This window comes from Paraburkholderia aromaticivorans, from assembly GCF_012689525.1.
Lineage (GTDB): Bacteria > Pseudomonadota > Gammaproteobacteria > Burkholderiales > Burkholderiaceae > Paraburkholderia > Paraburkholderia aromaticivorans_A.
This window is the reverse complement of the sequence record NZ_CP051516.1, coordinates 2,805,943-3,728,688: the sequence shown is the minus strand read 5'-3', so window position 1 is coordinate 3,728,688 and position 922,746 is coordinate 2,805,943. Positions and strand designations below refer to the sequence as shown.

The 922,746-nt window shown below is 62.8% G+C and carries 808 protein-coding genes, 24 tRNA genes, 1 other RNA gene, 15 pseudogenes and 1 riboswitch (2 of these 849 cut by a window edge); of the genes and pseudogenes, 505 read left to right on the top strand and 343 right to left on the bottom strand.

The window, feature by feature from the left end:
* On the top strand, positions 1-679 hold the final stretch of the coding sequence (locus tag HF916_RS44985) for a pyrrolo-quinoline quinone (RefSeq protein ID WP_168795044.1). It extends 1,103 nt beyond the left edge of the window; 679 of the gene's 1,782 nt are visible here — the last part of the coding sequence; its start codon lies off the left edge, out of view; its stop codon occupies positions 677-679.
* A 94-nt stretch (positions 680-773) separates the two neighbouring features.
* On the opposite strand, the gene HF916_RS44980 is transcribed toward HF916_RS44985, so the two are convergent.
* Positions 774-2,210, bottom strand: coding sequence for an NYN domain-containing protein (locus HF916_RS44980; RefSeq protein WP_168795043.1), 1,437 nt, complete (start codon positions 2,208-2,210; stop codon positions 774-776).
* A 290-nt stretch (positions 2,211-2,500) separates the two neighbouring features.
* On the bottom strand, positions 2,501-3,148 hold the full coding sequence (gene clpP, locus HF916_RS44975; protein WP_168795042.1) for an ATP-dependent Clp endopeptidase proteolytic subunit ClpP: 648 nt from the start codon (positions 3,146-3,148) through the stop codon (positions 2,501-2,503).
* Between the two features lie 300 nt (positions 3,149-3,448).
* Here clpP and HF916_RS44970 point away from each other — a divergent pair, with 300 nt between their 5' ends.
* Complete coding sequence (locus tag HF916_RS44970) at positions 3,449-4,435, top strand: sigma-70 family RNA polymerase sigma factor (RefSeq protein ID WP_168795041.1); 987 nt, start codon at positions 3,449-3,451, stop codon at positions 4,433-4,435.
* Here the strand turns inward: HF916_RS44970 and HF916_RS44965 are convergent.
* The 3 genes from HF916_RS44965 to HF916_RS44955 all read right to left on the bottom strand — a co-directional run bounded on the left by HF916_RS44965 (position 4,391) and on the right by HF916_RS44955 (position 9,024).
* Positions 4,391-5,665 carry an EAL domain-containing protein gene (locus tag HF916_RS44965; protein ID WP_168795040.1) on the bottom strand — a complete coding sequence of 425 codons (1,275 nt, stop codon included), beginning with the start codon at positions 5,663-5,665 and terminating at the stop codon, positions 4,391-4,393. The genes HF916_RS44970 and HF916_RS44965 overlap by 45 nt on opposite strands.
* A gap of 253 nt (positions 5,666-5,918) precedes the next feature.
* Entirely contained in the window at positions 5,919-7,367 is a 1,449-nt protein-coding gene (mdtD, locus tag HF916_RS44960; RefSeq protein ID WP_168795039.1) for a multidrug transporter subunit MdtD, read from the bottom strand.
* Between the two features lie 238 nt (positions 7,368-7,605).
* On the bottom strand, positions 7,606-9,024 hold the full coding sequence (locus tag HF916_RS44955; protein WP_168795038.1) for a PLP-dependent aminotransferase family protein: 1,419 nt from the start codon (positions 9,022-9,024) through the stop codon (positions 7,606-7,608).
* Between the two features lie 189 nt (positions 9,025-9,213).
* Between HF916_RS44955 and HF916_RS44950 the strand changes: the two genes are divergently transcribed.
* Positions 9,214-9,519 carry a DUF2917 domain-containing protein gene (locus HF916_RS44950; protein ID WP_168795037.1) on the top strand — a complete coding sequence of 102 codons (306 nt, stop codon included), beginning with the start codon at positions 9,214-9,216 and terminating at the stop codon, positions 9,517-9,519.
* Between the two features lie 36 nt (positions 9,520-9,555).
* On the opposite strand, the gene HF916_RS44945 is transcribed toward HF916_RS44950, so the two are convergent.
* The gene (locus HF916_RS44945; protein ID WP_168795036.1) at positions 9,556-10,797 is read right to left on the bottom strand and encodes a citrate/2-methylcitrate synthase; all 1,242 of its coding nucleotides are present in this window, start codon (positions 10,795-10,797) and stop codon (positions 9,556-9,558) included.
* Between the two features lie 115 nt (positions 10,798-10,912).
* Between HF916_RS44945 and HF916_RS44940 the strand changes: the two genes are divergently transcribed.
* On the top strand, positions 10,913-12,304 hold the full coding sequence (locus tag HF916_RS44940; RefSeq protein WP_168795859.1) for a CoA transferase: 1,392 nt from the start codon (positions 10,913-10,915) through the stop codon (positions 12,302-12,304).
* A gap of 87 nt (positions 12,305-12,391) precedes the next feature.
* On the opposite strand, the gene HF916_RS44935 is transcribed toward HF916_RS44940, so the two are convergent.
* The gene (locus HF916_RS44935) at positions 12,392-13,138 is read right to left on the bottom strand and encodes a GntR family transcriptional regulator (protein ID WP_012434145.1); all 747 of its coding nucleotides are present in this window, start codon (positions 13,136-13,138) and stop codon (positions 12,392-12,394) included.
* A gap of 191 nt (positions 13,139-13,329) precedes the next feature.
* Between HF916_RS44935 and HF916_RS44930 the strand changes: the two genes are divergently transcribed.
* Positions 13,330-14,175, top strand: a complete 846-nt coding sequence (locus HF916_RS44930; protein WP_168795035.1) for an aldo/keto reductase — start codon at positions 13,330-13,332, stop codon at positions 14,173-14,175.
* Positions 14,176-14,192: 17 nt separating this feature from the next.
* On the opposite strand, the gene HF916_RS44925 is transcribed toward HF916_RS44930, so the two are convergent.
* The 11 genes from HF916_RS44925 to HF916_RS44875 all read right to left on the bottom strand — a co-directional run bounded on the left by HF916_RS44925 (position 14,193) and on the right by HF916_RS44875 (position 27,346).
* Positions 14,193-14,687 (bottom strand): Rap1a/Tai family immunity protein, encoded by a 495-nt coding sequence (locus HF916_RS44925; RefSeq protein WP_168795034.1) that lies wholly within the window; start codon positions 14,685-14,687, stop codon positions 14,193-14,195.
* Between the two features lie 555 nt (positions 14,688-15,242).
* Complete coding sequence (locus HF916_RS44920) at positions 15,243-17,426, bottom strand: ABC transporter ATP-binding protein (RefSeq protein WP_168795033.1); 2,184 nt, start codon at positions 17,424-17,426, stop codon at positions 15,243-15,245.
* Positions 17,423-18,289 (bottom strand): ABC transporter permease, encoded by an 867-nt coding sequence (locus HF916_RS44915; RefSeq protein WP_168795032.1) that lies wholly within the window; start codon positions 18,287-18,289, stop codon positions 17,423-17,425. Before HF916_RS44915 ends, HF916_RS44920 begins: the two co-directional genes overlap by 4 nt.
* A complete protein-coding gene (locus tag HF916_RS44910; protein ID WP_168795031.1) occupies positions 18,286-19,296 on the bottom strand; it encodes an ABC transporter permease in 1,011 nt (336 codons plus the stop codon). The genes HF916_RS44915 and HF916_RS44910 overlap by 4 nt, the downstream gene beginning before the upstream one ends.
* Positions 19,297-19,340: 44 nt before the next feature.
* Positions 19,341-21,005 (bottom strand): ABC transporter substrate-binding protein, encoded by a 1,665-nt coding sequence (locus tag HF916_RS44905; RefSeq protein ID WP_168795030.1) that lies wholly within the window; start codon positions 21,003-21,005, stop codon positions 19,341-19,343.
* A gap of 316 nt (positions 21,006-21,321) precedes the next feature.
* A complete protein-coding gene (locus HF916_RS44900; protein WP_168795029.1) occupies positions 21,322-22,341 on the bottom strand; it encodes a HoxN/HupN/NixA family nickel/cobalt transporter in 1,020 nt (339 codons plus the stop codon).
* Between the two features lie 18 nt (positions 22,342-22,359).
* Complete coding sequence (locus HF916_RS44895; protein ID WP_168795028.1) at positions 22,360-22,875, bottom strand: cupin domain-containing protein; 516 nt, start codon at positions 22,873-22,875, stop codon at positions 22,360-22,362.
* A 176-nt stretch (positions 22,876-23,051) separates the two neighbouring features.
* Positions 23,052-25,157, bottom strand: a complete 2,106-nt coding sequence (gene fusA / locus HF916_RS44890) for an elongation factor G (protein ID WP_168795027.1) — start codon at positions 25,155-25,157, stop codon at positions 23,052-23,054.
* Between the two features lie 317 nt (positions 25,158-25,474).
* Positions 25,475-25,981 carry a DUF192 domain-containing protein gene (locus HF916_RS44885; protein WP_168795026.1) on the bottom strand — a complete coding sequence of 169 codons (507 nt, stop codon included), beginning with the start codon at positions 25,979-25,981 and terminating at the stop codon, positions 25,475-25,477.
* 145 nt (positions 25,982-26,126) lie between these two features.
* Positions 26,127-26,321 carry a hypothetical protein gene (locus tag HF916_RS44880; RefSeq protein ID WP_011489640.1) on the bottom strand — a complete coding sequence of 65 codons (195 nt, stop codon included), beginning with the start codon at positions 26,319-26,321 and terminating at the stop codon, positions 26,127-26,129.
* Positions 26,322-26,776: 455 nt separating this feature from the next.
* A complete protein-coding gene (locus tag HF916_RS44875; protein WP_168795025.1) occupies positions 26,777-27,346 on the bottom strand; it encodes a pseudouridine synthase in 570 nt (189 codons plus the stop codon).
* Between the two features lie 333 nt (positions 27,347-27,679).
* Between HF916_RS44875 and icd the strand changes: the two genes are divergently transcribed.
* Both icd and HF916_RS44865 read left to right on the top strand, forming a co-directional pair.
* On the top strand, positions 27,680-28,936 hold the full coding sequence (icd, locus tag HF916_RS44870) for an NADP-dependent isocitrate dehydrogenase (RefSeq protein ID WP_168795024.1): 1,257 nt from the start codon (positions 27,680-27,682) through the stop codon (positions 28,934-28,936).
* Between the two features lie 304 nt (positions 28,937-29,240).
* The gene (locus tag HF916_RS44865) at positions 29,241-30,056 is read left to right on the top strand and encodes a hypothetical protein (RefSeq protein WP_168795023.1); all 816 of its coding nucleotides are present in this window, start codon (positions 29,241-29,243) and stop codon (positions 30,054-30,056) included.
* Positions 30,057-30,253: 197 nt separating this feature from the next.
* On the opposite strand, the gene HF916_RS44860 is transcribed toward HF916_RS44865, so the two are convergent.
* Positions 30,254-30,460, bottom strand: a complete 207-nt coding sequence (locus tag HF916_RS44860; RefSeq protein ID WP_007180614.1) for a cold-shock protein — start codon at positions 30,458-30,460, stop codon at positions 30,254-30,256.
* A gap of 552 nt (positions 30,461-31,012) precedes the next feature.
* Between HF916_RS44860 and clpS the strand changes: the two genes are divergently transcribed.
* The gene (gene clpS / locus HF916_RS44855; protein WP_012434130.1) at positions 31,013-31,327 is read left to right on the top strand and encodes an ATP-dependent Clp protease adapter ClpS; all 315 of its coding nucleotides are present in this window, start codon (positions 31,013-31,015) and stop codon (positions 31,325-31,327) included.
* A complete protein-coding gene (gene clpA / locus HF916_RS44850) occupies positions 31,324-33,621 on the top strand; it encodes an ATP-dependent Clp protease ATP-binding subunit ClpA (protein ID WP_168795022.1) in 2,298 nt (765 codons plus the stop codon). The genes clpS and clpA overlap by 4 nt, the downstream gene beginning before the upstream one ends.
* Positions 33,622-33,687: 66 nt before the next feature.
* On the opposite strand, the gene HF916_RS44845 is transcribed toward clpA, so the two are convergent.
* The 7 genes from HF916_RS44845 to HF916_RS44815 form a co-directional block, all read right to left on the bottom strand.
* Positions 33,688-36,198 (bottom strand): hypothetical protein, encoded by a 2,511-nt coding sequence (locus HF916_RS44845; RefSeq protein ID WP_168795021.1) that lies wholly within the window; start codon positions 36,196-36,198, stop codon positions 33,688-33,690.
* Between the two features lie 399 nt (positions 36,199-36,597).
* Positions 36,598-37,044 (bottom strand): dUTP diphosphatase, encoded by a 447-nt coding sequence (gene dut / locus HF916_RS44840; RefSeq protein WP_168795020.1) that lies wholly within the window; start codon positions 37,042-37,044, stop codon positions 36,598-36,600.
* 13 nt (positions 37,045-37,057) lie between these two features.
* Positions 37,058-38,077, bottom strand: a complete 1,020-nt coding sequence (locus HF916_RS44835; protein WP_168795019.1) for an LLM class flavin-dependent oxidoreductase — start codon at positions 38,075-38,077, stop codon at positions 37,058-37,060.
* A 73-nt stretch (positions 38,078-38,150) separates the two neighbouring features.
* Entirely contained in the window at positions 38,151-39,365 is a 1,215-nt protein-coding gene (coaBC, locus tag HF916_RS44830; protein WP_168795018.1) for a bifunctional phosphopantothenoylcysteine decarboxylase/phosphopantothenate--cysteine ligase CoaBC, read from the bottom strand.
* A 109-nt stretch (positions 39,366-39,474) separates the two neighbouring features.
* Entirely contained in the window at positions 39,475-39,984 is a 510-nt protein-coding gene (gene lspA / locus HF916_RS44825; RefSeq protein WP_168795858.1) for a signal peptidase II, read from the bottom strand.
* An 11-nt stretch (positions 39,985-39,995) separates the two neighbouring features.
* A complete protein-coding gene (ileS, locus tag HF916_RS44820) occupies positions 39,996-42,833 on the bottom strand; it encodes an isoleucine--tRNA ligase (protein ID WP_168795017.1) in 2,838 nt (945 codons plus the stop codon).
* 172 nt (positions 42,834-43,005) lie between these two features.
* Positions 43,006-44,001, bottom strand: a complete 996-nt coding sequence (locus HF916_RS44815) for a bifunctional riboflavin kinase/FAD synthetase (protein WP_168795016.1) — start codon at positions 43,999-44,001, stop codon at positions 43,006-43,008.
* A gap of 117 nt (positions 44,002-44,118) precedes the next feature.
* On the opposite strand from HF916_RS44815, the gene purN reads away from it, so the two are divergent.
* From purN to nadC, 6 genes are all read left to right on the top strand, one after another.
* The gene (gene purN, locus HF916_RS44810; protein ID WP_168795015.1) at positions 44,119-44,772 is read left to right on the top strand and encodes a phosphoribosylglycinamide formyltransferase; all 654 of its coding nucleotides are present in this window, start codon (positions 44,119-44,121) and stop codon (positions 44,770-44,772) included.
* Entirely contained in the window at positions 44,769-46,028 is a 1,260-nt protein-coding gene (locus HF916_RS44805; RefSeq protein ID WP_168795014.1) for an RsmB/NOP family class I SAM-dependent RNA methyltransferase, read from the top strand. Before purN ends, HF916_RS44805 begins: the two co-directional genes overlap by 4 nt.
* A gap of 75 nt (positions 46,029-46,103) precedes the next feature.
* Entirely contained in the window at positions 46,104-47,459 is a 1,356-nt protein-coding gene (locus tag HF916_RS44800) for a mechanosensitive ion channel family protein (protein WP_168795013.1), read from the top strand.
* 202 nt (positions 47,460-47,661) lie between these two features.
* Positions 47,662-48,858, top strand: coding sequence for a DesA family fatty acid desaturase (locus HF916_RS44795; protein ID WP_168795012.1), 1,197 nt, complete (start codon positions 47,662-47,664; stop codon positions 48,856-48,858).
* A 130-nt stretch (positions 48,859-48,988) separates the two neighbouring features.
* Positions 48,989-50,128, top strand: coding sequence for a quinolinate synthase NadA (nadA, locus tag HF916_RS44790; RefSeq protein ID WP_012434117.1), 1,140 nt, complete (start codon positions 48,989-48,991; stop codon positions 50,126-50,128).
* Entirely contained in the window at positions 50,128-51,027 is a 900-nt protein-coding gene (gene nadC / locus HF916_RS44785; protein ID WP_168795011.1) for a carboxylating nicotinate-nucleotide diphosphorylase, read from the top strand. Before nadA ends, nadC begins: the two co-directional genes overlap by 1 nt.
* Positions 51,028-51,119: 92 nt before the next feature.
* Here nadC and nadB read toward each other — a convergent pair whose 3' ends face one another.
* The 4 genes from nadB to radC form a co-directional block, all read right to left on the bottom strand.
* Positions 51,120-52,718: an L-aspartate oxidase gene (gene nadB, locus HF916_RS44780; RefSeq protein ID WP_168795010.1), complete on the bottom strand. Its 1,599-nt coding sequence runs from the start codon at positions 52,716-52,718 to the stop codon at positions 51,120-51,122.
* A gap of 247 nt (positions 52,719-52,965) precedes the next feature.
* The gene (rpmG, locus tag HF916_RS44775) at positions 52,966-53,133 is read right to left on the bottom strand and encodes a 50S ribosomal protein L33 (protein WP_007180630.1); all 168 of its coding nucleotides are present in this window, start codon (positions 53,131-53,133) and stop codon (positions 52,966-52,968) included.
* Between the two features lie 10 nt (positions 53,134-53,143).
* On the bottom strand, positions 53,144-53,377 hold the full coding sequence (rpmB, locus tag HF916_RS44770) for a 50S ribosomal protein L28 (RefSeq protein ID WP_007180631.1): 234 nt from the start codon (positions 53,375-53,377) through the stop codon (positions 53,144-53,146).
* Between the two features lie 229 nt (positions 53,378-53,606).
* The gene (gene radC, locus HF916_RS44765) at positions 53,607-54,386 is read right to left on the bottom strand and encodes a RadC family protein (protein ID WP_168795009.1); all 780 of its coding nucleotides are present in this window, start codon (positions 54,384-54,386) and stop codon (positions 53,607-53,609) included.
* A 167-nt stretch (positions 54,387-54,553) separates the two neighbouring features.
* Between radC and HF916_RS44760 the strand changes: the two genes are divergently transcribed.
* The 7 genes from HF916_RS44760 to HF916_RS44730 all read left to right on the top strand — a co-directional run bounded on the left by HF916_RS44760 (position 54,554) and on the right by HF916_RS44730 (position 61,598).
* Positions 54,554-55,009 carry an FKBP-type peptidyl-prolyl cis-trans isomerase gene (locus HF916_RS44760; protein ID WP_075302429.1) on the top strand — a complete coding sequence of 152 codons (456 nt, stop codon included), beginning with the start codon at positions 54,554-54,556 and terminating at the stop codon, positions 55,007-55,009.
* Positions 55,010-55,011: 2 nt separating this feature from the next.
* Positions 55,012-55,971 (top strand): 4-hydroxy-3-methylbut-2-enyl diphosphate reductase, encoded by a 960-nt coding sequence (ispH, locus tag HF916_RS44755; protein WP_168795008.1) that lies wholly within the window; start codon positions 55,012-55,014, stop codon positions 55,969-55,971.
* A 540-nt stretch (positions 55,972-56,511) separates the two neighbouring features.
* The gene (locus HF916_RS44750) at positions 56,512-57,711 is read left to right on the top strand and encodes a branched-chain amino acid ABC transporter substrate-binding protein (protein ID WP_168795857.1); all 1,200 of its coding nucleotides are present in this window, start codon (positions 56,512-56,514) and stop codon (positions 57,709-57,711) included.
* A gap of 230 nt (positions 57,712-57,941) precedes the next feature.
* Positions 57,942-58,892, top strand: coding sequence for a branched-chain amino acid ABC transporter permease (locus HF916_RS44745; RefSeq protein ID WP_012434109.1), 951 nt, complete (start codon positions 57,942-57,944; stop codon positions 58,890-58,892).
* Positions 58,893-58,910: 18 nt separating this feature from the next.
* Complete coding sequence (locus HF916_RS44740) at positions 58,911-60,080, top strand: ABC transporter permease subunit (protein ID WP_168795007.1); 1,170 nt, start codon at positions 58,911-58,913, stop codon at positions 60,078-60,080.
* A gap of 28 nt (positions 60,081-60,108) precedes the next feature.
* Entirely contained in the window at positions 60,109-60,882 is a 774-nt protein-coding gene (locus tag HF916_RS44735) for an ABC transporter ATP-binding protein (protein WP_168795006.1), read from the top strand.
* Positions 60,882-61,598 carry an ABC transporter ATP-binding protein gene (locus tag HF916_RS44730; protein WP_168795005.1) on the top strand — a complete coding sequence of 239 codons (717 nt, stop codon included), beginning with the start codon at positions 60,882-60,884 and terminating at the stop codon, positions 61,596-61,598. Before HF916_RS44735 ends, HF916_RS44730 begins: the two co-directional genes overlap by 1 nt.
* A 78-nt stretch (positions 61,599-61,676) precedes the next feature.
* Here the strand turns inward: HF916_RS44730 and HF916_RS44725 are convergent, their stop codons facing one another.
* The 3 genes from HF916_RS44725 to HF916_RS44715 all read right to left on the bottom strand — a co-directional run bounded on the left by HF916_RS44725 (position 61,677) and on the right by HF916_RS44715 (position 64,744).
* Complete coding sequence (locus HF916_RS44725) at positions 61,677-62,147, bottom strand: GNAT family acetyltransferase (RefSeq protein WP_168795004.1); 471 nt, start codon at positions 62,145-62,147, stop codon at positions 61,677-61,679.
* An 18-nt stretch (positions 62,148-62,165) separates the two neighbouring features.
* On the bottom strand, positions 62,166-63,350 hold the full coding sequence (locus HF916_RS44720) for an acetylornithine transaminase (protein ID WP_168795003.1): 1,185 nt from the start codon (positions 63,348-63,350) through the stop codon (positions 62,166-62,168).
* A gap of 362 nt (positions 63,351-63,712) precedes the next feature.
* On the bottom strand, positions 63,713-64,744 hold the full coding sequence (locus HF916_RS44715) for a CDP-6-deoxy-delta-3,4-glucoseen reductase (RefSeq protein ID WP_168795002.1): 1,032 nt from the start codon (positions 64,742-64,744) through the stop codon (positions 63,713-63,715).
* A gap of 109 nt (positions 64,745-64,853) precedes the next feature.
* On the opposite strand from HF916_RS44715, the gene HF916_RS44710 reads away from it, so the two are divergent.
* Positions 64,854-65,879: an NAD-dependent epimerase/dehydratase family protein gene (locus HF916_RS44710; protein WP_168795001.1), complete on the top strand. Its 1,026-nt coding sequence runs from the start codon at positions 64,854-64,856 to the stop codon at positions 65,877-65,879.
* Between the two features lie 152 nt (positions 65,880-66,031).
* Here HF916_RS44710 and HF916_RS44705 read toward each other — a convergent pair whose 3' ends face one another.
* From HF916_RS44705 to HF916_RS44685, 5 genes are all read right to left on the bottom strand, one after another.
* Entirely contained in the window at positions 66,032-66,220 is a 189-nt protein-coding gene (locus HF916_RS44705) for a hypothetical protein (RefSeq protein WP_168795000.1), read from the bottom strand.
* A gap of 167 nt (positions 66,221-66,387) precedes the next feature.
* Positions 66,388-67,098, bottom strand: a complete 711-nt coding sequence (locus HF916_RS44700) for a pseudouridine synthase (protein ID WP_168794999.1) — start codon at positions 67,096-67,098, stop codon at positions 66,388-66,390.
* A gap of 213 nt (positions 67,099-67,311) precedes the next feature.
* Positions 67,312-67,584, bottom strand: coding sequence for a hypothetical protein (locus HF916_RS44695; protein ID WP_168794998.1), 273 nt, complete (start codon positions 67,582-67,584; stop codon positions 67,312-67,314).
* A gap of 477 nt (positions 67,585-68,061) precedes the next feature.
* Positions 68,062-68,337 carry a hypothetical protein gene (locus HF916_RS44690; RefSeq protein WP_168794997.1) on the bottom strand — a complete coding sequence of 92 codons (276 nt, stop codon included), beginning with the start codon at positions 68,335-68,337 and terminating at the stop codon, positions 68,062-68,064.
* On the bottom strand, positions 68,337-70,739 hold the full coding sequence (locus tag HF916_RS44685) for a DUF6531 domain-containing protein (protein ID WP_168794996.1): 2,403 nt from the start codon (positions 70,737-70,739) through the stop codon (positions 68,337-68,339). Before HF916_RS44685 ends, HF916_RS44690 begins: the two co-directional genes overlap by 1 nt.
* 266 nt (positions 70,740-71,005) lie before the next feature.
* Here HF916_RS44685 and HF916_RS44680 point away from each other — a divergent pair, with 266 nt between their 5' ends.
* From HF916_RS44680 to poxB, 9 genes are all read left to right on the top strand, one after another.
* Complete coding sequence (locus tag HF916_RS44680) at positions 71,006-71,980, top strand: MurR/RpiR family transcriptional regulator (RefSeq protein WP_168794995.1); 975 nt, start codon at positions 71,006-71,008, stop codon at positions 71,978-71,980.
* Positions 71,977-72,969 carry an isoaspartyl peptidase/L-asparaginase family protein gene (locus tag HF916_RS44675; protein WP_168794994.1) on the top strand — a complete coding sequence of 331 codons (993 nt, stop codon included), beginning with the start codon at positions 71,977-71,979 and terminating at the stop codon, positions 72,967-72,969. Before HF916_RS44680 ends, HF916_RS44675 begins: the two co-directional genes overlap by 4 nt.
* A 96-nt stretch (positions 72,970-73,065) precedes the next feature.
* Positions 73,066-74,988: a dipeptide ABC transporter ATP-binding protein gene (locus HF916_RS44670; RefSeq protein ID WP_168794993.1), complete on the top strand. Its 1,923-nt coding sequence runs from the start codon at positions 73,066-73,068 to the stop codon at positions 74,986-74,988.
* 83 nt (positions 74,989-75,071) lie between these two features.
* The gene (gene gsiB / locus HF916_RS44665; protein ID WP_168794992.1) at positions 75,072-76,634 is read left to right on the top strand and encodes a glutathione ABC transporter substrate-binding protein GsiB; all 1,563 of its coding nucleotides are present in this window, start codon (positions 75,072-75,074) and stop codon (positions 76,632-76,634) included.
* Positions 76,635-76,757: 123 nt separating this feature from the next.
* Positions 76,758-77,678 carry a glutathione ABC transporter permease GsiC gene (gene gsiC, locus HF916_RS44660; protein ID WP_168794991.1) on the top strand — a complete coding sequence of 307 codons (921 nt, stop codon included), beginning with the start codon at positions 76,758-76,760 and terminating at the stop codon, positions 77,676-77,678.
* A 7-nt stretch (positions 77,679-77,685) separates the two neighbouring features.
* Positions 77,686-78,591: a glutathione ABC transporter permease GsiD gene (gene gsiD / locus HF916_RS44655; RefSeq protein ID WP_168794990.1), complete on the top strand. Its 906-nt coding sequence runs from the start codon at positions 77,686-77,688 to the stop codon at positions 78,589-78,591.
* On the top strand, positions 78,588-79,679 hold the full coding sequence (locus HF916_RS44650) for a P1 family peptidase (protein ID WP_168794989.1): 1,092 nt from the start codon (positions 78,588-78,590) through the stop codon (positions 79,677-79,679). The genes gsiD and HF916_RS44650 overlap by 4 nt, the downstream gene beginning before the upstream one ends.
* Complete coding sequence (locus HF916_RS44645; protein ID WP_168794988.1) at positions 79,679-80,512, top strand: M55 family metallopeptidase; 834 nt, start codon at positions 79,679-79,681, stop codon at positions 80,510-80,512. The genes HF916_RS44650 and HF916_RS44645 overlap by 1 nt, the downstream gene beginning before the upstream one ends.
* A gap of 137 nt (positions 80,513-80,649) precedes the next feature.
* Complete coding sequence (gene poxB, locus HF916_RS44640; protein WP_168794987.1) at positions 80,650-82,374, top strand: ubiquinone-dependent pyruvate dehydrogenase; 1,725 nt, start codon at positions 80,650-80,652, stop codon at positions 82,372-82,374.
* Positions 82,375-82,444: 70 nt separating this feature from the next.
* On the opposite strand, the gene HF916_RS44635 is transcribed toward poxB, so the two are convergent.
* Positions 82,445-83,398 (bottom strand): alpha/beta fold hydrolase, encoded by a 954-nt coding sequence (locus HF916_RS44635; RefSeq protein ID WP_168794986.1) that lies wholly within the window; start codon positions 83,396-83,398, stop codon positions 82,445-82,447.
* Positions 83,399-83,612: 214 nt separating this feature from the next.
* Between HF916_RS44635 and HF916_RS44630 the strand changes: the two genes are divergently transcribed.
* Positions 83,613-84,998 (top strand): amino acid permease, encoded by a 1,386-nt coding sequence (locus HF916_RS44630; RefSeq protein WP_168794985.1) that lies wholly within the window; start codon positions 83,613-83,615, stop codon positions 84,996-84,998.
* 150 nt (positions 84,999-85,148) lie between these two features.
* On the opposite strand, the gene HF916_RS44625 is transcribed toward HF916_RS44630, so the two are convergent.
* Both HF916_RS44625 and hemN read right to left on the bottom strand, forming a co-directional pair.
* Positions 85,149-85,233 (bottom strand) — tRNA-Leu (locus HF916_RS44625).
* A gap of 106 nt (positions 85,234-85,339) precedes the next feature.
* Complete coding sequence (hemN, locus tag HF916_RS44620; protein ID WP_168794984.1) at positions 85,340-86,725, bottom strand: oxygen-independent coproporphyrinogen III oxidase; 1,386 nt, start codon at positions 86,723-86,725, stop codon at positions 85,340-85,342.
* A gap of 224 nt (positions 86,726-86,949) precedes the next feature.
* Between hemN and HF916_RS44615 the strand changes: the two genes are divergently transcribed.
* From HF916_RS44615 to HF916_RS44605, 3 genes are all read left to right on the top strand, one after another.
* Positions 86,950-87,285, top strand: a complete 336-nt coding sequence (locus HF916_RS44615; protein WP_168794983.1) for a YkgJ family cysteine cluster protein — start codon at positions 86,950-86,952, stop codon at positions 87,283-87,285.
* A 100-nt stretch (positions 87,286-87,385) separates the two neighbouring features.
* Positions 87,386-87,979 (top strand): DUF1439 domain-containing protein, encoded by a 594-nt coding sequence (locus tag HF916_RS44610; protein WP_168794982.1) that lies wholly within the window; start codon positions 87,386-87,388, stop codon positions 87,977-87,979.
* Between the two features lie 81 nt (positions 87,980-88,060).
* Positions 88,061-88,897 carry an undecaprenyl-diphosphate phosphatase gene (locus tag HF916_RS44605; protein ID WP_168794981.1) on the top strand — a complete coding sequence of 279 codons (837 nt, stop codon included), beginning with the start codon at positions 88,061-88,063 and terminating at the stop codon, positions 88,895-88,897.
* Positions 88,898-88,977: 80 nt separating this feature from the next.
* Here the strand turns inward: HF916_RS44605 and trmB are convergent, their stop codons facing one another.
* Positions 88,978-89,760 (bottom strand): tRNA (guanosine(46)-N7)-methyltransferase TrmB, encoded by a 783-nt coding sequence (gene trmB / locus HF916_RS44600; RefSeq protein ID WP_168794980.1) that lies wholly within the window; start codon positions 89,758-89,760, stop codon positions 88,978-88,980.
* Between the two features lie 652 nt (positions 89,761-90,412).
* Positions 90,413-90,486 (bottom strand) — tRNA-Gly (locus HF916_RS44595).
* 682 nt (positions 90,487-91,168) lie between these two features.
* Here HF916_RS44595 and HF916_RS44590 point away from each other — a divergent pair.
* Both HF916_RS44590 and HF916_RS44585 read left to right on the top strand, forming a co-directional pair.
* Positions 91,169-91,765: a hypothetical protein gene (locus HF916_RS44590; protein ID WP_240975726.1), complete on the top strand. Its 597-nt coding sequence runs from the start codon at positions 91,169-91,171 to the stop codon at positions 91,763-91,765.
* Positions 91,766-91,948: 183 nt separating this feature from the next.
* Positions 91,949-92,197, top strand: a complete 249-nt coding sequence (locus tag HF916_RS44585) for a hypothetical protein (RefSeq protein WP_346777740.1) — start codon at positions 91,949-91,951, stop codon at positions 92,195-92,197.
* An 82-nt stretch (positions 92,198-92,279) separates the two neighbouring features.
* On the opposite strand, the gene HF916_RS44580 is transcribed toward HF916_RS44585, so the two are convergent.
* From HF916_RS44580 to HF916_RS44570, 3 genes are all read right to left on the bottom strand, one after another.
* On the bottom strand, positions 92,280-92,843 hold the full coding sequence (locus tag HF916_RS44580; protein ID WP_106313896.1) for a YggT family protein: 564 nt from the start codon (positions 92,841-92,843) through the stop codon (positions 92,280-92,282).
* Between the two features lie 227 nt (positions 92,844-93,070).
* Positions 93,071-93,391, bottom strand: coding sequence for an EthD family reductase (locus HF916_RS44575; RefSeq protein ID WP_168794979.1), 321 nt, complete (start codon positions 93,389-93,391; stop codon positions 93,071-93,073).
* 77 nt (positions 93,392-93,468) lie between these two features.
* A complete protein-coding gene (locus HF916_RS44570; protein WP_168794978.1) occupies positions 93,469-94,407 on the bottom strand; it encodes a Rossmann-like and DUF2520 domain-containing protein in 939 nt (312 codons plus the stop codon).
* A 237-nt stretch (positions 94,408-94,644) separates the two neighbouring features.
* Between HF916_RS44570 and HF916_RS50025 the strand changes: the two genes are divergently transcribed.
* Entirely contained in the window at positions 94,645-94,806 is a 162-nt protein-coding gene (locus HF916_RS50025; protein WP_007180743.1) for a hypothetical protein, read from the top strand.
* 64 nt (positions 94,807-94,870) lie between these two features.
* On the opposite strand, the gene HF916_RS44565 is transcribed toward HF916_RS50025, so the two are convergent.
* Positions 94,871-95,080: a hypothetical protein gene (locus tag HF916_RS44565; RefSeq protein ID WP_168794977.1), complete on the bottom strand. Its 210-nt coding sequence runs from the start codon at positions 95,078-95,080 to the stop codon at positions 94,871-94,873.
* A 100-nt stretch (positions 95,081-95,180) separates the two neighbouring features.
* Between HF916_RS44565 and HF916_RS44560 the strand changes: the two genes are divergently transcribed.
* A complete protein-coding gene (locus tag HF916_RS44560) occupies positions 95,181-95,474 on the top strand; it encodes a hypothetical protein (RefSeq protein WP_168794976.1) in 294 nt (97 codons plus the stop codon).
* Between the two features lie 249 nt (positions 95,475-95,723).
* Positions 95,724-96,689, top strand: a complete 966-nt coding sequence (locus HF916_RS44555; protein WP_168794975.1) for a threo-3-hydroxy-L-aspartate ammonia-lyase — start codon at positions 95,724-95,726, stop codon at positions 96,687-96,689.
* 97 nt (positions 96,690-96,786) lie between these two features.
* Here the strand turns inward: HF916_RS44555 and HF916_RS44550 are convergent, their stop codons facing one another.
* Both HF916_RS44550 and HF916_RS44545 read right to left on the bottom strand, forming a co-directional pair.
* Positions 96,787-97,464: a LysE family translocator gene (locus HF916_RS44550; protein ID WP_168794974.1), complete on the bottom strand. Its 678-nt coding sequence runs from the start codon at positions 97,462-97,464 to the stop codon at positions 96,787-96,789.
* A 53-nt stretch (positions 97,465-97,517) separates the two neighbouring features.
* Positions 97,518-99,086 (bottom strand): UbiD family decarboxylase, encoded by a 1,569-nt coding sequence (locus HF916_RS44545; RefSeq protein ID WP_168794973.1) that lies wholly within the window; start codon positions 99,084-99,086, stop codon positions 97,518-97,520.
* A gap of 607 nt (positions 99,087-99,693) precedes the next feature.
* Here HF916_RS44545 and HF916_RS44540 point away from each other — a divergent pair.
* Positions 99,694-100,884 carry a transglycosylase SLT domain-containing protein gene (locus HF916_RS44540; RefSeq protein WP_168794972.1) on the top strand — a complete coding sequence of 397 codons (1,191 nt, stop codon included), beginning with the start codon at positions 99,694-99,696 and terminating at the stop codon, positions 100,882-100,884.
* 107 nt (positions 100,885-100,991) lie between these two features.
* Here the strand turns inward: HF916_RS44540 and HF916_RS44535 are convergent, their stop codons facing one another.
* The 8 genes from HF916_RS44535 to HF916_RS44500 form a co-directional block, all read right to left on the bottom strand.
* A complete protein-coding gene (locus tag HF916_RS44535; RefSeq protein ID WP_168794971.1) occupies positions 100,992-102,188 on the bottom strand; it encodes a pyridoxal phosphate-dependent aminotransferase in 1,197 nt (398 codons plus the stop codon).
* A 147-nt stretch (positions 102,189-102,335) separates the two neighbouring features.
* Positions 102,336-102,770, bottom strand: coding sequence for a transcription antitermination factor NusB (nusB, locus tag HF916_RS44530; protein WP_012434069.1), 435 nt, complete (start codon positions 102,768-102,770; stop codon positions 102,336-102,338).
* Entirely contained in the window at positions 102,767-103,273 is a 507-nt protein-coding gene (ribH, locus tag HF916_RS44525; protein WP_006050161.1) for a 6,7-dimethyl-8-ribityllumazine synthase, read from the bottom strand. The genes nusB and ribH overlap by 4 nt, the downstream gene beginning before the upstream one ends.
* Before the next feature lie 51 nt (positions 103,274-103,324).
* Entirely contained in the window at positions 103,325-104,461 is a 1,137-nt protein-coding gene (ribBA, locus tag HF916_RS44520; RefSeq protein WP_168794970.1) for a bifunctional 3,4-dihydroxy-2-butanone-4-phosphate synthase/GTP cyclohydrolase II, read from the bottom strand.
* Between the two features lie 201 nt (positions 104,462-104,662).
* Positions 104,663-105,277: a riboflavin synthase gene (locus HF916_RS44515; protein ID WP_168794969.1), complete on the bottom strand. Its 615-nt coding sequence runs from the start codon at positions 105,275-105,277 to the stop codon at positions 104,663-104,665.
* A gap of 15 nt (positions 105,278-105,292) precedes the next feature.
* Positions 105,293-106,462, bottom strand: a complete 1,170-nt coding sequence (gene ribD / locus HF916_RS44510) for a bifunctional diaminohydroxyphosphoribosylaminopyrimidine deaminase/5-amino-6-(5-phosphoribosylamino)uracil reductase RibD (RefSeq protein WP_168794968.1) — start codon at positions 106,460-106,462, stop codon at positions 105,293-105,295.
* A gap of 71 nt (positions 106,463-106,533) precedes the next feature.
* Positions 106,534-107,817: a glutamate-1-semialdehyde 2,1-aminomutase gene (gene hemL, locus HF916_RS44505; RefSeq protein ID WP_168794967.1), complete on the bottom strand. Its 1,284-nt coding sequence runs from the start codon at positions 107,815-107,817 to the stop codon at positions 106,534-106,536.
* Between the two features lie 139 nt (positions 107,818-107,956).
* On the bottom strand, positions 107,957-108,442 hold the full coding sequence (locus HF916_RS44500) for a hypothetical protein (protein ID WP_168794966.1): 486 nt from the start codon (positions 108,440-108,442) through the stop codon (positions 107,957-107,959).
* A 257-nt stretch (positions 108,443-108,699) separates the two neighbouring features.
* Between HF916_RS44500 and HF916_RS44495 the strand changes: the two genes are divergently transcribed.
* The 3 genes from HF916_RS44495 to HF916_RS44485 all read left to right on the top strand — a co-directional run bounded on the left by HF916_RS44495 (position 108,700) and on the right by HF916_RS44485 (position 110,855).
* A complete protein-coding gene (locus HF916_RS44495; RefSeq protein WP_168794965.1) occupies positions 108,700-109,920 on the top strand; it encodes a Bcr/CflA family multidrug efflux MFS transporter in 1,221 nt (406 codons plus the stop codon).
* Between the two features lie 119 nt (positions 109,921-110,039).
* Positions 110,040-110,270, top strand: a complete 231-nt coding sequence (locus HF916_RS44490) for a hypothetical protein (protein ID WP_168794964.1) — start codon at positions 110,040-110,042, stop codon at positions 110,268-110,270.
* 180 nt (positions 110,271-110,450) lie between these two features.
* Positions 110,451-110,855 carry a RidA family protein gene (locus HF916_RS44485; RefSeq protein ID WP_168794963.1) on the top strand — a complete coding sequence of 135 codons (405 nt, stop codon included), beginning with the start codon at positions 110,451-110,453 and terminating at the stop codon, positions 110,853-110,855.
* 86 nt (positions 110,856-110,941) lie between these two features.
* On the opposite strand, the gene HF916_RS44480 is transcribed toward HF916_RS44485, so the two are convergent.
* Complete coding sequence (locus tag HF916_RS44480) at positions 110,942-111,400, bottom strand: hypothetical protein (RefSeq protein ID WP_168794962.1); 459 nt, start codon at positions 111,398-111,400, stop codon at positions 110,942-110,944.
* On the opposite strand from HF916_RS44480, the gene HF916_RS44475 reads away from it, so the two are divergent.
* Positions 111,399-111,698: a hypothetical protein gene (locus HF916_RS44475; protein WP_168794961.1), complete on the top strand. Its 300-nt coding sequence runs from the start codon at positions 111,399-111,401 to the stop codon at positions 111,696-111,698. The genes HF916_RS44480 and HF916_RS44475 overlap by 2 nt on opposite strands.
* A 220-nt stretch (positions 111,699-111,918) precedes the next feature.
* On the opposite strand, the gene HF916_RS44470 is transcribed toward HF916_RS44475, so the two are convergent.
* From HF916_RS44470 to rph, 4 genes are all read right to left on the bottom strand, one after another.
* A tRNA-Ser gene (locus tag HF916_RS44470) sits at positions 111,919-112,008 on the bottom strand.
* A gap of 55 nt (positions 112,009-112,063) precedes the next feature.
* A complete protein-coding gene (gene hemW / locus HF916_RS44465; RefSeq protein ID WP_168794960.1) occupies positions 112,064-113,293 on the bottom strand; it encodes a radical SAM family heme chaperone HemW in 1,230 nt (409 codons plus the stop codon).
* Complete coding sequence (rdgB, locus tag HF916_RS44460) at positions 113,290-113,937, bottom strand: RdgB/HAM1 family non-canonical purine NTP pyrophosphatase (protein ID WP_168794959.1); 648 nt, start codon at positions 113,935-113,937, stop codon at positions 113,290-113,292. Before rdgB ends, hemW begins: the two co-directional genes overlap by 4 nt.
* On the bottom strand, positions 113,930-114,670 hold the full coding sequence (gene rph / locus HF916_RS44455; protein WP_168794958.1) for a ribonuclease PH: 741 nt from the start codon (positions 114,668-114,670) through the stop codon (positions 113,930-113,932). Before rph ends, rdgB begins: the two co-directional genes overlap by 8 nt.
* A gap of 210 nt (positions 114,671-114,880) precedes the next feature.
* Here rph and HF916_RS44450 point away from each other — a divergent pair, with 210 nt between their 5' ends.
* The 5 genes from HF916_RS44450 to HF916_RS44430 all read left to right on the top strand — a co-directional run bounded on the left by HF916_RS44450 (position 114,881) and on the right by HF916_RS44430 (position 119,868).
* Positions 114,881-115,804, top strand: a complete 924-nt coding sequence (locus tag HF916_RS44450) for a YicC/YloC family endoribonuclease (protein ID WP_168794957.1) — start codon at positions 114,881-114,883, stop codon at positions 115,802-115,804.
* Positions 115,805-115,822: 18 nt separating this feature from the next.
* A complete protein-coding gene (gmk, locus tag HF916_RS44445) occupies positions 115,823-116,503 on the top strand; it encodes a guanylate kinase (RefSeq protein WP_168794956.1) in 681 nt (226 codons plus the stop codon).
* A 60-nt stretch (positions 116,504-116,563) separates the two neighbouring features.
* The gene (rpoZ, locus tag HF916_RS44440; protein WP_006025620.1) at positions 116,564-116,767 is read left to right on the top strand and encodes a DNA-directed RNA polymerase subunit omega; all 204 of its coding nucleotides are present in this window, start codon (positions 116,564-116,566) and stop codon (positions 116,765-116,767) included.
* A 145-nt stretch (positions 116,768-116,912) separates the two neighbouring features.
* A complete protein-coding gene (locus HF916_RS44435) occupies positions 116,913-119,270 on the top strand; it encodes a RelA/SpoT family protein (protein ID WP_168794955.1) in 2,358 nt (785 codons plus the stop codon).
* Between the two features lie 109 nt (positions 119,271-119,379).
* Positions 119,380-119,868, top strand: a complete 489-nt coding sequence (locus HF916_RS44430; protein WP_168794954.1) for a phage protein NinX family protein — start codon at positions 119,380-119,382, stop codon at positions 119,866-119,868.
* Between the two features lie 108 nt (positions 119,869-119,976).
* Here the strand turns inward: HF916_RS44430 and HF916_RS44425 are convergent.
* Together HF916_RS44425 and HF916_RS44420 are read right to left on the bottom strand one after the other, a co-directional pair.
* A tRNA-Arg gene (locus tag HF916_RS44425) sits at positions 119,977-120,053 on the bottom strand.
* A 78-nt stretch (positions 120,054-120,131) separates the two neighbouring features.
* A tRNA-Arg gene (locus tag HF916_RS44420) sits at positions 120,132-120,208 on the bottom strand.
* A gap of 120 nt (positions 120,209-120,328) precedes the next feature.
* Here HF916_RS44420 and greB point away from each other — a divergent pair.
* Complete coding sequence (gene greB, locus HF916_RS44415; RefSeq protein ID WP_168794953.1) at positions 120,329-120,898, top strand: transcription elongation factor GreB; 570 nt, start codon at positions 120,329-120,331, stop codon at positions 120,896-120,898.
* A gap of 114 nt (positions 120,899-121,012) precedes the next feature.
* On the opposite strand, the gene HF916_RS44410 is transcribed toward greB, so the two are convergent.
* Both HF916_RS44410 and HF916_RS44405 read right to left on the bottom strand, forming a co-directional pair.
* Positions 121,013-122,158: a porin gene (locus tag HF916_RS44410; RefSeq protein ID WP_168794952.1), complete on the bottom strand. Its 1,146-nt coding sequence runs from the start codon at positions 122,156-122,158 to the stop codon at positions 121,013-121,015.
* A 529-nt stretch (positions 122,159-122,687) separates the two neighbouring features.
* Positions 122,688-122,936: a hypothetical protein gene (locus HF916_RS44405; RefSeq protein ID WP_168794951.1), complete on the bottom strand. Its 249-nt coding sequence runs from the start codon at positions 122,934-122,936 to the stop codon at positions 122,688-122,690.
* 419 nt (positions 122,937-123,355) lie between these two features.
* On the opposite strand from HF916_RS44405, the pseudogene HF916_RS44400 reads away from it, so the two are divergent.
* Positions 123,356-123,555 (top strand): annotated as a pseudogene (locus tag HF916_RS44400) (cold-shock protein); the annotation flags it as partial.
* A gap of 357 nt (positions 123,556-123,912) precedes the next feature.
* Entirely contained in the window at positions 123,913-125,064 is a 1,152-nt protein-coding gene (locus HF916_RS44395) for an exonuclease domain-containing protein (protein ID WP_168794950.1), read from the top strand.
* Between the two features lie 131 nt (positions 125,065-125,195).
* Here the strand turns inward: HF916_RS44395 and HF916_RS44390 are convergent, their stop codons facing one another.
* The 3 genes from HF916_RS44390 to HF916_RS44380 form a co-directional block, all read right to left on the bottom strand.
* On the bottom strand, positions 125,196-125,792 hold the full coding sequence (locus tag HF916_RS44390) for a chorismate mutase (RefSeq protein WP_168794949.1): 597 nt from the start codon (positions 125,790-125,792) through the stop codon (positions 125,196-125,198).
* A gap of 274 nt (positions 125,793-126,066) precedes the next feature.
* Positions 126,067-126,216: a hypothetical protein gene (locus HF916_RS44385; protein WP_007180815.1), complete on the bottom strand. Its 150-nt coding sequence runs from the start codon at positions 126,214-126,216 to the stop codon at positions 126,067-126,069.
* 515 nt (positions 126,217-126,731) lie between these two features.
* Positions 126,732-127,847 carry an aldo/keto reductase gene (locus tag HF916_RS44380; RefSeq protein ID WP_168794948.1) on the bottom strand — a complete coding sequence of 372 codons (1,116 nt, stop codon included), beginning with the start codon at positions 127,845-127,847 and terminating at the stop codon, positions 126,732-126,734.
* 128 nt (positions 127,848-127,975) lie between these two features.
* On the opposite strand from HF916_RS44380, the gene HF916_RS44375 reads away from it, so the two are divergent.
* Complete coding sequence (locus HF916_RS44375) at positions 127,976-128,887, top strand: LysR family transcriptional regulator (protein WP_206001985.1); 912 nt, start codon at positions 127,976-127,978, stop codon at positions 128,885-128,887.
* A gap of 20 nt (positions 128,888-128,907) precedes the next feature.
* On the opposite strand, the gene HF916_RS44370 is transcribed toward HF916_RS44375, so the two are convergent.
* From HF916_RS44370 to pepN, 7 genes are all read right to left on the bottom strand, one after another.
* Positions 128,908-131,595: an excinuclease ABC subunit UvrA gene (locus tag HF916_RS44370; protein ID WP_168795855.1), complete on the bottom strand. Its 2,688-nt coding sequence runs from the start codon at positions 131,593-131,595 to the stop codon at positions 128,908-128,910.
* Between the two features lie 550 nt (positions 131,596-132,145).
* Positions 132,146-132,221, bottom strand: a tRNA-Thr gene (locus HF916_RS44365).
* A gap of 55 nt (positions 132,222-132,276) precedes the next feature.
* On the bottom strand, positions 132,277-133,293 hold the full coding sequence (locus tag HF916_RS44360) for a class 1 fructose-bisphosphatase (RefSeq protein ID WP_168794947.1): 1,017 nt from the start codon (positions 133,291-133,293) through the stop codon (positions 132,277-132,279).
* Between the two features lie 121 nt (positions 133,294-133,414).
* Positions 133,415-133,870 carry a HigA family addiction module antitoxin gene (locus HF916_RS44355; protein WP_168794946.1) on the bottom strand — a complete coding sequence of 152 codons (456 nt, stop codon included), beginning with the start codon at positions 133,868-133,870 and terminating at the stop codon, positions 133,415-133,417.
* A 16-nt stretch (positions 133,871-133,886) separates the two neighbouring features.
* On the bottom strand, positions 133,887-134,168 hold the full coding sequence (locus HF916_RS44350; RefSeq protein ID WP_168794945.1) for a type II toxin-antitoxin system RelE/ParE family toxin: 282 nt from the start codon (positions 134,166-134,168) through the stop codon (positions 133,887-133,889).
* A gap of 189 nt (positions 134,169-134,357) precedes the next feature.
* Positions 134,358-135,721 (bottom strand): IS3 family transposase gene (locus HF916_RS44345; RefSeq protein ID WP_168789116.1). Its coding sequence is split into 2 segments (ribosomal slippage): positions 134,358-135,259 and positions 135,259-135,721, totalling 1,365 coding nucleotides; the frame shifts between segments, so codons are not numbered across the junction.
* A gap of 94 nt (positions 135,722-135,815) precedes the next feature.
* Positions 135,816-138,512, bottom strand: coding sequence for an aminopeptidase N (gene pepN / locus HF916_RS44340; RefSeq protein WP_168794944.1), 2,697 nt, complete (start codon positions 138,510-138,512; stop codon positions 135,816-135,818).
* Between the two features lie 227 nt (positions 138,513-138,739).
* Here pepN and HF916_RS44335 point away from each other — a divergent pair, with 227 nt between their 5' ends.
* The 19 genes from HF916_RS44335 to HF916_RS44245 all read left to right on the top strand — a co-directional run bounded on the left by HF916_RS44335 (position 138,740) and on the right by HF916_RS44245 (position 157,218).
* Positions 138,740-139,438 carry a DUF4136 domain-containing protein gene (locus tag HF916_RS44335; RefSeq protein WP_168794943.1) on the top strand — a complete coding sequence of 233 codons (699 nt, stop codon included), beginning with the start codon at positions 138,740-138,742 and terminating at the stop codon, positions 139,436-139,438.
* A 691-nt stretch (positions 139,439-140,129) separates the two neighbouring features.
* Positions 140,130-140,885 (top strand): beta-ketoacyl synthase chain length factor, encoded by a 756-nt coding sequence (locus HF916_RS44330; RefSeq protein ID WP_168794942.1) that lies wholly within the window; start codon positions 140,130-140,132, stop codon positions 140,883-140,885.
* The gene (locus HF916_RS44325) at positions 140,869-141,663 is read left to right on the top strand and encodes a lysophospholipid acyltransferase family protein (protein WP_168794941.1); all 795 of its coding nucleotides are present in this window, start codon (positions 140,869-140,871) and stop codon (positions 141,661-141,663) included. Before HF916_RS44330 ends, HF916_RS44325 begins: the two co-directional genes overlap by 17 nt.
* A complete protein-coding gene (locus HF916_RS44320) occupies positions 141,638-141,937 on the top strand; it encodes a phosphopantetheine-binding protein (protein ID WP_168794940.1) in 300 nt (99 codons plus the stop codon). The genes HF916_RS44325 and HF916_RS44320 overlap by 26 nt, the downstream gene beginning before the upstream one ends.
* Positions 141,938-141,940: 3 nt before the next feature.
* Complete coding sequence (locus tag HF916_RS44315) at positions 141,941-142,192, top strand: acyl carrier protein (RefSeq protein WP_007180827.1); 252 nt, start codon at positions 141,941-141,943, stop codon at positions 142,190-142,192.
* On the top strand, positions 142,192-142,854 hold the full coding sequence (locus tag HF916_RS44310) for a hypothetical protein (protein WP_168794939.1): 663 nt from the start codon (positions 142,192-142,194) through the stop codon (positions 142,852-142,854). Before HF916_RS44315 ends, HF916_RS44310 begins: the two co-directional genes overlap by 1 nt.
* A complete protein-coding gene (locus HF916_RS44305) occupies positions 142,851-144,569 on the top strand; it encodes an AMP-binding protein (protein ID WP_168794938.1) in 1,719 nt (572 codons plus the stop codon). The genes HF916_RS44310 and HF916_RS44305 overlap by 4 nt, the downstream gene beginning before the upstream one ends.
* Positions 144,569-146,293: a glycosyltransferase family 2 protein gene (locus tag HF916_RS44300; RefSeq protein WP_168794937.1), complete on the top strand. Its 1,725-nt coding sequence runs from the start codon at positions 144,569-144,571 to the stop codon at positions 146,291-146,293. The genes HF916_RS44305 and HF916_RS44300 overlap by 1 nt, the downstream gene beginning before the upstream one ends.
* Entirely contained in the window at positions 146,280-147,875 is a 1,596-nt protein-coding gene (locus HF916_RS44295; RefSeq protein ID WP_168794936.1) for an HAL/PAL/TAL family ammonia-lyase, read from the top strand. The genes HF916_RS44300 and HF916_RS44295 overlap by 14 nt, the downstream gene beginning before the upstream one ends.
* Entirely contained in the window at positions 147,872-148,303 is a 432-nt protein-coding gene (locus HF916_RS44290; RefSeq protein WP_168794935.1) for an acyl-CoA thioesterase, read from the top strand. Before HF916_RS44295 ends, HF916_RS44290 begins: the two co-directional genes overlap by 4 nt.
* Positions 148,291-148,980 carry a LolA family protein gene (locus HF916_RS44285; protein ID WP_168794934.1) on the top strand — a complete coding sequence of 230 codons (690 nt, stop codon included), beginning with the start codon at positions 148,291-148,293 and terminating at the stop codon, positions 148,978-148,980. Before HF916_RS44290 ends, HF916_RS44285 begins: the two co-directional genes overlap by 13 nt.
* Positions 148,980-151,397, top strand: a complete 2,418-nt coding sequence (locus HF916_RS44280) for an MMPL family transporter (RefSeq protein ID WP_168794933.1) — start codon at positions 148,980-148,982, stop codon at positions 151,395-151,397. Before HF916_RS44285 ends, HF916_RS44280 begins: the two co-directional genes overlap by 1 nt.
* Positions 151,394-152,575 (top strand): beta-ketoacyl-[acyl-carrier-protein] synthase family protein, encoded by a 1,182-nt coding sequence (locus tag HF916_RS44275; RefSeq protein ID WP_168794932.1) that lies wholly within the window; start codon positions 151,394-151,396, stop codon positions 152,573-152,575. Before HF916_RS44280 ends, HF916_RS44275 begins: the two co-directional genes overlap by 4 nt.
* 8 nt (positions 152,576-152,583) lie before the next feature.
* Entirely contained in the window at positions 152,584-153,069 is a 486-nt protein-coding gene (locus HF916_RS44270) for a hotdog family protein (protein ID WP_168794931.1), read from the top strand.
* Positions 153,066-153,791 carry a 3-ketoacyl-ACP reductase FabG2 gene (locus tag HF916_RS44265; protein ID WP_106283304.1) on the top strand — a complete coding sequence of 242 codons (726 nt, stop codon included), beginning with the start codon at positions 153,066-153,068 and terminating at the stop codon, positions 153,789-153,791. The genes HF916_RS44270 and HF916_RS44265 overlap by 4 nt, the downstream gene beginning before the upstream one ends.
* Complete coding sequence (locus HF916_RS44260; protein ID WP_168794930.1) at positions 153,791-155,017, top strand: beta-ketoacyl-ACP synthase; 1,227 nt, start codon at positions 153,791-153,793, stop codon at positions 155,015-155,017. The genes HF916_RS44265 and HF916_RS44260 overlap by 1 nt, the downstream gene beginning before the upstream one ends.
* The gene (locus HF916_RS44255) at positions 155,014-156,255 is read left to right on the top strand and encodes a beta-ketoacyl-[acyl-carrier-protein] synthase family protein (protein WP_168794929.1); all 1,242 of its coding nucleotides are present in this window, start codon (positions 155,014-155,016) and stop codon (positions 156,253-156,255) included. The genes HF916_RS44260 and HF916_RS44255 overlap by 4 nt, the downstream gene beginning before the upstream one ends.
* Before the next feature lie 36 nt (positions 156,256-156,291).
* Positions 156,292-156,714, top strand: coding sequence for a signal peptidase (locus HF916_RS44250; protein WP_168794928.1), 423 nt, complete (start codon positions 156,292-156,294; stop codon positions 156,712-156,714).
* A gap of 60 nt (positions 156,715-156,774) precedes the next feature.
* Positions 156,775-157,218, top strand: a complete 444-nt coding sequence (locus tag HF916_RS44245) for an excinuclease ABC subunit A (RefSeq protein WP_168794927.1) — start codon at positions 156,775-156,777, stop codon at positions 157,216-157,218.
* 118 nt (positions 157,219-157,336) lie between these two features.
* Here the strand turns inward: HF916_RS44245 and HF916_RS44240 are convergent, their stop codons facing one another.
* Positions 157,337-158,065 (bottom strand): class I SAM-dependent methyltransferase, encoded by a 729-nt coding sequence (locus HF916_RS44240; protein ID WP_168794926.1) that lies wholly within the window; start codon positions 158,063-158,065, stop codon positions 157,337-157,339.
* A gap of 135 nt (positions 158,066-158,200) precedes the next feature.
* Here HF916_RS44240 and HF916_RS44235 point away from each other — a divergent pair, with 135 nt between their 5' ends.
* The 3 genes from HF916_RS44235 (at position 158,201) to HF916_RS44225 (ending at position 160,465) form a co-directional block, all read left to right on the top strand.
* Positions 158,201-159,448 (top strand): NAD(P)/FAD-dependent oxidoreductase, encoded by a 1,248-nt coding sequence (locus HF916_RS44235; RefSeq protein WP_168794925.1) that lies wholly within the window; start codon positions 158,201-158,203, stop codon positions 159,446-159,448.
* Positions 159,449-159,613: 165 nt separating this feature from the next.
* The gene (locus HF916_RS44230) at positions 159,614-159,982 is read left to right on the top strand and encodes a CHAP domain-containing protein (RefSeq protein ID WP_168794924.1); all 369 of its coding nucleotides are present in this window, start codon (positions 159,614-159,616) and stop codon (positions 159,980-159,982) included.
* Between the two features lie 9 nt (positions 159,983-159,991).
* Entirely contained in the window at positions 159,992-160,465 is a 474-nt protein-coding gene (locus HF916_RS44225) for a DUF3828 domain-containing protein (RefSeq protein ID WP_168794923.1), read from the top strand.
* 189 nt (positions 160,466-160,654) lie between these two features.
* Here HF916_RS44225 and guaD read toward each other — a convergent pair whose 3' ends face one another.
* The 10 genes from guaD to HF916_RS44175 all read right to left on the bottom strand — a co-directional run bounded on the left by guaD (position 160,655) and on the right by HF916_RS44175 (position 173,610).
* Positions 160,655-162,019, bottom strand: a complete 1,365-nt coding sequence (gene guaD, locus HF916_RS44220) for a guanine deaminase (protein ID WP_168794922.1) — start codon at positions 162,017-162,019, stop codon at positions 160,655-160,657.
* 105 nt (positions 162,020-162,124) lie between these two features.
* Positions 162,125-163,177 (bottom strand): adenosine deaminase, encoded by a 1,053-nt coding sequence (locus HF916_RS44215; protein WP_168794921.1) that lies wholly within the window; start codon positions 163,175-163,177, stop codon positions 162,125-162,127.
* Between the two features lie 80 nt (positions 163,178-163,257).
* Entirely contained in the window at positions 163,258-164,274 is a 1,017-nt protein-coding gene (gene xdhC, locus HF916_RS44210) for a xanthine dehydrogenase accessory protein XdhC (protein ID WP_168794920.1), read from the bottom strand.
* A gap of 96 nt (positions 164,275-164,370) precedes the next feature.
* Complete coding sequence (xdhB, locus tag HF916_RS44205) at positions 164,371-166,779, bottom strand: xanthine dehydrogenase molybdopterin binding subunit (protein ID WP_168794919.1); 2,409 nt, start codon at positions 166,777-166,779, stop codon at positions 164,371-164,373.
* Entirely contained in the window at positions 166,779-168,326 is a 1,548-nt protein-coding gene (xdhA, locus tag HF916_RS44200) for a xanthine dehydrogenase small subunit (RefSeq protein ID WP_206001984.1), read from the bottom strand. Before xdhA ends, xdhB begins: the two co-directional genes overlap by 1 nt.
* 410 nt (positions 168,327-168,736) lie before the next feature.
* Positions 168,737-169,246 (bottom strand): disulfide bond formation protein B, encoded by a 510-nt coding sequence (locus HF916_RS44195; RefSeq protein WP_168794917.1) that lies wholly within the window; start codon positions 169,244-169,246, stop codon positions 168,737-168,739.
* A 112-nt stretch (positions 169,247-169,358) separates the two neighbouring features.
* The gene (locus HF916_RS44190; protein ID WP_168794916.1) at positions 169,359-170,738 is read right to left on the bottom strand and encodes an amidase; all 1,380 of its coding nucleotides are present in this window, start codon (positions 170,736-170,738) and stop codon (positions 169,359-169,361) included.
* Between the two features lie 75 nt (positions 170,739-170,813).
* The gene (locus HF916_RS44185; protein WP_168794915.1) at positions 170,814-171,494 is read right to left on the bottom strand and encodes a GntR family transcriptional regulator; all 681 of its coding nucleotides are present in this window, start codon (positions 171,492-171,494) and stop codon (positions 170,814-170,816) included.
* Positions 171,495-171,566: 72 nt separating this feature from the next.
* Positions 171,567-172,916, bottom strand: a complete 1,350-nt coding sequence (locus tag HF916_RS44180) for an MFS transporter (RefSeq protein WP_168794914.1) — start codon at positions 172,914-172,916, stop codon at positions 171,567-171,569.
* A 7-nt stretch (positions 172,917-172,923) separates the two neighbouring features.
* Positions 172,924-173,610 (bottom strand): DUF2848 domain-containing protein, encoded by a 687-nt coding sequence (locus HF916_RS44175; RefSeq protein ID WP_168794913.1) that lies wholly within the window; start codon positions 173,608-173,610, stop codon positions 172,924-172,926.
* 206 nt (positions 173,611-173,816) lie between these two features.
* Between HF916_RS44175 and HF916_RS44170 the strand changes: the two genes are divergently transcribed.
* The 3 genes from HF916_RS44170 (at position 173,817) to HF916_RS44160 (ending at position 178,469) form a co-directional block, all read left to right on the top strand.
* On the top strand, positions 173,817-175,574 hold the full coding sequence (locus HF916_RS44170) for a cation:proton antiporter (protein ID WP_168794912.1): 1,758 nt from the start codon (positions 173,817-173,819) through the stop codon (positions 175,572-175,574).
* 151 nt (positions 175,575-175,725) lie between these two features.
* On the top strand, positions 175,726-177,225 hold the full coding sequence (locus tag HF916_RS44165; RefSeq protein WP_168794911.1) for a gamma-glutamyl-gamma-aminobutyrate hydrolase family protein: 1,500 nt from the start codon (positions 175,726-175,728) through the stop codon (positions 177,223-177,225).
* 518 nt (positions 177,226-177,743) lie between these two features.
* Positions 177,744-178,469, top strand: coding sequence for a DUF2968 domain-containing protein (locus tag HF916_RS44160; RefSeq protein WP_168794910.1), 726 nt, complete (start codon positions 177,744-177,746; stop codon positions 178,467-178,469).
* Between the two features lie 87 nt (positions 178,470-178,556).
* Here HF916_RS44160 and HF916_RS44155 read toward each other — a convergent pair whose 3' ends face one another.
* Positions 178,557-179,669 carry a hypothetical protein gene (locus tag HF916_RS44155; RefSeq protein WP_168794909.1) on the bottom strand — a complete coding sequence of 371 codons (1,113 nt, stop codon included), beginning with the start codon at positions 179,667-179,669 and terminating at the stop codon, positions 178,557-178,559.
* Positions 179,670-179,974: 305 nt separating this feature from the next.
* Positions 179,975-180,499 carry a GNAT family N-acetyltransferase gene (locus tag HF916_RS44150; protein WP_168794908.1) on the bottom strand — a complete coding sequence of 175 codons (525 nt, stop codon included), beginning with the start codon at positions 180,497-180,499 and terminating at the stop codon, positions 179,975-179,977.
* A gap of 304 nt (positions 180,500-180,803) precedes the next feature.
* On the opposite strand from HF916_RS44150, the gene HF916_RS44145 reads away from it, so the two are divergent.
* A complete protein-coding gene (locus HF916_RS44145; RefSeq protein WP_168794907.1) occupies positions 180,804-182,105 on the top strand; it encodes an MFS transporter in 1,302 nt (433 codons plus the stop codon).
* Positions 182,106-182,217: 112 nt separating this feature from the next.
* On the opposite strand, the gene HF916_RS44140 is transcribed toward HF916_RS44145, so the two are convergent.
* Positions 182,218-184,065, bottom strand: a complete 1,848-nt coding sequence (locus tag HF916_RS44140) for a tetratricopeptide repeat protein (protein ID WP_168794906.1) — start codon at positions 184,063-184,065, stop codon at positions 182,218-182,220.
* Between the two features lie 104 nt (positions 184,066-184,169).
* Here HF916_RS44140 and HF916_RS44135 point away from each other — a divergent pair, with 104 nt between their 5' ends.
* The 3 genes from HF916_RS44135 (at position 184,170) to HF916_RS44125 (ending at position 187,510) form a co-directional block, all read left to right on the top strand.
* The gene (locus HF916_RS44135; protein WP_431311443.1) at positions 184,170-184,562 is read left to right on the top strand and encodes an ArsR/SmtB family transcription factor; all 393 of its coding nucleotides are present in this window, start codon (positions 184,170-184,172) and stop codon (positions 184,560-184,562) included.
* Positions 184,559-185,638 carry a cation diffusion facilitator family transporter gene (locus HF916_RS44130; RefSeq protein WP_168794904.1) on the top strand — a complete coding sequence of 360 codons (1,080 nt, stop codon included), beginning with the start codon at positions 184,559-184,561 and terminating at the stop codon, positions 185,636-185,638. The genes HF916_RS44135 and HF916_RS44130 overlap by 4 nt, the downstream gene beginning before the upstream one ends.
* Before the next feature lie 147 nt (positions 185,639-185,785).
* Complete coding sequence (locus HF916_RS44125; RefSeq protein ID WP_168794903.1) at positions 185,786-187,510, top strand: FAD-dependent monooxygenase; 1,725 nt, start codon at positions 185,786-185,788, stop codon at positions 187,508-187,510.
* 208 nt (positions 187,511-187,718) lie between these two features.
* Here the strand turns inward: HF916_RS44125 and HF916_RS44120 are convergent, their stop codons facing one another.
* The 4 genes from HF916_RS44120 to HF916_RS44105 are packed head-to-tail and all read right to left on the bottom strand — an operon-like array spanning position 187,719 to position 192,983.
* The gene (locus HF916_RS44120; protein ID WP_168794902.1) at positions 187,719-187,970 is read right to left on the bottom strand and encodes a formate dehydrogenase subunit delta; all 252 of its coding nucleotides are present in this window, start codon (positions 187,968-187,970) and stop codon (positions 187,719-187,721) included.
* An 8-nt stretch (positions 187,971-187,978) separates the two neighbouring features.
* Positions 187,979-190,924 (bottom strand): formate dehydrogenase subunit alpha, encoded by a 2,946-nt coding sequence (fdhF, locus tag HF916_RS44115; protein ID WP_168794901.1) that lies wholly within the window; start codon positions 190,922-190,924, stop codon positions 187,979-187,981.
* Positions 190,925-190,938: 14 nt separating this feature from the next.
* On the bottom strand, positions 190,939-192,501 hold the full coding sequence (locus tag HF916_RS44110; RefSeq protein WP_168794900.1) for a formate dehydrogenase beta subunit: 1,563 nt from the start codon (positions 192,499-192,501) through the stop codon (positions 190,939-190,941).
* Positions 192,498-192,983, bottom strand: coding sequence for an NAD(P)H-dependent oxidoreductase subunit E (locus tag HF916_RS44105; protein ID WP_168794899.1), 486 nt, complete (start codon positions 192,981-192,983; stop codon positions 192,498-192,500). The genes HF916_RS44110 and HF916_RS44105 overlap by 4 nt, the downstream gene beginning before the upstream one ends.
* Positions 192,984-193,117: 134 nt before the next feature.
* On the opposite strand from HF916_RS44105, the gene HF916_RS44100 reads away from it, so the two are divergent.
* Together HF916_RS44100 and HF916_RS44095 are read left to right on the top strand one after the other, a co-directional pair.
* Positions 193,118-194,197 carry a substrate-binding domain-containing protein gene (locus tag HF916_RS44100; RefSeq protein ID WP_168794898.1) on the top strand — a complete coding sequence of 360 codons (1,080 nt, stop codon included), beginning with the start codon at positions 193,118-193,120 and terminating at the stop codon, positions 194,195-194,197.
* A gap of 108 nt (positions 194,198-194,305) precedes the next feature.
* The gene (locus HF916_RS44095; protein ID WP_168794897.1) at positions 194,306-194,572 is read left to right on the top strand and encodes a hypothetical protein; all 267 of its coding nucleotides are present in this window, start codon (positions 194,306-194,308) and stop codon (positions 194,570-194,572) included.
* A gap of 107 nt (positions 194,573-194,679) precedes the next feature.
* Here HF916_RS44095 and HF916_RS44090 read toward each other — a convergent pair whose 3' ends face one another.
* The 5 genes from HF916_RS44090 to ompA all read right to left on the bottom strand — a co-directional run bounded on the left by HF916_RS44090 (position 194,680) and on the right by ompA (position 198,094).
* Entirely contained in the window at positions 194,680-195,039 is a 360-nt protein-coding gene (locus tag HF916_RS44090; protein ID WP_168794896.1) for a COG4315 family predicted lipoprotein, read from the bottom strand.
* A 273-nt stretch (positions 195,040-195,312) separates the two neighbouring features.
* Positions 195,313-195,682, bottom strand: a transfer-messenger RNA (tmRNA) gene (gene ssrA, locus HF916_RS44085).
* 127 nt (positions 195,683-195,809) lie between these two features.
* Positions 195,810-196,523, bottom strand: a complete 714-nt coding sequence (gph, locus tag HF916_RS44080) for a phosphoglycolate phosphatase (protein ID WP_168794895.1) — start codon at positions 196,521-196,523, stop codon at positions 195,810-195,812.
* 31 nt (positions 196,524-196,554) lie between these two features.
* Entirely contained in the window at positions 196,555-197,253 is a 699-nt protein-coding gene (gene ubiG, locus HF916_RS44075) for a bifunctional 2-polyprenyl-6-hydroxyphenol methylase/3-demethylubiquinol 3-O-methyltransferase UbiG (RefSeq protein ID WP_168794894.1), read from the bottom strand.
* A 193-nt stretch (positions 197,254-197,446) separates the two neighbouring features.
* Entirely contained in the window at positions 197,447-198,094 is a 648-nt protein-coding gene (gene ompA, locus HF916_RS44070) for an outer membrane protein OmpA (protein ID WP_028200089.1), read from the bottom strand.
* 486 nt (positions 198,095-198,580) lie between these two features.
* On the opposite strand from ompA, the gene gyrA reads away from it, so the two are divergent.
* The 18 genes from gyrA (at position 198,581) to cysM (ending at position 218,172) form a co-directional block, all read left to right on the top strand.
* Entirely contained in the window at positions 198,581-201,217 is a 2,637-nt protein-coding gene (gene gyrA, locus HF916_RS44065; RefSeq protein ID WP_168794893.1) for a DNA gyrase subunit A, read from the top strand.
* A gap of 123 nt (positions 201,218-201,340) precedes the next feature.
* Entirely contained in the window at positions 201,341-201,943 is a 603-nt protein-coding gene (locus HF916_RS44060) for a DUF2059 domain-containing protein (RefSeq protein WP_168794892.1), read from the top strand.
* A 311-nt stretch (positions 201,944-202,254) separates the two neighbouring features.
* Complete coding sequence (serC, locus tag HF916_RS44050; RefSeq protein WP_168794890.1) at positions 202,255-203,337, top strand: 3-phosphoserine/phosphohydroxythreonine transaminase; 1,083 nt, start codon at positions 202,255-202,257, stop codon at positions 203,335-203,337.
* A 64-nt stretch (positions 203,338-203,401) separates the two neighbouring features.
* The gene (gene pheA, locus HF916_RS44045) at positions 203,402-204,484 is read left to right on the top strand and encodes a prephenate dehydratase (protein WP_168794889.1); all 1,083 of its coding nucleotides are present in this window, start codon (positions 203,402-203,404) and stop codon (positions 204,482-204,484) included.
* Positions 204,485-204,574: 90 nt separating this feature from the next.
* Complete coding sequence (hisC, locus tag HF916_RS44040; RefSeq protein WP_168794888.1) at positions 204,575-205,687, top strand: histidinol-phosphate transaminase; 1,113 nt, start codon at positions 204,575-204,577, stop codon at positions 205,685-205,687.
* 52 nt (positions 205,688-205,739) lie between these two features.
* Positions 205,740-206,681, top strand: a complete 942-nt coding sequence (locus tag HF916_RS44035; protein WP_168794887.1) for a prephenate dehydrogenase — start codon at positions 205,740-205,742, stop codon at positions 206,679-206,681.
* Positions 206,682-206,700: 19 nt separating this feature from the next.
* Positions 206,701-208,005 (top strand): 3-phosphoshikimate 1-carboxyvinyltransferase, encoded by a 1,305-nt coding sequence (gene aroA, locus HF916_RS44030; RefSeq protein WP_168794886.1) that lies wholly within the window; start codon positions 206,701-206,703, stop codon positions 208,003-208,005.
* A 35-nt stretch (positions 208,006-208,040) separates the two neighbouring features.
* Positions 208,041-208,727 carry a (d)CMP kinase gene (gene cmk / locus HF916_RS44025; protein ID WP_168794885.1) on the top strand — a complete coding sequence of 229 codons (687 nt, stop codon included), beginning with the start codon at positions 208,041-208,043 and terminating at the stop codon, positions 208,725-208,727.
* A 164-nt stretch (positions 208,728-208,891) separates the two neighbouring features.
* Positions 208,892-210,625: a 30S ribosomal protein S1 gene (gene rpsA, locus HF916_RS44020; RefSeq protein WP_168794884.1), complete on the top strand. Its 1,734-nt coding sequence runs from the start codon at positions 208,892-208,894 to the stop codon at positions 210,623-210,625.
* Between the two features lie 21 nt (positions 210,626-210,646).
* On the top strand, positions 210,647-210,970 hold the full coding sequence (locus HF916_RS44015; protein ID WP_012433973.1) for an integration host factor subunit beta: 324 nt from the start codon (positions 210,647-210,649) through the stop codon (positions 210,968-210,970).
* Between the two features lie 174 nt (positions 210,971-211,144).
* Positions 211,145-211,354: a hypothetical protein gene (locus tag HF916_RS44010; protein ID WP_168794883.1), complete on the top strand. Its 210-nt coding sequence runs from the start codon at positions 211,145-211,147 to the stop codon at positions 211,352-211,354.
* Entirely contained in the window at positions 211,351-211,644 is a 294-nt protein-coding gene (locus tag HF916_RS44005; RefSeq protein WP_012433972.1) for a LapA family protein, read from the top strand. Before HF916_RS44010 ends, HF916_RS44005 begins: the two co-directional genes overlap by 4 nt.
* A 68-nt stretch (positions 211,645-211,712) precedes the next feature.
* Positions 211,713-212,888 carry a lipopolysaccharide assembly protein LapB gene (gene lapB / locus HF916_RS44000; RefSeq protein WP_168794882.1) on the top strand — a complete coding sequence of 392 codons (1,176 nt, stop codon included), beginning with the start codon at positions 211,713-211,715 and terminating at the stop codon, positions 212,886-212,888.
* 153 nt (positions 212,889-213,041) lie between these two features.
* Positions 213,042-214,445 carry a UDP-glucose dehydrogenase family protein gene (locus HF916_RS43995; protein ID WP_168794881.1) on the top strand — a complete coding sequence of 468 codons (1,404 nt, stop codon included), beginning with the start codon at positions 213,042-213,044 and terminating at the stop codon, positions 214,443-214,445.
* On the top strand, positions 214,411-215,418 hold the full coding sequence (gene rfaE1 / locus HF916_RS43990) for a D-glycero-beta-D-manno-heptose-7-phosphate kinase (RefSeq protein ID WP_240975724.1): 1,008 nt from the start codon (positions 214,411-214,413) through the stop codon (positions 215,416-215,418). The genes HF916_RS43995 and rfaE1 overlap by 35 nt, the downstream gene beginning before the upstream one ends.
* Positions 215,419-215,559: 141 nt before the next feature.
* Complete coding sequence (gene rfaD, locus HF916_RS43985; RefSeq protein WP_168794880.1) at positions 215,560-216,552, top strand: ADP-glyceromanno-heptose 6-epimerase; 993 nt, start codon at positions 215,560-215,562, stop codon at positions 216,550-216,552.
* Between the two features lie 77 nt (positions 216,553-216,629).
* Positions 216,630-216,995, top strand: a complete 366-nt coding sequence (locus tag HF916_RS43980; RefSeq protein WP_168794879.1) for a ComEA family DNA-binding protein — start codon at positions 216,630-216,632, stop codon at positions 216,993-216,995.
* A gap of 274 nt (positions 216,996-217,269) precedes the next feature.
* A complete protein-coding gene (gene cysM / locus HF916_RS43975; RefSeq protein ID WP_168794878.1) occupies positions 217,270-218,172 on the top strand; it encodes a cysteine synthase CysM in 903 nt (300 codons plus the stop codon).
* 106 nt (positions 218,173-218,278) lie between these two features.
* Here cysM and mltB read toward each other — a convergent pair whose 3' ends face one another.
* On the bottom strand, positions 218,279-219,427 hold the full coding sequence (gene mltB / locus HF916_RS43970) for a lytic murein transglycosylase B (protein ID WP_206001983.1): 1,149 nt from the start codon (positions 219,425-219,427) through the stop codon (positions 218,279-218,281).
* 294 nt (positions 219,428-219,721) lie between these two features.
* Between mltB and HF916_RS43965 the strand changes: the two genes are divergently transcribed.
* Positions 219,722-220,645 (top strand): histone deacetylase family protein, encoded by a 924-nt coding sequence (locus tag HF916_RS43965; protein ID WP_168794876.1) that lies wholly within the window; start codon positions 219,722-219,724, stop codon positions 220,643-220,645.
* A 59-nt stretch (positions 220,646-220,704) separates the two neighbouring features.
* Positions 220,705-221,514: an enoyl-CoA hydratase gene (locus tag HF916_RS43960; RefSeq protein WP_168794875.1), complete on the top strand. Its 810-nt coding sequence runs from the start codon at positions 220,705-220,707 to the stop codon at positions 221,512-221,514.
* A gap of 11 nt (positions 221,515-221,525) precedes the next feature.
* Here the strand turns inward: HF916_RS43960 and HF916_RS43955 are convergent, their stop codons facing one another.
* Positions 221,526-222,434 carry an alpha/beta hydrolase gene (locus HF916_RS43955; protein ID WP_168794874.1) on the bottom strand — a complete coding sequence of 303 codons (909 nt, stop codon included), beginning with the start codon at positions 222,432-222,434 and terminating at the stop codon, positions 221,526-221,528.
* Between the two features lie 240 nt (positions 222,435-222,674).
* Between HF916_RS43955 and HF916_RS43950 the strand changes: the two genes are divergently transcribed.
* From HF916_RS43950 to HF916_RS43925, 6 genes are all read left to right on the top strand, one after another.
* On the top strand, positions 222,675-223,709 hold the full coding sequence (locus HF916_RS43950) for a methionine ABC transporter ATP-binding protein (protein WP_168794873.1): 1,035 nt from the start codon (positions 222,675-222,677) through the stop codon (positions 223,707-223,709).
* Complete coding sequence (locus HF916_RS43945; RefSeq protein ID WP_168794872.1) at positions 223,699-224,352, top strand: methionine ABC transporter permease; 654 nt, start codon at positions 223,699-223,701, stop codon at positions 224,350-224,352. Before HF916_RS43950 ends, HF916_RS43945 begins: the two co-directional genes overlap by 11 nt.
* 34 nt (positions 224,353-224,386) lie before the next feature.
* The gene (locus HF916_RS43940) at positions 224,387-225,184 is read left to right on the top strand and encodes a MetQ/NlpA family ABC transporter substrate-binding protein (RefSeq protein ID WP_168794871.1); all 798 of its coding nucleotides are present in this window, start codon (positions 224,387-224,389) and stop codon (positions 225,182-225,184) included.
* 237 nt (positions 225,185-225,421) lie between these two features.
* Entirely contained in the window at positions 225,422-226,171 is a 750-nt protein-coding gene (locus tag HF916_RS43935) for an electron transfer flavoprotein subunit beta/FixA family protein (protein ID WP_168794870.1), read from the top strand.
* Between the two features lie 14 nt (positions 226,172-226,185).
* Positions 226,186-227,121, top strand: a complete 936-nt coding sequence (locus HF916_RS43930) for an electron transfer flavoprotein subunit alpha/FixB family protein (RefSeq protein WP_168794869.1) — start codon at positions 226,186-226,188, stop codon at positions 227,119-227,121.
* Between the two features lie 103 nt (positions 227,122-227,224).
* Positions 227,225-229,015, top strand: coding sequence for an acyl-CoA dehydrogenase (locus HF916_RS43925; RefSeq protein WP_168794868.1), 1,791 nt, complete (start codon positions 227,225-227,227; stop codon positions 229,013-229,015).
* A 122-nt stretch (positions 229,016-229,137) separates the two neighbouring features.
* Here the strand turns inward: HF916_RS43925 and HF916_RS43920 are convergent, their stop codons facing one another.
* The gene (locus HF916_RS43920) at positions 229,138-230,424 is read right to left on the bottom strand and encodes a D-amino acid dehydrogenase (protein WP_168794867.1); all 1,287 of its coding nucleotides are present in this window, start codon (positions 230,422-230,424) and stop codon (positions 229,138-229,140) included.
* 167 nt (positions 230,425-230,591) lie between these two features.
* Between HF916_RS43920 and HF916_RS43915 the strand changes: the two genes are divergently transcribed.
* Together HF916_RS43915 and HF916_RS43910 are read left to right on the top strand one after the other, a co-directional pair.
* Positions 230,592-231,080, top strand: a complete 489-nt coding sequence (locus HF916_RS43915) for an Lrp/AsnC ligand binding domain-containing protein (protein ID WP_168794866.1) — start codon at positions 230,592-230,594, stop codon at positions 231,078-231,080.
* Positions 231,081-231,178: 98 nt separating this feature from the next.
* Positions 231,179-232,324: a PA0069 family radical SAM protein gene (locus HF916_RS43910; RefSeq protein ID WP_168794865.1), complete on the top strand. Its 1,146-nt coding sequence runs from the start codon at positions 231,179-231,181 to the stop codon at positions 232,322-232,324.
* A 16-nt stretch (positions 232,325-232,340) separates the two neighbouring features.
* Here HF916_RS43910 and HF916_RS43905 read toward each other — a convergent pair whose 3' ends face one another.
* Both HF916_RS43905 and HF916_RS43900 read right to left on the bottom strand, forming a co-directional pair.
* Positions 232,341-232,808: an NINE protein gene (locus tag HF916_RS43905; RefSeq protein ID WP_168794864.1), complete on the bottom strand. Its 468-nt coding sequence runs from the start codon at positions 232,806-232,808 to the stop codon at positions 232,341-232,343.
* A 319-nt stretch (positions 232,809-233,127) separates the two neighbouring features.
* Positions 233,128-234,261: a PQQ-dependent sugar dehydrogenase gene (locus HF916_RS43900; protein WP_431311471.1), complete on the bottom strand. Its 1,134-nt coding sequence runs from the start codon at positions 234,259-234,261 to the stop codon at positions 233,128-233,130.
* 223 nt (positions 234,262-234,484) lie between these two features.
* Between HF916_RS43900 and rpsP the strand changes: the two genes are divergently transcribed.
* From rpsP to HF916_RS43870, 6 genes are all read left to right on the top strand, one after another.
* The gene (rpsP, locus tag HF916_RS43895) at positions 234,485-234,739 is read left to right on the top strand and encodes a 30S ribosomal protein S16 (RefSeq protein WP_007180912.1); all 255 of its coding nucleotides are present in this window, start codon (positions 234,485-234,487) and stop codon (positions 234,737-234,739) included.
* Between the two features lie 132 nt (positions 234,740-234,871).
* Positions 234,872-235,600, top strand: coding sequence for a ribosome maturation factor RimM (gene rimM, locus HF916_RS43890; protein ID WP_168794862.1), 729 nt, complete (start codon positions 234,872-234,874; stop codon positions 235,598-235,600).
* A 25-nt stretch (positions 235,601-235,625) separates the two neighbouring features.
* Positions 235,626-236,393 carry a tRNA (guanosine(37)-N1)-methyltransferase TrmD gene (gene trmD / locus HF916_RS43885; RefSeq protein ID WP_168794861.1) on the top strand — a complete coding sequence of 256 codons (768 nt, stop codon included), beginning with the start codon at positions 235,626-235,628 and terminating at the stop codon, positions 236,391-236,393.
* A 135-nt stretch (positions 236,394-236,528) separates the two neighbouring features.
* Positions 236,529-236,918, top strand: coding sequence for a 50S ribosomal protein L19 (gene rplS / locus HF916_RS43880; RefSeq protein ID WP_012433948.1), 390 nt, complete (start codon positions 236,529-236,531; stop codon positions 236,916-236,918).
* Between the two features lie 92 nt (positions 236,919-237,010).
* Positions 237,011-237,727, top strand: a complete 717-nt coding sequence (locus HF916_RS43875) for a CoA pyrophosphatase (protein WP_168794860.1) — start codon at positions 237,011-237,013, stop codon at positions 237,725-237,727.
* Positions 237,728-237,841: 114 nt separating this feature from the next.
* Positions 237,842-238,780 carry a CobD/CbiB family protein gene (locus tag HF916_RS43870; protein WP_168794859.1) on the top strand — a complete coding sequence of 313 codons (939 nt, stop codon included), beginning with the start codon at positions 237,842-237,844 and terminating at the stop codon, positions 238,778-238,780.
* A gap of 198 nt (positions 238,781-238,978) precedes the next feature.
* Here the strand turns inward: HF916_RS43870 and HF916_RS43865 are convergent, their stop codons facing one another.
* The 3 genes from HF916_RS43865 to HF916_RS43855 are packed head-to-tail and all read right to left on the bottom strand — an operon-like array spanning position 238,979 to position 241,507.
* Positions 238,979-239,299: a putative signal transducing protein gene (locus HF916_RS43865; protein ID WP_168794858.1), complete on the bottom strand. Its 321-nt coding sequence runs from the start codon at positions 239,297-239,299 to the stop codon at positions 238,979-238,981.
* Between the two features lies 1 nt (position 239,300).
* Positions 239,301-240,251, bottom strand: coding sequence for a ribosome small subunit-dependent GTPase A (rsgA, locus tag HF916_RS43860; RefSeq protein WP_168794857.1), 951 nt, complete (start codon positions 240,249-240,251; stop codon positions 239,301-239,303).
* A complete protein-coding gene (locus HF916_RS43855; protein WP_168794856.1) occupies positions 240,248-241,507 on the bottom strand; it encodes a M48 family metallopeptidase in 1,260 nt (419 codons plus the stop codon). Before HF916_RS43855 ends, rsgA begins: the two co-directional genes overlap by 4 nt.
* Before the next feature lie 146 nt (positions 241,508-241,653).
* Between HF916_RS43855 and orn the strand changes: the two genes are divergently transcribed.
* Positions 241,654-242,265 (top strand): oligoribonuclease, encoded by a 612-nt coding sequence (gene orn / locus HF916_RS43850; RefSeq protein ID WP_168794855.1) that lies wholly within the window; start codon positions 241,654-241,656, stop codon positions 242,263-242,265.
* A gap of 6 nt (positions 242,266-242,271) precedes the next feature.
* On the opposite strand, the gene mog is transcribed toward orn, so the two are convergent.
* Both mog and yjgA read right to left on the bottom strand, forming a co-directional pair.
* Positions 242,272-242,928 (bottom strand): molybdopterin adenylyltransferase, encoded by a 657-nt coding sequence (gene mog / locus HF916_RS43845; protein ID WP_168794854.1) that lies wholly within the window; start codon positions 242,926-242,928, stop codon positions 242,272-242,274.
* Positions 242,909-243,523, bottom strand: coding sequence for a ribosome biogenesis factor YjgA (gene yjgA / locus HF916_RS43840; RefSeq protein ID WP_168795853.1), 615 nt, complete (start codon positions 243,521-243,523; stop codon positions 242,909-242,911). Before yjgA ends, mog begins: the two co-directional genes overlap by 20 nt.
* A 313-nt stretch (positions 243,524-243,836) precedes the next feature.
* Between yjgA and pmbA the strand changes: the two genes are divergently transcribed.
* The gene (gene pmbA / locus HF916_RS43835) at positions 243,837-245,207 is read left to right on the top strand and encodes a metalloprotease PmbA (RefSeq protein WP_168794853.1); all 1,371 of its coding nucleotides are present in this window, start codon (positions 243,837-243,839) and stop codon (positions 245,205-245,207) included.
* A 159-nt stretch (positions 245,208-245,366) separates the two neighbouring features.
* Here pmbA and HF916_RS43830 read toward each other — a convergent pair whose 3' ends face one another.
* The 6 genes and pseudogenes from HF916_RS43830 to HF916_RS43805 all read right to left on the bottom strand — a co-directional run bounded on the left by HF916_RS43830 (position 245,367) and on the right by HF916_RS43805 (position 250,012).
* A complete protein-coding gene (locus HF916_RS43830; protein ID WP_168794852.1) occupies positions 245,367-245,867 on the bottom strand; it encodes a dihydrofolate reductase in 501 nt (166 codons plus the stop codon).
* A 215-nt stretch (positions 245,868-246,082) separates the two neighbouring features.
* Positions 246,083-247,205, bottom strand: a pseudogene (locus HF916_RS43825) (sigma 54-interacting transcriptional regulator); the annotation flags it as partial.
* Positions 247,206-247,386: 181 nt separating this feature from the next.
* Positions 247,387-248,240, bottom strand: a pseudogene (locus HF916_RS43820) (hypothetical protein); the annotation flags it as partial.
* A gap of 2 nt (positions 248,241-248,242) precedes the next feature.
* Positions 248,243-248,644, bottom strand: a pseudogene (locus HF916_RS43815) (C39 family peptidase); the annotation flags it as partial.
* Positions 248,645-248,739: 95 nt separating this feature from the next.
* Positions 248,740-249,546: pseudogene (locus HF916_RS43810) on the bottom strand (hypothetical protein); the annotation flags it as partial.
* Between the two features lie 59 nt (positions 249,547-249,605).
* Positions 249,606-250,012 (bottom strand): annotated as a pseudogene (locus HF916_RS43805) (hypothetical protein).
* On the opposite strand from HF916_RS43805, the gene HF916_RS51265 reads away from it, so the two are divergent.
* Complete coding sequence (locus tag HF916_RS51265; protein ID WP_240975883.1) at positions 249,966-250,247, top strand: hypothetical protein; 282 nt, start codon at positions 249,966-249,968, stop codon at positions 250,245-250,247. The pseudogene HF916_RS43805 and the gene HF916_RS51265 sit on opposite strands and share 47 nt — an antisense overlap.
* On the opposite strand, the gene HF916_RS43800 is transcribed toward HF916_RS51265, so the two are convergent.
* On the bottom strand, positions 250,235-250,732 hold the full coding sequence (locus HF916_RS43800; protein WP_168794851.1) for a hypothetical protein: 498 nt from the start codon (positions 250,730-250,732) through the stop codon (positions 250,235-250,237). The two genes, HF916_RS51265 and HF916_RS43800, sit on opposite strands and share 13 nt — an antisense overlap.
* A 535-nt stretch (positions 250,733-251,267) precedes the next feature.
* On the opposite strand from HF916_RS43800, the gene HF916_RS43795 reads away from it, so the two are divergent.
* Both HF916_RS43795 and HF916_RS43790 read left to right on the top strand, forming a co-directional pair.
* Positions 251,268-252,662, top strand: a complete 1,395-nt coding sequence (locus tag HF916_RS43795) for a sigma-54 dependent transcriptional regulator (RefSeq protein ID WP_106283797.1) — start codon at positions 251,268-251,270, stop codon at positions 252,660-252,662.
* Between the two features lie 264 nt (positions 252,663-252,926).
* On the top strand, positions 252,927-253,898 hold the full coding sequence (locus HF916_RS43790; protein ID WP_168794850.1) for a thymidylate synthase: 972 nt from the start codon (positions 252,927-252,929) through the stop codon (positions 253,896-253,898).
* 105 nt (positions 253,899-254,003) lie between these two features.
* On the opposite strand, the gene HF916_RS43785 is transcribed toward HF916_RS43790, so the two are convergent.
* Positions 254,004-256,682 (bottom strand): DUF6600 domain-containing protein, encoded by a 2,679-nt coding sequence (locus HF916_RS43785; RefSeq protein WP_168794849.1) that lies wholly within the window; start codon positions 256,680-256,682, stop codon positions 254,004-254,006.
* 182 nt (positions 256,683-256,864) lie between these two features.
* A complete protein-coding gene (locus HF916_RS43780; protein WP_168794848.1) occupies positions 256,865-257,578 on the bottom strand; it encodes an ArsR/SmtB family transcription factor in 714 nt (237 codons plus the stop codon).
* Positions 257,579-257,842: 264 nt separating this feature from the next.
* On the opposite strand from HF916_RS43780, the gene HF916_RS43775 reads away from it, so the two are divergent.
* The 4 genes from HF916_RS43775 to HF916_RS43760 all read left to right on the top strand — a co-directional run bounded on the left by HF916_RS43775 (position 257,843) and on the right by HF916_RS43760 (position 261,199).
* On the top strand, positions 257,843-257,986 hold the full coding sequence (locus HF916_RS43775) for a hypothetical protein (protein WP_168794847.1): 144 nt from the start codon (positions 257,843-257,845) through the stop codon (positions 257,984-257,986).
* 137 nt (positions 257,987-258,123) lie between these two features.
* On the top strand, positions 258,124-259,389 hold the full coding sequence (locus HF916_RS43770) for an MFS transporter (protein ID WP_168794846.1): 1,266 nt from the start codon (positions 258,124-258,126) through the stop codon (positions 259,387-259,389).
* Positions 259,389-260,546: a GlxA family transcriptional regulator gene (locus HF916_RS43765; protein ID WP_168794845.1), complete on the top strand. Its 1,158-nt coding sequence runs from the start codon at positions 259,389-259,391 to the stop codon at positions 260,544-260,546. Before HF916_RS43770 ends, HF916_RS43765 begins: the two co-directional genes overlap by 1 nt.
* Before the next feature lie 146 nt (positions 260,547-260,692).
* Positions 260,693-261,199, top strand: a complete 507-nt coding sequence (locus HF916_RS43760; RefSeq protein WP_168794844.1) for an acyl-CoA thioesterase — start codon at positions 260,693-260,695, stop codon at positions 261,197-261,199.
* A 133-nt stretch (positions 261,200-261,332) separates the two neighbouring features.
* Here HF916_RS43760 and fumC read toward each other — a convergent pair whose 3' ends face one another.
* The 5 genes from fumC to HF916_RS43735 form a co-directional block, all read right to left on the bottom strand.
* Positions 261,333-262,733, bottom strand: coding sequence for a class II fumarate hydratase (gene fumC / locus HF916_RS43755; RefSeq protein WP_168794843.1), 1,401 nt, complete (start codon positions 262,731-262,733; stop codon positions 261,333-261,335).
* Between the two features lie 15 nt (positions 262,734-262,748).
* Entirely contained in the window at positions 262,749-264,368 is a 1,620-nt protein-coding gene (locus HF916_RS43750; RefSeq protein WP_168795852.1) for a phospholipase D family protein, read from the bottom strand.
* A 322-nt stretch (positions 264,369-264,690) separates the two neighbouring features.
* Positions 264,691-265,650, bottom strand: a complete 960-nt coding sequence (gene panS / locus HF916_RS43745; RefSeq protein ID WP_168794842.1) for a ketopantoate/pantoate/pantothenate transporter PanS — start codon at positions 265,648-265,650, stop codon at positions 264,691-264,693.
* A gap of 454 nt (positions 265,651-266,104) precedes the next feature.
* On the bottom strand, positions 266,105-267,517 hold the full coding sequence (locus HF916_RS43740; RefSeq protein WP_168794841.1) for an MATE family efflux transporter: 1,413 nt from the start codon (positions 267,515-267,517) through the stop codon (positions 266,105-266,107).
* A 250-nt stretch (positions 267,518-267,767) separates the two neighbouring features.
* Entirely contained in the window at positions 267,768-267,986 is a 219-nt protein-coding gene (locus HF916_RS43735; RefSeq protein ID WP_168794840.1) for an RNA-binding S4 domain-containing protein, read from the bottom strand.
* Between the two features lie 337 nt (positions 267,987-268,323).
* On the opposite strand from HF916_RS43735, the gene HF916_RS43730 reads away from it, so the two are divergent.
* From HF916_RS43730 to HF916_RS43720, 3 genes are all read left to right on the top strand, one after another.
* Positions 268,324-268,770, top strand: a complete 447-nt coding sequence (locus HF916_RS43730; RefSeq protein WP_168794839.1) for a hypothetical protein — start codon at positions 268,324-268,326, stop codon at positions 268,768-268,770.
* A 103-nt stretch (positions 268,771-268,873) separates the two neighbouring features.
* Positions 268,874-269,137: a hypothetical protein gene (locus HF916_RS43725; protein ID WP_168794838.1), complete on the top strand. Its 264-nt coding sequence runs from the start codon at positions 268,874-268,876 to the stop codon at positions 269,135-269,137.
* Between the two features lie 302 nt (positions 269,138-269,439).
* Positions 269,440-271,584 carry an ATP-dependent helicase gene (locus HF916_RS43720; RefSeq protein WP_168795851.1) on the top strand — a complete coding sequence of 715 codons (2,145 nt, stop codon included), beginning with the start codon at positions 269,440-269,442 and terminating at the stop codon, positions 271,582-271,584.
* Between the two features lie 344 nt (positions 271,585-271,928).
* Here the strand turns inward: HF916_RS43720 and HF916_RS43715 are convergent, their stop codons facing one another.
* The 8 genes from HF916_RS43715 to fdxA all read right to left on the bottom strand — a co-directional run bounded on the left by HF916_RS43715 (position 271,929) and on the right by fdxA (position 276,761).
* Positions 271,929-272,699: a DUF4088 family protein gene (locus HF916_RS43715; RefSeq protein WP_168794837.1), complete on the bottom strand. Its 771-nt coding sequence runs from the start codon at positions 272,697-272,699 to the stop codon at positions 271,929-271,931.
* A gap of 283 nt (positions 272,700-272,982) precedes the next feature.
* Positions 272,983-273,306 (bottom strand): AzlD domain-containing protein, encoded by a 324-nt coding sequence (locus HF916_RS43710; protein ID WP_168794836.1) that lies wholly within the window; start codon positions 273,304-273,306, stop codon positions 272,983-272,985.
* On the bottom strand, positions 273,303-274,064 hold the full coding sequence (locus tag HF916_RS43705) for an AzlC family ABC transporter permease (protein ID WP_168794835.1): 762 nt from the start codon (positions 274,062-274,064) through the stop codon (positions 273,303-273,305). The genes HF916_RS43710 and HF916_RS43705 overlap by 4 nt, the downstream gene beginning before the upstream one ends.
* 400 nt (positions 274,065-274,464) lie before the next feature.
* On the bottom strand, positions 274,465-275,295 hold the full coding sequence (locus HF916_RS43700) for an AraC family transcriptional regulator (protein WP_168794834.1): 831 nt from the start codon (positions 275,293-275,295) through the stop codon (positions 274,465-274,467).
* A gap of 97 nt (positions 275,296-275,392) precedes the next feature.
* On the bottom strand, positions 275,393-275,869 hold the full coding sequence (locus HF916_RS43695; protein ID WP_168795850.1) for a CreA family protein: 477 nt from the start codon (positions 275,867-275,869) through the stop codon (positions 275,393-275,395).
* Positions 275,870-276,106: 237 nt separating this feature from the next.
* A tRNA-Asn gene (locus HF916_RS43690) sits at positions 276,107-276,182 on the bottom strand.
* 62 nt (positions 276,183-276,244) lie between these two features.
* Positions 276,245-276,320 (bottom strand) — tRNA-Asn (locus HF916_RS43685).
* Between the two features lie 117 nt (positions 276,321-276,437).
* Positions 276,438-276,761 carry a ferredoxin FdxA gene (gene fdxA / locus HF916_RS43680; protein WP_168794833.1) on the bottom strand — a complete coding sequence of 108 codons (324 nt, stop codon included), beginning with the start codon at positions 276,759-276,761 and terminating at the stop codon, positions 276,438-276,440.
* A gap of 303 nt (positions 276,762-277,064) precedes the next feature.
* Here fdxA and pncB point away from each other — a divergent pair, with 303 nt between their 5' ends.
* From pncB to HF916_RS43655, 5 genes are all read left to right on the top strand, one after another.
* The gene (pncB, locus tag HF916_RS43675) at positions 277,065-278,261 is read left to right on the top strand and encodes a nicotinate phosphoribosyltransferase (RefSeq protein ID WP_168794832.1); all 1,197 of its coding nucleotides are present in this window, start codon (positions 277,065-277,067) and stop codon (positions 278,259-278,261) included.
* 137 nt (positions 278,262-278,398) lie between these two features.
* Complete coding sequence (locus HF916_RS43670; RefSeq protein ID WP_168794831.1) at positions 278,399-279,061, top strand: LutC/YkgG family protein; 663 nt, start codon at positions 278,399-278,401, stop codon at positions 279,059-279,061.
* A 74-nt stretch (positions 279,062-279,135) separates the two neighbouring features.
* Positions 279,136-280,566: a sodium:proton antiporter gene (locus tag HF916_RS43665; protein ID WP_168794830.1), complete on the top strand. Its 1,431-nt coding sequence runs from the start codon at positions 279,136-279,138 to the stop codon at positions 280,564-280,566.
* 42 nt (positions 280,567-280,608) lie between these two features.
* Positions 280,609-281,598 (top strand): 2-hydroxyacid dehydrogenase, encoded by a 990-nt coding sequence (locus HF916_RS43660; RefSeq protein WP_168794829.1) that lies wholly within the window; start codon positions 280,609-280,611, stop codon positions 281,596-281,598.
* The gene (locus HF916_RS43655; RefSeq protein ID WP_168794828.1) at positions 281,595-283,043 is read left to right on the top strand and encodes a DNA recombination protein RmuC; all 1,449 of its coding nucleotides are present in this window, start codon (positions 281,595-281,597) and stop codon (positions 283,041-283,043) included. Before HF916_RS43660 ends, HF916_RS43655 begins: the two co-directional genes overlap by 4 nt.
* A gap of 35 nt (positions 283,044-283,078) precedes the next feature.
* Here the strand turns inward: HF916_RS43655 and HF916_RS43650 are convergent, their stop codons facing one another.
* From HF916_RS43650 to HF916_RS43625, 6 genes are all read right to left on the bottom strand, one after another.
* Positions 283,079-283,564 carry a GNAT family N-acetyltransferase gene (locus HF916_RS43650; protein WP_168794827.1) on the bottom strand — a complete coding sequence of 162 codons (486 nt, stop codon included), beginning with the start codon at positions 283,562-283,564 and terminating at the stop codon, positions 283,079-283,081.
* Positions 283,564-283,839 (bottom strand): hypothetical protein, encoded by a 276-nt coding sequence (locus HF916_RS43645; protein ID WP_006053283.1) that lies wholly within the window; start codon positions 283,837-283,839, stop codon positions 283,564-283,566. Before HF916_RS43645 ends, HF916_RS43650 begins: the two co-directional genes overlap by 1 nt.
* An 87-nt stretch (positions 283,840-283,926) precedes the next feature.
* On the bottom strand, positions 283,927-285,228 hold the full coding sequence (gene moeA / locus HF916_RS43640; protein WP_168794826.1) for a molybdopterin molybdotransferase MoeA: 1,302 nt from the start codon (positions 285,226-285,228) through the stop codon (positions 283,927-283,929).
* A gap of 80 nt (positions 285,229-285,308) precedes the next feature.
* Complete coding sequence (gene mobA, locus HF916_RS43635; RefSeq protein WP_168794825.1) at positions 285,309-285,923, bottom strand: molybdenum cofactor guanylyltransferase MobA; 615 nt, start codon at positions 285,921-285,923, stop codon at positions 285,309-285,311.
* Positions 285,924-285,933: 10 nt separating this feature from the next.
* On the bottom strand, positions 285,934-287,043 hold the full coding sequence (gene moaA / locus HF916_RS43630) for a GTP 3',8-cyclase MoaA (protein ID WP_168794824.1): 1,110 nt from the start codon (positions 287,041-287,043) through the stop codon (positions 285,934-285,936).
* Positions 287,044-287,241: 198 nt separating this feature from the next.
* Complete coding sequence (locus tag HF916_RS43625) at positions 287,242-290,502, bottom strand: Rne/Rng family ribonuclease (RefSeq protein ID WP_168794823.1); 3,261 nt, start codon at positions 290,500-290,502, stop codon at positions 287,242-287,244.
* A gap of 732 nt (positions 290,503-291,234) precedes the next feature.
* Between HF916_RS43625 and HF916_RS43620 the strand changes: the two genes are divergently transcribed.
* From HF916_RS43620 to HF916_RS43605, 4 genes are read left to right on the top strand one after another with little or no spacing between them, the layout of a single operon-like run.
* Positions 291,235-292,260 (top strand): RluA family pseudouridine synthase, encoded by a 1,026-nt coding sequence (locus HF916_RS43620; RefSeq protein ID WP_168794822.1) that lies wholly within the window; start codon positions 291,235-291,237, stop codon positions 292,258-292,260.
* The gene (locus tag HF916_RS43615) at positions 292,253-292,912 is read left to right on the top strand and encodes an HAD-IA family hydrolase (protein WP_168794821.1); all 660 of its coding nucleotides are present in this window, start codon (positions 292,253-292,255) and stop codon (positions 292,910-292,912) included. The genes HF916_RS43620 and HF916_RS43615 overlap by 8 nt, the downstream gene beginning before the upstream one ends.
* Positions 292,909-293,313, top strand: coding sequence for a Rieske (2Fe-2S) protein (locus tag HF916_RS43610; protein WP_168794820.1), 405 nt, complete (start codon positions 292,909-292,911; stop codon positions 293,311-293,313). The genes HF916_RS43615 and HF916_RS43610 overlap by 4 nt, the downstream gene beginning before the upstream one ends.
* Before the next feature lie 34 nt (positions 293,314-293,347).
* Positions 293,348-294,352, top strand: coding sequence for a S49 family peptidase (locus HF916_RS43605; RefSeq protein WP_168794819.1), 1,005 nt, complete (start codon positions 293,348-293,350; stop codon positions 294,350-294,352).
* Positions 294,353-294,433: 81 nt separating this feature from the next.
* On the opposite strand, the gene HF916_RS43600 is transcribed toward HF916_RS43605, so the two are convergent.
* Positions 294,434-295,153, bottom strand: a complete 720-nt coding sequence (locus HF916_RS43600; protein WP_168794818.1) for an SAM-dependent methyltransferase — start codon at positions 295,151-295,153, stop codon at positions 294,434-294,436.
* Positions 295,150-295,767: a Maf-like protein gene (locus HF916_RS43595; protein ID WP_168794817.1), complete on the bottom strand. Its 618-nt coding sequence runs from the start codon at positions 295,765-295,767 to the stop codon at positions 295,150-295,152. Before HF916_RS43595 ends, HF916_RS43600 begins: the two co-directional genes overlap by 4 nt.
* Positions 295,768-296,013: 246 nt before the next feature.
* Here HF916_RS43595 and HF916_RS43590 point away from each other — a divergent pair, with 246 nt between their 5' ends.
* From HF916_RS43590 to nagZ, 22 genes are all read left to right on the top strand, one after another.
* Complete coding sequence (locus HF916_RS43590; RefSeq protein WP_168794816.1) at positions 296,014-296,658, top strand: DUF177 domain-containing protein; 645 nt, start codon at positions 296,014-296,016, stop codon at positions 296,656-296,658.
* 101 nt (positions 296,659-296,759) lie between these two features.
* The gene (gene rpmF / locus HF916_RS43585) at positions 296,760-296,939 is read left to right on the top strand and encodes a 50S ribosomal protein L32 (protein ID WP_006051932.1); all 180 of its coding nucleotides are present in this window, start codon (positions 296,760-296,762) and stop codon (positions 296,937-296,939) included.
* Between the two features lie 172 nt (positions 296,940-297,111).
* Complete coding sequence (plsX, locus tag HF916_RS43580; protein ID WP_168794815.1) at positions 297,112-298,218, top strand: phosphate acyltransferase PlsX; 1,107 nt, start codon at positions 297,112-297,114, stop codon at positions 298,216-298,218.
* Positions 298,218-299,207 (top strand): beta-ketoacyl-ACP synthase III, encoded by a 990-nt coding sequence (locus tag HF916_RS43575; RefSeq protein WP_168794814.1) that lies wholly within the window; start codon positions 298,218-298,220, stop codon positions 299,205-299,207. The genes plsX and HF916_RS43575 overlap by 1 nt, the downstream gene beginning before the upstream one ends.
* Before the next feature lie 111 nt (positions 299,208-299,318).
* Positions 299,319-300,254 (top strand): ACP S-malonyltransferase, encoded by a 936-nt coding sequence (gene fabD / locus HF916_RS43570; protein ID WP_168794813.1) that lies wholly within the window; start codon positions 299,319-299,321, stop codon positions 300,252-300,254.
* A gap of 99 nt (positions 300,255-300,353) precedes the next feature.
* Positions 300,354-301,103 carry a 3-oxoacyl-ACP reductase FabG gene (fabG, locus tag HF916_RS43565; RefSeq protein ID WP_168794812.1) on the top strand — a complete coding sequence of 250 codons (750 nt, stop codon included), beginning with the start codon at positions 300,354-300,356 and terminating at the stop codon, positions 301,101-301,103.
* Between the two features lie 150 nt (positions 301,104-301,253).
* Entirely contained in the window at positions 301,254-301,493 is a 240-nt protein-coding gene (gene acpP, locus HF916_RS43560; protein ID WP_004197638.1) for an acyl carrier protein, read from the top strand.
* Positions 301,494-301,725: 232 nt separating this feature from the next.
* Positions 301,726-302,964 carry a beta-ketoacyl-ACP synthase II gene (fabF, locus tag HF916_RS43555; protein WP_106283835.1) on the top strand — a complete coding sequence of 413 codons (1,239 nt, stop codon included), beginning with the start codon at positions 301,726-301,728 and terminating at the stop codon, positions 302,962-302,964.
* 14 nt (positions 302,965-302,978) lie between these two features.
* Positions 302,979-303,464 (top strand): hypothetical protein, encoded by a 486-nt coding sequence (locus HF916_RS43550; RefSeq protein WP_346777739.1) that lies wholly within the window; start codon positions 302,979-302,981, stop codon positions 303,462-303,464.
* A 101-nt stretch (positions 303,465-303,565) separates the two neighbouring features.
* A complete protein-coding gene (rpoE, locus tag HF916_RS43545; RefSeq protein WP_006051939.1) occupies positions 303,566-304,165 on the top strand; it encodes an RNA polymerase sigma factor RpoE in 600 nt (199 codons plus the stop codon).
* An 83-nt stretch (positions 304,166-304,248) separates the two neighbouring features.
* A complete protein-coding gene (locus HF916_RS43540; protein ID WP_168794811.1) occupies positions 304,249-304,875 on the top strand; it encodes a sigma-E factor negative regulatory protein in 627 nt (208 codons plus the stop codon).
* A 4-nt stretch (positions 304,876-304,879) separates the two neighbouring features.
* Positions 304,880-305,923: a MucB/RseB C-terminal domain-containing protein gene (locus tag HF916_RS43535; protein WP_168794810.1), complete on the top strand. Its 1,044-nt coding sequence runs from the start codon at positions 304,880-304,882 to the stop codon at positions 305,921-305,923.
* A gap of 35 nt (positions 305,924-305,958) precedes the next feature.
* Complete coding sequence (locus HF916_RS43530) at positions 305,959-307,467, top strand: DegQ family serine endoprotease (protein WP_168794809.1); 1,509 nt, start codon at positions 305,959-305,961, stop codon at positions 307,465-307,467.
* Positions 307,464-307,727: a glutaredoxin family protein gene (locus tag HF916_RS43525; RefSeq protein ID WP_168794808.1), complete on the top strand. Its 264-nt coding sequence runs from the start codon at positions 307,464-307,466 to the stop codon at positions 307,725-307,727. Before HF916_RS43530 ends, HF916_RS43525 begins: the two co-directional genes overlap by 4 nt.
* Before the next feature lie 205 nt (positions 307,728-307,932).
* Positions 307,933-309,726: a translation elongation factor 4 gene (gene lepA, locus HF916_RS43520; RefSeq protein WP_168794807.1), complete on the top strand. Its 1,794-nt coding sequence runs from the start codon at positions 307,933-307,935 to the stop codon at positions 309,724-309,726.
* An 18-nt stretch (positions 309,727-309,744) separates the two neighbouring features.
* Positions 309,745-310,638 carry a signal peptidase I gene (lepB, locus tag HF916_RS43515; protein ID WP_168794806.1) on the top strand — a complete coding sequence of 298 codons (894 nt, stop codon included), beginning with the start codon at positions 309,745-309,747 and terminating at the stop codon, positions 310,636-310,638.
* Between the two features lie 185 nt (positions 310,639-310,823).
* Positions 310,824-312,047: a ribonuclease III gene (rnc, locus tag HF916_RS43510; protein ID WP_168794805.1), complete on the top strand. Its 1,224-nt coding sequence runs from the start codon at positions 310,824-310,826 to the stop codon at positions 312,045-312,047.
* Positions 312,048-312,101: 54 nt separating this feature from the next.
* Positions 312,102-313,001 carry a GTPase Era gene (era, locus tag HF916_RS43505; protein WP_168794804.1) on the top strand — a complete coding sequence of 300 codons (900 nt, stop codon included), beginning with the start codon at positions 312,102-312,104 and terminating at the stop codon, positions 312,999-313,001.
* Entirely contained in the window at positions 312,988-313,893 is a 906-nt protein-coding gene (gene recO, locus HF916_RS43500) for a DNA repair protein RecO (protein ID WP_168794803.1), read from the top strand. Before era ends, recO begins: the two co-directional genes overlap by 14 nt.
* Positions 313,890-314,654, top strand: a complete 765-nt coding sequence (pdxJ, locus tag HF916_RS43495; protein WP_168794802.1) for a pyridoxine 5'-phosphate synthase — start codon at positions 313,890-313,892, stop codon at positions 314,652-314,654. The genes recO and pdxJ overlap by 4 nt, the downstream gene beginning before the upstream one ends.
* Before the next feature lie 26 nt (positions 314,655-314,680).
* Positions 314,681-315,103 (top strand): holo-ACP synthase, encoded by a 423-nt coding sequence (gene acpS, locus HF916_RS43490; RefSeq protein ID WP_168794801.1) that lies wholly within the window; start codon positions 314,681-314,683, stop codon positions 315,101-315,103.
* A gap of 70 nt (positions 315,104-315,173) precedes the next feature.
* Positions 315,174-316,202, top strand: a complete 1,029-nt coding sequence (gene nagZ, locus HF916_RS43485; RefSeq protein ID WP_168794800.1) for a beta-N-acetylhexosaminidase — start codon at positions 315,174-315,176, stop codon at positions 316,200-316,202.
* A 98-nt stretch (positions 316,203-316,300) separates the two neighbouring features.
* Here nagZ and HF916_RS43480 read toward each other — a convergent pair whose 3' ends face one another.
* The 4 genes from HF916_RS43480 to earP form a co-directional block, all read right to left on the bottom strand.
* Positions 316,301-317,683 (bottom strand): sigma-54-dependent transcriptional regulator, encoded by a 1,383-nt coding sequence (locus HF916_RS43480; RefSeq protein WP_168794799.1) that lies wholly within the window; start codon positions 317,681-317,683, stop codon positions 316,301-316,303.
* Between the two features lie 320 nt (positions 317,684-318,003).
* A complete protein-coding gene (locus HF916_RS43475; RefSeq protein WP_168794798.1) occupies positions 318,004-318,210 on the bottom strand; it encodes a CsbD family protein in 207 nt (68 codons plus the stop codon).
* Between the two features lie 282 nt (positions 318,211-318,492).
* On the bottom strand, positions 318,493-319,050 hold the full coding sequence (gene efp / locus HF916_RS43470) for an elongation factor P (protein WP_168794797.1): 558 nt from the start codon (positions 319,048-319,050) through the stop codon (positions 318,493-318,495).
* Positions 319,051-319,453: 403 nt separating this feature from the next.
* Positions 319,454-320,647, bottom strand: coding sequence for an elongation factor P maturation arginine rhamnosyltransferase EarP (gene earP / locus HF916_RS43465; protein ID WP_168794796.1), 1,194 nt, complete (start codon positions 320,645-320,647; stop codon positions 319,454-319,456).
* 268 nt (positions 320,648-320,915) lie between these two features.
* Here earP and uvrC point away from each other — a divergent pair, with 268 nt between their 5' ends.
* The 9 genes from uvrC (at position 320,916) to HF916_RS43420 (ending at position 328,450) form a co-directional block, all read left to right on the top strand.
* A complete protein-coding gene (uvrC, locus tag HF916_RS43460) occupies positions 320,916-323,219 on the top strand; it encodes an excinuclease ABC subunit UvrC (RefSeq protein ID WP_168794795.1) in 2,304 nt (767 codons plus the stop codon).
* A 144-nt stretch (positions 323,220-323,363) separates the two neighbouring features.
* Positions 323,364-323,957: a CDP-diacylglycerol--glycerol-3-phosphate 3-phosphatidyltransferase gene (pgsA, locus tag HF916_RS43455; protein ID WP_168794794.1), complete on the top strand. Its 594-nt coding sequence runs from the start codon at positions 323,364-323,366 to the stop codon at positions 323,955-323,957.
* A 206-nt stretch (positions 323,958-324,163) separates the two neighbouring features.
* Positions 324,164-324,239 (top strand) — tRNA-Gly (locus HF916_RS43450).
* 62 nt (positions 324,240-324,301) lie between these two features.
* Positions 324,302-324,377 (top strand) — tRNA-Gly (locus HF916_RS43445).
* A 106-nt stretch (positions 324,378-324,483) separates the two neighbouring features.
* A tRNA-Cys gene (locus HF916_RS43440) sits at positions 324,484-324,557 on the top strand.
* 459 nt (positions 324,558-325,016) lie between these two features.
* On the top strand, positions 325,017-325,751 hold the full coding sequence (locus HF916_RS43435) for a hypothetical protein (RefSeq protein ID WP_168794793.1): 735 nt from the start codon (positions 325,017-325,019) through the stop codon (positions 325,749-325,751).
* 196 nt (positions 325,752-325,947) lie between these two features.
* Positions 325,948-326,706 (top strand): TraB/GumN family protein, encoded by a 759-nt coding sequence (locus tag HF916_RS43430; RefSeq protein ID WP_168794792.1) that lies wholly within the window; start codon positions 325,948-325,950, stop codon positions 326,704-326,706.
* Positions 326,707-326,886: 180 nt separating this feature from the next.
* Positions 326,887-327,867, top strand: coding sequence for a sensor domain-containing diguanylate cyclase (locus HF916_RS43425; RefSeq protein ID WP_168794791.1), 981 nt, complete (start codon positions 326,887-326,889; stop codon positions 327,865-327,867).
* An 88-nt stretch (positions 327,868-327,955) separates the two neighbouring features.
* On the top strand, positions 327,956-328,450 hold the full coding sequence (locus tag HF916_RS43420; RefSeq protein WP_168794790.1) for a GNAT family N-acetyltransferase: 495 nt from the start codon (positions 327,956-327,958) through the stop codon (positions 328,448-328,450).
* 59 nt (positions 328,451-328,509) lie between these two features.
* On the opposite strand, the gene HF916_RS43415 is transcribed toward HF916_RS43420, so the two are convergent.
* The 3 genes from HF916_RS43415 to HF916_RS43405 are packed head-to-tail and all read right to left on the bottom strand — an operon-like array spanning position 328,510 to position 330,459.
* Positions 328,510-329,400: a cytochrome c oxidase assembly protein gene (locus HF916_RS43415; protein ID WP_168794789.1), complete on the bottom strand. Its 891-nt coding sequence runs from the start codon at positions 329,398-329,400 to the stop codon at positions 328,510-328,512.
* A 9-nt stretch (positions 329,401-329,409) separates the two neighbouring features.
* Complete coding sequence (locus HF916_RS43410; RefSeq protein WP_168794788.1) at positions 329,410-329,871, bottom strand: copper chaperone PCu(A)C; 462 nt, start codon at positions 329,869-329,871, stop codon at positions 329,410-329,412.
* An 18-nt stretch (positions 329,872-329,889) separates the two neighbouring features.
* Positions 329,890-330,459, bottom strand: coding sequence for an SCO family protein (locus tag HF916_RS43405; RefSeq protein ID WP_168795848.1), 570 nt, complete (start codon positions 330,457-330,459; stop codon positions 329,890-329,892).
* A gap of 452 nt (positions 330,460-330,911) precedes the next feature.
* Between HF916_RS43405 and otsB the strand changes: the two genes are divergently transcribed.
* A complete protein-coding gene (gene otsB / locus HF916_RS43400; RefSeq protein WP_168794787.1) occupies positions 330,912-331,661 on the top strand; it encodes a trehalose-phosphatase in 750 nt (249 codons plus the stop codon).
* Positions 331,662-331,716: 55 nt separating this feature from the next.
* Positions 331,717-333,177, top strand: coding sequence for an alpha,alpha-trehalose-phosphate synthase (UDP-forming) (gene otsA, locus HF916_RS43395; protein WP_168794786.1), 1,461 nt, complete (start codon positions 331,717-331,719; stop codon positions 333,175-333,177).
* A gap of 106 nt (positions 333,178-333,283) precedes the next feature.
* Here the strand turns inward: otsA and HF916_RS43390 are convergent, their stop codons facing one another.
* On the bottom strand, positions 333,284-335,119 hold the full coding sequence (locus tag HF916_RS43390) for an ABC transporter ATP-binding protein (RefSeq protein ID WP_168794785.1): 1,836 nt from the start codon (positions 335,117-335,119) through the stop codon (positions 333,284-333,286).
* A 691-nt stretch (positions 335,120-335,810) separates the two neighbouring features.
* Between HF916_RS43390 and HF916_RS43385 the strand changes: the two genes are divergently transcribed.
* The 3 genes from HF916_RS43385 to HF916_RS43375 all read left to right on the top strand — a co-directional run bounded on the left by HF916_RS43385 (position 335,811) and on the right by HF916_RS43375 (position 338,592).
* Positions 335,811-336,875 (top strand): glycosyltransferase family 4 protein, encoded by a 1,065-nt coding sequence (locus HF916_RS43385; RefSeq protein WP_168794784.1) that lies wholly within the window; start codon positions 335,811-335,813, stop codon positions 336,873-336,875.
* Between the two features lie 240 nt (positions 336,876-337,115).
* Complete coding sequence (locus tag HF916_RS43380) at positions 337,116-337,976, top strand: hypothetical protein (RefSeq protein ID WP_168794783.1); 861 nt, start codon at positions 337,116-337,118, stop codon at positions 337,974-337,976.
* Between the two features lie 151 nt (positions 337,977-338,127).
* Positions 338,128-338,592 carry a DUF2214 family protein gene (locus tag HF916_RS43375; RefSeq protein WP_168794782.1) on the top strand — a complete coding sequence of 155 codons (465 nt, stop codon included), beginning with the start codon at positions 338,128-338,130 and terminating at the stop codon, positions 338,590-338,592.
* Positions 338,593-338,759: 167 nt separating this feature from the next.
* On the opposite strand, the gene HF916_RS43370 is transcribed toward HF916_RS43375, so the two are convergent.
* From HF916_RS43370 to HF916_RS43350, 5 genes are all read right to left on the bottom strand, one after another.
* Positions 338,760-340,637, bottom strand: coding sequence for an ABC transporter ATP-binding protein (locus tag HF916_RS43370; protein ID WP_168794781.1), 1,878 nt, complete (start codon positions 340,635-340,637; stop codon positions 338,760-338,762).
* Between the two features lie 500 nt (positions 340,638-341,137).
* Positions 341,138-341,212 (bottom strand) — tRNA-Val (locus HF916_RS43365).
* A gap of 48 nt (positions 341,213-341,260) precedes the next feature.
* The gene (dnaQ, locus tag HF916_RS43360) at positions 341,261-341,995 is read right to left on the bottom strand and encodes a DNA polymerase III subunit epsilon (protein ID WP_168794780.1); all 735 of its coding nucleotides are present in this window, start codon (positions 341,993-341,995) and stop codon (positions 341,261-341,263) included.
* Positions 341,996-342,074: 79 nt separating this feature from the next.
* Positions 342,075-342,521: a ribonuclease HI gene (gene rnhA, locus HF916_RS43355; RefSeq protein WP_168794779.1), complete on the bottom strand. Its 447-nt coding sequence runs from the start codon at positions 342,519-342,521 to the stop codon at positions 342,075-342,077.
* On the bottom strand, positions 342,518-343,381 hold the full coding sequence (locus HF916_RS43350) for a class I SAM-dependent methyltransferase (protein ID WP_168794778.1): 864 nt from the start codon (positions 343,379-343,381) through the stop codon (positions 342,518-342,520). The genes rnhA and HF916_RS43350 overlap by 4 nt, the downstream gene beginning before the upstream one ends.
* Before the next feature lie 19 nt (positions 343,382-343,400).
* Between HF916_RS43350 and gloB the strand changes: the two genes are divergently transcribed.
* The 7 genes from gloB to HF916_RS43315 all read left to right on the top strand — a co-directional run bounded on the left by gloB (position 343,401) and on the right by HF916_RS43315 (position 353,672).
* Entirely contained in the window at positions 343,401-344,192 is a 792-nt protein-coding gene (gene gloB, locus HF916_RS43345) for a hydroxyacylglutathione hydrolase (RefSeq protein ID WP_168794777.1), read from the top strand.
* Between the two features lie 156 nt (positions 344,193-344,348).
* Entirely contained in the window at positions 344,349-346,043 is a 1,695-nt protein-coding gene (locus HF916_RS43340; RefSeq protein WP_168794776.1) for a transglycosylase SLT domain-containing protein, read from the top strand.
* A gap of 210 nt (positions 346,044-346,253) precedes the next feature.
* Positions 346,254-347,495 (top strand): MFS transporter, encoded by a 1,242-nt coding sequence (locus HF916_RS43335; RefSeq protein ID WP_168794775.1) that lies wholly within the window; start codon positions 346,254-346,256, stop codon positions 347,493-347,495.
* Between the two features lie 445 nt (positions 347,496-347,940).
* Positions 347,941-349,095 (top strand): glutamine-hydrolyzing carbamoyl-phosphate synthase small subunit, encoded by a 1,155-nt coding sequence (gene carA, locus HF916_RS43330; RefSeq protein ID WP_168794774.1) that lies wholly within the window; start codon positions 347,941-347,943, stop codon positions 349,093-349,095.
* 164 nt (positions 349,096-349,259) lie between these two features.
* Positions 349,260-352,514: a carbamoyl-phosphate synthase large subunit gene (carB, locus tag HF916_RS43325; RefSeq protein ID WP_168794773.1), complete on the top strand. Its 3,255-nt coding sequence runs from the start codon at positions 349,260-349,262 to the stop codon at positions 352,512-352,514.
* Between the two features lie 151 nt (positions 352,515-352,665).
* Positions 352,666-353,142, top strand: coding sequence for a transcription elongation factor GreA (greA, locus tag HF916_RS43320; RefSeq protein WP_054036257.1), 477 nt, complete (start codon positions 352,666-352,668; stop codon positions 353,140-353,142).
* 20 nt (positions 353,143-353,162) lie between these two features.
* Positions 353,163-353,672, top strand: a complete 510-nt coding sequence (locus tag HF916_RS43315; RefSeq protein ID WP_168794772.1) for a DUF4149 domain-containing protein — start codon at positions 353,163-353,165, stop codon at positions 353,670-353,672.
* A gap of 140 nt (positions 353,673-353,812) precedes the next feature.
* On the opposite strand, the gene HF916_RS43310 is transcribed toward HF916_RS43315, so the two are convergent.
* The gene (locus HF916_RS43310) at positions 353,813-354,340 is read right to left on the bottom strand and encodes a YhbY family RNA-binding protein (RefSeq protein ID WP_168794771.1); all 528 of its coding nucleotides are present in this window, start codon (positions 354,338-354,340) and stop codon (positions 353,813-353,815) included.
* A 183-nt stretch (positions 354,341-354,523) separates the two neighbouring features.
* Here HF916_RS43310 and HF916_RS43305 point away from each other — a divergent pair, with 183 nt between their 5' ends.
* The 11 genes from HF916_RS43305 to phoR all read left to right on the top strand — a co-directional run bounded on the left by HF916_RS43305 (position 354,524) and on the right by phoR (position 366,949).
* Entirely contained in the window at positions 354,524-355,186 is a 663-nt protein-coding gene (locus HF916_RS43305; protein ID WP_168794770.1) for an RlmE family RNA methyltransferase, read from the top strand.
* A gap of 188 nt (positions 355,187-355,374) precedes the next feature.
* The gene (ftsH, locus tag HF916_RS43300) at positions 355,375-357,264 is read left to right on the top strand and encodes an ATP-dependent zinc metalloprotease FtsH (RefSeq protein ID WP_168794769.1); all 1,890 of its coding nucleotides are present in this window, start codon (positions 355,375-355,377) and stop codon (positions 357,262-357,264) included.
* Between the two features lie 169 nt (positions 357,265-357,433).
* Positions 357,434-358,246, top strand: a complete 813-nt coding sequence (gene folP, locus HF916_RS43295) for a dihydropteroate synthase (protein WP_431311470.1) — start codon at positions 357,434-357,436, stop codon at positions 358,244-358,246.
* 28 nt (positions 358,247-358,274) lie between these two features.
* Positions 358,275-359,633 carry a phosphoglucosamine mutase gene (gene glmM / locus HF916_RS43290; RefSeq protein ID WP_168794768.1) on the top strand — a complete coding sequence of 453 codons (1,359 nt, stop codon included), beginning with the start codon at positions 358,275-358,277 and terminating at the stop codon, positions 359,631-359,633.
* 486 nt (positions 359,634-360,119) lie between these two features.
* Positions 360,120-361,151, top strand: a complete 1,032-nt coding sequence (pstS, locus tag HF916_RS43285; protein ID WP_168794767.1) for a phosphate ABC transporter substrate-binding protein PstS — start codon at positions 360,120-360,122, stop codon at positions 361,149-361,151.
* A 148-nt stretch (positions 361,152-361,299) separates the two neighbouring features.
* Positions 361,300-362,301: a phosphate ABC transporter permease PstC gene (pstC, locus tag HF916_RS43280; protein WP_168794766.1), complete on the top strand. Its 1,002-nt coding sequence runs from the start codon at positions 361,300-361,302 to the stop codon at positions 362,299-362,301.
* The gene (pstA, locus tag HF916_RS43275; RefSeq protein ID WP_168794765.1) at positions 362,298-363,194 is read left to right on the top strand and encodes a phosphate ABC transporter permease PstA; all 897 of its coding nucleotides are present in this window, start codon (positions 362,298-362,300) and stop codon (positions 363,192-363,194) included. Before pstC ends, pstA begins: the two co-directional genes overlap by 4 nt.
* 17 nt (positions 363,195-363,211) lie before the next feature.
* On the top strand, positions 363,212-364,060 hold the full coding sequence (pstB, locus tag HF916_RS43270) for a phosphate ABC transporter ATP-binding protein PstB (protein WP_106283721.1): 849 nt from the start codon (positions 363,212-363,214) through the stop codon (positions 364,058-364,060).
* A gap of 28 nt (positions 364,061-364,088) precedes the next feature.
* Positions 364,089-364,793 carry a phosphate signaling complex protein PhoU gene (gene phoU / locus HF916_RS43265; protein ID WP_168794764.1) on the top strand — a complete coding sequence of 235 codons (705 nt, stop codon included), beginning with the start codon at positions 364,089-364,091 and terminating at the stop codon, positions 364,791-364,793.
* A 26-nt stretch (positions 364,794-364,819) separates the two neighbouring features.
* Positions 364,820-365,521, top strand: coding sequence for a phosphate regulon transcriptional regulator PhoB (gene phoB, locus HF916_RS43260; protein ID WP_006051991.1), 702 nt, complete (start codon positions 364,820-364,822; stop codon positions 365,519-365,521).
* A 114-nt stretch (positions 365,522-365,635) separates the two neighbouring features.
* Positions 365,636-366,949: a phosphate regulon sensor histidine kinase PhoR gene (gene phoR, locus HF916_RS43255; protein WP_168794763.1), complete on the top strand. Its 1,314-nt coding sequence runs from the start codon at positions 365,636-365,638 to the stop codon at positions 366,947-366,949.
* A gap of 89 nt (positions 366,950-367,038) precedes the next feature.
* Here phoR and ppk1 read toward each other — a convergent pair whose 3' ends face one another.
* Entirely contained in the window at positions 367,039-369,102 is a 2,064-nt protein-coding gene (gene ppk1 / locus HF916_RS43250; protein WP_168795846.1) for a polyphosphate kinase 1, read from the bottom strand.
* Positions 369,103-369,302: 200 nt separating this feature from the next.
* On the opposite strand from ppk1, the gene HF916_RS43245 reads away from it, so the two are divergent.
* Positions 369,303-370,928 carry a Ppx/GppA phosphatase family protein gene (locus tag HF916_RS43245; RefSeq protein WP_168794762.1) on the top strand — a complete coding sequence of 542 codons (1,626 nt, stop codon included), beginning with the start codon at positions 369,303-369,305 and terminating at the stop codon, positions 370,926-370,928.
* 114 nt (positions 370,929-371,042) lie between these two features.
* Here HF916_RS43245 and HF916_RS43240 read toward each other — a convergent pair whose 3' ends face one another.
* The 5 genes from HF916_RS43240 to HF916_RS43220 all read right to left on the bottom strand — a co-directional run bounded on the left by HF916_RS43240 (position 371,043) and on the right by HF916_RS43220 (position 373,891).
* A complete protein-coding gene (locus HF916_RS43240) occupies positions 371,043-371,855 on the bottom strand; it encodes a GNAT family N-acetyltransferase (RefSeq protein ID WP_132373621.1) in 813 nt (270 codons plus the stop codon).
* Positions 371,856-372,184: 329 nt separating this feature from the next.
* On the bottom strand, positions 372,185-372,643 hold the full coding sequence (gene sixA, locus HF916_RS43235) for a phosphohistidine phosphatase SixA (RefSeq protein ID WP_168794761.1): 459 nt from the start codon (positions 372,641-372,643) through the stop codon (positions 372,185-372,187).
* A 381-nt stretch (positions 372,644-373,024) separates the two neighbouring features.
* Positions 373,025-373,101, bottom strand: a tRNA-Pro gene (locus tag HF916_RS43230).
* 93 nt (positions 373,102-373,194) lie between these two features.
* The gene (locus HF916_RS43225) at positions 373,195-373,353 is read right to left on the bottom strand and encodes a DUF3309 family protein (RefSeq protein ID WP_144137918.1); all 159 of its coding nucleotides are present in this window, start codon (positions 373,351-373,353) and stop codon (positions 373,195-373,197) included.
* Positions 373,354-373,717: 364 nt separating this feature from the next.
* On the bottom strand, positions 373,718-373,891 hold the full coding sequence (locus tag HF916_RS43220) for a hypothetical protein (RefSeq protein ID WP_168794760.1): 174 nt from the start codon (positions 373,889-373,891) through the stop codon (positions 373,718-373,720).
* A 181-nt stretch (positions 373,892-374,072) separates the two neighbouring features.
* On the opposite strand from HF916_RS43220, the gene HF916_RS43215 reads away from it, so the two are divergent.
* Complete coding sequence (locus HF916_RS43215) at positions 374,073-374,243, top strand: hypothetical protein (protein WP_168794759.1); 171 nt, start codon at positions 374,073-374,075, stop codon at positions 374,241-374,243.
* Between the two features lie 208 nt (positions 374,244-374,451).
* Here HF916_RS43215 and HF916_RS43210 read toward each other — a convergent pair whose 3' ends face one another.
* Together HF916_RS43210 and HF916_RS43205 are read right to left on the bottom strand one after the other, a co-directional pair.
* Positions 374,452-375,819 (bottom strand): MATE family efflux transporter, encoded by a 1,368-nt coding sequence (locus HF916_RS43210; protein ID WP_168794758.1) that lies wholly within the window; start codon positions 375,817-375,819, stop codon positions 374,452-374,454.
* Positions 375,816-376,124: a DUF2288 domain-containing protein gene (locus HF916_RS43205; RefSeq protein ID WP_168794757.1), complete on the bottom strand. Its 309-nt coding sequence runs from the start codon at positions 376,122-376,124 to the stop codon at positions 375,816-375,818. The genes HF916_RS43210 and HF916_RS43205 overlap by 4 nt, the downstream gene beginning before the upstream one ends.
* 108 nt (positions 376,125-376,232) lie before the next feature.
* On the opposite strand from HF916_RS43205, the gene HF916_RS43200 reads away from it, so the two are divergent.
* Entirely contained in the window at positions 376,233-376,961 is a 729-nt protein-coding gene (locus HF916_RS43200; protein ID WP_168794756.1) for a pentapeptide repeat-containing protein, read from the top strand.
* An 828-nt stretch (positions 376,962-377,789) separates the two neighbouring features.
* On the opposite strand, the gene HF916_RS43195 is transcribed toward HF916_RS43200, so the two are convergent.
* The 3 genes from HF916_RS43195 to HF916_RS43185 form a co-directional block, all read right to left on the bottom strand.
* Complete coding sequence (locus HF916_RS43195; protein WP_012433822.1) at positions 377,790-378,116, bottom strand: hypothetical protein; 327 nt, start codon at positions 378,114-378,116, stop codon at positions 377,790-377,792.
* Between the two features lie 212 nt (positions 378,117-378,328).
* Complete coding sequence (locus tag HF916_RS43190; protein ID WP_168794755.1) at positions 378,329-379,039, bottom strand: peptidoglycan DD-metalloendopeptidase family protein; 711 nt, start codon at positions 379,037-379,039, stop codon at positions 378,329-378,331.
* Positions 379,040-379,235: 196 nt separating this feature from the next.
* Entirely contained in the window at positions 379,236-380,144 is a 909-nt protein-coding gene (locus HF916_RS43185; protein WP_168794754.1) for an aldose epimerase, read from the bottom strand.
* Between the two features lie 651 nt (positions 380,145-380,795).
* Between HF916_RS43185 and HF916_RS43180 the strand changes: the two genes are divergently transcribed.
* Together HF916_RS43180 and HF916_RS43175 are read left to right on the top strand one after the other, a co-directional pair.
* Entirely contained in the window at positions 380,796-381,626 is an 831-nt protein-coding gene (locus tag HF916_RS43180; protein ID WP_134458330.1) for an undecaprenyl-diphosphate phosphatase, read from the top strand.
* A gap of 290 nt (positions 381,627-381,916) precedes the next feature.
* Positions 381,917-381,990 (top strand) — tRNA-Arg (locus tag HF916_RS43175).
* 78 nt (positions 381,991-382,068) lie between these two features.
* On the opposite strand, the gene HF916_RS43170 is transcribed toward HF916_RS43175, so the two are convergent.
* On the bottom strand, positions 382,069-382,452 hold the full coding sequence (locus HF916_RS43170) for a DUF427 domain-containing protein (protein ID WP_168794753.1): 384 nt from the start codon (positions 382,450-382,452) through the stop codon (positions 382,069-382,071).
* A gap of 247 nt (positions 382,453-382,699) precedes the next feature.
* Positions 382,700-384,277 carry an acid phosphatase gene (locus HF916_RS43165; protein WP_168794752.1) on the bottom strand — a complete coding sequence of 526 codons (1,578 nt, stop codon included), beginning with the start codon at positions 384,275-384,277 and terminating at the stop codon, positions 382,700-382,702.
* Between the two features lie 248 nt (positions 384,278-384,525).
* Here HF916_RS43165 and HF916_RS43160 point away from each other — a divergent pair, with 248 nt between their 5' ends.
* A complete protein-coding gene (locus tag HF916_RS43160) occupies positions 384,526-385,920 on the top strand; it encodes a cytochrome c peroxidase (protein ID WP_206001981.1) in 1,395 nt (464 codons plus the stop codon).
* A gap of 48 nt (positions 385,921-385,968) precedes the next feature.
* Here HF916_RS43160 and HF916_RS43155 read toward each other — a convergent pair whose 3' ends face one another.
* Positions 385,969-386,208, bottom strand: a complete 240-nt coding sequence (locus tag HF916_RS43155; protein ID WP_168794750.1) for a hypothetical protein — start codon at positions 386,206-386,208, stop codon at positions 385,969-385,971.
* 295 nt (positions 386,209-386,503) lie between these two features.
* Here HF916_RS43155 and HF916_RS43150 point away from each other — a divergent pair, with 295 nt between their 5' ends.
* Positions 386,504-386,893 carry an RT0821/Lpp0805 family surface protein gene (locus HF916_RS43150; protein WP_168794749.1) on the top strand — a complete coding sequence of 130 codons (390 nt, stop codon included), beginning with the start codon at positions 386,504-386,506 and terminating at the stop codon, positions 386,891-386,893.
* A 106-nt stretch (positions 386,894-386,999) separates the two neighbouring features.
* A complete protein-coding gene (locus HF916_RS43145; protein WP_168794748.1) occupies positions 387,000-387,449 on the top strand; it encodes an NUDIX hydrolase in 450 nt (149 codons plus the stop codon).
* Between the two features lie 43 nt (positions 387,450-387,492).
* Here the strand turns inward: HF916_RS43145 and HF916_RS43140 are convergent, their stop codons facing one another.
* A complete protein-coding gene (locus HF916_RS43140) occupies positions 387,493-388,467 on the bottom strand; it encodes a transporter substrate-binding domain-containing protein (protein ID WP_168794747.1) in 975 nt (324 codons plus the stop codon).
* 139 nt (positions 388,468-388,606) lie between these two features.
* Entirely contained in the window at positions 388,607-390,316 is a 1,710-nt protein-coding gene (locus tag HF916_RS43135) for a glutamine--tRNA ligase/YqeY domain fusion protein (RefSeq protein WP_168794746.1), read from the bottom strand.
* A 553-nt stretch (positions 390,317-390,869) separates the two neighbouring features.
* On the opposite strand from HF916_RS43135, the gene ggt reads away from it, so the two are divergent.
* On the top strand, positions 390,870-392,609 hold the full coding sequence (gene ggt, locus HF916_RS43130) for a gamma-glutamyltransferase (protein WP_168794745.1): 1,740 nt from the start codon (positions 390,870-390,872) through the stop codon (positions 392,607-392,609).
* Positions 392,610-392,697: 88 nt separating this feature from the next.
* Positions 392,698-393,261, top strand: a complete 564-nt coding sequence (locus HF916_RS43125) for an RBBP9/YdeN family alpha/beta hydrolase (RefSeq protein WP_168794744.1) — start codon at positions 392,698-392,700, stop codon at positions 393,259-393,261.
* A 263-nt stretch (positions 393,262-393,524) separates the two neighbouring features.
* Here HF916_RS43125 and HF916_RS43120 read toward each other — a convergent pair whose 3' ends face one another.
* A complete protein-coding gene (locus HF916_RS43120) occupies positions 393,525-394,745 on the bottom strand; it encodes a CaiB/BaiF CoA transferase family protein (protein WP_168794743.1) in 1,221 nt (406 codons plus the stop codon).
* A gap of 328 nt (positions 394,746-395,073) precedes the next feature.
* On the opposite strand from HF916_RS43120, the gene alaS reads away from it, so the two are divergent.
* Positions 395,074-397,698, top strand: coding sequence for an alanine--tRNA ligase (gene alaS, locus HF916_RS43115; protein ID WP_168794742.1), 2,625 nt, complete (start codon positions 395,074-395,076; stop codon positions 397,696-397,698).
* Positions 397,699-397,828: 130 nt separating this feature from the next.
* Here alaS and HF916_RS43110 read toward each other — a convergent pair whose 3' ends face one another.
* Positions 397,829-398,746, bottom strand: a complete 918-nt coding sequence (locus HF916_RS43110; RefSeq protein WP_168794741.1) for a LysR family transcriptional regulator — start codon at positions 398,744-398,746, stop codon at positions 397,829-397,831.
* A gap of 115 nt (positions 398,747-398,861) precedes the next feature.
* Here HF916_RS43110 and HF916_RS43105 point away from each other — a divergent pair, with 115 nt between their 5' ends.
* The 9 genes and pseudogenes from HF916_RS43105 to HF916_RS43065 form a co-directional block, all read left to right on the top strand.
* Positions 398,862-400,346, top strand: coding sequence for a YbfB/YjiJ family MFS transporter (locus HF916_RS43105; protein ID WP_168794740.1), 1,485 nt, complete (start codon positions 398,862-398,864; stop codon positions 400,344-400,346).
* A gap of 125 nt (positions 400,347-400,471) precedes the next feature.
* A complete protein-coding gene (locus tag HF916_RS43100; RefSeq protein ID WP_012433803.1) occupies positions 400,472-401,503 on the top strand; it encodes a threonine aldolase family protein in 1,032 nt (343 codons plus the stop codon).
* Between the two features lie 325 nt (positions 401,504-401,828).
* Complete coding sequence (locus tag HF916_RS43095) at positions 401,829-402,359, top strand: NUDIX domain-containing protein (RefSeq protein ID WP_168794739.1); 531 nt, start codon at positions 401,829-401,831, stop codon at positions 402,357-402,359.
* 178 nt (positions 402,360-402,537) lie between these two features.
* Positions 402,538-402,987, top strand: coding sequence for an acyl-CoA thioesterase (locus HF916_RS43090; protein WP_168794738.1), 450 nt, complete (start codon positions 402,538-402,540; stop codon positions 402,985-402,987).
* Between the two features lie 4 nt (positions 402,988-402,991).
* Positions 402,992-403,930 carry a branched-chain amino acid ABC transporter permease gene (locus HF916_RS43085; RefSeq protein WP_168794737.1) on the top strand — a complete coding sequence of 313 codons (939 nt, stop codon included), beginning with the start codon at positions 402,992-402,994 and terminating at the stop codon, positions 403,928-403,930.
* The gene (locus HF916_RS43080) at positions 403,923-405,221 is read left to right on the top strand and encodes a branched-chain amino acid ABC transporter permease (protein WP_206001980.1); all 1,299 of its coding nucleotides are present in this window, start codon (positions 403,923-403,925) and stop codon (positions 405,219-405,221) included. Before HF916_RS43085 ends, HF916_RS43080 begins: the two co-directional genes overlap by 8 nt.
* Positions 405,218-405,970 (top strand): ABC transporter ATP-binding protein, encoded by a 753-nt coding sequence (locus tag HF916_RS43075; protein ID WP_168794736.1) that lies wholly within the window; start codon positions 405,218-405,220, stop codon positions 405,968-405,970. Before HF916_RS43080 ends, HF916_RS43075 begins: the two co-directional genes overlap by 4 nt.
* Positions 405,967-406,680: an ABC transporter ATP-binding protein gene (locus HF916_RS43070; RefSeq protein WP_168794735.1), complete on the top strand. Its 714-nt coding sequence runs from the start codon at positions 405,967-405,969 to the stop codon at positions 406,678-406,680. The genes HF916_RS43075 and HF916_RS43070 overlap by 4 nt, the downstream gene beginning before the upstream one ends.
* A 145-nt stretch (positions 406,681-406,825) precedes the next feature.
* Positions 406,826-407,386 (top strand): annotated as a pseudogene (locus HF916_RS43065) (hypothetical protein); the annotation flags it as partial.
* A gap of 41 nt (positions 407,387-407,427) precedes the next feature.
* Here the strand turns inward: HF916_RS43065 and iolB are convergent.
* From iolB to HF916_RS43030, 7 genes are all read right to left on the bottom strand, one after another.
* Positions 407,428-408,228, bottom strand: a complete 801-nt coding sequence (iolB, locus tag HF916_RS43060; protein WP_168794734.1) for a 5-deoxy-glucuronate isomerase — start codon at positions 408,226-408,228, stop codon at positions 407,428-407,430.
* On the bottom strand, positions 408,225-409,142 hold the full coding sequence (gene iolE, locus HF916_RS43055; RefSeq protein ID WP_168794733.1) for a myo-inosose-2 dehydratase: 918 nt from the start codon (positions 409,140-409,142) through the stop codon (positions 408,225-408,227). Before iolE ends, iolB begins: the two co-directional genes overlap by 4 nt.
* Positions 409,143-409,152: 10 nt before the next feature.
* On the bottom strand, positions 409,153-411,126 hold the full coding sequence (gene iolD / locus HF916_RS43050) for a 3D-(3,5/4)-trihydroxycyclohexane-1,2-dione acylhydrolase (decyclizing) (protein ID WP_168794732.1): 1,974 nt from the start codon (positions 411,124-411,126) through the stop codon (positions 409,153-409,155).
* The gene (locus HF916_RS43045) at positions 411,123-413,168 is read right to left on the bottom strand and encodes a bifunctional 5-dehydro-2-deoxygluconokinase/5-dehydro-2-deoxyphosphogluconate aldolase (protein WP_168794731.1); all 2,046 of its coding nucleotides are present in this window, start codon (positions 413,166-413,168) and stop codon (positions 411,123-411,125) included. Before HF916_RS43045 ends, iolD begins: the two co-directional genes overlap by 4 nt.
* Positions 413,169-413,232: 64 nt before the next feature.
* Entirely contained in the window at positions 413,233-414,075 is an 843-nt protein-coding gene (locus HF916_RS43040; protein WP_168794730.1) for an ATP-binding cassette domain-containing protein, read from the bottom strand.
* 13 nt (positions 414,076-414,088) lie between these two features.
* On the bottom strand, positions 414,089-415,246 hold the full coding sequence (locus HF916_RS43035) for an ABC transporter permease (RefSeq protein ID WP_168794729.1): 1,158 nt from the start codon (positions 415,244-415,246) through the stop codon (positions 414,089-414,091).
* Positions 415,247-415,393: 147 nt separating this feature from the next.
* Positions 415,394-416,440, bottom strand: coding sequence for a sugar ABC transporter substrate-binding protein (locus HF916_RS43030; RefSeq protein WP_168794728.1), 1,047 nt, complete (start codon positions 416,438-416,440; stop codon positions 415,394-415,396).
* 276 nt (positions 416,441-416,716) lie between these two features.
* Here HF916_RS43030 and HF916_RS43025 point away from each other — a divergent pair, with 276 nt between their 5' ends.
* The 5 genes from HF916_RS43025 to HF916_RS43005 all read left to right on the top strand — a co-directional run bounded on the left by HF916_RS43025 (position 416,717) and on the right by HF916_RS43005 (position 420,440).
* A complete protein-coding gene (locus HF916_RS43025; RefSeq protein ID WP_106283662.1) occupies positions 416,717-417,598 on the top strand; it encodes a MurR/RpiR family transcriptional regulator in 882 nt (293 codons plus the stop codon).
* On the top strand, positions 417,591-418,607 hold the full coding sequence (iolG, locus tag HF916_RS43020) for an inositol 2-dehydrogenase (protein WP_168794727.1): 1,017 nt from the start codon (positions 417,591-417,593) through the stop codon (positions 418,605-418,607). Before HF916_RS43025 ends, iolG begins: the two co-directional genes overlap by 8 nt.
* On the top strand, positions 418,607-419,650 hold the full coding sequence (locus HF916_RS43015) for a Gfo/Idh/MocA family oxidoreductase (protein WP_168794726.1): 1,044 nt from the start codon (positions 418,607-418,609) through the stop codon (positions 419,648-419,650). The genes iolG and HF916_RS43015 overlap by 1 nt, the downstream gene beginning before the upstream one ends.
* 121 nt (positions 419,651-419,771) lie before the next feature.
* The gene (locus tag HF916_RS43010; protein ID WP_168794725.1) at positions 419,772-420,077 is read left to right on the top strand and encodes a hypothetical protein; all 306 of its coding nucleotides are present in this window, start codon (positions 419,772-419,774) and stop codon (positions 420,075-420,077) included.
* 135 nt (positions 420,078-420,212) lie between these two features.
* Entirely contained in the window at positions 420,213-420,440 is a 228-nt protein-coding gene (locus HF916_RS43005; protein WP_041759012.1) for a sulfurtransferase TusA family protein, read from the top strand.
* Positions 420,441-420,569: 129 nt separating this feature from the next.
* Here the strand turns inward: HF916_RS43005 and galU are convergent, their stop codons facing one another.
* A complete protein-coding gene (galU, locus tag HF916_RS43000; protein WP_168794724.1) occupies positions 420,570-421,451 on the bottom strand; it encodes a UTP--glucose-1-phosphate uridylyltransferase GalU in 882 nt (293 codons plus the stop codon).
* Between the two features lie 70 nt (positions 421,452-421,521).
* Entirely contained in the window at positions 421,522-424,401 is a 2,880-nt protein-coding gene (locus HF916_RS42995) for a valine--tRNA ligase (RefSeq protein WP_168794723.1), read from the bottom strand.
* Positions 424,402-425,435: 1,034 nt separating this feature from the next.
* On the opposite strand from HF916_RS42995, the gene HF916_RS42990 reads away from it, so the two are divergent.
* Positions 425,436-427,787, top strand: coding sequence for a UvrD-helicase domain-containing protein (locus HF916_RS42990; RefSeq protein ID WP_168794722.1), 2,352 nt, complete (start codon positions 425,436-425,438; stop codon positions 427,785-427,787).
* Complete coding sequence (locus HF916_RS42985; RefSeq protein ID WP_240975723.1) at positions 427,784-428,683, top strand: 5'-methylthioadenosine/adenosylhomocysteine nucleosidase; 900 nt, start codon at positions 427,784-427,786, stop codon at positions 428,681-428,683. Before HF916_RS42990 ends, HF916_RS42985 begins: the two co-directional genes overlap by 4 nt.
* A gap of 182 nt (positions 428,684-428,865) precedes the next feature.
* Here HF916_RS42985 and HF916_RS42980 read toward each other — a convergent pair whose 3' ends face one another.
* Together HF916_RS42980 and HF916_RS42975 are read right to left on the bottom strand one after the other, a co-directional pair.
* On the bottom strand, positions 428,866-430,770 hold the full coding sequence (locus HF916_RS42980; protein ID WP_168794721.1) for a propionate--CoA ligase: 1,905 nt from the start codon (positions 430,768-430,770) through the stop codon (positions 428,866-428,868).
* Between the two features lie 271 nt (positions 430,771-431,041).
* Positions 431,042-432,304: an MFS transporter gene (locus tag HF916_RS42975; protein ID WP_168794720.1), complete on the bottom strand. Its 1,263-nt coding sequence runs from the start codon at positions 432,302-432,304 to the stop codon at positions 431,042-431,044.
* 523 nt (positions 432,305-432,827) lie between these two features.
* Here HF916_RS42975 and HF916_RS42970 point away from each other — a divergent pair.
* Complete coding sequence (locus tag HF916_RS42970) at positions 432,828-434,501, top strand: methyl-accepting chemotaxis protein (RefSeq protein ID WP_168794719.1); 1,674 nt, start codon at positions 432,828-432,830, stop codon at positions 434,499-434,501.
* A 762-nt stretch (positions 434,502-435,263) separates the two neighbouring features.
* Here the strand turns inward: HF916_RS42970 and HF916_RS42965 are convergent.
* The 4 genes from HF916_RS42965 to HF916_RS42950 are packed head-to-tail and all read right to left on the bottom strand — an operon-like array spanning position 435,264 to position 440,184.
* Positions 435,264-436,139 (bottom strand): efflux RND transporter periplasmic adaptor subunit, encoded by an 876-nt coding sequence (locus HF916_RS42965; RefSeq protein ID WP_168794718.1) that lies wholly within the window; start codon positions 436,137-436,139, stop codon positions 435,264-435,266.
* 13 nt (positions 436,140-436,152) lie between these two features.
* The gene (locus HF916_RS42960; protein ID WP_012433767.1) at positions 436,153-436,353 is read right to left on the bottom strand and encodes a DUF1656 domain-containing protein; all 201 of its coding nucleotides are present in this window, start codon (positions 436,351-436,353) and stop codon (positions 436,153-436,155) included.
* Positions 436,343-438,562: an FUSC family protein gene (locus tag HF916_RS42955; RefSeq protein WP_168794717.1), complete on the bottom strand. Its 2,220-nt coding sequence runs from the start codon at positions 438,560-438,562 to the stop codon at positions 436,343-436,345. Before HF916_RS42955 ends, HF916_RS42960 begins: the two co-directional genes overlap by 11 nt.
* 2 nt (positions 438,563-438,564) lie before the next feature.
* Complete coding sequence (locus HF916_RS42950; RefSeq protein ID WP_168794716.1) at positions 438,565-440,184, bottom strand: efflux transporter outer membrane subunit; 1,620 nt, start codon at positions 440,182-440,184, stop codon at positions 438,565-438,567.
* A gap of 155 nt (positions 440,185-440,339) precedes the next feature.
* Between HF916_RS42950 and HF916_RS42945 the strand changes: the two genes are divergently transcribed.
* Positions 440,340-441,278 (top strand): LysR family transcriptional regulator, encoded by a 939-nt coding sequence (locus HF916_RS42945; RefSeq protein WP_168794715.1) that lies wholly within the window; start codon positions 440,340-440,342, stop codon positions 441,276-441,278.
* A gap of 219 nt (positions 441,279-441,497) precedes the next feature.
* Complete coding sequence (locus HF916_RS42940) at positions 441,498-441,656, top strand: hypothetical protein (protein WP_166679038.1); 159 nt, start codon at positions 441,498-441,500, stop codon at positions 441,654-441,656.
* Positions 441,657-441,837: 181 nt separating this feature from the next.
* Here HF916_RS42940 and HF916_RS42935 read toward each other — a convergent pair whose 3' ends face one another.
* The 5 genes from HF916_RS42935 to wrbA all read right to left on the bottom strand — a co-directional run bounded on the left by HF916_RS42935 (position 441,838) and on the right by wrbA (position 446,229).
* Entirely contained in the window at positions 441,838-442,560 is a 723-nt protein-coding gene (locus HF916_RS42935; protein WP_168794714.1) for an SOS response-associated peptidase, read from the bottom strand.
* Between the two features lie 203 nt (positions 442,561-442,763).
* On the bottom strand, positions 442,764-443,570 hold the full coding sequence (locus tag HF916_RS42930) for a metallophosphoesterase (protein WP_168794713.1): 807 nt from the start codon (positions 443,568-443,570) through the stop codon (positions 442,764-442,766).
* Between the two features lie 50 nt (positions 443,571-443,620).
* Positions 443,621-445,039, bottom strand: a complete 1,419-nt coding sequence (locus tag HF916_RS42925; RefSeq protein WP_168794712.1) for an FAD-binding oxidoreductase — start codon at positions 445,037-445,039, stop codon at positions 443,621-443,623.
* A gap of 54 nt (positions 445,040-445,093) precedes the next feature.
* Positions 445,094-445,630: a DUF2069 domain-containing protein gene (locus HF916_RS42920; protein WP_168794711.1), complete on the bottom strand. Its 537-nt coding sequence runs from the start codon at positions 445,628-445,630 to the stop codon at positions 445,094-445,096.
* Positions 445,627-446,229 (bottom strand): NAD(P)H:quinone oxidoreductase, encoded by a 603-nt coding sequence (gene wrbA, locus HF916_RS42915; protein WP_168794710.1) that lies wholly within the window; start codon positions 446,227-446,229, stop codon positions 445,627-445,629. The genes HF916_RS42920 and wrbA overlap by 4 nt, the downstream gene beginning before the upstream one ends.
* A gap of 120 nt (positions 446,230-446,349) precedes the next feature.
* Here wrbA and HF916_RS42910 point away from each other — a divergent pair, with 120 nt between their 5' ends.
* Complete coding sequence (locus HF916_RS42910; protein ID WP_206001979.1) at positions 446,350-447,663, top strand: YihY family inner membrane protein; 1,314 nt, start codon at positions 446,350-446,352, stop codon at positions 447,661-447,663.
* A gap of 45 nt (positions 447,664-447,708) precedes the next feature.
* Here HF916_RS42910 and HF916_RS42905 read toward each other — a convergent pair whose 3' ends face one another.
* The 3 genes from HF916_RS42905 to HF916_RS42895 all read right to left on the bottom strand — a co-directional run bounded on the left by HF916_RS42905 (position 447,709) and on the right by HF916_RS42895 (position 450,390).
* Entirely contained in the window at positions 447,709-448,029 is a 321-nt protein-coding gene (locus tag HF916_RS42905) for an Mpo1-like protein (protein WP_168794709.1), read from the bottom strand.
* 178 nt (positions 448,030-448,207) lie between these two features.
* Entirely contained in the window at positions 448,208-449,041 is an 834-nt protein-coding gene (locus HF916_RS42900; RefSeq protein ID WP_168794708.1) for an alpha/beta fold hydrolase, read from the bottom strand.
* On the bottom strand, positions 449,038-450,390 hold the full coding sequence (locus HF916_RS42895; RefSeq protein WP_168794707.1) for an O-acetylhomoserine aminocarboxypropyltransferase: 1,353 nt from the start codon (positions 450,388-450,390) through the stop codon (positions 449,038-449,040). Before HF916_RS42895 ends, HF916_RS42900 begins: the two co-directional genes overlap by 4 nt.
* A gap of 240 nt (positions 450,391-450,630) precedes the next feature.
* On the opposite strand from HF916_RS42895, the gene HF916_RS42890 reads away from it, so the two are divergent.
* The 4 genes from HF916_RS42890 to HF916_RS42875 all read left to right on the top strand — a co-directional run bounded on the left by HF916_RS42890 (position 450,631) and on the right by HF916_RS42875 (position 456,206).
* Positions 450,631-451,092: a CBS domain-containing protein gene (locus HF916_RS42890; protein WP_012433753.1), complete on the top strand. Its 462-nt coding sequence runs from the start codon at positions 450,631-450,633 to the stop codon at positions 451,090-451,092.
* Positions 451,093-451,372: 280 nt separating this feature from the next.
* A complete protein-coding gene (locus tag HF916_RS42885) occupies positions 451,373-453,310 on the top strand; it encodes an MFS transporter (protein ID WP_168794706.1) in 1,938 nt (645 codons plus the stop codon).
* A gap of 263 nt (positions 453,311-453,573) precedes the next feature.
* The gene (gene aroC, locus HF916_RS42880) at positions 453,574-454,674 is read left to right on the top strand and encodes a chorismate synthase (RefSeq protein ID WP_168794705.1); all 1,101 of its coding nucleotides are present in this window, start codon (positions 453,574-453,576) and stop codon (positions 454,672-454,674) included.
* Positions 454,675-454,727: 53 nt separating this feature from the next.
* Complete coding sequence (locus tag HF916_RS42875) at positions 454,728-456,206, top strand: tetratricopeptide repeat protein (protein WP_168794704.1); 1,479 nt, start codon at positions 454,728-454,730, stop codon at positions 456,204-456,206.
* Positions 456,207-456,270: 64 nt separating this feature from the next.
* Here HF916_RS42875 and HF916_RS42870 read toward each other — a convergent pair whose 3' ends face one another.
* Entirely contained in the window at positions 456,271-457,944 is a 1,674-nt protein-coding gene (locus HF916_RS42870; RefSeq protein WP_168794703.1) for an electron transfer flavoprotein-ubiquinone oxidoreductase, read from the bottom strand.
* Positions 457,945-458,130: 186 nt separating this feature from the next.
* Here HF916_RS42870 and HF916_RS42865 point away from each other — a divergent pair, with 186 nt between their 5' ends.
* Positions 458,131-458,907, top strand: coding sequence for an SDR family oxidoreductase (locus tag HF916_RS42865; protein ID WP_168794702.1), 777 nt, complete (start codon positions 458,131-458,133; stop codon positions 458,905-458,907).
* A 186-nt stretch (positions 458,908-459,093) separates the two neighbouring features.
* On the top strand, positions 459,094-459,528 hold the full coding sequence (locus HF916_RS42860) for an acyl-CoA thioesterase (RefSeq protein WP_168794701.1): 435 nt from the start codon (positions 459,094-459,096) through the stop codon (positions 459,526-459,528).
* Positions 459,529-459,664: 136 nt separating this feature from the next.
* Here HF916_RS42860 and HF916_RS42855 read toward each other — a convergent pair whose 3' ends face one another.
* Entirely contained in the window at positions 459,665-460,210 is a 546-nt protein-coding gene (locus tag HF916_RS42855) for a LuxR C-terminal-related transcriptional regulator (RefSeq protein ID WP_168794700.1), read from the bottom strand.
* 244 nt (positions 460,211-460,454) lie between these two features.
* Between HF916_RS42855 and HF916_RS42850 the strand changes: the two genes are divergently transcribed.
* From HF916_RS42850 to HF916_RS42775, 16 genes are all read left to right on the top strand, one after another.
* Positions 460,455-461,159: a CoA transferase subunit A gene (locus tag HF916_RS42850; protein WP_106279196.1), complete on the top strand. Its 705-nt coding sequence runs from the start codon at positions 460,455-460,457 to the stop codon at positions 461,157-461,159.
* Positions 461,160-461,161: 2 nt separating this feature from the next.
* Positions 461,162-461,803: a CoA transferase subunit B gene (locus tag HF916_RS42845; protein ID WP_168794699.1), complete on the top strand. Its 642-nt coding sequence runs from the start codon at positions 461,162-461,164 to the stop codon at positions 461,801-461,803.
* 288 nt (positions 461,804-462,091) lie between these two features.
* Positions 462,092-463,006, top strand: a complete 915-nt coding sequence (locus HF916_RS42840) for an alpha/beta fold hydrolase (protein WP_168794698.1) — start codon at positions 462,092-462,094, stop codon at positions 463,004-463,006.
* 83 nt (positions 463,007-463,089) lie between these two features.
* Positions 463,090-463,443, top strand: a complete 354-nt coding sequence (locus tag HF916_RS42835; RefSeq protein ID WP_106279733.1) for a RidA family protein — start codon at positions 463,090-463,092, stop codon at positions 463,441-463,443.
* Positions 463,444-463,501: 58 nt separating this feature from the next.
* Positions 463,502-465,745 (top strand): RelA/SpoT family protein, encoded by a 2,244-nt coding sequence (locus HF916_RS42830; protein ID WP_168794697.1) that lies wholly within the window; start codon positions 463,502-463,504, stop codon positions 465,743-465,745.
* Positions 465,746-465,876: 131 nt separating this feature from the next.
* Positions 465,877-465,953 (top strand) — tRNA-Val (locus HF916_RS42825).
* Positions 465,954-466,206: 253 nt separating this feature from the next.
* A complete protein-coding gene (gene thrS / locus HF916_RS42820; protein ID WP_168794696.1) occupies positions 466,207-468,114 on the top strand; it encodes a threonine--tRNA ligase in 1,908 nt (635 codons plus the stop codon).
* A 49-nt stretch (positions 468,115-468,163) separates the two neighbouring features.
* A complete protein-coding gene (infC, locus tag HF916_RS42815; protein ID WP_074263967.1) occupies positions 468,164-468,688 on the top strand; it encodes a translation initiation factor IF-3 in 525 nt (174 codons plus the stop codon).
* 247 nt (positions 468,689-468,935) lie between these two features.
* Entirely contained in the window at positions 468,936-469,133 is a 198-nt protein-coding gene (rpmI, locus tag HF916_RS42810) for a 50S ribosomal protein L35 (RefSeq protein ID WP_012433738.1), read from the top strand.
* A 29-nt stretch (positions 469,134-469,162) separates the two neighbouring features.
* Complete coding sequence (rplT, locus tag HF916_RS42805) at positions 469,163-469,522, top strand: 50S ribosomal protein L20 (protein ID WP_006052502.1); 360 nt, start codon at positions 469,163-469,165, stop codon at positions 469,520-469,522.
* Positions 469,523-469,681: 159 nt separating this feature from the next.
* Positions 469,682-470,695: a phenylalanine--tRNA ligase subunit alpha gene (gene pheS, locus HF916_RS42800; RefSeq protein WP_168794695.1), complete on the top strand. Its 1,014-nt coding sequence runs from the start codon at positions 469,682-469,684 to the stop codon at positions 470,693-470,695.
* 155 nt (positions 470,696-470,850) lie between these two features.
* Complete coding sequence (pheT, locus tag HF916_RS42795; protein WP_168794694.1) at positions 470,851-473,286, top strand: phenylalanine--tRNA ligase subunit beta; 2,436 nt, start codon at positions 470,851-470,853, stop codon at positions 473,284-473,286.
* Positions 473,287-473,355: 69 nt separating this feature from the next.
* Positions 473,356-473,766, top strand: coding sequence for an integration host factor subunit alpha (locus HF916_RS42790; RefSeq protein ID WP_012433735.1), 411 nt, complete (start codon positions 473,356-473,358; stop codon positions 473,764-473,766).
* A 46-nt stretch (positions 473,767-473,812) separates the two neighbouring features.
* Entirely contained in the window at positions 473,813-474,226 is a 414-nt protein-coding gene (locus tag HF916_RS42785; RefSeq protein WP_168794693.1) for a MerR family transcriptional regulator, read from the top strand.
* A gap of 63 nt (positions 474,227-474,289) precedes the next feature.
* Positions 474,290-474,366 (top strand) — tRNA-Pro (locus tag HF916_RS42780).
* Between the two features lie 39 nt (positions 474,367-474,405).
* Complete coding sequence (locus tag HF916_RS42775; RefSeq protein WP_240975721.1) at positions 474,406-475,935, top strand: DUF6538 domain-containing protein; 1,530 nt, start codon at positions 474,406-474,408, stop codon at positions 475,933-475,935.
* 7 nt (positions 475,936-475,942) lie between these two features.
* Here the strand turns inward: HF916_RS42775 and HF916_RS50020 are convergent, their stop codons facing one another.
* Positions 475,943-476,293, bottom strand: a complete 351-nt coding sequence (locus HF916_RS50020; RefSeq protein ID WP_206001978.1) for a hypothetical protein — start codon at positions 476,291-476,293, stop codon at positions 475,943-475,945.
* 394 nt (positions 476,294-476,687) lie between these two features.
* The gene (locus tag HF916_RS42765; protein WP_168794691.1) at positions 476,688-477,167 is read right to left on the bottom strand and encodes a hypothetical protein; all 480 of its coding nucleotides are present in this window, start codon (positions 477,165-477,167) and stop codon (positions 476,688-476,690) included.
* Positions 477,168-478,387: 1,220 nt separating this feature from the next.
* Between HF916_RS42765 and HF916_RS42760 the strand changes: the two genes are divergently transcribed.
* On the top strand, positions 478,388-479,995 hold the full coding sequence (locus HF916_RS42760) for a hypothetical protein (RefSeq protein ID WP_168794690.1): 1,608 nt from the start codon (positions 478,388-478,390) through the stop codon (positions 479,993-479,995).
* Between the two features lie 430 nt (positions 479,996-480,425).
* On the opposite strand, the gene HF916_RS42755 is transcribed toward HF916_RS42760, so the two are convergent.
* Complete coding sequence (locus HF916_RS42755) at positions 480,426-481,376, bottom strand: hypothetical protein (protein ID WP_168794689.1); 951 nt, start codon at positions 481,374-481,376, stop codon at positions 480,426-480,428.
* Between the two features lie 907 nt (positions 481,377-482,283).
* On the opposite strand from HF916_RS42755, the gene HF916_RS42750 reads away from it, so the two are divergent.
* The 7 genes from HF916_RS42750 (at position 482,284) to HF916_RS42720 (ending at position 488,182) form a co-directional block, all read left to right on the top strand.
* The gene (locus HF916_RS42750) at positions 482,284-483,072 is read left to right on the top strand and encodes a hypothetical protein (protein ID WP_168794688.1); all 789 of its coding nucleotides are present in this window, start codon (positions 482,284-482,286) and stop codon (positions 483,070-483,072) included.
* The gene (locus HF916_RS42745) at positions 483,072-483,767 is read left to right on the top strand and encodes a hypothetical protein (RefSeq protein ID WP_168794687.1); all 696 of its coding nucleotides are present in this window, start codon (positions 483,072-483,074) and stop codon (positions 483,765-483,767) included. The genes HF916_RS42750 and HF916_RS42745 overlap by 1 nt, the downstream gene beginning before the upstream one ends.
* Positions 483,764-484,852: a phage baseplate assembly protein gene (locus HF916_RS42740; protein ID WP_168794686.1), complete on the top strand. Its 1,089-nt coding sequence runs from the start codon at positions 483,764-483,766 to the stop codon at positions 484,850-484,852. Before HF916_RS42745 ends, HF916_RS42740 begins: the two co-directional genes overlap by 4 nt.
* A gap of 107 nt (positions 484,853-484,959) precedes the next feature.
* On the top strand, positions 484,960-486,270 hold the full coding sequence (locus tag HF916_RS42735; protein WP_168794685.1) for a hypothetical protein: 1,311 nt from the start codon (positions 484,960-484,962) through the stop codon (positions 486,268-486,270).
* 9 nt (positions 486,271-486,279) lie between these two features.
* On the top strand, positions 486,280-486,459 hold the full coding sequence (locus HF916_RS42730) for a hypothetical protein (protein WP_168794684.1): 180 nt from the start codon (positions 486,280-486,282) through the stop codon (positions 486,457-486,459).
* A 477-nt stretch (positions 486,460-486,936) separates the two neighbouring features.
* A complete protein-coding gene (locus HF916_RS42725) occupies positions 486,937-487,779 on the top strand; it encodes a hypothetical protein (protein WP_168794683.1) in 843 nt (280 codons plus the stop codon).
* A gap of 76 nt (positions 487,780-487,855) precedes the next feature.
* Complete coding sequence (locus tag HF916_RS42720) at positions 487,856-488,182, top strand: hypothetical protein (protein ID WP_168794682.1); 327 nt, start codon at positions 487,856-487,858, stop codon at positions 488,180-488,182.
* Between the two features lie 236 nt (positions 488,183-488,418).
* On the opposite strand, the gene HF916_RS42715 is transcribed toward HF916_RS42720, so the two are convergent.
* The 4 genes from HF916_RS42715 to HF916_RS42700 all read right to left on the bottom strand — a co-directional run bounded on the left by HF916_RS42715 (position 488,419) and on the right by HF916_RS42700 (position 492,582).
* The gene (locus HF916_RS42715; RefSeq protein ID WP_168794681.1) at positions 488,419-489,132 is read right to left on the bottom strand and encodes an FRG domain-containing protein; all 714 of its coding nucleotides are present in this window, start codon (positions 489,130-489,132) and stop codon (positions 488,419-488,421) included.
* Positions 489,133-489,168: 36 nt separating this feature from the next.
* Positions 489,169-489,660, bottom strand: a complete 492-nt coding sequence (locus tag HF916_RS42710; RefSeq protein ID WP_168794680.1) for a hypothetical protein — start codon at positions 489,658-489,660, stop codon at positions 489,169-489,171.
* A 694-nt stretch (positions 489,661-490,354) separates the two neighbouring features.
* The gene (locus HF916_RS42705) at positions 490,355-490,819 is read right to left on the bottom strand and encodes a hypothetical protein (protein WP_168794679.1); all 465 of its coding nucleotides are present in this window, start codon (positions 490,817-490,819) and stop codon (positions 490,355-490,357) included.
* On the bottom strand, positions 490,816-492,582 hold the full coding sequence (locus tag HF916_RS42700; RefSeq protein ID WP_168794678.1) for an SUMF1/EgtB/PvdO family nonheme iron enzyme: 1,767 nt from the start codon (positions 492,580-492,582) through the stop codon (positions 490,816-490,818). Before HF916_RS42700 ends, HF916_RS42705 begins: the two co-directional genes overlap by 4 nt.
* A 316-nt stretch (positions 492,583-492,898) precedes the next feature.
* Here HF916_RS42700 and HF916_RS42695 point away from each other — a divergent pair, with 316 nt between their 5' ends.
* Positions 492,899-493,384 (top strand): DUF1353 domain-containing protein, encoded by a 486-nt coding sequence (locus HF916_RS42695; protein ID WP_206001977.1) that lies wholly within the window; start codon positions 492,899-492,901, stop codon positions 493,382-493,384.
* A 65-nt stretch (positions 493,385-493,449) separates the two neighbouring features.
* On the opposite strand, the gene HF916_RS50015 is transcribed toward HF916_RS42695, so the two are convergent.
* Positions 493,450-493,968: an IS630 family transposase gene (locus tag HF916_RS50015; RefSeq protein WP_240975720.1), complete on the bottom strand. Its 519-nt coding sequence runs from the start codon at positions 493,966-493,968 to the stop codon at positions 493,450-493,452.
* A gap of 137 nt (positions 493,969-494,105) precedes the next feature.
* Positions 494,106-494,450 carry a helix-turn-helix domain-containing protein gene (locus tag HF916_RS50010; protein WP_206001976.1) on the bottom strand — a complete coding sequence of 115 codons (345 nt, stop codon included), beginning with the start codon at positions 494,448-494,450 and terminating at the stop codon, positions 494,106-494,108.
* Positions 494,451-494,740: 290 nt separating this feature from the next.
* Here HF916_RS50010 and HF916_RS42685 point away from each other — a divergent pair, with 290 nt between their 5' ends.
* From HF916_RS42685 to HF916_RS42650, 8 genes are all read left to right on the top strand, one after another.
* Positions 494,741-495,946, top strand: a complete 1,206-nt coding sequence (locus tag HF916_RS42685) for an SEC-C domain-containing protein (protein WP_168794677.1) — start codon at positions 494,741-494,743, stop codon at positions 495,944-495,946.
* Positions 495,947-496,485: 539 nt separating this feature from the next.
* The gene (locus tag HF916_RS42680) at positions 496,486-497,496 is read left to right on the top strand and encodes a GlxA family transcriptional regulator (protein ID WP_168794676.1); all 1,011 of its coding nucleotides are present in this window, start codon (positions 496,486-496,488) and stop codon (positions 497,494-497,496) included.
* A gap of 215 nt (positions 497,497-497,711) precedes the next feature.
* Positions 497,712-498,923 (top strand): M24 family metallopeptidase, encoded by a 1,212-nt coding sequence (locus HF916_RS42675; protein WP_168794675.1) that lies wholly within the window; start codon positions 497,712-497,714, stop codon positions 498,921-498,923.
* A gap of 84 nt (positions 498,924-499,007) precedes the next feature.
* A complete protein-coding gene (glyA, locus tag HF916_RS42670; RefSeq protein WP_168794674.1) occupies positions 499,008-500,267 on the top strand; it encodes a serine hydroxymethyltransferase in 1,260 nt (419 codons plus the stop codon).
* A gap of 28 nt (positions 500,268-500,295) precedes the next feature.
* Entirely contained in the window at positions 500,296-500,736 is a 441-nt protein-coding gene (locus tag HF916_RS42665) for a dihydroneopterin aldolase (protein WP_168794673.1), read from the top strand.
* 169 nt (positions 500,737-500,905) lie between these two features.
* A complete protein-coding gene (locus tag HF916_RS42660; protein ID WP_168794672.1) occupies positions 500,906-501,703 on the top strand; it encodes a creatininase in 798 nt (265 codons plus the stop codon).
* Between the two features lie 25 nt (positions 501,704-501,728).
* On the top strand, positions 501,729-503,186 hold the full coding sequence (locus tag HF916_RS42655; RefSeq protein WP_168794671.1) for a purine-cytosine permease family protein: 1,458 nt from the start codon (positions 501,729-501,731) through the stop codon (positions 503,184-503,186).
* Between the two features lie 312 nt (positions 503,187-503,498).
* Positions 503,499-504,881, top strand: a complete 1,383-nt coding sequence (locus tag HF916_RS42650; protein WP_206001975.1) for an MFS transporter — start codon at positions 503,499-503,501, stop codon at positions 504,879-504,881.
* Between the two features lie 120 nt (positions 504,882-505,001).
* On the opposite strand, the gene HF916_RS42645 is transcribed toward HF916_RS42650, so the two are convergent.
* Positions 505,002-506,006, bottom strand: a complete 1,005-nt coding sequence (locus HF916_RS42645; RefSeq protein WP_168794670.1) for a hypothetical protein — start codon at positions 506,004-506,006, stop codon at positions 505,002-505,004.
* A 277-nt stretch (positions 506,007-506,283) separates the two neighbouring features.
* On the opposite strand from HF916_RS42645, the gene HF916_RS42640 reads away from it, so the two are divergent.
* Positions 506,284-506,853: a thioesterase family protein gene (locus tag HF916_RS42640; RefSeq protein ID WP_168794669.1), complete on the top strand. Its 570-nt coding sequence runs from the start codon at positions 506,284-506,286 to the stop codon at positions 506,851-506,853.
* A 5-nt stretch (positions 506,854-506,858) separates the two neighbouring features.
* Here the strand turns inward: HF916_RS42640 and HF916_RS42635 are convergent.
* The 3 genes and pseudogenes from HF916_RS42635 to HF916_RS42625 form a co-directional block, all read right to left on the bottom strand.
* Positions 506,859-507,089, bottom strand: a pseudogene (locus HF916_RS42635) (helix-turn-helix domain-containing protein); the annotation flags it as partial.
* A 97-nt stretch (positions 507,090-507,186) separates the two neighbouring features.
* A complete protein-coding gene (locus tag HF916_RS42630) occupies positions 507,187-508,242 on the bottom strand; it encodes a threonine ammonia-lyase (RefSeq protein ID WP_168794668.1) in 1,056 nt (351 codons plus the stop codon).
* Positions 508,243-508,315: 73 nt separating this feature from the next.
* Complete coding sequence (locus HF916_RS42625) at positions 508,316-510,115, bottom strand: cytochrome P450 (RefSeq protein ID WP_168794667.1); 1,800 nt, start codon at positions 510,113-510,115, stop codon at positions 508,316-508,318.
* 688 nt (positions 510,116-510,803) lie between these two features.
* Here HF916_RS42625 and HF916_RS42620 point away from each other — a divergent pair.
* The 5 genes from HF916_RS42620 to bfr all read left to right on the top strand — a co-directional run bounded on the left by HF916_RS42620 (position 510,804) and on the right by bfr (position 516,704).
* Entirely contained in the window at positions 510,804-511,103 is a 300-nt protein-coding gene (locus HF916_RS42620; RefSeq protein ID WP_168794666.1) for a GntR family transcriptional regulator, read from the top strand.
* 57 nt (positions 511,104-511,160) lie between these two features.
* A complete protein-coding gene (locus tag HF916_RS42615) occupies positions 511,161-512,423 on the top strand; it encodes an MFS transporter (RefSeq protein ID WP_168795839.1) in 1,263 nt (420 codons plus the stop codon).
* Positions 512,424-512,681: 258 nt separating this feature from the next.
* Positions 512,682-514,967 (top strand): beta-glucosidase family protein, encoded by a 2,286-nt coding sequence (locus HF916_RS42610; RefSeq protein ID WP_240975719.1) that lies wholly within the window; start codon positions 512,682-512,684, stop codon positions 514,965-514,967.
* Between the two features lie 196 nt (positions 514,968-515,163).
* Positions 515,164-515,982, top strand: a complete 819-nt coding sequence (locus tag HF916_RS42605) for a peptidylprolyl isomerase (RefSeq protein WP_168794664.1) — start codon at positions 515,164-515,166, stop codon at positions 515,980-515,982.
* Between the two features lie 245 nt (positions 515,983-516,227).
* Entirely contained in the window at positions 516,228-516,704 is a 477-nt protein-coding gene (gene bfr / locus HF916_RS42600) for a bacterioferritin (protein WP_168794663.1), read from the top strand.
* Between the two features lie 219 nt (positions 516,705-516,923).
* Here bfr and HF916_RS42595 read toward each other — a convergent pair whose 3' ends face one another.
* From HF916_RS42595 to HF916_RS42580, 4 genes are all read right to left on the bottom strand, one after another.
* Positions 516,924-517,376, bottom strand: coding sequence for a MarR family winged helix-turn-helix transcriptional regulator (locus HF916_RS42595; RefSeq protein WP_240975718.1), 453 nt, complete (start codon positions 517,374-517,376; stop codon positions 516,924-516,926).
* 125 nt (positions 517,377-517,501) lie between these two features.
* Positions 517,502-518,632, bottom strand: a complete 1,131-nt coding sequence (locus HF916_RS42590; protein WP_168794661.1) for an acyl-CoA dehydrogenase family protein — start codon at positions 518,630-518,632, stop codon at positions 517,502-517,504.
* Between the two features lie 12 nt (positions 518,633-518,644).
* A complete protein-coding gene (locus HF916_RS42585) occupies positions 518,645-519,853 on the bottom strand; it encodes an acyl-CoA dehydrogenase family protein (protein WP_168794660.1) in 1,209 nt (402 codons plus the stop codon).
* Positions 519,854-519,939: 86 nt separating this feature from the next.
* A complete protein-coding gene (locus tag HF916_RS42580) occupies positions 519,940-522,060 on the bottom strand; it encodes a 3-hydroxyacyl-CoA dehydrogenase NAD-binding domain-containing protein (RefSeq protein WP_168794659.1) in 2,121 nt (706 codons plus the stop codon).
* 140 nt (positions 522,061-522,200) lie between these two features.
* Between HF916_RS42580 and HF916_RS42575 the strand changes: the two genes are divergently transcribed.
* Together HF916_RS42575 and HF916_RS42570 are read left to right on the top strand one after the other, a co-directional pair.
* Positions 522,201-523,109: a LysR family transcriptional regulator gene (locus HF916_RS42575; protein WP_168794658.1), complete on the top strand. Its 909-nt coding sequence runs from the start codon at positions 522,201-522,203 to the stop codon at positions 523,107-523,109.
* 60 nt (positions 523,110-523,169) lie between these two features.
* The gene (locus HF916_RS42570) at positions 523,170-523,361 is read left to right on the top strand and encodes a hypothetical protein (protein WP_168794657.1); all 192 of its coding nucleotides are present in this window, start codon (positions 523,170-523,172) and stop codon (positions 523,359-523,361) included.
* Positions 523,362-523,373: 12 nt separating this feature from the next.
* Here the strand turns inward: HF916_RS42570 and HF916_RS42565 are convergent, their stop codons facing one another.
* Positions 523,374-524,276: a LysR family transcriptional regulator gene (locus HF916_RS42565; protein WP_168794656.1), complete on the bottom strand. Its 903-nt coding sequence runs from the start codon at positions 524,274-524,276 to the stop codon at positions 523,374-523,376.
* Between the two features lie 94 nt (positions 524,277-524,370).
* Here HF916_RS42565 and HF916_RS42560 point away from each other — a divergent pair, with 94 nt between their 5' ends.
* From HF916_RS42560 to HF916_RS42530, 7 genes and pseudogenes are all read left to right on the top strand, one after another.
* Positions 524,371-525,249 carry an alpha/beta fold hydrolase gene (locus HF916_RS42560; RefSeq protein WP_168794655.1) on the top strand — a complete coding sequence of 293 codons (879 nt, stop codon included), beginning with the start codon at positions 524,371-524,373 and terminating at the stop codon, positions 525,247-525,249.
* 17 nt (positions 525,250-525,266) lie between these two features.
* Positions 525,267-526,682: a 3-isopropylmalate dehydratase large subunit gene (gene leuC / locus HF916_RS42555; RefSeq protein WP_168794654.1), complete on the top strand. Its 1,416-nt coding sequence runs from the start codon at positions 525,267-525,269 to the stop codon at positions 526,680-526,682.
* Positions 526,679-527,290, top strand: coding sequence for a 3-isopropylmalate dehydratase small subunit (gene leuD / locus HF916_RS42550; RefSeq protein WP_168794653.1), 612 nt, complete (start codon positions 526,679-526,681; stop codon positions 527,288-527,290). Before leuC ends, leuD begins: the two co-directional genes overlap by 4 nt.
* A 100-nt stretch (positions 527,291-527,390) precedes the next feature.
* Positions 527,391-528,776 (top strand): dicarboxylate/amino acid:cation symporter, encoded by a 1,386-nt coding sequence (locus HF916_RS42545; RefSeq protein WP_168794652.1) that lies wholly within the window; start codon positions 527,391-527,393, stop codon positions 528,774-528,776.
* A gap of 94 nt (positions 528,777-528,870) precedes the next feature.
* Positions 528,871-529,791 (top strand): SDR family oxidoreductase, encoded by a 921-nt coding sequence (locus HF916_RS42540; protein ID WP_168794651.1) that lies wholly within the window; start codon positions 528,871-528,873, stop codon positions 529,789-529,791.
* Positions 529,788-531,449, top strand: coding sequence for an acyl-CoA synthetase (locus HF916_RS42535; protein WP_168794650.1), 1,662 nt, complete (start codon positions 529,788-529,790; stop codon positions 531,447-531,449). The genes HF916_RS42540 and HF916_RS42535 overlap by 4 nt, the downstream gene beginning before the upstream one ends.
* Positions 531,446-531,870: pseudogene (locus HF916_RS42530) on the top strand (Lrp/AsnC family transcriptional regulator); the annotation flags it as partial. The gene HF916_RS42535 and the pseudogene HF916_RS42530, both read left to right, overlap by 4 nt.
* Position 531,871: 1 nt before the next feature.
* Here the strand turns inward: HF916_RS42530 and HF916_RS42525 are convergent.
* Positions 531,872-532,093, bottom strand: a pseudogene (locus HF916_RS42525) (DUF2000 family protein); the annotation flags it as partial.
* A gap of 360 nt (positions 532,094-532,453) precedes the next feature.
* Between HF916_RS42525 and HF916_RS42520 the strand changes: the two are divergent.
* From HF916_RS42520 to HF916_RS42500, 5 genes are all read left to right on the top strand, one after another.
* On the top strand, positions 532,454-532,852 hold the full coding sequence (locus HF916_RS42520) for a VOC family protein (protein ID WP_168794649.1): 399 nt from the start codon (positions 532,454-532,456) through the stop codon (positions 532,850-532,852).
* Positions 532,853-532,964: 112 nt separating this feature from the next.
* Positions 532,965-533,636: a tat (twin-arginine translocation) pathway signal sequence gene (locus HF916_RS42515; RefSeq protein ID WP_168794648.1), complete on the top strand. Its 672-nt coding sequence runs from the start codon at positions 532,965-532,967 to the stop codon at positions 533,634-533,636.
* A 122-nt stretch (positions 533,637-533,758) separates the two neighbouring features.
* A complete protein-coding gene (locus tag HF916_RS42510; protein ID WP_168794647.1) occupies positions 533,759-535,345 on the top strand; it encodes a GMC family oxidoreductase in 1,587 nt (528 codons plus the stop codon).
* Between the two features lie 147 nt (positions 535,346-535,492).
* On the top strand, positions 535,493-535,843 hold the full coding sequence (locus HF916_RS42505) for a ribbon-helix-helix domain-containing protein (RefSeq protein ID WP_168794646.1): 351 nt from the start codon (positions 535,493-535,495) through the stop codon (positions 535,841-535,843).
* Between the two features lie 132 nt (positions 535,844-535,975).
* Positions 535,976-536,356 carry a DUF5594 family protein gene (locus HF916_RS42500; protein ID WP_168794645.1) on the top strand — a complete coding sequence of 127 codons (381 nt, stop codon included), beginning with the start codon at positions 535,976-535,978 and terminating at the stop codon, positions 536,354-536,356.
* Positions 536,357-536,415: 59 nt separating this feature from the next.
* On the opposite strand, the gene HF916_RS42495 is transcribed toward HF916_RS42500, so the two are convergent.
* The 3 genes from HF916_RS42495 to HF916_RS42485 all read right to left on the bottom strand — a co-directional run bounded on the left by HF916_RS42495 (position 536,416) and on the right by HF916_RS42485 (position 541,502).
* Positions 536,416-537,996, bottom strand: coding sequence for a methyl-accepting chemotaxis protein (locus HF916_RS42495; protein ID WP_168794644.1), 1,581 nt, complete (start codon positions 537,994-537,996; stop codon positions 536,416-536,418).
* 22 nt (positions 537,997-538,018) lie between these two features.
* Entirely contained in the window at positions 538,019-539,818 is a 1,800-nt protein-coding gene (locus HF916_RS42490) for a methyl-accepting chemotaxis protein (protein WP_168794643.1), read from the bottom strand.
* Between the two features lie 292 nt (positions 539,819-540,110).
* On the bottom strand, positions 540,111-541,502 hold the full coding sequence (locus tag HF916_RS42485; RefSeq protein WP_168794642.1) for a PLP-dependent aminotransferase family protein: 1,392 nt from the start codon (positions 541,500-541,502) through the stop codon (positions 540,111-540,113).
* 351 nt (positions 541,503-541,853) lie between these two features.
* Between HF916_RS42485 and HF916_RS42480 the strand changes: the two genes are divergently transcribed.
* The 7 genes from HF916_RS42480 to HF916_RS42450 all read left to right on the top strand — a co-directional run bounded on the left by HF916_RS42480 (position 541,854) and on the right by HF916_RS42450 (position 547,783).
* Positions 541,854-542,336, top strand: coding sequence for an MSMEG_0572/Sll0783 family nitrogen starvation response protein (locus HF916_RS42480; protein WP_168794641.1), 483 nt, complete (start codon positions 541,854-541,856; stop codon positions 542,334-542,336).
* A 30-nt stretch (positions 542,337-542,366) separates the two neighbouring features.
* Complete coding sequence (locus tag HF916_RS42475; protein ID WP_168795838.1) at positions 542,367-543,401, top strand: Nit6803 family nitrilase; 1,035 nt, start codon at positions 542,367-542,369, stop codon at positions 543,399-543,401.
* Entirely contained in the window at positions 543,394-544,464 is a 1,071-nt protein-coding gene (locus HF916_RS42470; protein WP_116119592.1) for an MSMEG_0568 family radical SAM protein, read from the top strand. The genes HF916_RS42475 and HF916_RS42470 overlap by 8 nt, the downstream gene beginning before the upstream one ends.
* A gap of 2 nt (positions 544,465-544,466) precedes the next feature.
* Entirely contained in the window at positions 544,467-545,078 is a 612-nt protein-coding gene (locus HF916_RS42465; protein WP_168794640.1) for an MSMEG_0567/Sll0786 family nitrogen starvation N-acetyltransferase, read from the top strand.
* Complete coding sequence (locus tag HF916_RS42460) at positions 545,075-546,058, top strand: sll0787 family AIR synthase-like protein (protein ID WP_168794639.1); 984 nt, start codon at positions 545,075-545,077, stop codon at positions 546,056-546,058. The genes HF916_RS42465 and HF916_RS42460 overlap by 4 nt, the downstream gene beginning before the upstream one ends.
* 124 nt (positions 546,059-546,182) lie before the next feature.
* A complete protein-coding gene (locus HF916_RS42455; RefSeq protein ID WP_168794638.1) occupies positions 546,183-546,467 on the top strand; it encodes an MSMEG_0570 family nitrogen starvation response protein in 285 nt (94 codons plus the stop codon).
* Between the two features lie 26 nt (positions 546,468-546,493).
* Positions 546,494-547,783, top strand: a complete 1,290-nt coding sequence (locus tag HF916_RS42450) for an MSMEG_0569 family flavin-dependent oxidoreductase (protein WP_168794637.1) — start codon at positions 546,494-546,496, stop codon at positions 547,781-547,783.
* A gap of 100 nt (positions 547,784-547,883) precedes the next feature.
* On the opposite strand, the gene HF916_RS42445 is transcribed toward HF916_RS42450, so the two are convergent.
* The 6 genes from HF916_RS42445 to HF916_RS42420 all read right to left on the bottom strand — a co-directional run bounded on the left by HF916_RS42445 (position 547,884) and on the right by HF916_RS42420 (position 555,304).
* Positions 547,884-549,995: a phosphocholine-specific phospholipase C gene (locus HF916_RS42445; protein ID WP_168794636.1), complete on the bottom strand. Its 2,112-nt coding sequence runs from the start codon at positions 549,993-549,995 to the stop codon at positions 547,884-547,886.
* Positions 549,996-550,076: 81 nt separating this feature from the next.
* The gene (locus HF916_RS42440; RefSeq protein WP_168794635.1) at positions 550,077-550,403 is read right to left on the bottom strand and encodes a hypothetical protein; all 327 of its coding nucleotides are present in this window, start codon (positions 550,401-550,403) and stop codon (positions 550,077-550,079) included.
* Positions 550,404-550,667: 264 nt separating this feature from the next.
* Complete coding sequence (locus HF916_RS42435; RefSeq protein ID WP_168794634.1) at positions 550,668-551,522, bottom strand: alpha/beta fold hydrolase; 855 nt, start codon at positions 551,520-551,522, stop codon at positions 550,668-550,670.
* An 8-nt stretch (positions 551,523-551,530) separates the two neighbouring features.
* Entirely contained in the window at positions 551,531-553,123 is a 1,593-nt protein-coding gene (locus HF916_RS42430; protein WP_168794633.1) for a benzoate-CoA ligase family protein, read from the bottom strand.
* A gap of 109 nt (positions 553,124-553,232) precedes the next feature.
* Positions 553,233-554,828, bottom strand: a complete 1,596-nt coding sequence (locus tag HF916_RS42425) for a 3,4-dehydroadipyl-CoA semialdehyde dehydrogenase (RefSeq protein WP_168794632.1) — start codon at positions 554,826-554,828, stop codon at positions 553,233-553,235.
* Between the two features lie 8 nt (positions 554,829-554,836).
* Complete coding sequence (locus HF916_RS42420) at positions 554,837-555,304, bottom strand: DUF4863 family protein (protein WP_168794631.1); 468 nt, start codon at positions 555,302-555,304, stop codon at positions 554,837-554,839.
* Positions 555,305-555,497: 193 nt separating this feature from the next.
* Between HF916_RS42420 and HF916_RS42415 the strand changes: the two genes are divergently transcribed.
* The 4 genes from HF916_RS42415 (at position 555,498) to boxA (ending at position 561,107) form a co-directional block, all read left to right on the top strand.
* Positions 555,498-556,472, top strand: a complete 975-nt coding sequence (locus tag HF916_RS42415; RefSeq protein ID WP_168794630.1) for a helix-turn-helix transcriptional regulator — start codon at positions 555,498-555,500, stop codon at positions 556,470-556,472.
* A gap of 117 nt (positions 556,473-556,589) precedes the next feature.
* Positions 556,590-558,260, top strand: a complete 1,671-nt coding sequence (boxC, locus tag HF916_RS42410; protein ID WP_168794629.1) for a 2,3-epoxybenzoyl-CoA dihydrolase — start codon at positions 556,590-556,592, stop codon at positions 558,258-558,260.
* Positions 558,261-558,384: 124 nt separating this feature from the next.
* Positions 558,385-559,812, top strand: coding sequence for a benzoyl-CoA 2,3-epoxidase subunit BoxB (boxB, locus tag HF916_RS42405; RefSeq protein ID WP_168794628.1), 1,428 nt, complete (start codon positions 558,385-558,387; stop codon positions 559,810-559,812).
* A 53-nt stretch (positions 559,813-559,865) separates the two neighbouring features.
* Positions 559,866-561,107, top strand: coding sequence for a benzoyl-CoA 2,3-epoxidase subunit BoxA (gene boxA, locus HF916_RS42400; protein ID WP_168794627.1), 1,242 nt, complete (start codon positions 559,866-559,868; stop codon positions 561,105-561,107).
* Positions 561,108-561,161: 54 nt separating this feature from the next.
* Here boxA and HF916_RS51260 read toward each other — a convergent pair.
* The 3 genes and pseudogenes from HF916_RS51260 to HF916_RS42385 all read right to left on the bottom strand — a co-directional run.
* A pseudogene (locus tag HF916_RS51260) lies at positions 561,162-561,284 on the bottom strand (VapC toxin family PIN domain ribonuclease); the annotation flags it as partial.
* A 7-nt stretch (positions 561,285-561,291) separates the two neighbouring features.
* On the bottom strand, positions 561,292-561,528 hold the full coding sequence (locus HF916_RS42390) for a type II toxin-antitoxin system Phd/YefM family antitoxin (protein ID WP_168795837.1): 237 nt from the start codon (positions 561,526-561,528) through the stop codon (positions 561,292-561,294).
* Positions 561,529-561,582: 54 nt separating this feature from the next.
* On the bottom strand, positions 561,583-562,293 hold the full coding sequence (locus tag HF916_RS42385) for a TetR/AcrR family transcriptional regulator (RefSeq protein WP_168794626.1): 711 nt from the start codon (positions 562,291-562,293) through the stop codon (positions 561,583-561,585).
* 343 nt (positions 562,294-562,636) lie between these two features.
* Between HF916_RS42385 and HF916_RS42380 the strand changes: the two genes are divergently transcribed.
* The 8 genes from HF916_RS42380 to HF916_RS42345 all read left to right on the top strand — a co-directional run bounded on the left by HF916_RS42380 (position 562,637) and on the right by HF916_RS42345 (position 572,590).
* Entirely contained in the window at positions 562,637-563,917 is a 1,281-nt protein-coding gene (locus HF916_RS42380; RefSeq protein WP_168794625.1) for a Zn-dependent hydrolase, read from the top strand.
* Positions 563,918-564,062: 145 nt separating this feature from the next.
* Positions 564,063-565,412 (top strand): NAD(P)-dependent oxidoreductase, encoded by a 1,350-nt coding sequence (locus tag HF916_RS42375; RefSeq protein ID WP_168794624.1) that lies wholly within the window; start codon positions 564,063-564,065, stop codon positions 565,410-565,412.
* A gap of 68 nt (positions 565,413-565,480) precedes the next feature.
* Entirely contained in the window at positions 565,481-566,809 is a 1,329-nt protein-coding gene (gene preA / locus HF916_RS42370) for an NAD-dependent dihydropyrimidine dehydrogenase subunit PreA (RefSeq protein ID WP_168794623.1), read from the top strand.
* 123 nt (positions 566,810-566,932) lie between these two features.
* On the top strand, positions 566,933-568,444 hold the full coding sequence (locus HF916_RS42365; RefSeq protein WP_168794622.1) for an NCS1 family nucleobase:cation symporter-1: 1,512 nt from the start codon (positions 566,933-566,935) through the stop codon (positions 568,442-568,444).
* 66 nt (positions 568,445-568,510) lie between these two features.
* Positions 568,511-569,962 (top strand): dihydropyrimidinase, encoded by a 1,452-nt coding sequence (gene hydA, locus HF916_RS42360; RefSeq protein WP_012433673.1) that lies wholly within the window; start codon positions 568,511-568,513, stop codon positions 569,960-569,962.
* Between the two features lie 357 nt (positions 569,963-570,319).
* Complete coding sequence (locus tag HF916_RS42355) at positions 570,320-571,102, top strand: amino acid ABC transporter substrate-binding protein (RefSeq protein ID WP_168794621.1); 783 nt, start codon at positions 570,320-570,322, stop codon at positions 571,100-571,102.
* A gap of 22 nt (positions 571,103-571,124) precedes the next feature.
* Entirely contained in the window at positions 571,125-571,802 is a 678-nt protein-coding gene (locus HF916_RS42350; protein ID WP_168794620.1) for an amino acid ABC transporter permease, read from the top strand.
* A complete protein-coding gene (locus HF916_RS42345; RefSeq protein WP_168794619.1) occupies positions 571,802-572,590 on the top strand; it encodes an amino acid ABC transporter ATP-binding protein in 789 nt (262 codons plus the stop codon). The genes HF916_RS42350 and HF916_RS42345 overlap by 1 nt, the downstream gene beginning before the upstream one ends.
* 257 nt (positions 572,591-572,847) lie before the next feature.
* Here the strand turns inward: HF916_RS42345 and leuA are convergent, their stop codons facing one another.
* Both leuA and HF916_RS42335 read right to left on the bottom strand, forming a co-directional pair.
* Positions 572,848-574,566, bottom strand: coding sequence for a 2-isopropylmalate synthase (gene leuA / locus HF916_RS42340; RefSeq protein ID WP_168794618.1), 1,719 nt, complete (start codon positions 574,564-574,566; stop codon positions 572,848-572,850).
* Positions 574,567-574,834: 268 nt separating this feature from the next.
* Positions 574,835-575,734, bottom strand: a complete 900-nt coding sequence (locus tag HF916_RS42335; RefSeq protein ID WP_168794617.1) for a class I SAM-dependent methyltransferase — start codon at positions 575,732-575,734, stop codon at positions 574,835-574,837.
* Between the two features lie 265 nt (positions 575,735-575,999).
* Here HF916_RS42335 and HF916_RS42330 point away from each other — a divergent pair, with 265 nt between their 5' ends.
* Positions 576,000-576,329, top strand: coding sequence for a hypothetical protein (locus HF916_RS42330; RefSeq protein WP_168794616.1), 330 nt, complete (start codon positions 576,000-576,002; stop codon positions 576,327-576,329).
* A gap of 123 nt (positions 576,330-576,452) precedes the next feature.
* Here HF916_RS42330 and HF916_RS42325 read toward each other — a convergent pair whose 3' ends face one another.
* Complete coding sequence (locus tag HF916_RS42325; RefSeq protein ID WP_168794615.1) at positions 576,453-577,163, bottom strand: cadmium resistance transporter; 711 nt, start codon at positions 577,161-577,163, stop codon at positions 576,453-576,455.
* A 286-nt stretch (positions 577,164-577,449) separates the two neighbouring features.
* On the opposite strand from HF916_RS42325, the gene HF916_RS42320 reads away from it, so the two are divergent.
* A complete protein-coding gene (locus HF916_RS42320) occupies positions 577,450-577,911 on the top strand; it encodes a hypothetical protein (RefSeq protein WP_168794614.1) in 462 nt (153 codons plus the stop codon).
* 21 nt (positions 577,912-577,932) lie between these two features.
* Here the strand turns inward: HF916_RS42320 and HF916_RS42315 are convergent, their stop codons facing one another.
* From HF916_RS42315 to HF916_RS42305, 3 genes are all read right to left on the bottom strand, one after another.
* The gene (locus tag HF916_RS42315) at positions 577,933-579,810 is read right to left on the bottom strand and encodes a glycosyl transferase family 1 (protein WP_168794613.1); all 1,878 of its coding nucleotides are present in this window, start codon (positions 579,808-579,810) and stop codon (positions 577,933-577,935) included.
* Between the two features lie 139 nt (positions 579,811-579,949).
* A complete protein-coding gene (locus tag HF916_RS42310) occupies positions 579,950-581,221 on the bottom strand; it encodes a DUF3443 domain-containing protein (RefSeq protein ID WP_168794612.1) in 1,272 nt (423 codons plus the stop codon).
* A 59-nt stretch (positions 581,222-581,280) separates the two neighbouring features.
* Entirely contained in the window at positions 581,281-581,745 is a 465-nt protein-coding gene (locus HF916_RS42305; RefSeq protein ID WP_168794611.1) for a DUF2844 domain-containing protein, read from the bottom strand.
* A gap of 460 nt (positions 581,746-582,205) precedes the next feature.
* On the opposite strand from HF916_RS42305, the gene bamC (HF916_RS42300) reads away from it, so the two are divergent.
* Both bamC (HF916_RS42300) and HF916_RS42295 read left to right on the top strand, forming a co-directional pair.
* Positions 582,206-583,438, top strand: a complete 1,233-nt coding sequence (gene bamC / locus HF916_RS42300; protein ID WP_168794610.1) for an outer membrane protein assembly factor BamC — start codon at positions 582,206-582,208, stop codon at positions 583,436-583,438.
* A 180-nt stretch (positions 583,439-583,618) separates the two neighbouring features.
* Positions 583,619-583,774 (top strand): hypothetical protein, encoded by a 156-nt coding sequence (locus HF916_RS42295; protein ID WP_168794609.1) that lies wholly within the window; start codon positions 583,619-583,621, stop codon positions 583,772-583,774.
* A gap of 167 nt (positions 583,775-583,941) precedes the next feature.
* Here the strand turns inward: HF916_RS42295 and HF916_RS42290 are convergent, their stop codons facing one another.
* The 6 genes from HF916_RS42290 to HF916_RS42265 form a co-directional block, all read right to left on the bottom strand.
* Positions 583,942-584,868 (bottom strand): DMT family transporter, encoded by a 927-nt coding sequence (locus tag HF916_RS42290; RefSeq protein ID WP_168794608.1) that lies wholly within the window; start codon positions 584,866-584,868, stop codon positions 583,942-583,944.
* 427 nt (positions 584,869-585,295) lie between these two features.
* Positions 585,296-586,894, bottom strand: a complete 1,599-nt coding sequence (locus HF916_RS42285) for an L-lactate permease (RefSeq protein WP_168794607.1) — start codon at positions 586,892-586,894, stop codon at positions 585,296-585,298.
* Positions 586,895-587,229: 335 nt separating this feature from the next.
* Positions 587,230-587,727: a hypothetical protein gene (locus HF916_RS42280; RefSeq protein WP_168794606.1), complete on the bottom strand. Its 498-nt coding sequence runs from the start codon at positions 587,725-587,727 to the stop codon at positions 587,230-587,232.
* Between the two features lie 252 nt (positions 587,728-587,979).
* Positions 587,980-588,192 carry a glycine zipper 2TM domain-containing protein gene (locus HF916_RS42275; protein WP_168794605.1) on the bottom strand — a complete coding sequence of 71 codons (213 nt, stop codon included), beginning with the start codon at positions 588,190-588,192 and terminating at the stop codon, positions 587,980-587,982.
* A 255-nt stretch (positions 588,193-588,447) separates the two neighbouring features.
* A complete protein-coding gene (gene thiC, locus HF916_RS42270) occupies positions 588,448-590,379 on the bottom strand; it encodes a phosphomethylpyrimidine synthase ThiC (protein WP_168794604.1) in 1,932 nt (643 codons plus the stop codon).
* A gap of 139 nt (positions 590,380-590,518) precedes the next feature.
* Positions 590,519-590,637, bottom strand: a riboswitch (TPP riboswitch).
* 152 nt (positions 590,638-590,789) lie between these two features.
* On the bottom strand, positions 590,790-591,200 hold the full coding sequence (locus tag HF916_RS42265; protein ID WP_168794603.1) for a GreA/GreB family elongation factor: 411 nt from the start codon (positions 591,198-591,200) through the stop codon (positions 590,790-590,792).
* 440 nt (positions 591,201-591,640) lie between these two features.
* Between HF916_RS42265 and HF916_RS42260 the strand changes: the two genes are divergently transcribed.
* The 5 genes from HF916_RS42260 (at position 591,641) to HF916_RS42240 (ending at position 595,646) form a co-directional block, all read left to right on the top strand.
* Complete coding sequence (locus HF916_RS42260; RefSeq protein ID WP_168794602.1) at positions 591,641-592,486, top strand: DUF1223 domain-containing protein; 846 nt, start codon at positions 591,641-591,643, stop codon at positions 592,484-592,486.
* 30 nt (positions 592,487-592,516) lie between these two features.
* Positions 592,517-593,155: a cytochrome b/b6 domain-containing protein gene (locus HF916_RS42255; protein ID WP_168794601.1), complete on the top strand. Its 639-nt coding sequence runs from the start codon at positions 592,517-592,519 to the stop codon at positions 593,153-593,155.
* A gap of 40 nt (positions 593,156-593,195) precedes the next feature.
* The gene (locus HF916_RS42250; RefSeq protein ID WP_168794600.1) at positions 593,196-593,987 is read left to right on the top strand and encodes a molybdopterin-dependent oxidoreductase; all 792 of its coding nucleotides are present in this window, start codon (positions 593,196-593,198) and stop codon (positions 593,985-593,987) included.
* A gap of 117 nt (positions 593,988-594,104) precedes the next feature.
* The gene (locus tag HF916_RS42245; protein WP_168794599.1) at positions 594,105-594,350 is read left to right on the top strand and encodes a pentapeptide MXKDX repeat protein; all 246 of its coding nucleotides are present in this window, start codon (positions 594,105-594,107) and stop codon (positions 594,348-594,350) included.
* Between the two features lie 366 nt (positions 594,351-594,716).
* On the top strand, positions 594,717-595,646 hold the full coding sequence (locus HF916_RS42240; protein ID WP_168794598.1) for an EamA family transporter: 930 nt from the start codon (positions 594,717-594,719) through the stop codon (positions 595,644-595,646).
* A gap of 33 nt (positions 595,647-595,679) precedes the next feature.
* Here the strand turns inward: HF916_RS42240 and HF916_RS42235 are convergent, their stop codons facing one another.
* On the bottom strand, positions 595,680-597,746 hold the full coding sequence (locus HF916_RS42235) for an NADPH-dependent 2,4-dienoyl-CoA reductase (protein WP_168794597.1): 2,067 nt from the start codon (positions 597,744-597,746) through the stop codon (positions 595,680-595,682).
* 344 nt (positions 597,747-598,090) lie between these two features.
* On the opposite strand from HF916_RS42235, the gene HF916_RS42230 reads away from it, so the two are divergent.
* Positions 598,091-598,885: a DUF4397 domain-containing protein gene (locus tag HF916_RS42230; RefSeq protein WP_168794596.1), complete on the top strand. Its 795-nt coding sequence runs from the start codon at positions 598,091-598,093 to the stop codon at positions 598,883-598,885.
* A gap of 289 nt (positions 598,886-599,174) precedes the next feature.
* Here the strand turns inward: HF916_RS42230 and HF916_RS42225 are convergent, their stop codons facing one another.
* A complete protein-coding gene (locus HF916_RS42225; RefSeq protein ID WP_007181189.1) occupies positions 599,175-599,309 on the bottom strand; it encodes an entericidin A/B family lipoprotein in 135 nt (44 codons plus the stop codon).
* 233 nt (positions 599,310-599,542) lie between these two features.
* Complete coding sequence (locus tag HF916_RS42220) at positions 599,543-601,012, bottom strand: sensor histidine kinase (RefSeq protein ID WP_168794595.1); 1,470 nt, start codon at positions 601,010-601,012, stop codon at positions 599,543-599,545.
* A 242-nt stretch (positions 601,013-601,254) separates the two neighbouring features.
* Between HF916_RS42220 and HF916_RS42215 the strand changes: the two genes are divergently transcribed.
* The 5 genes from HF916_RS42215 to HF916_RS42195 all read left to right on the top strand — a co-directional run bounded on the left by HF916_RS42215 (position 601,255) and on the right by HF916_RS42195 (position 603,739).
* The gene (locus HF916_RS42215; RefSeq protein WP_132373772.1) at positions 601,255-601,431 is read left to right on the top strand and encodes a DUF1328 domain-containing protein; all 177 of its coding nucleotides are present in this window, start codon (positions 601,255-601,257) and stop codon (positions 601,429-601,431) included.
* A gap of 109 nt (positions 601,432-601,540) precedes the next feature.
* Complete coding sequence (locus tag HF916_RS42210) at positions 601,541-601,702, top strand: DUF1328 domain-containing protein (protein ID WP_006052455.1); 162 nt, start codon at positions 601,541-601,543, stop codon at positions 601,700-601,702.
* Between the two features lie 102 nt (positions 601,703-601,804).
* Positions 601,805-602,377, top strand: a complete 573-nt coding sequence (locus HF916_RS42205; RefSeq protein WP_168794594.1) for a ferritin-like domain-containing protein — start codon at positions 601,805-601,807, stop codon at positions 602,375-602,377.
* 280 nt (positions 602,378-602,657) lie between these two features.
* A complete protein-coding gene (locus HF916_RS42200) occupies positions 602,658-603,290 on the top strand; it encodes a response regulator (protein ID WP_168794593.1) in 633 nt (210 codons plus the stop codon).
* 20 nt (positions 603,291-603,310) lie between these two features.
* On the top strand, positions 603,311-603,739 hold the full coding sequence (locus tag HF916_RS42195; RefSeq protein WP_168794592.1) for a response regulator: 429 nt from the start codon (positions 603,311-603,313) through the stop codon (positions 603,737-603,739).
* Between the two features lie 26 nt (positions 603,740-603,765).
* Here HF916_RS42195 and HF916_RS42190 read toward each other — a convergent pair whose 3' ends face one another.
* Positions 603,766-604,965 carry an MFS transporter gene (locus tag HF916_RS42190; protein ID WP_168794591.1) on the bottom strand — a complete coding sequence of 400 codons (1,200 nt, stop codon included), beginning with the start codon at positions 604,963-604,965 and terminating at the stop codon, positions 603,766-603,768.
* 210 nt (positions 604,966-605,175) lie between these two features.
* Here HF916_RS42190 and HF916_RS42185 point away from each other — a divergent pair, with 210 nt between their 5' ends.
* Entirely contained in the window at positions 605,176-605,661 is a 486-nt protein-coding gene (locus HF916_RS42185) for a DUF2569 domain-containing protein (RefSeq protein WP_168794590.1), read from the top strand.
* 10 nt (positions 605,662-605,671) lie between these two features.
* Here HF916_RS42185 and HF916_RS42180 read toward each other — a convergent pair whose 3' ends face one another.
* From HF916_RS42180 to HF916_RS42155, 6 genes are all read right to left on the bottom strand, one after another.
* Positions 605,672-606,499, bottom strand: a complete 828-nt coding sequence (locus HF916_RS42180; RefSeq protein WP_168794589.1) for a phosphodiesterase — start codon at positions 606,497-606,499, stop codon at positions 605,672-605,674.
* Between the two features lie 45 nt (positions 606,500-606,544).
* Positions 606,545-607,591, bottom strand: coding sequence for an ABC transporter ATP-binding protein (locus tag HF916_RS42175; protein WP_168794588.1), 1,047 nt, complete (start codon positions 607,589-607,591; stop codon positions 606,545-606,547).
* Complete coding sequence (locus tag HF916_RS42170) at positions 607,588-608,490, bottom strand: ABC transporter permease (protein WP_168794587.1); 903 nt, start codon at positions 608,488-608,490, stop codon at positions 607,588-607,590. The genes HF916_RS42175 and HF916_RS42170 overlap by 4 nt, the downstream gene beginning before the upstream one ends.
* Positions 608,491-608,537: 47 nt before the next feature.
* Positions 608,538-609,362 (bottom strand): ABC transporter permease, encoded by an 825-nt coding sequence (locus HF916_RS42165; RefSeq protein WP_168794586.1) that lies wholly within the window; start codon positions 609,360-609,362, stop codon positions 608,538-608,540.
* Positions 609,359-610,348, bottom strand: coding sequence for an ABC transporter substrate-binding protein (locus HF916_RS42160; RefSeq protein WP_374956908.1), 990 nt, complete (start codon positions 610,346-610,348; stop codon positions 609,359-609,361). Before HF916_RS42160 ends, HF916_RS42165 begins: the two co-directional genes overlap by 4 nt.
* A gap of 248 nt (positions 610,349-610,596) precedes the next feature.
* Positions 610,597-611,667 carry a LacI family DNA-binding transcriptional regulator gene (locus HF916_RS42155; RefSeq protein ID WP_168794584.1) on the bottom strand — a complete coding sequence of 357 codons (1,071 nt, stop codon included), beginning with the start codon at positions 611,665-611,667 and terminating at the stop codon, positions 610,597-610,599.
* Positions 611,668-611,850: 183 nt separating this feature from the next.
* Here HF916_RS42155 and HF916_RS42150 point away from each other — a divergent pair.
* Positions 611,851-611,935, top strand: a tRNA-Leu gene (locus HF916_RS42150).
* Between the two features lie 289 nt (positions 611,936-612,224).
* On the opposite strand, the gene HF916_RS42145 is transcribed toward HF916_RS42150, so the two are convergent.
* Positions 612,225-615,821, bottom strand: coding sequence for an indolepyruvate ferredoxin oxidoreductase family protein (locus HF916_RS42145; protein WP_168794583.1), 3,597 nt, complete (start codon positions 615,819-615,821; stop codon positions 612,225-612,227).
* 95 nt (positions 615,822-615,916) lie between these two features.
* Between HF916_RS42145 and HF916_RS42140 the strand changes: the two genes are divergently transcribed.
* The 15 genes from HF916_RS42140 to HF916_RS42070 all read left to right on the top strand — a co-directional run bounded on the left by HF916_RS42140 (position 615,917) and on the right by HF916_RS42070 (position 632,032).
* Positions 615,917-616,822: a LysR family transcriptional regulator gene (locus HF916_RS42140; RefSeq protein WP_168794582.1), complete on the top strand. Its 906-nt coding sequence runs from the start codon at positions 615,917-615,919 to the stop codon at positions 616,820-616,822.
* Between the two features lie 231 nt (positions 616,823-617,053).
* Positions 617,054-618,136, top strand: coding sequence for a LacI family DNA-binding transcriptional regulator (locus tag HF916_RS42135; protein WP_168794581.1), 1,083 nt, complete (start codon positions 617,054-617,056; stop codon positions 618,134-618,136).
* A gap of 84 nt (positions 618,137-618,220) precedes the next feature.
* Entirely contained in the window at positions 618,221-618,451 is a 231-nt protein-coding gene (locus HF916_RS42130; protein WP_168794580.1) for a hypothetical protein, read from the top strand.
* A gap of 94 nt (positions 618,452-618,545) precedes the next feature.
* On the top strand, positions 618,546-620,111 hold the full coding sequence (locus HF916_RS42125) for an ABC transporter substrate-binding protein (RefSeq protein WP_168794579.1): 1,566 nt from the start codon (positions 618,546-618,548) through the stop codon (positions 620,109-620,111).
* Between the two features lie 7 nt (positions 620,112-620,118).
* A complete protein-coding gene (locus tag HF916_RS42120) occupies positions 620,119-621,054 on the top strand; it encodes an ABC transporter permease (protein WP_168794578.1) in 936 nt (311 codons plus the stop codon).
* Positions 621,051-622,022 (top strand): ABC transporter permease, encoded by a 972-nt coding sequence (locus HF916_RS42115; protein ID WP_168794577.1) that lies wholly within the window; start codon positions 621,051-621,053, stop codon positions 622,020-622,022. Before HF916_RS42120 ends, HF916_RS42115 begins: the two co-directional genes overlap by 4 nt.
* Positions 622,019-622,861 carry an ATP-binding cassette domain-containing protein gene (locus HF916_RS42110; RefSeq protein ID WP_168794576.1) on the top strand — a complete coding sequence of 281 codons (843 nt, stop codon included), beginning with the start codon at positions 622,019-622,021 and terminating at the stop codon, positions 622,859-622,861. The genes HF916_RS42115 and HF916_RS42110 overlap by 4 nt, the downstream gene beginning before the upstream one ends.
* The gene (locus HF916_RS42105; RefSeq protein WP_168794575.1) at positions 622,851-623,684 is read left to right on the top strand and encodes an ABC transporter ATP-binding protein; all 834 of its coding nucleotides are present in this window, start codon (positions 622,851-622,853) and stop codon (positions 623,682-623,684) included. Before HF916_RS42110 ends, HF916_RS42105 begins: the two co-directional genes overlap by 11 nt.
* Before the next feature lie 189 nt (positions 623,685-623,873).
* Positions 623,874-625,043 carry a porin gene (locus HF916_RS42100; RefSeq protein ID WP_168794574.1) on the top strand — a complete coding sequence of 390 codons (1,170 nt, stop codon included), beginning with the start codon at positions 623,874-623,876 and terminating at the stop codon, positions 625,041-625,043.
* A gap of 69 nt (positions 625,044-625,112) precedes the next feature.
* Complete coding sequence (locus HF916_RS42095; RefSeq protein ID WP_168794573.1) at positions 625,113-627,236, top strand: hydantoinase/oxoprolinase family protein; 2,124 nt, start codon at positions 625,113-625,115, stop codon at positions 627,234-627,236.
* Positions 627,233-629,083 (top strand): hydantoinase B/oxoprolinase family protein, encoded by a 1,851-nt coding sequence (locus tag HF916_RS42090; protein ID WP_168794572.1) that lies wholly within the window; start codon positions 627,233-627,235, stop codon positions 629,081-629,083. Before HF916_RS42095 ends, HF916_RS42090 begins: the two co-directional genes overlap by 4 nt.
* A gap of 21 nt (positions 629,084-629,104) precedes the next feature.
* Entirely contained in the window at positions 629,105-630,283 is a 1,179-nt protein-coding gene (gene alr, locus HF916_RS42085) for an alanine racemase (RefSeq protein ID WP_168794571.1), read from the top strand.
* 95 nt (positions 630,284-630,378) lie between these two features.
* Positions 630,379-630,687, top strand: a complete 309-nt coding sequence (locus tag HF916_RS42080; protein WP_168794570.1) for a hypothetical protein — start codon at positions 630,379-630,381, stop codon at positions 630,685-630,687.
* Positions 630,688-630,876: 189 nt separating this feature from the next.
* Positions 630,877-631,509: a hypothetical protein gene (locus HF916_RS42075; protein ID WP_168794569.1), complete on the top strand. Its 633-nt coding sequence runs from the start codon at positions 630,877-630,879 to the stop codon at positions 631,507-631,509.
* A 19-nt stretch (positions 631,510-631,528) separates the two neighbouring features.
* The gene (locus HF916_RS42070; protein ID WP_168794568.1) at positions 631,529-632,032 is read left to right on the top strand and encodes a M48 metallopeptidase family protein; all 504 of its coding nucleotides are present in this window, start codon (positions 631,529-631,531) and stop codon (positions 632,030-632,032) included.
* 3 nt (positions 632,033-632,035) lie between these two features.
* Here the strand turns inward: HF916_RS42070 and HF916_RS42065 are convergent, their stop codons facing one another.
* Complete coding sequence (locus HF916_RS42065; protein WP_168794567.1) at positions 632,036-634,351, bottom strand: FdhF/YdeP family oxidoreductase; 2,316 nt, start codon at positions 634,349-634,351, stop codon at positions 632,036-632,038.
* Positions 634,352-634,521: 170 nt separating this feature from the next.
* Between HF916_RS42065 and HF916_RS42060 the strand changes: the two genes are divergently transcribed.
* Together HF916_RS42060 and HF916_RS42055 are read left to right on the top strand one after the other, a co-directional pair.
* Positions 634,522-635,955: a PLP-dependent aminotransferase family protein gene (locus tag HF916_RS42060; RefSeq protein WP_168794566.1), complete on the top strand. Its 1,434-nt coding sequence runs from the start codon at positions 634,522-634,524 to the stop codon at positions 635,953-635,955.
* A gap of 32 nt (positions 635,956-635,987) precedes the next feature.
* A complete protein-coding gene (locus HF916_RS42055; RefSeq protein ID WP_168794565.1) occupies positions 635,988-636,296 on the top strand; it encodes a helix-turn-helix domain-containing protein in 309 nt (102 codons plus the stop codon).
* 13 nt (positions 636,297-636,309) lie between these two features.
* On the opposite strand, the gene HF916_RS42050 is transcribed toward HF916_RS42055, so the two are convergent.
* Positions 636,310-637,311 carry an alpha/beta fold hydrolase gene (locus HF916_RS42050; RefSeq protein WP_168794564.1) on the bottom strand — a complete coding sequence of 334 codons (1,002 nt, stop codon included), beginning with the start codon at positions 637,309-637,311 and terminating at the stop codon, positions 636,310-636,312.
* Between the two features lie 137 nt (positions 637,312-637,448).
* Entirely contained in the window at positions 637,449-638,198 is a 750-nt protein-coding gene (locus HF916_RS42045; RefSeq protein ID WP_168794563.1) for an SDR family oxidoreductase, read from the bottom strand.
* 267 nt (positions 638,199-638,465) lie between these two features.
* On the opposite strand from HF916_RS42045, the gene HF916_RS42040 reads away from it, so the two are divergent.
* Together HF916_RS42040 and HF916_RS42035 are read left to right on the top strand one after the other, a co-directional pair.
* Positions 638,466-639,596 carry a BMP family ABC transporter substrate-binding protein gene (locus HF916_RS42040; protein ID WP_168794562.1) on the top strand — a complete coding sequence of 377 codons (1,131 nt, stop codon included), beginning with the start codon at positions 638,466-638,468 and terminating at the stop codon, positions 639,594-639,596.
* 43 nt (positions 639,597-639,639) lie between these two features.
* Entirely contained in the window at positions 639,640-640,182 is a 543-nt protein-coding gene (locus HF916_RS42035; protein ID WP_206001972.1) for a nucleoside deaminase, read from the top strand.
* A 91-nt stretch (positions 640,183-640,273) separates the two neighbouring features.
* On the opposite strand, the gene HF916_RS42030 is transcribed toward HF916_RS42035, so the two are convergent.
* Positions 640,274-640,852, bottom strand: a complete 579-nt coding sequence (locus HF916_RS42030; RefSeq protein ID WP_168794561.1) for a lysozyme inhibitor LprI family protein — start codon at positions 640,850-640,852, stop codon at positions 640,274-640,276.
* Between the two features lie 309 nt (positions 640,853-641,161).
* Here HF916_RS42030 and HF916_RS42025 point away from each other — a divergent pair, with 309 nt between their 5' ends.
* The 8 genes from HF916_RS42025 to HF916_RS41990 all read left to right on the top strand — a co-directional run bounded on the left by HF916_RS42025 (position 641,162) and on the right by HF916_RS41990 (position 649,278).
* Entirely contained in the window at positions 641,162-642,130 is a 969-nt protein-coding gene (locus tag HF916_RS42025; RefSeq protein ID WP_168794560.1) for an SH3 domain-containing protein, read from the top strand.
* A 276-nt stretch (positions 642,131-642,406) separates the two neighbouring features.
* Positions 642,407-644,713 (top strand): putative bifunctional diguanylate cyclase/phosphodiesterase, encoded by a 2,307-nt coding sequence (locus tag HF916_RS42020; protein ID WP_168794559.1) that lies wholly within the window; start codon positions 642,407-642,409, stop codon positions 644,711-644,713.
* 223 nt (positions 644,714-644,936) lie between these two features.
* Entirely contained in the window at positions 644,937-645,125 is a 189-nt protein-coding gene (locus HF916_RS42015) for a hypothetical protein (protein WP_012433618.1), read from the top strand.
* A gap of 123 nt (positions 645,126-645,248) precedes the next feature.
* Positions 645,249-646,649: an FAD-containing oxidoreductase gene (locus HF916_RS42010; protein ID WP_168794558.1), complete on the top strand. Its 1,401-nt coding sequence runs from the start codon at positions 645,249-645,251 to the stop codon at positions 646,647-646,649.
* Between the two features lie 27 nt (positions 646,650-646,676).
* Positions 646,677-647,027, top strand: coding sequence for a cupin domain-containing protein (locus HF916_RS42005; protein WP_168794557.1), 351 nt, complete (start codon positions 646,677-646,679; stop codon positions 647,025-647,027).
* A 136-nt stretch (positions 647,028-647,163) separates the two neighbouring features.
* The gene (locus HF916_RS42000; protein ID WP_168794556.1) at positions 647,164-647,739 is read left to right on the top strand and encodes a TMEM175 family protein; all 576 of its coding nucleotides are present in this window, start codon (positions 647,164-647,166) and stop codon (positions 647,737-647,739) included.
* Between the two features lie 5 nt (positions 647,740-647,744).
* Positions 647,745-648,551: a hypothetical protein gene (locus tag HF916_RS41995; protein WP_168795835.1), complete on the top strand. Its 807-nt coding sequence runs from the start codon at positions 647,745-647,747 to the stop codon at positions 648,549-648,551.
* Positions 648,552-648,789: 238 nt separating this feature from the next.
* On the top strand, positions 648,790-649,278 hold the full coding sequence (locus HF916_RS41990) for a metallophosphoesterase family protein (RefSeq protein ID WP_168794555.1): 489 nt from the start codon (positions 648,790-648,792) through the stop codon (positions 649,276-649,278).
* An 81-nt stretch (positions 649,279-649,359) separates the two neighbouring features.
* Here HF916_RS41990 and proP read toward each other — a convergent pair whose 3' ends face one another.
* From proP to argA, 3 genes are all read right to left on the bottom strand, one after another.
* A complete protein-coding gene (proP, locus tag HF916_RS41985) occupies positions 649,360-650,862 on the bottom strand; it encodes a glycine betaine/L-proline transporter ProP (RefSeq protein WP_431311469.1) in 1,503 nt (500 codons plus the stop codon).
* Between the two features lie 704 nt (positions 650,863-651,566).
* A complete protein-coding gene (locus tag HF916_RS41980) occupies positions 651,567-651,842 on the bottom strand; it encodes an oxidative damage protection protein (protein ID WP_073427523.1) in 276 nt (91 codons plus the stop codon).
* Positions 651,843-651,897: 55 nt separating this feature from the next.
* Positions 651,898-653,286: an amino-acid N-acetyltransferase gene (gene argA, locus HF916_RS41975; RefSeq protein WP_168794553.1), complete on the bottom strand. Its 1,389-nt coding sequence runs from the start codon at positions 653,284-653,286 to the stop codon at positions 651,898-651,900.
* Between the two features lie 23 nt (positions 653,287-653,309).
* On the opposite strand from argA, the gene hrpA reads away from it, so the two are divergent.
* Entirely contained in the window at positions 653,310-657,974 is a 4,665-nt protein-coding gene (gene hrpA / locus HF916_RS41970; RefSeq protein ID WP_168794552.1) for an ATP-dependent RNA helicase HrpA, read from the top strand.
* A 247-nt stretch (positions 657,975-658,221) separates the two neighbouring features.
* Here the strand turns inward: hrpA and HF916_RS41965 are convergent, their stop codons facing one another.
* Positions 658,222-661,260 carry a YadA-like family protein gene (locus HF916_RS41965; RefSeq protein WP_168794551.1) on the bottom strand — a complete coding sequence of 1,013 codons (3,039 nt, stop codon included), beginning with the start codon at positions 661,258-661,260 and terminating at the stop codon, positions 658,222-658,224.
* A gap of 548 nt (positions 661,261-661,808) precedes the next feature.
* On the opposite strand from HF916_RS41965, the gene HF916_RS41960 reads away from it, so the two are divergent.
* From HF916_RS41960 to HF916_RS41940, 5 genes are all read left to right on the top strand, one after another.
* The gene (locus HF916_RS41960) at positions 661,809-663,131 is read left to right on the top strand and encodes an IS5 family transposase (RefSeq protein WP_168790234.1); all 1,323 of its coding nucleotides are present in this window, start codon (positions 661,809-661,811) and stop codon (positions 663,129-663,131) included.
* A 199-nt stretch (positions 663,132-663,330) separates the two neighbouring features.
* A complete protein-coding gene (locus HF916_RS41955) occupies positions 663,331-664,350 on the top strand; it encodes a beta-propeller fold lactonase family protein (protein ID WP_168794550.1) in 1,020 nt (339 codons plus the stop codon).
* A gap of 59 nt (positions 664,351-664,409) precedes the next feature.
* Positions 664,410-665,408, top strand: a complete 999-nt coding sequence (locus HF916_RS41950; RefSeq protein WP_168794549.1) for a sterol desaturase family protein — start codon at positions 664,410-664,412, stop codon at positions 665,406-665,408.
* 147 nt (positions 665,409-665,555) lie between these two features.
* The gene (locus HF916_RS41945; protein WP_168794548.1) at positions 665,556-666,389 is read left to right on the top strand and encodes an EI24 domain-containing protein; all 834 of its coding nucleotides are present in this window, start codon (positions 665,556-665,558) and stop codon (positions 666,387-666,389) included.
* 32 nt (positions 666,390-666,421) lie between these two features.
* On the top strand, positions 666,422-667,258 hold the full coding sequence (locus tag HF916_RS41940; RefSeq protein ID WP_168794547.1) for a competence/damage-inducible protein A: 837 nt from the start codon (positions 666,422-666,424) through the stop codon (positions 667,256-667,258).
* Positions 667,259-667,536: 278 nt separating this feature from the next.
* Here HF916_RS41940 and HF916_RS41935 read toward each other — a convergent pair whose 3' ends face one another.
* A complete protein-coding gene (locus HF916_RS41935) occupies positions 667,537-668,001 on the bottom strand; it encodes a rhodanese-like domain-containing protein (RefSeq protein WP_168794546.1) in 465 nt (154 codons plus the stop codon).
* Positions 668,002-668,441: 440 nt separating this feature from the next.
* On the opposite strand from HF916_RS41935, the gene glnA reads away from it, so the two are divergent.
* The 4 genes from glnA (at position 668,442) to HF916_RS41915 (ending at position 674,933) form a co-directional block, all read left to right on the top strand.
* Positions 668,442-669,857, top strand: coding sequence for a type I glutamate--ammonia ligase (glnA, locus tag HF916_RS41930; protein WP_074282900.1), 1,416 nt, complete (start codon positions 668,442-668,444; stop codon positions 669,855-669,857).
* 192 nt (positions 669,858-670,049) lie between these two features.
* A complete protein-coding gene (gene glnL, locus HF916_RS41925) occupies positions 670,050-671,192 on the top strand; it encodes a nitrogen regulation protein NR(II) (protein WP_168794545.1) in 1,143 nt (380 codons plus the stop codon).
* A gap of 44 nt (positions 671,193-671,236) precedes the next feature.
* A complete protein-coding gene (ntrC, locus tag HF916_RS41920; protein WP_168794544.1) occupies positions 671,237-672,754 on the top strand; it encodes a nitrogen regulation protein NR(I) in 1,518 nt (505 codons plus the stop codon).
* A 79-nt stretch (positions 672,755-672,833) separates the two neighbouring features.
* Positions 672,834-674,933 (top strand): prolyl oligopeptidase family serine peptidase, encoded by a 2,100-nt coding sequence (locus HF916_RS41915; RefSeq protein ID WP_168794543.1) that lies wholly within the window; start codon positions 672,834-672,836, stop codon positions 674,931-674,933.
* Between the two features lie 20 nt (positions 674,934-674,953).
* Here the strand turns inward: HF916_RS41915 and xth are convergent, their stop codons facing one another.
* Positions 674,954-675,730 carry an exodeoxyribonuclease III gene (gene xth / locus HF916_RS41910; protein ID WP_168794542.1) on the bottom strand — a complete coding sequence of 259 codons (777 nt, stop codon included), beginning with the start codon at positions 675,728-675,730 and terminating at the stop codon, positions 674,954-674,956.
* Positions 675,731-675,900: 170 nt separating this feature from the next.
* Here xth and HF916_RS41905 point away from each other — a divergent pair, with 170 nt between their 5' ends.
* Positions 675,901-676,188 (top strand): hypothetical protein, encoded by a 288-nt coding sequence (locus HF916_RS41905; RefSeq protein ID WP_106279408.1) that lies wholly within the window; start codon positions 675,901-675,903, stop codon positions 676,186-676,188.
* A gap of 78 nt (positions 676,189-676,266) precedes the next feature.
* A tRNA-Met gene (locus HF916_RS41900) sits at positions 676,267-676,343 on the top strand.
* A gap of 97 nt (positions 676,344-676,440) precedes the next feature.
* On the opposite strand, the gene HF916_RS41895 is transcribed toward HF916_RS41900, so the two are convergent.
* Positions 676,441-677,139, bottom strand: a complete 699-nt coding sequence (locus tag HF916_RS41895) for an aspartate/glutamate racemase family protein (RefSeq protein ID WP_168794541.1) — start codon at positions 677,137-677,139, stop codon at positions 676,441-676,443.
* A gap of 205 nt (positions 677,140-677,344) precedes the next feature.
* Here HF916_RS41895 and HF916_RS41890 point away from each other — a divergent pair, with 205 nt between their 5' ends.
* Positions 677,345-678,637, top strand: coding sequence for an amidohydrolase family protein (locus HF916_RS41890; RefSeq protein ID WP_168794540.1), 1,293 nt, complete (start codon positions 677,345-677,347; stop codon positions 678,635-678,637).
* Between the two features lie 102 nt (positions 678,638-678,739).
* On the opposite strand, the gene HF916_RS41885 is transcribed toward HF916_RS41890, so the two are convergent.
* A complete protein-coding gene (locus HF916_RS41885; protein ID WP_168794539.1) occupies positions 678,740-680,848 on the bottom strand; it encodes a M3 family metallopeptidase in 2,109 nt (702 codons plus the stop codon).
* A gap of 324 nt (positions 680,849-681,172) precedes the next feature.
* Here HF916_RS41885 and HF916_RS41880 point away from each other — a divergent pair, with 324 nt between their 5' ends.
* The gene (locus HF916_RS41880; protein ID WP_168794538.1) at positions 681,173-682,288 is read left to right on the top strand and encodes an acyltransferase family protein; all 1,116 of its coding nucleotides are present in this window, start codon (positions 681,173-681,175) and stop codon (positions 682,286-682,288) included.
* 120 nt (positions 682,289-682,408) lie between these two features.
* Here HF916_RS41880 and folD read toward each other — a convergent pair whose 3' ends face one another.
* The 4 genes from folD to fixL all read right to left on the bottom strand — a co-directional run bounded on the left by folD (position 682,409) and on the right by fixL (position 688,286).
* Positions 682,409-683,269 carry a bifunctional methylenetetrahydrofolate dehydrogenase/methenyltetrahydrofolate cyclohydrolase FolD gene (gene folD / locus HF916_RS41875; protein WP_168794537.1) on the bottom strand — a complete coding sequence of 287 codons (861 nt, stop codon included), beginning with the start codon at positions 683,267-683,269 and terminating at the stop codon, positions 682,409-682,411.
* A gap of 352 nt (positions 683,270-683,621) precedes the next feature.
* A complete protein-coding gene (locus HF916_RS41870) occupies positions 683,622-684,563 on the bottom strand; it encodes a DUF2950 domain-containing protein (protein WP_431311468.1) in 942 nt (313 codons plus the stop codon).
* A 565-nt stretch (positions 684,564-685,128) separates the two neighbouring features.
* Entirely contained in the window at positions 685,129-685,773 is a 645-nt protein-coding gene (gene fixJ, locus HF916_RS41865; protein ID WP_006051254.1) for an oxygen response regulator transcription factor FixJ, read from the bottom strand.
* Positions 685,770-688,286 carry an oxygen sensor histidine kinase FixL gene (fixL, locus tag HF916_RS41860; protein WP_168795834.1) on the bottom strand — a complete coding sequence of 839 codons (2,517 nt, stop codon included), beginning with the start codon at positions 688,284-688,286 and terminating at the stop codon, positions 685,770-685,772. Before fixL ends, fixJ begins: the two co-directional genes overlap by 4 nt.
* 275 nt (positions 688,287-688,561) lie before the next feature.
* On the opposite strand from fixL, the gene aceE reads away from it, so the two are divergent.
* From aceE to lpdA, 3 genes are all read left to right on the top strand, one after another.
* On the top strand, positions 688,562-691,258 hold the full coding sequence (gene aceE / locus HF916_RS41855; protein WP_168794535.1) for a pyruvate dehydrogenase (acetyl-transferring), homodimeric type: 2,697 nt from the start codon (positions 688,562-688,564) through the stop codon (positions 691,256-691,258).
* An 86-nt stretch (positions 691,259-691,344) separates the two neighbouring features.
* Positions 691,345-692,979 (top strand): dihydrolipoyllysine-residue acetyltransferase, encoded by a 1,635-nt coding sequence (gene aceF / locus HF916_RS41850; protein ID WP_168794534.1) that lies wholly within the window; start codon positions 691,345-691,347, stop codon positions 692,977-692,979.
* 264 nt (positions 692,980-693,243) lie between these two features.
* Positions 693,244-695,049 (top strand): dihydrolipoyl dehydrogenase, encoded by a 1,806-nt coding sequence (gene lpdA, locus HF916_RS41845; protein ID WP_168794533.1) that lies wholly within the window; start codon positions 693,244-693,246, stop codon positions 695,047-695,049.
* Between the two features lie 354 nt (positions 695,050-695,403).
* Here the strand turns inward: lpdA and HF916_RS41840 are convergent, their stop codons facing one another.
* A complete protein-coding gene (locus HF916_RS41840; RefSeq protein ID WP_012433576.1) occupies positions 695,404-695,976 on the bottom strand; it encodes a phasin family protein in 573 nt (190 codons plus the stop codon).
* A gap of 775 nt (positions 695,977-696,751) precedes the next feature.
* Between HF916_RS41840 and pbpG the strand changes: the two genes are divergently transcribed.
* The gene (pbpG, locus tag HF916_RS41835) at positions 696,752-697,942 is read left to right on the top strand and encodes a D-alanyl-D-alanine endopeptidase (protein ID WP_168794532.1); all 1,191 of its coding nucleotides are present in this window, start codon (positions 696,752-696,754) and stop codon (positions 697,940-697,942) included.
* 103 nt (positions 697,943-698,045) lie between these two features.
* Here the strand turns inward: pbpG and HF916_RS41830 are convergent, their stop codons facing one another.
* The gene (locus tag HF916_RS41830) at positions 698,046-698,852 is read right to left on the bottom strand and encodes an IclR family transcriptional regulator (RefSeq protein WP_168794531.1); all 807 of its coding nucleotides are present in this window, start codon (positions 698,850-698,852) and stop codon (positions 698,046-698,048) included.
* Between the two features lie 178 nt (positions 698,853-699,030).
* Here HF916_RS41830 and HF916_RS41825 point away from each other — a divergent pair, with 178 nt between their 5' ends.
* On the top strand, positions 699,031-699,753 hold the full coding sequence (locus tag HF916_RS41825) for a (Fe-S)-binding protein (RefSeq protein WP_168794530.1): 723 nt from the start codon (positions 699,031-699,033) through the stop codon (positions 699,751-699,753).
* A 110-nt stretch (positions 699,754-699,863) separates the two neighbouring features.
* The gene (locus HF916_RS41820) at positions 699,864-701,279 is read left to right on the top strand and encodes a lactate utilization protein B (RefSeq protein WP_168794529.1); all 1,416 of its coding nucleotides are present in this window, start codon (positions 699,864-699,866) and stop codon (positions 701,277-701,279) included.
* A gap of 230 nt (positions 701,280-701,509) precedes the next feature.
* Here HF916_RS41820 and HF916_RS41815 read toward each other — a convergent pair whose 3' ends face one another.
* A complete protein-coding gene (locus HF916_RS41815; RefSeq protein WP_168794528.1) occupies positions 701,510-702,079 on the bottom strand; it encodes a hypothetical protein in 570 nt (189 codons plus the stop codon).
* 264 nt (positions 702,080-702,343) lie between these two features.
* Here HF916_RS41815 and HF916_RS41810 point away from each other — a divergent pair, with 264 nt between their 5' ends.
* The 10 genes from HF916_RS41810 (at position 702,344) to iscX (ending at position 709,553) form a co-directional block, all read left to right on the top strand.
* Positions 702,344-702,583: a hypothetical protein gene (locus HF916_RS41810; RefSeq protein ID WP_168794527.1), complete on the top strand. Its 240-nt coding sequence runs from the start codon at positions 702,344-702,346 to the stop codon at positions 702,581-702,583.
* A gap of 160 nt (positions 702,584-702,743) precedes the next feature.
* On the top strand, positions 702,744-703,241 hold the full coding sequence (locus HF916_RS41805) for a low molecular weight protein-tyrosine-phosphatase (protein ID WP_168794526.1): 498 nt from the start codon (positions 702,744-702,746) through the stop codon (positions 703,239-703,241).
* Between the two features lie 134 nt (positions 703,242-703,375).
* Positions 703,376-703,906 carry a Fe-S cluster assembly transcriptional regulator IscR gene (iscR, locus tag HF916_RS41800; protein ID WP_094783140.1) on the top strand — a complete coding sequence of 177 codons (531 nt, stop codon included), beginning with the start codon at positions 703,376-703,378 and terminating at the stop codon, positions 703,904-703,906.
* A 75-nt stretch (positions 703,907-703,981) separates the two neighbouring features.
* The gene (locus HF916_RS41795; RefSeq protein WP_168794525.1) at positions 703,982-705,205 is read left to right on the top strand and encodes an IscS subfamily cysteine desulfurase; all 1,224 of its coding nucleotides are present in this window, start codon (positions 703,982-703,984) and stop codon (positions 705,203-705,205) included.
* 74 nt (positions 705,206-705,279) lie between these two features.
* Positions 705,280-705,693 (top strand): Fe-S cluster assembly scaffold IscU, encoded by a 414-nt coding sequence (gene iscU / locus HF916_RS41790; RefSeq protein ID WP_028199493.1) that lies wholly within the window; start codon positions 705,280-705,282, stop codon positions 705,691-705,693.
* Between the two features lie 155 nt (positions 705,694-705,848).
* Positions 705,849-706,172: an iron-sulfur cluster assembly protein IscA gene (gene iscA / locus HF916_RS41785; protein ID WP_168794524.1), complete on the top strand. Its 324-nt coding sequence runs from the start codon at positions 705,849-705,851 to the stop codon at positions 706,170-706,172.
* A gap of 161 nt (positions 706,173-706,333) precedes the next feature.
* Positions 706,334-706,861, top strand: coding sequence for a Fe-S protein assembly co-chaperone HscB (hscB, locus tag HF916_RS41780; protein ID WP_168794523.1), 528 nt, complete (start codon positions 706,334-706,336; stop codon positions 706,859-706,861).
* Between the two features lie 116 nt (positions 706,862-706,977).
* Positions 706,978-708,849, top strand: coding sequence for a Fe-S protein assembly chaperone HscA (gene hscA / locus HF916_RS41775; protein WP_168794522.1), 1,872 nt, complete (start codon positions 706,978-706,980; stop codon positions 708,847-708,849).
* A 149-nt stretch (positions 708,850-708,998) separates the two neighbouring features.
* On the top strand, positions 708,999-709,340 hold the full coding sequence (gene fdx, locus HF916_RS41770; RefSeq protein WP_116117710.1) for an ISC system 2Fe-2S type ferredoxin: 342 nt from the start codon (positions 708,999-709,001) through the stop codon (positions 709,338-709,340).
* Positions 709,341-709,355: 15 nt separating this feature from the next.
* On the top strand, positions 709,356-709,553 hold the full coding sequence (gene iscX, locus HF916_RS41765) for a Fe-S cluster assembly protein IscX (protein WP_007181290.1): 198 nt from the start codon (positions 709,356-709,358) through the stop codon (positions 709,551-709,553).
* A 121-nt stretch (positions 709,554-709,674) separates the two neighbouring features.
* On the opposite strand, the gene HF916_RS41760 is transcribed toward iscX, so the two are convergent.
* The 5 genes from HF916_RS41760 to HF916_RS41740 form a co-directional block, all read right to left on the bottom strand.
* On the bottom strand, positions 709,675-710,427 hold the full coding sequence (locus tag HF916_RS41760) for a glycine zipper 2TM domain-containing protein (protein WP_168794521.1): 753 nt from the start codon (positions 710,425-710,427) through the stop codon (positions 709,675-709,677).
* Positions 710,428-710,739: 312 nt separating this feature from the next.
* A complete protein-coding gene (gene lysS / locus HF916_RS41755; RefSeq protein ID WP_168794520.1) occupies positions 710,740-712,281 on the bottom strand; it encodes a lysine--tRNA ligase in 1,542 nt (513 codons plus the stop codon).
* 160 nt (positions 712,282-712,441) lie between these two features.
* Positions 712,442-713,546 (bottom strand): peptide chain release factor 2 gene (gene prfB, locus HF916_RS41750; protein WP_106313460.1). Its coding sequence is split into 2 segments (ribosomal slippage): positions 712,442-713,464 and positions 713,466-713,546, totalling 1,104 coding nucleotides; the frame shifts between segments, so codons are not numbered across the junction.
* A gap of 178 nt (positions 713,547-713,724) precedes the next feature.
* The gene (gene recJ, locus HF916_RS41745) at positions 713,725-715,431 is read right to left on the bottom strand and encodes a single-stranded-DNA-specific exonuclease RecJ (RefSeq protein ID WP_168794519.1); all 1,707 of its coding nucleotides are present in this window, start codon (positions 715,429-715,431) and stop codon (positions 713,725-713,727) included.
* A 16-nt stretch (positions 715,432-715,447) separates the two neighbouring features.
* Positions 715,448-716,566 carry a regulator gene (locus HF916_RS41740; RefSeq protein ID WP_168794518.1) on the bottom strand — a complete coding sequence of 373 codons (1,119 nt, stop codon included), beginning with the start codon at positions 716,564-716,566 and terminating at the stop codon, positions 715,448-715,450.
* A gap of 144 nt (positions 716,567-716,710) precedes the next feature.
* On the opposite strand from HF916_RS41740, the gene HF916_RS41735 reads away from it, so the two are divergent.
* From HF916_RS41735 to ftsB, 10 genes are all read left to right on the top strand, one after another.
* Positions 716,711-716,956: a hypothetical protein gene (locus HF916_RS41735; protein ID WP_168794517.1), complete on the top strand. Its 246-nt coding sequence runs from the start codon at positions 716,711-716,713 to the stop codon at positions 716,954-716,956.
* Positions 716,957-717,381: 425 nt separating this feature from the next.
* Positions 717,382-718,635 carry a lipoprotein-releasing ABC transporter permease subunit gene (locus tag HF916_RS41730; protein WP_168794516.1) on the top strand — a complete coding sequence of 418 codons (1,254 nt, stop codon included), beginning with the start codon at positions 717,382-717,384 and terminating at the stop codon, positions 718,633-718,635.
* Positions 718,628-719,371, top strand: a complete 744-nt coding sequence (gene lolD / locus HF916_RS41725) for a lipoprotein-releasing ABC transporter ATP-binding protein LolD (protein ID WP_168794515.1) — start codon at positions 718,628-718,630, stop codon at positions 719,369-719,371. The genes HF916_RS41730 and lolD overlap by 8 nt, the downstream gene beginning before the upstream one ends.
* Before the next feature lie 47 nt (positions 719,372-719,418).
* Complete coding sequence (locus tag HF916_RS41720) at positions 719,419-720,207, top strand: TatD family hydrolase (protein WP_168794514.1); 789 nt, start codon at positions 719,419-719,421, stop codon at positions 720,205-720,207.
* Between the two features lie 111 nt (positions 720,208-720,318).
* Positions 720,319-723,117, top strand: coding sequence for a DNA internalization-related competence protein ComEC/Rec2 (locus HF916_RS41715; protein WP_168794513.1), 2,799 nt, complete (start codon positions 720,319-720,321; stop codon positions 723,115-723,117).
* A gap of 117 nt (positions 723,118-723,234) precedes the next feature.
* Positions 723,235-724,038, top strand: a complete 804-nt coding sequence (locus tag HF916_RS41710; protein WP_168794512.1) for an alpha/beta fold hydrolase — start codon at positions 723,235-723,237, stop codon at positions 724,036-724,038.
* Between the two features lie 232 nt (positions 724,039-724,270).
* On the top strand, positions 724,271-725,944 hold the full coding sequence (locus HF916_RS41705; protein ID WP_168794511.1) for a CTP synthase: 1,674 nt from the start codon (positions 724,271-724,273) through the stop codon (positions 725,942-725,944).
* A complete protein-coding gene (kdsA, locus tag HF916_RS41700) occupies positions 725,941-726,795 on the top strand; it encodes a 3-deoxy-8-phosphooctulonate synthase (RefSeq protein ID WP_168794510.1) in 855 nt (284 codons plus the stop codon). The genes HF916_RS41705 and kdsA overlap by 4 nt, the downstream gene beginning before the upstream one ends.
* A 215-nt stretch (positions 726,796-727,010) precedes the next feature.
* The gene (eno, locus tag HF916_RS41695) at positions 727,011-728,294 is read left to right on the top strand and encodes a phosphopyruvate hydratase (RefSeq protein ID WP_168794509.1); all 1,284 of its coding nucleotides are present in this window, start codon (positions 727,011-727,013) and stop codon (positions 728,292-728,294) included.
* A gap of 107 nt (positions 728,295-728,401) precedes the next feature.
* On the top strand, positions 728,402-728,839 hold the full coding sequence (gene ftsB, locus HF916_RS41690; RefSeq protein ID WP_168794508.1) for a cell division protein FtsB: 438 nt from the start codon (positions 728,402-728,404) through the stop codon (positions 728,837-728,839).
* Between the two features lie 135 nt (positions 728,840-728,974).
* On the opposite strand, the gene HF916_RS41685 is transcribed toward ftsB, so the two are convergent.
* From HF916_RS41685 to HF916_RS41675, 3 genes are all read right to left on the bottom strand, one after another.
* A complete protein-coding gene (locus tag HF916_RS41685; protein WP_168794507.1) occupies positions 728,975-729,364 on the bottom strand; it encodes a hypothetical protein in 390 nt (129 codons plus the stop codon).
* A 195-nt stretch (positions 729,365-729,559) separates the two neighbouring features.
* On the bottom strand, positions 729,560-730,510 hold the full coding sequence (gene hslO, locus HF916_RS41680) for an Hsp33 family molecular chaperone HslO (protein ID WP_168794506.1): 951 nt from the start codon (positions 730,508-730,510) through the stop codon (positions 729,560-729,562).
* Between the two features lie 64 nt (positions 730,511-730,574).
* Complete coding sequence (locus HF916_RS41675) at positions 730,575-731,099, bottom strand: gamma carbonic anhydrase family protein (RefSeq protein WP_168794505.1); 525 nt, start codon at positions 731,097-731,099, stop codon at positions 730,575-730,577.
* Between the two features lie 387 nt (positions 731,100-731,486).
* Between HF916_RS41675 and HF916_RS41670 the strand changes: the two genes are divergently transcribed.
* The 10 genes from HF916_RS41670 (at position 731,487) to HF916_RS41625 (ending at position 740,660) form a co-directional block, all read left to right on the top strand.
* Positions 731,487-732,407, top strand: coding sequence for a ferritin-like domain-containing protein (locus HF916_RS41670; protein ID WP_168794504.1), 921 nt, complete (start codon positions 731,487-731,489; stop codon positions 732,405-732,407).
* Between the two features lie 82 nt (positions 732,408-732,489).
* On the top strand, positions 732,490-733,374 hold the full coding sequence (locus tag HF916_RS41665) for an alpha/beta fold hydrolase (RefSeq protein WP_168794503.1): 885 nt from the start codon (positions 732,490-732,492) through the stop codon (positions 733,372-733,374).
* A gap of 120 nt (positions 733,375-733,494) precedes the next feature.
* Positions 733,495-734,325 (top strand): 3',5'-nucleoside bisphosphate phosphatase, encoded by an 831-nt coding sequence (locus HF916_RS41660; protein WP_168794502.1) that lies wholly within the window; start codon positions 733,495-733,497, stop codon positions 734,323-734,325.
* Positions 734,326-734,467: 142 nt separating this feature from the next.
* Positions 734,468-735,103, top strand: coding sequence for an L-threonylcarbamoyladenylate synthase (locus HF916_RS41655; RefSeq protein ID WP_168794501.1), 636 nt, complete (start codon positions 734,468-734,470; stop codon positions 735,101-735,103).
* Positions 735,104-735,150: 47 nt separating this feature from the next.
* A complete protein-coding gene (locus tag HF916_RS41650; protein WP_106279477.1) occupies positions 735,151-735,813 on the top strand; it encodes a site-2 protease family protein in 663 nt (220 codons plus the stop codon).
* Between the two features lie 6 nt (positions 735,814-735,819).
* Positions 735,820-737,022 (top strand): tryptophan--tRNA ligase, encoded by a 1,203-nt coding sequence (locus HF916_RS41645; RefSeq protein WP_168794500.1) that lies wholly within the window; start codon positions 735,820-735,822, stop codon positions 737,020-737,022.
* A 17-nt stretch (positions 737,023-737,039) separates the two neighbouring features.
* Positions 737,040-737,639, top strand: a complete 600-nt coding sequence (locus HF916_RS41640) for a class I SAM-dependent methyltransferase (RefSeq protein WP_206002068.1) — start codon at positions 737,040-737,042, stop codon at positions 737,637-737,639.
* A 43-nt stretch (positions 737,640-737,682) separates the two neighbouring features.
* A complete protein-coding gene (gene dapA, locus HF916_RS41635) occupies positions 737,683-738,609 on the top strand; it encodes a 4-hydroxy-tetrahydrodipicolinate synthase (RefSeq protein WP_168794499.1) in 927 nt (308 codons plus the stop codon).
* Positions 738,610-738,739: 130 nt separating this feature from the next.
* The gene (gene bamC, locus HF916_RS41630) at positions 738,740-739,879 is read left to right on the top strand and encodes an outer membrane protein assembly factor BamC (RefSeq protein ID WP_168794498.1); all 1,140 of its coding nucleotides are present in this window, start codon (positions 738,740-738,742) and stop codon (positions 739,877-739,879) included.
* 7 nt (positions 739,880-739,886) lie between these two features.
* Positions 739,887-740,660, top strand: a complete 774-nt coding sequence (locus HF916_RS41625) for an MBL fold metallo-hydrolase (RefSeq protein WP_168794497.1) — start codon at positions 739,887-739,889, stop codon at positions 740,658-740,660.
* Between the two features lie 132 nt (positions 740,661-740,792).
* Here the strand turns inward: HF916_RS41625 and HF916_RS41620 are convergent, their stop codons facing one another.
* A complete protein-coding gene (locus HF916_RS41620) occupies positions 740,793-741,491 on the bottom strand; it encodes a Bax inhibitor-1/YccA family protein (protein WP_012433534.1) in 699 nt (232 codons plus the stop codon).
* Positions 741,492-741,798: 307 nt separating this feature from the next.
* Here HF916_RS41620 and ndk point away from each other — a divergent pair, with 307 nt between their 5' ends.
* The 17 genes from ndk (at position 741,799) to HF916_RS41535 (ending at position 761,321) form a co-directional block, all read left to right on the top strand.
* Positions 741,799-742,224 (top strand): nucleoside-diphosphate kinase, encoded by a 426-nt coding sequence (gene ndk / locus HF916_RS41615; protein WP_168794496.1) that lies wholly within the window; start codon positions 741,799-741,801, stop codon positions 742,222-742,224.
* A gap of 160 nt (positions 742,225-742,384) precedes the next feature.
* Positions 742,385-743,536 (top strand): 23S rRNA (adenine(2503)-C(2))-methyltransferase RlmN, encoded by a 1,152-nt coding sequence (rlmN, locus tag HF916_RS41610; protein WP_168794495.1) that lies wholly within the window; start codon positions 742,385-742,387, stop codon positions 743,534-743,536.
* A gap of 219 nt (positions 743,537-743,755) precedes the next feature.
* A complete protein-coding gene (locus HF916_RS41605) occupies positions 743,756-744,847 on the top strand; it encodes a RodZ domain-containing protein (protein ID WP_168794494.1) in 1,092 nt (363 codons plus the stop codon).
* An 86-nt stretch (positions 744,848-744,933) separates the two neighbouring features.
* Positions 744,934-746,250, top strand: coding sequence for a flavodoxin-dependent (E)-4-hydroxy-3-methylbut-2-enyl-diphosphate synthase (gene ispG, locus HF916_RS41600; protein WP_168794493.1), 1,317 nt, complete (start codon positions 744,934-744,936; stop codon positions 746,248-746,250).
* A 21-nt stretch (positions 746,251-746,271) separates the two neighbouring features.
* Positions 746,272-747,612, top strand: coding sequence for a histidine--tRNA ligase (hisS, locus tag HF916_RS41595; protein ID WP_168794492.1), 1,341 nt, complete (start codon positions 746,272-746,274; stop codon positions 747,610-747,612).
* Between the two features lie 78 nt (positions 747,613-747,690).
* Positions 747,691-748,320, top strand: a complete 630-nt coding sequence (locus HF916_RS41590) for a YfgM family protein (RefSeq protein WP_168794491.1) — start codon at positions 747,691-747,693, stop codon at positions 748,318-748,320.
* Between the two features lie 86 nt (positions 748,321-748,406).
* Positions 748,407-749,552 carry an outer membrane protein assembly factor BamB gene (gene bamB / locus HF916_RS41585; RefSeq protein WP_168794490.1) on the top strand — a complete coding sequence of 382 codons (1,146 nt, stop codon included), beginning with the start codon at positions 748,407-748,409 and terminating at the stop codon, positions 749,550-749,552.
* Between the two features lie 454 nt (positions 749,553-750,006).
* Positions 750,007-751,344: a ribosome biogenesis GTPase Der gene (der, locus tag HF916_RS41580; RefSeq protein WP_168794489.1), complete on the top strand. Its 1,338-nt coding sequence runs from the start codon at positions 750,007-750,009 to the stop codon at positions 751,342-751,344.
* 153 nt (positions 751,345-751,497) lie between these two features.
* Positions 751,498-751,734 (top strand): RNA chaperone Hfq, encoded by a 237-nt coding sequence (gene hfq, locus HF916_RS41575; RefSeq protein WP_006051315.1) that lies wholly within the window; start codon positions 751,498-751,500, stop codon positions 751,732-751,734.
* 30 nt (positions 751,735-751,764) lie between these two features.
* The gene (gene hflX, locus HF916_RS41570; protein ID WP_168794488.1) at positions 751,765-752,979 is read left to right on the top strand and encodes a GTPase HflX; all 1,215 of its coding nucleotides are present in this window, start codon (positions 751,765-751,767) and stop codon (positions 752,977-752,979) included.
* Between the two features lie 49 nt (positions 752,980-753,028).
* Positions 753,029-754,420, top strand: a complete 1,392-nt coding sequence (gene hflK, locus HF916_RS41565) for an FtsH protease activity modulator HflK (protein ID WP_168794487.1) — start codon at positions 753,029-753,031, stop codon at positions 754,418-754,420.
* 12 nt (positions 754,421-754,432) lie between these two features.
* Complete coding sequence (hflC, locus tag HF916_RS41560) at positions 754,433-755,335, top strand: protease modulator HflC (protein ID WP_132373865.1); 903 nt, start codon at positions 754,433-754,435, stop codon at positions 755,333-755,335.
* Positions 755,336-755,379: 44 nt separating this feature from the next.
* Positions 755,380-755,571, top strand: a complete 192-nt coding sequence (locus tag HF916_RS41555) for a DUF2065 domain-containing protein (protein ID WP_106313426.1) — start codon at positions 755,380-755,382, stop codon at positions 755,569-755,571.
* Positions 755,572-755,835: 264 nt separating this feature from the next.
* On the top strand, positions 755,836-756,987 hold the full coding sequence (locus HF916_RS41550) for an ATP phosphoribosyltransferase regulatory subunit (protein ID WP_168794486.1): 1,152 nt from the start codon (positions 755,836-755,838) through the stop codon (positions 756,985-756,987).
* A gap of 215 nt (positions 756,988-757,202) precedes the next feature.
* Positions 757,203-758,549: an adenylosuccinate synthase gene (locus HF916_RS41545; protein WP_168794485.1), complete on the top strand. Its 1,347-nt coding sequence runs from the start codon at positions 757,203-757,205 to the stop codon at positions 758,547-758,549.
* Between the two features lie 3 nt (positions 758,550-758,552).
* Positions 758,553-759,143 (top strand): phosphoribosyltransferase, encoded by a 591-nt coding sequence (locus tag HF916_RS41540; protein WP_168794484.1) that lies wholly within the window; start codon positions 758,553-758,555, stop codon positions 759,141-759,143.
* A 291-nt stretch (positions 759,144-759,434) separates the two neighbouring features.
* Positions 759,435-761,321, top strand: coding sequence for a potassium transporter Kup (locus HF916_RS41535; RefSeq protein ID WP_168794483.1), 1,887 nt, complete (start codon positions 759,435-759,437; stop codon positions 761,319-761,321).
* Positions 761,322-761,481: 160 nt separating this feature from the next.
* On the opposite strand, the gene HF916_RS41530 is transcribed toward HF916_RS41535, so the two are convergent.
* On the bottom strand, positions 761,482-763,830 hold the full coding sequence (locus HF916_RS41530) for a Tex family protein (RefSeq protein WP_168794482.1): 2,349 nt from the start codon (positions 763,828-763,830) through the stop codon (positions 761,482-761,484).
* A gap of 379 nt (positions 763,831-764,209) precedes the next feature.
* Here HF916_RS41530 and HF916_RS41525 point away from each other — a divergent pair, with 379 nt between their 5' ends.
* The 3 genes from HF916_RS41525 to HF916_RS41515 all read left to right on the top strand — a co-directional run bounded on the left by HF916_RS41525 (position 764,210) and on the right by HF916_RS41515 (position 767,810).
* Complete coding sequence (locus tag HF916_RS41525) at positions 764,210-765,139, top strand: hypothetical protein (RefSeq protein ID WP_168795832.1); 930 nt, start codon at positions 764,210-764,212, stop codon at positions 765,137-765,139.
* Positions 765,140-765,265: 126 nt separating this feature from the next.
* Complete coding sequence (locus tag HF916_RS41520) at positions 765,266-765,484, top strand: DUF465 domain-containing protein (RefSeq protein ID WP_007181361.1); 219 nt, start codon at positions 765,266-765,268, stop codon at positions 765,482-765,484.
* A gap of 64 nt (positions 765,485-765,548) precedes the next feature.
* The gene (locus HF916_RS41515; protein ID WP_168794481.1) at positions 765,549-767,810 is read left to right on the top strand and encodes an ATP-dependent DNA helicase; all 2,262 of its coding nucleotides are present in this window, start codon (positions 765,549-765,551) and stop codon (positions 767,808-767,810) included.
* 144 nt (positions 767,811-767,954) lie between these two features.
* Here the strand turns inward: HF916_RS41515 and HF916_RS51255 are convergent, their stop codons facing one another.
* Positions 767,955-768,230 (bottom strand): hypothetical protein, encoded by a 276-nt coding sequence (locus tag HF916_RS51255; RefSeq protein WP_083772052.1) that lies wholly within the window; start codon positions 768,228-768,230, stop codon positions 767,955-767,957.
* Positions 768,231-768,462: 232 nt separating this feature from the next.
* On the bottom strand, positions 768,463-769,713 hold the full coding sequence (locus tag HF916_RS41510; protein WP_168794480.1) for a cupin domain-containing protein: 1,251 nt from the start codon (positions 769,711-769,713) through the stop codon (positions 768,463-768,465).
* Positions 769,714-769,745: 32 nt separating this feature from the next.
* Here HF916_RS41510 and HF916_RS41505 point away from each other — a divergent pair, with 32 nt between their 5' ends.
* Positions 769,746-770,288 (top strand): FKBP-type peptidyl-prolyl cis-trans isomerase, encoded by a 543-nt coding sequence (locus tag HF916_RS41505; protein WP_168794479.1) that lies wholly within the window; start codon positions 769,746-769,748, stop codon positions 770,286-770,288.
* On the opposite strand, the gene HF916_RS41500 is transcribed toward HF916_RS41505, so the two are convergent.
* Complete coding sequence (locus HF916_RS41500; RefSeq protein ID WP_168794478.1) at positions 770,268-771,626, bottom strand: hypothetical protein; 1,359 nt, start codon at positions 771,624-771,626, stop codon at positions 770,268-770,270. The genes HF916_RS41505 and HF916_RS41500 overlap by 21 nt on opposite strands.
* Positions 771,613-774,249, bottom strand: a complete 2,637-nt coding sequence (gene mutS, locus HF916_RS41495) for a DNA mismatch repair protein MutS (protein WP_168795831.1) — start codon at positions 774,247-774,249, stop codon at positions 771,613-771,615. The genes HF916_RS41500 and mutS overlap by 14 nt, the downstream gene beginning before the upstream one ends.
* 237 nt (positions 774,250-774,486) lie before the next feature.
* Between mutS and HF916_RS41490 the strand changes: the two genes are divergently transcribed.
* A complete protein-coding gene (locus HF916_RS41490) occupies positions 774,487-775,803 on the top strand; it encodes a tyrosine-type recombinase/integrase (RefSeq protein WP_168794477.1) in 1,317 nt (438 codons plus the stop codon).
* Positions 775,804-775,893: 90 nt separating this feature from the next.
* Here the strand turns inward: HF916_RS41490 and HF916_RS41485 are convergent, their stop codons facing one another.
* Positions 775,894-776,358 (bottom strand): helix-turn-helix transcriptional regulator, encoded by a 465-nt coding sequence (locus HF916_RS41485; protein WP_240975717.1) that lies wholly within the window; start codon positions 776,356-776,358, stop codon positions 775,894-775,896.
* Positions 776,359-776,925: 567 nt separating this feature from the next.
* Here HF916_RS41485 and HF916_RS41480 point away from each other — a divergent pair.
* The 10 genes from HF916_RS41480 to HF916_RS41435 all read left to right on the top strand — a co-directional run bounded on the left by HF916_RS41480 (position 776,926) and on the right by HF916_RS41435 (position 783,265).
* Positions 776,926-777,225: a hypothetical protein gene (locus HF916_RS41480; RefSeq protein WP_168794476.1), complete on the top strand. Its 300-nt coding sequence runs from the start codon at positions 776,926-776,928 to the stop codon at positions 777,223-777,225.
* Positions 777,225-778,268, top strand: coding sequence for a conserved phage C-terminal domain-containing protein (locus HF916_RS41475; RefSeq protein ID WP_168794475.1), 1,044 nt, complete (start codon positions 777,225-777,227; stop codon positions 778,266-778,268). The genes HF916_RS41480 and HF916_RS41475 overlap by 1 nt, the downstream gene beginning before the upstream one ends.
* A 62-nt stretch (positions 778,269-778,330) precedes the next feature.
* Positions 778,331-778,768, top strand: a complete 438-nt coding sequence (locus HF916_RS41470; RefSeq protein ID WP_168794474.1) for a hypothetical protein — start codon at positions 778,331-778,333, stop codon at positions 778,766-778,768.
* Entirely contained in the window at positions 778,765-779,208 is a 444-nt protein-coding gene (locus HF916_RS41465) for a hypothetical protein (RefSeq protein ID WP_168794473.1), read from the top strand. Before HF916_RS41470 ends, HF916_RS41465 begins: the two co-directional genes overlap by 4 nt.
* A gap of 1 nt (position 779,209) precedes the next feature.
* Positions 779,210-780,175, top strand: a complete 966-nt coding sequence (locus HF916_RS41460; protein ID WP_168794472.1) for an AAA family ATPase — start codon at positions 779,210-779,212, stop codon at positions 780,173-780,175.
* A gap of 1 nt (position 780,176) precedes the next feature.
* Positions 780,177-780,479, top strand: a complete 303-nt coding sequence (locus HF916_RS41455) for a hypothetical protein (RefSeq protein WP_168794471.1) — start codon at positions 780,177-780,179, stop codon at positions 780,477-780,479.
* Positions 780,480-780,927: 448 nt separating this feature from the next.
* On the top strand, positions 780,928-781,281 hold the full coding sequence (locus HF916_RS41450; RefSeq protein WP_168794470.1) for a hypothetical protein: 354 nt from the start codon (positions 780,928-780,930) through the stop codon (positions 781,279-781,281).
* Between the two features lie 68 nt (positions 781,282-781,349).
* Positions 781,350-781,982 (top strand): hypothetical protein, encoded by a 633-nt coding sequence (locus tag HF916_RS41445; RefSeq protein ID WP_168794469.1) that lies wholly within the window; start codon positions 781,350-781,352, stop codon positions 781,980-781,982.
* 58 nt (positions 781,983-782,040) lie between these two features.
* Positions 782,041-782,706: a J domain-containing protein gene (locus HF916_RS41440; protein ID WP_168794468.1), complete on the top strand. Its 666-nt coding sequence runs from the start codon at positions 782,041-782,043 to the stop codon at positions 782,704-782,706.
* 37 nt (positions 782,707-782,743) lie between these two features.
* Entirely contained in the window at positions 782,744-783,265 is a 522-nt protein-coding gene (locus HF916_RS41435; RefSeq protein ID WP_168794467.1) for a hypothetical protein, read from the top strand.
* 244 nt (positions 783,266-783,509) lie between these two features.
* On the opposite strand, the gene HF916_RS41430 is transcribed toward HF916_RS41435, so the two are convergent.
* Positions 783,510-783,797, bottom strand: coding sequence for a GIY-YIG nuclease family protein (locus HF916_RS41430; RefSeq protein ID WP_168794466.1), 288 nt, complete (start codon positions 783,795-783,797; stop codon positions 783,510-783,512).
* Positions 783,798-784,192: 395 nt separating this feature from the next.
* On the opposite strand from HF916_RS41430, the gene HF916_RS41425 reads away from it, so the two are divergent.
* The 5 genes from HF916_RS41425 (at position 784,193) to HF916_RS41405 (ending at position 787,321) form a co-directional block, all read left to right on the top strand.
* Positions 784,193-784,585: a hypothetical protein gene (locus HF916_RS41425; RefSeq protein ID WP_168794465.1), complete on the top strand. Its 393-nt coding sequence runs from the start codon at positions 784,193-784,195 to the stop codon at positions 784,583-784,585.
* A 211-nt stretch (positions 784,586-784,796) separates the two neighbouring features.
* Positions 784,797-785,045 carry a hypothetical protein gene (locus HF916_RS41420; RefSeq protein WP_168794464.1) on the top strand — a complete coding sequence of 83 codons (249 nt, stop codon included), beginning with the start codon at positions 784,797-784,799 and terminating at the stop codon, positions 785,043-785,045.
* A gap of 233 nt (positions 785,046-785,278) precedes the next feature.
* Positions 785,279-786,049: a glyoxalase superfamily protein gene (locus tag HF916_RS41415; RefSeq protein WP_168794463.1), complete on the top strand. Its 771-nt coding sequence runs from the start codon at positions 785,279-785,281 to the stop codon at positions 786,047-786,049.
* A gap of 290 nt (positions 786,050-786,339) precedes the next feature.
* Positions 786,340-787,026 (top strand): hypothetical protein, encoded by a 687-nt coding sequence (locus HF916_RS41410; protein WP_168794462.1) that lies wholly within the window; start codon positions 786,340-786,342, stop codon positions 787,024-787,026.
* Positions 787,019-787,321: a hypothetical protein gene (locus HF916_RS41405; RefSeq protein WP_168794461.1), complete on the top strand. Its 303-nt coding sequence runs from the start codon at positions 787,019-787,021 to the stop codon at positions 787,319-787,321. Before HF916_RS41410 ends, HF916_RS41405 begins: the two co-directional genes overlap by 8 nt.
* Before the next feature lie 192 nt (positions 787,322-787,513).
* Here HF916_RS41405 and HF916_RS41400 read toward each other — a convergent pair whose 3' ends face one another.
* The 5 genes from HF916_RS41400 to HF916_RS41380 all read right to left on the bottom strand — a co-directional run bounded on the left by HF916_RS41400 (position 787,514) and on the right by HF916_RS41380 (position 790,457).
* The gene (locus HF916_RS41400) at positions 787,514-788,599 is read right to left on the bottom strand and encodes an IS630 family transposase (RefSeq protein WP_168787465.1); all 1,086 of its coding nucleotides are present in this window, start codon (positions 788,597-788,599) and stop codon (positions 787,514-787,516) included.
* A gap of 89 nt (positions 788,600-788,688) precedes the next feature.
* Positions 788,689-789,093 (bottom strand): Rap1a/Tai family immunity protein, encoded by a 405-nt coding sequence (locus HF916_RS41395; RefSeq protein ID WP_168794460.1) that lies wholly within the window; start codon positions 789,091-789,093, stop codon positions 788,689-788,691.
* Positions 789,094-789,128: 35 nt separating this feature from the next.
* Positions 789,129-789,470, bottom strand: coding sequence for an SHOCT domain-containing protein (locus HF916_RS41390; protein WP_168794459.1), 342 nt, complete (start codon positions 789,468-789,470; stop codon positions 789,129-789,131).
* A gap of 30 nt (positions 789,471-789,500) precedes the next feature.
* Positions 789,501-789,758 (bottom strand): hypothetical protein, encoded by a 258-nt coding sequence (locus tag HF916_RS41385; protein ID WP_168794458.1) that lies wholly within the window; start codon positions 789,756-789,758, stop codon positions 789,501-789,503.
* Between the two features lie 489 nt (positions 789,759-790,247).
* Positions 790,248-790,457: a hypothetical protein gene (locus tag HF916_RS41380; protein ID WP_168794457.1), complete on the bottom strand. Its 210-nt coding sequence runs from the start codon at positions 790,455-790,457 to the stop codon at positions 790,248-790,250.
* Positions 790,458-791,682: 1,225 nt separating this feature from the next.
* On the opposite strand from HF916_RS41380, the gene HF916_RS41370 reads away from it, so the two are divergent.
* Positions 791,683-792,555 carry a hypothetical protein gene (locus tag HF916_RS41370; protein WP_168794455.1) on the top strand — a complete coding sequence of 291 codons (873 nt, stop codon included), beginning with the start codon at positions 791,683-791,685 and terminating at the stop codon, positions 792,553-792,555.
* A gap of 6 nt (positions 792,556-792,561) precedes the next feature.
* Here the strand turns inward: HF916_RS41370 and HF916_RS51590 are convergent, their stop codons facing one another.
* Together HF916_RS51590 and HF916_RS41365 are read right to left on the bottom strand one after the other, a co-directional pair.
* Complete coding sequence (locus HF916_RS51590) at positions 792,562-792,693, bottom strand: hypothetical protein (RefSeq protein WP_277352295.1); 132 nt, start codon at positions 792,691-792,693, stop codon at positions 792,562-792,564.
* 1,079 nt (positions 792,694-793,772) lie between these two features.
* Positions 793,773-794,744: a TIR domain-containing protein gene (locus HF916_RS41365; protein ID WP_168794454.1), complete on the bottom strand. Its 972-nt coding sequence runs from the start codon at positions 794,742-794,744 to the stop codon at positions 793,773-793,775.
* 900 nt (positions 794,745-795,644) lie between these two features.
* Between HF916_RS41365 and HF916_RS41360 the strand changes: the two genes are divergently transcribed.
* Positions 795,645-796,103, top strand: coding sequence for an antA/AntB antirepressor family protein (locus HF916_RS41360; protein WP_168794453.1), 459 nt, complete (start codon positions 795,645-795,647; stop codon positions 796,101-796,103).
* 539 nt (positions 796,104-796,642) lie between these two features.
* On the opposite strand, the gene HF916_RS41355 is transcribed toward HF916_RS41360, so the two are convergent.
* From HF916_RS41355 to HF916_RS41320, 8 genes are all read right to left on the bottom strand, one after another.
* Positions 796,643-797,176 (bottom strand): hypothetical protein, encoded by a 534-nt coding sequence (locus tag HF916_RS41355; RefSeq protein WP_168794452.1) that lies wholly within the window; start codon positions 797,174-797,176, stop codon positions 796,643-796,645.
* Positions 797,177-797,451: 275 nt separating this feature from the next.
* The gene (locus HF916_RS41350) at positions 797,452-798,408 is read right to left on the bottom strand and encodes a zinc ribbon domain-containing protein (protein WP_168794451.1); all 957 of its coding nucleotides are present in this window, start codon (positions 798,406-798,408) and stop codon (positions 797,452-797,454) included.
* 136 nt (positions 798,409-798,544) lie between these two features.
* Positions 798,545-799,435 carry a hypothetical protein gene (locus tag HF916_RS41345; protein ID WP_168794450.1) on the bottom strand — a complete coding sequence of 297 codons (891 nt, stop codon included), beginning with the start codon at positions 799,433-799,435 and terminating at the stop codon, positions 798,545-798,547.
* A 288-nt stretch (positions 799,436-799,723) separates the two neighbouring features.
* A complete protein-coding gene (locus HF916_RS41340; RefSeq protein WP_168794449.1) occupies positions 799,724-799,987 on the bottom strand; it encodes a hypothetical protein in 264 nt (87 codons plus the stop codon).
* 299 nt (positions 799,988-800,286) lie between these two features.
* Positions 800,287-801,507 carry a hypothetical protein gene (locus HF916_RS41335; protein WP_168794448.1) on the bottom strand — a complete coding sequence of 407 codons (1,221 nt, stop codon included), beginning with the start codon at positions 801,505-801,507 and terminating at the stop codon, positions 800,287-800,289.
* Positions 801,508-801,674: 167 nt separating this feature from the next.
* The gene (locus tag HF916_RS41330) at positions 801,675-801,884 is read right to left on the bottom strand and encodes a hypothetical protein (RefSeq protein ID WP_168794447.1); all 210 of its coding nucleotides are present in this window, start codon (positions 801,882-801,884) and stop codon (positions 801,675-801,677) included.
* Entirely contained in the window at positions 801,884-802,639 is a 756-nt protein-coding gene (locus HF916_RS41325) for a hypothetical protein (RefSeq protein ID WP_168794446.1), read from the bottom strand. The genes HF916_RS41330 and HF916_RS41325 overlap by 1 nt, the downstream gene beginning before the upstream one ends.
* Positions 802,640-802,709: 70 nt before the next feature.
* The gene (locus HF916_RS41320; RefSeq protein ID WP_168794445.1) at positions 802,710-803,309 is read right to left on the bottom strand and encodes a KilA-N domain-containing protein; all 600 of its coding nucleotides are present in this window, start codon (positions 803,307-803,309) and stop codon (positions 802,710-802,712) included.
* A gap of 180 nt (positions 803,310-803,489) precedes the next feature.
* Here HF916_RS41320 and HF916_RS41315 point away from each other — a divergent pair, with 180 nt between their 5' ends.
* From HF916_RS41315 to HF916_RS41300, 4 genes are all read left to right on the top strand, one after another.
* Positions 803,490-803,711 carry a helix-turn-helix transcriptional regulator gene (locus tag HF916_RS41315; RefSeq protein WP_168794444.1) on the top strand — a complete coding sequence of 74 codons (222 nt, stop codon included), beginning with the start codon at positions 803,490-803,492 and terminating at the stop codon, positions 803,709-803,711.
* The gene (locus tag HF916_RS41310) at positions 803,704-804,060 is read left to right on the top strand and encodes a hypothetical protein (protein WP_168794443.1); all 357 of its coding nucleotides are present in this window, start codon (positions 803,704-803,706) and stop codon (positions 804,058-804,060) included. The genes HF916_RS41315 and HF916_RS41310 overlap by 8 nt, the downstream gene beginning before the upstream one ends.
* A 26-nt stretch (positions 804,061-804,086) precedes the next feature.
* Positions 804,087-804,614: a hypothetical protein gene (locus tag HF916_RS41305; RefSeq protein ID WP_168794442.1), complete on the top strand. Its 528-nt coding sequence runs from the start codon at positions 804,087-804,089 to the stop codon at positions 804,612-804,614.
* Between the two features lie 138 nt (positions 804,615-804,752).
* Positions 804,753-806,399 carry a hypothetical protein gene (locus HF916_RS41300; RefSeq protein ID WP_168794441.1) on the top strand — a complete coding sequence of 549 codons (1,647 nt, stop codon included), beginning with the start codon at positions 804,753-804,755 and terminating at the stop codon, positions 806,397-806,399.
* Between the two features lie 329 nt (positions 806,400-806,728).
* Here HF916_RS41300 and HF916_RS41295 read toward each other — a convergent pair whose 3' ends face one another.
* From HF916_RS41295 to HF916_RS41280, 4 genes are all read right to left on the bottom strand, one after another.
* Positions 806,729-807,136, bottom strand: coding sequence for a hypothetical protein (locus HF916_RS41295; RefSeq protein ID WP_168794440.1), 408 nt, complete (start codon positions 807,134-807,136; stop codon positions 806,729-806,731).
* On the bottom strand, positions 807,133-807,555 hold the full coding sequence (locus tag HF916_RS41290; RefSeq protein ID WP_168794439.1) for a hypothetical protein: 423 nt from the start codon (positions 807,553-807,555) through the stop codon (positions 807,133-807,135). Before HF916_RS41290 ends, HF916_RS41295 begins: the two co-directional genes overlap by 4 nt.
* On the bottom strand, positions 807,548-807,874 hold the full coding sequence (locus HF916_RS41285; RefSeq protein WP_168794438.1) for a hypothetical protein: 327 nt from the start codon (positions 807,872-807,874) through the stop codon (positions 807,548-807,550). The genes HF916_RS41290 and HF916_RS41285 overlap by 8 nt, the downstream gene beginning before the upstream one ends.
* 638 nt (positions 807,875-808,512) lie before the next feature.
* Positions 808,513-809,445, bottom strand: a complete 933-nt coding sequence (locus HF916_RS41280) for a hypothetical protein (protein WP_240975716.1) — start codon at positions 809,443-809,445, stop codon at positions 808,513-808,515.
* Between the two features lie 551 nt (positions 809,446-809,996).
* Here HF916_RS41280 and HF916_RS41275 point away from each other — a divergent pair.
* Positions 809,997-810,215: a hypothetical protein gene (locus tag HF916_RS41275; RefSeq protein WP_168794437.1), complete on the top strand. Its 219-nt coding sequence runs from the start codon at positions 809,997-809,999 to the stop codon at positions 810,213-810,215.
* Between the two features lie 5 nt (positions 810,216-810,220).
* Here the strand turns inward: HF916_RS41275 and HF916_RS41270 are convergent, their stop codons facing one another.
* From HF916_RS41270 to HF916_RS41250, 5 genes and pseudogenes are all read right to left on the bottom strand, one after another.
* A complete protein-coding gene (locus HF916_RS41270; RefSeq protein ID WP_168794436.1) occupies positions 810,221-810,565 on the bottom strand; it encodes a hypothetical protein in 345 nt (114 codons plus the stop codon).
* 6 nt (positions 810,566-810,571) lie between these two features.
* On the bottom strand, positions 810,572-810,820 hold the full coding sequence (locus HF916_RS41265; protein ID WP_168794435.1) for a hypothetical protein: 249 nt from the start codon (positions 810,818-810,820) through the stop codon (positions 810,572-810,574).
* A gap of 28 nt (positions 810,821-810,848) precedes the next feature.
* Positions 810,849-811,127, bottom strand: a complete 279-nt coding sequence (locus HF916_RS41260) for a hypothetical protein (protein WP_168794434.1) — start codon at positions 811,125-811,127, stop codon at positions 810,849-810,851.
* 559 nt (positions 811,128-811,686) lie between these two features.
* Positions 811,687-812,984, bottom strand: a pseudogene (gene lplT, locus HF916_RS41255) (lysophospholipid transporter LplT).
* Positions 812,985-813,193: 209 nt separating this feature from the next.
* Positions 813,194-813,997: an inositol monophosphatase family protein gene (locus HF916_RS41250; RefSeq protein ID WP_168794433.1), complete on the bottom strand. Its 804-nt coding sequence runs from the start codon at positions 813,995-813,997 to the stop codon at positions 813,194-813,196.
* Positions 813,998-814,395: 398 nt separating this feature from the next.
* Between HF916_RS41250 and HF916_RS41245 the strand changes: the two genes are divergently transcribed.
* Positions 814,396-815,232 (top strand): RNA methyltransferase, encoded by an 837-nt coding sequence (locus HF916_RS41245; protein WP_168794432.1) that lies wholly within the window; start codon positions 814,396-814,398, stop codon positions 815,230-815,232.
* Positions 815,233-815,434: 202 nt separating this feature from the next.
* Positions 815,435-816,268, top strand: coding sequence for a serine O-acetyltransferase (cysE, locus tag HF916_RS41240; RefSeq protein ID WP_168794431.1), 834 nt, complete (start codon positions 815,435-815,437; stop codon positions 816,266-816,268).
* 168 nt (positions 816,269-816,436) lie between these two features.
* Here cysE and HF916_RS41235 read toward each other — a convergent pair whose 3' ends face one another.
* The 4 genes from HF916_RS41235 to HF916_RS41220 form a co-directional block, all read right to left on the bottom strand.
* Positions 816,437-817,234, bottom strand: a complete 798-nt coding sequence (locus HF916_RS41235) for a UDP-2,3-diacylglucosamine diphosphatase (protein ID WP_168794430.1) — start codon at positions 817,232-817,234, stop codon at positions 816,437-816,439.
* A gap of 48 nt (positions 817,235-817,282) precedes the next feature.
* Positions 817,283-817,777 (bottom strand): peptidylprolyl isomerase, encoded by a 495-nt coding sequence (locus tag HF916_RS41230; protein ID WP_168794429.1) that lies wholly within the window; start codon positions 817,775-817,777, stop codon positions 817,283-817,285.
* A 143-nt stretch (positions 817,778-817,920) separates the two neighbouring features.
* Positions 817,921-818,502, bottom strand: a complete 582-nt coding sequence (locus HF916_RS41225; RefSeq protein WP_168794428.1) for a peptidylprolyl isomerase — start codon at positions 818,500-818,502, stop codon at positions 817,921-817,923.
* Positions 818,503-818,551: 49 nt separating this feature from the next.
* On the bottom strand, positions 818,552-819,316 hold the full coding sequence (locus tag HF916_RS41220) for a tetratricopeptide repeat protein (protein ID WP_168794427.1): 765 nt from the start codon (positions 819,314-819,316) through the stop codon (positions 818,552-818,554).
* Positions 819,317-819,547: 231 nt separating this feature from the next.
* Here HF916_RS41220 and cysS point away from each other — a divergent pair, with 231 nt between their 5' ends.
* From cysS to HF916_RS41190, 6 genes are all read left to right on the top strand, one after another.
* Entirely contained in the window at positions 819,548-820,945 is a 1,398-nt protein-coding gene (gene cysS, locus HF916_RS41215; RefSeq protein ID WP_168794426.1) for a cysteine--tRNA ligase, read from the top strand.
* 47 nt (positions 820,946-820,992) lie between these two features.
* Positions 820,993-822,042, top strand: a complete 1,050-nt coding sequence (locus HF916_RS41210; protein WP_168794425.1) for a DNA-3-methyladenine glycosylase family protein — start codon at positions 820,993-820,995, stop codon at positions 822,040-822,042.
* A 123-nt stretch (positions 822,043-822,165) separates the two neighbouring features.
* Positions 822,166-823,137, top strand: a complete 972-nt coding sequence (locus HF916_RS41205) for an acetyl-CoA carboxylase carboxyltransferase subunit alpha (RefSeq protein ID WP_168794424.1) — start codon at positions 822,166-822,168, stop codon at positions 823,135-823,137.
* A 48-nt stretch (positions 823,138-823,185) separates the two neighbouring features.
* Positions 823,186-824,622: a tRNA lysidine(34) synthetase TilS gene (tilS, locus tag HF916_RS41200; RefSeq protein WP_168794423.1), complete on the top strand. Its 1,437-nt coding sequence runs from the start codon at positions 823,186-823,188 to the stop codon at positions 824,620-824,622.
* A gap of 384 nt (positions 824,623-825,006) precedes the next feature.
* Positions 825,007-826,257, top strand: a complete 1,251-nt coding sequence (locus HF916_RS41195; protein WP_168794422.1) for an aspartate kinase — start codon at positions 825,007-825,009, stop codon at positions 826,255-826,257.
* Positions 826,258-826,438: 181 nt separating this feature from the next.
* Positions 826,439-826,532, top strand: a tRNA-Ser gene (locus HF916_RS41190).
* Positions 826,533-826,677: 145 nt separating this feature from the next.
* Here the strand turns inward: HF916_RS41190 and HF916_RS41185 are convergent.
* The 4 genes from HF916_RS41185 to HF916_RS41170 form a co-directional block, all read right to left on the bottom strand.
* Positions 826,678-827,589: an amidohydrolase family protein gene (locus HF916_RS41185; protein ID WP_168794421.1), complete on the bottom strand. Its 912-nt coding sequence runs from the start codon at positions 827,587-827,589 to the stop codon at positions 826,678-826,680.
* Between the two features lie 277 nt (positions 827,590-827,866).
* Positions 827,867-829,051: a porin gene (locus tag HF916_RS41180; RefSeq protein ID WP_168794420.1), complete on the bottom strand. Its 1,185-nt coding sequence runs from the start codon at positions 829,049-829,051 to the stop codon at positions 827,867-827,869.
* Positions 829,052-829,114: 63 nt separating this feature from the next.
* Entirely contained in the window at positions 829,115-831,538 is a 2,424-nt protein-coding gene (locus HF916_RS41175) for a glycoside hydrolase family 31 protein (protein ID WP_168794419.1), read from the bottom strand.
* Positions 831,539-831,562: 24 nt separating this feature from the next.
* Entirely contained in the window at positions 831,563-832,849 is a 1,287-nt protein-coding gene (locus HF916_RS41170; protein ID WP_168794418.1) for an MFS transporter, read from the bottom strand.
* Between the two features lie 757 nt (positions 832,850-833,606).
* Here HF916_RS41170 and HF916_RS41165 point away from each other — a divergent pair.
* On the top strand, positions 833,607-833,954 hold the full coding sequence (locus tag HF916_RS41165; protein WP_168794417.1) for a hypothetical protein: 348 nt from the start codon (positions 833,607-833,609) through the stop codon (positions 833,952-833,954).
* A gap of 45 nt (positions 833,955-833,999) precedes the next feature.
* Here HF916_RS41165 and HF916_RS41160 read toward each other — a convergent pair.
* Positions 834,000-834,196, bottom strand: a pseudogene (locus HF916_RS41160) (SDR family oxidoreductase); the annotation flags it as partial.
* 334 nt (positions 834,197-834,530) lie between these two features.
* On the opposite strand from HF916_RS41160, the gene HF916_RS41155 reads away from it, so the two are divergent.
* The 5 genes from HF916_RS41155 (at position 834,531) to HF916_RS41135 (ending at position 841,011) form a co-directional block, all read left to right on the top strand.
* Positions 834,531-836,372, top strand: coding sequence for an extracellular solute-binding protein (locus tag HF916_RS41155; protein WP_240975863.1), 1,842 nt, complete (start codon positions 834,531-834,533; stop codon positions 836,370-836,372).
* 61 nt (positions 836,373-836,433) lie between these two features.
* The gene (locus HF916_RS41150; RefSeq protein WP_168794415.1) at positions 836,434-837,471 is read left to right on the top strand and encodes a microcin C ABC transporter permease YejB; all 1,038 of its coding nucleotides are present in this window, start codon (positions 836,434-836,436) and stop codon (positions 837,469-837,471) included.
* Positions 837,471-838,577, top strand: coding sequence for an ABC transporter permease (locus HF916_RS41145; RefSeq protein WP_168794414.1), 1,107 nt, complete (start codon positions 837,471-837,473; stop codon positions 838,575-838,577). Before HF916_RS41150 ends, HF916_RS41145 begins: the two co-directional genes overlap by 1 nt.
* Positions 838,574-840,208, top strand: coding sequence for an ABC transporter ATP-binding protein (locus tag HF916_RS41140; protein WP_168794413.1), 1,635 nt, complete (start codon positions 838,574-838,576; stop codon positions 840,206-840,208). The genes HF916_RS41145 and HF916_RS41140 overlap by 4 nt, the downstream gene beginning before the upstream one ends.
* 137 nt (positions 840,209-840,345) lie before the next feature.
* Positions 840,346-841,011, top strand: coding sequence for a C40 family peptidase (locus tag HF916_RS41135; RefSeq protein WP_168794412.1), 666 nt, complete (start codon positions 840,346-840,348; stop codon positions 841,009-841,011).
* A gap of 107 nt (positions 841,012-841,118) precedes the next feature.
* On the opposite strand, the gene HF916_RS41130 is transcribed toward HF916_RS41135, so the two are convergent.
* Positions 841,119-842,069 (bottom strand): patatin-like phospholipase family protein, encoded by a 951-nt coding sequence (locus HF916_RS41130; RefSeq protein ID WP_168794411.1) that lies wholly within the window; start codon positions 842,067-842,069, stop codon positions 841,119-841,121.
* 406 nt (positions 842,070-842,475) lie between these two features.
* On the opposite strand from HF916_RS41130, the gene gltX reads away from it, so the two are divergent.
* The 7 genes from gltX to HF916_RS41095 all read left to right on the top strand — a co-directional run bounded on the left by gltX (position 842,476) and on the right by HF916_RS41095 (position 845,405).
* Positions 842,476-843,885 (top strand): glutamate--tRNA ligase, encoded by a 1,410-nt coding sequence (gene gltX, locus HF916_RS41125; protein WP_168794410.1) that lies wholly within the window; start codon positions 842,476-842,478, stop codon positions 843,883-843,885.
* Between the two features lie 122 nt (positions 843,886-844,007).
* Positions 844,008-844,083 (top strand) — tRNA-Ala (locus HF916_RS41120).
* A gap of 154 nt (positions 844,084-844,237) precedes the next feature.
* Positions 844,238-844,313: transfer RNA gene (locus HF916_RS41115), tRNA-Glu, on the top strand.
* A 97-nt stretch (positions 844,314-844,410) separates the two neighbouring features.
* Positions 844,411-844,487 (top strand) — tRNA-Asp (locus tag HF916_RS41110).
* Positions 844,488-844,548: 61 nt separating this feature from the next.
* Positions 844,549-844,624: transfer RNA gene (locus HF916_RS41105), tRNA-Glu, on the top strand.
* 97 nt (positions 844,625-844,721) lie between these two features.
* A tRNA-Asp gene (locus HF916_RS41100) sits at positions 844,722-844,798 on the top strand.
* Positions 844,799-844,940: 142 nt separating this feature from the next.
* Entirely contained in the window at positions 844,941-845,405 is a 465-nt protein-coding gene (locus HF916_RS41095) for a GNAT family N-acetyltransferase (RefSeq protein WP_168794409.1), read from the top strand.
* Positions 845,406-845,582: 177 nt separating this feature from the next.
* Here the strand turns inward: HF916_RS41095 and HF916_RS41090 are convergent, their stop codons facing one another.
* Positions 845,583-846,482, bottom strand: a complete 900-nt coding sequence (locus tag HF916_RS41090) for an AraC family transcriptional regulator (RefSeq protein WP_168794408.1) — start codon at positions 846,480-846,482, stop codon at positions 845,583-845,585.
* A gap of 178 nt (positions 846,483-846,660) precedes the next feature.
* On the opposite strand from HF916_RS41090, the gene rraA reads away from it, so the two are divergent.
* Together rraA and HF916_RS41080 are read left to right on the top strand one after the other, a co-directional pair.
* Positions 846,661-847,155: a ribonuclease E activity regulator RraA gene (gene rraA / locus HF916_RS41085; RefSeq protein WP_168794407.1), complete on the top strand. Its 495-nt coding sequence runs from the start codon at positions 846,661-846,663 to the stop codon at positions 847,153-847,155.
* Between the two features lie 82 nt (positions 847,156-847,237).
* Complete coding sequence (locus tag HF916_RS41080; protein ID WP_168794406.1) at positions 847,238-847,639, top strand: gamma-glutamylcyclotransferase family protein; 402 nt, start codon at positions 847,238-847,240, stop codon at positions 847,637-847,639.
* 206 nt (positions 847,640-847,845) lie between these two features.
* On the opposite strand, the gene aceB is transcribed toward HF916_RS41080, so the two are convergent.
* Positions 847,846-849,456: a malate synthase A gene (gene aceB / locus HF916_RS41075; protein WP_168794405.1), complete on the bottom strand. Its 1,611-nt coding sequence runs from the start codon at positions 849,454-849,456 to the stop codon at positions 847,846-847,848.
* Between the two features lie 92 nt (positions 849,457-849,548).
* Positions 849,549-850,358, bottom strand: a complete 810-nt coding sequence (locus HF916_RS41070) for a haloacid dehalogenase type II (RefSeq protein WP_168794404.1) — start codon at positions 850,356-850,358, stop codon at positions 849,549-849,551.
* Between the two features lie 151 nt (positions 850,359-850,509).
* On the opposite strand from HF916_RS41070, the gene HF916_RS41065 reads away from it, so the two are divergent.
* Positions 850,510-851,412, top strand: coding sequence for a LysR family transcriptional regulator (locus HF916_RS41065; RefSeq protein ID WP_106279585.1), 903 nt, complete (start codon positions 850,510-850,512; stop codon positions 851,410-851,412).
* A 197-nt stretch (positions 851,413-851,609) separates the two neighbouring features.
* On the top strand, positions 851,610-852,044 hold the full coding sequence (locus tag HF916_RS41060) for a universal stress protein (RefSeq protein ID WP_012433480.1): 435 nt from the start codon (positions 851,610-851,612) through the stop codon (positions 852,042-852,044).
* A gap of 249 nt (positions 852,045-852,293) precedes the next feature.
* On the opposite strand, the gene aceA is transcribed toward HF916_RS41060, so the two are convergent.
* From aceA to HF916_RS41045, 3 genes are all read right to left on the bottom strand, one after another.
* Positions 852,294-853,598 carry an isocitrate lyase gene (gene aceA, locus HF916_RS41055; protein WP_168794403.1) on the bottom strand — a complete coding sequence of 435 codons (1,305 nt, stop codon included), beginning with the start codon at positions 853,596-853,598 and terminating at the stop codon, positions 852,294-852,296.
* Positions 853,599-854,056: 458 nt separating this feature from the next.
* Entirely contained in the window at positions 854,057-855,721 is a 1,665-nt protein-coding gene (locus HF916_RS41050) for a DEAD/DEAH box helicase (RefSeq protein WP_168794402.1), read from the bottom strand.
* A 520-nt stretch (positions 855,722-856,241) separates the two neighbouring features.
* Positions 856,242-856,511, bottom strand: coding sequence for an acyl-CoA-binding protein (locus HF916_RS41045; RefSeq protein ID WP_012433477.1), 270 nt, complete (start codon positions 856,509-856,511; stop codon positions 856,242-856,244).
* A 296-nt stretch (positions 856,512-856,807) separates the two neighbouring features.
* Between HF916_RS41045 and tsaB the strand changes: the two genes are divergently transcribed.
* From tsaB to HF916_RS41025, 4 genes are read left to right on the top strand one after another with little or no spacing between them, the layout of a single operon-like run.
* A complete protein-coding gene (gene tsaB / locus HF916_RS41040; protein ID WP_168794401.1) occupies positions 856,808-857,629 on the top strand; it encodes a tRNA (adenosine(37)-N6)-threonylcarbamoyltransferase complex dimerization subunit type 1 TsaB in 822 nt (273 codons plus the stop codon).
* Positions 857,626-858,120 carry a ribosomal protein S18-alanine N-acetyltransferase gene (gene rimI / locus HF916_RS41035; protein ID WP_168794400.1) on the top strand — a complete coding sequence of 165 codons (495 nt, stop codon included), beginning with the start codon at positions 857,626-857,628 and terminating at the stop codon, positions 858,118-858,120. The genes tsaB and rimI overlap by 4 nt, the downstream gene beginning before the upstream one ends.
* The gene (locus tag HF916_RS41030) at positions 858,107-859,336 is read left to right on the top strand and encodes a uracil-DNA glycosylase (RefSeq protein WP_168794399.1); all 1,230 of its coding nucleotides are present in this window, start codon (positions 858,107-858,109) and stop codon (positions 859,334-859,336) included. The genes rimI and HF916_RS41030 overlap by 14 nt, the downstream gene beginning before the upstream one ends.
* Positions 859,333-860,334 (top strand): DUF1853 family protein, encoded by a 1,002-nt coding sequence (locus tag HF916_RS41025; protein WP_168794398.1) that lies wholly within the window; start codon positions 859,333-859,335, stop codon positions 860,332-860,334. Before HF916_RS41030 ends, HF916_RS41025 begins: the two co-directional genes overlap by 4 nt.
* A gap of 19 nt (positions 860,335-860,353) precedes the next feature.
* On the opposite strand, the gene thiD is transcribed toward HF916_RS41025, so the two are convergent.
* Together thiD and lplT (HF916_RS41015) are read right to left on the bottom strand one after the other, a co-directional pair.
* Positions 860,354-861,160: a bifunctional hydroxymethylpyrimidine kinase/phosphomethylpyrimidine kinase gene (thiD, locus tag HF916_RS41020; RefSeq protein WP_168794397.1), complete on the bottom strand. Its 807-nt coding sequence runs from the start codon at positions 861,158-861,160 to the stop codon at positions 860,354-860,356.
* A gap of 59 nt (positions 861,161-861,219) precedes the next feature.
* Complete coding sequence (lplT, locus tag HF916_RS41015) at positions 861,220-862,527, bottom strand: lysophospholipid transporter LplT (protein WP_168794396.1); 1,308 nt, start codon at positions 862,525-862,527, stop codon at positions 861,220-861,222.
* A gap of 221 nt (positions 862,528-862,748) precedes the next feature.
* Here lplT (HF916_RS41015) and alr (HF916_RS41010) point away from each other — a divergent pair, with 221 nt between their 5' ends.
* From alr (HF916_RS41010) to HF916_RS41000, 3 genes are all read left to right on the top strand, one after another.
* Complete coding sequence (gene alr, locus HF916_RS41010) at positions 862,749-863,819, top strand: alanine racemase (protein WP_168794395.1); 1,071 nt, start codon at positions 862,749-862,751, stop codon at positions 863,817-863,819.
* Positions 863,820-863,896: 77 nt separating this feature from the next.
* Complete coding sequence (gene radA, locus HF916_RS41005) at positions 863,897-865,273, top strand: DNA repair protein RadA (protein ID WP_168794394.1); 1,377 nt, start codon at positions 863,897-863,899, stop codon at positions 865,271-865,273.
* 143 nt (positions 865,274-865,416) lie between these two features.
* Positions 865,417-865,695: a DUF2866 domain-containing protein gene (locus HF916_RS41000; protein ID WP_168794393.1), complete on the top strand. Its 279-nt coding sequence runs from the start codon at positions 865,417-865,419 to the stop codon at positions 865,693-865,695.
* Positions 865,696-866,016: 321 nt separating this feature from the next.
* On the opposite strand, the gene HF916_RS40995 is transcribed toward HF916_RS41000, so the two are convergent.
* Together HF916_RS40995 and HF916_RS40990 are read right to left on the bottom strand one after the other, a co-directional pair.
* Positions 866,017-867,018, bottom strand: a complete 1,002-nt coding sequence (locus HF916_RS40995; protein WP_168795828.1) for a CaiB/BaiF CoA transferase family protein — start codon at positions 867,016-867,018, stop codon at positions 866,017-866,019.
* A 145-nt stretch (positions 867,019-867,163) separates the two neighbouring features.
* Positions 867,164-869,116: an ATP-binding cassette domain-containing protein gene (locus HF916_RS40990; protein WP_168794392.1), complete on the bottom strand. Its 1,953-nt coding sequence runs from the start codon at positions 869,114-869,116 to the stop codon at positions 867,164-867,166.
* 135 nt (positions 869,117-869,251) lie between these two features.
* Here HF916_RS40990 and HF916_RS40985 point away from each other — a divergent pair, with 135 nt between their 5' ends.
* A complete protein-coding gene (locus HF916_RS40985) occupies positions 869,252-869,731 on the top strand; it encodes a glutathione peroxidase (protein ID WP_168794391.1) in 480 nt (159 codons plus the stop codon).
* 11 nt (positions 869,732-869,742) lie between these two features.
* Here the strand turns inward: HF916_RS40985 and cls are convergent, their stop codons facing one another.
* The 6 genes from cls to dapC form a co-directional block, all read right to left on the bottom strand.
* Positions 869,743-871,194 (bottom strand): cardiolipin synthase, encoded by a 1,452-nt coding sequence (gene cls / locus HF916_RS40980; RefSeq protein ID WP_168794390.1) that lies wholly within the window; start codon positions 871,192-871,194, stop codon positions 869,743-869,745.
* Positions 871,195-871,520: 326 nt separating this feature from the next.
* Positions 871,521-872,405 (bottom strand): 50S ribosomal protein L3 N(5)-glutamine methyltransferase, encoded by an 885-nt coding sequence (gene prmB, locus HF916_RS40975; protein ID WP_168794389.1) that lies wholly within the window; start codon positions 872,403-872,405, stop codon positions 871,521-871,523.
* A gap of 16 nt (positions 872,406-872,421) precedes the next feature.
* A complete protein-coding gene (gene dapE, locus HF916_RS40970) occupies positions 872,422-873,561 on the bottom strand; it encodes a succinyl-diaminopimelate desuccinylase (RefSeq protein ID WP_168795827.1) in 1,140 nt (379 codons plus the stop codon).
* A 201-nt stretch (positions 873,562-873,762) separates the two neighbouring features.
* Positions 873,763-874,128, bottom strand: coding sequence for an ArsC family reductase (locus tag HF916_RS40965; RefSeq protein WP_168794388.1), 366 nt, complete (start codon positions 874,126-874,128; stop codon positions 873,763-873,765).
* Positions 874,128-874,955 carry a 2,3,4,5-tetrahydropyridine-2,6-dicarboxylate N-succinyltransferase gene (gene dapD, locus HF916_RS40960; protein WP_128595311.1) on the bottom strand — a complete coding sequence of 276 codons (828 nt, stop codon included), beginning with the start codon at positions 874,953-874,955 and terminating at the stop codon, positions 874,128-874,130. Before dapD ends, HF916_RS40965 begins: the two co-directional genes overlap by 1 nt.
* Before the next feature lie 70 nt (positions 874,956-875,025).
* The gene (gene dapC, locus HF916_RS40955; RefSeq protein WP_168794387.1) at positions 875,026-876,243 is read right to left on the bottom strand and encodes a succinyldiaminopimelate transaminase; all 1,218 of its coding nucleotides are present in this window, start codon (positions 876,241-876,243) and stop codon (positions 875,026-875,028) included.
* A 652-nt stretch (positions 876,244-876,895) separates the two neighbouring features.
* Here dapC and HF916_RS40950 point away from each other — a divergent pair.
* The 5 genes from HF916_RS40950 to def all read left to right on the top strand — a co-directional run bounded on the left by HF916_RS40950 (position 876,896) and on the right by def (position 885,743).
* Positions 876,896-877,891, top strand: coding sequence for a DMT family transporter (locus HF916_RS40950; RefSeq protein WP_168794386.1), 996 nt, complete (start codon positions 876,896-876,898; stop codon positions 877,889-877,891).
* Between the two features lie 149 nt (positions 877,892-878,040).
* Positions 878,041-881,559 (top strand): chromosome segregation protein SMC, encoded by a 3,519-nt coding sequence (gene smc / locus HF916_RS40945; RefSeq protein ID WP_168794385.1) that lies wholly within the window; start codon positions 878,041-878,043, stop codon positions 881,557-881,559.
* A 116-nt stretch (positions 881,560-881,675) separates the two neighbouring features.
* A complete protein-coding gene (locus HF916_RS40940) occupies positions 881,676-882,956 on the top strand; it encodes a cell division protein ZipA C-terminal FtsZ-binding domain-containing protein (protein ID WP_168794384.1) in 1,281 nt (426 codons plus the stop codon).
* Positions 882,957-883,146: 190 nt separating this feature from the next.
* Positions 883,147-885,213, top strand: a complete 2,067-nt coding sequence (gene ligA / locus HF916_RS40935) for an NAD-dependent DNA ligase LigA (RefSeq protein ID WP_168794383.1) — start codon at positions 883,147-883,149, stop codon at positions 885,211-885,213.
* Positions 885,210-885,743 (top strand): peptide deformylase, encoded by a 534-nt coding sequence (gene def, locus HF916_RS40930; protein WP_168794382.1) that lies wholly within the window; start codon positions 885,210-885,212, stop codon positions 885,741-885,743. The genes ligA and def overlap by 4 nt, the downstream gene beginning before the upstream one ends.
* Positions 885,744-885,860: 117 nt before the next feature.
* On the opposite strand, the gene HF916_RS52170 is transcribed toward def, so the two are convergent.
* The 3 genes from HF916_RS52170 to map form a co-directional block, all read right to left on the bottom strand.
* Positions 885,861-887,708, bottom strand: coding sequence for a pseudouridine synthase (locus HF916_RS52170; RefSeq protein WP_431311467.1), 1,848 nt, complete (start codon positions 887,706-887,708; stop codon positions 885,861-885,863).
* A 486-nt stretch (positions 887,709-888,194) separates the two neighbouring features.
* Positions 888,195-890,774, bottom strand: a complete 2,580-nt coding sequence (locus HF916_RS40920) for a [protein-PII] uridylyltransferase (RefSeq protein WP_168794380.1) — start codon at positions 890,772-890,774, stop codon at positions 888,195-888,197.
* 30 nt (positions 890,775-890,804) lie between these two features.
* Positions 890,805-891,614, bottom strand: a complete 810-nt coding sequence (gene map, locus HF916_RS40915; RefSeq protein ID WP_168794379.1) for a type I methionyl aminopeptidase — start codon at positions 891,612-891,614, stop codon at positions 890,805-890,807.
* Between the two features lie 453 nt (positions 891,615-892,067).
* Between map and rpsB the strand changes: the two genes are divergently transcribed.
* The 16 genes from rpsB to HF916_RS40835 all read left to right on the top strand — a co-directional run bounded on the left by rpsB (position 892,068) and on the right by HF916_RS40835 (position 908,329).
* Positions 892,068-892,820: a 30S ribosomal protein S2 gene (gene rpsB, locus HF916_RS40910; RefSeq protein WP_168794378.1), complete on the top strand. Its 753-nt coding sequence runs from the start codon at positions 892,068-892,070 to the stop codon at positions 892,818-892,820.
* A 206-nt stretch (positions 892,821-893,026) separates the two neighbouring features.
* Entirely contained in the window at positions 893,027-893,908 is an 882-nt protein-coding gene (gene tsf / locus HF916_RS40905) for a translation elongation factor Ts (protein ID WP_168794377.1), read from the top strand.
* Positions 893,909-894,126: 218 nt separating this feature from the next.
* Complete coding sequence (gene pyrH, locus HF916_RS40900; protein ID WP_012433446.1) at positions 894,127-894,840, top strand: UMP kinase; 714 nt, start codon at positions 894,127-894,129, stop codon at positions 894,838-894,840.
* A 101-nt stretch (positions 894,841-894,941) separates the two neighbouring features.
* A complete protein-coding gene (frr, locus tag HF916_RS40895) occupies positions 894,942-895,502 on the top strand; it encodes a ribosome recycling factor (protein WP_054035184.1) in 561 nt (186 codons plus the stop codon).
* A 65-nt stretch (positions 895,503-895,567) separates the two neighbouring features.
* Complete coding sequence (gene uppS / locus HF916_RS40890) at positions 895,568-896,350, top strand: polyprenyl diphosphate synthase (RefSeq protein ID WP_168794376.1); 783 nt, start codon at positions 895,568-895,570, stop codon at positions 896,348-896,350.
* Positions 896,344-897,165, top strand: a complete 822-nt coding sequence (locus tag HF916_RS40885; protein WP_168794375.1) for a phosphatidate cytidylyltransferase — start codon at positions 896,344-896,346, stop codon at positions 897,163-897,165. The genes uppS and HF916_RS40885 overlap by 7 nt, the downstream gene beginning before the upstream one ends.
* A gap of 10 nt (positions 897,166-897,175) precedes the next feature.
* Positions 897,176-898,381 carry a 1-deoxy-D-xylulose-5-phosphate reductoisomerase gene (locus HF916_RS40880; RefSeq protein ID WP_168794374.1) on the top strand — a complete coding sequence of 402 codons (1,206 nt, stop codon included), beginning with the start codon at positions 897,176-897,178 and terminating at the stop codon, positions 898,379-898,381.
* A gap of 7 nt (positions 898,382-898,388) precedes the next feature.
* The gene (rseP, locus tag HF916_RS40875; RefSeq protein ID WP_168794373.1) at positions 898,389-899,774 is read left to right on the top strand and encodes an RIP metalloprotease RseP; all 1,386 of its coding nucleotides are present in this window, start codon (positions 898,389-898,391) and stop codon (positions 899,772-899,774) included.
* A 67-nt stretch (positions 899,775-899,841) separates the two neighbouring features.
* The gene (bamA, locus tag HF916_RS40870; protein WP_168794372.1) at positions 899,842-902,145 is read left to right on the top strand and encodes an outer membrane protein assembly factor BamA; all 2,304 of its coding nucleotides are present in this window, start codon (positions 899,842-899,844) and stop codon (positions 902,143-902,145) included.
* 47 nt (positions 902,146-902,192) lie between these two features.
* Positions 902,193-902,714 (top strand): OmpH family outer membrane protein, encoded by a 522-nt coding sequence (locus HF916_RS40865; RefSeq protein ID WP_206002067.1) that lies wholly within the window; start codon positions 902,193-902,195, stop codon positions 902,712-902,714.
* 130 nt (positions 902,715-902,844) lie between these two features.
* Entirely contained in the window at positions 902,845-903,969 is a 1,125-nt protein-coding gene (lpxD, locus tag HF916_RS40860; RefSeq protein WP_168794370.1) for a UDP-3-O-(3-hydroxymyristoyl)glucosamine N-acyltransferase, read from the top strand.
* A 220-nt stretch (positions 903,970-904,189) separates the two neighbouring features.
* A complete protein-coding gene (fabZ, locus tag HF916_RS40855) occupies positions 904,190-904,654 on the top strand; it encodes a 3-hydroxyacyl-ACP dehydratase FabZ (RefSeq protein WP_006048683.1) in 465 nt (154 codons plus the stop codon).
* A 117-nt stretch (positions 904,655-904,771) separates the two neighbouring features.
* Positions 904,772-905,560 carry an acyl-ACP--UDP-N-acetylglucosamine O-acyltransferase gene (gene lpxA / locus HF916_RS40850; RefSeq protein ID WP_168794369.1) on the top strand — a complete coding sequence of 263 codons (789 nt, stop codon included), beginning with the start codon at positions 904,772-904,774 and terminating at the stop codon, positions 905,558-905,560.
* Between the two features lie 3 nt (positions 905,561-905,563).
* Complete coding sequence (gene lpxB, locus HF916_RS40845; RefSeq protein ID WP_168794368.1) at positions 905,564-906,733, top strand: lipid-A-disaccharide synthase; 1,170 nt, start codon at positions 905,564-905,566, stop codon at positions 906,731-906,733.
* Positions 906,730-907,473 carry a ribonuclease HII gene (rnhB, locus tag HF916_RS40840; RefSeq protein WP_168794367.1) on the top strand — a complete coding sequence of 248 codons (744 nt, stop codon included), beginning with the start codon at positions 906,730-906,732 and terminating at the stop codon, positions 907,471-907,473. The genes lpxB and rnhB overlap by 4 nt, the downstream gene beginning before the upstream one ends.
* 70 nt (positions 907,474-907,543) lie before the next feature.
* Positions 907,544-908,329 (top strand): TrmH family RNA methyltransferase, encoded by a 786-nt coding sequence (locus tag HF916_RS40835; RefSeq protein ID WP_168794366.1) that lies wholly within the window; start codon positions 907,544-907,546, stop codon positions 908,327-908,329.
* Between the two features lie 157 nt (positions 908,330-908,486).
* Here HF916_RS40835 and ppsR read toward each other — a convergent pair whose 3' ends face one another.
* A complete protein-coding gene (gene ppsR / locus HF916_RS40830; protein ID WP_168794365.1) occupies positions 908,487-909,302 on the bottom strand; it encodes a posphoenolpyruvate synthetase regulatory kinase/phosphorylase PpsR in 816 nt (271 codons plus the stop codon).
* 521 nt (positions 909,303-909,823) lie between these two features.
* On the opposite strand from ppsR, the gene ppsA reads away from it, so the two are divergent.
* From ppsA to HF916_RS40815, 3 genes are all read left to right on the top strand, one after another.
* A complete protein-coding gene (gene ppsA, locus HF916_RS40825; protein WP_168794364.1) occupies positions 909,824-912,229 on the top strand; it encodes a phosphoenolpyruvate synthase in 2,406 nt (801 codons plus the stop codon).
* 167 nt (positions 912,230-912,396) lie between these two features.
* Positions 912,397-912,852 (top strand): NfeD family protein, encoded by a 456-nt coding sequence (locus HF916_RS40820; RefSeq protein WP_168794363.1) that lies wholly within the window; start codon positions 912,397-912,399, stop codon positions 912,850-912,852.
* A gap of 61 nt (positions 912,853-912,913) precedes the next feature.
* On the top strand, positions 912,914-913,846 hold the full coding sequence (locus tag HF916_RS40815; RefSeq protein WP_168794362.1) for an SPFH domain-containing protein: 933 nt from the start codon (positions 912,914-912,916) through the stop codon (positions 913,844-913,846).
* 278 nt (positions 913,847-914,124) lie between these two features.
* Here the strand turns inward: HF916_RS40815 and smpB are convergent, their stop codons facing one another.
* Entirely contained in the window at positions 914,125-914,571 is a 447-nt protein-coding gene (smpB, locus tag HF916_RS40810) for an SsrA-binding protein SmpB (RefSeq protein ID WP_168794361.1), read from the bottom strand.
* A 100-nt stretch (positions 914,572-914,671) separates the two neighbouring features.
* Between smpB and HF916_RS40805 the strand changes: the two genes are divergently transcribed.
* Complete coding sequence (locus HF916_RS40805; RefSeq protein WP_168794360.1) at positions 914,672-915,109, top strand: type II toxin-antitoxin system RatA family toxin; 438 nt, start codon at positions 914,672-914,674, stop codon at positions 915,107-915,109.
* Complete coding sequence (locus tag HF916_RS40800) at positions 915,106-915,438, top strand: RnfH family protein (protein ID WP_168794359.1); 333 nt, start codon at positions 915,106-915,108, stop codon at positions 915,436-915,438. The genes HF916_RS40805 and HF916_RS40800 overlap by 4 nt, the downstream gene beginning before the upstream one ends.
* Before the next feature lie 266 nt (positions 915,439-915,704).
* On the opposite strand, the gene HF916_RS40795 is transcribed toward HF916_RS40800, so the two are convergent.
* Complete coding sequence (locus HF916_RS40795; RefSeq protein ID WP_168794358.1) at positions 915,705-916,682, bottom strand: DMT family transporter; 978 nt, start codon at positions 916,680-916,682, stop codon at positions 915,705-915,707.
* A gap of 273 nt (positions 916,683-916,955) precedes the next feature.
* Between HF916_RS40795 and guaB the strand changes: the two genes are divergently transcribed.
* The 4 genes and pseudogenes from guaB to HF916_RS51240 form a co-directional block, all read left to right on the top strand.
* On the top strand, positions 916,956-918,416 hold the full coding sequence (gene guaB / locus HF916_RS40790) for an IMP dehydrogenase (protein ID WP_168794357.1): 1,461 nt from the start codon (positions 916,956-916,958) through the stop codon (positions 918,414-918,416).
* 6 nt (positions 918,417-918,422) lie between these two features.
* Positions 918,423-919,148 (top strand): hypothetical protein, encoded by a 726-nt coding sequence (locus tag HF916_RS40785; RefSeq protein WP_168794356.1) that lies wholly within the window; start codon positions 918,423-918,425, stop codon positions 919,146-919,148.
* A gap of 203 nt (positions 919,149-919,351) precedes the next feature.
* A complete protein-coding gene (guaA, locus tag HF916_RS40780; RefSeq protein WP_168794355.1) occupies positions 919,352-920,935 on the top strand; it encodes a glutamine-hydrolyzing GMP synthase in 1,584 nt (527 codons plus the stop codon).
* Positions 920,936-921,157: 222 nt separating this feature from the next.
* Positions 921,158-921,338 (top strand): annotated as a pseudogene (locus tag HF916_RS51240) (Arm DNA-binding domain-containing protein); the annotation flags it as partial.
* A gap of 389 nt (positions 921,339-921,727) precedes the next feature.
* On the opposite strand, the gene HF916_RS40770 reads toward HF916_RS51240, so the two are convergent.
* The gene (locus tag HF916_RS40770) at positions 921,728-922,351 is read right to left on the bottom strand and encodes a trimeric intracellular cation channel family protein (protein ID WP_168794354.1); all 624 of its coding nucleotides are present in this window, start codon (positions 922,349-922,351) and stop codon (positions 921,728-921,730) included.
* Between the two features lie 34 nt (positions 922,352-922,385).
* A pseudogene (locus HF916_RS40765) lies at positions 922,386-922,746 on the bottom strand (lipoyl synthase); its annotated part runs 236 nt beyond the window's last position; the annotation flags it as partial.

Below are 922,746 nucleotides of genomic sequence, written 5' to 3'. Positions count from 1 at the left end.
CGTCGACGGCGACTTTGGCGACTCGATGATGAAGCTCTCGTTGGGCAATCTGCAGGTCACCGACTATTTCGCGATGTCGGATGTGGTCGCGCAAGCGGCCGCCGACAATGATTTCGGCTCGGGCGGCGCCATGGTGTTGCCGGATCAGACCACGACAGGCGGCGTCGTCAAGCATCTGGCGGTGGCAGCCGGCAAGGACAACAACATCTACGTCGTCGATCGCGATTCGATGGGTAAATTCAGCCCGACGGCCAACAATATCTGGCAGGAGTTGATCGGCACGCTGGCGGGTGGCATCTGGGGATCGCCGGCTTACTACAATGGCGTGGTCTATTACGGCGGCCTGAACGACAACCTGAAGGCGTTGCCGGTCTCGGGCGCGTTTCTCGCGACGACTGCTGCGTCGAGGAGCCCGACCACGTTCGCGTATCCGGGGGCGACACCGGCCGTGTCGGCGAACGGCACGAGCAACGGGATTGTCTGGGCGGCGGAAAACGGCACGACCGGCGCTTTGCATGCCTATAACGCGGGCAATCTTGCCGTCGAGTTGTATAACAGCAACCAGGCCGGCACGCGCGATCAATGGGGCGCGGGCAACAAATTCATCACGCCGATGATCGCGCGCGGCAAGGTGTATGTCGGCGCTACTAATGGCGTCGCGGTGTTTGGGTTGCTGTGAGCGGAAGGGAGAGCGAAGGCATTCTGTTTGCCGCTAGGCTTATGTAGCGGCACCCACATCGGCACCGCTACACATCACGCCGAATAGATACCCCTCACTCGGCGTCGCTCGTCGCCGCCGTCTTACGCGGACGACGACTGCGCGCCGCAGTTTTGCGCGCGGCCTTTTTTGCCGGCGCGGGTGCTTCTTCCGCTGCGGCAGACGCGGCCGGCGCTTCAGCAGGCGCTGCGATTTCCGGAATGTCGTCGATGCTTCGCGGCGCGGCTTTCTTTGCTTTCTTCGCAGCCGTCTTGCGCGGCGCGCGTTCATTGCGGCGCTTGGGTTGCTTGGCGCTCGTATCCCGCGCGTCTGCCGGGCTCTCGGAGCCGTCCGGTTCTTCGGCCGTCACGGTTTCCGGCTCTGCCCAAGGCGCTTCCGGCAGTTCAAAAATGAACTCGGCATTTTCCGGCGCTTGCGCGTGCACGTCGTGCGTTCGAGGCTCAGCGCTGCCGCCCTGCTCGACGGCTGTACGCTCTTCGTAAACGGTCTCCTGTTGGCCGCGTCCTGCTTTGCGATTGCCTCGCCCTCGACGGCGCGACTCGTGTTTGCCGCCCGGCTCGGCGATCACCGTTTCGGCGACCTGCGCCTCATACAACTGCTCCGCCGACTCCACGATTTCGGCAGGCTCGCCCGTGTTGTCGCCGGCCACACTCGCAGCCGTGCTCCGATACACATACGCGCCCGACTTCTCGTCGCGGCCGAACTCGAGCAGCCCGCGAGCATGCGCTTCTTCGAGCAGATTGCCGAAAGCGCGAAAGCCGTAGTACGTCTCGTTGAAATCCGGCTTGCGGCGCTTGATCGCATTCTTCAGCACCGACGCCCAGATCTTGCCGCTGTCGCCGCGTTCGGACGCGAGCGCGTCGAACGTTTGCACCGCGATCTCCACCGCCTTGGTGCGGCGTTTTTCGAGGTCTTCCTTGTTGCGGGTCTTCTCCTCGTCGGGTGCGCGTTTGGCCGCCGGCTGGGCAGACTGTTGCGGACGCGACGACTCGCGCTTAACGACCGTGCGCTGACTCTCGCGCACGAGGTCGTCGTAGAAGAAGAACTCGTCGCAGTTCGCGATCAGCAGATCGGACGTGGATTGCTGCACGCCGACGCCGATCACCTGCTTGGCGTTCTCACGCAGCTTCGACACCAACGGCGAAAAATCCGAGTCGCCGCTGATGATCACGAACGTATTGACGTGCGATTTCGTGTAGCAGAGGTCGAGCGCGTCGACCACGAGCCGGATGTCGGCGGAATTCTTGCCCGATTGGCGCACGTGCGGAATCTCGATCAATTCGAAATTGGCCTCGTGCATCGCGCCTTTGAAACTCTTGTAGCGGTCCCAGTCGCAATACGCTTTCTTCACGACGATGCTGCCCTTGAGCAGCAGACGTTCGAGCACCAGCTTGATATCGAACTTGTCGTACTTCGCGTCGCGCACGCCGAGCGCGACGTTTTCGAAGTCGCAGAATAGCGCCATGCTGACGGTTTCGTTGGATGACGCCATGGTTATCTCCATTGAAGCGATCGTCGAATTCGACGAATCGCGACCATGATAGCGATTCCAGCGGAGGTGATCAGCTTTTGTGTTCCGGGCGCACCGATGCGCACGGCACAACGCCGGCCGAAATGTGAGCAACGCGAGCAGCGTGCGCTTGAGCGGAACCCGCGACGGCGCGCGCTTCTTGTGACGTTCTCCAAGGTTTTTGCAGGACAGTCGACGCTGTGCCTGAACAGTTTCAGGATCACGGCTCTACGGCGTTGGTTCGCAGTGGATTCACCACGCGGGCCACCGTGCTACCTATCCATGTGATACGGCGCGACATTCAGCGCCGCACGTGTTTCCAGCACCTCGTCGACGAGACCGTAGATCTTCGCGGACTGCGCTGACATGAAGTTGTCGCGGTCGGTGTCGCGGGCGATTTCCTCGATGCTGCGCCCGGTGCGCTCCGCCATCATGGCATTTAGCCGCTCTCGCAGATAGAGCACTTCCTTCGCCTGAATCTCGACGTCCGCAGCCGTGCCTTGGCTGCCGCCTGAAGGCTGGTGAATCATGATGCGCGCGTTCGGTAGCGCGTACCGCTTGCCGCGCTGACCGGCGCTTAGCAGAAACGTCCCCATGCTCGCGGCAAAGCCGGTGCACAAGGTCGATACCTCGGGTTTGATGAACTGCATGGTGTCGTAGATCGCGAGGCCGTCGTACACCGAGCCGCCCGGCGAATTGATGTAAAAAGAAATATCCTTGTCGGGATTCTCGGATTCCAGAAACAGCAACTGCGCGACAATCAGACTGGCCGATTGCTCGTTCACTGGCCCGACCAGAAACACGATGCGTTCGCGCAGCAAACGCGAATAGATGTCGTAGGCGCGCTCGCCGCGGCCGGACTGCTCGATCACGGTGGGCACGAGGCCGAGGCCGGTAATGGTTGGATAGCTGGAATGCATATTGACCTCGCTTAGGCGGTCTGTGTAACCGCGGTTTGTGCGGAGCGCGTGGCTTCATGGCACGAAGCCTCCAGGCTGTGCCTTCGCCGATCCGGAACCTGCGCATTCATTGCGTGGGTTGTTCTCGCTATGACGACGCGACATTGAGCGACGTGACAGAAATATTTTTTTGCGAGGCTGTCACATCGTTCGATGCCCAGCCGTCAAGACGAAAAGAATCAGGATGTCGGCGCGCGCCCGGATCACTTCGCAGGCAGGGCGCCGCGCGCTTTTCACCACGCACGATCTGGAGGTCTACGTATGACGGAACAAGGAATCGACAAGGCATCCAGCTTCGAGGCCGTGCGCGCCCGCCTGCTCGCGCTGGCGTACCGGATGCTCGGCAGCCGGGCAGAAGCGGAAGACGTGGTACAGGACGTCGGATTGAAATGGCACCTCGCGGACACGCAGGAGGTGCAGATACCCGCCGCCTGGCTCACCACGATCACCACGCGCGTAGCGATCGACAGGCTGCGGCGTGTCCAGCGCGAACGCGCGTCGCAGGCCGCGGGCTGGTTGCCGGAGCTGTGGCTCGACGAGGTGGCGCCATCGGCGGAAGAACTGGCCTTGCGCGCGGCGGAGATGTCCTATGGCGTGATGCTGCTGCTCGAGCGCCTGAAACCGGACGAACGGGCGGCGTTCGTGCTGCACGAAGCGTTTGATTGTGACTACGCGGAAATCGCGGGCATTCTCGAGCGAACGCCGGCGGCCTGCCGGCAGATCGTCCATCGGGCCAAAGCGCGTCTACAACGCGCGGGTGCGCCGGTAGAGCGACCGGATCCCGCAGCGCATGCGCGGATCGTGGAGCGTCTGCGCACGGCGCTTGAGGCGCAGGATCGGGTCGGTCTATTGCGGCTCTTCAATGACGCGCCGGAAGTCGTCAGCGACGCGCCTGTGTGGGCAGCGGTGAGCACGTCCGAACCGGCGGCGGCAGGGTGGATGGACACGGTAACGTCGCTCGTCGAGCACGCGAGCAACGCGGAGACGGTGTCGGTGGCGGGCACATTGTGTATCGCCTTGCTCTTCGAGGGCGACGTCGTCGGGGTACTCGACGTGTCCACGAACAGCCTGGCGGATGGCTCCACGAAGATTGTCGCAATGCGCGTGGTGACGAGCGCGGCGCGTCTGCGGGCCACCAACCGCATGCTGGGTCGCACGGCAGTCACGCAACTGCTCGCGCGGATCCAGCACAGCGCCGTGAGCTCAGTTGCGATGGGCTGCGACTTCCCAGTTGATGTCTACGCATAGCACCTGCGTGCCCGTCGGTGTGTGCGCGGCAATCGAGGCGGTCACGCACAGATGCGCTTCGTTGATGGACAGATAAGGCGGGGTGAGATGCACATGGCCGGGCGTGCGCATCGCCTGGATAAAGTACGGTCGGCGTTCCCAACTGGCGCCTTCCGAATGCAGCAGCGGGCGGAAACGCTTGGCGCGTTGCGAGGCACGCCCCGGCGGGAGCACGTTGTCGCCGATCTGCCGGCCCGACCCATCGAGCACGAAGCAACGTGCCGTCTCGCCGAGCGTCAGAAGCGGCGCAGTGGCTTGCGCAACCGACTCGCCGGCCACCAGTTGCGCGGCCGCCGTTTCGAGCGCCGTGACATACGGTGCGAGCCGTGCCGATTGCGCGTGTTCACGCGCGGTGACCCGTTCGCGCAGCGCAGCGGAAAGCGAGTCCATCAAGCCGGCCGCCGCTTGCGGCTTGACCGGTTCGACGCTCGGGCCCGCGAAGAAGGCGCCTTGCACGAAGTCCACGTTGCATTCGAGCGCGATCAGCGCATCGCGTTCGGTGCTCAGACCGCCCATTAGCACCAGTTGGCCGGATTCGTGCAGCAGCGAGACGAGGCCCGGCAGCACGCGCTCAATGTGCGAATGTTCGCTGGCTTGCGCGAGAATGCAGCGGTCGAGCGTGACGATGTCCGGCCGCAGATTCCACACGCGGTCAATGTTCGAATGTTTCGCGCCGAAGCCGTCCAGCGCGATCAGGAAGCCGGATTTACGCAGCGCATCGACGATTTCGGCAAAGCGCGTGGTTTCGCCGCCTGCCTGTTCGGACACTTCGAGCACCACGCGCTGCGGCGGCAGGCCGAGCGCCTTGAGGCCGGCGAGCAGGGCGTCGCCGTAACTGGTGTCCATCAGCGCGGCGGGGTGCAGGCTCAGGAAGAGCCATTCGTCGTGACTGTCGAATGCGTTGAAGTTGCCCAGATGCAGCGATTCGGCGAGCCGCCCCAGTTCGAGCAGGTCGCCGCGTCGCGCGGCTTGCGTGAAAACCTCGTGGGACGGCACTTGCAGCGCGTGTTCGTCATGGGCGCGCAGCGACGCGTGATAACCGATCGCGCGCCGGTGCGACACGGAGAAAACCGGCTGGAACACGCTGAAAACAGTGTAGCCGCCGTACAGAACGGTGCGCCGGGACCCTTCGTCGCCGGCCATCGGGCGCGGCGGCTGGAAGCCGGGAGGATCGAGTTCGATCATGCTCATCATGTCAGTCGTGTGGAGGTGGCTGCGCGCCTGCATGCTCGGCACTGGTTCGCACGCGCAAAATGTGAGTTTACAGGATAGGTGAGCAAGAACTATGCGCGTGCGGAAACACAGCACGCATGCCCGATTGTCACACTCAGATAAGACGATTGTGCGCCAGGACGGGCGCGAAGACGACGATTCGCACTTTGCTGGTGCGGCCCGCGCCCCGTTGCGGGTCGGGCGCGGGGCCGGCAACCAGGTTAGCCGCGCATCAGGTCCGTTCGGACGGATCGGTCTTTTTCGCGGGCGTGCGGATGTCCGGCGACAGTTGCGCGAAGATCCACGACGAGCCTGCCGTGATGATGCCGACACACAGGAACGTCGCGTGGAACGCGGGCAGCGAGTTGGCGGCCGTCACGCGCGGCAGCAGGCCGGTGAAGGTCGCGAGCAGGGCGCCGGCCACTGTCACGCCGAGACTCATCGACAGCATCTGGACCAGCGAAAACAGGCTGTTGCCGCTGCTCGCGCCGCCGGTGCCCAGGTCCTTGAGCGTCAATGTGTTCATCGCGGTGAACTGGATCGAGTTGACGCCGCCGAAGAACGCCAGTTGCACGAGGCGCAGCCACAGCGGCTGGTTCGCGGCCGTGAGCGCGAAGCTCGCCATGGTCAGGCCGACCAGCACCGTGTTGACGATCAGCACGCGTCGATAGCTGTGCTTGATGATCAGACTCGTCACGACGCGTTTGGAGGCCATGCCCGCAGCCGCTACCGGCAGCATCATCATGCCGGCTTCGAACGCGCTATAGCCGAGACTTACCTGCAATAGCAGAGGAATCAGATAGGGCATCGCGCCGCTGCCGATCCGCGCGAACAGATTGCCGAGCAGGCCGACACTGAAGGTATGGATCTTGAAGAGGTCGAGCGAGAAAATCGGCGAGGGCTCGCGCACGGCGTGCAAGCCGTAGGCGACAAAGCACGCGAGGCTCAGGATCAGCAGCACCAGCACCGTGGCGTGCTGAATGCCGAACTCGGTACGGCCGTCGAGCGCGAACGAGATCGCCACCATGCCGACGATCAGCAGCAGGTAGCCTTTCATGTCGAACTTGCCGACGTGTTCGTTCCGGCTGTCCGGCATGAAGATGAACGTGGCAATGCAACCGACGATCCCGACCGGCACGTTGATCAGAAAGATCCAGTGCCACGAGGCGATTTTCACGAGCCAACCGCCGAGCGTGGGGCCGATTAGCGGTCCGATGAGACCCGGGATCGCCACGAACGAGAGCGCCGGCAAATAGCGTTCGGCCGGAAAGGTGCGCAGCACGGCGAGCCGTCCGACCGGCAGCAGCATGGCCCCGCCCACGCCCTGCATGATGCGGAAGGCCACCAGTTGATTCAGCGTATGCGCGTTCGCGCACAGCAACGAGGCGATTGCGAACACGAGGATCGCGCTGAAGAACACGCGGCGCGTGCCGAGCTTGTCGGCGAGCCAGCCGGACACCGGAATCATCACGGCCATCGTCAGCGAATAGGCGATCACCACCGATTGCATGCGTAGCGGCAACTCGCCGAGGCTCGTCGCCATCGCGGGCAGCGCGGTGTTGACGATGGTCGAGTCGAGCGTCTGCATGAAGAAGCCGGTGGCAACGATCCACAGCATCACGGTGAGCGAGCGGGGCGAAGGCGTACTGGATGCGGTGGCGGGCGGAGTCGGCGTGGACATGGAGGGCGGCTAGGCGCGCAGGGACGGGCTGGGACTCGCTATTCTAGGGAAAAGCGCGGTCCGGCGCAGCGGGCAACTGAGGCAGGCACCTCAGGCAAAGCACCTCAGGCAAAGCACCTCAGGCAAAGCAACTCAGGCAAAGCAACTCAGGCAAAGCACCTAACCGGGCCGCTCAAGCATTCGACTCCCATAACCAACACAACCCGGCAGCCAGGCCACAAGCGCAACCAACCCAAACTCACCCCGACGCCGGCAACGCCGCCGCCGCGCGAAAGAACGACTGCGCACGCGGGTCGTTACCGAATGCGATGTGAATCCTGGTCCACGGACTCACTTCCATATTCGGCCGAAAGTGGTTGCCCGGCACGACGGTCACCCCCAGCGGCACGCCGCATTCCACCAGCCGTTCCGCATTGCCGACATGCGGCACGCGAGCCCACACGAATTTCCCGCCCAGGGGTTTGTCGAAAATTTCCCAGCCCGCGTCTTCGAGCGTCTGAATGGTCGAGCCCAGCGCGTCGCGCATACGCCGACGCAGGCGCTCCAGATACTTGCGATACGCGCCGCGCTCCAGCATCGCCACGGCGACTGCTTCGGCAAAACGCGAGCCGCCGATGCTCGTGAGCATCTTGATGTCGACCAGATCCTTGATGATCGCGTGGCTCGCCACCACACAGCCAATTCGCAGCGACGACGACAGCGTCTTGGACAGCCCGCCCACATAGATCACGTGCTCGAGTTGGTCGAGCGTGGCGAGCCGATCGGTGACGTCGGTTTGAAAATCTGCGTAGATATCGTCTTCGATGATCGAGAAGCCGTGCTCGCGCGCCAACTGCAGCAGCCGAAAGGCCACCGGCGGCGCCACATTGGTGCCCGTCGGATTGTGGAACACGGTGTTGATGAACAGCAGCTTGGGCCGATGCGACTTCAACTGCTCCTGCATCACGTCCAGATCGGGACCGTTGCGTGTACGCGGAATGCCGATCAGTTTCACGCCGTGCAGCTTCAGCAGACCGTGGAGGTTGTAGTAACCGGGGTCTTCGACAAAGATCGTGTCGCCTGCCTTGAGCATGTAGCGCATCAGCAGATCGAGCGCCTGGCTTGCGCCGTTGGTGATGAGGATCTGCGACGTGTCAGCCTGAATCCCCAGTTGGCCGATGCGACTTTGCAGATGCTCGCGCAGCGTCAGGTTGCCGAGCGGGGTGGCGTAATCGACCATGCTCGCGAGATCGGTCCGCGACACGTGGCGAATTGCCTGCGCGATGCTGTCCGTGTCGCGCCACGCTTCAGGGATGAAGCCGCTGCCCAGCTTGAGCGTTTCGCCCGGATGGTTGAACTGCTGCAAAAGATGGTCCGATTCGTCCTCGGCGCGGCGGGGATCCGAGGAGCCCTGGCACTGCGTGCTCGCCGGCTGGCGGTCGGCGACATAGAAACCGGAGCCGTGGCGAGAGTCGACGTAGCCGAGCGACACCAGCCGGTCATAAGCCTCGATCACCGGAAAGCGGCTCACGCCGTAATCGGCGGAAAACTGGCGAATCGATGGCAGCTTCGAGCCGGGGTGGGCGATGCGCGAGCGGATCCACGTCGTGACGCCGGTGACGATCTGTTCGGTCAGCGGCACGCCGTTGTCCCGATCGAGTTGGATTTCGAGTTTCATACGGATCTTTCCTTCACCGGCCGGCGCGACGGCTGCGCACGGGTTCTCCGCTCGCGACACGCTGATCGCGCAACTGTCCGGTTTTTCAACTGAACAGTTCCGATGGAAGTGTTCGGAACTGTGCATGGGTATTCGATCATCGCACGTCAATAATCGGTACAACAGAAAAGTTCTTTGAAGGAGAGAGCGATGCGTGAAGTCCGGATTTTCGAGTTGGAACATGACGAACCCGCGACGGCCTGGCGTGTCGCGCGTCCGTCGATCTTCAAGGTCATCTCGGGCGAGATCTGGCTAACTATCGAGGGCGACAGCGAGGATCACTGGCTCGCGACCGGCCAGTCGATCGAACTGCCGCGCCGGGCGGTGGCGTGGATCAGCGCGGGTCAGGCCGGCGCGCGCTTCGCGCTGGCGAGCGGCTCCGAGCGCACCGCAACGAAGCCGATGTCGGGCTCGCCGGTCTTGAACTGGCTGCCGCGCTGGCTCGGCGCGGCCTGACGACTCGTCAAGCCTATCAGCCGGGTCCGCGGCGTCTCAGCCCGGCCCAGCAGCCTCATATTCACCGATGTAACGCGCGCGCGGCCGGATCAGCCGGCCGTCGCGCGTCTGTTCCATGGCGTGCGCAATCCAGCCGACCACCCGGCCGACCGCGAACAGCGTGAAGGCGGCGCCAGCCGGCAACGCCAGCACTCGCTCGATGGCGGCAAGCGCGAAGTCCACAGTCGGCTCCGCGCCGGTCGTGTCGCGCACCGTGCGCGCCAATCCCAGTACTTCAGGTAAAGGCGAACGCGCCGGCGCGCAGTCAGCGAGCATGGCTAACAACAGCCGCGCGCGCGGGTCGCCGTCCGGATACAGCGGATGACCGAAGCCCGACAGCACCGGCCCGTGCGCGCCGTGTTCGACGCGCGCGAGGCGGTTCGCCAGATAACGGTCGAGATCGGGCGCGCGCGAGGCTTCTTCGAGCAGCGCGGCGATGCGCACCGTTTCGCCGCCATGACGCGGGCCCGACAAGGCGGCGAGGCCTCCCGCCACCGCGCCGAACAGGTGCGTCCCCGTCGACGTAATGCAGCGCACCGTGAAGGTCGACGCATTCAGCTCATGATCCGCGCAGGCCACCAGCGCCGCGCGCAGCAAGCCAGCCTGCTGGCGGTTACGCACATGCCACGCTAAAGCCAGTTGCCGATGCAGCGGCTCGTTCGACGGCGCCGCCGAGATCATCGCGGCGGCCAGCAACCGCATGACGGCACAGGCGGTATCGAGTTGCGCATCGCGGCCGAGCGCCCACACCCGCGGCATTTGCGCCGCGGCGGCCGGCAACAGCACGAGCGCGCGATCGAGCGGCGTGCTGTCGCCCCACAGCTTGAGCCACGCGGCCCACTGGGCGGTGGCGAATGGCACGGCCGGCGCATCGGTAATGCGCCGTGTGCTGCATTCCCACAGCAGCGCCGCGACGTCCTCGAGCGACGCGCTTTGCGCCAGTTCCATCGCATCGTGCCCGCGATACAGCAGGCGCCCATCGGCGACCAGCGTGATGGACGATTCGAGCACCGGCACGCCCCAGTCCAGCACCTTCTGCGCGACTTTGCCCGCGCGCTTGCCGTCTTCCTTGCGGCGCGCGAGGCGCCGCACTTCGCCGGCGTCGTAGAGACGATGCTTGCCCTGCGCATCCGGCGACGAGCTCAGCATGCCGCGGCTCACATACGCGTAGAGCGTGGGCAAGCTGATGCCGAGCGTGGCGGCGGCTTCAGCAGCGGTCAGGGAGTTCGAGGTTGGCATGGAAAAGTGCGGAAACCGAAGAAATCAATATATATTGATTATCATAATCAAGATTGATTGCGACGGGGCGTAATTCTAGACTCGGTTCACTTCTTCCTGCTTCGCCATGGACGACATGACACCTGAACTCGCTCTCAAACAGATCTGGACGCTCGCCGGATGCGACCCGACCGCGCTGCATTCCGTCACGCTGACCGGCGCTGATCCGGGCTTGCCGTCGGTCTACCGGGTCGGCAGCCTGGCCTCGGCGAGCATCGCCGGGACCGGTCTTGCGGCGGCCGAATATCAGCGCTTGCGCACGGGGCACAGGCAGCACGTGACGGTGGAGATGCGGCGCGCGCTGGCGTCGTTTCGCAGCGAGCGCTATTTGCGTGTCGACGACGGGCCGCCGCCCGCCTTGCGCGATCCGGTGACGGGTTTCTACGAGACACGCGACGGCCGCTGGATTCAACTGCATACGAACTTCGCGCATCACCTGCAGGGCGTATTGCAGGTACTCGGTTGCGAGAACGATCCTGTTGCCGTGGCCACCGCGATTCGCAACTGGGACGGCGCGACGCTCGACCAGACGCTCGCTGACGCCGGCCTCTGCGCGGCGTTGATTCGCACGCCCGACGAGTGGGCGGCGCTCGATCAGGCGAAAGCGATTGCGGGTTTGCCGCTCTTCGAGATCGAGCGCATCGGCGACGCGCCGGCCGAGCCGCCACGTGAGGGCGGCGCGGATCGGCCGCTGGCCGGCGTGCGGGTGCTGGATCTGTCGCGCATCATTGCCGGACCGGTGGCTGGGCGGGCGCTCGCGCAGCATGGCGCGGACGTGTTGATGATCAACGGGCCGCATCTGCCGAACATCGCGCCGCTGGTGATCGACAACGGGCGCGGCAAGCGTTCGGCTCTCGCCGATCTGCGCGACGCGGCGGGGCGTGAGGTGTTGCGCGGCCTCGTCGCCGACGCCGATGTATTTCTGCAGGCATATCGCCCGGGAGCGCTAGCCGCGCGCGGTTTCGGTCCGGAGGAACTGGCGCGTGTGCGGCCGGGGATCGTCTATGTTTCAGTGTCGGCCTATGGGCACGAAGGGCCGTGGGCGCAACGGCGCGGGTTCGATAGTCTGGTGCAGTCGGCGAGCGGGATTGCCTTCACTGAGCGGCAGGCGGCGGGGTCGAACGAGCCCAAGCATTTGCCATGTCAGGCGCTGGATCATGCGACCGGGTATCTCGCGGCGTTTGGCGCGATGGTCGCATTGGCGCGGCGGGCTACCGAAGGTGGAAGCTGGCACGTACGCGTCTCGCTCGCGCAGACGGGCCGGTGGCTGCAATCATTCGGGCAGATTGCCGATGGCTGGAAAGCGCCGGACGTCACGCTCGAAGAGGTGCGCGATTGCCTCGCGACCGTGGAGTCGGAGTTTGGACGCGTGCTAGGCGTGCAGCCGGCTGAAGCATTGGACGAAACGCCTGCGTACTTCGCGCTGCCGCCGACCCGAATAGGCGCGCATGAGGCTAAGTGGGCGTGAGGGCTCTAAGTCAGCTCACCTGCGGCGAGGCGTGTGCCGACACACAACCGGCGTATGCCCCGCACACAGCGCAAAAGACCCGCCCACCTACTTTCTCAACTCCGCCACAAAGTCGTAGTAATCATTACGGCAGTACGTATCGGTCAACTCGATCGCGCGCTGATCGGCGGTGTAGCCCACACGCGTGATCAACAGCAGCGCCTCGTTCGGCGCGATGCTCATTTGCTGCGCGATTTCCTCGCTCGCGTTCACCGCGCGAAAATGCTGCAACGCGCGGACAATCGTCAGTCCACGATTCTCCAGATACGTGTACAGCGAATCGCCAATCGCCTGAGGATCGGGAATCACCGCGGCGGGGAACGTGGAATTCTCGACCGCCATCACGATGCCGTCGGCCATCCGCAAGCGCCGCAAGCGCGTCACCGCCGCGGCCGGCGATAAGCCGAGCTGAATCACCTCGTCGCGATTGGCCGGCAAAATTTCGCGCGACAGCCACTTCGAACTCGGCGTGAAACCGCGCCGCCGCAGCATTTCGCTAAAGCTCGACAGACGCGACAGCGGATCTTCGTAGCGTGGTGTGATGAAACTGCCCGCGCCCTGAGTGCGTCGAATCAAACCCTGCTCGACCAGCAAGGCAATCGCCTTGCGTGACGTGATCCGCGATACGCCGAGCGCCTCGGAGAGCACACGTTCCGAGGGCAGCGCCTCACCCGCGTTCCAGCGGTTCTCGTGGATGGCGGCGCCAAGCTTGCGAGCCAGTTGCAGATATAGCGGCGTGTCGTTTTCCGGGTCCGGGCGCAGGTCGCGCCAGCGGTCTTCCGAGGCAGAGGTCATGGAGCTCACGCAAGAAGGGCAAGCGGCAATTCTATGACATCGGCGCGCTGTGTTATAGCGGGCTTTTGCCTGGTGCCCGATCGAATGCGCATTGAACCGCTAAACTCGTCGCTATGATTTTTCGTGGCACGCGCCGCGCATTCGCTTGCGTAGCGATATTGCCGACCACTGAGCCACTTCGAGGAGTCAGCATGACGAGCGACATCGCAAGCGTGAGCCTGCCCGACGGCGAACGCATTCCGAAACTGGGGCAGGGCACCTGGGAGATGGGTGAAATGCCGGCGCGGCGTGCCGCTGAAATCGACGCGTTGCGTTGCGGCATCGAACTCGGCATGACGTTGATCGATACGGCGGAAATGTACGGCGACGGCGCGACCGAATCGCTACTCGGTGAAGCGCTGGCCGGGTTGCGGGACAAGGTGTTTCTGGTCAGCAAGGTGTATCCGCACAACGCCAGCCGGCGCGGCGTGATCGCGGCCTGCGAGCAGAGCCTCAAGCGCTTGAAGACCGATCAGCTCGATCTGTATCTGTTGCACTGGCGCGGCTCGGTGCCGCTCGCGGAAACGGTCGAGGGCTTCGAGGCGTTGCGCCGGGCGGGCAAGATCCGCCATTGGGGCGTCAGCAACTTCGACACCGAGGACATGAAAGAACTCGTCGCCACGCCGGGTGGCGATGCCTGCGCGACCAATCAGATTCTCTACAACGTGGCGCGCCGCGGGCCGGAGTTCGAACTGCTGCCGTGGCTTGCCGCGCGCAAGATGCCGGGCATGGCGTACAGCCCGGTCGATCACGCGCGCTTGCCGAAGCGCTCGCCGCTCGACGATATCGCCGACGCGCGCGGCGTCTCGGTGTTTCAGATCGCGCTCGCGTGGGTGCTGCGCCAGCCCGGCGTGTTCGCGATTCCGAAGGCGGCGCGCGTCGAGCACGTGCGCGACAACCATCGCGCGTCGCAACTGCAACTCGGCGCCGATGAACTGGCCGCTATCGACGCTCATTTCAAACCGCCGCGCGGCAAGCGGCCGCTCGAAATGCTGTAAGTGCAGCGCGCGCCTCGTCAATTGCAGCTGTGGTGCATGTGAACGGAGCCGAGCACCGCGACTTCCGCGGGGGTGTGCTTGAGCGAATCCTCGTTGACCTGGGCGGCGTCCGCGACGAATTCGTCGACGATCGACGACACCTGCACATTGCGCAGGCACAGCGACACGCGCTGCGTTTCATTGGCGGGCAACGCGGTGCGCTGACCGAGGAACAGCACGCCGTATTGATAGCCGTGAATGATGCCGCGAATCGCGCCGACGCATTGACCTTGCGCGACGTTGTCGGTTTTCTGCTTGCAGGTCTGCGCGAGCGAATAGGCGGAGAAGGTGGGATCGACCGGCGGGGCGGCTTGCGACAGCGTTGGCGAGAGCGGCTGTGCCGCTTGTGCCGTCTGTGCCGTTTGCGTTTGCGCCGGTGTTTGCGCATGAGCGAGCGATGCGAGGCTGAGCGCGGCGGCAATCAACAGGCCGGTGGCCGCGCGTGCCGCGGAGTGGGGGACGTTTCGTTGCATGTTGTGGTGCCCTCATATCGAACGGTGAATCTGATATGAGGCGATCGCTTCGGTTTGGTTCCAGACGCGCGCGCACGGGCGGCTGATTGTTCGAGTTCTTGCCGCCTACGGGCACGTCGGCGTCCGCGGTTCGAGTGTGCGGTCCTGACGCGCGGTCCAGATTCGCGCCATCGCAGGTTATCGGCCCGCTGACGTGCATCGCTCAAACCGACCGGTCTCGGGCGGTGACGCTCGACCGGGGGATCGAGACATCACCGCCGATGCCGGCGGACAGCGAACGGTAAATCGGAATGTGACGCTGGTGAGGTCAGGACGCGGGGACACCCCAACCGGAAACCGGGCGATTGCTAGTGCCCGTTCCCTCCACCATTGCCACCACCGTTACCGCCGCCACCCTTGCCTCCGTGACCGCCGCCGAAGCCTCCGCCGAAGCCTCCGCCGAAACCGCCTTGAGGTAACAGGCGCGGGATCGGGATGTGCGATGCGCACGCAGAAAAAACACAGGAAAACGTTTCGGTGATGAAACGCGCGGCCTGGATGCCGCGCCAGGCCGTGTTACTCGTCACGCCCCGCGTTCTCGGACGCGTTTTCCGATCCGTCGCCAAGGACCTTGCCCGCGACTTTTCCCGCATCGTCGCGCGAAGCAGTTTGCAGCGCGCGCAATTCGTCGACGGGGATGTGGCAGCGGATTCGATGCACAGACGGCGTTGCCGTCTTGCCTTCGCCGGCATCGACGAACGGCGGGTCCTGCTGCTCGCAGATCGCGCCGAGCTTGCGCGGGCAGCGTGTGTGAAACACGCAGCCGGACGGCGGCGATGCCGCGCTCGGCAAATCGCCGGACAGGCGGATACGGGTCGCGCCACCGTGACCATCGAGTGTCGGCACCGAAGACAGCAACGCTTCCGTATAAGGATGATGCGGTCCTTCGAACACGGCCGCTGCCGGTCCGATTTCCAGCAGCTTGCCCAGATACAGCACCGCGATACGATCCGATAGATAGCGCACAACGTGAAGATCGTGCGAGATGAAAACGTAACTGACGCCGCGCTCGCGTTGCAGATCGGCGAGCAGGTTCAGGATCGCGGCCTGCACGGAGACGTCGAGCGCGGAAGTCGGTTCGTCGCAGACCACCACGCGCGGCTCGCCGGCAAACGCGCGGGCAATCGCCACACGCTGTTTGAGCCCGCCGGACAATTGCCGCGTGCGCGAGCCGAGATAGCGCTCCGGTAAGCGCACGGCGGCCGTCAACGTGGCAAGCCGTTCGTCGATGGCCGGCCCGCGCAACGCAGTGAGACGCGACAGCGCGCGGCCGATCAGCCGTTTCACCGAATGCGCCCGGTTGAGCGCGGAGTCCGGATTCTGAAAGACGATCTGCAGCGACTTGACCTGCTCGGTGTTGCGCCGCGTGACGCGCGCGGCGAGTGGCTCGCCGTCGAGTTCGAGCACGCTGCCCGCATCCGGCGTAAGCAGGCCGAGCATCAGCTTGGCGAGCGTCGTCTTGCCACTGCCCGATTCGCCGACGAGGCCAAGCGTTTCGCCGCTGGCCAAATCGATTGAGACATTGTCGACCGCGCGCAGCGGAGCGCCGGACACGTGAAATGTCTTCGAGAGTTTTTCTGCACGCAACACGAGAGCAGGGGGCTTGCCGTCGACCGACGCACCATTGCGCTCGGGCAAAGCTTCCGCGCTCGCACGCGGCAATTCGATCGCGCGTTCGTGGTAATGGCAGCGCGACATCTGATCGCCGCGCGCGGCACTCACGCGATACGGCGGCGGCGCTTCACGGCGGCAGCGGTCATCGGCGAGACGGCAACGGTCCGCATAGATGCAGCCCTGCGTGACCGACCCCGGCAACGGCAGACTGCCGGCGATCGTGTCGAGCCGCTCGCTGTCCTTGCTGCGCCCGGCCGTAGGCAAACAGCGCAGCAGTCCGACGGTATAGGGATGACGCGGCCGCGTGAACACATCTTGCGTCGCGCCTTCCTCGACCAGTTTGCCCGCGTAAAGCACGCCGACGCGCTCGCACATCCGCCCGATCACCGCGAGGTTGTGGCTGATGAAGAGCACGGCCGTGCCGAGTTCCTTGCGCAACTGCGCGACGAGGTCGAGTACTTCCGCTTCGACGGTCGCATCGAGCCCGGTAGTCGGTTCGTCGAGAATCAGCAGCGCGGGGTTCGAGGCGAGCGCCATGGCGATCACCACGCGCTGTTGCATGCCGCCCGATAGCTGATGCGGATAACTCTCCATCACCCGTTCAGGCGCGGCGATGCGTACACGTTGCAGCATCTCGTGCGTACGCCGCAAGGCTTCGTCGCGCGCGACACCGGCGGCTTCGAACGCTTCGGAGACTTGCCGCGCGATCGTCAGCGACGGATTCAGCGCGCGCCCCGGATCCTGATAGACCATCGAAATCGCATTCGCGCGCATGTTGCGCAACGCGTCGGCGTTGAGCTTCTGCACGTCCTCGCCGGCGATGATGATCTTGCCGGCCTTCACCTTGCCGTTGCGCGGCAGATAGCGCAGCGCCGCCATCGCGACCGTCGACTTGCCGCAGCCGGACTCGCCGACCAGACCGTACGCTTCGCCGCGCCGCACGCGAAACGAAATGTCCTGCAGCACTTCGCGATCGCGTCCGCGCATGCGGTACGTGACCGTCAGGCCGACGATGGTCAGCGCGTCCGTGCGATCGCTCTTCGAAACGTCGAAGGCGGGGAACGAGGAGGGCGGCGGGCCGTTCATCGGTCGAGCACGCCTTGCACGCTGTCGGCGATCAGATTCACGCCGACCACCAGGCTGGCAATCGCGCCGGCCGCGAACACCACCGTCCACCATGCGCCGCCCGCCATCAACGAATACGACTCGGACAGCGCGAGGCCCCAATCGGCCGACGGCGGCTGAATGCCGAAGCCGAGAAACGATAGCGTGGCGACCGCGAAGATCGCGTAACCGAGCCGCACCGTTGCTTCGACGATGATCGGCGGCAGCACGTTCGGCAGAATCTCCGCGAACATGATGTAGGGCGCGCGTTCGCCGCGCAGTTGCGCCGCGGCGACGTAGTCGAGATGCCGTTCGGCGAATACGGCGGCGCGCACCGTGCGCGCGGTGATCGGTGTGAAGGTGATGCCGATCACGAGGATGACGGTGAAGTTCGACGCGCCGACCGCGGCGAGCGCGAGCAGCGCGACAATCACGAGCGGCAGCGCGAGCACGGCGTCGATCGCGCGTCCGACCACGTTGTCCACCCAGCCTTCGAAGTAGCCGACGATCAAGCCGAGCGTGGTGCCGGCTATCGTGCCGAGCAAGGTCGCGAGCGGCGCGATGGTGAGAATGTCGCGCGCACCGACGATCACGCGCGAGAACACGTCGCGCCCGAGTTGATCGGTGCCGAACCAATGCGTGCGATCAGGCGGCATCAGCGAGTTGAGCGGATCGGACGCGTACGGATCGATGCGCACGATCCATTGCCCGGCAATCGCGCAGATGATCCACCACCCCACGATCACCACGCCCACCACGAAGGTCGGCGAGCGCAGCAGCACGCGCAACTGATCGAAGCGTGGCTCGGTAGCCGCGCGCGGAGTCGGCGGAACGATGGTGCTCATTCCGCGCTCCTTACCCGCAGCCGCGGATTCAGCAGCACATGCAACGCATCGGCGACGAGATTGGCGACGGTGTAGACCACGCCGATCGTCAGCACGCCTGCTTCGAGCATCGGGAAGTCCTTGGCCTTGGCGGCGTTGTAGATCAGCGAGCCGATACCCTGATAGTGGAACAGCGTCTCGACCACCACGAGGCCGCCGATCATATAGCCGAGTTGCGTGGCGGCGACCGTGATGGTGGGCAGCAACGCATTGCGCAGCACGTGCCGCCAGATCACGATATGACGCGGCAAGCCCTTGAGAATCGCGGTGCGCGTGTAGTCGGCATCGAGCGCCTCGACAGTGCCGGCCCGCGCCATTCGAGCGATATAGCCGAAGAACACCAGCACGAGCGGAAGAATCGGCAGCACCAGATGACGCAGTTGTTCGAGCGCGCCCGCTTCGGGCGGATACGACGCTTCGATCGGCAGCCAGCGCAGCCACACGCCGAACACGAGAATCAGCACGATCGACGAAACGAATTCCGGCACCACCGTCGCCGACAACCCGGCGATGCTGATCGTGCGATCGAGCCAGCGACCCGCGTGCATGGCCGACCACACGCCGCCCGCAATGCCGAGCGGCACGACCACGATAAACGCGAGCAAGCCGAGCTTGGCGGAATGCGCGAGCGCCTCGGCGATAAACGGCCGCACCGGCTCACGATACGCATAGGAAAGCCCCATATCGCCGCGCACGAAATGCGAAATCCAGTCGACGTATTGCGTCATCAGCGGACGATCCGCGCCGAGCTGATGATTGAGCGCGGCGACCGCGCGCGCATCGGCGAGCGGGCCGAGCACCGCGCGGCCGATATCGCCGGGTAGCAACTGTCCGCCGGCAAACACGATCACCGACAGCAGCCACAGCGTGATCAGCGACAAGCCGATGCGCGTCGCCAGAAAGCGCACGACGCGGCCCGCGTTGCCGCTCGGTGCAGAGGAAGCGGAAGGGGTCACCGTGGTCGACATCGTGCTCTCCTGTCGAAAACGCGCCGGCGCTCAGGCATCCAGCATTACGTGCTTAACACCGCGCGGTCGAAATAGAGTTGCGCGAGCGCGGTGAAGCGCACGCCGTTCACACCCTTGCGCATGGCGATCAGTTGATCGTAGAAGAACGGAATGATGATGGGCGTTTCGTCGAGCAGCAGCGTCTGGATCTGCCCGGAGATTTTCTTCTGCGAGCCGAGGTCGACGGCAGCGACGAATTGCGCGACCAGTTGATCGTATTGCGGATTCTTGAAGTGCGCGGCGTTCCACGTGCCGGTGCTGGTGAGCGGCGCATTCAGGAACACATTCGGTACGCCGCGATGACCGTAGTCGGTGATGCCGAGCGGTGAGTCGAGCCAATCCGATTTGCCCGGCGTGCCCGCGCCGTAATACAGCGACTGGCTCTCGACCTTCAGGTTAATGCGCACGCCGATGGCCTTCGCCGCGTTCTGCACGACCACGGCGAGATCGGGAATCTCCATGTACTTTTCGGTGGTCAGCGTCACGTCGAAGCCGTTCGGCACGCCCGCTTGCGCAAGCAATTGCTTGGCCTTCGCGACGTCGAGCTTGCGCTGTGGAACGCCCGCATCCGACGACGGAAACACCGGCGCGAACGGACTGTCGTTGCCGAGTTGCGCGCGCCCTTTGAAAAGGCCACGCACCAGCACGTCGCGATCGAGCGACAACGCCAGCGCCTGGCGCACGCGCTTGTCCTTGAACAACGGATTGTCGTTGCGCATGTGAATCTGCCGATGCGCGCTCGACTTCACGCCCACGGCCTTGAAATCCGGATTGTTCAGAATGCCGGCGCCGCCCTGCACGGTGAAGGTGCCCATCACGTCCGCCTGATGGCCTTGCAGCGCGAGCAACTGTGCCTGTTCGTCGGCGTAGAAGGAGAACTGTACGCGTTGGGGTAACGCTTTGTCGCCCCAGTAATCGGGATTGCGCACGAACGATGCGCCCACCTTCGCCTGATACTTTTCGAGCTTGAACGGACCCGTGCCGATGAAGCTCTTTTCATAACCGCCCGCATAGTTCGCGGGCAGGATCACGCCGTTGTAATTGTCCGAGGAAACGTAATAAGGGAAATTGCCGTTCGGCGCATCCAGATGAAACGCGACCGTGTGGTCGTCGACCACTTTCGCGCCGCCTTTCGACAGCACGCCCTTGAGCACGGACAGCGCGGCCGAGCCGCTTGCCGGATCCGCGAGGCGGTCGAACGTGGCGACCACGTCTTTGGCGGTGAACGGCTGGCCATCGTGGAACTTGACGTTCGGACGCAGGTTGAAGGTCCACACGTCGCCCTTGTCGTTCGGTTTCCACGACAAGGCGAGCGCCGGCTTAAGCACGAGCTTTTCGCCGTCGTCGTCGATCAGGAATTCGCCGGTCTGGTTTAGCAGCGCAAGACTGGCGGCGTCCGTCACCGTCAGCGGATCGACCGCGCCCGCGGGCGTCAGGTGAGCCACGCGGATGGTCTGGTTCGACGCGGCAGCGGTGCCTTGCGCGCGAGCTTGCGGCGCATTCAGCACACCCCCGCCGACCAGCGACAAACCGATCACGCTGGCATAGCGCAACAGATCGCGACGCGTGATGCGGCCGGCGAGAAATTCGTCGATGGCGTGGTTGCCGTAGGCGTCGGCGGTGTGGCGGGCTGCGTCGAGTGCGAGAAATCGGTCCGCGGGAGTCTTCATCGATGGAGTGTCCAGTCCGTTCTGTTGCCGGTTCTGAAGGGCCGCGCCGGATGCGCGCGACAGGGCGACGGTATTGCAATGACGAAAGCGACGAGGCGAAGCGGGTTCAGTGTAAGCGATTGCTCGTGGATTCGGAGCGCTTGCGCCGCCGCCGGGTTCACGTTTGGCGGATAAAAGGGCCGCTGTGTATCGTCACCACAACGTTCGGCGCGGTCGTGGCGCGAGGCATGTCTGATACGCCCGCCGCTGTGGCAGCGCAACGGCCAATGCCGCGAATGGAAACCTTACCGACCGCAGCGCGCGACAGGTGTTGGATTTACCTCGCGACCGCGTCCGGGCGCCGCCAGCGGTGGAATAGCACCGAGCCGATCCAGCACGCCATGAACATCGCGACGATGCCATAGCCCAAGGCGCCGAAGCGCTCGTTCACGCTGGCCACCGCATCCCATACGCCGCCGTTCAAGCCGAGCTTGTCCGACAGCAGACCCAGCGCTTCGACGCCGCCGATCACGATCGCCACCACCGCCGAGACGAACGTGATGCTCGCGTTGTAGTAGAGCTTGCGTTTCGGGTCGTCCATGGCCCAGCCGTAGGCGTGGACCATCAGCACGTTGTCGGTCGAATCCACCAGCGTCATGCCGGCGGTGAAGAGCGCGGGGAACACGAGAATCGAATAGAGCGGCAGACCTTTGCCGGCTTCGGAGGCGGCAATCGCCAGCAGACCGATCTCGGTCGCGGTGTCGAAGCCGAGGCCGAAAAGCACGCCGACCGGGTACATGTGCCAGCTTTTCGTCACGAGCCTGAAGAGCGGCCGCAGCGCGCGCGACAGCAGACCGGCCGGCGCAATCGAGTCCGGCGTTTGAGCGGGCAGTTCGCCACTTCGCTGGACGTGCCGATAGCGGCGCCACACGTCGCGCAGAATCACGAGGTTGACGGCGGCCAGCACCAGCAGAAAGCTTGCGGAGACGAGCGTGCCGATCGTGCCGCCGACGGCCTTGAAGGTCTCGAAACGGCCATGCAGCGAATGCGCGGTCCACGCGATGCCGATCGTCGCCAGAATCACGATCGTCGAATGCCCCAGTGAAAACGACAGCCCGACGCCGAGCGGCCGCTTGCCGGTTTGCATGAGCTTGCGCGTGACGGCGTCGATCGCCGCGATGTGATCCGCGTCGACCGCATGACGCAGGCCGAAGCCGTAGGCGAGCAGCGCAGTGCCGAGCAGCAGCGGGTAGTGGCGAAACGCGATCAGCGCCCACGCCCATGCGCCGAGATTGGCGGCGATCAGCACGGCGTACAGCGTGAAGAGGCGTGGGCGCAGGGAAGCGGTCGGCGTCATGTGTCGCGTGAGCAAGAGTTAGTGATCGTGCGGATGCTTGTGAATCGGATCGACCCAGAACACCGTTTCGGGCTGTTCCACCGCGTCGATATTCAGATTGACCACCACCGCTTCGTTGTCGCTGCGCACCAGCACGCATTCGAGCGGATCGTCGGTGCTCGCATTGATTTCCTGATGCGGCACGTACGGCGGCACGAAGATGAAATCGCCGGGGCCGGCTTCAGCGGTGAATTCCAGATGTTCGCCCCAGCGCATGCGCGCCTGGCCGCGTACGATGTAGATCACACTCTCCAGTGCGCCATGATGATGCGCACCGGTCTTCGCATTCGGATGGATCGTGACGGTCCCGGCCCAGATCTTCTGCGCGCCGACGCGTGCGGCGTTGATCGCGGCCGCGCGATTCATGCCCGGCGTCTGCGCGGTGTTGGTATCGAGCTGATCGCCTTTGATGACCTTCACGCCATGCTCACGCCAATCGACCGGCGTAGCGGGCGGCTCATCCTTGTAATGCGGGTGTTCGTGATCCTGGCTCATGATGTGTCTCCTCGAGAGCGTAAGTCCCGGCGTTCGGCGCGGCGCCGTCTGGCATTTTTGCATGTTCAAAAACGTGCGTGTGAAGAAGCCTTGTGTGCGGCGCAGCGGACGAAAAAAAGCCCGTCCACAGGGGACGGGCTTCGAGCCGTTGGCGTGTGCTGCCTTCGGCGTTGTGCTTACTTGTGCTTCGCGTTGATCACGGCTTCAGCGACATTGTTCGGCGTTTCCGCGTAATGCTTGAACTCCATCGTGTAGGTCGCGCGGCCCTGAGTCGCGGAGCGCAGCGACGTCGAGTAACCGAACATCTCCGCGAGCGGCACTTCGGCGCGCACCAGCTTGCCACCGCCGCCGGCGATGTCTTCCATGCCTTGCACCATGCCGCGACGGCTCGACAGGTCGCCCATCACGTTGCCCATGAAGTCTTCCGGCGTTTCCACCTCGACGGCCATCATCGGTTCGAGCAGCACGGGCCTGGCCTTGCGCATTGCTTCCTTGAAGGCGATCGATCCGGCCATGCGGAACGCGTTTTCGTTCGAGTCGACATCGTGGTACGAACCGAAAGTCAGCGTCACCTTGACGTCGACCACCGGATAGCCGGCCAGCACGCCGGCCTTCAACGTTTCAATGATGCCCTTGTCGACCGCCGGAATGTATTCGCGCGGAATCACGCCGCCCTTGATCGCGTCGACGAATTCGTAGCCCTTGCCTTGCGGCGCCGGCTCCAGCGTGATCACCGCGTGGCCGTACTGACCGCGGCCGCCCGACTGCTTGACGAACTTGCCTTCGATATCTTCGACCTTGTTGCGCACCGTCTCGCGATACGCGACCTGCGGCTTGCCGACGGTGGCCTCGACGCCGAACTCGCGCTTCATGCGATCGACCAGAATTTCCAGGTGCAACTCGCCCATGCCCGAGATGATCGTCTGGCCGGATTCTTCATCTGTCTGCACACGGAACGACGGATCTTCCTGGGCAAGGCGGTTCAGCGCGATGCCCATCTTTTCCTGGTCGACCTTGGTCTTCGGCTCAACGGCCTGCGAGATCACCGGCTCCGGGAAAATCATCCTTTCGAGGATGATCACGTGGTTCGGATCGCACAGCGTGTCGCCCGTGGTCGCTTCTTTCAGGCCGACGGCCGCGGCGATGTCGCCCGCGTAGACTTCCTTGATTTCCTTGCGCTCGTTCGCGTGCATCTGCAGAATCCGGCCGAGACGCTCCTTCTTTTCCTTGACCGCGTTGTAGACCGTGTCGCCCGAATTCACCACGCCGGAATAGACGCGGAAGAAGATCAACTGGCCGACGAACGGGTCGGTCATGATCTTGAACGCAAGCGCCGAGAACGGGTCGGTGTCAGTCGGATGGCGCTCGATTTCCTTGTCGTATTCGTCGTGGCCGCTGATCGCGGGCACGTCCACTGGCGAGGGTAGATAGTCGATCACCGCGTCGAGCATGGCCTGCACGCCCTTGTTCTTGAACGCGCTGCCGCACAGCATCGGCACGATTTCGTTGGCAATGCAGCGCGTGCGAATGCCGTGCTTGATTTCCTCTTCGGTTAGCGTGTCGCCGCCGAGGTATTTCTCGAGCAGTTCTTCATTCGCTTCAGCCGCGGCCTCGACCATCTTGTCGTGCCATTCTTTCGCGGTAGCCGCGAGTTCCGCCGGAATATCGCGGTACTCGAACTTGATGCCCTGGTTCTCTTCGTCCCAGAAGATCGCCTTCATCTTGACGAGATCGACCACGCCCTGGAAATGATCTTCCGCGCCGACCGGAATCTGGATCGGCACCGCGACGCCCTTCAAACGTTCGCCGATCTGCCGCTGCACGCGGAAGAAATCCGCGCCCACACGGTCCATCTTGTTGACGAACGCAATGCGCGGCACCTTGTACTTGTTCGCTTGGCGCCACACGGTTTCCGACTGCGGCTGCACGCCGCCGACCGAGTCGTACACCATGCACGCGCCGTCGAGCACGCGCATGGAGCGCTCCACTTCGATCGTGAAGTCGACGTGTCCCGGGGTGTCGATGATGTTGATCCGGTGTTCCGGATAGTTGCCGGCCATGCCCTTCCAGAAAGCGGTGGTGGCCGCCGACGTGATGGTGATGCCGCGCTCCTGCTCCTGTTCCATCCAGTCCATCGTTGCCGCACCGTCGTGAACCTCGCCGATCTTGTGGGTCACGCCGGTGTAGAACAGGATGCGTTCAGTGGTGGTGGTTTTGCCGGCATCGATGTGAGCGCTGATGCCGATATTCCGGTAGCGCTCGATGGGAGTCTTGCGGGGCACGTGAACCTCCTTGGAATGGCGCGCCTGAAACGCTTGCCGGGCGGCAGTCTGTGCTGCCCGGGGAGCCTTGGGTGTAGCTTTACTAAGATTACTAGGATAGCGCGTCGGCCCGTCTTTTGCAGGAATCTTGCCAGCCGGGCGCGAACGCCTGCTGGCAAGGCTTCGACTGTCGGCGCCGCACGCTTCGTCGCGCCGCAAGGCGAGCCGATATCGCGCCCACCGATGCCGCGGCGCGGAAAAGAAAAAAGCCGGCGCCTCGAAACGAGGCACCGGCTCTCGGAAAGCGGTGGGACGAAGCGGCAGCGCTCGGGCGCGACTTATTGCGCGGCTGGCAAGCCCTGGATCTTCGTCCCCGGTTTGATGCCCTTCGACGTGAACCAGCCTTTGCTCATCTCCAACGCATACACGCCGTTGTTCTTCGGGCAGTGATTGTTGGTGGTCTCGGCCTGCATCTCGTCGATGTCGGTGACCGTGCCGTCGGCGCGCATGAACGCGATCGACAGCGGGATCAGCGTGTTCTTCATCCAGAAGCAATGCACGGCGTTTTCGTTGAAGACGAACAGCATGCCTTCGTTCGGTGCGAGGCTCGTGCGATACATCAGGCCTTGCTCACGGTCCGCGTCGTTCGCGGCGACGGCGGCGTCGATCACGAACATGCCCGCGGTCAGCTTCGCGCGGGGAAATTCGCTGGGCTGTTTCGCGCCGGCCGGCATCTGCTGCGCCTGCGCAAGAGTGGCAGTGGTAGCGACAAGCGAAAACGCGGCGAGCGGCAGTGCAACGGCAACAGCGAAACGCGCAATCAACGAGCGCATGGGAAATCGCACGGCATGACTCCTTGCTGGAAATTAACCCGCGAATGTTACGCGAGCGCGTCAAAAACAAAAAGGCAGATCGCCTTGCGGTGATCTGCCTTTCAACGCCGTAAGAACGGCAATGAAGCTAGTTCTTGACTGCGTTTTTACAACAAACTTACTCCGAAGCGCCCGAAGCTGCAGCTGCTGCTGCTGCCTTCTTGTGCGACTTCTTGTGAGCGTGCTTCGTGGTCTTCTTTGCCGACGAAGCTGCTGCTGCCGGAGCTGCCGAAGCCGCTGCCGGTGCCGAAGCTTGTGCGAATGCTGCCGTTGCGAAGAGACCAGCGACCAGAGCGGCAATCAGTTTGTTCATTTTGTACATCCTCAGCTTTAGTTAATTAACCAAATGACCCGGTTATATGTGGAGTCATGTCGGTAAACGTGCCATCCACCTTTCGGTTGACAGCCGCATCGACAAATTTTTCGACACGTCTGCTTTAGCGCTCAGACTGCCTGCACCTACCGCAAGAGCGGCTTGCACAAAGGCCCTTAAGGCTGAATGCCGGATAGCTTTAGGCGGCATCTGCGTCGAATAACGCCTGAGCTCGCGCACCGGTTGACGTGAATTTTGTGGAAAAGTTATATGCGCTTGAGTTGATGCAAATGAGAGATTGCCGCGTAGGCCCGCATGCAATTGTTTCACGCGTTTTTCGCTGTAGTTTCACGCGCTCTTTTGTTTGCGGATACAACGAGTTAGCTTATTTTTTCGCAACGTCAAGCGCAGGCGTGTGCGGATTCCATCATCAGTCGACGCGTACGTGCGGATGATCACGCGATGCCTTCCCACGGCGCTTTCGGTGGCAATTCGACGCACTCTCCCGGTTGCAGCCCCAGCGAAAAAATGTCGAGCGCGCCGATGCCGACGCGTACTAATCGCAGCGTCGGGAACCCCACCGCGGCTGTCATGCGACGCACCTGGCGGTTCTTGCCTTCGGTGATCGATAGCTCGATCCATGTCGTCGGTATGGCGGCGCGATAGCGAATCGGCGGCGTGCGTGTCCAGAGCGCTTCCGTCGGCTCCACGTAGTCGGCGCGGCACGGCCGCGTCACGTAGTCGCCGAGATCGACACCGCGTGCGAGCTTCTTCAGCGTGGCCGTATCGACCGCGCCTTCCACTTGCGCCCAATAACGTTTGACGAGCTTGTGACGCGGCTCGGCAATGCGCGCTTGCAATGCGCCGTCGTCGGTGAGAAGGAGTAGGCCTTCGCTGTCGGAGTCGAGCCGGCCCGCCGGATATACGTTGGGCACCTTGACCCAGTCGGCCAGCGACGCGCGCGTCTCGTGCGGCGAGAACTGACAAATGGTGCCGAACGGTTTGTTCAGAGCGAGAAGGTGCATAGCGGGAAAATAAGAATGGCGTAGCGAGGCTTGCGGCAGTCTGCGCCGCCAAAGCTTCAGGAGGCGCCGGGCCGACCGTAAATGGCGGGATAATAAAGCATAATGCGTGACTAGATACTCGGTGTCTTATATAAGACATAAGACTCGTGCCTCGCCGGTTCGCATTCGTCCATGTTGGAAAACCCCGAGCCGTTGCCGCCTCGGGGCATCGGCCGCGTGGGCTAGAATAGCGGCCAGGCCGCTTGCAGTCGTCCGGCATTGCGCGTAGCGAGGAGCGCCCCATTTCGCAGTCTCCCCATCAGCTTTCAGCACAGCCTTCACTGGAGTCCGATCATGCCGTATCAGCACATCAAGGTTCCGACCGATGGTGACAAAATCACCGTCAACGCCGATTTCTCGCTCAACGTGTCCGACCAGCCGATCATTCCGTATATCGAAGGCGACGGCACCGGCCTCGACATCACGCCGGTCATGATCAAGGTCGTGGATGCCGCGGTCGAAAAAGCGTACGCGGGCAAGAAGAAAATCCACTGGATGGAAATCTACGCCGGCGAGAAATCGACTAAGGTGTACGGCCCGGACGTGTGGCTGCCGGAAGAGACGCTGCAAGTCCTCAAGGAATACGTCGTGTCGATCAAGGGCCCGTTGACCACGCCGGTCGGCGGCGGCATCCGTTCGCTGAACGTCGCGCTGCGCCAGGAACTGGACCTGTACGTGTGTTTGCGTCCGGTGCAGTATTTCAAGGGCGTGCCTTCGCCGGTGCGTGAGCCGGAAAAGACCAACATGGTGATCTTCCGCGAGAACTCGGAAGACATTTACGCCGGTATCGAATGGCCGGCCGAATCGGAGCAGGCGAAGAAGGTCATCAAGTTCCTGCGCGAAGAGATGGGCGTGAAGAAGATCCGCTTCCCGGATACGTCGGGGATCGGCATCAAGCCGGTGTCGCGTGAAGGCACGGAGCGTCTGGTGCGCAAGGCGATCCAGTACGCGCTCGACAACGAACGCCGCTCAGTCACGCTGGTGCACAAAGGCAACATCATGAAGTTCACCGAAGGCGCGTTCCGCGACTACGGTTATGCGCTGGCGCAAAAGGAATTCGCCGCGGAACTGATCGATGGCGGCCCGTGGATGAAGATCAAGAATCCGAAGACCGGTGGTGACATCGTCCTGAAGGATGTGATCGCCGACGCGTTCCTGCAGCAGATCCTGCTGCGTCCGGCTGAGTACGATGTGATCGCCACGCTCAACCTGAATGGCGACTATGTGTCGGATGCGTTAGCCGCGCAGGTCGGCGGTATCGGTATCGCGCCGGGCGCGAACATGTCGGATTCGGTCGCGATGTTCGAAGCCACGCACGGCACGGCACCGAAGTACGCCGGCAAGGACTACGTGAACCCGGGCTCGGAAATTCTCTCGGCGGAAATGATGCTGCGCCATCTCGGCTGGACCGAGGCGGCGGATCTGATCATCAAGTCGATGGAAAAATCGATTCTGCAAAAACGCGTCACGTACGACTTCGCGCGCTTGATGGAAGGCGCGACACAGGTTTCGTGTTCGGGCTTTGGCCAGGTGCTGATCGAGAATATGTAAGCAGTTCGCGTTGAACTGACGTAGTTCATCTCTGCAACCCCGGCGCCGTGAGGCGGCCGGGGTTGTTTGTTTTTGGCTCGCGCGATGTCGCGAGATTGAACGCATCGCGATGCCGCGAAAAAGCGCGCTATAGCTTCGCCGGCGCGGCCGTCACGAGCGTGATAGGCATTGCGAACCGTTATTGAGATGCCTGCTGTGCGGCGTCGGTTAAGTTACGCCGCAGCGAGCGCCCGCTCGCCTGGCGCGAGGCTCGTGCAGCTTTGTCCAAGCCTCGGCCGCGCCACTGCATCCAAACACTATAACGATGAATACGAACCTCACACCCATCGTCGCAAATGTCTACGTCGCCACGCCGAGCTATGGCGCGGTCGTCACCACCGGCTACGCGCTCGGACTTCTGGATCTGCACGAACTGGCGAAGCAATACGGCTTCGGCGTGCGCGTGAACTTCAACAGTTTCGACAGTCTCATCACGCGCGCCCGCAACACCATGGTCGCGGAGTTTCTCGCCGACGATCGCTTTACGCATCTCATGTGGATCGATAGTGATATCGGTTTCAAGGGCGACGATGTCGTCCGCCTTCTGCGGGCGAACCGTCCGGTCGTGGCCGGCGTCTATCCGATGAAGAGCGACGGCTGGCCGGCCACGGGTCTCGCGCAGCCGCTGCCGGCCGGATCGACGCGAGCGGACTTCCGTGCGATGCACGCGTCGTATCCGGCCGTGGCGCGCTTCGACACGCTCGAACCGGACGCGGACGGATTCCTCGATGCGCTCGATGCGCCGACCGGTTTCATGCTGATCCGGCGCGAAGTGTTTCTCGCGCTGATTCAGGAATATCCGGAGTTGCATTGCCGCTCGCGCTTTGTCGGCCGCCCGGAATTCGACGCGGGCAAGGTGGCTGACCTTTTCTATGCGTTTTTCGACACCGGTATTGATCCCGAGACGCGGGCGTACCTCTCCGAAGATTATTGGTTCTGCCGACTGGTTGCGAGCATCGGCATCACGCCAGCGATCGACGCCCGTTCGAACCTGACACACCAGGGGATTGCGGTGTACGAAGGCGATGTCGCCCGAAGTCTGGAATTGCAGCGCGCGATGATGCGCCATACGGCCGCATAGGCGTCGCGCCCGCGCTGCTTGCCCCCGCTCGGTGCAAAAAGCGGCGAACGGGCATCATCGCAAAAGCGGAAGCGGGCACTAAACCGAAGCGCTACCCGATATATGGGACGTGCGTGCAATCAGTACGACTAGAGACCGACGTCCAAAAAAGAAACCCGGCACGAAGCCGGGTTTCAAAGGACGGGTATCGAGCAGTATCAGGCAGGTGCCTGGATGTTCGATGCCTGTTTGCCTTTCGGGCCTTGCACGACCTCGAAGGTCACCTTTTGGCCTTCCTTGAGGGTCTTGAACCCATTCATCTGGATGGCCGAGAAGTGTGCAAACAGATCCTCACCACCTTCGTCAGGCGTGATGAATCCGAAACCTTTTGCGTCATTGAACCATTTGACCGTACCAGTTGCCATTCCAACTTCCCCTGTAACTCATGTCACTACCACGAGCCCTCGAAAAGCTCGACGACCGCGCGATGCAGCCGCTCCCTCCTCACAAGCTCACCATCGGCATTTTTTCGAAATTATGGCGCAGTGAAAAAAGTGCCAGCTTGATTGTTGAGGCTCTTTATTCGGGTGTCAAGAAAATTTTGAGACGTAGTTGTGGCGTTGCAAACAGGCCCTTTCCAGGGTTTTTCCCGCTTTCGTTATGTGCGGTTGCGCAAGCGGGCCGTCTTGAAAAGTCGCATAATCGACGCACATGCTGTTCTGCGGAGCGCACCGCTCAAGTTGAGGCCGGGCGAGCCGTCAGCCAGTTAAGGCAGGTTGTGCGATACTCGATCCGACTGCGGTGCAACACGACCGCAAGGCATCACAGGATAGGGGCCGGCTCCGCAATCGGCTCGTCGATTTAACGCACGCATTGGCGGGGTAATCACCCGTCAGGCGGTAGCGAACGGGCTCACCGGCCGGTTGGCCGGGTTTTGACAGGATTGCGGGCCTGTCCTAGTTGTTTAGAATGTGTGTATGGCGATTATCCCGGACAAGCAGGACGGCACCGTACTGGAGCGGCAGGAGAAAAAGCTCAAGCCGCCATCCATGTACAAGGTGGTGCTGCTGAATGACGACTTCACGCCAATGGAATTTGTCGTGATGGTCGTGCAGGAATATTTCAACAAAGATCGTGAAACCGCAACACAGGTAATGTTGAAGGTGCATCGCGAGGGCAGGGGAGTTTGTGGGGTCTATACGCGGGACATCGCGTCGACCAAAGTCGAGCAAGTCGTTACCCACGCACGGCAGGCCGGGCATCCGCTGCAGTGTGTGATGGAGGAAGCATGATTGCCCAGGAACTGGAAGTCAGCCTGCACATGGCGTTCATGGAAGCACGCCAGGCGCGGCACGAGTTCATAACGGTCGAACACCTTTTGCTGGCACTGTTGGACAATCCGACAGCGGCGGAGGTGTTGCGTGCATGCGCGGCCAATATCGAGGATCTGCGCCAGAACCTGCGCAACTTCATTCATGACAACACGCCTACCGTGCCTGGCACGGACGACGTCGACACGCAGCCCACGCTGGGATTCCAGCGTGTGATCCAGCGCGCGATCATGCATGTACAGTCCACCTCGAATGGCAAGAAGGAAGTCACCGGCGCGAACGTGCTGGTGGCGATCTTCGGCGAGAAGGATTCGCACGCGGTGTACTACCTGCAACAGCAGGGCGTGACGCGTCTGGACGTGGTGAATTTCATCTCGCACGGCATCGCCAAGACGAGCAGCACGGACGCCGCGAAAGCGAGCGACGCGAATGCCGAGTCCGACGAAGCCGCCGCGCAGAAGGAAACCCCGCTCGCGCAGTTCACCCAGAACCTGAACCAGATGGCGAAAGACGGCCGCATCGATCCGCTGATCGGACGCGAGTCGGAAGTCGAGCGTGTGGTCCAGGTGCTGTGCCGCCGCCGCAAGAACAATCCGCTGCTAGTCGGTGAGGCCGGCGTCGGCAAGACGGCGATCGCCGAAGGGCTCGCCTGGCGCATTACGCGCGGCGAAGTGCCGGACATTCTCGCGGACGCTCAGGTGTACTCGCTCGACATGGGCGCGCTGCTCGCCGGCACCAAGTATCGCGGCGACTTCGAACAGCGTCTGAAGACGGTCCTCAAGGAATTGAAGGAACGTCCGCACGCGATCCTGTTCATCGACGAGATTCATACGCTGATCGGCGCAGGCGCTGCGTCGGGCGGCACGCTGGACGCGTCGAATCTGCTCAAGCCGGCGTTGTCGTCGGGTACGTTGAAGTGCATCGGCGCGACCACGTTCACCGAATATCGCGGCATCTTCGAAAAAGACGCGGCATTGTCGCGCCGTTTCCAGAAGGTCGACGTGTCCGAGCCGACCGTAGAACAGACGGTGGCGATCCTGCGTGGCCTGAAGTCGCGTTTCGAAGAGCATCACGGCGTGAAGTATTCGTCGGGCGCGCTGTCGGCGGCGGCTGAGTTGTCGGCACGCTTCATCACGGATCGTCATTTGCCGGACAAGGCGATCGACGTGATCGACGAAGCGGGCGCGGCGCAACGCATCCTGCCGAAATCGAAGCAGAAGAAGACCATCGGCAAGAACGAGATCGAGGAAATCATCTCGAAGATCGCCCGCGTCCCGCCGCAAAGCGTGTCGCAAGACGATCGCAGCAAGCTGCAAACGTTGGATCGCGATCTGAAGAGCGTGGTGTTCGGGCAAGACCCGGCGATCGACGCGCTGTCGGCCGCGATCAAGATGGCGCGTGCGGGTCTCGGCAAGCTGGACAAGCCGATCGGCGCGTTCCTGTTCTCCGGCCCCACGGGCGTCGGCAAGACGGAAGTGGCCAAGCAGCTGGCGTTCACGCTGGGCATCGAACTGATCCGCTTCGACATGTCGGAATACATGGAACGTCACGCGGTCAGCCGTTTGATCGGTGCGCCGCCGGGCTATGTCGGTTTCGACCAGGGCGGTCTGCTGACCGAAGCTGTCACGAAGAAGCCGCATTGCGTGCTGCTGCTCGACGAAATTGAGAAGGCGCATCCGGACATCTACAACGTGCTGCTGCAGGTCATGGACCACGGCACGCTGACGGACAACAACGGCCGCAAGGCGGATTTCCGCAACGTCATCATCATCATGACGACGAATGCGGGCGCCGAGGCGATGGGCAAGTCGGTGATCGGCTTCACGAATCGTCGGGAAACCGGCGACGAAATGGTCGACATCAAGCGCATGTTCACGCCTGAGTTCCGTAACCGTCTGGACGCAACGATCAGCTTCCGCTCGCTCGATGAAGAAATCATCATGCGCGTGGTCGACAAGTTCCTGATGCAACTGGAAGATCAGTTGCACGAGAAGAAGGTCGATGCGCTCTTCACCGACGAGCTGCGCAAGCATCTCGCCAAGCACGGTTTCGATCCGTTGATGGGCGCGCGGCCGATGCAGCGTCTGATCCAGGACACGATCCGTCGTGCACTGGCCGACGAGCTGCTGTTCGGCAAGCTGATGAACGGCGGCCGCGTGACGGTCGACGTGGATGCCGAAGACAAGGTGCAACTGACCTTCGACGAGCATCCGGCGCCGCGCAATCCGAATCCGGAAGCGGTGGAAGTCGAGTAAGCGTACGCGGTAGTGCTAACAAAAACGGCGTGGACCAGATCCACGCCGTTTTTTTTGGGGCCGGCGTTATTGATCAAACGTGATCGGCTCGTCCATGTAGGCCTTCAGTTTCTGTCTTGCCCAAGGCTCTGGATTACCGATTGCGGAAACGATGCCGGTCGTTGCGCCGCCGCCGAGCAGCACGGAGAAGATGCCGCGCAATGGGAAGTCTCCGTACAGCGGGTTTGAAATATCGAATGGTTCGGAGCGGATGAACATGTCCTCGACGGTGGCACCCATGTTTTGCTTGAACGCCTCCGGGAACTGCAACGCGAGAATGACGGGATGCACGTTGTCGTAGTTGGAGCCGATTGCAGGATCGCCCAGCAGACAACTGCCACCCGTTCCCCAATGTTGAGGATCGAAATTCGTCGCGACCGGGTCGGTCGTGCCCGGAATGCGGCTCGCGGGCATCTGCCATGGCATCACCGGCAATTTGAGCGTGCGGCTGACTGCCTTGCAGAAATCGAAGTAGCGATCCCATTCGCGAGGGCCGTAGCAGTACCCGTTCACATAGGCGCGTTGCGTGAAATCGTCGGCTTCGTATCGGTCGATCGCCAGGAAGTCGGGCGCGTAGGGCGCATTGTAGACGCCGAGGCTCGTCACATAGTCGGCGGTTTGTTGCGCCATCTCAGCGGGATCGATGTCGTCCTGGTAGATCCATTCCGAGTAGCCGACACCCCAGAGATTGATCTGCCAGCCGAATGTCACGCCGGGCGCGACCGTGCGCGTCAGCCAGTTCACCGCGAGCACGTAGCCAGCAATGGTCTCGGCGATGTCGTCGGGAATGGCGGCCGTGATCGACCAATGGTCGAGCGCTTGCTGTAACGGGGCACGCACTGGCATCGGGTAGGTCGCCCCGTAGTTCGCTTGCTGGCAAGCGCCGAGAAAGTCAGGGTTCACAATGAAGCCCGCGGGGACCGGGTGGTTGCTGTCGACGGCCTCCATCGCGATGTTGAGCGCCAGAATGTAGTTGGAGAAACTGTGCGCGTGAGCGTCGGCGTTGGCGAGGATGGTGGGCGTGTCGCCGAGCGACAGATTGCACGTGTACGACACCATGACGGGCAGGACCGGCTGAATGTTGCCCAGTTGGATTTCGACATTGCGAGCGAGCGTGATCGTCGCTCGGGTTTGCGGGTCGTCGGTCAGGTAGACGGAAGAATCGCCGGCGCCGTCGGTGCCGGCGTAGTCGAAGATCGAGGTCGCGCGTGCCGCAGCGAAGTCCGCCTGATTGGACGGCGTCAGGTTGGCGCAGCCACCGAAGCACAGGTAGGCGGGGAAGCCGCGCACACTGAGATTTGCCGATGCCTCGATCGTCACGTTGAGTTCAGCGCTGCCGCTTCCTGGCACGCTCAAACGCAACGGCGTCCCGACTGCGTAGACGACGCTGGCGGACAGGAAATCGTTTGCCACTACGGTGTAGTCGCCGGGCTGAACCAGAGCCGAGAAAGCAGTCTGTTGCGATGTTGCGGTCACGTTCTGCAGATAGTTCATGCTGCCGCCAATCAGACGCAACGGGAGCTGCCGGTCGACCGGATGGTCAGCGGTGACATTGATCGTGACCTTGGTATATCCCGTGGTGTCGACGTTTTTCGTCTCCACCATGGAATTGCCGATGGCGACGGTCTGCAGTGCATTCGTCAGCTTGATAAGCGGTACGTTGAACGAATAGTCGACATTGTCGAGTGCGATGTCCTGAATCGACATCCGTGCCGTGCCCGACGGCGGTAGTTTGCGCAGGGAAGTTACGTGGTTGGTCGTCGTGGCAAACACGGCCAGCGTTTCGCCTGTCGTGCTGTCAGTCAATGTGACGTTGAGTGTCTCGGTTGATAACCCTGATAGCGACCCAATCGAGATATCAAGCGCGCAATAGTGTTCGACGGGAGCGAATCTCACGCCAATCGTGGCGGTTGCGCCGGCTACGACGTCGATCGTGTCGCGGTCGATGACAAGCGGCGCAATGACCGTCTGATCGCTTGTGCTGACACTGTCGCCCGTCACCGCGTAGGTCCCTTGTTCGACGGTGATGCTGCCAGTGTCCCCATAACCAAGCGGCATCGTAACGCCTGCGTTCCCTTGCGTGAGGGTGAGGACGGGCGCAATGTCGGCGAGCGCCGGATCCGGCGCAGGCGTGCAAGTCGCGGACACCGTCCCGGTGATGGCCGGCGCCTGGTCGGCGGCGAACACGAATGAATCGAGCCACGTCTGGGAGTCGGTTAAGAGATCACCGTTCACGCCGATCGTGATCTGGTCGGCCGGCTGCATCGTATAGCTGGTTGTGTAGGGGATCGTCGCGGTGATGTCGAAGGTGCCGTCGCCGATCTGCGACGTGTCTGCGGTGATGTCGCCGATGACCCACGTGCTAAACGACGGCTGGATAGCCGTGGCGTCAAGATTGGCCGGCGAGTGAAAGTTGAACGCGAGGAATTGGTTGACGGTGACCGCGCTACCGTCTTCATAGCGCAAGTTGGAGACGATGATCGTGCCATACCATTCATTAGCGCCCGGGCCAACGATTGCATCATATTCGATCTTCATACTAGCTCCATTCAGCGTAGACCGGCGAACACCGAGCGCCCGCATGGGCTAAAAAGGAGTTCTATCCGGAGGGGGGTGTCAGTGATGCTCTTAAATTAATTTGTATACCTAAACAACATTCTTAATATAAGAATATGCTTTCGGTCTTTAACCTCCTGCGTTTGCGTGGATAGGGTGGAAAAAGCGAGCAGTGAGACGGCCGAATGTCGATTGGTTAGTTAGGCTGAGAAAATCGTTAGTGATGTTGATTGATTTATAGATGGAGAACGGCCGTGTCAAAATGGGACAAGTCCGAATTTAATCTACCGCTCGCGAAGGGCGCGAGGGATGTGTGAAGGGTAGAAGGAAGTCGTGCTGGTTTGGGCTCATCCAGCACGGCTTCAGGCGAACGTGACTGGCTTAGTGCTTGCCCGTGCTGCCAAACCCGCCGGCGCCGCGGTCGCTGGATTCGAAGTCATCGACGATATTGAACTCTGCCTGCACGACCGGCACGATCACCAGTTGCGCGAGGCGTTCCATCGGATTCAGCACGAACGTGGTCTCGCCGCGGTTCCACGTTGAAATCATCAGTTGACCTTGGTAATCCGAATCAATCAGGCCGACCAGATTGCCCAGCACGATCCCGTGCTTATGTCCCAAGCCCGAGCGCGGCAGGATCAACGCGGCATAGCCCGAATCGCCGACGTGAATTGCCAGACCCGTCGGCACCAAGGCGGTTTCGCTGGGTTTCAGTGTCAACGGCTCGTCGAGGCACGCGCGCAGGTCGAGGCCCGCGCTGCCGGTGGTGGCGTAAGCCGGGAGCTGGTCGCGCATGCGCGCGTCGAGGATCTTCAGGTCGAGTTTCATGCAGGTTCGAAGGTTAAGAAGTGGAGGCCGGGCGTTCGAGCTGGAACGCTTCGGCGAGAAGTTCATAGGAGCGCAAACGGGCGCGGTAGCTGCCCGCGACGGTGAGCACGATCAGTTCGTCGGCGTCAAACTGCTCCTGCAACGCATGGAGCCGCTCAGTGACAGTTTCCGGCGTGCCGATGATACTGCGCGGCTTCTCGCGATCTATCACCAGACGCTCGCGCTCGCCGTATTCCTGCGCGACGCCCTGTTCGATCGTCGGGATCGGTTCGTTCAAACCGTAGGCCATTTGCACGCGGCGCAGATCGACGGCTTTTTCCAGATCGGCCGCTTCCTGTTCGGTGTCCGCGCAAATCACGAAGACGGCAGCCGCCAGATACGGCTGCTGCATGTCCTGGCCGGCTTTGAAGCGCTCACGATACGCCTGCGCGACCTGATACCCGAAATGCGCGTTGATGAAGTGCGCAAACGCGAAGGGAATGCCGAGTTGCGCTGCCAGCAAGCCGCCGAATTCGCTCGACCCGAGCATCCACAGTTGCGGACGTGTATCGATTTGCGGCTGCAGCAGCACGCCGCTCGCAATGTGATCGGCCGGCAAGTTGCCGTGCATCAGGCCAAGCAGATCGGCTACCTGCTGCGGAAAAATATCGCCGCGATTGTAGGCTCCGGCAGCGACCGCTTGCGCCGTGTGCATGTCGCCGCCCGGCGCGCGTCCCACGCCCAGATCGATGCGATTGGGGAACAGCGCTTCGAGCATCATGAATTGCTCGGCGACCTTGAACGGGCTGTAGTACGGCAGCATCACGCCGCCGGAGCCGAGTCGAATGTGTCGGGTCACGCTGCCAAGGCGCGCCAGCATAACCTCGGGGCAGGGGTTCGACACGCCGCGCAGGCCGTGATGCTCGGCGCACCAGTAACGCGTGTAGCCGAGGTCGTCGGCGAACTGCGCGAGTTCGACCGTGGCGGCAATCGCATCCGCCACCGAGTGCCCGGCAATCACGGGCGTTTGATCGAGTACGGATAGTCGCGTCATGTCAGTACTGCTCCAGATGATTCAATTCGCTGTGCGACGCGGCCGCTGTATCGCGACGCGCCGCCCGCGTGGCTTAGCGAATCAGACTTGTGTCGGGCAAACGCCTGGCGATCTCCGCGATCAGCGCGCGCGCGAGCGTCTGTTTGTCGGCGCGTGGCAGCTTCGTCGCGCCGCCTGCTTCGAACAGGATCACTTCGTTGTCGTCGAGGCCGAAAGTCAGCGGGCCGAGATTGCCGATCAGAAGCGGCACGTTTTTGCGGACGCGCTTTTCTTCGCCGTGAACTTCCAGATCGCCGCTTTCCGCGGCGAAGCCGACTGCGAACGGCGGGTGTGGCAGCTTCGCCACCGCGGCCAGAATGTCCGGATTTTCGACGAAGCTGAAACTCGGCAGCGCGCGCTCGGCGGTCTTCTTGATCTTGTGCTCGCTGGCGTGATCGACACGCCAATCGGCCACCGCGGCCACGCCGATGAAAATGTCGGCGTCCGCGACCGAGCGCATCACCGCGTCATGCATCTGCTGCGCGGTTTGCACGTCCTGGCGGAATACACCCCACGGCGTTTCCAGCGCGACGGGGCCGGCGATCAGATGCACCTCGGCGCCGGCCTGTTGCGCGGCGCGCGCCAGCGCGAAACCCATCTTGCCGCTGGAGCGGTTAGTAATACCGCGTACCGGGTCGAGCGGTTCGAACGTCGGGCCGGCGGTCAGCAGCACGCGTTTGCCGGCGAGGATTTTCGGCGCGAAGAACGAGGCGATCGCTTCGTAAGTGGCCGCGGCTTCGAGCATGCGGCCGTCGCCGACTTCACCGCATGCCTGCGGGCCGGAATCGGGCCCGAGTACTTCGACGCCGTCCGCGCGCACTTGCGCGACGTTGCGTTGTGTCGCCGGGTTCTGCCACATCTGCCGGTTCATGGCCGGCACCACCAGCAGCGGACAATCGCGGGCGACGCACAACGTCGACAGCAAATCGTCGGCCATGCCGTGCGCGAGTTTGGCGAGGAAGTCGGTGGAGGCGGGCGCGATGACGATCGCGTCCGCTTCACGCGACAGATCGATGTGCGCCATGTTGTTCGGCACGCGCCCGTCCCACTGGCTCGTGTAGACCGGACGGCCCGAGAGCGCCTGCATGGTGACGGGGGTGATGAACTGCGTGGCCGCGTCGGTCATGACGACCTGCACGGTCGCGCCGGCCTTGGTCAACAGACGCGTAAGTTCGGCAATCTTGTAGCAGGCAATGCCGCCCGTCATGCCGAGGACGAGGTGTTTTCCTGCGAGTTCTGCGGTTGCCAACGAAAGCCTCCGACAAAGCGTGGTGGCGGGCAGCGAGGCGTTGCGTCCCCGCCGCCGCGTCTTTCAAACGGGTACTGGTGCGCAAAGCTGAGCGCGAGCGCTGCCGCCTTTAGCGTGCGCTGCCGCGCACGCGCCGCAGTTCGTCCAGCACGAGCAGGATCGCGCCGATTGTGATCGCGCTGTCGGCGAGATTGAACGCCGGCCAGTGCCACGTACGCACGTGGAAATCGAGAAAGTCGATCACGTGGCCATACGCGAGCCGGTCGATCACGTTGCCGAGCGCGCCACCGAGAATCAGCGCGAGCGCCGTGCAGAACATTTTCTGCCCGCCGTGACGCTTGAGCAGATAGCAGATCACCAGCGCGGCCACCACGCCGAGCGCGGTGAACGCCCAGCGCTGCCAGCCGCCCGCCATGGCGAGGAAGCTGAATGCCGCGCCGCGGTTGTACACGAGGATCAGGTTGAAAAACGACGTGACCTCATGCGCGACACCGTAGGCGAACACTTTCTGCACCGCGATTTTCGTCAGCTGATCGAACAGGATGACGATCAGCGCGACGCCCAGCCAGGGCGCCAGCGAACCGGTTGCAACAGATGCTTTCGATGCGGTTTTCGACATGGTTCCGGCCATTATGCCGCGCTCCTGGTTTCACCGTTGCCGAACAGATTGCTGAAGCAGCGGCCGCACAGCGTGGGGTGTTCGGCGTTCACGCCGACGTCCTCGCGGTAGTGCCAGCAGCGTTCGCACTTGAGATACTTCGAGGCGATGACTTCGACGCTTTCTTCCGCTTCGCTGTCGACCTTCACCACGCTCGCCGCCGACGTGATCAGCACGAACTTCAGGTCGTCGTCGAGGCTTGCAAGCGCATCGTAACGCGCACCGCTCGCGCGGATTTCAACCTCCGCCTGCAAGGACGAGCCGATCAGGTTCGCCACGCGCGCTTCTTCCAGCGCCTTGGTCACGTCGCTGCGCGCCGCGCGCAGGAGTGTCCATTTGTCGAGCAGCGCGCCGGCGTCCGGGACGGCCGGGAACGCGTGATACGTCTCGGTGAAGATGGTCTCGCTGTTCGGCGAGAAAATCTTCCACGCTTCTTCTGCGGTGAACGACAGGAACGGCGCCATCAGACGCAGCAGGCCATGCGCGATGTGATACAGCGCGGTCTGCGCCGAGCGGCGCGCGACCGAGTCCGCGGCGGTCGTGTACAGACGATCCTTCAGCACGTCCAGATAGAAGCCGCCGAGGTCTTCCGAGCAGAACGTCTGCAGCTTGGCGACCACCGGGTGGAATTCGTACTTGTCGTAGTGCGAGAGGATATCGTTTTGCAGATTCGCCGACAGCGCCACCGCATAGCGATCGATCTCGAGCCAGTCCTCCACCGGACGCGCGTGTTGCGCGAAGTCGAAGTCCGACAAATTCGCGAGCAGGAAGCGCAGCGTGTTGCGGATACGACGATAGCCTTCCGTCACACGCTTCAGGATTTCTTCCGAGATCGCCAGTTCGCCCGAGTAATCGGTCGACGCGATCCACAGGCGGATGATTTCCGCGCCGAGGCGGTTCGCCACTTCATGCGGATCGATACCGTTGCCGAGCGACTTGCTCATCTTGCGGCCTTCGCCGTCCACGGTGAAACCGTGCGTGAGCAGCGCGTTGTACGGCGGACGGCCGTCGAGCATCGAGGCGGTCAGCAGCGACGAGTGGAACCAGCCGCGATGCTGGTCCGAGCCTTCCAGATACAGGTCGGCCGGGAATTGCAGCTCGTCCTTGTGCGAGCCGCGCAGCACGTGCCAGTGCGTGGTGCCCGAATCGAACCACACGTCGAGCGTGTCGCGGTTCTTCTCGTACATGTTGGCGTCGTCGCCGAGCAACTCGCGCGGGTCGAGCGTTTGCCACGCTTCGATGCCGGCCTTCTCGACGCGTTGCGCGACTTCTTCGAGCAACTCCAGCGTACGCGGATGCAGTTCGCCGGTTTCCTTGTGCACGAAGAACGCCATCGGCACGCCCCATTGGCGTTGGCGCGACAGCGTCCAGTCCGGGCGGTTGGCGATCATGCTGAACAGGCGCTGCTTGCCCCACGCCGGATAGAAGGCGGTGTTCTCGATGCCTTCGAGCGCGGTCTCGCGCAGCGTCTTGTCGGTATCGTTCGGCTTCACGTCCATGCCGGCGAACCATTGCGACGTCGCGCGGTAGATGATCGGCGTCTTGTGGCGCCAGCAGTGCATGTAGCTGTGCGTGTACTTCTCGGTGCGCATCAGCGAGCCGGCGCCTTGCAGCGCTTCGACGATCTGCGGGTTGGCCGCCCAGATCGACAGGCCGCCGAACAGCGCGAGCGATTCGATATAACGGCCGTCGCCCATCACCGGATTGATGATGTCCGAGTCTGCCATGCCGTGCGCCTTGCACGACACGAAGTCTTCCACGCCGTACGCCGGCGAAGAGTGGACGATGCCCGTGCCCGTTTCGGTCGTCACGTAGTCGCCGAGATAGACCGGCGCCGTGCGCTTGTAGCCCGGATGCGCGGACGCGAGCGGGTGATTGAAGCGCAGGTTGACGAGCTTCGCGCCCGGCGTGGTGGCGACGATCGTGCCTTCCAGGCCGTACAGCTTCAGGCAGGCTTCAACGCGCTCTTCGGCGAGGATCAGCAGGCCGCGCGGCGTGTCGACCAGCGCGTAGACGATTTCCGGATGCAGGTTCAGCGCCTGGTTGGCGGGGATGGTCCACGGCGTAGTGGTCCAGATCACGATGCCGCCTTCGTCGCGCGGCAGCGCATTTAAACCGAACGCTTGCGCGGTCTTTTCCGGCTCGGCGAAACTGAACAGCACGTCGATGGTCGGATCGGTCTTGTCCTTGTATTCGACTTCCGCTTCGGCGAGTGCCGAGCCGCAGTCGAAGCACCAGTTCACCGGCTTCAGGCCGCGGAACACGTAGCCTTTTTCCATGATCTTGGCGAGCGCGCGGATTTCGCCGGCTTCGTTCGTGAAGTTCATGGTCTTGTACGGATTGTCCCAGTCGCCGAGCACGCCCAGACGGCGGAAGCCGACTTTCTGCTTCTCGATCTGCTCGGTCGCGTAGGCGCGCGCCTTCTGCATGACTTCAGCGGCCGGCAGCGATTTGCCGAACTGCTTTTCGATCTGGATTTCGATCGGCATGCCGTGGCAATCCCAGCCGGGCACGTAGACCGCGTCGAAGCCGGCGAGATTGCGCGCCTTGACGATCATGTCCTTCAGGATCTTGTTCACCGCGTGGCCGAGGTGGATGTCGCCGTTCGCATACGGCGGGCCGTCGTGCAGGATGAACTTCTTGCGGCCCTTGGAGGCAGCGCGGATCGTCTCGTAGATCTTGCGTTCCTGCCATTCCTTGACCCATTGCGGCTCGCGCTTGGGCAGGTCGCCGCGCATCGGGAACGGCGTGTCGAGCAGGTTGACCGGGTAGCGTGACGGCGGTTTCGAATCGGCTTTCTTATTGCTCATGATGAGGTCGCGGTGAATTCTTTCTATGCGCGGTAGCGCGCGGAATGCGCACGATGCGCGAGGGCGTTGGGCGCGCCCGGCAGGCATGTCGCGTGATCCACGAACGCCCTTCGATGCGCGCGGCGAGGGTCCACACATGCGGCGCTCAGCACGCTTGCATGGACCACGGCGGCTATCTAATTCGATCAGTGGCCGAGGTGGCGAAGCCGGTGGAACGGCTGCCCGGCGTGCCGGCGCCGACGGCCGCGAACCATGCGCGCGCGTTGGCGACGTCGCGCGCAATGGCGGCGGTCAGCGTTTCGAGGTCGATGTACTTTTCCTCGTCGCGCAGCTTCTTCAGGAATTCGACGCGCACGAGTTTGCCATACGCGTCGCCGTGCCAGTCGAGCAAGTGGACTTCGAGCAGCACGCGGCCGGAATCGTCAACCGTGGGACGCAGGCCGAGGCTCGCGACGCCCGGCAGCGGTTCGTCCGCCACGCCGTGCACGCGCACCACGAAAATGCCCGCGAGCGCCGGACGCTTGTGGGCGATCGGCAGGTTGAGCGTGGGAAAGCCGAGATCGCGGCCGAGCTTCATGCCGTGCACGACGTGACCGCTGATCAGATAATCGCGGCCCAGCGCGGCGCGCGCCGAGTCGAGGTCGCCCGCCACCAGCGCGGCGCGCACGCCCGAACTGGAAATGCGCGCGCCCGACGGATCGGCCACCGTGGCCATCTGCTCGACTTCGAAACCATATTGCTGGCCCGCCGCCTTGAGCGACGCGAAGTCGCCCGCGCGCTTCGCGCCGTAGCGGAAGTCGTCGCCGATCATCACCCAGCGCGCGTGCAGTCCGTTGACGATGATCCGTTCGACGAACGTGTCCGGCGACTGGCTCGCGAACGTGTGGTTGAAGTGTTCGACGACCACCCGATCGACGCCGTTAGTACGCAGCGCCTCCAGCTTGTCGCGCAACATGGCGATGCGGGGCGGCGCGCCCGCGGGGTTGAAGAACTCGCGCGGGTGCGGCTCGAAGGTCATCACACAGACGGGCAGGCCGCGGGCATCGGCAGCCGCGCGCACGTGGGCGAGCAAAGCCTGATGGCCGCGGTGGACACCGTCGAAGTTGCCGATGGTCAGTGCGCAGGGCGCACGGCTTTCAGCATTGGGAAGACCGCGGAAGACTCTCACGATAGCGGGTTTGAGATGGAGCGGGCGGGGTGCCGCAAAACAAACGATTATAAACGTTCAGCGCAGTGGACGGCGGCGCGTCGCGGTTTCGGTGTCCCCGAATGATAAAATCCGCGGATGAAAAAACTCGTCATCCTGATTTCCGGACGGGGAAGCAACATGGAAGCCATCGTTCGAGCGTGCTCGAACGAGGCCTGGCCGGCGCAAGTCGCCGCCGTGATTGCCAACCGTCCTGATGCCGCGGGCCTTGCGTTCGCGGCGTCGCACGGCATTGCCACGGCGGTGATCGACCACCGCCAGTTTCCCGATCGCGACAGCTTCGACGCCGCGCTCGCCAAAGAAATCGATAGTTTTGCGCCCGACCTGGTGGTGCTCGCTGGATTCATGCGGGTGCTGACAGCCGGTTTCGTCGATCATTACGCCGGGCGCATGCTGAACGTGCATCCGTCGCTGCTGCCGAGCTTTCCGGGCCTGAAAACCCATCAGCAGGCGCTCGACGCGGGCGTGCGGCTGCACGGCGCGTCCGTGCATTTTGTCACGTCGCAACTGGATCACGGGCCGATCGTCGCTCAGTCGGCGGTTCCCGTCGAAACAGGCGATACCCCCGCCATGCTCGCCGAACGCGTGCTGGCAACCGAACACATCATTTATCCACGCGCGGTGCGCTGGTTCGTCGAAGGGCGTCTTGCCCTGGATGGCCTGCGTGTCACGCTTACGCCGCCGGAGCCGCAATGGCTCTTTGCCGGTCACACCGCCGGAGAGGGCGCATGAGATTGCATGGTTTTTTGATTGGACAAACTGAGACTTTGCTGGCTGAAGTCCTGAAACTCACCGGCCCGGCCGATGCCACCACGAGCCGTTTCTTCCGCGCGCATCCGAAGCTCGGGCACGGCGAGCGCGGCGTGATCGCCGAGGCCGTTTTCGCGGTGCTGCGTCGCCGGATGGAGTTCGCCCATCTGGCCGAAAGCGGCGCTGGGAGCCCGGCGCGCCGCATGGCGTTGCTCGGCTTGATGCAGACGGCGGGGCGTAACGCGCTCAAGCCATTCGTGTCGGAAACGGAGTTGAGCTGGCTCGAACACGTGTCGAAGATCGACCCGGAAAGCCTGCCGCTGCGGATTCGCCTGAATCTGCCTGACTGGATTTATCAGGCGCTGTCCAAGCGTTTCGAACCCGCTGAGCTGGCGCAACTGGCTGCGGCGCTGAACTACCCGGCGCCGCTGGATCTGCGCACGAACCCGATCAAGGCGAGCCGCGACGACGTGCTGGATGCGCTCTCGAAGGCCGGCATCGAGGGCGGCGCGACGCCGTTCGCGCCGTTCGGCGTGCGCGTGGTCGGCAAGCCGCCGCTCACCAAGCTCGACGCGTTCCAGCACGGCTGGGTCGAAGTGCAGGACGAAGGCAGCCAGTTGCTGTGCTCGCTGGTCGCGCCCAAGCGCGGCGAGATGATCGTCGACTTCTGCGCGGGCGCGGGCGGCAAGACGCTGGCGCTGGGCGCGGCAATGCGCTCCACCGGCCGGCTCTATGCGTTCGACATCTCCGAACGCCGTCTCGCCAAGCTGAAGCCGCGGCTTGCGCGCAGCGGTTTGTCGAACGTGAATCCGGTGCTGATCGATAGTGAACACGACGCCAAGATCAAGCGGCTCGCCGGCAAGATCGACCGCGTGCTGGTCGACGCGCCGTGCAGCGGCTTGGGCACGTTGCGCCGTAACCCGGATCTGAAGTGGCGGCAGTCGCCGGAATCGGTGGCCGAACTGGCGCCGAAGCAGGCGTCGATTCTGGCCAGCGCGTCGCGTCTGGTGAAGAAGGGCGGCCGGCTCGTCTATGCGACCTGCTCGATTCTGGAGGCGGAAAACGAAGCGGTCGTGCAGCAATTCCTCGCCGACCATCCGGATTTCGCTCTGGTGCCCGCGCGCGACGTGCTGGCCGAGCAGCGCATCGATCTGGAAATGGGCGATTACCTTTCGCTGTGGCCGCATCGCCACGCAACCGACGGCTTCTTCGCCGCCGTGCTGGAACGCCAGAGCTAAGCGCAACAGGCTTTTGCCGGCGCGCGCGGGTTTGACTCATAAACCTGTCCGTGCGCCGGCGATTTCGGCGACATCATGCAAAACCGTCTCTCCCCCCATATGTTCAGCGACCTCGCGCGCGACTTCGGCCAGCCCGTGATGCTGTGGCAGGTCGGCGTGCTGGTCGCGACGCTCGCGATCGCGTGGCTGCTCGCGCGCGTGTTGCGCCGCGCGCTGGATCTGCGCCGCCAGACGCGTTATCAGACGCTGCGCTTCGGCGCGGAAAGCCTGAACCGCGCGTTCTTTCCGCTGATCGGCGCGGTCCTCCTGTGGCTTGCGCGGTCAATCACCGGCCAGTTCATGCACACCGCGCTGCTCGATCTGGCTTTGGTGCCGCTCTTTGGCATCGGCTTGATTTACATCGTGTTTTTCTTCGCGCGACGGGTTTTCAGCCACGACGGCGAGACTCATCCGCTGCTTTTCCTCGTCGAGAAGATCGTCTCGCTGGTGGTCTGGGTCGGCATGGTGCTCACGGTGATGGGCATTCAGGGCGACGTGATCGCGTGGATGGCCGACGTGCATTTCAGCGTCGCCAACGCGCATCTGACGCTGCTTTCGCTTATCTCGGGCCTGCTGTGGGTGGGCGTGACGATGATCGTCGCGATGTGGCTCGGCTCCGCCTTCGAAGACCGCCTGATGCGCTCGAAGACGCTCGACGCCAACCTGAAGGTCGTGGTGGTGCGGGTTGGCCGGGCGGCGTTCGTGCTAGCGGCGGTGCTGATCAGCCTGTCGCTGGTCGGCATCGATATCACCGTGCTGGGCGTGTTCGGCGGCGCGCTGGGTGTCGGGCTCGGCTTCGGCCTGCAGAAGATCGCGAGCAACTATGTGTCGGGCTTCATCATCCTGATCGACCGCTCGCTGCGTATCGGTGACACCATCAACGTGAGCGGGCTGCAGGGCATGGTCACGCAGATCCGCACGCGCTACACGGTGGTGCGCGGGCTGGACGGCATCGAAACGCTGATTCCGAACGAAAAACTGATCACGGACGTGGTGCAGAATCAATCGTCTTACCTGACGCGCGGCCACGCGAAGGCCGCCGTGCAGGTCGCCTACACGTCCGACGTCGAGCAGGCCATGACGTTGCTTGCCCAAGCCGCACAGGCCGTGCCGCGGGTGCTGCAGGAGCCGGCGCCGACTGCTTATCTGGCGAGTTTCGGCTCGGACGGTATCAACCTCGAACTGGGTTTCTGGATCGAGGACGCAGCCACCGGAACCTCTGGCGTGCGCTCGGCCGTCAATCTCAATATCTGGCGTCTGTTCTCCGAGCACGACATCTCGATTCCGCTCGCGCAACGTGAAGTGCGAATCGTCGGCAACATCAGCGACGTCATGCCGCAGCCGGTAACAATGACCGCTCCCGCAGTCAATCCGTCCGACAGCGCCCGCTGACGGGCACTTTGAGCGCGCCAACGAGTCTCACAGAGACCTTCGTCGCGTTCCTTTTGTTGATGCCGCACAAAAAATCCCTATTTGTTACAAACACTTGGAACGCTTCAAGTAGAATATCGTCCAATCCCGCTGTATGCTTTCACTTTCTTGACACGCGCATTTTGCGTGTGTCTCGTGTCTCTCGTTCCACAGGTAAATTGCCTTGTTGAATTCTTTGCTCGACTTCCTTGCCCACGGTCTGTTGCACTTCTCGTGGTGGCAACTTGTGCTGTACACGGCGATCGCGACGCACATCACGATCATCGGCGTGACGGTCTATCTGCATCGCTGCCAGGCGCACCGCGCGCTGGAGTTGCATCCGGTCGTCAGTCATTTTTTCCGCTTCTGGCTGTGGATGACGACGGGCATGTTGACCGGTCAGTGGGCCGCGATTCACCGTAAGCACCACGCCAAGTGCGAGACCGAAGAAGATCCGCACAGCCCGCAAACGCGCGGCATCTGGAAGGTGCTGCTCCAAGGCGCGGAGCTGTATCGCACTGAAGCGAAAAATGAGGAAACGATGCGCAAGTTCAGTCACGGCACGCCGAACGACTGGATGGAACGCAACGTCTACACGAAATACCCGATCCTCGGCGTGAGCCTGATGATGGTGCTGAACGTCGCGCTGTTCGGCGTCGTCGGTCTGACCATCTGGGCCGTGCAAATGGTGTGGATCCCGTTCTGGGCTGCCGGCGTGGTCAACGGCCTGGCGCACTTCTGGGGCTACCGCAACTTCAACTCGTCGGATGCGAGCACCAACATCTTCCCGTGGGGCATCATCATCGGCGGTGAAGAGTTGCATAACAATCACCACACGTATGCGACGTCGGCCAAGCTGTCGAACAAGTGGTACGAGTTCGATATCGGCTGGATGTACATCCGCATTATGTCGGCGTTCCGTCTGGCCAAGGTGAAGAAGGTGGCGCCCACGCCGCGTCTGACCACTGGCAAGCTGGTGCTCGATCAGGACACGCTGCAAGCCGTGCTGGCCAACCGCTATGAAGTGATGGCGCGTTACGGCAAAGCGCTCAAGCGGGCCTATCGCCAGGAACTGGCGCATTTGAAGGAAGTCGGCGCGCGCGAGAAGTATCAGGTGATGCGCGGCGCGCGTAGCTGGTTCCACAAGGAAGAAGCAGGCCTTGACGAGCCGCAGAAACGCCAGCTGCCGCAAATCTTCGCGAACAGCCAGAAACTCAAGACCTACATCGACATGCGCAATGAGCTTGCCGCCATGTGGGAGCGCTCGAATGCATCGCGCGATCAGTTGCTGATCCAGTTGCAGGACTGGTGTCATCGCGCTGAGCAGAGTGGTATTAAAGCGCTGCAAGAGTTTGCGATGCGACTGCGCCGTTATGCCTGATAGCGAAATCCATTAAAATCTCTGTACGTCACAAAACCCCGCGTTGGCGGGGTTTTGCTTTTTGGGCCGCGGAAACTGCAACGACACGCGATTGACAGTCCCCGGCGGCAGAGCGAAGGCAGAGGAGATCATGGATCAGCAGGCGATCAGGACCGTCGAATACGACCGGCCGCAGGCGCAGGGCACAACCTGCGGAATCGGGCAGGCGTGGGCGAAGGTGCCCGACATGCCGTCGGCGGAAGAGAAGGTGGCGTTGAAGGCACGTATCCGCGCATTGCTCGAGCGCGAGAAAGCGGTGCTTGTCGCGCACTATTATGTCGATGCGGAATTGCAGGAGCTGGCCGACGAGACCGGCGGCTGTGTGGCCGACTCGCTGGAGATGGCGCGCTTCGGGCGCGATCACGCGGCGCAGACGTTGGTCGTCGCGGGCGTGCGCTTCATGGGCGAGACGGCAAAAATCCTCAGTCCGGACAAGCGCATTCTGATGCCGGATCTCGACGCGACCTGTTCGCTCGATCTCGGCTGCCCGGTCGATGAATTCTCGGCTTTCTGCGACGCGCACCCGGACCGCACGGTGGTCGTGTACGCGAACACGAGCGCGGCGGTGAAGGCGCGCGCGGACTGGATGGTGACGTCGTCGATCGGCCTGGAGATCGTTGCCGATCTGCACGCGCGCGGCGAAAAGATCATCTGGGCGCCGGACCGGCACCTCGGCAGCTATATCCAGAACAAGACCGGCGCGGACATGCTGCTGTGGCAAGGTTCGTGTCTGGTGCACGACGAGTTCAAAGGTATCGAACTCGATCTGCTGCGCGCCGAATACCCTGGCGCGAAAGTGTTGGTGCATCCGGAGTCGCCGGCTAATGTGGTCGCGCAAGCGGACGTGGTGGGGTCGACCACGCAGTTGATCGATGCCGCGCAAAAACTCGACGCGACGCATTTCATCGTGGCGACCGATCTCGGCATTCTGCACAAGATGCAACTCGCCGCGCCCGGCAAAACCTTGATTGCCGCGCCGACGGCCGGCAACAGCGCGACCTGCAAGAGCTGCGCGCATTGCCCGTGGATGGCGATGAACGGCCTCGCGAATCTGGCCGATGTGCTCGAGCGCGGCCACAATGAAATTTTCGTCGATCGTGCGATCGGCGAGCGCGCGCGTCTGCCGATCGACCGGATGCTGGACTTCGCGGCGCGCCACAAGAAGCGCGTGCAGGCAAGCGGCGATCTCGCGCGCGACACGCAACTGTATTCGAACGTGGGGGCGGCTTAATGGGCGCGGTAGAAGGCAACAAGCTCGAAGCGGTGTCGCCGCTGTTCGCTGAAATTCACGCGCAATACGGCGCGGCATTCGACGCCGCGCTGGCGCGCAACGTGACCGATGCACTGGCCGAAGATGTCGGCGCAGGCGACCAGACAGGCCGCCTCGTTCCCGCGGACGACGTGCGCGACGCACGCATCATCGTGCGCGAAGATGCGGTGCTGTGCGGCGTGCCGTGGTTTGAAGCGGTGATGCGCCAGGTCGATCCGCGTATCGAAGTCCGCTGGCGTTATTGCGAAGGCGAGCGGATGACGGCCGACACAACGGTTTGCGAAATGCGCGGCCCCGTTCGCGCGTTGTTGACCGCGGAACGCAACGCGCTGAACTTTCTGCAATTGCTGTCGGGCGTGGCGAGCGGGACGCGCCGTTATGTCGATGCCGTCGCGCATACGCGAACGCGCATTCTCGACACGCGCAAGACCTTGCCGGGCTTGCGGCTCGCGCAGAAGTACGCGGTGCGCGTGGGTGGTGGGACGAATCAACGGCTCGCGCTGTACGACGGCATTCTCATCAAGGAAAACCACATCGCTGCGGCCGGCGGTGTGGGCGCGGCCATGGACGCGGCGCTGGCGCTGAACGCGGGCGTGTCGATCCAGATCGAAGTCGAAACGCTCGAGCAGTTGGAAACGGCGCTGGCTCATCGCGCGCAATCCATTCTGCTGGACAATTTTTCGTTCGATGCCATGCGCGAAGCGGTGCGCATCACAGCGGGACGAGCGGTGCTGGAGGTGTCGGGCGGCGTGAACTTCGACACGGTGCGCACGATTGCGGAAACCGGCGTCGATCGCGTGTCGATCGGTGCGCTGACCAAAGACTTGCGCGCAACGGATTACTCGATGCGGATCGTCTGACGCTCAAGCTCGCAATCAGTCACGTCCAATCGGACAATAGGCCATCGCCAGATCATTTCGGCGATGGCCTTTTCCGTTTCAGCTTGTCTCGATCACACGTTGCGGTTGCGCACATACTCCGGCGAAAGCACGGTCGGCAGCGCCTTGGGCAAGGTCGCCGGCCAGTCGCGGCTAAAGTGCAGGCCGCGGCTTTCACGCCGCGAACGCGCGCCTTCGACGATCAACGACGCCACGTCGACCAGATTGCGCAATTCGAGCAGGTCGCGGCTCACCTTGAAGTTCGCGTAGTACTCGTGGATCTCGTCGCGCAGCAGGGCGAGCCGGTGCTTGGCTCGCGCGAGCCGTTTGTCGGTCCGCACGATACCGACGTAATTCCACATCAGCCGGCGCAGCTCGTCCCAGTTGTGCGCGACCACGACTTCTTCGTCCGGATCGGACACGCGGCTTTCGTCCCAGTCCGGCAGCGGTGCGTGGACGGCGGCGCTAAACCCTTCTTCTTCGATAGCCTGCGCTGCGGAGCGTCCGATCACGAGGCACTCGAGCAACGAATTACTGGCCAGCCGGTTCGCACCATGCAAGCCCGTGCATGACGTCTCGCCGACCGCATAGAGGCCCGCGAGATCCGTGCGGCCCGCCAGATCGGTTACGACGCCACCACACGTGTAGTGCGCGGCCGGCACGACCGGAATCCCCTCTTTGGTGATGTCGATGCCGAATTCCTGGCAGCGCGCCAGAATCGTCGGGAAGTGTTCGCGCAGGAATTCAGGCGGCTGATGGCTGATGTCGAGATACACGCAATCGATGCCGCGCTTCTTGATTTCGAAGTCGATCGCTCGCGCGACGATGTCGCGCGGCGCGAGTTCGGCGCGTTCGTCGTGATTCGGCATGAAGCGCGTGCCGTCCGGCAGTTTGAGAATGCCGCCTTCGCCGCGCACTGCTTCCGAAATCAGAAATGACTTCGCATACGGATGGAACAGGCAGGTGGGATGGAACTGGATGAACTCCATATTCGACACGCGGCAACCAGCCCGCCACGCCATCGCGATGCCGTCGCCCGTCGCGGTGTCCGGATTCGTGGTGTAGAGATAGACCTTGCCCGCGCCGCCGGTGGCGAGCACGGTATGCGGCGCTTCGATCGTGACCGTGCGCCCGCTTTGCAGATCGAGCGCGTACAGGCCGTGACAACGTCGACCCGGCAAGCCGAGGCGGTCGGACGTGATCAGGTCGATGGCGTAGTGATCTTCGAGCAGCGTGATGTTCGGGTGACGGCGCACGCGCTCGCTGAGCGTGGCCACCACGGCATGGCCCGTTGCATCTGCCGCATGAATGATCCGGCGGTGACTATGGCCGCCTTCGCGCGTGAGGTGGAAACCGAGTTCGGCGGCGTCATCTTTGGTGAACGGCACGCCTTGCGCGATCAACCATTCGATCGCCGCACGCCCATGTTCGACGATGAAACGCGTGGCTGCTTCGTCGCATAGACCGCCGCCGGCGATCAGCGTATCGCGCACGTGATTTTCGATGCTGTCTGCCGAATCCAGAACTGCGGCGATGCCGCCTTGCGCCCAGTCGCTCGCGCCTTCGGTCATGGATCGCTTGGCGACCACTGCCACACGCCGGGTCTCCGCCAAATTGAGCGCGACGCTCAAACCAGCCAGACCGCTACCGACAATCGCCACATCGAATTCCATTGCCTACATCTCCGTCTTTTCGTTTTGCGGTGACGGCGTGCCATTCGCTCGCCGCTAAAACGAGAAAGGATACGCGCCGCGACGGATGAGGGAAAGCTGGCCGAACGACATAAGACTGTTCGCGTTGGCGAATAGGTAGAAACAGAAACCCTAGTGCAAAAACAAACGCGCGCTGAAAACAAAAAAGCCTCGCACGAATGCGAGGCTTTTTTGCATGTCTTTGCCTTCGTCAGGCAGGAGCCAAGATTTATTTAATCTTGGTTTCCTTGTACTCAACGTGCTTACGGACGACCGGATCAAACTTCTTGATCAGCATCTTTTCCGGCATGTTGCGTTTGTTCTTCGTCGTCGTGTAGAAGTGACCCGTGCCTGCGGTCGATTCCAGCTTGATCTTGTCGCGTGCGCCTTTCGCCATGATTTACTCCTTAGGCTTCACCGCGTGCGCGCAGATCTGCGAGCACAGCGTCGATACCGTTCTTGTCGATCAGGCGCAGGCCGGCGTTCGAAACGCGCAGACGCACCCAACGGTTTTCGCTTTCCACCCAAATGCGGCGGTTTTGCAGGTTCGGCAGGAACCGGCGCTTGGTTTTGTTGTTCGCGTGGGAAACGTTGTTGCCGCTCATCGGCGCTTTCCCAGTTACTTGGCATACGCGTGCCATGAGAGCACTCCTAATACGCTAATTCTGAGTTCGAACGCCGTGAAAGTTTCCCGAAAAGAGCCGCGCTGAAATTCAGGCACGTTTCCTTTCCGGAACGCCTTGGTGGCTTCGGAACAGGGGGTTGGAAATAGGCAAACCGGAATTATAGCGGAAAAAAAGCCGCAAAATCAAACCTTATTTGCGATGCCGGACCCGGCACAACGTCTGCACGACCCCGGTTCGTGCCGTCTCACGGCCAGCCGGCGCGGGCGAAGGAGTAAACGCTGTCGACGCCGATCACCAGATGATCGACCAGTTGCACGTCGATCAGCGTGAGGGCGTCGCGCAGCGTGTGCGTCAGACGGCAGTCGCTTGCGCTTGGCTGGACGGCGCCGGAGGGGTGATTATGCGCGACGATCAGGCTGGCCGCATTCAGGCTCAGTGCGCGCCGCACGATTTCTCGCGGATACACGGCCATGCGCGTGAGCGTGCCCTGCGCGCTTTCTTCGCAGTGTATCAGTCGATGCCGCGCGTCAAGGAAGAGCGATACGAAAACCTCCAGTGGACGCCCGCCGATCCGCAAACGCAGGTAATTTTCCACGGCTTCGGGCGAATTCAACAGCGAGCGCGAACGCAGCTTGTCGACCAGCGAACGTCGCGCCATTTCCATGATGGCGAGCAGTTGCGCTTTTTTCGCAGGGCCGATGCCGCGCAGGCCGTCGAAATCCGTGTAGGTCGCGTCGAGCATGGCACGCAGCGAGCCGAAACGGTCGAGCAACTCGCGCGCGACGCTGAAGACGTCGTGACCGGGCAGGCCGGACCCAAGTATCAGCACGATCATCTCGGTATCTGACAGCGCGCCGGGCCCTTGCTTCAGCAACCGCTCGCGCGGCATATCGTCTTTAAGCCACTTGCCACGCAGGAGTGGCGAGGGCGCAGGTGCGCTGCAAGCCGTCGCATCAGGCGGCTGCGCCTCGGTGGTGGCCGCCTCGAGGGCTGCCTCGTCAAACAGGGTGGCGTCATCTGCCATATATAGAGTCTCCTCCGCTTCGGGTTTGGGGCGCCACGGACGCAAGCCGTCGTTCGCCATGTGGCTTACAATAGACGCTTTGCGCACGGCACCCCGACGGTTTGCCACACGCGTCGACTGCGCCAGCGGCGCACGCGTGCAGCGCGCTTCGACTGAGCGAGCATTGCATGAGCATCATCGACATTTCCGAAGTGAAACCCGGTTCACATGTGACGCTTCACTACCGGCTTTCCCTTGCCGATGGCGCCGAAGTCATCAATACGTTTAACGACAAGCCGGCCACGCTGCTGCTCGGCGCCGGCCAATTGGCGCCGCCGCTGGAAGATATTCTGCTAGGTTTGAAGGTGGGCCACCATTCGACCTTTCAGCTAGCGCCGGGGCAGGCGTTCGGTCCCCGCAATCCGGAGTTGATCCAGCGCGTGTCGCTGGCCACGCTGCGGGAAAACAGCATGATCGGCGAGGATTTTTCGCCGGGCGACCTGGTCGAATTCAACGCGCCAGGTGGCGGCCGTTACGCCGGCGTCCTGAAAGAAGTCGGCGAAACGTCGGCCCTGTTCGATTTCAACCACCCGCTTGCCGGCCAGGCGCTGGCGTTTGAAGTGAAAATCATCGGGATTCTGTAAACATGAGCACCACGGATACGACTCTTGCTGAAACCGAGATCCTGCTGGCGCAGCCGCGCGGGTTCTGCGCCGGCGTCGACCGGGCGATCGAGATCGTCGAGCGGGCTATCAAGCTGCACGGCTCGCCGATCTACGTGCGCCACGAGATTGTCCATAACGCATACGTTGTCGAGGATCTGCGCAAGAAGGGCGCGATCTTCATCGAGCGGCTGGAAGAAGTGCCGCCCGGCAATACCGTCATTTTCAGCGCGCACGGTGTGTCGAAGGCCGTGCGCTCGGAAGCCGAGTCGCGCGGGCTGCGCGTGTACGACGCTACGTGTCCGCTCGTGACCAAGGTACATATCGAAGTCGCGAAGATGCGCCAGGATGGTTTCGACATCGTGATGATCGGCCACAAAGGCCATCCTGAAGTCGAAGGCACGATGGGGCAGGCGGGCGAGGGCATGCATCTGGTGGAAGACATCGAAGACGTGCAGGCCTTGCAACTGGCCGATCCCGAGCGGATCGCCTTCGTCACGCAAACCACGCTTTCGGTCGACGACGCCGCCGAGATCATCGGCGCGTTGAAGGCCAAATACCCGTCCATCCGCGAACCGAAGAAGCAGGACATCTGTTACGCCACGCAAAACCGCCAGGACGCCGTGAAGTTCATGGCGCCCCAGTGCGATGTCGTGATCGTAGTCGGCAGCCCGAATAGTTCGAACTCCAACCGGCTGCGCGAGCTGGCCGAAAAGCTCGGCGTGCCTGCCTATATGGTGGACTCGCCCGATCAGATCGATCCGGTCTGGGTCGAAGGCAAACGCCGCATCGGCGTGACGGCGGGTGCCTCGGCGCCGGAGGTGTTGGCGCAGGCGGTGATCGCCCGGTTGCGTGAGCTCGGCGTGCGAAACGTGCGAGCGCTGGACGGCATCGAGGAAAACATCGCGTTTCCGCTGCCGCGCGGGCTAGGTCTGCCGGCCTGACAATCCGCCGACTGCTGAAAGAAAAGCGCGCCCGAGGGTGCGCTTTTTTTATCTCCAGACTTCAGCAAGCTCACCGAAAATAAAGTGCCAGATCATAAGAAAGTGCCGGGTTTGGTGTCCTCTCGCACAAATTTCTTTGAAATGTGATCCGGTTTTTTATAGATTTATAAGTGATACGTCCCCGTTTTATATGACCTAAAGCGGCTGCGTAGATTTTTGACGCACTAAGATAGTGCGCGCGTCTCCATATTGATGGAAACGTAATACCTAAGGCGAAGCACGGTGTAATCGGGTGTCGAGGGAATTCGCTACAACACTTGATGCCATTGGGTGCAACGCTGGTGCAACTGATGCACGGAAAACAATCGCAACCGGGTTGCGCCTTTTGGGAGATTTCGCTCTCAAAATAAGGTTGCAATGCAGGAAAACCCTGCCGGTTCAACAATATTGCCCGTCGCAAAATTGGAGTTACAATGCGCGCGTTCTCAAGGCCTTAGGGCCCCGAACAATAGTTTTTGGAAGGCGCAGGAGACCTACTTAATGCGAGTCAAATTTGCTTACGCCGTGTCCATCGCGGCCGCGGTTGCGATGTTGACCGCGTGCGGCAAGAAACAGGATGGCGAGGCGGGAGCGGGTGCGTCGGCGGCTACGGTTGCGGCGGCACCGGCGAGCGAAGCGACTATTGTGAAGATCGGTCATGCGGCCCCATTGACCGGGCCTATTGCTCATCTCGGTAAAGACAATGAAAACGGCGCGCGTTTGGCGGTTGATGAAATCAACACCCAGGGTTTGACTATCGACGGCCACAAGATCCAATTGGAGCTCGACGCACAAGACGACGCCGCGGACCCGAAAACGGGCACGGCAGTCGCTGAAAAATTCGTCGACGATCATGTCGTCGCCGTGGTCGGTCACTTGAATTCGGGCGTCTCGATTCCGGCGTCCAAGATATATAGCGATGCCGGGATCGTGCAAATCTCCCCGTCGTCGACGAACCCGGGGTATACGCAGCAAGGTTTCAAGACGACTTATCGCGTGGTCGCGACCGATGCCCAGCAAGGGCCGGCGCTTGCCAACTACGCAACGAAAGTGCTTAACGCGAAACGCATCGCGATCGTTGATGACTCGAGCGTCTACGGCAAGGGATTGGCGGACGAGTTTGCGAAGGCAGTACAGGCGAGCGGGGCAAAGATCGTCGCGCGCGAAACCACGAATGACAGGGCTACGGAGTTTCAGGCCGTCCTTAGAAAGATCAAGAGTGTTCAGCCGGACGTGATCATGTTCGGCGGCATGGACGCGACGGGCGGGCCGTTCACCAAACAGGCGGCGGCGCTCGGTATCAGGGCAAAAATCCTTGGCGGCGACGGTGTGTGTACCGACAAGGTGGGTGAGCTGGCGGGAACCGCCGTGCAAAACCTGGTCTGTTCGGAGGCAGGACTTGCGCTTTCGAAAATGGACAAGGGAGCGGACTTCGAAAAGAAGTACGTGGACCGCTTCCACACACCGGTGCAGATTTACGCGCCGTTCACGTATGACGCTGTGTACGTGATTGTCGATGCAATGAAGCGCGCTAATTCGATCGAGGCGCCCAAGGTGCTGGCTGCGATGCCGTCGACCGATTACAACGGGGTAATCGGTCACATCGCGTTCGACGACAAGGGTGATTTGAAAGAGGGCGCCATTACGCTTTACGACTTCAAGGACGGCAAAAAAGCAGTTCTCGACGTCGTGAAGATGTGATGACGGGACGTTCAGCCTGACGGCACCGAAACCACCCAACGGTGCCGTTTTTGCATCCGCCCAAGGCGAGTCCGCGACTGTTATCCAGTCGTCAAGACGAACCGGCAGCGGATAACCCTTACCGGTCTTTTACATCAGTACCCGCAGTGCCGTTGAGATTGGCGTACCGCATCACCGCCCACCGGCTGATGAAGAACGCGAATCCAGTCGCACGGGCTAAGGAGCATTAAATGGATATTTTCATCCAGCAGGTCCTCAACGGGCTGGTGCTTGGCAGCGTTTACGCCATCATCGCACTGGGCTATACGATGGTTTACGGCATCTTGGGCATCATCAACTTCGCTCACGGCGATGTGTTGATGGTGGGCGCGATGGTTGCGCTCTCAGCCATAGGCGTGCTTCAGAACCACTTCCCCGGCCTCGGCAATGTGCCGACGCTCATCATCGCGCTGATCATTGCGGCCATTGTGTGCGCAGCCGTCGGCTACACGATCGAGCGCGTGGCCTACCGGCCGTTGCGCAAAGCGCCGCGTCTCGCGCCGCTGATCACCGCGATCGGCGTGTCGATCCTGCTGCAGACGCTGGCCATGATGATCTGGTCGCGCAACCCGCTGCCGTTCCCGCAGCTGTTGCCCACCGACCCGCTCAACGTGATCAAGGCCACCGACACGACGCCTGGCGCCGTGATCTCGATGACTGAAATCGTGATCATCGTGGTGGCGTTCCTCGTGATGGGTGGTCTGCTGCTGCTCGTGCACAAGACCAAGCTCGGTCGCGCGATGCGGGCGATTGCGGAAAACCCGGGCAATGCCTCGCTGATGGGCGTGAACCCGAACTTCGTGATCTCGGCCACCTTCATGATCGGCTCGGCGCTCGCCGCTCTGGCCGGCGTGATGATCGCGTCGGAATACGGCAACGCGCACTTCTATATGGGCTTCATCCCCGGCTTGAAAGCCTTTACCGCGGCGGTGCTGGGCGGGATCGGCAATCTCGGCGGCGCGATGGTGGGCGGCGTGATTCTTGGCCTGATCGAACAGTTGGGCGCCGGCTATATCGGCAACCTCACTGGCGGTGTGTTCGGCAGTAACTATCAGGACGTGTTCGCTTTCATCGTGCTGATCATCGTGCTGGTGTTCCGTCCGTCGGGCCTGCTTGGCGAACGTGTTGCGGATCGCGCCTGATCCCGGGAGAAAACAGACATGACCTCAATTCAACCGATCGAGCCGTCCACGACGCTCATCCCTGAAAAGAACCTGACGAAGACGCTGACCGTCGGCATCATCACCGCGATCTTCGTGATCGCGGCGCCGATGATCATCGGCACGGCCGGCGGCAACTACTGGGTCCGCGTGCTCGACTTCGCGATGCTGTACGTGATGCTCGCGCTCGGCCTCAACGTGGTGGTTGGCTTTGCCGGCCTGCTGGATTTGGGCTACATCGCGTTCTACGCGGTCGGCGCCTACACGGCCGCGTTGCTCAGTTCGCCGCACTTGGCGTCGCAGTTCGAGTGGATCGCGCATCTCGCGCCGAATGGCCTGCACGTGCCGTTCCTGATCATCGTGCCGTGCGCGATGGGCGTCGCCGCGTTCTTCGGCGTGATTCTCGGTGCACCGACGCTGCGTCTGCGGGGCGACTACCTCGCCATCGTGACGTTGGGCTTCGGGGAAATCGTGCGGATCTTCCTGAACAACCTCGACCGTCCGGTGAACATCACCAACGGGCCGAAGGGGATCACGGGGATCGACCCGGTGCATGTCGGCGATTTCAGCCTCGCGCAAACGCACTCGCTGTTCGGCTTCCAGTTCCCGTCGGTGTACTCGTACTACTACCTGTTCGTGCTGGCCGCTCTGATGGTGATCTGGATATGTACGCGTTTGCAGCACTCGCGTATTGGCCGCGCATGGGCCGCGATCCGCGAAGACGAAATCGCCGCCAAAGCGATGGGTATCAACACCCGTAACGTGAAGCTGCTGGCGTTCGCGATGGGCGCGTCGTTCGGCGGCCTGTCGGGCGCGATGTTCAGCTCGTTCCAGGGCTTCGTGTCGCCGGAATCGTTCACGCTGCCGGAGTCGATCGTGGTGCTGGCGTGCGTGGTGCTGGGCGGCATGGGCCACATTCCGGGCGTGATTCTCGGCGCGGTGCTGCTCGCGGTGCTGCCGGAATTCCTGCGCTCGACGATGGGTCCGCTGCAGAACATGCTCTTCGGCCATGAAATCGTCGATACGGAAGTGATCCGTCAGCTGGTCTACGCACTCGCGATGGTGCTGATCATGCTGTACCGCTCGGAAGGCTTGTGGCCGTCGCCCAAGCACGAAGACAGGATCGCGAAACTGTCGAAGCGTAGCGGCAAGAAGCCGGTACGGGCCTAACGGACGATGAAGGACGAGGTGAATAACTATGAGCGATAACATTCGACTGTCCGTGAAGGGCGTGAACAAACGCTTCGGCGGTTTGCAGGCACTGTCCGACGTCGGGCTCGAGATCAAGGAAGGCACGATCTACGGTCTGATCGGCCCGAACGGCGCTGGCAAGACGACCTTCTTCAACGTGATCACGGGCCTGTACACGCCGGATTCGGGCGAGTTCAAACTCGACGGCACGCCGTACACGCCGACCGCCGTCTATCAGGTGGCGAAAGCCGGCATCGCGCGGACGTTCCAGAACATCCGTCTGTTCGGCGGCATGACCGCGCTGGAAAACGTGATGGTCGGGCGTCACGTGCGTACGAAGCACGGCCTGATCGGCGCGGTGTTCCAAACGCCGGCCGAGCGCAAGGAAGAGCGCGAGATCAAGGAACGCGCGATCGAACTGCTGGAGTACGTCGGCATTGCGCAGTACGCGGACTACACGTCGCGCAACCTGTCGTACGGCCACCAGCGCCGTCTGGAAATTGCCCGCGCGCTGGCGACCGATCCGAAACTGCTCGCGCTGGACGAACCGGCCGCCGGCATGAACGCGACGGAAAAGGTCGAGCTGACCAAACTGCTCGACAAGATCCGCAGCGACGGCAAGACGATCCTGCTGATCGAGCACGACGTGAAACTCGTGATGGGTCTGTGCAACCAGATGACGGTGCTCGACTACGGCAAGGTGATTGCGCAAGGTCTGCCGCACGACGTGCAGAGGGATCCGAAGGTGATCGAAGCTTATCTGGGTGCGGGGGTCCACTAATGGCTACAGCAATGTTGAAAATCAAGGGCCTGCAGGTCAATTACGGCGGCATCCAGGCAGTCAAGGGCATCGACCTCGAAGTCGCGCAGGGCGAGCTGGTTACGCTGATCGGCGCGAACGGCGCGGGCAAGACCACCACGATGAAGGCGATCACGGGGTTGAAGCCGTACACGATCGGCGACATCGAGTATATGGGCGAGTCGATCAAGGGCGTGCCGCCGCATCTGCTGCTCAAGCGCGGTCTGGCGATGGTGCCGGAAGGCCGCGGCATCTTCGCGCGCATGTCGATCGTCGAGAACATGCAGATGGGTGCTTATTTGCGTACCGACACGGACGGCATCAAGGCGGACGTCGATCGCATGTTCGGTTTCTTCCCGCGCCTGAAGGAACGGGCCACGCAATACGCGGGCACGCTCTCGGGCGGCGAACAGCAGATGCTGGCCATGGCGCGCGCGATCATCAGCAAGCCGAAGCTGTTGTTGCTGGATGAGCCGTCGATGGGTCTGTCGCCGATCATGGTCGAGAAGATCTTCGAAGTGGTGCGGGCGATTTCCGCTGAAGGCATGACCGTGCTGCTGGTCGAGCAGAACGCCCGACTCGCTTTGCAGGCGGCGAATCGCGGCTACGTGATGGACTCGGGTCTGGTCACGATGTCGGGTGACGCGAAGCAGATGCTGGATGATCCGAAGGTGCGGGCGGCTTATCTGGGTGAATAAGCCCGGTTAGTTTGCTCTGCCTACGACAAAGGCCGCATGCGCGAAAACGCATGCGGCCTTTCTCTATTCAGCGTGACTTCAAACAGCGGGCACGGCGTCCGCGAATTCACCCAGACGCTTGCCAAGACTGACCACCGCATCGGCGCGATAACCGAGCGCCTCATAAAACGCGCGCACGTCGGCCTTCGCGGACAACACCTGCAGATTCAGCTTCGGACAGCCACGCTCCGTCAGTGCGTTTTCGACGTGCGCCACGAGGCGCGTGCCGATCCCATGACGACGCAGCGATTCATCCACCGCGAGCGAATACAGCCAGCCGCGGTGACCGTCGTAGCCGCCCATCACCGTGCCGGCGATCCGCTCGCCGAACACCGCGACAAAGAACAGTTCCGGTTGCGTCGCCAGCTTGTTGGCGATCGACAGATGCGGGTTGCGCTGTGGCCTCGTCACGTCCCGGTACTCGGGGAAGGCTTCCTGCCACAGTGCGACCACGGCATCGGTGTCGCTCGCTTCGAAGCGGCGGATCGATAGCGTTGCGCTCGTCGTCATACGCACGGTCCTATTCGATTACAGCGTGTCGAGAATCGAACGCAGCATCGCCATCATCTGGTCGATTTCTTCGTTCGTCACGTTCAGCGCCGGCATGAAGCGCAGCAGGTTCGGACGCGCCGCGTTCAGCAGCAGGCCGTCAGGCTGCATGTCGCGCGCCTTTTCGACGATCTGGTTGCCGATGTCCTTGCCGAGCAGCAGCGCCCGCAACAGGCCTTCACCGCGCTCACCTAAGAAGCCGCGTTCTTCCGACAACTCCAGCAGCTTCGCGCGCAGATACTCGCCGCGCGCCCGCACGCCTTCGAGGAAGCCCGGCGCGGTGAGTTGCGAGATCACCGAGTAGCCGACCGCGGTCATCAGCGGATTGCCGTTGTAGGTGCCGCCCTGATCGCCCGCCTCGAATATGGCGATCTCCGCTTTCGCGAGCAGCGCCGCGAGCGGCACGCCACCGCCGATGCCCTTGCCGAGCGTCATGATGTCCGGCTCGATGCCCGACAGTTCGTACGCGAACAGCGTGCCGGCACGGCCGCAGCCGCTTTGCACTTCATCGACGATCAACAACAGGTTGTGCTTTTTGGTCAGATCGCGCAGCTGCTGCATGAATTCGCGCGTGGCGGGAATCACGCCGCCTTCGCCCTGAATCGGTTCGAGCATCACGGCAACGGTTTTCGCGTTGATGAGTTTTTCCACCGACGCGATGTCGTTCAGGTCTGCCTTCGGGAAGCCCGGCACTTGCGGTGCGTAGATCGTGTCCCAACCCGGCTTGCCGCTGGCCGACATGGTGGCGAGCGTACGGCCGTGGAAACTGTGATCGAACGTGATGATCTCGAACGCGCCGTCCTTGAACTTCTTGCCCCACTTGCGCGCGAGCTTGATCGCGCCTTCGTTGGCTTCGGCGCCGCTGTTCGCGAAGAACACCTTGTCGAAGCAGCTGTGTTGCGTGAGCAGGCCGGCGAGTTGCGCCATCGGCTGGTTGTAGAAGGCCGGCGACGGATTGAGCAGCAACTTGGCCTGCTTGTTCAGCGCTTCGATCATGCCGTCGTTGCAATGGCCGAGGCTGTTGACCGCCCAGCCCTGGATGAAGTCCAGATATCGCTTGCCGTTGTTATCGTAGAGCCACGAGCCTTTGCCGTGCGTGAAAACGATTTCGGGCCGGTTCGTGATGTACATCAGCGACTCGATCGGATATTCATTGAAATTCATGACGGCAGGCTCCAGACAGCGGGGGGGAAGGGTGGATGAAGATTGGCCAACGACGAAACCAGGGGCCGGAAAAACAGAAAAGCCACGGCATGCCGTGGCTTTCATGATTCGAACAGCTTGCGCCTTGGTGTGGCGCGAATCCGTGACGAAGCCAGCGGCGTCCCTAGGGGAGCGGCGAGCGGCGACGTCGAAGTTCGGACTGGATGCGGTTCATGCGCGAAAGAATACGACAAGGAAAGCGCTGGTGTAAACCATGAATTTGCGTTGGTGGGCGTCGAACCGGATTTTTGTGCGTCAGCCATCATGCTGACACGTTGTTTGGGAGCGGCCTGACCGATTGCTAGATCAGGCCGTGTGTCCTATCAAACCGCGTTCGCCAGATCCGCTGCGCTCGTGAACGAATCCGCGTAGAACTCGTCTTCCGGCAGAGCGTGATGCTGCGTGAAATCGCGCTGCGCCGATTCGACCATTACCGGCGCGCCGCACGCGTATACCTGGTACGCCGACAGATCCGGCAGATCCTCGATCACCGCGCGATGCACGAAGCCGACGCGCCCCGTCCATGCGTCGCCCGCGTCCGGCTCCGACAGCACCGGCACGAACTTGAAGTTCGGGATCTCGCGCGCCCATTGTTCGGCCAGTTCGAGCAGATACAGATCTTTCTTGCGACGTGCGCCCCAGTAGAGCGTCATCGGCCGGTTCAGGTTCTTGAACACCGCGTGCTCGACGATCGCCTTCAGCGGCGCGAAGCCCGTACCCGAGGCGAGCAGCACGATCGGCTTCTCGGAATCTTCACGCAGGAAAAACGTGCCGAGCGGCGCTTCGAAGCGCAGGATGTCGCGCTCCTTGATGGTGTTGAACACGTGATCGGTGAACGCGCCGCCGGGCATGTGACGGATGTGCAATTCGATCGGGCCTTCCGCGTGCGGCGCGTTCGCCATCGAATAGCTGCGGCGCTTGCCGTCTTTCAGAATGAATTCGAGGTACTGACCGGCGAGATATTGCAGACGCTCGTTGGCGGGCAACTGCAGCTTCAGCACGACGACGTCGTCGGCCTTGCGCTCGATCGCGTTGACGCGGCAGGGCAGCTTCTTGACCTGCACGTCGCCGACGCCCGCCACTTCGCGGATGTCCACTTCGAGATCGGTGCAGGCGGTCGCGCAGCAGAAGAGCGCCATGCCGCGCGTCTTTTCGTCGTTCGACAAAGCCGACGACGAATGGGGCCGCTGCTCGATTTCGCCGCTGACCACGGCGCCCTTGCACGAACCGCAGGCGCCGTTCTTGCAGCCGTACGGCAGGCCGATACCCTGGCGCAAGGCGGCGCTCAGCACCGGTTCGTCCTGTTCTACCTGAAACTGCCGGCCGCTTTGCCGGAGCGTGACGTTAAATGCCATAAAGTGTTCGAAATCGAAAAGTCGGTAATCGTTATCGGACCCGCGTTATCGGGGCCGCCGTGTCAACTGCGCGGTACCTGCCGCGCTTGACGGCTACAATGCGTCCACCATGAAAGCAACACGAAACTTCCGCCGGCCGCGCGTGTTAATCGTTGGTTGCGGCGATGTCGGCATGCGCTGCGTGCCCTTGCTGCGGCCACGCGCGCATGTCTTCGCGCTGACCAGCCACGCCGGGCGCTGCGCCGAATTGCGCGCCGCGGGCGTTACGCCGCTGGTCGGCGATCTCGATGTGCGCCGCAGCCTTAAACGGCTCGCGGGCCTCGCGCCGACGGTGCTGCATCTCGCGCCGCCGCAGAAAACCGGCGACGACGACCGTCGTACCCGCGCCTTGCTCGCTACGCTGGGTGCGCGCCGCGATTCAGCGCGGGCCGCCGTGGCGCCTGCAGTCTCGCCGGTAGGGCGGTTGCGCCAACTTCGTGCCTCGTGGGCGGAATCTGGAACAGCCAATATTGTACCCGACGGGGTGCGCCGGTCCGCCGGTTCGCGTGCACCCGTGCGCCTCGTGTACGCGAGCACGACGGGCGTCTATGGCGACTGCGGTGGCGCGTGGATCGACGAGACACGCGCGACGCAAGCAGCCAATCCGCGCGCGAAGCGCCGCGTCTCGGCCGAGCGGCAATTGCGGCGCGCGACCGCGCGCGGCAGCGTCGCGGCGAGCATCGCGCGGATTCCGGGCATCTATGCGGGCAACCGCCTGCCGCTCGCGCGCCTCGAAAAGCGCACGCCGGCCTTGATCGATACGGACGACGTCTACACCAACCACATTCACGCCGACGATCTCGCCGCGATCCTCGTGCGGCTCGCCACGCACGGGCGGCCGGGGCGCGTGGTCCACGCATCCGACGACACGTCGCTGAAAATGGGCGAGTACTTCGACGAGGTCGCCGATGCGTTCGGTCTCGCGCGTGCGCCGCGCATCACGCGAGCCGAAGCGGAGTCGCAGATCGAGCCGACCTTGCTGTCGTTCATGCGTGAATCGAGGCGTCTGATAAACCGGCGTCTCAAAGAGGAATTGCGGGTGCGCTTGCGATATCCGAGCGTCGAGGATTTTTTACGTGAAGGCGTGAAGGCGTGAAAGGGCAGGTTGAAGAGTGTCGCTTCAACCCTTCCCACGCAGCGCAAAACCAACTCTGAAAGCGCGGCAAAAAGCCATCTCTCCAGGCGTTGCCCGGAAAATCCCACCCGCGCCGCGCTCCACTGCGTCAGCGCGGCGTGGCCTCGCGAGGCTTACGTCAACGCGGGCAATGCTTCCAGCAGCAGGAAACACAGCATCGCGCCGATCAATGCGCCGATCAGGTTCGGATGATATTTGTGCCGCAGCCGCATCATGACCAGCAATCCGCCGATCAGGACCAGTCCGACGCACACAAAAGCAACCATCACGGACGAAATCTGGAAACCGTCGTGGATCACCATGGCGCCCCTCCTTGAACTCTTTGTAGTCTTTGTTTAAACGAGTATAGGGCGAGGTGTAAGGAAGATCATGCTGCGACGCAGCGCGCGAGCAGGCGCCGCGCGCGCTATGTGGGCAGCCGCTCATGCGTTTTCCTGCCGCATCAAGACCTTAAAGGGGCGCTACCGGTTTACCCGCTCCGTAGAGATCCGAGGCCGGTTTCATCGAGCCATTGCCACGCGCCCGCCGCAAGCGTTTCGGGCAAGGCGAGTCCGCCGATCCGCTCGCGATGCAGCGCTTCACAACGGTTGCCGGCAGCGGCGATCATCCGTTTGACCTGGTGATACTTGCCTTCCATCACGGTGAGCGCGAGCGTGTGAGCGCCGCGTGCGACTGCGTCGACTGCGGCAATCGGTTTGGGCTCGCCGTGCAGCAGCACGCCGTCGCGCAGCGCGCTCAATTGCGCGTCGTCGATCGGATGACGCGTGGTCGCGACATACACCTTCGGCACTTTGCGTTTCGGCGACGTGAAGAGGTGCACGAACTTGCCGTCGTCGGAGAGCAGCAGCAGGCCGGTCGTGTCCTGATCGAGCCGGCCCACGCATTGCACGCCGCGCTCGGCGAACTGCGGCGGCAACAGGCTGAACACGCTCAGATGATGCTGCGGATCGCGCGAACACTCATAGCCCGCCGGCTTGTTCAGCAGCAGATAAGCGTGTTCGCGATACGGCCAGACGACGCCGTCCACGCTGAAGGAGAAGGTGGCGTCGCTGGTGGGGAAATCGGCGTCGGCATCGGTGCAGACAGCGCCGCCGATGCTCACGCGCGCGTCCGCGATCAGCGCGCGGCATTGGCGGCGCGAGCCGAAACCTTGAGTGAAGAGAATGCTTTCGAGATTCATGGCGAGCGAAGAATAACACCGCAAGAAGCGGAGCGCCGTGCGGCGCGAGTTGGACGACGATTACTGTAAATCGCAAGTCTGTGGGCGACGCCAAGGCGGAGCCTCCCGCTGCAACAAACTTCACGCGCAGTTGTTGTCATCACGGCAGTCGCCAGAACACACCGTTGGGATGACTGAACGTCGTGCGGCTCGAGTCACCGAGCCCCGGACAAATTACGCTTCCGACGACCGGTCGATTGGGTTCTCCGTAACGCTCATGTATTGCTTGATGCCTGGCTGCCCCAGCGCAATCGTGTTAAGCATCCCGACGCCAAGCTGTCGCGCGAATTCATCGTCAAGCTTGAAATCGTCTTCATCAGCCAACACCACGCCCATTCGCCCAGCTAGGAGCGGAGCCAGCATGTTTGGATCAATTGTGAAAGCGATTAACTGTTGCAGGTTCTCGTCGTAGCTCAGAACCACGGAATACGGCGGATGTTTGGCCATTAATACCCAAGCACGTTTGGTATCTATCGAATGCTGTCTGTCTGCACAGCGCTAGCAAACGCTTATTCCTCGGCCCGGCAAGCGTAGTGCAGACATCTTGGTCGAACTCGTACTGTGCAAAGCATTTACCATCGTTCTTTTGCCTGCCACCACACTTTACTATTCCACCATTACCATCCCCGCTTCCGAAAAGCGCGCTGCAAAGCATCGCCCTCTTCGCCTTCCACGCCATGGCATTCAACGCAGATTTTTGGAACGAAGGCGTCGGCGGCGGCGTCGGACTGGAGCCCTGTGAGATTGGCAGACGGCGCGAGAGGATCGTTACGAGTTCCCAGTTGCTCAGCCACACCCCGATGCACCCGAGGGAACCAGTCTGCCGCAGGAGACAGTCCACAGAAGTGCGGGCTGCAGTCGGCTCCGGTGAGCTCGGTGCAACGATCAAACGTCGTTCGCTCGTTGCACCAAGTCTGCGATTACCTACCCTTCTGACGGTCTGTCGGTTGGTGCCTCTGTAAAAGTCATGTATTGCTTGATGTCAGGCTGACCCAGCGCGATCAGACTGAGCACGCCAGCGCCAAATCGACGCGCAAATTCGTCGTCAAGTCTGAACTCGAATTCGTCCAGTAAAACGGGCATTTCAATTGCCCCTTTCAAAGCGGAGGCCATCCTTGCTTGCTCGACTGACTGCAAGATCAACTGCTGACGATCTTGGTCGTAAGTTACTACCACGGAACATGGTGGAAATTTAATCATCAGGACCCTCTGCACTCTTGATAGTCAGCAAATGCGTTCTGCTTGCAAAGCGCGAGGCCCGCCAAACCACCCATATACTTGGCAAGCGCATTGCATCTAAACATTTCGCGCTCATACTTTGCATGACAGTCCGCCTCGCGCCACTCTTTGTCACCACTGCTCGCACACTTAACCATTCCCCCATCCCCACTTCCGGGTCCAAAGAGGGCACTGTAAAGTGTCGCCCTTTTCGCCGAACTGGTCATGTCCGGCACGAGCACAGGATAGGGAATCTGCGCCTGGTCGCCCAGCATCAATTCGGTGGTCTCGCTCCACGTCGGCAGTGTTTCGCCCAGTTCGTCCCCGAACAACTGACCTGTCGGCTTCGCCTTCCACGCCATGTAGCATTCAACGCAGATTTCTGGAACGAAGGCGTGGGCGTCGGACTGGAGCCCTGTGAGATTAGCAGACGGCGCAACAGGATCGTTACCGAGTTCCCAGTTGCTCAGCCACACTCCGAGTTCGGCGTCACTGATCGACTGCGGAGCACCACCATTCGTCGATACTGTCGCTGTACGGGTCGATACCGGGCCGTTTGCAGCGTAGCCATAACGCACAACCAGAGTGCGGGCGAGTCCGCCGTTGACCACGCTCGCCTTCTCATCGTACTGGAAGACGGACACGCGTCCGCGCGCGTCGTAACTGACGGCGGCCTGACCGCTGTTGCCTGCTATAACCGTTGCACGATTTGCGGCGTCACGACCAAGCGTTCGCATCGCCCAACCCGACACGGCATCCTGTGTCGTTTCGATGTTGCCTCTTGTGTCGTAGGTATAGGTCCAGTCTTCGGTCTTCGTGCCATTCCGGATGATCGTCGCCGCCAGGAGTCGGCCCACGCCATCATACTGGGCGCCGACCGTCATCTGGTCGCCGGTTCCCGTCGCCTGAAGTCCCTGCTCGCCAGTCAGGTCAGTCGTTTTCTGCTCGGCATAGCCCGTGACATTGCCTGCCGGGTCATAGACAAAAGCGCGCACCTTACCCGCTGTAGCGACCAGATGCGGACGCAGTGAACTGGCATCGTTGTACGCGATCGTCGTTACCGTCGTCTTTCCGGCAACCGTGGCAACTGCCTTTACTGGCCGGTTCGCGCTATCCCATGTGTACTGTGTTCCGCCATCGGGAGTCGTTCTCTGCGAAAGATTTCCTGCCGCATCCCAACTGCGCGTGACCCTTCCATCTGGCGTGCCGACTGAACCAGGGCGCCAGGCGTCCGGGAAACTGAAGCTGTACGTGCTCGTGCCACGCACGTCACTGAGAGTCGTCGTGCCGGATGTTGAATAGGTGAATGACGCATTACGCGTCGTGTCCGGATGAGTCACCGAGATCACGCGGGCATTGGCATCGTAGGCCCACGTCGCTGTCTTCGAGCCGGTTTCATCCTTTACGCCGGTCAGTGCGTTGGGGAAGCGGGCATCTTCGTACAGATACTGACGGATCGTGCCGTCCGGATGGGTGACCGAAGCAAGATTTCCTTTGGCGTCGTACGCGTACCGCGTGGCATTGCCGAGAGGATCGACCGCCGCAACAATTCGGTCGCTATCGTCGTACTGCAGATCGAGCCTGAGTGCGCCCGGGCCTATCCTGTCAACCAGATACTCATTGATCGCCACCATCCGGCCACGGTAATCGAACCCAAACTTGCGGAGGGTGCCGGTGCGGGTCGTCTCCGAGTAGAGAGTGCCGATGTTGGCCGAGTAGACTTCCGTCGTGCCGAGCAGTCCGTCAGTTAGCGAGTAGTCGCCATTGGTTGCTTTCGTCAGCGTGAGCCCGCGATTTCCCAGCATGCTCCACGCCGTGCCATTCCATTTGAACGTCAGGGGCCGCTGGTTGCCGCTATAAACAACGATCTGCGGCGTGGCCGCATTGACCGCTGTCAGATCAAGTCGTCGTTGCCAGTTATTGACCCAGTTGCGGCCCATCGCCGTCTGGGTAGTGTCATAGGGCTTCGATAGATACGTGCGGCTGAAGGTAAGTGGCAGTGCGTCACCGCTCATGAAGTCGGTTTCTGAGAGCGTGACAATGCCCTCTGCCGGCAGTACCGGATCAGATGCCGGACAGGTATCTTCTGGCGAAGGTGGGACCGGGGCACCGGCACAATAATCCTGTATCCAGTCCTGTGCATTAGGACAGTTGTAGTAATTCATGCTGCTGAACGGGTCGCCTGGGCCCCTGGACATGGGTGACGTGGCAGCCACCTGGATAGCGCAGGTTTTGGTCCCGGGAATCCCAAGGGACTTCTGATACGTCTGCATGCATTGGGTGTAGTCTGCAGCGTTCGCGCTAGCGGCAGTCAGCAGCAGGCTCGCCGCCACAGACAGTTGGACGAGCCGCATTGATGTGCCGCGCTTCTTCCACGCTTTCATATATCTCCCTGAATTGTCAGTTGCGCCTTCGAAGGCGCGACAACTCTTAGGGCAGTCGACATCCATGCAAATCAGACAATTCTGAAATTCACGATCACCTTGCGCCAAATCAGCGCCGCCAAATCAGGATTGCAAACAGGCGTTTTCAGCGCGGGCGCGTCCGTGAAAACCCTCGAAAATGAAAATGAATTTTTTTCTACAGGATTTCTATGTAAATATACTTTCATCTATTTTCACTAGGCCTAGGCGCTTACCGCCTCGTTCGCATGATTCATCAACCGTCCATCGCTTCCGACTCCGCCGAGCAGGCCATAGCCGCGCGCATCGCCGCGGCCATGCCGACCCTCACGCCGATTCATCGGCGCATGGGCGACTACGTGCTGGCCAATCTGTTTCGCGCGGCGACCATGCGGATCGACGAACTGGCCAGCGTGGTCGGCGCCTCGGTGGCGACGGCGAACCGCTTCGCTCGCGCGCTCGGTTTCGACGGCTATCCGCAGTTCCGTGAGGCGCTGGTGCGCGGCTTCGAGGCGACGCTCGCACCGGTCGAGCGCTTGCGCAGTGCGCAGGAATCGCTCGCAGCCGGCGACGACGTGGTCGACGCATCGCTAGAACAGGCCGCCAACAATCTGCACGCCACCCGCACGGCGATCGACAGCGCCGCGGCCGAAGCCGCCGTCGAAGCGATCATCGCCGCGCGCCGCGTCTTCGTGCTCGGCTTCGGTGCCAGCGCGTTTCTCGCGGGTCTGATGGAACACGGCCTGATGCCGTATCACGACAACGTGCAGTCGCTTGCGCTGATGGGCGGACCGTCGCATGCCGCGCGGCGTCTGTTTGCTTCCAACGAGGGCGATCTCGTCATCGGCATCGCTTTTCCGCGCTACGTCGAAGACACGATCGAGCTCGCGCATCGCGCGGCGGGCCGTGGCGCCCGCGTGCTCGCGCTCACCGACAGTCCGCGTTCGCCGCTCGCGCAGTTCGCCGACATCTCGCTCTACATCCGCGCCGATCGACGGCTCGCGGCGAATGCCGATTCGGCCGTGCTCGCTGTGATCGAAGCCCTGTGCGACGCGGTGGCCTATCGCGCCAAACGCTCGGTGAAGGCTGCCGCCGAAGTCAGCGAATTCCTGCTGCCGTGGCTCGTCGATCCACAAGCCGAGGCCGCCGGCACGAATGCGCGGCCCGCGCGCGGCGCGACCTGCACTTCCCGTACTCCTCGCACTACGAAAACCAAACGATGAACTCCAACGCAGTCATTGCCATTCATGGCGGGGCAGGGACGATCCTGCGCACGTCGATGTCGGCCAGCGCCGAAGCCGAATACCACGCCGCCTTGCACGCGGTGCTGAGCGCCGGCCAGCGCGTGCTCGCCGACGGCGGCAGCGCACTCGACGCCGTCAGCGAGGCCGTGCGCCTGCTCGAAGACTGTCCGCTCTTCAACGCGGGCCGCGGCGCCGTCTACACGGCGGCCGGCACGCACGAACTCGACGCGGCGATCATGGACGGCAGCACGCTCGAAGCCGGCGCAATCTGCTGCGTGAAGCGCGTGCGCAATCCGATTCTGGCGGCGCGCCGCGTGCTCGAACGCAGCGAGCATGTGCTGTTCACCGGCGAAGGCGCGGAAGCCTTCGCCGCCGCGCAAGGACTCGAATTCGCCGAGCCGGAGTATTTCCATACCGAAGCGCGCCATCGTCAATGGCTGATCGCGCGCGGGCAACAGCGCGTCGTGCTCGATCACGACGGCGCGACGCTCGCCGCCGCGCCGTCCCCGAATGACGACGAGCCAACGCCGCACGAACCGATCGATCCGAACCGCAAGTTCGGCACCGTCGGCGCGGTCGCGCTCGATCAGCACGGCCACGTGGCCGCGGCGACATCGACCGGCGGCGTCACCAACAAGCAGGCCGGCCGGGTCGGCGACACGCCGCTGATCGGCGCGGGCTGCTATGCGGACGACGCGACCTGCGCGGTCTCGACCACCGGCTCGGGCGAAATGTTCATGCGTATGGTCGCGGCCTACGACGTCGCCGCGCAAATGGCCTACCGCAACGTGTCGCTGCAGGAAGCAGCCGACGACGTGGTGATGAACCGCCTGCCGAAGATCGACGGACGCGGCGGCCTGATCGCCGTCGATGCGCGCGGCAATGTCACGCTGCCCTTCAATACGGAAGGCATGTATCGCGGTTTTGCTCGGCTCGGCGAAGCGCCGGTGACGGCGATTTACCGCTAGTCCGTGCGTCTGACAACCGCCTGAATCATCGGCTGAAGCTTTGCCTGAAGCTCCGCCTGAATCCCCGTTAGCCGCGTTCGAAATAAAGGAACCACAGTGCCGACTTCATCGCACACCGCCCGTCCGCTTATCGAAACCTTGCCGCCGCAACGCGTGCTCGCGGTCGACGATCTGTCGGTCGCATTCCGCAGCGGCGACACCACCTTCAACGCGGTGCGCAATCTGTCGCTGACGGTTGAGCGCGGCGAGACGCTGGCGATCGTCGGCGAATCGGGTTCGGGGAAATCAGTGACCTCGCTCGCGTTGATGCGGCTGATCGAGCACGGCGGTGGGCGCCTTGCCGGCGGCAGCATCGCTTTCCGGCGCCGCGACGGCAGCGTGCTCGACCTCGCGAAAGCGTCGTCCGGCACGATGCGTTCGATTCGCGGCGCCGACATCGCGATGATCTTTCAGGAGCCGATGACCTCGCTCAACCCGGTCTTCACGGTGGGCGATCAGATCAGCGAGGCGATTGCCTTGCATCAGGGCAAGAGCCGCTCTGCCGCGCACGCTGAAACGCTGCGCCTGCTCGAACTCGTGCGCATTCCGGAAGCGCGGCGCGTGGCGGCACGGTTTCCGCATCAACTGTCGGGCGGCATGCGCCAGCGCGTGATGATCGCGATGGCGCTGTCGTGCAAGCCCGCGCTGTTGATCGCCGACGAACCGACCACCGCGCTCGACGTGACGATCCAGGCGCAGATTCTGCAACTGATTCGCGGCTTGCAGGACGAGATGAACATGGGCGTGATCTTCATCACGCACGACATGGGCGTGGTCGCCGAAGTGGCCGATCGCGTGCTGGTGATGTATCGCGGCGAGAAGGTGGAAGAGGGCGCGTCCGACGCGCTGTTCGCCGCGCCGTCGCATCCTTATACGAAGGCGCTGCTCGCCGCGGTGCCGCGTCTCGGCGCGATGCAAGGCACGGATCAGCCGGCCAAGTTTCCGATCCTGACCGTCGAGCAGGCGAGCCTGAGCGGCACCGACCAGGCCGTGCGTCCCGCTGCCGCCGTCGCCGAAGAAACGCAGCCGCTAGTGCTCGAAGCCACGCCGCCGATTCTGCGGGTCCGCGAGTTGGTCACGCGCTTTCCGGTCAAGAGCGGACTATTCGGCCGCCTGACGGGCCGCGTGCACGCGGTGGAAAAAGTCAGCTTCGATTTGCGGCCCGGCGAAACGCTCGCGCTGGTCGGCGAATCCGGTTGCGGCAAATCGACTACGGGCCGCTCGCTGCTGCGTCTCGTCGAAAGTCAAAGCGGTTCGATCGAATTCAACGGCAAGGAAATCAGTTCGCTGACGGGCCCCGCGTTGCAGGCGTTGCGCCGCGATATCCAGTTCATTTTCCAGGACCCGTTCGCTTCGCTGAATCCGCGGTTGACGGTCGGCTTCTCGATCATGGAGCCTCTGCTCGTGCACGGCGTCGCGCAAGGCGCCGAAGCGCAAGCCCGCGTGGCGTGGCTGCTCGAAAAAGTCGGCTTGCCGCCCGAAGCCGCGCGGCGCTATCCGCACGAATTCTCCGGTGGTCAACGGCAACGCATCGCGATTGCGCGGGCACTGGCGTTGAACCCCAAAGTCGTGATCGCCGACGAATCCGTGTCCGCGCTTGACGTCTCCGTGCAAGCGCAGATCGTCAACCTGATGCTCGATTTGCAGCGTGAACTCGGCGTCGCGTATCTGTTCATTTCGCACGACATGGCCGTGGTCGAACGCGTCAGTCATCGCGTCGCGGTGATGTATCTCGGCCAGATCGTCGAAATCGGTCCACGCCGCGCGGTGTTCGAAGCGCCGCAGCATCCGTACACGCGCAAGCTGATGGGCGCGGTGCCGGTCGCCGATCCGGCGCGCCGACACGCGAAACGCATGCTCGCCGCCGACGAGATTCCGAGCCCGATCCGCGCGCTCAACGATGAACCCATCGTCGCGCCGCTCATTGCGGTCGGACCGGATCATTTCGTCGCCCAGCACCATGTCGGCGGCGCGTACTAAAACCGCGTACTAGAACCTCTAGTCACACGTTTCTTCTCGCAGCATCACAACCTGTTTTCATTTCGCAGCCTGGAGCCAACCTCATGAACCTGCTGGTCCCGTCTTCTCCGTTTCGTTTGCGCGCGCTGGTCAGCGGCGGCGCGGTGGTGTTCGCGATGCTCGCGGGCAATGCGGCGCATGCCGACACCACGGCCGTGATGGCCGTCGCTTCGACCTTCACGACGCTCGATCCGTACGATGCCAACGACACGCTCTCGCAAGCCGTCGCCAAGTCGTTCTATCAGGGGCTGTTCGGCTTCGACAAGGACATGAAACTGGTCAACGTGCTGGCCGATAGCTACGAAGCCAGCCCGGATGCGAAGGTCTACACGTTTAAGCTGCGCCACGGCGTGAAGTTCCAGGACGGCACCGACTTCAACGCCGCGGCGGTGAAAGCGAACTTCGACCGCGTCACGGATCCGGCGAACAAGCTTAAGCGCTACAACATGTTCAACCGCATCGAGAAGACCGAAGTGGTCGATCCGTACACGGTGAAGATCACGCTGAAGGCGCCGTTCTCGGCGTTCGTCAACGTGTTGGCGCATCCGTCGGCGGTGATGATTTCGCCGGACGCGCTGAAGAAGTACGGCAAGGACATTGCGTTCCATCCGGTCGGCACGGGTCCGTTCGAACTGGTGAAGTGGGATCCGGCGGGCGACCTGACGGTGAAGAAGTTTGCCGGCTACTGGAAGAAGGGCTACCCGAAGGTCGATGCGATCGACTGGAAGCCGGTGGTCGACAACAACACGCGCGCTGCGTTAATGCGTACCGGTGAAGCGGATTTCGCGTTCCAGGTGCCGTTCGAACAGGCCGCGCAATTGCAGTCGAGCCCGAAGGTCGATCTGGTTGCCTCGCCGTCGATCATTCAGCGCTATATCAGCCTGAACGTGAACCAGAAGCCGTTCGACAATCCGAAGGTGCGTGAAGCACTGAACTATGCGGTCAACAAGGACGCGCTCACCAAGGTCGTGTTCGCCGGTTACGCGACGCCGGCCGACGGCGTGGTGCCGCAAGGCGTCGACTATGCGGTGAAGCAGGGCCCGTGGCCGTACGATCCGGCCAAGGCGCGCGCCTTGTTGAAGGAAGCGGGCTATCCGAACGGTTTCGAAACCACGCTGTGGTCGGCGTATAACTACTCGACCGCGCAGAAGGTGATCCAGTTCGTGCAGCAGCAACTCGCGCAAGTGGGCATCAAGGCGCAGGTCGAAGCGCTCGAGGCGGGTCAGCGCGTCGCCAAGGTGGAAAGCGCGCAGGACGCCGCGACGGCGCCGGTTCGCATGTACTACGCGGGCTGGTCGTCGTCGACGGGCGAAGCGGATTGGGCGATCACGCCGCTGCTCGCGTCGGTCTCGTTCCCGCCGAAGATGGTCAACACCGCGTACTACAAGAACGACACCGTCGACAGCGATCTGAAGCAGGCGCTCGAAACCACCGACCGCGCGAAGAAAGCCGAGCTCTACACCGACGCGCAAAAACGCATCTGGACCGACGCGCCGTGGATCTTCCTCGTCAAGGAGAAGGTCGTGTACGCGCGCAGCAAGCGTCTGTCGGGTGCTTATGTTGCGCCGGACGGTTCGTTCAATTTTGACGAGATCGCGATCAAGTGATGAGTCGACCGTGCGCGCCGGCGTGTCGTTTCAGACGCGCCGCGCTGCATGGTCCCTGCTTTTGCGCCTGATACGCGCCGCACAAGATCTTTCGTTGCCCGCATCATTGCCGGATTGGATGTCATGCTGAACTTCCTCGTCAAACGTGTCTTTGGCCTGCTGCCGACGCTTTTCATCGTCGCCGTGCTGGTGTTTCTGTTCGTGCATCTGTTACCGGGCGATCCGGCGCGGCTCGCCGCCGGTCCCGATGCGGACGAGGCGACCGTCGCGCTGGTGCGCGCCGACCTCGGCCTGAACAAGCCGATGCCGCAGCAATTCGCCAGCTTCTTCGTGAAGATCGCGCACGGCGACTTCGGCATCTCGACGCGCAGCAAGCGCCCGGTCAGCGAGGAAATCGGCGAGCGCTTCATGCCGACGCTGCTGCTCACGCTCGCCAGCATGGTGTGGGCCGTCGTGCTGGGCATGGGCATCGGCATCGTTTCGGCCGTGTGGCGCAATCGCTGGCCCGACCGGCTCGGCATGACGCTCGCAGTGTCGGGTATTTCGTTTCCCGCATTCGCGCTCGGCATGCTGCTGATGGAGATTTTTTCGGTGAGGCTCGGCTGGCTGCCGATTGTCGGTGATGGTTCGTGGCAGAGCTATGTGCTGCCGTCGCTTACGCTCGGCGCGGCCGTCGCGGCGGTGATGGCGCGCTTCACCCGTGCCTCGTTTGTTGAGGTGATGAACGAAGACTTCGTGCGCACCGCGCGCGCCAAAGGCGTCCCCGAACGTCTCGTGATCGTCAAACACTGTCTGCGCAACGCGATGATTCCCGTCATCACGATGATGGGCCTGCAATTCGGCTTTCTGCTGGGCGGCTCGATCGTGGTCGAAGTGGTGTTCAACTGGCCGGGCCTCGGACGCCTGCTGGTGGACGCCGTCTCCATGCGCGACTATCCGGTGATTCAGGCTGAAGTGCTGCTGTTCTCGCTGGAATTCATCATCATCAATCTGGTCGTGGACGTGCTGTACGCCGTGATCAACCCGACCATCCGTTTCAAGTGAGGCCCGCATGAGCACGACCGCCACCGGGCCGACTGCGGCCGACACCGTTAAAGCCCAACCCGCGATCCGCACGCCGTGGAGCGAGTTCTGGCGCAAATTCCGTAAGCAGCACGTGGCGCTCGGCGCCGGCATCTTCGTGCTGCTGTTGATTGCGGTCGCGATCGTCGCGCCGCATATCGTGCCGTACGACCCGGAGAATTTCTTCGACTACGACGCGTTGAACGCGGGGCCGTCCGCGGCGCACTGGTTCGGCGTGGATTCGCTGGGCCGCGATATTTTCAGCCGCCTTCTGGCGGGTTCGCGTATTTCGCTGGAGGCGGGCTTTCTGTCCGTTGCGATCGGCGCGGTGATCGGCACGTTCTTCGGCTTGCTGGCCGGCTACTACGAAGGCTGGTGGGATCGCATCACGATGCGAGTGGCCGACGTGCTGTTCGCCTTTCCCGGCATTCTGCTGGCGATCGGCGTAGTGGCGATTCTCGGCAACGGCATGATCAACGTGATCTGCGCGGTCGCGATCTTCAGTATTCCGGCGTTCGCGCGGCTCGTGCGCGGCAATACGCTGATGCTCAAGCAACTCACGTATATCGAGGCGGCGCGCAGCATCGGCGCGTCGGATTGGACGATCATCATGCGGCACATTCTGCCGGGGACGATTTCCTCGGTGGTGGTGTACTTCACGATGCGTATCGGCACCTCGATCATCACCGCGGCGAGCCTGTCGTTTCTCGGCCTCGGCGCGCAACCGCCGACGCCGGAGTGGGGCGCGATGCTCAATGAAGCGCGCGCCGACATGGTCACGGCACCCCATATCGCGCTGTTTCCGAGTCTGGCGATTTTCCTGACCGTGCTGGCGTTCAACCTGCTCGGCGACGGTTTGCGCGATGCGCTCGATCCGAAACTCGACCGGTCATGAATTCGACCGAGCTTCAGAACGCGCCGCATGTCGGGGAATTGCCAAGCGGTCCGCTCGGCACGATTGCTGATGTGCAAGGCGTGACGGTTGGACATTGCTCGCTCGATCAAGGCACCGTGCAAACCGGCGTGACCGTGATTCGTCCGCATGACGGCGATCCGTTTCTCGCGAAAGTGCCGGCGGCGGCGTCGGTGATCAACGGGTTCGGCAAAAGCATCGGGCTCGTGCAGGTCGAAGAACTCGGCACGCTGGAAACGCCGATCGCGTTGACCAATACGTTCGGCGTCGCCGCTGTCGCACAGGCGCAAATTCGCGCGGCCATTCGTACGAATCCGCGGATTGGGCGCGAGTGGTCGACGGTCAATCCGTTGGTGTTCGAATGCAATGACGGGTATCTGAACGATATCCAGGCACTGGCCGTCACCGCGCAGCATTTCGACGATGCGCATGCAGCGGCCAGCGCGGATGTCGCGAGTGGTTCGGTCGGCGCGGGGCGGGGCATGTCGTGCTTCGATATGAAGGGCGGCATCGGCAATGCGTCGCGCGTGGTTAATGTAGCGGGCCGTAGCTATACCGTCGGCGCACTCGTGCTGGCGAACTTCGGCCGGCTGCCGATGCTCACCATCGACGGCGCGCCGCTCGGCCGTGTGCTGGCCGAACGCGCGGCCAAGGCGGCGATAGCCGCACCATCGGCCACGTCTGCGACGAAGCCCGAGCAAGGCTCGATCATCATGATCGTCGCTACCGACGCGCCGCTCGACGCGCGCCAACTCAAGCGTCTGTCATTGCGCGCGGCAGCGGGACTCGCACGCACCGGTTCGGTGTACGGGCACGGCAGCGGCGATATCGCGCTCGCGTTTTCAACGGCCTATACCGTGCCGCATGGCGCCGACTTCATCACGCTTCCGCCGCTCGTCGCCGACGAGCGTCTCGATCCGCTTTTTCGCGCTTGCGCGGACAGCGTCGAGCAGGCAATTCTCGATGCCTTGTGGAGCGCCGTATCCGTAACCGGGCGCGACGCTCACCAGCGTCTATCGCTGCGTGACTCAGTGCCCGATCTCGCCCAACTACTCAACACGACTCGCTGATGAAAGTCCTCATTTCCGCCGACATCGAAGGCATTGCCGGCGTGTTTCATCCTGAGCAGACGCGTACGGGTAACGGCGAATACGAAGCCGCACGCCGCTGGATGACGCTCGAAGCCAACGCCGCGATTGAAGGTGCATTCGCCGGCGGCGCGACACAGGTTTGGGTCAACGACTCGCATGGCGGCTTTCGCAATCTGCTGCCCGACCTGCTCGACGCGCGCGCCCAGATCGTGCTCGGCAAGCCGCGCACATTGGGCATGATGGCCGGGCTCGAATACGGCGCGGCGCTGGTCTTCATGATCGGCTATCACGCCATGTCGCAAACGCGCGGCATCCTCGCACACACGATCAACAGCTTTGCCTTCGCACGCGTGTCACTGAACGGCGTCGAGGTCGGCGAGGCGGGCGTCTATGGCGCGCTGGCGGAAGAATATGGCGCACAGGTCGCGCTTTTATCTGGCGACGACGTCTTCGCCGAAGAAACCGCGCCGCGTTTCCTAGGCGCGCGTTTTGTCGTCACCAAGAGCGCGACGGGGCATGCGAGCGGCGTCACGCAATCGCCGGCAAGCGCGCGCGCCGCGATCGAAACCGCCGCGCGTGAAGTGGTTCAGCAGCATCTCGCCAAGGGACACGCGCGGGAATCCACCCGCGCCGAAGCGAAGCCGGTCGAATGCGAACTGCGCGTGCAAACCAGCGCGCTTGCGGATCTTTTCTGCCAGTGGCCGACGCTCACACGCGTCGACGCGGTCACGCTGCGCTTTGGCGCGGCGTCGGCGGAACATGCGGTGCGCATGTTGAATTGCCTGTCGGCGATGTCGTTCATGTTGCGCTGATCGCGCGGCAACTGGCCGTTCTCCCTGCGCGGTCATTTCACTACGCTTACAGCGGCACCGTGGCGGCACGTTTCGTGAGGACGCGTTACTCTCCTGCATTCCGGAGGCGGCGTCTTTCTCACTGAGCGGGGTACAGCATGGGTAAGCAGACTATCGCGGATTATCTGGCCAAAACACTGGCGGCGGCAGACATCGAACGAATCTGGGGCGTGACGGGCGACAGCCTGAACGGCCTGTCGGATAGCTTGCAACGCCTGGGTTCGATTCGCTGGATGCACACGCGCCACGAAGAAGTGGCCGCCTTCGCCGCCGGCGCCGATGCCGCCGCGACCGGCAAGCTCGCCGTCTGCGCGGGCAGTTGCGGTCCCGGCAATCTGCACCTCATCAACGGCCTGTACGACTGTCACCGCAATCATCAACCTGTGCTCGCGATTGCCGCGCATATTCCGTCGTCGGAAATCGGCCTCGGCTACTTTCAGGAAACCCACCCGCAAGAGCTGTTCAAGGAGTGCAGTCACTACGTCGAACTCGTGACGAATCCGTCGCAGTTTCCGCGCGTGCTGGCGCGCGCCATGCGCACGGCGATCGAAGAGCGCGGCGTCGCCGTGATCGTGCTGCCGGGCGATGTCGCGTTGAGCGAAGCGCCCGAGGAAACGCCGGCCTGGGCCGGCACGCTGGAACGCTCGACGGTGGTGCCGTCCGAGGCGGACCTCGACCGGCTCGCCGATCTGCTCAACCAGGCGGGCGGCGTGACGCTGCTGTGCGGCAGCGGCTGCGCCGGCGCGCACGACGAAGTCGTCGCCTTCGCAGATCAACTCGGCGCGCCGACCGTGCATGCGCTGCGCGGCAAACAATACGTGGAGTGGGACAACCCGTTCGATGTCGGCATGACCGGGCTGATCGGCTTCAGCTCCGGCTATCACGCGATGATGTCGTGCGACACGCTCGTGATGCTCGGCACCGATTTCCCGTATCGCAACTTCTATCCGTCGCACGGCAACGTGGTGCAGATCGACCGGCGCGGCTCGGCGCTCGGCAAACGCGTGCCGTTGAAGCTCGGTCTGGTCGGCGACGTGAAGGCGACCTTGCAGGCGCTGATGCCGCGGCTCAAGCACAAGAGCGACCGACGCTTCCTGGAGAATGCGCGCAAGCACTACGCGAACACGCGCAAAGACCTCGACGACCTCGCGCGGCCTTCCGATCCGGGGCGCGCGATTCATCCGCAATACCTCACCAGCATTGTCGACAAGGTCGCCAACGAAGATGCGGTGTTCTCCGTCGACGTCGGCACGCCGACGCTCTGGGCCGCGCGTTATCTGACGATGAACGGCAAGCGCACGCTGCACGGTTCGTTCAACCACGGCTCGATGGCCAATGCGATGCCGCAGGCCTTGGGCGCGCAGGCGGCCGAGCCGGGCCGCCAGGTGATTTCGCTATCGGGCGACGGCGGCCTGTCGATGCTGCTCGGCGATCTACTTACTGCGCGTCAGCTCAATCTGCCGATCAAGGTCGTGGTGTTCAACAATAGCGTGCTCGGCTTCGTCGCGATGGAGATGAAGGCGGGCGGTTATCTGGAGGCCGGCACCGATCTGGCGACGACCGATTTTTCGGCGATCGCGCGAGGCGCGGGAATATACGGTGTCCGAATCGAACTGTCGGAGAATATCGAACCGGCATTGCGCGAGGCGTTTGCGCATCCGGGTCCGGCCGTGATCGACGTGGTGACCGCGAAACACGAACTCGCGATGCCGCCGAAGATCCAGTGGGCGCAGGCCAAGGGCTTCAGCCTGTATATGCTGAAGGCAGTGCTGAATGGTCGCGGGGATGAGGTCGTTGAACTGGCGACTACGAATCTGCGCTGAAACGCATTTGGGCTTGGCTTGTTTCCGCAGGCGTACGCGCACTGGCATCCGCGCATACGCCTGACTTGGATTACTGCTGCCGGCTCAGTTCACGCGCGGCGCGATCAATCACGTCGGCGATCGCGCCCGCGTGCGACACGGGCGCCAGGTGGCTCGACGCCATCGGCACGATCTTGGCGCCCATCCGGTTGGCCATGAATTTTTCGACATCCGGCGACAACGCCCGGTCGCGCATCGTGAGCACGTACCACGATGGCTTTTCTTTCCAGGCGACCTGGCTGACCGTTTCATTGAAGGCGGTCGCGGCGATCGGCACCTGCGCGGTGGCCAGCACGCGCGTCAGATTCTCGGGGACATCCGCAGCGAAGTCGGCGTGGTATTTCGTGCGATCGAGCCAGAGGAAGCCGCTCGAATCCTTCATGATGCTGGCGCCCCCGGGCGCCGGCGCGGCGCGCTTCATCAGATCCATGGTCGACTCGTGCAGGTCCGGCGCGATTGCAGCGATATACACGAGGCCGGCGACGTTCGGCGCGTTCGCGCCCGCCTCGGTGATCACGACGCCGCCCCACGAATGCCCCACCAGAATGGTCGGGCCGTTCTGACGCGCGAGGACGCGGCGGGTCGCGGCGACATCGTCGGCGAGGGAGGTGAGTGGATTCTGCACCGAGCTCACGTGATAGCCCTTCTGCTGCAATTTGGCGACCACGCCGTTCCAGCTCGATCCGTCGACGAACGCGCCGTGCACCAGCACGACGTTGCGCACCGGGCCGGTCAAGGGCGCCGCGGGCGGCGGCGTGGCGGCGGCCTTGGCGGGCGGTGCGGCGGGCGCTGCAGGCGCCGGCGCTTCGGGCGCGCTCGCCTCCGTGCCCGACTCGTCGGCCGGCTCGGCAGCGGGCGCCATGCTCGGCGCCATGGTGGGCGCCGGCGCCGGCGTCGCGGCGGGCGCGGTGGTTTGGGCGAGCGCGGTGGCCCCCGTGAAGCAGAGACACACAGCAGCGGCGCAAAGCAGACGTTTGGGCGACATGTTGAATCTCCGAAGGCTGAAGGCTCGACTAGGGCAACATACAGAAGCCCTGCGCCAGTGACAATCACTATCCTCGCCGTTAAGTGCGGCGCAGAACCAAGCGCGGGTTGCTCCCAGTATCTAGCTAATATCGGCCACGGTAAAATTTCAGGTTCTGCCGGGCCGGACCACAAGTCCGATCGGGTGATCGATATCCATACACTGGGGCGCAACGTTGAATAGTGCACAGCAGCAAGACGGCCTGAAGCGCGGGCTCAAGAATCGGCATATCCAGCTCATCGCGCTGGGCGGCGCGATTGGCACCGGCTTGTTTCTCGGCTCCGCCAGCGTGTTGCAGGCAGCCGGACCGTCGATGATTCTCGGCTACGCGATCGGCGGCGTCATCGCCTTCATGATCATGCGGCAATTGGGCGAAATGGTAGCGCAGGAGCCGGTGGCCGGGTCGTTCAGCCACTTCGCGTATAAGTATTGGGGCGACTTTCCCGGTTTTCTGTCCGGCTGGAACTACTGGGTGCTGTACGTGCTCGTGAGTATGGCCGAGTTGACCGCCGTCGGCACCTATGTCCACTACTGGTGGCCCGGCGTGCCGACGTGGGTGTCGGCGCTGGTGTGTTTCGCCGGCATCAACGCGATCAATCTCGCCAACGTCAAGGCCTACGGCGAAACCGAGTTCTGGTTCGCGATCATCAAGGTCGTGGCGGTGATCGGCATGATCGTGTTCGGCGGCTATCTGCTGATCAGCGGCCACGGCGGCCCGCAAGCCTCGATCACCAACCTCTGGGCCCACGGCGGCTTTTTCCCGCACGGGTTCCACGGCCTGTTCACGATGCTCGCGGTCATCATGTTTTCATTCGGCGGGCTGGAGCTGATCGGCATTACGGCGGCAGAAGCCGACCAACCGCAAAAGAGCATTCCGAAGGCCGTGAATCAGGTGATCTACCGGATTCTGATTTTCTACATCTGCTCGCTGGCGGTGCTGCTGTCGTTGTACCCGTGGAATGAAGTGGCGGCCGGCGGCAGTCCGTTCGTGATGATCTTCTCGCAGATCGGTTCGACGCTGACCGCGAACGTCCTCAACGTGGTGGTGTTGACCGCCGCGCTGTCGGTGTACAACAGCGGCGTGTATGCGAATAGCCGCATGCTGTACGGCCTCGCGGAGCAGGGCAATGCGCCGCGTGCGCTGATGAAGGTCGACCGGCGCGGCGTGCCGTACATGGCGATTGGTTTGTCGGCGCTCGCGACGTTCACGTGTGTGATCGTCAACTACCTGATTCCGGCCGAAGCGCTTGGTTTGCTGATGGCGCTGGTGGTGGCCGCGCTGGTGCTGAACTGGGCGCTGATCAGCCTGACGCATCTCAAGTCGCGCAAGGCGATGGTCGCGGCGGGCGAGACGCTCGTGTTCAAGTCGTTCTGGTTCCCGGTCAGCAACTGGATCTGCCTCGCGTTCATGGCGCTGATCCTCGTGATTCTGGCGATGACGCCAGGGCTGTCGGTTTCGGTGTGGCTGGTGCCGGCGTGGCTGGTGGTGATGTGGGCCGGGTATGTGTTCAAGCGTCGGCGCGCGGCTGTGCAGGGTGGGGCGCGGGTGGCGGGGCGGTAAGGCGTCTCGAATGGCGTGAGGGGCGACGTTCGCGCTCACGCCGTTAAAGACCGTTGAGGTTTTCAGGTAGGCCAGAAACGACAAACCCCGCGAGCAGCACGTGCTGGCGGGGTTTGAGGAAATACTGAAACAGCGGTCATTCGAAATCTTTGGTGCCCAGGGCCGGAATCGAACCGGCACGCCTTGCGGCGGGGGATTTTGAGTCCCCTGCGTCTACCAATTTCACCACCTGGGCAGGTCTTGCAGCGCACGCGTCAGAAGCTGGCGCGCGGCGAAGACGCAGATTATGGCCGAAAATTCGACGACGGGCAAGCCAGTTGCTTTCACCCGCCGCAAGGTCTTCAAACCGTACGGGAAAATCGTTCGAGTGTCTGCTGGCCGAGATACCGGTCGAACACCATCGCGATGTTGCGCACGAGCATACGTCCGGCCATCCGCACTTCGAGCTTGCCCACTTCGAGCGACACCAGCCCGTCCTGCTCGAAGCCGCGCAAACGCTTCAGCTCCGGCTCGAACGTCTCGGCGAAGCGGATGCCGTAAGCCGCTTCGAATTCGTCGAAGCGCAATTCGAGGTTGCACATCAGTTGCGTGATCACGTCGCGGCGCAGACGGTCATCGGCGGTGAGGCGTACGCCGCGTGCGATGGCGAGCGTGCCCGCATCGATCGTCGCGGCATAGCCCGGCAGATCCTTGACGTTCTGCGCGTACACGTCGCCGACCTTGCCGATCGACGATGCGCCGAAGCCGATCAGATCGCATTCCGCCCGTGTGCTGTAGCCCTGGAAATTGCGGTGCAAGGTGCGCTTCGCTTGCGCGCGCGCGAGTTCGTCAGTGGGCAGCGCGAAGTGATCCATGCCGATGTACACATAGCCCGCGCCCGTCAGACGTTCGACCACGCGCTGCAGGATCGCGAGTCGCACTTCAGGTGAAGGCAGCGTGGCGGGGTCCATCTGACGTTGCATCTTGAAGAGCTGCGGCATGTGCGCATAGGCGAATACGGAGAGACGATCGGGCGCGAGCGCGAGCATCGTGTCGAGCGTGCGACTGAAGCTCTCGACCGTTTGATGCGGCAGCCCGTAAATCAGGTCGACACCGATCGAGTGAAAGCCGGTGTCGCGCGCGGCCTGCATGACCGACGAGGTCATCTCGAGCGGCAGAATGCGGTTGATCGCCTGCTGCACGACCGGATCGAAGTCCTGCACGCCGAGGCTCAGCCGATTGAAACCCAGCTTACGCAGATGCGCGATGGTATCGGGCGACGCCTCGCGCGGATCGACTTCGATTGAATATTCGGCTTCGGTGTCGGGCAGCAGCGTGAAGTGCTCGCGCGTGACGGCCATCAGCTCGGCCGTTTCGTCGTGCGACAGAAAAGTCGGCGTGCCGCCGCCCCAATGCAATTGCGATACCGGACGCCGCGTGTCGAAACAGGTCGCCTGCAACGCCATTTCGCGCTTCAACCGATCGAGGTACGGACGCGCATGGGTGCGATTTTTGGTGGCGACCTTGTTGCAGCCGCAGTAGAAACACACGGTGTCGCAAAAGGGAATGTGGAAGTACAGCGAGAGATCCGTGGCCGACGCGCCTGGGTCGGCGGCGGCGCGTAAATAGTCGGCGGGATCGAAGTCGTCGCGGAACTGCAGGGCGGTCGGATAGGACGTATACCGTGGGCCGTTCGCACTGTATTTGGCGAGCAGGTCAGGGCGGAACAGCGTGCTGGCGATGGACATGAGGGACTCAAGGGCTGGCTGGTGGCCATCGAGGAAGAGGCGGACCGCCGCGGTTCGCGCGACGGGATCGAACAGCGCGGACGCCTCTTGAGCATGGCCTTTAAGATCCTTCGAGTTTACGTGAGCGGGTATTCGCCCGATTGCGTAAAAAGGTCGCATGGAATGCGGTGGCACAATGCGGGTCTGATAGTGCATTGCCCGTTTTCGGGTTCAGGAAAAATGTCGTGAGTGATGTGCCGAATAGCGCCGTGAAGCCCGAGTCTCCGTTCCACGTGGCCGGTCACGCGTGCCGCCCCGATTGCGGCGCGTGTTGTATTGCGCCGTCGATTTCGAGTCCCATTCCGGGCATGCCGAACGGCAAGCCGGCGGGCGTGCGCTGCGCGCAGCTCGGCGACGATCTGCGCTGCGCGATCTTCGGTCAGCCTGAGCGGCCGGCATGCTGTTCCGGTCTGCAACCGCAGATGGAAATGTGCGGCACGAACCGCGGCGAGGCGCTCGCGTGGCTTACGCAGCTTGAGACGCAAACTCAACCGCACGCACAACCGGTGGCTCGTCCTTAACGCGCGCAAACGAATCGCCGCCAAGCGCAATTTACAAACCACGAGCCGAAAACGAACACCGCAATCGCATGCCCGAACAGGTTTCCACAGGAGATTTCGCATGACTCGACCCGCTGCGCCGGCCCGGCGCCGCTTCATGCTTGCCGCGCTGACAGGCTGTAGCGCGCTCGGCATTACCGTTTCGCTCTCGGCCTGCGCAACCTCGACTTTTCCGTTCATCCCCTCGCATTACACGTTCTCGCAGCAGCAGGTGCAGGACGCGGTGCAGCGCAAATTCCCGTATCAGCGCACGGTCTCCCAAGTGTTCGAGGTCGCGCTGACTCACCCCGTGGTCGGTTTGCTGCCGGACGCGAACCGCGTCTCGGTGAAGCTCGACGCGCGTCTCGTGAGCCCCTTCATGCCGCAGCCGGTGGACGGCGTGTTCACGCTGTCGAGCGAATTAGCCTACGACGCCGCCAGCAAATCGGTCGTGCTCAAGGCGCCGAACGTCGACAACGTCAGCGTGAGCGGGCAGGCCCAGGCCTATACGCAGCAGATCAATGCGGCGGCGGCGGTGCTCGCCACGCAGTTGCTGACCAACTATCCCATCTACACCTTCAAGCCCGAACAACTGCAATTTGCCGGAGTGAATTACGAACCCGGTACAATCACCATCCTTACAAACGGCATACGCGTGCAAATCGTCGAAAAATGACGCGGCGCGCGGCCGGCAGGGCCGCGCGCTTTCCGTGCTGGCCCTGTTCGTTCCTACTATCTACAGCGATGAGGGTCACGGATGGACTGGCTATTGGCTTGCAAGGCGCTGATTCTGGGCGTCGTCGAGGGATTGACGGAGTTTTTGCCCGTGTCCAGCACCGGGCATTTGATCGTCGCGGGCAGTCTGCTGAACTTTACCGATGAGCACGCGAAAACCTTCGATGTCGTGATCCAGCTCGGCGCGATTCTCGCCGTGTGCTGGGAATTCCGCCGCCGCATCGGCAGTGTGGCGTCCGGTTTGCCGAGCCGGCCGGATGCGCGCCGCTTCACGCTGAACGTGATCATCGCCACAATTCCGGCGATCGTGCTCGGCTTGCTATTCGAGAAATCGATCAAAGCGGCGCTGTTCTCGCCGGTGCCGGTTGCGTTCGCGCTGGTGGCGGGCGGCGTCGTGATCCTGTGGGCGGAGGCGCGTCAGCGCGCGCAAGGCAAGACGGAAGCGCGCGTGCAAAGCGTGGACGACCTGAGCGCGCTGGACGCGCTGAAAGTCGGCCTCGCGCAATGTTTCGCGCTGATTCCGGGTATGTCGCGCTCGGGCTCGACGATCATCGGCGGGATGCTGTTCGGCCTCGACCGGCGCGTCGCCACGGAGTTTTCCTTCTTCCTCGCGATTCCGATCATTTTCGGCGCGACCGCTTACGAGTTGTACAAAGACTGGCACCTGCTTTCCGTCGACGCGCTCGGCACCTTCGCGGTCGGTTTCGTGGCGGCTTTCGTCAGTGCTTTTGCTTGCGTGCGCTGGTTGTTGCGCTATATCGCCGCGCACGATTTCACGGCGTTTGCGTGGTATCGCATCGGCTTCGGGCTGCTGATTTTGCTGGTTGGTTATAGCGGCGCGTTGAGCTGGGCGGATTGAGCGCTTGCGTTTCGCTTGAGCCATGAGAAAAGGTCCGCATTTGCGGACCTTTTTTGTTGCGTGGCAATCTCGCTGCGCGTTTATGCAGCGCCGCGTTTGCGGAAGACGAGATCCCACACGCCGTGTCCGAGCCGCAACCCACGACGCTCGAACTTCGTTACAGGACGGTACTCCGGACGCGGCACATAGCCGTCGGCGGTATTTTCCAGCGCTGGGTCGGCGCCCAGTACTTCGAGCATCTGTTCGGCGTAATTCTGCCAGTCCGTCGCGCAATGCAGATACGCGCCGGGTTTCAGGCGCGATACGAGCAGCGCGACAAACTTCGGCTGGATCAGCCGGCGCTTGTGGTGGCGCGCCTTGTGCCACGGGTCCGGAAAGAAGATGTGCACGCCGTCGAGGCTATCCGGCGCGATCATCTGTTCGAGCACCTCGACCGCGTCGTGCTGAATGATGCGGATGTTCGACAGGTTCTGTTCACCCATCAATTTCAGCAGCGCGCCGACGCCCGGTTCGTGTACTTCGACGCCGAGAAAATCGTCGCCGGCACGGTGTGAGGCGATTTCGGCGGTGGTCGCCCCCATGCCGAAGCCGATTTCCAGCACGCGTGGCGCCTCCCGGCTGAATACGCTGTTCCAGTCGGGTTGTTGCGGCACGAAGGGCACCACGAAGCGCGGGCCGAGTTCGTCCATGGCGCGGCGCTGGCCGGTTGAGACGCGGCCGGCGCGCGTGACGAAGCTGCGGATGCGCCGCCGATGCAGGGCTTCTTGCGGCGCGTCGTCGTCGGCGGCGGACTGGTGTTCGGTTTGGCTGGAGGGCGTCGGGAGGTCGTCCGGCAGGCCGGCGTCGTTAGGATCGTGGATCATCGTCGATGCTGCTACAAGGGTGAAGGGCTTCGCGGCGTGCCCGGCGTGCTGCACGGTGCCTGTCGAGGCTTGCGCGGTTTGAAGCGCGAACTCCGACAGGCACGGCTGGTGAGCGCGAGGTTGACGGGTCGCTGCGCCAGGCCGCCGCTATGACAAAAAAGCCGCCTTCATGGAGGCGGCTCGTGCTGGATTCTGCTGAAGGCGTCAGCAGGAAAGTGGAGCGGGCATTGCAAGTGCGCGTAAGGTAGCACAACCGAAAAGGGCGCGTCCAGACGGACTGGGGATGGCGGGGAGTATGGATGTGGGTGAGAATATTACATTTGAATAACGCAGGTGCCCGCACAATTGATTTAATCGTTTTGTAAGGTATTTTCCTGGGGCGATTATCTGGGCGAGTAACGATCTCAGCGAATATGCGCATCGTCGCCAACGGTCATACTGCCGTTCTAACTACGGATGGCACGCACTTCGTTACGAGATGCCATTCGCGGCGACGTCCCTATGCGACATTTTTCGGCGCGGTTTGAGCAAGCGAATCGATTGCCGGATTTGACGATCAGGAAAAGCTTTTACGGGCAGGGGCCAGAAGAACGATGAAGTCAGATCCTTTCGCGAATCTGCCCGGTTGCTCACGAGCTGACTAGAAAGTATCTGGAGCGGGCGATGGGAATCGAACCCACGGCTCTAGCTTGGGAAGCTAGGGTATTGCCATTATACGACGCCCGCAGAGCACGCTATTCTACGCGGGTTTCACGCGATTTGGCAAACGTGGACGTTCGCGGCCCGTCTGAATGTGTGCTCGCCGCGGGAGCGCTGACGGGAAGCGTCCGGTGTTCCGCGCCGCGACGCACCGGCTCACCGCACCAGGCCAGCCGTATTCAGCGATTCGTTGCGTGCTCTCGCCCATTCGGTCGGCTATCTCCCTTGCGAGTTCTACCTCACACGACTGAAGTGGCGTCGTCATTGTCGGGCGCCACAGCTGAGTAGATTGAGGCAGGCACCGTCCGCTACCGCGCGCAGCGCGGAACTAGCCGATTAACGCTTCGACTGCCCAATCAGATCGCGGAAATTGAATGCAGCCATAAGCCCATATAATTACAAGACCAATCAAATAGATACGCGCGGTCTGCTTCGATTTTTAATTCGTTATGCATGATATTTCATCATGCATTGACTGAGCGGGCTCTCTAAAAATTCAAATAAATATTAAAGCTTGTCGGGATGCCGCCGTTTACTTCTTTAGCGTCCTTTCCAAATGTTACAAGAATTCATTCGATTTGATTCTGTCAAGTGGATTTTTGGAATGATTCAACGAATCGGCGCTGGCGGCAAACATCGAAATGAAAACGACCAACGGCGTGACACAGCCAATCTGATTGGCTGCCCACTCGCCAAAAAAAAAATGGATATGAAAATTAAAGCTAAATTGACGTTATCCCTGCTCGCTTCGCTCGCTCTGGCAGCGTGCGGCGGTGGCGACGGGGGCAATTCGGCGGCGACGCCTTCGGCCGGCAGCGCTTCGGCGCCGGCAGTGGCAAGTGCTCCCGGTCCCGCAAGCGCGCCGGCTCCGGCTTCTTCGCCCGCACTCAGCGGCGAGCAACTGCCGAGTCTGTCCAGTCCGCAGAGCGGTTCGGCTGCGGCCGCGGGCAACGGCGTAGAAGGGGTATGGACTAGCCAGTCCGGCGTCGACAAGACCACGGCGCTCGTCGATCCGCAGGGCAACATCTCCTACCTGAATACGGTAAGCGGCTTCGGCTTGTCGGAGTTCTTCGGCGTCATCGCGGCCACCGCGCCGAACTGGACGCTCAGCTCGGGTGCGGCATTCATCGGCAACGTCTATTTTCCGACGACCTCCGGCTCGGGCTCGTTCGTCAATAACCAGACGTTCACGGGCAGCTACGTCGAGAACGGCACCACGGTGAACCTGTCCTGGAACTACGACGCGGCGAATGCGCTCGCTGTCACGCAGTCGAGCGTCGCGGGCACGTGGGCGGAAACCGGTTGAGGCTGTGTCAAAACGTGCGACTTTGACATCGAGCGCGAAAATCGACCCACCAGAACGCTCTGTATCGGCTTCGCGGCACGTCGGCAAGGGTAAAGCGACACCCGAAAACCGGGTAATTTCGAGTTTTGACACAGCCTCGGTTCGTCGCTGACGATTGCAAGCGACGGCACGCTAAGCGGCACATTGAGCAGCTGCCCGGTCTCCGGCACGTTGCTGCTCGCCACGCCGTCGTCCAGCAAGAATCTCTACACGTTGAACGTGACCGGCACGACCGCATCCTGCACGTTGAAATCGGGCGCGACGTATTCGGGCAATGCCGCGATTACGTTCCTGCCGATCACGGGCAGCAACCTGTATGTCCGCACGATTTTCTTCATGATCAAGACAGCGACCAACACGACGGTCGCCTACGGGCAGTTGACCAAGCAATAAGCGGAAGCAATAAGCGACGCATGAAACAAAGCCGCCGCCTTTTTGATAGGCGGCGGCTTCTGAATGTTCGCTACCTGTGCGTTCAGATCACGAAGTAAGTCAGTTGAACGGCCGCGCGGGTAACCACCATCAACAGCACCTGCACGATCACGAATAGCAGGATCGGCGAGAGGTCGATGCCGCCGAGTTGCGGCACCACGCGGCGCAGCGGATTCAGAAACGGCGCCGTGAGCTGATACAGGATCGGCATGGCCGGCGAACGTGGATTGAGCCACGACAGCAGCGCCATCAGGATCGTCAACCAGATGATCAGATTCAGCGCCCACTTGATCAGCGTCAGCACCGCGACGATCAGCAGCGTCGGCAACAGCGTGAGCGGATCGGCGCCGGTCAGCACCACCATCAGCACCACGTACACGATGGCCGCTAGCAGGGCCGCGACCAGGCTCGCCCAATCGATCTTGCGCGTGCTCGGCAAGATATGCCGCAGCGGCAGCACGATCCAGTTGGTGACTTGCAGCACCGCGTTCGTGACGGGGTTGTAGGGCGGCATGCGCACGACCTGCAGCCATGCGCGCAACAACAGGGCCGCGCCGAACAGCGTGAAGACGGTATTGAGCAGAAAACGGGCGATATCGCCAAACATCTCGTGTCCTTATCCTTCGGATGACGGCCGCCGACCGGCCGCAGGGTGCCGGCGCTCTCCGAACGGTGCGCCGGCGGTTTCATTTGAATTTCTTGCGCCCTTTCCGCACTCGGGCGCGTTACGCGTCGTTTGAAGCGGCCGCGTGGTGTTGCGATGCCACGGTTTGCGGGTCACGATCAACGGCTTACTGTATTAAAGGCCGCGATTCGTCCCGCTTCCGCGGGGCATCACACGGAAATCTTGATCTCGCTGATCAGAATCGTGCCGTTGCCACCGTCCGTGTAGTTGGGAATGTCGGCCATCAATTGCTCGGAAGCCGGTTTGAAGACTTTGTAGAAGTCGTCCGCGCTGTCGAACAGGAAATGGCCCGCGGCGACGTACTGCGGCGGCGTTCCTGGCGGGCCGGCATTGATGCCGACGTCGACCGACCAGCCCTTCAGCGACGGCCCGAACAGCTTCGCCGCGAGCGGCATATGCGTGACGCAGTAATAGTCCACGTCGAAGTGGCCGTTTTCCCGGTACGGATAGAGGATGCTGACCTTGATCATTGTGAGTTCTCGTCTGTTGGTCCCGATGCGCGGCGCTGGCGGATTGCGCGCGGCGCCGGACGTCACATTATCACGGCTTACTTGACGCTTGCACCTGCCGCGGCCTGATTCAGCGACCGGTTGAGCGATTCTTCCACGACCTCGGAGATGGCGTCGATCGCGGCGGGCGGCGTGGCGCGGCGTTCGGCCAGTCCGACCGCGCGCCGCGACAGCAGCCCGTAGAGCGCGGCGTGGTCGCCGCCGAGGCCTTCCAGCAACGCCAGTTGTTTCTGAACCACGCTCGTGTCGCCGCGCGATACCGGGCCCGCGAGCGCGTTGGGCAAACCCTTGTCGCGGGCGGTTTCGATGGTGCCGGAAAGCATCGGCAGCAGCGCTCGCAGCGCGTCGTCTTCGGCAAAGCCCAGCGTGCGCCACAGCGCGACGCATTCCGCGAGGCTGCACAGCGCGAAGCTGGCGGCGTAGTGCGCGGCGGCATGATAGAGCATGCGACCGCCCGCCGGAATCGACAGCGGATGGCAGCGCAGCGCGACGGCGAGCGCTGTCAGCGTGTCCTTCAGTGCGCCGTCGGCCTCGATCGTCACCGAGCAACCGGCGATGCGCTCGAGATCGGCGAGTTCGCCGCTAAAGAGGTACAGTGGATGAAAACCGCCGATCGAGGCGCCCTGGTCGCGTGCCGAGGCGAGCAATTCGACCGGCGAAGCCCCGCTGCAGTGCACGAGCGCCTTGCCGTGCGCGCCGGCCGCGTCGCCCGGGATGAACCGGAGTGTGTGCGCTGACGTACCGATGCTGTCATCGGGAACAGCTAAAAAGACGATATCGGCGGCGTCGACAACCTGTTGTGGGTCCTCGAATGCCGCGCAATGCTCGATTTGACTGGCAAGCCTGCCGGCGGAAGTTGCCGAGCGGCTTGCCACCGCCGTGACCGGATAGCCGGCGCGTGAAAAGCTCAGCGCGAGACAACGCGCGAGCCGGCCCGCACCGATAAAGCCGAGGCGCGGCAGAGAGGACTGGGACATGGGTGCCTGCTCCAGACGGAACATTGGAAAAGCAGAAGTATCGCGCATCCGCCACGCACGCGGCGCGGCTGGACGTCGGCTTTCCCTTGGTCAGTGCGCCTGCGATATGGCGCGCCCAGCCGGTCATCCGGCGGCGTGCGCCCCACGGGCTAGAAAACTGCTCACAATTCTTCAGAGCCGGTTTGGCAGTTGCTGTTCTGGGTATTTCGTCTCGCAGTCAGATTCGGGAGGTTCACGATGAATATTTTTTCTTACCGAAAGCACTTGCGGTTCCTGACGCATGCACAGCGCCGTCGCTGGTGGGACCAGAAAAAGCGCCTGACGCCGCGCGTGCGGATCAGTGGCGCCTATGTCCCGCCAAGCGTATCCCGCGAGTTCGCGTATGTGAAGGTCGGCTGACGTAGCGGCCCTCGCAGGTAAGGAAATGCCCGGCCCATCAGCCGGGCATTTTTCATTTTGGGGCTCAATTGGATGCCGTCAGGATTGAAGCTAATTTGTAATCAAAGATTACCGTCAAGTGAATGCTCCAAGCCGTAAAGCGGGCATTGCGGCTGATCGCTGTGGGTTCGGACAGGCGCAATCCCTGATTTTTCAGCGCATTACGAAGCCCATTGGCTGCTTGTGGCGTCTGCGGAAATTGCGGACTTTTGGCGCCAATTGCAATTTGCAACAAATGCGAACAGATAGGCGTGGTCTTTTTCGATACATTGATTTCATGGCATGCAGGGCATGCGAAGTCGGCGACCTTGGTGGGCCGCGCTAGGAGAATAAAAGTGAAAAAGATCGTTCCGTTTGTCGTTGCCGCAGCACTCGGCTTGGGACTCGCCGGTGCCGCTCAGGCGCACGTTTCCGTCGGTATCGGTATCGGGGTTCCGATTGCGCCGGCTTACCCGGTTTATGCCGCGCCGCCGCCGGTTTACTATGCGCCGCAGCCGGTTTATGCGCCGCCGGTCGTTTATGCACCGGCGCCAGTCGTGGTAGGCGGGTATTACGGTGGCTACGGACGTCCTTACTATCATCACGGCTATTACCGCGGTTATTACGGTCACGGTTACTATCGCCGCTAATCGCGGCACGTAGCGCTATTTTATTGACGGCGTAAAGCCGGCTTGATCGCCGGGTTACGCCGTTTGTATTTGTTGGCGGCTTTTTATGCAGCCAGTTTGGGACTATCGTCGGAATGACGGTCTGAATTGGCAAGAGCGCCGGGTCGAGGCGAAGAGTTGCCACCGAAGCTCACTTCACGCCTGACGTTCCAAACCTGGGACGAAGCTGGGAGAATGGCTGTTTCGCCACCGCTCTGGAGAGTTTCGCCGATGCAAGCGCTTCCCGCTCCCACTTTCGACGACGTACTCGACGCCGCTGCGCGTCTTGACGGCGTCGCCCATCGCACTCCCGTTCTAACCTCGAGCACGTTCAACGAGCGCACCGGGGCGTCGGTGTTCTTCAAGTGCGAAAATTTTCAGCGCATGGGCGCCTTCAAATTTCGTGGCGCTTATAACGCGATCTCGCATTTCGACGCGGAGCAGCGCAAAGCCGGCGTGCTGACGTATTCGTCGGGTAACCACGCCCAGGCGATCGCCTTGTCGGCCCGCCTGGCTTGCATCCACGCGACGATCGTCATGCCGCAGGACGCACCCGCGGCCAAAGTCGCGGCAACCAAGGGCTACGGCGGTGAAGTGATCACCTACGACCGCTACACGGAGAACCGCGAAGAGATCGGCCGGCGGCTCGCCGAAGAGCGCGGCATGACGCTGATTCCGCCGTACGATCATCCGCATGTGATCGCCGGGCAGGGCACGGCGGTGAAGGAGTTGATCGAGGAAACCGGCCCGCTCGACATGCTGTTCGTATGCCTCGGCGGCGGTGGATTGATCAGCGGCAGCGCGTTGTCCGCAGCGGCCTTGAGCCCGGCGTGCACGGTGATCGGCATCGAGCCGGAGGCGGGCAACGACGGCCAGCAATCGCTGGCGCGCGGCGAGATCGTGCATATCGACACGCCGCGCACGATCGCCGACGGCGCCGCCTCCACGCATCTGGGCGACTACACGTTTGCAATCATCCAGAAACTGGTCGCGCAAATTGAAACGGTCAGCGACGCGCAGCTGATCGAGACAATGCGCTTTTTCGCGCAGCGCATGAAGATCGTGGTCGAGCCGACGGGCTGTCTCGCCGCGGCCGCGGTGCTCAACGGCATCGTGCCGGTGAAGGGCAAGCGTGTCGGCGTGGTGGTGAGCGGCGGTAACGTCGACCTGGAAAAGCTCGCGCAGTATCTCGCCTGATACATCGCGTCGGGTGGCGTTGTGGCGCTTGCCAACCCTGATGCGTGATACCTGATGCTTGATCGAAAACGGCTCGCCAACGCGAGCCGTTTTCACGTCAGCTTGCCACGTGCGCGGTTTGCACGATCAGATCGCGATACCCGTTGACGATCACGCTGTACGAGAAGTACGCAAACAGCAGCGCGGACAGCACGTGACAGGCGCGCAGCAAACCTGTGCCGGCGCGTTTGCGTCCGTGGCTGCCGAGTCCGCAGATGAAGATCGTCCAGCACAGACCGCCGAGAAAGAATCCGCCGAGAAATACCGGCGCGGTCGTCACGCTCGTGGCGCCCGCTTTTGCGATCAGCGCGCCGCCGACCGCGGCGAACCACAAAATCGCCGAAGGCGACGACACCGCTAGCAAGACGCCGCGCAAGAAACCGCGCCACGCGGACAGATGCGGCGCATTCGCGTCCGCCTCGCCGGCCACTGCCGGTGCGGTCGCCGGGAACATCGCTTCACGCGCCATCTTCCAGGTCAGGAAGAGCAGGATCGCCGCGCCGCCGATCCACACCACCCAGCGCACGGATTCGAACTGCAACAAGGCGGCCATGCCCGCGAGCGCGAGCGCCGCATAAATCAGATCGCCGATGCACGAACCGAGGCCGAGCCAGAAGCCCGGTTTGAAGCCATGCGAGAGCGTCAGGGAAATCATGGCGACGTTCACGAGACCGATATCCAGACACAGCGACAGCGACAGAAAAAATCCATCCGACATCATTGAAAAGGCATGCATCCGCGCAACGGCTCCGTTAGCTTTGTTATTTCAGTCTCGTTGTACGGCTTGCCTCAGAGGCCCAACTCGTTCCACAAGGTGTCGATGCGCTGTTTGACCGCGTCGTCCATCACGATGGGGCGGCCCCATTCGCGATCGGTTTCGCCGGGCCACTTGTTGGTCGCGTCGAGGCCCATCTTCGATCCGAGTCCGGCCACCGGCGAGGCGAAATCCAGATAGTCGATCGGCGTGCGATCCACCAGCACCGTATCGCGCGCCGGATCGATGCGCGTGGTGATCGCCCAGATCACTTCCTTCCAGTCGCGGATATTCACGTCCTCGTCGACCACGACGATGAACTTCGTATACATGAACTGCCGCAGGAAGCTCCACACGCCGAACATCACGCGTTTGGCGTGGCCAGGGTAGCTCTTCTTCATCTGCACGATGGCCATGCGGTAACTGCAGCCTTCGGGCGGCAGATAGAAGTCGGTGATCTCGCTGAACTGCTTTTGCAGCAGCGGCACGAACACTTCGTTGAGCGCGACGCCGAGCACGGCGGGCTCGTCGGGCGGTTTGCCGGTGTACGTGGAGTGGTAGATCGCGTCGCGCCGCATGGTGATGCGCTCGACCGTGAAGACAGGGAACCACTCCTGCTCGTTGTAGTAGCCGGTGTGGTCGCCGTACGGGCCTTCCAGCGCATGTTCATAGGCCGCCGACGCGCCCTTGACCGGACGCGGCGGCGCGCCTGCAGGAGCGGGCGAAGGCGCGCCTTCCTGCGGATGGATGAAGCCTTCGAGCACGATCTCGGCGCGCGCCGGCACCTGCAAGCCGTCGACACCCGGCGTGATGCACTTCGCCAGTTCGGTACGGCCGCCGCGCAGGAGGCCGGCGAACTGGTATTCGGAGAGCGTGTCGGGCACCGGCGTCACCGCGCCGAGGATTGTCGCGGGATCGGCGCCCAGCACGACGGCGACCGGATACGGCTTGCCCGGGTTCTGCAGCGCGAACTCGCGAAAATCGAGCGCGCCGCCGCGATGCGCGAGCCATCGCATGATCAGTTTGTTACGTCCGATCAATTGCTGGCGATATATGCCTAAGTTTTGTCGGCTCTTGTTCGGGCCTTTTGTGACGGTCAGGCCCCATGTGATCAGCGGGCCGGCATCGCCGGGCCAGCAGGTCTGAATCGGCAGCCTGGCGAGGTCGACGTCGTTGCCTTCCCAGACGATTTCCTGGCAGGGCGGCGCGCTTACCGTCTTGGGCGCTATGTCCCAGACCGCCTTCGCGAGCGAGAACAGCTTGCCGGCGTCCTTGAGCCCCTTCGGCGGCTCCGGTTCCTTTAATGCGGAGAGCAGCCGGCCCACGTCGCGCAGCGATTCGAGCGCGGCGCCGTCGCCTTCGCCGGCTTGCGCGTCGACACCCATGCCGAGCGCGACCCGCCGAGGCGTGCCGAACAGGTTGCCGAGCACCGGGAACGCATGCTGTGCCTTGCTCTCGAACAGCAAAGCCGGACCGCCGGCGCGCAGCACGCGGTCGCACAACTCGGTCATTTCCAGGACAGGCGAGACGTTTTGTGAGATGCGGCGCAGTTCACCGATCGTCTCGAGACGGCCGACGAAATCGCGCAGGTCTTTGTATTTCATCTGGTGCTGTTCAGTGCCGCGCAAGCGGCGGAAAGGGGAGGCGCAGCAGGGTTTAACGGCGCCAGAACGATTGTCGATTTTACCTGTGTTGGCAAGCGCACGTACCTCAGCCAAACGACCTAGGTGAGACGTAGGGATCGAGATAGCTCAAAAGGCGCGCGCCGCGCGGTTTTAGACGGTCTGAACACTGTTCTTTATTACAATTAGTTATACATTTGCCTATCTATAGTGTTGACGATCTATAAAACCCTGCATAGAATCCGTCCACATTGGTTGCAGGGCGTGAACCTTTTTACCACTGCCCCCGGTCCCATCAGACGCAACGCGTCACCGCTTACCGACTCCCTGCACGGTATCTAACGGTTTTATTGATGTTCTCGCCAGCGCGAACTGACGCTGGTTTTTCGCGTGGGAGCCACCGCCCGCATGCTTTTTTGACATGCCGCGGTCCTCTTTCAGGATGGCTCCCCACAAACGGTATTTGCCGTTTTCCCGACGTCGCTGCTGCCCTAACCAGACAGAGCACGCGATGTCTTGATTCTGCGAACGTGCCTCACCGCCTCTTCATCCGGCGGGGTTCGCTGATCATGCAACATGGGAGATCTGAATGAACGCCTGGTCATCGTGGCGTCCCGATGAGCGTATCGCGCAAGTTGTGCGTGGTGTGCTGCGTCGCGGGACGCGAATGAGTCATCACCTGTTCAGCATCGTCGGCGGTATCGCGGTGGTGTTGACAGTCGCACTGTGGCTGATGCCGGCCCTGCGCGGCACGCTAGCCGCCAAGTTGATGCCGGTCATCTCCGCCGCTGTGCAAGCCGGTCCCGCCCGTCTGCTGCAGGGCAACCCGCTGCCGGCTTTCGGACCGCCCGCACGCGCGTCCTCCGACGACTCGCTGTCCGCCAATTCGAACCGCCCCGACGCCGTGAGCGGCACGAACAACGGTAGCAACGGCAACACCAGCGTCTCCGCGAGCAACCCCAGCTCTGACGGCGCATTCGACACCAACGGCTCGACCGGCATGGGCGTCGCGGCGCTGAACGGCCTCGACCCGCGCACCATGCAGAGCGTCACCGCGCTGGCGCGGCTGATCCCGTCGCAACGTGTCTCCGCCGACGCACGCGACGACCGCGTCCTGATCTCGACCCGCGAGCAGGATCTGGTTGCGTCGTTTCTGGCGCGGCGCTATCGCGTTGCTCAGGAACCCGTCAGCGAACTCGTCAAGGCCGCGTTCGATACCGGCCGCGAAGTCGGTCTCGATCCGCTGCTGCTGCTGTCCGTGATGGCAATCGAGTCGGGCTTCAACCCGTATGCCGAGAGCGGCGTCGGCGCACAAGGCCTGATGCAGGTGATGTCCAAGGTGCACTCGGACAAATTCCAGTACTTCGGCGGCCAGAGCGCGGCGCTCGAACCGGTCGCGAACATCAAGGTGGGCGCGCTGGTGCTGAAGGATTGCATCGCACGCGGCGGCTCGCTGCCGGGCGGCTTACGCCTGTACGTCGGCTCGACCTCGCCGGACGACGGTGGCTACGGCGCCAAGGTGATGGCCGAGCGTGGCCGTCTGCGCGACGTGGCGCGTGGCCGCAAGGTGCCGATCAACGCACCGCAGGCGCCGGTTCTGACCGCATCGACCAATACGGCTGCGCCTGCCAGCAACGGCAAGCGCGTGCAGGTGACGCTCGAGGGCAGTCATCAGTTGAGCGCGGCGACATCGGTGAAGACGCCGGTTTCCTCCGAGCAGGACGATGCGAGCACCAACGCGACCAAGCACGTGGCATCAGCGTCGGAGTTGGGCGCTTGAGGTTGGAAGCGTAGAGCTGGCGACTCCATGCAGGAGCGGCAACAAAAAAGGACACCCATCAGGCGTGTCCTTTTTTTCGTCTGGCGATTGAGGGCGAGGCCCTTCGCTCAACCCTTGCCGAAGAACTTCGCCAGCCGATCGACGGCCTCTTCCAGCTTCGGATAGGCAGTGGCGTACGACAGCCGGATGTACTCCTTCGGCGCGTGCGTACCGAAATCCATACCCGGCACCAGCACCACGCCCGCATCGTGCAGCATGGCCTTGGTGAGCGCCGCGCTGTCGCCGGCCGCCGGATGCGCGACCGTGCGGCAATCGGTGTACACATAGAAAGCGCCGTCGGGCATCACCGGCACGGAGAAACCGAGCGATTTCAGCGCCGGCGCGATGAAGTCGCGGCGACGTTTGAATTCCATGCGCCGCGCTTCATAGATCGCGATCGTTTCCGGCTCGAAGCAGGCGAGCGCCGCATGCTGGGCGAGCGCGGAGGCGCAGATGAACAGGTTTTGCGCGAGTTTTTCGAACGCGCTGACCATGCTGGGCGGCACCACCAGCCAGCCCAGGCGCCAGCCCGTCATGTTGAAGTACTTCGAGAAGCTGTTGACGGTGATCACGTCGTCGCCGAAGGAGAGCGCTGACACGGGCTTCGCGTCGTAGCTCAGCCCCTGGTAGATCTCGTCGACGATGGTAAAGCCGCCACGCGCCCGCACGGCCTTGACGATGCGCTCCAGTTCGGCCGGTTCGATCGACGTACCGGTCGGATTCGACGGCGACGCCAGCAGCACGCCACGGGTGTGCTCGTTCCAGAGACGCTCGACGTCGGCGGCGGTGAGTTGGAAACGTTCGGCCGGGCCGCTAGGCACCATCACCGGCTTGCCTTCGGCGGCGATCACGAAATGACGGTTGCACGGATAGCACGGGTCGGGCATCAGCACTTCGTCGTCGCGATCGACCAGCGCCGCGCAAGCCAGCAGCAATGCGGCCGATGCGCCGGCGGTAACGACGATCCGCGCCGGATCCACGCTGACGCCGTAGAAGTCGGCGTAATGCGCCGAGATCGCTTCGCGCAGCGCGTGCAGGCCGAGCGCGCTGGTGTATTGCGTGACGCCACGGCGCAGTGCGCTCGCGGCCGCCTCGATAACCGGCTCGGGCGCGGTGAAATCGGGTTCGCCGATGCCCATATGAATGATGTCGCGTCCGTCGCGCTCGAGAAGCGCGGCCTCCTTGGCCAGCTCCATCACATAGAAAGGCTGGATGGCATCCACACGTGCAGCAAGCCGCACCAAGGGTTCGGTCACGGAGTTCATACGATCAAATCCAGTTCAGAAGCAAAAGCGGGACGGCCTCTTGCGCGTGCGTTCACGCGCGAAGCGGCGTCCCTGCAGGCGGTTCGACTATGCCGCATTCAGCGAGGTGCATGACGACGATCACGCCGCCGGTCATGCGCGTTGCGCTCAACGCTTGCGAGCCGCCTGCGTTTCATCCACGCGCAGTTGTGCCGACAGTTTGTCCAGCACGCCGTTCACGTACTTGTAGCCGTCCGCGCCGCCGAACGTCTTGGCGAGTTCGACCGCTTCGTTGATGACCACGCGATAAGGAATGTCGACGTGATTCTTCAGTTCAAACGCGGCCACCAGCAGCACGGCGCGTTCAACCGGCGACAGCTGCTCGATTGGACGGTCGAGACACGGAGCGATTGCCGCGGACAGTGCTTCCGAATCGCGGATCACGCCGTGCAGAATGGCGTCCAGATGTTCGTGGTCGGCCTTGTCGAAGCCTTGCGCGCCGCGCAGTTGCGCGTCGATTTCACCGCCGGGCGAGCCCGACAGCAGCCACTGGTAAAGCCCCTGCGTGGCCAGTTCGCGGGAGCGTCGGCGTGCGCTCTTCATGCCTCTTCCTCTTCTTCGTCTTCTTCCTCGTCGTCGCCGCCGAGTTGTTCCAGCGCGACGGCGAGGTTCGCCATTTCGACGGCCACGCGCGCTGCGTCACGACCCTTTTCGGTCATGCGCGCGACGGCTTGCTCGTCGTTTTCGGTGGTCAGCACCGCGTTCGCGACCGGAATGCCGAAGTCGAGGCCGATACGCGTGATGCCCGCGCCGCTTTCGTTCGAGACCAGTTCGAAGTGGTACGTTTCGCCGCGAATCACCGCGCCGAGCGCGATCAGCGCGTCGAATTGCGCGCTTTCGGCGAGCTTTTGCAGCGCCAGCGGGATTTCCAGCGCACCCGGCACGGTGACCAGCAGCACGTCTTCGCCGGTCACGCCGAGGCGTTCGAGTTCTTCGATACAGGAGTCCGCGAGGCCGTTGCAAACGGGTTCGTTAAAGCGCGCCTGGACGATGCCGATACGCAGTCCGTCGCCGTCGAGATTCGGTTGGTATTGTCCGATTTCCATGTGAATTCCGTAGTGTGTTTTGAGTGGGCGCGAAGCGCGTGAATGGTCGGATCAGCCTTGTTGCGGAGCTTGTGCCTTGCCGCCCGGCATCGGCACGAAGCCCGTGACTTCGAGACCGTAGCCCGACATGCTGCCCAGCTTGCGCGGGTTCGACAGCACCTGCATCCTGCCGACACCGAGTTCACGCAGAATCTGCGCGCCGATGCCATATGTCTTGAAGTCGACCGGGCGGCGTTTGAGGGCGTCGGCTCTTTCTTTCGAGTCGAACGCCTTGAAAACGTCGATCAGATGGTCCTTCGAGTCGCCGCAGTTCAGCAGGACGATCACGCCGCAGTCGCGTGCGGCAATCTCTTTCATGGCCGCGTCCAGCGTCCATGAATGGGTCGATTCGCCGACTTCGAGCAGATCCAGCACCGACAGCGGTTCATGCACGCGCACCAGCGTGTCCTGATCCGTGCACGGCGTGCCGCGCACCAGCGCGATATGCGGCTGGCCGCTCGGCTGGTCGAGATACATGACAGCGCGGAATGCGCCGTGCGCGGTCTGCATGGTGCGTTCGCAAATCCGCTCGACGATCGACTCGGTGCGGCTGCGATAGTGGATCAGATCTGCGATCGTGCCGATTTTCAGACCGTGTTCCTTGGCGAATTCCATCAAGTCCGGCAGGCGCGCCATCGTGCCGTCGTCCTTGATGACTTCGCAGATCACCGCCGCCGGCGTGAGGCCGGCCAGCGCGGTGAAATCGCAGCCCGCCTCGGTGTGGCCGGCACGCACCAGCACGCCACCGGGCTGGGCCATGATCGGGAACACGTGGCCCGGCTGCACGATGTGCTCGGCCTTGGCTTCCGGCGCGACCGCGGTGGCGATCGTTCGGGAACGGTCGGCGGCCGAAATGCCGGTGGTGACGCCTTCGGCCGCTTCGATACTGACCGTGAACGCCGTGCCGTACTGCGTGCCGTTGCGGTAGGTCATGAGCGGCAGGTTCAGCAGCTTGCAGCGTTCCTGCGTGAGCGTCAGGCAAATCAGGCCACGGCCGTAGCGGGCCATGAAGTTGATCGCTTCCGGCGTAACGAATTCGGCGGCGATCACGAGGTCGCCCTCGTTTTCGCGGTCTTCCTCGTCGACGAGGATCACCATCCGGCCTGCTTTCAGTTCGGCAATGATCTCTAAAGTGGAGGCGAGCGTCATGTTGGCGAGAGTTTCGAAGAAAGCGCGTATTTTACGCCACGCGCGAGCCCAAGTCGCCTCCGCCGAACGGCATAGGCCATTTGGCCGACTGGCGATGAGCCGTCCGCCGTTGCTATGCTCGTTGAAAACGATGCTCGCATGAACCGGCCGAAGGCGGCGAGGCGCCGCCACCAGCCCATGCGTGGCCGGGCTTGCGGCCTGTTATTTCGGCGCGTTCAGCATGCGCTCGACATAGCGCGCGATCAGATCGATCTCCAGATTTACCTGGGTGCCTTCACGCAGACGCTTGAGCGCGGTCACTTCGACCGTGTGCGGAATCAGGTTGATCGAGAATTCGCAGCCATCGTCGCGATCTTTAACCGAGTTGACGGTCAAGCTCACGCCGTTGACAGTGATAGAGCCTTTGAACGCCAGATAGCGGCCGATCTCGCGCGGCGCCAGCACGCGCAGTTCGTGCGATTCGCCCACCGGCGCGAAGTGCGTGACCGTGCCGAGGCCGTCCACGTGGCCGGAGACAATATGGCCGCCAAGCCGGTCGTGCGCGCGCAGCGCTTTCTCGAGATTGACTTCGCCGGTCTCGCCGAGGCCCGCCGTGCAGTTCAGGCTTTCGCGCGAGACGTCCACTTCGAACGAGTGGGCGGTCTTCGCGACCACGGTCATGCAGGCGCCCTGGATCGTAATGCTGTCGCCGAGCTGCACGTCGCCGAGATCGAGACCACCGGCTTCGACGTTCAGGCGCACGCCCGCGTCGCCGTCCGTGCCGAGCGGTTTGACTGATTCAATGCGGCCCACGGCCGCGACGATTCCTGTGAACATCGTACTAATCCTTGATCATTTCGAAACGGGTTGGGACGCGGTGTCACTGTCGGGTCCGGGCGTGGCTTCGGGTGCGGGTTGGGGCATAAAGCGCGCGAGAATCCGCACATCCTCGCCGATCCGGTCGACCGCGTGGAAATTCAGTTTGACGCGGCCCTCGAGCGTTTCGGGCGCGCTCAGATTGAACATGCTCATCGAATCCATGCCGAGCAGGCTCGGCGCGAGATACACGAGCAGTTCGTCGACGCAGCCTTCCCGCAGCAGCGAGCCGTTCAGCTTGTAGCCCGCCTCGACATGCAGTTCGTTCACGTTGCGCGCGCCGAGCACTTTTAGCACCGCGGGCAGATCGACCTTGCCGGCCGGGTTCGCCAGTTGGACGATCTCGGCGCCGCGATCGCGCAGTGCGTTGGCGCGATCGGTATGGCGTTGATCGAGATTGCCGCAGAAGATCAGCGTGGGCGCGCCAGCCAGAATCTGCGCCTCCGGCGGCACGTCGAGCTGGCTGTCGATCAGTACGCGTTGCGGCTGGCGCGGCGTGTCGACAGCACGCACCGTCATGCGCGGGTCGTCTTCCCTGACCGTGCCGATGCCGGTCAGGATCGCCGACGCGCGAGCGCGCCAGGCGTGGCCGTCGGCGCGCGCGGCTTCGCCGGTGATCCATTGGCTGACGCCCGAAGGCAAGCCGGTGCGGCCATCCAGCGAGGCTGCCACTTTCATGCGTACCCACGGGCGGCCGCGCGTCATGCGCGAGACGAAGCCGATATTGAGTTCGTGCGCTTCGTGGGCGAGCAGTCCGCAGCGCACTTCGATGCCGGCGTCGCGCAACATGGCGAGACCGCGTCCGGAGACCTGCGGATTGGGATCTTCCATCGCCGCGACTACGCGCGCCACCTGGGCTTCGATCAACGCATTCGCGCACGGCGGCGTGCGGCCGAAGTGGCTGCACGGCTCCAGCGTCACGTAGGCCGTGGCGCCGCGCAGGTCGTGGCCGCGCGAGCGCGCGTCTTTCAACGCGCGGATCTCGGCATGATCCTGACCGGCCGGTTGCGTAAAGCCTTCGCCGATCACCTCGCCATTCTTGACGAGCACGCAGCCGACCCGGGGATTCGGGTCGGTGGTGTACATGCCGCGCTTGGCCAACGCGAGCGCGCGTTCCATATGGACGAAATCGGTTTGCGAAAACATCGGTGTCCGGTCGGGTACGGTGGCTAGGCTGTAATGGGTTTCGGTTTTAGCGGTGTGTTGTCTCGCCGGCTTCAGGCCGCGAGCGAGGCGAACGCGCCGCGCGCGGCGTCGATCGTGGCGTCGACGATCGCGTCGTCGTGAACGATCGACACGAAGCCCGCTTCATACGCCGACGGCGCAAAGTACACGCCGGCGTCGAGCATCTTGTGGAAGAACGCGTTGAAACGCGGTACGTCGCTCTTCGTGACTTCGGCAAAGCTCGTCGGGGTCGAGTTTGTGAAGTAGAGGCCGAACATGCCGCCGAGCGAATCGGCCGCGAACGGCACCTTGGCTTCACGCGCCACATTCGCGAGACCCTGAACGAGGCGCGTAGTGCGCGCGGCGAGCGTGTCGTAAAAGCCCGGCGCCTGGATCAATTGCAGCGTTTTCAGGCCGGCCGCGACCGCGATCGGGTTACCCGACAGCGTGCCCGCCTGGTAGACGCCGCCGAGCGGCGCGAGGTGAGCCATGATGTCGCGCCGGCCGCCGAAAGCCGCTGCCGGCATGCCGCCGCCAATCACCTTGCCGAGGCACGTGAGATCCGGCGTGATGCCGTAGACCTCTTGCGCGCCACCCAGGGCGACGCGAAAGCCGCACATCACTTCGTCGAAAATCAGCACCGAGCCGTGCTCGGTACACAGGCGCCGCAAGGCTTGCAGGAATTCGGGCGTGGCGCGCACGAGGTTCATGTTGCCGGCCACTGGCTCGACGATCACCGAGGCAATCTCGTTGCCGAACGCCTTGAACGCTTCTTCGAGTTCGGCGACGTTGTTGTACTCGAGCACGGTGGTGTGCTTGGCGATATCCGCCGGCACGCCCGCCGAAGTCGGATTGCCGAAGGTCAGCAGGCCCGAGCCGGCCTTGACCAGCAGACTGTCCGCGTGGCCGTGATAGCAGCCTTCGAACTTGACGATACGGCTGCGGTTCGTGAAGCCGCGCGCGAGACGCAGCGCGCTCATGGTTGCCTCAGTGCCGCTCGACACCATGCGGACCTGTTCGATGGAGGGCACCAGCTTGCAAATTTCCTCGGCGATTTCCACTTCCGATTCGGTCGGCGCGCCGAATGAGAAGCCGTTGCCCAGCACGCGCTGCACGGCTTCGAGAACTTCCGGATGGACGTGGCCGAGGATCATCGGGCCCCATGAGCCGATGTAGTCGATATAACGTTGACCGTCCGCATCCCAGAAGTAGGGGCCTTGCGCGCGTTCGATGAAGCGCGGCGTGCCGCCGACCGAGCGGAAGGCGCGCACTGGCGAGTTCACGCCGCCGGGAATGGTGCGTTGCGCGCGTTCGAATAGGGTTTCGTTTCTGGACATGGCGATGACTGGAATTGGGGTTGCGCAGCGACGCGGGTCGCCTGTCGGCGAGTCGCGCGGCGCTGGGATAGGTGGGGAAATTGTACCGGAGTCAGCGTGAACAGGTTTTCCGGATGCGCCTGCGCAGCGGGCCGCTCGCTTAGTTTTTGTGCGGCGGTCCCGTCGGCGTATCGAACTTCGGCGGCTTGCGCTTGCCGGTCAGTTCCGCCCAGCGCTTTTCCAATGCGCCTTCAGCCATCGGCTTGATCACGGTGCCCGAACTCTGCGCGTCCCACGTCTGCACCGAGAAAGGATGCGTGCGCAACATCTCGCGCGGAATCACCACGCCTTCGTGTGCATCGACTAACCAGTCGTACACGAAGTCGATGCATAAACGGTAACCTCGCTTCGTCGCCGTATCGGGGACCTCGTACGGCGCGCGCGTCACATAGCCGGAGCCGAAGATGCCCTTCGGTTCCTGCGCCACGCGATGCAGGAAGACGCGGTCACCCGGCAGGATGCTGCGCGCAAATCCGCAGCCCCATACGTCGGCCACCGCGACGCCCACGGCCACGCGCTTGGCCACGTCAGGCAACTCGGGCCATGGCCATTTCTTGGGGCTCCAGATCAGCAGGAATGCGGTCATCGCATGGTCGGGTACAGGATGGTGGAAGGGCGCCGCGCACAGGTTCGCGCATCGCCCGGAGCGTTCAGGCGGCAGCTTAACCGATCGGCAACGTGGCTGCCGCGAAGTCGTCGATGCCTCATTGGCGTCTTTGCGATCAGGTCCGAAGCCCGGTCGTCGTGTTAACCGTCGCGTACAATTGAGGCCGTCAAGTTGCTGTTTTCCCCGTTTCACCTGTTCCGCTGCCGATGACGGCGCGGTGCTTCATCTGGATTCCCATGTCTCACGTCGCCAGAAGCCGGCCCGATGGCCGGCTGATTCTGTTGCTCGGTGCGCTTGCCGCATGCGGGCCGATTTCCATCGACATGTACCTACCGAGCCTGCCGACCATCGCGCAGGCGTTCGCCATCAGCACCGGCGCCGCGCAGACGACGCTCACCAGCTTCATGTTCGGCTTTTCGATCGGCATGCTGCTCTATGGTCCGCTGTCGGATACCTATGGCCGCCGGCCCGTGTTGCTCGGCGGCATCGTCATGTATGCGCTGGCCAGCGTCGCCTGTGCGATGTCGTTCTCGATCGGCTCGCTGGTGACGTTCCGTTTCGTGCAGGCGCTGGGCGCGGGCGCGGCTTCGGTGCTGGCACGCGCCATTGCACGCGACGCCCACGGCCCGACCGATGCCGCTCGCGTGCTGTCGATGCTCGCCATCGTCACGTCGATCGGACCGTTGCTCGCGCCGCTCATCGGCGGACAGTTGCTGCTGCTCGGCGGCTGGCGTGTGGTGTTTATCGTGCTGACGTTGTTCGGCACGGTGTGCGCGATCACCGCGTTTCTCAAGGTGCCGGAAACGTGGCCGCGTGAGAAGCGTGCGCACTCGGCGTTGCTGAAGTCGTTCGGCGCGTACGGCAAGTTGCTGCGCGACCCGGTTGCGTGGGGGCACATGCTGTGCGGCGGCATGGCGTTTGCGTCGATGTTCGCGTACATCACGGCGACGCCGTTCGTCTACATCGAATATTTCCATGTGTCGGCGCAGCATTACGGCTTCCTGTTCGCGTTGAATATCGTCGGCATCATGTTCGGCAACTTCATGAATACGCGGCTCGTCGGCCGGCTCGGTTCGCTGCCGATCATTTCTTTCGCTGCAACCGTGAGTTGCATTGCCTCGCTGTTTGTCTGTCTCGTGTCACTGACGGGTTGGGGTGGTCTGTGGTCGATCGTGTTCGGCCTGTTCTTCGTGGTCGGCGTGGTCGGTCTTCTGTCCGCCAACTGTACGACCGATCTGATGCATCGCTATCCGCTGAATGCCGGCGCCGCAGCCGCCGTGTTCGGGGCCGTGCAGTTGGCGCTCGGCGCGTTGTCGAGCCTCGCGGTCGGACTCTGGCAGGACGGTTCGCCCAAGGGCATGGGCGTAACGGTAGGCGTGGCGGGCTTGCTGTGTTATCTCGGCCGGCTTCTGGTTATCAGGTGGCATGGGACGAAGGTGCCTGTCGCTGCCGCCTAAGCTTTGATGGAACGCAAGCCACGTGGCGTCTACGGAAAACACCAGGTGTTGCGTGCGCGCGACCGTGCGTTTGAATTTCCGTTGCTATGATGGACCCACTGTTCCTCGGAGCGGCATTCATGGCGATTAGAGATTTGATGAACGGCGAACGGCAACAAGCTGCTTTCGCTGAAGCGCAGAAGCTGGCGGACAGCGGCGTCTATCACGATTACACAGATATCGAATACGTCTTGCGCTTTGATTTCGGTTTGTCTGATGTATCGACGCTGCTCGACAGTCAGTTGATGCATCGCGATCTGAACCGCCGTTGCGCGGATGCGCGCGAGAAGCTGGAAATGCTTGGCGTGTGATGTGTGCGGTTCCATTTGTAGAAGCGTGTTGATGTGAGGCGCTGCGCCTGGCGTGGGCGGCGCTAGCGCGTTGCATGATTGCTCGTGTGATCGCTTCATCGCTTTTGCAAAACGGGATGCTGTCGTGCGGATGAATCGCACGCAGTGTCATGTGCCGTCGTCACATTTGGAGTGATATTCATGGCTGGTAGCCAGCACGACCCGCGTCTGCCGCATACGGACAATCCCGCTACGCTTTCGCAGCCGGGCGGTCATTACAGTCACGTCGCCGTCGCAAATGGTTTCGTGTTCGTCTCGGGACAATTGCCGATCACGGCGCAAGGCGACAAGCTATCCGAGGCCTCGTTTGAGGTTCAGGCTGAACAGGTGTTGGCCAATGTGCAAGCCGCGCTCGAAAGCGCCGGCAGCAGCGTTGCGCAACTGGTGCAGGTGCGCGTCTACATTGTCGATGTCGAGCACTGGATGAGCTTCAATCAGATCTACGCGCGTTGGGCCGGTGAAGCACGGCCTGCGCGCGCCGTCGTGCCGGTCCCGCAACTGCACTATGGTTTCAAGATCGAGGTTGAGGCGACCGCGCTGGTTTAGCTTTTAGTTACTGGACCTTGGCCGTCTTGAGCGTTTGCGCGTGCTCGGCAGCGGGTGGTTTCAACGAGCCGCGTGAACGCCTTGGCTCAATGAACCACGAGCCCATTGAACTGGGCATTGCTCACACCGGCCGCGATATTCACGCCGACATTACCGCTCATGTACGTCAACGCGCCCGCGCCGAGTTCGGCGGTGCCGCTTCCTGTGATTTGCGCGACCGCGTGCACATTCTGTTGCGAGGCGATTTCCGCTCGCGGCGTGGTGATGAATGCGATCTGATCGGCCTGCGCGTTCAGCGCACCAACGACGAGGTTGACGCCGATATTGCCGCTTGCGCCGCGCAGCGCGTCCGTACCCATCGACGCTGCCGATCCTCCGAGCTTCGCGCTACCACCGATGTCCTGCAGACTCGACAATCTGGCCGAGCCGAACACGGCCGCGGTGTCATTGTCGGATAGCGCCGCCGACGTCTCCGCCAAGGTGGACGATGCACCCACGCATGTGGCGAAGCAGATCACTGTAATAGCTAGCGAACGGACTTTCATGGGCGTCTCCGGGGCGCGCGCGGACAGCACAGATAGCTTTGATATCGACCCCGGACAAAAAAAATTGAGGGAACGCGGCGGCAAGAGCATTGCAGCATGGCGGTTCGCCGAGACGCCCGGCACCGCCATCAATTCCAAGTCAACCACGATGCGAAAGCCGTCCCTGTTCGCCATCGATCCCTTGCGCCCAACGCCGCTCCTTGATCGTGAGTTCATGAAAATAACGCCGAGGGTTGCCGCACATCCAGCAACTACAGGGAGTCGGCGTATCGATGAGCCGCCCGAGTTGCGTATCTGATTTGCCGCGGGAAAACCACCAGTTCTGGCGTTTCCGCCTGAGTCGCGCCCGGTTCCGCCGGCGCCGAACAATACCTTCCATGTCGCATCTCCGTTTCAAAAGCCGAATGTGCGAAAGCCCGCTCGCGGCGGGCTCAAGAGAAGGTCATGCGAAGTTCAGCGATTGCGGCGCTGAGGCCGTCTTTTCTGCAAGGCGCCGAAGACTCGGCGCCGATCTGTCCTGGCGGAGGCGGTGAGATTCGAACTCACGGAAAGATTGCTCCTTCGCCGGTTTTCAAGACCGGTGCCTTAAACCACTCGGCCACACCTCCAAGCCCTAAATTGTAACCTGAAAAAACCTCGCTGCGGCGCCCGGTCGATCCGCAATCAATGCGGATCTTTCAGAAACAGCTCCTGCAAATCATTCAGGAACGCCTGACCGAGTGGCGTCGGTGCAATCTTTTCGTGGTCGCGCGTGATCAGCTTGCGCCGTTCGGCTTCCTGCAAGGCCGGTTCGATCGACGTCATCGACATGCCCGTGCGCTCGATGAACCGATGCACCGGAAACCCTTCCACCAGCCGCAGCGCGTTCAGCATGAACTCGAACGGCAGATCGCGGGTCCCGACTTCGTGCTCTTCCTGCACCGCCGTGCCGGCCTTCGCCTGCTCGATAAAGGTGGTGGGATGCTTGTAGCGCGCCTGGCGCAGCACGCGATTCGGAAACGACAGCTTCGTATGCGCGCCCGCACCGATGCCGAGATAGTCGCCGAAACGCCAGTAGTTCAGATTGTGCTTGCTCTGCCGATGCGGCTGCGCATACGCCGACACCTCATAACGCTCGTAACCCGCAGCGGAGGTGCGCTCATGAATCCAGTCCTGCATGTCGGCGGATGCATCGTCGTCGGGCAAGGCGGGCGGGAACTTCGCGAACAACGTGTTCGGTTCGAGCGTCAGGTGGTACAGCGACAAATGCGGCGGCGCGAACGACAACGCCGTCTCGACATCGGTCTGGCATTCGGCGAGCGTCTGCCCCGGCAACGCGAACATCAGGTCGAGATTGAAGTTGTCGAAGGTGGTCGCGGCGACTTCGACGGCGTGACGCGCCTGCACCGAGTCGTGGATGCGGCCGAGCGCCTTCAGATGCGCTTCGTTGAAACTCTGGATGCCCACCGAGAGCCGGTTCACGCCGCTCGCGCGAAACTGCGCGAATTTGGCGGCTTCGAAGGTGCCGGGATTGGCTTCGAGCGTGATTTCCGCGTCGGCGTCGAGCGGCAGCAGCGCGCGCACATCCGACAGCATGCGGTCGAGCCCGGCCGCCGAAAGCAGGCTGGGCGTGCCGCCGCCGATGAACACCGTATGTACCTGGCGGCCCCAGACCAGCGGCAGCGCCATCTCGAGATCGGCGCGCAACGCGTCGAGATACTCGCTTTCGGGAAACGTGTCGCCTTTCCATTCATGCGAGTTGAAATCGCAATACGGACACTTGCGCACGCACCACGGAAAATGCACGTACAACGCCAGCGGCGGCAGCGACGTCAGCCGGATGCTGCCCGGCGACGTGAAGGCCTTGATGACGCCGTTGCCGATATCGGCGGGCGCGGGTTTGATCGGAATCACGCTTCCTCCGTCAGGCGCGCGAGCAGTTGCCGCAACGCAATCGCGCGGTGGCTGCTGGCGTTCTTCACCGCGGGTTCAAGTTCGGCAGCGCTCGCGTTCAGCGACGGCAAGAAGAAGTACGGGTCGTAGCCGAATCCATGTGCGCCGCGCGGCGCGTCCAGCATTTCGCCATGCCAGCGGCCTTCGGCGATCAGCGGCTCGGGATCGTCCGCGTGACGCACCAGGGCCAGCACGCAGAAGTAATACGCGCGTCGATCGGTTTCGCCTTGCAACGCCGAGACGAGGCGGGCGTTATTCGCCGCGTCGCTCTTTTCGCCGCCGGCAAGTTGCGCGTAGCGCGCCGAATAGACGCCCGGTGCGCCGCGCAGCGCGCGCACGCAAAGGCCCGAGTCGTCGGCGAGCGCGGGCAGGCCGGTCAGCTTCGACGCGTGGCGCGCCTTGGTCAGCGCGTTTTCGACGAAGGTCGGATGCGGCTCTTCGGCTTCCGGCACGTTCAATTCGCCTTGCGGAATCAGTTCGATGCCGGCCGCGCCGAGCAGCGCCGCGAACTCGCGCAGCTTGCCCGCGTTGTTCGACGCCAGCACGACTTTTTTCAACGGCGAACCGGATGCGGCCGCGCCATTGTCTCGACTCACTTCATTCACCCTTTTGCTCCAACGCCGCCTTCTGCTTCGCGATCAGCGTATTGATGCCGTCGCTCGCCAGATCCAGCAGCGCGTTCATTTCGTCGCGCGAAAATGCTACGCCTTCAGCGGTGCCCTGAATTTCGACGAAGCCGCCCGCGCCCGTCATCACGACGTTCATGTCGGTGTCGCATTGCGAGTCTTCGTCGTAGTCGAGGTCGAGCACCGGCAGACCGTCGTACACCCCAACCGAAATCGCCGCGACGTAATCCGTGATCGGCGAGCTTTCGATGCGGCCCGTGGCGAGCAGCTTCGCCACTGCGTCGTGCGCGGCCACGAACGCGCCGGTGATGCTGGCCGTGCGCGTGCCGCCGTCGGCCTGGATCACGTCGCAATCGATATGCAGCGTGCGCGCGCCGAGCTTCTCCAGATCGAACACCGAGCGCAGCGCGCGGCCGATCAGCCGCTGGATTTCCTGGGTGCGGCCGGTCTGTTTGCCGCGTGCGGCTTCACGGTCGCTGCGGGTATGCGTGGCGCGCGGCAGCATGCCGTATTCGGCGGTGAGCCAGCCCTGACCGCGGTCGCGCAGAAACGACGGTACGCTCTCGGCAATGCTCGCGGTGCAGATCACTTTCGTATCGCCGAATTCGACCAGCACCGAGCCTTCCGCGTGCTTCGTATAGTGGCGCGTGATGCGCACGTCGCGCAGCTGATTGGCCTGGCGGCCGCTGGGGCGTTGGGTGTCGTTGGTCATGTTGAGATCGGTCAGGAAGAAAAGCGGGAGGGAAAGCGCGATTTTACAGCCGATCGGGCGGGGCGGCTGCCCGCATGTGCCGGGGCTCTCCGCGCGGCTCTGTCGGCAAAAATGGGATAATGCCGTTTCCCCGCCCCGCGTCTTGTACACGCCGGGCGATTCGACTCTCCGGCCATCGTCGAACGCATGGCCACAATCGCGAGAAATACGATGATCTACAGCATGACTGGCTATGCGAGCGCCACGCGCGAACTCGTCGCGGCTTCGGGCACAGGCGGCGTGAGCGTATCGGTCGAACTGCGCACCGTGAACTCGCGCTTTCTCGATCTGAATTTCCGCATGCCGGAAGACGTGCGCGTGTGCGAACCCACGCTGCGCGAGATGCTGATGAACAAGCTGTCGCGCGGCAAGGTCGATATCCGTATCAACCTGCAACGCAGCGAACAGTCCGCCAACGCGGGTTCGATCAATCACGACGCGCTCACGCAACTCGCGCTGCTCGAACGCACCGTGCTCTCGACGTTTCCCGAAGCAGAGCGGCTGCGCACTGGCGAGATTTTGCGCTGGCCGGGCATGCTGGCCGAAAGCGGCGTGGCGCCTGAAGTGCTGCGCGAGGCCGTGCTCGCATGCGGCAAGCAGGCCATCACAGACCTGATCGACGTGCGCGCCCGTGAAGGCACGCAACTGGCGACCATGCTGCTCGCCAACGTCACCGAAATGGAAGCGATCGTCACGAAGATCACGCCGCTCGTGCCGGAACTGATCGCCAAGCATCAGCAGAAGATTGTCGAACGCTTGCAGGAAGCGCTCGGCATCGCCGCGCCGGACACCGCCGCGACGATCGTCTCGCGTGAAGAAATCAACGAGCGGATTCGCCAGGAAGTGACGATGTACGGCATCCGTATCGACATCGCCGAAGAACTGTCGCGCCTCACGGCTCACCTGAACGAAACGCGTCACGTGATCCAGAAGGGCGGCAAGGTCGGCAAGCGCCTCGACTTCATGATGCAGGAGCTCAACCGCGAAGCGAACACGCTCGGTTCGAAGGCGGCCGCGAAAGAACTGGCGGATTCGTCGATGACCCTGAAGCTGCTCATCGAACAGATGCGCGAGCAAGTACAGAATCTGGAATAAGGCTGGAGCCCCACCGACATGACCGACCGCCACCACACCCGCGAAACGCCGCGCAACCCGTACGCCGGTGCTTACCCCGGCAACCTGTTCATGGTCGTCGCGCCGTCGGGCGCGGGCAAGTCGACGCTCGTGAACGCGTTGCTCGCCGGCGACGACGCAATCCGTCTGTCGATCTCGTACACGACGCGCCCGCCGCGTCCGAAGGAGCAGGACGGCGAGCACTATCACTTCACCACCGTCGACGATTTCATGAAGCGTCACGATGCCGGCGAATTTCTGGAAAGCGCGGAAGTGCACGGCAACTACTACGGCACCTCGCGCGTGTGGATCGAGGACCAGATGAAGAGCGGCCATGACGTGCTGCTCGAAATCGACTGGCAGGGCGCGCAGCAGGTGAAAAAACAGTTTCACAACGCGGTCGAAATCTTCATCTTGCCGCCGTCGCTGGAAGCTTTGGAAGAGCGTCTGAAGAAGCGCGGGCAGGACGAGCCGAACGTGATCACGCGCCGTCTGCTGGCAGCCGGCAGCGAGATGGCGCACGCGGCGGAAGCGGAGTACGTGGTGATCAACGAGAAGTTCGAGCGCGCGCTTAGCGAACTGCAGTGCCTCGTGGCCGCGACGCGTTCGCGCTTCGCCTCGCAATACGCGCGCCACACGCAGCTTTTCGTGCAGCTCGGCATTCACCTGCCACACGCGTGAGCGCGGCGGTGAGTCGAGCACATAAGGTAGAATAAGCAACATACTGAGAAGGAACCCAACATGGCCCGCATTACCGTCGAAGACTGCCTCAAACAGATCCCGAACCGTTTCGAACTCGCGCTTGCCGCAACCTATCGCGCGCGTCAGCTCGCTCAAGGCCACACGCCGAAGATCGAAAGCCGCGACAAGCCCACCGTCGTCGCACTGCGCGAAATCGCAGCCGGCCAGGTCGGCGTCGAAATGCTGAAGAAGGTGCCGGTTTAAGGCGCACTGTTCCGTTTTCGATTGCGCGTGTGGCGAACCTGTTTGCCACACGCGTTTGCAATACCGCGTTTGCAACACCTTTTGCCACACGTAATCGCATCAACGTGCAGACCCGCGTCCAACCCTAACCGCTACGGAGGCGATCATGAGTGCTACCCCGCCCACCGTCACGGAAGTGGAACACGACGCCGACTCGCCCTCGTCTGCACGGAAATACATCGACGCGGTCCTCGAACAGTCGTTTCGCCATCTGTTCGGTCCGACCGCCACGCCGGAGCAACCGCGCCGGCATGACGTCGTCTCCATCGCCAAACTGACGTCCGCCTTGTCCGGCTATCTGCAGCCGGAAGAGATCAAGGGCATCAAGTCGGCCTTCCATTTCAGCGACGAAGCCCATCTCGGCCAGTACCGCCAGAGCGGCGAGCCGTACATCACGCATCCGGTTGCCGTCGCGGAAATCTGCGCCAGCTGGAATCTCGACGCCCAGGCGCTCATGGCGGCGCTGCTGCACGACGTGATGGAAGACCAGGGCGTGACCAAGGCCGAACTCGCCGAGCGTTTCGGTGCGAAGGTCGCGGAGCTGGTCGACGGCTTGTCGAAGTTGGACAAGATGGAGTTTCGTAATCGCGAAGAAGCGCAGGCGGAAAACTTCCGCAAGATGCTGCTCGCGATGGCGCGCGACGTCCGCGTGATTCTGGTCAAGCTCGCCGACCGGCTGCACAACATGCGCACGCTGGGCGCGGTGCCGCCCGAAAAGCGCCGCCGCGTGGCACGCGAAACGCTGGATATCTATGCGCCGATCGCCCACCGGCTCGGCCTGAACAATACGTATCGCGAACTGCAGGACCTGAGCTTCGCGAATTTCAACCCGCACCGGTACGCCACGCTTGAAAAAGCCGTCAAGGCGGCGCGCGGCAACCGGCGCGAAGTAGTCGGCAAGATTCTCGAATCGGTGCAGCGCGCCATTGCCGACGCGAAGCTCGACGCCGAGGTCACCGGCCGCGAGAAAACCATCTTCAGTATCTACAAGAAGATGCGCGACAAGCAGTTGTCGTTCTCGCAGGTGCTCGACGTGTACGGCTTCCGTGTCGTGGTGGAAAGCGCGCTGGAGTGCTACACCTGCATCGGCGCACTGCATGCGCTGTACAAGCCCGTGCCGGGCAAGTTCAAGGATTACATCGCGATCCCGAAGGTGAACGGCTATCAGTCGCTGCACACCACGCTGGTCGGCCCGTTCGGTGCGCCGATCGAGTTTCAGGTGCGTACGCGCAAGATGCACGAGATCGCCGAAGCGGGCGTGGCCGCGCACTGGCTGTACAAGAACGGCGGCGCGGACCTGAATGACGTGCAGAAGCGCGCGCACCAGTGGCTGAAATCGCTGCTCGACATTCAGAGCGAAGCCGGCGACTCGAGCGAATTCCTCGAACACGTCAAGATCGATCTGTTCCCGGACGCAGTCTACGTGTTTACGCCGAAGTCGAAGATCATGGCGCTGCCGCGCGGCGCCACGGCGCTCGACTTCGCGTATTCGATCCACAGCGACCTGGGCAACCAGTGCGTCGCGGTGAAGATCAACAATGAATTGTTGCCGCTGCGCACCGAGCTGAAGAGCGGCGATATCGTCGAAGTCATCACCGCGCCTTATTCGAAGCCGAATCCGGCGTGGCTCGGTTTTGTGCGTACCGGCAAGGCGCGCTCGGCGATCCGCCATTACCTGAAGACGATGCGTCTGAACGAGTCCGTGCAACTCGGCGAGCGTCTCGTCGACCAGGCGCTGAAGGGCTACGGGCTGGCGCTCTCCGACGTGACGCCGGAAGCGTGGGAAAAGCTCGTGCAGTGGACGGGCAACAAGAACCGTCAGGAAATTTTCGCGGACATCGGCCTCGGCCGACGTGTCGCGGCGGTCATGGCCAAGCGCATCGAGGTTCTGATGAGCGGCCGCGACGCCGACGACGACGGCTCGCGTTCCCACTCCGATATGCCGCATGCGCCGCCGGTCGTCATCACCGGCACTGAGGGCATGTCGGTGCAACTGTCCGCGTGTTGCCGTCCGATTCCGGGCGACGACATCATGGGCTATATCGGCATCGGCCTCGGTATGGCGATCCACACTACGGACTGCCGCGTCGCGCAACGAATCCACCGGCGCGATCCGGGCCGCTGGATCGACGTTGCCTGGGCGCCGCAGCCGGGGCGTCTGTTCGACGTCGCCGTGAAGGTACTCGTCAAGAACACCAAGGGCGTGTTTGCCCGCGTGGCGGCGGATATCACCTCGGCGGATGCGAACATCGTCCACATTGCAATGGACGAAGACCTGTCGCAGGAATCCACGGTGTTGCGCTTCGTGATCCAGGTCAGCGACCGCGTCCATCTGGCCAACGTCATGCGGCGGGTGCGCACGAATCCGGACGTCATGCGCATTGCGCGTGAACGGCCTAGCGAGGAAGGCCATCACCGCCACGACGGCGGGATGCGAATCGACCGCGAGCGAGCGGATTACTGATCACCGGCAGTCGCCCGGAGCCGGTCTCGGGGCGCGTCCAATCTCCTTCATTCGAATCTGAACGCACCGGGCACGCGCGAGTCTCACCTGAAACTCAGGGAGAACGCTTGTGAACGTAGCTGACCTCACCGGACTGGCGCTCGATTATTGGGTCGCCCGCAGCCTGCACGACTTCGTGCGCGAAATCCACTTTACCGATAGCGGCGAAACCGTCTCGATTCGCGGCAATGACCGCGGTCGTCCGTGGGATGGCCGTTTTACGCCGTCCACCTCGTGGGAAGCGGCAGCGGCGGTGCTGGAGCGCGCGCAGCGGCTCGAAGTGCGTGAGCGGACCGCTCTGGGTGCGGCACACTGCGTCGCGGAATTCGAAGGCGGGCACCGAACCGTGGAAGGGCGGGGCGACTCGTTGCGGGTCGCGTTGCTGAGGGCGTTCGTCGAAAGCCGTTTCGGCGATACCGTCGGAGATGTGCTGCGCGAGGCGCAGGCGGTGAGCGGTGAACACGCGCAGGCGATCGGTGAGCAGACGGCGGGCAGTTCGTTCGCGGACTTGCCGAGCCCGGACGGGCAGATCGGGGATATTCAGTCGCCGCCGCGATAAAGGGGCGTGCTTTGTTGCCGCCAAGGTCTTCGGGTGGGCAAGACCCGCTGAAACTCAACTCGACGGACAAAAAACAAAGGGCCTTCCGATCGGAAGGCCCTTTATAGGTGGTGCGGCTGGCAGGATTCGAACCCACGACCCCTTGGTTCGTAGCCAAGTACTCTATCCATCTGAGCTACAGCCGCACGCTAAACGGGTAATGCTTACTGCACTGAAACTGGGTAAAACGTAAGGGCCTCCCCGGAGGAAGGCCCTCGAATAAGTGGTGCGGCTGGCAGGATTCGAACCCACGACCCCTTGGTTCGTAGCCAAGTACTCTATCCATCTGAGCTACAGCCGCACGCAGAAACGAGATTATAGCAAAGGTTTTGAAAAAGGGAAGCATGTAACTGCGATTTGTCTCATAGTCGTGATCGTGTACCCTTGATAGGCAGTCGCTTGCTGCAGTTACCGGATCATCATGAACAAGGCCTTTGTCAAAGAGTCGAGCGAAGAGAATGACGACGACCTCGACGTCGCCCAGCCGGACGTTCCCGCTGGTACGAAAAACTACATCACGCCCGCCGGCTACCGGCGCATGCGCGATGAACTGCTGCATCTGATCGACGTCGACCGGCCGGAAGTGGTCAAACTGGTGTCGTGGGCGGCCTCGAACGGCGATCGCTCCGAGAATGGCGATTACATCTATGGCAAGCGCCGGTTGCGCGAAATCGATAGGCGTATTTATTTTCTGACCAAACGCCTCGATATCGCTGAAGTTGTCGACAGCAGCAAGCAGGAGAATGTCGACCAGGTTTTCTTCGGCGCGGCCGTGGAATATGCGACGGAAGACGGCGAGGAACATATCGTGACGATTGTCGGCATCGACGAGGTCGATCTGGACATCGCTCACGTGAGTTGGATCTCGCCTATCGCGCGTGCGCTGCTCAAGGCGAAAGTCGGCGATACGGTCACGTTGTACACACCGGCCGGCCCGCAGCCGATCGAGATCCTCGACGTCAAATATCCGCCGCCTGATACGGGCGGTTGAGTCACGGCTGACGGGCTCTCCGTTTCGTTCTCGCAGTTCAACTCGGGCGCCAATGAGGCATAAAAAAAGGCGCCGCGAACGGCGCCTTCGAGACCACGGGTATTACCCGCAGCTTTAGAAGCGGTGACGCAGACCTGCGGTCACAGCGACTTGCTTGTTGTTGCCCGAAGCGGCCAGACCGTTGATGTCGGCATCGACAACAGCGTTTTCGTTGACTTGTTGATACTCGCCTTGCAGGTACACGTCGGTACGCTTGGACAGCGCGTACGCGGTTTGCAGGTTGAACTGATTCCAGTGCGGACGCGTGCCAGCCAGGCTCGCGCGGGTGTACGTGTACGAACCGGCAATGCTGACCGCCGGCGTCAGCGCATAGCGAGCGTTCGCTTCGAAGTTCTGGAAGTGAGCGCTGTTATTGCCGAAGGCGATGCCTGCGCTTTGACCCGAAGCGCCAGCGCCGATACCGGCCAGGCTCGACAGGTTGGTTTGCGAGTACACGAGGCCGACCGTTGCCGGGCCGAACGCGTAGTTGGCGCCCGCGCCCCACGTTTGCTGGCGGCCCGCGAAGAACGTGTTGTCGCTCGACACTGCGCCACCCGAATTGAACGCAGCAGCCGCGCCGGTCGCGCCGTTACTGTTCAGTTGCAGGTAAGCGGCGGCGACGTTCAGGCCGCCCCAGTTGTACGACGCCCCCGCGCTATAGGCGCGGTTGTTCGCGAAGCCGTCGGCCTGGTTGGAGAAGCCATACAACGCGCCGAACTTGAAGCCGCCGTAGTTGGCGCTCTGGTACTTGACCGAGTTGTTGACGCGGAACGAGTTGTTCAGGTTGTCGTTGTCGAACGGATGCGCGAACTGCGTGCCGCCGTATTGCGTGCCGGTCAGCGCCAGCGGGCCGACATAGTCGACCATGCTGTCGTATTGACGGCCGAGGGTGACGGCGCCGAACTGGTCGCTCGTCAAACCCACGAACGCTTGACGGCCGAATTCGCGGCCGCCTTGCTTGAGCGTGCCGTCATTGATGCCGAAGCCGTTTTCCAACGTGAAGATGGCCTTGAGACCGCCGCCCAGATCTTCCGATCCGCGCAGGCCCCAGCGGCTGCCGTTCACCGAACCGCTGGTTTCCTGCCAGTTGCTATGACCGTGCTGGTTGTTCGTATAAGTGATGCCGGCGTCGATCAAACCGTACAGCGTGACGCTGCTTTGTGCATGCGCGGCGGTTGCGCAGACGCCCGTGAGGGCCGCGACCATGAGTGTCTTTTTCATCTTGTAACTCCGAGAGCGAGAGTGGGCATTGAACCCAGGCTTAGGGAGACCTTCACGCGGGCGCTGCGAGAGGCGTAATCCGAGTGAGATGCGCGCTGAACAAAATCGCGCTGGTTTCCGGTTAGGCAGAGTGTAGAGAGACACTTCGCGTAATGGACATTCCGATTTCCGCAATAAAGTATTACGCGTTAAGAAACGATATATGAAAGCCGTTGAAGCCTTATCAATAAAGGCTTCCGGCGATTTTTAAGAGATGGGAGCGAAGCGAAGATGGCGATACGTTGCTGATTCGCGACACGAATCGATGCAAAAAAACAACGTAATAAAACGCAGAATGAGATTGTTGTTATTGCCGCAATAGATGATTGTTACTTATGCGAATAATCGAAATGGAGCTGAACCGCTATACTGAAATTTCTGCTTTCCGAAGCAGACTTTTTCGTTGACGAAAAAGATCTCCAAACCTTTGTCGGCGCGACTTTCCAGTCGCGCTTTTTTTTCGCCCGTATTTCGCCGATTGACGATGCGGTCAGTGGGCGGCCGCTGCGCCGTCCCCTTCGTTCCAGTCGTCCGCTACCGAGACGCTCCAGTCTTCCATGACGTAGCGACGCGCGTCCATCGGGGACGACAGCAGGTTCTGCCAATGATCGCCGTGCCACATGGGATCGATTTCGAAGATCGACGGCGTGTCCGCGAGCGGTGCGGATTGTTCGGAAGCCGTGTTTGCGTGCGAGTGGGTCAGCCAGGCAATGAGGCGGCGAATTTGGTTGAACAGCATGGCAATCTCCCTGATGCGCGTCACCACCACTACTGAATTCAATCATCCTGCCATGCACGCGGTGCAGCAAGTCGGACAAACACTTACGGAAAACATCTTTTGATACGTATTGTCGGCAATATGCTGGAAATTTTCCCGCTATCACACATCCCACACTCAATTGAGTAATATTGACTTGGTCTGATTATTCAGATGGGAGTGCATATATGCACTGGGATTTTTAAGCCAACAAGCGAAGGCTTATCGCGCGGCATGATAAACGCATATCGAGAATTCGCTTGACGGCAATTCTTCGCTCTCCGTACAACGGCAATGCTGAATTTCACCCGCCGGATCGGATTGCGCGGCGTGGGTGTGATATTCGGCATGAAGGCAATGCCTGATTTTGATAAATCATCGAGGGCACTGGAAAATGGAAAATGGAAACTGTTATCGTCAAATGGTTCAACGATGCTAAGGGTTTGGCTTCATCACGTCGGATTCGGGCGGCGAAGATCTGTTCGCGCACTTTTCGGAGATTCGCGCGGAAGGCTTCAAGCCGCTGAAGGAAAACCAGCGCGTTTCGTTCGACGTCAAGGCCGGCCCGAAGGGCAAGCAGGCGGCGAACATTCAGCCGCTGTGCGCCAGTCAACGCGGCTCGGCGCATGGCCGGGCGGCAGAGCGTACGAAAGCCTTCGCAAAACGCGAGGGCTTTTTTTATGCCTAATTGTTATTTGGCTGAGGCACCTCGTTTTAACTATCCGGTTCGGAATGAGTTGAACGGCCTGCCAGAATCTCCCAAATGGCTTCGCTGTCATTCCTCTGTATCCGCCGTGAAAACATAAATGATTTCGGGTTTCGCGAGAGGCTTGTTGCTCACGCGGAAACAGGAACATTGCGCCCCCAGTCACTTGACGTAATGCGATGCTATCCGGGTACTCGGCCGCCAACTGGTGCATACTTGCCGCAAAGCCACGCGTCCAAAGTCTCCTTTTCCATGTCTGAACAGTTTTTGCCGGAACCGGCCCTGGATGGTCCGATCGTCTTCGTCGACCTTGAAACCACTGGCGGATCGACCGCCGAGCATCGCATCACCGAGGTGGGTGTGGTCGAAATCGGGCCTGCCGGCGTGTCGCGCTGGAGCAGTCTGGTCGACCCTCAGCAGCCGATTCCCTCATTCATCCAGCAGCTCACGGGCATCACGAATGCGATGGTGCGGGGCGCGCCGACCTTCGACGCGATCGCGCCGGCTCTCTTCGAGCGTCTGAACGGCAAACTGTTCGTCGCGCATAACGCCAGCTTCGATCGCGGATTTCTGCGCGGCGAGTTTCGCCGGGTGGGGCTGGCGTTCGATCCGGACGTGCTGTGTACCGTGCGTCTGTCGCGCGCGCTGTTCCCGGCGGAAAAGCGTCACGGTCTCGACGCTTTGGTCGAGCGTCATGCGCTCGTGCCGTCCGATCGCCACCGCGCGCTCGCCGACGCCGATCTGATCTGGCAGTTCTGGCAACGGCTGCACGGCCTCGTGCCGCTCGACGTATTGCGTACGCAGATCGAGCGCACCACGCGTCGTTACCGGCTTGCGGGCGACATCACGGAAGATCTGCTCGACACCGCGCCGGCGGGTTGCGGCGTCTACGCGTTCTATGGGGAAGAGGATTTGCCGCTGTATGTCGGGCGAAGTGTGCGCGTGCGCCAGCGGCTACGTTCACATTTGACCGGCGAGCGGCGCTCGTCGAAAGATATCCGGCTCGCGCAGCAGGTGCGGCGCGTCGAGTGGCGTGCGACCGGCGGGGAATTGGGCGCCATGCTCGCGGAGGCGCAGTGGATCGCGACGCTGCGCCCCGGCCATAACCGGGTGCCGCGTATCGCGAAGAGCGATCCGGCTGACGCGCCCTGGCCGTTCGACGGGCCGATCGTGTTCGAGGAGCGTGAGGAGGCGTCGCAGTCGCGCGCGTTCCATGTCGTCGACCGTTGGTGTTACGTGGGCCACGCGGCGTCGCTCGTGCAGGCGGCGGAGTTGCATGCGTCGAGCGCGGCGGGATCGTTCGAGTTGTCGACGTATCGCATCTTGCAGAGCCATCTCGCCCGCGGTTTGCGCGTGATGCCGTTGAGCGTGTCGAGTGGAGCGGCGGTGGCGAGTCTTGCCTGAAGACGTTCGCCAGTTCGGTTTTTAGCGGCTTCATTTTCAACCGATAGCCCGCCGTTCAGCGCGGGTTCAAGCACGCGCGCATCACCGCGGTCAATGCCCCGCCTCAAACCGCGCGCTTCATCGCAGCCGAACTAGCCCGTCGCGCTCACGCCACCCGTTTCGCACACGTGCCCGAGCGCGCGCGTCAACGCGCTCGAATGAGCCGAGTCGTAGCGCGTCAGCGACTTCCAGTTAGCCAGCGACTGCGCGACGCGCGACGGACAATCCGGTGCCGCGCGCAACGGCTGAACGCGCGCAAGGCCGGCCACGAGCGATTGTGTCAGCCGGTCCAACTGCGGTCTCGTACTGGTCGCCAGATCGGGCGCGGGTCCTTGCGGCGCCTGACTGCCGCGCCACGTGGCGAACAGCGCGTTTTGCACGTCCTTGCTGGCATCGATCTGATCCTGAAAGAAAGCACGGGCGAAGGCCGGGTCGACGTTCGCCGCGGCAGCGCGCTTCTCAACGTCAGCGAGGAGGGCGTTCTCGCGCGGCGTGTCGGTGATGTCCTGGTGATTGGCCCATTTCCAGCGCGCCACGGGTTCCGCGAGCGCGAGGCGCTGCGAGGCAAGCGCGATCAGGTTGGTGAGCGCGGTGTCGTCACCATCCGCGATGGCGGGCGCGGGCGCGAATGCAAGAGCAGCCAGCAGCGCGAGCATGCATGACGCGCCGAAGCGGTAAGAACGATTCATGGAAGATGGCAGTAGCCGAGCGGCCGCGGAAGAAAAACCAGAAGAATAGACGATGCATCGAGCCTGCGTCTTCGTCGCGACCGGAAAACTTCCGACGTATACCTCTGTCGAGGCGAGCAAGTGCGGACACCGAGCCGTACGGCCCGGTGTCGTCCGAATCAGACGGACTGACCCCGCGTCACGAATCGAGTAGAAAACGAGCGGTTAGACGTATGCACGCAACTGCCGCGCGCCAGGCGCGCGGACGTCGATGCTGCATTGCGCCACTGCACAGTTACTTCGAGTCGCACGACTTGCGTTGTTCGTCGAAAAAGGCGCGAACGTGCTCCGGCAGTTCAGCACCCAGAAACTCGACGCCAGCGGGTTCCGGATCCGGGCAAAAGACTTTATCCGGGGTCGGAACTTTCGGTGGTTTGGCATCCATGATCTCTCTCCTTTACAAACCGATTATCTGCCTCGGTCCCCGTTTTGCACCAGCGCCTGATGCGGGTGACATGTTGTTTGTTGCTTTAACGGCACAGGTCAACAATGGAGCAGAATGTTTGAATAGAATTTATCGGTTGACTGCTAATGCACCGATTTCGCCATCACCGGGTCCAGCCAGTCCGATATTCCACGCCATTTCCTCCCCGGCCTTATCCTGCGGGCCGTTCAGCACGTAGCCCTCGTTTCTGCGCACTCCACATTCATATTGATCGATATCAACCAATCGTCGCGGATTTTTTGTGCACTGCCGCATCGACAGGATTTTCTTCTTAAGAGGCCGAACGTTCGTTAATTGCCACTCGGTTCAGTACGAGCTATTCGGCCGTCTAATCTTTTGTAAACGAACGATTCTCAAATTTCGTTGACGACTAAAAACACTTTTTAAGATTTTTTGCCTGAATAGGAAAACCCAACGTTCGGCAGCGAACGCTGGGCTTTCGTCAGACGCTATTTTTACGCCGTCGGTGCAGGGATTTTCACTGACGCGGAATATGCGGCGGGTTTGTCAGTCACTTCGACTTGTCCGTGAATCCGCGCCTGATGACCGTCCGCAAACATGTAGTAGGGGAATGGGCGGGCCGGTTCGGACACGGCATCGAGTCGCGCAATCAGTTCCGGCGCGAGCGTGAAGTCGAACGAGCCGAGCGACTCCTGCAACTGTTCCGGCCGCGTCGCGCCGACAATGATGCTCGACACGCCGCGCTTCTGATGCAGCCAGTTCAGCGCGACTTGCGTCATCGGCCGGCCGGCGAGATTGGCGACCGACTCCAATTCCGCCACGATGCGGAAGTTGCGCTCCGTCAGTTTGTCGAACCCCGGCGGCGGCGCGCTGGCCATGCTCGCGAGACGTCCGTGGCCGGAAAAGCCGCCTGCCGCGCCGCTTTGCGAAGGCCGGTACTTGCCGGACAGCACGCCCATGCCGAGCGGGCTCCATGGCACGAGTCCCATGCCGAGATTGGCGGCGAGATCGGCGAATTCATTCTCCGCGTTGCGTTCGATCATTGAGTACTCGAGCTGCATGGCGGCGACCGGTTCGAAGCCGCGCCAGTCGGCGAGCGTCTGCGCGCGCCCGGCGAACCAGGCGGGCGTATCCGACAAACCGACATAGCGGATCTTGCCGGCGCGCACGGCGTCGTCCATCGCGCGCATCACTTCGTCCACCGGCGTGACGCGGTCCCACGTGTGCAGGTAGTACAGGTCGACGTAGTCGGTGCCGAGCCGCTTGAGCGAACCGTCGAGCGCGCGCAGCAGATTCTTGCGATGGTTGCCGCCCGCGTTCGGGTTGCCGGACTCGGCGTTGTAGCCGTACTTGGTCGCGATTACCAGCCGCTCGCGCAGGCCGCGCGCCGCGACGCACTTGCCCAGCCATTTTTCGCTGGTGCCTTCCGTGTAGAGGTCGGCGGTGTCGATGAAATTGCCGCCGGCATCCACGTACAGATCGAACAGCCGTTGCGCCGACTTTTCCTCGGCGCCCCAGCCCCATTCCGTGCCGAAGGTCATCGTGCCGAGCGCGATCGGGCTGACGCGCAAGCCTGAGCGGCCGAGCAGGGTATAGCGGTTCATCGTCATGTCAGTCTCCTTCAGCGGTGTCGTAGGAAAAATTGAATCGATGGCCCCATCCTGCGCCGATTCTTTTCGTGGAAAAATGCCGCTTGTCTGCAAGGATTGTGAAGTCCGACTTAATAATGGGGGCCGCGATGGATCCTGCGCAATTGCCGGCATTGATGGCGTTCGTGAGCGTGGCGCGTCACGGCAGCTTCACGCACGCGGCCGGCGAGACCGGCGTGACGGCTTCGGCGCTGTCGCAGAGCATCCGCTCGCTCGAAACGCAATTGAATGTGCGTCTGTTCAACCGGACCACGCGGCGCGTGGCGCTGACCGAAGCCGGCGCGCAGTTTCTCGCTCGCGTGCGGCCAGCGCTGGGCGAACTCGAGGCCGCCTTCGAAGCACTCGATGAAACCCGCGACCAGCCCGCCGGCAATTTGCGCATCAATTTGCCGCGGGTCGCGAGCGAACTGCTGGTGCAGCCGTATCTCGCGGAATTCACGCGCCGCTATCCGCAGATCCGTCTCGACATGACGCTCGACGACGGCCTGGCCGATGTCGTCGGCGAAGGCTTCGACGCCGGCATCCGGCTCGGCGAACGGGTCGCGCAGGACATGGTGGCGGTGCCGTTGAGCGGCGAGATTCGCATTGCGGTGGCGGGCTCGCCGGCCTATTTCGAGCGCTATGCGCCGCCCGCGACACCGGCCGATCTCGCCGCGCATGATTGCCTTCGCTACCGCTTTGCATCGAGCGGCGGCATCTATCGATGGGAGTTCGCGCCGCCCGACGACCCGGCGCGCGTGTTCGAAGTCGAGACGCGCGGCGCGCTCGTCACCAACGACCTGCGCACGATGGTGCAAGCGGCGGAGCAGGGCGTCGGCCTGCTGCATGTCATCGAGGACTACGTGCGCGAGCAACTCGACGATGGCCGCCTCGTGCGCGTACTCGACGCATGGTGTCCCAGCTTCCCCGGTTTCTATCTCTACACGGCGAGCCGCGCGCAGATGCCGCTCAAACTGCGCGCGCTGATCGACTTCCTGAAAGAGAAGCGCGGCGCTCGCTAGCGCACACGCTTCCTTCGCTTTCACGCTACGAGGTGCTGCCGCAGATACTCTGCGGTGCGGCTTTCCTTCACGCGCACGATCTCGGCCGGTGTGCCGCTCGCCACGATCTTGCCGCCGGCGTCGCCGGCGCCCGGGCCCACGTCGACGACCCAGTCGCTTTGCGCGGCCACCCGCATGTCGTGCTCGACCACGACGACGGTATTGCCGGCATCCACGAGTCCCTGGAGTTGCACCATTAGCCGGTCGACGTCGGCGGGATGCAGGCCGGTGGTCGGTTCGTCGAGGATATACAGCGTGTCGCCGCGTTGCGCGCGTTGCAGTTCCGTGGCGAGCTTGATGCGCTGAGCTTCGCCGCCGGACAATTCGGTGGCCGGCTGACCGAGCCGCAGATAGCCGAGGCCGATGTCGCGCAGCACTTTCAGCGCGCGCATCACGCTGGCTTCATCGGCGAAGAAATCGCAGGCGGCGTCGACGGTCAGGCCGAGCACCTCGGCGATGTTCTTATCGCGCCATGTGACTTCCAGCGTCTGCGTGTTGTAGCGCGTGCCGTGACAGGTCGAGCAGGGCGCATAGACGCTCGGCAGAAACAGCAGTTCGACGCTGACGAAGCCTTCGCCTTCGCACGTCGGGCAACGGCCTTGTGCGACGTTGAACGAGAAGCGGCCCGCGCCGTAGCGGCGCTTGCGGGCCAGCGGCGTGTCGGCGAACAGCTTGCGCACGTGGTCGAAGAGGCCCGTGTAGGTGGCGAGGTTGGAGCGCGGTGTGCGGCCGATCGGTTTCTGATCGACGCGCACGAGCCGCCGCAGCGCGTCCATGCCTTCGGCGATGCGGCCGCCGGTCGGCGCGGTGTCGGCGGCGAGCAATGGGTCTTGCTCGTCGTCGTCGGGGTTTTCGAAGACGCGTCCGAGGTGGCTGGCGACCAGTTCCGGCAGCGCCTGGCTCACGAGGCTCGACTTGCCCGAGCCCGACACGCCCGTGACGGCAGTCAGGCAGCCGAGCGGAAACGCGGCGTCCAGCCCATGCAGATTGTTGCGCGTGATGCCGGCAAGCCGCAGCCAGCCGGCCGGTTCGCGCGTCGTGCGTGCGACGGGCGCGGGCGGCGCGAACAGATGCCGGCGCGTATGCGACGCTTCGACCTTCGCGAGTCCGGCGGGCGGCCCGCTATAGACGACATGGCCACCGGCTTCGCCCGCTGCGGGACCGACATCGACGAGCCAGTCGGCGCGCCGCATCATCTGCAAATCGTGTTCGACGACGAACAGCGAATTGCCCGCGGCCTTCAGGCTCTGCAACGCGCTGAAGAGCGCTTCGCCATCCGCGGGATGCAGGCCAGCCGATGGCTCGTCGAGCACATACACGACGCCGAACAACTGCGACGACAACTGCGTGGCGAGTCGCAAGCGCTGCAATTCGCCGGATGACAGCGTGGGCGTGCTGCGTTCCAGCGCCAGATAGCCCAGACCCAGATCGACCAGAGTCGTCAGGCGTTCGAGCAACTCGGCTGCAATGCGTTGCGCGGCGACGCGTTTTTCCTCGGAGAGGTTGGGCGTGCGCCGCACGTCGGGCGAGGCTTTATGCGCGGAACCGCCTGCGGCGATCCGTTTATCGACGGCATTGCGCATGGCGCTCTTGCTGAGCACGCTGCCTTTGCCTGCGTCTTTGCCCGAATGTGCGACATCCGGCTCGGGCCATTCGCCACGTGCGATCGGTTCGAGCATCTCGGCAAGTCTGGCTAGCGGCAACTGGGCAAACTCGCCGATATCGAGTCCGGCAAACTTCACCGACAGCGCCTCTTTCTTGAGCCGCTTGCCATGACAGGTCGGACAGACACTGCCGATCATGAATTGCGACACGCGTTTTTTCATCAGCGCGCTTTGGGTGTTCGCGAACGTGTGCAGCACGTAGCGGCGCGCGCCGCTGAAGGTGCCCTGATAGCTCGGCTCGTCCTTGCGCTTGAGCGCGGCGCGGGTTTCCTTCGGCGTGAGGCCGGCGTAGACGGGCGCGGTCGGCTGTTCATCGGTGAAGAGAATCCAGTCGCGGTCTTTCTTCGGCAAATCGCGCCACGGCTTATCGACGTCGTAGCCGAGCGTCACCAGAATGTCGCGCAGATTTTGTCCGTGCCAGGCGGGCGGCCATGCAGCGATTGCGCGCTCGCGAATGGTCAGCGAGTCGTCCGGCACCATCGATTTTTCGGTGACTTCGTACACGCGGCCGAGTCCATGGCAAGTCGGACAGGCGCCTTGCACCGTGTTCGGTGAGAAATCCTCGGCGAACAGCATGGGTTGCTTCGGCGGATAGTCGCCGGTGCGCGAATAGAGCATGCGCACGAGACTCGACAGCGTGGTCACGCTGCCGACCGACGAGCGCGCGCTCGGCGTACCGCGTTGCTGCTGCAAAGCGACCGCGGGCGGCAGGCCTTCGATGGCGTCCACCTCAGGCACGCCGACCTGCTCGATCAGGCGTCGGGCATACGGCGCGACCGATTCGAAATAGCGCCGCTGAGCTTCGGCGTACAACGTGCCGAATGCCAGCGACGATTTGCCCGAGCCGGACACGCCGGTGAAGACGACCAGCGCGTCACGCGGAATCTGCACGTCGACGTTTTTCAGATTGTGCTCGCGCGCGCCGCGCACGCGCACGAAGCCGGTGAAGGCGGGTGCGTCGGAAGGCGGCGGTGTCGAGCGAGGTTGGTTGCGGATGACGTCCATATCGATGAGTAGCGAATAAGCGTGGCCCGGTGGATTGGCCGACCGCATGTGAAGCTGCACGGAACATGCCCGACGATGAAGTGGAGATAATGCCAGTGAAGGCGAGGTGCGCGCACCCGGTCAACCCAGGAATGACCGCCTATCATTGATAGCGACTATCCGCGCGCAGAGTGCGGTGGCAAACGGACGCGCCACAGCCGGCGCGGAAGATGGCAGTCTTCGCCCCTAAGAGAGTTCGCCATGGAAAACGCTGTGTACTGGAAAGGTCGCCAGGTCGGAATCGAGTGTGCCGGCCGGATTTTATGGTTTTCTTCGGCGCCGCAAGAGGCGGTCGCGGCGTACGGCCTTCAGCAGGCGGAGCCGGTACGCGCGGAAGATTCCGTCGTGGCACGCAACCTCGGCGTGACAGCGCAATTCGATCGGCCGGGTTTTCGTGGGTGAGCGGTAGCGCGGTTTGCTTGCGCCGCGGCTTTGCGCGGCCTCGGCGCAAAATACGCGCGGAAAAACAAAAAGCCCAGTCGCAATGACTGGGCTTTTTACTTGAATCTTGTGGTGCCGGAAAGAGGAATCGAACCCCCGACCTTCGCATTACGAATGCGCTGCTCTACCGTCTGAGCTATTCCGGCATCAGGAGAAACGAGATTATAGGGACTTTTTTGTCAGCTTGGCAAGCCCCCAAACTCACTTTTTTGTTTCGAGATGGTAGCGCGTAACCCGGTCCACCTCGTTCTTCGAGCCGAGGAACACTGCCACGCGCTCATGCAGGCTTTTCGGCTGGATGTCCAGAATGCGCTTCTCGCCGTTGGTCGCGGCGCCGCCCGCCTGCTCGACGATAAAGGCCATCGGGTTCGCCTCGTACATCAGGCGCAGCTTGCCTGGCTTGTCCGGCGTGCGCTTGTCGGCCGGGTACATGAAAATGCCGCCGCGATTCAGGATACGGTGCACATCCGCCACCATCGACGCGATCCAGCGCATGTTGAAGTCGCTTTGGCGCGAACCGTCCGTGCCAGCCTTCAATTCGCCAATGTACTGCTCGACCGGCGGATACCAGTGACGCTCGTTCGAAGCGTTGATCGCATATTCACGCGTTTCGACCGGAATGCGCATGTCGCTTTGCGTGAGCACCCACGAGCCGAGTTCCCGGTCGAGCGTGAAGCAGTTCACGCCGTTGCCGGTGGTCAGCACCAGCACGGTTTGCGGACCGTACACGGCATAGCCCGCGGCGACCTGCTGCGTGCCCGGCTGCAGGAACGACTGTTCGGTGGGTTGTTGACCGTCCGGGCAGCGCAGCACGGAGAAGATCGTGCCGATCGACACATTGACGTCGATATTCGACGAGCCGTCGAGCGGATCGAACACGAGCAGATACTCGCCCTTCGGATAGTTCGCCGGGATCGGAAAGAACTGTTCCATTTCCTCGGACGCCATGCCGGCAAGGTTGCCGCCCCATTCGTTCGCTTCGAGCAGGATTTCGTTCGACAGGATGTCGAGCTTTTTCTGCACTTCGCCTTGAACGTTCTCGCTGCCCGCTGTGCCGAGCGCATCGCCCAGCGCGCCCTTGCTGACGTGGTAGCTGATCGCCTTGCACGCACGCGCGACGACTTCGATCAAAAGGCGCAGATCGGCCGGCAGATTGTTGGTTTCGCGCTGCTGCTCGATCAGGTACTTCGTGAGAGTGGTACGACGTTGCAAAGCCATGCTGTACTCCGGGAAGGCTTGAGGAATATTCTGATTTTAACCGTTCGTTGTGTCGCTTCCGTGCTTTTGCGCGGGAACCTTGCACAGCGCTCCCGCCGGACACGCCGACGCGTGGCGAAATTCAGGTTTTGCGGCGCCCCTTGGAGGCCGTGAGCTTGCCGCTCACGCTCGCCGCGAGCGCGGCGGCGCGGGCGTGTTCGGCTGAAACCTTGGGCATTTTCGGGCGTTCGGCCTTCGGCATGGGTTCGATTTCCCGTTCGATCTGCTCGCCGGCCGCCGCGGTGGCGACGCGCAGGTCGTAGGCGATTTGCAGGTTGAGCCAGAACTGCGCGCTCGCGCCGAAGTAGCGTTCGAGCCGCAGCGCCGTGTCGGCCGAGATGGCGCGCTTGCCACGCACCACGTCGTTGATGCGCGGCGCCGGTACGCGCAGCGCGAGTGCGAGCGCGTTGACGGACATGCCGAGCGGTTCGAGGAACTCGCTGCGCAGAATTTCGCCCGGATGGATTTCCGGGATGCTGTCGCCGGTGTCGATGTCCGAGAAATCGATGCTGCCCAGATCGGAGCGTTTGATGACCATACCGGTCTCCCAATAATCAGTGATAGTCGACAATTTCGACATTCAGCGCCTCCCCGTCGACGAAATGAAAACAGATGCGCCACTGCGCATTGATCCGAATACTCCATTGCCCGCTGCGCTGGCCTTGCAGCGCTTCCAGCCTGTTGCCGGGTGGCGCGTGCAGATTGCGGATGGACTCTGCGGCGTCGATCATGAACAGCTTGCGACGCGCGAGCTGCTGCATGTGAAGCGGCAATGAGTACACGAACTTGCCCTGAAAGATTCTCGCCGTAGCTTTGTCGCCGAATGTCGTGATCATGGGATCATATAACGCATTGCGTTAAACGCAAACCGTTAAGTGAATGCGTTTACTTTCACCCCGCCGACGCGAGTCGAACAGTCGTCCAGATGGCTAACGTTGTTGCCGCGCGCCGCTGCGTCGGCAAACGCAAGGCGAAAAAAAGCCGGCAACGCGTGAACTGACCCCGCAAAGTTGGACAGTTTTCGGCTAGGGCCGGCAGGCCTGGGTCCTGTACATCACAGGACTCAGGCCGTTCAGTTTCAACGTGATGCGTTTGTGGTTGTAGTAACGGATGTACTGTCTGATACCCGCCTTTAACGCCTCAATACTCTCGAACCTGTTCAGAAGAAAGAACTCGGATTTGAGCGTGCCGAAGAAGCTTTCCATTGCCGCATTGTCGTAGCAGTTTGCCCTGCGCGACATACTCTGCGTCAGGCCGTGTTGATCCAGCAGCCTTCGATAAGCGCGCATCTGGTACTGCCAGCCCTGATCCGAATGCAGCAATGGCCTGTCCTCGTCTCCCAGTTTCGCCAGTGCTTTCCTGAGCATGCCGTTCACCATTTCAAAGACCGGACGCGTGTTCATCTGGTAAGCCACGATTTCGTTGTTATACAGATCCATGATCGGCGAGAGATACAGTTTCTGTCCGAGCACGTTGAACTCCGTCACGTCCGTCACCCATTTCTGATTGGGCTGCGACGCGCTGAACTCGCGGTTCAGCAGATTCGGTGCGATACGCCCGACTTCGCCGCGCCATGAGCGGTATTTCTTCGCGCGCACCAGCGATTTCAGGTTCAGTTTTCCCATCAGACATTGCACTGTCTTGTGGTTGACCAGCTGACCCGCCTTCCGGATCTCAAGGGTGATGCGCCGGTAGCCATAACGGCCCTTGTGGCGCTCATACACCGTCTTGATCCTGGCTTTGAGGTCCTTGTGCCGGTCGACGCCGTCCATCACCTTCAACTGATAGTAGAACGTGCTGCGCGCCAGACCCGCAGCCTTGAGCAAGGCCAGCGTCGCATGGTGCTGCCGCAGTTCCTGCACTATTTGCGCTTTTTCTTTTGCGCGCCCTGCTTCTTCGCCTGAAGCAGGGCATCGAGCTTTTTTAGGTACGCCACCTCCGCGCGCAGGTACTCGTTTTCCTTGAGCAACTGCTCACGTGTGCGCTCATCCGGCGCACTCTCTCCGGTCGGCTGTTCGGGTGTCGGGTGGGTCATTGTTTTGGGGCGCCCTCGTGGGCGGGGCGCCAGAGCATCCATACCGCCCTCATGATACCGGCGTTCCCATTTCCCTACACAACTGGGGTTGCGAATGTCGAACACCACAGCCACTTGCCGACACGACAGATCCTTGCGCCACATATGAGTGAGGACCGACATCCTGAACTGCGCGTCGTAGTGACTGAATTTCTTGCGTAATCCATCACGGCCATGCTGCTCGTAAGTCGCCACCCAGTGCCGCAAAACAGAGGGACCCACACCGTACCGCTGTGCAATTACACCTGCACCGGCGACGCCAGCCAGGTATTGCTTAACCAGCTTCAGCTTTAACTGCTCACTGTACTTCGCCATGAAAAACACCCCAAAGGTTGGATTGGTGTCCAACTTTTGGGGTGCAGTTCACGCGTGCCGGCTTTTCGATACGACAAGTGTGCTCAGGCGAGCATCACGCCAACGCTTTTTCCACGATCTCGCGCACATCGCGCGATTTCACCTGAGACGCCACTTTCTCCAGCGCCGCGCGCATGCCGTCGCGCAGCGTCGGCGTGAAGCGGCGCCACAATTCCAGCGAGCGGGCGAGGCGGGCGGCCACTTGCGGATTGATGGCGTCGAGCGCGATCACCTGATCGGCCCAGAACGCGTAGCCCGAGCCGTCTTCGGCATGGAACTGCGCCGGGTTCGCCGCGCAGAAGCTGAAAATCAGCGAGCGCGCGCGGTTCGGGTTCTTCAGGTTGAAGGCCGGGTGCGTCATCAGCTTGCGCACGATCTCGATCACCGGACGTTGCGCGCTGCCACGCTGCGTGGCCTGCAAGGCGAACCACTTGTCGATGACGAGCGGCTCCTTTTCGAAGCGCCGGTAGAAGTCGTCCAGCGCCTGCTGCGCCTCGGCGCTGCCGCCATTGGCCGCCGACGCAGTGAGCAACGCGGAGAGCGCCGCCGAGCGGTCGGTCATGTTGTTCGCTCCATCGTACTGCGCGGACGCTAGACGCACGGCCTCGGCCGGATCGTCCAGTTCCACGAGATAAGAGAGCGCGAGATTCTTCAGCGCGCGATGACCGGACGCTTCGGGCGTGGCTTCATATGCGCCCGGCGTGCGATGTTGCTCGTACACCTTGAGCCAGTCGCTCCTGAGCGCGTTGGCCAGACGCTTGCGCACGAACTGCCGCGCGGCATGCACGGCCGCCGGATTCGATTCGGGCATCTGTTCGGCGAGATACGCTTCCGAAGGCAGCATCAACGCGAGCTCGCGGAATGAAGGCGAGAGCGTTTGGTCGGTCAGCACGCGGGCAAACGCGGCCACCACGGAGTCGTCGAGTTGCAGCGGCACGCCGGTGGCGGCGCGTCCGGCCAGCGTGAGCAGTTCGCGGGTGGCGAGCCGTTGGCCGGCTTCCCAGCGGTTGAACGGGTCGCTGTCGTGGGCAAGCAGGAACGCCAGTTGTTCCGCCGAGTAGTCGTATTCGACGATCACCGGCGCCGAGAAATTGCGCAGCAGCGAGGGCAGCGGCTCCTGCGCCACGTTGACGAACGTGAAGGTCTGTTCGGTGTGCGTGAATTCGAGCACACGCGTGGTGAAGGCCGAGGCCGTGTTTTCGCCTTGCAATTGCAGCGGCAGGTCGCGGCCGTCCTTGCCGATCAAACCGATCGCGAACGGAATCAGCAGCGGGCCCTTTTGCGTTTCGCGCGCGGCCGGCGCGCCTTCGCCGTAGCCTTGCGTGAGCGTCACGCTATAGCGTTGCTGCGCGGCGTCGTATTGCGTACGCACGGACACGCGCGGCGTGCCGGCCTGGCTATACCAGCGCTCGAACTGCGTGAGATCGCGGCCGTTCGCGTCGGCGAGCGCGTGCCGGAAATCGTCGCAGGTCACGGCCTGGCCGTCATGACGCTTGAAGTACAGGTCCATGCCTTTGCGGAAACCGTCGCGGCCGAACAGCGTCTGATACATCCGCACGACTTCCGAGCCTTTCTCGTAGACGGTCATCGTGTAGAAGTTGTTGATCTCGACGTAGCTTTCCGGGCGCACCGGATGCGCCATCGGACCGGCGTCTTCGGCGAACTGCATCTGGCGCAGCACGCGCACGTCCTCGATGCGCTTGGTGGCGCGCGCGGCTTCGTCCGTTGCGCCGCCCGCCATGTCGGCCGAGAACTCCTGATCGCGGAACACGGTCAGGCCTTCTTTCAGGCTCAACTGGAACCAGTCGCGGCACGTCACGCGGTTGCCGGTCCAGTTGTGGAAATATTCGTGGCCGACCACGGCCTCGATGTTCGCGAAGTCGGTGTCGGTTGCCGTTTCGGGGTTCGCCAGCACGTACTTCGTGTTGAAGATGTTGAGCCCTTTGTTCTCCATCGCGCCCATGTTGAAGTCGCTCACCGCGACGATCATGAAGCGGTCCAGATCGAGTTCGAGCCCGAAGCGTTCCTCGTCCCAGCGGATCGAATGGATCAGCGAATCCATGGCGTGACGGGTCTTGTCCAGATCGTGCGGCTCGACCCACACCTGCAACAGCTTTTCCTTGCCCGAGCCGCTCCTCACTCGCTCTTCGAGCGCGACCAGCTTGCCGGCGACCAGCGCGAACAGATAGCTCGGCTTTCTGAACGGATCTTCCCAGCGCGCGAAGTGGCGGCCGTCCGGCAAATCGCCTTCTTCGAGCAGGTTGCCGTTCGACAGCAACACCGGATAATCGGCTTTGCTGGCGCGCAACGTGACCGTAAAGGTCGCCATCACGTCCGGACGATCGAGGAAGTAAGTGATGCGGCGAAAGCCCTCGGCCTCGCACTGCGTGAAGAAGTTGCCGCCCGACACGTAAAGGCCCGACAGCGTGGTGTTCTCAGCCGGATTGCAGAGGCTCGTGAGCGTCAGTTCGAACTGATCCGGCACGTTGTCGAGCAGCAAGCCGTGTTCGTGCGCGTGGGCATGGGCGAACGGCTGCCCGTCGATCTCCGCGCTGACGAACTCCAGTTGTTCGCCCATCAACTCCAGGTGCGCGGCGCGCGACGCCTCCGGATTGCGGCGCACGCGCATCGTGTTCCGGACAACCGTGCGTTCGGGGACCAGATCGAACTCCAGTGCGACGGTGTCGATCAGGAAGGCGGGCGGCGCGTAGTCGGCGCGGCGAATCACATTGGGCGTTGCGGTATCGGCCATGGCGTTCTGTAGTGTTGGAACTCGAGCCGGCGAGCGCGCTTCTGGCGTGCGGGCCGGGCGTGTCGAGCCATTGTACAAAGCCTCGGCGAATCGTGCGGAGCGAACTTTTTACCGAGTTGCGTGGTCAGCGTATTATCGGGCGCCCGCGTGCGGGAAAGCCTGTGCGTCGACGAGGCCGGGTTTGACGGACAATACAGAGGCAACTTGGAAGCTTCACGAGGTAGACCATGAAGATCGATCGATGGACCCGCCACGCCACGCTGCTGCTGGGCGCGATGGCGTTGCTGCTTTCCGGCTGCACGACCTACGTCACCACCCAGGTCACGGCCTTCTCCGACTGGAGCGGCAACGACGCCACGCGTACCTTTGCGTTCACGCGGCCGGCGGACCAGCAGAGCAATCTCGAACTCAGCACTTATGAGCGCTTCGTCGCTAACGAACTCGCCACGCATTCTTTCCGCCAGGTTGACAGCGCGCAGGCGCGCTATCTGGTCGGTCTCTCATACGGGATTCGTTCGGACATGGTGACGGTCGCCGAGCCGGTGTATTACAACCCGTGGCCGGCGCCGTACTGGGGCCGGCCGTTAGATCCGTGGGGGCCGTGGGGCGCGTTCCCCACCACTTACGTGAACCAGACCTATCCGATCTTCACGCACCTGCTGGGCGTACGGATTACCGAGCGGGCGAGCGGCAAGGAGGTCTACAACGTGACGGCGCGCAATACGGGCGACGAGTCGTCGCTGGTCCGGGCCATGCCGTATCTGGCGCGTAGCGCGCTGGCCGATTTCCCGCTCGGCAACGGCGTGGTTCATACGGTGAAGATTCCGGTCGACAAGAGTGGCGGGCCATCGAACGAAATGTTGGCGACCGGTACGGCGCCGGCTGCCGCGCCGGTGCCGGCGTCCGGAACGAAAGTCGTTCAGTAAATAGTACCTGGCCGGCGGCGCATCGAAACGCGACGTCAGCGGCAAGCAAACGGCCCGACAGGTCACCCTGCCGGGCCGTTCTGCTTTTCTGCGCCGGAGAAAGTGCGAACCTCCGCGCCCGATACCGGATTCCGGCATCCGCGCACGCCAATTTGCATCTCATAAACGGCAGACCCGAGTTTGGCCGTGCGTCGCGCATTTCAGAATGAAGGCGGCTGACAACGCAAGCGCCTTCGAATCTGAAACACTTTTTAAGAAAGTAAGTTGAAAGTATTGCTGCATTTCGGCGGAATATTTCCGCGTCCGGATCGGCGGCAAGCCGCGCTGCTGATGGGCAGAGAGTCCATTCGCAAGGCGGAAAACAGCGCCGGAGACCCGTGCCATTGCTTTTCAACCGGGCGTCGCATGAGAGATACGGATACAGATGGATACGTCTTTTGAAGCTGATTTATCCGAGAATATTCAGTATGATTCCGGCGACCATAGGTCGCATACGACAATCCTTCAGATGAATTGACAAAGGCGCCTAAATAATCGGGGCCAAGTGCCGTTAATCCGCTGGACCCTATATAAGAAGATTGGATTGACCCCGGCTGGAGATTGCCGGTCCGCGCGGCGCGTACACGCTGTGACGGTGCCGTATTCCGTCAGGCACTTCAGCCTCTCCTCGCTTCTACGCGCGAACACCGATATGCCCGATCTGCACTGGACCATTCCGGTCGCTCGCTGGTCTAGCTGGCCTGCTGCCGCATCTGCCGCACCTGATATCGGCTTCATCGAGCCGATCGTGCGGCGTCGTCTGAGCACTCTGTCCAGATTGGCGCTGAAGGTCGCGCACGATTGTGTCGCCAAGGACGCAGTGCGGGTCGTGTTCGCGTCGCGCCACGGTGAATTGCGGCGCACGACCGATATCTTGCGCGCCATCAGCGCGGGCGAGCCGGTTTCGCCGACTGCCTTCAGCCTCTCAGTGCTCAACGCCATGACCGGCGTATTCGGCATTGCGCGCGGCGACCGCTCCGCGGCGAGCGCGATCTCAGCCGGCGCGGAAACGCTGGGTTATGCGCTTCTGGAAGCGCATGCGCAATACGCCACGCAGCCGGATTCGCCGATGCTGCTGATATACGCCGACGAACCGGCCGATCCGGCATATGGCACGATCGAAGACGAAGTGCAGGGCGGCGCGATCGCGATCCTGCTCGATAGCGAAACGGCGACGGGCGAGCTGGAGTGCACGGTGTCGCGCGCAGACCAGTCAGACTCCGCGCCAGTGAACGAAACTCGCGCAGGCGAGACAGGAGAGACAGGCGAGACAGGGAATGCCGCCCCGGAAACCCTCTTCGCGACCCAGAGTCAGGCGCTGCAGCACTGTCTGGAAACCGGCCTGCCCACCGCCTGGCAAAAGGCCGGCGCCACCTGGCATTGGAGTTGGCATGATCGCGCGGCTTGATTACGTCTGGCGATTCTGCGCGACCGGCATGGCTTTCGTGGTCTTCGGCGTGTGCGGCGTCCTGTTTTCCGTGGTGGTGTTTCCGCTTGCCTGGGTGTGGCCGCACCGCGCCTCGCGCCAATTCGCGGTGACGAGCGTGATTCACTGGTTTTTCCGCGCGTTGGTCGCGGTGTTGCAACGCATCGGCGTGATGGAACTGGAGGTGTCGGGCGTGCAGGCCTTGCGCGCGGGCGGCCCGGCGATCGTGGTCGCGAATCACCCGACCTATCTCGACGTGATGGTGCTGCTGTCGCTCACGCCGCATGCCTGCTGCGTCGTGAAGAACGCGCACTGGAGCAACCCGTGTTTCTGGGGCATCGTGCGCTCGGCGGAATACGTCAGCAACGCCGATCCCGCCGAACTCGTCGAGGCCGGCGCGAAGCAACTGGCCGCAGGCTATACCATGATCATTTTTCCGGAAGGCACGCGCAGCCCGGCGCCGAACCGGCTGCACGCGTTTTCGCGCGGTTTCGCGCACATGGCGCTGAAGGTCGGCGCGCCGATCGTTCCAGTGTTGATGGATTGCGACCCGCCCGCATTCACCAAGCAGATGCGCTGGTACGACGTGCCGGCGCGCGCGTTCAGAATGCGCGTGAACGTGCTGGAGCCGCTCGGCGTCGACCGGCTCGCGGCCCATGACACTCCACCGGCTCTCGCGGCGCGCAGCGTGACGAGCGCCGTCGAAGCTCACATTACTCAGCACCTGTTCGATTATGGATTCTTTAAAACTGGAAATTAAACAGCTTCTGATCGAAGCTCTCGATCTGGAAGACCTGAGCCCGGCCGATATCGACGACGATGCACCGTTGTTCGATACCGACGGCATCGGTCTCGATTCGATCGATGCGCTCGAAATCGGCATCGTGTTGCGCAAACAATACCAACTGACCATCGCAGCGAACGACGAGCGCACGCGCGAACACTTCCGCTCGATCAGCACGCTGGCGGCGCTGGTGGCGAGCCAGCGCGAAGCGGTGCACGCTGTGAACGAAACAACCAGCAAAGGGGAGTAAATCGTGTCCGAGGCAGAGATTCTGGAGCGCATCCGCGCCATCTTCAAAGAGAACTTCGCGATCGAGCCCGAGCGTGTCACGCCCGAGGCGCATCTGTTCGAAGACCTCGATCTCGACAGCATCGACGCCGTCGACCTCGCGATCAAACTGCAGGAAATGACCGGGCGCCGCATCAAGCCCGAAGAGTTCAAGTCGGTGCGCACCGTCGGCGACGTGATCGGTGCGGTCGAATCGCTGCTGGCGGCACAAGGCTGATGCCCGCCGTGCGCTCGCGAACGCAAGCAGCGGCGGATCGGGCCGCCGATGCCTCGCCCGGCACTGAGCGCCACCTGGGCAAAACCGTCGTGCAGGTGCTGTTGAAGCTCGCGTATCCCGCGCTGATTCTGTGCGCGTGGAAATGGGACACGCCGCGCTACGTCGGCTGCATGCTGTTTGCGATTCTGTGGCTGCAGCGCTGGGCCGGCAGCGGGCCGGTTGCGACCTCGCTGCGGCGGCTCTCCACGATCGACTGGACCGTGGTCGGTTTGCTGAGCTGCGCGTCGGCGGCGATCGTATTGACCAATAGCGAGCTGCTGCTGCGTCTTTACCCGTCGCTCGTCAATCTGGGCTTGTTGATCGCGTTCGGGGCGACGCTCGTGCACGGGCCGTCGATGATCGAAAAATTCGCGCGCCTCGGCAATCCGAATCTGCCGCCGGGCGCGGTGCGCCATACGCTGCGCGTGACCCAGGTGTGGTGTGCATTCTTCGCGCTGAACGGCGTGTTTTCCGCTTATACGGCGTTGTACTGGAGCCGGGCGAGCTGGTCGCTCTACAACGGCGCGATCGCCTATGTGCTGATCGGCGTGCTGCTCGTGGCCGAGGTCATCTGGCGTTATCTGGTCGTGCTGCCGCGCGCCGCGCGTTCGGAGGCGGCATGATCGCGTTGCATGATCTGCTGTCGGTGGCCGATGAGACTGCCGCGGCGCCAGCACCGGTATGCCGGGACGGCGCCACGCTGCTCGATCGCGCGGCGTTTCGCGCGCGCGTCGCCGCGCTGATCGCGCTCGTGCAAATGCAGGATGCGCAACGCTACGCGTTATGCATCGACGATCCGTTCGATTTCGCCTGTGCGCTCTTTGCACTGTTCGCGTGCGGCAAGGAGCCGGTGATTCCGGCCAACTCGACGCCGGGTTATCTCGCCGATCTCGCCGATGCGTACGAAGTGGTACTGACCGACGCGGATTTGCCGCCGTTTGCGTTTGCCGCCGAGGGCAACGCCAACGCAGCCTCAGCGCACACGCCCCACACCGCTTACCCGATCGACCCCCAAGCCCCGCTCACGCTCTACACCTCAGGCAGCAGCGGTCGTCCCAAGCCGATTCGCAAGACGCTCGCGCAATTCAACGCCGAAGTGCACACGCTCGAAAAGCAGTGGGGCGCGCTAATCGGCGACGCGACGATGCTCGCGAGCGTGCCGCATCACCACATCTACGGCTTGCTGTTTCGCGTGCTGTGGCCGCTCGCAGCGGGCCGCGCATTCGATCGCGCGGTGAGCATTGAGCCGTTGCATCTGCAAACGCAGATCGACCAATGCGGCGCGGCGGTGATCGTTTCGACGCCCGCGCAACTGTCGCGCTGGCCCGCGTTGCCCGGCTTCGCGGACTTGACGCCGGCGCCGCGCGCGTTCTTTTCATCGGGCGGCCCGCTCGCGCTCGAAGCCGCGCAGGAATACGCCGCTGCCTATGGCGCCGCGCCGCTCGAAATTTACGGTAGCACGGAAACCGGCGGCATCGCGTGGCGGCGCCAGGATCAGACCGACGCCTGGCAACCAGTGTCCGGCATCGAAGTGCGCCGCGACGACGACGGCGCGTTGAACGTCCGCTCGCCGCATCTCGATCACGCCGGCTGGCATCGTACCGACGACAAGATCGCCTTCGACGCCGAAGGCCGTTTCCGCCTGCAAGGCCGGCTCGACCGCGTGCTCAAGCTCGACGGCAAACGCGTTTCGCTGCCGGAACTGGAAGCGCGCCTCGCGCTGCATCCGTATGTGGCGCAAGCAGCGCTGGTGCCGCTGGAAGGCGCCTCGCGCGAGCGCGTCGGCGCCGTCGTGGCGCTGACCGAAGCGGGCGGCGCGGCTTTGCGCGACGAAGGCCGCGTGGCGCTCGCGAAAGTCCTGCGCCGGCATCTCGCCGAATATTTCGACGTCGTCGTGCTGCCGCGCCATTGGCGTTTTCGCGTCACGTTGCCGTTCGACGCGCGCGGCAAACTGCCGGTCGCCGCCGTGGCGGCCGCGTTTGAACCGCGTAGCGAAGGCATGGAAGTGCTGGCCGAAGCGCGCAGCGGCGACACGCTGCACTACGAGTTGCGCGTGCCGCCCACGCTCGTGCATTTCGCCGGCCACTTTCCCGGCCTGCCGATTCTGCCCGGCGTCGTTCAGGTCGATTGGGCGATGCGTCTGGCCGCCGAGCACGTGCCGGCCGTGCGCGCGGTGGCGTCGATCGATCGTCTGAAATTCATGGCGCCGGTATCGCCGGGCGCGGTGCTCAAGCTCACGCTCGCGCACGACGCGACGCGCCGGCGCGTGCAGTTCGCCTACCGCGTGAACGGCCGCGAATGCGCGTCAGGGGTGATCGTCTACGGAGAGGCCGCGTGATGACCTTCTCCCCATGCATCGTCATTCCGATCTACAACCATAAGGACGCGATCGGCGCGACCGTCGCGCATCTGGCGGTTCACGGCCTGCCGTTTTTCGTCGTCGACGATGGCAGCGACCAGGCCACCCAGCAGGTGCTCGCCACGCTCGCGCAAAAGTACGCGGGGCAGCTCACGCTGCTGCGCCTGCCGGTCAACGGCGGTAAAGGCGCGGCGATGATGGCGGGATTGCGCGCCGCGCGCAAGGCGCGCTACACGCACGCGTTGCAGATCGACGCCGACGGCCAGCACGACGCCACCGACGTGCCGCGTTTCATCGAAGCGGCGCGCGCCGAACCGGGCGCCGTGATTCTCGGCCGTCCAATCTACGACGAGAGCGTGCCGAAAGCGCGTCTCTACGGCCGTTATCTGACGCATGTGTGGGTGTGGATCGAAACGTTGTCGCTGACGATCCGCGACTCGATGTGCGGCTTTCGCCTCTATCCGCTGGCGCTCACCTGCAATCTGATCGACAGCGTGCGACTACCGACGCGCATGGACTTCGACATCGAGATTCTCGTGCGTCTGTATTGGCGGCGCGCGGCATTCCGCTCGATTCCGACACGCGTCACCTATGCGAGCGACGGCGTCTCGCATTTCGACGTGCTGTGGGACAACGTACGCATCAGCCGCAGTCATACGCGGCTCGTGTTCGGCATGCTCTGGCGTCTGCCGATGCTGCTCGCGCACAAGGTGATGCCTCGCCGCTCTGCACTTGCAGACGGGCAGGGCAAAGAGAACGAACAGGACTGGTGGCGTATCGCCGAACGCGGCAGCCATCTGGGCATGTCGCTGCTCGCGCTCAGTTGCAAGCTGTTCGGCCGGCGCTTTACCGCGCTGTGGCTGCATCCGATCGTCGCGTATTTTCTGCTGACGGGCCGCGCCGCGCGCGAGGCCTCCAGCAACTACTTCAAGCATCTCGGCGAGGCTGCGCCGCATGGCGACACGCCGCGTCCGGGCTGGCTGTCCGCGTACCGCCATATGCTGGCGTTCGCGCAATCGGGCTTCGACAAGCTCGCTGCGTGGTCCGGCCGCGTGAACAACGCCGACGTCAAATTCGAAGATCCTTCGGCATTCGAAGCGTTGGTGGCGAGCGGCAAGGGCGCGCTCGTGATCGGCGCACATCTCGGCAATCTTGAGATGACCCGCGCGCTTGCCGCGCAGGGTGCTTATGCGAAGGTCACGGCGGTCGTCTATACGGAACACGCGCGCCGCTTCAATAGCGTGCTGGCCTCGGCCAATAGCGAGTTCGCGAAGCATCTGCTCGAAGTCAGCGACTTCGGTCCCGAGACCGCGATGATGATGCAGGAGCGCGTCGATGCCGGCGAGCTGCTGGTGATCGTCGGCGACCGCGTGCCCGCGCATGAAGCGGGCCGCACGACCGAAGCGCAATTTCTCGGTTCGAGCGCGCCGTTCGCGCAAGGCCCGTACGTGCTCGCGCACGCGCTGGGCTGCCCGGTCTACCTGTTCTTCTGCCTGAAAGAGCGCGACGGCTACCGCCTGTATTTCGAACCGTTCGCCGAGCGCATCGAACTGCCGCGCCGCGAACGCGCGCAGCATCTCGCCGCGTGGGCGCAGCGCTATGCCGTGCGTCTCGAACACTATTGCCGCAAGGCACCTTACCAATGGTTCAATTTCTTCGATTTCTGGGCCAGCCCCAAGCGAGGCGCGAATGGCCGAACATGATCTGATCGATGTGCCGAATGCGGGCGCGAATGCGAACAACGCGGCAGTCGTGATCGGTGGCCGCAAACTGACGATCGAAGAGGTCGTCGCGATTGCGCACCATCGCGCGCCGGTCGCCTTGAGTGCCGATCCGGCGTGGCGCGCGCGCATCCAGCGCGGCGCGGATTTCCTGCGCCGCCATCTGGCCGCGGGCGCGACCGTGTACGGCGTCAACACCGGTTACGGCGACGCCTGCGTGGTCGATGTGCCGATGGAACTGGTCGAAGCCTTGCCGCTGCAACTCACGCGCTATCACGGTTGCGGCATGGGCCAGTATCTCGACGACGCGCAGACGCTCGCGGTGATCGCCGCGCGGCTCAACTCGCTCGCTTATGGTTTTTCCGGCGTGCGTCCCGTGTTGCTCGAACGTCTGGCCGATCTGGTCAATCATCGTGTGCTGCCGCGCATTCCGTCGGAAGGCTCGGTCGGCGCGAGCGGCGATCTCACGCCGCTCTCGTATGTGGCCGCCGCGCTCGCGGGCGAACGCGACGTGATATTCGAAGGACAACTGCGCGACGTGCGCGAAGTGTGGGCCGAACTCGGCCACGCGCCGCTCACGCTCGCTCCGAAAGAAGGGCTCGCGTTGATGAACGGCACGGCAGTGATGACGGGCCTCGCCTGTCTCGCGTTTGCGCGCGCCGATCATTTGACGCGGCTCACCGCGCGCCTGACGGCGCTGTCCACCGTGGCGCTCGACGGCCGCGCCGCGCACTTCGACGCGATGCTCTTCGAAGTGAAGCCGCACGCCGGCCAGGCGGAAGCGGCGGCATGGATTCGGGATGATCTGTCCGGGCGCGACGATACGCCGGGTCACCGTCTGCAAGACCGCTATTCGATTCGCTGCGCGCCGCACGTGATCGGCGTGGCGCGCGATGCGCTTTCGTGGGTGCGCCGCGATGTCGAGAACGAACTGAACAGCGCGAACGACAATCCGTTGATCGATCCGGATAACGAGCGCGTGCTGCACGGCGGCAACTTCTACGGCGGCCATATCGCGTTCGCGATGGACTCGCTGAAGGTCGCGGTCGCCAATCTCGCCGATCTGATGGACCGGCAACTCGCGCTGCTGGTCGACGTGAATTTCAACAACGGCCTGCCGCGCAATCTGTCGGGCGCGGCGCCCGCGCGTGCCGCAATCAATCACGGTTTCAAGGCGGTGCAGATTTCGTCGTCCGCATGGACTGCTGAGGCCTTGAAGAACACGATGCCCGCGAGCGTCTTTTCGCGCTCCACCGAGGCGCACAATCAGGACAAGGTCAGCATGGGCACGATCGCCGCGCGCGACTGTTTGCGCGTGCTGGAGTTGACCGAGCAGGTCGCCGCCGCGCATACGCTCGCGACGGTGCAGGCCGCGCGTTTGCGCTTGAAGATCGACAGCGCGACGCCGGTGCCGGCGCCGCTGCAGGCGTTCATCGACAGCGTGGGCGCGCAGTCGCCGTTCGTCGACGAAGACCGCGCGCTCGAACACGAGTTGCGCGCACTGACCGCGCGCATTGCCGCGTGCGGCCTGGTGCACGACTATCGCGGAGGATCGAGCGCATGACCGGTTCCCGCAAAGTGCTGGCCGCGAGTGCGATAGTGGAAGTGCCGTTCCACGACGTCGATGCGATGAACGTGTGCTGGCACGGCCATTATCTGAAGTACTTCGAGATCGGCCGCGCGGCGCTGTTGCGCGCTTTCGACTACGACTATCGTGAGATGCAGGCTTCGGGTTATCTGTGGCCGATCGTGGAAGCGCATCTTAAGTACGTGAAGCCGGCGACCTACGGTCAGCAGATCGAAGTGCGCACACAACTGCTCGAACACGAAAACCGCCTGAAAATAGGCTATGAAATCGTCGATTGCGCGACCGGTGCGCGGCTGACCAAGGGTTATACGATCCAGGTCGCGGTCGATGCCGCCACTCAGGAGTTGCAGTTCGTCTCGCCGCCGGTCGTGTTCGAGAAGCTGGAGCGCGTATGGGCACGATGAATTTGCGCGCTGTGATCGCGGGGGCATTGAGCGCGCTGAGCGTGCTCGCCGCGACAGTCGTATGGACGGAGCCCGCATCGGCCGCGTCGGCCACATCGACGAAAGAAGCCGAGCCCGGCAATCCCGCGCTCGTCTCGCAGATCGCCGCGCATCTCGCGCAAGCCAAGGGCGTGCGCGCGCAATTCACGCAGACGCAGACGCTCGCGGCGATGAAGCAGCCGCTCGTCAGCACCGGCTCGTTGCTGTTCTTCCGCGAACGTGGCGTGATCTGGCAGACCGACACGCCATACAAAGCCACCTACGTGATCACCGATGCCGGCGTCGCCGAAGTCGACGCCAACGGTCAACGCGTCACGGCTCACAGCGCGCAGGGCACGCGCGGCGTCGCGCAAGTCTCGAAGATGATGCGCGCGATGCTCGGCGGCGACCTGTCGGCGCTGTACTCGCAATTCGACGTACAAGCCGAAGGCAGCGCCGCGCAATGGCGCATGCAACTTACGCCGAACCAGCCGCAGATCGCGCAGTCGATCAAAGGTCTGGAGATGAACGGCGGCGACTTTTTGCAGCGCTTGCGCATCACGCTAGCGAACGGCGACATCACCCAACTCGAGTTCACGAAGAGCGTAGCCGTGACCGAACTCACCGCGGCTGAACGCGGTTTGCTCGGGGCGCCGTAATGGACATGCTGCAACAGCGATCCGCGAAACAGGCGTGGGGCATGCGCGCCGCGTGGCTGCTGCTCGCGCTCGTTGCGGCGCTCTATTGCGGCTGGCGGTTCGCAGGACCGTCGCCGCTGCAAACCAACCTGCTCGCGCTGTTGCCGGCGACCGAGGCCGACCCGGTCGCCGAAAAGGCGGTCGACACGCTGGCGAGCGCGCTCGGCGACCGCACCGTTTTTCTCGTCACCAGTAACGACGACGCCCACGCGAAAGCCGCGGCGAAGCAACTCGGCGCGTCGTTGCAAAAGAGCGGCGCGTTCGGTTCGGTGACGGCGGAATTGCCGCCGTTCGATCTGTCGCAGATCGCGGCGTTGTACATGCCGTATCGCTTCGGCTTGCTGGCGCCGGCGGACCGCGCGGCGCTCGCGGGCGGCGCAGGCGGCGCGGTCAATACGACGCTGCACGACGCGCTCGCCCGGCGCATCTACAGCCCATTGCGCGGCGGACTTACCACGCCGCTCGCCGACGATCCGTTCGGCTGGCTCGAACACTGGCTCGGCGGCCTGCCGCTCGCCACGTCGAATCTCGAACTCGAAGACAACATGCTGGTGGCGCATCGCGGTGCGGCGACAAGCGTGCTGATCGTCGCGACGCTGCCGGGCTCCGCCTACGAAACCAAAACGCAGCACGCCGTGCTCGCGGCGCTCGCTCAAGGCGAAAGCGCGTTAAAGCAGTCGTTCCCGGATGTCTCCGTGGCGCGAACCGGTGCCGTGTTCTACGCGGAATCGGCACGCAGCGCATCGGAACATGAAGTGCATCTGATCGGCGTCGCGTCGCTGTGCGGCATCGCGTTGCTGATGATGTGGGTGTTCCGTTCGCCGCGTCTCTTGTTGCTCGGCTTCGTGTCGACCGCGCTCGGCATTGTCTGCGCGCTGGCGGTGACGATGCTGATATTCGGCAAGCTGCATCTGTTGACGCTCGTGTTCGGCGCCAGCCTGATCGGCGAGGCCGTCGACTATTCGATTCAGTACTTCGTGGTGTATCTCGGCGCGCAACGCGATTGGGATGCGCGGCGTGGTGCGCGCGCCGTGCGTCCCGCATTGAGCGTGGCGCTCGCGACGAGCCTGCTCGGCTACGCGATTCTCACGTGGGTGCCATTTCCCGCGCTCAAGCAGATCGCGTGCTTCGCGATTGCCGGCATTACGACGGCGTTCGCCTCCGTGCTGTGGCTGCTGCCCGCGCTGCTCACGCGCGCGCCCAAACGCAGCCCCAAGCGCGTGTTTGCAGCCGCGGCGCGCGTGTTGGCGGTGTGGCATCGCACGATCGGCGGCAAGCGGGCGTGGTTCGTGGCGGCGCTGTTGCTGTTGCTAGCGATTCCCGGCTGGCTGCGTCTGACCAGCGACGACGACATCCATTTGTTGATCCAGCGCGATCCGGCGCTTGTCGTGCAAGAGGACAAGGTGCGCGCGGCGGTCGGCGTGGATAATAGCGCGCAGTTTTTCGTCGTGCGCGGCGAGACGCCCGAGGTCGTGCTGCAACGCGCGGAAGCGTTGGGCACGAAACTGGATGCGTTGAACGGCACCGCGAACAAGGTCGGCAGCTATCAGTCGGTCGCGCAATTGGTGCCGTCCGCGAAACAGCAGAATGAAGACCGCGCGTTGCTCGCGCAACACGTGTTCAATGATCCCGCCGCGTTGCGCGCCACGCTGCTGCAAGCTGGTTTCAAGGACGAAGTCGCGGACGCCTGGCTCGCCGCGTGCGCGAAACCACAAGCGCCGCTGACAATCGATACGTGGCTCGCGACGCCGTGGTCGCAACCGTACAAACACCTCTGGCTCGGCGAAGTCGATTCGTCGACGAAAGCCTATGCGGCGGTCGTCATTCCGCAGGGCGTGACGCCGCAGAACGAACCCGCGTTGATCGCGACCGCGCAGGGCTTGCCCGGCGTCGTGTTCGTCGACAAGGCCGCCAGCGTGTCGAAACTGTTCGGCGCGTATCGCGTGGATAGCGGCTGGTGGCTTGGCGGCGCGCTGACGCTCGTGCTCATTCTGTTGATGCTGCGGTACAAAGTGCGCGGCGGCATCGCCGTGACCTTGCCTGTGCTGCTCGCGGTGGGCGTCACGCTCGCCGTATTCGGCTACATTCACGTGCCGCTCAATCTGTTCAACTGGCTCGCGCTGATGCTCGTGCTCGGCGTGGGCGCAAACTATGCCGTATTCCTGCGCGAAGGCTGCCTGCGCGCGGACGCGGATCTCGGCGCGGTGTGGACGGGCGTGCTGTTGTCGGCGGCCACCACGCTGTTGTCGTTCGGCATGCTCGGCATGAGCGCGATGCCCGCGCTGAAGAGTTTCGGCGCGACGCTCGCGCTCGGCATCGCGGTCTCGGTGCTGCTCGCGCCGATCGGCATGCCATCGGAATCAAGGAGGGCCGCATGAAAGCGCCATCAGTTTATTTGCACGCGCTAGGCATGATCAACGCGCTCGGCGGCGACCTCGAGAGCATTGTCCCGGCGCTCGCCGCCGGTCGTTCGCCGGGTATGGCGAACGCGCATACAGGAATCGGCGAGGCGTTCGTCGGCAGCGTACTCGCGTCGCTGGAACTGGCGCCGCCCACCGAACTCGCCCGTTACGACTGCCGCAATAACCGCTTGCTGCTCGCCGCGCTGACGCAGATCGCGCCCGCCGTAGACGCGGCGCGCGAGCGCTTCGGCGCGCATCGCATCGGCGTGGTGCTCGGCACCAGCACGTCAGGTATCGAGGCCGCCGAAGCCGCGTTCGTCTATCAGGCGCAAGCGGGCGATCTGCCCGCGAACTTCAACTACCGGCAAATGGAAATCGGCACCGCCGCGCCGTTCGCCGCCGCTGTGCTCGGTCTGCATGGTCCCGCGTTCACCATCTCGACCGCGTGCACGTCGAGCGCGAAGGCTTTTGCGTCCGCGCGCCGGTTGCTGCAATTGCAACTGTGCGACGCCGTCGTGGTGGGCGGTGTCGATTCACTGTGCGAGTTGACGGTGCAGGGTTTCGCATCGCTTGAATCGACCAGCAACGTGCGCAGTAATCCGATGAGCCGCAACCGTTGCGGGATCAACGTCGGTGAAGGCGCAGCCGTGTTCCTCATGAGCCGCGACGAAGCGGCGGTGCGGCTCGCGGGCGTCGGCGAATCGAGTGACGCGCATCACATTTCGTCGCCGGACCCGCGGGGCGTGGGCGGCGAACTCGCGCTGCGCGCGGCGCTCGCCGATGCGGGCGTCGAGTCGTCGGCGATCGGCTATGTGAATCTGCACGCCACCGCCACGCGCAAGAACGACGAGATGGAAGCGGGTTTGATGTCGCGCGTATTTCCGCAGGGCGTAGCAACGAGTGGCACCAAGCCCTTGACCGGCCACCAACTCGGCGCAGCGGGCGCCACCGAACTCGCCTTCACATGGTTGACGCTGGCGCATGACAACGTATCGCTGCCGCGTCATCTGTGGGACGGCGAAGCTGATCCCGCGCTGCCTGCGCTAGACCTGGTCGTTGGCGAACGCTTCATGCCACGAGGCGTCGCGCAATACGCGATGAGCAACTCATTTGCTTTCGGCGGCAGCAACGTCAGCCTTGTCCTTGCCCGATGAGCCACGCGATGAACCCGACGCCCACCGTTGACGAACTGGTCCAGCAGCCGGTCGAAACGATCATCCCGCATCGCGGCACCATGCTGCTGATCGACGCCGTGGACGCGTTCAGCGAAGAAGCGCTGACCGCGCGCGCCACGGTGCGCGCCGACGCCTGGTATGCCGACGCGGACGGCGCGATGCCCGCGTGGATCGGCATCGAACTGATGGCGCAGGCGATTGCCGCGCACGTCGCGTTGCTGGCCATGCGCGGCGGCGGCCGCGCGCGGCCCGGCGTGCTGCTCGGTTCGCGCAGCTACAAGGCATTGCAGCCGTCGTTCACCGGCGGCGCGCCGTTGTCGGTCCACGTCGTGGAACTGCTGCGCAGCGAAGAGGGCCACGGCGCCTACGAATGCACCATCCGGCACGGCGACGCGGTTTGCGCCGAAGCCGTCATCAAGGTTTTTCAACCGCGCGATTTTCAGTCATTCATCGAAGGGAGTTTCAGTTCATGAGCCGGCGTGTTCTCGTTACCGGCGCAAGCCGCGGCATCGGCCGCGCGATTGCGTACAAGTTGGCCGCCGACGGCTTCGCGGTGTCCGTGCATTGCCGCACGGGACGTAGCGAAGCCGATGCGGTGGCGACGGGCATCGCCGCGCAGGGCGGCACGGCGCGCGTGCTGCAATTCGACGTGCGCGAGCGCGCCGTATGCCGCGAAGTGCTCGAAGCGGACGTTGCGGCGAACGGCCCGTACTACGGCATCGTGTGCAGCGCGGGCGTGACCCGCGACGCCGCGTTCCCCGCGCTCACCGAAGAAGATTGGGACATCGTGATCGAAACCGGTCTCGACTCGTTCTATAACGTCGTCCATCCGTTGACCATGCCGATGGTGCGCGCCCGCAAGGGTGGCCGCATCGTCACGATCGCTTCGGTGTCCGGTGTGATGGGCAATCGCGGCCAGGTCAATTACAGCGCGGCGAAAGCCGGGCTCATCGGCGCGAGCAAGGCGCTCGCCGTCGAACTGGCGTCGCGCAACATCACCGTCAATTGCGTGGCGCCAGGTCTGATCGAGACCGGCATGCTCGACGAAATGCCGCTCGAACAGGCGCTGAAGACGGTGCCGATGAACCGGGTCGGCCAGCCTGCCGAGGTGGCGTCCGTGGTCAGCTTCCTGATGTCGGATGCGGCCTCGTATGTCACGCGTCAGGTGATCGGCGTCAACGGCGGGATGATCTGATGAAGCGCGTCGTCATTACCGGCATGGGCGGCGTCACGGCGTTGGGCGATAGCTGGGACGTGATTGAAACGCGTTTGAAGAGCGGCGTGAACGCCGTGCGCCGCATGCCCGAGTGGGATTACTTCGAATCGCTGCATACGCGGCTCGCGTGTCCGCTGCCGGGATTCACGTTGCCCGCGCACTATCCACGCAAGAAGACCCGTTCGATGGGTCCGGTGTCGATGTACTCGGTGCGCGCCAGCGAACTGGCGCTCGCCGACGCGGGCCTCGCCGACGACGCCACCATCAAGGACGGTCGCATGGGCGTCGCTTATGGTTCGTCGTCGGGCTCGGTGCAGCCGATCCGCGCGTTCGGCACGATGCTCGAAACCGGCTCGATGAGGGACGTCACATCGAACAGCTACGTGCAGATGATGCCGCATACCACCGCGGTCAACGTCAGCCTGTTCTGGGATCTGAAAGGGCGGATCATTCCGACCTCGTGCGCGTGCGCGTCGGGCAGCCAGGCGATCGGCTATGCGTATGAAGCGATCCAGAGCGGCAAGCAGACGCTGATGCTGGCCGGCGGCGCGGAGGAATTGTCAGGGCCGGCCGTCGCCGTGTTCGACACGCTGTACGCCACCAGCACGCGCAACCACGAGCCGCATCTGACGCCGCGTCCGTTCGACGCCGCGCGCGACGGCCTCGTGGTCGGCGAAGGCGCGGCCACGCTCGTGCTCGAAGAATATGAACATGCGGTGGCGCGCGGTGCGCGGATACATGCGGAGATTGTCGGCTTCGGCTGCAACTCGGACGGCGCGCATATGACCCAGCCGACCGCGGAAACCATGGCGATCGCCATGAAACTCGCGCTCAAGGACGCTCAACTGCCGCCCGAAGCAATCGAGTATGTGAACGCGCACGGTACCTCGACCGATCGCGGCGACATCGCCGAAAGTCATGCGACTGCGCAGACCTTCGGCGCGCGCATGCCGATCAGCTCGCTCAAAAGTTATGTCGGCCACACGCTCGGCGCGTGCGGCGCACTCGAAGCGTGGTGGACCATCGAGATGATGAAGCGCAACTGGTATGCGCCGACTTTGAATCTGGAGAATGTCGACGCGGCCTGCGCGCCGCTCGATTACATCGTCGGCACGGGTCGCGAAATCGACGCCGACTATGTGATGAGCAACAACTTCGCGTTCGGCGGCATCAACACGTCGCTGATTTTCAGGCGCGTTCGATGAGCGTGGCGCTGCAACGCGTGGTCGTGACCGGCATGGGGATCGTGTCGTGTCTCGGCAATACGCTCGATGAAGTTTGCGCTGCCTTGCGCGCGGGCCGCTCGCGGATCGAACGGATCGACGCGTGGCGCGAACGTGGCTTCGCATCGCAAATCGCGGGCGTTGCCTCGGTCGCGCACGAGCCGCCGTTCGAACGCAAGCTCGAACGCTTCATGGGCGACACTGCTCGGTTCGCGTGTCATGCCACGCGCAAGGCGATCAGCGACGCTGGGCTCGACGTGGCGCACTTGCGCTCGCCTCGCGCGGGGACGGTGATCGGTTCGGGCGTCGGCAACATGCTGAGCTACGACGCGGCCATGGCGGTCGCCAACGCGCGCGGCGTCGAGAAAGTGCCGCCCTACGTCGTGCCGCATGCGATGAGCAGCACCGCGTCGGCCAACGTCGCGCAGGTGTTCGGGCTCGAAGGCGTCAGCTACTCGCCGTCGTCGGCATGCACGACTTCGGCGCTCGCGATCGGCCAGGCGATGCAGCTGATTCAGACCGGCCGCCAGCAGATCGTGCTGGCCGGCGGCAGCGAGTCGCTGCACGACAACATGACGCTGATGTTCGACGCGATGGGCGCGTTGTCGCGCCGCTTCAACGACACGCCGCAGCGGGCCTCGCGTCCCTACGACACGGAGCGCGACGGTTTCGTGATCGCGTCGGGCGGCGGTGTGCTGGTGCTCGAAGCGCTCGATCATGCGCTCGCGCGCGGCGCACGGATCTACGCGGAGCTTACCGGATTCGGCGACTGCACGGACAGCGCCGGCATGGTCACGCCGCGCGCTGCGGGGATCGCGCGCGCCATGCGCGGCGCGCTGAACGAAGCAGGCAAGCGGCCCGACTACGTCAACACGCACGCGCCGTCGACGCCGCTCGGCGACCTCGAAGAACTGTACGCGTTGAGCGAGGTGTTCGGCGCGGCATTCGACCATCATGTGCCGGCGTTTTCGTCGACCAAGGGCATGACCGGGCATCCGCTCGGCGCGTGCGGCGCGCACGAGGCGATCTACACACTGCTGATGATGCGCGACGGCTTCATCGCGGGCACGGCGGCTATCGACACGCCGGAGCCGGCGCTCGACGGCATGCCGCTCGTGCGCAAGACGCGCGACGCGCGCATCGGCACGGCGATGTCGGTGTCATACGGGTTCGGTGGCAGTTGCGCGAGTTTGGTGTTCGAAGCATGGCAGGGCGACTGAAACGGCCGCGACTTTAAAAAAACGAGGGCGATAAAAATGAAAAGAGCAGGTGTACTGGGCGCGCTGGCGGTCATGGCGCTGATGCTGGCGGGTTGCGCCACGCAGGTGAAGTCGCTGCCGCTCGCCGCGGCCGGCGGCGAATCGCGCGGCAACGTGCCGGTGTATTTCGGCCAGCAGGACCACCCGGCGGTCAAGAGCCGGTTGGGCGACGTGTCGTACTCCGTGCGAATCGCGCGCAAGGTCGCCGGTCCCGACGACGCGTGTCACGAAGCGCTCGCCGAAGCCGTGCAGAAGCTCCGCGCGGCGGCCGGCGAACGCCACGCCAATGCCGTGATCGATGTATCGACGCGTTTTCATAGCACCGAGAGCAACTCGTCGACTGAATTCACCTGCGGCGTCAGTCCGAGCGCCGCCGCGATTGCCGTCAGCGGTCAGCTCGTCGTGCTGGAATCGAACTGAGCCGAACCAGGCTGATTGACATAGAACTCACAGAGCAACAACAACCACCCAGGAGTCTCAATGAAACGCCATCTGCTGTTTGCCGCATTGATTGCTTCGTTTGCCACGCTGAGCGCTGCGCCGGCTTTTGCCCGCGATACGGTCAGCTACTTTCCGGTCGATCAGGCCTTGCAAAGCGAACCCGGCAAAGTGAGCGAAGACATCCCGCTGTATTTCGCGGGGCAGCGCCATCCGGCTGTCGTGAAGACGATGGGCGAATTCGCCACCAACAAGAAGACCAACGCGTTCGGCAAGAGCGATCTGCAAGCCTGCCAGCACGTTTTCCTCTCGGCGGTGATCGAGTTGCAGGAACGCGCGCGCAAGGAAGGCGGCAACGCGGTGATCAACATCAAGAGCAACTACAAGAACGAATTGCGTGAGAGCGCCACCGAGTACACGTGTGGCGCGGGCGCGGTGGTTGCTGGCGTCGCGTTGACGGGTGAAGTGGTGACGCTGCGTAAGTAAGAGTGGGTCCGCGCCAGTCAGCGCGGAGAAGTACGTATGCGCGCGAGGCAAGCAGGAAGGCGGCGTTCGTCGCCGCCTCGCGCTGTATTACCGCATCAGGCTCGGGCCTTGCTGCCTATCAACCGGCTTTGACCGCCGCGACATTGACCAGCGTCTCACGGCGCTTGCCGGGTTGCGGATGGGTCAGACCGAGCCGTTCGAGAAGACCGAAGTCTTTCGCGCGGCTCCACCAGAGGTAGGGCAGCGACACGTTGCGCTCGCTGAAGCGGAAGCCGCCGCGGCGGATCATGTCGAGGTAGCCGTCGGCGCTCTTTTGCACGTGCATCGGATGACGGAACAGCAGCCGGATCACCCACGATTTGATGTACGCGTCGGTGGATTCGGCGAACAGCAACACGCCGCCCGGTTTGAGTACGCGGTGGAACTCGGCGAGCGCGCGATCCTGCTCGACGAGGTGGTGGAAAGTTTGGTGGCAGAACACGATATCGGCGCTCGCGTCGGGCAGCGGCAGTTTCGCGCAGTCCACGTGCAGCAGTTCGATATCGGCGAGCTTGTCGCGGCAGGCGTTCGCAGCCTCAGCGGCGAGCGCCAACGACGGCTCGTGGTAGTCGATGCCGACGAGACGGCGCGGCTTGAACGCCTCGGCAAGCAGGCGGAAGGAGATGCCTTGGCCGCAGCCGACGTCGACGATCACCGGCGCCTCGGGCAAGGGCGCGTCGATGAGGCGCTTGAGGTCGTTGATCGCGACCCGCAGCACATGATGTTCCCAGGTATGGGTACGCAGGAACCAGATCCCGAAAGCCGTTTCCGGCACGAAAGGCACACTGGATGTTTCGGATGACGACACGCTGGCTCCCGGCGAAATGGCGTTGTTGCTGTGCCCGCCCTGACGACATCCTTCGGGGCGTTGAAGCGTGATTGTAACGAGACGTAAGGATGCAGCGAAACGTTGCTGCGGGCAAGCCAAACGATTGAGGCAAATTTGAGTACACATTCGTCAAAGCGCACGACCGTCGATGTCGTGATCATCGGTGCCGGACCGGCAGGCGCGGTTGCGGCCGCATTGCTGCGCAAAGCCGGGCGCTCCGTGCTGGTGCTGGAGCGCCAGCACTTTCCGCGCTTTTCCATCGGCGAAAGCCTGTTGCCGCAGAGCATGGCTTACCTCGAAGAGGCCGGCATGCTACAGGCGGTGGTCGAAGCGGGCTTCCAGTACAAGAACGGTGCGCATTTCATCTACCGCGATCAGTCGTCGGCGTTTGACTTCCGCGACAAGCATTCGCCGGGTTGGGGCACCACCTACCAGGTCGAACGCGCGGTATTCGACGACATTCTGATTCGCTGTGCGGTGGAGCAGGGCGCCGATGTTCGCTTCGGCCATACGGTGCGTGCGGTTCATACCGGCGTCATGCCTTTGGTCGATGTGGTCGACGAAGCGGATCACGCGTATCAGATCGAAGCGCGTTTTGTGTTCGACGCTAGCGGCTTCGGCCGCGTCTTGCCGCGCTTGCTGAACCTCGAAGCGCCGACGCGCATGCCGACGCGCGCCGCGATCTTCACGCACGTGCAGGACGGCATTCCGGCGGGCATGACGGACCGCAACAAGATCTGCGTGGCGACGCATCCGGAACATCGCGACGTGTGGTTCTGGATGATTCCGCTGGCGGGCGGCCGTTCGTCGGTGGGATGTGTCGCCGAGGCGAGTTTTCTCGACGTGCCTGAAGCCGAACGCGACGCGAAGCTGCGCGCGCTGATCCAGCAGGAGCCGACGTTCAACCGCTTGATCGGCAACGCGCCGTTCCTGATGCCGGTGCGCCACATCGGTGGCTATGCGGCGAACGTGGAGCGCCTGCACGGGCCGGGTTACGCGCTGCTCGGCAATGCGGGCGAGTTTCTCGATCCGGTGTTTTCGTCCGGCGTGACGATCGCGCTGCGCTCGGCGCATCTCGCGGTGCAGACCTTGAACCGGCAACTGGACGGCGAGCAGGTCGATTGGTCGGCAGCTTACGACGTGCCGTTGCGCAAGGGGATCGATACGTTCCGCGCTTTCGTCGAGCGTTGGTATTCGGGCGCGTTGCAGGACATCATTTTCTATCCGGAGCAGACGCCGTCGATTCGCCGCATGATCAGCGCGGTGCTGGCGGGTTATGCGTGGGATGAGACGAACCCGTATGTCGCCGATCCGGTGCGTCGGTTGAATGCGTTGCATGAGGTGTGCATGCAGCAGCGTTGATGGGCTGTGCGGCGTGGGCTGTACGGTACGCACGAGTGAAAACGGCGCTTCGTTATCGAAGCGCCGTTTTTTTTAGCGTGAAGTGAAAACAACTGTCAGCGAATAATTTCAAGATGAGCGCCGGTCCTTAGCATTGGACTTCAATCAGAAGAAGGAGACATGCGAATGCCTGCATATGATCGATTCGGCGCTGCCAACTATGTTAGCTCCCATGCCGCACCGATGAGCACGGGGAACTGCGCAAAGTTCGTGCGGCTGGCGATTGAGCGAGGCGGAATCGTGATTGACCGAACACGGGACGCAAAAGGCTATGGACAATCGTTGATCAGCGCCGGGTTTTATGAAATCAATTCCGCTTACCTTCAAAAGGGGGACGTTGTTGTGATTCAACCAATTGCAAACCACCCCGCTGGGCATATGGCAATGTTCGATGGGCAAATCTGGGTATCGGACTCCAAGCAATATCACGGGTTCTACCCGAGTCAGCAATACCGGACTGTACAACCGACGTACAAAATCTACCGCCACAACTGAACAGAAATCATGAAAAAATATCTGGCAGTGTTAGCCGTCGTCCTAAGCATGGTTCTTGGTGTGCTTTTTCACCCGCTGGCTATGGCGCACGGAGAACCGGCCACGCCCGAGGCAAGTGCGACAGCTTTTTACGCGTGGTACATCAAGCGCGATTCGGAAAATCGAGGGTTTCCCTTGCTGGATAAAGAAATCTATCGATACGTTGCAAAACCAACGGTCGATTTTCTGCGCGCGGAATACAAGGCAAACAAGTTCGCCGGAGACAGCGACCCCTTTACGAAAGTTCAGGATTACGATGAGAAGGACTGGGCCGCACACATTGAAGCGCGCCAAGCACTGATATTCGGCGACACCGCTGTTGTTCCGGTCGTTCTTGGACGCGACACCAAGGCCACTCTTCAGACGGTCTTGGCGTTTATGCGGAGACAGCCGGACGGTCAGTGGAAAGTCATCAAGGTCGACGACCTCAGCGGTTACGAATAGCCGTTGTTTCGAGTGATGAACGCATGGGCTACGGCTAACTGCGCAGCTTTGCTTTGGCTTGCGAAGCGCTTCCCAATCGCCCGATAAGTGGGTCTGTCAGCAGACTGCGGTATCTGGGCATTTACGAGTGAAAACGGCGCTTCGTAACCGAAGCGCCGTTTCTTCATTCAGCCGCGTGAATCACTCAGTTCAAGCCGCGATCCTCGCCGCGCCCGACACAGGCTGCCGCACATCATCACGACGATGAACGCGCTTGCCGGCCGCGTATGTCTCATAGATCGCGCGATCGTCGCCGAGCAGCGCGAACGCGAACAGCAACTCTTCCAACGTTTCAGTACGCGCGGTCCGGCGCGCGAGTAGCGGCGTCGCGCGCGGATCGAGTACGACGAAGTCCGCTTCCGACTTCGGCTTCAGCGTGCCGACCTTGTCCGCCAGATCGAGCGCTTCGGCCGCGCCGGCGGTGGCCAGATAGAACATGCGCGTGGCCGTCAGATGATGGCCGCCCAGACGCGCGACCTTGTGCGCCTCATTCATGGTCTGCAACATCGAGAACGAGGTCCCGCCGCCGACGTCCGTCGCCAGTGCGATCGGCATGCCGGCTTCATCGGCCTTGTCGAAGTCGAACAGGCCGCTGCCGAGGAACAGGTTCGAGGTCGGGCAATGCGACGCGACCGTGCCGGTTTGCGCCATGCGTTTGCGGTCTTCCTCGTCGAGGTGGATGCAATGGCCGTACACCGCGCGGCGGCGCAGCAGACCGTAGTGATCGTAAATGTCCAGATAGCTGCGGTGGCCCGGGAACAGATCGGCGACCCATTTCACCTCGTCGTGATTTTCCGCGACGTGGCTCTGGATAAAGATGTCCGGATGCTTGCCCGCCAGCACGCCGCACGCTTCGAGTTGCGCTTCGGTCGAGGTCGGCGCGAAACGCGGCGTCAGCGCATACATCTGGCGGCCGCGATTGTGCCAGCGGCCGATCAACTCGGCGCTGTCGTCGTAGCCCGATTGCGCGGTGTCGCGCAGAAACTCGGGGCAGTTGCGGTCCATCAGCACCTTGCCGGCTACCATGCGCAGATTGCGCGCTTCGCTCTCGGTGAAAAGCGCGTCGGCGGATTCCTTATGGACCGTGCAATACACGAGCGCGGTGGTCGTGCCGCACGCCAGCAGTTCGTCGACGAAAAAGCTCGCGGTGTCGCGCGCATAAGCCGGATCGGCGAAGCGGCGCTCGGTCGGGAACGTGTACGTTTCGAGCCACGGCAACAAACCCGGCGCCGGCGAGGCGATCATGTCCGTCTGCGGATAGTGAATGTGCGTATCGATGAAACCCGGCACGATCAGCTTGTCGCGCATTTCCTGCACTTGCGTACCGGGCGCGAGTTGCGACGCGAGCGCGGCATACGCGCCGGCCGCGACGACATGGCCGTCTTCGACGATCAACAAACCGTCCTCGTTGAAGACCGCCGCGTTGGGCGATTGCGCGGGGTCGCCGTTGAAGGTCAGCAGTTGCGCGCGGAATGCCGATTGGGCTGCTTTGGCCGGGTTGGCAGATTGAGTCATGGAAAAACCGTCTCCGATTGTGGGAAGCTGCACAGTCCGGACGACGGTTCAATCATTGGCTCTCGAACGAACCCGTGCCGCCGCCGGCTGCGATAGTCCGGCCCGTCAGTGCGGGCCGCTTGGGTGCCAGTGCGCGTCGAGCTTCGCGATCAGTTCGCTGCGTTGTTCGGGCGTGACGAACGACGCTTCGAAGCTGTTGCGGATGATCGTGTAGACCTCGGCATCGTTGAGCTTCAACGCGTCGATGGTGGCGAAATAGTTGGCATTCACGTAGCCGCCGAAATACGCGGGATCGTCGGAATTGACCGTCACGGCCACGCCGCGATCGAGCAGGTCCTTCAAGGTGTGCTTGGTCAGGTCGTCGAACACGCACAGTTTCAGGTTCGACAGCGGACACACGGTCAACGCGACGCGCGAATCGGCGAGACGCGCGACGAGTGCCGGATCTTCGATGCTGCGCACGCCGTGATCGACGCGATCCACTTTCAGCAGATCGAGCGCTTCATAGATATACGAAGGCGGGCCTTCTTCGCCCGCATGCGCGACGAGTTTCAGGCCGAGCGCTCGCGCCTTGGCGAAGACGCGCTCGAACTTCGAAGGCGGATGGCCGCGTTCCGACGAATCCAGACCGACGCCGATCAGGCGATGCTTGTACTTCTCGAACAAAGGCCGCGCTTCTTCGAAAGTGGCGAGCGCGTCTTCTTCCGACAGGTGACGCAGAAAGCACAGAATCAGCTTGCTTGTCATGCCGCGCTGTTCCGCGTCGGCGAGCGCGCGGTCGATGCCGGCCACGACGGTCGCGATCGGCACGCCGCGTTCGGTGTGCGTCTGCGGGTCGAAGAAGATTTCGCTGTGAATCACGTTGTCGGCGAGGCAGCGCTCGACGTACGCCATCGTCATGTCGTAGAAGTCCTGCTCGTGCAGCAGCACGCTCGCGCCCGCATAGTAGATGTCGAGAAACGATTGCAGGTCGGTGAACGCATACGCGGCGCGCAAGGCTTCGATCGAGTCGTAGGCGAGCTTCACGCCGTTGCGCTCGGCGAGCGCGAAAATCAGTTCGGGTTCGAGCGAGCCTTCAATATGAATATGCAACTCGGCCTTCGGTGCCAGCGCGGTTTTCTCGGCCAGCGGCGTGGGGGTAGCGGTCGTTGTAGTCATGGTCGGTCAGGAGTTTGTTGGAGTCGCTTTTGGAATCATCTCGCGCCGGATGCGTAAGCGTTGTGTCGACATGCCGTGCTTCAAACCGTCTGCGTGGCGTGAGGCATGCCCGCGTTCGCTTCGACGGCCTGAAGCACCTGCGCCGCCGCCGAGATCGCGATGATCTCCGGCGACTTGTCGACAATGCCGTCCACGCCGAGCGGGCACTTCATCCGCGCGATCAGCGACGGGTCGAGACCGCGCGCGGCCAGCCGGTGTTCGAACTGCTTGCGCTTGCTGTGCGAGCCGATCATGCCGAAGAACGCGAAGTCGCCACGCCGCAGAATGCGCTCGGCCAACTCGAGATCGAGCGCATGGTTGTGCGTCATCACGATGAAGTACGTGTTCGGCGCGGCCTGGTCGATGGCTTCGTCGGGGGCGTCGTTCGGATCGATCTTCACGTTCGGCGCATGCAGCGTTTCAACAGGCGGAAATTGCGCGTCGCGTTCATCGACCCAGCGGACCGCGCAAGGCAGCGTGGCCAGCACGCGAACCAGCGCGGCGCCTACGTGGCCGGCGCCGAACAGCACGACCGAGAAGTCGCCTGGCGCGACGGTTTCGGTGAGCAGCGCGCCGCTGTCGTCGAAACCGGCGCCGTCCCACAGCAGGCAGTCCGCGGCGTCGACGCCCGGCTCGGGGTCGGACAGCATCACCGCATCCGGTGCGGGGCCGAATGATACGCTACGCACCGTCGACTGGCCCGCGGCCACGCGTTTCGCCAGCGTCGTGATCCAGCCGAGGTCGCCCACATCGAGCCGCTCGAAGGCGAGAATCACCGCGCCGCCGCAGCATTGGCCGAGGCTCGGGCCGAGCGCGAAGCGCTCCAGACGGCGCATGTGCGGCGAGCGCATGCCGTCGCGCAGCACCTGGCGCGCAGTCTCGATGGCTTTCCATTCGAGGTGTCCGCCGCCGATGGTGTGTTTCGCCGAGTCGCGCGTGACGATCATCTTGGTGCCGGCTTCGCGGGGCGCCGAACCTTCGACGCGCGCGACCGTCACCAGCACGGCGGCGTCGCCGTGCGCGAGCAGTTGTTGCAGGTCAGGTAGCCAGGCTTGCATCCGGCGTTCTCCATACGTGGCCGCGCGGGGTGTCCGTGCGGCCGGTTGAGTGTGGCCTGGCGCGTTCGTGTCGCGTCAGGCCGTAGGGTGGTTGGTTCAAACTGTCGTGACGGTCGTCGCGGGCTCCGTTGCCGGTTGCGGCGCGGGCGGCGGCTGCAAGGCGTCCAGTGCGTCGAGAATCGCTTCGGGCGTGGCCGGCGCGCGCAACTGAGGTGCCTCTTGCGCATCCGGCACCGCGGCCGCGATCGCGTCGCGAATCGCGAGGAACACCGAGAACGGCAACAGCAGCGGTGGCTCACCGACGGCCTTCGAGCGGAACACGGTCGGCTCGGCGTTGCGGTTCTGATAGAGCTGCACGTAGAACGCGGCGGGCGTGTCGCTCACCGCGGGAATCTTGTAGGTGGACGGTGCGTGCGTCATCAGACGGCCATCGCGGTTCCACCAGAGTTCCTCGGTGGTGAGCCAGCCCATGCCCTGAATAAAGCCGCCTTCCACCTGGCCGATGTCGATGGCCGGGTTGATCGACTGGCCGGCGTCGTGCAGCACGTCCGCGCGCACCAGTTTCCATTCGCCGGTCAGCGTATCGATCACGACTTCCGAGACCGCCGCGCCGTACGCGAAGTAATAAAACGGGTGACCGGTCAGCGTTTTCGCGTCCCAATGCACTTTCGGCGTGGTGTAGAAACCGTCCGACCACAACTGCACGCGCGCCAGATAGGCGGCGCCGACCAGTTGCTCGAACGGCATCGCTCCGCCGTTCACCGACACTTCGGCGTTGGCGAATTGCACGTCGTCTGCGGCACCGCCGAGTTGTTTGGCCGCGAGTTTCGCGAGCCGCGCGCGAATCGTCTTCGCCGCGGCTTCGGCGGCTTTGCCGTTCAGGTCGCTGCCGGTGGAAGCCGCGGTCGCCGACGTGTTCGCGACCTTGGACGTATCGGTTGCCGTGACCCGCACGCGCGAGAGCGGCAGGCCGAACTCGTTGGCGACCACTTGCGCGACTTTGGTGTTGAGCCCTTGGCCCATTTCCGTGCCGCCGTGATTGACTAGCACTGAGCCGTCTTTGTACACATGCACGAGCGCGCCGGCTTGATTCAGAAACGGCACGTTGAACGAGATGCCGAACTTCACCGGCGAAAACGCGAGGCCGCGCTTGAGCACCGGACTGTTTGCATTGAAAACCGCGATCGCCTTGCGACGCGCGCGATAGTCGCTGGTGCCGAGCAGTTCATCGGTCAACGGCGCGATGATGTTGTCCTCGACGCGCTGTCCATACGGCGTTGTGTCGCGCTCGCCGATGCCGTAGTAGTTGGCGAGGCGCACGTCGAGCGGATCGCAGTGCAACTGACGCGCGATGCTGTCCATCATCACTTCCATCACGAGCGCGCCTTGCGGACCGCCGAAGCCGCGGAACGCAGTGTTCGATTGCGTATTGGTCTTGCAGCACAGCGCGACGATATCGACATCGGACAGGTAGTACGCGTTGTCGAAGTGGCAGACCGCGCGCGTGGCGACGGCACCGGAAAGATCGGCGGAGTAGCCCGCGCGCAACGCGATTTCGACGCGCGCGCCGAGAATACGGCCGCTGTCGTCGAAGCCCGCTTCGTACGCGTAGACCGCGTCGTGGCGTTTGCCGGTGATCATGAAATCGTCGTCGCGGTCGGCGCGGAGTTTGACCGGACGGCGCAGCCGTTTCGCCGCCAGCGACGCCACGCAGGCGAACAGCGCCGATTGCGATTCCTTGCCGCCGAAGCCGCCGCCCATGCGCCGGCATTCGCACACCACGTTATGCGCCGGCCAGTCGAGCATATGCGCGACCAGTTGCTGCATTTCGCTCGGGTGCTGCGTCGAACTGTAGACGAGCATGCCGTCCATTTCCTTCGGCACTGCGTACGCGATCTGGCCTTCCAGATAGAACTGTTCCTGCCCGCCGACTTCGAACGTGCCGCTGATCCGGTTCGGCGCGGCGGCGATCTTCGCATCCGGCTCGCCGCGTTTCAGATGCAGCGGCGGCAAGACAAACTGCTTCGCGGCTTTGGCATCGGCGGGCGTGAGGATCGCTTCGAGCGGTTCGTAGCGGACCACGTCGTCGCTTTTTGCCAGCGCGGCGGCGCGGCGTGCGAGTTCATGGCTTTCGGCGATCACGGCGAACACCGGCTGACCGAGGTACAGCACTTCATCGACGGCGAGAATCGGATCGTCGTGCAACACCGGGCCGCAATTGTTCTCGCCGGGGATGTCTTCGGCGGTCAGCACGGCGATCACGCCCGGCGCTTTCCTGACCGCGTCGAGATCCATCGACACGATCCGTGCGTGCGCATGGCGCGACAGACCGAGTGCCGCGTGCAGCGTGCCTTGCAGCTCGGGTACGTCGTCCGTGTAAGTGGCTTCGCCGCTCACATGCAGCGCGGCGGATTCATGCGGCAGCGACACGCCGATCGCCGCGTCGCTCTCGTGAGCGGCGGTGTGTCTGGCAGTGTGTTCGATGAAAGCATCGGTGCGGTTCATCACGACGGCTCCTTCGCAACGGCGGCGTCGGGCGCACCGGCTTCGAACGCGAACGCATTCACGTCGAAGAGGGCGAGCGGCGCGTCATCGCGCGTTTCGAGGTGAAAGCGCCACAGCAGATTGCGCGCCACCTTCAGTCGATACGCGCTCGACGCGCGCATGTCAGTGAGCGGCTGGTAATCGGCGACGAGCGCATTCATGGCTTGCCGCGCGGTGCTTTCGTCCCATGTTGCGCCATTCAGGACGGCTTCGGTTTGCGCGGCCCGCTTCGGCGTGGCCGCCATGCCGCCGAACGCGATGCGGGCTTGTTCGATGACCCCGTTTTCACCGAGGTGCAGCGCGAACGCCGCGCACACCGCGGAGATGTCCTGATCGTAGCGCTTCGATACCTTGTAGGTGCGAAAGCGCAGATTGCCGGCCGGCCGTGGCACGCGCAGCGCCGCGACGAATTCGCCGGCGGCGAGCGCGGTTTTCTGGTAGCCGAGATAGAACGCGTCGAGCGGCAAGGTGCGCGTTTTCGGACCGTGGCGCAGCACGACTTCGGCGCCGAGCGTGAGCAGCGCCGGCATCGAATCGCCGATCGGCGAGCCGTTCGCGACGTTGCCGCCGAGCGTGCCGGCATTGCGGATCGGCAGCGACGCGAAACGCGTCCACAGTTCGGCGAGTTCGGGGTAATCGACGGCGAGTGCGGCGTACCCGTCTTCGAGCGTGACGGCGGCGCCGATCGTCAGCGTCTGCGCATCGCGCTCAATCGTCTTCAATTCGACGACGTTGCCGATGTACAGAATGTCGCCGAGATCGCGGAATTGCTTGGTGACCCACAGGCCAACGTCGGTGCTGCCGGCGAGCAGTCGCGCGTGCGGATGTTCGGCGCGGAGTTTGGCGAATGCATCGAGCGAGACCGGCGCATGAAAGGTGGGTGAGCCGAACGCGGCGCCGCGCGTGTCGGGCGCACGGTATTCGAAGGTGTCGCGCCGTTGCAGTTCGCGCAGTTGGTCCGCGACGGCCTGGCGGTCGAGCGCCACACGCGGGTATTGCGGATAGTCGAACATCTTCTGCGACGCGTCGACGATCGGCCGGTAGCCGGTGCAGCGGCACAGGTTGCCGGAGAGCGCGGCGTTGATTTCATCGCGGGTGGGCAGGCCGGCGGCGGCCGGCTGGTTTTCGTACAGCGCCCACATCGACATGACGAAGCCGGGCGTGCAGAAACCGCATTGCGAACCGTGGCAGTCGACCATGGCCTGTTGCACGGGGTGCAGGGCGCCGTCGGCGGCGCGCAGGTCTTCGACGGTGAAGAGGGCGCGGCCGTCGAGCGTCGGCAGGAACTGGATGCAGGCATTGACCGCTTTCAGCGCGAGGCCGCCGTGCGCGTCCAGTTCGCCGATGACGACCGTGCAGGCGCCGCAGTCGCCTTCCGCGCAGCCTTCCTTGGTGCCGGTGCAATGCAAGTCCTCGCGCAGGTGCTGGAGCACGGTGCGAGTCGCCGGGACGCCCGCGACCTCACGGACGGACCCTTGGTGATAAAAGCGGATGGTTTGCGTTGTCATGGCGAATCCAGAAGACACTGCGGACCGGGCGCGCGTTACGCATGGGGTCGCGCCAAAGCCGGCCTCGCGCACGTAGATCGCCATCCAGTTCCGAAGATAGCATTACCTTGTCCCAAAAAGATTTCCCATGTCGCATGAAGCTTATTCGGAAGCGGTCATGAGATAAGTACGATTCGCGTTAAGGCGGGAAGTTGCGTGAACCGGTGCGGAAGGCGAAACGCCAGGCGGGGCGGGGCGCTGCGGGGGAAACGAAGGCGCCGGCGGAGCGGGAAACGGCGTGAATCATGGACGAAAAACGCCGAGGTGGCAGAAATCGTGGACAAAAAAACGCCGGCTTTTCGCGCCGCCTTATTGGGCAGCACAAAATCCGGCGTCATTCGTTGCGGTAAAGCCCGGCGAAAATGCGCTAATCAGGCAATCCGGCGACGATTGCGAACCAAGGTCAGCGCCAACGGGATGAAAGCGATCACGAATGCGACCAGCGACCATTGCGGCAGCGTCAGACCCAGGATTGGCGGATAGGCCGTTTCGCACAGGCCGGCGACCTTGAACACGCCCGGCAGCCAATGCGCGGGCGGCAAACTGTCGACCAACGGCTGCAGCGCGTCGAAGCCGCAGCTAAAGCCCGGATTCGCCTGAACATACACGTGGCGCGCGGCCGTCACGATGCCGGCCAGCGCCGACAAGGCCGCCAGCACTTCCAGCAGACGCACACCGCGCCAGTTGTCAAAACGCGCGCCGAGGAAGGCGAAGATCGCGATCAGCAGGAAGAAATACCGCTGGATGATGCACAACGGGCACGGGTCTTCGTGCAGAAAATACTGCAGATACAGCGCGCCAGCCACGAGGGCAACGCAGATCAGGCCAAGCAGAACCAGCAGGGAGCGCTCGCGGCGCAGCATTGCAGTGTCGTTATTCATGGATCGTGTGGCTGTCTCGAAACGGAAAGGGCGGGTGCCCGCGATTCTAGCGCGAACCCCCGCCCCGCCGCTTATCCTGCTTTTACGACGTATTTCCGGATCAGCGCCTCGATCAGCGAATCGCCTTGAGCACCGCTTCGGCGCCGCGGCCGATGGCCAGCAGGGCGTCGTCGGCGTGCGGCGCGCCGGCCAGCATCAGGCCGACCGGCGCGTCGCCGCGCAGATGGCACGGCAGCGACAGCGCGCAGGTGTCGAGGAAGTTGAACACGCTCGGATTGCGCAGGATCAACGCGTTGGTGCAGCCAAAGGCGTCATCGTCGTCGACCAGATCGGCGACGCGCGGCGGCACCACCGGCACCGTGGGCGCCACGACCGCGTCGAAACGCTGCCACAGCGTGCGGGCGGCTTCGGCGAGCATGGCCTCGCGTTCGGCGAGCAGGTCCAGATAGTCGGCGGCGCTGGCCGGCTGGCCCTTGAGAATGCGCACCAGCACGCGCGGATCGTATTGGTCGCGATGCTTCTCCAGCAACGGCCGATGCCACGCGTACGCCTCGATCGGCGAAAAGCCGAAGCGGTTGATTTCCGGCAAACGGTCGAGCGGCGCAAAACGCACTTCGCTGACGATCGCGCCGGCCGCTTCGAGATGCTTGAGGGCGGTGTCGATTGCCGCGGCGACCGCCGGTTCGACGCCGTCCGTGACGAAGTTGGTCAGCACGCCGAGGCGCACGCCTTCGAGCGGACGGGCGGCCGGAATGCGCGGCTCGAGCCCGGCCAGCATGCGGTCGATCAACGCGCAGCAGGCCACGGACACGCCGATCGGCCCGAACGAATCGAGGGTCGACGAAAGCGGCACGCCACCCTGTTTGGGAATCCGATCGGCGGTCGGCTTGAAGCCGGTCAGGCCGCACAGCGCCGCGGGAATGCGGATCGAGCCGCCGGTGTCGGTGCCGAGCGCGATGGCCGCCATGCCGTCCGCGACGGAAGCCGCCGCGCCCGACGACGAGCCGCCCGAAATCCGCTCATCGCCTTTTACGCCGCGCTGGTACGGCGACAGCGGATTGCCGTAGTGCGGGTTCAGGCCAAGTCCGGAAAACGCGAACTCGCTCATATTGGTCCGGCCGACGATCACCGCGCCCGCCCGCTTCAAACGCGCGACCGCGACGGCGTCCGCCTTGGCGGCGGGGGCGTCGGCGAGCACCGCTGAACCGGCGCGGGTCGGCTGGCCTTCGATATCGAACAGGTCCTTGACCGACACCGGAATCCCGGCGAGCGGCGAAAGCACGGTGCCGGCGGCGCGCAGACGGTCGTGCGCGTCGGCGGCGGCGCGGGCGCTGTCGGCGTCGACGTGCATGAAGACGGCGGCGCCCTGGCCGGCCGGATCGGCGATCCGTTCGAGCGCGGTCTCGACGAGCGCGCGGCTCGTGGTGCGTCCGGCGGCGAGGTCGGCGGCAAGTTGGGCTAGCGGCGGAAAGGGCGTGAATTCAGTGGCCATGATGTCGGTAGAAATCCGGTTGAACCCGGCGAAGCCGGTCAGTGAGCTTGGATGTACAGGCTTGAATGCGATCGATCAAATGCGATTGAAGAGTGTGGCGCGGAACGCTTCGATATGTTTTTGCACGGATTGGCGCGCGCCTTCGGCGTCGCGTTCGCGCAGCAGGCCAAACAGTTCGAGATGTTCCTCGTGCACGTCTTCCAGATGATGCGGCTCGGAGAGCGAAATGAACCAGAAGCGCAGCGAGCGCTCGTGCAGCCCGCGCAGGATGTCGGCCAGCACCGGGTTGCGCGAGGCGGCCGAGATCGCCAGATGAAACTCGCGGTCGATATCCATCATGCCTTCGATATCGTGCGCGGCGACGCACACGGCCGAGCGGTCCAGCAGCGCCTGCATCGCGTCGTAGTCGTGCTGTTGCGCGTGGCGCGCGGCCAGCTCGACGCAGTAGCTTTCGTTGACGAGGCGCACGTCGATAATCGCCAGCACGTCGTCGAGCGAAACCGGGCGGACCATGATGCCCTTGCGCGGCATGATGGTCAGCATGCCTTCGTGCACCAGCCGGTGCAGCGCCTGATGAACCGGCGTCCTGCCGATGCCGGTCAGCACCATCAGTTCCGCTTCGTTGAGCAGCTCGCTCGGACGCAGGCGCATGGTGATGATCTCGCGCTTGACGAACGCATACGCCTGCTCGGCGAGACTCGCGGCGGCGGTCGCGCGGGCGGGCGTGGAAGGGCGGGCAGTCTGCAAAAGCGTCATGTGAAGTGGAAGCGGGCGATGTCGTCCGCATTGTAGAGCAAGGTTTTGCGTGGACGGCGGCGAGGGTCGGGCTCAGGCGCGGCTCGGCGAAACCGCCGCCGCATGCTGCACTTTGACGCGCGGCATCATCAGCGTGACCAGCCCGCCGACGATCAGCGCCCCCGCGATCAGCACGAGCCCGAACGTCACGCTATGCGTCGCGTCCTTGACGATGCCGAGCACATACGGGCTCACATACCCCGCGAGGTTCGCAATCGAGTTGATCACGGCGATCCCGGCGACCGCGGCTGAGCCTTGCAGGAAAGTCGTCGACATCGACCAGAAGATGCCGAAGCCCGCGAGAATGCCGATATACGCAATCGACAAACCGGTGACGGCGAGCGGAATCGAGTTGGTCACCGAGGCGCTGCCGAGCAACCCCGCCGCGCCGATGAAGCAGCACACGGCATAGTGCCAGCGCCGTTCGCCGGTGAGGTCCGACGAGCGCCCGATCAGGATCATGCCGATGCCCGCCGCCAGATACGGAATCGCGGTGACGAAACCATTGGTGACGAGGTTCGTGACGCCGAGATCCTTGACGATCTGCGGCAGCCAGAACGAGAAGCCCGCATTGCCGGTGATGAGGCAGAAGTAGACCAGTGTGAGCAGCCAGAAGCGGCCCGAGCGCAATGCCACCGCGAGGCTATGTTCCGCACCGGCCGCCATAGCCGCGGTGTTTTCCCGCGCGAGACGGCCGAGAATTACGCGCTTTTCGTCGTCGCTGAGCCAGGCGGCTTCGGCGGGCGTGTTGCGCAGCACGGCGAGCGCCCAGAAGCCGGCGAGAATCGACGGAATGCCTTCGATCAGGAACATCCACTGCCAGCCGCGCAAGCCGTGCGCTTCATGCAGCGACGACATCAGAAAGCCCGACAGCGGCGCGCCGATGATGCCGGCCACGGGAATCGCCGCCATGAACACGGCGACCATGCGCGCGCGCCGGTCGGACGGAAACCAGAAGGTCAAATAGAGCACCACGCCCGGCACCAGCCCGGCTTCGGCGACGCCGAGGAAAAAGCGCAGCACGTAGAACATCGTTTCCGAGCGCACGAACATCATCAGACACGACAGCAGTCCCCACAGCATCGTGATGCGGGCGATCGTGGCGCGCGCGCCGAATTTCTTGAGCAGCAGATTGCTCGGCACTTCGAACACGAAGTAGCCTAAGAAAAAGATCCCCGCGCCGAGTCCGTACGCCGCGTTCGATAGGCCGAGGTCGCCGGTGAACTGCAGCTTCGCGTAACCGATGTTGACGCGGTCCAGATACGACAGCACGTAGACGAGAAACAGGAACGGCATGATGCGCCAGGTGATCTTGCGCAGGGCGGCGGCTTCAAGCCACGCGTCGGAAGACGCGTCGGCGGCGGATAGCGAAGGGGAGCTCATGAATGCCTCATTCGACGATAGGTAGCGCGCGCACGCGATAGGCGTGGCGCAGCGTGCGGTTCAGGATGGGATCGTGCAATTCGAGCTCGAGCGCGTCGCCGTCGGCCATGCCGACGATGCCGCCCTGTACCGCCAGCGTGCCGCAGAACATCGCCGCGTCTTGCGCGAGCGGCGCGCGCGTGAGCAGATCGGCGGCCGGCAGCAACGATGCCACGCTGCCTTGCTGATAGACGCGCCGCTCGCCGTTGGTCACCGCGTAAGCGCGCAATTCCAGCTGATCCCAGTGGCCGCACACTTCGTCGAAGCGCCAGGCGTCGCGCGCCACCGGCTTCGGACAGACCTGTTTGGAGACAGTCACGCCGTAGGCCTCGACTTCGCGGTCGGTGTGATCCGAACCGACGGTGACGAGCAAGCCCGTCTTTGTCTGCACCAGCACGCACTCGGCTTCGCCGCTCGACTTCACGCCGACCACGTCGATCTGTTCGGCCTGCGTCAGCAGTTCCGCGCCGAGGCGGTAGAAGCACGGCGTGGTGGACGGCCGCTTCACGCCGAGTTCGGCCAGTTCGGCAATGTGATGCTCGATCGCGGCCTGATCGCGCCCGGCCCAACCGGCAATGGTCAGACGGTTCACCTCGGCAATCTCGGCGCGGCTGCCGCCGGAACGGTCTACAACGTTGAAGGACACCTGCTGCATTGCTCGACTCCAAAGGAAATATGCTGCAAATATTATTGTGATATTTCACAGGAGTCCAGCGTGTCAAAAACATTCTTCCGAGCGGCGCGGACGGAATGGGCGGCATGACGGCAATCCAACGCCCTTCGAACGTTGACGCGAGGCGGGTTGTCGCCATCGTTTGTTAAACTGCGTTTTCGAGATTACTTTTTGTAAGGAACGCATCCATGCACCATGGCATCGGCTTCATTCAGGACCTGGCGGTCGTGATGGCGCTCGCCGGCGTCGTCACCGTGCTGTTCCATCGCCTGAAACAGCCGGTGGTGCTCGGCTACATCGCGGCCGGTGTGATCATCGGGCCGTACACGCCGCCGTTCCAGTTGATCCACGACGAGCAGACCATCCAGACGCTCGGCGAACTCGGCGTGGTGTTCCTGATGTTTTCGCTCGGGCTTGAATTCAGTCTGCGCAAGCTCTTCAAGGTCGGCGCGACGGCGATCGTCGCGGCGCTCTCCGAGATCGTGCTGATGCTGTGGCTCGGTTACGAGATCGGCAGCGCGTTCGGCTGGAATTCGATGGATTCGCTGTTTCTCGGCGCGATCCTCGCCATCTCGTCGACCACCATCATCGTCAAGGCGCTCTCCGAACTCGGCCTGAAACGCGAGAGTTTCGCGCAACTGGTGTTCGGCATTCTGATCGTCGAGGACATTCTCGCCATCGCGATGCTGGTGCTGCTGTCGGGCATTGCGCAGACGGGGCAGTTGAGCGCGGGCGTCGCCATGGTCACGCTCGGCAAGCTGCTGCTGTTCATGACGGTGTCGCTGGTGGTCGGCATTCTGGTCGTGCCGCGTGCCTTGAACTACGTGGCGCGCGCGAAGAGCGACGAGATGCTGCTCGTCTCCGTGCTCGGGTTCTGCTTCGGTTTCTGTCTGCTGGTCGTGAAGCTCGACTACAGCATCGCGCTCGGCGCATTCCTGATCGGCGCGATCATGGCCGAATCGCGTCATCTGCATCGGATCGAGCATCTGATCGCGCCGCTGCGCGATGCGTTTTCCGCGATCTTCTTCGTGACGATCGGCTTGATGCTGAATCCGGCCGTGCTGGTCGACTACGCGTGGCCGATCGCGGTGATCACGGTGGCGGTGATCGTCGGCAAGATCGTGTCGTGCGGGCTCGGCACCTTTCTCGCCGGCAAGGACGGACGCACGGCGATGCGCGTCGGCATGACCGTTTCGCAGATCGGCGAGTTCTCGTTCATCATCGCGTCGCTCGGTTTGACGCTCAAAGTGACGAGCGCGTTTCTGTATCCGATCGCGGTGGCGGTGTCCGCATTGACCACGCTATTCACGCCGTATCTGATCCGCGCGGCCGACCCGCTGACGCAGCGCCTCGGTCAGGCGATGCCACGCACGCTCGCGAACGTATTCGGCATGTACGGGCAATGGCTGCGTAGCTTGAGCACGGGGAGCGGTGAACCCACGCTGTTCAGCATGACGCGACGGATCATTCTGCAGATCGCCGTCAATCTGGCACTGGTCGCCGCGATTTTTCTGATCGTGTCGTACAGCGCGCCTTATACCAGCGCGTGGCTCGCGCATTGGTTAAGTTCCGAGCCGATGCAGCGCGTGGTGTTATGGAGCGTCGCGCTGGTCGTATCGATGCCGTTTCTGGTGGCCGTGTATCGCAAGCTCAAGTCGCTAGCCTTGCTGCTCGCCGAGGTCAGCGTGCAACCGGCGACGGCCGGGCGCTTTACGAGCGCGATCCGTTACGCGATTTCCGACCTGGTGCCGGTGGTCTCGATGGTCGGCGTGTTTCTGCTGGTCGCGGCGCTTTCCGGCGGCATTTTGCCGCCGACCGGTCTGCTCGCCGCGGTGCTGGTTTGCGCCGCGTTGCTGCTGGCGCTGGTGTGGCGCTGGTGCGTGAAAATCCACGCGGCCATGCAGATCGCCTTGCGTGAGACTTTCGAGGAGCAGCCGGATCCTTAAGTCAGACTTGCCTCGCGGTTCTCCAGCTCGGGCTCCACGGGGCCGCCCGCAACAATGTGAGCAATTGTGTGCGGGTTTGCGGCGCTTGGCCCGCTAGCGGATAATCAGGGCATATTCATTCGTTCGCGTGGAAGGCGCCTGTCTGACTGTCATGAGCGAAAACAAACCTGAAAATGCTGGCAAGCCCGGCAACCCCACGTCGCCTTCGGCGTCGCCTGCGCCGTCCGGCATTACGCCCGGCGCGTCGACAGTTGGCTCCGTGCCGCTCGATCTGGCGGCCTCGCTGCCCCTCTCGCACGAAGATGCCATCCAGTCGCCGATCAAGGATGTGACGCCGCCGGATGTTTCATCCACCCCAACGCCCGCTGCGTCCACCGCGACGCCGGCTGCCGAAGAAGCCGCCGTGCGATCGTCGACGGACGATCCCGACAGCTCGTCGGCGGTCACGCCCACCGATCCGCAAAGGGCGCGGCAGCGCGACGCGGCTGAAGCACGCAGCTCGGCTGCGGCATCCACCGCGAAGCAGGAAGCGGCCGTTCATGAACACGAAGCGCGCCGCGCCGGCGTCCATGCAATGAGACCGCCGCCGACTGTCGGGAGCAGCGAGCCCGTGGACGGCGGGCTGGTTAGCTCCGTTGAAGACGTTACCGTGAACGAAGAGGTCCCGGCCTCCACCGAGCGTCGCGCGGGCTCGCCGCCGCCCGGCTTCGGCGCGGCGCCTGACTTCACCGCGTCGAACCCGCCGCCGCCCAACGCATTGCCGCCGTCGCCGCCGCGTTATCTGAAGCAAAACGATTCGGCGTGGACCGTGTTCGGCCGCATCGTCGCGGCGCGCGCGCGCCAGATTTTCGATCGCGCGGGCCAGCGGATCACGCAACGCACGCTGCGCATCGGCGTGTCGGCGCGCATCTTCCATCCCGAGCCGGGTGCGAAGGGGCTGCGCGGCAAGACCTTGCAGTACCTCGAGGAATCGATCGCGCACTGGGTGATGTCGCGCGACGTGCTGGTGTTCATGATTCCGACGGTCGGTCATCAGGGCATGCTGCATCCGAGCAATATCCGTTTGCGTGATTACGCGAAGCACCTCGACGGTCTGCTGTTGCAAGGCGGTGCCGACGTCTCGCCGCAGTCCTACGCGGAACAGGCGAGCAGCCACGAGTGGCCCGGCGACCGCGTGCGCGACATGTACGAACTCGAACTGCTGCATGAGTTCGTCGAGTCGGGCAAGCCGGTGCTCGGCGTGTGCCGCGGCTGTCAACTGATCAACGTGGCGTTCGGCGGGACCTTGTATCAGGACATCGCCACCGATGTGCCGACCGCGGGCACGCACGTCAACGAGAACTACGATCAGCATCGGCACGGGATTCATTTCCCGGACGGTTCGACGCTCGCCAACATGTTCCCGGGCCGGCGCGATGCGATCGTCAATTCGATTCACCACCAGGCGGTCAAGACGCTCGGCCGCGATCTCAATATCGAAGCGGTGTCGGCGTCGGATGGCATCATCGAAGCCGTGCGCTACCGGCGCGCGCCGTTCGTGATGGGTGTGCAATGGCACCCGGAGTTTCATCGCGCGGGCGGCCCGGAGTTGCTCGACTGCACGCCGTTGCTCGATACGTTCCTGCGTGTGGCGCGCGAGACGCGGTTTTAAGACGCGGCGGCTGGCGAGGCGGGGTGGTCGAGTACGTAGTTTGTTGGAGGCGCACCGCTGCGGTTTGCAATGGTGCGCCTCTTGTGTTTTTCTCTTGCTGTTTTACTGATTCATTTTTCGCTCGACTTTTGCATCGGCCTGCCGATGCATGCGGCATTTCTATTTTTCGCAGTCGCAGACATCTCGTTATCGAGATAGATAATCAGGAATGCGAGTTTTTGTTGACTGAGGTGCGCGTATCTCACTACCAGGCACTCTATCTTCCTATTGCGAATCCGCTTACGGCCGAATTCGTACAACTCTAACGTAAATTCAGCGTTATCCGCATGAGGTGGAACGTCGCGTTTTCGTCTTATCCGCACTCGTTTTTTTCGCGATGGAGCACTGACTTGATCAAATCATTCGTTAGCCATTTATCTCGATTTAAAGTCTATCCGTGTGACGTTTGAATGCTTCGCTTAAAGGCGAATCCGCGCGATAATCTGCGGCTGTTTTGGATTCGCATGGAGCATGCACGTATGAAGTACCCCTTAATAGTACGGCGCGCCATGCTGCTCGCGACCTCGTGTGCGCTATTGCAGCAGGGCGGTTTCGTGCTGGCCGCGCAAGGCGACGAGGCCGTGCCGCTGGTCGGCACACGGCCGGCCATCAATACCCTGACGCCGCAGCCTGTCGCCGACGCGCTGCGCAACGCGGCATCAACCACGTCGGCCACGCCGGCCACGGCCAACGATGCGCAAGGCAATGTCGCCGAGCTGATGCAGATGATTCACGACGCGAAGCTGAGCGAACTGCGCACTACGTATAACGGCAGTTACGGCGCCAGTCTGTTTTTCCATCCGCGGGAAATGACGTACTACGTCGCGTTATTTCAGGACAAGCATTTCTGGCGGGTGATCAAGTCCGAGGACATGGCGCGCGCGGAAGCGATCTATGCGGGTTTTGCCCAGCAGACAGCGCAACTCGCGGATGTCGAAATTCGCCGCACACAGTTGCAGGCGCAGAAGGCGTACATCGAAGACGTCATTGCAATGTCCGAAGATCGCGCGAAACGCCTGCAAGCCGATCTCGACGTGGCTCGCACGCAGCAGGCCAAGGTCAACGACTATCAACGTCAAACGCAAGGCGAAGCGGCCGCGCTGCACGCGGACAAGGAAAGGGTGCAGGCGCAGCTGCGCCAGGTGCAGGGCCAAGTGATGCAACTGCAGCGGCAAACCGAAATGGGATTGCCGATTCAGAAGTAAATGCATGAACGTAAAAAAGCCCGGCCATTCGTGTGTGAATGGCCGGGCTTTTTTGTACTACGCCACCTCGATGCGGTTGCGTCGTGCTTACTTCGCAAATTGATCCGGAACATCGGTCACGCGTCGGTGTGAAAGATGGTTCATCCATTCGGTCCCGCTGGTGCTGGACGAATTGTTTGACGAGCCGGTGCGCGGCGTCGGCGCAATATCGCGGACGTGTGTCGCAGCGGACATTGTTACGCCCGCGTATTCGTCAACGCCGAGTCGAGCCGGAGCGAGCGGCGAATAGGGCCCGGCAGCCGACGACTTTGGCGACGCATTTGCTGCGACCTTCGGGATCGCGCCAGGTGTCACCTCACCGGCAATAGCCGTTGCGTGCGACGGTTGGTTTGCGACGACGAAACGCGCGGTGCGCGGGTGAATTTGTTCGAGTTGCTTGCGGCTTTCCTCGCGAACGAGCTCACGGCGATGTGAGACGGTCTTATCGGCGAAGACATGCGCCGAAGCGAAGCGCACTGTGGATGCTGCGTTCGAAGCAGGCATCGACACCGACGCCGCCGCGGAACGGGATGCAGGTGCGAACCCAGACGCCGCGCTCGAGAGCGCGGGCGTTGATGCCGCGACTGCCGCAGACGTGCTTGCCGCGGCTTTATCCACCGCGCGAGCGGTGACTGCGGCCGGTGGCTGAGGTTTCGCCGACTGCGAGTCGCGCTTGCCCGAAACCTTGCCCGCGAAATCCATATGAGTGGCCGCGTTACGATGCATCAGATGATCGAACCCGATCCACCCGAGCATCGCAGCGCCGCCGAGCACGCAGGCGCCGCCTGCCACCGCACTCCAATGATGGCCAGACCCGCGCGACGTCGCCGCATACGCATGCAGTGGAACCGGCGGGACGGCCGCATCTGCCGCAGCCATTTGCGTGGCAGCGTCGAATGGCTTTTCAAAGACCGGAGCCGGCGCCGCAGTCGCGCGCCGTTCGTCCGACGGCGACCATCGGCAAAGCGAGCGAATGGCCTGATCGCTCATGCAGAACGTGCGCAGCATGGCTGCGTAGAGTGCCTTGAGTTCCGCCCGCAAACTGTAGCCGGGCGGAAGCAGTGCCCAGTCCCGGCCGAAGGACGCCGGCACATGACCGAGCGGACGCAGGCGCGGCATGGCCAGATAGCCCTGGATCGGGGTGAAAGGAATGGTGGACATCGGTCGTTTCCAGCGCCTCTTAAAGGGGCCGCCGCTCGGCGGTCCCGGGAATCTGCGGGGACTCAGGCCTCGGTGCGATGCGCGTGAAACGCCAGACATGCAGGCCGTACGTCGACGCCGAGCACCCGCGTTGTGCTCTGGACAAGCACACGGGCGCATGGGCGTGTCACTCAGTGAAGCCGTAGGGGTGCGGAGGATGGTACCTGGATGCAGTCGAGTTGGAGTGCGGAAATTTCCGAATGGATATGTCGAATTGTCTTCGCTTGAGTCAGGCCTCGACACCGATCAAGCGGGCCGCGCTTGTCCTATCGATCGAGCCTGTAGACGTAGCGCAACGCCGTAATATCCACGCCGCCCATATGATCCGGTTCGGCGCCGACGAACTGCCAGCCTTGCCGCTCATAGAAGCCGATTGCCGGCGTATTCCCTTCGAGCACGTACAGATAGAGTTGCGCCTCGCCCTGCGCGCGAGCCCAGTCCTTGGCGGCATGCATCAGCAGCTTGCCGACTCCGATGCCCTGATAGTCCGGCAGCGTGTGCAGGTTATCGAGCAGCACGCCCCACGCGGACTCGGGTTGACGCTCGACGCAGACAAAACCCGCCGGCTCGCCTGCGAGTTCGGCGACCTGTACGATGCGGCGTTCGCCGCCGGGCGCGCTCAGGCGCGCTTCCCAATAGGCTGCGCGCTCGCGCGTGACTTCGCCGTCGAGAAATGCGTCGGGCAACAGGCTGCGATAGGTGGCCTGCCAACTGATGCTGTGGATCGAAGCAATGAGCGCGGCATCCGCGAGAGTCGCGGGGCGCAGCGAAAGAGCGGAGGTGGTTCGCATCGGGGTAGTAATCAACGGAATGCCTGACTGCAGATGTTACCGCGACGACCGGCCATCCAGTGTAAGGAAACTGTATGCATTTCGCGACAGCGACTTCAACGGTAACATTACGTGGAGCGGACGCCACATGATTCACAACGTTTACCCTGATACCGTGGCAGTGCTTTCAGCATGAAAATGCAGCGCCCCCCCGGGCGCGTTCTCTTGTAGCCGTCCGAGGCATCCGCTTGCCGAACGCAGTGGATCGTTTCAACTGCCTGCCGTCACCGATTCCTGCGTGGCGACAGGCTCATCAGAGAATGTCATGTCTACTGCGACACACGCTACTTCCACATCGCAAGAATCCAAAGTCAAGACAGTCTTCCGCGTTGTCAGCGGCAACTTTCTTGAGATGTACGACTTCATGGTTTATGGCTATTACGCTTCGGCGATCGCCAAGACCTACTTTCCAAGCGGCAATGAATTCGCCTCGTTGATGCTGTCGCTGTCGGTGTTCGGCGCGGGCTTCCTGATGCGGCCGCTCGGCGCGATCGTCCTCGGCGCGTACATCGATCATCACGGCCGGCGCAAAGGCCTGATCCTCACCCTCGGCTTGATGGCGCTCGGTACGCTCACGGTCGCGTCGATTCCCGGTTACGCGACGATCGGCTTGCTGGCGCCAGTGCTCGTTCTGGGCGGCCGGCTGTTGCAAGGTTTCTCCGCTGGGGTCGAACTCGGCGGCGTGTCGGTGTATCTGTCGGAGATCGCCACCAAGGGCAACAAGGGCTTTTACTGCGCGTGGCAGTCGGGTAGCCAGCAGGTCGCCGTGGTGTTCGCCGCGTTGATCGGCGTGTTCCTGAACAAGATGTTGCCGGCTGACCAGATGAACGCCTGGGGCTGGCGCGTGCCGTTCCTGATCGGCTGCCTGATCGTGCCGTTCCTGTTCCTGATCCGTCGTTCGTTGCAGGAGACCGAGGAATTCAAGGCGCGCAAGCACCATCCGAAGATGGGCGAGATCATGAAGACGATGGCCGCGAACTGGGGCATCGTGCTTGGCGGCATGGGTATGGTGATCATGACCACCGTGTCGTTCTACATGATCACGGCGTACACGCCGACCTTCGGCAAGGAAGTGCTCAAACTGTCGTCGATCGATACGCTCGTCGTCACGGTCTGTATCGGTCTGTCGAATCTGATCTGGCTGCCGCTCGCGGGTGCGCTGTCCGACCGTATCGGCCGGCGTCCGGTGCTGCTGGTGTTCACGATCCTGACCATCATCACCGCGTATCCTGCGCTGCAGTGGCTGGTGGCGGAGCCGTCGTTCGCGCGTCTCCTCGCGGTCGAACTGTGGCTGTCGTTCCTGTACGGCAGCTATAACGGCGCGATGGTCGTAGCGCTGACCGAAGTCATGCCGGTCGAAGTACGGACCGCCGGGTTCTCACTCGCCTACAGCCTCGCCACGACAATCGGCGGCTTCACGCCGGCGATCTCGACGTTGCTGATTCACTCTACCGGCAACAAGGCGGCACCGGGTCTGTTCCTGGGTGTGGCGGCGATTTGCGGATTGATCGCGACGTTGGTGCTGTATCGCACGCCGGAAGCGCGCAATCAGTATCGGACGGCGTGAGCTTCACCGGTCACCATTCGTTCGGGCAAGTAAAAAACCCCGCGTTCTCACGAACGCGGGGTTTTGTTTTTTGCACGGCGGTGACGGCTGATTTCGCCGCGCTGCGTGCGCGCTAGCCCTTGCGCAATTCATTCGCCACGGCCTCGACGACGTCGCCCCACGCGCCGGGTTGCGGCTGACGCACCAGCGTCGCACCCGGATACCAGGGGCTGCGTGTCTCGCCCGCAAACCAGCGCCAATCCGCCGCGAACGGCAGCATCAACCACAGTGGCTTGCGCAGCGCGCCGGCAACGTGCGCGATGGACGTATCGATCGACACCACCGCGTCGAGCCGTTCGATGATCGCCGCCGTGTCGGCGAAGTCGCCGATCCGCTTGTCGAAGCGATGAATCGACGCCGCGCGCGGATGCGCGTCGAGCGCCACGCGTTCGTCGGCGCTCAACTCAGGCTGCAGCACGATCCAGTCGATGCCTTCGAGTGCGAACAGCGGATCGAGCGCGGCGAGCGGCATCGAACGCGTTTCGTTTTGCTGGATGCGTCCCGACCACGCGATGCCGATCTTGCGCTTCGCCTGGCCGCCGAGCGAGCCGCGCCATTTGCGGCCATAGGCGGGCGGCACGCTGAGGTAGGGCGTGCGGTCCGGAATGGTGTCGAAGGTCGTGCCGAGTGCGAGCGGCAGGCTCAGCAGCGGGCATTGCAGATCGGCGGCGGGACGCGGCGTGCCCTGAGCGATCAGCGTCACGCGCCAGGCTTGCGCGGCAGGGGCCAGCAAGGGCAGCAGTTGCGGCTGCACTTCGAGCACCACGCGCGCCGCGCGCTGTGCGACCAGCGGGACGAAGCGCACGAATTGCAGCGTGTCGCCGAAACCCTGCTCGGCATGGACCAGCAGCGTACGTTGGGCGATCGGCTCGCCGTGCCAGCGCGGCAGCGTCTGGATCACCGGCTGTGCCATGGTTTGCAACCGCCATTCGTACTCCGGCAGTCCACGTGCGAAATCGCGCAGCGCGAGCCACGCGAGCGCGCGGTTCATGTGTGCGGAGGCGAGGTCGGGGCGCAGACGCAGCGCCTGATCCAGAGCACGCACGGCGGCACCATGCGCGCCCAGCGCCTGGTGCGCGGTGCCCAGACTCAACCACGCGAGCGCGAATTGCGGATCGAGACCGACGGCGCGTTCGAGATACGGCAGCGCCTCGGCGTGGTGTCCCAATGCCGCGAGCGCGTTGCCCATGCCGAAGATCGCCGGCGGCAGGTTCGGCTGCAAGCCCAGCGCCGCCCTGAACGATGCGACCGCTTCGGCATGGCGGCCGGTGGCGTCGAACGTGTTGGCGAGATTGAAGTGCGCGGCGACGAAGCGCGGCTCGGCCGCCAACGCCGTCTGGAAACACGGGATCGCTTCTTCCGCGCGACCGAGCGCGTTCAGCGACATGCCCATGTTATTGAGCGCGCCGGCGTGACCGGGACGCAGTTCGAGCGTGCGCCGGAACGCGGCGATGGCTTCCGTGTGGCGTCCGAGCGCGTGCAGCGCGTTGCCGAGGTTGTTATGCGACGAAGCGTCGTCCGGTTGCAGCCGCAACGATTTCTCGAACGCATCGGCGGCGTCTTCATGACGGCCCGCGGCGGCGTAGGCATTGCCCAGGTTGTAGTGCGCCATCGGGAACGACGGCGCGAGCGTCAGCGCATTGCGAAACTGTTCGATGGCGTTGTCGATCTGGCCCAGCGCTTTCAGCGCGTTGCCCAGGTTCAGTTGCAGCGCGGCGTCTTCCGGACGCAGGTTCACCGCACGCCGCACGAGTTCGGCGGCTTCGGCGTGCTGGCCCTGCTGGTGGCGCAGGACGCCCAGCAGGTGCAACGCATCGACGTGCGCGGGATTGCCGTCGAGCGTCGCGCGGTAGCCGCGTTCGGCGTCGTCGAGGCGGCCGTCACGATGCGCCGCGAAAGCGCGGTCAAATACAGGTTGCATGACGGGGGATGGCATTCGGGTGAGGCAGAGGCCGCATTTTCCCACACTCGCCGGACCGCGCTCCGATTTGACCGGTTGTCTCAATATCTATAACATATGAATACATGTTCATATGTTCTCCCGCAACGCCGCCTGCCATGGCTTCTTCCCTTGCTTCTACTGCGTCGCTTGCGAGCTTTGACGACCGCTCGGTCGACACCATCGTGCCGCTGGCCGACCTGTTTCGCCTCCTCGGCGACCCCACGCGCTTGCGCATCGTGCTGGCGTGCGTCGACGAGCGGCGCGCCGTCGGGGCGATTGCAGAGGCGCTGGGTTTGTCGTCGTCGCTGGTGAGCCATCATTTGCGGCTGCTTCGCGCGGCGCGGATCGTGCGCGCGGAGCGGCAGGGCAAGCAGGTCTTCTATCTCGCCGCCGACCGCCATATCAGCGCGATGCTGGCCGGCATGCTCGAACACGTGGCCGAACCGGCCGGCGATGACCCACTGGACCCCTCATGAAGAAACCGGATACTCCGAACGCAGCCGCGGCAGACCGTCACGATTACACTCCGGGCCACCCTGACCAAGTCGGTCAGGCGCACGGCACCCACAGCCACAGTGAAAGCGGCGACAGCCACAGTGGGCACAACCACAGTCACAGCGGTCACAGTCACGCCCACGGCCACGCCGGCCACCACCACGCCCACGCTCCCGTCGCAGGCCACGGCCGCGCGTTCGCGCTCGCGGTCGTGTTGAACATCACCATCGTGATCGCGCAAGCCGTCTACGGTGTGCTCGCCCATTCCACCGCGCTGCTCGCCGACGCCGGCCACAATCTCTCCGACGTCCTCGGCCTGCTGCTCGCCTGGGGCGCCGCCTGGCTCGCCACGCGTCGCCCGTCGGCGCGCTACACGTTCGGTTACGGCAGCTCGTCGATCCTCGCGTCGCTCGTCAATGCCGGGCTGCTGCTGTTCGCGTGCGGCGTGATCGTCGCCGAAGCTATCGGACGGCTGATGAATCCTGCGCCGGTGGCGGGGTTCGCGGTGTTCGTCGTCGCAACGATCGGCGTGGTGGTCAACGGGATGTCCGCGTGGCTTTTCATGCGCGGGCAGAAGGAAGATCTGAACATTCGCGGCGCCTTCCTGCATATGGCGGCGGATGCCGGCATCTCGGCGGCGGTCGCGGTGAGCGGCCTCGTGATTCTCTATACCAACTGGACGTGGCTCGACCCGGTGATGAGCCTGCTCGTGGTGGCGGTCGTGGTGGTCGGCACGTGGGGCCTGTTACGCGATTCGGTGCGCCTCGCGCTCGACGCCGTGCCGCCCGGCGTCGATCTGCAAAGTATCCGCGACTATCTGGCGGGGCAGCCCGGCGTCGTCGATGTGCACGATCTGCACGTGTGGGCTCTGTCGACCACTGGCAATGCGCTCAGCGCGCATCTGGTGATGCCGGCCGGCCACCCCGGCGACGAGTCGCTCGACGGCATCGTCGTCATACTGCGCGAACGCTTTTCGATGCAGCACGCGACGCTGCAGGTCGACCTCGGCACCACGAACCATCGGTGCGCAATGGATCACGCGCCGCACGCGCATTGAGGCAAACTGGAACGCGCAGCAAGCCCATAGCAAGCCCGGGCCAATCGCGTGATTGATGCAGCGCACCGTCAGCGGGTTGCCGGCGGCGCTCCAGGGCGACTTCCTCCGGGCGTACACTAGAACGCATTGTTGTTTCCGGAGTTCCGCATGGACGCTGCCGCAAACGATGCGTCGCCGGTGCTGATCGTCGGTGCCGGCCCCACCGGGCTCGCCGCGGCGATGAGTCTGGCGCGTGCCCACATCCCCGTGCGTCTGATCGACAAAGCCATGCAACCGAACCCGTATTCGCGGGCCATCGGCATCCAGGCGCGCACGCTCGAGTTGCTCGAGCAGCATCGGCTGGTCGAACCGTTTCTCGAACTCGGCCATCGCGCGCGCATCGCCAATCTGTTTTCGAACGGCATGCGTCTCGCGCAACTCGATTTCGATCCACTCCACACGCGCTATCCGTATCTGCTGTTTCTCGACCAGTCCGTGACCGAGCGATTGCTGACGGAGCATCTCGCGACGCTCGGCGTGACGGTCGAGCGCGGCGTCGAGCTGACGATGTTCGCGCAAGGCTCCGCCAGCATTCAAGTGACGTTGCGCCGCGCGGACGGTCACACGGAGACGATGCGTCCGTCGTACATGATCGCCGCCGACGGTGCGCACAGCACGATCCGTCACCGGCTGGGTCTGAGCTTCGAAGGCAAGACCTTCGAGCAGACTTTCCTGCTCGCCGATCTGCACGCCGAAACCGATTGGCCCGAAGACGAGTTTCATATCTTCGCGTCAGGCGAAGGTCTGGTGGCGCTGTTTCCGATGGGCCACGGCCGGCATCGTCTGATCGCGGATCATGCCGTCGAGCCTGCCGCGGTTGCGCCGTCCGCGACGCCCGCTGTGCTGGGCGAGCCGCCGCTGAACACGGTGCCGCCGCCGTCGCTCGAGGAATGCAAGGCGTTGATCGCGCGGCGCGTGCGCGAGCGGGTCGACGTGTCGGACCTGGCGTGGTCCTCGTATTTTCATCTGAATAGCCGCATGGTGGACCGGCTGCGCGTCGGCCGCATCTTTCTCGCGGGCGACGCCGCGCATGTGCACAGCCCAGCCGGCGCGCAAGGCATGAACACCGGCATTCAGGAAGCGTTCAATCTCGGCTGGAAGCTGGCGCGTGTCTTGAAGAACGCGGCGCCGGACCGCCTGCTCGATACCTATCACCTCGAACGTCATCCGATCGAACGTGACGTGCTGCGGCAGACCGGTTTCATCACGCATATGGCCGAGGCCGACCACGGACCGCTCAAGCTGCTGCGCGAACGCGTGATGCCGGTACTCGCCGCGCTGGGCCCGCTGCGCGATGCCGCGCGCGCCACCATCAGCGAGTTGTCGATCCAGTACCGGCGCAGTCCGCTGACGCTCGAACGCGTGCTCGACGGCGGACCGCGTGCCGGCGAGCGCGCGCCCGATGCGCTGGTGCATGTGGTGGACGGACCGCTTGGCCGCGCGCCCGGCGTCGGCTGCATTTTCGATCTGCACGACCCGGCCTTCTTTTCGCTGTTCCTGCTGGTGCCGCCGCTGCCCGTCGACGAAACGCCGCTCGATCCCGCGGCGAAGCATGCGCCGCCGCCGGACGCGGAAATGGAGCGCGTGGCGGCGGAAGTCGAGAGATTGCTGCCGGGCGCGGTGCGCATCTGGCGCATCACGGATACCAACGGCGATGGCGCCCCGGCGCTCTCCGAATCGTATGGGCGCACGCGGCCGTCGTTCTATCTGGTGCGGCCGGACGGCTACATCAGTGCGCGCGGGCGCACCGGCTCCGATCTGCACGGCCTGTTGCGGCATTGCGAAGCGTGGTTCACGGTGAGCGGCGAGATACCGGAGCAGGCGGCCCTGTGACGTGGGCCGCCTGAGTGGCGCAAGCGTTGAGTAGATGGCGCCGCGGGCGGAACCTTATTGCAGCGGGCTGGCGCGACCGGGGTTGCGCACTTGAGCTTGCGGCCTGGTCACGCCGTCGCAATTGCCGCGTGGTTACACCGAGATTGGTACGACCCGCTCACGCACTCGAGCACGCGGCCCGGCTCACGCCGTCACAGCCGCCGCCCGGCTACACCGTCGAAGGCGCGGCCGGTGTTAGTTGCTCGCGATGTTTAACGAGCGCTTCCTCGACGATCGCAGACATCTCAATGCCGCCCGCATCCGGTTCATCGAGCGAAGCCAGCAGCGCGCGCCGCATGCGCGGCTCCCAGAAACGGCGGATATGGTCGGCGATGCCGGCGAGCGCTTCCTCGCGGTCCGGCATCGAATCGAAAAAGTCGCCGATCCGGTTGGCCATGTCGATCAGGTTCTGATTGTCCATGCCCGGCCTCACTTGCCCGATGTCGCGTTGGCCAACTCGCGCTGCTTCAGCAGATCGAGTTGTTCGGTGTTGAAACGCGAATAGTCTTTCTGCCATTGCGACGGCTGTTCGACCGGCATCACCTGCACCGCGGTCACCTTGTACTCCGGACAGTTGGTCGCCCAATCCGAGCTATCGGTGGTGATCACGTTCGCGCCCGATTCAGGGAAGTGGAACGTCGTATAGACGACGCCCGGCTGCATGCGCTCGGTCACCTTCGCGCGCAACACGGTTTGTCCCGCGCGCGATTCGATGCCGACCCAGTCGTCGGTCTTGATGCCGCGCTCTTCGGCATCGTGCGGATGGATTTCCAGCCGATCCTCGTCGTGCCAGCGCGAGTTCTCGGTGCGGCGCGTTTGCGCGCCCACGTTGTATTGCGACAGGATACGGCCCGTGGTGAGCAGCATCGGAAATTTGCGGGTGACTTTCTCGGGCGTCGCGATGAACTTCGTGATCACGAACTTGCCCTTGCCGCGCACGAAGGTGTCGATGTGCATGGTCGGCGTGCCGTCCGGCGCATCGTCGTTGCAAGGCCACTGGATGCTGCCCATCTCGTCGAGTTTCCTGTACGAGACGCCGTGGAACGTCGGCGTGAGACGCGCGATCTCGTCCATGATCTGCGACGGATGCGAGTAGTCCATTTCATAGCCGAGCGCGCGCGAGAGCATTACCGTGACTTCCCAGTCGGCGTAACCCGGCACCGGCGGCATGACCTTGCGCACGCGCGAGATGCGGCGCTCCGCGTTGGTGAACGTGCCGTCCTTTTCGAGGAACGACGAACCGGGCAGCAGCACGTGCGCGTACTTGGCGGTCTCGTTCAGGAAAATGTCCTGCACGACGATGCATTCCATCGACGACAGCGCGGCCGACACGTGATGCGTATTCGGATCCGACTGCACGATGTCTTCGCCCTGGCAATACAGACCCTTGAAGGTGCCATGCACGGCGGCGTCGAACATGTTCGGAATGCGCAGGCCCGGCTCCGGTTGCAGCGTGACGTTCCAGGCTTCTTCGAACAGCGTGCGCGTGACCGTGTCGCTGATGTGGCGATAGCCCGGCAGTTCGTGCGGGAACGAGCCCATGTCGCACGAACCTTGCACGTTGTTCTGGCCGCGCAGCGGATTCACGCCCACGCCTTCGCGACCGATGTTGCCGGTCGCCATCGCGAGGTTGGCGATGCCCATCACCATCGTCGAACCTTGCGCGTGTTCGGTGACGCCGAGGCCGTAGTAGATCGCGGCGTTGCCGCCGGTCGCATAGATGCGGGCGGCTTCACGCACCGATTGAGCCGGCACGCCGGTCAGCGCTTCGGTCGATTCCGGCGCGTTCTCCGGCAGCGCGACGAAATCGCGCCATTGCTCGAACGCGCGCGTTTCGCAGCGCTCGGCGATGAACGCTTCGTTCACGAGGCCTTCGGTGACGATCACATGCGCCAGTGCATTCACGACGGCCACGTTGGTGCCCGGCCGCAATTGCAGATGATGCGACGCCTTCACGTGTGGCGTATCGACGATATCGATCCGGCGCGGATCCACGACGATCAGCTTCGCGCCTTCGCGCACACGGCGTTTCAGACGCGAGCCGAACACCGGATGACCGTCGGTCGGATTCGCGCCGATCACCATGATCACGTCGGCTTTGTCGACCGAGGCGAACGTCTGCGTGCCCGCCGATTCGCCGAGCGTGGCCTTCAGTCCATAACCGGTCGGCGAGTGGCACACGCGCGCGCAGGTGTCGACGTTGTTGTTGCCGAACGCGGCGCGCACGAGCTTTTGCACCAGATACGTTTCTTCGTTCGTGCAGCGCGACGACGTGATACCGCCGATCGAATCGCGCCCGTGCTTGGCCTGAATGCGGCGAAATTCGGACGCCGCATACGTGAGCGCTTCTTCCCAACTGACTTCGCGCCACGGATCGGTGATCTTCGCGCGGATCATTGGCTTGGTAATGCGGTCCTTGTGCGTCGCGTAGCCCCAGGCAAAGCGGCCCTTCACGCAGGCGTGGCCTTCGTTGGCCTGGCCGTTCTTATGCGGGACCATGCGCACGACCTCGTTGCCCTTCATCTCCGCCTTGAGCGAGCAGCCGACGCCGCAATACGCGCAGGTGGTGACGACCGAATGTTCGGCCTGGCCGAGCATGATGACGGTCTTTTCCTGCAAGGTCGCGGTCGGGCACGCGGCGACGCACGCGCCGCACGATACGCATTCCGATTCCATGAACGGCACGTTTTCGCTGGCCGCCACGCGCGATTCGAAACCACGCCCGGCGATGGTCAACGCGAACGTGCCTTGCGTTTCTTCGCACGCGCGCACGCAGCGATTGCAGACGATGCACTTCGACGCGTCGTAAGTGAAGTACGGATTCGACTCGTCTTTCTTGTCCTTCAGATGATTCGCGCCGTCGAAGCCGTAGCGCACTTCGCGCAAGCCCGTGACGCCCGCCATGTCCTGCAATTCGCAGTCGCCGTTGGCGGGGCAGGTGAGGCAGTCGAGCGGGTGATCGGAGATATACAACTCCATCACGTTGCGACGCAGCGACTGCAGACGATCGGTTTGCGTGCGGACCTTCATGCCGGCTTCGACCGGCGTCGTGCACGAGGCGGGATAGCCGCGCTTGCCTTCGATTTCCACCAGACACAAACGGCACGAGCCGAACGGTTCCAGCGAATCGGTCGCGCAGAGCTTCGGCACGTTGACGCCCGCTTCGACGGCGGCACGCATCACGGAGGTGCCGGCGGGAACGGTGATGGACTGGCCGTCGATTTCCAGCGTGATGTCGACATCGGCGTGACGCTCGGGCGTGCCGAAATCGGTGTCGTCGAGAAACGAGCGGGTCGCGCGCTGCTGCGCTTGCGCCTTGCATGCGCAGTTGCCTGAGCCGCAGCCGCCGGAAGGGGAGTTGAGCAGGTCGGACATGGTGGGCTCCTGGGTCAGGCCGCTTTCGGCGCGTGATGAGACACGTTGGCGAGACCGAAGTCTTCGGGAAAATGATCGAGCGCGGACAGCACCGGGAACGGCGTCATGCCGCCCATCGCGCAGAGCGAACCGGACACCATGGTGTCACACAGATCGCGCAGCAACTGCACCTGGCGTGTGGACGTATCGCCGTTGCGAATCCGGCCGATCACTTCGACGCCACGCGTCGAGCCGATCCGGCATGGCGTGCATTTGCCGCACGATTCGAGCGCGCAAAAGTGCATGGCGTACTGCGCGAGTTCGGCGAGATTCGAGGTGTCGTCATGCACGACGAGGCCGCCGTGGCCCACCACCGCGCCGACTGCCGCGTACGCCTCGTAGTCCATGGGAATGTCCCATTGGCTTTCGGGCAGATACGTGCCGAGCGGGCCGCCCACTTGCACCGCGCGCGCGGGCCGGCCGCTCGCCGTGCCGCCGCCATAGTCGTAGAGCAATTCGCGCAGCGTCACGCCGAACGCGAGTTCGACCAGACCGCCTTGCTTCACGTTGCCCGCGAGTTGGAACGGCAGCGTGCCGCGCGAACGGCCCATGCCGAAGTCTTTGTAGAACGCCGCGCCGCGCGCGAAGATGATCGGCACCGTGGCGAGCGTGATGACGTTGTTGATCACGGTCGGCTGGCCGTACAGGCCGACGAGCGCCGGCACCGGCGGCTTCGCGCGCACGATGCCGCGCTTGCCTTCGAGCGATTCGAGCAGCGCGGTTTCTTCGCCGCACACATAGGCGCCGGCGCCTTTCGCAACGAACAGTTCGAAGCGATGCGTTGTCGAGAGCACGCTGTCGCCGAGCCAGCCGGCGGCGCGTGCTTTCGCGATGGCGGCTTCGAGCGTGGCGATCGAATGCGGATACTCGCTGCGCACGTAGATATGGCCGACTGTCGCGCCGGTCACGACACCCGCGATGATCATCCCTTCGATCAGCACGTAAGGATCGCTTTCCATCACGAGACGATCAGAGAAGGTGCCGGAATCGCCTTCGTCCGCATTGCAGACGATGTACTTCTGCGCCGCCTTGGCGCCGCGCACCGTGCGCCATTTGATGCCGGCGGGAAAGGCCGCGCCGCCCCGGCCGCGCAGGCCGGATTCGATCAGGGCTTCGCAGGCGGCGTCGCCGTCGGTTTGCAGAGCTTTGCGCAAGCCTTCGAGGCCGCCGTGGGCGACGTAGTCGTCGATGGAAAGGGGATCCGTGATGCCGATGCGCGCGAAGGTCAGGCGTTGCTGCTTCTTCAGATACGGAATGTCGTCGACCACGCCGACACGGTTTACGTGCGCGCCGCCTACAAGGAAGCCCGCGTCGAACAGCGCGGCGACCTCGCCGGCTTCGACATTCGCGTAACCGATGCGGCCTTCAGGCGTTTGCACTTCGACGAGCGGTTCGAGCCACAGCAGACCGCGCGAACCGTTGCGAACCAGTTCGACTTCAACGCCGCGGCGGGCGGCTTCTGTTTCGATCGCCTGAGCGAGCGCGTCAGCGCCCAGCGCCAATGCCGACGAATCGCGGGGAACGTAGATGCGCGTCATGCCGTCACCTCCACGCACTTGCTGGCGGCCGCGAAGATCGCGTCGAACTTTTGCGGCGTGACTTTGGCGTGCAAGGTGCCGTTGAGCATCAGCGCCGGCGACAGCGCGCATTGGCCGAGGCAATACACCGATTCCAGTTCCACCGTCGCGCCGTGCTGATGTTCGGCGTCGAAGCGGCAACCCGTGTGCGCCTCGATATGTTGCGCGAGTGCTTCGGTGCCCATGCTGCGGCAGGCTTCCGCGCGGCACAGTTGCACCGTGACGGGCGCGGCCGGTTGCGTGCGGAAATGATGGTAGTAAGTGATGACGCCGTGCACTTCCGCGCGCGACAGGTTCATGGCGCGCGCCAGCGGCGCGACCGCGGCGGGTGGCACGTAACCGACTTCGTCCTGAATCGCGTGCAAAACCGCTAGCAACGACACGCCCGGCTGCGCGTGACGCTCAACGAGTTGATCCGGCGCGATGGCGATGGAATCGTCCAAGTGGGGGCTCCTCCAGAGTCATATATGCACTTGTTATTCATAATGCGTGCACTTATGCTTCGTTTATTCGATATGGGATAGCCGAACAATAGGCGGGCATTTCGGCCGATGCAATAGGAAATAGTACAACATATATGATCAGAATCGAGTGTCAGGCGCAATTGGTGGTGAAGGGCTTGGACGGTCGGGAGGCAAGCCTGTCGGACGTGGTGCCGCTGCTTGCGCTGGTGGATGAATCCGGCAGCATCGCGCAGGCCGCGACGCTTAAGGGTTTGTCCTACCGTCACGCGTGGGGTTTGCTGCGCAGTATCGAAGAGCGTTTGGGCGGTCCGCTGATCGCGAAGGAGCGTGGCCGCGGCTCGGTGCTCTCCGAACTCGGGCAAGCGGTGTTGCGTGCGCAGCGTCTGTGCGGCGAGCGGCTCGACGGCAACATGCAGGCGCTCGCCAGCGAAGTGGCGAGCGATCTGAACCGCTGGCTCGCGCCGCCCGCCGACGACGTGCGCATCTTCGCGTCGCACGGTTATGCCGTGGCCGCGCTCGTGACGGCGCTGGTCGCCAACAATCTACCGGTCGACATCAAGTATCGCGACAGCGCGGACGCCGTCAGCGCGCTTGCGCGCGGCGAATGCGATCTGGCCGGCTTCCATTTGCCGCTTGGCGAGTTTCGTGCAGCATGCGCCAATGCGTATCGGCGCTGGCTCGATCCGCAGCGTCACGTGCTCGTGCATCTCACGCGACGCAAGCAAGGACTCTTTCTCGGCAAGGGCAATCCCAAGGGGATCGCCGGCCTGGGTGATCTCGCGCGCGACGACATCCGTTTCGTCAATCGACAGCCCGGCTCCGGCACGCGCATGTTGCTCGATCTCGCGCTACGGAAAGTCGGAGTCGATCCGGATCGGGTCAATGGTTATGCGTCGGCCGAACTCACGCATTCGGCGATTGCGGCGTTCGTCGCGAGCGGCATGGCGGATGTGGGTTTCGGCGTGGAGCCCGCGGCGCACCACTTCGGTCTCGACTTCATTCCCGTCGTCGACGAAGACTATTATTTCGCCTGCGACCGCGCGCGTCTCGAACGTATGCCGCTGGCGACGGTGCTCGATTTGCTGCGCGGCAGCGCGTTTCGTCGCAGCGTCGATCAGCTCGAAGGCTATGACCCGCATGACTGCGGCAGGGTGGTCGATCTCGAAGAGGGCTTGGGCGAAGCGGTGGCGTAAGCGGCCGTAAACATCAGGCTGTGTTTGGCGCTGCGTGTGGCGTCCGTTTGGGATACTCTCTAAGCTTCCGCTTCCGCCTTAACCGCGCGCTACGTCGCGCTGATCGATATGAAAGTCATTCTTCACGCATGTGCTGCCGTTGCGACGGCTGGTGTGCTCCTCGCGACCGCGTCAGTTGCTTTCGCGCAAAATTCGCCGGGTGTTCCGGGCGGCATTCTGCAAGATCAGTTCCGTCTCGCCGAGCATCCGCAAATGCCGTTTGCGGCGTCGGCACCCTCGAACAAATACCAGTCCAACAAGAAATCGGCCATGCGCAAGCGAGGCGATCTGGGCGATCCGAACGGCTGTAATCTGCAGTGCCCTAAAGACGAATAAGCGGACGCGCGCGTCTGTTGTTGGTGCGACGCCGGCGTTCTGCCGGCGTCTTCCGTTTGGCTCTCAGGTTCGGTCTGGTGTGGTTGTTGTTGCCTCGCGGCGCGCGCTTAAGGCTTTGCCGTGTGCCACATGTCTTTGAAGCCTTCTCCCTTCATGTCTCCCGCCTGCTTGTCCGCCGCGTAGCGATAGAGCGGATGGCCTTTGTACGCCCATTGCGGCTTGCCGTCTGCGCCAGTGATCACGGTCCAGTCGCCGGACGGTTTGTCCGACGCGCTAGCGGTGGCTGCGGGCCAGTAGTTCATGCAGCCGCCGGTGCAGGCGCTTGCGCCGGGCGTGGTGTCCTTGTCGAAGGTGTAGAGCGTCATGCCGTCTGCGTTGACAAAGCGCCCGTCGACGATTTTCGGCGCTTCGGCGAAAGCGCTTTGTTGCAGTGCGAGGAGGGCGAGGCAGAAGAGAGTCTTGCGCATGATGTGGGCTCCTGATTTTGGTGTTGGTCTCACGCGAGGCACGGCGTGCGCGCGCGTGAGGATCAAACGACTGAGCGGAATGGTTTATTCCAGTCGCTTCTTCGCGAGAGGATCGGAACAGGGTCCGTCAGAAGACAGCGCAGGGATGAGATAAGAAGAGGATAGTGCGGGAAAGAGTGCAACGGGAAGGACGCGAGGAATAAGAAAAACCCGTAAGCAGCAGGCCGCTTACGGGTTTTCGGTGAGACTTGAGGTGCAGCCTGAAACGTGTTCTGGTGGAGGCGGCGGGAATCGAACCCGCGTCCAGAAGCACTCTACGACTAGTTCTACATGTGTAGTTCTGTCATTTGATTTAACCATAGTGACGCGGACGAACACGCTGCACTACGGCGATTCACTAGATTTTCGACCCGGATGTCGTGACACCACCAAGGCTTAACTGACGTATATGACCTCTGTCGGTATTGCTACCGGTCTTGCGACTCTAGCCCGTCAGTGAACTAGGCAGAGGACGGCGGCCCTTAGGCTGCCAGTGCGAACGTTTCGTCGTTTGCAGTTACGTTTTTCCCGCTGATTTACGAGGTGACGGGGCCTCGACATGCCCTAGCCGCTTCGCAACCCCTGTCGAAACCAGGTCGCCCCCGCGGTTCGTTGCTCAAGCTTCTGAGCCATCATAGATTTTACAATAGATTGACGGTCACGTCCCGACTCATTGGTGAGGCGGCGCGGCAAAGCGTCGGCTTTTGCTTTGCGCCGCCCGCGTCGGTGCTTCAGCCGATGTCGCGCAGCAGCCTCTGCAATTCAGCCGGCGATTGGACGACGTGTTGCGCGTGCCATTGCGTTGGCGGGATATCGTTGCCGCAGTAGCCGTATGCCGCTGCGACCGTTTTCATGCCGGCGGCGAAACCGGCCTGCACGTCGCGCAGATCATCGCCAACGTAGACGATGCGCTCCGGCACGACGTCCAACTCGCGCGCTGCATGCAGCAACGGCGCCGGGTGCGGTTTCGAATGCGGCGTGGTGTCGCCGCTCACGACACAACCCGCGCGCTCTTCGAGGCCGAGTTGTGCGATCAGCGGCTCGGTGAGCCGTGCAACCTTGTTCGTGACGATGCCCCAGCGCACACCGCGTGCGTCCAGTTCGTCGAGCATCTCAGGAATGCCTTGAAACAGCGTGGTCTCGATGCACAGGTCCGCTTCGTAGTTGGCGAGGAACTCCTCGCGCATCGACGCGAACTCGTGACTATCGGGGCCGATCCCGAACGCGCCGCCGATCAGCCCGCGCGCGCCGGCGGACGCAAGCGGGCGCAGATCTTCGAGCGGCACCATCTCGAGCCCGCGATCGTGGCGCATCTTGTTGACGGCCGCCGCGAGGTCGGGCGCCGTGTCGGCTAGCGTGCCGTCGAGGTCGAACAGGACGGCATGGCAAAGACCGAGTGCATCTTCGTTGTCTTCGCGTTGGGGCAGGGACGTGGGATCGCTCATTGATTCGATAGGTCCGGCAGGTCGGGGCGGATCAAACGTCGCGACGGCAGGCGAGCATGTAGTTCACGCTCGTGTCGGCGGACAGCGTGAAATGCTTGCTGAGCGGGTTATACACGATGCCTTTGATATCGGCCGTGCGCAGGTCGGCGGCGCGCACGAAGCTCGCCAGTTCCGACGGGCGAATGAAGCGCGCGTAGTCGTGCGTGCCCTTGGGCAGCATTCGCGCGATGTATTCGGCGCCGATCACGGCGAACAGGTACGACTTCACGTTGCGGTTCAGGGTGGAAAAGAACACCCAGCCGCCGGGTTTCACCAGCGTCTTGCACGCCTCGACGATGGCGGCTGGCCGAGGCACGTGCTCCAGCATTTCCATGCAGGTCACGACGTCGTACGTGCCCGGCTCGCGGGCGGCGAGCGCCTCGGCGGCGATCTCTTCGTAGTCGACGGTTACACCACTTTCAAGGCTGTGAAGATCGGCCACGCCCAAAGCTTGGGTCGACAGGTCGATGCCCTTCACGTGCGCACCCAAGCCGGCCATCGACTCGGACAGAATGCCGCCGCCGCAGCCGATATCCAGCACGGTCTTGCCCGCGAGATGCGCGTGCGTGTCGATCCAGCTCAGGCGAATCGGATTGAGTTCGTGCAACGGCTTGAATTCGGCATTCGGGTCCCACCAACGATGCGCAAGATCGCTAAATTTCTGCAGTTCGTGGGGATCGGCGTTGGTCATGGCGGAAGCTGCCTCGAAGAGAGCGGTGAGCGGGCGCTCGAGGATAAACCCTGAGTATATAGGTCGAGGGACGGAGCGGCAAAATGCCACCCGCTCGAGGTCCGGCCCGGTTCCCAATGCGGCGCCGCGTACGTGGCCGGACATAAAAAAAGCCCCGCCGAAGCGGGGCTTTGATACTGCGGTAATTTGTAGCTTACTGCTTCGAAGTACCGACAACTTCGACTTCCACGCGACGATCCGGTGCGAGGCAGGCGATGAGTTGCTTGTGGTTCTTCTGGTTGCAACCGGTCGTGACCGGGTTGCGCTTGCCCTTGCCTTCCGTATAGATACGGTTGGATTCGATGCCCTTGCTGACCAGGTATGCCTTCACAGCTTGAGCACGGCGCAGCGACAGACGGTCGTTGTACTTGTCCGAACCGATACGGTCCGTGTAACCCGTTGCGACGACGACTTCGAGGTTCAGCGCGCCGATCTTCGATGCCAGATCGTCCAGCTTTTCCTTGCCAGCCGGCTTCAGGATTGCCTTGTCAAAGTCAAACAGTGCGTCAGCTTGATACGTAATCTTCTGGCTAGTAATAGCCGGTGCAGGTGCGACCGGAGCCGGCGGAGTCGGAGCCTGGGCAACCAGCGCGCCATCGCACTTTGCGTTGGCCGTTGCCGGCGTCCAGAATGCATCGCGCCAGCACAGCTCGTTCGTGCCGTTCATCCACACGTATTCGCCGGTACCATTCACCCAGTTGTCGTTCGTAGCTTGTCGCGACGCCGGCACCGACTGTGCCATGGCGGATGCAGCCATAACCGCGGTAGCTGCAATGAACGCGAGCTTTGAAAGTTTATTCATATTTCTCCTCTCGAAATTGAGATTACCGCAGGTTTACTGCGAGCCTGTTGACGAAGACAAGTCATACATTGCTCGAAGTATAACATCGGTGTAGAACAAAAAACGTGCTGTGTAGACTTCGAGCAGTGTCTAACTCTTTGTGCGTTGGCATTTTGCCATATCGTTCCCTTCCAACGATAAAAAAATCCGCCCCCGATCGAATCACCCTCCAATTGTGGTGCATGCGCAACAAAAGCAATTCCCTGGAGGCTCCGCCAGTCATGGCTGAGCGGCGAATTGCCCCACGCACGAATCGAGCCTGACCGGTCTAAAAAATAAGCGTCGGGAAACGCTTCGTGCGCGTCCCACTAATAGGTATACGTACCTTCGTCGGGAGCGGATTCGCGGCATGTTAGAATCGCGTGATGCGTTGCGCCTGCAATGCTTACGCGAAGGCGCGGCGAATTGAAATTAAGCCGTCGTCTTGGCACGTAAAAGATACGGATAATGGATCAATTCGCCAAAGAGACTCTGCCAATCTCCCTAGAGGAGGAAATGCGCCGTTCGTATCTCGATTACGCGATGAGCGTGATCGTGGGGCGTGCGCTTCCCGATGTCCGCGATGGCCTGAAGCCGGTGCACCGGCGCGTGCTGTACGCGATGCACGAACTGAACAACGACTGGAATCGGGCGTACAAGAAGTCGGCGCGTATTGTCGGCGACGTCATCGGTAAATATCACCCGCACGGCGACACGGCTGTTTACGACACCATCGTCCGGATGGCGCAGAACTTCTCGCTGCGCTATATGCTGGTGGACGGTCAGGGCAATTTTGGCTCGGTCGACGGCGATAATGCCGCAGCCATGCGGTACACCGAAATCCGCATGGCGAAGATCGGCCACGAACTGCTGGCCGACATCGACAAGGAAACGGTCGACTTCACGCCGAACTACGACGGCAGCGAAAACGAACCGGCCATCCTGCCGGCGCGCATTCCCAATCTGCTGATCAATGGCTCGTCCGGCATCGCGGTCGGCATGGCGACCAACATCCCGCCGCACAACCTCAACGAGGTTGTCGACGCTTGCCAGCATTTGCTCAAGAACCCCGAAGCCACGATCGACGAACTGATCGAGATCATTCCGGCGCCCGACTTCCCGACCGCCGGCATCATCTACGGCGTGGCTGGCGTGCGCGACGGCTATCGCACCGGCCGCGGCCGCGTGCTGATGCGCGCGCTCACGCACTTCGAGGAAATCGATCGCGGCCAGCGCATGTCGATCATCGTCGACGAATTGCCGTACCAGGTGAACAAGCGCTCACTTCTGGAGCGTATCGCCGAGTTGGTCAACGAGAAAAAGCTCGAAGGCATTTCCGACATCCGCGACGAGTCCGACAAGAGCGGCATGCGCGTCGTGATCGAGCTGAAGCGCGGCGAAGTGCCGGAAGTCGTTCTGAACAATCTGTACAAGGCGACCCAGCTCCAGGACACGTTCGGCATGAACATGGTCGCGCTGGTCGACGGCCAGCCGAAGCTGCTGAACCTGAAGGAAATGCTGTCGTGCTTCCTGTCGCATCGCCGGGAAGTGTTGACGCGGCGCACGGTATACGAACTGCGCAAGGCGCGCGAACGCGGCCACGTGCTCGAAGGTCTGGCGGTTGCGCTCGCCAACATCGACGAGTTCATCGCGATCATCAAAGCCGCGCCGACTCCGCCGATCGCCAAGCAGGAATTGATGGCGCGTCCGTGGGATTCGTCGCTGGTGCGCGAGATGTTGTCGCGCGCCGAAACGGAAAACGCGACGGCGGGCGGTCGCGAAGCCTATCGTCCTGACGGATTGAATCCGTCGTTCGGTATGCAGTCCGACGGCCTCTACCGTCTGTCCGACACCCAGGCTCAGGAAATTCTGCAGATGCGTCTGCAGCGCCTGACCGGCCTGGAGCAGGACAAGATCATCGGCGAGTACCGCGAAGTCATGGCGCAAATCGCCGACCTGCTGGACATTCTGGCTCGCCCGGAACGCATTACGGCGATCATCGTCGACGAACTCACGTCGATCAAAGCCGAATTCGGCGACGCGCGCCGCTCGAAGATCGAGCTGAACGCCACCGAACTGAACACCGAAGATCTGATCACGCCGCAAGAGATGGTCGTGACCATGTCGCACGCCGGCTACGTGAAGTCGCAGCCGCTGTCGGAATACAGCGCGCAGAAGCGGGGTGGTCGCGGCAAACAGGCCACGGCGATGAAAGAAGACGACTGGATCGACACGCTGTTCATCGCGAACACGCACGATCACATTCTGTGCTTCTCGAATCGCGGTCGTGTCTATAGCGTGAAGGTCTATGAAGTGCCGCAAGGTTCGCGGAACTCGCGCGGCCGTCCGATCATCAATATCTTCCCGCTTCAGGACGGCGAAAAGATTACGGTTGTCCTGCCGGTCAAGGAATTTTCGGCTGACAAATTCGTCTTCATGGCCACCGCGTTAGGAACCGTAAAAAAGACGCCGCTGGAAGCCTTTGGCCGCGTATTGCGCAAGGGTATTATTGCGGTCGGTCTGGATGACGGCGATTACCTGATCGGCGCCGCCATTACAGACGGTCAGCACGACGTGATGCTGTTCTCGGATTCGGGCAAAGCGGTTCGCTTCGACGAGAACGACGTGCGTCCGATGGGCCGCGAAGCGCGCGGCGTGCGTGGCATGCAACTCGAAGACGGCCAGAACGTGATCGCGTTGCTGGTGGCCGGCGACGAGCAGGAGTCGGTGCTGACCGCAACGGAAAACGGTTTCGGCAAGCGCACGCCTATCGTCGAATACACGCGTCATGGCCGTGGCACGAAAGGCATGATCGCGATCCAGACGTCGGAGCGTAATGGCAAGGTCGTCGCCGCCACGCTGGTGGATCAGGAAGCGCAGATCATGTTGATCACCAATACTGGCGTGCTGATCCGTACGCGGGTCTCGGAAATTCGAGAAATGGGACGCGCAACCCAAGGTGTTACACTCATCAGCCTTGACGAAGGGACCAAGCTTTCAGGTCTGCAACAGGTCGCTGAGGCGGAGGCAGAGGGTGATGCCGAAGGCGACGCCGAAGGTCCCGCAGAAGGTGACAACGGTGGCGAAGAAGGCGGTGCGGCCTGATTCGCGTCAGCGTCTTACAGTCTCAGTGATTAGTTGAAAGCTGCGCCGGGAATAATGGCGTGTCGGGCTGATACGTGTCCCGCGCGGCTTGCTGCTCAAGTTCATTTCTATTAGGGAGTAATGATGCAAAAACGATTCAAACAACTGATGTTGCTGGCTGCCCTCGTGCCGACCTTTGCCATGGCTCAAGCGCTTCAGAGCCCGGCTCCGGCGGCTCCGGCTGCTGCCGCAGCACCGGTTGATCCGGCCAAGCAGGCTGCAATCAAGGACCTGTTGGACGCAATCGACGCGCAGAAGCTCGTCGGCGCGATCGGCAACAGCGCCCAGATGCAAGCCAAGCAGCTGGTTCCGGCCATCCTGTCGGACGCGCTGAGCGAAAACAAGACGATGACGGACAAGCAGAAGCAGGCTTCCGTCCCGACGCTGCAAAAGAACGCAGTGCCGAAGCTGGTTGACGGCGCAGGCCAGGTGTTCGCCACGGACAATTTCCGTCAGGACGCCATGCAAGCTCAGTACGACGCGTACGCGAAGTACTACAGCACGTCGGAAATCAAGGATCTGACGGCGTTCTACAAGAGCCCGACCGGCCGCAAGTTCATCCAGGTGCAAGACCAGGTTGGCCGCGACGTCGTGAACGGCTTGATGCAAAAGTACATGCCGCAATCGATCAAGGCAACGCGTGACCAGGCCGACAAGGAAGTCGCTTCGGTCAAGCCGGCTAAGTAATCTTAGTCAACAAGCAAAAGGTCGAAAGGCTGCGCTGACATCGCGCTAGCCGCCGCCTGGCAGGTCCGCCTCGTAGGCTCGATGGCGCGCTGGGTTTGGCGGCTTGGCGGTGACAATGCGATAATGGCCGTTTGCGCACACGCGCAGACGGCCATTTTCTTTTTCGGCGCGAAATGGTCCGAAATCCGCGTCAGAAAATCGCGCCGGCAAAAATTGCGTTGTCAGCTTCACGGTGGTTGTTTGCCCGGCTGCCAACTTCGCCGATCTTTGCGCGTTTTTCCTTTTTTTGCGCCTGCTTCCAGGATCTCACGATGCGCGTCTTTAATTTCTCCGCCGGCCCCGCGGCCATGCCCGAAGAAGTGCTGAGTCAAGCCGCCGACGAAATGCTCGATTGGCAAGGCAGCGGCATGAGCGTGATGGAAATGAGCCATCGCGGGAAAGAGTTCATGTCGATCCACGAGGAAGCGCTCGTCGATTTGCGCGACCTGCTCGAGGTGCCTGCGAGCCATCGCATTCTGTTCCTGCAAGGCGGTGGTCTCGGCGAGAACGCAATCGTGCCGATGAATCTGATGGGCGCGAAGCCGCGCGCGGATTTCATCGTGACGGGTTCCTGGTCGCAGAAGTCATTCAAGGAAGCGCAGAAGTACGGCACCGTACATCTGGCGGCGAGCGGTCAGACGGCCGACGGTTTCACGCGCGCGCCCGCGCGCTCGGAATGGCAACTGTCGGACGACCCGGCTTACGTGCATCTGTGCACGAACGAGACGATCCACGGCGTCGAGACGTTCGAGATTCCCGATCTCAGCGATATTCCGCTCGTGGCCGACGCCTCGTCGCATATCCTGTCGCGTCCCATGGACATCGCCAAATACGGCGTGCTGTTCGGCGGCGCGCAGAAGAACATCGGCATGGCCGGCGTGACGGTGGTGATCGTGCGCGAAGACATGCTGGATCGTGCGCAATCGATCTGCCCGTCGGCGTTCGAATGGAAGACCGTCGCCGAAAACAATTCGATGTACAACACGCCGCCCACGTACGCAATCTACATCGCCGGGCTGGTGTTCAAGTGGTTGAAGAAGCAGGGCGGCCTTGCCGCGATGGAAGCGCGTAATCTCGAGAAGTCGAAACTGCTGTACGACGCGATCGACTCGAGCCGCTTCTATCTGAACAAGGTCGAACGTGGCTCGCGCTCGCGGATGAACGTACCGTTTTTCCTCGCCGACGAGTCGCGCAACGAAGATTTCCTGGCCGGCGCGAAAGCGCGGGGAATGGTGCAGCTAAAGGGCCACAAGTCCGTCGGCGGCATGCGGGCGTCGATTTATAACGCCGTCCCGCTCGAGGGCGTCAAAGCGCTTGTCGAATACATGAAGGAATTCGAACAGCGCAGCGCCTGAGCCACACTGGCTAGCAGGCGCGCGCATCCTTTCCAGCAGTTACCCGGCAGGGCCGTTTTCACGCATGGACGACGAACTCAATACCCGACTCAAACCACTTCGCGAACGCATCGACGCGCTCGACGCGCAGTTGATCGCGCTTCTCAATCAGCGCGCCGCCGTGGCGCTCGAAGTGGGCGAAGTCAAGAAGCATTTCAACGCGCCGGTGTTCCGGCCCGAGCGTGAACAGCAGGTGATCGCGCGCCTGCAGGACATGAGCGAAGGGCCGCTCGCGGGTGAGCATATCAGCGCGATCTGGCGCGAGATCATGGCCGCGAGCCGCGCGCTCGAGAAGACCATCAAGGCTGCATACCTCGGCCCGGTCGGCACCTACAGCGAACAGGCGATGCACGAATACTTCGGTCAGTCGATCGAAGGCCTGCCGTGTCCGTCGATCGACGAAGTGTTTCGCTCGGTCGAAGCCGGCGCCGCGGAATTCGGCGTCGTGCCGGTCGAGAATTCGACCGAAGGCGCGGTGTCGCGCACGCTCGATCTGCTGTTGCAAACGCAACTCACGATTGGCGGCGAACTGGCTTTGCCAATCCACCACAATCTGTTGACGCTGAACGGCGGCCTCACTGGCGTGACGCGCGTGTGCGCGCATGCGCAGGCGCTCGCCCAATGCCAGCGCTGGCTGTCGACCAACGCGCCGCATCTCGAGCGCCAGGCTGTGTCGAGCAATGCCGAAGCGGCACGCATTGCAGCGGAGGATCCGACCGTGGCGGCGATCGCCGGCGATCGCGCCGCGACCCATTACGGCCTGCAAGTGGCGTATGCGCTGATTCAGGACGATCCGCACAACCGCACGCGCTTCGTGATGATCGGCAAGCAGCCGGCCGGCCCGAGCGGTTATGACCAGACGTCGCTGATTGTGTCGGTCGTGAACGAACCGGGCGCGATGGTCAAGCTGCTGGAGCCGCTGGCGCGTCACAGCGTGTCCATGACCCGCTTCGAATCGCGCCCGGCGCGCGTCGGCACGTGGGAGTACTACTTCTACATCGACGTCGAAGGGCATCGCGACGATCCGGCGGTCGCCGCCGCGCTCACCGAACTCGGCGAGAAGGCCGCGTTCCTGAAGATTCTGGGCTCGTATCCGCGCGCCCGTTAATGAAATTCAAGCGGACATTCAAGCGGCGGCCCGCAGCATCGCGTGGCGGCCGCCGCGCATTCAATTACTCATAGTCGTTCGGAGATTCTCATGACAGCGTCTTTCGGTCCTTCCTACGTGCGCGCGATTGCGCCTTACATCGCAGGCAAACCGATTTCGGAAGTGGCCCGCGAGTTCGGTCTGGACGAAGCGACCATCGTGAAACTCGCGTCGAACGAAAATCCGCTCGGCATGCCGGAGTCGGCGCAGCGCGCCATGGCGCAGGCCGCGAGCGAACTGGGCCGCTACCCGGACGCAAATGCGTTCGAGTTGAAGGCGGCGCTGAGCGAGCGCTACGGCGTGCCGGCCGACTGGGTCACGCTCGGCAACGGCAGCAACGACATCCTCGAAATCGCCGCGCACGCGTTTGTGGAAAAGGGTCAGTCGATCGTCTATGCACAGTACTCGTTCGCGGTTTACGCGTTGGCCACGCAAGGCTTGGGCGCGCGCGCGATTGTCGTGCCGGCTGTCAAATACGGTCACGATCTCGACGCGATGCTCGCCGCCGTCACCGACGACACGCGCCTGATTTTCGTCGCCAATCCGAACAACCCGACCGGCACGTTTATCGAAGGCCCGAAGCTCGAGGCGTTTCTCGACAAGGTGCCGCGCAACGTGGTCGTCGTGCTGGACGAGGCGTACACGGAATATCTGCCGGAAGAGAAGCGCTACGACTCGATCGCGTGGGTGCGCCGCTATCCGAATCTGCTGGTGTCGCGCACGTTCTCGAAGGCCTTCGGCCTCGCGGGTTTGCGCGTGGGTTTCGCGATCGCACAACCTGAACTGACCGATTTGCTCAATCGTGTGCGTCAGCCGTTCAATGTGAACACGCTCGCGCAAGCCGCGGCGATCGCCGCGCTGAACGACAAGGCGTTTCTGGAAAAGAGCGCGGCGCTGAACGCGCAGGGCTATCGCCGTCTGACTGAAGCGTTCGACAAGCTCGGCCTGGAGTATGTGCCGTCGGATGGCAACTTCGTGCTGGTGCGTGTCGGCAACGACGATGCGGCCGGCAATCGCGTCAACCTCGAATTGCTGAAGCAAGGCGTGATCGTCCGTCCGGTCGGTAACTACGGTTTGCCGCAGTGGCTGCGCATCACGATCGGCCTACCGGAAGAAAACGAAGCATTTATCGCGGCGCTCGAAAAGACGCTCGCCACCGCGTAAGCGGTAACCCTTGACCCGCGCGCCTCGTCGGCATGAAAGGCGCGCTTTATCTGTGACCGACGTGGCCGCGTTTTCATTTAACAAGCTGGTAATTTTCGGTGTCGGCCTGATCGGCGGATCGCTTGCGCGCGCGTTGCGCGAGCGCGGTGAGGCCGAGGGTGCGCGCAAGATGATCGGTGTCGGGCGTTCGTCCGCATCGACTGAGCGCGCTCTGGAGCTGGGTGTGATCGACGGTTCGGCGGCGCTGAACGACGACGCTGCACTCATTGAAGCGCTTAGCGGCGCCGACTTCGTGCTGCTGGCCGCGCCCGTCGCGCAGACGCAGCCGCTGCTCGAACGCATCGCTCCGTTTCTCGATGCCGCGACGATCGTCACCGACGCCGGCAGCACCAAATCGGACGTGGTCGCCGCTGCCCGCGCGGCGCTCGGCGCGCGCATCGGCCAGTTCGTGCCGGGGCATCCGATTGCCGGCCGCGAGGCAAGCGGTGTGGAAGCGGCCTTGCCCGACCTGTATGTGGGCCGCAATGTGGTGTTGTGCCCGCTACCTGAGAACGCGCCCGCCGACGTGGAGCGCGTCGCGGCGATGTGGCGCGCCACGGGCGCGCTCGTGCGCAACATGGCGCCCGAGCAGCACGACCGCGTGCTCGCGTCGGTCAGCCATTTGCCGCACGTGCTCTCGTTCGCGCTGGTCGAGCAGATTCTCAATTCGCCCGACGCCGCGCTGAAATTCTCGTTCGCTGCGGGCGGTTTTCGCGACTTCACGCGCATTGCCGCGTCGAGCCCGGAAATGTGGCGTGACGTGTGCGTGGCCAATCGCGTCGCGCTACTCGATGAACTCGACGCCTACACGGTCGTGCTCGCGCGCCTGCGCGCCGCCATCGAAGCCGCCGACGGCGCCGCCCTCGAAACCGTGTTCGCGCGCTCGCGCGTGGCGCGCACCGAATGGCAGGAACAGCGCGCGGCCGGCGTCGCCAATAGCGACGCGTCGAAATAACCGGAAACTGGACTCAATCATGGAATTCCTCGATCTCGGACCGTTTTCCCGCGCGTCCGGCACGGTTCGTCTGCCTGGCTCGAAGAGCATTTCGAACCGGGTGCTGCTGCTCGCCGCGCTCGCCGAAGGCGAAACGACGATCACGAATCTGCTCGACTCCGACGACACCCGCGTGATGCTCGACGCGCTCGAAAAGCTCGGCGTGCGTCTGAAGCGCGACGGCGACACCTGCGTCGTGACCGGCACGCGCGGCGCGTTTACGGCGCGCACGGCCGACCTGTTTCTCGGCAACGCCGGCACGGCGGTGCGTCCGCTGACGGCGGCGCTGGCGGTCAACGGCGGCGACTACCGCATCCATGGCGTGCCGCGCATGCACGAGCGGCCGATCGGCGATCTGGTCGACGGCCTGCGCCAGCTCGGCGCGAAGATCGATTACGAAGAGAACGAAGGCTATCCGCCGCTGCGAATCCGCCCGGGGCAAATCAACGCCGACGCGCCGATCACCGTGCGCGGCGACGTGTCGAGCCAGTTCCTGACCTCGCTGCTCATGACGCTGCCGCTTTTGCGCACCGAGAGCGGCGTTAGCACCGTGCAGGTGGACGGCGAGCTCATCTCGAAGCCGTACATCGAGATCACCATCAAGCTGATGGAGCGCTTCGGCATCAAGGTCGAACGCCATGGCTGGCATCAGTTCGTCGTGCCGGCGGGGCAGCGGTATCAGTCGCCGGGCACGATCATGGTGGAGGGCGATGCGTCGTCCGCTTCGTATTTCCTCGCGGCCGGCGCGCTTGGCGGCGGGCCGCTGAAAGTGGAGGGCGTCGGCCGGGCCAGCATCCAGGGCGACGTCGGCTTTGCCGATGCGCTCATCAAGATGGGCGCGAACCTGCAGATGGGCGACGACTGGATCGAAGTGCGCGGTGTCGGCCACGACAGCGGCAAGCTCGAGCCGATCGACATGGACTGCAACCTGATTCCCGATGCCGCGATGACGATCGCCGTCGCGGCGCTGTTCGCGGACGGCGCGACCACGTTGCGCAACATCGCGAGCTGGCGTGTGAAGGAAACCGACCGGCTCGCCGCGATGGCAACGGAGCTTCGCAAGGTCGGCGCCAAAGTGCAGGAGGGCGAGGATTATCTCGTCATCGAACCGCCTGAAAAGCTGACTCCGAACGCCGCTATCGACACCTACGACGATCACCGCATGGCCATGTGCTTCTCGCTGGTGAGTCTCGGCGGCGTGCCGGTGCGGATCAACGACCCGAAGTGCGTCGGCAAGACGTTTCCCGATTATTTCGAGCGCTTCGCCGCGCTCGCTCAACCCTGATTCGCCCCCGAATCGACTGACGTGCGACTTTTTCGATGAAACCGACCCGCCCCTTTCACCAGACGCCCGTCATTACGATCGACGGCCCGAGTGCCTCCGGCAAAGGCACCGTGGCCGCGCTGGTGGCCGCGAGCCTCGGCTTCCACTTGTTGGATAGCGGCGCGCTGTACCGTCTCGCCGCGCTTGCGAGCCTGCGCTACAACATTTCGGGCAACGACGCCCCCGCCCTTGCAAGACTGATCGACGAGCTGCACATCACGTTTCGCGAAGGACTGGCGCAGCTCGACGGCGTCGACGTCTCGGCGGAGATTCGCGCCGAGGAAGTCGGCGGCCGCGCCTCGGCGATCGCCGTGCATGCGCCGGTGCGCACCGCACTGGTGGCGCGCCAGCGGGCTTTCCGTAAGGAACCGGGGCTGGTCGCCGACGGCCGCGACATGGGCACGGTGATCTTCCAGGACGCCGTGCTGAAGGTGTTCATGACCGCCAGCGTTGAGGCCCGCGCGGCGCGCCGGCATAAGCAATTGATCCAAAAAGGATTTTCTGCTAATATAGATGACTTGCTCCGGGATTTGCGTGAGCGCGACGAACGTGACAGTCAGCGTGCAGCCGCGCCACTCAAGCCCGCAGCGGATGCAAAGCTGCTTGATACCTCCGCATTGTCGGTCGACCAGGCGGTCGAGCAAGTGGTGCAGTGGTATGAAGCTTTAGTCCCGCATGCCTGATGAAAGTACGAGTTGTGCGTCAGGTATGGGCGCAGTAGAAGTCCGTTGTCAGTAGGTGCTTCGCGATCGTCGTGGAGCGTTGTGTTTAACCCTTTAACCCCGCGTGGCATTCGCACTCTAGCCGAAGTTGCTGACCGTCCGGCCAGCCGGGCACCGCGAGAACCATGCAAATTTTGATTTTTATGTCCGACCTGCAAACCTCTACCCCGAATACCGAATCTTTTGCGGCTCTGTTCGAAGAGTCGCTGACCAAGCAAGACATGCGCGCCGGCGAAGTGATCTCCGCCGAAGTCGTGCGTGTTGACCACAACTTCGTGGTCGTCAACGCTGGTCTCAAGTCCGAAGCCTACATCCCGCTCGAAGAGTTCCTGAACGACGCGGGCGAGGTAGAAGTGCAGGCGGGCGACTTCGTTTCCGTCGCGATCGACGCGCTGGAAAACGGCTATGGCGACACGATCCTGTCGCGCGACAAGGCGAAGCGCCTGGCTTCGTGGCTGTCGCTGGAAAAGGCTCTCGACAACAACGAACTCGTGACCGGCACGATCACGGGCAAGGTCAAGGGCGGCATGACCGTCATGGTCAACGGCATCCGCGCGTTCCTGCCGGGTTCGCTGGTCGACACGCGTCCGGTCAAGGACACGACCCCGTACGAAGGCAAGACGCTGGAATTCCGCGTCATCAAGCTCGACCGCAAGCGTAACAACGTCGTGCTGTCGCGCCGTGCCGTGATCGAAGCCACGCAAGGCGAAGAGCGCGCAAAGCTGCTCGAAACGCTGAAGGAAGGCGCGATCGTGGAAGGCGTGGTGAAGAACATCACGGATTACGGCGCGTTCGTGGACCTCGGCGGTATCGACGGCCTGCTGCACATCACCGACATCGCATGGCGTCGTGTGCGTCACCCGAGCGAAGTGCTGTCGGTTGGTCAGGAAGTCACCGCGAAGATCCTCAAGTTCGATCAAGAGAAGAACCGCGTTTCGCTGGGCATCAAGCAACTGGGCGACGATCCGTGGGAAGGCATCTCGCGCCGTTACCCGTCGGGCACGCGCCTGTTCGGTAAGGTCACCAACATCACCGACTACGGCGCATTCGTCGAAGTCGAATCGGGCATCGAAGGCCTGGTTCACGTGTCGGAAATGGACTGGACGAACAAGAACGTTGCACCGTCGAAGGTTGTGCAACTGGGTGACGAAGTCGAAGTCATGGTTCTCGAAATCGACGAAGACCGCCGCCGTATCAGCCTTGGCATGAAGCAATGCAAGCCGAACCCGTGGGATGACTTCAGCCGCAACTTCAAGAAGGGCGACAAGCTGCAAGGCGCAATCAAGTCGATCACCGACTTCGGCGTCTTCATCGGTCTGCCGGGCGGCATCGACGGTCTGGTTCACCTGTCGGACCTGTCGTGGAGCGAAACGGGCGAAGAAGCAGTTCGCAAGTACAAGAAGGGCGACGAAGTGGAAGCGATCGTTCTCGGCATCGACGTCGAGAAGGAACGCATTTCGCTGGGTATCAAGCAGCTCGAAGGCGACCCGTTCAGCAACTTCGTTGCCATGAACGACAAGGGTTCGATCGTCGACGGCGTGGTCAAGACGGTGGACGCGAAGGGTGCCGTGGTTCAGCTGTCGACGGAAGTCGAAGGCTACCTGCGCGCTTCGGAACTGTCGCAAGACCGCGTGGAAGATGCTCGCAACGTGCTGAAGGACGGCGACAAGGTCAACGCGATGATCATCAACATCGATCGCAAGTCGCGTGGCATCAACCTGTCGATCAAGGCCAAGGATTCGGCTGAGCAACAGGAAGCGATCCGCGGCCTGGCTTCGTCGGACTCGAGCTCGGCTGCCACCGGCACGACGAACCTCGGCGCGCTGTTGAAGGCCAAGCTCGACGGCCAGAACCAGTAAGCCTGAGAGGTCTGCTGCAGTATGACCAAATCGGAATTGGTCGCCCAGCTGGCTGCGCGATTTCCGCAACTTGTCCTTAAAGATGCGGATTTCGCGGTGAAGACGATGCTTGATGCGATGTCGGAGGCACTTGCCAACGGTCATCGCATCGAAATTCGCGGCTTCGGCAGCTTCGGCCTTAACCGCCGTCCCTCCCGCGTCGGGCGTAATCCGAAGTCGGGCGAGAAGGTGCTGGTACCTGAGAAGTACGTACCGCACTTCAAGCCGGGCAAGGAATTGCGCGAGCGGGTAGATCGTCGCGCGGGTGAGCCGTTGAAGGCCGAAGAGCCGGATGACGACCTGTAAATGCTTCGCTGTGCTGTTTGCAGCGTGGCATTGGTAGCGTCAGCGGCCAAAGCCAGTCGGCAAAAGACCAGAAAAAGCGCCTTCGGGCGCTTTTTTTTCGTTTATACGTTCGGCACTTTGCGCCGCGAAGTTCCGTCCCGCTTGACGCATGGCCCGCAAGCACGGCCCGCAAGCATGGCCGTCGAACCCGGACAAACTGGCACGTCCGCCCGCGAATCCGTCTGCGGCAAGATAAAACCGCGTAAGCCCCCAATCCGCCAGTTCCTGCCCAGCCGCGAGGGCTTCAATTACAATACGGGTCACTTCGGCGCGGGCAACACCGTGGCGCGACGCGTCATCAAGCCGGCGTCACCCCGCAACTGCCGTCAAGAGACCTATTCATGAAATTTATCGTCTGGTTGATCCGTGTGCTGGTGTTCGTGCTGCTGCTGGTGCTGGCGCTCGCCAATACACAACCTGCTACGCTGAATTTCCTCGCCGGCTACGCATGGTCGGCGCCGTTGATCCTGATCGGCCTCGCGTTCTTCGTGGTGGGGCTGTTGGCCGGGCTGGTGTCATCGATGCCGGCCATGCTGCGCTTGCGCATGGAAAACGGCCGGCTCAAGCGCGAGTTGCGGGTGGCGCGCGAAACCCCGGTCGTGGTCGAACAACCGCCCATGCCGCCGCTGATCTGAATGCCTTCCGTCGCGCGCCTTGAGCGCGGCTTTCCGTTTTCGCTTTCCCGCACATTTGCATTAATCGCATGGATCTAGACTTCTGGTGGCTGCTCGTCATACCCGTCGCGTTCGCGTTCGGCTGGATGGCCGCGCGCTACGACCTCAAGACGCTGCTGTCCGAAAGCGCCAATCTGCCGCGCTCGTATTTCCGCGGCCTGAACTTCCTGCTCAACGAGCAGCCGGACCAGGCGATCGACGCGTTCATCGAAGTGGTCAAGCTCGATCCGGAAACGGTCGAGCTGCACTTCGCGCTGGGCAATCTGTTCCGGCGCCGTGGTGAAACGGATCGCGCGATTCGCGTGCATCAGAATCTGTTGAGCCGCGCCGACCTGCCGGTCAGCGAGCGCGATCACGCGCTCTACGAGTTGGGGCAAGACTTCCTGAAAGCGGGTCTGCTCGATCGCGCGGAAGAAACGTTCCGCTCGCTCGAAACCGGCGACTACGCGTTGGGCGCGCAGCGCGCGCTCCTCACCATCTACGAAATCGAGAAAGACTGGGTCAAGTCGATCGACACGGCACGTCATCTGGAAACGATGGGCGCGGAGTCGCTCGACAAGGAAATTGCACAGTTCCACTGCGAACTCGCCCAGGAAGCTTTACAACAGAAGAAGCCGGACGAAGCCCGCCGCCAGCTCGGCTTCGCGCTGAAGGCGAACCCGACCAACGTGCGCGCCACGATCCTGTTCGGCGACGTCGACGCCGCCGGCGGCGCGCCGGAAGCGGCCATCGCCCAATGGCGGCGCGTGGAGGAGCAGAATCCGGCCTATTTGCCGCTGGTCGCGGAAAAGCTGATGAAGGCCTACGAGGCGCTCGGCCGCCCGCAAGACGGCGCCGATCTGCTCACCACGTGGGTGGACCGCTATCCGACCAACGACCTGCTCGATGTTGCCTATCAGCACGTCGCATCGCTGCGCGGACCCGACGCCGCCCATGCACTGGCGCGCTCGCAAATGCAGAAGTCGCCGAATCTGGCGGGTATGACGCGGCTGCTTGAAGCGCAAGAAGCCGTCGCGGAAGAACCGCGGCGCAGCGAACTCGAACTGATGCGCACGCTGATCCGCCAGCGCACCAAAAATCTGCCACGGTATACGTGCCAGAATTGCGGTTTCAGGGCGCGGCTTTTCTATTGGCAATGCCCGGGTTGCAGCGGTTGGGAAACCTATGCGCCGCGTCGCGTCGAGCCGATCACCGCATCGAACTGATGCTCGCGCGGCAACACTGGCTTCGGCCGCGCGGTCGCGGTCGCGCCGCCGCCCGGCGCATGGCGACCGCCCCAGCGCGGGCGGATTTCGCAACGAGTTTCTGACCGGCTTCATCGCCGGGAATCCTCACCGGAACCCTCTACCGGAAAGCGTATGAAAATCACCATTATCGGCACGGGCTATGTGGGTCTTGTCACTGGCGCGTGTCTCGCCGAGATCGGTCACGACGTTTTCTGTCTCGACGTCGATCCGCGCAAGATCGAAATCCTCAACAACGGCGGCGTGCCTATTCACGAGCCCGGTTTGCAGGAGATGATCGCCCGCACGCGCGCGGCGCGCCGCATCACGTTTTCCACGGATGTTGAAGCCAGCGTCGCGCACGGCGACGTGCAGTTCATCGCCGTCGGCACCCCGCCGGACGAAGACGGCTCGGCCGATCTGCAATACGTGCTCGAAGCGGCCCGCAACATTGGCCGCACGATGAACGGCTTCAAGGTGATCGTCGACAAGTCGACGGTGCCGGTCGGCACCGCGCAGCGCGTGCGCGCGGTGGTCGAGGAAGAACTGGCCAAACGCGGGCTCGCCGGCAGCGCGCAGCATCGCTTCTCGGTGGTGTCCAACCCCGAGTTCCTGAAGGAAGGCGCGGCGGTCGACGACTTCATGCGCCCCGACCGCATCGTGATCGGCATCGACGAAGACGAACCCGGCGTGCGCGCGCGCGAATTGATGAAGCGTCTATACGCACCGTTCAACCGCAATCACGAACGCACGCTGTACATGGACGTGCGCTCGGCCGAGTTCACGAAATACGCCGCCAATGCCATGCTCGCCACGCGCATCTCGTTCATGAACGAGATGTCGAATCTGGCGGACCGCGTCGGCGCGGATATCGAAGCGGTGCGTCGCGGCATTGGCTCGGATCCGCGGATCGGGTATCACTTCCTGTACGCCGGCTGTGGCTACGGCGGCTCGTGCTTTCCGAAGGACGTGCAGGCGCTGATCCGCACGGCCAGCGAAAGCGGCCACAATCTGCGCATCCTCGAAGCGGTCGAGGAAGTGAACCACAAGCAGAAAGACGTGCTGGTGCACAAGATCACGGACACGCTCGGCGACGATCTGAGCGGCCGCACGTTCGCCGTGTGGGGTCTCGCGTTCAAGCCGAATACCGATGATATGCGCGAGGCGCCGAGCCGTCGCCTGATCGCGGAACTGCTGGCGCGCGGCGCTCAGGTGCGCGCTTACGACCCGGTCGCTGTGACCGAAGCGCGCCGCGTGTTCGCCATCGACCTGCATGACGCACCGGAGCAGTTCGCGCGTCTGAGCTTCATGACCACGCAAGACGAAACGCTCACCGGCGCCGACGCCCTCGTGATCGTGACCGAATGGAAAGAATTCAAGAGCCCGGATTTCGTTCATCTGAAATCAGTGCTGAAGTCGCCGCTGATTTTCGACGGCCGCAACCTGTATGAACCGGACGCGATGACCGAGCTCGGCATCGACTACCACTCGATTGGACGCCCTTATGCCCAACCCTCTGAACTTCCGGCCAATGCCTGAGACCGTGCCCGGCGCCCCGCCGTCCACGCCCGCGCCGCAACTCACGGTAGTGCCGCGCGAACAGCTCGGCGCAGCGCGCGTGCTGGTGGTGGGCGACGTCATGCTCGATCGCTACTGGTTCGGCGACGTGAACCGCATCTCGCCGGAAGCGCCGGTGCCGGTCGTGCACGTGCAGCGTCAGGAAGACCGCCTCGGCGGCGCGGCAAACGTCGCGCGCAACGCGGTCGCGCTCGGCGCGCAGGCCGGCTTGTTGTGCGTGGTCGGCCATGACGAACCCGGCGAGCGCATCGTGCAACTGCTGGCCGAAAGCGGTGTGAAGCCGCATCTCGAACGCGATCCGGCGCTCCTCACCACGATCAAGCTGCGCGTGCTGTCGCGCCAGCAACAGTTGCTGCGCGTCGACTTCGAGAACTCGCCGGCGCACGAAGTGCTGCTCGCGAGTCTCGCCCGATTCGACGAACTGCTGCCTTTGCACGACGTGATTCTGATGTCCGACTACGCGAAGGGCGGCCTGACCCACGTCACGCAGATGATCTCGAAGGCGAATGCGGCGGGCAAGCCGGTGCTGGTCGATCCGAAGGGCGACGACTGGGAACGCTATCGCGGCGCCACGCTGATCACGCCGAACCGCGCCGAATTGCGGGAGGTGGTCGGCCAGTGGAAATCGGAAGAAGATCTGATCGCGCGCGTGACGAAACTGCGCACCGATCTGCAGTTCAAGGCGCTGCTGCTGACGCGCTCGGAAGAGGGCATGACGCTCTTCACGGACGGCGGCATCCTGCACGCGTCGGCGGTTGCGCGCGAAGTGTATGATGTTTCGGGCGCGGGCGACACCGTGATCGCCACGCTCGCCGCCATGCTCGGCGCGGGTCTCACGCTGGTCGAGGCGGTCGGGCTCGCGAATCGCGCGGCTGGCATCGTGGTTGGCAAACTCGGCACTGCCACCGTCGACTACGACGAACTTTTTCATTGATGCGGCCCGCCGGTTCCCTCGCTGTGCGCCCATGAGCGGCGCGTAAAAGGGATCCGCGGGGCGTCAACTGGACCTGTCGATTGGAGCTGGTGCAGAGCACTGACTCCGATCCCATGCAAAGCTCTTTACCGCAGGCTCATCATGACCCTCATCGTCACCGGCGCGGCCGGTTTTATCGGCAGCAATCTCGTGAAGGCGCTCAACGAGCGCGGTGAACAACGCATCATCGCCGTGGACAACCTCACGCGCGCGGACAAGTTCAAAAACCTCGTCGACTGCGAGATCGACGACTACCTCGACAAGACCGAGTTCGTCGAACGCTTCAAGCGTGGCGACTTCGGCAAAGTGCGCGCGATTTTCCACGAAGGCGCCTGTTCGGACACGATGGAAACCGACGGCCGCTACATGATGGACAACAACTTCCGCTACAGCCGCGACGTGCTCGATGTTTGCCTCGAGCAGAACATCCAGTTCCTGTATGCGTCGTCGGCGGCAACGTACGGTGGGTCGAGTCGCTTCGTCGAAGAGCGCGAAGTCGAGCAGCCGCTGAACGTGTACGGCTACTCGAAGTTCCTGTTCGATCAGGTGATCCGCCGCGTGCTGCCCACCTCGAAGAGCCAGATTGCCGGCTTCCGTTATTTCAACGTCTACGGGCCGCGCGAAACGCATAAGGCGCGCATGGCGTCGGTGGCGTTTCACAACTTCAACCAGTTCCGCGCCGAGGGCAAGGTCAAGCTGTTCGGCGAATACAACGGCTACGCCGCGGGCGAGCAGACGCGCGATTTCGTCTCCGTCGAAGACGTGGTGAAGGTCAACCTGTTCTTCTTCGACAATCCGGACAAGTCGGGCATCTTCAATCTGGGCAGCGGCCGCGCGCAACCGTTCAACGACATCGCCAGCACGGTGGTCAACACGCTGCGCTCGCTGAACAACGAGCCGGCACTATCGCTCGCGGATCAGGTGCAGCGCGGGTTGATCGAATACATTCCATTCCCCGATGCGTTGCGCGGCAAGTATCAATGCTTCACGCAGGCGGATCAGTCGAAGCTGCGCGCGGCCGGCTACGACGCGCCGTTTCTGAGCGTGCAGGAAGGTGTCGACCGTTACGTGCGTTGGCTATTCGGCCAGGTGTAAATCTTTCGGATCCCTCTTTAAACTGGAATCTCCCGGTTGGTGATGGTCGCCAACCGGTTGTACGAGGGAGATTCCATATGTTTCGAAAAATTCTGGTTACCGCGGCCATGCTGGCCGCATTCGGTCACGCTTATGCGGCGGTCGACGTCAATTCGGCCAGTGAGGATGCGCTGCGTGGCATCAAGGGCATCGGTCCTGCCAAGGCGAAAGCCATTCTCGACGAGCGTGCAGCGCATGGTCCGTTCAAGGACCCGGCCGACCTCGGCAAGCGCGTCAAAGGCATGGGCGGGCATACCGTCGAGCGCCTGCAGGCGGAGGGTCTCGCTGTCGGTCCGGCTGGCGCGGCTGCTAACCCGCAGGCTGCGGCGTCTGCACAGACCAAAGGCGCGGCCGTTCCGGCCGCCACGTCAAAGAACGGCGCCACGGTGGCAGTGAAGAAATAGCCTCACATGGACTCCGCGTGCGGGCGTCGTGATCTGCGCGCAGAGTCCGTTCCCATCGTTTTTCCTTCATGGTCGGAGTTGGCAGGAACGCTCCTTCAGCTGTCATGCAGATGACTGGCTCCCGCGGTACTCAGCCGCGGGTTTTTTGCGTTGCGGGCGCTCACTGGCGGGCGCCTGCATCCATGCGGGCAGAAGGGCCGCACGGCAGCCGCAGGCACGGTGGTTTAGAATCGATGGATTGAAGACTCCGCGCATCGACAGCTCCTGAACCGATATGGCTTACAAAACGATTGAAGACACGATCGGCAATACGCCGCTCGTACAACTCGTCCGGCTTCCCGACGACGAGATCCGCAGCCGCAATAACGTGATCCTTGCAAAGCTCGAGGGCAACAACCCGGCGGGCTCGGTGAAGGATCGCCCGGCGTTGTCGATGATCAAGAAAGGGGAAGCGCGCGGACGCATCAAGCCGGGCGACACGCTGATCGAATCGACCAGCGGCAACACGGGCATTGCGCTCGCCATGGCGGCCGCGGTCCGTGGCTACAAGATGGTGTTGATCATGCCGGAAGATCTGTCGGTGGAGCGACGTCAGAGCATGGCCGCGTATGGCGCGCAGATCGTGCTCACGCCGGTCACGGGCGGCATGGAGTACGCACGCGATCTGGCCGAGCAGATGCAGCGCGAAGGCAAGGGCATCATCCTCGATCAGTTCGCCAATCCGGATAATCCGGCCGCGCACGTCGAAGGCACGGGCCCGGAAATTTGGCGCGACACGGAAGGGCGCATCACCCACTTCGTGTCGTCGATGGGCACGACCGGCACGATCATGGGCGTGTCCACCTATCTGAAAGAGCAGAATCAGGCCATCGAGATCATCGGTGCGCAACCCGAAGAGGGGTCGCGTATCCCGGGCATTCGCAAATGGCCGGAAGCCTATCTGCCGAAGATTTTCGATCGCAGCCGCGTGGACCGCGTCGAGAACGTGAGCCAGGCCGCTGCTGAAGCGATGGCGCGCCGCATGGCGTCGGTGGAAGGGATTTTTGCCGGCATCTCGTCGGGCGGCGCGTGCGAAGTGGCGCTGCGCATCGCACGGCAAGTTGAGAATGCGACGATCGTGTTCATCGTCTGCGATCGCGGTGACCGCTATCTGTCGACGGGTGTGTTTCCCGCGTAAGCGCGTCGCTTAAAGTCTCGCTCGCCAATGAAAAAGCGCCGGTTCAAGACCGGCGCTTTTTTTCATCTCGTCGACTCGCGTGGCGCACCCGGCGCTCTCATCAAAGTTATTGCGAAGCTGCAGCCGGCGGCGCCGCGTTGTTGACGGCGTTCGTCGCGTCGCCGGCTTCCATCTGCGCCTTGACTCGCTGACCCAACTGATACACCGCAAGCGCGTAAAAGAAGCTCCGGTTATAACGCGTCAGCACGTAGAAATTCTTCAAGCCCAGCATGAACTCTGTGCCACGTCCCGGCGAGGGCAGGTCCACCACCGTCACCGGCGTGCCGGCTTCCGACGCGATATCCACACCCGGTTCGTTCAGCAGCAACCCGGCGCGCAGCAATTGATCGAGCGGCCAGTGCGGCTCCGGCTGGCCGTCGGCGGCTGCTTGCGCGACGCCCAGGCTGCCGGCGTCCGAGCCGATCTTCCACACCACCGGCCGGCCGCTTTCCCAACCGTTCTGACGCAGATAATTCGCGACGCTGCCGATTGCATCCGCCTGGCTCGTGCGCAGGTCGATACGCTTATTCCCGTCGTAGCTCACCGCGTATTGCACGATGCTGCTCGGCAGGAACTGCGGAATACCGATCGCGCCGGTGTAGGAGCCGAGCACCGTGGACGGATCGATCTGCGAGTCGCGCGTCCAGACCAGGTAGTCTTCGAGATTCTTGCGGAAGGTCGCCTGGCGATCCGCGCGATTGGCGGTGTTCGGATAGTCGAAGCTGAGCGTGGTCAGCGCATCGAGCACGCGGAAGTTGCCCATGAAGCGCCCATAGATCGTCTCGACGCCGATGATGCCGACGATCACTTCCGGCGGCACGCCGAACTCTTCATAGGCGCGTTGCAGCGTGGCCTGGTTCGTGCGCCAGAAGCGCACGCCGGCATTGATACGGATCTGGTCGAGGAAGCGCGACTGATACACGCGCCAGTTCTTGACCGACGGCGAAGGCGACGGCGTCACGAGCTTGACCGCGGTGGCCGAATAACTCACGCTGGCAAAGAGCGAGTGCAGCGTGGATTCGTCGAAGTCGTAGCGCGCGACCATGTCGTTGATGAACGCGTTGACATCGGCATTGTTCGCGTAGCGCTGCGGGATGATCTCTTCTTCAAACGTTTGCCCTTGCGGCACCGCGGGTTGCGGCTGGCTTTGCGCGAGCAGCACCGGCGCTTTCTTGCCAGCGCTTTGCGCGCTCGCCGGACTGGTTGCCATGAACATGCACGATGCGACGGACAGTGCGGCGGCCATGGTTCTGGAGCGTAGCCGGTTTCGTGCAGACAGAGCAAGCTTGACGGTCATAGTGAGCTAAAGGCGCGTGGCGCAGGAGACAAGGGAAAGACGGGGAAAAACCGATCGGGGCAGTATACCCGACGCCTCCCGCAAAACTGTGCCTGACGCGTCACAGCCGCATCGTGTGGTAACTTGATGAATGTTGGCGCGCCGACGGCGTGCGCCCCTGGATGGAGACATGCCGCGCGCGCCTCGAAGGCGCGACGCCGCAGAAAGAGAATCATGGCAACAGGCTTCTATTCCCACGCCGATTGTCTGCTGCACGACATGGGGCAATGGCATCCCGAATGCCCCGCGCGTCTGCAGGCAATCGAAGATCAGTTGATCGCGAGCCGCATCGACTCCTTGATCGAGCGCGAGTCGGCGCCGCTCGCCGACGATGCCGCGCTGCTGCGCGTGCATACGCAAGCTCACGTCGACTATATTCGCAGCCGCTCGCCCGCTGAAGGCGTCGCCGAAATCGATCCCGATACGACGATGAACCCGCATACCCTGCAAGCCGCGTTGCGCGCGGCGGGCGCCGCGGTCGCCGCGACCGACGCGGTGATCGAAGGCCGTTACGACAACGCCTTCTGCAGCGTGCGCCCGCCCGGCCACCACGCGGAGCCGGCGCGCGCCATGGGCTTCTGCTTCTTCAACAACGTCGCGATCGCCGCGCGTCATGCGCTCGAAGTGCATGGCCTGGAGCGCGTCGCGATCATTGATTTCGACGTGCATCACGGCAACGGCACTGAAGCGGCTTTCTCGGGCGACTCGCGCGTGCTGATGTGCAGCATCTTCCAGCATCCGTTTTACCCGTTCACCGGCGCCGACAATCAGGCGGCCAACATGTGCAACGTGCCGATGCCGGCGCGCTCGAAAGGCATGGCGGTGCGCGAAGCGGTGGACCTGTTGTGGCTGCCGCGCCTGCATGAGTTCAAGCCGGAGATGCTGTTCATCTCGGCCGGCTTCGACGCGCATCGTGAGGACGACCTCGGCAACATGGGTCTCGTCGAAGACGATTACGCCTGGATCACCGATCAGATGCGCGAGATCGCGAAGCGTTATGCGCGCGGGCGGATCGTGAGTTGTCTCGAAGGCGGGTACAACCTGTCCGCGTTGGGGCGCAGCGTGGTCGCCCACGTACGCTCGCTGGCTGGGATCTGAATCGCCAAGTCGCCAGGCCGCGCGGCGCTATCCGCTCAAAACGCGATGAGGAGCGAGCCATGAACGCCGATGCACGCAACGTCTCACTGGTCGAGATCGAACACGACGCGTACGGCGTACGCGGCGTGGTGCGGTTGACGATGAACCGGCCCGACGCCTTCAACGCGCTCTCCGAAGCCTTGCTCGACGACCTGCAGACCGCATTGAGCGAGATCGGGCGCTCGGACGCGCGTGTGGTCGTGATCGCCGGCGCCGGGCGCGCGTTCTGCGGGGGACACGATCTGAAGGAAATGCGCGCGGCGCCGTCGCGGGTTTACTACCAGGCGCTGTTCGCGCGCTGCACGAAGCTCATGATGACGATCCAGCGCTTGCCGCAACCGGTGATCGCGCGGGTGCAAGGCATTGCCACGGCGGCCGGCTGTCAACTCGTCGCGATGTGCGATCTGGCGGTCGCGGCCGACACGGCGCGGTTTGCGGTGTCGGGCGTGAACCTCGGGCTCTTCTGCGCGACACCTTCCGTGCCGCTGTCGCGCAACCTGTCGCGCAAGGCGGCGCTTGAAATGCTGCTCACCGGCGATTTCATCGATGCCGCCGAGGCGAAGCAGCAAGGTCTCGTCAACCGCGTGGTCCCAGCGGATGCGCTCGATGCGGAAATCACGCGGCTCGCCACCAGCATCTGCGCGAAACCCGTCGAAGCCGTGAGCGCCGGCAAAGGCCTCTTCTATCGTCAGTTGGAGATGGGTATCGAAGCGGCTTACCAGCTCGCCGGGCAGACGATGGCCTGCAACATGATGGACGAGTCAGCGCTCGAAGGTGTGCAGGCTTTCATCGACAAACGACCGCCTGACTGGAAGCGCGACGAAAAATAGGCGCGCGTCGTTCAGGCTCCTACCACCATCCGTTTTTCAATCCACTCGACCAAAGCGCCGATCACGCGATCGCGGTCGAGGTCGTTCATCGTCTCGTGATAGCTGCCATCGTGCAGCGTGAGCGTCTTGTCCGGCGAGCCTGCGTGCTGACCGAATTCGCGGCTGCCTTCGGGTTCGGTGAGCTTGTCAGCGGTGCCGTGATAAACGAGCAACGGTACACGCAACCCCGCACGGCCGCGTTCGATGCGCGCCATCGCCAGCAACAGTTCCGCGCCGGTGCGCGCGGGAATCGCGCCGTGATGCACGAGCGGATCGTTGCGATTGGCGTTCACCACGGGCTGAAGGCGCGAGAGCAAGGCGGCGTCGATTTTCATCGCCGGGAAGCTCGGGTAGAGACGGCTGATCACCTGGCTCAGCTTGAGCATCCAGCGCGGCACGTCGCGGCCGGGTGCGAGCGCCGGACTCGACAGAATCAGGCCGTTCAGGCGCCGGCCGCTCTCGTCGAGGCGCTCGATCGCGTAGAGCGCGGCCACGGCGCCGCCCATGCTGTGGCCCATCAGGAAGAGCGGGGCGCAACTTTGCGCGGCGGCGTCGAGCAAGGCTTGCGCGTCCAGCAGATAGTCGTCGAAGCGCTTCACATAGGACCGTTTGCCGGGCGCGTGGCCGTGGCCGCGCAGATCGATCGCCACCAGTTCGATGCCGGCCGCGTTCAGCCGCGCGGCCAATGCCGCATAGCGGCCGGCGTGCTCGGCGAGGCCGTGGAGCAGCGCGACCGTGGCGCGCGGTGGCACGGCGGCGGGCCAGCGGTATAGCGGCAAGTCGACGCCGTCGGCGGTCGTAACCGAGGCGCGCTGCGGTTCGCCGGCGGCGTTCCGGTTGCCCGCGCTGGGCCGCACATTGCTGCTTTGAGATGTCTCCATAACCGCCGCTTATCCTGATTTTGTTCCGCCCGATCATAGTCGCAGCGACCGTGCGCGCGCGAGCCTCTCGCACCGAGCATACCTCTAATGCCCACAGGTTATGAAAAGATCGGAATTGATTATTAAAGGGAATGACGACGCTGCGGTAGAATTGCCGGCTCAAATCCCAATAAAAGCAACGGCGGCCGCTTGTCGGGAGCACACAACGCTCGCTGACAGACTCCGCCGTTTCGTTTTTCCATGATCGAAATACGCAATATCTCCCAGCGGTTCGCCGGGCCCCGGGGCTGGGTCGAGGCGCTGCACAACGTCAATCTGTCGATTCCGGCGGGCGAGGTGTTCGGCATCATCGGCCGCAGCGGCGCGGGCAAGAGTACGCTCGTGCGCACCCTGAACCTGCTGACGCGCCCAAGCGAAGGCAATATCGTCGTCAACGGCCGCGATCTGACGACGCTGCCCGCCGCGCAATTGCGCGAGGCGCGCCGCGAGATCGGCATGATCTTCCAGCACTTCAACCTGCTGTCGTCGCGCACGGTCTACGACAACGTCGCGTTGCCGCTCGAACTCGCCGGCATGAAGCGCGACGAAATCGAAGCGAACGTGCTGCCGCTGCTCGAGTTGGTGGGCCTGTCGGCGCAGAAAGATCGCTATCCGGCGCAAATCAGCGGCGGGCAGAAACAGCGCGTCGGCATTGCGCGCGCTTTGGCAAGCAAACCCAAAGTGCTGCTCTCCGACGAAGCGACCTCCGCGCTCGATCCCGAAACCACGCGCGCGATTCTCGACCTGCTCAAGCGTATCAATCGCGAATTGAACCTGACCATCGTGCTGATCACGCACCAGATGGACGTGATCAAGCAGGTCTGCGACCGCGTCGCCGTGCTGGACGCGGGCCGTGTGGTCGAAGAAGGCAAGGTCATCGACGTGTTCCTGCAACCGCATCACGAAGTGACGCGCGCCCTGATCGGCGACGTGATCGCGCAGGAACTGCCGCCCGCCATGAAGGCGCGCGTCGCGGAACGACTCAAGACCGGCAGCGGCCACTTGCTGCGCCTCGCGTTCACCGGCTCGGGCGTCGATCAGCCGATCCTGTCGGAAACGATCCGCCGCTACGAACTCGACTTCAATATCCTGCACGGCCAGATCGACGAGATCCAGGGGCAGGCGTTCGGCTCGCTCGCGGTGCTCGCGGGCGGCGAACCGACGAAGGTCGCGCAGGCGCTCACGTATCTGCGTGAACAGGGTGTGGTGGTGGAGGAGCTCTCGTATGTTGAGTGAAATGTTCGATATGTTCGTCCAGTCGTTCTGGGAAACGCTCGTCATGGTGGGCATTTCCGGACTGGTCGGCGCTTTGGTGGGTTTGCCGCTCGGCGTGGCGTTGTATCTCACGGATCGTCAAGGCGTCCTGCAGAACATCGCCGTGAATCGCGTGATGGGCGTGATGGTCAACGCGGTGCGTTCGACGCCGTTCATCATCTTGCTGGTTGCGGTGATTCCGTTCACGCGTCTGGTGGTGGGTTCGTCGATCGGGACGGCGGCCGCTGTCGTGCCGCTGACGATCGCCGCCGCGCCATTCATCGCGCGTCTGGTCGAGACTGCGCTGCGCGAAGTGGATCGCGGCTTGATCGAAGCGGCGCAGGCGATGGGCGCGACCACCAGCCAGATCGTCTTCAAGGTGTTGTTGCCGGAATCGCTGCCGGGCGTGGTCGCCGGTTTGACGATTACCTTCGTCTCGCTGGTCGGTTACTCGGCGATGGCGGGCGCGATCGGCGGCGGCGGTCTCGGCGATCTCGGCATTCGCTACGGGTATCAGCGTTTCCTGCCGGAAGTGATGTTGACGGTCGTGGTGATTCTGATCGTCTTCGTGCAGATGGTGCAGTCGTTCGGGGATTGGCTCGTGCGTCGTTTGAGCCATAAGTAAAACAACAACGTCGATAGGTTTGGAAAGGTCCATCATGCAACGTCGTTTCATTCTCAAGCTGGCCGCCGCGCTCGGCGCCGCATCGCTGTTCGCCGCCAATGCGGCTCACGCTGAAGACACGATCAAGGTCGGCGTCACCGGCGGCCCGCACGCGCAGATCATGGAAGTCGTGAAGACGGTCGCGGCGAAGAACGGTCTGAACATCAAGATCGTCGAATTCTCCGATTACGTGCAGCCGAACGCCGCGCTCGCTGGCGGCGATCTGGACGCGAACAGCTACCAGCACGAGCCGTATCTGCAGGCGCAGGTGAAGGACCGCGGCTACAAGCTGATCGGCATCGCGGACACGGTTACGTACCCGATGGGCATCTATTCGAAGAAAGTGAAGACGCTGGCCGAACTGCAGCCGGGCGCGAAGATCGCGGTGCCGAACGATCCGACCAACGGCGGCCGCGCGTTGCTGTTGCTGCAAAAGCAGGGTCTGCTGAAACTGCGTGCCGACGCGGGGCTGAAGGCGACGCCGCTCGACATCGTCGACAACCCGAAGAAGCTGAAGATCGTCGAACTCGACGCCGCGCAGATTCCACGCTCGCTGAACGACGTGGACGCGGCCGCGATCAACACGAACTTCGCGATGGAAGCGGGTCTGAAGCCCAAGCAGGACGCCATCGCGATAGAGGACCCGAAAGGTCCTTACGTAAACATTATCGCAATCCGCGAAGCGGATAAGAATAAGCCGTGGGTCGCCAAGCTGGTCGCGGCGTATCATTCGCCGGAAGTGAAGCAGTTCGTTGAAAGCAAATTCGGCGGGTCGGTCATCACTGCGTGGTGAGCCGGCGGTCCGCAGAGCAAGCAAGATACGACGGCAATGCAAAATTAGAGTCGTAAGGCTTAACCCGGGGTTGTCTCCCGGGTTTTTTCGAGATTAAAATAGAACGATCGTTCGATATTGCCGTCACGCCGCTGAGGAGCGATATCCTCCTGCTAAAGCACCCGCGACAAGGCTGCCATGAGGGCAGTCGCTATAATGTTCGTTGGGTTGACGTATTCGTAACTTTGGAGCGTGTGCATGAAAATCCTGGTGCCAGTCAAAAGAGTGGTCGATTACAACGTGAAAGTTCGAGTCAAGTCGGACGGCACGGGCGTCGACATCGCCAACGTGAAGATGTCGATGAATCCGTTCGACGAAATCGCGGTTGAAGAAGCCGTTCGTCTGCGTGAAGCAGGCGTGGCGACGGAAGTGATCGCTGTGTCCTGCGGCGTGACGCAAGCGCAGGAAACGCTGCGCACGGCGCTGGCGATCGGTGCGGATCGCGCGATCCTGATCGAGTCGTCGCAAGAACTGCAGCCGTTGGCCGTGGCCAAGCTGCTTAAGGCGCTGGTCGACAAGGAACAGCCTTCGCTCGTCATTCTCGGCAAGCAGGCTATCGACGACGATTCGAACCAGACGGGTCAGATGCTGGCTGCTTTGGCTGGTTTACCGCAAGCGACCTTTGCTTCGAAGGTTGTTGTCGCTGACGGCAAGGCAACCGTTTCGCGCGAAGTGGACGGCGGTGCTGAAACGCTGTCTTTAAAGCTTCCCGCAGTTATCACGACGGACCTGCGCCTGAACGAGCCGCGCTACGTGACGCTGCCGAACATCATGAAGGCGAAGAAGAAGCCGCTGGAAGTCCTCAAGCCGGAAGATCTCGGCGTCGATGTCACGCCGCGCCTGACGACGCTGAAGGTCGTCGAGCCGCCCAAGCGCTCCGCCGGCGTGAAGGTGCCGGACGTGAAGACGCTGGTCGAGAAGCTGAAGAACGAAGCCAAGGTGCTGTAAGGGAGACGGACGAAATGACGAATCTGGTAATTGCAGAACACGACAGCGCGTCGATCAAGGCCGCGACGCTGAACACGATTGCAGCCGCGCAGAAGATTGGTGGTGATATCCACGTGCTGGTGGCAGGGCATAACGCGCAAGCCGCAGCTGATGCAGCGGCGAAGATTGCAGGCGTTTCCAAAGTGTTGCTGGCTGACGCGCCGCAACTCGCAGCAGGCCTGGCAGAAAACATCGAAGCCACGGTGCTGAACATCGCGAAGGACTACACACACATCCTCGCGCCAGCAACCGCGTACGGCAAGAACATCACGCCGCGTATCGCCGCAAAGCTCGACGTCGCGCAGATCAGCGATATCACGGCAGTGGACAGCCCGGATACGTTCGAGCGCCCGATCTACGCCGGTAACGCGATCGCAACGGTGCAATCCGCTGATCCGATCAAGGTCATCACGGTCCGCACGACCGGTTTCGACCCTGTCGCAGCCGAAGGCGGCAGCGCATCGGTGGAAAAAATCGAAGCGGCCGCCGACAGCGGCATCTCGTCATTCGTGAGCCGTGAAGTGACGAAGCTGGACCGTCCGGAACTGACGGCGGCAAAGATCATCGTTTCGGGTGGCCGCGGTCTGGGCAACGGCGAGAACTACACGAAGGTTCTGGAACCGCTGGCGGACAAACTGAACGCAGCGCTCGGCGCATCGCGCGCAGCGGTCGATGCGGGCTTCGTGCCGAACGACTATCAAGTGGGACAAACCGGCAAGATCGTCGCGCCGCAGTTGTACATCGCAGTCGGCATCTCGGGCGCGATCCAGCATCTGGCCGGGATGAAAGACAGCAAAGTCATCGTCGCGATCAACAAAGACGAAGAAGCGCCGATCTTCAGCGTCGCCGATTACGGTCTGGTAGGCGATCTGTTCACGCTCGTGCCCCAACTCGTCAGCGAACTCGGTTAAGCGCCGTAGCGCCGCATAAAAGGCGTCTGGCAGCACAGGAAGGGCGCGGGACCGATCAAGTCCAGCGCCCTTTTTTTATATCAGAAGCGGGAGGAGAACTGAAATGAGCTATACGGCGCCCATCAAGGACATGTTGTTCGTGATGAAAGAACTGGCCGGTCTCGAAGACATCGCGACCTTGCCGGGCTTCGAAGACGCGAACCTCGAAACGGCGCAAGCCGTCCTCGAAGAATCGGCGAAACTGTGCGGTGGAGTGCTGGCGCCGCTGAACGTCGAAGGCGATCGCAATCCGAGCAGTTGGAAAGACGGCGTGGTCACCGCGACGCCCGGCTTCAAGGAAGCGTTTCGCCAGTTCGGCGAAGGCGGCTGGCAAGGTGTACAACATCCCGTCGATTACGAAGGCCAGGGCCTGCCGAAGCTGATCGCGACGCCGTGCGTCGAAATGCTCAACGCGTCGAATCTATCGTTCGCGCTGTGTCCGTTGCTGACTGACGGCGCGATCGAAGCGCTGCTCACCGCCGGCACCGAAGCGCAAAAACAGACCTATGTCCCGAAGCTGATTTCCGGTGAATGGACCGGCACGATGAACCTGACCGAGCCGCAGGCCGGTTCCGATCTCGCGCTCGTGCGTACGCGCGCCGAGCCGCAGGGCGACGGCTCGTTCAAGCTGTTCGGCACGAAGATTTTCATTACGTGGGGCGAGCACGACATGGCGAAGAACATCGCCCATCTCGTGCTGGCCCGTACGCCGAATGCGCCCGAAGGCGTGAAAGGCATTTCGCTTTTCATCGTGCCGAAGTTCCTCGTCAATGAAGACGGTTCGCTCGGCGAGCGCAACGACGTGCATTGCGTGTCGATCGAACACAAGCTCGGCATCAAGGCGAGCCCGACCGCGGTGCTGCAATTCGGCGACCACGGCGGCGCGATCGGTCATCTGGTCGGCGAGGAGAATCGCGGCCTCGAATACATGTTCATCATGATGAACGCGGCGCGTTTTGCTGTCGGCATGCAAGGCGTGGGCGTCTCGGATCGCGCTTATCAAAAGGCAGTGGCGTACGCGAAAGATCGCGTGCAAAGCCTTCCCGTCGATGGCTCCGCGAAGCAGCCGGTCGCGATCATTCAACACCCCGACGTGCGCCGTATGCTCGCGACCATGCGCGGCCTCACTGAAGCGTCGCGGGCGCTGGCTTATGTGGCCGCGGCGCACTGCGACATCGCGCATCGTCACGCGGACGAAGGCAAGCGCGCCGAGCATCAGGCGATCTACGAATACCTCGTGCCGATCGTGAAGGGCTGGAGCACGGAGTTGTCCATCGACGTCGCGAGCCTCGGCGTGCAGGTGCACGGCGGCATGGGCTTCATCGAAGAAACCGGCGCCGCGCAGTACTACCGCGACGCGCGCATTCTGACGATCTACGAAGGCACGACCGCGATTCAGGCCAACGACCTGATCGGCCGAAAAACCGTGCGCGACGGCGGCAAGGTGGCGAAGTCGCTGCTCGCCGAGGTGGCTGCAACGATCGAGGCACTCGGCGCGCAGCAAGGCCCGGCGTTCGACTCGATGAAGAAGTATCTCGCGCAGGGCCAGCGCTCGTTGGGCGCGGCGGTCGATTTTGTGGTCGCCAATACGAAGGGCGATCCGAATGCGGTATTCGCCGGCAGCGTGCCGTATCTTAAACTCGCGGGCATCGTGCTGGGCGGCTGGCAGATGGCGCGTGCGTTGCTCGTGGCGGCTCAGAAGCGCGACGAAGACCCGTCGTTCTACGGCGCCAAGATCGCGACCGCGCAGTTCTACGCGGAGCATGTGCTGCCGCTGGCGTCGGCGCTCGAGGCGTCGATTGTCAGCGCGAAGGGCGGAGAGAGTGTGCTGGCTTTGTCGGAAGATCAGTTCTGACGTTGCTTCGGCTTCTGTTCCGCGTATAAAAACAAACGGCGCCTGTGAGGCGCCGTTTGTTTTGTCGCGCCGATCTGTGAGATCGCAAACCAGCTCAACCGCTCGCGAAGCGTTGTTAAACCTTAGGCATAAGCCGGGCGATGCGCACCGCCAATCTCGCCGAGATAGCGATGCACCGACAGATCGTCCGCCTTGATGGCCGGTTGCTTGCCCGACATCACGTCGGCGAGCAGCTGCCCCGAGCCGCACGACATCGTCCAGCCCAGCGTGCCGTGGCCCGTGTTCAGGAACAGGTTCGGCACCAGCGTGCGGCCGACGATCGGCGTGCCGTCCGGCGTCATCGGACGCAGACCGGTCCAGAAGGTGGCCTTCGACGTATCGCCGCCGCCCGGGAACAGATCGTTCACGCACAGTTCGAGCGTTTCGCGGCGCGCCTGGCGCAGCGATTTGTCGAAACCGACAATCTCGGCCATGCCGCCCACACGAATCCGGTCGTCGAAACGCGTGATCGCGATCTTGTACGTTTCGTCGAGCACGGTCGACACTGGCGCCGACGCTTCGTTGACGATCGGCGCAGTGATCGAATAACCCTTGAGCGGATAGACCGGAATCTTCACGAGACCGGACAGGAACTGGGTCGAGTACGAACCCAGCGCGACGACGAACGAATCCGCGCGCACCAGTTCCTCGCCGCACTTCACGCCGGCGATGCGGTCGCCGGCCATCGCGAGTGCGTCGATCGGCGTGTTGTAACGAAATTTGACGCCCAGTTCCTCAGCCAGCGCGGCGAGGCGCGTGGTGAACATCTGGCAGTCGCCGGTTTCGTCGCCCGGCAGGCGCAGACCGCCGGTCAGCTTGTGCGACACCGCGGCGAGCGCCGGTTCGGCCCGCGCGAGTTCGGCAGGCGACAGCAGTTCATACGGCACATTGGCTTCCTCCAGCACGGCGATGTCTTTCGCTGCGCCTTCGAATTGCTGCTGCGTGCGGAACACCTGGAGCGTGCCGCCGGCGCGGCCTTCGTACTGGATGCCGGTTTCGGCGCGCAGCGCTTGCAGACAGTCGCGGCTGTATTCGGCGAGGCGAACCATGCGGCCCTTGTTCACCGCATAACGCGACGACGTGCAGTTCTGCAGCATCTGCCACATCCACTGCAACTGGAATTGCGTGCCGTCGAGGCGGATTGCCAGCGGCGCGTGTTTCTGGAACATCCACTTGACGGCCTTCAGCGGCACGCCCGGCGCAGCCCACGGCGACGCGTAGCCCGGCGAGATCTGGCCGGCGTTGGCGAAACTGGTTTCGAGCGCCGGGCCGGCCTCGCGATCGATAACGGTCACTTCGTGCCCCGCGCGCGCCAGGTAATACGCGCTGGTCACGCCGACGACGCCACTGCCCAAAACGACGACTCGCATAGATGCTCCAGGTATTCAAATGAGGTCTGAGGACGGTGCGCTTGTCGATTCGTTGGAATTCGTTCGATTAACAAGGTGTATCGCGGATCGTCCAGTGTTAACCGCTATACTATTAACAGTCAGGTAGGTTTTGTTATTGTATTTTCAAGATTTTCAGCAAAAATATCATGCGTACACAGCGCCAACCGGTCCGGTCCCTCGACAAACTCGATCACAAGATCCTGCGGCTGCTGCAGCAGGACGGCCGCATGGCCATGAAGGACCTGGCCGAACAGGTGGGACTATCGGTCACGCCGTGTATCGAGCGCGTCAAGCGGATGGAGCGCGACGGTGTGATCACCGGCTACCACGCGCGCGTGAACCCGGCGGAGTTAGGCGCGGCGCTGCTGGTGTTCGTCGAGATCACGCTGGCTCACAAGAGCGGCAACATGTTCGATCAGTTCCGCCGCGAGGTGCAGAAGATCCCCGAGGTGCTGGAGTGCCATTTGGTATCGGGCGATTTCGACTATCTGATCAAGGCGCGCATCGGCGAAATGGCCGATTACCGGAAGCTGCTGGGCGACATCCTGCTGCAACTGCCTGGCGCGGTGCAGTCGAAAAGCTACGTCGTGATGGAGGAGATCAAGGAAACGCTGATGATTCCGGTAGGGGATTGAACGGCACAACAGCGCTCGGCGGGGCTCGACAAACGGCGTAAACACTGTATATTTGTACAGGCGTTTTGCGCCGTTTTCCGTTTTTGCGTGTTCAAGCCGTGACCGACTCCGACTCCCACTTCGTCAACGAATTTCCGATCGCGCCGCCCGCGCCTCGCAAGGGCCGTGGCGCAGTGACGAACCTGCAAGGCCGCTACGAAGTCGACCAGCGCGAAGCGGTGGACGACGGCTGGCTGTCGGCGCCGGAAGACGATGACGAGCCCAAGGTCTTGCGCACGCAGGTCTTCGAAGAGCGGGCCAAGACCATTCTTACGCGCAATGCATCGCCGGATATTCCGTTCAGCGTGTCGCTTAACCCGTATCGCGGCTGCGAGCACGGCTGCATATATTGCTTCGCACGGCCCACGCACAGTTATCTGGGGCTGTCGCCGGGGCTCGACTTCGAAAGCCGGATCTACGCCAAGATTAATGCGCCGGAGTTGCTCGAGCGGGAATTGTCGAAGAAGTCGTACGTGCCGGAGCCGATCGCGCTGGGCGTCAATACGGATGCCTGGCAGCCCGTCGAGCGTGACCTGCGACTCACGCGCAGGGTGATCGAAGTGCTCAGCGAACGTCACCATCCGTTTGCGGCGATCACCAAGTCGTCGCTGATCGAACGCGATCTCGATCTGCTGGCGCCCATGGCGGCGCGCGGGCAATTCATGGCGGCCATTACGATCACTACGCTGGACGCCGAGATCGCTCGCACGCTCGAGCCGCGCGCGGCCACGCCGTCGCGGCGACTGCGCACCATCCGCACGTTGAGCGAGGCGGGCATCCCGGTCGGCGTCAGCATCGCGCCGGTGATTCCGTTCGTCACCGAACCGGACATGGAGCGCGTGCTGGAGGCCTGTGCGGAGGCTGGCGCGAGCAATGCAAGCTATATCGTGCTGCGTCTGCCGTGGGAAGTCGCGCCGTTATTCAAAGATTGGCTCGCGGCGCACTTTCCCGATCGTGCTGAACGGGTGATGGGCCGCGTGCGGGACATGCGGGGTGGGAAGGATTATGACTCGTCCTTTTCCACGCGCATGAAGGGTGAAGGCTTGTGGGCGGATCTGCTCAAGCAGCGATTCCACAAGGCGGCGCGCCGCCTGGGCCTGAATCTGCGTGATCGCGGCATTCTGGATATGTCGCACTTTCGCGGGGTCGAGGCGCCGCGCCCCGTCGAACCGCCGCGCGACGACCCTCAACTGGATCTTTTCTAGCGCGGCGCGCGGCGGATCACTGCGAGAGCGCTTTGGCCGCCTGCACCTGGCTTTCGAAGTACGTCTGGAACGAAATGGCGAGGCCTGTCATCAGCAGGAAGGCGCCGATCAGCAGCGAAAAGATCACGACGAAAATGACCGTCCAGCCGGAGCGGCTTTTGCGTTGCGTCTGAGCGTTGAACTGCGCGTCCCACTTTTCGTCCGGACGCAGCCCGTAGACGATCGCGGCGAGAAACGCGGCGAGCGGCGAGACAGCACCGGGAAAGGCCAGCGCCCAGCCGAGCATCGAAGACCGTTCGCTCGCCACCAACAGCATGGCGCCCGGAATGCCGATCAGCGTGCCGATCACGTGTGCCCAGCCGTAGATGTCGCGCATGCCGTACAGATAGAACCGGTGAGCGCCGAGGCTGCCGAAGAAGAACGCCAGTGCGGCGGTAATCGTTTTGGATCTGAAACGCGGGGAAGTCGAGACAAGGGTGGACATGTAGGCCAGAGCAGAGTGACAGGCGGTCGAAAGGAGCGGCGCGCGGCGCGTGCGGACCGACGCGCATTCTACGCCCGCCGCGGGCCGCCGGTCACTTGACGAGTGGTCGCGGCAGGGTCGGGGGCGCTCTCAGCCGCGGGGCGAAGGGTTGGTGGTTACGGCAGCGGTGCAGCGGCGAAGCGGGTGATCAAGGCAGCTTGGCGAGTGGTGTGAGGAGCGCCGGATCTGGCTGGATCGGCGGCGCGGGTGTCGGCGCTCGATTGACTGAACAAGCTTTTCGAGCGCTCGGCGTTTGACGCTGCTTGCCACTTGAGGCGGGCTACGGCGCCGAATAGGTGACGCGATAGACAGCGCCGGCGTAATCGTCGCTGATCAGTAGCGAACCGTCGGGCAGTGGCAGCACGTCGGCGGGGCGTCCCCATTCGGTTTCGCCGGGCTGGAGCCAGCCTTCGGCAAACACTTCCTGGTGGGCATTGCTGCCATCCGGGTCCGTAATCACGTGCACGACGCGATAGCCGACCTTCTTGCTGCGATTCCACGAACCGTGCTCGGCGATAAAAATACTGTTCCGGTACGTGGCCGGAAACATCGAGCCGTCGTAAAAGCGCATGCCGAGCGCCGCTACATGCGCACCGAGTTTGACCACAGGCGGTGTAAACGCATTGCACGGATGGTCTTTGCCGAACTCGGGATCGGGCGTGTCGCCGCCATGGCAGTACGGAAAGCCGAAATCCATCCCGGCGCGCGGCGCGCGGTTGAGCTTGTCGTCCGGCACGTCGTCGCCAAGCAGGTCGCGGCCGTTATCGGTGAACCACAGTTCATGCGTCACGGGATGCCACGCGAAGCCGACCGAATTGCGGATGCCGCGCGCCACGACCTCGTAGTGACTGCCATCCGCGTCCATGCGGCCGATCAGCGCGAAGCGGTTGCGATCTTTCAGGCATACGTTGCAGGGCGCACCTTGCGGCACGTACAGCTTGCCGTCCGGGCCGAACGCGATGAATTTCCAGCCGTGGTGCGTCTCCGTGGGCAACGTGTCGATCACGACGGCGGGTTTGGGCGGATCGTTCAGGTGAGTATCGATCGCATCGAAGCGTACAATTTTCGACACTGCGGATACATAGAGCGCGCCATCGTGCCACGCCACGCCCGCCGGCGTTTCCAGGCCGGAAGCGATCACGTGGCGGGCCGTTACGCGTCCGTTTTGCAATTCGAGCGCGTAGACGTGGCCGTCGAGGCTGCCTATATAAAGAATGCCCTTCGGCGAGAGCGCCATGGCTCGTGCGCTCGGCACGGCATCCGACAAGACCTCGATATGGAAGCCCGGCGGCACCTTGATCCGGTCGACCGGCAGCGCGGCGAGCGCCGGCAGGGCAGTTGAGGCGAGCAGCACGGCCGCGCCTGTGCGCAGGGCCCGGCTTCGCGCAGCGCGCGCCGAGGAGGCGAACCGTATGGCGGCGGTAAAAAAAGCGCGCAAAAACACAATTGGCGGCAGGAGTTTCACGGGCGCTCCGTCAGGTAATTCGGGCGTTTCGACGTGGTTCGGAGTTCCCGCCTGTATGGCTGGCGCAACCCCGCCGCTCAGTTTATCCGGGTAAGTGTTTGTTATGGCGTCAGTTTCCCGCTATAATCGCGTGTTTCAGTCGTTCCGAACCCCGGTTTTCAAGGATTCTAGTATGGTCATCATCCGCTTGGCTCGTGGCGGCTCCAAGAAGCGCCCGTTCTACAACATCGTCGCAACCGATTCGCGTAACCGTCGTGACGGCCGCTTCATCGAGCGCGTTGGCTTCTACAACCCGGTCGCTACGAAGGGTGAGTCCCTCCGTATCGCTCAGGACCGCCTGACGTACTGGCAAGGCGTTGGCGCACAACTGTCGCCGACCGTCGAGCGTCTCGTGAAGGAAGCTGCAAAGGCGCAGCCGGCTGCTTAATGGTAGCTAGCATGCGTATCGTCGTCGGTTCGACCGGCGGCTCGCGCGGTTTGCGTGAGCAGTCCGATGCGCGAGTTGTTATGCTGAAGCAGGCGTCGAAGCTGGCAGCGAGGTTCTCTTCGAGGTGTTCTTATGTCTGAGCGTGATTCCGGCAGTTCAGGTCGCGTAAAGGCAGCAGCCCCGCGCGCGAAGACGTCTGGTCAGGCGCCGTTCGGTGCGTTCGTCCGCAAGCCGGTCGAAAATGCCGAAGGCAAGGCGAAAGCCCAAGTTGCAAACGCCGGTTCCAGTGCGGCAGAAATGCGCATGGAAACGGTGGAAAGCTGGCCGGCCGATGCGGTCGAGGTCGGCGCAATCGTCGACGCTTACGGCCTCAAGGGCTGGGTCAAGGTAGCCGCGCATGCGGATGCCGGCCACGGCGGCGACGCTTTGCTGAGCGCGAAGCGCTGGTGGCTGATCAAAGGCCAGGAGCGCAAATCGGCGCCGTCATTGCAGGCGAAAACGCATAGCGACAGTGTGGTTGCCCATCTGGGCGGCGTCGCTGACCGCGATGTGGCTCTGGTGCTGCGCGGCACCCGCGTCTATATCAGCCGCAGTGAATTTCCGGCTCTCGAAGCCGACGAGTTCTACTGGGTCGACCTGCTCGGCCTGGATGTGGTGAACGTTGCCGGAGTCAGTCTCGGCAAGGTTGTAGACATGATCGACAACGGTGCGCACTCGGTGTTGCGCATCGAATACCCGGATACCGACAAAAGCGGCAAGCCGGTCACCGGCGAGCGTTTGATCCCGTTCGTCGGCGTCTTTGTCAAAACGGTGGACCAGGCGGCGAAGCAGATCACTGTCGACTGGGAAGCCGATTACTAAATAATTTCGCTGAATGGAGAGAGCGATGCAGTTCGATGTCGTTACGCTCTTTCCGGACATGTTTCGCGCGCTAACCGACTGGGGTATCACCAGCCGAGCGGCGAAGCAGGAGCGCTACGGGTTGCGTACGTGGAATCCGCGCGATTTTACGATCGACAACTACCGCACGATCGACGATCGCCCATATGGCGGTGGCCCCGGCATGGTGATGCTGGCCAAACCGCTGGAAGACGCGATCGGCGCGGCGAAAGCGGCGCAGGCGGAGCAGGGCATTGGCGCGTCGCGTGTCGTGATGATGTCGCCGCAAGGCGCCACGTTGAATCACGACCGCGTCATGCAGTTCGCGGCCGAACCTGGCCTGATCCTGTTGTGCGGACGCTATGAAGCGATCGATCAGCGTTTGCTGGACCGTGTCGTCGACGAAGAAGTCAGCCTTGGCGACTTCGTGCTGTCGGGCGGCGAATTGCCGGCCATGGCCTTGATGGACGCTGTGGTGCGTCAGTTGCCCGGCGTGCTCAACGACTCGCAGTCGGCGGTGCAGGATAGTTTTGTCGACGTGCTGCTGGATTGCCCGCACTACACGCGTCCCGAGGAATACGACGGCGTGCGTGTGCCCGATGTGCTGCTCGGCGGCCATCATGCGGAGATCGAAGCGTGGCGTCGGCGGGAAGCCTTGCGCAACACGTTGAACAAACGGCCGGATCTGATCGTGAAGGCCAGAAAGAACAAGATGTTGAGCCGTGCCGACGAGGCATGGCTTGCGAGTCTCGCGAAGGAAGAGTCGAAGGCGTAAAGCCTTGGGTCTTTCAAGCGGACATTAGGCGGCGCCGCGCATGCGTGCACGGCGCCAGAGGTGAACCCATCCTCTATCGGGGCCGTAGCCGCAAGGCAGGTACGAACGCCGACAAGATGGACTTAGGAGTCAGTGATGAATCTGATTGCAATACTCGAGCAGGAAGAAATCGGCCGCGCCCTCGGCGAGAAGACCATCCCCGAATTCGCCCCCGGCGATACGGTGATCGTCAGCGTGAACGTGGTTGAAGGTACGCGTAAGCGTGTTCAGGCTTACGAAGGCGTCGTGATCGCCAAGCGTAACCGTGGTCTGAATTCGTCGTTCATCGTCCGCAAGATTTCGTCGGGCGAAGGCGTCGAGCGTACGTTCCAGACGTACTCGCCGCTGCTGGCAAGCATCGTCGTGAAGCGTCGTGGCGATGTGCGTCGTGCGAAGCTGTACTACCTGCGCGACCGTTCGGGCAAGTCGGCTCGGATCAAGGAAAAGCTGGTCGCGAAGAAAGACCGCGCTGCTCCGGAAGCGTAAAAGCTGTAAGAAAAAGCACCCCTCGCGGGTGCTTTTTTGTTTGCCAGGTCAAAATAGCGGCATGTCCCCTATCCGCTCATTCGAGAGACCCGTTGATCCGCCCCGTCTTTGAGCCTGAAACCTTGCCTGTCGAAGCGACGGGCGCCGATCTGCCGCCGGTGGCCGGCGAGCGTCTCACGCCTGACGGCCTGCGCGCACGCTTTGAGCAGCGTCTTGCCTGGACCCCCGAGCGCATCGTCGACGCGCCCTGGCGCGATACGCACGCCGATCCGCGAGTCGCGGCGGTGCTGGTGCCGCTGGTGGTCCGCGAGCACGGCCTGACCGTACTGCTGACTCAGCGTGCCGACCATCTGAACGATCACGCAGGCCAGGTGAGCTTTCCTGGCGGCCGTCACGAACCCTTCGACGCCGACGCCACAGCCACCGCGCTGCGGGAAGCGGAGGAGGAGGTCGGTCTCGATCCATCGCGTGTGGAAATTCTCGGCGCATTGCCCGACTATCTGACGGGCACCGGTTTTCGCGTGACGCCGGTGATCGGCCTCGTGCATCCGCCGTTCACGGTGAAGGCGGACGCGCTCGAAGTGGCCGAAGTCTTCGAAGTGCCGCTCGCCTTTCTGATGAACCCCGTGCACCACGAAGTCCGTGTGTTCCGCTATGAAGGCGGCGAGCGCCGCTTTTTCGCCATGCCGTATCCGCGCGCCGCATCGGCTGAAGCTGACGAGAATGGCAGTGAAGTCGGTAGCCACCATTTCATCTGGGGCGCGACGGCGGCGATGCTGCGCAACTTCTATCGGTTCCTCGCGGCCTGAGTTGCGTCGGACTGTGCAGTTGTCGGGTGTTTGTCGACGTCCGCGCTCAGTGGCATCCGACCCTGTGCTATCGTTATAAAACAATCGTAAAACTCGAAAAGCACGGCGCACCGCATGACTTTTTTCTCCGTATTGCTGGCTCTGATCATTGAACAGGTACGCGCGCTGTCGCCGAACAATCCGGTGTCCGCGTTGCTTCAATACCATGCGGAGTCGGCGGCGCACGGATTCGATGCCGGCAAGCCGAAGCACGGCCTGCTCGCCTGGCTCGTGGTGGTGGTGCCCTGGACGCTGGTCGTCGCGCTCGTCTACTACGTGCTGTATCACATTCACTTTGCGCTGGCGTTCCTGTGGAACGTCGCGGTGCTGTACTTCACGCTGGGCTTCCGCCAGTTCAGTCATTACTTCACCGACATTCACCTCGCGTTGAATAACGATGACGTGCCGCGCGCGCGTGAGATCCTGAACGAATGGACCGGGCTTGATACCGTCGACATGCCTGTCAGCGAGATCGTGCGCCACACGCTGATTCATGCGGTGGTCGCTTCGCATCGGCACGTGTTCGGCGTGTTCTTCTGGTTTCTGATTCCGGTCGGTCCGGCGGGCGCAGTGCTGTATCGGATTGCCGAATATCTGGCCCGCACGTGGGCGCGGCCGGTCGATGACCGTACCGTCGCATTTTCGAGCTTCGCACAGCGTGCCTTCTTCGTGATCGACTGGGTGCCGGCGCGGCTGACGTCGCTGGGCTTTGCGATCGTCGGCAATTTCGAAGACGCGATTTATGCATGGCGCAACCATGCGCGCCAATGGCCGAATGCGAACGACGGCGTGTTGCTGGCCGCGGGCAGCGGTGCCCTGGGCGCACGTCTGAGCGGGCCGCTGGCTGAGCCGTCGAGCCTCGACGCGCTCGCCACCGGCGACGGCGGCCCGTTGCAGGTCGGCGACGACTGCACGCCGCGCACGCTACAATCGGCCGTGGGGCTGGTGTGGCGCGCGGTGGTGCTGTGGATGATTTTGTTGCTGATGCTGACGATTGCGGTGTGGCTGGCTTGACGTCATCAAGCTAACGCTGCTCGCTGTAAAGAAAGCCGCAATCCGGCGTCAGGCTGCCGACCAACCCTACGTTTCTTTGAAGCGTAGGGTTTCGCTTTTCAGGCGTGGAGAATCGCGTAGTGGGGCGCGCTGCCCCCTTGGCCTTTTCCATTCATGCCGCGGCACCGTGCGCAATGCGCCGGTCAGCGACAAGCCGCTTCACCCATCCAGCGGATCCCGCGCCGTCCCACACTGCCAGCAGACCGTAAACTGCGCATCGAGCATCTCGCCGCACTGACGACACTGCCAGCCAGGCGACCCCGCCGCTGGCCCATGCGAAGCCGCGTCGATCAACCTCCGCGCCATCGCTTCGTCGCGTTCGTCGACGAGCCAAAGCTCCGGCGAGCACTGATCCGCCGGAATATCGCCGAGCGCGCCGTTCAGATAACGATTGTGCAACTCGCAAGCAATGCCCGCAGTGGCCAGCACATTGATCCAATGCTGTCCGATGATCAGATTCGGCGCGCGCATCAGTCTCATGTCAGCGGACGATCTGACTGGCTTCGTGTACGAGTTGCGCATACAGCGCATGCCGTTCGCGGCGGATGCGGCCATCAGCCACGGCTTCGAGAATCGCGCAACCGGGTTCCTGCAAATGATGGCAGTTGTAGAACCGGCAGTTCGGCAACAACGGCCGGAACTCCGGAAACGCGCGCTCAAGCCGGCCTTCGGTCAAATGATGCAGGCCGAATTCCTGGAAGCCCGGTGAGTCGATCAACGCGCCGCCTTTGCCGTCCGCGCTGTCGGGCAGCGGATAGAGACGCGTAAAGGTCGTCGTATGGCGCCCGCTGTTCAGTGCGGTCGAAATTTCACGCGTGGCGACTTCGGCATCGGGAATCAGCAGATTCACGAGCGTCGATTTGCCCATGCCGGACTGGCCGAGCAGCAGCGTCGAATGACCATGCAGATGTTCGATCAACGCAGCACGCGCGGCCTCGGGCTGCATCTTGATCGACACTTCCACGACCGTATAACCCAGCGCGCGATACGATTCGAGCCGCTTGCGCGCGCCTTCAAGCGCATCGGTCACGTCGGTTTTGTTCAGCACGATCAGCGGCTTCAGTTCGTTCGCCTCGGCAGCGACGAGCGCGCGCCCGAGCAGGTCTTCGCTGAAATGCGGTTCGGTGGCCAACACGACCAATAGCTGATCGAGGTTGGCAGCGAACAGCTTCGACTTGTACTGATCCGAGCGATACAGCAGATTGCGCCGTTCGCCGATCTCGACGATTACGCCCTGATCCGCCGAAGCCAACTCGTAAATCACGCGATCGCCGACGGCTACTTCGCTGCGCTTGCCGCGCGGAAAGCATTGGAGCATGGCGCCGCCGTCATCCGGCGCGACCAGATAGTGGCGGCCATGCGCGGCCACGACGAGGCCGCCTACGCGCGTGCTGGACGGCGCGCGCGGCGCTTTCGGGGAGCGGCCGCTCATGCGTGCCGCAGCAGGCGGTCGATCCGCTGCGACGCCGGCGGATGCGAGTAGTAGAACGCGGTGTAGAGCGGGTCGGGCGTCAGGGTCGAGGCGTTGTCCTCGTACAGCTTGACGAGCGCGTTGACGAGGTCTTGCGCATCGGTCTGCGTCGCGGCGAACGCGTCGGCTTCGAACTCGTGCTTGCGCGAGCTGAGGCTGCCGAGCGGCGTCACGAAGAACAGGAACACCGGCAGCGCGAGGAAGAACAGCACCAGCGCGAGGCCGCTATTACCGCCGATCAACGACGGCCGCACGCCGAGTCCTTCATAGAACCACACGCACTGCGTGAGCCAGCCGAGCAGGGCAAGCATCGCGAGACTGATCGCGAAGGTGACGAGCATGCGCTTGATCACGTGCCGGCGCTTGAAGTGGCCGAGTTCGTGCGCGAGCACGGCTTCGATCTCGCTGCCCGACAGGCGCGCGAGCAGCGTGTCGAAGAACACAATCCGCTTGGCCGCGCCGAAGCCGGTGAAGTAGGCGTTGCCGTGCGCCGAACGGCGGCTGCCATCCATCACGAAGAGGCCCTTGGCGGCAAAGCCGCAGCGCTGCATCAGCGCTTCGATGCGGCTTTTCAGCGCTTCGTCCTTGAGCGGCTCGAACTTGTTGAAAAGCGGCGCGATAAACGACGGATACAGCACCAGCACGAGCATCTGGAAGGCGACCCAGACGATCCACGTCCACAGCCACCACAGGCTGCCGGCCTGGTTCATCAGCCACAGCACGACGAACAGCAGCGGCAGGCCGAACGCGGTGCCGAGCAGCACGCCCTTGATCCGGTCGACGAAGAAAATGCCCTTGCTCATGCGGTTGAAACCGAAGCGCTGCTCGACCACGAACTGGCGGTAGTAATCGAACGGCAGGTCGATCACGCTGGTGATCGCGATCACCGCGGCGACCAGCGCGATCTGTCCGAGGTAACCGCGGCCAAGCCAATCGGAGATGCCGAGATCGAGCGCCTGCACGCCGCCGAGCAGCGTGAGGCCGATCAGCACGGCCGCGCTGACGACGATTTCGATCATGGTGAGGCGGGTGCGCTCGACGGTGTAGTCGGCGGCGCGCTGGTGCGCGGTGAGCGCGATGGTGCCGGCGAACTGGCTCGGCACCTGCTCGCGATGGCCGGCCACGAAGCGGATTTGCCGCGAGGCGAGCCAAAGTTTGGTGCCGACCATCGCCACGACGGCGACGACGAACAGAACGGTGAAGTACAGGGTAGGCATCCGGGGATTCCGTGGTATCTATGCGAGAATTATATGTTTCTTCCCGCCTTACGGCGGGAACACGCCTAAACCAATCTCAAACGAACAATCGCCGTGGCAGGCGGGCTTGTAGAAGAGCCGTTTGCCGGGCTATCAAGGTTGCCTTCATGACTGACATCCTCGCATCCACCGAACAGCCGCCGCTCGTGCGCAGCGACATGAATCTCGTCTGGCTGGACATGGAAATGACCGGGCTCGAGCCCGATTCCGACCGCATCATCGAAATCGCGGTGGTGGTGACGAATTCGACGCTCGACAGGTTGGTCGAAGGGCCGGTTCTGGCGATTCATCAGAGCGACGAGACACTCGCCAAGATGGATCAGTGGAATCAGAACACGCATGGCCGCTCGGGCCTGATCGACCGTGTGAAGGCGTCCACGGTGAGCGAGGCCGACGCCACCGAACAGATTCGCGATTTCCTGAGCTTATTTGTGCCGCCGGGCAAATCGCCGATGTGCGGCAACTCGATCTGCCAGGACCGCCGCTTCATGGCGCGCTGGATGCCGGATCTGGAACGCTTCTTCCACTACCGTAATCTCGACGTCAGCACCCTGAAGGAACTGTGCCGCCGCTGGCAGCCGGCCATCTACAAGGGCTTCCAGAAGCGCGCGATGCACACGGCGCTGGCCGATATCCACGAGTCGATCGACGAACTGAAGTATTACCGCGAGCACTTCCTGATCCCGTCGGCACCGGACGCCGCCGACGGCGCGGAATAAAATTGCCTAAGCCGGCCGGGGCGCGCGCTGCGCGTTCTTCGGCCGGAACGCCTTCACCACGTCGGCGTTGGTTTCCACGTACGGTCCGCCGATCAGGTCGATGCAGTACGGCACCGCGGCGAAAATGCCCGGCACCTTCACCGCGCCGCCTGCTTCGGCGTCGCGCAAACCTTCCAGCGTTTCCTTGATCGACTTCGGCTGACCCGGCAGGTTGATGATCAGCGCCGCGTGCTCCGCCGTTTCGCGGATCACCGCGACCTGGCGCGACAGAACCGCGGTCGGCACGAAATTCAGGCTGATCTGCCGCATCTGCTCGCCGAAACCCGGCATTTCCTTGGTGGCGACGGCAAGCGTCGCCTCGGGCGTCACGTCGCGGCGCGACGGGCCGGTGCCGCCGGTGGTCAGTACCAGATCGCAGCCGACTTCGTCGACCAGTTCGGTCAGCGTGGCGGAAATGGTCGGCGCGTCGTCCTGAATCAGGCGCGTGACCACTTGCCACGGCGAAGTCAGCGCCGCGCCGAGCCATTCCTGCAAGGCCGGAAGGCCTTTGTCCTCGTACACGCCGGTGGACGCGCGATCGCTGATCGACACGAGACCGATCACGATTTCGTCGGGGTGCTGGCGCGGCTGCTTACCTGGGTGCTTAGGCGTCGCGGTCGTCATCGTCGTCTTCGTCCAGGGCGTCGTCGGCGTCGGCATCGGTTGCCGCGGACGGGCCGTCCGCGTTCTTGATCCACTGGAACAGTTCGCGGAAGTAGCGCGGCGGCTTGCTCTGCAGCGCTTCCTTGCGGGCGTTGCGGATCAGCGTGCGACCTTGCTGCGGGTCGGCGTTCGGGTGCTGGCGGATGAAATCGGTCAGCGCGGCGTCGTCGGCGAGCAGCTTTTCGCGGGTGCGCTCGATCCAGTGGAGCTTGGCCGTTTCCGCCTTGTTGACGCCGTTAAAGGTGTCGAGCGCGGTGCGCAGCGCGGCGGTTTCCTCGTCCAGCAGCGAGCGCATCACGCGGCCGACATATTGCACCTGGCGGCGTTTGCCTTCGTGATCGGTGATGCGGCGTGCTTCGCGCACGGCGTCGTCGAGCTTTTCGGGCATCGGCATGCGCTTGAGCGCGTCTTTGGGCAGCGCGATCAGCGCCGAGCCCAGTTCCTGCAGCTCGTGCATGTCGCGCTTGAGCTGGGATTTGCTGGGACGGTCGTAGCCGTTCTCGTCGACTTCCGGCTCGGCGGATTCGATGGGTTGAATGCGGGTTTTGCGTGTCATTTCGATATTGTAGCGTGCCGCGCCCGCCGAACCCGCGGTGCTGCCGCGCACAAGGCCTCACGCATTGCGAAGCGATGACATTGCGGCGCTCAGGCGGCGCTCAGGCGACCGTGACGCCAGGCGCAGCGAATGCCAGGTACGGCATCGCGTACCTTGCTATGATCGCGGGATACGTCACCGGACACACGCGCCGGACACACGCGCAGACGCGGGCGTGCTCGCATGCGTCAGGCATGGGCGTGACCGGTGCGAACACGGCGAACATAGCGAACACACCCTGGGCCGCTCGGCCCCGAACAGGACGGCAACGACAATGGCAGCAGACATGGACGTCAAGCAGCGCTTTTTTCCGCACACCCAGGATGAACTGAAGGAAATCGCCTCGGACATCCTTCGTCACGCGAAGTCGCTCGGCGGTACCGACGCGGCGACCGAGATTTCCGAAGGCGACGGCCTGTCCGTCTCCGTGCGGCGCGGCGAAGTCGAGACGATCGAACACAACCGCGACAAGATGGTCGGCGTGACGGTGTTCATCGGCAACAAGCGCGGCAATGCGAGCACTTCGGACTTTTCGTCGCAGGCCTTGAAGGACACGGTCGCGGCGGCCTACAACATCGCCCGCTTCACGGCGGAAGACGATTGCGCGGGCCTCGCCGAAGCCGAGCTGCTGGAAACGGCGCCGCGCGATCTCGATCTCTATCACCCGTGGAATCTGTCCGCGGACGAAGCGGTTGAAATCGCCCGCCGCTCGGAAGACGCTGCGTTCGCGACCGATCCGCAGATCAAGAATTCGGAAGGCGCGAGCGTCTCGGCACAGCACTCGCAGTTCGTGCTGGCCACCTCGCGTGGCTTTCTGTCGGGCTATCCATACTCGCGCCACTACATCGCGTGCGCGCCGATTGCCGGCAGCGCCCGCAACATGCAGCGCGACGATTGGTACACGTCCACCCGCAGCGCCGAAGAACTGGCCGATCCGGAAGCCGTCGGCCGTTACGCGGCGCAACGCGCGCTGGCGCGCATCGGTGCGCGCGGTCTGGATACGCGCAAGGTGCCGGTCCTGTTCGAAGCGCCGCTCGCCGCGGGCATCCTCGGCGCATTCGTGCAAGCCACGAGCGGCGGCGCGCTGTATCGCAAGACTTCATTCCTCGTCGACAGCCTCGGCAAGCCGGTGTTCGCGCCGCACGTGCAAGTGGTCGAAGACCCGCATGTCGCCCGCGCCATGGGCAGCGCGCCGTTCGACGAAGAAGGCGTGCGCACCAAACAGCGCTCGGTGGTGAAAGACGGCGTGGTGGAAGGCTATTTCCTGTCCACCTATTCGGCGCGCAAGCTCGGTATGCAGACCACCGGTAATGCGGGCGGCTCGCATAACCTGTCGCTGCGGAGCTCGAACACGCGCCCCGAGGACGACTTCGAAGAGATGCTGCGCAAGCTCGGCACGGGCCTGTTGCTGACCGAACTGATGGGGCAGGGCGTGAACTACGTGACGGGCGATTATTCGCGTGGCGCGTCGGGCTTCTGGGTCGAGAACGGTAAGATCCAGTATCCGGTCGAGGAAATTACGGTGGCGAGCACGCTGCAGGAGATGTTCCACCACATCGTCGCGATCGGCGCGGACACGATCACGCGCGGCACCAAGCAAACCGGCTCTGTGTTGATCGAACGGATGACGATCGCGGGGCAGTAAGCGGGTTTCAGCGGCATCCTTGCGGGCCTTTCACCAGGCCCGTAAAAAGCGAAAACGCCACGCAAGTCACTGCGTGGCGTTTTTTTATGCGTGATCAGACGGGCAGCGCCGACTGTTTGCTTTGCGCGCGGCGCTAACGTCTCAAGCCAAAAAAATCCTTCAAGCGCCTTTGCGCTCGTATGTCACGAACGCGTAGTCGAAATCGTTCGGCGCATCCGCGCGATGCGTTTCATGCGCGACTTCTTCCCACTCGTTTTCGTCGATTGCCGGGAACGTGGCGTCGCCTTCGAAGTCGGCGGAAATTTCGGTGATGATCAGCTTGTCCGCCTGCCGCAAACCTTCCGCATACAACTGCGCGCCGCCGATCAGAAACGCTTCCGGCGCCTGATCCTGCGCGGCGAGCTTGAGCGCGTCTTCGAGCGTCGTGGCTGCGTCGCAGCCCTGAAAACGCCGCGTGGCATCCCGTGTCACGACGATGTTGCGGCGTCCCGGCAACGGCCGGCCGATCGACTCGTGCGTCTTGCGTCCCATGATGATGGGCGCACCCATGGTGGTGCGCTTGAAGAACGCGAGGTCTTCGGGAAGTCGCCAGGGCAACTGGTTGTCGCGGCCGATCACGCCGTTGTTGGCGCGAGCGACGATCAGGGTGAGCGTCGTCATCGAATGGAAAGGGGAACGTAACCAGACTGATTCTACCTGACGTGCGGGTCCGCGCCGCGGCGGCGGGTCCAGCACGTGGCCACGCAGTCGGGCGGGACGCGCCCGGCAAGCCACGAACTCGCCGCAGCCGGATGCGGCTGCCTGATCACGCGGCGTCACGCGGCGTCACGCAGCTTCACGAGACGCCGCCGACCCCATCCAGCCCGCGCCAACGCTCATTCCGGCGCGCTATCGTCCGCGGCAAACGCCGCCTTCTCGTCGGCGGCACTCAATTCGCGCAACCCATGCTGACCCATCAGACGATACAGCGTCACACGCGAAATATTCAGATCCAGCGCCGCCTCGTTCAGCCGATGACGATGGCGCAGCAGCGCCGCTTCGATCGCGCGCTTCTCGGCGGCCTCGCGCGCTTGTGAGAGCGTCATGGTCTGCTGCGCGGTGAAGTGCCCGAGATCGAAGTCGTCGGCGGAAATCAGCTTGTTTTCCGCCATCACGATCGCGCGGCGCACCCGGTTGATCAGCTCGCGGACGTTGCCGGGCCAGTTGTAGTTGTAGAGCGCCTCGATCGCCGACGGCTTGAAGCCGCGGATCTTGCGCGCGCTGTCGGTCTTGAACTTGTGCAGGATGTGCTGCGCGAGAATTTCGATGTCCTTGCGGCGCGCGCGCAGCGGCGGCTCGTCCACCCGCAGGACGCAGAGCCGGTGAAACAGGTCGGCGCGGAACTGGCCGTCGCGCATCGCGCATCGCGCCTTCCAGATCGACGTGCGTCGCGGAAATGATACGCACGTCGACGGGAATCGATTCGCGTCCGCCGAGCCGCTCGATCTTGCCTTCCTGAAGAAAGCGCAGCAGGCTCGCCTAGCTTTCGAGCGGCAGGTCGCCGATTTCGTCGAGCAGCAGCGTGCCGCCGTCGGCGGCCTCGACGCGGCCGATCTTGCGCTGATTCGCGCCGGTGAACGCGCCGCGTTCATAGCCGAATAATTCGGACTGCAGCAGATGGTGCGGAATCGCGCCGCAATTGATCGCGATGAACGGCGCCTTGCGGCGCGGCGAACGCTCGTGAATCGCGAGCGCGGTCAGTTCCTTGCCGGTGCCCGACTCGCCGGAGATGAACACGCTCGCGTCGGTGTTCGCCACTTTCCGGATGGTGCGAAAGAGTTGCTGCATGGCCTCGCAGGTGCCGACCATTTCTTCGTCGCCCGACTCGCTCATGGGCGGCGCGACTTCGGGATCGCACAGCGTCACCATGCCGTATGCGTGGCCGACCAGATAGTCGACCGTGGCGTTGGCCACCGGCACCTTGACGAAGTCGAAACAGTAGTGGCGCACGAGGCGCCGCGCCACCGATCGTCGCCACGACCGCCGAAGGCCGGCTTGTCGCGACGTCGACGGGACAGCCCGCCGCCATCTCGTTCGGCAGCGCCCGTGCCCGATGCGCTCCCGACCCCGCTCCGGCGACCGGAGCAACACTGGTCAGATGAGGTGATTCACGCACGTTCGACCTCGTATCGTTGACACGTCAGAATGTGTAGGGAAACGGCAGCCCGACCACGAAGTTCGGCGCGTCGGGCGTCAAGCCCACGGAGACCGAGCCGTTGATGGTCAGGTGCTTGTTCACGACGTGGTTCAGGCCAAAATTCAGCGCCGCGGCCGTCGTCTCGCTGCCTGGCACTTTTTCGTATGAGCCCCCGGGCGCGCGTGTCTTCGATTCGGGTGCGAGCGCCAGCGTGTACGAGATGCTGGCCGAGTCCTTGTCGGAGAATGCGAGCGCCACGCCGCCGCCGAACTGCACGATGTCGCCGAGCTTGACCGTCGCCGGCTGGGTTTGCCCCTGCACCGACGAGATGTCCGCGAACGAGCGCGCGATGTTGTACGTGTAAGAGAGGCTGCCGAACAGCACCACCGGGTCATAGGTCTTCAACAGCGAGACGCCGGCCGTGATGTTCCAGAAGCCCGTGCCGGTGGGCAGCTTGCCCGGCGCCACCAGATTGGTGTTGTTGGCGTCCAGTTGCACCAGCTTTTCGCCGAACGGCGAGGTGCCGGTCGGCGCCTTGATGCGCAGGCTGCCGACCACGTCCGGCAGGCTGTTGGTCTCCTTCAGGAACTGGTAGTAGATCCCGAAGTTGACGTCGCCGATATCGCTGCCGTTCACCGACGCATCCGACATCGTGCTCGCCGCGCCGCCCGCTCCACCCACAATGAAGTTGCTATGCCGGTAGATGTACGGCACGTCGACGTCGATACTCATGCGGTCGGTCAGGCCGTAGCGCGTATCGAGGTCCGCCATCACCTGGTGCGACTTGGTCTCGCCCAGGTTGATGTTGCCGAGGAAAATCGCGTCGAGCGCGCTGACAACTGCAACTGGCGGCGATCGAGTGCTGGAGCGCGTCGGCGTTGACCCGGAAGCCGCGGCCGCGCAAACCGATGGTCTCGACGAATTTCTTCATGTCGAGCATGGAGAAGCCATTCTTGACAACGACTTCGGGCGTGGAGAACACCATCATCCGGCGGATCAGTTCGGTTTCCGGAATATCGATGCCATAGCCGTATTTGAGGAGCGTAGCCAGCGCCGCCGCACCGCAGCTGTAGTCGAACTGCTGATTGACGATGTGGCTGTAGCGGATGTCCTTCATCGAGCGCACCGTCTTTTTCAACGGAACGCCCGCCAGCGTGGACGTGTCGATGGTCGCCTGCGCGTAACTTTGGCCCACGCACAGCGTGCAGCTGGCCAGCGCTACGGCGAACTGTAGCGCCGGGTACCTCCTGAGCCCCAACATGCCGGTCTCCCCCTCTATACGCGCCGGCCGCTGCGATGGCTGCCGGCGCGTCCTCCCCCCCAACTGCTTTCTGGCTTCTTCTGCCTGTCGCCGGCTTAGTGGCCGCTGTTCAGCGCAGCGATCGCAAGGCCGTTGTGCTGCAGGTTGCCCGCGCCGCCGGCGATATTCACGCCGATGTTGCCGGATGCGTTAGCGAGCGCGTTGGAACCCAACATCGCGGTGCCCTGGAATTGACCCGTGACCGTCATGCCGGCGGTTTGCGAGTTGTCATCCGTGGCGACCATCGCCGTGGTCAGCGCGTTGCCCGGCTTGGTCGTCGTCACGGCACCGGCGAGGCTGTTGTTCTGCACGTTGCCGATACCCGAGGCGACGTTCACCCCGACGTTGCCCGTCACACCCGACAGCGAGCCATCCCCGATCGACGCATTCAGATTGAAGTTGTTGATCCGGGCGGTGCCGCTCGACGATTGCGTGCTGAAGATCTGCGCATTGCCGAACACGTTGCCGATGTCGACCGAGGCGAGCGACACGTCATTGCTCTGGGCGTTGCTGATGCCTTCCGCGATGTTGATGCCCAGGTTGCCCGAACCTTCGCTGGCCTTGTAGCCCCACACCTTGCCCTGTCCGGATGCTTCCGATGCTTCGAAGCCGCCGGCCACGCCCAACGTGTTGGCGTAGCTCGATTCCCTGTAGCCGGCCTGGAGTCCGCCGGCTGCGTGGAACGTCCCGCCGCCGCCGAACGGCGTGTTGATGCCCGAGTAGTTGTAGTTGCCGCCGATCGAGCCGCCGGCTGCGATATGGCCGCCGGCGTTCTGGCTGGTGTGCGTGAAGCCGCCGGCGATCACCGCTGCCTGCTGGCTGGTCTGATAGCCGGGGGCGTGGTTCGCCACCAGGGCAGCGCCCACGCAGACGCACAGCGCCGCATGTAGCGTCCGAAGCTTGAGCGGATGCACGAGCGGGCTCATTTCATCCCTCCAAGCGCGCCGGTGAGCGCGTTCAACAGCGGCGCCAGCGCGCCCGTCACCGACGAGGTGATGGTCCCGCCGATGCCCGGCGCGGGCAGGCCGATACCGCCGGAATTAAGCGCCACGTTGTTGCCGGTCGCCTTGCCGCTGAGGATCTGGGTGACCGCCTGCATGCCGGTGCCGCCGAGCACGCGCCGTCCGCCACGCCGCTCGACCCGTGCGCATTCGTCAGATCGGTATCGCCCACGATCTGGGCGACGGCCGGATTGAATGAGTTAGCCGGGAAAGTGGTGGCGCGCACGGCGACCGGGTCCTGACTTCTCGTCACCGGTACGAAGGCGTCGCGCGGCGTAACCGTGCGCTCGACGATGATGTCGCCAGGATTGACGGCCTGCTGTGCCATGGCGTCGACGGCAAAAGAGGCGCTGAGCAAGACCAGCACGCTTGTTAGTGCCGCCGGCAACGAGATGAGCGACGACACGCGCGACCTGAGTGCGCGCGGCATCCGGTTTGAGGCAGTCATGTCGGTCCTTGCTTGCGTCTTGTTGTCTTGCCTGCGGGCGGTGTATTTGCTGCACCGCCACCCCCTGTTTGCTTCGCTAATCTGTTCGGCTAATTTCTTTGGCTACTTTCTTTGATAGTTGGCGACGTTGCCTTGGGCGGCGCGCGCTGCGTCGATCGGAATCGGTAAAGGCGGGGGCGGGGCGATCTCGTCCCACAGCGTCACGTTGTTGCCGCTGCCGCCGTTGCCGCGCATGAGTTGCGGCGTCGCGGCCACCATCACCATGCCGACCGCGCCGCCGCGTTGCCGCGAGAGCACCTGGTCGTCGCGCGAAAAATCGTTCACGGATGCACGATCGGCCGGAATGCTCAGCGCGTTGGCGGCAAGCTGGGAGAATAGGGTGGCGGCGCGCGTCGTCGTATCGGATGAGGTGGGCGTGGCGAGCGTGGCGTTCGGGAAGATGGCGGAGCCTGCATCGGTAGATTCCGTCAGCGTGGCGGATGGAGCCTGTCCGGCTTCCTGTCCATTGGCGCCAATGGGCAGCATGATCAGTGCGATTGCGGTGCAAAGTACCGCGCATGGTGCAATGCCGCCCAGATCGATGCGGAAAGCGAGTCGCATGATGTGTCTCCTTGGTGCACAACATTTAGCGAAACGTGTGCCATCGCTCGCAATCCATTGATGCATCGGGATGCGAGTGAAAACGTCGGAGCAACAATTGAGAAATCGTACAAAAACGTTTCAGCGCTGAAACGGCGAGCAGGAAATACCTGTAATTCGTTTATTCGGGCGGTACGAACTACCTTGGGGTCTACGCCAGGAAAAGCGCTTCCACTAATGTTTTATTCGTCGGCTGAATAACTGTTTATCTCCCGCGGAGCCCTGCTGGGCAAGGTGTAGGCGATTAAATTCGCATAATTGTTTTCCAAGCGGCGCGCGTATAGTAAGCTCTCGAAAAAGAGCTTCAGATTTAAAAAAGCCCGCTAACGGGCCGTCTCAAACACACACGCCGCTTTCTTGGGGATCAGCTGTCCGCACGGAATGGAATGGCCGTTCGGTTTTTGCTATATCGCGAATCCCGAATGAGTCAGCGTGTCTGAACTTGTTTCAGGTGCGTGCGTCATCCTTAACGTTCGTTGACGAGAGGATCTGAATAATGGAACCCGCAACGCGGCAACTGATTTACGTTTCGCGCGATCCGAGCGCGGAGCTGAATACTCGGTTTCACCAGCGCGGCTGGCATGTGGAAGTCGTGGGGTCGGCGCGCGACGTGCGCCGGGCCGTTCGCGCCGGAATGGCGGCTGGCGGCCTGCTGGATCTGTCTAGCGAATTTCAGCCACACGAAATCGCCGCCTTCGAATCTTGCCTGACCATGCCGAACGTCGGCTGGGTCGCGGCCACCATGCCGGGTCAACTGCAGGACGCCGCGTTGCGCCGGCTCGTGCGCGACTACTGTTTCGACTACGTCACGGTGCCGTATTCGGGCGACCGGATCGTCGATTCGGTGGGTCACGCCTACGGCATGATTTCCCTCGGCGAAACGGCCTCCAACGATGCATCGCAAGGCGCCGAAGGCGAAATGGTCGGCTCGTGCGACGCCATGCTCGCGCTGTTCCGTTCGATCCGCAAAGTGGCGATGACCGACGCGCCGGTATTCATCTCGGGCGAATCGGGCACCGGCAAGGAACTGACGGCGGTCGCGATTCACGAGCGCTCGGCGCGGCGCAATGCGCCTTTCGTGCCGATCAACTGCGGCGCGATCCCGCCGCATCTATTGCAATCCGAACTATTCGGCTATGAACGCGGCGCGTTCACCGGCGCCAATCAACGCAAGATCGGCCGGGTGGAAGCGGCGAACGGCGGCACGCTCTTCCTCGACGAAATCGGCGACCTGCCGCTCGAAAGCCAGGCGAGCCTGCTGCGCTTCCTGCAGGAACGCAAGGTGGAGCGGCTCGGCGGGCACGGTGCGATCGACGTCGACGTGCGCATCATCTCGGCCACGCACGTGGATATGACCGCGGCGATGATCGAAGGGCGGTTCCGCTCCGACCTCTACCACCGCCTGTGCGTATTGCAGATCGATGAACCGCCGCTGCGCGCGCGCGGTAAGGATATCGAACTGCTCGCGCGGCACATGCTGGAACGTTTCAAGAAAGATGCAAGCCGCCGCTTGCGCGGCTTCGCGCCGGACGCGATCGCGGCGCTGCATAACTACGGCTGGCCGGGCAATGTGCGCGAGCTGATCAACCGCGTGCGGCGCGCCATCGTGATGTCGGAAGGGCGCGCGATCACGGCGCGCGATCTCGAGCTCGCCGAATACGTGGAGATCGTGCCGGTATCGCTCGCGCAGGCGCGGGAAGCGGCCGAACGTCAGGCGATCGAACTGGCGCTGTTGCGTCACCGCGGGCGTCTCGGCGACGCCGCGCAGGAACTCGGCATCTCGCGCGTCACGTTGTACCGGCTGCTGTGCTCGCATGGGATGCGCCATATGGAAGGGGAGCCGCTCGCCACGCCGCACGGCGAATTGCCGGCTTCGGTGCCGCATCTGTAGATCGTTTGACGGGCCTTGCGGGTCTCGTGGGCCGGTAAACGATTTCAGTGGCACTTTCAGCGCGTATCGAGCGATCCTGCGACCGGCCGCGTGCCGTCGGCTCGCGCCGAACTCGCACCCCTCGCGTCACCTTTTCCCTCGATATTTTCGATGCCGCGCGCCACGACCAGGCGTCGTCCCGCCGCGCTTGTTAAAATCGGGTTTTCCGCTCAATCTCCGTGGCGCCCGGATCGACCCGGAACGCGCCTCGTCGAAGGAACCCGAATGAAACAATACCTCGACCTCGTCCGCACGATTCTCGACACCGGCACGTGGCAGGAGAACCGCACTGGCATCCGCACCATCAGCATGCCGGGCGCGATGTTGCGCTTCGACCTTCAGCAAGGTTTTCCCGCGGTCACCACGAAAAAGCTGGCGTTCAAATCGGCGGTGGGCGAACTGGTCGGGTTCCTGCGCGCCTCGCGCAGCGCGGCGGATTTCCGCGATCTCGGCTGCAAGGTGTGGGACGCGAATGCCAACCAGAACCCGCAATGGCTCGCCAATCCCTATCGTCAGGGTCCGGACGATCTCGGCGACGTGTATGGCGTGCAGTGGCGCCAGTGGCCGGCCTACAAGGTGCTGGACGCGACCGCGGGCGCGCAGCTTGCCGACGCGACCGCACGTGGCTTCCAGGTGGTGACCGAATTCGAAGAAGACGGCACCAACAAAATCCTGCTGTACAAGGCGATCGACCAGTTGCGCCAGTGTCTGGACACGATCATGCAGAACCCGGCGGACCGGCGCATTTTGTTTCATGCGTGGAACCCCGCGGTGCTCGACCAGATCGCGTTGCCGGCTTGTCACCTGCTGTATCAGTTTCTGCCGAATGTGGTGACCAGGGAGATTTCGCTGTGCCTGTACATTCGCAGTAATGACGTCGGGCTCGGTACGCCGTTCAATCTGACCGAAGGCGCGGCGTTGCTGCATCTGGTCGGTCGTCTGACGGGTTACACGCCGCGCTGGTTCACCTATTTCATCGGTGACGCGCATATTTACGAAAACCAGCTCGACATGCTGCAGCAGCAACTCACGCGCGAGCCGTACGAAAGCCCGGCCTTCGCGATCTCCGATCGTGTGCCGGAATATGCGAAAACTCGCGTGTACGAGCCGGAATGGCTTGAAAAGATCGAGCCGTCGGATTTCTCGCTGGTCGGCTACCGGCATCACGAGCCGCTCACGGCGCCGATGGCCGTTTGATCGTCGTCGGGCCGGTAAGCGGCCCATTCGCATAAAGAAAAACCGCCGAGATGCGAATCGCGGCGGTTTTTTTATGCTCCCTGCCAACTCGCAGGCGGGAGACACTCAGCCTTTGCGATGCTCGTCGTGGTTGCCGCCGCCCGAATGCTGGTCGCCGTGCTGTGGCTGTGCTTGAGGATGCGGCTGCTGCACCTGCTGGGGGCGCGCCTCCTGGTGTGGCTGCTGTTGCGGTTGCGGTTGCGGATGAAACTCCGGCCGGGGCTGTTGTTGCACCTGCTGCTGGCGCGGCTGCTGTTGCGGCTGCGGCTGAGGCTGCGGCTGCGGCTGGGGATGGAACTCCGGCCGAGGTTGTTGCTGCACCTGCTGCTGACGCGGCTCCGGACGCGGTTCCTGGCGTGGCTGCTGCATCGGCTGCTGCACGGGCTGCGGATGATATTCCTGACGCGGTTGTTGCTGCGCCTGGATTTCTGCCGGACGCGGCGTCTGCGGCTCAGGTTGACGCTGCAACTGGGCCTGCTGCTGCTGCTGCGGCTGCGGTTGCGGCCGATTCTCCTGTTGACGCACCTGCTGCTGTTGCTGCTGGATCGCTGGGTTCTCCCCAGGACGCGCCGCTCCGTGCTGCTGCGCACCGGGCTGTTGCGCGAACTCCGGCCGTCCTGCCTGCGACTGCGCCCCGCCATGCTGCTGGGCTTGCTGCGCCATCGGCGCGTGCGGCTGAGTCCAGGCGGGCTCGTGACGCTCGTTCACAGCCGGGTTCACGCCCGACTGCTGACCCGCCTGCTGCGGCATACCGCGCTGCTGCTGCTGTGCAAACCCCGCCGGATTGCCGCCGTTCGCTTGCGGCGGACGCGGCACGCCGTTCGACGGATGTCCCGCCTCGCCAGACTGCGGCCGCTGGTTGGCCATCTGCGGCGGCATGCCCGGACGCGCTTGCGGTTCGCCGCCACGCGGCGCTTCACCTGGCCGCTGTGCGGCTTGCTGTTGCATAGCGCCAGCTCCACCCGGCGCGCTCGGCGGCATCCCTGGACGCGCTTGCTGCTCTCCGCCACGCGGTGCTTCGCCCGGCCGCTGCTGCATCCCATCCGGTCCACCCGGCGCGCCCGCTGCCATGCCCGGCGCACGTCCGGCGAGATGCGACTGCACGATCCGCACGTTCTGCACCGGCAGCGCGCTCGGTCCGCCCGCCATGTGCGCGGGCACCGAGGTCCGCACGATAGGTTGACCGCCGCCCGGCACCCGTCCGCCGCTTTGCGCGAAACGTTGCGCGAGGCTGTCGTGGTAGGCCGCCGGCATCGCCGGACTACGCGTCGCCACCACCGGACGCGTCATCACCGTCGCTGGCGGCCGGTAATTCGCGTTGCGCTGGCCCGGCCCGAAGCTCTCCCGCACCGGCGCGATGCCCGGACCGCCGGGGTTGATCTGCGCGTTGCGCCATTGCCGCGGATCGACCTTCTGGGCAAAGCGCCCGACCGGCTGGCCGTGCACGAAGGCCGTCGCCGGCACTGCGGTCACGGCGCCCGGCGCCCGGTAGTTGATGTACGTGTTGTGAATGTTGGTCACATTCACATTGCGGTTGTAGTTGTTGACGATCGTCGTCCGGTTGACGCGGTTGTAGTAACCGGGACTCCAGTGATCGTGACCGCCCCAATGCGGATGCCACGGCTCGCCCGGCCCGAGCGGGAACCACGCGACGCCAGCTGCGATCGCTCCGCCGATCGCCAGATCCACCCCCCAGTTTGGGCCGCCGCCACCGCCACCCACGAAGGCGACCAGCGCCGGCGCGTAGACGGGCGGCTCGCTGACCGCGACCGGCCCCGGCACCCATGCCCACGTGTCGTCGACCTGGGCCCAGCGGCCGTAGTGGTAGGGCGCGAAGCCCCACGGTGCGTCGTCGACCCAGGTCCAGCCCCACGGCGCCTGCCAGACCCAATGGCCGTCGTGATACGGCGCCCAGCCGGCGGGCGTGCCGCGCGGCACCCACACTTCGCCGTATTGCGGCGAGCTTTGCCATGTGCCGTTGGCGTCGAGATCCTGGTAGCCGGGAATGTCGCGCGACACGTAGCGCGCCGACACCGAGCGGTCTTCCGACGCGTCGCGGCCGGCGGCCCACTGATCGAAGCCGTCGAGACCGGGCGCGCCATTGTCGGCGACCTGTTGCAGGTTGGTGCCGCCGAAGCGGATCTGCTGGCCGGCGGCGAGCGGCACCTGGCCGCTGTCGCCATAGACCGTGGCGCCGCCGCTGCGGACGGTGACGGTCGTGCTGCTGCCGTCCGGCGCGACGTCGAGGCGATAGTCGCCGGGACCGTCCAGGCTGAGCGCGAGATTCGGCGTGTCGATCTCATAGGACGAGCCCGGCGCGAGTTCGCGCACGCGCGCCGACAACGTGCCTTGCGCGACTTTGAGCTGGGCGCTGTTGTCGTCGAGATTGAGCAGGTCGAGACTGGTGGACGGCCCGAGGCGCACCGCGGTCGAGCCGATATGCAGCTCGGAGCGCGCGTTCTGATCGTTCCACAACTGGTCGCCGGTGGTGAGCGGGCGGTTGATCTGCGCGTACGACCAGTCGGTGGCGCCGGCCGCTTCGGCGGTCACGGCGCCCGCCGTGTAGTTCAGGCGCGCGACGCGGCCGGGCGGATCGGTGTTCTGCGTGGCGGCGGCGCTCTGCGGCGCCTCCTCGATTTCCTGAGCGAAGGTGGCCTGGCCTGCCAGCAGGAAGGTGGCGGCTGCGATCAGCGTATAGCCGATAGCCCGGCGGTTCGAATAGCGGTGTGGGGTGACTGTTCTCATGATTTAGCTCCGACGGACGCGGCATCGTGCGGCATCCGTGCAGTCACTGTACCCGTGGCGTTTGTTTCAAGACTCCCACTTTTGTAAGGCTGCCTCATCACCGTGTAACAAAAGGTCTCGATAAGGCGATTCGTAAGCTGATTGCGGATTTCCTGTAACCGCATCAGGGAGTCTGGCGCGCCTCACGCAGCGAGAAACGCGTCGAAATGACGATGCCCGGCCGGCGTGATGCGCAGAATTCGCGGCCGCTCGGCGCGCTCGACCCAGCCGTGCGATGTCCACGAATCGAGCAGCGCGGCGCCGAGGGCGCCGCCCAGGTGCGGACGCCGTTCGCTCCAGTCGGGGCAGGTGCACGCAAAGCGGCGGCGCCGGCTTTTCTGGGCCGACATGTCGATGCCCCAGTCGGCGAGGCGGGCGACGCCGTCGGCGGTGGCTTCCAGCGACGTGCCGTGCAGCGTCAGCAGCCCGCGTTCGACCAGCCGCTCGAACACGCGCACCGACAATTCGCCGGCCATATGGTCGTAGCAGGTGCGCGCGTAACGCATGTCGAGCGGCACGGTGCGCACGGGGCGCGGCACGGGACGCTGGGACGCGCTGACTTGTGCGACGTTGGCGAGCGCTTCGATCGACGCGGCGATATCCGGCGACGCGATCCGGAAATAGCGATGCCGGCCGCGCACTTCGAGCGCGAGCAGACCGCCGTCGGTCAGGCGCGCGAGATGGGCGCTGGCCGCCGATGGCGAGAGCCCGGCGATCATCGTCAGTTCGCCGGCCGGTCGGGCGCTGCCGTCCATCAGCGCCCACAGCATGGCGGCGCGGCCGGGGTCGGCGAGCAGTGCGCCGATGCGGCTCAAGCCGGGGAAATGGTTCTGTTGGTCTGCGAGGGTGGCGGGCATCTGACGTCTCCGGAGAGCGGCGCGGTTGCCGCGCCATGCAGTCCACTGTATCGGGCTGCGCGATTCGATGTTTCAGCTTAGCGTGAAGCGTCGAATGCGGTAGCTACGAAAACCTGGTAGGCGTGCGCGCAGCGCAGGTGGGCGGCGGCCCCCAAGCCCCGCTTTGGCGGCGCAGGACCGCTGCTGTCACACATGCCACGCTTTGGTGCCGCCCAGTATCGCCAGGCTAGAATCAAAACCTGTCCTAGCAGGAAACACGCAGCCATGAAAACTCTTCTTGCCGTCGTTGCCGCGGCCTTGCTGCTCGGCGCATGCGCGCAGGGCGGCGCCGCGTCGGGATCGGGCGCGGGCACCGGCAGCATCACGATGTACGGCACCATCGACGAAGGCATCTCGGTCCGCAAATAGACGGCTGGCGAGCGCCTCGACAGGCAGCGGTCAGCGATTAGTCACGGCTGGCAGAAATTGATGCATCATTGTCATCTCTGCCATCGGCGCCCATGTGACGATCCGGTCATCTCACTTCCGCCGCCCGGGACCTCTCGATGCCACCGTCCGCTGCTTCCGCTGCTTCCACCGTCCCCATCCGTTCAACCGGCCTGCGCGACACCGATCCGCACGACCGGCGTGCCGCGCGCGTGCTGGCCGTGTGCCAGGCGCTGTACACCTCATCGGTATCGATCGATCTGACCTTGACCGGTCTGGTCGGCTACACGCTCGCCGACGACAAGGCGCTCGCCACGCTGCCGTTCTCGCTGATCACCGTCGCCGCCGCGCTGACGACCATCTTCGCGTCGTTCCTGATGGCGCGCATCGGCCGGCGCGCGGGCTTCGTGCTCGGCGCGGGCGTCGGCGCGCTCGGCGGCGCGATATCCGTGTGGGCAATCTTTCACCAAAGTTTCTGGGCCTTCTGCGCCGGCACGGCGACGGTCGGCGTGTTCCAGGCGTTCGCGCAGTACTACCGGCTCGCCGCCGCCGACGCGGTCGGCGTCGAAGATAAAAGCCGCGCGATTTCAACCGTACTGGCCGGCGGCGTGGTGGCCGCCGTCTGCGGACCGCTGCTTGCCGCGTGGAGCAAGGACTGGCTGGCGCCGGTCGCATTCGCGGGTTCGTATGCGCTGGTGACGGGCTTCGGGCTTTTATCGATTGCCTTGCTGGCGCTGCTGTATCGCGACGCGGCGCCTATCGTGAGCACGTCGGCGACTCACGAGGCGGCGCGGCCGCTCGGCGAGATCGTGCGGCAGCCGATCTTCGCGGCGGCGCTCGCCAACAACGCGCTCGGCTACGCCGTGATGATGTTCGTGATGACCGCGACGCCGATCGCCGCGGTCGCCTGCGGCCACACGATCGGCGACGGCGCGGAAATCATCCAGTGGCACCTGGTCGGCATGTTCGCGCCGTCGCTCTTTTCCGCGCGGCTGATCAAACACTTCGGCGTGCTGCGGGTGATCGGCGCGGGCATTGCGCTGTCGGCGCTGTGCGGCGTACTCGCCTTGCGTTCGACCGATCTGCCGCATTTCTACGCGGCGCTTGCCTGTCTCGGCGTGGGTTGGAATTTTATGTTCGTCGGCGGCTCGACGCTGCTCGCGCAATCGTACCGGCCGTCGGAGCGTGCCAAGACGCAGGCCACCAGCGAGTTCACGACGTTCGCGTTTTCCGCGCTGGGTTCCCTGTTTGCAGGTCAATTGCTGGCCCGTTTCGGCTGGGCGACGATCAATGCCGCGATATTTCCGCTGCTCGCGGCAGCGGCGCTGGCCACGCTTGGGTACGCGTGGTCGCGTAAGCGTCGGTTAATGACGGAGGTGTCCTGATGGTGGCGCGTCATATCGTTTTCGCGGTCGCACCGGATCTGGTGCTGCTCGACGCCTGCGGACCGCTGGAGGCGTTCTGGCGCGCGGAGTTGACCGTCGCCGGGACGGCGGGCCCGAGTGCCGGCCGTGTCGTGGACGGTGACGAGGGAGCCGCGCACGACGCGGGCCGAGCCGACATTTCGACCAATGCGGCCAACTCGGCTGCTTACGCGCCGCAACCCGTGGCCTACCGCACGACAGTGGCCTCGATCGACGGCGGCATACTGCAGACTTTCCCGGGCCTGCCGATTGTCACCGAACGGCTCGATTCACTCGACGATCAGCCGATCGATACGCTGATCGTTCCCGGCGTCCCCGTCGACGAACACTGCACGCTGCAGCCGGAACTCGTCGCGTGGATCAGGCGCCATGCGCCGCGGGCGCGGCGCGTGTGCTCGGTGTGCACCGGCGCGTTCTATCTGGCGGCAGCGGGCCTGCTCGACGGGCGCCGCGCGACCACGCACTGGCGCGACGCGACGCGCCTCGCGGGCCGCTTTCCCAACGTCCACGTGGATGCCGATCCGATCTTTATCCGCGATGCCGGGCGTCACGAAGGCGATGGCGTCGTCTGGACCTCGGCGGGCGTGACGGCGGGCATCGATCTGGCACTGGCGTTGATCGAGGAGGACGTCGGTCACGCGGTCGCGATGCAGGCGGCGCGGCGGCTGGTGGTTTTCATGAAGCGGCCCGGCGGCCAGTCGCAGTACAGCGCGGCGCTGGCGGCGCAGGCCTCGGCGAACGGGCCGTTCGAGGCGCTACATAGCTGGATGACGGCGCATTTGCGCGACGACCTGTCGGTCGAGCGGCTCGCCGAACGGACCCGGATGAGCCCGCGCACCTTCGCGCGGCGCTACGTCGACGAGGTCGGCCGCACGCCGGCTAAAACCGTCTCGGCGCTGCGGCTGGAAGCGGCGTCGCGCGCGCTCGCCGAATCGCGCCGGCCGCTCAAGCGAATCGCGCTCGACTGCGGCTTCGGCAGCGAACAGAACTTGCGGCGGGCTTTTTTGCGGCGTTTCGGCGTGCTGCCGCTCGATTATCGTGAGCGCTTCATGTCGGCGGTCGCGCCGCGCGGCGCGGCTGTTTCCGAAGTCGCGTCCGAGATTGCCGAGGCGAGTTGAACGCGCTTTCCCAGCCGAAAGCTCCTCGAAAGCCAAAGCCGCGCTCTCACCGGATTTCTCCCGCGCGCCGCATCCCAGCCACGACGGGTCAATATTGCGCTCGTATAATCGCCTCCTTTCAATGCATCCGATTGATCGGAGTCAAGATGAGCACCCCTCCCGTAGCGCCGCTGGACCGTTCCGAAACCACCTTCCGCTTTCTGGCCGAGCCGAGTTCGGTCAATTTCGGCGGCAAGGTGCACGGCGGCGCGTTGATGAAGTGGATCGACGAGACCGCGTACGCGTGCTCGGCGGTGTGGTCCGGGCGCTATTGCGTGACGGTCAGCGTGGGCAACATCCGCTTTCGCCGGCCGATTCTGGTCGGCAACCTGGTCGAGTTGCGCGCCCGGGTCGTGGCCACGGGCCGCACCAGCATGCACATTCACGTGTCGGTGCAGGCGGGCGACCCGAAGGGCGGCGAACTGCTGCAAACCACGGATTGTCTGATCGTGATGGTCGCCGTCAACGAGAACGGCCAGCCGGTGCCGGTGCCGGCGTTCGTGCCGGAGACGGACGAACAGAAGCGCCTCGCCAAGTACGCGATAGACGTGAAGGAAGCGCTCGACGCGATCGTCGAACTCAAGCCGGAAGAAGTGGCGCAAGGGAAGGTTTGAGCGACGCCTGAAGGCGCCGCTCGTGGGCCGCGTGAAGTTGAGATCCGCGCGGCCTACTGTTGTTTTGAATCACGCTTCTCAGCCGGGCTCGCGGCCTGCCAGGCCGCCCGCCCGTGCGTGATCACGCAGCCGCTTAACTCGCCGAATTGCCGACCATATCCTTCGGCTGCACCCACTCATCGAACTGCTGCTCGGTGACGAAACCGAGCGCCAGCGCCGAGGCCTTCAGCGTGGTGCCTTCCTTGTGCGCCTTTTTGGCGATCTTCGCGGCCTTGTCGTAGCCGATGTGCGGATTGAGCGCCGTCACCAGCATCAGCGATTCGTTGAGCAAGGTATCGATGCGCTCGTGATTCGGCTCGATGCCGACCGCGCAGTTGTCGTTGAAACTGTGCGCGCCGTCGGCGAGCAGGCGGACCGATTGCAGCACGTTGTGCGCGATCATCGGTCGGAACACGTTCAATTCGAAGTTGCCGCTCGCGCCGCCGATATTCACCGCGACGTCGTTGCCGAACACCTGCGCGCACAGCATCGTCAACGCTTCGGACTGGGTCGGATTGACCTTGCCCGGCATGATCGAGCTGCCCGGTTCGTTCTCCGGGATCGACAGTTCGCCGAGGCCGCAGCGCGGGCCGCTTGCCAGCCAGCGGATGTCGTTGGCGATCTTGTTGAGACTCGCCGCCACCGTCTTCAACGCGCCATGCGCGAACACCAGTGCGTCGGCTGCGGCCATCACTTCGAATTTGTTCGGTGCCGACACGAACGGCAAACCGGTGAGCTTGCCGATTGCCGCCGCGACCTTGTCCGCGAACTGCGGATGCGCGTTCAAACCAGTGCCGACCGCGGTGCCGCCCTGCGCCAGTTCGTACAGATGCGGCAGCGCCGATTCCACGTGACGAATGCCATGATCGAGTTGCGCGACGTAGCCCGAAAACTCCTGGCCGAGCGTAAGCGGCGTGGCGTCCTGCAAGTGCGTGCGGCCGATCTTGACGATGTCGACGAAAGCCTTCGCCTTGCCGTCGAGCGTATCGCGCAGCGTCTTCAGCGCCGGCAGCAGATGCTTGACGATCGCATACGCGGCGGCCACGTGCATGGCGGTCGGAAACACGTCGTTCGACGACTGGCCGCGATTCACGTCGTCGTTCGGATGCACTTTGCGTTCTTCGCCGCGCACGCCACCAAGCAACTCGCTCGCGCGATTCGCGATCACCTCGTTGAGGTTCATGTTGGTCTGCGTGCCGGAGCCGGTCTGCCAGACGGCGAGCGGAAATTCATCCGGATGCTTGCCGTCGATGATCTCGTCGGCGGCCTGCATGATCGCCTTCGCCTTGCTTTCGTCGAGCACGCCGAGGCCATGGTTGACTTCGGCGGCGGAACGCTTGATCACCGCCAGCGCATTGATCAGTTCAAGGGATTGCTTCTCGGTCGAAATGCGGAAATTCTGCAGTGAGCGCTGAGTCTGCGCGCCCCATAGACGAGCGTTCGGCACGGCGATCTCGCCGAACGTGTCGCGCTCCATTCGTACGTCTTCAGTCATGTTCAACTCCGCTTTTCAAAGTTCTGCGTGGACGGGCAATAGGGAGAATAGACCTGTTAGCGCATTCCGGTACAAACCGGCCTGCGGATCGAATATGTAGGTGCGGCGCGCGCCGTTTTCGACGTCGGTCCACACGAGCGGCGAGAGCGGCGCGCCGATCGAGCGCAGGTAAGCGAGTTGCGCGTCGTCCGCGAGCGTGACGCGATAGCTTTCCTCGGGCCCCGTGGCGCGCTCGAAGATTTGCGCGACCTGTTCGGCGAGCGGCGGGCTGTGGATCACCAGGGCCAGTTCCGTGTTCAGATTGGCCGAACGCGGGTCGAGGTTCATCGAGCCGATCACCAGAATCTTGCGGTCGATCACATACGTTTTCGCATGCAGGCTGGCGCGCGAACGCGAACCGACCACGCCCGCGCGCGGCGTGTTTTGCTGCGGCTTGAATTCGTATAACTCGATGCCCTGTTTCAGCAGCGGCACGCGAAACGGACTGTAGCCCGCCTGCACGGCGACCGCGTCGGTGGCGGCGAGCGAATTGGTGAGCACGGCGATGCGAACGCCGCGCTGCGTCAGTTCGCCTGCCGCCTTGACGCCCGAATCGTGCGGCACGAAGTAGGGCGAAATGATCAGGAAGTCCTTCTGCGCGTCGCGCATCAATTCGCCGAGCCGCTGCATTGGCGGACTCACATAATCCGGCGACGGATGCACGATTTTCTCCGGCGAGTCCGCTTTGAACTCGGCCGGCGCCCAGGTCAAGCCGAGCTGATCGTTGGCGATCTGCGTGGCGAGCGGGGTGGCGTTCAGCGGCTTGGCGTTGTACGGATCGGCGTTGATGCGCCAGTGCTGGCGCAAGTCGTCGCGCGTCTGGTCCAATTCCTTCGCGTCGAACTTCTGCTTGTTCAGCACGCGCAACGGATAGGCGATGCTGCTGTTCCAGTAGTCGTCGAAACTCGCGGAGACGTCGGCGGTGATCGGACCGGCGGCCAGCACGTCGAGATCGCGGAACTGCAGCGTTTCGCTGGCGCTGAAATATTCGTCGCCGAGATTGCGGCCGCCCACGATCGCGATCTGGTTGTCCGCGATCATCGCCTTGTTATGCATGCGGCGCGTGAAATGGCCGAGCTGCGTGAACACGTTTGTCGTGCGTTCGAATACGCCTTCCTGCGCGCTGCCGAACGGATTGAAGACGCGAATCTCGATGTTGTCGTGGGAGTTCAAGCCCGCCATCACCTGGTCGATGTCCTTGAAGTTCAGGTCGTCGACCAGCATGCGAACGCGCACACCGTGATCGGCCGCATAGAGCGCGGCGCCGAGCAGCAGCTTGCCGGTGGTGTCCTCGTTCGCGATGTAGTACTGCATGTCGAGGGTTTTGGTCGCGGCGCGCGCGAGCGCGATGCGCATCTGCAAGGCGTCGGTGCCGCTTGCGAGGACACGGAAACCGGATTGATCCGGATGCGCGGCTTCGAGCGGCGCGAGCGCCGTGTGCAACGGTGTCGTTTCCGTGGCGGGGAGTGCGTGGGTGACTTGACGGTCGAATGCGGTGGCGGGAGGCCTCGTCGCGCAGGCAGTCAAAAATGCCGTTGCGCAGCACAGCAGGAAGAAGTGTCTCGTTGTCCCCCAAGCGGACTTCCTTTGGGGCATGCCGGACGCGCACGTGTGTTGCAGTGCGGCCCAGCTTTGATCTTGATGCGACGGCACGCTTTTCCCCTAGTTTGCAGGCTTCTCATGGCGGCAGCGGGTGAGTGGCTCACGCTGTCGAGAAATGCATTCTAAGGGGAATCAGGCTGATGGGTTTTTGATCTTGCACACGGTCGCGGCGACGGGACTTTCGCGTTGGACCACGCGCGTTGCGGGCTCTGCCGATACGTCGTGGACGCACCGGCAGAAGCTGTTATTGAATGCCGATCGTGCAGACCGCGCGCGTCAAAATCGTGAAACAAGCGCGACGCGCGCGGCTCGCTTGTTAACCGCGTTCGGCGTTCAACACCTGTCCGCCGTCCACAGGCGTCGAACCTTTTGCGGGACGTCCTGCCCAGTGCCCCGCGAGCAGCGAACCCGACAGGTTATGCCACACCGAAAACAGCGCGCCGGGCAAGGCCGCGATCGGCGTGAAATAGAGCTTGCCGAGCGTCGCGGCGAGGCCCGAGTTCTGCATGCCCACTTCGATGGCGAGCGTGCGGCACACGGCTTCGTCGAAACCGAGCAGACGGCCGCCCCAATAGCCGCCGAGCAAGCCGATGCCGTTATGCAGCACCACGCCCAGCATCACCACGAGGCCGACCGACGCGATGCTCTTCTGCGTACCGCCCACCACCGCGCCGATGATCAGCACGATCGCGACCATCGAGATCAGCGGCAGAATCGGTTCGATCTTGCGCACGACCTTGCCGAACAGATGATTGGCGATCAGGCCGACCACGATCGGCAACGCGACGATTTGCAGAATGCTCATCAGCATGCCGTGCACGTCGACGGCGATCGACGCGTCCACATAAAGACGCGTGAGCAGCGGCGTCGCGAAGACGCCGACGAGCGTCGACAGCGCGCTGATCGTCACCGACAACGCGACGTCGCCGCGCGCCAGATAGATCATCACGTTCGACGCCGTGCCGCTTGCCACGCTGCCCACCAGCACCATGCCGGCGGTGAGATCCGGCGGCATGCGCAACACCTTGGCGATCGCCCAGGCGGCGAGCGGCATGACGAGATAGTGCAGCACGATGCCGGCGATCACCGGCGCGGGCCGCGTAAAGACACGCTGGAAATCGGCTACGGAGAGCGTGACGCCCATCGCCAGCATGATGATCGTCAGCAGCGTGGTGACGTGTGGCGCGACGCCGGAGAACGAGGCGGGCGAGAAGTACGCGGCAATCGAAACGAGCACGGCCCAAAGCGGGAAAAGACGGGTGACGCGGGCAAGCATGACGGGTGGTCCTTGATTATGTTTTATCGCGAGAAGCAGGGTCGGTCGAGTGGCGCGCCAGCGGCGGTGGCGCGCTTGCGGGAGTCTGCCGCGTGTGCGCGGCAAGCCTTGTCGGCGGGTGATGGGCCTTCGGGCGGCGCTGGCCTTTTTGAGGCGCGCGAGCGGGTTTTCGGCTGATGGGCGCGGGTGCGCGCCCATCAGCTGGAACACGGTATTTTACCGTTCGCGGCGAATTCCTCGTGCGTCTATGGTTGCGCGTGCAACTAGGCGCGCATCGTTCGACCGGGGTAGGGCGGCGGTGTGCCGAGTGTGGCCGCACCGCCCTGCAGGTTCAGCTTCAGGCGGATTTGGCTGACAACGAGCCGTGCGTTGCCGGATCGCGCCGCTGGCGCGGCTTCGCGCGTGATTGCCCCGCGACCGCCGAGCGCGGCCAGCGCGCGCCTCTAACCCAGCGTCAAACGGGTTCGACCGGCGACCCGCCGGACGTTGCCGGCACGCGCCGCAAGCTCAGCTTGTGAAAGCGCAGCGTCATCAGCAGCGCGACGCTCGCGAGGCCGGCCGCGAGTCCCCACCACAACCCGCGCGCGCCGAGGCCGAAGTGAAACGCCAGCGTGTAGCCGGTCGGAAAACCGATCACCCAGTAGCCGAAGGCGGCGGCGATCATCGGTACACGCGTGTCTTTCAGGCCGCGCAGACAGCCGGAGCCGACCGTCTGCATGCCGTCGACGATCTGGAAAATTGCCGCCACCCCGAGCAGCGAACTCGCGAGGTTGACCGTGGCCGCGTTGGCCGGGTCGTCGAGATGCAGATAGAGGCCGACGATCCAGTGCGGCGCGGCGATCAGCACAAGGCCCGACAGCGTCATGAAGGCGACGCCGAGCGCGAGCGCGACAAACCCCGCGTGGCGTGCGGCGAGCGGCTGGCCGGCGCCGGACCAGAAGCCGACCCGCACGTTGGCCGCCTGACCGATCGCGAGCGGCACCATGAAGGCCACTGAGGCCACATTCAGCGCGATCTGATGCGCGGCCAGTTGCGACTCGCCGAGCAGGCCGACCATCAGGCCGGTGGCGAGAAAGAGCGTCGACTCGACGCCGTAGGTGATCGCGACCGGCCAGCCGATGCCGAACAGTTCGCCCATCAGCGGCACGTTCGGCCGGGTGGCGACGACGAAATGGCGATAACGCGGCCGCAAGTGCAGCAGCGCCATCAACACGAGCGCGCTTAGCCAGACGGTGATCGAGGTCGCGGCCGCCGAACCGAGGAAGCCGAGCCGCGGCAGGCCATAGGCGCCATGGATCAGCCCGTAATTGAGAAAACCGTTCACGCCGACGCTCACCAGCGATACCCACAGAAGCCGTTTGGCCGCGCCGATCGCCGGCAGGAACGAACGCATCAGGCCGACGCCGATCAGGCTGGCGAGCGCGCCCCAACGCAGCACCGCCGCGTATTCGCCGACGTTGTGCGCAAGCAGCGCGGGTTCGCCGAAAGCCAGCAGGATCGGCGTGGCGAACGAAAGCAGGAAGAACGCCGGCACCGACAGGAGCACCGACAGCACTAAGCCGGTCCAGTAGATGTGCGGCACGCGGCCTTCGTCCTGGGCGCCGCGCGCGTGCGACACGCTCACGCTGACCGAGGTCAGCACGCCTTGCAGCAGCGTGACCACCACGAAAAACAGATTCGCGCCGAGGCCGCCGGCCGCGAGCGCGTCGGGGCCGAGCGAGCCGAGCAGGATCGTGTCGGTGACGCCCATCGCCATTTGCGAAAGTTGCGCGATGGCGAGCGGCGCGGCGAGCCGCGCGGTGTCCGCCGCGTGGCGGGTCAGGGTCGGCGGCCGGGCGGCCACCCGGGTGATGCCGGATTGAGTCATGGAGCGCCTGGCGGCGGAAATGGCGACAGCGCGACGGCGGGCGCGACGAGCGCGCGAGCGGTGGCGAAGGCAGCGGCTCGATGAGCCTCGGCAGATGCTCGAGGCAGCCGCCGGCCGGGAGTGTCAGCCGATTGTTGGTTTGTCGAGACTGACAGCTTATTGCTTAGACGCGGCGATGTCGATGGAGGAGGCACGATTTTGGTGCGCGCGGTCCTCCGAGTTTTCGGACTGCGGGGTGACAGGCCGTGTGTCAGGCCTCGTGGACCGCAACCCGCGTATCGCCGAGCAGCACGACTTGACCCGCGCGGATCTTGCAGGTTTTACGCGTTTCGACCCGGCCGTCGACGGTGACCGCACCGTCCGCGACCATCATTTTTGCCGACCCGCCACTGTCCGCCAGCCCCGTTATCTTCAGGAGATTGTGCAATTCGACGTAGTCGCCGGTAAGCGTGAAATCGAGGTTGGGCATGGCGTTTGCACCTTGAGGCATTGAGGCAAAGGGTTCGCATCATAAGCCAGAAGCTTGCCCTGGATGAAGTTCGCGGTGTGCGCCGCCGTTGTGTGAGCATCTGCAAGCAGATGTTATGCGATTGTCAGAAAGTGAAACGTTCCGTAACGATGGTCGCAAAACACGAACTTCACTCGTAGAGTGCAGATCAGTAGGGAAAGTCTGCTGGATTTTTATCTGGCAGCGAGCAGACCGGGCAAACACGCAGAGCACGCTCGTAGAGACTCAAATGCAGCGGCTCAAATGCGCAGCGCCAGACAGGTTGCCCGCGTCACAACAACTTTAGAGAGGATTAGCCATGACCCAGATTCGTACGCTTCTGATCGGTACCGCCCTTACGGCCCTTGCTTCGACAGCCGCATTCGCACAGACCGCGCAACCGGCAGCGGGTACGGACGGCCAGCCGCAAGTCCAGATGCAAGGCGCTGATGCCGCCCCTGCCGCCCAAGGCGTGCAGCCAGTCACGCCGACGCCGACGCGTCTGACGGCGTCGGGCTCGACCGATCCGCTGGTGCAGAAGCGCGACGCCAATGCGAAGGCTAACGCCGAATATCGCGCGTCGAAGAAGGCATCGAAGGCGGAACTGAAGGATCAACAGAAGACCGCCAAGGTCCAGTACAAGGAACAGGTGCGCGACGCCAAGATCAACCAGAAGGCGGATAAGCAGACCGCCAACAATGAGATGAAGATGAACATGCAAGGCCAGACGGGCGACCAGTCGGACGGCACCGACGTCAAGCACTAAGGCCAAGTTTTGAGCAAGCGGCGTGGCGGCGTGGTTTGCCGCCGCCGCACGCCGCTTTACCGGACTTTCAGGTCCGGGCATCTCGTTTCAACGGAGGTATCCCATGAGCATCACCCAGTCCACGAAGACCACGCTTGTCGCCGCGTTGATCGCGGGTTGCCTGTCGTCGGCTGCATTCGCGCAGGCTAGCGATCCGGCTGCGGCGCCGGTCACCCACGCCGACAAGAAGGCGGCCAAGGAACAGTCGAAGGCAGACAAGAAGGCGTCCGTCGCGCAAGCCACGGCCGACAAGAAGAAAACCGATGCGCAGGCCGACGCCGACAAGGCCAACGCCGACGCCAATCTGAAGGACGCGAAGAAGCAGTAGGAGGCGGACTTCGTGGCCGCCTATGCGCATCGCCGTAACGTTCGCGCGCCGCCGCGCGTCCGACAAGTCCCAGTGTCATGGCGTTGCGCGGCGCGTGAGCGGCTCGCTCTGACGCCTGAAAATGGCCGGTGCGTTCTACGCCACGGCCATTTTTGCGCCCTCGATCTTTTAATGGTCGTCCGGCGGGGTCAGGCAAGGCCGCTGGCAGCGAGGCCAAAAAAAGGGTCGCTTGTCTGCGCGGGTTGTATGGATATACAGTGTGCGTCGCCGCTCTGAATCTATCCAACGCCCAAAAATCGATCGTGCTCTCCGTCGCCGAATCACCGCCGCCCCCCGCGTCATCGTCATCCGACACCGCCGCCTGGCTGGCGAAGCTCAACGACGCGCAGCGCGAAGCCGTCGACTACGGCGCCGACACGCTCACCGCGCTGCCCGGCGCGCTGCTGGTGATCGCGGGCGCCGGTTCCGGCAAGACCAATACGCTCGCGCACCGGGTCGCCAATCTGGTGGTGAAGGGCGCCGATCCGCGCCGCATCCTGCTGCTGACCTTTTCGCGCCGCGCGGCGCTCGAAATGACCCGGCGCGTCACGCGCATCGCCGGCGCGGCGCTCGGTTCGCGAGCCGCGCTCGCGCAAGGGCTGACGTGGTCGGGCACGTTCCATAGCGTCGGCGCGCGGCTGTTGCGCGAGTACGCGGATCTGATCGGCCTCGCGCCGGCCTTCACGATCAACGACCGCGAGGATTCCGCCGACCTCATGAACCTCGTGCGCCACGAACTCGGCTTGTCGGCGAAAGAGCGGCGTTTCCCGGCCAAGGGCACGTGCTTTGCCATTTACTCGCGCGTCGTGAACACCGGCGCGTCGCTCGGCCAGGTTCTCGACAAGGCGTTCCCGTGGTGCCGTGAATGGGAGGCCGATCTGCGCATGCTGTTCGCGGCTTATGTCGAAGCGAAGCAGAAGCAGAGCGTGCTCGACTACGACGACCTGCTGCTTTACTGGTCGCACATGGCCGCCGAGCCGGCCATCGCCGCCGACCTGTCGGGGCGCTTCGATCATGTGCTGGTCGACGAGTATCAGGACACCAACCGTCTGCAGGCGTCGATCCTGCTCGCGTTGAAGCCGGACGGCCGCGGCCTGACCGTGGTCGGCGACGACGCCCAGTCGATCTATTCGTTTCGCGGCGCGACCGTGCGCAATATTCTCGATTTCCCCGCGCACTTCGATCCGCCGGCCAAACAGGTCACGCTCGAGCGCAATTACCGCTCGACTGCGCCGATCCTGGCGGCGTCGAACGCGGTGATCGAACTGGCCAACGAGCGCTACACGAAGAATCTGTGGACCGACAAGGCATCGGCGCAGCGCCCGCGTCTGGTGACCGTCGCCGACGAAGCCGACCAGGCGCGCTACATCGTCGAGCAGGTGCTGGAAGCGCGCGAGCAGGGCATGAAGCTGAAGTCGCAGGCGGTGCTGTTCCGCGCCGCGCATCACAGCGCCGCGCTGGAGATCGAACTGACCCGGCGCAACATTCCGTTCGTGAAGTTCGGCGGGCTAAAGTTTCTCGACTCGGTGCACGTGAAAGACGTGCTCGCCGTGCTGCGCTGGGCCGAAAATCCGCGCGACCGCGTGGCCGGCTTTCGCGTCGTGCAGTTGCTGCCGGGCGTGGGACCGGCCACCGCGGCAAAGGTGCTCGATGAGGTTGTCGCGCGCGCGGGCAGCGGCAATCCCGCCGACACCGCCGGCGGCGCGCTGGCCGCCTTCGCCGCGCCGCCTCGCGCGCAGGAAGACTGGCATCCGTTCGTCAAGCTGATGTCGAGCGTGTACGGGCGCCAGACGCCGTGGCCCGCCGAGTTCGAAATGGTGCGCCGTTGGTATGAACCGCATCTCGAGCGCAATCACGAGGACGCGGCGATCCGTCACGCGGACGTGTTGCAGATGGAGAGCATCGCGGGCACGTATGCATCGCGTGAACGGTTTCTGACCGAGTTGACGCTCGATCCGCCCGACGCCACCAGCGACGAATCCGGCGTGCCGCTGATCGACGAGGACTACCTGATCCTTTCCACGATCCATTCGGCGAAGGGGCAGGAGTGGCGCAACGTATTCGTGCTGAACGGCGTGGACGGCTGCATTCCGTCCGATCTCGGCACGGGCAGCGAAGAGGAAATCGACGAGGAGCGCCGTCTCCTCTACGTGGCGATGACGCGCGCGAAAGAGGACCTGCATATCGTCGTGCCGCAGCGCTTTTACGTGCACAACCAGACGCATATGGGCGATCGTCACGTGTGGGCATCGCGCACGCGCTTCATTCCCGCGCATCTGATGCCGCTATTCGATGCTTATGCATGGCCGCGCGTCCCGATTCCGAGCGCGCCGACGGCGGCCGGGCTGGCCGCGGCGGCGCAGGCGAAGGTCGAGATTGGCGCGAAACTCAGAAAGATGTGGGATTGAGAGCACGGCGGGCGGCGCGCTTCAATGCGCCGCATCTGATGCCGCTGTTCGATTCCATCTGTGACCACGCGTGCCGGCTCCGCGCGCGCCCACGGCGGCTGGGCGTGCCGCCTCCGTTCAGGCGGAGATCGGCATCGGCGCGAAACTCAGAAAGATGTGGGATTGAGAGCGCGGCGGGCGCCGCGCTCCTGTGCGTGATAGCCGTGACGCGATCAACGCTGAGCAAGGGACGCGGCTCGATCGTTGGCCCGGTCCGTTGTTCGGCGTTACGTCTCTCGATCGGCGGAGGGTTGCCGCTTGTTGGCTACTGGTGACCCAGTGGTGGTTTCCCAGGGTCGTTTGCGTCAGCGCGACTGCCGTGGCTGCTGTTGCTGCGGCGCCGGACGCGGCGGCACGAAGAAATTGCGCAGCCAGGCCGCCATACGCGAAAACACGTCGTACGGCTCTTCCACGAAAATCTCCGGCTTGAGCAGGCGCAGGAACTCCATGATCTGCTGCGCTTCCTGCTTCTGGAACGAGCCGTGCGAAATACCCAGCCGCAGCAGCCCACGCAGTTCGCCGAGCTTTTCGCGCGCCGTGCTGCCCACGTGCGTTTCGCACGCCACCTTGGCCTCGTAGACGCGCTGGCGCAGCGATTCCACCACCCGCCACGCCGGCGTCTGCATGACTTCCTCGAGCGCCTGAATGTCCTGCGCCGCGCTCTTGATCTGCGCCGCGAGCGGGTCGATCAGCGCGGCGTCGCCTTCCGCTTCCTTGACGATCGCCGCCGCCCAGTCGCGGCACTGCTTGGCGAGTTCCTCCGGCGTCCATTCCGAGCGGGCCGCGAAACCGAAGCCGAACTCGCCCGCCTGCCGCATCAGAATCGCGACGACATCCGGGAACTCCTTGTCCAGCGTGCGTTTGGCCCAGGCGTACTGGCCGCCCTGCAACATCCGCTGAACCGCGTGTTCGGTCAGCGGCACCATATTGTCGAGCAGCTTGGCGCGCAAAAAATCCTCAAACGACGGCGTCGCGAACTGCGGATCGAGCTTCAGCGAGACTCGCAGAAAAGCGTCGAAATCCTTGCGCAGTGTCGCGATGGTCTCGTCTTTGAGCGTGAGGGTGATTTGACCCATGTGTTATCCCGTTTGGTCCTGCCGCGCGGCCTCGCCACGCCGCCCGGCCGCATGGGCCTTGGGAGACGCGGCGTTCGATGCCGGCGCGCTTGATTCCTGCCTGATGCCGCATAACCAGCGGGACGTATCCCGACGAGCGGACCTCGACTGCATAACGGCGGATCGGGGGGAAACTTAAGGGAGTGCGGGGCGGGGCGCCCGCTTTAGAGGGAAGCGTCGCCCGGCTTGCGCGCGCATGGCGCGAGCCGGGCGACGCCTTTGCCGCCTTGAAAGCGACGTGCGTCTATTTCAGCACGACGCATTGCCAGACAAAAAACACCGTCAGCCCGACGGCGATGGTTAGAAGCGGCCGCCGCGTCAACGCGCTGACGAGCACCGCAGCCAGCGCGCCGACCAGTTGCGGATTGCGCCAGGTCAGCTCGGCGTCGCCGCCGTGCGGCGAAACCGCCATCGGCACGATGATCGCTGTCAGCACGGTGACCGGCACGAAGCCGAGGGCGGTACGCACGAGCGGCGGAAACACCAACCGGTCGCCGAGCACGAAGACGGCGGCGCGGATTACCCACGTGATCGCCGCCATGCCGAGAATCAGGACAACATAGTTCATCGCGATGCCCCCGCGGTTTTGCCGTTACTGCGCAGGTTGGGCCGCGACGTCGACAGCAGGACGCCGATCGCCACCCCCGCGAACACCGCGCCGAGCAAACCGAGCTTGTACGGCCACGCCTGCCAGAAGAAGGCCAGCGTGCCCGCGGTGACGGCCGCCGCGATATAGCGCAGCGCGACGAGTTGCGGCACGACGATCGCGATGAAAGTGGCGACCATGGCGAAATCGAGGCCGAGCGATTGCAGGCCCGGGAAAGCCGCGCCGAACAGCAGGCCGGCGACGGTCCAGAGTTGCCAGTTCAGGTACATGGCCAAGCCGGCGCCGAAGAAGTAATGCGGGCCGACCGTGCCGGGCTCCCGATGCCGGTAGTGCTCCCACACGACGGCGAAGACTTCGTCCGTGAGCAGCGCGCCGAGCACCCAGCGCCAGCGCGTCGACAGATGCGCGACGTGCGGCGCGAGCGTGGCGCTGTACAGCACATGGCGCAGATTGACGACGAGCGTGGTCACCCAGATCACGGCGAAACTCGCGTGTCCGGCGATCAGGCCGAGCGCGATGAACTGCGCGGAGCCGGCGAACACCACGAGCGACATCAACTCGCCGTGCCATAGGTGCAGCGGGCCGGATGCGACGAGGGTGCCGAAAATGACGCCGAAAGGCGCCGCGCCGACCATCATCGGGATGATGTCGCGCGCGCCGGCGGTGAATTCTTTGAAATGGCCTGGGCTCGTGGGCTGGCCTGCGGTGGAATGGGTCAATCTAGCCTCCTTGATTCGGGAAGCATAGCGGCGGCGGCCGGGCGGGGCTTGTACGTTCTTGCGGATGGGCGGGGTTTGATGCGGTGTGCGCCAAGGTTGTTGGTGGCGTGTGCGCCAGGCTGTGTTTTGCGGTTGGAATGAGCAAGTGGCCGGACATGCAAAGATCGACGCCAACGTAAACGTTGGCGGTGTGTCTAGCGGTTGGCGTGTCCCAGGCCGCAGGGCGCATAAGGCTCCCGGCAGCGTACGCTGAGCGCCGCATCTTGCGACTGGGATGGCCGAGGCAGCGGGGCACGCAAGGCTGTCGGGCAAGTACGCGCTAGCGTCGTATCTTGCGGCTGGAGTGCCGAAGGCAGAGGGACGCGCAAACGTCGCCGGCAACGCAAGCAACAGCGCCGCGTCAGACGCCCTGCCAGCGTCCCGGCGGCACGCCGAACATGCGCCGGAAGTGTCGCGTGAAATGGCTCTGGTCCGTAAAGCCGCTGGCGGCGGCGACGTCCGTGACGGAAACGCCCGCGCGCAGTGGCGCGAGCGCGCGCTGCAAGCGCACCTGATTGCGCCACGCGTGGGGCGGCAGGCCGGTTGTTTGGGTGAAAAGACGCGCCGCGTGGAACGGCGAGAGCCCTGCCACTTGGGCCATTTCAGCGAGCGTGACGGGCTCGACGAGGTCGCCCGTCAGGCGCTCCTGCATGATCGTCACGCGAGCGTCGTCGGTGGCGAGGCGCGAACGCACCGGCTGCGTTTGCGCATAGCGCACCAGCAGCGTGGACAAGGCATCGAGCATGGCGGCTTCGGCGGCGAGCGGGTCGTCGCCCGCCTCCAGCAGACGATGCGCATGCGCCAGCCGCGCGGCCAGATCCGGATCACGGATCACGCCGGGCGCAAACCACGGCAACGCCTGAGGCTTGCCGCTGACCTCGTTGGCGAGGGCGTGGATGAAATCCACCGGCGCATACATCACGCGATACCGCCAGCCCGCCTCGACCGCCTTCGAGCCGGTGTGCAACTCGCCGGGATTGATGATTGGCACGCTGCCGGCTTCCGCGACATAGTCGGAACCGAGATACCGATACCCTTCGGCGCCCGCCACGATCACCGGAATCGTGTACGCGTCGTGCCAATGCGGTGTGAACTCGTGATCGTGATATTCGGCCGTGAGCAGATCCGCGCCGGGCAGAAGCGGCGTGCGCCAGTAGCGGGCGGAATCCTGGAAACGATGGGCGGCGGTCATGGCGAAGGTCCGGCTGGACCGGCCAGTTTAGCGCGTCGCGACCTGCATTGCTTCATGGGTTGATGCGTCAGCCGGCTGCGTTTTGTCGTAGGGGCGTCTACTTGACCGGGATCGTTGTTCCGGCCGGCATCGGCACGGCGCTCACGCTGTTTTTCGCGCTGCCGCTGACCACCCGGTCGCTGTAGGTGAGGTACACCAGCGAGTTGCGCTTCGCGTCGACCACCCGCACCACATGCAGCGACTTGAAGATGAACGACATGCTCACCGAGAACACGTCGGCCTGTTTCTTCACCGGACCCGTGAAGTGGATTTCGCCGACCTGACGACAGGCGATCGACGCCTCGGTGGGATCTTCCGCGATGCCGAGCGTACCCTTGACGCCGCCGGTACGCGCCCGCGACACGTAGCAGGTCACGCCTTGAACAACTGGATCGTCATAGGCCTCGACGACCACGCGGTCGGAGCCCGTGACGCGGAAATTGGTGTTGACGCTGCCGACTTCTTCGCTGTGTGCCGAGGGCAGCAGGAGGGCGGCGGCCGCCGCAAGCGAGATGCGCAACAAAGTGGGTTTCATGGGATGGGATTGCCGGAAATTGAGCGCCTGGGTTGGGCGCGGGACGTGCGCCGGGAAGTCGCCATCGTATAACGGCCGGCGGGCAGAGAGTCGATGCGGATGCTCCGACGGGTCGGTGCAACGACCGCCATTCAGGATATTGGCGTGCGCATCGACCGGGGTGATATGGACTGGCGCCGGCGAATTGCGGCGCGCAAAAAGAAAAGGCCCGCATGGATGCGGGCCTTTCAAATTTTTTGGCTCCTCGACCTGGGCTCGAACCAGGGACCTACGGATTAACAGTCCGGCGCTCTACCGACTGAGCTATCGAGGAACAGCAGTACAACTTGATCTACATAAAAAAGCCCGTCTTGGTTAACGGGCTTTTGCAATTCTTGGCTCCTCGACCTGGGCTCGAACCAGGGACCTACGGATTAACAGTCCGGCGCTCTACCGACTGAGCTATCGAGGAACAGAACAACAAACAGCAGAGAAACGAAATTGTAGGAGCAGCTTAAGCGCCTGTCAATACCCTGTGTTCATCTCGATTTCATTCGAACCCGGCTGCAGACGCGCCAGGCAGCGAGGTTCAACGTGCGAGCAGCTCGAGCTTTTCCTTCACGTCCTTGAACTCGTCGGCTTCCGGCAGCGGTGCCTTGGTCTTGGTGATGCTCGGCCAGTTCTTCGCGAGATCGGCATTCAGCTCGATGAAGTTCTGCTGGTCGCCCGGCACGTCTTCTTCGGCATAAATGGCGTTCACCGGGCATTCGGCCACGCACACGGCGCAGTCGATGCATTCATCGGGGTCGATCGCGAGGAAGTTGGGACCTTCGCGAAAGCAGTCCACCGGGCACACATCGACACAGTCGGTATAGCGGCACTTGATGCAGCTTTCGGTCACAACGTGAGTCATTCAGGCAGCTCCTGCATGCGGTATCTGGGGAGGCGGAAACGCCAAAAGCGCTATTGTATCGTAACGTCAAGAGGCGCATGCAGCATCGCACAACGCCGTTTATACGTTTTCGTGATTAGTTTATGGCGTCCGCATCCGGGCTTCCTTGGGACGCGCGGCGTGGGCGTCCGGCGGCGCGCTGAATGCCGGCGCATTCGGGTAACATGCGTCAGGCCGGTGCGCTCGGGGCGTGCCGTACGCGCATGGGTGAGTCGGGCCTTTCGTGTCAGGCCTTCCGTTTTCCGCAGTCCAGTTCGCACCATCATGATTATTACTTCGCTGCTCGACACCGATCTGTACAAGTTCACGATGATGCAAGTGGTGTTGCATCACTTTCCCGCGGCGAACGTGGAGTATCGCTTCCGCTGCCGTACGCCGAATGTCGATCTCGTGCCGTATATCGGCGAGATCCGCGACGAAGTGCGCAAGCTCTGCAAGCTGCGCTTCACCGATGAAGAACTCGACTACCTGCGGCGCATGCGCTTCATCAAGGGCGACTTCATCGAGTTTCTCGCGCTGTTCCATCTGAACGAGAAATACATTTCGATCGAACCGTCGCCGAAGGGCAATGGCGAAATCGACATCGAGATCAAGGGACCGTGGCTGCATACGATCCTGTTCGAGATTCCGATGCTCGCAATCGTCAACGAAGTCTACTTCCGCAACACGCAGCAAAAGCCGGACTACAGCGAAGGGCGCGGGCGCCTCGTCGACAAGATCCAACTGCTCGGCGCGCGTCCGGAATTCGCCGACTGCAAGATCGCCGACTACGGCACACGCCGCCGCTTCTCGAAGCAATGGCACGAGGAAGTGATCCTCAAGCTCAAAGAAGGGCTCGGCGAACAGTTCGCCGGCACCAGCAACGTGTTCTACGCGTTGAAGCACAGCCTCACGCCGCTCGGCACGATGGCGCACGAATACCTGCAGGCGTGCCAGGCGCTGGGTCCGCGGTTGCGTGACTCACAGATCTTCGGCTTCGAAATGTGGGCCAAGGAATACCGCGGCGACCTGGGCATCGCGCTCTCCGACGTGTACGGCATGGAGGCGTTCCTGCGCGACTTCGACATGTACTTCTGCAAGCTGTTCGACGGCGCGCGCCATGATTCCGGCGATCCGTTTGACTGGGGCGAACGCCTGCTCAAGCACTACGAAGCGAATCGCTGCGACCCGCGCACCAAGATCCTCGTATTCTCCGACGCGCTCGACATTCCCAAGGTGCTGCAACTCTACGAGCGCTTCCGCGGCCGCTGCAAGCTGGCGTTCGGCGTGGGCACGAATCTGACCAACGACCTCGGCTACAACCCACTGCAGATCGTCATCAAGATGGTTCGCTGCAACGGTCAACCGGTGGCGAAGCTGTCGGACTCGCCGGGCAAGAATATGTGCGAAGACAAGGCTTACCTTGCTTATCTGCGTCAAGTGTTCGGCATTGCGCAGCCCGAGGAAGAGGCGGCGAAGTAGCGCGGTTCGTAGCTGGCTATAGCGTAAGCCGCGTGTGCGGTACGCGGCAATAGACCGTTCGGCCAGGGTGTTCGCGCGCAGGGCGGCCGGTATAATTCTCGCCATATCGCACGGCTGTCGACACGAGGATTTCGCACATGGACACATCGATTGCCCGCCGCAACATCCTGGCACGTATCCGCGCGGCGCAAGGGCGTGAGCCGGAGCCGTCCGCTGCCGAGCGCGAGGCCGCGGCGGACTACCTCGCGCGCCATCCTGCCGGTCCGCGTCCGGAGATGCCAGCCGACCTCGTCGCGCGCTTCATCGAAGAAGCGCAGAAATTGGCCACCACGGTCGACTCGGTTCAGGCAATGAGCGACGTGCCGGCCGCGGCGCATCGCTACCTCACGCAACATGCGTTGCCGCTGCAGGCCATCGCCTGGCAAACGCTGCAGGATCTGCACTGGGCCGAAGCCGGCCTCACCGTCGAATTTCGCAAGCCGCAAGACGGCGACGTGGTCGGTCTCACCGGCTGCTTCTGTGCGACCGCCGAGACCGGCACGCTAGTGCTGCTGTCGGGGCCGGAAACTTATGCGTCGGCCGGTCTGCTGCCGGAAACGCACATTGCGATCGTGCCGGCTTCACGCATCGTCTCGGGTCACGAAGAGGCGTTCGCACTGATCCGCAAGGAACGCGGCGAACTGCCGCGCGCGGTCAACTTCGTGTCCGGTCCTTCGCGTACCGGCGATATCGAACAGACCATCGTGCTTGGCGCGCATGGGCCGTACCGGGTGCATGTGATCGTCGTGCAGGGCGCCTGAGCGGCAAGCGCGGCCGTACCACACAACGCATGCTCCAATGCACGGCTGCAAGCAATAACAAGGACTTCAAACCTATGAAAGGACGCGCCGTCTGGACGGGCATGGCGCTCGCGGCTGCATTGGTGCTGGCCGGCTGGCCGCAGTTGGTGTCGGCCGCCACGCTCGACGGCGCGACTTTGTCGGCGCTGTGGGGGCTGCCGTTCGCGGGCGTGCTGCTGTCGATCGCGGTATTTCCGTTGATCGCGCCGGCGTTCTGGCATCACCATTTCGGCAAGATTGCGGCGGCGTGGGCGCTCGTGTTTCTCGTGCCGTTTGCGCTCGGCTACGGTCCCGGCGTCGCATTCGGCACGCTCGTGCATGCGCTGCTCGAAGAATACGTTCCGTTCATCGTGTTGCTGACGGCGCTCTACACCGTGGCGGGAGGCATCCGCGTGCGCGGCAATCTGCATGGCACGCCGCGCCTGAACACGTCGATCCTCGCGCTCGGCACCTTGCTCGCGAGCATCATGGGTACGACCGGCGCGGCCATGTTGCTGATCCGTCCGTTGCTGCGCGCCAACGACAATCGCAAGCACGTCGTTCACGTGGTCGTGTTCTTTATCTTTTTAGTAGCCAACGCGGGTGGCTCGCTTTCGCCGCTGGGCGACCCTCCGCTCTTTCTCGGCTTTCTGCAGGGTGTAAGTTTCTTCTGGACTACCACGCATCTCGCGCTGCCGATGCTGTTCGTCTGCGGCGTGCTGCTGATCGGGTTCTATGCGCTGGACTCGTACTACTTTCATCGGCGCGAGGAAGAGCGCTCGCGCTTTCTCGATCCGACACCCGACACGCCGCTGCTCGGCATCGACGGCAAGATCAATTTCGTGTTGCTCGCAGCGGTGGTCGCGCTCGTGCTGATAAGCGGGCTCTGGAAACCGGGCGTGAATTTCGACGTGTTCGGCGCGCACGTGGCTTTGCAGGATGCCGTGCGCGATGCCGCGCTGATCGGCGTGACGTTGCTCTCGTTGGCGCTCACGCCGCGCGCGGCTCGCGCGGGCAACGACTTCAACTGGGCGCCGATCGAAGAAGTCGCCAAACTGTTCGCCGGCATCTTTGTGACAATCGCGCCGGTCATCACGATTCTGCGCGCCGGCGAGGCGGGCGCGTTCGCGGGCATCGTCCATCTGGTCAACGACGCCTCGGGCCAGCCGCACGATCTGATGTACTTCTGGGCGACCGGCCTGCTATCTTCGTTTCTCGACAACGCGCCGACTTACCTCGTGTTCTTCAACCTGGCCGGTGGCGACGCTCAGACGCTCATGACCACCGGCGCGACCACGCTAGCGGCGATCTCGGCCGGCGCGGTGTTCATGGGCGCGAACACGTATATCGGCAATGCGCCGAACTTCATGGTGAAGGCAATCGCGGAATCGCGCGGCGTTCGCATGCCGGGTTTTTTCGCGTATCTGGGCTGGTCAGCCGTGGTGTTGTTGCCGCTTTTCCTCGTCACCGGCTGGCTCTTTTTTTGACGCCGAGGCAATCGAACTCGACGCGCTTTACGGAGAATTGCAATGCAGAAGATCCTCGTCGCCCGTCCGATCTTTCCCGATGTGATCGAACGGCTCAAACAGTATTTCGACGTCGACTGGAATCAGGGCGACGTGTTGCCCGCCGACGAACTGACGCGCCGTCTCGCGGATAAGGACGGCGCACTGACCGCGGGCGACCCCGTTGGCGCGGCCGAACTCGCGGCGGCGCCGCGTCTGCGCGTGGTGTCGAATATGGCGGTGGGCTACAACAACTTCGACATGGCCGCTTTCAACGCGGCCAACGTGCTCGGCACCAATACGCCGGACGTGCTCAATGAATCGACCGCGGACTTTGGCTGGGCGCTGATGATGGCGGCGGCGCGCCGCATCACCGAATCGGAGCACTGGCTGCGCGCGGGCCAATGGCAGAAGTGGGCGTATGACGCGTTTCTCGGCAGCGATCTGCACGGCTCGACGCTCGGCGTGATCGGCATGGGCCGCATTGGCCAGGCGCTCGCACGTCGCGCAAAGGGCTTCAACATGCAGGTGATTTATCACAATCGTTCGCGCGTGGCGGCCGAGATCGAGGCCGAACTGAACGCCGAATACGTCTCGAAGCAGGACCTGTTGCGGCGCGCCGATCACGTCGTGCTCGTCTTGCCGTACACGAAGGAGAACCATCACACGATCGGCGCGGCCGAACTCGCGCTGATGAAGCCGACCGCGACGCTTACCAATATCGCGCGCGGCGGTATCGTCGACGACGCGGCGCTCGTCGACGCGTTGCGCTCGAAGCAGATTGCAGCAGCCGGTCTCGATGTGTTCGAAGGCGAGCCGAATCTGAATCAGGATCTGCTCAGCGTGCCGAACGTCGTGCTGACGCCGCACATTGCCAGCGCGACCGAAGCCACGCGCCGCGCCATGGCGAATCTCGCCGCGGACAATCTGATCGCGGGACTGGGTGAAGGTCGGCGCGCGGGGCGGCCGCCGAATCCGGTCAACCCCGAGGTCATCGGCAAGGCGCGTTCATGACTATGATTCTGGTGGCGGCCGTCGCAGTGATGGCGGTCGCATTGGTCATCGCGCTGGCCTTGCTGATGCGCGGCCACAACCGCGCGGAGGACAGTGAGCAGTTCGAGTTGCTCAACGAACGCATCGACGTCGCGGCTGATACGCAAGCGCACGCCTACGAGCGTCTCGAACGGCAACTGCGCAATGACATCACCGAGACGGCGCGCGTGTCGCGTACTGAACAGAGCAGCGGCTTCGCGCATTTTCAGCAGACGCTGGCGGCGCAGTTCAGCAGCATGACGACGGTGCAGGGCGGCAAGATCGACGGTTTCGCCCAGCAACTCGACGCCGTGCGTCACAGTCTGCAGGCACAGGCCCAGCAGGCACGCGACGAACAAGGCCGTTCGCTCAAACAGTTCGGCGATACGCTGAGCCTGCAACTGGGACAACTCACCGAGGCGAACGACCGCCGCTTCGCCGAAGTGCGCGCGACCATCGAGCAGCGGCTGAAGGATATCGAGGCGAACAACTCGCTCAAGCTCGAGGAAATGCGTCGCACCGTCGACGAGAAACTGCATGCCACGCTCGAACAGCGTCTGGGTGAATCGTTCAAGCTGGTGTCCGACCGGCTCGAACAGGTACATCGCGGCTTGGGTGAGATGCAGACGCTGGCGGCCGGGGTGGGCGATCTGAAGAAAGTGCTGACCAATGTGAAGACGCGCGGCACGTGGGGCGAAGTGCAGCTCGAAGCGCTGCTAGAGCAACTGCTCACCGCCGACCAGTACGCGAAGAACATTGCGACGGTGCCGAGAAGCGCGGAGCGCGTCGAGTTTGCGATCAAGCTGCCGGGACGCGCGGAGCAGGGCGCTGCGGCTACGCCGGTCTGGCTGCCCATCGACGCCAAGTTTCCGCGCGAGGACTACGAGCGCCTGATCGAAGCGCAGGAGCGCGCCGATCCGGTTGCCGTGGAAGAGGCGTCACGCGCGCTCGAAGCGCGGATTCGCGCCGAGGCGCGCACGATCGCGGAGAAGTACGTGTCGCCGCCGCACACCACTGACTTCGCGTTGCTGTTCCTGCCGACCGAAGGCTTGTACGCGGAAGTATTGCGCCGGCCGGGTCTGACGGACTTGCTGCAGCGCGACTATCGCGTGACGATTGCGGGGCCGACTACGCTGACTGCTTTGCTCAATAGTTTGCAGATGGGTTTCCGCACGCTCGCGATCGAAAAGCGGTCGAGCGAGGTGTGGCAGGTGCTCGGCGCGGTGAAAACGGAGTTCGGCAAATTCGGCGACGTGCTGGCCAAGACGAAGGCGCAACTGGAAACCGTCACGCGGTCTATTGAAGCGGCGGAAACGCGCACGCGTGTCATGAGCCGCCGATTGCGCGACGTCGAGGCATTGCCGGGCGAGGAGGCGAGCGGGTTGCTCGGCGATGCGCTGTCGGGCGTGGATCCCGACGAGCAATAACGGAATGGGGCTAACGGTTTGCTAGCGGCACTGACTCAGGCGCTTGCAGTCGCCAAGCGTTCAAGCGCCTCGCCCGCCAGACGCACCACACGCCAATCCGGCATGATAGTCGCGCCCATCTTTTCATAGAAGCTGATGGCCTGCTGGTTCCAGTCCAGCACCGTCCATTCGAACCGCCCACATTGCCGCTCTACCGCCAACGCGGCAAGACGCTGCAACAACGCGGTGCCAAGACCGCTGCCGCGTTGCGAGGGTTGCACGTAGACGTCTTCGAGATACAGTCCGCGCTTGCCGACGAAACTCGAGTAATTGTGGAAGAACAGCGCATAGCCCACGATGCGCCCTTCGTTCTCCGCCACCAGCGCCTCGATCGAGGGCCGCGCGCCGAACAGCGCGTCGCGCAGGCCGTCTTCGGTTGCGACGAACACGTGCGTGAGGCTTTCGAACTGCGCGAGTTCGTACGTCAGCGCGAAGATGGCGCCGGTGTCCGCAGGCGTGGCGGCGCGGATCGTCGCGGGCATTACGCTTCTTCCGGCGCGTCGGTCAGCTGGATTTCAATGCCGCCGAAGCGCGACGCCACCCAGTTGTACGCGTGGCAAGCGATCCACAGCAGGATGAAACCGAGAATCGCATTCAGCAGCAGCGCGCTGAACACCGTGCTCAGTTCCACCGAACCGTAGCGCACGAACGCGACCAGCACGCCCAGCAGCACGATCGGCACCGAAAACGTCAGGTACACGAGGATCAGTGCTTTGGCCGTCTGTCCCGGTGCAATGAACGAGATCTGTTTTTTCATGTAAGTCAAACCCGTGTGTCGTAGTGGTAATGGGTAAAGCAGCAAATGAGCGCTGGCGGGTGCGTTGCCTCAGCCGCGCGTCAGCCGTCAGATGAGACCGTCGAACAGCATGATAGCGACGCGCTCTCCTTCGGCGATCTCGCCTTCATCGTGCCCGAGCACGATGAAGCAATTGGCTTCGCTCATCGAACTCAGCACGCCAGAGCTTTGCGAGCCGGTCGGCGTGACGTGCCATTGGCCATGCGTGTCCTGCTCAGCCACGCCGCGCTGGAATTCGGTGCGCCCGGCGCGTTTGCGGATGCCCCGCCGGCTCATGGCGTGAATGACCGGCAGCGGCTGCGGCGTGGCGCCCGACATCAGCAGCAGCACTTCTCGCACGATCTGATAGAACGCCACCATCACGGCGACCGGATTGCCCGGCAAACCGAAGAATAACGCGGGAAGCCCGACACCCGGCCGCTCGCCGGACCAGACGCGGCCGAAGGCGAGCGGGCGGCCCGGGCGCATGGCGAGACTCCAGAACGCGACGTCGCCGAAAGTTTGCAGCAGTTGCTTGGTGAAATCCGCCTCGCCGACTGAAACGCCGCCCGAGGTCAGCACCACGTCGGCGTTCGCCGCGGCGCTGCGCAAGGCGGCTTCCATCGCGGCGGGCTCGTCGCGCACCACGCCGAGGTCGAGTGTGTCGACGTTCAGGCGCCGCAGCATGGCAAACAGCGTGTAGCGGTTGCTGTCGTACACGCAGCCCGGATCGAGCGGCTCGCCGAGCGAGCGCAATTCGTCGCCGGTCGAGAAGAAGGCGACGCGCAAACGCCGCCTGACATTGACTTCGCCGATGCCGAGCGAGGCCAGCAAACCAAGATCCGACGCGCGTATGATGCGGCCCGCCCGCAGCGCGGCATGGCCGCGCGCGAGGTCTTCGCCGGCGAGGCGCCGGTTTGCGCCGCCCGTGACAGCGCCGGCCGCGAAGCGGATGGCAACGGCGTCGGCGCCGCGCTCGACGAGTTCTTGCGGCACGACCGTGTCGCAGTCGGCCGGCATGCAGGCGCCTGTCATGACGCGCACGCATTGCGTGGCCTCGACGCGGCCCGCGAACGGATGCCCGGCCAGCGCCTTGCCGACGATCGCCAACTCCACGGTGGCCGCGCCCGTGACGAGTGCCGCGCGGTTGAACGCGTAGCCGTCCATGGCGGAGTTGTCGTGCGAGGGGACGTCGATCGGCGACACGATATCGGCCGCGAGCACGCGGTCGAGCGCGTCGCGCAAGGCCACGCGTTCAACGGCCGTGACCGGCGCGGCCCACTGACGAACAATCGCCTGTGCGGCCGGGACCGGTAGCGCGTGAGGATCGTACTGCGCGACGCAGTGGGAAAATTCGTTAAGCGTGGTCATGAAGAGCTGGGCGTCGCGACCGGCGGCGGGAGCGGGAGCGGCGGTTGCCGTGCGGCCGGAGCGGGATTTCAACCGGGGCCTCAATCACGCTGGAGGTCGGCGAGTTCTTGTAGCGAATTGATATTGTAAAACGCGCGCTCGTCGGTAAAGACGACTTCCACCGTCTTGTGGCGCGCGTACCACGCGCGGACTTTACGCTCGCCGGCTTCCAGGAAGGCCGAGAGATCGTCCGCGAGGCTCGTGCGCAATAGCGCGAAGACGGGATGCAGCGACGTTTGGCCGTGCGCGTCGGTGGTGATGACCGTGGCGATGTCGGCTCCGTTCGAGTCCAGCGCGTGCGCGAGGCGCCCGGCGAGGTCAGCGGGCAACCACGGTGAGTCGCAGGGCGCACTGAGCACGTAGCCGGTGGCGGCTGCGCGCAACCCGGCGAGCAGGCCCCCCAGCGGGCCTGGAAATCCAGCCATGGTATCGGCCACCACCTTGGCGCCGAACGGCGCGCCAAGCGCGGTGTAGGCCTCAGAGTGACGATTGGCGCTGATCAGCAGAGGCCCGGTTTGCGGCGCGAGGCGCTTGAGCACGTGGGCGGAGAGCGGCTCGCCGTGCAGCATTTGCAGGCCCTTGTCAGCGCCGCCCATGCGCATGCCGCGGCCGCCCGCGAGCAACAGTCCGGTGATGTGTTCGCGCGCCGGCTTCATGCGCCGCCGCTCAGCCGCCGATGTACGACATTTCGACGCGGCGGCCATCCCGCGCGCGTGCATCGGCCGAGGCGCTGCCGCGCAGTTGCGAATAGCGGTCGCCGCGGTCCTGCCAGATTTCGGCGATGGCGGTGGCGATGCCGGCGTCGCTCGCGCCGTTGCGCACCAGCGCGCGCAGGTCGTGACCCGACGAGGCGAACAGGCACAGGTAGAGCTTGCCTTCGGTCGACAGACGCGCACGCGTGCAACTGCCGCAAAAGGCGCGCGTCACGCTCGAAATCACGCCGATCTCGCCGCCGCCGTCGACGTAACCCCAGCGCTGCGCGGTCTCGGCGGCGCTGTGCGCTTCGAGCGGCGCGAGCGGGAAGTGTTCGGCAATGCGCGTGACGACGTCGGCGGACGGCAGCACTTCAGTCATGTTCCAGCCGTTCGACGTGCCGACGTCCATGTATTCGATAAAGCGCAGCACCGTGCCCGAGCCTTTGAAGTGACGCGCCATCGGCACGATTTCGCTGTCGTTGGTGCCGTGCTTGACGACCATGTTGACCTTGACCGGCGCGAGGCCCACCGCGTGCGCCGCGGCAATGCCGTCCAGCACGTCGCCGACGGCGAAGTCGGCGTCGTTCATGCGGCGAAACAGCGTGTCGTCGAGCGCGTCGAGGCTCACCGTGACGCGGGTCAAACCGGCGTCTTTCAGGCTGCGCGCCTTGCGTTCCAGCAGCGAACCGTTGGTGGTCAGCGTCAGGTCGAGCGGGCGGCCCGCCGGCGTGGTCAGTTGCGCGAGGCGTTCGATCAGGAATTCCAGATTTTTGCGCAACAGCGGCTCGCCGCCCGTCAGACGGATTTTTTCGACGCCATGTGCGACGAACAGCCGCGCCAGCCGTTCGATTTCCTCGAAGCTCAGCAAGGCGCTGTGCGGCAAAAAGGTGTAATCCTTGTCGAACACCGCGCGAGGCATGCAATAGACGCACCGGAAATTGCAGCGATCCGTGACCGAAATGCGCAGGTCGCGCAGCGGCCGCGCAAGCGTGTCGTGCAGCGCGCCGCTGGGCGTCTGCACGGGGCCGGCGATGACCGGCACGGCGCTGAGATCGGCGACAGGGATGATGCGTCGGGACATGAATTGCTTCGGTTAGTGCTTGAAATTAAAGCTAGATATTCATTCTATCGGAAATGATTCTGGCAGCGCTGTCACCCCGGGCCGTGTCGGGGTATACGGGGAGCGGCATACCTCGGCGCGCGTGGGCCATTGCCATGCGCCCGTAAAAAGCAAAAAGCCCGCCGGTGAGGGCAGGCTTTTCGAGTGCGGCAGGGCAGCTTACTGCGGGTGCTGGCCTGTTTCCACCTGTTGCATCGGCGCGCCGTCGAGCGGCGGCAGCGGCTTGCGTTCGCGCGCCACGCGAGCCGGCTTGACGGTCTGCGCAGCAACTTCCTGAGCCGCGCGCAGCTTGTCGGCGTCGGTGTTCACCCAGACGAGACCGGCTTGTTCCAGCACCGGTTTCAGGGCTTCCGCCGGCACGGCGCCATGACGCGGCGCTTGCTGCGGTGCGACGGGCGCCGGTTCAACCGCTGCCGGTTCTGCTACCGGTGCCGCCGCTGCCACGACCGGCTGCGGTTCGACGATCTCAGCCTGCGGTGCAGGTTGAACGACAGGCGCTTCGACCACCACAGCCGGAGCCACGGTTTCGACCGGAGCCGGAGCAGCGGCGTGCGCTTCGACAACCGGCGCAACTGCCGGCGCTTCGACCTGCGCTTGAGCCGGGGCTTCGGCACGTGCAACCGGTTCAACCAGCGAAACCGTTTCGCTAGCGGCCGGCGCAGCTTGCGCTGCTTCGACCGGCTCCGCAGCGGCTTGTGCCACCGGCGTTTCGGCGACCAGCTCGACGGCCGCCGGCGCAACCGGCACTTCCGCGACCGGTACTACCGTTTCCGTCTTCGCAGCCTTTTCGACGGCCAGGGCCGGCGTTTCGGCTGCGGCGTGCAGTTCGGACACCACGGCGGTTTCCGTCGCGACAGCAGCGACTACCACTTCCACCGGCGTCACGTCCTTCGCCTCGGTGACTTCCGGCTTGTGCTCGACCGGCTGATGCGCCGTGCGCAACGGCGCTTCGTCGGTTGCGCTCGCGTTGTCGCCTTCAGCCTCTGCGACGTCCGCTGCCAGATTGCCGTTCACGTCCTCTTCACGCTCACGACGGCCACCGCGACGGCCGCGACGGCGACGACGACGCTCCTCACCTTCACGCGCCACCGCTTCCTGATCGATCGGCGCGCCGTTTTCGCCCAAAGCGGTCTGGTTTTGCACCAGTTCTTCCGCCGTTTGCGCTTCGCTTTGCGTCAATGCATCCGCGGTTTCTCCTTGCGGCTTGCGGCGTTCGCCACGTTCAGCGCGGTCGCCACGTTCACGGCGCTCGCCGCGTTCCTGACGTTCGCCACGCGGTGCGCTTTCTGCCGTTTCCGCGCGCTCGGTGCTCCGATTGTCGCGGTCACGGTTTTCACGACCCTCGCGCGGCTCACGGGCCTCGCGCGGCTCACGGCCTTCGCGGGCTTCACGCGGCTCACGAGTGCCACGTGGTTCGCGCGCTTCACGCGGCTCGCGGCCTTCGCGTGCTTCGCGCACCTCACGGCCTTCACGCGGCTCGCGTTCTTCGCGGCGTTGCGACGGCTGCTGACCTTGGCCTTGACGGCCACCGGTCGTGCCTTCGCCACGGCCCGCTGCATCGCGAGTGCCTGTGCCGGTGCGGCGATTGCGGTTGCGATCGCCGCCGCGTTCGCCGCGCTCCGTGCGTTCGCCGCGTTGCGGACGCGCCTGCTTGTCAGTCGTCGCCGGCGCGACAGGCGCCGGAGCGGCCGGCTGCACGCCGAACAGATTCTTCAACCAGCCGATAAAGCCGCCGCTCGCCGGCGTGACCGCGACCGGAGCCGGGGTGGCGACCGGGCGAACCGGCGCGCTCGGCGCCGGCTTTTCAGGCGTGATGCCCTTGACCGCCGCTTCCTGCTTCGGCTTCACTTCTTCGGTGCGCTTGCTGTAGCCGGTTTCCGATTCCAGTTCGCGGGCCGCTTCTTCGGCCATCTTCCACGAAGCACGCGGCTCGTCGAGGCGCGCGTCGTCGTGACGCAGACGCTCGAGCTTGTAGTGCGGCGTATCGAGGTGCTTGTTCGGAATCAGCACGACGTTGACCTTGAAACGCGACTCGATCTTGTTGATCTCGGCGCGCTTCTCGTTCAGCAGGAAGGCGGTCACTTCGACCGGCACCTGGCAATGAATTGCCGCGGTGTTTTCCTTCATCGCTTCTTCCTGAATGATCCGCAGCACTTGCAGCGCGGACGATTCGGTATCGCGGATGTGGCCCGTACCGTTACAGCGCGGGCAGGTCACGTGGCTGCCTTCCGACAGGGCCGGACGCAGACGCTGACGCGACAGTTCCATCAGGCCGAAACGCGAGATCTTGCCCATCTGGACGCGCGCACGGTCGTGCTTGAGCGCGTCTTTCAGGCGTTGCTCGACTTCGCGCTGGCTCTTGGCCGATTCCATGTCGATGAAGTCGATCACGATCAGGCCGCCCAGATCGCGCAGACGCAACTGGCGGGCGACTTCGTCGGCGGCTTCGAGGTTGGTGCGCGCGGCCGTTTCCTCGATGTCGGCGCCCTTGGTGGCGCGTGCCGAGTTCACGTCGATCGCGACCAGCGCTTCGGTGTGGTCGATCACGATTGCGCCGCCCGAGGGCAGCGGCACCGTGCGCGAGTACGCCGTTTCGATCTGGTGTTCGATCTGGAAGCGCGAGAAGAGCGGCACGTCGTCGTGATACCGCTTCACCTTGCTGACATTATCCGGCATCACGATATCCATGAAGGCGCGCGCCTGGTCATGAATTTCGGTGGTGTCGATCAGAATTTCGCCGATGTCCGGCTGGAAGTAGTCGCGGATCGCGCGGATCACGAGGCTCGATTCGAGATAGATCAGCATCGGCTGGCCGCTCGAACCGCTTTGCGACGCGGCTTCGATCGCGCGCCACAGTTGCATCAGGTAGTTCAGGTCCCACTGCAGTTCTTCGGCGCTGCGGCCAATGCCGGCCGTGCGCGCGATGATGCTCATGCCTTCCGGCAGTTGCAGCTGGGCCATGGTTTCGCGCAGTTCCTGACGGTCGTCGCCTTCGATCCGGCGCGACACGCCGCCGCCGCGCGGGTTGTTCGGCATCAGGACCAGATAGCGGCCGGCGAGCGAGATGAACGTGGTGAGGGCTGCGCCCTTGTTGCCGCGCTCTTCTTTTTCGACCTGAACGATCAGTTCCTGGCCTTCACGCAGCGCGTCCTGAATGCGCGCGGAGCGCATGTCGACGCCGTCGCGGAAATACTGGCGGGCGACTTCCTTGAACGGCAGGAAGCCGTGGCGGTCTTCGCCGTAGTTGACGAAACAGGCTTCGAGCGACGGCTCGATGCGAGTAATGATGCCCTTGTAAATGTTGCCTTTGCGCTGTTCGCGCCCGGCGGTTTCGATGTCGATATCGATGAGTTTTTGCCCATCGACGATGGCGACGCGCAGTTCTTCCTGCTGCGTCGCGTTGAACAACATTCGTTTCATTGAACGGCTCCAGAGCGGCTTAGCCTGTCCCTCCGCCGCGCGGTTGTCAGTCGCGAGGGCGAAGCGGGCAGCGGCATGCCGCGCCTTATTGTGTTTTCACAAGCACGCTGGAGCGGGAAAGCTGGTGGGAGAATTGCCTGGGAGGGCCCGGCCCATAAAAAAGTGGGCACGGTGCCGCAGGGCACATGCGAACACGGCTTCAAATAACGACCCGACACGCCGCGGGTTCTGCCGGCCGACCTTCATAAGCCTTCGTCCACTCGCGCCGGTGCGCCAACTGGGCGCGTGACCGGAGGGTCGAAGGCTGCGGTCGTGCCGCAGCGGGAAGTTCGCGCAGTCGGCGCGTCTTTTCCTGCTGGGGGTGTCTCGCCTCATTTTGACGTCGCCATGTCTTGTATTTTCTACAAGACGCCTTGGGCGCACGCCGTATTTTCGCAACCTGCAGCTTCGTACAACAGGGCGTCAGACCGCCCGATACCGAAGCTGAAAGTTAAATTCTTTTTTACCAAAATTCCGTTACCGTCGAAGCCGACCTTGACCGAACGCGCCTGTGGGCGCCGTCCCTGCCGGGCACTGACTTCGTGCGTGCAACTTGTTGCATCTCATTTTCAGGGTGAGCAACCAGACCCCGGCGCAAGTAAAATAACGGTTTATCGCTTGCACCTGCGCAATCCGCCCGAATTCCGGACACTGCGCCGGCCGCCGCAGACTGCTGGGCAAATTATATTCAGAATGAAAGAGTTAGGCAAAATATCCCAGAAATCGGTCGCAAGCGACCAGGTCTCGATGATCGAGATCGACGACAGCGCGGCCGGACAGCGCATCGACAACTTCCTGTTGCGCGTCTGTAAAGGCGTGCCAAAAAGCCATATTTATCGCATCCTGCGAAGCGGGGAAGTGCGAGTAAATAAGGGCCGGATAGACGCGCAGTACCGTCTCGAACTCGGCGATCTGGTGCGCGTGCCGCCCATTCGGGTTGCTCAACCGAGCGAAACGGCCGCCCATGCGCCAGTGCCGGTCGCCCATTTCAAAATTATTTTTGAAGACGAGCACATGCTCGTGATCGACAAACCGGCCGGTGTGGCGGTGCACGGCGGCAGCGGCGTCGCGTTCGGCGTGATTGAACAGATGCGCGCGGCGCGTCCGCAGGCCAAATTCCTCGAATTGGTGCATCGGCTGGATCGTGAGACGTCCGGCATCCTGATGCTCGCCAAGAAGCGTTCCGCACTTGTGAATCTGCACGAGCAGATTCGCGAGAACAAGATGGACAAGCGCTACTATGCTTGCGTTCACGGCGACTGGGCGAGCGACTGGGGCCGCCGCCGCGCGGTCAAGGAGCCGCTGCACAAGTATTTGACGGCCGACGGCGAGCGCCGCGTGCGCGTGCAGCCGGACGGCCTCGCGTCGCACACGGTGTTCAATCTGATCGACCGCTGGCCGGAATACGCGTTGCTCGAGGCGGAACTGAAGACCGGCCGCACGCATCAGATCCGAGTCCACTTGCAGCATCTGGAATTGCCGATCGTCGGCGACGCCAAATACGGCGACTTCGCGCTGAACAAGGCACTGGCGCGCGCCAACGCCAAGCCTGGCCTGAAGCGCATGTTCCTGCACGCTTACCGGCTGAAGCTCGCGCACCCGGCAACCGGCGCGCCGCTGCAGTTCGAGGCGCCGTTGCCTGCCGAATGCCGCAGCTTCATCGCACAACTCAACGAACTACGAAATGGGTCACACCCGGAGACGACACCGCATGGCTAGAGAGCAATTTGATCTGATCGTCTTCGACTGGGACGGGACGCTGATGGATTCGACCGCGCACATCACACGCAGCATCCAGTCGGCGTGCCGCGATCTCGGCCTGCCGGTTCCTGCCGACGAGGCGGCCAGCTATGTCATCGGCCTGGGTTTGCGCGACGCCCTTCAAATCGCCGCGCCCACGCTCGATCCGGCCGACTATCCGCGGCTGGCCGAGCGCTACCGTTTTCATTATCTGGTGAAGGATCAGACCACCGAGCTGTTCGTCGGTGTGCGCGAAATGCTGCAGGAATTGCGCGATCAGGGCTATTTGCTGGCCGTGGCGACGGGCAAGAGCCGCGTCGGGCTGAATCGCGCTTTGGATCAGTCGCGCCTGACGAGCCTGTTCGACGGCACCCGCTGCGCCGACGAGACGTTCTCGAAGCCGCACCCGGCCATGCTGCACGAATTGACGCGCGAACTGGGGCAGGACAACGCGCGTACGGTGATGGTCGGCGATACGACGCACGATCTGCAGATGGCGATCAACGCGGGCGTCGCGGGTATTGGCGTCACATACGGCGCGCATCCTGCGAATTCGTTGAGCGCGTTGTCGCCGAAATTCGTCGCGTCGAGCGTCAGTGTGCTATCTGGCTGGCTGCGAGAGAACGCATGAACACCGCTGCCACGGAAACGCAGGCGGAGGCGGTTCGCGTCTGCGCATCGGACGAACTGGTCGACGGCGGCACGGGCGTGCGCCACGCGGCGAAGCTCGGTGGCGGCGAGGTCGTCGTATTTTTTGTTCGCTACGATGGCCGTGCCTACGGCTACCTGAACCGGTGCGCCCACGTGCCGATGGAGCTGGACTGGGCCGAAGGGCAGTTCTTCGAATCGTCCGGTTTATACTTGATGTGCGCTACACATGGCGCGATTTACGCGCCAGATACGGGCAAATGCGTCGGCGGTCCGTGCCGCGGCGGTAGATTGCGGCCGGTCCAGGTGGACGAACGCGACACGCCAGAAGGCCGAGCCGTTTTCTGGCTGCCAGACGGCGAATTGCGCCCGGCCACACCCTGATTTTTTCTCTTCTTCGACTTTTCCACTGCACCGCATGTCCGACAATTTGACTCCCGAGCCGAAGGAACCGTCCCTGCCAGGCCGCCCCCGCACGCCTGCCGATGAGCCGGGCTGGGAACGCGCCGCGCTCGAGCGTATCGCGCTCGCGGCGATCAACGAGCAGCGCGCGGCACGGCGCTGGAGGATATTTTTCCGGTTTGTTTTCCTGGTCGTAGTGCTGCTGGCGATATGGGTCGCCATCGACTTCTCCGGCGACAAGGTCGCCGCTACCGGCCGTCACACGGCCATGGTGACGCTTGACGGCGAGATATCGGCGGATACGAACGCGAACGCGGAAGATGTCAACACGGCGCTGCAGAGCGCGTTTGACGACGCGGGCACGGCAGGCGTGATCCTGCGCTGCAATAGTCCGGGCGGCAGTCCGGTGCAGGCGGGCATCATCTACAACGAAATTCGCCGCTTGCGCGCCAAATATCCGTCGATTCCCCTGTATGTGGTCGTGGGCGACATGTGCGCGTCGGGCGGCTACTACGCGGCCGCGGCGGCCGACAAGATTTATGTCGACAAGGCGAGCATCGTCGGTTCGATCGGCGTGCTGATGGACAGTTTCGGCTTCACCGGCCTGATGGATAAGCTGGGGATTCAGCGGCGTTTGCACACATCCGGTGAGAACAAGGGCTTTTTCGATCCGTTCTCGCCTGAAACCCCGAAGATGGACGAACATGCTCAGGATATGCTCGATCAGATCCACGCGCAGTTTATCGACGCGGTGCGTCAAGGGCGCGGCAAGCGCCTGCATGAAACGCCTGACATGTTCTCCGGACTTTTCTGGACTGGCCAGAAGAGCGTCGAACTCGGCCTCGCCGACGGTTTGGGCGATGCGGATTACGTGGCGCGCGACCTGTTCAAAGCGCCGGATATTGTCGACTACACGGTAAAAGAGAGCATTACGGACCGCGTTGCGCGCAAGTTCGGCGCGGCGGTCGGTAGCGGGGCGGTTCACGCCATGGCGCTCGGTGGGAAGATGAGTTTGCGTTGATCGTCGTGATCGAAAAAGCCCCGCGCGATCGGTAAGCGGTAGTCGCGCGAGGCTTTTTGGTCCTTTCTTACCCGGCTTGGGTCAAACGGCCAAGATCAGAAAAATGGCCGGCCGCTTGTGCAGGTCGATCGCCGGCTTTTTCTTCCAGTCAGCCACGGTGCGGCTGGCGATGGTCTCCGTTGCCAGCGTCAGATCCACTGCCACGCAAACGAGCGTGGAAGGCGCGCACGTCGCCAGCAGCGTGTCGAGCAACGGGCGATTCCGGTAGGGCGTCTCGATAAAGATCTGCGTTTGCTTGCCTTTGCGCGACTGCTGCTCCAGGTCTCGCAGACGCTTGGCCCGCTCCGTGGCATCGACCGGCAGGTAGCCGTGGAACGCAAAGCTCTGCCCGTTGAGTCCCGACGCCATCAAAGCCAGCAGAATCGAACTCGGGCCGACGAACGGCACGACCTTCACGCCGCGTTCATGAGCGCGGCGCACCAGCAGGGCGCCGGGGTCGGCGACCGCCGGGCAGCCCGCTTCGGAAACAAGACCCGCGTCCGTGCCGGCGAGAAGCGGCGCGAGCAGCTTGTCGATCTCGCCGGCCGGCGTGTTCACATTCAGTTCGCGAATCTCGATTTCCTGGATCGGCCGTTCCGTGCCGACTTTCTTCAGGAAAGCGCGCGTGGTTTTCGCGTTTTCGCCGATGTAATACTGAAGCGAAGCCGCGCGGGCACGGACCGGCGCAGGCAGAACGGCGTCGAGTGCGTCGGTATCGCCTTCGCCCAGCGTGTTCGGAATCAGATAGAGCGTGCCGCTCATTGAGCCCCCAATAGTGGATAACCCACTGCGAGCAGCATGCGCGACAGTGCGATCAACGGCAGGCCGACGAGCGCGGTGGGGTCGTCGGAATGGATGGCTTCGAGCAAGGCAATGCCGAGCCCCTCGGATTTGGCGCTGCCGGCGACGTCGTAGGGCGTTTCCGCCAGCAAATAGGCTTCCAGCGTGGCATCCGGCAGATCGCGGAAATGCACGCGGGTGATTACGTCGACGGCTTGCACTGTCCCCGAGCGACTGTCGAACAGACAGAGCGCACTATGAAACAGCACTTCGCGGCCGCGCATCGCCCGCAGTTGCGCGAGCGCCTTGTCGTGCGCCCCCGGCTTGCCGATCTGCAGGCCGTCGTAAGTGGCGACCTGGTCGGAGCCGATCACGAGCGCTGCTTCACCGACGCCGAGTCCGCCCGCTACCGCGCGAGCTTTGGCTTGCGCGAGCCGCAGCGCGGTGACTTCGGGCGTTTCGCCGGCGAGCGGCGTCTCGTCGATCGCGGGCACGACGACATCGAACGGCACGCGCAGGCGTTCGAGCAGTTCGCGACGATAAGGCGAACTCGACGCCAGAATCAGGCGTGGCGGGCGATTGGGGGAATCTGGCATGGGTAATCGACGGCTAGAGAGGCGAGGCGTACGGGGTTGCGCGAAGCTCGCGCGCGTACGGGCTTAAGTGTTTGACTCGAAAAGACAAAACGGATATGATTTTGGGCTTTTCATCGGTATGCTTGCGCTAGGCGAGTCTCAGTGGGTGTCAATTGCAGTGATCACTGCGGGCAAACACATGGGCCTCACGGGCTGTCTCGCAAATCGGTTATATCCGGCGAAATCCTTGCCGACGCAGGAGCGCACATGACTCAACATCCTGGCAACCCTGCAGGTCTGTCCGACCCGCATGATATCGATCTGTTCGAATTTGCGCGGAGTGGGCGTCAGGCCGCGGGTGTCGTGCGCGTCTCGCAACTGCCGCGCATGTTAAACGAAGTCCTGGCAGAAGCGCCAGACCGCGATGCCGCGTTCACCTGGCAAGCCGAAGGGTCGACGCAGCCGGAATTGCAGGACGACGGCACCGAGGGTCCCCAGCCTTATTTGAGGATGGCGATTCACGGCGCTGCCTGGCTCGAATGTCAGCGGTGCATGACACCGTACTCGCAGGCATTCAACGTCGATGCAACTTACCGGATCGTCAACACTGAGGCGGAAGCCGAAGAGTTTCCGCTCGACGAGGATGAAGTCGAAGTGATCGTGGGTTCGAGCCATTTCGATCTCATCGACTTGATCGAAGAAGAGTTGCTGCTTTCCTTGCCGCTCGTGCCCAAGCACGAGGTCTGCCCCGAAGTGCACGAGAGCCTTGTCTCTGGTGTGGCCGGTGCTGAAGGCGAGGGCGACGAGGGCGCACTGGGCGAAGGCGGTGAGGGCGGCGAGCCCGAACGGCCGAATCCGTTTGCGGCGCTCCAGAGTCTCAAGCGCGGTGAGCCGGACGACAAGAAGCACTGAACAGTTGCATGGGAGCGCGATGCGGGCGCATTGGCCATTCGGCCAGTGGCGGAGACCGGATCGGGCTGTGTTAGAATTCGGAAAATTTTTAGGAGTTAGTCATGGCAGTTCAACAAAATAAGAAGTCGCCGTCGAAGCGCGGCATGCACCGTTCGCACGATTTCCTGACGGCAGCGCCGCTGGCCGTGGAACCGAGCACGGGCGAAGTGCATCTGCGTCACCACGTTAGCCCGAACGGCTACTATCGCGGCAAGAAAGTCGTCAAGACGAAGAACGACTAATCGTTTCACTGCGTTGCGCCCTGTGGCGTTTCGCGTGGCGATCGGCTCGCTTGACATTTTCCCGGCTCGGCATAAAGGCGGCATTCAACTGCCGCTTTTTTGTGTCGATCGCAGTTGGCGCCTCAGCGCTTACTCTGATCCCATGCAGGCCGTCTGAAATTCGTCGCACTCCATGACAGTAAAGCTCACGATAGATTGCATGGGAGGCGACCACGGCCCGTCCGTGACCGTTCCCGCGGCCGTCAACTTCGTTCGTTCGCATCCCGATGCTGAGCTGCTGCTCGTCGGCATCGAAAGTGCGATTCGTCCGCAGCTGAAGAAGTTGAAGGCTCAGGACCTGCCGGCGCTGACCGTCGTACCCGCTTCCGAGATCGTCGCCATGGACGATCCGGTCGAAGTCGCGCTGCGCAAGAAAAAAGATTCCTCCATGCGCGTGGCGCTAAACCGCGTCAAGGAAGGCGAGGCGCAAGCCTGCATTTCCGCCGGCAACACCGGCGCGCTGATGGCAGTCTCGCGCTATGTGCTGAAAACGCTGTCGGGCATCGAACGCCCGGCCATCGCGTCGGCGCTGCCCAATCCTAATGGCTACACGATGATGCTCGACCTGGGCGCCAACGTCGATTGCGAGCCGCAGCATCTGCTGCAGTTCGCGGAGATGGGGCACGCGCTCGTGTCCGCGCTCGAGGGTAAGGATCGGCCTACCATCGGCCTGCTCAACATCGGCGAAGAAGTCATCAAGGGCAACGACACCATCAAACGTGCCGGCGAACTGCTGCGCGCGAGTACACTTAACTTTCACGGTAACGTTGAAGGCAACGATATCTTCAAAGGCACGGTCGACGTCATCGTCTGCGACGGTTTTGTCGGCAATGTCGCGCTGAAGACGTCGGAAGGCCTCGCGCAGATGCTGTCCAACATCATCAAGGAAGAGTTCGGCCGTTCGTGGCTCACCAAGGTGATGGCGGTGCTCGCCTTGCCGGTATTGATGCGCTTCAAGAAACGCGTCGATCATCGGCAATACAATGGCGCCGCGTTGCTCGGCCTGCGCGGGCTGGTGATCAAAAGCCACGGTTCGGCGGATGCTTACGGGTTTGAGTGGGCTATCAAACGCGGGTATGATGCCGTCAAAAACGGCGTGCTGGAACGCCTTGCGCGAGCGATGGAAGAGAATGCGGGTTCTCTCGAACAGGCGGCGCGCGACGCGAGCGGTGCGGGTCACGCAAGCCCGATCGCCGGCCAGCCCGCCGAGCCCTACGCTGCGCAATCCTCGAAGGCATAATGGCTCAATCGACAATTTATTCCCGCGTGCTGGGCACCGGCAGCTATCTGCCGCCCAACCGCGTCACCAATCAGGATCTGGCCGAACGTCTCGCCAAGCAGGGTGTCGAGACGAGCGACGAATGGATCGTCGCCCGCACAGGCATTCACGCGCGCCACTTCGCGGATCCTGATGTCACGACCAGCGATCTCGCGCTCATCGCTTCGCAACGCGCGATCGAAGCAGCGGATATCGACCCGCAGTCCATCGATCTGATCATCGTCGCCACCTCCACGCCCGACTTCGTGTTTCCGAGCACGGCGTGCCTGTTGCAGAACAAGCTCGGCATCAAGAACCACGGCGCGGCATTCGACGTGCAGGCCGTCTGTTCCGGTTTTGCCTATGCGGTGGCCACGGCGGACAGCTTCATTCGCAGTGGTCAGCATCGCACGGCGCTCGTGATCGGTGCGGAAACCTTCTCGCGCATTCTCGACTTCAACGACCGCACCACCTGCGTGCTGTTCGGCGACGGCGCGGGCGCGGTAATCCTGCAGGCGTCCGAACAACCGGGCGTGCTGGCCAGCGCATTGCATGCCGACGGCAGCCATTCGAACATTCTCTGCACGCCGGGCAACGTGAACGGTGGTGTGGTGGCCGGTAGCGCGTTCCTGCATATGGACGGGCAGGCCGTGTTCAAGCTCGCCGTCAACGTGCTCGAAAAAGTCGCGGTCGAAGCGCTCGAGAAAGCCAATCTGTCGGCTGAGCAGATCGACTGGCTGATTCCGCATCAGGCGAATATCCGCATCATGCAAAGCACCTGCCGCAAGCTCGGCTTGCCGCAGGAACGCATGGTCGTCACGGTGGGCGAGCACGGCAACACGTCGGCTGCGTCCATTCCGCTCGCATTCGACGTCGCGGTGCGCGACGGCCGCATCAAGCGCGGCCAGAACGTGCTGATCGAAGGTGTCGGCGGCGGCTTCACGTGGGGTGCGTCGGTTATCCGCTACTGATAGCGGCGACGTTATGGCGAGCGCTCTTCACGGCGCTCGACTACGCTTGAGCGCGCTCGCCATCAACTGGGCGCGCCACCCACATCTGACTAAATCGATTTTGGGGACGATATGAAATTTGCGTTCGTTTTTCCTGGGCAAGGTTCGCAGTCGGTCGGCATGCTTAACGCATTCGCCGATCACGCGGTCGTGCGTGAGACGGTTCAGGAAGCCTCCGATGCGCTCAATCAGGATCTCGGCAAACTGATCGCCGAAGGCCCCGTCGAAGATCTGAACCTCACCACCAACACCCAGCCGGTCATGCTGACCGCCGCTTACGCGATGTATCGCGCGTGGCTGCAGGCCGGCGGCCCGAAGCCGGCGATCGTCGCGGGCCATAGCCTCGGTGAATACACCGCGCTGGTCGCGGCGGGCGCGCTCGCGTTTCGCGACGCTGTGCCGCTCGTGCGTTTTCGCGCGCAAGCCATGCAAACAGCGGTGCCGGTCGGTGAAGGCGGCATGGCCGCGATTCTCGGCCTCGACGACGACACAGTGCGCGCGGTGTGCGCCGAAGCGTCGGTCGCGGGCGTCGTCGAAGCGGTGAATTTCAATGCGCCGGCGCAGGTCGTGATCGCCGGCCATAAGGCCGCGGTCGAAAAGGCTTGCGAAGTCGCGAAGGCTAAGGGCGCGAAGCGCGCGTTGCCGTTGCCGGTCTCGGCGCCGTTCCACTCTTCGCTGCTCAAGCCCGCGTCGGACCAGTTGCGCGAGTATCTGGCCAGTGTCGACGTGCAGGTGCCGGCGATTCCGGTCATCAACAACGTCGACGTCGCCCTGGTCAACGAGCCGGCCGGGATCAAGGACGCACTGGTGCGCCAGGCGGCCGGCGCGGTGCGTTGGGTCGAAAGTGTGCAGGCCATGTCGGCTCAAGGCGTCACGCACGTGATCGAATGCGGTCCGGGCAAGGTCCTTGCGGGCCTGACCAAACGTATCGACGGCAACCTGGTCGGCGCTTCGATCTTCGACCCGGCTTCGCTCGAAGAAACGCTCAAACTCGTGAAGGCAGGCTGAACGCGACGTCGCGCGGCGCCTGGTAGCAGGCGCTCCGCGACGGCATCAGGACTTCGCATCAGAATCAATCAGCCCTCCGAAGGGCATCCGGACTGACAGATGGAAAAGACTCTCGACAAGCAGATCGCAATCGTCACTGGCGCTTCGCGTGGCATTGGCCGTGCGATCGCGATGGAACTGGCGCGCCAGGGCGCGACGGTGATCGGCACGGCGACCAGCGAAAGCGGCGCGGCCGCCATCAGCGAGGCGTTTAACGCAGCCGGCGTGAACGGTCGCGGCGCGGTGCTCAACGTCAACGACGCGGCCGCGGCGGAAGCGCTGATTGACGGCACGGTGAAGGAATTCGGCGCGCTGCACGTGCTGGTGAACAACGCCGGCATCACGCAGGATCAACTCGCCATGCGCATGAAGGACGACGATTGGGACGCGGTGATCGACACCAACCTCAAGTCGGTATTCCGTCTGTCGCGCGCGGTGCTGCGTCCCATGATGAAGGCGAAGGGCGGCCGCATCATCAACATCACGTCGGTGGTCGGCTCGGCCGGCAACCCTGGGCAGATCAATTACGCCGCCGCGAAAGCGGGTGTCGCAGGCATGACGCGCGCGCTTGCGCGCGAGATCGGCAGCCGCGGCATCACGGTGAATTGCGTCGCACCGGGCTTCATCGATACCGACATGACCAAGAATCTGCCGGAAGAGCGGCAAGCGGCGCTGAAGACACAGATTCCGCTGGGCCGCCTCGGCAGCCCGGAAGATATTGCGCACGCCGTGGCGTTTCTGGCATCGCCGCAAGCCGGCTATATCACCGGCACGACACTGCATGTGAACGGCGGAATGTACATGTCGTAACCAAATTCGGTTACTATCCGCGCCTTGATGCGTTTGTAATGCGTAAGGCGCATGCCTTGACAGCAACCCGATGCGCCGCTTTTTTGCCGGGTCAAACCTGATAAAATGCGCGCACCTGTATTTTTGAACTTCTTTTCCCTTGGAGGGGTAATGGACAATATCGAACAGCGCGTCAAGAAGATCGTCGCAGAACAACTGGGCGTTGCAGAAGCTGAGATCAAGAACGAAGCTTCGTTCGTGAACGACCTCGGCGCCGACTCGCTCGACACCGTTGAACTCGTGATGGCCCTCGAAGACGAATTCGGCATGGAAATTCCGGATGAAGAAGCCGAGAAGATCACCACCGTTCAGCAAGCGATCGACTACGCTCGCGCGAACGTCAAGGCCTAAGGTCATTCGCGCCCGCGTTTCTGCGTTGGCGGCGTATGACGCCCTGCCGTGTCGGTTGCCGACGCCAGCGGGGTTGGTGCTTTTTGCCGCGCGTTTTGCCAAGCAGGAGCCAGCGATGTCGACAGCGCAAGTTTTCGCGCGATTGCCGAGTTAAACAGCCACAGGGCACACAGGGCAGGTTCCTGTGGCCGCTGTGGCTTTTGCTTTTGTCATCTATGAAAAAGGGGTTACCGTGAGCCGCCGTCGTGTTGTTGTTACAGGCCTGGGGCTGATTTCGCCTGTTGGCAATAATGTTGCCGACGGCTGGGCCAATCTGGTCGCCGGCAAGTCGGGTATTGCCAATATCACGAAGTTCGATGCGTCGAACTTCTCGACTCGTTTCGCCGGCGAGGTGAAGGGCTTCAATATCGAGGACTACATCCCCGGTAAGGAAGCGCGCCACATGGATACGTTCATCCATTACGGCGTGGCTGCAGGCATCCAGGCGATGCAGGACAGCGGTCTCGAAGTCACCGACGAGAATTCGGAGCGTATCGGCGTGGTGGTCGGTTCGGGCATCGGTGGTTTGCCGATGATCGAAGTGACGCAAACCGAACTGCTCAATCGCGGCCCGCGCCGTATTTCGCCGTTCTTCGTGCCTGCGTCGATCATCAACATGATCTCGGGCCATCTGTCGATCAAGTTCGGCATCAAGGGTCCGAATCTGGCGATCGTCACCGCTTGTACCACGGGCCTGCACTGTATCGGCGAGGCTTCGCGCCTGATCGAATACGGTGACGCCGACGTGATGATCGCGGGCGGTGCGGAATCGACCGTGTCGCCGCTCGGTATCGGCGGCTTTGCGGCGGCGCGCGCGCTGTCGCAACGCAATGACGATCCGGCAACCGCGAGCCGTCCGTGGGACAAGGATCGCGACGGTTTCGTGCTGGGCGAGGGTGCCGGCGTGATGGTGCTCGAAGAGTACGAACACGCGAAGGCACGCGGCGCGAAGATTTACGCCGAAGTCAGCGGCTATGGGATGAGCGGCGACGCCTATCACATGACCGCGCCGCTGGAAGACGGCGACGGCGCTCGCCGCTGCATGCTGGCCGCGCTGAAGAACGCGGGCATCAACACGGATCAGGTGAATTACCTGAACGCGCACGGCACGTCCACGCCGCTCGGCGACCTGGCTGAAACCACCGGCATCAAGCGCGCTTTCGGCGACCATGCCAAAGACATGGTCGTGAACTCGACCAAGTCGATGACGGGTCACCTGCTGGGCGGCGCCGGCGGTCTGGAGTCGGTGTTCACCGTGCTGGCCGTGCATCATCAGGTGTCGCCGCCGACGATCAACATCTTCAATCAGGATCCGGCGTGCGACCTGGACTACTGCGCCAATACCGCGCGGGAGATGAAGATCGACGTCGCGCTGAAGAACTCGTTCGGGTTCGGCGGCACGAACGGCACGCTGGTCTTCAAGCGCGCCTGATCGCCTGATCGTTGGTGACGCGCCAGTCGACGGCGCCGGCTCTGCCGGCGCTTTCCCCTGAATCGGCCACGCCCGACGGAGCGCCGCAGCGGATTGCGCTGCGGCGCTCCGTCGCCGTCTGGGCTGCGTTGGGGGTTTTCGTTCTGACGGCGACGTCGGCTGTCTTTGCTTGCCTCGCGTCGCATCTGGGTGCGTGGCAGGCGATTCCGTTGACGCTCGCCGTGTGGGCATGGCTCGCGCTTTGCGCGCTTCGGTATGAGCGCGCGCAGCCCGTCGCGCTGAAAATCGGGCCGGACGGCTTGTCTGTCTGGGGTCGGACAGGCTCGCTGCTGGCGCAAGGCCGCATCGCCGGTTGTTCGCAGTGGAGCGGCCGCTTGCTGATTCTGGCGCTGATGCCGGAACAGGGCCGCTCACGCACTCTGCTGCTTGCCGCCGACGCGCTCCCGGCACCCATCTTCCGGGAGCTGGCCGTGCTGGGCCGGCGTGGCGCCGGCGCCTGACTGTAACGACTGTAACCGCTGTTACCGGCGTAACGTGCCCAGATGACGGGAACGCTACAATGGTGCCCCGCCATGCGCCCTATAGTTAACGGATTTATCAGGTGAGCGAAAAAGAAATTGATCAGGTGCTGGTCGAGCGCGTGCAGAAGGGCGACAAGGCCGCGTTCGAGCTTCTGGTCTCCAAATACCACCGCAAGATTCTCCGGCTCATCTCGCGCCTCGTGCGGGACCCCGCCGAAGTGGAAGACGTCGCTCAGGACGCTTTTATCAAGGCGTACCGGGCGTTGCCGCAGTTTCGCGGAGAATCGGCCTTTTATACGTGGTTGTACCGGATTGCCGTCAACACGGCAAAGAACTACCTTGCGACCCAAGGGCGGCGCGCGCCGACCTCGACCGAAGCAGATGCTGAAGAAGCTGAAACTTTCTCGGACGCGGACCAACTAAGGGATATCAACACGCCTGAGTCGATGTTGATGAGCAAGCAGATCGCTGAGACGGTCAATGCTGCGATGGCGGTTTTACCGGAAGAGTTGCGCACCGCCATTACTCTTCGTGAAATTGAAGGTTTGAGCTACGAGGAAATCGCTGAGATGATGGGTTGCCCAATTGGCACAGTCAGATCACGAATTTTCCGCGCTCGCGAAGCCATTGCGGCAAAATTGCGTCCGTTGCTTGACACACCTGAAGGCAAGCGCTGGTAAACCACCAGCCAGTTGGACGGGGCGCGGGTGCAATATCTGGATTAGTGGTGTCACTACGGGGTATTTGTAAGATGGGGAGCATCATGGGGTCGGTATCGATGCAATCGCAAGCCAGCTCGCGCGGCGAGCGTCTATCCGCTTTTGTCGACGGTGAGCTGTTCGGCGAAGAGCATCTGAATCTGGACACGTTTATTTCCGGGCTGAATGGCGAGGATCGCGCCGCCTGGTCGAGCTATCACCTGATCGGCGACGCGTTGCGTTCCGACGATCTGGCGGTCAGCCCGGCGGCGAGCAGCGCGTTCCTGAGCGGTTTTGCCGCGCGCCTCGACAACGAGCCGCACGTGCTGGCGCCCGCCGCCATGCCGGTCGCGCGTCGTTTGCTGGCGCTGCGCCGCCGTGTCGTGCCGGCTTTTGCCGTCGCGGCTGCGGCCGCCACACTGACGTGGATCGTCGTGCCGCAATTGCAAGGCGTACCGGGCGGCGCGGGCTCGGCGCAGATCGCGTCGGTTCAGTCGCATGGCGATGCGCTGCAACGCGTGGCTATGGCGCCGACAGCAACGGTCCAGCCGGTCGCGCAAGATGCCAATATCATTCGCGACGCCAGTCTCGACCAGTATCTGGAAGCTCACCAGCAATTCGCGCAACAACCGGTCATGCCGGGCTCGATGCCGCTGATTCGCGCTGCCGCAGTTTCTACGCAAGGCCAATAGTTTGATGCAGACTCCGCGGTTGAATAAAACGACTATCTGGGGGCGGCTGCCGGCATTTCTGTTCTGCGCAGCCGTATTGTTGTCCGCTACACCGCGGGTCTTTGCACAAACCGACGATCCGCTCGTTGCCCGTCGCACGGCCGCGGATCTGCTCGATCGCATCCATCAGGCCGCGCAACAGCAAAATTACGAGGGCGCGTTCGTCTATCAGCGCGGCAATTTCGTTCAGACGTCGCGGATCGCGCACTACGCGACCCGTACAGACGGCGAATTCGAGCAGCTCGAAAGCCTCGACGGCAAGCCGCGCAAAATGCTGCGTCATAACGAGGAGCTCTACACGTTCGTGCCGGAGCGGCATCTGTGCGTCGTCGAGAAACGTCAGAACAAAGATTCGTTCCCCGCGCTGCTGGCCGTGAGCGGCGAACAGGTGCTGTCGGTTTACGAGCCCAAGCTGCTCGTCGACGACCGCGTCGCGGGCGTCGACAGCCAGGTGATCGAACTCGATCCGAAAGACGCGTATCGCTTTGCGTACAAGCTGTGGGCCGACAAGAAAACCGGCCTCCTGCTGCGTGCCCAGACGCTCGACCCGAATGGCCAGGTGCTCGAGCAACTGTCGTTTTCCCAGATTCGTATCGGCGTGCCGGTCGACAAGACCGGCATCGTCAACGGTATTCGTAACACGGCGGGTTGGACTGTGGTGCGTCCGCCGGTCGAGCCGGTCGACATGGCCGCGCAAGGCTGGCAGATCACGCCGACGGTGCCGGGCTTCCGCAAGATTCGTGAACTGCGCCGTCCCATGGCCGCGCGCGATCCGGGTCAGCCGACCATTCCGGTGGACCAGGCGGTGTTCTCAGACGGCCTCGCGGCCATTTCGGTGTTCGTCGAGCCGGTCGAAAACAACACGCGCAAGGAAGGCGCGGGAAGCAGCGGCGCCACGCACGTGCTCGTCAAGCGTCGCGGCGACTTCTGGATTACTCTGCTTGGTGAAGTGCCCCAGACCACACTGCAGCAATTTGCGTCTGCCATAGAATACAAAGCTCCGAAGTAATCCTCCGAATCCTGAATCCCTCGGCTTGCTACGATATGACGACTTTCTCGGTGCGCAAATTCCTCGCGGCCGCGGTGGTAGCGGCTTGTTTGCCGCTCGTGCCGCATACGGCGTCGGCGGCTCCGGCCGCCAATCTGCCCGACTTCACTGATCTGGTCGACAAGGTCGGCCCGGCGGTCGTCAACATTCGCACGACTACACGCGTGTCGAACAGCGGTGCTCGCGGCGGTTTGCCGCCGGGCATGGACGACGGCGACATGTCGGAGTTTTTTCGGCGCTTCTTCGGCATTCCGTTGCCGCAGTCGCCGCAGTCGCCCGGTACGCCGCGCGGCGGCGACAACGGCGGCAGTGGCGGCAGCCAGGACTTGCCGGATAACAGCGATGCCGAGCAGAACAGCGGCGTCGGCTCGGGCTTCATTCTGTCGGCGGACGGTTACGTGATGACCAACGCGCACGTCATCGACGACGCGGACACCATTTACGTCACGCTCACCGACAAGCGCGAATTCAAGGCGAAGCTGATCGGCGTGGACGATCGGACCGACGTTGCCGTCGTGAAGATCAGCGCCGCCAATCTGCCGACCATCACGATCGGCGACTCGAACAAGGTGCGCGTGGGCGAGTGGGTCGTGGCAATCGGCTCGCCGTTCGGTCTCGAGAACACGGTGACGGCCGGCATCGTCAGCGCCAAGGGGCGCGATACGGGCGACTATCTGCCGTTCATCCAGACCGACGTGGCCGTCAATCCGGGCAATTCGGGCGGTCCGCTGATCAACATGCAGGGCGAGGTGATCGGCATCAACTCGCAGATCTACAGCCGCACGGGCGGTTTCATGGGCATCTCGTTCGCGATTCCGATCGACGAGGCCATGCGCGTGGCCGATCAGTTGAAGGCGTCGGGCAAGGTCGTGCGCGGCCGGATCGCGGTGGCGATCGGCGAAGTGACCAAAGACGTGGCCGACTCGCTCGGCCTGCCGAAGGCGCAGGGCGCGCTGGTCAGCAGCGTCGAACCGGGCGGCCCGGCGGATAAGGCCGGCGTGCAGCCGGGCGACATCATCCTGAAGTTCAACGGCCATTCGGTAGATACGGCAACGGACCTGCCGCGCATGGTCGGCGACACCAAGCCGGGCACCAAGTCGACGATCACGATCTGGCGCAAGGGCCAGACGCGCGATCTGCCGGTGACGATCGCCGAGATGCAGCCGGATAAATCGGCCAAGGCGGATCAGAAGAAGCCGCAGCCGCCGAAGCAGCGCGCCACGAACGCGCTGGGTGTGGCCGTCAGCGATATTCCGGCCGATCAGCTGAAAGCGCTGAAGTTGCACAACGGTGTGCAGATCGACGCCGCGGATGGTCCCGCAGCGCGCGTCGGCCTGCAAAAGGGCGACATCATCCTACGGGTGGGCGATACGGACATCACCAGTGCGAAGCAATTCGACGAGGTAAGCTCGCACCTCGATCCGCAGAAGATGGTCGCGTTGCTGGTTCGCCGCGGCGAGAACACGCAGTTCGTGCCGGTCCGCCCGCGCAGCGTCCAGAAATGACGAGGGCGGCGCCGCTCACGCTCTACGGGCGCGCGTGGTGCCACCTTTGCGACGACTTGCGTGCCGCGCTCGACCCCTTGCTGGCCGAATTCGGCGCGCAGGTCGAGGTGATCGACGTCGACACCGATCCCTTGCTGGAAGCCCGTTACAACGAACTGGTGCCGGTTCTGGTCTGCGACGGCGTCGAACTGTGTCACTATCACTTCGACGAAGCGCGGGTTCGTGCCGCGCTCGCCGCACGGGTTGCGGCCACGCCCTGAGCCTGGCTGAAGGCTTCGAACACAGCGCCAACGCCGCGCCGTCCACACTACGTTTCACGCTTCTCCCGAGCCGTCTTTTCCGCCCGAGCTTCGCAAGATGCGCCGGGCGAGGGCCTTTTCGGCTAAAATAGATAGGTTTTTCACCTACTTACAAGGCGTGCTCCGCTATTGTCCGAGCGCGCCTTTTTTGCTTGATCGGCACTAAATGGATCATATTCGTAACTTCTCGATCATTGCGCACATCGACCATGGCAAGTCGACGCTCGCCGATCGCATCATCCAGATCTGCGGCGGCCTGTCCGACCGCGAGATGGAATCTCAAGTGCTCGATTCGATGGATCTCGAACGCGAGCGCGGCATCACCATCAAGGCACAAACCGCCGCATTGACGTACAAGGCCCGTGACGGGCAAGTCTACAACCTGAACATGATCGACACGCCGGGCCACGTCGACTTCTCGTACGAAGTCAGCCGCTCGCTGTCCGCATGCGAGGGCGCGTTGCTGGTCGTCGACGCGAGCCAGGGCGTGGAAGCGCAAACCGTCGCCAACTGCTACACGGCGATCGAACTCGGCGTCGACGTGATTCCGGTGCTCAACAAGATCGATCTGCCGGCGGCGAACCCTGAAAACGCGATCGCCGAAATCGAAGACGTGATCGGCATCGACGCAACGGACGCCACGCGTTGCAGCGCGAAGACCGGCCTCGGCGTCGAAGACGTGCTCGAAGCGCTGATCGCCAAAGTGCCGCCGCCCAAGGGCGATCCGGAAGCGCCGTTGCAGGCGCTGATCATCGACTCGTGGTTCGACAACTACGTCGGCGTCGTGATGCTGGTGCGTATCGTCAACGGCACGCTGCGTCCCAAGGACAAGATCCGCATGATGGCGACCGGCGCGCAGTATCCGGTCGAGCATGTCGGCGTGTTCACGCCGAAGTCGAAAGACCTCGAATCGCTATCGGCCGGGCAAGTGGGCTTCATCATCGCCGGCATCAAGGAATTGGCCGCGGCGAAGGTGGGCGACACGGTCACGCTGGTGAACCGTCCGGCCGCCGAGCCGCTGCCGGGTTTCAAGGAAGTGAAGCCGCAGGTGTTCGCCGGTCTCTATCCGGTCGAAGCAAACCAGTACGACGCGCTGCGTGACTCGCTGGAAAAACTGAAACTGAACGACGCCTCGCTCATGTACGAGCCGGAAGTGTCGCAAGCGCTCGGCTTCGGTTTCCGTTGCGGCTTCCTGGGCCTGTTGCATATGGAGATCGTGCAGGAACGTCTCGAGCGCGAGTTCGACATGGACCTGATCACCACGGCGCCGACCGTGGTCTACGAAGTCCTGCAGCGCGACGGCACGATTCTAATGGTCGAAAATCCGGCCAAGATGCCGGAGCCGTCGAAGATCGAAGAAGTGCGTGAGCCGATCGTCACCGTGAATCTGTACATGCCGCAAGACTACGTCGGCTCGGTGATCACGCTGTGCACGCAAAAGCGTGGCTCGCAGATCAACATGCAGTATCACGGTCGTCAAGTGCAGTTGACCTACGAAATCCCGATGGGCGAAGTCGTGCTCGATTTCTTCGATCGTCTGAAGTCGATTTCGCGCGGCTATGCGTCGATGGATTACGAGTTCAAGGAATACCGCGCGGCAGACGTCGTGAAGGTCGACATGCTGATCAACGGCGACAAGGTCGACGCGCTGTCGGTCATCGTGCACCGTTCGCAAAGCCAGTATCGCGGCCGCGAAGTGGCGTCGAAAATGCGTGAACTGATTCCGCGTCAAATGTACGACGTCGCGATTCAGGCCACCATCGGCGCGAACATTATTGCGCGCGAGAACATTAAAGCGTTGCGTAAGAACGTGCTGGCAAAATGCTACGGCGGCGATATCTCGCGTAAGAAGAAGCTGCTGGAAAAGCAAAAGGCAGGCAAGAAGCGAATGAAGCAGGTGGGATCGGTCGAGATTCCGCAAGAGGCTTTCCTCGCGATCCTGCGTGTCGAAGACAAATAAGACGAACAACGGAACCCTATGAATTTTGCGCTGATTCTTTTTGTGCTCGTCATTTTGACGGGCGTCGCATGGGTCGCAGACAAACTGGTTTTCATGCCGCAACGGCGCCGCGCGGCGGAAGCCGCGGTCGCCGAGTTCGACCGCCAGCAGGCACGCATCGGCGAGCGTTTCGCCGACGAAAACGCGGCGCAAACGCGCGCGCGTCTGCGTGACGACAAGCTGCGCCAACCGTGGTGGCTCGAGTATTCGGCGAGTTTTTTTCCGGTGATTCTGGTGGTGTTCGTGGTGCGCTCGTTCGTGGTCGAGCCGTTCAAGATTCCTTCGGGTTCGATGGTGCCGACGCTGCTGGTGGGCGACTTCATCCTCGTCAATAAATTCGACTACGGCATCCGTCTGCCGATCACCAACACCAAGATCTCCGAAGGCCGTCCGCTCCAACGCGGCGACGTGGTGGTGTTCCGTTACCCGAAAGACGAATCGGTCGACTACATCAAGCGCGTGATCGGGCTGCCGGGCGACACCGTCGCGTATCAGGACAAGCAACTCACGATCAACGGCAAGCCGGTGCCGGAAACGCCTCTGCCCGATTACCTCGACGACGAGCGCATGGGTTACGCGAAGCAGTTCGAAGAAGATCTCGACGGCCGCAAGAACGCGATTCTGAACAATCCCGCCGTGCCGCCGTTCATCGTCGGCGCCGAAGATTATCCGTATCGCGACAACTGCACGTACAACGCACGCGGCGTGATCTGCAAGGTGCCGCCGGGCAATTACTTCATGATGGGCGACAACCGCGATAACAGCGCGGATAGCCGTTACTGGGGTTTTGCGCCGGACAAGAATGTCGTCGGCCGCGCGTTTTTCATCTGGATGAACTTCAGCAATCTGAAACGCGTCGGCTCATTCAATTGAGTTCGTGTGCGTTGATTGCACTACACGCCGCACGGTTGGCTCGCAGTTGGCCTTCACCAGGTCACGTGAGCCGCGGCGTGTTATCACGCTACTTTAAGATCCCGCGGTAACGTCGCTGCACCACGCTTTTTCCGCAGGCCGCCCCGCGTTTTCGCCGGGTCTGGCGCCCGCGTTATACTCTGCCCATGCCCCTATCTCCGTTGGAAAGCCGTCTGCGCTACGAATTTCGCAATGCGGAATTGTTGCGCCAGGCTTTAACGCACCGCAGTCACAGTTCCACGCATAACGAACGGCTCGAGTTTCTCGGCGATTCCGTTCTAAATTGCGCGGTGGCTGCGCTTTTGTTCCAACGTTTCGGCAAACTGGACGAGGGCGACCTGTCGCGCGTCCGCGCCAATCTGGTCAAACAGCAGTCGCTTTACGAAATCGCTCAGGCCCTGAATATTTCCGAAGGCCTGCGACTGGGCGAAGGCGAGTTGCGCAGCGGCGGCTTCCGCCGGCCCTCCATCCTCGCTGACACGCTCGAAGCGGTGCTGGGCGCAGTGTTCCTCGACGGCGGCTTCGACGCCGCCCAGACGGTCATCAAGCGCCTTTACGTGCCGATTCTGGATCACATTGACCCGCGCACGCTCGGCAAGGACGCCAAGACGCTGCTGCAGGAGTATTTGCAAGGCCACAAGATCGCGTTGCCGACTTATACGGTCGTCGCCACGCATGGTGCGGCGCACAATCAGCAATTCGAAGTCGAATGCACGGTGCCGAAACTGGACGTGAAAGTCTCCGGTTCCGGCGCGAGCCGTCGTGCGGCGGAACAGGCGGCGGCGAAGAAAGCACTCGACGAAGTCATGGCCGCGGCGCCGGCCGTGGTCTCCAAGCCCAAGCGCTCGAAAGGCGCTCGCGCGGCGAAGCATGCCGAGCCGGAGATCGTGCCCGGTGTGACGGGCGTGCAAGCTGCGCTGGATTTGCGCAGTCCGGATCGCAAGAGCGAGCGCGGAGCGGGGCGCGGTGAATCGCGTGCGGCGGCGGAGCCCGCAACCGAACGTCCGACGCTGACAGCCACAGCCGCGCCGTTGGCGGTGATTCGCGCCGCGCACGTGGAGTACAGCGGACAGGACAAAACCGAGCGCGCCGAGAAGGCAGACAAGACGGCTGCGCACGCGGGTGATAAGTCCGTTGACAAAGCCGGAGCGGAAAAAGCCGCCGATAAGCTCGACGCCAAGCCCACGGACGCGAAACCCGCCGAAGCCAAGCCAGAAACCGCCGCAGTCCGCAGCGTCGACAAACACCGCAGCCGCGAGGCCACGCCCGGTCCCGCCGTGCCGGTGCCGAGCGCAGCAGCGGCACCGACCGAACACGAACCCGGCGTAGCCGACGCGGTGCAAACGCGCGTCGCCGACGCGGGCCATTGATTGCCATCGGCGCGCCATTCCCGCGCGTCGATCTGAACTTGCCGTAGCCCGAATATGAACACTCCCACTCCCACTGGTTTTCGCTGCGGCATGGTCGCGATCGTCGGCCGCCCCAACGTCGGCAAGTCCACGCTGATGAACGCGCTGGTCGGCCAGAAAGTCAGTATCACGTCGCGCAAGGCGCAGACCACGCGCCATCGCATCACGGGCATTCACACGCTCGAAGACGCGCAATACATTTTCGTCGACACGCCGGGTTTTCAGACCAAGCACAGCGGCGCGCTGAACCGTTCGCTCAATCGCGCGGTCACGTCCACGCTGACTTCGGTCGATGCGATCCTGTTCGTGATCGAAGCCGGCCGCTTCGGCCCGGACGATCAGAAGGTGCTCGACCTGATCCCGCCGTCGGTGCCCACGCTGCTGATCGCGAACAAGCTCGATCGCGTGTCGGATAAGGATTCGCTGTTTCCGTTCATGCAGCAGGTGAGCGCGCTACACAAGTTCGCCGAGATCGTGCCGCTGTCGGCGAAGCATCCCGACGACATCAAACGTTTGATGGCGACCGTCAAGCCGTTCCTGCCGGAAGGCGCGCCGATCTACGGCGAAGACGACCTGACCGATCGCAGCGAGCGCTTCCTGGCCGCGGAAATCCTGCGCGAGAAAGTGTTCCGCTGGACCGGCGACGAATTGCCGTACACGAGCACCGTGTTGATCGAGAAGTTTGAAACCGAAGGACGCCTGCGCCGGATTTTCGCGACCATCATGGTCGACCGCGACACGCACAAGTCGATGATCATTGGCCAGAAGGGCGCCAAGCTGAAGCAGATCAGCACCGAAGCGCGCCTCGACATGGAAAAGCTGTTCGACGGTCCGGTGTATCTGGAAACCTTCATCAAGGTGAAGAGCGGCTGGGCCGACAATGAAGCCGGACTTCGTGCGTATGGGTACGAATGACGCGTGGATGACGCTGAATTCCGACTCGGACCCGGACGATTCGGAGCCGGCCGCGCCGGCACGCGAGCCGTCCAAACCCGCGCGTAGCACCCGAAAATCTTCGACTAAAAGCGCACAGGGCGCCGAAGGCGAGCCACGTAAGACACCCACTCGCCGAGCGCCGCGCACCTCCGCATCCGACTACCGGATCGCGGAACAACCTGCCTTCGTTCTCCATAGCTATCCGTATCGCGAGACCAGTCTGATCATCGACGTGCTGTCGCGCGATCACGGCCGTCTCGCGCTCGTCGCGAAGGGCGCGAAGCGTCCGCACTCCGCGCTGCGCGGCGTGTTGCAGACCTTTCAGCCGCTCGCGCTGTCGTGGTCGGGCAAATCCGAAGTGCGCACGCTGACCGGCGCCGAATGGGTCGGCGGCATGTTGCCGCTGGCCGGCGATGCGCTGCTGTGCGGCTTCTACGTCAACGAACTGCTGGTCAAGTTCTGCGCGCGCGAAGATCCGCATCCGCAACTGTTCCATCACTACGTCGTCACGATGACGCGTCTCGCGCACGACGAGCCGCCCGTGCAGGTGCTGCGTTCGTTCGAGCGCGTGCTGCTGCGCGAAACCGGGTATGCCATGGCGCTGGATCGCACCGTCGCGCGCAAAGCGGTGCTGTCCGAAGGCCGCTACGTGTTCGACCCCGAGCGCGGCGTGCGCGAAGCCTCCGACGATCTGCCCGCGCAATGGCCCGTGGTCGCCGGGCAAACCTTGCTCGACATGGAGCAGGACGATTACCATCGAGCGCAGACCGTGACGCAAAGCAAAACGCTGATGCGCTTTCTGCTCAACACTTACCTTGGCGGCACGCCGCTCGCGACGCGCCAGATCCTGATCGACTTGCAGAACTTATGAGCTTCTTTCTTACGTCGCCGAATGTGATTGACCTGGGCGTGAACATCGATCACGTCGCTACGCTGCGCAACGCGCGCGGCACGTCCTATCCCGATCCGATCCGCGCCGCGCTGATGGCCGAAGAGGCCGGCGCGGACGTCATCACGCTGCATCTGCGTGAAGACCGCCGTCATATCGTCGACGCCGACGTGCGCAAGCTGCGCCCGCTCCTGAAGACGCGCATGAATCTGGAATGCGCGGTGACGCAGGAAATGCTCGATATCGCGTGCGAAGTGCAACCGCACGACGTGTGCCTCGTGCCGGAAAAGCGTCAGGAACTGACGACCGAAGGCGGCCTCGATGTCGCCGGCCAGTTCGAAGCCGTGCGCGCCGCGTGCAAGCAGCTTGCCGACGCGAACTCGCGCGTGTCGCTCTTCATCGATCCGGACGAAACGCAGATTCGCGCCGCGCACGAAGCCGGCGCGCCGGTGATCGAACTGCACACCGGACGTTACGCCGAAGCCCACGATCCCGCCGAACAGCAGCGCGAATTCGAGCGCGTGGTGCGCGCCGTCGAATTCGGCGCGACGCTCGGCATCAAGGTCAATGCCGGTCACGGTTTGCACTACACGAACGTCCAGCAGATTGCGGCGATCGAGGGCATCGACGAGCTGAATATCGGCCACGCGATCGTCGCGCACGCGATCTTCGCCGGCTGGGACAACGCGGTGCGCGAGATGAAGGCGATCATGGTCGCCGCGCGTCTCGGCGCGCGCGCCTGATGCGACCTGAGTCAGCGGCCCCGCCCATGGCGATCTACGGCATTGGAACGGACATCGTCCAGGTCAGTCGCGTGGCCGCGGTCATGACGCGCACGAACGGCCGCTTCGCCGAAAAGGTGCTCGGTCCGGACGAACTGCGCGTCTATCACGCGCGGCAGGCGCGTTCGGCGGCGCGCGGTCTCGCGTTTCTCGCCACGCGGTTCTCGGCGAAAGAAGCGTTTTCGAAAGCCATCGGCCTCGGCATGCACTGGCCGATGACCTGGCGCGCGCTGCAAACGCTCAACAAACCGAGCGGCGAACCGATGGTGGTCGCGTCCGGTGAACTGGCCGAATGGCTCGACGCGCGCGGCATCACGGCGCGCGTGACGATCAGCGACGAGCGCGACTACGCGGTGTCTTTCGTGATCGCGGAAACCACGCAAGCGGGCGCGGCCGACGTCGCCGAATAAAAAATACCTTGAACGCGGCGAAGGTCTGCCGCGTCTCTCCTTGCTCCAGGCTTTTTTCCAGCGGAAATCGATGAAAACCATTCCCGGACCGGTGATGCTCGACGTGGTCGGCAAAACGCTGAACGACGACGACAAGCGCCGCCTTGCCCATCCGATGACCGGCGGCGTGATCCTGTTCGCGCGCCATTACGAGAGCCGCGCGCAACTGATCGCGCTGACCGATTCGATCCGCGACATTCGCGACGATTTGCTGATCGCCGTCGATCACGAAGGCGGCCGCGTGCAACGCTTTCGCGCCGACGGCTTCACCGTTCTGCCGGCGATGGGCAAGCTCGGCACCTTGTGGGACAGCGATGTGCTGCACGCCACCAAAGTGACGACGGCCGTCGGCTATATCCTCGCGACGGAACTGCGCGCGTGCGGCATCGACATGAGCTTTACGCCGGTGCTCGATCTGAACTACGGCCAATCGCAGGTGATTGGCGATCGCTCGTTCCACCGCGACCCGCGCGTGGTGGCCTTGCTCGCCAAGAGCCTCAACCACGGACTCGCGCTAGCCGGCATGAGCAATTGCGGCAAGCATTTCCCGGGGCACGGTTTCGCACAGGCGGATTCGCATGTCGCCATGCCGGTCGACGACCGTTCGCTCGAAGAGATTCTGCGCGACGACGCGGCGCCGTACGACTGGCTCGGCTTGTCGTTGGGGTCGGTGATTCCCGCGCATGTGATCTATCCGCAGGTCGATTCGAAGCCGGCGGGTTTCTCGCGCGTCTGGCTGCAGGACATTCTGCGCAACAAGCTGCGCTTCGAAGGCGCGATTTTTAGCGACGATCTGTCGATGGAAGCCGCGCGCCAGGGCGGCACGCTGACCGAAGGCGCGACCGCCGCGCTGCAGGCCGGTTGCGACATGGTGCTGATCTGCAATCAGCCGGACGAAGCGGAGAAGGTGCTGGATGCGCTGCGCTTCACGCCGTCGAAGGAATCGCAACGGCGCTTGCATCGCATGCGGCCGCGCGGCAAAGCGTTGAAGTGGAGCAAGCTGGTCGCCGATCCCCAATATCTGCAAGCGCAGTCGCTGCTGCGTAGCGCGTTTGCATAGGTCGCGGAAACAGTCGGTAAGCAAGAAAAACGGCGCCTTCAAATGTGAAGGCGCCGTTTTTTTCAGCCAGGGCGAACCGCGAGCGATCGCCGCGGCGTTCAGTTCAAGCGCATGCGTTGCAGCTTGTTGTACAGCGTCTTCGGACTGATGCCCAGCAGCGACGCCGCCCGGTGACGCGTACCGCCGACCGCATCGAGCGTGGCGCGAATCAGCATTTCCTCGACGTCCGCGAGCGGCGTGCCCACGGTGACCTGCACGCGGCTGCCGTTCAGATCGCGGCCGTTCGCCGAGCCCGCCTCGTCGGCACGCAACGACTCCAGCACGTCGCCGGACGCCTGATACGCGCGCCGCACGCGGTCCTGCAACTCACGCACATTGCCTGGCCATTCATATGCGAGACACTCGCGCAGGAAATTCGGCGCGACCTGCTTGGCGGTCTCCGCCGTGCCGCGCGTCAACCCGTCGTGATTCAACTCGTCGACGACCGCCTGGGCGATCAGCGCCGGATCCTCGCCGCGCTCGCGCAGCGGCGGCAGCGTGACGGCGGCCGCTTCGAGGCGCAGCGCCAGGTCTTCGTGCAGGCTGCCGTCGGCCACCGCCGCGCGCGGCGCCTTGCGCGTCGACGCGATCAGCCGGAAGTCCGTCACCACCTGATTCGTGCCGCCGACCCGCATGAACGTCTGCGAATCGAGCGCGCGCAGCAGCGCTTCCTGCTGGGCGCGCGGCAACTCGGCGATTTCCTCGATAAACAGCGTGCCGCCGCTCGCCTGTTCGAACAGGCCCGGTTCGCGCTGCTCGGCACCGTTGAACGCACCGCGTTCGTGACCGAACAGCAGGCTGTCGAGCGAGCGTTGTGCTGCCGCGTTGTTGGCGCTCCGGCAGTCGAACGTCATGAACGGACCTTTGCGGCGCCGGCTCATGTCGTGCATCGTGCGCGCCGCAATCTGCTTGCCGGTGCCGGTTTCGCCGGAAATCAGCACGGCGGCTTCAGTCGGCGCGATATGTTCGATCGTGTCGTAGACGTGCTGGATCGCACCGCTGCGGCCGAGCATCGAGCCGAAACGGCCAAGCTGGCGCAGTGACGCCCGCAGCGTCTGCACTTCCTCGGTCAGTTCGTATGGCCGCGGAATGCGCGCGAGCAGGCTGCGCAAACGCGGAATGTTGACCGGCTTGAGCAGGTAGTCCCAGATGCCGTGGCGCAAACCTTCGATCGCGCTTTCCACCGTCGCATTGCCGGTCATCACGATGACGGGCAGGGCGCCACCGGGCGGATGGGCGGGCAAGTGTTGCAGCAGGTCGAGCCCGCTGCCGTCCGGCAGGTTCAGGTCGACCAGCACGACGTCGGGAATGAAGCGCGTCAACGCGGTCCGGGCCTCCGCGATCGTCGTCGCGGTATCGACGGAGAAACCGTCGGCGGCGAGGATGGCGGACAGGCCTGACAGGCTATTGGGATCGTCTTCAACAATCAGGGCGTGTGGCATGGCGAGCGCAATTTTTAGATGGATGGAATACCCGATGCGCTGCGCCGATAAGTTGGCGCGCGGCAAGGGCGCGATGCTGGCCGGTACTGCCGGTCGAAATCTGAGTCGAATCCAGCGTCGCGCGCGCAGCCTGGGCTAGCGCGGTGCATGAGCGGCCGGCTGACGTAGGCAGATCGTCCGGCGCGCACACCAGGCACGGCACCGGCAGAATGGCGGCGATTTGACTCAAGTCGTTCGGTCCTTTGTGTTATTAACTCGGCAGCCCGTCCTGACGTTTTGTAAGCGTGGACGGGGCGCTTGTATTTCCTTCACTCGGGCTGTCAGAAATCCCGATTGCTGTCGAAGAAACGCCGCACTTCGCGTTCCGCTTCCTCGCGTGTCTTGCCGTAACGTTCCTGGATCAAACCGGTGAGCTTGTCAGCGCGGCCTTCGGCCTTGGTCAACTCGTCGTCCGTCAGTTCACCCCATGCTGTCTTGGCCTTGCCAACCATTTGCTTCCACTTGCCTTCAGCGATGTCGTTATTCATGTCGCATCTCCGGAGTTGAAGAAAATAAAGCCGTACTGGCCGATATCCAGAGAGAAGCATGGACTGTGCCACGATAGTTTATTTAAACTTATCAATGGTTTGTTGGACGACATACGGGAAAGTTGAGGTCGCGGTGCGGCAATTTCGAAAAGTTTGCCGGTAAAGTTTTCCTCAACCATACACGGCGGCGCAAAAAAGAAAAAGCGCCCAAATTGGGCGCTTTTTTTGCCATTTTTTTCGCAGCGCCCGTGTTGCGGCGCTGGATTCAGGCGAGCAGGGCGCTTACGCGCGGCTGCGGTACTCGTGCGTACGCGTGTCGATTTCGATCTTGTCGCCGATGCTGCAGAAGAGCGGCACTTGCAGTTCGAAGCCGGTGTTCAGCTTGGCGTTCTTCAACACTTTGCCCGACGACGTGTCGCCCTTGACAGCCGGTTCCGTGTAGATGATTTCGCGGACCAGCGTGGTCGGCAGGTCGACCGAGATGGCTTTCTCGTTGTAGAACACGACTTCGCAAGCCATGCCGTCTTCGAGGTAATGGAGGGCGTCGCCCATCATTTCGCCTTCGACTTCGAACTGGTTGTAGTCGGCGTCCATGAACACGTACATCGGGTCAGCGAAGTACGAGTACGTCACTTCCTTGCGCTCCAGCACGACGACGTCGAACTTGTCGTCGGCCTTGTACACGTTTTCCATGCCTGCGCCGGTCAGCAGGTTCTTGAACTTCATCTTGACGACGGCGGAGTTGCGGCCCGATTTGTTGTATTCGGCCTTCTGCACAACCATTGCGTCTGCGCCGATCATCACGACGTTGCCGGTGCGGAGTTCCTGTGCGGTCTTCATAAAACTGTCCTGTACGAATTAAGTAGCGTCAACTTTTGCTCAACGGCATACGGCGCAAGCGGCTTCGGCGCTTTGCTCGCCGCGCCGCCGAAGCGGCTCGGCGGGTCGCGAGCGAGTCAAGCGTGGCCGGCTTGCCGCGGGGAGCGGCGGGAGCGCCGCAAACCCGCGGTCTCAGCCATTCCCAGCAATCCATTACCTGCTTTTTTACCCTGTGCGGGCGTGTACACGAGTGGCGCCGATTCGCAACATACGTCCCTTTTTTGAAATTTCCATCCATCACGCTTTGATGTGGGGGAAAGTCCTGCATCTTGCGATGCCGGGTTGGCGGGCCGTTCAAGCGAGTTGGCCGGATTCCGCCGCTGCGATCGGGCCGCGCTTGCGTCGTCGGCCGTTGGATAACCGCTTATTTTAACTGAGTTTTTGCGAACAAGGCCAGATTTCCGGCGAGGTCGCCCACTTGAGCCAGTTCGCCGGCCCACGCCGCTGCGCGTTGCTTGAGCGCCGGCAAGTGACGCTGGAATTGCGCCCAGTCCGGCCGCCCCGTGCCGTTCCAGGCGTGCCAGAAGCGCGCAAGCGCGTCGCGGGCGTCGGCGGGCAGGGTGCGCGCGTAGTGCGCGAGCGCGGCGTCGAGCTTCGGCAGATGGGCGTCGTCGACTTGCGGATAGATATGCCAGACGAAGGGTTTGACGGCCCACTGGGCGCGCACGAACGAATCCTCGCCCCGCACGAAATTGACGTCGCTCGCCCATAGCAGCGCGTCGTAGCCGGGCTGGTCGGTAAAGGCGAGGGCGTGCGCGCTGAGGTGGCCGCGCACCGCGTGCGAGCCGGCTCCGAACGCCGGGAGGTCGAAAAAGCGCGCCACCGCGCCTGAAATGCGCCCTTCGGGCACCAGCAGCACGACCGGCTCCGCGCTGTCGCGCCATTGTTCGAGCAGGCTGTCGACGGCAGGGTTCTCGTAGGCGAACAGCGAGACAACGGTGGCGGTGGCGGGCGGCGGCGCGTGGCCGGTGGTTTGCCGCCACCATGCTTCGCGCGTGTTGGACGATGCCTCGAAAGCCGCACGCGCGCCGTCGAGATGCCGTTCCTTCAGCACGCCGCCGGTGCCGGGGCCGAGTCCGGGGAAAAAGAACGTCTTGGTCAGCGGATAGCGCGGATGAGGCGACGGCCGCAGATGAAAATCCGCGACCCAATCCTCGGCGCTCAGATATTCGAGGTTGAACCACACCGGCGTGCGCTCGCGCGCCGCCATCGCGGCGACATAGATGGGCGGCAGTTCGCAGCCGAACGCTTCGATCACGACGTCGGCCACTTCGAGCGTATCGCCCGCATGGGCCGGCTCGTGCCAATGTTCGACGACGATGCCGCCCACCGTCTGGCGAGCATGCTCCAGCGTCAGCGCCGCGCACAGCTTCTGGAACGCGTGCAGGTCGTCGACGAACACGCGCACCTGCCAGCCGTGTTCGCTCGCGAGTTGGCGCGCGAGGCGCCAGCACACGCCGATGTCGCCGAAATTGTCGATCACGGCGCAGAAGATATCGCAGGCGATTGCCGTGGGCGTGTCGGCGGCTTGCTCGGATTGGGGCGTAGCGGAAGACATGGTGGCCTGGGTCGCGGATTCGAACGGATGGCAGGAGCGAGGCAGTGCGAGCGATCCGACGGCGTCGGACTTCGCCGCAGCATGACGAAGCTGCTGCCGACGCGTGACCCGAATCAAGGCAACAGCCTTCGGACGCACGCGGAATGTTCTAAACTGGCGATTCTAAAGCACTCGTTCACGATTGCGCGCGCATGGCGCCCTCCGGTTCGCCACGGCGCGCGGCAACGGAGCAACGCTTCGCGAGACCGTCCCACCCAACCGATTCTGCATGACCGAACCCGAAGCAACCGACGCTTTCGAGCCGAAAAAAGTGCTCGCCCAACTGCCGCATCTGCCCGGCGTCTATCGCTATTACGATACGCACGGCGCGGTGCTTTACGTGGGCAAGGCGCGCGATCTGAAGAAGCGCGTCTCGAGCTACTTCACCAAGACGCAACTGTCGCCGCGCATCGCGATGATGGTGACGCGCATTGCGCGCGTCGAGACGACCGTCACGCGCTCCGAGGCCGAAGCGCTGCTGCTCGAAAACAACCTGATCAAGGCGCTCGCGCCGCGCTACAACATTCTGTTTCGCGACGACAAGTCGTATCCCTACCTCAAGCTGACCGGCCACAAGTTTCCGCGCATGGCGTATTACCGTGGCGCGGTGGATCGCAAGAATCAGTACTTCGGTCCGTTTCCGAGTGCGTGGGCGGTGCGCGAGAGCATCCAGATTCTGCAGCGCGTGTTCCAGTTGCGCACCTGCGAGGACTCGGTGTTCAACAATCGCACGCGGCCTTGTCTGCTGCATCAGATCGGCCGCTGCACGGCGCCGTGCGTCGCGGCGATCAATGAAGAGGATTACGCGCGCGACGTCGCCAACGCGTCGCGCTTTCTGCTCGGCCGGCAGGGCGAGGTGATGAAGGAGCTCGAGCAGAAGATGCATGCCTTCGCGAGCGAACTGAAGTTCGAGCAGGCCGCGGCGGTGCGCAACCAGATGAGTTCGCTGTCGACGGTGCTGCATCAGCAGGCGATCGAAGTCGGCAGCGACAGCGACGTCGACATTCTCGCGGTGGTCGCGCTGGGCGGCCGCGTGTGCGTGAATCTGGCGATGGTGCGCGGCGGCCGGCATCTGGGCGACAAGGCGTATTTCCCGGCGCATGTGGAAAGCGCGTTGACCGCCGACGAGGGCGGATTGGAAGAAGACGACGTGGCGTTGGCCGATGTCGCGCTCGCGTCCAACCCGCTCGCGCAAGACAACGACATTGATGATGAAACGGCGGCGTTGGCCGATACGGCTGACGCTTTAGCGATCGCGCAAGAGATGCCATCGGAGGACGAAGAGGACGAAGAGGACGAAGAGGACGAAGAGGACGAAGAGGACGAAGAGGACGAAGAGGACGCCGCCGCCGAAGAAGTTGACGCAGCCGAAGAAGCCGAATCCGAACCCGAACCGGCAAAACCGCGCAAAGGTCGCGCAACCGGCGGGATCGAAGCCGAAGTTCTCGAAGCATTCATCGCCCAGCATTACCTGGGCAACCGCGTGCCGCCGGTGCTGGTGGTCAGCCACGCACCCGCCAATCGTGAACTGGTCGACGTGCTGATCGAACAAGCTGGCCACAAGGTCACCGTGCTGCGCCAGCCGCAAGGGCAACGGCGCGCCTGGCTCGTGATGGCCGAGCAGAACGCGCGACTCGCGCTCGCGCGACTGCTTTCGGAGCAGGGCTCGCAGCAAGCCCGCACGCGCGCGCTCACCGACACGCTCGGCATGGAGTGCGACGATCTTGCACATTTGCGCATCGAATGCTTCGACATCAGCCACACGATGGGCGAGGCGACGCAGGCGTCGTGCGTGGTGTATCACCATCACAAGATGCAGTCGTCGGAATACCGCCGCTACAACATCACCGGCATTACGCCCGGCGACGACTACGCCGCGATGCGCCAGGTGCTCACGCGCCGCTACGAGAAGATGGTCGAGCAAGCCGCCGCGAACGCCGCCTCGAATGTCACCGCGAATGTCACCGCGAATGTCACCGCGAATGTCACCGCGAATGTCGCCGATGAAGCCGCCGAATTGCAAAGCGACGCGGCCGCCGATCCGTCGCTCACGCCGGACGCCGCGGAGCCGGTCGTGGCCGGCGGCATCCTGCCGACGATCGTGCTGATCGACGGCGGCAAGGGCCAGGTCGAAGTCGCGCGCCAGGTGTTCACGGAACTGGGTCTCGATACCGGCATGCTGGTCGGTGTCGCGAAGGGCGAGGGGCGCAAAGTCGGCCTCGAAACCCTGATTTTCGCCGACGGCCGCGCGCCGCTCGAACTCGGCAAGGAAAGCGCCGCACTCATGCTGGTCGCGCAGATCCGCGACGAGGCGCACCGCTTCGCCATCACGGGCATGCGCGCGAAGCGCGGCAAGACGCGGCAGACCTCGCGGCTCGAAGAACTCGAAGGCGTGGGCGCGAAGCGGCGTCAACGGCTGCTCGCACGCTTTGGGGGACTGCGCGGCGTGGTCGCCGCCAGCGTCGAGGATCTGGCGAGCGTTGAAGGTATTTCGCAGGCGCTCGCGGAGCAGATTTACCGGCAGTTGCACTGATTGCGGCGGTTGCGGCCGGCCGCTCAGCCACTTTCGAGCGGTGCCGCGGCGGCGCGCGCGGCAGGCCCCGTGCGCCGCTTTGCTTGTGGCAGTCCTTGTGACACGGCACAATTGCATCTCCCTTGTCAGACGCTGCGCCTGCCCATGCCGTTTAATTTCCCGATTTTCCTGACTTGGCTGCGGATCGTCCTGATCCCGCTCGTCGTCGGCGTGTTCTATTTGCCCGACATGATGATGAGCCCCGCGCACCGGAACCTGGCGGCCGCGACCATCTTCATTCTGGCGGCGCTGACCGACTGGTTCGACGGCTTTCTGGCGCGCAAGTGGAATCAGACGTCGGCATTCGGCGCGTTCCTCGATCCGGTCGCCGACAAGCTGATGGTGACCGCCGCGTTGCTGGTGCTCGTGCAGCTCGCGCGAATCGATTCGGCGATTGCGCTCGTGATCGTCGGGCGCGAGATCGCGATCTCGGCGTTGCGCGAATGGATGGCGCAGATCGGCGCGTCGAAGAGCGTCGCGGTGAATTCGCTCGGCAAGTTCAAGACCGTTTGCCAGATGGTGGCGATTCCCATGCTGCTGTTCTACGGCCCGTTGCCGTTCGGCGGCGGCGTGGTGGTCGACACGCGCGTGTGGGGCCTGTGGCTCATCTATCTGGCCGCGTTCCTGACGATCTGGTCGATGCTCTACTACATGAAGCTCGCGTGGCCGCAGATTCGCGAACGGGGCGGCGTAGCCTGAGTTTTCGTCGTAGTGGAGCGCGCTCGGAACGTGTCCGAACTTCGCTGCAGCATGAGTGAAATCTGTTCAGTAAAAGAGATTCGCAAAAGGGGTTGACACGTTTCGGTCGTTTCTCCATAATCTCGTTTCTCCGATGCACGCAATTCGAAACGTCGGTGGCAGTAAGAGAGCATTTGCAGTAACAAGGCAGCAGTTAGCAGCACAATGCGGGAGTAGCTCAGTTGGTAGAGCGCAACCTTGCCAAGGTTGAGGTCGCGAGTTCGAGCCTCGTCTCCCGCTCCAAATTTTTGAAGCAGCGCATTGTTTGGCAAGTAGAAGTGCAGCGCGCTGTGAAGCAGTTCAATGCGGGAGTAGCTCAGTTGGTAGAGCGCAACCTTGCCAAGGTTGAGGTCGCGAGTTCGAGCCTCGTCTCCCGCTCCATACATAAGGGGAAGCAACGCTTCCCTTTTTGTTTGGTGGCCCGGTTCTTCCGGTTGTCCGCCCGACAAAAATCTGTGAATCTGTTGCTAGGTTCCAGTCCGCTTGCGGCGCGATAGCAAAGCGGTTATGCAGCGGCCTGCAAAGCCGTTTAGGCCGGTTCGACTCCGGCTCGCGCCTCCAGTAGTTGATGTAAAGAAAAGCCCCGACTCGTCGGGGCTTTTCTTTTTTCAGCGTCGGTTTCCTTGGCGGGGCTGAGGGGGATGCTGGCGCGGTTGCGGGTCTCGTTGCAGGGACACGGGGTAGCAGAGCATGTCGGCACTCGCGCTCATCAGCACTTTGAGCAGCGCGACGAGCACGTGCGGCGCGGCAGGTTCGACCGCCGGCATCAATGGTTATTTACCAATTGCTTTTCACGCACTTTCACTTTCTTTTTATTGTCTTTCAAACTTGTTTTGCTGATCGTTTAATGCACGGAACGATGCATTGATTGCATTCGGCAATTGCCGATAATGTAGAGTGTGCAATACCATTTCGCGCGTTCATAAGCATTGCTTGCCATCGGTTCTAATAGATGGCGACGCTTTGTATCGCGAAAGCACGGGGCCGGGCAAACCCGCTAAAACTACGACATATCGACCAATGAAAAAAACCATAACCGCAGCCGTGCTGTTCGCCGTCGGCTTGCCGATGCTGGCTATTGCGCAATCGGCGCCGGCTTCGGCGGTCAAAGCCGGCGACACGTGGACCTACATCGACACGTTCGAGAAAGCGCCTTCGGTCTGGCGCCAGACACACGACGAGGTGACCGTCTTGCGCGCGACGCCGTCGCACATCTACTACGCGTCGAAACCGTCGGGCTCGACCCAGCCGCCGAACGAAGCGATCGCCGGCGCGGACTGGAGTCGCGAGCGCAATGTGAATGGCGCGGAAGTGGTGGTCAACCGGCCGCTCGCGTTCCCGTTGTCGGCCGGCAAAACCTGGAACATCGACTACACCGAACTGCATCCGAACAAGATGCACGCTTCGGAAAAGTGGAGCACACACTATCGGGTGGTGGATACGGAAACCGTCGAAGTGCCGGCGGGCAAATTCCAGGCGATCAAGGTCGAAGCGGAAGGCGACTGGGTCGCGCAACTCGAACCGACGCAGACCGTCACCCAGGCCGTGCAGATCCAGCAGGGCGATACGGCGATGGTCACGCATGCGCAGAAAACCGGCCCGGTTCAGGCGACCGGGCGTACCTATAAAGCCATCTGGTATGTGCCCGAGATAGGCCGATGGGTAAAATCGGTGGAGGAGTATTACGCCAGCAATGGCGTTCGAAATGAGCGTTATACGAGTGAGCTGGAGTCGTTCAAAAAAAGCCCGGAATGAGCGCCTCGCATACGAATATTCAGCGGCAGATTTTTTCCGCACAGTAAAGCCCCATCGTTTGGGGCTTTATTTTTATATGGGCTGATTCTCTGCGTTGTCGTTATCGTGTCAGCTGTGGCGCACAATTCATTCTGCACGTGATCGATTGACCGGCGCGTCCGATTCTTGCGTCACTGCTTGTCCACACCGAGGCTGCATGTACTTACAACTCACCGGCACCCAAGTTCGCCTGCTCGGCTCGATGCATCTGTTTCCGGCGACGAGCCGAAGAACGCCGCCGTGGATCGCCGAGGCCTATGACTGGGCCGAAGCGCTCGTCTTCGAGTCCGATCCGCCGACGATTCTGCCGTTTCTGAAGGCCGACCAACAAGGCGGCGCGGAGCAACTGCAGCCCTGGCTATCCGCCGACGCGTGGCGGCAACTTCACGCGGCGTGGCCCGTTGAAGGGCCTTTGGCGCCACTCGCGGATCTGCGTCCGTGGGCCGCGTTGATCGTCGCGCCGACGCTGTTCCAGCAGGTCGTCGAAGGTGTCGAGCCGCGCATGCTGCGCTCGGCGATCACGCAGGCCAAACCTTATCGGTATCTCGAGACTGCGGAGGAGGTAGCGGCGGCGCTCGAATCGATTCCGCTCGATGCGGTCGGCGCGGCGCTCGGCCTGCTGATGGCCGATCTCGACGAACCGCAGCGCACGCTCGAGCGCATGCACGCGGCCTGGCTGGATGGCGATCTGCCCGCCGTGCACCAGATCGCCATCGAGTCGCCGATGTTCAATCTGCCGGGCATCCGGCATGCGATTCTCGACGCGCGCAATCGCGCATGGGCGGCGCGCCTGACCGAGTTGTTCACGCGGCCGGAGCGCACGTTGGTGGTGGTCGGCGCGCTGCATCTGTGCGGCCCCGGCAATCTGATCGACTGCCTCGCGCGGCCCGTCGAACCGGTCTTTGCCAATCCATAGCAAAGCCGTCGCCGCGCGAGCGTGGCAGGCCGATGCGGCCTGCATCGGCTCGGATGCGGATCCGGCGCGCACGCAATCGGCGGGAACTCTCGCGCCGTGGTTTTGCCCCAAGGTAAAGCGCACCGCTATACACTACCGGCCCACCACTTCGGCCACGCCGGTCGCCCTAGGGAATACAACATGCACGTCCCACCGACGCCCAGTAACGAAAGCGCCCGTCTCGACACCCTGCGTGCGCTGCATATTCTCGATACGTTGCCGGAAGAGCGCTTCGATCGTCTGACACGGCTTGCCAAGCGACTCTTCAGCGTGCCCATCGCGCTCGTAAGCCTCGTCGATGCGGACCGTCAATGGTTCAAGTCGTGCGTCGGGCTGACGGCGAGCGAGACCTCGCGTGACGTGTCGTTCTGCGCGCACGCGATTCTCGGCGACGAAATTTTGATGGTGCCCGACACGCTGGCGGACGAGCGGTTTCACGACAATCCGTTCGTCACGGACGACCCGAATGTCCGTTTCTACGCCGGCTGTCCGCTGACGGTGCCCAACGGCAGCAAGCTCGGCACGCTCTGTCTGATCGACACCAAGCCGCGTGGCCTTGACGAAGAAGAACGTGAACTGCTGCGCGATCTGGCGCGCATGGCCGAGCAGGAGTTGGCGGCGGTGCAGTTGGCCACGCTCGACGATCTGACGCTTCTGTCGAACCGGCGCGGTTTCGAGGCACTCGCGCAACATGCGCTGAACGTTTGCAAGCGGATGCACAAACCGGCGTCGCTGCTGTTCTTCGACCTGAACGATTTCAAGCAGATCAACGACACGCTCGGCCACGCCGAAGGCGATCGCGCGCTGAAGACTTTCGCCGACGTCTTGCGCACTGCGCTGCGCGAAAGCGATGTGATCGGACGGCTCGGCGGCGACGAGTTCGTCGTGCTACTCACCGATTCGGACAGCGGCGCCACGCAGGAAGTGACGCAGCGGCTCACGCAGATGCTGGACGCGCGCAATGCCGAAGCGCAGCGTGGCTATCACATCCGCTATAGCGTCGGGCAGATTCAATACGATTCTGCCCGGCACGAATCGATTGCCGAACTGCTGGCGGCCGCCGACGCCGCGATGTACAGCCACAAACAGGCGTCGAAGGCGCGCGCCGCGCATCGCAACTGAGCGCTGCATGGCGGCGAAGCCGTCACGCGCGGCATAATCACGCATCGCCGCTCTCCGTGCGGCGCGACTCTTTCTTTAGAACGTTGTCATGACTGAACCGCAGCAAACCGCCGCCACGCGGCTGGCGCAACTTGATTGGCGCTGGAAATCCTTCGACGAACTCACGGGCGTCGAGGTCTATACGATGCTGGGTGCACGCAGCGCGGTGTTCGTCGTCGAGCAGAACTGCTTGTACGGCGATATCGATGGGCTCGATATGGATGCGTGGCATCTGCTGGTGTATGGCCCCGATGAACAACGCCCGGCGCTCGCGGGTTATCTGCGCGTGCTGCTGCCCGACGCGGACGACACCGATATCCGCATCGGCCGCGTGCTGACGACCGCCGAATTCCGCGGCATCGGGCTGGGCAATGCGATGCTTGAGCGGTCGCTGATGCATATTCGCGCGCAGTGGCCTCGCACGCCGATCCGGTTGCATGCGCAGGCGCATCTGCAAGGTTTCTATGGTGCGTTCGGTTTCGCGCCGGTTTCAGAGATTCACGAAGAAGACGGCATCCCGCATGTGTGGATGCGGTCGGCCTGAAGCGGCTACAGCAAGCTGAGCCCGGCGCGGGCGCGCCGGGTTTCAATCGAATCGTAGAATCAGTGCTGGCCGCGCGCCGGCGCCGACGCCGACGCCGTGGGTGCTGGAGTCTGCGTAGCTTTCGCGCGCCGTTCGCTATGCAAACGTCCGCGCGCCGACAGCCGCATCCAGTGACGCAAGGCGAGCAGCGCGCCGATCACGCTCATCATCGAACCCGGAATCCACAGCAACAGCCCGCCGATCTGCTGATCGCGCATCGGGCTCAACCATGTGAACGCGCGGCCGCAGATCGAGTAGATCGGATACAGCTCGTGCGGCGTGAAGAAGATGAAGGCGCCGAGAATGATCTGCGGCGGAATCGCGGCGATCACCACCAGCACGCGCTTGCCCGGCGACAGACGCGCCGGTGGCGCGGGACGCGGATCGAGCACGAGCCACCAGAACAGCAGGCCGTCGATCACCATGCTCCAGTTCATCACGCGATAAAGACGCCAGTCGAGCATCGCCATGAAGTGAATCGGCGACATCAGCCAGAAGTAGATCAGCCCGACGAACAACGTGACCGCGACCACGGGATGCATCACCACGTCGAGCAGCTTGCGCACCACCGGTGTTTCCAGCGCGGGTCGCACGAAGCGCTGCCGCCAATCGAACGGAATACCCGCGCGCAACGCCGCGCCCGGATACGACAGCGCGATGAAGAACGGCCCGAGGTGATGCAGCACCAGATGCTGCGCGCGATGCATGAAGAACTCATGCTCGAAGAAATAATCGAGCCGCGTATGCAACGCGACGTATAACGCCACCAGTCCGAACCAGAAGGAGATACGCCGCGCAACCGACACCTTCGCTTTACGCGCGCCACGCACGAACAGGATCGCGGGCACCAGCAACGCGATCACGACGGTCGGCGAAAACTCCCAGGGATCGAGCCAGTAGAGCGGATTCATCGCGGCACGTTACTTGGTTTGCGCCGGCGACTTGACGGCGAACGGCGTGTCGAGCGTTTCGCCGTCGGAGAATTTGAGCTTGAGATGCACGGTATCGCCCGGCGCGACCTTGTGCTTTGCGTCTTCGAGCATCACGTGATAGCCGCCGGGCGCGATCGCCACCTGACCGTGCGCGGGCACCGTCAGCTTGTCGACCATCACCATCTTCTGCGACGAACCGTTCGACACGGTCTGATGCAGCATCGCGTCGCCGTAGTCGTTGCTGGAGATATCGACGAGATCGACCGGTTTGTCGCTCGCGTTGACGAGCGTCACATAGCCGGCGGCGGGCAGGTTGTTGGGCAGCCAGCGGACCCACGCGTCCTTCACGCTGATCGCATTGGCGCCCGCCGCTTGCGCGGTCGATGCGACACCGAACGAAAGGGCGAGGGCGCAACTCAGTGCAGCGAACGTTTTGATCTTGATCGACATGGTTGAACTCGGGAAAGGTCAGGAACGGTCATCGACAATGCGTCGCAGGTCTTGTGCGATCGCATCGGGCGTGTCGTGGTCGGTGGCCAGCAGGCGCGCGTGGCCCTGGCTGTCGAACACATAGACGGCGGAACTATGGGTGACTTCATAGTTGCCGGAGGGGTCGCGCTTTTCCATCTGATAGGCGACGCGGTAACGCTTGGCGAGCGACTCGATCTGCCAGTCGGTGCCGGTCAGCCCTTCGGCGTGTTTCGCGTCGAAGGCGCCGACGTAATCGTGCAAGGCCTGCGCCGTGTCGCGCGCGGGATCGACGGTGATGAACAGGATGCGCACCTTCTGCGCGTCGGGGCCGAGCTTGCCGAGCACCTGCATCAGCCGGCCCATCGTTTCAGGACAGACGTCCGGGCAATGCGTGTAGCCGAAATAGACAAGCGAGGTGCGGCCCTTGAACGAATCGCCGTTGACCGGGCGGCCATCGTCGCCGGTCAGCGTGAAATCGAGATCCGGCAGATGGCCGGTCACATTGGTCAATTGCCACGTTTCCGTGCGATGCGTGCAGCCGGCGAGCACCGTCAGCGCGCCCAGCATCAGCGTCAGCGCAAACAGGCGCGCGGACCATGGCCTGCGTGAAATTGCGAAGTGCCGTTGCGAGTGCCGGGATGAGAAGATCGGGAACAAAGCAGGGTTCAGTGACTCGATTGAATTGCGGCGCCGCTCGATGCGCGTGCGGCGCTTGCGCGGTCATAGTGTGCAAATATGGTCGTAACGGCAATGTTTCGCGTGGCTGCGACTTTAGCGCAAATTAGCCGATGACGTCGCGCAGCGCCCGCGGGCGCGCGGTTTGCGAGGCAATTTGACGCAGGCGGCTGAAAGCCGGCTGAAGTCGGATTGTTCTCATTTTGAACGCAATCGCCGCCGAGGCTCGCCTGCGGCGCCCGGCTGGGCTTGTGCCCAGCCTTACTTTCTCGAAAAATTGATGGATGCGCGGTAAGATGCGCACACTTTTCCGGCCGCAGAAGGCTGAAAGGCAAAACTAACCGATGCAAGCACTTCCGGCTGTTCTGTCTCCGAGCGAGACGGCATTTTTCTTCGATTTCGACGGCACGCTCGTCGAACTGGCCCCCACGCCGGACGGCGTGCTGGTGCAACCTCGCGTGATCGATTTGCTGAGCGAGTTGCGCAGTCTGACAAACGGCGCGGTGGCGGTCGTGTCGGGCCGCGGTATCGACAGCATCGACAGTTTTCTCGCCATGCCCGATCTGCCGATTGCCGGCCTGCACGGCGCCGAGCGGCGCGACGCGAACGGCGACACGCAGCGCATCGGCTTCCACGACGAGCGGCTGCTGCGCATGGAGCAGGTGCTTGCGCAGGTGGTCAACGAGAACGCCGGCATGCTGCTCGAGATCAAGGGCGCGGCCGTGGCGCTGCACTACCGGAATGCGCCGGATCGCGAGACCGTGGCGCGCGAGGCGACCGAGCGGCTGGTGGCCGATTACGCCGGCTCCTACGTGCTGCAGCCGGGCAAGATGGTCTACGAAATCAAACCTAAAGATGTCGATAAGGGTCGCGCGCTGCGCGCGTTCCTCGACGAGCCGCCGTTCGTCGGCCGCAAGCCGGTCTTTGCCGGTGATGATCTGACCGACGAGAAAGGCTTCGCCGTCGTCAACGAACGCGGCGGCGTGTCGATCAAGGTTGGTCCCGGCGAGACGATGGCGCGTACGCGAATCGAGTCGGTGTCCGACCTGCTCGATTGGCTGGCATCGATCGTCGCGGCGGCGCGCACCGCATGATGGCCGCGACGCATCGCCCAAAGCAAACAACGCACTGCATCGGGAATCGCGCTTCATGAGCCGACTGATCATCGTATCGAACCGGGTTGCGCCGATCTCGGAGGGCGGCCCGGCGGCGGGTGGTCTGGCGGTCGGCGTGTACGACGCGCTGAAGGAAACCGGCGGCATGTGGTTCGGCTGGAGCGGCGACGTGCTCAGCTCGGGCCAGCCGCAGATCAAGGTCGAGGAACGCGGCCCGGTGACCTTCGCGACCATCGCGCTGATGCGCCGCGATTACGATCAGTACTATCGTGGCTTCTCGAACGCCACGCTGTGGCCGGCGTTCCACTATCGCGCCGACTTGCTGCAGTACGACCGGCACGACTTCGAGGGCTACTGCCGCGTCAATGCGTGGCTCGCGCAACAACTCGTGCCGCTGCTGCGCGAAGACGACGTGATCTGGGTCCACGACTACCATCTGATTCCGTTCGCGCAGGCGCTGCGCGCCGCGGGCGTGAAGAACCGCATCGGCTTTTTCCTGCACATTCCGTTTCCGGCTTCGCAGGTGCTGCTGGCGGTGCCGCCGCATCGCGAACTGGTCGAAGCGCTGTGTTCGTTCGATTTGCTCGGCTTCCAGACGGCGCCGGATCTGCGCGCGTTCTGCGACTACATCGTCAATGAGGCGAACGGCTCGGTCGACGCATCCGCGAAAGGCCCGCTGACGATCCACGCGTTCGGCCGCACGCTGCGCGCGGCGGCGTATCCGATCGGCGTCTATCCGGACGAGATCGCCGAACTCGCGAAAGCGGGTGAGCGCGGCAAACCGGTGCGCACCATGAAGGCGACGCTGCATTCGCGCAAGCTGATCATGAGCGTGGACCGGCTCGACTATTCGAAGGGACTGGTCGAACGTTTTCGCGCTTTCGAGCGTCTGCTCGAACACGCGACCGCGCAACGTAACAAGGTGTCGTTCCTGCAGATTGCGCCGCCGACGCGCGCCGACATGCACGCGTATCAGGACATTCGCTTGCAGCTCGAAGGGGAGTCGGGGCGCATCAATGGGCGCTTCGCCGAACTGGACTGGACGCCGATTCTCTACATCCACAAGCAGTACGAGCGCTCGGTGCTGGCCGCGCTGTTCCGCACCGCGCATGTCGGCTATGTCACGCCGTTGCGCGATGGCATGAACCTCGTCGCCAAGGAGTATGTGTCGGCGCAGGATCCGGAAAATCCCGGCGTGCTCGTGTTGTCGCGCTTTGCCGGCGCCGCGCAGGAACTGGACGGCGCGCTGATCGTCAATCCGGTCGATATCGACGGCATGGCCGAGGCGCTCGCACGGGCGCTCGGCATGCCGCTCGCGGAGCGTCAGGCGCGTCATCGCGACATGATGGTGCAGTTGCGCGAGAACAATGTGTCGGTGTGGCGCGATAACTTCATGCGCGATTTGCAGGGCGTCGCTGGTGCAAAGAGCACCCGAAGCGGGAAGGCGCGCGCCGTGCCGGGGAAAAAGGCGGCGCGCGAAACTCAGGCCGGGTAGGCTGCGGTCGGGGCTGCATTGCAACACGCGTAAAAGAAAAGCCGCTCTCGAGCGGCTTTTCTCATGGCGATGACGGCTCGCGCCTCGAAGCACGCCGCTCGCGGGCTCACACCACGTGCTGTTCGTCGACCTTCTTGCCGCCGATGTGCAGCGTGTGGCCCTTACCATACTGCTTGGTGAGCAGATCGCGATACAAACCCGGGCGCTGGCGCAGTTCTTCCGGGCTGCCGTCGTCGATGACCTTGCCGGCGCTCATCACGATGATCCGGTCGAAGTTGTTCAGCGTCGACAGACGGTGCGCGATCGCGACCACGGTGCGGCCGACCATCAGCCGGTCGAGCGCTTTCTGGATTGCTTCTTCCGATGCGCTGTCGAGCGCCGAGGTCGCTTCATCGAGCAGCAGGATCGGCGCGTTCTTCAGGATCGCGCGTGCAATCGCGATCCGCTGACGCTGGCCGCCCGACAGCTTCACGCCGCGGTCGCCGACGATCGTGTCGTAGCCTTCCGGCATGGCCTCGATAAAGTCCGCGCAACGCGCCTCGCGCGCGGCCGCGAGCACTTCATCGCGGCTCGCTTCCGGGCGCCCGTAGGCGATGTTCTCGTACACGGTGCGGTGGAACAGCGAGATGTCCTGCGGCACCAGCGCGATCGCGTGGCGCAAACTGTCCTGCGTGATCGTGGCGATCTCCTGGCCGTCGATCTTGATCGCGCCGCCTTGCGTCTCATAAAAACGCTGCAGCAATGCCAGCACGGTGGATTTGCCCGCGCCCGATTTGCCGATCAGGCCGACGCGCTGGCCGGGTTCGATATGCAAGTCGAAGTGATCGAGAATCGGCCGGCGGCGCGGGTAGGCGAACGTCACGCTTTCGAAATCGATGCGGCCGCCTTGCGGCACGAGTTCGGAAGCGCCGTCGCGGTCGGGCATGCCGTGCGGCTCGAGCAACGTGCGCACGGCTTCCGCGAGACGCGCCACGTGCTGCGTGACATCGACGAGCGCCACGGCCAGATCGCGCGTGCCGTGCAGGATCGTGAAGCCGAGCGAGCTGACCAGCACGATGTCGCCCGAGGTCGCCTTGCCTTGATCCCACAGCCACAGCGCCCAGCCCAGCAAGCCCGCCGATAGCAGCGCGGTGATCACCGCATGCAGCAGACGCAGCTTTTCCAGATACAGCAGGCTCTGCTGGCGCGCGTCCATCTCGGCCTTGACCGTTGCGCCGAACCGCTGCTGCTCGCGAAACGTCATGCCGAAAGCGCGTACGAGGCCCATGTTGCTGATCACGTCGACCAATTCGCCGTCCACCGACGCCGCCTTGGTGGCGAAATGGTGATGGCGCGCGGAGCCGCGCCCGGCCAGCTTGTACAGCACGACCGACAGAATGGCCGAGCAGAGCATCAGGCCGCAGGCCATCAGCGGATTCACCGCGATGATCATGACGATCGCGCCGAACACCGCGATGCACGGCGGCAGCACGTTCCACGCGGTGGTGTTCTCCGCCGTGTAGACCGCGTTCGAAGTCGCCGTGATCCGGCTTGCGAGCATGCCCGGCTGCTTCTCGGAGTAGTACGTCGGCGAGTGTCCGCTCAGATATTGGAACAGGTCGCGCCGCAGATCGCCGGTCACGGCGACGAACGTGTGCGCGGCGACCCAGCCGCCGACCCGCCACAGCAGGTTGTCGGCGGCGATCAGGCCAACCAGGATGGCGAACGCCCCCCACAGCGGGCCGGGATGGTGCCGGCCTTCGCCGAGCACGTCGATCAGATGTTTGATCGCGTATTGCGAAGCGAGCGCACAGCTCACGGCCGCAAACACGCTGCCCAGGACGATCGCATGCGCGAGCGGATGGCGGCGGATAAAGCGGAAAAGGAACGCAAGCGGCCGATGCGCATAGCTCGCGAGCTTTGCGTTCTCGGCATTACGCTGAGCGATGGTTAAATGTTCCAATTGATCGTGAGGTTGGTGTGTTTCGGGTTGTGCATGCAAAGCGTGGGCCACTTGGAAAAAGGTTCGCCGCGAAGCCGATGCTTCGCATTGTAAACATGCAAAAGCGATTGCGCCCTGTGTATCCGGGCCTTGGCGCGATTGATTTCGCGATAGACGTTTGCGACCTACCGCTGCTCGACCCGTCTACGGGGTCAGGGTCCACGCGGGCCGCGCAAAATTTCGGGATATAATTACAAATTGCATTCAATCGCGGTGCGGCATTTCTTCAACGCTTGCCGGCAGAGTTGACGCAAGAGCTTACGAGACCACCTCGGCGGTCCGTGCCGCAAGCCAGTTGCCACTGTAGAACTGTCTTAGAAAACAAGGGTTTGCAAAGTGTTTCGCGTTTGTAACAACGTAAAGACTTTGAAATGTTGTGGTGCAGCGCGAATCCCGGCATTGATAATGCATGCTCTGTAGGCCCGCCGAATTTTCTGACAGTTTGTCAACGTAGGTGCCATGTGTGCGTTTACCGGCACATGCGCAGACATTGAACACGGGTCTGGGCTCACTACCCAAGCGATCCATCGCAGGATTTCTCGAAAGAATCAGGCCCGAGCCGGCATGTCCGGCCAGACTGCCCTGGCGAGCAAGCGAGTCGCTTTTACCAAACGCAGTACCTTTGCCTGATTTTTTACGAGGAGTTTTTCATATGCGAATCGCTCAAATCGCTCCGTTGCACGAGGCGGTTCCTCCCAAGCTGTATGGTGGTACGGAACGCGTGGTGTCCTATCTGACCGAAGCTCTGGTCGAGCAGGGCCACGACGTCACGCTCTTTGCGAGCGGCGATTCGCAGACCTCGGCGAAACTCGAAGCTTTCTGGCCGCAGGCGCTGCGCCTCGACCCGACCATCCGCGACGTGATGGCGCCGCACATGCTGCTGCTCGAAGAAGTGCGCCGCCGCGCGGACGAATTCGACGTGCTGCATTTCCACATCGACTACTACCCGTTCTCGCTGTTCGCGCGTCAGCCGGTGCCGTTCCTGACCACGCTGCACGGCCGTCTCGATCTGCCGGAACTGCAACCGGTGTTCAATACGTTCAGCGACGTGCCGGTCGTGTCGATTTCGGACAACCAGCGCATGCCCCTGCAACAGGCCAACTGGCTGCAAACCGTGTATCACGGCCTGCCGGAAAACGTGCTCACGCCGATCTCCAACGTCGAGCCGGGCTACCTCGCTTTCCTCGGCCGCGTCTCGCCGGAGAAGGGCCTCGACCGCGCGATCCGCATCGCCGGCCAGGCAGGCATGAAGCTCAAGGTCGCCGCCAAGATCGACAAGGCCGACCGCGCCTATTACGAAGAAGTGATCAAGCCGCTGATGGCGCTCCCGCACGTCGAGTACATCGGCGAAATCGGCGAAGCCGAAAAGCGTGAGTTCCTCGGCAACGCGCATGCACTGGTGTTCCCGATCGACTGGCCGGAGCCCTTCGGTCTGGTCATGATCGAAGCAATGGCGTGCGGTACGCCGGCGATCGCATTCAACCGCGGTTCGGTGCCGGAAGTGATTGAAAACGGTGTGTCGGGCTTCGTCGTCGAAGACGAAATCAGCGCGGTCGCCGCAGTCAAGCGTCTGCACACGCTGTCGCGCGCCGGTGTGCGCAAGGCGTTCGAGTCGCGCTTTTCGTCGAAGGTCATGGCGAAGAACTATGTCGCCACCTACGAAGAGCTGCTGCGTCAGAAGCACCGTACTGTGCTGCGCGAAGTCAACGCCAGCTAATGCGCGACAGGTAAAAAAGTCGCCTCGGCTCGAGGAGCGCGTTCAGGCGCTCCGAAGGCCGCCAGCAACGCCCCGTGAGGCACTTGCCCACGGGGCGTTGTTGCGAGCGCGCCGCGTTTATCCCAATCAACGGACGAAAGTTCGGGTTTCGGCCGGTAAGAATGAGCCACTCTCCGTAATATCCCTATAATGGCCCTGCCGCAAATTTGGCTGCGGCGCCGCCGACGACAGGAGGATGCCTTGGCGAGAACGAAAGAGACGCGTGCGAACGCGGCGCCCGGCGCCGGAACGATTTTCGCGTTGCGCGCCATCGGTCTCGTGATCCTCGCTCGCTGGCTTTTTTCGATGGCGGACCTGGATGCGGGCGCGTCGTTGCTGGCCATGCTGTCCTCGCCGTGGGCGTGCATCAACCTCGTCTTCCTGTTCCTGCTGATCTTCCTGCCGGGGGCGCGCGCCGTGGCCGAGCGCCCGTTGCATCCGCTGCCGCAATGGCTGCGGCAGGCGCTGCGTCTGTTCGCTTTCCTCGGGTTCCTGTTTGCGGTCTGGTCGGTCGGCGCGTTCGCCGCGAGCGCCGGTTGGCGGCGTGCCGCCAATGCGGTGGCAGCCTCCAACGGCTGGCTGCTGGCCGCGCCGGCGCTGTATGCCGCCGTGCTGTGGATTTGCCGGCCGCGCGCGCTGTGGCGTACCAATATCGCCGCGCGCCGTTTCGCGATCGGCCGCTATGCGGTCGCGCTCGATCCGGCCACGCGGACGGTGATCGTGTGGGCGGAGCGCCGCAAGGTGGGGCAGTACGACGCGCGCGAATTGTCCGTGCGCTGGGCGGCCGGGCAGGACGCACGAACGACGCCGACGCCGACGCCCACTCCGGCCGTGGCGTTCGGCGCCGTGGGCGAGCCGGGTGGGTCCGGCGCGTCGCTGGGGTCGGCGGCTGCGCCGTCGCTGGCGCGCGGCGCCTTCGGCCGCCGTCCGAAGATCGAGTTACTGTGGGATTCGCCGGCCGCCGCGGGGCACAACCGGCAGACCGTATTCCGCACCGCGCTGACGACCGAAGGCGATCGGGTCGCCGCCCGCGCGCTTGACACATCCTTGCAGCAGGTCTGAATCTGCCGGTTTGTGCAGTCGGCCACACCCCGTGGCCGAAGCAGGCGTTGTAGATTGAGCCGTAGTCGATAATGAAGTCATGGCGCCCGGCGCTTCAGCGTGGGCGAGTGAGACACACAACGATCGTATCGCGTCCTTTGCAGGAGTCGCTATGCTGGTTCGCTGGTTGATTGCCGCCATCCATTTGCTTGCTTATGGCTTCGCGCTCGCGTCGATTCTGCGGCGCACGTGGGCGCTCCGCCGCGCGAGCGTGCCTGCCGCGCTGCGCTCCGTGTTCCGGGCGGATACAGGGTGGGGTATCTCGGCATTGGTGTTGATCGTCACCGGGTTGATGCGCGCTTTCGGCGGCCTCGAAAAGGGCGCCGACTACTATCTCCACGAGCCGCTCTTTCATCTCAAGATGACGCTGCTGCTGATCATTCTCATCCTCGAAGTGCCGTCGATGCTCGCGCTGATGCGCTGGCGCGCTGCGATCAGGAAAGGCACCGCGCCGGATTTGCGCAAAGCGCGTTCTTACGCGCGCTATAGCGTGATACAGACGATAGCGATGGTGTTGATGGTGTTTGCGGCGACCGGGATGGCGCGCGGCGTGGGGTTGCCTGCGGGCGTGGTGTAATTCGCAGCGCCCGGGGCGTGTGGACGGTTCGCGCAGGTTAGGGCTGGCGCTGCTTGCGCGTTCGAGCCTGCACTCGCGCTCATAAAAAACGGGCGGTGGAACGCCAATCGAAAACGCCGCTGCATACCTGCGATTTCACGCTGACGTCCCACACGCCCGGTTCCAATTTACTTCCCAACCAGCAAGCTGGAATCGTCCGTCCGGTTCACGTTCGGCCGCGCGGTCCGAGTCGTGAATTCCGGCTCGCCCAGACCCTTGATCAGCTCCAGCGCCTGACGCTCGAACAACCGCCGGTACAGGCCGTTCTCGAGTCTGATCAGCGCGTCATGGCTGCCTTCCTCGATCACCTTGCCTTTGTCCAGCACCAGCAGCCGGTCCAGCGCACGCACGGTGGAAAGGCGGTGCGCCACCACCAGCGTGGTGCGGCCCATCATCAGCCGCTCCATGGCCTGCTGGATCAGCACCTCGCTTTCGCTGTCGAGACTCGACGTCGCCTCGTCCAGAATGAGGATCGGCGCGTCGGCGAGAAACGCCCGTGCGATGGCGACGCGCTGACGTTCGCCGCCCGAGAGCTTGACGCCGCGTTCACCGACCAGCGTGTCATAGCCATTGGGCAGCGCCGCGATGAAGCCGTGCGCGCTCGCGAGCTTCGCGGCCCGCTCGATCTCGGCACGGCTCGCGCCGGGCCGCGCATACGCGATGTTCTCGGCGAGCGAGCGGTGAAACAGCACCGGCTCCTGCTGAACGATCGCGATCTGGCTGCGCAGAGACGCCTGCCGCACTTTGGCGATGTCCTGACCGTCGATCGTGATCCGGCCTTCCGAAATGTCATAGAGCCGCTGGATCAGCTTGATGAACGTAGTCTTCCCCGAACCCGAATGCCCGACCAATCCGACGCGCTCGCCGGGCGCGATGCGCACGGAGAAGTTGTCGTAAAGCGGCCGGCCGTTCGTTCCGTAGTGAAAGGTGACGTGCTCGAACCGGATCTCGCCTTTGCTGATCGTGATCGGACCCGCGCCGGGGCGGTCCTCGATACCGAGCGGCTGGCTCTCCTGCGACACCAGTTCCTCCATGTCGTTGACCGAGCGTTGCAGGTTACGGATGTGCATGCCCACGTCGCGCAGATAGCCTTGCAGCATGAAGAACATGGTCAGCGCGAACGTGATGTCGCCGACGCCCGCTTCGCCGCGCGCCCACAACAGCAGCGCCGCGCCGAGAATCGCGGCCTGGATCGCCACCAGCATGCCGCCCTGGACGCCGCCGTTGATCGTGCCGCGCATCCATGTGCGGCGCGTGCGGTGCCGCCACTTGCCGATCACTCGCGCGAGCAGCACTTCTTCGCGCTCCTCCGCGCCGAACGCCTTGACCACGCCGTTGCAACTCACCGCGTCGGCGAGCGCGCCGCCCATGCGCGTGTCCCACGCATTCGCGAGACGCGCGGCCGGCGCGACGAACCCGAGCGACATGGCCACCGTCACCGCGATGTAGACCACCGAGCCGACGCCGACGACCGCGCCCATCATCGGCCAGCGCCAGCCGAGCAGGACCGTTGCGCCGACCAGCATGACGAGCGACGGCAACAGTGCGATCAGCAGCGTGTCGTTGAGCAGGTCGAGCGCCCACATGCCGCGCGTGATCTTGCGCACTGTGGAGCCGGCGAAGCTGTTGGCGTGCCAGTCGGTCGAAAAGCGTTGCACGCGATGAAACGCGTTGGCCGCGATCTCGCTCATCATCTTGAGCGTGAGCCGGATGATGTTGAAGTACACGCCTTGCCGCAGCAACGTGGCGCCGAGGCCGAGCGCACCCAGCACGCAGAAGGCCGTGATCGCCGCATGCCAGGCGACGGCGTTGCTGGCCGCGCCGGATGCGATGGCGTCGACGAGGCGTCCCGCGAACATCGGCGTGAGTACGTCGGCCAATGCCGAGAGCAGCACCAGCCCCGTAATGACGAGGATGCGCCCAGGCTGCTGCGCCCAGTGATGGAAGGTAAAGCCGAGGACGTCCTTGAAGGCTTGTCCGCGAAAGTCGAGTTTTTTTCTGGTCATTTGCCACGACCCGGTGGCGCATGAGCGCACCGAGGTTCCAGTCAGAAGCGAAAGGACGAGACAGTCGAAAGGCGCCGGAATACATCGGCGATGGCACTGCGGACTGTCTGGGAATTGCGCGGAGTGCCTTATTCAGGCGACACCACGTGAACGGCGAATCGGAGACCTAATCGGACAGATTAAGGTCGCGAGAACGCTCGCGAGACCATGCCGGGGACGGCGATACGCATTGCAAACATGTGGCGCCTCCCTATGGTCGAATGAGGTGGAAAAATGGACGGGGCGAATGCCCGAATGCCAACTATATCAGCAGTATATGGCGGCCGCAAACGTACGAAAATCCGGAGTTGATGACCGAGCCGGACGTTGAGCGCTGGAATCTGCCTGGCATTCCGTACGGTTTCCACACGCCGATCTATGAGTCAAACCGCGAAATGAAAAAGGGCTCACGCATTTCTACGTGAGCCCTTTAGTCTTCGGTGATCGACACACCAAAATTCTGGTGGGTAGTACTGGGATCGAACCAGTGACCCCTGCCGTGTGAAGGCAGTGCTCTACCGCTGAGCTAACCACCCGAAGAGAGCCGGATTATGTCAGGGATTTTCGGCCTCGTCCAGTACTTTTTAAGCGGTTTGCTCATCCGCAGCCGGCGCCGGTTCGAGGCGCCACACGCTCGTGCCCTTGATCGCCTTGTCGAGACCGTCGAGTACCGTCTGGTGCGCGGCAAGCTCGTCGTCGCTGGCGGCGATCACGATCAGATCGAGCGAACTGATCGCCACGCGCGGCGCATGCGCGTCGCCACCGGCGTGCGACTCGCCGAGCATGTCGATGACAAGGCTTTCCTGGCCGCGCGTCATCGCCAGATAGACCTCAGCGAGCAGTTCCGAGTCGAGCAGGGCGCCGTGCAGCGTGCGGTGCGCGTTGCTGATGCCGAAGCGATCGCACAGTGCGTCGAGTGAATTGCGCTTGCCGGGGAATATCTGCTTGGCGCGCGCCAGCGTGTCGATGATTTCGCCGCAGTAGGTTTTTACCTGCGGCAAACCCAGCAACGCGAACTCGGCGTCGAGAAAGCCGATATCGAACGGTGCGTTGTGGATGATCAGTTCCGCGTCCTGGATGAAGTCGCGAAACTGATCGGCGATCTCGGCGAACTTCGGCTTGTCGCGCAGGAACTCGGTGGTCAGTCCGTGCACAGCCAGTGCGCCGGGATCGCTATCGCGTTCTGGATTGATGTAGAAGTGCAGATTGTTGCCCGTAAGCCGGCGGTTCACCATTTCGACGCAACCGAGTTCAAGGATCCGGTCGCCGGTGCGGGCATTCAGGCCGGTGGTTTCGGTATCGAGGATGAGTTGACGCATGTCGGATTAGCCTGCCTGAGATAATTGCAGCAAAAAAAGATGGCGCGCGGCCAGCGGGCGCGCGCCGTCGCAGCAGGAATTACATCTGCGCGAGTGACGCAACGCCGCGATTGGCCAGCTGATCAGCGCGCTCGTTTTCCGGGTGGCCATTGTGCCCGCGCACCCAGCGCCACTCGATGTCGTGTTGCGCCACGAGCGCATCGAGCCGCTTCCACAAATCAGAGTTCTTGACCGGCTGCTTCGCGGCGGTGATCCAGCCTTTCTTCTTCCAGCCGTGGATCCATTCGCTGATGCCTTTTTGCACATATTGCGAGTCGGTATGCACGACCGCTTTGCAGGGACGCTTCAGCGCTTCGAGCGCGGCGATCACGCCCATCAGCTCCATGCGGTTGTTGGTGGTGTTGGCTTCGCCGCCGAACAGTTCTTTTTCCTGGTCGCCGAAGCGCAGCAACGCGCCCCAGCCGCCGGGGCCGGGGTTGCCTTTGCAGGCGCCGTCGGTATAAATATCGATGAGATCGGAAGTCATTGAGTGTGGTTACGTGTATTCGGTGTGGCGGCGGGCGCGAGGCCCGCGGCGAGGACGGGTTTCTTCACTTTCAGCGGGCCGACGAGACGCATGCCGCGCACGCGCTTGATCGCCTTGATCATGTAGGTGGCGCCGAAAATCGGCCACCAGCGGTCGCCGGCGGCCTCCATGAAACCGTAACGGGACAGCCATTGTTCGCTGCCAAGCGGCGGACGATAGCAGCCGAAGCGCCCGCGTTCAAGGTCGAAGCCTAGCAGCTTGATCCAGTCTTTCAGGCGCGTGAAGGCGATCAGGTCGACGGCCGCCGGCACGAACGGCCGGCCGGTCATCTTGCCGACCGATTGCCGCGCGCCCCACAGCGACAACGAATTGAAGCCGAGAATGATCAGCTGGCCTTCGGGCATCAACACGCGCTCGGCTTCGCGCAACAGACGGTGCGGGTCGCTCGTGAATTCCAGCGTGTGCGGCATCACGATCAGATCGACGCTTTGCGCTTCGAACGGCAGGTCCAGCAGGTCGCACCAGACGGCGCTGCGTCCATCTGGCGCCGGCAAACCCGCGAGTGCGTCTTGCGCCGCGCCGTTGCCTGAACCATTGCGATTGCCATTGCCGGCCCGCCCCGCGCCGCGCGGATACGCATACGGCGCGCTCGCTCCGCTCGCGGCGTCGAGCACGAGCCCGCGGCATGGCATGCGGTTCTCGCGCAAGGCGTCGAGCTGCGGCAGGCCGAGTTGCAGCGCATGGTAACCGAACACGTCCGACACCACGCGGTCGAGCTGGGTTTGCTCCCACTCGAGTACGTATCGGCCAGGTGGCGAGTCGGTCCAGGCGGGCCAGTCTATAATCGATCCGTCAGTCATATCAAAGAATGCGTCGCCTATGAATGCGCTCGAGTACGTACCGGTCCCGGCGTTTGATGACAATTACATCTGGGTCGTTTCCGACGGATACCACGCGGCAGTCGTCGATCCGGGTGAGGCCGCCCCCGTAAAAGCCTATCTGGCGAAACGGGGTTGGCGGCTGAGCGCTATTTTACTCACGCACCATCATCAAGACCACGTCGGCGGGGTGGCCGATCTGCTGAATGGCCAGGCCGTGCCCGTCTACGGCCCCGCCGGTGAAGCGATCGAGCATCTCACGCACCGTCTGAAAAATGGTGATCACGTGTCGATTGCTGCACCCGCGCTCGAATTGAGCGTGCTCGACGTGCCGGGTCACACGAGCGGCCACATCGCCTATTTCCAGCCGGCCGACCCGCAAGGCACGCCGCATGTGTTTTGCGGCGACACGCTGTTCGCCTGCGGTTGCGGCCGGCTGTTCGAAGGCACGCCGAAGCAGATGCTCGCCTCGCTGGATGCGCTGGCCGCCTTGCCCGGCGCGACCGAGGTTCACTGCGCGCACGAATACACGCTGTCGAATATCCGCTTCGCGCTCGCCTGCGAGCCGGGCAACGCCGAACTGCAAGCCTGGCGGGACAAAGCGAGCGAATTGCGCGCGCGCGACGTGCCGACGCTGCCCACCACGATCGCCCACGAACGCGCCGTGAATCCGTTTTTGCGCGCCGGCGTTGCGACCGTTCAGGCGAACCTGCAGGAGCAGCTGCACGAGAAAGTGCCGGATCGATTGACGGCCTTTACCTTGATGCGCGAATGGAAAAACCGCTTCCGTTGACCGGGCCCCAGGCAGGGCAATCCTCACGCGAAGAATCGGAAAAATTCGCCAAGCCCAAGATTTACTTGATTTTTTCGTAATTTTCCGATTGACGTAAACGTTGCCGTTTCGTACTATCGGCTGCAAATTCCAGCCCTTGTGGAAGCCGAGATTTTCATGCGATTTATCTTTAGTGCGTTGCTGGTCCTGACGCTCGCCGCCTGCGCGAGCCAGGGACCGACGACGAGTATTCCGAACACCGCAACCAACCCCGCCAGTCAGCAAGCCGTAGCAGACGCCCTTCGCAAGTCAGCCACCGCCAAAGAGACGATCAACGTCGATCAAGGCTCCGTCACTCAGTTGACAAGCGCCGACGCCGACCTTTGGGGCCGTATTCGCCGTGGTTTCCAGATGCCGGACCTGCAAACCGACCTCGTCGACATGCAGGTCAGCTGGTATGCGCAACGGCCTGACTACGTGCAGCGCATGACCGAGCGCTCGCAGAAGTACCTGTATCACATCGTCGAAGAGCTTGAAGCGCGCCATATGCCGACCGAGCTCGCGTTGCTGCCGTTCATCGAATCGGCGTATAGCCCGCAGGCGTTGTCGGTGGCGAAGGCGGCCGGCATGTGGCAGTTCATGCCGGGCACGGGGCGCACCTACAACCTCAAGCAGAACATGTGGCAGGACGAGCGCCGCGACGTGCTGGCGTCGACCAGCGCCGCGCTCGACTATCTGTCGCGTCTGCATGACATGTTCGGCGACTGGCAGTTGGCGCTCGCGGCGTACAACTGGGGCGAGGGTAACGTGCAGCGCGCCATTGCGCGCAACGAAGCGGCGGGCTTGCCCACCGACTACCTCAGCCTGCGCATGCCGAACGAGACGCGTAACTACGTGCCGAAGCTGCAGGCGGTCAAGAACATCGTGATGAACCCGCAAATGTACGGGCTCGCGCTGCCGAGCATTCCGAACCACCCGTATTTCGTGACGGTGACCACCTCGCACGACATCGACGTGGACATGGCCGCCAAGCTCTCGAATCTGTCCGCAGACGAATTCCGCTCGCTGAACCCGTCGTTCAGGAAGCCGGTGATTCTCGGCGCGACGCAGCCGCAGATCCTGCTGCCGTTCGATAACGCCAGCGCCTTCGAGCGCAATCTGAAGACTTACTCCGGTTCGCTGTCGTCGTGGACCACGTACACGGTCACCGAACGCGCGGCGCCCGCGGCGATCGCGCAGAAGATCGGTGTCGACGCCGACACGCTGATGGAAGTGAACAAGATTCCGGTCGGCATGCGTTTGAAACCCGGCTCCACGATCGTGGTGCCGCGCGGTTCGGATGACGACGAGGACATCAGCGCCGACGTCGCCGAAAGCGCGGTACTGGCCATGGAGCCCGACGTCCCCGATACGCGCAAGATGCTGATTCGCGTGCGCCGCAATCAGTCGATGGCGGCCATCGCCGTGCGTTACGACGTGTCGGTCGGCCAGCTGAAGGCATGGAACCGTACGCATCGCGACGGCGTTTCGCGCGGTCAGGTGATCGTGCTGCACGTGCCGGTCGGCAAGGCCATGCCGAGCGAGCCGGGTCCGGAACGCATCGCGACCGATGTGCAAGGCGGCGGCGTCGAGAAGATCGGCACCCGCGTCGCAGACTCCAGAAGTGAATCTCGCTACGATAAGAAGAAGGGTCGTGGCCGGACAGAGGTGGTGAAGGTGTCTGAACCGGTAGGCAAGGTCAGCAAGCCGACGGCATCCAGCGCCAGCAATGGCAAGGTGACCAAGGTGTCGGCTTCCACGTCCAGCAAGGCGTCGAAGGCTGCGGCAGAGAGCCACCCGAAGACCGCGGCCAGCGCGAAGAAGGGTAAGTAGACCAATAGCGGCTCACACGGTAGTGACCACATGCGTTGCGGGGGCAGCGCATGAATTGCGCTCCGATCACGCACCGTGCTTTTTCCAACGCCGTCACCTGTGGTGACGGCGTTTTTCATTCCGCAGATCATTTCGGGCAAAGCCGTCGCTTTTCCTTTATCTTTCGTGCTTCGGTCAAACCCATTCGGCCAGCCGCCTAACTCAAAGCTCATGTCGTCGACCCAGTTGCGCGTCTTTTTGCTGTTCTCCGCCGGTTATTTCGTCTCCTACGTGTTCCGCGGCGTCAACCTCGGCTTTGCGCCGTTCATTACGCACGATCTCGGTTTGTCGGCCGCCGATCTGGGCCTGCTCACCAGTCTCTATTTCCTCGGCTTCGCGGGCGCTCAGATTCCGGCTGGTGTCCTGCTCGATCACTTCGGCGCGCGGCGTGTCACGGCCGTCACGCTGCTATTTGCCGCGCTCGGTATTGGGGTGTTCGGCGCCGCGCAAAGCGTGGGCGTGATGATGGTGGGGCGACTGCTGATCGGCGTCGGCGTTTCCGTGTGTCTTGGCGCTGCGTTCAAGGCATTGGCGCAGCACTTCGCCGCGGCGCGCCTGCCGCTGATGAACGGACTGGTGATGGCGATCGGCGGCTTCGGTGGCGTGATGGTCGGCTCGCCGCTGACGTGGGTGCTGACCTTCGCCAGCTGGCGCGCGGTCTGCGTCGGGCTGGGTTTGCTGACCGTGCTGGTCGCACTGGCGCAGTGGACGCTCGCGCCGGACACGAAGGAATCGCATCATCAGGCGAGTCTAGGTGCCCAGTTCAAAGGCACGCTGCATATTTTGCGCAGCTCGGCGTTCTGGAAGGTCGCGTCGTTCTCGGTCGTTACGCAAGGCGTCTTCTACGCGATGCAGTCGCTTTGGGTCGGCGCGTGGCTGCGTGACGTACAAGGCTTCGAGCCGCGCGAAGCCGCCGCGCTTGTCTCGATTCTCGGCTTCGCGATGATGGCCGGCTGCGTGGGCTTCGGCGCGGCCGCGCGCAGTCTCGAACGGCGCGGCATCTCGCTCCATGCGTTTTGCGGCATCGGCATGGCGCTGTACGTCGTGACGCAGTTGCTCATCATGTTCAAGGCGCCGCTGCCCGCGGGCCTGTTGTGGGCGGCATACGGGATCTTCGGCGGCACCGGTATTCTCAGCTACGCGGTCATGGCCCGGCACTTCCCGGCGCAGATGATCGGCCGCGTGAATACCACGCTGACGTTGATCATCTTCCTGCTGATTTTCGGCTTCCAGATCGGCGTCGGCGCGGTGCTGTCGCAATGGCCGGCGAGCGGCGGCCATTATCCGGCGGCCGCGCATCTGACCGCGTGGGGCATTCTGGTCGCGCTGCAGGTGCTGAGCGCAATCTGGTACGTCTTGCCGGGCCGCAAGCTGGTTCGTCCGGCCGAAGTCCACGCAGAACAGGACGCTTGAACCGGCATGGCACGACGCTTCGGCGGCCGTGCCCTGTCTGCCGACGCTATCCCGATTCGCGCTCCTGAAAATGCCGCAGAGCGCCGTGCACCCAAGACGCAGCAAGGCTTTGAGCGATTTCAAGGCGCGCTCCCCCTCGCGCGCTCACCATCTCGGATTTGGAGAGAAGGGCAGTTTCACGCTATAATTCCAAGGTTTGAGCTTATCAACCCGCACCCTAGCGCCTACCTCTCCCATACCGTTCATCCGCCGCGCGCCACCGGCGTAGCAAGCAGGGCCCAAGGCCCAGTTCCCAGCCGATCCGTCCACACAATGGACCCATCGCGCCCCTTGCAACGTCAACGGCAGTTCGCGAGCGAGTCTGCGCGCGCATCCCGATGCGTTTCGCTGCGGCTCGCAGTCGGATAGACAGGTCGGCAACAGGGTGTTCCCCAAGGAGTCTCCCGTGTTGCCGTCATTTTCTCCCGCTCTGCTCGCGCTCGCCGACGGCACGGTCTTTCGTGGTTACTCGATCGGCGCCCCCGGGCATACGATCGGCGAAGTCGTGTTCAACACCGCTATCACCGGCTATCAGGAAATCCTGACTGACCCGAGCTACGCGCGCCAGATCGTGACCCTCACGTATCCGCATATCGGTAACGTCGGCGTGAACGCCGAAGACGTCGAAGCTACGAAAGTCCATGCCGCCGGCCTGATCATTCGCGATCTGCCGGTTCTCGCGTCGAACTTCCGCATGGAGCGCACGCTCCCGCAATATCTGCAGGACGAAGGCGTGGTCGCCATCGCCGGTCTCGACACCCGCATGCTGACTCGCGTTCTGCGCGACAAGGGCGCGCAGAACGGCGCGATCCTCGCCGGTTCGGACGACGAAGCCAAGGCGATCGAACTCGCGCGCTCGTTCCCGGGCCTCGCGGGCATGGACCTCGCCAAGGTCGTGTCGACCAAGGAAACCTACGAGTGGACCCAGACCGAATGGCGTCTGGGCGAAGGCTACGGCACGCAGAAGGCGCCGAAGTACCGCGTCGTGGCGTTCGACTACGGCGTCAAATACAACATCCTGCGCATGCTGGCCGAACGCGGCTGCCACGTCACCGTGCTGCCGGCGCAAGCCAGCGCCGCTGACGCGCTCGCACTCAATCCGGACGGCATCTTCCTGTCGAACGGCCCGGGCGACCCGGAACCGTGCGACTACGCGATCCGCGCCACGAAGGAGCTGATCGAGCGCGGCGTTCCGACCTTCGGCATCTGCCTCGGCCATCAGATCATGGGCCTCGCGGTCGGTGCCAAAACCATGAAGATGAAGACCGGCCACCACGGCGCGAACCATCCGGTGAAAGATCTGGACGATGGCCGCGTAGTGATCACGTCGCAGAACCACGGCTTCGCGGTCGATGCCGACACGCTGCCTGCCAACGCTCGCGCCACGCACGTCTCGTTGTTCGACGGCACGCTGCAGGGCTTCGCGCTGACCGACAAGCCGGCGTTCTGCTTCCAGGGTCACCCGGAAGCGTCGCCCGGTCCGCATGACATCGCCTATCTGTTCGACCGCTTCACGGCGTTGATGGACACGAAGAAGGCCGGCAAGACCGCAGCGGCATAAAGCGGGAGCCAAGTCTCGGCGGCGCACGGCTCGCGCCGCGCCGCGCGTAATCGACGCACAGCGGCGCACGCGCGGCGAGCCGCACCAGACAGAGCAGAGCGCGCGCAACGCCACAGCGGCGCGCGCCGACGGAAAGAATTCAGGAATACATTAGCGAGAGCGTTATGCCCAAGCGGACAGATATCAAGAGCATCCTCATCATCGGCGCGGGTCCGATCATCATCGGCCAGGCGTGCGAGTTCGATTACTCGGGCGCGCAGGCATGCAAGGCGCTGCGTGAGGAAGGCTACAAGGTCATTCTCGTCAACAGCAATCCGGCGACGATCATGACCGACCCGAACACGGCCGACGTGACCTACATCGAGCCGATCACGTGGGAAGTGGTCGAGCGCATCATCGCGAAGGAGCGCCCCGACGCGATCCTGCCGACGATGGGCGGCCAGACCGCGCTGAACTGCGCGCTCGATCTGCACGCGCACGGCGTGCTGGAGAAGTACAAGGTCGAGCTGATCGGCGCGTCGCCGGAAGCGATCGACAAGGCGGAAGACCGCCAGAAGTTCAAGGACGCGATGACCAAGATCGGCCTCGGTTCGGCCAAATCGGGCACCGCGCATTCCATGGAAGAAGCGCTTCAGGTGCAGGCCGACATCGCTGTGCTAACGGGCAGCGGCGGCTATCCGGTGGTGATTCGTCCGTCGTTCACGCTGGGTGGTTCGGGCGGCGGCATCGCGTACAACCGCGACGAGTTCGAAGAGATCTGCAAGCGCGGCCTCGATCTGTCGCCCACGCGCGAATTACTGATCGAAGAGTCGCTGCTCGGCTGGAAAGAGTACGAGATGGAAGTGGTCCGCGACAAAATGGACAACTGCATCATCGTTTGCTCGATCGAAAATCTGGACCCGATGGGCATCCACACCGGCGACTCGATCACCGTCGCGCCGGCGCAAACGCTCACGGACAAGGAATATCAGATCCTGCGTAACGCATCGCTCGCGGTGCTGCGCGAGATCGGCGTCGACACGGGCGGTTCGAATGTGCAGTTCTCGATCAATCCGAAAGACGGCCGGATGGTCGTGATCGAAATGAATCCGCGTGTGTCGCGCTCGTCGGCGCTGGCGTCGAAGGCGACCGGTTTCCCGATCGCGAAGATCGCCGCGAAGCTGGCGGTTGGCTACTCGCTCGACGAACTCAAGAACGAAATCACCGGTGGCCAGACCCCGGCATCGTTCGAACCGACCATCGACTACGTCGTCACCAAGATCCCGCGTTTCGCGTTCGAAAAATTCCGCGAAGCCGATTCGCGCCTGACCACGCAGATGAAGTCGGTCGGCGAAGTGATGGCGATCGGCCGCACCTTCCAGGAGTCGTTCCAGAAGGCGCTGCGCGGTCTGGAAGTCGGCGTCGACGGTCTGGACGAAAAGACCGATAACCGCGACGAGATCATCCGCGAGATCGGCGAAGCCGGTCCGGATCGCATCTGGTACGTGGGCGACGCGTTCCGTGTCGGCATGACGGCCGAAGAAATTTTCGAAGAGACCTCGATCGACCCGTGGTTCCTCGCGCAGATCGAACAGATCGTCCTGAAGGAAAAGGCGCTGGCAGGCCGCACGCTCGCGAGCCTCTCGAAAGAAGAGTTGAAGTACGTGAAGCAAAGCGGCTTCTCGGACCGGCGTCTCGCCAAGCTGCTCGGCGCGAAGCCGGCGGAAGTGCGTCAGCGCCGTATCGAGTTGAACGTGCGCCCGGTGTACAAGCGCGTCGACACGTGCGCGGCCGAATTCGCCACGAAAACCGCCTACATGTACTCGACCTACGAGGAAGAGTGCGAGGCGAACCCGACCAACAACAAGAAGATCATGGTGCTGGGCGGCGGCCCGAACCGGATCGGCCAAGGCATCGAGTTCGACTACTGCTGCGTGCACGCTGCGCTCGCCATGCGCGAAGACGGCTACGAAACGATCATGGTCAACTGCAACCCTGAGACCGTTTCGACCGACTACGACACGTCCGATCGTCTGTACTTCGAATCGCTGACGCTCGAAGACGTGCTCGAAATCGTCGACAAGGAAAAGCCGGTCGGCGTGATCGTGCAATATGGCGGCCAAACGCCGCTGAAGCTCGCGCTCGATCTCGAAGCGAACGGTGTGCCGATCATCGGTACGTCGCCGGACATGATCGACGCCGCCGAAGACCGCGAGCGTTTCCAGAAGCTGCTGCAGGACCTCGGCCTGCGTCAACCGCCGAACCGCACCGCGCGCGCCGAAGACGAAGCGCTCAAGCTCGCCGACGAAATCGGCTATCCGCTGGTGGTGCGTCCGTCGTACGTGCTGGGCGGCCGCGCGATGGAAATCGTCCACGAGCCGCGCGACCTCGAACGCTATATGCGCGAGGCCGTGAAGGTGTCGAACGATTCGCCGGTGCTGCTCGACCGCTTCCTGAACGACGCGATCGAATGCGACGTGGATTGCATCTCCGACGGTGAGGCTGTGTTTATCGGCGGCGTGATGGAACACATCGAACAGGCCGGTGTGCACTCGGGCGACTCGGCGTGCTCGCTGCCGCCGTATTCGCTGTCGAAGGAAACCATTGCTGAGCTGAAGCGGCAGACCGGCGCGATGGCGAAGGCGCTGAACGTGATCGGCCTGATGAACGTGCAGTTCGCGATTCAGCAGGTGCCGCAGGCAGACGGCTCGAAGGAAGACGTCATCTACGTGCTCGAAGTGAACCCGCGCGCCTCGCGCACGGTGCCGTACGTGTCGAAGGCGACCAGCCTGCCGCTGGCGAAGATCGCGGCGCGCGCTATGGTCGGGCAGAAGCTCGCCGAACAAGGCGTGACGAAGGAAATCGATCCGCCGTACTTCAGCGTGAAGGAAGCCGTGTTCCCGTTCGTCAAGTTCCCGGCAGTCGATCCGGTGCTCGGACCGGAAATGCGTTCGACCGGCGAAGTGATGGGCGTCGGCCAGACTTTCGGCGAAGCGCTGTTCAAGTCGCAACTCGCAGCGGGTTCGCGTCTGCCGGAGTCGGGCACGGTGCTGTTGACCGTGATGGACGCGGACAAGCCGAAGGCCGTCGAAGTTGCGCGCATGTTGCACGAACTCGGCTATCCGATCGTCGCGACCAAAGGTACGGCCGCCGCGATCGAAGCAGCCGGCGTGCCGGTGAAGGTTGTCAACAAGGTGAAGGACGGCCGTCCGCACATCGTCGACATGATCAAGAACGGCGAGATCGCGCTGGTCTTCACGACCGTCGACGAAACCCGCGCGGCAATTGCCGACTCACGCTCGATCCGCATGAGCGCGCAGGCGAACAAGGTCACGTACTACACGACCATGTCCGGTGCGCGTGCCGCAGTCGAAGGTTTGCGCTATTTGAAGGACCTCGAAGTCTATGATTTACAAGGCCTCCACGCTCGCCTAAACTAAGGCTTCGAATACCTGTCCAAGATGTAAGTGCCGCGGTTAAGCGGCGTTCCGCAGGTGCTTGGCGCCGGGCTTTGCTCGGCGCTCTGGCCCCCGCGGAATGCACTTAACCGCGGTGATTTTTTTTACGGCTGTTTTTTGCATAGAGTTGTTTATGAGCACTGTTCCATTGACGAAGCGCGGCGCGGAAATGTTGCGCGATGAATTGCAGCGCCTGAAATCGGTTGAGCGTCCTTCGGTGATCAATTCGATCGCGGAAGCGCGTGCCCAGGGCGATCTGTCGGAAAACGCGGAATACGACGCGGCGAAGGAAAAGCAAGGCTTTATCGAAGGCCGGATCGCTGAAATCGAATCGAAGCTGGCAGGCGCGCAGGTTATCGATCCGGCCGCGGTGGAAGCGGACGGGCGCGTGGTGTTCGGCGCGACGCTCGAACTCGAAGACCTCGATTCGGGTGCAAAGGTCAAATATCAGATCGTCGGCGACGACGAAGCGGACATCGACCACGGTTTGATCTCGATCAGCTCGCCGATCGCGCGCGCCTTGATCGGCAAGTCGGAAGGCGACGTTGCGTCGGTGCAGGCTCCGGGCGGCGTGCGCGAATACGAAATCATCGCGGTTAGCTACGTTTGAAGGCGGCTCCGGTGTCCCTGATGCCGCATCGATTTTTCCGCTTATTGACGGTGGTATGGGTCGGTAGTCTGCTGACTATCGGCTATGCCGTCGCACCCGTGCTGTTCACCTCGCTCGACCGGATGACGGCCGGCGCGGTGGCGGCGCAACTGTTCCGCATCGAAGGCGTGCTGGGTGCGGTGTGCGGCATTTTGCTGCTCGGTCTCGCGAACCTGCTGGTTCGGCGCGGCAGCAATGCGTATCGCCGCTTGCGCTGGCTGATCGTCGGCATGCTGGTATGCGTGCTGGTTGGTTACTTCGCGTTGCAGCCTTTCATGAATGCAATGCGCATTGCCGCGCTCGAAGCGGGCAGCGATGTCGGACATTCGGTTTATGCAACGCGCTTCGGCATCCTGCATGGCGTGTCGAGTCTGTTCTACCTGATCGAAAGCCTGCTGGGTGTCGCGCTGGTGTGGAAACTGCCTGCGGGCGCAGGCGTTGTCTCGGCTGAGCAGGGTGCTCGCGGTACGGCGGGGAAGGTCGCTGGCTGAGACAAGCCACTGAAGCTGCTTCGCGGCGCTTGGGCGTGCAAACTGGCGCGGCGAGCTTGCGGGGCAATGTTGAGCTTTGAGGTCTTGATCACGCAGCCCATGTCAAGGTGCGGACGCCGCCCGCACCTCTCATCATTCGCTTATTTCGACGACTGATGCGAGCGCTTCGCGCTGGTCTGGCGCTTCTTGGCGCGCTTGATGTTGCCGCCTTGCGTCACGCGTTCATTGCCGCGCACCACAACGGCTTTGGCCTTGGGTTTGCGCATCGGGATTTCGCTGGGCTTCACGACCGTCACGACGCGCGGCGCGCGGCCCTTGCCCGGTTTGGCTTCCACCGCGGCTTCGCGGGCGCTCGGCAGGGCGCCGCGTTTGGTCTTCACCGCCGGTTGTGCAACTTCCGGCTTCCAGATCACCAGCAGCTTGCCGATATGCTGGATCGGCGCGGCGTTCAGCTTGTCGCAGACGTCTTCATAGATCGCGATGCGCTCTTCGCGTTCGTCGCCGAACACGCGGATTTTGATGAGTTGATGAGCACCAAGGTGGACCTTGATCTCGGTGAGCACAGCGTCGGTCAAGCCTTCGGCGCCGACGAGCACGACCGGTTTGAGCGCATGTGCCTGGGAGCGCAACTCGGCGCGTTGGTCGGAAGAGACTTTGAGGGCGGGCATGGAAAGTGGGAGACTCGACTAAAATGGCGGCACCTGCATTTCCGAGAGATTCGGCCAATCGCGCAGGGCGGCGCGTCAGAACAACAGAATCGCGGATGACTGCCAGTTTTGGCGGCGTCCGCGCGAATTAACCGCGTATTATCCCCTAAAGCGTGTCATAACGCAGCAAGAGTTCAACGCTTAATGGCAAAAAACAAATTCAACACGGCGTGGTTGCATGATCACATCAACGACCCGTACGTAAAAATGGCGCAGCGGGAGGGCTATCGTGCCCGCGCAGCCTACAAGCTCAAGGAAATCGACGAACAGGACAAGCTGATCCGTCCCGGCCAGGTGATCGTCGACCTCGGGTCGGTGCCGGGCAGCTGGAGCCAGTACGCGCGTAATAAGCTTGCCAAGGGTTCGCAGCGCGACGCCGAGCGCGAAGGTGGCATCGACGGCACGATCATCGCGCTGGATATGCTCCCGATGGAGCCGATTGCCGACGTCACTTTCATTCAGGGTGACTTCCGCGAAGACACCGTGCTGAGTCAACTGGCAGAATTGGTCGGCGAACGCCAGGTTGATCTTGTAATTTCGGATATGGCGCCCAACCTGTCGGGAGTGGCGGTGGCGGATGCCGCGCGAATCGAGCATCTGTGCGATCTCGCGCTGGAATTCTCACAAAATCACCTGAAACAGGATGGTGCCCTTTTAGTCAAATGCTTTCACGGCAGCGGTTACAGCCAGATTGTCGAAAAGTTCAAGCATCAGTTTAAGGTGGTGGCGGCCCGCAAGCCGAAAGCCTCGCGGGACAAGTCGTCAGAAACGTTTATTTTGGGTAAGCATCTCAAGCGGCCCGCATAGGACGCTGCAGGACGGTTCCGCATCTGCCGATAATGCGATCATGGCCTTGGAAATGGGTACTGGAATGGCCCGCTGTCCTATTTCTGTGGTAGTGAAACCTTATGGCAGGGGTCTGCGGACTGGATTAGAATGCTTTCGTGGTGCCGCAAGGCAAATGTAGGCGCCCGTCTAAGTGAAGGAGTGGTGCTTTGAACAACAATATGTTTTCGAAAGCAGCAGTGTGGCTGGTTATCGCACTGGTGCTGTTTACGGTGTTCAAGCAGTTCGACAAGCCCCGTGTCCAGGAAGGCGTTTCCTATTCGCAGTTCATGGACGACGCGAAGAACGGCAAAGTCAAGAACGTCATTGTCCAGGGGCGGAACCTCACGGTCACTCCAGCAGACGGCCAGAAGTACCAGATCGTGTCGCCCGGCGACATCTGGATGGTCGGCGATCTGATGAAGTATGGCGTTCAGGTGAGCGGCAAGGCTGATGACGAACCCAACGCGCTGGTGTCCGCGCTGTACTACCTCGGGCCGACGATCCTGATCATCGGTTTCTGGTTCTACATGATGCGACAGATGCAGGGGGGCGGGAAAGGCGGTGCGTTCTCGTTCGGTAAATCCCGTGCACGTCTGATCGACGAAAACAACAACGCAATCAATTTCACCGACGTCGCCGGTTGCGACGAAGCCAAGGAAGAAGTCTCCGAACTGGTCGATTTCCTGCGCGATCCGCAGAAATTTCAGAAGCTGGGTGGCCGCATTCCGCGCGGCGTGCTGCTGGTTGGCCCGCCGGGGACCGGTAAGACGTTGCTTGCGCGCGCCATCGCCGGCGAAGCGAAAGTGCCGTTCTTCAGCATCTCGGGTTCGGACTTCGTCGAAATGTTCGTCGGTGTCGGCGCGGCTCGTGTGCGCGACATGTTCGAGCAGGCCAAGAAGCACGCACCGTGCATCGTGTTCATCGACGAAATCGACGCGGTCGGCCGTCATCGCGGCGCCGGCATGGGCGGCGGTAACGACGAACGCGAACAGACGTTGAATCAGATGCTGGTCGAGATGGACGGCTTCGAAGCGAACTCGGGCGTGATCGTGATCGCTGCAACGAACCGTTCGGACGTGCTCGACAAGGCGCTTCTGCGTCCGGGCCGTTTCGACCGTCAGGTGTATGTCGGTCTGCCGGATATTCGCGGCCGTGAGCACATCATGAAGGTTCACCTGCGCAAGGTGCCGATTTCGAATGACGTCGATGCAGCGGTGATCGCACGCGGCACGCCGGGCTTCTCGGGCGCCGACCTCGCGAACCTGGTGAACGAAGCGGCTTTGTTTGCAGCTCGCCGTGGCAAACGCATCGTCGAAATGAACGACTTCGAAGACGCGAAGGACAAGATCTTCATGGGTCCGGAGCGCAAGTCGGCCGTGATCCGCGAAGAATCGAAGCGCGCCACGGCGTACCACGAGTCGGGCCATGCGGTGATCGCCAAGCTGTTGCCGAAGGCCGATCCGGTGCACAAGGTCACGATCATTCCGCGTGGCCGCGCGCTGGGCGTAACGTGGCAGCTGCCGGAGCATGACAACGAAACGTATTCGAAAGACTACCTGCTGGATCGTCTCGCGATCCTGTTTGGCGGCCGCGTCGCGGAAGAGCTGTTCCTGAACCTGCTCAGCACCGGCGCGTCGGACGATTTCAACAAGGCGACGCAAACGGCGCGTGCCATGGTGGCTCGCTTCGGCATGACGGATGCACTCGGACCGATGGTCTACGTCGACGACGAAAACGACGCCACGCCGTTTGGCCGCGGCTTCACGCGCACCATTTCGGAAGCGACGCAGCAGAAGGTCGACGCCGAAATCCGCCGCGTGCTGGACGAGCAGTACAACCTCGCGAAGCGTCTGCTGGACGAGAACCGCGACAAGGTCGAAGCGATGACCGCCGCGCTGATGGAGTGGGAAACGATCGACGCCGATCAGATCAACGACATCATGGCAGGCCGTCCGCCGCGTTCGCCGAAGACCTCCACGCCGTCGGCAACCGACGCCTCGTCGGGCGGCAGCCCGGGCACCGAGGTCAAGCCGGGCAGCGCAACGGCGCCGGCCTGATAGGCGACCAGTAGAAAGTGCGGGCCGGTGTGTTTCACACCGGCCCGTTTTGCATTTATCCGTTTGCGTAAAGCACCACCACGTGTCGAAAGTCGAATTCCCTTTTCTGCCTATTCCCGAGCCGCTGCAGTGCGGCCGCTTCAAGCTGACCTTCGAACGCCCGTTGGTCATGGGCATTCTGAATGTCACTCCCGATTCTTTTTCCGACGGCGGCAACTACACGATGCGCGGCGATGCGTTGCGCCAGGCCGAGCGTATGATGCTCGACGGCGCGGACATCATCGATATCGGTGGCGAGTCGACGCGTCCGGGCGCGCCGCCGGTGCCGCTCGACGAAGAGCTGGAGCGGGTGATCCCGCTCGTCGAGCAACTGCGCGGCGCGAATGTGCCCTTGTCGATCGACACTTACAAGCCCGAAGTGATGCGCCACACGTTGGCCGCCGGCGCCGATCTCATCAACGACATCTGGGGCTTCCGGATGCCTGGCGCAATCGACGCGGTGCGCAACAGTGAATGCGGCCTGTGTGTCATGCACATGCTCGGCGAGCCGCAGACCATGCAGCTCGGTGAGCCTGTCTATGATGATGTGGTGAGCGAAGTTCGCGATTTTCTCGAGGAGCGTGTCGCGGCACTCAAGCAGGCGGGCATTGCGCGTGCTCGTATCAGCGTGGATCCAGGTTTCGGCTTCGGCAAGACCGTAGTCGAGCATAATTACACGCTGCTCGCGCACCTGCCGGATACGGCGCCGCGAGCTGAGCCGCCGTATCCCATTCTTGCCGGCATGTCGCGCAAGTCGATGGTCGGCGCGGTGGTGGGACGCCCGGCGCCGGAACGCGTCGCGGGCAGCATTGCGGCGGCGGTGTGCGCCGCTGAACGGGGCGCTGCGATTCTGCGCGTGCACGACGTCGCGCAAACAGTAGATGCATTGAAAGTATGGGCAGCCATGCGCGATGCGGCGAAGCACAGCCGCGCGCGCGGTTGAACCCACAAGCCAAAGAGGAAGATTAAACATGGCACGTCGTTATTTCGGAACGGACGGCATTCGGGGCAAAGTCGGCGAAGGACCTATCACGCCGGAGTTTGTATTGCGGCTCGGCTATGCGGCCGGCAAGGTGTTGGCAGGCGCGGACCGGTGGGCCAAAACGGGCACTCGGCCAACCGTGTTGATCGGTAAAGACACGCGGGTGTCGGGCTACATGCTCGAAGCCGCGCTCGAGTCGGGTTTCTCCGCGGCGGGTGTGGATGTGATGCTGGCCGGCCCGATGCCGACTCCCGGCATCGCCTACCTGACGCGTGCGTTGCGGCTCGCCGCAGGCGTGGTCATCAGTGCATCGCATAACCCGTACTACGACAACGGCATCAAATTTTTCTCCGCCGACGGCAACAAGTTGCCTGACGAAGTGGAAGCGCAGATCGAGGAGCAACTCAATCTGCCGCTCGCCTGCGCGGCATCCGAGCAACTCGGCAAGGCGCGGCGTCTCGACGACGCGGCAGGCCGCTACATCGAGTTCTGCAAGAGCACGTTCCCGGCGGCGTTCGATCTGCATGGCCTGAAGCTGGTGGTCGACTGCGCACACGGCGCCGCGTATGACGTCGCGCCGCACGTATTCCACGAACTCGGCGCCGAAGTAATTCCGATTGGCGTCGCGCCGAACGGCTTCAACATCAACGACGGTGTCGGCGCGACCGCACCGGATGCGCTGGTGCGTGCCGTGCGCGCGAATCATGCGGATCTGGGCATCGCGCTCGATGGCGACGCCGACCGTCTGCAGGTGGTCGACGCCGCAGGGCGCCTGTATAACGGCGACGAACTGCTGTACATCCTGGTCAAGGATCGTGTCGCGACCGACGGCAAGGTGGACGGCGCAGTCGGCACCTTGATGACGAACATGGCGGTGGAAGTGGCGCTGCAGGAAGCCGGCGTGAAGTTCGTCCGCGCGGCGGTCGGCGACCGCTACGTGCTCGAGCAGTTGCGCGAACACGGCTGGCAACTCGGAGCCGAGGGCTCCGGCCATATTCTTTCGCTCGACCGCCATTCCACGGGCGACGGCATTGTCTCCGCGTTACTGGTGCTGGCGGCCATGAAGCGCAGCGATAAAACGCTCGCCGACCTGCTCGACGGCGTCACACTGTTCCCGCAGAAGCTGATCAACGTGCGCATGAAGCCCGACGCGGACTGGAAGAGCAGCGACGTGATCCGCCGCGCCATCGCCAAGGCCGAGAGCGCGCTGAACGGCCGCGGCCGCGTGCTGATTCGCGCGTCCGGCACCGAGCCGGTGCTGCGCGTGATGGTGGAAGCGGAAAATGTCGCCGACGCGCTTCATCATGCGGAATCGATTGCCGACGCTGTGAAAGAGGCTACGGCGTAAGCCACGAGTCTTGCGGCGCAGCACGGCGGGACGATAGCCATATCGTTCCGCCGCCGGCAATGTGCAATTCGGCACTCGCAACCGCCACGCTCCAAACGCAGCGCGTCATTCATCATTCGCCATGTGCCGCTCCCAGGTGTCGCGCGTCGTTAATTCCGACGGCTAGCCACCCAAAAGGCACGGCGCCGAACCCTCAGCCAGACGCCAGCCACCATCCCACCCGCGGCCCATTGCCGCACCACCCGCGCCACATCTCTTGCCCCGAACACGCACCCGCAAACGTTCGCGCCTATCTTTTTCGCCTAATCTGTAGAGCGACGCTCCGAACTTCGCGAAACCGGCGATTTCTCCGTTCAAACGCCTTTCAAGTCTGTAACCCCACTGTCACATCCGTTTCACGTTAAGTCACGTTACTGTCACAAAGAGACCCTAAGCTTCGCGGTGTTCGTGTTACTCGCTCACACCGCTCACACCTTTGGAGGTCTCATGAAATTGATGCAAACCGTGTTCGCTGGCGTCGCTGGCGCGCTTTTCGCGATCGCAGCGCAAGCCGCAGACATCACCGGCGCGGGCAGCACCTTCGCAGCACCGATTTACACGAAGTGGGCCGACTCGTATCAGAAGTCCGGCGGCGGCAAGGTTAACTATCAAGGCATCGGTTCGTCGGGCGGCGTGAAGCAGATCGTCGCGAAGACCGTCGACTTCGCCGGTTCGGACGCTCCGCTGAAGGACGACGAACTCGCCAAGGAAGGCCTGTTCCAGTTCCCGACGGTGGTCGGCGGCGTGGTGCCGGTCGTCAACGTGCCGGGCGTGAAGCCGGCTGAACTGACGCTGTCGGGCGAAGTGCTCGGCGACATCTACCTGGGCAAGATCAAGAAGTGGAACGATCCGGCGATCGTTGCGCTGAATCCGAAGGTCAAGCTGCCGGATACCGACATCGCCGTGGTTCGCCGCGCCGATGGTTCGGGCACCAGCTTCATCTGGACGAACTATCTGTCGAAGGTCAACGCGGACTGGAAGGCGAAGGTCGGTGAGGGTTCGACGGTCGCCTGGCCGACGGGCACGGGCGGCAAGGGCAACGACGGCGTCGCAGCCTTCGTGCAACGTCTGCCGGGCGCAATCGGCTACGTGGAATGGGCGTACGCGAAGCAGAACCACATGACGTATGTCGCGCTGAAGAACTCGTCGGGCACGGTGGTCGAGCCGAAGTCGGACACCTTCAAGGCAGCGGCAGCCGGCGCGGACTGGTCGAAGTCGTTCTATCAGATCCTGACGAACGAGCCGGGCAAGAACGCATGGCCGATCGTCGGCGCGACGTTCGTGCTGGTTCACACCACGCAAGAGAAGGCGCCGCAAGGCAGCGAAACGCTGAAGTTCTTCGACTGGGCGTTCAAGAACGGCACGCAAGCCGCAAACGATCTGGACTACATCTCGCTGCCGGATTCGGTCGTGTCGGAAATCCGCACGCAGTGGAAGTCGAAAGTGAAGGACGCTTCGGGCAAGGCAATCGCCGAGTAAGTGGAGCAATAAACGAAACGCTCGGCATCCGCAGTACGTAACACGTTGGCCGTCCTCATGCGAGGACGGCCAATGGCTTTAAACCCCGGCATTACCGGCCGCACGACACGTGTCATACGGCAACTGGAAACAGGTCCATCAGGCTCTCATGTCCGATATCCAATTAGCGTCCGGCGCGAGCAGGTCGACCCCGCCCGGCAGCGCGTCGCAGCAGAAAGCGCCCAGCCGCGCCGGCGACGTGATCTTCGGCGGTCTCGCGCGGCTCGCCGCCATCATTACCCTGTTGCTGCTCGGCGGCATCATCGTGTCGCTGGTCGTCGCGTCCATGCCGTCGATCAAGCAATTCGGTCTCAGCTTCCTGTGGACCGCCGACTGGGATCCACCCAGCAAGCAATTCGGCGCCCTGGTGCCGATCTACGGCACGATCGCCACGTCGATCATTGCACTCATCATCGCGGTGCCCGTCAGCTTCGGCATCGCGCTTTTCCTGACGGAACTCGCGCCCGCGTGGCTGCGCCGTCCGCTCGGCATCGCGATCGAACTGCTCGCCGCGATTCCGTCGATCGTGTACGGCATGTGGGGTCTGCTGGTGTTCGCGCCGATCTTCGCGACGTACTTCGAAAAGCCGCTCGGCGCGGTGCTCGGCGGCATTCCGGTCATCGGGGCGCTGTTTCAGGGTGCGCCGATCGGCATCGGCATTCTGTGCGCCGGCGTCATACTTGCGATCATGATCATTCCGTACATCGCCTCGGTGATGCGCGACGTGTTCGAAGTCACGCCGGTTCTGCTGAAGGAGTCGGCATACGGCATCGGCTGCACGACGTGGGAAGTGATGTGGAAGATCGTGCTGCCCTTCACCAAGAGCGGCGTGATCGGCGGCGTGATGCTGGGTCTGGGCCGTGCGCTCGGCGAGACGATGGCTGTCACCTTCGTGATCGGCAACACCAATCTGCTGGATAACGTCTCGCTCTTTTCGCCGGGCAATAGCATTACGTCAGCGCTCGCCAACGAATTCGCCGAAGCGGATCCGGGCCTGCATACGTCGGCGCTGATGGAACTCGGTCTCATCCTGTTCGTGATTACTTTCATCGTGCTGGCGATCTCCAAGATCATGCTGCTTCGCCTCGAAAAAGGGGAGGGCGCGAAATGAGCCAGCCCACTTTGAATATGCCGGGTTCGAACGACGCCGTCGCGCTCGAAGCGATGCGTGTGCGTCTGCAAGGCCGCCGCCGCATGAAGAACGCGCTCGCGCTGACCATGTCGCTCGCCGCGATGGCGTTCGGTCTGCTGTGGCTGATCTGGATTCTGTACACGACCTTGCGTCTGGGTATCGGCGGCCTGTCGATCGAGATGTTCACGCAATCGACGCCGCCGCCGAACACCGATGGCGGCGGTCTGGCCAACGCGATCGTCGGCAGTCTGATGCTAGTCGGACTCGCGACTTTTGTCGGCACGCCGATCGGTATTCTGGCCGGCGTCTATCTCGCCGAATACGGCCAGAAGGGCTGGCTCGCGAGCCTCACGCGTTTCATCAACGACATTCTGCTGTCAGCGCCTTCGATCGTGGTCGGCCTGTTCGTCTACGCGCTGGTCGTGGCGAAGATGGGCCACTTCAGCGGCTGGGCCGGCGTATTCGCGCTCGCCTTGCTGCAGATTCCGATCGTGATCCGCACCACGGAAAACATGCTGAAACTGGTGCCGAACGCACTGCGTGAAGCGGCTTTCGCACTCGGCACGCCGAAGTGGAAGATGGTGCTGTCGATCACGCTGAAGGCTTCCATCGCGGGTATCGTCACCGGCGTGTTGCTCGGCGTGGCGCGTATCGCAGGCGAAACCGCACCGCTGCTCTTCACGGCGCTGTCGAATCAGTTCTTCTCGATGGACATGGGCCAGCCGGTCGCGAACCTGCCGGTCACGATCTACAAGTTTGCGATGAGCCCGTTCGCGCAGTGGCAATCGCTCGCGTGGGCCGGCGTCTTCCTGATCACGCTCGCGGTGCTGGGACTGAACATCCTCGCGCGCACGATCTTCTCGAACAAGTAAGGGCGGAGTGTAATCCGATGAATATGGCAGAAACTCAACTCAATCCGATCGCGCGTCCCACTGCGCCCGCCGGTTTCGATCCCGCCCAGAGCGGCCAGTCGCAGGCGCCGTCGCGCCCGAAGATCGAGATCAACGATCTGAACTTCTTCTACGGCAAGTATCACGCGCTGAAGAACATCAACCTGCAGATTCCCGAAGGCAAGGTGACCGCGTTCATCGGCCCGTCGGGTTGCGGAAAGTCCACGCTGCTGCGTACGCTGAACAAGATGTACGCGCTCTATCCGGAGCAACGCGCCGAAGGTGAAATCCTGATGGACGGCGAAAACCTGTTGACCTCCAAGCGCGATATCTCGCTGCTGCGCGCGCGGATCGGCATGGTGTTCCAGAAGCCGACGCCGTTTCCGATGTCGATCTACGACAACATCGCGTTCGGCGTGAAGATGTTCGAAACGCTGCCGCGCTCGGAGATGGACGACCGCGTCGAATGGGCGCTGACCAAAGCCGCGCTGTGGAACGAAGTGAAGGACAAGCTCGGCCAGAGCGGCTACGGTTTGTCGGGCGGTCAGCAGCAGCGTCTGTGCATTGCGCGCGGCATTGCGATCCGTCCGGAAGTGCTCCTGCTCGACGAGCCGTGCTCGGCGTTGGACCCGATTTCGACGGGCCGTATCGAAGAGCTGATCGCCGAATTGAAGAGCGACTACACGGTGGTGATCGTCACGCACAACATGCAACAGGCGGCCCGCTGTTCGGACTACACTGCCTATATGTACCTCGGCGAGTTGATTGAATTCGGCGACACCGAAAAGATCTTCATCAAGCCGGTCCGCAAGGAAACCGAGGACTACATCACTGGCCGCTTCGGTTAACACGCCGAGCAAAACAAGGGAGTACGACATGTCCGATAAACACCTGTCCAGCCAGTTCGACGCCGACCTGAATCTGGTTTCCTCCAAGGTGCTCGAAATGGGCGGCCTGGTCGAATCGCAGATCGTCAACGCCATGCGAGCGCTCAACGAATTCGATCTCGACATCGCCGAACAGGTGATCGTCGCGGAAGATCGTCTGAACAAGATGGAAGTGGAAATCGACGAAGAGTGCAGCAACATCATCGCGCGCCGTCAGCCGGCCGCGCGTGATCTGCGTCTGCTGATCGCGATTTCGAAGACCATCACGAATCTCGAGCGCGCCGGCGACGAAGCCGAAAAAATCGCCAAGCGCACCAAGCGTTTGATGGAAGACGGTGCCTCGCGCACCATCAATATCGCCGAAATCAAGTTGTCCGGCGAAATGGCGGTGTCGATTCTGCGCCGCGCGCTGGACGCGTTCGCGCGCCTCGATACGGTCGCCGCCGCGCAGATCGTGCGCGACGATAAAGCGATCGACGAAGAATTCCGCGCCTTCGTGCGCAAGCTGATTTCGTACATGACCGAAGATCCGCGTTCGATCTCGGTGGGCCTCGACTTCCTCTTTATCGCCAAGGCGATCGAGCGGATCGGCGACCACGCGAAGAACATCGCCGAATTCATCATTTACATCGTGAAGGGTACGGACGTGCGGCACAAGTCGCGTGACGCGCTCGAACGCGAAGCACTCAGTTAATCCAGAGATAAGGACCAGAGGTGCCGATGCCCAGCAGCATTCTCGTCATTGAAGATGAGCCCGCCATTTCCGAACTGATTTCGGTCAATCTTCAACACGCCGGACACTGCCCGATTCGCGCGTACAACGCGGAGCAGGCGCAGAATCTGATCAGCGACGTATTGCCCGACCTCGTCCTGCTCGACTGGATGTTGCCGGGTAAATCGGGCATCGCGTTCGCTCGCGATCTGCGCAACAACGAGCGCACGAAGCATATCCCGATCATCATGCTGACCGCGCGTGGCGACGAGCAGGACAAGGTGCTCGGCCTCGAAATCGGCGCCGACGACTACGTCACCAAGCCGTTCTCGCCGAAAGAACTGATGGCGCGCATCAAGGCGGTGTTGCGCCGCCGTGCGCCGCAGTTGACCGAGGACGTGGTCGCGATCAACGGTCTCAAGCTCGATCCGGCAACCCACCGCGTGGCAGCGCATGCCGAAGGCAGCGAGATCAAGCTGGATCTCGGTCCGACGGAATTCCGCCTGCTGCACTTCTTCATGACGCACCCGGAGCGCGTGCACAGCCGCACGCAACTGCTCGATCAGGTGTGGGGCGATCACGTGTTCGTCGAGGAGCGCACGGTGGACGTGCATATCAAGCGCCTGCGCGCGGCGCTCAAGCCGGCCGGGTGCGATGCTATGATTGAGACGGTACGCGGCAGCGGCTACCGGCTTGCGAAGAGCGCCTGACGCTTGCTCAACGGTGGCGGTATGCGAGCCACCTGCGTCATACGTCATCTTCGCAACGATAGGCGCCGCGATTCCCATCCTGGCGCATAGGCTTTTCTCTTCGATCGCTAGACCATGAACATCATCTGGGCGCGCTCCATCGTGTCGGTCGTGCTGCTGGCTGTTCTGTGCGTGGTGGTCGGCGCACTCGTGAACGTCAAGGCAGCGCTCGTCCTCGCGATTGTCATGCTGCTCGCGCAGAGCCTTTTCAGCACCTTTCATAAACAGCGTCTGTGGCGTTTGCTCGACGCGCCGGTTTACGGCGAAGTGCCGAGCGCCCCCGGCATCTGGGGCGAAATCTACTACCGTCTGCACAAGCTCGCGAAGCGCTGGCACGCCCAGGTGCGCCAGGTCGAGCAGCAGCATTCGCGTTTCATTCAGGCGATCCAGGCCTCGCCGAACGGCGTGGCGATGCTCGACGATCACGATCAGATCGAGTGGTGCAACGCGATCTCCGAACTCCATTTCGGCCTCGATGCAAAACGCGATCTGCGTCAGCACATCACGCATCTGGTGCGTCAGCCGGACTTCGTTCGCTATCTGAATTCGCACCGCTACGAAGAAATGCTGATCATGCGCGGCATGGGCGAGAAACGGCAGAATGTGCTCTCGGTGCAGGTGTTTCCGTACGGCGAAAATCGCAAGCTGGTGCTCTCGCAAGACATCACCGAACTTGAGCGGACCGACGCGATGCGGCGCGACTTCGTCGCCAACGTCTCGCATGAACTGAAGACGCCGCTCACGGTGCTCTCAGGTTTTCTGGAAACTATGCGCGAGTTGCCGTTGAGCGAGGGCGAACGTTCGCGCTATCTGGAACTCATGGAGCAGCAGGCTTCGCGCATGCGCCATATCGTCAGCGATCTGCTGGTGCTCGCCAAACTCGAAGGCGACAATAAGCCGCCAAGCGATCAGATGATCGATATGCGCGCGGTGTTGCGGCATCTGCGCGACGACGCGGAAAACCTGTCGAGCGATCATCACAAGATCGTGTTCGATGCCGACGAAGGGCTCACCGTCACCGGCGTTGAAACGGAAATTCTCAGTGCGTTCGGCAATCTCGTCACGAACGCGATCCGCTACACGCCGGACGGCGGCGCGATCAAGGTGGGTTGGCGCGCGCAGGGCGGCAATGCGGTATTTTCCGTGACGGACAGCGGACTCGGCATTCCTTCTGCGGACATTCCGCGGCTGACGGAGCGTTTCTATCGCGTCGATCGTAGCCGTTCGCGCGACACCGGCGGCACCGGTCTTGGACTCGCGATTGTCAAGCATGTGCTGCAGCGGCACGATGCGCAGCTCGACGTGAAGAGCGAGGAGGGACGTGGCAGCACGTTCACCGTGCGCTTCCCGGCGTATCGCACGGCGCGTCGGCAGCCGGCGCCGGCTTGAACGTGGGCGCATCGGCATGAAAAAAACCCGCACGTAGCGGGTTTTTTACGCGTGTCACTGTCTCGCCGAAGCGAGCGCAATCGCTAACGTTACGAACAGAATTTCCCCAACAGGCTCATCTGCGCGTTGCGCGAGGACTTGCCCGGCCGGCGGCGCCGATAATGGCCGTCGCTTTGCATTAACCACGCGGATTGATTGTCGCCGAGGAATGCCGACAGACCTTCAGCGATCACACGCCGCTTCAAACGGCGGTTGTTGATCGGGAACGCCACTTCAACACGCCGGAAGAAGTTGCGGTCCATCCAGTCGGCGCTCGACAGATAGACCTGCTCCTTGCCGCCGTCGTAGAAATAGAAAATGCGATGGTGTTCGAGAAAGCGTCCGACGATCGAGCGCACCGTGATGTTCTCCGACAGCCCCGCCACACCCGGCTGCAACGAACACACGCCACGCACGATCAGATCGATTTTCACGCCGGCCTGCGCGGCTTCGTACAGCTCGGCGATCACCGTGGGTTCGAGCAGCGCATTCATCTTCGCGACGATGCGTGCTTTCTTGCCGGCGCGCGCATGCTCGGCTTCGGCGCGAATCGCTTCGACCAGTTTCGGATGCAGCGTGAACGGCGATTGCCACAACTCGTGCAGCTTCAGTTCCCCGCCGATGCCGGTCAGTTGCTGGAACACGTGATGCACGTCTTCGCAGATTTTCTGGTCGGCGGTCATCAGGCCGAAGTCGGTGTAAAGACGCGCCGTGCGCGGATGATAGTTGCCGGTGCCGAGGTGCACATAGCGCTTGAGCGTAGTCTTGCCGCCCACCGACACGCGCCGCACGATCAACATCATCTTCGCGTGGCACTTGTGGCCCACCACGCCGTACACCACGTGCGCGCCGACCGCTTCGAGCTGCGAGGCCCAGTTGATGTTGGTTTCTTCGTCGAAGCGCGCGAGCAGTTCGACCACGACCGTGACTTCCTTGCCGTTGCGCGCGGCTTGCATCAACGCGTCCATCAGCGGCGAATCGGTGCCGGTGCGATAGATGGTCTGCTTGATCGCGACCACGTTCGGGTCTTTAGCCGCCTGCAGCAGCAGTTCGAGCACCGGCTGAAAGCTCTCGTACGGATGATGCAGCAGCACGTCGCCCTGATCGATCACGTCGAACATGCTGGCGCTGTTGGCAACCCGCTGCGGAATCGCGGGAATGTGCGGCACGAACTTCAGATCGGGGCGGTCCACCATCTCCGGCAATTGCATCAACCGCACCAGATTGACGGGTCCGTCGGCGTAATAGCAGTCCTTGTTGGACAGGCCGCTTTCGTCGAGCAGGCGCCGCACGACATGCGTGGGCGTTTCCGCCGACACTTCGAGCCGCACCGCGTTACCCAGATGCCGCGCCGGCAATTCGCCCTGCAACGCGACACGCAGATTGGTGATTTCATCTTCGTCGACGAACAGTTCGCTATTGCGCGTGATGCGAAACTGATTGCAACTGCGCACCACGAGGTTAGGAAACAGCTCGCCGACAAAGCGTTGCAACAGCGAGCTCAGCAGCACGAAGCCATGCGGATAGCCCGACAGTTCCTGCGGCATGCGCACGAGCCGCGGCAGCGCGCGGGGCGCCTGCACGATGCCCATCATCGCCTGACGGCCGAAGGCGTCCTTGCCTTCCAGCTCGACGACGAAGTTCAGGCTCTTGTTGAGCACGCGTGGAAACGGATGCGCCGGATCGAGGCCGATCGGCGTGAGCACGGGCAACAGTTCGTCGAAGAAGTAGTTGCGCGCCCATTCGGTCTGCGCTTCGTTCCACGCTTCCGTGCCGTGAAAATAGATGCCTTCTGCTTCGAGCGCGGTGAGCACCGTGTCGTGCAGCATGGTGTATTGACGATGCACGAGCTTCTGCGCGCGTTCGACCACGAGGTCGTACACGTGCTGTAGCGACATGCCGTCCGGCGACAGTGCGCCGGGGTTGTCGCGCATCTGTTCCTGCAGTCCAGCCATGCGGACTTCGAAGAATTCGTCGAGATTGCTACTGGTGATGCAGATGAAACGCAGACGTTCGAGCAAAGGGACGGCTGGGTCGGCAGCTTGTGCCAACACACGCTCGTTGAAACCCAGAATGCCCAGCTCGCGATTCAATAAGGGGTAGCGGATGGACATCGGCAGCGAGAATGGAATGTCAGGAAGAGAGGCGGAAAGACGCTCGGAAATTCTCACAGTATGATGACGTTGTTATGACATTCTTAATTTTTTATTCTACGCCGTAATCGCCGCGTGTCGTCAATATGACGCAGTCGGTATGGGACCATTGGGCACCCCCATTGCTGCGAGGTGACATCGTGAGGCCCGGTACGCTTAGAATGGCGTCTTTGAACAGCGCGGCCGGCCATAAGGCGCCCAGGGCACCCGATGGACACGGAGCGTTCCCCGCATCCAACGCCGCCGCGCTCGCGCGCATGGAGTCTGCTCACCCGATGGTCAATACTCCGCAACTCCTCGCTGCCGTCGATCTCGGCTCGAACAGCTTCCGGCTGATCGTGGGCCGGGTCGAGGAAACCGACGCGGGCAGCCAGATCTATCAGGTCGATGCCTTGCGCGAGCCGGTGCGTCTGGCCGCCGGACTGTCGCGCGACAAGATGCTCGACCGTGCTTCGCAGGTGCGCGGCTGGGACGCGCTCAAGCGTTTCGGCGAGCGTCTTCGCGACTTCCATCCCGATCACGTTCGCGCGGTCGCCACCAATACATTGCGCATCGCCAAGAACGCCGGCGAATTTCTCGGCGAGGCGCAAGCCGCGCTCGGTTTCCCGATCGAAGTGATTGCCGGGCGTGAAGAAGCGCGCCTGATCTACGCGGGCGCAGCACACTCCGTGCCCGCGAGTCCGGGCAAACGTCTCGTGGTCGACATCGGCGGCGGCTCGACGGAATTCATCATCGGCTCGCATTACACGCCCATCAAGATGGAGAGCCTGTATATCGGCTGCGTGAGCCATAGCCGGGCGTTTTTCCCCGCCGGCAACGTCGACGAATACACGATGCGTCAGGCCGAACTCGCCGCGGGCCGCGAAATCCAGATCATTTCCGCCGAGTACAAGAAAACCGGGTGGGATCAGGCGATCGGCTCATCGGGCACCGCGCGCGCCTTGGCCGAACTGGTCGAGGCGAACGGCTTCAACGATCCGGGCGTCACGCACGGCATCTCGCGTGGTGGCCTCGAACGGCTCAAGCGCGCGTTGATCAAGGCGGAGAACGTCAATCGGCTGAAGCTCGTCGCGTTGAAGGGCGATCGTATTCCGGTGCTGGCAGGCGGCCTGTCGATCATGATCGCGGTGTTCGACGAACTCGGTGTCGATTACGTCGATACGACGGACGGCGCGCTGCGCCTCGGCGTGCTATACGACCTGCTAGGCCGTTCGCAGCACGAAGACATGCGTACGGTCACGGCGGAAGGCTTCATGCGCCGCTATGGCGTGGATCGCGCGCAGGCGGGGCGCATCGGCGAACTCGCGGTGCGCTTCTACGTCCAGTTCGCGGAACCCGACGAAGAACGCCGCGTGGAAAACCGCATGTTTCTCGGCTGGGCGGCGGCGCTGCACGAAATCGGTCTGTCGATCTCGCACAGCGCATATCACAAGCATTCGGCCTATATCGCGAGCAACGCGGACATGCCGGGCTTTTCGCGCACCGATCAGGCACGGCTCGCCGCGCTCGTGCTCGGTCACGCGGGCAAGCTCGGCAAGCTGTCGCAAACGCGCGAAGTGGAGTGGCCGCTGCTGTTCTGTCTGCGGCTCGCGGCGCTGCTGTGCCGTCGGCGTGCGGATGTCGGCTTGCCGGGCATCTCGGTGGCGCAGGTCAACGGCGGTTACGAGGTGCGTTTGCCGAACGAGTGGGTGGCCAACAATCCGTTGACCGACTACAGCCTGATTCAGGAGGCCGCGGAGTGGGAGAAGGTCGGGATTCCGTATCGTGTGGTCTATACGGACGACTGAAGCCTTGCGCACTGCGCATGAATGAGAAAGCCCGGCATCTTGCCGGGCTTTTTTGTGGCCGCCTGTTTTTGTTTCGCCGACGCGCATCACAGCGCGTCGCGCGAGCGAATCCGCTCAGCGCGGCAGCGCATCGCCAAGGAAATGGCGAGCGTAACGTGCATTGATATCGGACAAGCGGAACAGCGTCAGAAAGTCCGCGGTATTGAAATCGGGATCCCATGCCGGCGCGCCGCAAATCTTCGCGCCGAGTCGCAGATAACCCTTCACCAGCGGCGGCGGTGCCACCTCGGCGCCCGTTTGCAGTTCATCGACCGGCAGCGGCGTGTGCGGAAACGCGCGATATTCCGGCGCGGTCAGCGCGTTGTCGCGCAGCGAGCAATACAGATTCGCCGCGTAGTGACCACCATCGACCATCGCCACACTCGCGCAGCCGAGCATCGTCTCGTAGCCGTTGTGCTTCATGTAAGCGGCAAGGCCCGCCCACAGCGACATGATCACGGAGCCGCTGCGATAGTCGGGATGCACGCACGAACGGCCCACTTCGACCATCTTGGCGCGCAGGTGCGTCAGGCGCGACACGTCGAATTCGCTTTCCGCATACAGACGGCCGATACGCGCGGCCTGATGCGGCGGCAACGCGCGATACGTGCCGACCACTTTCAACGTGTCGAGATCGCGCACCAGCAGGTGATCGCAGTAGGAGTCGAACGAATCGACGTCGAGACCCGCGGGGCCCGTCAGACGTGCGCCCATTTCGTCGGCGAACACGCGGTAGCGCAGACGCTGGGCTTCGCGCAGTTCTTCGTCGGTGCGCGCCCACGTGACTTGCAGGCGATGCTGGGCGGTGACCGTTTCCTCGGCGCGCGGCAGACGGCGCGACTCGAAGATCGAAGCGAGGGGCAGGGTAGGCGTCGGCAGTTCTCGCATGGGGGGTCCTGGTCGAAAAAAGGGAGATTTCTTTTTTCGCCAATGTAGTAACGCCTGGTGACGCTCGCATGGCAAAGCCATGACGATTGGATGACTGCCCGTAAGCTGCGTGCCCGCGGCTTGTAATGTCGTGAGTGGGGACGCCGAGTGTTGTTTCCGCGCGAAACGTGGGGGAATGGCGGAATGGGTGGGAGCGATTCAAGCGCCGGGACGGTAAGGTCTCGGCGATGTGGGTGACGCGTGTGATCGGTCTGGGTGGCTCGGCGGCGTTTTGTGCGGCGCGTGGGTTTTTATGGGCGCAAGCCTCGCCTGGTTGAAGCGAGTCCGGATCAGACCAGATCGGGACTCATGGCGGCGCGCAGCACGGCCTGGTCGTCGCCGTCGCGCTCACGGCTTGCGATCCACCACACGCCCGCTTTCTTCAGCGGCCAGCTCGCGTCGCTATTGCCGAGCAGCCGCGCGGCGACGTGGCCGAGCGTCGGTTGATGGCCCACGATCACCACCGTCTGCGCGATGCCCTTCGGCCAGCCCGCGGCGTTGAGCACGTCGTCCGCGCTCGCGTTGGGCGCGAGTTCACGCACGACGCGATATTGATCGCTCAGCGTCTCGGCGGTCTGGATGGTGCGCACGGCAGGGCTCGCGAGGACCACGGCGTCGTCGGGCAGGCGAGTGCGCAGCCATTTGGCGACGTTTTGCGCCTGCTTGCGGCCTCGGGTGGTGAGCGCTCGCGCGAGGTCGGTGCTGGCGATGTCTTCGGCTTCGGCGTGACGCCAGAGAATCAGATCCATGTGTGTCTCCTTGACTCTGGTTGCGGCGCTTGAGCCCGATGAGGCATGCGCCAGGTTTTAGTCACTGTCGCACGCGGGCTCGTCAGGCCGCAAGGCAATGGCTCGGCTGACCGGATAAGTGTTCCGGTATATCGCAGGCGAAAGCCCGAAAGCCCGAAAGCCCGAAAGCCCGAAAGCCCGAAAGCCCGAAAGCCCGAAAGCCCGAAAGCCCGAAAGCCCGAAAGCCCGAAAGGGCCCAAAAGCCCAAAAGCCCAAAAGCCCAAAAGCCCAAAAGCCCAAAAGCCCAAAAGCCCAAAAGCCCAAAAGCCCAAAAGCCCAAAAGGGCCCAAAAAGCAAAAACCCGCGAAGCCGGAGGCTACGCGGGTTTCGTGTTGCTTTTCGTGGTCGGAGCGATAGGATTCGAACCTACGACCCTCTGATCCCAAATCAGATGCGCTACCAGGCTGCGCTACGCTCCGACGAAGCCGAGATTCTACGTGGCATTGGGTGCCAGAGTCAATCGCGAATTGCGGCGGTGCGAAACGGAAGCTCGAAAGCGCGATGCAGCTGCGTTAGATACGTCCCATCAACAGCAACACGATCACGATGATCAGCACGACGCCCACGAGTCCGGTCGGCCGATAACCCCAGCCACTGCTGTACGGCCAACTCGGCAACGCGCCGATCAGCAGAAGAATGAGCAGGATAAGCAGTATGGTTCCGATGGTCATTCGAGTTCTCCCTGTCTGGCCTGTGCCAGTTAGTCTGGTTGGTTCGGCGCATTCACGCCGGGACGCTCGACGCGCACGCTGCGCGCTCCTTGCACGCTTACAAGCAGCAAGGCATGTGCCTAAACGGAAACGCAGGCCGGAGGGGGAAATGGCGGGCGGCTGGGTGCTCCAGCCGTGGCGAGGCGAGGCGATGCGTTAAGGGAAATGGCAGACAGGAAAAACTTGCGCGGTGACGGTGGATGCGCGCCTGGTGTCACTGCGCAAGGAGTCGATGTGCGAGCGCGGGCTCGCACATGCAGTGCAGCGCATCAACCGTTCAGTTATTCGGAATGTGCGCAGGCGCAGTTGGCATCCGGTTGTCCGTTCAGTGCCGACGACGCATCCAGTGCGGCATGTGCTGATGAGTCAGCCAGTGGTGCACCATGCCTTCGCCGTCGTGTTCGCGCCGATAGGTTCTCGATTCGTAGATCGACAACACGAGCAGCACGAGCAGACCTATTGCAAGTCCAATCAGACCCGCGATCGTTTCAGCGTCCATGGCAGTCTCCTATGAGATGCGACCGTGACTTTATAGTAGGTCACGCGCAACGAAATGGGAGGGGCACGCTGCTCGCCGCGGCGTCGTGGAAAGCGCTTTGCGGTTAGACTCTCGGCGCTCGCGCTTGCCTGCTCACCGCCGGCCAGCCGCTCATTCATTCTGCTTCGAGAGACTCCCGTTTATGATCCGCGTTTCGATGCTTGCGTTGCTGCTGGTTGCCGGCGTTGCCGGTTGTGCGAATGGTCCGTCCGGCCATCACGGCGGCCCACCGCCGCAAGATCCCGCCGACTACCACGGCGTGCCCACCGACAGCCGTCCGCCCGCGATGGTACCTGCGCCGGTCACGCCTTGAGCGTCGGCTGATAACGGACCCGGCAACGGTGACGAGAGCGGAAGCGAAGCTCCGGCGCGGGCACGCCGGCGCTTCTGACCCGCGCAGACTTTTCGCGCGGAGAGCGCGGGCTGAAGTCATTCTAGGGCGAGCGTCGCGCGCGATATGTATGCGCTTGTTTCAAGCCGTAACCGGGTGCCGCGATGCGAAATGGGCGACGCCTTAGCGCTCAAGCCGCCGCGCCCGCCATGCTGCGCACGACGCCCGGCACATATCGCGCGAGCGTGAGACCGCGTAGCGCCATGAAGAGCAGCATCGCGGCCCACAAGCCGTGATTGCCGTACAGCGCCAGCAAGGCCCACGACGCCGCCACGAACAGCGCGAACGACACCACCATCGACATCATGAGTTCGCGCGTACGAGTCGCGCCAATGAACACGCCGTCGAGCAGAAAGCCCCACACGGACACCACCGGCGAGAGCGCGGCCCACGGCAGATATAGTTCAGCGGTGGCGCGCACGGCGGCCTGATCCGTCAGGCGTTCGACGATCCATGAGCCCGCGCCCCAATACAGCAGCGAGAATCCCAGCGCGCCGAGCGCGGACCACAACGCCGTCACCTTGATTGCCTGCGCGAAAGCATGCCGGTCGCGCGCGCCGATTGCCGCACCGACCAGCGCTTCGGCGGCGTGCGCGAAACCGTCGAGTCCGTAGGCCATGAAGGTCTGAAAATTGAGCAGCAGCGCGTTGGCGGCGAGCGTGGCATCGCCTTGCTTCGCGCCCAGGTGCGCAAACCAGCCAAACGACGAGAGCAGGCACAAGGTGCGCACGAAGATATCGCGATTGAGCACCACGAGCCGCTTGAGCGCCGCCGCGTCGAACAAGGCGGCGCGGTTTAGCGCAGGCAGGCCGCGCGGCCTGCCGTGCCATAGCAGGGCGGCGCCGAGCACGAAACCGAGCGCGTCGGCGGTGGCCGTGGCCGCGCCGATCCCGGCCACGCCCCAACCGAAGCCGTACACATAGAACAGCACGGCCACGATGTTCACGCCGTTGATGAACACCTGCGAGAGCAGCGCGAGGCGCACCTGCTGCGTGCCGAGCAGCCAGCCGAGCACGACGTAATTGCCGAGGGCGAGCGGGGCCGCCCAGATGCGCGCGTGACAGTAAAGCCGCGCGTTGCGCTGCACCGCGTCGCTGCCGCCGATCACGCGTAATGCGTAATCGATCAGCGGCATTTGCAGCGCCAGCACCACGGCACCGATCGCGGCCGCCAGCAACAGCGCGCGTACGACGTTGTTGCGCAACTCGGCGCGGTCGTCCGCACCGTGCGATTGCGCGACCAGACCGGTCGTGCCCATGCGCAGGAAGCCGAAGCCCCAGAACACGAAGTTGAAGAACAGGCCGCCGAGCGCCACGCCGCCGAGATATGACGCGCCGTCCAGATGGCCCGCGACGGCGGTGTCGACCGCGCCGAGAATCGGCTGCGTCAGATTGGCGAGAACGATCGGAAACGCCAGCGCCAGCACCCGGCGGTGCCAGTGTACGGGGACGGCCGGTGCCGCTGCCGACGTGTCCGCATCGCGCGCGGCCTCGCTCAACTGCGTTCCTGCACGCACACCCAGGGCGAGACGACGACGGCCCAGAGATCCGGGTCGCGCGCGGCGAAGTCGGCGGCGGTTTCCGCCTGCACGCGCTCGACGAGCCCGGAGGACAGCCATTGCGTGACCTGCGTGGTGTCGTCGCCGGCGATGGCTTCGGCAACGCTCACCAGATCGAGGTCGCGCGCGACGCGCAGCAAGATGCCGCGCGCGAAGAAACGTTCGAGTTCGGTCCAGCCGATCTTGGCGGTTTCGGCGAGCAGCTTGGCGTACAGCGGGCTATGGGTGGCGTCGTTGGAAGTCATCGTAAGCGGGTTCCGGCGGGGCCGTTACTATAAACCATCGGCGCGGGTCGCCAGCGCGGCGCGCGTTCCGGTAGGCTATGGGTCCTTCGAAATTCATTCTGAACCTTCATGTCACTGGATTCAACGGCGCCGGCTTCGGGCGCGCAAGCTCATGTCGTGACCGACGCCGCGCTCACGCGCGCCGAGGTGGAGCGACTCATCGCGGCAAACCTCACCGGCAATAAGGCGCCGCTTCATTTCACCGACTGCGATTTTGAAGGCGTCGACCTGTCGCGACTCGATCTGCGCGGCGCCGAGTTTCACCGTTGCACGATCGTCGAGACGTCGTTTTTTGGCGCGACGCTCGCGCATACCCGCTGGGTCCGTTGCCGTGGCCGCCAAGCGGATTTCGCATCGGCTGACCTGGTGGACGCGGCGTTTCAGTCGAGCGACCTGAACAACACCAGTTGGCGGCGCGCCAAGCTCGCGTCGGCGTCGTTTCATAGCTGCAAGCTGACCGGCGCCAATTTCGAAGCATGCACGGCGCTGGGTTTGAGCTTCGTCGAAACGCTGCTGGTCGGCGCACATCTGCGCGGCCTGTCATTTCGCAAAGCCACCCTGCAACAGCTGGATTTCTCCGATGCCGATCTTGCCGGCGTCGACTTCCGTGAAGCGATCTTCGACGGCGGCAGCCTGAAGGATGCCCATTTGAAGGGCGCGCGTTTCGACGGCGCGGACCTGCGCGAAGCGGACCTCAGCGGCGTGCGGCTCGTGGACGCGGCGCTCTTCAAGGGCGCGACGATCTCGCATGCCCAGGCGGCCGTGCTCGTCACCGAGCTGGGTTTGCGGGTCATGTGAGCGCGCGTTTCAGCTGGCCGATTTTAGCCATTCGGCCAGCTTGAACGATTGGATGCCGATGCTTATCATTCGATTGGTCGAATCAATTAAGCCGTTGGATTTTTAGTGCCGCAATTTGTCGGCGGATTTAAATCTTTTTAATATTTTCGCCATTTGCGAATTTCTTGTGAAGAAACCAGCTACTTTAATTAAGTCGGTCAATATCGGTTAATAATGCGAAAGAGTGCGGTGGCGCACTAAAGCTACGCAGTACGTAAAGCGTCCGAATCATGCTGGATCGGTTAGCGGAAATCGGCCAGCGGCCTTTCCTCAGGCTTTTCCGGCCGAGTTCAGGCAGATCCCTTGCCTTGCGCGGTCCGGCGGGCAATATCAGGTTTCGTGTCGCGCCATTTAAAGCGTTTCATGTTGAAACGGCGGGCGCATTTAGCCTGTTTATTTCCGACTTTCCCGGTTCACGTGAGGCGGAATCCGTACGCCGCATCACACTGACTGTGAAATTAATATATTGCGCTTGTAAAAGCGGATTGTTAGATTTCGTTCTGGCGCATGGTGAACCGGTCCTTTGCCGATATGCGCCGAACCCCCGTTAGCCCGGCCTCGTGCCGGGCTTTTTTTTCGCCGCGCAACGTCCGGGTCACCGCCGATTCATATGTGCAGTGGATCATGAAAACTTACTTTTTCTTCCCCGAGCATGACCGCGCTAATCATTTTTCTCGGCATCTGCCCGGTCGCGCTCGACGTGCTGGTCGCTTTTGCCGCGCGCATCGATCCGCGCTCAGGACGCCGGCGCCGCCGCTCGTCCGGTCGGCGGTGCGCGTGGCGTCGTCGTTATTGCTTGCAGCGAACCACCATCGACCGGTTCTTCACGTTCGCACCGAAAATGCCGCCGACGGTTCCACCCGAGGTCGCGCCGTTGTCGACGTCTTTCGATACCACGTCGTAGCCGTAGTTGCCGCAGACTTCGCCCGCGCGTTTGTAGCACTCGGCCCAGCTCGAACTTGCGTCGCTGCCGCTGCAGTTGATCGCAAAGCCGGTGTCGCCGCTCGGCAGGTAGGTCATGGTGGTGGTGCTGGAGCAGCCGCCGAGGCTGCCGAGCGTCAGCAGGCCGAGACCGATCGCCGCAGCCGTCGCGACGGACGCAAATGCGCTCTTCATACAGATTCCTTACAGATAGACGGAGGAAGACGTGACGCGAAGCCACGTCGTGTCCTGATTGAGCGTTTTATAACACGCCGGGTTCCCTCGGCCGCAGTTGCAGGGCGCGTGCCCGGCAATGGACGGCGTAAGCGGCGGGACAGTACGCGGACGGCACAGGCCGGACCGTGGGCGCCCGCTGGCGACAGCCAGTGCCACTCCCCAGCCAGCCTCTAGCGGGGCGGCAGAGCCCGCGACGGATCGATTGAACGGCCCTGATAGCGCAGTTCGAAGTGCAGCATCACGCGGTCGGTATCGGTGTCGCCCATCTCGGCAATTTTCTCGCCGCGCGTGACCGACTGGCCTTCCTTCACCAGCAGCGCGCGGTTGTGCGCGTAGGCGGTCAGATACTCGGCGTTGTGCTTGAGAATCAGCAGATTGCCGTAGCCGCGTAAGCCGTTGCCGGCGTACACGACCGTGCCGGGCGCCGCGGCGACGACGGGCGTGCCCGCTGCCGACGAGATATCGATGCCCTTCGAATTGCCGCCGTCGAAACGCCGGATGACCGTGCCGTCGGCCGGCCATACCAGCGAGATCGTCGAAGCCGGCGCGGCGGACGGCGCGCTATCGGTCGGCGCCGGGCGCGGTGTGGCCGAAGCGCTGCCGCTTCCGCTGCTGCGTACCGCGCCGCTGGTCGATGCCGCGCCGCCCGGCGGCGCGACGCGCAGCACCTGGCCGACCTCGATGCTGTCCGGATTGTTCAGATTGTTCCACCGCACGATACTTTGCACCGATTGCCGGCTACTGCGCGCGATCTTCGACAGCGTATCGCCCCGTTCCACCCGATAAAAGCCCGGCCCCACCGGCGCCGACCCGCACGCGGCGAGCAGTGCCACCAACGACGCGCAGGCGAGCCGTTTCATCATTCTTGTTGGGTTAACCATTGGACCTCGCAAAGCGCTGCCGCGCGCCGATCCCGATCACGCGGCAGGTAGATACAAAGCGCTCGATTCTAACGGTTTTGCGCTGCAACACGCGAAAAGCGGGCAGCGCGGCAGGCTCGCACGGCGTGGGGTGCGGCGAAATGCAGCGAAATTCGCCTTAAATCCGGCCACGCCGCTCTGTCTGGAATCCCGGCAATCAACCCAGCCTGGTCACGCTGATGCGCAGCGCGGCGACCTCGGTCTGCCCCGCTTCGAGCCAGCGCAGACCCATGCCGTTGTGGATCGCGTCCGGCAGTCCGAGCCACGGTTCGACACAGTAGAAGTCCGACTCCGCGGCTTCGGTCCACGTGGTCACGGCGTACCAGGGCACCGAGCCCGGCCGTTGCAGGTCGATGGTGACGAGCCGGTCGAGACCCGGCGCGATGAGCCGCACCGGTTGATCCGGCGTGCCGACGAGGCAATGGAAGCGGTCATGGATGCGCGCCTCGTCGAGCGTATAGCGCGCTTCGCCGGGCTCGGCTGCGCTGATCGAACCGTCCTCCTGCTGATAGCACCGTTGCGTGCGCGGCAGCTCCAGCGAGGTTTCGCCACGCTGCGTGTGCGGCAGCGTGAAGTAGAAGTGATGGCCGGCGTAGTAGGGCAGGCGCGTATCGCCGGTATTGGTGGTGGTGAACGTGACGTCGAGCGTGTGCGCATCGACGAGGTTGTAGGCGGCCTCGAAACGGAAGCCGAATGGATAGCCGCCGCGGGTTGCCTCGCTGTCGGTCAGGATCAAGCGCAGGCCGGCGCCGTGCACGTCGGCGTGGGCTTCGAACGGCAGGTCGCGGGCGAAGCCGTGCATCGGCAGTTCGCGCACCGTGCCCTGAGCGTCACGCCAATAACCGATCTTGCCGTCGAGCCGATGCCGGCCGAGAAACGGGAACAGCAACGGGTTGCCGCCGCGAATCCGCGCCGGCTGGCTCCAGTCGGCATGCTCCGGCCAACGGATGACTTCTTCGCCGTCGATCGTCCACGACATCAGTCGGCCGCCGGCTTGCGGCGCGAAACGGAGCACGGAGGCGTCCTGGGCGATCTCGAGAATGTCCTGTTGCGGGGAGAGGGGCATGGTCGATGGATTGATGAGTAGAAGGTTGAAGGCAGAGACAAGGTAGCCCGGAGGCGGCGGCATCCCGACGTGCGAGCGTCGGAATTTGCCACGCGGCGCCACGCGAGAGAATGATTTTGCGCTGCTTTCCGCTACGGGGAAACCCTTCTGGGGAAATTGCGGGTGTCGCCGCGAGGCCATCCTTGCTGATAATTCGTCTGACTGCCCGGTAACTTCGACGACCGGGCGAGACTGCCTCAGGAGGCTGTATGGATCTCGCAATGGCAATGGCTGTCACTTTGTTCGGCATGTTCGCGGCAAGCACGGTCTACTTCTTTTACAAGCTCGAACGCTGATCCGGGCATCTCGCATCGTCTTGCTCAGCTCGTCAAAGGCATCCCGTCCGCTGGACGATTCTTCTGCCGGGCACCACGCAGTTCGCTTCGCGTCATTCTGCTGATCCCAGAGGGCGGCCATTCACGGCGGCCCGCTTCTTTTTCTGTGGCGTAACAACGGTTTCGAGTTGTGACGCAACGCACAATATTTCCCCGAATGCGGTTCAAACGCTTGGCGCTGACATTGCAGCCAGGCATAATCGGTGCGCTTTGAGGCGCCCGTGGATTCCTTATCCGGCGCGCTTGTCCCCGACATTTTCCTTACAAGGACGCCCGCGTGAACCTGTCGTTTCTCATTTTCCTGAGCGTGCTGCAAGGCGTCACCGAACTGTTTCCGGTGAGCAGCCTCGGCCATACGTTGCTCGTACCCGCACTGTTCGGTATGCATATCGACAAACACGCGCCGCAATTGCTGCCGTTCCTCGTCGCGTTGCATCTCGGCACGGCGCTCGCGCTGCTGTGGTACTTCCGCAAACGCTGGTGCGCGCTGGTACGCGGCTTCTTCGCGTCGTTCGGCGGCCGCCGCAACGACGACGCGCACATGATGTGGGCACTCATCATCGGCACGATTCCGGCGGGTCTGGTCGGACTGCTGCTGGAAAAGCGGCTCGAGCGGCTTTTCCACGACCTGCGGATCGTCGCGATCGCGCTGATCGTCAACGGCGTACTGCTGTGGTTCGGCGATCGCCTGCAGCGCTCGCGTGCGCATCAGGCACCGGAGAAGCTGAGTTTCGGCCAGGCGTTTTTTGTCGGTCTCGCGCAGATCGGCGCGTTGATTCCGGGTTTCTCGCGCAGTGGTCTGACGATGATCGCCGGCAATGCGGCCGGCCTGACGGCGGAGAAGTCGGCGGAATTCTCGTTCCTGCTCGGTACGCCGATCATCTTCGCGGCCGGCGTGCTCGAGTTGCCGAAGCTGTTCCATGCGCCGGGCCAACTCGCCGACGCGTTGCTCGGCGGCGTGCTGACCGCGATCGCCGCCTATCTCAGCGTGCGTTTCCTGATGCGCTATTTCGAAGGCCGCGGACGTCTGGCGTCGTTCGGCGTGTATTGCGTGATCGCCGGTATCGTGTTCCTCGGCTGGTTCATGCTGCATCCGCAACCGGTCTGATTGCGTTCGCCATGTCCGTTAGCGTGTGCTGGCGGGCAGGGGACGATCGGTTATAATCCGGGCCCGGCTCAACTTGCCGGGCCCGTTTGTTTCGTGACTCGCGGCGGCCGGTGTGACGCGCAGATCGTGGGCCAGCAGCCGGCGTATATTTCACGTCTGCGGCATGGTCAGTTAGAATTTCGGTATTCCGCGAACCCTGTGGCTTGCAGAAGCACAGGTTCCAATAGCCGAAAGCAGGTTCTCATTGCGGGCGATGCACGTTGTACAGGGTGGCATCGCCTCACTTCAATACGGCAGTAGCTCAGCTGGATAGAGCATCGGCCTTCTAAGCCGAGGGTGGGGGGTTCGAGTCCCTCCTGCCGTACTTCTCATGTTGGCGAGCGCGCTCGCCGCGCAACGCGGCGAGAGTCGCGGATCGCTTCCGCCGCGCTACGCGCGACTGTCACTCCGCCGGTTTCACATCAATCGAGTCGACGCGGTTCGGATAGAACGCCAGATGTTGCGCGATCTCCTTCACCGCCGCATACGGCGACTCATAAGTCCACACCGCATTGACTGTCTTTTCGCCGCCTGACGGAATGCTGTAGTACGCGCAATCGCCCTTGTACGGGCAATAGGTCGCGTGATCGGTGCGCTCCAGCAGCGTCATCTCGACATCGTTGCGCGGAATGTAATACACCGCCGGATAGGACGCTTCGCGCAGCACGAGCGCCTTGGCGGTATCCGCGATCACCTTGCCGGCGACGGTCACGACCACGCGTGCTTTGGCGGGTTCGACCGTGATCGGATGGTCGGGACCGGGCACCTTGATGGTTTTTTCAGTCATGCTGTCGAACTCCTGAATGTGGGCAAGCCTGCAGCGCGTTGCGAAAGGTATCGAGCCACGATCGACGAGACGATCGCGTCCTGGGTCGAAGCATACGCCGCTCATGAAAACGCGTCGGACTCGGCGTTCACGGGACGGCCGTAAAAAAGGGCAGCCGAAGCTGCCCTGTCAAAGTCTCACCCTCAGGTGGACTGCTGCTTACCGCTTAACGTCGTCCGTCTGAAATCGAATGCCTTCTGCCCTTCGCTCAGGGCTTGATGTTCAATGCGGCCGTGAGGTCGCCCATCGGCTTGCTGCCGTTGCTCACCAGCGCGGCGTCGCGCGCCGCGATACCCGGCAGCGTCGGCAGCGAGAAGCGGTGCGTGATGAAGCGCAGGATCGACGTGGTGTCGTACTGCGTGTGATCGACGTAACCCTTCTTCGCATACGGCGAGATGATCAGCGCCGGAATACGCGTGCCCGGACCCCAGCGGTCGGCCTTCGGCGGCGACACGTGATCCCAGAAGCCGCCGTTCTCGTCGTACGTCACGACCACCACCATGTTGTTCCACTGCGGGCTCTTCTGCAGATGCGAGATCAGGTCCGCGATGTGCTGGTCGCCCGACGCCACATCGGTGTAGCCCGCGTGTTCGTTCAGGTTGCCTTGCGGCTTGTAGAACGACACTTGCGGCAGCGTGCCGTTGTCGATCGCCTTGATGAACTCCGAGCCGGCCAGACCGCCGTCGAGCAAATGCTGCGAACGGTTCGCCGTGCCCGGCGCGAGGTCGGCGAAGTAGTTGAACGGCTGGTGATGCGGCTGGAAGTTCGGCGCCGTCAGATTCGCGCCGTAAATCACATTCGACGTCCCGTTTTGCGCCGCCGACACCGCCGCGCCCCACGCGCCGCCGTACCATGCCCACGACACCTTCGCGTTGTTCAGCAGATCGCCGATGTGCTGCTGCGACTGCGCCGGCAGGGTAGTGGCCTGGGTCGGGTCGGCGAAATTCGCGTCGCCGCCGCTCGCCGCCTTGTTGCCGCTCGGCTGATACGGCGGCTGCATCGTGTTGATCGCGTAGAAATCAGGCGTGAGGTTGCCGGAATTCACGTATTTGGGCGGTCCGCTCAGCGCCGAAGCCGGCGAGTTGGATGCGAGCTTGAGCGTGACACCGTCGCTTTCCACCGACGCGATCGAGCCGGCCGCCACGCTCTTGTCCGCGTTCGGATAAGTCGGCGTGCACGCGCACACCAGCCACTGGTGGTTCAGGAACGAGCCGCCGAATGCGCCCATGAAGAAGTTGTCGGCGAGCGTGTATTGCTGGGCGATCTTCCACAGCGGCAGCTTGTCGGCGTCGAGCGTGTAATGGCCCATTATGAGGCCGCCCGAATCCGCCCAGGCGGCGAACTTGTCGTTCTTGCCGCCGTTGATCTGCATCTGGTTCTCGTAGAAGCGGTGATACAGGTCGCGCGTCGTCGCCGTGATCGGCGTGTTGAAACCCTTCGGGTCGTCGATGGCGAACGGGCTGTTCGGCAGATTCGCCGTCATGGCCTGTGTGATCACCGGCGTCACGCCGGTTTGCGTCAGGCCGTTCCACACCTGCGGCAGCGTCGCGAGCGACGTGCCGTTGCGGTCCATCTGCGTGGCGCTCGCCGCCGTCACGTTCTGCAGACCGTTGGCGCCCGGGAAGTTGCCGTACAGGTTGTCGAAGCTGCGGTTTTCCGCGTAGATCACCACGACGTTCTTGATCGACGTGATGTCCGGTTCGTTGACTTTGTCACCGCCGCAGGCATACAGGCTCAACGCTGCTGCGATCGCGATAGGCGTCGCGCAGATCAGTTTCTTGTTCATTTGATGTGGTTTCTCTCTCTCGCGTTGGGGACGGGCCATCTGAACTCCTTACACGGATGACCGCGGGCGAAAGTTTGGCAAGGCAATTTGACAGAAAGATGTAATTAATTACGAATCACTTCTGATTGAAAACTATCGTCGGCTATATGTCATTTAAACGACATGCGGATGAAATACGCTCGCGGACTTCACTATCGCAAACTCACATCTTTCATATGCGGCCAGGTCTGACGGGGATTCGGAAAATAATGGCTCGGGTCGAGGCGCGGCATGACGCCGGGCTCGCAGCGAAGCGCATGCGGCAAGCGACAGCGTTCGCGCTGACGGCCATGACCTTGACGCTTGCCGTGTGCGATGCGGGTGCGCCGGGCACGGGTGCCGTCGCGAGTGCCGCGGCGAGCACGGGCGCTGGCGTGTCGCCTTCGTCCGTGCCGTCGGCGACGTCGGTTGTGCAAGTCGGCGCTCATGAAACGGGCCAGTCCCGTGCGCAAGTCTACGAATCCGTGCGGCAGATGACGGCGCTCGGCAAGCAGCTTTTTTTCGACGCGTCGCTCTCCGGTTCGGGCAAGCTCGCTTGCGCGTCGTGTCACAGTCCGGAGCATGGGTTCTCGCCGGCCAATGCGTTGTCGGTGCAACTGGGCGGCAACGATATGCACCGTACCGGCATGCGCGCCGCGCCGACGTTGAAGTATCTGCAGTCGGTGCCGGCGTTCGCCGAGCACTATCACGAGTCGGACGACGAAGGCGACGAAAGCGTGGATGCGGGACCGACCGGCGGCCTGACCTGGGATGGCCGCGTCGACCGAGGCGGCGACCAGGCGCGCATTCCGCTGCTGTCGTCGTTCGAAATGGGCAGCACGCCGGCCAAAGTCACGGCGGCAGTCAAGGCCGCGCCATACGCCGACGCTTTCCGCGCGGCCTTCGGCGCACAGATTTTCGATAGCGACGACGCCACCTTCAAAGCCGTGCTGCAAGCGCTCGAAACCTTCGAGCAGACGCCGGAAACGTTCTATCCGTACACCAGCAAATACGACGCCTATCTGGCGGGCAAGGCGCAGCTGACGCAAGCCGAACTGCGCGGCCTGCAACTCTTCAATGACGAGAAAAAAGGCAATTGCGCGAGCTGTCACATCAGCCAGCGCACCATGGACGGCGCGCCGCCGCAGTTCAGCGATTTCGGTTTGATCGCGATCGGCGTGCCGCGCAATCGCGCGCTGTCCGTGAATCGCGATCCGCATTTCTACGACCTGGGCGCCTGCGGCCCGGAGCGCACCGATCTGAAGGGCCGCGCCGAGTTTTGCGGCATCTTCCGCACACCGACGCTGCGCAATGTGGCGCTGAAGAAAAGCTTCTTCCACAACGGCATCTACCATTCGCTCGATCAGGTAGTGCGCTTTTATGCCCAGCGCGACACGAACCCGGAGAAGTTCTATCCGGTGGCGAAAGGCAAAGTGCGGAAGTTCGACGATCTGCCTCAGCAGTACTGGGCTAATCTGAATACCGATCCGCCGTTCGACCGCAAGCCGGGTGACAAGCCGGCGCTCGACGAGGCGGAAATCAAGGACGTGGTCGCGTTTCTGAAGACGCTGACGGACGGGTATAAGGCGGGAAGCGGGGCGGCCGATTCAGTGGCCGCGAAGTGATGCAGGTGATGCGATGGCGGCTGGCGTAGCCGGTCGCTCAGGCCAGCATTAGTTGCCGGCGCTCGCCAGCATGTAATAGCAGCTGGCGAGCAGCAGAGCGAAGGAGAGCAACACGCAGGCGATGCCGACGCGCGTCAGCAGATTGGGCCAGCGGGCGTGAGGCAAGGCTTCCATCCGCACGACGCGCCGCGCGAGTCCGGGATCGCGGCTGATCGCAACCGGCACGAGCGCGACGCACAGCAGCGCAAGCGCGATAGCAATGGTTTCGAGGGCGGCGAGGGTGTGCATGGCGGGACGTCTTCAGATTCTGATTGGCGCGGAGGCGCAACTAATCAATCTTAAGAAAACGTCTTGGTGCCAGGAATCGGAGCCGTCCTAAAATTAGGGGCGCTTACTATGTCCGCTGGCGCCTGATTCTGGGAATGAGGCGCGTCGTGTGCCAAGGCTGGCGCTCGTTCGTCCACTTCGGCACGCGGCCGTTTCTCGCGGTCCCTTCGAGGGGGGCATGCTATGCTTTTGGGGTCCAGATCACGAGGCGCCATGCGCGCTCGAGACCGCCGAACACTTCCGAGGAGAACCCTTCATGTCGATGCGAACCCGTGTCCTGTCTCAACTGATCGCCGCTAGCCTGTTGCTGGGTGCTGCGATCGGCGCGCAAGCTGCGAATCTTGGTTTTCTGAACGACACGCCGATTAGCTACATGAAGCAACGCGACATCGACTCCGTCAAAAAGGCGGTCTTCTCCGCGCTGAACGACAAGCAGGACGGCGAAACCGCGAACTGGGTCAACGAAGGCACGGGCAATAGCGTGAAGATCGACGCCGCGATCACCATGGCCAGCACGGCCAAAGAGGGCGATCGCACGTGCCGCGACCTCGGCGTCGTGCTGCGTGCCAAGGGGCAATCGATGAACCTGCGCCCGCAGTTCTGCAAGCAGGGTAGCGGCACCTGGCAATTGCAGAAAAAGCACTGAGCATGCAGGCCTTGATGACGGCACGCGCCGGTTGGCAACCGACGCGGCTCGAAGCCGCGCGCGTGCGTGTCGATGGATCTTTGCATTGGCTTGACGCGGTGCGGCGATGAGCACACGGGTTATCTCGTGCGGCATCGTCTTGCTTGACCCGGACGGCCGCGTGCTGCTCGCACATGCCACCGAAACGTCGCACTGGGACATTCCAAAAGGACACGGCGAAGAAGGCGAGGCGCCGCATGTCACGGCGCTGCGCGAGATGGTCGAGGAGACCGGTATCGCCATCGAACCCGAGCGTCTGAAAGACCTCGGCCTGTTCGTCTATCGGCGCGACAAGGATCTGCATCTGTTCGGCGCGCGTGCCACCGTCGATGAACTCGATCTGAGCGTGTGCACCTGCACGTCGCTCTTTCCACGCCGCTCCGACGGCACGCTGATTCCCGAAATGGATGCCTACCGCTGGGCCGCGCCCGACGAAGTGGACAAGTATGCGAGCCGCAGTCTCACGCGGCTCTTTCAGACCACGCTGTCGCTCGTGGAACTGCATCGGTCGCTGTAGCGGCGAGGCGGCCGGCGGCTGCGTGAACCGCTTGCCTCACGGTTCAGTCGAGCGCGCGGTCGTTCGGATGCGCGAACAGGTTGCGGTTCTGCTCCGACAGCGGAAAATTCAGATTGATGCCGTGCGGCGGGATGGGTTGCGTGAACCACTGCTTGTACAGACGCTCCGCTTCGCCGGACGTCTGGCCGCGCGTGATCACGCCGTTGACGAGCGCGCGGAACGGTTCGTCGCCTTTGCGGAACATGCATGCATAGACTTCGTAGCCCAGCGGCGTGCCGGTCACCACGAAATCGTCGGGACGCGGATCGGTCGATTTGAATCCATACACGATCGGCTCGTCCATCACGAAGGCCACGGCGCGGCCGTCCTTGAGCGTGTTAAAGGCCTCGGAATGATCGCGCGCGCTGGTGATGCGCATGTTCAGGAGCTTGTCGGTGTTCAGGCGGCGCAGCAGGCGTTCATCCGAGGTACCCGCGGTCGTCACGACCGCTTTGCCGGCCAGATCCTGAAAATCCGTGATGCCGGCGTTCTTGCGCGCGATCATGCGCACCGCATACTGGAAAAAACTGTTCGAGAACGCGGCCACGTTTTCGCGTTCCACCGTGTGAGTGGTCGAGCCGCATTCCAGATCGATCTGGTTATTCAGCAGCATCGGCGTACGGTTCGACGAGGTCACCGTGATCTCGTGCACCTTCAGTTGCGGCATGCCGAGCGTCTTCTTGATCTCTTCGACGATCTGCAGCGCGATGGTCTGCGAGTAGCCGACCGTGCCCTTGCCGTCGAAGTAGGAGAAAGGAATCGACGCTTCACGCACGCCGAGCACGACCACGCCGTCGTCGTGAATTTTCTTCAGCGTGCCAGTGAGTTCGTCCGTTTGAGCGGAGCAGGCGAGCGACGCCGCGCCGAAGGTAGTCAGCGCCACGAGCACGCAACGCGCGCCATGGACGAAACGCGCGGCATGCGCCGTGTGCCCCGTCGTGTGCCGGGTACTCGCCCTGCGGCGGCCTGCAACTTTCATCGGACCTCCCGGACTGGCGTTTGCGGATGCCGCGCCGTCACTGTCGATGGAACATGGTGCAACAAAACGGCGTGCATCTTTCGATCAAGACGCACGCCGTATCCAACTTCAGATGCGCTGCAAAAGGGTGCGTTCCAGCTTACGCCGGCTTGCCCCAACTGTCGCGCAGACTGACGATGCGATTGAATACGGGCTTACCCGGCTTCGAATCGACGCGGTCGGCGACGAAATAGCCGTGACGCTCGAACTGATAGCGTTGTTCCGGCAGGGCTTCACGTGCGCCCGGCTCAAGGTAGGCGTTGACCACGCGCTTCGAATTTGGATTCAGCGCTTCGAGGAAATCGCGGCCGCCGGCGTCCGGTTGCGGTTCCTTGAACAGGCGGTCGTAGATGCGCACTTCGGCCGGGCAGGCGGTTGCCGTGCTGACCCAGTGGATGTTGCCCTTGACCTTGTAGTTGTTCGCGCCTTCGGTGCCCGATTTGCTGTCCGGGAAGTAGTTGCAATGGACCGCGACGATGTTGCCGTTCTCGTCCTTGTCCGCGCCGACGCATTCGATCACGTAGCCGTAGCGCAGGCGCACCTTGTTGCCCGGGAACAGGCGGAAGTAGCCCTTCGGCGGCGTTTCGTTGTAGTCGTCGCGTTCGATCCACAGTTCGCGCGAAATCGGAAACTCCCGCAGGCCCATTTCCGGATGATGCGGGTGGACCGGCGCATTGCACGGCTCGCTCACGCCTTCGGGGAAGTTGTCGATGATCAGCTTGACCGGATCGAGCACGGCGGCCGTGCGCGGCGCCTTGTTGTCCAGATCGTCGCGCAGCGCACCTTCGAACACGCTCATGTCGATCCACGAATCGACCTTGGTCACGCCGATGCGCTCGCAGAACAGCTGGATCGCTTCCGGCGTGAAGCCGCGCCGGCGCACGCCGACGATGGTCGGCATACGCGGATCGTCCCAGCCTTCCACGTGGCCTTCGGTCACCAGTTGCAGCAGCTTTCGCTTGCTGGTGATCGCGTAGGTCAGGTTCAGGCGCGAGAATTCGATTTGCTGCGGCAGCGGGCGCGTGAAAATGCCGGCCTCGGCGAGTTCATTGAGAATCCAGTCGTACAACGGACGATGGTCTTCGAACTCCAGCGTGCACAGAGAGTGCGTGATGTTTTCCAGCGCGTCCGAGATGCAGTGCGTGTAGTCGTACATCGGGTACACGCACCATGTGTCGCCGGTACGGTAGTGATGCGCGAAACGGATCCGGTAGATGACCGGATCGCGCATATTGAAGTTCGGCGACGACATGTCGATCTTCGCGCGCAGTACGTGCTCGCCTTCCTTGAACTCGCCGGCCTTCATGCGGCGGAACAGGTCGAGATTCTCCTGCACCGAACGCTCGCGGAAGCGCGACGGCGTGCCCACTTCCGTGGCCGAGCCGCGGTTCGCGCGCATTTCTTCGGCCGACTGGCTGTCCACGTAGGCCTTGCCGCGTTCGATCAGCAGTTCGGCGAATTCGTACAGCTTGTCGTAGTAGTCGCTCGCGTAGTAGAGCTCGGCCTTGCCGCCTTTTTCCCACTCGAAGCCGAGCCAGCGCACGGCGTCGATGATCGAGTCGACGTATTCGACGCTTTCCTTTTCCGGGTTGGTGTCGTCTAAGCGCAGATGGCACACGCCGCCGTAGCTACGCGCCACGCCGAAGTTCAGGCAGATGCTCTTGGCGTGACCGATATGCAGATAACCGTTCGGCTCGGGCGGAAAGCGCGTTTCGACGCGCTGGCCCCACTTGCCGGTGCGGTTGTCGTCGTCAATGATGTTGCGGATGAAATTGGATGCCGCTGGCGCGTCGTTGCGTTCGGTATTCATGCGAGAAGGTGAAAGTCTGTCGGGGGCGCGCAATGCGTCCTCTTATCCGACAATTCTACCTGACGAGTCCCGTCGCGGAAGGCGAGTGCGGCGTGTAGCCAACGTTTGAGCCATTTTGGTGGGAATTCAGGGGTCAGGCCGGCGCTGTAACAGGAGGTAAAACGTTTTGTTCACGCGCCCGCCGCCGACTTAGGATGCGAGCGGCGCGGGTTCGTCCGCGAGGGCTGCGCGGTATGGCCGCGTGAAATGTCCTGGCGCCGCAATGGGCCGTATGTGCCCGCGTTGAGGCCGCATCATGCCTTGCCAGGCCGCATTTCACGCAATATGAGACCGCAGGCGGGAAATCACCGCGCATAGCAAGGCTCACCGGCCGTCTCGCCTCGCCTTACATGCCCGCCGCCCGATATTTTCCCGGGGCAGTGCAGCTTGCGCCACAGCGCGCAGCGCGTGCACTCGTCGCAGCCGTCCACGCAGGCCGCACCGCCCTTTGTCGCCTTGCACGAATTCCTGTCGTTCGTGCACCATGGCGCCCTTAGTTGCCGGAGTTTCTCGGATGTCTGTCCCGACGCACGGCGCGCCTCGCGCGCCTTTCACCTTTCTTTCTCTGGCCCGGGTCCTGACCGTGTCGGCCATGCTCGCCTCTTTCACTGGCGCTATGGTCGCGCCCGCGGTCGCGCTGGCGAAAACGCCGCCGCCCAAGGCCGTGTTCGACGCATCGGCGGTGGCCGCGCCGGACCGCTACAGCGCGGACACGGCGCAGCAGATCTTCGCCGCCGGCGGCAACGCGGTGGATGCCGCCGTCGCCGTCGCCTTCACCCTGGCCGTGACCGCGCCGGATGCGGGCAATCTCGGCGGCGGCGGATTTATGACCGTGTTCATGGACGGCAAGCCGTACTTCCTCGACTATCGCGAGAGCGCGCCGCAACAGGCGACCCGCGACATGTATCTCGACGACAAAGGCAATCTGCTGCCGGGCATGAGCGCCGTCGGCCATCGCGCGGTGGGCGTGCCGGGCACCGTCGAGGGCATGTGGGAGGCGCAGCAGCGTTTCGGCAAACTGAAATGGAAGCAGGTGCTCGCGCCCGCGATCCGCTATGCCACCGATGGTTTCCAGGTCGAGCCGTGGTTGCAGCAACGCCACGACGCGGCGGCGAAAAGTTTCGCCGGCAAGACCAACTTCGACGCCTACTTCTCCAATCTCAAGGCGGGCGTGACGTACCGCCAGCCTGAACTGGCGCAGACGCTGTCGCGCATTGCAAGCGATGGTGGACGCGAGTTCTACGAGGGCCGCACTGCGGACCTGATCGCCCAGCAGATGTACGGCCACGGTATGGTCACGAAACAGGATCTGATTCAATACAAGGCCGTGTGGCGCCAGCCGCTTACCACCGACTGGAACGGCTATCAGGTCGTCACCGCGCCGCCGCCGAGTTCGGGCGGCGTCGGGCTGATCCAGATGTTGAAGATGAAAGCCGACCTGAAGCAGGCGTTCGACGGCCTCGAACTGAACTCCGCGCCGTACATCCATCTGATCGCGCAGATCGAGGACCGCGTGTTCGCCGATCGCCAGCAATACCTGGGCGATCCGGATGCGTACAAGGTGCCGACCGGCAAACTGATCGACGACGCCTACCTCGCGCAGCGCGCCGACGAAGTCAAACCCGACGAAGTGCCGGGCGCCGCGCCGGTGAAGCCGGGCCTTGGCGACGCGGCCCCGGAGAAGGCGCAAACCACGCATTTCTCGGTGGTCGACAAGTGGGGCAATGCCGTGTCGAACACTTACACGCTGAACGGAGACTTCGGTTCGGGCGTGGTGGTGGACGGCGGCGGCTTCCTGCTGAACGACGCCATGGACGACTTCGTCACCAAGCCCGCCGGCGCGAGCAGCGCCGAAGTGAACACGGTGGCGCCGGGACGCCGTCCGCTGTCGTCGATGACGCCGACCATTCTGCTGAAGGACAACAAGGTGTCGCTCGTGATCGGCACGCCCGGCGGCTCGCGCATTCTCACGTCGATTTTCCAGGTGATGACCGACCTGTACGACTTCAACATGTCGCCCACCGACGCGCTCGCCGCCATGCGTTTCCACCACCAGTTGCTGCCGCAGAAGACGATCTATTTCGAGCCGTATCGTCCGATCACGGGTGAACTGGCCGAGCAGTTGCAAGCCAAGGGCTACACGCTCGAGGGGCAGTCGTTCAACGGCGACGTGCAGATGATCCGCATCGAGGGCACGACACCCGTGCCGGCGGCTGATCCGCGCGGCGTGGGTGTGGGGCGCGTGATGCATTGACGCGGCGATGCGGGCTTGCGGCGACGCGGGCAAAAAGCGTAGGCCAAAAACAATAAACTGCGACTAACAATCGACGACGGGAACGCGGATGAGTGTACGAAAACAATCCACCACGCTGGTTCTGCCGGGCTACCAGAACTCCGGCGCCGGCCACTGGCAGACGCGTTGGGAAGAACTGAATCCGGCATTCGTGCGGGTGCGGATGCCGGACTGGGATCACCCTGAGCGCGACGCTTGGTGCCGCACGCTGGACGCCGCCGTGGACGCCGCCGATGCGCCCGTGGTCTTCGCCGCGCATAGCCTCGGCTGCCTGACGACGGCTTTCTGGGCGGCGCAATATGCGAGCGCCGCGCAACTTGCGAAGGTGGCGGGCGCGTTGCTGGTCGCGCTGCCCGATCCGGCAGAGGCGCATTTTCCGCTGGACGCGCGCGGTTTCGCACCTGTGCCGCTCAAGCGGTTGCCGTTTCCGACCATTGTCGTGGCCAGCAGCGATGATCCCTACGGCGGTGTGCCGTTTTCACAGACCTGTGCGAACGCGTGGGGCAGCCGCTGGATCGACATCGGCCCGCGCGGCCATATCAACGCGGACAGCGGGCTCGGCGATTGGGACGAAGGGCGCAAGTGGTTGGAGTCGTTCGGCGCGGCGCGTTGAAATGAGGTGAGGGCTTGTGCTGGCGGGGCGCTTAGCTGATCCTTGGCTGCAAGCTGCAAGCTGCAAGCCGCCAAGCTAGCAGACCTCGCAGGCCAGCCGGCCAAGTCGCCGCGTCGCACGCTACCTCGTTGCCTCGCAGCCCGCGAACGCCCCATCTCGACACCTCGCGATCTGGCAATCGCGCCAGCGCACAACGTCGAGCCGCGCCAAACCGTCGCTGAGTAACGCCTGCGCTGAGCCCCACCCCCGTGCCACCGCCACAGTCAAATCACCGCCTTCCCCCGCAACGCCGCGATCCTCGCTTCGTCATACCCGAGCACGTCGCGCAAAATGCTCTCCGTGTGCTCCCCGAGCATAGGCGGATGCGCAAGCGCTTCAGGTGGCGTGCCGGTCATATTGATCGGATTGCGCACCAGCTTGACCGTGCCGCCGGACGGATGCGGCAGATCCACCTGCAGCCCGCGCGCCACCACCTGCTCGTTCTTGAACACTTCGCCGAGATCGTTGATCGGCCCGCACGGCACACCCGCCGCCTCGAGCGCGGCGATCCATTGCTGCTTGCCCTGCAGGCGGACCATCTCCGCGAGAATCGGCACGAGGATGTCGCGGTTCCGCACACGCGCCGGGTTGGTGGCAAAACGCTCGTCGTCCGCCAGTTCCGGGCGGCCGCCCGCTTCGACGAACTTGCGGAACTGACCGTCGTTGCCGACCGCGACGATGATCCAGCCGTCACTTGTCTGGAAGGTCTGATACGGCACGATGTTCGGATGCGCATTACCCCAGCGCACCGGAGGCTGGCCGCTCGCCAGGTAGTTCGAATTCATGTTGGCAAGCATCGCGACCTGCACGTCGAGCAGCGCCATGTCGATGTACTGGCCTTCGCCCGTCCGGTCACGGTGGGTGAGGGCGGTGAGCACGGCGACGGTCGAATACATGCCGGTCATGAGGTCGGCGATCGCGACGCCGGCCTTCTGCGGGCCGCCGCCCGGCTGGCCGTCGCGCTCGCCAGTGATACTCATGAAGCCGCCGATGCCTTGCACGATGAAGTCGTACCCGGCACGCTGCGCATACGGCCCGGTCTGCCCGAAGCCGGTCACCGAGCAGTAAATGATGTCGGGCTTCACTTCTTTAAGCGATGCGTAGTCCAGACCGTACTTCTTCAACTGGCCGACCTTGTAGTTCTCCAGCACCACGTCGCTCTGCGCGGCCAGTTCGCGGATGATCCGCTGGCCTTCGGGCGAGGCGATGTCCACGGTGACCGAGCGCTTGTTGCGGTTCGCCGCAAGGTAGTACGCGGCTTCGCGCGTGTCCTCGCCTTCCGGCGTCTTGAGGTACGGCGGCCCCCAGTGGCGGGTGTCGTCGCCGACTTCGGGGCGTTCGATCTTGATCACGTCGGCGCCGAAATCGGCGAGAGTCTGCGCGCACCAGGGGCCGGCGAGCACGCGTGTGAGATCCAGCACGCGGATATGACTGAGAGCGCCCATATTGTTTGATGTCTCCTTTCCCATGCACGTAGTTGCGAGTAGCCAGGCGGCGCGCGAGGCGCTGCGGGATGGAGGCAATCTTAAGCGATTCCCGCGCGCAGGCGCAGTCGGCCGAACGGCATAGGACGAATGACGCGCCCCGCAAAGTCCCGCCATGTCCTACGCCTCGTGTCCCACGCCGCCCGCTCAAACCTGGCCGAACGGCCAACCATGCGGGGCGCGCTGCCGCGCACGGGCGCCGATCCCGTATAATCAGTCGTTTAAGAAACAAACAGTTGGCGCATCCCACGATGCCGCCGGTAACAGCCAGGACCGTCCCCCGCCCGCTATGAAAGCCGCCGAAATCCGCGAGAAATTCCTCAAGTTCTTCGAATCGAAGGGCCATACGATCGTTCGCTCGTCGAGCCTTGTGCCCGGCAACGACCCGACGCTGCTCTTCACCAATTCGGGAATGGTGCAGTTCAAAGATGTGTTCCTCGGCGCGGAATCGCGCCCGTATTCGCGTGCCACGACCGCGCAGCGCAGCGTGCGCGCCGGCGGCAAGCATAACGATCTGGAAAACGTCGGCTACACCGCGCGTCACCACACGTTCTTCGAAATGCTGGGCAACTTCTCGTTCGGCGACTACTTCAAGCGCGACGCGATCCACTACGCGTGGGAGTTGTTGACGGGCGTGTACCAGTTGCCGAAAGACAAGCTGTGGGTCACCGTCTATCACGAAGACGACGAAGCGCACGACATCTGGGCGAAGGAAGTAGGCGTGCCGGTCGAGCGCATCATCCGCATCGGCGACAACAAGGGCGCGCGCTACGCGTCGGACAACTTCTGGCAGATGGCCGACGTCGGTCCGTGTGGCCCGTGCTCGGAGATCTTTTACGACCACGGCCCGGACGTTTGGGGTGGCCCGCCGGGGTCGCCCGAGGAAGACGGCGACCGCTACATCGAGATCTGGAATCTCGTGTTCATGCAGTTCAGCCGCGACGCGCAAGGCAACATGACGCCGCTGCCCAAGCAGTGCGTCGACACCGGCATGGGTCTGGAACGTATCGCCGCGGTGCTGCAGCATGTGCACAGCAACTACGAGATCGACCTGTTCCAGGCGCTGATCAAGGCCGCTGGCCGCGAAACCGGTGTGAGCGATCTGACCAACAACTCGCTGAAGGTGATCGCCGACCACATTCGCGCATGCTCGTTCCTGATCGTCGACGGCGTGATTCCGGGCAACGAAGGCCGCGGCTACGTGCTGCGCCGGATCGTGCGCCGCGCGATCCGCCACGGCTACAAGCTGGGCAAGAAGGGTTCGTTCTTCCATCGCATGGTGGCCGACCTCGTCGCGCAAATGGGCGGCGCCTACCCGGAACTGAAGGAAGCCGAACAACGCGTGACCGACGTGCTGCGTCAGGAAGAAGAGCGCTTCTTCGAGACCATCGAGCACGGCATGTCGATTCTCGAGAGCGCGTTGGCCGACCTCGAAGCCAAGGGCGGCAAGACGCTCGACGGCGAACTCGCATTCAAGCTGCACGACACGTACGGCTTTCCGCTGGATCTGACGGCGGACGTGTGCCGCGAGCGCGAAGTAACGGTCGACGAAGCCTCCTTCGACGAAGCCATGGCGCGTCAGCGCGAGCAGGCGCGCGCGGCGGGCAAGTTCAAGATGGCGCAAGGCCTCGAATACTCGGGTGCGAAGACCACGTTCCACGGTTACGAAGAAATCGTCTTCGACGACGCGAAGGTGATCGCGTTGTACGTGGACGGTGCCTCGGTGCAGCAAGTGAGCCACGGCCAGCAGGCTGTCGTCGTGCTGGACCACACGCCGTTCTATGCGGAATCGGGCGGCCAGGTCGGCGACCAGGGCGTGCTGGCCAACGCGAGCGTGCGCTTCGCGGTGAGCGATACGCTGAAGGTGCAAGCCGACGTGGTCGGTCATCACGGCACGCTCGAACAGGGCACGCTGAAGGTCGGCGACGTCGTCAAGGCAGAAATCGACGCGGTGCGCCGCGCTCGCACGCAACGCAACCACTCGGCCACGCACCTGATGCACAAGGCGCTGCGTGAAGTGCTCGGTTCGCACGTGCAGCAGAAGGGCTCGCTCGTCGACGCGGACAAGACCCGCTTCGACTTCGCGCACAACGCGCCGGTGACGGACGAGCAGATCCGCCGCGTCGAGGAAATCGTCAACGCCGAAGTGCTGGCGAACGCGCCGGGCATCGTGCGCGTCATGCCGTTCGACGAAGCGGTGAAGGGCGGCGCGATGGCGCTGTTCGGCGAAAAGTACGGCGACGAAGTGCGCGTGCTTGACCTGGGCTTCTCACGTGAATTGTGCGGCGGTACGCACGTGCATCGCACCGGCGACATCGGCTTCTTCAAGATCGTCATGGAAGGCGGCGTGGCGGCGGGCATCCGTCGCGTGGAAGCGATCACGGGCGACAACGCTGTGCGCTTCGTGCAGGACCTCGACGCGCGTATCAATGCGGCCGCGGCTGTGTTGAAGGCGCAACCGTCGGAATTGACGCAGCGAATCACACAGGTGCAGGAGCAGGTGAAGTCGCTGGAGAAGGAACTGAGCGCGCTGAAATCGAAGATGGCGTCGAGCCAGGGCGACGAACTGGCCGGTCAGGCGATCGAAGTTGGCGGCGTACACGTGCTGGCGGCCACGCTCGAAGGCGCGGACGTCAAGACGTTGCGCGAAACCGTCGACAAGCTGAAAGACAAGCTGAAGAGCGCGGCGATCGTGCTGGCGTCGGTCGAAGGCGGCAAGGTGAGCCTGATCGCCGGCGTCACGGCGGACGCGAGCAAGAAGGTTAAGGCAGGCGAGCTGGTCAACTTCGTGGCGCAGCAAGTGGGCGGCAAGGGCGGTGGCCGTCCGGACATGGCTCAGGCTGGTGGCACCGAGCCGGCGAATCTGCCGGCGGCGCTGGCTGGCGTCAAGGGTTGGGTCGAAGGCCAGCTTTGATTTTGATGTGATTGGGTCACGCGGGGCGCCGGAAGGTTGGGCGTGTCGCGTGGCCTGAGTTTTTTTGAGGATCTGGCGCGCCGCCTTGTGGATTAGCGCAGTGCCACGCCGCGCCCGCGAAGTCAAAAGATCAGGCCGCGCCTTCCGCTGCAGTCACGGTCTCGGGCAAGCTCACCGCATCCTGCCGCATAACCAGCGCCTGCTTCAACGCGTTCAGCGCGGACGAAAAATGCCCGCGCCGCCACACCAGCAGTGTCTCGATCACGCCGATATCGGGCAGTTCATGCACCGCGATATTGCTGGCATCGGTCTGCAAATTCAGCACCGATCGAGGCGCGACCGCAACGCCCGCGCCAGCGGCGACGCAAGCCACGATCGCGTGATAAGAGCCCAGCTCCAGCACGCGCGCCGGCCTCACGCCGTGCTCCAGATACCACTTCTCGATATAAGACCGGTAAGCACAGCCACGCTCGAACGCGATCAGCGTCGACAGCGCAATGTCCCGAACGTCGCGAATCGGCCGATGCCCGCGCGGCGTCAGCATCACCAGCTCTTCCCGAAACACCGGCACCGACTCGAATAGTTCGCCGAGCGTGGCCGAATCCAACGGCGTCGCCACCAACGCCGCATCCACTTCGAATTCACGCACCCGCTCGATCAGCTTGCCGGTCGTGCCGATCTCGAGTTCCAGCGCGACGGCGGGCCACTGCTGGTGATAACGCGCGAGCAGTGCGGGAAGTCGCGTAGCCGCGACACTTTCCATCGTGCCCAAACGCAACCGCCCGTTCGGACGATCCTCACGCACCGCGTGACGCGCCTCGTCCGCGAGCGCGAGCAGGCGCTCGGCATACGGCAGCAGCGTCTCGCCGGCGGGCGTCAGCACGAGACGGCGGCCGTCGCGGATAAACAGGTCGGTACCCAGTTGTTCTTCAAGCTGCTTGATGCGCGTGGTGACGTTCGATTGCACGCGATTCAGCTTGGCAGCAGCGCGCGTCACGCCGTTTTCCCGCACGACGGCGCGAAAAATGGTCAAAGCGGCCAGATCCATGATTCTCTCTAGGCGATGGGTGATATCCCAATTATTCATTTTTCGTGATTGAAAGGTCAAGCTACTATGGATGTAAGCCATCTGAACCATTGACTGCATTTGTCGCCGCCCGCTCATGAACGACCTCGCCTCCACCGCACACGGCAGCTTCTCCGAACGCCACGCCGCCCGCCGCGCGGCGCTTGCCTGCATGGTCACGCTGGCCGTTGCGCTCGGTATCGGGCGATTTGCATTCACGCCGCTTTTGCCGCTGATGCTTCACGGCAGCGGGTTCGGTCAGCCGCAGCTCGATATTCAGCATGGCGGCTGGCTGGCGTCGTTCAATTACGCGGGGTATTTCGTCGGCGCGGTCACGTGCGCGGCGCTGCGGATCGAGCCGGCGCGCATGGTGCGCGCGGGGCTCGCCGCGACGGTGCTGCTGACGCTGACGATGGGCGTGACGAGCCAGTTCTGGATCTGGGCAGCGGTACGATTCATCGCGGGCGCGATTAGCGCCTGGACGTTCGTATTCGCATCCCAGTGGGGCCTGCGGCGGCTCGCCGAACTCGGTGCGCACGGGTGGGGCGGGGTGATCTATACGGGACCGGGCGTGGGCATCGTCGGCACGGGCCTGCTGGTCAGCGTGGCGGGTGGGTACGGGGCCACGATGGGGTGGCTTGGGTTCGGGCTGATTGGGGTGGTTCTGTCGATTGTGGTTTGGCCGGTGTTTGGCGCGGCGTCCGGCGGTGGAGAAAAAAGTCGGAGCGCTCGCATGGTCGGCTCTGGTAGCGGTGACCAGGCGAGTGCTGGCACGTCGAGCCAACGTGTCGCCGGCCAATTCGGCACGACGGAACGCGCCGCAGCTCAAGGTGCAGCAGTTCACGGCGCAGCAACCCAAGGCGCAGCAACCCAAGGCGCAGCAACCCAAAGCGCAATAACCCAACCCGCAGCAGCTCAAAGCGCCGTCACCCAACCCACGCCAATCCAACACGCCGCCGTCCAACCCACCGCCACCCGCGCCCCCCACCACGCCGCCCCCCACCACGCCGACGCCCTCTGGCTCATCCTCCTCTACGGCATCCCCGGTTTCGGCTACATCATCACCGCGACGTTCCTGCCTGTCATCGCACGTCACGCATTGCCCGGCTCATCATGGCCCGACCTGTTCTGGCCGATGTTCGGCGCGGCGCTGATCGTCGGCGCGCTGCTGGCGGCGCGTTTGCCGGTGCATTGGGACAACCGCACGCTGCTCGCCGGCTGCTATGTGCTGCAGGCGTGCGGCATCGCCCTCGGTATCGTCTGGCCGACAGCGGGCGGCTTCTCGTTCGGCAGCATTCTGATCGGCCTGCCGTTCACCGCCATCACGCTGTTCGCGATGCGCGAGGCGCGGCGTCTCCGTGGCGACGACGCTGCCGGTCTGATGGGCTACGCGACGGCGGCCTACGGCGTCGGTCAGATTGTCGGCCCACTGGTTGCCGCGCCGATCGCCGAGCAGACCGGATCGTTTTCGCCGGCCTTGTGGCTGGCGGCTGGCGCGTTGCTGCTGGGCGCGGCCGGGCTGATCGTCGTCGCGCGCATGCCGCGCGGCCGGGGCCGCATGCCCGATTGCGGCTGCAGCTGAGCGTGTGTCGACGCGGGCATCCCTGCGCATCCCGCAATCGCCGGGAAACAAATAACCGAAGGGCGCACTAAAATGACCGCTTTCCCGTCATCCCAGCGCGCCCATCGCCGGACGCGCCGCCCGCCATGCAACATTTCGCGTCCGACAACTACGCCGGCATCTGTCCCGAAGCGCTCGACGCGCTGATCGCCGCCAACAACAGCGGCCACGAGCCGGCCTACGGCGACGATTCGTGGACCAACCAGGTGTGCGACCGCCTGCGCGAACTGTTCCAGACCGACTGCGAAGTGTTCTTCGTGTTCAACGGGACAGCGGCCAATTCACTGGCGCTCGCGTCGCTGTGCCAGTCGTATCACTCGGTGATCTGCCATGAACTCGCGCACATCGAAACCGACGAATGCGGCGGCCCGGAGTTCTTCTCGAACGGTTCGAAACTGCTGACGGCGCCGGGCATCGGCGGCAAACTCACGCCGGATGCGATCGAAGCCGTAGTCACGCGCCGCGCCGACATCCACTACCCGAAGCCGAAAGTCGTCACGCTGACCCAATCGACGGAAGTCGGCACGGTCTACAGCGTCGAGGAAGTGCGGGCGATCGCCGCGATCGCCAAACGGCGTCATCTGAAAGTGCATATGGACGGCGCGCGTTTCGCCAACGCGGTCGCCGCACTGGACGTGCATCCGTCGGAGATCACGTGGCGCGCGGGCGTCGACGTGCTGTGCTTCGGCGGCACCAAGAACGGCTTGCCGGTGGGTGAAGCGGTGGTGTTCTTCGACCGCGCGCTGGCCGACGATTTCGCCTACCGCCTGAAGCAAGCCGGCCAACTGGCCTCGAAGATGCGCTTCATTTCCGCCCCGTGGCTCGGGTTGCTCGACAACGACGTGTGGTTGCGCAACGCGCGTCATGCGAACGCGATGGCGCAACTGCTGCAAACGCGGTTGCAGGAAATTCCGGGCGTGAGCATCATGTTCCCCGGAGAATCGAACGCGGTCTTTGCGCAATTGCCCGCGCAAGCCGCCAAGGCCATGCGCGCGCGTGGCTGGAAGTTCTACGAATTCATCGGCGCAGGCGGATGCCGGCTGATGTGCGCGTGGGATACGCAGCCGGAAACGGTTGAGCGGTTCGCCGCCGAGGTGCGCGAGTTGTGCGCGGCGTGAGTGCTCGACGGGAGTGTGCGACGGGACTGTCCGGGATGAGTACTCGACCCAACGCGCCGAAATGGCAGTTCGGGATTGCGTCGCATCGTCCACTTGCCTGCGCACGAATCCTCGCGCTGGCTGGAATACGATCCGCAACACGATCGCGCCACCGAACAGGGCGGAATCCGAATACCGAACACCACGCAGCAGAAGCCAAACGCATCCGCTATTGCTCGCAGCTAGTACAGCGCAGTGCCGCGTCGTACAGCGGCAAGCGCAAACCGAGCGTCACACCCAGAAGCTACAAGCCATCACACAAGACAAACGAGACGTCCTCTTCGCCATGACCGAACACAGATTTTGCCCACGCTGCGCCACGCCTTTGACCGAGCGCGCCGACGCTGCACACGAGGGCGGCCGCATCCGCCAGACCTGCCCTGATCCGACGTGCGGCTACGTCCACTGGAACAATCCGCTGCCGGTGGTGGCGGCCATCGTCGAATACGAAGGCAAGATTCTGCTGGCGCGCAATGCCGCCTGGGCGGAGGGCATGTTCGCGCTGATCACGGGCTTCCTCGAAAACGGCGAGACGCCGGAAGAGGGCATTGCCCGCGAAGTGCTCGAGGAAACCTCGTTGCACGCGGAGACGGTCGAGCTGATCGGCGTGTACGAATTCATCCGCAAGAACGAACTGATCATCGCTTATCACGTGAAGGCGTACGGCACGATTGCGTTGTCGCCGGAATTGCTGGAGTACCGCCTGGTCGAGCCGGCCAAATTGCGCCCGTGGCGCGCGGGCACCGGCCAGGCGCTCGGCGAATGGATGCGGCGGCGCGGCCTGCCGTTCGAGTTCGTCGAAAGACCGGGGCAGTGAGCCGGGCGACGGACACGTCGATAAGCCGTGCTCAGCGAGTAGCGCGGCACGGCTAACATTTCGCGTCTGACCATGCGCCGTCAGCGAAGGCGCTCGCAGCGCATGCTGACCGACTCGCATTGACGAAAACAACCAGCCGCACAACGTTCACGATAACGCCCGAGACGACCACGCCAGCATGAACAAACCCGCATCCGCCGCGCGCAGCGCCTACCCGCATTTCCTGACGATCCCTACCCGCTGGATGGATAACGACGTCTACGGTCACGTGAACAATGTCGTTTACTACAGCTACTTCGACACCGTGGTGAACGAGTATCTGATCCGCACCGGCGTGCTCGATTTCGAGCAGGGCGAGACGATCGGCCTCGTGGTCGAGACGCACTGTAACTACTTCGCGCCACTGGTGTTCCCCGACCGGATCGACGCGGGCCTGCGCGTCATACGGCTCGGCACATCGAGCGTGCGCTATCAGGTCGGTCTCTTCAAGGAAGGCGAGGATCAACCCGCCGCGCAAGGACACTTCGTGCATGTGTATGTGAATCGTGTCACACGGCGCCCGGTGAATTTGCCCGCCGAATTACGCGCGGCGCTCGAACCGTTGAGCGTCGCAGAGCAGCCGGAATAGGCGCGTGCAGTCGTTCGTCATCAACCTGCTCAACGGCGTCAGTTACGGCCTGCTGCTGTTCATGCTGTCGGCGGGCCTGACGCTGATTTTCAGCATGCTCGGCGTGCTGAATTTCGCTCACGCGAGCTTCTACATGCTCGGCGCTTACGTTGGGTTTTCGGTGGCGGCGCGCGCGGGGTTCTGGAGCGCGCTGGTCATCGCGCCGCTCGTCGTCGGGCTGATCGGTGCGGCACTGGAGCGTTGGCTGTTGCGGCGCGTGCGCGTGCAGGGCCATCTCGCCGAGTTGCTGCTGACGTTCGGTGCCGCGTATCTGCTCGGCGAACTGGTCAAGCTCGGCTGGGGCTTGAGCCCGCTGTCCGCGACCGTGCCCGCCGTGCTCGACGGGCCGCTCTTCACCGTCTACGGCGCGGCGTTCGCCCGCTACCGCGCGTTCATGATGGCGGTGTCGCTCGCCATGCTCGCCGTCCTGTTCGCGGTGTTGCGCGTGTCGAAGGCGGGCCTGGTCGTGCGCGCCGCGCTCACGCACGCGAGCGCCGTCGAAGCGCTCGGCCACAACGTGCCGCGCGTGTTCACCGGCGTGTTCGCGGCCGGCACGGCGCTGGCCGCGCTGGCCGGCGTGATCGGCGCGCCGCTCTTTGTCATCGAGCCGGGGATGGCGGAGTCGCTCGGCTCGATCGTGTTCGTGGTGGTCGTGATCGGCGGGCTGGGTTCGCTGGGGGGAGCGTTGGCGGCGTCGCTGCTGGTCGGTTGCGTGCAGACGCTGGCCGTGGCGAGCAATGTGTCGCTGGGCGACGTGCTGTCGATCTTCGACGCCACGCTCCCCGCCGAATGGGACGCGTTGACGCTCGCGCAACTCGCGCCGCTGATTCCGTATCTGCTGCTGGTGGCGATGCTGGCGCTGCGTCCGCGCGGCCTGTTCGGACGGCGCGACGACCATGCATGAGGCCAACGAATCGTCAGCGAAGTCCGCAGCCGCGACCGCCCCGCGTGCGCTGTGGCGCATGCTCGCGCCGTGGCTTGCGCTGATTCTGTTCCTCGCCGTGCCGCCCTTCATCTGGCCGCAAAGCTGGCTGCTCGCCTATCTCGCGCAGACCGCGACGATGATCGTGTTCGCGCTTTCATACAACCTGCTGCTCGGCGAGACGGGACTGCTGTCGTTCGGTCATGCCGCTTACTCGGGCTTGGGCGCGTTGGTGGCCGCGCAGGTGTTCAACCGGATCGGTGTGCCGCTCGTGCTGTTACCGCTGGTCGGCGGAATTGGCGGCGCGCTGTGCGGCGTGCTGTTCGGTTTCATTTCGACGCGGCGCGCGGGCACGGCCTTCGCGATGATCACGCTTGGTCTCGGCGAACTCGTGGCGGCCGCCGCGTGGACGCTGCCCGACTGGTTCGGCGGCGAGGCGGGCGTGGCGATCGACCGCGCGAGCGGAGCGCTGCTGGGCAGCTGGAGCTTCGGCCCGGCGCGCGAGGCTTATGCACTGATCGCCGTGTGGTGCCTGCTCGCGTGCGCGGCGATGTTCGCGCTTTCGCGCACGCCTTTCATGCGCCTTGCCAATGCCGTGCGCGACAATCCGGTGCGGGCCGCGGCGATCGGCTGCTACCCGCGTCGCATTCGCTATGGCGTCGTGGTGATGTCGGCGTTTTTCGCGGGTATCGCGGGGACGTTGGCGCTGATCAATGTGGAACTGGTGTCGACGGAAAGCGTCGGCATGATGCGCTCGGGCGCGGTGTTGATCGCCACGGTGATCGGTGGGACGGCGGCGTTTTTCGGGCCGGTCGCGGGTGCGGTCGTTCTGACGTTTTTCAGCGTCGCGGTGGCGAGCGTCACGCGGGCCTGGCTGTTCTATCTGGGGCTGTTCTTCATCGTGGTCGTGGTGATGTCGCCGGATGGATTGGCGGGCTTCGCGCAGCGTTTTATGGCGCGTGTGACCGCGCACGGCTGGCGCCGGTGCGGCGTTGCGTATTGGTGGGGCACGGTTGCCGCATTGTTGTGGACCGTGGCCGCCGTGCTCGCCGTGCAATGGGCCTACGCGGCGCAGTTCGGCGCGGACGGCGGCGCGATGTTCAATGTGCCAGGCGTGCCGTCGTGGATCATTGTGTCGCCGCTTTACTTCGGCGCCACGGTCTTTGTGCTGGCCGCGTTGGGAGGACTGTTCGCGCATTACGCGATTCGCGCGCAAGCGCTGCTCGCAGTCATACGCTCAAGCGCCACGCACATCGCCGGAGGCTCGCGATGATCCCCGCGCTCGCGCTCTACGGCATCGAAAAACGCTTCGGCTCGACGCGGATTCTGCGCGGCGTTGATCTCGCGATCCAACCGGGCGAGCGTCACGCGTTGATCGGTCCGAACGGCGCGGGCAAGTCGACGCTCTTCAATCTGATCGCCGGCGGCGCGCGGCCGAACGCGGGGCGCATCGATCTGTTCGGCGCCGAGATCACACGCCTCCCGCCGGCCGCGATCACGCGTCGCGGGCTCGCGCGCAGCTTTCAGAGCACCAGCGTGTTCACGCGCCTCAGCGTGTTCGACAACCTGCGCTGCGCGGCCATGCTGGCCGAGCGTGACCGCACGCGCTGGTGGCAGCGTTTCAGCGGCTCGCAAACGGTCGACGCGCGTGCCTCGCAAGTGCTCGACGCGGTGGGCTTGAGCGAGCGCCGCCACGTCGAGGCCGGCACACTCAGCTATGCGGAGCAGCGCGCGCTCGATCTCGGCATCGCGCTCGCGGGCGGCGCGCATACCTTGCTGCTCGACGAGCCGACGGCCGGCATGAATCGCGCGGAAGCGGCGCGCGCCATCGAACTGATTCGCGAGACCACGGCGGGTCGCACGCTGCTGATGGTCGAGCACGACATGGATGCGGTCTTCGCGATCGCTGATCGCATTTCGGTGCTCGTGCAAGGGCGCATCATCGCGAGTGGCACGCCGGCGGCGATCCGCGCGGACGCGGCGGTGCGCGCCGCCTATCTCGGCGAAGGGTTCGGCACATGAGCGCCTTGCTCGACATTCGCGCGCTGAACGCGTGGTACGGCGCGAGCCAGGCGCTGCACGGCGTCACGCTCAGCATCGAAGCGGGCGAAGTGCTGGCGCTGGTCGGCCGCAACGGCTCGGGCCGCTCGACGCTTGCACGCGCGATCATGGGTCTCGTGCGCAACGAAGGCGAACTGCGTTTCGCGGGCCGCACGCTCGGCGGTCTGCGGACCTTCGAGATCGCGCGTCTCGGACTCGGCTATGTGCCCGAACATCGCGACGTTTTTCCGACGCTGAGCGTGCACGAGAATCTGCAACTCGGCGTCGCGCCACAGGATCGCGGCCGCGCGCCGCGGTTCACCTTCGACGACGCCTACGCCCTGTTCCCCGTGCTGCGCGAGCGAAAGCGCACGCGCGCGGGCGCGCTCTCGGGCGGCGAGCAGCAGATGCTGACGCTGGCCCGCGCGCTGCTCGGCGACCCCGATCTGCTCGTCATCGACGAACCCGGCGAGGGTCTCGCGAGTCTCGTGATGGAGCAGGTCGCCCAATGCTTGCGGACCTTGCGCGATCGCGGCGTGGCGATGCTGCTGATCGAGCAGCGTCTGGTGATCGCGCAGGACATCGCCAGCCGCGTCGCGGTGATGGGGCACGGCGAAATCGTGTTCGACGGCGCGCTCGCGTCGTTCCTGCAGCGGACCGACGTGATGCGGGAATGGCTCGGCGTCGGTTGATCGATCGCAAGATCTGAAGTCGAGGCACGCGTGGTATACGCCGATCTGCGCTCACGCCGATCGACGGCAAAGCGCCGTTCGTGCTGGACCTGTACCACTATCGCGAGCAGATGGCGGCCGGCTATTTCACCTTCGACGAAGCCGCGGCGGCATCAAGTTGTGGAATCACTTTCCCGGCGTCTGGCTGCCGACCACGATGAGCGGCACGATCGTCGCCAAAGGTGAGCGGCATCTCGTCAATGAATCGACGTCGGTGAAGGTGCTGGGTGTACCGCAGGCTGGGCTGTTACGCGCGCTAGATATTCCGCTCGCTTCGCTCACGCCGTTCACGCGCAAGGGCGTCGCGCTCAAGGGCAATGAGCTGGTGTTCGATCAGTACACGGTGTTTCCGCCGCCGGTTTTGCAAGGGCGTCTCGCGAGCGCGACGGCCACCGACGAAGGTCTCGTGTTGAAGTTCAAGCACGACGGCAACGTCGCCGCCGCGAGGCCGCCTGCGGGTGCGGGCAAGAGCTTCGTCTGGATTGAGTCCGGCGACGTGAAGATGTTCAACTCGCTGGTGACGAATACGCGCACGTTCATCAAGGACAGTTCGAACCCCGGCGTGATGAAGTTCGATCTGCACGGCTATCGCAAGGACGTGTCGAAGGGAACGGTAAAGATGGGCGAGGACGGTGGCCTGGACGTCGATCTGGCCGTTAGAAAGTAGCCCGCGCGGTGCTTTTCCAAAGCGCCGCGCAGGCTGCAACATCAAGCGTCCTTATTGATGATCCATTCGTGCGCCGGGTCGTTGCGGAAATGCCAGACGCGCTGTCCGCCCGCCATCACGTTCAGATAATACGAGTCGTACCCATACGGCACGATCACCGGATGATACCCACGCGGCACCATCACGACGTCGTGGTTCTCGACGGCCATCGACTCGTCGATGTCGCGCATGTCGGTGTACACGCGTTGAAACGCAAACCCTTGCGGCGGATCGAGCCGGTGATAGTAAGTCTCTTCGAGCGAACTCTCGTGGGGGACATTGTCGGTGTCGTGCTTGTGCGGCGGGTAACTCGAAGCGTGTCCGCCGGGTGTCCTGACTTCCACCACCAACAGTGACTCCGCAGGCTCGGTCTGCGGAAGAATATCGCATACGTATCGCGTATTCAGCCCTTTGCCGCGTGTCGAGCGTTTCATCGAAGCAGGCTCGATCAACCTCGCCGGCAATTCCCCTTTGGCCGGTGCGCTCGCCACGCCGATCTCGGCATCGCGGCAAGCGCGTACGGTGATCCGCACGTTTGGCGGCAGATATACCGCATACGGCGCGGCGTCTTCGAACACGCTGTCGCGCGAACCCAGCGAACTCCATTTGGTGTCCGCGGTTTCGATATCCACTGCGCCCGTGAGCACGACGATGCACACTTCACGCGACGGTTCGAATACGTGCACGACCTCGTTCTCGCCCAACCGATAAGCGGCAAAACCGACATACCGCCAGCATGCCGACTCCGGTGTCACTCGCGCGATCGTCTGGCCTTCGCGCTGCGCCTTCACTAATAAACTCATGCTGCCTCCTGCTCTGTGCCGTTGAGCGGCGCATCGACCAGCGCGCGCAACGTCTTGTAGCCTTTCTGCGCGTATTCGAACGATGGCGCCACGACCGGATCCTGTTCGGCTTCCACCACCAGCCAGCCGCAATAACCGTGCCGCTTCAGGCGCTCGATGATCGCGGGGAAATTCACCGCGCCGTCACCTGGCACCGTGAAGGCGCCGGCGATGACCGCGTCCAGAAAACTCCAGTTGCGATTGCGCGCGAGCTTCATCACGGCGGGGCGCACGTCCTTGCAATGCACGTGGCAAACGCGCCCGATATGTTTGTCGAGCACGGCGAGCGGATCGCCACCGGCAAACGTGATGTGCCCCGCGTCGAACAGCAGGCCGACGGCGTCGCTGGTGCGCGCCATCAGTTGATCGACATCGGCCGGCGTTTCGACATAAGCGCCCATATGATGATGATAGGCGAGCCGCACGCCGCGGCTCAACGTATAACGCGCGAATTCGTCGACACGCGCCGCATACTCGGCCCATTGCGTCTCGCTGAAAAAACGCGGGCGTTGATACAGCGGCTGTTGCGCGCCCTGAATCGAATCGGCGACCTCGCCGTACACCATCGCCGTCGCGCCGTTTTGCGCGAGCAGTTCGAGATGCGGGCCGACGGAGGCGATTTCCTCTTCCACGCTGCGTCGCGCGAGGCGTCCGGAATACCAGCCGGAGACCAGCGCGAGATCGTATTGCGCGAGCAGCGTCTTCAATGCCTGGGGCTCGCGCGGAAACTTGTTGCCGAGTTCGAAGCCTTGATAGCCGATCTCGCGGCCTTCCGTCAGCGCCACTTCGAGCGGCGTTTCGCCGCCGAGCGAAGGCAGATCGTCGTTCATCCACGAGAGCGGATTGATGCCGATACGTACGTCGAAAGCAGTCATGCGGGCGTCCTCATTCGTTGTCGGCGGAGCCGGTGTTCTGCGCGGAGCCGTCCGGTTCGGCGCGTGCCGCGAGTTGCGTTTCGTATTTCGCACGCGCGTCGCGCACGGCGGGGCGCGTCGAGACTTCGGGCACCGCCACTTCCCACCACCAGCCGCCATCGTCAGTGGTGCGGGCGGCATCGGTATCGATGCTGATGACGTAAGTGCGATCCGCCGCGCGGGCGCGTTGCAACGCGGCTTCGAGTTCAGCGACGTTCGCCGCATGTTCGGCCTGCGCGCCGAGCGCACGCGCATGCGCGGCGAAATCGATCTTCGGCGCGCCGAGCGGGCCTTGCATGCAGTTCTCGAGCAGGTTGTTGAACGGCGCGCCGCCGCACGCCTGCTGCAAACGGTTGATGCAACCATAGCCACGATTGTCGAGCACCACGACGATCAGCTTTGCGCCGATCATCACCGAGGTCGCGATCTCGCTGTTCATCATCAGATAGCTGCCGTCGCCGACCATCACGATCACTTCACGCGCGGGCCGTGCGAGCTTCACGCCGAGTCCGCCGGCGATCTCGTAGCCCATGCACGAATAGCCGTACTCGACGTGGTACGCGCCCGGTTTGCCGGCGCGCCACAGCTTGTGCAATTCGGCGGGCAGGGTGCCGGCCGCGCAGACGACGATGTCGTTCGAGGGTGAGCTGGCGCTCGAACGCTGCACGGCACCGATCACATCGCCCTCGTAAGGCAGCACGGTATCGCGTTGCGGCGCATGCGTGAGCGTGCTCACCGTATCGCGCCAGCTTGCCGCGAGTTTGTGCGCGCGCGCGGTCCACGTCCGGTCCGCATGCCAGCCTTGCAGGGGTTCGGCGAGCGCTTCGAGCGCAAGACGCGCGTCGGCTTCGACCACTTGCGCGCGATGCTTGAGACCGTCGAACGCATTGGCGTTGATGGCGATCACGTCGGCTTGCGTGAACAAGGTGTTCGAGCCGGTCGTGAAGTCCTGCAAGCGGGTGCCGATGGCCAGCACGCAATCGGCGTCGTGCGCGAGCGCGTTCGCGGCGGGCGAGCCCGTCACGCCCAGCGCGCCCGCGTTCAGCGGATCGTTCCAGGTCAGCGCGCCTTTGCCGGCCTGCGTTTCCGCAACCGGAATGCCGTGCGTGGTCGCGAAACGGTGCAGCGCGTCGGTTGCGCGGCCGTAGAGCACGCCACCGCCCGCGACGATCAACGGCCGCTTCGCATGACGCAAACGCGCGATGGCGGCTTCGATCTCATCGACACGCGGTGCGGGCGAATAAAACGTGACGACGCGCGGTTTGAAGAAGTCGACGGGGAAATCCCATGCCTGCGCCTGCACGTCTTGCGGCAACGCGAGCGTGACAGGACCGCACAAGGCGGCGTCGGTCAGCACGCGCACGGCGCGCGGCAGCGCATTCAGCAATTGCGCCGGATGCACGATGCGGTCGAAGTAGCGCGACACCGGCTTGAACGCGTCGTTGGCGGAGACGCCGCCGTCGTGGAAGTCTTCGACTTGCTGCAACACCGGATCGGGCGCGCGCGAGACGAAGATATCGCCGGGCAGCAGCAGCACCGGCAAACGGTTCACGTGGGCGAGCGCCGCCGCGGTCACGAGGTTGGTGGCGCCCGGTCCGATCGACGTCGTCACGGCCATCATGCGGCGGCGGAAATGCGCCTTCGCATAGGCGATCGCGCTATGCGCCATCGCCTGTTCGTTGTGCGCGCGCAGGGTCGGCAGTTCGTCGCGGTGCTGATAGAGCGCCTCGCCGATCCCCGCCACGTTGCCGTGGCCGAAGATGGCGAACACACCGCCGAACAGCGGCTCGGTGCCCTCGCCGTCTTCCGTCGCGACGCGTTGCGCGGCGAGATAGCGGATCAGTGCCTGCGCGGTCGTCAGGCGCACCGTGCCACCCGAGCGCGTGCGAGCGTGGCTGGCGTCGTTGGCGGACGCCGCGTTGTGATGCAATACGCGCTGATTCATGCGGCTTGCTCCTGATGGACAGGGTTCGGCGCGCTGGGCTGCGCGGCGCTTGCGCCACGCGTTGCACGCCACGAAGCGATCAGTGTTTCGAAGGTGCGGCGCACGCGCGCGATCAATTCGTCGTCGCCGATTTCTCCGGCGAGCCACGCATGACTCGGCTCGTGAAAGATCGTGCGTCCGACCGTGAAGCCGCGGCACGTCGCCGATTGCGCGGCCGCGCGGAAGCCTTCGTCCAACTGCTCGACGGCCGCCGACAAACCGAGCAGTACCACGCCCCGGCAATAGGGATCGCGCTCGGCGATCAGCGCGTCGACGTTACGCCATTGCGCGGCGTCCATCGGTTCGAGCTTCCACCACTCGGGATAGATGCCGATGTTGTACAGGCGCTTCAACGCGCGATACACGGTGTCCGGCGCTTGCGGAAAATGCGCGTGTTTCGGCGGAATCACTTCGAGCAGCAATTCATGGCCGCTCGCTTGCGTCGCGTCGTAGAGCGCGCGGAGTTGCGTTTCCTGTTCGAGACGCTGCTCGATGGGTTCGTCGGGATGAAACTGCACGAGGCACTTGACGATATGCTCCTGTGGCCACGGAATCAGCGTGGTGCCGATCGAACGGCCGTGATCGAACACGAGCGGCACGGAGCCCGGCAGTTCCACTGGCCGACCGATCCACCAGCCGCGTCCGGTGGCCGCGTTCAGCGCGTCCTGGCCATAACGGTCGTCGATCAGCACGCCGATGCGGTTCTGCAAACCCAGCGCGGTTTCGGTTTGCGCGACGGCTTCGACGAACAGGCCCTTCAGACGCGCAATGCGCGCTTCGTCGGCGCCGGTTTGCTGCGCGAGTTCGAAGAACTGGTTGCGATGGTCGAAGGCGAAACCGAGCACTTCGTCCCATTGTTTGCGGGCCGGCGAGACGCGATGCAGCCGTGCGAGCGTCGCGTCGCGATCCGGGCGGCGCATGCGCTGCGGATCGGCTTTCGCTTCGCGCAGGAAGTAGTCGAGTTCGGCGGGCGTCGGCATGGCCGGCGCGCAGCCGTGGCGAGAGACGACCAGCGCGCCGCTCGCGTTCGCGGCGCGCGCGCACGCTTCGAGCGGCTGATCGCGCAGCCATCCGGAGAGAAAGCCTGAAGCGAACGCATCGCCCGCGCCAAGCACGTTCAGCACTTCGACTTCCACGCCGCCTTGAATCGGCAGGTCGTCGAGCGAGGCGGGCACCGCGCCGTCGATGATCTGGCAGCCCATTGGTCCGCGTTTCAGCACCAAGGTGGCCGGCGTGACGGCACGCACCATCGCCAGCGCGTCGACCAGTTCGGTCTTGCCGCCGGCAATGCGGAATTCCTCTTCGGTGCCGATCACCAGATCGAACAGCGGCAGAATGCGCTGTAAATGCGCGGTGACGCCTTCGCTCGCGACGAAGCGCGTCTCACCGTCCGCCTTGCCGGTGAGGCCCCACAGCACCGGACGATAGTCGATATCGAGCACGGTGCGCACCTGGTTGCGGCGCGCATAGTCCAGCGCGCGGCGGCTCGTGCGGTTCACCTGTTCGGTGGAAAAGTGCGTGCCGGTGATCAACAGCGCTTTCGACGACGCAATGAAGGGCTCGTCGAAATCCGCTTCATCGACCGCCATGTCCGCGCAGTTCTCGCGATAGAAGATCAGCGGGAAAGTATCGCGGTCTTTCAGGCCGAGCAGCACGAGGGCGGTCAGGCGCTCCTGATCGATGCGCACGTGGCTGACGTCGCAACCCTCCTTGGCGAGCGTCTCGGTGAGAAAGCGGCCCATGTGATCGTTGCCGACGCGCGCCAGCATCGACGACGCGAGGCCGAGCCGCGCGCAACCGAACGCGATATTCGCCGACGATCCGCCGAGATACTTCGCGAAGCTCGACACGTCTTCGAGGCGCGCGCCGACTTGCTGCGCATACAGATCGACGGCAAGGCGGCCGAGACAGACGATATCGCGGCTGCGGCCCGGCGCGAAGCGGCTGCCGGTAGCCGGCGCCGAAGCGGACGTGACGCCGCTGGATGTGCTGGAATGATCCATGAAGTTTCCTGAATAGCTGGGCGCGGCGGCCGGCGCGACTGCGCCGAACCGTCACGCGAATGAATCAGATCGTCGCGCCTTCGAGTTCGCCGATCATCTTCTGCATCTCGGCGCCGCCGGCCATCATGTCGAGCACTTCGTCCTTGCTGATGGTTTCCTTGGTGAACGTGCCGAGCGATTTGCCGCGATTGAGCACCGTGAACGAATCGCCGATCGGATACGCGTGGTGCACGTTGTGCGTGATGAAGATCACCGAAATGCCTTTGGCGCGCGCCTTGTGAATCAGCTTCAGCACGTTGAAGCTTTGCTTCACGCCGAGCGCGGCGGTCGGTTCGTCGAGAATCAGTACACGCGCGCCGAAGTGAATCGCCCGCGCGATCGCCAGACACTGTTTCTCGCCGCCGGACATCGTGCCGATCGGCTGATGCGCGTCGCGCACATTGATGCCCATTTCGGCGAGCTTGTCGCGCGCAGTAGTGGCGCTGGTCTCGAGGTCCATCACGCTCAGGAAGCCGAACAATTTCTTTTGCGGCTCGCGTCCCATGAAAAAGTTGCGCGCCACGGAGAGCAGCGGCACCAGCGCGAGATCCTGATACACGGTGGCGATGCCGAGATCGAGTGCGTCTTTCGGCGACTCGAATAGCACCGGTTTTCCGTCCACCAGATACTGGCCGGAAGAGGGCTGATGCACGCCGGCGAGGGTCTTGATCAGCGTCGACTTGCCCGCGCCGTTGTCGCCGAGCAGGCAATGCACTTCGCCGCGTTTCAGGCGCAAGGTCACGCCGCTGAGCGCGATCACCTTGCCGAAGTATTTGTTGACGTTCTCGAGCGCGAGGATCACGTCTTCCTGCGGTGCGTTCGCGTTTGATTCAGGCACGGCGTTCGCTGCGGTATTCGTATCGGACATGTTTGTCTCCTCGTTACGATTGCGCGACGCGGCGGCGCACATAGTGATTGAACAGCACGGCGATCAACAGCATCACGCCGAGGAACACGCGGAACCAGTCGGAACTGACGTTGGTGTAGGTGATGCCGATCTGCACGACGCCGAAGATCAACGCACCGAAACACGCGCCGACCACCGAACCATAACCACCCGTCAGCAAGGTCCCGCCGATCACCGCGGCGATGATCGCTTCGAATTCCTTCTGCAAACCACGATCGGCCGCGGCCGAGCCGATGTCGCACACTTGCAGCACCGCGAACAGGCACGAGCAGAACGCGGTCAGCACGAACAGCGAAATCTTCACGCGACGCACCGGTACGCCGACGTTCTTGGCGGCGTTGGCGTCGCCGCCTACGGCGAGAATCCAGTTGCCCGCCCGCGTTTTTGCCAGCACGAACGCGCACACCGCCGCGAGTCCGAGCCACCACAGAATCACCTTGGGAATGCCCGGCACGAGCGCGTGGCCGTTATCGAGCATGGTGCCGATGCCGTGGCGCGCGAGCATCGTGAACAGACCATTCAGCGCGACGCCGTGAAACAGCGTATCGGCGAACCAGTCCTGCTGCGCGAGGTCGCCGACACCGGACACGATCGTGCGGTCCGCGAACATGATCGAGAGCGCCAGAGTCAGGCCGCGCAGGATGAACAGAAACGCGAGCGTGACGATGAACGAGGGCAGCCGCGTACGCATCACCAGATAGCCGTTCAGCGCGCCGAGCAGCATGGAGCCGGCGAACGCGAAGAGGATCGCGAGCGAAATGGGCCAGTGAAAATACACCGAGGGAATCGCGACCATCATGCCGGCGAAACCGATCATCGAGCCGATGGACAGATCGAACTCGCCTGCGATCATCAACAGACACGCGCCCACGGCCAGGATGCCAAGATACGCCGAGACCTGCGACCAGTTCATCACGCCGTCGAGGTTGAACATGCCGGAGCCGCCGGCCGTCAGCGCGAAAACGAGAAACACCAGTACCGCGCCGGAAATCGCGGCGAATTCGGGGCGGTTCAGCACATGGCCGAACCTGGATTCCTTGCGCAACCGTTCATCCGAATCAGGCAGCGAGGGCGCTGCCTCGCCGGGATTCGTCTTGACGTGCGGTGGGAAGTGTTTGCCGGCTACACCCATGATGTCTCCTTGGAGCCCGGCCGTGTGCGGCTCGCACGCGAGGATGCGTGGCGAGAACGACAACCGGTGAAATGCGCGGTGGCGGCGGGCGGCCCGCTCCGAATCGAAGCGGTGCCCGCCGTGCGCGTGACTAGCTAGAGAAAAGAATCAGCGATACTGCCCTGCGTACTTGATGACCTTGTCGAGGTTTTCCTTGGTGATGAAACCCGGGCCCGAGCGAATGTTCTTCGGTCCATAGGACGGTGCGAGGCCATAAGTTGCCAGCCGTTCCTTGAACTTCGGATTGGCTTCGAGAATCTGGCGGATCTTCACGGGGTCGGTGGTGTGCTCTTTCTTCACGATCGCCAGCACGGCCACGGGGATATAGCCTTGCAGGTACGGCTGCTGGTCGATTGCGAACTGGATCGTGCCGCTCTGAATGGCCTTGGCGATGTCGTCGGAGAAGTCGAACGTGCAGAAGTAGATCTTGCCCGCCAGACCCATTTGCGTGACCGCTTTCAGCGTGGCCGAAGCCGGGGTCGGTCCGAGCGTCAGGATCGCGCCGGTGTTCGGGTGGTTACGCAGATACGCGCTGACCTTTGACTGAATTTCGGTCGGATCCTGCCCGGAGTCGATCGTGGATGCCTTGTAGTCGACGCCGAGCGCTTCGGCAAAACCACGGCAACGGTCGAACGACACCGTATTGGTGGCGATGTGGTTCACGCACAGGAACGACTTCACGCCCGCGGCTTTGGCCTTCTCGCCGGCCGCTCTGCCCGCGACGTATTCGGGTTGGCCCACATGCATGATCGCGCCGAGTTGCGCACTCTGTTCCTCCGTGCCCGAATTGATCGTGACGAGCGGAATCTTCTTCGCGGTCACCTTGTTGATCGAGCTTTTCAGCACGTCGAAATCGGCGATGGTGACGATCACGCCGTCGTAATTGCGCGCGGCGGCCTGTTCGACCAGACGGGCCATATCGGCGATGTCGCCGTTTGGTGGATTGCGGTAGTCGGTCTCGACGTTGAAGTCCTCGTCGGCCTGTTTGATGGCGTTCTTGATGGTGTTCCACCACGAATCCGAATCCGGCGCGTGGCTGATCAGCACGAAGTGCGCGTCAGCCGCGCGGGCGGCCGAGGCCGCGCCGAATCCCGTCGCCAACGTCAACGCCGTCACCAGAATCCTGAGCGTAGCCTTGCCCTTGCAAAGTCTCATTGTCTCCACCTTTCTCGGTATGTCGTTTTTGAAGGGAGCATCTGGCGGGCGGCTTTCAACCGCGTACAAACCCGGGTGTTTCCACCAAAGCACCATCGCTCACGACCAAGATTAGGCGATCTTCCAAGCCGTTGCAATGAAAATTTCATTACAAATAAAAATAGAAAATACGTTCCATTTGACTTGGCGGCTGCCTATAATCGGCAGCGTCAGGAGGCCGTGTGGCGGGGGTTTGGAGCGGCTGCCGCACTGCAATAAAGCACCCGAGAGAGAGCCATGGCGGAAGAGAGCACCGAGGAATTGCCCAGCGTCGAAGAATTGATGCAGCGCATCGCGGAAAACTACGACGCGTTGCCGCGTCAGTTGAAGAATGTCGCGACGTATATCGAGCAGCATCGATCGAGCGTGATGGTGGACCGCACCAGCGACATCGCCGCGAGCTGCGGCGTGCATCCGTCCGCCGTGGTGCGTTTTGCGCAGCGCTTCGGCTTTTCCGGCTTCTCCGATCTGCAGGCGGTTTTTCGGCAGGCTTACACGGGGCAGGGCAGTTCGTCGCCGAGTTATCAGCAGCGCATTCGCAAGCTGATCGACGAAAAGCCGGGCGCGCTGTCCGGCGGTTCGGTGGCTCGCGAGTTCATCGCGGCCTCGCGCGGCGGTCTCGAAGAACTGGAGGCGGGGCTCGACGACAAGGAGTTCGACGCCGCGGTGAAGATGCTGCAACAGGCCGACAACATCTACGTGATCGGCGTGCGGCGCTCGTTTCCGGTGGCGAGCTATATCGTCTACGCACTGCAGCACACACCCAAGCGCGTGCACCTGGTGTCCGGTTTCGGCGGCATGTACCGCGAACAGATTCGTAGTGTGAAGAAGGGCGACGTGGTGATCGCGATCAGCTTTGCGCCCTATGGCAAGGAAACGCAGTATTGTTTGCGGGTCGCGCATCATCATCAGGCGAAGACGCTGGTTATTACGGATAGCCAACTATCTCCGCTCGCGCGTTATGCCAGCACGCAACTGTATGTGAAAGAGGGCAGCGCGTTCGCGTTCCGCTCGCTGACCAGCACGATCTGTTTGTGCCAGGCGTTGTTCATCGCGCTCGCGTACAAGCTCGAATTGAATGTTGAAGAATCCAAAGACACTGGAGGATACGATGACTGATGGGGCAAAGACGATCGACGTAGCGGTGTTCGGCGCGGGGCGCATCGGCAAGATTCATGCGGCGAATCTCGCGCGGCAGCCGGGCGTGCGGCTCAAGTATGTGGTCGACGTGAATCGCGAGGCCGCCGCGGCGCTCGCCGCCGAGCACGGCGCGCAGGTTGCCGATATCGACGCCGCGATGGGCGATGCGTCGATCGGTGCGACCGTGATCTGTTCGAGCACCGACACGCATGCCGATCTGATCATGCAATCCGCCGCGCAGAAGAAGCATGTGTTCTGCGAGAAGCCGGTCGATCTGACGCTGGAGCGTGCGCGCGCCTGTGCGGCAGCGGTGGAGCGCGCGGGCGTGGTGTGCATGATCGGTTTTCAGCGCCGTTTCGATCCGACGTTCTCGGCGTTGAAGGCGCGTCTCGATGCCGGCGAGATCGGCACGCCGGAAATGCTGATTGTGACGAGCCGCGATCCGGGGGCGCCGCCGGTCGAGTACATCAAGCATTCCGGCGGCATTTTCAAGGACATGCTGATTCACGACTTCGACATCTTCCGCTGGATTCTCGACGACGAAGCCGACACGCTGCACGCCACCGGCAGTTGTCTGAGCGACCCGGCGATTGCCGACGCGGGCGATATCGATTCGACCGCGGTCACGATTCGCACGAAGCGCGGCCGCCTGTGCCAGATCAATACCGCGCGGCGCGCCGCGTATGGTTACGACCAGCGCTTCGAAGTGCTGGGCAGCACCGGCATGCTGCAGGCGGGCAATGTGCGGCCCACGGAAGTCACTGCATATTCGAAAACCGAAGTGTCGAGCGACGTGCCGGAAGCGTTTTTTCTCGAACGTTACCGCGCGGCCTACGCGCATGAGATCGCGCATTTCTTCGATGCGGTGACACGTGGAAAGCCGGTGCGCACGACCGTCGCCGACGGTTTGAAGGCGCTCGAACTTGCCGACGCCGCGACCCGCTCGTGGCGCGAGGGACGTGCGGTCAAACTCGGCGAGACATCGTGATGACAGGCGCCGCAGGAAAGCTTCGATTGGGCGTGGTCGGTCTCGGGCGTCTCGGCAAGCGGCACGCGGAGAATCTGGCGTATCGCGTGCCGGGCGCGTCGCTCGTGGCCGCCTGCAGTCCGGTGGAAGAGGAGCGCGCATGGGCGCGAGAATCGTTGCCTTCGCCACGTCTGTACGACGATTACGCGGAACTGCTAGCTGATCGCGAGGTGGATGCGGTCTGGCTCGTCACGCCGTCTTCGTTGCACGCGCAGCAGATCGTCGACGCCTTGCAGGCCGGCAAGCATGTGTTCTGCGAGAAGCCTTTGTCGCTGGATCTCGCCGAGTGCGAGAGGGTGCTGGCCGAGGCCGCGCGCTATCCGCATTTGCAGGCCACCATCGGCTTCATGCGACGCTTCGATCCGAGCTATAAGGACGCGTTCGACAAGATCGAAGCCGGCAAGATCGGCCGGCCGTTTCTGGTGCGCTCGCAGACTGCGGATCAGAACGACAGCGATGGGTTTTTCGTGCGCTTTGCGGCGACGTCCGGCGGGATCTTTCTCGATTGCACCGTGCACGATATCGACGTCGCGCGCTGGCTACTTGGCAAACCGCGCGCGAAACGCGTGTTCGCGGCGGGTGCCGCGGTGATGCACGAAGGCTTGCGAGAGTTCGGCGATGTCGATAACGGTGTCGCGATCTGCGAGTTCGAGGACGGCAAGCTGGCCATGTTTTATGCATCGCGGACGCAGGCGCATGGGAATGACACGCACAGCGAGGTGATCGGCACGGCTGGGGCGCTGGCTATTGGACGTAATCCGCGCGCGAATCGGGTTGAGATTTACGACGCCACGGGGATTCGGAACGAATGCACGCCGAATTTTTTTGAGCGGTTTGAAGAGGCGTTTTTGTATGAGGCGCGGGCGTTTGTTGCAGCTGTGCAGGGTGGGGCGGCGTCTTCTGCTGTGCAAGCGGGGGCTTCGCTGGCGGATGCCTTGGAGGCAACGCGGATTGGGGTGGCGTTGCGGGAGTCGTTGTTGAAAGGGGAGGCTGTTTCTTTGTAGGGGCTTTTTGTCATATTCGGACCTCATTGCAAGTCCTCTGCATCAGATTGAGACGCGTCTGATCGTGCTGCAGCGCTGCCCATGCGATCGTTGTCGAATTCCGATTCGATGCGAGATAGACATGAAGGCATTTGCTGTTATGACGGTAGTCGTCGCTTGTGCGGCGGGGTTGGGCGGTTGCGTCACACCAACGCATACCTACGACGAAATCCATTCGCGCGGCTGGACGAAAGAGGCTTTTGATCAGCGGTATCCAGCCGGGACATCACAAGTCGAAGTGTTCAAGAAACTTGGCGGTCCATTCGCGGCGAATTCTGCCGGCGACGTTTCCCGGTGGGATTACGTCGGCGGCGTGTCGGGTCAGCAGCATGTCACGTTCATTTTCCGCAAAGGCTTGCTCACCGAAAAACGATTTGAGAATTTTTGATCCGATGCAATGCTTATTGGACCCAGGAAGGGGGCCCCAAACTCGCTGCCCGGCGGCCGCCCACCACCTGCTGTAGAATTTGACCCTTCAGCGTTATAGAAGACGCCCCGCCCCCGAAGGTCATCGTCGATGCAAATTCAGATTCACAAGGAAGTCGATGCGCGCGGGCTCATGTGCCCGCTGCCGATTTTGCGCGCCAAGAAGGCGCTCGCCGACATGGAAAGCGGCCAGATTCTCAAGGTGCTCGCCACCGATCCGGGCTCGCAACGCGATTTCGCCGCGTTTGCGCGGCAAACCGGCAATGAAATCGTCGAAAGCTCCGCGCACGACAAGGTTTTCACCTTCCTGATGAAGCGCCGCTGACGCCGACGCACCAACGCGCGCGCCCCTGAGCGGTCGCCAAAAAACAAAAGGCGCTGTGCCCGCGAATGCGGGCACAGCGCCTTTTAACTTCGGTTCAACGCTACCGAGAGGCTACCGGCTCAAAGCCGCTCAACCTTCCAGCACCGGCGAACGGGTGCGCAGATATTCTTCGAAATCGGCAGCCACTTCCGGGTGACGCAAGGCGAACTCGACCGTCGCCTTCAGATAACCCAGCTTGCTGCCGCAGTCGAAACGCGTGCCGTGATACTTGTACGCCAGTACCTGCTCGTCGGCGAGCAGCGAATGAATCGCGTCCGTCAACTGCAATTCGCCGCCTGCGCCCGGCTTCAAAGCACGCAGATGTTCGAAGATGCGCGGCTTCAGCACATAGCGGCCCACCACGCCGAGATTCGACGGCGCCACGCTCGGCTCCGGCTTTTCGACGATACCCGACATCTTGATGATCGAGTCTTCCCACTCCTTGCCGTCGACGATACCGTACGACTTGGTTTCCTGAGCGGGAATCTCTTCGACGCCGATCACCGAGCTGTGATAGTGGTCGAACACCTCGATCATCTGCGTCATGACGGGCGGCGTGCCGTACAGCAAGTCGTCCGCGAGAATGACGGCGAACGGGTTGTCGCCCACCAGCTTTTCGGCGCACATCACCGCGTGGCCCAAGCCCAATGCTTCCGGCTGACGCACGTAGAAACAGTCAACATGGCTCGGCTTGATGCTGCGCACGAGCTCCAGCAGCTTGTCCTTGCCGCGTGCCTCGAGTTCCGCCTCGATTTCATACGACTTATCGAAGTGGTCCTCGATCGCGCGCTTGCTGCGGCCCGTGACGAAGATCATTTCGGTGATGCCGGCTGCCATTGCCTCTTCGACCGCGTACTGGATCAGTGGCTTGTCGACAATCGGGAGCATCTCTTTCGGGCTAGCCTTCGTGGCAGGGAGGAACCGGGTGCCAAGACCTGCTACCGGAAAAACCGCCTTCGTAACTTTTAGCATGTGATTACCCTGAATCCTCTGGTTTAGCTATCGGTCCTTGCCTGCCTCTTGGGGCGGGCACGGAGCGTAATCAGACCGGCAAGCGCCCCAACTGGGCTTTCAGCTTGCCCACCGTAGCTTCGAATTCTGCCAGTCTTTTCTGCTCCTGCTCAACGACTGCCGGCGGTGCCTTTGCAACGAAACTTTCATTCTGCAATTTTCCGTTGCACTTGATGATTTCCGTGCTCAACCGCGCAATCTCCTTCGACAACCGCTCGCGCTCGACGGCCACATCGATTTCCACCTTCAGCACGAGCTTGTCATTCCCCACGATAGCAATTGGCGCGCCATCTGCCTGCGCATCCAGGCTTGCCTCGTCGGCAATGATCTGCACTTCGGACAAACGGGCCAATGCCTGTGCGTACGGAGCAAAGGTACGCAGGCGCTCCGCGTTGCCGGTAGCGAGCAACGGCACCTTGACCGCCGGCGACAGATTCATTTCGCCGCGCAGATTCCGGCACGCATCGATCACTGCTTTCAGATCGGCCGCCCACTGCTCCGCGTCTTCATCGATCTTCGACGGCTCGGCGACGGGGTAAGGCTGCACCATGATGGACGCTTCGCCCTCGGCTTTGCCCTCGGGATAACGCCCGGCCAACGGCGCCACTTTTTGCCACAGCGCCTCGGTGATGAACGGAATCACCGGATGCGCCAGGCGCAGCACCGTCTCGAGCACGCGCAGCAGCGTGCGACGAGTTGCGCGCTGCTGGTTCGGCTGACCCGTCTGGATCTGAACCTTGGCGAGTTCGAGATACCAGTCACAGTATTCGTCCCATACGAACTTGTATAGGGCGTTGGCCACATTGTCAAAACGATAGTCGGCGAAACCCTTGGCGATTTCCGCTTCCACGCGCTGCAGACGCGAGACGATCCAGAAATCGGCCTGCGAGAAATGCAGGTGGCCGTCCGGGCCGCATTCGCCGCATTGTTCCGGCTTGCCGAAGCCGCAATCGTGGCCTTCGCAGTTCATCAGCACGAAACGGGTGGCATTCCACAGCTTGTTGCAGAAATTGCGATAGCCTTCGCAGCGCGCCAGGTCGAAGTTGACGTTGCGGCCGAGCGTGGCCATCGAGGCCATCGTGAAGCGCAATGCGTCGGTGCCGAACGCGGGGATGCCGTCGGGGAATTCCTTACGGGTTTTCTTTTCGATCGACGCAGCCTGCTTCGGGTTCATCAAGCCGGTGGTGCGCTTGGCGACCAGCGCGTCGAGGTCGATGCCGTCGACGATATCGATCGGGTCGAGCGTGTTGCCCTTGCTCTTCGACATCTTCTGGCCTTCGGCGTCGCGCACGAGACCGTGCACGTAGACCGTGTCGAATGGCACCTGGCCGGTGAAGTGCGTGGTCATCATGACCATGCGCGCGACCCAGAAGAAGATGATGTCGAAGCCGGTGACCAGCACCGACGACGGCAGGAAGTGCTTCAGTTCCTGCGTTTCATTCGGCCAGCCGAGCGACGAGAACGGCACCAGAGCAGACGAGAACCACGTGTCGAGCACGTCTTCGTCGCGTCGGAGTGCGCCCGTGTAGCCGGCCGCCGTGGCCTTGGCGCGCGCGTCGTCTTCGGTCTTCGCCACGAAGATTTCGCCGTTTTCGCCGTACCACGCCGGAATCTGATGGCCCCACCAGAGCTGGCGCGAGATGCACCAGTCCTGGATGTTCTCGAGCCATTGGTAGTACGTGGTAGTCCAGTTTTCCGGCACGAACTTGATTTCGCCGCTGCGAACCACGCCGAGCGCCGTTTCCGCGATCGATTTGCCCGGATTGAAGGTACCTTCCGGCGCCGGCTTGCTCATGGCGACGAACCATTGGTCCGTCAGCATCGGCTCGATCGCGACGCCCGTACGGTCGCCGCGCGGCACCATCAGCTTGTGCGGCTTGACCGACTCGAGCACGCCGAGCGCTTCGAGGTCGGCCACTACCTGCTTGCGAGCTTCGAAACGGTCGAGGCCGCGGTATTTTTCCGGGGCGTTGTCGTTGATCTTCGCGTCGAGCGTCAGGATTTCGATCATCGGCAGCTTGTGGCGCAGACCGACCTGATAGTCGTTGAAATCGTGCGCGGGCGTGACCTTGACGACGCCGGTGCCGAATTCGCGGTCCACGTAGTCGTCGGCGATGATCGGCACTTCGCGGCCCGACAGCGGCAGCGTGACCGTCTTGCCGATCAGGTGCGCGTAGCGCTCGTCTTCCGGGTGGACCATCACGGCGGTGTCGCCGAGCATGGTTTCCGGGCGCGTGGTGGCGACCGTGAGATGGCCCGAACCGTCGGTAAGCGGGTACTGGATGTGCCAGAGCGAGCCGTTTTCTTCTTCGCTGACCACTTCGAGATCGGAGACGGCGGTGAGCAGCACCGGGTCCCAGTTCACGAGGCGCTTGCCGCGATAGATCAGGCCCTGTTCATACAGGCGTATGAAGACGTCGCGCACGGCGGCCGACATCTTGTCGTCCATCGTGAAGTATTCGCGCGACCAGTCGATCGAGGCGCCGAGGCGGCGCACCTGGTTCGTGATGGTCGAGCCGGATTCCTGTTTCCATTCCCAGACGCGTTCGATGAACTTTTCGCGGCCGAGGTCGTGGCGCGAGACGCCTTGCGCGTCCAGTTGCCGTTCGACGACGATCTGCGTGGCGATGCCCGCGTGGTCCGTGCCCGGCACCCACAGGGTGTTTTCGCCGAGCATGCGGTGATAGCGGGTGAGGCCGTCCATGATCGTCTGGTTGAACGCATGGCCCATGTGGAGGGTGCCCGTGACGTTCGGCGGCGGCAACTGGATCGAGAAATCTTTCCGGTTTTCCTCCATGGCGGGCGTCGCGTAGGCGCGCTTTTCCCATTCGGGGCCCCAGTGGGCTTCAATGGTGTGGGGCTCGAAGCTTTTGGTAAGCGTGGAGGTGGTGTCGCTCGGGGTCTCGCTCATTGTGTCGGTTCGGCTGGTGAATGCTGGGAATGGTTGATTATAAGCGGCGCCTGGGGGGCGGGCGGGTTTTGGGTGTTTGGCCGGTTTGCTGTGTTTCTTATGGTGTTGGCCTTTCCTTGAATTCTTTGTGGTTTATTGGGGTTGCCCCTGTGCGGGGCGGCACTCCCTTTCTTTGCATGCCGCAAAGAAAGGAAGCAAAGAAAGCGGCTTCACACCGCCAGCCTATAAGCGGGTCCCCCGCGCAGCCACGATAGTGGCGCATCTGGAATCCGTGCCGCCGCGCATTCCGCGTTCGTGACAAGGCCGTCATTCTTCCGGCGGCGCTGCGCGCGCCGTCGCGGTCGTTCTGCAAACCGTCTGTGGCTTCACGCTGGACGGTTCCTCATCAAGCCGTGGACGGTTTTCCCGCATGGTGCGGCTTGTCAGGGTGCTCGGTCTTTTTCGCGCTCGGGACCGTTTTCGCCACCATTTTTCGCTCCCAGCGGCATTTCCTGTAGTGCCAGCTCCGTCCGGCCCGGGCGCCTTCAAAACAACCGTTTCGCGGCATCGCTGGGACGAAGCCGATGCCCCCACCGCGCGCGCAGCCGCTGGTTTTCAGGCAGACCGTTCCGGCGAGCGCGCAGCGCGAGGCGGAAAGTATGACTGCCTTGTCACAAGCGCTGGATGTGCGGGGGCACGGATTCCAGATGCACCACTGCCTCCTCCAAGCCAGGGGACCCGCTTATAGGCTGGCGGTGTAAAGCCGCTTTCTTTGCTTCCTTTCTTTGCGGCATGCAAAGAAAGGGAGTGCCGCCCCGCACAGGGGCAACCCCAATAGACCACCGTGAATTCAAGGAAAGGCCCACACCGCAAGCAAACCAGACCACCGCGAATTCAGCAAAAGGCCCACACCGCAAGCAAACCAGACCACCATAACTCTAAGAAATCCCCACCAAAACCTAAAAGCAAATACACCCCAACCCGCCGAGCAGGCAAAAAAACCGCCCCCCCTCCGGGGCATATAATGTCGAACGACCCGCCGCCCCTCCAGACAAATGCCCGACCTGCTAGCCAATCTAAACCCCGAACAACACGCCGCCGTCACGCTCCCCAACGAGCCCGCGCTCATTCTCGCCGGCGCGGGCAGCGGCAAGACCCGCGTCCTGATCACGCGTATCGCGTGGCTCATCCAGCACGGCCTGGCGTCGCCCGCCACCATTCTGGCGGTGACCTTCACCAACAAAGCCGCCCGCGAAATGATGTCGCGTCTGTCGGCGCTTCTGCCGATCGACACGCGCGGCATGTGGATCGGCACCTTCCACGGCCTGTGTAATCGCATGCTGCGCGCACATCATCGCGACGCGGGCCTGCCGGCCACCTTCCAGATTCTCGATACCGCGGACCAGCTGTCCGCGATCAAGCGTCTGATGAAAGGCCTCAACATCGACGACGAAAAGTACCCGGCGAAAAACCTCCAGTACTTCATCAACAACGCGAAGGAACAAGGTCTGCGGCCGAAAGACGTCGACGCCACCGACAACTTCAACCGCAAATTCGTCGAACTCTACGAAGCCTACGATCAGCAATGCCAGCGCGAAGGCGTCGTCGACTTTCCGGAGCTGCTGCTGCGCTGCTACGAGCTGCTCGCACACAACCCGCCGCTGCGCGCCCACTACCAGGCGCGCTTCAGGCACATTCTGGTCGACGAGTTCCAGGACACCAACAAGCTGCAATACGCGTGGCTCAAGATGCTGGCGGGCCAGACCAACTCGATCTTCGCCGTCGGCGACGACGACCAGTCGATCTACGCCTTCCGCGGCGCGAACGTCGGCAACATGCGCGACTTCGAACATGAGTTCAACGTCCGCCACCTGATCAAGCTCGAACAGAACTACCGCTCGCACGGCCATATTCTCGACGCCGCCAATCAGCTCATCGCCAACAACTCGCGGCGTCTGGGCAAGAATCTGCGTACCGACGCGGGTCACGGCGAACCGGTTCGCGTGTATGAATCCGCGACCGATTCGCAGGAAGCCGGCTGGATCGTCGAGGAAATCAAGGCGCTGATCAGCACCGGCACGTCGCGCAGCGAAGTCGCGATTCTCTATCGCAGCAACGCGCAGTCGCGCATGATCGAACACACGCTGGTCAACGCGGGCATCGCGTATCGCGTGTACGGCGGCTTGCGCTTTTTCGAGCGCCAGGAAGTCAAGCACGCGCTCGCCTATCTGCGCCTGATCGACAATCCGAACGACGACACCGCGTTCGCGCGCGTCGTCAATTTCCCGACGCGCGGCGTCGGGGCGCGCTCGATCGAGCAGCTCGCGGACGCGGCGCGTCTGTATAACTGCTCGATGGCCGCAGCGATTCCGTATGTGGCGGGCAAGGCGGGTTCGAGCCTCGCGGGCTTCGCGAACCTGGTCGGCAAGATGCGCGCGGAAACGCAGCAGATGAGCCTGCCGGAAACCGTCGAATACGTGGTGCGCACGAGCGGTCTCTCGGAGTTCTATCAGAACGAACGCGAAGGCCAGGACCGGCTGGAGAACTTGCAGGAACTGGTCAACGCGGCCGCGGCGTTCGTCAGCGAAGAGGGCTACGGCATGGACACGCCGGCGCGCTCCATTCCGCTGCGTCCGGGCGCGACCGCCGCGCCCGAACTGGCCCTCGCCACCGACGATCCGAATACCGTCGTGCTCGACGCGCCCGGCATCGCCGACCCGGCGCAAAACCCGGACACGATGACGCCGCTCGCCGGTTTCCTGTCGCACGCGTCGCTCGAAGCGGGCGACAACCAGGCGCAAGCCGGCCAGGAAGCCGTGCAACTGATGACGGTGCACGCGGCGAAGGGCCTCGAGTTCACGGCGGTGTTCATCACCGGTCTCGAAGAGGGGTTGTTCCCGCACGAAAACAGCGCGAAGGAATCGGACGGTCTGGAAGAGGAGCGTCGCCTGATGTACGTGGCGATCACGCGCGCCAAGGAGCGGCTGTATCTGTCGTTCGCGCAGAGCCGCATGCTGCACGGCCAGACCCGCTACAACATCCGTTCGCGTTTCTTCGACGAACTGCCGCAGGAAACGCTCAAGTGGCTCACGCCGAAGGTCGAGGCGGGCGCGCGTTGGGGTGGCCGTTCGGACAACGCGGGTTATGGGCGCGACTGGTTCGCGCGGCCGGGTTATACGGGGGCCGCGTCGTCGACGCCGGCGCCGTTGCCCGCGTTCGCGAACGAACAGCGTGCAGCGGAAACGGGTTTCCGCGTCGGCCAGCAGGTATTCCACACGAAGTTCGGCGAAGGCACGATCACCGCGCTCGAAGGCGGCGGCACCGACGCCAAGGCGCAGGTCAAATTCAAGCGGCACGGCGAGAAGTGGCTGGCGCTCGCGGTCGCTAAATTGCAGGCGGTGGAATGAGCGGGACGGGCGCAGGCACGCAGGCGTCGGGCGCGGCCGGTGTCGGCGCGGCCGGCACACGAGTGGCTGATGGAGACTCGGCGGCCGCTGTCACCTCCGGTATCGATCCGAACCGCAGCGGCGCGCCGGTTTCGCATCGGCCGCTTGGGATTCTGGCGGCGTTGCCGCAAGAGCTCGGCGATCTGATCGAAGCGATGCGCGCCGAGTCCGGCGTGCGCACGATCACGCATGGTCAGCGCGACTATCATCTGGGCACCGTCCACGGCGCGCCGTGTGTCGTGACGCTGGCGCGCGTCGGCAAGGTCGCGGCAGCGGCCACGGTCAGCGCGCTGATCCATGCATTCGACGTGGAAGCGATCGTCTTCACCGGCGTGGCAGGCGGCGTGGGCAGCGAGGTGCGGGTGGGCGACATCGTCGTCGCCGACGCGCTGCTGCAGCACGATCTCGACGCGTCGCCGCTGTTTCCGCGTTTCGAGGTGCCGTTGCTGGGCATCTCGCGATTCGATGCCGACGCAGCGCTGGCCGATCAACTTGCCGCGGCCTGTGAGCGCTTCGTCGCGGAAGAGGGCGCGGCCTCGGCGGCGCGTTTCGGCACGCGTGAGCCGCGCGTGCATCGCGGTTTGATCATCAGCGGCGATCAGTTCGTGGCCAGCGCGGCGGGCGTTCAGGCCTTGCGCGAGGCATTGCCGGATGCGCTCGCCGTGGAGATGGAAGGCGCGGCGATCGCGCAGGTCTGTTACGAGTACGGCGTGCCGTGCGCGGTCGTGCGTACCGTTTCCGATACCGCCGACGATCACGCGCCCGAGTCTTTCGTGTCGTTTCTCACGGAGATCGCGGGCACGTATTCGAACGCGATTCTGACGCGGTTTCTGGAAGCGCGCAGTTCGACGGTCTGACGCCCGCGTCGAGGTGTGCATGTCGATACATTCATAACGACATGCGCTTCACCTCCGCCGCAGCTTTGCAAGCGACTCGTCCCTAGCGGCGCCTGGCGCGTCGTGCGATTGCCGCGAGGCAGTCGCCGGATCGTAGATCATCGGCAAATCGCACGACTTCAACCGCGTCGCGACTTCGCAATCTATTTCTCCCCGCCATCCCCCAGCGCCTCACGCACCTGCTGCAACGCCGCCGGATCCTCGATGGTCGGCAGATCGCCCGGCTCGCGTCCCTCGGCGAGCGCCGCGATCGCGCGGCGCAGCAGCTTGCCGGAGCGTGTCTTCGGCAGCATCGACACCACCACGACCCGTGACGGCCGCGCAATCGCGCCGAGCTGGCGGTCTACCGTCGTCGTGAGTTCGGCTTCCAGTTTGCTGCGCTTTTTCTTGTCCGCGTAGGCCTGCGCGTCGCGCAGCACCACGAAGGCCATCGCCGCCTGACCCTTCACCGGATCCGTCACGCCGACCACCGCCACTTCCGCGACGGCCGCGTGGCTCGACAACGCTTCCTCGATCTCGCGCGTGCCGAGCCGGTGGCCGGCGACGTTGATCACGTCGTCGGTACGGCCGAGGATCGTCACGTAGCCGTCTTCGTCCTGCACGCCCCAGTCGAAAGTCGAATAGACCTGCTGGTTCGGAACGCTCGACCAGTAGGTGCTGACGAAGCGTTTGTCGTCGCCCCATACCGTCGACATGCAGCCTGGCGGCAGCGGATAGTCCAGCGTCAGCACGCCTTTTTCGCCGGGCGGGCAAGGCTCGCCGGTGAGCTCGTTGCGCAAGGTCAGATTGAAACCCGCCGACGGCACGCCCGGCGAGCCGAGTTTGGTCGGCAGCGCCTCGACGCCGCGCGGAATCGCCAGCATCGGCCAGCCGGTCTCGGTCTGCCAGTAGTTGTCGATCACCGGCTTGCCGAGCGCGCCGGCGATCCAGGCGGCGGTCGGTTCGTCGAGCGGCTCGCCGGCGAGGAACAGGGCGCGCAGGCTCGTCAGATCGGCTTTCTTCATCAGCGCCGGGTCCTGCTTCTTCAGCACGCGCAGCGCGGTCGGCGCGGTGAACATCAGATTGATCCGGTGATGGGCGACAAGACGCCACCAGATGCCGCCGTCCGGACGGATCGGCGTGCCTTCGTACATCACGGTGGTGAGGCCCGCGATCAACGGCGCGTAGACGATATAGCTATGACCGACCACCCAGCCCACGTCCGACGCGGTGAACATCACGTCGCCCGCCTTGCCCTGAAAGATGTGTTCCATCGATGCCGCCAGCGCGACCGCGTAGCCGCCGACATCGCGTTGCACGCCCTTCGGCTTGCCGGTCGTACCCGACGTGTACAGCACATAGGAAGGCTCGTTCGATTCGAGCCACTCGCACGACACGTGGGCGTCGAAGAACTGCTCGCGCAGCGGTTCGTAGGCGACCAGGTAGCTGGCATTGAGCCGCTCGGGCGCGAGTTGCCGATCGATCAGCAAGACATGCGGCGTCTTGTGTTTCGCGCGGGCGAGCGCTTCGTCCATCAGCGGCGTGTAGTCGATCACCTTGCCGCCGCGCGCGCCGGCGTCGGCGGTGACGATCAGCACCGGCTTCGCGTCGTCGATGCGGGCCGCGAGGTTCGGCGCCGCGAAGCCGCCGAACACTACCGAGTGAATCGCGCCGAGGCGCGCGCAGGCGAGCATCGCGAACAGGGCTTCGGGGATCATCGGCAGATAGAGCAGCACCACGTCGCCGCGCTTCACGCCGAGCGAGCGCATGACCGCCGCCATCCGGTTGATTTCCGCGTATAGCTCGGCGTAGGTGTAGCGCCGCTCGATGCCGGTTTCCGTCGACACATACACCAGCGCGTTCTGCTGCGCGCGCTCGGCCAGATGACGGTCCACCGCGTTATGGCACAGGTTCGTGCGGCCGCCGACAAACCAGCGCGCGAACGGCGGATTCGAACGGTCGAGCACCGTGTCGAACGGCGTGTGCCAATGGATGCGCCGCGCTTCGTCGCGCCAGAATGCTTCGGGGTCTTCGATCGAACGGCGGTGGAAGTCGCGATAGCTTGTCATCTGCGGCGATCCTTCTGCTGCGTGAGTGAACGGATGTCGGGTCGTGCGGCCGTGTGGCGCGGCGCGAGAAGGGCGTGTGTCCGCACAAGCATAGAGCAGGCGTGGCTCGGCGGACAACGCGGGTTCACCATGAGCGAGGCAGCGTGCTATCGGGCGCGATGATGAGTTGCGCTTCCGATAGCGCGCCGCAACCAGCCGCTTTACGCACAGACAAAGAAAAAGGCGCCGAAGCGCCTTTTTCTGATCAGACTTACCGTCAGACGGTCATCGATCACGCCTTCGCGCGCTTGCCTTCCACGTCTGGCAGGAACACCGTCAGCACGCCGATCAGCGGCAGGAACGAGCAGACCTTGTACACGTACGTGATGCTGGTGGCATCGGCCAGTTGCCCGAGCACCGCCGCGCCGATCCCGCCCATGCCGAACGCGAACCCGAAGAAGAGGCCGGCGACCATGCCCACCTTGCCGGGGATCAAGTCCTGCGCATACACGAGGATCGCCGAGAACGCCGAGGCCAGCACCACGCCGATGATCACCGTCAGCACGCCGGTCCAGAACAGATTGGCATACGGCAGCAGCAGTGTGAACGGCGCCACGCCGAGGATCGACACCCAGATCACATACTTGCGGCCGATCTTGTCGCCGATCGGACCGCCGATCACCGTGCCCGCCGCCACGGCAGCCAGGAACACGAACAGGTGGACCTGCGCGGCCTGCACCGGCAGATGGAACTTGTCGATCAGATAGAACGTGAAGTAGCTATTGATGCTGGCGAGATAGAAGTATTTCGAAAACACCAGCAGGATCAGCATGCCCATCGCGAACATGACCTTGTTGCGCGACAGCGTGGCGTGACCGGCGACGCTGCGTGCCTTCTTCACCGACGGATGCTGCTTGTACCAGCGGCCGATCTGCGTCAGCACGACGATCGCGACGAGCGCCGCCACCGAAAACCACGCGATGCTGCGCTGGCCGTGCGGAATCACGATCAACGCGGCGAGCAGCGGCCCGAGCGACGAACCCGCATTGCCGCCCACCTGAAACAGCGACTGCGCGAGTCCGTGACGGCCGCCCGACGCCATGCGCGCCACCCGCGACGATTCCGGGTGGAACACCGACGAACCGCAGCCGACCAGCGCCGCCGCCATCAGCAGCACGCCGAAGCTGGGCGCGACCGACATCAGCAACAGCCCGGCAAGTGTGAATCCCATGCCGACCGGCAGCGAATACGGCTTCGGATGCTTGTCCGTATAACTGCCGATGAGCGGCTGCAGCAGCGACGCGGTGATCTGATAGGTCAGCGTGATCAGGCCGATCTGGCCGAACGACAGCGAGAAGTTGTCTTTCAGCATCGGATAGATCGCCAGAATCAACGACTGGATCATGTCGTTGAGCAGGTGCGAGAAGCTGATCGCGCCGAGCACGGAGTACACCGTGCGCTGCACTTTGGCGGCCGGTTGCGCGGCGGAGGCCGCGCCGGTTCCAGTTCCGGCTGGCGCGCCGGCGAGGGCGCTTTTATCGAGGCTCGTTTCCATACGCTAGCTGAGAGAGAAGAAAGAGTGATCTGAAGCCGCCGGACGCTGTTTGGGCAACGTTTTCAGCGCTGCGGCATTTCGACGCGGTATTTTGCGTTGTCAACTAATTGTGGAAGTTTAATGTGGCCTGACCGAATTGTAAGGACAACTTTTGTCGCGAATCGGACATGTGTTGCTGATTAGGGCCAGAGACCGCGCGCCGAAACTGGGAACCGCGCGCACCTCGACGGTGCCGGGACGGGTGTGCTGCCATGGCCACGCGCGGCTGGCAAGTCGTCTGATATATACCGACCGCCGATTTTTGGCCGTGTATAAAACGGTCGCGGGCGCGAGGCTTACAAAGCGGCGCGCCGAGGACCGGGCGGCACATGTGGCAAAACGCGTGGCAACACGTGTGGCGAAAGCGGCGGGCATTTCGCGAGCGACGTTAAAGATCGCGGGCGTTTTTGCCGTAGACCCGGAGAGATAAGCAGCAATGCCGGAACCGACCTTTCCGGCAGCTCTAAACGTGGGGACGGGGAATATGAAAGCAGTTTCGCTGGGTAGCCAGACGGGCACGGGGTTCGTTTCGGAGGGAGAAGCGGCGGGCAAGCCGCCGCGTGGCCAGAGCAGCCGTTCGCGGGCGGTGAAGCTCAAGGGTTTGTCGGTGAAGGCGATGTTGCGCCTCGCGTTTGCCGTGCTGCTGGTCGGCACGCTGCTGATTGGCGTGTTTTCGCTGACCCAGATCAGCCGTCTGAATGCGTCCACCCAATCGATCTACGATCAGGGGCACGTCGCCAGCCGTGCCGCCGAAGAAGCGCGCGGCCACATGCTGCGCGCGAGCCGCGCGCAAAAAATGCTGCTCACCGCCACCACCGCGAAAGAGCGCGACGAACTCGGCACCGACATCGAGGCGGGCCTGACCGGTCTCGCCGCGCAACTCGGCACGCTGCAACAGTACGTCGACACGTCCGACGCGAAGGCCGTCGATCAGCAGAAGAAATTCGCCGCCGCCGTGACGCTGTGGAGCGGGCATCTGCGCGACTTCGTGACGCTCGTGAAAGCGCAGCCGCTCGATCTCTCGCAGATGAACTGGCAGGTCGGCACGCAGGACGTGTCGCTGCTGGTCGAAACCGGCAAACTCGAAAAAATGGTCGACGAACTCGTCGCGCAGCGCGGCACGGCGGCCAAGGCGACCATCGAGGCGTCGGGCTTTATTTACCACTCGTCGTTCGTGATGATCGCGGTGGCGACGCTCGGGCTGATCGTGCTCGCGTTCGGCATCAGCGAGTGGGTCGTGCGGCGCCTCGCCGGTCAGCTCGGCGGCGAGCCGGCGTATGCGAAGGAAATTGCCAGCCGGATCGCGGCGGGCGATCTGTCGGTCGAGATCGCGCTGGGTCGCAAGGACAAGTCGAGCATGCTGTTCGCGCTGCACGACATGCAAAGCGGGCTCGCAACGACGGTTGCTGACATAGCGTCGAGCGCTGACGCGATTGCGACGGCGTCGGGTGAGATTTCGATGGGCAATCTGGACCTGTCGCAGCGCACCGAGCAGCAGGCGATGGCGCTCGAGCGTACCGCGAGCAGCATGGAGCAGTTGACGTCGACGGTTCGTCAGAACGCCGACAACGCGAAGCAGGCGAGTACGCTGGCTAACAACGCGTCGGAGATCGCGGAGAAGGGCGGCGCCGTAGTGAGCCGCGTGGTCGCGACGATGAACGCTATCAACGATAGCGCGCGCAGTATTGGCGACATCATTGGCGTGATCGAAGGGATTGCGTTTCAGACCAATATTCTTGCTTTGAATGCGGCGGTCGAGGCTGCGCGAGCCGGCGAGGAAGGGCGCGGATTCTCGGTGGTGGCCGCGGAAGTGCGCAATCTGGCACAACGCAGTGCCGCTGCCGCGAAAGAGATCAAGGGGTTGATCAGCACGTCGGTGGAGCGCGTGAGCAACGGCTCGACCCTGGCTCAGGACGCCGGGCAAACCATGGATGAAGTGGTCAAGGCGGTGAAGCGCGTGACCGACATCATGGGGGAGATTTCGGCGGCTTCTTCCGAGCAGAGTGCCGGGATCGAGGAGATCAACCTTGCGGTGACGCAGATGGATTCTGGGACGCAGCAGAATGCGGCGTTGGTGGAGGAGGCTACTGCTGCTGCCAGGTCGTTGGATGATCAGGCGCGGGGGTTGAAGGTGATGGTGGGGAAGTTCAGGTTGTGAGTTTGGGGTTTTGGCTCGGTGGTTTTTTTGTTTGGGATCCTTAGGTGTTGGCCTTTCCTTGAATTCACGGTGGTCTATTGGGGTTGCCCCTGTGCGGGGCGGCACTCCCTTTCTTTGCATGCCGCAAAGAAAGGAAGCAAAGAAAGCGGCTTTACACCGCCAGCCTATAAGCGGGTCCCCTGGCTTGGAGGAGGCAGTGGTGCATCTGGAATCGGTGCCCCCGCACATCCAGCGCTTGTGACAAGGCAGTCATACTTTCCGCCTCGCGCTGCGCGCTCGCCGGAACGGTCTGCCTGAAAACCAGCGGCTGTGCGTGTGCTCTGTGGGACTATCGGCTTCGCCCTGGTTTTGTGGATGGCTCCTGCATTTTGGTCGTTAGCAGGTGCAAAAACACAGGCTGTCAAATCTTCTACGTAGCGTTTAGTCAGCCGCCAGCATCTTCAAAGTCGGATTGCTAACTATTGAAAATGCGAAAAGCCAGAGCGATTGCTTGCAGAACGACCGCGCGGGCGCGCGCAGCGCTGCCGGAAGAATGACGGCTTTGTCACGAACGCGGAATGTGCGAGAACACCGATTCCAGATGCACCACTACCGCGACTGCGCGAGGGACCCGCTTAAGAGTTAGCGGTGTGAGCCGCTTTCTCTTGCCTACTTCTCTTTGCGGCGGCGGCAAAGAGAAGTAGGTGCCGCCCCGCACAGGGGCAACGCCAATAGACCACTACCAAATCAAGCAAAGTCCAACACCTTATAAATCCGAACAATTCAGCCAGCCTTCCCAACTGCAGGCATAACAACAACAGTACAAGTAATCCCAGCAGCAAGCACAACTCCATCCGGCACGGAATCAATCCTAACCCGCACAGGAACGCGCTGCGCCAACCTAACCCAATTAAAAGTCGGATTCACATCAGCCAGCAACTCACGGCTTTCAGGATTATCCCGATCATAGATCCCACGAGAAATACTCTCGACGTGCCCTTGCAAGATGCCACCGCTCATCAACCGAACTTCAGCCTTATCCCCGACCCGAACATGAGGAAGCTTAGTCTCCTCAAAATACCCATACACCCAGAAAGAGTGACTATCGACAATCGCCAGCTTGGCCGCCCCAGCGGTCGCATAATCCCCACGAAACACACTGAGATTAGTGACATACCCATCAACCGGCGACACGACCCGCGTCCGCTCAAGATTCAACTTAGCCGCATCCAAAGTAGCCAAAGCCTGCTGATAAGAAGCCTCCGCAGCCGAAGCCGTATGAGTCGCATTCTCACGACTCTCTTTAGACACGACCAAAGCATCCATATCCGCACGCCGCTGCGCATCATCCCGCTTCATCTGCAACTCGGCCTTTCGCGCCGCCACCGCAGCCTGCGCCTGCTCAACCGCAATCTCATAGTGCGAAGGATCGATCTGCATCAACAGATCGCCTTTCTTCACCAGTTGATTGTCCTTCACAGGCAGATCCACAACCGCGCCAGAAACATCCGGCGCGACATTGACGATCTCGGCGCGCACGCGCCCATCACGCGTCCACGGTTCGTCCATGTAATGAACCCACAGCACGCGTCCAATCAAAATCGCGACGATAAAAATAATGGCTGTCGCGACGAAGCCCACAATATTTCGGATGGTCATGTTTCGACTCTGATCAACGATAAACGGCGAGACCCAGCACGCCGCACACACACACGAGCAAGCTGGCCCGGAACAAGGACGGATGCCACACCACGCGATACACGCCCGTATAGGCGATCACGCGGTCCAACACCCAGGTAAGCGCGGCGCCCGCGATGAACAGCAGCACGATGGCCGGCACGTAGGCGTCGAAAACGGCGATATCACGTGGCATGACGAACTCCTTCTGACGCGTCGGCACGTCCGCTCATCAACGGTTCAAGCGGCGATTGCGGATCGAGCAGCGCGGTACGAATGAAATGCAGTTGACTCAAAATGCGTTGCAGCCGATGCCGCTCTTCACGCGGCGGCGTGAAGGTGGCGAGCATCTGCTGAACCGTGGCGATGGCATCGGTGGTCGCGGCCAGCGCGCGGTCGAAACGGTCTTCACGCGGCCGCTCGAACAGCGTGGCCAGCGCGTCACGCATCGAACGCAACGCGATGCGCCATGGCATTGACTTCGCATAGCGCGCGTCGGCGGGCAGCGCCGCCACTTCGCGGCGCAGGTCGATCATCGCGTTGCCCACTTCGAGCACCGAGAAGAGCCAGCGCAAGGTGTCGCGTTTGAGCTCGGGCTCGTTCTGCGCGAGCGCATTGATCTGGAACATCAGATCGCGCGCGCCGCTCTCGAAGCGCGAACGCACGCGACGCATGCCCGCGCGGCTTGCCAGCACGACCTGGCGGCGCAGATCCACCAGCAGCCGGTTGCGCAGCCACGGTGTCGAAGGCGGCAGCAATACCGCGAACGCGATCGACGACACCAGCATCGACAGCACGAGCGCGAGCGCGTCGTTCATGAAGGCGCTCGGGTCGTAGTGAATCACGTTGTCCGGGCCGGCCAGGAAACAGAAGAAGATGCAATAGCCGACGCCGTAGCCGGCCAGCGCGGGCCGTGTCGTCATGAACACGCCGAGCAGCAGGAACGGCGTGAGCGCGACGCACAGCAGCGGGAAGCCGTCGATGTGCGGAAACACGCCGTACACCGCGATCATGCCCATCAGCGTGGCGACCAGCGTGCCGCCGGCCATCTGGAACGCGGTGCGCTTCGGATTCGGCGACGACGACGCCAGCGCGCAAACCGCCGCGGCATTCAACGTCAAGGTCGAACCACTCGGCCACGCGGTCGCGATCCAGAACGCGCCGAGCACCATCATCACGATGGCGGCGCGCACGCCCGCGACGCCTGCCGCGATCGCGTTCGTCTTCGGTTCGTAACGCTCGATCCAGCGCTCGCGCTCGTGCGTATCGACGGCAAGCGACGCGTACGTGGCCGCATACGCATGCAGATCGTCGATGAAGCGGTACAGCAGTTCGGCGCCGGTATCGAAGTCGAGCAGCGGCGCCTCGGGATGCGCTTCCAGTTGCGCCCGTGTCGCGCGCACGCGTTTGGGCAACTCGGCTTTGTAGGCCTCGAGTTGCGCGGCGGCGTGCGCGGCGTCGGCGGCGCTCAGCACGGGTTCGCCGGACTTCGCGAGCAGCGGGGCGATTTCCTTGAAGTACGGTTCGAGCGCGTCGATCGCGGTGGCCGCGCCGCTCGTGTTCGTGTTGCGCAAGCGGTTCATCAACTGATGCAGCGCGTGAAAGCGCGTCGACGCGGTCATGAACTCGCTGTTCAGACGCGCGAGACGGCCGCCGCGCATGCGCGAATCGGGGCCTTCGAACACGGCCACGCTGCGCGCGGCCTCGAAACCGACGATGTTGGCGACAAAGCGCGCATTGGTCGCTTCGATCCGCGCGCGGTCGTTGCGGCCGGCGAGCGACGTCGACACATATTCGACGAACGCCGAGAACCGCGCGCGCACGGTGCCGCGCATCTGCAAGCCGGCGAACTGTGGAAATACGAGGCCGCTCACCGCGCCCGCGCAGACGATGCCGACCACCACTTCGGCCACCCGTGTGAGCGCGCTCAGAAACGCGCCGTCCGGATGTTGCGAAGCGGGGATGCCGATCAGCGCGGCGGTATAGCCGGCGAGCACGAAACCGTACGAGCGGAAGTTGCGGTTGCGCGCGGCGCCGGCGGTACAGATGCCGACCCAGATCGCCGTCGTGACGATGAACAGTTCGGGCTGCTGCGCGAATAGGCCGATCAACGCGAGCATCACGACGAGACCGACTAGCGTGCCGCAGATCCGGTAGAAGCTCTTCGCGAACACCATGCCGCTTTGCGGCTGCATCACGATGAACACGGTGGTCATCGCGGTGCGCGGCTGCGGCAGGTCGAGCTTCATCGCGACGCCGAGCGCGAGGAAGCAGGCGGCGAGCGCTTTGAAGAGGTAGATCCACGTCAGGCCGTCGTTGCGGGCCCAGTCGGCGGCGGCCGCGTATAACGCGGCGAACTTCGCCGAGGACGCCGGCCGCGACGCGGAAGCAGGGGAGGCGGACATGATCAGCTCCCTGACCTGGCCGACCGGACAGCGGCGTTCGAACTCGCCGATGCGTTCGCGGGCATGGATCCAGCGTTCGAACTCTCCGCCGCGTTCGCGGGCACGGCACCAACGGCCGAACCCGCGGCCGCTTTCCCCTTCCCATGCGCCGGCAGCGTCTCGTTCGCCTGCGGACCATTAGCCGGGTCGTCGAGTCCACCGCCCAACGCCGTGACCAGCGACGCATGTGCGGCCAGCCGTTCGGCCTGAATCTTCGCGACGCCTTCCTGCGCGCGCAGCAACTGATTCTGCGCGATCAGCACGTTCAGATAGTCGGTCAGCCCGCGCCGGTAACCTTCGCGCGACAACTCGTAGTTCTTGCGGGCCGCCGCGACCGAACGGTCGGCATCGTCGGCCTGCGTGGCGAGCGAGCGGATCCGGATCACCTGATCGGAAATGTCCTTGAGCGCGCCGACAATCGACTGGTTATAGCTCTCGACGGCTTCGTCATAGCCCGCCGACGCCGCGCCGAGTTGCGAACGCAGCCGTCCGCCATCGAGGATCGGCAACGACAGCGCCGGCCCCGCGCTCCAGCTATGCGACGGGTTCTTCAGAAACTGGAACAGCGGCCCCATCGCCGCATAACCGCCGATCGACGCCAGCAGGTTGATATCCGGATAAAAATCGGCCTTGGCGACGTCGATGCCGCGCGCTTGCGCCGCGACCGTCCAGCGCGCCGCGACCACGTCCGGCCGATGGCCGATCAGGTCCGCGGGTAAGGCGCTCGGCAATCCGGCCGACGCGTTCAGCGAAAGAGTCGGACGCTGGATCGAATCGCCCGCGCCCGGACCCTTGCCGGCCAGCGCGGCCAGCTGATTGCGGCCAAGCGCGATCTTTTCTTCGATTTCGTCGATCTGGCGTTCGTATTCCGGCAGCGGCGTTTCGGCCTGGCTCACTTCGAGCTGCGTGCCGATGCCGCCTTTCAGACGCCGGTTGGCCAGATCCACGATCTGCTGCTGTTGCTGCAAGGTGGCCTTGGCGATGTCGAGCAGCGCGTAGTTCATCGACATTTCGATGTACGTGCGCACCACGTTGCCTTCCAGTTCGAGCTGGGCGGCGCGCGCATCGGCCGAACTCGCATGGGCGGCGTCGAGCGCGCGCTCGGCGGCGTTCTTGTCCTTGCCCCAGATATCGAGGTGATAGGACAGGCCGAGCGTTCCGGTGTTGTTCCACGATTGCTCGCCGGCCAGCGGGCCCGGGCCGTAGTAGAGGTTGTCGGCCCACTTCTGGCGCTGGATCGACAGGCTGCCGTTGACTTGCGGCGACAACGCCGAGCGGGCGACACCGGCCATCGACATGGCTTCGCGCACGCGCGCCTGGGCGGCCGCGAGGCTCGGGTTGCCGGCTTGCGCATCTTCGATCCACTGGTTCAGTTGTGGATCGTTATAGGCGCGCCACCAGTCGACCGCGGGCCATTGGGCGTCCGCGTTGGCGGCGCGGATCGCGTTGCCCGCGTCAAGTGAAGCGGGCTCGATTCCGCTGGCCTGCGGCGCGACGCCTCCGGTACTTGCACAGCCGGCGATTGTTAATAGGATCGTAAGAACCGCGGCTGCGGCGATCCCTTTCTGTACCGGAGACTGCACGATTTCCTCCAAAATTGGCTATAGAAGCATGTGCGTCATTATATTTTTTGATTGATTGGGGAATAACCGGTAAAGATGCAAGGCATTCTTACGAGATATGAGACAATCGCCTTTGCGAATCGTGTAACAATCGCTTCCGATCACAAGGGAAAGTTATGGATACGCTTCAAAACATGCGCGTATTTGTCCGTGTCGTCGAAGCGGGCAGCTTCACGGGCGCCGCGCAGCATCTGAATACGACCACGGCCTACGCGTCGCGCGCGGTGTCCGATCTGGAAGCGCATCTGCGCACGCGGCTCTTGAACCGCACCACGCGCCGCATCGCGCTGACCGAGGCCGGCGAGCGCTACCTGCAGCGGTGCGAGCAGATCCTCGCGTACGTGGATCAGGCGGAAGCCGAGGCGAGCGACGCCCACGCCCGCCCGTCCGGCAAGCTGAAGGTCCACGCCATGACGAGCTTCGGCCAGCACTATGTGGTGCCGGCCGTCGGCCGCTATCAGGACCGTTATCCGGACGTGCATATCGAATTGACCCTTGCGCAGCGCATGCCCGATCTGCTCGACGAAGGTTTCGACGTGTCGCTTACGCTCGCTACCAGTCTGCCGGATTCGGGGCTGGTGTCGCAGCGGCTCGGCAGCGCGTTCAGCATTGCGTGTGCGTCGCCTGCTTATCTGGAGCGGCACGGCGCGCCGCAAACGCCGGCCGACCTCGCGCGCCATGCGTGTCTGCAAATGGTCACGCCGGTGTTCCCCACCGACAAATGGACTTTCGACGGCCCGAACGGCGAGGAAACCATCGCTCTCGGCGCGACCACCTTCCAGGTGAACGTCGCCGAAGCCATGGCGGTGGCGGTGTCGAGCGGCATGGGCGTCGGGCTGATTCCGATCTACTCGGCAATCAGCGGTTTGCGAAGTGGAGAACTGGTGTGGCTGCTGCCGGAATACACGTCGCAGGAAATGAATCTGTACGCGTTGTATCCGTCCCGGCAGTATCTGGACGCCAAGATCCGCACGTGGGTCGAGTTCCTGCGCGACGAATTGCCCGCCACGCTGGCTGCGGATCAGGAGGAACTGCGCGAGTTCGCGCGCGCTTGACACCGCGCCGCGCGGGCGTTCGGCGATGGTCGACGGTCGGCCGCGAGGTGGCGGGAGCGCCTGTTACATAAGTGCCGCGTCGCAACATTTCCTTACTTCTGCCGTGCGGTCGATTTGCTAACGTGTCGTTCATGCGCTGCGGTATTGCACCGGACGCGCTCAGTTCGCCGCCGTTCGGCAAATCGCTACAAATCGCAACGACAGAAGGACGAGGGACTCATGGATACGCATCTGATGATCGGCGTGGCCGTCATGTTTGGCTTGATCGGGATCGCCGCATCGCGCGATTTGCTGCGCCGCCTGCGCGAACAGCAGCCGCAACTGGTGCCGGTCAAGGTCGAGCGCCCGGATTTGCAGGGGCAGCGGCGCGATCGTTGAAGTTCGACGTGGCGCCTCTTTAGCGGGCAGCCTGTTTTTCTGTCCTTGGGGCGATGCTGTTGGCCCACGTTCCGGCCTCATGTCCGGCGCTGACATTCAGTTCAGTGTGCGGCGATCGGGCGCATCCGCCTTGGGGCGTCGCGGTTCACCCATCTTCCGCGCTCACGTCCGGCGCTCAAATTCAGTTCATTGCTGCGATCAGACCCGGCTCGTCGTTGAGCGTGCGGTCCACTTCGCGGCTCACCCGATGCCAGCGAAAGCGCCCGGCGGCTAAGCCTGCGCTGCGCGTCAACTGCTCGAGTTCGTCGAGCGGGAGCGTCGGGTCCAGCCAGCGGCGCGCCGCGTCCGGCGCGAATGCCAGCGGACGGCGGTCGTGCACGTCGACGAGACCCGCGTCGGCGATGGCCGTCACGATCACCATCCCCATGCCTTCCGTTTGCGGTTCGGTGCCGCGCACGCTCGAGAGCGCTGCGAGATACATGGGCGCGTCGCTCTTCAGATGCACGAAGTAGGGTTGGCGGCCTGGCGGCTCGTCTAGTCTGTCTTTGCTATCCGCGATGGTGGTCACGGGCGCGGTTTCCGTGCGCCACTCGAACCAGCCGTCCGCCGGCACCAATACCCGTCCGGTTTTCCACAGGTCCTTGAAGTAGCGCCCGTTCGGCGCGGCGTCGGCGCGCGCATTGATCGTCTGCGGCAGATGCTGTTCGCGTGCCCAGTCCGGGCAATAACCCCAGCGGACCGCGTGCACCGTTTGATCCGGGTAGATGGCGAGCGGGTGGGTGCCGGGCGCGAGGTTGTAGCCGGGACGGCGGTCGGCGGCATCGAAGAGCATGAGCGGATCGGCGAGACCGAGGTGCTCGGCGTAGAAATGCGGATCGCGGTACTGGCTGATTCGACCACACATGAGCGACCTCCGGAGACGACCGGCTTGGGTTTCGATAACCGCCGTTGGATAACCGCGATTCGACAACCTCGACAGCGTAGTGCCTGCCGTGCGAGCCCGCTACCCAGATCGGCCCCAAGGCGGGCGACCCGGCCGAGCCGAGTCGGCCCGAGCCGGCCCGAGCGACCCAAGCCGGGCCCGACCCAAGCCACCTCAAGTGGCCGCTAAATCTCGACGACCTTATCCCACGCAAAAAGCGGATTTTCCAGCAGGCCAGTGCGCCGGTCGAGATAGCCGCGCGGATTGCAGACCACACGCGTGCCGTTCACGCTGTAGTCGAACGGCGTATGCGTATGCCCATGAATCCACAGCGCGACAGGCGGGCCGACGAGGTCCGGCAAGTGATTGACGAAGCCCGCCGACACGAGGTCTTCCGCATAGCGCTCGGCCAGACTCAACCGATGCGGCGCGTGATGCGTGACGACGATCGTCTTGCCGCCAAACGGCCTGGCGAGTTCGCCTTCGAGCCAGGCGCGCGCTTGCCGGTGCAGCGCGAGCGAGTCGTCGGGCGTGAAGTCGCGCGTTGCGTCGTGGGTGTCGTGCGGCCAGTTCATCTGGATCAGCCCGCGGAAATCGAGCATCACCTTGCGCGACGCCTCGATCGAATCGGCGAGCGTGTCCGGGTCGTTTCCGTACAACGCGAAGTCGGTCCACAAGGTCGTGCCGAGCACGCGCCACCGGCCTTGCGGGTCGACCAGCGCAGCGTTGTTCAGCACGTGCACGTTGTCGACCTGCGCGGCCGCGTCGTAGAGCGCGGCGTCAAGCGCGCTGAACTCGCCGTCGTAGTACTCGTGATTGCCGGGCACGTAGACCACCGGCACGGCGCCGTCGAAAGTCTGCGCGGCCCAGCGCGGTCCGGCCGCGTGATTGTGGATGTCGCCGGCCAGCACGATCAGATCCGCCTGCGCATGCGGGATCAGCTCGGGCTCGTCGTTCTCCAGATGCAGATCGGACAGCACTCGAATCTTCACGACCACGACTCCTGCAAGGGGCTCCGCAGGGGAGCGCGGAGCATCAGACGCTAGCGTAGCACCTTGCCCGGATTCATCAGATTCAGCGGATCGAGCGCACGTTTGACGGCGCGCATCAACTGCACTTCGACGTCCTGCTTGTAGCGCATCGCCTCGTCGATCTTCAACTGGCCGAGCCCGTGTTCCGCGCTGATGCTGCCGCGATGCCGGTGCACGCTGTCGTAGACGATCTGGTTGATCGGGCTCTGGTACTGCGTGAGGAACGCTTTCGCGTCGACGCCCTCGGGCGCCTGCACGTTGTAGTGCAGATTGCCGTCGCCGAGATGGCCGAACGTCACCATGCGCGCGCCCGGCACGGCCTGCGCGATCGCCGCGTCGGTTTCCTCGATGAAGTGGCCGACACGCGAGACCGGCACCGCGATGTCGTGCTTGATGTTCAGGCCTTCCTCGGCCTGAGCGAGCGGAATGTGTTCGCGCAGGTTCCAGAACGCCCGCGACTGGCTGAGATTTTCCGCGACCACCGCGTCTTGCACCAGGCCGTTTTCGAGCGCAGTTTCCATCAAACGCTCGAACAGTCCGCGCGCGTGTTCCTCGCTTTCGCTATCCGACAGTTCGAGCAGCACGACTTGCGCGTGCGGCTCGGCAAACGGATAGCGCATCTGCTCGAAATGCCGGCCGACCAGCCGCAGGCAGAAATCCGACATCAGTTCGAAACCGGTCAACAGCGGCCCGGCGATGCGCTGCGTGAGCGATAAAAAGTCGAGCGCGGCATACGGCGACGCAAGCGCGGCGAGCGCCGTGACGCGCGCGGCCGGTTTCGGATGCAACTTGAGCACGGCGGCGGTGATGATGCCGAGCGTGCCTTCCGCGCCGATGAACAGGTCGCGCAGATCGTAGCCGGTGTTGTCCTTGCGCAGTCCGCGCAGGCCGTCCCACAGTTCGCCTTGCGCCGTGACCACTTCGAGCCCGAGGCACAACTCCCGTGCGTTGCCGTAGCGGAGCACGCCGGTGCCGCCCGCATTGGTGGCGAGATTGCCGCCGATCGTGCAGCTGCCTTCGGCGGCGAGGCTTAAGGGGAACAGACGGGCAGCCTCGTCGGCGTGCTTCTGCACTTCGGCGAGAATCACGCCGGCTTCGACCGTGATCGTGTTGTTGTGCGGATCGATGTCGCGCACCCGGTTCAGACGCCGCAAGCTGATGACCGCCTGCGCGCCGCCTGCGTCCGGCGTGGCGCCCCCGGCGAGACCCGTGTTGCCGCCTTGCGGAACCAGCGCGATGCGATGTTCGACGGCGAGCTTGACGAGTGCCGCGACTTCGTCAGGCGTGGCCGGGCAGAGCACCGCGCACGCCGCGCCGGTGTAGCGGCGGCGCCAGTCGGTCAGGTACGGGGCGGTGTCGTGCGGATCGGTCAGCACCTGCGCGGCGCCGATGGCGTCGCGGCAGGCGGCGAGGAAAGCGGTTTGGGTCATGTTGGTCGGTCAGCGGATTCGGGCGGAAGTGTCGGACGGGGCGGTGCGTGTTTGTCAGCCGGACGTATTGGCCCGGTCGGCGGCCTCGCTTCCGGCGTGATTTGCAGGCCGGGTTGCAGCCTGAACGGCAGCTTGCTTTGCCGCCTGCTTTGCGGCTCGTTTCGCCGCGCGTTTGAACGGCGCGACATAGGCGAGCGTGCAGACAAAAAAGACCACGGAAAGCGCGGCCTCCAGCCAGCCGAGACCGGCGCTCAGCCCGCGGTCGCTCCAGCCGCGCACAATGCCTTCGGCAAAATACAGCAGGATCAGCATCGACGCCCATTGCAGCGTATAAACCCGGCGCCGCCATACGCCAGGCAACGCGAGCAGCAACGGCACAGCCTTGAGTACAAGCGCCGAACCGCCGGGACGCAGCGGCGCGAGCCACCATTCCCACGCGACGGACAGGGCGATCAGCGCAACCAGGGCCGTGGTGGCGCCGAGCGCGGCGGCGCGATTTCGCGGCACGGGCGGAGCGGTGGTGGTCATGGGCGCCTGCGCTGCGGTCTCGGCGTTCGACGCGGCGGCCGGTTGGGCGTGCGGCTCGTTCACGGCCTTTCACTCATGGATGCCGCCGTGCGCGCGACGCGTGCGCCGAGCGCGATGGCGAGCGTCTTCTCGTCCGCGGAGATGCCGTGTTCGGCGCTGCCCGCGCGCGCGAAATGCGACGCGCCGTACGGGGTGCCGCCCGTTTGCGTGGTGCTCAATGCGCTCTCCGTGTACGGAATGCCGACGATCAGCATGCCGTGATGCAGAAGCGGCAGCATCATGGATAGCAGTGTGGATTCCTGGCCGCCGTGCAGACTGCCGGTGGACGTGAACACGCAAGCGGGTTTGCCGGCGAGCGCGCCGGACAGCCACTGCGGCGTGGTGCCGTCGAGAAAGTATTTGAGCGACGCGGCCATGTTGCCGAAGCGGGTAGGCGTACCGAGCGCGAGACCGGCGCAATCTTCGAGGTCGCGCAGTTCGACGTAGGGCGGCCCCTCGGCGGGAATATCGGGCTGGGTCGCTTCGCAGACGGTGGACACTGCCGGTACGGTACGCACGCGCGCCTGCATGCCGGGAACGCTGTCGACGCCGTGCGCGATCGCCAGCGCAAGCTCGCGCGTGGCGCCGTGACGGCTGTAATAGAGCACGAGAATGTCTTTCATAGGCCTCATCGGTGAACGGGTATTATAGGGGCTGGGTCCGCTCCACAGGCCGCCCATAGCCATTCGGCCAGGTCTCGCGCGCGGTCCTGTCATACCGGTGCACGCAGCAAGGAGGTGGGTTTGTTGTCCAGGGTGCGTTTCGATCTCGACACGCTCAAACGGCTCGCGCAATTTGCCGCGCAGCGCAGCAGCGAAGACCGCATTCCGCAGGTGGCCGGCAGCCTCACGTTCACCACCATGCTATCGCTCGTGCCGCTCGCGACGGTCGCGTTCGCGTTGTTCACGGCGTTTCCGATCTTTGCTTCGTTCCAGATGTCGCTGCAGTTTTTTCTTGCCGACCATCTGATGCCGGCGCAGCTCAACAGTCAGATTTTCAATTATCTGAACCAGTTTGCTTCGAAGGCAAAGGGGCTGACGACCATCGGTATGATTTTTCTGTTCGTCACCGCGGTGATGACGATGATGACGATCGAGTCCGCCTTCAACGTGATCTGGCGCGTGCGCAAGGCCCGGCCAATCGCGCAGCGCATTCTGGTGTATTGGGCGATCATCACGCTCGGCCCGATTCTGATCGGCGTGAGTTTGTCGATATCGTCGTATCTGTTCACGCAGTCCATGACCTTCACGGCGGCGCAGCGCATGACGCCGGTTATCGAGTGGGCGCTCACCGGCGCCGCGCTGCCGCTCACCGCGCTCGCCTTCACGTTTCTCTACGTCTACCTGCCGAATTGCCGTGTGGAATGGCGCGACGCGGTGATTGGCGGCGTGACCGCGGCGATCGCCTTCGAACTGGCGAAGCGCGGCTTCGGCTATTACGTGCGGCGCATTCCGACCTACACCGCGGTCTACGGCGCATTCGCGGCCGTGCCGCTATTCCTGGTGTGGATGTATCTGTGCTGGTTCATCACGCTCGCGGGCGCGATGATCGCGTCCGCGTTGCCGGCTATTCGCATCGGCCAGTTTCATCGGCCCACCTTCGAGGGCAGCAATCTGTTCGACTCGCTCGAACTGCTCGCACGGCTCTCGGAAGCGCGTGAAGCAGGCAAGCGCGGCTACACCGTGCCTGAACTTTCGCGGATGCTTCGTCGCGATATGGACACCACGATCAACCTGCTGCAAAAGCTCGAGGAGATCGAGTGGATCGCGCGCTTGCAGGAGGACGGCATGCGTCCGCATTTCCTGTTGCTGGCGAATCCGGCGCAAATCACGGTCGAGCGCCTGTTCGAACTGTTCGTGATCGACCGCGCGGAGCTCGAGTATCAGCTCGAACTGGCGTCCACCCGCGTGGATGGCCAGATGCTGCTGGCGGCGCTGGAAAACGACAGGCTGAAAGTCACACTCGCCGCGTTGCTGGCGGCACGCGCGGCCGCCCGTGCGGCGCGCGCCGAGCAGAGCGAACCCGATACACCTTCCATGCCGCATCAGGCGGCTTGAGTCGCGCGGAATGCGTAGTGGTCGGCGCTGACACTACCCGCATCGCTACAACGAAATCTTGCCGACGCAGATGTCCTTGAACATCACCCAGTCGCCCATCAGGCTGTAAAGCGGATGCCGGAAGGTAGCCGGCCGGTTCTTCTCGAAGAAGAAATGCCCCGCCCAGGCGAAGCCGTATCCGCAGATCACGGCGGCGGGCAGCCATAGCCAGTCGCCGGTGGCGAGCGCCATGGCGAGACAGCCGATGACGCCGAGCGACCCCACGAAATGCAGCCGCCGCGAGACCGCGTTGCGATGCTCGCTCAGGTAGTACGGATAGAACTCCGCGAAACTCGCGAAGTGATCGGTGTGCGCGGTTTGAGCCATCACGGCCTCCGGATTGCGACGCTTCCCGATGCTTCAGCGCGCGCCAATACGCCGGACAGACGCGCTCGAAACAGGACAGGCTTGATCCATTGTGCGGCTATCGGGCGACGCGCGCAACCTGGCCATTCGGCCGATGGCGCGGCGCTCCTCACGCGGTTATCGTGATGGCTCGCAACCTCTATCGAACCTCGCGAGGCGCTCGGCAAGCGAAGCCGAAGAGGGCGTCGAGCGTGGCGTCGGGTTGCTCGGACATGAGCGCGTGGCCGGCTTCTAGCGTGACCGTGTCGACCGGTACGCCGGCTTGCGCCAGCGCGGCGGCGAGCGCTTTGGCTGCGCGCGGCGGCGTCATCGCATCGCGCCGGCCGACGATCAGGCGTGCGGCACAGCGCACCTGCGCGGCGCGCACGAGGCCGTCCGCGTAGCTGTTGCAGGCGGCGAAGTCGGTGTGGAACAGGTTCGGCTCGCCGTTTGCCGAGACCCGTTCCATCAAGCGCTGGTTCATGCCGTGCAGCCAGAAGCCGGGGCCGGGGCAGGAGGGTTTGGCTGCGAAGGTCGAATGCGACCATTGATTGACCATGCCGATTGCTTCGGGCTCACGGTGCAAGGCGGCGTCGAGCAACGCGTCGGAGACGGCCATCGGAATCGCCGTGGCGAGCAGGGCGAGATGTGTTGCCCGCTCCGGATAGCGGCCGGCGAAGTCGAGCGCGATCAGCGAGCCCATGCTGTGACCGGCCACGAAGGCGCGTTGCACGCCGGCGGCGTCGAGCACCGCGGCCAGCCAGTCGGCCATGGCCGGCACGGTGGTCAGCGCCGGACCGCCGCTGCGGCAGTGACCGGGCAGATCCACGGCCAGCACGCTAAAGCCGTGATGCGCGAAGTAGCGGGTTTGCAACGCCCACACGCTGTGATCGTGCTCGGCGCCGTGGATGAATACGGCGGTCGGCAGGCTTGCATCAAACGCTTTGCCGCCGGTGTAGGCGTAGGCAGGTTTGCCTTGAACGGTCAGGATCATGCGGACTCCGGGCGAGTTTGGGCGGCCGCGCCGGATGCGCCGCCATGCGGCGCGCTCGAACCGCTCGCTTTCTGCGCGGCCTTCAGCGCGCGCTTGAGGTCGTCGATCAGATCGTCGGGATCTTCGAGGCCGATCGAGAGGCGGATCGTGCCTTCGGCGATGCCGGCTGCGGCGAGCGCGGCAGCGTCCATGCGAAAGTGTGTGGTCGATGCAGGATGGATCACCAGCGAGCGCGCGTCGCCCACGTTCGCGAGATGCGAGAACAGCGAGAGCGCCTCGATGAAGCTGCGTCCGGCGGCGCGGTCGCCACGCAGATTGAAGCTGAACACCGCGCCGGCGCCGCGCGGCAGCAGACGCCTGGCGAGCGCGTGGTCCGGGTGGGTCGGCAGTTCCGGGTAGGCGACGGATTCGACCGCGGCTTGACCCGCGAGGAATTCGACCACGCGGCGTGTATTGGCTACGTGCCGCTCCATCCGCAAAGGCAGCGTCTCGATGCCTTGCAGCAGTTGCCACGCGGCCTGCGGATGCAGGCAGGCGCCGAAGTCGCGCAGGCCTTCGCGGCGCGCTCGCAGGAGGAACGGCGCGACAGTGCTTTCCTCGCTGAACACCATGCCGTGAAAGCCGTCGTAAGGCTCGGTGAATTCAGGGAAGCGCCCGGAGGCTTCGAAGTCGAACGTGCCGCCATCCACCAGCACGCCACCAATCGTCGTGCCGTGGCCGCCGAGAAATTTGGTGGCCGAATGATAGATGAAGTCCGCGCCGTGTTCGAACGGTTTGAGCAGATAAGGCGTGGTGAAGGTCGAGTCGACCAGCAGCGGCACGCGGTGCTCATGCGCGATCTGCGCCACGGCGGCGATGTCGAGCACGTCGAGGCCCGGATTGCCGAGCGTCTCGCCGAACAGCAACCGCGTGTTCGGGCGCAGCGCGGCGCGCCACGCGTCGAGGTCGCCGGGCTTGACGAAGGTCGTCTCGATACCGAAGCGCCGCAATGTGTAGTGCAGCAGATTGTGCGAGCCGCCGTACAGCGCGCTGGAGGCGACGATATGCGAGCCCGCGCCCATCAGCGTGACGATGGCCAGATGCAAGGCCGCCTGGCCGCTCGCCGTGCCGATCGCGCCCGCGCCGTTTTCCAGTGCGGCGACGCGTTCCTCGAACACGGCCACGGTCGGGTTCGAGATGCGCGAATAGACGTGACCGGCGCGCTCCATATTGAAGAGCGCCGCGGCGTGGTCCGAGTCACGGAACGAAAACGAGGTGGTCTGGTAAATCGGCGTGGCGCGCGCGCCGGTTGTCGGGTCGGGAGCAGCGCCGGCGTGCAGCGCAAGCGTGTCGAAACGGTTGGCGGACATGCTGGGCGGCGAGGCCACGGACGGCCTCGCGAAAGGTGAAAGTGGCGGCCATCCTATCACCGGCATGCGGCGCTTCAAGCGCGGTTTTCCCCATGCGCGTACGCTCGGAAGCACGGCTTCGAACCTGCGAACGCCCGCTGCGCCTTGGTGGGCGGGCCGCTTTCCTTTTATGGGTCTTTCCGCTAGGATCGAAAAACATCGATGCATTATTAGCTTAGCGGGCACTACGGGAGACAGATCATGCGAGTCAGCGACATCCTCAAAGTCAAAGGCAACACCCTATTCACGGTCACGCCGGATACCACGCTGCACGACGCAGTCAATGCCATGGCCGAGCACGACATCGGCTCGCTGGTGGTGATGGAGTACGGCGACCTCGTCGGCATGCTCACATTCCGCGAAATCATGCTGACGCTGAGCAAGAACGGCGGCAGCGTCGGTACGTCAACGATCCGCAAGGTCATGGACGACCATCCGCTCACCTGCACGCCGGAAACGGACGTCAACGAAGTCCGCCGCATGATGCTCGAGCATCACGTGCGTTATCTGCCGGTGCTGGAAAGCCGCACGCTGATGGGCGTGATCTCGTTCTACGACGTCGCCAAGGCGGTGGTCGAAGAGCAGGGCTTCGAAAACCGCATGCTCAAGGCCTATATCCGCGACTGGCCGGAAGAACAGCAGGAACAGCAGCCGGCGCGTTAATGCACGGCGATTCACTGCGACGCGCTAGCCGTTGCGGTGAGCGCGAAGAGGCAGTCAAGGCGCGCGCGAAAGCGTGCGCTTTTTTTGTGTCCGGCGCTGGGTTCGGCCTCATGTCGAGTCTTGTATCCGACTCCGTGGCCGGCTCGACGCCGAGGCTGGTGCGAGTGCGCGTGATGGCTTTGCAGACCGGCACCGCGCGCCGCCCGGTGATCCGCCCATAAGCGATGCCGCGCATGGCGCTTTCTCCTTTCTTGCTCTTTTAGCCTGATTCCGGAACTTCATGAGCGATCGTCCGTTACCTGCTGCCCGCCGCGTCGCCCGTCAACACGAGGCGCACGAATCCCAGTTCCGGCTGCTCAGCCAGCGCCGTTTCGCGCCGTTTTTCTGGACCCAGTTCCTCGGCGCGATGAACGACAACGTGTTCAAGATCGGCTTTACGTCGCTTGTCACGTATCAGGCGGCGCGCTTTTCCGGAGTCGATCCGAAAACGGCGGCGTTCCTGATCTCGGCCATCTTCATTCTGCCGTTCGTGCTGCTGTCGGCCACCTCCGGCCAGATTGCCGACAAGTACGACAAGGCAATGCTCACGCGCTTCGTCAAGAGCTTCGAAATCGTCGTGATGCTGATCGGCGGCACGGGTTTCTGGCTGCATAGCGCACCGCTTTTGTACCTGTGCACGTTTCTGATGGGCGTGCACTCCACCGTATTCGGACCGGTCAAATACTCGTACCTGCCGCAGCATCTGTCGAAGGCGGAACTGGTCGGCGGCAACGGCATGGTCGAAATGGGCACCTTCGTGGCGATCCTGTTCGGTACGATCATCGGCGGGGCGGGCGCGGGTTTCGTCGAGCATGGGGCAGTCGTGCTGGCCTGCGCGTGCGTCGCGATCGCGCTGGTGGGGCGCGTGGTGTCGAGCTTCGTGCCGACCACGCCGGCGCCGCAAGCCGATCTGCGCATCAACTGGAATCCGGTCAGTGAGACGTGGCGCAACCTGAAGCTGGCGCGCGAGAACCGCACGGTGTTTCTGAGCCTGCTCGGGATTTCCTGGCTTTGGTTTGTCGGCGCGATCTTCCTGTCGTCGTTTTTCAGCTTTGCGAAGAATGTGTTGTCCGCCGACCCGGACGTCGTGACCGTGCTGCTCGGCACCTTCTCGATCGGCATCGGCCTCGGCTCGCTGATGTGCGAAAAGCTCTCGAAGCGGCGTATCGAAATCGGCCTCGTGCCGCTCGGTTCGATCGGCATGAGCGTGTTCGCGATCGACCTGTTTTTCGCGAGTCACGCGCTGCCACTACCCGGACATCTGCTGAGCGTCGGCGAGTTCATTCTGCGGCCCGCGCACTGGCGCGTGCTGGCCGATCTGTTCCTGCTCGCCATGTTCGGCGGCTTCTACAGCGTGCCGTTGTATGCGCTGATCCAGAGCCGCAGCCAGCCGAGCCACCGTGCGCGCATCATCGCGGCGAACAATATCCTGAACTCGCTGTTCATGATCGTCTCGTCGCTGATGGCCGTCGCCCTGACCTCGGCGGGCTTCAGCATTCCGGCGATTTTCCTCGTCACCGCGCTGCTCAACATCGTGGTGGCGACCTACATCTACTCGCTGGTGCCGGAGTTTCTGCTGCGCTTCATCGCCTGGGTGCTGGTGCACACGTTCTACCGGATTCGCCTCGTGCATGCCGAGCGGATTCCGGAAGAGGGCGCGGCCGTGCTGGTTTGCAATCACGTGAGTTTCGTGGACGCAATTGTCATCATGGCCGAGAGCCCGCGACCGATCCGTTTCGTGATGGACCACCAGATCTTTAAATCGCCGTTTGCCGGCTGGGTGTTCCGTCACGCCAAGGCGATTCCGATCGCGCCGGCGCATCAGGACGCGCAGTTGCTGACGCGCGCCTATGAGCGCTGCGCGCAGGCGCTTGCGGAAGGCGATCTGGTGTGCATCTTCCCGGAGGGCAAGCTGACCAAAACCGGCGACATGAATCCGTTCCGTCATGGCGTCACCGAGATCATCCAGCGCACGCCGGCGCCGGTCATTCCCATGGCGCTGCGCGGCCTGTGGGGCAGCGTGTTTTCGCGCGCGGGCGACGCGCGCTGGCCGCGGCCGATCCAGAAGGGCGTCATGAGCCGCCTGACGCTGGCGGTAGGCGAGCCGATTGAACCGCAGCTGGCGACGCCGGAGAAGTTGCAGCAGATCGTCACCGAGCTGCGCGGGGCGCGCAAGTAGCGCGGCTGGAGCGCTGACGCCCGGCAGTAGCAAGAGCTGCGCGCTGAAACCCGCCAGTGGCAAGACTGGCGCGTGGAAGGCCGCCAGTGGCACGACGGAAAACGAAAAGATGCCCACGCAGATGGAAGCAAACCAGGTGATCTGCCGGGGAATGGCCGCGCATGCATACCCTGGCCGATCGGCCAAAACGACCGCGCGACGCGGTCCAGGCGGCATGGGACTGGCATAATAGTGCCTTCCCCGCATTTCTTTGGACGACGCCCATGTCCGGCAACACGCTCGGTACGCTTTTCACTGTCACGACCTTCGGCGAATCGCACGGTCCCGCTATCGGCTGCGTGATCGACGGCTGCCCGCCGGGCATGGCGCTCAACGAGGCCGACATCCAGTTTGAACTCGACCGCCGCAAGCCCGGCACGTCGCGCCACGTCACACAGCGTCAGGAAGAAGACAAGGTCGAGATCCTGTCGGGCGTGTTCGAAGGCCAGACCACCGGCGCGCCGATCGCGCTGCTGATCCGCAACACGGACCAGCGCAGCAAGGACTACGGCAATATCGCCGACACGTTCCGTCCGGGCCATGCCGACTACACCTACTGGCAGAAATACGGCATTCGCGACTATCGCGGCGGTGGCCGCTCGTCAGCCCGCCTCACGGCGCCGACTGTGGCGGCGGGCGCGGTCGCCAAGAAGTGGCTGCGTGAGAAGTTCGGCACCGAGATTCGCGGCTATATGGCCGCGCTCGGCGAGATCGACGTGCCGTTCGTCGATTGGGCGCAGGTGCGCGAGAACCCCTTTTTCGCGCCTAACGCGGAGATCGTGCCGCAACTCGAAGCGTACATGGACGCGCTGCGCAAGGAAGGCGACTCGATTGGCGCGCGCATCAACGTCGTGGCGTCCGGCGTGCCGGTCGGCCTCGGCGAGCCGCTGTTCGACCGCCTCGACGCAGACATTGCGCACGCCATGATGGGCATCAACGCGGTGAAGGGCGTGGAAATCGGCGCGGGCTTTGCCAGCGTCGCGCAACGTGGTTCGGTGCACGGCGACGAATTGACGCCGGAGGGCTTTGTCGGCAATCACGCGGGCGGTGTGCTCGGCGGTATTTCCACCGGACAGGACGTTACGGTGTCGATCGCGATCAAGCCGACTTCGAGCATTCGCACGCCGCGCCGCTCGATCGACAAGGCGGGGCAGCCTGTCATCGTCGAAACGTTCGGACGGCATGACCCGTGCGTCGGCATTCGCGCCACGCCGATCGCTGAATCCATGCTCGCGCTGGTGCTGATCGACCATGCGCTGCGCCATCGTGCGCAATGCGGCGACGTGGCCGTCGGCACGCCGAAGATCGCGGCGAGCGCGCCTTAACGGGCCTGCTTCAAGCACCTCTGTATTCGTTCTGCGTGGGCAGTGCCGTCTCCATGACCGATCTCAATTCCGGGCCGTCTGCGAGCCACCTCGCGGGCGTGCGTGCGCGTGCCGCCGCGCCCGATGCCGCCGCCGGCGACTGCCTGGCGTTCGGCCAGGCACTGCTGCAACACGCTGGCCGCGACAAGGCGAGCCAGCGCGAGGCACTTGCTGCACTAGTGCGCGCCTATCAACTCGATCCTTCCTGCGAACCCACCCGGCTGCATACGATTGCGCAAACGGCGTTCGTGTTGCGCGACTGGGCGCTGGTTGACTCGGCCACCGGCCTGCTGCTCGCGCGCCATGCCGAAGACGCCAACGCGTTGATCTGGCGCGCGGCGGCCGTCCAGCAGCGCGACGACTTCGCCGCGGCCGAGGCGCTGTTGCGCGAAGCGGTGCGCGTCGTGCCCGGCAATCCGGTGGCGCTTCACAAGCTGGCGCTGTGTATCAAGGAGCAGGCGCGGTTCGCCGAGGCCGAGGGGTTGCTGCGGCAAGTACTGACACTTTCGCCGGATAATGCCCATGCGTTGTTCGATCTGTCGGAACTCGAGATTCGCAGTGGACGTTTTGCCGAGGGCTGGGCGCATTACGAGTCGCGTATCGCGTTTGCCGCCGGCGAACTGAATAACGCGCAGCAAGCGCTCGCGGCGATCAGCGCGCATTGGCAGGGCGAATCGCTTGCCGGCAAAACGCTGGTGGTGTACGGCGAGCAAGGCAATGGCGATTGCCTCTGGGCGGTGCGTTTGTTGCCGCTGCTGGCCGAACGGGCGCGACACGAGGGCGGCCGGGTGATTTTCGGCCACGACGGACCCTTGCGGCATCTATTCGAACGAATGCTGCCCGCCGATTTACCGCTCGAAACGAGTCTGGAGACGCAGCCGGATTTTCACTGCGGGCTGATGAGCCTGCCGCTGCGGCTCGGTATTGTCGACGCAACGGGTTGGGGCGCGCCGTACTTGAGCGCTGATCCCGCGCTTGAGCAGACATGGCGTGAGCGAGTCGAAGCGCATACGGCCGGCAAGCGGGGCAATCGCAAGGTCGGTCTGGTGTGGAACGGCAATCCGGACCATATCCGCGACATGCGGCGTTCGGTGCCGGTCGAGCAAATCGAACCGCTGTTGAACGTCCCTGGCGCGAGCTATTTTGCTGTGTCGCCGGGGCGCGGAGAGACGGTCGCGCAGTGGCGTGCCAAAGGTCTCGACGTCGTCGATCTGACGCATCATTTTCAGTCGGGCTTCGACGATGTCGCGGCGTTGCTGGCGAATCTGGATCTGGTGGTCACGATCGATAGCGGGCCCGCGCATCTGGCGGGGGCGCTCGGCGTGCCGACCTGTTTGATGATCGACCACGTCTCCGCCTGGTTCTGGGGCGATGGATCGCCGGAGACGGCCTGGTACGACTCGATTGAGCTGGTTCGACAGCCACGCGTCGGCGACTGGGCGCCGGTCGTGGCGAGGGTGCGGGAGCGGATTGAAGCGGTGGGGCGGCGTTGAGTTTCTTACCTTCGCAGCGCCTGCATTCAGAATGCAGGTGCTGCGAAGGCAAGTGAAACTTCGATTACATGTTCGGATAGTTCGGACCGCCGCCACCTTCAGGCGTGACCCACACGATGTTCTGCGTCGGGTCCTTGATATCGCACGTCTTGCAGTGCACGCAGTTCTGCGCGTTGATCACAAGGCGTTCGCTGCCGTCGTCGTTCTTCACGAACTCATACACCGCCGCCGGGCAATAACGCGATTCCGGACCGGCATAGGTCTGCCAGTTCACGTTCACCGGCACCGACGGGTCTTTCAGCGTCAGGTGAGCCGGCTGGTTTTCCTCGTGATTCGTGTTCGAGATGAACACTGAAGACAACCGGTCGAACGTCAGCTTGCCATCCGGCTTCGGATACGTGATCGGCTTGCATTGCGATGCGGGCTTGAGCATCTCGTGATCTGAATGCTGGTGATGCAGCGTCCATGGCACATTGCCGCCCAGCAGCTTCTGCTCGATGCCGACCATCAGGGTGCCGAGGTACAGGCCCTTGCTCATCCACTGCTTGAAGTTGCGTGCACGGTGCAGTTCCGTGTGCAGCCACGAGGTCTTGAAGCTCTCCGGATAAGCGGTCAGTTCATCGCTGGTGCGTCCTGCCTGTACGGCTTCAAAAGCCGCTTCTGCAGCCAGCATGCCGGTCTTGATCGCCGCATGCGAACCCTTGATCCGCGACGCGTTCAGGAAGCCTGCATCGTCGCCGACCAGCGCCCCGCCGGGGAACACCAGCTTCGGCAGCGACATCAGCCCGCCCGCCGTAATGGCACGCGCGCCGTACGACACCCGCTTGCCGCCTTCGAGCACCGTACGGATTGCCGGATGCGTCTTGTAACGCTGGAATTCCTCGAACGGTGAGAGGTACGGATTCGTGTAACCGAGGCCTACCACGAAGCCGACCACCACCTGGTTGTTGTCCATGTGATACAGGAACGAGCCGCCGTACGTGTCGCTCTGTAAAGGCCAGCCGGCCGTGTGCATGACCAGACCCGGCTTGTGCTTCGACGGATCGATTTCCCACAGTTCCTTGATGCCGATGCCGTAGACCTGCGGATCGGCGCCTTCGCGCAGCTTGAACCTGTCGTTCAACTGGCGGCCGAGGTGACCGCGCGCGCCTTCGCAGAACAGCGTGTACTTGGCGTGCAACTCCATGCCGAGCTGGAAGTTCTCGGTCGGCTCGCCGTCCTTGCCGATGCCGAGGTTGCCGGTCGCGACGCCTTTAACTGAACCGTCATCGTTGTACAGAATTTCAGCAGCCGGAAAGCCCGGAAAGATCTCGACGCCCAGCGCCTCGGCCTGCTGACCCAGCCAGCGCGTCACATTCGCGAGGCTGATCACGTAATTGCCGTGATTCTTGAAGTTGTCCGGCAGCGCCCAGGTCGGCACGCTCTTCGAACCGGTTTCGGTCAGGAACAGGAATTTGTCTTCGGTCACGTCCACCGTCAGCGGCGCGCCTTTTTCCTTCCAGTCCGGAATCAGTTCGTTGATCGCGCGCGGATCCATCACGGCGCCCGACAGGATATGAGCCCCGATCTCCGAGCCTTTTTCCAGTACGCACACGCCAAGTTCGACGCCTTTTTCGGCCGCCAGCTGCTTCAGGCGGATCGCTGCGGACAGGCCAGCCGGGCCGCCACCGACGATCACGACGTCGTATTCCATCGACTCGCGTGGACCGTATTGCTCAATGAGACTTGCGGGGGTCATTGATGCTCCTCTTACCGTTAGAATGCTTTTTCGGGTTCGTATTGTGGGCGATGCACACTCGCACTGCAACCAGATGAGCAGAGATTAGCACGATCGTTCTATTTGTGTGATACGGTATGACCCGTAGTGACGGTCTTACCGCACCCGTCAACCGCAGCTGTAACAACAACCGAACAAGGAACGACAATGGGCCGTTCGATCAATCTGGAAGGCAAGGTTGCGCTGATCACCGGCGCCTCGAGCGGGTTGGGAAAGCGCTTTGCTCAAGTGTTGTCGCAGGCGGGCGCCAAAGTCGTGCTAGCGAGCCGGCGGACCGAGCGTCTGAAAGAATTGCGCGCCGAGATCGAGGCATCCGGCGGCGCGGCGCACGTCGTTTCGCTCGACGTGACTGACTACCAGAGCATCAAGTCGGCCGTCGCCCATGCGGAAACCGAGGCTGGCACGATCGACATCCTCGTGAACAATTCGGGCGTATCGACCACGCAGAAGCTCACGGAGGTCACGCCCGCCGACTTCGAATACGTGTTCGATACCAACACGCGCGGCGCGTTTTTCGTCGCCCAGGAAGTCGCCAAGCGCATGATCATGCGCGGCAACAGTGCGCAGAAACCGTCGTACCGGATCATCAATATCGCGTCGATGGCCGGCTTGCGCGTGCTGCCGCAGATCGGCCTGTATTCGATCAGCAAGGCGGCTGTCGTGCATATGACGAAAGCCATGGCGCTGGAGTGGGGCAAGCACGGCATCAACGTGAACGCGATCTGCCCCGGCTATATCGACACTGAGATCAACCACCATCACTGGTCGACGGAGCAAGGGCAGAAGCTCGTGTCGATGCTGCCGCGTCACCGCGTCGGCAAACCGGACGATCTGGACGGGCTCCTCCTGCTGCTGGCGGCGGACGAATCGCAGTTTATCAACGGCTCGGTGATTGCCGCCGACGACGGCTTCGGGCTCTCCTGAACGAAAGACGGCGCAGCCGCCGCTCGCGTTTTCAGGTCGCGCCCGCCGGATTAGCGTCCGTTCGAAGAAACTGTTTTACGCGCTCCGGCCTTTCCGCCGCCTGAGAGCGCGCGCTATGTTGCTGTCTGTCTCTACGCCGGTCCACGCGCCGGCTTCAACCTGGTTTCAAGCCGATAAAGAAGTACGATGAGCGATTTTCACGCAGTTTTCGAGATGTCGATGCCGATCCGCTGGGGCGACATGGACGCCTTCGGCCATGTGAACAACACGGTCTATTTCCGCTACATGGAGCAGGTGCGGATTTCCTGGTTCGAACAGTTGGGCCTGGCCGGTAACAACGCCGACGGCCAAGGACCGGTGATCGTCAATGCGTCGATGGAGTTTCTCAAGCAACTGCATTATCCTGGCGACGTGATCGGCCGGATGACGGTGGCCACGCCCGGCCGCAGCAGCTTCGACACGGGTTTCGAGCTGGTGCGCGCGGACGATCCGAACACGGTCTATGCACGCGGCGCCGCACGCTGCGTTTGGATCGATTACGCGGCTGGCAAGTCGGTGCCGGTACCAGACTTGCTGCGCGAAACCATCGAGCGCGCCGCGCTGGTCAAAGTGGCGCAATAGCCGACCTTCGCGGTGAACCGCGGCGTTCGCTAGCATTGCCGCCTGCCTCTGAGGCTGCTTCCCGAAGGCTCGACTCAGCGTCGCGCGAACCCGCGACACGCGAACGCTCGCCGCCGCGCTCCCGGCGCTCGCCGGCTTAATGCCCGAGCAGGCGCTGCAACAACTCCGTCGCGTTACCCGTATCGTATTTGCGCATCAGCCGCGCCCGGTAGACATCGACCGTCCGCGGGCTGATATCCAGCACCCGGCCGATCTGCTTGCTGGTTTTTCCCGTCACCAGTTGCGCGGCGATTTCGCGTTCGCGCGGCGTCAGTTCGACCGCCACGCGCCGTGTCGCGCTCAAGTCCTCGAAAGTCCAGACGCCCGCCGCATGCGGGTCGGCGCGTTCCTGCGCGCGGCCCGTTACGTGGCACCAGAACAATTCCCCGTTGGCCCGCTTCATGATGCGGTCGTCCGCGTAGCTGCCGTGTGCGGTCATGATCGGCGGAATCCGCGCGCCGATCCGCTCGAATTCATCCGTCGACGGATACAGCACCTGGAACGATTGGCCGAGCAGCGACGCGCGCGTGCAGCCGAAAATCGACGCGAGCTCGTCATTACAGTCTTCGATAGTCCGTTCGCGCGACAGCACGAGTCCGATCGGAGCGAGGTGGAACGCGGTTTGGTAATCCAGTGCGGGCATGAATTGGCGGCAAGTACTTATGTATTTTTGCGTATTGTGCCGCATGGCGAGCCCAGCGTACTCTTTCGAGCACATGACAACGCGGCGAAGCCGTCCGCGGCGGGCGTCTCTCCGACGCACAGGGAAACCTGGGCGCACAGCCCGCCGGGGATGACTAGAATGACGTATCGGGCTCAGGCCCGCGCAACGTCATACCAGCCGCAACGATCCGAATTCGGGTTTCCATAAAGGAAGGGACATACTGATGAACAAGGTCTATCCAGGCGCCGCCGAGGCGCTGAAAGACATCGTCAAGGACGGGCAGACGTTTGCCGTCGGCGGCTTCGGGCTGTGCGGCATTCCGGAGGCGCTGATCGGCGCACTGCGCGATTCGAAGGTGCAGGGCATCACCTGCATCAGCAACAATGCGGGCGTCGACGGTTTCGGCCTCGGTCTGCTGCTTGAAACGCGCCAGGTCAAGAAGATGATCTCGTCGTATGTCGGCGAGAACAAAGAGTTCGAACGCCAGTATCTGGCCGGCGAACTCGAACTCGAATTCACGCCGCAAGGCACGCTCGCCGAGAAGCTGCGCGCGGGCGGTTCGGGCATTCCGGCGTTCTTCACCAATACCGGCTACGGCACGCTGATCGCCGAAGGCAAGGAAACCCGCCAGTTCGGCGAAAACCACTACGTGCTCGAACACTCGCTGACGGCCGACGTCGCTTTGGTGAAGGCGTGGAAGGCCGACAAATCAGGCAACCTGATCTACCGCCGCACCGCGCGCAACTTCAACCCGATGTGCGCGATGGCCGGCAAGATTACCGTCGCGGAAGTCGAAGAGATCGTCGAAGTGGGCGAACTCGATCCGGACGCGATCCATACGCCTGGCATTTTCGTGCAGCGCATTGTGCTCAATGCGAATCCGGAAAAACGCATTGAACAACGCATTGTCCGCGCGAAAGGAGACTGATCATGGCATGGACTCGTGACGAAATGGCCGCACGCGCGGCGAAAGAATTGCAGGACGGTTTTTATGTGAACCTCGGCATCGGCCTGCCGACGCTGGTGGCCAATCACGTGCCGGCGGGCGTCGAAGTGTGGCTGCAGTCGGAAAACGGCCTGCTCGGCATCGGCCCGTCGCCGACCGAAGAGGAAGTGGACGCCGACCTGATCAACGCCGGCAAACAGACGGTGACCACGCTGCCGGGCTCGTCGATTTTTTCGTCGGCGGATTCGTTCGCGATGATTCGCGGCGGCCACATCAATCTGGCGATTCTCGGCGCGATGCAGATCAGCAAGAAGGGCGATCTGGCCAACTGGATGATCCCGGGCAAGATGATCAAGGGCATGGGCGGCGCGATGGACCTGGTCGCGGGCGTCAAGCGCGTGGTCGTGCTGATGGAGCACGTCGCGAAGGGCGACCAGCACAAGATCCTCGAAGAATGCACGCTGCCGCTCACGGGCGTAGGCGTGGTCGATCAGATCATCACCGACCTCGGTGTGATCGAAGTCACGGACAACGGGCTGAAGGTGACCGAACTGGCGCCGGGCGTGAGCGTCGAGGAAATCAAGGCGAAGACGGGCGCGCCGCTCGATGTGAGCGCGGTCAGCTGAATGATGTGCGGCGAGGCCGTCTGAAGCGGTTTGAGTTTGTATGAGGCCGCTGTGCGGCCGGATGCGGCTGGTGTGAGCGGCAGGCGGCCGCAAGGCGGTTCCCAGGCGGGCGAGGCGTGAGTCTCGCCCGTTTTGTTTTCTGCTGAGGACATTCGTTCCGAGCCGTCCTATGCCATCCGGCCGACTCTTGCCGTGCGGCAAAGCGGTTTACAATCGTTTGAAGATTGAACGCATATCGATCCCTGCTGTGCCCAAGCCGAACCCGCAGCGCTTTTGCAAGGAACCCAGATGACCGCAACCACGTTCGCTTCCACCGCCGGGCGGCTCGCGCCGCGCCAACGCTATGTGCAGTGCGCGAGCGCCGGTGGCTTGCACCGTATCGCTTACACCGAGTGGGGCGACCCGACCAATCCGCGCGTACTGCTGTGCGTGCACGGCTTGACCCGGTCAGGGCGCGATTTCGACCGCCTCGCGGAGGAATTCGCCGGCACTTACCGCGTGGTGTGTCCGGATGTCGCGGGGCGGGGCTTGTCATCGTGGCTTGCCAACCCCAACTTCTATGCGATCCCGCAATACGTCGCCGACATGGTCACGCTAATCGCGCGCCTGAATGTCGAGACGGTCGACTGGTTCGGCACGTCGATGGGCGGCCTGATCGGGCTTGGGCTTGCCGGTCTGCCGGAAACGCCGATCCGCAAGATGCTGCTGAACGATGTCGGTCCGCATCTGGAGCCGGCTGCGGTACAGCGCATCGGCGATTATCTCGGCAAGCCCGTGCAGTTTGAAACGCTGCAGCAAGGTATCGACTACGCGGCCTTGCTCGCGCAAACTTTTGGCCCGCTCACGCCGGACGAGTGGCGCGAGATCAACACGCCGCTTCTGCACGAACAGGACGGCAAGTGGCTGTTCCGTTACGACCCGCGTATCGCGCAGCCCTTTACCGCGACCACCGAGGAAGCGGCCAAGCTCGGCGAGGCCGCGCTGTGGCATTCGCTGGCGTCGTTTAAAGGACCGGTACTGGTGGTGCGCGGCGAGCTATCCGATCTGCTCTCGCGTGAAACCGTGGCGAAGATGGTCGAGACCGGGCGTGCGGTGTCGAGCGCGGAAATCGCCGGTGTCGGACACGCGCCGGCGTTTCTGTCGGTTGATCAGATCGACATCGCGAGGCAGTTCTTTATCGGACCGGCCGCTGACGCGTCATAATATGAAGTTCCGCGTGGCGTCCTCGGTAGGGCGCCACGCGGAACGCATCTCCGATCAATTTTCAAACCAACTCAGGATTCGTCATGGCAGTCATTCGTCACCACGTCGGCAAGCGCCTCTCGGAAATCGCCGTGCACAACGGCACCGTGTACCTCGCGGGCCAGATCGCCGAAGACGCGGATCAGGACATCACGGGTCAGACGCGCGAAGTGCTCGGCCACATCGACCGTCTGCTGGGCGAAGTGAACAGCGACAAGTCGCACTTGCTGTCGGTGCAGATCTACATCTCCGACATGGTGCATTTCGCCGGCATGAACGCGGTGTGGGACGAGTGGGTTGCGCAAGGAGCCACGCCGCCGCGCGCTACGGTCGAAGCGAAGCTCGCCAATCCGAAGTGCCTCGTCGAAATCTGCGTGGTCGCTGCGCAGCGCGCTTAAGCCGGGCAGGTGTAGTTGAAATTCCGTTGAATCGTCTGGCCCGGTGGGCCGTCGCACCATGAATACCGAAACCGTTAAGAACGCGCCGAACCCCCTTCCTTCTTTCGATGAAGCGATGGCGTTCGTGCGCGAACATGCGGGCGAGGTGCGGCTGTCGTCGGGCGAAATGCTGGCGGATCACGCGGCGGGTACGGCGTCGATCATGCGCACGCTTAACGTCGATCCACCGGCAGTGCTGGCGGCGGCGTTGTTTGCGTTGACGCCGCATCTGCAAGACCCGGAGCGCGTGATCGCCGACAACTTCGGCGAAGAAGTCGCGCAACTGGTCGGCGACGTGCGCAAGTTGCTGCGTCTCGGTACCGTGAGTTTGCGGGCCGCGCAGAACGCCATGCCTGAAGCCGGGCGCGATGCGCAAGCCGCGCGCCGCGCGCAGGTCGAGGCGCTGCGCAAGATGCTGCTCGCCTTCGCGCAAGATATTCGAGTGGTGCTGATCCGGCTCGCGTCGCGTCTGCAATCGCTGCGGTACTACGCGGCGGCGAAAATCACACCTTCGCCGGATGTGGCGCGCGAGACGCTCGATATTTATGCGCCGCTCGCCAACCGTCTGGGTATCTGGCAATTGAAGTGGGAGCTCGAGGATCTCGCGCTGCGCTTCGAGGAGCCGGTTACGTATAAGCGCATCGCCAAGTTGCTCGACGAGAAACGCGTCGAGCGCGAAAGCTATGTCGCGGAGGCTATCGAACGGCTGCAAAAGGAGTTGGCTGCGGCGCATATTCGCGCGGAAGTGAGCGGCCGGCCAAAACACATCTACAGCATCTGGCGCAAGATGCGCGGCAAGGAGCTGGATTTCGCCGAGCTCTACGACGTGCGGGCGTTTCGCGTGATCGTGCCGGACATCAAGGATTGCTACACGGTGCTCGGCATCGTGCACAACCTGTGGCAACCGGTGCCGAAAGAGTTCGACGACTATATCTCGCGGCCGAAGCCGAACGGTTATAAGTCGCTGCACACGGTGGTGATCGGCGACGACGGCCGCGCGTTCGAAGTGCAGATCCGTACGCATGAAATGCATCAGTTCGCCGAGTACGGCGTAGCCGCGCATTGGCGCTACAAGGAAGCCGGCACGCGGGGCTACAGCGGGCAGTTCGCGGCCAACGAGAAGTACGACGAGAAGATCGCGTGGCTGCGTCAATTGCTCGCGTGGAAAGACGAAGTCTCCGAGGGCGAGCACGGCGAGAAGCGCGCGGCGCAGCCGTGGGAGCAACTGCGCCAAGCCACGCTCGACGATGACCACATCTATGTGCTGACGCCGCAGGCGCGGGTAATTCCGTTGCCGCACGGCGCCACGCCTGTCGATTTCGCGTATCACCTGCATAGCGAGCTGGGGCACCGTTGCCGCGGCGCGCGCGTCGATGGCGCGATGGTGCCGTTGAACACGCCGTTGCAAAACGGTCAGACGATCGAGATCGTCGCGGTGAAGGAGGGCGGTCCGTCGCGCGACTGGCTCAACCCGCAACTCGGCTATCTGCAAAGTCCGCGCGCGCGGCAGAAGGTGCGCGCGTGGTTCAACGCGGTCGAAGTGCAGGAACATATCGCGAGCGGCCGCGCGATGGTCGAAAAGACCTTGCAGCGCGAGGGCAAGACGTCGGTCAATCTGGACCAACTCGCGGCCAAGCTCGGCTTCAAGACTACCGACGATCTGTTTTCGGTGGTGGGCAAGGAAGAATTCAGCTTGCGGCTCGTCGAGCAGGCGCTGCACGATGCGCCGCCGCCGGAACCGGTGGTCGAAGCGCCGGAGCAATTCGAGAAGCGCAGCAGCGGCGCGAGCGTGGCGCGTGGCGCGTCCACGGGTGTGCTGGTGGTCGGCGTCGATGCGTTGCTCACGCAACTTGCGCGCTGCTGCCGGCCCGCGCCGCCCGACGATATCTGCGGCTTCGTCACGCGCGGCAAAGGCATGTCGATTCACCGCAGCGATTGTCCGACGTTCCTTCGCATGGCCGACCGGGCGCCCGAGCGCGTGTTGCAAACGGCGTGGTCGGCGGAGGTGATGAGCGGTCGTGGCCAGTCGGTCTATCCCGTCGATCTTTCGATCGATGCAACGGATCGGCAGGGTCTGCTGCGCGATATTTCCGAAGTGTTCGCGCGCGAGAAGATGAACGTAATCGGTGTGAAGACGCAGACGCGACGTAACGCTGCGTTCATGCAATTTACCGTCGAGGTGTCGAACGCGGCGCAGATTCAGCGTGCGTGCACGTTGCTCGGCGAAGTCACGGGCGTGGTCCGCGCTTCACGCAAGAGTTGATGCGTGTGCGACGCACGCGTGGCCAGTCGACGTATCCGCTGGGCATGCGTGAGCGCGTGAGTAGAAATTTAAAGTCGGTGCATAAAAGTACTTGCCAAGCGGTGTGGGGCTCCATATAATCTCGTTTCTTCAGGCTCGTAGCTCAGCTGGTTAGAGCACCACCTTGACATGGTGGGGGTCGTTGGTTCGAGTCCAATCGAGCCTACCAACGAAAGAGAAATTCCGGTTTTGCCGGGGTTTCGCAAGCTGCAGTAAGCGCCTTTGGCGCAAAAGGCGAATACGGTTATGACACCGCGAACGTTGACCGAAACTACTTCGGAGCGACGCTAGTCGAGGACCACTTTCGCCAATGTAGTTTGCAGGAAATGTGAATGCGGCCCCTCGAAAGCGGGGCCGCATTTTTTTTGGCTTTTTTGACCTGGTTGTATGTGCCGCCGCCGGTCGGCACCACGGAGAACGCAATGGTTTCGATACGTCTGCCTGACGGTTCTGTTCGACAGTACGAGCATCCGGTGACCGTCGCCGAAGTGGCCGCCTCGATCGGCCCCGGCCTCGCGAAAGCCGCGCTCGGCGGCAAGATCGACGGTGAGTTGGTCGATACGTCCGCGCTGATCGATCACGACGTGGCGCTCGCCATCGTCACCGAGAAAGATGCAGACGGTCTCGATATCATCCGTCACTCCACGGCGCACTTGCTCGCGTACGCGGTGAAGGATCTGTATCCGGAAGCGCAGGTCACGATCGGCCCGGTCATCGACAATGGCTTTTACTACGACTTCGCGTACAACCGTCCCTTCACGCCGGAAGATCTCGAGAAGATCGAAAAGCGCATGCAGGAGCTCGTGAAGAAAGACGAGCCGGTTTCGCGCCGTGTGGTGTCGCGCGACGAAGCGGTGGACTACTTCAAGAGCATCGGCGAAAAGTACAAGGCCGAGATCATCGAATCGATTCCCGCCACCGACGATATCAAGCTGTACTCGCACGGCGGCTTCACCGATCTGTGCCGTGGTCCGCACGTGCCGTCCACCGGCAAGCTGAAAGTATTCAAGCTGATGAAGCTCGCGGGCGCCTACTGGCGCGGCGATTCGAAGAACGAACAATTGCAGCGCATCTACGGTACGGCCTGGACGAAGAAGGAAGATCAGGAAGCGTATCTGCATATGCTCGAAGAGGCGGAGAAGCGCGACCACCGCAAGCTCGGCAAGCAGCTCGATCTGTTTCACATGCAGGACGAATCGCCGGGCATGGTGTTCTGGCATCCGCGCGGCTGGACGCTGTGGCAGCAGGTCGAGCAGTACATGCGCCGTCGCGTGAACGATGCGGGCTACCTCGAAATCAAGACGCCGATGATCATGGACCGCTCGCTCTGGGAAGCGTCGGGCCACTGGCAGAACTATCGTGAAAACATGTTCACGACGGAATCGGAAAAGCGCGACTACGCGATCAAGCCGATGAACTGCCCGGGTCACGTGCAGGTGTTCAACCATGGTCTGCGCTCGTATCGCGATCTGCCGCTGCGTTACGCGGAATTCGGCTCGTGCCACCGCAATGAATCGTCGGGTGCGTTGCACGGCCTGATGCGCGTGCGCGGTTTCGTGCAGGACGACGCGCACATTTTCTGTACCGAAGACCAGTTCATCAGCGAATCGATCGCGTTCAACACGCTGGCGATGAGCGTCTACAAGGATTTCGGCTTCGATAACGTCGAGATCAAGCTGTCGCTGCGCCCGGACGCGCGCGCCGGAACGGACGAGACGTGGGATCGCGCGGAGCAGGGCCTGCGCGAGGCGCTGACGGCCTGTGGCGTGACGTGGGAAGAGTTGGCGGGCGAAGGCGCGTTCTACGGCCCGAAGGTCGAATACCACATCAAGGACGCGCTTGGTCGCTCGTGGCAATGCGGCACGTTGCAGCTCGATATGGTGCTGCCGGAGCGTCTGGGCGCCGAATACGTCGCCGAAGACAACAGCCGCCGCCGCCCGATCATGCTGCACCGGGCAATCGTCGGATCAATGGAGCGTTTCCTCGGCATTCTGATCGAGCACCATGCCGGTGCAATGCCCGCATGGCTCGCGCCAATGCAGGTCGTGGTGATGAATATCGCGGAAAGTCAGGCCGAATATGCGAAATCTTTAGCTCAATCGTTGCAAAAACAAGGGGTTAGAGTAGAGGCTGATTTGCGCAACGAGAAGATTAGCTATAAAATACGCGAGCACACGCTGGAAAAGGTGCCGTACCTGCTTGTGGTCGGCGACAAAGAGCGTGAAGCCCAAACGGTAGCCGTGCGTGCCCGTGGTGGTGTCGATCTGGGTGTGATGCCTCCCGACACTTTCATTGAGCGTCTGCGCCAGGACGTGCAGTCGTTCAACTGAGCCACTTGGCAGCCCGGCTCGTTTTTTTAAATTTTAGAGGAAACGTAACATCGCTACTGATAAGTCTGCGCACCGCATCAACGGTGAAATTACGGCACCTGAGGTGCGTCTGGTCGGCGTCGAGAACGAACCGCTCGGCATCGTGAAACTCGCTGATGCGTTCCGCATGTCGGAACAGCAAGACGTGGATCTGGTGGAAATCGCTCCGCAAGCGGTTCCGCCGGTTTGCCGCTTGATGGACTACGGCAAGTTCAAGTACTCGGAAGCGAAGAAGCAACACGAGGCCAAACTGAAGCAGAAGATCGTCCAGGTCAAGGAAGTCAAATTCCGCCCGGGCACGGACGACGGCGATTACAACGTCAAGCTGCGCAACCTCATCCGCTTCCTCGACGACGGCGACAAGACGAAAATCACGTTGCGTTTCCGTGGCCGCGAAATGGCTCACCAGGAAATCGGTATGCGCATGCTCGAGCGCCTGCGCACGGACCTCGACGAAGTCGGTCAGGTCGAGCAGATGCCGAAAATGGAAGGGCGCCAGATGATCATGGTGCTCGCTCCGAAGAAAAAGAAGTAAGCAGTCAGAGCAGCGGCGCGCCGTGTGGCGCGCGCTCTGGTTGTGAAAGATTAGAACGATGCGGCGCCGGGTGTCTGGCGCGGTGTCAGCAGGTTTCGGAACGACGTGTGTACAATGCGCGTCGCTTCCCGAAAAGCGGCTGCCGGCAATTCAGGCGGTCTGCATACCAAGTGGAGTGGGTTTCGAAGGGCGGGTAATGGCCAGTTGGCCGACCGCACACCCATATCCATCAAATAATGGAGTTGTCATGCCGAAGATGAAGACCAAGAAGAGTGCTGCAAAGCGCTTCGTGGTGCGTCCGGGCGGTACCGTCAAGCGCGGTCAAGCCTTCAAGCGCCACATTCTTACCAAGAAAACCACCAAGAACAAACGCCATTTGCGCGGTTCGACGGCAGTTCATGATGCAGATATGAACTCCGTACGCGCAATGCTGCCGTTCGCTTAACCCTTAACCGAAACTCATAGGAGCGAAACATGCCTCGAGTAAAACGTGGGGTTACCGCACGGGCCCGTCACAAGAAGATCATCAAGCTGGCCAAGGGTTACCGCGGCCGTCGCAATAACGTCTATCGCATCGCCAAGCAGGCGGTCATGCGTGCAGGCCAATACGCCTACCGCGATCGCCGCAACAAGAAGCGTGTGTTCCGTGCATTGTGGATCACGCGTATCAACGCGGCGGTGCGTCAGCACGACATGACGTACAGCGTGTTCATCAACGGCCTGAAGAAGGCTTCGATCGAACTCGACCGCAAGGTGCTGGCCGACATGGCTGTGTTCGACAAGGCTGCTTTTGCTGCGATCGTTCAGCAGGTGAAAGCCGCCGTTGCAGCCTGATTGCGCTTCTGGCAATTAAAACTGCGTGGTTCGTTGCAGCGAAGATCCGGTAGTCTCGGTGACGCTGCAGCAAAAACGGGGCTCCTCACCGAGCCCCGTTTTTGTTGGTAGAACCAGTTTTTGCTTCGATTGAACACTGACGTTGAAATGATGGGATCAATGGATCTGGACCAGATTGTCGCCGACGCGCAAAAAGCCTTCGCAGAAGCCTCCGACGTCACCACCCTCGAGAACGAGAAAGCACGCTTTCTCGGCAAATCGGGTGCGCTGACCGAGCTATTGAAGGGCCTTGGCAAACTCGATCCCGAAACGCGCAAGGCCGAAGGCGCACGGATCAACCTCGTCAAGCAACAAGTGGAAGCCGCGCTGACGGCCCGCCGTCAGGCGCTGGCCGACGTGCTGCTGAATCAGCGCCTCGCCGCGGAAGCCATCGACGTCACGCTGCCTGGTCGCGGCACTGGCGCAGGCAGCCTGCACCCGGTGATGCGCACGTGGGAGCGCGTCGAACAGATTTTCCGTACGATCGGATTCGACGTGGCCGACGGCCCCGAGATCGAAACCGACTGGTACAACTTCACCTCGCTGAACAGCCCGGAAAATCATCCGGCGCGTTCCATGCAGGACACCTTCTACGTCGACGGTAAAGATGCCGACGGACGCCAACTGCTGCTGCGCACGCACACCAGCCCGATGCAGGTTCGCTACGCGCGCACCAACCCGCCGCCTATCAAGGTGATCGTGCCGGGCCGCACGTACCGTGTGGACAGCGACGCGACGCATTCGCCGATGTTCAACCAGGTCGAAGGCCTGTGGATCGACGAGAACATCAGCTTCGCGGATCTGAAGGGCGTCTACACCGACTTCCTCAAGAAATTCTTCGAGCGCGACGACATTCTCGTGCGCTTCCGTCCGTCGTACTTTCCGTTCACCGAACCGTCGGCCGAGATCGACATGTTGTTCGAAACGGGCAAGAACGCCGGCAAGTGGCTCGAAATTTCGGGCTCGGGCCAGGTTCACCCCACGGTGATCCGTAACATGGGCTTCGACCCGGAGCGTTACATCGGCTTTGCTTTCGGCAGCGGCCTCGAGCGACTCACCATGTTGCGTTATGGCGTGCAAGACCTGCGTCTGTTCTTCGAAAACGACCTGCGTTTCCTGCGTCAATTCGCCTGAAGCGGCGTACGAACGCGACAAGCATAGAGTGCGGCAAAGCACGCAGTACATGCCGCCACAGCGTCCCCGGCAGTGACTGGCGATTCTCGCGAACACCGAGTCACGCCAAGCACTGCCGGACGTGGACCTAACCTGATCAGAACGTACACAGAACCATGCAATTCCCGGAATCCTGGCTGAGAACCTTTGTCGATCCGCAACTGACGACCGACGAACTGTCGCACGCGTTGACGATGGCGGGTCTCGAAGTCGAAGACCTGCGGCCGGCCGCGCCGCCGACCTCGAAGATCGTCGTCGGCCAGGTGCTGGAAGTCGTCAAGCACCCGGACGCGGACAAGCTCAACGTGTGTCAGGTCGACGCCGGCACGGGCGCGACGCTAAACATTGTGTGCGGTGCGCCGAATGTGGCGCCCGGCATCAAGGTGCCGGTCGCGCTGGTCGGCGCGCAACTGCCGCCCGCTGAAGAGGGCGCCGCGCCGTTCGCGATCAAGCTCTCGAAGCTGCGCGGCGTGGAAAGCCAGGGCATGCTGTGCTCGGCACGCGAACTGAAGCTCTCGGAAGATCATAGCGGCCTGATGATCCTGCCGGAAGATACGCCGATCGGCCAGGACATCCGCGAAACGCTCAATCTCGACGACACCGTGTTCGAGGTCAAGCTGACGCCGAACAAGGCGGATTGCCTGTCGGTGTTCGGCGTGGCGCGCGAAACGTCGGCGATCACCGGCGCGCCGTTGCGTCCGCTCGAAATCAAGCCGGTTGAGGTGAAGCTCAACGAGACGCTGCCCGTCAAAATCTCGGCGCCGGATCTGTGCGGCCGTTTCTCGGGCCGCGTGATCCGTGGCGTGAATGCGCGCGCGAAGTCGCCGCATTGGATGGTGCAGCGTCTGGAGCGTTCGGGTCAGCGCAGCATCTCCGCGCTGGTCGATATCTCGAACTATGTGATGCTCGAATTGGGCCGTCCGTCGCACGTGTTCGATCTCGACAAGATCCACGGTGGCATGGACGTGCGCTGGGGCCGCAAGGGCGAAACGCTCAAGCTGCTGAACGGCAACACCGTCGAGCTCGATGAAACCGTCGGCGTGATCGCCGATGAGCAGCACATCGAGAGTCTTGCGGGCATCATGGGCGGCGACAGTACGGCGGTCACGCTCGACACCACCAACATCTATCTCGAAGCCGCTTTCTGGTGGCCCGACAGCATTCGCGGCCGCTCACGCAAGTACAACTTCTCGACCGATGCCGGCCATCGCTTCGAGCGCGGCGTCGACTATGCGACCACCGTCGACCATATCGAACGCATCACGCAACTGATCCTCGACATCTGCGGCGGCGAAGCCGGTCCGGTCGACGATCAGATCGTCAACGTGCCGAAGCGCGAGCCCGTGAAGATGCGTGTTTCGCGTGCGAATCGCATCATCGGCATCAAGATCGACGCGGATGAAATCGCGCAAATTTTCACGCGCCTCGGCCTGTCGTTCGAGCGCAGTGAAGATACGTTCTCGGTGATGCCGCCGTCGTATCGTTTCGATATCGAAATCGAAGAAGATTTGATCGAAGAAGTCGCGCGCATCTATGGCTTCGAAAAAATCCCGGCGCGTCCGCCGGTCGCGACCAGCGAAATGCGCGCGACTAACGAAACGCAGCGTTCGATCCACGTGATCCGTCACGCGCTCGCGGCGCGCGACTACGCGGAAACGGTGAACTTCAGTTTCGTCGATGCCGAGTGGGAGCAGGACTTCGCCGGCAACGACAAACCCGTACGTCTGCTGAATCCGATTGCAAGCCAGTTGTCGGTGATGCGCACCACGCTGTTCGGCAGCCTGATCCACGTGTTGCGTACCAACCTGAACCGCCGTGCGGCGGATCGCGTGCGCGTGTTCGAAGCCGGCCGCGTGTTCCTGCACGATCCGTCGATCAAGGCCGGCGAGCTGACGGTCGAAGGCTTCGCGCAGCCGAAGATGATCGGCGGCCTCGCGTACGGTCCCGCGCTCGAAGAGCAGTGGGGCGCGACAACACGCACGGTCGACTACTTCGACGTGAAGGGCGACCTGGAAGCTGTGCTGGCGCCGGCGCTTGCGCGGTTCGTCAAAGCGGAACATCCGGCGCTGCATCCGGGACGCAGCGCGCGTATCGAAGTGAATGGCCGCGCAGTCGGCTGGATTGGTGAATTGCATCCGCGCTGGATGCAAAAATATGATTTACCGCATGCGCCGATTCTGTTTGAAATCGAAGCGGAAGCATTAATGCAGCGCGTATTGCCCATTCCGTCTGAAGTGTCTAAATTTCAGCCGGTGCGTCGTGATATTGCCGTAGTCGTCGATCAGAAAATCGAGGTTCAGGCACTGCTGGACGAGCTTCAGAAGGCCCAGTCCGAACCCGCCTGCAAGACTGTTCAGAAGGTTGCGCTTTTCGACGAATTCCGTCCAAAATCAAACACTTCCGGTGGTCTGGCCGCTCACGAGAAAAGCCTTGCGTTCCGTGTGACCTTGCAAGATACTGGCGGGACCCTTCAGGATGAAACGGTCGATCTGGCTATTCAAACTCTGGTGGAACGTCTGGCTCGAGTATATGGCGCACGGTTGCGCGGATAACCCGCATTTAACAATTGCACGGCTGTTTCCGCATCCATTGTTTTCTGCTTGGCGCGCCATTTGATAGATATGAATGAAATGAACTCGAGTGATTTCGAAGCCCTTCTTACGGCGCAACGCAGCGCCATGATTCGCGAAATTCCGACATCACCCGCCGTCGTTTCCACTGAGACGCCGACGCTTACCAAGGCGGAACTTGCTGAGTTGCTGTTCGACAATGTCGGGCTCAACAAGCGGGAAGCGAAAGACATGGTCGAAGCGTTTTTTGAGGTGATCCGCGACGCGCTGGAGAGTGGCGACAGCGTGAAGCTGTCGGGGTTCGGCAACTTCCAGTTGCGCGACAAACCCCAGCGTCCCGGCAGAAACCCGAAGACCGGCGAGGCGATCCCGATCGCCGCGCGCCGCGTTGTGACGTTCCATGCAAGTCAAAAGCTGAAAGCACTGGTCGAGAACGGCGCTGAAGCAAGCTTCACGCGCTGATCGACTGGCGCGTTCCTGCGCAACCCACCACGACGGCTAACTGACGATGACAGCGACGATCGAGAAAGTCGTCTTGCCTCCGATTCCGGCGAAGCGCTACTTCACGATTGGTGAGGTCAGCGAACTATGCGGCGTGAAACCGCATGTCTTGCGCTACTGGGAACAGGAGTTCACGCAGTTGAGGCCGGTCAAGCGGCGCGGGAATCGCCGCTACTACCAGCATCACGAGGTCTTATTGATCCGGCGGATTCGTGAGCTGTTGTATGAGCAGGGCTTCACGATCAACGGCGCGCGCAACCGGCTCGATTCACATGGCGGCGGGGCGCACGGTGCGCCGGGCGATCTGGTCGAGGAAGGGGAGGGCGCAGCGGTGCCGGCGGCAACCACAGCCGCCGCCACGGTTGACGTCGAGCAGTTGCGTAAGGAATTGCTGCACGTAATCGATTTGTTGGGGCACTAGTCGTCTTTGTTAGCAGAAGGCGGTTCTAATCGAATAAAGTGTCTGTTATAATTTCTTGCTAATCGGGGCGTAGCGCAGCCTGGTAGCGCACACGCCTGGGGGGCGTGTGGTCGGAGGTTCAAATCCTCTCGCCCCGACCAATATAACGTGTTGATTACGTTCGTTAATCAACCAAATCAATGGCTTACGAAGTCGGTGTTGCCGGTGTAACATCCACCCGCACTCTTCGTACAGCCATGACCAACTACCGTTCCAAGCGCGGCAACTGCTACTACTTCCGCCGCAAAATCCCTCTTGAACTTCAGGCCCAATTTGGTGGCCGCAAAGAAATCGTCAAAGCCCTTGGTACATCTGATCCAAGTAAGGCTGACGCGCTATGCCGCGAGCACGCCGTGGTGTACGACACGATCTTTGCGAATGCACGTCAGTCGGCGGAGGCGAGCAAGGCGACAGAGAGTGTCCGAGCTTCATTAGACGCCGCGCAGAAAGCCGCTATTGCCGAGCTTGGGGAGGATCACGAGCGGACGCAGGGTGAGCACAACGAGGAATCTGATGCGCTCTTCTACCAAACAGAAGAGCAGGACATCGCGGAGCATGATCGCTTTGAAGAGCTAATTTGGGATGAGACTAAGCGGCTCATGGCTCGGGAGGAAGCGCGGCGCCGACTTGGTGGAAGTCATTCAGGATTGACCACGCCGGTTATTGGCACGGCGTCCCGTAAGGATGCGCCCGCAACTAATGGGTCGTCGAAATTCTTAAGAGACGTTGTGCCGTCGTGGATAGCACGCAACGCCCCAAAGGAGAACGCTATAGGCCGCGCGGAAAAGGCTATAGAACTCTTCGAAAAATCGGTCGGTCTGATCCCCTTGGACAAATTGAAGAAGGCCCACGGAGCCGAATTTGTGCTGTTCCTGCTAGACAGCGACGCGCGGGGTTTCGGGCGCAAGACGGCCGGCAATCACGCCGCCTGTATTACGGCGCTGCTCAATGTCGCCGTGAAAGATGATCTGATCGAGCGGAATCCGTTAGACCTGACTTTCGACAAGACCATAGGGGCGGAGAAACGGGAGCCTTGGACGCCAGCGGAACTAAAGCTTATGTATGGGCACGGGCTGTTCTCTGGCCGAATGGATGATGTGCCCGAATGGCAGGACGTGAAGCCCGCTGACGGCCGTGCTTTGCTGCTGATGCTTCAGCATACCGGCGCACGTATCGGAGAGATTGCCCAATTACGCCGGAGCGATTTCCATGTGCAAGACGGCTTTACGGCTATCCGCATTACCGCCGAGGCTGGAAGCGTCAAGACGGCGGAATCAGAGCGCACCATGCCTCTAGCCAATCACCTGTTGGCCGACGCATGGTTTAGCGCGTGGCTGGCCGGGGTTATGGATGGTAAGCGTGTCGATGCTGCCGTGTTGCCATCGATGGCCGGTCGCACTCGTGGGCCGGGTGATACAGCCGTGCAGTGGTTTCGCCAGTTCCGTGAGGCTGCGGGCTTACCCTCCGGCGGTCTGAATGGGTCGCACAAGTTCCGCCATTGGATACGCACTGCCATGAATGCCCTAGACGTGGCCGAGGCGACACAAGACGCGATCACAGGCCATGCCGTGGGTGGATCGACCGGCAAAAAAGTCTACACGCACGTTCCATTCGCTGTCATGCAAGCCGCGCTGAACCGGCTAACTTTTCCCAAGCTATTTTCAGTTTAGCCGGAGCTTATGCACGGTTTAGCGGAATCGGTTCCTTGTTGTGGAGCATGTCCGTAATGACTCCCGCCACAACTTGCTTTATTCCCGCCATGGCCGCTTCTGGTGTGTCTCCCAACCACGATAGTGTTGGGAAGCCGCCGCACAGGCCGACGTGCAGATTATCTTCGGACGACCATTCCACCCGGTAGTCGGTCCGGCGTTCGGCTAGGAGTTCGGGGAACGGCCGCATAGCCCGAATTTCCTCGGTGGTTGCCTCGTACGTGTCTGGATCGGCGGCGATGCCGCGCTGAATCGCTGCCTCATCCTCATCCGTGTTTCGGATGAACGGAAGGCCGGATTTGGTCGTGAGCTTGGGCATTGTTCAGGTCTCTCTGTGATTGCCAATGATGAACGCTGGCCATGCGCTACGGGCACGTGGCGTCGTGCGCCGCCTCCTACTCCAGCAAGGCCCGAATGTGAGACTTGGTGCTGTCATGCGTGCGGGGGGGCCGCTTGTAGCTGCCGCACCCCCATGCTTGCTGACCTCGGCGTCAACCAGTAACAGCGAGTCAGTAACGAGTCCAACATTTGGCGATGCCACGTCTAAGGAATCGTCCACGCCGAAACTTACAGCCACATCAACATATTGGTCCGGCTTTGCCCGAATCAGAAACTCCGGCATGTACTCGTTCGACGTGCCACTGGAAAGGGCCGGTCAGTCCGCCGTGCGAAATCGACGTGTATCTTCGCATTTGATCGCGTGGCGTTGTCGTTTATGCCATCTGTCGGTGTCCGGACGCCCCTAGTAATCCCTCTAAAGACATTTCATCTATTGCGCGTATGGCTGCGCCCATTTCCCGAATTTCCATGCCAAGCCGACTAACTAAGTTTTCGAAGAGGTCCCAGAACAGGAAAAATTGATCCTCGTTCTGCCACTCACCGACCAAGCCAGCCGGGAAAATTTCGTTATCCAACGATCGAGGTAACGCGAAGGGCACAAACTGTTCGCTAAAGACATCGAAACCACGTTTGCTTGCGAGTGGGACATATCTTAGGTCGACCCGGTGACGGGGGTAGTGGAGAAACACCACCTTGCTAACATCTGGGAGGCGTTTAAGGAATTTGTCCGTCCCGCTGATTTCAGCGCCCGACCCAAAGTCAGCCGGCACGACGACTAAATCAAAGCTCGGGCGCTGCGCAGCCATTGCTGTAAAGAAGTCGTCGGAAACATTCCGAGGAATATCCACGATCATAATTTCCCCAGGTTTTGGCACGCGCGCCCCTAGTTCACCGACTCCAACACATTCAGAACTGATTCCCACGGTCCTGAGGGTTCCGGCTATCTCATCATCATGAGATTGGACCCGAACGTGTTGCGTAGGTTGCCGAAGTTCGCGTCCAGCAATGATTGCTAGAGCCGCTGCGATGGTTGAGGTCCCCACCCCTCCTTTGAAATTCCCTACGCCGATGAGCAAGGATTTTTTGCTCCCCCACGATAGTGGACTCCGGGCATGCTGTCGGAACTGTGCACGTAACAACTCCCTTAGCCAACAGAGTACGGCGGGCTCCACGGGACTATTACCCGTCAGCCAACGGCTTACAGTCGCCTGTCCTGTTTCCTTGCCGTCGTCCCGCATTCGGGTCAACTCTTGCGCCAAAGCCGCGCTGGTCATGTGTAAGGCGGACAGCGCTTGCTTGAGGAGAATGGCGTTAGGGTGCATATCATGGCGATATTTATTTTCGTTTGTGGATTGTCGCTAGGATATGCCGCTTTCGCAACCAATTAGATACATGCAGAGTCCCCGCGCCTCCGCCTAAGCGATCGAAGATTTGTCCCACGGGTGCGTGGAAAGGACGGAGACTGCGCGCGCCAAACGCACCGCCAGGCGTGCGATCGAATGACGCTGAGCGACCCCTTGCAGCCGCTGAGCCGCTTTTGGCGCGCGGGCCGCTTTAGAGCAGCAATCAAGGAGCCCTGGGCGACTTCAATTGGCCAAGTGTGCCTCGCCTATACACGTAGAACGGATTCAAGTCCGAGGGCTGAGTCGTTTATCATCCACCTAAGATTGTCTTATGTGCGTCGGCGAACTTTCACGAGGGCTTGATGCAAGTAGGCTCGACAAGGCAAAGACGTCGCCCGACGCAGGGAGTTCGAGCGGGCCGTCGGCGTCTGTTTAGTGTCAACTGCGACTACTTTCATCGTTAGACCATGTGCAGTAACCACCGCGAAGTCACGGAGATCTCGAGGCCCAGTGGCTATCGACAGGCGCGTGCATGGCTCGCGCTCCTTTTTTCAGCATTTATTCTGAGCCAACCTTCTGTCGTATTTGCGAGTGTGTCTCAGGACGAAGTCACATGCCCTGGCGGCGACTCAACTTGGTCCAAATCTGAACGGGAGCTGTGGGCTAGCGTGTGCGCGTCAGGCGCGGCAAATTACAGCTTGCGAACCATGAAACCCCGAGTTAGAGGTTCCATGCTTTCAACTATTCTCACGCGCAAACCTTTTGTCGACATTCTTGCCCAGACCGGAATACGTGTCAATGGAGCCGTTGTTATTGGCGATCTAAATCTCAGCGACCGCACTATTGCGCCGTCGGTTTTTCTAAACAACTGCATGTTTAACGGCCGCATAGAATTGAATGATTCGAGATTATTGGGCACCATATCGCTCTCTGGATCGCAAATAAGGGAAATATTCCAAGCAAGACGCGCAAAAATCGATGGCTCACTAATATTGGGATCGGACGACAAAGACGACGCACATGCCGCTAATGCCCCAAAAAATATCGTGAACATTGGGGGGATCGAGGCGTCATTTTTGGATATCGGCGGGAACCTAACTATCGTCGGAGCAAATATAAATAATCGAATTTATATTCCATACTCGCGTATCAAGGGTATGCTCGACATAGAAAGCGTCAAAAGCACGGAGCTGAACGCGCCCGCAACGGAGGTTGATGGACAGTTTGGAATAATTGAATCTACATTCTCTCTTAGCAATACCGCCAGCAACGAGTGCACAAACTGCTTACCAACTACCGCTTATACCGAGGGCCCTCGGGCGCAGCAGGAACATCTTGCGACGATTAATCTGTTTCAACTAAGGGCGGGACACGGATTACTCGTTAATCGATCTGCCGTGGCGGATTCGATAATGCTAGAGTCGGCGTCAATTCAAGAAACCTTAAGTATCAGCGGCACATCTCTACGCTCGCTTGATCTTGCGGGAGCATCAATCAATGGCGAATTTTCCTTTGGCTACAATAAATACGCATTCAAAGCATCGCAAATGATTACAACTTGGCAAGGTAACTCGCAGCTCGATTTTTCAAATGCCAAGATTTCCTATATTCGAGCGCCGCAAAATAACGAATATTGGCCGAAACGCATTTCTTTCTCTGGGGTATCAATTGATGGATTTCACGGCGACTATCTGATGCCACCACCCTGCAAAAAAGACAATCAAAATTGCGCGCTACCGCACACTGATTATTCTCTTTTCTCCAAAATAGACGCTGCCGTTTGTCACTTTATACATTTATTGTGCCATAAAAACTTCGATGCCAATAATTGGGAGAGCGAGTCGCCAGAGATTTTTTTCCCTGACTGGTTAGGCAGAGCAACTAAGGACGACTTTTCCCCTCAGTCGTATCGAGAAGTAACCTCTATGCTCGAAGCTCAGAACGAGCACGATGCGGCCGTCGAGGTCGGGTATGCCGGAAAGACCAAAGAGTTGGAGCAGGTTTGTTCGTCGGATGATATCTTTCAATGCTGGGTCATGCGGCTATCGGAATGGACCATCGGTTTCGGTTATTTTACAGGGCGCGCAATCGTAGTGACCGGTCTTTTTGTCGTAGTTGGAGCGCTCGTTTTTCGCACCACCGCCGAGGCCGCACGATTTCATTTCAAATGGGGCCTCGCATATAGTTTCGATATGTTTTTGCCGATAATACGCCTCCGAGAAATGCATTATAAAATAGATATTCATGGGCCAGTTCGTTACTATTTCTATTTTCACAAATTGACTGGGTGGATATTGGGCTCTTTTATCATTGCCGGCCTCTCCGGAATTACAAAGTAAAGCGCGAAATAAACTCTACGCAACAGGTCCACGCATCTCGCGGACAAGCGGTTGGGTGTTACGAAATCGTTCCGAATTGTGTTCCGTCGCAATCCCGACAAAATGCGGTCATTCGTTTTGTCATCCCGACTGTCTCTTGCTGGCCGATCCACGCCCCTTGCGACGGCCGCGCGCCGACCGGGTGAGGCAAGTCGTCCCAACTCATCGTGGCGGCCGATTTTGTGGGTGTACCTCACCGGCTGGTCGCTGCCAATCGCGCACGGGATACTTCCTAACCCTAAGGATGTCGCACGACGTCGACTACGCCCGATCTGCGCGAATTAGAGGTGAAATGTTAGGAAAATCGATGCAAGGCCCTTATCTGGCGGGGCGGTTTGGCTCCCGGTGTGCAGATTTTGGAGTTTGGTTGTTGAGGAGCAGCGAGTCCCAGCTATACAGAGAAGTCCGGGAGAGGGCCTAAGGCCTCGACAAGGCGTCGGTTCCGCTCCGCCGCAACGATCATCCACGCGGAATTAGCAGTGGACGGGTTGCCGAGCATCGCCCACGCGCGAGCGGAACCGTATCGCAAACAGAGCCGGTACGCGCCTTCTCGACGAAGATCGGGAAATTTCACCTCGTCGATCCCAAGAAATTTGCAGTAGTCGGACAAACGACTTTTGGACTGCTTTACCGTCACATTACTAAACAACTCATCAGAATCCACGAGCGCCATCCTAGCGTTAAGCAGCGCGATTGTTTCTGGATTCAATGGGACGCATCTTCCGTCGAATTTGAGTTGCCCCTCGTGCAGGTCAATATGCTGGCGACGGATACGAAGCGCCTCAACTTGCTTTAGCGCGCCGTCCATAATCAACGACAGGAAAGCAGCAAGGTATTCGTGTTCGTCGTTCGCTCGTGCTTTGGCTACAAACAGTTCCATTTCAAAATCTGCTACGGGGCGATAGGGTAGTTTATCGAACACTCTACGCGCGGCGGCTACAGGGTTTTGCTTCACGAACACACCATTGTGTCGGCCCCACTCCACGACGTATTCCAGAAAGACCGCCTCTTGTCCCATGTCGGGAAAGGTGGCCAGTACGAGTTCGGCGGAAACCCGGTCCGGTGTCAGGTGAGAAAGTGTGTTGGCCGCGTCGACGAGGGCTCGGTCGTATTCCGGAAAGTCTCTCAAAAATTCCTGGATCAGGACACCGATGGTGAGGGGTGCCGGCGCACCCACAACGATATCTGTACTTTTCATTTCTTCTAGTTGTTGATCGGCCCATGCTTGAGCGTCCGCCTCGCTGGTGTGAAACGTTTTTGAGCGTACTTCACCCTTGTACTTGACGCGGACCCGAAACCGGGGTTTTCCGTCCCTTCCGTATGTGGTTGTTATCGAACTCACGGTTCGCCCTCGCAATCTGCCAATGAGGCACAGTCTACGTGCTGACCCCTAAACGCAGGGACATTTTACAAAAAACCTCGGGCTCGCGGGAGAGATGCTTGCCAGCCTAGGGCTACAGTAAGCTATTGCGTCCCCCGATGTCAGGGTTTTTTATAAAAAAGACTTGCGCAGAGGGTTTGCGCTCCGCTACAGTCCTGATCTATGTGAGGGCACAGCAATACGTAGCCCGACAGTAATTGACGGGCGGACGCAATCCGCCGATGCGCGGCATCCCTTCCGGCAAGACGACCGGGACGAAGGAACTTGATCTTTAACAACTTGGCGCGGACCCGGCCCCTTTGTCAGGGTCGAGACGTAGTGAGCGGTAGCGGCGGGTGTTGAGGTCGTCGCGGTCCGATGTGCAGCTACGAAAGAGACAGCGAACCTGGTTCGTAAAGGGCTTTCCAATGGCGGAAAGTTCTTCACTAACTACGGAGCTAAACCAATGAAAAACGGAACATTTTTGTTGTTCCTATGCTTGTGTATGGATCGGTAACGCCGCGATGGTGTGGCATCCGGTCCAGTTCATTTAACTGGCGGTATTACCAAAGAGGGAACCTTATGGGTTCAGTGGGCGGGATTGCCTCCCGGCGAAACGCTGCGCCATACGACGGCGCGGTGCGCGTTATGACGTTCAAGGTTCGGCCCGATATGCAGAAGGCCATACGCCTACAGGCGGTAGAGGAAGACTTAGACGTGTCGGAACTTATCCGCCGCGCCGTGTCCCGGTACTTGGCGGCGGCCCAGCATCCGCACCGGTAGGAGCCACTAAATCAGGCAGTCCGTCCGTTGATCGACGTGGGCAAGCCGACGAATTCAATCGATCTTTTTAAAATATTTTTCATTCATTTAATAAGGACTACATATTTTGACAGCTAGAAAGCAAACCATCATTTACCCTGAACCGCAGCCCGAGCTTTCCGCCGCAATTGCCGAAGTCCAGGCGGTGGCTGACAAATTGAACCGGCTTAACACGGCGGTGGCGGAGTTGCCCGTACACGCCGCACAGGCCAACGCAGAAATGGTCGATCTTTCGCAGCGCATCACCCAAGCGGAGGCCGATTTAGCCCTCGCGGATGGTGACACGGCGGCCATTGAGGACACGATTGCAACGCTCTCCGCTCAATTCGCGGCAAAACGCGACGCCCGTAACAGGCTGGATTCGCGGCTTCCGATCTTCAATCAACGCGGCGAAGAAGCGAATGCCGAACTTGAATTGGCAAAGCAGAACTTGCGGACCGAACGTCATGTGCTAGCTCACGACATTAAGGAGGCTCTGGCCGATAGGATCGTTGAGAAAACTGCTGAGTTGGCCGACTTGCGGGCGCTTTGGGCGGCGTTTGTGTCGGCGTCGGACAGTTCACGTGACTGGCTCACCATGGCCCACGTGAGCGATCCGCGCAACGCGACGCAGATTGTGATTCCCGGCCACCAGACCTACGACGCTGCACCTAACCTCTTAGGCGTAATGTCAGACCGTGGCGCGGCTCTGCTCCAAGAAATTCAGCCGGTGCTGGAACCGTTGGCAGAGGCGCAACGCGCCCTTGCTACAAAAGAGTATCAGCCACGGAATCCGCCCACTTCTACGGTAGTCCTGCGGTCGTCGTCCGAAGGGCCGGGAGGCCGTCCGGGCTTGCCAGCAGCACGGAGAGCGTAATGAGTTGGGACTCTCTCCGAGAGGCAGCAAGGCGGCTGAACATTCCGCTGTGGTACTCACCGAGTTACCGAAAAATCCAGAAGTCCGCAGCGGTACTCCGGGCGGAACTGATCGCCCACGTTTATGGGCCGAATCATCCGGGATTTGCAGGTAGCACGGCGGATATCGACCTCCACATATCGCTTCTTTTAGCGTGCAGACGGGGCGAACACGGCCGAGCGCTGCAAATGGCCCTTTCCACGTATTCGTCTTGCTCACACGCGTCCAAGCGGCTTGCTGGTTTAGCCGCCATGCGCCGCCGGGAACACGGCGAAGAAGCATTCGCCACGGCCGACGTTACGCAATGGGGCGCGATATTCCGGACTGCCCGAATGATCTATCTGAGTGCCCGCGCTACCCGTGGCGAGCACGACCTAGGCTTTTTGCCAACAGGCCAGATTGTGGCGGGCGGAGAGCCGTGGGCAATCCCGAAGCCGCTACCCGTGACCACCGACCCGGCAACGCTCATTTCCGCCAGTCACAACGCGCTGATGCTCGCTCGTCATGCGGTCGATAGCGCGCCGCAGCGGGAGGAAATCGAAGTGCCCGGTCTCCACTTTGCATCGGAGGAGGGGGCAACAGTCCAACAGCGGTTAGTGTCCGAGCTTGAGCGATTCATCTCGAAACTCGAAAACCAAATAACGGAGACCACATGACAATCTCAACAACCGACACCACGGTAAAGCTGGTTTTGATTAACCAGGAAATCGCCGGTTGGACGGAGGTTCGCATTACGCGCGGGATCGAGCGGCTACCAAGCGATTTCGAGTTAGATCTAACCGAACTGTTCCCTAGCGAGGCACCGGCGGTAGTGGTAACCCCCGGCGACCCGTGCGTAATCATGATCGGCAGCCAAACCGTCCTAACGGGATACGTCGACAAGTACGTCCCCAGCTTCGGCCCGGAGGGTCATTCGATCCGCGTTACCGGCCGGGGCAAATGTCAAGACTTGGTGGATTGCTCCGCTGAGTGGGAGACGAGTCAAATCAGCGCGGCCACGGCGTTCGTGATTGCGTCTAACTTGGCGAGCGCGTACGACATTCTCGTGGACCCGCCGGAAACCAGTGACGTTACCGTCCCGCAATTCAACATCATGTTAGGCGAAACTGCGTTTGAGGTTATCGACCGGATTTGCAAGTACAGCGGCCTCCTGGCGTATGAGGGCGTGAGCGGGCATTTAGTGATGTCTCGAGTCGGCACGGAGGAACACGCGTCGGGATTATTTGAAGGGCAAAACGTTACGGCCGGCTCTGTCGAATACTCGATGGATCAGCGGTACTCAACGTACATCGGATGGCTCAACGCTATGAGCCGTATCGGAAACAGTTTCGATGCTCCTAATTCGTTTGCCGTCGCCGCAGATGCCACCGTGCTACGAAACCGCAAAAAGTTCGTGATCGCGGAGGCGGCCAATGGATACAAAGACATGTTGTCGAAGCGCGTTGCTTGGGAGATGAACCGCCGCGCCGGTCGCTCCAAGGTGGCACGTGTGCGCGTAGATAGCTGGCTTGATTCCTCGTCGGCATTGTGGACGCCCAATAAGCTGGCGTCGGTCTATTTGCCAACGCTGAAGCCGGCCGACGCGAACAACCAACCCCTGAAATGGACGATTGGCGAGGTTTCGTATGTCATGGACGGCGAGGGAACAAGCGCGGAACTAACGCTTATGGACCCGTCCGCGTTCGCCGTTCAGCCGGCACAGTTGAATTACGGATTCATAGACGAGCATGTGGCGGTCTAACGAAACTCTCGCCCGCGCTGCGCAAGCCGACAAGCCCTGCCACTGAACAGGGTTTTTGTTTTCCCCTTTCGTTGCCCGCGATTTAAATTTTTAACTAAGGATAACTAATGTATCAAATTGATGGATCTACCGCCGCGACTTCCAAGCCCGCGTCTACAGCCTTGGGAACCGTGGGATACTTCACAGACGGTAACCCCGCTACGGGTGTCCCCGCGACCATCGTCCCGGCGGAGTTCTTTAACTCGGTAATGCTGGAATTGATGAACGCCATTACCGGCGCGGGCTTGCCGCTCTCGAAGTCGACCACAAACCAGCTTTACACCGCGATCCAGACGATTGCACAGGGGGGTGGGGCCAACTACGCGTTGGACACAGGCACGGCAAACACGTACGCGGCAACCTATGCGCCAACGATTGCCGCACCGGGCGACGGCATGGTGCGGGCGTTCAAGGTCAAGACGGCCAACACGGGCGCTAGTACGTTCGCGCTTGATGGTTCCGCCACCACGTACCCGATTTACGGCCTCGCCGGTTCAGCGCTCCAAGGTGGCGAAATGCCCGCGAACGGTATCGCGGTAATCCGGTTTAACAGCACGCTGGTCGGGTGGGTTCTTTACCACTGTAGCAAGGGTGCGCTGCAAGTTCCCCCGGCCATTGCAAGTCAACACGCCGTCCAGTTCGGACAAGTTGCGGCGATTGCAGGCACGGCGCGGAACTTGGCGGCGTTGCTTACCGCACAAGGTACGACGGCCACGTGGACGGCTGATGAACTGCTGATCAAAACTGCCCTAGGCGGTCTGTCCTTCCTTTTCAACGGCGTTAGCGTACCGGTCAATCTCAGCGTTAGCGGTATTGGTGGCGTTGTCGGGACGACTCCCGCCGCAAGCGGGTTTGCGGCTATTTACGCGGCAACCGGGCCCAGTGTTTCGCTGAAAGCGTTTGCTACGGACGCCACCGCTACCAAAGCGCAAGAGGTGTACACAGGCACGCTCCCGCCGGGCTACACGGCAAGCCAGCTTATCGGCATTGCGCCTATCAGCGCGACGGTCGGACAGTTCGCGCCGTTCGCTCAAACCGATCGTCGCGTTGACTGGGCGGGAGGCAACGTCTTAACGGGGTCTACGTTTGTGGGTGGCCCGACCGCGCGAACCTCTACGAGCATTCCGCTTAACGCACGCTTTGTCGGTGGCTTTAATCAGATTGGCAATTCTGCGGCGTCCGCCATGTCGCAAACCCTAGCGTCAACGGGCATTAACAACATGGGCGGCCAGTACTGTACGTACAACATTGCGGCCGGTACTTCGATTGCGATTCCGTTTCGTGTGGCTGTCACCGCACCACAGACGATCTACCAGCAAACGACGAACAGCGCGGGCACGCCGGGATTTACGATTTCCGTTAATTCGTTCGATTTCTAAGGAAACAAAATGATTGCTCAGTTTTCAGAAGCTACGGAAACAACCGTTACCGGGATATTTTCGTCGGCGCAACCGTCCGACATTGTGGAGTACCAAAGCGAAATCGAAGCCACCGATGCCCGATATAAGGCGTGGTGGACCCAGCTTCCGGCGGGCACGATAACCCTGGGCCTACCGGACCCGGAGTAACTGTCCCGGCAACCGTGGGCCAATCATCACTAGGCCACAACCCTATGTAAGGTAGGCGGCCCCAGCGGCTACTAACCAATCACAAGGAAGCATCAAACAATATGGTCTACATCGAGCATGTGGCGGCCTAACCGTCAAGGGAACCGGCCAGAACGGACCGCAGCGGTAAAGCCTTCGCGCAACTTATTTTCCCAATCCGGCACGCGTCGGAGGCGCTCGGCCACATCGGCATCTAGCCAGAAGCGAACAAGCGGGCGTGGATCGTCCGGCGTGCCGTCGTCTAGGATTTGGACGGCGCTTGGTCCGGTGTGTCGGGGGTATCGTCAGGTTCCATAGACTTCCCGGAAATTGAGATTCCAGATTGATGTACCGCACCAATTTAGCAGACACGATGAACAAGTAGTAGGTGTTCAATAACTTGGGAATTTCCCGCTTTTTATGGGGGGAAGCCCGACTCCACAACAAACAGGAACATGATTGGATCAACAAACACTTGCCGCTGAGATTCAGCGCGCAATTCAAAACGACCCCGACCAAGTGGCTATGGCTGTACGGGCAAGGGTGGACAAGGCGGGGGCCGAAGCTACGGCCGATGCCGCCACCTCTGGGCACGCGGTGACGGTTAAAACAACCGTGTATCTCGAAGATGGTTCTAAGAACTGGCCGACAACTCTTGCTGAGATGGTGTGTAAGACGCCAAGCATAGCGAAGGGTAAGGCCGCCGATATCGCCGCGCGGCTTACCATGGAACTGGCGTTGGACAAGCCGTTTCGACCATCCCGCCTAAGTAAGCCACTGTCCGCGAATGCACTGCGTATGGTGCGGCCGATCCTCAGCAGTTGCGGCTATGAAGTATCCGGTTTGGCGAAGGGGACCGACATTGTCCGAATCGTTCGGGATAACCTCCGCAGAGGTGTGACAGTGCCGCAGACGATCACGACGAAATTCTATGCGGACCGGGTGGAATTGGACGGGAGGAGCTTCGCGTACCGACAGCGAGACAGAGTGCCCACCGGTAACGCGTGGCACGATCTTTCGCTCCGGCTAACCATTGGGGTGGCGGGCGTGGACGTACCGTTGGCCGCAGTCCTCAAACTCCGCAATATTGGAATAGGCGAGTTTATTCAGGCCGACGAGAGGGCACGGCATGCTGCAAGCGCCGGCGAGGCGGAAAAGCGGGCGACCATCGACAGACCCGCCAGGCCACATCCCGCCGTGCATAGGCTATCGCAAGCGCCCACGGATGCGCCGGGGGCTTTGGTGGCCCAAGCGGCCATGCGTATTGGCCCCGTACAGTGCCAAGCGCGTGACATTACATAGCCGCTGTCTAGTCTAGCCGCCAATTGGCGGGCACCCACAAAAAACCCAATGATAAACAGTAGGACTACGCAATAAAATGAGCGTGCAATTGAATACAAACACCCAATACGACGAGGCTGTATGGACGATGCTGGACCCCGCAACCGCTTGGCCGACCTTGCCGGAGGATATCAACCCGGAGCGGGGCGGCCCGGAAAAGCATTTTGCAGAATGTATCCGCGAGAACATCGCACGCGCGCGGCGGCATCTTGCAGACCTCGAGCGTGCCCTAGGGCGGCCCGGCTGGTTCGAGGTCGAGGACGATGCGTTCGACGGGTTGCAAGAGGCAACCGTGGGTATTGAGGTGGCTGTGCGTGCCCGGATGATGCTTGCCCAAGCCACGATTGCTGAGGCGATAGCGTAAGGCCGGTTATCGCTGTGTCGGAAAACCTGAAAACCCCGCAGCGGCAGCCCCTCCCGTTTTCGCCCTGACGGAGGCGGATACAGCCTTGCGGGTCCGCCGCCTCGAATCATATCTCAGGACTAGCCTGCCTCAACTTCGATACGGTCCGGGTAGATACTGTTTTCGTGGGATTTCTGCCCAACGTACCGGTTTAGGGGGGAGTATAAATTAGGATCGGGTGACCACACTTGGCCTCGTTAAAGTCTCGGGAGACTGTTCGGATTAGTCTCGTGTTTCCAGTTCAGGTATCGACACAGTCCCACAATATCGGGAAATAATGTGCTTTCGTTTATGCCGCAGCGATCCAGTTCGCGGACAACGTCCGCCTTGCTGCTCGCCGGGATCACGAACTCGGACAGATTGTCCTTCGTTTCCGCGTTGTTTTCGAGAGCGACAAAGCGCATGGAGCCTTTCGAGTATCGATGCACAGTGAACCAGCCGTGTTGTGCCACGATCCGCTCATTGGCAAGGCGCGGTTGTATCACCTTTGTCGCGGATATCTTGAAGGGATCAATGGATGACGCGTCCGGCATTAGGTGGGCATCCGCCTCTAAGGCATAGACATATCCGTCACGATCACCCGTATTGAAGCACGCGAACCACAAGGCCGCGAGAGGGTTGCTGGTCCAATCTAGCAGCCGCGTCTTCATGCCGAAGTGTTGTGCGAGCACCAGTAAATCCAATGTGTCAAAGTCCCGATGCTGAAACTTAGTCGCGCCCATTCGCTCTAGTGTCTTTAACAAAGCTTGTTCCTGTTCTGTTGTGTCCTTTGTCGGCTCAGCCCTGGCGATGCCCGGCAACAGATTCCTCTTGTGGGATTGTCCCCGGAACAACGTGTGGTAGGTGACCAAATCGAGCATTTCGGTCTGTTCAAGGAACTGCGTGAGAGTTTTTATCGTTTCTGTTTGCATAACATGCCGCCCCCGGCGTATTCGACTGCTGCGAGTTTAAGGTTCTGACGTCCGCCCCGAGAAACCTAGGAGTATCCAACCGAACGCGGCTACAGCGGCGGATATAACTAGTCCTATGACCAACGCTGTTTGGAACCCATGCCAATCGCGGACACGAACCGTTTTGGCGTGCGGGTGTGCCGCGAAATAGTCACTCAAAATCTTCGAATAGATATTTCTTGTCGCATCGTCGACCATCCAGCCGGCAACATCTTTTTCATTGCTGATTTTCAGATTGCCGGCGCCGAATAGGCGTTGGTACATCGACAGCCTGTCAGACGGAGGTAGGTTGTGCAAGTCAGTCTGCGCTTGCGCCCATGCGTCGTGTCCGGTCTGCTCTTGGTACAGTCGCGGCTCATCCATTTCATTGACGGGTACGTCAGTGCCAATGGCTGCGGAAGCTGCGAAAAACACGGTCACAGCCAGGATAAGTAGGGCAAGGCCAAATACGACAATCCCCAAACGCCGAATGCCCTCGGATATGTCCATTTGTTCCCCAGGAAAGACGCGTGCTTGTTGTTAGATACCGACGTTCAGCGTTACGCCGCGAGGCTACCACAGGGCCATGCCGGGAAGGGCTTCGATTCACGTGAATCACTTCCGGCCGGGATGCAAAGCAGTCTCATGTAATGAAAGGCAGGGTCCTTCCCGCCCTCCTGAAAGCGTGGGCATTGCGCGCGCTCGACCAAAAACTAGCTAAAAAATTTTCAAATTTACTTGCGGGGGCAACTTGCGGGTCAGGCATCTATGAAAGTCGCGTCCAGAAAAAGACGGACGGGTAAACCAACCGCAACTAACCACGCAAATTGCCCCCGCAACCAACGCTTGACCCCGCAAGCGGAAGTAGGAAGATGCCGGTGGAACAGCGACAGCGGCCTATTCGCATATAATAAACGTGCGTCAGAGCGTCTCCCTGGCCAGCAGATAAGCGCTCAACCTCATCCGGCGACGCGCCGCTTTTGGTGGCCGATAGTCGACACGAAAGTGGCGGCGAAGTTGAATAAGCCGAAGGACAACTAGTGCGAAGCCGGATCTGAGCCCCTCAACCACTAACTGTTGTGGCTTCTTCTAATGCTTGGAACTCTAAGTACGACGCCGTGAGCCTAGCCGAATAGTTTCGATAAACGCAATCCGTTTTATGTTAATAGCTTCGATCATTAAAACCGACTAAAAAATTAGAAATTCACATGGTTGGACTCACGTCATGAAAAAGTGCACGCATCGCGGGCGCAATTCTTTTTTTGGTAGATTGATATTTATCTAGGACCAGGCCATCGCTGCCTGTGTAGTTGATGGAGCGCACTGTAATCCCGTCTTTTAATAATCGAAAAGATGCGGTTCGGAGATAGTGCACAATATCCCATTCGCGATCCGCCGAATAAATCAGGGCGAGCGAGCAATCCGAAGAAATATCTTCCTCGTCGGCAATTGACCTTGCCCGAAAACCATATTCATTGACAGTTTCAACTATTGCATCGTTAAGGTCGGGTATCGCAACCTGTCGGTTTTGAACTACGCAAACCGTTGTGCCGGTGATTTTTGGAAAAAAAAGTCTATCTCCATCTACCGAACTTTCTGACGTTAATGAACCGCACCCAGAAAGTATAATTAACAGTAAATACGGCCAGTGGCGCATGGACTGATTCATCTTGATACTCCTCTCGCAATCCGGAACCCGATATCGGATGCCCCCAATCCTTGTGGAATCGATTTTCGTTCCGATGTCCGTGTATCAAGAACGTCCGTCTGGAAGCTTGCTCCTGCCACCAAAGTCGAGCCACAGAAATTATTTACAAACGGAACTCCGTCGTTAGGTAAGGTTTCGTTTGATGCGGAACAATCCGCCAAGAGTTCACGAGTATTTCCCATGATGTCGTAGAGGCCCCACGAGTTTGGTTTGAAATGACCCACTGGAGACGTTGTCTTAAATCCGTCGTTGCATGGGAAGTTAATACCCCAAAAGGTCTCGGCTCCTTTTTCGTCCAGAATATTTTCGAATGCACAAATTTCATCTTTTCGATAAGGGCGAATATCCGTAACAATGCTATGATTTCTACCTTTGGCGGCAAACTCCCACTCAGTACTAGATAGAAGGCGGTATGAAGGTGATGTAGGACTTTTCGAGTTAAGCCATCCTATATAGGCTAAAGCGTCTTCTCGGCTGACGCAGACAACTGGATCATCATCGGTCTGCTTGAATCCGGGATCTTGCCAATTTTGTCCCTTGCAACTTGTATTTGCCTGATACCGCGTTTCGTTGGTGAAACGTCGGAATTCAGAAACGGTAATTTTTTTCGTCGATATTTGGAACGGGCGTAGCGAGACATTCATTAAAGATTCACTTGCAGTATGACCAATTTGCTCCGGAGGTGACCCGATAACAAGGGGACCACCGGGCAGCTCGATCATGGCTGGACAGACAGCGCAATCCTGAGGCGTGGCGACTGTTGGCAAACTCAATGAGACTTGCGGACGTATTGGTGAATTCGAGGAAGCGCCCGAAGCAATATGAACTGAAGAGTTAATAGGGCTAGGAGGCGTGTCAGGAACTCTGAAGACTATGTCTCCTTTGTCGAAACGTGAATCTCGTATGGTACCGCTTTGAGGTGTTTCGTCAGTGACATACAATGAGAGCTTCCTTGAAAGCCAGAGGCCTAGGTCTCTGCCGCTAATGTAGCCTCCTCGGTTCAGCTCATCGATTTGTCCGCTGATCGCTTGAATAAGTAGCGGGGTGAATTGACTGATCTGGGGAACCGTCTGTTTCTCAGTTCCTGCGCTGATAAACTGCCTCACCGGGAACGCCGCTGGACCAGAGTAATAACGAGCTAAGTCGGCATGATCGAGAGAGAGGGACGCCGACATAGTACGAGAAGAAAAAATCGCTCCGGAAAAGCAACTATCGAAAACATAAATTGCGTGGCGAGCTTTGTAATCAGCCGAGTCGCGGACTAATGCAGACATCGACTGAGCTTTCTGAAGAAAGAGTTGCTGGTTCGCAGGATCCGGAGCATCAGTCGGTACCAGAAAGCCAATATCGTTTATTGAATATCCATGTCCCGAATAGTAAATAAAAAGGCGATTGTTTTCGCTCTGCGCATAACTGGCAAAAAACATCTTTAGGGCCTGAGCCAACTCGTCACCCGTTGGGTCGAGAACGAGCATGACCTTGAAGCCTTCGTTTCGAAGCGTATCTGAAAGCTGTTTGGCGTCCTTAGTTGCGTTGGGAAGCGTGGGCCAAACTCGATAGTTCGCGACGCCGATAACCAGAGCGTAACTGGCCGCGTAGAGGGGGACTTCCGTGCCACTGACTTCAACTGAGGGCTGGGCTGGGTTCGTGGGGTCAAGAAAAGTTGACGCTGCGACAGACCCTTGCATATAAAGAATAAGAAGCAGAACCAAGATTTTCCGCATGGCATGACCTCAGAGACGGAGTCAGCAGTTATGGTCCTAAAGCTTACTTTGTGCTTTCGAATACCGGGGTTTTTCTTACTTCTGTCAGCGACTCAAACGGTATTCCCAGTCATACGATAGATGATTGTTATGGCAAGTATTTCCCGGTCTGGAGAAGCTTATGCCTTGGTATAGTCGGCGCGATTTCATCAGAATGTCAATGGGGATTTTTGCGCTTTCTCAGCTCGCGGTCGTGAGAGCGGAAAACTCAGAGTCTCCGAGCGCGAACTGTCAAGAAACATTAGCCTCCGAGCGAGACCCATGGATGCTTTGTTGGATGCAGACGGCCACAAAGGGCGTGTCAGGCCCACTTAGGTTAATGCGTTTTCTCGACCCAATGTATGCGCTATTGGACCCAATCACCTGGCGTCCTTCTACAGAGTCGGAAAATCCTTATCCAACTGTTATTGCGCCTCGGGGCTTTGTTACAGATTTAGCTAGCATTCCTCCGATTTTTTATTCCTTACTTCGTCCCGACGGACGTTATGCTTACGCTGCTATCATTCACGATTACTTGTACTGGGAGCAAAATACGAAACGAGAAGACGCGGACGAGATATTTCGTTTCGCGATGGTCGACCTGGGTGTATCACCGCTTCAGACCGCCACGCTGTATAATGCAGTTCGTAGATTTGGCGAATCGGCTTGGAAATCAAATGCAAACCAGAAGGCAAACGGAGAAAAGCGTATTCTGGCGTCGTTTCCCAATGATCCGACTGTGACGTGGGATGTCTGGAAGCGAACACCTGATGTTTTCAAATAAGGATCATTATTGCAAGTCGTTGGCCGAATAAACTGGCTGCCGAGTTCCCAGAGGGCACTAAGCTCTCAACAAAAAGTGAATCTGTAGTCTGCCCCGAATCCCTGAAGGATTACATCGACATCAGCCTCAAGGGTTCGGGTGTCGCGGGCCTTGAAGGCCAGCCACTCGTATTTCATCTTGTGCCAGAGCTTCTCGATGCGATTGAGCTCCGGGCTGTACGGTGGCAAGAAGTACAACGTCAAGCCTTTCGCGTGTAGCAGCCGGAGGTAAGGCTGCAGTGCGCGGGCCGTGTGGACCGATGCATTGTCGAGAATCACGGTCAGCGGCTTGCCGACGTATTCGACCAGCAGGCCGAGAAATCCGGCGAACAGCATCGAGGTCATCGTCTCCCACAGCTTCACTGCAAACAGCCCTCCCGAGGACAGCAGAGCTCCGACCACGTTCAGACGCTTACCGCGCCGGGCGTCAATCATGTGTTGCTCCCCGACTGGCGTCCAGGCACTTCGATTCGGCTGCGCTTGCGCGAAGCCAGCTTCGTCTACGTAGGCGAGTTCGATTTCGCCACGCTGGGCTTGCTGGACCAACTCCCCAATTTCAGATTGGGCTTGTCGGAACCGCTGTTCGTCCCGCTTTTTTTTAAGCTATGCCGGGTTCGCTTCTATACCAGCCCCGCTCGCTTGAGAACCCCTGTCAGCGTATTGCGATGAACCCGAATCCCGAACTATTCTTCGAGTCGTGCCAGCAGTTCGGGTGCCGTCAGCGCCTCCTGCGTCGCCCACACCTTCAACTGCTCAACCTGCTGCGGCGACAGCTTCGACGGCGCACCGCTACGCGGCGCGTCCGACAGCCCCGCCATGCCTTTCTCCAACCAACGATAGCGCCTCTCGTACACCGCCTCCAACGTCAACTCTTGCCGCCTGGCTATCTCCTTGGCGGGCACGCCGTCGCTAAACATCAGAATCGTCCGGGACCTGTCTCGTGTTCGCCAATCACGGCGGCTTCTCGCCAGAACCTCAAGCTCGCTACGTTCTTCCTTCGTCAGTTCCAGCGGTTTCAATACGGCCATCGTCTATGTCGCGGTTCTTGCTCGGCCCGGCAGTATAGAGATACTTTTCATGAGGCGCTTAGCTCACCGCCAGCTTTCTCTTCCGCTCAGGTTCTAGATTCATTCACGCTTGCTTAAGAAGTCCAAAATGGCGCTGTTCGACCAAAGCCGATAAGAACGCAGGTTCTTTGATCGAGCTGGGAAGGGTGGTCGCGCCGATCACGTTTGATAGGTCGCGTTCGCGCTAGAATAGAGGTGAGGGCGGCTGCGGACGCTCAATCAGATTTTTCATCTCATTTGGTTGCATCATCGTGTCAACGTATTCCGAGGAGCTGGATTTTCAGCGCGTCGCGGCGGACCGTTTTTTATCTGACGGACTCGGCGCGACTGCGCGGCCGCTTAACGCCTACGGACCTTGCTGGTGCGGTTCGGGAAGAAAATGGAAATTCTGTCATAGGATCCGTGAATCGGAGAGCCGGGTTCCGTTCGGCGCACTGATGTCGCTTGTTGCGAAAGCTGAGAGCGCTTGGGTTCGCGACAGTCATACATGCTTGCATCCCTTGGCCTCGCCTTCGACTTGCTCATCCAAGGTAATTGATTCGCACACGGTACAGCGGAAAGGAGGACTTGCGGCCATCGCAGAAAACAATCACGTCCTTTCGCCCAAAAAGGGTGTGCACAATATTGAGAAGAATGGCGGCAAGATTGTTCCGGCTCGAATAGGGCTTCGTGATGCTTCGACTTTTCCTGGTTTCTGTAACGCTCACGATACGCAGATGTTCAAGCCGGTGGAACAGGCCGGTGCCACCCTTGATCGAATGAACGCGTTCCTACTCTCCTTTCGCGCAATCGGTTACGAGTACGTGATGAAACAGTTCAACTTGGCCAGCTACCCTGTGCGCCGGGATAACACCGACAGGGGATTCGATTTTCAGCGGCAGGTCTATGTCCAAGAAACGCTCTATGGCTATAACGAGGGCGCTAAGCTGGCGATAGAAGATATTATTCGCCTGAAAGCTATGTACAATAATGCGTACAAATCGGGGGAGTTGACAAACTTCAAAGCGTACGCAATTTCGCTTGATTCGGTATTGCCATTCGTCGCATCTGGAGCATTTCTCCCAGAGTCCGACTTCAGCGGCAATGCGCTTCAGAGCATTGGAATTAAGGCGGGTGTCGATGAAATTGCTTTCAACGTGACTGTACTTGGAAATGTGTCCGTTGCCGTGTTTGGGTGGTGGGGAAAGCCTGACGGCCCATCGAGCCGGTTTGTTGATTCGTTCGAGAACCTGCCGAACGAAGATAAGGCGACCGCTCTCGCGGTTTGTGCATTTGAGTATCTCGAAAACCTCTACTTCCGTGATAGCTGGTGGAATTCGCTTTCCGCTGACGAGCAGCGAATGTGCGACAAACTCATTCACGAAGGAATGGGTAGGCGTTCACCGTCGGCTCTCCGTGATCGGCTCATTCCGCGCATAGAAGCAAAGCTTACTGAAACGCTGGATTTCCGAACCTGAGAGATAGACAGATGATTCGCGAGAGCGGCTAATCCAAAGTGGGGACCCGACCCGCCACTAACGGAACCAGGTGGTTAGACTTTTGCACCCTAGGGTAGCTTAACTGTTACACTGAACTGCTTCGCCGGTAACACTTGAATTGCGTAAGTTGTTGATTTTATTAGGTGTGTCGGAGGTTCAAATCCTCTCGCCCCGACCAAGATTAAAAAGCCGCACGCCGTAAGGCGTCGCGGCTTTTTCGTTTTCGGGGCCGCCACTGCGACAAGCCGGCGATCGTTCGTCGCGCCTCTCACGATCAGACCGCCCATCACCCGAGCCGCACAACACGCCGACCCGGACCTCTCGCACGCAACGTGATACCTGCAACGCCCGCTTTTCATTCTTGATGGTTTGCGGCCGCCACCGTCCAGAGATTCTGAGACCGTACCGACTCTGCGACGAGCCCTAAGCCCCATTGCAGCAGCCGAACAAAACGCCGTTATGATGACGCTTGCATCAGTTGGCATCTCTCCTCGTGTCGTCCCATCCGAACTCCGTCTATGGCAACCACCGCGGCCACGCCTGAAGAACCCAAGCCGAGTGGGCTGCACGATCTGGGCGTCAAAAAGTACGCGTTCCTGCTGCTCGACAATTTCTCCCTCATCGCGCTCGGCGCGGCGGTCGATCCTCTGCGAATCGCCAACATGATCGTCGGGCGCCGCGTGTACGACTATCAACTCATCGGAATCGCCAAGGAGTACGCGCAATCGAGCGACGGCATCAAGGTGCTGCCCGACGCAACGATCGCCGATCCCGGTTCTTTCGATGCGGTGTTCGTCGTGGGTCCTAATCCGATCCCGCGCAAGGGCATCGGTGCGGTGCTCGATTGGCTCCGCCTGCATGCACGCAGCGGCACGGCGCTGGGCGGCCTCGACACTGGAAGCTACTTCCTCGCCCGCGCGGGTTTGCTCAATGGCTACCGGTGCACGATCCACTGGGAAGATCAGGACGTCATGCTGGGGCAATTCCCAAAGCTGATCGTTTCCAACCGTCTCTATGAAGTCGATCGGGACCGCTATACATGCAGCGGCGGCGTCGCGCCGCTCGATCTGATGGTGCACCTGCTCGGCATGCCGCCGGGCAGCCGCTCGCTCGCCGCGCGCGTGCTCGAGTTGCTGGTGGCCGAGCGGCGCAGTCACGAGCAACGGCAACGCACGTCGTTGCGGCAATACATAGGCGCTGAACATGTGAAGCTCGACGAGGCGCTGCAGATCATGGAGAGCAACGTCGAAGAGCCGCTTTCCGTCGCGGAAGTCGCTTCATTTCTGGACGTCTCGCAACGCCAGCTCGAACGCTGGTTCAATGAGCGTCTCGGCAAGACGCCGGCGCAAGCCTACCTGGAGATTCGTCTGCTGCGCGCGCGACAACTGCTCTACCGCACCGGCAAGCCTCTCGAGGAAGTGTGCTCGCGCACAGGCTTCACTTCGATGACGCACTTCGCCACGCGCTACAAGGCGCAATTCCAGATCTCGCCCATGGCGGATCGTCGGCGCTATCAGAACGCGCTTTAAAGCACACCGTCCCTGTTCCGATGCCCGCGCGCCATCGCCGTGCGCGTGCACCTGCGCCTGTTCGAAACGGCAATCCGACGGCACCAGCGCATCGCAGTGGTAAACCCTCGATGTCGAAATCGAAAAGTATAGTGTCGCTTCGGAAAACGTTCGAAACCACCGAACTCCTACCATTCGCTCACACCTACTGGCCTTTTTCACCAAGGAGCGAGCGCATGAAAATGGAAAATCTGATTCGAATCGAGAACGGCGAAAAGGTAAAGCACACCTTCTCGGATGCGGAATACGCGAACCGTCAGGGCAAGCTGCGCGCATTGATGGCGAATGAAAATATCGATGCCGTGCTGTTCACGTCGTATCACAACATCAACTACTACGCGGACTTCCTGTACTGCTCGTTCGGCCGTAAATACGGACTCGTCGTCACGCCGGAGAAAGTGGTCTCCATCTCGGCGAATATCGACGGCGGCCAGCCGTGGCGTCGCACGGTCGGCGACTACAACGTGGTCTATACCGACTGGCAGCGAGACAACTTCTTCCGCGGCGTGCAGCAGGAGATCGACAACAAGGGACGCGTCGGTCTCGAGTTCGATCAGGTGCCGATAGATGTGCTCGAGAAGCTCAAAGCGGCGTTGCCGTCGGTGGAATTCGTCGACATCGGCGCGCAGACCATGCGCATGCGCATGATCAAGTCCGCCGAGGAAATCGAAGTCATCAAACACGGCGCGAACGTGTGCGATGTGGGTGGCGCGGCGCTCGCGGCGGCGGTGCATGAAGGTGTGCCCGAACATGAAGTGGCGCTGGCCTCGACGCAAGCGATGGTGCGTGAAATCGCCAAACGTTTTCCCGATTCCGAACTGATGGACACGTGGACGTGGTTCCAGTCCGGCATCAACACGGACGGTGCGCACAATCCGGTCACCACGCGCAAAGTGCAAAAGGGCGACATCTTGAGCCTGAACTGCTTCTCGATGATCGCCGGCTATTACACCGCACTCGAACGCACGATGTTCTTCGATCACTGTTCCGACGAGCACCTGCGCTTGTGGAAGGTCAACGTCGAAGTGCATGAAGCGGGCCTGAAGCTGATCAAGCCGGGCGCGCGCTGCAGCGACATCGCCCACGAGTTGAACAAGATCTACGCGGAGTACAACCTGCTGCAATACCGCACGTTCGGCTACGGCCATTCGTTCGGCGTGCTCTCGCATTACTACGGCCGCGAAGCAGGGCTTGAACTGCGTGAAGACATCGACACGATTCTCGAACCGAACATGGTGGTTTCGATGGAACCGATGATCATGTTGCCGCAAGGTTTACCCGGTGCGGGCGGCTATCGCGAGCACGACATCCTCGTGGTCGGCGAGAAGAACGCAACCAACATCACCGGTTTCAAGTACGGCCCGGAACACAACATCATCAAGGCCTGATTCAGAGTCTGAACCGGACCAATCGCGATCTGATCCTGCGGCTGCGGCCGCAGGCACAAACATGATGTTGCAGGAGACGTCTCGATGTTTTCAAAAGAACAGACCATCGCCGGGTTCGATCCGGACCTGTCCGACGCCATGCTCCGCGAGCGCCAGCGTCAGGAAGCGCATATCGAACTGATCGCATCGGAAAACTACACGAGCCCGCGCGTGATGGAAGCGCAGGGTTCGGTGCTCACGAACAAATACGCGGAAGGCTATCCCGGCAAGCGCTATTACGGCGGCTGTGAACACGTGGATGTGGTCGAGTCGTTGGCTATCGAGCGGGCGAAACAACTCTTCGGCGCCGACTATGCGAACGTGCAGCCGCATAGCGGTTCGCAGGCCAACGCAGCGGTCTATCTCGCGCTGCTCGCGCCCGGCGACACGATTCTCGGCATGAGTCTCGCGCATGGCGGCCACCTCACGCACGGCGCGAAAGTGTCGTCCTCCGGCAAGCTCTACAACGCGGTGCAGTACGGCGTCGATCCGCGGACCGGTTTGATCGACTATGACGAAATCGAACGACTGGCACTCGAACATCGCCCGAAAATGATCGTGGCGGGTTTCTCCGCGTATTCGCGCGTGCTGGACTTCGCACGTTTTCGTGAAATAGCGGATCGCGTGAACGCTCTTCTGTTCGTCGATATGGCGCATGTGGCGGGACTCGTCGCGGCTGGCCTGTATCCGAATCCGTTGCCGTTCGCGGACATCGTCACGACGACCACGCACAAGACGCTGCGCGGCCCGCGCGGCGGCCTGATCCTCGCCAAAGCCAACGAGGCGATCGAAAAGAAGCTGAGTTCGATGGTGTTTCCCGGCACGCAGGGCGGCCCGCTGATGCACGTGATCGCGGCGAAGGCCGTGGCGTTCAAGGAAGCGTCGGGGCCGGACTTTAAGGCCTATCAGCAAGCGACGCTCGCCAATGCACGCGCCATGGTTACCATATTCAACGAACGCGGCTATGACGTGGTGTCGGGCGGAACAGACGATCACCTGTTCCTGGTGAGCCTGATCGCGAAGGGCATCACGGGCAAGGATGCCGACGCCGCGCTGGGTCGCGCGCATATCACGGTCAACAAGAACACGGTGCCGAACGATCCGCAGTCGCCGTTCGTGACCAGCGGCATTCGAATCGGCACACCGGCGATCACGACGCGCGGTTTCGGAGAAGCAGAAGCGGCACTGACGGCGACGCTGATTTGCGACGTGCTCGACCACCTCGGTAACGCAGAGACGGAAAGCCACGTACGTGAGCAGGTCTCGCAACTATGCGCGCGCTTTCCCGTGTACGCAGGCTTCTGAGCGCACGCCTCACCGTGATGAGGTTCCGATGAATACGATGCGAACTCTTCCCGCGATCGAGTGGGATGTCGTGATCGAAGCGCTGCAGGCACAGACGCGGGTCGGCATTCACGGCCACGAGCGTGCGCCGCAGCCCGTCGTGATCGATGCCGTGCTGCATTGCCGGGCCGAGGCGCTGCCGGAGCATATCGATGCATGCCTCGACTACGACGCGTTGTGCCGGATGTTGTGCGCCTATCTCGATGCTCAGGCGCACACCGACCTCGTGGAACGGCTCGCAACCGACATACTGGCGTTGGCGTTCGAGCACTTTGCAGTGCTCGACAGCGCGGTGCTAACGCTTTACAAACCCCATGCTGTTCGCGCGGCGGCGCGCGTGGGCGTGCGCTTGCACTGGAGCCGGCTCGACTATCTACGCTGGTCCGGCAATATGAGCGCCGAACGCGCTTCGCACACGCTGCTAGCCTGATCTCACCTGACAGGGAATAACATGACCGACACGCGGATGTCGAAAACAGGAAGCGTTTTGTCGTGTGCAAAAACATTTCCACAATATTAGGCCCATACGATGGTCTCGAGTCTACGGGAGTGACAAAGCGAGTCACCCCCAGCGGAATAACAACCAGGAGACGTCTTCGATGCAAAAGAGCGTGGTAATAGGCGAGTTGGCGTGGCCCGAATATGCACGCCGCGTGCAGCAGGACAAGCAACCCATTCTGATTCCGATCGGCGCCTTGGAGCAGCATGGCCCGCATATGTCGATGAATCCCGACGTGCTGCTGCCGAGCGCCATCGGCGTCGGCGTCGCGCAACGGATCGGCGCGCTGGTTGCGCCGGCCATTGCGTACGGCTACAAGTCGCAACAGAAGAGCGGCGGCGGCAATCATCTGTGCGGGACGACGAGTCTCGACGGCCACACGTTGTCGTCGACAGTGAAGGACATTTTGAAGGAATTCGCGCGGCACGGCGCGCGCAAGATCTGCCTGATCAACGGGCATTTCGAAAATTCGATGTTCGCGGTCGAAGGCATCGATCTCGCGCTTCGGGAATTGCGCTGGGAAGGCATTCACGATTTTCAGGTCGTGATGCTGTCGTACTGGGACTTCGTCACCGAGGCCACCATCGCGCGCATTTATCCAGAAGGGTTTCCCGGCTGGGCGGTCGAGCATGGCGGCGTACTCGAGACTTCGCTGATGCTGCATTTGCATCCGCATCTGGTGGACATGTCGTGCGTACCCACGCACGCGGCGGCCACGTTCGAGCCGTACGACCTGTTCCCGCCGGTTCCGCAGTGGACGCCGCCGTCCGGTTGCCTGTCGTCGGCAGCGGCTGCATCGGCGGAGAAGGGCGCGTTGCTGTTCGACGTTTGCGTCGACGGTATTTCGCACGCCCTCGGCGAAGCCTACGAGGCCCGCGCAAAAGCAACGGACGCCTGAACCCACCATCGATCAGGGGAACGCAATGGGAAGCTACGAAAGCCGTGATTCGCACACTGAAGTGGCCGCGGATAAGGCCTGGAGTATCGAGCAGCACGCAATCGATCCAATCCCGCTGAAGGACCGGCACGGTACGCCGGCCGAGTTGTTCAAGATGTGGATCGGCGCCAACACCAATTACGTGGTGGTCGTGACGGGCGCGCTCGCGCTTTCGCAAGGTTTGTCGCTCTGGCAGGCGCTCGCGGCCATCACGGTCGGCAATCTGCTGGGCTGCTTCGTGCTGGGTCTGACGACGATCATGGGCCCTCGCACCGGCACGTCCGGCATCATGACCTCGCGCAGTTCGTTCGGCCAGCTCGGTTCATTTCTGCCGAAGGCCGTGAGTCTCGTTTCGGCGCTGAGCTGGTTTTCGATCAACTCGGTAGTCGCGACTCAGGCGTTGGAAAACTTGCTGAAGATGGGCGGCTTGCACAGCCATGCAGTCGTGTGGATTTCGCTGGCGATCATTCTTGCCGCGGAGATTCTGCTCGCGATCTTCGGCCATGCGACCATCATTGCCGCGGAGAAATGGATCGCGGTGGTGCTTGCGGTGCTGTTCGGCGGCCTTGCGGCTTTCGTGCTGCCGCATACGAGCTTCGCGATGGCGTCGGCGATCAACCACGGTGGCGGCTCGTTCAGCACCTGGCTCATCGCGATGGGCATCGTGTTCTCCTATCCGATCGGCTGGGCGAATTTCGCCTCCGACTACAGTCGCTATTTCCCGGCTGAAACGAGCTGGAAAAAGATCGTGCTCGCGGCGGGAGGCGGCCAGTTCGTGGCGCTGATGTTCTGCGAAGTGATCGGCGTGCTGTTCGCCACGGCGCTGGGTGGCTCGCTCGGCGACGATCCGGTGAGTCAATTGGGACGCTTCCTGCCGACGTGGTTCATCGTCCCGCTGCTGTTCTCGATCATTCTCGGCGGCATCGCGGCCAATGTGCCGAACGGCTACACGGCAGGTCTCGGATTGCTGGCGTTGCGCATTCCGATCAACCGCATCACCTCGCTGACCATCATCGCGCTGTTCACGCTCTGCTTCCGCGTGGTGACCGTGTTCTATGGCCAATTCTTCGACATGTACCAGGTGTTCCTGAACTACATGGTGTATTGGACGGCGCCCTGGGCGGCCATCGTGGTCGTGGATTATTTCATGCGCCGCGGCCGCTATCAGGCCGACGCGTGGATGAAATGGGGCAGCGGCGCCTACTGGTACGACGCGGGCATCTTCTGGCCCGGCGTGATTGCGCTGATGGCGGGTATCGGGGCGTCACTCGTATTCTCGAATTCGCCGACCTTTGTCAGTCCGTTGATGCGCGATTACCTCGGCTGGGGCGATCTGAGTTTCGAGTTCGGGCTGATCTCCGCGGGCTTGACCTACTTCGTGCTCGCTCGCCGCAGTCCGCACTTCCGGACCACAACCGACACCGTAGCGCATGTAGCGTACTGATCACTCTCTTGTAGTACCCGAACCTTCCAAGGTTGCCCGCGTCGAGGCTCGACGGCAGACGAATGCCGTCGGGTCTGACGCGGGCTTTTTTTTGGCCTTTTTTCCGGCTCGTTTCGCAGCCGGTCTTGTGTAAACCCGCGATGTCGAAATCAGAAAGTGTTCCGTCGCGACCGAAAATCTTCCGCCTGACCGAGCTTCTACTATTTGCCGAAACGGCACACACCCGCGCGAACAGAGCGGATCCTGGACAGACGGCCGCAAGAGTCGTCGCCACAACCTGGCAGTCCCACGTTTCACGTTTGGAGATCGTAGATGAGTACCAGAAAAGCTGTTTCAGGCAGTTCAGCGGGTGCCGGCGTGATCGCGCCGGACGACGGCGCTTTCATGCACGCAGCCGCTGCGGAGCAGGGGCGCGCCCGCGTCGATGGCCGGCTGCTCAAACGCGCGGCGACGGCCAGCTTTATCGGCAACTTCGTCGAGTGGTTCGATTACGCGTCGTACGGCTATCTCGCCACGATCATCGCGGTCGTGTTCTTTCCGCGGACGGATTCAGCGACCGGCCTGCTCGCCGCCTATGGCGTGTTCGCGATTTCGTTTATCGTCAGACCGATCGGCGGCATCGTGTGGGGCCATTTCGGCGACAAGATAGGCCGCAGGACAGCGCTCTCCCTATCGATTTTGATCATGTCCTGCTCGACCTTCGTCATTGCGTTTTTGCCGACTTATGCGCAGGTTGGCGTACTCGCGCCGATTCTGCTACTGCTGGTTCGGGTCGTGCAGGGTTTCTCGGCTTCCGGCGAATATGCCGGCGCGTCCGCCTTTCTCGCCGAATACGCGCCTGAAGGCAAGCGCGGCGTTTATACCAGCATCGTGCCGGCGAGCACGGCGGCGGGACTTCTGTTCGGCTCGGTGTTCGTGGCCGTGCTGCATGCCGTGCTGACGACGGAACAGCTTCATTCATTCGGCTGGCGTCTGCCGTTCCTGCTTGCCGCGCCCTTCGGACTGATCGGCCGTTATATTCGCGTGCGTCTGGAAGACACGCCGAAATTCAAGGCGCTGGAAGCGTCCCATCATGTTCCGCGCGCACCGATCAAGGAACTGATGAGCGTGCACCGCGGCAAGATGCTGATCGCCTTCGGCGTGACGTGCCTGAACGCGGTTGCGTTCTATCTGGTGCTCAGCTACATGCCGACGTATCTGTCGACGGAAATGGGCATGGGTGAAACCGAGTCGTTCATTGTTGCGACGATTTCGCTTGCTGCTTATATCGGGCTCATCTTTCTGATGGGCAAGCTCTCCGATCGGGTGGGCCGCAAGACGATGCTGATCGGCGCGTCCATTCTGTTCGCGCTGTTGACCGTCCCGCTCTTCAAAGGCCTGGTCGGCGCGAGCTTCGCGACCATCGTGATGATCCAGATTGCTTTCGGCGCGTTGTTGACGATGAACGACGGTACGCTGCCGTGCTTTCTATCGGAAATCTTTCCGACGCGCGTGCGCTACAGTGGCTTTGCGTTCTGCTTCAACGCGGCCAATGCGCTATTCGGCGGCACGGCGCCGCTCGTCGCCACGTGGTTGATCGGCGCAACGGGTAGCAAGCTGGCGCCGGCATGGTATCTGGTGGGCGCTGCGGGCGTGGCGCTCGTGGCGATGCTGGCGAGCAAGGAGACGTCGCGAAGCCCGTTGGCCGATGATTGAGGGGCGCTCACGAAGTTGCGACAGGTAGCACGCCCCGTCGCCCGTGAGCGGAACGCCGGCAGCCGGCTCGACAGGTCAAACGGTCCGGTCGGGCCGGCCCGGCGGCTAACCGGTATGACTCTACTGTTGTCCGATCACGATAAACGTGGCCGTCGCGTCGATGAGCGCCTGTGCGTACGCCGCGGAAGTGAGGTCGGCACCGTGAGCATCGCTCTGGGCAAAACACCAGATCCAGGCGCCGTATAAGCGGCCGGGCTCGATAGAGAAATACGGCGCCTCGTTTCCATACTGCAAGGCAAGTTCCCAGTCCTGGCCGGGGAAGCTGGCGTTGTTGTGCTCTTCATACCACGAGGTTCCGTCGCTCCAGACCCAGTACTCGTGATCGAGATCCGTCCGCGAAGGGCCGCCGTCGATCGGCGCACTCCAGACGAGGACGCCGAAGCCCGCATGCTGGTGGGCGGTTCCCAGATAAGACTTATCGTGCCAGACGTAGTTGTATGGCGTGTACGCGCGCACCTGCGCCAAGCCGGCCGGTCCTTGTCCAGGCGGAAAGCCCGGAACATCGCGCATGAACAGAACCTCGACCCCGGCACCGCATGTCAACGCGCCGCCCTCCTTGCCGATCGTATACAGGAATCCGAACTGACCGGTGTTCTTATCCGCCCATACGGTTTGCTGCTGATGGGCGCCGCCGCCGGCATTCGTCCAGGCGTCGTTATACGGCACGCCGCGCACATCGATCCGGGTATCCTTTGCCATTGTCATGACGATGCTGCCCGATGTGCCGCCCAAACCGCGGATGCCGCTGCCTGATAGCAGGCCGAGCGCGGACTCCCGGGAGAGAGGTCGGCCGAGCCTGGGCTCGGTCCGTTCGATCTTGAGCAAGCCGGTGCGCGACGCTGTGACGAGCGGTTTGATCGCAGCCGCGAACTCTTTGTCTTGAGCTAAGACACGCCGGAGCGCCACATTCGCCGCCTCCGTCGCGGCGGCGAGATTCGCGCCGCTCGCTCTGCGCCGTTCCACGATCGAATTAAATTTTTCCTGAAGAAGAAGCCGCGCGCTTTTCTGTGTGGTTCGACCCAAGGCGCGCAAATCCGCAGCGCCGGTGTTGGTTGGTTTCTTCATGGTCTACCTCCGATCGTGTCCGGCTCGAACGTGAACAGGTTCGTGTTTACGGTGAAGTCGCTTCCCTCTCTTTGTGTAGAACGAATCTCCGTCGTGATTTTTTTTCTCGCAACGCCTGATTGTTTTCGCCGGGCGAGCGGCGAGGCTATCGAAGCCGCTTGTTTTCGAGCAAGCGCTCTACAGATTTGCCTGTCATCCGCATCCCGTATCCCATCCGCGCGTCTAACATGCACGTTTGCCTGCCGCGTGCAGCGCGTCGCCACCACCGGGTTTTCGCATGAGTCTGCTACTTCGTTTGTTGCTTCTGATATTCACCAGCCGGCGCCGCAGCCGGCTGCATGTGCTCGATACGTGTGTCACGCCGTTTCGGGTCTGGTTGAATGACCTCGACGTCTTGCTTCACATGAACAACGGTCGTTATTTCACGATCCTCGATCTGGCGCGAGTCGATCTGATGATGCGCAGCGGCTTGTGGCGTCAACTGAAGGCACATCGTTGGTATCCGGTTGTCACGCTGGAAACGATGCGTTTTCACCGCTCGCTCGAACTCGGCAACCGCTATGACGTCCAGACCCGTGTGATCGGCTGGGATGAGAAGCACATCTTCATCGAACAAGGGTTCGTGCGCGACGACGCGCATGTCGCGGTGGCCATCGTGCGAGCGCGCTTCCTGAAGCGAAGCGGCGGTGTCGTGACGACTGGCGAGTTACTGCAACTGTCCGGCGTGACGCAGCCATCGCCGGCGTTGCCTGAGTGGGTCGCGCGTTGGAGCGAGGCCGAAGGAGGGATGGCGTTTCCGTCTTCTTCTACTCCAAGCCGGGATGCGAGCACCGTCACGCGACGGTGAGCACTCACACGCGGCGCGAGCCGATACCGCTTCGTACGCGGATGCTTTCTCACATAGCCGAGATTCTCCAGCGTGTAGATCATGCGCTGCGCAGAGCTTTTGGTGATGGACGTCGCTTCCGCGACTTCCGGCAGCGTCATCGGCCGGCGCTGCGCACTGAACGCGCGTAGCACCGCGATTCCCTTCTCCAGCGACTGATTGAACAGGGCATCCGGCGTTTCGTCGGGCTCCGGAATCTCAAGCGTGCCGCCCAATCAATGTTTCCACGACTGAAGGCCATTAAATACGAATCGCGCTTTCGTAAGCGCGCCGTTCAACTCTGGTTCCCATGTCCTATTCGTAGTCACGAAGCCGCGACGGCATGAGATACGCAGACCGGTCGTCGTTCAGCACCGAAGCCAGAACATGCATATCAATGCCGCCTCCAGTCAGCACAGCGGCAATGCGCTTGCCGGCAAAGTAAGGATGGCGGGCCGCGGCAAGCGCGACTGCCCCCGCGCCTTCGACGACGAGATGATTGTGTTTCGCCAGACACCGTATGGCCTCGGCCGTATCCTCGAGCGTTGACACGATGACGCCATCCACCAACGCATTGAGGTATGGCCAATTTGCGTCGAGCACGGTCGAGACACCGATGCCCGCGACCATGGGAGTCGAGTCGACCGGCACTTCGACGATAGCGCTGGCCGCGAGAGAAGAATAGAAAGGTGCCGCCGCCTCGCTTTCGCACGCATACAATTTCGCGCGCGAGTCCCAATGCGCGCACGCCAGCGCAATACCCATGATCAGTCCGCCGCCGCCGAAGGGCACGAGGATCGCGTCGACATCCGGCAGGTCTTCCAGGATCTCCTGTCCGATCGTCGCGTCGCCGACGACTACATCGCGACACGCACAGGGATGCAGAAACGTGCCGGTTTCGCCGGCCGGTATTTCACCGCACAGTATGGCCCACCATCTTTCGTAGGTGACTTCGATCACCTCGGCGCCCAGCGAGCGAAGTGCCTCGATCTTGCTCCTCGCTGCCGTATCGGTGACATACACTCTGACGTCCGCGCCGCGAACCCTCGTTGCTTCGGTCACGCCAAGGGCGAAGTTCCCGGTGCTCGCCGTATAGACACCGTTCGACAGTTGAGCTGGCGTGAGGCGGGATACCGCGTTCAGCGCGCAGCGTATCTTGAACGATCCGCGCGGCTGAAGGTTCTCCGGTTTGAGAAACACGCTTCGATCCGTGGCGGCCGAGTACGGCAGCAGCGGTGTGCGAATGACGGTCCCCCGGATCGTCTCGGATGCGCGCTCGATGTCGGCTTGGGAAACGTCGCCCAGATAGCCCGAGCCGACGCCATTCTCGAATGGCGTGCGCGCATGATGCAGGATGCCCGAAAAGTTCATGATGTCCTCGCTTTCGTATTCGTTGAAGGGATCGGCGTGCGCGGAAAGGGCTCGACTTACGTTGACAGATCGACTAGCCGCGTCGACGCAATTCGATGCGCAGGTTTCGCGGCACCATCGAGAACGCGAACACTTCCTCCACCTCGGGCGCATCTTTGACCAGCAACAGATCGAAGTTGCGGCACAGCATGGCGACTGCCGATCTCACTTCCATCAAAGCGAGGCTGCGCCCCGGACACAGGCGCGGTCCCGAACCGAACGGCATGAACCCCGCTCGATGATGACTGGCGGCGCTCTCGCCAGTGAGCCAGCGGTCCGGATCGAACACACCGGCCGCCGAGTCGCCGCCTTGCTGCAGTCCTGCCTCGCGCGTCAACAGCGACAGCACCGCGCCCTTCGGGATCGCAACGTCGCCCACTTGCACGTCGTAATTCGGCTCGACTGCGAGAACGGGCGTAACGGATTTGAGCCGCATGGACTCGCTGATTACCGCGTTCAGATAGAGGAGCGCGTCGCCCGCGTCAAAATCTTCAAGCATGGCTGCAGATCCGATAACGGCATCGACTTCTTCCTGCATTTTTCGCTGGACATCTGGTAGAGACGCCATGAAGTACACCACCCAGGCGATGGTGTTCGCCGTCGTGTCCTGTCCGGCCAACAGGATGGTGAACACATTGGCCAGCACTTCGTCGTCTGTCAGCGGCGCTTCTCCTTCCTGTTGTGCCATGAGCAACGCCTCGAGCAGATTCGTGGGCATCGCGTCCGCTTCCGAGCGCTGTGCGAGTCGCGCGCGGTTCGCGGCGATGAGGTCCTTCGTGAGCGCCTGAACTGCAATCAAGGCGCGATCCAGCGTCTTGTCGGCGGGTAGCTTGACGTAATGCCAATAGGGGAAGGGTGCATTGATGCGCCGGTTGATCATCGGGAACACGACTTCGAGATGCCGCTGGATCACGTCGCCCTCGCTTTCGATGGTGTCCATGTCATATCCGAATGCGAGATTGGTGGTGACGTCCACCGTGTATCGCATCAGGTCCTTCTGGATATCGATGGATTGCTGATCGCGAGTCGCTCTCTCCCAGCGTTGCAGCAATCGACGCGTCATCTCGCAGAGCAACGGGAAGAAGGCACGCAGATGCAGGGGGTCCAGTGCCTTTGCGACGAGTTGCCGTTGCCGTCGCCAGGCCTCGCCTTCCATGGAGAAGACGCCGTTGATGCCCAACTCGCGCGCAACGGTTTCGATCACGTTCCAGCGGCGATAAGCTCCAGGGCGATCGCGCAAGACTTGACTGATGAGAATCGGGTCGGCGATCGCAACGAATGGGCGGCCGATCAATCTGAACGTGTACACAGGGCCGAACTCCCGGGACCACCGCTCGAGCACGAGGTGCAGTTTCTCGGGCCGTAGCTGCAATGTATTGCCGAGAAACGGAACGCGCTTTGGGCCAGGAAGCTGGGCAAGCGACCGCACGGGAGACTCGCGCGACGGCGTTGTCCCCGCCGGGCCAGAGCGCTGCGCATTCCATGCGCGCACTTCGTTGCGATCGACTTTAACTTCGCCGTTCTCGACGATTGCGTCGAAGCGCTTCAGATTCGAACTACTCGGTCCTTGCCTGCAGCCTGACGAGCAGTTGAACTGCCAACCGTGCGCCCGGCAGGTGAGCACGCCATCTTTTACCGTTCCTTCGGATAGGAGAGTGCCTTGATGCGGGCAGCGGCCCTGAAAAATCGAAATGGCGTTGCCGTGGCGGAGAACGATCAAATCGATTCCGTCGATGTTCGCCGCCTTGATGCCGTCGTCCTCGAGTTCTTTCGTGCGCGCTATCACTACCGTGTCCGGGGAACCCGATCGCACCGCCTGAAGACTCGCGTTCATTTTGTCGCTCCTTCGCGCCGGACAGGCATCGTTTCATCGATCGCGCGAACACAAGAGACGGTCCGGCGCCTTGTCGACGGCGAACGCTTTTGCGTTGCAACGTGCAAGCAGGTTCTTACGCAGCGTGAAGAAGCGGGCGCATTCATGTCACTACGCAGCGCACTTAATTGGCGTCGTGAGCGGGCATCAGGGCGGAATCCTGTGCCGGGTCTGTGCGACAGATGAGTCGCGATCCATGCTTATTCCCCGAGGTCCGAGGAGGGCGCTCACCCAACCATACTAGTCGTTTAACGAAGGGAGCCAAGCACTCTATCTAGTGTCGTACCGCCTTTTCGGTTGCGTGGCGTTGCCGGACGGAGGCGCGGGTTTGGAGGCTGGACTCGGCGGTGCCACCTCTGCGGTTTGGTCAACTTCCCAAGCTCGCTTGCTTGTGGTGCTTAAACTTGTCATAGGTTGTCCGACAACATGAGTTCGCCGGCTTGGTTGGATAAGTAGTCTCGTGGCGAAGCCAGTCGCGCCTGACAGCGCCAGCCACAGCGCTTCACCTCAAAAGCGGCACCCAGACAGAAGCCAATATTCCCCGGATTTTTCCCAAATATTAGGGTTTACATTGCGGTTGGACACATCTTCGTCAAGTACACTTCAACTCATCAGATGACCGATCACATCGGTCGATAGAGGAAAATCGATGAAAATCTGGGTCCCCGATCTGAAAGCGCACCGAGGTCCGCAATATCTGGCAATTGCCGACGCGATAGAGCAGGCCGTTCACGGTGGGGCATTGAGGACGGGCGACACGCTGCCGCCGCAAAGAATGCTCGCGGATCTGTTGGGCTTACATGTGAATACGATCAACCGCGGAATGCGCGAATGTGCGCGGCGCGGACTGACGCGCGGACAAACACGGCGGGGCACGGTGATCCGACATGCGCCGTTCGCGAGGCAAAGCAATTCTGTCGGTCGTTGCTTGGTCAGCACACACCAGTGAGCGTCCGGCAAAGCGGAATTGAAACGATACAGGAGACAGTCGGTGAGCAAACGTTATATGAAAGGCCTGCGCTGGTGGATCATCGGGCTCGTGATGATAGGCGTTGCCTTGAACTATCTGTCCCGAAGTTCGCTGTCGGTCGCGATGCCCACTTTGAGCAAGCAACTGGGCATTTCCACGCAGCAGTATTCATACGTTGTGGCTGCGTTTCAGGCTGCTTATACCGTCATGCAACCTATCGCCGGCTATGTTCTCGACATGCTCGGCACAAAGATCGGTTTTGCCATTTTTGCATTGGCATGGTCACTGGCCAATGCGCTGCACGGCTTCGCTTCAGGTTGGCTGTCGCTGGCGTTCTTCCGTGGCTTGCTGGGGCTGACCGAAGCCTCGGTTATTCCTGCCGGTCTGAAGGTCGTATCCGAATGGTTTCCGGACAAGGAGCGTTCCATTGCGACTGGCTGGTTTAACGCGGGCACCGCGATCGGCGCCATGATCGCGCCTCCTCTCGTGGTCTGGTGCATCCTTCATTCAAGCTGGCAAATGGCGTTCGTCGTGACCGGCGGCCTTGGCTTCGTTTGGGTGGCGATCTGGCTGTTTGCCTACCGGACGCCGCGGGACCACGTCCGTCTCGAGCCCTCGGAACGCCAGTACATTGTCGATGGCCAGTCCAACACAGACATCGAGAAGGCTTCCTGGAAGCATATTCTGAGTTCCAGAAAATTCTGGGGCATAGCGATTCCTCGCTTTCTCGCCGATCCGGCATGGGCGACATTCAACTTCTGGATTCCGCTCTACCTGTCCACCGTCAGGCATATGAGCCTGAAGGAAATCGCGATGTTTGCATGGCTGCCATTTCTGGCGGCGGATCTGGGCAGCATCGTCGGCGGCTACCTGTCCCCGCTGTTCATGAAGTGGTTCAACGTGTCGCTGATTTCATCGCGCAAGCTGGTCGTGACCACGGGCGCGATCCTGATGTTCGGGCCCGCATGCATCGGTCTGGCGACGGATGCGCATACGGCAGTCTATCTATTCTGTGTCGGCGGGTTTGCGCACCAGGCGCTCTCGGGTGCGTTGATCACGTTGGCGTCGGATGTATTCGGCAAGAACGAGGTTGCAACGGCGAGCGGCTTGACCGGCACGGCCGCGTGGCTCGGAAGTATCAGCTTTTCGCTGATCATCGGTGCCGTGGCAACGACGATTGGTTACAACCCGCTGTTCGTTTGTCTCGCGCTTTTCGATGTGCTGGGTGCAATCGTCCTTTGGACAGTGTTGTCCTCCACGGAAACGACGCCGACCGCGCAGCCGGTGCTTCAGTCCTAAAGCACACGGCCCGCGCGTGCGAGTCGGCACGGCGGAGCGTTGCGTATCGAACTCGATTGGTTATCAAGGTGTGTCGCAAGAGTCACCTATATCAATAGGATTACTATATTTAATGGAGGAGGGACCATGTATCAAGTGTTCGTTAAGAGAAGGACGTCGGCGGCGGTCAGCGCAGCGCTACTGGTCGGCGCGTGCGGTGGCGGAGGAGTGGACAGTGCCAGCACCGCCGGTGCCGGCAGCGCGGCAGGAAACGCGTGGATGAACACCACACTCCCTCCGGCCCAACGCGCGACATTGCTGGTTGCCGCAATGACACTCGCGGATAAGGAGGAGCAGTTGGTCGGCTCGCCCGGCATCGTGCCGGAACTGCCCAATTGCCTCGGCTCCCGCCATATTTCAGGGTTGCCCAAATATCAGATCCCGACCTTGCGCATCACCAACGGACCGGTCGGCGTCGGTCAGAACGATTGCGTGTCGACTTCGGTCAGCAGCACGTTTTCCGCACTCGGCGATCCCAGTTCAGCGAAGGCAACCGCGGTGCCGTCCGCGCTTGCAACGGCCGCCTCTTTCGATCCCGCTGTTGCCACGCAGTTCGGCAATCTGATCGGCACGGAAGGGAGCAACCTCGCGCTACAGGTGTTTGAAGCGCCGGGGATGAATCAGGCGCGCCTTCCTGTCGGCGGGCGGAATTTCGAATATATGGGTGAAGACCCGTTTCTCACGGGCACGATGGGGTCTGCCGAGATTCAGGCCGTTCAAGCTCACGGCATGATTGCGATGGCCAAGCATTTCGTCGCCAACGAGCAGGAGACAAATCGTTTAAGCGTGCAAGAGAGCATCGACGACAGGACTTTGCATGAGCTTTATCTGCTGCCGTTCGAAATGGCGGTAAAAAATGGCCAGGTTGGAGCGCTGATGTGTTCGTACAACTCGGTCAACGGGTTCTCGATGTGCGAAAACAAGCATCTCATGACCGACGTATTGCGCGGTCAATGGGGTTTCAAGGGTTATGTTCAATCCGACTTCTTTGCCGCGCACAGCACGGCGAATACGATGCTTGCCGGTCTGGACAACGAAATGCCGGGACTGAGCGCCCCAGGAGCGGTGACCTGGTGGACGCCGGCCAACCTGAACGCGGCGCTTGCGTCGGGCCAGATTCAGACGTCCGATATCGACACTGCGTTGACGCGCCGTTACACGCAAATGTTCCAGGCAGGTGTCTTCGACCGGGCGATCGTGCAGACAGCGATCAATGCAAGCGCGGACGGTTCGATCGCCAAAGACATGGGCGAGCAGTCGGCCGTTTTGTTGCAGAACAATGGCGTGCTGCCGATGAGCAAAACCGTTCAGAACGTCGTCGTAGTCGGCAAGGCATCACAGGTGTATGCGCAGCAATCGGTCGCTAACGGGCAGGTGTTCGGCTCCACAGTGGCCGGTGGCAGTTCCGATGTGGAACCGTTGTATACGGTGGCACCGGTTCAGGGCTTGCGGGATGTGCTGACCAGTCTGGGCAATACCAGCGCGAAAGTGCATCTGATCCTCGTTGACGACACCAATACCACGGCCACAATCGACGGCGCGGCGACCACTTTCGCGGCAGCGAAAACTGCTGCTACGAGCGCCGATGCCGTGATTGTGATGGCAGGTTCGATGTCCGAGGAAGGCGCGGACCAGGCAACCTTCACGGACGCTACCGGCATGACGCTGGATACCGGCAAATATCTGAACACGCTGGACTGGTACGGGCCGAAGCCGAGCGCGATCACGACGACCGTCACCGCGAAGACCAGCAACACGCTCGCGATGATTCAGGCACTCGTGGCCGCCAACAGCAAGACGGTGCTGGTGCTCAAGGACAACGCGGCGCAGGCGCTGGATGCGTCGCTGCTCGCGGGCGGTGCATCCGCGCCGGCTGCGATTCTCGAAGCCTGGTATCCGGGTGAGGAGGACGGTCATATCGTGGCGGATCTGCTGTTCGGCGTGGCCAATCCTTCAGGCAAGCTGCCGGTGACTTTCCCTCGCGTGGGTCAGGGCTTCATGGATTCGATAACCCAGGTACAGTACCCCGGCGTCATGATCGACGGCAACCCGACGGTCACGTACTCCGAAGGTCTGAACATGGGCTACCGCTGGTATGACGCCAACAACAAGACGCCCGCATTCGAGTTCGGATACGGATTGTCGTACACGACCTTCACGATCACCAACCCGAGTGTCTCGCCGGGCGCCAACGGCACCTATGTGGTGTCGGCCACGGTGACCAATACCGGGAAGCTGGCCGGCGCCGAAGTGGCGCAAGCCTATGTCGGCATGCCGGCCAGCACGGGCGAGCCGCCGAAGCGCCTTGTCGGGTTCCAGAAAATCTCGCTCGCTGCCGGTGCTTCGCAGGTGGTGAAGATCGCGATCGATCCGAACTCGGCCAGCCATCCCCTCGGCACCTGGAATAAGGACACGCAGCAGTGGGTCAACGCGAGCGGTTCTTACCCGGTGTATCTGGGTAACTCGTCCAGAAAGCTTGCTGCGGCGGGCGCCATTAGTCAGTAGGCCGGGCCTCTCTACCCGTGCTTCAGGTTGCGTGAAGCGTCGGCACGTCCCGCATGAGTTGCATTGGCCGGACGCGATGAGGTTTTTATTCATCGCGTCGGTCAAAGACTTGCGGTTGTCTTCGCGCACTGTTTTCGCATCGCCTCCGGTCCAGTTTGTCGGACCGGCGTATCACGCCCTTTTCATGGGACAGATCATGCACAACATTTTCAGAGTCGCGACAGCAGTGTTGCTGGGATCGGTTGCAGTCGCCACGTCGATGGCATCTGATAGGCCATTTGTGACGGTGAACGGCGCGGCCGTTTCGCAAGCCGACGCCGATGTCTACATCGCCCGGGCCCAGTCGGAAGGCGCGGCTGACACGCAAGAATTGAGAAGTCACGTCAGGGAAGAGGTGATCCGGCGTGAGTTGATGTTCCAGAAGGCGCAGCAAGCCGGCTTCGACAGGAAACCGGACGTCGCCGCGCAAGCGGAGGAGGCGCGGCAAAAAATCATCGCTCAGGCTGACGCGGCCAGACAGGTCGTCATCATTCGTGCCTATGTGCAGGACTTCATCAAGACTCATCCGATCGGCGACAGCGCGTTGAAGTCCCTTTACGACGCCATGCGAGTCAAAGGCGGCGACACGGAATACAGCGCGAGCGTCATTCTGGTGAAAACGGAGGACGAAGCGGCTTCGATCATTGCGAGGCTCAACAAAGGCGCTTCGTTTGCAAGCCTGGCGAAGGAGTCGATCGATCCCAACTCCAAATACAACGGCGGCAGCGTGGGCTGGTCCGCGCCCAGCAAATTCGTGAAGCCGGTTGCGGACGCCTTGGCCGGTTTGAAGAAACGGCAGTACACCCAGACTCCGGTTAAGTCCGGCTATGGATACTACGTTGTCGAACTCGACGATACGCGGCCATTGAAGGTCCCCTCATTCGAGGACATGAAGCCGATGCTGCTTCAGCAAGCGCAATCGCAGATGATCGACGGCATGATTGCCGGCCTGCGGGCGAATGCCAAAGTCGAATAATGTGGCATGCCGCTTGCGGTGTCACGCTTGCGGCGCGTCGTCCACACTGACGTAAGCTTACCGTCATGCATTGGTAACGATTCTCATTTTTTGCCTTGCCGATTCGATGCGCTATGCTGGGATAACGGCCAAAAAATATAAGACGTGAGGCCGGTTCCGTGTTGGTGCAATGCCACCGAAGAGCCGGCCCGATCCATCATCCTTCGCCGGCACCGGGGTCTTCGCACACGAAACAGGGAGGTGATATGCAAGGCGACCCAAAGGTCCTGGAATACCTGAACTCGCAACTGAAGAACGAACTCTCCGCGATCAATCAGTATTTCCTGCACGCGCGCATGTACAAGCACTGGGGGCTCGACAAACTCGGCAAGCATGAATATGACGAATCCATCGGCGAGATGAAGCACGCCGATCTGCTGATCGAACGCATCTTCCTGCTGAACGGCTTGCCGAATCTGCAAGACCTCCACAAGCTGCTGATCGGCGAAGAAACCAAAGAGATCATGGAGTGCGATCTGAAGCTGGAACAGATGTCGCAGGCCACCTGCAAGGAAGCCATCGTCTATTGCGAATCGGTTCGCGACTTCATCTCGCGGGAGATACTGACCCATATTCTCGACGACACCGAGGACCATATCGACTGGCTCGAGACGAATCTGGAATTGATCGACAAGGTCGGCATCCAGAATTATCTGCAATCGGGAATGGAATCGCCGGAGTGAGTTCGCTTTAGCGAATGGCTGACAGACGGCGAACTGAACGCCGGCAACCTGGCCTGAGCGTGAAGCGCCCCATCATCGGGCGTCAGGCGACGTCGGCCAGGTTGGCGGGAAAATGCCGATCTGGTCATAAACGCGAACAATTCTTATTTGGCGCGTTCGTCGCCGACGCTGACCGCACGCTCACGCAGGTTCGCAACAACCGTGCGGAGCTGGCGAGTCTCAATCGACCGGCACGTTGCTGATCCGATGCACATCCGCAAGCTTGCTCAACAGGCTTCGAAGCGTGCTCTGCTCGCCGGCATCCAGCGCGTTAAAGAAGTGGTCGTCGTTTTCATCGGCAATCGACGCGAGATCGGGCAGCGCGCGTTTTCCCTGCGGAGTCAGCGAAAGGAATTGCACGCGGTTGTCCTCCTCGCTCGTCGCGCGCGAGATCCATTTTTTCTCTTGCAGCTTGTCCAGCACCTTCGAGATCGCGCCACGCGTCATGCCCATCGCGTCGGCGAGTTGGGCCGGCGTCAGGTCAGTCCACCTTTGAATCTGATTGAGCGCGACCCATTCGGCTACGGAGACACTTCGTTCCTGCAAAGCACGAGCGAAGTTGCCTGAGACATGATTGGATACGAGCCTCAGCCAATAACCCAGATGTCTTTCGAGGGCAGGCGAGGATTGCACCAATTTCTTCTGATTGCGCACGACCTGTACCTCGGCTATTGATTGGCTTCCATGGAAATCATTGTGGTTTCCATGGAAAGTCATGTCAAGGTATCTTGCGGATTGCAACGTAGAGTGCAGTGCGCTTATTCGCGGCCCAGCGCGATGAACCGTTCGAGATGATGGTCCTCGTCGCCGAGTTGATGATCGATCATCACGAGGCGCTTCGCATAGTGCGCGAGCGGCAGCTCCCACGTCATGCCGATCCCGCCATGCAACTGAATGCATTCTTCCGCGACTAGCGCGCCGATCCGCCCGATGCTGTACTTGGCCGCCGACACCGCGCGCTCCCGGACCTTGCGCTCGGCGCCGAGCGCCGCCGCTGCATTGATCACTGCCGAGCGGGCCTGCTCGATCTCCAGCAGCAGATCGGCCATGCGATGCTGCAATGCCTGGAAGCTGCCGATCGGCACGCCGAACTGCTTGCGCGTGCGCAGATACTCGAGGGTGTAGTCCTTGGCGACATCCATCGCGCCGACGGCTTCGGAACACAGCGCGAGCACGCCACAGCCGATCGCGTATTCGAGCGTCACGAAGCCCGCGTCCGTCGTGCCGAGCAATGCGTCGTCGCTGAGCGTGACGTTCTCGAACGTCACTTCAGCAGCGCGGCCGCCGTCGATCTTGCGATAGCCGCGCACGCTAACGCCTGGCGTATCGCGCGGCACGAGAAAGAGCGTCACGCCCGCTTCGCTATCGTCGTCACCGCTCGTGCGCGCCGAGACCAGAAAGAGCGCAGCGTGTTCGCCGTGCTGCACCACCGCTTTCGCGCCGCTCAGTTGCCACTTGGCACCGCTGCGCTGCGCGCGCGTCGACACGCGGGACAGTTCATAGTGGCTGTCCGGTTCGCCATGCGCGAGCGCAACGATCCGCGAGCCGTCGATCAATTCACCGAGCGCGGCTTTTTGCGCGTCGTTGCCGCTCTGCGCAATGGCGCGTCCGACGATCAGCGTATCGAGAAACGGCTCGACCACGAGACCGCGACCGAGGCTCTCGAACACCACGGCGATATCGAAACCGCCGCCGCCGAATCCGCCGTCCGCTTCATCGAACAGCGCGCCGATAATGCCGAGCTCGGCAAAGCGGCTCCACAATTCGCTGCTGTAGCCTTCGTCAGACTGCGCGATCCGGTCGCGCGTCGCGAAGCCGTATTGCTCGCTGACAAAACGGTTGAGCGTATCCGCCAGCATGCGGCGGTCTTCGGTGTGCTGGAAATTCATGACGTGCGCCCCTTACAGTCCCAGGATCATTTTGGAAATGATGTTCTTCTGGATTTCGTTCGAGCCGCCGAAGATCGACAGCTTGCGATTATTGAAATACAGCGAGGCGGCGCTCGCGGCTTCGTCGGGGCCGACCGGCGTGCCTACGAAGCCATCATGCAAGGCTTCCTCGACGAACGGCTGCGCGTACGGACCCATCGCGCGCCGCGTAAGCGACGAGATCTCCTGACGGATCTCGGTGCCGCGAATCTTCAGCATCGAACTTTCGGCGCCGGGCACGCCGCCGCCCGCCACCGCCGCGATCACGCGCAGGTTGGTGGTCTTCATGTTCTCCAGATCGATCTCGACGCGCGCCATGCGCGCCGCGAACGCCGGGTCATCCGCGAGCGGCCGGCCATTGCGCCGCTGTTTTGCGGCGATCTTGCGCAGGCGATTGAACGCGGCCACCGAGAAGCCGACGCCCGCAATGTTGGTGCGCTCATACGTGAGCAGATACTTGGCGTAGGTCCAACCCTTGTTCTCTTCGCCGACCAGGTTCTCGACCGGCACGCGCACGTCGGTGAAAAACACTTCGTTGACTTCGTGCTCGCCGTCGAGCGTGATGATCGGGCGCACTTCGACGCCCGGCGTCTTCATGTCGATCAGCAGGAAGCTGATGCCTTCCTGTTTGCGCACGTCGGTCGCGCTACGCACGAGGCAGAAAATCATGTTCGCGTAGTGGCCGAGCGTGGTCCACGTCTTCTGTCCATTGACGATGTAGTGCTGGCCTTGCGCGTCCATGCCGCGCACGGCGGTGGTCTTGACCGACGCGAGATCGGAGCCGGCGCCCGGTTCCGAATAGCCTTGGCACCACCAGTCCGAACCGTCGAGAATACGCGGCAGCCAATGGCGTTTTTGCGCTTCACTGCCGTATTTGATCAGCACCGGGCCGAGCATGTTGACGCCGAACGGCACCACGCGCGGCGCGCCGGCCAGCGCACATTCGTTTTCGAAGATGAATTTCTGCACCGCGTTCCAACCCGGGCCGCCGTACTCTTTCGGCCAGTGATTGGCGAGCCAGCCTCGCGCGTTGAGAATGGCGTGCCACTCGGCCATGTCGTCGCGCGTGAGACGGCGGCCGCCGTGCACCTTGTCGGCGAGACGCTGCGGGAGCTTGTCGCGCAGAAAGGCCTGCACGTCGGCGCGGAAGGCTTCTTCCTCGGGAGTGAAGTTCAGATCCATGGCGGGTGTTCCGGATAGGGTTGAGCGACCGGCGCGCGTGGGGCGCGGCCGGTCATCATGGTGCACGTCGATGATGATGCGCCGTTTCAGATGCTCTGGTTCAGGCTCGCGAAATCGGCGCCGCGTTCCACCAGTTCGACCAGCAGCGGCGAGGCCTTCCAGAAGAGCGGATCTTCCTTGGCGAACTCGCGGATGTCGGCGAGGATTTGCGGCAGGCCGACCATGTCCGCATATTTCATTGGACCGCCGCGATAACGCGGAAAGCCGTAGCCGTACAGGAAGGTCACGTCGACGTCCAACGGCCGCAACGCGATGCGCTCGTGCACGACGTTGGCGCCTTCGTTGATCATCGCGGCCATGTAGCGGCGGATGATCTCTTCGTCGGTGAAGCTGCGCGGCGTGATGCCGGCGCGTGCACGCTCGGCGTCGATGATCGCCTCGACTTCCGGGTCGGGCGTGCCGCTGCGCGATCCTTCGGGGTACAGATAGAAGCCGCGCCCGGTCTTCTGGCCGAACCAGCCGCGCTCGCACAGGCGGTCGGCGATCTGCACATAACGCGCCGCGGGATTGCGGGTGGCCGCGCGCCGCTTGCGTGCCGCCCAGCCGATGTCGCCGCCCGCCAGATCCACCACCTGGAACGGTCCCATCGGAAAGCCGAACGCGCGCACGGCGGCGTCGATCTGATAGGGCGAGGCGCCATCTTCCATCATGGCGTCGGCGGCGCTGCGATACACGGCCAGCACACGGTTGCCGATAAAGCCGTCGCACACGCCCGCGCGCACCGGCGTCTTGCGCAACTTTTTCGCCAGCTCGAACGCGGTGGCGACCACGTCGGCGCTGACCTGTTTCGGCACGACCACTTCCAGCAGCTTCATGATGTTGGCGGGCGAGAAGAAGTGCAGGCCGATCACGTCGGCGGGACGCGAAATGCTCGACGCGATCGCGTCGATGTCGAGATACGAGGTGTTGGTCGCGAGCACCGCGCCCGCCTTGCAGACGCGATCGAGTTCGGCGAACACGGCCTGTTTGACGGCGAGGTCTTCGAATACGGCTTCGATCACGAGGTCGGCGTCGGCGAGCGCATCGTACGACGTGCTGCCGTTCCAGCGCGCCATGAGCGCCGCTTTCTTCTCCGCGCTCAGGCGGCCTTTGGCGATCAGGCCGTCGTAGACTTTTTCGATGTGCGCGCGGCCACGCGAGAGCGACGCGTCGTCGCGTTCGATCATCGTCACCGGCAAGCCCGCGTCGAGCACCGCGACGGCGATGCCCGCGCCCATCGTGCCGCCGCCCACCACGCCGATCGTGTTCAACGCGCGTGGTTTGGCATCGCGCGTTTCCGGCGCCTTGAGCACTTCGCGCTCGGCAAAGAACGCGTGAATCAGGCCGGCGCGTTGCGGGCTGTCGATGCATTCGAGGAACAGCTTGCGTTCGAGCCGCAGACCGTCGTCGAAAGGCTGTTCGATGGCGGCCTCGACGGCGTCGACGATTTTCAGCGGCGAGAACAGGCCGCGCGATCTCTTCGCGGTTTCCGCACGCGCCGAGGCCACGGCGGCGAGACTCGCGGCGCGGTCGCCGAGCGCCGTCGCGTCACGCGTGCGGCGCACCGGGACGTGGGCGGCCAGCAACTCGTGCACGTAGGCGAGCCCTTCGGCGAGGATGTCGTCGCTGCTGCCGAGGCGGTCGATCAAACCCAGCGCCAGTGCTTCCTTCGCGTTAGCGTGACGGCCGCTCAAGATCAGATCGAGCGCGGCCTGGGCGCCGATCAAACGCGGCGTGCGCTGTGTGCCGCCCGCGCCCGGCAACAGGCCGAGTTGCACTTCGGGCAAGCCGAGCTTCGCGCCGTCGACGGCAATCCGGTAATGCGCCGCGAGCGCCACTTCCAGGCCGCCACCGAGCGCCGCGCCGTGAATCGCGGCGACCACCGGCTTCGTGCATGCTTCGATGCGGTTGCACACGTCCGGCAGCGAGGGCGGCACCGGCGGCTTGCCGAACTCGCGAATGTCCGCGCCGGCGATGAAATTGCGCCCCGCGCCGACGATCAGCACGGCTTCCACGGCCTTGTCGGCATCCGCGGCTTCGACGGCGGCGAGCAGGCCGCGCCGCACGTCGGCGGATAGCGCGTTGACCGGCGCGTGGTCGATCGTCACGAGCAGCACCTTGCCGCGCAATTCGCGCGTCACAACATCGGCCGAAGGGTTGGGGGTCATGGCGTCTCCTGATTGTGATGGGTCGCATGGCAAAGCATGCCGGGTCTGGCGAGTTCTGCGATTGTCGGTCGGTCAAGGTTTATTGACAATTACATGGACGGTTGACAGACTGTCAAAGTTTCTTTGACAAAGGCGCCGCCATGGACGTCAATTCCCTGACCCTGCTGGTGGACATTCTGGACGCGGGCAATCTCAGCGAAGCCGCGCGCCGGCTGAAAATGAGCCGTGCGAATGTGAGTTATCACCTGAACCAGCTGGAGCGCTCCATCGGGCTGCAACTGGTGAGGCGCACCACTCGCCGCGTCGAGCCGACCGAAATCGGCCTGCAACTCTACGAACATGGCCGCACCATCCAGAACGCGCTGCTCGCCGCGCGCGAATCCGTCACCACGCTCGGGCAGAGCCTGCAGGGGCGCGTGCGGCTGAGCGTGCCGAGCGGTTACGGGCAACTCGTCATGTCGGATTGGCTGATCGCGTTCAAGCGGCTTTATCCGGGCATCGTGCTGGATGTGATGTTCGAGAACCGCGTCGAAGACCTGATGCGCGATGAAGTCGATATTGCCGTGCGCGTGATGTCCGAGCCGCCGCAAAACCTCGTCGCGCGCGACATGGGGCCGGTGCGGTACGTGGCGTGCGCGTCGCCGGACTTCGCTGAAAAACACGGCATGCCGGCGCGACTCGACGACCTGCGCACGGCGCCGCTGATTACGGCGGCGGTGGTCGGCCGGCAACTGCGCGTAGCCGCTTATCTGCGCGACGAACGGCATGAAGTGCTGCTGGAGCCGAGCATCATCTCCGAGAATTTTCTGTTCTTGCGCCAGGCGGTGCTCGCCGGACTTGGCGTGGGCCTCGTGCCGGACTATGTGGTGCAGGACGATCTGCGGCGCGGCGACGTGGTGACCGCGCTCGATGAATGGCGCTTGAGCATCTTCGGCACGCACATGTACATGCTGTATATGCCGAACCGGCATCACACGCGCGCGGCGTCGACGTTCATCGATTTCATTTTGCAGCAGGCGCATGGCACGGGCAGAGGCTTGCCCACGTAAACGACGACGTTCATCTTGCGCTTCGCGCGGGTATGCTACGCAAAAAAGCGGAGACAAGAGATGAAATGGATCATCGGGCTTCTAGCCGTGCTGGCACTCGCCGTAGTCGTTCTGTTGATCTCCCGCTTGCCGAGCGAAGACGCGATTCGCCTCGCCGGTTATGCGGCCACTGCCGCCTTCGCCGCGCTCGTCGGGTTTCTGCTGCGCTGGCGCGCTAGCCGGGCGCAACAGCGGAATAAGCGGGCAGGGTGAGCGCACGTCTCGCTATGTGGCCTGAACACTCTCGCGCAACTCGTCGCCGAGAAAATCGATAAACGTCCTCAGCTTGGCCGACAGACGATGCCGCTCCAGATAGATCGCGTGAATGTCCGCGTTCGGCAAGGTCCACTCGGCGAGAAGCGGCACCAGTTCCCCGCGCCGTAGATGTCCCGCGATTTCCCACGCCGAGCGCACGGCGACACCGCGGCCATCGAGCGCCCACTTCAGCACGGCGCTGCCGTCGTTGCTGCTCAACGGACCGTCCACCTTCACCGTCTCCGATTTCTTGCCGCGCGAAAAATGCCACGTGCCGTACGCCGATTCGTTTTCGCGTAAGACGAGGCAGGCATGGCGCGTGAGATCGTGCGGCATTTGCGGTGCGCCGTGCCGCTTCACATAAGCCGGCGACGCGCACACGACGCGCTGGTTCTTCAGCAGCAAACGCGCATTGATGCGCGCATCCGGCACTTCGCCGAAACGAATCCCAAGATCGAAGCCTTCTTCCTGCAAGCTCACAGGCCGATCCGTCAGATGCAACTGAATCTTCATCGATGGGAACCGCTCGCTGAAACGCGAAATTGCCGGAGCGATGTGCGCGCGGCCGAAACCGAACGACGCGTTCACACGTAACAGACCGGCCGGTTCGGCGCGGCTCTGGGTGACCAGTTGTTCGAGTTCGGCGAGGTCGTCGAGGATGCGCGAGCCATTCGCCAGATAAATCTCGCCCTCCGCCGTCAGACTCACGCGCCGCGTGGTGCGGTTCACGAGCCGCACGCCGAGGCGTTGTTCGAGTTGCGCGAGCCGCTTGCTGATGGACGGCGGCGTGACGCCGAGTTCGCGTGCGGCAGCGGCAAGATTGCGATGGCGCGCCACCAGCGCGAACAGATTCAGGTCGGAAAAGCCGTCCATCGATTCGTTCCTAAAAGTTAATTCCGGATTGCGTTAAGAGAAACCATATCGCTGCAGGCATCAATTAGACTTCATTCAAACATGGGAGGCAATGATGTTTGAAGGTTTCACAGACGCGTCGGCCGAAGTCGACGGCATCCGCATCAACGCAATACGCGGCGGGAGCGGGCCGGCATTGCTGTTGTTACACGGCCATCCGCAGACCCACGCGATCTGGCACAGGGTCGCGCCGACGCTGGCTCGACACTTCACGCTGATCGCCGCGGATTTGCGCGGTTACGGCGACAGCGGCAAACCGCAGGGCACCCACGACCACGGCAACTATTCCAAGCGCCGCATGGCCGCCGATCAGGTCGCCCTGATGCGCGCGCAAGGTTTCGACCGCTTCGCCGTGCTCGGTCACGATCGCGGCGGACGCGTGGCCGCCCGCATGGCGCTCGATCATTCGCAGACCGTGACGCGACTCGTGACGCTCGACGTCGCGCCGACACTCGCGATGTACGAACAGACCTCGTTCGATTTCGCGCGTGCTTACTGGCACTGGTTCTTTCTCGTGCGTCCCGCGCCGTTTCCCGAGACGCTGATTCGCGCGGATCCCGACCTTTATCTCAAGCAGACCATCGGCGCGCGCAGCGCCGGGCTCGCACCCTTCACCGACGCGGCCTACGCCGAATATCTGCGCTGCCTGAGCGACCCCGGCACCGCGCACGGCATCTGCGAGGACTATCGCGCGAGCATCACGATCGATCTCGATCATGATCGCGCGTCGCTGGCTGAAGGGCAGAAGATCGAATGCGATTTCCTGGCGTTGTGGGGCGCGCAAGGCGTGATCGAACAATGTTTCGAGCCGCTGGCCGAATGGCGAAAGTGGTCGGCCAATGTGAGCGGCGAAGCGTTGCCGTGCGGTCACTACATTCCCGAGGAAGCGCCCGAGTTACTGCTCGAACGCGTCCTTCCGTTTTTGCTGTCCTGATTGCGCGGACCTTCATCATGTCAACACAAACCCTTTACCAGAAGCTGGTCGATTCGCATGTCGTCACGCGTGTCGATGAGCAGAATGTGCTGCTGTACGTCGATCTGCATCTGATGAACGAATACACCAGTCCGCAGGCATTCAGCGCGCTGGCCGCGAAAACGCGGCGCGTGCGCCGGCCTAAGCAGCAGCTCGCGGTGGTCAGTCACATCATTCCGACGCATGCGGAATCGCCGCGGGTGATTCGCGATGCCTCGTCGTTGCTGCTGGCGAATAACCTGGCGCGCAATTGCGCGGAGGCCGGCGTCGCGCTGCATGCGGCGAACGATCCGCTGCAAGGCATCGAACATATCGTCGCGCCCGAGCGCGGGCTGGTTCGGCCGGGCATGGTCGTGTTGTGTGGCGATAGCCACACCACCACGTATGGCGCGCTCGGCGCGTTGGGTTTCGGTATCGGCACGTCCGAAGTCGAGCATGTGCTCGCCACGCAGACCCTGGTGTATCGCGTCGCGCAGACCATGCGCATCACGATCGAGGGCGCGTTGCCGTACGGTACTTCGTCGAAGGATCTGATTCTGTGGATCATCAGCCGCATCGGCGCGCAGGGCGCGCGCGGCTACGCGGTGGAATTCGCCGGTTCGACCATCGCGTCGCTGTCGGCGGAAGCGCGCATGACCTTGTGCAACATGACCGTCGAAGCGGGCGCGCGTGCCGCGCTGATCGAACCCGATGCCACCACGTTCGACTACGTCCGCGCACACGCAACGTCGCTCGGTGAGGCCGCGTGGCGCGCCGCGATGAACGACTGGCGCGAACTGAAATCGGACCCGGGCGTGCCCTTCGATAGCGAGCATCGTTTCGATGCGCGCGATATCGCGCCGTTCGTCACGTGGGGCACGAGTCCCGACCAGGCGATTGCCGTCGACGAACGGATTCCCGTCGCGGCCGCGCAAAAGACACCGGAAGCCGCCGCCGCGTTGCGCCGCGCGCTCGACTATATCGGCCTCGACGCGGACCAGCCGATTGCCGGGACGCCGATCGATCGCGTGTTCATCGGTTCCTGCACCAATGGACGCATTGAAGACCTGCGCATCGTCGCGTCGATCGTCGCGGGCCGCCACGTCGCGCAAGGCGTGCGCGCGATGGTCGTGCCCGGTTCGGGCAGCGTGCGGCGCCAGGCGGAAGCCGAAGGCATCGCAGCCGCGTTGCGCGAGGCCGGCTTCGAATGGCGCGAGCCGGGCTGCTCCATGTGTCTCGCGATGAACGACGATTTTCTGGCGCTCGGCGAACGGTGTGCATCGACCACCAACCGCAACTTCGAAGGACGCCAGGGCCGCGGCGGCCGCACCCATTTGATGAGCCCCGCGATGGCCGCGGCGGCTGCACTGACCGGACGCATCACCGACGTCCGCACGCTGGAGACGCAGTCATGAGACTCACTGAAATTCACGGCACTGCCGCGCCATTGCCCATCGAAAACCTCGATACCGATCAGATCATGCCGAAGCAGTTCCTGCGCATCATCGACAAAGCCGGGCTCAAGGAAGGCTTGCTCTACGACTTGCGTTTCGACGCGCAAGGCGAGCCGCGTAGCGATTGCGTGCTGAATCAGCCGGCGTATCGCGGCGCGCGGATTCTGATCGGCGGCTCGAACTTCGGCTGTGGGTCGAGCCGCGAGCACGCGGTGTGGGGACTTCAGCAATCCGGTTTCGAGGCGGTCATCGCGCCGAGCTTCGCGGAGATCTTCTATTCGAACGCGATGAACAATCGTCTGCTGCTCGTGCAACTTGAACGCGACGAGATAGATGTCCTCTTGCACGACGCAGCCACACAACCCGCTGCGCCGCTGCATATTGATATCGAACGGCAAACGGTGACGTCCACGACGGGACGCATGTTCACTTTTCCTTTAGGCGCTCGCCATAAACGGATGGTGGTCGAAGGCATGGACACCATCGATCTGACGCTCGCTTCATTGCACGACATCGAAGCATTCGAGCGGGCCCATTTCGCACGGCATAGCTGGGCCGCCGTGTTGTAACGCCCCCGGCGGCCCTTGCGCCGCCATTCAACGAACTGCGCGTGACAGATTCCCCACCAGACGGGAAGGGACGCGCTTTGCCCTCAAAAACGGAGGAGACATGAAACGCAAGCCGCTCTACAAGGTGCTGTACGTGCAGGTGATCGTGGCGATCGTGATCGGCGTGGCATTGGGGCATTTTCTGCCCGCGGACGCCGTGGCGATGAAACCGCTCGGCGACGCCTTCATCAAACTCGTGCGCATGATCATCAGCCCGGTGATTTTCTGCACGGTCGTGACCGGCATTGCCAGCATGCACGACATGCGCAAGGTCGGGCGCGTCGGTGGCAAGGCCTTGCTGTATTTCGAGGTGGTGTCGACGCTCGCACTGGCGATCGGCCTGCTCGCCGCGCATGTGCTGAAGCCGGGCGCTGGCTTCAATGTTGATCCCGCCACGCTCGATGCCGGCGCGATCGCGGGTTATGCCGCGCAAGCCGCACACGGCGAAGGGCTCGCGGGCTTCTTCATGCACATCATTCCCGACACGTTCGCCGGCGCTTTCACGCAGGGCGATATTTTGCCGGTGCTGCTGATCGCGATGTTGTTCGGCACCGCGCTCGCGATGATGGGGGAACCCGCCAAACCGCTGATCGGCCTCGTTGAACTGCTGTCGAAAACGTTCTTCCGCATCGTGCGGATGATCACCAGCCTCGCGCCGATCGGTGCATTCGGCGCGATTGCATTCACGATCGGCAAATACGGCATCGTCTCCTTGCTGCCGATGATGAAGCTGATCGGCACGTTCTATCTGACCGCGTTTCTGTTCGTCTCGTGCGGCCTTGGTTTGATTGCGAGAGCATGCGGATTCAGCTTGTGGCGCTTCGTCGTGTATATCAAGGACGAGTTGCTGATCGTGCTCGGCACTTCCACGTCGGAAGCCGCGCTGCCGCAATTGATGGAGAAGCTCGAACGGCTCGGCTGCTCGCGCGGCATTGTCGGACTCGTGGTGCCGACCGGCTACTCGTTCAATCTCGACGGCACCAATATCTACATGACGCTCGCGGTGCTGTTTCTCGCGCAGGCCACCAACACGCATTTGACGATCGCTCAGGAAATCACGCTGCTGGCGGTGACGATGCTGACGTCCAAGGGTTCGACGGGCGTCACGGGGGCGGGCTTCATCACGCTGGCCGCGAGTCTTTCCGTGGTGCCGACCGTGCCGGTGACGGCGATGGTGCTGATTCTCGGCATCGACCGTTTCATGTCGGAGTGCCGGGCGCTGACCAATACGATGGGCAATGGCGTGGCGTCGATTGTGATTGCGGCGTGGGAGAAGGAACTGGATCGGGACAAGCTGAACGCGGCGTTGGCGCGGCCACGTTCGCGGCCGGTTGCCGATCTGGCCGGGGCGCTCGATGAAGGCGCGAGGATGGGTGCCGCGCGGGAAGTTGAGTGGGTTCGAATTGAGCCTAGCTCAAAAATTAAGGAAATGCCAAGCAGGAAATAATGGAAAGAAAATTGAGGGTGACAACAACGCGCTGATAAAACTTGAGCTAAACTCAGAAAACATCGAAAGCGCAGCACATGGAGGAGACACCCGAATGCCCGCAGCTTCGTCGAGCACCTCGCCGCCATCCAGCGGCTATCGTTCAGTTTTCCGCGAAGGTCTTTTCGCCCGCAAGGTGGTCATCGTCACCGGCGCGGGCAGCGGGCTTGGCCGATGCACGGCTCACGAACTCGCATCTTTAGGGGCGACCCTGGCGCTAGTCGGCCGAAGCGAAGGCAAGCTGAAAGCGGTGCAAGCCGAACTGGCCGCGGATCATCCATCCTCCGCCAACGGCCACAAGATTTACTCCTGCGACATCCGCAACGAGCAGCAGGTCCGTGAAACGATCGCTTCGATCATCACGGATCTGGGCCACGTGGACGGTCTTTTCAACTGCGCCGGCGGCCAATTCCCCGCCAGGCTCGAAAAGATCTCCTTGAACGGCTGGGACGCGGTCGTGCGCAACAATCTGCACGGCACGTTTCTGATGTCACGCGAGTGCTATACCCAATGGATGCAAAACCACGGCGGCGCAATCGTGAACATGCTGGCGGACATCTGGGGCGGCATGCCCGGCATGGGGCACTCGGGCGCGGCGCGCGCGGGCGTATGGAACTTCACCGAAACGGCCGCATGCGAATGGGGCCACGCCGGCGTCAGAGTCAACGCGGTCGCGCCCGGTTGGATTGCGTCAGCGGGCATGGACAGCTACAACGAAGAGTACCAGGCGCTGCTGCGCACGCTGAAGCACAAGGTGCCATTGCAGCGTTTCGGCACGGAATCGGAACTCGCCAGCGCGGCGGTCTTTCTGTTGTCGGAGGCGTCCGCGTTCATCAACGGCACGGTGATCCGCGTCGACGGCGGCGTGCCGAACGCGCGCCATTCATGGCCGCTCGCTGAAGCGGAGCGTACGATCGAATATAACGGCTTCCCGCGCTATCAACCGCCGACGGGCTTGCAGGAGCAGACACGATGAATCTCGACGGCCAGACCTACGAATCGCTCGCGGCTAACTTCGTGTGGGACATCCCGGCGCGCTACAACATCGGCGTCGACGTATGCGACAAATGGGCCGACGGTTCGGGCCGCCTTGCGCTGATCTACGAGGACGCCGAGGGCAACGCCACACGCTACACGTTCGACCAGTTGAAGGCGCTGTCCGACCGCTTCGCCAATGTGCTGCTCGCAGCGGGCGCGCAACGTGGCGACCGCATCGGCATCTTCCTGTCGCAATCGATTGAAACGGCGGTCGCGCATCTCGCCGCCTACAAGGCTGGCATGGTGGCCGTGCCGCTCTTCGCGCTATTCGGCGTCGACGCGATCGAACACCGGCTCGGCGACAGCGGCGCGGTGGCGTTGATTACCGATCATGCGGGCGTGCGGAAAGTCGACGAAATCCGCGCAGGGTTGCCAGCTTTGCGCAATGTCTTCAGCGTGGATATCGATCAGGACAACGGCGATCCGCAAGTACCCGTGCGTTCATTCTGGCAGGCGCTGAACGGCGCGTCCGCCAGCTTCACGCCCGCCGACACCGGCGCCGACGATCCCGCGGTGATCATCTATACATCGGGCACGACCGGCAAGCCGAAGGGCGCGCTGCATGGGCATCGCGTGTTGCCCGGTCATCTGCCGGGCGTCGAGATGTCGCAACAGGGCTTTCCCGCGCACGCCACGCTGATGTGGACGCCGGCGGACTGGGCGTGGATCGGCGGCCTGTTCGACGTGCTGCTGCCGTCGTGGCATCACGGCGTCGCGGTGCTGGCGCGCCGCTTTGCGAAATTCGACGGCCAGGCCGCGTTCGATCTGATGGCGCGTCACGCGGTCTCGCATACGTTTTTGCCGCCGACCGCGCTGAAGATGATGCGCGGCGTCGAACATCCCGAACGCTGGCGCCTCGCGTTGCGCTCGGTGGCAAGCGGCGGCGAATCGCTCGGCGAGGAATTGATCGGCTGGGGCCGCACGGCGCTGGGCGTGACGATCAACGAGTTCTACGGGCAGACGGAGTGCAACGTGGTGGTGTCGTCGTGTGCGGCGCTGTTCGAGCCGTGTTTCGGCGCGATCGGCCGCGCGGTGCCGGGGCATCATGTCGCGATCGTCGACATGGACGGCAACGAACTGCCGCAAGGCGCAATCGGCGATATCGCGGTGGCCGCGCCCGATCCGGTCATGTTCCTCGGCTACTGGGGCAACGAGGCGGCGACCCGCGAAAAATTCCGCGGCAAGTTTCTGCTGACCGGCGACCTCGGCACGCGCGACGCGGACGGTTTCATCCGCTTCGTCGGCCGTGGTGACGACGTGATCACGAGCGCCGGTTATCGAATCGGGCCGGCTTCGATCGAAGATTCATTGCTGCGTCACCCGGCCGTTTCGATGGCGGCCGTGATCGGCGCGCCGGATCCCGAGCGCACGGAGATCGTGATGGCGTTCGTGGTGCTCAAGGCCGGTTTTGTCGGCGACGAGGCGCTCGTGCGCGAGATCCAGCACCACGTCAAAACGCGCCTCGCCGCGCACGAATATCCGCGCGAGATCCGCTTTGTCGACAGCCTGCCGATGACGCCGACCGGCAAGGTGATCCGCAAAGCCTTGCGCGAGGGACTCGGACAAGACGGGGACAATTCCGCGGCAAAACCGTGAGCACGGGTCCGCGCCCACCTTCCACCCGCAGCGGCAGAGCGCTCCGGGCAGCGGGCGCCCAACCGGGCGCGGCCTCGCTCGACGACACCGACCGCAAGCTGCTCGCGCTACTCGCCGAAGACGCCACGCGCACTTATGCGGAACTCGGCAAGCTGCTGTTTCTGTCGGCGCCCGCGGTCCACGAGCGCGCCCGGCGTTGAAGAAAGAAGGCGTGATCAAGGCCACCGTCGCCACGCTCGACGCCGCGAGGCTCAACCGCCCGCTGCGTGCGTTCGTGCATGTCGATACGACGAGCTGGGTGGTGACGCGGCAACTGCTGGCACTGCAGGAGCTATCGGATGTCGAGGAGATTCATACCGTGACGGGCGAGAGCGCAATTTTGCTCAAGGTCCGCACGCGCGATACGCAATCGCTCGAACAAGGCGAAACGCGCGCAGCAAACCCGCGTTGTCCGCCTGATACACCGTCATCGGCTGGCTGAGCAGCGGTGCGTGCCGGCGGCCCGCCGCGTCCTCGTACGGCTCGCCCATGGCCTCCGGGGCGGCGCCCGCGATGCCTGTCGCGAGAAACGCGGTCACATTGAGTTTTTGCCAGACAGCGAGATCGTCCAGCACGATGATCGCGACTTTCGTATCGAATTCCATAACGCACTACACTCCACAACATTTAGAAAGACGCCCAAACCCGATCTTGTGGAAACTCGGCGCGCGTGTGCATGCCCATCGGGCAAAAACGAATGGGCTTCACCGGATACGCGTTAGCACAACATCGACGTCGGGTTTTGCCTAACGCCATTCGGCGCATGCCTGCTTGAATGGCCCGGCGTGCTGCAATGCAATCTGACGTAACGCCATGTCCATCGCTGTTTGCGCCGTTGACGCGCGAACGAAGTCCCCTCAATCGACGCTCCTGCAACATAGGGCAAGTCTTTGGCGCGATTTAGCCGTGCATTACCACTCGCGTGTGCGGCCTCCTAAACTTGATTCAACCAGGAGGGGACACCGATGGCCAAACTCATTCACACGATGATCCGTGTGCAGGATCTGCCGCGCTCGCTCGCGTTCTATCAAAAGGCTTTCAATTTCGACGTATCGCACCGGCTCGATTTTCCGGACTTTACGCTCGCCTATTTGCGCAACGCCGAAGCCGATGCCGAGATAGAACTGACCTGGAATAAAGGCCGCGAGGAACCGTATTCGCACGGCGATGGCTACGGTCACGTCGCTTTCGTTGTCGACGATGCGAAAAACGAACGGCAGCGTCTGCTCGATCTCGGCATGACGCCCAACGATCTGCGCGAGTTTCACAACGATAGCGGCGAGTTGCTGGCGCGTTATTTTTTCATTCAGGACCCTGACGGTTACAAAGTTGAAGTGTTGGAACGCTACGGCCACTATCAATAGTAAAAGTAATCCGGTGGCCGCCGCGCGGAGTTGTAGTGCCCCACAAGCAACCATCTTGGATGGGACCGGAATAAGGCGTAAAAGCGCCAACTCTGGTCGACAGGAGACAACCATGAAGACAACGGTCATCCCGATCGTCGCGTCCGATCACGCACGCCATGAGCATCCTCACGAACACAATCATGAACACGGCGACGAGCATCGCGCGGCGAATGCTGCCGCAGCCGCATTGCGCATTCCACTCACGCGCCGCGAGCTATTGAGAGGCACAGGTGTGCTGATGGGCACGCTGGCGTTCTCGTCGGTGCTGTCGACATTCGCGCCGAGCCGCGCGTGGGCGCTCGAACTGCAAGGGCTCGACACGCACCAGGGCGAAGTGATTCTGGCCTTCACGCGGCAGCTCTATCCGCACCCCACGCTCGACAACGCGGTCTACGCGCTGGTGGTCAAGGACCTCGACGCGAAAGCGAAAACCGATCCGGCGGTACGTCAGCAACTTGCGGACGGCGTCAAACAACTCGACGCGCAAGCGGGTTCCGACTGGCTCAAGCGCACGCCCGCGGACCAGGCGAAAGACGTTGCGGCGCTCGCGGGCACGCCGTTCTTCAACACGATACGCAGCACCGCGGTGGTTTCGCTGTACGCCAACACCATGGCGTATGCGCACTTCGGCTACGGCGCTTCGGAAGGCGACGGCGGCTACCTGACCAAAGGGTTCAACAGCCTCTCGTGGCTGCCCAATCCGCCGGCCGCCGCCAGCGGCCCAATCCCGACGGATAGCTAATCGCGACGACAGCTTTGCATGGGGCAGGAGTAAGCGCTATAGCGCCAACTCCTGCCGACAGCGTTGCATGGGACCAGAGTAAGCGCTGAAGCGCCAACTCTGGTCGACAGCGGAGGCAAGACATGAATCAGGACAACAACAAGGTGCGTTTTTCGCACAACGACGACAAGGTCGTCGTGATCATCGGTTCGGGTGCGGGCGGTGGCACGCTCGCCAACGAGTTGGCGCAGAAGGGCATCAACGTCGTCGTATTGGAAGCGGGCAAGCTGCATACGCAGGCCGATTTCACGACTGACGAATGGGGCTCGTTTCAGATGCTGTCATGGCTCGACAAACGCACCACGTCGGGCACCTGGCGCATCGCCAAGGACTTTCCGAATCTGCCCGCGTGGATCTGCAAGACGGTGGGCGGCTCGACCACGCACTGGGCCGGCGCGAGTCTGCGCATCCAGCCGTACGAGTTCAAGGCGAAGACGACCTACGGCGATATCAAGGACGCCAATCTGCTCGACTGGCCGCTCACGCGCGAAGAGCTCGATCCGTACTACGACCGTGCGCAGCAAAAGTTGGGCGTGACGCGCACCAACGGTTTGCCGGGCCTGCCGGGCAACAACAACTTCAAGGTGATGTCGGCCGGCGCGATGAAAGTCGGCTACAAGGAATGCAACACCGGCCACATGGCGATCAATAGCGTGGTGCGCGACGACCGCGCACATTGCTTCCAGCGCGGCTTCTGTTTTCAGGGTTGCCGCACGGGCGCGAAGTGGTCGACGCTCTACACCGAATTGCCGCGCGCCCAGGCGACCGGCCATATGGAGTTGCGCACGCAGGCCCAGGTGGTGCGCATTGAAACCGACGCGCGCGGCAAGGCGAAGGAGGTGCTCTACTACGATGGCAACGGCAAATTACAGCGGCAGAAGGCGCGCGTCGTCGCGGTGGCCGGCAACTCGATCGAGACCCCGCGGCTTTTGCTGAACTCGCATTCGAGCAAATTCCCGCAAGGGCTCGCGAACGGCTCGGGCCAGGTGGGCCGCAACTACATGCGTCACACCACGGGCTCGGTGTATGCGGTGTTCAACGACAAGGTGGAGATGTTCAAAGGCACCACGATGGCCGGCATCATCGAGGACGAAGCGGTGTTCAATCCGCAGCGCGGTTTCGCGGGCGGCTATCACATGGAGACCGTGTCGCTCGGCCTGCCGTTTTACGCGGCCTTTCTCAATCCGGGCGCATGGGGGCCGACCTTCAGCCAGGCGATGGATCAATACGCGTACACGGCGGGCATGTGGATCGTCGGTGAGGATATGCCGCGCGAGAGCAATCGTGTGACCTTGAATACGGACGTGAAGGATCAGTACGGCCAGCCGGTCGCCAACGTGCATTTCGACGATCATCCCAACGACGAAGCGATGCGCGAGCACGCGTTCAAGCAGGGCACGGCGGTGTACGAAGCGGCGGGCGCGAAGACGGTGTATCGCGTGCCGCCGTATCCGTCCACGCACAACCTCGGCACCGCCCGCATGAGCGCACGCGCTGAAGACGGGGTGTGCAACCGCTTCGGCCAGACGCATGAAGTGTCGAATCTGTTCATTTCGGACGGCAGCCAGTTCACCACCGGTGCCGCGGAAAATCCGACCCTGACGATCGTCACGCTGGCGATCCGTCAGGCGGATCACATCGCGGGGCAGATGAATAAACGCGTGGTGTAAAGCGGTTCGACGGGGCAGGCGCGGCGTTCGGGTTCGATGCGATTGTCGGGCGGCGGAGGCCGGCGTATGTTGACGAAGGCGGGCGGCGTGCCGTGGCTGCATGAAAAGCGCCACGGCGCGCGTGCCCGGAAACAAGGAGCAAACGTTATGTGTGGGATATACATCAACGCCGATCCGATCCTGTACGAATCGCGCACGCGCTCGTTGCGCATTCACGGCGTGATCACCACGGTGCGGCTGGAGAATCTGTTCTGGGACGTGCTGCACGAAATCGCCGCGCGCGAGAGCATGACGACCAGCCAGTTCGCCGTGAAGCTCTATGACGAGCTGATCGCGTTGCGCGGCGAGCTGCCGACCAACTTCGCGTCGTTTTTGCGGGTGTGCTGTTTGCGCTATCTGTCGATGCGTACGGAGAAGGGCGCCAGCGCACCCGATGCGGTGCCCGAACTGGCGGCTGCCGTGAACGAAGCGAAGCCGCGAATTCTGAAGACGGTTTGATGCGGGAGGCCGACGCGAAGCGGCTGCTGCGGTTGCGCATGACCACGAGGCAGACATGCCGCGACTCAACAGGCGCGCGCCTACCCGCGTGCTACGATATCCAGCTCATCACGCATAAAGCTGGAGACCTAAATGCGTCCCGAGAGTGCCGCCCGTTTCGATGAAGAGTTCGCGCCTCGCATCGCCGAGGCTATTGCCGCCTGCTTCGCTACTACCGTGCAGACCAAAGTGCTGCCGTACGGCGGCCATGGGCATCCCACTCGCGTGCGGATTCACGCGGCGCCCATCGAAGACATGGGGCAGTACCCGTATCCGCTGAATCTGTATCTGACCTGGGACAGCGACGAAATCGAGCGACTGATGGGCGCGGAAGGGCCGTTGCGTTTCGCCGGCTATCTGGCCGCGTTGCCGCGCAAGCTCGCAGCCTGGAATCATGCGCGCGAACTGGATTTTCTCTCGCATACGCAGGCCGATCCTCTGGTGTTGATCGGCGGACTCGATTTCGAGTCGTAAGCGGCGCATTGCGCCGCTTCACCCTCGCACTACAACAGGCGCCGCGCGGCGCCACCCCATCAAGCCGCGGCGCCCAGCCTGAAGAAACTCACGCTTTGCACGAGCCCCGATGCCTTGCTTTGCACCGCATCGGCTGCGGCAGCCGCTTGCTCGACGAGCGCCGCGTTGCTTTGCGTCACCTGATCCATCTGCGTGACGGCATCGTTCACTTCCGCGATACCCGCTGCCTGATCGACGCTTGCCGTCGCGATCGATTCGACGATGCGCGTCACGCTGCCCGCGCTTGCCACCACGCCGTCCATCGTATTGCTCGCGTGATTGATCAGTTGCGTGCCCGCGTCGATCGTGGCGACCGACTCGCGAATCAGCGCCTTGATCTCCTGCGCGGCATCGGCGGAACGTTGCGCGAGACTGCGCACTTCGCTCGCCACCACTGCGAAGCCGCGCCCTTGCGTACCGGCGCGCGCTGCTTCGACGGCGGCGTTGAGCGCGAGGATATTGGTCTGCGCCGCGATCGCTTCCACCACCGCGATGATATCGACGATGCGCTTGGACGCCGCGTCGATCTGGCCCATCGTGCGTACCGCGTCGCTCATGACGGCGCCGCCTTCGCGTGCGGCTTGCGCGGCGGTTTGCGCGAGCGTGGTGGCCTCGCGTGCGTTGGCGGCGTTGCGCTGAACCGAGTCGGTGAAATGCTGCATCGACGCGGCGGTTTCTTCGAGCGAGGCCGCCTGCTGTTCGGTGCGCGCGGACAGATCGAGATTGCCCGCGGCGATCTCCTGCGTGGCCGACGAAATCGTAGTCGCGCCTTCACGAATCTCGCTGACGATATACCGCAAGCGCTGGTTCATGTCGTTGAGCGCGATGAGCAACTGGCCGGTTTCGTCGCGGCTCACCACGGCCACGTCCGCGCGCAGATCGCCTGCCGCAACCGCTTGCGCGACGCCCACGGCCTGCCTGACCGGCAGCGTGATGCTGCGGCTGAGAAACCAGACCGCGAACGCACCGACGCCGAGCGAACCGATCACGACCGACAGCAACAGCGCCGTGGCGATCGTATAGGAGCGTTCCGCCGCTTCGCTCGTGCGCACGCTGGAGTCCTGCGCCTGCTGCATCACACTGGCGACGATGTCGTCGATCGCGGCGGTCGGCGCGCGGTCGATGCCCTTCACGAGAGCGTCGACCACGTGCGCGGTGTTCGGATCGGCGGCGTCGTAATGCTTGAGCGCATCGAGGTAACTGTCCTGCAGCGAAGCGTGCGTGGCGAGCGCCTTGTCGACGCCGTCCACGTTCGCGCCCAATGCGCTCAACTGATCCTTCAGGCGCAGCAGGGCGGCGTGCGTCGTGCCGCTTTCCTTGCTGAAGGCATCACGGTATTTGGCGAACGCGGCCGGATCGGCGCCGCGCAGCAACAGGTCCTTCCATTCCTGCACCTGCTTCTTGAACTCGACCTGCGCGACGCGCGCCGTATCGGCGGCTTGCGCATATTGACCGAGCGATTGCGCCGACTCGATTTGCAGCGCATGCGTTTTCGACAACGCGTGCCAGCCTTCCAGACCCACGATCATCGTCGCGGCCAGCAACACCGCGCCGAGCAATGCCAATTTAACGGCGATCTTCAGATTTCTATAGAACGTCACTGCGATGTCCCAGAGGTAGCGATTAGTCGAGCTTGAATTGCGTCACCGCGCTTGCGAGGCTCACCGCCTGGCTTTGCAGCGCGGCGGCCGCCGCCGTGGATTCCTCGACCAGCGCGGCGTTCTGCTGAACCATCTCGTCGAGCTGGCTGACCGCGCGGTTCACTTCCTGAATGCCGCGCGTCTGCTCGTTGGCGGCCTGAGTGATTTCGGAAATGATGGTCGTCACGTTGGCGACGTTGCTGACGATCTCCGTCATCGTTTCGCCAGCCTGGCGCACCTGGCCCGAACCCGACGTGACGCTCGCCACAGTCGATTCGATCAGCGCCTTGATTTCCTTCGCCGCCTGCGCGCTGCGTTGCGCGAGGCTGCGCACTTCACCGGCCACCACTGCGAAGCCGCGGCCCTGTTCGCCCGCGCGCGCGGCTTCCACCGCGGCGTTCAACGCGAGGATGTTGGTCTGGAACGCAATGCCGTCGATCACGCCGATGATGTCGGAGATCTTCACCGACGCATGCTGGATCTCGCCCATCGTCGCAATCACTTCGGAGATCACGACGCCGCCGCGCGAGGCGACCTGCGAGGCGGACACCGCGGTATCGTCGGCCTGCTTCGCGGCGCTTGCCGATTGCGTGACGGTCGAAGTGATTTCTTCCATTGACGCGGCGGTTTGCTGCAAGCTCGCCGCCGCGGATTCCGTGCGGCCCGACAGATCGACGTTGCCCGCGGCGATTTCATTCGCGGCCACGCGCACCGATTCGCTGGCGTCGCGAATCTGGCGCATCACGTGGCTGAGTTTGTCGATGAAGGTGTTGAACGAACGCGCGATTTGCGCGACTTCGTCGTTGCCGACGGCCGGCAGGCGTTGCGTGAGGTCGCCTTCACCGGAGCCGATGGCATCCATCGCATCGCGCACTTTCGACAGACGCTGAAACGACACGGCAGTGAGCGCCGCCACGACCGCGGCGGCGATGCCGGCGATCACGATCAGCGCGATCACCGAAACGGTCAGCAGCGAACGCATGCCGGCGGTCGCTTCGGCTTTATCGAGTGCGACGACCGCGTACCAATCCGTGCCGGGAATCGCTTGTGCGCGCATCAGCTTCGTGCTGCCGTTCACGTCCATTTCGAGCGGACGGTCGGCGCTGAAGAGGGCGGCGAGCTTGTCGCTGGTCAGGCCCGGCGCCACGTCGGAGACCGGCTTCAAGGTCAGCTTCGGATCGGGATGCGCGACGATGTGGCCGCTCGCATCGATCAACATGCCGAAGCTCGCCGGCGTCGGATGAATCGCCTTGACGTTGGCGATCACGCTGTCCATCGCGACGTCGCCGGAGACCACGCCTTTCACCGCGCCGTCGCGCACCACGGGCGCGGCGAACGCCACCACCAGCTTGCCCGTGCCTACGTCCACGTAAGGCGGCGTGACCACCGGCTTGCCCGCTTCCGCTGCCTGCTTGTACCAGGGACGGCCGGTCGGATCGTAGTCGGGCGGAATGTTGGTCGGGTCGGAGAATTTCGCCGTCTTGTCCGCATAGCCGACGTACACGTTGGTGAACTTGCCGGCCGCGGCGATCTGCTTCAGCGCGGCGGATGGATCCGGCTGCAGCACCGCGTCCTGTAGCGAGTTGATCATCTGGCTGTTGGCGGCGACCCAGTCGCCGATGCCGTCCGCGTGACCGCTTTCGACCGCAGTCAGACTGCTGTCGATGGCATCGGCGTTATACGAGTTGGCGACCACATAGTTGAGAACCGCGTTGGCGGCGAGCGCGACCACAACGATAGCGACGCACAGGGCGACGATGCGCGCGCGAATGGAGGTGAACATGTCGGGAGTCTTTCGGAGTGAGCGGTGAGCCGGAGTCGGAGTCGGTGAAGCGGGGGCCTCACACGGTGTATACGGCTTCAACATGTGGGACTTGAGCGGGAAATGCTTTCAATTGCTCACCAACGGCGGGTGGGCCGTGCGGGGCGGCGTGTCGAGTGCACGCGAAATTTTTCTTGCGTGTCGGCTTTTTCAATGCGCGCGGAAACAGCGCGTCTTTGCGCGCTTATCAACAGCTTGCGACGCGTTGTATTCATATGACAATAACGCTGACTGCCGTCGCCTAAGGATCGCTTCACATCACCGGCGAGTGCAGATGATGCGGATGATCGAGTGTCTCCGCGACGATGCGCAGCGCCTCTTCGCATTCGTCGCGCGTTTTCGATCCGCCGAGGCAGACGCGCATGGCGTTGGGCGGATTGCCATCGGTCGAAAAGGCGGCGCCGGCCACGGCGGCGATGCCCTGATTACGCAACTGCAACGCGAGCTCGGACGCGCTCCAGCCGCTTTCCATCGGCACCGGCAACCACAAATGAAAGCCATCCGGATGCGCTTCGTAAGGCCACGCTTCGAGCATGCGCGAGGCAATGGCCTGGCGAGCGCGCGACTCGTTGCGAATCGCGTTGAGCATGTCAGCCGCGGTGCCGTCCACGATCCACTGCGTCGCGAGCGTGACCGTGAACGGACTCGCCATCACGGTGGTGGCGCGCAATGCGCCGGCTAGCCGCTGCGTTTGTCGCGGCGTCGGCGCATGCAGATGCGCGACGCGCAAACCGGCGCCGAAACTCTTCGACAAACCAGTCACGTAATACGTCAGTTCGGGCGCGAAACTCGCGAGTGCATCGGGCGCGTTCTGCGGCAGCATCGCGTAGGCATCGTCTTCGATGATCGGCACGCTGTAGCGCAGCGCCACGTCGGCGAGCGCCTCGCGCCGTTTGTGCGTGAGCGTGAGCGTGCTCGGATTCTGCAGCGTCGGATTGCAATAGAACGCGCTCGGCTTGTCGGTCTTGCAGAGCGCCTCGAAGGCGTGCGCGAGCGGCCCTTCGTCATCGCGCGGCAACGCTTGCAGACGCACACCGAGTTGCGCGGCGATTGCCTTGATGCCGGGGTAGGCGAGTGCATCGAGGCAAATGGTGCCGCCGGGCCGCGCGAGCTGTGAGACGAGCGCCACCAGCGCGCTATGGATGCCGGGGCACACCAGCACGTTCTGTGCGTCGCAATGCGGCACACGGCGCCTCAACCATTCGGCGCCCGCGTCCTTGTCGGCCGCCGAGCCGCCGAAGTCCTGATAACGCAGTAACTGATAAGGATCGCTATCGGCCATCTGCCGTGCGGCGGATTCGCGCAGCCGCATCGCGTAGTCGGGCGGCTCGGGCGGCGTGTTCATCGACATCTCGATGCTGCTGCCACCCGCGAGCGGCAAAGTGGCTGTACGGCCGCGCACGAACGTGCCGCTGCCCGCGCGCGAATCGAGCAGGCCACGCTTGCGTGCTTCGGCGTAGGCGCGCGCCACGGTCGTGTAGTTCAGCGCGAGTTCCAGGGCGAGATCGCGCAGCCCCGGCAAGCGGTCGCGTGGACGCAGCCGCCCGGTGGCGAGATCTTCTTCGATCAGATCGGGAATCGCCAGATAGGCCGGCTTGCGAATGTCGGCGAGACGTTTGATCCAGTGATGTGTCGGGCTGCTCATTGGTTTCGGGTCTCTATTCACGTTGAAAAAACTTGATCGCATCTGCATGCGATCAATGATCGGATTGATCGACCGTGGTGAATGACTGCACCACGCCGACACGTACGTATGCGCGAATCGCACATGGCTGGTGCGGTAACGCCGCGCCAACGGCGTTCGCGCTGATTGCCTGGGTCGTATGCAACCTTCGCGCCCAAAATTTTTCGAGTCGCACTTCGAATCGAGACGGAATTGATTGCTGATTGATCGCATTCGCGCGGCCGATCAATGGCACGGCCGTTGCATTGGAAGAAGCGCGCACAGCTTGAACGCGCGCCCTCTTTTACTTAGCAAACCTGATCGGAGAGTGTCATGCCAGCCGTCAACAAACCGCTGCATCAGAAAGGCGATTACCTTGTCGACTACGAGGAGAAAGTCTTCGAAGACGTGAAAGCCGAGCCGGGCGAGAAGGCGCTCGTCACGTTTCATACGGTCGCGTTCGAAGGCTCGATCGGTTTCGTCAATATGCTGCAGGCAACGCGCCTGCAACGTAAGGGCTTCGAAACATCGGTGCTGCTGTATGGACCGGGCGTTACGCTCGGCTTGCAGCGCGGCTTTCCGACACTCGGCGATGAAGCATTTCCCGGCCACCTGAACTTCAACAAACAATTGATGAAGTTCATGGAAGAGGGCGGCAAGGTCTACGCGTGCCGCTTCGCACTGCAGGCGCTGTATGGACACGGCGAAGCTTCGCTAATCGAAGGCATTCGGCCGATCAGCCCGCTCGACGTGCTCGACATCCAGTTGCTTCACCGTAAGGACAATGCGTTGGTCATCCACACATGGACGGTCTGACGACAGTTTGACGAGAGGCAAGTGACCACCATGTCCGACAAACGTATCGTGCGCGCCGCAGCGGTTCAGATCGCACCCGACTTCGAGCGCAGCGGCGGCACGCTCGAGAAGGTTTGCGAGGCCATCGGGAAAGCCGCACGCGAAGGCGTGCAACTGATCGTGTTCCCCGAAACCTTCGTGCCGTATTACCCGTACTTCTCTTTCGTGCGGCCACCGGTCGTGTCCGGCGCCGAACACATGAAACTCTATGAAGAGGCCGTGATCGTGCCGGGCCCGGTGACGCAGGCGGTGGCCGAGCAGGCGCGTTTGCATCGGATGGTGGTGGTGCTCGGCGTCAACGAACGCGATCACGGCAGTCTCTACAACACGCAGTTGATCTTCGACGTGGATGGCCGGATCGTCCTCAAGCGCCGCAAGATCACCCCGACGTTTCATGAACGGATGATCTGGGGGCAGGGCGACGCTTCAGGTTTGACGGTGGCGAATACGGCGGTTGGACGTGTCGGCGCGCTGGCCTGTTGGGAGCATTACAACCCGCTCGCGCGCTATGCGTTGATGACACAGCACGAAGAGATTCATTGCAGCCAGTTCCCCGGTTCTCTCGTGGGGCCGATCTTCGCCGAGCAGATCGAGGTGACGATCCGGCATCACGCGCTGGAGTCGGGATGCTTCGTCGTCAATGCAACGGGATGGCTCACCGAGGCGCAGATTGCTTCCGTGACGCCGGATACGAATTTGCAGAAGGCGCTGCGGGGCGGCTGCAATACCGCGATCGTGTCGCCGGAAGGCCAGCATCTCGCCGAGCCGCTGCGCGAGGGTGAGGGCATGGTGATCGCCGATCTCGACATGGCCTTGATCACCAAGCGCAAACGCATGATGGATTCGGTCGGTCATTACGCGCGGCCCGAATTGCTGAGTCTCGCGATCAACCGGCGGCCCGCGGAAACCGTGGCGCCGATGCCGGCGTGGCCGGCCGCATCGAGTGTCGATTTCAATTCAACCGAAGGAGGATGCGATGAACGCCAGCGAGTCGCTGTCGGCGCAGAGCCGGCAATTGATGACTGAGTTGCAGTCGACCGGTTTGCGGCTCGTGTCGCCGGATGCGGGCGCGGCGAGCCGGCGCGGTGGCGCGGGTCCGTCGGATCACAAGGCGGTAACGGTGGACGGCGTGACGATCATGGTGCCCGTGCATACGAGCACCGCGTGGCACTCGCCATTCGTCGCGCAGACGCCGGACGCGAGCGGGTCGAGCGCGCTATTGCGCGGCACGATTCCAATCGCCAACATCAGCTTTCCGAAGGCGCCGCGTTTCTACGGCATGCAGACGCTCGACGGCGTGCCGTACTCGCATATCGCCGCATTGCATAGCGCGGACGTGCTTGCTACGACCGTATTGCAAACCTGCATTCGCTACGAGAGCCGGCGCAAGAGTTGCAAGTTCTGCGCAATCGGGCAGTCGCTCGCGGCGGGCCGCACGATTGCGCGCAAGACGCCGGAGCAACTCGCGGAAGTGGCGCGTGCGGCGGTCTTGCTCGACGGCGTAAAGCATATGGTGCTGACCACGGGCACGCCGCCCACGCCGGATCGCGGCGCGCAGATTCTGTGCGAGAGCGCGTTCGCGATCAAGGCCGCGGTCGATCTGCCGATCCAGGCGCAATGCGAGCCGCCCGACGACGACCGCTGGTTCGCGCGCATGAAAGCGAGCGGCATCGACACGCTCGGCATGCATCTGGAAGTGGTGACGCCCGCTTTGCGCGAACGCATCATGCCGGGCAAGGCGAGCGTGCCACTGTCGCGCTACATGGAAGCGTTCAAGTCCGCCGTCGCCGTATTCGGACGCGGCCAGGTCAGTACGTACATTCTCGCGGGGCTCGGCGATAGCGCGGCAGCGATTCTGGCGATGTCGCGCGAGTTGATCGAGTTGGGCGTCTATCCGTTTGTCGTGCCGTTCGTGCCGATCAGCGGCACGCCGCTCGAAGATCATCCGGCGCCTACGCCCGAATTCATGAAGTCGGTGTTGCAGCCGCTTGGCGGCATGCTCAACGCCGCGGCCATGCGTTCGAGCGATATCAAGGCGGGCTGCGGTAAATGCGGCGCGTGTTCGTCGCTGTCGTCGTACGAGGAGTGATCATGTTCGGTGAAGCGATTGCAGGCGAGGCGCTGGATGGTGACGTCGATTTCGCGCCGTATGCGCCGAACGAATTCCGCATCAAGTGGACCACGTTGAATTGGGAAGCCGAAGCGGCATTCAAATTGCGGCGGGCGGTGTTCTGCATCGAGCAAGGCATTTTCGCCGCGGATGATCGTGATGATATCGATCCGCACGCGCAGCAACTGGTGGCCGTCAGTTGTCTTGGCGGCATGCCTGAGCAGGTGGTCGGCGCCGTGCGGATTCATCGCGATCACGACAACGTGTGGTTCGGTTCGCGGCTCGCCGTGCACGCGGCGTTTCGTCGGCATGGAAAGATCGGCGCGACGCTGATTCGTCTTGCGGTTAGCAGCGCACATGCGTTGGGCTGTGAGACGTTCCTAGCGCATGTGCAGAGCCAGAATGTGCCGCTCTTTCGCGCGATGCACTGGGACGTGCTCGCGGAGGAAACCCTGCTGGGCAGGCCGCATCATCTGATGCAGGCGCAATTGGACCGGTATCCGCCGTGTGTGACGCCCTTTGGCGGTTTCGTCACGCGGACGCAAGCGCAAGCGTATTCGCGTCGTCCCGAGCCCGTGCGGAGTGCGGCATGACCGTCGCCGAACTCGTCGCCAGCTTGCGCGAAAGCCGTGGGTTCCGTCACAAGACCGATATCGTCGACGTGGTCGGCGCGCTGGCGAAGCGTTTGCCTCGCGGCACGCACGATCTCGCGCAAGCCGTGGCGCTCGGCGACGACTGCGCCGCGCTCGCCGATGGCGACGGCTATCTGCTCTTCGCCATCGAAGGCATGGTCAGCGATTTTGTGAGCGCCATGCCGTGGTTTGCCGGCTACAGCAGCGTGATGGTCAACGTCAGCGATATCTATGCGATGGGCGGACGGCCGCTGGCGGTGGTGGATGCGTTGTGGAGTCCGGGCATCGGCGCGGCCGACGAGGTGCTGGCGGGCATGGCGGCGGCGTCGGTCGCGTATGGTGTGCCGATTGTCGGCGGCCACACGAATACGCGCAGCGACGCGGCGCAACTGGCGGTGTCGATTATCGGCCGCGCCAAGGCGTTGCTGTCGAGCTTCAACGCGAAACCGGGCGACAGTCTGATGATGGCGATCGATCTGCGTGGCCGTTTTGAAGAACCGTATCCGTTCTGGAATGCTTCGGTGGATGCACCGGGCGAGCGTTTGCGGGGCGATCTGGAACTGCTGCCTCAGTTGGCGGAAAGCGGCCTGTGCGATGCCGCGAAAGATATCAGCATGGCGGGTACGCTCGGCACGGCGTTGATGTTGCTCGAGTGCTCGCGAGTGGGGGCGCGGATCGATCTCGCGCGCATTCCCAAACCCGGCGGCGTGGCGCTGGAACGCTGGGTGACCGCGTTTCCGAGTTTCGGCTATCTGTTATCCGTGCGGACCGAGCATGTCGATGCCGTGCAGGCCCGGTTCGACGCGCGTGCTCTCTCCTGCGCCGTGATCGGTTCCGTTGATGCAACGAGCCAGGTGGTCCTGCATCAGCGGGACGATGTTGCAACGTTGTGGGATTTTCAGCGCGAGCCGTTCATTGTCGGGAAGGGTGACGTGACATGAGCGCGTTGTGCACAGTCAACCCGCGCGGCGGCGTCGTGCACACGCTCGAACTGGCGACGGTTTTGACGATACATGGGCACGACGCGATAGTGTTCGTACCTACCCATTGATTCGAGGAGTAGCGATGCCTGTCATGCACTTTCGCATTCAATGGCCCGATGGCGACGAAGCGAACTGTTATTCGCCCTCGCTCGTGATCGGCGATTTTTTCACACCGGGCGAGGCCTACGAGCTGGAGGATTTCGTCGCGCGATCGCGGCAGGCGCTAGGTATCGCGTCCGAGCGGGTGCGCGAGAAATATGGCTTTGCCTGCTCGGCGGCGATGGACCAGCTTGCGCAGATCGAGCGCGATGCGGCGCGCTTTCGCGATCGGCCGGACGCGACCGTCAAGGTCATCGAATTCAGCTAGGTGCTTATTCTTTCAGAGGACGCATCATGTCAAATCCAGCACATCACGCGCGCGCCGAGGGCCATTACAGCGTGCTCGTCATCGGTGGCGGACAGGCGGGTCTATCGGTCAGCTATTACCTCAAAGAGGCCGGCATCGACCATCTGGTCGTGGAAAAGAACACCGTGACGCACACGTGGCGCGAGCAGCGCTGGGACGCGTTCTGTCTGGTCACGCCGAACTGGCAATGCGCGCTGCCCGATTATCCGTATCGTGGCGACGATCCGCACGGCTTCATGAGGAAGGACGAGATCGTGGCGTACCTCGACGGCTTCATTGAACATGTCGATGCGCCGCTGATGGAGCGTACTGAAGTCAAACGCGTCAAGCAGCGCGACGACGGCGTCTACGCGATCAGGACGACGCAGGGCGATTTCACCGCGGATCAGGTCGTGGTGGCCTCGGGCGGCTACCACACGCCGATCGTGCCGCGACTGGCCGAGCGCTTGCCCGCGCGAATCGTGCAACTGCAGTCGTCGGCGTATCGCAACCCGCAGGCGCTGCCTGATGGCGCGGTGATGGTGGTCGGCACCGGGCAATCCGGCGCGCAGATCGCGGAAGATTTGCATCTGGCCGGCCGGGAGGTGGTGCTGGCGGTCGGCGAGGCGCCGCGTTGCGCGCGCTTCTATCGTGGCCGCGACGTGGTCGACTGGCTGGCCGACATGCAGTACTACGATATGCCGGTCGAAAAGCATCCGTTGCGCGAAGGCGTGCGCGACAACACCAATCACTACGTGACGGGACGCGATGGTGGCCGAGATATCGATCTGCGCAAATTCGCCGCCGAAGGCATGGAGTTGTACGGCCGCCTTGACGATCTGCGCGACGGCCACTTCCATTTCTCGCCGACGCTCGCGGCCAATCTCGATGCGGCGGACGATACGTATAACCGGATCAACGTGAGCATCGACAGCTTCATCGAGAAGCGCGGTATCGACGCGCCGAAAGGTGGCGCGTACGAAGCTGTCTGGCGTCCGGCACAGGAGCGCAGCACGCTTGATCTGGAAGCGAGCGGCATTGCCGCGATCATCTGGTGCATCGGTTTTACGCCGGACTTCAGTTGGCTCGATGCACCCGTGTTCAACGGTCGCGGTTATCCGGCGCATACGCGTGGCATTACGCCGATCGACGGCTTGTATTTCGTCGGCTTGCCGTGGCTGCATACGTGGGGCTCGGGGCGTTTCTCCGGCGTCGCGCGCGATGCGGAGTTCATCGTGCACGCGATTCGCGAGAAGGCACGCGAGCGCGCGTCGTTATCGGCCGCCGTTGCCGCATGACGTTGCTCGGCGCAAGGGCTAAGGATGGCGCAAGAAAAAACGGCCACTGCGTTCTTCATCGCAGCGGCCGCTGTATTTCACCGAAACGTTCGGCTAAGGCTTAGCTCCCCAGCGCCGGATCGCTCATGCTGCTCTTGCCGGTTTCCACGTGTCCGGCAAAACGCCGCGCGAACAGCGGATCCGTATTGGCCGTAATGGCCAAATCGTACCAACCATGGGCGTTACGCAGATCGAGGTAGATCTGGTCGGTATCGCCGCCGCGCACCGTATGCCGGATCACATTGTTCGGGTCGTACGCGTTGATGATTTTGAACTGGCAAGGCGCGCTGCCCACGTTCTCCAGGCGCAATTGCAGATTGCCGTTCGCGACGTCATAACCTTCCTCAACTTCAGGCCGCGCGATGTCGGAGCCGTTCCACCAGCTGCGCGCGACCGGCTTGCCCGCAAACCGACGCAGAAAGCCATTCGGACCGTACACGGTGAAGTCGTAGCTGCCGTCGGCGTTCAACGGCAACACGTCCTGCAGGCGCTTGCCCGCTTCGACCGTATAGGTGCGCGGCGCGTCGAGACTGTGAGCGGCGTAGACGAGAAACACCGCGCCGGCGCGGCCCGTGTTGACGAAGCGCATCGTGAGCTGGTTGGTCGCGCCCTCGCCATGCACGCGCACGAACAACTCGTAGGGCAGCGCGCGAGCAGGGCGCACGCCGGGTTCCTGCTTCGGCACGGCCTGCAGGGCGGGCGGCAGCGGGACGTAATCCGGATGACGGTTCTGATCGGGCGGCACGTAGCCGCTCGTGCCCGGCAGTGTCGGGAAAGCGTCGTTCGGGTTGCTGAAGTTGAACGCCGACATCAGATCGCCGCACACCGCGCGGCGCCACGGCGTGATGTTCGATTCGCCGAGATTGCGCTCGTGGCCGAAACGCTTTTCGATGAAACGGATCACCGACGTGTGGTCGAACAATTCCGAGCATACGTAGCCGCCTTTCGACCACGGCGACACCACCAGCATCGGCACACGCGGTCCGAGTCCGTACGGGGCGGCGGGAATCTTCGCGTCGCCCGGATAGATTTCGTTGCTCGTGTCGACGGTGGACAAACCATTCGCGCTCGACGACGGTGCGAACGGCGGCACCATGTGATCGAAGAAGCCGTCGTTCTCGTCGTAGTTGATCAGCAGCACCGTCTTGCTCCACACCTCGGGATTCGACGTGAGAATCTGCAAGACCTGGTCGATGTACCACGCGCCGTAGTTCGTCGGCCAGTTCGGATGCTCGGAGTAGGCTTCGGGCGCGACGATCCACGAGACTTGCGGCAATGCGTTGTTCTGCACGTCGCGCTTGAGGATATCGAAGTAGCCGTCGCCCTTCGCCGCGTTCGTGCCGGTGCGCGCGTTGTCGTAAAGCGGATTGCCGGGCTGCGCGTTGCGGTACTGGTTGAGGTAGAGCAGCGAGTTGTCGCCGTAGTTACCGATGTACGGGTTCTGCGTCCAGCCCCACGAGCCGTTCGCGTCGAGACCGGTGCCGATGTCCTGATAGATCTTCCACGAAATGCCCGCGTTCTGCAGCACTTCGGGATAGGTGGACCAGCCGTAGCCGAGTTCGGAGTTGTCGATCACCGGGCCGCCGCCGCTGCCGTCGTTGCCGACCCAGCCGCTCCACATGTAATAGCGGTTCGGGTCCGTCGGTCCCATCAGCGAGCAGTGGTACGCGTCGCAGATCGTGAAGGCGTCGGCGAGTTGATAGTGAAACGGAATGTCCTCGCGCGTGAAATAGGCCATCGTCGTGGCGCTTTTGGCGGGCACCCATTGATCGTAGCGGCCGCCGTTCCACGCCGCGTGCGTGCTGGTCCAGTCGTGCGCGAGATCCTGCAGGAATTGCAGACCCAGATTCGGCGCGCTCGGGCGGAACGGCAGCACATAACCGGCATCCGCCGCGAGCGGCTGATACCACACGGGCTTGCCGTTCGGCAGATTGACCGCGCGCGTGTCGCCAAAACCGCGCACGCCCTTGAGCGTGCCGAAGTAGTGGTCGAACGAACGGTTTTCCTGCATCAGCACGACGATGTGCTCGACGTCGCGGATCGTGCCGGTCTTGTTGTTGGCGGGAATGGCGAGTGCGTTGCGAATGCCCAGAGGCAGCATGCTCAGCGCGGTGGCGGACCCGGCTGCATGCGCGGCGGAGCGCAGAAAATCACGGCGATTTTTTGATGTCATGGTATTGGCTTTCGATCTTCGGTGAAGGAACGATGCACGCAACACGCGAGACTCGCCCGCGCGTCGCGTGACGCGCGAAACTCAGTCGACGGTGTGGATAACAGGTGTGGCGAGCGGCGTCGACGCGGCGGCGGACCATGCCGGGTCGGCGCTTGATGCAGGTAGTGCGGGGGTTTGAATCGTAACGGCAGCGGGCGCGGGTGAAGCGGAGGACGGATTCGCCGACAGCACTACGGCGGCGTTGCTGTCGCCGGCGGAACTCTCGGTAGAACTAACCGCGCGCGTATCGGGGTTTTTGTCGTCGTCGTTGCCGCATGCGCCGAGCAGCATGCACAGCGACACGGCGGCCAGTGCGGCCGCCAAACGTTTGCGATGCAAGGTAATCGACGGGTTCGACACAACAGACATGGCAATGTCTCCGGCACGGGGAAGATGCGCCAGGGCATCCATGTGCCCAGGTCAGCGATGCGCAAGAATAGTCGCTTACCTGTGTAACTTTTGTGAAGATGTGGAAATTTGGGTATTTGTTGAGAATTGGGCGGCCGTCAATCCTGGATCGCGACGATGGCTTCGACTGCTGTTGACGCTGGGTTTGTCGACGGTGATCTGAGCGGTTTGCCGGCAGTCGCGCTGTTGCGCGGCGCGTCGAGAAGACGCGCCGCGATCATGCGCTCAATGGTCAAAGCTCACCGCGTTGGAAACGAATGCCGCAATGGCTTCGTTCAGCGGTTGCGGCGCATCGCGATGCGGCGAGTGCCCGCAAGCGTCGAGCTTGACCCGTTGCGCATGCGGCACGTGTACGGCGATCGTATCGATCTGGGCCATCGTGCCGTAGTTGTCGTCGTGGCCTTGCACCGCGAGCAACGGCTTGCGGATCGATGCCAATTCTTCTGCAATCGACCACTGCCTGAAAGCCGGATTCAACCAGATGTCGTTCCAGCCATAGAACGCGGAATCGACGTCCGCGTGATAGCGGCTGAGCTTGCTGCGCAGGTCGGTGCTTTCGTAGAGTTGTTTGGTCTGCGCGATGCTTTGCACCGAAATATCTTCGACGAAGACATGCGGCGCAATTACCACCGCACCGGCCAATTGTTCCGGATGGAGCGCTGCGTACAGCAGCGTGATCGAGCCGCCGTCGCTATGGCCGATTACCCACATGCGCCGGCGTTCGCGCGTGTCGATATGAAGTGCGTCGAGCAAAGCGGGCAGGATATCGCGAGCCTGCGCGGTCATGAAATTGACGGGCCACTTCACCTCATGCGGACGCGGCGTGGAAAGTCCGTAGCCGGGCCGCGAATAAACAAGCCCGCGCATGCCGAGCCGTTCGCACAGCGCTTGCGGCCAGTCGCGCCACATCGCGATCGAACCGAGACCTTCATGGAGGAAGACCGCGATCGGCGCGTCGCCGACCGCTTCATTCACCCAGCGATACTCGATGCGCGACGGCCCATGCGACGCGGTAGCAGGCAAGTCAGCGAACTCGCTGGCGGTGGTCGCTGCAACGTTGCCAATGGCGGGGTTCTGCATAAATCACCTTATGACTGCTCGCGCAGTTTGAAGCGTTGAATTTTTCCGGTGGCAGTCTTCGGCAGATCGTCGACGAACACGATATCGCGCGGATATTTATGCGGCGCGAGCCGATCCTTCACGAAAGCCTTCAACTCATCCGCGAGTATCTCAGAGGCCGCGAATTCACGCTTCAGCACCACGAACGCGCGAGTTTTGACGAGGCCGCCGTGATCGACGCCGACCACCGCCGCTTCGAGCACCGCGCCGTGCTGTACCAGCACCATTTCCACTTCAACGGGCGAGACGTACTGGCCGCTTACTTTGAGCATGTCGTCGCTGCGGCCTGCGTAGACATAGCAGCCGTTCGCCAGCCGGCAGTACTTGTCGCCGCTGCGAATCCATTCGCCGAGAAAAGTCGCGCGCGTCTTCTCGCGGTTGTTCCAGTACATCACGGCCGCGCTCGGCCCTTTGATATACAGGTCGCCGACTTCGCCATCGGCCACCGCATGACCGGCATCGTCGCGCAACTCGACTTCGTATCCCGGCACCGGGCGGCCCGTCGTGCCGTACTCGACCGCGCCCGCGCGATTGGACAGGAAGATATGCAGCATTTCAGTCGAGCCGATGCCATCGAGAATCTCGCAGCCGAAATGCGCGGTGAAACGCTCGCCGATTTCGCGCGGTAACGCTTCGCCCGCCGACGTGCAGATGCGCATTGCGACGTCGGCGCGTGCAGGCAGGCTGGGCGACACCAGCATGTTCGCGTAGAGCGTGGGCACGCCGTAAAACACCGTCGGGCGATGTTTGACGAGGCGCGTGAAAATCGCGTCGGCGGTGGGACGCTCCGCCATCAGGATCGCCGTGGCGCCGACCGACAGCGGGAACGTCAAGCCGTTGCCGAGACCGTACGCAAAGAACAGCTTGGCCGCGGAGAACACCACGTCGCTCTCGGCGATACCGAGGATCGGCTTCGCATACAGCTCGGCGGTCCAGTACAGGTTCGCATGCGTGTGGACGGTGCCCTTCGGTTTGCCGGTCGAGCCTGATGAATACAGCCAGAAGGCGATGTCGTCGCAACCGGTTGCCGCAGCTTTGGCGGCAGGCGCTGCGGCGTCGATCAGTTCTTCAAGCAACGGCGCGAGAAGCGGCTCGCCTTCGCACGGCTGCGAGACGATCAACTGACAACCGTCATGTTCGGCGGACTCCAGCGCCTGCGTCACGTTCTGCACCAGCGCACCCGAGGCGATCACGGCGCGCGCGTGGCTATGCGTGAGCATGTACACATAGTCGGCGGGAGTGAGCAGCGTGTTCGCGACCACCGGCACGACGCCCGCGTAGAGCGCGCCGAGAAAGGCAACCGGTAGGGCGATGGTATCGAGCATCACGAGCAGCACGCGCTCTTCCGAATGCACGCCGAGCGTGCGCAGCGCGCTCGCGAAGCGCCGCGCGCGTTCGTCCAGGTCACCGTAGGTCGTGCTGCCGGTGTCGTCGATATAGGCGGTCTTGGCGGCGCGTGTTTCGTTCAGCCGAAACAGGTAGGCCGCGAAATTGAATAGCGCGGGCGGCGGTTCGACCGTCGCGGCGGGCTGATTCGCTGCCTTGTCCAACAGGGCTTCCATGTGTCTCCTCCATCGGGTGGGCGCGGTCCGGCTGTTGTGTGCTCATGATCCGCTCGATGCTGTCAGGCTAGTGTGCTTGCTCGGTCCTTATCGTTAAGCTCGTGCGCCGTCACACCGTGGGCAAATGAGTCGCTTGCGTCAACGTATCGATTGCGGCGCTCGCTGCCTGGATGGCCGAACGGCGGTGATAGAAACCCAACGCGCGCAAGCCGCCGAGTTCCTCGCCGCCGCCCGCGCGGCCCGGGCCGCCGTGCAGCGACATCGGCATCACGTTCCCATGACCCGTTTGACTCTGCTGGACCGAAGGTGAAATGGCATGCACGCGACCGTGCGAATCCGCAAGTTCCAGTGCAAGGCGGCCGAGATGTGCTTCATCGTTCGAATAGATCGAGGCGACCAGCGATCCCTGGCCGCGTCGCGCGAGAGCGACGGCGTGCGCTTCGGGCAGTGCGTTTGCATGGGTGGCGACGCGATAGGGTGCCACGCTCGCCACCGGGCCGAATACTTCGACGTCGTGCAGCAGCGTCGCGCTATCTGGATCGTTGACCACGAACAGATGCGGCGCGATGCAAGCCGCGATGTCGGCGTCCGCGTCGATGAGCGGCACAGCGGAGCCGTCGTAAGCGAGCACCGCTTCTTCGCGCAGCGCCGCGATGCCAGCCAGCACGTTTTCGTATTGCTCGCGGCTCACGAGCGAACCCATGCGCACGGCGTCATTACGCGGATTGCCGACGGTGATTTTCGCGAGCTTCGCCTTGAGTGCTTCGAGCACGGCTTCAAGTGCGGTCTCGGGGACGAACGCGCGCCGGATCGCCGTACATTTCTGCCCGGATTTCACGGTCATTTCCCGCACTACTTCCTTGATGAAGAGGTCGAAGGCGGGTGTGTCGGGCGTCGCGTCGGCGCACAGAATCGCGCTATTCAGGCTGTCGGCTTCGACGTTCAGACGCGCGCCGCGCTGCACGAATGCCGGATGCGCGCGCAACGTGGCGGCGGTTTCCGCGGAGCCCGTGAACGACACGACATCGAAGGACTGAATCTGATCGAGCAGGCCCGCCGAGCTGCCGCAAATCACCGAGAGCGCGCCGGGCGGCAGAATGCCCGCATCGATTACATCGGCGACCATGCGCTGGGTGAGCCAGGCCGTCGCCGTGGCGGGCTTGACGATGACCGGCACGCCGGATAGTAACGCCGGCGCGGCTTTTTCCCACAAGCCCCACGACGGAAAATTGAACGCATTGATCAAGAGCGCGACGCCGCGTGTCGGCGTCAGCACGTGCTGCACGCTGAACGATTGGTCCTTGCTCAGCGAGACGCTGTTGCCGTCGCGAAGTGCATGCACCTCGCCGAGCGACGCGCCGAGTTTCGCGTAATACGACAGCGTGAAAATGCCGCCGTCGATATCGACGGCCGAGTCGTTGCGCGTGGTGCCCGAGTTCGCGGTGGCGATCGCGTAGTAGTCGTCGCGTTTCGCTTGCAGCAGCTTGACGATATCGGCGAGGCGGGCGGCGCGTTGCGCGTAGGTCAATGAACGCAACGCGGCGCCGCCGTCTTCGCGGGCAAAGGCGAAGGCGCGTGCGAGATCGAGGCCTTCGCTCGATACACGCACGAGCGCAACGCCGGTCACCGGATCGGTGAGCGTGACGCCCGCGCCGCCGCCGGCGATCCACTGGCCGGCCACATGGTTCTTCAAGAGTTCGGTCATGGCAATGCTCAGGCGGGAGTGAATTCGATTGCGCCTTGCGGCAGGAGATACAGCACCAGCGCCTCGCCGTTCGCCACCGTCGGACGATGCGCGGAGCCGGGCTCGTACACGCACCAGCCGGCCGGGTGGCCGTCGAAGGTGGCGCCTTGGGTGAGCGGCATGATCAGATCGATCTCGCCGTTCGGGTGAACATGATGCGGACCGGCAATATCCTTCATATCGACGACGTCGACGGAAAAGCCGTGGGTCTCGGGCAGCGCCTTGAAGATGCGGCCGTAGCGAATGCCGCCGCCTTCGCGGTTGCATAGCCAGCCTTCGGTGACGCCGGTTCGGCACGCTTGGGCGAGCTCGCGGAACGCGTCGCCGCCGGCGGGATAGGCGTCGTTCAGCCAGTCGGCCAGCTTGCCGTCGAGCGGCCGGCCGGCGAGTTGCTCCGTGACGCCCGCGATCAGGCGCTGGAATTCATGTGGGGACATGCGAGCCTCCAGATCAGTGCGTTCGACCACTACACGCACGTTAATGCATGCGAGTCGTCGCGCCATCTCCGTGACGCTGCCGAAAAATCTCGACAGCGTTTGTTATTGGATCAATATTTGGCGAAAATTAACCGTTCATCAGGTGTCTGTCAAGCACTATAGTACATGTATCGCAGTTAAGAGGCAGCAAAACATGAACCAAAATTACTCTCCCGCACCGCTGGACGACTCAGGCGACGAGGAAGCGGGCCGCGCCGAAAGGGCGCCGGAGCGTGGCGCCGAGCGCGATCCGTTTCTCACGGCGATGGGCGAACGCGTGCGCCTCCTGCGCGCGCGCCGCGGCATGACGCGCAAGACGCTGGCCACGGAAACCGGCCTGTCGGAGCGGCATCTGGCGAATCTGGAATCGGGCGTGGGCAATGCGTCGGTGCTGGTGCTGCGGCAAATCGCGGCCACCTTGAACTGTTCGCTGGCCGAGGTGATCGGCGACGAAACCACGGCTTCCGCCGAATGGCTGCTAATCCGCGAATTGCTGCAAGGACGCGATCAGGCGGCCTTGCAGCGCGCCCGCGTGGCGCTCGCCGAGATGTTCGCGCAGGCGCCGCGCGACCCGCATCGCAAGGACCGGATCGCGTTGATCGGCCTGCGCGGCGCCGGCAAATCAACGCTCGGGCGGATGCTGGCGCAGGAGCGCAAAGTGCCGTTCGTCGAGCTCACACGTGTGATCGAGCAACTGGCCGGCTGTCCGCCGTCCGAGATTCATTCGCTTTACGGGGCAGCCGCTTACCGGCGTTATGAACACCGCGCGCTGGAGGCCGTGATTCAGGAGCACGAGCACGCGGTGATCGCATCGCCGGGCGGACTGGTGTCGGAGTCGGGCACGTTCAATACGCTGCTGTCGCATTGCTATACGGTGTGGCTGCAGGCCGCGCCGGAAGAGCACATGCGCCGCGTCGTCGCGCAGGGCGATCTGCGGCCGATGTCGGGTAACAAGGAGGCGATGGACGACCTGAAGCGCATCCTGGCGGGGCGCGGCGAGCTGTACGCCCGCGCCGACATGACCTTCGACACCAGCGAAAAAACCTTGGCCGACGCCTACCTGCAACTGCGCGACCGCCTCGCCGCAAGGCTCGCCGCCGAATCGCCCGACGAAGCGCGTCTTAGCTAACGTGCACTTCGGCGTCAGGGTTTACTAGCGAACATGCACTAAAGTGCTTTACATGGGTTTGACGATGCACTATTGTTCAAAAAACAAGTTTTGCATCGTCCAGTCAGGAGACGCCCCATGTCCACAGCAGAAACCGCCGTCGCGCCGGTCGACTACCGCACCGATCCCTCGCAGTACAAGCATTGGAAGCTGAGCTTCAACGGTCCCGTTGCGACGCTCGGCATCGATATCGCCGAGGATGGCGGCATCCGTGACGGCTACAAGCTGAAGTTGAATTCGTACGACCTCGGCGTCGACATCGAATTGCACGACGCAATACAGCGCATCCGCTTCGAGCATCCCGAAGTGAAAACCGTGGTGCTGACGAGCCTGAAGGACCGCGTGTTCTGCTCGGGCGCCAACATCTTCATGCTGGGTCTCTCGACGCATGCGTGGAAGGTCAACTTCTGCAAGTTCACCAACGAGACGCGTAACGGTCTGGAAGACTCGTCGCGTCATTCAGGTCTGAAGTTTCTGGCTGCCGTGAACGGTGCGTGCGCCGGCGGCGGTTATGAACTCGCTCTGGCCTGCGACGAAATCTATCTCGTGGATGACCGTTCGTCGTCGGTGTCGCTGCCGGAAGTGCCGTTGCTAGGCGTGCTGCCAGGCACCGGCGGCCTGACGCGCGTCACGGACAAACGCAAGGTGCGGCACGACCGTGCCGACATCTTCTGCACGGTGGTCGAAGGCGTGCGCGGCGAGCGCGCGAAAGCGTGGCGTCTCGTGGATGAAGTCGTGAAGCCGAACCAGTTCGATCAGGCGATCCAGGCACGCGCGCTCGAACTCGCCGAGCAGAGCGATCGTCCCGCGGACGCACAGGGCGTTGTGCTCACGCGTATCGAACGCACGGATCGCGAAGACGGCCTCACTTATAAAACGCTCGACGTCACGATCGATCGTGCGAAGCGCATCGCGACGTTCACGGCCAAGGCGCCGCAAACCGAACCGCCCGCGAGTATCGATGCGATCGTCGCAGCCGGTGTGAACTGGTGGCCGTTGCAATTCGCCCGCGAACTCGACGACGCGATTCTGTGCATGCGCACCAACGAACTCGCCGTCGGCACGTGGGTTTTCAAAACCGAAGGTGACGCCCGCCATCTGCTCGCCGCGGACGCCTCGCTCATGCAACACAAGGACCACTGGTTCGTGCGCGAGACCATCGGCATCTTGCGCCGTACGCTGGCGCGCATCGACGTCTCGTCGCGTTCGCTGTTTGCGCTGATCGAGCCGGGTTCGTGCTTTGCCGGCACCTTCGCGGAACTCGCGTTCGCCGCCGACCGCACGTATATGGCGGCGCTGCCGAGCAATGAAGAGGAAGAGCCGGCCATCACGCTGTCGGAAGTCAACTTCGGCCTCTATCCGATGGTCACGCATCAGTCGCGTCTCGGCCGGCGCTTCTATGAAGAAGCCGAGCCACTCGACGCCGTGCGCTCCCTGATCGGTCAGCCGATCAAGCCGGTCGAAGCCGAGCGTCTCGGTCTCGTCACCGCATCGCCCGACGACATCGATTGGGCCGACGAAATTCGCATCGCGCTCGAAGAACGCGCCGCCATGTCGCCGGATGCACTGACCGGACTCGAAGCGAATCTGCGCTTCAACGGTCCGGAAACGATGGAGACGCGCATTTTCGGCCGTCTCACCGCGTGGCAGAACTGGATTTTCAACCGGCCGAACGCAGTGGGCGAGAAGGGCGCGCTCAAGGTGTACGGCAAGGGCAGCAAGGCGCAATTCGACGTCTCGCGTGTTTGATACGCATTTGATGCGCGCGTGATGGGCGTCTGAACGCCATCCGCGCAACGAGCGCGAAACAGGCCACCGTCTGCCCGATACGCGCCATTCACCGTCACTGCAGTTTCCGAACCAGGAACCGACCATGTCATCGATCAACTACAGCGAAAAGATTCCGAACAACGTCAACCTCGCCGACGACCGGGCGCTGCAGCGCGCGCTCGAACAATGGCAGCCGAATTTCCTGGCGTGGTGGGGCGATATGGGCCCGGAAGGCTCGCACGGCTACGACGTGTATCTGCGCACCGCGGTGAGCGTCGACGCGGGCGGCTGGGCGCATTTCGATCACGTGAAGATGCCGGATTACCGCTGGGGCATTTTCCTGACGCCCGGCGAGCAGGACCGCAAGATTCACTTCGGCGAACACAAGGGCGAAGCGGCCTGGCAGGACGTGCCCGGCGAGCATCGCGCGAATCTGCGCCGCATCATCGTGACGCAGGGCGATACGGAACCGGCATCGGTCGAGCAGCAGCGTCACCTCGGCTTGACGGCGCCTTCCATGTACGACTTGCGCAATCTGTTCCAGGTGAATGTGGAAGAAGGCCGCCACCTGTGGGCGATGGTGTATTTGCTACATCGCTACTTTGGCCGCGACGGCCGTGAGGAAGCCGAAGCATTGCTCGGCCGCCGTTCAGGCGACGAGGACAATCCCCGCATTCTAGGCGCGTTCAACGAGAAAACGCCGGACTGGCTCGCGTTTTTCATGTTCACGTACTTTACCGATCGCGACGGCAAGTTCCAGTTGTCGGCGCTCGCCGAGTCGGGCTTCGATCCGCTTGCGCGCACCACCAAGTTCATGCTGACCGAAGAAGCGCATCACATGTTCGTCGGCGAATCGGGTGTGTCTCGTGTGATCCAGCGCACCGCCCAGGTGATGAACGAACTCGGTACGGACGACGTCGCGAAGCTTCGCGCGGCCGGCGTGATCGATCTGCCGACCATTCAGCGCTATCTGAACTTCCATTACTCGGTCACGATCGATCTGTTCGGCGCCGATCATTCGTCCAACGCGGCCACGTTCTATAGCTCGGGCCTCAAAGGCCGCTACGAAGAAAACAAGCGCGACGACGATCATCAGTTAAACGGCCAGAGCTACAAGCTGCTCGACGTGCAGGACGGCAAGCTGGTCGAGCGCGAAGTGCCCATGCTCAACGCCATGAACGAAGTGCTGCGCGACGACTACATCAAGGATTCGGTGGCGGGCGTGGGGCGCTGGAACAAGGTGCTCGAAAAGGCCGGCATCGATTTCCGCATGACGGTGCCGCATAAAGCGTTTAATCGGCAGATCGGCACTTTCGCAAACACGCGCGTGTCGCCCGACGGCCGCGTGGTCAGCGAAACCGAATGGGCCGCCAACGAAGCCAAATGGCTCGCCACGCCGGAAGACCGCGCTTACGTCGCGTCGTTGATGGGACGCGTCACGGAAGCGGGCAAGTTCGCCAACTGGATTGCGCCGCCTTCGATGGGCGTGAACCGTCAGCCGGTCGATTTCGAATACGTGCGCTTTAACTGAGCACGCGAGCGGCGCGTGAGACGCTTGCGCCGCATCTCAAGGTGGAGGAAGTCATGAACGGCCCAGTATCGATCGAAGTTCTCAGGCAGCATCTGATCGATCCGGAAATCTGCATTCGCTGCAATACGTGCGAAGAGACTTGCCCGGTCGATGCGATCACGCACGACGACAACAACTATGTGGTCAAGGCGGAGATCTGCAACGGCTGCATGGCGTGCGTGCCGCCGTGTCCGACCGGCGCGATCGACAACTGGCGCACGGTGCTGAAGGCCGACGCGTACCCGATCGAAGAGCAGTTCACGTGGGACGTCCTGCCGGAACAGAACACGATGGCCGTGCCCGCCGCGGACGAATCGCCGGGCGCGGGCGCATCGGGCAATGAGTCGGCCGAAGTGAGCGGCATCGAAGTGGATACCGTGCGCGGCTCGGTCGTGCCGCCATGGTCCGCCGCGAAGCCCTACGTGAATCTCTACACGCATAAGGAGCCGACTAGCGCGACGGTGGTCGGCAACTACCGGCTTACGGACGGATCGACCGACAGCGACATTCATCATATCGTGCTCGATTTCGGATCGATGCCGTTTCCGGTACTGGAAGGCCAGTCGATCGGCATTTTGCCGCCCGGCGCGACCGCCGACGGCCGCACGCATCACGCACGCCAGTATTCGATTGCTAGCCCGCGCGATGGCGAGCGGCCCGGTTACAACAACGTCTCGCTGACGGTCAAACGTGTGGCACAGCAGCACGGCGACTCGTTGGACGGCGTGTGTTCGAACTATCTGTGCGATCTGAAGAAGGGTGATGTGGTCAAAGTGATCGGCCCGTTCGGCGGCACGTTCCTGATGCCGAACCATCCGAATTCGCATCTGCTGATGATCTGCACCGGCACGGGTTCAGCGCCGATGCGCGCGATGACCGAGTATCGGCGTCGGCGTCGGCTGAAGGGCGCGACCGGGAAGCTGATGTTGTTCTTCGGCGCGCGGACTAAAGAAGAGTTGCCGTACTTCGGGCCACTCACGAATCTGCCGAAGGATTTCATCGATACCAATCTGGCGTTTTCGCGCACGCCGGGTCAGCCGAAGCGTTATGTTCAGGACGCCATGCGTGAGCGCGCGGTCGATGTGGCGCAGATGCTCAAGGACGACAACACGCATATCTACGTGTGCGGGTTGAAGGGTATGGAAGATGGCGTGCTGCAGGCGCTTAAGGAGATTGGTGAGCAGCATCAACTCGATTGGGAAGCGCTGTGGGTGAAGTTGAAGAAGGAGGGGCGGCTGCATCTGGAGACGTATTGACCGGACGGTGTCCGGTCGAGAATCGGGCGGGGCATTGTTTGCCCGTGCGATGAGTCACCAGATGGTCTTGACGTGCGGATAGGCGCGGACCTTTTCGTCTTTCGTGATGAGAGGGACTGCAAACTTGCGCGCTGTCGCGACAATCATGCGGTCGGCGGGATCTTTGTGGAACTCGCCTGAGTGATCACCGAGCGGCTTCCCACTCGTCTTCGCTGATGGACGTCGTGGGATTGTCATAACGCAAAAGCGTGCCGCGCAGCACTTGGAGTGCGTTGCGTTCCACGCCGCGATAGGGCCGCACTTCCAGCACGGGCCTGCCGCGGTCTGTCACGATCACGCTTTCGCCGAATGATTCAACCTGCCGAAATAACTCGAGCACCCTAGCCTCGAATTCGGATTTTGATACCAGATTGCTGTGTATGTTTTTCCTACAGTGGTTTGCGGATCGGCATAGTGCTGCTCGAAGATTAGGAGCCTACGTGTTGCACTCGGGCGAATCCACTTTACCCGGCGACACCGCCCCACACGCCCGAATCACCAACTGCACCACTTCCTCCGTCGTTGCATCGAACGCCTTTTGCGTCAACGCACGCTTGCCTTTAAGCGCGCGAATCTGCGCGTCAAAGTCAGCATAGTGCTGCGTCGTCGCCCAGATCATATACATCAGCGTCTGCGCATTCACCGGCGCAAGCAACCCGCGCGCGATCCAATCGTCGATCACCTTAACGCGACTATCGAGCCACGGTTTCACTCGCTCCGTGAGAATGTCCTCCATGTGCTCCGCGCCGTGAATGATCTCGCTCGCCCACACCTTCGAACCGAGCGGACGGCGACGCGACAATTCCATTTTCGCGCGCACGTACCCGCCGATCGCTTCGACCGGGTCGTCGCTGCATTCGAACGTATCCGCGGCGCGATGCCAGTCTTCGAACAGGTCTTCCAGCACGCGTCGATATAGCGCGAGCTTTGTCGGGAAGTAGTAATGCACGTTGGCTTTCGGTAAGCCCGCACGTTCCGCGATCATCGCAGTGCTGGTGCCGTCGAGTCCGCGCTCGGCGAAAACCGCCTCGGCGCACGCCAGAAGATGCGCTTCATTCGACTCGCGAATGTGCGCCTTGCGCCGCCGCAAAGGTGCGCGTGTTTCCTCGTTTTCCGTGATGTCAGCCGCCACGTCGTCGTCTCTCATTGTTCGCCTTCGGCGGCATGGGTGCCGCGTCGCGCTTCATTCTAGTCGTTTGGCGCGCTGCCCACACGCGCATTCGTCGCACGCGCTGAAGGCATGTTGCGGTGCAATGGCACGCTTCTCGCTATGTTTCTCACCGCACGAAAGGTGTTGATTTGGCGAGTTTAATCGGCTACAACCTGTCCAACTGGACAGGATTGGAAGAGCGGCCGATTACCCCAGGGTTTGCCCTCTGTATAAGAGGCGATCGACGGCATCGAATGTGCACCGCCCCCGTGCGGACACGCCCCAAAACCCGCCGCCGATGCACCAGTTTCATGTCGGTTCACCGAAAGGAGCGAGACGAATGAATGCGGTATCCGAAGCGCTGAAGCACGCTGAACCCACCACGTCGATCAAGGTCGACGGCAAGCGGCTGTGGGACAGCCTGATGACGATGGCGAAGATCGGTGCAACGCCCAAAGGCGGCGTCTGCCGCCTGGCGCTCACCGACCTCGATAAGGAAGGACGCGATCTGATCGTCAGTTGGGCGAAGGAAGCCGGCTGCACGGTCAGTGTCGACCAGATGGGCAATGTGTTCATGCGCCGCGCCGGGCGCAACCCCGCTGCGCTGCCGGTCATGACCGGTTCGCACGCCGACTCGCAACCAACTGGGGGCCGCTTCGACGGCATCTACGGCGTGCTGGGTGGTCTCGAAGTGATTCGGAGTCTGAACGATCACGGCATCGAGACGGAGCACCCGGTCGAAGTAGTGATCTGGACCAACGAGGAGGGCTCGCGCTTCGCACCTGCAATGGTGGCGTCGGGCGTGTTCGCCGACGTGTTCACACTCGACTACGGTCTGTCGCGCAAGGACGTGGACGGCAAGACCATCGGCGAGGAACTCAAACGCATCGGCTATGCGGGCGATGTGCCGTGCGGCGGTCGGCCGCTCCACGCGGCGTTCGAGTTGCATATCGAACAGGGGCCGATTCTCGAAGCCGAACAGAAAACCATCGGCGTCGTGACCGACGCGCAAGGTCAGCGCTGGTACGAAATCACGCTGACGGGACAGGAGGCGCACGCGGGTCCGACGCCCATGCCGCGCCGTCGCGACGCGTTGCTCGGCGCCTCACGCGTGGTCGATCTGGTCAATCGTATCGGTCTGGACAACGCGCCGTTCGGCTGTGCGACGGTCGGCATGATGCAGGTCTATCCGAACTCACGCAACGTGATTCCGGGCCGCGTGTTCTTCACTGTCGATTTCCGTCATCCGGACGATGCGGTGCTCGCGAAAATGGATGCCGCCTTGCGCAAGGGCGTGGCCGACATCGCGAACGGTATCGGCCTCGAAACCGAACTCGAGCAGATCTTTTATTACGCGCCGGTCGCTTTTGACGAAGCCTGCGTGAAGTCAGTGCGCGCGGCCGCCGAACGCTTCGGTTATCCGCATCGCAACATGGTGTCCGGTGCGGGACATGATGCGTGCTATCTGTCGCAAGTCGCGCCGACCTCGATGGTGTTCGTGCCGTGCGTGGACGGGATCAGTCACAACGAAATCGAGGACGCCACCTTCGAATGGATCGAGGCCGGCGCCAACGTGTTGCTGCACGCCATGCTGGAGCGTGCCTGCGAGCCGGTTTCATGACGATGTCATAACGCTTTAGCGGTTGCGGTCCTTGCCACCCGTTTGACCCGCTTCACCGTAGTGCCCATAAAACATGCCGTCCCGGCTCCGCTCGAAGCGTGGCCGGCAGGAGCGGCTACGTCCTCACATCGAAGAAGGAACGAGTATGGCCATCAAGCAAACCGGCGACATTGCCGCTCAGCGGCTATCGCCCGAGCAGCTCTCGTGCGAGTTCTCCGACATCGCGCCCTTGCTCGACGCAAGCGCCGCGGCCGCGGCGGCGAGCCGCTGCCACTACTGTTACGACGCGCCGTGCGTGAACGCCTGCCCGACGCAAATCGACATTCCCAGCTTCATCCGCAAGATCAGCAACGGCAATCTGAAGGGCGCGGCAGTGGATATTCTGTCGGCCAACCCGTTGGGCGGCATGTGCTCGCGCGTCTGTCCGACGGAGATTCTTTGCGAAGGCGCTTGCGTGCGTAACCATCAGGATGCGAAGCCCGTGGCGATCGGCGCGCTGCAACGTCATGCCACGGATTGGGCGATGGCGCGCGGCGAAGTGCTCTTCAAGCGCGCGGCTGAAACCGGACGGCATGTCGCGGTGGTTGGAGCGGGTCCGGCGGGACTTGCTTGCGCGCACCGGCTCGCGTTGGCCGGCCATAACGTGACGATCTACGACGCGCACGAAAAAGCCGGTGGCCTGAACGAATACGGCATCGCGGCCTATAAAACCGTCGACGACTTTGCACAGCGTGAGGTGGAGTGGCTGTGCTCGGTCGGCGGCATCGAGATCAAACACGGCGTTGCGCTCGGACGTGATGTCGAACTCGACACGCTGCGGAAGCAACACGACGCGGTGTTTCTCGCGATCGGTCTCACGGGCGTGCGCGCACTCGCGATGGACGGCGAAGACCTCGGCGGCGTGATGAACGCGGTGGACTTCATCGAACAGGTGCGCAGCGCGAGCGATTTGGGCACGGTGCCGGTGGGGCGCCGCGTGGTCGTGATCGGCGGCGGCAATACGGCGGTGGACGCAGCCGTGCAAAGCCGCAAGCTCGGCGCGACGTCGGTGACGATGGTGTACCGGCGCGGCGTCGAAGCGATGAGCGCGACCTGGGCCGAGCGCGACTTCGCGCAGACCAGCGGCGTCACGCTCGTCACGCATGCCATGCCGATGCGTCTGATTGGCGACGGCGGCGTGGTCACCGCTGTCGAATTCGCACGTACGTCGAATGACGGTGGAGAAGAGCGCTTCGTGGTCGAAGCGGACATGGTGCTCAAGGCGATCGGTCAAACGCTGGTGGCGGTCGGCATCGAGCGTGAGTTGCTGACGTTGGACGGCAGCCGTATCGCGGTTGACGCGAACGGCCAGACCTCGCTGGCGGGCGTGTGGGCCGGCGGCGATTGCGCGGCCACTGGCGGCATCGACCTCACGGTGCAAGCGGTGCAGGACGGCAAGATCGCCGCTGCCGCGATCGATGCGCTGTTCGCTCGTACAGCGGTGAAAGCCGCCTGAAGCGAATCAAGCCAAGCCCAACGAAGCGTCATACCAGACAAAAAACAGCAGTCCCCAAGGAGCCGAACATGGCCGATCTGCGCTGTACGATTGCCGGCATTACTTCGCCGAATCCTTTCTGGCTCGCCTCCGCGCCGCCGACCGACAAAGCCTATAACGTGAACCGCGCCTTCGAGGCGGGCTGGGGCGGCGTGGTGTGGAAGACGCTCGGCCTCGACCCGCATGTGGTGAACGTCAGCTCGCGCTACGGCGCGGTGCAATGGAACGGCCAGCGCATGGCCGGCCTGAACAACATCGAACTGATTACCGACCGTCCGCTCGACGTCAATCTGCGCGAGATCGCCCAGGTCAAGCGCGACTGGCCGGACCGCGCGATGATCGTCTCGCTGATGGTGCCGTGCAACGAACGCGACTGGAAGTGGATTCTGCCGCTCGTCGAAGACACTGGCGCCGATGCGGTCGAACTGAATTTCGGCTGCCCGCACGGCATGAGCGAGCGCGGCATGGGCGCGGCCGTCGGCCAGGTGCCCGAATATGTCGAGATGGTCACGCGCTGGGTCAAGGAAGGCACCAAGCTGCCGTGTCTCGTCAAACTCACGCCGAACATCAGTGACATTCGAACCGGGTCGCGCGCGGCCTATAAGGGCGGCGCGGATGGCGTGTCGCTGATCAACACGATCAACTCGATCGTCGCCGTCGATCTCGACGCGATGTCGCCGTTGCCGATGGTCGATGGCAAAGGCACGCACGGCGGCTACTGCGGCCCGGCCGTGAAGCCAATCGCGCTGAACATGGTCGCGGAAATCGCGCGCGACGTGGAGACGCCGAACCTGCCGATCTCCGGCATCGGCGGGATTTCGACATGGCGCGACGCCGCCGAATTCATGGTGCTCGGTGCGGGCAGCGTGCAGGTTTGCACGGCGGCGATGCACTACGGATTCCGTATCGTTTCCGACCTGACCGACGGCCTCTCCAACTGGATGGACGAAAAAGGCTACGCGACGCTCGACGACATTCGCGGCCGCGCCGTCCCGAACGTCACCGACTGGAAGTACCTGAACCTCAAATACGACATCAAGGCGCGCATCGACCAGGACAAGTGCATCCAGTGCGGCCTGTGCCATATCGCCTGTGAGGACACGGCTCACCAGGCCATCATGAAAGAAAAAGATGGCGTCCGGCATTTTGAAGTGATGGACTCCGAATGTGTCGGCTGCAATCTGTGCATGCACGTGTGTCCGGTCGAACAGTGCATCTCGATGGAGCGCGTGGACAACGGGGAATACGCAAACTGGACCACGCATCCGAACAATCCGGCGCGCGTGGGCGCAGAGGTGAGCGCATCGGCGGACGCGGCTGAAACCACCGAGCACGCGCACGCGGCAAAAGCCGCCTGAAACAGGAAGTGGTTGAAGCAAACTGAAACGAACGCGGCGCTAGTACTGAACCTGTCATTCCCCAAAGGCCCGACGCGCCGACAGAAGCCGCGCGGGCCTCAACGATCGAGTGGAGAGCTTTAGATGAAGCAGACAGCGCAACCCGTCGACCCGCAGTTCGCGGCCGGCGTGCAGGGCAGCAGTCTTTACAACGACGATCTTGCGCCGACCGGCGTCGCGCAGCGCACGTGGAGGTGGTATCACTTCGCCGCGCTGTGGGTCGGCATGGTGATGAACATCGCGTCGTACATGCTCGCCGCCGGTTTGACGGAAGAGGGCATGTCGCCGTGGCAAGCGGTGGCGACCGTGCTGCTCGGCAACCTGATCGTGCTGGTGCCGATGCTGCTGATCGGCCACGCGGGCGCGAAGCACGGCATTCCGTATGCGGTGCTGGTGCGCTCGTCGTTCGGTACGCAGGGCGCCAAATTGCCGGCGATGCTGCGTGCGATCGTCGCGTGCGGCTGGTACGGGATTCAGACGTGGCTCGGCGGCAGCGCGATCTATACGCTGCTCAACATTCTCACCGGCAATGCGCTGCACGGCGCGGCTTTGCCGTTTCTCGACATTTCACTCGCGCAACTCGCGTGTTTCCTGGTGTTCTGGGCGCTGCAGATTTACTTCATCGTGCATGGCACCGATTCGATCCGCTGGCTCGAAAGCTGGTCCGCGCCGATCAAGATCGTGATGTGCATTGCGCTGGTGTGGTGGGCGACGTCGAAAGCGGGCGGTCTGGGCTCGATGCTGTCGGCGCCGTCGCAATTCGTGCCGGGCGGCAAGAAAGAAGGCTTGTTCTGGGCCACTTTCTGGCCGGGCCTCACGGCCATGGTCGGCTTCTGGGCGACGCTCGCGCTGAATATTCCCGACTTCACGCGCTTTGCCAGAACGCAGCGCGATCAGATCATCGGCCAATCGGTTGGCTTGCCGGTGCCGATGGCGTTGCTCTCGGTGATCTCGGTGGTCGTTACGTCGGCTACCGTGGTGATCTACGGCAAGGCGATCTGGGATCCGATCGACCTGACGAGCCGCATGACCGGCATCGGCGTGGGCGTCGCGCTGATCATCCTCACGCTCGACACCATGTGCTGCAATCTCGCGGCAAATCTCGTCGGCCCGGCTTACGATTTTTCGAGCCTGTGGCCCAAGGGCATTTCGTATCGTGTGGGCGGCATGATTACCGCGACCATCGCGATCGTGATGATGCCGTGGAAAATTCTCGCCACCACACAGGGCTATATCTTTACGTGGCTGGTCGGCTACTCGGCGCTGCTCGGTCCCGTGGCGGGCATTCTGATGGTCGACTATTTCCTGATTCGCGGCACGCGACTCGACCCGCGTGAACTGTTCGACGAACACGGTGAATATAGCTACACCGGCGGCTGGAATATCGGCGCGGTGGTCGCGCTCGTGGTCGGCGTGCTGCCGAATCTGCCGGGATTTCTGCATACCGCATTTCCGGCGTCGTTCCCGAACGTACCGGCGATCTTCAATACGCTCTACACGTATGCGTGGTTTGTCGGACTCGCGTTGGCGTCGATCGTATATAGCGCGTGGATGAAACTGAGCAAAGGACCGAGTGCGCGCGTGGCGAGCGCATAAAGCAGGCACATGAGTATCAACGGATTGCGTAGCACCGAAACCAGCAGTTCATAAGGAGGCGGCAACATGACGACCCTGATTCGCGGCGGCACGATTATCGACGCGGAGAACACGTATCGTGCGGACGTGTTGTGTGCGGACCCGCAGGATGGCGGCACGATCCTGCAGATCGGAGCGGACCTGGAGGCGCCCGCCGGCGCCACGATCGTCGATGCGGGCGGGCAGTATGTGATGCCCGGCGGCATCGATCCGCACACGCATATGGAATTGCCGTTCATGGGCACCACGGCGAGCGACGACTTCTACACGGGCACGGCGGCGGGTTTATCGGGCGGCACCACGAGCATCATCGACTTCGTGATTCCGAGCCCGAAGCAACCGCTGATGGACGCCTTCAAGGAATGGCGCGGCTGGGCCGAGAAGGCGTCGTCGGATTACGGCTTTCACGTCGCGGTGACATGGTGGGACGACTCGGTCTATCGCGACATGGGCACGCTGGTGCACGAACACGGCGTGTCGAGCTTCAAGCACTTCATGGCCTACAAGAACGCGATCATGGCCGACGACGAAGTGCTGGTGAACAGCTTCTCACGCTCGCTCGAACTCGGCGCGCTGCCGACCGTGCATGCGGAAAACGGCGAACTGGTGTTCCAGTTGCAGCGTCAGTTGCTGGCGAAAGGCTTTACCGGTCCGGAGGCGCATCCGTTGTCGAGACCGCCTGAAGTGGAGGGCGAGGCTGCCAATCGCGCGATCCGGATCGCGCAAGTGCTGGGCGTGCCGGTGTATATCGTGCACGTGTCCTCGAAAGATGCGGTCGATGCGATTGCACGCGCGCGCAGCGAAGGTCTGCGCGTCTTCGGCGAGGTATTGCCGGGCCATCTGGTGATCGACGAAGCGGTGTATCGCGATCCCGACTGGACCCGCGCGGCGGCCCACGTGATGAGCCCGCCGTTCCGCTCGGCCGAGCATCGCGAGGCGCTGTGGCGGGGTTTGCAAGCCGGCCAGTTGCACACCACGGCAACCGACCACTGCGTGTTCTGCGCGTCGCAGAAAGCCATGGGCCGCGACGACTTCACGAAGATCCCGAACGGCTGCGGCGGCGTGGAAGACCGCATGGCGGTGCTCTGGCATCACGGTGTGAACTCCGGGCGTCTCACGCCGAACGAGTTCGTGCGCATTACGTCGACGAATGCCGCGCAGATCTTCAACCTGTATCCGCGCAAAGGCGCGGTGCGGGTCGGCGCGGATGCCGACCTCGTGGTGTGGGACCCGAATGCGAGCAAGACGATTTCGGTGAAGACGCATCATCAGAAGGTCGACTTCAACGTGTTCGAAGGCATGACGGTGCAAGGCGTGGCGATGCACACGCTCACCCGCGGCGCGCTCGCCTGGACCGACGGCGAGTTGCGCGCGGTGCGCGGCGCGGGCCGCTATCTGAAGCGTCCGCCGAACGGCGCCTACTTCGACGCGATTCGCGTCGCCAACAAGCGCAAGGAGCCGCACCCGGTGGAGCGGTAAGCCTTTCGCAAACCCACGGGCGGCGCCGCATTCAAACGCGGCGCCGCCCGTTTTTCGACGCCGCGCGTTCGCCGCGGCAGCACCCCTCTCGCGTTTTCCCCGATGGCGCGCGGCATAGGTTCCGTGATGCGATGCATGCCGCATCCACTGTATCTGTTGTAGAGTTGAAATCCACGTCATACCAGAGGCCACGGCTGTTCCCTTAGCACGCAAGCGCATATCGATCGAAAACCTGATCCTTTGTAAAAACGCAGGCCGTTTGCTACAGTCCGCCCACTCTGCCAGGCGCAAGCGCTGGCGGGTACTGTCCAACACAAGACTCAGCCACCGACGTGGCACATTTGACGGAGCCGCCTGATGAAATCGATTCGTTCCATTCTGCTGATCGCGTTGTTCCAGGCCGTGGCCGTGAACTCCGCATTCGCCGCCGACGAACTCGCGCAGATCAAATCCGCCGGCGTGTTCAAGATCGGCACCGAAGGCACCTACGCGCCGTTCACGTACCACGATGAGTCCGGCAAGCTGACCGGTTTCGACGTCGAGATCGGCACGGAGATCGCGAAGCGTCTCGGCGTCAAGCCGCAATTCGTCGAAGGCAAATGGGACGGTCTGATTGCCGGCCTCGATGTGAACCGTTACGACGCGGTGATCAACGAAGTCGCCGTGACCGATGCGCGCAAGGCTAAATACGATTTCTCCGACCCGTACATCACGTCGCACGCGGCGCTGATCGTGCAGTCGAACAACACGACGATCAAGAACTTCGACGACCTGAAGGGCAAAAAGTCGGCCAACACGCTGACCAGCAACTTCGGCAAGATCGCGGCCGCGCACGGCGCGGAAGTGATTCCCGTGCAGGGTTTCAATGAGTCGATCGATCTGCTGACCTCGGGCCGCGTCGATGCCACCGTGAACGACTCGCTGTCGTTCCTCGACTTCAAGAAGCACAAGCCGGATGCGAAGGTGAAGATCGCCGCGCTCGATACGTCGAGCGACAGCAGCGACAAATCCGCCGTGCTGATCCGCAAGGGCAGCCCCGAATTGCAGGCCGCGATCAACAAGGCGCTCGCCGACATCAAGAAAGACGGCACCTACCTGAAGATCTCGCAGAAGTATTTCGGCAAAGACGTCTCCCAGTAAACGCCTTCCGCGAGTCTGAATCATGCCGGCATGGTTGCATCTGATGGCGCAGTCGCTGTGGCCCCTGCTGTATGCGGGGCTCGTGTTTACCGTGCCGCTCACGCTGATATCGTTCGCGATCGGACTCGCGCTGGCGTTTCTCGTCGCGCTGGTCCGGTTGTTCGGGCCGAAGTGGGCCGTGGCGATCGTGCGCTTCTATGTGTGGCTGTTTCGCGGCTCGCCATTGCTCGTGCAACTGTTCGTGATCTTCTACGGCTTGCCGAACGTGGGCATCGTGCTCGATCCGTTGACGGCGGCGATCATCGGTTTTTCGTTGAACGTCGGCGCGTACAACTCCGAAGTGATACGCGGCGTGATCGAGTCGATCCCGAAAGGGCAGTGGGAAGCGGCTTGTTCGATGGGGATGACGCGCCAGCAGGCCTTGCGTCGCGCGATCCTGCCGCAAGCGGCGCGCGTCGCGTTGCCGCCGTTGTCCAATTCGTTTATCGCGCTGGTGAAGGACACCTCGCTCGCCGCGGTGCTGACCGTGCCCGAGGTGTTTCAGGCGGCGCAACGGATCGCGTCGGTGACTTACGAGCCGCTGATTCTGTACACGGAAGCAGCGCTGGTTTATCTGGTGTTCAGTTCGGTGTTGTCGTCGGCGCAAGTCAGGCTCGAGCGCAAGTTCGGGCGCCACGCACTTTTCCAGGCAGGCAACTGATGATCCGACTGGAAAAAATCGACAAGTACTTCGGCGGCCAGCAGGTGCTCAACTCGGTCGATCTTCAACTCGCCTCGGGTAATGTCACCGCGTTGATCGGTCCGTCGGGCAGCGGCAAGAGCACGCTCTTGCGTTGCGTGAATCTGCTCGAAATTCCCGAGTCCGGCTCGCTCCAACTCGGCGACCAGCGTCTGGAGTTCAGCCGCGACCATCGGCCCTCGCGCGAAGCGGTGCTGACGATTCGCCGCCGTACGGGCATGGTGTTTCAGAATTTCCAGCTCTTCCCGCATCTGACGGTGCGGCAGAACGTGATGGAAGGCTTGCTGACCGTGCAGAAGTGGGACAAGGACAAGGCGCGGATTCGCGCCGACGAATTGCTGGAGAAGGTCGGCATCGCGCACAAAGCGGATGCGTGGCCTTCGACGCTGTCCGGCGGCCAGCAGCAGCGTGTGGCGATTGCGCGGGCGTTGGCGCCGTCGCCGGAAGTGCTGTTGTGCGATGAGCCGACCTCGGCGCTCGACCCTGGGCTCGCCGCGGAAGTGGTCGAGGTGCTCAAGCAACTCGCCACCGAAGGCATGACCATGCTGATGGCCACGCACGACTTGCGGCTCGCCGCGACGATCGCGCGTGACGTCGTGTTTCTGAATAACGGCGTGGTGGTCGAGGCCGGGCCGTCGCGCGAGATCTTCATGCAGCCGCGCGCGCCGGAAACCGAGCGTTTCGTGTCGACGTTGACACATAGTCTGCCGGATGAGTGGACTGAGGCGGGTGGAGCTGCGGGGCGGTAGTGCGGCGGCGACATTCATGCGTGAAGGCCGTAATGCCGTAATGCCGTAATGCCGCAATGCCGCAATGCCGCAATGCCGTAGTGCGGTCATGCCGTAATGCCGCAGAGAAACAATGCTGCGACGGCAAGGCAGCAACCGCATGACCGCGACGCGCCAATGCAGCAACGCCCCAACGCAGCGGCCCAAAACGAAAGAGGGCGTCGAAACGCCCCCTTCGAACCACTCCGCTACGAAATCGCAGCCATGCTCATCGAACCTTAAACGCCCACGCTCTCCGTGGCATCGTTCATCGCGGCTTCGAAGAAGCTCTCCTTAGCCTGCGCATTGACACGAGCGTAAGCGCGGTTCACGCCGCTAATCACCGCGCGAATGGATGCTGTCACCAGATTGGCATCGATGCCGACGCCGAACGCGCTACCCACCACGTCGGCGCCGGCCATTTCGGCCACCGCCACCGCGCGCGCATCCGCCCCTTGCGTCAACGCGCGCTCTTCATAGTGCTGAATCCGCACCGGCACACCGATCGCGTGCATCAACGCGTCGAGCGGACCATTGCCTTCGCCGCTCAACACACGCCGCGTGCCGTGGATGTCGACCGTGAGTTTGATGGACTCGCGTCCTTCGCGCTCGGACAGGCTGTGGCCCACGTAGTGAATCGGCGCGGTGTTCTGAACGTATTCCTGCTGGAACAATTGCCAGATCTGCGCGGGCGTGACTTCCTGGCCGCTGTCGTCGGTGAAGCGCTGCACCGCCGAACTGAAGTCCACTTGCAGGCGGCGCGGCAACACCACGCCGTAGCCCTGTTCGAGCAGATACGCGATGCCGCCTTTGCCCGACTGGCTGTTCACGCGAATCACCGAATCATAGGTGCGGCCGAGATCGGCCGGATCGATCGGCATATAGGGCACTTCCCAGACCGCGTCCGGTTTCTGCACCGCGAAGCCCTTCTTGATCGCGTCCTGATGCGAGCCCGAGAAGGCAGTGAACACCAGATCGCCGACATATGGATGACGCGGATGGATCGGCAATTGCGTGCATTCTTCCGCGGTGCGCGCGACTTCGTTGATGTTCGAGAAGTCGAGTCCCGGATCGACGCCCTGCGTGTACAGGTTCAACGCGAGCGTGACGAGGTCCACGTTACCGGTGCGCTCGCCGTTGCCGAACAAACAGCCTTCGACGCGATCCGCGCCGGCCATCACGGCCAGTTCAGCGGCCGCCACGGCGGTGCCGCGATCGTTATGCGGATGCACGGAGATGATCAGCGAATCGCGGCGCGCGAGATTGCGGTGCATCCACTCGATCTGGTCCGCGTAGATGTTCGGCGTGGACATTTCGACAGTGGCCGGCAAGTTGACGATGGCCTTGTGTTCCGGCGTCGGTTGCCAGATATCGAACACGGCGTCGCAGACTTCCTTGGCGAATTCGATTTCGGTGCCGCTGAACACTTCCGGGCTGTACTGGAACGTGAACTGCGTTTCCGGCATGGTCTCGGCGACGCGCTTCATCGTGCGGGCAGCGTTTTGCGCGAGTTCCTTCACGCCGCTCTGGTCCAGATTGAAGACGATCTTGCGGAATTCCGGCGCGGTCGCGTTGTACAGATGGACGATGGCGCGCGGCACGCCACGCAAGGATTCGAAGGTGCGCTCGATCAGGTCGTCACGCGCTTGCGTCAGGACTTCGATCGTGACGTCGTCGGGGATATGGCCGCCTTCGATCAACTCGCGCACGAAATTGAAGTCGGTCTGCGAAGCGGACGGAAACGCGACTTCGATTTCCTTGAAACCGATCTGCACCAGCGTCTTGAACATGCGCATCTTGCGCTGCGCGTCCATCGGCTCGAACAGGGACTGATTGCCGTCGCGCAGGTCGGTGCTCATCCAGATCGGCGGGTGCGTGATGGTACGCGACGGCCACTGGCGATCCGTCAAGGTGACGGGCTTGAACGAGCGGTACTTGGTAGCGGGGTTCTTCAACATTTTCATCATCCGTGGGTGAGACCAGATAGCTGGGAGTCGACCGGACGACGAAAAGACATGACTGGGCGCCGGTCGGAAACCGGGGCTGGGTCAGTTACTGGGGAATTTTGCGGTGCTTCGGGTGGTTCAGATGGAAGCGCGCAGCAGCAGACCTAGCCCGGTAGAGGGGGCTAGTAGTAGCGATAGGATGGTCTGGGCGCGGTACATGGTGCGTCATAGGACCATATTATCGGGACGGCGTCAAGCGCCGTCCCCATGCGGCGCGAGATCAGTGCGCTGGTTTTACGAAGCGCAAGGTCATGCGGTCCGATTCGCCGATCGCCGCATATTTCGCCCGGTCGACGTCGCCGCCCTCGAAGGTCGGCGGCAGTGACCAGACGCCATTCGGGTAATTTTTGGTGTCGCGCGGGTTGGCGTTCACTTCGCTCTTGCCGGCCAGTTCGAAGCCGGCCGCCCGCGCGTGGTCGATCACGTAGTCTTCCGTCACATAGCCGGTGTCGATGGTCTGTTGTAGCGAGGTGCCCGGCGCCGCGCGGTGTTCCTCGACGCCGAGCACGCCGCCCGGCTTGAGCGCCGCATAGAAGGCGCGCAGGTTCGCGTCGATCTGGCCGTCCTTGATCCAGTTGTGGATGTTGCGGAAGGTCAGGACCTCGTCGACGCTGGCATCGGCCGGAAAACCGCTGAACTGGCCGGCGTGCAGCGTGCCGACCACGACATGGCCGTAGACGGCGGGCGTGGCCGCCAGTTTGCGCGCGAACGCGGCCCGATTGGCCTGTGCCTCCGCCGATGGCGTCCCCTGTGGGCCGTCGTACTGCGCCTCGTAGAGCTTGCCGTGGTCGCGCAGATACGGCGCGAGGATATCCGTGTACCAGCCGCCGCCCGGTTCGATCTCCAGCACGCTTTGCGACGGCGCGAGTTCGAAGAATTGCAGAGTTTCCCGCGGATGGCGGTAGATGTCGCGGGCGCGGGCCTTGTCGCCGCGCTGTGGTCCGGAAATCGCGGCGTCGAGCAGCGCCGGACTGGCCGACGCCGACGCGGACGCCGACGCGGAAGTCGAGGCCGATGGGCCGGCGCAGGCCGCCAGCAGTAGCGTTGCGGTGAGCGTCGCAAGCGTGGCGCGAAGCGTGCGAGCCTGGAGATTTTTGGGTTGTGGGTTCATGACGTCCATTATCGGGCGCGATCGCGCGGGAAGGAAATCGGCAATCGGCATAAGGATAGGCGCTTGCTGGGTTTTGCGTGGCGGCCGCCGTAACCGGAATAAAAGACCGTGCCCGCCGGTTTCCCTATTTAGCGCGGCACGTCTTAAAGGTCGCCGAATCCGAAGTGCGGCGTGGCGCGTATAAATGGTGTGATCAGCGTTGGCCGTCGCGTGCGGGCTTGTTGTGTGCCGGGCGCGACTTGATCCCCTTCATTTCATTTTGCCGGAGGCAGGTATGAAACGAACATCGAGGATGTCGCAGGTAGGGCGGGTTTTACTGTGCGCGGCCGCCTGCGCGATTGCCGCGCAGGCGGGAGCGCAGGGTTTGAGCCCGCAGGACGACATGAACGCGCCGCAAAACAGCACGCGTTTGATGCCGAACGCGGCGCGAGGCAGCGAATATCCGACGCACGGCAACCAGCAGGCAGGGGAAATGAACCTGAATCCGACCGACCCGCGCGCGCAACTGGTCAACGGCTTGCCGAATCACACCAATTCCGGCGGTTATGGTTCGCCGCTCGCCGGTGTGCGCACCTACGTGCAACCGCCAATGCCGTCGAATTGAGCGGACGCGCGGACGACGGTCGTGCCGCATCGCGCGCTAGCAGCGCATCCCTGCACGGACCGTGTTGTTCAATTGAGCATTTTTCGGGCGATGGGCCGCGTATGGTCCACATACGGGCATGGGTCAAAGTCCGAACACGATCCGCAGCGTATCGTTCTGCGTGATCACCGAGACGCCGATCATCACAAGGATCAGCGGTAGCAGCGCGGTGCCATAGCGCCGGATCGGCGCGCCCAGCAACGGATGCTCCACGAGCCATACCGCGCCGGCGCACCAGAGCCCGATCATCACGACAAAGACCAGCGAGATGAAGGCGCCCTCGCCGTGCGAATGGCTGGCGTACAAGGGCACATAGACGGCGAGATTGTCGGAACCGTTGGCGACGGCCACGCAGGCGACAGTCCACCAGGACGAGGCGGGGCGTGCGGGGATGGTTCGAGCGGCCGATCTCGCCTGATTCGCCCCATTAGCCGCGTCAGCTGCACTGGCCGAATGCCCCGAGCCAGTTGACCTGGGCGATGCCGGCGGCTCGGTGCCGGTTCGCGCCGCTGCCTTCTGCTGCGCGTTGCCGGGACCAAAGCGCTCCCACGCTTTGCTGAGCCCCACGCCGATCGGCAAAATGCCGAGCAAACCGACATAGCCAGCCGGCAAGTGCTTGAGCAATGTGGCGAGCAGCATCGACCCCGCGATCAGGGCCAGCGAGCCGGCGTACTGCCCCGCGATCACGCGACGCCGCTCGTCGCCGGCTTCCGCCAGGAAGGCAAGCAGCACGAACAGGTTGTCGATGTTGGTGGCGGTGTAACCCGCGATGGCGAGCAGGGCAAGGCTGAACATGCGGGAAAACCGGTCGGCACACAGTGAGAGAGCGTGACGAGGCGAAGCGATGTGCATCGCGAGGCCCCGTCGCAAAGTCGGCGGCGCGCCGATAGGATGGCGGCCGGTCAACACGATGCCGATGCGAGCCGCCGCGGTCAAGCGCTCGCTGGGCTCCGGGCGTGCCAGATGCGCGGTAAAAGTGTCGATCGCCTTACACAGCCCGCGCGCTGCCGGTGCCCGACACCGCTGCCGGTCAAGCAGGCCGTAAGCTACAATTGCCGACGGCTTGAAAAACGGAACATCAATGAAGATTCGGATTCTCTCTCTCGTCTGCGTCACGACCGCTGCTGCGCTGCTGGCGGGCTGCACGGCCGTCTACAAGAACACGGACGCGTGCGAACAGTTGATGCGAAGCAAGCTGGCGGAAACGTCGCCCGATACGCTCAAGATCACCCATGCCGCCGCCGGTATCTACGGCTCGCGCGTGGTGGTCGAAGGGTCGATCGAACATGTGCTGGTCCCGTCGTCCGCGCCCGCGGCGGCGAGTGCGCCGCTCGCAGCTTCGGCGGTGGCCGTTGGTGTGGCAGGTGCATCGGGCGCATCAGATGCATCGGCAACCGCGGCGCTTTCGTTCAAATCTGCCAAAACGCAGAAGACCGTCACGCCAGCGGCCGCGGAGTGCACGTTCCACGGCCCGGCGCTGAACGTATTCAGCTGGCTTGCGCCTGCCAATCTGGTGACGCCGGCCACCAGCGCGACCGAGTAGCACAGAGCGCTGCGCCGAACCTCAAGCCATCGCTTGTTCCTTGCGCCGGCGTTGCTTCACCCGCACCCGTTCCAGCACGCATTCAGCGAACGCCTGCGGCCGCCCTTCAAAGCAACGTTCCACTGCCCGCGTATCGATCAGACGCTGCCGCAAGGCCGTGCGCTCGTCGTGGGCGTCGATCATTCGCACGGCGGCGGCGATGTAATCCTCGACGCTCTCCCCCGTGGTCCACGACGGCAAGCCCGCGCGCTCGAACAGCGCGCCGTCGATCCGCTCGAACACTTCCGGCCCGCGCTTGCAGATGCCGGGCAAACCCAGCGTAAGCGCGTCGACGATACCGTTGGTATTGCCGAACGGAAACGGGCTGAGAAACAGATCGGAGCGATTGACGCGCGCCAGATAGTCCGCGTATTCGTGAAAGCCGTGCACGACGGCGCGCGGCAGCGCTTGGCGGATCACGTCGCGCATGCGTTCGAGCGGCAAACCGAAAGGCACGCCGCTCATGAAATGAAACTGGACCGGCGTCGCCGCGCGCTCGCCGATCTCACGGCATGCTTCGAGAAAGCCGGGATTGAGCTTCATTGCGCTGGCCGTGACGACGATCTCCAGCGTCTCGCGTGACGGTGGAATCTCGGCGACGATGTCCGGCAGCGCCACCGACGGCCGGTACGGTTGGCCGTCTTTCGGCAGCGTCATCAGACGTTCGCTGAAACAGGCGGGGTTGCCGGCGTAGTCTTCTTCCACGCTGACGTAATCGATCTTGTCGGAGTGAGTCGTGGCCGGGTGGCCGAGGCCGGCGATCTGCAGCGGCGCAATGCGCAGGTTCGACATGAACACCGTGAGCGCGAACATGCCGACGCTCGGCATATAGAGCACGTCAGGCTGTTCCGCCTCGGCGAAGTCGCGAATCGTTTTCAGACATTCGCCGATATATTCCGGCTCTTCCAATTCCACGAAACGGTCGAACACCGCGCGCCCGATATCGTCGATGGCGTAGCCGAAGCCGAAAGCCACCACTTCGAAATGCTCGCGCGCGGCTTCGAGCGTGAGCGAGTGCGTGCGGTAGATCGAATGGGCGCCGCTGAACCACTCGAGCACGACCACCATGAGCGGTTTTTTGCCACGTTGCTTGCGGTTTTTCGCGCGCGCCAGTTTTGCCGCGGGAATGTCGGTCAGTCCCAATTGGTCCAGCTTGCGGCGCACCAGCGCGTTGATGTCCCGCTTGATTTCGTGCCGTCGCGGCGTGTCCGCGTAGCTGCAGAACATATAGGCGTTGTGCAGCAGGGCAGTTGGCAGGTCGTCGAGGTCGTCGATCTGCTGCAGTTTGCCGGGCAGCCATTCCATCAGTGCTTCGCGTTTGATGTGCGCGCTCGCCGAGCCCTTGAAGACCGGTGCCAGCAAAACGAGTGCAAGACTGGCGGCGAGCGATTTGTCATAGGCCCACAGCGCGGCGAAGTCGAGTTCCAGTTCGGACTCGGTCGAATAGAGCACGCAGAGTTTCTCGATGAAGCTGTCGCCGGGCAGAAACTGAGCGTTGTCCGGACCACGCGGATTCAGGTGACGGGTCACGTGATCCGCATTGCCGAACGGCGTGCACGCAAACACCAGTCCCACCCATTCGTGCAGTGTCAGAAGCAATCTGAAACACTCGGGCGGCAACTTGAATGTCGGGTCGGCGAACAAGGTCGACGCCGCGCTCGCGAGGCGTGTGCAGAAGCGCTTGCGTTGCTCGGCGGGCGGCAGATCGGCGATGCCCGAGGCAAGAAAGCTGCCGTCCAGTTCGCCGCGCTTCTGTTGCAGGAGCGCCAGCGCGGCAATGAACTGGATCGCGGCTTTGACATGCTGCCGCGTATAGACGAGCTGCTCGAAATGATCGAGCGAAAAAGTGGGTTCTTCCATCTGCCGATAATTCCAGAATTTGCATGACTAACTAATTGGAACGGAGTTAGCCGGAAAGTGGAATTATCTCAGCCGATGGGTACCAAATTTGTTCGCCAGATGAGTTTGCGAAATTTCAGCGTCGAAAGAAGCCGTCCGTTCAGAACGCGTAGTAAGGCCCCGGGCCCGCCGATGTTTCGCGCGAGGCGATGGCCGTGTAGACGCGTCGTCCGAAGAAGAACGGCAAGCCCCAGCCGAAGCCGCTGCTGGCCACGCCGGCCAGATTGTCGAAGGCATTATTCGACGACGCGAACAGCGCGCTCGAATTGCCGATCGCAAACGACACCGTGTTCGATGCGCCATCCGTACCGGTGATCGCGGCACTCGCGGCCTGAATCGACGCCGGGCAGTACCAGAAGCCGCACTGCGGGAACTGGCTCGTGCGGAAGAACAGCCCATTCGAGCCGCTGTCGACATAGCTCTGCGAATAAGTCTGCCCGCCGCTCGTGGTGACGACGTAGCCCGTCGCCGAATTCGCCTTGAGGACGCTGGCGCCGTTCAGCGTGTTGTTGGCCTGGGTGCCAATGCCGAAGATCATCGAACCCGATACGCTGGCCGCGCCGGCATCCGCGATGGCCGGCAGGTCGATCACCACGCCGTTGTTGTCGAGCGCAAAGCGGCTGACCGGATTGGTCACCTGCTGCGCAAGGGCTTGCGTGCTGGCGAGGCAGGCGCCGCTGGCGTCGCAACTGTAGTACCAGCGCGGCAGCGCGGCGCTGACGCAGCCGCTGCCGCAGTCGGCCGCGAACAGGCCCACGCCGAGAATGCCGTTCGAGCGCAAGCCGGCCACCGTCTGCATGGCGCGGCCGGATCCCGCGCAGTCGGCGGGCACGGTGGGCACCGCCGGGTCGGCGATCGTCTGGATCGGGATCGAGGCGGCCAACTGGCCGGCCATGCGGACGTCCGCGCTGCGCACCGCGCCCCACGTGTAGCCGCCGCCGAATACCGCGCATTCGCCGGCGACTCCGCTGCCTGACGCGACCGGCGCGAGCGTGAGGTCCGCCGGCAGCGCGGACGCGAGAATCCGCAGACCGTGCGAACCGGTGTCGACCTGGATATTGTCGATCGTCGCGCAATGGCTGGTGCCGGGCTGGCAGACGGTGACGCTCGTGGTCAGCATGTTGCGCGTCGGACCCGGCGCGGCGGTGACGGCGATCGGCTGGACGTTCGGCGTGTTCGACTGTGGCACGGAGGCGCCCGAGGTGGCAGGCGGCGCGGCGGCTACCGGCGCGCTGGCGGCGCTCGGGCTGTTGCCCGGTGCGGCCGAGCCGGTCTGGGACGCGGCGGCCGGTGTGCCGCCACCACCGCCGCCGCATCCCGCGAAGGCGGCGCAGACCAGCAGCAGGGCATAAACGGAACGGGCGGATTTCATGGCGTGGCGAGTGCTCATCGAGGCGTGGTGCTGATGCCGGGTGCTTGTACCGGTGCCCATCACTGGAAATCGTCGGCCGTGACGCCGGGCGGCAGCGCCGTGGGCAGCCATGCGCGGCCCGCGTAAGCGCGCATCGGGCCGCCGGATTCCACGATCACGTCCGGCCGCGCCACGCGTGAGACATGCAGGTTACCGTCCGCTGTCGCCGCGGCGGCGCCGGCGCGATACGAGTCGGCGTACTTGCCGAGCAGCGCGCGCAAATCCGGCATGGTTGGGCCTTGCCACGCGTAGGCGATGATCTGGCCGGTGTTCGTCGCGTATTCGGTGATGGTCGTGTTGCCCGCGTCGGTCAGCGTGCGCACCCGCAGCGCCCCGTTCAACACGGCGCGCGGCGCGCTTGCGCTCGCATCCGCCTGAGACGGCATGACGCCGCCCAATTCGGCGCGCGCGTCGAGGCTCGCGCACAACACGGCGACCGCGATCGCCAAGGCTGCAAGAGTCGGGGTGAGGGTAGGCAATGGCATGACGGTCGGTCCCGTGGCTGAAGCACTCAAAGGCTTCTTGTGATGTCCATTTCAAGATATCACTCGGGTTTTCTGACCGTTACTGGAAGCGGCATTCAGCTAATTTCGATATATCAAAATTGACCTTGAGAGGGCGTCGAAAAGTGCCATCGAATCAATGATCTGACGATGATGTAGGGCGCGTCTGACAGTTCGTTGGGAAATGTGGGCAACTGTTAAATTTGACGTGCGTCAGATCGTTTCGGGCGCGAAAACGAGGCTCTTGCGACTCACGAAAAGGCTGACGGAAGTGGGCGCTTCGGTGTCCATCTCGCACGTCAAAACCGCGTCGTTTGCACGCGCCTCGCGCTGCTTAATTCACGGGCAAACCCGGGTTTTTGCACATGACTCGCCGGGATCGGTAAAATGTTGGGTTGATCCACGGAAACTTGCCGTGGCGTAGCGGAAGGATTCCCCGAACATGACTGATCTTCGTCTTACCAAGCGGTTTGCAGTAATGCTGATGGCAGGCGGTCTGGTCGCCGGCTGCGGCACCTCGTCGCCGACCAAAATCGACTACAAAAGCGACTCGAAATCGAAGCAAGTGTCACTTGCCGTACCGCCGAACATGATCGATGAGACGGCCGATCAGCGTTCGTTGCCCCCGCAGGGCGGCGAAACCTCGTTGTCCACGCTCAAGCAGGTTCAGGCGCAAGCGCCGTCGGCCAATTCCGTGGTGGTGGCGCCGGCGGTCACCGGCATGCATATCCAGCGCGACGGCACGGAAAGCTGGCTCGTCATCGACAACAAGGCGCCCGACCAGGCATGGGCGCAGATTCGCCGCTTCTGGCAGGAACAGGGCTTCCTGCTGGTGGTCGACCAGCGCGACAAGGGCGTGATGGAAACCGACTGGAACGAAACGCACGCGCAGATCAACGAAGGCCTGATCCGGGGCACGCTGTCCAAGGCCATGGGCAACAGCTACGTGACCTCGGAGCGCAACAAGTACCGCACGCGTCTGGAAGCAGCGCCGAATGGCGGCACGTACGTGTTCGTCAGCCAGAAGGGCATGCGCGAGGCGCTGACCGGCACGAACAACGATTCGAGCACGTGGGTGGCGAAGCCGAACGATCCGGGCCTCGAACAGGAATACCTGAAGCGGCTGATGGCGGCGCTGGCGCTGGCTGATTCGCGCACGAAGCCGGTTGACGCGCAAAACGCCGATTTGTCGCCGGCCGGCGCGCAAACAGCGCCGAACGCGGCCACGGCGGGCGCCAAGTCGGCGGCTGCGGCCACGGCGGCGCAAAACGTCGCGCTGTCCGCCCAGCAACCCATGCCGGATGCAGACGCGAACGGCACCGAAGCGCAGCTCTCGTCGACGGAACTCACGCTCGGCGAGCCGTATGACCGCGCATGGTTGCGCGTGGGCCTCGCGCTCGACCGCAGCAACTTCACCGTCGACGACCGCGATCTGACCCGCGGCCTGTACTTCGTGCGCTACGTCGATCCGAAGGACATGACGTCGGCCGAACAGGGCTTCTGGAGCCAGGTTTTCCACGGCAAGAAGGAAAAAGTTGCCAAGCAGTATCTGGTGAACGTGCGCGCGGTAACGCCTAACCAGACGCGCGTGGCCGTGGTCGACGACAAGGGCACGATCGACCAGAGCCCGCAGGCCAAGCAGATCATGAGTCTGATGACCGACCAGTTGCACTGATCAGGGCCGCCGCAGGCGGTAACGCTGTCTGAAACCCGCGCGGGAACGACTCCGGGCGGGTTTTTTTATGCCCTGAGTTTCCGGCAGTGCGTGACCGGAAGAGATCGTTCAACGCATGCGCACGTCTTTTGCTTAATTCCCTGAATACCGGTCCGAACCGGCATTCAACGGGAGATGGCCATGTTCGACGTGATTCCTTACTGGATGTGGGCAGCGAGCTTGCTCGTCCTGGCGCTGGTATGCGGCGCAGCCTTGAGCCCGCGCGAATCGCGGCGGCCAACCGGCTTGCGGGTTCGGCATAGCGCGACTCAGCGCATGAAGTGGCCGATGCCTTGACTGACCCACCGATGCGGCCGCCACGTGCGGCCGCATGTAACGTGACGTTACCCCGGTGACGTAACTTTCCAAGCCTTCCTGAGTGCCTCCCGCCGCAAGCTTCCTCCGCAGACAAACTCAATAAAAATCAAGCGGTTGACGTTGGTTCGCGCGAAATAAAACGGGTTTCAGCTATCGGCGCGGCGCGTGCCGATCCACGGCAAACGCTTGATCACGCCGGTGGCGAGCGCGGTGCCGACCAGGATCACGCCGCAGCCTTCCAGCATGCCGGCCGAGACGCTTTCGCCGAGAAACAGCGCGCCCCACAGAATGCCGAAGATCGGAATCACGAAGGTCACCGTAATCGCGCGCGCCGGTCCGGCCACCGCGATCAGATGGAAGAACAGCATATACGCGACGCCGGTACAGGCGATGCCGAGCGCGATCACCGAGCCCCATGCGTGCAGCGAGATCGGCGCCGCCGGCCAGTAGATCACGGCGAGCGGCAGCAGCACGATGGTGGCGCCGGTCATCGTGCCGGTGGCGACGGTCAGGGCGTCGACACCGGTCAGATGGCGCTTGGTGTAGTTGGCGGCGATGCCGTACAGCAACGTGGCGCCGAGCGCGGCGCCGGCCGCGAGCGCGGTGGTGAGCGGTGTGGCCGGCGTGCCGTTGGGCGCGGCGATCTGATCCCACACCAGCATCAGTACGCCGAGAAAACCGATCGCCAGACCGAGCGTGCGCAGCGCGCTCAACCGGTCGCGCAGCCACAGAAAGCCGACTAGCGCGCCCCACAGCGGCGTGCTCGCATTGATCACGGACGTGACGCCCGCCGACAGCGTCAACTCGGCATACGCGAACAGGCAGAACGGCGCCGCCGAATTCAGAATGCCGACCACTAGCAGCGGGAAGGCCCGCGTGCGCAGGATCGTCGCGGACTGGCGCAGCGGACGTCGTGCGATCAGTACGATCGCGAGAAAGGCCGCGCCGATGCCGACGCGCAGCGCCATCAATGGCGCGACGCCGAAGTCGGTGACGCCGACCCGGATGAACAGGAAAGAGGCGCCCCACAGGGCGGCGAGGATCAGCAACTGCAACAGGTTTTTAGCATTCATCGAGGTGGCGCCGCGCGCGGTTGAGTCGAGACGCCTGCGCATCGTAGCAGCGCAATCGTGCGAAACGTTTCAGGCTGGAATGAAACGGCAAGATCCGGGAGACGGAGGCGTTTGATAATCGTTAATCGTAAGCGCAACGGCGCCCCGCGCAAAACGAGCAATTCTCACGCTGATGTGAGAAAAATTGCGATCGGGGCGGTGAGGTGGGGCTGAAGTGCTTGGGCGGGAGAGGGGGCTTGAGCGAAGATCGTGAATTATATTGCGGCAACGCATCATTCAGGGATCGCTGGTTAGCCCGCTCTGGCCTGATCCGGTTAAAGCGGCGCATGCCGGCGTTCGCGCGGCCGTTGCCGACCACTCGAAGCGCATCGCGTGAGTCGACCAAACGGGTTGTGCGGGCCGGGCAGCCCGCACAACCCAACCCGCGTCAATGCGGAATCATCCACTGCAAGAAATTCTGCTGCAGCCACACCAGCACGCCGAGCAGCACCGTCAACAGCATCGAATGCTTGAAGGTTTTGGCGAACACCACGCCTTCCTTGCCTTTGAGTTCGGTGGTCGCCACCCCGGTCGAAATGTTCTGCGGCGAAATCATCTTGCCCATCACGCCGCCCGACGAGTTTGTCGCCGCCATCAGGATCGGGTTGAGATTCAGCTGATTGGCCGCCACCACTTGCAGGTTGCCGAACAGCGCGTTGCCCGACGTGTCGCTGCCAGACAGGAACACCGCGACCCAGCCGAGGAACGCCGACACCAGCGGAAAGAACGGTCCGACCGAGGCGGCGCCGAGGCCGAGCGTGTACGTGAGCCCCGAGTAGTTCATCAGATACGCGAGCCCGACGATGGTCGCCACCGTCAGGATGGCGATGCGCGTCTGCACCCACGTGTCGGCGATGGCCGCGCCGAACTCGCGCGGGCTCAGTTTGACCACGGCCGCCGTAATGAGCGCGGCGACCAGGATGGCGGTGCCGGTGGCGAGCGGCTGGAAGTCCCACACCGCGCCGTACGGCGTGTTGTACAGCGTGATGAACACGGCCTTGTCGAGCCCTGGCCACGGCACCTTGACGTCGCCGATCAGGAAGATCTTCGCCACGGTCCAGACAATCACGACCACCGACACGATGATCCACGGATACCAGCCCTGGCCGCCGCCGATCTTGCCGCGCACTTCGCCCACACGGTCGATGTTGATCGCGAACTTCGGATCCGCCGCGGGCCTCCAGACGCGCAGGAAGGCGATCGTCAGAATGAGCGAGACCATCGACGACAACACGTCGGTCAGGCTGTAGTTCACATAGTTCGACGCGACGAACTGCGTCAGCGCGAAGCTCGCGCCCGACACCAGCAGCACCGGCCACACTCGCAGCATGTTGCGAAAGCCCGCATAGACGCCGATCACATAGAAGGGCAGCAGGAAGGCGAAGAACGGCAACTGGCGGCCGACCATCTTGGCGAGCGAATCGGCCGGCAAATGCGTGACCGCGCCGAGCACGGTGATCGGCACGCCGAGCGCGCCGAAGGCGACCGGCGCGGTATTGAAGATCAGCGTGAAGGTGAGCGCTTCGAGCGTGGGAAAGCCGAGCAGAATCAGCAGCGAACTGGTGATGGCGACCGGCGTGCCGAAGCCCGAAATCCCTTCGAGCAGCGCGCCGAACGAAAACCCGATCACCACCAGCACCACGCGCCGGTCGTTCGGCAGATTGTCGATCATCCACATGCGAAAGGCCGCGAAGCGACCCGAGCGCTGCGAGATGTTGTAAAGCAGGATCGCCGTGAACACGATCCACATGACCGGCCAGCAGGCGAACACTGCACCGGCGACCACGGCATCGACCGCGAGTCCTACCGGAAACTGCCAGACGAGGATCGCGACGATCAGGCCGACGATCAACCCCGCGAGCGACGCCTGCCACGCCGGCCGTCGCGCCCAACCGAGCAGAAGCAACACGACGATGATCGGCAACGCCGCGACGAGGAACGATGGCAATAGCGAATTGCCGACAGGAGTGAGTAGTTGGTGAAACATCACGTCTCCTTCATTGTTGTTTGGACTCGACGCGGCACCCCGCACTCCGGAACGCGTCGCTATGGCATGACGGATGGGCGTCGGCGGCACGTGGGAGCGGCCGGGATCGCTTATTTAAACGAGTACTGCATGTGGCTTACCAAGGATAGAACCCAGCCGGGCCGCGTCAAGAAGGGAAACTACGGGCGAAGCAGATGGGCGCTGGGAGCGCGGCTTGCGCGGGCTGGACGGCGCGGCGTGCAGGGCGCGATGTCGTGCAGGCACCGCACGGCGGGAAATCTGCCGTGCGAGCGCATCGTGTGAAGATCAAGGAAGTTGAACGGTACAGGCGGGTGTCAGTGCCAATGGCCGTGGCCGCCCCATCCGCCGTGACCGCAACAGGAACCGCCGAAACCGAAGCCGATCGCCACGGACGGCCCGTACCAACCCGGATAACCGTAATAAGCCGGATAGACCGGCGGCGGATAGTAGACGGGATAAGCCGGCGCGTACACAGGCGGGGCGGCGACCGCATAAGTCGGCGGTGGGATTTGTTGACCCGCCTGCGCCTGTTGTTGCTGCTGTTGTTGCAGTTGCTGTTGTTGCGCCGCCGTTAAATTATCTTGCCCGACCGGCACCGCTTGCTGGGTGCTACCCGCGGGCACAGTGGCGTAGTAAGGGTTATAGCCGCCCGGATAGTAACCGTACGGATAGTAGCAACCGGACAGCGCAAGCATACAGACCGCGCCACCGAGCGCCATGCCTGTTTGCGAAAGACGCGGAAGAGACTTGGGAAAACGCAGTGGCAACCGCTGGCCGATCGCGCACACCGTGATGACGAGGCGGGACTTCATGACTCGCTCCTGGTTGAATCGAACGCCGCCATTCGGGGCGTCACCTTGTGAGCTTACGCTGCCGCGGCGCCGACAGGATTGCAAAACCGTAACGGCTTATTTCACCTCATTGCAGCGCACTTCGCTATGCGAATGGAACACGCATTGCCCGTCGTGTCCAACAGCTGCCGACCGGGTTATTTGTCGGCCGGGCATCATTCAACCGACGCTTGCGTCATGCATAAACCCTAGCGCGATGGGTTGCCGTACGCTCTACTTGCCCACCTCATGACCAATGACGCCGCCCGCCGCCGCGCCGCCGATGGTCGACAACGCATTGCCGCCGACCACCGCGCCCGCCGCGCCGCCCAAACCCGCGCCGACTGCCGTGTCGCGCCCCTGACGGCTCATGTCGTCACACGCGGCAAGGCTCACCGCGACGGCCACGATGGCCGCGAACGTACCGATTTGACGTATCGATTTCATGTTGTTGACTCCAGTAGTGATGGCTGGCAGTAGTCCGGCCCGTGCATTTGATGTGATCGCCGCATCCCGTATCCGGACGTGTGCGGTTGTCAGCGAACCAAGGGTTTCGTAATCCAGTGTTTCCCTTCGTTCAGCACGCGGCGTGCCCGGATCGCGTAAACGCAAAAGCCCGCCAGTGGCGGGCTTCGTTGCTGCAATGCAGAGGTCTGGCGGATCGGGTGGCGTAACAACGACGCCCGATCCGCGACCCGAACCTTACTGCCGCTGATAAATCTCAGCGCCTTTCTTCATGAACTCGATCGACTTCACTTCCATGCCTTTCTTCAGCGCTTCGTCGTCGGTGACGCCTTGTTGCGCGGCGAACTCGCGCACGTCCTGCGTGATCTTCATCGAGCAGAAGTGCGGGCCGCACATCGAGCAGAAATGCGCGACCTTGGCCGAATCCTTCGGCAGTGTTTCGTCGTGGAATTCGCGCGCCTTGTCCGGATCGAGACCGAGGTTGAACTGGTCTTCCCAACGGAACTCGAAGCGCGCCTTGGAGAGCGCGTTGTCACGCACCTGCGCGCCCGGATGGCCCTTCGCCAGATCGGCGGCGTGCGCGGCGAGCTTGTAGGTGATGATGCCGGTCTTGACGTCGTCCTTGTTCGGAAGCCCAAGGTGCTCCTTCGGCGTGACGTAGCAGAGCATGGCCGTGCCGAACCAGCCGATCATCGCGGCGCCGATACCCGACGTGATGTGGTCGTAGCCCGGCGCGATATCGGTGGTGAGCGGTCCCAGCGTGTAGAACGGCGCTTCGTCACACCATTCCAGTTGCAGGTCCATGTTCTCCTTGATGAGCTGCATCGGCACGTGGCCCGGGCCTTCGATCATGGTCTGCACGTCGTGCTTCCACGCGATCTGCGTGAGTTCGCCGAGCGTCTTCAGTTCGCCGAGTTGCGCTTCGTCGTTGGCGTCGTAGATCGAGCCGGGACGCAGGCCGTCGCCGAGCGAGAAGGCCACGTCATAGGCCTTCATGATTTCGCAGATGTCTTCGAAGTGCTCGTACAGGAAGCTTTCCTTGTGATGAGCGAGGCACCACTTCGCCATGATCGAGCCGCCGCGCGAGACGATGCCCGTCATGCGTTTGGCCGTCAGCGGTACGTATTGCAGACGCACGCCCGCGTGGATCGTGAAGTAATCGACGCCTTGCTCGGCCTGCTCGATCAGCGTGTCGCGGAAGATTTCCCACGTCAGATCTTCGGCCTTGCCGTTGACCTTTTCGAGCGCCTGGTAAATCGGCACCGTGCCGATCGGCACCGGCGAATTGCGGATGATCCACTCGCGCGTTTCGTGGATGTGCTTGCCGGTCGACAGATCCATCACCGTGTCGCCGCCCCAGCGGATCGCCCACGTCATCTTGTCGACTTCCTCGCCGATGGAGGATGTCACCGCCGAGTTGCCGATGTTCGCATTCACCTTCACGAGGAAGTTGCGGCCGATGATCATCGGCTCGCTTTCCGGGTGATTGATGTTGTTCGGGATGATCGCGCGGCCGCGCGCCACTTCCTCGCGCACGAATTCCGGCGTGATCGCCGTGAGGCCGTTCGGACCGAACGCGCTTGCGCCGAACGCCTGGCCTGGATGCTGGCGGCCCATCATCGCCGCGAGCTTTTCGCCGTTCGGGCCGCTCGTCTTGAGGCTCTCCAGATACTCGGCGCGGCGCTGGTTCTCGCGAATCGCAATGTATTCCATTTCCGGCGTGATGATGCCTTTACGCGCGTAGTGCATCTGCGAGACGTTCTTGCCGGCGATCGCGCGGCGCGGCGTGCGGTGCAGGCCCTGGAAGCGCAGATCGGCGGTTGCGGTGTCGGCGGCGCGTTCGCGGCTGAAGTCGCTCGACAGACCCGTCAGCGCTTCGGTGTCGCCGCGTTCTTCGATCCAGGCCTCGCGCAGTGCGGGCAGACCGGCGCGGATGTCGATTTTGGTTTCCGGATCCGAGTAGGGACCCGACGTGTCGTAGACATAGACCGGCGGATTCTTTTCGCCACCGAAGCTGTCGGGCGTATCGGCCTGCGAGATTTCGCGCATCGGCACGCGGATGTCGGCACGCGAGCCGGTCACGTAGACCTTGCGGGAATTCGGCAGCGGCGCGACAGCGGCTTCGTCGACGTGAGCGTCGGCGGAAAGGAACTTCGGATTGGCGTTCATCGTATCTCCTGTCGACCAGAGTCGGCGCTTTAGCGCCTTACTCTGGTCCCATGCACAGCATGGCGTTGAGTGGGGCGGCTAAGCAGGAGACGAGACGGAAGTAGTCGGAATTCGCGAGAGATGAGGCGATAGAGCTTGGGTGCGAAATCCGTACGCTTCCCTGCGCTGGCATTATCCAGATCAGGTTCAAAGGGTATTTCTCACCCACGCAGCACGGACCTCCGACCTCCGTGCGACGCAGGACCCCCGCGTTAGCAGCGCACACGATACACCGGCCGCCCGCTGCTTGGCAACCCATCTTGAGAATTCGGATGACGGAAATAACAGCGGGCCGCCACGCGCTTCTTGTGTATTGACGGGGCGGCCGGAGATGATGCGGCAAAAGTTTTGCGTTGCGCGCGGGGCGTTGCTTACAGGGTGAAATCGTCGGCGGCTTCGGGTTGAAACAGGATCTTTTCCAGCTTCAGCACTTTCTCCGTGCCGCTCGGCGGCGTGAAGCGGATGCGCTCGCCGCGTTTGGCGCCGAGCAAGGCGATGCCGGCGGGCGAGAACACGTTCAGGCGGCCGTGCGCGAAGTCCGCATTGGGCGGATAGACCACGGTCCAGGTCATGTGCTCGCCGCTGGTTTCGTCGACCAGCGTAGCTTGTGAGTTCATCGTCACGACGTTGGCCGGTATCTCGCGCGAATCGACGATCACGGCGCGTTCGAGCACGTCGTCGAGCATGTCCTGCAAACGCGCGTCCGCACCGGGCCTGGCTGCGTGTTTCTCGAGACGGGCGACGTCGAGTTCGGTGAGGTAACAGGTTTTCGTCTTTTTCACGACGGGTACTCCAATTCGATCTGCATTTGAGGGAACAGCGTGCGGATGAGATCGGCCCGGAGCCCGACAACGCGGCTTAGGCAATGGAGCGAGCAGCGTTAGATCGGGCGCCGGGCGGCGTGGAGCGGGAGCGTTCGGGACGGCTCGCCGGTGCGACGCGGCGCGAGTTCCGCGCGCGCGCAACCGGTTGCGCGACTGGGGCGCAAGCGGAAGAAGGCACGGGAATTCGGAAAGCGCATCAAGGTAGCCGGCAGGTAGCGAAAGAGAGTGAAGAGGGCGCGGCCATCCATCTGACAGAATGCGCGCGATCGAAAGCTCAATGTTAGCACGCGAGTCGTGCGTCTCCCGACTCGTCCGCGTCGCAAGAAAAAAGTTGGAAACGGACTGTCATAACCGGCCGTGCGGTTCGACAAACGTGCAGATCCTGATTGGAGTATGTCATGCAAACCGCTGGACCCCGCCGAGACTATCGGCGCTTCACCCGAAGCATCGCGCTCGCCGTCGCGCTGACCATGCTCACGGCCAGCGGCCTCGCGGACGCGGCCAGCGCAGTGTGCAGCGCGCATAGCCCGGCGCATCGCGTGGCGCTGGTCGAGTTGTACAGCAGCGAAGGCTGCAATAGCTGCCCGCCCGCCGACAACTGGCTGAGCCAATGGAAAAACAGCGGCGCGACGCAAAGCATCGTGCCGCTGGCGCTGCACGTGGACTATTGGAACAGCCTCGGCTGGACCGACCGCTTCTCGCAACATCGCTTCACCGAACGTCAGCAAGCGCTCACTGATCTCGCCGGCGGCCACACCATTTACACCCCGGAAATCTTCGTCTCGGGACGCGAGCTGCGTAGCTGGTCGCAACGCGACAGTTTCCAGAGCCGCATCGGCAAAGTCGTTGCCGAGCCGGCGCAAGCGAACGTCACGCTGGAACTCAACGCGCAGCAGGCGTCGGGTGCGTTCAACGTCACGGCGCTTTTCTCCAGCAAGGCAGCGGACACAGCGGGCCAACTGGACGCCTACCTCGCCGTTTATGAAAACTCGCTGAGCTCGCAAGTCGGCGCCGGCGAAAACAGCGGCGTCACGTTGCATCACGAACGTGTCGTGCGGCAATGGATCGGCCCGGTGCCGCTTGTTGCGGGCAACGCGCAGATTCGTCGCGATATCCGCATCCAGGACGCCGCCGCGGATGCCAGCGTCAACGCGCCCGCCGACCGCTTCGGCGTGGTCGCCTTTGTCGAAAACGCGGCGACCGGCGATGTCCTGCAAGTGGCCGAACTGGCCGCGTGTCACTGATCGCCGCGTCTGCGCACACAGGAGAATCTCATGGCAACCCATCATGCACTTCGCGACAGCGCGCCGCCGGCCACACCGGAACGCGGTGCGATCCATCCGCTGTGGGTGCGTCTCACGCATTGGCTCAATGCGCTCGCGGCCATCGTGATGATGCTGTCGGGCTGGCGGATCTACGACGCTTCACCGATCTTTCCGGCGTTCCACTTTCCGCCCGCCATCACGCTCGGCGGCTGGCTCGGCGGCGCGCTGCAATGGCATTTCGCGGCGATGTGGCTGCTGGTGTTTAACGGCCTGCTGTATCTCGCGCTGAACCTCGCGAGCGGGCGCTTCGTGCGCAAATTTTTGCCGGTATCGCCGCGCGCCGTGCTGCACGATTTCGTCGCCGCATTGACCGGCAAGCTCTCGCACGCCGATCTGCGCGTCTACAACGCGGTGCAGAGATTCGCCTACCTGTTTGTCATCTGCGATCTGATCGTGCTGGTGCTCTCGGGTCTCGCGATCTGGAAGTCGGTGCAGTTTCCGCTGCTGCGCGAACTGATGGGCGGCTACGACAACGCGCGCATCGTCCACTTCTGCGCGATGTCGCTGATGGCCGCGTTCATCGCCGTGCATCTGGCGATGGTGGCGCTCGTGCCGCGCTCGCTGCTCGCCATGTTGCGCGGACGCTGAACCATTCATCCGATGAAGCGAACGTTACGGATACCGAATCATGAATAAGCCCGCTCGAAACTCCACTCGTTCTGTCGGCCAGAAGCTCGACCGCGAATCGATTCTGATCGACGCCCGTCGCGAACTCGCGATGCCGTCGCGGCGTCTGTTCGGCAAACGTCTTCTGACGCTCGGCGGCCTGTCGATGCTGACCGGCTGCTCGCTCACCGACGACGACTCGGTGAATAAGTTTCTCACCGCTGTCTCGCGCCTGAACGACCGCGCGCAAGCCGCGCTGTTCGATCCGAAGCAACTTGCGCCGACCTACACCGAAGCGCAGCTCACACGGCCGTTTCCGTTCAACGCGTTCTACGGCATCGACGACGTACCCGAAGTGAACGGCACCGACTATCGGATGAAAATCAGCGGACTCGTGACCGGTCAGCGCGTCTGGACATTGCCCGAACTGTACGCGCTGCCGCACGCCGAGCAGATCACACGGCACATCTGCGTGGAAGGGTGGAGCGCGATCGGCCGTTGGGGCGGCACGCCGTTCAGCGATTTTCTGCGGCGCATCGGCGCGGACACCAGCGCGAAGTACGTCGGCTTCAAATGCGCCGACGACTACTACGAAAGCATCGACATGCCGACCGCGCTGCATCCGCAAACGCTGCTCACGTTCTCGTACGACGGCGAGCGCCTACCTGCGAAATACGGCTTTCCGATGAAGCTGCGCATGCCGACCAAGCTCGGCTACAAGAATCCGAAGCACATCGTCGAGATGTTCGTCACCAACACCTATCCCGGCGGCTATTGGGTCGACCAGGGCTACAACTGGTTCGGAGGCTCCTGACGCGCGCGGGTCGGCGCCACGGAAACGGCGGCGCGACCCCGGGCGGCAGAAGCTTCGGAAATACGCCGGCTGGTGCTCTGGCCGGTTTTGATTCATCCAAAATCAAGGAGTCATCCCATGAAAAAGTTCGCACTCGCAGCACTGGCCGTCGCTCTCCTGACCAGCGGCGGCGCCGCATTCGCCCAGGCGAGCGGCGCCATGTCCAACGATTCGATGTCGAAGGACACCATGTCGAAAGATTCCATGTCCAAGGACAACATGTCGAAGGGCGGCATGAAGAAGGACACGATGAAGCACGACAAGATGAAAAAGGGCGATGCGATGGGCATGAAGCACGAAGCATCGGGCGCGATGGCCAACTGAGCCGTCCTGACTATGCGGCCCGCATAGCGCGAACGTGCCGGTGGCCTGCGCGACAGGAAAGCCGGGGCATGTCCCCGGCTTTCTGTTGCAAGTACGCCAAAAAGTTACGATTCTTTCAAGCGACGCGGTGGGCGCTTACTGCATAATGCGATGCGCGCCGATAATTTGGCGCGTGTTCGCCGTGGCTCGATGTCTCCCGATCGCCGCGGCGTTGTGGCCCCATTGGCCATCTATCGTCCTTCCGTTCCACCGACATGTCCGCCAGCCTCGCCCGTCAGACCGCATCGCCGATGCGGTGTCCGCCATCCCGCCTCAGGGTCTTTAGCGGGGGCGCAGCACCTCGAGCGGCATGGGCGGGTTGAACGCATGTCGCTGCAAGTCCTCAATCGTTTTTCGCGTGGTTTCCCGATCCGTTTGCCGCAATCGCGCAACGGGCAGATCGCGCTCGCGCTCGCCGTCGTCTATCTCGTGTGGGGTTCGACGTATCTCGCCGTGCACGTCGCGCTGGGTTCGTTTCCGCCGTTGCTGCTCTCCGGGCTGCGCAATCTGTTCGCCGGCGTAGGGCTGTTCGTTTTCGCCGCGCGTCGCAATCCGGTCTGGCCAAGCGCCGCCGAGATCCGCAATGCGGGACTCGTCGGCACGATGCTGGTCGGTTTGTCGAGCGGCATGCTCGCTTTCGGGATGCGCACCGTCGGCACCGGCACGGCGGCGGTCATGGTCGCGACCGTGCCGCTGTTCGCGACGGTGATCGCGGCGGTGGCGGGGCGCAAGATCGGCCGCGGCGAGTGGTTCGCGGTCGGGCTCGGTCTGGTCGGCATTGCGATTCTCAGCCACGGCGACAGCGCGCCGGGCTCGGCGGGCGGTAGCCTGGCGATTCTGTGCGGCGCGCTTTTCTGGGCCGGCGGCGCGCATCTGGCGGGGCGCCTGAAGCTGCCCTCGGACCTGTTTCTCTCGACCTCGCTGCAAATCGGCCTCGGCGGCGCGATGTCGACGCTGGTCGCGTGGGTGTCGGGCGAGCGGATGCTCGAAGTGCATTTTCTGCCGGTGCTGGCGTTCGTCTACCTGATGCTGATCGGGACGATGGCCGCCTACGTGGCGTACGGTTTTCTGATCCGGCACACCAGTCCGATCATCGCCAGCAGTTGCATGTATGTGAATCCGGTGGTGGCCGTGGCGCTCGGCGCGCTGCTGCTCGGCGAGCCGGTGACGCACGCCACGGTGATCGCGACTATCGTGATTCTGGCGAGCGTCGGGCTGTCTTTCTGGTTCGATTATCGGAAGAAACAGCTCGCCTGAGTGTGGTCTGAAGCGGGCGACGACCCGCTTGCTTCACAGCGCCGCCGCCACTTCCGCGCCTTCGCGAATTGCGCGTTTCGCATCCAGTTCGGTGGCGACCTTCGCACCGCCAATCACGTGATAGCGCGGACCGTTACTCTGATCCGCGTCGCCCGCCTTTCTCGCCTTCGCGTCCGCCGCCGTCTGCGGATGCAGATCGCGCAGCGATTCCTGCCCTGCGCACACGACGATGGTGTCCACCTCCAGCCACTCCTCGACGCCGTCGCGCGCGATCTGCAAGCCGCGCGCACTGATCTCCCGATACGACACACCGTCGAGCATCTTCACGCCGTTCCTCGCCAGCGTCGCGCGATGCACCCAGCCGGATGTCTTGCCGAGTCCCATGCCGAGCTTGCCGGCCTTGCGTTGCAATAGCCAGATCTGCCGCGGCGGTTGCGCCGGCGCGGGCAGTTTCAGACCGCCGCGTTCCCGCACGGCCAGATCGACACCCCATTCGTCGAGCCACGCATCGCGCGGCACGGGCAGCGGCTCGCCCGCGCGATGCAGCAGAAACTCGCTGACGTCGAAGCCAATGCCGCCCGCGCCGATCACCGCGACGCGCTGGCCGACCGGCGCACCGCGCAGCACGTCGACATAAGAGAGCACGTTCGGCCCGTCGATGCCGGCGATCGACGGCCGCCGCGGCACGATGCCGGTGGCGACGATCACGTCGTCGTAAGCGCCGGCGGCGAGCAGCGCCGGATCGACGCGCGTGTCGAGCCGCACGTCGACGCGATGGCGCTGCAACTGGCTCTGAAAATAGCGGATCGTTTCGCTGAACTCTTCCTTGCCCGGCACGCGCATCGCCAGATTGAACTGACCGCCGATCGCTGCGCTCGCATCGAACAGCGTCACGCGATGCCCACGCGCGGCGGCCACGGTCGCCGCCGACAATCCCGCCGGACCCGCGCCGACGACCGCGACCGAACGCGCGGCCTGCGTTCCGGCGATCGGCCGGTAGATCAGTTCGGTTTCGCGTCCCGAACGCGGATTGACGAGGCACGTGGCGCGCTGGTTCTTGAACGTGTGATCGAGACAGGCCTGATTGCACGCGATACAGGTGTTGATTTCATGCGCGCGTCCCTCGGCGGTCTTCACGACGAACTCGGGATCGGCCAATAGCGGCCGCGCCATGGAAACCAGATCGCCGGCGCCTTGTGCGAGCAGTGCTTCGGCGACGTCGGGCGTATTGATGCGGTTCGACACGATCACCGGCACCTTGACGGCCGCCTTCAATCGCGCGCTCAGCGCAGCGAAGGCCGCGCGCGGCACCGAGGTCACGATGGTCGGCACCCGCGCTTCGTGCCAGCCGATGCCCGTGTTGAACATCGTCACGCCGGCCGCTTCGAGCGCCTGGGCGACCTGCACGGTTTCGTCCCACGTATTGCCGCCTTCCACCAGATCGATCAGCGAGATCCGGTACACGACGATAAAGCGTTCGCCGCACACCGCACGCACCCGCTCGACGATTTCGCGCGCGAGCCGCATCCGGTTCTCGATGCTGCCGCCGTACGCATCCGTGCGATGATTCGTGCGCGGGCAGAGGAACTGGTTGAGCAGATAGCCCTCGCTGCCCATGATCTCGATGCCGTCGTAGCCCGCGCGTTGAGCGAGGCGCGCGCAGCGCGCGTAGTCGCGCACGGTCTTCGCAATGCCGGCGATGCTCAGCGCGCGCGGCTTGAACTTCGAGATCGGCGATTTGATCGCCGACGCGGAGACGACGAACGGTTGATAGCCATAGCGGCCCGCATGGAGGATCTGCAGCGCGATCTTGCCGCCTTCGGCGTGCACGGCCTCGGTCAACTTCCGATGATTGCGTAGATCGAGCACGGAATTCAGCGTGCCGCCGAACGGCAACAGCCAACCCTCGCGATTCGGCGAGATGCCGCCCGTAACGATCAGGCCGACACCGCCCTTGGCGCGCTCGCGGAAATACGCGGCCAGCTTTGGGTAATTCCAGAAGCGGTCCTCCATGCCGGTGTGCATCGAACCCATCACCACGCGGTTGCGCAGGCGAGTGAAGCCGAGGTCGAGTTCAGCGAGTAAGTGTTGGTAAGACATGCGGAGGACCATGTAAGTATTGGGCGCGCACGAACAATACACCGCGCGGCGTGCCATCCCTCCGAGGAAAAATTCTAATCCTCGCAACTCATTGCTCCGTAAGACATTCTTCAGCCGTCACAAGCCAACTCGAGGCCCGCGGCACACGCATTGCTCGAGGCGAGCGTCCATCGACACGGACCGTGCGATGTGCAGCAGGGATAGGCGGGGGCACTCCGTTTCGCAGGGCTGGCCTGAACCGTTCGTATGGCCAACGAACAAGGTGTCAGACGGCCTGTTGTGTGAAGCGGAAGTCCACAAAATCAATGGGCCGCGAGCCCGACAAATCGAACTAGGTGAACATAATGAAACTGATCCGAACCATGGTGGCGATGGCTGCCGTTGCATCCATTCTGAGCGCGTGCGGTGGCGGCTCCGACGACGCGGGTAAGGAACTCGGGCTGACCAATCCGGAGATCCATTTCATCCATGCCATTCCCAGCGGCCCGGCCGTCGACTTTCTCGTGAACGGCACCGCGCCCTCGGGACAGACGAACATCAGCTATAAGGGTGTGACGAACCTCACCAATATCAACACGGGCGCGACCACCGTCGCTTACTCCGCGACCGGCACGACGACGGCGCTCGCGAGCGGCAGCTTTCCCGATGTCGCGAAGGGCCACGAATACACCGTGCTCGCGTTGCCGGGTTTGGCCGCGCCGGACATCGGCCTGATCGACGATCCGTTCGACAAGGGCCTGCTCTCGAATAGCGCGCGTCTGCGCGGCTTCAACGCGTCGGCGAACGCGACCAATCTCGACCTGTATCTGGTCCAGTCCACCGCGACCGACATCACCAACGTTTCGCCGACGATGGCCGGCGTGGCCTTCAAGAACGCGGTGCCCGCCAGCGGCCAGGATTCGATCTACGTGTCGGGCGGCACCTACGTGCTGATTGCGACCGCGGCCGGCAGCAAGACGCCGATCTTCCAGTCGCCGGCCTTCACGCTGTCGAACAATGCCGATTGGCTGGTGACGTCGGTGCCGATCGCCGGTGCGCTGAGCCAGCTCGTGCCGGGTCAGATCCATTTGCTGGTTGCGCAGAACGGCAACACGCAGACACCGAGCGTCGAGTTGACGAATACGTTGAACGGCCAATAAGCGCTAACGAAAGCGCCGGCTGAGCGCATGCAATAGGCGGTAAGTCCTGGGGAGGACGGAGCGGCGATCCACGCGAGTGGATCGCCGTTTTGTTTGCGGCGTCGACCAACACCCGCAACGCCCGCGGCTTCGAGAAAAGTGCGCAACACCCGCGGCCTCGACAAAGGCCCGCGAAGACGAATAAAAACGACCACACAAAAAAACCCGCCACGGTTTCCCGCGGCGGGCTCTCCCTGTCCTTCATGCCGGGCGCTGCAAAGCGCCGGGCGTCTGCTTCGTTATGCGCTGCTTACTTGGCCTGATCGGCCGAGTTCGTGATGGCGTTGCCGCCCTTCGAAATATCCTGCCCAGCCCCCGCCATCGTGTTGCAACCGGCGAGCGCAGCGGTCCCTGCAATGAGAAGCAAAGCGATCAGTCGATTCATGAAAGTTCTCCTTGTCGAGAATGCATTGGTTGACGTGCCCATCTTTACGGCACGCGCCAGCAGAGCTAGCTGTCGTCCGACCGGGGCTAACGCCAGTCGATCCGGTCTGATTGCATGGTAAAAAAAGGGCGGGGGCGGCGCTGTCGGCCGGGCTGCGATTTTCTTGTAGGCGTGCTCCGGTGTTTGCGTCGGCGCACTCCTACATGTCCGCCGCAGCGCTCTGCAAGCCCCTGCTAGACGGGCGTTCGCGAAGGCGTCGCTGGCGGCAGATCGACCGACGGCGTCGCGGTGCTGACGCTCGGCATCTCCACGTGGATGTCGGTGCCGTTCGGCACACCGCGCCGGATATCGAAGCGTCCGCCGTGCGCGGCGACGCGCTGGCGCATGCCCAGCAGCCCGTGAGTGTGCGTGCGCTTCAGATCGGCCGGCATGATGCCGACGCCGTTATCGGCGATATCCAACGCCACCTGGCCGTCGCCGACCTCCAGGGCGATCGATACCTTCGAGGCGCGCGCGTACTTGGCGGCGTTGGTGAGCGACTCCTGCGCGACGCGGAACAGCGCGATTTCGGTTTGCTCGTCGAGCTTGATGTCGTCGGCGGGCAGGTGCAGGTCGAGCGTCCAGTTGTTGCGCTGCGCGGCTTCGTCGGCGAGCGTGCGCAAGGCGGTGACGAGCCCGAAGTTCGCCAGCACCGTAGGCCGCATATCTTCGATGATGCGGCGCTTCAGCGCGATGCCCTGGTCAAGATTGGCGAGCGCGCGTTTGAGTTTCTCGGAAATGTCCGGCTCGCTGTCCTTCAACTTGCGATTGGCCCACGCCACGTCCATTTTGCTCGCCGTCAAAATCGCGCCGAGTTCGTCGTGCAGTTCGCGCGCGAGCTGGGTCTTCTCGTTTTCGCTGACTGCTTGCAAATGCCAGCCCAGTGCTTCGAGCTGACGGGTGCGTTCGTTGACGAGCTGGTCGAGGCCTTCCTGTTGTGTGATCAATTGACGCTGCACGCGTGCCTGACGATCGATCTGAATGCCGAGATTGCGAAATAGCAGAATGAACAGCACGATGTTCAGCGCCGAGAGACCCGCTGCGCACAGCGTGGAGATGCGCTGATCGCCGCGGCTCGCGGCTAGCGCGTGTTGCGCGCGGCGCTCCTCGTTGTCGCGCAGCAGCGAGAGCGTGCTGTCCACCAGCGACGCGTCGGCGGGATTGGCCTCGCTCGCGCCGCCGCAAGCGGACAGATCGAGCGGATGCGGCGCCGCGCGTTGCAACGCGAACGCGCCCGCGCCGATCCGCGCCTCGACAAGCGCAAGAATCTGCGTGAAGCTGGCGAGCTCGGCGCTGTCCGCTTTGCCGCCACGGTAGAAGCGGTCCAACTGCTGTTCGCTCTGGCGGATGCGCACCGCGGTCGCGCAGAAGTCGTGCGCGACGGTGTCCTGCTTCGTCAGAAGAAAATCGCTTTGCTGGGCGCTCAGGCGCGACAACTGGCTCGCCAGCGTGCTCAGTTGCACGGTGACGTCGCGCGCTTCGAGCGCGGTCTCGTATTCGGCGGCAATGCGCTGGCGCGCGGTCTCGAGTATCACAAGGCCGCCCACGGTAATGACGATTGCCACCGTCATGGCGATCGCCCAACTGCGGTTGCGCATCCAGTCGCTCAGCCGGGCGGCGGCTCCAAGGTTGCCCGCGTCCGGCACGTTCTGCACATTTGGCACATTCGGCTCCTCTGATGGGGCATCAGTGTAACGTCCGCCGGGTTCGGCGACGGTGCCGCTATCGTGCGGCCGTCGCGGCGCTGCGCGCCGGCCTGGCGAGGCGACCACGCTCACCGTAACGCTGCCGTAATCCAATGTAAGCGGATTCTCACACGAAAACCGGCGTGCGTCGGAATGCGCCGCGCGTGGCTGATCGATAGGATGGACCTGATCGTTCAATCAATGTTTCGGAGGAAGCCATCATGCTGAAATGGGCATTGTTCTTCGCCGTCATCGCGGTGATCGCCGGTCTGCTGGGCTTTACCGGTGTCGCGGCAGGTGCGGCGGCGATCGCGAAGTTCCTGTTCATCGTGTTTGTGATTCTGTGCGTGGTGTTCCTCGTGCTGGGCTTCGTGGTGACGAAAAAGATCGTCGATTAGCGCTGCTCACTGAGGAAGTCGCGGGCCGTATGTTTGAAGGTGCGAGAGCGGTTCGCCAGTCAATGTTGTGCGCCCATGCCACTCAGATACAACAAGAAGGAGAGTCGCCATGCTTCACTATGCCATTGTCTTTTTCGTGATTGCGATCATCGCCGCCGTGTTCGGCTTTACCGGCATTGCGGCGGGTGCGGCCGAAATTGCCAAGATCCTGTTCTACATTTTCCTCGTCGTATTCGTGGTCACGCTGTTGCTCGGCGTCTTCCGAACGTAGACGGGTGGTCATTCGCGGCCATCATTCCTTGTGCCGGCGCATCAGGCGCGATTCGTGCGTGATGCGCAGTTCCCCCCAAATACCGGATAAAGGAGAAATTCAATGTCGAAGTCAACTACCGCCCAGGGCGCGGCATCTCAATCCAGCGATCCGTTCGTGATAGACCTTAAAAAGATCCGCGAAGACGCGCGCAAGCACATGTCGGATGGTCCGGTCACGCAAACCTATGGCGCGGATCGCGAGACGGTGCTGAAACTGTGCAACGACGCACTGGCCACTGAAATCGTTTGTGTGCTGCGCTACAAGCGGCATCATTTCATGGCCAAGGGCATCAACTCCGAAGCCGTGGCGGCCGAGTTCGCGGAACACGCTGCAGAGGAGCAGGAACACGCCGACAGCATCGCCGAACGGATCGTGCAACTCGGCGGCGAGCCGGATTTCGCGCCGGACGGATTGAAGACGCGCTCGCATTCGGAATACAAGGAAGGCGCGAACCTCACGGACATGATCAAGGAGAACCTGATCGCCGAGCGTATTGCGATCGACACGTACCGCGAGATCATTCGTTATCTGGGCGATAAGGACGTGACGACGCGTCGTATGTTCGAAGATATTCTCGCGGTCGAAGAGGAGCATGCCGACGACATGGCGGATTTGCTCGAAGGCCGCGAGTAGACGACAGCGCGCGACAGCGCGCGGCGGCGCGAAAAACGTAGAACGTAGACGCGAACAGCGCATTAAAGAAACGTAACACGACGGCGAGCGGCAGCTCTGTACATCGCGGCCCGCTCAGCCGGTTCAGGCAGCGTGGCGGACGGCGCAGCGGGCGCGGGTGGGCTGGAAGCTTTCCCGCGCCGGCATGCGCCGCCTGGTTTTCCAAATCCGGCAGAAGCCATGCCGGAGATCATTACAATGTCTGCTTTGGAGCGATTCCATTGCACGGACACCCAAACCGATGATTCGAGTGCTGATAGCTGACGACCATGCGATCGTCCGAGGTGGCTTCAAACAGTTCGTCGCTGACGAGCCGGATATGTGCGTCGCGGCCGAAGCGGCCACCGGCGACGAAACCATCAGCCTCGTGCGCGAACAGGCCTTCGACGTGGTGCTGCTCGACATCGCGATGCCGGACAAGAACGGCATCGACACCTTGCGCGTGATCAAGCAGGTGCGCCCCGAACAGGGTGTGCTGATTCTGTCGGGCTACCCGGAGAGCCAGTACGCGATCAATCTGCTGCGCGCGGGCGCGAACGGTTATCTGAACAAGGACTGCGAGCCCGAGGAGATGGTGCGGGCGATTCGCGCGGTGGCGCGCGGGCATCGCTATCTGTCCGAGGCGGTCGCCGATACGCTCGCCGACAATCTCGACAAGCCGGCGGCAGGGCGTCCGCACGAAGCGCTCTCCGAGCGCGAGTTCCAGATTTTCTGCAAGCTCGCGGCGGGGCAGATTCCCACTGACATCGCGGAGGAATTGCATCTGTCCGTGAAGACCGTGAGTACTTACCGGGCGCGCGTGCTGGAGAAAATGCGGTTGGCGAACAATGCCGATCTGACTTATTACGCGATCAAGAACGGCTTGATCGAATAATGGACGATCGAGATATTCCGATGAACAGCGAATCGAACCCTGTTGCCGACTCAGCCCTCCGCGCGCCGTTGCGTGTGTTGCTGATCGAGGATTCGCCGCTGATCCGCAGAAGCCTCGTGGAGACGATCGACGCTTCCGGTCTGCTGAAGGTGGCCGCGTACGCGGATTCCGCGGATCAGGCCATCGCCCTGTTGAGCGACGAGTCCTTCGACGCGGTGATCGTCGACCTGCAGTTGAAGCAGGGTTCGGGCGTGCCGGTCCTCGCCTACTTGCAGCGTGAAGGATTGATCGACAGGGTGTTCGCCGCGGTGCTGACCAATCACGCGTTGCCCGCCTACCGGGAGCGCTGCGAGCAATATGGCGTGCGGCACTTTTACGACAAGTCGTTCGAATTCGACCGTGTGATCGACGCGCTGCACGAATACGCGTATGCGCGAAGCAGCAAATAAGCGCTCCGCGCCGTGCGGATAACGGGCTAGCTCTTCACGCGTGCGGCAAGCGCCAGATGATTCCACGCCGCCAGCCCCGCGAACACGATCCCGGCAACGCTCACACCAATCCACCCAAACGCCGGCCAGACTACGGCGCCGACACCGGAGCCGAGTGCTCCGCCGATGAAATACGCCACCATGTACACCGTATTCACGCGGCTGCGCGCGTCCGGCTTGAGTGCGTAGATGCGCGACTGATTGGAAATCTGCGCGGCCTGCACGCCGATATCCAGGATGATCACGCCGACCACGAGTCCCGCGATACTCTTCGCCGATACACCGAATACGACGAACGAAATCGCCACCAGCACGATCGACACGGTGATGATCGCGCGCGGTCCGCGTCGATCGGAAAACTTGCCGGCGAGCGGCGCCGCCATCGCGCCTGCCGCGCCGACGATACCGAATAGCCCGGCCGCCTGCGGCCCGAGATGAAACGGCGCGCCGGCCAGCAGCAAGGCCAGCACCGACCAGAAAATACTGAATGCCGCGAACATGGCCGCGCCGGTGAGCGACGCTTCGCGCAACTCGCGATGCTCGACGATCAGATGCCACATCGAGACCAGCAGCTTGCCGTAGGGCAGCGTGGAAGTCGGCTGGCTCTTCGGCAGACGCAGCATGATGACGACCGCGAGCACCAGCAACGCGACCACGGACGCGCCGAAGACCGCGCGCCAGCCGAAATATTCGGCGATCAGGCCTGACGCCGTCCGCGCCAGCAGAATCCCCAGCAGCAAACCGCTCATCACCATGCCGACCGCGTGGCCGCGTTCGGACGGCGGCGCGATTTCCGCCGCGAACGGCACCGCTTGCTGCGCGATGGTGGCGAGCACGCCGATCGCCAGACTCGCGACGATCAGCACGGTCAGCGTCGGCGCTGCGGCGGCCACGACCAGCGCGACGCAAATGGCGGCGATCTGCAACAGGATCAGACGGCGCCGGTCGAAACGGTCGCCGAGCGGCGCAAGCAGCAGCATGCCGGCCGCGTAGCCGAGTTGCGTGACAGCCGGCACCGCGCCGACCCACGACGCGCTGCGCGGAAACGATTGGCGGAAGTCGTCGAGCAGCGGCTGGTTGTAATAGATGTTCGCAACCGAGACACCGGCAATGGTGGCGAGCAGAAACAGCAGGCCGCGCAACGACCGGTCGGCGGAAGCGGGAGTGGACGCGTTGGAAGTGGACATGAGAGGGGCAGTCGACGGACCGGCCCATGCACGGTCCTCAAGCGTGCCGATCATACCGGAGCACGGCGGATCGTGCTGACGGCCGCGAGGCGGAGCAGCACGTTTGCACACCGGCCTGACGACGCCTTGCCAACAAAATGAGATGGGCATTCGGCTTTCGTTCGTAGAATCGGCGCGCGTTATCCGACCGACGATTACTAGAACGACTCCATGACCTCGATCACGAAACACGAACCTCGACGTATAGGCGGCTCGCTGCTCGCCGCCCTGATCGCGCTCGCCGCGTGGGCCTGTTCAACCGCGATCGCGATGCGCGATCCGCTCAAGCTGATGCTCGAATGGGAAGTGCTGGACGTATTCGCGCGGCCCGAAACACATGGCTGGTATCGCGCCGTGATCGTGATGGTGGGCTGCGACGTGCTGACGGGCGTGTTCATCGTCGCGGGCATGGGCTGGCTGGCGCTGCTTGCATGGCGCAAGTCGCCGCGTTTTACCGCGCACGTTCAGGCGTGGCTGCTGGCGATTGTCGTGATGCGCACCGGCGCGTATCTGCTCGGCGATGACATGACACACGCGATCGGCATCGACATCGCCATTCCATTCGACGGCTTCATTCAGGCTGTCGTGGCGGCCGCGCTCGGGATTCCGTATTTCAGGCTTTCCCGGCGCGTTCGCGAGACTTTCATCGACGCCTGAGCCGCACGCGTCAATCGATCAGATCGCCCTCAGGCTCGTAAAACGGATACGGGCCGTCGGCTTGTTCCACGTACGCATGATGCGTGACGATGCCGGTCGCCGGATCGTAGTGATGCAGCGCATACGCGGGCGGTTCCATCATGAACGCGGACGGCGCATCCTCGCGCAGATCGAGCGCGACCTGATGCGCGGGCGCCGGCACCGCGGAGGCGATCGTGCCGCCGAAACGCACGAACATGGGCCGATGCACATGCCCGCAGATCACCCGCTCCACGTTCGGATAACGCGCGATCAACGCGGCGAGTTTGTCGCCGGCGGCGGGATCGAGCCGCAATTCGTCCATATGCCCGATGCCGCACACGAACGGCGGATGATGCAACGCGACCACGGTCGGTCTGCCCTGGGCCGCATCGAGTTGCGTGGCGAGCCACGCGAGCCGCGCATCGCACAGATTGCCGGCGCTTTGCCCCGGCACCATCGAATCGAGCGCGATGATCCGCAGCGGTCCGACATCGACGGCGTATTGCACGAACTCGCCGCCGCTTTGCAATTCCTTGCGATCGGGAAACGCGGCGCGCAACGCAGCGCGTTCGTCGTGATTGCCGACCAGCATGAAGTAGGGAATGTCGAGCGGCGCGAGCAGTGTCTTGAGGTGCTCGTACTGTTCCGGATCACCTTGATCGACGAGGTCGCCCGTCATGATCACCGCGTCGGGGCGCGGATCGAGCGCATTGAGAGCGGCGACGCAGCGTGCGAGATAGGCGCCGGTGTCGACGCGGCGATAAGCGAGCGCGCCGGGCCGTTTGATATGCAGGTCGCTAATTTGAGCCAGCAGCATGGGGATGTCCTTGTTATAGCGCGCCAGAATAACAGCGCCGCTTCATTACGATAACGCAATCAGCGCATCCTGCGCGATGGAAATGCCGACCGGCGTGCCGCGCGCCAATTCCACGCGGCCGGCTACGTCGATCAGCAACGCGTCCGGCGCGGCACCGCCGACCGTCAGACGCGTGCGCTCGCCGAGAAACGCGGTGCTTTCGATATGTCCACGCAATTGCGCGTGAGCCGGATCGGCCAGATAAGCGTCTTCCGGGCGGAAGAAAATCTCGTGCGCCGAGTTCGCGTGCGCCGAACCCGCAGGCAGCGGCACGGCGCCGCCGATGGTCGTCAGCATGCCGTCGCGCCGCTCGCCCGCAAGCCGGTTGATCGTGCCGACGAACTGCGCGACCGTCCGGTTGGCGGGACGGTAGTAGATCTCGCGCGGCGAGCCGATCTGTTCGATGCGCCCCGCGCTCATCACGACGATGCGGTCGCCCAGTTCCATCGCTTCGGCCTGATCGTGCGTGACGTAGACGGTCGTGATGCCCAACTCGCGCAGCAGCGTGTTCATCTCGCTGCGCAAGGTGTCGCGCAAACGGGCGTCGAGGGCGGTCAACGGTTCGTCGAGCAGCAGCACGCGCGGCTGCACGGCGAGGGCGCGAGCGAGCGCCACACGCTGACGCTGGCCGCCGGAGAGCTGATCGATCGGTTTGTCGGCGTGCGCGGCGAGACGCATCATGCCGAGCAGTTCGTCGACGCGTTGCCGTGCCGTCTCAGCGGGCACGCGTTTGATTTTCAACCCGTAGCCGATGTTGCCGCGCACCGTCAGATTTGGAAACAGCGCGTAGCTCTGGAACACCATGCCGACCTGGCGCTTTTCGATCGGCAGGGCGGTGACGTCGTCGTCGCCGAACGCGATGCGGCCGCCGGCGTCCGGCGTTTCGAGACCCGCGATCATGCGCAGCGTGGTGGTCTTGCCGCAGCCGGACGGTCCGAGCAGCACGAGCGTTTCGCCGGCGTCGATGTGCAGGTCGAGCGGTTCGAGCACGCGCGTGCCGCGAAACGTTTTCGCGCATTGCGTCAGCGTGATGGGAACGGAAGCGAGTTTCATGGCTTGATAGACTTCGAAGAAGATACCGCGACGCGTTTCTTCGCCGCGCTGCGCTGACCGGTCGCATCGACGCCGAGCCATTGCATGGCGACGAGCAGAGGCATCGTCATGATGAAAAACAGAATCGTGTAGGCGCTGCCGATCTCGATGCGCAACGACGCGTAGGTGTCGGCGAGACCCACCGGCAGCGTCTTGGTATCGGGCGTGTGCAGCATCCACGTCAGGTTGAATTCGCCGATCGAAAGCGTCAGCACTGCCAGCGCACCGGCCACGATACCGGGCCGCGCATTCGGCAGCACGATCGTCACGAAGCGCTGCAGGAAGCTCGCGCCGAGACTCGCCGCGCCTTCTTCGAGCGTGCGCAGATCGCTGCTCGCGCACACCGCGGCGACCGCGCGCACCATGAAGGGCAGCGTGAACACCACATGCCCGACCACGATAAACGCCACGCTCATGCGGAACATCGTGAAGCCGCCGTACACCACCAACAGCGCGAGCGCGGAGGCGAGACCGGGCAGCGCGATCGGCAGCACCAGAAACTCTTCGATGATGCGCGAGAGCCGCGTCTTGCTGCGCGCGAGCACGTAACCCGCGGGCACGCCGGTCAGCAGCGTGATGAGCAAGGTCGCCGCCGCCACTTCGAGCGACAGAAACACCGAGCTGTGATACTGCGTCCACACTTCGCCGAGCCAGCGCAGTGTGAGTCCGCTCGACACGCCCTTGAAGTAGTTGACCGTCAGGCCCGCCATGATCGACATGACGACCGGCACGATCAGGAACGCGCACAGCAGCAGCGTGACGAGCCATTGGCCGGTTGCGAGCCACGTTCTTGCGTCCGGCCAGCGAAGCCGCGAGCGCGGCCTGGTTGCCGGCTGTCGGGATGCAATGATGGTATTCATCGAGGTAAGGTCCTCCGGTTCAGAAGCGCCGGGTTTTGAAACGCCGCTCATGCGCTTGCCGCCACGGCCGAGCCGCTCACACTGCGCGCCAATGCCAGCACCGCCCACGTCACGATGCCGAGCACGATCGAGAGGCCCGCGGCCGTCACCATGTTCGCGTTGAGGGTGAACTCGGTGTAGATGGTCATCGGCAGCACGTCGATGTCGGTGGCGAGCGTGAAGGCGGTGCCGAACGCGCCCATCGCGGTGGCGAAGCACACCGCACCCGCCGCGATCAGGCCCGGCGAGAGGGCGGGCAATACGATATCGCGCGTGATGCGCCACGGCGACGCGCCGAGCGAACGCGCGGCTTCTTCGAGCGACGCATCGAGTTTGGTCGCCGAGGCCATCACGGTGACGATCACGCGCGGAATCGAGAAGTACAGGTAGCCGAGAAAGAGTCCGCTCATCGAATAAGCGAACACCCAGCGGTCGCCGGTCAGTTTCAGCGAGAGCGCGCCGATCAGCCCCTGGCGTCCCGCGAGCATGATGACCATGAAACCGACCACCACGCCGGGAAACGCCAGCGGAAACGTGAGCAGCGCGAGCAGCGTGCGCTTGAGCGGAAACTCGCGGCGTGCCAGCAGCAGACCCGCGATCACCGAGAGCACCAGCGTCGCCGCCGTGACGGCCGCGGACAGCAGCACGGTCGCGCCGAGGCTAGACATGTAGCGCGGATTCGTCAGCATCGCGCGATAGGTGGCGAACGCGTGGCCGTCGCCGCTCAACTGCGCGAGCGCGCTCATCGGCAGCAGCCAGAAGGCGATGAACACCGCCAGCGCCGGTGCGATCAACGCGATCCGCCAGCGCAGCGAGAACGTGATGTCGTTCAATGCATCACCTGCAGATAACGCTCGCCGAAGCTCGATTGCTTTTCGGCCATCTTGCCGAAGTCCACCGGTTTGGCGCGCGCATAGTCGCTGGCCGGCAGGAATTTGGCGGCGGTTTCCGGGCTCATCGCATTCGCGCGCACCGGACGCAGATAGGCATCGGCCCACAGCTTCTGGCCTTCGTCGGAGAGCACGAAGTCGAGCACCTTCTTGCCGTTCGCTTCGTGCGGCGCGCCTTTGACGAGGCTCATCACGTACGGCACCGAGATCGTGCCTTCCTTCGGGATCACGAATTCGACGTTCGCGTGATCCTTGTACTTCGCGCGGTAAGCGTCGAAATCGTAGTCGAGCAGGATTGGAATTTCGCCGGACATCACGCGCGCATAGGCGGTCTGCTTCGGCACGATCGGCGCGTTGGCCTTCAGCTTGCGAAACCAGTCGAGGCCCGGCTCGAAGTTGTCGAGCGTGCCGCCGAGCGCCTGATTCACCGCAACGGCGCCCGCGTAGCCGACAAATGCGCTCGACGGATCGAGGTAGCCGATCATGCCTTTGTACTCAGGCTTGAGCAGGTCGGCCCACGAGCGCGGCACGGGCTTGCCTTCGAGCGCGTCCTTATTGACGAAAAAGCCCAGCGTGCCTGAATGAATCGAGAACCAGTAGCCTTGCGGGTCTTTCAGGTTGGCGGGAATGTCGTCCCAATGCGCGGGCTTGTACGGCTGGATCACGCCCTTGTCCTTCGCCTGGAAGGCCGACGAAACGCCGAGATACACCACGTCGGCGACCGGGCTCTTCTGCTCGGCCATCAGTTGCGCGATCGACTGGCCGGAGTTCTTGTTGTCGAACGGTACGCGAATGCCGGTCTTTTGCTGGATCGCCTTGATCTGGCTCGCCCAGTCGGCCCATTCGGGCGGGCAGTTGTAGCAGATCGCGGATTCGTCGGCGTGCGCGGCTTGCGGTGCGATCGCGGCGAGTGCGGCGGCGACCACCATGCCGGCCGACAGCGCGGCGGCCGTGGAGCGCGCGAGGCGCCGCCAGAGCGGCCGGAGCGGTTGGATTGGCGAAGCGAAATGTTTGGAAGAGCGGATCACTGCGGGTCTCCTGAGAAGAAGCGAGCGGGTGGTTCGGGTTTTGGGGGGCGACTCAAAGTCGTCTTGCGGGCAGCCGGTTAAACGTTTTCATGTCGGCACGTGTCGATGCATGTCGCGCGCACGTTAGCCAACGGCGGTTGCGCGACGCTTCAGGCAAACGGCCGCATCGCAGCCGCTGAACCATGCGCAGGCGTTGCGTCGTTGCGGTTCGAAATCGCCGCGATCGTGGCACCCTGGCGCAAGCTGTGCGGCAAGGTCAGCGTGAGCGACGTTTCGTTCAAGGCTTCATACGTTCCGGTGACGCGTGCCAGCAAACGCTGCCAGGCCGCGCAGCCAATTTCGCGATTCGGCGCGCAGATGCTGGCGAGCGGTGGCGACAGCAGTTCGCCCATCGCCAGGCCGTCGAAGCCGAGAATCGACATGTCGTGCGGAATCTGCAAACGCGCGCGGCGCAGGCCGCGCATGACCACCATCGCCAGCAGATCGTTGCTGCAGAAGAGGGCGCTGGGGCGGTTCGGGCCGCTCGTCAGATGGGCGAGCACCGAGGGCGAGAGTTCCTCGGCATTGAAATCCACCTCGAGCGCGGGCGACGGCGTGAGGCTGGCTTGCTGCATCGCTTGGCGATAGCCGAGATGCCGCTGACGGGCGCGATCCGAGGCGGCCAGCGTGCCGGCGAGCATGAGGATGCGGCGATGGCCGTGCGCGATCAGCATGCGCACGCCGTCGTAGGCGGCGAGACGGTTGTCGACCGAGACCGACGGGCGACGCACCGTGTCGTTATGCATCAGCACGTAGAGCAGCCCCGCACGGTCGAGTTCGTCGAGCAGCGGATGCGTGTCGGCATCCGCGACTGTCAGGATCAGGCCTTCGACGCGGTGTTCACGCAGCGTTTCGATGGCGTGGCGTTCGCGGTCGGCGTCGTACTGCGTGGTCATCAGCATGAGCCGGTAGCCTTGCGCCGAGGCGAGTTCGTCGATGCCTTGCAGGCACTCGGCGAACACGGGATTGGCGAGCGTCGGCAGGATCACGCCGATCAGACGCGTGCGTTCGCCGCGCAATTGCCGGCCGAGCGGGCTGGGGCGGAAGTTCAGGGCGTCGATGGACTGACGCACCTTGTCGAGCGTGACCGGGTTGACGGTGTGCGGCGCGTTGATCGCGCGCGACACGGTGGCGATGGAGAAGCCGGCGTGGGCAGCGACATCTTTGATCGTCGGGATCATGGGTTTCCGCTCGGGTTGTAAACGTTTTCGTGAGCGGATTATCGGGAAGGTTTGTGACTTACCGATGACGTTGATATCGGCTGATGGGGGTGGTGGAAGGGGGGTGGCAGGGGCGTTGCGGCGGCGGTTTGGTGCGCTCGCCGGGCAGTGGTAGAATTCGCGTCCACATGCGTTTCGACCCCTGCCGGGGTGATGAAATTGGTAAACATAGCGGACTTAAAATCCGCCGCCTCACGGCTTGCCGGTTCAAGTCCGGTCCCCGGCACCAATTCGTCTCCAAACTAGTTCAACGGTTCATAACAAAACCCCGTCAAATAAGCCTGAGCGGGGTTTGTTGTTGCCCTTTTCTCCAAAGGTTCTCAACCGCCGGCAAACTCCCACTCGGGGGCTGTTCAGGGGGGCCTCCGCTCGCAAAATTGCCGACGCGCGGAAAAGCACCCCCAATATGAGAAGCTCACAAAGCAAGCAATGGCCCTCACCGATGTCTCAATCGGCAACGTGAAGCCGATCGATCGACAGCAGAAGCTGTTCGATGGCGGCGGTCACTTTCTGCTTCATCACGCTTGTTCGAAAACTCGAGAAGATGAAACGAGCGGCGTGCCGGCCGCGTCAACCCGGTATTCGGCAAGCCAGCGTTCTCGCTTCGTTGCCGCGGCGAGCACGCTGCGCTCCTTGACGTGACCGAAACCGCGAATCTCGTCAGGCAGATTGGCGAGCTTCATCGCCGCATCAAATCGGGCGGCGTCGAGCGTTGCGCAGAATTCGTCGATCAGCGCGAAATACTGCGCGATCAGCTCACGTTCATTGCGCCGTTCTTCCGTCTTGCCGAATACGTCGAACGCTGAGCCGCGCAGGAACCTGAATTTTTCGAGCACGCGGAACAGCGCGAGCGTCCATTGTCCGAATCGTTGCTTCTTCAGGTGGCCGTGCTCGTCGCGTCTGGCGAGCAATGGCGGCGCGAGATGGAACGCGAGCTTGTAATCGCGGCCCGGCTCGCCTTCGAACTGAGCCCGCAGCTTGTCCATGTAAGCCGGATCCGCATAGAGACGGGCCACTTCGTACTCGTCCTTATAGGTCATCAGTTTCGCCAGATTGCGCGCGACCACCGGCGTGAGGCGCGGTTTTGCTCCGTCCATGACAGCCGTTTCCTTCGCGCGCAGCCGTTCGACAGCTTCAACATAGCGAGTCGCATAACGAGGGTTCTGGTAGGCACTCAGCCGCTCGGCGTTGCGCTCGATCAGACGGTCCAGCGATTCCGGCATCTGCACGACAATGGCCTGCTGTCTGGCGGCCTGCGGCGTAAAAGCATCCACGGCGGCTTCGCCGTGCTGTGCGACATAGCGGCCCCATTCGAACGCCAGGCGATTCTTCTCGACGGCTACGCCATTCAGTTCGATCGCGCGATCGAGACTGTCGTAGCTGAGCGGCAGCCAGCCGCGTTGCCAGACAAAGCCGAGCAACAGGGGATTGGCATAGAGCGTGTCGCCCAACAGCGCGAGCGCGAGACGATTGGCGTCGATGAAGTCGCAGTCGTCGCCGATGCTCGCGCGCAGATCCTGCCGCGTCTGATCAGCCGGAAAATTCCATTGGGGGTCCCGCACGAACTGCGCGGTCGGCGTGGCGCCGCTGTTGATCGCCGCTTTCGTGATGCCGCGTTGCGTGCGTGCCAGCACTTCGGCGGAAGCGGAGACGATCGCATCGCAGCCGAGAATCAGGCGCGCTTCACCAGCCGCAATCCGCGTGGCGTGTAATTGGTCGGGTGCCGCGGCGATCTGCACGTGACTGAGCACGGCACCGCCTTTCTGTGCGAGCCCGGCCATATCGAGCACGGTGACGCCCTTGTTTTCGAGGTGAGCCGCCATGCCCAGCAAGCCGCCGATCGTCACGACGCCGGTTCCACCGACACCAGTCACCAGCACGCCGTACGGCCTCGCGAGTGAAGCAATCGCGGGCCGAGGCAGCGACGCGAAATCGGGCAACGCGGCTGAGGATGCGGGTTTGGCGGGCTTTTTCACCTGTGCGCCTTCCGCCGTGACGAAACTCGGACAGAAGCCTTTCACGCACGAAAAATCTTTATTGCACGACGACTGGTTGATCTTGCGCTTGGTACCGAGCGATGTTTGCAGCGGCTCGACCGACAGACAGTTCGACTGCACCGAGCAGTCGCCGCAACCTTCGCACACGGCATCGTTGATAAAGGCGCGCTTCGCCGGATCGGGATAGGTGCCGCGTTTGCGGCGCCGGCGTTTTTCGGTTGCGCAGGTCTGGTCGTAAATCAGAATCGATGTACCCGCCATCTCGCGCAACTCGCGCTGCAAGCGGTCGAGTTCGTCGCGGTGATGGACCTTCACTCCTGCGGGGAGACGAACGGTCGCGTCGTATTTCTCCGGCTCGTCGGTCACGATCAGCACGTGCTTCGCGCCTTCCGCAACGACCTGAAACGCGATCTGCGGGACGGTGAGCACGCCGTCCACCGGTTGGCCGCCGGTCATCGCGACGGCGTCGTTGTACAGCACCTTATAGGTGACGTTCGCGCCAGCCGCAATCGAAGCGCGAATCGCGAGCAGACCGGAATGGAAATAGGTGCCGTCGCCCAGATTGACGAACACGTGCCGCTCATTCGTGAAATGCATCTGGCCGGTCCACGCGACGCCTTCGCCGCCCATCTGGCTGAAGGTCTCCGTCTTGCGGTCCATCCACATCGACATGTAGTGGCAGCCAATGCCGGCCAGTGCGCGCGAGCCTTCCGGCACGCGTGTCGAGGTGTTGTGCGGGCAGCCCGAACAGAACCACGGTTGCCGCTCCGTCACGGAACGCGGCGTGGCCGCCTCGCGCTCCTTGGCCTCGATCACGGCGACCCGTGCTTCGATCCGCGCCCGCAGATCGGCGGGCAGATCGGCTTTGGCGAGGCGCCGGGCGATCGCTTTCGCGATCAAGGCGGGCGACAGTTCGTAGTGCGCGGGCAGCAGCGTCTGCCCACGCGGCACGGACCATTCACCGCCTTCATCGTCGCGCTGATCGAACTTGCCGAACACCTTTGGACGCACGTCGTCGCGCCAGTTATACAGTTCCTCTTTGAGCGCATATTCGAGAATCTGGCGTTTTTCTTCCACCACCAGAATCTCGTCGAGCCCGGTTGCGAAGTCGCGTGCGTTCTGCGCATCGAGCGGCCATACGCAACCCACTTTCAGCACGCGTATGCCGATGCGGGCGCAGGTTTCGTCGTCGAGCGAGAGGTCGGCGAGCGCTTGCCGCACGTCGAGATACGCCTTGCCTGCGGTCATGATGCCAAGGCGTGGATTGGGGCTGTCGATCACCACGCGGTTCAGCTTGTTCGCGCGAATGTAGGCGAGCGCCGCGTACCACTTGTAGTTCAGCAGACGCGCTTCTTGCGCGAGCGGCGGGTCGGGCCAGCGGATATTGAGGCCGCCTTCGGGCATGTCGAAGTCTTCCGGCAGGAGAATCTGCAAACGGTCCGGATCGATGTCGATCGACGCGCTCGATTCGACCACGTCCGTGACGCATTTCATCGCGACCCACAGCCCCGCGTAGCGGCTCATGGCCCAGCCGTGCAGACCGTAGTCGAGATACTCCTGCACGCTTGCCGGATACAGCACCGGAATGCCGCTTGCCACGAACATATGCTCCGACTGATGCGCGACAGACGACGACTTCGCCGCATGATCGTCGCCCGCCAGCACCAGCACGCCGCCGTTCGGATCCGTGCCGGCCGCATTCGCGTGCTTGAAGACGTCGCCGGTGCGATCGACACCCGGCCCCTTGCCGTACCACATGCCGAATACACCGTCGACCTTGGCGCCCGGCCAGAGATTGAGTTGCTGCGTGCCCCACACGGCAGTCGCGGCGAGATCCTCGTTAACCCCTGGCTGAAACACGACGTCGTGTTCCTTCAGATGCTGCTTCGCTTTCCAGAGACCCTGATCGAGCGCACCGAGCGGCGAGCCGCGATAGCCGGACACGTAGCCCGCGGTGTTGAGGCCGGCGCGGCGGTCGCGCGCCTTCTGCAGCATCGGCAATCGCACCAGCGCCTGAGTCCCGCTCATATAGACGCGGCCCTTTTCGAGGGTGTATTTGTCGTCGAGCGATACGGAGGCAAGCGCGTCACGTAGCGGGGGCGTCAGCGGGGCGTTCATGGGAAGTCTCCGGCGGCTTTATTAGAAGCGGAGTATAGGAAGCGGAATTTCCAACGTAAAATCACGAATACCGAATCCTGCTATTCGAAAAACACATGTCAAAAGACGTTACCTTGCGGCAGATGCGTTACTTCGTGGCGGCAGCCCAGAGTGGGCAGTTTTCGATGGCGGCGACGGCCCAGCATGTGTCGCAATCGGCGATTACCAATGCGGTGCTCGCATTGGAGGAAACCCTGGGTACGCGGCTCTTCGAACGCCTGCCTCAAGGCGTCACGTTGACCCCGGACGGGCACGATTTTCTGAACCACGCGAGACACATACTCGATTCGGTGCGCGATGCGGTCTACAAGGCGCCGTTCCGCTCGCACGATCTGAAAGGGACCGTGCGCATTGCGGCGTCGTATACGGTGCTGGGCTATTTTCTGCCCGAACTGATGGCGCGTTTTCGCGCGACGTATCCCGACATCGTGATCGATCTTCACGACCTGGATCGCGAGTCGATCGAACAGGCCGTGCTCGCCGGCGACGTCGATCTCGGTGTCGTTCTGCTATCCAATGTCGAAAATATCAGGCGTTTCCGCCACCATGTGCTGATCCGCTCGCGCCGGCAGTTGTGGACCGCGCCCACCCATCCTCTCGCGCAACTCAATGCGCCTTCGCTCGCGGATATCGCGAGTTATCCGTACATTTTGATTACGGTGGACGAAGGCGAGCAGTCGACATTGCGTTACTGGAAGCAGAACGATGTCGAGCCGAATATCGCGTTTCGCACCAGTTCAATGGAAGCGCTGCGCGGTCTGGTCGCGCATGGTTTCGGCGTCACGATTCTGTCTGACATGGTGTTTCGCCCGTGGTCGCTGGAAGGCAAGCGGATCGACGCGCGGCCCATTCTCAACGCGATTCCGCAGATGGATGCGGGCATGTTGTGGCGCAAAGGCGCAACGCTGGATACGCCGGCCGTTGCGTTCCAGCAGTTCCTCATTCATGCATGCGGGAGTTGAGGGCAGGGCGTGAGCGGGTCGGTGAGAATGACGTGGCATCGCCTGAATTGACGCTGGCGATTCAGACGTATCTGTTTTTCGCATAGCCTGACGATAGTTTTCCTTCTGCGCGGACGACTGCCGGCTCGCGCCGCAAAGCCGTGCCGACTTTGCCCAGCGCCGGGACGCACTATAATCGGCCCGATGCATCGATTCATTGAGAATCGATCGACTACCTTTTCGCCTTCCGTCATGCCCAAAGAGAGAGCCAGCAAACCTGTTAAGCCTGCGTTGCGCAGCCGCAAATCTCCGCAGGGCTCGCCCACCGTGCAGGACGTCGCGCGTCTCGCGAAGGTGTCGGTCGGCTCGGTGTCGCGTGTGCTGAACGGCCGCGAGAATGTGGCGCCAGCCATTCAGGAGGCGGTGCGCGCCGCGGTGGCTGAGCTGAATTTCGTGCCGAATGTGGTGGCGCGCAGCATGCGCAAAGGCAGTTCGAGCGCGATCGGCTGCCTGATTTCCGACATCACTCAGCACACCGCCGCACAGATGGTGAGCGCCGCCGAAGAGCGCCTGCGGGCAAGGGGTTTCGAGATTCTGATCGCCAATTCCCACTACGATCTCGAACGCGAACGAGCCATTCTGTCGAGCCTGAAGCAGCGCCGCATCGACGGATTCATCGGCGCGATTTCCGACGACGAGACGCCTTCCTATTTCAACTTCCTGCATACCCTGAATATGCCGGTGGTGCTGTGGGAGCGCGATGCCCAGGGCGAATTCAATTCGGTGCTGACCGATCACGCCGACGGCTGTCGTCAGGCCGTGCGCTATCTCGCGTCGCTCGGGCACCGCGCGATTGCACTCGTGGCCGGCCACGAAAACACCTGGGTGGGCCGCGAGATGGTGCGTGGCTATCAGGCCGCGTGCGAGGCCGCCGGCATCGCGCTCGATCCGGCGCTCGTGCTGCGGACCAGCGCCTTCAGCAAGGACGTCTGCCGGATGCTGCTCAGCGCTCCGCAGCCGCCTTCCGCCATCATTGCCACGCTGAACGATGTGGCCATCGTGCTCGAAGTCGTGCGGGAAACCGGGCTGTCGATCCCGGCCGACCTGTCGGTGATTTCCATCGGCGAGCACGAGTATTCGGGAATCGCGTCGCCGGCATTGACCGTGGTGACGCAAAACCCGCGCGACGTCGGCCGCGAAGCAGCGGACATGATGTTGCAGCTGATCGACGGCAGCGCGCCGTCCGGCATCCGCCGCTCGAAACATCCCATGCGGATGATCGTGCGCGAGTCGTGCGGAGCGCCGCACAGCCTTGCACGCCGCAAAAAGCGCTAGCCGGGTTCGATTCCCAGGGTTTATCCGATCACAAAGTTGCTTGACAGCGGATTTTTCGCCGCCGACATTGCGCATAGACGGCAAATGAATCGATTCACCAAAAACTCAAGGTTTGCTATGAGCGACAGGAAAAACGTGTTTCGTTCCGGGCAGAGTGATCGCGAGGAACACGGACAAGGCGCTCTGTCGACGGTTGATGAACACAGCAGACGCGGCGGCGACGTGAAAGGTCTCGACTGCTGCGGAGACGGCGGAATCAGCGCCGCATCCGCAAGCCGTTCTGAACCCGCCAACCACGGTTTCCGATATTTTTGAAAAGTTGACTCGCCGCGCCAATCTCACTATTGTCTGTGAATCGATTCACGAAAACATCTTGAACCGAGCGGCATTGAAAAAAGCAGAGGATTTCATGACTTTCAGCAGCAGGCGACGACAACTGCTCCGTGCGGGCGCCGCGGGCATCGCGGGGCTTTCCCTGCCGTTCGCATTCGAAGGCCGCGTCTTCGCGACCGAAGCAGGCGTGCTGTCGGTCGCTATTCCGAGCAATCCGCAAACGCTCGATCCGATCAACCAGCCGAATCACGACGTGATGGCGATCAACCAGTTGATCTTCGAGAATCTGGTCGGCATCGACGCGCGCGGTCAGCGGGTGCCGCAACTGGCGCGCGCATGGACGATTTCGCCTGACAAACTGACGTACACGTTCGATCTGCAGCGCGGCGTGAATTTTCAGAACGGTCAGCCGTTCACGTCCGCTGACGTGAAATACAGCTTCGACTACGTGCTGAATCCCGCGAACAAGGCGTTTCGACGGCCGTTCTGGACCGTGATCGAGTCGATTAGCGCACCGGACGCGCACACTGCCGTGATCCGCCTCAAGCGTCCTTACCGGCCGTTGCTCGACTACATGTCGAAGTACATGGGTATTTTTCCGGCAGGCAGCCGCGAGCAGCACCCGGCCGACTACTTCAAGCAGATGCCGATCGGTGTCGGCACGGGGCCGGCCATTTTCGTGCAGTCGAAGGCGAACGACTTCGTCGAGCTAAAGCGCAATCCGGCTTACTGGGGCAAAGGCGAGCCGCATTGGGACAAAATCGTGTTCCGCATCATCCCTGAAGAGTCGTCGCGGCTGGCCTCGCTGATGTCGGACCAGACGCAGATCATCAGTGCGCCGCCGGCCCAGACGTTCGCGCAGATCCGTACCTCGGCGGGCCTCGCGGGCGACAGCCGCCCATCGCCGACCAGCCCGCTGATGATGTGTCTGAACAACCGCAAGGCGCCGTTCGACGATCCGGCATTTCGCCGTGCGGCATCGCTCGTGCTGGACCGGGCCAAGGTCTGTCGCGATCTGTGCTACGGCGCGGTCAAAGCGAGCAGCATGCCGTTTGCGCCGGAGTCCTCTTGGTACGACGCGGGCTCGGCTGGAAGCCTGGCGTTCAATCTGGATCGTGCGCGAGCGGCGTTGAAAAGCTCGAGGTACGCAAGCGGCGCGTCGTTCGATCTGCTGTATGTGCAGCCTGCGTATCTGATCGATACATCGTCGACGGCGCTTTTCATTCAGGCGCAACTGGCGTCACTGGGCGTGCGCGTCAATCTGCGTCCGCTCGATTTCGGGCAGATGATCTCGCAGGTGCTGGTCGGCAACCACGCGGCGGCGCTGACCGGTTTCATCGCGCCACCGGAGCCGACGTATCTGCTCAACGCGCTGTTCAGACCAGGCGAAAGTCTCTGGAAAGCGAGCGGCTACGAGAGCGCTGAACTGCTGAAGCTGATCGACGACAGCTATCTGGTCGACGATCCGGCTGCGCTCAAGCCGATTCTCGCGACAATTCAGCAGGTGCTGGCGCGCGACTGTCCGGCCGTCTGGATCGGCGCGCTGGAAGTGCAGAACCTGTGGCGCAGCAACGTCAAGGATTTCCAGGTGAACACCGGTTTCTCACTGAAGCTCGACAACGTTTATCTGGCGAAGGCATGAGGTCGATATGAAAGCCGTTTCGAGGCTGTTTTCGTCTGTGCTCGTGCTACTGGTGGTGAGCGCGCTACTGTTCGCGATGTGCCGCGCGACACCCGTGTCGCCCGCGCGTCTGACGTTGGGCAGCGACGCAAGCGTCGAACAGATTGCCGCGTTCAATCACCAATACGGACTCGACCGGCCTGTTGCCGCGCAATACGGCGGGTGGCTGAACGGTGCGCTCGCGCTCGACTTCGGCAAGTCATACGCGACCGGCAACCCGATTGGCCCGCAGATCGCCGATACGTTGCCGAATACCGTCGAGCTCGTCACGCTGTCGTTCGTGTTCACGATCGTGGTGTCGATCGTGCTCGGCACCGTGGCGGCATTGAAGGAGAACAGCGGCACGGACCATTTGTTGCGAGCCGTGGCGATCGTCGGCTTATCCGTGCCGTCGTTCTGGCTGGGGTTGCTGTTGATCCGCTATGTCGCGCTCAAAACCGGGTGGTTTCCGGTGGGCGGCCTCACGCCCTGGTCGGACGGCCCGGCGTCTCATCTGCTCGCGCTAGTGTTGCCCGCACTGACGATGTCGGTGTACTACATCTCCGTGCTGAGCCGTCTGGTGCGGGCGAACATGGTCGACGCACTTTCGCAGGATTATGTGCGAACCGCCAGAGCGCTCGGTTTGCCGCCGTCGCGTATTCGCCTTTATGCACTGAAGAACGCGTTGCCGTCGCTGGTGAGCACGGCCGCGATGAGTTACGGCTACATGTTCGGCTGGGCGTTGATCGTTGAGCAGATTTTCAATTTGACGGGCGTCTCACGTGCGTTGCTCACGGCGATCTTTCAGCGCGACTATCCAACGGTGCAGGCCATCGTGCTCGTAATCACGACGATCTTCATCGCGTCGAACACGTGCGCCGACGTACTGCATGGCTATCTCGACCCGAAGGCGAACAGAACATGATGGCTGATTCATCTCTACCCAACGTGCGACGCAAACCGCATGCGCTCGGCACATGGCTCGCATCGGCCGGCCGGTTGCTGCGCGCGCTGATGCACGAACCGGCGGGGGCGATCGGTCTCGTGACGATCGTGCTGCTGGGCGTGATCGCAGCGTGCGCGCCGTGGCTGCCCTTGAAAGATCCGCTGCAGCTCTATATCGAACATCGTCTGGAAGCGCCGGGCGCGGCGTTCTGGCTCGGTACCGACCAGGTGGGCCGTGACATTCTGAGCCGCACGATCTGGGGCGCTCGCGCGTCGCTGTCCATCGGACTGTGCGCGGTCGCGATCGGCCTCGTGCTCGGTACGGGCATCGGCCTCGTGGCAGGCTACAAGGCCGGCTCGTGGCTCGACGAAACGCTGATGAAAGCGATGGAAGTGCTCGCGTCGATCCCGCTGTTGATCTGGGCTATCGCGCTCGTCGGCATTACCGGCACGGACACGCTACATGTCGGCATGCTCGCCATTTCGAATGAAACCAAACTCGTGCTGCTAATCGGCGTGCTGTACGCGCCGGGTCTTGCGCGGCTCACCCATAGTCTCGCGAAGGCCGAGTCGCAAGCGGAGTATGTCGCGGCACGGGTTCTGCAAGGCGCCAGCGGGGCGCGCATCATGCTGTCCGACGTTTTGCCCAACATCATCTCGCCGGTGCTGATCCAGGCGACGCTGCTGCTCGGCGTGACGATCATCGTGGAAGCGTCGCTCAGTTTCATCGGTCTCGGCGTGCAACCGCCGACGCCGAGTTGGGGCGCGATGCTCTCCGACGCGCGCGCACTGATTTTCACCGACAACTGGTGGGTATCGGTGTTCCCGGGCGCGGCGGTGTTCGTCAGCGTGCTCGCCTTCAATCTGTTCGGCGACTCGATGCGCACGATTCTCGATCCGCGGCGGCGCAATGCGCATGGGGCCAATGTGCCGGGAGCATCGCTATGAACGAAGCGCTGCTGTCGATTGAAAACCTGCGCGTCACCTTCGGTTCGGGCAAGACGCAGACCGAAGTCTTGCATGGGCTCGATTTGCAAGTGGGACGCGGCAAGGCGGTCGGTCTCGTCGGCGAATCGGGTTCGGGCAAGAGCGTCGCCTCGCTGGCGGTGCTCGGGTTGCTTGGCAACGCGGGGCGCATCAGCGGCGGCCGGATCGTGTTCGACGGGGAGGATCTGAGCCGTGCGTCCGAGGCGCGCATGCGGGGATTGCGCGGACGGCGCATCTCCATGATCTTTCAGGATCCGGCGACGGCGCTCAACCCCGCCTTCACGATCGGCGCGCAACTCGCCGACGTGATCCGCGCCCACCGTCCGCTGCGCGGCCGCGCGATACGCGACGAAGTGCATTCCGTGCTCGCACGCGTCGGTTTCAAAGATCCGCGCACCACGGAGCGCGCGTATCCGCACGAACTGAGCGGCGGCATGAAGCAACGCGCGATGATTGCCGCCGCGATTGTCTGTGAACCGGCGCTGCTGCTCGCGGACGAGCCCACCACCGCGCTCGACGTGACCGTGCAGGCGCAGATCGTCGAGTTACTGCGAACGCTGGTGGACGAGATGGATCTCGGCCTCGTGTTCATCACGCACAACCTCGACCTGATGGCGGAACTGTGTTCGCGCGCCGTCGTGCTGAAACAGGGCTACGTGGTCGAGGCGGGCCCGGTGGAGGATATCTTTCTGCGGCCTTCGCACGACTACACGCGGCATCTGATCGCGAGCATTCCGCGTTTGCCGGTTACGCGTGCTGCGGGCCGTCATCAACCTGAGGAGACGCGCGATGTCCGCTAACGTGCCGAACGCCGCCCTGGCTACGCAGCCGATCTTCGCGCTGCACGAGGTCGGCAAATCCTATGCGCTGGCGCGTTCCCCGCTCGAGCGCATGTTCAACCGGCGCCGCTTTCATGCCGTGTCGGGTGTGACGCTCGACGTGGCGAAGGGCGAGGCGCTCGCTATCGTCGGTGAAAGCGGCAGCGGCAAATCGACCGTCGCGCGCATGATGGTCGGCCTCACTGCGCCGACCACCGGCTCGATCTGCTTCAGAGGCGCGGCGTTGAACACGATGACGCGCGCGCAGAATGCGACGTTTCGTCAGCGCGTACAGATGGTGTTCCAGAGCACGACGACTTCGCTGAACCCGCGCAAGACGATTGCCACGACGCTTGCAGAAGCGATCGGCAACGACGGCGTGCCGGTGCGTCAATTGCTCGACATGGTGCGGCTGCCGACATTCGTGCTGGCGCGCTATCCGCATCAGCTGTCGGGCGGTCAGCGCCAACGCGTGGGCATCGCTCGGGCGCTCGCGCGCCGTCCGGAACTGGTCGTTGCCGACGAACCGACTTCCGCGCTCGACGTATCGATCCAGGCGGAGATCATCCGGCTACTGCGCGATCTTCACCAAAGCGCTGGTGTCTCGCTGGTCGTGATCAGCCACGATCTGGCGCTGGTCGGCGAGCTGTGCCAGCGGGTGGTGGTCATGCGGGAAGGGCGTGTCGTGGAAGCGGGAGCGGTGGATCAGGTGCTGTTCGAACCACGCGAGCGCTACACGATGGAGTTGCTGGCGGCGATCCCGAAAGGCATCGGCCGGCACCCCATAGTGGTGGGACCAGTGTAAGTGCTAACGCAATAACTCTGGTCGACACAGGAGAGGCGGTCCGAGCAGTAGAGAAGAAGATCCGGGTCAAGCAGTGAGCCGGCCCACCTTGGGGATTTTTTTTAAACCATTGGTGAATCGATTCATTTGCTATCATTAATCGATCGCTAGCCGACCGGGGTGTCGCGATTCCTTGTTTGGAGAAGAGCGGTGAAGGAAAAGTTATTCATCATGGCGGCTCTGCTGGGCGGGAGCGGTCTCGTCCATGCGCAAAGTTCAGTCACGCTATACGGGATCATCAACGAGGCAATCACCTACTCGTCGAACCAGGGCGGCCACAGCGCGGTGCAGTTGACCGGCAACGGCGAGTACGGCAGCCGCTGGGGACTGCGAGGCGCCGAAGATCTCGGCGGCGGCACCAAGGCGATCTTCACGCTCGAGAACGGCTTCAACCCGGTCAACGGCGCGCTCGGTCAGAACAACCGCATGTTCGGCCGCCAGGCGTTCGTGGGTTTTTCGAATCTGAACTACGGCACGCTGACGTTCGGCCGCCAGTACGACGCGATTGTCGGCACCTTGCAGACGATGACGTCCAACGGTGCGTGGGGCGGCGTGATGTTTTCGCATCCGTACGACAACGACAACACCGACGACTATTTGCGCGTCAATAACTCGATCAAATACGTCTCGCCGAATCTGAAGGGCTTCACCGGCACGGCGATGTACGCGTTCAGCAACGCACCCGGCGCCTTTGCGAACAACCGCATGTGGTCGGTAGGCGGCATCTATTCGCAGGGTGCTTTTTCGATTGCGGCGGCGTATTCGCTCTATGACGAACCGGGCGTGAACACCACGGCGAACGTCAACACCAACGGCGCGATCACCTGCTGCGATGCGCCGATCACGTCCAAACGCGAACAGATTGCGGGCATCGGCGCGTCGTATGTGATCGGACCGGCCAAGCTGAGCCTGATGTACAGCAACGCGATCTACAACAACGTGGGCACGACACTGACGAGCGGCATCAACTACCGCTTCAACAACTATGAAGCGAACGCGCGCTTCACGCTCGATCCGACACTGTTCTTCGGCATGGCCTACACGTACACGAGCGACAACATCACCGGCGGTCCGGGCGGACCGACGCAGGTGCACTGGCATCAGGTCAATCTGCTGGTCGACAAGTTCCTCTCCAAGCGAACCTCCATCTATACCGAGGTGATCTATCTGCGCGCGGCCGGAGGCGGCTTTCCGCGACCCACGGGCGGACCGTTGCCGGCCACGTCGAACGGCATGCTGGCCTCGCAGATTCAGACCATGTTGCCGTCTTCGGGACAGAACCAGGCCGTGGTCAGTGTCGGACTCGTGCACAAGTTCTAGCAACGCTGCATTGACCGGCGCAAACCGGTAACGCGTTCGCGCCGCATCGACTAACAAGCAAGGTGTGTAATGACTGAAAGACTTTACCGGGCCGGTGTCGATATCGGCGGGACCTTCACCGATATCGTCGTGATCGGCGATGACGGCGTGATTCATACGAGAAAGGTTTCGTCCACGCCTCAGGACTATGGTATTGCGATCGTCGCGGGCTTGCAGGCATTGCTGGCCTCGCTCGACGCGCAACCGCGCCAGATAACCGAGCTGGTTCATGCAACCACCATCGCCACGAATACCGTGCTCGAAGGCAAAGGCGCGCGCACGGCGCTGATCACCACGCGCGGTTTTCGCGACGTGGTCGAGATTGGCCGCCTACGCGTGCCGATGCTCTACAACCTCGCGTATCAGAAACCGGAACCGCTCGCGAAACGCCGGCACCGCTACGAGGTCGACGAACGGCTGCTCGCCGATGGTTCGATCGACACGCCGCTCGACGACACGCAGGTGCTGGACATCGCGCAACGTATCGCCGGCGAGAAAATCGAAGCGGTAGCGATCAGTCTGATTCATGCGTATGCGAATCCCGAACACGAGATCCGCATTCGTGATCTGCTGCGCAGCGTGTTGGGCGACACCGTCTATCTGACCTGCTCGCACGAAATCCTGCCGGAGATCCGCGAATACGAACGCACCAGCACGACCGTCGTCAACGCGTATCTCGGGCCGGTGGTGGTCAGCTATCTGCATTCGCTGATCGACAAGCTGCGCGGCATCGGCATGACCGGTCCGGTGCAGATCATGCATTCGAACGGCGGGGTGATGAGCGCCGCGATGGTCATGCAGAAGCCGGCCACGATCATCGAGTCCGGGCCGGCGGCCGGTGTGATCGCGGGCGCCTCGGTCGCCGCCGCGTCGGGATACGCCGATTGCATTACGGTGGACATGGGCGGGACCACGGCGAAGGCGGCCATCATCGAGAAGGGCGAGCCGGCGCGCACCACCGAATACGAGGTCGGTGCAGGCATCAACGTCAGCAGCAAGCTCGTCAAGGGCGGCGGCCACGCGGTCAAGCTGCCGTTCATCGACGTCTCGGAGATCGGCGCGGGCGGCGGGAGTCTGGTGCGTATCGACGCGGGCGGGCTCGTCAAGGTCGGCCCGGATTCGGCGGGCTCGGTGCCCGGGCCCGTGTGCTACGACGCGGGCGGCACGATTCCGACGCTCACGGACGCCGTGCTGACGCTCGGCTATCTGAATCCGGCGTTCCTTGCCGGCGGCGAGTTGCGCATCAACCAGCAGAAGTCGCTCGAGGCAATGCGCAGGCAGATCGCCGAACCTACGCACACGGATCTCTACGAAGCCGCCTATGGCGTTTTCTCGATCGCCGCCTCCACGATGACGCGCGCGGTGAAAGCCGTGTCGACGTATCGCGGCCGCGATCCGCGCGAATTTGCGTTGTTCGCTTTCGGCGGCAATGGGCCGGTCATCGTTCACGAGATCGCCGAATTGCTCGACATGAAGACGGTCATCGTGCCGCCGAGCCCCGGCGTGTTCAGCGCGCTCGGCCTGCTGTTCTCGTCGACACAACACGAGTTCATGCAAACGATGTTCCGCCGCCTCGATCACCTGGCCGCAGTGGAATTGGGCAACACGCTCGAAGACCTGGTGGCGCGGGCCACTGCGGATATGACGGCCGAGGGTAACGCCTTCGACGATATCGCCGTGACCTGCGCGCTGGATTTGCGCTACACGGGTCAGGCCTACGAGTTGACTGTGCCGATCGAATGGCGTGCCGGTCAGCCGCTCGACATTGCGCCGATCGCTGCCGCGTTTCATGCGGAACACGAACGCACCTACGGCCATGCATCCGCGGACGAGGTGATCGAACTCGTCAATCTGCGCGCGGTCGGTTCGCTGCGCTCGCAGAAAGACCGCGCTTACGACGCGCAGCGCGCCGGCGGCAGCTGGGCGAGTTCGTCGGGTGCGCGCGTGCCGGTACGGCGCCGGGCGTATTTCGGCAAGACCCACGGCTTTATCGACACCCCGGTGATCTCGCGTGCCGATCTGCGCGCCGCGCCGATGACCGGCCCGTTGATCGTCGAAGAGTACGACTCGACCTGCGTCGTGCCGCCGAATGCCGGCGCGCGTGTCGATGCCCACGAAAACATCGTCATCACGTTTCTGGAGCAATCCGTATGACTACCCAGCAGGCCGCTTCGGCGGGCACCGACGCCATCACGCTCGAAATCGTCAAGAACGCGCTCGGCTCGATTGCCGACGAAATGGCGCTCGTCGTGCTGCGCACGGCGTATTCGCCGATCGTGCGCGATTCAATGGACTTCTCCACCGCGGTGTTCGACCGCGCCGGCCGCGTGATCGCCCAGGGCCTGACCTTGCCGATTCACCTCGGCGCGTTTCCGGCCGCGATGGACAACGTGGTGCGCCGTTTCGGCACGGCCGGCAAGCCCGGCGACATCTACATCATGAACGACCCTTACACGTCGGGCGGCATGCATTTGCCGGACGTGTATCTGATTCAGCCGGTGTTTTATGAGTCGCGTATCGAAGGCTATGTTGCGACCATCGTCCACCACGCCGATATCGGCGGCATGGCGCCGGGCAGCATGGCGATCGGCGCGACGGAAATCTATCAGGAAGGTTTGCGGATTCCGTTGATGAAGCTGTGCGATGCAGGCGCTATCAACGACGCGCTCGTCACGCTGCTGGAAACGAACTCGCGCATGCCGGGCCAGTTGCGCGGCGATCTGCGCGCGCAGGTGGCCTCGTGCAAGGCCGGTGAGCGGGGGCTCGTGCAGTTGCTCGACAAGTACGGCGCGGACGGTTTCGGACGGCTGGTCGAAGCGCTGCACGATTACGCGGAGCGCCTGACGCGCCGGGCCATCAGCACGATGCCGAATGGTGAATACCGTTACGAGGATTTCATCGACGGCCTGGGTGATACGCCCGTGCCGATCGCGTTTCGCGTCAAGGTGACGGTGGCGGACGACATGGTCCGCATCGACTGGACCGGCACCGATGCGCAGGTGCAGGGCGCGATCAACGGTCCGTTCGCGACCACGCAATCGGTCGCGTATGCGGCGGTGCGCTGCGCGATTGGCGTCGATGTGCCGAACTGCGAAGGCTTTTCGCGACCCGTGCAGGTCTACGCGGAAAGCGGCTCGATTGTGAATCCGGTGGAGCCGGCGGCCTGCGCGGCGCGCGGGATTATCGCTTACCGAATGTTCGACGTATTGCAAGGCGCGTTCGCGCAGATCGTGCCGGACACGATTCCGGCGCTGGGCGAAGGCGGTCCGTCGGTCGTGTCGATTTCCGGGCGCAGCCCGGATGGCGAGGGCGGCGCGCGTGGCGGCAACTGGCTGATTACCGACGGCGTGCTCGGCAGTTGGGGCGGCGGTCGCAATGACGGCTGCGAAGGCATTGCGAATCCGCTCGGCAATCTGTCGAACCAGCCGGTCGAGCTGATCGAGGCACGTCTGCCGCTCAAGATCACCGAGTACGGCTTCGTCACCGACTCGGGCGGCGCAGGCCGGCATCGCGGTGGCCTGGCAATGCGGCGCGCTTATGAATTGCGCAGCGACCACGCGTTACTCGGACTGCGCTCGGACCGGCGCGCGCATCGGCCGTCGGGCTCGCATGGCGGGCTGAGCGGATCGCCGTCGCTCAATCTGCTGACCCGCGACGGTCGAAGCACATTGCTGCCGACCATGCCGAGCACCGTGACCGCGCTTCTCAAGGGCGACCGCTTCTGCCATATCGCGGCGGGTGGCGCAGGTCATGGCGATCCGTTGACGCGCTCGCCGGAAGCCGTGCGCGAGGACGTGCTGGACGACCGCATCACGGAGCAGATGGCGCGTGAGGTGTACGGCGTCGTGCTCGAAGGCGCCAGGAGCGACATCGACGCGCAGCGCACCGCCGAGATGCGTGGGCGCCTCCAGACCCTTTCCGGGCAGGAGCGCGTCGCGAAGCAGGAGGCGCTGTTCCTGCAATCGACCGGTGCCGATGCTGCGGCTATCGGCAAACTCTGACCACAATGGAGCGCTTTTTCTATGTCCGCTTCAATCATCGAGTCAGTTCTCGACACGCAACGTGTGCGCTTGCTGCGTCCCAGCTGGGCCGAGCTCGACTATGGCGCCATCGCGGCGAATCTCGCGGTCGCGCGTGAACAGGTGGGACGAGCCACGAAAATCTACTTCGTTTGCAAGGGCGACGGATTCGGCTTCGGTGCCGCGAACGTAGCGCGCCTGGCGGTGCAAGCGGGTGTCGATGGCTTTTGCGTCGGCAGTCCGGAAGAGGGTGTCGCGATTCGCAACGCCGGCATCGATCGCGAGATTCTGCTGTTTGCCGCGACCTTGCCGGAGGATGCGGCGCAGGTCGCCGCGTTGGGACTGACGGTGACGATCCAGAGTCACGAAAGCCTGCGTGCGTTCATCGATGCCGGCGTGGCCGTCGATGCGTTCCTCGAGATCGATCCGGGTTTTGGCCGCTTCGGCTTTCTGCCGTCGCAATGGCAAGCCGCGTTCGAGGCACTGCGTGATCAGTCGACCGTGCGGCTCAAAGGCGTGTACACGCATCTGAGTTCGCCAGAGAGCGAGGACGTGACGCGCCAGCAGGCCGGCGTGTTCGATGCGGCGCTGGCCGACGCGCGCGCGGCGGGATTCGATAACGTGACGACCATGCTGGCGAGCTCGCGCGTCATGCTCGCGCATCCGCATCTCGCGTATCAGGCGGTCGACCCCGGGCGGCTTCTATACGGTGCGCTCGACGCGGACTGGATGGCCCGCGCGCCGCTGCGGCCGATGTTGCGGGCTGTTCGCGGGCGCATCATTCACGTGCAGGAGCATCCGGCTGGATCCATGCTCGGGATTGGCTATGCGGAGCCGATCCGGCTCGAACGCGGTGTGCGCATCGGCGTGGTGCCGATCGGCTTCTGGGACGGGCTGAATCATGTGCCGCCGCTGGGCCGCGTGCTGGTGCACGGACAGACGGCGCGCATTCTTGGGCGCCGCTCTTTCCAGCATACCGTGATCGATATCACGGAGATTGCGCAGGCGCAGACCGGCAGTGTCGTCACGTTGCTGGGTCGGGACGGCGATCAGTCGATAGCGATCGACGAGATGGCGCAAACGCTGCGGCTGCCAGTCATGGAGTTGGTCCCGCGGCTAGCGAGGAGCTTGCCGCACGTCGATGCCGACGCGACCGGCCACACTGGCAAAGAGCGTCGATGACGCTCGAGAGATAGCACGGACACGTCAACCTGATCCCCGGCAGATGAAGCGGCGCATAATGCTGGAATCCATTTATCAGGACGATGGAGGTCGATGTGACTACTTTTGCCATAGACGCCGTTCGCATCAACCCGACGAGCGACAGAATCACCCACGTGCGATGGGCTCCCGTCGACCCGTCGACGCGTGACTGGTTGTCCCCCACGTCGATTGTCGAGGTGCCCGAAGTCGTCGCCGCGATCCGTCGGGGTGATGCTGTTTGGTCCCTTTTTACGCTCGGCGGCACGCGGTTTCTGGGGCCCAAAATCGTCTCTGTCTCTCACACCGACGGCCACGATGGGATTAACACGGATGTCCCCGGCGACCATGTCGAAAAATGCATCGACGACCTGCCGCACGTTTGACCGCCTACCTTTAGGGCCGTCGACGATCATCCGCCAGAAAACTACAATAGGGGTTCATGCATGGCATACCTCAAGGCGCCGATTCGGCGTCTTGGGTTCAAGCCATCGACTCGGTTAATGCAATCTGCATGGCGGTTTGCATAGCGAGTGCTTCCTACCAGGCCAACCCAACCCCAACGGAGAAAATTAGTGGCCAACGAAAAATCAAAGCGCGCACGCCGTGCCGCCGAAAGCCTCTTCGGGGATTTGCCGACCACCAGCAACACCACGGCCAGCCGGCCCTCGAATCCCTTCGGCAAGGACCCTTTCGACAATCCCGCCAGCGTTACGCCGACCGGGGACGAACTCGTCGTGCTGCCGGCTCAATTTGAACTACCGCCCGGCTATGCAGACGCGGCGGCCATGCGCGATGCGCTCGCCCGCATCTGGCGCATGGACTGGATCAAGGTGGGCAAAGACGAATGCGTCGTCAGGCTGCCGGTTGGATGGCGCGGGAGCAAATCGGTGGATGGTGTTTTGCGAATCGAATCCGCGGGCGTCGTTCGTGCGCAGGGCCGCATCGTGGAGGGCGCCGCACTGCAGATTCTTCCGCGCTATTACCTGAAGGCGGAATTCCATGAATCGAACGACCATTGCCGGATCGTCGTGCGGGATCGCGGCCGTAACAACAGCGTTCTGAAGGATTCGTTCTGGGACACGCGGAGTGGCCCGAACCATCCGCAGTGGAAGATTCTGTCCGACTGGCTGGACAAGGAATACCCCGATCATCGGGATCCGCTTCGCTATTGGGAAGATTGCGAAGACAATCGCCGCGGCGTTTGAGCGAGTGCCGACCAGAACCATGTCCCATCTGAAATACCTGACCGGCTACTCGCCCACGCTTCAAGAGAAAGTCAAAAAGCTGATCGCCGAAGAGCAACTCGGCCAGTACCTCGCCGCGCGCTATCCGAACACGCACGACGTACAAACAGACCGGGCGCTGTACGCCTTCTGCGCCGACCTGAAACGCGAACACCTGCGCAGCGCGGACCAGATCGACAAGGTCACCTACGACAGCAAACTCGACGTCGTGCGTCACGCACTAGGTCTGCACACGAGCATTTCCCGCGTGCAAGGCGGCAAGCTGAAGGCGAAGAAAGAAATCCGCATCGCGTCGCTGTTCAAAGCGGCGGCGCCGGAATTTCTGAAAATGATCGTGGTGCACGAACTCGCTCATCTGAAAGAGAGCGATCACAACAAGGCCTTTTACCGCCTCTGCGAGTTCATGCAACCGGGTTACCACCAGATCGAGTTCGATCTGCGTCTCTACCTGACGCAGCGCGAGTTGGCAAAGAAGCCTTTCTAACGATCAAGCCGCAATCGCCTCAACTTCAGAAGCCTTCAACAAAACCGGAATCGACTTCGACGTCGGCGTTCCCGCGCCATCGGCGACCGACGACAGCGGCACGAGCGGATTCGTCTCCGGATAATAAGCGCCGAGGCAGCCGCGCGGAATGTCGTATTCCACGAGCAGAAAACCATCCGCGTGACGCTCGATGCCGTCGGCCCACACGCTCGTGATATCCACGCGCTGTCCCGCCACGAAACCGAGCATCGCGAGATCGTCCTTGTTGGCAAACAACACGCGACGCTGCCCGTACACGCCACGATAACGGTCATCCAGACCATAGATCGTCGTGTTGTACTGATCGTGCGAGCGCGTCGTCATCAGCGTCATCAGCCGCTCGCCATGCTGCTTGCGCGCCTGATGGATCGGCGTGGCCATATCGATTGCGTGCACCAGGAACTGCGCCTTGCCGCTCGGCGTTTTCCAGATCCGTTCGCGCGACGCCACGCCGAGGTGGAAGCCGCCCGGATTCTTCAGCCGCTCGTTGTAGTCGGTGAATCCTTCGATCACTTGCGCGATGCCGTCGCGGATCAGCGAATAGTCCGCGGCCTGCGCGAGCCAATCCACTTTTGCGCTGCCGAGCGTCGCATGCGCCATGCGCGCCACGATCGCAATCTCCGACAGCAGATTTTCCGAGGCCGGTTTGTTCATGCCGTACGAGATGTGGACCATGCTCATCGAATCCTCGACGGTCACGCCTTGCGCCACGCCGTTCTGCATATCGATTTCGGTGCGGCCGAGCGTCGGCAGAATCAGCGCATCGCGTCCATGCACGAGGTGGCTGCGGTTCAGCTTGGTCGTGATGTGCACGGTGAGATCGCACGAACGCATCGCTTCCCATGTGCGCGGCGTGTCGGGCGTCGCAATCGAGAAATTGCCGCCGAGCCCGATGAACACCTTCACCTTGCCGTCGAGCATCGCCTGAATCGTATTGACGACGTCGAGTCCATGTTCGCGCGGCGGCTCGAAAGCGTAGACCTCGCCGAGCCGGTCGAGAAACGCCTCAGTCGGCTGCTCTTCAATGCCGACCGTGCGGTCGCCTTGCACGTTCGAGTGTCCGCGCACCGGGCACAGGCCCGCGCCGCGCCGGCCGATATTGCCGCGCATCATCATCAGGTTCGACAGGATCTGCACCGTCGGCACCGAATTCTTGTGCTGCGTGAGGCCCATGCCCCACGTCGAGATCACCGCGCGCCCCTTCACGTAGATGTCGGCGAGTTGCAGCACGTCTTCGAACGGCACGCCGGCTTCAGCGACGATCGTGTCCCAGTTCTCGGCGCGCAAGTCATCGGCGAAGGCGTCGAAGCCGACGGTATGTTCGGCGATGAACGCGACATCCAAAACGCGTTCCAAGCCCGACGCCAACGCTTCGTCATCGAGTTCGATCACGCGCTTGGCGACGCCCTTGATCAGCGCGAAATCGCCGCCGACCTTCGGGCGGATGAACACGGAGCTGATCTTCGTGCTGCCCATCGTCAGCATTTCCACCGGATGCTGCGGGCTCGCAAAGCGCTCGAGGCCGCGCTCCTTCAGCGGATTGATCGACACGATGGTCGCGCCGCGTTTGGCGCACTCGCGCAGTTCGCCGAGCATCCGCGGATGGTTGGTGGCCGGATTCTGGCCGAAGATCAAGAGCGTGTCGGCGTGTTCGAAGTCGTCGAGCGTGACCGTGCCTTTGCCGATGCCGACCGTATGCGGCAAGCCGCGGCTGGTCGCCTCGTGGCACATGTTCGAGCAGTCGGGGAAGTTGTTGGTGCCGTACATGCGCACGAACAACTGATACAGGAACGCAGCTTCGTTGCTCGCGCGGCCGGAGGTATAGAAGGCGGCGCGGTCCGGATCGTCGAGCCGCTTCAGGTGATCGGCGATCAGATCGAACGCTTCGTCCCAGCCGATCGGCACGTAGCGGTCGCGCACGGCGTCGTAGACGAGCGGGTCGGTCAGGCGGCCGTGCTGTTCGAGTTCGAAGTCCGATTGCGTCATCAGTTCGGCGATCGTATGTTTCTCGAAGAACGCCGGCGTCACGCGCTTGCTGGTCGCCTCGGCGGCCACGGCCTTCACGCCGTTTTCGCAGAACTCGAAGGTGGACGCGTGCTCGCGATCCGGCCACGCGCAGCCGGGGCAGTCGAACCCATTCGGCTGATTCTGCTTGAACAGCATGCGGTAGTCGCCACCCGTCACCTTTTCCTTGATGAGGTTGATGGCGACGTATTTGAGCGCGCCCCAGCCAGCGGCGGGGTGCGTATAGGGTTCGATGCGAGCTTCGGGTTTCTTCATGATGTTGCCGCCGGATCGGGCTTGAAGGAGGCTGTTGAGCCGATAGGTGCAAGCCTACTGTGTTCCAAAAACGGCGCAGCATACAGAAATTTGGAAAGAGAAGGGATACAGTTGACCGGTTTTTGTCATAGACTGGCGCTTCAGCCCACGTTTCTGTGTGACTCAAGTCCTTGAAACTGTACGAGAAACTCGCCGATGAAATGACCGAAGCCGTGCGCCGCGGCGTGTTCGCGGCGGGCGAGCGGATTCCGTCGGTGCGGCAGGCGAGCCAGCAGCATGGCGTCAGTATCAAGACCGTGTTGCACGCGTACGCGTTGCTGGAAAGCCGGGGGATCGTCGAGACCCGGCCGCAGTCGGGCTATTTCGTGCGCGACGCCGCCGCGCGGGCCGTGGCGCTCGACGAGCCGTGGCCCGGCCGCCCGTTCACGCCGCAAACGCCGCCGGTGGCCGCGGCGGTGGACGTGAGCCGCCTCGTGCTGTCGACTTTGCGCAGCATCCGTGCGCACGACGCCGTGCCGTTCGGCTCGCCTTATCCGGATCCGTCGCTGTTCCCATGGCGGCGTATCAACCAGTACGCGAACGCGATCGCGCGACGCCACGCGAGCTGGAACCTGATCGACGACCTGCCGCCCGGCAACCCCGAACTGATCCGGCAGATCGCCCGGCGCTACGCCGAGAACGGCGTGCCGGTCGATCCGGACGAAATCGTCATCACGCTCGGCGCGACCGAAGCAATCAACCTGAGCCTGCAGGCGGTCGCCAAACCCGGCGACACCGTGGCCGTCGAATCGCCGACCTATTATGCGATGCTGCACGCCATCGAGCGCCTCGGCATGCGCGCGATCGAGGTGGCGACGCATCCGGTCCACGGCATCGATATCGAAGCGCTCGCTCAGGTGATCGCCGAACAGAAGATCGCGGCCTGCATGGTGATGCCGAACTTCCAGAACCCACTCGGTTTCCAGATGCCCGATGCGCGCAAACGGCAACTGGCCGAACTGCTCGCGGCGCACGAGATTCCCGTGATCGAGAACGACGTCTATCAGGAGCTGTATTTCGGTGAGACGCGGCCATCGACTTTGAAGAACTTCGACACCAAAGGGCTGGTGCTGCACTGCGCGTCGTTTTCGAAGAGTCTGACCGCGTCGTACCGGATCGGCTGGGCGCTGCCGGGACGCTATCGCGCGCAGGTCGAGAAGCTGAAGTTTCTCAATACGCTGACCACGCCGTCGGTGCCGCAAGTCGCGGTCGCCGATTATTTGCGGCAGGACGGCTACGATCGGCATCTGCGGCACGTGCGCAAGGTTTATCGGCAGCAGGCCAGCATCATGATGGCGATGGTGCAGCGGTTTTTTCCGGTCGGCACGCGTATGTCGACGCCGCAGGGCGGCTACGTGCTCTGGGTGGAACTGCCCGAACGCGTCGATTCGATGCGGCTCTACCAGGCGGCGCTGGCGCGCAGCATCACGGTCGGGCCGGGCATGATGTTTTCGACGCGCAATGATTTTCGCCACTTCATCCGGCTCAACTACAGCTATCCGTGGACGGCGCAGACCGAAGCGGCTTTGAAGACGCTCGGCGAACTGGTCACGCAGATGGCGTAACGAACGCATAAGAAAACGAGGAGACACTCACCATGGAAGACGACGAACTCGATCCGGTGCTGGTGGCCATATTGACGCAATTGTGGCGCGCGCATCGGGAAACGCCGGGCGGCGCGTGGTCGCTCGCCAAGCTGTCGAAACAGGCGGGTGTGCCGATGAGCGGCTTGCGGCGGCAGTTGACGGCGCTCGTCGACGGCGGCCTGGTCGACACGACATTCAACGAGGAAGGCACGGGGACAGCGCGCCTGAGCGATCTGGGCGAAAGTCTGTGCGGCGAGTTGTTCGGCGACGGCGAGCCGCCCGATGAGGATCAGGCGGACCCGTCGCCGAAGCTTCACTGAATCGCGTGACGCGTTAGCGGGCCGGCGGCAAGAATTTCAGCAGCGCGTCGGTGACGGCCAGCGGCTGCTCTTCGGCAACCCAATGGCCGGCGCCCTCGATCTGCACGGACTGGACATCGAGCGCGACATGGCGCAACTCTTCGCCGACGATCGGCCCGAGACTGCCCGCTCCACCGATGCCGAGCACCGGCATGGTCAGCTTGTGCTGCGCGAATTGCTGGTTCTGTTTCGCGTCGGCGGGAAACGCGCGGTAGTACTCGAAGCCCGCGCGCAACGCGCCCGGCATCGCATATTCGCGAGCATAGGTTTCCTCGACGTCGTTCGTGAACGCGCGCGAGTTCACCGCCTCGGAGTTGTGGAACCACTTGAGGTATTCCAACTCGCGGCCCGCGATCAACATTTCCGGCAAATCCTGCACCGCGTAGAAGCGGAAATGCCACGTGCGCGGCATCTGCACGATCTGGTCCCACGGGTCGATGCCGGGCAAGGGCACATCGAGAATCGCGACCGAGCGCACTTCGTCCGGATGTTGCGCGGCGTACGCGTAGGCGACCATACCGCCCATGTCGTGGCCGACCACCTGCACTTGCGGGCCGAGATTCAATTGCGCGACCAGCGCGTGAATGTCTTCGGCGATGTTCGCTTTCTCGTAGCCGGTGGCCGGTTTGGCGGTGTCGCCGAGACCGCGCAGATCGGGCGCGAGCACGGTGTAGCCGCGCGCGACCAGTTGCGGCATCACGAAGCGCCACATGAACGAAGTCGAGCCCCAGCCGTGCAGCAACACGATGGGCGTGCCGTGCCCCATCGCCAGCAAGTAGTGGTAGCGCACGCCGTTCACGTCGATCTTGCCGTCGTGGATTTTGGCGGAGGCGGCGGCGAGCGCTGGTGATGTCGATGCGAGCGCGAGCGATTCGGTGCTCGCGTTTGCTTTAGTCTCGGCGGCTTTCGCGGCTGGTGCGGCGGCCGTCAGCGAGAGCGCCGCGGCCAGCAGAAGGGAAGTCAGTTTAAGACGCATGATTTGTCTCGGACAAAAGGGGCTCCGCCGGGGCGCCTGTCTGAAGGGAGACCCGGGGTTCGAATAGCAGGGTGAAACTGCGAGCGTTCAGGCAGGCAGACGACACGAGCCGCGTGCGCGGCTCGCCTGAGCGTGGCTTAAAGCTGGCTCATCCCACCATCGGCGATGATTTCCGTGCCGACGATAAACGCCGACTCCGGCGCCGACAGATGCAGCACGGTCGAGGCGATTTCTTCCGGCGTGCCGAAGCGGCCGACCGGCACCTGGCCGAGAATCTGCGCGGCGGTGGCTTCGAGCGCGGCGGCGTCGAGGCCGAGCTTGCCGTACAGCGGCGTCTGCACCGGGCCGGGACTCACCACATTGACGCGCACGCCTTGCGGCAGCAATTCCGACGAAAGCGTCTTCGCCAGCGAAATCACCGCGGCCTTGCTCGCCGCATACACGGACGACGCCGGCATGCCGATATGCGCATTGATCGACCCGTTGATCACGATCGACGCGCCGCGATTGAGCAGCGGCAGCAGTGCCTGAATCTGGAAGTACGCGCCCTTGACGTTGGTGTTGAACATCGTGTCCCAGAAGGCTTCGTCGACGTCCGGGAACGGCGCGAATTTCGCGGTGCCGGCGTTGACGAACACCGCGTCGAGCCGGATGCCGGCGGCGCTGATCGCGGCGGCGAGTTCACGCGCCGATGCCACCGAGCCGGCGTCGTTGCGCACGGCGACGGCGTCGGCGCCGAGCGCCTGTCTGGCCGTTTCGAGCGCATCGGCGTCGCGGCCGGTGATGACCACACGGGCGCCTTCGTCGGCGAATGCCTTGGCGGCTGCGAAGCCGATGCCGCTGCTACCGCCGGTGACGAGAACCGACTTACCTTGGAAGCGAGTCATTTTGAATCTCCGAAAGAGTGTTGCGGGTTGGTGAGAGTGATATTGCGCCTGTGCGGAGTGCTTGCCGTACGACTTCTCCGATGCACTCGTTCGAAAGTATCGAACGTGTTTGCCGAGCTACCAAAATACGAGGTTCGTTATGGGCGGCATAACGAATAATAATTTTTCCGCTGAAATTGACCTTCGAATATGGCCCCCTATGCTGGAGCCTTGCCCGGGTTATCCCGAGCGCTGGGCCAGGCACCTTCAACCATCTTCGGAGAATCCATGAAAACAACGCTGGCGCGAGCGCTGCATCATTCACTGCGCATCAAAACCGTCCGAACCGTCCTCGCTGCCGCTCTTGGCGCGACGCTGGCATTCAGTGCCGTGGGGGCGTCAGCCGCCGCCACGCAGCCGATCGGCATCGCCTTCGTCTATCTCGGCAATCCGGGCGACGCCGGCTGGACTTACGCGCACGAGCAGGGCGTGAAAGCGCTCGAAGCGAAATTCGGCGACAAGGTCAAGGTGACGCGCGTCGAGAACGTGCCGGAGTCGGCGGATTCGGAGCGCGTGTTCCGCGATCTGGCATCAAAGGGCAACAAGATCGTGGTGGGTTCGAGCTTCGGCTTTCAGGATTTCGAGTTGAAGGTCGCCAAGGACTTTCCCGATGCCGTGTTCGAACATGCCACCGGCTACAAGAAGGCCGCCAACTTCGCCACCTATGACGTGCGCACTTATCAGAGCGCCTACCTGGCGGGACTCGTCGCGGGCTATACGACAAAGTCGAACACGCTCGGCTTTGTCGGCTCCGTGCCGGTGCCCGAGGTCGTGCGTAACATCAACGCGTTCACGATGGGCGCTCGCTCGGTCAATCCGAATGCGCGCGTGAAGGTGGTGTGGATCAATAGCTGGTTCGATCCGGGCCGCGAAAAGCAGGCGGCCGAAACGCTGATCGGCCAGGGCGCCGACGTGCTGATCCAGAACACCGATTCCACCGCGACGATGCAGACCGCCGAGCAGAAGAAGGTGCATGCGTTCGGCTGGGATTCGGACATGAAGAAGTTCGGGCCGAATGCGCAACTGGGCGCCTGCGTGAGCAACTGGGGTGTGTACTACACGCATCTGGTGGATCAGGTGATGGCGGGCTCATGGAATAACACGCCGGTGTGGTGGGGGCTGAAGGAGAAAGCGATCGACCTCGCCGACATCAACACCGACGCCGTTTCGCCGGCCGCGCAAAAGGCGTTGAGCCAGAAGCGCGATGACATCATCTCCGGCAAGTTCAATCCGTTTGCCGGTCCGATCACGGATCAGTCCGGCGCGGTGAAGGTCGCCGCCGGCAAGTCGCTGAGCGATCCGGAACTGCTGCGTTTGAACTGGTTCGTCCAAGGCGTGGATGGGTCGCTGCCGAAGTAAAAATTTGCTTCGCTAATCTAACTATTATTCAAGGAGATCGCCCGTGAGTCTGACGGTTTCGACGGAGGCCGCCGCAACGGCCGCCAACTATCCGCCGCAGGGTTTGACGCCCACGCACGAGCAGATCGTGCGGCATCTGCGGCATTCGAGCCGGGTCGCCGAACGGGCGACGCTGCTAGGACATCATCCGTTCGGCGCGGTGCTGGTCGGACCCGACCAGGAGACGGTGCTGATGGAGCAGGGCAACGTCGACACGGTGAATCACGCCGAGTCGGTCTTGGCGCGCGTGGCGGCGTTGAACTTCACGCCTGAGTATTTGTGGAGTTGCACGCTGTACACGTCGGTCGAACCGTGCTGCATGTGTGCCGGGACGATGTATTGGGCCAACATCGGCCGGGTCGTGTTCGGCATGACCGAGAAGCGCTTGCTGGAGGCGACCGGCGATCACGCCGAGAATCCGACCATGAGCGTGGACTGCCGGTATGTCTTCGATCATTGCCAGAAACCGGTCGAGGTGATCGGGCCGGTGCCCGAAGTGGAAGCCGAGGTGATGGAGGTTCAGCGCGGATTCTGGAGCGGCCGCTAGCAGCGCTTGGCGCGCCTTCGCGAGAGAACCGCGAAGTTGCAACCGTGCTTGCGTGCTCGGCGCCGCTGCGCCGGCATGCAAAACAGCTTTGTCATTGCGCGGCGTCCGCCTGCATTTCCGCCGGCGCCAGCATCGCGACGCCGCAGAACCAGTCGCCGCCGTGCGGTTGATGTTTCCACTGACCGCTGGTCTCCTTGAGCACGGTGGAACACTGCTCGTTCACCACGATCCCAGGATTCGCCGCCGTGCACTGACGCATCGCCACCTCGGTGGGTTGCGCGGGCGCCATGAGCGGCCTGCGTCGCGTGTCCGGTTCAACCGGTGTGGAGGATGGCAGCGGCGTTCTGGTTTGCATGCTTTCGATCAGCGTCTGCAGTTCCCCGATACGCGTCGCGTACCACGTCCCCAGACACGCCGCATCGCGGCAGTTCGCTTCACGCCATGCCCACTTGCTGTCGCTGTCGGTGAGAAAGGCGCGCCGGTTGGTGACCCGCCGACGCGCTTTCCAGTACAGTTGCCCCAGCGTGTCGTCGAGCTTCGAGAGCGCGGGGTCGTTGCAAATCATCTTCTCGGTTAGCGAGCGTCCCCTGTTGCAGTCGAAGCTGGTGGCGTGGGCGACGGGATGCGCGAGCATCAGCGCGGCGATCAGAAGTGGGCGGATGATTGTCATTGCGGTCCCGGCAGTGCATGGCTTTTTCATGCAATGGATGATCGGCCGAGTTGCCGGAACACGGACGCCCGAAAAACGCGTGACTTCAGGTGGGTGGTTACCAAATCTTGCCTCACGGGGACGGCGGGAATCGACGCGGCAGGTTGACTGAACGCTTTCAGGCATGTGCCGTGCAACTGGCCTGTGAGCAGACGCACCGCGCGGCAATACATGGCGATGCGGCGTGCCGTGCGGGGACCGGAAGTAGCACTCACCACACCAGCAGGACAGGCCGGCAAGACAAACGCGGCCCATGAAACGGGAGAAAGAATGAAACAACACCTCGTTCGATGTCTGTATGCGGCGGCCGGCGTGCTGGCCCTGCCCGCGGTGGCCTGCGCGCAGTCGCAGGCCTACACCAACACCACCGTCAACGTGCGCGCGGGTCCGGCGCCGGATTACCCGGTCGTGACGCAATTGCCAGGCGGTGTGCCGTTGAGCGTCATGGGGTGCATCAGCAACTATCAATGGTGCGATGTCGCGGCGCCCAACTTGCGTGGCTGGGTGTATGCAGGGTCGCTCAGTTATCCCTATCAGGGCGCCAACGTGCCCGTGATGAACTACGGCACGGTAATCGGGCTGCCGATCGTGACGTTTTCGATCGGCTCGTATTGGGGCGACTATTATCGCGGCCGGCCTTGGTACGGCCAGCAATCGCGCTGGGCGCATCATCCGCCGCCGCCTCCACCGCGCCCCGGCGCGGGAAGACCGCCGGGTGGGCCGCCCCCGGGGCATGGTGGAGGAAGACCGCCGGGCGGCCCGCCGCCGGGGCACGGCGGGGGAAGGCCGCCGAGTGGACCGCCGCCAGGGAATATTGGTGGGCGTCCGCCGGGTGGCCAGCCATCGGGCAACGCGGGCGGACGGCCACCGGGTGGCCAGCCATCGGATAATGCAGGCGGACGGCCACCGGGCGGCCAGCCTTCGGGCAATGCGGACGGACGGCCACCGGGCGGGCAGCCATCGGGCAATGCGGGCGGGCGTCCGCCGGGTGGCCAGCCATCGGGCAATGCAGGCGGGCGTCCGCCGGGCGGTCAGCCATCCGGTAACGCAGGTGGGCGGCCTCCCGGTGGTCCACAGGGCAACGCGGGTGGGCGGCCTCAAGGCGGTCCTCCGCAAGGTGGCGGAGGCAGGCCGCCGGGCGGTGGAGGACAGGGCGGTGGCAACGGCGGCAACGGCGGTGGAGAACACGGCGGCGGTGGTGGCGGCGGCGGCGGCCGCCCGCCGGATCAGCACGGCTGAGCGCGATTCCGGCAAGTCGCCGCGAAGCGTCTCAGCGTAATTCGGGTTCCGCCTCCGCAAGAGGCGACGGCTGAACCCGAACCCTGCCCGCGCGGCGCCCGCCCGAAGGCGCCATCACCCGCTCCAGCAAGCCCTTTGCGCCGCTTCCCCAAGCCATCAACTGGCCCAATTCGCCAAGCCGTCTCCCATCCGCGACGAATTAAATTCACCGGCCTCGCGTAAACCCCGGTGTGCCGCGTACACTAAGTTGCCGATGTCGGGTTAGGGGGCGCACATATGACTTGCGAAGCGACATCAGAAAACACGCTGGGACCAGCGCCTGAAGGCCGCTATGGATCGAATCTCGCTGAAGGGGTGCTGGCATCGGAGCGCACGGTGTTGCGGTTGATCACCCGCAACACGCCGCTGCCGGAATTGCTTGACGAAGTATGCCGCCGCGCGGAAGCGCTGCTGGGGGAAGGCGCGTCCTGTTCAATCCTGTTGCTCGATCCCGACGGCGTGCACGCCAGAGTGGGTGGCGCGCCGTCGCTGCCGGCGCATTTCAGCGCGGCGATCGACGGCGCGGCGATCGGTCCACGGGTCGGCTCGTGCGGCACCGCTATGTACGAGCGGCGCCTCGTCGTCGTCGAGGATATCGAAACCGATCCGCTGTGGGCCGACTTCCGGCACCTCGCATTGCCGCTCGGCCTGCGGGCTTGCTGGTCGGTGCCCTTTGAAAACGATTCCGGCGTGGTGCTCGGCGCCTTCGCGGTCTACTACCGCGTGCCGCGCCGTCCGAGCGCCGAGGAAGAAGCGATGCTGCGTGACATCGGCCACAGCGTCGGTCTCGCCGTGCATCAGGACACCATGGTCCAGCGCCTCGCGCACAGCGAGGAGCATCACCGGCTGGTGGTCGATCACCTGATCGAAGGGATCGTCGTGCAGTCGCGCGGGGGCATCGTGCTCGCCTGCAATCCGAGCGCGCAGCGCATTTTGCGTGCGACCCCGCAGATCGTCGGCCGCAGTATTTATACGGTGATGGTGCGCGCGTATCACGAGGACGGCTCGCTCGTCGCCGATACCGTCCGCCCGACCGCGCAGGTGCTGACAACCGGCAAACCCGTGCTCGGCGTCACGATCGGCGTGGAACTGATAGGCGGCGACATCGTCTGGATCACCGAGAACGTCGTGCCGATCATCAAGCCGGGCGAGAGCGAGCCGAGTTCGGTGCTGATTTCGTTTACCGACATCGGACCCGTGCGCGAGGCGCAGCGCCAACTCAAGTTCCTCGCCACCCGCGATTCGCTCACCGGCCTCTACAACCGCGCCTATCTCACCGAGCGGATGCGCGATCTGTTCACGCCGGACATGGCGTCCGGCATGGGCGAACTGGCGAGCGTCGCCGTGCTGTTCGTCGACCTGGACGGCTTCAAGAAGGTCAACGACACGGCGGGTCACGAGGCCGGCGATTCCCTGCTCTGCAGCGTGGCGGAGCGCCTCTCGGCGTGCATCTCGCCCGAGGACACGCTCGCGCGCGTGGGCGGCGACGAGTTCGTGATCGTGGTCAGCGCGTATGAAAATACCGGGCATCTGATCGGCCTCGCGCGCCGCATCCTCGACATGATCGCGGTGCCGTTCGCGGTGGCGGATAACGAGTACTACCTGGGCGCGTCGATCGGCATCAGCCGTTTTCCCGAAGACGGCCAGGACGTGGCAACGCTCATGCGCAACGCCGATTCGGCGATGTATCACGCCAAGCAGCGCGGCCGCAACAACTTCCAGTTCTTCACCGCCGAGCTGAATCAGCATCTGCAGCGCCGCTTTACGATCGAGCAGTCGCTGCGGCGCGCGCTCGCCGCCAACGAACTGAGCCTCGTGTACCAGCCGATCGTCGACAGCCACGACGGCCGCACGATCGGCGCGGAGGCGCTCCTGCGCTGGTACAACAGCGAATTGGGCAACGTGTCGCCGGGGGAATTCATCCCCGTGGCGGAAGATGCCGGGCTGATCGTCGAAATCGGCGACTTCGTGCTGGCGCGGGCCTGCGAGCAGGTGGCGCAATGGCGGCGCACGCTGGCGCCGGAGCTGATCGTCGCGGTGAACCTGTCGCCGCGGCAGTTCAACGACGGCCTGGTGGAGCGGATCGAACGCTGTCTCGCGCAGTCGGGGCTCGAACCGACGGCGCTGGAGCTGGAGATCACCGAACGGCTGCTGATGAGCGACAGCGAAACCGTCTTGCCGATGCTGAGCGCGCTGAACGACATGGGCGTGCGCATTTCCGTCGACGATTTCGGCACCGGCTATTCGTCGCTGTCGTATCTGAAGCGCTTCCCGCTGCATAACCTGAAAATCGATCGCTCGTTCGTCGCGGGTTTGCCGGATCATCGCGATTCGATTGCGATTACCCAGGCAGTGGTGGCGATGGCGCACTCGCTCGGCATGAACGTCACCGCCGAAGGGGTGGAAACCGCCGAACAGGCGGCGTTCCTGCGCGCGATCGATTGCGACAAGCAGCAGGGCTATCTTTACAGCCGTCCGGTCGGGGCCAGTGCGTATGCCCGCGGTTTGTGGGACGCGCAGGTCAACGTGGCCGACGCCTCCTGAACTTGCCGGCCGTCGCGCACGCAAGCCCGGAAGCCTTGCCGGGCTTGAGAATGCGGGCTTTCACGGGCGTGCGGCGCGGACATCCTGACGGGATTGTTCGGTTTGCTGGACAAGTGACTTCGCGTTCGCGGTATTTATCCGCGAGGTCGGTCTCTCTAAAATCCTCCCATCGAAAGGTAAATTGAGCGCGATGCCGAAGCGGCGTCGTGCGACGGGAGTTGTCATGCCAGCTTTAATCAGAGACCAGCTTTACCGGCCGTCGGTGGTGTTACCGATGGTCGCCCTCATGCAGGTGATGGTGTCGCAGGATTTCAATCTCGGCCAGGTCGGCTGGGTAATGGCGTCCCGCGGCGCGCAGGCCGCGCTGCAACGTTCGCGCGAATTGATCTGCGCCGTGCATTGCCACGCCTGAGCACAACGGACGGAAAACAGCAGTCATCCGCAACAAAGCGCCGCAATCGGCAGCGCAGCATGGTGATTCGAGAGGCTGAGCGTAAGATGCTACGACCAGCACCCCAGCCTCGGGAGAGTTGCCATGCCACAGCACTTCGACGCAGTTGTGATCGGTACGGGACAAGGCGGCTCACCGCTCGCCGTGCGTCTCGGTCAAAGCGGCCGCAAAACGGCGGTCATTGAACGGGCTGCCTTTGGCGGCACCTGCGTGAACGTCGGCTGCACGCCGACCAAATCCTATGTGGCGAGCGCCCGCGCGGCGCATGTCGCGCGTCATTGCGCGGAACTCGGCGTGCAGGTGGGCGGCGCGATCAGTGTCGATCTGGCTGCGGTCAAGACACGCAAGGACACGATCATCGGGCAGTCGCGCGACGGCGTCGAGAAATGGCTGCGCGGCACGAATAACGTGAGCGTGTTCAACGGCCACGCGCGCTTCACCGGACCGCATGCGCTTGCTATCAGCGGACCGGACGGCAATCTGCTCGACGAGATCAGCGCCGACGAAATCTTCATCAATACAGGCACGCGCGCCGTCGTGCCGCCGCTCGACGGGCTCGAGCGAATTCGCTACTACACCAACTCCAACCTGCTCGACCTGACGGAATTGCCGAGTCATCTGGTGATCGTCGGCGCGAGTTATATCGCGCTCGAATTCGCGCAGATCTTTCGCCGCTTCGGCAGCGAGGTGACCGTGCTGGTGCGCGGCGAGCGCTTGCTCACGCGAGAGGACGCCGATTTCGCCGATTCCGTGCAGAAGGTGCTCGCGCGCGAGGGCGTGGAATTTCGCTTCAGTGTGCAGCCTTCGCGGGTAGAACCTCATCCGCATCGCGAGAACGAAGTGTGCATCGGCTTCGAGCAGAACGTTCCCGCGCTCGAAGCGTCGCACCTGCTGTTCGCGACCGGCCGCGAGCCGAATACCGATGACCTCGGCCTCGCGGCCGCCGGCATCACGGTGGACAAACACGGCACGATTCCCGTCGACGGCCAGTTGCGCACCAACGTGCCGGGCGTCTGGGCGATCGGCGACGTCAACGGACGCGGCGCGTTCACCCACACCTCTTACGACGATTATCAGATCGTCTCGGCCAATCTGCTCGACGGCGGCGCGCGCAGCGTCGATACGCGGATCATGGCATATGCCGTGTTCGTCGATCCGCCGCTCGCGCGTGTCGGGGCCTCGGAGGCCGAGGTGCGCAAATCGGGCCGCGACGCGTTGATCGCCACCATGCCGATGACGCGCGTGGGCCGCGCGCGCGAACGCGGCGAGACCGACGGCTTCATGAAGGTGATGGTCGACAAGGAGAGCAAGCAGATTCTCGGCGCGGCGATTCACGGCATCGAAGGCGACGAGGCGCTTCACACGTTCATCGACATCATGACGGCTGGCGCGCCGTATCCGACCTTGCAGTACGCGATGCATATTCACCCGACCATCAGCGAACTGGTGCCGACCTTGCTCGACGGACTCAAGCCCATGAAGTGAGCGGCGCACTCGAGCGGAGCATCGACGATGAAGCGCGCAATCAGAAGCGGCAATCTGTTCGACCACGGCGCACCGGCGGGCGCGGACGAGCAGATCGACGCGTTGGTTGAGCAGGGCGGCGTGAGCATCGAGCGGATCGTCTCGATGGGCCACGCCAGCCCGCCGGGCTTCTGGTACGACAGTCCGCGCGCCGAGTGGGTCGTGCTGTTGAGCGGCGCGGCGGCGCTCGAATTCGAAGGCGAGGCCGAGCCGCATCCGATGAAGGCCGGTGATCACGTGCTGATCGACGCGCATTGCCGGCATCGGGTGGCATGGACGAGCGATCAGGGGCCCAGCGTGTGGCTCGCCGTCTATTACCCGAACGACGCTTCAGCTTGATCGCGGCAAGCTGCCGAGCGGTCAGGCGCATCGACAAAGCGTTGGGCCATCGCGGATAATCGGCAACGGCGTGGGTCGTCTGCGGAACGCGGGCGAACGGTGCGCGCAACCGCATTCATCATCAGGAATTCAACCGATGGGCAAGGGACGTGTCGAAGCCTTCAGCGATGGCGTGATCGCCATCATCATCACGATCATGGTGCTCGAGTTGAAGGTGCCGGAAGGCTTCGATCTCGCCGCGCTGCGTCCGGTGCTCCCCGTGTTCTGCGCGTACGTGCTGAGTTTCATCTACGTCGGCATTTACTGGAACAATCATCATCACATGTTCCATGCCGTGCAGAAAGTCAACGGCGCGGTGCTGTGGGCCAACCTCCATCTGCTGTTCTGGCTGTCGCTGCTGCCGGCCGTCACGCATTGGGTCGGCGAAAACCATCTGGCTTCCTGGCCGACCGCGATGTACGGCGCGGTGCTGTTTATGTCGTCGATTGCGTATTTCATTCTGACGGGCGTGCTGATCCGCGAGCACGGCGGCGACTCGACCCTCGCCAAAGCGGTCGGCAGCGACTTCAAGGGCAAGGTTTCGGTCGTGGTCTATCTGGCGGGCATCGCGCTGGCGTTTGTCGTGCCGTGGGCTTCGGCCGCGCTCTATGCGCTCGCCGCCGCATGGTGGCTCGTGCCGGACCGGCGCATCGAACACCTGCTGGAATCGTAAGCGTGCTGCTCGCGCTCAAGCTCGTGCTGGTGCCGGCGTTTCTCGCCGCGCTGACCGTGGCGGGACGCGTGTGGGGGCCGTCGGTGGCGGGGTGGCTGGCGGGGCTGCCGTTGGTCGCCGGGCCGATCGTGTTGCTGCTCGCGCTGGAGCGCGGGCCGTCGTTCGCGGCGCAGGCGTCGGCGGCTTCGATCGCGGCGATTGCCGCGTCGGAGGCCTTCAATTTTGCGTATGCGTGGACTTGCCGGCGCGCCGCGTGGCCGCTCGCGTTGATTGCCGGCATGGCGGGCTGGGTCGGCGTGGCAATTTTGCTCACGCAGCTTCCCGCCGGACTTGCATGGGCGGTTGCGGTGGCCTGTGTAGCCGTGGCGGTGTCGCAGAGCGGCTTGCCGCGCGTGACCGGTCACGTGCCGGCGGCGCGCCTCGGACTCGGCGATCTCGCCGTGCGCATGCTCGCCGGCGCGTTGCTGACGGTCGCGGTGACCACGCTTTCCGCGTCGATGGGCGCGACGTGGAGCGGACTGCTGTCGGTTTTTCCCTTGCTCGGCATCGTGCTCGCGGTGTCAGCGCAACGCGCGCACGGCGCGGACTTCGTCGCCTTGTTGATGCGCGGCATGGTGATCGGCCGCGGCTCGTTCGCGGCGTTTTTCGCCGTGAGCGCGACGCTGCTGCCGCAGTACGGCGTGTGGATCAGCTTCGCGTGTGCCTCGGTGGTTTCGGTGATCGTGCAGGGCGCCACCAAACGGATGCTCGGCGCGAAACGGCCGGTGCAGGCCGTGTCGCGTGAACTCGCGGAGCAGCAGTCGGCGGATTGACTGTGTGGGTTCACCGCGCTTATTGCGGCTCATTGCAGTTCGCCGCATGTCGAAGCGATGGGCCGCGGCACGAAGCGGCTCAGGGCGGCCGGAAGCGACTCAAGCGGCCCGAAGCGACTCAAGCGGCTCAAGCGCCTCAAAGCGATGCATCGCGTTGCTAGCGACTCGAAGCGCGTGGGGTGCCCGCTCAGCGAAACAACCGCGCACGCAGTCCGCTCATTTGCCCGATACTTCCAACATGACTTCGCGCACTCGACAATCCACACGCACACGAATCGGCCTGATCTCCGACACGCACAACCTCGTGCGCCCGGAGGCGTTGCAATATCTGGCCGGTTGCGACGCGATCATCCACGCAGGCGATATCTGCAACGAGGCCGTGCTCGATGCACTCAAGCAGATCGCGCCGGTCACGGCGGTGCGCGGCAATAACGACACCGGCGACTGGGCCGCGTCGCTGCCAACGCACACCACGCTGACCGTGCAGCAAGTGACGATTCTCGTCGTGCACGATATCGCCGACGTGGGCGCCGATCTGCGCAGCCAGGGGATCGGCGTGGTGGTGACCGGCCATTCGCACAAACCATTGATCAGCGAGCGCGACGGCATGCTATTCGTCAATCCAGGCAGCGCGGGGCCACGGCGTTTCAAGTTGCCGATTTCAGCTGGGATCCTGATCGTCGAAGGTGCGCACGCAAGCGCGAGCTTCGAATCGCTGGTGCCATAAAAAAACGGGCCGGCAAAAAATTGCCGGCCCGCTCTCAGACTACTCGCGGACAAGCCGCGCTAACCATCAAACAACCCGCGCTCAGGCACGCGCCGTCGCGGTTGCCGCATAGCGTTCGTCCATCTCCTCGGCTTCACGCTCGCCGCGCAGCACGGCATGCGCTTCCGCACGTGTCGCCACGCACGGGCCCGAGCCGAGCAGCGGCTTGCGGGCGGTTTCGCGCAGCGCCATCACCGAGACGATACCGATCAGCGACGCGCCCATCAGGTAGTACGCGGGCATCATCAGATTGCCGGTACGGTCGACCAGCCACGCCGTCACGAGCGGTGTCGTACCACCGAACAGCGACACCGAAATATTGAAGCCGATCGCCAGCGCGCCATAGCGGATTTTGGTCGGGAACAGCGCCGGCAGCGCCGACGGCATCACGCCGGTAAAGCACGACAGCAGCACGCCGAGAATCATCAGGCCGCCGAACACCGGCAGCACCGTGCCCATGCGGATCAGCAGCAGGGCGGGAATCGACAGCGCGAACAGACCCACGCAACCGAACAGCATCACCGGCTTGCGGCCGATCGTGTCGGACAGACGGCCGGCGGCGAGTGTCATCGGCATCATCAGCACCATCACGAGCAGCACGAGGAACAGACCGTGCGTTTCGTTGAAGTGCAGCGTAGCCGACAGATAGCTCGGCAGATACGAGAGCGCCATGTAGTCGGTGACGTTGAAGATCAGCACGAGGCCGACGCACAGCAGCAGCGGCTTCCATTGCTGCATGAGCAACTCGCGGAACGACTGCTTCGGCACCGCCTTGTCTTCGGCTTCGCGTTGCTCGGCCTGCTTCTTGAACGCGGGCGTTTCTTCGAGCTTCATCCGGATGTACAGACCCACCAGACCCAGCGGGCCGGCGATCAGGAACGGCACACGCCAGCCCCACGAGAGCAGCGCGTCGTTCGAGAGCGTCGCGGTCAGCACGGCGACCGTGCCCGCGCCGAGCACGTAGCCGATCAGCGTGCCGAACTCGAGGAAGCTGCCCATGAAGCCGCGGCGCTTGTCGGTCGAGAATTCGGCGATGAAGGTGGCCGCGCCGCCGTACTCGCCGCCGGTCGAGAAGCCTTGCACCAGACGCGCAACCAGCAGCAGCACCGGCGCGAAAATGCCGATTGTCGTGTAACTCGGAATCAGGCCGATCGCGAAGGTGCCGAGCGCCATCATGATCATGGTCATGGCGAGCACACGCTGCCGGCCGATGCGGTCGCCGAGCGGCCCGAACACCATGCCGCCGACCGGCCGCACGAGGAACGCCGCGGCAAACGTGCCGAAGGTGGCGATCAATTGGGCTGCCGGACTGGCCGACGGGAAGAACACTTTGCCGAGCGTGACAGCGATGTAGCTGTACACGCCGAAATCGAACCATTCCATCGCGTTGCCGAGCGCCATGGCGCCGACGGCCCGCTTGAGGAGAGATTTGTCGACGACGGTGATGTCGTCGAGAGAGAGGCGTTGTTCTTCTTTGTGGTGTCGCCAGAAGCCGTTGCTGGAAGCGGTCAAGGTGAAAACTCCAATGACTGCGACGAAACTCATGATGCGCATGAACGTTCCGCCACGGTTGCTGGGAAGTGCAGTTTCGCGAGCAAGGCGAAAAGCGTCTCCGTCGCCGTCGAAGGGCGATGGAGCTGGGCGCGATGGAAAACAGAACGCCCGTGCCTCGCGAGACATGTCGCGAAAAAACACTCGTCTAGATTGTGCTGACTGTTGCACCTGCGTGGCCGTGGAAGGGGGGCAGGTGCATGAGGACGCTGGGGTGGCTGAAAGCTGGCCCATGCGCCGCTGGAAGGCTTGAAACGAAAAAGGCCGGTGCTTTATTCGCCGCTCACGTGTGACGCGAAACGGAGAAACGACCGACAAGCCTTCTTGTATAAAAACTGTTCAATTCGGAACGGCACACGCACTGCGCGCCAGATTGAAGAGAACGTGAATGAAGGTGAGATGCTGTTGGAACGATGCACATGATAGCACGATAACAGAGGATCGTGCAAACCCGGTGTCCGGCGGGGACCTTGGCGGGCACGCTCAATCCCTTGCGGGGCGGGGCATTGGGCGGATCCCGGCGGTCTGGAAAAGGGGCTTAAAACGGCACGGAAATGTACCGTTTGGAGAATTTCCCGGCGATGCTCGCGCCGCGAATTCGGCAGTTTCAGGCCGGTCAACCCGGCCGCACGTCGGCGCGAAAAAAATCCGCGCACCAGGCGCGGATTTCGGTCGTGCAATTTAACGGGCGAACGAGTTTATTCAGCCGACGGCGGCACATAACCCTGCGCCGTGTCCGCGCCTTCGCCGAAGAAGAACTTTTCGGTCTGCTTCATCAGGTATTGGCGTGCGCGCGGATCAGCCATGTTCAGGCGGTTTTCGTTGATCAGCATGGTTTGCTGCTTCAACCAGGCCTGCCAGGCTTCCTTCGAGATGCTTTCGTAGATCCGCTTGCCGAGTTCGCCCGGCAGCGGCGGGAAATCGAGGCCTTCGGCTTCCTTGCCGAGCTTCGCGCATTGAACCATACGAGTCATGCTGTGCTTCTCCTAAATCGGTGTGGGGGTGGGCAGTCGCTATATATAGGGTCGCTCAGAGCTGTTTCATCAGCACGAGCGACTTGCGCTGCCAGTTATAGAGTCGGCGGCGGTCTTCCGGCAGGTCGTCGACCGTGACCTTGACGAAGCCGCGCTTGAGGAACCAGTGTTCGGTACGCGTGGTGAGCACGAAAATGCGCGTCAGCCCGCGCGCCCGCGCGCGTTGCTCGATGCGTTTGAGCAGGCGTTCGCCGTCGCCGGTGCCTTGCGCTTCGGGCGCGACCGTCAGGCACGCCATTTCGCCGATGCGCTCCTGCGTGTACGGATACAGCGCCGCGCAGCCGAACAGCACGCCATCGTGCTCAATCACCGAGAAGTGGTCGATGTCGCGTTCAATCTGGTGACGGCCACGCCGCACCAGCGTGCCGTCTGATTCGAGCGGCTCGATTAGCGCGAGAATGCCGCCGACGTCGTCCGGGGTGGCTTCGCGCAGGCTTTCGAGGTTCTCGTACGAGATCATCGTGCCCACGCCGTCGTGCAGGAACAGTTCGAGCAGCAGGCTGCCGTCGAGCGCGTAGGGGATGATGTGCGCCCGCGCCACGCCGCCGCGGCAGGCGCGAATCGAGTGCTTCAGATAGAAGCCCGCGTCGCCGGTGACTTCACCGCTTTCGTGCAGTTTGTAGGCGTCGTCGAGCGACAGTTCACGCACCAGTTCGGGGCCCTCTTCGCCGGCTTCCATCAGGCCCGGCGTTTCGGTCAGGAACACGATCTTGTCGGCGCGCAGCGCGATCGCCGCGGCGGACGCCACGTCTTCCATAGCGAGATTGAAGGCCTCGCCAGTGGGCGAGAAGCCGAGCGGCGAGAGCAGCACCAGCTTGCGGCTCGCGAGCGAATGGCGGATCGAATCAGCGTCGATCTTGCGCACCACGCCGGTGTGGGCGAAATCGACACCGTCGAGAATACCGACCGGCCGCGCCGTCACGAAGTTGCCCGACACCACGCTGATGTGCGCGTGCGCCATCGGCGTATTCGGCAAGCCCTGGCTGATCGCGGCTTCGATATCGAGGCGCACTTCGCCGGCCGCTTCTTTCGCGGATTCGAGCGCGCGCGCGTCCGTAATCCGCATGCCGTGCGAAAACTCGGACTCCACGCCGTGCAGGCTCATCTGTTCTTCGACCTGCGGGCGCGAGCCGTGCACCAGCACGATCTGGATGCCCATGGCCTGCAACAGCGCGATATCGGACACGAGCGCATTCAGGAGCCCCTGATGCACCACCTCGCCGCCGAACCCGACGACGAACGTCTTGTTGCGGAACGCATGGATGTAAGGGGCGACTGAGCGCATCCAGTCGACGAATTGCGCGTGCTGGGCGAGATTTTCCGTTGCTCCGGCGGGGGCCGGAGCGCTCGCGGGCGCGGGGACGAGGTCGGTTTGGGAATTCATGCGGGGGATTATAATGCGCCCCCATGTCGAATGTACCCAAAAGTCCCGCTGCGGCGAACGAGAATCCGGCGCCGGCCGCCGATCAGGTGAAGGCCGGCGACGCGAAGCGCCGCGATGCGCAGGACGCCGAACGCAACACGCCGCACACGGCGCGCGAGCCGCGGCGCGCCGCGGAAAATGCGCAGGCGTCGGCGCAGAAAAATAATCCGGGCCGCGAGGCGCGCGCTCAGGAAAGTGGCGAGGTGTCGAAACACGCCGTGAGCGGCGAGTCGCAATCGCCTCACGGCAAGGAAGGTCGAGGCTCGGGCCACAACCCGGGGCGTCCGCAGAAGCAGAATGCGCCGCACGGCCAGCAGACGCAGCGAAGCGGCGAGCGGCGTGCTCAGTTCGGGAATGTGCCGGGCGCCAATTTGCAGGAAGGTGGCAATCGTGGCGATCAGCCGCGTCGCGCGTCAGGGCGAGGTGCAGAGCAACCACGTCCCACGCCAGAGCAAGCCGGACAGCAACCCCGCCACGCTTCCGAGCAAGGTAGAGCTTCGCGCCGCGGTCCCAGCGGCGCGCCTGCGCAAAAATCGCCGGCAGCAGGTAACACCGAGCACAGCGCCGGGCGCCACGAGTCGGGCGGCGCGCCTGCGCAAAAATCGCCGGCAGTAAGCAACGCGGAGCGCAGCGCCAACCGCCGCGAACCGCAGCCGCCACGTGAACCACGTCCGCCACGCGCGCCGCGCGTCGTCGAGCCCAATCCGATTCCGCCGATTACTTACCCGGAAGCGCTGCCGGTTTCCGGCCGTCGCGAGGAAATCGCCAAGGCCATCGCCCAAAATCAGGTCGTGATCGTCTGCGGCGAAACCGGCTCCGGTAAAACCACCCAGTTGCCGAAAATCTGCCTCGAACTCGGGCGCGGGCTCGGCGCGGGCGGCTCCGGTCTGATCGGCCACACGCAGCCGCGCCGCATCGCCGCGTCGGCGACGGGCCGCCGCATCGCCGAAGAACTCGGCACGCCGTTCGGCGAAGTGGTCGGCTACAAGGTGCGCTTCACCGACAATCTGTCGCCGGGCGCGTCCGTCAAGCTGATGACGGACGGCATTCTGCTCGCCGAAACGCAAACCGATCCGCTGCTGAAAGCGTATGACACGCTGATCATCGACGAGGCGCACGAGCGCAGCCTGAACATCGACTTTCTGCTCGGCTATCTGAAGGAAATTCTCGTCAAGCGTCCCGATCTGAAGCTGATCGTGACCTCGGCGACGATCGACGCGGATCGTTTCGCGCGCCACTTCGGCAGCGAAGAAAAGCCCGCGCCGGTGATCGAGGTGAGCGGGCGGCTGTATCCGGTCGAGGTGCGCTACCGGCCCGTCGCGGAAGACAGCCCCGCCGTGAAGGCCGCGGAAGGCAACGCGCCTTCCACGCAACGTGGCGACCGGCCGAAATCGCAGCGCGAAACCGATCGCGATCTGATGGACGCGATCGTCGACGCCGTCGACGAACTCTGCCGCGAAGGTCCCGGCGACGTGCTCGTGTTCCTGCCCGGCGAGCGCGAAATCCGCGACGCCGCCGAGGCGCTGCGCAAGCATCATCCGCCGCATACGGAAATTCTGCCGCTGTTCGCGCGTCTTTCGGCGGCCGAACAGGAGCGCGTGTTCCGCACCTCGAACGCGCGCCGCATCGTGCTGGCCACCAACGTCGCCGAAACCTCGCTGACGGTGCCGGGCATTCGCTATGTGGTCGACACCGGCCTCGCGCGTGTGAAGCGCTACTCGTATCGCAACAAGGTCGAGCAGTTGCAGGTGGAATCGATTTCGCAGGCCGCCGCCAATCAGCGGGCCGGGCGTTGCGGCCGCGTCGCCGATGGCATCTGCATTCGTCTCTACGAGGAAAGCGATTATCAGGGCCGCGTGCGCTTTACGGATCCGGAAATTCTGCGTTCGTCGCTGGCGTCGGTGATTCTGCGCATGAAGTCGCTGCATCTGACGGCGATCGAGACGTTCCCGTTCATCGAGCCGCCGCCGGGCCGCGCGATCGCCGACGGCTATCAACTGCTCAACGAACTCGGCGCCGTCGACGACGACAATCAGCTCACGCCGCTCGGCCGCGAACTCGCGCGCCTGCCGCTCGACCCGCGCGTCGGGCGAATGATTCTGGCCGCGCGCGACCAGCAGGCGCTGAAGGAAGTGTTGATCATCGCGAGCGCGTTGTCCGTGCAGGATCCGCGCGACCGGCCGATCGAAGCCCAGGAGCAGGCCGATCAGGCGCATCGCCGTTTCGCTGACGAGCGCTCCGAATTCCTGCAGTGGCTGAAAATCTGGAACTGGTTCGAAGAAGCGATCGCGCACAAGAAGTCGAACAAGCAGTTACACGAAGAGTGCCGCAAGAACTTCCTGTCGCAACTGCGCTTGCGCGAATGGCGCGACGTGCATTCGCAACTGTTGACGGTGGTGCGCGAGCACGGCTGGCGTCTGAACGAAGCGGAAGCGACTTTCGAGCAGATCCATCTCGCGCTGCTGACGGGCCTGCTCGGCAACATCGGCCTCAAAGCCGACGACGAGCCGTATTACCTCGGCGCGCGCGGCATCAAGTTCTATCTGTGGCCGGGCTCGGCGCTGGTGAAGAAAGCCGGCAAGTGGGCGATGGCCGCCGAACTGGTCGAGACGAGCCGGCTGTACGCGCGCTGCATCGCGAAGATCGAGCCGGAGTGGATCGAGAAGATCGGCGAGCATCTGCTAAAGAAGTCGCTCTCCGAGCCGCACTGGGAGAAGCGCGCGGCGCAGGTCTCGGCGTTCGAGCGCGCGGTGCTGTACGGGCTGCCGATCTATCACCGGCGGCGAGTGAGCTTCGGCAAACAGGATCCGGCGCGCGCCCGCGAGCTGTTCATTCGCGGCGCGCTGGTGGAAGGCGAGTTCGATACGAAGCTCGCGTTTTTCGCGCACAACCGCAAGCTGCTCGCCGATATCGAGCAGCTCGAACACAAATCGCGCCGGCAGGACGTGCTGGTCGACGACGAGCTGATTTTCGCCTACTACGATCAGGCGCTGCCGAAGGGCATTTACACCGGCGCGTCGTTCGAGCGCTGGTATCGCGACGAGGTGAAAAAGAGCGGCCAGCCGGAAGACAAACTGCGCCTGCTGTATCTGTCGCGCGACGATTTGATGCGGCACGAAGCCGCCGGCGTGACCACCGACCTGTTCCCGAAACGGATGACCATGGCGGGCGTCGAAATGGCGCTCACCTATCACTTCGAGCCCGGTTCGCCGCGTGACGGCGTGACGCTCGCCGTGCCGCTGTATGCGCTGAATCAGGTCGACGCGCGGCGCTGCGAATGGCTCGTGCCCGGCATGCTGAAAGAGAAGACGCAACTGCTGCTCAAGTCCTTGCCGCAGAAGTTGCGCCGTCATTGCGTGCCGCTGCCGGAGTACGCGGCGGGTTTCGTCGACCGCCACAGCGCTCCGCGCTTCGGCGCGGGCGGTTTGCTCGAGTCGCTGATCGCCGATATTCGCGAGCAGACCCAGGTCGCGATGAAACAGTCCGACTTCAAGCTCGAGACCTTGCCGCCGCATCTGTTCATGAACTTCAAGGTCGTCGACGAGCATGAGCGCCAGCTCGCGATGGGCCGCAATATGTCGCAACTGCGCGCCGAACTCGGCGGCCAGGCGCAGCAGCATTTTCAGAAGATCGCATCGAGCGCGGCCGGGGCGGCGTTGGCGGACGCGGGCGGCGGCGGTGTCGCGACGCCGTCGCAAACGTCAGGCGCGGCCGGTGCAGGCGCGCAGCGAGGCAAGGGCGGTGCTGCCGTGCCAAGTCCGCAGGCTGCGTCGCAAGCCGGCACGCAGGGCACGGCCTTGTATGAAAAACTGACGACCTGGAATTTCGGCAAGCTTCCCGAACTGCTCGAAATCCGTCGTGGCGGGCAGACGTTGTTCGGTTATCCGGCGCTGGTGGATCGCGGCACGCATTGCGACGTCGAAGTATTCGATTCACCCGACGAAGCCGCGCGGATTCATCGCGCGGGATTGCGTCGACTGTTCGCGTTGCAGTTGAAGGAGCCGATCAAGTATCTGGAAAAGAATCTGCCGGGTTTGCGCGAAATGGCGATGCAGTTCATGCCGCGCGGCACGCAGGAAGAGTTGCGCGATCAGCTGATCGACACCGCGCTCGACCGCGCCTGCTTGCAAGACCCGTTGCCTGATGACGACGTCAGTTTCCACACGCGCCGCGACGAAGGCCGCAGCCGCCTGACCTTGCTGGCTCAGGAAATTGCCCGTCTGATCGGGCAGATTCTGGGCGAATACGCGACCGTGGCGAAGAAGCTGGTGCAGGCAAGGTCGTTCACGGCGGCGCATGCTGATCTGCAGAATCAGCTCGACGGACTGATCGGCAAGCGCTTCGTGGTCGACACGCCGTACGCGCAGCTGGCGCATTTTCCGCGCTATCTGAAGGGGATTGCGCTACGCATCGACAAGCTGAAGGCGGACCCCGCGCGCGATGCGCGGCAGTACGCCGAATTCCAGCCGCTGCTGCAGAACTATCAGCGCGCGGTGGCGCAACGCGGCGGCGTGCTGGATCCGCGCTTGTCGGAGTTCCGCTGGTTGTTGGAAGAGTTACGGATCTCGCTGTTCGCGCAGGAGCTGCGTACGCCGATGCCGATTTCGGTGAAGCGGCTTTATAAGGTGTGGGAGTCGATGCAGCGCTGACCGAGACGAGGAGGGGACGCCGTGTGGCTTCCTCGCGTGGGTAGGTTCGGTTACAGATCGTCGTTATAGACCGGCAGCCTTTCGTGGCGAGGTAAAAAAAGCGCGCGGCGCCATGCCTTGTGGGAATGGCGTCGCGCGCAAAAACGGGCGCGGGGCTTGGGTCGAGCTCGCGCTCGTCGCACATGGAAAGTCGATGGACCGGGCTTTTGCTGCGACTCGCTTGGCCCGGTCTGTCCTGCCAGTTTCGTTACCAGTGCATGCCGGCGCCGACCGACGCGCCGAACTGGCCGCGCGAATCCGTGGTGCCTTGCAGCTTGTAGACCCACTTCCCCGTTTCCGAGATTTGCGATACGCCGATGGCCAACGCCGATTGACCTGCGTAGGTGCCGCCGGCCATTGCGACCATGCCGTGACCCGGCAGAATCGCCTGCGGCAAGCCTGCCATTGCCATGGCGGATGCCGTGCCGCCATATCCATCGCGACGGGCCGAGCGGATCTGGTCGTCGGTGTAGCTGTTCGCCTGGCTGACCGCTCCGCCCACGCTTTGCTGCAACTGGTTGACGTTGACCGCGTCGGTGCCTTGCGCGCCGGCTGCGACATTGGTGATCTGGCGTTCCTGGCCTGCAGCGCCAACGGAGACGGTGTTTGCGCGGTCCGCGATCGAGCCTTGCCCCAACGCGACGGAGTTGTTGGCGCTGGCGTTTGCTGCTGCGCCGAGCGCGGTAGCGTTGGCGCCGCTGGCAATGGAGTTCGCGCCGAGTGAGGTGGCGTTCGCGCCGCTGGCCAGTGAGTTCGCGCCGATGGCGACCGCGTTGGTGCCGGTAGCCTGAGCGTTGGCGCCCCCAGCGACGGACTGCGTGCCGGATGACACGGCGCCTTGGGTGTCGCGATTGCCTTCCGCGCTGAAGAACCGATTGCCCGAGTTGACCACGGCGTTGTTGACCGCGCCCGCGATGGCAGCGTTCAACTGATCGACGTTGACCGCATCGGTGCCGTCCACCCCCGCCGCGACGTTGTGGATCGCCGTGCCGCCGTTCGCGGCGTCGCCGCCGAGCGTCACGCTATTCCTGTTGACGCTGCCGCCGGCGTTCTGGTCGTACACGACCGCGCCGTCGAGCTTGGCGGCATTGGCGGCGCCTTGATCGCTCACGGCTTTGAGCTGCGCGACGTTGACGGCGTCGGTGTCGGCGGTGCCGGCCGCGACGTTCGTGATCTGGCGTTCGTTGCCGGCGGAGCCAACGGAGACCGTGTTCGCGCGGTTGGCGATCGAACCTTGGCCCAGGGCGACGGAACCGTCAGCCGATGCGTCCGCGTCGTGGCCTATCGCAATTGAATCGACATTGCTGGCAACGGCGTTGTAACCCATGGCGATGCTGCCGGCCGACGTAGCCGAAGCATATGCGCCGAGCGCGGCGGCGCCCGTTCCCGCTGCGGCGGAAATGGCACCGAGCGCCGTAGCATTGTCGCCCGATGCGGTCGCGAGCACCCCTGTTGCGACAGCATGCGTGCCGCTCGCGACGGCGTCGTCCGTGCCGTCGGCGGCGCCATCGGCCTTGAAGTAGTGCTGCGTGCCGCTTTGCGCAAGCGCGTCGACCTTGCCATCGACCGCACTCAACTGACTCAGGTTGACGGCGTCGGTCGCCGCCGCGCCCGCTGCGACGTTAGTCAGACGACGCTCGTTGCCTGTCGAGCCAACGGACACCTCGCCGAAGGCCTTGGTCGCCTGGACCACGCCGCTCGTGCCGAATTCCTCGCCGGGTTGGTTGAGATTCGCGGTCGTGGTCGAGTTCGCCCCGAGGCCGACACTGTTCGCGGCGGTGACACTGGCGTTGTAGCCAAGCGCCACGCTGTTGGTGCCGGAGACATTCGCGTTGGCGCCGAGCGCCGTCGAGCCGTCGGCGTAAGCGAGCGAGCCGTAGCCGAGCGCGGACGCGTAGGCACCGTACGCGGTCGCGAGGCGACCCAGCGCGGTGCCATTTTGCCAGGCGCGGGCACCCGCGCCGAGGGCCACGGCGTTTGTGTCGTTTGCTAGCGCCGCATTGCCGACGGCGACGCCGTTCAAGCTGCTCGCCGATGCGGCATAGCCGACGGCGATTGCATTCGCTGCCGATGCGCTTGCCTGATAGCCCGTAGCGACAGCGCCGGTTGCCGCTGCGTCGGCGTTGTACCCGATTGCAACGGCCCCGGCACCGGCCGTTTCCGAGTGAGCGCCGCGGCCGAGTGCGACCGAGTTGTCACCGTCCGCCCGGGCGTTGTAGCCAATCGCCGAAGCGCCGGTGACGGTTGCGTGAGCGTCGTCCGGCGTCAGCGAGTCATCGTTGGTCCGGACGTACTTGACACCGCTGCCGTTCTGCTTGATGTAGGCGGTGCGGGTGTCGCCAGCGATGGCGTAGAGCTGGGCGCCATTCACGGCCTCGGTGCTGCTGGCGGATACGGCACCTTGATGCACGTTGGTGATGGTCGTGCCGCCCGTGACGCCGCCGTCCGTGGAGGTGGGACCCGCGAGCGTGGCGCTGTTCGTGTTGACGGTGCCGTTTGCATTGTCGTACGTGACGGCATTGGCCGTAGCGGCGCTAATGGCACCCTTGAGCTGGCTGACGTTGACGGCATCGGTGTCGGCTGCGCCAGCGGCGACGCCGGTGACGGACCGGTTGCCGACGTTGACTTCGCCAGCCGAAGTTTGTGGTGCGGTGAGGCCGTAGGCGGTGTACCCGGTCTGGGCGCCGACGGTCGTGAGTGAACCCGCGCCGAGCGCGACACTGTTGGCGACCGTGGCTGACGCCGCATAACCGATAGCGACCGAGTTGAGGCCGGTGGCTTGCGCGGATGTGCCAACCGCCGTTGCCCCCACTCCGCTGACGAAAGCCTGATTGCCGACCGCGATGCCATAGAGGGCAGTGGGTGCGGTTGTCGCCTGCACGCCCATTGCAATCGATTTGTCGCTGTACGCCTTCGACTGAACGCCGGCTGCGATCGACATGGCGCCCTGCGCATCAGCCTGGAAGCCCGTCGCGATCGCGTAGGGGCCCCCTGCTGTTGCGCCGATACCGATCGCAATCGCTCCCGGGCCTCCCACATAGGGCGCGACATCGCTTCCAGGCGAATCGACGCTCGTGTTTACGAAGAGGGCGGCCCGCGCCGCCGGCGCGCCACCCGCCAGTGCCGCCAGAATCACCACTGCACGCGCGATGGCCTTCTTGCGCGTTGTCTTTGATCTTGCCGTTACCGGCGCCGCCGGCGACATTGCCGTCGCTTCACACCAAACCAGTGGGTTATTGCTATTCATTGTTTTAGAAACTCCGCGGTAGTGCGTGAATGCACGGCACATGAGCACGGGTGTTTGTGTATGGATTCATCGCCCTGATAAATTGCGCAAAAATAAAGAATCTGCGGGCCTTGGTTTTACCAATTAAGCCCTTCGTTCTTTCTTACGTGCGAAACACCCGCGTCACGTCCGTGCATCCATGAAATGAGTGGATGGGGAGGAGGTGGCAGGATTGTCCGGTTTGGCGGCAGCGCGGGAGATCAGTTAAATCTGAAGTGAGTGCGGAAAAATCGCTTTGTGTCGGAGTGTCTCGGTTGATCAATATCTAAGAGGTGTTAAATAAGGAATGTTCAAAATATGTTCTGGTAATTGTTTGTTTAATCTAAGCGTATTCTTGTGGTTATACGCTTTCGGTGAGATCCGACGTTTCAGGCGTGATACTCGTTAGTCGGACCTGAACAACGTTCAAAGCCTCGCGGTATGGGGCTTTGAGCTGGAAATGCGGTTGTGGGAATTGCAGGAACCTGGCATATTAACGCGAGAATCCTGCATTTTTCGACGAGGTGCAGATGGGTCCGAAGACGCCAGTGACGGAGGGAGATTTCTTCCGGCAACCTCTGCGAGAACAGATCAACCTGAAGCATCCATTGGTGCGCCTGACTGACCTGATCAACTGGGAACGGCTGGGTGCATTGATGAGCGAGAGCTTCGTGTCGCACAAGGGTCGACCGGCGAGTTCACCGCGCCTGATTGCGGGGCTGCTGTATTTGCAGCACGCGTTCGATCTGTCCGACGAAGAAGTCGTCTGGCAATGGGTGGAGAACCCGTACTGGCAGGTGTTTACGGGCGAAACGTACCTGCAGACGGAGCCGCCGATCGACCCGTCGAGCCTGACGCGTTGGAGGAAGCGACTGGGCGAAGCCGGCGTTGAGGAGTTGCTGGCCGAGACCATTGAAGCAGCAAAACGTGCTGGCGTGATTAAGGCCGCGAGCGTGAAGCGGGTGATCGTTGACACGACGGTCATGGAGAAGGCGATTTCCCATCCAACCGATTCGCGGCTGCTCGAGCGGTGTCGCGAACATCTGGTGAAGGCCGCAGCGCGGCACGGCCTGAAGCTGCGGCAGAACTACAACCGTGAGGCGCCGCGTCTTGGGTTGCAAATTGGCCGCTACGCTCACGCGAAGCAGTTCAAGCGCATGAGGAAGGCATTGCGCACGCTGCGTTCGCGCGTTGGTCGCGTCATGCGAGATGTTGAGCGGCAGATCGCTCAGGTGGCAGACTCAAGCCGTACTGCGCTGCAGGAGCTGATCGCCAGGACGAAGCGGATTCTGTCGCAGAAGCCGAAGGACAAGAACAAGCTGTACGCGCTGCATGCGCCGGAAGTCGAATGCCTGGCCAAAGGCAAGGCGCGCAAGCCGTACGAATTCGGCGTGAAGGTGTCGATCACGACGACTCACAAGGAAGGACTGGTAGTTGGCATGCGCTCGATGCCTGGCAATCCGTACGATGGTCATACGCTGGCTGAAGCGCTGGAACAGGCAGCAATCCTGTGCAACGCCACGCCGGAAGTCGCCATCGTCGACCGTGGCTACAAGGGCGTCGCCGTCGACGGCGTGAAGATCTACCACCCGGGTTTGCGGCGGGGCATCACACGCGGACTACGTGCGATGATCAGACGGCGCAGCGCAATCGAGCCAGCCATCGGTCACATGAAGACAGACGGAAAACTCGATAGGAACTGGCTCAAAGGCGCGCTCGGAGATGCGATGCACGCGGTACTGTGTGGGGCCGGCCACAACCTCCGCATGATCTTGAGGAGGCTGCGGCTTTTTTGTGTCTTCATTCTCGCGGCTTTCCTTAACCGCTGCATTGCCGCCGACATGATGGCGTGACGTCGGTCGCTCGGGAAACGAATTGTTCAGGGCCGACTCGTTACGGGTGCTTTCGCGATCGCGTGTTGTGTCGATCCGCTCGCTAAGCGGCGGTCGAGGCATTGCGCCCTTGATTTCTCTTGCCCTGACACCGACCTGCGTCAACCGCTGGCCCCGGCAAACGTTCTACAATGATGGTTGTTCTCCGAAGTGAGTTTTCATGCGTAAATTTTTTCTTCCCGGCTTGACTGCTACGGTCGCCGCGGGCGCGGTGCTGGTCGCCGCCACAGGCTTTTTTTCTCCGGCGGCCCACGCCAACAACGTGATCGTGCTCAATTCCGGCGAAGCCACGCTGAGCCTGATCGACGAGGCGACCCGCCAGGTTGTCGGCACGGTGCCCACGGGCAAGGAACCGCATCACCTGATGGCCACGCCGGACAATTCATCGTTGATCGTCGCGAATTCGGTGTCGAACAACCTGATGTTCGTGGATCCGAAATCGGGCCAGGTGCAGCGCTGGGTCGAGAATATCGAAGATCCGTATCAGATTGGGTTTTCGCCTGATCGCAAATGGCTGGTGACCACCGGCCTGCGTCTGGACCGTCTGGACATCTATCACTACGACGGCCAGAAGAACCAGATGACGCTGGCGTCGCGCCTGCCGCTCGCCGTCATGCCGAGCCACATGGCGTTCACGAACGACAGCAAGACGGTATTCGTCACGCTGCAGGTGTCGGGCGAACTGGCCGCGATCGACCTGGCTACGCAAACCGTCAAGTGGAAGATGAAGGTCGGCAAGGTGCCGGCGGGCTTGTGGATGACGCCGGGCGAGAAATATCTGCTGATCGGCATGACCGGCTCGGATTACGTCGCGGTGGTGGATTGGCGCAACCAGAAGATCGTCAAGACGATCCACACCGGCAACGGCGCGCACAACTTCCGTTCGCTGGCTGACGGCAAGCACGTCGCGGTGTCGAACCGCGTGGCGAGCACGATCAGCATCATCGACGAGGACACGCTCACCAACGTCGGCGACATCACCGGTTTGATGCCGGGACCGGACGACATGGAACTTTCCGCCGACAAACGCTATCTGTGGGTTACGTTCCGCTTCGCGAAGCACGTCGGCATCATCGACCTGACAACGCGTAAGCTGATCCAGACGATTGCCGTCGGCCGTTCGCCGCATGGCATCTATTTCTTCAATCGCGCGCCGGTCACGGCGCCGAACGGCGCCTGATGCGAAGGCTCATGCCGCACCACGCGAACCGTCACGGATGAAGTAACCCGACCCGCACCATGTTCCATCTGATTTTTTCTTCCCTCGACAGCTTCGTCTCCGCCGTGCAGACGTTGTTGTACGTCGACGTGGTGCAGCCGCTGCTGTTCCGCTTCAATCTGATGGATTACGACGAAGACACCTACGACAGCCTGTATTGGGTGATCGTGGGTGTCGTCGAAGTGCTGGCCATGTACGCGGTTCTGCGTCCGCTCGAAGCGCTGCGTCCGGTGGAGCAGTGGGAGAGCCGCAAGGCAGTGCGCGTCGACGTGATCTACACGTGGATCGCCAAGCTCGGCATTCTCAACCTGTTCTTTTTCTTCGCGCTGCAGCCGTTCTTCGACAACGTGCAGGCGTGGCTGCGGCTGCACAATATTTCGAATATCGAGTTCGACAACCTGTGGCCCGGCATCACCACGCAGCCGCTCGTCACGTTCGTGATGTATCTGCTGGTGCTCGATTTCGCCGGCTACTGGTATCACCGCTGGGAACACCGGATCGGCGTGTGGTGGGAACTGCACGCGGTGCATCACAGCCAGCAGCAGATGTCGCTGTGGTCCGACGACCGCAATCATCTGCTCGACGATCTGTTGCAAGCCTCGTTCTTCGCGGTGATCGCGCTGGTGATCGGCGTGCCGCCGTCGCAGTTCGTCGTGCTGGTCGCCATCACGAATCTCGCGCAGAGCGTCCAGCACGCGAACATCCGCATGTACTTCGGCTGGCTGGGCGAGCGGCTGCTGGTCAGCCCGACGTTTCATCGCCGGCATCATGCGATCGGCTACGGTCACGAAGGGCTGAAATACGGTTGCAACTTCGGCGTGCTGTTTCCGTGGTGGGACATGCTGTTCCGCAGCGTGTCATGGAGCCGCGAGATGGAGCCGACCGGCATCCGCGATCAACTCGAAGGCCGCCGTTACGGCGACGGCTTCTGGGCGCAACACTGGCTCGCCTTCGTGCGCATCGCCGGGCGTCTTTCGCCGAAGCGCCGCACCGAAAGCAACGACGCCGCCGCCGTTTGAGCGCGCTTCCTCCCACGCCGCCGGTTTCCCCGGCGGCGCGTCACGTGGTTTATCCTATTCACGTTTGCGACCTAACGCGGGGCTGCCCAGCGGGTTCGTCGCACGGTTCGCTCCATTCCATCGTTTCGTTCACCGGCACTGGCTCGCATGAATGATCTGTTGCGCTCGTTCGGACGCGCGCTCGCAAGCGCGCTCCACCCGCGCATGCTCTGGCTGACCTTCATGCCGTTTCTGGCGGCGACGGTCGGGTGGGGCGTGATCCTGTGGTTTTCCTGGCAGACGCTGATCGGCGCAACCCGCACCTGGCTCGAAGGCTGGTCGTTCACGATCACGCTTTATCATCTGTTCGACTGGCTCGGTTTTTCGGCGCTACATGCGGCGATCGCGCCGTTTATCGTGATCGCGATGGCGATTCCGCTGATCGTCGTCACGGTGTTGCTGCTGATCGCCACGCTGTCGATGCCCGCGGTCATCCGCTTCCTGTCGGCGCGGCAATTCCCGAGCCTGGAAATGCGCCGTGGCGGAACGTGGTACGGTAGCCTCGGTCAGGCGTTGTGGACCACGCTGGTGTGTCTGGTGCTGCTGATCGTCACGCTGCCGCTCTGGCTCGTGCCACCGTTCTTCGCGCTGATTCCGCCGCTCCTGTGGGGCTGGCTGACGTATCGTGTGATGAGCTACGACGCGCTCGCGCTGCATGCCACGCGTGAGGAGCGGCGCGCGCTGGTGCGGCGTTTCCGCTTGCCGCTGCTGTTGATCGGCATCGCGAGCGGTTTGCTGGGTTCGCTGCCGACGCTGTTGTGGGCGTCGTCGGTCTGGCTGATCGTGCTGTTTCCGGTGGTCACGGCCGTGACGATCTGGATCTATGCGTTCATCCTCATATTCTCGGCGCTATGGTTCGGCTACTACTGTTTGCGCGCGCTGCAGCGCATGCGCGCGGATGAGCACGGCGGCGTGCGGCATGCGGCGCCGGTTTCCTACTGATGCATGACTGACTAAGCGAAAAAGAGGCGGCAATGGCATTTGGCGTCATCATCATCGGCGATGAAATCCTGTCGGGCAGGCGTATCGACAAGCATCTGCCGAAGGTCATCGAATTGCTGGGCGCGCGTGGACTGTCGCTCGGCTGGGCGGAGTACATCGGCGACGATCCGGAGCGCATCACGGCGACGCTGCGGCGCACGTTTGCTTCGGGCGACATCGTGTTCTCCACGGGCGGCATCGGCGCCACGCCGGACGACCACACGCGCCAATGCGCGGCGGCCGCGCTCGGCGTGCCGCTCGAACTGCACCCGGAGGCCGCGAAGCTGATTCAGGAGCGCATCCGCGACATGTATCCGGCGAACTCGGCCGCGCCGCTCGATCTGGAGTCGCCGGAAAATCGGCATCGCCTGAATATGGGCACGTATCCGCAGGGCGCGTCGATCATTCCGAACGGCTACAACAAGATTCCGGGCTTTTCGATCAATCAGCATCACTTCGTGCCGGGTTTCCCGGTGATGGCGTGGCCGATGATCGAGTGGGTGCTGGATACGCAGTACGCGCATCTGCACCACGCCATGCCGCACGCGGAAAAGTCGCTGCTGGTGTTCGAGTTGCCGGAGTCGCGCGTCACGCCGCTGATGGAAAAAATCGAACGCGATTTTCCGGGCGTGCGGGTCTTTAGTCTGCCGAGCGTGGGCGATGCGGAACGCGGCGGCGTGTACGCGCGGCATCACATCGATCTGGGCGTGAAGGGCGAGCCGGAAGCGGTGGCGGCGGCGTTCGTCAAGTTGCGGGAAGGCGTGCATCTGCTGGGCGGCGATATCGTCGAACCCGAGGCGGCGGCTGCGGCGGCGAAGCCGCGCGGCTGATCCGCGCGACATCCGTTTGATTTGGTTCGGGCGCTGCGGCGCCCATTTTTCATCGAGTTCGTCGCCGATGCTGAGCGCGGCTTCGGCGGATCATCGGCCTGTCACATTCAGCGCTGACGATGTGCCTGTCCTCACGTGCGGGCCTCAAAAAGTTGGCGTTGAACCGGTCTCGAGACGCCGTCGTGACTGCTAGCGAGCAGTCAGCAAGCAGGCCGCGAACGGTAGCGCCCAGCAAGCGCCACCACAGCCGCCAGGCAGCAGTCACGCAATCGCCGCACTTACGCCCCGATCCACGGCAATCCGCGAAAACACCAGCCTGACACCGTCTTCCGATGCCCCTGGCTGTCCTTGTCGCCTTCGAAGCCTTCCAGCAGGTCATACGCCTTGGTGAAGCCGGCTTGCGTGGCGGCGATCGCGGCGAGCTTCGAGCGCGCGGCGCTGCGGCACAGGAACAGCACGGGCGTATCGGGCGTGGCGACCTGCTTCAACTGCGCGAGAAATTCCTGATTCGGCACCGCGCCTGGATAGCGCGTCCATTCCACGTGCCCATACTGTCCGTCGCCGATCACCGGCCGGCCGACCCAATCGAGTTCGGCGCGGGTGCGCACATCGACGAGACGCGTGCGCGGATCGAGTTGCAGCAGTTCGAACGCTTCGGCGGGCGATATCGCGCCCGCGTACGGCAGCTGATTCTCGGTACGGCGCTTGTCCGCGCTTGCGTACAACTGTTCGAGCGTGCTCATGAGCGCAAATCTCCTTCGGACCAAATAACCATTCTAGCGCGCGAAGTGCGGCGCGCACCCGTGGCGCGAGCGGCGGCGAACGGCCGTGCGCCGCGACCAGGCGAATGCGCAAAACTGGTGCAAGTTTCGCGAAATGCACCAAAATAAAGATGTCGCCCGTTGCCAATCTGGCGAATGCACGAATTTGGTGCGAAGTCAGACCTGAAGATTTCGGGGCTGCATGCCGTGCGGTGCGCCCATTCCCCGCAAACGCGCGCGTAGTGTGGTTTTGCGCCGGGTTGGCGCATACATGGCACAGAAGCTGCTTTATTGGTGCCGATCGATTTGTCCAGGCAGACTTTTATGTTCCTCCTCAACGATTGAGGGTGGACGTGCCGGGACGGGTCAGCTAGATTGGGCGGCGGCTGAATCCGCCGAATTCGTTAATCAGGAGATAGGTTATGAGTAAATCCGTGGCCGACGTCGTGCAACTCGTCAAAGACGAAGACGTCAAGTTTGTCGACTTTCGTTTCACCGACACGCGCGGCAAAGAGCAACACGTTTCGGTGCCGGTGTCGGCATTCGATGAAGACAAGTTCGAAAGCGGCCATGCGTTTGACGGTTCTTCGATTGCCGGCTGGAAGGGCATCGAGGCATCAGACATGTTGCTGATTCCGGACGCGAACACGGCTTTCATCGACCCGTTCTACGAAGAATCCACCCTCGTGCTGACCTGCGACGTCGTCGAACCGGCGGACGGCAAGGGCTACGAGCGCGACCCGCGCTCGCTGGCCAAGCGCGCTGAAGCCTACCTGAAGAGCACGGGCCTCGGCGACACGGCATTCTTCGGTCCGGAACCGGAATTCTTCATTTTCGACTCGATCAAGTGGGGCACGGATCAGTCGGGCACGTTCGTCAAGATCGGTTCGGAAGAAGCACCGTGGTCGTCGTCGATGGACTTCGAAGGCGGCAACACCGGTCACCGTCCGGGCACGAAGGGCGGCTACTTCCCGGTCGCGCCGGTCGATACGTTCCAGGACATCCGTTCGGAAATGTGTCTGCTGCTCGAACAGATCGGCATTCCGGTCGAAGTGCATCACCACGAAGTCGCGGGTCAGGGCCAGAACGAAATCGGCACCAAGTTCTCGACGCTGGTGCAACGCGCCGACTGGCTGCAGCAAATGAAGTACATCATCCACAACGTCGCGCATACGTACGGCAAGACGGCAACGTTCATGCCGAAGCCGGTGGTCGGCGATAACGGTTCGGGCATGCACGTTCACCAGTCGATCTGGAAAGACGGCACGAACCTGTTCGCAGGCAACGGTTACGCAGGTCTGTCGGAATTCGCGTTGTTCTACATCGGCGGCATCATCAAGCATGCTCGCGCGCTGAACGCGATCACGAACCCGTCGACGAACTCGTACAAGCGCCTCGTGCCGCACTTCGAAGCACCGGTCAAGCTGGCTTACTCGGCACGCAACCGTTCGGCATCGATCCGTATTCCGCACGTGTCGAACCCGAAGGGCCGCCGTATCGAAACGCGTTTCCCGGATCCGATGGCGAATCCGTACCTGTGCTTCTCCGCGCTGATGATGGCGGGTCTGGACGGCGTGCAGAACAAGATTCACCCGGGCGAAGCTGCCGACAAGAACCTGTACGACCTGCCGCCGGAAGAGGATGCAAAGATCCCGACCGTGTGCGCCGGCCTTGACCAGGCTCTGGACTCGCTGGACGCGGACCGTGAATTCCTGACGCGCGGTGGCGTGTTCACGGATTCGATGCTCGACGCGTACATCGAACTGAAGACGGGCGAGCTGCAACGCTATCGTCAGTCGGTGCACCCGATCGAATTCGAAATGTACTACTCGCTGTAAGCGGCCATGGCGCTTCGCCCTTCACACGGCGAAGCGCTTTGCCCGACGCTCGCGATCGGTCACGAAGGGACGGCGGCGCCGTCCCTTTTTCGTTAGGCCGTGCATAACGTTTGCGGCTCGCGGGCAAGGCAATGAGCAACACAATAAGCGCATCACCGTTTTATCACCATCTCCTATCGGCCAGACTGCAAGATGGTTCTTAAGAATCTGATCAAGGCAAGGAAAGGGCACGAGCAGGCGCTCTCGGACGACGCTCAACTCGTCAGTTCCGGTTTGCTGCCGGGCTTCGAGGCGTTGCCGACGGTCGTGCTGGTGCTCGAAAAGCGCACGCTGCGCGTCGCGTTTGCGAATCCGTCGGCGGAGTCGATGCTGGAACTCTCGCGCCGGCAATTGACGCAGATGGCGTGGCCGGACATCTTCTCGAATGCCGACGAACTGGTCGCGACTATTTCCGCGATCGCCGCCCACCGTTTTCACGCGACGCATCTGGACGCCGTGCTCGAGCGTCCGGGCCACGAGCCGCTGCACGTGCATGCGATCGTCGGTTTCCTGGAAGGCGCGCAAGACTACGTGCTGCTCGAACTGTTCGAGAACGAGCGGCATTTACGCACCGACCGCGAGGAGCGCATCAACGACCTCACGGCGGTCAACAAGCAACTGATCCGCAATCTCGCGCACGAAATCAAGAATCCGCTCGGCGGCATTCGCGGCGCGGCGCAACTGCTCGAGTTCGAACTCGGCGAGCGTCAGCGCGATGAATTGCGCGAGTACACGCAGGTGATCATCAAGGAATCGGACCGGCTGCAAACGCTGGTCGACCGACTGCTGGAGCCGCACCGTCATCCGCATATCGTCGGCGACGTGAATATCCACGAGGTATGCGAGCGTGTGCGCCAGGTGATTCTCGCGGAGTTTCCGCGCGGCCTCACCATCGAGCGCGATTACGACGTGAGCGTGCCGGACCTGCGCGGCGACAAGGAGCAACTGATCCAGGCGCTCCTGAACATCGTGCGCAACGCGGCTGAAGCGTTGCGCGAACGTATTTCGCAAGGCGATGCGCGGATCGAATTGCGCACCCGCATTGCGCGCAAGATTACGGTGTCGAAACGCTTATGTAAGCTGGCACTGGACTTGCATATCACTGACAACGGCCCAGGCATTCCCGAAGAAATCCGTGACCGCATTTTCTATCCACTCGTGTCGGGGCGCGAGGACGGAAGCGGTCTTGGACTGACGCTCGCGCAGACCTTCGTGCAACAGCACGATGGTTTGATCGAAGTGGATAGCCGCCCGGGTCACACCGAGTTTCAGATTCTGCTGCCGCTCGACTGCTAACACCATACGTACCCAAACGTACTCAAGACTTCTGACCGACCCATATGAAGCCGATCTGGATAGTAGACGACGATCAATCGATTCGCTGGGTGCTCGAAAAAGCACTGGCCCGCGAAAACTTCGCGACTCGCAGCTTCGCGAACGTGCGCGAAGCGTCGGCCGCGCTCGATCACGACAGCCCACAGGTGCTGGTGTCCGACATCAGGATGCCTGGCGGCTCCGGCCTCGAATTACTGCAAACCGTGCGTGACAAGGTGCCGGGCTTGCCCGTCATCATCATGACGGCGTTCTCGGATCTGGATAGCGCGGTCGCTGCATTCCAGGGCGGGGCGTTCGAATACCTCGCCAAGCCGTTCGACGTCGACAAGGCCGTCGAACTGATTCGCCGTGCCGTGGACGAAAGCATGCGCGGCGAACAGACGTGGGACGAACGCGTCACCGAAGCACCGGAAATGCTCGGCCAGGCGCCGGCGATGCAGGACATGTTCCGCGCGATCGGCCGCTTGTCCCATTCCGCGGCAACCGTGCTCATTACCGGCGAATCAGGCACCGGGAAGGAACTGGTCGCGCGTGCGTTGCACCGACATAGCCCACGCGCGAACGGTCCCTTCATCGCGCTGAACACTGCCGCGATTCCAAAGGATCTGTTGGAATCCGAATTATTCGGTCACGAGCGCGGTGCGTTCACCGGCGCGCAGGCCATGCGTCAGGGCCGCTTCGAACAGGCCGAGAACGGCACGCTGTTTCTCGACGAAATCGGCGATATGCCGTTCGATTTGCAGACGCGTCTGTTGCGCGTGCTGTCGGACGGGCAGTTCTATCGCGTCGGCGGCCACAATCCGTTGCGCGCCAACGTGCGCGTGATCGCGGCGACGCACCAGAATCTCGAATCGCGCGTGCGTCAGGGTCTGTTCCGCGAGGACTTGTATCACCGCCTCAACGTGATTCGCTTGCGCTTGCCGGCTTTGCGCGAGCGCAGCGAAGACATTCCGCTGCTCACGCGCCACTTCCTGCAAAAGAGCGCGCACGATCTCGGCGTCGAGTCGAAGCGCGTGTCCGAAGAGGCGCTGGCTTATCTCGCGTCGCTGCCGTTTCCGGGCAATGTGCGTCAATTGGAGAATCTTGCCAACTGGCTCACGGTGATGGCGCCGGCGCAGACCATCGAGATCAAGGACTTGCCGCCTGATCTCGGGCCCGCGCAAGCCGGCGTGACCGATCTGACCGGTGGCGGCGGTGGGGCGATCGGCGCGGGAGATGCGAGTCTCGCAGGCGGCGCGCCGGTCAACGGTGCAACTGCCGCAACGCATCCGGCCGCGGTGGGCGGCATGCCCGTCGCGACTACCGTCAGCGCCTGGGAAGGCGGCTTGCGCACCGAAGTCGCGCGGATGTTGCGCGAGAATGCGGCGGACGTCATGGACGAACTCGCGCGCCGTTTCGAAGCGGCCGTGATTCGCGAAGCGCTCGACTTCACGCGTGGACGCAAGGTCGAAGCGGCGGAGCGTCTCGGGATCGGCCGCAATACCATCACGCGCAAGATTCAGGAGCTCAATCTCGAGCCGTGAGCGTCGAGTGGCAGCTCGTCACGCGAGTCGACGGCTGCCACAAGGCATAATCAACGCTGTTTTCATTTGACAGCCGACGATGCCCGCACCTCCCCCTCTCACCGCTCCTTTCTCCTGGCCGCTTTCCCCCGATCCCTTCCTGTCGCTCGAAGCGCTCGACGACCCTGACGCGCTCGCGTGGGTCGAACAGCAGAACGCGCGCACGCGCGCCGCGTGGTGCAGCAGCGCGGAATTCGCCTCGCTCAGGCAGCGGCTCGCCGACGCCTATCTGCCGCGCGAACGACCAGTGATTCCCGATCGCTGGAAGGACTGGGCTTACGACCTGTGGCAGGACGAGCGCAATCCCAAGGGCATCTGGCGGCGCACGACGTGGGCAGCATGGCGTGGCGGCAAACCGGAGTGGAAAAACCTGCTCGACTTCGACGCGCTCGGCGCCGCCGAAGGCACGCCCTGGGTGTGTGTCGAGCTAGACATTCTTTATCCCGACGGCGACCGCGCGCTGATCACGCTGTCGCCGGGCGGCTCGGACGCGCTCGTGGTACGCGAGTTCGAAATCGACGCGCGACGTTTTGTCGACGCCGGTTTTGTGATCGCGAAAGCCGGCAAGCACACGGCGACGTGGATCGATCGGGACACGCTTTACGTCGGCTGGGATAACGGCCGCAAGAGCTTGACGCGTTCCGGTTATCCGCGCGAAGTGCGACGCTGGACGCGCGGCACCGCGCTTGCCGACGCGCCCGTGATGTTCAAGGGCGCGTTCGGCGACATCGGCGTGGAAGGGCACTACGATCCGGTCGAGCAACGGCATACGGTGGTGAGCAGCGTCGATTTCTTCGATTCGCAGACCTATTACCTCGATGGTGCCCAGGGTGCCGTCGACGCATGGCGCCGCTACGAGGTGCCGTCGCACGTCGCGGTGAGCGGCTGGCAAGGCTGGCTGTTGCTCGAGCCGCGGCTCGATTGGGACTGCAATGGCGTGCACTATCCAGGCGGCGCGTTGCTGGCGATTCGCGAAGATGCGTTCCTGCGCGGCGAGCGCGACGTGCTGCCGCTATTCACGCCGACGCCGCAAACTTCGGCCTGCGAGTGGACGCATACGCTCAACCACCTGATCGTGTCGTACCTGGAAGACGTGCGGAACAAGACCTTGCTGTTGACGCCGTCGCAAGCCGACGATCAGGCGTGGCATTGGCAGCAGCGTGTCTTTCCAACGCGCGACGACGCGCAAGCCGACGTGTCGCCCGTCGAGCCGACGCTCGACGACGAAGTATTCGTCGATACCGACGATTATCTGCAGCCGCCTGCGTACTGGCTCGCCGACCTCGCGCGCGACGATCTGAGCGAATGGGAATTGCTCGACCGCTGGCCGACGCAATTCGACGCGACGCAGTTCGCCGTCACGCGCGGTCACGCAGTTTCCGCGGACGGCACGCGCGTGCCGTACACCATCGTCGGCCCGCGCGATGCGCAACCACACGCGCGCCCATGTCTGCTCAGCGGTTACGGCGGCTTTGCGATTCCGTTGCTGCCGAGCTATCTCACCGGGCAAGGCATCGGCTGGCTGGCGCGCGGCGGTGTCTATGTGGTCGCGCATATTCGCGGCGGCGGCGAGTTCGGCACGCGCTGGCATACGGCCGCGCAAGGCGAGCATCGCCAGCGCGCATTCGACGATTTCATCGCGGTGGCCGAGGCGCTGATCGACACGGGCGTGACGAGCGCCGCGCAACTCGGCATTCAGGGTGGCAGCAACGGCGGTCTGCTGGTGGCGGCGTGCATGGTGCAGCGCCCTGATCTGTTCGGCGCCGTGGTGTGTGAGGTGCCCTTGCTCGACATGAGCCGCTATCACCTGCTGCACGCGGGCGCATCATGGATCGACGAATACGGCGATCCCGACGAACCCGATGATGCAGGCATGCTGGCCGCTTACTCGCCGTACCACCGCGTGTCAGCGAATGTTGCGTATCCGCCTGTGCTGTTCACTACATCGACGGCCGACGACCGTGTGCATCCAGGCCACGCGCGCAAGATGGCCGCGCGCATGCAGGCGCTGGGCGCGGACCACGTCTGGTATCGGGAGAATACGGAAGGCGGGCACGGCGGCTCCGATGAACTGGAGCAGGCCGAGCATGATGCGATGGTGTTCGAGTTCCTGTGGCGTACGTTGAACCAGTCAACGTAGCCTGACGTGATGACGAACGATCAGACGAGCTGCGCGACGACCGGCGCGTGGTCCGACGGCTGATCCCACTTGCGCGGCACCTTGTCGACGTCGCACGATGAGCACACGTCGGCTAGCGCCTTCGACAGCAGGATGTGATCGATGCGCAGCCCCGCGTTGCGGCGGAACGCCATCATCCGGTAGTCCCACCACGAATAGATCTTTTCCGGCTGCTCGAACTGGCGAAATGCATCGACGAGACCGAGTTCGATCAGCCGCACGAACTCAGCGCGTTCTTCGGGCGACACCAGGTTCTGGCCTTCCCAGGCTTTCGGATCGTGCACGTCGCGATCTTCCGGCGCGATGTTGTAGTCGCCGAGCAGCGCGAGCTTCGGATGCGACGCCATCTCGCTCGCGATCCAGTCGTGCAGCGCAGCAAGCCAGCGCAGTTTGTACGCGAACTTGTCGGTGCCCGGCGCCTGGCCGTTGGGGAAATACGCGGAGATGATGCGCACGCCTTCGATGGTCGCGGCAATCACGCGTTGCTGCGGATCTTCAAAGCCCGGAATGTTCCGCACGATGCTGCCTTCGTCGACCGTCAGGCCGCCGCGCACCAGAATGCCGACGCCGTTATAAGTCTTCTGGCCAGCGAACCAGCTGCGGTAGCCTTTCTCTTCGAGTTCGGCGCGCGGGAATTTTTCGTCCGGCAGCTTCAGTTCCTGGAGGCACAGCACATCGGTGCCGCTGGTTTCGAGCCAGTCGATCACATGTTGCTGGCGGACTTTGAGGGAGTTGACGTTCCAGGTGGCGATTTTCATGACATTCTCACAAGCTTGCGTGATTCCGATAGTCCCGCATCTTATCGCGCGGACGAGACGGCGGTGAAAATGGCCCCGTCTCGGCATCGAAAATAAAAGCGCGAAGCGCCCAAGCCGCGGCGTATAGTGAGACCACTCACACTCGCACTTTTGCGCATCGGGGAGGCATCATGGCCGAACTTTACCCAGCTCTTTATAAGGACTTCGAAGTGCATCCGCTGGTGTTTTCGCGGGCATTCGACAAGTTCGACGGACACAAGCGCCACTCCGAAGGCTACGACGTCGCGGTGCGCGTCTGCCGGCCGGGCGCGATCAGCGGCTCGAAGGCGAGCCGCGTATTTCGTCTCGTGTTGCCGCTCACGTTCTCCGATTTCGGCGTGGCTAAACGCAGCGCAAGTCAGTACGGCGCGGATATCATCGACGGCAAGGTGGAAGGTGCAACGGTCCAGGATCTGTGAGTCGTTTCGCGAGCGTGAAATAATTCGCGCGATCGTTTGACGTCTTGCGAACATCTCTATACAATCCGTTTTCTCTGACGCGGGGTGGAGCAGTCTGGCAGCTCGTCGGGCTCATAACCCGAAGGTCGTAGGTTCAAATCCTACCCCCGCAACCAAGCATTGTTGAAAGCCCGCTGGCGCAAGCCACGCGGGTTTTTTAACTTCTGCGGCATCCGTGCACACATGCGTTGAAGCACACGCGCGCATCGACCTTCACTCCCAATCAATCGCCCATTCCACTGCGGCTTGCGCATGCAACGCAGTCGTATCGAACACGGGCAACGCGGAATCTTCCGGCTTGATCAACAAGGTAATCTCCGTGCAGCCGAGAATCACCGCCTGCGCGCCACGCGCGGCGAGCGCTTCGATCACACGCTGATACACCGCACGCGAAGCGTCGTTCACTTTGCCGTGACACAGTTCGTCGTAAATGATGCGATGCACGTCTGCGCGTTCGGCTTCGTCGGGAATCACTGTCTCGAGGCCGTAGCGCTCGCGCAGGCGCCCCGTGTAGAAAGTTTGCTCCATCGTATAGCGCGTACCGAGCAAGCCCACCCGCTCAATGCCTGCCGCCCGCAGCGCGCTGCCGGTCGGATCGGCGATATGCAGGAAGGGCACGTCGATCGCCGCTTCGATCGACTCGTACACGCGATGCATCGTATTGGTCGCCAGCATCACCAGATCGGCGCCGCCGCGTTCGAGTTGGCGGGCGGCGTCGGCCATCTGCTGGCCGAGCGCGTTCCAGTCGCCCGCGCGCTGGTTCGCTTCGATCGGCGCGAAGTCAACGGTGAGCATCAGGCTGCGGGCGTTGTGGTGGCCGCCCAGGCGCGCCTTGGCGTAGCGGTTGAGGAGCTTGTAGTACTCGGTGGACGATTCCCAGCTCATCCCGCCGATCACGCCGATCGTTTTCATACGCTTGCTCCGTGAGTGGATGACGGCGCGGCATCGACCGTCTGTCGGGCGAGTATAGGCGGGCGACGCGATGCACTGCCGGTACGGATCGCGCGCCGCTCGCCGGTACGCCCAGATGAAAAAACGTCGAACAAAATCGCCGCCACGCGCTTTCTGACGCCGATAGAATCGTAATCAATCAGGACGGGGTCAAAGGGAGCGATAGATGGATCTGATCATCCGCCGCGCGATGCTGCCGCCAGGCGCCGCGCCGCAACACAAAGAGCCGGTCGACATCGGCATGGAAGCAGGGCGCATCGTTGCGGTCGAGCCGAATCTGGCCGCCAACGCGCGCGAAGAAATCGACGCCGCGGGCTCGCTCGTCACGCCGCCGTTCGTCGATCCGCATTTCCATATGGACGCGACGCTCTCGTACGGTCTGCCGCGCGTGAACGCGTCGGGCACGCTGCTCGAAGGCATCGCGTTATGGGGCGAACTGAAGCCGGATTTGACGCAGGAGGCGCTGATCGAGCGCGCGCTGCAGTATTGCGACTGGGCCGTTGCGCGCGGATTGCTGGCCATCCGTAGCCACGTGGATGTGTGCGATCCGCGCCTGCTCGCGGTCGAGGCGCTGGTCGAAGTGAAACGCCGCGTCGCGCCGTATCTCGACCTGCAACTGGTGGCCTTTCCGCAGGACGGCGTGCTGCGCAGCCCGGGCGCTTTCGAGAACCTCAAGCGCTCGATTGCGATGGGCGTGGACGTGGTCGGCGGCATTCCGCATTTCGAGCGCACCATGGCCGACGGCGCGCAGTCCGTGCGGCTCCTGTGCGAGTACGCGGCGGAGCAGGGCTTGCGCGTCGACATGCATTGCGATGAATCGGACGATCCGATGTCGCGGCACATCGAGACGCTCGCGGCCGAAACGCACCGGCTCGGTTTGCACGGGCGTGTCGCCGGTTCGCATCTGACCTCGATGCATTCCATGGACAACTACTACGTCAGCAAGCTCCTGCCGCTGATGCGCGAGTCGGGCGTCGCGGCAATCGCGAATCCGCTGATCAACATCACGCTGCAAGGCCGCAGCGACACCTATCCGAAACGGCGCGGCATGACGCGCGTACCGGAGATGATGGCGGCCGGCATCAACGTCGCGTTCGGCCACGATTGCGTGATGGACCCGTGGTACAGCCTCGGCTCCGGCGACATGCTCGAAGTCGCGCACATGGGCTTGCATGTGGCGCAGATGACGGGCGTCGACGGCATGCGCGCCTGTTTCGACGCGGTGACGGTGAACGCCGCGCGCATTCTCGGTCTGGAAGGCTACGGCATCGCGCCGGGATGCGCGGCCAATCTGGTGCTGCTCGACGCGCGCGATCCGGTGGAAGCAATCCGCCTGCGCGCCGCGCGCCTTGCGGTGGTGAGCCGCGGCAAGGTGGTGAGCCGCGCGCCGGCTGCGCGCGCGGCGCTGTCGCTCGAAGGCCGTCCGTCGCAAGTGGACTTCAAATTGCATCGCGGCTGATTGCAGCGAGGCTCGCGCGAAACAAAAAAACCGGTGTCTGCTTAACGCAGGTCACCGGTTTTTTATCGGCGCATGCAGAGCGCCAACGCTTGTATCAACCGATCAATGCGCCGCGCCCGGCGACATGCCGTTGTGCCGCAGCAAGGCATCGATATTCGGCTCGCGGCCGCGGAACGCCTTGAACGATTCCATCGCCGGGCGGCTGCCGCCCACTTCCAGAATCTCCTTGCGATAACGCAGGCCGGTCGCCTGATCGAGCACGCTGCCGCTCGCCGTTTGCGCCGCTTCTTCGAATGCCGCGTAGGCATCGGCGGAGAGCACTTCAGCCCACTTGTAGCTGTAGTAGCCCGCCGCATAACCGCCCGCGAAAATATGGCTGAACGTATTCGGCCAACGCGAGAACGGCGCCTGCGGCACGACATGGAAGCGCTCGTTGATTTCGCTCGCGAGTTCGGTGGCGTTCTTGGTGCCGGACGCGTCGAAGCCGGTATGCAATTGCATGTCGAACATCGAAAACACGATCTGACGCAGCGTGCCCAGACCGCTCTGGAAGTTCTTCGCGGCGAGCATTTTGTCGAACAGATCACGCGGCAACGGCTTGGCCGTTTCGACGTGCGAGGTCATGTCGCTCAACACGTCCCACTCCCAGCAGAAGTTCTCCATGAATTGCGACGGCAGTTCGACCGCGTCCCACTCGACGCCGTTGATGCCCGACACGCCCAGTTCATCGACGCGCGTGAGCATGTGGTGCAGGCCGTGGCCGAACTCGTGGAACAGCGTGATGACTTCGTCGTGCGTGAAGCAGGCGGGCTTGCCGCCGACCGGCGCCGAGAAGTTGCAGGTCAGATAGGCGACCGGCGTTTGCACGCTGCCGTGCGTGTGCTTGTGACGGCCGCGCGCATCGTCCATCCAGGCGCCGCCGCGTTTGCCTTCGCGCGCATACAGATCGAGGTAGAACTGCGCGACGAGGCCGCCGTCCTGATTCTCGACGCGGAAAAAGCGCACGTCCGGATGCCACACGGCCGCGTCGTCGCGACGGATACGCACGCCGAAGAGTGTTTCCGTGACCTTGAAAAGCCCCTTGAACACGGCGTCTTCCGGGAAGTACTGTTTGACTTCGTTCTCGGAGAACGAATAGCGCTTCTGACGCAGACGCTCAGCGGCAAACGTCATGTCCCACGGCTGCAGTTCGCTCATGCCGAGCTCGTTGGCGGCGAATTCGCGCAGTTCCTTCCAGTCCTGCTCGGCATGCGGACGCGCACGCGTGGCGAGGTCTTCGAGGAAGCTCATCACCTGGGCGGGCGACTCGGCCATTTTCGGCGCGAGCGAGACTTCGGCGAAGTTGTTGAAGCCGAGCATGTGCGCTTCTTCGGCGCGCAGTTTCAGCTGGTCGGCGAGCACGGCGGTGTTGTCCCACTCGGGCTTGCCGTTGCCGTATTGCGGGCCGAGCTCGGAAGCGCGCGTGACATACGCGCGATACATCGCTTCGCGCAGCGGACGATTTTCCGAGTATTGCATCACCGGGAAATACGACGGGAAGTGCAGTGTGAACTTGTAGCCGGTTTTGCCTTCGCGTTCGGCCGCTTCCTTCGCGCCTTCGACGACGTCCTCGGGCAAGCCGGCCAGTTGCGCCTCATTGCCGGCTTCGACGATATAAGCGTAAGCGTTGGTCGCATCGAGCACGTGATCGGAAAACGCTTTCGAGAGCGCCGCCTGGCGTTCCTGCAATTCGGCGAAATGCGGTTTCTGGTCTTCCGGCAATTCCGCGCCGGACAGGCGGAAATCGCGCAGCGCATTGCCGAGAATCTTCTTGCGCTCGCCGGTCAGCGATTCGAAATCGGCGCTCGCATTCAATGCCTTGTACTTCTCATACAGTGCGAGATTCTGGCCGACGCTCGACCAGAACTCGGTGACGCGCGGCAGATTCTCGCCATACACGGCGCGCAACTCAGGCGTGTCGGCGACGGCGTTCAGATGGCCGACCACGCTCCAGGCGCGCGACAACGGTTCGGTGGCGCGCTCGACCGGTTCCACCACGTCGGCCCACGAGGCGGGCGTGATCGGCTGGGCGGCGCGCTCGACGGCGGCGGCCGCGTCGGCGAGCAGCACATCGAGGGCGGGCGTGACGTGTTCGGGGCGGATTTCGCCAAAGCGCGGCAGGTCGGAGAAATCGAGGAGCGGATTGTCGTGATTCGAGGCGGTAGTGGACATGAGGCTTCCTGTCTGACGCGAGTGAACGGGTAATCGGTGCATCGACGGGCGTCCCCCAAGGGGACTGCCTTCGGGGCGCGCGCTATGACGCCCCATAACAGCCGATACAGACATTATTGGGGCAGGGCGCGTTGATTCCAATCCGTCGGCAGACAAATTATCAGATGTCGCGGCCCTGTGCGCGAGCGCGCCATCGCGGCCGGGCGTTACGCGCGCGGAATTTCGCCGTCGCGCTCTGTGCGAAAACGCACGGTGCCGATTGCTGCTATGCGGCAATGTGGAGCGTCGCTATCGGTCAGCGGCGTTTTTTGCAAAGAGGTATCGATGAATCCGCTTTCGGACGCTCTCGCGCACAAGGGCAATAATTTCGATCTCGTGCGGCTGCTCGCCGCCATTGCCGTCGTGTATGGCCATTCGTATGTGCTTCAGGCGCCCGACGGCAGCACGGATTGGGTCCAGAACGCGCTGGGTTTCGACGGTTTCGGCGCGCTGGGCGTCTACGCCTTCTTCCTGCTGAGCGGCATGCTGGTGACCGCCAGCTTCGGCCGGCAACGCTCGGTGCCGCGCTTCGCCGTGTTGCGCATCGCGCGGCTGTGGCCGGCGGTGGCGGCCGGGTCGCTGGTGACGGTGTTCATCGTCGGTCCGCTTTTCACGACGCTGCCGCTGCGTGAGTATTTCGCCTCCGGCATGACGTGGGCCAACCTCGACAACTTCTCGACCATCGTGCGGTCAAGCGGCTGGGCGCTGCCCGGCGTGTTCGAGCACAACCGCTATCCCGTCGACATCTGCGGACCGCTGTGGACACTGCCGGTCGAAGTGCGCTGCTATCTGCTCGTGCTCGTGACCGGCATGGTGGGTTTGCTGTCCAGCTCGCGCGGCGTGGTGCTTGCGGCCGCGCTCGGTTGCGCCACATTCATGCTGCACGTGGATCACGCGCATTGGCAGATCGGCTTGCGAGATTTCAGCGAAACGCCCGACGGCTATTCGTTCTGGCCGGAGCCGTTTTTCATGCTGGGCATGCTGCTGTATGGCTGGCGTGAACGGATTGACATCAACGGTTTGACGGCGCTGGCGTTCACGATGGTGTTTCTGGTGTTCCGCGACACGGCCGGCGCGCAGCCGCTGTTCTATCTGGCGTTCGTGTACGGCGTGCTGTGGATCGGGACGACGCCGCTCCTGCGGCGCTTCGTACCGCGTCACGATTACTCGTACGGCATCTATCTGTACGGCTTCATGGTGCAGCAATGCGTTGCGAACATCGCGCCGCAGTTGAACCATGTGACGGCGGTGTTGATCGCCGCGCCGTTTATTCTGCTGTGCGCGGCGCTGTCGTGGCACTTCGTGGAGCGCCCGGTGCTGAAGTGGTGCCGCGGGCGTCTGGCGCGCCCATCGACGCCGCTAGCCGCGGGGATGCCCGCCAGCGATCAAGCCGTGCGCTGAGATGCGCTGAGGTAGGAGGCGCGCGTTCTGCGCCGATGGATGTGGATGCCCCGGCGCGACGCCAGTGCCGGAAGGTCTCGCTGCCGGCGACGATGCTTCGCCGGCTTTTCTCCTGCCGCTTTATGCGTTCGCCGCCGCTTCGCGCTCGGCGGCTTCGATCGTGTTGACGAGCAGCATGGTGATCGTCATCGGACCGACGCCGCCCGGCACCGGCGTGATGTAGCCGGCCACTTCCTTGACGCCCGCAAAGTCGACGTCGCCGCACAGCTTGCCGGCTTCGTCGCGATTCATGCCGACGTCGATCACCGCCGCGCCCGGCTTCACCATGTCCGCCGTGAGAATGTTGCGCAAGCCGGTGGCGGCGACCACGACATCCGCGTTGCGCGTGTGAGCGGCCAGATCGCGTGTCTTGCTGTGGCAGATCGTGACGGTCGCGCCCGCTTCGAGCAGCAGCAGCGCCATCGGCTTACCGACGATGTTCGAGCGGCCGATCACCACGGCGTTCGCGCCTTGCAGCGGAATCTCGTGAGCGGCGAGCATTTTCATCACGCCGTACGGCGTGCACGGGCGGAACAGCGGCTGTCCGGTCATCAGCGCGCCGGCGTTGGCGACGTGAAAGCCGTCGACGTCCTTTTCCGGCGCGATCGCCTCGATCACCTTGTGGCTGTCGATATGCGGCGGCAGCGGCAATTGCACCAGAATGCCGTGAATGCGCGGGTCGCGGTTCAGTTCGTCGATGCGCGCGAGCAGGTCGGCTTCCGGCAGGTCGGCCGGATAGCGGTCGAACGACGAGCCGAGCCCGTTGTCGTGGCACGCCTTCACTTTGTTGCGCACGTAGACTTCGCTGGCCGGATTGTCGCCGACCAGCACCACCGCGAGGCCCGGCTGATGGCCGCGGGCGGTGAGGGCGGCGGCGCGCGCGGCGACGTCGGCGCGCAGGGTCTTGGAAAGGGCTAGGCCGTCGATCAGTTTGGCAGTCATGGTCGGGTCGAGATGGGCAGTTTGGGAAGCGGGGCAGGGCGCAGACGCTTGTGCATGCCGCGCGCGATGGCGCTTTTCAACGGGAATGGGTCGGCACGTGAAAAGCGCGCGGCGCGAATCGGGGTTAAGCGGCGCTGCAAAGTGCGCCATTATACCGGCCCTGCCTGGCGCGCCGCGTACGGATTCCAGGCTGTGTGGCCGCAGTGGGGACGCGGGCCGTGCGTGCCTCACAGGGTGGGCACGGATGCCCGGTTCGAACGGCGGCGGCAACGGGTGCGCCGCCAGCTGCGTGTTCGGGGCCGCGCCCGTCGCTTGGCGCGGCGGGCGGAAGCAAGACTGTCGAACGCGACGGCTAAGGCTGGACCGCCTGCCAACCCGAGCCCGGATCGAATGCCGTGATGGCTGCCGCCGCGCGCGCGGTTCGCGGCCCGAGGTTCTTCTGATAGACCTGCCCGTCCTGGTTGACGATGAAACTCATCACGCCGGTCCTGCCATAGTCACCCGGCGACGCGATCAGCGCGACCCCTTTGCTCAGCACGCCGTTGTCGACGTAGTTCCTGGCGCCGCCCTTAGCGTGCGGCCCTTGTGCCGTGAGAATGCGGAAGTGATAGCCGTGATACGCCTGCCCGGGCTGAATGCCCGTGGGCATGGTGGCGGCGAGCGGTCCGAGCGGGCTTTCCGCTTCGCCGGGCGCTGTCGTCCAGTACAGGCCATTGTGCTGTCCCGGCGTACTGACGAAGCGTTGTGCGTAGTGCTGGGTCAGATTGCGATAGTCGTCTTGCGCATCCAGGTAGCCGAGCGAGGTCAGAATCGCAGTGTGTTCATTGCGGCCGATGCGCCGTGTCAGCATCTCGTCGCGTCCTGCGGGTGGATCGAAACGCCAACCTTTGCCCGATCGCACGAGCGGAATCGGCAAGGTCCAACCACTGTAGCCGACCGTCAGATGCGCGGTGACGCGCCCCTTGTCGTTGACCGGATCCGCCACGATCTGATGGTTTTTCGACCATTCGCCGAGGAACTGATAGATGTCGTCCTGGCCGATGCCTTCGGTTGGAATGACGCGATGAAAATCGCCGCCCAGTACACGCTTGAGCGCGTCGTCGTCGTTGCGCGCGAGGGCTTCGACGAAGGCATTGGCCGCGTCGTCCGCGCTGGGATAGACGCTCTGGGCATGCGCAGGGATCGTGCTGATCAGCAGTGCCGGCGCCAGCAGCAGTGTGCCGGTGGTGCCGAGCGCGATGGCAAGTGTCAGTACGCGGGCGGGCGGCTTGCCGCGTGAGAATAGACGCATTATCAGACTCCTTTTTTTGCTTAACGGTTGCGGCCGAAGTGACATTCACCGACGTCACCTCCGCCGCCTAAGCCACCGCCCGCTCTGCCCGCCGGCCGAGCTGGCGATAGCGCCGCTGCGCTAGACGCGGCCGTTTGCCGAGGCCTTCGCTTGGCGCATGGACGACACCCGGTGTGGCAACTCCGACGACGAGTGGCGCTCCCGCAAGAACGGCGCAAACAGGCCACACACGCGAGCGGTGTGCTCCGGATCCTTTCACGATGAATTGCTCCGGGTTGGGTTTATACGACGAGATGCCGGTGCGCAGCACGCGCTGCGTCGCTTCGCCGCGATGGAATACGGCGAGGAAATGGCGAGTGGGGCCGGTGCCCGGCATGTGGCCGAACGGCTCGGTTCGTCCTGCTTGCCGTGCGGCGGAAATGAGGGAGAGTGGGGTGAGCGATGCGGGAAAAGAGGGTGATACGGGCCGGACTCTTCAATAGTCCGGCCGTTGATACGCAGTCACTTCTGATCCGGCGACGAGGCTCCCAAAGGCGCTTCCTTCGGGGCGCGTGCCGCCGGGTGCGGCTTATTGCGCCGGTTGCGGCTTGTTCGACAGCGCCAGTCGCAGCAGATCGGCGACCGTGTTGACGTTGAGCTTTTCCATGATGTTCGCGCGGTGCGCTTCGACCGTCTTGATGCTGATGCCGAGGTCGTCGGCGATCTGCTTGTTCAGTCGGCCGGCGATGATGCGCTCGAGCACCTGATGCTCACGCGCGGTCAGCTTGCCGAGACGTTCCGCCGCGGCGCGCTGCTGCTGCACGCTGGTGCTTTCGCTGCGTGCCTTGTCGAGCATGCGCTCGACCAGCTTGCGCAACTCGGCTTCGTCGAACGGCTTTTCGATGAAGTCCATCGCGCCTTTTTTCATCGTGGACACGGCCATCGGCACATCGCCGTGACCGGTCACGAAGATGATCGGCAGCGATGCGTTGTCGGCGATCAGGCGTTCCTGCAACTCGAGCCCGCTCATGCCGGACATCCGCACATCCAGAATCAGGCACGCGATCTGGCCCGGATGCTGATGCGGCTGCCATGCGTCGATGAACTGCTCGGCGCTGGAGAAGCATTGCACGCGGTAGCCGTTCGCCTCCAGCAGCCAGCGCAGCGAATCTCGCACGGCCTCGTCGTCATCGACGACAAAGACAGTTTCCTGTGTGGTGACTGGGCTGTTCATAGCTCTCCCGTAACGGTTTGTGGTGTCGGCGCCTGTGCCCCGCCGTTGCTCGGGCCATCAGGCTCTCCAATAGGCAGACTGCAATGGAACGTGGCGCCTGTGATGTGGCCGTCAGATTCGACGTTGTTGACCACCCACAGACGGCCGCGGTGCGATTCGATAATCGAACGGCAAATGTTCAGCCCCATGCCCATACCATCGGACTTGGTGCTGTAAAACGGTTCGAACAGCCGCTCGGCTGTCGCTTCGTCGACGCCCGGTCCCTGGTCGACGACGCTGATGCAGACAAACCCGCTCTCCAGTCGCACGACTACGCGGATCACCGGATCGACCGCATTCGGACGGGCCTCGGCCATCGCTTCGGCGCCGTTCTTCAGCAGGTTGACCAGCACCTGCTCGATCAGCACCGGGTCGACGTAGATCACCGGCAGGCGCGAGCGCAGATCCGTGACGATGCGAATGCGGCGCTTACGCGCTTCGATTTCGGCGAGGCCCACGGCGTCGGCGACGATATCGGCCACGCGTGTGGCCTGGCGCTTCGGCTCGCTGCGCTTCACGAACTCGCGAATGCGCTTGATGATCATGCCGGCGCGCACCGCCTGCTGGGCGGTTTTTTCGAGTACGGGCAGCAGATTGTCAGGCGTCGTCCGACCGGATTTAACCAGTGCGACAGTTCCGGAGCAATAGTTATTGATCGCGGCGAGCGGTTGATTCAGTTCGTGCGCGAGCGACGAAGCCATTTCGCCCATCGTCATCAGACGGCTGGTGAACTGCAGCTTCTCGTCCTGCTGGCGCGACAGTTCCTGCGCCTGCTTGCGAGTGGTGATGTCGGTCGCGATCTGCATCTGCGCGAGGTGGCCGTCCACCCACTGAATGTACTGGCGGCGCACTTCGAACCACTTCTGAATGCTCTGCACGTAAATTTCCTGCGCATCCGCGGTACTTTCGGTCAACGCGGCGGCGGGCAGGCCAGCGTATGTGTCCACCATATCGATCGAATCGGACGACGCCTGTGCGCTATCGAACCCGCCGCCCGCCAATTCCAGATGGCCGTCCGGGCGAATGCCGAACAGATGCCGGTAATAGCGGTTGGCGAACAGTAGCTCGGCTTCGTCGGCGGCGAGCACGGAGACGGCGGCATCGAGACTTTCCAGCACCGTGGTGAAGCGTTCGTGCGCGGCGGCGAGTTCCTCGCGCGCGCGCTTCGGTTCGGTGATGTCGGTCATCGACGACATCCAGCCGGTCTGGCGGCCCGAGCTGTCGATCAACGGCGACACGTAGAGACGCGCGTGGAACAGCGAGCCGTCCTTGCGACGCACCCGCAACTCGAAGCCGGAGGAGGGCGCCTTGCCGCGCAGCGTCATGTCGAGCTGGCGCTGCATTTCGGGGTAAGCGTCGCGCGGCCAGTAGGCGAACGGCGCGTTCTTGCCGACCAGATCGCTTTCGTCCCAGCCGGTCATGCGGCAAAACGCCGGATTGACGTGGGTGATGCGCCCGTGCATGTCGAGCACGCGCATGCCGATCAGCACCGAGTTTTCCATCGCGCGGCGGAAGAACGCTTCGGCGTACAGCGCCTGCTGCGCCTCGAAGCGTTGCCGCGTGTGTTTCCACAAGCTCCACAGGCTCCACAGCACGAAACAGGACAGACCCGCCACCAGCCACACCAGCGTGTTGTTGGTGAAGTTGGTCATCTGCGGGAACGCGTAGACGCGCACCGAGACGCCCTGGCCCGGCGGGTCGAGCGGCAGGTCGTAGAACATGTCGCGCGGCAGGCGCGGGCGGGTCGACGTGGTGGTCAACTCGCGGTTGTTCACGTCGATGATCGAGATTTTGTACTTGGCGGACAGCTCGGGCGGAATGTCGTGCTTGAGAATGCCTTCCACCGAGAAAACGGCGGCGATCGTGCCCAGAAAGTCGCGATCGCGGAACACCGGCGTTTGCAGTGTGATGTAGCCGTTGCCGAGGTCGTCGTAGATGAGCGGCGAATACACCTGGCGGCGCGTGTTGCGCGCCTCGGTGAAGGCGGCTTTGACGGCTTCGTCCATCTGCGCGTCGTTCGGCTTGGCCAGACGCTGGCCGAACACGGGCAGCGCGGTATTGGGCCAGCGCGGTTGCTGCCTGCTGGTGTACCAGTTCATGTAGAGGATCTCGGGATGCCCCTGCATGATGTCCGTGGTGGACACCTGGAACGAATGCGGATCGGCGCGGCCGGCGACCAGATCGCGCGCGAGCGCCTGGATCTGTTCCTGCGCGCCGGTCATGGACAGGCGGATCTGCTGCTGCGCCCACGCGACGTTACGGTAAAGCGTGTCTTCCTGCTGTTGCTGTTCGCGCCGGTTCAGGCTCCACAAAATCAGACTCATGACGACCAGGAACACCAGGATCGACAGGAGCGGCGTGAGCAAATAGGAGTTGGACCACCATGGTCCATGGTGCCAGCGAGAGGACGGCGTCGAATCCGCCGGCGAACCGGCGGTGCGCGCCGAGCGTGCGAAAAGCCGTTCGGTCAACATGCGTGGCATTGTAGCGCAGCGTGAAGCTAGTAAATGGCGCAAAAAAGCGCGGAAAGGACCGTTAATCGGCGCAAACTAGCCAGCGTATCCGTCGATCGGCAGTCAAATCAGGTTGCGTCGCAACAATTTTCCGCATTATGAGAATCAATCTCGTAATTTGAAAATTTTGTTGCGCTGACGTCGGGACCCTTATTACAATCGGCCGAAGCTGCCGCGGCCGTGCTTCGTCCGCGTCGTCTGTTCAAAGAGCGTTCCTCTACATCCAGGAGACGAGCATGTCCGCTGTACCCGACGAAGTCATGAAATATGTCGCTGCTGAAAAAGACGACGATCCCCAGGAAACCGGCGAATGGCTTGAAGCGCTGGATGGCGTGATTTCTGCTGTGGGCCCAGATCGCGCTCACTACCTGATCGAGAAACAGATCGAATTCGCCCGCGTGCATGGCGAACATCTGCCGTTCTCGGCCAACACGCCGTACATCAACACGATCCCGGTGTCGCGTCAGGCGAAGATCCCCGGCGATCAGGACATCGAACACCGCATTCGCTCGTACACGCGCTGGAACGCCATCGCGATGGTGCTGCGCGCCGGCAAGGACACCAACGTCGGCGGCCACATCGCCTCGTTCGCCTCCGCCGCCACGCTGTACGACGTCGGCTACAACCACTTCTGGCATGCGCCGTCCGCTGAACATGGCGGCGACCTCGTGTTCGTGCAAGGCCACTCGTCGCCGGGCGTCTACTCGCGCGCGTTCCTGCTCGGCCGTCTGACCGAGAAGCAACTCGACAACTTCCGTCAGGAAGTGGGCGGCGAGGGCATTTCGTCGTACCCGCACCCGTGGCTGATGCCGGACTTCTGGCAATTCCCGACCGTCTCGATGGGCCTCGGCCCGATCATGGCGATCTATCAGGCGCGCTTCATGAAGTACATGCAGGCGCGCGGCATTGCGAAGACCGACGGCCGCAAGGTCTGGGCCTTCCTCGGCGACGGCGAAACGGATGAACCGGAATCGCTCGGCGCGATCGGCATGGCCGGCCGCGAACGCCTCGACAACCTGGTGTTCGTGATCAACTGCAACCTGCAGCGCCTCGACGGTCCGGTGCGCGGTAACGGCAAGATCATCCAGGAACTGGAAAGCGAATTCCGCGGCGCCGGCTGGAACGTCATCAAGGTCGTCTGGGGCAGCCGCTGGGATGCGCTGTTCCAACGCGACAAGTCGGGCGTGCTGATGCGCCGCATGATGGACGTGGTCGACGGCGAGTACCAGACGTACAAGTCGGAGTCGGGCGCGTATGTGCGCGAACACTTCTTCAACACGCCGGAACTGAAGGCGTTGGTCGCTGAATGGTCCGACGAGGAAATCTGGAACCTGAACCGCGGCGGCCACGATCCGCACAAGATCTACGCAGCGTTCCAGGAAGCGTCGAATTCGCAGGGCCAGCCGACCGTCATTCTCGCGAAGACGATCAAGGGCTACGGCATGGGCGAAGCCGGCCAGGCGATGAACATTACTCACCAGCAGAAGAAGCTGCACGTTGATCAGCTGAAAAAATTCCGCGACCAGTTCCGCCTGCCGATCGCCGACGACGACCTCGTCAACGTGCCGTACCTCAAGTTCGAAGAAGGTTCGAAGGAACTCGAGTACATGCGCGCTCGCCGTCAGGACCTCGGCGGTTATCTGCCGGCGCGTCGCCAGAAGGCCGAGTCGCTGCCGGTGCCGGAACTGTCGGCGTTCGAGCCGCTGCTCAAGGGCACGGGCGAAGGCCGCGAGATTTCCACGACCATGGCGTTCGTGCGGATCCTGAACATCCTGCTGAAAGACAAGGCGCTCGGCAAGCGCATCGTGCCGATCGTGCCGGACGAGTCGCGTACCTTCGGTATGGAAGGCCTGTTCCGTCAGATCGGTATCTGGAATCAGGAAGGCCAGAAGTACGTGCCGGAAGATTCCGACCAGCTGATGTTCTACCGTGAGTCGGAAACCGGTCAGATCCTGCAGGAAGGCATCAACGAAGCCGGTGGTATGGCGGACTGGATCGCAGCCGCGACGTCGTACTCGACGCACGGCGAGATCATGATCCCGTTCTACATCTTCTACTCGATGTTCGGCTTCCAGCGTATCGGCGACCTGGCATGGGCGGCGGGCGACATGCGTTCGCGCGGCTTCCTGCTGGGCGGTACGGCGGGCCGCACGACGCTGAACGGCGAAGGTCTGCAACACGAAGACGGCCACTCGCTGCTGTGGGCGGCTTCGGTGCCGAACTGCATCAGCTACGACCCGACGTTCGGTTTCGAACTCGCGGTCATCATGCAGGACGGCCTGCGCCGTATGGTCGCGGAGCAGGAAGACGTGTACTACTACGTCACGGTGATGAACGAGAACTACGAGCACCCGGCGATTCCGCAGGGCGAGTCCGTGGCGGCCGACATCATCAAGGGCATGTACTCGTTCCGTAAGGCCGATGCGGATAAGAAGGCGCCGCGCGTGCAACTGATGGGCGCGGGCACGATCTTCAACGAAGTGATCGCCGCCGCCGACCTGCTGAAGAACGAGTGGGGCGTCGCCGCCGATCTGTGGAGCGTGCCGAGCTTCACCGAACTCGCGCGCGAAGGCCACGAAGTGCAGCGCTGGAACCTGCTGCACCCGACCGAAGAAAAGAAGCTCTCGCACGTCGAGAAGCTGCTGAAGGATGCACAAGGTCCGGTCATCGCTTCGACCGACTACGTGCGCGCGCTGACCGAGCAGATCCGCGCGTTCGTGCCGCAGAAGTTCGTCGTGCTGGGCACGGATGGCTATGGCCGTTCGGACACGCGTGAAAAGCTGCGCCACTTCTTCGAAGTCGACCGCTACTGGGTTACGGTTGCCGCGTTGAATGCACTCGCAGATGAAGGCACGATCGAACGCAAGGTAGTCGCCGAGGCGCTCAAGAAGTACAACCTTGATCCCGCCAAACCCAACCCGATGACCGTCTAAGGCATCATTCCCCGTGTGCCATGGCGTGCGCGCCCGCCCCTGATTGCCAGGGGCAGGCCGCGTGCGCGGCCCAGGAGACACTAACAATGAGTCAAGCGATCGAAGTCAAGGTGCCGGACATCGGCGATTACAAGGACATCCCTGTGATCGAGGTGCTGGTGAAGGCGGGTGACACCGTCGAGAAAGAGCAATCGCTCGTTACGCTGGAGTCCGACAAGGCGACCATGGACGTGCCGAGCTCCGCCGCCGGCGTCGTCAAGGAAGTGAAGGTCAAGGTCGGCGACAACGTGTCGGAAGGTTCGTTGATCGTCGTGCTGGAAGGTGCAGAAGGCGGCGCGGCTGCGCCGGCTCCGGCGCCTGCTGCTGCTCCGGCTCCGTCGGCGGCACCGGCTGCGCCCCCCGCTGCGAGCGGCGGCGGTCTGCAGGAAGTCAAAGTGCCGGATATCGGCGATTACAAAGACATTCCCGTGATCGAAGTCGCGGTGAAAGTCGGCGATCGCGTCGAGAAAGAGCAGTCGCTGGTAACGCTCGAGTCCGACAAGGCGACCATGGACGTGCCGAGCTCGGCAGCCGGCATCGTCAAGGAACTGAAGGTCAAGGTCGGCGATACCGTGTCGGAAGGCTCGGTGATCGTGGTCGTGGAAGCGGAAGGCGGCGCGGCTGCGCCGGCTCCGGCTCCCAAGCAAGCGGTCGAGAAGCCGTCCGATGCGCCGGCTGCACCGTCGCCGGCTCCGGCCGCGCCGTCGGCGCTTGCTCAGGCACCGCTGATTCCGGCCGGCGAAGGCGGCGCGCGTCGTGCGAGTCATGCGTCGCCGTCCGTGCGCAAGTTCGCGCGTGAGCTGGGTGTCGACGTGACGCAGGTGCAGGGCACGGGTCCGAAGAACCGTATCACGCAAGCCGACGTGACCGCCTTCATCAAGGGCGTCATGACCGGTCAGCGTGCTGCGCCGGCTGGTGCGGCTGCACCGGCTGCCGCGGGCGGCGGTGAACTGAATCTGCTGCCGTGGCCGAAGGTCGACTTCACGAAGTTCGGTCCGGTCGATCCGAAGCCGCTGTCGCGCATCAAGAAGATTTCGGGCGCGAATCTGCATCGCAACTGGGTCATGATTCCGCACGTCACGAATAACGACGAAGCGGATATCACCGAGCTCGAAGCACTCCGCGTGAAGTTGAACAAGGAAAACGAGAAGTCGGGTGTGAAGATCACCATGCTGGCTTTCGTGATCAAGGCCGTGGTGTCGGCGTTGAAGCAGTTCCCGACGTTCAATTCCAGCCTCGACGGCGATAACCTGGTGTTCAAGCAGTACTTCCATATCGGGTTCGCGGCCGATACGCCGAACGGTCTGGTCGTTCCTGTTATTCGCGATGCGGATAAGAAGGGTTTGATCGATATCGCCAAGGAAATGGCCGAGCTGTCGAAGCTCGCGCGCGACGGCAAGCTGAAGCCGGATCAGATGCAAGGTGGGTGCTTCTCGATTTCGTCGCTCGGCGGGATTGGTGGCACGAACTTCACGCCGATTATCAATGCGCCTGAGGTTGCCATTCTTGGTCTGTCGCGTGGTGCGATGAAGCCGGTTTGGGATGGTAAGCAGTTTGTGCCTCGGCTGACTTTGCCGATGTCGTTGTCGTATGACCATCGGGTGATTGACGGCGCGGCGGCGGCGCGGTTTAACGCGTATCTGGGTGCGATTCTTGCCGATTTCCGGCGTGTGATTCTTTGATGTGGTGATGGTTGCGTGGGGCGCTGGTTTTTTTTCTGTGATCCGCGTCTCTCTGTAGAACCTGCTTTCTTATCGGTCTATTAGCGTCGCCCCTGTGCGGGGCGGCACCTACTTTTCTTTGTCTTCCAAAGAAAAGTAGGCAAAAGAAAGGCGCGTCCTTGGGCGGACTGCAAAGGATGATTCTTTCCAGGGCGCTGCCAGCTTTTGGGCTGCATTTTCGTGGGTTCTTCGTCTCATCACGATCAATACGAGAAGGGGACACTAATGAGTCTCGTCGAAGTAAAAGTGCCGGATATCGGTGACTTCAAAGACGTCGATGTCATCGAAGTCAATATCAAAGCGGGCGATGTCATCGAGAACGAACAAGCGCTGATGACGCTCGAGTCCGATAAAGCCTCCATCGAAGTGCCAAGCGATACCGCCGGCACGGTCAAGGAAGTTCGCGTCAAAGCCGGCGACAAAGTCTCGCAAGGCACGGTGATCGCGCTCGTCGAAACATCGGCGGACGCGGCTCCCGCAAAAGATGCACCGAAGGCTCCAGCCAAGGAACCTGAGAAAGCGCCCGCTCAAGCTGAAGCAAAACCGCAAGCTGCGCAGGCGGCGGCTCCGGCCAAGGCGGCAGCGCCTGCTCCGCAAGCCGGTAGCTTCTCCGGTAACGCGGATATCGAGTGCGACACGCTCGTGCTCGGTTCGGGCCCCGGCGGCTATTCGGCTGCGTTCCGCTCGGCTGACCTCGGCATGAAGACGGTGCTGGTGGAGCGCTACGCGACGCTCGGCGGCGTGTGTCTGAACGTCGGCTGTATTCCGTCGAAGGCGCTGTTGCACACGGCGCTCGTGATCGACGAAGCCGAAGCGCTCGGCTCGCACGGCATCACGTTCGGCAAGCCGCAAATCGATCTCGACAAGCTCCGCGACTTCAAGTCGGGCGTCGTCAAAAAGCTCACCGGCGGTCTCGCCGGCATGGCGAAGATGCGCAAGGTCGAAGTGGTCACGGGCACGGGTTCGTTCGTCGATCCGCATCATATGGAAGTGCAGGTCGAGGGCGGCAAGAAGGTCGTCAAGTTCAAGCAGGCGATCATCGCGGCGGGCTCGGAAGCGGTGAAGCTACCGTTCATTCCGGAAGATCCGCGTGTGGTCGATTCGACCGGCGCGCTCGAATTGCGGCAGATTCCGCAACGCATGCTGGTGATCGGCGGCGGCATCATCGGGCTGGAAATGGCCACGGTGTACGCCACGCTCGGCGCGCAGATCGACGTGGTCGAAATGCTCGACGGTCTGATGGCCGGCGCGGACCGCGATCTGGTCAAGGTCTGGGAGAAGTACAACAGCAAGCGTTTCGCTAACGTCATGCTGAAGACGAAGACCACCGGGGCGGAAGCGAAAGACGACGGCATCTATGTGTCGTTCGAAGGCGAGAAGGCTCCGGCCGAAGCGCAACGCTACGATCTCGTGCTGGTTGCCGTCGGCCGTTCGCCGAACGGCAAGAAGATCGGCGCGGACAAGGCAGGCGTCGCGGTGACGGACCGCGGCTTCATCGACGTGGACAAGCAGATGCGCACCAACGTGCCGCACATCTTCGCGATCGGCGATATCGTCGGTCAACCGATGCTCGCGCACAAAGCCGTGCATGAAGCTCACGTCGCCGCCGAAGTCGCACACGGCGAAAAGGCGTACTTCGACGCGCTGCAGATTCCGTCGGTGGCCTACACCGATCCGGAAGTGGCGTGGGCCGGCAAGACGGAAGACCAGTTGAAGGCCGAGGGCATCAAGTACGGCAAGGCGGTGTTCCCGTGGGCCGCATCGGGCCGCGCAATCGCCAACGGCCGCGATGAAGGCTTCACGAAGCTGCTGTTCGATGAGGAAACGCATCGCGTGATCGGCGGCGGTATCGTCGGTCTGAATGCGGGCGACCTGATCAGCGAAGTGTGTCTCGCGGTCGAGATGGGCGCGGACGCAACGGACATCGGTAAGACGATTCACCCGCATCCGACGCTCGGCGAATCGATCGGCATGGCCGCCGAGTTGTACGAAGGCGTTTGTACCGATCTGCCGCCGCAGAAAAAGAAGTAAGGCGATTCGGTCCGTCTGCATTCATGCAGGCGGGCTCGATGAAGCAAAAAAAACGGCGCGCCCTTTGCGGGGCGCGCCGTTTTTCTTTGACAGCGGAGTAGGGCGGTTGCCGCGCAACGACGGCGTCATCAATACATGCTGAACGACTCTGGCGACGGCGAAAAAGCGTCGGATAAAAAAATCCCGGCCTTTCGCCGGGCAAACGATACGCTATTCAACGTATCGGAGCGTTCGGCCAATTAACACCGTGTGAGCGGCAACGGCACTACGCTGTTGCTTGCGGTAGCGCCGGCACAGCGGTTGAGCTGTGCCGGCGCCGGGTGATGCCTGAAGTGTGATGCTTGAGACTGAAGCTTAGACTGCCTTCTTGGCCGAGCGCGATGCTTGCGCGGCGGCTTGCGAAGCTGCCTTCGATGCGGCCGTTGCAGCTGCATTGAAGTTGCTTTCAGCGATTTCGACAGCTTGCTTGGTCGCCTTGTGGACCGTGTCGTACGTGGTGTTGGCAGCCGTGATAGCCGACTTCAAGACGGCGACAGCGGTTTCCGAACCAGCCGGTGCATTCTTTGCAACGTTTTCGACGAGCGATTGGACCTTGCGGTTTTGCTCTTCGAATTGCGCTTCTGCGACGCGGGTGAACTCACCTTGCGTTGCCGAAACGATTTCATACACGTGGCGGCCGTACGACAGCGCCTTTTCAGCCACCGGCTGTGCAAGGCTTGCTTGCAGTGCCAGCAATTCCTGCGCGTCCTTGACCGACAGCGCGCGTTGGGCATTTTCCTGGCTTTCCGCGAGCGTCGATTTCACGACTTGCAGGTTCAGCTCAACCAGCTTTTCGACGCCTTCAAATGCTTTGGTCGTCAGGCCGAACAACGTTTCAAAGTTGGCTTTCTGGGCTGCGGCGAATTGCTCAGGGGTCAGCAGAGTCATGGTTTACGCTCCTGGATCGCGGTCTGTCTGTGCGGACCGCATTGGTTGAATGGTGAGACACATTGGTGCGTCCCGCCGGACCGCGATGAATTGTGCATCGCAGCAATGGTTCCCATTTTAGGATGGCTACAAAGAATGTCAAGTGCTTTTTGTGCGTCGCACAATATTAAGAAACTACTGATAAAACATAGTGTTATGCGATCGGCATGACAACCTCATGACGCAGGTCAATTTAACCGCCGCACCGCACTGGTGCTCAATCATGCCGCATGTATTACGGACTTGTAAGGTTAATTTAACCGGCAAGCGCCTACTAGCGCCGGACGCTAACATCCGGCAAATGTTAAAAAAGCTTTCGAAGGCCGTTTCGGTGTAAACCGGAAAGTGTCACGGAACGTTAATGCTTCATGCTGGTCGAATGCGCGTTGGCGGTCTGCAGCAGGCGTTTAACAACCTCGCTGTGCGACTGCGGCCACGTGCTGTTGCTCTGGCAGTTTTGACCGCCCGTGCTCTGACCGTATTTCCCCTGATCAAGGTTGTCTCGAAATTGCCGTTATGCTGGAAGAATCACCTCGATTCCGGCGTATGGCGGCAGCGGCGAGGCGTAACGCGCTGGCGATCGTTTTTTTTCGATCGATGCGCGGCACCTATTCGTGTTTTTGCGATCGGAGCTTACAAGCCGGTTTAAGGAGCGCGTATAAGTGCTTCAAATTGCTAATTTTTCGTTGTTTTACTACACTTGCGGAAACCTCTCGCCGCTCCCTACCGAACACCCATGAAAACCGACATGTTTTCGTCGCTAAAAGTGATCCACGGCGCGGCCCGCAGCACCGCTCTGTCGGTGGCCGCCTCCATGGTCATCGCAGCGGCGTTTGCCACGCCCGTGAGCGCTTTTGCCGCCACGCCTGACGCACCTGCAAAAACTTCCAAACACGCCAAAGCGGCCAAAAAGCCGGCTGCCGCGCCTGACGCCAAGGTGTCGAGCAAGGCCCCGAAAGCGACCAAAGGCGCGGCTGCAAAGACCGTAGCCGCCGCTGACGACGACGCCCCGCGCGCCGGCGTCAAGCGCAAGCGCGTGACGTACACGTCGAACGGCCGTCACCACTCGGTGGTGCGCCGCATCGCGTACGAACCGCGTCAGCCGAGCGTCGGCCAGGCTTTCGGCCTGCACGAAACGCCGGACGCGCTCATGCTGCGCTCGAGCGTCGCCTACGTGATCGATCAGAACTCGGGCGAATCGCTGTTCGACAAGAACTCGCGCGCCGTGGTGCCGATCGCGTCGATCACCAAGCTGATGACCGCGATGGTGGTGCTCGACTCGAAAGAGGCGATGACCGACCAGATCGAAGTCACGGACGAAGATCGCGATTACGAAAAGAACACCGGCTCGCGTTTGTCGGTGGGCTCGGTGCTTTCGCGTGAAGACATGCTGCATATCGCGCTGATGGCGTCGGAAAATCGTGCGGCCGCGGCGCTGTCGCGTTATTTCCCGGGCGGCCGGCCGGCGTTCCTCGCGGCCATGAACGCGAAGGCCAAGCAGCTCGGCATGACCGACACGCACTTTGAAAACCCCACGGGTTTGACGAGCCAGAACGTGTCGAGCGCGCGCGATCTCGTGAAAATGGTCAACGCGGCGTACCAATATCCGGTGATCCGCAAGTTCTCGACCGATCACAGCTACGAGGTGTACACCGGCAAGCGCTCGCTGGCTTACAACAGCACGAATGCGCTGGTGCGCAATCCGACGTGGGACATCGGTCTGCAAAAGACCGGTTTCATCAACGAAGCGGGTGAGTGCCTCGTGATGCAGGCGACCATTCACGGCCGTCCGATGATCATAGTGCTGCTCGACTCGTCGGGTAAGTACTCGCGATTCGCGGACGCCACGCGTCTGCGCACGTGGCTGGATAACGGCGGCGACCAGGCGCGCATTACCAGCGCGGACGCCAGCGGTCCGGGTACCTGAAGCGTTTCTTAAGTGGCCGGTTTCCGGACCGGCCGCATGAAAACAAAAAGCCTCGCATTTTTGCGAGGCTTTTTGTTTTGAACGGAGGAAGCGAAGTGCCGGCTTACGCGTGATGGGTATGCGGATGGTCCTGCGCGGGTTGCGGCCGATAGCCGAGCGACTCCGAGATCATCAACGCAGTCTGACTGACCTGGCCGAGCCAGGAATCCTGCAGCCGATCCGCCGGCGCCGACAGCGACAGACCGGCGACCAGCTTGCCGGTGTCGTCGTAAATGCCGGCGGCGATGCAGCGCACGCCGAGTTCCAGTTCTTCGTTATCTCGCGCGCATGCCTGCTGGCGCACGTGCGATAACTCACGCTCCAGTTTGGTCAGGTCGGTAATGCTGTTCTGCGTGTGCCCCGACAAGCCGGTGCGGGTGGCGTAGGCCCGCACGCGGGTGGATTCGTCGGCAGCAAGGAACAATTTGCCTACCGAGGTCAGATGCAACGGCGCCCGTCCGCCGATCGCGCGCACCACCTGCATGCCGGAACGCTCGGAATAAGCGCGCTCGATATAGACGATCTCGTCGCCCTGACGCACCGACAGATTCACAGTCTGGCCCGTCTGGCGGTGCAGTTCGCGCATTGGCGTGAGCGCCGCGTCGCGCACCGACAGGCGCGCCTTCACCAGATTGCCCAGTTCGAGCAGGCGCATGCCGAGACGGTAAGTGCCGGGATCCGACCGGTCGACCAGCCGGCACATCACCATGTCGTTCAGGATGCGGTGCGCGGTGGACGGATGCAGCTCCGTACGGATGGCGAGTTCTTTCAGGCTGACCGGGTCGCTATGCGCAGCGAGTGCGTCGAGCAAGCGCATCATGCGTTCGATCACCTGGATCGAAGTTTTGGGATCCGGGGTCGTATCGCTCATGGGAGGAATCGGTTGACGCGTCAAACAGCGGAAATTGATTGTATCCCGTATTGTGAAAAGATGGAAAGCAGTTGGAACGCCTTTTCCAATTTAACTGGCTTTCGTCCTATGCCTTCCGGCCGTTGGTATTGTGCGGCAAACAGCGGATAATCAGGCACGTTTTCCCGAAGGAGGGCTCATGCGAGTCGGATTGTTCGTTACCTGCCTGATCGACCTGATGCGTCCCGAGATCGGTTTTTCGGTCATCAAGCTGATCGAAGGCGCCGGATTCGAGGTGATGGTGCCGCCTGCGCAAACCTGTTGCGGGCAACCGGCGTACAACTCGGGGGAACGGCGCATCGCGCGCGATCTTGCCGAGAAGACCTTGCGCGAGTTCGAGCAGTTCGATTACGTTGTGGTCCCGTCCGGTTCGTGTGGCGGCATGATCCGCGCGCATTACGGCGACCTCTTCGCCGACGACCCCGAACTGATGAACCGCTTCGGCCGGCTGCGCCCCAAGGTGTTCGAACTGACCGATTTCCTCGTGAACGTGGCCAAGGTGCATTTGCAACCGGGCGAGTTCGCGGGGCAGGTCACGTACCACGATTCCTGCTCCGGGCTGCGTGAACTCGGCGTGAAGGTGCAGCCGCGCGCCTTGCTGGCGCAGGTCGGCGTGACGGTGAACGAGATGAAGGATTGCGAGCATTGCTGCGGCTTCGGCGGAACCTTCGCGGTCAAGTACGGCGACATCTCCACGGCAATTGTCGACGAAAAGTGCGCGAATATTCGGGCAAGTGGCACCGGCGCGGTGGTGCTCGGCGACCTCGGCTGCATGCTGAATATTGAGGGCCGTTTGCGGCGTACCGGCGACGCCACCACGCGCGTGCTGCACATCGCGCAGGTGCTGGCCGGCGACGTATAGCGCAGGTTGCCATACTGCCGCCGTCTTGATCCCGATACGCGTGCTTGACTCGTACTTCAGTCGCGCATCGCCCGCTTCGTCCGCTTCGTCCGAATACGCATAAGGCCGCCATGCAAGTCCAATCGATGCAATTCAAGGCTCGCGCCGGTCAGAAACTTGCCGACCAGCGTCTGCAGCAGAATCTCACCAAGCTGTCGACCAAGTTCGTGTCGGCCCGCGCCACGGCCATGACCGCGATCGATTTTCCCGCCACGCGCGCCGCACTGAAGGAGCGCCGCAATCGCGCGCTGGAAAATCTCGACGTGTGGCTGGAAACCTTCGAGCGCGAAGCGGCCCGGCGCGGCGTGACGGTGCTGTTCGCGGAGACGACCCAGGAGGCCGCGCGGCTCGTCGGCGACATTGCGCGCCGGCACGAGGTGAAGAAGGTGATCAAGACCAAGTCGATGGTCACCGAAGAAATGCGCCTGAATGAAGTGCTCGGGCAAATGGGCGTGCAGTCCATCGAAACCGATCTGGGTGAGTACATTCTGCAGATCAACGACAACGAACCGCCGAGCCACATCATCGCGCCGGTCGTCCATAAAGATAAGGACGAGATCGCCGACCTGTTCGCGAAGACCCATAACCGTCCGCGCCTGACCGAAATTACCGACATGACGCGCGAAGCGCGCGAGGTGCTGCGTCCGCATTTCATGACCGCGGACATGGGCGTGACCGGCGGCAATTTCGTGGTGGCGGAAACGGGCTCGGTCGTGCTGGTCACGAACGAAGGCAACGAGGGCATGTGCACCGTGATGCCACGCGTGCATGTGGCGGTGACGGGCATCGAGAAAGTGCTGCCTACGCTCGAAGATCTGGCCACGGCGATGCGTCTCTTGCCGCGCTCGGCGACCGGGCAGGCCACCTCGAACTATTTTTCCGTGTTGACGGGGCCGCGCGGCGAGGGCGACCAGGACGGTCCCGAACATATGTACGTGGTGCTCGTCGACGGCGGGCGCACGGGGCTCATCGGCGGCGACTTCCAGGAAATGCTGAGGTGCATCCGCTGCGGCGCGTGCATGAACCATTGCCCGGTGTATCAGAAGGTGGGCGGCCATGCTTACGGCTGGGTCTATCCCGGCCCGATGGGTTCGGTATTGACGCCGAGCTATGTCGGCATCGACAAGGCGCTGGATTTGCCGCAGGCCGCGACCTTGTGCGGCGAGTGCAATAGCGTCTGTCCGGTGGGGATTCCGCTATCCGATCTGTTGCGCAAGCTGCGCGAGAAGCAGGTGGAGCGGCGTCTGCGGCCGTGGAAAGAGCGCGCTGGACTCGCCGTGTGGGGTTTTCTGGCGCTGCATCCGGATGTTTACGCGCTTTTTACCAAGCTGGCCGTGCGGGTGCTGGAACGCATGGGCGGAAGAAACCGGTCGATCGCCAAACTGCCGTTGGGCGGCGCGGGCTGGACCAATACGCGGGATATGCCTGCTCCGGTCGGTCGGACGTTCAGGGAGTTGTACGCGGCGCAGCGCAGTCATATTGGCTGAGCGGGCGTTGGTGGGCAAAGTTCGCTGTCGTTTTTTTTCTATTCACGCGGCATTGAGCGTGAGCCGGTGATTCCGGCATCGCGCTGCCTGGTCTCGCGTCGAACCGCACGGCCGGCCGTCTGTGTCACGTCGCCGGAGCGACCCTCAGGCTGCGGCCGTAGAAATTGGAGCGCGGTACGCCTGCGCATCAGCACATGCCTACCGCGCAACAACCATGCGGCTTGTCCAGATCAGTGATCCGTCATCTGGCCCGACTGGCGGCCCGGCACCCCTCGCACGGGCGCGGCGTTATTCCCATTGCCGCGGTTGCCTCCGCTGCCCGCCTGCTGCTGCGGCGGCGCCGGTGGGGGCGGCGGTGGGCTGCCAGCCCCCGGCCGAGGCGCATTCGATCCGCTCGGTCCGCGTGGCCCGCCCACGGCACCTTGCGAAGGCGGCCCCCCGTGCGATCCGCCATTCGGCTGACCGTGCCAGCCGCCGTTGTCGCCGTGGTTGCCGTTGTTTCCGTAATTGCCGTTGTTCGGCCGGCCCCGGTCGGGATAGCCGCCGTAGCCGGGGCCCGGTCCGTAATAGCGGCCTGGCCCGTTGTTGTAGTAGCCAGGGCCCGAGTAATTGCTATAGCCCATGTAGACGTTGGTTTGCGGCACGACCGGTACACCGGTGGCGTAGCCGTCGTAACCGTCATAGCCGCTGTAATCGCCGCCGTAGCCATTGCTGTACATCGGCGTGCCGTCCGGATAGACCGCGCAGCCGCCGAGCAGGGCGGCGACAGCAAGGCAGGCGAGTGGTGCGAAGCGTTTCATGTGATGGACCGGTGCGAGATTCGTAGCTGTAAGACCGTTATTATCGCCATCCGTCGCAAGAGCTTTGTATGTGTTTGTAAGGATTTATTTTTTGTGCCATGACGCGTCGATGTCGTGCGTCGCAAAAACTCAATTCACTGTTCCATTCAGCGCAACGCTCTATCTCGCGCCAGTGGGTTTTTCCCGATTGTGAATTTCTATAAGATTTCGACTGGGCATAGTGGGTAACGAACTCATCTGCCCCCAATCGGAAGAATCGACATCATGAAAAAGACAATATCGGTGTACTGGCCCCTCGCCATCGTTGTACCGCTCGCTGCGGCTGCCTATTTGCATATTTGTGGCGACGCCGCGTCGCGCGTCTCGCAAGCTCCGCTTGCTGCCGACCAGTTCACGGCTGAACTCGCGCGCGCCGTTTCGTACGGCATGATCGACGACGCCTCGACGCTGCCGGCCAAACCGATGCGCGCCGCCACGGCGATGCCGGCCGCGGAAGCGTCGTAAGCACAGGGCTGAGCGCGACCGGGATGGGTCGCTGTACCCAACGCCACGCTCGCGGCAGCCGCGCGCCGGCTCCCGGCGAGATTCCGGCCAGCTTTGTATAATCGCGGCAACATTTGTTAACAGTCAGCCTACGCGCCTCGCGCGCCTGAAAAAGCCCTTGATGAAAACCGTATCCATCTGCTTTGTGTGCCTCGGGAACATCTGCCGTTCGCCGACCGCGGAAGGTGTGATGCGCCATCTGGTCGGCGAGGCGAAGCTCGCGGAACGCATTGTGATCGACTCCGCCGGAACGGGTGACTGGCACATCGGCGAGCCGCCGGATGAGCGCGCGCAGCAGGCAGCCGGCCGGCGCGGGTATGAACTCGCCGACTTGCGCGGCCGTCAGATCGCCGCGGCGGATTTCGACCGCTTCGATCTGCTGATCGCCATGGACGACAAAAACATCGCCGCATTGCGTCAGGTCTGCCCGCCGCGGCAACGCGACAAGATTCGCCTGCTGATGGAATTTGTCCCGGAAGCGGACGCCCGCTGGAACGGCGCCCGCGAAGTCGTCGATCCGTATTTCGGCGGCGTGGAAGGTTTCGAGCAGGTGCTGGATCAGTGTGAAGTTGCCTGTCGCGGGCTCATCGCGACGCTGCGTCCCCAATTGCTTGCATAGAGCCCGGCGAGAGAGCGCGCCAAGCTTATCCAGCAATTAAGCAAATGACCCAAATCGCGGTAGGGATACTTGACTAAATCGCTCATGTATTTATACTTGACAAAACTTGTCGAGAATTGCGGTTCCCACACCATATGAGACTCACCACGAAAGGCCGTTTCGCCGTCACGGCGATGATTGACCTGGCACTGCGCCAGGAGCAGGGCCCGGTGACGCTTGCGGGTATCAGCCAGCGCCAACACATCTCCCTGTCGTACCTCGAGCAGCTGTTTGGCAAGCTGCGTCGTCATGAAATCGTCGAGTCCGTGCGCGGACCAGGCGGCGGCTACAATCTGGCCCGCCGCGCTGAAGACGTGACCGTGGCGGACATCATCATCGCGGTCGACGAGCCGCTCGACGCCACCCAGTGCGGCGGCAAGGGCTCGTGCGAGGGCACCAAACAGCACGACGGCCACTGCATGACGCATGAACTGTGGTCCACGCTGAACCAGAAAATGGTCGAGTACCTCGATTCGGTCTCGCTGAAAGATCTGGTCGATCAGCAGCGCTCGCGCGAAGGCGCGCCGGCCGTGCTGCGTGACAGGCGCAACGAAGCGCCGGCGGTCGAACCCGTCCGCGTGGCGCCGAAAGGGCCCAATTCCGTTTTCAACATGGCCGGTTCCTAGGCGCGGTATCGAGCAGTCACCGCAGCCTGATAAGAAACCCAGAAGCCAGAGCACACGACGTCCCCGGAGCAATTGATGAACAACGACACTCTCCATCTGCCCATCTACATGGACTACAGCGCGACGACGCCGATCGATCCGCGCGTGGTGGACAAGATGATTCCGTATCTGCGCGAGCAGTTCGGCAACCCCGCATCGCGCAGCCACTCGTATGGCTGGGCAGCGGAGCGCGCAGTCGAAGAAGCGCGTGAGAATGTCGCCGCGCTGGTGAACGCCGATCCGCGCGAAATCATCTGGACCTCGGGTGCCACGGAGTCGGACAACCTCGCGATCAAGGGTGCCGCGCACTTCTACAAGAGCAAGGGCAAGCACGTCATCACGGTGAAGACCGAGCACAAGGCCGTGCTTGACACCTGCCGCGAACTCGAGCGCGAAGGCTTCGAAGTCACGTATCTGGACGTCAAGGACGACGGCCTGATCGACCTGGAAAAGTTCAAGGCGGCATTGCGTCCGGACACGATTCTGGTGTCGGTCATGTCGGTGAACAACGAGATCGGCGTGATCCAGGACATCGAGGCGATCGGCGAGATCACCCGTGAAAAGGGCATCATTTTTCACGTCGACGCGGCGCAAGCAACCGGCAAAATCGAGATCGACCTGCAAAAGCTGAAGGTCGACCTGATGTCGTTCTCGGCGCACAAGACGTACGGTCCCAAGGGCATCGGCGCGCTGTACGTGCGCCGCAAGCCGCGTATCCGTATCGAAGCGCAAATGCACGGCGGCGGTCACGAGCGCGGCATGCGTTCGGGCACGCTGGCCACGCACCAGATCGTCGGCATGGGCGAAGCGTTCCGTATCGCGCGTGAAGAAATGGCGACGGAAAACGAACGCGTCCGCATGCTGCGCGACCGGCTGCTGCGCGGGCTGTCGGAAATGGAAGAAACGTATGTGAACGGCGACATGGAACAGCGTGTGCCGCACAACCTGAACATCAGCTTCAATTTCGTCGAAGGCGAATCGCTGATCATGGCGGTGAAAGATGTGGCGGTGTCGTCGGGCTCGGCCTGTACGTCCGCTTCGCTGGAACCGTCGTATGTGTTGCGCGCGTTGGGCCGTAACGACGAGTTGGCGCACAGCTCGATTCGCTTCACCGTGGGCCGCTTCACGACCGAGCAGGACGTCGATTACGTGATCAACCTGCTGAAGACCAAGATTTCGAAGCTGCGCGACTTGTCGCCGCTGTGGGAAATGCACAAGGACGGGATCGATATTTCGACCATCCAATGGGCAGCGCACTGACGCGCCGGGTTTTGGACGACGTCGAATTTATCGAATTGCGAATTGCAGGTTGAAACGAATCAAGGAGTGTCATCATGGCTTATAGCGACAAGGTTCTGGACCACTACGAAAACCCGCGCAACGTCGGTTCCTTCGCGAAGGACGACGATGCAGTCGGCACCGGCATGGTCGGCGCACCGGCATGCGGCGACGTGATGAAGCTGCAGATCCGCGTGGGCGCGGACGGCATTATCGAAGACGCGAAGTTCAAGACGTATGGCTGCGGCTCGGCGATTGCGTCGAGTTCGCTCGTCACTGAATGGGTGAAGGGCAAGACGCTCGATCAGGCTATGTCGATCAAGAACACGCAGATCGCCGAAGAACTGGCGCTGCCGCCGGTGAAGATCCACTGCTCGATCCTCGCGGAAGACGCGATCAAGGCAGCGGTCGCCGACTATAAGCAACGCCACGGTGAAGCAGTCGTCGAAGGCGACAAGCAACACGCTTAAGCGGCGATTGCGGCGCGGTTTTCAGGTAAATCGAAACGGACGACGGCGTGGATTCAAGCCAGCCGTCCGGCACGAGCGATATTTGATGCAGGCAGGGTTGCAGCGCGTGAGCAGGCAGACGAACGGCCGGCACGCACTGCGCAATGAGAAACGCTATGGCAATTACGTTGACCGAAAAGGCAGCACAGCACGTCCAGAAGTATCTGAACCGTCGCGGTAAAGGCGTCGGCTTGCGCGTCGGCGTGCGCACCACCGGTTGCTCCGGCTTGGCCTACAAGCTCGAGTACGTGGACGAACTCGCGCCCGAAGACGAAGTCTTCGATTGCAACGGCGTGAAGATCATTGTCGACCCGAAGAGCCTCGCTTATATCGACGGCACCGAACTCGACTTCGCACGTGAAGGGCTGAACGAAGGCTTCAAGTTCAACAACCCGAACGTGAAGGACGAATGCGGTTGCGGCGAATCGTTCCGCGTGTAAATCCGGACATTTCCGCGTGCAGCGGATCGAAGGCGGCGCGGGCCGCCTTTTTAGTTTCATCCGCGAATTCGCGTGTGGCCGCCTGTGCTGCTACCGCTCTGCCGAGCTTCATTTTTAGACTGCACTCCGGTGCGCTTTCCTGAACGGACTTCTTCTATCCGATGGCCTCGCTGAACGACAGCCACTTCGACCTGTTCGATCTGCCGGCGCAATTCGCGCTCGACGCATCCGCGCTCGATCACGCCTACCGCACGGTCCAGGCGCAAGTGCATCCGGACCGCTTCGCGGCGGCCGGCGACGCGCAAAAGCGCATCGCGATGCAATGGGCGACGCGCACCAACGAGGCGTATCAGACGCTGCGCGATCCGTTGAAGCGCGCCACCTATCTACTGCATCTGCGTGGCATCGACGTCGGCGCACACGACAATACGGCGATGGAGCCGGCGTTCCTGATGCAGCAGATGGAATGGCGCGAATGCATCGAGGACGCGGCGGCGGCAAAGAACGTCGATGCGCTCGACGCCTTGCTCACCGAACTGCGCGACGAAGAGCGCATGCGTTTCGACAAGCTCGGTGCGTTGCTCGACAGCGGCGCGAATCAGGCTGCGGGCGAGGCCGTGCGGCAGTTGATGTTCATCGAGCGGGTGGCGTCGGAAATCGGCACGCAGATCGAGCGGCTCGAGAACTAGCGAGCCCGAGTGCGCCGTGCGCCGCGAGTGCGGCGGCAGTCGCCAGAAGAGCCGTAGCATTACATCCAGCAACGCGAAAATTCAGGACGGGGCCGAGCGGCCCCGAGAAGATCCAGATGGCCCTACTGCAAATCTCCGAACCCGGCATGGCGCCGGCGCCCCACCAGCGGCGTCTGGCGGTCGGTATCGATCTCGGCACCACCAATTCCCTCGTCGCCGCCGTGCGCAGCGGCGTGCCCGACGTGCTGCCCGACGCAGACGGCCATGCGCTGCTGCCGTCGGTGGTGCGCTACCTGGAAAAAGGCGGCCGACGTATCGGCCGCACGGCCAAGGCTGAGGCAGCGAGCGATCCGCGCAACACGATCGTCTCGGTCAAGCGCTTCATGGGCCGCGGCAAGGCGGAAGTGGAGGGCGCCGAAAACGCGCCGTACGATTTCATCGATGCACCCGGCATGGTGCAGATCCGTACCATCGACGGCGTAAAGAGCCCGGTCGAAGTGTCGGCCGAAATTCTCGCGACGCTGCGCCAGCGCGCCGAAGACACGCTCGGCGACGAACTGGTCGGCGCCGTCATCACGGTGCCCGCTTACTTCGACGAAGCGCAGCGTCAGGCGACCAAAGACGCCGCGCGTCTGGCCGGCCTGAACGTGCTGCGCCTGCTGAACGAACCGACCGCGGCCGCGATTGCCTACGGCCTCGACAACGGTTCCGAGGGGCTGTTCGCCGTGTACGACCTCGGCGGCGGCACTTTCGACCTGTCGATTCTCAAGCTCACCAAGGGCGTATTCGAAGTGCTCGCGGCCGGCGGCGACTCCGCGCTCGGCGGCGACGATTTCGACCACACGCTGTATCGCCATGTGCTGGAGCAGGCCGGCATCGCGCCGCAAACGCTCGCGCCGGAAGATGTGCGCCTGCTGCTGGACAGCGTGCGCGAGGCCAAGGAGGCCTTGTCCGACGCGCCAAGTGCGAAGCTACAGACCAAGCTCTCGAACGGCGCTCAGATCGATCTGACGATCGACGAAGCCACTTTCGAGACCATCACACAGGCGCTGGTGCAGCGCACGCTCGGCCCGACGAAAAAGGCGCTGCGCGACGCCAAAGTCACGACGAAGGAAATCAAGGGCGTCGTGCTGGTCGGCGGCGCGACGCGCATGCCGGTGATCCGCCGCGCGGTCGAGTCGTTCTTCGGCCAGCCGCCGCTGATCAATCTCGACCCGGATCAGGTGGTCGCGCTCGGCGCCGCGATCCAGGCTGATCTGCTCGCGGGCAACCGCGGCGCGGACGGCGACGAGTGGCTCCTGCTCGACGTGATTCCGCTCTCGCTCGGCGTCGAGACGATGGGCGGGTTGACCGAGAAGATCATCCCGCGCAATTCGACGATTCCGGTCGCGCGCGCGCAGGATTTCACGACCTTCAAGGACGGCCAGACGGCCATGGCGATCCACGTCGTGCAAGGCGAGCGCGAACTCGTCAGCGACTGCCGCTCGCTCGCGCGTTTCGAGCTGCGCGGCATTCCGCCGATGGCCGCCGGCGCGGCACGCATTCGCGTGACCTACCAGGTGGATGCGGACGGCCTGTTGTCCGTGTTCGCTCGCGAACAGGGCTCGGGCGTGGAAGCGTCGGTGGTGGTCAAGCCGTCCTACGGTCTTGCCGATGACGACATCGCCCGAATGCTCGAAGAGAGTTTTTCGACCGCTGAAGTCGACATGCGGGCGCGCGCACTGCGCGAAGCGCAAGTCGAAGCGCGTCGACTCGTGGAAGCCACCGACGCCGCGCTCGCCGCCGACGCCGAACTGCTCGACGACAGCGAGCGCGCCGAGCTCGACACGCTCCTCGATGCATTGCGCAACGTCGCGCAAAGCGACGACGTCGACGTGATCGAAGCCGCCACCAAAACCCTCGCCGAAGGCACCGACGAATTCGCCGCCCGCCGCATGAACAAGGGCATTCGCCGCGCGCTCGCCGGCCGCAAGCTCGACGAGATCTGAGTCTCGCGGTGGCGTCAGGTGGGCCGTCTGGTCGGTCCGCCGCAAAAAATCGAATCGCGCCGCGTGGACTTAAAAAGTCCGCGCGACGCCAGTAAAATGGTACGGAGCCTGGTTGCGGCCGCCGTGCCGCAGACCCAAACGGAAAATGTATGCCTCAAATCGTTGTGCTGCCTCACGTCGAACTGTGCCCGGAAGGCGCGGTGATCGATGCCGTGCCCGGCAAGAGCATCTGCGACAGCCTGCTTGAACACGGCATTGAAATCGAGCACGCGTGCGAGAAGTCGTGCGCATGCACGACCTGCCACGTGATCGTGCGTGAGGGTTTCGCCGCCTTGACGCCGTCGGAGGAAGACGAGGACGATCTGTTGGACAAGGCGTGGGGGCTCGAACCGGCTTCGCGCCTGTCGTGCCAGGCTTTGGTGCCGGCTGAGCAGGATCTGGTTGTCGAAATCCCTCGCTACTCGATCAATCACGCGAAGGAAAATCACTAACAGGAGGATGCAGCCATGAAGTGGACCGATACGCAAGACATCGCGATGGCCCTGACTGACAAGCACCAGGACATCGATCCGCAACAGGTGCGCTTCACCGACTTGCACCGTTGGGTCACCGAGCTGGAAGGATTCGACGACGATCCTAACCGGTCGAACGAAAAGATCCTCGAGGCGATTCAGGCTGCATGGATTGAAGACGCGGATTACTGAGCGTCACTGAGTTTTCCGGCGCCGGTCAGCGATCTGCTTGCGCTTCCGGCTGCGGCAAAGAAAAAGGCGATTCCAATGGAATCGCCTTTTTTGCGTCTGGCGGAAACTAACCTGCGTGCGGTTAGCTCGCCACGAGCGCGCCGTTCTGAATCCGAACACGCTGACCTTGCTGGAACGGCGGCGCTTCATGGTAAGTGAAGTAACGCGTTTTGCCGCTTTCCATCCGCACCCGCACCGAATACGACGTCGTGCTGCGGATATGTTTTTCGACCGAGTTGCCGGCAAGGCCGCCGCCGAGCGCGCCGAGGACCGTCATCGCGGTGCGGCCGCCGCCGCTACCAAACTGATTGCCGACCACGCCACCGGCCACCGCGCCGCCGACCGCGCCGATACCGGTGCCATGACCTTCCTGACGCACCGCCGAGATAGCCTCGACCGTGCCGCAACTCGAGCAGTACGCCGGTTGTGGCGGCGGTTGCTGCGCGTAGTTAGGTGCCGGCTGCGCCTGTTGCTGCTGAGCGTATTGCTGCTGCTGGGTCGGTGCCGGGGCCGGTGCGGGCGCGGTTTGCTGCTGTTGCGCGGCCTGTTGCTGAGCAGCCTGTTGCTGAGCAGCCTGCTGCGCCGTCGGGTTGGCGGGCGCCGCCGAATCGACTATGCCCGGTTGCGTAGCTTGCGTGCCGACTTGCGCCGCTTGCGTCTGATCGTTTTGCGCGCCGTTGCTGGATGCCTTCGGGAACAGGCCCGTGACAGCCGCTGTGGCGACGAGGCTTGCGATGATCACCGCACCGGCAGCGGTCGCGACCAGCGGGTGAATCCGGCGTTGTTGCGCAGGCTGCGCGGATGGCGTGGTGGGTTGCGTGTTGGGATTGTCCATTTTGGCCTCCGTCTTCAACGGGAGTCGATTTTTGGTAAGACAAAGTGTCGGGTAAATCGACCCTGTGAGGGTTTCAATTTGTAACGTTTTCCGGGCAAACATCGCGCCGGCGTCGCGTCAAAGCCGCGCAACGCGGCGGGGCGCCGCTTCCGGCAAGCGCTCGCGTGATGGACACAGACAGTCGAATCCTCGCACGCCGTGCAGCTTTTACCGATGGTTACAAACCGTCAGGCGGGCGCCACACATCGGATATAGCAAGAAAAACGCCCGGCATCGAGCCGGGCGTTCTCCAGGATGCGAACCACGCAACGCTCAGTCTTCGCGGCGCAGATGCGGGAACAGAATCACGTCGCGGATGCTCGGGCTGTCGGTCAGCATCATGACCAGACGGTCGATGCCGATGCCGCAACCGCCGGCCGGCGGCATGCCGTATTCCAGCGCGCGAATGTAGTCCGCGTCGTAGAACATCGCTTCTTCGTCGCCGGCCTCTTTCTGGTCGACCTGCTTCTTGAAGCGGGCAGCCTGGTCTTCCGGATCGTTCAGCTCCGAGAAGCCGTTGGCGATCTCACGGCCCGTGATGAACAGCTCGAAACGCTCGGTGATGCCTGGCGTCGAGTCCGACGCGCGCGCGAGCGGCGACACTTCGATCGGGTAGTCGATGATGTACGTCGGCTCCCACAATTGCGACTCAGCGGTTTCCTCGAACAGCGCCAGTTGCAGCGAGCCCACACCGGCGTTCAGGAACTGCGGCTGCGACGCATCCACGCCGAACTTCTTCAGCTCGGTGCGCAGGAACGCGCTGTCCGCGAGTTGCTCGTTCGTGTATTGCGGTGCGTATTTCTGGATCGCCTGCGTGATCGTCAGGCGATGGAACGGCTTCGCCAGATCGAGTTCGCGGCCCTGATACGTGATCGTGGCCGTGCCGAGCGCGTCGATCGCGGCCTGACGGATCAATTGCTCGGTGAAATCCATCAGCCATTTGTAATCGGTGTACGCGGCGTAGAACTCGATCATCGTGAATTCCGGATTGTGGCGCACGGACACGCCCTCATTGCGGAAGTTACGGTTGATCTCGAACACACGCTCGAAGCCGCCGACCACCAGACGCTTCAGATACAGCTCAGGCGCGATACGCAGGAACATCTGCATGTCGAGCGCGTTGTGGTGCGTGGTGAACGGCTTGGCCGCCGCGCCGCCCGGAATCGGGTGCAGCATGGGCGTTTCGACTTCCATGAAGTCGGCGTTCGCCATGAAGTTGCGGATCGACGAAATCGCCTTGGTGCGCGCGACGAAAGTCTTGCGCGTTTCCGGCGTGACGATCAGATCGACATAGCGCTGGCGATACTTCATTTCCTGGTCGGACAGGCCATGGAACTTGTCCGGCAGCGGACGCAGCGACTTCGACAGCAGACGCAGTTCCGTGCAACGCACCGAGAGTTCGCCCTTGTTGGTGCGGAACAGCACGCCGCGCGCCGCGACGATATCGCCCATGTCCCACTTCTTGAAGGCGTCGTACGTTTCCTGGCCGATGTCGGCCGGCGTGATGAAGAACTGGATCTGACCCGAACCGTCGCGCACGGTCGCAAAGCTCGCCTTGCCCATCACCCGCTTGAGCATCATGCGGCCGGCAATCGCGACTTCGAGCGGATTCGCTTCGAGCGCTTCCTTGTCGGCGTGCTCGTACTGCGACTGCAGATCTTCGGCGTGATGCGTGGGACGGAAATCGTTCGGATAGGCGACGCCTTGCTCACGCAGTTCGCGCAGCTTTTCGCGGCGCTCGGTCATGATCTTGTTGTCGTCCACCTCGGGCACGACATTGGGCTGGGCCGCATTAGGCTGGGTCGGTTCGGTCATGATGATTTGGTATTCGGTGGCCCGCACGGGAGTGGCTCGCATGCGGGTGGCCAGTCAGTAAAAACCTCAGGCGGTGTAAGGAAACAGCGAGGAAACAGCGAAGAAGCGGCGAACAAACGGCGAAGCTGCGGCGCGGCGTTGCAAGCCGCGCCGGTTGCGCTTAGACGCCCTGTTTCAGGCTGGCGCTGATGAACGGATCGAGGTCGCCGTCGAGCACGCTCTTGGTGTTGCTGATTTCGACGTTGGTGCGCAGATCCTTGATACGGCTGTTGTCCAGCACGTACGAGCGGATCTGATGACCCCAGCCCACATCGGTCTTGCCGGCTTCGAGCTTGTCCTGCTCTTCCTGACGTTTGCGGATTTCCGCTTCGTACAGGCGCGATTTCAGCATGGCCATGGCTTCGGCGCGGTTGCGGTGCTGCGAACGGTCGTTCTGGCACTGCACGACGATGCCCGACGGCATGTGCGTGATACGCACCGCGGAGTCGGTCTTGTTGATGTGCTGACCGCCGGCGCCGGACGCGCGGTACGTGTCGATACGCAGATCGGCCGGGTTGATGTCGACTTCGATCGAGTCGTCGATTTCCGGGTACACGAACACCGACGAGAACGACGTATGACGGCCGCCCGACGAGTCGAACGGCGACTTGCGCACGAGGCGGTGCACACCGGTTTCGGTGCGCAGGAAGCCGTACGCGTATTCGCCTTCGATTTTGATCGTGGCGTTCTTGATGCCGGCGACGTCGCCGTCGGTCTGTTCCAGCACTTCGGTTTTGAAGCCCTTGCGCTCGCAGTAGCGCAGATATTGGCGCAGCAGCATGGATGCCCAGTCGCACGCCTCGGTGCCGCCGGCACCGGCCTGGATGTCCAGGAACGCATTGTTCGGATCGGCCGGGTTCGCGAACATGCGGCGGAATTCCATGTCGGCGACACGTTGTTCGATGCCTTGCGCGTCGGATTCGCAGGCGAGGAGCGTTTCCTCGTCGTCTTCCTCGCGGGCCATGTCGAACAGGTCCTGCGCGTCGCGCAGGTCGTTATCGAGCGACGTGAGTTTGCCGACGGTGTCGTCGAGCAGTTTCTTTTCCCGGCCGAGGGCCTGGGCGTGCTTCGAGTCGTTCCAGACGTCCGGGTCTTCGAGTTCCCGGTTGACTTCGATTAGACGCAGTGCTTTGTCGTCGTAGTCAAAGATACCCCCGTAGCGAGTCCGCGCGAGTGCGCAGGTCCGCCAGTGAGGCTTCGATCGCGTTGAGACGTTCCGCTTCCATGTCGATCTTTTATAGCTTCGTAAAAAGGGGAAATTATAGCCGATCGGCGCAGCGCGCCGGCGGCTCTTGAGCGATCCGGCGCGTGTTGGCGGTTGATTTTGCGGAGATTTTCGGGGTTTTCGGTGCGATGGAGCCTGGCTCGCCGTGTGGCTCCAACGCGCCGCTTCAGTTCACCACTTCAGCTCGCCGCATGCTCGACGATCAACTGCACGCGCGACACGCCATTCCATGTGTCGCTCGCGAGCCGGTAGGCGACCGTGGTGCGCGCGGGCAGCGTGTCGGTGTGATTGAACCAGATCGCGTTGAAACGCTGGCGTCCGCGAACGAGTTGCAGCTTCAGGTGCTTGTCCTTCACCAGCGCCTGCGAGGCGATGTCGAATTCGCCCGAAAATACCGGCGCCGGAAAGCCCTGGCCCCACACGGCGGCGTCGAGCATTTCGACGAATTGCGGCGTGAAGTACGCATCCTCCAATTCGCCGTCGGTTTCCACGGTGCGCGAGAGCGCGTCCTGGGACAGCCATTCGCGGCCGACCGCTTCGAACGCGGCGGTGAAGCGCGGCACGTCGGCGGCGGCGAGCGTCAGGCCCGCGGCCATTGCATGGCCGCCGAATTTGACGATCAGGCCCGGCTCGCGCTTCGAGATCAGATCGAGCGCGTCGCGCAGATGGAAGCCCGCGATAGAGCGGCCCGAGCCCTTGACGGTCTGGCCGCTGTCGTCGGCGAGCGCGAAGGTGAAGGACGGCCGATGGAATTTCTCCTTCAGCCGCCCCGCGACGATGCCGATCACGCCTTGGTGCCAGCTTGGATTGAACAGCGTGATGGTGGTCGCGCCGTCGGGGTCGATCGCCGAGAGGTCTTCGAGCGCCTGCTGCTGCATGCCGGCTTCGATCTCGCGACGCTCGCGGTTCATGGTGTCGAGTTGCTGCGCGAGATCCCACGCGCGGCCGATGTCGTCGGTGGTCAGGCATTCAATTCCGAGCGACATGTCCGACAGCCGGCCCGCCGCGTTCAGGCGCGGCCCGAGCGCGAAGCCGAGGTCGAAGCCCGACGCGCTGCGGGCGTCGCGCGCGGCGGCGCGAAACAACGCGGCGATGCCCGGCTGCATCTTGCCTTTGCGGATGCGCTGCAAACCTTGCGCGACCAGCACGCGGTTATTGCCGTCGAGCTTGACCACGTCCGCGACCGTGCCGAGCGCGACCAGATCGAGCAGGCCGTCCAGACGCGGTTCGGGAAACACGTCGTTGAAGGCGCCACGGCGGCGCAATTCCGCGCGTAATGCCAGCAGTACATAAAACATCACGCCGACGCCCGCGATGCACTTGCTCGGGAACGTGCAGCCCGGCTGGTTCGGATTAACGATCGCGCGGGCGGCCGGCAGTTCGTCGCCGGGCAGGTGGTGATCGGTGACCAATACGTCGATGCCGAGCGCGTTGGCCGCTTCCACGCCGTCGACGCTGGCGATGCCGTTATCCACGGTGATCAGCAGTTCCGGTTTGCCCGACGCGTTGCGCGCGGCCAGCGCGACGATTTCGGGCGTCAGGCCGTAGCCGTACTCGAAGCGGTTCGGCACCAGATACTCGATCCGGCCGCCGAACATGCGCAGGCCGCGCACGGCGACCGCACAGGCGGTGGCGCCGTCGCAGTCGTAGTCGGCGACGACGAGCATGCGGCGTTTCTGCTGGATCGCGTCGGCGAGCAAGGCGGCGGCGTCTTCGCAGCCCTTGAGCGCGACCGGCGGCACGAGCCGCGCGAGGCCGGTTTCGATTTCGTCGGGCATGCATACGCCGCGCGACGCGTAGAGGCGCGCGAGCACCGGATGCAGGCCGTGGCGGGTGAGGACTTCGGCGTCGACGGGAGAGCAGGCGCGCGTAACGATTTGAGTCATTCGGAAAGGCCGTGGATCATTCGATGAAGAGCGAGGCGAGCACACGCCGCCGCCAGAATTTGCGCAGATCGCCGCGCGTGACCGAGAGCGTCACCGAGCCGGTGTCGCCGCACAAAGTGAGGCCGAGTTCAGCGAGATCACCGGATTGCAGCGCGGCGAGCGCCGGTTCGAACCAGTCGGTCTGCATGGCGGCGAAGGCGTCGTTCCAGCGCGCCCAGTCCTGCTCGATGTAGGGCCCGGAGAACGGATCGAGTTCGACCAGCGTGATGCTCGCGCCCGCGTGCGTGGCGCCGTTCGCACTGCCCGCGAGCGACGACAGCGCGCCGAACGAGGCCGGCGGCGCGCCGGTCGCGACCCCGGCGGTCATCGCGAGACCGCGCGTGGCGGCCGCGTCGGAGAGCACCCGCGCGAACGGACTGCGCACCGGTTGCGCCGCGCCCTGCGCGTGAAACCAGATCGAGTTGACGGCCGGCAGGCCGCGCGCCTCGCGCGCTTCGTTGACCGGATGCTCGAACCACGCCATCTGCACTTCGTTCTGCAGCTTCATCCACGCGCGCGAGCGCTCGCCGGAATGCGCCTCGTGCGGCAGCCAGATTTCGATGTTGCGCCCGCTCGCGCGCAACGGCGATGCGCCCGCCAGTGTGCCGAAGCCGTCGCCCGACAGATACCAGCGCGCGGGCCGAGGCGCTTCGATACGCACGCCGAGTTCCTCGATCAACGGCCGCGCGACCGCGAGCAGCGCGCCGGCTTCTTCGTCGGACAGGTCGAGCGAGGCCGGGTCGATCAGCACCAGATGATCGTGCGCGATCCGCACGTGTACCGGCTGCACGCAGGCCCATGTCGCGTTGCCCGGTTCGCCGCCGTCGGCGCGCAGCATGTAGGGCGCGAGCGGCGCTTCGTCGGCGGCCGCCGCGCCGCTCGGCAGCGCGCCGAACTGGCGGGCCACCCAGCGCTCGTGCGGCAGCGTGCGTTGAAAGTCTTCGCCGATCACGCGCTCCACCAGCGTCGCGCGGGCGACCAGCCGGTCGAGGGCCGGACTGCGGATGTCGTGAAGGGCGGTGGAGGCGTCCGCTGCGGCGGGCAGCGCGAAGGGTAGGAGAAGATGGAGACGGTTGGCGAGCATGATGCTGCGCATTGTAGGGCAAAGAGTGCGAGTATTCCGACCATCAGCATCCGCTCGACGAAGCGCGGCGGCCGCGGACCTCCGGGTTCGCCGCCGGCCGGCCGCCGGAGCAATAGCCGCGCGCGGCGGCACCGCGCACATGACGAGGAGACCGGCATGTCGCGTGAACTCAAAACCGAGCAGGAACTGCTCGCACTGGTCGTCAAGGCGCTCGATGCGACCCCGGCCACGGCCGGTTGGATTCCGACCGGCTTCCACGAGACCGTGGAGGACGAGAGCGGCTGCAACTGGGACATCAGCCATCTGCACCGCGACCGCAAGGACGCCGACGTGGCCGAGATCGCCGGCAGCGCCGCCGCGGGCATCATCAACGAACTGCGCGGGCGTTACAACCTGCGTTAGACGAAACCGGCGTTGCGCCCGAAGCCCGAAGCCCGAAGCCCGAAGCCCGAAGCCCGAAGCCCGGCACGGCACGGCGCGGCGCGGCTCAGCGGTGCCGTGTCCGGACAGCAGCCACTGAGTCGGCCTGAGCGGGCGTGGCCGGCGTTTCTGTCCGCGGCACGGTCCACACTGCCTTTGCGCGAGCGGGCGGCATTGTATGGCAAACTTCGCGCTTGATTAGTGGTGGCGGCGATTTTGGCGACGGCAAGAGCCGCCTTCCTGTCCGCTGCGGACCGCGGTGGCGCGCGCATTGCTATGCAACGGCGCGCCGTACCGGAACCATCCGCGTCGCAACGACACCAATGATCACGACGCTCGGGCCGCACGAAAGGCGCTTCACGCCTTCGTGCGCGGCACAAAGCCGAAGAACGCAGAAAAGGATTCGCTTGAAATTTCCCTACGAATGGCAGATTGGCTGGCGTTACACCCGCGCCGGCAAACGCACGACCGGTAACGGCTTCATTTCCTTCATCGCGCTCGTGTCGATGTCGGGCATCGCGCTCGGCGTCGCGGCGCTGATCGTCGTGCTGTCCGTGATGAACGGTTTTCAGAAAGAGGTGCGCGACCGCATGCTGTCGGTGCTCGCGCACGTCGAAATCTTTTCGCCGACCGGCTCGATGCCCAACTGGGAGCTGACCGCCAAGGAAGCCCGCCAGAACAAGGAAGTGATCGGCGCGGCGCCGTATGTCGAAGCGCAGGCGCTGCTCACGCGCCAGGACGCGGTGAGTGGGGTGGCGCTGCGCGGCGTCGAGCCGTCGCTGGAGCCGGAGGTGTCTGATATCGGTAAGGAGATGAAAGGCGGCAGTCTGAACGCGCTGAAGCCGGGCGACTTCGGCATCGTGCTGGGCGCCGACCTCGCCACCAATCTCGGCGTGCAGGTCGACGACAAGATCACGCTGGTCGCGCCCGAAGGCACCATCACGCCCGCCGGCATGCTGCCGCGGCTGAAACAGTTCACGGTGGTGGGCATCTTCGAGTCGGGACACTACGAATACGACAGCACCCTCGCGCTGATCAACATCAAGGACGCGGAGGCGCTGTTCCGGCTGCCAGCGCCGACCGGCGTGCGGCTGCGTCTGACCGACATGCAGCGCGCGCCGGAAGTCGCGCATCAGCTCGCACGTAGCCTGTCTGGCGATTTATACATCCGCGACTGGACGCAGCAGAACAAGACCTGGTTCTCGGCGGTGCAGATCGAAAAACGCATGATGTTCATCATCCTCACGCTGATCATCGCGGTGGCGGCGTTCAATCTGGTGTCGTCGCTCGTCATGACGGTGACCAACAAACAGGCGGACATCGCGATTCTGCGCACGCTCGGTGCGCAGCCCGGTTCGATCATGAAAATTTTCGTGGTGCAGGGCGTGACGATCGGCTTTATCGGCACCGCCACCGGCGTCGCGCTCGGCTGTCTGATCGCGTGGAGCATTCCGTGGCTCGTGCCGATGATCGAGCATCTGCTCGGCGTGCAGTTCCTGCCGCCGTCGGTGTATTTCATCAGCGAATTGCCGTCTGAACTGGTTCCGGCCGACGTCGCGCGGATCGGCATCATCGCCTTCGTGATGTCGGCGCTGGCCACGTTGTACCCGAGCTGGCGTGGTGCGAAAGTCCGCCCCGCGGAGGCACTGCGCTATGAATGACCGTTCCGCTAACCTATCCATGGCTTCTTCCGACACCGTGCCGCATCCCTACGTGCTGGAAGCAACCGGCATTTCCAAGTCGTTCGTGCAGGGCGGTCTGAACGTGACGGTGCTTAACGACGCGCAACTGAGCGTGCGGCGCGGCGAGAAGCTGGCGATCGTCGGCGCGTCGGGTTCCGGCAAGAGCACGCTGCTGCACGTACTCGGCGGCCTCGACGATCCGAGCGCCGGCCATGTCTCGGTGATGGGCAAGCCCTTCACCAAGCTCTCCGAGCGCGAACGCAACGACCTGCGCAATCGCGCGCTGGGTTTCGTGTATCAGTTTCACCATCTGCTGCCGGAGTTCACCGCGCTCGATAACGTCGCGATGCCGCTGCGGATTCGCCGCATGACGACCGAAGCGTCGCGCCGCGAAGCGCTCGCGGTGCTGGAGCGCGTCGGCATGGGGCATCGCGCGAAGCATCGTCCGGGCGAGTTGTCGGGCGGCGAGCGTCAGCGCGTCGCGATCGCGCGCGCGCTGGTGACGAAGCCCGCCTGCGTGCTGGCCGACGAACCGACCGGCAATCTCGACGGCGGCACCGCCGACACCGTGTTCAACCTGATGCTCGAACTGTCGCAAACGCTCGACACGAGCTTCGTGATCGTCACGCACGATCCCGAACTCGCGGGACGTTGCGACCGCATCATGCGGCTGCGCGACGGCGTGCTTCACGAAGAGCCGCCGGTGCCGGTTTAAATGACCAGCCATTCGGCGTAGATGCCGCGCCGTTAACGAGGTCCGTGATGTGGATCGATACGCACTGTCATCTCGACGCGTCGGAATTCGACGCCGACCGCGCGGAAGTTGCGTCGGCGGCGCGCCGCGCGGGCGTGGGGCGAATCGTGATTCCGGCGATCGGCCGGCAGAATTTCGCGGCGGTGCGTGAACTGGCGCAGCGGATCGACGGCGGCGCGTATGCGCTCGGTATTCATCCGTTGTTCACGCCGGGCGCGCAAGACAGCGATCTCGATCTGTTGCGCATGGAAATCGAGGCGAGTCTGGACGACCCGCTGTTCGTCGGTATCGGCGAGATCGGACTCGATTATTTCGTCGACGGTCTCGACGATGCGCGCCAGCAATTCTTCTACAACGGCCAGTTGCAGCTCGCGCGCGAATTCGATTTGCCGGTGATCTGCCATGTCCGCAAATCGCAGGATCAGGTGATCAAGGGACTGCGGCGGCATCAGATTCATCGCGGCATCGCGCATGCCTTCAACGGCAGTTTTCAGCAGGCTCAGGCGTATATCGACCAGGGCATGCATCTCGGCTTCGGCGGCAATCTGACTTTCGAGCGCGCGCGGCAAATCCGCCGTCTCGCCGAGCAGTTGCCGTTCGACGCGCTGGTCGTCGAAACCGATGCGCCGGACATCGCGCCTTCGTGGATCTACAAACAGCGCAACACGCCGGAGCAGATTCCGGCGATCGGCGCGGGCCTCGCGCAACTACGCGGCATGGCCGCCGACGAAGCCGCCCTAGGCACAACGGCTAACGCGCTCGCCGCGCTGCCGCGGCTGGCACTTTCCTCTGCATAATTGAACTCGATGGTTTGAGTGGTTCGCGCCGGGCGAGACCCACGCCTGGCGGGCTCGCTGACGCCTGTGCGTCGAGTGTTCCGTCGTCCGGCGATTGCTGGCGGAGGGCGGATGCGGGCATGGTGGTGTGGATTTGCGTTGGGCGTGATCGGGCTGCAACGGCAGGCGGTGTTGCCGGATTGGATGGCGCTGTGCGGGTTGGTGTTGGTTGCGTGCGCTGCGGTTGTCGTGGCGGTGTGGGGTTTGGGCGAGGATAGCCGCGCGGCGGTCGGTGCGGATCATGCGATGGCCCGCGTGGCTACGGTTTCGACTGAGGCCGGAGCTACGAATGCAGGTGGAACTGCGGCTATAGCGGAGCGTGACGCTGAGGCTGGGACTGCGGCGGGAACTGTGCCGAGAGTTGCAGCCGCGACAAGGCCAACGGTGGCGCCCGGGGATTGGCAGCACGCGTGTGCGGCGACCCTCACTTCGCTCTTGCACTGCATCCGCTTCAGCCGGCGCGTGCGCTCCTTCGTGGGCTGGAGCGCCGTGTGGTGCGCAGCAATGTGCGCGGGCTTCGGCTACGCAGCCTTGCGCGCGGACGTGCGCCTCGCGGTGAGCTTGCCCAACGAGTGGGAAGGGCGCGATATCGAGGTCGTCGGTAGTATCAAAGGCTTGCCGTCACGCGATGAAAATGGCGCGCGTTTTCTATTCAATGTCGAAGCGGCCGAAGCGCCCATCACCGCCTTCCCGCGCGTAATCCAGCTCTCGTGGATCGCCGAAGATGCGCCGCCGCCTTCGCTCGAACCAGGCTCGCGCTGGCGGCTGACCGTGCGGCTCAAACGCCCGCATGGCAATGCCAATTTCGGCGTGCGCGATGCCGAGGCGACTCTGCTCGCGCGCAACGTGCGCGCCACCGGCTATGTGAGCGCGCCGGCTCATGCGGTGCGATTGCCGGGCATGGCGAGCGGCGTCGGCGTGACGGTGGACCGCTGGCGCGCCGCGTTACGCGAGCGGATCGACGCAGTGCTCGCCGCCGCGCCGCATCGCGGGATCGTCGTGGCGCTTGCCATCGGCGCGCAGGACGAAGTCAGCGCCGCGGACTGGCTGCTCATGCGCGGCACGGGCACGAGTCATCTGGTGGCGATTTCGGGGCTGCACATCGGTTTCGTCGCGGGCCTCGCGGGTTGGCTTGCGGGCGCGTTGTGGCGGCGCTCCGGATGGATCGGCCGCAACTGGCCGTTGCGGCTGCCGGCACAAGTCGTCGCGGTGACGGGCGGCGCGCTGTTCGCCACGCTGCACGCCGCGTTGGCCGGCTTCAATGTGCCGGCGCAGCGCGCGCTGTGGATGGCGGGGGTCGTCGCGCTCGCGTTTATCAGCGGGCGCAATGTGGCGCGCTCGGCGGTGCTCGCGTGGGCCCTGGGGCTCGTGCTGATGGTTGATCCGTGGGCGGTCGTGTCGGCGGGATTCTGGTTGTCGTTCTGCGCCGTGGCGGCGATTTTGTTCGCCATGTCGGGACGGCCGCATGTGCAGGATCATGCACAGCACTGCGACGAAACAGGCGAGGGCGGCGAGGCAGCGAGCCGTTTGTCGAGACTGGGTTTCGTCTTGCGCCGCCGCATCCGCGATGCCGGCGAGCGGCTGCGCAGCGCCGCGCAGGTTCAGTTCGCCGTGACAGTCGCGCTCGCGCCGCTGACCGTCTACTGGTTCGCGCAGATTCCGCTGATCGGCCCGCTCGCGAATGCCTTCGCGATTCCGTGGGTGAGCCTGCTGGTCACGCCGGCCGTGCTGGCCGGCGTCGCGTTGCCCGCGCCGTTCGACGCCTATGCATGGCATGTCGCACACGCCTTGCTCGAACTGCTGGCAGCGGGTTTGCAGATGCTATCCGGTCCCGCCTGGGCGCTCTGGCGTCTGCCGCAACCGGACGCGTGGACGCTGGCCGCGGCGGCAGTGGGCGTGCTCTGGTGTCTGGCGCCGCGCGGCTGGCCGCTGCGCTGGGCCGCGCCGCTGACGTGGCTGCCGCTCCTGATACCCGCACCGTCCGGGCCGCCGCACGGCAGTTTCCGTCTGACGGCGCTGGACGTCGGTCAGGGCACCTCGGTGCTGGTCGAAACGGCGCATCACACTTTGCTGTTCGATACCGGGCCGGGCCCGGAGTCGACTCACGCGGGCGAGCGGGTGGTCGTGCCGTTTCTACAGGCGCATGGCGTGACGGCGCTCGATACGTTGATCGTCAGCCACGCCGACTCCGATCATTCGGGCGGCGCGCCCGCCGTGCTGGACGCAATCGAGGTGCATCAAATGGTGGCGGCATTGGCGCCGTCGAATGCGCTGTGGTCGAACGCGAGGCAACGCGGCGCCGACACGCTGCCGTGCGCGGCGGGCCAGCGCTGGCAGTGGGACGGCGTCGAGTTCGCGATGCTCTGGCCGGACGCCGGCCCGCTGCAAGGCAAGCCGAACGCGCATTGCTGCGTGCTGCGGGTCAGCGCTTTGCCCGCCGCCGCACACCCGTCGCTCAGCCCTAGTCAAACAGAACCGCCGCGCATGACGGCCTTGCTGACGGCGGACATCGAGGCGCCCGTCGAACGCGTTCTGCTCGCGCGCGATCGCGGTGCGTTGCGCGCGCAGGTGCTGGTCGTGCCGCATCACGGCAGCAAGACTTCGTCGACCGAGCCCTTCCTCGACTCTATCGATCCGCTCATCGCGCTATTTCAGGTAGGCTATCGCAACCGTTTTCATCATCCGAATGCGGGGGTGTTCGAGCGCTACAAGGCGCGGCAGATCGAGCTCGGGCGCAGCGATGCGGACGGTGCGGTGCGGGTCGAGGTGAACCCGGGTCGCGAGATAAATCACTCCGCCAACAGCAACAGCGCCATGGTCACGCTCGAGCGCTATCGCGACACGCAGCGCCGCTACTGGATGGATCGCTGACCGGCTAATTGGCGAATCGCCGGCCGCACAAATAGAAGAAGCGCGCGCCCGGCGTGGCGACTGCACGCAGGTGCGCGCCACAACCCGCACGCAAAACAGAAACGGAGAGAGCCGCAGTTGAAAAACATCATTCACTTCTCGCACGCGAACGGCTTTCCGGCATCGACCTACCGCACGATCTTCGCCGAGCTCGCCGACGACTACGAACTGCGCTCCATCGAGCGGATCGGCCACGACGCGCGCTTTCCGGTGACGCAGGACTGGCCGCATCTGGTCGAACAGTTGCTCGACGACATCCGCAGGACGTACGAGTACCCGGTGTGGCTGGTGGGACATTCGCTCGGCGGCTATCTGTCGCTGATGGCCGCGCTCAAGAAGCCGCAATGGGTGAGGGGCGTGGTGATGCTCGATTCGCCGGTGATCGCCGGCTGGCGCAGCAGCATGCTGCGCGTGTCGCAATGGACCGGCCTCGACGAGCGGCTCTCGCCCGCAGCCGCCACCCGCACGCGACGAACCCAGTGGACGAGCCGCGACGAAGCGTGGCGGCATTTCCATTCGAAGCCGGCGTTCGCGCGCTGGGACGAGCGCATGCTGTCCGACTACATCGACTTCGGCATTCCGCAGACTTCGCCCGACGGCTCGCGGTCGCTGGCCTTCGACCGTCGTACCGAATATCAGATCTATAAGACCTTGCCGCACACGCTCGGGTCGCGGCTCGCCCGGGGCGCGCCGGTGCCGGTGGGCTTCATCGCCGGCACGCGTTCGAAGGAAATCCGCCAGGCCGGTCTGGACGCCACCCGCCGCACGACCGGCGGCCATGTGGAATGGATCGAGGGCAGTCATCTCTACCCAATGGAAAAACCGGTCGAAACCGCACGCGCGGTGCAAAGCATGCTGCATGAACTGGAGCAGCGGGGCTGACATGAGCGCACGCGCGGACGTGAGCGCGGGCGGCGACGGCGGCAGCATCGGCCACGCGCCGCGACGCCGACCATAGCGCGCCGCGCCGGCACGCGCCGCAAGAAACGGTGCATGATCCACGCGCGGCAACGGCCGCCGCCGCGGCGCACGCACGTGTGGATGTCGCCAGGATTTTGCTGGGGTTGGGGCCCTGCTTTACGGTATAATCCGTTTTTCCCGCGAGCATCCAGCGATGACCAAATATGTTTTCGTCACCGGCGGCGTAGTATCTTCCCTCGGCAAGGGTATTGCCGCCGCTTCCCTCGCCGCGATCCTCGAATCGCGCGGTCTTAAAGTCACCCTCCTCAAGCTCGATCCCTACATCAATGTCGACCCCGGCACGATGAGCCCGTTTCAACACGGCGAAGTGTTCGTGACGGAAGACGGAGCGGAGACTGACCTCGACCTCGGCCACTATGAGCGCTTCATCAGCACGAAGATGCGCAAGGCCAATAACTTCACCACGGGCCAGATTTACGAATCGGTGATCCGCAAGGAACGCCGCGGCGATTATCTCGGCAAGACGGTGCAGGTCATCCCGCACATCACGAATGAAATCCAGGCGTTCATCGAACGCGGCGCGGCTTCCGCGACGTGTGGTGAGCCGGACGTCGCCATCGTCGAAGTGGGCGGCACCGTGGGCGACATCGAATCGCTGCCGTTCCTTGAAGCAGCGCGTCAGATGAGCCTGCGCATGGGCCGCAACAGCGCGTGCTTCGTGCACCTCACGCTGGTGCCCTGGGTCGCCACGGCCGGCGAACTGAAGACCAAGCCCACGCAGCACAGCGTGCAGAAGCTGCGCGAAATCGGTATTTCGCCGCACGTGCTGCTGTGCCGCGCCGACCGTCGCATTCCGGACGACGAGCGCGCCAAGATCTCCATGTTCTCGAACGTGCCGGAAGACGCCGTGATCTCCGTGTGGGACGCGGACAGCATCTACAAGATTCCGCAGATGCTGCACGATCAGGGTCTGGACGCGATCATCTGCGAAGAGCTCAAGCTCGCGCCGAAGGCCGCGGATCTGTCCATGTGGTCCGATCTCGTCGAAAAGCTGGAGCATCCGAAGCACGAAGTCACGATCGGCATGGTCGGCAAGTATGTCGATCTGACCGAGTCGTACAAGTCGCTGATCGAAGCGCTGCGCCATGCGTCGATGCATACGTCGACCAAGGTCAACATCGAATACATCGATTCGGAAGAGGTCGAGGCGCAAGGCGTCGAGAGTCTCAAGCATCTGGACGCCGTGCTCGTGCCGGGCGGCTTCGGCCGTCGCGGTACCGAAGGCAAGATCGCCGCGATCCGCTATGCACGCGAAGCGAAGGTGCCGTATCTCGGCATCTGCCTCGGCATGCAACTCGCCGTGATCGAATTCGCTCGCGACGTGGTCGGTCTGAAAGACGCGAACAGCACCGAGTTCGATCAGGAAACGCCGAACCGCGTGGTCGCGCTGATCACCGAGTGGTACGACCGCGAAGGCCGTGTCGAGAAGCGCACGGAAGAATCGGATCTGGGCGGCACGATGCGCCTTGGTTCGCAACGTTGCCCGATCAAGCCCGGCACCATGGCCGAAGAGATTTATGGCAAGGACGTGAACGAACGTCATCGCCACCGTTATGAAGTCAATAACCGCTTCGTGCCCCAACTCGAAGCCAGCGGCCTTATCATCAGCGCCCGTACTCCGAGTGAAGATCTGCCGGAAATGATGGAGTTGCCGCGCAGCATGCACCCGTGGTTCGTCGGCGTGCAGTTCCACCCGGAATTCACGTCCACGCCGCGTGACGGCCATCCGCTGTTCATGTCGTTCGTCGAAGCGGCGCTTGCGCATGAGCAGTCGCGCACGGCGGCCGAAGTTGGGGAGAAAGCATGAAACTGGGCGATTTCGAAATCGGGCTCGACAAGCCGTTTTTCCTGATCGCGGGCACCTGTGTCGTCGAATCCGAACAGATGACGATCGACACAGCCGGCCGGCTGAAGGAAATCTGCGCGAAGCTGAACATTCCGTTCATCTACAAATCGTCGTACGACAAGGCTAACCGCAGCAGCGGCAAGTCGTTCCGCGGTCTGGGCATGGACGAGGGTTTGCGGATTCTGTCGGAAGTGAAGCGCCAGCTCGGTCTGCCGGTGCTGACCGACGTTCACGCCGAGCACGAGATCGAGCAGGTCGCCTCGGTGGTCGACGTGTTGCAAACGCCGGCTTTCCTGTGCCGTCAAACGGACTTCATTCACGCTTGCGCGCGTTCGGGCAAACCGGTCAACATCAAGAAAGGCCAGTTTCTCGCACCGGGCGACATGAAGAACGTGATCGACAAGGCGCGCGATGCCGCGCGTGAAGCGGGTCTGTCGGAAGACCGCTTCATGGCGTGCGAACGTGGCGTGTCGTTCGGTTATAACAACCTCGTGTCGGACATGCGTTCGCTCGCGATCATGCGCGAAACCAACGCGCCGGTCGTGTTCGACGCCACCCACTCGGTGCAGTTGCCGGGCGGGCAGGGCAAGAGTTCCGGCGGCCAGCGTGAATTCGTGCCGGTGCTGGCGCGTGCCGCGGTGGCGGTGGGCGTGTCGGGGCTCTTCATGGAGACTCACCCGAATCCGGCTGAAGCCAAGTCGGACGGTCCGAACGCCGTGCCGCTGCATCGCATGGCCGATCTGCTCGAGACGCTGGTTACGCTCGATCAGGCCGTCAAGCGCGCGCCGTTCCTCGAAAGCGATTTCAACTGATTCAGGCAGTCACCGCGTGTCACGAGCGTTACGCATAATCGTGGCACGCGGCGAATGCACGCGATGGTCGTCGAACGTATCGGCGCGCATGTAGTTTGCCGGGGAGACCGGTGCTCTGCATGGGACGGAGTAAGCGCTGAAGCGCTAACTCCGGATCGGCAGGCGCCAGATACAGTGTCACAGTAAAGAATTCAACGTCATTTCTTGAGGAAACCATGAGTGCTATCGTAGATATCATCGGTCGAGAGATTCTCGATTCGCGAGGCAACCCCACCGTCGAATGCGACGTGCTGCTCGAGTCGGGCACGATGGGCCGCGCCGCGGTGCCGTCGGGCGCGTCGACCGGTTCGCGTGAAGCGATCGAACTGCGCGATGGCGAAGCCGGCCGTTACGGCGGCAAGGGCGTGCTGAAGGCTGTCGAGCACATCAACACCGAAATCTCCGAAGCGATCATGGGCCTCGACGCTTCCGAACAGGCTTTCCTCGACAAGACCCTGCTGGAACTCGACGGCACCGACAACAAGTCGCGCCTCGGCGCGAACGCGATGCTGGCTGTCTCGATGGCCGTCGCGAAGGCTGCCGCTGAAGAAGCCGGCCTGCCGCTGTACCGCTACTTCGGCGGCTCGGGCGCGATGCAACTGCCGGTGCCGATGATGAACATCGTCAACGGCGGCGCGCACGCCAATAACAGCCTGGACATCCAGGAATTCATGATCGTGCCGGTCAGCCAGCCGACCTTCCGCGAAGCACTGCGCTGCGGCGCCGAAGTGTTCCACGCGCTGAAGAAAATCCTCTCGGACCGCGGCATGAGCACGGCCGTTGGCGACGAAGGTGGCTTCGCGCCGAACTTCGGCAGCAACGACGAATGCCTGTCGACCATCCTGCAAGCCATCGAGAAAGCAGGCTACCGCGCGGGTGAAGACGTGCTGCTCGCACTCGACTGCGCAGCCAGCGAGTTCTACCACGACGGCAAGTACCAGTTGGCCGGCGAAGGCCTGCAACTGTCGTCGACGGAATTCGCGGACTACTTGGCCGCGCTCGCCGACAAGTTCCCGATCGTTTCGATCGAAGACGGCATGCACGAAAGCGACTGGGCCGGCTGGAAGACGCTGACCGACAAGCTCGGCAAGAAAGTGCAACTGGTGGGCGACGACCTGTTCGTCACCAACACGCGCATCCTGAAGGAAGGCATCGAGAAGGGCGTCGCCAACTCGATCCTGATCAAGATCAACCAGATCGGCACGCTGACGGAAACCTTCGCGGCGATCGAAATGGCCAAGCGCGCCGGCTACACGGCCGTGATCTCGCACCGTTCGGGTGAAACCGAAGATTCGACGATCGCGGATATCGCGGTCGGCCTGAATGCCGGTCAGATCAAGACGGGTTCGCTGTCGCGTTCGGACCGCATCTCGAAGTACAACCAGTTGCTGCGCATCGAAGAAGACCTCGGTGATATCGCCAGCTACCCGGGCAAGTCGGCGTTCTACAATCTGCGCTAATGGCTGGTTTGCTGGCGCTGACCGATGAGCCGGTTATCCTTCGTTTCTGATTGACCCCGCCGCCCTGCGTATAGCGCAGGGCGGCGTGTATTTATTGTGCTTACTTCATGCGGCTTGTCACTGCTGTCCTGATCGTTCTACTGGCGTTGATCCAGTACCCGCTCTGGTGGGGGCACGGCGGTTGGTTGCGCGTGCACGAGTTGCAGCAGCAACTGGCGCAGCAAGTGCAAAAGAATGCCGATTCGAAACTGCGCAACGAACGCATTCAAGGCGAAGTGCAGGACTTGCAGAACGGCACGGCCGCTGTCGAAGAGCGGGCGCGTTATGAAATGGGCATGGTGAAGGACGCCGAAGTGTTCGTGCAGTTCGTGTCGCCGAACGCGCCGCTGCCGACGGCGAACACGCCTTCGGTCACGACCTCCACACGGGGTGAGATGTCGGCGGCGCCGCTGCATGTGGTGCCGAATCCGGAGTCGCGCGCGAGGCCGGATCGCAAGCATGGCGGTAAAGCGGCTGTTGCGAAAGACAAGAAGCCTGCGCACTGAGCGTCGCCGTAGCACGACAACGGTTCAGTACGACGGATGCAAAAAAGGCACGGTGAGAACCGTGCCTTTTTCTTTGGGCTCGCCGCCGACGCGCCGCGCGAAAAATTTTTGCGGCGTGCGCGAGCCTGCCGCCGCTCACCAGCCCCAATACGGCCCGTAGCCGACGCCGACACCCGTACCCCAGCCGTGTCCCCAGCCACCGCCGTAATAGCTGCCGTATACGGTGACCGGCGGCGTGTAGTAACGCGACCACGCCTGCGTCGCGTTGTCGGCCGCAATCGCCTGATTCTGCTCGGCCATCACCTGGTGGTCGATCGCGTCATAGCGCTGGCGTTCTTCAGGCGTCAGCGGTTGGGCGGTGGCGGCCACGCCCGATTGATCGGCGGGCAGCCGGCTATATATCGGCGACGGGCCCGGCGGATCCATCATGCAGCCCGCCAGCGCGCCACTGCCGACGACGACAGCCAGCACAGCGACCGTGCGCGCACGGCGCAGCAGCGGTATCAACGAAGTAGGGTAGTTCATGTTCGATCTCCATCGGTCGGATGCCTAAGCAAATCATGCGCCGCGCGCACCGCCAATGATTCAACGCAATGATCAAAGATACTGCGCCGCCCGGGACCTGAAAAGGCAGCGGGCGGCGCGGTATTTCTACTGCCGTCATACAGGTGTGATTGACCGCCGTTCGGCGCGTATGGAATCCGCGCGCCGGCGAGCCGTTTAGTGCCGCTGATCAGCCGCGGGCGTCACACCTTGTGAGAGCGCCTCGGCGACAAAAAGTTGCGCCACGTCGACCGGATCGAACTCATAGCGCTGGTTGCAGAACTCGCAATGAATCTCCACATGGCCGCGCTCTTCGAGCACGCCGTCGACTTCTTCGCGGCCCAGCATCTTCAGCATGCCGCCGACTTTCTCGCGCGAACACGTGCACTCGAAGCGTGCCGTGGCCGGTTCGAAATGCTGGACGTTTTCCTGCCAGAAGAGGCGCCGGAAGATCGTTTCCGGTTCTTCCTTCAGCAGCTCGTCTTGCGACATCGTGCCGCCCAGCGTGCAGACGCGCTCCCATGTATCCGCGTCCAGATCGCCCGGATGGGGAACGATGCCGCCGTCGCCCGGCAATTTTTGCAGCAGCATACCGACCGCGCGCTCGGTGTTCGCCGCGAGCCACAGACGCGTGTCGAGCTGCTCCGAGTGGTGCATGTAATGCTCGAGCACTTCGGCCATCGAGTTGAGCGGGCCGTCCACGCCCGACAACGGCACGATACTTTGATACGGCTGCTGCCCGGGCTGCTTGCTGGCCGGGTCGAGCGTGATCACACAGCGGCCGTGGCCGCTCGCGTTCAACAGGTCGACCATGCTGGTCGTCTCGCCGATCACGTTGGCCGCTTCGCCGGACAGCTTGGCGGTCGCGCGCATCGACAGATCGGAGCCGCACTGCACCACCAGCATCTTGACCGGGCCGTCGCCGAAAATCTGCATGATGAGCGTGCCGTCGAACTTGAGGTTCGCCGACAGCAGCGCGCACGCCGCCATCATTTCGCCCAGAACCGTCCGCACCGGCGCCGGATAGTCGCGGCGCGTCAGCACTTCCTGCCACGTATTGCGCAGGGAAACGATCTCGCCGCGCACCGGCGCCGCGCTGAACATGAATTTTTGCAACTGGTCGCTCACAACTTTTCCTCGGTCAAATGACGCAGCGTGATGCCGCGCCGTGCGCGCCGCGCGCCCCGGCTGGTTAGCCGATGCGCACGAGCTGCGCCTTGTAATATTCGCGGCGCTCGGCATACGTTGCCGCGCCGCGCTGCATGTTGGCGATATCCGTCTCGGTGAGTTCGCGCACGACCTTGGCGGGCGCGCCGAGAATCAGCGAATTGTCGGGAAATACCTTGCCCTCGGTGACGACGGCGCCCGCTCCGACCAGACAGTTGCGGCCGATTACCGCTCCATTCAAGACCACCGCCTGAATTCCGATCAGCGAACCTTCCTTGATCGTGCAGCCGTGCAGCATGACCTGATGGCCGACCGTCACGTTGGGCTCGATCGTCAACGGAAAACCGGGGTCGGTGTGCAGCACGGCGTTTTCCTGCACGTTGCTGCCGGCGCCGATGGTGATCGGCTCGTTGTCGCCGCGAATCGTCGCGCCGAACCAGACGCTGGCGTTCTCCCCGAGCGTCACGTTGCCGATGATGCTCGCCGAATCCGCGACGAAGACGCTTTCATGGATGGTCGGGGCGGCTTCGCCAAGCTTGTAAATGGTCACGGTGTCTCCTCTTGATCGGTCGCTACGTACGCCGGACAGGGCGCCGAACTGCCCGAAACGGTTTGCCGCGCCGGGCTGTCCGGCCTCGCCAGCGCGTTGGGCGCGTTGGATGGTCGAATCGAGTATTGTAAACGGTTGTGTGGTTGGGACGCTTGGTCCCGCCACACGGTGCTCGCTTCGCGGCTCAGGCCGAGGTCCGCGCCGATGCGGCGCGGGGCGTGTCCTGACTGTCTGGCCGCTCGGCTGTTCGAGTTGACGTTCACGCAATGGCGGCGCGGCCGCGCCTGGATGGCCGCATGCTGAAGCGTCGGTTGCCGCGAATTTTGTCATTTCCTTGGCCATGCCGTTTTTGGCTTCCTTTGCTGTTTCCTCGTCGATCCGCTTGCCATGATGTCCGCCGCACCGACCGCACCGACCGCACCGACCGTTTCGCCTGATTCACCGGGCACTGAAGCCGCGCTCAAAACCCCTTGCGCGCGCACCGCAGCCCTCGCCGCATTGTGCGAAGCCGATCCCGCCGCCAAGGCCGCCACAGCCCGTGCGGTTTACGCCGCCGTGCTCGAAGGCCGCATGGCATGCGCCGCGCAGCTCAAACTCGACGAACCGGCCGGCCTGCCGGGCCGTCCCGCGCGCCCCGAACTGGTTGATCCGCGCGGTTTAAAGCGACGCAGCATGCAGGCGCCGCACGGTCGCGCGGTCCTGCTGCACGCGCTCGCGCACATCGAATTCAACGCCATCAACCTCGCGCTCGACGCGGTCTGGCGCTTCGCCGGCATGCCCGCCGCGTTCTACACCGACTGGCTCAAGGTCGCGGCCGAAGAGGCCTACCACTTCTCGTTGCTGACCGCGCGCCTCGCGGAGTATGGCCACGTCTACGGCGATTTTCCGGCCCACGACGGACTGTGGGACATGTGCGAGCGCACGCGTGGCGACGTGCTGGCGCGCATGGCGCTGGTGCCGCGCACGCTCGAAGCCCGTGGCCTCGACGCCTCGCCGCCGATCCGCGCGCGCCTGCTGCAGGCCGGCGATCAGGCGTCGGCGGCGATTCTCGACGTGATCCTGCGCGACGAAATCGGCCACGTGCTGATCGGCAATCGCTGGTTCCGCCATCTGTGCGACGTCGGCGGCCTCGACCCTCACGATAGTTACACACGCCTCGCCGACCAGTATCACGCACCGAAATTACGCGGTCCGTTCAATTTCGAGGCGCGCCGCGACGCCGGTTTCGACGAAGCTGAACTGGCCGAGCTGGCCGCCGTAGCGGGCCTCGATGCGCAGGAAGCGGCGCCGCCGTCCGCCAGCGACTGAGACTCCTTCGCCATCCGGCACCGCGCATCGGCGGGCTATCTCGTTATAATCGAACGACCATTCTTTTTTGGACATGCCGTTCATGAACACTTCCCTGTCTGAATTCGTCGCCGTGCGCGGCGTCCGCCTGCATGTGCGGCGTTGGGGCAATCCGGATGCGCCGATCCTCTTCATGCTGCACGGCTGGATGGACGTGGCCGCGTCGTTCCAGTTCGTCGTCGATGCGCTGGGGGGCGACTGGCAGATGCTGGCGCCGGATATGCGCGGTTTCGGCCTGTCGGACTGGCCGGTGGCCGAGCACGGCGGCGGCAACTACTGGATTCAGGACTATCTGGCCGATCTCGACGCTTTGCTCGACCACTACGCGCCGACCGGCGAAGTGAATCTGGTCGGCCACAGCATGGGCGCGAACATCGCCTGCGTGTATGCGGGCGTGCGGCCGGAGCGGGTGCGGCGGGTGGTCGATCTGGAAGGTTTCGGTCTTGCGCCGTCGCACTCGGCGCAAGCGCCCAGACGCTTGCGCAACTGGCTCGACGAATTGCGCGATCCGCCGCAATTGAAGCGCTACGCATCGCTCGACGACGTCGCCGCGCGCCTGATCAAGACCAATCCGCGGCTCGACCCGCAGCGCGCGCAGTTTCTCGCGCAGCATTGGTCGAAGCCGGACGGCGAAGGGCGCTTCATGCTGCTCGCCGATCCCGCGCACAAGCTGCGCGGCCCGGCGCTATACCGTCTCGACGAAGTGATGGCGACGTGGCGCAAGGTGAGCGCGAAGGTGCTCCACGTGGAGGCCGCCAATTCGCCGACGCTCGCGCAGATCGCCGGCGAGATCCCGCTCGACGAATTCAAGGCGCGTTTTCAGGCGTTCCCGGACTGGCGCGAGAAGATCATCGACGGAGCGGGGCACATGGTGCATCACGACCAGCCGGAGCAGGTGGCCGCGCTGATCGAGGGATTCTGCGCGTAGCGGTTTCGAGAAGTTCGAGGGTTCCCCGGGGCGGTCACTTCGGGGCGTCCGTTGTGAGATAGCTCTGCGTCCGCTTACTGCGTTGCAGTAAAATGAGCATAGAACCTTTTCAAGACGATGATGAACGCCGACCTCCACTGTCACTCCACCGTTTCCGACGGCCAGTTCGCGCCGGCCGACGTCGCGCGCCGCGCGCATGCGGGCGGCGTGACGCTGTGGGCGCTTACCGATCACGATGAACTGGGCGGCCAGCACGAAGCGAGAAGCACCGCCGAGGCGCTCGGCATGGACTATCTGAGCGGCGTCGAAATTTCGGTGACGTGGGCTTCGCGAACGGTGCACATCGTCGGGCTGGGCATCGATCCGACCAGTTCGATCCTGATCGACGGTCTCGCGCGCACGCGGAGCGGCCGCGCCGCGAGGGCGGAGGCGATCGCCGAACAACTGGCTACGCTTGGCATTCCCGACGCCTATCAGGGTGCGCTCAGATACGTGTCGAACCCGGACATGATTTCGCGCACGCATTTCGCGCGTTTCATGGTGGAAAGCGGCTACGCCAGTTCCACGCAAGACGTGTTCACCCGCTATCTCGGCGACGGCAAACCGGGCTACGTGCCCCACCGCTGGGCCAAACTGGCCGACGCGGTCGGCTGGATCCAGGCCGCCGGCGGCGAAGCGATCATTGCGCATCCGGGTCGCTATGTTTATTCGCCGGTCGAATTCGACGCGTTTTTCGCCGAATTCATCGATCTCGGCGGCAAGGCGATCGAGGTGGTGACGGGCAGCCACACGCCAGATCAGTACCGCGAATACGCCGATGTCGCGCGCCGTTTCGGTTTCGAGGCGTCGCGCGGGTCCGACTTCCACGCGCCCGGCGAAGGCCGCGTCGATCTCGGCACGCTGCCGCCGCTGCCCGCCGATCTGAAGCCCGTCTGGGAACGCTGGCTGTGACCGCGCCGTGCCGTCGCGGCACGTCAATCGCGAGAGCCGGCCGGCCGCAGCGCGTGCTTTCGTCTGATCTTCCGGCCGGACTTCAGTTGCAGCTCGATTTGCCGTCCATCCGCTTTGCATTCGTGAGCCAACGTTAGTCGCCATGTCCCAATACTTTCGGCTTCATCCTGATAACCCGCAGCCGCGCCTCGTCAAGCAGGCCGTACAGATCATCAACGACGGCGGCGTGGTCGCGTTGCCGACGGACTCGAGCTACGCGCTCGCCTGTCACCTGGACGACAAGGACGCGGTCGAGCGTCTGCGGCGCATTCGCGGACTCGACGAGAAGCAATTGCTGTCGCTGCTGGTGCGCGACCTGTCGGAGCTCTCCAATTTCGCGATGGTGGACAACCGCCAGTACCGGCTGATCAAATCGGTGACGCCGGGTCCGTACGTGTTCGTCCTGCAAGCCACCAAGGAAGTGCCGCGGCGCCTGTCGCACCCGTCGCGCAAGACCATCGGCCTGCGCGTGCCGGATCACGCGATCACGTTGGCGATTCTCGAAGAGCTCGGCCAGCCTCTGCTCGGCTCGACGCTGATCATGCCGGGCGAAACCCAGCCGTTGAACGACCCGGAAGAAATCCGCACGCGGCTGGAGAAACAGCTGGATCTGGTGATCGACAGCGGTCCGTGCGTATGCGAGCCGTCCACGGTGATCGATCTGACCGGCGCGGAGCCGGTGCTGGTGCGGCCGGGGCGCGGTTCTCTCGCGCCATTCGGTCTCGAAGAGACGGCATGAGTGAAAGCGGACAGACGCACGCAATCGCGTTGTTACAATAACGAGCTATGGATTCTTCCCTGATACAGACCATTGCGGTGTACGCGCTGCCGGTGATTTTCGCCATCACGCTGCACGAAGCCGCCCATGGCTACGTCGCGCGCTGGCTCGGCGACAATACCGCCTACGTGCTCGGCCGCGTCTCCGTCAATCCGATGCGGCACATCGATCCGCTCGGCACGATCGCGATTCCCTTGCTGCTGTACTTCGCCACCAGCGGTGCGTTCATGTTCGGCTACGCCAAGCCGGTGCCGGTCGCCTTCGGCAACCTGCGCAATCCGCGCTGGGGCAGTCTGTGGGTCGCAGCGGCGGGTCCGGCCTGCAACTTCGTGCAGGCGGTGATCTGGGGTCTGTTCGGTGTCGCGCTCGCGGTGATGAACGTGGACGAGCCGTTCTTCACGCGCATGGCGGGCGCGGGCGTCGGCGTGAATCTCGTGCTCGGTGTGCTCAACCTGTTTCCGCTGCCGCCGCTCGACGGCGGCCGTGTGCTGATGGCGCTGTTGCCGCCGCGGCAGTCCATCACGCTGTCGCGCCTCGAACCGTACGGGTTTTTCATCGTGATGGCGCTGGTCATGACGGGCACGCTGACGCGATACTGGTTGAACCCGCTGGTCACGATCGGCTACAGCGCGATCACCGCCATTCTGACTCCCCTTGTTTCGCTTTTCTAGATAACCATGTTCCCAGACCGTATCTTCTCCGGCATGCGGCCCACCGGGTCGTTGCACCTAGGCCACTATCACGGCGTGCTGAAAAACTGGGTGCGGCTGCAGTCCGAGTACCCGTGTTTCTTTTGTGTGGTCGACTGGCACGCGCTGACGACGCACTACGAAACGCCCGAAGTGATCGAAAAGAACGTCTGGGACGTGTTGACCGACTGGCTGGCCTCCGGCATCGATCCGGCGCAGGCCACGCTGTTCATCCAGAGCAAGGTGCCCGAGCACGCCGAACTGGCGCTGCTGCTCGGCATGAGCACGCCGCTCGGCTGGCTCGAACGCGTGCCGACCTACAAGGAGCAGCAGGAGAAGCTGAAGGACAAGGATCTGTCCACTTACGGCTTCCTCGGCTATCCGGTGTTGATGGCGGCGGACATTCTGCTGTATCGCGGCTCGCTCGTGCCGGTCGGTGAAGATCAGGTGCCGCACGTCGAAATGACGCGTGAAATCGCGCGCCGTTTCAACTACCTGTACGGTCGCGAACCGGGCTTCGAAGAGAAAGCCAGCGACGCGGCGAAAAAACTCGGCGGCAAGCGCGCCAAGCTCTATCACGAACTGCGCAACGCCTACCAGCAGGAAGGCGACGACGAAGCGCTCGAACAGGCGCGCGCCATGCTGCAGGAATCGCAGAGCCTGTCGCTGAACGACCGCGAGCGTCTGTTCGGCTACCTCGAAGGTTCGCGCAAGATCATTCTGGTCGAGCCGCAAGCCATGTTGACCGAAGCGTCGCGCATGCCGGGTCTCGACGGCCAGAAAATGTCGAAGTCGTACGGCAACACGATCGGCCTGCGCGAAGACGCGGAGACCATCACGAAGAAAGTCCGCACCATGCCGACCGATCCGGCTCGCGTGCGCCGCACCGATCCGGGCGATCCCGATAAGTGCCCGGTGTGGCAGCTTCATCAGGTCTACACGGACGAAGCCACCCACGAGTGGGCGCAGAAGGGCTGCCGGACGGCGGGCATTGGTTGCCTCGAGTGCAAGCAGCCGGTAATCGAAGGCATTCTGCGTGAACAGCAGCCCATGCTCGAGCGCGCGCAGAAGTACATGGACGATCCGTCGCTGTTGCGCGCGATCGTCGCCGACGGGTGCGACAAGGCCCGCAGATTCGCCACGGAAACGATGCGCGAGGTACGCGAAGCCATGGGACTCTCGTACAACTGACGAGTCGCGCCGAAGTGTTGAAGACTCCCCCTACCGCCATGCATGGACTGGGCGAGCCGTCGCCCTGGGTGCGCGATTGGGCGCATCTGGTCGCGGCGGGCGGCGCGGTGCTCGATGTCGCGTCCGGAGCGGGGCGGCATGCGCGTTTCTTCGCGTCGCTGGGGCATCCGGTGACCGCCATCGACCGCGATGCGGCGGCGCTCGACGCGCTGCGCGGCGAGCCGCTCGTCACCCCGCTCGAAGCCGACCTCGAAGGCGCCGCGTGGCCGTTGCCCGCCGACGCGAAATTCGCCGCCGTCGTGGTGACGAACTACCTGCACCGGCCGCTCTTTCCGCAGCTTTTGCGCGCGCTCGCGCCTGGCGGCATACTGGTTTACGAGACCTTCGCGCAAGGAAACGAAAGCGTCGGCAAACCCTCTAATCCGGCGTTTCTGCTGGCGCCCGGCGAGCTTCTCGACCGCGTGCGCGGCCAGCTCCGGGTGGTCGCTTTTCAGGACGGTTTTCTCGCGCAGCCGCGTCCGGCCTACGTCCAGCGGATCTGCGCAATTCTGGAGGCGGAGCGCTCAGACGACCCCGCGCAGGCGGCATCTCCGCCTTGTTACGAGTTGGCTGGCTAATCCGCTACAATCGCGGTTTACCTGATCAAATTCATGGCGTTTCATGACTAACGGCAACCAAAGCAGCAAGCTCGGCAGCAACGACAGCGTTCAGATTCGCGGCAGCATTCCTGCCATCATCACCCCGATGCTCGAAGACGGCAGCCTCGATCTGCCGGCGTTTCGCAAACTGATCGACTGGCACGTCGCGGAGGGCACGAACGCTCTCGTCGTGGTCGGCACGAGCGGCGAGTCCGCCACGCTGTCGGTCGAAGAACACGTGCTGATGGTCAAGACCGCGGTCGAGCACACGGCGGGCCGGATTCCGGTGATCGCGGGCTCGGGCGGCAATTCCACGACCGAAGCCATCGAACTCACCCAGCAGGCCAAGGAAGTCGGCGCGGACGCCACGCTCCAGGTCGTGCCGTACTACAACAAGCCGACGCAGGAAGGCATCTACCGCCACTTCGCGAAGATCGCCGAAACCGTCGATCTGCCGGTGATTCTGTACAACGTGCCGGGCCGGACCGTTGCGGACATGAGCAACGAAACCATTCTGCGCTGCGCGCAGGTGCCGGGCATCATCGGCGTGAAGGAAGCGACCGGCAATATCGATCGCGCCGCGCATCTGATCAAGTCCGCGCCGGCGTACTTCGGCATCTACAGCGGCGACGATCCCACCGCGATCGCGCTGATGCTGCTCGGCGGCCACGGCAATATTTCGGTCACCGCCAACGTCGCGCCGCGCGCGATGAGCGATCTCTGCAAGGCCGCCTTGGCTGCGGATGCCAAGACCGCGCGTGAGATTCATCTGAAACTCCTGTCGCTGCATAAGAACCTGTTCATCGAATCGAATCCGATTCCGGCCAAATGGGCACTGCAGCAACTGGGTCGTGTGCAGGGCGGAATCCGCCTGCCGCTCACGCCGCTCGACGCGCAATACCACGAAGTGGTGCGCGGCGCGCTGCGCGAAGCGGGCCTGCTGGGATAGGCGGATATCGTCCGCGGCACCCCATAGCGCCAACGAAAGCCCACCGGCACTCCCTTAACCGACGTCGATCCAGCCCACGTTCCCGGCACACAGAACCAAGGCACCGCGTTCCAGCATCACGAAGGACCTCATGAAACGTTCCGCACTTTCCCTCCACGCAACCCGCATGGCGGCGCTGGCGCTTGCCCTCACGACGCTCGCCGGCTGTGACACGCTGAACGACTGGTTTGCTTCCGACCGCGTCAACTACAAAGGCGCGGGTAGCGCGCCGCCGCTGGCCGTTCCGGGTGATCTGAGCACCACCAAGACCGACGAGCGCTACGTCGCACCGCCGGCCAATCTGGCGTTGGGCGGTGCGCAGACGCGCGCGGTGACGGCCGCCGGCAATGCGACCGAAGGCCAGCCGAACGCGCAGGACCCGCTCGGCATGCATATCGAACGTGACGGCGATCGCCGCTGGCTGGTCGTCGACGGCCGTTCGCCGGAACAACTCTGGCCGCAGTTGCAGGAGTTCTGGCAGGAAAACGGCTTCGCGCTGAAGACCGACGCGCCGGCCACCGGCATCATGACGACCGACTGGGCTGAAAACCGCGCCAACATTCCGGACGACTGGTTCCGCCGCACGGTCGGCAAGGTCATCGACTTTGCGTATTCGTCGGGCACGCGTGACAGCTTCCGCACGCTCGTATCGCGTGCGCCGGGCGACACGACCGATATCTCCATCACGCACAGCGCCATGGAAGAAGTGCTGACGGGGCAGGACAAGACGTCGTCGCGTTGGGAAGAGCGCCCGCGCGATCCGGCGCTCGAGGCGCTGTTCCTCACCAAGCTGATGCAGAAGTTCGGCCTGACCGAAGCGCAATCGAAGCAATTGCTGACCGACGCGCATACAGCGGTCGCGCCGACCACGCTCGACCAGAGCGCGGGCGCATCCACGCTCGACCTGCAGGAGTCGTTCGACCGCGCATGGCTGCGCGTGGGCCTCGCGCTCGACCGCACCAACTTCACCGTCGACAACCGCGATCGTGCGAAGGGCATCTACTACGTGCGCTACGCGGACTCGATGCAGGAGCTCAAAAAAGAAGGGCTGCTTGGCAAGTTGTTCTACAGCGGCAATTCGTCGAAGAAACCGGGTCAGGAATTCCTCGTCAACGTGCGCTCGAAGGGCGACACGGTGACGCAGGTGGCGGTGCTGACGGCGAATGGGCAGGTTGACAATTCGTCGGACGCGCAGCGCATCGTGACGCTGCTGCACGCGCAACTGAACTAAGCGGACCGTGAGGTTCGCGAGTCTCGGCAGCGGCAGTGAAGGCAATGCCTTGCTGGTGGAAGCGCAAAGCGGCGCGACCACCACGCGCGTGCTGCTCGACTGCGGTTTTTCAGCCAAGGAAGTCGAGCGGCGTCTGACGCGGCTCGGCGCGAGCGTCGAAGGTCTCGACGCGATTCTGATTACGCATGAGCATAGCGACCACATTGGCAGCGCGCTGACGCTGGCGCGCAAGTGGTCGATTCCGTTGTACATGAGCTGGGGCACCGCCCGCGCGGTGGGCGCCGACGAAGCCGATGTCGACCTGCAGGTGCTGTGGGGCGACGAAGCGGTCGCAATTGGCGACCTCAGCATTCTCCCTTACACGGTTCCGCACGACGCCCGCGAACCGCTGCAATACGTGCTCTCGAACGGCGCGAGCCGGCTCGGTGTGCTGACGGATGTCGGCACGTCCACGCCGCATATCAGTTCCGTGCTGAGCGGCTGCGACGCGTTGGTGCTCGAATGCAATCACGATGTGCGGATGCTGGCGGGCAGCCGCTATCCGCAGTCGCTGAAGGCACGCATCGGCGGCAATCATGGGCATTTGAACAACGACGCGGCGGCTGACATTCTGGCCTCGCTCGACCGTTCGCGATTGCGGCACCTCGTCGCCGCGCATCTGAGCCAGCAGAACAATTTGCCGGAACTGGCGCGGGCCGCCATGGCCGGCGTGCTGGGCACGGCGTCGACAGAAGTGGTGGTGGCTTCGCAGGAGGAGGGATTTGCGTGGCTGAGCGTGTGATACGCGTCTGACGCTTGATTCCCGGCGCGGGCAGACGCCACAGTGCCATGAAAAAAGCCCATAACGATCGCTCGTTATGGGCTTTTCTCCTTCAGGGCGGGGCGTTTCGAACGCCCCCGCCCTGAATCAGGCTTAGTTGCGGTTGCCGCCGAAGATACCGAGCAGCGCCAGCAAGTTGACGAACACGTTGTACAGATCCAGGTAGATCGCGAGCGTGGCGGTGATGTAATTCGTTTCACCGCCGTTCACGACGCGCTGAACGTCGAACAGCATGTAGGCCGAGAAGATGACAATGGCCATGACCGACACCGTGAGCATCAGCGCCGGCAGGTGCAGGAACACGTTCGCGACCGATGCGAGCAGCAGCACGATCACGCCCATGAACAGCCACTTGCCGAGACCCGAGAAGTCACGCTTGCTGACCGTGGCGATGGTTGCCATCGACGCGAAGATCACACCAGTGCCACCGAAGGCGAGCATGATCAGCGACGGGCCGTTCGAAAAACCGAGCACGAAGCTCAGGATGCGCGACAGCATCAGGCCCATGAAGAACGTGAAGCCGAGTAGCACGAACACGCCGGCCGCGCTGTCTTTGGTCTTCTGAATGGCGAACATGAAGCCGAAGGCGATCGCGAAGAACGCCAGCATGCTCATGGCGGGACTCGTGGCGGCGAACAGCGAGAAGCCGGTGGTGAGGCCCACCCACGCGCCCAGCACTGTCGGAATCATGGACAGCGCGAGCAGCCAGTAGGTGTTCCGTAGCACGCGGTTACGCGTTTCGACCGTGCTGACCGCGCCATTGCGGCCAAAGCTATACGGATGATCGTTCATGGTCTCTCCTTACCTCAGAAGCGTGATGCGTATGGTTGTGATGCGGGTTTAAAGCCGGGTTGTAGCGAGTCGTGCAGCGCCGGTGGGATTTCCTGCCGCCGGTCGCGGCGCTCTCATCCCTAAGATTGGCGCGCGGGCAGGGAGTTTCAATGCCCTGAAAATACCCACACGGCTACGCTACCAGTATTCGGAAACTCCTGCTTGGAGTCTTTCAATGATGTAAGGGTTCAATCACAATCATACACGGGAACATGCTACAATAGCGGATTCATTTGAATCTGTAACCTCTTAATTTTTTGGAGTTTTTATGGCGATCGAACGCACCCTGTCGATTATCAAGCCGGACGCAGTGGCCAAGAACGTGATCGGCCAGATCTACAGCCGTTTCGAAAACGCTGGTCTGAAGGTCGTGGCTTCGCGCATGGTTCACCTGTCGCGCGCCGACGCGGAAAAGTTCTACGCTGTGCACGCTGCACGTCCGTTCTTCAAGGACCTGGTCGATTTCATGATCTCGGGTCCGGTCGTCGTGCAAGCCCTGGAAGGCGAAAACGCCATCCTGAAGCACCGTGACCTGATGGGTGCAACGGACCCGAAGAAGGCGGAAAAGGGCACGATCCGCGCCGACTTCGCTGACAGCATCGACGCGAACGCAGTGCACGGTTCCGACGCGGCTGAAACGGCAGCAGTTGAAATTGCGTTCTTCTTCCCGCAAGTGAATGTCTACTCGCGTTAAGTAGGTCGTGCCTCGCGCGATTCGTGCAGCCGACTGGATTTATCGCACGAATCGCCCGGCAAAGTAGTAAGGTAAAGCAGCAGGAATGGGCGCGAACGGCATTGCGTTCATGCAGCTTGTTGCATGAACGTAGTCTCGCACTGAAATGGCAGGATTCGATATGACGAGCAGTCCCACCGTCAACCTTCTCGACCTCGACGCCCAAGGGCTTGTCGCTTACTGCGACAGCCTGGGCGAGAAGCCGTTTCGCGCCAAGCAATTGCAGCGCTGGATTCACCAATACAACGCTGCCGACTTCGACGGCATGACCGATCTGGCGAAGTCCTTGCGCGAAAAGCTCAAGGGGCGCGCCACGATCTCGATGCCGGGCATCGTCAGCGACAATATTTCTACCGACGGCACACGCAAGTGGCTGATCGACGTCGGCAACAGCAACGCGGTTGAAACCGTCTACATTCCCGAAGAAACGCGCGGCACGCTGTGCGTGTCGTCGCAGGCCGGGTGCGCGGTCAACTGCCGTTTCTGTTCGACTGGCAAACAGGGTTTCTCCCGCAATCTCACCACCGGCGAAATCATCGGCCAGTTGCGCATGGCTGAGTTCGCGCTGCGCGCATCGCGCGGCGTGGACGGCGGCCGCGCCATGGGTGGTGACGGCAAGGGCGAGCGGGTCGTCACGAACGTCGTGATGATGGGCATGGGCGAGCCGCTGCTCAATTACGACGCGGTCGTGCCGGCCATGCGCCTGATGCTCGACGACAACGCCTACGGCCTGTCGCGCCGCCGTGTCACGCTGTCCACGTCGGGCGTCGTGCCCATGATGGACCGGCTTGGCGCCGATCTGCCGGTGGCGCTCGCGGTCTCCTTGCATGCGCCTAGCGATCCGCTGCGCGACATGCTGGTGCCGCTGAACAAGAAGTATCCGCTGCGCGAACTGATGGCGGCTTGCCAGCGCTATCTGAAGGTCGCGCCGCGCGACTTCATTACGTTTGAATATTGCATGCTCGACGGCGTCAACGACAGCGAAGCGCAAGCGCGCGAACTGCTGGCCGTCACGCGCGACGTGCCGTGCAAGTTCAACCTGATTCCGTTCAATCCGTTCCCTGAATCGGGCCTCATCCGCTCGAAACCGGAACAGATCAAGCGGTTTGCACAAGTGTTGATGGACGCGGGCGTCGTCACCACGGTGCGTAAAACACGCGGCGATGATATCGACGCTGCCTGCGGTCAGTTGGCCGGCGCGGTGAAAGACCGCACACGCCTCGCTGAGCGCACCGGGAAGGCAGCCAAGGTTATCGAGGTTCGCGCCGTGTAATCGCGCGGGGGGCGGCAGGGCGCCGGCGTTCGTAGAAAGCTCCGCGAAACGCGCGACAACCTGCTGTGCCGGTGTCGATTGAAAAGAAAGTTTGCAGAAGCGATCGGAAGCGGCGCACAAGGCCGCACATTTTGTTATAAACGGTCTGCGATTCGGACGTGAGGCTTGAGCCCGTCCGGGTTGCACAAGTGAAAAAGAATCGACGCGAAAGGATTTGGGATGAGTGAGCCGCAGCACCCGCAGCCGCAGGACACAGACACGAACGAAGGCCATCCGGCGCCAGTCGCACGGGCGGCGGTGCAGCCTGTTGTGCAGCCGGGCATGGATTCGTTGGCGGCGGTTGGCGCGCGCTTGACCCAATTGCGTGAATCGAAAGGTTGGACGATCGACGACGTGTCGGCGCGTCTGAAAGTGTCCGCCACCAAGTTGCGCGCGCTCGAATCGGGCGACATCAGCCACTTGCCGGATACGACCTTCGCGCTGGGCGTGGTGCGCAGCTACGCGAAAATGCTCGGCGCGGATCCCACGCCGTTCACGGCGGCATTGCGCCGCGAAAAGGGTGTGCCCGCGCCGGATCTGTCGATGCCGGCGTCGTCGGGTAAGGATTTGCCGCGCGGCAAGGTATCTCTCTCGCTGGGTGGCAGTGGGCAAAAGAGCCGCTCATGGTTGTGGGGCGTGGCGGCGGTGATCGTCGCGGTAATCGCGCTCGGCATGTGGCATACCAATGGCGGCGATTCGTCGGCGTGGCTGGCGCGCTTGAAAGCGAGCGCGAATGGTGCCACTGGCGGCGCGACCGGCGCATCGGGCGCGGTGGCGCAGGGTCAATCGGCAGGTTCGGAAGCGACTGCGGAAGAGACTGCTTCGGCGCCGGACACGCAGGCGGCAGCGGAGAATGCAGCGTCGGCTACGCCGATGCCCGCGCCGCTCGCCACCGGCGCGGCACCTTCGTCGGCGCCGGCAGTCACGGCAATGACGGCCGCGCCTAAGACGGGCTCGCAAGCACCGGCTGTGGCAACGTCGCCGGGCGCGAGCGCACCGGCGGCTACGGTGGCGCCGGCTGCCGGTCAATCGATCGTTGCGTTGAGCGTGAAACAGGATAGTTGGTTCAGCGTGCGCGGCAAAGATGGCAAGGAAGTGTTCTCCGGCCTCGTGCACGCAGGCGATACCAAGGAAGTAACGGGCGAAGCGCCGTTCAAGGTCACGGTCGGCAACACGGCCGGCCTCGACTCGCTGACGCTCGATGGCCACCCGGTCGATCCGTCGAAATATGCGGCGGCCAAAGGCAACGTGGCGCGCTTCGCGCTGCCTTGACAGATACGGTATGCGCCGCGGCCAACCGGTCCGCGGCGCTTTTTCAATTCAGGCGCGACGTCTTTTGTGTGGCGCATGCGGCGTAAATGGGTTTTTCGATGCAATCCGAAGCTCAATCCCAATCCAGTAGCAAGATCGTTTCAACCGAGCCGGTGTTCGGCGGCCAGGCACCGCGGCGCAAGTCGCACGCGGTCGACGTCCGTTGGGGCGGCCAGCTCGTCACCATCGGCGGCGACGCACCCGTGCGCATCCAGTCGATGACCAACACGGATACCGCGGACGCTATCGGCACCGCGATCCAGATCAAGGAACTGGCGCAAGCCGGCTCGGAACTGGTGCGTATCACGGTGAACACGCCGGAAGCGGCCGCAGCCGTGCCGGCCGTGCGCGAGCAGCTCGACCGCATGGGCGTGTCGGTGCCGCTGGTCGGCGACTTCCATTACAACGGCCATTTGCTGTTGCGCGACTACCCCGCGTGCGCGGAGGCGCTGTCCAAGTACCGTATCAACCCAGGCAACGTGGGCCACGGCGCGAAACGCGACACGCAGTTCGCGCAGATGATCGAAGCCGCGGCGAAGTACGACAAGCCGGTGCGTATCGGCGTCAACTGGGGCAGTCTCGATCAAGATCTGCTCGCGAAGATGATGGACGAGAACGCCGCGCGTTCCACGCCATGGGAAGCGCAAAGCGTCATGTACGAAGCGCTCATCCAGTCGGCGATCGGCTCGGCGGAGCGGGCGGTCGAGCTCGGTCTGTCGCGCAATCAGATCATCTTGTCGTGCAAGGTTAGCGGCGTGCAGGATCTGATCGCCGTGTACCGCGAACTGGCGCGCCGTTGCGATTTCGCGCTGCATCTCGGCTTGACCGAGGCGGGTATGGGGTCGAAGGGCATCGTTGCCTCGTCCGCGGCGTTGTCCGTGTTGCTGCAACAGGGCATCGGCGACACGATCCGCATTTCGCTTACGCCGGAACCGGGCGGCTCGCGCACCGGCGAAGTGATCGTCGGCCAGGAAATCCTGCAGACCATGGGGCTGCGCTCGTTCACGCCGATGGTGATCGCGTGCCCGGGTTGCGGCCGTACCACCAGCACGCTGTTCCAGGAACTCGCGTCGCAAATCCAGACCTATCTGCGCACGCAGATGCCGGTGTGGCGTGATCAATATCCCGGCGTCGAGAAGATGCACGTCGCGGTGATGGGTTGCATCGTCAACGGTCCGGGCGAATCGAAGCAGGCCAACATCGGCATTAGCCTGCCGGGCTCGGGCGAGAACCCGGCCGCGCCGGTTTTCATCGACGGCGAAAAGGTCAAGACGCTGCGCGGCGATAACATCGCGCAAGAATTCCAGCAAATCGTGAGTGACTACGTCGAGCGCAGCTATGGCCGCGCCACGGTAGCCAACTAAACATCGGCTCTCGAAATACAGATGACTGAACAGAAGAAAAAGCTCGAAAAGCTCTCCGGCGTGAAGGGCATGAACGACATCCTTCCGCAGGAAGCCGGGCTGTGGGAATTTTTCGAAACGACCGTCAAGTCGTTGCTGCGTTCGTACGGATACCAGAATATTCGTACGCCGATCATCGAGCATACGCAGCTGTTCAAGCGCGGTATCGGTGAAGTGACGGACATCGTCGAGAAAGAGATGTACAGCTTTACCGACGCGTTGAACGGTGAAAATCTGACCATGCGTCCGGAAAACACGGCAGCGGTGGTGCGCGCGGCGATCGAACACAACATGCTGTACGACGGCCCGAAGCGCCTGTGGTACATCGGCCCGATGTTCCGCCACGAGCGTCCGCAGCGCGGCCGTTATCGCCAGTTTCATCAGGTCGGCGTGGAAGCGCTCGGCTTTGCCGGTCCGGACGCCGACGCTGAAATCATTATGATGTGCCAGCGTCTGTGGGACGACCTCGGGCTGATGGGCATCAAGCTCGAAATCAACTCGCTGGGCCTCGCGGAAGAACGCGCGGCGCATCGTGTTGAATTGATCGCGTACCTCGAGAAGCATATGGACGTGCTCGACGAGGAAGCGAAGCGCCGCCTCTACACGAACCCGCTGCGCGTGCTCGATACGAAGAATCCGGCCATGCAGGAAGTCGCGCAGAACGCGCCCAAGCTGATCGATTTTCTCGGCGAGGAATCGCGCGCGCACTTCGAAGGTTTGCAGCGCATTTTGAAGTCGAACAACATGCCGTTCACGATCAATCCGCGTCTCGTGCGCGGTCTCGATTATTACAATCTGACCGTGTTCGAGTGGGTGACCGACAAGCTCGGCGCGCAGGGCACAGTCGCGGCCGGCGGCCGTTACGATCCGCTGATCGAACAGCTCGGCGGCAAGCCCACGGCGGCATGCGGCTGGGCCATGGGCGTCGAGCGGATCCTCGAATTGTTGAAGGAAGAGCAACTCGTGCCGGAAGACGAAGGTTGCGACGTGTACGTAGTCCATCAGGGCGACGCGGCGCGCGAGCAGGCGTTCGTTATCGCCGAGCGTCTGCGCGACACGGGCCTCGACGTGATCCTGCATTGCAGCGCCGACGGTCAAACGGCCAGCTTCAAATCGCAGATGAAGCGTGCCGACGCAAGCGGCGCGGCCTTCGCCGTGGTGCTTGGCGAAGACGAGATCGCCAACGGCACGGTCGGCGTGAAACCGCTGCGCGATACAAATGCTAACGGCGGTAAAAACGAGCAACAAAACGTGCCGGCCGAAGACTTGACCGAATTTCTAATCAATGCGATGGTTGCAACCGCCGAAGACGGCGACGACTGATCGCGATGTCGTCGAACCGGTTGGTTTCCAATCCGGTTCGACACGCACACGTAGCAAGAAAGAGGAAATCGCCGGGCAATGAGTTACCACGACGAACAAGAATCGATTGAAGGTCTGAAGGCATGGTGGGCGCAGTGGGGCAATGCAACCACATGGATCGTGCTGGTGGCATTGGTGGCCGCGGCCGGCTGGAACGGCTGGAATTTCTGGCAGCGGCGCGAGGCGGCGGAAGCTGCCGTGCTGTATGACCAGGTCCAGCAAGCCGTGGCATCGGGCGACAAGGCGAGGATCACCCGCGTCGCCACCGACATGGAAGACAAGTTCAGCCGCACAGCGTATGCGCAGATGACCGCGCTGGGCGCCGCCAAGGCGCTGTACGCCGCGGGCGACGAAGCCGCCGCGAAGGCGCAGCTGCAATGGACCATCGATCGCGCGAAAGATGACGAGTTCAAGCAGATCGCCAAGCTGCGCCTTGCTTCGCTGCTGCTCGACGACAAGGCTTACGACCAGGGCCTCGCGCTGCTCGCCGAACCGCAGTCCGACGCGTTCCAAGGCATCGTGGCGGACGGTCGCGGCGATCTGCTCGCCGCTCAAGGCAAGCGTGACGATGCGCGCACGGCCTACAAGCTGGCCCTCGACTCGCTGTCGAAGAACGATAGTTCGGCACGCCAGTTGGTTCAGTTCAAGCTGGACGCGCTGGGCGGCTGATCGCCGCATATAAGCGCCACAATCAGCGCCGCGTGCAACGACCAACCGGTCTCCTTTAATTAATTTCCTGAATGCTTCGTCCACCGATGAATCTGCTGAAACGTTACGCTGTGCCCGTTGCCTGTGCGATGACCGTGCTCACCATGGCGGCTTGCTCATCCACGAAAGACGAGCGCCGCGTGCCGACGCCGCTCGCCGAGTTCAAACCCGTGCTCGACGTGCAGCAGGCCTGGAAGGCGAGCGTCGGTAAGGCAGGCCGTTATCTGTTCTCGCCGGTTGCGGTCGGCAATGCGGTGTACGCGGCCGGCGCCAACGGTTCGGTTGCGAAGATCGACGCGCAGACCGGTCAGGACGTCTGGCGCGTCAAGCTGCACGACGACCTTTCGGCAGGTGTCGGCAGCGACGGCACGCTCACGGCGGTCGGCGGCCTGAAGGGCGACGTCTACGTGCTCGGCGCGGACGGCAAGCAATTGTGGACCGCCAAGGCGCCGGGCGAGATCATCTCGCCGCCGCTCGTCGGCAACGGCCTCGTGGTGGTGCGTACGGTCGACGGTCAGATCGTCGCGTTCAACGCGCAAACCGGCGAGCAGAAGTGGAACTATCGCAATCGCGCGGTGCCGCTCAATCTGCGCGTGTCGTCGGGCATGACGTTCGCGGGCGACGCAGCCGTGCTGGCCGGTTTCCCGGGCGGCGCGTTTGCCGCGATCAACGTGCAGACGGGCGACAACTACTGGCAAACGCCGGTGTCCTATCCGAAGGGCGTGACGGAAGTCGAGCGTATCAACGACGTGACCGGTCCGCCCACGCTGGTCGGTTCGGAAACCTGCGCCGTGACGTTCCAGGGCCAGATTGGCTGTTTCGACGCGAATTCGGGCCGCGCGCTGTGGGAAAAGGCGTTCTCGAGCACGAGCGGTCTGGCGCAGGATGAGCGCGCCGTGGTCGCGGCGGACGACTGGTCGGTGGTGTCGGCGTTCGACACCAACAGCGGCGCGCCGCTGTGGAAGAACGACAAGCTGAAGAATCGCGACCTGAGCGTGCCGTACATTCTGGGTCACGCTGCGGTGCTGGGCGACTACCAGGGTTACGTGCACTTCCTGTCCCGCGACGACGGCACGCTCGTCGCGCGCGTGAAGACCGACGGCAGCCCGATTACGGCGGCGCCGGTGCTCGCCGGCGAAACGCTGGTGGTGCTGACGCACGACGGCGACCTGTACGGCTACCGTCCGCGCTAATCGCGCGAGGCAATCGCCGTCGAGCGTGCAGGCCGGCTTCGCCGGCCGCACGCGTTTTTGCCGGATTGTAGTTTGAGTTGTAGTGGTAGGGCAGAGTAGAAGAATTACGCCGGACTGGCTGGTCCGGCAAGTCGGATCAGATATGGCGCACGGGCCCACGTGGCCATCGGTGGTTGCTTGCGGCACCACCTTTCGGCGGCATCCTCGTACGTAGCGCAAAGAATCGTATTCGAACCGGCGTACGAGCCGTCGAGCAGTAAAGACTGAACCTGGCGGCCCGCTGGCGCCGCCCATACAGCCAAACCCCCGTCCGCCCGGGCGTGCATATTGACAGCACATCCGGGGCTGGCCGAATTCGTGATAATTTTCGTCAAACGCTGCCGTGTAGCGGCCGCATGGCGTCGCTACGCGGGCGGTCGATTTCGATCCCGCGTTTCACCGTGAACAACATCTGATGAAACCCGTTATTGCCCTCGTCGGGCGCCCCAATGTGGGGAAATCCACGCTGTTCAACCGGCTCACGCGTTCGCGTGACGCGCTGGTTGCCGACCTGCCCGGTCTCACGCGCGATCGCCATTACGGCGAAGGGCGCACCGGCGAGCGACCCTATCTGGTCGTCGACACCGGCGGTTTCGAGCCGGTCGCGAAAGACGGCATCCTGCACGAAATGGCGCGTCAAACCCGCCAGGCGGTCGAGGAATCGGACATCGTCGTGTTCATCGTCGACGGCCGCAATGGCCTTGCGCCGCAGGATAAGTCGATCGCCGATTATCTGCGCAAGGTCGGCCGGCCGATTTTCCTCGTCGTCAATAAGGCGGAGGGCATGAAGTACAGCAACGTCGCCGCTGACTTCTACGAACTCGGCCTCGGCGACCCGCGCGCGATTTCCGCGGCGCATGGCGACGGCGTCACCGAAATGATCGACGAGGCGCTCGAAGTCGCGTACGCCGGCCAGCCGGAAGAAAGCGACGAGGAGAAGCAGACGCGCGGCGTGAAGATCGCGATCGTCGGTCGTCCGAATGTCGGCAAGTCGACGTTGATCAACACACTGGTGGGCGAAGAGCGCGTGATCGCGTTCGACATGCCGGGCACCACGCGCGATTCGATCTACGTCGATTTCGAGCGCGGCGGCAAGCCGTACACGCTGATCGATACGGCCGGTTTGCGCCGCCGCGGCAAAGTGTTCGAAGCGATCGAGAAATTCTCGGTGGTGAAGACGCTGCAGTCGATCTCCGACGCCAACGTCGTGATCCTGCTGCTCGACGCGCGCCAGGACATTTCGGAACAGGACGCGCACATTGCCGGCTTCGTGGTGGAGCAGGGCCGCGCGCTGGTGGTGGGCGTGAACAAGTGGGACGGTCTCGATCCGCATGTGCGCGACCGCACCAAGGCGGACCTCGAGCGCAAACTAAAATTTCTCGACTTCGCCAAATTCCATTTCATTTCCGCCGCGGAAAAAACAGGGATCGGCCCGTTGATGCGCTCGGTCGACGATGCCTACGCAGCCGCCATGGCCAAGCTGCCGACGCCGAAGCTCACGCGCGCGTTGATCGATGCCGTCGAGTTCCAGCAGCCGCGCCGACGCGGTCCGGTGCGTCCGAAATTGCGTTACGCGCACCAAGGTGGACAGAATCCGCCGATTATCGTGATTCACGGCAACGCGCTCGACGCGATCACCGAAACGTACAAACGCTACCTGGAAAACCGCTTCCGGGAAACTTTCAAGCTGACTGGGACTCCATTGCGCATAGAGTTCAGATCGTCGACGAACCCTTACGCGGATAAAGGCTAAATCCAGGCTGAAACCCGCGTGTGTGCTGGCTTTGGCCGCCTGGCCAGGCCTCCCGCGCAAAAATGAAAATCGGCTATAGTGTAGCGGTTGACGGTGGATCTCTTTTTCTTCCTCGTCAATTTAGTCAACCTGCAAAAAAATACGGAGTTTGCTATGAGCAACAAAGGGCAATTGTTACAAGACCCGTTTTTGAACGCACTGCGTAAAGAGCATGTGCCTGTGTCGATCTACCTGGTCAACGGCATCAAGCTTCAAGGGAACATCGAATCGTTCGACCAGTACGTCGTGTTGCTCCGGAATACGGTCACCCAGATGGTCTACAAGCACGCAATCTCGACAGTCGTGCCAGCCCGTCCGGTGAATTTCCACCCGGATTCTGAACAGTCCTAACCCCCGTCGCGGCCGGCGTAACGTCGCCCGTTGGCGATTACTTCCGGCCGCCTCATTTTGATACCCTCCAATTTGATCAATGCAGCGCTTGTCGGCATCGACTTCGGTAAGATCGATTTCGAAGCCAGCCTAGAAGAACTCAGCCTGCTCGCGCAAAGCGCGGGCGCGAATCCCTTAGTCACCCTCACCGGGCGCCGGTCCAGTCCTGATGCCAAGATGTTCGTCGGCAGCGGCAAGGCTGAAGAACTGCGTCTTGCGTGTGAGGCGAACGACATCGAACTCGTCATTTTCAATCACGCTCTGGCGCCTGCGCAGCAGCGCAATCTGGAGCAAGCGCTTAATCGGCGCGTGATCGATCGCACCAGTCTGATTCTCGACATTTTTGCCCAACGGGCCCGCAGCCACGAAGGCAAGCTGCAGGTGGAACTCGCGCAACTGCAGTATCTGTCGACGCGGCTAATCCGCGCATGGACCCACCTGGAGCGGCAAAAAGGCGGTATCGGTTTGCGCGGCCCTGGCGAAACGCAGCTCGAAACCGACCGTCGTTTGATCGGCGAGCGCATCAAGGCGCTCAAGACGCGGCTGGAGAAACTGCGCCGTCAGCACGGCACGCAGCGTCGCGCGCGCAGCCGCAATCAGACCATGTCCGTGTCGCTGGTCGGCTACACGAACGCGGGCAAATCCACGCTCTTCAACGCGCTCACCAAGGCTCAGGCGTACGCCGCCGACCAGCTGTTCGCGACGCTGGATACCACCTCGCGGCGCGTCTATCTCGGCGACGAAGCGGGGCAGGTGGTGGTGTCGGATACGGTCGGCTTCATCCGCGAACTGCCTCACCAGCTGGTGGCGGCGTTTCGCGCCACGCTCGAGGAAACCATTCACGCCGACTTGCTGCTGCACGTAGTCGATGCATCGAGCGCGGTGCGGCTTGACCAGATCGATCAGGTCAACGAGGTGTTGCACGCAATCGGTGCGGACACGATCCGGCAGGTGCTGGTCTTTAATAAGATCGACGCGGTGCCGGAGCTGGCGGCCCGTGGGGATGCGGTTGAAAGGGATGAGTATGGTAATATTTCGCGCGTCTTTTTGAGCGCGCGCACGGGGCAAGGGCTGGACACACTGCGCGCTGCCATCGCTGAAATCGCTACTGCCGAACCTCTTCCCGAAACGCTGGTCGATCTCTCGGAAGAAGACCGGACGGCAGCACCGCGCGACGACCACAAGGTCTCAGAACTCGGGCACTGACCCGTTCCAATTGCACTGACCCGCTGTCTACTCTGGTGAACGAACACAGGTGAACGATTACAACGAGCGGAGTATCTGGCTGCGCATGCGCGCCATGCTGTCACTGAACGATCCGCGCTGGGGCCGGGGAGACGGCAATGGCGACCGGCAACGTCCCAACGAGCCCAAGCGTCCGCCGACCAAAGACGGTGAGGGCCCGCCCGATCTCGACGAGATGTGGCGCGATTTCAACCGCCGTTTGAGCCGCGTGTTCAACCGCAAGGGCGGCGGTGCGGGCGGCGGCCGTCCCGACAACGGTCGTGGCGCACGCATCGGCGTGGGCATCGTGATCGGCGTGCTGCTGGCCATTTATCTCGGCAGCGGCGTGTTCGTCGTGCAGGACGGCCAGGCCGGCGTGGTGATGCAGTTCGGCAAGTATCGCTACACGGCGGGGCAAGGTGTGCACTGGCGTCTGCCGTTTCCGTTCGAAGCGCATGAACTCGTTAATATCGGCCAGATCCGCCAGGTGGAAGTCGGCCGCAACAATGTGGTGCGGCTCGCGAATGTGAAAGACGCGTCGATGCTCACGCACGACGCGGATATCGTCGACGTGCGCTTCGCGGTGCAATACCAGGTGAAGAAGCCGACCGACTACCTGTTCCGCAGCGTCGATCCCGATCAGGGCGTGATGCAGGCGGCCCAGGCGGCGGTGCGCAGCATCGTCGGCGCGCGCAGCACCAATGACATCCTCTATCAGGATCGCGAAACAATTCGCCAGCAACTGATGGCGGCGATCCAGCAGTCCCTGGATGAATATCAATCCGGACTCGCCGTGACCGGTGTGACGATCCAGGGCGTGCAGGTGCCCGACCGGGTGCAGGCCGCATTCGACGACGCCGCGAAAGTCCGTCAGGAAAATGACCGTGCGAAACGCGATGCCGAAGCCTATACCGCGGATCTTCTGCCGCGCGCGCAAGCCGACGTGGCTCGCCAGATCGACCAAGCGAAAACCTACAGCGACAAGACAGTGGCCCAGGCACAAGGCGACGCCGAGCGCTTCAAGCAGGTCTACGCGCAGTACTCGAAAGCGCCCGCTGTGGTTCGCGAGCGCATGTACCTGGACACCATGCAGCAGATCTATTCGAATACGACCAAGGTGTATGTGGACAGCAAGAGCGGCAACAACGTGCTGTATCTGCCGCTCGACAAGCTGGTCGAGCAGACTCGCCAGCGGGTCGCCGACGCGGCCGCTGCCTCAGGTGCGACCGCAGGCGCCGCAGCCGCTGCCGTGCCGCAAGCGGCGAGCAGTCCCGCGTCGCCTTTGGCTACACCGTCTGCGTCCGCAACCGGCGCCGCGGCCTCGGCATCTGCCGCACCGGCCAGCCAGGCCGCAGCCAGCAGCGACGCGCTGCGTTCACGCGACTCCTTCCGCAGCCGTATGCGCGAAGACGACGTTCAATAAGGAGCGCACATCATGAACAAGATCATTGCGCTCGTCGTGGCTGTCGTCATCGTGCTGTTCGCCGCTTCGTCGATGGTGTTCGTCGTCGATCAGCGCCACATGGCCGTGCTGTCCTCGCATGGCGACGAGGCGCCGAGCCTGCTCGGACCTGGTCTACATGTAAAGTTGCCGCCGCCGTTGCAAACGGTCACGCTGGTCGATAACCGCATCCAGTCGCTCGACGCACCGGACGAAGACCGCTACGTGACGTCCGACAAAATCGATCTGCTGGCGAACCCGGTCCTCAAATACCGCGTGACCGATCCGCTCAAGCTGCTCGCTGAAACCCGAGGCGATGCGCAGAGCCTGCCGGACCGGCTCGCGTTGCTGTCGCGCAGCGCGCTCGGCGATGCGTTCGCGAAAGTCACGCTGTCCGACGCGCTCGCGAGGCAACAGGCCGTCGCCGACGAAGCGCGCGCCGCGATGGACAAAGCGGCGGCATCGCTCGGCGTGTCGGTGGTCGACGTGCAGTTGACGCGCGTCGATTTCCCCGCGTCGATGGCGGATTCGGTCTACAAACGCATGATCGCCGCGCGCCAGCAAGTCGCGGCCGACGAACGCGCGAAGGGCACCGCCGAAGCCGACAAGATCAAGGAAGACGCGGTCGGCCAGCAACAGGCGATTCTCGCGGACGGTTATCGTCAGGCGCAGACCATCAAGGGCGAAGGCGATGCCAAGGCAGCGCAAATCGCTGCCGATGCTTACGGCAGCGACCCGCAGTTCTATCAGTTCTATCAAAGCATGCAGGCGTACAAGAACACCTTCAAGCCGGGCGACGTGATCGTGGTCGATCCGAGCAACGAGTTCTTCCGCTTCATGCGTAGCCCGACCGGCGGCGCCGCCCCGGACGCTCCCGCGGTCCCGCGCAAACCCTGATAACCGGAACGCCGCGGCATCCGTATCGCGGCCCTTTAATTCGCATGGATATAGCCGGCTCGTTACTGCTCGCGATCGCGTTGATGCTGATTATCGAGGGAATGTTTCCCTTCGTTTTTCCGAGCGCCTGGCGCGACACGTTCCGTAAAATAGCGGAACGGCCGCCGCATCAGATTCGCGTGGGCGGCCTGATCGTGATGGTGCTCGGGCTGATCCTGCTGTTTGTCGTGACCTGAAGGGGCTTGTTTTGCCGGCGGCCTCGCGGTCCGACGGCGCGTGCGATCAGCCCGCGATCACCCGCGGCCGGACGCGACCCGCCGCCATTGTCCGCGGTGCTCTGAACGCCGGGTCGTGCATCGCCCTGCGGCCAAAAGCCGGATGCGGTCGTTGCAAGCAATTCAGACGCCCGCGATGGCCGCCAAAATCGAGCCGCCGCCCGCCATTCACACTCACTTACCGGCGCACCCAGCCGCCGTGTTCAACGTCGTAGGACTGTATCGATGTCGACCTGGTTACTTCCCGAAAATATTGCCGACGTGCTGCCGTCGGAAGCCCGCAAGATCGAAGAATTGCGGCGCCATTTGCTGGACCGTTTCCGTTCGTACGGCTACGAGATGGTCATGCCGCCGTTGCTCGAATACATCGAGTCGCTGCTGACCGGCGGCGGACACGATCTGAATCTGCGGACCTTCAAACTGGTCGATCAACTGTCCGGGCGCACGCTCGGTCTGCGCGCGGACATCACGCCGCAGGTCGCGCGCATCGACGCGCATCTGCTGAATCGCCAGGGCGTGACGCGTCTTTGCTATGCCGGCAACGTCGCGCATACGCGTCCGCGCGGCCTGCATGCCACGCGCGAGCAGATCCAGATCGGCGCGGAAATCTACGGTCACGCCGGCCTCGAAGCGGACCTGGAAATTCAGCAACTGATGCTCGACGCGCTGCGTCTGGCCGGCCTCGCGAAAGTGCGCCTCGATCTGTGCCACGCGGGCGTGCTCGCGGCGCTGATCGAAGCCGAGCCGGCCGCGGCCGAACTCGGGCAGTCGCTTTACGACGCGCTGGCGGGCAAGGACGTGCCGCGTCTCGTCGAATTGACGGCCAAGCTTACGCCGGTGATCCGCGAAGCCTTGCGCGCGCTGCCCACGCTGTACGGCGACGCCTCGGTGCTCGACGAAGCCCGCGCACGCTTGCCGAACGCGCCGGCCATCGCCCGCGCGCTCGACGACCTCGCGTTCCTCGCGAGCCAGGTGGACGGCGCCGAAGTGATGATCGATCTCGCCGATCTGCGCGGCTATGCTTACCACAGCGGCGTGATGTTCTCGGCGTATGTGGACGGCGTGCCGAACGCGGTAGCGCGTGGCGGCCGTTACGACCACGTGGGCCAGGCGTACGGCCGTGCGCGGGCGGCAACCGGCTTTTCGCTCGATTTGCGCGAAGTGGCGCGGATTTCGCCGGTCGAAGCGCGTAGCAGCGCGATTCTCGCGCCGTGGCAGCACGACGAAGCACTGCGCGTGAGCGTCGCCGCGTTGCGCGATGCCGGCGAAATCGTGATTCAGGCGCTGCCCGGCCATGAACACGATCTGGACGAATTCGCATTCGACCGCGTGTTGGTCGAGCGCAACGGTAATTGGGTCGTCGAACCGCGCGCCTGAGCGCGCTCCTTTAGTTTTCTGTTAGACCCGCCCAAGGGCGATCCTCGGGGCATGTCAGACGGCGTCGAACGTGTCGTTAAAACGCGGCGCGGCCACCGGCCGCGCTACTTTCGCAATACCCAACATAACGTGCATACCGTTGAGCGGAAACGGAAAAATTCGGAAGGTTCCGCGAACATAGGTAGAATACGTTTTTAACCAGCTTACGAAACAACATGTCTGCCAGCGCAGTGAATGTGAACCCCGGGCGTAACGTCGTCGTCGTGGGAACCCAGTGGGGTGATGAAGGCAAGGGCAAGATCGTCGACTGGCTGACGGACCACGCTCAAGGCGTCGTTCGCTTCCAGGGCGGTCACAATGCCGGTCACACGCTTATCATCGGCGGCAAGAAAACCATCTTGCGTCTGATTCCGTCGGGCATCATGCATCCCGGCGTCGCGTGCTACATCGGCAATGGCGTCGTGTTGTCGCCGGAAGCACTGTTCAAGGAAATCGGCGAGCTCGAAGCCGCCGGGGTCGATGTTCAGAATCGCCTCTTCATTTCCGAAGCCACCACCCTGATCCTGCCGTATCACATCGCCATCGACCAGGGCCGCGAAGCGCGCCGTGGCGCGAGCAAGATCGGCACCACCGGCCGCGGCATCGGCCCGGCTTACGAAGACAAGGTGGCGCGCCGCGGTTTGCGCGTGCAAGACCTGTTCGAGCCGGAGATCTTCGCTGAACGTCTGCGCGAAAATCTCGATTATCACAACTTCGTGTTGACGCAATACCTGGGCGTCGCCGCTGTCGACTTCCAGCAAACGCTCGACACGATGCTCAGCTATGCCGACCGTCTGAAGCCAATGGTCACGGACGTGTCGCGCCGTCTGTACGACGCGAACGCGGCCGGCAGCAACCTGCTGTTCGAAGGCGCGCAAGGCACGCTGCTCGACATCGACCACGGCACGTATCCGTATGTCACGTCGAGCAACTGCGTGGCGGGTGCGGCCACGGCGGGCGCGGGCGTCGGTCCGCAAAAGCTGAACTACATTCTCGGCATTACCAAGGCGTACTGCACGCGCGTCGGTTCGGGCCCGTTCCCGAGTGAACTGTACGACGCGGACAACGCCGCCCGTCAGGAAGCGATCGGTCTCGAACTGGCTACCGTCGGCAAGGAATTCGGCTCGGTCACCGGCCGTCCGCGCCGCACGGGCTGGCTCGACGCCGCCGCGCTGCGCCGCTCGATCCAGATCAACGGCGTGTCGGGTCTGTGCATGACCAAGCTCGACGTGCTCGACGGTCTGGACGAAGTGAAGCTGTGCGTCGGCTACAGGATGGACGGCAAAGATGTCGACCTGCTGCCGCGTGGCTCGTCGGAAGTCGCGCGTTGCGAGCCGGTGTACGAAACCTTCGCGGGCTGGAAGGAAAGCACCGTCGGCATCAAGGAATGGGACAAGCTGCCCGCGAATGCGCGCGCTTATCTGTCGCGTGTGCAGGAAGTCGCGGGCATTCCGATCGACATGGTGTCGACCGGTCCGGATCGCGACGAAACGATTCTGCTTCGTCATCCGTTCAAGGTTTAAGCCATGGTGCAAGGTGTACCCATGATTGCGATGAAAGATCCGCGCAACGACGACAAGAACCTATGGGTCGGCTGGGACGAATATCACCGGCTGATTGAACTGTTGGCGTTGCAGGTGCACGAGTCGGGCTGGAAGTTCGACAAGATCTTGTGCCTCGCGCGCGGCGGTCTGCGCGTCGGCGATCAGCTCTCGCGCATTTACGATCTGCCGTTGGCGATTCTCGCCACGAGTTCGTATCGTGAAGCGGCCGGCACGGAGCAGGGCGAGCTCGACATCGCGCAATACATCACCATGACGCGCGGCGAACTGCACGGCAACGTGCTGCTGGTCGACGACCTGGTCGACTCGGGCGTGACGCTCGCGCGTGTTCAGCAGCATCTGAAAGAGCGTTATCCGGCGATCACCGCGGTGCGTTCGGCAGTGCTCTGGTACAAGGGCTGCTCGAAGGTGAAGCCCGACTATCACGTGCAGTATCTGCCCACCAATCCGTGGATCCATCAGCCGTTCGAGGAATGGGACACGGTTCGTCCGCATAACCTCGGCGCGTGGATCAAGCGCGGTATGCAGCAAGCGCAGGAGTCGTCGGGGGAGTGATGCGCACTTCGGCGCCGTACGTGTTGCGTCGTACCTCGCGCCGTACCTTGCGTAGTCTCGCAAAACGGAGCCCATTGGGCTCCGTTTTTTTATGTGCGGGCCGTGCGTGCGCTTCGCAAACCGCGCATCGCCGCTGCCGGCAATGCGGCTCGCGAAGCAGACGCGCTTATATCGCAGTGCTACACTGCGCGGACCATCACGTGGTGTATCCACAACAAGCCGGGCGGCGCCATGCTGGCAGTTTAGAATGGCGATCGTTTTTCGGCTCAGGGAACGGATTTCCTCGCGTTTATGACAGATAACAATCACGTGCACAAACAGCCTCTGCCTTCCCTCGCTCTCGCTGCGATCGGAGTGGTGTTCGGCGATATCGGCACGAGCCCGTTGTACTCGCTGAAAGAAGCCTTCAGCCCTTCTCACGGCATTCCGCTGACCGATCAATCAATTCTGGGTGTGATCTCGCTGCTGTTCTGGGCGATCGTGATCGTGGTCGGCATCAAATATGTCCTGTTCGTGATGCGCGCGGACAATAACGGCGAAGGCGGTGTGCTCGCGCTGATGGCGCTGGCGCTGCGCTCGCTCGACGAGAAGTCGAAAATGGCCGGCTTGCTGGTGATGCTCGGCATTTTCGGTGCCTGCATGTTCTATGGCGACGCGGTGATCACGCCGGCCATTTCGGTGATCTCGGCAGTCGAGGGTCTGGAGATCGCCGCGCCGCATCTGTCGCATCTGGTGCTGCCGCTCACCATGGTGATCCTCGTGCTGCTGTTCTGGATTCAACGGCACGGCACGGCGATGGTCGGCCGGCTGTTCGGTCCGATCATGGTGGTGTGGTTCATCGTGCTCGCGGTGCTCGGCCTGTGGCATATCCTGCAGTCGCCGAATGTGATCCGCGCGTTGAACCCGTATTACGCCTACACCTTTATGGCAGCGCATGTGCTGCAGGCCTACGTGGTGCTCGGCTCGGTCGTGCTGGTGCTGACCGGCGCCGAAGCGCTGTACGCCGACATGGGCCACTTCGGTGCGAAGCCGATCCGCATGGCGTGGTATTTCCTGGTGATGCCGTCGCTGGTGCTGAACTACTTCGGCCAGGGCGCGCTGCTGATGCACGATCCCAAGGCCATCGAAAATCCGTTCTTCCTGCTCGCGCCGGACTGGGCGTTGCTGCCGCTCGTCGTGCTCTCGACCGTCGCGACCGTGATCGCCTCGCAGGCTGTGATTTCCGGCGCTTATTCGCTCACGAGCCAGGCGATCCAGCTCGGCTATGTGCCGCGCATGAAGATCCTGCACACGTCGGAGCTGGCGATCGGCCAGATCTATGTGCCGGTGGTGAACTGGATGCTGCTGTTCATCATTCTGTGCATCGTGATCGCCTTCAAGAGCTCGGACAATCTCGCGGCCGCGTACGGTATCGCGGTGACGGCCACCATGGTGATCACCACGATTCTCGCCTGCGTCGTGATGGTGAACGTGTGGAACTGGAACAAGCTGCTGGTGGCGCTGATCATCGGCGTGTTCATGACGGTCGATCTAGGATTTTTCGGCGCGAATTTGCTGAAGGTGGAAGAAGGCGGGTGGTTGCCGCTTGGCATCGGCGCGTTGCTGTTCTTCCTGCTGATGACCTGGTTCAAGGGCCGCATGATCGTCAAGGAACGCACGGCCGCGGACGGTATTCCGCTCATGCCGTTCCTGCAGGGATTGCTCGCGCATCCGCCGCATCGCGTGTCGGGCACGGCGATCTATCTGACCGGCAGCGATTCGCTCGTGCCGGTGAGCCTGCTGCACAATCTGAAGCACAACAAGGTGCTGCATGAGCGCACCATTTTCCTGACTTTCGTGACGCGCGATATTCCGTACGTGAACGACTCGGAGCGTGTTACGGTCAAGGATATCGACGGTGGCCTGTATCTCGTCAAGGCGGCCTACGGCTTCAATGAAACGCCGGACGTGAAGGCGGTGCTGCTCGAAGTCGGCCGCACCCGTGACATGACCTTCGAGATGATGGACACGTCATTCTTCCTCGCGCGCGAAACGGTGGTGCCGACGCAACTGCCGGGCATGTCGGTGTGGCGCGAACGTGTGTTCGCATGGATGCATCAGAATGCCGCAAAGCCGACGGACTTCTTCAGTATTCCGGCTAATCGGGTGGTGGAGTTGGGGACCAAGATCGAGATTTGAGCGCCGCCGCTGATGTTCGAGCGCTCCGCATGTAGGGAGTGCGAAAAAAAGCCCACGCGAATACGTGGGCTTTTTACTTGCAGCTTGATCGAGCGATTGAGCGCCGTGCAGCGCTCGACAAGCGCGTGAGCGAATCACGCGCCTCTAACGCAGGAGAAAATTACTTCTGCTTGAGCTTGGCGAACGCAGCCGCCATCGCGCCGCCCGATTCCGGCTCACGCGAGCGCTGTTGCTGCGCGCCGCGTCCACCGCCGCCCGAACGACCCGCGCCGCCACGATCCTGCTGAGCGCCGCCACCGCTGCGTGCCGCCGCTACACCGACCTCGTCGTCCATCCGCATCGTCAAAGCGATACGCTGGCGCTTCACGTCGACTTCCAGCACCTTCACCTTGACGATCTGGCCGGCCTTGACGACTTCATGCGGGTCCTTGATGAACTTCGTCGACAAGGCCGACACGTGCACCAGACCGTCCTGATGTACGCCGATGTCGATGAACGCGCCGAATGCCGCCACGTTCGTCACGACGCCTTCGAGCACCATACCCGGCGTCAGATCGCTGACCTTTTCGACGCCTTCGCGGAACGTCGCGGTCTTGAACTCGGGACGCGGATCACGGCCCGGCTTTTCGAGTTCGAGCAGAATGTCGCGCACGGTCGGCAGGCCGAAACGATCGTCGACGAATTCCGCCGGCGAGAGGCCGCGCAATGCGTCGCGATTGCCCAGCACTTCACCCACGTGCTTGCTGATTTTGGCCAGCATGCGTTCGACGACCGGATACGCTTCCGGGTGAACCGACGAGCGGTCGAGCGGATTCTCGCCGTTGTTGATGCGCAGGAACCCGGCAGCCTGCTCGAACGTCTTGTCGCCCAGACGCGGCACCTTGCGCAGATGCGCGCGCGACGGGAATGGACCGTTCGCATCGCGATAGTCGACGATATTGCGCGCCAGCGTGGCATTCAGACCCGACACGCGCGCGAGCAGGGCGACCGACGCGGTATTCGCATCCACGCCGACCGCGTTCACGCAGTCTTCGACCACTGCGTCGAGCGAACGGGCCAGCTCGCGCTGATTCACGTCGTGCTGATACTGGCCGACGCCGATCGCCTTTGGATCGATCTTCACCAACTCGGCGAGCGGGTCTTGCAGACGGCGCGCAATCGACACCGCGCCGCGCAGCGTCACATCCATGTCGGGGAATTCCTTCGCCGCGAGTTCGGAGGCCGAGTACACGGACGCGCCCGCTTCGGACACGACGATCTTCTGCAGCTTGAACTCCGGATGACGCGCGATCAGTTCGCTCGCGAGCTTGTCGGTTTCACGCGACGCCGTGCCGTTGCCGATACTGATCAGTTCAGCCTGCGTCTGCGCGCACATGCGCGCGAGTTTCGCGATCGAGCCGTCCCAGTCGCGGCGCGGCTCGTGCGGGTAGATCACGTCGGTGGCGAGCACCTTGCCGGTCCGATCGACCACCGCGACTTTCACGCCGGTGCGCATGCCCGGATCGAGCCCAATCACGGCCTTCGGTCCGGCGGGCGCCGCGAGCAACAAGTCCTTCAGGTTGCGCGCGAACACACGGATCGCTTCGTGCTCGGCGTCGTCGCGCAGATTGGTCAGCAGTTCGTTTTCGATGTGCGGCTGCACCTTCACGCGCCAGCACCAGCGACACACATCCGCAAGCCATTTGTCGGCCGGACGGTTCTGATTGGCGATGCCGAAGTGGCGCGCGATCAGCGCTTCGCCCGGATGCGGCACCTGCGCGTCGAGTTCCTCGCCCAGCCCCAGCTTGACCATCAGCACGCCCGCATTGCGGCCGCGGAACAGCGCCAGCGCGCGATGCGACGGCACGGTGCGGAGGGTTTCCGAGTAGTCGTAGTAGTCGCGGAATTTCTCTTCTTCGGCGTTTTCCTTGCCTTCCACCACTTTCGACGACAGCACGCCCTGGTTGAACAGGTAGTCGCGCAGCTTGCCGAGCAGATCGGCCGTTTCGCCGAACTGTTCCGAGAGAATGTCGCGCGCGCCGTCGAGCGCGGCTTTCACGTCGGCGACGCCTTTCTCGGCGTCCACGTAAGCCGCGGCTTCGGTTTGCGGGTCGAGCAGGGGATTGGCCAGCAACGCGTCAGCAAGCGGCTGCAGGCCGGCTTCGCGGGCGATCTGCGCACGTGTGCGGCGCTTCGGCTTGTACGGGAGATACAGGTCTTCCAGCACCTGCTTGCTGTCGGCACCTTCGATCGCGGCGCGCAGCTCGTCGGTGAGCTTGCCCTGTTCGTCGATGCTGGCGATGATCGTGGCGCGCCGGTCTTCCAGCTCGCGCAGATACAGCAGGCGTTCCTCGAGGTTACGCAGTTGCGTGTCGTCGAGATTGTCGGTCACTTCCTTACGGTAGCGGGCGATGAACGGAACAGTCGCTCCTTCGTCGAGAAGTTGCACCGCGGCCGCGACCTGGCGCGGCTGGACGGACAGTTCGGCGGCGATGCGCTGTACGATCTTGAGTGCTACGGTTTCCGTCATAAGGTCTTGATGTTCCTGCGGACTCAGTTCGGGGGCCGCGCGCTGACGCTACGTGAGGGCACGTGACGGCCACGTGAGGCACGTCGGCGCACGCCAAGCGTGCGCGCTGCGACCAGGTTGCTGGAGCGGGGCATTTTGCCATAAATGCAAAAGGGCTCAACCGCAGGGTGATAGAATTTCGGGCATGTTCCGTTGACCCTCTACGACGTTGCCGATCTCCTTGTCCCTCAACTGCCTGGGCTCCCGCTTGGTCTCTCGCTTGTCACAACTGCCGCCGTTTTTGTCGCCGGGTTTGGCACCGGGTTTGCCACGTTCTTCGCTCTCTTCGCTCGTATCGGCGCCGCGCTCCGTGGTCAGGTCCGCGTTCCTCTCTCGTGGGGTGTTTCTCGCGTCGTGCGCGTCGTGTGTGCTGGCCGTCGCGCTGGCGGTGTCCACGCCGGCACTGGCGCAATCGGTGACACCGGCGAGCAGCAGCGCCGCGCGGCCCGCAGGCGCCTTGACGGTGGCCGCCGCGTCGGGCGCGCAGGCCACGACGGTGCAGGGCGCCACGAACGCCGACGGCACGGACAGCGCCGGCAACGCGGCAGCGCCGGATAGCGATTTCGACGCGCGGCAAAAAGTCCTCGATCAGCGCACCGAGCAGAACAACTACCGCTACGGCGTCGCTCAACACGACTGCTACAGCAAATTTTTCGTCAACTCCTGCCTGAACAAGGCGCGCGACAGCGTGCGCTCGGTGCAGGCCGACATTCGCAAGGAACAGCTCGCGCTCGACGGCGAACAGCGTACGCAGCGCGCCCGTGTGCGTGACGAACAGGCCGCAATCAAGCGCGCGCAGGACGAAGCGAGCGCGCCGCAGCGTGCCGCCGACGACGCACGCAACGCGCAGGCGTACGAGGACAAGCAGAAACAGCATCAGATCGATCAGGCGCAGCGTGCCGCCGAGGCGCCGCAGCGCAGCGCGAATGCGCAGGCCTATCAGGACAAACTGCGTCAGCACGCGCTGGATCAGGCGCAGCGCGGCATCAGCCCGTCGCAGGCGGCGGCCAACCAGCAGGCGTACGATCAGAAGCAGGGCGACTTCCAGCGCAAGCTCGACGAGGCGCGTGCGCAAGGCGCGCAGAAGGCGCAGGAGCGCGTGCAGAAGCAGGAGAGTTTCGAGAAGAAGCAGACGGACGCCGCGCAGCACAAGGCCGACGTGGAGGCGCGTCAGAAGCAGGCGGCCGAGAAAGCCGAGCAGAAGCGTCAGGACGCGTTGAAACAGCAGCAACAGGAAGAGCAGCAAAAGCAGCAACAAGAACAGCAGTAAGCGTGCTGAAGGGGCCCTGAGCGTGAGTGGCAGGGCCATAGCCGCCGTACCGCGTTTTAAGCCGGACAGCAACCTCAGGCATCGGACTGCACACACAGCCCGCGCCGTAGACGAGAGGAGGCGAGCATGCGCGATCAACATCACGTCATCAACGCGGACACACTTCGCGACCGCATTCTGCAACTGGAATCGGAGCATAGTGGGCTCGATCGCTTGATCGACCGAATGTCGGATGAGCCCGGCATCGACGACTTCGAGTTGCAGCGCCTGAAAAAGCGCAAACTCAAAGTCAAGGACACCATCATCTTGCTGCAATTGCAGCTCGAACCGGACGCACGCGCCTGAGTTCGCGGCCTGGCAGGCGCCGGGCGCGCGCCGCGCGAGCCGGATTTTGCAGGAAACGCTTGCCTTGAATTCACCGCTTGAAACTTCATCCCGTGCCACGCCGGGCGACGCATCTGGAGCCGCTACACCGGCGCCGCGTCCTGCCGCGTCCGCACTAAGCGCGTCGCTGAATCCGCGCCGCGTTGTCGAACTGGACGAGATCTTCGCCGACAACGGTTTGCTGGCCCGTCAGATCGACGGCTACCGCTCGCGCGCATCGCAGATCGAAATGTCGCGCGCCGTGGCCGCCGCCATGGAAGCATCGGGTCGCGCAATGCCCGAGCCGGCCATGTTCGAGGCGCAGAAGCGTCCGGCGCGGCGTCTGCAGGGGGCTAGTGCCGACGCCGCCGGCGGGGCCGCTGAGAGCGCCGAATCGAGCGCCCTCGACGGCAGCGAAAACACGCTGATCGTCGAAGCCGGCACCGGCACCGGCAAGACCTATGCATACCTGGTGCCGGCCATGCTGTGGGGCGGCAAGGTGATCGTCTCCACCGGCACGAAGCATTTGCAGGATCAGCTCTTTCAGCGCGACATTCCGACCGTGCGCGATGCGCTCGCGGTGCCGGTGTCGGTTGCCATGCTCAAGGGCCGCGCGAATTACCTGTGCCACTACTATCTGCAGCGCACCGCGGATAACGGCCGTCTGCCTTCGCGTCAGGAAACCTCGTATCTGCAGGATATCGTGCGCTTCGCCAAGATCACGCGCACCGGCGATAAGGCCGAACTGGCGAGCGTGCCGGAAACGGCTGCGGTGTGGTCGATGGTCACGTCCACGCGCGAAAACTGTCTCGGCCAGGAATGTCCGCATTACAAGGACTGCTTTGTAATGCAGGCGCGCCGCGAGGCGCAGCAGGCGGATATCGTGGTGGTGAATCACCATCTGTTTTTCGCCGATATCATGTTGCGCGATACGGGCATGGCCGAGTTGCTGCCCACCGCCAACACCGTCATCTTCGACGAAGCGCATCAGCTGCCCGAGACGGCCACGCTGTTTTTCGGCGAGACGCTTTCGACTACGCAGTTTCTCGAGCTCGCGCGCGATTCGGTGGCCGAAGGGTTGGGCAATGCGCGTGAAACGGTCGACTGGGTCAAGCTGGGCGCCACGCTCGAGCGCGCCGCGCGCGATGTGCGGCTTGCCTTCAAGGAGGATTCGGTGCGCTTGTCGATCGGCCAGTTGCCCGATGATCATCCGTTGTTCCCCGCGCTCGAAACGCTCGAAACCGAACTCGATGCGCTGGCGTCCGCGCTGGCGGGTCAGGCCGAGCGAGCGGAATCGATCGGCGCGTGCTTGCGTCGCGCACGCGAGCTGCAAGGCGTGCTGGCCGGCTGGACTACGCCGCCCACGCAGACGGAGCGCGAAGCCGCTGACGGCGCCTCTGCCGGCGGCAAAACCGAGCGCGCCGACCCGAACGAAAAGGTGCGCTGGATCGAAGTCTTCTCGCATACCGTGCAGTTGCACGAAACGCCGTTGTCGGTCGCGCCGATCTTCGCGAAGCAACGCGCGGGCGTGCCGCGTGCGTGGATTTTCACGTCGGCCACGCTGTCGGTACGCGGCGATTTCACGCACTATGCCGCTCAGATGGGCCTGAACGCGAAGCGTTCGATGACGCTGCCCAGTCCCTTCGACTATCCGACGCAGGGGCTGCTGTACGTGCCGCGCAATTTGCCGCAGCCGTCCTCGCCGATGTTCACCGACGCCGTGTTCGATGCCGCGTTACCGGCGATCGAAGCATCGGGCGGCGGCGTCTTCATGTTGTGCACGACGCTGCGCGCGGTGGACCGCATCTCGGCCAAGCTGCGCGACACGATCGACGCGCGCGGCTGGGACTATCCGCTGCTCGTGCAGGGCGATGCGAGCCGCACCGAATTGCTGGATCGCTTCCGGTCGTACGGCAACGCGATTCTGGTGGGTAGCCAGAGCTTCTGGGAAGGCGTGGACGTGCGCGGTGACGCATTGTCGCTGGTGGTGATCGACAAGCTGCCGTTTGCGCCGCCCGACGATCCGGTGCTGTCGGCGCGACTCGATGCGCTCACCAAGAAAGGCTTGAGCCCATTTGCCGTGCATCAGTTGCCGCAGGCCGTCATCACGCTGAAGCAGGGCGCAGGCCGTCTGATTCGCGCTGAGACCGATCGCGGTGTGCTGATGATCTGCGACACGCGTCTCGTCGACAAACCGTATGGGCGGCGTATCTGGCAGAGCCTGCCGCCATTCAAACGCACACGTGAGATCGAGGTGGTACGCGAGTTCTTCGAAGAGAGCGCGACGCCGGCGCAACAGGCCGATTAGAATCAATCAGCGCCGCTGTAAAAAGCGGCGCTTGAATGACAAAACGCCACGGATGTGAACCCGTGGCGTTTTGCTTTACTGCCCGGGAAATCGCGATGATTTCCCGATGCAGTTTTCGCCCAGAGGCGAACCCTATGCGACAGCTTACTGGCTTGCGCCCGAAGCCGGAGCAGCAGCCGAAGCAGCAGCGTCCGAAGCAGCAGCGCCTGCGTCCGAAGCAGCGGTCGTAGCCGAAGCAGCAGCGTCGCTCGCAGCAGCAGCAGCACCCGAAGCAGCAGCAGCCGAATCCGAAGCTGCAGCAGCCGGTGCCGAAGCAGCAGCTGCGTCGCTAGCCGGGGCAGCGGCTTGGTCGTTGCTCTTGTTGCATGCAGCCAGTGCCACAGCTGCCAACAGGGATGCTACGAGGAGGGATTTCTTCATGATCACGTCCTTTTATGGTTTAAAGGTAAGCAACAGCGCAAAATAAAACCGGTAATGTGCTCCAACACCGACCTGGGCCGCTGGTGGAGAAGCTCTTTTGACGAGCTCGAATCTTCCCTACGGCTTGGGCGGAAATTATATGCACTTTCGTACTGACAATCCATAAATCCGGGGTCAATACGTTGTCTTTCTCATACAAAATTTCACTGTACGGTATAGCAGGCAGGCAGAGTTACGCAAGCTCGCCCACTTGTATCCAGCCCGCACAATACCACTCGTGTAGCCGTGCTGTCACCGACGAATCGTGTGAGAGTGTTACAAAGCGTTTCGCACTCAAACAACGGGAATCTGCGAGGTCAATCAACCACTTTTTTGCGCCGTTGAATGATGTTTCCTCTCCATTTACGAAGAAAAAACGGCGGTTGTACAACAAATTAGTCTTGCGGTCCAGCCGAATACCCGACTTCGATGCCTGACTGATGAAACGGGCTTCATTAAGCGGCCTTTGCGGCGGATCAAAGACGACACTCGGCTTGGGTTCGCTGAGATACGTGCCAAGGAACGACGCAATATCCTGCTCATTCCATTTGATGCCAGCAAGGATTGCGCCAACCCTTTCGACCAACGCCGCGGGGAGCTCGGCCGGACGCTCGACGGCAGGTTGCTGCGGATCGCGATAAAGCGCACCCGGCTGACCCGCCGACTCGCCGCGCTCGGCCAGATGATAGAGGAAGTGCGCGGTCAATTCGCTCGCGGAAGGGGCGCGAAAGCCGATCGAACAGGTCATGCATTCGCCTTCGGCGATGCCGTCGTGCGCGATGTGCGGCGGCAGGTACAACATGTCGCCCGGTTCGAGCAGCCACTCCTCTTCGGGCTGGAAATTCTGTAAAACTTTCAAAGGCAAACCGGCTTGCAGTGTCAGATCTTTCTGCGCGCTGATGCGCCAACGGCGCTTGCCTTTTACTTGCAAAAGAAACACATCGTAGGAATCGAAGTGCGGGCCTACACCGCCGCCGTCGCTTGCATAGGAAATCATCAGGTCGTCGAGACGCGCGTCCGGCACGAAGCGGAAACGGTCGAGCAGGGCGCGCGCGCGATCGTCGTGGAGATCGACGCCTTGCACGAGCAGTGTCCATGCGCGCTGCTTCACCGAAGGCAGTTCGTCAGGCGCGAACGGCCCGTGTTCCAGCTGCCATTTATTGCGGAAATGCGTGATCAGGCGTGCTTCGACTTCGTCCTGATCGGACAGCTCGAAAAATTCGTCGCGTGAAAGCGGTGCTTCGACGTTCGGAATCGCCTGGCGAATCAGTAGCGGCTTTTTCTGCCAGTAGCGGCGCATGAATTGCGACGGCGTCAGATTGCCGAGCAGCGGTGTCGGCGTGTCTGGCGAAGGCGGGAGAACCGGAACAGCCGGCTTTGAAGCCGGCGACGAATTCCGTGCCGAAGCTGCGTCGGCCGGGTGGTCAGTGGGCCGCTTGGGCATCGTATAATGTGAGTTGTATTCTGGAGAATCGAATGAAAATCGCAAAGAACACCGTCGTGTCGGTCGCTTACAAGCTGTCGGATGCGCAGGGCAATCTGATCGAAGAAAGCGACGAGCCGATGGTCTATCTGCACGGCGGCTATGATGGCACGTTCCCCAAGATCGAGGAAGAGCTCGACGGCCACGAGGCCGGCTTCGAGACCCAGATCCAGCTCGAGCCGCAAGACGCGTTCGGTGAGTACGACCCTGATCTCGTGAAGATCGAGCCGCGCGATCGCTTCCCGGAATCGCTCGAAGTCGGCATGCAATTCGAAGGCACGCCGGAAGAAGGCGACGAGGATCTCGACTCGTTGGTCTACGTGGTGACCGATGTCGCCGAAGACAAAGTCGTGCTCGACGGCAACCATCCGCTCGCCGGCATGGCACTGCGTTTCGCGCTGACGGTGAGAGACGTGCGTCCCGCTACCGAAGACGAAATCCAGCACGAACACGCGCATGGCGCCGACGGCCTCGAAGTCCTCGACGAAGACGAGGACGACGAAGAAGAAGGCAAGTCAGGGCCCACGCTGCACTGAGCTTGCAGGCATGCCGGGCACGCTTGAAGAAGCGCCCGGCGTGTGCGGCTGACTAGCCGAGGCGGGCGGTGTCGACGTGGCCGGCCCGTAGCCACCGCCGCCCTGATCCGCCGGTATGCGCGGTTGCTGATCCAGTTGCGACTCTCCGGGCGTCTGCAGCAGCGGCGGCAATTCCGAGGCGGGTCCGAGCGCCGGTACAGCCGGCATCGAGGCAGCCGGTTCATCGCGCGGCAACACGGGTTGCGCGGTGGGCATCGGCATTTGCTTCGGCACATCGCGCACACTCACGCGGAACGGCGGTTTCCTGCCGAGGTCCGCATCCACCTGAATCCACTGGTTGAGACGGTCATGCGGCGCGAGCGCCACACGCGTGAGATTCGTGACCAGCATTCCTTTGTCATTGCGTAGCGGCTGATCGATCACGAAGCCGGCGCTTGCACGCTCGTCGTCGCAATGAATCACCAGTACCGGTCCACGGAAAATCTGCGCGAGCTTCACGAGGCTGCGTTTGAATTCCAGAAAACCGTCGCGGCGGGTGTTGCGCGCAAAACGCAGCCACGCGAAGCGGTCGGGCCGTTCGTAACGCTCGGGGTCCGGGTCACCTTGAATGAACACGACGATCGCATGCGCATCGCGGCGTTTCGCATATTCGCCAGCATGTTCCAGCCAGAATGCATTGGCGATCACGCGGTCTTCAAATTCGCCGTTGCGTCCGCCCGCGGTCAGATAATGATTGTTCGGACTCGGCGCATTCACGCCGACGAACACGGTATCGCCCACTTGCCAGCGCACGTTCTCGCGATACGGGCGAAAGCGCGAGACTTCACTTTCACGCGTCAATGCGATCGGGTTCTGACCCATCGAGGTGGCGTCGGCGAAGAGCGTTTGACGCAACTGGTCGAGGCGCTCGGTCGGATCGAAGCCGCCGGCTTCGCCCGTGCCGCAATCTGCCCAGTCGTGCTGGCCGGGAATGAAGAAGAGGGCGGGCCGTGACGTTTCGAGCAGCGCGTGGCGGCGTTCGTAAAGCGCGTCGCGGCAAGCCTCTTTCGCGCCCTTCAGATTGCCGTCGTACACGATGAACGACACGTCGCGCTCGCGGCTGATCGCTTCAAGCAACCGCTGCGTGGGCGCTTCGTCGGCGACGCTCTGCATCGTGTTGGCGATGACCGCGAAGGTGTAGTGCGGTGTGTCGGCGTAGGCCGCCGACGCGAAACCTGACAACCCCGCGAGCAGTCCCGCAAGCGGCACGCCACCACCCATGAGTGTGAGGGCGAGGGTCAGCGCCGCGCGAAGTTTGCGCGGACGCTGCGGGCGCCTGTGTGCGTCAATGATCCGCATCCGGCGCGGCGGCCAGCTCGTGCAGTTCATACAGCAGATCGAGTGCTTCGCGAGGCCGCAGATCGTTCGGATCGATGCCGCGCAGACGCTCGACGAGCGCCTGCATGGCGGGCGACGCCGCCGGTTCCGTCTTCCCGTCACGCTCGTCGTCAGAGTCTTCGAGCAGCATCGGCATGGGCGTGGCGAACAGATCGAGTTGCGGCGCGGGCTGTGCGGCCGACTGCTGTTCGAGATGCGCAAGATGCTTGCGCGCCGCGCGAATCACCGCATTCGGCACGCCGGCAAGTTGCGCGACCTGCAGACCGTAGCTCTGATTCGCCGGACCTTCGCTGACCGCGTGCAGGAACACGATGCCGTGCCCATGCTCGACCGCCGACAGGTGCACGTTGGCCGCCTGCGGAAACTCCGCCGGCAACTGCGTCAATTCAAAGTAGTGCGTGGCGAATAGCGTATGGCAGCCGTTGTGCGCGAGCAGATGCCGCGCGATCGCCCACGCCAGCGCGAGGCCGTCGAACGTGGAGGTGCCGCGGCCGATCTCGTCCATCAGCACGAGACTTTGCGGCGTGGCGTCGTTCAGGATCGCGGCGGCTTCGGTCATCTCGACCATGAAGGTCGAGCGGCCGCCGGCGAGGTCGTCCGCTGCGCCGATGCGCGTGAAGATACGGTCGATCGGCCCGAAGGCGGCGCGCCGCGCGGGCACATAGCTGCCCACGTACGCGAGCAGCGCGATCAGCGCGGTCTGCCGCATGAAGGTCGATTTACCGCCCATGTTCGGGCCGGTGATCAGCAGCAGTTTGCGCTCCGGCGTGAGCGCGCAGTCGTTAGCGATGAACTGCTCGACCTGCGCCTCGACGACCGGATGCCGTCCCTGTTCGATTTCGATGCAGGCGTCCGCCGAGAACGTCGGTGCGACCCAATCGAGCGCGCGGGCGCGCTCGCCGAAGGCCGCCAGCAGATCGAGTTCGGCGAGCGCCGAGGCGACTCGCTGACAATCCGGGATGAAGGGCAGCAGCGCCTGCAGGAGCGCGTCGTAGAGCGAGCGTTCGCGGGCGAGCGCGCGTTCCTGCGCGGACAGCGCTTTGTCCTCGAACGTTTTCAGTTCCGGCGTGATGTAGCGTTCGGCGTTCTTCAACGTCTGACGGCGGCGATAGTCGTCGGGCACCTTGTCGGTCTGGCCGCGCGTGACTTCGATATAGAAGCCGTGCACCTTGTTGTATTCGACGCGCAGATTGCCGATGCCCGTGCGTGCGCGCTCGCGTGTCTCGAGGTCGATCAGGAACTGCCCGCAGTTCTCCGAAATATCGCGCAGCTCGTCCAGTTCCGCATCGTAGCCGCGCGCGATCACGCCGCCGTCGCGCACCATGGCCGATGGTTCCTGCGCAACCGCTCGCTTGAGCAATTCGACGCAGGCTTGCGGCGGTTCCAGCGAAGCGTCGATGCGCGCCAGCGAATCCGCATTCGGCGCAACGGCCGCGAGCTGCATGCGCAACTCGGGCAACGCGATGAAGGTATCGCGCAGGCTCGACAGATCGCGAGGCCGCGCGGACAGCAGCGCGAGACGCCCGGTGATCCGCTCGATGTCCGAGATTTGCCGCAACGCGCCGCGCAACGAGTCGACGCTCGTGCCCGGCGGTGCGTCGAGCAAGGCGCCGATCGCCTGCTGACGCGCCTGCGCAATCGCCGATTCGCGCGGCGGATGATGCAGCCAGTGACGCAGCAGGCGGCTGCCCATGGTCGTGCAGCAGGTATCGAGCAGCGAACACAGCGTGGGCGATTCAGTACCGCGCAGTGTTTCCGTGAGTTCGAGGTTGCGGCGCGTGGCGGGGTCGAGCCCAATATATTCGGATTCGTATTCGACCTTCAGGCTGCGCACATGACGCAATTGCTGGCCTTGCGTGGCCGCGGCATACAGCAGCAGCGCGCCGGCCGCACCGCATGCGCAGGTCAGCGAATGCGCGCCGAAGCCGTCGAGGCCCGCCACTTCCAGCTGATCGCACAGGCGTTGTGTGCCCGAGGTGACGTCGAAGTGCCAGACCGGCACGCGGGTGAGGGCGCCCGCATTGACCGGCGGCGTCCAGCTTGCCGAGTCACTGGGCGTGTCGGCCACCAGAATTTCCGCGGGACGAATGCGTTCGAGCGCGGCCGCCACCTGGTCGGGCGCGACTTCGGCAAGGCGCAACGCGCCGCTCGCCAGATTCAGCCATGCAAGACCGACGCTGGTCGCGACGCCGCGACGGTTATGCGCGACGCACATGGCCAACAGATAGACATCGCTCTTGTCGGACAGCAGCGCGGCGTCCGTGAGCGTACCCGGCGTGACCACGCGCATCACTTTGCGCTCGACCGGGCCCTTGGACGTGGCCGGGTCGCCGATCTGCTCGCAAATCGCGACGGATTCGCCGAGCTTCACGAGCTTGGCCAGATATTGTTCGACCGCGTGATGCGGCACGCCGGCCATCTTGATCGGATTGCCCGCCGACGCGCCACGTTGCGTAAGTGTCAGATCGAGCAGACGTGCGGCTTTTTCCGCGTCTTCGAAAAAGAGTTCGTAGAAGTCGCCCATCCGGTAGAACACCAGCGTGCCCGGATGATCCGCTTTGATGCGTAGGTACTGCTGCATCATTGGTGTTTCTGATTTCGCGCCGCCCTTGCTGGTGGCCGCTTCCGTCGTTGTCAATCCCTTCACTCCTATATCTGGCGGGGCTTCCCGCGCACTTCATTTGCCCAACTACATCCAACAGCGTCCAACTACATTCTGCGTGAAAGTGCAGGTTCTTGACACCCGTCTCCACAAAAACCTGCACTGAGGCTAGACTACTGTCGTCGGGAAAACCTACACCAACCAACCGAGGGCATGACCATGAAACTTGACCTACGCGCGGCAAAAAGCCTCAAGGCCGGGGAGCATATCAATATCGAGGGCTGCCCCGGTTTTCGCCTTGTCGGAACATCCGGCACTACCGGCACCTGGACGTATCGCTTCCGCTCGCCGGTTGACGACAAGATTCGCCAAGTCAAGATCGGCGATTGGCCGTCGATGTCGATCGCTGCCGCTACGGCCGCATGGGAAGCGCTGCGCGCCGCTCGCGACTCAGGCCGAGACCCAGCCAAGGAAAAGCGAGCAGAGCGCACCACGGCCCGCGCAGCGCCTTCGGCGGACTCGATGTTACCTCACGCGTCGCCGACGGTGCGAGACGTGGCTATGGCGTACCTGCGCGGCCACGTGCAGCAGGCCAGAAAGCTGAAGGGCGCGAACGAGGTAAAGCGCATGTTCGATACGATGCTGGGCCCTGTGGCGGAAAAAGACGCCGCCACGCTGACTCGCCGGGACGCGTTCAGTCTTATTGAAGGGTACGCCGCGATCCCGGTGCAGGCCCAAAACCTGAAGCGCGAACTGGGTGCAGCATTTGACTATGCACTGGATAGCGGGCTGCTGCCGGAAGCATCGATGAACTGGTGGCGTCAGATTCTCCGCGGCAAGCTCAAGAGCCAGGGTAAGAAAATCGCCGGGGAGAAGATCGGGACGGCAAAGCGTGTGCTCTCGGCGAATGAACTGGGTGAGTTGGTGACGTGGCTGCCGAATTTCAGCCGCCTCGTTGAGGACGCCTTGGCGCTCTACTTATGGACTGGGACACGCGGCGCAGAGATCATGGCAATGACCGGCGCAGAGGTGGCCGACGAGCCCGCTGGTCTGATTTGGACGCTACCCAAGGCGAAGACAAAAAATGCCCGCCACGCGAACGCGATGGATTTGCGCGTGCCGCTTATCGGGCGCGCCGAAAAGATCGTTCGTCGGCGCAAGGAGCAGTACGGCGGCGGCTACTTGTTCCCCTCAGAGAAGGGCGCGGGTCATACGCAGCAGAAAATGATTAGCGAAAGTGTGTTCTTCAGGCAACCGTACTGCAAGATTCGCGACAACTGGGACCGGGCCCGGCTGACCGTCACTCACTGGTCGCCCCATGACTGCCGCCGATCAGTCCGCACCTTATTGGCGGCCCTTGGTTGCCCACATGAAATAGGTGAGGCGATCATCGGGCATATGCTGCCGGGGGTCGGCGGGATTTATAACTTGTACCGCTTTGACCCCGAGCGGCGCGAATGGTTGACTCGTCTCGATGCAGAGTTAGAGCGTTTATCTGCCGATCACCTTAAAGGCTTGGCGGTTGCGCCTGCATAGTACTCGCCGCCGCGTCTTCGATGCGTCACTCAGCGCGAAATTGCGCTCAGTGAAGTCGCGGCTACAGCCAAGTCCATCAATCAAGCTGTTTCATGCGGCGCTCCTTATTCCCGCGTTGACCGGTGGCAACATCGAAGCGACCGGGCGGCTGATCGCCCATTGCTCGACTTCCGAAAACAGCCAGCCGACCCGCCTAGCTGACAATTCACGAGGCTTCGGGAAACTCCCTTCGCGTACGAGTGCCTGAATGCCTCCGGTGGACAGGGAGACCGTCGCCGCAACGTCTTTCAGATCGAGAAATAGTGGCCTGACGTGCGACCGGCGAGGCTCAGAGTCTGAGTCGCCATCCTCGCTCGCCGGTTTACGCGCCGGTGTGCGGCGTTGCGTGCGCGGAGCGCGGACCGGCGATGGTGCTGACGATCCACCGCCAACGTCCTGCATAGCGCACTCGTTGCGAGCCTCAAGCGCGCGGAAGATCGTGTGACTGAAGCGCTCGCGCTGGCGGGCTGGCCTGAAGCCGGCAAAAAAGGCAGCAAAAAGTGGGTTCTCGGTCATGGGTTCGGTCCAGTTAACGAAAAAGGGCGGAACCCTGCCCCTGCAGGTCCGCCCTTCTGAGCAGAACTATAACCGTCTCTCTGCGCGTCGCACAGTGGCCGAATTTGCGCAGACCGTTTTCGGACACTTCGAAATAAAAATATTTCCGTACGAGCAGAAGGCTATTTTCATTTCTGCGCGAAAAACAGACGCTTTTAAATCATGGCGTTATGCGTGGAATTGGCTAATTCATTCTGCGTAAAATGCAGCAAAGCCTTGCTGGGCGGGGATTTGAGAGATTTTGCACGTTGCCACTTTTGGTGGCTGTCGGTATAGTTCGTCTACGGCTTGCGATAGTGAGCCAGCTAGTCTGAAGTCCGCGGGGCAAAGAAAAAGCCCCGAAGGTCGGCAAAACCTTCAGGGCTGACGATCTGACCGAAAAACCTGCAAGAAGGCGGTCAGTAGTGCTTAATGACAAGCGATTATATCCCGCTGGATTCCGTTTTTCCAGCACTTTGACGAGCGACACGACGCGCTTGTACCCCGAAACCTGCATTACTGCTCGCCCTCGCAATCTAAGGAGGGTATATGCCCCACGCTGTTCAAGTCGCTGACCTTCAGCGCATCGCAGAAGACAACCGTATCAGTCTTGAGGGCAAGGCGATCCTCTTGTACCTGGTGACGCGCGAACCGGGCTACCGCCTGACCATTCCGGACCTGGTTGCCGTGACATCGCAGGCGCGTATCACGGCCGGCTCGAAGACCGTCTATAACCGCCTCAACGAACTGATCGCTCTCGGTTACTTGACCCGCAAGCTGATTAAGAGCGGCTGCGATTACTTCATCCATTCGACGCCGCTCAACGTTGCCGACGGCAAGGCTGCGTAATGGCTCGCATCCGCACTGTTAAACCCGAATTCTGGACGGCAGACCAGGTCATGGCGGTCACGCCCTTGGGCCGCCTGCTGTTTATTGGTCTCTGGAATTTCTGCGACGACGCCGGAATCCACCAGGCAAGCCCCAAGCGCCTTAAGGCTGAAGTGTTCCCGTCCGATGACGTGTCATCAACCGATGTTTCCGCAATGGTTGCCGAACTGGTGAAGGCCGGCCTTCTCATGGAATACGAAGTCGATGGCGAGTCTTACTGGCAGGTGACCGGCTGGCATCATCAGAAAATCGATCAACCGACGTACAAGCATCCGCGCCCCGACGGTACGGTTCCGGCCGCCGCTGAGAAGCGTCGCGCGAACCGTGCCGCCAACTCGAAGCCGTCCGCCAAACCGGAAATGTCCGTTGAACATTCGCCTAGCGCTCAGTGCTCAGACGGCGATGGGTCGGCGAATGTTCGCGGAGTGTTCGCCGAACATTCGCCGAACACCAGCGGAGTGCTCGCGGAGTGTTCGCTCACGGAAGGGAAGGGAGTGGAAGGGAGTAAACCTAAAACCCTTGTCTGGCAGAAGCAGCCTGACGACGCGGATTCGCAATCCGACGATGTCGGCTCCGCGGAACCGGAACCCGTGCAGGCAGAGTTTTCCCTGGCCGCTGATTCGCCGCCTGCTGACGATCCGCCTGCCGAGCCGCCGAAGTCTGACGTTGCTCACGACATTCTGGCATATCTGAACGAGAAGACCGGGCACGCCTACGAGCCGGTAGACGCCAATCTCAAACGCATTCGCGCACGCTTGGCCGAATCGACGCCCGAAAAGGTCCGCGCGGTGATCGACGCCAAGTTCGCGGAGTGGACCGGTCCGAATGCGAAGTCGGGTATGGCGAGGTATCTGCGCCCGGCGACATTGTTCGCGGCTGAGAACTTCGCGAACTATGTCGGCCAGCTTCGCAGTGGGTCGATAGTGGACGAGGCTGCACCGGGCGAGCGCCCGATTCCGCCCGGATACACGGGACGCACCGCGTCAGGAGAGCTTTACGTCTGATGCGTAGATACGCACCACGCCTCGCACCGAAACATTGTAATCAATTTGAAGGACTGCTTACCGTGACCGAGTTATCGCGCAAAACCATTGCTGCCGCGCTGGCAACTACTCGCAGCATCCCGAGCATTCTGAATCCTGAGATTGACGCCGAGAATGTCGTCATGCCTCCAGGCGTCCCACTCCCTGAAACGGGCTTTGACTCTGCGGTTCTGCTTTACCCGTTGCGCCCTGGTGGCGTCAACCGTGTTCGCGCCATCAAGGAATGGATTGCGCGCGTTAAAGAGGGTTGCAGCCCGGTGGGTATGACCGATGGCATCCGCCGCTATGCCGAGCACTGCAAATCGAAGGGAATCAACGGAACGCATCGCGTGATGCCACTGGATTCGTTCCTTGGCCGTCGCCTGCAATTCCTTGATGCGTGGACAGCTACGGGCAAACCGTTCGAGCCGCCAATACCCGAAGGCATGAAGCGCAGTTCAACCGGGGAGCTTTACCTGTGATTGCCGCTCTGCCGATGACCGCCAACGCGCGCCGCATTCTCGAAATGCGCGAGCGTGGCGAGCATCCGAGGGATTTTGTTGCGGTGTCTTTCGTCGGGAAGATCGAAGACGAGCCGACCGGGTTCGTGGTGTACGGCAAGCCAGAATCTTCCTACGACTGGCGCTGGTGTGTCGGCCTTCACGTGATCGTGTTCGCGCGTGGCGGCCCCGACATCCTTCGCCAACTGAAGCATATCCGCAACGCCGGGCCGAAAGAATTGTGGCTTTGGGACGTAGACGACAAGCGCGGCGCTTACGTGCGTTTTGAGGCTCTCCCTAACCCTGTGACGCCCGAGAACGTAACGCGCCTCCGCTTGCGTCTTGAGCGTGGCGAGGTAGATATTGAACTGACAACAATGCACGTTTGGAATGAACGTGAACTGATCAAACTGGGATTCTGATATGAACGTTATTCGCGGTGAAAAGTTGGACCTGACGAAGTACCTGCAAGTTGACGACGAACACGCCGTTGTTCCGGCGAGTTCATGGTGCGACGAGGTAATCCACATGTTCCACCAGCCGGATGGCTCGCCGATGCTTCCGACTCTCGGATGGCCAAAGGCACCCGGACATCTGTTCTCGTTTCGTCCGTCCGAGGTAACGGTATGGGCTGGCCCGAATGGTTCCGGGAAATCGATGTTGACGAGCCAGGTTGCGTTAAATCTTTGCGAGCAGGGCGAGAAGGTGTGTGTGGGCTCGCTTGAAATGAAGCCGTTCAAGACTATGGGCCGCATGTCACGTCAGGCGTCGGGGTCTTCGGAGCCGAGCGTGCAGTACATCCGCGACCTTCACGCATGGACCGATGGGAGACTTTGGCTTTACGATCAAGTCGGCAATGTGCGCCCGGAGAAAATGGTTGCAGTGATCCGCTATGCTCGCGAGAAGTTCGGAATCGGCCATTTCTTTATCGATAATCTGACAAAGGTCGTGGCCGGCGAAGACGACTACAACGCTCAGAAGAATTTCGTCAACACTTTAACCGAGGTAGCGCACGACACCGGCGTTCACATTCACCTGGTGGCACACGTCCGCAAGTCCGGCGACGAATACGCGCGCCTTGGAAAGAACGACATCAAGGGCACGGGCGCGATCACCGATCTCGCCGACAACGTATTCATGGTTCAGCGCAACAAAAAGCGCGAGGCGGTCGAACTTGGCAAGTTGACGGTGAAGGATAACCAGGAATACGACCGTGTGATGGCGGAGCCGGACTGCTTCCTGTCACTGGAAAAGCAGCGCCACGGCGACTGGGAAGGAGTGTTCTCGTTCTGCTTTGATCGCATGAGCCAGCAGTACGTAGAGGTGCGCGGTAACAATCCGCGCATGTATCAACTCGACGAAGTTGGCTTTGACGTGGACAATTTCTAACATGAAAGTATCCGCACAACTTATGCAGGACCTTCGCTATCTGGCCGGCATTTGCCAGTGGACCGAGTGGAGCAAAGACAGGATCAAGGCGTCCATCAAGGAATCGCCCGAAGAGTTTTCGCACCTCCTTTCGTCGCTCGCCTCGGCGTACCGCGTCGGATACCCCGGCCCGAATCATGAGGGCTTGGCCATGTTCTGCGTTGAGCACGGCATCAAGCATCCGTATGTTGGCGGCTTGTCCGATGTAATGGATTGCGGCCCGCTCTGCGAGAACGTCTTAACAGCAGCGGCTGCTCACGCTTAAACATCCCCCTCCGCCAGAACCGCGCACACGGCTCTGGCGGCATCTCGCCAATGGTGTGGTCAGGGCGACTCGCCAGAACGGCTTGAAGTGCCTCAAAAGAATTTTCAGAAACAGATTTAGCGTAACTCCGGTTCGCGGACATGTATCGCCCGCGAACGATACCTCAAACAACCGCAAACCAATATGTATCGCCCGCGCGCGATACCACTCGAAAACATGGCACAGAAACGTTTGACCCCGCGCAAAGAGGCGATCCCTGCGCTTGCTGAAACACAAGTTCGAGAAGGGATACGACTACGACCCGGACGACTATGAATTGGCAAGCAACTGACGGCAACGCCGAAGCGCCTGCGCGTGGATGTGCGCGAAGCCGCTGAGCGCCGCGACGACCTTCGCTAACGCCCTCGACGCAGCGGTGCCAGTACGGGTCGCTGTACGAAATTACGACGTGAACGTTTCTGAGCGGGTCGAAAAATATAGTTCGAATCTATTGACATGGTTCGATTATGCCTCTGGTGCTGGTTCCCGCAGATCTATTCTGCGCACCGCGCAGAGGCTGTACGAAAACGGGCATATTCTGCTTTCGGGGAAGTTTTCTGCAGCTTCTTTTTCTGGCTCAATTCGGGTGTGTCAACAACAACCCAATGGAGTAAGCAAGATGCAACGCAAACATATCCACATTCCTGATTCCATCAACGACCGCGCTAAGGCGTGCGCCGAGAAGCTGGAAATGTCACTCGCAGAATTTATCCGCCGCGCCATCGAGGCGTCTCTCGAAAAGCACGAGGCGAAGACCGTATAAGTAACGCGTCGCCGGTGGATCGGTAACCTGTAAAACAGGAGTTGTACTAATTTTTTGATTATCGAGCAATGAAAAAATCAGACCTGCATTCCCTGACTCGCAAGATTATCGTTGGCGCGAAGGCCGCCGCCGCAAAAGAGCATAGCGCTCGTGCGTACTGGTTGTCTGTGTGTCGCGAGCAGCTTCCCGAGAACGCCACCGCGTCGAATGTGATTTCGCTGATTAAGGGTGCTGTGAAGCGTGGTGCGCGCCACGTCAAGTATGACGCTGCGCTGGCAGCACTTCAGAGCGCAATCGCCGAGAAGGAGCGCTTTATCGAACCGCTGTTCAAGATGCTGCAAGCGTCCGATGAGGTTGGCACTGTGGCCGAACGCATCGCGCTTTGCGGCGTTCACTCTGACCACGCGAAGAAAGCCGTCGAGGGCTATATGAGTTTGTGGATGATCGGTAGCCGCATGGAGTCGCCCGCTGAAGATATTGCGATGCGCGAAGACGATCCGTACGTGGGCGAATGGGGTCCGCTGTACGACACGATCGGATGGTATGTGCGCATGCACGCAGAAGGTGAGGAATATGCATTGAAAATCCTTCGTGCGGCGACGCCGATTCCCGGCATTGAGAAGTACGGCGTGCACGACGGTCAACTTGTGCGCTCGTGGAGCCCGTGGGCTGTGAGCGGCGACGAGTGCGCCGACGCCTAATCGACCATCGCCCCGGTTCGACGTTCGACCGGGGCAATTCAACCATCGGCCCAACAAAGTGACCCACTACGAAATCCTCTGCATCGCGCGCACCGCGTCGCCTGCGGTCATCAAGTCCGCGTATCGCAAGCTGTGCTTGGAGTTTCACCCTGATCGCAACCCCGGACAGGACACAACGGCCGTCATGCAGTCGATCAATGCTGCGTATGCGGTCCTGGGTGATCCTGCGGCACGTGAGGCGTATGACCGCAAAAATGGTTTTGCGTCGTCATTTTACGATGCATTAAGAAGGGCCGCCGCCGAGGCGGAACTTGCTGAGTATGCTACGAAATTGGCTGCGGAATGGGCTGCAACTGTCGCTGCCGCCCGTGCTGCTGCCGCTGTCGTTGCCGCTGCTGGCGAGAATGAGCCGCTCAAGCCGCCGCCTGCCGACACTGGGCCGAAGGTCAAGCCGAGGCGCACGAAGGCAGCCACGCCGCCGCAAAACTCGCCTACGGCTGATCAGGAGGCGATGACGCGCGAAGCACTGATGTCTGAAATCAAAAAACTGTGCTTGCCGTCAGAATACATTAGTCAAACAGCCGGTGTTATGGCAGTCCGCGCCTGGAAATCCAGGGTCGCGAAGGCGTGGGGGATCGCCTCGATACCGAACGCGAGCATATCCGCCCTAAAGGCTGCTCGCGACGAGATGCTGGCCGCAGCTAGTCCGAAGACGGCAACCTAACCAAATCTTCCGGTTCGCCGGGCATCAAAGAATTTTCATGCAAGTTGAGAAAATCCCGGGCACGCTGACCGATCTTCGTCGGCACTCCACGCGCCTGACTGCGGACGTCGTTGTGTTGCAAAGGTGTCTGCGCAGCGTCTGCAAGCAGAAGCTTGCCGGGCACGCCAACCATCAAGCGATCGCGATCGCCGAAGAGTCGGCCGGTAATTTGATGGCGCGCACCTGCATGGAAATGGCGGCCGTCGGGGACGTGCTGGTCCAGCTTGGCGGATTCATTGATGCGAACCTGACGACGCAGAAGGCCGATCTGCTCGGCGCTGGCCGCCGCGGTGTGGCGCTGCCGGATGGGATGCCGTTCCTGGCGATGATTGAGGGCGGGCTCGAAGTTCCGAAGGCGGCCGACGGTCGCGCGCTCTGCGGCCTGCTGTTCATGATTTTTGCGGCGCATTACGGCGTTTCTCTGAGAGCGGAGACCGAGCGCGAGCAGGCGGAAGCCATCGCTACTCGCATCGCGGCCGCGGGGCTGCTCTCGATGGGGCAGGTGACGACGCTCCAGTGATTCCGTCTCACCCATGAAAAAGCCATCCGCAAATTGGTGGCTTTCCTGTTTCTGCGGCCGGTTACTTGCGACGCTTTGGCGAATCCCCTGGATCATTGGCCTCGTCAATGCGGTCGCGAATCCATCCAGCGCCGCCGAGCCTGCGGCACTTCTCCCAGCGGGAGTCATCCATGCGCACTTGGCGCGGCGTCATGGCCTCGCCGGATGGGGCAATGGGTGGCCGCCCATCGCTGCCGAGCGGATTTCAGTTAAAGCATCCGTCGCCCATGTTTTCGGCGATCAGGGTTTGCTCGATCAGGTCGATTTCACTTTCCCCGGCGAGGACGTGAACGCGAAACGTGAAAGTAGGTTCTCCGAATTCCGACCATTCGGCTTGAAGCCTGGTGTTGTGGTGCTTACCCTTGCGAAGTTGCGTGACGTGCTGCCCGAAGCGCTTGCCAAGATTCTTTGTCTTGCCGATATAGACGCGCCCGTTCGCCGCGTTTTCGATCATGTACACGCCCGGCGCGTTCGGCGCTGATGATGCTGACATGCTGCTTCCCTATGAGAGTTGATCATCTGCTCATGGGTGGCTCCTGGTGGTTGAGGGGGCGCGCATCGAGCGTCGCATGTAGATCACTCGTCGCGAGACTTCGCTCGTTCGTGCTTGGCGCGATGCTGGCGCAAGAATTCGCGTAGCCATTTTGCGCCGCCGAGCGACTTGAATGTCTCCCAGTCCAAGCGGGTAAGCCGCAGGGAACTAGATACCAGTTCGGTATCTGGATCGACGGTCGGGCGTCCGCGACCGCGCTTGATGTCAGGTTTCGTCGTCATAGGGCGAAATTTTAGCATGATTAGATGGGGTGCAAAAAATCGCTTGACTCTCTATTATTCGGGGTGCAACAATTAACTCCATCGCAGCACACAACACGAAACCCGGAGCAAGCAATGCATGCAGCCTCAGCCCTCAATCAAAATTCAATCGTCGCGCACATCCTGCTCGGGTCCGACAGTTCGTTGCGGACTGCTATGGTGAGCGTAGACCTGCTGTCGCGTCATTTCTTTCGAATTGAGTCCATCGTGTGTGCGGTCGGCGACGTGGCGGACCTTGCGCGTTTAGGCGGGCGAACACTCCATGACGCGCTTGTCGAGTGCCGCGAGCATGCGCGTTCTGAAGACGTGATCGGCGTCGTTGACTGCCTCTCGCGTGCGGTTTCCGCGCATCGCATCGCGAGAAATTTGTTCTTGGCGATCGTTGAGCTTGCCGATGCTGAAGTCGCGAAACTGGCCCAACTTGGAGTCAACCTCGCGAAGTCGGTCCTAGATGATTTGGGCGCGTAAGCACTGATCTTTTGCAACCTATCCGATTTCCGCGTCTTGCGGCGAGCCTTCGTGCATCGCCGGGAATAAACACACCCTGAGGTTTCTCATGTGGATTTGCCTTTCGAATGCTTTTCTGTCAATCGTCAACAGCGACCGTGACCCGACCGTCCTAATGGTGCGTGCGCGTCGCCGCGGCGACATAGAAGCGACCTTTGGGCCGGAAACGCAGGTGACTACGCTGCCGGGTCGCGATTACCAGTTCCGCGCATTCATCCGTCGAGACCTCGTCAGCGCAGTGATTGCTCAGGCGCTCATGGAAATCGATTACGGCAACTTCAAAAACAGCGTCAAGGACCATTACCTGCACGACGCCTATGCGGAAGTGTGGGGTGTCATGGCCGGGCTACAGGAGATTCGCCCGTATGACACGAAACCGCGCGCTGGATTCCAGAAGCATTCGCAGCGCGTCAAGCGATGAGCGACTCCTTCGGGAAATGCCAAAGTCAGTGGACTTGCTATCTCGCCGCCGAACGACCATGTCGCTATAATCGTTTCGCGCCGCTCCAGCGCGCCGTCCTCACCCGTTACTGGGTATGGTGAATCGGAGCTAGCCTAAGGTCCTCTTCAATCGCATCTGAATGAGCGCGGGGCAGGGCGTGTAACGAGGACAGCATCGCCCAAGACCTTGCGCCATCACAAGGAGCGAGAGTTTTGGACATCTTCGAACCAACAGCCAGTCAGGCTGCATTTATCCTCCGCCGCTATCTGAAGTCTGTCGGCGTCGACATATCACTTGCAGTCGCCCAAGAATGCGTTGCGCGTGTTCGAGGGTATGCGGACTGGAATGTCCTAGCCGCGCACATTAATCCACGCGCGGACAGTTCGGCTTCGAGCGCGAGCAGCGCACATAAACCCGTTGAGGCTCAACAGCACGAATACCCTCTTGAGTTGGCACGATTGCCCACGTCCACGTGGGTGGACGTGTTTGAATCCTGCTGGCCAGAGCAAATTCACCGAGCCGAAACAAAAGCGGACTTCGAGCGCCTGCAACCGATGTGGCGGTCGCTGAACATCAGACGGAATTTTGAGCGAGAGCAGCTACTGCGCGCAGACTTTTTCTTGGCACTTACGTCGGCCGAATTAACGGACCACTATCGGCATGTCGCAGGCGAGCCAGGACTGGGCAAGGCTGAGCGCGGGCATTGGATTCAATTTGTGTTTGAGCGACGCATCGAAAATCGCTTCAGCCTCAAGATTTGTCCGACATTGAACTGGGACGGCTTGGAAGTCCTTTTCCTGATAGATGTATTTGATCATGTGGCAGGCGATGCTTACTTGGGTGAGGTTTGGCACGAACCCGTTGTCGCCGAGCCTAGTGAGAGTTTGGCGGAAGTTATCGCACGAGCGCTTGTGGTCGCAGATCGGCTCTGCGCCAACTTCAGGGGATGGCTGAACACAAACAGTTTTATGCGAACCGCCTAGGGACTAAGGAGTGGTTAATGCGGGGCTGATCCGAGCGCATCTACTACCCTGGTCGCACGATGGCCGCGCGTCGGTAGACTTCAGGAAACCGGCGTCGCGCGCTCTCCATCACAACCATATGCGCCGCGCGCATATTCTGTCCCGGTTACCGATGGTGACCTCTTGGTGACCGAACCCGTTCGTGATGGTCATATTGAGGGCATGACAGATGCCGCGAGGTAACCATGGCGAAGGAATCGAGAGTCTCTGAAGAGGCGTGGCGGGCTGCGAGGTTCAGGTGGGAGCGTGGCGTGGCCAGTGTTCAGCAAGTCGCTGATTCTATTGAAGTGTCGAAGGCGCTGGTGATGAAGCGCAAGGCTTCCGAGGGCTGGCAGTTGGGCATCGGCGTGGCTGGGGTGACCACTAAAGGCCCTTCAGGTGAGCGCTCTTATTTTACAGAAAGTGCCGTAGGAAGCGGGACACGGGCGGGGATAGTGACCGGTCACCAAGCAGAAAAACAGCCAGCCGCGCCGGCCGCTCACGCCGCTCAATCCGAAGGCCGATCTGCACGCCCTCAGTTCCCCAACGGAGCCGACGAAATAGAGTGGATCGAGCAGCAGGTGTCGATTCGTGAGAAAGCAATTCTGGACCGCCACACGACCGAATTACGAGCGTTGACGAACAGCATCTATGACGCGGCCCGCAAGACTGGCAAGGTGGAAATGGGCGCTGCGAGCCGAGCGGCGAACCAGCTTAGCCAAGCGCTCGAACGCAAGCAGAAGCTAGAGCGCGAGCACTGCGCGATGCAGACCCGTATCGAACTGGGTGCGCATTACGGTGCGGGCCCTCGTCCTGCCGTGATCGTGGTCCATTGCATGCCCGGGGTCGCCATCGGCGAGGCGAACGACGATGAAGCGGTAATGCGTCGCGCGCACGCTGCCGCGCGGTTTGTAGAGACCCGCAAGTGCGCTAAAGAAGTGGAGGTACGCAATGACTGAAGCAGAAAGGGCGAGCAGTGCGACGACGGCACGGCTGCGCAAAATGCTGACTGAGAGGGGGGTCACATTGGACGTGACCCCCTTCCATGGAGAAAGTGTGCGCCTCTTCATCGCGTCGCTTGTCGTGCCAGTGACGGTCCCGATTCACCACGGCCCATCGATGGCCGATGTTCACGCCGCGGCTGACCGCATGATCAGTGCCGATCATGAATACGCTGACCGCCGCGCCGCGCTCGATGCGATGTTGACCGAGATGTCACGAGGTCTGCTCACGGATGTTCTCACCAATGAATAGCCTGCTGACTTTTATTGGACCTGCGGCGACTAAGAAGATCTTGGGAGGTTCGAGAAGGTGTACGAAAAGGGGAGCCCATAATCTGACACGTCCAAAACGCGCATACCCCTATATTTCGGGCAGGATAACGCTATCCGTACGAAATTGAGCGATTGAGTACATGGGTCGTGGGCCGGCATCTAGTGATGTGCGTCAAACGGATTGCATCTTATTCAGCTTGGCCCTGGCACGCGTGACTTTCGCCAGGATGTCGGATGCCTTTGCCGTCCAGATGAACGGTTTCGGATCACGGTTGTGCTTCTCCACGTACTGTTCGATCGCGCGGACCAATTCAGGTACCGAGCGGAAGGCCGCACGTCGCAACTGGTTCTCTGACAAGTCACGGAAGAAGCGTTCGACCATGTTGAGCCAAGAGGCACTGGTGGGGGTGAAATGCATGTGGAAGCGCGGGTGCTTGGCCAGCCACGCCTTTATCTCGGGGTGCTTATGGGTGGCGTAATTGTCGGCGATCAAATGCAACTCCTTGTTCTTGGGTGTGTGGCGATCGATCTTGCGCAAGAAACTCAGCCACTCCTGATGACGATGTTTCGTCTGGCACTGGCCAATGACACTTCCATCGAGTGTATTCATCGCGGCAAACAGCGTCGTCACACCATGGCGCTTGTAATCATGCGTCATCGTTTGAGCGCGACCTCGCTTCAGCGGCAAGCCCGGCTGGGTCCGGTCAAGCGCCTGGATCTGGGACTTCTCGTCGCAACTGAAGACCAAGGCGTGCTCCGGGGGATCGAGATACAGCCCGACGATGGCCTCGAGTTTCTCGGCAAAGCGCTTGTCGTTCGACACCTTGAAGCTCTCTACCCGATGCGGCTTGAGGCCGTACGCCTGCCAGATGCGCCGCACGCTCGCTTCACTGATACCGGCCACCGCTGCCATGCTGCGCGTACTCCAATGCGTCGCGTTATCCGGCCGCTGCTGCGTCGTCAGCGCTACGATGGACTTGACCTTGCGCGCGGAGATCTTCGGCTTGCGCCCGGGCCGCGTCTCATCGTGCTCGATCCCAGTCACACCATCAGCGATAAAGCGACCGCGCCAGCGTGCCACCGTGCCTCGCCAGATACCAAGGTCCGCACCGATCTCTTTGTCCGTCTTGCCTTGCGCCGCGAGCAATATCATCTTGGCACGCTCGGCCAGTCGAACCGGAATCGTTCGCCCAGTCGCCCACGTCTCCAACTGTTTACGTTGTGCTTCGCTCAGTTCAACTTTCGCCGCGATTCTCATGGGTTCTCCTCTATGTAAAGGAGACTTGCGAATCGCCGTTAAGTTGCATTATTTATGACGCATATCACTAGCTCGCGAAGAATTTCCCTTCACTTACCCTTCGAACACGGATAGGCGGTCAAGAATGCTTGGTCAATCAAAAGGCCAGCAGGCATATCCCATTGTTCGGGGTGATCGTTCAGATACTTCTCTACAACTGAAATGTCTTGCAGCGGCGTAGTCGTTTCCGGCATGCAATATGGATACTTGCCCGCCTTGTCGAGAATGGACGTTACGCGCGTGCCTTCGATCACACCAGCGATATAACCGGCACACTGCCCGGAAGACAGCGCTATGTTCGTATCCCAAGCGGACGGGTCAGATACCGCTCGAAGCGCCACGTCGCATTTCGCCTTCAGATCATTGCCGACCCATCCGCGCGAGGCATAGCTATTGACGGAAAGCGATACAAAGACCATAGCCAACGCGAACGCCGCTGCTTGTCGTTTTTCCACATTTCCCCCGACGTTCCCGCAATTCACAAAAGTCTTTACAGACCCTTTAGTACTTCGGCGCGCTTCGCATCGTATTCGCCCTTGCTAATCAGACCGCGCTTGTAAAGGTCGTCAAGATTCGCGAGCCGTTGCGATGGGTTCGATACCGGAGACGCGGCCACACTTCCTCTCGCTGGGCAGGCGGCAACACACAGGCGCAAAGCGTCGGTGCATTGGTGTTGCGCCTGAATTGGAAAGAGCGTGAACTTACCAAGGCATTCGGAATAGTTCGCCGAGCATGAGTGGGCGCAATCCGGATCAGCTTTGCTTGTATGAATATCCGAAACGCTCGCGCATCCGGTCAGCAGCATCGCCGCGAGAAGCAATGTCTTTTTCATTTTGTCATTTCACCCGATTTGACGACGATTCTAGAAATCGCTGGTCGTCAGCAGCAAGCGCGCATTGCTTGGCTGACGGTGTTTGCGCGCGGCGACCTCGCAAATTCGATAGGCGACCTTGTGAAAGCCTTTGGTAAGTTCTGTGCCGTGAAGCTTGTCGCGAGTTTCAAGCAAATCCTCAATCGCTTCAGTGTTGACGGCAAAATGCTGTACTACGCCGTTCACTTCCAAGTCGAAGTCAACGCCAATATCATCGCCCGCTTCGCGCACTGTGATTAACTTGTACATGTCAGTTCCCCCGTTCGGTCGTCGCGGCACTCTAGCACGACAGCATGCTCATTTAGGGCCGCGACGGATGCTCAACCTCAAGTCGGAGTCTAGATTGCTGCGCGAAGCCGGTCAGGCCGCGAATTTGCACGGCGCTAGGTCTCCAACGATCAGCCGGGGTGGCAGGCCTATTGTCGGAACGTTCAACCGCACCTTCGATGACCGCGACCAGTGCGGCTAATGGCGCCTGCCAACCGTCTTTCATAGAGGCCCCTCTTTTTTATTGGTGCGGCGATTATCGGTGGCCAGCGAGCGGCCCGCAAGGTTACGCAATTGATCTCGCGGACATGCTGTGACTGAACTGACACTGGGCTAGCGCCAAAATTGGCGTCCCGGTCCGTTGGCAGGCAGGAAATCAGGGGGAGGGGAGATGGTCCAAATTTGGACCATCTATCGCCTTGAGTGAGATTCCACAAATCTGTGGGATTCCCTTGGCGCCTTCCGGCCGCTTCAGGCCGCGGCGGTCTCGGCCTGTGCATCGGCAATCAGGCGCTCGGCTTCGGTGACGACTTTCGCCCATTCCTCGCGCACCATACGGATGCCGGTCAGGACGATGCGGTTATTCCAGCCGAAGACGGCCGCCTCGCCGTTGTCGTTCGGTGCGGCGGCGTAACTGGTGCTTACGCCGTCCCGGCCGCTGAGAGGAGGGGGGGCAGACAAAAGCTGACCCTCTGACAGTAGGAGCGCAGGGGCGTGGACGGTTCATATCCCCCGCCCGAGTTAGCGAGCTCCCGCCCATCCAGTTCCTGTGATTCCAGTAACTCAATTCTTGGAATTCAAGGAATTCAATTACAGGAATTCCTATAATTCAATCAAAACAGGCACTTGGAAAGGGCGAGATGATTCGTCCCACCCGTCGCATTTGTGATGTCTGAGAACAAGCATCGCCGCCATCTTACGACGATGCAGTTGGCTGTAATCGTGGCACTTGCTCAGGATTGGACTGAGGCTGCTCACCACGGCGGTATGGGCGCAAATCGCTACACAAAGAATTTACAGAGTGTTCGTGAAGAACACTCTGTAAAGACAACCGCCGACCGCGCCGCTCAATCTGGCGCAAGTCCGTCAACGCAGCGCCGTGCCGACACGCTGGCGAAGGCGTCCCGGAATTTTCAATGAAGGTCGCGCACGGCAAGATGACGGTGGCTCGGGTCCCTGCATAAAGGGGGGCAAAATTCCATCTCGATTGAAGGCATGCGTAAAGCAGGCGGTCGCAATCTTCCTACGGGCCGGCATGACGGTCTGACCGGGCGGACTCAATTCGGCCATGAAGCGACACCCACGCAACGCGCGTCGCCGCCATTCCAATGACGGGTTTCGCTCACCTCAGAGACGTTAAAAAATCTCGTGGCGGCGGTGTCGAAGGCGTTCGAAGCCGTTCAGATATCGGAAAAATCGATGGTCTTCCAGCCTCTCGAGCACCTAAGGCGACTACCGCAGCCACAATCCGGTACCGATTGAACTGAAAAGCCAAATGGAGTTGCGATACGAAAAGATCCGTCGCTCCGAGTTGCCGAATGGCTACGCCGGCCGGTAGGACGAAAGAACAAAGCGCCCACCCTGTGCCGAACGCTGAAAACTGGGTTTCGCCGTCCGCAACGGTCGGTCGAGAAGCATCACGTCAAGGTTGTCTATTGATGCGTCATTCATTGAAGCGCCCCGGCTCATTCAGAGGATTATGCCGGCTTTTAACGGTCTAGAGGATCATCGCGCGCAAAGGGGGAGCTAGAGAAAGGTGCGACGAAGCGCTTTTGGGCACCGGAACCAGATACAGCTGTGCATCAGAAGCGTGGGCTCGGATACAGAGCGAGGCACCGGCGCCTGGCACTTTCCTCTCGCGGGTTATATAACGTGTTTGATCAGTGAGGAAGGGGAGGCGGCGACCATGATCCCAACGCTTGTCACTATCGAACTTCGCGCTGAAGGTAGCGAGGATTCGGATGACTTAGCCCGCATTCGCCGGGTCGCCATCGACGACGGTGGTGCCGATGTGACTGATCGTCTCGAAAAGTCACGGGCAGATGGCGAATTGCCTCATGTCGTTCTGATCGAATTCACCAAAACAGTGGGGCCTCTGATACGTCCCCATGTCGCAGCAGAGCTGGGAGATTGGCTGGAGCGGGGTGAGGGCCGAACGCTACGGTTCAAGACCGGGGATAGCGAAGCCGAGGCGACTTCTGCGGCACAATCCAACCGGCTTATCGTGATCGCCAACCAGTTGCATATTGAGAGCAAGGACGGCGGCGACTTGGACGCCGCGCGAGGCACCGGCGTCTGGGGGGTGGCACCGGCCGGGTCTTCGCTGAAGCGAAAGCAACGGGTGGCCTCTGCGAATAACCTTATCCGTGTCACGATCGAGATTGCCTCTAAAGAATGGAAGGATTCTGAAGACTTTGAGCGCGCGTACCAGGTCGCAACCTCAAACGGTGGTGAGAGAGTTCATTGTCTCCACAGTCCAGTGTTCGAACAGGTATGGCCCCTCCAGGTGCTGATTGAATTCACCAAGACAGCGGGCCCCATCATTGGTCCCGTTGTCGGGGCAGCACTTGCAGCTTGGCTACAGGGCCGTGCAGGCCGGAAGCTGCGATTGAAGGCCGGAAATATCGAAGTGGAGGCGGGTTCAGAGGAGGAACTGCGACGGCTCCTGGACATTGCCAATCAGTTGCATGCTGAGAGCAAGCAAAACGACGGTCCGGACAGCGATTCGGCATCGCCAGAAAAAAACGCCACGGAAACGAATCCGTGGCGCGACGGGTGATGCGAACTATGCGGCGATCAGGTCCAACTGGGAGCCTTTTCGACGCTTGATGGCACGATGCGCTTTGACGCGCTCCGCGACATCCGGGTCAGACTTCAGATACGCGACGAGGTCGTCGTGGCGGACGAAATGATGCACTGCCCAGCCTTTGCGATTACCTTGGTTATAGCGCGTTTTTTTGCAAGCAATGCGACAGCAAACGGCTGTGCTTCAAACCATGTCGCATCAGCTGACGCCACGCAACGTCTGGAGCCCACCGGTTGTACAGCACATCCAGCGACATCTGACGACCGCGTACTTCACTCCGCTAGATCACGTGCGCCGCCACAGCTTCGTAGGCGCCCGGCAACTCACCTTGATTTTCGTTGAAGCGCTTGGGAGTATCGTGTCCACTAAACCAAAAGATGACTTGTCGACGAGTGCCGGCGCGGAATGACCGTTCCACTTCGCTAACAGCCATCGGTCATGTGCAGCAACGAACGGCTGGGATGGGTCGAGTACAGCCGATCGCCGACAGGCTGGGACCGGCCATGAAGCGTCATTCCGCTAGGCTACCAGATGGACATTCGTCTATCCGCTTCGCCTTTGTGCGCGTCCATTCGGTCGCCGACGATGAGCGTTGCGCCGTCGTTCATAGCGGATGATCTATCATCCACGCGTGCTGTTTCTGTGATGTATGTACAGTCACTAAAATCGACAATGTTGCAGGCACGCGCAAAGGCGCACACTTACAAGCGTCGGTAATTAGGATAATAAATCACACTGAATTAGTCGAGCTCGCTATCAAAAGCACAATCAACTTCGGGCACCGGAGGTCAGTCTGAAGTCGGTCGTCACCGGAGCCACTGAATTCATTGGACGCCATGTTGTGGCAGCTTTTGTGCAGCGCGGATTTGACGTGCTTGCTTGCGATACTTCGACGAACCATTGCACCATAGAGAAGGGGCGCGGAGCATCTGTGCGAGCGTCTTGGACATGGAAATGCTCAAATTGCGGTCGCCGGCTCAACTCTTGTATTCCATCTCGCCGGCATTTTGGGCACGAGCGGACTGGTCGATCGTCCGTTCGAAGCGATTGACGTGAACGTCAAAGGCGCCGCGGCGCCTCTCGAAGTAGCTAAAAAATGCGGGATGCATAGAACGTTTCCACCTGCCAAACCCAACAGTGGAACAATATTATTAAGTCACTGCTCAGGCAATCGAAAAGCTCGGAGGTATTTACCGAGATTGCTTTTTTTTCCTCTTCTGCTCACCTGAATCACCACAAAAATTGTTGACATATTTGCGAATCTGCTGCTCGGCCCATTCCATAGCTTGGGACAGCTGAATGCTGGTATTGTAATCACGATCGCTTGTCAGCGCAGTGATTGATTCCGTTAAATCGAACCATTGAGGATTCCGCCACCCATGTCCTACTTCGAGAATGCTTGAGATATCCAGTAAGAACACTTCTATCCGGTGAACCGCATTATATTCATCATTGAAGTATTGTATAAAACGAGACTTTCCATCGACTATTCGACCGCGCACTCCCGCCTCCTTCTTGGCAATTCTACCAGCGGCTCCGGCTGCATCGCTGTCAATGGACTTCATGTCGCCCTTAGGGAAAATAATTCTGTTACGGTCAGATGAAACAAGGAGGTATTGAATCCGCTTCGCTTTGCTGCGGAAGCATATTGCTCCTACATAGCTAAGGCCATAGTCCTTCGTTCGCCCGGGCAGCTTTGATTTTTTCGCTATATGGCGTTGGATAGCCAAACAAGCGGGCCCGACCGCCGCAACAATATTTCCATCCACCCGTTCTGACTCGTATGTTGCGTGAGTAATGCCTTGAAGATCCGATGGGAGTTTGAATTCCCTAATATTTCCAGCAGTAATGAAGATAACTCGATCTGTCCCTAGTCCGCCCATAAATAGGCCTAGTTCGAATATAACGTTGTCCCGGGTGGATGAATAATGCTTTCCGCGAACCTCAACCTCATCGTCTGGCGCTGCGACAAAGATCGCAAAGTCAAATTTTTCGATAAACTCATACAGATTATTTAGTGTTGATTTACCTAACTCGAAGGTGCCTTGGTCCCAAACTGTGCATTCGACGCCGCTGCCAAGGCCCGTTTGAATTGCGTGCGCGACGTCAGACCCTTCGCTAGACGAGCCAATAAATATTCTTGGTTTGAGTGGTTCAGCCACGCTATATAACTCCACTGGAAAACGACTGCAAACGCAGCCCCGCACTATTGTGCGAAGCCATCCGCGCACTAGTTTTTCCGCTTACTTTTTATGACGTCCGAGAAGCGGCATATGATAGGGATCAAACCCGGCTCATCGATAAGCAGGATGGCATCTTCCGCACAAAGCCATCTCCTTGATCGCTCTGTCTTTTCCGGCCAATCATTAAACTCCATCTTGACTCGCAAGCTATATACATCAACCCGAATTGTTGTGTAAATATTTGCAATGCGCTTCTCGTATAAGTAGCGACCGCACGGTGACTTCGCGACCTTTCCGGTAATACCAGCCTCTTGCCTCGCCTCAGTCGCCGCCATCTGCCAATCTCTGCTTTGCTTACTTGGCCAGCCCTTTGGAACGATGAAGCGGCGGGTTGACCTGGCAGTAATGAGTAGAAATTCGAAGGTACCCTTTTCGGAGAATCTGTAGGGCAGTGCTGCAACCTGTCGAAGGGGCTTCCCACTCTCGAGTCTTTTACGTTGAGTCAGGCCAGGCTGTGGCATTGGGTGGGTTCCTGATTGGTCACCTACGGTTATGGCCTACTAAAAGTTGGGCGTCAGTTAAGGCCGCCTTGCACCGCTGCGCCGCCGTGCAAGAATCGTTAGCGCGCGACAACTTTGATCGTAAATCTGGCGAGGGTACGATGCAAGGCCCGTTGACCAGATGCAAACTGGCTCCCTTCTATCGAAAGGAGATTGTCATGAGCGCATCAATTGACACCGTTCCGTTCCAAGTACCGTGATACCTTGGGTGTTCCGCCATCAGCGAATGTCGGTTAGCAGCAAGGTAGCGGGCGTTGAGAAGTTTGTAGTCGAATGACGTTTTAGGGTCGGTCAGAGACATCGAGCCGCCTAACTTTGCATGTTCATGCGCTTCGGCGGCTCGCCCGACTGGGCTTATAGGAAGGGTGCGACGACAGAAATGCCCACCGATAACGCGCCGTCGCGCAATGCGCCGCGCAGTCTGGAACCGATGGAGGCGACAGGAATGATCGTCGTCAATGTCGAGCGCGGGACGGTCGGCGGCGTCGTGTGCGAGGTCGTAGATGGGCGCGAACTGCACGCGAAAATCGGCACAAAAGCAAATTTCCGCAAATGGATTCAGGATCGCATCCGGCAACTAAAATTCGTTGAAAATCTACACTTTGAGCGTTTCGAACAAATTTGTTCGAAGCCCGGACGCCCCCTGTTGAGTACCGCTTGGCGCTCGAAACAGCGAAGAAGATCGCAATGGCTGAACACACTGACGAAGGCAACGCGGTGCGCGACTACTTCCTTGATCGCGAGCGCATTTCGTACGAAGCGCCGCGCCACCGGGTAATCACACTCGTCAATGGACCGCAGAGGCCGTAGCCGCTCGCCGCTCCGGCGTCCTATCATGAGTCGCTTCGCGACGGGGCGGACGGCCCCGTGTGTCACATACCTGCTTGTCTGTTCTGCAGAAACACACACATGCCCTCGCCGGGCGACGCGAAGCGGCTCACGTAGGCGCTATTGACTGACCTGACCGGCGCGGTGTGATGCAACTGCAAAACCTCGCTTCGATGAAGACAAAAGAACCTTGCCCGTAAAAAATAGCGGTGGGTTTGACTGTGCCGAGAAGACTGTCGCGCCTACGTGCGGTGACCATCCGTCTACTCAAGGGGGCTCGCGCTTCCGCATGTTCCCCCAACTTGGGCACTGTTTCATCGCGGTAGGCGCTATGCCAAACACGGCCACTACGCCGTGCCTCTGTTCCGCCAGGGCCGGGCCAGCCCCCCATCGGGTTTCTTGTATGCCGCGCTCCCTATTTGCGGCGCTAGACCTGCCGACTGCCAATAGAAAAAGCCCCGAATGCTTTGGTGGGCTCCATACCGGTGACTAGTCGGCTGACACTGGGTGCGATGAAGAGACGGCAGAAGGTCGCAACCGGTGTCGCATGGAGGCCGCCAAAAAACTCGGGGCTTCGTGATGCATGGGTGATTCTAACCGCCTCTTCGTCGCTTCCCCAGTCACGGTTCCGGTTTCGCGCCGGGAGATGAGTGCCGTGCAGGCGAGCCATTCGGTTACGTTGGCGTCGAACTTCGGGCCCGTGACGTGGATCATGGAACGGCGGTGTTCGAGCACGCGCTCAGACAGGACCGGCGCCTTGATGATGTCGCCTTCGGACGTGATGTGTTCCAGCGAGTAGGCGAGCGGGCCGTCCACGTCGAGGCGCAAGAGCGGATCGTTTTTGAAGCGCTTCGTCTCGGTCGTGTTGCCTTCGTCGTCGGTGCGCGTGATGGTCGAGTAGTCGAGGATGTTGCCGTGCTTCGCCACGAAATCGTCATAGGCCGCGTTCAGCGCCTTCAACGATGCTTGCCAGTCGCCATTCGTAAGCTGGTCGAGTTGCGCCTGCTTGAGCGCGTCGCGCAAACCGCTCCACGACTTCAGGGGCTCTTTCTCCTTCGGCTTGAGCGCGATCTCTTTGCCGTCCGCACCGCGGCGCGATTCGAGCGGGACGCCCCGAGCCGTTATCCGTTGCCGGTGAAACGATCTTGAGTGGACATGGCGGCCTCGCGGTCAATTTATTGGTGCTGAACAGGTTCGCACTGTATCGCACGATTGATTCGCTTTCCATTTGCCGTACACGCCACGACTGACAAAGAGTAGGGAGCGCTACGCCCCCTTACGCTGGGCGACCAGCAAGCTCAATCGTCCTTCCTTGCTTGATGGTAGTCCAAGCCGCACAGGCCATTGAACCCTTGTTCTTCTGGTCCGAGGGGTTGATGGCAGACCACGCAGTTGTGGTATTTGATCGATGCGCCGCACGCCGCACAGGTTCCATCTTCAACAATGAACGTTTCCCGTCCGCACTCCCAACACGTTGCGACCGGCGAGTAACCACCATCCTTGAGAGACGTATAGATGTCGTATGCGAAATGCTCGGCAAGCGCTTCCTCCACCATATCCGACAATTCCGACACCTTTCCGCAAGCCGTACAGACAAATTCCATGTGCTGAACAGGGTCGACATCGGGGTCAACCGGCTTCACTAGATCGGATTCACATTTTGGGCAAGACAACTCCTTTGCCATACCCTCCATTGCTTCACTACCCCATTCGATAGCTTCAATAGCGTGCTTGCACTCTTCAAGTTCTTTGTTATAAACGTCTGCAACCGCGAGCAGTTCATCCCAAGTGTCCGCGCCCAATAGCTCAACCGGCTCGCATTTAAGCTCGTACGTGACGAAATCGCGGATGATCAAAAACGAACTGGCAACGAGCGCTTTTACGGCACCTGCTGACTCGTCAGCATGGTAATGCTCGATCTTGTTCCGAATTGCTATGATCTTATCGACCTTCGCAAAGTCTGTAGTAATGCCGAACCATTCGAAGCGCTCTTTAATCTGCCAAACGTCGACCGTTTTAGCTCCCTTCCCGTTAACCACCACTTGCCCTGCCTCAAGCCGCAACTGCGTTTTCTCTTTAATCAGCACTTCATCGGAGCCGGGCGGCGAAAGCTGACGCAGCTTTTCCTTGAAAAGCAGAAGCACGCCCGCCGTAATGTTTCTGATAGCAGAAAGCACCCTGCGCGGATCGTCCGATTTATAGTCCTCAATCCCGATCTGTATGGATTGCACAGCGTTTGTCAGTATCGTGTTCATGGCAATAGTCGCTCCTCCCCCGGCCTGTCCTACTATACATGCCTGTTGTCACGGATGCGCCGCATAATGTAATGTGCGCTTCATTCATTGAAATAGGTACCGGCAATGAAAAAGCCCGCGCGCGGTGGGCTCTGCGTCAGTTTCGTTGCATGGCTCTAGCTAGGAGAGCGGCCTCGTACAGCAAACGAAGTCTTTCCAGTTCCTCCGGCGTAACTTCGTCTTCCGGTGTTGGGGGCGGGTTGTGTCGAGTTGCTACTTCGTGGAAACCTTGGCCAAAGGCAACTATTAAAGCGACCGGTGGACTTAGAAAGCGATGGCAGCGTATGAGTACGCGTATGGAAATTGGTAGGTCACGTAGGTCACGTAGGTCACGTAGGACACGCAGGCAATCGTTTACGTAACGTAGGTAACGTAGATTGAAACAGAATCTAAGCCATAGAAAAAGGAATGCGTAAAGGAGGAGTGCTGCGCTCAGCGTAATATAGGTAGTGAGGTCTGTCACGGGGGTTCTATATATTTTTATTCTCGGAATGAATTCTGGAATTATTGGCCATCCCCGTATACTACAAAATAATGTGAATGAAAATAAAATGCCCGAGGCAACGCAACAAGCCTTGGCGAGACCCCAAAACAGCACGTCAATGCTACGTGATATAAATATCGGAGCATGCGCACAACCAAATGACGCACAAAGCAGGAAGCTCACAAGTTGAGGTACGATCACCAACGCCACAGCCACCGACAGAAAGATAAAGTCCGATCCGACATCAAAAAAAAATGGTAGGAGCCAATCCCTAATAAAGTGTCCGAGATCGCCTTTCGCCGCGCCGTCTTCACCTATTTGCTTTCTCGCTATCGCTGCCAAGATAACAACCGGCGTTGCACAGACGGACAAGGAAAAAAAATAGCAGACGACTCGAATCGCGCCTGGATTCGCCACTGTCAGCGCACGTCCAATGAAACTGTGCAGCGCCACTACTAAGATCACAAGCATTAAGTACGGCTCCAAACTTTCAGTATTGAACATGGCTAACCTCGTTAAGCTGTTCTCAGAAGTAAACAATCTCCCAATGTGACGTTCCAATAGCCTTTGCGCCGGCTGCTTAGCGTTGGCTCACTCAATATAGGCGATGCATTCAACGCTCGCGATGATTTGCAAAAGCCCGCACGCGGCGGCCTCTTTCTTTCCGTCAGTCGTTAGTGTGGCGACTTTCCTACTCGTCTTGCTGGCGCTCCAGAATCTCCTCGGTCGTCAGCGGGCGATTCTCTCCCATTGCTTCGTCCAGGCTCGCTGTCAGCCATTCGTCGTAGCGCATCATGGGCGTGGCCTCTTGTGCGACGCCTTGTTGCGCTTGCGGTTGCGAGCCTTCAGAGCATTGCGCTTGCCCTGCGCCACGCTGATAGCGTTGCCGCTCGTGCGCGGGATGCGCTCGTGAACCGGTACGCCGTTCTCGTCGAGGCGATCCGGCAGACCAACAACCGATGCGCCAGCGTCGCGCACCGTGCGGCCGATGTGTGAGCCAACGGATGCCATTGCGCCGATTGCGCCAGCGAGTGCGATACGGGATCGTCCAAGCATTTGATTCTCCAGGTTGATTGGTGCGGTGCTAAATGGCATCGCACCTTATTACGTTTTGCTACTAAAGTTATCCACAGGCCCAATGCCTGCGGACGTTTGCGGCTAGGTGCCTCGGTGCTTCTCTGCCCACTCCGCGACGATGAGCGGGCGAACCGTGACAGGCCGGGAGTCGCGCGGACTGTTGATCGTTATTCCGCGCGAGAGGTCGAGCGTTTCGACGCGCGACACTGCCTTCACGGTGATTCCTGCGCGGTTGTGGATGACTCGCTCGCGAGGCTTCCTGTGTGCGTTGATGTCGTTCATGCGCCAGCGAAAAGCACGGCCATGTAAGCGGCAGCCGTTTGCTTGATAGTCGGAACTTGGTGCGCGGATGCTGCTTGGTTTCGTGCGCGCTCGGCGCGTCGTGCCGCCTTCTGTGCTTTGCGTTGCTGCTTGCCGGTCAAGCGGCGCGATGCTGGCTCGCGCTTCACGGGTTCTGGCTCTGGTGCCGGTGCCGTGGTGACTTCGGCCTCTCCGTCTTCGTAGTCTGCGTCACATGCGCCGAGAGCCACTGCGGCCTGCCAGTCTGTAAGTGAGTGCTGTCGGGCATAGTCACAAACGTACGTCGTCGTGCCGTCGGTGTCTGTGACGTAGCAGCCAGCCCATTCGGATTTGGCGGTCTCGTGATTCGTGAGGGCGGCGGCAACCGAACCAGCGGGCTCGCTGACGGACTCGGTTGCATCAATCGGTGCTACGGTGTCGGCGACCGGCGCGGACGGCTCTGCCGCTTCATCGTCATCAAGTTCGAAGTCGCGGCCGGTCTCGACCCGGAGATGCGTCGTGCGTTGCTTGCGCGGCTTCGATGCTTTCGATGCGACGATCGTCGAGACTGAAAGCGGGGCAACGTCTGGCATAGCCTCCCCGCGCTCGCCGTCGATCCAGATTTCAACCAGATCGAAATTCCTGCGCTCGGCGTGCCTCATGGCTTCCGACGGCCCGGTTGTCATGCCGATATCGACCGTCTTCAGCTTGCCGTCTTTGCGGATAACGACGCTGGTCGGCCTCAGGCAACTTGCCCATTTACGCGGCTGTCCGTTTTTGGAATTCAGACCGCGCTTGCATTCGGATTCGCGATTCCAGCACGACACACAGATCGTGCCGGCGCGCACCAATCGCATCCCCATTTGGAGGCGCTTATTGCTGCTGCTATCTTTCATGCAACGTACGCACGCCAACGAGTTCTTTGCCATTGCGCGTTCGTGGCGATTTAGGCTCTCGTCGTTCAGAACGTCGATGGCGGTGCGCGACGTCACGGCCGCGTGCATCATGCCGACTATGCAACCACGGCACGACACGCCCTTGTGAGCCAGAAAGTTTGTCTTGCACGTGGCCGCAGTGATGTCGGCCAGCAGCGGACGGCAATGGAACGACGGCGGAAGATCGGGATAGGCTTCGTTCTGGCGCAGGAGAACATCTTCGACGCGCATCGGGGCGGCCAGTTGAATCGTGCGCCCGATCGGCTCGTGTACCGCGTATGACATGCGTTGCCCCGTGTGTGTCTAGGGCTCTATTTCGTGATCACGACTCTCGGGTGAGAAGGGGGCAAGAATCCTTTGTCGAATAAGGCTTTTTTGCCGGTGCAAAAGAGCCGCGCGGACGTTAAAAAGCCCGGAATAACCGGGCTCGAAACTGTAGTGAATCCGCACGGCTACTGTCCTGCGGCCGCTCTCTGCAATCGCATGAGACTGCCCGCGTCGAACAGCGCCAGACGGTGGCCGTGGGTGTTCAGACTCGCTTCGACCGCTGCAACATCCCGAACATCGGCACGCCCGGATGCGATCGCCTTCTGAGTTACCGCGCGCGCCTGCTCGCGATTGGGCATCGCAACCCGGCAAATAAGCACTGATTTTCGTGCCATCAATTGCCCTCGTGGAGTTCGCGCAGCGTCGCCATCGTGGTGTCGTCAATGCGGCGGTCCATACTGAGCGCGACATCGATGTGTTGGCACTGCGACGCCGTGAGCTTGCCCGTGTCGAGGCCCTTGAGTGCGGCGGCCTGACACTGGCTTTTCGTCATCAAAGTCGACTTCGGCGCGGGTTTCGGATCGCCGCCGACGGTCGTGCTTGCGATGCGCTTCGAAACAGCCTGGCGACGCAGTGCGCTGCCGCCCGTCAGATTGGCGCTGTCGCTGCCATAGCCCGCTTCCAGCGATTTCGCCAGCTTCGTGTCGCCCATGGAGCGCGCCACCTTGCCCATAGCCTTCCCGAGCGCCTTCGAAGCGCCTGCAGTGCGCGCCTTGCTGGGCAGCGGTACGGATTTCAGATCGGCGTACGCCTGCTCGATGCTGTAATCGCCCGGCGTGTGCGGGACAGCCTTCGTCAGTTCGCCATGCTCTGCGACATGCTCACGTACCTGCCTCCGCAGTTTGTCGAAAGCGCCCGCATTCATTCCGGTGCTCGATGCCGTGCCGTTCGGTTTCAGCGCCGTCTTGCGCTTCACATATTCGCGCTCGGCTGCTTCGTCCGGATTGTGGCGGTAATCGATGCCAAGGCTCACGTCTTTCGTGGACCGGCTGATAGTGCGCTGCGGATTGTTGGGCACAGCCGACTGTGATCTGTGATTGCCGCCCGCAATGAGGCTGCTGCGGAGTGCGGACGCATGCCTGTCAGACATAGTAAATCTCCTGTATGTGATGACTCGATCGTGCGGTCACGAAGGCGCTGCGGGGAGCCCGATTGCGCCATCACTTGCGCTTGCTGCTGCGCTTGGCCTTGACGGTCGCGAGAAGTGGCGTAGGGGCAAAGCCTGGGAATTGCAGTTGCATCCCTACGGTGGACTCATCAAGCGCTTCTGTGGCCGCTGGAATCGTGTACTTGCACGCGTTCAGTTCGGTCCCGGCTTTGCTTCCGCGCGCAACCACTTCATTGAACAGGCGCTCGGCGCGGAAATACTTTTCGCTCGCCGAGAGCTGTTCGCCCGGCTTCTGCGAAGACATCAAATCAAGCGCGACCATCGCATCGAGGTACACGTCGCCGTTCAACTGTGCAGCGTACGCGAGAAGCACATAGCGGTGCCCGTAGCTGCCGCGCATGCTGTTCGGGCCCGTCGTTACTGACTTAACGACGGGTGTCGGTGAATTCACCGACACCTTTGTTGCGATTGACGAGATGAGGCGTTTTGTTTCCTTTTTCCGCAGGAATGCGTGCGGGTCGTCATGCTTGGTAGCGAACCCGCGCTCGACAGCGATCTTGTGCAGGTCATTCAGGCGGTACAGGTTGGCGTCATTCGTGGCAATGGGCGAGCCAAGCACAACGAGTTCTGTTTTCGGTTTATCGGGTTCCATCGGTTCGCTCCTATGCGCGAGTTGGGATGAAACCAGTCTCAAATCACGACCAATCCATAGGCGTACGGCGGGCGCTATGTCGGAAATTGCTAGGCAAATCGATGACAGCCGTGGACCACCGTGGACACGTCAAAAGTCGTGACGACAACATGCAGTTATTCCAGAGGCATCCAAGGGAGCATGAATGTGTCCACTGAAATAGTAGAGCGCCTTATCCGGCTCGAAGAGGTCATGAGTCGCACGGGTCTGACGCGCGCTCTGATGTATCAAATGATGAAGGCCGGGGATTTTCCGAAGTCCGTAAAAATCACTGGCCGGGCGGTTGCCTGGCAATCGAGTCTGGTCGATAAATGGATTCAAGGTCGCATCGAAGCGGCCAAAAAGGAGAAAGGTGGTGAATAAGCCCGCAACGAAACGCAGCCAGGAGGCCGCCGTGTCGAAAGAAGAACTCTCGAAAAAGATCGCTGCCGCACGACTCGATTTGAACACGCTGCTCCTTACCGGCGAGAGCACGACGACTGCACGTGCCGCACTCCGTGCGCTGGAAGACGAACAGTGCCGCTTCGATGCCGCTGCGGCCGACCAGCATGCCGCACAGCAGGCGCTTGCGCAGATCGAGTCCGACCGTATCGCCGAGGCCGCCGCAACCATCAAAGAGGCTCGTGATAGCCGCATCGCTGCGATCGCTACACGCTTCGCAATCCCGGCTCGCCCTGTCTTCGACTCGCGCGACGATTCCACGCTTAATTGATGCCAGAGTCCAAAGGAGCTTTAACCATGTCCCACGCTATCTACGCACTCGCTGAAGCCCGCGCCGCTCTCGTTGCTGCGGTTGAGAATGCCGAATCCGCAAACTTCGCGCATTCGAAACTGCCCGTGCGCAAGTCCGAAGCAGAGGCAGCATCCGCCGCGGCGCTTACGGATTTCCGCGCCAACAGGATCACGGAAGAGGTCGCCGGCATCCGCAAGGCATCGGCCGACGCTGACGCGAAAGACCTTCGCGCACTGATCGACCAAGGCGCTGCTCACCTTGCGCGTCTCCATCAAGACGTGAATTCCGCGCAGGCACGCGCGATCCACGCAGAGAGCGAGGCGAAGCGCGAGGAGCATCAACTGCTGGCTATTGAACTCGACAAGCAAATCCAAGCGCTCGAAGCCGCGTTCCTCGCTGCCGTCGCCGAGCGCTACCGCGTTTTCCGCGCGCTCAACGCAAACCGTGGCGGACAGAGCACGTTCACATTTTTCAAGCCGTCTCAAGCTCTCGACCAACTGATTAAGCAGAACGTGCCGCCGTCGGCCAAATAACCAGCCCGGGCCGCCACGTGCGGCTCGTCAACTGCATCCAAGGATTCGACTATGAAGGCTACCGTACAAAAGGCCGCGCCATTCGTCGTCGCGCGGGGCGATCAGATAAGCATGTCGCTGCAGGGGAGCAATTAAACCATGTATGTAAACGTCAGGAAGCCCAATATTCAGGTGCTGCTTCACAAGGTGGTGACGCGCACGAGCGCGACGGGGAACGTGTCGGCGACGACGGGCAGCGGTGCGCCGACCGCCGTCTCGTCTTCGTCCACGTCGTCTTCGGGGCTCGCTGGGGCGCCGAGCCAGACCGATTCGCCATCAAACATTTATGACCTCACGTCATGGCTCGGCGAGGGCTCTGTTGTGCGCGTGCAAAAGTCCGTGCGCGACTCGTCAGGTGCGTTCTCGATTGACTTCGTCGATCAGATCATGGGTGGGCTTAATGACACGCTCTACACGCTGATCGAGCCGATGGATATGTTCGAGATTCGCTTCGCTGGCGACGCCTACAAGTATGCAGGAACGGGCGGCCAGCAGCTTCCGATCATGATGCGCGGATTTGTGGCGGACATTGAGCGCAGTCAGGGCATGGGCGCCGACGGCAAGCCGCGCCGCACGATTCATGTGACCGGCCACGACTACCACAAGATTTTGCAGATCATCCAGATTTTCAACATGCCGTGTACGCCAGATGTGGCGAACCTGGTTTCGAGCTTCCCGCTTTTCTCGAAGTACGGCGAAGACCTCAATGTGCAGACCACGACGCAATTCGTGCTGCAGGTGTTCAACGAGATCGTCAACAAGTACATTTCTGGCATGCAGCAGGCGGGCGCGACGTCTGGCGCGGCATTGGCCGAAGTTGCGACGGATATCCAAGTCCCGGATGCCCTCATGTCGGTGCAGCTCGGCACGTTCAACAGTGGGACCGTTCAGCAGCTTCTCGAAGAATATCTCGACATCGGCCCATTCAACGAGTTCTTCGTTGAGGACCGCGACGCGGGCGCTTGGGGGCCTGCTGGTCCGTACGCGGTATATCGCCCTACGCCGTTCCTTGGGGCGGTCTCACGGTCTCCTTTGCAGCCGATTCAGACGTCGGTGACGACGGGTGTGAGCACGGATAGCCAGCTTTCCCCGACGGCGAACTGCGTATCAATCACGACGGACCCGATCATTTCGATTTCAGCGCGCCGCTCGGATGCGAACGTTGCAAATTACTTTTGGGTGGATGCGCCGCGGTTCAATATGAACTATGGCGACCTGACGAAAATGTATGCGACCTATGCCTTGCAGCAGGGCGCGGTTCCGTACTACATCACGAACTATCAGAACGTCAATCCGGCGCTCTATGGCCTGCGCAAAATGGAAGTGGCGACGCAGCAGGGCAGTCTTGCAGAGAAGAACAGCGGCAACGGGACGCCCGCTGGAGACGGACGTTTTGCAAATCAAGCCTCATTCCTGAGTTGGATTGACGACCGCCGCAATCTGCTGATCGCGCTCAACCGGGACAACGTCATTTTCGAGAATGGCGAGATGCACCTTGAGGGGAATGAGCGCATCAAGGCCGGGACCTACGTCAAGGTCCGCTACGGCGCCACGCCGAACAACCCGGCCGGGAATATCCAGTCGCTCTATTACGCCCATTCTGTGACTCACGTCTTTGAGCCGTTCGGCAACTACATGACGTCTATTGAATATGATCGCGGGACTAATTTTGCCGACTGCACTACGCAGGCGCAGGGCAGCGTCCCGACCTATTACTCTGAACAGATCTCCTGGAGCAATTCGTAATGAGGGGGCCGCAAGGGCTCGCGCTGGGTATCGTGCTCGCTGTCTAGTCGGAATGGAGTGTATCGACGTGCTCTTGAGCAGGATTAACGACCAACCTGCGAATGTGCGCGCCGCCTTCACGGGCGGTTCCGACACGAGACTCATTGACCTTCCTGAGATTACAGCGGCCCCGCCGCGTTGATCTGGCGATGCGACGGTGAGCGCGCACGCTGCAAATTCGTGACGCAACCATATAGCCAGTGCCCGAATAGCTCCCGGGTGCTCTTGCAAGATCATCCAAAATTCGGGCCGCTTTCGGGTGGCCATCTTCTTTTGTGCGGCCCGGGCTCCTAGTACTTTTCCCCGGTGAGCCGGGCCACGATATCAGTGAGCATGGCTTCAATCTTCGGCTTGATCGCGTCCTCTGGCTCGCCTTCCTCAATCGACTGCGTCATCTGAAGGGTCTGCGACGCGACCCACATGAACAACGCCGTGCCCGGATCGGAGAAGGCTTTGGTTTCGTCCGGTAGCAGGTACGCGAACATCGCCCGGCCGTGCGGCGTGAGCGCGACGGTTGCGCTCGCGGCCCGCGCATTGCGCTCAATCGTCTGTAGTGGGTTCTGTGCGCCGTCGTCGCCACGATGCCACGCGGCGCGTATGAATAGAGTGCGCGACGCGAATTGCCTGACGACGCGGTCGATTTCAGCGTCGGCGACTAGCGACGGTCGGCGCGGCGTTGTGGCCTTTGTCTCGCTCATGATGCCCGCCTGAGTATGACCGATGCAGACTTTCCGAAGGTCCCCGGCTTGCAGAGCAGGAACAGGCCGAACTCGGCGGCAATGGCCTCAAGATCGTCCTGTAGAGCCTCGTGGCCGTAGTTGTGCTCAGAATGGAACGCGATCGCCTCGTACGCGAGGAGCGCGCAAATCCCAAACGCCTCTCTGATGATCGCGTCCTGCGCCGCAGCGTCAACTGGCCTTTCATACATCGGCAGGGCGTCGTACATCCACCGAACCAACTCGTCGGTGTGGAACGCATCCGCGCCGTCGAGACACGCCTGCTTGTCTTGAGCGATGGCCTCCTGACGGGTGATTGTGCCTTCGCCGGATGCGGCCGTGCGCTCGGCGATGCCCCCGACGAACATGCGCGCGTACCTGCTGACCTCAATCTCATCCATGCGGAATTCTCCCGAGCAACGCGTCGCGCAGCCGGACGCGGGCGGCGTCCATCTCGTCGTCTAGGATTTTCTCCGTGAACCACATGAACGCGGTCCGGATGCCGAGCCGGAGGTCGCCGTCTATGCGGAGCGAGAGTATGACGTGCTGGGCGAGCGCCATGCCGTCGGCGTCAGGATAGTGGCCGATTATCTCGGAACTGGCGCGGCGGCATTCGAAGTCCAGCCGGGCCATGAAGGCTTCCGGGCGTGGCGGCGTCAGGATGTTGATCGCGTCGCGGGCAAAGCGAGCAATCGGGCGTTCTATCTGCGGCTCGTCCATCGCTGCCCTCTATGTGAAAAGGGCCGACGTAGTGCCGACCCTCCAAATCTCGGCCGATCCTACTCCGGCAGCAGGGCCGCGAACAAGAGGGCGCGCTCTATTTTTCCGCCATGTCGTCTGGGACGTGGCTGGCGAACTGGATAAATGAGCGGTGCGGATTCCGAGCTTGCATTCGAAGTCGGACCGCGATATGGCCCGGACGGTCGAGCTTGGCGGGAATGTGCAAGGCTTCTGCATGGAAATGGTGGACCGGCCGTTTCACCACGGCCGAGTCGTTAAGCCGTGGGCGCACAGAGGTCTCGCGATCTTCTCAGGTGCGGGTCATGCGGGGCTCAGGCCCAGAAGTGCCGAAGCAGCGCGACGGCGACCACGATGACAACGCCGACTGCGTGAAGGCGCAGAGTCATGCGCCGCTCGAATGCTTCGATTGCAGAATGCGTTGTCTGATCCCCCGTTGTGACGGGTCTAACTGCTTGGGATACACCGTACAAGAAAAGGGCCCTGCAGGCATAGGTTTGATCGCGTCTGCTATAGGGCTTCAGACAAGGTTCGAAGTACAGTTGGACGTGCCGCATCACTTCTATATAGCCCAAACTCGGCAGACGCGTTCCTTCAGGCGGCACAGCTGGTTGCGGCTTTCAGTTGGCAGCCACATTCCCTGACTGAGCGATCTTAGTCAGAATATCGTTCTCATAGGCATACCACGACGTGAGGCACGCCTTGTCCTTGCAGGTTTTCTCGCGAAAGTTCCACTGCTTGCGGATGCGATCTGAAAACCCCGTCTGATCTTGCGCCGCGGCACGAGCTTTTTCAACAAGACCGGCAAGAGCACGATCAGATGCTGCAAGGTCTACGTCGTGGCAAATTAAATATTGCGGAATCGATCCAGCCTGATTGCAGTCGAAGCTCGTTTGCTGTAATGGAGCGTCCCCGCCTTGAGGCTGCTGGGCTGTTCCAACCGAAGCCTCGGGAGTTGGGGGCGCGGCAGGCGTGGGAGCCGGTGCGTTCGGCGCGTTTTGCGGCGGCATAATCTGCTGTGCAGCCGTGGTCCGGCCGAATGGCACGAGCTGCCCAGATATGGCATCGGTGAGCATCGCTCCCACGATGGAGTCTGGCGTGACGCGCACCGTTTGTGTGTTGACCACTGCATCGCCAGCAACCGTCTCAGACTTGGCAAACTCGCAAGGAGGTTGGCAACTGACGCGGTTAGCGACGCTCACGTCATTTGCATCCGACCCAAGAATAACGATGACGTACGTACCGCCTTTATTTCCAACGTACCGCATCATAATCAATGGCTTAGTTGCCGTTCCTTTGCGAACGTCATCCTCACTGAGAGCAGGCTCATACCCGTAAGTGCCGTTGTCGACCATAGAGTAGTTGTGGGTCGCGGGCGGTGGTGTGACCACTTCGGGCGCAGGAGCCGGAGCCGGAGCTGGAGCGGCGGCTACAGGAGCGGTGGGGGCCTGTTGGCTCCCGGTTGATGACTGAGTCCCCGAATCCTTTCCGCATCCCGACAACAACATCGCCGCCGCACTGATGCAGCCGATTGCCGCCATCACCTTGTTCATGGTTTCCCCTTTTGGTCTGATAACTTATTTTCGCTAGATTCTCACGAATTTAGCGTATCCCTTCAAATTCTTATACTGCGCTACGGTTATAAAGGGTAGCGTAGGTGAGCGGAAAAGCCGCGGTGGACCTCGATCTTGCCGCGCTACGCATCGGAGCGCCGGAGGAGATGTTTAGGGTCATGAATTTGAGGCCGCGATGACTATGTTGTCAGCCTGGATCGTCCAGATTGACTGGGTCGCGAGCCATGGCGACATATGCGTCCCGCATAAAATGCTCGCTGACATCATCCGCTCGGGCGAGCCAACGGAAAAGTCTTTGGGCTTTTTCTTGTCTTGCGCGTGGCGGGTGGTACGTACGGTCATTTCGAGTGCCATCGCTCCGTTGTAGAGAGGATGGCCGGGTGGAGGCGGTTGTCGTCGTTCATGCGTGATTTTTCGGCGGCCGTCGAAGAAACTTTGGACTCATTCGCACCTGAATGCTGCGAGCGCCGGCGCGCCGCTTGTTTGTATGATGTCTGGGCAGATGTCTTTCACCATTTGTCGGGGATGCCATGAAGCCGATCAAGGTGCGTGTGCCGCGCGAGGAAGCGCCTGACTTTGCGGACGATCTGACCGCGTGGTCGAGCGCCACCAGCGTCGATCCCAGTCCTATGGTGGTCGGCGACGCGGGGACTGCCGGAAACACAAGCTCGCCAATCCGTTACCAGGCCAACGTGAGTCAAAGCTTCTTCGAACAGGTTCCGGAGTGGCGGATGTATGTTGAGCAATAGGGCGATTAGGCCGAACGCGTCAGACGGCCCGCGCATACCCCGTAGATGCCGCAAACTACAGGTGATGCGTAGTCGAGCATCCAGCCATCGACAAAGAGCGGCACCAAAGACTGCTCCTTCGTAAGGCCAGACGACTCCATAACCTGCGGTGCCAACTCGACCGCTATCTGTCCGAGCGAGACGCGCTCCTGCCAATCAGAGCGCACTCTGTTTGCCTTGCACCAGATGCGCCCTGATTCAACCAGGTGGTCGGTGCGCAGCCATGCGCTGGTGCGCGCCATCGCGACAAGTTGAGCGACGACGAGGTAGCAGAGCAATTCAGCGCGTATGTCGTCGCGGGAATCGGTCACGTCGCGCTACCTCTCATTGATTGGGACCTCGTAACGCGTGCCACACGCCTTGCAAATCACCGGTTCAAGATTGGCCTGTGCATCCAATGGCACGAGCGGCTGTTCCTCACCGTTGAGGAAGCACACCGGGCAAGGAAGATGGCCGTGCGGTGTCAGTTTGGACCAGTGGTCAACGAACCGCTGCACTTCCATTGGCGGCGTGTCGATCGCCTCAAGATGATCCAGCAGGACGTGGAAAAGCGGGGCATTCTGCATGTCGCCTCCGTAAGCCTAAGCGAATTTGTTACCCGGACGTACACGCGAACGTCAGTTCCGCCTCCTGCGGCGTCCACCCACGGACGCCATGCGTCTGCATATCGACCTGATGCATCTGCTTGCCTTGTTGAGTGCAGTACTCGTCGGCGCGCTTCAGGCTCGACGCTTTCACTTCGCCCCACGGCGTCATGCCGCCGCGGACTTGAGTCGTAATCGTGTAGTGTCCATCGCCGGCAGGTGTAACTTCGGAGATCGTCGTGCAAGCGGCGAGGATGGTCAGTCCAGCAAATGCTAGTGTTGTTTTCATGTGTTTTTGGAATTGTGTGGGGTAGGGCACTTCATCGCCGCGCTGCGACGGGTCTTCTCGCGCATGGCTGCTCCGTATTGTTGCCGGTTGGCATTCCGGAAAAGTCCCAAGTGCGTTGCGGGTTTTTCAGCGCGATGCTGGCTCGATCGTGTCAGCGGGACGGAATATCGGCCGATATATCAAAGCCAGCCGACGCGGTCCATACGCCCGTGCACCGGTCGGTCCAATTATGGCTCGCCGATTTGAACTGGTCGGCGGAATCGAACAGCGGCAGTGCAGGTCACGGTGCAACATCTTCGGCAAAGCCTTACTGGGCGGTGCGGAAACACCGCTGCATCATCGGCGTGTGTTGTGCGACGTCGTTGGCCGCTGCGGTTTGAATGCCCATCCTCGGTATCTTCTTGCGTTAGCTGTTCAGGGCGTGAGTTTAACCCGCCGGCGCGGCGAGCGGACCCTGGCCGGACGGCCAATCTGCGTTGCAAGCGCGCATTGCGAACTGCATGCCGCGGCGACAAACCCAAGCGCGCCGTGCCGCGCCCGCTTCACCTGCATGGCAGTTTCATTCTTCCACCATGGCCCGCATATCCACCGTGCGTTCATTCACCGCGCTTCGCCGCTTTGCCAGCCACATCATGAAGGTGATGAACGTGCCGAACACCACGATGATCCACTGCGCCGGCATCTTCGCCGTGAGCAGCAGCGCGTAGACGCCGAGCATCAGCAGCACGGCGAGGTTCTGGTTGAAATTCTGCACCGCGATCGAATGCCCCCGGACAGCAGCGTCGCGCCGCGATGCTGAAGAATCGCGTTCATCGGCACGATGAAAAAGCCCGAGAGCGCGCCCAGCAGGATCATCAGCGGATAGGCGAGCAGAATGTAAAACGGCAGGACGTACGTGCCGATGCGAATGCCCGCGCCCGGAGGGAACAGATCCTTGTTGTAGACCGCCATGGCGATCGCCACCGCGCCGGTCAGGATGCCGACCGGCAACACGCGCAGCGATTTGCGCAACGGAATCAGCGCGGCGGCGGCCGCTGCGCCGACCGCGATGCCGAGACCCGTGACGCCTTGCATGACCGCCGCTTTCGAGAGCGACAGCCCGAGATTCACGTTGGCCCATTTGAGCACCAGCAATTGCAGCGTGACCGCGCCGCCCCACATCAGGGTCGTCACCCACAGCGCGATCTGCGCGAGTTTGTCGGCCCACAGCACGTTGAAGCAATGATAGAAATCGCCGACCAGTTTCTTCGGTTCGCTCAGGCGGCTTTCGTAACGCGCGCCAGTGTCGGGAATGAAGATGTTGATCGCGGCAGCGATCGCATAAGTCACCATCGTCGCGAACATGGCGAGGTCGGCGGAGGAGCGGATCAGCGGCAGATGCGCGTGCGCGACGAATTTATTGGCGAAGGTGCTGATCAGCGCGCCGCCCACCATCGTGCCGACGATGGTCGACAGCACGGTGGCCGATTCGAGCCACGCGTTCGCCTTGACGAGTTTTTCCGCGGGCAGCAGTTCAGTGAGGATGCCGTACTTGGCCGGCGAATACGCGGCCGCGCCGAAGCCGACCACGCCGTAGGCAATCATCGGATGAACGCCCGCGATCATCATCAGGCAGCCGCTCGCCTTCAACGCGTTGGAGATGAACATGACATGGCGCTTTTGCATCGAGTCGGCAAATGCGCCGACAAACGGCGCGAGCAGCACGTATGAAACGGTGAAGAAAATCTGTAGGAGCGGTGTGACCCAGGCGGCCGAGCGAATCACGGAGAGCAGCGCGATGGCCGCGATCAACAGTGCATTGTCCGCCAGCGACGAAACAAACTGCGCCGCGATGATTGTGTAGAAGCCTTTTTTCATGAAGCGGATCGGAAGCTGCGCGCAAGTCAGGCGCAAAGCAGGGCGCAGCGAAAACGCGCGAAACGCAGCCGGCAATGAAGTGCGCCGGCGCGGCCTTTCGCTTTGTAGCACGAACGCCCTCGGCATGCAGGCGCGCCAACAAACAAGCGGCCGAAGCCGCTTTTTGTGTTCCGCTTGCCGGCGCCGAACCGGCGCCGCCCTCGTAGGGCTTAAGCCGATTGCTGACGCGTGCGGCTGTAGCGCGACAGGATCGGGATCATCTGCGCGTAGACCTTCGCGTTGCCCGCGACGATTTCGCCGACGTGCAGGAAATCCGAATCGCCCGTGTAGTTGCCGACCAGGCCACCGGCTTCCGTAATCAGCAGGCTGCCCGCGGCGACGTCCCACGCATTCAGGCCTTGCTCGAAGAAGCCGTCCATCCGGCCGGCGGCGACGTTCGCCAGATCGAGCGCGGCGGCGCCCGGACGGCGCAGGCCGGCGCAGGCTTCGGTCATTTCGGCGAACTGGCGGCCGTACGCTTCGAGGCCGTCCTTTTCGCGGAACGGGAAGCCGGTGCCGATCAGGCCGTCGGCCAGACGGTCGCGCTTGGCCACGCGGATGCGGCGATCGTTGAGGAACGCGCCACGGCCGCGCGAGGCGGTGAACAGGTCGTTGCGGGTCGGATCGTAGACCACGGCTTGCGTCACGATGCCCTTATGCGCCAGCGCGATCGACACGCAGTAGTACGGAAAACCGTGGATGAAATTGGTGGTGCCGTCGAGCGGATCGATGATCCACTGGTATTCGGATTCGTTATCCGACTTGCCGGATTCTTCGGCGAGGATGGCGTGATCGGGGTAGGCGGTCTTGAGCGTGTCGATGATCGCCGCTTCAGACGCTTTGTCGACCTCCGTGACGAAATCGTTGTGCTGTTTCTTGCTGACCTGGACGAGATCGAGATCGAGCGACGCGCGGGTGATGATCTGTGACGCGCGGCGCGCGGCCTTGACAGCGATATTGAGCATGGGATGCATGAGACTGGATCCTTGTGCCGGGGCAGCACGGCTGCTGGCCGGTAAATAAGCGCTAACCTGCGCTAATTGGGCGCCCTCGAGAAAGGCGCGGAAACAGCACGGAACGCTCGCCCGGTACAACCGGTGCGCATTCCGCCGACGGAGACGAATTGGATAAGAACGAGGCGTTCATGCTGTGCTAGACGGCAAAGCAGGACGCGAATATCGGTATTTTACCTGAGTCCGGACGCCGCGGCAGCGTTTGCGGGGTGGGCGGGCAACCCACCGAGGTTTTACGCGGCTCGGCCCGGCATTCGCAAGCGCATTGCCGCACGCATCTGCATGCGCATCTGCGTTCATTTCGGACCGGCTGCGGCGTTGGCGCTACCATACGCGTCTTTAGCTTGCAGAATTCCATCGTGGACCACACCCACCATTCCTCCGATCCTGCCGTAGCCGAACTGCGCGGCGGCTTCACCTCGACGCGCTTCGTGCTGGTCGAGCCGAGCCATCCGGGCAACGTCGGCGCCGCGGCGCGCGCGCTGAAAACCATGGGTTTCTCGCGACTCGTGCTGGTGTCGCCGCGCGTGCCGCACGTGCAAAGCGATCCGGAAGCCATCGCCATGGCGAGCGGAGCCGACGACGTGCTGGCGTCCGCGCACGTCGTGCCGACCCTCGCCGACGCCCTGAACGGCGTGCATTGGTCGATCGCGCTGACCGCGCGGCTGCGGGAATATGGGCCGCCGCAATGGACGCCGCGTGCCGCAGCTGGCGTCGCTCGCGAGCAGGCGGTGCATGGCGAGATCGCACTGGTGTTCGGCAACGAGCGCACGGGTTTGTCGAACGAGGACGTCGAGCGATGCAGCGCGCTGGCGCATATTCCGGCCAACCCGGCCTATAGCTCGCTCAATCTCGCGCAGGCCGTGCAGGTGTTGGCGTATGAGTTGCGCACGATGTATCTGTCGGCCGATAGCGCCACGGCCGCGGCACAAGCCGCGCCTCAGGCGGTTGCGGGGCAGGGCGAGCCCGTCGGTGCGCGCGCCGCGAGCGACGAAATCGAGAGCATGTTCGCGCATCTGGAAAGCGCGTTGGTCGCGCTCGAATTTCTCGATCCGGCCAATCCGAAGAAGCTGATGTCGCGCCTGCGCCGTCTGTTTGCGCGCTCAGGTCTCGAGCGCGAGGAAGTGAATATCGTGCGCGGCATCGCCAAACACATTCTGTTGAAGAACAAGCATAAGGACGGCGACGCGTCCTGAGACTGCATGTCATACCTGAATGTTTTTCCGTTAGCCGGCGACGACCCCGCCGGCAGCGTGGGCTTCCGGCAGGTTTTCCGCAATCCCCCTACAATCCTCAAAACGTTCTAAGCAAAGCTGCCGCCGTGCTATGCGGCGAGCCGTGCCGTCATGCGTGCCAGGTCGCGCGTGCGGCTCTTTCCCCCACAACACAGTCCCTGCCATGTTCACGAGACTTCGCGAAGACATCGCCACGATCCGCGAGCGCGACCCCGCCGCCCGCAGCGCCTGGGAAGTCCTCACGTGTTATCCCGGCCTGCACGCGCTCGTGCTGCACCGGCTCGCGCATGCGTGCTGGCGGGCCAAACGCCGCTGGCTAGCGCGTTTCGTCTCGCAGATGGCGCGTTTCATGACCGGCATCGAAATCCATCCGGGCGCGACGCTCGGGCGGCGCGTGTTCATCGATCACGGCATGGGCGTGGTGATCGGCGAGACCGCACAGATCGGCGACGACTGCACGATCTATCAGGGCGTCACGCTCGGCGGCACGTCGCTCACGCGCGGCGCGAAGCGGCATCCGACGCTCGAGCGCGGCGTGATCGTCGGCGCGGGCGCGAAGGTGCTCGGCGGTTTCACGATCGGCGCGGACGCGAAGATCGGGTCGAACGCGGTGGTGACCAAGCCGGTGCCGGCGCGTGGCACGGCGGTGGGTAATCCGGCGCGGATCATCGTGCCGGCGGCGGCCGCAGTGGCTTCGGAAGCGGCCAATGCCGGTTCCAATGGCGCCGCGCGCGACGGAAAACGCTCCGCCGCAAGCAGCGGCTTCTGCGCGTACGGCATCACGCCGAACGCCGACGATCCGGTGTCGCTGGCGATTCACGGCTTGATCGATCACGCGGCGACGCAAGCGAAGCGCATCGACGAAATCGTCGACGCGCTGGAGCGATTGGGCACGAGTCTCGAAGGGCTGCAAGGGGCCGATGCGGCGTTGCTCGATCTGCGACGGTTGTCGGCCGCGATTGCAGGGAAGGTGGAAACGGTGGCGGCGGAGCGGTGAAGTTTTTCGCACGTGCCGATGCCGGCGCTAGCGGCCAGCGCTAACAGCGACGCGATACGCGGCGTAGAAGGAGAGCGGCCACAACGCTGGCACGCGCGGCGTAGAACAGTGCCGAACCACCGTCGGTACGTGACGCGTCGGCGCGGGTGCAATCGACTGCCGCCACCTTCAACCCAGCGGCAACGCCCGAATCCCCTCAGCATCAATACGCAAATATCCGCCACGGCGCTCGCCGTGGTCGAGATCCCAATCCGGCAGAACCCAGCGCGTGCCGCCCGGCTCGCGATGCCGCGCCGGCCGGTGCGTGTGCCCATGAATGAGGGTCGCCGTTTTCGACGACTTGAATAACGCGGCCACGGCTGCCGCCGTCACATCGTACTTCGGCGAAACCGGCCGCGCGCGGCCTTGCTCGCTTTTCGAGCGCATGTTCTCGGCGAGCTTCTGACGCCAGCGCAACGGCCACGCGAGAAACAGCATCTGCGTGAAACGGTTGCGTGCAAAACGCCGGAACGTTTGATAGCCGCGATCCGCGGTGCACAAGCCATCGCCATGCGCGAGCGCGAGACGCGTGCCGAATGCGGTGATCACGAACGGATCGGGCAGCCAGATCGCGCCGGCCGCTTTCATGAAGCGCTTGCCCAGCAGAAAATCGCGATTGCCGTGCATGATGTAGAGCGCGATGCCGCGCTCTGACAACGTATGCAGCAGCGCGGCCATGCGCGCGACGAACGGCTCGACGAGCATGTCGTCGCCGATCCAGTACTCGAACAGATCGCCGAGTATGAAAACCGAATCGGCCTGCTCGGCCGTGAAGCGGATGAAATGCTCGAACGCGGCGACCGTATGCGGAATCGCCTCGCTCAGATGAATATCGGAGAGGAAAAAAAACGGGCGTGCGGCGTGCGGGCGTTTGCCCTCGCCAGGCACGCCCGCGGCGACGCTTCGCAGCGGCGTTTCTTGCAGCATTGAAGGTGCCTGATGTCAGTTCGAACGAATCGATGCTTACTACGACACTTAGTCGACGATCACAGCCTTTTCGATCACCACGTCGTCCGCCGGCACGTCCTGATGGAAGCCCTTCGAACCCGTCTTGACCTTCTTGATCTTGTCGACGATGTCGAGGCCTTCGACTACCTTGCCGAACACGGCGTAACCCCAGCCCTGCGGCGTCGGCGACGAGTGGTTCAGGAAGTCGTTGTCGTTCACGTTGATGAAGAATTGCGCCGTGGCCGAGTGCGGGTCGTTCGTGCGCGCCATGGCGACCGAGCCGTTGACGTTCTTCAGACCGTTGTTCGCTTCGTTGGTGATCGCCTCGGCCGTCGGCTTCTGCTTCATGCCGGGTTCGAAGCCGCCGCCCTGGATCATGAAGCCGTCGATCACGCGGTGGAACACCGTGTTGTCGTAGTGACCGGCCTTCACGTAGTTGAGAAAGTTCTCAACCGACTTCGGCGCCTTTTCAGCGTCCAGTTCGAGTTTGATGACGCCGTGGTTCGTATGCAGTTCAACCATGATGGAATCCTTTGATGAACGGGGTGGGTAAAAGGCGCGGCGAGTCGTCACGAATTGACTTTCAGCCGCGCCGGGGCGTGGATTGAGCGCTAACGCTTTTCTCGTGCGCGCGCCTGGCTACGGCGCGCGTCCTGATCCTGCAATTACTTGCCGACGACCGTGGCCGACTCGATCACGACCGGCTTTTGCGGCACGTCGCCCATCGGGCCGCGCGAGGTGGTGGGCGTGCCTTCGATCTTCTTCACGACGTCCATGCCACTGGTGACCTTGCCGAACACCGCATAGCCGTTGCCGTCCGGATTCGGATAGTCGAGGCCGGTATTGTCCACCGTGTTGATGAAGAATTGCGCGGTGGCCGAATTCGGGTCGCTGGTGCGCGCCATGGCGAGTGTGCCCGTCATGTTCTTCAGACCGTTACGGCTTTCGAGCGGAATCGGCGCGCGCGTCGGCTTCTCTGCGAAGCTCTGCGTGTAGCCGCCGCCCTGAATCATGAAGCCACGAATCACGCGATGGAAAATCGTACCGCTGTACTGGCCGGACTTCACGTAGTCGAGGAAGTTGGCGACCGTCTTGGGCGCTTTCTCAGGATACAACTCGACGCGGATGTCGCCTTCCGATGTCTTGAAGAGGACGGACGGATGCGCGGCTTGCGAACCGGACTGGGCAAATGCGGGAGCGTTTGCGATCAGGGCGGCGCTGCCGAGCGCCAACATCAACCATTTCATGAAGATCCTCAGGGTTGGAAAAAACGTATTGCGCGAAAACGTAATGGCTTTACTTCGACGGCGCCATGTAGGGCGGCATGGCGAGCGAGCCATTCGCGCCGCCGTACTGGAAGCTCGGCGTCTGCGTCATGTTCGAGGTGGCGCGGGCGGTGTAGTCGTCTTCCGTGGCGGCGGCCTGTTTCGCCTGGGCCGGGCTCTTCACCGGCGAGATGACTTTCTGAATGTCCGCAAGGCGCTGCGTGGTGGTGGGGCTCACCTTGCCGAGGCTCTGCGCGCGGCGATAGGCCGCGTTGGCCATACGCAGATACAGGTCGCCGAGATTCTCGTACGCGAGGCTGTAGCCCGGGTTGACCTTGGTTGCCGTTTCGAGCGCGGCGCGCGCTTCGGCATAACGGCCATGCTTTGCATAAAGCGCGGCGAGGTTGTTATAGGGCTCGGGCAACTCGGGGTACGTCTGCGTGAGTTCGGTAAACGCGACGATGGCTTCGTCGTCGCGATTCAGGTGGGCGAGCACCGTGCCGCGCTTGAACTTTGCTTGCGCGTCGCGCGGATTCGAGGCGATGCGCGCGTCGAGCTGGGTCAGCGCGGCCGCCCAGTTTTTCTGCGCGATCGACGCGTCGATTTCCGGCGTGTTGTCGCGCACGGCGGGGCCCTGCGGCAGCGTGGCGGTTTTCTGCGCAAAGGCGGCCGCGGCCGGCACGGCCGCAAGGGCGACCGCCACGGTGACGCGCAAGGCGAGGGCACGCGTGGCGCCACCGAAGGCCGTCGCGGCGAGGGTCGCAGCGCTGCGCGCGCGGCCGCTTGAAGGTTTCATAGGCTCAGGTCTGGATGTTATACTCCGACCCATTCTAACAAAAGGTCTGCGCGTTCCGTCGAACCGCAAACTGTCTTTTCGCCACTCGTGGTCGTCTCCGCCTTGATCGCAGCCTGACCGCCGCACCAGGTGCACCGGTTTTGCTGTATGCGACGCGCCCGCCGTCTGTTCGCGGGGCGCGGCGCGCATGAAACACATTGCGGATTTCTTTCGGCCCACGCACCGTTCTCTATGGAATCACTGCGCATCTACAACACGCTCGCGCGTGACAAGCAAACTTTCGTGCCGCTGCAAGAAGGCGTCGTGCGGATGTACGTCTGCGGGATGACCGTGTACGACTATTGTCACGTCGGTCATGCGCGGGTGATGGTCGTGTTCGACATCGTGCAGCGCTGGTTGCGCACGCTCGGCTACGACGTGACCTACGTGCGCAATATCACGGATATTGATGACAAGATCATCCGGCGCGCAGTGGAGAACGGCGAAACGATCAAGGCGCTGACCGATCGCTTCATCGAGGCGCTGCATGAAGACGCGGACGCGCTCGGCATCCAGCGGCCCGACGTCGAGCCTCGCGCTACTGATTTCATTCCGCAGATGCTCGGCATGATCGAGCAGCTCGAAGCGAACGGTTACGCCTATCAGGCGAGCGACGGCGACGTGAACTATGCGGTGCGCAAGTTCGCGAACTACGGCAAGCTTTCGGGCAAGTCGCTCGAAGATCTGCGCGCGGGCGAACGCGTCGCGGCGAACGACGCGAAGCAGGACCCGCTCGACTTCGTGTTGTGGAAGCAGGCCAAGCCGGAAGAGCCGGCAGATACAGGCTGGGATTCGAAATATGGGCGCGGCCGTCCTGGCTGGCATATCGAATGCTCGGCAATGGGCTGCACATTGCTCGGCGAACATTTCGACATTCATGGCGGCGGGCAGGACCTGCAGTTTCCGCACCATGAAAACGAAATAGCGCAAAGTGAAGCCGCTACCGGTCAAACGTTCGTCAATTTCTGGATGCACAACGGCTACGTACAGATCGACAATGAGAAGATGTCGAAGTCGTTGAACAACTTCTTTACGATCCGCGAAGTATTGGCGCAGTACGATGCCGAGGTCGTGCGTTTCTTTATCGCACGCGCGCATTACCGCTCGCCGTTGAATTACAGCGACGTGCATATCGACGACGCCCGAAACGCCCTCGCGCGTTTGTACACCGCACTGAAGGACGTCACGCCGGACGGCGCCGAGCTCGACTGGAACGAAGCGCATGCGCAGCGTTTCCAGGCAGCAATGAACGACGACTTCAACACGCCGGTTGCAGTGTCGGTGTTGTTCGAGTTGGCAACAGAAGTGAACCGCACGCGCGACTCCGCGCTAGCCCGTCAATTGCGCTCGCTGGGCGCGGTGATCGGACTGCTCGGCCGCGAGCCGCGTGCATACCTGCAGCAGGCAGCGGGGGTTGCAGCTGAGGGCGCGCTCGAGCCCGCCGCGATCGAAGCCAAGATCGCAGCGCGTGTGGCCGCCAAGCAGGCGAAGGACTATGCGGCAGCAGACCGGATCCGGGCCGAATTGCTCGAGGCCGGCGTTGCACTTGAAGACAAACCCGGCGGGTTGACCGAGTGGCGGCGCGTGTGAGCGCACCTCGACTTACCCTTTGATCGACTCGCCAGGCAGGAGGCAGGATGGCAACGGCCACGAAGACGCCGGCTAAACGAGCCGCGTCTCAAACAAACGCGGCAGCCGCGGCAAAGTCGACACGCACGTCGGCTCGCACGGGCAGCGGCGTGGTAACGAAAGCATCGTCGAAAGCCGCCGGGGTGGCGGCCAAGACCGCAGCGGGTGCATCGAAAAAGACGGCCGTGAAGCGCGCGCTCAACGGCGCGTCGGCGCATGCGCCTCTCGCGAAGCGCGCGAAGGCGCCGCGTGCGAAGAGCAATGGCGCCTTGCCGGCAGAACTGGCCGGCGACGTGCAGGAACTCGCCCGCATCACCGTCGAGGGGCACGAGGGCGAAGTCGTGCGCAAGACGCGCGCGTCCGCAAGCGCGGGCGGCGAAGCGGCGAGCGCGAGCGAAGTCGCGGTGCCGGTGCAGATCGGCGGCCTCGCGCCTGAAGTCACGCGTCCGGCCTATTGGGACAAGGCGTGTGCCGACCTCGTCAAGCGCGATCGCATTCTGAAGAAACTGATTCCGAAGTTCGGCCCGGTGCATCTGCTGAGTCGCGGCGATCCGTTCGTCACGCTCGCGCGTTCGGTGGTCGGGCAGCAGATTTCGGTCGCGTCCGCGCAAGCCGCCTGGGCGAAGGTCGAGGCCGCGTGTCCGAAGCTGGTGCCGCAGCAGTTCATCAAGCTCGGTCTGGAGAAGCTGACCACGTGCGGGCTGTCCAAGCGCAAAGCCGAATACGTGCTCGATCTCGCGCAGCATTTCGTTTCGGGCGCGCTGCACGTCGGCAAATGGACGTCGATGGAAGACGAGGCGGTGATCGCCGAACTCACGCAGATTCGCGGCATCGGCCGCTGGACGGCGGAGATGTTCCTGATCTTCAACCTGTCGCGCCCCGACGTCCTGCCGCTCGACGACTTGGGCCTGATTCGTGCGATCAGCGTCAACTACTTCAGCGGCGAACCGGTCACACGCAGCGAAGCGCGCGAAGTCGCCGCCAACTGGGAGCCGTGGCGCACCGTCGCCACCTGGTATATGTGGCGTAGTCTTGACCCGTTGCCGGTCGACTACTGAAAAAGAAGAAACGGGACCATTTCAAAAGCTATCAATTGTCAAAGATGATAGTTGCGAGATGGTTTTGACATCGACGAGCGCGGTTAGAATACGCGCTGCCGGTAAGTCCAAGGATTACAAACAATGAAGACCACGTTTCTGGATTTCGAACAGCCGATCGCTGAACTCGAAGCGAAGATCGAAGAATTGCGCTTCGTGCAGGACGATTCGGCCGTCGATATTTCGGAAGAGATCGAGCGGCTGTCCAAGAAGAGTCAACAGCTCACCAAAGATCTGTACGCGAACCTCACGCCGTGGCAGGTTTCGCAAATCGCCCGTCATCCGCAACGCCCGTACACGTTCGACTACGTGAGCGAACTATTCACCGATTTCCACGAACTGCACGGCGACCGCAACTATGCGGACGACCTGTCGATCGTCGGCGGCCTCGCGCGTTTCAACGGCCAGGCGTGCATGGTGATCGGCCATCAGAAGGGCCGCGACACCAAGGAGCGCGCGCTGCGCAACTTCGGCATGCCGCGTCCGGAAGGCTATCGCAAGGCCGAACGTCTGATGCGTCTCGCCGAAAAATTCGGCTTGCCGATTTTCACGTTCATCGACACGCCAGGTGCGTACCCGGGCATCGGCGCGGAAGAGCGCGGCCAGTCGGAAGCGATCGGCCGCAATCTGTACGTGATGGCCGAGCTGAAGACGCCGCTGATCGCGACGATCATCGGCGAGGGCGGTTCGGGCGGCGCGTTGGCCATTGCAGTCGGCGACAGCGTGCTGATGCTGCAATTCTCGACCTATTCGGTGATCTCGCCGGAAGGCTGCGCGTCGATTCTGTGGAAGAGTGCCGCGAAAGCGCCGGAAGCCGCGGAAGCGCTCGGCCTGACCGCGCATCGTCTGAAAGCGCTCGGCCTGATCGACAAGATCGTCAACGAGCCGCTGGGCGGCGCGCATCGCGATCCGAAGGGCATGGCCGCCATGTTGCGCCGCGCGCTCGCCGATTCGCTGCGCCAGTTCCAGGGCATGAGCATCAACGACCTGCGACAACGCCGTTTCGATCGGTTGATGTCGTACGGCAAGTTCAAGGAAACCACGCCGGGTGCCTAAGCCCGCGCGCGTTCTCTTTCGTCCTTCAGCGCCTCACGCGCTAGCGACGTGACTTCCACCGCCGAAACGCCCGCCGACCGCCTCGTACTCGAGGCGGTCGGCTTTTCGTTGTCTACGCTTCCCGCTCGCGCGCGCATTGCGATTGCGTTCAGTGGCGGCGTCGATTCGAGCGTGCTGCTCGATGCCGCAGTGCGTGTCGCCGGCGCGTCGCGTTGCATCGCGCTGCACGTGCATCATGGGCTGAGCGTTCATGCCGATGCCTGGCTCGCGCACTGCGACGCGTTCACGCGGGAACGCGGCGTCGAGTTCGCGGCAGAGCGCGTCGAGGTGTCGCGTGACGCGGGCGTGAGCATCGAGGCCGCCGCGCGCGATGCGCGTTATCGCGCGCTGGACGACATGTGCGCGTCGCGCGGTGTCGCCACGCTGTGGCTCGCCCAACATGCGGACGATCAGGCGGAAACCGTGCTGTTGCAATTGCTGCGCGGCGCGGGTCTCGCAGGTCTTGCCGCGATGGCGCCCGAGTATTTGCCGGCGGGTGCGTCGGCGACGCGCGTGCGGCCGTTGCTTCATCTGCTGCGCGCGCAGCTCGAGCAATACGCGAGCGCGCGTGCGTTGCACTGGATCGACGATGAGTCGAACGCCGATACACGCTACGCACGCAATGCGTTGCGCCACGAGGTGACGCCGGCGCTGGCCGTCCACTTTCCAGGTTTTCGCGACGCGCTCGCGCGCACGGCGGCGCACGCGGCGTCGGCGCAGCGTTTGCTCGACGCGCTGGCTCGCATCGATATGGAAGACGCGTCACGCGACGAAGGGCGCGCTCTATCGCACGACGCATTGCTCGCGCTCGACGACGACCGCGCGCTCAATCTCCTGCGTTACTGGATGCGTACGTTGGGTCTTGTCGCCGCATCGAGCGCGCGTCTCGGCGATGCGCTGCGCCAACTGCGCGAGATCGGCGCGGCAGGTGAGGGTCACGGTCTGCGTATCGACCACGCGAGTCATGCATTGCGCAGCTATCGCGGCCTCGTCTATTGGGAAAGCGGCGACAGCAGCGATCCCGCCGATGAAACCGCGCTCGCCGCGCGCGCGGTCAGCGAACTCGCGTGGCAGGGCGAATCGATCTGGCGCCTGCCGCAATGGCGCGGCACGTTCGTATTCGCTGAGGCAGGCGATACGGCTGGCGACCCAGACACGATTCCCTCGCGCGTCCTGCAGCGCGCCGTGTTGAGCGCGCGTTCGCGCAGCGGCGGCGAACGCATGCGCACGAGCGACGCGCCTGGCGCGCCGAGCCGCACGTTGAAAAACCTGTTCCAGGAGCGCGGCATTCCCGCGTGGAAGCGCGACGTGCCGCTGCTTTACATCGGCGGCGATCTGCTGTTCGTGCCCGGGCTCGGGGTCAATCGCGCGGCGTTGCCGGAGCAGATCGACGAGGCCGAATCGCGCGTCAGGATCGTCTGGCGCGAGGATCTGCTGATCGCCTGACCGGCCGGTCGGACACCCGGGCTATCTGGGCGATGAATCCGGAAATAGGGCGCAAATCCGCCTGAAACAGGCTTTTGCAGCGCGTATTCAGCGCAATCCGATAGCCTTTCCAGCTTGTCTTTTTGCGCTCGATCGGGTACGTTAACTTGTTTGCCCGACCCGATTTCGCCTTCGCTTTTGTTGAATTAGTCGGTTTTCGATCGTGATCCGTCGTTTCCGGTAAGCCATCAGCGATCATTCCCGGGCAAATCCGCGCGTGCTGCACGCGTGCTGCATTTACGCCGCCACACACTCTGCCGTCGTTCACAAGACGTTGCGCTTCTGTGCTTTTGTGCGGTGGTCTCCAGCGCGCCAGCGCGGTTTCTCCTCCAGTTCAGAACGACAATGGCACTCATCGTACACAAATACGGCGGCACCTCGATGGGCTCGGTCGAGCGCATCAAGAACGTCGCCAAGCGCGTCGCGAAATGGCACAAGGCTGGCCACAAGATGGTCGTCGTGCCGTCGGCGATGTCCGGCGAAACCAACCGCTTGCTCGGTCTCGCGAAAGAAATCACGAGTCAGCCGAGCCCGCGCGAACTCGACATGATCGCCGCCACGGGCGAGCAGGTCAGCTCGGGTCTGCTCGCCATCGCGCTGCAGGAAGCCGGCGTCGACGCGGTCAGCTACGCCGGCTGGCAAGTGCCGGTCAAAACGGATAGCGCGTTCACGAAAGCGCGCATCAGCGAAATCGACGGCGAGCGCGTATTGCGCGATCTCGACGCCGGCAAGGTGGTGGTGATCACCGGCTTCCAGGGCATCGACCCTGACGGCCACATCACCACACTCGGCCGCGGCGGTTCGGACACGTCGGCGGTCGCGGTCGCGGCTGCGTTGAAAGCCGATGAGTGCCTGATTTACACCGACGTCGACGGGGTCTACACGACCGACCCGCGCGTGGTGGAAGAAGCGCGCCGGCTCGATCGCGTGACGTTCGAAGAAATGCTGGAAATGGCAAGCCTGGGTTCGAAGGTGCTGCAGATCCGCTCGGTGGAATTCGCCGGCAAATATCAGGTGAAGACACGCGTGTTGTCGAGCCTGACCGATCCGCTGATACCACTCGACGCTGAAATGAAGTCGGGCACCCTGATTACTTTTGAAGAAGACGAGACCATGGAAAAAGCAGTCATCTCGGGCATCGCGTTTCAGCGCGATGAAGCTCGCATCGCCGTGATGGGTGTGCCCGACAAGCCGGGCATCGCGTATCAGATTCTCGGCCCGGTGGCGGACGCGAATATCGACGTCGACATGATCATCCAGAACCAGAGCGTGGAAGGTAAAACGGCGTTCACGTTCACGGTCGGCCGCGGCGATTATCAACGCGCCATGGACATCCTCACGAACCAGGTGAAGGGCCACGTGCAGGCCGAGCAGGTGCTGGGCGATCCGAAGGTGTCGAAGGTCTCGGTGGTCGGCGTCGGCATGCGCTCGCACGTCGGTATCGCGAGCACGATGTTCCGCACGCTGTCGGAAGAGGGCATCAACATTCAGATGATCTCGACCTCCGAAATCAAGATCTCGGTGCTGATCGACGAGAAGTACATGGAGCTCGCCGTGCGCGCGCTGCATAAGGCGTTCGAACTGGATCAAGCGTAATTTGCCTCGAAGAACGGAGTGGACAGGAGCGCTCCGTTTGTTTTGCGTGGCCGAGGTGAATAAATTGCGTCGTCAGTGACGACACTGGCACAAAAAATGTTCGCCAGACATTGACCTTCGTGGTTCAGCCCGCTATTATCTTGGCTTCGTCGCGCTGACTCCCTGCGCGACCGAAAGTTTGGGAGACGTGGCCGAGAGGTCGAAGGCACTCCCCTGCTAAGGGAGCATCTGGGCCAAAACCTGGATCGAGGGTTCGAATCCCTCCGTCTCCGCCAGCAGTGGCGGCAAACCCCGCAGAGTTTAGGCTCTGCGGGGTTTTGTTTTTTGGGGCGTTGCAGTTCGAGTGGGTCAGTACGGAGACGGGCCGCTTTAACCTCGATCGCGAGGGTGTGCGCTGTCCGGTTCTCCCGCAACCAACATTTAGCTCAGCTTGTAAATCGCCGCGGCCGTGTCATGCAGGAGTCTTCGCTGCTCCGAAACACTGAACTTCGCTATCACCTCGAAGTACGCGCGATAAAGTTGTTCGAAGCTGCAGGCTAGCTTGCTGATCGGCATATGACTGGCAAACATGCATCGATCGGGGCCAAAAACTTCAATGGTTTCCAGCATCCAAGGCCGGACCTGAGCGACCGTCCAATGAATGCCGAAGATGCACTCCAGCCCGAATATTTTCACCGCCACATTGGGACACGCGCCGACCGCGGTCATTTCACGTTTCCACGCCGCCTGGCCTTCGCTGGTCAGATCGAGTGGCCAGCCCATGACGGGCAGCACGAACTGAATGTCGGGAAACGCAGTCGCCAGCGATGCAAGTTCGGGCAGTTGCGGCGCGAACATTTCCAGTTCGCAAATCAGACCACGCCCCCGCAGCGACGCGAGTCGGCGTCGCCATACCACGTCCGACATGAGGTGCGGCCTTGGCGCATAGCGAAGCAGCGGGTTCGCCGGATGCCAGCCCAGATGTTGGCGAACGCAACGGATCCGTTCCGCTGACGCATATGCGTCGAGCGTGGCCGGCAGATCAGGACTCGAAAAATCGACCAGAGCGATGATGCCGTCCGGGCGTCCTGTCGCGCTCGCAAGCTCTTGCGCCCAGCATGTTTCGCCCACCGGATCGGTCGAAATGAATTCCGCCCAGACTGTGCCGACGACATTCAACGCGCTCGTGTCGCGCGCGTAGTCCTCGGGTAAGTAGATGCGGGGGAGCGCGCTGTAGTCGCCGACAAGCGCTTCGAAGCCTTCGCTGCGCGTCGCGAACACGGGGTAATGGAAGCGCCGGGCGTCGTAGAAGTGTTGGTGACAGTCAAGGATCGGCAGGGCGGCGCAGTCCATCGTCCAGGTCTCCATACGCGAGAGCCAGCACTTAAGCGCAGTGCTTGTCCGGCGAGGTTAGCACGAGTCGGTTCGGCGTCCTGCGACGAGCCAGATGGCTGGTTGTCCTTGGCTTGCTGTTGGCGTGTTGAGAAGGGTCAAACGGCGTCGCAATGGCCGGCTTCGTCGATCGTCGAGCGTGGGCTGGCTGGAACCCGCGAAGTCCCTCGGCCTGCTCACGCAGCCGATCCCGTTCGCGGGTCTGCCGTTCATTCATCGCCCTTCCAAATCACCACCCTCAAAACGCGTGCCTTAACCCCACCATCCCAACAAACTGCGAAGGCCCCGACGACGGCGTCGTATTCTGCGAGTCCCCGACCACCGCCACCGCGTCGGTAATGCTGGTAGCGCCGCCCGCCGCGAGCAACGTCTTGCCGCGCGCGAGCTGATACGCCTCCAGCGCGTACAACGTCGTGCGCGTCGAGAGGTTGTAGGTTTGCTCTAGCGAAATCTGGTGATAGCGCGCCGGATCGCTCATGCCATTCGCCTTACTCGCGCGTGTATAGCTGTAGCCGGCTCCGACTATCACCGCCGGCGTGATCCGATACGTCGAGATCATGCCGTACGTGTTGAACACCGCTTCGCTGGCAAACAGCGAACCGGAGCCCGGCGCGTACTGCACGTTCGAGTAGTTGATGCCGACCATCAGGTCCTGCAGGTTATAGCGCGCGGCCGCGGCGAACAGTTGCGCGCTGCGTGCCGTCGCATAGCCGCTATTCACCGGCGAGTTGATGGCGAAAGTGCCGAGCGCCGCGCTCGTCGCAATGTCTTTCAGCTTCACATAGCCCGCTGCGACCGCGAACGGCTTGTAGTCGTAGCGAAACGCCGCGCTGAAATTGCTGCCGTTGGCCACGCTGCCCGGCACGCCGCCCAAGCCGTATTGCGCGCTAAATTGCAGGCCGGCGACGTTCGGCGACAGATAGGTTACCGAATTGTTGAAGCGCAACGTGGTGTCCAGCGCGTCGACATCGCCTGGGTGCGCGCCCGTCGCGCCGGTCAACACGCCGGTCGGCCCGAGCGCACCGACCATCTGGAAGTAGGGCGTGTACTGCCGCCCGAATGTGACCGTCCCGTACCGGTCGTTACTGAGCCCGACATATGCCTGCCGATTGAATAGAAAGCCCGCGCTGCTCTGCGCGCCCGTCAGCGAGTTGAAGCCGCTCTCGAGCCGGAAAATCGCCTTCGTGCCGCCGCCGATGTCTTCCGAACCGAGCAGGCCGAACTTGCTCGCCTGCAGGTTGCCCTGGCTCATGTAGAAGTTGGCGTGGCCGCGCTGATTGCTGACATAGGTGAACGCGTTATCGACGACACCGTACAACGTGACGCTGCTTTGCGCCGCCGCGCCGCTCGACAGTGCGGCGCCTGCGAACGGCAGGCACGAGAGGACGAGTGCGCGCGTACGCGCACGCTTGAATGATTTCATCGCTTGCAGGTCTCCGGATTAGATGAGCGGCCTGAGTGCTTCAGGCCGGTGATGCGGACTTGTTCAACGGGTCATGGAAATCGTCAGGCATCGCCAGCCGTCGGCGGTGTGATCGGCCGCGAGAGCACCGCCGATGCATTCGACCGTGCGCACTTCGTCCTTCGGCACGAGGATCCGGACTTCGCGCTGCGGCTGCGGCATCCAGCCTTCGCGTTCGACTGAGATACGCAACGTGCTCGCGTCGCCGGCCAGCGTGATGTGCCAGCGGCCTTGCGCGCCTTCCCGCCAGGCTTCGCTCTCGCCGTCGTCTTCGATGCAGCCGCCGCGCGTGGTGCCGGCGCCCGCGTGCGGCACGGCGATGAACGCGCGTTCGTCGGCGGCCCGGCCGAAGTGTTGTTCCGCCACGTTCAATGAAGTCACGCTGCCTTCGCGCAGCAGGATCACCGGTTGCTCGAATGGCGCGGGGAGGTTCACGGTCTGGCCGCCGTCGAACGTTTCGCCGCTCCAGTACGACACCCAGCGCGTGCCGGACGGCAGATACACGTCACGCGTCGACTGGCCTGCGTCGACAACCGGCGCGACCAGCATCGAAGAACCGAGCATCATGTCGTCGCCGTCGGTGAGGCAGCGCAGGTCGTGGGGAAACTCCGCGAACATCGGGCGCAAGACGGGCTCGTAGGCGCTGCGCGATTGCCAGAGCAACTCGTACAGGTAAGGAATGATGCGGTAGCGCAGTTTGATCAGCGCGGCCACCTGCTGCGTGACCTCGGGGTGCATCCACGGTTCGTTGACGGTGCCGTCGTCGTTCCACGAATGAATGCTGAAGCGCGGCAGGAAGATGCCGAACGCGACCCAGCGCGCGAACAGTTCCGGGCCCGGCGCCGGGCCAGAGAATCCGCCGATGTCGTGACCGCTGTTCGAGATGCCGGACATGGCGAGGCCGAGGCCCATCTTCAGATTGAAGCGCAGCGTTTCCCACGAGGTGTAGTTGTCGCCGGACCAGGTCTGCACATAGCGATGCATGCCGACGCCGCCCGAACGCGATACGAGAAAGGGCCGCCGCTCAGGCGCGTGCTCGCGCTGCGCGTCGTGCGACGCGCGCATCATCAACTGCGTTTGCAGCACCTTCGCCTCGCGCGCCGGATACGCCGTGCCGAAGCCGCGTGCGATCGCGTCGGGCGACCAGATCTCGAATTCGTTGTTGTCGTTCCACGTGGCCGCGATGCCGTGTTTCAGGAGGCTGTCTTTCACACTCGCCTTCCACCAGTCGATGGTGTCGGGATTGGTGAAATCCAGATACGCGCCGACTTCGTCCCAGAACTGCACCCAGGCAGGATTGCCGTCGCGCGACTCGATCAGCAGGCCGGCTCGGGTGGCCTCATCGAATGCGGGGTGATCCTGCAGCAGGCAAGGTTTGATGTTCGCGCACAGGCGTACGCCGTGGTCGAGATAACTTTGCACGAAGCCGTCGATATCCGGAAACTTCTCGTGATTCCAGTTGAACACGTAGCGCTTCGCGCCGATCGACGTATAGCCCGACGACAGATGGAACGAGTCGCACAGCACGTCGTGTTCGCTGCATCGTTCGATGAATTCGCCCATGCGTTGCTGCGCATCGGGCGCATCGGTGTAGCTCATCGTCGAGCCGGAATAGCCCAGTCCCCACTTCGGCATCCAGGCCGGCCGTCCGGTCAGCCACGTAAAACGCCGCACCGCGTGCAGGGGCGTGCCCGCCGATGCGATGAAGTAATAGTCGAGATCGCCATGTTCGGCGACGAAGTTGCGATAGTGGCCGTGATAGTTGTCCAACTCGCGGCCCATGTTGAAGCGGCAATCGGCGAGCGTGTCGTAGAAGAGTCCGAAGCCCGTCGACGTCTGCGGCTGCCAGGTCACGTAGAACGGGATGTGCTTGTAGAGCGGATCGGTCGTGCGCGCGCTGTAGCCCATCGCGTCGATATTGCGCATCTCGTAGCTCTGATTCGCGCGATCCAGCGACCCGGCGCGCTCGCCGAGGCCGACATACATTTCATCCCGGCGCCGCTCGATGTAGTGATACACGCGCTCGTCCCACCAGCCGAAGTTATATGCCTGCGTTTTGCGGTCGCTCATCACGCAGTGCCATGCGTCGGCGTGCAGGATGTCCCACGCGCAGAAGCCGCCGTCGAGCGTGACCGTCAGGCGGATGCGCGCCGTTTCGATCACCACGTGTCCGGCGTCGCTCGACACCTCGAACGGCGGCGGCGTGAAGCCGCTCAGGTCGCGCCGCTCGCGCCCTTCGAGCGCGACGTCGTCCTCGCCCGGCGCAATGGACCAGGTGCGGGGCCCGTGCAGTTCGCCGTCAGGCAGCACGAGCACGCGGATGATGTCCTCAGCGAGCACGAACAGTTCGATCCGGCAGTGCGCCTGCGCGGTGAGAACGATGTGGTTGCCGGTCTGCGACGACAACGAAAAGCGCGGCGGGTGCTTCAGATTCGTCAGTGAATGCATGATGTGTGTTCGCTTCGAGTGAGGTCACGCAGCAGGGCTGGCGCTGCTATCGGTTTGATGCGGACGCGCGTCGCGGGTCACGCCGCGCATCAGGATGATCAGCAGCGTGGCGCCGATCAGATCGAAAGCGCCGAGTGCGCCGAAGAGCGGTGTGTAGCCGATCGAATCGGCCAGCGCACCCACCAGCAGCGAAAAGCCGAGGCCGCCGATCCACGCGGACATGCCCGCAAAACCGGCGACGGTGCCGACTTCGCTGGGATCGAACACGTCGGCGGCGAGCGTATTCACGAGCGCCGAGATCATCTGATGCGCGAAGCCGCCCACGCAGAAGAGCGCGATGGCCTGATACGGCGACGCGACGAGACCGATGCACGCGGGTCCGAGCATCATGAGCGCGCCGAGCACGACGCCCACGATGCGCGACCAGATCAGCGGCACACGCAGATGCTTCATCAGGAAGGGCGACAGATAGCCGCCGAACAACCCGCCCAGGTCGGCGGCGAGAAAGGGCAGCCACGCGAACATCGCGATCTGCTTCAGATCCATGTGGCGTTGCGTGGCGAGATACAGCGGAATCCAGAAGCTGAATGTCTGCCACGCCGGCTCAGCGAAAAAGCGCGCTTGCGCGATCGCCCAGAAGCGGCGCGTACGCAGGACCTCGCGAATGCTGCGCCGCTGCGGCGCGCCCGGCGTTTGGCCGCCGACGATCGTCTCGCGCTCCGCCTCGCTGATGCGGGCGTGCTCGGTCGGCGAGCGGTACAGCAAATACCACGCGGCGGCCCAGACGAAGCCGAGCGCGCCGGTCACGGCAAAGGCGCTTTGCCAGCCGTATCGCAACGACAGGAACACGACGAGTGGAGGCGCGAGCAGCGAACCGAGCGACGTGCCCGCGTTGAAGTAGCCCACCGCGACGGATTTCTCGCGATTGGGAAACCATTCGGCGACCACCTTCATGCCGGCCGGAATGGCGACGGCCTCGGTCAAGCCCATGAGCCCGCGCAAGGCCGCGAGCGAGAGCCAGCCGCTCGCGAACCCGTGCAGGACACCTGTCAGCGACCACAGGCAGGCGAACAGCGCAAAGCCGAGCCGCAAACCGATCAAATCGATGATCAGCCCGCAGATGGGCTGCATGATTGTGTAGCCGACCTGAAAGGCGCCCACCACATATGAGTATTGCTGCGTGCTCATGTGCAGCAGTTTCATCAACTCCGGCGCCATCACGCCGAGTGCGTTGCGCGACAGATAGTTGACGATCGTCCCGAGACACACGAGCGCGATGATCCACCAGCGCAAACCAATGATTGTTTTCAAAATCTGTCTCCGTACGCGAAGTGTTCGGTGGCCGGCCGTCGGGAAAGCGGTCATGCGCGAATTCGAACATTTATCTTCGTTTAGTGTCAGTCATCGTATCACTGGTGCGTTGGCGGAATATCAGGGAAAACCATTGTAATGGGTCGATTTGTTTAAGAATTAGCAAGGAAACATGGCCTTGAAGCGATTTGTGATCGACTTGATGTCGGACGACCGGTCACTTTGCGATTTTGGTATGGATGTTCTTACGAACATATAATGTTCGTTTTGCGCGTGCGACGCCAATGGCGGATGGCCGGGTGAGTCTGCTGTGGCGACGGCGTGCTCATGCCGTTAACTCGCCTTGCCGTATAAGCCGGATCGACCGGCGCCTCGAAGCGGGCCGCATTCGACCACCCCAAGCGGATCGGAGCGTTTCCGTGCTTGGGCAGGGCAGGGTATGAGGAAAGAATAATTCGATATCCTACGGATTTCGTCCGCGAAAAAAATGCGCGAATGCCATGCGTGCATGGCCGTGCATATTGCCGCCGGCCGAACCCCTTGCTGCATGAACGCTGCGAGTAGAGCCGCCTCGCATCGCGCCGTGCTCCGATTACAACGCCACCGCTTTTTCACCAAAACCATGTCCAATGTAACGAGACGTAACCGGGCGGCCATGCGCGCGATGTTATGCATCAGTTATTACAAAGTTGAAATACGCGGTACGGCGCCTTGCGCTATATTTCCGCCAACAACACATTCTTCCAAAGGGTGATCGATGAAGTCCGCTCGTCTTGTTCCACTTCTGATAGGGGTTTTCGCGTTGGGTGCGTCGGGCGCTGCAATGGCCGGCGGTCTCAATATCGGGGTCAACATCGGCATTCCCGCACCGGTCTACGTCGCGCCGGCACCGGTCTATGCACCGCCGCCTCCGCCGCCGCCGCCGGTCGTCTATCAACCGGCGCCCGTGTACTACGGCGGCCCGGCGATCGTGATCGGCTGGCACGGCGACCGCTACTGGGACGGCCGCCGCTACTGGGCGCGCAATGACTGGTATCGCCATCATCCCCCGGGCCGCTACGACTACGGCCACGACCACTACGACAATCATCGCGGCTGGCACTGAGCGAGCGTCCAGGCTGCGTTGATTTGAGCGCGAAGTCAAAGAGAAACCGCCCGAGAGGGCGGTTTTTCTATTGATGTTTGCAACTATCGAGACGGCCAGATAACGCACGCTCGCTTCGAGCGAAGCCTTGGCGAGACCTATCGTGTTGTTTAGTTCTGAATCGCGCGCTCGGCGCCGAGATAGCGCAGCGTAAGGAGCGACGCGTTCGGTGTGGACATGGATTGCGCGGCCTTGGCGAGTGCCGTTTGCAGGCTTGCGCGATGCCATACGCAATCGAACGGTTCGACAGCAAGCCGGTCAGCAGGTACGTTAGCCGGCAACGAAGCCCATGGAATCTCCTGACTGGATCGGAGCGTCGCGCAGAACAACGTCGCGCGCAACGGACGTGCGGATCGCGCGGGTTTATTGGGTAGAATTCTCTCACACTGCACGTGTCCACTGACCAACAAGGCCCCTATGACAACTGGCTCGCGACGGGTTCCAACGCCTCGTGCACTTCGGTGCAGCGTGATTCACAGACCCTCGCGTGGCGGCCTCGCGATTGCGCCGCGTTCATGGCGCTCCGCCTGCGTCGCGATGATGTGCGGCGTGCTGGCCGTGGCCGGTTTGCTGGTGGCGCCGCGGGCGCACGCGGTCTACGCGATCGCGCAATACGGCGCGCCGAAATATCCGGCCGATTTCAAGCACTTCGACTACGTCAACCCGGATGCGCCGAAGGGCGGCACGCTGGTGCTCGCCAATCCGAGCCGCCTCACCAGCTTCGACAAATTCAATCCGTTCACGCTGCGCGGCAATACGGCGCCCGGTGTGGACCTGATGTTCGAAAGCCTCACCGTCGGCAGCAGCGACGAAGTGGCGTCCGCCTACGGGCTGCTCGCCGACGACATCAGCATCGCGCCGGATGGTCTGTCGGTGACGTTCCACATCAATCCGCGCGCACGGTTTTCGAACGGCGATCCGGTCACCGCCGACGACGTCAAGTTCTCGCTCGACACGCTGAAAAGCCCGCAGGCCGCGCCGCAATTCGCATCGATCTTCGGCGAGATCACGCGCGCGGTGGTGGTCGATCCGCAGACGATCCGCTTCGAGTTTCACCAGCGCAATCGCGAGTTGCCGTTGCTCGCGGGCGGCATACCGGTGTTCTCGCGCAAGTGGGGGATGAAGCCGGACGGCAGCCGGATTCCGTTCGACCAGCTCGCGTTTGAAAAGCCGATCAGCAGCGGGCCTTATCTGATCGAGCAATACGACAACGGCCGCACGATCACCTACCGGCGCGACCCGAATTACTGGGGCGCGGCGCTGCCGGTGCGCGTCGGCATGAATAACTTCGATCGCATCGTCTACAAGCTGTATTCGGATAGCACGGCGCGGCTGGAGGCGTTCAAGGCTGGCGAGTACGACGCGCTAGTCGAATACGTCGCGCGCAATTGGGTGCGGCGTGACGTCGGCAAGAAATTCGATAGCGGCGAGTTGATCAAGCAGGTATTTCCGCAACATAACGGCACCGGCATGCAGGGCTTCATGCTGAACACGCGGCGGCCGCTGTTTCAGGACGTGCGCGTGCGCAAGGCACTCGATCTCGCGCTCGACTTTCAATGGCTCAATCGACAGTTATTCTTCAATCAGTACACACGTATCGACAGTTTCTTCGCCAACACCGATTTGCAGGCGAAGGGTCTTCCTTCGCCAGGTGAGCTGGCCTTGCTCGAACCGTGGCGCGCGAAGCTCGACCCGGCGGTGTTCGGGCCGCCGCCAAAGCAGCCGGACACCGATCCGCCCGGCTCGCTGCGCGCCAATCTGCTGGAGGCGCGCGCGCTGTTGCAGCAGGCCGGCTGGACCTACCGCGACGGCGCATTGCGCAACGCCAAGGGCGAGCCGTTCCGCTTCGAGATTCTCGACGACTCCGGTTCGTCAGCGCAGATGGAGCCGATCGTCGCGACCTTCATCCGCAATCTTCAGAAGCTGGGCATCGAGGCCACGTTCCGCGTGTCGGATTTTGCCGTCTATCAGAAGCGTCTGGATGCATTTGATTTCGACACCACCACGATTCGCATGCCGGACGTGCAGGTGCCCGGCTCCGAGCAGATCGAACGATTCGGCAGCAAGGCTGCCGATACACAGGGTTCCGATAACATGATCGGGCTGAAGTCGCCCGTAGTGGATGCGATCCTGAATGCGCTCGTGCATGCGCAAACACGCGAGCAACTGGTCGACGCCACGCATGCGCTCGACCGTGTGCTGATGCATGGCTACTATGTCGTGCCGCATTGGTATAGCGCGACGCATCGGGTGGCGTTCAAGCGCGGCCTTGCGTGGCCCAAAACGCTGCCCCTGTACTATTCAGCGGAAGGCTGGATCACGTCGATGTGGTGGTTCGCGCAACCTCAATCGCAATCACAGCCGCAAGCGCGGCCATAAGCACGGCCTGAGCCGCGCTAACCCGTCATTCATTCACCGCCTTCGCACCGGAAACGTCGCCATGTGGAGCTACATCCTCAAACGCCTGCTGCTGATGATCCCGACCTTGCTCGGCGTGCTGACGCTGACCTTCGTCGTGATCCAGTTCGTTCCCGGTGGCCCGGTCGAGCAGATGCAGCACGAGTTGCGTAAAGGCGCCGAGAACGGCGCGCCGTTCGGTCTGCGCGCGCATAACGGCGTCGACGCGCAGCAGATCGCGCAACTCAAAGCGCTATACGGTTTCGACAAGCCGCCGCTCGAACGCTACGTGCTGATGCTCAAGCGCTTTTCGACTTTCGATCTCGGCCAGAGCTATTTCCGCCATCAAAGCGTGTGGTCGCTGATCGTCTCCAAGCTGCCGGTGTCGATCAGCATCGGCTTATGGACGTTCTTTCTGACGTATCTGATATCGGTGCCGCTCGGCATTGCGAAGGCGGTGCGCAACGGCTCGCGCTTCGATGTCGCAACGAGCCTCGTGGTGCTGTTTGGCTACGCGATTCCGGGCTTCGTGCTGGGCGTCCTGCTGCTCGTGTTGTTCGGCGGCGGCACGTTTCTGCAACTGTTCCCGCTGCGCAATCTCACTTCGGACAACTGGGCGCAACTGAGCGTCGTCGGCAAGATTCTCGACTATCTGTGGCATATCGCGTTGCCGATCACGGCATCGGTGGTGGGCAGTTTCGCGGTCGTCACCATGCTGACGAAAAACGCTTTTCTCGACGAGATCCGTAAGCAATACGTGCTCACCGCGCGCGCCAAAGGATTGTCCGAAAAGCGCGTGCTGTGGAAGCACGTGTTCCGCAATGCGCTGTTGCCGCTGATCGTCGGTTTTCCGGGGGCGTTTATCGGCGCGTTCTTTACCGGCAGTCTGCTGATCGAAACGCTGTTTTCGCTCGACGGCCTCGGGCTGCTGTCATACGAATCGGTGGTGCGGCGCGACTATCCGGTCGTGCTCGGCACGCTGTATCTGTTCACGCTGATCGGGCTCGCAACGAAGCTGATCTCCGATCTTTGCTATGTGTGGGTCGATCCCCGCATCCAATTCGAACAACTGGAGCGCTGATGAATCGAGCCCGTCTTTCCGCCGATGCGTCGGCGCGCACCGAACCGGCGCGCGCGTTCGTCTCGCCTTCGCCCGCACGGCGCGTGTGGCAGCGCTTTCGCCAGCAACGTCTCGGCTACTGGAGCCTGATCGTGTTCGTCGTGGCATTCGCCGCGAGTCTGGCCGGCCCGCTGTGGTCGAACGACAAGCCGCTCGTGGTGCGCTACGACGGCAGCCTGTATTTCCCGATGTTCAAGAGTTACGCCGAGACCACCTTCGGCGGCGATTTCCCGACGCCGGCCGATTATCTCGATCCGTATATCAAGCATCGTTTCGATGCGCCAGGCAATTTCGCCGTGTATCCGCCGAATCGCTATTACTACGACACGCTGAATTACTTCTCGAAAGCGCCGAACCCGGCGCCGCCATCGCGCGACAACTGGCTCGGCACCGACGACCGCGGCCGCGACCTGCTCGCGCGTCTGCTCTATGGCTTCCGGGTCTCGGTGGAATTCGGGCTGGTGCTGACGCTGATCGGCACGATACTCGGCATCGCGGCGGGTGCCGTGCAGGGTTATTTCGGAGGACGTACCGATATCATCGGGCAGCGCCTGATCGAAATCTGGAGCGCCATGCCGGAGCTTTACCTGCTGATCATCTTTTCGTCGATCTTCGAGCCGGGCTTCATTCTGCTGATCGTGCTGCTTTCGCTGTTCGGGTGGATCGGCCTGTCCGATTACGTACGCGCGGAATTTCTGCGCAATCGCCACCAGGACTATGTACGCGCGGCGCGAGCGATGGGGTTGTCGAACTGGCAGATCATGTGGCGGCATGTGCTGCCCAACAGCCTGACGCCGGTGATCACGTTCCTGCCGTTTCGCATGAGCGGCGCCATTCTCGCGCTGACGAGCCTCGACTTTCTCGGCCTGGGCGTGCCGTCGCCGACGCCGAGTCTTGGCGAACTGCTCGCGCAAGGCAAGGCGAATCTCGACGCGTGGTGGATTTCACTGTCAACCTTCGGCGTACTGGTGGCGATGCTGTTGCTGCTGACCTTCATGGGCGACGCGCTGCGCAACGCGCTCGACACCCGCATCTCCGATGCCATGCGCGCCGGAGGCAATCAATGAGCGCGAACTTGCAAAGCACCGCGTCACAAACCACGACACTGCCGCTGCTCGAACTGGACCATCTGCATGTGCGTTTCGGCGACACCGTCGCGGTGAGCGACGTCACGCTCGCGATCCAGCGCGGCGAGCGGGTGGCGCTGGTCGGCGAATCGGGTTCGGGCAAGAGCGTGACCGCGCTGTCGATCCTGCGTCTGTTGAGCGACGCGCAGGTGAGCGGCTCGATCCGTTTCGACGGCGAGGACCTGCTCGGCAAAACCGAGCGCGAGATGCGCGGCTTGCGCGGCTCGGACATCGCGATGATCTTTCAGGAGCCGATGACCGCGCTCAATCCGCTCTACACGGTCGGGGACCAGATCGCGGAAACTATCGTCGTGCATGACGGCGTGACGGCCAACGAGGCGCGCAAGCGCGCCGTGGCGCTGCTGGGACGCACTGGCATCGCTGAACCGGGCAAGCGCGTGAACAGCTATCCGCATCAGTTGTCGGGCGGCCAGCGTCAGCGCGCGATGATCGCGATGGCGCTGGCGTGCCGTCCGCGTCTCCTGCTGGCCGACGAGCCGACCACGGCGCTCGACGTGACGATCCGCGCGCAGATCGTCGACCTGCTGCTGGAGTTGCAGCGCGACGAAGCGGAAAAGCGCGGCATGGCCGTGCTGCTGATCACGCACGATCTGAACCTGGTGCGCCACTTCGCGCAACGCATCGCGGTGATGGAGAAGGGCGTCCTCGTGGAGAGCGGGCCGGTCGAGCAGGTGTTCGAGTCGCCGCAGCATCCTTACACGCAACGTCTGCTGGCAAGCCGCCCGGAACGCACGGTGGTGCCGGTGCTGCCGATTTCGCCGGTGCTGCTCGAAGCGCGCGAGATTTCGGTCGACTTCAAAACGAAGCTGCCGGGGTTCAGCGGCTGGTTTCGCTCGGGGCGGTTTCGCGCCGTCGCGGATGCGAACGTCTCTGTGCGCCAGGGCGAGACGCTCGGGATTGTCGGCGAGTCGGGTTCGGGCAAATCGACGCTGGCGATGGCCTTGCTCGGTCTCCAACGCACCGTGCACGGCGAGATCGAGTTTCAGGGCAGGGCGCTCGGCAGCTACCGCGGCGCCGAACAGACCGCGCTGCGCTCGAACATGCAGGTGGTCTTCCAGGATCCGTTCAGTTCGCTTTCGCCGCGTCAGACCGTCGAGCGGATCGTCGGCGAAGGGCTCGCGCTGCACCGGCCGACCATGACGCCGCAGGCGCGGCGCGACAAGGTGATCTCGGTGTTGCGCGAAGTCGGCCTCGACCGCACGGTGCTGCAACGCTATCCGCACGAATTCTCCGGCGGGCAGCGTCAGCGGATCGCGATTGCGCGCGCGCTGGTGCTCGAACCACGCATTCTGATCCTCGACGAACCGACTTCCGCGCTCGATGTTTCCATTCAACAGCAGGTGCTGAAACTGCTCGCCGGGTTGCAACAGAAGTACAACCTTGGCTTCATTTTTATTAGCCACGACTTAGCGGTAATCGGGGCAATGGCGCATCGTGTCGCGGTCATGCAAAACGGTTCGATCGTCGAAAGTGGCGAGGTTGAGGAGATTTTTGCGACACCCGCCCACCCGTACACTCGAAAGCTGCTGAAAGCCGCGCTAGATCATTGATTTTGCGTTTTTTCACCAATTGGGTGCGCGTCTCGATTGTTTTTTTCTATTTGTTTTGACATGTGAATACTTACTGGCTAGTATCGACCCAACTTTTTTCCGTAGACCCCTGATTTTTAGGCAAAAAATACCGACCAATGCAGCACAGAAACCTAACCCAGGCTTGCACGCGCGTCGTCGCCGGGATGTTCATTGGCGTCTTGATGGCAGCAGCTCCCGGCGCGTTCGCCGACGAAGTAAGCAGTTTCAATCAGAATGCCTCATATTCGACCCTCAGCGGGTCGAATTCTTTGTCCGCTCCCACTTCGCAAGCAGCCGCTCCGGATAGCGGCAGCGGCGCCAAATCGTTCCTTTCCGGCATGGCCGGCAAAGCGGGCGACGTGGTCGTCGGCGCGCTGAACATGATCGGCGTGCGCTACCGCTGGGGTGGCAACACCCCGGATTCGGGGCTCGATTGCAGCGGCTTCGTGCGCTACGTGTTCCAGGACACGCTCGGTATGGCGCTGCCGCGCCGCGCCGAGGAAATGAGCCGTGTCGGCGAAAAGGTTCGCGTGAGCGACCTGAAGCCGGGCGATCTGGTGTTCTTCAACACCATGCGCCGCACGTTCTCGCACGTCGGCATCTATATCGGCGACAACAAGTTCGTGCATTCGCCCTCCACGGGCAGCACGATCCGTGTCGACGACATGGATGACGGCTACTGGGAAAAGCGCTTCACCGGCGCGCGTCGGATTGAGGCGTCGTATCAGGACGGCCAGGATCTGCGCAAGCGCGTGAACGCGGCAATCGGCGGCGATCAGTAAGCGATTGCATCGGCGGTTCCCGGCATGAAAAAGCCTGCCTCGAACGAAGCAGGCTTTTTTGCGTTTGAGCGGCAGACGAGGCCGCTCCAAGGACTGCTCAGGTCCCTTTACGCCGCGGCCCGGCTCGCCGCCGCCAGCTTGCGTTGCAATTCCGGCATCATCTTCGCGACCGCTTCCTCGCCGGCCAGAATCGCCGCGTTGCGCTGCGAGAAATCACTGCCGCTCATGGCGGCCAGATTCGGGCGGATCACGACGTCGGCGTATTTGTCGAGTTCATAGGCCTTGATCGTCTGGCCCATGATCGTGAAGGTCTGCATCAGCACGTCGAACGAGCTGGCCGTCAGGCCGCTTTCCGGGCGCTGCGAGATATCCACGGCGATCACGAAATCCGCGCCCATCTTGCGCGCGAACGACGCCGGCACTGGACTCACCAGGCCGCCGTCCACGTACTCATGGCCGCCGATCTTCACCGGTTCGAAAATCGACGGCACGCTGCACGACGCACGCACAGCAATGCCGGTATTGCCGCGCTGGAACAGGATCGGCTGGCCGGTTCTGAGGTCGGTGGCGACCACGCCGAGCGGCTTGGCCATTTTCTCGATCGGACGGTTGTTGAGCGTCGTGTTCAGGTAGTTCTGCAGCGCGACGCCTTGCAGAAAGCCGCGCGTGCGAAACGGCATGGCCCAGTCGCTGATCGACGCTTCGTCCATGGTCAGGGCGAGCTTGTTCAACGCGAAGCCGTTCATGCCCGACGCGTACAGCGCACCCACCACCGAACCGGCGCTGGTGCCCGCCACCAGATCGATCTGGATATTGCGCGCCTCGAGTCCCTTGATCACGCCGATGTGCGCGAAGCCGCGCGCCGCGCCGCCGCCCAGTGCGAGCGCGACGCGCAACGGCCGCTGCGGCTTGTCGAGCGGCGGCGTGTTGACAGCGGGCGTGGCGGCGACGGGCGTGCTGTCGGTTTTGCTGCCGGTCGTGGTGCAGGCGGCCAGCACCGCGGAGGCGGCGGCCAGTGAAAAGTTGCGGCGGGCGAGGCTAGGCGATGAGGGCTTCAACGAGTTCTCCAGCAACGGCGCGAGCAACGCAGTCGGCGTCACCGGTGGCCGCGATCAGGCGGATAGTCAGACGGACGGCATCGCCGGCGGCGATTCCATGCGCTGTGGAGCTATCTCCGGCCGCAGCGCGCGCACATCATAAAGCAAAGCTCCGCGCGCGCGGCGGCGCGGTAATGAAACGTTGCAGAGGAAGTCCTCGGGCGCTGTGCAGCGCGGCATGCACGCCGCACCCGGCCGTTCGGACGAGGGCAGATAAGACGCCTCTCGAAGGTATAATTCGCCTCTCGCATTTATTTCCTTCGTGCCCATGCATGGCGCTGTTTTGCCGAATGGGCGCGCTCCGCTGCCGCGCTTCGCGGGCGATGTCTGCCCCGAGCGCCGGCGCCTGTCTTCCGAGTAACCGCTAATGACCACCTCCGTTCGTACCCGTTTCGCACCGAGTCCCACCGGCTTCATCCACCTCGGCAACATTCGCTCCGCGCTTTATCCGTGGGCGTTCGCGCGCAAGATGAAAGGGACCTTCGTGCTGCGGATCGAGGACACCGACGTCGAGCGCTCCACCAGCGAATCCGTCGACGCCATTCTCGAAGGCATGGCGTGGCTGGACCTCGACTTCGACGAAGGTCCGTTCTACCAGATGCAGCGCATGGACCGTTACGGCGAAGTGCTCAAGGAGATGCAGGACGCGGGGCTGGTGTACCCGTGCTACATGTCGACGGAAGAACTCGACGCGCTGCGCGAGCGTCAGCGCGAAGCCGGCGAAAAGCCGCGCTATGACGGCACGTGGCGTCCGGAACCGGGCAAGGTTTTGCCGGAGCCGCCGGCGGGCGTGCAGCCGGTGCTGCGCTTCCGTAATCCGCTCACCGGCGTGGTGGCGTGGGACGACGCCGTGAAAGGCCGCATCGAAATCTCGAACGAAGAGCTCGACGATCTCGTCATCGCGCGTCCGGACGGCACGCCGACCTATAACTTCTGCGTGGTGGTCGACGATCTGGACATGCGCATCACGCACGTGATTCGCGGCGACGATCACGTCAACAACACGCCGCGGCAGATCAACATTCTGCGCGCGCTCGGCGGCGAGCCGCCGGTCTACGCGCACTTGCCGACCGTGCTGAACGAGCAGGGTGAGAAGATGAGCAAGCGCCACGGCGCGATGAGCGTGATGGGTTATCGCGACGCCGGTTTCCTGCCGGAAGCAGTGGTCAACTATCTGGCGCGCCTCGGTTGGTCGCATGGCGACGCGGAAATCTTCTCGCGCGAACAGTTCGTCGAGTGGTTCGATCTGGAGCATCTGGGCAAGTCCCCGGCTCAGTACGACCACGACAAGCTGGCTTGGCTGAACGCGCACTACATCAAGGAAGCGGATAACGAGCGTCTCGCCGGGCTGGCCAAGCCGTTCTTCGCCGAGCTGGGCGTCGACGAAGCCGCACTCGCCCAAGGTGCGGATCTGGTTGCGGTGGTTGGCTTGCTGAAGGACCGCGCGTCGACGGTGAAGGAGATTGCCGAGAACGCCGCGATGTTCTATCGCACGCCGGCGCCTGATGCCGAGTCCATCGCGCAGCACGTGACCGACGTGGTGCGCCCGGCGCTCGCCGATCTGGCCGCCGCGCTCAAGACCGTGGAGTGGACCAAGGAAGCAATCGCCGCCGCTTTGAAGGCGACGCTCGGCGCGCACAAGCTGAAGATGCCGCAACTGGCCATGCCGGTGCGTCTGCTGGTTGCGGGCACCACCCATACGCCGTCAATCGACAGCGTGCTGATGCTGTTCGGGCGTGATGTCGTCGTGGGCCGTATCGAAAAAGCGCTGGTCTGAGCGCGTTCGCGCGTGCCTTGAGCGGGTTTGCATACGGCTTCTGAAAAAAGTCGCATGCAATTGCTCAAAGGGTATTTACAAAGCGCAAATTGGCCTCTAGAATCTCGTTTCTGTTCTGCAAGGGGGGTATAGCTCAGCTGGGAGAGCGCTTGCATGGCATGCAAGAGGTCAGCGGTTCGATCCCGCTTACCTCCACCATCAGAGCAGAGTGAAGTTGTTCCGAAGTCTGGAACCTGTAGCAAAAAAGACTTCACAAACAGTTGTAACGTAGTTAGAATATCGGTCTTTGCTGCTGGCAAACAGAAGTTAGCGTGAGATAGCGGCAAGATAAAGACAAATCTGAAAAGATTATGTCCCCTTCGTCTAGAGGCCTAGGACATCACCCTTTCACGGTGAGTACAGGGGTTCGAATCCCCTAGGGGACGCCAAACATCAGCGTCGGTTTAGTGTTCGATTTATTCGAGTAGTAAGCAGCGCAGCTTGCAGAGAGAAAACCAACGCTCGCAAGTCATTGATAGGCAAACTGGAGCGGTAGTTCAGTTGGTTAGAATACCGGCCTGTCACGCCGGGGGTCGCGGGTTCGAGTCCCGTCCGCTCCGCCAGACAAAGCCCGTTCATACGAACTTGAACGGGCTTTTTCATTAAAGGTGTAAGCAGTACGTTGTCCCCTTCGTCTAGAGGCCTAGGACATCACCCTTTCACGGTGAGTACAGGGGTTCGAATCCCCTAGGGGACGCCAAACATCAGCGTCGGTTTAGTGTTCGATTTATTCGAGTAGTAAGCAGCGCAGCTTGCAGAGAGAAAACCAACGCTCGCAAGTCATTGATAGGCAAACTGGAGCGGTAGTTCAGTTGGTTAGAATACCGGCCTGTCACGCCGGGGGTCGCGGGTTCGAGTCCCGTCCGCTCCGCCAGATTTGACAAAGCCCACTTCGAAAGAAGTGGGCTTTTTTTATTCCGCTGTCCAGCGCGCCTGGGTATGCTGGGGACAAACAGCCATTGCCAGCGCGCGCGGCCTGTTTTACCGTTGACCCGACTCTTCCTTGTCGCCCCGCCATGTTCGATCCCACCGAAGCTCCGTTACCGTTTCATCTGCGCAAAGCCAGCATGGACGATTTCGAGTTCGCCGAGGCGCTGACTCGCAACAACATGGGCGGTTACTACCGTCGCCATCATCTCGTCTGGCGTGGCGATCTGTTTCTCGGTAGCTGGCGCGAGTCGGAGAATTTCATTCTCGAAATGGACAGCACGCCGATCGGCGTGTTGCGCATCACGCAAGAGGGCGATTCGCTGCATATCCGCGACGTGCAGATTGCCGAAGGCCATCGCCGGCTCGGCGCCGGCACGTATCTGCTCGATGTCTCGCATCAGTGGGCGCGCGAGCGCGGTCTGCGCGAGTTGCAATTGCGTGTGTTCGTCGACAACCCTGCGGCTCGGCTCTATCAGCGCAAAGGCTACAAGCTGGCCGGTCCGCGTCTTGCTCAGCTCGGTGCGATCAGGCATCTGGCGCGACGGGTTTGAGGCGTGGGGTTTGACACGCGAGGTCTGCGGCGCACGTGTTTGGCACGCTGGCTTTGAAGCGTCGGGCTTGACCGGCGGGGCCTGAGGCGCCAGTGATTGACCCGCAGTGTTTGAGGCGCCGAATTAGGCGCGCCGCGTCTGAAGCGCGCGTTTGACGCCGCGGTTTTACACGCTCACTCAACGCCCGGCATCGCTCTCTGCATCCGCGCGATCTCGCGCCGTCTCGTCGTCCAGTTCCGTATCGACGTGCTCCCCATGTCCCGCCCGATGTTCCGAGCCGCGCTCGATAAACGCGCGCGGACTTTCGCCGAACGCGCGGCGGAACATCGCGGAAAACGCGCTCTGACTCTGATAGCCCAGTTCCAATGCGACATGCGAAAGCGGCCGTCCCTGGCTCAATAGCGGAATCGCGCGCGCCAGAATCGCCTGCTGGCGCCATTGCGAGAAACTCACGCCCAATTCCTGACGAAACAGCCGCGCAATGGTGCGCGTGCTCGCGCCCACGCTGGACGCCCATTGTTCGAGCGACTCGCCATGCGTCGGGTCCGCAATCACCGCTTCGCACAGCGCGCGCAGACGCTTTTCGTTAGGCATCGGCACGGAGAGCGGCAGCGGTTCTGAGCGAGTCAGTTCGTCGAGCGCGAGGGCGCCCAGCAACTGCTCACGCGTGGCCGAGATACCCGGCGTGTCGAGCGCGGCAATCACTTCGCGCAGCAGATCCGAGACTTCGACCACGCGTGGCGTATCGAGGCCGGCCGGCACGGTGCTTTCGATGATGTAGAGCGTGCGCAGGAACGCGTCTTCGACGGCGACCACTTCGTGCGTCACGTGCGGCGGTACCCAGATTGCCCGCGAGGGCGGCACCATCCACGTCGTGCCGGTCGTCGCGACCCGCAGCACGCCGCGCGACGCATAGGCCACCTGTGCCCATGCATGCGTGTGACGCGCGATGCGCCAGCCCGAGGGCATCTGCCGCGAGCGCACACGGATCGGATGCGTTTCGTTCGGCTGGAACTCGGGCGGGATATCGGCGAAGCGTACGAGGCTCGACAGGTTTGAGTCGGCGGACGAAGTCATGGTGAAGATCGATCCCGATAACGGAACGCCGGCAACGCGGGCTCCCCAAAGTACGCCGAAAGCGCCGCAAGGCAAAACCCCGTGCGGGCGGGCAAACCGCCGCGGGCTTCTCATTGTAGGTGTTGCAAGGGACGGGGCGTTGCATAATGTCCAGACTACCGGACCCGAGGAGAACGCCATGAGCTTTGCTACCGCGGACTTGTGCGACGCGCACGAGGATCAATTGGCGCTCGGCACGTTGCGCGTGCTCGAGCCGGTCTTCCACCTGTTCAGCCGGGCCGAGTGTTTCAGCGGTGAAGCGGTGACGCTGAAGGTCTTCGAGGACAACGCGCTCGTGCGGGCCACGCTCGAGGAGAAGGGCGCGGGCCGTGTGCTGGTGATCGACGGCGGCGGCAGCCTGCGTTGCGCGCTGGTCGGCGGCAACCTCGCGCAGATCGCGGAACAGAACGGCTGGGCGGGCATCGTCCTGAACGGCTGCGTGCGCGATGCGCTCGAACTCAACGAGGTGAACGTCGGCGTTGCGGCTTTGACGACCTCACCACGGCGCGGCCAGAAGCTCGGCACTGGTGAACGCGGCGTGGCGGTGCAATTGCCCGGCGCGCTGGTGCGTCCCGGCGAATGGATCTACGCGGATATCGACGGCGTGCTCGTGGCGAGCGCGGCGCTGAACTGAACTGAACCGCAGCCGCATTTAAGCTCGAACAGAGCCAGAAACAGAAGCCACCCAAACCCTAATTCAAGGAGAGCAAACGACGATGCAGACCGTCTATGTATACGGCACATTGCGCGCCGGTGAGGTGAACGACATCCGCCATGCCGCGGCGCGTAACGAGATCGCCGCGCCCAATCTGCTCGGCACGGCCACAGTCCGTGGCCATCTATTCGACTTCGGCTCGTATCCGGGCCTCGTGGTCGACGAAGCCGGCGTCGACGTGATCGGCGACGTCTACGAGATCGACGACGAACTGGTCGCCGTGCTCGACGAAATCGAGGCGGTCTATCCGGGCGTCGAGGATCGTTTCCTCGCGCGCGAAGTGATCGTGAAGGTCGACGGCAATGTCGTGAACTGCCGCTTTTATCCGGTTGCGCCGAATCTGGTGAAGGGCTTGCCCGAAATCAAATCGGGCGACTGGATCGAGTACCGCAGCACGCGCTGACCAAAACGCGTGACAGGTACATAAAAAAACGGCCCGGCAAGCATACGCCTGTCGGGCCGTCCGGTCGGTCAGCCTTGCGACTCAAGCTGCTTTCGCGCCGGGTGTGTCATGCGAAAGCGGGCTTGTTACTGCGTCGTCCGTAACCCATGCATCGGAGTGCGTCTGAATGAACGCGCCCGATGCATCCACGAGGCCTGACGCCAGCCTCAAATTTCCTCGTACAGCGGCAGCGTGAGGAAGTCGGTGAACTGCTCCGACGTCGACATCTCTTCGAAGATCTGCGCGGCGCGCTCATACGGCTTCGTATCGCCGCCCACGGCCTGCTTGACCTTCTCGAGTTCCTGCGCCGACAACTCGCGCACCAGTTCGGCCGTCACCTTGCGGCCGTCGTCGAGCTTGCCCTTCGGCGAGCGAATCCATTGCCATACCTGCGAGCGCGAGATTTCCGCGGTGGCCGCGTCTTCCATCAGGTTATGAATCGGCACGCAGCCATTGCCGGCGAGCCACGCGCCCAGGTAATGAATGCCGACGTTGATGTTGTTGCGCAGACCGCCTTCGGTGATCGGCGCTTCCGGACGGAAGTCCGTCAGGTCGGTGGCCGTGACGAGCACGTCGTCGCGTTGCTTGCCGATCTGGTTCGGCTTGTCGCCGAGCACCTTGACGAACTCTTCCATCGCGATCGGCACGAGGCCCGGATGCGCGACCCAGCCGCCGTCGTAGCCGTCGCCGGCATCGCGCGCCTTGTCCGAGCGCACGCCGCCCATTGCCTTTTCGTTGGCGGCCGGATCGTTCTTGATCGGAATCAGCGCACTCATGCCGCCGATCGCCGGCGCATTGCGGCGATGGCACGTCTTTAGCAACAGCAGCGCGTAGGCGCGCATGAACGGCGACGTCATCGTGATCTGCGAGCGGTCGGCCAGACAGAAGTCGCGGTTGGCCTTGAACTTCTTGATCGCCGAGAAGATGTAGTCCCAGCGGCCGGCGTTCAGGCCCGAGCTGTGTTCGCGCAGCTCGTACAGGATCTCGTCCATTTCGAAGGCGGCGACGATCGTTTCGATCAGCACCGTCGCGCGAATCGTGCCGCGCGGCACGTCGACGGCTTCCTGCGCGGCGACGAAGATGTCGTTCCACAGACGCGCTTCGAGATGGCTTTCCATCTTCGGCAGATAGAAGTACGGGCCCGAGCCGCGCGCGACCAGTTCCTTCGCGTTGTGCACCATGAAGAGCGCGAAGTCGAAGATGCCGCCCGACACGCGCTTGCCGTCCACCTTCACGTGCTTCTCGTCCAGATGCCAGCCGCGCGGACGCACGATCAGCGTGGCGACCTTGTCGTTCAGCGTGTACGACTTGCCGTTCTGCTCCAGCGAAATCGTGCGGCGCACCGCGTCCTTCAGATTGATATGGCCGGTGATCTGGTTGTCCCAGCTCGGCGCGTTCGAATCTTCGAAGTCGGTCATGTACGAGTCCGCGCCGGAATTCAGCGCGTTGATGATCATCTTGCGCTCGACCGGACCGGTGATTTCCACGCGGCGGCATTGCAGGTCCTGCGGCAGCGGGGCGATGGTCCAGTCGCCTTCACGCACGCTTTTCGTTTCGGCGAGGAAGTCGGGGCGCTCGCCGGCGTCCAGACGCTTCGTGCGCTCCGCGCGCGCCTGCAACAACTGCTGGCGGCGCGGCTCGAACGTGCGATGCAGCGCGGCGACGAGTTCGAGCGCTTCGCGCGTGAGAATCGCGTCATAGCCCGGCTTGATCTCAGCCGTGATGTCCATGCCCTGCGGCAGTTGCGATGATGAATGCGATGACTGCGGGTTCGCCATGTTTTCTCCTTGGTCGGTCAGATTGCAAAGATGCAAATGTTGAAATGCGGTTGAGTTGTGTTGATGAGCGTCGCGTGATCCGGTGGTAGCCGTCATGCGCCAGGGCTGTGGCGCGTACGGCTGCCGCCTGAGCCGCTGCTGCGGCCGGACGACGCGGGGTTCTTCAGAAAAGCGAGCAGATCGGTCATGCCTCCGCCCGAGCCATGCGGCGTGACGCCCAGTTCTTCGGCTGGGGCGTTTTGCCGGTTGAGCCAGAAAGTGGTGAAGCCGAACCACGTCGCGCCCGCCACGTCCCAGCCGTTCGACGACACGAAGACGATCTCGCGCGGCACCGCGTCGAAGGCTTGCGTGCCGAGCGCGTAAGCGGCGGGCGAGGGTTTGTAGGCGCGTACGGCGTCGACGGATAGAACGTGGTCGAACAGGCGCGTCATGCCGGCGCTCTTCACGGCGATGTCGAGCATTTGCGGATTGCCGTTCGAGAGAATCGCCAGGCGTGGACGCGGGGCCGGTTCGCCGCCCGCGTGCGCAGCCGAGGACGCGTCGCGCAACTGGCGCAGCGCGGGCACGGCATCAGGGAAAGCGGACAGGCACGCATATTCGTCCATCAGACGCTTCTCGGCCGTGCGGCCCAGCGTGAGCTGAAGTTTTTTCGCGGCGAAGCGCAACGCGTCGAGCGTGATGTCCCAGAACGGCCGGTAATGCGCGCCGGGTGCGTCCGCGGAATCCGCGAGCGTGCGCAACTGCGTGTATTCGATCTGTTTTTGCCGCCACAACTGCGAAAGCGCGTCGCCGTGGCCGGGGAACATCTGCTCCGCGGCAGCGATCACCGAATGCACGTCGAAAAGCGTGCCGTAGGCGTCGAAAATCACTGCTTTAGGGGAGAGTGTCGTTGTGGCCGACATTGCCGTGCACTCCTATCAGAGGTCAGGATGGATTGTATTAGTGATGCCAGACGCTAAAAAAGAGGCTAAACATCACTTGATCTTTTACTTTCATCCACCTAATCTGACGCGCACTGACCACTTTCCCGCCTAGACGCGGCTCCCATCGCTCATGGACCGTTTCAAGCAGATCGAGACTTTCGTGACCGTCGCGGCCAAAGGCAGTCTGTCTGCCGCGGCGTCGGCCGAAGGCGTCGCGCCGGCTATCATCGGCCGCCGCATCGACGCGCTCGAAGAGCGTCTCGGCGTCAAATTGCTGGTGCGCACCACGCGCAAGATCACGCTGACCTTCGAAGGCTCGGCCTTCCTCGAAGACTGCCAGCGCATCATCCACGAGATGCAAAACGCCGAAGCCAGCGTGTCGGCGGGCGGCGTCAAGGCGAGCGGCCATTTGCGGCTGTCCGCGCCGGCAGGCTTCGGGCGCCGGCACGTCGCACCGCTGGTGCCGGCCTTCACCGTCGCGCACCCGGATGTGTCGATCACACTCGACCTGTCCGACCGCCTCGTCGATCTGGTCAACGAGGGTTTCGACTGTGCGGTGCGTCTGGGCGAACTGCCGGATTCGTCGCTGGTGTCGCTCAAGCTCGGCGAGAACCGCCGTGTGTGCGTGGCGTCGCCGTCGTATCTGAGCCGGCGCGGCGCGCCGCACAGCCTCGCCGATCTCGCGCATCACAACTGTCTCGCGCTCGGCGCGAGCGCCAACCAGCAGCGCGGCTGGATGTTCCAGCAGGGCGACAAGGTTGTGTCGATCAAGGTGTCCGGCACGATGGAATGCTCGGACGGCGCGGTGCTGCACGAATGGTGTCTCGAAGGCTACGGTCTCGCGTGGCGCTCCTGGTGGGAGGTCGGCACGGACATCGCGGCCGGGCGGCTCGTCAGCGTGCTCGACGAATTCGCCGCGCCGCCCATCGGCATTCATGCGGTGTTTCCGCAGCGTCGGCACTTGCCGCTGCGAGTGCGACTGTTTCTGGACTTTCTCAAGCATACGTATGGGCACCCTGACTACTGGGGCTAGATGCGGGGGGCTAAAATGCGGACGCTAAGTGCGCGGCTGATGGCGTCGCCGCGAACAGGGGGTTTCCGATATGCGGACAGACCCTCAACAGATTCATACGCTCAATTCCGCGACCTACAATCGATTGAAGCGGCTTGTAAGCCGAGCCTCGTTGGACGCTGACGCCGCGCTCTGCGCAGCCGGCGACGGAGGGCATCATGTTCAGGCACATCCTGGTTCCGACCGACGGTTCTGACCTGTCACGCAAGGCAATCGACGGCGCCATCGATCTCGCGCAAGCCGTCAATGCCCACGTCACCGCCTACGCGTGTCTGCCGCAATACCCGTACTCGCCGTTCTCCGACGTAGTGGTCGAACCGCCCTCCGAATTCCTGCAGCGCAGCGAGCGCGAAGCGCGCGTACATCTGCGCGAGGTGGAGATGGCGGCGCGCCGTGTCGGCGTCACGGTCGACAGCCGGACCAGTGTGCATCCGGCGCCGTATCTCGGCATCATCGAAGCGGCGGAGCAGGGCGGCTGCGATGTGATCTTCATGGCTTCGCATGGCCGCCGCGGTCTGGGCAGCCTGCTGATCGGCAGCGAAACGCAGCGGGTGCTCACGCATACGAAGATTCCGGTGATCGTGTATCGCTGAAATCGCAGGCGGAAAAAAACGCGCCGGCGGTGAGGCCGGCGCGCGCTGTGTTCGCCGCACAATCCGTTGTGCTGGCTTTCTCTCCACTGCTGCTGCGATCTCTCCCAAGTTCCTCTGCGAGATTTCGGCCGTCGAGTGCGGTACGACTCACGCCCCGACGGCCTTGCTCCTCCCTGTGACGGCGGCACTTTGACCGAGCCGTTTCGACCGTCTATCTGCCTTGTTCCAGCGATCAGACCGCGCGGTTGCTTACGCGACCTTCTTGTCGAAGAACTGTTCGTCTTCCGTCGAGCCGTGCAGCGCGGTCGTCGATGCATCGCGTTCGACCGTTTGCGTCACAGCGTCGAAGTAGCCAGTGCCCACTTCGCGTTGATGCTTGACCGCGGTGAAGCCCTTTTCGGCGGCAGCGAATTCGGCCTGCTGCATTTCGACGAAGGCGGTCATCTGGTTGCGGGCATAGCCGTGCGCGAGGTTGAACATCGAGTAGTTCAGCGCGTGGAAGCCGGCCAGCGTGATGAACTGGAACTTGTAGCCCATCGCGCCGAGTTCGCGCTGGAACTTGGCGATCGTCGCGTCGTCGAGATTCTTCTTCCAGTTGAACGACGGCGAGCAGTTGTACGACAGCAGTTGATCCGGGTACTCCTTGTGGATCGCGTCGGCGAATTTCTTCGCGAACTCGAGGTCCGGCTTGCCGGTTTCGCACCAGATCATGTCGGCGTACGGCGCGTAGGCGAGGCCACGCGAGATCGCTTGCTCGAGACCCGGCTTCGTGCGGTAGAAACCTTCCACCGTGCGCTCGCCGGTCAGGAACGGCTTGTCGTTGTCGTCGATGTCCGACGTGATCAGGTCGGCGGCTTCCGCATCGGTGCGAGCCAGCAACACGGTCGACGTGCCCGAGACGTCAGCGGCCAGACGCGCGGCCGTCAGTTTGGCGATGTTTTCACGCGTCGGCACGAGCACCTTACCGCCCATGTGACCGCATTTCTTCACCGAAGCCAGTTGGTCTTCGAAGTGCACGCCCGCGGCGCCGGCATCGATCATCGCCTTCATCAGTTCGAATGCGTTCAGCACGCCGCCGAAGCCGGCTTCGGCATCCGCCACGATCGGTTGGAAGTAGTCCACGTAGCCTTCATCGCCCGGATTCTTGCCTTCCGACCACTGGATCTGGTCAGCGCGCGTCAGCGTGTTGTTGATGCGCTTCACGACGAGCGGCACCGAGTTCGCCGGATACAGCGACTGGTCCGGGTACATTTCACCGGCGACGTTCGCGTCACCCGCCACTTGCCAGCCCGACAGATAGATCGCCTTGAGGCCGGCCTTGACCTGCTGCATGGCCTGATTGCCGGTCAGCGCGCCGAGCGAGTTGACGAACGGCTCGTTGTTCACGCTTTCCCAGAGCTTTTCCGCGCCGCGCTTGGCGAGCGTGTGCTCGACTTGCACCGAACCGCGCAGGCGGATCACGTCTTCCGCCGTGTAGCTGCGCTTCACGCCTTTCCAGCGCGGATCGGTTTCCCATTGCTGTTGGAGTTGCTTGGCTTGTTCTTGACGGGACATGGTGTGCTCCTTGGTTGCCTGTAATGGATAAGTGACTCTGTCTTCGGCGAAGCGGCTGGCCGGTTGGGGCGTTTCGTTTCGTGAAGTCTTGTATAAGAGTCTAGGCAAATCGGCGGTTGCGCAATAGTCGCCAAGAAGGCCTTTTGGAATATTTATTTGTATTTAAAATCAACGAATTACATTGTGCGTTTCACATTAAGAAACGACTTTTCCCATCTTGCAACAGGCCGTCTTGTGCCGTGCAGCACGATTTTTTACGACGCAAAAAAATTTTCCACATCGTGAAATTTGGGGCGCGCCGACATACGGGCGAAAAAAAACCGGCGCATGAGCACCGGTTTCTTCCGACTGACGAACGGCGCGTGGCCGTCCGGGTCTTTTTTCAAGCTGACTGCGCAGTACTGCGCGGGCGCCGCAAGAGGCCGAAGCCCTGAAGCAGAGTGCGCCCGGTTCAGTACTTAGCTGCCGCGACGCGCCGTACGCGGGCCGTCGCTGCGGCGTGCGCCGTAGCCGCCGTCGCGCGAACCGCCGTAGCCTTCACGCGAGCCGCCGCCGAAGCCGCCTTCACGCGAACCACCGCCGAAGCCGCCTTCACGCGAGCCACCGCCGGCCGACTTGCCGGCCCAGCCGCCGCCATTGCTGCTGCCGCTACCGCTGCGCGCACCGCCGCCGTTACCAGCCGGCTTGCCCGAACCGCTACCGAAGCGACGGCCACCGCCGTTGCCACCGCCCGGACGGCCGCGGCCGCCAAAGCCCGGACGGCCGTTACCCGAGGGAGCCGACTTGCGCGGCTCGAAGCCTTCGACGACATTGACCGGCAGCGGAGTGCGCACGAAGCGCTCGATGCGCTTCAACGCGCCTTGTTCCGCGTGATGCACGAGGCTCACCGCGATACCCGAGCGGCCAGCACGGCCAGTACGGCCGATGCGGTGCACGTAGTCTTCGGCGAACTTCGGCAGGTCGTAGTTGAACACGTGCGTGATGCCCGGGATGTCGATACCGCGAGCGGCGACGTCCGTGGCGACCAGCACGCGCACACGACGCTCGCGCAGGGCCTTGATCGTGCGGTTACGTGCGCCTTGCGGCAGATCGCCGTGCAGGGCAGCCGATTCGAAACCAGCGTCGGCCAGACGGCCAGCCAGTTGATCCGCGTCCATCTTGGTTGCCGTGAAGACGATAGCCTGGTCGAGGCCTTCGTCGCGCAGCAGATGGTCGAGCAGACGGTCCTTGTGATCGCGGTCGTCGACGTAATGGACGGTCTGCGCGATGTTGGTGCGCTGTTCCAGACGTTGAACGATCTCGATCCGTTCCGGATCCTTCAGCAGGCGGCCCGTCAGCGAACCGATCTTGCCGTCGAGCGTGGCCGAGAACAGCATGGTTTGACGCGTAGCCGGCGTAGCGGCGACGATCGTTTCGATGTCTTCGATGAAGCCCATGTCGAGCATGCGGTCGGCTTCGTCGAGCACGAGGATCTGCAGTTGCGACAGATCGATACGGCCGCGTTCCAGGTGGTCGATCAAACGGCCCGGCGTGGCAACCAGGATTTCCGGGTTCTTGGCCAGCAGCATCAGTTGTTGACCATAAGCGACGCCGCCCAGAATGCTGACGGTGCGCAGACGCTTGAGGTGCTTGCCGTACGTGGCAGCGGCGGTGGTGACCTGCATCGCGAGTTCGCGGGTCGGCGTCAGAACCAGCATGGTCGGACGGGCAACCGGTTGCGGACGACGCGTGCGGGCGCCGTCAGCCGGACGCGGTTCACGCGGCTGGCTGGCTTGTGCTTTTTGCAGTTGCGAGAAACGCTCGATGGCGGGCAGCATGAACGCGGCGGTCTTGCCCGAACCGGTCGGGCTCGAGACCATCAGATCGCGGCCGGCGATGCCAGCGGGGATTGCGCGTTGCTGAACCGGAGTCGGGTTTTGATAACCAGCGGCGGTCAGCGCGGAGACGACATCCGCGGAGAGACCGAGCGACGCGAACGACGGGCCGGTCGGCGCTGCGGCTTCTGCGGCAACAGCTTCCGGAGCGGCAGCGATGGCTGCGGCTTGTGCGGGAGCGTCGGCGAGACCGAGGGCTTGATCGGCGATGGCGTTCAACGGGCTGCTGGGGGTATTGCTCGAAGTCATGAGAATCCTTGGTACACAGGGAATTAAAACGTCGGCGCCAATCGGCATACCCAAGTCGTCGGATTCAGCGAGCAAAGAAGCAGCGAGCAAATCGAAAAACGGGGGCAGCTCGCGACAATGAAGGCGAGCTTTTCGTTAGAAGCTGTATCGGATGCGACATGCCAACACGGCGTGCCGCCAGCCTGGGACATGATCGCCCGTAGGGGGCTAGGCAGGAGGGGACAGGTTCTAAACTGGATTGGAGCTAAACGCTACGAGGCGCTGCGCCGCAAAGGCCGCTAGAGGAAAGCCGGGCAAAGCAGTGAAGCGCAGGCAGCATTGTATAGCCTTTTGCTGCACTGCGCCACTATTAGGACTTTTCCTAACGGAAAAGTTTGTGCCGGGTGACTGTTCGGGCGGCTCGATGGACGGCTGCCCCGGCCGCCCATCGCCGTGCCGGCGTGGTTCAGGCCGATTCGCCGCTGCCTGGTGCGGGGCCGGAGCGGCCGCCTGACGCCGCCCGGCGTCGATCTGGGGCGAGTCAGGCCGACGCGCCGCTCTTGAGCGATTCGACGAGTTCGACGTATTGCTGCTTCGCGGCGTCCTGCGCGGTTCCCTTGAGCGCCGCCCACGCGTCGTACTTGTATTTGCCGACGATATCGGTGAAGCCAGGTTTGTCGCCCTGAACGTCGCCGCGGGTGGCCTGCTTGTAGAGCGCGTAGAGGCGCAGCAGGGTGAGATTGCCCGGACGCTCCGGCAACTGCTGGACGTCTTCGTGGGCTTGGGTGAACTGGGTGTCGATGTCGGTCATTGTCGTTGTGCCCGCCAGGCGGGATCGGGATTGAACTCGGCTGACGATCATAACAACTGGATGCCGCCGCGGGGCCGAGGGCTTATTCCAAACGCCGGCCGGCGATCCGGCACAAGACGGACAGCCTCGGGCGCGAGGCGAACGAGTTTGGCGCAAACCGTACCGCCGTAGACCGTACCGCCGCAGACGCGAGCCATATGCCCCTGGCGCGAGCCAAACCACCCTGGCGCATGCCAAACCACCCTGGCGCATGCCAAACCACATTTGCGCGCGCCGTGCCGATTACAATACGGTCCATGACTCAAACTGTGCTCCTCGCCCTCGATACCTCGACCGAATTCTGCTCGGTAGCGCTTCTGGCCGCCGCCGGCAATACGGCCGGCGCCACACCTGAAGAGGCACGCGCCGAGCCGCGTCTGTGGGTGCGCCACGAGCAGACCGGCGCGGTTTCCAGCACGCGCCTGCTCCCCGCCATCCGCGAACTTTTCGACGAAGCCGGCCTGACACTGGCGGACTGCGACGCCATCGCCTTTGGTTCTGGCCCGGGCTCGTTCACCGGCCTGCGTACCGCCACTGGTGTCGCCCAAGGTCTCGCGTTCGGCCTGAATCTGCCGGTCGTGCCAGTCAGCACGCTGCTCGCCTGTGCCGAGAGCGCCCGCCTGCGCGATGCATCGGCGACGCGCGTGGTCGCCGCGCTCGACGCCCGCATGGACGAAATCTATTGGGCCGACTACGCCTGGGACGACGCGCAGGGTGAATGGCGCACGCTGCAGGCGGCTTCGCTCGATGCGCCAGACCGGCTCGTTTTGCCCGACGTCCCCTTCACGCTGGCAGGCAATGCCGCCGCGGCGTTCGGCGCGCGACTGCCCGCGGTTGCCGCGGCGCGCAGCGTCGATGGCGAAGCGCTGCCGCACGCCGTGCCGCTGGCCCACGCCGCGCTGCGCGCGTTGCGCGCCGGCCGCACGGTGCCCGCCGACCAGGCCGCGCCGGAATACGTGCGCGACAAGGTCGCCTTAACCACCGCCGAGCGGGTCGCCGAGAAAGCTGAAAAAGCCGCCAAGGCCGAGCAGGCCGCCAGACTCGCGCACGACGCAGCGCAAGGCGAGGGCCGGCAATGAGTGGCGTGTTGCTCGCGGACCGCTACATGTCGCCGATGACTGAAGGCGATCTGGACGAAGTCGCCGCCATCGAAAAAATCGCTTACGAGTTTCCATGGAGCCGGGGCAATTTCGGCGACTCGCTGCGCAACGGTTACTTCGGCATCTGTCTGCGCCATGTCACGGGCGCGCTGATCGGCTATTGCGTGTTGATGCCGGTCGTCGACGAAATGCATCTGCTCAATCTGTGCGTGACACCTGCGGCGCAAGGCGCCGGCGCCGGGCTCGCGCTGCTGCGCGAAGCCGTGCGCATTACCCGCGCTGAAAAACTCGAGGGCCTGCTGCTGGAAGTGCGACCGTCGAATCATCGGGCGATCCGGCTTTATGAGCGCTTCGGCTTTGCTTCGATCGGCCGGCGCAAAAACTATTATCCGGCGCGGCATCGCAGCCGGGAGGACGCCATCGTGATGCGTTTCTCGTTTGCCACGGAGGGCGCAGATGGCGCTGCATGAATCGGTACTGGAAGAGTTCGGACTCACTCCGCTGTGGGTGCGTCGTGGCATGGCGGCGGCGCAGGAGCCGGTTGTTGAACCGCAGGCGCAAGCCGCAGCCGTGGCCGTGGTCGGGGAGGGCGCGGCTGTGCCGGCCGCGCCGGGGGCGCGTCGTGATGATGCGCGTGGCGCGGCGCCAGGGTTGCCGCCCGTTGCTCGCGCGCAGGAACCCTCGCAGCCCGCGAAGCACGCGGCCGACGTTCAACAAGCCAACGCCGCGCCAGCGCCAGGCGAACGACGCGCGCCTGGCCGTCCGGATCAGGCATCGCCCGCGGCCGGGGCACGCGATCGGTTCGATGAACGCCAGCCGACGGCCGAAACGCGCGCAGGCGAGTCGCCACGTTCCATGCAGACCGGCGAGCAAGCTGAACGTCAAAGGCAGCCTTCACAAGACCCGACGCAAGGCCGGATGCAAGCGTCGGTCGAGGCACACCAGCCGCAAGCATCGCAGCCAACGCGACTACAGCAACCCCGCAGCCCCGAGCCGCCAACGTTCGATGCACCACCCGACGACGATTTCGCATGGTTCGACGACCTGCCGACCCAAGCTCCCGCGGACGCACGCCACGACGCCCCCGCGGCGCCGGCAATCCACACGCTGGACTGGGACGCGCTGAGCGAGCGCGTGGCCGCCTGCCAGCTTTGCCGTCTGTGCGAGAAGCGCACGAACACGGTATTCGGCGTCGGCGATCGCGGCGCGGACTGGATGCTGATCGGCGAAGCGCCGGGTGAGAACGAGGATCGTCTGGGCGAGCCGTTCGTCGGCCAGGCCGGCAAGCTGCTCGACAACATGCTGCGTTCGCTGACGCTCGCGCGCGACACCAACGTCTATATCGCGAACGTGATCAAGTGCCGGCCGCCCGGCAACCGCAATCCCGAACCGGACGAAGTCGCGCGTTGCGAGCCGTATCTGCAACGTCAGGTCGCGCTGGTCAAGCCGAAGCTGATCGTCGCGCTCGGCCGCTTCGCGGCGCAGAGTCTGCTGAAAACCGAGGCGAGCATTTCGTCGCTGCGCGGCCGCGTGCACGAATACGAAGGCGTGCCCGTGGTCGTCACCTATCACCCGGCGTATCTGTTGCGCAGCCTGCCCGATAAGGCGAAAGCCTGGGCTGACCTGTGCCTCGCGCGCGACACGTGGCGGGCGGCCGGCGGCGCGCCGTCGAACGCGTCGAAGTGACGGCCGCCGAGGGGCCGGCGGCGGGCTCCGCCGCTGCGGCCGGCATCGATGCCGCGAGCCGCGATACGCTGCTCGACACCTTGCAAGACGCTGCCGTTCGCGATCTCGCGTGGCTGCTGCTGAGCGCCGATCTGTTGCGCCCGCAACCACCGGTGGGTGCGCTGGCAAATGCCTTCGACACACCGCAGGAAGCGCAGGCGACCATCGACTGGCTGCACGCGCTCGACGCCGCGCCCGAACCCTTGCATCACGAACTCGCGGCGACGCGCATCACGCGCCTCGGCCGGTATGCCGAACGGCTGCTCGGCTGGTTCCTGCAACATGGGCCGGGGGCGCGGCTGGTGGCGGCGAGCGTGCCGTTGCGGCGCGCGGGCGTCACGCTCGGCGAATGCGATTTTCTGGTGCAGACGCGGCAGGGCGCGCGGCTGCATTGGGAGCTGGCCGTGAAGTGCTATCTGCATGCCGGCGGAGGGCGCGCGCAGTTATCCGACTACGTCGGCCCGAATCTGAAAGACCGCTTCGATCTGAAGCTCGCGCATGTGCTGAATCACCAGTTGCCGTTGAGCGCGCGTGAGGAGTTTGCCTCGGTCGGCTACGCGGGTCCGTGGACGCCGCAGATGTTCATCAAAGGCTGGCTGTTTTACCGACATGGCGAGACGCCGCTCAATCCCGTCGAACTCGATCCGGCGCATGGTCGCGGCTGGTGGGTGACGCGCAGTGATTGGCCGGCGTTCGCGGTGGCGCATGCGGAGAAGTGGCGCACATTGCCGCGGCTGGAGTGGCTCGCGCCGCGACGGCATACGCTGCACGAGGCACAGGCCGCGGGCCTGGCGTTCGTCGATGCAGAAACCCTTGCCGGGCAAACTTCACATCAGCACGGACCGGCGATGGTCGCCGCGTTCACCGAGGACAGTGCGGGCAATCTGATCGAACGCTCGCGCGGCTTTATCGTGCCGGACGAGTGGCCCGAGCTGGCGCAACACTACGCGCGGCAGTAGCGGCGGTCACAACGCCTCCTCACCACCACCGATAAAAATGATGCACCGGCCCCACGCCGCTGCCGACGTCGAGTCGATCGCTCGCTTGCAGCGCGCCGGTCAAATACAGCTTCGCATCGGCGACGGCGCTCGCCAGATCGCCACGCTGCGGAATCAATGCCGCAATCGCCGACGACAGCGTACAGCCCGTCCCATGCGTATTCTTCACCGGCACCCGCGGGCCACCGAGACGTAGCGTGCCGCTGTCCTGCACCAGCCAGTCCGGACTATCCGTCGCGCTCAAATGGCCGCCCTTCATCAGCACCGCGCGTGCGCCGAGCGCGCGCAGTGCTTCGCCTTGCTCGACCATGCCGGCTTCGTCGGTCGCGGCTTGCACGCCGAGCAGCGCGGCCGCTTCCGGCAGATTGGGCGTCAGCAGATCGGCGAGCGGCAGCAACTCGTCGCGCACCGCCGCGACCGCATCCGGCAGCAGCAACGCGTGGTTGCTCTTCGAAATCATCACGGTGTCGAGCACGATGTGCTTTGGCTTGTGCCGGCGCAGCGCGTCGGCGACCGCGCGCGCGATCGGCGCGTTCGCCAGCATGCCGATCTTCACGGCGTCGATGCGGATGTCGTCGAACACCGCGTCGAGTTGCGCGGTAATGAAGCCGGGGTCCGGCGCGTGAATCGCGGTGACGCCGCGCGTGTTCTGCGCGGTGAGCGCGGTGATCACGCTCGCGCCGTACGCGCCGAGCGCCGAGAAAGCCTTCAGATCGGCCTGAATGCCAGCGCCGCCGCCGGAATCGGAACCGGCGATTGTCAGCACATTGGGAATCGGTTGAGTCATGGCAAAGCGAGGAAGGAGGAAGGCGCGGGTCGCTGCGTGAGCGGACGACCCGCCGCGGGTCAGTGCTTGACTTCGCCGATCAGCGCGACCGAGTCGAACGCACGCTGGTTGGCCTGGTGGCGCCGCATCACGAACCACATCATCACGCAGACGAAGGTGCCGAACAGCACGATCACCGCCGTAACCGGCACGTCGAGCCACACCAGCACGGCGTAGAGGCACAGCATCACGAGCACGGACAGGTTTTCGTTGAAGTTCTGCACGGCGATCGAGTGACCGGCCGACAGCAGCACGTGCCCGCGATGCTGGAGCAGCGCGTTCATCGGCACGACGAAAAAGCCCGACAGGCCGCCGACGATCATCAGGAAAATGTACGCGACGATCAGATAGCCCGGCAGATGCACGCGGCCGAAATAGAGACCCCAATGGGCAGGGAACAGGTCGCGTGTGTAGAACGCCATCAGCATCACGGCGATGCCCATCATGATGCCGACCGGCAACACCGACAGCGACTTCTTTAACGGCACCCGCGAGGCCGCGAAGATCGCGCCGGCCGCCACGCCCACGGCCACCACCGCCTGGAGGATGGCCGCTTCGGAGAGCGACATGTTGAGCGACACCTCGGCCCACTTCAGCACGATGAATTGCAGCGTCGCGCCGGCGCCCCAGAACAGCGTGGTGACGGCGAGCGAAATCTGGCCGAGCTTGTCGCGCCATAGCACGAGGAAACAGTCGGCGAAATCGGTGACGAGTTTGATCGGGCCGCGTTCCTGTCTCGGATAGCGCGCGCCGGTGTCGGGAATGCGCAGATTGAAGAGCGCCGCGATCACGTAGATGGCCATGATGACCAGCATCGCCGCCTCGGCGGGTGTGTTGACCGAGGGAATGTGGTGCCGCAGGATCGGCGCGGCGATGTGCGGGCTGATGAGCGCTCCACCGAGCACGGTACCGAGAATGATCGAGCCGACGGTCGTGCCTTCGATCCAGCCATTCGCGGCGACCAGCCGGTCAGGCGGAAGCAGTTCGGTCAGGATGCCGTATTTGGCGGGCGAGTAGGCCGCCGCGCCAAAGCCGACGATCCCATACGCGAGCAGCGGATGCGCGCCCACCAACATCGTGATGCAACCGACGACCTTGATGGTATTGGTGATGAACATCACGCGTCCTTTCGGACGGGAGTCGGCGAAGGCGCCCACGAAGGCGGCGAGAACGACGTACGACAGCACAAAGAACAACTTGAGCAGCGGCGTCATCCAGTTAGGGGCGTGAAGATCTTTCAGCAGTGCGATAGCAGCAATCAGAAGCGCATTGTCGGCCAGCGACGAAAAAAACTGCGCGGCCATGATGGTGTAAAAACCTTTTTTCATCTGATGCGATGCTGTCCTCGCTGCGGTCTATCCGCCCCGGCCGCTGGTTGAGCGTCCGGGCTTATGCCGTTCGTCGAAATGGGTTGTGCGCACGGCTTTATATCATGAAAATAGATGGATTCGGACTAGCAAAATCCTTGATCGCACCGCCCAGCGGGCTACGGAGCGCTGAAAACGCCCTGTAAGCCGCTGATTCGCAAGCGTCTTTACGAAAATATCCCATGCCGCGCCCGCTCTCAGCCACGATTCATACCTCCGCTCTCGCCAATAATCTCGCCGTTGCCCGGCGCTACGCACCGAAATCCAAAATCTGGGCCGTCGTCAAGGCAAACGCCTACGGGCACGGCCTTGCGCGCGTTTTTCCGGGCCTGCGCGCAACCGACGGCTTTGGGTTGCTGGACCTCGAAGAAGCCGTGAAGTTGCGTGAATTGGGCTGGGCCGGCCCGATTCTTCTGCTCGAAGGCTTCTTTCGTCCGACCGATATCGACGTGATCGACCGCTACAGCCTGACCACCGCGCTGCATTCGGACGAACAATTGCGCATGCTCGAAATGGCGCGCCTGTCCAAACCGGTCAATATCCAGTTGAAGATGAACACCGGCATGAACCGCCTCGGTTACACGCCGGAGAAGTTCCGCGCCGCGTGGGAACGCGCGCGCGCCGCCCAAGGCGTCGGCCAGATCACGTTGATGACCCATTTCTCGGACGCCGACGGTGATCGCGGCGTGGACTATCAGGTGCAGGCGTTCGAGCGCGGCGCGCAAGGCATCGCCGGCGCGCGCAGCCTCGCCAATTCGGCGGCCACGCTGTGGCATCCGGCCACGCACTTCGACTGGGTACGCCCGGGCATCATCATGTACGGCGCGTCGCCGTCCGGCCTCACGGCGGCGATCGAAGGCACCGGCCTGCAGCCCGCCATGACGCTCGCCTCGGAACTGATCGCCGTGCAAACGCTCGTCGAAGGCCATACGGTCGGCTACGGGTCGTCGTTCAAAGCGCGTGGTTCGATGCGCATCGGCGTGGTGGCGTGCGGCTACGCGGACGGCTATCCGCGCGTCGCGCCGGAAGGCACGCCGGTGATCGTCGACGGCGTGCGCACGCGGATCGTCGGGCGCGTCTCGATGGACATGCTCACCGTCGACCTGACGCCGGTTCCGACCGCCAACGTCGGCTCGCGCGTCGAGCTGTGGGGCACCTCGCTGCCAATCGACGACGTCGCGCAGGCGTGCGGCACCATCGGCTATGAGCTGATGTGCGCCGTGGCGCCGCGCGTGCCGGTGCGGGCTGAGTAAAGGCGCGCAACCCGGGCGTGTACCTGGCCTCGCAGCAAGCGTTTCAATCCAAAGAACAGCAACACAGGCAATAGCGCGTGGCAAAACCCAAAACGTTGTACATCTGCAGTGAATGCGGCGGGCAATCGCCGAAATGGGCCGGCCAGTGCCCTTCGTGCAATGCGTGGAACACGCTGGTCGAGTCGGTGGCGGAAGCGCCCTCCACGCATCGCTTCCAGTCGCTCGCGAAGAGCGCGCCGGTGCGCCGTCTCGCCGATATCGATGCATCCGATGTGCCGCGCTTTTCCACCGGCGTCAGCGAGTTCGACCGCGTGCTCGGTGGCGGTCTGGTGCCGGGCGGCGTGGTGCTGATCGGCGGCGATCCGGGCATCGGCAAATCGACGCTGTTGCTGCAATCGCTCGCGGAAATCGCCGCCGACAAACGCGCGCTCTATATCAGCGGCGAAGAGTCGGCCGCGCAGATTGCGTTGCGCGCGCAACGGCTTTCGTTGCTGGAGCCGGGCTCGAAGGCGAGCGAACTGCAATTGCTGGCGGAAATCCAGCTCGAAAAAATCCAGGCGACGATCGCCGAGCAGCGGCCCGATGTCGCGGTGATCGACTCGATCCAGACCGTCTATTCCGACGCGCTGACTTCCGCGCCGGGCTCGGTCGCCCAGGTGCGCGAGTGCGCGGCGCAACTTACGCGCATTGCCAAGCAGTCGGGCACCACCATCATCATGGTCGGCCACGTGACCAAGGAAGGCGCGCTGGCCGGGCCGCGCGTGCTCGAACACATCGTCGACACGGTGTTGTACTTCGAGGGCGACACGCATTCCTCGTATCGTCTGGTGCGCGCGATCAAGAACCGCTTCGGCGCGGTCAACGAACTCGGCGTGTTCGCCATGACCGAGCGCGGCTTGCGCGGCGTGGCCAATCCGTCGGCGCTGTTTCTGTCGCAGCACGAGCAGTCGGTGCCGGGCTCGTGCGTGCTGGTGACGCAGGAGGGCACGCGGCCGCTGCTGGTCGAAGTGCAGGCCCTCGTGGACTCCGCCAACGCACCGAATCCGCGCCGTCTTGCGGTCGGCCTGGAGCAGAACCGGCTGGCGATGCTGCTGGCGGTGCTGCACCGGCATGCGGGCATCGCGTGTTTCGATCAGGACGTGTTCCTGAACGCCGTGGGCGGCGTGAAGATCACCGAGCCCGCCGCCGACCTGGCCGTGCTGCTCGCGATTCATTCGTCCATGCGTAACAAGCCGCTGCCCAAGGGGCTGGTGGTGTTCGGGGAAGTGGGCCTCGCCGGCGAGATCCGGCCGTCGCCGCGCGGTCAGGATCGCCTGAAGGAAGCCGCCAAACTGGGCTTTTCGGTCGCGGTGATTCCCAAGGCCAATGCGCCGAAGCAGCCGATAGAAGGCTTACAGGTTGTTGCGGTCGAGCGGATCGAACAGGCCATCGACCGGGTCCGCACGCTTGAATAGACGGGGGTTCGGGCGTCCTGAGGCGCCCGACGTTCCGTAATGGCCGGTAAATATCTCCATATTGGCTGTAACCTACCCGACATTCCTTTTTCCTAAGCTGCAAGGGTATGCATCCCTTCTGATGCCCGAAAAAGGATCGCGCCTTGAAACAGTCATATGAAACCGTAGCCGAGCGGCCGATACAGGTGCGCGGCTGCCGCGTCTCCGCGCCTATTCGCCAGCCATGGGGCGGCGCTTGCCGGATCGTCGAGTGGATCGACACGGCAGGGCAGATCTCGCGGCGGGTCGTAGCCGAAGATGCCACGGCCGCTGAGGTCCGCGCGACGATCAACCGTCATGTGGAAGGCCGCAAGCACGTGCTGTACGACGACGAAAAGACGCCGCGCCAGACATTGCCGCGGCAGACCGCGGCGCGGCGCTGAGGGTTTTTGAGGCGCGGCGCGGACCTGCTGGCGCGGGGTCGGGGTTAGTTTTCTGCCCCAGTCGGCTCTTTTGCCTCATGAGGCAAATGGCGCAAACGGCGCAAATAGCGCAATGCCGCAGACCAGGCCAATGCCTCCGACGCCGCAATTGAGGCCAATCAGGCTATCTGTGCCGATCAGCCTGTCGGGGGCAAACGCGCTGAACACCAAGCCCGGTTTTGCCCGCCAGCCTGGACTGCACCGCCGCGCAAATTCATCCGCCCACTACCTGCTCAATCTAGCTTCTTCGTCGTCACCACTCGCGCTTGCCGCCTCTTAAGCCTACGGATTGAACAGCGGATGCCGCGCGGCTTCGGCCGCCGTCAGCACCGGCGAGACACAGCAGTCGAGCGGCTCCAGCAGCAAAACCCATTCTTCCAGCGGACGCTTGCCGATCACGTCGGCAAGTTCCTGTATGAGCGCGGCCGCGTCCGGACCGCCGATCGCCTGGCCGAGACTCCAGTGGCGCGTGGCCCATTCGGGTCGGTCGAGCGCCATGCAGAGCGTTTCCCAGAACTTCAGTTCGAGCGCGCCGACCGCGAGCCAGCGGTTATCGAGCGTGCGGTACAGGTTGTAGCAGGGCACGCCGCCATTCAGCAGACCGGCGCCGGCAGCAGGCGCCGCGCCATCATTGGCGAGCGCGACCTGCGCCACCACGTTGTGCGCGTGGGTGACATGCGTCATGGAGACATCGACGAAGCGGCCTTCGCCGCCGCGCGACACATGCCATAGCGCCGCGAGAATCTGCGTGACCGCGCTCAGGGCACCGCCGAGCAGATCGGCAATCTGGAAATTCGGCAGGATCGGCGCGCCGTCACGGCCCGCCAGTTGATCGAGCACGCCCGCATAGCCGATGTAGTTCAGATCGTGCCCTGCATGGTCGACGAACGGACCGCTCGCGCCGTATCCGCTGATTGCGCAGTAGACCAGCCGGGGATTGAGCGCGCGCAACGTTTCGTAGCCGAGGCCCAGCCGCTCCATCACACCGGGCCGGAAACTCTCGATCAGCACGTCCGCTTCCGCGGCGAGCGCGCACAGCACGTTGCGTCCCGCCTCGGACTTGAGGTCGAGGCGCGTTTCGCGCTTGCCGCGATTCACCAGCCGGTAAAACGCGCCGGGCCGCCCGGCCACGCGATCGCTCGACGACTGCATCATCGTGCGGGTGGGATCGCCGGCGCCGGGCGCTTCGATCTTCAGCACGTCGGCGCCCAGCTCGGCGAGCCGCAGGGCGGCGACCGGTCCCGGCAGCAGGCGTGTCAGATCGAGCACGCGCAGCCCTTGCAGCGCGGGCGGCGCGGACGCGGCCGGTGAAGCGGCCGACGAAGTGGCCGAAGCTGCGGCCGATGAATCAGGCGTTGAGACGGATGATGTCGCGGATGACAAAGCCAACCTCCCGTCGATGCCGGCGCGGACCTGAAACAGCGTGCCGCTAGCCGATTTGTTCGAGTTCCTCATGAGTCTCGAGCCATTCGGCTTCGAGCGCTTCGAGGCGCGCGTTCACATCTGCCTGACGGCGGATCGCCTCCGTCAGTTTGCTTTTCTGTTCGGGCTCGTAACTCGCCGGATCGACGACGAACGCATCGAGCGTCGCCTTCTCCGCGTTGAGCGTGTCCATTTCCTTCTCGATCTTCGTGATCCGGCTTTGCAGCGGTTTTTTCAGATGCGCGAGCTTCTGACGCGTTTCCGCTTCGAGGCGCCGCTGTTCCTTGCGATTCACGCCGTTGTCCGCGCTGTCACCGCCGTTCGCGCCGCTCGACGCCGCGCCCGCCTTGAGCGCCGCGCGCTGTTCGGCCGCATGTTGAAGCAGCCAGTCGCGGTAGTCGTCAAGGTCGCCGTCGAATTCCTGCAGCCGATGTTTCGCGACCAGCATGAATTGATCGGTGGTGGCGCGCAGCAGATGCCGGTCGTGCGACACCAGAATCAGCGTGCCTTCGAACTGCGCGAGCGCCATGGTCAGCGCGTAACGTGTTTCGAGATCCAGATGGTTGGTCGGTTCGTCGAGCAGCAGCAGGTTCGGCTTTTGCCAGATGATCAGCGCGAGTGCGAGGCGGGCTTTTTCGCCGCCGGAGAAGGGCGCGATCTTCGAGGTCGCCATCTCGCCGGAAAAGTTGAAGCTGCCGAGGAAGTCACGCAATTCCTGCTCGCGCGTGTCCGGTGCGAGGCGCGCGACGTGTTGCAACGGCGTGTCGTCCGGGCGCAGCGTTTCGAGTTGATGCTGTGCGAAGTAGCCGATGCGCAGCCCTTTGCCTTCGCGCACGTGGCCGCCGAGCGCCTCCAGCGTGCCGGCCAGCGTCTTGATCAGCGTGGACTTACCCTGGCCGTTCGCGCCGAGCAGCCCGATGCGCTGACCGTTCTGGATCGACAGCATGACGTGATCGACGATCGGAATCTCGACACTGGGTTCGCCTTCGCTGCGGTAGCCGCAGCGCACGTCTTCCATCACCATCATTGGATTCGGCGCGGAATCGGGCGTGCGGAATTCGAACGTGAATGGCGAGGACGCATGCGCCGGCGCGATCAGTTCCATCTTTTCCAGCGCCTTGACGCGGCTCTGCGCCTGGCGCGCCTTGGTGGCCTGCGCCTTGAAGCGGTTGATGTAGCTCTGCAAATGCTCGACCGTGCGCTGCTGCTTCTCGTACGCGCTTTGCTGCAGCGCGATCTGCTGCGCGCGCAGCACTTCGAATTGCGAGTAGTTGCCGCCATAGCGCTTGATCTGCTGCTGTTCCAGATGCAGCGTGACATTGCAGACCGAATCGAGGAATTCGCGGTCGTGCGAGATCACGATCAGCGTGCCCGGATAACGGTCCAGCCAGTCTTCGAGCCAGACGATCGCGTCGAGATCCAGGTGGTTGGTCGGTTCGTCGAGCAGCAGCAGATCGGAGCGGCACATCAGCGCCTGCGCCAGATTCAGCCGCATGCGCCAGCCGCCCGAGAAGCTGCTGACCGGCTTGCGGGTCTGATCGAGCGTGAAGCCGAGGCCGAGCAGCAGGGCTTCGGCGCGCGCGGGCGCGGTGTAGCCGTCGGCGTCGGCGAATGCGGCGTGCGCTTCGCCTTCGGCCGCGCCGTCATGCGCGGCGGAGGCGGCGGCAATCGCCGCTTCGATCGCGCGCAATGCGGCGTCGCCATCCAGCGTGTAGGCGAGGGCGGTCTTGTCCGCGGCGGGCGTTTCCTGCGCGACGTGGGCGATCTGCCAGTTCGGCGGGATCGAAAAATCGCCGCCGTCCGCATGCAATTCGCCCAGCAGCACGGCGAACAGCGTCGATTTGCCCGCGCCGTTCGCCCCCACCAGGCCGGCCTTCTCGCCGGGGTTGAGGGTGAACGTGGTGTTGTCGAAGAGCGGCTTGGTGCCGCGCGCGAGGCTGAACTGGTTAAAGCGGATCACGAAGAGGCCGGCTGAAGAAAACCGCTATTTTAGACTGCCGGGCCCGACACCGGGCGCTCAACCGGGATCGGCCATTCGGCCGACTGTACCGGCGAAGCTTTTGGCATAGACTGACGGCTTTCACGGGGGGAGCACATGACATCGATTTATTCGTTTTCGGCACGCACGCTCGGCGGCGAGGAAGTAAGCCTCGGGCAGTACGACGGCAAGGTTTTGCTGATCGTCAACACGGCGAGCGAATGCGGGTTCACGCCGCAGTACGCGGGCTTGCAGAAGCTGTACGGCACCTACGCGGCACGCGGGCTCGCGGTGCTGGGGTTTCCCTGCAACCAGTTCGGCAAGCAGGAGCCGGGCGACGCCGCGCTGATCGGCAGCTTCTGCGAAAAGAACTACGGCGTGACATTCCCGATGTTCGACAAGATCGACGTGAACGGTGCGAACGCACATCCGCTGTTCCGCTATCTGACGGGCGAGGCGCCGGGTCTGCTGGGGTTGGAAGCGATCAAGTGGAATTTCACCAAGTTCCTGATCAGCCGCGACGGCAACGTGGTGAAGCGTTATGCGCCGCTGACGAAGCCCGAGGCGATAACCGAGGACATCGAAAAGCTGCTGTGAGGCGGCGGCCGCTACAGGATCGGCGAAAAGAGACGCGCCACGTGCATCAACACGCGTTTCAAAGCGGTTGCCTTGCGGTACTCATTCCGGTCGATTTCGCGCGATTCGGCGAAGTCGGCTAGCAGCATCGTTTCGACCTCTTTGGCGAAGCCGCGATCCACGGTCAGCACCATGATCTCGAAGTTCAGCCGGAACGAGCGGTTGTCGAGATTCGCGCTGCCGATTGCCGCGGCTGCACTGTCGATCAGCACCACCTTCTGATGCAGAAAGCCCGGCTGGTAGCGGAAGATCCGGATTCCCGCGCGTAGCGAGTCGTACGCATACAGTTTCGAGGCGGCGAACACCACGATGTGATCGCGCCGGCTCGGAATCAGAATGCGCACGTCCACGCCGCGCAGCGCCGCGAGCCGCAAGGCTGAGAACACCGCCTCGTCGGGGATCAGGTAGGGCGAGGTGATCCAGATTCGCTCGCGCGCCGCGTTGATCGCTTCGACGAAAAACAGCGAGCAGGTCTCCTGCTTGTCCGCCGGACCGCTCGGCACGACGAGGCAGTGCATGTTGTGTCCCGCCGCGGAGTCGGCGTCTGGCGCGGGCGGCATGTCGAACTCAGGCAACTGCTGCGTGGCCCAGTGCCAGTCTTCCGTGAACACGAACTGGATGCTGGCGACCGCCGGCCCGCGCACCTCGATATGCGTATCGCGCCACGGCGAGAGCGGCGGCTTGCCACCGAGATATTCCACGCCCACGTTGTGGCCGCCGACAAACGCGCGTTCGCCATCCACCGAAACGATCTTGCGGTGATTGCGGAAGTTCAGTTGCAGACGGTTGACGAAGCGGCGATTGGTAGCGAATGGATGCGTCTCCACGCCGCCCGCGCGCAGCGCCGCCACATAACGGTGCGGCAGATCGAAGCTGCCGATGCTGTCGTACAGGAAGTAGACACGCACGCCTTGTTGCGCTTTCGCGATCAGCGCGTCTTTGAGCATTTCGCCGAGCGCATCGTCGCGCACGATGAAGAACTGCACGATGACGTAGCGGCGCGCATTCTCGATGGCGTCGAAGATGGCCTCGAAGGTCGCTGCGCCGTTCACCAGCGTGCGCACCGAGTTGCCGGGCAAAAACGGCATGCCGCCGAGGCGCGTGAGCGAATGCACGAGCCGGCCGCCGAGTTCCAGCGTCGGCAGTCCCGCTGACGAGGCGCGCATATCCCATTCCGGCGGATGCGCGCGCGTGCGCAGCAGTTCGTTTTCGACGCGGCGCGCGTCCGCGTAGCCGGCAAACTTGCTGCGGCCGAGGAACAGATACGGCACGAGCGTCAGATAAGGCATCGCGACCAGCGACACGGCCCACGCGATCGCGCCTTGCGAAGTGCGCGTGTTGAGAATCGCGTGACATGCCGCGGCCACGCCGAGAATGTGGCAGAGGGCGACCAGCGTGCCGATGTGAAGCAGGTCGAATTGCATAGGCAGGCGTTGGGTTGGCGAAGCGCTGCCCGGGCCGGCTCGATGAGCGCCGGGCAGCTGACCGCGCTCATCTTACCGAACGTGCGTGCGTTGGGGGGGAATGGTCAAGCTGGGGGGCAAAGCCGCGTGGTCGCGCGCGATTGCGGGATGGTCGCGGAGGACAGAACACTTTTGTTTTTGTCGGGAGCGGGAGAGCCGGATTTGGGGAGTCCGGTCGAGTCCTGGGCTCGAAGCAAGTGCTCGGGAGAGCCGCTTCATTCAGACACGGCACGCACAGCATGACAACCCACGCCGCGCGCACCGCATCCCGAAGAAGCGATCAAACCTCAAACCGGCAAATCAGCCGCCTGGATCAGGAACACGTTGTCGTCGCCGGCACTGGTCGACAGCCAGACGAGATCGAGCCCGCCGAATGCCGCTTCCACGTGTTGCCGCTCGTTGCCGATTTCGACGACCAGCACGCCTTCGTCGGTCAGCCAGTTGCGCGCTTCGGCGATGATCCGGCGCACGATGTCCATGCCGTCGACGCCGCCCGCCAGCGCCATCTCCGGCTCGTGCTTGTATTCGGCGGGCAGATCCTGCATCGACGCCGCGTTCACGTACGGCGGGTTGCTGATGATCACGTCGTAACGGCGCTCCGCGAGCGGCGCGTACAGATCGCCTTCGAACAGGGCGACGCGGTCGTCGAGCTTGTAGTCCGTGACGTTGCGCGCGGCGACTTCCAGCGCGGGCGCCGACAGGTCCACCGCGTCGATATCCGCATTCGGGAACGCGTGCGCGGCGAGAATCGCGAGGCAGCCGGAACCCGTGCACAACTCCAGCACGGCGCTCACCTGCTCGGGATCTTCCACGTAGGGCTGCAAACCGTCCTGCAGCAATTCGCCGATGAACGAACGCGGCACGATCACGCGCTCGTCCACGTGGAAGCGGAAGCCGTGCATCCAGGCTTCCTGCGTGATGTAGGCGGCCGGCACGCGTTCGGTGGCGCGGCGCTCGATCACGTTCAGCACGGCGTCGATTTCAGCCGCGGTCAAACGCGCGTCGAGAAACGGATCCAGCAGATCGAGCGGCAGATGCAGCGTGTGCAGGACCAGATAGACGGCTTCGTCATAGGCATTGGCCGAGCCGTGGCCGAACGACAGATCGGCCTGGTTGAAGCGCGAGACCGCGAAACGCAGCAGGTCGCGAACGGTGGAAAACGGGAGCGTCATCGCAAATAGTCCTTGTTCAGGCGATCAGTTGTTCGAGCACGCGGCGATACACGTTCTTCAGCGGCTCGATGTGTGCGACTTCAATATGTTCGTCGATCTTGTGGATGCTGGCGTTCAGCGGGCCGAATTCGATCACCTGCTTGCAGATGCGCGCAATGAAACGGCCGTCCGAGGTGCCGCCGGTGGTCGACAGTTCCGCGCTCACGCCGGTTTCGTCCTTGATCGCCTTGGCAAGCGCGTTCGACAGATCGCCGCGCGGCGTGAGGAACGGCAGGCCGCTCACGGTCCATTGCAGATCGTAGTCGAGATCGTGCTTGTCGAGGATCGCATGCACGCGGGCTTGCAGTCCTTCCACCGTGCTAGCCGTCGAGAAGCGGAAGTTGAACATCACGTCCGCATGGCCCGGAATCACGTTGGTCGCGCCGGTGCCGCTGTGAATGTTCGACACCTGCCACGTGGTGGGCGGGAAATATTCGTTGCCGTCGTCCCAGCGTTCGGCGACCAGTTCGGCCAGCGCGGGCGCGAGCAGATGCACCGGATTCTTCGCCAGATGCGGATAGGCGATATGGCCTTGCACGCCTTCGACGAGCAGCTTGCCCGACATCGAACCGCGCCGGCCGTTCTTCACCATGTCGCCGAACTGGGCGCTCGAAGTCGGTTCGCCGACGAGGCAATAGTCCATGCGCTCGCCGCGCGCCTGCAAGGCTTCGACGACCTTCACGGTGCCGTCGGTGGCGGGGCCTTCTTCGTCGCTCGTGATCAGGAAGGCGATCGTGCCGCGGTGCGCCGGGTGCGCGGCGACGAACTCCTCGCTCGCCACCACGAAGCCCGCGATCGAGGCTTTCATGTCCGCCGCGCCGCGGCCGTACAGCTTGCCGTCACGATGGGTCGGCTCGAACGGCGCCGAGTGCCACTGTTCGAGCGGGCCCGTCGGCACCACGTCGGTATGGCCGGCGAACGCGAGCAGCTTGCCCGCGGTGCCGTCGACGCCGCGTTTGACGGCCCACAGGTTGGTCACGCCGTTCGATTCGATCGTCTCGTGCTCGAAGCCGAGCGCGGACAGGCGCTCGATCAGGAGGCGCTGGCAATGCTGGTCGTCGGGCGTCACGGAGGCGCGCGCGATCAGTTGTTCGGTAAGGGCGAGGGTGCCGGACATGGATTCGATACAAGCCACTTTGAAATGAAAAAATGCCGGCTGGCGGTTGAGCACCGCAGCCGGCAACAGCTTTTGAGCCACGCGGCCAGGCCGCGTTTTACTGCGTGTTGCGCTCGGCGCGTGCGCCGAGACTTGCGTACGAGCCGGCCACCCACTCCGGCGATCAGCTCCGCGCGCCGGATCAGACGAACCGCGCGGCTCTTACGCAAACAGCGCCGCGTAATCGTCCGCGGAGAAACCGAGCGACTTGACGCGGCCGTTGACCACCAGCACCGGCCGCTTGATCACCGACGGCTTGTGGATCATCAACGCGATCGCGCCCGACTGCGTGTCCGCAGCCGATTTCATGTCATCGGACAGCGCGCGCCACGTGGTACCGCGCCGGTTCAGCAAGGCGTCGAGCTTCACGTCTTTCAGCCAGTCCTGCACGAGCGGTTCGGTCACGCCGTGTTTCTTGAAGTCGTGGAACTCGAACTCGACGCCGTGCTCTTCCAGCCACACGCGGGCTTTCTTCACGGTGTCGCAGTTCGGGATGCCGTAGACGACGGTTTTGGTGCCGCGCGCCATCAGTCGCCTCGCAGCAGCTCGTTCAGGCCGACCTTCGCGCGCGTCTTGGCGTCCACCTTCTTGACGATCACGGCGCAGTAGAGGCTATGCGAGCCGTCTTTCGACGGCAGGTTGCCCGCCACCACCACCGAGCCCGCCGGAATGCGGCCGTACGTGACTTCGCCGGTTTCGCGGTCGTAAATCTTGGTGCTCTGGCCGAGGTACACGCCCATCGAGATCACCGAGTTTTCTTCGACGATCACGCCTTCCACCACTTCCGAACGCGCGCCGATGAAGCAGTTGTCCTCGATGATGACCGGGTTCGCCTGCAGCGGCTCCAGCACGCCGCCGATGCCCACGCCACCCGACAGGTGGACGTTTTTGCCGATCTGCGCGCACGAACCGACGGTGGCCCACGTATCGACCATCGAGCCTTCGTCCACGTACGCGCCGATGTTGGTGTACGACGGCATCAGCACGACGTTCTTCGCGATGAACGAGCCGCGGCGCGCGATGGCGGGCGGCACCACGCGGAAGCCGCCGGCGGCGAAGTCTTCAGCGGTGTAGTTGGCGAACTTCGACGGCACCTTGTCGTAGAACTGCGAGTAGCCGCCGGCCGGCATCGGCGCGTTGTCTTCCAGGCGGAACGACAGCAGCACGGCTTTCTTCAGCCACTGATTGACGACCCAGTCGCCATCTTTCTTTTCCGCGACGCGCAGCGCGCCCTTGTCCAGTTGCTCGATGGCGTGGGCGACGGCTTCGCGCACGTCGGCCGGAGCGGCCTTCGGCGACAGTTCGGCGCGGTTTTCCCAGGCGGTGTCAATGATCTGCTGAAGTTGTTGCGACATATGCGTGCTTTATCGAAGAGTTGAAGTCGGAAGAAGGGATGCGGTGCGCGGGGTTGCAATCAACGAAAACTCAACCCGCCAGCGCGCGGCAAAAATCGACGATCCGCTGCGCGCCCTGCGTGCATTCGTCGACGTCGGCGACGAGCGCCATGCGTACGAAATTGCGGCCGGGGTTCACGCCGTGCGCAGTGCGCGCGAGGAACGAGCCCGGCAGAACCGTCACATTATAGTCGGCGTAGAGGCGCTGGGCGAACTCGGTGTCCGTGAGGCCCGTGCGCGAGACGTCTGCCCACAGATAGAACGCGGCATCCGGCAGGCGCACGTCGAGCACCTCGGCGAGCATCGGCGTCACGGTGGAAAACTTCCGCACGTACTTCGCGCGGTTCTCGCGCACGTGCGTCTCGTCATTCCAGGCCACGATGCTGGCACTCTGGAACACCGTCGACAAGGCCGCGCCGTGGTATGTCCGGTATAGCAGGAAGTCCTTCAGAATCGCCGCGTCGCCCGCGACGAAGCCCGAGCGCATGCCCGGCACGTTCGAGCGCTTGGACAGGCTCGAAAGCATGACGAGCCGCTCGAAGCCACGACCGAGCCGGTGCGCGGCTTCGAGGCCGCCGAGCGGCGGATTGGCTTCGTCGAAATAGATTTCGGAGTAGCACTCGTCCGAGGCGATCACGAAGCCGTAGCGGTCCGACAGCGCGAACAGTTCGCGCCAGTCGTCGAGCGTGAGCACCGCGCCGGTCGGATTGCCGGGCGAGCAGACATAGAGCAGTTGCGTGCGCGCCCAGATGTCGGCCGGCACCGCCGAATAGTCGCAGGCGAAGTTGCGCGCCGGATCGCTATTCACGAAGTACGGCTGCGCGCCGGCCAGAATCGCCGCGCCTTCGTAGATTTGGTAGAACGGGTTCGGACAGAGTACGATCGCAGGCTCGCCGTCAGCATTCTTTTTCGGGTCGAGCACGGTTTGGGCGAGCGCGAACAGCGCCTCGCGCGAACCCGACACCGGTAGCACCTGGGAGGCCGGATCGACCGGCGGCAGGTTGTAGCGCCGCGTGACCCATTTCGCGATCGACTCGCGCAGCGCCGGCGATCCGATCGTGGCCGGATACGAGGACAAGCCGCCCAGCGAGGCGACCACGGCATCGCGGATCAGCGCGGGCGTGGGGTGTTTCGGCTCGCCGATGCCAAAGCTGATATGCGCAAGGCCGGCGCTCGGCGTGACGTCCGCGAAAAGCGCGCGCAGCTTTTCGAACGGGTAGGGCTGGAGGGAGTCGAGTAGCGGATTCACTGGGCGGATCGAGCCTGATCGAAGATGGGCGAGAGACGGCTGCGGAAAAGGATGCAGAAAAAAGCGGGGCACGCGCCGGCGGCGGTAAAACGCACAAAACACGCTGAACGGCCGGCAGCAGCGGCGAGCGAATGATTATAGCGTGGCGAGGCGGGCATACGGTGGCGTGGCGGTTAGCGGGCGCGCATGGCGCGGCGGCGTCGCGCGGGCGATCCACGGCAGCGCAGTGAAGGCAAGGTGAAGAGCTAAGCAGGTGAAGGACATCGCGCCATTGAGCAACGGCGCAACCCGCCAGGCGGCGCAGGCAATGCGCTGCAGCGGGAACGACGCGAGCCGCCGACGGCTCGCGCAAGAAAGAAGCAGGAGCAGCAATGTACGCAGCAGTCTTGGAGACATCCGGACACAACAGGCGCAGGAGCGCCGCGGTCCGCGGAAGGAACGCCACCAGCGCCTAACAAAGGACCGCCGTAGTCCTGGGCCGCAACGCCCCCGGCGCCTTGGCGAGGAACGCAGCAGTCCTTGGCCGGAACGCCACCAGCGCCTTTGGCAGAAACGCCGCAGTTCTCGGCCCAAACTTCATTAGCGCCCGTGCAACGAGCGGCGTAGTCCGCGACAGACACACCCCGATCACCTCCGCAAGGAGCCCCGCACCATGACCAACTGGCTTCGCAACGGTTGGCCGACGCTCGCGATCATGCTGGGCGCGTCGGTGTGGGGCGTGATCTGGTATCCATTGCGCATGCTGGCGGCGCTCGGCGTGACCGGCACGGCGGCCAGCGCGCTGACGAGCGGCGCCGGCTGCCTGTTCGTCCTGCTGGTGCGCTACCGCGCGCTCAAGACGGTGCGCTGGCACTGGCTGCTGCCGGCGCTCGCGCTGGCGGCGGGCATCACCAACCTCGGCTTCGTGTGGGGCTCGATTCACGGCCAGGTGATGCGCGTGCTGCTGCTGTTCTATCTCACCCCCGCGTGGACCGCGCTCTTCGCGCACTTCATCCTGCATGAGCGGCTGACGTGGGCGGGCGCGGGACTCGCCGCGCTGTCGCTGGCCGGGGCGATGACCATGCTGTGGTCGCCGCAACTGGGCATTCCCGTGCCCGGCAATCTCGCCGAATGGGCAGGCCTCGCGGGCGGCATGGGCTTCGCCATGAGCAACGTGCTGATCCTCAAGACGAGCCGCGTGTTGCCGGATATGAAGCCGGAAATGCGCACCGCGACGATCTTCGGCGGCGCGGCGCTTTTTGGCGCCTGTGCCTCGCTGTTCGAGGCGATGCCCGCGCCGCCCACCGGCGCGCATCTCGGCACGGCCGCCTGGCTGGTGCTCGGCCTCGGCTTTCTGCTGGCGTCGAACAATATGCTGGTGCAGTACGGGCTCTCGCGCGTGCCGGCCAACCGGGCATCGATCATCATGCTGTTCGAAATCGTGGTCACGGCGCTGTCCGCGTGGCTCTTCGCCGGCGAGTCGCCCGGTCCGCGCGAATGGGCGGGCGGCGCGTGCATCGTGCTGGCTTCGGCGCTGTCCAGTTGGGTGCATCGGACCAAGGCCATGCCGCCCGACCCGGCCATTCAGAAGACGAGTATCGCCGACGGGCGCGATGCACACCTCGACGACCCTAAGGACGGCAAAAACCGCCCACGCGCGATGGTATGATTGCCCCTCATTAGCCGGCGCATGCCTCAACGCATGAAGCCGGCACCCGAGGCGCGAGGGTTCGCGGGCCGTGTCGCTCTGTCGGCGAACGGCTGGCGCGGCCTTCACGAGCCACCTATTTTTTTCCCTTTTCAAACAGCGAAATCGCCGTGCGTCTGACCTCGATCAAACTCGCTGGCTTCAAGTCATTCGTCGATCCCACGCATTTCCAGGTCCCGGGCCAGTTAGTCGGCGTGGTGGGACCGAACGGGTGCGGCAAGTCCAACATCATCGACGCCGTGCGCTGGGTGCTCGGCGAATCGCGCGCCTCCGAGCTGCGCGGCGAGTCGATGCAGGACGTGATCTTCAATGGCTCGACCGCGCGCAAGCCGGGTAGCCGCGCCAGCGTCGAACTGGTGTTCGACAACGCCGACGGCCGTGCCGCCGGCCAGTGGGGGCAGTATGCCGAAATCGCCGTGAAGCGCGTGCTCACGCGCGACGGCACCTCGAGCTACTACATCAACAATCTGCCGGCGCGCCGCCGCGACATTCAGGACATCTTCCTCGGCACCGGCCTTGGGCCGCGCGCGTACGCGATCATCGGGCAGGGCATGATCGCGCGCCTGATCGAGGCGAAGCCGGAAGAGCTGCGCGTGTTCCTCGAAGAGGCCGCGGGCGTGTCGAAGTACAAGGAACGCCGCCGCGAAACTGAGAACCGTCTGCACGACACGCGGGAAAATCTGACGCGGGTCGAAGATATCGTTCGGGAACTCAGTTCGAATCTGGAGAAACTGGAAGCGCAGGCCGTTGTGGCCACGCGTTACAAGGAACTGCAGTCCGACGGTGAAGAGAAGCAGCGTCTCCTGTGGCTGTTGCGCAAGAACGAAGCGGGCGGCGAGCAGGAACGCCAGCAACGCGCGATCGAACAGGCTCAGATCGATCTCGAAGCGCATACCGCGAAACTGCGTGAAGTCGAAGCGCAACTCGAAACGCTGCGCGTCGCGCATTACTCCGCCAGCGACGCGATGCAAGGCGCGCAAGGCGCGCTGTACGAGGCGAATTCGGAAGTCAGCCGGCTCGAAGCCGAGATCAAGTTCATCGTCGAATCGCGCAATCGCGTGCAGGCGCAGATCGCCGCGCTGAACGCGCAGCGTGAGCAATGGCAGTCGCAGGCGCAAAAAGCGCAAGACGATCTCGAAGACGCTGAAGAACAACTGGCCGTCGCTGAAGAAAAAGCCGCGCTGGCCGAAGACGAAGCCGCCGCCAAGCACGACGCGATGCCCGCGCTCGAAGCGCGCTGGCGCGATGCGCAAACGGAGTTGAACGCCGAACGCGGCGGCATCGCGCAGACCGAACAGGCGCTCAAGCTCGAAGCCGCGCATCAGCGCAATGCCGATCAGCAATTGCAGCAACTGCAGGCGCGTCATGAGCGTTTGAAGTCGGAAGCGGGCGGTCTCGACGCCCCGGACGAAGCGCAGCTCGAAGACGTGCGCATGCAGCTCGCCGAGCACGAAGAGATCCTGCACGACGCGCAAACGCGTCTGTCCGACGCGCAGGAAACGCTGCCGCGCCTCGATGGCGAACGCCGCACCGCGCAGGAACGCGTGCAAGCGGAAAGCGCCCAGATTCATCAGCTCGACGCGCGCCTTGCCGCGCTCAAGCAGTTGCAGGAAAACGTCCAGACCGAAGGCAAGATCCAGCCGTGGCTCGAAAAGCACGAACTGGGCAGCCTGCCGCGTCTGTGGAAAAAGCTGCATGTCGAAGCCGGTTGGGAAGCCGCGCTCGAGGCCGTGCTGCGCGAGCGTCTCGCCGCGCTGGAAGTGTCGAACCTCGACTGGGTCAAGGCATTCGCCACCGACGCGCCGCCCGCCAAGCTCGCTTTCTATGCGCCGCCGGTAGCCGGTCAGCCGGCCGCCACGCCGCCTGCATTGCGGCCGCTGCTGTCGCTCGTGCGGATCGACGACGCGGGCATCCGTGCGGTTCTGAATGACTGGCTCGGCCTCGCGTTCGTCGCCGACGATCTGCAGCAGGCGCTCGCCATGCGCTCGCAATTGCCGGAAGGCGGCTCGTTCGTCGTCAAGGCGGGGCATGTGGTGACGCGCGTTGGCGTGCAACTGTATGCCGCCGATTCCGAGCAGGCCGGCATGCTGGCCCGTCAGCAGGAAATCGAAAATCTGGCGCGTCAAGTTCGCGCGCAAGCCTTGCTCGCGGACGAAGCGAAGGCCGCCGCGATCCGCGCTGAAGCCGCTCACACGCAAGCCGCCCAGGTCTTGACCGATGTGCGTCAGCAGGCGGAGCGCGCCACGCAGCGCGTGCACGCCTTGCAAATGGACGCGCTCAAGCTCACGCAGGCGCACGAGCGCTACACCCAGCGCAGCACGCAGATCCACGAGGAACTCGGTGAGATCACCGCGCAGATCGAAGAGCAGCGCGCCATGCGCGCGGAGTCGGAAGCTAACTTCGAGCGCCATGACGGAGAACTCGCCGAATTGCAGGCGCGTTTCGAAGATCATCAACTGGCCTTTGAGGCGCTCGACGAACAACTCACCGCCGCTCGCGGCCAGGCGCGCGATCTCGACCGTGCCGCCACCGACGCGCGCTTTGCCGCCCGCAACATGGCGAACCGCATCGACGAGCTGAAGCGCAGCATTCAGGTCGCGCACGAGCAGAGCGAGCGTGTCGCGGCGTCGCTGGAAGATGCGCGCGCCGAGCTGGAAACCATCAACCAACAGACCGCGCATACCGGCCTGCAGGACGCGCTCGATATTCGCGCCGTCAAGGAAGAAGCGCTGCACGCCGCGCGCCTCGAACTGGACGATCTCACCGCCAAGCTGCGTGCCGCCGACGAGACGCGTCTGACCGCCGAGCGCGCGCTGCAGCCGCTGCGCGACCGCATCAACGAATTGCAGTTGAAGGAACAGGCGGCGCGCCTGAACGGCGAGCAATTCATCGAGCAACTGGCAGCGGCCGGTGTCGACGAGGCGCAGTTGCAGGCCAAGCTCACGCCGGACATGAAGCCGTCGTACCTGCAGGGCGAAGTCACGCGCATCAACAACGCCATCACCGCGCTCGGTCCGGTCAACATGGCCGCGCTCGACGAACTGAAGGCGGCGAGCGAGCGCAAGTCGTTCCTCGACGCGCAATCGACCGACCTGAACAGCGCGATCGAAACGCTCGAAGACGCCATCCGCAAGATCGACGCGGAAACGCGCACGCTCCTGCAAGGCACCTTCGACCAGGTCAACCATCATTTTGGCGAACTGTTCCCGCGTCTGTTCGGCGGCGGCCAGGCGAAGCTGATCATGACCGGCGACGAAATTCTCGACGCCGGCGTGCAGGTGATGGCGCAGCCGCCGGGCAAGAAGAATTCGACGATTCACCTGCTGTCGGGCGGCGAAAAAGCGCTGACGGCGACCGCGCTGGTGTTCGCGATGTTCCAGTTGAATCCCGCGCCGTTCTGTCTGCTGGACGAAGTGGACGCGCCGCTCGACGACGCCAACACGGAACGTTTCGCGAACCTTGTGCGTGCGATGTCGGACAAAACCCAGTTCCTGTTCATTTCGCACAACAAGATCGCGATGGAAATGGCGCAGCAGTTGATCGGTGTGACCATGCAGGAGCAGGGCGTGTCGCGGATCGTTGCCGTCGACATGGAATCGGCCGCCGGTTTCGCCCAGAATATCGTTTGAGTTTGATTTGAATTGAGCCTCGCGGGTGTCCGCGTTCAGCGCAGCGGCCGGTGGTCGCGCGACACGTGGAGCGGGCGCAGAGCCGCGCAGATAAAAGAATTGCTGATGGAGCATGCATGGACGAGTTGACACTCGGTTTGATCGGCGCGGGTGCCGTGGTGGTCGGGGGCGTGGTCGTGTACAACGCGTGGCAGAGCGCGAAGGTGCGCCGCAAGATGCCGCGGCCGATGCCGGCCGACACCGCCGACAATCTCGCGCGGGACGATCAGGAGGAACAGAGCCCGTTCATCGAACCGGCCCGGCCGACCACGCGCCGCGAGCCGGTGGTGGGCGTTGAAGCGGCAGAGCCGAGCACCGCGGCGCGCGTCGAGCCGACGTTCGGCGGCCAGGCGGCCGGCACGGCGCCGCTCGACACGGCGGCCGATATCCAGGCCGAGACGACCACGCCGAACGGCTATCCGGAAGCCGAGGGCGTGGCTGAAGCCGAACGCGACGCGAGCGCCGAGGCCGCGCAAGCCCGCCAGGCCGGCGAACCCGTCGAACCGATTCTGCCCGCCGCCACGACAATCTCGTCGGCGCCGCCGGCTATCGTCGATCGCCGTATCGACTGTATCGTGCCGATCCGTTTGAACGGCCCGGTCGCGGGCGACAAAGTGATTCCGCTTGCGCAGCGTCTGCGCCGCGCGGGCAGCAAGCCGGTGCATATCGAGGGCAAGCTCGACGGCGGCGCGTGGGAACTGCTGCAAAACGGCGCGCGCTATGAAGAACTGCGCGCGGCCGCGCAACTGGCCAATCGCAGTGGCGCGCTCAACGAACTGGAGTTTTCCGAGTTCGTGACCGGCGTGCAGCAGTTTGCCGACGCGCTGGATGCCTCGCCGGAATTTCCCGATATGCTCGAAACGGTCGCGATGGCGCGCGAACTCGACGGCTTCGCCGCGCAGTGCGACGCGCAGTTGTCGATCAACGTGCTTTCCGACGGCGCGCCGTGGTCGGCCAACTACGTGCAGGCGGTCGCGTCGCAAGACGGCTTGCTGCTTTCGCGCGACGGCACGCGTTTCGTCAAGCTCGACGCACGGCAAAGCCCGGTGTTCATGCTGCAATTCGGCGACACCAACTTCCTGCGCGACGACCTCACCTACAAGGGCGGCCAGATGATCACGCTGGTGCTCGACGTGCCGGTGGCCGATGAAGACATTCTGCCGTTCCGTCTGATGTGCGACTACGCGAAATCGTTGGCCGAGCGCATCGGCGGGCGGGTGGTCGACGACGGCCGTCGTCCGTTGCCGGAAACCGCGCTGCTCGCCATCGAAAAGCAGTTGATGACGCTCTACGCGAAGCTCGAACAGGCGGGGATTCCGGCGGGCTCGCCGGCCACGCGGCGTTTGTTCAGCCAGTAAAATTTTTACGTTTTATCGTTGTCTCCGACGGCCGCACGATGTGCGGCCGTTGTCGTTTCAGGCGGCGGCTTCATGCCTGGCTTCCGAGCGGACGCGCGACGCGCCGAAACTGGCCATTCGGCCGATGTAAAGGGGCACGCTTCCTGCGATAATCCAATGTCTGAACTTCACTGAAGAACCTTCCGACAGCATGGCCCGAACCTCCGTCTCACATCCCGCAACCAACACCCCGGCGGAGCGTGCCGCGTGGCTGCGCGCGGAACTCGAACGCGCCAACTACGCGTACTACGTGCTCGACCAGCCGGACCTGCCTGACGCGGAATACGACAAGCTGTTCAAGGAACTGGAGCGCATCGAGACGGAGCATCCGGACCTGATCGTGCCGGATTCGCCCACCCAGCGTGTGGGCGGCGAGGCGGCGAGCGGTTTCGAGCAGGTCGTGCACGACCTGCCCATGCTATCGCTGAACAACGGTTTCGCCGATGAAGACATCGTCGCCTTCGACAAACGCGTCGGCGACGCGCTCGGCAAGAACGCGAGCGAGCCGCCGGTGCCGGTCGACTACGCGGCCGAGCTGAAATTCGACGGCCTCGCCATCTCGCTGCGTTACGTCGACGGCGCTTTCGTGCAAGCCTCCACGCGCGGCGACGGCACGACCGGCGAGAACGTCACCGAGAACGTCCGCACGATCCGCTCCATTCCGCTCAAGCTCAAGGGCAAACGTGTGCCGCATGTGCTCGACGTGCGTGGCGAAGTGCTGATGTTCAAGCGCGATTTCGAGCGCCTGAACGAACGTCAGCGGGCCGCGGAACAAAAGGAATTCGCCAATCCGCGCAACGCCGCGGCGGGCAGTTTGCGGCAGCTCGATTCGAAGATCACCGCGCAACGGCCGCTGTCGTTTTTCGCTTATGGCATCGGCGTGCTCGAAGGCATGGAGATGCCGGCCACGCACAGCGAATTGCTCGACTGGTACAAGGAACTCGGCTTGCCGGTGAATAGCGAGCGGGCAGTGGTGCAGGGCGCCGAGGGCTTGCTGGGCTTTTTTCACGGCGTCGGCGAGAAACGCGAGAACCTGCCGTACGACATCGACGGCGTGGTCTACAAGGTCAACCGGCGCGATGAGCAGGATGCGCTCGGCTTCGTGTCGCGCGCGCCGCGTTTTGCGCTGGCGCATAAATTCCCCGCGCAGGAAGCGCTGACCAAACTCGTCGCGATCGACGTGCAGGTCGGCCGCACCGGCGCGATCACGCCGGTGGCGCGACTGGAGCCGGTGTTCGTCGGCGGCGCGACGGTCACGAATGCCACGCTGCACAACGAAGACGAAGTGCGTCGGAAGGATATCCGCATCGGCGATACGGTGATCGTGCGGCGCGCCGGCGACGTGATTCCCGAAGTGGTGAGCGCGCTGCTCGACCGCCGCCCGGACGACGCCCGCGAATTCGTAATGCCCACGCAGTGTCCGGTGTGCGGTTCGAGCATCGAGCGCCTGCCGGATGAGGCGATCGCGCGTTGTACCGGCGGCCTGTTCTGTCCCGCGCAGCGCAAGCAGGCGCTGTGGCATTTCGCGCAGCGGCGCGCGCTGGATATCGACGGCCTCGGCGAAAAGATCATCGACCAACTGGTCGAGCAGAATCTGGTGCGTACGCCGGCCGATCTGTTCAACGTCGGCTTTGCAACGCTCGCCGAACTCGATCGCTTTGCGGAAAAGTCTGCGCAGAATCTGCTCGACTCGCTCGAAAAGGCCAAGCACACCACGTTGGCGCGCTTCATCTACGCGCTCGGCATCCGGCATGTGGGCGAATCCACGGCGAAAGACCTCGCCAAGCACTTCGGCTCGCTGGATCCGATCATGGACGCCTCGGTCGAAGCCTTGCTGGAGGTCAACGACGTGGGTCCGGTGGTCGCCGAGTCGATTCACCAGTTCTTCGCCGAGGAGCACAACCGCACGGTGATCGAGCAGTTGCGCGCGCCAGGCAAGGTCACGTGGTCCGAAGGGCCGCCCGCGCCTAAAGCGCCGCAGGGCGTGCTGGCCGGCAAGACGGTGGTGTTGACCGGCACCTTGCCGAGCCTTGCCCGCGAAGAGGCGAAGGAAATGCTGGAAGCGGCCGGCGCGAAAGTGGCCGGCTCTGTGTCGAAGAAAACGGACTATGTGGTGGCGGGGGCCGACGCGGGCAGCAAGTTGGCGAAGGCTGAGGAACTCGGCGTTCCCGTACTCGACGAAGATGGTATGCGTAAGCTCCTGGAGGGGCAGTTATGATCCGCGAAATTCTCAAGATGGGTGATCCGCGCCTTTTGCGCATTGCCGATCCGGTCGATCACTTCGACACGCCCGAACTGCATGAACTCGTCAAAGACATGTTCGAGACCATGCACGACGCAAACGGCGCGGGCCTTGCCGCGCCGCAGATCGGCGTCAATCTGCAGGTGGTGATCTTCGGCTTCGGGCACAACGAGCGCTATCCGGACGCGCCGCCAGTGCCGGAAACGGTGCTGATCAACCCGACCGTCACGCCAGTCTCGCTGGACATGGAAGAGGGCTGGGAGGGCTGCCTGTCGGTGCCGGGCCTGCGCGGCGCGGTGAGCCGTTTTTCGATGATCAAGTATCACGGCTTCGATCAATACGGCAAACCGATCGACCGTGTCGCCGAGGGCTTTCACGCGCGCGTCGTGCAACACGAGTGCGACCACCTGATCGGCAAGCTGTATCCGATGCGGATCAACGATTTCGCGAAGTTTGGCTTCACGGAAGTGCTGTTTCCGGATATGGACCCGAATAGCGACGATTGAAGCGGCTTGTGCTGCTTCGGTCACTGCGCTGGCATCTTCGGCTTGGCGCAGGGATAAAAAAACCCACGCGATTGCGTGGGTTTTTTGTTGAGGCGTCAGTCTGTCAGGCGCCCGGCTTCAGAACGACTCGTCCGGCGACAGATAACGCCATTGGCCCGGCGGCAGCGCGCCCAGCATCACTCGGCCCATGCGCACGCGCTTCAGGCCGATCACTTCGAGGCCGACCAGTTCGCACATGCGGCGAATCTGGCGCTTCTTGCCTTCGCGCAGCACGAAACGCAATTGCTCGCCGTTCTGCCAGTTCACTTGCGCGGGTTTCAGCGGCACGTCGTCGAGCGACAGGCCGTGGCACAGCAGCGCCAGACTCTCCGGCGGGAAGTGGTTTTCGACGTCGGTGGTGTGCTCGCCGAATGCCACGCGCACCAGATACTCCTTGTCGATCTCCGAATGACCGCCGATCAGTTGCTTGGCAATCCGGCCGTCTTGCGTCAGCACCAGCAGGCCCGTCGAATCGATGTCCAGACGGCCAGCCGGCGCGAGCTGGCGCAAATGCGCGACGGAGAAGCGGATGTCCGAGTGATCGCCTTCCCAGCGATTCTCCGGCGTGACCAGCGTGATGGCCGGCTGATAGCCGTCTTCCGCCTGACCTGAGACTAGACCCACCGTCTTATGGATCAGCACCGTCACCAGGCTCGATTGCGCGGCCTCGGCGGCGGGGTCGATTTCAATGCGCTGGTCCGGACGGACCTTGGTGCCGAGCGTGTCGATGCGCTCGCCGTCCACCAGCACCCAGCCTTTTTCGATCCACTCGTCGGCTTCGCGGCGTGAGCACATGCCGAGTTCGGACATCAGCTTGGACAGGCGCAGCGTGCCTGGCGCGTCTTCGTAGTCGCGACGCGGCGTGCGCGGAGCGGCATCGATTTCGCTGTCGCGCTCGGCTCGGGGCGCGCCGCGCGGCTTGTCGGCACGCGCGGGGCGGTCGTCGCCGAAACGGCGGCCGGCGGCCGGCAGCGTCTTGTCGAAGCTGCGGGCCGGGCGCTCGCCACGGTCGGTACGTTCAGTGCGGTCAGCACTGCGCGCCGGACGGTCGCCGAATTCGCGTTTGGCCGGGGCGCGTTCGCCGCGCTCGTCGCGCGGAGCGCTTGCCGGACGGTCCGCGCGGTCGCTGTATCCGGCTTTGGCGGGCTTGGCGAAGCTGCTGCGTTCGCCACGGTCCGATGTACCACGCTCGCCTTCAAAACGGCGCGGCGCGCTATCGCTGCGTGGCCCACGCTCGCCGCCGCGGCGGTCTTGCGGTGCGCCACGGTCGCTGTTGAAACGCGGGCGGTCGGATGCGTCGCGTTCACGGCGTTCCGGACGCTCGCCACGCGGACCGCCTTCCGACGGACGGCCTGCGCCCGGGCGCGCGCCGCTGAACGGACGGCGTTCGCCGTCGTCGCGGCGCGGGGTGCGATCGCCGACGCTGCGCGGCGGGCGTTCGCTGCGATCCGTGCTGGCTTCGAAGCGGCGGGGCGCGCGTTCGGCTCGGTCACCGGTTTCACGACGCGGCGCGCGATCACCGCGGTCGGCGGTGCCTTCGAAACGGCGCGGGGCGCGCTCGCCGCGGTCTGAAGTGCCTTCAAAGCGACGCGGAGCGCGTTCGGCTCGATCGCCTGCTCCTTCAAAACGGCGTGGCGCACGATCGGTGCGATCAGCACCGCCCTCAAACCGACGCGGAGCCCGTTCGCCGCGATCGCCTGCGCCTTCAAAACGGCGCGGCGCGCTACCCGTACGGTCACCACCACCTTCAAACCGACGCGGCGCGCCTTGGCTGCGCTCGCCATCCGCTCTGCGCGGCGCGCGTTCGCTGCGATCCGTGCCACCTTCAAATCGACGCGGCGCGCGTTCCGCAGCGTCCCGACGCGGGGCGCGGTCGCCGCTACCTTCAAACTGGCGCGGCGCCCGTTCACCGTCAGCCCTGCGCAGCGCCCGTTCGCTACGATCACCGCCGCCTTCAAACCGGCGCGGCGCGCGCTCGCCATCATCCCGACGCGGAGCACGATCGCCGCCGCCTTCGAAACGACGCGGTGCACCACCCGTGCCCTCACGACGCGGCGGTCGATCTGACGCCGCGCGCGGCGCACCACCTGCGCCCTCGCGACGCGGTGGTCGATCCGACGCCGCGCGCTGCGCGCCACCGGCGTCCCGCTCGCGCGAAAACGACCCTTCGGGCCTTGCAGGACGCGCAGGACGCGCGCCGGCACCGGCCGGCTTACCAGCGGCCGCCGGCCGCTTACCGCCGCCGGCCGCGCCAGCGCGTTCACCCCGCGCCCCGCCAGGTGCCGGCGTCGCCGGCCTGGGTCCTGCCGGGCGCGTCGGCTTACGCGCCGACGTGCTGCCGGTACGGACAGGGGCGCGTTCGGACGAAGCCGGCCGCGGGTGCTTGGCTGTTAATTTGACTCGCATGAAATCTCACACTGCGATCGCGCGCAGCAGTTCGGTCTCGACCTGAATTTGCAGGCGGCTGTCCGACAGACCGTGTCCATCCAGCAGGAACACGTCTTCGACGCGTTCGCCGAGCGTATTGATCCGCGCCGAAGCGACGCCGACCCGATGCTCGGCCAGCACACGCGCGATCGAATAAAGAAGGCCTGGCCGGTCGTTCGCCGACACGGACAGGATGTAATATTGGCCGCGCTCGTCGGCCCGAAGATCGACGCGCGGGGTCACAGGGAAGGTCCGCGACAGCCGCGACAAACGGCCTTTCGACGGTCCCGGAAGCAGGGTGCCGTCACCGGTGAGGCGGGCGGTCAGTTCCTGTTCGACCAGATTGGCAATATCGCGATAATGCACGTCTTCTTCGGTATGCGCGACGAGGAAATTATCGAGCGCGTACCCGTGACGGGTCGTGCTGACCCGTGCATCGAGCACCGACAGGCCATTACGGTCGAAATACGCGCAAATGCCGGCGAACAGATCCGGCTGGTCCTTCACGTACACCAGCACCTGGAGCGCCTCGCCGATCGGCGACGGACGGGCTCGAACGATCGGCGTGGGTGTTTCCACGTGGCGGTACAGCACACGCGTTTGCCAAGCGATATCCGCCGCGTCGTGACGCAGGAAATAGCCGATGTCGAGCTTGTCCCACAGCGCCTTCTGCGCGCCTTCCGGCACGGTTTCGAGGCGCAGCAGCGCGAGCGCTTCTTCCTGACGCGACTTCAGCTCCGAATGCGCATCCGGCCGCGCGCCGCCGAGCACGGCGAGCGTGGCGCGGTACAGGTCTTCCAGCAGCTTGCCTTTCCACGTGTTCCAGACTTTCGGGCTGGTGCCGCGAATGTCGGCTACGGTCAGCAGATAGAGCGCCGTGAGGCGCCGTTCGGTGCCGACCAGTTCGGCGAACCGCTTGATGACCTCCGGATCGCTCGTGTCCTGCTTTTGCGCGACCTGGCTCATGGTCAGATGTTGCTGGACCAGCCACACGACCAGTTCGCCGTCCTCGCCCTCGATGCCGTGATTGCGGCAGAAGCGCCGCGCGTCGGCCATGCCCAGCGTGGAATGGTCGCCGCCGCGGCCTTTGGCGATGTCGTGAAACAGCGCCGCCACGTACAGCACCCACGGCCGGTCGAAGTTGGCGATCAACTGGCTGCAGAACGGATATTCGTGCGCGTGTTCGGCCACCGCGAAGCGGCGCAGATTGCGCAGCACCATCAGGATGTGCTGGTCGACGGTGTAGACGTGATACAGATCGTGCTGCATCTGTCCGACGATGCGCCGGAAGTTCAGCAGATAACGCCCGAGCACGCTCGTCTGGTTCATCAAACGCAGCGCGTGGGTGATGCCGGCCGGCTGCTTCAGGATGGCCATGAAAAGGCGCCCGTTTTCCGGATCGCGCCGCCAGTGCTGGTCCATCACGTCGCGGGCGTTGTAGATCGCGCGCAGCGTGCGCGCCGACAGGCCCTTCACGCCGGGCGTCTGTTCGTACAGCAGGAAGGCTTCGAGGATCGCGTTCGGCTCGCGCTGGAACACGTCGTCGCTGGCGATTTCCAGCATGCCCTGCTTTTCGACGAAGCGCTCCGACAGCACGCGCGTGATGCCGCTCGTGCTGGGGAAGAGCTGCGCTTCGATGTTCTGGATCAGGATCGTAGCGAGCTGCGTGACCGCCTTGGCGGACCAGTAATAGCGGCGCATGAGCTGTTCGCTCGCGCGCTTGGTGGCGGTGGGCTTGTAGCCGAAACTTTCGGCCACCGCCGTTTGCAGGTCGAACACCATGATGTCCTGACGACGTCCGGCGGTCACATGCAGCCGGGCGCGCAACGCCTTCAGGAAACTCTCGTTACGGCGCAGTTCGCGCGCCTCACGCTCCGTGATCAGGCCGCGCGCTTCGAGTTCACGCCAGCTGCTGCCGAATCCGGCCGCCTGGGTGATCCACAGGATCAGTTGCAAATCGCGCAGGCCGCCCGGGCTTTCCTTGATATTGGGTTCGAGCGAGTAGGGCGTGTCCTGGAACTTCGCGTGGCGCTGGCGCATTTCCAGGACTTTGGCCTGGAAGAAGGCTTTCGGGTCGAGCGCTTCGCGGTAACGCTTCGCGAAGTCGTCGAATAGCTCGGCGCTGCCGGTAATGCGCCGCGCCTCGAGCAGCGAGGTGCGCACCGTGACGTCGTTGGCGGCTTCTTCGAGGCATTGCGACACGCTGCGCACACTGCTGCCGAGCTCCAGCCCCAAATCCCAGGCGAGGCTGATAAGGCGTTCGATGCGCGCTTCAAGATGCTCGATCGGCGCGTCGGGCAGCAGGACCAGAATGTCGATGTCGGAATGCGGCGCCAGTTCGCCACGCCCGTAGCCGCCCACGGCCACTAGCGCCAACTCGGCCGGCAGTTCGCAGGTGTTCCAGGCCGCGCGCAGGGAGTCGTCGGTAGCGCGCGCCAAGGAGGCCATCAAAGCGTCGACGTTGGTGGCCGTCTTGAAGCGTTCCAGCAGTTGGGCTTTGGCCACTTTGTACTCCGCCTTGAGCGACGTGGCAGGGGATTGGGCGACGGCTGGAACACTACTCATTGGCAGGGAGGCGGAGAGGTGGGAAGTCGGTCAGGCCGTGGCCGCGACGACCGGCGGACGCGCGGGCGTGCCGGCGGACACGGTCAGCACGTCGTAGCCGGTTTCGGTGACGAGGATGGTATGTTCCCACTGCGCCGACAGGCTGCGGTCCTTGGTCTTGACGGTCCACTGGTCCGGCATGGTGCGGATGTCGCGGCGGCCGGCGTTGATCATCGGTTCGATCGTGAAGATCATGCCGGTTTGCAGTTCGAGCCCGGTGCCGGGACGGCCGTAATGCAGGATCTGCGGGTCTTCGTGGAATACCGTGCCGATGCCGTGGCCGCAGTATTCGCGCACCACGCTGTAGCCCTGGCCTTCCGCATGCTTCTGGATCGCGTAGCCGATGTCGCCGAGATGCGCGCCCGGGCGCACCTGGTCGATGCCGACCCACATGCATTCAAAGGTGGTCTGGACGAGCCGCTTCGCCATGATCGAGCCTTCACCGACGATGAACATGCGGCTGGTGTCGCCGAAATAGCCTTCCTTGATGACGGTGACGTCGATATTGAGCGCGTCGCCGTTCTTCAGCGTCTTGTCGCCGGGAATGCCGTGGCAGATCACGTCGTTGACCGAAATACAGGTGGCCTTCGGATAGGGCGGGTAGCCTGGCGGCTGGTAATTCAGCGGTGCCGGAACCGTGCCCTGTTCCTTCAGCATGTATTCGTGGCACAGACGGTCGAGTTCGCCGGTCGTGATGCCGGCGGTGACGAACGGGGTGATGTAGTCGAGCACTTCGCTTGCCAGTTTGCAGGCGACGCGCATCTGCGCGATATCGTGTTCGTTTTTGAGCGTAATAGCCATGAGTCGGGCCTGAAATGCGATTATTGCAGGATTATCGCACCATATTCCGGCCGCCGCAGGCTTTTGCGACCGGGCCGGCGGCTTTCATAGACCCCCAGGCAGGCGCGTTCAAGGTGGCCGGCGTTCGCGCGGGTGCAACCCGGCGGCCATGCACAGGGCTACCGGGCAGGTTGAGTCGTGCAATAGTCGCGTGCTATAATCTTTGGCTGAGTCGATCTCTGTCTTACTTTATTCGTCCATGCGGACAAAAAAGCGGCAGGAACGGCTTCTCATAACGCCGGTTGCCTGCGCTATGAGGTAATGCGGAAGCGAAAGCGGAAGCATAAAAGGCAACAAAAGGCAGCAGACTCGCAAGCCGGCGCACCCAGGGTGTCCACCGCGTTCAGCCAAAAAAAGATGGCAACGCGGCCGATACGGCAGCCGGCTTAAGACCCAACCCTCGCGGAGATTTTCATGGCAGTTACCATGCGTCAAATGCTGGAAGCCGGTGTCCACTTCGGTCACCAAACGCGCTTCTGGAACCCGAAGATGGCCCCCTTCATTTTCGGTCATCGCAACAAGATTCACATTATCAACCTCGAAAAGACGCTGCCGATGTACAACGACGCGCTGAAGTACGCGCGTCAACTGGCAGCGAATCGCGGCACCATCCTGTTCGTCGGCACGAAGCGTCAGTCGCGCGACACGATCGCTGAAGAAGCGCAACGCGCTGGCATGCCGTTCGTCAACGCACGCTGGCTCGGCGGCATGCTGACCAACTTCAAGACGCTGAAGGTCTCGATCAAGCGCCTGAAGGACATGGAAGCAGCGCTGGAAGCAGGCGAAACCGAACGCATGAGCAAGAAGGAAGCGCTCCTGTTCGAACGCGAAATGGCCAAGCTGGTCAAGTCGATCGGCGGCGTGAAAGACATGGGCGGCATTCCGGACGCGATTTTCGTGGTCGACGTCGGCTACCACAAGATTGCCGTGACCGAAGCCAACAAGCTCGGCATTCCGGTCATCGCCGTGGTCGACACGAACCACTCGCCGGAAGGCATCGACTACGTGATCCCGGGTAACGACGACGCATCGAAGGCTGTCGCTCTGTACACGGCTGGCGTGGCTGACGCGATCGTCGAAGGCCGTGCGAGCGCGGTCAACGAAGTGGTGCAAGCTGCACGTGGTGGCGACGGCGACGAGTTCGTCGAGGTCAACCCGGAAGCGTAAAGCTGCCCCGTGTCCGGCAAAAAAGGGGGCTTTCTACAGGCCCCCTTTTTTTAGGCCGCGACATTGTAGTGGGGCGCTGCCGGCGGTGTCCGAGGTAGTGCTCAAAGCGTGGTGCGTAAAAAAGTACGCGGAACGCTGAAACGAATTCTTGCCGCCGGCATCGAAGTCCGGGCGGCGTGTGACAGACGGAACTCAAGGAGCAAATGATGGCGGCAATTACCGCAAGCATGGTTGCAGAACTGCGCGCAAAGACCGACGCGCCGATGATGGAATGCAAGAAGGCGCTGACGGAAGCCGACGGCGACATGGCGCGCGCTGAAGAGCTGCTGCGCGTGAAGCTGGGCAACAAGGCCAGCAAGGCAGCGTCGCGCGTGACGGCTGAAGGCGTGGTTGCATCGTTCATCGGCGGCAACGCGGGTTCGCTGGTCGAACTGAACTGCGAAACCGACTTCGTTTCGAAGAACGACGACTTCCTGGGTTTCTCGAAGAAGGTCGCTGAACTGGTCGCCACGCAAAACCCGGCTGACGTCGCGGCGCTGGCGGCACTGCCGCTGGAAGGCTCGACGGTCGACGCAGTGCGTTTGGCACTGGTCGGCAAGATCGGTGAAAACCTGTCGATCCGCCGTTTCGTGCGTTTCGACACGGTCAACAAGCTGGCAGCGTACCTGCACGGCACGCGTATCGGCGTGCTGGTCGAGTACACCGGCGCGGACGAGCAGGTCGGCAAGGACGTCGCAATGCACATCGCCGCGATGAAGCCGGTTTCGCTGTCGTCGGACGACGTGCCGGCGGATCTGATCGCCAAGGAACGCAGCATTGCTGAACAGAAGGCTGCGGAATCGGGCAAGCCGGCTGAAATCGTCGCCAAGATGGTCGACGGCAGCGTGCAGAAGTACCTGAAGGAAGTGTCGCTGCTGAACCAGACGTTCGTTAAGAACGACAAGCAGACGATCGAACAGATGCTGAAGGCTGGCAACTCGAGCGTGCAGAAGTTCGCGCTGTTCGTGGTCGGCGAAGGCATTGAGAAGAAGCAGGACGACTTCGCAGCTGAAGTGGCCGCTCAAGTCGCTGCTGCAAAGCAACAATAAGCATCACGTAAGCTTCACTGCAATATCGTTGGACCCGCGGCGGAGCAAGACTTTGCCGCGGTCGGCAGCGCCGCAAGGCTGCGCGCGGGTTGACCCTCGTGGCGCACGCCGCCGGCGAACTCCAGGGTTCGTCAATTTGGCGACGCTTGCCCGAATCAGCATTTCACCCCTACATTAGTCCCTTGTTGTTGCCTGTTCTGCGCGATCTGGATACCCCTATGCCCACTGCCTATAAACGCGTCCTGCTCAAACTCTCCGGTGAAGCTCTGATGGGCGACGATGCCTTTGGCATCAATCGCGCGACCATCGAACGAATGGTGGCGGACGTGGCCGAAGTGGTCCGTCTCGGAACGCAGTTGGCCGTGGTGATCGGCGGCGGCAATATTTTCCGCGGCGTCGCGGGCGGCGCGGCGGGTATGGATCGCGCCACGGCCGACTACATGGGCATGCTGGCCACCATGATGAACGCGCTGGCGCTGCAGGATGCCATGCGCCACGCCGGCATCGAGGCGCGCGTGCAATCGGCGCTGCGCATGGACCAGGTGGTCGAGCCGTACATCCGGCCCCGCGCGATTCGCCAGCTCGAAGAAGGCAAAGTCGTGATTTTCGCGGCCGGCACCGGCAACCCGTTCTTTACGACCGACACGGCCGCCGCCTTGCGCGGCTCGGAAATCGGCGCGGAAGTCGTGCTGAAAGCAACCAAGGTAGACGGCGTTTATTCCGCCGACCCGAAGAAAGACCCGAGCGCGACGCGTTACACCACGATCAGCTTCGACGAGGCGATCGGCCGCAATCTGCAGGTGATGGACGCCACGGCGTTCGCGCTGTGCCGCGACCAGAAACTGCCGATCCGGGTGTTTTCGATCGTCAAACCGGGCGCACTTAAGCGCATCGTACAAGGCGACGACGAGGGTACCCTCGTCCACGTGTAAACTCTCGTTCACATAACGTGGGCTTTAGCGCGAGCCCGGGGCCGCCGCATCTTGCGCGTGCTGGCCGGCTCGCACCGTTTTGAAGGTTCGGAGGTTTAAAAATGTCTGTGGCTGATATCAGGAAGGGCGCTGAACAAAAGATGCAGCGCTCCATCGACGCGTTCAAGAACGACCTGTCGAAGATCCGCACGGGCCGTGCGCATACGGGCCTGCTCGATCACATCCAGTGCGACTACTACGGTTCGCCGGTGCCGATTTCGCAAGTCGCGAACCTGACGCTGATCGACGCACGCACGATCGGCGTGCAGCCGTGGGAAAAGAAGATGGTGCAGGTCGTCGAAAAGGCGATCCGCGAGTCGGACCTCGGTCTGAACCCGGCCACGCAAGGCGACGTGATCCGCGTGCCGATGCCCGCGCTCACCGAAGAACGCCGCCGCGAACTGACCAAGGTGGTCAAGAGCGAAGCGGAAACGGCCAAGGTGGCGGTGCGCAACCTGCGTCGCGACGCCAACGAGCAGTTGAAAAAGCTCGTGAAAGATAAGGAAATTTCGGAAGACGACGAGCGTCGTGCAGGTGACGACGTTCAGAAGCTGACGGACAAGTTCGTCACCGAAATCGACAAGCTCGTCGTGACGAAAGAAGCCGAGATCATGACGGTCTGAGGCCGGTCGCTTCAGCACTTTCACGATTTTTACTTCTTTATTTTGCAGTCACTGTCCCGACGGCCATGACCTACACCAGTTCAACCGTGCGCGTGCCTGATGTCGCCGCGGTGCCGCGACATATCGCGATCATCATGGACGGCAACGGCCGTTGGGCCACCCAGCGGCGCTTGCCGCGCGTGGCGGGCCATACGCGCGGCGTCGACGCGGTGCGCGCGGCCGTCGAGGCCTGCGCCCGTCAGGGTGTCGAATATCTGACGCTGTTCGCTTTCAGCTCGGAAAACTGGCGCCGTCCGAACGACGAAGTGTCGTTCCTGATGCGCCTGTTTGTGACCGCGCTGGAGCGCGAGATCGGCAAGCTGCATGCGAACGGCATCCGTTTGCGCGTGGTGGGAGATCTATCCCGCTTCGATACGCGCATCCGCGACCTGATCAGGCGCGCGGAGACCAAAACCACGCGCAATACCCGTCTTACGCTGACGATCGCCGCGAACTACGGCGGCCGCTGGGACATCATGCAGGCCACCCGCAAGCTCGCCGAACAGTCGGCGCTGGCGGGTAAGGCGGTCGAGGTGACCGAGGACTCGTTCGCCGAGCACCTCTCCATGGCTTATGCGCCGGAGCCGGACCTCTTCATCCGCACCGGCGGCGAGCGTCGCGTCAGCAACTTCCTGCTGTGGCAGCTCGCGTACACCGAGTTCTACTTTACCGACACGTTCTGGCCGGATTTCGACGCCGACGCGCTCGGCCACGCCATCGCTTCGTACGCGGAGCGTGAACGCCGCTTTGGCCGCACCAGTGCTCAACTCGAGCCGCAATCGCAAAACGTCGATTCGCTTCCATGCTAAAAACCCGTGTCATCACGGCGATCATCCTGCTGGCAGTGTTCCTGCCGGTCACGTTGTTCGCGCCGGTGGGCGCGTTCGGCGCGCTGATCGCTTTTGTCGTCGTGTTCGCCGCATGGGAGTGGGCGCGCCTGCTCAAGCTGGGCGGCGCGGGCCCCGTGATTTACGCGCTGGTGGCGGCGGTGGCGCTGGTCGCAAGCACGCGGCTCGGCGCCGGTATCGAGCAGGCCAGGCCGCTCTTCCAGGCAGCCGCTATTTTCTGGGTGATCGCCGGTCCGTTCGTGCTGCTGCGCAAGCCCACGCTCGCGCAGGGTGCCTGGCGTCCCTTCCTGTTTCTTGCCGGCATTGTGGTATTCGTCGCGTGCTGGCATGCTCTCGTCGCCGCGCGCATGCAGGGTGTGCCGTTCGTGCTGTCGCTGCTGCTATTGGTATGGGTGGCCGATATCGGCGCATACTTCTCCGGAAAAGCGTTCGGAAAGCACAAGCTGGCGCCTGCCATCAGTCCGGGTAAGACTTGGGAGGGCGCGATCGGCGGCTGGCTGGTGGTGATGATCGTCGCGGCGGCGGCGGTCTTTTTGCATGCGTTCGAGCCGACCCTGTATTCTGCGCTGCTGGCGCATTGGGGCGCCGTGCGTACGCTGCTCGCGCTGACCTTGCTGGTGGCATTCAGCGTGGTGGGCGACCTGTTCGAATCGATGATGAAACGCCAGGCCGGTGTGAAAGATTCAAGCGGCCTGTTGCCGGGGCACGGCGGCGTGCTCGATCGCATCGATGCCTTGTTGCCGGTGCTGCCGCTTGCCATGCTGCTGCTCGGCTAGAGAAAGAGATATGCAAAAACGTCTGACATTGCTCGGTTCCACGGGCTCGATTGGAGACAGCACGCTCGACGTCGTCGCGCGTCATCCCGAGCGTTTTTCGATTTATGCGTTGAGCGCGCATCGCAACGGCGACAAGCTCGTCGAGCAATGCCTGCGCTTTCAACCTGAAGTCGCGGTGGTCGGCGACGCCGGCACGGCCGCAAGCGTCGCGGCGAAATTGCGCGAGGCGGGTTGCAAGACCGAGGTCACGTATGGACCGCAGGCGCTCGTCGACGTGTCGAAGAGCGCCGGCTGCGATACGGTGGTGGCGGCGATCGTCGGCGCGGCCGGCCTTGCGCCGAGCCTCGCCGCCGCGCGCGCCGGCAAGCGTATCCTGCTCGCCAACAAGGAAGCGCTGGTCATGTCCGGCGCGATCTTCATGGACGCGGTGCGCGACAACGGCGCCGTGCTCCTGCCGGTCGACAGCGAACACAACGCGATTTTCCAATGCCTGCCGCGCGAAGCCGAGCTGCACGGCGGCGTCTCCAAGATTATTCTGACCGCGTCGGGCGGCCCGTTCCGCACCCGCGAACCGGCCACGCTCGTCGACGTCACGCCGGAAGAAGCCTGTAAGCATCCGAACTGGGTCATGGGCCGCAAGATTTCGGTCGACTCGGCCACCATGATGAACAAGGGTCTCGAAGTGATTGAGGCGCACTGGCTGTTCGGTCTGCCGGGCGAGCGCATCGAGGTGCTGATTCACCCGCAAAGCGTGATCCACTCGATGGTGTCCTACGCCGACGGTTCGGTGCTCGCACAACTCGGCAATCCCGACATGCGCACGCCGATCGCGCACGCGCTGGCGTTTCCGGATCGCGTCGATTCGGGCGTGGCGCAACTCGATCTGCTGCAGGTCGCCTCGCTCTCGTTCGAAAAGCCGGATTACACGCGCTTTCCGTGTCTCGCACTTGCCGTGAAGGCGCTGGCCGAGGGTGGCCTGGCAAGCGCGGCGCTGAACGCCGCGAACGAAATTGCGGTTGAAGCGTTCCTTGCGCGCCAGATCGGTTTCATGACGATTGCCAAGGTGGTCGATGCGGTGCTCAACGCGTTGCCGAACCGCAGCGCGCACGCGCTCGAAGACGTGATCGAAGCGGATGCCGCAGCGCGTCGCGCCGCTGCCGAATTCATCGCGCGTCTGCCCGACGGCGCCCGTCGCACGGAACGCGCCGTCCAGTGAGGCGCACATGAACCTGCTGATCGAACTGCTCGCCTTCGCGGTCGCGATTGGCGTACTTGTGGTCGTCCACGAATATGGGCATTACAGCGTGGCGCGTCTGTGCGGCGTCAAGGTGCTGCGTTTTTCGATCGGCTTCGGCAAGCCGCTGTTCCAGTGGGTGAGTCCGAAGACGGGCACCGAATGGATCATTGCCGCGCTGCCGCTCGGCGGCTACGTGAAGATGCTCGACGAGCGCGAAACGGGCGCTGAGCCGATCCCCGCCGAAGCATTGCCGCATGCGTTCAACCGGCAGTCGGTGTGGCGCCGTTTTGCGATTGTCGCGGCCGGTCCGGTCGCGAATTTCCTGTTGGCCATCGTGCTGTTCGCGCTCGTCTTCGCCTCCGGCGTGACGGAGCCGGCAGCGGTGGTCGCGGCGCCCGCGCCGAATACGCCTGCGGCTGTTGCCGGTTTCGACGGCGGTGAAACGATTGTTGCCGTGCGTGCCGAGAACGCTGGCGAATCCGAGCCGGTGCGCTCATGGTCGGACCTGCGTTGGAAGTTGCTGGGTGCGGCATTCGATCACAAGCGCGTCGTGCTGAGTGCGAAAGATGCGCACGGTACGTCGGATTTTCAGCTCGATCTGCGCGGCCTCAGCGAGAAGGACGTCGACGATGATTTCATGTCGCATCTCGGTTTCGAACCGGGCGGTGGCAAGCTGACGGTCGCGGGTGTGCAGCCGGGCAGCGCGGCGCAAAAGGCAGGGCTGATCGCGGGTGATCGTCTGCGTGCCGTCGACGGTATTCCGACTGATAACGCCACGGCCTTCATCGCTTATGTAAAATCGCACGCCGGCAAAGCGGTGACGCTGCAGGTCGAGCGCGGCGGTAAGGCGGCGGGCAAGCTCGAAGAAGTGAACATCGTGCCGCAGGCACAGCGCGATGAAACAACGGGGCAGCAGATCGGCCGCATCGGCGCGGAACTGGCCACGCAAGTGCCGTCGATCGACGTGCATTACGGTCCGGTTGAAAGCCTGCAGTTGGGTGCGCGCCGCACGTGGGATCTCGCGGTTTACTCGGTGCGCATGTTCGGCAGGATGGTGGTCGGCGAGGCGTCGCTGAAAAATCTTTCCGGTCCGGTGACGATCGCCGATTACGCAGGAAAGAGCGCACGTCTAGGTCCTTCTGCATTCCTGTCGTTCCTGGCCCTTGTCAGTATTAGCCTTGGCGTACTGAACCTGTTACCAATTCCGGTATTGGACGGGGGTCATCTGTTATATTATTTGGTTGAAGCTGTGACCGGTAAAGTTGTCTCCGATCGCTGGCAACTCGTTTTTCAGAGGGCGGGTCTCGCCTGCATCGTCGCATTGTCGGCGATCGCGCTGTTCAACGATCTGGCTCGTTTAATCCATTTTTAAAGTGTTCGGCGGCGTTCACGATGGCGACCGCCCGACCTGATGCAGCTATACACACTGGGGAAGCACGTTGTTTAAACCTCATCGCTTTGTTCCAAAGACGGTTATAGCCGCGGCATTCGCCGCGCATGGGCTGGTTGCTCACGCAACGACGCCCTTCGTGGTGCAAGACATCCGGATCGAGGGATTGCAACGCGTCGAACCTGGTACCGTGTTCGCCTACCTGCCCATCAAGCAAGGCGACACTTTCAGCGACGACAAGGCATCGGAGGCCATTCGCGCCCTGTATGCCACGGGCTTCTTCAACGACGTCAAGATCGCGACCGAAGGTAACGTCGTCATCGTGCAGGTGCTGGAACGTCCGGCCATCGGCACGATCGACTTCGCCGGCATTCATGAGTTCGACAAGGAAAACCTGACCAAGGCGCTGCGCGCCGTGGGTTTGTCGCAAGGCCGTTACTACGACAAAGCGTTGGTCGACAAGGCCGAGCAGGAACTGAAGCGTCAGTATCTGACGCGCGGCTACTACGCCGCTGAAGTCACCACCACGATCACGCCGATCGACCGCAATCGCGTGTCGGTGCTGTTCTCGGTGGCCGAAGGTCCGAGCGCGAAGATCCGCCAGATCAACTTCATCGGCAACAAGGTGTTCAGCACGGGTACGCTGCGCGACGAAATGCAGTTGTCCACGCCGAACTGGTTCTCGTGGTACACGAAGAACGACCTGTACGCGAAAGACAAGCTCACCGGCGACCTCGAAAACGTCCGCTCGTATTATCTGAATCGCGGCTATCTCGAGTTCAACATCGAGTCGACCCAGGTGTCGATCACGCCGGACAAGAAGGACATGTATCTGACGGTCACGCTGCACGAAGGCGAGCCGTACACGATTTCGAATATCAAGCTGGCGGGTAATCTGCTCGATCGCGAGCCGGAGCTGGCCAAGCTCATCAAGATCAAACCGGGCGACCGCTTCTCGGCTGAAAAGCTGCAAGCTACCACCAAGGCTATCGTCGACAAGCTGGGCGAGTACGGCTATGCGTTCGCTACCGTCAATGCGCAGCCGCAGATCGATCAGGCCAATCACAAGGTCGACCTGACGCTGCAGGTGGACCCGAGCCGTCGCGTCTACGTGCGCCGCATCAACGTGGTCGGCAACACGCGTACGCGTGACGAAGTGGTGCGCCGCGAAATGCGCCAGCTCGAAAGCTCGTGGTTCGATTCGAACCGCCTCGCGCTGTCGAAAGACCGGATCAACCGTCTCGGCTACTTCACGGATGTCGACGTGACCACGGTGCCCGTCGAAGGCACGCCGGACCAGGTCGATGTCGACGTCAAGGTGGCCGAAAAACCGACCGGCGCGATCACGCTGGGTGCGGGCTTCTCGTCGACTGACAAGGTGGTGCTGTCGGCCGGCGTGTCGCAAGACAACGTGTTCGGTTCGGGCACGAGTCTCTCGGTGAACGTGAATACCGCCAAGACGTACCGTACGTTGACGGTCACGCAGGTCGACCCGTACTTCACGGTCGACGGCATCAAGCGCATTACCGACGTCTACTACCGTACGTATCAGCCGCTGTACTACTCGACGGATTCGAGCTTCAAGATCGTCACGATCGGTGGCGACCTGAAGTTCGGCATTCCGTTCTCGGAAGTCGACACGGTGTACTTCGGTGCCGGCCTCGAGCAGAACCAGCTGGACATCGACGCGAACACGCCGCAGAGCTACATCGACTACGTGCACGAGTTCGGCCGCGTGTCGAACAACGTGCCGATCACCGTGGGCTGGTCGCGCGACGCGCGTGACAGCGCGCTGGTACCGAGCCGTGGCTACTTCACGCAGGCGAACGCCGAATACGGTACGCCGATCGGTGGCACGCAGTACTACAAGGCCGACATCAACGCGCAGTACTATTATTCGTTTTCGCGTGGGTTCGTGCTGGGCTTCAACTTCCAGGGCGGTTACGGTAACGGTCTCGGCGGCAAGCCTTATCCGATTTTCAAGAACTACTATGCGGGCGGTATCGGTTCGGTGCGGGGCTACGAGCCGAGCTCGCTGGGTCCGCGCGACGCCAAGACGAACGACCCGATCGGCGGCTCGAAGCTGCTGGTGGGTAACATCGAATTGACGTTCCCGCTGCCGGGCACGGGCTACGACCGCACGTTGCGTGTCTTCACGTTCCTCGACGCCGGTAACGTCTGGGGCACGGAAGGCAACAGTATCGGCGCTAATGGCCTGCGTTACGGCTACGGTGTGGGTCTGGCGTGGATCTCGCCGATTGGCCCGCTCAAGCTCAGCCTGGGCTTCCCGCTCACGAAGCACGAAGGCGACCAGTATCAGAAATTCCAGTTCCAGATCGGGACGGCATTCTGATCGGGCTGCAGGCGGCGCGGCCAAACTACAGTATCGAGAGGATGACTTTGCTAACCGGTATGTTTTCGAAACGTGTGGCGTGCGCGCTGGCGCTGGCAATGACCTTGGGTGTCGGGGTCGCGCATGGGCAGGAGGCCAGGATCGCGGCGGTAAATTCCGACCGCATCCTGCGCGAATCCGCTGCCGCGAAGGCCGCGCAGGTCAAGCTCGAGGCCGAGTTCGCCAGGCGTGACAAGGACCTTGCCGACATGGCGCAGAAGCTGAAATCGATGTCCGATTCGCTCGACAAGAACGGCGCGTCCATGTCGCCGGCCGATCGCGCGCAGAAGCAGCGGGATCTGTCGCAACTGGACACGGACTTCCAGCGCAAGCAACGCGAGTTTCGTGAGGATCTGAATCAGCGCCGCAATGAAGAACTGGCGGCGGTGCTCGACCGCGCCAACAAGGTGATCAAGCAGATCGCCGAGGCGCAGCACTACGACCTGATCGTTCAGGAAGCGGTGTACGTGAGCCCGCGCATCGATATTACCGATCAGGTGCTCAAGGCGCTGGCGGCGTCGGGTAACTGAACGCGGCTGGCGGGCTGAAAGGCCCGGCAGTAGATCTGACAAGTCGGACTGGACGGTAGCAACCAGCTTGCATGGGACCCGAGTAAGCGCTAAAGCGCTAACTCTGGTCGACACAGGAGACAGGATAGGCATGGCATTTACGCTCGAGGACATCGTCCAGCAGTTCGGCGGTGAAGTAGTCGGAGACGGTTCGCAGCGCGTCGGCAGTCTCGCGCCGCTCGACCAGGCAGGCCCGGACCAGCTGGCGTTCCTCGCCAATCCGAAGTACCTGTCGCAGGTCGAAACGACCCGTGCGGGCGCGGTGTTGATCAACGCCGACGACCTTGCCAAGCTCGCTTCCCGCGAGAAGCGTAACTTCATCGTCACGCCGAATCCGTACGCTTACTTCGCGCGCGTCGCGCAAACCTTCATCGACCTCGCTGCGCCCAAGGCGGCGCCCGGCGTGCATCCGAGCGCGAGCATCGACCCGTCGGCGCAAATCGCCGCGAGCGCGGTGGTCGGCCCGCACGTCACGGTGGAAGCGGGCGCGGTGATCGGCGAAAACGTGCGCCTCGACGCCAATGTCGTGATCGGCCGTGGCACGCGCATCGGCGCGGGCTCGCATCTTTATCCCAATGTCGCGGTGTACCACGGTTGCAAGCTCGCCGAGCGCGTGATCGTGCACGCGGGCGCGGTGATCGGCTCGGACGGTTTCGGCTTCGCACCGGATTTCATCGGCGAGGGTGAGGCGCGTACCGGCAGCTGGGTGAAGATTCCGCAGGTCGGGGGCGTGTCGATCGCGGCAGACGTCGAAATCGGCGCGAACACCACCATCGACCGTGGCGCCATGGCGGACACGATCATCGAAGAGTGCGTGAAGATCGACAACCTGGTGCAGATCGGCCACAACTGCAAGGTCGGCGCTTATACGGTGATTGCCGGCTGCGCGGGCATCGCGGGCAGTACGACCATCGGGCGTCATTGCATGATCGGCGGCGCTGTCGGGATTGCCGGGCACGTCACGCTGGCCGACTATGTGATCGTCACGGCGAAGTCGGGCGTCTCGAAGTCGCTGCTCAAGCCTGGTATGTACACCAGTGCCTTCCCGGCCGTGAACCATGCAGACTGGAACAAGAGCGCGGCGTTGCTGCGCAATATCGACAAACTCCGCGATCGTATCAAGGCGCTTGAAAACGCCGCGGCTGAGAGGCAAGACAAGCCGGCGGCGCATGGAGAAAATGCGGCAACGAGCAATGCCGCAGGCGACAAAGTCTGAACGATCGAGGCAACTCGCAAGGCAACTGGCCAAGCATTTCGCAGGGCAACCTGCCGGCACCGCGTAAAATGGCGGGCAAGCATCAGGAAGCAAAGTCGGTTGCCGTGACCGGGTGGCGCGGCCGCCGGGTCACGGCAAGCGCCGGCAGCACGCGTTACCAACCCACCTGCACCAGCATCCGCATTCATCACCGCGCAGTCAATGCGTGAGCAGAAACACCATGAGCACCGAAAAAATCAATCTCGACATTCATAAGATTCTCACGCTGCTGCCACATCGTTACCCGATCCTGCTGGTCGACCGGGTGCTCGAACTCGAGCCGCACAAGAGCATCAAAGCGTTGAAGAACGTGTCGATCAACGAACCGTATTTTCAGGGTCATTTTCCGACCCGTCCGGTGATGCCGGGCGTGCTGATTCTCGAAGCGCTCGCGCAAACGGCGGCCCTGCTGACGTTTTCGGAAGAGCCGAGCGACCCGTCGAACACGCTGTATCTGTTCGTCGGCATCGACAACGCGCGTTTCAAGCGCGTGGTGGAACCGGGTGATCAGCTGATCCTGAACTGCACGTTCGAGCGTCACATGCGCGGCATCTGGAAGTTCAAGGCGCGCGCCGAAGTGGATGGCGTGGTCGCGGCGGAAGCCGACCTGATGTGCGCGGTGCGGCACACGGACAAGGACGCTTAAACGCACTAAGCGCCAGGCGCTTAAGCCAGCGTCCGGGCGGTCGGCGGCGTCACGCGCGCGCGGACTTTCCGCCAGATGCCCATCCAGACAACGCAACAGAATCAGAAGCGAGGACGCATGAGCAGGATTCATCCCACTGCGATCGTCGAGCCGGGCGCACAACTCGACGAATCCGTCGAAGTCGGACCGTATGCCGTGATCGGCGCACATGTGACGATCGGCGCGCGGACCACGGTCGGTTCGCACAGCGTGATCGAAGGTCACACCACGCTCGGCGAAGATAACCGGATCGGCCACTACGCATCGGTCGGCGGCCGTCCGCAGGACATGAAGTACAGGGACGAGCCGACCCGGCTCGTGATCGGCAACCGCAACACGATCCGCGAATTCACCACGATCCACACCGGCACGATGCAGGATGCGGGCGTCACCACGCTCGGCGACGACAACTGGATCATGGCGTACGTGCACATCGGGCACGATTGCCACGTCGGCAACAACGTCATTCTGTCGAGCAACGCGCAGATGGCCGGCCACGTCACGATCGGCGACCACGCGATCGTCGGAGGCATGTCGGGCGTGCATCAGTTCGTGCGCATCGGCGCGCATTCCATGCTGGGCGGCGCATCGGCGCTGGTGCAGGACATTCCGCCGTTCGTGATCGCCGCCGGCAACAAGGCCGAGCCGCACGGCATCAACGTCGAAGGTCTGCGCCGCCGTGGTTTCTCGCCGGACGCGATCTCGGCGCTGCGCGCGGCGTATCGCGTGTTGTACAAGAACGGCCTGTCGCTTGAAGAAGCGAAGGTGCAGTTGCGCGAACTCGCGACCGCGGGCGGCGATGGCGATGCGCCGGTGCAGACGCTGCTTGCGTTCGTCGAAGCGTCGCAACGCGGCATCATCCGCTAAGCGATGGCATTGCAACCCAGTCCATTGCGCGTCGCGATGGTGGCCGGCGAGCCGTCCGGCGACCTGCTAGCGGCCGCGCTGCTCGACGGCCTCACGAGCCGTCTGCCCGCCGGCACCCAGTACTACGGGATCGGCGGCCCGCGCATGATCGCCACCGGCTTCGACGCCCACTTTCCGATGGAGAAGCTGTCGGTGCGCGGCTATGTCGAGGCGCTGAAGCACATTCCCGGCATTCTCGGCATTCGCAACGAGCTGAAGCGGCAGTTGCTGGCTGAACCGCCGTCGGTGTTCGTCGGCGTGGATGCGCCCGATTTCAATTTCGGGCTCGAGCATCCATTGCGCGAGGCCGGGATCCCAACCGTTCACTTCGTGTGCCCGTCCATCTGGGCGTGGCGCGGCGGCCGCATCAAGAAGATCGCCAAGGCGGTCGACCACATGCTGTGCGTGTTCCCGTTCGAAACGGCGCTGTTGGAAAAAGCGGGCGTCGCGGCATCGTACGTGGGCCATCCGCTCGCTGACGAAATTCCGCTCGTGCCGGACACGCTCGGCGCGCGCCGGACGCTGGGTCTCGCGGAAGACGGCCCGATCATCGCGGTGCTGCCGGGCAGCCGGCGCTCGGAGATCGATCTGATCGGCCCGACCTTCTTCGCCGCGATGGAGATGATGCAGCACCAGGAGCCGAGTCTGCGGTTCGTGATGCCGGCGGCCACGCCGGCGCTGCGCGAAATGCTGCGGCCGCTGGTCGATTCGCACCCCGGCCTCGCGCTGACGATTACCGACGGCCAGGCGCAACTCGCCATGACCGCGGCCGACGCGATCCTCGTGAAGAGCGGTACCGTGACGCTCGAAGCCGCGCTGCTGAAAAAGCCGATGGTGATCTCGTACAAGGTGCCCTGGCTGACCGGCCAGATCATGCGCCGGCAAGGCTATCTGCCGTATGTCGGGCTGCCGAACATCCTGGCGGGGCGCTTCGTGGTGCCGGAGATCCTGCAGCACTTCGCCACGCCGCAGGCGCTGGCCGAAGCCACGCTGAAACAGTTGCGCGACGAGACCAACCGGCGCACGCTGACGGAAATCTTCACGGAGATGCATCACGTGCTGAAGCAGAACACCGCGCAGCGCGCGGCGGAAGTCGTGGCGAGCGTCATCGAAAAGCGGAAGGTGCGGCTGTGACCATTTCACGCGCGCCTCGCCGTAAAACCGTTGCCGGAGCAGCGGCGCAACAGGTCGGCCTGAACTTCGAGACGCCGGACGACGTTGTCTGCGGCGTCGACGAAGCAGGGCGCGGCCCGTTGGCCGGCCCGGTCGTGGCCGCGGCGGTGATTTTCGATCCGTCCAAGCCGATGATTCGCGGTCTCGACGACTCCAAGGTGCTGACCGCCAAAAAACGCGACGAGCTGTACGACAAGATCGTCGACCGGGCGCTGGCTTACTGCATCGCTTCGGCATCGGTCGAGGAAATCGATTCGTTGAATATCCTGCACGCCACCATGCTGGCCATGAAGCGTGCCGTGGAAGGCCTGTCCGTCGTGCCGACGCTCGTCAAGATCGACGGCAATCGCTGTCCGACGCTGAGTGTGCGCAGCGAAGCGGTGATCGGCGGCGACGCGCTCGTCAAAAGCATTTCGGCGGCGTCGATTCTCGCCAAGGTCACGCGTGACCGGATGCTGCTCGAATTGCATCAGACGTATCCCGTCTACGGCTTCAACGCGCATGCCGGTTACGGCACGCCGCAGCATCTCGCCGCGCTGCGCGAACATGGGCCTTGCGAGCATCATCGGCGTTCGTTTGCGCCGGTGCGTGAAGCGCATCTGCGCTTCGGCTCGGGCGTGCCGCTGTCGGCGGGTGAAGTGATCGTCGTGTCCGAAGTGATGTTCGACGACGACGCCTTCGGCGAACGCCGCGTCGTCTGAACGTTGCACGGGCGCCCATGAGCGCCGCGTGTAACCCACCTTTCCCCCATTCTCACTGTCTTCGCTGCCTGTGAAAGCTATCACCTCGCGGGACAATCCGCTCTACAAGCGCCTGAAGGCATTGGCCGGCTCGACGCATCAACAGCGCAAGAGCGGTCACGCGCTGCTCGAAGGGTTTCATCTCGCGAGCGCGTATCTCGACGTCGCCGGGCAACCGGAAATGTGCATCGTCACCGATGGCGCGCTGCGCCACGACGAAGCGCAGGCGATCGTTTCGCGCATCGAAGATCATCGTCTCGTGACGCTGCCGGATGCGTTGTTCGGGCAGTTGTCGAATGTCGTGCACGGTGTCGGCATTCTGCTGCTGGTCGAAAAGCTCGATACGCCGCTGCCCGACACGGTCGCGCAAACCTGCCTCGTCCTCGACGGCGTCCAGGACGCGGGCAACGTCGGCTCGATTCTGCGCAGCGCGGCGGCCGCCGGCATTGGGCAGGTGTTCTGCGCGCCGGGTACGGCGTACGCGTGGTCGTCGAAAGTCTTGCGCTCGGGCATGGGCGCGCACTTCCTGCTGCAGGTTCACGAAGATGTGGAAGCGCAGGCGCTGATCGAGCGCCTCGCGGTGCCGATCGTGATCACGGACTCGCACGGCGCCGAGGCGATCTACGATTGCGACCTGAGCGGACCGCTCGCGTGGGTGTTCGGCAACGAAGGGGCGGGCGTCTCGCCGATCTGGCGCGATGCGGTCTCGTTGCGGGTGACGATTCCCCAGCCGGGTGGCATGGAGTCGCTGAATGTGGCGGCCGCAGCGGCCGTGTGCGTATTCGAGCAGTGCCGGCAGCAGCGCGGGCGTAGTTGACGCAGGAGACGCGCGCGCTCCGGCGTTCGTCTGGGCTCGAGTCTGTTTCAGGCCGCGGGGCTCAGATCGCGCTTACGCCGTGGCGCGACAACACGCATGTTCTCGCGCGTGCCCGTGTTCAAGGCCGCCGGGCTCTGCGCGACCCATGCGCACAGGCTCAATACGAAGGCCTATCCAGCTTGATTTCCTGCAGGATCGTCGTCGCGATCTCCTCGATCGACTTGTGCGTCGACGACAACCACTTGACCCCCTCACGCCGCATCATCGCTTCGGCTTCGTTGATCTCATAACGGCAATTCTCCGGCGCGGCGTACTTGCTGCCGGGCCGACGCTCGTTGCGAATCTCCGAAAGCCGCTGCGGATCGATCGACAAACCGAACATCTTCTGCCGATGCGCCAGTAACGGCGTGGGCAATTTGCCGCGTTCGAAATCTTCCGGAATCAGCGGATAGTTGGCCGCTTTCACGCCGTACTGCATGGCCAGATAGAGGCTCGTCGGCGTCTTGCCGCTGCGCGACACGCCGACCAGAATCACGTCGGCGTCGGCCAGATTGCGGTTCGATTGGCCGTCGTCGTGAGCGAGCGAGAAATTGATCGCCTCGATCCGGTTCTTGTACTCCTCGGTGTCGGCGTTCTGGTGGCCGCGGCCCATCGCGTGGCTCGACTTCAGTTCCAGTTCCTGTTCGAGAGGCTCGACGAAGGTCTGAAACATGTCTAGCACGAGCGCATTCGAGCCTTTCACGATCTGATTCGACGCGCTGTCCACCAACGTGGTGAAGACGATTGGACGGCGGCCGTCCTGCACGATCGCTTCGTTGATCTTTTCGAGCGTGGCGTAGGCCTTCTCGGTCGAGTCGACGAAGGGCACGCGAACCAGTCGGAATTTCTGGTCGAACTGGGAAAGGATCGAATGCGCGAAAGTTTCGGCAGTGATCCCGGTACCGTCGGAGACGATGAATACGGTGGGCGGCATCAGTGGGGCTGGGGAACGTGAGCGAAAAAACGCTCGAATGAAACATCGCTGTGTGGATGACGCTGCCCGGTGGCTAACCGGAGACTGCAGCGGCGTCCAACCAGCGCGCCGTGGGCACCGCAACTGCGCCCGGATGGCGGCGGGGCCTCGCAAAAGCCCGCTGGCCGGTCCGGGGCGCGATTCGAGGCGCAATTCTCGTCCGACTGTCACATTTCGAGAGTCGGCACGGTAGAATAGCGGCAACCTGTTGGATAAGCAATTGCAGGCGATTGGCGTCTAACTCACCGTGAACGGTCGTTCAACGCCTCGCTTTTGGCCGGTATTCTGGTCGCTAAGTTGCGGCGAACGTTGTGAATTGATCGGCAAATTCGTCCATTCGCCTTCTTCGTCGCGCATCGGGCAATTTGCAGCGAGTGCTTCTCCAACAGGTTGTGCAAGACGCGAGGTTACGCTTCCAATAGGCGTCTCACGTCCGAGCCCACTTGCACAGCCGTGAATTTCTTTCACACTTAGGGGCTTGTATGACTAACGCAGTTACCGTCGCAAAGGATAAGGCGTATGTAGTTCCGTTTGAGCAGTTGCGGATGACCGATGTGGAGATTGTCGGCGGCAAGAACGCGTCGCTTGGCGAGATGATCAGTCAACTCGCCGAAGCTGGCGTGCGCGTGCCGACCGGTTTCGCCACCACGGCGCTGGCTTTCCGTGACTTCCTGAATCACAACACGCTGACCGAACGCATCGCCAAACGTCTCGAAACGCTCGACGTCGACGACGTGAAGTCGCTCGCCGAAGCGGGGAAAGAGATCCGTCAATGGATCGTCGACGCGCCGTTCCAGCCGCAACTCGAGGCTGATATCCGCGCGGGCTTCGACACCCTGCAAAACAGCTCGCCTGAAGAACTGTCGTTCGCCGTGCGTTCGTCGGCCACGGCGGAAGACTTGCCGGACGCATCGTTCGCGGGTCAGCAGGAAAGCTACCTCAACGTGGTCGGCGTGGAAGACGTGCTCGATCGCATGAAGCACGTGTTCGCGTCGCTGTACAACGACCGCGCTATCTCCTATCGCGTCCACAAGGGCTTCACTCACGCTGAAGTCGCGTTGTCGGCGGGTGTGCAGCGCATGGTGCGCTCGGACGTCGGCGCGGCCGGCGTGATGTTCACGCTGGACACCGAGTCGGGCTTCAAGGACGCCGTCTTCATCACGTCGAGCTATGGTCTCGGCGAAACCGTGGTGCAAGGCGCGGTGAACCCGGACGAGTTCTACGTCTACAAGACCACGCTCGAACAAGGCAAGTACCCGATCATCCGCCGCTCGATCGGCTCGAAGCTGATCAAGATGGAATTCACCAAGGCGGGCGAAGCCGGCCGCGTGAAGACCGTCGACGTGGCGCACGAGCAGCGCAACCGCTTCTCGATCACGGACGAAGACGTGATCGAGCTGGCCAAATACGCCGTCATCATCGAAAAGCACTACGAGCGTCCGATGGACATCGAGTGGGGCAAGGACGGCCGCGACGGCAAGATCTTCATTCTGCAGGCGCGTCCGGAAACGGTGAAGAGCCAGGCCGCGGGCAAAGCGGAGCAGCGCTTCAAGCTGAAGGGTCAATCGAACGTGCTGGCCACCGGCCGCGCAATCGGTCAGAAGATCGGCGCGGGTCCGGTGCGCGTGATTCACGATCCGTCGGAAATGGACCGTGTGCAGCCTGGCGACGTGCTGGTCGCCGACATGACCGACCCGAACTGGGAACCGGTCATGAAGCGCGCTTCGGCAATCGTCACGAATCGCGGCGGCCGTACCTGTCACGCGGCGATCATCGCGCGTGAACTGGGCGTGCCGGCGGTGGTCGGCTGCGGCGACGCGACCGACGTGCTGAAGGAAGGCGCGCTGGTCACGGTGTCGTGCGCGGAAGGCGACGAAGGCAAGATCTACGACGGCCTGCTCGAAACCGAAATCACCGAAGTGCAGCGCGGCGAACTGCCGCCGATTCCGGTGAAGATCATGATGAACGTGGGCAACCCGCAACTGGCCTTCGACTTCTCGCAACTGCCGAACGCAGGCGTGGGTCTGGCGCGGCTCGAGTTCATCATCAACAACAACATCGGCGTTCACCCGAAGGCGATTCTCGAGTACCCGAACATCGATCAGGACCTGAAGAAGGCCGTGGAAAGCGTCGCTCGCGGGCACGCCTCGCCGCGCGCGTTCTACGTCGACAAGCTGACCGAAGGTATCGCCACGATCGCGGCGGCGTTCTATCCGAAGCCCGTGATCGTGCGTCTGTCGGACTTCAAGTCGAACGAGTACAAGAAGCTGATCGGTGGTTCGCGCTACGAGCCGGACGAAGAGAACCCGATGCTGGGTTTCCGTGGCGCGTCGCGCTACATCGCGGAAGACTTCGCCGAAGCGTTCCAGATGGAATGCATCGCGCTGAAGAAGGTGCGCGAAGAGATGGGCCTCGACAACGTCGAGATCATGGTGCCGTTCGTGCGTACGCTGAAGCAGGCGGAGCGCGTGGTCGGGCTGCTGACGAAGTACGGCCTGAAGCGCGGCGAGAATGGCCTGCGCCTGATCATGATGTGCGAAGTGCCGTCGAACGCGATTCTCGCCGAAGAATTCCTGCAATTCTTCGACGGTTTCTCGATCGGCTCGAACGACCTGACGCAACTCACGCTCGGCCTCGATCGCGACTCCGGCATGGAACTGCTGGCGGTGGATTTCGACGAACGCGATCCGGCGGTCAAGTTCCTGTTGAAGCGCGCGATCGACACGTGTCTGCGACTGGACAAGTACGTCGGTATCTGCGGCCAGGGTCCGTCGGATCATCCGGACTTTGCGCAATGGCTGACCGATGAAGGCATCAAGTCGATCTCGCTGAACCCGGACTCGATCATCGAGACGTGGCAGCAGTTGGCGAAGTCGATGGCGAAGTAAGGCGAGCGGCATCCCGCTTCCTAAGCGGCATGCATGACGTGCGGTGCGGTAGGTCAAGCGCGCATCGAAGGCACGTGAAACCGTGCTGTATCGCCCGTTAAAATGCGCTCGCTTCGTGCTATAAACACCCCGGTAGTTCCGGGGTGTTTTGCTTTGTGGAGGTCGACGTGGCGCCAGGTGGATTGTTCTGGTGGATCGGGGCGGGTGTGCTGGTCGTGCTGGAGTTGCTCAGCGGCACCTTCTATCTGCTGATGATCGCGTTGGGCTGTGTCGCGGCCGCGCTTGCGCATCTCGCGGGCGCCGCAGCCGACGTGCAGTTCGCGGTCGCGGCCGTGGTGGCGCTGGCGGCGGTCCTGCTGCTCAGGCGTTCGCGGTTCGGCCGCAGAACGCGCAAGGAGGCGTCGCGCAACCCGGACGTCAATCTCGACATCGGTCAAACGCTGACCGTGCCGGCGTGGCACGAGCGGCGGGCACGCGCCGACTATCGCGGCGCGGCATGGGATGTCGAACTGGCCGCGGGCGAGCCGGAAGACGCGCAGCTCTACGAAATTACGGAGTTGCGCGGCAGTTGCCTCGTCGTCGTGGCCGCGCGTCATTCAAACAGCCGGGCCACCATTGCGTGAGCACTAACGCGTCACACGTGCATCACACACAACTATTCGAACTACGGACCGGAGGGTAGTAATGGATTCGACCATCGTCGGGGCGGTGCTTCTGATCATCGTGATCGTACTGGCGGCGCAGATCATCAAGATCGTGCCGCAGCAGCATGCGTGGGTTCTGGAGCGGCTCGGCCGCTATCACCGTACGCTGACGCCGGGCTTGAGCTTCGCGTTTCCGTTCGTCGATCGGATCGCCTATAAGCACATCCTCAAGGAAATTCCGCTCGAGGTGCCGAGCCAGGTCTGTATCACGCGCGACAACACGCAATTGCAGGTGGACGGCGTGCTGTATTTTCAGGTCACCGACCCCATGAAGGCGTCGTACGGATCGAGCAACTTCGTGTTCGCGATCACGCAGTTGTCGCAAACCACGCTGCGCTCGGTGATCGGCAAGCTCGAACTCGACAAGACTTTCGAGGAGCGCGACTTCATCAACCACAGCATCGTGTCGTCGCTCGATCAAGCTGCGACGAACTGGGGCGTGAAAGTGTTGCGCTACGAGATCAAGGACCTGACGCCGCCCAAGGAAATTCTCCACGCGATGCAGGCCCAGATCACCGCCGAGCGCGAGAAGCGCGCGCTGATCGCCGCTTCGGAAGGGCGCAAGCAGGAGCAGATCAATATCGCGTCCGGCGGCCGCGAGGCCGCGATCCAGAAGTCCGAAGGCGAGCGGCAGGCGGCGATCAACCAGGCGCAAGGTCAGGCGTCGGCGATTCTGGCCGTGGCCGAAGCCAACTCGCAGGCGATTCAGAAGATCGCGGCCGCCATCCAGTCGAACGGCGGGATGGAAGCGGTGAACCTCAAGGTGGCCGAACAATACGTGAACGCGTTCGGCAATCTGGCGAAGCAAGGCACCACGCTGATCGTGCCGGGCAATCTCGCGGACATGAGTTCGATGATCGCGTCGGCGCTGACGATTGTGAATAAGGGGAAGGGCGCGACTGAGGTGCGGTGAATGCGCCGGCTCAGTTGAATGCACCGGGTGCACCGAGTGCGTTGAATACAACGAGCGCGCTGAACACGCAGACTGCGCTCAGCGCACCGACAGCGCCCACCGCGCTGATTGCGCCGACCGCGCTTTGACCTGCTGAAAAAAGAATAGCCCGCGGACTACGTGGGCTATTTTCATTTGAGCGTTTGCGTGCCGTATCGAGGTTGATCACAGCGCGTTGACCGAAAACGGAGCGCGGCATATCCGCACACCGCACGCCGTTATTCAGACCAAACCACCGATCAACTCGGCGAGCGCATCAGACGCGCTTTCTCACGTTCCCAATCGCGCTTTTTCTCAGTCTCGCGCTTGTCGTGCTGCTTCTTACCCTTGGCCAGGCCGATCTCGCATTTGACGCGGCCGCCCTTGTAGTGAAAATTCAGCGGCACGAGCGTGTAGCCGCGCTGCTCGACCTTGCTGATCAGCTTGCTGATCTCTTCGCTATGCAGCAGCAGCTTGCGCGTGCGCACCGGGTCGGGATTGATATGGGTCGAGGCTTCGGGCAGCGGGCTGATGTGCGTGCCGATCAGGAACAGTTCGTTATTCTTGATAACGACGTAACCTTCCTTGATCTGGCCGCGCCCGGCGCGCAGCGCCTTGACCTCCCATCCTTCGAGCACGAGCCCTGCTTCATAGCGTTCTTCGACCGAGTAGTCGTAGAAGGCTTTTCTGTTGTCGATGATGCTCATGAATGGAAAGTGCCCAACTCGTTTAAAATCACGATTTTAGCAAAGCGGGGCAAGGAAAGCCCGCTGCGCTCGTCCACCCTTGCCACGCGCTGTTCAATTTATGGCAGATGTCCAGAAAACCGTGTTGATCCGCCATTCGGCGGAACAGATGTTCGACCTCGTCACCGACGTCGCCGATTACCCCAACTTCCTGCCGTGGTGTGGGGGAGTCGAAATCCGCCGCCGTGACGAAACCGGCATGGAGGCGAAGATCGATATCAACTTCAAGGGCATCAAGCAGCACTTCGCCACGCGTAACAGCATGGAGCGGCCCACGCGCATCGATATGGAGTTCGCGGACGGCCCGTTTCGCAAATTCACTGGCTTCTGGCGCTTTACGCCATTGCGCGCCGATGCCTGCAAGATCGAATTCGCGCTGCACTACGAATTCACCAACATCATTCTCGAGAAGATCATTGGCCCAGTGTTCAATCACATCGCCCATACCTTCGTCGAATCGTTCGTGAAGCGCGCCGACCAGCGCTACGGTAAGGCATGAGCGCGCGCTTGTCGATTGAAGTCTGCTATGCGTCTGCCGGCGAGCAGGCCCTGATTGCCGTGGAATTGCCGGAAGGCGCCACGCTGCAGCAGGCGCTGGACGTGAGCGGCATCTTGCGGCGTTTCCCGCAGATCGATCTGGGCACGCAGAAAGTGGGCGTGTTCGGCAAGCTCAAGCCGCTCGACGCGGTGCTGGCCGACCACGATCGCGTGGAGATCTACCGGCCGCTGCTGGTCGATCCGAAGGTGTCGCGTCAGCGGCGCGTCGAAAAGACCCGCAAGGCGGGCTCGATCGAAGGGCGTCGGTGGCAGAACAAGGATTCGCGGTAGGCGGATCTTGCGTGGCCGGGGCAAGGCGGCGGGCAGGAACGGCTCGCGTCAAGTTTCGGTCGGGCTGCGGGTTTGGCCGCGAACTGCTCACATAAAGTCGCGGTCGGGCGGCGTATTTGGCCGCGAACTGCTCGCATGAAGTCGCGGTCGGGCCGCGTATTTGGCCACGACGTGCTCGCGTCAAGCCTCAGTCAAGCCGCGTCTCCGGTTACGAACTGCTTCCGTCAAGCCTCACACAAGCCCCGTCCTCCGGGCGTGCTCTGGCCTCACGGCGCCGACACTTGCGGCTTTTCCTTGATCCGTGCGACCCTGGACGTATCGTCGTCCGCATGCTGGCGCACCGACCAGCACACGCCGGCCACCAGCAGCAGAATCGCCGCCAACTCGAGCGGACGCGGCAGTCGCTGGTCATAAATGAACGCGTAAAGCAGCGCGAAAAGCGTCTCGAACACGATCATCTGGCCTGAGAGCGTCAGCGGCAGCCGTTTCGATGCGGCATTCCACAGCCCGTTGCCGAGCCACGACGCGCCGATCGCGAGCCCCAGGTTGAGCATCCAGAAGGTGTGCCAGCGTCCGTCGGCCAGTTCGCCTTGCGGGCCGCCCGCCGGCAGCACGGCGATCAAGAGCCACAGCGCCGCACCGAGCGCGCCCGTCACCACGCCCCATAGGACCGACCATTCATTGCCACTGAAATGCGTCTGGCGCTGCAGATAGCGGGCGTTTTCGACCGCAAACCACGTCCAGCAGCCCAACGCGCCGACCGCGCAGGCGAGTCCGGTCAGCTTGGTGACGACGCTGACCGGCGTACTCTCCGCCACGGTGAACACATCGATGTTGATGCAGGCGATGCCCGCCATCACCAACGTCAGCGGCCAGGCGAGGCGGGCGAGCGGCACCGCGCCGTGATCGCGCCGGCCCAGCAGCGTGACCGTGACGGGCAGCACGCCGACGATCAGCGACGCCGGTGCGATGCCGATCAGGTGCACGGCGGCCGTCAGCAGCAGGTAGTAGAGGAGGTTGCCGGCCAAAGCCAGTTTCACCAGCGCGCCGAGATCCTCGCGGGTCAGGCGTTTGACGAGCGAGCGCGCCATGGGCAGCGCGGCGGCCAGCGAGACGATGCCGTACATCGTGTAGCGGCCCGCGCTCAGAAGCAGCGGCGAAAAGTCCGGCAGCACGCGCGGCACCAGAAAAACCATGCCCCATAAGGCCCCGGCGATTACTCCATATGCCACACCGCGTTGCATCGACTGCCCCTGCAAAAAAACTGGAATGGTCGGCAGAATAGCCGGAGGGCGGGCCGGGCGTCTTGTTCGATTCTGCAATTCGAGCCCGCCGACACCCCGTTGCGCCCGAACGCGCAAACGAAACCTGATCGAACCCGAGGCGAACAGCCCAAGCGAAATCCAGGGGCCCGATGGCGCGAAAAAAACCGCCCGAAATTCGCTAAGCTGCTGTTAGTGCAGTGAAAACCAGGGAGGTATCGCGTATAATTCGCTTTTGCGCCTATAGGATTTGCCATGCGTCTGATCCAAACAGCACTCACGTTCGATGACGTGCTCCTCGTCCCGGCTTTCTCCGATGTTCTGCCGCGCGACACCAGCCTCAAGACCCGGCTGACCCGCAACATCTCCCTGAATATGCCGCTTGTGTCCGCCGCCATGGACACCGTCACCGAAGCACGCCTTGCCATTGCGATGGCGCAAATGGGTGGCGTGGGCATCATCCACAAGAATCTCACCGCAGCCGAACAGGCGCGTGAAGTGGCCAAGGTCAAGCGCTTCGAATCGGGCGTCGTGCGTGATCCGATCACGGTGCCGCCGCAAATGAAAGTGCGCGACGTGATCGCACTGTCGCAGCAGCATGGCATTTCAGGCTTCCCGGTCGTCGAAGGCGCGCAACTTATCGGTATCGTCACGAACCGCGACCTGCGTTTCGAGGAGCGTCTGGACGAGCCGGTGCGCAACATCATGACGCCGCGCGAGCGTCTCGTCACCGTCAAGGAAGGCACGCCGCTCGCCGAAGCCAAGGCGCTGATGCACAGCCACCGCCTCGAACGCGTGCTGGTCATCAACGACGCATTCGAACTGCGCGGCCTGATGACCGTCAAGGACATCACCAAGCAGACCGAACACCCGGACGCATGTAAAGACGAACACGGCAAGCTGCGCGCGGGCGCGGCGGTCGGCGTCGGCGCGGACAATGAAGAGCGCGTCGAACTGCTGGTGCAGGCGGGCGTCGACGTGATCGTCGTCGATACCGCGCACGGCCACAGCCAGGGCGTGCTCGAGCGCGTCAAGTGGGTCAAGCAGAACTTCCCGCACGTCGAAGTGATCGGCGGCAACATCGCCACCGCGGCGGCCGCCAAGGCGCTCGTCGAATACGGCGCGGACGGTGTGAAGGTCGGTATCGGCCCGGGCTCGATCTGCACGACGCGGATCGTCGCCGGCGTGGGCGTGCCGCAGGTCACCGCGATCTCGAACGTGTCTGAAGCGCTGAAGGGCACGGGAGTGCCGGTCATCGCCGACGGCGGCGTGCGCTTCTCGGGCGACGTCAGCAAGGCGCTGGCAGCCGGCGCGAATGCCGTGATGATGGGCAGCATGTTCGCCGGCACCGAAGAAGCGCCGGGCGACGTCTTCCTGTATCAGGGCCGCCAGTACAAGTCTTACCGTGGCATGGGCTCGGTCGGCGCGATGAAGGACGGCGCGGCGGACCGCTACTTCCAGGACAACTCCGCGAACATCGACAAGTTGGTGCCGGAAGGTATCGAAGGCCGCGTCGCCTACAAGGGCTCGGTCAACGCGATCCTGTTCCAGTTGATCGGCGGCGTGCGCGCCAGCATGGGCTACTGCGGCTGCCGCACCATCGTCGAGATGAACGAGAAGGCCGAGTTCGTGCAGATCACGGGCGCGGGCTTGCGCGAGTCGCACGTGCATGATGTGCAAATCACCAAGGAAGCGCCCAACTACCACGTGGACTAAACGCCAATGAAGCCATTGCTGCGCGCTGTACTCATCCTCGATGCCCTGCTGTTGCTTGCGTTCGGCCTGCTGTTTCTGCTGACGCCGTGGACTTCGCTGTACAACGCGCTGCTTCTGGTGCAAACCCAGCCGGCTCTGGTCGGTCAGGGGTTTGGCGTGGCGCTGATCGGGCTGGCATGGCTGGCCTTCCACGCGTCGATCGACGGCGCGCTCACGTCCACCGTCGCCAAGGTGGTCGGCCATGTGAACTGGCTGACCGGCGTGCTGATGCTGGTCTGGCTGCTCGGTCTGCATACGCCGGCGCTGACCGGTTTCGGGCAGATCGTCGCGGTGTTGACGGGCGTGGTGCTGCTGGTGATTGGCTTGGGCGGCGTGCGTTTGTCGGGCACGGTGCGGCGACGTGAAAGAGTGCGGCTCGCTGAAGCCGCCGCTGCCGAGCGCGCCGAAAAGCAGGCTGCTAAAGACGCCGCGAAAGACGCAGCTAACCGGCGCGAGCCGGGCCGTGTCACAGCGGGCTTTCCGGTCTATCACGCCGAGCCAGTCGTGCCCGTTATGCGTCCTGTCAGTTCCGCCAGTCCTGTTGCAGGGGCGCCGCTTCATCCGGTGGTCGACGAAGCCAGTCTGACGCCGTCCGAACGCGCAGCGCGGGCAGAAGCGGCCGCCGCGCGAGACGAAGCCCGCAACGGCGCCGCCGACGCGCCTGGCGCGCCCCGGCCGCCGTTTCATGGCTGACGCGTTGCGCGCCATGTCGTGTACCGAAGCATTCGGATCTGGTTTGTGTGCGCCACCGGCAACTGCCTGCGGCGCCGCCCGCGCCGACACGCTGCATCGTTACGTTTCATGCTCGATCGTCCCCACGTGGACCGCTTTGAATTCAACGCCGCGCTCCGCGCGCGGCATTCCGTATCCGCTCACTTTTGACTCCGTCCGCTGATATGCATGACAAGATCCTGATCCTCGACTTCGGTTCTCAAGTCACCCAACTGATTGCACGTCGCGTTCGCGAAGCCAACGTGTATTCAGAAATTCATCCGTACGACGTCGATGCGTCGTTCATTCGCGACTTCGCGCCGACGGGCGTGATCCTCTCCGGCGGCCCGAGCTCGGTCACCGAAACCGATACGCCGCGCGTGCCGCAAGCCGTGTTCGAACTCGGCGTGCCGGTGCTCGGCATTTGCTACGGCATGCAGGCCATGGCCGAGCAACTCGGCGGCAAGGTCGATATCGGCCATCTGCGTGAGTTCGGTTATGCCGAAGTGCGCGCGCGCAATCACACGAGCCTGCTCGAAGGCATCAGCGACTTCACCACGCCGGAAGGTCACGGCATGCTGAAGGTGTGGATGAGCCACGGCGACAAGGTGCTGGAAATGCCGCCGGGCTTCGCGCTGATGGCGTCGACGGAATCGTGCCCGATCGCGGCCATGGCCGACGAAAAGCGCCGTTTCTACGGCCTGCAATGGCACCCGGAAGTCACGCACACCGTGCAGGGCCGCGCCATGCTCGAGCGCTTCGTGCTGCAGATTTGCGGCGCGCGGCCCGACTGGGAAATGGGCCACTATATCGACGAAGCCGTCGCGAAGATTCGCGAGCAGGTGGGTAAAGAGCACGTGATTCTGGGACTGTCGGGCGGCGTGGATTCGTCGGTGGCGGCGGCGCTGCTGCATCGCGCGATCGGCGATCAACTGACCTGCGTGTTCGTCGATCATGGCCTCTTGCGGCTGAACGAAGCCGAGCAGGTCATGGCGACCTTCGCTGACCACCTTGGCGTAAAGGTGATTCACGTCGACGCAAGCGAAGTGTTTCTGCGCAAGCTGGCCGGTGTGACCGATCCGGAAGCGAAACGCAAGATCATCGGCGCGGAATTCGTCGAAGTGTTCCAGACCGAAGCCGGCAAACTGACCGATGCGAAGTGGCTGGCGCAAGGCACGATCTATCCGGACGTGATCGAATCGGCCGGCAAGGGCAAGAAAGCGACGCAGACCATCAAGAGCCACCACAACGTGGGCGGCCTGCCTGAGACGCTGAATCTGAAGCTGCTCGAACCGCTGCGCGAACTGTTCAAGGACGAAGTCCGCGAACTCGGCGTCAAGCTCGGTTTGCCGCCGGCCATGGTGTATCGCCACCCGTTCCCGGGCCCGGGTCTGGGCGTGCGGATTCTCGGCGAAGTGAGGCGCGATTTCGCGGACCTGCTGCGCCGCGCGGACGCGATTTTCATCGAGACGCTGCGTACTTTCATCGATAAGGAAACCGGCAAGTCCTGGTACGATCTGACGAGCCAGGCGTTCGCGGTGTTTCTGCCGGTGAAGAGCGTCGGCGTGATGGGCGACGGGCGCACTTACGAGTACGTCGTTGCGCTGCGTGCCGTGCAGACGCTGGACTTCATGACCGCGCATTGGGCGCATCTGCCGCATGAACTGCTGGGGCACGTGTCGAACCGGATCATCAATGAAGTACGCGGGATTAACCGGGTGGTGTACGACATCTCGGGTAAGCCGCCGGCGACGATCGAGTGGGAGTGATTCAAACTGCTCCGAAGTCGTTCCGGGAGCTCGGGTTTTCCATGTTTTCCCTTTAAAAAACATAAGGTTATTGTCCGATGTGGTCTGCTGTGATCCGGACAATACCTGGTGGAAATGTCGGTATCGGTGACGGTACCGACATTTCCACCTCGGACGGCCTTGTCCGATACCGTCAAATCACTCTGACGGTATCGGTTGACGGTATACGTTCGAGGAGTCCCTATGCTCACAGACATGCCGTTGCGAGCGCTGAAGCCGGCCAAGACGATCTACAAGGTTGCCGATCAGCGGGGGCTATGCGGCAGTGACGCTGTCAGGCGCGGTGAGCTTCCGGTACGACTACCGGGTGAACGGTCGCCGCGAAACCCTGGTTATCGGCCGGTACGATCCCACTGCGGTCTCAGAAGGCTTCGGAGGATGCTAGCGTGGCGACCAGAAGCAATTGACTAGGGCGAATCAAAAAAAGCGCGTAGCGTAAAGGCGAAGGCATGGAGCCCAACAGATCGGCCGTCAGTGAGAAAAAGGACATATCAATAAAATTGACGTCGGCTTTGTCGGGACGCGCCGCAGCGACGGCATCGGGCGCTTATACCCGAAGGCAGAACGAATAATTTTCGTCGGGTGACCCGACGCGGGCGCCCGCGCGCTGAAGCAGGCTCAGACGCCACAAACAGGTGTTCGACACGTCTCCAGTCCACATCCGATAGCGGGATTTCAATCATCGATTTCTGTCACTCCCCGATGCCCCATAGCGCGCCTTTTCCGTGGATCTGGAACGCCGGATGCGCGGTGTCAAGTCGATGGGGCGGGCGCATTCCAGCCGTATCTCAGTGCAGCCATACGTATCGAGAAGCCGACGACAATGGTAGCCAGCGCGGCAGGCGCGGTGGCGACGTGCAGGCTAACCACCAGCACCATATAGAGTGCGCTTGCGACGCCCGCCGCGATCGCGTATATCGGCCCCGGAAGCACGAGTTGAGGCCTGTCACCCGCGAGGATGTCCCGCAGCACCCAACCACCAATCGCGTTAATGAGGCCGATCAGAATCGCCCCGAGGGGCCCCAGTCCGGCGTGCATGGCCTTGGTGGCGCCCAACACCGCAAAGAACCCGATCGACAGTGCGTCGAACACCACGAGCAACGGATGTACCCAGCGGATCACGCTTGAAAAGAAGAATCCCGTTGCTGCGCATACCAGAACCGCAAGCAGGTAGCTGACATCGGTGAGTATCACGGACGGACCGCTCTGCAGCAGCACGTCACGCATCAGACTGCCGGTGACGCCGGTGCTGAATGCAAGGCAAAGCACACCGCTCAGACCGAAGCGGCGCTCCACGGCAAACAAAGCGCCGCTGAGTGCGCCGACCGCGGTGGCCGTCACGCTGACAATCGAAGGCCCGCTGGCAAGATCAATCATCGCTACAGGTCGCGGTTGCGACGCCGGCCTGGTGGGCCTGACGATACAAACGTGGAACGGTCTCCAGATTGTGGTTCAGGACGTCGGGCGGTGTAGCCTGGAGAATGTCGAGCGCGACGTCCAGTCGTCCGCGGAAGTCGGGCACCAGGACTTCGATGGTGGTGCCCGGAGAATGTTCGCGGATCGCGCGGATGCATTGCGCGAAATGCTGAGCACCGCCGTCTCGCAGGTCGTCCCTGTCCACGCTGGTGACGACCACATACTTGAGCCCTAGCGCGACGATAGTCTTTGCAAGCTGCAAGGGCTCCTGCGCGTCGGGCGGCTTGGGCCTACCGTGAGCCACGTCGCAGAACGGGCAGCGCCGCGTGCACAGGTCACCCAGGACCATGAAGGTC

What these genes read in the sequence shown, in the direction of transcription:
- HF916_RS44980 (WP_168795043.1), bottom strand. Translation starts at nt 2,210, where the DNA reads ATGGCGTCATCCAACGAAACCGTCAGCATGGCGCTATTCTGCGACTTC.
- clpP (WP_168795042.1), bottom strand. Translation starts at nt 3,148, where the DNA reads ATGCATTCCAGCTATCCAACCATTACCGGCCTCGGCCTCGTGCCCACC.
- HF916_RS44970 (WP_168795041.1), top strand. Translation starts at nt 3,449, where the DNA reads ATGACGGAACAAGGAATCGACAAGGCATCCAGCTTCGAGGCCGTGCGC.
- HF916_RS44965 (WP_168795040.1), bottom strand. Translation starts at nt 5,665, where the DNA reads ATGAGCATGATCGAACTCGATCCTCCCGGCTTCCAGCCGCCGCGCCCG.
- mdtD (WP_168795039.1), bottom strand. Translation starts at nt 7,367, where the DNA reads ATGTCCACGCCGACTCCGCCCGCCACCGCATCCAGTACGCCTTCGCCC.
- HF916_RS44955 (WP_168795038.1), bottom strand. Translation starts at nt 9,024, where the DNA reads ATGAAACTCGAAATCCAACTCGATCGGGACAACGGCGTGCCGCTGACC.
- HF916_RS44950 (WP_168795037.1), top strand. Translation starts at nt 9,214, where the DNA reads ATGCGTGAAGTCCGGATTTTCGAGTTGGAACATGACGAACCCGCGACG.
- HF916_RS44945 (WP_168795036.1), bottom strand. Translation starts at nt 10,797, where the DNA reads ATGCCAACCTCGAACTCCCTGACCGCTGCTGAAGCCGCCGCCACGCTC.
- HF916_RS44940 (WP_168795859.1), top strand. Translation starts at nt 10,913, where the DNA reads ATGACACCTGAACTCGCTCTCAAACAGATCTGGACGCTCGCCGGATGC.
- HF916_RS44935 (WP_012434145.1), bottom strand. Translation starts at nt 13,138, where the DNA reads ATGACCTCTGCCTCGGAAGACCGCTGGCGCGACCTGCGCCCGGACCCG.
- HF916_RS44930 (WP_168795035.1), top strand. Translation starts at nt 13,330, where the DNA reads ATGACGAGCGACATCGCAAGCGTGAGCCTGCCCGACGGCGAACGCATT.
- HF916_RS44925 (WP_168795034.1), bottom strand. Translation starts at nt 14,687, where the DNA reads ATGCAACGAAACGTCCCCCACTCCGCGGCACGCGCGGCCACCGGCCTG.
- HF916_RS44920 (WP_168795033.1), bottom strand. Translation starts at nt 17,426, where the DNA reads ATGAACGGCCCGCCGCCCTCCTCGTTCCCCGCCTTCGACGTTTCGAAG.
- HF916_RS44915 (WP_168795032.1), bottom strand. Translation starts at nt 18,289, where the DNA reads ATGAGCACCATCGTTCCGCCGACTCCGCGCGCGGCTACCGAGCCACGC.
- HF916_RS44910 (WP_168795031.1), bottom strand. Translation starts at nt 19,296, where the DNA reads ATGTCGACCACGGTGACCCCTTCCGCTTCCTCTGCACCGAGCGGCAAC.
- HF916_RS44905 (WP_168795030.1), bottom strand. Translation starts at nt 21,005, where the DNA reads ATGAAGACTCCCGCGGACCGATTTCTCGCACTCGACGCAGCCCGCCAC.
- HF916_RS44900 (WP_168795029.1), bottom strand. Translation starts at nt 22,341, where the DNA reads ATGACGCCGACCGCTTCCCTGCGCCCACGCCTCTTCACGCTGTACGCC.
- HF916_RS44895 (WP_168795028.1), bottom strand. Translation starts at nt 22,875, where the DNA reads ATGAGCCAGGATCACGAACACCCGCATTACAAGGATGAGCCGCCCGCT.
- HF916_RS44880 (WP_011489640.1), bottom strand. Translation starts at nt 26,321, where the DNA reads ATGAACAAACTGATTGCCGCTCTGGTCGCTGGTCTCTTCGCAACGGCA.
- HF916_RS44875 (WP_168795025.1), bottom strand. Translation starts at nt 27,346, where the DNA reads ATGCACCTTCTCGCTCTGAACAAACCGTTCGGCACCATTTGTCAGTTC.
- icd (WP_168795024.1), top strand. Translation starts at nt 27,680, where the DNA reads ATGCCGTATCAGCACATCAAGGTTCCGACCGATGGTGACAAAATCACC.
- HF916_RS44865 (WP_168795023.1), top strand. Translation starts at nt 29,241, where the DNA reads ATGAATACGAACCTCACACCCATCGTCGCAAATGTCTACGTCGCCACG.
- HF916_RS44860 (WP_007180614.1), bottom strand. Translation starts at nt 30,460, where the DNA reads ATGGCAACTGGTACGGTCAAATGGTTCAATGACGCAAAAGGTTTCGGA.
- clpS (WP_012434130.1), top strand. Translation starts at nt 31,013, where the DNA reads ATGGCGATTATCCCGGACAAGCAGGACGGCACCGTACTGGAGCGGCAG.
- clpA (WP_168795022.1), top strand. Translation starts at nt 31,324, where the DNA reads ATGATTGCCCAGGAACTGGAAGTCAGCCTGCACATGGCGTTCATGGAA.
- HF916_RS44845 (WP_168795021.1), bottom strand. Translation starts at nt 36,198, where the DNA reads ATGAAGATCGAATATGATGCAATCGTTGGCCCGGGCGCTAATGAATGG.
- dut (WP_168795020.1), bottom strand. Translation starts at nt 37,044, where the DNA reads ATGAAACTCGACCTGAAGATCCTCGACGCGCGCATGCGCGACCAGCTC.
- HF916_RS44835 (WP_168795019.1), bottom strand. Translation starts at nt 38,077, where the DNA reads ATGACGCGACTATCCGTACTCGATCAAACGCCCGTGATTGCCGGGCAC.
- lspA (WP_168795858.1), bottom strand. Translation starts at nt 39,984, where the DNA reads ATGTCGAAAACCGCATCGAAAGCATCTGTTGCAACCGGTTCGCTGGCG.
- ileS (WP_168795017.1), bottom strand. Translation starts at nt 42,833, where the DNA reads ATGAGCAATAAGAAAGCCGATTCGAAACCGCCGTCACGCTACCCGGTC.
- purN (WP_168795015.1), top strand. Translation starts at nt 44,119, where the DNA reads ATGAAAAAACTCGTCATCCTGATTTCCGGACGGGGAAGCAACATGGAA.
- HF916_RS44805 (WP_168795014.1), top strand. Translation starts at nt 44,769, where the DNA reads ATGAGATTGCATGGTTTTTTGATTGGACAAACTGAGACTTTGCTGGCT.
- HF916_RS44800 (WP_168795013.1), top strand. Translation starts at nt 46,104, where the DNA reads ATGCAAAACCGTCTCTCCCCCCATATGTTCAGCGACCTCGCGCGCGAC.
- nadA (WP_012434117.1), top strand. Translation starts at nt 48,989, where the DNA reads ATGGATCAGCAGGCGATCAGGACCGTCGAATACGACCGGCCGCAGGCG.
- nadC (WP_168795011.1), top strand. Translation starts at nt 50,128, where the DNA reads ATGGGCGCGGTAGAAGGCAACAAGCTCGAAGCGGTGTCGCCGCTGTTC.
- nadB (WP_168795010.1), bottom strand. Translation starts at nt 52,718, where the DNA reads ATGGAATTCGATGTGGCGATTGTCGGTAGCGGTCTGGCTGGTTTGAGC.
- rpmG (WP_007180630.1), bottom strand. Translation starts at nt 53,133, where the DNA reads ATGGCGAAAGGCGCACGCGACAAGATCAAGCTGGAATCGACCGCAGGC.
- rpmB (WP_007180631.1), bottom strand. Translation starts at nt 53,377, where the DNA reads ATGGCACGCGTATGCCAAGTAACTGGGAAAGCGCCGATGAGCGGCAAC.
- radC (WP_168795009.1), bottom strand. Translation starts at nt 54,386, where the DNA reads ATGGCAGATGACGCCACCCTGTTTGACGAGGCAGCCCTCGAGGCGGCC.
- HF916_RS44760 (WP_075302429.1), top strand. Translation starts at nt 54,554, where the DNA reads ATGAGCATCATCGACATTTCCGAAGTGAAACCCGGTTCACATGTGACG.
- ispH (WP_168795008.1), top strand. Translation starts at nt 55,012, where the DNA reads ATGAGCACCACGGATACGACTCTTGCTGAAACCGAGATCCTGCTGGCG.
- HF916_RS44750 (WP_168795857.1), top strand. Translation starts at nt 56,512, where the DNA reads ATGCGAGTCAAATTTGCTTACGCCGTGTCCATCGCGGCCGCGGTTGCG.
- HF916_RS44745 (WP_012434109.1), top strand. Translation starts at nt 57,942, where the DNA reads ATGGATATTTTCATCCAGCAGGTCCTCAACGGGCTGGTGCTTGGCAGC.
- HF916_RS44740 (WP_168795007.1), top strand. Translation starts at nt 58,911, where the DNA reads ATGACCTCAATTCAACCGATCGAGCCGTCCACGACGCTCATCCCTGAA.
- HF916_RS44735 (WP_168795006.1), top strand. Translation starts at nt 60,109, where the DNA reads ATGAGCGATAACATTCGACTGTCCGTGAAGGGCGTGAACAAACGCTTC.
- HF916_RS44730 (WP_168795005.1), top strand. Translation starts at nt 60,882, where the DNA reads ATGGCTACAGCAATGTTGAAAATCAAGGGCCTGCAGGTCAATTACGGC.
- HF916_RS44725 (WP_168795004.1), bottom strand. Translation starts at nt 62,147, where the DNA reads ATGACGACGAGCGCAACGCTATCGATCCGCCGCTTCGAAGCGAGCGAC.
- HF916_RS44720 (WP_168795003.1), bottom strand. Translation starts at nt 63,350, where the DNA reads ATGAATTTCAATGAATATCCGATCGAGTCGCTGATGTACATCACGAAC.
- HF916_RS44715 (WP_168795002.1), bottom strand. Translation starts at nt 64,744, where the DNA reads ATGGCATTTAACGTCACGCTCCGGCAAAGCGGCCGGCAGTTTCAGGTA.
- HF916_RS44710 (WP_168795001.1), top strand. Translation starts at nt 64,854, where the DNA reads ATGAAAGCAACACGAAACTTCCGCCGGCCGCGCGTGTTAATCGTTGGT.
- HF916_RS44705 (WP_168795000.1), bottom strand. Translation starts at nt 66,220, where the DNA reads ATGGTGATCCACGACGGTTTCCAGATTTCGTCCGTGATGGTTGCTTTT.
- HF916_RS44700 (WP_168794999.1), bottom strand. Translation starts at nt 67,098, where the DNA reads ATGAATCTCGAAAGCATTCTCTTCACTCAAGGTTTCGGCTCGCGCCGC.
- HF916_RS44695 (WP_168794998.1), bottom strand. Translation starts at nt 67,584, where the DNA reads ATGGCCAAACATCCGCCGTATTCCGTGGTTCTGAGCTACGACGAGAAC.
- HF916_RS44690 (WP_168794997.1), bottom strand. Translation starts at nt 68,337, where the DNA reads ATGATTAAATTTCCACCATGTTCCGTGGTAGTAACTTACGACCAAGAT.
- HF916_RS44685 (WP_168794996.1), bottom strand. Translation starts at nt 70,739, where the DNA reads ATGAAAGCGTGGAAGAAGCGCGGCACATCAATGCGGCTCGTCCAACTG.
- HF916_RS44680 (WP_168794995.1), top strand. Translation starts at nt 71,006, where the DNA reads ATGATTCATCAACCGTCCATCGCTTCCGACTCCGCCGAGCAGGCCATA.
- HF916_RS44675 (WP_168794994.1), top strand. Translation starts at nt 71,977, where the DNA reads ATGAACTCCAACGCAGTCATTGCCATTCATGGCGGGGCAGGGACGATC.
- gsiB (WP_168794992.1), top strand. Translation starts at nt 75,072, where the DNA reads ATGAACCTGCTGGTCCCGTCTTCTCCGTTTCGTTTGCGCGCGCTGGTC.
- gsiC (WP_168794991.1), top strand. Translation starts at nt 76,758, where the DNA reads ATGCTGAACTTCCTCGTCAAACGTGTCTTTGGCCTGCTGCCGACGCTT.
- gsiD (WP_168794990.1), top strand. Translation starts at nt 77,686, where the DNA reads ATGAGCACGACCGCCACCGGGCCGACTGCGGCCGACACCGTTAAAGCC.
- HF916_RS44650 (WP_168794989.1), top strand. Translation starts at nt 78,588, where the DNA reads ATGAATTCGACCGAGCTTCAGAACGCGCCGCATGTCGGGGAATTGCCA.
- HF916_RS44645 (WP_168794988.1), top strand. Translation starts at nt 79,679, where the DNA reads ATGAAAGTCCTCATTTCCGCCGACATCGAAGGCATTGCCGGCGTGTTT.
- poxB (WP_168794987.1), top strand. Translation starts at nt 80,650, where the DNA reads ATGGGTAAGCAGACTATCGCGGATTATCTGGCCAAAACACTGGCGGCG.
- HF916_RS44635 (WP_168794986.1), bottom strand. Translation starts at nt 83,398, where the DNA reads ATGTCGCCCAAACGTCTGCTTTGCGCCGCTGCTGTGTGTCTCTGCTTC.
- hemN (WP_168794984.1), bottom strand. Translation starts at nt 86,725, where the DNA reads ATGTCCATCGCCAGCACGCTGTTCCGCCCTGACCTGCTCGCCAAATAC.
- HF916_RS44610 (WP_168794982.1), top strand. Translation starts at nt 87,386, where the DNA reads ATGACTCGACCCGCTGCGCCGGCCCGGCGCCGCTTCATGCTTGCCGCG.
- HF916_RS44605 (WP_168794981.1), top strand. Translation starts at nt 88,061, where the DNA reads ATGGACTGGCTATTGGCTTGCAAGGCGCTGATTCTGGGCGTCGTCGAG.
- trmB (WP_168794980.1), bottom strand. Translation starts at nt 89,760, where the DNA reads ATGATCCACGATCCTAACGACGCCGGCCTGCCGGACGACCTCCCGACG.
- HF916_RS44590 (WP_240975726.1), top strand. Translation starts at nt 91,169, where the DNA reads ATGAAAATTAAAGCTAAATTGACGTTATCCCTGCTCGCTTCGCTCGCT.
- HF916_RS44580 (WP_106313896.1), bottom strand. Translation starts at nt 92,843, where the DNA reads ATGTTTGGCGATATCGCCCGTTTTCTGCTCAATACCGTCTTCACGCTG.
- HF916_RS44575 (WP_168794979.1), bottom strand. Translation starts at nt 93,391, where the DNA reads ATGATCAAGGTCAGCATCCTCTATCCGTACCGGGAAAACGGCCACTTC.
- HF916_RS44570 (WP_168794978.1), bottom strand. Translation starts at nt 94,407, where the DNA reads ATGTCCCAGTCCTCTCTGCCGCGCCTCGGCTTTATCGGTGCGGGCCGG.
- HF916_RS50025 (WP_007180743.1), top strand. Translation starts at nt 94,645, where the DNA reads ATGAATATTTTTTCTTACCGAAAGCACTTGCGGTTCCTGACGCATGCA.
- HF916_RS44555 (WP_168794975.1), top strand. Translation starts at nt 95,724, where the DNA reads ATGCAAGCGCTTCCCGCTCCCACTTTCGACGACGTACTCGACGCCGCT.
- HF916_RS44550 (WP_168794974.1), bottom strand. Translation starts at nt 97,464, where the DNA reads ATGCATGCCTTTTCAATGATGTCGGATGGATTTTTTCTGTCGCTGTCG.
- HF916_RS44545 (WP_168794973.1), bottom strand. Translation starts at nt 99,086, where the DNA reads ATGAAATACAAAGACCTGCGCGATTTCGTCGGCCGTCTCGAGACGATC.
- HF916_RS44540 (WP_168794972.1), top strand. Translation starts at nt 99,694, where the DNA reads ATGAACGCCTGGTCATCGTGGCGTCCCGATGAGCGTATCGCGCAAGTT.
- HF916_RS44535 (WP_168794971.1), bottom strand. Translation starts at nt 102,188, where the DNA reads ATGAACTCCGTGACCGAACCCTTGGTGCGGCTTGCTGCACGTGTGGAT.
- nusB (WP_012434069.1), bottom strand. Translation starts at nt 102,770, where the DNA reads ATGAAGAGCGCACGCCGACGCTCCCGCGAACTGGCCACGCAGGGGCTT.
- ribH (WP_006050161.1), bottom strand. Translation starts at nt 103,273, where the DNA reads ATGGAAATCGGACAATACCAACCGAATCTCGACGGCGACGGACTGCGT.
- ribBA (WP_168794970.1), bottom strand. Translation starts at nt 104,461, where the DNA reads ATGACGCTCGCCTCCACTTTAGAGATCATTGCCGAACTGAAAGCAGGC.
- HF916_RS44515 (WP_168794969.1), bottom strand. Translation starts at nt 105,277, where the DNA reads ATGTTCACAGGAATCGTCGCGGCCGTGGGCCGCATTGAATCAGTCAAA.
- ribD (WP_168794968.1), bottom strand. Translation starts at nt 106,462, where the DNA reads ATGTTTTCGCAAACCGATTTCGTCCATATGGAACGCGCGCTCGCGTTG.
- hemL (WP_168794967.1), bottom strand. Translation starts at nt 107,817, where the DNA reads ATGTCCAGAAACGAAACCCTATTCGAACGCGCGCAACGCACCATTCCC.
- HF916_RS44500 (WP_168794966.1), bottom strand. Translation starts at nt 108,442, where the DNA reads ATGACCGCATTCCTGCTGATCTGGAGCCCCAAGAAATGGCCATGGCCC.
- HF916_RS44495 (WP_168794965.1), top strand. Translation starts at nt 108,700, where the DNA reads ATGTCTCACGTCGCCAGAAGCCGGCCCGATGGCCGGCTGATTCTGTTG.
- HF916_RS44490 (WP_168794964.1), top strand. Translation starts at nt 110,040, where the DNA reads ATGGCGATTAGAGATTTGATGAACGGCGAACGGCAACAAGCTGCTTTC.
- HF916_RS44485 (WP_168794963.1), top strand. Translation starts at nt 110,451, where the DNA reads ATGGCTGGTAGCCAGCACGACCCGCGTCTGCCGCATACGGACAATCCC.
- HF916_RS44475 (WP_168794961.1), top strand. Translation starts at nt 111,399, where the DNA reads ATGGGCGTCTCCGGGGCGCGCGCGGACAGCACAGATAGCTTTGATATC.
- HF916_RS44480 (WP_168794962.1), bottom strand. Translation starts at nt 111,400, where the DNA reads ATGAAAGTCCGTTCGCTAGCTATTACAGTGATCTGCTTCGCCACATGC.
- rph (WP_168794958.1), bottom strand. Translation starts at nt 114,670, where the DNA reads ATGACCAACGACACCCAACGCCCCAGCGGCCGCCAGGCCAATCAGCTG.
- HF916_RS44450 (WP_168794957.1), top strand. Translation starts at nt 114,881, where the DNA reads ATGATCTACAGCATGACTGGCTATGCGAGCGCCACGCGCGAACTCGTC.
- gmk (WP_168794956.1), top strand. Translation starts at nt 115,823, where the DNA reads ATGACCGACCGCCACCACACCCGCGAAACGCCGCGCAACCCGTACGCC.
- rpoZ (WP_006025620.1), top strand. Translation starts at nt 116,564, where the DNA reads ATGGCCCGCATTACCGTCGAAGACTGCCTCAAACAGATCCCGAACCGT.
- HF916_RS44435 (WP_168794955.1), top strand. Translation starts at nt 116,913, where the DNA reads ATGAGTGCTACCCCGCCCACCGTCACGGAAGTGGAACACGACGCCGAC.
- greB (WP_168794953.1), top strand. Translation starts at nt 120,329, where the DNA reads ATGAACAAGGCCTTTGTCAAAGAGTCGAGCGAAGAGAATGACGACGAC.
- HF916_RS44410 (WP_168794952.1), bottom strand. Translation starts at nt 122,158, where the DNA reads ATGAAAAAGACACTCATGGTCGCGGCCCTCACGGGCGTCTGCGCAACC.
- HF916_RS44405 (WP_168794951.1), bottom strand. Translation starts at nt 122,936, where the DNA reads ATGCTGTTCAACCAAATTCGCCGCCTCATTGCCTGGCTGACCCACTCG.
- HF916_RS44395 (WP_168794950.1), top strand. Translation starts at nt 123,913, where the DNA reads ATGTCTGAACAGTTTTTGCCGGAACCGGCCCTGGATGGTCCGATCGTC.
- HF916_RS44390 (WP_168794949.1), bottom strand. Translation starts at nt 125,792, where the DNA reads ATGAATCGTTCTTACCGCTTCGGCGCGTCATGCATGCTCGCGCTGCTG.
- HF916_RS44385 (WP_007180815.1), bottom strand. Translation starts at nt 126,216, where the DNA reads ATGGATGCCAAACCACCGAAAGTTCCGACCCCGGATAAAGTCTTTTGC.
- HF916_RS44380 (WP_168794948.1), bottom strand. Translation starts at nt 127,847, where the DNA reads ATGACGATGAACCGCTATACCCTGCTCGGCCGCTCAGGCTTGCGCGTC.
- HF916_RS44375 (WP_206001985.1), top strand. Translation starts at nt 127,976, where the DNA reads ATGGATCCTGCGCAATTGCCGGCATTGATGGCGTTCGTGAGCGTGGCG.
- HF916_RS44370 (WP_168795855.1), bottom strand. Translation starts at nt 131,595, where the DNA reads ATGGACGTCATCCGCAACCAACCTCGCTCGACACCGCCGCCTTCCGAC.
- HF916_RS44360 (WP_168794947.1), bottom strand. Translation starts at nt 133,293, where the DNA reads ATGGCTTTGCAACGTCGTACCACTCTCACGAAGTACCTGATCGAGCAG.
- HF916_RS44355 (WP_168794946.1), bottom strand. Translation starts at nt 133,870, where the DNA reads ATGGTCATCAAACGCTCCGATCTGGGCAGCATCGATTTCTCGGACATC.
- HF916_RS44350 (WP_168794945.1), bottom strand. Translation starts at nt 134,168, where the DNA reads ATGATCACGACATTCGGCGACAAAGCTACGGCGAGAATCTTTCAGGGC.
- pepN (WP_168794944.1), bottom strand. Translation starts at nt 138,512, where the DNA reads ATGGCCGATACCGCAACGCCCAATGTGATTCGCCGCGCCGACTACGCG.
- HF916_RS44335 (WP_168794943.1), top strand. Translation starts at nt 138,740, where the DNA reads ATGAAGATCGATCGATGGACCCGCCACGCCACGCTGCTGCTGGGCGCG.
- HF916_RS44330 (WP_168794942.1), top strand. Translation starts at nt 140,130, where the DNA reads ATGCCCGATCTGCACTGGACCATTCCGGTCGCTCGCTGGTCTAGCTGG.
- HF916_RS44325 (WP_168794941.1), top strand. Translation starts at nt 140,869, where the DNA reads ATGATCGCGCGGCTTGATTACGTCTGGCGATTCTGCGCGACCGGCATG.
- HF916_RS44320 (WP_168794940.1), top strand. Translation starts at nt 141,638, where the DNA reads ATGGATTCTTTAAAACTGGAAATTAAACAGCTTCTGATCGAAGCTCTC.
- HF916_RS44310 (WP_168794939.1), top strand. Translation starts at nt 142,192, where the DNA reads ATGCCCGCCGTGCGCTCGCGAACGCAAGCAGCGGCGGATCGGGCCGCC.
- HF916_RS44305 (WP_168794938.1), top strand. Translation starts at nt 142,851, where the DNA reads ATGATCGCGTTGCATGATCTGCTGTCGGTGGCCGATGAGACTGCCGCG.
- HF916_RS44300 (WP_168794937.1), top strand. Translation starts at nt 144,569, where the DNA reads ATGACCTTCTCCCCATGCATCGTCATTCCGATCTACAACCATAAGGAC.
- HF916_RS44295 (WP_168794936.1), top strand. Translation starts at nt 146,280, where the DNA reads ATGGCCGAACATGATCTGATCGATGTGCCGAATGCGGGCGCGAATGCG.
- HF916_RS44290 (WP_168794935.1), top strand. Translation starts at nt 147,872, where the DNA reads ATGACCGGTTCCCGCAAAGTGCTGGCCGCGAGTGCGATAGTGGAAGTG.
- HF916_RS44285 (WP_168794934.1), top strand. Translation starts at nt 148,291, where the DNA reads ATGGGCACGATGAATTTGCGCGCTGTGATCGCGGGGGCATTGAGCGCG.
- HF916_RS44280 (WP_168794933.1), top strand. Translation starts at nt 148,980, where the DNA reads ATGGACATGCTGCAACAGCGATCCGCGAAACAGGCGTGGGGCATGCGC.
- HF916_RS44275 (WP_168794932.1), top strand. Translation starts at nt 151,394, where the DNA reads ATGAAAGCGCCATCAGTTTATTTGCACGCGCTAGGCATGATCAACGCG.
- HF916_RS44270 (WP_168794931.1), top strand. Translation starts at nt 152,584, where the DNA reads ATGAACCCGACGCCCACCGTTGACGAACTGGTCCAGCAGCCGGTCGAA.
- HF916_RS44265 (WP_106283304.1), top strand. Translation starts at nt 153,066, where the DNA reads ATGAGCCGGCGTGTTCTCGTTACCGGCGCAAGCCGCGGCATCGGCCGC.
- HF916_RS44260 (WP_168794930.1), top strand. Translation starts at nt 153,791, where the DNA reads ATGAAGCGCGTCGTCATTACCGGCATGGGCGGCGTCACGGCGTTGGGC.
- HF916_RS44255 (WP_168794929.1), top strand. Translation starts at nt 155,014, where the DNA reads ATGAGCGTGGCGCTGCAACGCGTGGTCGTGACCGGCATGGGGATCGTG.
- HF916_RS44250 (WP_168794928.1), top strand. Translation starts at nt 156,292, where the DNA reads ATGAAAAGAGCAGGTGTACTGGGCGCGCTGGCGGTCATGGCGCTGATG.
- HF916_RS44245 (WP_168794927.1), top strand. Translation starts at nt 156,775, where the DNA reads ATGAAACGCCATCTGCTGTTTGCCGCATTGATTGCTTCGTTTGCCACG.
- HF916_RS44230 (WP_168794924.1), top strand. Translation starts at nt 159,614, where the DNA reads ATGCCTGCATATGATCGATTCGGCGCTGCCAACTATGTTAGCTCCCAT.
- HF916_RS44225 (WP_168794923.1), top strand. Translation starts at nt 159,992, where the DNA reads ATGAAAAAATATCTGGCAGTGTTAGCCGTCGTCCTAAGCATGGTTCTT.
- guaD (WP_168794922.1), bottom strand. Translation starts at nt 162,019, where the DNA reads ATGACTCAATCTGCCAACCCGGCCAAAGCAGCCCAATCGGCATTCCGC.
- HF916_RS44215 (WP_168794921.1), bottom strand. Translation starts at nt 163,177, where the DNA reads ATGACTACAACGACCGCTACCCCCACGCCGCTGGCCGAGAAAACCGCG.
- xdhC (WP_168794920.1), bottom strand. Translation starts at nt 164,274, where the DNA reads ATGCAAGCCTGGCTACCTGACCTGCAACAACTGCTCGCGCACGGCGAC.
- xdhB (WP_168794919.1), bottom strand. Translation starts at nt 166,779, where the DNA reads ATGAACCGCACCGATGCTTTCATCGAACACACTGCCAGACACACCGCC.
- xdhA (WP_206001984.1), bottom strand. Translation starts at nt 168,326, where the DNA reads ATGACAACGCAAACCATCCGCTTTTATCACCAAGGGTCCGTCCGTGAG.
- HF916_RS44195 (WP_168794917.1), bottom strand. Translation starts at nt 169,246, where the DNA reads ATGAATAACGACACTGCAATGCTGCGCCGCGAGCGCTCCCTGCTGGTT.
- HF916_RS44190 (WP_168794916.1), bottom strand. Translation starts at nt 170,738, where the DNA reads ATGGCCACTGAATTCACGCCCTTTCCGCCGCTAGCCCAACTTGCCGCC.
- HF916_RS44185 (WP_168794915.1), bottom strand. Translation starts at nt 171,494, where the DNA reads ATGACGCTTTTGCAGACTGCCCGCCCTTCCACGCCCGCCCGCGCGACC.
- HF916_RS44180 (WP_168794914.1), bottom strand. Translation starts at nt 172,916, where the DNA reads ATGAGCTCCCCTTCGCTATCCGCCGCCGACGCGTCTTCCGACGCGTGG.
- HF916_RS44175 (WP_168794913.1), bottom strand. Translation starts at nt 173,610, where the DNA reads ATGCAGCAGGTGTCCTTCAACGTTGTAGACCGTTCCGGCGGCAGCCGC.
- HF916_RS44170 (WP_168794912.1), top strand. Translation starts at nt 173,817, where the DNA reads ATGCACCATGGCATCGGCTTCATTCAGGACCTGGCGGTCGTGATGGCG.
- HF916_RS44165 (WP_168794911.1), top strand. Translation starts at nt 175,726, where the DNA reads ATGAGCGAAAACAAACCTGAAAATGCTGGCAAGCCCGGCAACCCCACG.
- HF916_RS44160 (WP_168794910.1), top strand. Translation starts at nt 177,744, where the DNA reads ATGAAGTACCCCTTAATAGTACGGCGCGCCATGCTGCTCGCGACCTCG.
- HF916_RS44155 (WP_168794909.1), bottom strand. Translation starts at nt 179,669, where the DNA reads ATGTCCACCATTCCTTTCACCCCGATCCAGGGCTATCTGGCCATGCCG.
- HF916_RS44150 (WP_168794908.1), bottom strand. Translation starts at nt 180,499, where the DNA reads ATGCGAACCACCTCCGCTCTTTCGCTGCGCCCCGCGACTCTCGCGGAT.
- HF916_RS44145 (WP_168794907.1), top strand. Translation starts at nt 180,804, where the DNA reads ATGTCTACTGCGACACACGCTACTTCCACATCGCAAGAATCCAAAGTC.
- HF916_RS44140 (WP_168794906.1), bottom strand. Translation starts at nt 184,065, where the DNA reads ATGCAACCTGTATTTGACCGCGCTTTCGCGGCGCATCGTGACGGCCGC.
- HF916_RS44135 (WP_431311443.1), top strand. Translation starts at nt 184,170, where the DNA reads ATGTTCATATGTTCTCCCGCAACGCCGCCTGCCATGGCTTCTTCCCTT.
- HF916_RS44130 (WP_168794904.1), top strand. Translation starts at nt 184,559, where the DNA reads ATGAAGAAACCGGATACTCCGAACGCAGCCGCGGCAGACCGTCACGAT.
- HF916_RS44125 (WP_168794903.1), top strand. Translation starts at nt 185,786, where the DNA reads ATGGACGCTGCCGCAAACGATGCGTCGCCGGTGCTGATCGTCGGTGCC.
- HF916_RS44120 (WP_168794902.1), bottom strand. Translation starts at nt 187,970, where the DNA reads ATGGACAATCAGAACCTGATCGACATGGCCAACCGGATCGGCGACTTT.
- fdhF (WP_168794901.1), bottom strand. Translation starts at nt 190,924, where the DNA reads ATGTCCGACCTGCTCAACTCCCCTTCCGGCGGCTGCGGCTCAGGCAAC.
- HF916_RS44110 (WP_168794900.1), bottom strand. Translation starts at nt 192,501, where the DNA reads ATGACGCGCATCTACGTTCCCCGCGATTCGTCGGCATTGGCGCTGGGC.
- HF916_RS44100 (WP_168794898.1), top strand. Translation starts at nt 193,118, where the DNA reads ATGATCAGAATCGAGTGTCAGGCGCAATTGGTGGTGAAGGGCTTGGAC.
- HF916_RS44095 (WP_168794897.1), top strand. Translation starts at nt 194,306, where the DNA reads ATGAAAGTCATTCTTCACGCATGTGCTGCCGTTGCGACGGCTGGTGTG.
- HF916_RS44090 (WP_168794896.1), bottom strand. Translation starts at nt 195,039, where the DNA reads ATGCGCAAGACTCTCTTCTGCCTCGCCCTCCTCGCACTGCAACAAAGC.
- gph (WP_168794895.1), bottom strand. Translation starts at nt 196,523, where the DNA reads ATGAGCGATCCCACGTCCCTGCCCCAACGCGAAGACAACGAAGATGCA.
- ubiG (WP_168794894.1), bottom strand. Translation starts at nt 197,253, where the DNA reads ATGACCAACGCCGATCCCCACGAACTGCAGAAATTTAGCGATCTTGCG.
- ompA (WP_028200089.1), bottom strand. Translation starts at nt 198,094, where the DNA reads ATGAATAAACTTTCAAAGCTCGCGTTCATTGCAGCTACCGCGGTTATG.
- gyrA (WP_168794893.1), top strand. Translation starts at nt 198,581, where the DNA reads ATGGATCAATTCGCCAAAGAGACTCTGCCAATCTCCCTAGAGGAGGAA.
- HF916_RS44060 (WP_168794892.1), top strand. Translation starts at nt 201,341, where the DNA reads ATGCAAAAACGATTCAAACAACTGATGTTGCTGGCTGCCCTCGTGCCG.
- serC (WP_168794890.1), top strand. Translation starts at nt 202,255, where the DNA reads ATGCGCGTCTTTAATTTCTCCGCCGGCCCCGCGGCCATGCCCGAAGAA.
- pheA (WP_168794889.1), top strand. Translation starts at nt 203,402, where the DNA reads ATGGACGACGAACTCAATACCCGACTCAAACCACTTCGCGAACGCATC.
- hisC (WP_168794888.1), top strand. Translation starts at nt 204,575, where the DNA reads ATGACAGCGTCTTTCGGTCCTTCCTACGTGCGCGCGATTGCGCCTTAC.
- aroA (WP_168794886.1), top strand. Translation starts at nt 206,701, where the DNA reads ATGGAATTCCTCGATCTCGGACCGTTTTCCCGCGCGTCCGGCACGGTT.
- cmk (WP_168794885.1), top strand. Translation starts at nt 208,041, where the DNA reads ATGAAACCGACCCGCCCCTTTCACCAGACGCCCGTCATTACGATCGAC.
- rpsA (WP_168794884.1), top strand. Translation starts at nt 208,892, where the DNA reads ATGCAAATTTTGATTTTTATGTCCGACCTGCAAACCTCTACCCCGAAT.
- HF916_RS44015 (WP_012433973.1), top strand. Translation starts at nt 210,647, where the DNA reads ATGACCAAATCGGAATTGGTCGCCCAGCTGGCTGCGCGATTTCCGCAA.
- HF916_RS44010 (WP_168794883.1), top strand. Translation starts at nt 211,145, where the DNA reads ATGGCCGTCGAACCCGGACAAACTGGCACGTCCGCCCGCGAATCCGTC.
- HF916_RS44005 (WP_012433972.1), top strand. Translation starts at nt 211,351, where the DNA reads ATGAAATTTATCGTCTGGTTGATCCGTGTGCTGGTGTTCGTGCTGCTG.
- lapB (WP_168794882.1), top strand. Translation starts at nt 211,713, where the DNA reads ATGGATCTAGACTTCTGGTGGCTGCTCGTCATACCCGTCGCGTTCGCG.
- HF916_RS43995 (WP_168794881.1), top strand. Translation starts at nt 213,042, where the DNA reads ATGAAAATCACCATTATCGGCACGGGCTATGTGGGTCTTGTCACTGGC.
- rfaE1 (WP_240975724.1), top strand. Translation starts at nt 214,411, where the DNA reads ATGCCCAACCCTCTGAACTTCCGGCCAATGCCTGAGACCGTGCCCGGC.
- rfaD (WP_168794880.1), top strand. Translation starts at nt 215,560, where the DNA reads ATGACCCTCATCGTCACCGGCGCGGCCGGTTTTATCGGCAGCAATCTC.
- HF916_RS43980 (WP_168794879.1), top strand. Translation starts at nt 216,630, where the DNA reads ATGTTTCGAAAAATTCTGGTTACCGCGGCCATGCTGGCCGCATTCGGT.
- cysM (WP_168794878.1), top strand. Translation starts at nt 217,270, where the DNA reads ATGGCTTACAAAACGATTGAAGACACGATCGGCAATACGCCGCTCGTA.
- mltB (WP_206001983.1), bottom strand. Translation starts at nt 219,427, where the DNA reads ATGTTCATGGCAACCAGTCCGGCGAGCGCGCAAAGCGCTGGCAAGAAA.
- HF916_RS43965 (WP_168794876.1), top strand. Translation starts at nt 219,722, where the DNA reads ATGGCAACAGGCTTCTATTCCCACGCCGATTGTCTGCTGCACGACATG.
- HF916_RS43960 (WP_168794875.1), top strand. Translation starts at nt 220,705, where the DNA reads ATGAACGCCGATGCACGCAACGTCTCACTGGTCGAGATCGAACACGAC.
- HF916_RS43955 (WP_168794874.1), bottom strand. Translation starts at nt 222,434, where the DNA reads ATGGAGACATCTCAAAGCAGCAATGTGCGGCCCAGCGCGGGCAACCGG.
- HF916_RS43950 (WP_168794873.1), top strand. Translation starts at nt 222,675, where the DNA reads ATGATCGAAATACGCAATATCTCCCAGCGGTTCGCCGGGCCCCGGGGC.
- HF916_RS43945 (WP_168794872.1), top strand. Translation starts at nt 223,699, where the DNA reads ATGTTGAGTGAAATGTTCGATATGTTCGTCCAGTCGTTCTGGGAAACG.
- HF916_RS43940 (WP_168794871.1), top strand. Translation starts at nt 224,387, where the DNA reads ATGCAACGTCGTTTCATTCTCAAGCTGGCCGCCGCGCTCGGCGCCGCA.
- HF916_RS43935 (WP_168794870.1), top strand. Translation starts at nt 225,422, where the DNA reads ATGAAAATCCTGGTGCCAGTCAAAAGAGTGGTCGATTACAACGTGAAA.
- HF916_RS43930 (WP_168794869.1), top strand. Translation starts at nt 226,186, where the DNA reads ATGACGAATCTGGTAATTGCAGAACACGACAGCGCGTCGATCAAGGCC.
- HF916_RS43925 (WP_168794868.1), top strand. Translation starts at nt 227,225, where the DNA reads ATGAGCTATACGGCGCCCATCAAGGACATGTTGTTCGTGATGAAAGAA.
- HF916_RS43920 (WP_168794867.1), bottom strand. Translation starts at nt 230,424, where the DNA reads ATGCGAGTCGTCGTTTTGGGCAGTGGCGTCGTCGGCGTGACCAGCGCG.
- HF916_RS43915 (WP_168794866.1), top strand. Translation starts at nt 230,592, where the DNA reads ATGCGTACACAGCGCCAACCGGTCCGGTCCCTCGACAAACTCGATCAC.
- HF916_RS43905 (WP_168794864.1), bottom strand. Translation starts at nt 232,808, where the DNA reads ATGTCCACCCTTGTCTCGACTTCCCCGCGTTTCAGATCCAAAACGATT.
- rpsP (WP_007180912.1), top strand. Translation starts at nt 234,485, where the DNA reads ATGGTCATCATCCGCTTGGCTCGTGGCGGCTCCAAGAAGCGCCCGTTC.
- rimM (WP_168794862.1), top strand. Translation starts at nt 234,872, where the DNA reads ATGTCTGAGCGTGATTCCGGCAGTTCAGGTCGCGTAAAGGCAGCAGCC.
- trmD (WP_168794861.1), top strand. Translation starts at nt 235,626, where the DNA reads ATGCAGTTCGATGTCGTTACGCTCTTTCCGGACATGTTTCGCGCGCTA.
- rplS (WP_012433948.1), top strand. Translation starts at nt 236,529, where the DNA reads ATGAATCTGATTGCAATACTCGAGCAGGAAGAAATCGGCCGCGCCCTC.
- HF916_RS43870 (WP_168794859.1), top strand. Translation starts at nt 237,842, where the DNA reads ATGACTTTTTTCTCCGTATTGCTGGCTCTGATCATTGAACAGGTACGC.
- HF916_RS43865 (WP_168794858.1), bottom strand. Translation starts at nt 239,299, where the DNA reads ATGAGACTGATGCGCGCGCCGAATCTGATCATCGGACAGCATTGGATC.
- rsgA (WP_168794857.1), bottom strand. Translation starts at nt 240,251, where the DNA reads ATGAGCGGCCGCTCCCCGAAAGCGCCGCGCGCGCCGTCCAGCACGCGC.
- HF916_RS43855 (WP_168794856.1), bottom strand. Translation starts at nt 241,507, where the DNA reads ATGCCTACCCTGTACTTCACCGTTCTGTTCGTCGTCGCCGTCGTGGCG.
- orn (WP_168794855.1), top strand. Translation starts at nt 241,654, where the DNA reads ATGACTGACATCCTCGCATCCACCGAACAGCCGCCGCTCGTGCGCAGC.
- mog (WP_168794854.1), bottom strand. Translation starts at nt 242,928, where the DNA reads ATGACGACCGCGACGCCTAAGCACCCAGGTAAGCAGCCGCGCCAGCAC.
- yjgA (WP_168795853.1), bottom strand. Translation starts at nt 243,523, where the DNA reads ATGACACGCAAAACCCGCATTCAACCCATCGAATCCGCCGAGCCGGAA.
- pmbA (WP_168794853.1), top strand. Translation starts at nt 243,837, where the DNA reads ATGGCAGCAGACATGGACGTCAAGCAGCGCTTTTTTCCGCACACCCAG.
- HF916_RS43830 (WP_168794852.1), bottom strand. Translation starts at nt 245,867, where the DNA reads ATGACGACGCTCACCCTGATCGTCGCTCGCGCCAACAACGGCGTGATC.
- HF916_RS43800 (WP_168794851.1), bottom strand. Translation starts at nt 250,732, where the DNA reads ATGCGACTCGCTTTCCGCATCGATCTGGGCGGCATTGCACCATGCGCG.
- HF916_RS43795 (WP_106283797.1), top strand. Translation starts at nt 251,268, where the DNA reads ATGGAACCCGCAACGCGGCAACTGATTTACGTTTCGCGCGATCCGAGC.
- HF916_RS43790 (WP_168794850.1), top strand. Translation starts at nt 252,927, where the DNA reads ATGAAACAATACCTCGACCTCGTCCGCACGATTCTCGACACCGGCACG.
- HF916_RS43785 (WP_168794849.1), bottom strand. Translation starts at nt 256,682, where the DNA reads ATGAGAACAGTCACCCCACACCGCTATTCGAACCGCCGGGCTATCGGC.
- HF916_RS43780 (WP_168794848.1), bottom strand. Translation starts at nt 257,578, where the DNA reads ATGCCCGCCACCCTCGCAGACCAACAGAACCATTTCCCCGGCTTGAGC.
- HF916_RS43775 (WP_168794847.1), top strand. Translation starts at nt 257,843, where the DNA reads ATGAAAACTCTTCTTGCCGTCGTTGCCGCGGCCTTGCTGCTCGGCGCA.
- HF916_RS43770 (WP_168794846.1), top strand. Translation starts at nt 258,124, where the DNA reads ATGCCACCGTCCGCTGCTTCCGCTGCTTCCACCGTCCCCATCCGTTCA.
- HF916_RS43765 (WP_168794845.1), top strand. Translation starts at nt 259,389, where the DNA reads ATGGTGGCGCGTCATATCGTTTTCGCGGTCGCACCGGATCTGGTGCTG.
- HF916_RS43760 (WP_168794844.1), top strand. Translation starts at nt 260,693, where the DNA reads ATGAGCACCCCTCCCGTAGCGCCGCTGGACCGTTCCGAAACCACCTTC.
- fumC (WP_168794843.1), bottom strand. Translation starts at nt 262,733, where the DNA reads ATGACTGAAGACGTACGAATGGAGCGCGACACGTTCGGCGAGATCGCC.
- HF916_RS43750 (WP_168795852.1), bottom strand. Translation starts at nt 264,368, where the DNA reads ATGCCCCAAAGGAAGTCCGCTTGGGGGACAACGAGACACTTCTTCCTG.
- panS (WP_168794842.1), bottom strand. Translation starts at nt 265,650, where the DNA reads ATGCTTGCCCGCGTCACCCGTCTTTTCCCGCTTTGGGCCGTGCTCGTT.
- HF916_RS43740 (WP_168794841.1), bottom strand. Translation starts at nt 267,517, where the DNA reads ATGACTCAATCCGGCATCACCCGGGTGGCCGCCCGGCCGCCGACCCTG.
- HF916_RS43735 (WP_168794840.1), bottom strand. Translation starts at nt 267,986, where the DNA reads ATGCCCAACCTCGATTTCACGCTTACCGGCGACTACGTCGAATTGCAC.
- HF916_RS43730 (WP_168794839.1), top strand. Translation starts at nt 268,324, where the DNA reads ATGACCCAGATTCGTACGCTTCTGATCGGTACCGCCCTTACGGCCCTT.
- HF916_RS43725 (WP_168794838.1), top strand. Translation starts at nt 268,874, where the DNA reads ATGAGCATCACCCAGTCCACGAAGACCACGCTTGTCGCCGCGTTGATC.
- HF916_RS43715 (WP_168794837.1), bottom strand. Translation starts at nt 272,699, where the DNA reads ATGGGTCAAATCACCCTCACGCTCAAAGACGAGACCATCGCGACACTG.
- HF916_RS43710 (WP_168794836.1), bottom strand. Translation starts at nt 273,306, where the DNA reads ATGAACTATGTTGTCCTGATTCTCGGCATGGCGGCGATCACGTGGGTA.
- HF916_RS43700 (WP_168794834.1), bottom strand. Translation starts at nt 275,295, where the DNA reads ATGACCGCCGCCCATCGTTTCCAGGATTCCGCCCGCTACTGGCGCACG.
- HF916_RS43695 (WP_168795850.1), bottom strand. Translation starts at nt 275,869, where the DNA reads ATGAAACCCACTTTGTTGCGCATCTCGCTTGCGGCGGCCGCCGCCCTC.
- fdxA (WP_168794833.1), bottom strand. Translation starts at nt 276,761, where the DNA reads ATGACTCACGTTGTGACCGAAAGCTGCATCAAGTGCCGCTATACCGAC.
- pncB (WP_168794832.1), top strand. Translation starts at nt 277,065, where the DNA reads ATGATTATTACTTCGCTGCTCGACACCGATCTGTACAAGTTCACGATG.
- HF916_RS43670 (WP_168794831.1), top strand. Translation starts at nt 278,399, where the DNA reads ATGGACACATCGATTGCCCGCCGCAACATCCTGGCACGTATCCGCGCG.
- HF916_RS43665 (WP_168794830.1), top strand. Translation starts at nt 279,136, where the DNA reads ATGAAAGGACGCGCCGTCTGGACGGGCATGGCGCTCGCGGCTGCATTG.
- HF916_RS43660 (WP_168794829.1), top strand. Translation starts at nt 280,609, where the DNA reads ATGCAGAAGATCCTCGTCGCCCGTCCGATCTTTCCCGATGTGATCGAA.
- HF916_RS43655 (WP_168794828.1), top strand. Translation starts at nt 281,595, where the DNA reads ATGACTATGATTCTGGTGGCGGCCGTCGCAGTGATGGCGGTCGCATTG.
- HF916_RS43650 (WP_168794827.1), bottom strand. Translation starts at nt 283,564, where the DNA reads ATGCCCGCGACGATCCGCGCCGCCACGCCTGCGGACACCGGCGCCATC.
- HF916_RS43645 (WP_006053283.1), bottom strand. Translation starts at nt 283,839, where the DNA reads ATGAAAAAACAGATCTCGTTCATTGCACCGGGACAGACGGCCAAAGCA.
- moeA (WP_168794826.1), bottom strand. Translation starts at nt 285,228, where the DNA reads ATGACCACGCTTAACGAATTTTCCCACTGCGTCGCGCAGTACGATCCT.
- mobA (WP_168794825.1), bottom strand. Translation starts at nt 285,923, where the DNA reads ATGAAGCCGGCGCGCGAACACATCACCGGACTGTTGCTCGCGGGCGGC.
- moaA (WP_168794824.1), bottom strand. Translation starts at nt 287,043, where the DNA reads ATGTCCCGACGCATCATCCCTGTCGCCGATCTCAGCGCCGTGCCGGTC.
- HF916_RS43625 (WP_168794823.1), bottom strand. Translation starts at nt 290,502, where the DNA reads ATGAAACGAATGTTGTTCAACGCGACGCAGCAGGAAGAACTGCGCGTC.
- HF916_RS43620 (WP_168794822.1), top strand. Translation starts at nt 291,235, where the DNA reads ATGAAAGAGTTAGGCAAAATATCCCAGAAATCGGTCGCAAGCGACCAG.
- HF916_RS43615 (WP_168794821.1), top strand. Translation starts at nt 292,253, where the DNA reads ATGGCTAGAGAGCAATTTGATCTGATCGTCTTCGACTGGGACGGGACG.
- HF916_RS43610 (WP_168794820.1), top strand. Translation starts at nt 292,909, where the DNA reads ATGAACACCGCTGCCACGGAAACGCAGGCGGAGGCGGTTCGCGTCTGC.
- HF916_RS43605 (WP_168794819.1), top strand. Translation starts at nt 293,348, where the DNA reads ATGTCCGACAATTTGACTCCCGAGCCGAAGGAACCGTCCCTGCCAGGC.
- HF916_RS43600 (WP_168794818.1), bottom strand. Translation starts at nt 295,153, where the DNA reads ATGAGCGGCACGCTCTATCTGATTCCGAACACGCTGGGCGAAGGCGAT.
- HF916_RS43595 (WP_168794817.1), bottom strand. Translation starts at nt 295,767, where the DNA reads ATGCCAGATTCCCCCAATCGCCCGCCACGCCTGATTCTGGCGTCGAGT.
- HF916_RS43590 (WP_168794816.1), top strand. Translation starts at nt 296,014, where the DNA reads ATGACTCAACATCCTGGCAACCCTGCAGGTCTGTCCGACCCGCATGAT.
- rpmF (WP_006051932.1), top strand. Translation starts at nt 296,760, where the DNA reads ATGGCAGTTCAACAAAATAAGAAGTCGCCGTCGAAGCGCGGCATGCAC.
- plsX (WP_168794815.1), top strand. Translation starts at nt 297,112, where the DNA reads ATGACAGTAAAGCTCACGATAGATTGCATGGGAGGCGACCACGGCCCG.
- HF916_RS43575 (WP_168794814.1), top strand. Translation starts at nt 298,218, where the DNA reads ATGGCTCAATCGACAATTTATTCCCGCGTGCTGGGCACCGGCAGCTAT.
- fabD (WP_168794813.1), top strand. Translation starts at nt 299,319, where the DNA reads ATGAAATTTGCGTTCGTTTTTCCTGGGCAAGGTTCGCAGTCGGTCGGC.
- fabG (WP_168794812.1), top strand. Translation starts at nt 300,354, where the DNA reads ATGGAAAAGACTCTCGACAAGCAGATCGCAATCGTCACTGGCGCTTCG.
- acpP (WP_004197638.1), top strand. Translation starts at nt 301,254, where the DNA reads ATGGACAATATCGAACAGCGCGTCAAGAAGATCGTCGCAGAACAACTG.
- HF916_RS43540 (WP_168794811.1), top strand. Translation starts at nt 304,249, where the DNA reads ATGGGGTCGGTATCGATGCAATCGCAAGCCAGCTCGCGCGGCGAGCGT.
- HF916_RS43535 (WP_168794810.1), top strand. Translation starts at nt 304,880, where the DNA reads ATGCAGACTCCGCGGTTGAATAAAACGACTATCTGGGGGCGGCTGCCG.
- HF916_RS43530 (WP_168794809.1), top strand. Translation starts at nt 305,959, where the DNA reads ATGACGACTTTCTCGGTGCGCAAATTCCTCGCGGCCGCGGTGGTAGCG.
- HF916_RS43525 (WP_168794808.1), top strand. Translation starts at nt 307,464, where the DNA reads ATGACGAGGGCGGCGCCGCTCACGCTCTACGGGCGCGCGTGGTGCCAC.
- lepA (WP_168794807.1), top strand. Translation starts at nt 307,933, where the DNA reads ATGGATCATATTCGTAACTTCTCGATCATTGCGCACATCGACCATGGC.
- lepB (WP_168794806.1), top strand. Translation starts at nt 309,745, where the DNA reads ATGAATTTTGCGCTGATTCTTTTTGTGCTCGTCATTTTGACGGGCGTC.
- rnc (WP_168794805.1), top strand. Translation starts at nt 310,824, where the DNA reads ATGCCCCTATCTCCGTTGGAAAGCCGTCTGCGCTACGAATTTCGCAAT.
- era (WP_168794804.1), top strand. Translation starts at nt 312,102, where the DNA reads ATGAACACTCCCACTCCCACTGGTTTTCGCTGCGGCATGGTCGCGATC.
- recO (WP_168794803.1), top strand. Translation starts at nt 312,988, where the DNA reads ATGGGTACGAATGACGCGTGGATGACGCTGAATTCCGACTCGGACCCG.
- pdxJ (WP_168794802.1), top strand. Translation starts at nt 313,890, where the DNA reads ATGAGCTTCTTTCTTACGTCGCCGAATGTGATTGACCTGGGCGTGAAC.
- acpS (WP_168794801.1), top strand. Translation starts at nt 314,681, where the DNA reads ATGGCGATCTACGGCATTGGAACGGACATCGTCCAGGTCAGTCGCGTG.
- nagZ (WP_168794800.1), top strand. Translation starts at nt 315,174, where the DNA reads ATGAAAACCATTCCCGGACCGGTGATGCTCGACGTGGTCGGCAAAACG.
- HF916_RS43480 (WP_168794799.1), bottom strand. Translation starts at nt 317,683, where the DNA reads ATGCCACACGCCCTGATTGTTGAAGACGATCCCAATAGCCTGTCAGGC.
- HF916_RS43475 (WP_168794798.1), bottom strand. Translation starts at nt 318,210, where the DNA reads ATGAATAACGACATCGCTGAAGGCAAGTGGAAGCAAATGGTTGGCAAG.
- efp (WP_168794797.1), bottom strand. Translation starts at nt 319,050, where the DNA reads ATGAAGACCGCACAGGAACTCCGCACCGGCAACGTCGTGATGATCGGC.
- earP (WP_168794796.1), bottom strand. Translation starts at nt 320,647, where the DNA reads ATGTCTTCCGCTACGCCCCAATCCGAGCAAGCCGCCGACACGCCCACG.
- uvrC (WP_168794795.1), top strand. Translation starts at nt 320,916, where the DNA reads ATGACCGAACCCGAAGCAACCGACGCTTTCGAGCCGAAAAAAGTGCTC.
- pgsA (WP_168794794.1), top strand. Translation starts at nt 323,364, where the DNA reads ATGCCGTTTAATTTCCCGATTTTCCTGACTTGGCTGCGGATCGTCCTG.
- HF916_RS43435 (WP_168794793.1), top strand. Translation starts at nt 325,017, where the DNA reads ATGAAAAAAACCATAACCGCAGCCGTGCTGTTCGCCGTCGGCTTGCCG.
- HF916_RS43430 (WP_168794792.1), top strand. Translation starts at nt 325,948, where the DNA reads ATGTACTTACAACTCACCGGCACCCAAGTTCGCCTGCTCGGCTCGATG.
- HF916_RS43425 (WP_168794791.1), top strand. Translation starts at nt 326,887, where the DNA reads ATGCACGTCCCACCGACGCCCAGTAACGAAAGCGCCCGTCTCGACACC.
- HF916_RS43420 (WP_168794790.1), top strand. Translation starts at nt 327,956, where the DNA reads ATGACTGAACCGCAGCAAACCGCCGCCACGCGGCTGGCGCAACTTGAT.
- HF916_RS43415 (WP_168794789.1), bottom strand. Translation starts at nt 329,400, where the DNA reads ATGAATCCGCTCTACTGGCTCGATCCCTGGGAGTTTTCGCCGACCGTC.
- HF916_RS43410 (WP_168794788.1), bottom strand. Translation starts at nt 329,871, where the DNA reads ATGTCGATCAAGATCAAAACGTTCGCTGCACTGAGTTGCGCCCTCGCC.
- HF916_RS43405 (WP_168795848.1), bottom strand. Translation starts at nt 330,459, where the DNA reads ATGCTGGGCGCGCTGACGGTGCTCGCCGGCTGCACGCATCGCACGGAA.
- otsB (WP_168794787.1), top strand. Translation starts at nt 330,912, where the DNA reads ATGCAAGCACTTCCGGCTGTTCTGTCTCCGAGCGAGACGGCATTTTTC.
- otsA (WP_168794786.1), top strand. Translation starts at nt 331,717, where the DNA reads ATGAGCCGACTGATCATCGTATCGAACCGGGTTGCGCCGATCTCGGAG.
- HF916_RS43385 (WP_168794784.1), top strand. Translation starts at nt 335,811, where the DNA reads ATGCGAATCGCTCAAATCGCTCCGTTGCACGAGGCGGTTCCTCCCAAG.
- HF916_RS43375 (WP_168794782.1), top strand. Translation starts at nt 338,128, where the DNA reads ATGCTGGTTCGCTGGTTGATTGCCGCCATCCATTTGCTTGCTTATGGC.
- HF916_RS43370 (WP_168794781.1), bottom strand. Translation starts at nt 340,637, where the DNA reads ATGACCAGAAAAAAACTCGACTTTCGCGGACAAGCCTTCAAGGACGTC.
- dnaQ (WP_168794780.1), bottom strand. Translation starts at nt 341,995, where the DNA reads ATGCGTCAACTCATCCTCGATACCGAAACCACCGGCCTGAATGCCCGC.
- rnhA (WP_168794779.1), bottom strand. Translation starts at nt 342,521, where the DNA reads ATGACTTCCGATCTCATCGATATTTATACCGACGGCGCCTGCAAAGGC.
- HF916_RS43350 (WP_168794778.1), bottom strand. Translation starts at nt 343,381, where the DNA reads ATGACTGACGGATCGATTATAGACTGGCCCGCCTGGACCGACTCGCCA.
- gloB (WP_168794777.1), top strand. Translation starts at nt 343,401, where the DNA reads ATGAATGCGCTCGAGTACGTACCGGTCCCGGCGTTTGATGACAATTAC.
- HF916_RS43340 (WP_168794776.1), top strand. Translation starts at nt 344,349, where the DNA reads ATGCGATTTATCTTTAGTGCGTTGCTGGTCCTGACGCTCGCCGCCTGC.
- HF916_RS43335 (WP_168794775.1), top strand. Translation starts at nt 346,254, where the DNA reads ATGTCGTCGACCCAGTTGCGCGTCTTTTTGCTGTTCTCCGCCGGTTAT.
- carB (WP_168794773.1), top strand. Translation starts at nt 349,260, where the DNA reads ATGCCCAAGCGGACAGATATCAAGAGCATCCTCATCATCGGCGCGGGT.
- greA (WP_054036257.1), top strand. Translation starts at nt 352,666, where the DNA reads ATGAGCACTGTTCCATTGACGAAGCGCGGCGCGGAAATGTTGCGCGAT.
- HF916_RS43315 (WP_168794772.1), top strand. Translation starts at nt 353,163, where the DNA reads ATGCCGCATCGATTTTTCCGCTTATTGACGGTGGTATGGGTCGGTAGT.
- HF916_RS43310 (WP_168794771.1), bottom strand. Translation starts at nt 354,340, where the DNA reads ATGCCCGCCCTCAAAGTCTCTTCCGACCAACGCGCCGAGTTGCGCTCC.
- HF916_RS43305 (WP_168794770.1), top strand. Translation starts at nt 354,524, where the DNA reads ATGGCAAAAAACAAATTCAACACGGCGTGGTTGCATGATCACATCAAC.
- folP (WP_431311470.1), top strand. Translation starts at nt 357,434, where the DNA reads ATGGGCATTCTGAATGTCACTCCCGATTCTTTTTCCGACGGCGGCAAC.
- glmM (WP_168794768.1), top strand. Translation starts at nt 358,275, where the DNA reads ATGGCACGTCGTTATTTCGGAACGGACGGCATTCGGGGCAAAGTCGGC.
- pstS (WP_168794767.1), top strand. Translation starts at nt 360,120, where the DNA reads ATGAAATTGATGCAAACCGTGTTCGCTGGCGTCGCTGGCGCGCTTTTC.
- pstC (WP_168794766.1), top strand. Translation starts at nt 361,300, where the DNA reads ATGTCCGATATCCAATTAGCGTCCGGCGCGAGCAGGTCGACCCCGCCC.
- pstA (WP_168794765.1), top strand. Translation starts at nt 362,298, where the DNA reads ATGAGCCAGCCCACTTTGAATATGCCGGGTTCGAACGACGCCGTCGCG.
- pstB (WP_106283721.1), top strand. Translation starts at nt 363,212, where the DNA reads ATGAATATGGCAGAAACTCAACTCAATCCGATCGCGCGTCCCACTGCG.
- phoU (WP_168794764.1), top strand. Translation starts at nt 364,089, where the DNA reads ATGTCCGATAAACACCTGTCCAGCCAGTTCGACGCCGACCTGAATCTG.
- phoB (WP_006051991.1), top strand. Translation starts at nt 364,820, where the DNA reads ATGCCCAGCAGCATTCTCGTCATTGAAGATGAGCCCGCCATTTCCGAA.
- phoR (WP_168794763.1), top strand. Translation starts at nt 365,636, where the DNA reads ATGAACATCATCTGGGCGCGCTCCATCGTGTCGGTCGTGCTGCTGGCT.
- ppk1 (WP_168795846.1), bottom strand. Translation starts at nt 369,102, where the DNA reads ATGTCCATCCGCTACCCCTTATTGAATCGCGAGCTGGGCATTCTGGGT.
- HF916_RS43245 (WP_168794762.1), top strand. Translation starts at nt 369,303, where the DNA reads ATGGCGTCTTTGAACAGCGCGGCCGGCCATAAGGCGCCCAGGGCACCC.
- HF916_RS43240 (WP_132373621.1), bottom strand. Translation starts at nt 371,855, where the DNA reads ATGCGAGAACTGCCGACGCCTACCCTGCCCCTCGCTTCGATCTTCGAG.
- sixA (WP_168794761.1), bottom strand. Translation starts at nt 372,643, where the DNA reads ATGGATCTGATTCTCTGGCGTCACGCCGAAGCCGAAGACATCGCCAGC.
- HF916_RS43225 (WP_144137918.1), bottom strand. Translation starts at nt 373,353, where the DNA reads ATGACCATCGGAACCATACTGCTTATCCTGCTCATTCTTCTGCTGATC.
- HF916_RS43220 (WP_168794760.1), bottom strand. Translation starts at nt 373,891, where the DNA reads ATGGACGCTGAAACGATCGCGGGTCTGATTGGACTTGCAATAGGTCTG.
- HF916_RS43215 (WP_168794759.1), top strand. Translation starts at nt 374,073, where the DNA reads ATGATCCGCGTTTCGATGCTTGCGTTGCTGCTGGTTGCCGGCGTTGCC.
- HF916_RS43205 (WP_168794757.1), bottom strand. Translation starts at nt 376,124, where the DNA reads ATGACTTCCAACGACGCCACCCATAGCCCGCTGTACGCCAAGCTGCTC.
- HF916_RS43200 (WP_168794756.1), top strand. Translation starts at nt 376,233, where the DNA reads ATGTCACTGGATTCAACGGCGCCGGCTTCGGGCGCGCAAGCTCATGTC.
- HF916_RS43195 (WP_012433822.1), bottom strand. Translation starts at nt 378,116, where the DNA reads ATGAAGAGCGCATTTGCGTCCGTCGCGACGGCTGCGGCGATCGGTCTC.
- HF916_RS43190 (WP_168794755.1), bottom strand. Translation starts at nt 379,039, where the DNA reads ATGGTTAACCCAACAAGAATGATGAAACGGCTCGCCTGCGCGTCGTTG.
- HF916_RS43185 (WP_168794754.1), bottom strand. Translation starts at nt 380,144, where the DNA reads ATGCCCCTCTCCCCGCAACAGGACATTCTCGAGATCGCCCAGGACGCC.
- HF916_RS43170 (WP_168794753.1), bottom strand. Translation starts at nt 382,452, where the DNA reads ATGACTGAAAAAACCATCAAGGTGCCCGGTCCCGACCATCCGATCACG.
- HF916_RS43165 (WP_168794752.1), bottom strand. Translation starts at nt 384,277, where the DNA reads ATGAACAAGAAACTGATCTGCGCGACGCCTATCGCGATCGCAGCAGCG.
- HF916_RS43160 (WP_206001981.1), top strand. Translation starts at nt 384,526, where the DNA reads ATGGCTCGGGTCGAGGCGCGGCATGACGCCGGGCTCGCAGCGAAGCGC.
- HF916_RS43155 (WP_168794750.1), bottom strand. Translation starts at nt 386,208, where the DNA reads ATGCACACCCTCGCCGCCCTCGAAACCATTGCTATCGCGCTTGCGCTG.
- HF916_RS43150 (WP_168794749.1), top strand. Translation starts at nt 386,504, where the DNA reads ATGTCGATGCGAACCCGTGTCCTGTCTCAACTGATCGCCGCTAGCCTG.
- HF916_RS43145 (WP_168794748.1), top strand. Translation starts at nt 387,000, where the DNA reads ATGAGCACACGGGTTATCTCGTGCGGCATCGTCTTGCTTGACCCGGAC.
- HF916_RS43140 (WP_168794747.1), bottom strand. Translation starts at nt 388,467, where the DNA reads ATGAAAGTTGCAGGCCGCCGCAGGGCGAGTACCCGGCACACGACGGGG.
- HF916_RS43135 (WP_168794746.1), bottom strand. Translation starts at nt 390,316, where the DNA reads ATGAATACCGAACGCAACGACGCGCCAGCGGCATCCAATTTCATCCGC.
- ggt (WP_168794745.1), top strand. Translation starts at nt 390,870, where the DNA reads ATGTCTGTCCCGACGCACGGCGCGCCTCGCGCGCCTTTCACCTTTCTT.
- HF916_RS43125 (WP_168794744.1), top strand. Translation starts at nt 392,698, where the DNA reads ATGAGTGTACGAAAACAATCCACCACGCTGGTTCTGCCGGGCTACCAG.
- HF916_RS43120 (WP_168794743.1), bottom strand. Translation starts at nt 394,745, where the DNA reads ATGGGCGCTCTCAGTCATATCCGCGTGCTGGATCTCACACGCGTGCTC.
- alaS (WP_168794742.1), top strand. Translation starts at nt 395,074, where the DNA reads ATGAAAGCCGCCGAAATCCGCGAGAAATTCCTCAAGTTCTTCGAATCG.
- HF916_RS43110 (WP_168794741.1), bottom strand. Translation starts at nt 398,746, where the DNA reads ATGGATCTGGCCGCTTTGACCATTTTTCGCGCCGTCGTGCGGGAAAAC.
- HF916_RS43105 (WP_168794740.1), top strand. Translation starts at nt 398,862, where the DNA reads ATGAACGACCTCGCCTCCACCGCACACGGCAGCTTCTCCGAACGCCAC.
- HF916_RS43100 (WP_012433803.1), top strand. Translation starts at nt 400,472, where the DNA reads ATGCAACATTTCGCGTCCGACAACTACGCCGGCATCTGTCCCGAAGCG.
- HF916_RS43095 (WP_168794739.1), top strand. Translation starts at nt 401,829, where the DNA reads ATGACCGAACACAGATTTTGCCCACGCTGCGCCACGCCTTTGACCGAG.
- HF916_RS43090 (WP_168794738.1), top strand. Translation starts at nt 402,538, where the DNA reads ATGAACAAACCCGCATCCGCCGCGCGCAGCGCCTACCCGCATTTCCTG.
- HF916_RS43080 (WP_206001980.1), top strand. Translation starts at nt 403,923, where the DNA reads ATGCATGAGGCCAACGAATCGTCAGCGAAGTCCGCAGCCGCGACCGCC.
- HF916_RS43075 (WP_168794736.1), top strand. Translation starts at nt 405,218, where the DNA reads ATGATCCCCGCGCTCGCGCTCTACGGCATCGAAAAACGCTTCGGCTCG.
- HF916_RS43070 (WP_168794735.1), top strand. Translation starts at nt 405,967, where the DNA reads ATGAGCGCCTTGCTCGACATTCGCGCGCTGAACGCGTGGTACGGCGCG.
- iolB (WP_168794734.1), bottom strand. Translation starts at nt 408,228, where the DNA reads ATGAGTTTATTAGTGAAGGCGCAGCGCGAAGGCCAGACGATCGCGCGA.
- iolE (WP_168794733.1), bottom strand. Translation starts at nt 409,142, where the DNA reads ATGACTGCTTTCGACGTACGTATCGGCATCAATCCGCTCTCGTGGATG.
- iolD (WP_168794732.1), bottom strand. Translation starts at nt 411,126, where the DNA reads ATGAATCAGCGCGTATTGCATCACAACGCGGCGTCCGCCAACGACGCC.
- HF916_RS43045 (WP_168794731.1), bottom strand. Translation starts at nt 413,168, where the DNA reads ATGGATCATTCCAGCACATCCAGCGGCGTCACGTCCGCTTCGGCGCCG.
- HF916_RS43040 (WP_168794730.1), bottom strand. Translation starts at nt 414,075, where the DNA reads ATGTCCGATACGAATACCGCAGCGAACGCCGTGCCTGAATCAAACGCG.
- HF916_RS43035 (WP_168794729.1), bottom strand. Translation starts at nt 415,246, where the DNA reads ATGGGTGTAGCCGGCAAACACTTCCCACCGCACGTCAAGACGAATCCC.
- HF916_RS43030 (WP_168794728.1), bottom strand. Translation starts at nt 416,440, where the DNA reads ATGAGACTTTGCAAGGGCAAGGCTACGCTCAGGATTCTGGTGACGGCG.
- HF916_RS43025 (WP_106283662.1), top strand. Translation starts at nt 416,717, where the DNA reads ATGGCGGAAGAGAGCACCGAGGAATTGCCCAGCGTCGAAGAATTGATG.
- iolG (WP_168794727.1), top strand. Translation starts at nt 417,591, where the DNA reads ATGACTGATGGGGCAAAGACGATCGACGTAGCGGTGTTCGGCGCGGGG.
- HF916_RS43015 (WP_168794726.1), top strand. Translation starts at nt 418,607, where the DNA reads ATGACAGGCGCCGCAGGAAAGCTTCGATTGGGCGTGGTCGGTCTCGGG.
- HF916_RS43010 (WP_168794725.1), top strand. Translation starts at nt 419,772, where the DNA reads ATGAAGGCATTTGCTGTTATGACGGTAGTCGTCGCTTGTGCGGCGGGG.
- galU (WP_168794724.1), bottom strand. Translation starts at nt 421,451, where the DNA reads ATGCTAAAAGTTACGAAGGCGGTTTTTCCGGTAGCAGGTCTTGGCACC.
- HF916_RS42995 (WP_168794723.1), bottom strand. Translation starts at nt 424,401, where the DNA reads ATGAGCGAGACCCCGAGCGACACCACCTCCACGCTTACCAAAAGCTTC.
- HF916_RS42990 (WP_168794722.1), top strand. Translation starts at nt 425,436, where the DNA reads ATGCCCGACCTGCTAGCCAATCTAAACCCCGAACAACACGCCGCCGTC.
- HF916_RS42985 (WP_240975723.1), top strand. Translation starts at nt 427,784, where the DNA reads ATGAGCGGGACGGGCGCAGGCACGCAGGCGTCGGGCGCGGCCGGTGTC.
- HF916_RS42980 (WP_168794721.1), bottom strand. Translation starts at nt 430,770, where the DNA reads ATGACAAGCTATCGCGACTTCCACCGCCGTTCGATCGAAGACCCCGAA.
- HF916_RS42975 (WP_168794720.1), bottom strand. Translation starts at nt 432,304, where the DNA reads ATGGAAACGAGCCTCGATAAAAGCGCCCTCGCCGGCGCGCCAGCCGGA.
- HF916_RS42970 (WP_168794719.1), top strand. Translation starts at nt 432,828, where the DNA reads ATGAAAGCAGTTTCGCTGGGTAGCCAGACGGGCACGGGGTTCGTTTCG.
- HF916_RS42965 (WP_168794718.1), bottom strand. Translation starts at nt 436,139, where the DNA reads ATGACCATCCGAAATATTGTGGGCTTCGTCGCGACAGCCATTATTTTT.
- HF916_RS42960 (WP_012433767.1), bottom strand. Translation starts at nt 436,353, where the DNA reads ATGCCACGTGATATCGCCGTTTTCGACGCCTACGTGCCGGCCATCGTG.
- HF916_RS42955 (WP_168794717.1), bottom strand. Translation starts at nt 438,562, where the DNA reads ATGTCCGCCTCCCCTGCTTCCGCGTCGCGGCCGGCGTCCTCGGCGAAG.
- HF916_RS42945 (WP_168794715.1), top strand. Translation starts at nt 440,340, where the DNA reads ATGGATACGCTTCAAAACATGCGCGTATTTGTCCGTGTCGTCGAAGCG.
- HF916_RS42940 (WP_166679038.1), top strand. Translation starts at nt 441,498, where the DNA reads ATGGATACGCATCTGATGATCGGCGTGGCCGTCATGTTTGGCTTGATC.
- HF916_RS42935 (WP_168794714.1), bottom strand. Translation starts at nt 442,560, where the DNA reads ATGTGTGGTCGAATCAGCCAGTACCGCGATCCGCATTTCTACGCCGAG.
- HF916_RS42925 (WP_168794712.1), bottom strand. Translation starts at nt 445,039, where the DNA reads ATGACCCAAACCGCTTTCCTCGCCGCCTGCCGCGACGCCATCGGCGCC.
- wrbA (WP_168794710.1), bottom strand. Translation starts at nt 446,229, where the DNA reads ATGAAAGACATTCTCGTGCTCTATTACAGCCGTCACGGCGCCACGCGC.
- HF916_RS42905 (WP_168794709.1), bottom strand. Translation starts at nt 448,029, where the DNA reads ATGGCTCAAACCGCGCACACCGATCACTTCGCGAGTTTCGCGGAGTTC.
- HF916_RS42900 (WP_168794708.1), bottom strand. Translation starts at nt 449,041, where the DNA reads ATGATCCTGACCGTTCAAGGCAAACCTGCCTACGCCTACACCGGCGGC.
- HF916_RS42895 (WP_168794707.1), bottom strand. Translation starts at nt 450,390, where the DNA reads ATGTCCGCCAACCGTTTCGACACGCTTGCGCTGCACGCCGGCGCTGCT.
- HF916_RS42890 (WP_012433753.1), top strand. Translation starts at nt 450,631, where the DNA reads ATGCGAGTCAGCGACATCCTCAAAGTCAAAGGCAACACCCTATTCACG.
- HF916_RS42885 (WP_168794706.1), top strand. Translation starts at nt 451,373, where the DNA reads ATGAGCGATCGTCCGTTACCTGCTGCCCGCCGCGTCGCCCGTCAACAC.
- aroC (WP_168794705.1), top strand. Translation starts at nt 453,574, where the DNA reads ATGTCCGGCAACACGCTCGGTACGCTTTTCACTGTCACGACCTTCGGC.
- HF916_RS42875 (WP_168794704.1), top strand. Translation starts at nt 454,728, where the DNA reads ATGACCGATCTCAATTCCGGGCCGTCTGCGAGCCACCTCGCGGGCGTG.
- HF916_RS42870 (WP_168794703.1), bottom strand. Translation starts at nt 457,944, where the DNA reads ATGACCCCCGCAAGTCTCATTGAGCAATACGGTCCACGCGAGTCGATG.
- HF916_RS42865 (WP_168794702.1), top strand. Translation starts at nt 458,131, where the DNA reads ATGGGCCGTTCGATCAATCTGGAAGGCAAGGTTGCGCTGATCACCGGC.
- HF916_RS42860 (WP_168794701.1), top strand. Translation starts at nt 459,094, where the DNA reads ATGAGCGATTTTCACGCAGTTTTCGAGATGTCGATGCCGATCCGCTGG.
- HF916_RS42855 (WP_168794700.1), bottom strand. Translation starts at nt 460,210, where the DNA reads ATGCCCGCACTGGATTACCAAACCGCGTTCCACCTCGCTCCGATCGGA.
- HF916_RS42850 (WP_106279196.1), top strand. Translation starts at nt 460,455, where the DNA reads ATGAACAAGGTCTATCCAGGCGCCGCCGAGGCGCTGAAAGACATCGTC.
- HF916_RS42845 (WP_168794699.1), top strand. Translation starts at nt 461,162, where the DNA reads ATGGCATGGACTCGTGACGAAATGGCCGCACGCGCGGCGAAAGAATTG.
- HF916_RS42840 (WP_168794698.1), top strand. Translation starts at nt 462,092, where the DNA reads ATGACCGCAACCACGTTCGCTTCCACCGCCGGGCGGCTCGCGCCGCGC.
- HF916_RS42835 (WP_106279733.1), top strand. Translation starts at nt 463,090, where the DNA reads ATGGCAGTCATTCGTCACCACGTCGGCAAGCGCCTCTCGGAAATCGCC.
- HF916_RS42830 (WP_168794697.1), top strand. Translation starts at nt 463,502, where the DNA reads ATGAATACCGAAACCGTTAAGAACGCGCCGAACCCCCTTCCTTCTTTC.
- thrS (WP_168794696.1), top strand. Translation starts at nt 466,207, where the DNA reads ATGGTTTCGATACGTCTGCCTGACGGTTCTGTTCGACAGTACGAGCAT.
- rpmI (WP_012433738.1), top strand. Translation starts at nt 468,936, where the DNA reads ATGCCGAAGATGAAGACCAAGAAGAGTGCTGCAAAGCGCTTCGTGGTG.
- rplT (WP_006052502.1), top strand. Translation starts at nt 469,163, where the DNA reads ATGCCTCGAGTAAAACGTGGGGTTACCGCACGGGCCCGTCACAAGAAG.
- pheS (WP_168794695.1), top strand. Translation starts at nt 469,682, where the DNA reads ATGGATCTGGACCAGATTGTCGCCGACGCGCAAAAAGCCTTCGCAGAA.
- pheT (WP_168794694.1), top strand. Translation starts at nt 470,851, where the DNA reads ATGCAATTCCCGGAATCCTGGCTGAGAACCTTTGTCGATCCGCAACTG.
- HF916_RS42790 (WP_012433735.1), top strand. Translation starts at nt 473,356, where the DNA reads ATGAATGAAATGAACTCGAGTGATTTCGAAGCCCTTCTTACGGCGCAA.
- HF916_RS42785 (WP_168794693.1), top strand. Translation starts at nt 473,813, where the DNA reads ATGACAGCGACGATCGAGAAAGTCGTCTTGCCTCCGATTCCGGCGAAG.
- HF916_RS42775 (WP_240975721.1), top strand. Translation starts at nt 474,406, where the DNA reads ATGGCTTACGAAGTCGGTGTTGCCGGTGTAACATCCACCCGCACTCTT.
- HF916_RS50020 (WP_206001978.1), bottom strand. Translation starts at nt 476,293, where the DNA reads ATGCCCAAGCTCACGACCAAATCCGGCCTTCCGTTCATCCGAAACACG.
- HF916_RS42765 (WP_168794691.1), bottom strand. Translation starts at nt 477,167, where the DNA reads ATGATCGTGGATATTCCTCGGAATGTTTCCGACGACTTCTTTACAGCA.
- HF916_RS42760 (WP_168794690.1), top strand. Translation starts at nt 478,388, where the DNA reads ATGCTTTCAACTATTCTCACGCGCAAACCTTTTGTCGACATTCTTGCC.
- HF916_RS42745 (WP_168794687.1), top strand. Translation starts at nt 483,072, where the DNA reads ATGAGTTGGGACTCTCTCCGAGAGGCAGCAAGGCGGCTGAACATTCCG.
- HF916_RS42740 (WP_168794686.1), top strand. Translation starts at nt 483,764, where the DNA reads ATGACAATCTCAACAACCGACACCACGGTAAAGCTGGTTTTGATTAAC.
- HF916_RS42735 (WP_168794685.1), top strand. Translation starts at nt 484,960, where the DNA reads ATGTATCAAATTGATGGATCTACCGCCGCGACTTCCAAGCCCGCGTCT.
- HF916_RS42730 (WP_168794684.1), top strand. Translation starts at nt 486,280, where the DNA reads ATGATTGCTCAGTTTTCAGAAGCTACGGAAACAACCGTTACCGGGATA.
- HF916_RS42720 (WP_168794682.1), top strand. Translation starts at nt 487,856, where the DNA reads ATGAGCGTGCAATTGAATACAAACACCCAATACGACGAGGCTGTATGG.
- HF916_RS42715 (WP_168794681.1), bottom strand. Translation starts at nt 489,132, where the DNA reads ATGCAAACAGAAACGATAAAAACTCTCACGCAGTTCCTTGAACAGACC.
- HF916_RS42710 (WP_168794680.1), bottom strand. Translation starts at nt 489,660, where the DNA reads ATGGACATATCCGAGGGCATTCGGCGTTTGGGGATTGTCGTATTTGGC.
- HF916_RS42705 (WP_168794679.1), bottom strand. Translation starts at nt 490,819, where the DNA reads ATGAATCAGTCCATGCGCCACTGGCCGTATTTACTGTTAATTATACTT.
- HF916_RS42700 (WP_168794678.1), bottom strand. Translation starts at nt 492,582, where the DNA reads ATGCGGAAAATCTTGGTTCTGCTTCTTATTCTTTATATGCAAGGGTCT.
- HF916_RS42695 (WP_206001977.1), top strand. Translation starts at nt 492,899, where the DNA reads ATGCAGACGGCCACAAAGGGCGTGTCAGGCCCACTTAGGTTAATGCGT.
- HF916_RS50010 (WP_206001976.1), bottom strand. Translation starts at nt 494,450, where the DNA reads ATGGCCGTATTGAAACCGCTGGAACTGACGAAGGAAGAACGTAGCGAG.
- HF916_RS42680 (WP_168794676.1), top strand. Translation starts at nt 496,486, where the DNA reads ATGGCAACCACCGCGGCCACGCCTGAAGAACCCAAGCCGAGTGGGCTG.
- HF916_RS42675 (WP_168794675.1), top strand. Translation starts at nt 497,712, where the DNA reads ATGAAAATGGAAAATCTGATTCGAATCGAGAACGGCGAAAAGGTAAAG.
- glyA (WP_168794674.1), top strand. Translation starts at nt 499,008, where the DNA reads ATGTTTTCAAAAGAACAGACCATCGCCGGGTTCGATCCGGACCTGTCC.
- HF916_RS42665 (WP_168794673.1), top strand. Translation starts at nt 500,296, where the DNA reads ATGAATACGATGCGAACTCTTCCCGCGATCGAGTGGGATGTCGTGATC.
- HF916_RS42660 (WP_168794672.1), top strand. Translation starts at nt 500,906, where the DNA reads ATGCAAAAGAGCGTGGTAATAGGCGAGTTGGCGTGGCCCGAATATGCA.
- HF916_RS42655 (WP_168794671.1), top strand. Translation starts at nt 501,729, where the DNA reads ATGGGAAGCTACGAAAGCCGTGATTCGCACACTGAAGTGGCCGCGGAT.
- HF916_RS42650 (WP_206001975.1), top strand. Translation starts at nt 503,499, where the DNA reads ATGAGTACCAGAAAAGCTGTTTCAGGCAGTTCAGCGGGTGCCGGCGTG.
- HF916_RS42645 (WP_168794670.1), bottom strand. Translation starts at nt 506,006, where the DNA reads ATGAAGAAACCAACCAACACCGGCGCTGCGGATTTGCGCGCCTTGGGT.
- HF916_RS42640 (WP_168794669.1), top strand. Translation starts at nt 506,284, where the DNA reads ATGAGTCTGCTACTTCGTTTGTTGCTTCTGATATTCACCAGCCGGCGC.
- HF916_RS42630 (WP_168794668.1), bottom strand. Translation starts at nt 508,242, where the DNA reads ATGAACTTTTCGGGCATCCTGCATCATGCGCGCACGCCATTCGAGAAT.
- HF916_RS42625 (WP_168794667.1), bottom strand. Translation starts at nt 510,115, where the DNA reads ATGAACGCGAGTCTTCAGGCGGTGCGATCGGGTTCCCCGGACACGGTA.
- HF916_RS42620 (WP_168794666.1), top strand. Translation starts at nt 510,804, where the DNA reads ATGAAAATCTGGGTCCCCGATCTGAAAGCGCACCGAGGTCCGCAATAT.
- HF916_RS42615 (WP_168795839.1), top strand. Translation starts at nt 511,161, where the DNA reads ATGAAAGGCCTGCGCTGGTGGATCATCGGGCTCGTGATGATAGGCGTT.
- HF916_RS42610 (WP_240975719.1), top strand. Translation starts at nt 512,682, where the DNA reads ATGAACACCACACTCCCTCCGGCCCAACGCGCGACATTGCTGGTTGCC.
- HF916_RS42605 (WP_168794664.1), top strand. Translation starts at nt 515,164, where the DNA reads ATGCACAACATTTTCAGAGTCGCGACAGCAGTGTTGCTGGGATCGGTT.
- bfr (WP_168794663.1), top strand. Translation starts at nt 516,228, where the DNA reads ATGCAAGGCGACCCAAAGGTCCTGGAATACCTGAACTCGCAACTGAAG.
- HF916_RS42590 (WP_168794661.1), bottom strand. Translation starts at nt 518,632, where the DNA reads ATGAATTTCCAGCACACCGAAGACCGCCGCATGCTGGCGGATACGCTC.
- HF916_RS42585 (WP_168794660.1), bottom strand. Translation starts at nt 519,853, where the DNA reads ATGGATCTGAACTTCACTCCCGAGGAAGAAGCCTTCCGCGCCGACGTG.
- HF916_RS42580 (WP_168794659.1), bottom strand. Translation starts at nt 522,060, where the DNA reads ATGACCCCCAACCCTTCGGCCGATGTTGTGACGCGCGAATTGCGCGGC.
- HF916_RS42575 (WP_168794658.1), top strand. Translation starts at nt 522,201, where the DNA reads ATGGACGTCAATTCCCTGACCCTGCTGGTGGACATTCTGGACGCGGGC.
- HF916_RS42570 (WP_168794657.1), top strand. Translation starts at nt 523,170, where the DNA reads ATGAAATGGATCATCGGGCTTCTAGCCGTGCTGGCACTCGCCGTAGTC.
- HF916_RS42565 (WP_168794656.1), bottom strand. Translation starts at nt 524,276, where the DNA reads ATGGACGGCTTTTCCGACCTGAATCTGTTCGCGCTGGTGGCGCGCCAT.
- HF916_RS42560 (WP_168794655.1), top strand. Translation starts at nt 524,371, where the DNA reads ATGTTTGAAGGTTTCACAGACGCGTCGGCCGAAGTCGACGGCATCCGC.
- leuC (WP_168794654.1), top strand. Translation starts at nt 525,267, where the DNA reads ATGTCAACACAAACCCTTTACCAGAAGCTGGTCGATTCGCATGTCGTC.
- leuD (WP_168794653.1), top strand. Translation starts at nt 526,679, where the DNA reads ATGAGACTCACTGAAATTCACGGCACTGCCGCGCCATTGCCCATCGAA.
- HF916_RS42545 (WP_168794652.1), top strand. Translation starts at nt 527,391, where the DNA reads ATGAAACGCAAGCCGCTCTACAAGGTGCTGTACGTGCAGGTGATCGTG.
- HF916_RS42540 (WP_168794651.1), top strand. Translation starts at nt 528,871, where the DNA reads ATGCCCGCAGCTTCGTCGAGCACCTCGCCGCCATCCAGCGGCTATCGT.
- HF916_RS42535 (WP_168794650.1), top strand. Translation starts at nt 529,788, where the DNA reads ATGAATCTCGACGGCCAGACCTACGAATCGCTCGCGGCTAACTTCGTG.
- HF916_RS42520 (WP_168794649.1), top strand. Translation starts at nt 532,454, where the DNA reads ATGGCCAAACTCATTCACACGATGATCCGTGTGCAGGATCTGCCGCGC.
- HF916_RS42515 (WP_168794648.1), top strand. Translation starts at nt 532,965, where the DNA reads ATGAAGACAACGGTCATCCCGATCGTCGCGTCCGATCACGCACGCCAT.
- HF916_RS42510 (WP_168794647.1), top strand. Translation starts at nt 533,759, where the DNA reads ATGAATCAGGACAACAACAAGGTGCGTTTTTCGCACAACGACGACAAG.
- HF916_RS42505 (WP_168794646.1), top strand. Translation starts at nt 535,493, where the DNA reads ATGTGTGGGATATACATCAACGCCGATCCGATCCTGTACGAATCGCGC.
- HF916_RS42500 (WP_168794645.1), top strand. Translation starts at nt 535,976, where the DNA reads ATGCGTCCCGAGAGTGCCGCCCGTTTCGATGAAGAGTTCGCGCCTCGC.
- HF916_RS42490 (WP_168794643.1), bottom strand. Translation starts at nt 539,818, where the DNA reads ATGTTCACCTCCATTCGCGCGCGCATCGTCGCCCTGTGCGTCGCTATC.
- HF916_RS42485 (WP_168794642.1), bottom strand. Translation starts at nt 541,502, where the DNA reads ATGAGCAGCCCGACACATCACTGGATCAAACGTCTCGCCGACATTCGC.
- HF916_RS42480 (WP_168794641.1), top strand. Translation starts at nt 541,854, where the DNA reads ATGCCAGCCGTCAACAAACCGCTGCATCAGAAAGGCGATTACCTTGTC.
- HF916_RS42475 (WP_168795838.1), top strand. Translation starts at nt 542,367, where the DNA reads ATGTCCGACAAACGTATCGTGCGCGCCGCAGCGGTTCAGATCGCACCC.
- HF916_RS42470 (WP_116119592.1), top strand. Translation starts at nt 543,394, where the DNA reads ATGACTGAGTTGCAGTCGACCGGTTTGCGGCTCGTGTCGCCGGATGCG.
- HF916_RS42465 (WP_168794640.1), top strand. Translation starts at nt 544,467, where the DNA reads ATGTTCGGTGAAGCGATTGCAGGCGAGGCGCTGGATGGTGACGTCGAT.
- HF916_RS42460 (WP_168794639.1), top strand. Translation starts at nt 545,075, where the DNA reads ATGACCGTCGCCGAACTCGTCGCCAGCTTGCGCGAAAGCCGTGGGTTC.
- HF916_RS42455 (WP_168794638.1), top strand. Translation starts at nt 546,183, where the DNA reads ATGCCTGTCATGCACTTTCGCATTCAATGGCCCGATGGCGACGAAGCG.
- HF916_RS42450 (WP_168794637.1), top strand. Translation starts at nt 546,494, where the DNA reads ATGTCAAATCCAGCACATCACGCGCGCGCCGAGGGCCATTACAGCGTG.
- HF916_RS42445 (WP_168794636.1), bottom strand. Translation starts at nt 549,995, where the DNA reads ATGACATCAAAAAATCGCCGTGATTTTCTGCGCTCCGCCGCGCATGCA.
- HF916_RS42440 (WP_168794635.1), bottom strand. Translation starts at nt 550,403, where the DNA reads ATGTCTGTTGTGTCGAACCCGTCGATTACCTTGCATCGCAAACGTTTG.
- HF916_RS42435 (WP_168794634.1), bottom strand. Translation starts at nt 551,522, where the DNA reads ATGCAGAACCCCGCCATTGGCAACGTTGCAGCGACCACCGCCAGCGAG.
- HF916_RS42430 (WP_168794633.1), bottom strand. Translation starts at nt 553,123, where the DNA reads ATGGAAGCCCTGTTGGACAAGGCAGCGAATCAGCCCGCCGCGACGGTC.
- HF916_RS42425 (WP_168794632.1), bottom strand. Translation starts at nt 554,828, where the DNA reads ATGACCGAACTCTTGAAGAACCATGTGGCCGGCCAGTGGATCGCCGGC.
- HF916_RS42420 (WP_168794631.1), bottom strand. Translation starts at nt 555,304, where the DNA reads ATGTCCCCACATGAATTCCAGCGCCTGATCGCGGGCGTCACGGAGCAA.
- HF916_RS42415 (WP_168794630.1), top strand. Translation starts at nt 555,498, where the DNA reads ATGAACCAAAATTACTCTCCCGCACCGCTGGACGACTCAGGCGACGAG.
- boxC (WP_168794629.1), top strand. Translation starts at nt 556,590, where the DNA reads ATGTCCACAGCAGAAACCGCCGTCGCGCCGGTCGACTACCGCACCGAT.
- boxB (WP_168794628.1), top strand. Translation starts at nt 558,385, where the DNA reads ATGTCATCGATCAACTACAGCGAAAAGATTCCGAACAACGTCAACCTC.
- boxA (WP_168794627.1), top strand. Translation starts at nt 559,866, where the DNA reads ATGAACGGCCCAGTATCGATCGAAGTTCTCAGGCAGCATCTGATCGAT.
- HF916_RS42385 (WP_168794626.1), bottom strand. Translation starts at nt 562,293, where the DNA reads ATGAGAGACGACGACGTGGCGGCTGACATCACGGAAAACGAGGAAACA.
- HF916_RS42380 (WP_168794625.1), top strand. Translation starts at nt 562,637, where the DNA reads ATGAATGCGGTATCCGAAGCGCTGAAGCACGCTGAACCCACCACGTCG.
- HF916_RS42375 (WP_168794624.1), top strand. Translation starts at nt 564,063, where the DNA reads ATGGCCATCAAGCAAACCGGCGACATTGCCGCTCAGCGGCTATCGCCC.
- preA (WP_168794623.1), top strand. Translation starts at nt 565,481, where the DNA reads ATGGCCGATCTGCGCTGTACGATTGCCGGCATTACTTCGCCGAATCCT.
- HF916_RS42365 (WP_168794622.1), top strand. Translation starts at nt 566,933, where the DNA reads ATGAAGCAGACAGCGCAACCCGTCGACCCGCAGTTCGCGGCCGGCGTG.
- hydA (WP_012433673.1), top strand. Translation starts at nt 568,511, where the DNA reads ATGACGACCCTGATTCGCGGCGGCACGATTATCGACGCGGAGAACACG.
- HF916_RS42355 (WP_168794621.1), top strand. Translation starts at nt 570,320, where the DNA reads ATGAAATCGATTCGTTCCATTCTGCTGATCGCGTTGTTCCAGGCCGTG.
- HF916_RS42350 (WP_168794620.1), top strand. Translation starts at nt 571,125, where the DNA reads ATGCCGGCATGGTTGCATCTGATGGCGCAGTCGCTGTGGCCCCTGCTG.
- HF916_RS42345 (WP_168794619.1), top strand. Translation starts at nt 571,802, where the DNA reads ATGATCCGACTGGAAAAAATCGACAAGTACTTCGGCGGCCAGCAGGTG.
- leuA (WP_168794618.1), bottom strand. Translation starts at nt 574,566, where the DNA reads ATGTTGAAGAACCCCGCTACCAAGTACCGCTCGTTCAAGCCCGTCACC.
- HF916_RS42335 (WP_168794617.1), bottom strand. Translation starts at nt 575,734, where the DNA reads ATGGACGTCATGAACCCACAACCCAAAAATCTCCAGGCTCGCACGCTT.
- HF916_RS42330 (WP_168794616.1), top strand. Translation starts at nt 576,000, where the DNA reads ATGAAACGAACATCGAGGATGTCGCAGGTAGGGCGGGTTTTACTGTGC.
- HF916_RS42325 (WP_168794615.1), bottom strand. Translation starts at nt 577,163, where the DNA reads ATGTTCAGCCTTGCCCTGCTCGCCATCGCGGGTTACACCGCCACCAAC.
- HF916_RS42320 (WP_168794614.1), top strand. Translation starts at nt 577,450, where the DNA reads ATGAAGATTCGGATTCTCTCTCTCGTCTGCGTCACGACCGCTGCTGCG.
- HF916_RS42315 (WP_168794613.1), bottom strand. Translation starts at nt 579,810, where the DNA reads ATGGAAGAACCCACTTTTTCGCTCGATCATTTCGAGCAGCTCGTCTAT.
- HF916_RS42310 (WP_168794612.1), bottom strand. Translation starts at nt 581,221, where the DNA reads ATGAAATCCGCCCGTTCCGTTTATGCCCTGCTGCTGGTCTGCGCCGCC.
- HF916_RS42305 (WP_168794611.1), bottom strand. Translation starts at nt 581,745, where the DNA reads ATGCCATTGCCTACCCTCACCCCGACTCTTGCAGCCTTGGCGATCGCG.
- bamC (WP_168794610.1), top strand. Translation starts at nt 582,206, where the DNA reads ATGACTGATCTTCGTCTTACCAAGCGGTTTGCAGTAATGCTGATGGCA.
- HF916_RS42295 (WP_168794609.1), top strand. Translation starts at nt 583,619, where the DNA reads ATGTTCGACGTGATTCCTTACTGGATGTGGGCAGCGAGCTTGCTCGTC.
- HF916_RS42290 (WP_168794608.1), bottom strand. Translation starts at nt 584,868, where the DNA reads ATGAATGCTAAAAACCTGTTGCAGTTGCTGATCCTCGCCGCCCTGTGG.
- HF916_RS42285 (WP_168794607.1), bottom strand. Translation starts at nt 586,894, where the DNA reads ATGTTTCACCAACTACTCACTCCTGTCGGCAATTCGCTATTGCCATCG.
- HF916_RS42280 (WP_168794606.1), bottom strand. Translation starts at nt 587,727, where the DNA reads ATGAAGTCCCGCCTCGTCATCACGGTGTGCGCGATCGGCCAGCGGTTG.
- HF916_RS42275 (WP_168794605.1), bottom strand. Translation starts at nt 588,192, where the DNA reads ATGAAATCGATACGTCAAATCGGTACGTTCGCGGCCATCGTGGCCGTC.
- thiC (WP_168794604.1), bottom strand. Translation starts at nt 590,379, where the DNA reads ATGAACGCCAATCCGAAGTTCCTTTCCGCCGACGCTCACGTCGACGAA.
- HF916_RS42260 (WP_168794602.1), top strand. Translation starts at nt 591,641, where the DNA reads ATGCAAACCGCTGGACCCCGCCGAGACTATCGGCGCTTCACCCGAAGC.
- HF916_RS42255 (WP_168794601.1), top strand. Translation starts at nt 592,517, where the DNA reads ATGGCAACCCATCATGCACTTCGCGACAGCGCGCCGCCGGCCACACCG.
- HF916_RS42250 (WP_168794600.1), top strand. Translation starts at nt 593,196, where the DNA reads ATGAATAAGCCCGCTCGAAACTCCACTCGTTCTGTCGGCCAGAAGCTC.
- HF916_RS42245 (WP_168794599.1), top strand. Translation starts at nt 594,105, where the DNA reads ATGAAAAAGTTCGCACTCGCAGCACTGGCCGTCGCTCTCCTGACCAGC.
- HF916_RS42240 (WP_168794598.1), top strand. Translation starts at nt 594,717, where the DNA reads ATGTCGCTGCAAGTCCTCAATCGTTTTTCGCGTGGTTTCCCGATCCGT.
- HF916_RS42235 (WP_168794597.1), bottom strand. Translation starts at nt 597,746, where the DNA reads ATGTCTTACCAACACTTACTCGCTGAACTCGACCTCGGCTTCACTCGC.
- HF916_RS42230 (WP_168794596.1), top strand. Translation starts at nt 598,091, where the DNA reads ATGAAACTGATCCGAACCATGGTGGCGATGGCTGCCGTTGCATCCATT.
- HF916_RS42225 (WP_007181189.1), bottom strand. Translation starts at nt 599,309, where the DNA reads ATGAATCGACTGATCGCTTTGCTTCTCATTGCAGGGACCGCTGCGCTC.
- HF916_RS42215 (WP_132373772.1), top strand. Translation starts at nt 601,255, where the DNA reads ATGCTGAAATGGGCATTGTTCTTCGCCGTCATCGCGGTGATCGCCGGT.
- HF916_RS42210 (WP_006052455.1), top strand. Translation starts at nt 601,541, where the DNA reads ATGCTTCACTATGCCATTGTCTTTTTCGTGATTGCGATCATCGCCGCC.
- HF916_RS42205 (WP_168794594.1), top strand. Translation starts at nt 601,805, where the DNA reads ATGTCGAAGTCAACTACCGCCCAGGGCGCGGCATCTCAATCCAGCGAT.
- HF916_RS42200 (WP_168794593.1), top strand. Translation starts at nt 602,658, where the DNA reads ATGATTCGAGTGCTGATAGCTGACGACCATGCGATCGTCCGAGGTGGC.
- HF916_RS42195 (WP_168794592.1), top strand. Translation starts at nt 603,311, where the DNA reads ATGAACAGCGAATCGAACCCTGTTGCCGACTCAGCCCTCCGCGCGCCG.
- HF916_RS42190 (WP_168794591.1), bottom strand. Translation starts at nt 604,965, where the DNA reads ATGTCCACTTCCAACGCGTCCACTCCCGCTTCCGCCGACCGGTCGTTG.
- HF916_RS42185 (WP_168794590.1), top strand. Translation starts at nt 605,176, where the DNA reads ATGACCTCGATCACGAAACACGAACCTCGACGTATAGGCGGCTCGCTG.
- HF916_RS42180 (WP_168794589.1), bottom strand. Translation starts at nt 606,499, where the DNA reads ATGCTGCTGGCTCAAATTAGCGACCTGCATATCAAACGGCCCGGCGCG.
- HF916_RS42175 (WP_168794588.1), bottom strand. Translation starts at nt 607,591, where the DNA reads ATGAAACTCGCTTCCGTTCCCATCACGCTGACGCAATGCGCGAAAACG.
- HF916_RS42170 (WP_168794587.1), bottom strand. Translation starts at nt 608,490, where the DNA reads ATGAATACCATCATTGCATCCCGACAGCCGGCAACCAGGCCGCGCTCG.
- HF916_RS42160 (WP_374956908.1), bottom strand. Translation starts at nt 610,348, where the DNA reads ATGGTGGTCGCCGCCGCACTCGCCGCGATCGCACCGCAAGCCGCGCAC.
- HF916_RS42155 (WP_168794584.1), bottom strand. Translation starts at nt 611,667, where the DNA reads ATGATCCCGACGATCAAAGATGTCGCTGCCCACGCCGGCTTCTCCATC.
- HF916_RS42145 (WP_168794583.1), bottom strand. Translation starts at nt 615,821, where the DNA reads ATGAACGCCCCGCTGACGCCCCCGCTACGTGACGCGCTTGCCTCCGTA.
- HF916_RS42140 (WP_168794582.1), top strand. Translation starts at nt 615,917, where the DNA reads ATGTCAAAAGACGTTACCTTGCGGCAGATGCGTTACTTCGTGGCGGCA.
- HF916_RS42135 (WP_168794581.1), top strand. Translation starts at nt 617,054, where the DNA reads ATGCCCAAAGAGAGAGCCAGCAAACCTGTTAAGCCTGCGTTGCGCAGC.
- HF916_RS42130 (WP_168794580.1), top strand. Translation starts at nt 618,221, where the DNA reads ATGAATCGATTCACCAAAAACTCAAGGTTTGCTATGAGCGACAGGAAA.
- HF916_RS42125 (WP_168794579.1), top strand. Translation starts at nt 618,546, where the DNA reads ATGACTTTCAGCAGCAGGCGACGACAACTGCTCCGTGCGGGCGCCGCG.
- HF916_RS42120 (WP_168794578.1), top strand. Translation starts at nt 620,119, where the DNA reads ATGAAAGCCGTTTCGAGGCTGTTTTCGTCTGTGCTCGTGCTACTGGTG.
- HF916_RS42115 (WP_168794577.1), top strand. Translation starts at nt 621,051, where the DNA reads ATGATGGCTGATTCATCTCTACCCAACGTGCGACGCAAACCGCATGCG.
- HF916_RS42110 (WP_168794576.1), top strand. Translation starts at nt 622,019, where the DNA reads ATGAACGAAGCGCTGCTGTCGATTGAAAACCTGCGCGTCACCTTCGGT.
- HF916_RS42105 (WP_168794575.1), top strand. Translation starts at nt 622,851, where the DNA reads ATGTCCGCTAACGTGCCGAACGCCGCCCTGGCTACGCAGCCGATCTTC.
- HF916_RS42095 (WP_168794573.1), top strand. Translation starts at nt 625,113, where the DNA reads ATGACTGAAAGACTTTACCGGGCCGGTGTCGATATCGGCGGGACCTTC.
- HF916_RS42090 (WP_168794572.1), top strand. Translation starts at nt 627,233, where the DNA reads ATGACTACCCAGCAGGCCGCTTCGGCGGGCACCGACGCCATCACGCTC.
- alr (WP_168794571.1), top strand. Translation starts at nt 629,105, where the DNA reads ATGTCCGCTTCAATCATCGAGTCAGTTCTCGACACGCAACGTGTGCGC.
- HF916_RS42070 (WP_168794568.1), top strand. Translation starts at nt 631,529, where the DNA reads ATGTCCCATCTGAAATACCTGACCGGCTACTCGCCCACGCTTCAAGAG.
- HF916_RS42065 (WP_168794567.1), bottom strand. Translation starts at nt 634,351, where the DNA reads ATGAAGAAACCCGAAGCTCGCATCGAACCCTATACGCACCCCGCCGCT.
- HF916_RS42055 (WP_168794565.1), top strand. Translation starts at nt 635,988, where the DNA reads ATGGAAGACGACGAACTCGATCCGGTGCTGGTGGCCATATTGACGCAA.
- HF916_RS42050 (WP_168794564.1), bottom strand. Translation starts at nt 637,311, where the DNA reads ATGCGTCTTAAACTGACTTCCCTTCTGCTGGCCGCGGCGCTCTCGCTG.
- HF916_RS42045 (WP_168794563.1), bottom strand. Translation starts at nt 638,198, where the DNA reads ATGACTCGCTTCCAAGGTAAGTCGGTTCTCGTCACCGGCGGTAGCAGC.
- HF916_RS42040 (WP_168794562.1), top strand. Translation starts at nt 638,466, where the DNA reads ATGAAAACAACGCTGGCGCGAGCGCTGCATCATTCACTGCGCATCAAA.
- HF916_RS42030 (WP_168794561.1), bottom strand. Translation starts at nt 640,852, where the DNA reads ATGACAATCATCCGCCCACTTCTGATCGCCGCGCTGATGCTCGCGCAT.
- HF916_RS42025 (WP_168794560.1), top strand. Translation starts at nt 641,162, where the DNA reads ATGAAACAACACCTCGTTCGATGTCTGTATGCGGCGGCCGGCGTGCTG.
- HF916_RS42020 (WP_168794559.1), top strand. Translation starts at nt 642,407, where the DNA reads ATGACTTGCGAAGCGACATCAGAAAACACGCTGGGACCAGCGCCTGAA.
- HF916_RS42015 (WP_012433618.1), top strand. Translation starts at nt 644,937, where the DNA reads ATGCCAGCTTTAATCAGAGACCAGCTTTACCGGCCGTCGGTGGTGTTA.
- HF916_RS42010 (WP_168794558.1), top strand. Translation starts at nt 645,249, where the DNA reads ATGCCACAGCACTTCGACGCAGTTGTGATCGGTACGGGACAAGGCGGC.
- HF916_RS42005 (WP_168794557.1), top strand. Translation starts at nt 646,677, where the DNA reads ATGAAGCGCGCAATCAGAAGCGGCAATCTGTTCGACCACGGCGCACCG.
- HF916_RS42000 (WP_168794556.1), top strand. Translation starts at nt 647,164, where the DNA reads ATGGGCAAGGGACGTGTCGAAGCCTTCAGCGATGGCGTGATCGCCATC.
- HF916_RS41990 (WP_168794555.1), top strand. Translation starts at nt 648,790, where the DNA reads ATGACTTCGCGCACTCGACAATCCACACGCACACGAATCGGCCTGATC.
- proP (WP_431311469.1), bottom strand. Translation starts at nt 650,862, where the DNA reads ATGAGTTTCGTCGCAGTCATTGGAGTTTTCACCTTGACCGCTTCCAGC.
- HF916_RS41980 (WP_073427523.1), bottom strand. Translation starts at nt 651,842, where the DNA reads ATGACTCGTATGGTTCAATGCGCGAAGCTCGGCAAGGAAGCCGAAGGC.
- argA (WP_168794553.1), bottom strand. Translation starts at nt 653,286, where the DNA reads ATGAATTCCCAAACCGACCTCGTCCCCGCGCCCGCGAGCGCTCCGGCC.
- hrpA (WP_168794552.1), top strand. Translation starts at nt 653,310, where the DNA reads ATGTCGAATGTACCCAAAAGTCCCGCTGCGGCGAACGAGAATCCGGCG.
- HF916_RS41965 (WP_168794551.1), bottom strand. Translation starts at nt 661,260, where the DNA reads ATGAATAGCAATAACCCACTGGTTTGGTGTGAAGCGACGGCAATGTCG.
- HF916_RS41960 (WP_168790234.1), top strand. Translation starts at nt 661,809, where the DNA reads ATGGGTCCGAAGACGCCAGTGACGGAGGGAGATTTCTTCCGGCAACCT.
- HF916_RS41955 (WP_168794550.1), top strand. Translation starts at nt 663,331, where the DNA reads ATGCGTAAATTTTTTCTTCCCGGCTTGACTGCTACGGTCGCCGCGGGC.
- HF916_RS41950 (WP_168794549.1), top strand. Translation starts at nt 664,410, where the DNA reads ATGTTCCATCTGATTTTTTCTTCCCTCGACAGCTTCGTCTCCGCCGTG.
- HF916_RS41945 (WP_168794548.1), top strand. Translation starts at nt 665,556, where the DNA reads ATGAATGATCTGTTGCGCTCGTTCGGACGCGCGCTCGCAAGCGCGCTC.
- HF916_RS41940 (WP_168794547.1), top strand. Translation starts at nt 666,422, where the DNA reads ATGGCATTTGGCGTCATCATCATCGGCGATGAAATCCTGTCGGGCAGG.
- HF916_RS41935 (WP_168794546.1), bottom strand. Translation starts at nt 668,001, where the DNA reads ATGAGCACGCTCGAACAGTTGTACGCAAGCGCGGACAAGCGCCGTACC.
- glnA (WP_074282900.1), top strand. Translation starts at nt 668,442, where the DNA reads ATGAGTAAATCCGTGGCCGACGTCGTGCAACTCGTCAAAGACGAAGAC.
- glnL (WP_168794545.1), top strand. Translation starts at nt 670,050, where the DNA reads ATGGTTCTTAAGAATCTGATCAAGGCAAGGAAAGGGCACGAGCAGGCG.
- ntrC (WP_168794544.1), top strand. Translation starts at nt 671,237, where the DNA reads ATGAAGCCGATCTGGATAGTAGACGACGATCAATCGATTCGCTGGGTG.
- HF916_RS41915 (WP_168794543.1), top strand. Translation starts at nt 672,834, where the DNA reads ATGCCCGCACCTCCCCCTCTCACCGCTCCTTTCTCCTGGCCGCTTTCC.
- xth (WP_168794542.1), bottom strand. Translation starts at nt 675,730, where the DNA reads ATGAAAATCGCCACCTGGAACGTCAACTCCCTCAAAGTCCGCCAGCAA.
- HF916_RS41905 (WP_106279408.1), top strand. Translation starts at nt 675,901, where the DNA reads ATGGCCGAACTTTACCCAGCTCTTTATAAGGACTTCGAAGTGCATCCG.
- HF916_RS41895 (WP_168794541.1), bottom strand. Translation starts at nt 677,139, where the DNA reads ATGAAAACGATCGGCGTGATCGGCGGGATGAGCTGGGAATCGTCCACC.
- HF916_RS41890 (WP_168794540.1), top strand. Translation starts at nt 677,345, where the DNA reads ATGGATCTGATCATCCGCCGCGCGATGCTGCCGCCAGGCGCCGCGCCG.
- HF916_RS41885 (WP_168794539.1), bottom strand. Translation starts at nt 680,848, where the DNA reads ATGTCCACTACCGCCTCGAATCACGACAATCCGCTCCTCGATTTCTCC.
- HF916_RS41880 (WP_168794538.1), top strand. Translation starts at nt 681,173, where the DNA reads ATGAATCCGCTTTCGGACGCTCTCGCGCACAAGGGCAATAATTTCGAT.
- folD (WP_168794537.1), bottom strand. Translation starts at nt 683,269, where the DNA reads ATGACTGCCAAACTGATCGACGGCCTAGCCCTTTCCAAGACCCTGCGC.
- fixJ (WP_006051254.1), bottom strand. Translation starts at nt 685,773, where the DNA reads ATGAACAGCCCAGTCACCACACAGGAAACTGTCTTTGTCGTCGATGAC.
- fixL (WP_168795834.1), bottom strand. Translation starts at nt 688,286, where the DNA reads ATGTTGACCGAACGGCTTTTCGCACGCTCGGCGCGCACCGCCGGTTCG.
- aceE (WP_168794535.1), top strand. Translation starts at nt 688,562, where the DNA reads ATGTCCGCTGTACCCGACGAAGTCATGAAATATGTCGCTGCTGAAAAA.
- aceF (WP_168794534.1), top strand. Translation starts at nt 691,345, where the DNA reads ATGAGTCAAGCGATCGAAGTCAAGGTGCCGGACATCGGCGATTACAAG.
- lpdA (WP_168794533.1), top strand. Translation starts at nt 693,244, where the DNA reads ATGAGTCTCGTCGAAGTAAAAGTGCCGGATATCGGTGACTTCAAAGAC.
- HF916_RS41840 (WP_012433576.1), bottom strand. Translation starts at nt 695,976, where the DNA reads ATGACTCTGCTGACCCCTGAGCAATTCGCCGCAGCCCAGAAAGCCAAC.
- pbpG (WP_168794532.1), top strand. Translation starts at nt 696,752, where the DNA reads ATGAAAACCGACATGTTTTCGTCGCTAAAAGTGATCCACGGCGCGGCC.
- HF916_RS41830 (WP_168794531.1), bottom strand. Translation starts at nt 698,852, where the DNA reads ATGAGCGATACGACCCCGGATCCCAAAACTTCGATCCAGGTGATCGAA.
- HF916_RS41825 (WP_168794530.1), top strand. Translation starts at nt 699,031, where the DNA reads ATGCGAGTCGGATTGTTCGTTACCTGCCTGATCGACCTGATGCGTCCC.
- HF916_RS41820 (WP_168794529.1), top strand. Translation starts at nt 699,864, where the DNA reads ATGCAAGTCCAATCGATGCAATTCAAGGCTCGCGCCGGTCAGAAACTT.
- HF916_RS41815 (WP_168794528.1), bottom strand. Translation starts at nt 702,079, where the DNA reads ATGAAACGCTTCGCACCACTCGCCTGCCTTGCTGTCGCCGCCCTGCTC.
- HF916_RS41810 (WP_168794527.1), top strand. Translation starts at nt 702,344, where the DNA reads ATGAAAAAGACAATATCGGTGTACTGGCCCCTCGCCATCGTTGTACCG.
- HF916_RS41805 (WP_168794526.1), top strand. Translation starts at nt 702,744, where the DNA reads ATGAAAACCGTATCCATCTGCTTTGTGTGCCTCGGGAACATCTGCCGT.
- iscR (WP_094783140.1), top strand. Translation starts at nt 703,376, where the DNA reads ATGAGACTCACCACGAAAGGCCGTTTCGCCGTCACGGCGATGATTGAC.
- HF916_RS41795 (WP_168794525.1), top strand. Translation starts at nt 703,982, where the DNA reads ATGAACAACGACACTCTCCATCTGCCCATCTACATGGACTACAGCGCG.
- iscU (WP_028199493.1), top strand. Translation starts at nt 705,280, where the DNA reads ATGGCTTATAGCGACAAGGTTCTGGACCACTACGAAAACCCGCGCAAC.
- iscA (WP_168794524.1), top strand. Translation starts at nt 705,849, where the DNA reads ATGGCAATTACGTTGACCGAAAAGGCAGCACAGCACGTCCAGAAGTAT.
- hscB (WP_168794523.1), top strand. Translation starts at nt 706,334, where the DNA reads ATGGCCTCGCTGAACGACAGCCACTTCGACCTGTTCGATCTGCCGGCG.
- hscA (WP_168794522.1), top strand. Translation starts at nt 706,978, where the DNA reads ATGGCCCTACTGCAAATCTCCGAACCCGGCATGGCGCCGGCGCCCCAC.
- fdx (WP_116117710.1), top strand. Translation starts at nt 708,999, where the DNA reads ATGCCTCAAATCGTTGTGCTGCCTCACGTCGAACTGTGCCCGGAAGGC.
- iscX (WP_007181290.1), top strand. Translation starts at nt 709,356, where the DNA reads ATGAAGTGGACCGATACGCAAGACATCGCGATGGCCCTGACTGACAAG.
- HF916_RS41760 (WP_168794521.1), bottom strand. Translation starts at nt 710,427, where the DNA reads ATGGACAATCCCAACACGCAACCCACCACGCCATCCGCGCAGCCTGCG.
- lysS (WP_168794520.1), bottom strand. Translation starts at nt 712,281, where the DNA reads ATGACCGAACCGACCCAGCCTAATGCGGCCCAGCCCAATGTCGTGCCC.
- recJ (WP_168794519.1), bottom strand. Translation starts at nt 715,431, where the DNA reads ATGACTCAAATCGTTACGCGCGCCTGCTCTCCCGTCGACGCCGAAGTC.
- HF916_RS41740 (WP_168794518.1), bottom strand. Translation starts at nt 716,566, where the DNA reads ATGCGCAGCATCATGCTCGCCAACCGTCTCCATCTTCTCCTACCCTTC.
- HF916_RS41735 (WP_168794517.1), top strand. Translation starts at nt 716,711, where the DNA reads ATGTCGCGTGAACTCAAAACCGAGCAGGAACTGCTCGCACTGGTCGTC.
- lolD (WP_168794515.1), top strand. Translation starts at nt 718,628, where the DNA reads ATGAATGACCGTTCCGCTAACCTATCCATGGCTTCTTCCGACACCGTG.
- HF916_RS41720 (WP_168794514.1), top strand. Translation starts at nt 719,419, where the DNA reads ATGTGGATCGATACGCACTGTCATCTCGACGCGTCGGAATTCGACGCC.
- HF916_RS41715 (WP_168794513.1), top strand. Translation starts at nt 720,319, where the DNA reads ATGCGGGCATGGTGGTGTGGATTTGCGTTGGGCGTGATCGGGCTGCAA.
- HF916_RS41705 (WP_168794511.1), top strand. Translation starts at nt 724,271, where the DNA reads ATGACCAAATATGTTTTCGTCACCGGCGGCGTAGTATCTTCCCTCGGC.
- kdsA (WP_168794510.1), top strand. Translation starts at nt 725,941, where the DNA reads ATGAAACTGGGCGATTTCGAAATCGGGCTCGACAAGCCGTTTTTCCTG.
- eno (WP_168794509.1), top strand. Translation starts at nt 727,011, where the DNA reads ATGAGTGCTATCGTAGATATCATCGGTCGAGAGATTCTCGATTCGCGA.
- ftsB (WP_168794508.1), top strand. Translation starts at nt 728,402, where the DNA reads ATGCGGCTTGTCACTGCTGTCCTGATCGTTCTACTGGCGTTGATCCAG.
- HF916_RS41685 (WP_168794507.1), bottom strand. Translation starts at nt 729,364, where the DNA reads ATGAACTACCCTACTTCGTTGATACCGCTGCTGCGCCGTGCGCGCACG.
- HF916_RS41670 (WP_168794504.1), top strand. Translation starts at nt 731,487, where the DNA reads ATGATGTCCGCCGCACCGACCGCACCGACCGCACCGACCGTTTCGCCT.
- HF916_RS41665 (WP_168794503.1), top strand. Translation starts at nt 732,490, where the DNA reads ATGAACACTTCCCTGTCTGAATTCGTCGCCGTGCGCGGCGTCCGCCTG.
- HF916_RS41660 (WP_168794502.1), top strand. Translation starts at nt 733,495, where the DNA reads ATGAACGCCGACCTCCACTGTCACTCCACCGTTTCCGACGGCCAGTTC.
- HF916_RS41655 (WP_168794501.1), top strand. Translation starts at nt 734,468, where the DNA reads ATGTCCCAATACTTTCGGCTTCATCCTGATAACCCGCAGCCGCGCCTC.
- HF916_RS41650 (WP_106279477.1), top strand. Translation starts at nt 735,151, where the DNA reads ATGGATTCTTCCCTGATACAGACCATTGCGGTGTACGCGCTGCCGGTG.
- HF916_RS41645 (WP_168794500.1), top strand. Translation starts at nt 735,820, where the DNA reads ATGTTCCCAGACCGTATCTTCTCCGGCATGCGGCCCACCGGGTCGTTG.
- dapA (WP_168794499.1), top strand. Translation starts at nt 737,683, where the DNA reads ATGACTAACGGCAACCAAAGCAGCAAGCTCGGCAGCAACGACAGCGTT.
- bamC (WP_168794498.1), top strand. Translation starts at nt 738,740, where the DNA reads ATGAAACGTTCCGCACTTTCCCTCCACGCAACCCGCATGGCGGCGCTG.
- HF916_RS41620 (WP_012433534.1), bottom strand. Translation starts at nt 741,491, where the DNA reads ATGAACGATCATCCGTATAGCTTTGGCCGCAATGGCGCGGTCAGCACG.
- ndk (WP_168794496.1), top strand. Translation starts at nt 741,799, where the DNA reads ATGGCGATCGAACGCACCCTGTCGATTATCAAGCCGGACGCAGTGGCC.
- rlmN (WP_168794495.1), top strand. Translation starts at nt 742,385, where the DNA reads ATGACGAGCAGTCCCACCGTCAACCTTCTCGACCTCGACGCCCAAGGG.
- HF916_RS41605 (WP_168794494.1), top strand. Translation starts at nt 743,756, where the DNA reads ATGAGTGAGCCGCAGCACCCGCAGCCGCAGGACACAGACACGAACGAA.
- ispG (WP_168794493.1), top strand. Translation starts at nt 744,934, where the DNA reads ATGGGTTTTTCGATGCAATCCGAAGCTCAATCCCAATCCAGTAGCAAG.
- hisS (WP_168794492.1), top strand. Translation starts at nt 746,272, where the DNA reads ATGACTGAACAGAAGAAAAAGCTCGAAAAGCTCTCCGGCGTGAAGGGC.
- HF916_RS41590 (WP_168794491.1), top strand. Translation starts at nt 747,691, where the DNA reads ATGAGTTACCACGACGAACAAGAATCGATTGAAGGTCTGAAGGCATGG.
- bamB (WP_168794490.1), top strand. Translation starts at nt 748,407, where the DNA reads ATGAATCTGCTGAAACGTTACGCTGTGCCCGTTGCCTGTGCGATGACC.
- der (WP_168794489.1), top strand. Translation starts at nt 750,007, where the DNA reads ATGAAACCCGTTATTGCCCTCGTCGGGCGCCCCAATGTGGGGAAATCC.
- hfq (WP_006051315.1), top strand. Translation starts at nt 751,498, where the DNA reads ATGAGCAACAAAGGGCAATTGTTACAAGACCCGTTTTTGAACGCACTG.
- hflC (WP_132373865.1), top strand. Translation starts at nt 754,433, where the DNA reads ATGAACAAGATCATTGCGCTCGTCGTGGCTGTCGTCATCGTGCTGTTC.
- HF916_RS41555 (WP_106313426.1), top strand. Translation starts at nt 755,380, where the DNA reads ATGGATATAGCCGGCTCGTTACTGCTCGCGATCGCGTTGATGCTGATT.
- HF916_RS41550 (WP_168794486.1), top strand. Translation starts at nt 755,836, where the DNA reads ATGTCGACCTGGTTACTTCCCGAAAATATTGCCGACGTGCTGCCGTCG.
- HF916_RS41545 (WP_168794485.1), top strand. Translation starts at nt 757,203, where the DNA reads ATGTCTGCCAGCGCAGTGAATGTGAACCCCGGGCGTAACGTCGTCGTC.
- HF916_RS41540 (WP_168794484.1), top strand. Translation starts at nt 758,553, where the DNA reads ATGGTGCAAGGTGTACCCATGATTGCGATGAAAGATCCGCGCAACGAC.
- HF916_RS41535 (WP_168794483.1), top strand. Translation starts at nt 759,435, where the DNA reads ATGACAGATAACAATCACGTGCACAAACAGCCTCTGCCTTCCCTCGCT.
- HF916_RS41530 (WP_168794482.1), bottom strand. Translation starts at nt 763,830, where the DNA reads ATGACGGAAACCGTAGCACTCAAGATCGTACAGCGCATCGCCGCCGAA.
- HF916_RS41520 (WP_007181361.1), top strand. Translation starts at nt 765,266, where the DNA reads ATGCGCGATCAACATCACGTCATCAACGCGGACACACTTCGCGACCGC.
- HF916_RS51255 (WP_083772052.1), bottom strand. Translation starts at nt 768,230, where the DNA reads ATGAAGAAATCCCTCCTCGTAGCATCCCTGTTGGCAGCTGTGGCACTG.
- HF916_RS41510 (WP_168794480.1), bottom strand. Translation starts at nt 769,713, where the DNA reads ATGCCCAAGCGGCCCACTGACCACCCGGCCGACGCAGCTTCGGCACGG.
- HF916_RS41505 (WP_168794479.1), top strand. Translation starts at nt 769,746, where the DNA reads ATGAAAATCGCAAAGAACACCGTCGTGTCGGTCGCTTACAAGCTGTCG.
- HF916_RS41500 (WP_168794478.1), bottom strand. Translation starts at nt 771,626, where the DNA reads ATGCGGATCATTGACGCACACAGGCGCCCGCAGCGTCCGCGCAAACTT.
- mutS (WP_168795831.1), bottom strand. Translation starts at nt 774,249, where the DNA reads ATGATGCAGCAGTACCTACGCATCAAAGCGGATCATCCGGGCACGCTG.
- HF916_RS41490 (WP_168794477.1), top strand. Translation starts at nt 774,487, where the DNA reads ATGAAACTTGACCTACGCGCGGCAAAAAGCCTCAAGGCCGGGGAGCAT.
- HF916_RS41485 (WP_240975717.1), bottom strand. Translation starts at nt 776,358, where the DNA reads ATGACCGAGAACCCACTTTTTGCTGCCTTTTTTGCCGGCTTCAGGCCA.
- HF916_RS41480 (WP_168794476.1), top strand. Translation starts at nt 776,926, where the DNA reads ATGCCCCACGCTGTTCAAGTCGCTGACCTTCAGCGCATCGCAGAAGAC.
- HF916_RS41475 (WP_168794475.1), top strand. Translation starts at nt 777,225, where the DNA reads ATGGCTCGCATCCGCACTGTTAAACCCGAATTCTGGACGGCAGACCAG.
- HF916_RS41460 (WP_168794472.1), top strand. Translation starts at nt 779,210, where the DNA reads ATGAACGTTATTCGCGGTGAAAAGTTGGACCTGACGAAGTACCTGCAA.
- HF916_RS41455 (WP_168794471.1), top strand. Translation starts at nt 780,177, where the DNA reads ATGAAAGTATCCGCACAACTTATGCAGGACCTTCGCTATCTGGCCGGC.
- HF916_RS41445 (WP_168794469.1), top strand. Translation starts at nt 781,350, where the DNA reads ATGAAAAAATCAGACCTGCATTCCCTGACTCGCAAGATTATCGTTGGC.
- HF916_RS41435 (WP_168794467.1), top strand. Translation starts at nt 782,744, where the DNA reads ATGCAAGTTGAGAAAATCCCGGGCACGCTGACCGATCTTCGTCGGCAC.
- HF916_RS41430 (WP_168794466.1), bottom strand. Translation starts at nt 783,797, where the DNA reads ATGTCAGCATCATCAGCGCCGAACGCGCCGGGCGTGTACATGATCGAA.
- HF916_RS41425 (WP_168794465.1), top strand. Translation starts at nt 784,193, where the DNA reads ATGCATGCAGCCTCAGCCCTCAATCAAAATTCAATCGTCGCGCACATC.
- HF916_RS41405 (WP_168794461.1), top strand. Translation starts at nt 787,019, where the DNA reads ATGACTGAAGCAGAAAGGGCGAGCAGTGCGACGACGGCACGGCTGCGC.
- HF916_RS41400 (WP_168787465.1), bottom strand. Translation starts at nt 788,599, where the DNA reads ATGAGAATCGCGGCGAAAGTTGAACTGAGCGAAGCACAACGTAAACAG.
- HF916_RS41390 (WP_168794459.1), bottom strand. Translation starts at nt 789,470, where the DNA reads ATGAAAAAGACATTGCTTCTCGCGGCGATGCTGCTGACCGGATGCGCG.
- HF916_RS41385 (WP_168794458.1), bottom strand. Translation starts at nt 789,758, where the DNA reads ATGTACAAGTTAATCACAGTGCGCGAAGCGGGCGATGATATTGGCGTT.
- HF916_RS41370 (WP_168794455.1), top strand. Translation starts at nt 791,683, where the DNA reads ATGATCCCAACGCTTGTCACTATCGAACTTCGCGCTGAAGGTAGCGAG.
- HF916_RS41360 (WP_168794453.1), top strand. Translation starts at nt 795,645, where the DNA reads ATGTTCATGCGCTTCGGCGGCTCGCCCGACTGGGCTTATAGGAAGGGT.
- HF916_RS41350 (WP_168794451.1), bottom strand. Translation starts at nt 798,408, where the DNA reads ATGAACACGATACTGACAAACGCTGTGCAATCCATACAGATCGGGATT.
- HF916_RS41345 (WP_168794450.1), bottom strand. Translation starts at nt 799,435, where the DNA reads ATGTTCAATACTGAAAGTTTGGAGCCGTACTTAATGCTTGTGATCTTA.
- HF916_RS41340 (WP_168794449.1), bottom strand. Translation starts at nt 799,987, where the DNA reads ATGCTTGGACGATCCCGTATCGCACTCGCTGGCGCAATCGGCGCAATG.
- HF916_RS41335 (WP_168794448.1), bottom strand. Translation starts at nt 801,507, where the DNA reads ATGTCATACGCGGTACACGAGCCGATCGGGCGCACGATTCAACTGGCC.
- HF916_RS41330 (WP_168794447.1), bottom strand. Translation starts at nt 801,884, where the DNA reads ATGGCACGAAAATCAGTGCTTATTTGCCGGGTTGCGATGCCCAATCGC.
- HF916_RS41325 (WP_168794446.1), bottom strand. Translation starts at nt 802,639, where the DNA reads ATGTCTGACAGGCATGCGTCCGCACTCCGCAGCAGCCTCATTGCGGGC.
- HF916_RS41320 (WP_168794445.1), bottom strand. Translation starts at nt 803,309, where the DNA reads ATGGAACCCGATAAACCGAAAACAGAACTCGTTGTGCTTGGCTCGCCC.
- HF916_RS41315 (WP_168794444.1), top strand. Translation starts at nt 803,490, where the DNA reads ATGAATGTGTCCACTGAAATAGTAGAGCGCCTTATCCGGCTCGAAGAG.
- HF916_RS41305 (WP_168794442.1), top strand. Translation starts at nt 804,087, where the DNA reads ATGTCCCACGCTATCTACGCACTCGCTGAAGCCCGCGCCGCTCTCGTT.
- HF916_RS41300 (WP_168794441.1), top strand. Translation starts at nt 804,753, where the DNA reads ATGTATGTAAACGTCAGGAAGCCCAATATTCAGGTGCTGCTTCACAAG.
- HF916_RS41295 (WP_168794440.1), bottom strand. Translation starts at nt 807,136, where the DNA reads ATGAGCGAGACAAAGGCCACAACGCCGCGCCGACCGTCGCTAGTCGCC.
- HF916_RS41290 (WP_168794439.1), bottom strand. Translation starts at nt 807,555, where the DNA reads ATGGATGAGATTGAGGTCAGCAGGTACGCGCGCATGTTCGTCGGGGGC.
- HF916_RS41285 (WP_168794438.1), bottom strand. Translation starts at nt 807,874, where the DNA reads ATGGACGAGCCGCAGATAGAACGCCCGATTGCTCGCTTTGCCCGCGAC.
- HF916_RS41280 (WP_240975716.1), bottom strand. Translation starts at nt 809,445, where the DNA reads ATGAACAAGGTGATGGCGGCAATCGGCTGCATCAGTGCGGCGGCGATG.
- HF916_RS41275 (WP_168794437.1), top strand. Translation starts at nt 809,997, where the DNA reads ATGAAGCCGATCAAGGTGCGTGTGCCGCGCGAGGAAGCGCCTGACTTT.
- HF916_RS41265 (WP_168794435.1), bottom strand. Translation starts at nt 810,820, where the DNA reads ATGCAGAATGCCCCGCTTTTCCACGTCCTGCTGGATCATCTTGAGGCG.
- HF916_RS41260 (WP_168794434.1), bottom strand. Translation starts at nt 811,127, where the DNA reads ATGAAAACAACACTAGCATTTGCTGGACTGACCATCCTCGCCGCTTGC.
- HF916_RS41250 (WP_168794433.1), bottom strand. Translation starts at nt 813,997, where the DNA reads ATGCATCCCATGCTCAATATCGCTGTCAAGGCCGCGCGCCGCGCGTCA.
- cysE (WP_168794431.1), top strand. Translation starts at nt 815,435, where the DNA reads ATGTTCACGAGACTTCGCGAAGACATCGCCACGATCCGCGAGCGCGAC.
- HF916_RS41235 (WP_168794430.1), bottom strand. Translation starts at nt 817,234, where the DNA reads ATGCTGCAAGAAACGCCGCTGCGAAGCGTCGCCGCGGGCGTGCCTGGC.
- HF916_RS41230 (WP_168794429.1), bottom strand. Translation starts at nt 817,777, where the DNA reads ATGGTTGAACTGCATACGAACCACGGCGTCATCAAACTCGAACTGGAC.
- HF916_RS41225 (WP_168794428.1), bottom strand. Translation starts at nt 818,502, where the DNA reads ATGAAATGGTTGATGTTGGCGCTCGGCAGCGCCGCCCTGATCGCAAAC.
- HF916_RS41220 (WP_168794427.1), bottom strand. Translation starts at nt 819,316, where the DNA reads ATGAAACCTTCAAGCGGCCGCGCGCGCAGCGCTGCGACCCTCGCCGCG.
- cysS (WP_168794426.1), top strand. Translation starts at nt 819,548, where the DNA reads ATGGAATCACTGCGCATCTACAACACGCTCGCGCGTGACAAGCAAACT.
- HF916_RS41210 (WP_168794425.1), top strand. Translation starts at nt 820,993, where the DNA reads ATGGCAACGGCCACGAAGACGCCGGCTAAACGAGCCGCGTCTCAAACA.
- HF916_RS41205 (WP_168794424.1), top strand. Translation starts at nt 822,166, where the DNA reads ATGAAGACCACGTTTCTGGATTTCGAACAGCCGATCGCTGAACTCGAA.
- HF916_RS41195 (WP_168794422.1), top strand. Translation starts at nt 825,007, where the DNA reads ATGGCACTCATCGTACACAAATACGGCGGCACCTCGATGGGCTCGGTC.
- HF916_RS41185 (WP_168794421.1), bottom strand. Translation starts at nt 827,589, where the DNA reads ATGGACTGCGCCGCCCTGCCGATCCTTGACTGTCACCAACACTTCTAC.
- HF916_RS41180 (WP_168794420.1), bottom strand. Translation starts at nt 829,051, where the DNA reads ATGAAATCATTCAAGCGTGCGCGTACGCGCGCACTCGTCCTCTCGTGC.
- HF916_RS41175 (WP_168794419.1), bottom strand. Translation starts at nt 831,538, where the DNA reads ATGCATTCACTGACGAATCTGAAGCACCCGCCGCGCTTTTCGTTGTCG.
- HF916_RS41165 (WP_168794417.1), top strand. Translation starts at nt 833,607, where the DNA reads ATGAAGTCCGCTCGTCTTGTTCCACTTCTGATAGGGGTTTTCGCGTTG.
- HF916_RS41155 (WP_240975863.1), top strand. Translation starts at nt 834,531, where the DNA reads ATGATGTGCGGCGTGCTGGCCGTGGCCGGTTTGCTGGTGGCGCCGCGG.
- HF916_RS41150 (WP_168794415.1), top strand. Translation starts at nt 836,434, where the DNA reads ATGTGGAGCTACATCCTCAAACGCCTGCTGCTGATGATCCCGACCTTG.
- HF916_RS41145 (WP_168794414.1), top strand. Translation starts at nt 837,471, where the DNA reads ATGAATCGAGCCCGTCTTTCCGCCGATGCGTCGGCGCGCACCGAACCG.
- HF916_RS41140 (WP_168794413.1), top strand. Translation starts at nt 838,574, where the DNA reads ATGAGCGCGAACTTGCAAAGCACCGCGTCACAAACCACGACACTGCCG.
- HF916_RS41135 (WP_168794412.1), top strand. Translation starts at nt 840,346, where the DNA reads ATGCAGCACAGAAACCTAACCCAGGCTTGCACGCGCGTCGTCGCCGGG.
- gltX (WP_168794410.1), top strand. Translation starts at nt 842,476, where the DNA reads ATGACCACCTCCGTTCGTACCCGTTTCGCACCGAGTCCCACCGGCTTC.
- HF916_RS41095 (WP_168794409.1), top strand. Translation starts at nt 844,941, where the DNA reads ATGTTCGATCCCACCGAAGCTCCGTTACCGTTTCATCTGCGCAAAGCC.
- HF916_RS41090 (WP_168794408.1), bottom strand. Translation starts at nt 846,482, where the DNA reads ATGACTTCGTCCGCCGACTCAAACCTGTCGAGCCTCGTACGCTTCGCC.
- rraA (WP_168794407.1), top strand. Translation starts at nt 846,661, where the DNA reads ATGAGCTTTGCTACCGCGGACTTGTGCGACGCGCACGAGGATCAATTG.
- HF916_RS41080 (WP_168794406.1), top strand. Translation starts at nt 847,238, where the DNA reads ATGCAGACCGTCTATGTATACGGCACATTGCGCGCCGGTGAGGTGAAC.
- aceB (WP_168794405.1), bottom strand. Translation starts at nt 849,456, where the DNA reads ATGGCGAACCCGCAGTCATCGCATTCATCATCGCAACTGCCGCAGGGC.
- HF916_RS41070 (WP_168794404.1), bottom strand. Translation starts at nt 850,358, where the DNA reads ATGTCGGCCACAACGACACTCTCCCCTAAAGCAGTGATTTTCGACGCC.
- HF916_RS41065 (WP_106279585.1), top strand. Translation starts at nt 850,510, where the DNA reads ATGGACCGTTTCAAGCAGATCGAGACTTTCGTGACCGTCGCGGCCAAA.
- HF916_RS41060 (WP_012433480.1), top strand. Translation starts at nt 851,610, where the DNA reads ATGTTCAGGCACATCCTGGTTCCGACCGACGGTTCTGACCTGTCACGC.
- aceA (WP_168794403.1), bottom strand. Translation starts at nt 853,598, where the DNA reads ATGTCCCGTCAAGAACAAGCCAAGCAACTCCAACAGCAATGGGAAACC.
- HF916_RS41050 (WP_168794402.1), bottom strand. Translation starts at nt 855,721, where the DNA reads ATGACTTCGAGCAATACCCCCAGCAGCCCGTTGAACGCCATCGCCGAT.
- HF916_RS41045 (WP_012433477.1), bottom strand. Translation starts at nt 856,511, where the DNA reads ATGACCGACATCGACACCCAGTTCACCCAAGCCCACGAAGACGTCCAG.
- tsaB (WP_168794401.1), top strand. Translation starts at nt 856,808, where the DNA reads ATGACTCAAACTGTGCTCCTCGCCCTCGATACCTCGACCGAATTCTGC.
- rimI (WP_168794400.1), top strand. Translation starts at nt 857,626, where the DNA reads ATGAGTGGCGTGTTGCTCGCGGACCGCTACATGTCGCCGATGACTGAA.
- HF916_RS41030 (WP_168794399.1), top strand. Translation starts at nt 858,107, where the DNA reads ATGGCGCTGCATGAATCGGTACTGGAAGAGTTCGGACTCACTCCGCTG.
- thiD (WP_168794397.1), bottom strand. Translation starts at nt 861,160, where the DNA reads ATGACTCAACCGATTCCCAATGTGCTGACAATCGCCGGTTCCGATTCC.
- lplT (WP_168794396.1), bottom strand. Translation starts at nt 862,527, where the DNA reads ATGAAAAAAGGTTTTTACACCATCATGGCCGCGCAGTTTTTTTCGTCG.
- alr (WP_168794395.1), top strand. Translation starts at nt 862,749, where the DNA reads ATGCCGCGCCCGCTCTCAGCCACGATTCATACCTCCGCTCTCGCCAAT.
- HF916_RS40985 (WP_168794391.1), top strand. Translation starts at nt 869,252, where the DNA reads ATGACATCGATTTATTCGTTTTCGGCACGCACGCTCGGCGGCGAGGAA.
- cls (WP_168794390.1), bottom strand. Translation starts at nt 871,194, where the DNA reads ATGCAATTCGACCTGCTTCACATCGGCACGCTGGTCGCCCTCTGCCAC.
- prmB (WP_168794389.1), bottom strand. Translation starts at nt 872,405, where the DNA reads ATGACGCTCCCGTTTTCCACCGTTCGCGACCTGCTGCGTTTCGCGGTC.
- dapE (WP_168795827.1), bottom strand. Translation starts at nt 873,561, where the DNA reads ATGTCCGGCACCCTCGCCCTTACCGAACAACTGATCGCGCGCGCCTCC.
- HF916_RS40965 (WP_168794388.1), bottom strand. Translation starts at nt 874,128, where the DNA reads ATGGCGCGCGGCACCAAAACCGTCGTCTACGGCATCCCGAACTGCGAC.
- dapD (WP_128595311.1), bottom strand. Translation starts at nt 874,955, where the DNA reads ATGTCGCAACAACTTCAGCAGATCATTGACACCGCCTGGGAAAACCGC.
- HF916_RS40950 (WP_168794386.1), top strand. Translation starts at nt 876,896, where the DNA reads ATGACCAACTGGCTTCGCAACGGTTGGCCGACGCTCGCGATCATGCTG.
- HF916_RS40940 (WP_168794384.1), top strand. Translation starts at nt 881,676, where the DNA reads ATGGACGAGTTGACACTCGGTTTGATCGGCGCGGGTGCCGTGGTGGTC.
- ligA (WP_168794383.1), top strand. Translation starts at nt 883,147, where the DNA reads ATGGCCCGAACCTCCGTCTCACATCCCGCAACCAACACCCCGGCGGAG.
- def (WP_168794382.1), top strand. Translation starts at nt 885,210, where the DNA reads ATGATCCGCGAAATTCTCAAGATGGGTGATCCGCGCCTTTTGCGCATT.
- HF916_RS40920 (WP_168794380.1), bottom strand. Translation starts at nt 890,774, where the DNA reads ATGAGTAGTGTTCCAGCCGTCGCCCAATCCCCTGCCACGTCGCTCAAG.
- map (WP_168794379.1), bottom strand. Translation starts at nt 891,614, where the DNA reads ATGGCTATTACGCTCAAAAACGAACACGATATCGCGCAGATGCGCGTC.
- rpsB (WP_168794378.1), top strand. Translation starts at nt 892,068, where the DNA reads ATGGCAGTTACCATGCGTCAAATGCTGGAAGCCGGTGTCCACTTCGGT.
- tsf (WP_168794377.1), top strand. Translation starts at nt 893,027, where the DNA reads ATGGCGGCAATTACCGCAAGCATGGTTGCAGAACTGCGCGCAAAGACC.
- pyrH (WP_012433446.1), top strand. Translation starts at nt 894,127, where the DNA reads ATGCCCACTGCCTATAAACGCGTCCTGCTCAAACTCTCCGGTGAAGCT.
- frr (WP_054035184.1), top strand. Translation starts at nt 894,942, where the DNA reads ATGTCTGTGGCTGATATCAGGAAGGGCGCTGAACAAAAGATGCAGCGC.
- uppS (WP_168794376.1), top strand. Translation starts at nt 895,568, where the DNA reads ATGACCTACACCAGTTCAACCGTGCGCGTGCCTGATGTCGCCGCGGTG.
- HF916_RS40885 (WP_168794375.1), top strand. Translation starts at nt 896,344, where the DNA reads ATGCTAAAAACCCGTGTCATCACGGCGATCATCCTGCTGGCAGTGTTC.
- HF916_RS40880 (WP_168794374.1), top strand. Translation starts at nt 897,176, where the DNA reads ATGCAAAAACGTCTGACATTGCTCGGTTCCACGGGCTCGATTGGAGAC.
- rseP (WP_168794373.1), top strand. Translation starts at nt 898,389, where the DNA reads ATGAACCTGCTGATCGAACTGCTCGCCTTCGCGGTCGCGATTGGCGTA.
- lpxD (WP_168794370.1), top strand. Translation starts at nt 902,845, where the DNA reads ATGGCATTTACGCTCGAGGACATCGTCCAGCAGTTCGGCGGTGAAGTA.
- fabZ (WP_006048683.1), top strand. Translation starts at nt 904,190, where the DNA reads ATGAGCACCGAAAAAATCAATCTCGACATTCATAAGATTCTCACGCTG.
- lpxA (WP_168794369.1), top strand. Translation starts at nt 904,772, where the DNA reads ATGAGCAGGATTCATCCCACTGCGATCGTCGAGCCGGGCGCACAACTC.
- lpxB (WP_168794368.1), top strand. Translation starts at nt 905,564, where the DNA reads ATGGCATTGCAACCCAGTCCATTGCGCGTCGCGATGGTGGCCGGCGAG.
- ppsR (WP_168794365.1), bottom strand. Translation starts at nt 909,302, where the DNA reads ATGCCGCCCACCGTATTCATCGTCTCCGACGGTACCGGGATCACTGCC.
- ppsA (WP_168794364.1), top strand. Translation starts at nt 909,824, where the DNA reads ATGACTAACGCAGTTACCGTCGCAAAGGATAAGGCGTATGTAGTTCCG.
- HF916_RS40815 (WP_168794362.1), top strand. Translation starts at nt 912,914, where the DNA reads ATGGATTCGACCATCGTCGGGGCGGTGCTTCTGATCATCGTGATCGTA.
- smpB (WP_168794361.1), bottom strand. Translation starts at nt 914,571, where the DNA reads ATGAGCATCATCGACAACAGAAAAGCCTTCTACGACTACTCGGTCGAA.
- HF916_RS40805 (WP_168794360.1), top strand. Translation starts at nt 914,672, where the DNA reads ATGGCAGATGTCCAGAAAACCGTGTTGATCCGCCATTCGGCGGAACAG.
- HF916_RS40800 (WP_168794359.1), top strand. Translation starts at nt 915,106, where the DNA reads ATGAGCGCGCGCTTGTCGATTGAAGTCTGCTATGCGTCTGCCGGCGAG.
- HF916_RS40795 (WP_168794358.1), bottom strand. Translation starts at nt 916,682, where the DNA reads ATGCAACGCGGTGTGGCATATGGAGTAATCGCCGGGGCCTTATGGGGC.
- guaB (WP_168794357.1), top strand. Translation starts at nt 916,956, where the DNA reads ATGCGTCTGATCCAAACAGCACTCACGTTCGATGACGTGCTCCTCGTC.
- HF916_RS40785 (WP_168794356.1), top strand. Translation starts at nt 918,423, where the DNA reads ATGAAGCCATTGCTGCGCGCTGTACTCATCCTCGATGCCCTGCTGTTG.
- guaA (WP_168794355.1), top strand. Translation starts at nt 919,352, where the DNA reads ATGCATGACAAGATCCTGATCCTCGACTTCGGTTCTCAAGTCACCCAA.
- HF916_RS40770 (WP_168794354.1), bottom strand. Translation starts at nt 922,351, where the DNA reads ATGATTGATCTTGCCAGCGGGCCTTCGATTGTCAGCGTGACGGCCACC.